The organism is Parvularcula sp. IMCC14364, assembly GCF_030758415.1.
Taxonomy (GTDB): Bacteria; Pseudomonadota; Alphaproteobacteria; order Caulobacterales; family Parvularculaceae; genus Aquisalinus.
Genome location: NZ_CP132334.1, coordinates 457,507 through 1,380,252, shown reverse-complemented (window position 1 = coordinate 1,380,252; position 922,746 = coordinate 457,507). Strand labels below are relative to the sequence as shown.

The 922,746-nt window shown below is 53.6% G+C and carries 845 protein-coding genes, 12 tRNA genes, 2 other RNA genes, 23 pseudogenes and 1 riboswitch (2 of these 883 cut by a window edge); of the genes and pseudogenes, 318 read left to right on the top strand and 564 right to left on the bottom strand.

Translation table 11 applies throughout. The annotated features are described in order from the left end of the window. Window positions 1-272: the beginning of a tyrosine-type recombinase/integrase gene (locus RAL90_RS16295; protein WP_372340439.1), read on the bottom strand. Its footprint begins 415 nt before the window's first position; 272 of the gene's 687 nt are visible here — the first part of the coding sequence; the start codon lies at window positions 270-272; its stop codon lies off the left edge, out of view. Between the two features lie 19 nt (window positions 273-291). On the opposite strand from RAL90_RS16295, the gene RAL90_RS06625 reads away from it, so the two are divergent. The 3 genes from RAL90_RS06625 (at window position 292) to RAL90_RS06615 (ending at window position 2,310) form a co-directional block, all read left to right on the top strand. Continuing rightward, a complete protein-coding gene (locus RAL90_RS06625; RefSeq protein ID WP_306253727.1) occupies window positions 292-486 on the top strand; it encodes a type II toxin-antitoxin system VapB family antitoxin in 195 nt (64 codons plus the stop codon). Beyond that, window positions 483-872, top strand: a complete 390-nt coding sequence (locus RAL90_RS06620) for a PIN domain nuclease (protein ID WP_306253726.1) — start codon at window positions 483-485, stop codon at window positions 870-872. Before RAL90_RS06625 ends, RAL90_RS06620 begins: the two co-directional genes overlap by 4 nt. 262 nt (window positions 873-1,134) lie before the next feature. Next, on the top strand, window positions 1,135-2,310 hold the full coding sequence (locus tag RAL90_RS06615; RefSeq protein WP_306253725.1) for a glycosyltransferase family 4 protein: 1,176 nt from the start codon (window positions 1,135-1,137) through the stop codon (window positions 2,308-2,310). A 189-nt stretch (window positions 2,311-2,499) separates the two neighbouring features. Here the strand turns inward: RAL90_RS06615 and uppS (RAL90_RS06610) are convergent. From uppS (RAL90_RS06610) to RAL90_RS06590, 5 genes and pseudogenes are all read right to left on the bottom strand, one after another. Beyond that, a pseudogene (uppS, locus tag RAL90_RS06610) lies at window positions 2,500-2,940 on the bottom strand (polyprenyl diphosphate synthase). A 177-nt stretch (window positions 2,941-3,117) separates the two neighbouring features. Then, window positions 3,118-3,273, bottom strand: a complete 156-nt coding sequence (locus RAL90_RS06605; protein ID WP_372340438.1) for a hypothetical protein — start codon at window positions 3,271-3,273, stop codon at window positions 3,118-3,120. Between the two features lie 14 nt (window positions 3,274-3,287). Continuing rightward, a protein-coding gene (locus tag RAL90_RS06600; RefSeq protein WP_372340411.1) for an IS3 family transposase occupies window positions 3,288-4,408 on the bottom strand; the annotation gives its coding sequence in 2 pieces (ribosomal slippage) (window positions 3,288-4,126 and window positions 4,126-4,408; 1,122 coding nt in all). Between the two features lie 115 nt (window positions 4,409-4,523). Further along, entirely contained in the window at window positions 4,524-4,835 is a 312-nt protein-coding gene (locus RAL90_RS06595) for a HigA family addiction module antitoxin (protein ID WP_306253724.1), read from the bottom strand. Beyond that, the gene (locus tag RAL90_RS06590; protein WP_306253723.1) at window positions 4,835-5,119 is read right to left on the bottom strand and encodes a type II toxin-antitoxin system RelE/ParE family toxin; all 285 of its coding nucleotides are present in this window, start codon (window positions 5,117-5,119) and stop codon (window positions 4,835-4,837) included. The genes RAL90_RS06595 and RAL90_RS06590 overlap by 1 nt, the downstream gene beginning before the upstream one ends. 1,024 nt (window positions 5,120-6,143) lie before the next feature. On the opposite strand from RAL90_RS06590, the gene RAL90_RS06585 reads away from it, so the two are divergent. From RAL90_RS06585 to RAL90_RS06570, 4 genes are all read left to right on the top strand, one after another. Then, on the top strand, window positions 6,144-7,415 hold the full coding sequence (locus RAL90_RS06585) for a site-specific integrase (protein WP_306253722.1): 1,272 nt from the start codon (window positions 6,144-6,146) through the stop codon (window positions 7,413-7,415). Window positions 7,416-7,452: 37 nt separating this feature from the next. Further along, window positions 7,453-8,502, top strand: a complete 1,050-nt coding sequence (locus RAL90_RS06580; RefSeq protein ID WP_306253721.1) for a GSU2403 family nucleotidyltransferase fold protein — start codon at window positions 7,453-7,455, stop codon at window positions 8,500-8,502. A gap of 98 nt (window positions 8,503-8,600) precedes the next feature. Further along, entirely contained in the window at window positions 8,601-9,044 is a 444-nt protein-coding gene (locus tag RAL90_RS06575; RefSeq protein ID WP_306253720.1) for a hypothetical protein, read from the top strand. 434 nt (window positions 9,045-9,478) lie between these two features. Continuing rightward, entirely contained in the window at window positions 9,479-10,750 is a 1,272-nt protein-coding gene (locus RAL90_RS06570) for a type II toxin-antitoxin system HipA family toxin (protein ID WP_306253719.1), read from the top strand. A gap of 616 nt (window positions 10,751-11,366) precedes the next feature. On the opposite strand, the gene RAL90_RS06565 is transcribed toward RAL90_RS06570, so the two are convergent. From RAL90_RS06565 to RAL90_RS06520, 10 genes and pseudogenes are all read right to left on the bottom strand, one after another. Next, entirely contained in the window at window positions 11,367-11,507 is a 141-nt protein-coding gene (locus RAL90_RS06565) for a hypothetical protein (protein WP_306253718.1), read from the bottom strand. A gap of 209 nt (window positions 11,508-11,716) precedes the next feature. Then, entirely contained in the window at window positions 11,717-12,556 is an 840-nt protein-coding gene (gene uppS, locus RAL90_RS06560; RefSeq protein ID WP_306253717.1) for a polyprenyl diphosphate synthase, read from the bottom strand. 377 nt (window positions 12,557-12,933) lie between these two features. Beyond that, complete coding sequence (locus tag RAL90_RS06555; protein WP_306253716.1) at window positions 12,934-13,542, bottom strand: OB-fold nucleic acid binding domain-containing protein; 609 nt, start codon at window positions 13,540-13,542, stop codon at window positions 12,934-12,936. 200 nt (window positions 13,543-13,742) lie between these two features. Next, the gene (locus RAL90_RS06550) at window positions 13,743-15,050 is read right to left on the bottom strand and encodes a type II toxin-antitoxin system HipA family toxin (RefSeq protein WP_306253715.1); all 1,308 of its coding nucleotides are present in this window, start codon (window positions 15,048-15,050) and stop codon (window positions 13,743-13,745) included. After that, the gene (locus RAL90_RS06545; RefSeq protein WP_306253714.1) at window positions 15,040-15,378 is read right to left on the bottom strand and encodes a helix-turn-helix transcriptional regulator; all 339 of its coding nucleotides are present in this window, start codon (window positions 15,376-15,378) and stop codon (window positions 15,040-15,042) included. Before RAL90_RS06545 ends, RAL90_RS06550 begins: the two co-directional genes overlap by 11 nt. Before the next feature lie 534 nt (window positions 15,379-15,912). Next, window positions 15,913-16,617: an IS6 family transposase gene (locus RAL90_RS06540; protein WP_306253713.1), complete on the bottom strand. Its 705-nt coding sequence runs from the start codon at window positions 16,615-16,617 to the stop codon at window positions 15,913-15,915. Between the two features lie 262 nt (window positions 16,618-16,879). Further along, window positions 16,880-17,209 carry a type II toxin-antitoxin system RelE/ParE family toxin gene (locus tag RAL90_RS06535; RefSeq protein ID WP_306253712.1) on the bottom strand — a complete coding sequence of 110 codons (330 nt, stop codon included), beginning with the start codon at window positions 17,207-17,209 and terminating at the stop codon, window positions 16,880-16,882. Window positions 17,210-17,428: 219 nt separating this feature from the next. Continuing rightward, window positions 17,429-17,746: a hypothetical protein gene (locus tag RAL90_RS06530; protein ID WP_306253711.1), complete on the bottom strand. Its 318-nt coding sequence runs from the start codon at window positions 17,744-17,746 to the stop codon at window positions 17,429-17,431. A 475-nt stretch (window positions 17,747-18,221) separates the two neighbouring features. Then, window positions 18,222-18,689 (bottom strand): annotated as a pseudogene (locus RAL90_RS06525) (IS6 family transposase); the annotation flags it as partial. 12 nt (window positions 18,690-18,701) lie between these two features. Then, window positions 18,702-18,926: a hypothetical protein gene (locus tag RAL90_RS06520; RefSeq protein ID WP_306253710.1), complete on the bottom strand. Its 225-nt coding sequence runs from the start codon at window positions 18,924-18,926 to the stop codon at window positions 18,702-18,704. A gap of 657 nt (window positions 18,927-19,583) precedes the next feature. Between RAL90_RS06520 and RAL90_RS06515 the strand changes: the two genes are divergently transcribed. The 5 genes from RAL90_RS06515 (at window position 19,584) to RAL90_RS06495 (ending at window position 22,228) form a co-directional block, all read left to right on the top strand. Next, complete coding sequence (locus RAL90_RS06515; protein ID WP_306253709.1) at window positions 19,584-19,874, top strand: type II toxin-antitoxin system RelE/ParE family toxin; 291 nt, start codon at window positions 19,584-19,586, stop codon at window positions 19,872-19,874. A 20-nt stretch (window positions 19,875-19,894) separates the two neighbouring features. Then, on the top strand, window positions 19,895-20,194 hold the full coding sequence (locus RAL90_RS06510; RefSeq protein WP_306253708.1) for a HigA family addiction module antitoxin: 300 nt from the start codon (window positions 19,895-19,897) through the stop codon (window positions 20,192-20,194). Between the two features lie 24 nt (window positions 20,195-20,218). Beyond that, window positions 20,219-20,572 (top strand): hypothetical protein, encoded by a 354-nt coding sequence (locus RAL90_RS06505; RefSeq protein ID WP_306253707.1) that lies wholly within the window; start codon window positions 20,219-20,221, stop codon window positions 20,570-20,572. 167 nt (window positions 20,573-20,739) lie between these two features. Further along, window positions 20,740-21,381 carry an AbiEi antitoxin N-terminal domain-containing protein gene (locus tag RAL90_RS06500; RefSeq protein WP_306253706.1) on the top strand — a complete coding sequence of 214 codons (642 nt, stop codon included), beginning with the start codon at window positions 20,740-20,742 and terminating at the stop codon, window positions 21,379-21,381. A gap of 79 nt (window positions 21,382-21,460) precedes the next feature. Then, on the top strand, window positions 21,461-22,228 hold the full coding sequence (locus tag RAL90_RS06495; protein WP_306254047.1) for a nucleotidyl transferase AbiEii/AbiGii toxin family protein: 768 nt from the start codon (window positions 21,461-21,463) through the stop codon (window positions 22,226-22,228). A gap of 276 nt (window positions 22,229-22,504) precedes the next feature. On the opposite strand, the gene RAL90_RS06490 is transcribed toward RAL90_RS06495, so the two are convergent. The 5 genes from RAL90_RS06490 to RAL90_RS06470 all read right to left on the bottom strand — a co-directional run bounded on the left by RAL90_RS06490 (window position 22,505) and on the right by RAL90_RS06470 (window position 29,850). Then, window positions 22,505-23,212: an RES family NAD+ phosphorylase gene (locus RAL90_RS06490; RefSeq protein ID WP_306253705.1), complete on the bottom strand. Its 708-nt coding sequence runs from the start codon at window positions 23,210-23,212 to the stop codon at window positions 22,505-22,507. After that, entirely contained in the window at window positions 23,209-23,658 is a 450-nt protein-coding gene (locus RAL90_RS06485; protein ID WP_306253704.1) for an antitoxin Xre-like helix-turn-helix domain-containing protein, read from the bottom strand. Before RAL90_RS06485 ends, RAL90_RS06490 begins: the two co-directional genes overlap by 4 nt. A gap of 930 nt (window positions 23,659-24,588) precedes the next feature. Continuing rightward, on the bottom strand, window positions 24,589-27,846 hold the full coding sequence (locus RAL90_RS06480) for an error-prone DNA polymerase (protein ID WP_306253703.1): 3,258 nt from the start codon (window positions 27,844-27,846) through the stop codon (window positions 24,589-24,591). Then, window positions 27,843-29,345: a DNA polymerase Y family protein gene (locus tag RAL90_RS06475; RefSeq protein WP_306253702.1), complete on the bottom strand. Its 1,503-nt coding sequence runs from the start codon at window positions 29,343-29,345 to the stop codon at window positions 27,843-27,845. Before RAL90_RS06475 ends, RAL90_RS06480 begins: the two co-directional genes overlap by 4 nt. Continuing rightward, a complete protein-coding gene (locus tag RAL90_RS06470; protein WP_306253701.1) occupies window positions 29,251-29,850 on the bottom strand; it encodes an ImuA family protein in 600 nt (199 codons plus the stop codon). Before RAL90_RS06470 ends, RAL90_RS06475 begins: the two co-directional genes overlap by 95 nt. Window positions 29,851-29,945: 95 nt before the next feature. Here RAL90_RS06470 and RAL90_RS06465 point away from each other — a divergent pair, with 95 nt between their 5' ends. Both RAL90_RS06465 and RAL90_RS06460 read left to right on the top strand, forming a co-directional pair. Beyond that, complete coding sequence (locus RAL90_RS06465; RefSeq protein WP_306253700.1) at window positions 29,946-30,656, top strand: SOS response-associated peptidase; 711 nt, start codon at window positions 29,946-29,948, stop codon at window positions 30,654-30,656. Between the two features lie 265 nt (window positions 30,657-30,921). Further along, the gene (locus tag RAL90_RS06460) at window positions 30,922-31,695 is read left to right on the top strand and encodes a sulfotransferase family protein (protein ID WP_306253699.1); all 774 of its coding nucleotides are present in this window, start codon (window positions 30,922-30,924) and stop codon (window positions 31,693-31,695) included. A gap of 368 nt (window positions 31,696-32,063) precedes the next feature. Here RAL90_RS06460 and RAL90_RS06455 read toward each other — a convergent pair whose 3' ends face one another. The 4 genes and pseudogenes from RAL90_RS06455 to RAL90_RS06440 form a co-directional block, all read right to left on the bottom strand. Continuing rightward, window positions 32,064-32,516: a transposase gene (locus RAL90_RS06455; protein ID WP_306253698.1), complete on the bottom strand. Its 453-nt coding sequence runs from the start codon at window positions 32,514-32,516 to the stop codon at window positions 32,064-32,066. Between the two features lie 47 nt (window positions 32,517-32,563). Continuing rightward, window positions 32,564-32,872 (bottom strand): annotated as a pseudogene (locus RAL90_RS06450) (helix-turn-helix domain-containing protein); the annotation flags it as partial. Between the two features lie 90 nt (window positions 32,873-32,962). After that, a complete protein-coding gene (locus RAL90_RS06445; protein WP_306253697.1) occupies window positions 32,963-33,094 on the bottom strand; it encodes a hypothetical protein in 132 nt (43 codons plus the stop codon). A gap of 89 nt (window positions 33,095-33,183) precedes the next feature. Continuing rightward, window positions 33,184-33,948, bottom strand: a complete 765-nt coding sequence (locus RAL90_RS06440; RefSeq protein ID WP_306253696.1) for an IS5 family transposase — start codon at window positions 33,946-33,948, stop codon at window positions 33,184-33,186. Between the two features lie 143 nt (window positions 33,949-34,091). On the opposite strand from RAL90_RS06440, the gene RAL90_RS06435 reads away from it, so the two are divergent. Both RAL90_RS06435 and RAL90_RS06430 read left to right on the top strand, forming a co-directional pair. Beyond that, window positions 34,092-35,258 (top strand): NAD-dependent epimerase/dehydratase family protein, encoded by a 1,167-nt coding sequence (locus tag RAL90_RS06435; protein ID WP_306250226.1) that lies wholly within the window; start codon window positions 34,092-34,094, stop codon window positions 35,256-35,258. 18 nt (window positions 35,259-35,276) lie between these two features. Beyond that, window positions 35,277-36,011 carry a phosphoadenylyl-sulfate reductase gene (locus RAL90_RS06430; RefSeq protein ID WP_306253695.1) on the top strand — a complete coding sequence of 245 codons (735 nt, stop codon included), beginning with the start codon at window positions 35,277-35,279 and terminating at the stop codon, window positions 36,009-36,011. Between the two features lie 274 nt (window positions 36,012-36,285). Here the strand turns inward: RAL90_RS06430 and RAL90_RS06420 are convergent, their stop codons facing one another. Continuing rightward, a complete protein-coding gene (locus RAL90_RS06420) occupies window positions 36,286-39,063 on the bottom strand; it encodes a glycosyltransferase (RefSeq protein ID WP_306253694.1) in 2,778 nt (925 codons plus the stop codon). Between the two features lie 279 nt (window positions 39,064-39,342). Here RAL90_RS06420 and RAL90_RS16290 point away from each other — a divergent pair. The 6 genes and pseudogenes from RAL90_RS16290 to RAL90_RS06385 all read left to right on the top strand — a co-directional run. Next, a pseudogene (locus RAL90_RS16290) lies at window positions 39,343-40,064 on the top strand (IS5 family transposase); the annotation flags it as partial. Between the two features lie 24 nt (window positions 40,065-40,088). Further along, window positions 40,089-42,065 (top strand): glycosyltransferase family 2 protein, encoded by a 1,977-nt coding sequence (locus RAL90_RS06405; RefSeq protein ID WP_306254046.1) that lies wholly within the window; start codon window positions 40,089-40,091, stop codon window positions 42,063-42,065. A gap of 36 nt (window positions 42,066-42,101) precedes the next feature. Continuing rightward, complete coding sequence (locus RAL90_RS06400) at window positions 42,102-43,046, top strand: NAD-dependent epimerase/dehydratase family protein (protein ID WP_306253693.1); 945 nt, start codon at window positions 42,102-42,104, stop codon at window positions 43,044-43,046. Between the two features lie 328 nt (window positions 43,047-43,374). Continuing rightward, window positions 43,375-43,770 (top strand): transposase, encoded by a 396-nt coding sequence (locus tag RAL90_RS06395; protein WP_306253692.1) that lies wholly within the window; start codon window positions 43,375-43,377, stop codon window positions 43,768-43,770. Next, window positions 43,767-44,114, top strand: coding sequence for an IS66 family insertion sequence element accessory protein TnpB (gene tnpB, locus RAL90_RS06390; RefSeq protein WP_306253691.1), 348 nt, complete (start codon window positions 43,767-43,769; stop codon window positions 44,112-44,114). Before RAL90_RS06395 ends, tnpB begins: the two co-directional genes overlap by 4 nt. 61 nt (window positions 44,115-44,175) lie before the next feature. Further along, window positions 44,176-45,690, top strand: a complete 1,515-nt coding sequence (locus RAL90_RS06385; RefSeq protein WP_306253690.1) for an IS66 family transposase — start codon at window positions 44,176-44,178, stop codon at window positions 45,688-45,690. Window positions 45,691-45,970: 280 nt separating this feature from the next. Here the strand turns inward: RAL90_RS06385 and RAL90_RS06380 are convergent, their stop codons facing one another. Next, complete coding sequence (locus tag RAL90_RS06380; protein ID WP_306253689.1) at window positions 45,971-48,178, bottom strand: cyanophycinase; 2,208 nt, start codon at window positions 48,176-48,178, stop codon at window positions 45,971-45,973. Between the two features lie 14 nt (window positions 48,179-48,192). Then, complete coding sequence (gene cphA, locus RAL90_RS06375; protein ID WP_306253688.1) at window positions 48,193-50,931, bottom strand: cyanophycin synthetase; 2,739 nt, start codon at window positions 50,929-50,931, stop codon at window positions 48,193-48,195. Window positions 50,932-51,147: 216 nt separating this feature from the next. Here cphA and RAL90_RS06370 point away from each other — a divergent pair, with 216 nt between their 5' ends. Next, window positions 51,148-52,281: a succinylglutamate desuccinylase/aspartoacylase family protein gene (locus RAL90_RS06370; protein ID WP_306253687.1), complete on the top strand. Its 1,134-nt coding sequence runs from the start codon at window positions 51,148-51,150 to the stop codon at window positions 52,279-52,281. Window positions 52,282-52,302: 21 nt separating this feature from the next. On the opposite strand, the gene RAL90_RS06365 is transcribed toward RAL90_RS06370, so the two are convergent. Both RAL90_RS06365 and RAL90_RS06360 read right to left on the bottom strand, forming a co-directional pair. Then, window positions 52,303-52,512, bottom strand: a complete 210-nt coding sequence (locus RAL90_RS06365; protein ID WP_306253686.1) for a helix-turn-helix transcriptional regulator — start codon at window positions 52,510-52,512, stop codon at window positions 52,303-52,305. After that, window positions 52,513-52,944, bottom strand: coding sequence for a hypothetical protein (locus tag RAL90_RS06360; RefSeq protein ID WP_306253685.1), 432 nt, complete (start codon window positions 52,942-52,944; stop codon window positions 52,513-52,515). A gap of 112 nt (window positions 52,945-53,056) precedes the next feature. Between RAL90_RS06360 and pgsA the strand changes: the two genes are divergently transcribed. The 4 genes from pgsA (at window position 53,057) to RAL90_RS06340 (ending at window position 57,690) form a co-directional block, all read left to right on the top strand. Continuing rightward, complete coding sequence (gene pgsA, locus RAL90_RS06355; RefSeq protein ID WP_306253684.1) at window positions 53,057-53,596, top strand: CDP-diacylglycerol--glycerol-3-phosphate 3-phosphatidyltransferase; 540 nt, start codon at window positions 53,057-53,059, stop codon at window positions 53,594-53,596. A gap of 76 nt (window positions 53,597-53,672) precedes the next feature. Continuing rightward, window positions 53,673-54,353 (top strand): response regulator, encoded by a 681-nt coding sequence (locus RAL90_RS06350; RefSeq protein ID WP_306253683.1) that lies wholly within the window; start codon window positions 53,673-53,675, stop codon window positions 54,351-54,353. Window positions 54,354-54,356: 3 nt separating this feature from the next. After that, window positions 54,357-55,664, top strand: coding sequence for an ATP-binding protein (locus RAL90_RS06345; protein ID WP_306253682.1), 1,308 nt, complete (start codon window positions 54,357-54,359; stop codon window positions 55,662-55,664). 37 nt (window positions 55,665-55,701) lie between these two features. Then, a complete protein-coding gene (locus RAL90_RS06340; RefSeq protein WP_306253681.1) occupies window positions 55,702-57,690 on the top strand; it encodes an alkyl/aryl-sulfatase in 1,989 nt (662 codons plus the stop codon). Between the two features lie 3 nt (window positions 57,691-57,693). On the opposite strand, the gene RAL90_RS06335 is transcribed toward RAL90_RS06340, so the two are convergent. The 5 genes from RAL90_RS06335 to cpdR all read right to left on the bottom strand — a co-directional run bounded on the left by RAL90_RS06335 (window position 57,694) and on the right by cpdR (window position 60,259). Further along, window positions 57,694-58,257 (bottom strand): cytochrome b, encoded by a 564-nt coding sequence (locus tag RAL90_RS06335; protein ID WP_306253680.1) that lies wholly within the window; start codon window positions 58,255-58,257, stop codon window positions 57,694-57,696. 27 nt (window positions 58,258-58,284) lie between these two features. Beyond that, window positions 58,285-58,902: a hypothetical protein gene (locus tag RAL90_RS06330; RefSeq protein ID WP_306253679.1), complete on the bottom strand. Its 618-nt coding sequence runs from the start codon at window positions 58,900-58,902 to the stop codon at window positions 58,285-58,287. A 9-nt stretch (window positions 58,903-58,911) separates the two neighbouring features. Beyond that, a complete protein-coding gene (locus tag RAL90_RS06325; RefSeq protein WP_306253678.1) occupies window positions 58,912-59,619 on the bottom strand; it encodes a HupE/UreJ family protein in 708 nt (235 codons plus the stop codon). Window positions 59,620-59,752: 133 nt separating this feature from the next. Continuing rightward, window positions 59,753-59,827: transfer RNA gene (locus RAL90_RS06320), tRNA-Val, on the bottom strand. Between the two features lie 72 nt (window positions 59,828-59,899). Beyond that, window positions 59,900-60,259, bottom strand: coding sequence for a cell cycle two-component system response regulator CpdR (cpdR, locus tag RAL90_RS06315; protein ID WP_306253677.1), 360 nt, complete (start codon window positions 60,257-60,259; stop codon window positions 59,900-59,902). 215 nt (window positions 60,260-60,474) lie between these two features. Between cpdR and RAL90_RS06310 the strand changes: the two genes are divergently transcribed. Continuing rightward, a complete protein-coding gene (locus RAL90_RS06310) occupies window positions 60,475-61,377 on the top strand; it encodes an N-formylglutamate amidohydrolase (RefSeq protein WP_306253676.1) in 903 nt (300 codons plus the stop codon). A gap of 37 nt (window positions 61,378-61,414) precedes the next feature. On the opposite strand, the gene hisS is transcribed toward RAL90_RS06310, so the two are convergent. Further along, complete coding sequence (hisS, locus tag RAL90_RS06305) at window positions 61,415-62,911, bottom strand: histidine--tRNA ligase (protein WP_306253675.1); 1,497 nt, start codon at window positions 62,909-62,911, stop codon at window positions 61,415-61,417. Between the two features lie 226 nt (window positions 62,912-63,137). Here hisS and RAL90_RS06300 point away from each other — a divergent pair, with 226 nt between their 5' ends. Continuing rightward, window positions 63,138-63,770: a YceI family protein gene (locus tag RAL90_RS06300; protein WP_306253674.1), complete on the top strand. Its 633-nt coding sequence runs from the start codon at window positions 63,138-63,140 to the stop codon at window positions 63,768-63,770. A gap of 26 nt (window positions 63,771-63,796) precedes the next feature. On the opposite strand, the gene RAL90_RS06295 is transcribed toward RAL90_RS06300, so the two are convergent. Together RAL90_RS06295 and RAL90_RS06290 are read right to left on the bottom strand one after the other, a co-directional pair. Then, on the bottom strand, window positions 63,797-64,996 hold the full coding sequence (locus RAL90_RS06295) for an aromatic amino acid transaminase (protein ID WP_306253673.1): 1,200 nt from the start codon (window positions 64,994-64,996) through the stop codon (window positions 63,797-63,799). Between the two features lie 16 nt (window positions 64,997-65,012). Continuing rightward, window positions 65,013-65,759: a sterol desaturase family protein gene (locus RAL90_RS06290; RefSeq protein ID WP_306253672.1), complete on the bottom strand. Its 747-nt coding sequence runs from the start codon at window positions 65,757-65,759 to the stop codon at window positions 65,013-65,015. A gap of 68 nt (window positions 65,760-65,827) precedes the next feature. On the opposite strand from RAL90_RS06290, the gene crtY reads away from it, so the two are divergent. From crtY to RAL90_RS06275, 3 genes are read left to right on the top strand one after another with little or no spacing between them, the layout of a single operon-like run. Then, window positions 65,828-67,057, top strand: coding sequence for a lycopene beta-cyclase CrtY (crtY, locus tag RAL90_RS06285; RefSeq protein WP_306254045.1), 1,230 nt, complete (start codon window positions 65,828-65,830; stop codon window positions 67,055-67,057). Window positions 67,058-67,059: 2 nt separating this feature from the next. Next, window positions 67,060-68,601, top strand: coding sequence for a phytoene desaturase (locus RAL90_RS06280; RefSeq protein ID WP_306253671.1), 1,542 nt, complete (start codon window positions 67,060-67,062; stop codon window positions 68,599-68,601). Further along, complete coding sequence (locus RAL90_RS06275) at window positions 68,601-69,536, top strand: phytoene/squalene synthase family protein (protein ID WP_306253670.1); 936 nt, start codon at window positions 68,601-68,603, stop codon at window positions 69,534-69,536. The genes RAL90_RS06280 and RAL90_RS06275 overlap by 1 nt, the downstream gene beginning before the upstream one ends. Window positions 69,537-69,538: 2 nt before the next feature. Here the strand turns inward: RAL90_RS06275 and RAL90_RS06270 are convergent, their stop codons facing one another. Beyond that, on the bottom strand, window positions 69,539-69,832 hold the full coding sequence (locus tag RAL90_RS06270) for a hypothetical protein (protein WP_306253669.1): 294 nt from the start codon (window positions 69,830-69,832) through the stop codon (window positions 69,539-69,541). A 210-nt stretch (window positions 69,833-70,042) separates the two neighbouring features. On the opposite strand from RAL90_RS06270, the gene RAL90_RS06265 reads away from it, so the two are divergent. Next, complete coding sequence (locus tag RAL90_RS06265; RefSeq protein ID WP_306253668.1) at window positions 70,043-70,207, top strand: hypothetical protein; 165 nt, start codon at window positions 70,043-70,045, stop codon at window positions 70,205-70,207. A gap of 14 nt (window positions 70,208-70,221) precedes the next feature. Here the strand turns inward: RAL90_RS06265 and RAL90_RS06260 are convergent, their stop codons facing one another. From RAL90_RS06260 to RAL90_RS06210, 11 genes are all read right to left on the bottom strand, one after another. After that, the gene (locus tag RAL90_RS06260; RefSeq protein WP_306253667.1) at window positions 70,222-70,692 is read right to left on the bottom strand and encodes a sterol desaturase family protein; all 471 of its coding nucleotides are present in this window, start codon (window positions 70,690-70,692) and stop codon (window positions 70,222-70,224) included. Beyond that, the gene (locus tag RAL90_RS06255) at window positions 70,689-71,387 is read right to left on the bottom strand and encodes a fatty acid desaturase (protein ID WP_372340410.1); all 699 of its coding nucleotides are present in this window, start codon (window positions 71,385-71,387) and stop codon (window positions 70,689-70,691) included. Before RAL90_RS06255 ends, RAL90_RS06260 begins: the two co-directional genes overlap by 4 nt. Window positions 71,388-71,444: 57 nt before the next feature. Continuing rightward, window positions 71,445-72,653, bottom strand: coding sequence for an ABC transporter permease (locus RAL90_RS06250; RefSeq protein WP_306253666.1), 1,209 nt, complete (start codon window positions 72,651-72,653; stop codon window positions 71,445-71,447). Beyond that, window positions 72,650-73,636: an ABC transporter ATP-binding protein gene (locus tag RAL90_RS06245; RefSeq protein ID WP_306253665.1), complete on the bottom strand. Its 987-nt coding sequence runs from the start codon at window positions 73,634-73,636 to the stop codon at window positions 72,650-72,652. Before RAL90_RS06245 ends, RAL90_RS06250 begins: the two co-directional genes overlap by 4 nt. Before the next feature lie 12 nt (window positions 73,637-73,648). Continuing rightward, window positions 73,649-74,599, bottom strand: coding sequence for a polyprenyl synthetase family protein (locus RAL90_RS06240; RefSeq protein WP_306253664.1), 951 nt, complete (start codon window positions 74,597-74,599; stop codon window positions 73,649-73,651). A gap of 407 nt (window positions 74,600-75,006) precedes the next feature. Further along, window positions 75,007-75,786, bottom strand: coding sequence for an SDR family NAD(P)-dependent oxidoreductase (locus RAL90_RS06235; protein ID WP_306253663.1), 780 nt, complete (start codon window positions 75,784-75,786; stop codon window positions 75,007-75,009). A gap of 48 nt (window positions 75,787-75,834) precedes the next feature. Next, on the bottom strand, window positions 75,835-77,022 hold the full coding sequence (locus tag RAL90_RS06230; protein ID WP_306253662.1) for an acyl-CoA dehydrogenase: 1,188 nt from the start codon (window positions 77,020-77,022) through the stop codon (window positions 75,835-75,837). 18 nt (window positions 77,023-77,040) lie between these two features. After that, entirely contained in the window at window positions 77,041-78,090 is a 1,050-nt protein-coding gene (locus RAL90_RS06225) for a hypothetical protein (protein WP_306253661.1), read from the bottom strand. Continuing rightward, window positions 78,087-80,300: a thiamine pyrophosphate-dependent enzyme gene (locus RAL90_RS06220; protein WP_306253660.1), complete on the bottom strand. Its 2,214-nt coding sequence runs from the start codon at window positions 80,298-80,300 to the stop codon at window positions 78,087-78,089. Before RAL90_RS06220 ends, RAL90_RS06225 begins: the two co-directional genes overlap by 4 nt. A 168-nt stretch (window positions 80,301-80,468) precedes the next feature. Next, complete coding sequence (feoB, locus tag RAL90_RS06215) at window positions 80,469-82,340, bottom strand: ferrous iron transport protein B (RefSeq protein WP_306253659.1); 1,872 nt, start codon at window positions 82,338-82,340, stop codon at window positions 80,469-80,471. After that, window positions 82,337-82,579, bottom strand: coding sequence for a FeoA family protein (locus tag RAL90_RS06210; RefSeq protein WP_306253658.1), 243 nt, complete (start codon window positions 82,577-82,579; stop codon window positions 82,337-82,339). Before RAL90_RS06210 ends, feoB begins: the two co-directional genes overlap by 4 nt. Window positions 82,580-82,709: 130 nt before the next feature. Between RAL90_RS06210 and RAL90_RS06205 the strand changes: the two genes are divergently transcribed. Then, window positions 82,710-84,431 (top strand): alkaline phosphatase, encoded by a 1,722-nt coding sequence (locus RAL90_RS06205; protein ID WP_306253657.1) that lies wholly within the window; start codon window positions 82,710-82,712, stop codon window positions 84,429-84,431. A 14-nt stretch (window positions 84,432-84,445) separates the two neighbouring features. On the opposite strand, the gene RAL90_RS06200 is transcribed toward RAL90_RS06205, so the two are convergent. Together RAL90_RS06200 and panD are read right to left on the bottom strand one after the other, a co-directional pair. Next, entirely contained in the window at window positions 84,446-86,125 is a 1,680-nt protein-coding gene (locus RAL90_RS06200; RefSeq protein WP_306253656.1) for a M28 family metallopeptidase, read from the bottom strand. Between the two features lie 79 nt (window positions 86,126-86,204). Further along, window positions 86,205-86,561, bottom strand: coding sequence for an aspartate 1-decarboxylase (panD, locus tag RAL90_RS06195; protein WP_306253655.1), 357 nt, complete (start codon window positions 86,559-86,561; stop codon window positions 86,205-86,207). A gap of 272 nt (window positions 86,562-86,833) precedes the next feature. Between panD and RAL90_RS06190 the strand changes: the two genes are divergently transcribed. Further along, a complete protein-coding gene (locus tag RAL90_RS06190; protein WP_306253653.1) occupies window positions 86,834-87,880 on the top strand; it encodes a methyltransferase domain-containing protein in 1,047 nt (348 codons plus the stop codon). An 84-nt stretch (window positions 87,881-87,964) separates the two neighbouring features. On the opposite strand, the gene rpoD is transcribed toward RAL90_RS06190, so the two are convergent. From rpoD to RAL90_RS06175, 3 genes are all read right to left on the bottom strand, one after another. After that, the gene (rpoD, locus tag RAL90_RS06185; RefSeq protein WP_306253652.1) at window positions 87,965-89,932 is read right to left on the bottom strand and encodes an RNA polymerase sigma factor RpoD; all 1,968 of its coding nucleotides are present in this window, start codon (window positions 89,930-89,932) and stop codon (window positions 87,965-87,967) included. A gap of 74 nt (window positions 89,933-90,006) precedes the next feature. Then, window positions 90,007-91,914 (bottom strand): DNA primase, encoded by a 1,908-nt coding sequence (gene dnaG, locus RAL90_RS06180; RefSeq protein WP_306253651.1) that lies wholly within the window; start codon window positions 91,912-91,914, stop codon window positions 90,007-90,009. A 125-nt stretch (window positions 91,915-92,039) separates the two neighbouring features. Next, window positions 92,040-92,789, bottom strand: coding sequence for a CPBP family intramembrane glutamic endopeptidase (locus tag RAL90_RS06175; protein ID WP_306253650.1), 750 nt, complete (start codon window positions 92,787-92,789; stop codon window positions 92,040-92,042). Window positions 92,790-92,878: 89 nt separating this feature from the next. Between RAL90_RS06175 and RAL90_RS06170 the strand changes: the two genes are divergently transcribed. Next, window positions 92,879-93,523, top strand: coding sequence for a TetR/AcrR family transcriptional regulator (locus RAL90_RS06170; RefSeq protein WP_306253649.1), 645 nt, complete (start codon window positions 92,879-92,881; stop codon window positions 93,521-93,523). A gap of 184 nt (window positions 93,524-93,707) precedes the next feature. Here the strand turns inward: RAL90_RS06170 and RAL90_RS06165 are convergent, their stop codons facing one another. Then, window positions 93,708-94,169: a GatB/YqeY domain-containing protein gene (locus RAL90_RS06165; RefSeq protein WP_306253648.1), complete on the bottom strand. Its 462-nt coding sequence runs from the start codon at window positions 94,167-94,169 to the stop codon at window positions 93,708-93,710. Window positions 94,170-94,409: 240 nt separating this feature from the next. On the opposite strand from RAL90_RS06165, the gene carA reads away from it, so the two are divergent. Beyond that, window positions 94,410-95,594: a glutamine-hydrolyzing carbamoyl-phosphate synthase small subunit gene (gene carA, locus RAL90_RS06160; RefSeq protein ID WP_306253647.1), complete on the top strand. Its 1,185-nt coding sequence runs from the start codon at window positions 94,410-94,412 to the stop codon at window positions 95,592-95,594. A gap of 47 nt (window positions 95,595-95,641) precedes the next feature. Here the strand turns inward: carA and RAL90_RS06155 are convergent, their stop codons facing one another. Then, window positions 95,642-97,528 carry a hypothetical protein gene (locus tag RAL90_RS06155; protein WP_306253646.1) on the bottom strand — a complete coding sequence of 629 codons (1,887 nt, stop codon included), beginning with the start codon at window positions 97,526-97,528 and terminating at the stop codon, window positions 95,642-95,644. Between the two features lie 100 nt (window positions 97,529-97,628). On the opposite strand from RAL90_RS06155, the gene RAL90_RS06150 reads away from it, so the two are divergent. The 4 genes from RAL90_RS06150 (at window position 97,629) to RAL90_RS06135 (ending at window position 100,453) form a co-directional block, all read left to right on the top strand. Further along, window positions 97,629-98,786 carry a GNAT family N-acetyltransferase gene (locus RAL90_RS06150; RefSeq protein WP_306253645.1) on the top strand — a complete coding sequence of 386 codons (1,158 nt, stop codon included), beginning with the start codon at window positions 97,629-97,631 and terminating at the stop codon, window positions 98,784-98,786. Between the two features lie 11 nt (window positions 98,787-98,797). Next, window positions 98,798-99,193 (top strand): putative signal transducing protein, encoded by a 396-nt coding sequence (locus tag RAL90_RS06145; RefSeq protein WP_306253644.1) that lies wholly within the window; start codon window positions 98,798-98,800, stop codon window positions 99,191-99,193. Window positions 99,194-99,198: 5 nt separating this feature from the next. Continuing rightward, window positions 99,199-99,642, top strand: a complete 444-nt coding sequence (locus tag RAL90_RS06140; protein WP_306253643.1) for an HIT family protein — start codon at window positions 99,199-99,201, stop codon at window positions 99,640-99,642. Window positions 99,643-99,712: 70 nt separating this feature from the next. Beyond that, window positions 99,713-100,453, top strand: a complete 741-nt coding sequence (locus RAL90_RS06135; RefSeq protein WP_306253642.1) for an SDR family NAD(P)-dependent oxidoreductase — start codon at window positions 99,713-99,715, stop codon at window positions 100,451-100,453. Here RAL90_RS06135 and RAL90_RS06130 read toward each other — a convergent pair. The 41 genes and pseudogenes from RAL90_RS06130 to rpoB form a co-directional block, all read right to left on the bottom strand. Further along, window positions 100,438-101,157 carry an ATP12 family chaperone protein gene (locus RAL90_RS06130; RefSeq protein ID WP_306253641.1) on the bottom strand — a complete coding sequence of 240 codons (720 nt, stop codon included), beginning with the start codon at window positions 101,155-101,157 and terminating at the stop codon, window positions 100,438-100,440. The genes RAL90_RS06135 and RAL90_RS06130 overlap by 16 nt on opposite strands. Next, window positions 101,157-102,146, bottom strand: coding sequence for an RluA family pseudouridine synthase (locus RAL90_RS06125; protein ID WP_306253640.1), 990 nt, complete (start codon window positions 102,144-102,146; stop codon window positions 101,157-101,159). Before RAL90_RS06125 ends, RAL90_RS06130 begins: the two co-directional genes overlap by 1 nt. Further along, on the bottom strand, window positions 102,143-102,529 hold the full coding sequence (gene crcB, locus RAL90_RS06120; RefSeq protein ID WP_306253639.1) for a fluoride efflux transporter CrcB: 387 nt from the start codon (window positions 102,527-102,529) through the stop codon (window positions 102,143-102,145). The genes RAL90_RS06125 and crcB overlap by 4 nt, the downstream gene beginning before the upstream one ends. Next, complete coding sequence (locus RAL90_RS06115) at window positions 102,530-103,291, bottom strand: sterol desaturase family protein (protein ID WP_306253638.1); 762 nt, start codon at window positions 103,289-103,291, stop codon at window positions 102,530-102,532. Then, on the bottom strand, window positions 103,288-104,571 hold the full coding sequence (locus RAL90_RS06110; RefSeq protein WP_372340437.1) for a replication-associated recombination protein A: 1,284 nt from the start codon (window positions 104,569-104,571) through the stop codon (window positions 103,288-103,290). Before RAL90_RS06110 ends, RAL90_RS06115 begins: the two co-directional genes overlap by 4 nt. A gap of 29 nt (window positions 104,572-104,600) precedes the next feature. Next, on the bottom strand, window positions 104,601-106,001 hold the full coding sequence (locus tag RAL90_RS06105; RefSeq protein ID WP_306253636.1) for a Do family serine endopeptidase: 1,401 nt from the start codon (window positions 105,999-106,001) through the stop codon (window positions 104,601-104,603). A gap of 115 nt (window positions 106,002-106,116) precedes the next feature. Continuing rightward, on the bottom strand, window positions 106,117-106,539 hold the full coding sequence (gene rplQ / locus RAL90_RS06100; protein WP_306253635.1) for a 50S ribosomal protein L17: 423 nt from the start codon (window positions 106,537-106,539) through the stop codon (window positions 106,117-106,119). 22 nt (window positions 106,540-106,561) lie between these two features. Then, window positions 106,562-107,587 (bottom strand): DNA-directed RNA polymerase subunit alpha, encoded by a 1,026-nt coding sequence (locus tag RAL90_RS06095; protein ID WP_372340436.1) that lies wholly within the window; start codon window positions 107,585-107,587, stop codon window positions 106,562-106,564. A 94-nt stretch (window positions 107,588-107,681) separates the two neighbouring features. Next, the gene (gene rpsK / locus RAL90_RS06090; protein ID WP_306253633.1) at window positions 107,682-108,074 is read right to left on the bottom strand and encodes a 30S ribosomal protein S11; all 393 of its coding nucleotides are present in this window, start codon (window positions 108,072-108,074) and stop codon (window positions 107,682-107,684) included. A gap of 9 nt (window positions 108,075-108,083) precedes the next feature. After that, complete coding sequence (gene rpsM, locus RAL90_RS06085; RefSeq protein ID WP_306253632.1) at window positions 108,084-108,452, bottom strand: 30S ribosomal protein S13; 369 nt, start codon at window positions 108,450-108,452, stop codon at window positions 108,084-108,086. Window positions 108,453-108,604: 152 nt separating this feature from the next. Further along, complete coding sequence (locus RAL90_RS06080; RefSeq protein ID WP_306253631.1) at window positions 108,605-109,198, bottom strand: adenylate kinase; 594 nt, start codon at window positions 109,196-109,198, stop codon at window positions 108,605-108,607. Next, the gene (gene secY / locus RAL90_RS06075) at window positions 109,195-110,541 is read right to left on the bottom strand and encodes a preprotein translocase subunit SecY (RefSeq protein WP_372340409.1); all 1,347 of its coding nucleotides are present in this window, start codon (window positions 110,539-110,541) and stop codon (window positions 109,195-109,197) included. Before secY ends, RAL90_RS06080 begins: the two co-directional genes overlap by 4 nt. 98 nt (window positions 110,542-110,639) lie before the next feature. Then, the gene (rplO, locus tag RAL90_RS06070) at window positions 110,640-111,116 is read right to left on the bottom strand and encodes a 50S ribosomal protein L15 (protein ID WP_306253630.1); all 477 of its coding nucleotides are present in this window, start codon (window positions 111,114-111,116) and stop codon (window positions 110,640-110,642) included. 72 nt (window positions 111,117-111,188) lie between these two features. After that, entirely contained in the window at window positions 111,189-111,377 is a 189-nt protein-coding gene (rpmD, locus tag RAL90_RS06065; RefSeq protein ID WP_306253629.1) for a 50S ribosomal protein L30, read from the bottom strand. Window positions 111,378-111,394: 17 nt separating this feature from the next. Further along, window positions 111,395-111,976 (bottom strand): 30S ribosomal protein S5, encoded by a 582-nt coding sequence (gene rpsE / locus RAL90_RS06060; RefSeq protein WP_306253628.1) that lies wholly within the window; start codon window positions 111,974-111,976, stop codon window positions 111,395-111,397. Between the two features lie 9 nt (window positions 111,977-111,985). Next, window positions 111,986-112,351, bottom strand: a complete 366-nt coding sequence (rplR, locus tag RAL90_RS06055; RefSeq protein ID WP_306253627.1) for a 50S ribosomal protein L18 — start codon at window positions 112,349-112,351, stop codon at window positions 111,986-111,988. A 34-nt stretch (window positions 112,352-112,385) separates the two neighbouring features. Then, complete coding sequence (gene rplF, locus RAL90_RS06050) at window positions 112,386-112,919, bottom strand: 50S ribosomal protein L6 (protein WP_306253626.1); 534 nt, start codon at window positions 112,917-112,919, stop codon at window positions 112,386-112,388. 36 nt (window positions 112,920-112,955) lie between these two features. Next, on the bottom strand, window positions 112,956-113,354 hold the full coding sequence (gene rpsH / locus RAL90_RS06045; protein ID WP_306253625.1) for a 30S ribosomal protein S8: 399 nt from the start codon (window positions 113,352-113,354) through the stop codon (window positions 112,956-112,958). A 16-nt stretch (window positions 113,355-113,370) separates the two neighbouring features. Next, entirely contained in the window at window positions 113,371-113,676 is a 306-nt protein-coding gene (gene rpsN / locus RAL90_RS06040; protein WP_306253624.1) for a 30S ribosomal protein S14, read from the bottom strand. A gap of 41 nt (window positions 113,677-113,717) precedes the next feature. Continuing rightward, window positions 113,718-114,278 (bottom strand): 50S ribosomal protein L5, encoded by a 561-nt coding sequence (rplE, locus tag RAL90_RS06035; protein WP_306253623.1) that lies wholly within the window; start codon window positions 114,276-114,278, stop codon window positions 113,718-113,720. Next, window positions 114,271-114,588 (bottom strand): 50S ribosomal protein L24, encoded by a 318-nt coding sequence (gene rplX, locus RAL90_RS06030; protein ID WP_306253622.1) that lies wholly within the window; start codon window positions 114,586-114,588, stop codon window positions 114,271-114,273. Before rplX ends, rplE begins: the two co-directional genes overlap by 8 nt. A 9-nt stretch (window positions 114,589-114,597) precedes the next feature. Continuing rightward, a complete protein-coding gene (gene rplN, locus RAL90_RS06025) occupies window positions 114,598-114,966 on the bottom strand; it encodes a 50S ribosomal protein L14 (protein ID WP_306253621.1) in 369 nt (122 codons plus the stop codon). Between the two features lie 61 nt (window positions 114,967-115,027). After that, window positions 115,028-115,270 (bottom strand): 30S ribosomal protein S17, encoded by a 243-nt coding sequence (gene rpsQ, locus RAL90_RS06020; RefSeq protein ID WP_306253620.1) that lies wholly within the window; start codon window positions 115,268-115,270, stop codon window positions 115,028-115,030. Between the two features lie 4 nt (window positions 115,271-115,274). Then, complete coding sequence (gene rpmC / locus RAL90_RS06015; RefSeq protein ID WP_306253619.1) at window positions 115,275-115,502, bottom strand: 50S ribosomal protein L29; 228 nt, start codon at window positions 115,500-115,502, stop codon at window positions 115,275-115,277. A 9-nt stretch (window positions 115,503-115,511) separates the two neighbouring features. Beyond that, on the bottom strand, window positions 115,512-115,925 hold the full coding sequence (rplP, locus tag RAL90_RS06010) for a 50S ribosomal protein L16 (protein WP_306253618.1): 414 nt from the start codon (window positions 115,923-115,925) through the stop codon (window positions 115,512-115,514). A gap of 20 nt (window positions 115,926-115,945) precedes the next feature. Beyond that, window positions 115,946-116,686 carry a 30S ribosomal protein S3 gene (rpsC, locus tag RAL90_RS06005; protein ID WP_306253617.1) on the bottom strand — a complete coding sequence of 247 codons (741 nt, stop codon included), beginning with the start codon at window positions 116,684-116,686 and terminating at the stop codon, window positions 115,946-115,948. Then, window positions 116,686-117,066, bottom strand: coding sequence for a 50S ribosomal protein L22 (gene rplV / locus RAL90_RS06000; protein ID WP_306253616.1), 381 nt, complete (start codon window positions 117,064-117,066; stop codon window positions 116,686-116,688). Before rplV ends, rpsC begins: the two co-directional genes overlap by 1 nt. Before the next feature lie 9 nt (window positions 117,067-117,075). Continuing rightward, complete coding sequence (gene rpsS, locus RAL90_RS05995) at window positions 117,076-117,354, bottom strand: 30S ribosomal protein S19 (protein WP_306253615.1); 279 nt, start codon at window positions 117,352-117,354, stop codon at window positions 117,076-117,078. Window positions 117,355-117,363: 9 nt separating this feature from the next. Further along, complete coding sequence (rplB, locus tag RAL90_RS05990) at window positions 117,364-118,203, bottom strand: 50S ribosomal protein L2 (protein ID WP_306253614.1); 840 nt, start codon at window positions 118,201-118,203, stop codon at window positions 117,364-117,366. A gap of 18 nt (window positions 118,204-118,221) precedes the next feature. Further along, entirely contained in the window at window positions 118,222-118,521 is a 300-nt protein-coding gene (locus tag RAL90_RS05985) for a 50S ribosomal protein L23 (protein ID WP_306253613.1), read from the bottom strand. Next, the gene (rplD, locus tag RAL90_RS05980) at window positions 118,518-119,138 is read right to left on the bottom strand and encodes a 50S ribosomal protein L4 (protein WP_306253612.1); all 621 of its coding nucleotides are present in this window, start codon (window positions 119,136-119,138) and stop codon (window positions 118,518-118,520) included. Before rplD ends, RAL90_RS05985 begins: the two co-directional genes overlap by 4 nt. 299 nt (window positions 119,139-119,437) lie before the next feature. Next, window positions 119,438-120,124 (bottom strand): annotated as a pseudogene (gene rplC / locus RAL90_RS05975) (50S ribosomal protein L3); the annotation flags it as partial. Window positions 120,125-120,137: 13 nt separating this feature from the next. Further along, the gene (gene rpsJ, locus RAL90_RS05970) at window positions 120,138-120,449 is read right to left on the bottom strand and encodes a 30S ribosomal protein S10 (RefSeq protein WP_306253611.1); all 312 of its coding nucleotides are present in this window, start codon (window positions 120,447-120,449) and stop codon (window positions 120,138-120,140) included. A gap of 77 nt (window positions 120,450-120,526) precedes the next feature. Continuing rightward, complete coding sequence (gene tuf, locus RAL90_RS05965) at window positions 120,527-121,702, bottom strand: elongation factor Tu (RefSeq protein ID WP_306253610.1); 1,176 nt, start codon at window positions 121,700-121,702, stop codon at window positions 120,527-120,529. Between the two features lie 50 nt (window positions 121,703-121,752). Next, window positions 121,753-123,846: an elongation factor G gene (gene fusA / locus RAL90_RS05960; RefSeq protein ID WP_306253609.1), complete on the bottom strand. Its 2,094-nt coding sequence runs from the start codon at window positions 123,844-123,846 to the stop codon at window positions 121,753-121,755. A 23-nt stretch (window positions 123,847-123,869) separates the two neighbouring features. Further along, entirely contained in the window at window positions 123,870-124,340 is a 471-nt protein-coding gene (rpsG, locus tag RAL90_RS05955) for a 30S ribosomal protein S7 (RefSeq protein ID WP_306253608.1), read from the bottom strand. A gap of 12 nt (window positions 124,341-124,352) precedes the next feature. Beyond that, complete coding sequence (gene rpsL / locus RAL90_RS05950) at window positions 124,353-124,724, bottom strand: 30S ribosomal protein S12 (protein ID WP_306253607.1); 372 nt, start codon at window positions 124,722-124,724, stop codon at window positions 124,353-124,355. Between the two features lie 286 nt (window positions 124,725-125,010). Then, window positions 125,011-125,256, bottom strand: a complete 246-nt coding sequence (locus tag RAL90_RS05945; RefSeq protein WP_372340408.1) for a response regulator — start codon at window positions 125,254-125,256, stop codon at window positions 125,011-125,013. Further along, window positions 125,247-126,167 carry a hypothetical protein gene (locus RAL90_RS05940; protein WP_306253606.1) on the bottom strand — a complete coding sequence of 307 codons (921 nt, stop codon included), beginning with the start codon at window positions 126,165-126,167 and terminating at the stop codon, window positions 125,247-125,249. The genes RAL90_RS05945 and RAL90_RS05940 overlap by 10 nt, the downstream gene beginning before the upstream one ends. A gap of 125 nt (window positions 126,168-126,292) precedes the next feature. Continuing rightward, entirely contained in the window at window positions 126,293-130,531 is a 4,239-nt protein-coding gene (rpoC, locus tag RAL90_RS05935) for a DNA-directed RNA polymerase subunit beta' (protein ID WP_306253605.1), read from the bottom strand. Between the two features lie 83 nt (window positions 130,532-130,614). After that, entirely contained in the window at window positions 130,615-134,694 is a 4,080-nt protein-coding gene (gene rpoB, locus RAL90_RS05930) for a DNA-directed RNA polymerase subunit beta (protein ID WP_306253604.1), read from the bottom strand. Window positions 134,695-135,130: 436 nt separating this feature from the next. Between rpoB and RAL90_RS05925 the strand changes: the two genes are divergently transcribed. Further along, window positions 135,131-136,909, top strand: coding sequence for a YadA-like family protein (locus RAL90_RS05925; protein ID WP_306253603.1), 1,779 nt, complete (start codon window positions 135,131-135,133; stop codon window positions 136,907-136,909). Between the two features lie 94 nt (window positions 136,910-137,003). Here the strand turns inward: RAL90_RS05925 and rplL are convergent, their stop codons facing one another. The 8 genes from rplL to RAL90_RS05885 all read right to left on the bottom strand — a co-directional run bounded on the left by rplL (window position 137,004) and on the right by RAL90_RS05885 (window position 141,890). Beyond that, window positions 137,004-137,384, bottom strand: a complete 381-nt coding sequence (rplL, locus tag RAL90_RS05920; protein ID WP_306253602.1) for a 50S ribosomal protein L7/L12 — start codon at window positions 137,382-137,384, stop codon at window positions 137,004-137,006. A gap of 35 nt (window positions 137,385-137,419) precedes the next feature. Then, window positions 137,420-137,935 carry a 50S ribosomal protein L10 gene (gene rplJ, locus RAL90_RS05915; protein WP_372340435.1) on the bottom strand — a complete coding sequence of 172 codons (516 nt, stop codon included), beginning with the start codon at window positions 137,933-137,935 and terminating at the stop codon, window positions 137,420-137,422. A 330-nt stretch (window positions 137,936-138,265) separates the two neighbouring features. Further along, on the bottom strand, window positions 138,266-138,958 hold the full coding sequence (rplA, locus tag RAL90_RS05910) for a 50S ribosomal protein L1 (protein ID WP_306253600.1): 693 nt from the start codon (window positions 138,956-138,958) through the stop codon (window positions 138,266-138,268). A gap of 2 nt (window positions 138,959-138,960) precedes the next feature. After that, window positions 138,961-139,389, bottom strand: a complete 429-nt coding sequence (gene rplK, locus RAL90_RS05905) for a 50S ribosomal protein L11 (protein ID WP_306253599.1) — start codon at window positions 139,387-139,389, stop codon at window positions 138,961-138,963. A 192-nt stretch (window positions 139,390-139,581) separates the two neighbouring features. Further along, window positions 139,582-140,115, bottom strand: a complete 534-nt coding sequence (gene nusG / locus RAL90_RS05900) for a transcription termination/antitermination protein NusG (protein ID WP_306253598.1) — start codon at window positions 140,113-140,115, stop codon at window positions 139,582-139,584. 14 nt (window positions 140,116-140,129) lie between these two features. Beyond that, window positions 140,130-140,414: a preprotein translocase subunit SecE gene (gene secE / locus RAL90_RS05895; RefSeq protein WP_306253597.1), complete on the bottom strand. Its 285-nt coding sequence runs from the start codon at window positions 140,412-140,414 to the stop codon at window positions 140,130-140,132. 131 nt (window positions 140,415-140,545) lie between these two features. Next, window positions 140,546-140,621: transfer RNA gene (locus tag RAL90_RS05890), tRNA-Trp, on the bottom strand. Window positions 140,622-140,759: 138 nt separating this feature from the next. Then, window positions 140,760-141,890 (bottom strand): peptidoglycan-binding protein, encoded by a 1,131-nt coding sequence (locus RAL90_RS05885; protein WP_306253596.1) that lies wholly within the window; start codon window positions 141,888-141,890, stop codon window positions 140,760-140,762. Between the two features lie 357 nt (window positions 141,891-142,247). On the opposite strand from RAL90_RS05885, the gene RAL90_RS05880 reads away from it, so the two are divergent. Together RAL90_RS05880 and tdh are read left to right on the top strand one after the other, a co-directional pair. Continuing rightward, window positions 142,248-143,450 carry a glycine C-acetyltransferase gene (locus tag RAL90_RS05880; protein WP_306253595.1) on the top strand — a complete coding sequence of 401 codons (1,203 nt, stop codon included), beginning with the start codon at window positions 142,248-142,250 and terminating at the stop codon, window positions 143,448-143,450. Between the two features lie 9 nt (window positions 143,451-143,459). Next, the gene (gene tdh / locus RAL90_RS05875) at window positions 143,460-144,500 is read left to right on the top strand and encodes an L-threonine 3-dehydrogenase (RefSeq protein WP_306253594.1); all 1,041 of its coding nucleotides are present in this window, start codon (window positions 143,460-143,462) and stop codon (window positions 144,498-144,500) included. Window positions 144,501-144,508: 8 nt separating this feature from the next. Here tdh and RAL90_RS05870 read toward each other — a convergent pair whose 3' ends face one another. Further along, window positions 144,509-145,000 carry a DnaJ domain-containing protein gene (locus tag RAL90_RS05870; protein WP_306253593.1) on the bottom strand — a complete coding sequence of 164 codons (492 nt, stop codon included), beginning with the start codon at window positions 144,998-145,000 and terminating at the stop codon, window positions 144,509-144,511. A 68-nt stretch (window positions 145,001-145,068) separates the two neighbouring features. Beyond that, window positions 145,069-145,929, bottom strand: a complete 861-nt coding sequence (locus RAL90_RS05865; RefSeq protein WP_306253592.1) for a division plane positioning ATPase MipZ — start codon at window positions 145,927-145,929, stop codon at window positions 145,069-145,071. Window positions 145,930-146,086: 157 nt separating this feature from the next. Between RAL90_RS05865 and RAL90_RS05860 the strand changes: the two genes are divergently transcribed. Further along, window positions 146,087-146,854 carry a hypothetical protein gene (locus RAL90_RS05860; protein WP_306253591.1) on the top strand — a complete coding sequence of 256 codons (768 nt, stop codon included), beginning with the start codon at window positions 146,087-146,089 and terminating at the stop codon, window positions 146,852-146,854. 18 nt (window positions 146,855-146,872) lie between these two features. Here RAL90_RS05860 and RAL90_RS05855 read toward each other — a convergent pair whose 3' ends face one another. Beyond that, entirely contained in the window at window positions 146,873-147,781 is a 909-nt protein-coding gene (locus tag RAL90_RS05855; protein WP_306253590.1) for an SPOR domain-containing protein, read from the bottom strand. A 67-nt stretch (window positions 147,782-147,848) separates the two neighbouring features. Between RAL90_RS05855 and panC the strand changes: the two genes are divergently transcribed. Beyond that, complete coding sequence (gene panC, locus RAL90_RS05850) at window positions 147,849-148,733, top strand: pantoate--beta-alanine ligase (protein WP_306253589.1); 885 nt, start codon at window positions 147,849-147,851, stop codon at window positions 148,731-148,733. Here panC and RAL90_RS05845 read toward each other — a convergent pair. Together RAL90_RS05845 and RAL90_RS05840 are read right to left on the bottom strand one after the other, a co-directional pair. After that, window positions 148,728-149,162, bottom strand: coding sequence for a DUF1489 family protein (locus RAL90_RS05845; protein WP_306253588.1), 435 nt, complete (start codon window positions 149,160-149,162; stop codon window positions 148,728-148,730). The two genes, panC and RAL90_RS05845, sit on opposite strands and share 6 nt — an antisense overlap. Window positions 149,163-149,214: 52 nt before the next feature. Next, the gene (locus RAL90_RS05840; RefSeq protein ID WP_306253587.1) at window positions 149,215-150,192 is read right to left on the bottom strand and encodes a lysozyme; all 978 of its coding nucleotides are present in this window, start codon (window positions 150,190-150,192) and stop codon (window positions 149,215-149,217) included. Window positions 150,193-150,589: 397 nt separating this feature from the next. On the opposite strand from RAL90_RS05840, the gene RAL90_RS05835 reads away from it, so the two are divergent. Beyond that, window positions 150,590-151,810: a hypothetical protein gene (locus tag RAL90_RS05835; RefSeq protein ID WP_306253586.1), complete on the top strand. Its 1,221-nt coding sequence runs from the start codon at window positions 150,590-150,592 to the stop codon at window positions 151,808-151,810. Between the two features lie 17 nt (window positions 151,811-151,827). On the opposite strand, the gene mgtE is transcribed toward RAL90_RS05835, so the two are convergent. The 14 genes from mgtE to RAL90_RS05765 all read right to left on the bottom strand — a co-directional run bounded on the left by mgtE (window position 151,828) and on the right by RAL90_RS05765 (window position 167,612). Beyond that, window positions 151,828-153,321 (bottom strand): magnesium transporter, encoded by a 1,494-nt coding sequence (gene mgtE / locus RAL90_RS05830; RefSeq protein WP_306253585.1) that lies wholly within the window; start codon window positions 153,319-153,321, stop codon window positions 151,828-151,830. A 92-nt stretch (window positions 153,322-153,413) separates the two neighbouring features. Then, entirely contained in the window at window positions 153,414-153,659 is a 246-nt protein-coding gene (locus tag RAL90_RS05825) for a DUF1467 family protein (RefSeq protein ID WP_306253584.1), read from the bottom strand. Window positions 153,660-153,663: 4 nt separating this feature from the next. After that, on the bottom strand, window positions 153,664-155,340 hold the full coding sequence (locus RAL90_RS05820) for a ribonuclease J (RefSeq protein WP_306253583.1): 1,677 nt from the start codon (window positions 155,338-155,340) through the stop codon (window positions 153,664-153,666). A gap of 32 nt (window positions 155,341-155,372) precedes the next feature. Beyond that, complete coding sequence (locus RAL90_RS05815; protein WP_306253582.1) at window positions 155,373-156,143, bottom strand: type III pantothenate kinase; 771 nt, start codon at window positions 156,141-156,143, stop codon at window positions 155,373-155,375. A 64-nt stretch (window positions 156,144-156,207) separates the two neighbouring features. Further along, window positions 156,208-156,966: a biotin--[acetyl-CoA-carboxylase] ligase gene (locus RAL90_RS05810; RefSeq protein ID WP_306253581.1), complete on the bottom strand. Its 759-nt coding sequence runs from the start codon at window positions 156,964-156,966 to the stop codon at window positions 156,208-156,210. Beyond that, window positions 156,967-158,409, bottom strand: coding sequence for an NADH-quinone oxidoreductase subunit NuoN (gene nuoN, locus RAL90_RS05805; protein ID WP_306253580.1), 1,443 nt, complete (start codon window positions 158,407-158,409; stop codon window positions 156,967-156,969). A 10-nt stretch (window positions 158,410-158,419) separates the two neighbouring features. Further along, window positions 158,420-160,000, bottom strand: coding sequence for an NADH-quinone oxidoreductase subunit M (locus RAL90_RS05800; protein WP_306253579.1), 1,581 nt, complete (start codon window positions 159,998-160,000; stop codon window positions 158,420-158,422). Further along, a complete protein-coding gene (nuoL, locus tag RAL90_RS05795) occupies window positions 160,000-162,156 on the bottom strand; it encodes an NADH-quinone oxidoreductase subunit L (RefSeq protein ID WP_306253578.1) in 2,157 nt (718 codons plus the stop codon). The genes RAL90_RS05800 and nuoL overlap by 1 nt, the downstream gene beginning before the upstream one ends. 8 nt (window positions 162,157-162,164) lie before the next feature. After that, entirely contained in the window at window positions 162,165-162,473 is a 309-nt protein-coding gene (nuoK, locus tag RAL90_RS05790; RefSeq protein WP_306253577.1) for an NADH-quinone oxidoreductase subunit NuoK, read from the bottom strand. A 5-nt stretch (window positions 162,474-162,478) separates the two neighbouring features. Continuing rightward, window positions 162,479-163,117: an NADH-quinone oxidoreductase subunit J gene (locus tag RAL90_RS05785; RefSeq protein ID WP_306253576.1), complete on the bottom strand. Its 639-nt coding sequence runs from the start codon at window positions 163,115-163,117 to the stop codon at window positions 162,479-162,481. 103 nt (window positions 163,118-163,220) lie between these two features. Then, window positions 163,221-163,709, bottom strand: a complete 489-nt coding sequence (gene nuoI, locus RAL90_RS05780; protein ID WP_306253575.1) for an NADH-quinone oxidoreductase subunit NuoI — start codon at window positions 163,707-163,709, stop codon at window positions 163,221-163,223. Further along, entirely contained in the window at window positions 163,709-164,770 is a 1,062-nt protein-coding gene (gene nuoH / locus RAL90_RS05775) for an NADH-quinone oxidoreductase subunit NuoH (protein ID WP_306253574.1), read from the bottom strand. Before nuoH ends, nuoI begins: the two co-directional genes overlap by 1 nt. Before the next feature lie 85 nt (window positions 164,771-164,855). Continuing rightward, entirely contained in the window at window positions 164,856-166,976 is a 2,121-nt protein-coding gene (nuoG, locus tag RAL90_RS05770) for an NADH-quinone oxidoreductase subunit NuoG (RefSeq protein ID WP_306253573.1), read from the bottom strand. 90 nt (window positions 166,977-167,066) lie between these two features. Beyond that, window positions 167,067-167,612: a GNAT family N-acetyltransferase gene (locus tag RAL90_RS05765; protein WP_306253572.1), complete on the bottom strand. Its 546-nt coding sequence runs from the start codon at window positions 167,610-167,612 to the stop codon at window positions 167,067-167,069. Window positions 167,613-167,650: 38 nt separating this feature from the next. Here RAL90_RS05765 and RAL90_RS05760 point away from each other — a divergent pair, with 38 nt between their 5' ends. Continuing rightward, entirely contained in the window at window positions 167,651-167,854 is a 204-nt protein-coding gene (locus RAL90_RS05760) for a hypothetical protein (protein ID WP_306253571.1), read from the top strand. A 115-nt stretch (window positions 167,855-167,969) separates the two neighbouring features. Then, window positions 167,970-168,803 carry a hypothetical protein gene (locus RAL90_RS05755; protein ID WP_306253570.1) on the top strand — a complete coding sequence of 278 codons (834 nt, stop codon included), beginning with the start codon at window positions 167,970-167,972 and terminating at the stop codon, window positions 168,801-168,803. A gap of 168 nt (window positions 168,804-168,971) precedes the next feature. On the opposite strand, the gene RAL90_RS05750 is transcribed toward RAL90_RS05755, so the two are convergent. The 4 genes from RAL90_RS05750 to RAL90_RS05735 form a co-directional block, all read right to left on the bottom strand. After that, window positions 168,972-169,403, bottom strand: coding sequence for an EVE domain-containing protein (locus RAL90_RS05750; protein ID WP_306253569.1), 432 nt, complete (start codon window positions 169,401-169,403; stop codon window positions 168,972-168,974). Window positions 169,404-169,470: 67 nt separating this feature from the next. Continuing rightward, the gene (locus tag RAL90_RS05745) at window positions 169,471-170,283 is read right to left on the bottom strand and encodes a DUF4760 domain-containing protein (RefSeq protein ID WP_306253568.1); all 813 of its coding nucleotides are present in this window, start codon (window positions 170,281-170,283) and stop codon (window positions 169,471-169,473) included. A 441-nt stretch (window positions 170,284-170,724) separates the two neighbouring features. Next, on the bottom strand, window positions 170,725-172,023 hold the full coding sequence (nuoF, locus tag RAL90_RS05740) for an NADH-quinone oxidoreductase subunit NuoF (RefSeq protein WP_306253567.1): 1,299 nt from the start codon (window positions 172,021-172,023) through the stop codon (window positions 170,725-170,727). A gap of 100 nt (window positions 172,024-172,123) precedes the next feature. Further along, on the bottom strand, window positions 172,124-172,366 hold the full coding sequence (locus RAL90_RS05735) for a hypothetical protein (RefSeq protein ID WP_306253566.1): 243 nt from the start codon (window positions 172,364-172,366) through the stop codon (window positions 172,124-172,126). 103 nt (window positions 172,367-172,469) lie between these two features. Between RAL90_RS05735 and RAL90_RS05730 the strand changes: the two genes are divergently transcribed. Next, on the top strand, window positions 172,470-174,053 hold the full coding sequence (locus RAL90_RS05730) for a M23 family metallopeptidase (protein WP_306253565.1): 1,584 nt from the start codon (window positions 172,470-172,472) through the stop codon (window positions 174,051-174,053). Window positions 174,054-174,062: 9 nt separating this feature from the next. Here RAL90_RS05730 and RAL90_RS05725 read toward each other — a convergent pair whose 3' ends face one another. The 12 genes from RAL90_RS05725 to panB all read right to left on the bottom strand — a co-directional run bounded on the left by RAL90_RS05725 (window position 174,063) and on the right by panB (window position 181,857). After that, the gene (locus RAL90_RS05725; RefSeq protein ID WP_306253564.1) at window positions 174,063-174,290 is read right to left on the bottom strand and encodes a hypothetical protein; all 228 of its coding nucleotides are present in this window, start codon (window positions 174,288-174,290) and stop codon (window positions 174,063-174,065) included. Window positions 174,291-174,361: 71 nt separating this feature from the next. Next, complete coding sequence (locus RAL90_RS05720) at window positions 174,362-175,303, bottom strand: polysaccharide deacetylase family protein (RefSeq protein ID WP_306253563.1); 942 nt, start codon at window positions 175,301-175,303, stop codon at window positions 174,362-174,364. Then, window positions 175,300-175,965 (bottom strand): NADH-quinone oxidoreductase subunit NuoE, encoded by a 666-nt coding sequence (gene nuoE, locus RAL90_RS05715; RefSeq protein WP_306253562.1) that lies wholly within the window; start codon window positions 175,963-175,965, stop codon window positions 175,300-175,302. Before nuoE ends, RAL90_RS05720 begins: the two co-directional genes overlap by 4 nt. 4 nt (window positions 175,966-175,969) lie before the next feature. Continuing rightward, the gene (locus RAL90_RS05710; protein ID WP_306253561.1) at window positions 175,970-176,395 is read right to left on the bottom strand and encodes a hypothetical protein; all 426 of its coding nucleotides are present in this window, start codon (window positions 176,393-176,395) and stop codon (window positions 175,970-175,972) included. A gap of 12 nt (window positions 176,396-176,407) precedes the next feature. Next, on the bottom strand, window positions 176,408-177,628 hold the full coding sequence (locus tag RAL90_RS05705; protein WP_306253560.1) for an NADH-quinone oxidoreductase subunit D: 1,221 nt from the start codon (window positions 177,626-177,628) through the stop codon (window positions 176,408-176,410). Continuing rightward, window positions 177,628-178,050 (bottom strand): GFA family protein, encoded by a 423-nt coding sequence (locus RAL90_RS05700; protein ID WP_306253559.1) that lies wholly within the window; start codon window positions 178,048-178,050, stop codon window positions 177,628-177,630. Before RAL90_RS05700 ends, RAL90_RS05705 begins: the two co-directional genes overlap by 1 nt. A 3-nt stretch (window positions 178,051-178,053) precedes the next feature. Beyond that, window positions 178,054-178,656 carry an NADH-quinone oxidoreductase subunit C gene (locus RAL90_RS05695; RefSeq protein ID WP_306253558.1) on the bottom strand — a complete coding sequence of 201 codons (603 nt, stop codon included), beginning with the start codon at window positions 178,654-178,656 and terminating at the stop codon, window positions 178,054-178,056. A 106-nt stretch (window positions 178,657-178,762) separates the two neighbouring features. After that, window positions 178,763-179,203, bottom strand: a complete 441-nt coding sequence (locus RAL90_RS16285) for an energy transducer TonB (RefSeq protein WP_372340407.1) — start codon at window positions 179,201-179,203, stop codon at window positions 178,763-178,765. Continuing rightward, on the bottom strand, window positions 179,200-179,820 hold the full coding sequence (locus tag RAL90_RS05690; RefSeq protein WP_306253557.1) for a M48 family metallopeptidase: 621 nt from the start codon (window positions 179,818-179,820) through the stop codon (window positions 179,200-179,202). Before RAL90_RS05690 ends, RAL90_RS16285 begins: the two co-directional genes overlap by 4 nt. Before the next feature lie 92 nt (window positions 179,821-179,912). Beyond that, complete coding sequence (locus tag RAL90_RS05685) at window positions 179,913-180,491, bottom strand: NADH-quinone oxidoreductase subunit B family protein (protein WP_306253556.1); 579 nt, start codon at window positions 180,489-180,491, stop codon at window positions 179,913-179,915. Continuing rightward, window positions 180,482-180,877, bottom strand: a complete 396-nt coding sequence (gene ndhC, locus RAL90_RS05680; protein ID WP_306253555.1) for an NADH-quinone oxidoreductase subunit A — start codon at window positions 180,875-180,877, stop codon at window positions 180,482-180,484. Before ndhC ends, RAL90_RS05685 begins: the two co-directional genes overlap by 10 nt. Window positions 180,878-181,029: 152 nt before the next feature. Continuing rightward, window positions 181,030-181,857, bottom strand: a complete 828-nt coding sequence (gene panB / locus RAL90_RS05675) for a 3-methyl-2-oxobutanoate hydroxymethyltransferase (RefSeq protein ID WP_306253554.1) — start codon at window positions 181,855-181,857, stop codon at window positions 181,030-181,032. A gap of 128 nt (window positions 181,858-181,985) precedes the next feature. Between panB and RAL90_RS05670 the strand changes: the two genes are divergently transcribed. Together RAL90_RS05670 and RAL90_RS05665 are read left to right on the top strand one after the other, a co-directional pair. Next, window positions 181,986-184,118, top strand: coding sequence for an ATP-binding protein (locus tag RAL90_RS05670; RefSeq protein WP_306253553.1), 2,133 nt, complete (start codon window positions 181,986-181,988; stop codon window positions 184,116-184,118). A 70-nt stretch (window positions 184,119-184,188) separates the two neighbouring features. Continuing rightward, a complete protein-coding gene (locus RAL90_RS05665; protein WP_306253552.1) occupies window positions 184,189-185,046 on the top strand; it encodes a glycerophosphodiester phosphodiesterase in 858 nt (285 codons plus the stop codon). Between the two features lie 52 nt (window positions 185,047-185,098). Here RAL90_RS05665 and RAL90_RS05660 read toward each other — a convergent pair whose 3' ends face one another. The 6 genes from RAL90_RS05660 to RAL90_RS05635 form a co-directional block, all read right to left on the bottom strand. Continuing rightward, entirely contained in the window at window positions 185,099-185,596 is a 498-nt protein-coding gene (locus RAL90_RS05660) for a MerR family transcriptional regulator (protein ID WP_306253551.1), read from the bottom strand. After that, a complete protein-coding gene (locus RAL90_RS05655; RefSeq protein ID WP_306253550.1) occupies window positions 185,593-185,922 on the bottom strand; it encodes an integration host factor subunit alpha in 330 nt (109 codons plus the stop codon). The genes RAL90_RS05660 and RAL90_RS05655 overlap by 4 nt, the downstream gene beginning before the upstream one ends. A gap of 114 nt (window positions 185,923-186,036) precedes the next feature. Further along, window positions 186,037-187,008 carry a beta-ketoacyl-ACP synthase III gene (locus tag RAL90_RS05650; protein ID WP_306253549.1) on the bottom strand — a complete coding sequence of 324 codons (972 nt, stop codon included), beginning with the start codon at window positions 187,006-187,008 and terminating at the stop codon, window positions 186,037-186,039. Further along, window positions 187,008-188,099, bottom strand: a complete 1,092-nt coding sequence (plsX, locus tag RAL90_RS05645) for a phosphate acyltransferase PlsX (protein WP_306253548.1) — start codon at window positions 188,097-188,099, stop codon at window positions 187,008-187,010. Before plsX ends, RAL90_RS05650 begins: the two co-directional genes overlap by 1 nt. A 103-nt stretch (window positions 188,100-188,202) precedes the next feature. Continuing rightward, window positions 188,203-188,712 carry a YceD family protein gene (locus tag RAL90_RS05640; RefSeq protein WP_306253547.1) on the bottom strand — a complete coding sequence of 170 codons (510 nt, stop codon included), beginning with the start codon at window positions 188,710-188,712 and terminating at the stop codon, window positions 188,203-188,205. 9 nt (window positions 188,713-188,721) lie between these two features. Further along, on the bottom strand, window positions 188,722-189,267 hold the full coding sequence (locus tag RAL90_RS05635; RefSeq protein ID WP_306253546.1) for a ubiquinol-cytochrome C chaperone family protein: 546 nt from the start codon (window positions 189,265-189,267) through the stop codon (window positions 188,722-188,724). Between the two features lie 113 nt (window positions 189,268-189,380). On the opposite strand from RAL90_RS05635, the gene RAL90_RS05630 reads away from it, so the two are divergent. Next, window positions 189,381-189,836 carry an outer membrane protein assembly factor BamE gene (locus RAL90_RS05630; RefSeq protein WP_306253545.1) on the top strand — a complete coding sequence of 152 codons (456 nt, stop codon included), beginning with the start codon at window positions 189,381-189,383 and terminating at the stop codon, window positions 189,834-189,836. Here the strand turns inward: RAL90_RS05630 and thiL are convergent. Genes thiL through glyA form a run of 4 tightly spaced genes read right to left on the bottom strand, consistent with a single transcriptional unit; the run spans window position 189,833 to window position 193,133 of the window. Continuing rightward, window positions 189,833-190,834, bottom strand: coding sequence for a thiamine-phosphate kinase (thiL, locus tag RAL90_RS05625; protein WP_306253544.1), 1,002 nt, complete (start codon window positions 190,832-190,834; stop codon window positions 189,833-189,835). The two genes, RAL90_RS05630 and thiL, sit on opposite strands and share 4 nt — an antisense overlap. Window positions 190,835-190,848: 14 nt before the next feature. Then, window positions 190,849-191,286 (bottom strand): transcription antitermination factor NusB, encoded by a 438-nt coding sequence (gene nusB / locus RAL90_RS05620; protein ID WP_372340434.1) that lies wholly within the window; start codon window positions 191,284-191,286, stop codon window positions 190,849-190,851. 56 nt (window positions 191,287-191,342) lie between these two features. Then, entirely contained in the window at window positions 191,343-191,801 is a 459-nt protein-coding gene (nrdR, locus tag RAL90_RS05615) for a transcriptional regulator NrdR (RefSeq protein ID WP_306253542.1), read from the bottom strand. Between the two features lie 45 nt (window positions 191,802-191,846). Beyond that, window positions 191,847-193,133, bottom strand: a complete 1,287-nt coding sequence (gene glyA, locus RAL90_RS05610) for a serine hydroxymethyltransferase (protein ID WP_306253541.1) — start codon at window positions 193,131-193,133, stop codon at window positions 191,847-191,849. A gap of 316 nt (window positions 193,134-193,449) precedes the next feature. Here glyA and RAL90_RS05605 point away from each other — a divergent pair, with 316 nt between their 5' ends. Continuing rightward, window positions 193,450-193,914, top strand: coding sequence for a MucR family transcriptional regulator (locus RAL90_RS05605; protein WP_306253540.1), 465 nt, complete (start codon window positions 193,450-193,452; stop codon window positions 193,912-193,914). A gap of 36 nt (window positions 193,915-193,950) precedes the next feature. Here RAL90_RS05605 and hemA read toward each other — a convergent pair whose 3' ends face one another. Further along, entirely contained in the window at window positions 193,951-195,168 is a 1,218-nt protein-coding gene (gene hemA / locus RAL90_RS05600; protein WP_306253539.1) for a 5-aminolevulinate synthase, read from the bottom strand. A gap of 121 nt (window positions 195,169-195,289) precedes the next feature. Next, the gene (ldtR, locus tag RAL90_RS05595; RefSeq protein ID WP_306253538.1) at window positions 195,290-195,811 is read right to left on the bottom strand and encodes a transcriptional regulator LdtR; all 522 of its coding nucleotides are present in this window, start codon (window positions 195,809-195,811) and stop codon (window positions 195,290-195,292) included. 142 nt (window positions 195,812-195,953) lie between these two features. Here ldtR and hemB point away from each other — a divergent pair, with 142 nt between their 5' ends. Then, window positions 195,954-196,967 carry a porphobilinogen synthase gene (hemB, locus tag RAL90_RS05590; protein ID WP_306253537.1) on the top strand — a complete coding sequence of 338 codons (1,014 nt, stop codon included), beginning with the start codon at window positions 195,954-195,956 and terminating at the stop codon, window positions 196,965-196,967. Between the two features lie 7 nt (window positions 196,968-196,974). On the opposite strand, the gene RAL90_RS05585 is transcribed toward hemB, so the two are convergent. Both RAL90_RS05585 and RAL90_RS05580 read right to left on the bottom strand, forming a co-directional pair. Next, window positions 196,975-197,832, bottom strand: coding sequence for an NAD(P)-dependent oxidoreductase (locus tag RAL90_RS05585; protein WP_306253536.1), 858 nt, complete (start codon window positions 197,830-197,832; stop codon window positions 196,975-196,977). Next, window positions 197,833-198,330, bottom strand: a complete 498-nt coding sequence (locus RAL90_RS05580) for a flavin reductase family protein (protein WP_306253535.1) — start codon at window positions 198,328-198,330, stop codon at window positions 197,833-197,835. Window positions 198,331-198,503: 173 nt separating this feature from the next. Here RAL90_RS05580 and RAL90_RS05575 point away from each other — a divergent pair, with 173 nt between their 5' ends. The 5 genes from RAL90_RS05575 (at window position 198,504) to RAL90_RS05555 (ending at window position 204,776) form a co-directional block, all read left to right on the top strand. Continuing rightward, on the top strand, window positions 198,504-200,360 hold the full coding sequence (locus tag RAL90_RS05575; protein WP_306253534.1) for an SLC13 family permease: 1,857 nt from the start codon (window positions 198,504-198,506) through the stop codon (window positions 200,358-200,360). A gap of 124 nt (window positions 200,361-200,484) precedes the next feature. Continuing rightward, window positions 200,485-201,231, top strand: coding sequence for an arginyltransferase (locus RAL90_RS05570; protein WP_306253533.1), 747 nt, complete (start codon window positions 200,485-200,487; stop codon window positions 201,229-201,231). A gap of 111 nt (window positions 201,232-201,342) precedes the next feature. After that, window positions 201,343-202,524 carry a TRAP transporter substrate-binding protein gene (locus RAL90_RS05565; protein WP_306253532.1) on the top strand — a complete coding sequence of 394 codons (1,182 nt, stop codon included), beginning with the start codon at window positions 201,343-201,345 and terminating at the stop codon, window positions 202,522-202,524. Between the two features lie 2 nt (window positions 202,525-202,526). Beyond that, a complete protein-coding gene (locus tag RAL90_RS05560; protein ID WP_306253531.1) occupies window positions 202,527-203,150 on the top strand; it encodes a TRAP transporter small permease subunit in 624 nt (207 codons plus the stop codon). Then, window positions 203,151-204,776, top strand: coding sequence for a TRAP transporter large permease subunit (locus RAL90_RS05555; RefSeq protein WP_306253530.1), 1,626 nt, complete (start codon window positions 203,151-203,153; stop codon window positions 204,774-204,776). It begins immediately after the preceding gene. Window positions 204,777-204,781: 5 nt separating this feature from the next. Here RAL90_RS05555 and RAL90_RS05550 read toward each other — a convergent pair whose 3' ends face one another. Together RAL90_RS05550 and cysK are read right to left on the bottom strand one after the other, a co-directional pair. Next, a complete protein-coding gene (locus RAL90_RS05550; protein WP_306253529.1) occupies window positions 204,782-205,369 on the bottom strand; it encodes a glutathione S-transferase family protein in 588 nt (195 codons plus the stop codon). 5 nt (window positions 205,370-205,374) lie between these two features. Then, on the bottom strand, window positions 205,375-206,415 hold the full coding sequence (gene cysK, locus RAL90_RS05545; RefSeq protein WP_306253528.1) for a cysteine synthase A: 1,041 nt from the start codon (window positions 206,413-206,415) through the stop codon (window positions 205,375-205,377). A gap of 166 nt (window positions 206,416-206,581) precedes the next feature. Between cysK and RAL90_RS05540 the strand changes: the two genes are divergently transcribed. Beyond that, window positions 206,582-207,505 (top strand): haloalkane dehalogenase, encoded by a 924-nt coding sequence (locus RAL90_RS05540; protein WP_306253527.1) that lies wholly within the window; start codon window positions 206,582-206,584, stop codon window positions 207,503-207,505. Between the two features lie 47 nt (window positions 207,506-207,552). Here RAL90_RS05540 and RAL90_RS05535 read toward each other — a convergent pair whose 3' ends face one another. The 7 genes from RAL90_RS05535 to RAL90_RS05505 all read right to left on the bottom strand — a co-directional run bounded on the left by RAL90_RS05535 (window position 207,553) and on the right by RAL90_RS05505 (window position 214,992). Then, on the bottom strand, window positions 207,553-208,902 hold the full coding sequence (locus tag RAL90_RS05535; RefSeq protein WP_306253526.1) for a pyruvate dehydrogenase complex dihydrolipoamide acetyltransferase: 1,350 nt from the start codon (window positions 208,900-208,902) through the stop codon (window positions 207,553-207,555). An 18-nt stretch (window positions 208,903-208,920) separates the two neighbouring features. Further along, window positions 208,921-210,138, bottom strand: coding sequence for a serine protease (locus RAL90_RS05530; protein ID WP_306253525.1), 1,218 nt, complete (start codon window positions 210,136-210,138; stop codon window positions 208,921-208,923). Between the two features lie 67 nt (window positions 210,139-210,205). Then, the gene (locus RAL90_RS05525) at window positions 210,206-211,591 is read right to left on the bottom strand and encodes a pyruvate dehydrogenase complex E1 component subunit beta (protein ID WP_306253524.1); all 1,386 of its coding nucleotides are present in this window, start codon (window positions 211,589-211,591) and stop codon (window positions 210,206-210,208) included. Between the two features lie 119 nt (window positions 211,592-211,710). Continuing rightward, on the bottom strand, window positions 211,711-212,514 hold the full coding sequence (locus tag RAL90_RS05520; RefSeq protein ID WP_306253522.1) for an SDR family oxidoreductase: 804 nt from the start codon (window positions 212,512-212,514) through the stop codon (window positions 211,711-211,713). 81 nt (window positions 212,515-212,595) lie between these two features. After that, window positions 212,596-213,594 carry a pyruvate dehydrogenase (acetyl-transferring) E1 component subunit alpha gene (pdhA, locus tag RAL90_RS05515; RefSeq protein WP_306253521.1) on the bottom strand — a complete coding sequence of 333 codons (999 nt, stop codon included), beginning with the start codon at window positions 213,592-213,594 and terminating at the stop codon, window positions 212,596-212,598. Between the two features lie 73 nt (window positions 213,595-213,667). After that, a complete protein-coding gene (locus RAL90_RS05510) occupies window positions 213,668-214,015 on the bottom strand; it encodes a septum formation initiator family protein (RefSeq protein WP_306253520.1) in 348 nt (115 codons plus the stop codon). Between the two features lie 797 nt (window positions 214,016-214,812). Beyond that, entirely contained in the window at window positions 214,813-214,992 is a 180-nt protein-coding gene (locus tag RAL90_RS05505) for a hypothetical protein (RefSeq protein ID WP_306253519.1), read from the bottom strand. A 161-nt stretch (window positions 214,993-215,153) separates the two neighbouring features. Between RAL90_RS05505 and RAL90_RS05500 the strand changes: the two genes are divergently transcribed. From RAL90_RS05500 to RAL90_RS05490, 3 genes are all read left to right on the top strand, one after another. Beyond that, complete coding sequence (locus tag RAL90_RS05500; RefSeq protein WP_306253518.1) at window positions 215,154-218,693, top strand: DEAD/DEAH box helicase; 3,540 nt, start codon at window positions 215,154-215,156, stop codon at window positions 218,691-218,693. Between the two features lie 5 nt (window positions 218,694-218,698). Beyond that, window positions 218,699-221,812, top strand: coding sequence for a sacsin N-terminal ATP-binding-like domain-containing protein (locus tag RAL90_RS05495; RefSeq protein WP_306253517.1), 3,114 nt, complete (start codon window positions 218,699-218,701; stop codon window positions 221,810-221,812). Window positions 221,813-221,967: 155 nt separating this feature from the next. Beyond that, a complete protein-coding gene (locus RAL90_RS05490; protein WP_306253516.1) occupies window positions 221,968-222,180 on the top strand; it encodes a hypothetical protein in 213 nt (70 codons plus the stop codon). Window positions 222,181-222,276: 96 nt separating this feature from the next. Here RAL90_RS05490 and RAL90_RS05485 read toward each other — a convergent pair whose 3' ends face one another. Continuing rightward, window positions 222,277-222,648 (bottom strand): hypothetical protein, encoded by a 372-nt coding sequence (locus tag RAL90_RS05485; protein ID WP_306253515.1) that lies wholly within the window; start codon window positions 222,646-222,648, stop codon window positions 222,277-222,279. Between the two features lie 308 nt (window positions 222,649-222,956). Between RAL90_RS05485 and RAL90_RS05480 the strand changes: the two genes are divergently transcribed. The 6 genes from RAL90_RS05480 to RAL90_RS05455 are packed head-to-tail and all read left to right on the top strand — an operon-like array spanning window position 222,957 to window position 231,382. Next, a complete protein-coding gene (locus RAL90_RS05480; protein WP_306253514.1) occupies window positions 222,957-223,349 on the top strand; it encodes a BlaI/MecI/CopY family transcriptional regulator in 393 nt (130 codons plus the stop codon). Further along, window positions 223,346-224,323, top strand: a complete 978-nt coding sequence (locus RAL90_RS05475) for a M56 family metallopeptidase (RefSeq protein ID WP_306253513.1) — start codon at window positions 223,346-223,348, stop codon at window positions 224,321-224,323. The genes RAL90_RS05480 and RAL90_RS05475 overlap by 4 nt, the downstream gene beginning before the upstream one ends. A 6-nt stretch (window positions 224,324-224,329) precedes the next feature. Beyond that, entirely contained in the window at window positions 224,330-225,568 is a 1,239-nt protein-coding gene (locus tag RAL90_RS05470; protein ID WP_306253512.1) for a TolC family protein, read from the top strand. Further along, window positions 225,565-227,160, top strand: coding sequence for an efflux RND transporter periplasmic adaptor subunit (locus RAL90_RS05465; protein ID WP_306253511.1), 1,596 nt, complete (start codon window positions 225,565-225,567; stop codon window positions 227,158-227,160). The genes RAL90_RS05470 and RAL90_RS05465 overlap by 4 nt, the downstream gene beginning before the upstream one ends. A gap of 12 nt (window positions 227,161-227,172) precedes the next feature. Further along, window positions 227,173-230,301 carry an efflux RND transporter permease subunit gene (locus tag RAL90_RS05460; protein WP_306253510.1) on the top strand — a complete coding sequence of 1,043 codons (3,129 nt, stop codon included), beginning with the start codon at window positions 227,173-227,175 and terminating at the stop codon, window positions 230,299-230,301. Window positions 230,302-230,338: 37 nt separating this feature from the next. Next, entirely contained in the window at window positions 230,339-231,382 is a 1,044-nt protein-coding gene (locus tag RAL90_RS05455) for a hypothetical protein (protein WP_306253509.1), read from the top strand. A gap of 154 nt (window positions 231,383-231,536) precedes the next feature. On the opposite strand, the gene RAL90_RS05450 is transcribed toward RAL90_RS05455, so the two are convergent. From RAL90_RS05450 to RAL90_RS05415, 8 genes are all read right to left on the bottom strand, one after another. Further along, window positions 231,537-231,902, bottom strand: coding sequence for a hypothetical protein (locus RAL90_RS05450; protein ID WP_306253508.1), 366 nt, complete (start codon window positions 231,900-231,902; stop codon window positions 231,537-231,539). 4 nt (window positions 231,903-231,906) lie between these two features. Continuing rightward, the gene (locus RAL90_RS05445; protein ID WP_306253507.1) at window positions 231,907-233,868 is read right to left on the bottom strand and encodes a conjugal transfer protein TraG; all 1,962 of its coding nucleotides are present in this window, start codon (window positions 233,866-233,868) and stop codon (window positions 231,907-231,909) included. 117 nt (window positions 233,869-233,985) lie between these two features. Beyond that, window positions 233,986-235,914: a DUF3363 domain-containing protein gene (locus tag RAL90_RS05440; RefSeq protein ID WP_306253506.1), complete on the bottom strand. Its 1,929-nt coding sequence runs from the start codon at window positions 235,912-235,914 to the stop codon at window positions 233,986-233,988. Window positions 235,915-236,131: 217 nt separating this feature from the next. Next, the gene (locus RAL90_RS05435; RefSeq protein WP_306253505.1) at window positions 236,132-236,632 is read right to left on the bottom strand and encodes a S26 family signal peptidase; all 501 of its coding nucleotides are present in this window, start codon (window positions 236,630-236,632) and stop codon (window positions 236,132-236,134) included. Next, window positions 236,629-236,871 carry a helix-turn-helix domain-containing protein gene (locus tag RAL90_RS05430; protein WP_291073264.1) on the bottom strand — a complete coding sequence of 81 codons (243 nt, stop codon included), beginning with the start codon at window positions 236,869-236,871 and terminating at the stop codon, window positions 236,629-236,631. Before RAL90_RS05430 ends, RAL90_RS05435 begins: the two co-directional genes overlap by 4 nt. Window positions 236,872-237,049: 178 nt before the next feature. Beyond that, window positions 237,050-237,373 (bottom strand): DUF736 domain-containing protein, encoded by a 324-nt coding sequence (locus tag RAL90_RS05425; protein WP_306253504.1) that lies wholly within the window; start codon window positions 237,371-237,373, stop codon window positions 237,050-237,052. Window positions 237,374-237,830: 457 nt separating this feature from the next. After that, window positions 237,831-237,989, bottom strand: coding sequence for a hypothetical protein (locus RAL90_RS05420; RefSeq protein WP_306253503.1), 159 nt, complete (start codon window positions 237,987-237,989; stop codon window positions 237,831-237,833). 15 nt (window positions 237,990-238,004) lie between these two features. Continuing rightward, a complete protein-coding gene (locus RAL90_RS05415) occupies window positions 238,005-238,571 on the bottom strand; it encodes an antirestriction protein ArdA (protein WP_306253502.1) in 567 nt (188 codons plus the stop codon). Window positions 238,572-238,919: 348 nt separating this feature from the next. Between RAL90_RS05415 and RAL90_RS05410 the strand changes: the two genes are divergently transcribed. From RAL90_RS05410 to RAL90_RS05390, 5 genes are read left to right on the top strand one after another with little or no spacing between them, the layout of a single operon-like run. Beyond that, entirely contained in the window at window positions 238,920-239,114 is a 195-nt protein-coding gene (locus tag RAL90_RS05410) for a helix-turn-helix domain-containing protein (protein ID WP_306253501.1), read from the top strand. Window positions 239,115-239,130: 16 nt separating this feature from the next. Further along, window positions 239,131-241,992 (top strand): SNF2-related protein, encoded by a 2,862-nt coding sequence (locus RAL90_RS05405; RefSeq protein WP_306253500.1) that lies wholly within the window; start codon window positions 239,131-239,133, stop codon window positions 241,990-241,992. 20 nt (window positions 241,993-242,012) lie between these two features. Next, complete coding sequence (locus tag RAL90_RS05400) at window positions 242,013-245,495, top strand: site-specific DNA-methyltransferase (RefSeq protein WP_306253499.1); 3,483 nt, start codon at window positions 242,013-242,015, stop codon at window positions 245,493-245,495. A 3-nt stretch (window positions 245,496-245,498) separates the two neighbouring features. Continuing rightward, window positions 245,499-246,131 (top strand): hypothetical protein, encoded by a 633-nt coding sequence (locus RAL90_RS05395; protein WP_306253498.1) that lies wholly within the window; start codon window positions 245,499-245,501, stop codon window positions 246,129-246,131. Further along, complete coding sequence (locus RAL90_RS05390) at window positions 246,124-249,393, top strand: DEAD/DEAH box helicase (RefSeq protein ID WP_306253497.1); 3,270 nt, start codon at window positions 246,124-246,126, stop codon at window positions 249,391-249,393. The genes RAL90_RS05395 and RAL90_RS05390 overlap by 8 nt, the downstream gene beginning before the upstream one ends. A gap of 45 nt (window positions 249,394-249,438) precedes the next feature. Here RAL90_RS05390 and RAL90_RS05385 read toward each other — a convergent pair whose 3' ends face one another. Then, window positions 249,439-250,824 (bottom strand): exonuclease domain-containing protein, encoded by a 1,386-nt coding sequence (locus RAL90_RS05385; protein ID WP_306254041.1) that lies wholly within the window; start codon window positions 250,822-250,824, stop codon window positions 249,439-249,441. A 112-nt stretch (window positions 250,825-250,936) separates the two neighbouring features. Beyond that, window positions 250,937-251,788, bottom strand: coding sequence for a DNA -binding domain-containing protein (locus tag RAL90_RS05380; RefSeq protein WP_306253496.1), 852 nt, complete (start codon window positions 251,786-251,788; stop codon window positions 250,937-250,939). A 318-nt stretch (window positions 251,789-252,106) separates the two neighbouring features. Between RAL90_RS05380 and trbB (RAL90_RS05375) the strand changes: the two genes are divergently transcribed. From trbB (RAL90_RS05375) to RAL90_RS05310, 14 genes are read left to right on the top strand one after another with little or no spacing between them, the layout of a single operon-like run. Then, window positions 252,107-253,102 (top strand): P-type conjugative transfer ATPase TrbB, encoded by a 996-nt coding sequence (trbB, locus tag RAL90_RS05375; protein ID WP_306253495.1) that lies wholly within the window; start codon window positions 252,107-252,109, stop codon window positions 253,100-253,102. Next, window positions 253,099-253,434, top strand: a complete 336-nt coding sequence (locus tag RAL90_RS05370; protein ID WP_306253494.1) for a TrbC/VirB2 family protein — start codon at window positions 253,099-253,101, stop codon at window positions 253,432-253,434. Before trbB (RAL90_RS05375) ends, RAL90_RS05370 begins: the two co-directional genes overlap by 4 nt. Next, window positions 253,434-253,688, top strand: coding sequence for a VirB3 family type IV secretion system protein (locus tag RAL90_RS05365; protein WP_306253493.1), 255 nt, complete (start codon window positions 253,434-253,436; stop codon window positions 253,686-253,688). Before RAL90_RS05370 ends, RAL90_RS05365 begins: the two co-directional genes overlap by 1 nt. Beyond that, window positions 253,682-256,147 carry a conjugal transfer protein TrbE gene (gene trbE / locus RAL90_RS05360; RefSeq protein WP_306253492.1) on the top strand — a complete coding sequence of 822 codons (2,466 nt, stop codon included), beginning with the start codon at window positions 253,682-253,684 and terminating at the stop codon, window positions 256,145-256,147. Before RAL90_RS05365 ends, trbE (RAL90_RS05360) begins: the two co-directional genes overlap by 7 nt. Window positions 256,148-256,158: 11 nt before the next feature. Then, window positions 256,159-256,875 carry a P-type conjugative transfer protein TrbJ gene (gene trbJ / locus RAL90_RS05355; protein WP_306253491.1) on the top strand — a complete coding sequence of 239 codons (717 nt, stop codon included), beginning with the start codon at window positions 256,159-256,161 and terminating at the stop codon, window positions 256,873-256,875. Continuing rightward, a complete protein-coding gene (trbL, locus tag RAL90_RS05350; protein WP_306253490.1) occupies window positions 256,875-258,182 on the top strand; it encodes a P-type conjugative transfer protein TrbL in 1,308 nt (435 codons plus the stop codon). The genes trbJ (RAL90_RS05355) and trbL (RAL90_RS05350) overlap by 1 nt, the downstream gene beginning before the upstream one ends. A 3-nt stretch (window positions 258,183-258,185) precedes the next feature. Continuing rightward, window positions 258,186-258,878, top strand: a complete 693-nt coding sequence (gene trbF, locus RAL90_RS05345) for a conjugal transfer protein TrbF (RefSeq protein ID WP_306253489.1) — start codon at window positions 258,186-258,188, stop codon at window positions 258,876-258,878. 5 nt (window positions 258,879-258,883) lie between these two features. Beyond that, window positions 258,884-259,873, top strand: coding sequence for a P-type conjugative transfer protein TrbG (trbG, locus tag RAL90_RS05340; RefSeq protein WP_306253488.1), 990 nt, complete (start codon window positions 258,884-258,886; stop codon window positions 259,871-259,873). A gap of 4 nt (window positions 259,874-259,877) precedes the next feature. Next, window positions 259,878-261,155, top strand: a complete 1,278-nt coding sequence (locus RAL90_RS05335) for a TrbI/VirB10 family protein (protein ID WP_306253487.1) — start codon at window positions 259,878-259,880, stop codon at window positions 261,153-261,155. After that, on the top strand, window positions 261,152-261,382 hold the full coding sequence (locus RAL90_RS05330) for a DUF2274 domain-containing protein (RefSeq protein WP_306253486.1): 231 nt from the start codon (window positions 261,152-261,154) through the stop codon (window positions 261,380-261,382). Before RAL90_RS05335 ends, RAL90_RS05330 begins: the two co-directional genes overlap by 4 nt. Window positions 261,383-261,386: 4 nt before the next feature. After that, window positions 261,387-261,701, top strand: coding sequence for a DUF736 domain-containing protein (locus RAL90_RS05325; RefSeq protein WP_306253485.1), 315 nt, complete (start codon window positions 261,387-261,389; stop codon window positions 261,699-261,701). Window positions 261,702-261,720: 19 nt separating this feature from the next. Further along, window positions 261,721-261,918, top strand: coding sequence for a hypothetical protein (locus RAL90_RS05320; RefSeq protein WP_306253484.1), 198 nt, complete (start codon window positions 261,721-261,723; stop codon window positions 261,916-261,918). 50 nt (window positions 261,919-261,968) lie between these two features. After that, entirely contained in the window at window positions 261,969-262,346 is a 378-nt protein-coding gene (locus RAL90_RS05315; protein WP_306253483.1) for an antitoxin Xre/MbcA/ParS toxin-binding domain-containing protein, read from the top strand. Next, window positions 262,306-263,067, top strand: a complete 762-nt coding sequence (locus tag RAL90_RS05310; RefSeq protein WP_306253482.1) for an RES family NAD+ phosphorylase — start codon at window positions 262,306-262,308, stop codon at window positions 263,065-263,067. Before RAL90_RS05315 ends, RAL90_RS05310 begins: the two co-directional genes overlap by 41 nt. 768 nt (window positions 263,068-263,835) lie before the next feature. Here RAL90_RS05310 and RAL90_RS05305 read toward each other — a convergent pair. The 7 genes from RAL90_RS05305 to RAL90_RS05275 all read right to left on the bottom strand — a co-directional run bounded on the left by RAL90_RS05305 (window position 263,836) and on the right by RAL90_RS05275 (window position 270,031). Next, window positions 263,836-264,933: a DUF262 domain-containing protein gene (locus RAL90_RS05305; RefSeq protein WP_306253481.1), complete on the bottom strand. Its 1,098-nt coding sequence runs from the start codon at window positions 264,931-264,933 to the stop codon at window positions 263,836-263,838. Window positions 264,934-265,186: 253 nt separating this feature from the next. After that, on the bottom strand, window positions 265,187-265,669 hold the full coding sequence (locus tag RAL90_RS05300) for a GNAT family N-acetyltransferase (RefSeq protein WP_306253480.1): 483 nt from the start codon (window positions 265,667-265,669) through the stop codon (window positions 265,187-265,189). Between the two features lie 194 nt (window positions 265,670-265,863). After that, complete coding sequence (locus tag RAL90_RS05295; RefSeq protein WP_306253479.1) at window positions 265,864-267,300, bottom strand: DUF6538 domain-containing protein; 1,437 nt, start codon at window positions 267,298-267,300, stop codon at window positions 265,864-265,866. 134 nt (window positions 267,301-267,434) lie between these two features. Continuing rightward, window positions 267,435-267,511, bottom strand: a tRNA-Asp gene (locus RAL90_RS05290). 133 nt (window positions 267,512-267,644) lie between these two features. Beyond that, window positions 267,645-268,685 (bottom strand): NADP-dependent oxidoreductase, encoded by a 1,041-nt coding sequence (locus RAL90_RS05285; RefSeq protein ID WP_306253478.1) that lies wholly within the window; start codon window positions 268,683-268,685, stop codon window positions 267,645-267,647. A 92-nt stretch (window positions 268,686-268,777) separates the two neighbouring features. Then, a complete protein-coding gene (locus RAL90_RS05280) occupies window positions 268,778-269,074 on the bottom strand; it encodes a hypothetical protein (protein WP_306253477.1) in 297 nt (98 codons plus the stop codon). Between the two features lie 3 nt (window positions 269,075-269,077). Further along, window positions 269,078-270,031, bottom strand: a complete 954-nt coding sequence (locus RAL90_RS05275; protein ID WP_306253476.1) for an alpha/beta fold hydrolase — start codon at window positions 270,029-270,031, stop codon at window positions 269,078-269,080. Window positions 270,032-270,376: 345 nt separating this feature from the next. On the opposite strand from RAL90_RS05275, the gene RAL90_RS05270 reads away from it, so the two are divergent. The 3 genes from RAL90_RS05270 to RAL90_RS05260 all read left to right on the top strand — a co-directional run bounded on the left by RAL90_RS05270 (window position 270,377) and on the right by RAL90_RS05260 (window position 274,427). Further along, a complete protein-coding gene (locus tag RAL90_RS05270) occupies window positions 270,377-271,699 on the top strand; it encodes a DEAD/DEAH box helicase (RefSeq protein WP_306253475.1) in 1,323 nt (440 codons plus the stop codon). Window positions 271,700-271,803: 104 nt separating this feature from the next. After that, on the top strand, window positions 271,804-272,685 hold the full coding sequence (gene phhA / locus RAL90_RS05265) for a phenylalanine 4-monooxygenase (protein ID WP_306253474.1): 882 nt from the start codon (window positions 271,804-271,806) through the stop codon (window positions 272,683-272,685). Between the two features lie 122 nt (window positions 272,686-272,807). Next, window positions 272,808-274,427, top strand: coding sequence for a VWA domain-containing protein (locus RAL90_RS05260; RefSeq protein ID WP_306253473.1), 1,620 nt, complete (start codon window positions 272,808-272,810; stop codon window positions 274,425-274,427). Window positions 274,428-274,449: 22 nt separating this feature from the next. Here the strand turns inward: RAL90_RS05260 and leuB are convergent, their stop codons facing one another. The 20 genes from leuB to RAL90_RS05160 form a co-directional block, all read right to left on the bottom strand. Continuing rightward, window positions 274,450-275,490: a 3-isopropylmalate dehydrogenase gene (leuB, locus tag RAL90_RS05255; protein ID WP_306253472.1), complete on the bottom strand. Its 1,041-nt coding sequence runs from the start codon at window positions 275,488-275,490 to the stop codon at window positions 274,450-274,452. Further along, the gene (leuD, locus tag RAL90_RS05250; RefSeq protein ID WP_306253471.1) at window positions 275,487-276,068 is read right to left on the bottom strand and encodes a 3-isopropylmalate dehydratase small subunit; all 582 of its coding nucleotides are present in this window, start codon (window positions 276,066-276,068) and stop codon (window positions 275,487-275,489) included. Before leuD ends, leuB begins: the two co-directional genes overlap by 4 nt. 4 nt (window positions 276,069-276,072) lie before the next feature. Then, complete coding sequence (gene leuC, locus RAL90_RS05245) at window positions 276,073-277,482, bottom strand: 3-isopropylmalate dehydratase large subunit (RefSeq protein WP_306253470.1); 1,410 nt, start codon at window positions 277,480-277,482, stop codon at window positions 276,073-276,075. Window positions 277,483-277,491: 9 nt separating this feature from the next. Continuing rightward, window positions 277,492-279,039, bottom strand: a complete 1,548-nt coding sequence (locus RAL90_RS05240; protein WP_306253469.1) for a 2-isopropylmalate synthase — start codon at window positions 279,037-279,039, stop codon at window positions 277,492-277,494. Window positions 279,040-279,159: 120 nt separating this feature from the next. After that, a complete protein-coding gene (ilvN, locus tag RAL90_RS05235) occupies window positions 279,160-279,711 on the bottom strand; it encodes an acetolactate synthase small subunit (RefSeq protein WP_306253468.1) in 552 nt (183 codons plus the stop codon). After that, on the bottom strand, window positions 279,711-281,507 hold the full coding sequence (locus RAL90_RS05230) for an acetolactate synthase 3 large subunit (protein ID WP_306253467.1): 1,797 nt from the start codon (window positions 281,505-281,507) through the stop codon (window positions 279,711-279,713). The genes ilvN and RAL90_RS05230 overlap by 1 nt, the downstream gene beginning before the upstream one ends. Further along, window positions 281,504-283,195, bottom strand: a complete 1,692-nt coding sequence (gene ilvD / locus RAL90_RS05225; protein WP_306253466.1) for a dihydroxy-acid dehydratase — start codon at window positions 283,193-283,195, stop codon at window positions 281,504-281,506. Before ilvD ends, RAL90_RS05230 begins: the two co-directional genes overlap by 4 nt. Window positions 283,196-283,585: 390 nt before the next feature. After that, the gene (locus RAL90_RS05220; protein WP_306253465.1) at window positions 283,586-284,869 is read right to left on the bottom strand and encodes a glutamate-5-semialdehyde dehydrogenase; all 1,284 of its coding nucleotides are present in this window, start codon (window positions 284,867-284,869) and stop codon (window positions 283,586-283,588) included. Further along, complete coding sequence (gene proB, locus RAL90_RS05215; protein ID WP_306253464.1) at window positions 284,859-286,001, bottom strand: glutamate 5-kinase; 1,143 nt, start codon at window positions 285,999-286,001, stop codon at window positions 284,859-284,861. Before proB ends, RAL90_RS05220 begins: the two co-directional genes overlap by 11 nt. Continuing rightward, window positions 285,998-287,170 carry an LL-diaminopimelate aminotransferase gene (locus tag RAL90_RS05210; protein WP_306253463.1) on the bottom strand — a complete coding sequence of 391 codons (1,173 nt, stop codon included), beginning with the start codon at window positions 287,168-287,170 and terminating at the stop codon, window positions 285,998-286,000. Before RAL90_RS05210 ends, proB begins: the two co-directional genes overlap by 4 nt. A 20-nt stretch (window positions 287,171-287,190) precedes the next feature. After that, window positions 287,191-291,702 carry a glutamate synthase large subunit gene (gene gltB / locus RAL90_RS05205; protein WP_372340433.1) on the bottom strand — a complete coding sequence of 1,504 codons (4,512 nt, stop codon included), beginning with the start codon at window positions 291,700-291,702 and terminating at the stop codon, window positions 287,191-287,193. Window positions 291,703-291,722: 20 nt separating this feature from the next. Continuing rightward, window positions 291,723-293,165, bottom strand: a complete 1,443-nt coding sequence (locus tag RAL90_RS05200) for an NAD(P)-dependent oxidoreductase (RefSeq protein ID WP_372340432.1) — start codon at window positions 293,163-293,165, stop codon at window positions 291,723-291,725. Between the two features lie 166 nt (window positions 293,166-293,331). Continuing rightward, the gene (guaA, locus tag RAL90_RS05195; protein ID WP_306253460.1) at window positions 293,332-294,906 is read right to left on the bottom strand and encodes a glutamine-hydrolyzing GMP synthase; all 1,575 of its coding nucleotides are present in this window, start codon (window positions 294,904-294,906) and stop codon (window positions 293,332-293,334) included. A 9-nt stretch (window positions 294,907-294,915) separates the two neighbouring features. Further along, window positions 294,916-296,226 carry an RsmB/NOP family class I SAM-dependent RNA methyltransferase gene (locus tag RAL90_RS05190; protein ID WP_306253459.1) on the bottom strand — a complete coding sequence of 437 codons (1,311 nt, stop codon included), beginning with the start codon at window positions 296,224-296,226 and terminating at the stop codon, window positions 294,916-294,918. After that, window positions 296,223-296,594 (bottom strand): MmcQ/YjbR family DNA-binding protein, encoded by a 372-nt coding sequence (locus RAL90_RS05185; RefSeq protein WP_306253458.1) that lies wholly within the window; start codon window positions 296,592-296,594, stop codon window positions 296,223-296,225. The genes RAL90_RS05190 and RAL90_RS05185 overlap by 4 nt, the downstream gene beginning before the upstream one ends. Beyond that, window positions 296,595-298,070 (bottom strand): IMP dehydrogenase, encoded by a 1,476-nt coding sequence (gene guaB, locus RAL90_RS05180; protein WP_306253457.1) that lies wholly within the window; start codon window positions 298,068-298,070, stop codon window positions 296,595-296,597. A gap of 12 nt (window positions 298,071-298,082) precedes the next feature. Continuing rightward, window positions 298,083-298,616 (bottom strand): tyrosine phosphatase family protein, encoded by a 534-nt coding sequence (locus tag RAL90_RS05175; protein ID WP_306253456.1) that lies wholly within the window; start codon window positions 298,614-298,616, stop codon window positions 298,083-298,085. Further along, entirely contained in the window at window positions 298,613-299,452 is an 840-nt protein-coding gene (locus tag RAL90_RS05170; protein ID WP_306253455.1) for an RlmE family RNA methyltransferase, read from the bottom strand. The genes RAL90_RS05175 and RAL90_RS05170 overlap by 4 nt, the downstream gene beginning before the upstream one ends. A 54-nt stretch (window positions 299,453-299,506) precedes the next feature. Then, window positions 299,507-300,724 (bottom strand): Ppx/GppA phosphatase family protein, encoded by a 1,218-nt coding sequence (locus tag RAL90_RS05165; protein WP_306253454.1) that lies wholly within the window; start codon window positions 300,722-300,724, stop codon window positions 299,507-299,509. Between the two features lie 328 nt (window positions 300,725-301,052). Next, entirely contained in the window at window positions 301,053-302,093 is a 1,041-nt protein-coding gene (locus RAL90_RS05160) for a Glu/Leu/Phe/Val dehydrogenase dimerization domain-containing protein (RefSeq protein WP_306253453.1), read from the bottom strand. A 196-nt stretch (window positions 302,094-302,289) separates the two neighbouring features. On the opposite strand from RAL90_RS05160, the gene RAL90_RS05155 reads away from it, so the two are divergent. After that, window positions 302,290-302,751: an Lrp/AsnC family transcriptional regulator gene (locus RAL90_RS05155; RefSeq protein WP_306253452.1), complete on the top strand. Its 462-nt coding sequence runs from the start codon at window positions 302,290-302,292 to the stop codon at window positions 302,749-302,751. 37 nt (window positions 302,752-302,788) lie between these two features. On the opposite strand, the gene RAL90_RS05150 is transcribed toward RAL90_RS05155, so the two are convergent. Then, window positions 302,789-303,688 (bottom strand): polyprenyl synthetase family protein, encoded by a 900-nt coding sequence (locus RAL90_RS05150; RefSeq protein WP_306253451.1) that lies wholly within the window; start codon window positions 303,686-303,688, stop codon window positions 302,789-302,791. Between the two features lie 133 nt (window positions 303,689-303,821). Here RAL90_RS05150 and asnB point away from each other — a divergent pair, with 133 nt between their 5' ends. Beyond that, the gene (gene asnB / locus RAL90_RS05145) at window positions 303,822-305,702 is read left to right on the top strand and encodes an asparagine synthase (glutamine-hydrolyzing) (RefSeq protein ID WP_372340406.1); all 1,881 of its coding nucleotides are present in this window, start codon (window positions 303,822-303,824) and stop codon (window positions 305,700-305,702) included. Here the strand turns inward: asnB and RAL90_RS05140 are convergent. Further along, window positions 305,683-306,792, bottom strand: a complete 1,110-nt coding sequence (locus RAL90_RS05140; protein ID WP_306253449.1) for a glycosyltransferase — start codon at window positions 306,790-306,792, stop codon at window positions 305,683-305,685. The two genes, asnB and RAL90_RS05140, sit on opposite strands and share 20 nt — an antisense overlap. After that, entirely contained in the window at window positions 306,779-308,881 is a 2,103-nt protein-coding gene (locus RAL90_RS05135; protein WP_306253448.1) for a Gfo/Idh/MocA family oxidoreductase, read from the bottom strand. The genes RAL90_RS05140 and RAL90_RS05135 overlap by 14 nt, the downstream gene beginning before the upstream one ends. Window positions 308,882-309,041: 160 nt before the next feature. Between RAL90_RS05135 and RAL90_RS05130 the strand changes: the two genes are divergently transcribed. Next, window positions 309,042-309,117, top strand: a tRNA-Lys gene (locus tag RAL90_RS05130). 155 nt (window positions 309,118-309,272) lie between these two features. On the opposite strand, the gene RAL90_RS05125 is transcribed toward RAL90_RS05130, so the two are convergent. From RAL90_RS05125 to RAL90_RS05115, 3 genes and pseudogenes are all read right to left on the bottom strand, one after another. Further along, complete coding sequence (locus tag RAL90_RS05125; protein WP_306253447.1) at window positions 309,273-309,671, bottom strand: hypothetical protein; 399 nt, start codon at window positions 309,669-309,671, stop codon at window positions 309,273-309,275. Between the two features lie 111 nt (window positions 309,672-309,782). After that, window positions 309,783-310,546 (bottom strand): IS5 family transposase gene (locus RAL90_RS05120; protein WP_306253446.1). Its coding sequence is split into 2 segments (ribosomal slippage): window positions 309,783-310,213 and window positions 310,213-310,546, totalling 765 coding nucleotides; the frame shifts between segments, so codons are not numbered across the junction. Window positions 310,547-310,795: 249 nt separating this feature from the next. After that, window positions 310,796-310,951, bottom strand: a pseudogene (locus RAL90_RS05115) (transposase); the annotation flags it as partial. A 196-nt stretch (window positions 310,952-311,147) separates the two neighbouring features. On the opposite strand from RAL90_RS05115, the gene RAL90_RS05110 reads away from it, so the two are divergent. Further along, entirely contained in the window at window positions 311,148-311,915 is a 768-nt protein-coding gene (locus RAL90_RS05110; RefSeq protein WP_306253445.1) for a DUF2189 domain-containing protein, read from the top strand. Window positions 311,916-311,936: 21 nt separating this feature from the next. Here RAL90_RS05110 and ccoS read toward each other — a convergent pair whose 3' ends face one another. The 8 genes from ccoS to ccoN are packed head-to-tail and all read right to left on the bottom strand — an operon-like array spanning window position 311,937 to window position 319,760. Continuing rightward, window positions 311,937-312,086, bottom strand: a complete 150-nt coding sequence (ccoS, locus tag RAL90_RS05105) for a cbb3-type cytochrome oxidase assembly protein CcoS (protein WP_306253444.1) — start codon at window positions 312,084-312,086, stop codon at window positions 311,937-311,939. 4 nt (window positions 312,087-312,090) lie between these two features. Beyond that, window positions 312,091-314,328, bottom strand: a complete 2,238-nt coding sequence (locus tag RAL90_RS05100) for a heavy metal translocating P-type ATPase (RefSeq protein ID WP_306253443.1) — start codon at window positions 314,326-314,328, stop codon at window positions 312,091-312,093. After that, window positions 314,316-314,819, bottom strand: a complete 504-nt coding sequence (locus RAL90_RS05095; protein ID WP_306253442.1) for a FixH family protein — start codon at window positions 314,817-314,819, stop codon at window positions 314,316-314,318. The genes RAL90_RS05100 and RAL90_RS05095 overlap by 13 nt, the downstream gene beginning before the upstream one ends. Window positions 314,820-314,821: 2 nt before the next feature. After that, a complete protein-coding gene (ccoG, locus tag RAL90_RS05090; protein ID WP_306253441.1) occupies window positions 314,822-316,273 on the bottom strand; it encodes a cytochrome c oxidase accessory protein CcoG in 1,452 nt (483 codons plus the stop codon). Window positions 316,274-316,300: 27 nt separating this feature from the next. Beyond that, the gene (ccoP, locus tag RAL90_RS05085) at window positions 316,301-317,179 is read right to left on the bottom strand and encodes a cytochrome-c oxidase, cbb3-type subunit III (RefSeq protein ID WP_306253440.1); all 879 of its coding nucleotides are present in this window, start codon (window positions 317,177-317,179) and stop codon (window positions 316,301-316,303) included. Continuing rightward, complete coding sequence (locus RAL90_RS05080; protein ID WP_306253439.1) at window positions 317,169-317,330, bottom strand: cbb3-type cytochrome c oxidase subunit 3; 162 nt, start codon at window positions 317,328-317,330, stop codon at window positions 317,169-317,171. The genes ccoP and RAL90_RS05080 overlap by 11 nt, the downstream gene beginning before the upstream one ends. Before the next feature lie 12 nt (window positions 317,331-317,342). Then, window positions 317,343-318,077: a cytochrome-c oxidase, cbb3-type subunit II gene (gene ccoO, locus RAL90_RS05075; protein WP_306253438.1), complete on the bottom strand. Its 735-nt coding sequence runs from the start codon at window positions 318,075-318,077 to the stop codon at window positions 317,343-317,345. A 12-nt stretch (window positions 318,078-318,089) separates the two neighbouring features. Beyond that, the gene (gene ccoN / locus RAL90_RS05070) at window positions 318,090-319,760 is read right to left on the bottom strand and encodes a cytochrome-c oxidase, cbb3-type subunit I (RefSeq protein WP_372340405.1); all 1,671 of its coding nucleotides are present in this window, start codon (window positions 319,758-319,760) and stop codon (window positions 318,090-318,092) included. A gap of 124 nt (window positions 319,761-319,884) precedes the next feature. Between ccoN and RAL90_RS05065 the strand changes: the two genes are divergently transcribed. Beyond that, entirely contained in the window at window positions 319,885-320,142 is a 258-nt protein-coding gene (locus tag RAL90_RS05065) for a hypothetical protein (protein WP_306253436.1), read from the top strand. Here the strand turns inward: RAL90_RS05065 and RAL90_RS05060 are convergent. The 6 genes from RAL90_RS05060 to RAL90_RS05035 all read right to left on the bottom strand — a co-directional run bounded on the left by RAL90_RS05060 (window position 320,129) and on the right by RAL90_RS05035 (window position 326,329). After that, complete coding sequence (locus RAL90_RS05060) at window positions 320,129-320,824, bottom strand: Crp/Fnr family transcriptional regulator (RefSeq protein WP_306253435.1); 696 nt, start codon at window positions 320,822-320,824, stop codon at window positions 320,129-320,131. The two genes, RAL90_RS05065 and RAL90_RS05060, sit on opposite strands and share 14 nt — an antisense overlap. A gap of 76 nt (window positions 320,825-320,900) precedes the next feature. Beyond that, on the bottom strand, window positions 320,901-322,247 hold the full coding sequence (gene hemN / locus RAL90_RS05055; RefSeq protein WP_306253434.1) for an oxygen-independent coproporphyrinogen III oxidase: 1,347 nt from the start codon (window positions 322,245-322,247) through the stop codon (window positions 320,901-320,903). A 306-nt stretch (window positions 322,248-322,553) separates the two neighbouring features. Next, window positions 322,554-324,887, bottom strand: a complete 2,334-nt coding sequence (gene clpA / locus RAL90_RS05050; RefSeq protein WP_306253433.1) for an ATP-dependent Clp protease ATP-binding subunit ClpA — start codon at window positions 324,885-324,887, stop codon at window positions 322,554-322,556. 43 nt (window positions 324,888-324,930) lie between these two features. Further along, window positions 324,931-325,293 carry an ATP-dependent Clp protease adapter ClpS gene (gene clpS / locus RAL90_RS05045; protein ID WP_306253432.1) on the bottom strand — a complete coding sequence of 121 codons (363 nt, stop codon included), beginning with the start codon at window positions 325,291-325,293 and terminating at the stop codon, window positions 324,931-324,933. 90 nt (window positions 325,294-325,383) lie between these two features. Next, complete coding sequence (locus RAL90_RS05040) at window positions 325,384-325,779, bottom strand: DUF1499 domain-containing protein (RefSeq protein ID WP_306253431.1); 396 nt, start codon at window positions 325,777-325,779, stop codon at window positions 325,384-325,386. Between the two features lie 97 nt (window positions 325,780-325,876). Beyond that, window positions 325,877-326,329, bottom strand: coding sequence for a phasin family protein (locus tag RAL90_RS05035; protein WP_306253430.1), 453 nt, complete (start codon window positions 326,327-326,329; stop codon window positions 325,877-325,879). 280 nt (window positions 326,330-326,609) lie between these two features. On the opposite strand from RAL90_RS05035, the gene RAL90_RS05030 reads away from it, so the two are divergent. Then, window positions 326,610-328,028, top strand: a complete 1,419-nt coding sequence (locus RAL90_RS05030) for a D-alanyl-D-alanine carboxypeptidase (protein WP_306253429.1) — start codon at window positions 326,610-326,612, stop codon at window positions 328,026-328,028. A 152-nt stretch (window positions 328,029-328,180) separates the two neighbouring features. Here the strand turns inward: RAL90_RS05030 and gdhA are convergent, their stop codons facing one another. From gdhA to RAL90_RS05015, 3 genes are all read right to left on the bottom strand, one after another. Next, window positions 328,181-329,539: an NADP-specific glutamate dehydrogenase gene (gene gdhA / locus RAL90_RS05025; RefSeq protein WP_306253428.1), complete on the bottom strand. Its 1,359-nt coding sequence runs from the start codon at window positions 329,537-329,539 to the stop codon at window positions 328,181-328,183. 135 nt (window positions 329,540-329,674) lie between these two features. Beyond that, complete coding sequence (locus RAL90_RS05020) at window positions 329,675-330,322, bottom strand: hypothetical protein (protein ID WP_306253427.1); 648 nt, start codon at window positions 330,320-330,322, stop codon at window positions 329,675-329,677. Window positions 330,323-330,330: 8 nt separating this feature from the next. Then, complete coding sequence (locus RAL90_RS05015; protein WP_306253426.1) at window positions 330,331-330,978, bottom strand: glycosyltransferase family 2 protein; 648 nt, start codon at window positions 330,976-330,978, stop codon at window positions 330,331-330,333. A 129-nt stretch (window positions 330,979-331,107) separates the two neighbouring features. Here RAL90_RS05015 and ccmI point away from each other — a divergent pair, with 129 nt between their 5' ends. Next, window positions 331,108-332,286, top strand: a complete 1,179-nt coding sequence (ccmI, locus tag RAL90_RS05010; protein ID WP_306253425.1) for a c-type cytochrome biogenesis protein CcmI — start codon at window positions 331,108-331,110, stop codon at window positions 332,284-332,286. Window positions 332,287-332,300: 14 nt separating this feature from the next. On the opposite strand, the gene RAL90_RS05005 is transcribed toward ccmI, so the two are convergent. The 5 genes from RAL90_RS05005 to RAL90_RS04985 all read right to left on the bottom strand — a co-directional run bounded on the left by RAL90_RS05005 (window position 332,301) and on the right by RAL90_RS04985 (window position 340,127). Next, a complete protein-coding gene (locus RAL90_RS05005; RefSeq protein ID WP_306253424.1) occupies window positions 332,301-332,762 on the bottom strand; it encodes a cytochrome c-type biogenesis protein in 462 nt (153 codons plus the stop codon). 10 nt (window positions 332,763-332,772) lie between these two features. Beyond that, on the bottom strand, window positions 332,773-334,788 hold the full coding sequence (locus RAL90_RS05000; RefSeq protein WP_306253423.1) for a heme lyase CcmF/NrfE family subunit: 2,016 nt from the start codon (window positions 334,786-334,788) through the stop codon (window positions 332,773-332,775). Between the two features lie 67 nt (window positions 334,789-334,855). Continuing rightward, on the bottom strand, window positions 334,856-336,781 hold the full coding sequence (locus RAL90_RS04995; RefSeq protein ID WP_306253422.1) for a cytochrome c3 family protein: 1,926 nt from the start codon (window positions 336,779-336,781) through the stop codon (window positions 334,856-334,858). Between the two features lie 7 nt (window positions 336,782-336,788). Beyond that, a complete protein-coding gene (locus RAL90_RS04990; protein WP_306253421.1) occupies window positions 336,789-337,676 on the bottom strand; it encodes a hypothetical protein in 888 nt (295 codons plus the stop codon). Window positions 337,677-337,682: 6 nt separating this feature from the next. Next, window positions 337,683-340,127: an NAD(P)-binding domain-containing protein gene (locus tag RAL90_RS04985; protein WP_306253420.1), complete on the bottom strand. Its 2,445-nt coding sequence runs from the start codon at window positions 340,125-340,127 to the stop codon at window positions 337,683-337,685. A 165-nt stretch (window positions 340,128-340,292) separates the two neighbouring features. On the opposite strand from RAL90_RS04985, the gene RAL90_RS04980 reads away from it, so the two are divergent. From RAL90_RS04980 to RAL90_RS04965, 4 genes are all read left to right on the top strand, one after another. Next, window positions 340,293-341,648, top strand: a complete 1,356-nt coding sequence (locus RAL90_RS04980; RefSeq protein WP_306253419.1) for a multiheme c-type cytochrome — start codon at window positions 340,293-340,295, stop codon at window positions 341,646-341,648. 102 nt (window positions 341,649-341,750) lie between these two features. Further along, window positions 341,751-343,904 (top strand): heme-binding protein, encoded by a 2,154-nt coding sequence (locus RAL90_RS04975; protein ID WP_306253418.1) that lies wholly within the window; start codon window positions 341,751-341,753, stop codon window positions 343,902-343,904. Window positions 343,905-343,911: 7 nt separating this feature from the next. Next, window positions 343,912-346,197 carry a hypothetical protein gene (locus RAL90_RS04970; protein WP_306253417.1) on the top strand — a complete coding sequence of 762 codons (2,286 nt, stop codon included), beginning with the start codon at window positions 343,912-343,914 and terminating at the stop codon, window positions 346,195-346,197. Window positions 346,198-346,210: 13 nt separating this feature from the next. Next, window positions 346,211-350,338, top strand: coding sequence for a hypothetical protein (locus tag RAL90_RS04965; RefSeq protein ID WP_306253416.1), 4,128 nt, complete (start codon window positions 346,211-346,213; stop codon window positions 350,336-350,338). A 143-nt stretch (window positions 350,339-350,481) separates the two neighbouring features. On the opposite strand, the gene RAL90_RS04960 is transcribed toward RAL90_RS04965, so the two are convergent. From RAL90_RS04960 to folK, 13 genes are all read right to left on the bottom strand, one after another. After that, window positions 350,482-351,447, bottom strand: coding sequence for a M48 family metallopeptidase (locus RAL90_RS04960; RefSeq protein ID WP_306253415.1), 966 nt, complete (start codon window positions 351,445-351,447; stop codon window positions 350,482-350,484). A gap of 12 nt (window positions 351,448-351,459) precedes the next feature. Beyond that, window positions 351,460-352,023: a LemA family protein gene (locus RAL90_RS04955; RefSeq protein WP_306253414.1), complete on the bottom strand. Its 564-nt coding sequence runs from the start codon at window positions 352,021-352,023 to the stop codon at window positions 351,460-351,462. A gap of 90 nt (window positions 352,024-352,113) precedes the next feature. Beyond that, window positions 352,114-354,357, bottom strand: a complete 2,244-nt coding sequence (gene parC / locus RAL90_RS04950; protein WP_306253413.1) for a DNA topoisomerase IV subunit A — start codon at window positions 354,355-354,357, stop codon at window positions 352,114-352,116. Between the two features lie 49 nt (window positions 354,358-354,406). After that, on the bottom strand, window positions 354,407-355,138 hold the full coding sequence (gene recO / locus RAL90_RS04945) for a DNA repair protein RecO (protein WP_306253412.1): 732 nt from the start codon (window positions 355,136-355,138) through the stop codon (window positions 354,407-354,409). A 38-nt stretch (window positions 355,139-355,176) separates the two neighbouring features. Then, a complete protein-coding gene (gene era / locus RAL90_RS04940; RefSeq protein ID WP_306253411.1) occupies window positions 355,177-356,133 on the bottom strand; it encodes a GTPase Era in 957 nt (318 codons plus the stop codon). Continuing rightward, the gene (gene rnc, locus RAL90_RS04935; RefSeq protein WP_306253410.1) at window positions 356,120-356,833 is read right to left on the bottom strand and encodes a ribonuclease III; all 714 of its coding nucleotides are present in this window, start codon (window positions 356,831-356,833) and stop codon (window positions 356,120-356,122) included. The genes era and rnc overlap by 14 nt, the downstream gene beginning before the upstream one ends. Further along, on the bottom strand, window positions 356,830-357,654 hold the full coding sequence (gene lepB, locus RAL90_RS04930; protein WP_306253409.1) for a signal peptidase I: 825 nt from the start codon (window positions 357,652-357,654) through the stop codon (window positions 356,830-356,832). Before lepB ends, rnc begins: the two co-directional genes overlap by 4 nt. Window positions 357,655-357,681: 27 nt before the next feature. Then, a complete protein-coding gene (acpS, locus tag RAL90_RS04925) occupies window positions 357,682-358,086 on the bottom strand; it encodes a holo-ACP synthase (RefSeq protein ID WP_306253408.1) in 405 nt (134 codons plus the stop codon). Then, window positions 358,083-358,844, bottom strand: coding sequence for a pyridoxine 5'-phosphate synthase (locus tag RAL90_RS04920; RefSeq protein WP_306253407.1), 762 nt, complete (start codon window positions 358,842-358,844; stop codon window positions 358,083-358,085). Before RAL90_RS04920 ends, acpS begins: the two co-directional genes overlap by 4 nt. Then, window positions 358,844-359,428 (bottom strand): orotate phosphoribosyltransferase, encoded by a 585-nt coding sequence (pyrE, locus tag RAL90_RS04915; RefSeq protein WP_372340431.1) that lies wholly within the window; start codon window positions 359,426-359,428, stop codon window positions 358,844-358,846. The genes RAL90_RS04920 and pyrE overlap by 1 nt, the downstream gene beginning before the upstream one ends. Before the next feature lie 8 nt (window positions 359,429-359,436). Further along, on the bottom strand, window positions 359,437-361,965 hold the full coding sequence (locus RAL90_RS04910; RefSeq protein ID WP_306253405.1) for a bifunctional (p)ppGpp synthetase/guanosine-3',5'-bis(diphosphate) 3'-pyrophosphohydrolase: 2,529 nt from the start codon (window positions 361,963-361,965) through the stop codon (window positions 359,437-359,439). 55 nt (window positions 361,966-362,020) lie between these two features. Beyond that, the gene (gene rpoZ / locus RAL90_RS04905; protein ID WP_306253404.1) at window positions 362,021-362,389 is read right to left on the bottom strand and encodes a DNA-directed RNA polymerase subunit omega; all 369 of its coding nucleotides are present in this window, start codon (window positions 362,387-362,389) and stop codon (window positions 362,021-362,023) included. Window positions 362,390-362,464: 75 nt separating this feature from the next. Further along, window positions 362,465-362,974 carry a 2-amino-4-hydroxy-6-hydroxymethyldihydropteridine diphosphokinase gene (gene folK / locus RAL90_RS04900; RefSeq protein ID WP_306253403.1) on the bottom strand — a complete coding sequence of 170 codons (510 nt, stop codon included), beginning with the start codon at window positions 362,972-362,974 and terminating at the stop codon, window positions 362,465-362,467. 105 nt (window positions 362,975-363,079) lie between these two features. On the opposite strand from folK, the gene RAL90_RS04895 reads away from it, so the two are divergent. Both RAL90_RS04895 and RAL90_RS04890 read left to right on the top strand, forming a co-directional pair. Beyond that, the gene (locus RAL90_RS04895) at window positions 363,080-363,682 is read left to right on the top strand and encodes an NYN domain-containing protein (RefSeq protein ID WP_306253402.1); all 603 of its coding nucleotides are present in this window, start codon (window positions 363,080-363,082) and stop codon (window positions 363,680-363,682) included. After that, a complete protein-coding gene (locus RAL90_RS04890) occupies window positions 363,682-364,353 on the top strand; it encodes a uracil-DNA glycosylase (RefSeq protein WP_306253401.1) in 672 nt (223 codons plus the stop codon). The genes RAL90_RS04895 and RAL90_RS04890 overlap by 1 nt, the downstream gene beginning before the upstream one ends. A gap of 29 nt (window positions 364,354-364,382) precedes the next feature. On the opposite strand, the gene smpB is transcribed toward RAL90_RS04890, so the two are convergent. Next, a complete protein-coding gene (gene smpB / locus RAL90_RS04885) occupies window positions 364,383-364,868 on the bottom strand; it encodes an SsrA-binding protein SmpB (protein WP_306253400.1) in 486 nt (161 codons plus the stop codon). Window positions 364,869-364,875: 7 nt separating this feature from the next. Next, entirely contained in the window at window positions 364,876-365,769 is an 894-nt protein-coding gene (gene dapA, locus RAL90_RS04880; RefSeq protein ID WP_306253399.1) for a 4-hydroxy-tetrahydrodipicolinate synthase, read from the bottom strand. 201 nt (window positions 365,770-365,970) lie between these two features. Here dapA and RAL90_RS04875 point away from each other — a divergent pair, with 201 nt between their 5' ends. Together RAL90_RS04875 and RAL90_RS04870 are read left to right on the top strand one after the other, a co-directional pair. Continuing rightward, the gene (locus RAL90_RS04875; RefSeq protein ID WP_306253398.1) at window positions 365,971-368,379 is read left to right on the top strand and encodes a lytic transglycosylase domain-containing protein; all 2,409 of its coding nucleotides are present in this window, start codon (window positions 365,971-365,973) and stop codon (window positions 368,377-368,379) included. 83 nt (window positions 368,380-368,462) lie between these two features. After that, window positions 368,463-368,554: transfer RNA gene (locus tag RAL90_RS04870), tRNA-Ser, on the top strand. Between the two features lie 348 nt (window positions 368,555-368,902). Here the strand turns inward: RAL90_RS04870 and RAL90_RS04865 are convergent. After that, window positions 368,903-371,716: a phosphoenolpyruvate carboxylase gene (locus tag RAL90_RS04865; RefSeq protein ID WP_306253397.1), complete on the bottom strand. Its 2,814-nt coding sequence runs from the start codon at window positions 371,714-371,716 to the stop codon at window positions 368,903-368,905. Window positions 371,717-371,841: 125 nt separating this feature from the next. Beyond that, window positions 371,842-372,213: pseudogene (locus tag RAL90_RS04860) on the bottom strand (polysaccharide lyase family 7 protein); the annotation flags it as partial. A gap of 171 nt (window positions 372,214-372,384) precedes the next feature. Between RAL90_RS04860 and RAL90_RS04855 the strand changes: the two are divergent. Beyond that, a complete protein-coding gene (locus RAL90_RS04855) occupies window positions 372,385-374,238 on the top strand; it encodes an ABC transporter ATP-binding protein (protein ID WP_372340430.1) in 1,854 nt (617 codons plus the stop codon). Between the two features lie 41 nt (window positions 374,239-374,279). Continuing rightward, window positions 374,280-374,951 (top strand): leucyl/phenylalanyl-tRNA--protein transferase, encoded by a 672-nt coding sequence (gene aat, locus RAL90_RS04850; protein ID WP_306253395.1) that lies wholly within the window; start codon window positions 374,280-374,282, stop codon window positions 374,949-374,951. Here aat and RAL90_RS04845 read toward each other — a convergent pair. Both RAL90_RS04845 and RAL90_RS04840 read right to left on the bottom strand, forming a co-directional pair. Further along, window positions 374,900-375,694, bottom strand: coding sequence for a DUF2155 domain-containing protein (locus RAL90_RS04845; protein WP_306253394.1), 795 nt, complete (start codon window positions 375,692-375,694; stop codon window positions 374,900-374,902). The genes aat and RAL90_RS04845 overlap by 52 nt on opposite strands. 13 nt (window positions 375,695-375,707) lie before the next feature. Beyond that, window positions 375,708-376,118, bottom strand: a complete 411-nt coding sequence (locus tag RAL90_RS04840) for an NADH:ubiquinone oxidoreductase subunit NDUFA12 (RefSeq protein WP_306253393.1) — start codon at window positions 376,116-376,118, stop codon at window positions 375,708-375,710. A gap of 256 nt (window positions 376,119-376,374) precedes the next feature. Between RAL90_RS04840 and RAL90_RS04835 the strand changes: the two genes are divergently transcribed. From RAL90_RS04835 to RAL90_RS04815, 5 genes are all read left to right on the top strand, one after another. After that, entirely contained in the window at window positions 376,375-380,019 is a 3,645-nt protein-coding gene (locus RAL90_RS04835) for a vitamin B12-dependent ribonucleotide reductase (RefSeq protein WP_306253392.1), read from the top strand. A 123-nt stretch (window positions 380,020-380,142) separates the two neighbouring features. Then, window positions 380,143-381,018, top strand: coding sequence for a pentapeptide repeat-containing protein (locus RAL90_RS04830; protein ID WP_306253391.1), 876 nt, complete (start codon window positions 380,143-380,145; stop codon window positions 381,016-381,018). A gap of 311 nt (window positions 381,019-381,329) precedes the next feature. Further along, on the top strand, window positions 381,330-382,691 hold the full coding sequence (locus RAL90_RS04825; protein ID WP_306253390.1) for a CsgG/HfaB family protein: 1,362 nt from the start codon (window positions 381,330-381,332) through the stop codon (window positions 382,689-382,691). Window positions 382,692-382,740: 49 nt separating this feature from the next. Continuing rightward, complete coding sequence (locus RAL90_RS04820; protein WP_306253389.1) at window positions 382,741-384,051, top strand: hypothetical protein; 1,311 nt, start codon at window positions 382,741-382,743, stop codon at window positions 384,049-384,051. Between the two features lie 68 nt (window positions 384,052-384,119). Further along, on the top strand, window positions 384,120-384,530 hold the full coding sequence (locus RAL90_RS04815; protein ID WP_306253388.1) for a hypothetical protein: 411 nt from the start codon (window positions 384,120-384,122) through the stop codon (window positions 384,528-384,530). A gap of 3 nt (window positions 384,531-384,533) precedes the next feature. On the opposite strand, the gene RAL90_RS04810 is transcribed toward RAL90_RS04815, so the two are convergent. After that, on the bottom strand, window positions 384,534-385,205 hold the full coding sequence (locus RAL90_RS04810) for a glutathione S-transferase family protein (RefSeq protein ID WP_306253387.1): 672 nt from the start codon (window positions 385,203-385,205) through the stop codon (window positions 384,534-384,536). 130 nt (window positions 385,206-385,335) lie between these two features. Beyond that, window positions 385,336-385,995: a glutathione S-transferase N-terminal domain-containing protein gene (locus tag RAL90_RS04805; protein WP_306253386.1), complete on the bottom strand. Its 660-nt coding sequence runs from the start codon at window positions 385,993-385,995 to the stop codon at window positions 385,336-385,338. A 173-nt stretch (window positions 385,996-386,168) separates the two neighbouring features. On the opposite strand from RAL90_RS04805, the gene RAL90_RS04800 reads away from it, so the two are divergent. The 3 genes from RAL90_RS04800 (at window position 386,169) to RAL90_RS04790 (ending at window position 388,197) form a co-directional block, all read left to right on the top strand. Continuing rightward, a complete protein-coding gene (locus RAL90_RS04800; RefSeq protein ID WP_306253385.1) occupies window positions 386,169-387,080 on the top strand; it encodes an ABC transporter ATP-binding protein in 912 nt (303 codons plus the stop codon). Then, the gene (locus tag RAL90_RS04795) at window positions 387,077-387,808 is read left to right on the top strand and encodes an ABC transporter permease (protein WP_306253384.1); all 732 of its coding nucleotides are present in this window, start codon (window positions 387,077-387,079) and stop codon (window positions 387,806-387,808) included. Before RAL90_RS04800 ends, RAL90_RS04795 begins: the two co-directional genes overlap by 4 nt. Window positions 387,809-388,008: 200 nt before the next feature. Beyond that, window positions 388,009-388,197 (top strand): DUF6324 family protein, encoded by a 189-nt coding sequence (locus RAL90_RS04790; protein ID WP_306253383.1) that lies wholly within the window; start codon window positions 388,009-388,011, stop codon window positions 388,195-388,197. Window positions 388,198-388,199: 2 nt separating this feature from the next. On the opposite strand, the gene RAL90_RS04785 is transcribed toward RAL90_RS04790, so the two are convergent. Both RAL90_RS04785 and RAL90_RS04780 read right to left on the bottom strand, forming a co-directional pair. Beyond that, a complete protein-coding gene (locus tag RAL90_RS04785; protein ID WP_306253382.1) occupies window positions 388,200-389,927 on the bottom strand; it encodes a DUF2207 domain-containing protein in 1,728 nt (575 codons plus the stop codon). Continuing rightward, a complete protein-coding gene (locus RAL90_RS04780; protein WP_372340429.1) occupies window positions 389,927-390,478 on the bottom strand; it encodes a LemA family protein in 552 nt (183 codons plus the stop codon). The genes RAL90_RS04785 and RAL90_RS04780 overlap by 1 nt, the downstream gene beginning before the upstream one ends. A 183-nt stretch (window positions 390,479-390,661) precedes the next feature. Here RAL90_RS04780 and RAL90_RS04775 point away from each other — a divergent pair, with 183 nt between their 5' ends. Together RAL90_RS04775 and RAL90_RS04770 are read left to right on the top strand one after the other, a co-directional pair. Beyond that, complete coding sequence (locus RAL90_RS04775; RefSeq protein WP_306253380.1) at window positions 390,662-392,803, top strand: AsmA family protein; 2,142 nt, start codon at window positions 390,662-390,664, stop codon at window positions 392,801-392,803. 36 nt (window positions 392,804-392,839) lie between these two features. Beyond that, complete coding sequence (locus RAL90_RS04770) at window positions 392,840-393,388, top strand: histidine phosphatase family protein (RefSeq protein WP_306253379.1); 549 nt, start codon at window positions 392,840-392,842, stop codon at window positions 393,386-393,388. Window positions 393,389-393,409: 21 nt separating this feature from the next. Here the strand turns inward: RAL90_RS04770 and RAL90_RS04765 are convergent, their stop codons facing one another. After that, window positions 393,410-395,131 (bottom strand): long-chain fatty acid--CoA ligase, encoded by a 1,722-nt coding sequence (locus RAL90_RS04765; protein ID WP_306253378.1) that lies wholly within the window; start codon window positions 395,129-395,131, stop codon window positions 393,410-393,412. 1,040 nt (window positions 395,132-396,171) lie between these two features. Then, window positions 396,172-396,645, bottom strand: coding sequence for a YcgN family cysteine cluster protein (locus RAL90_RS04760; protein ID WP_306253377.1), 474 nt, complete (start codon window positions 396,643-396,645; stop codon window positions 396,172-396,174). A gap of 122 nt (window positions 396,646-396,767) precedes the next feature. On the opposite strand from RAL90_RS04760, the gene RAL90_RS04755 reads away from it, so the two are divergent. Next, window positions 396,768-399,002, top strand: a complete 2,235-nt coding sequence (locus RAL90_RS04755; protein WP_306253376.1) for a transglycosylase domain-containing protein — start codon at window positions 396,768-396,770, stop codon at window positions 399,000-399,002. A 90-nt stretch (window positions 399,003-399,092) separates the two neighbouring features. Continuing rightward, on the top strand, window positions 399,093-400,148 hold the full coding sequence (locus tag RAL90_RS04750) for a DUF2336 domain-containing protein (protein ID WP_306253375.1): 1,056 nt from the start codon (window positions 399,093-399,095) through the stop codon (window positions 400,146-400,148). Window positions 400,149-400,187: 39 nt separating this feature from the next. Here the strand turns inward: RAL90_RS04750 and RAL90_RS04745 are convergent, their stop codons facing one another. Together RAL90_RS04745 and RAL90_RS04740 are read right to left on the bottom strand one after the other, a co-directional pair. Then, a complete protein-coding gene (locus tag RAL90_RS04745; protein ID WP_306253374.1) occupies window positions 400,188-400,511 on the bottom strand; it encodes a DUF1491 family protein in 324 nt (107 codons plus the stop codon). After that, complete coding sequence (locus tag RAL90_RS04740) at window positions 400,499-401,077, bottom strand: TetR/AcrR family transcriptional regulator (RefSeq protein WP_306253373.1); 579 nt, start codon at window positions 401,075-401,077, stop codon at window positions 400,499-400,501. The genes RAL90_RS04745 and RAL90_RS04740 overlap by 13 nt, the downstream gene beginning before the upstream one ends. 74 nt (window positions 401,078-401,151) lie before the next feature. On the opposite strand from RAL90_RS04740, the gene RAL90_RS04735 reads away from it, so the two are divergent. Then, window positions 401,152-401,514 carry a hypothetical protein gene (locus RAL90_RS04735; RefSeq protein ID WP_306253372.1) on the top strand — a complete coding sequence of 121 codons (363 nt, stop codon included), beginning with the start codon at window positions 401,152-401,154 and terminating at the stop codon, window positions 401,512-401,514. Between the two features lie 97 nt (window positions 401,515-401,611). On the opposite strand, the gene RAL90_RS04730 is transcribed toward RAL90_RS04735, so the two are convergent. Next, a complete protein-coding gene (locus RAL90_RS04730; RefSeq protein ID WP_306253371.1) occupies window positions 401,612-402,259 on the bottom strand; it encodes a hypothetical protein in 648 nt (215 codons plus the stop codon). Between the two features lie 403 nt (window positions 402,260-402,662). On the opposite strand from RAL90_RS04730, the gene RAL90_RS04725 reads away from it, so the two are divergent. The 6 genes and pseudogenes from RAL90_RS04725 to RAL90_RS04695 all read left to right on the top strand — a co-directional run bounded on the left by RAL90_RS04725 (window position 402,663) and on the right by RAL90_RS04695 (window position 409,490). Beyond that, complete coding sequence (locus RAL90_RS04725; protein ID WP_306253370.1) at window positions 402,663-403,346, top strand: hypothetical protein; 684 nt, start codon at window positions 402,663-402,665, stop codon at window positions 403,344-403,346. Between the two features lie 75 nt (window positions 403,347-403,421). Continuing rightward, window positions 403,422-404,143 (top strand): annotated as a pseudogene (locus RAL90_RS16280) (IS5 family transposase); the annotation flags it as partial. Window positions 404,144-404,209: 66 nt separating this feature from the next. Continuing rightward, window positions 404,210-405,877 (top strand): hypothetical protein, encoded by a 1,668-nt coding sequence (locus RAL90_RS04710; RefSeq protein WP_306253369.1) that lies wholly within the window; start codon window positions 404,210-404,212, stop codon window positions 405,875-405,877. A gap of 238 nt (window positions 405,878-406,115) precedes the next feature. Then, complete coding sequence (locus RAL90_RS04705) at window positions 406,116-406,634, top strand: (2Fe-2S)-binding protein (protein ID WP_306253368.1); 519 nt, start codon at window positions 406,116-406,118, stop codon at window positions 406,632-406,634. Next, window positions 406,627-408,879 carry a molybdopterin cofactor-binding domain-containing protein gene (locus RAL90_RS04700; protein ID WP_306253367.1) on the top strand — a complete coding sequence of 751 codons (2,253 nt, stop codon included), beginning with the start codon at window positions 406,627-406,629 and terminating at the stop codon, window positions 408,877-408,879. Before RAL90_RS04705 ends, RAL90_RS04700 begins: the two co-directional genes overlap by 8 nt. Continuing rightward, the gene (locus RAL90_RS04695; protein WP_306253366.1) at window positions 408,876-409,490 is read left to right on the top strand and encodes a hypothetical protein; all 615 of its coding nucleotides are present in this window, start codon (window positions 408,876-408,878) and stop codon (window positions 409,488-409,490) included. The genes RAL90_RS04700 and RAL90_RS04695 overlap by 4 nt, the downstream gene beginning before the upstream one ends. 41 nt (window positions 409,491-409,531) lie before the next feature. Here the strand turns inward: RAL90_RS04695 and kynA are convergent, their stop codons facing one another. From kynA to RAL90_RS04665, 6 genes are all read right to left on the bottom strand, one after another. After that, window positions 409,532-410,371: a tryptophan 2,3-dioxygenase gene (gene kynA / locus RAL90_RS04690; RefSeq protein ID WP_306253365.1), complete on the bottom strand. Its 840-nt coding sequence runs from the start codon at window positions 410,369-410,371 to the stop codon at window positions 409,532-409,534. Next, entirely contained in the window at window positions 410,368-411,594 is a 1,227-nt protein-coding gene (kynU, locus tag RAL90_RS04685; protein ID WP_306253364.1) for a kynureninase, read from the bottom strand. The genes kynA and kynU overlap by 4 nt, the downstream gene beginning before the upstream one ends. A 12-nt stretch (window positions 411,595-411,606) precedes the next feature. Then, window positions 411,607-411,873 carry an Lrp/AsnC ligand binding domain-containing protein gene (locus RAL90_RS04680; protein ID WP_306253363.1) on the bottom strand — a complete coding sequence of 89 codons (267 nt, stop codon included), beginning with the start codon at window positions 411,871-411,873 and terminating at the stop codon, window positions 411,607-411,609. Window positions 411,874-411,886: 13 nt separating this feature from the next. After that, window positions 411,887-413,056, bottom strand: coding sequence for a PLP-dependent aspartate aminotransferase family protein (locus RAL90_RS04675; RefSeq protein WP_306253362.1), 1,170 nt, complete (start codon window positions 413,054-413,056; stop codon window positions 411,887-411,889). An 11-nt stretch (window positions 413,057-413,067) separates the two neighbouring features. Next, the gene (locus RAL90_RS04670) at window positions 413,068-414,456 is read right to left on the bottom strand and encodes a cystathionine beta-synthase (protein ID WP_306253361.1); all 1,389 of its coding nucleotides are present in this window, start codon (window positions 414,454-414,456) and stop codon (window positions 413,068-413,070) included. Between the two features lie 72 nt (window positions 414,457-414,528). Further along, on the bottom strand, window positions 414,529-415,440 hold the full coding sequence (locus RAL90_RS04665; protein ID WP_306253360.1) for an arginase family protein: 912 nt from the start codon (window positions 415,438-415,440) through the stop codon (window positions 414,529-414,531). A gap of 94 nt (window positions 415,441-415,534) precedes the next feature. Between RAL90_RS04665 and hutI the strand changes: the two genes are divergently transcribed. From hutI to RAL90_RS04640, 5 genes are all read left to right on the top strand, one after another. Further along, entirely contained in the window at window positions 415,535-416,800 is a 1,266-nt protein-coding gene (hutI, locus tag RAL90_RS04660; RefSeq protein ID WP_306253359.1) for an imidazolonepropionase, read from the top strand. After that, window positions 416,793-418,340, top strand: a complete 1,548-nt coding sequence (gene hutH, locus RAL90_RS04655; protein ID WP_306253358.1) for a histidine ammonia-lyase — start codon at window positions 416,793-416,795, stop codon at window positions 418,338-418,340. The genes hutI and hutH overlap by 8 nt, the downstream gene beginning before the upstream one ends. Next, window positions 418,337-420,007, top strand: a complete 1,671-nt coding sequence (gene hutU / locus RAL90_RS04650) for a urocanate hydratase (RefSeq protein WP_306253357.1) — start codon at window positions 418,337-418,339, stop codon at window positions 420,005-420,007. Before hutH ends, hutU begins: the two co-directional genes overlap by 4 nt. Window positions 420,008-420,246: 239 nt before the next feature. Continuing rightward, the gene (locus tag RAL90_RS04645; protein ID WP_306253356.1) at window positions 420,247-422,079 is read left to right on the top strand and encodes a DUF1800 family protein; all 1,833 of its coding nucleotides are present in this window, start codon (window positions 420,247-420,249) and stop codon (window positions 422,077-422,079) included. A gap of 3 nt (window positions 422,080-422,082) precedes the next feature. Next, entirely contained in the window at window positions 422,083-423,261 is a 1,179-nt protein-coding gene (locus RAL90_RS04640) for a DUF1501 domain-containing protein (protein ID WP_306253355.1), read from the top strand. Window positions 423,262-423,269: 8 nt separating this feature from the next. Here the strand turns inward: RAL90_RS04640 and xseA are convergent, their stop codons facing one another. From xseA to RAL90_RS04625, 3 genes are read right to left on the bottom strand one after another with little or no spacing between them, the layout of a single operon-like run. After that, entirely contained in the window at window positions 423,270-424,688 is a 1,419-nt protein-coding gene (xseA, locus tag RAL90_RS04635) for an exodeoxyribonuclease VII large subunit (protein ID WP_306253354.1), read from the bottom strand. Beyond that, window positions 424,685-425,041 carry a cupin domain-containing protein gene (locus tag RAL90_RS04630; RefSeq protein WP_306253353.1) on the bottom strand — a complete coding sequence of 119 codons (357 nt, stop codon included), beginning with the start codon at window positions 425,039-425,041 and terminating at the stop codon, window positions 424,685-424,687. The genes xseA and RAL90_RS04630 overlap by 4 nt, the downstream gene beginning before the upstream one ends. A 28-nt stretch (window positions 425,042-425,069) precedes the next feature. Further along, window positions 425,070-426,209, bottom strand: a complete 1,140-nt coding sequence (locus RAL90_RS04625) for a hypothetical protein (protein WP_306253352.1) — start codon at window positions 426,207-426,209, stop codon at window positions 425,070-425,072. Between the two features lie 70 nt (window positions 426,210-426,279). Between RAL90_RS04625 and purD the strand changes: the two genes are divergently transcribed. Genes purD through RAL90_RS04610 form a run of 3 tightly spaced genes read left to right on the top strand, consistent with a single transcriptional unit; the run spans window position 426,280 to window position 429,142 of the window. Beyond that, window positions 426,280-427,557 (top strand): phosphoribosylamine--glycine ligase, encoded by a 1,278-nt coding sequence (gene purD / locus RAL90_RS04620; protein WP_306253351.1) that lies wholly within the window; start codon window positions 426,280-426,282, stop codon window positions 427,555-427,557. Continuing rightward, window positions 427,554-428,489, top strand: a complete 936-nt coding sequence (locus tag RAL90_RS04615) for a rhodanese-related sulfurtransferase (RefSeq protein ID WP_306253350.1) — start codon at window positions 427,554-427,556, stop codon at window positions 428,487-428,489. Before purD ends, RAL90_RS04615 begins: the two co-directional genes overlap by 4 nt. Then, complete coding sequence (locus RAL90_RS04610; protein ID WP_306253349.1) at window positions 428,486-429,142, top strand: glutathione S-transferase; 657 nt, start codon at window positions 428,486-428,488, stop codon at window positions 429,140-429,142. Before RAL90_RS04615 ends, RAL90_RS04610 begins: the two co-directional genes overlap by 4 nt. A gap of 2 nt (window positions 429,143-429,144) precedes the next feature. Here RAL90_RS04610 and msrA read toward each other — a convergent pair whose 3' ends face one another. Next, window positions 429,145-429,657, bottom strand: a complete 513-nt coding sequence (msrA, locus tag RAL90_RS04605; protein WP_306253348.1) for a peptide-methionine (S)-S-oxide reductase MsrA — start codon at window positions 429,655-429,657, stop codon at window positions 429,145-429,147. A 177-nt stretch (window positions 429,658-429,834) separates the two neighbouring features. Between msrA and RAL90_RS04600 the strand changes: the two genes are divergently transcribed. Next, window positions 429,835-432,942 (top strand): helicase-related protein, encoded by a 3,108-nt coding sequence (locus RAL90_RS04600; protein ID WP_306253347.1) that lies wholly within the window; start codon window positions 429,835-429,837, stop codon window positions 432,940-432,942. Beyond that, a complete protein-coding gene (locus tag RAL90_RS04595) occupies window positions 432,935-433,345 on the top strand; it encodes an RNA-binding S4 domain-containing protein (protein ID WP_306253346.1) in 411 nt (136 codons plus the stop codon). Before RAL90_RS04600 ends, RAL90_RS04595 begins: the two co-directional genes overlap by 8 nt. 34 nt (window positions 433,346-433,379) lie before the next feature. Here RAL90_RS04595 and RAL90_RS04590 read toward each other — a convergent pair whose 3' ends face one another. The 5 genes from RAL90_RS04590 to RAL90_RS04570 all read right to left on the bottom strand — a co-directional run bounded on the left by RAL90_RS04590 (window position 433,380) and on the right by RAL90_RS04570 (window position 437,860). Beyond that, a complete protein-coding gene (locus tag RAL90_RS04590) occupies window positions 433,380-434,120 on the bottom strand; it encodes a proteasome-type protease (protein ID WP_306253345.1) in 741 nt (246 codons plus the stop codon). 36 nt (window positions 434,121-434,156) lie between these two features. After that, the gene (locus RAL90_RS04585) at window positions 434,157-434,960 is read right to left on the bottom strand and encodes a transglutaminase family protein (protein ID WP_306253344.1); all 804 of its coding nucleotides are present in this window, start codon (window positions 434,958-434,960) and stop codon (window positions 434,157-434,159) included. A gap of 4 nt (window positions 434,961-434,964) precedes the next feature. Then, window positions 434,965-435,900 (bottom strand): alpha-E domain-containing protein, encoded by a 936-nt coding sequence (locus RAL90_RS04580; RefSeq protein WP_306253343.1) that lies wholly within the window; start codon window positions 435,898-435,900, stop codon window positions 434,965-434,967. Window position 435,901: 1 nt separating this feature from the next. Then, a complete protein-coding gene (locus RAL90_RS04575; RefSeq protein ID WP_372340404.1) occupies window positions 435,902-437,308 on the bottom strand; it encodes a circularly permuted type 2 ATP-grasp protein in 1,407 nt (468 codons plus the stop codon). Window positions 437,309-437,398: 90 nt separating this feature from the next. Then, entirely contained in the window at window positions 437,399-437,860 is a 462-nt protein-coding gene (locus tag RAL90_RS04570) for a hypothetical protein (protein WP_306253341.1), read from the bottom strand. 136 nt (window positions 437,861-437,996) lie between these two features. Between RAL90_RS04570 and RAL90_RS04565 the strand changes: the two genes are divergently transcribed. From RAL90_RS04565 to RAL90_RS04555, 3 genes are all read left to right on the top strand, one after another. Beyond that, window positions 437,997-438,458, top strand: a complete 462-nt coding sequence (locus RAL90_RS04565) for a TerB family tellurite resistance protein (RefSeq protein ID WP_306253340.1) — start codon at window positions 437,997-437,999, stop codon at window positions 438,456-438,458. Between the two features lie 63 nt (window positions 438,459-438,521). Further along, the gene (gene fdxA / locus RAL90_RS04560; protein WP_306253339.1) at window positions 438,522-438,860 is read left to right on the top strand and encodes a ferredoxin FdxA; all 339 of its coding nucleotides are present in this window, start codon (window positions 438,522-438,524) and stop codon (window positions 438,858-438,860) included. 287 nt (window positions 438,861-439,147) lie between these two features. Continuing rightward, window positions 439,148-440,176, top strand: a complete 1,029-nt coding sequence (locus tag RAL90_RS04555) for a CarD family transcriptional regulator (RefSeq protein ID WP_306253338.1) — start codon at window positions 439,148-439,150, stop codon at window positions 440,174-440,176. Between the two features lie 49 nt (window positions 440,177-440,225). On the opposite strand, the gene pbpC is transcribed toward RAL90_RS04555, so the two are convergent. Both pbpC and RAL90_RS04545 read right to left on the bottom strand, forming a co-directional pair. Then, complete coding sequence (gene pbpC / locus RAL90_RS04550; protein WP_306253337.1) at window positions 440,226-442,307, bottom strand: penicillin-binding protein 1C; 2,082 nt, start codon at window positions 442,305-442,307, stop codon at window positions 440,226-440,228. 28 nt (window positions 442,308-442,335) lie between these two features. Continuing rightward, window positions 442,336-447,315 carry an alpha-2-macroglobulin gene (locus RAL90_RS04545; RefSeq protein WP_306253336.1) on the bottom strand — a complete coding sequence of 1,660 codons (4,980 nt, stop codon included), beginning with the start codon at window positions 447,313-447,315 and terminating at the stop codon, window positions 442,336-442,338. Between the two features lie 313 nt (window positions 447,316-447,628). On the opposite strand from RAL90_RS04545, the gene RAL90_RS04540 reads away from it, so the two are divergent. From RAL90_RS04540 to RAL90_RS04530, 3 genes are all read left to right on the top strand, one after another. Next, window positions 447,629-447,705 (top strand) — tRNA-Arg (locus tag RAL90_RS04540). A gap of 113 nt (window positions 447,706-447,818) precedes the next feature. Next, complete coding sequence (locus RAL90_RS04535; RefSeq protein ID WP_372340403.1) at window positions 447,819-449,027, top strand: tyrosine-type recombinase/integrase; 1,209 nt, start codon at window positions 447,819-447,821, stop codon at window positions 449,025-449,027. A 233-nt stretch (window positions 449,028-449,260) separates the two neighbouring features. Next, the gene (locus RAL90_RS04530; RefSeq protein WP_306253334.1) at window positions 449,261-449,503 is read left to right on the top strand and encodes a DUF6868 family protein; all 243 of its coding nucleotides are present in this window, start codon (window positions 449,261-449,263) and stop codon (window positions 449,501-449,503) included. A gap of 18 nt (window positions 449,504-449,521) precedes the next feature. On the opposite strand, the gene RAL90_RS04525 is transcribed toward RAL90_RS04530, so the two are convergent. Genes RAL90_RS04525 through RAL90_RS04510 form a run of 4 tightly spaced genes read right to left on the bottom strand, consistent with a single transcriptional unit; the run spans window position 449,522 to window position 451,823 of the window. Then, on the bottom strand, window positions 449,522-450,139 hold the full coding sequence (locus RAL90_RS04525; protein WP_306253333.1) for a LysE family translocator: 618 nt from the start codon (window positions 450,137-450,139) through the stop codon (window positions 449,522-449,524). Window positions 450,140-450,167: 28 nt separating this feature from the next. Beyond that, complete coding sequence (locus tag RAL90_RS04520) at window positions 450,168-450,962, bottom strand: sulfite exporter TauE/SafE family protein (RefSeq protein WP_306253332.1); 795 nt, start codon at window positions 450,960-450,962, stop codon at window positions 450,168-450,170. 7 nt (window positions 450,963-450,969) lie between these two features. Further along, window positions 450,970-451,500, bottom strand: a complete 531-nt coding sequence (locus RAL90_RS04515; RefSeq protein ID WP_306253331.1) for a rhodanese family protein — start codon at window positions 451,498-451,500, stop codon at window positions 450,970-450,972. Continuing rightward, window positions 451,497-451,823, bottom strand: a complete 327-nt coding sequence (locus tag RAL90_RS04510) for a helix-turn-helix transcriptional regulator (RefSeq protein ID WP_306253330.1) — start codon at window positions 451,821-451,823, stop codon at window positions 451,497-451,499. The genes RAL90_RS04515 and RAL90_RS04510 overlap by 4 nt, the downstream gene beginning before the upstream one ends. Window positions 451,824-451,890: 67 nt before the next feature. Here RAL90_RS04510 and RAL90_RS04505 point away from each other — a divergent pair, with 67 nt between their 5' ends. Then, a complete protein-coding gene (locus RAL90_RS04505) occupies window positions 451,891-452,745 on the top strand; it encodes an MBL fold metallo-hydrolase (protein WP_306253329.1) in 855 nt (284 codons plus the stop codon). Between the two features lie 129 nt (window positions 452,746-452,874). Here the strand turns inward: RAL90_RS04505 and RAL90_RS04500 are convergent, their stop codons facing one another. The 19 genes from RAL90_RS04500 to RAL90_RS04410 form a co-directional block, all read right to left on the bottom strand. Continuing rightward, window positions 452,875-454,185 carry a type II toxin-antitoxin system HipA family toxin gene (locus RAL90_RS04500; protein ID WP_306253328.1) on the bottom strand — a complete coding sequence of 437 codons (1,311 nt, stop codon included), beginning with the start codon at window positions 454,183-454,185 and terminating at the stop codon, window positions 452,875-452,877. After that, a complete protein-coding gene (locus RAL90_RS04495) occupies window positions 454,182-454,556 on the bottom strand; it encodes a helix-turn-helix transcriptional regulator (protein WP_306253327.1) in 375 nt (124 codons plus the stop codon). Before RAL90_RS04495 ends, RAL90_RS04500 begins: the two co-directional genes overlap by 4 nt. Window positions 454,557-454,756: 200 nt before the next feature. Next, window positions 454,757-455,014 (bottom strand): AlpA family transcriptional regulator, encoded by a 258-nt coding sequence (locus tag RAL90_RS04490; RefSeq protein ID WP_306253326.1) that lies wholly within the window; start codon window positions 455,012-455,014, stop codon window positions 454,757-454,759. An 18-nt stretch (window positions 455,015-455,032) separates the two neighbouring features. Further along, window positions 455,033-455,368 (bottom strand): DUF736 domain-containing protein, encoded by a 336-nt coding sequence (locus RAL90_RS04485; RefSeq protein ID WP_306253325.1) that lies wholly within the window; start codon window positions 455,366-455,368, stop codon window positions 455,033-455,035. Between the two features lie 22 nt (window positions 455,369-455,390). After that, complete coding sequence (locus RAL90_RS04480; protein WP_306253324.1) at window positions 455,391-455,618, bottom strand: DUF2274 domain-containing protein; 228 nt, start codon at window positions 455,616-455,618, stop codon at window positions 455,391-455,393. Then, window positions 455,615-456,688, bottom strand: coding sequence for a TrbI/VirB10 family protein (locus tag RAL90_RS04475; RefSeq protein ID WP_306253323.1), 1,074 nt, complete (start codon window positions 456,686-456,688; stop codon window positions 455,615-455,617). Before RAL90_RS04475 ends, RAL90_RS04480 begins: the two co-directional genes overlap by 4 nt. Then, a complete protein-coding gene (gene trbG, locus RAL90_RS04470) occupies window positions 456,681-457,604 on the bottom strand; it encodes a P-type conjugative transfer protein TrbG (RefSeq protein ID WP_306253322.1) in 924 nt (307 codons plus the stop codon). Before trbG (RAL90_RS04470) ends, RAL90_RS04475 begins: the two co-directional genes overlap by 8 nt. Further along, window positions 457,601-458,299, bottom strand: coding sequence for a conjugal transfer protein TrbF (trbF, locus tag RAL90_RS04465; RefSeq protein WP_306253321.1), 699 nt, complete (start codon window positions 458,297-458,299; stop codon window positions 457,601-457,603). Before trbF (RAL90_RS04465) ends, trbG (RAL90_RS04470) begins: the two co-directional genes overlap by 4 nt. Next, window positions 458,296-459,621 carry a P-type conjugative transfer protein TrbL gene (gene trbL, locus RAL90_RS04460; protein ID WP_372340428.1) on the bottom strand — a complete coding sequence of 442 codons (1,326 nt, stop codon included), beginning with the start codon at window positions 459,619-459,621 and terminating at the stop codon, window positions 458,296-458,298. Before trbL (RAL90_RS04460) ends, trbF (RAL90_RS04465) begins: the two co-directional genes overlap by 4 nt. After that, entirely contained in the window at window positions 459,621-460,331 is a 711-nt protein-coding gene (trbJ, locus tag RAL90_RS04455) for a P-type conjugative transfer protein TrbJ (protein ID WP_306253319.1), read from the bottom strand. The genes trbL (RAL90_RS04460) and trbJ (RAL90_RS04455) overlap by 1 nt, the downstream gene beginning before the upstream one ends. After that, a complete protein-coding gene (gene trbE, locus RAL90_RS04450; RefSeq protein ID WP_306253318.1) occupies window positions 460,324-462,753 on the bottom strand; it encodes a conjugal transfer protein TrbE in 2,430 nt (809 codons plus the stop codon). Before trbE (RAL90_RS04450) ends, trbJ (RAL90_RS04455) begins: the two co-directional genes overlap by 8 nt. After that, window positions 462,747-463,007 carry a VirB3 family type IV secretion system protein gene (locus tag RAL90_RS04445; protein WP_306253317.1) on the bottom strand — a complete coding sequence of 87 codons (261 nt, stop codon included), beginning with the start codon at window positions 463,005-463,007 and terminating at the stop codon, window positions 462,747-462,749. The genes trbE (RAL90_RS04450) and RAL90_RS04445 overlap by 7 nt, the downstream gene beginning before the upstream one ends. Beyond that, window positions 463,007-463,309, bottom strand: coding sequence for a TrbC/VirB2 family protein (locus tag RAL90_RS04440; protein WP_306253316.1), 303 nt, complete (start codon window positions 463,307-463,309; stop codon window positions 463,007-463,009). Before RAL90_RS04440 ends, RAL90_RS04445 begins: the two co-directional genes overlap by 1 nt. Beyond that, window positions 463,306-464,283, bottom strand: a complete 978-nt coding sequence (gene trbB, locus RAL90_RS04435) for a P-type conjugative transfer ATPase TrbB (RefSeq protein WP_306253315.1) — start codon at window positions 464,281-464,283, stop codon at window positions 463,306-463,308. The genes RAL90_RS04440 and trbB (RAL90_RS04435) overlap by 4 nt, the downstream gene beginning before the upstream one ends. Further along, window positions 464,280-464,762 (bottom strand): hypothetical protein, encoded by a 483-nt coding sequence (locus RAL90_RS04430; protein WP_306253314.1) that lies wholly within the window; start codon window positions 464,760-464,762, stop codon window positions 464,280-464,282. Before RAL90_RS04430 ends, trbB (RAL90_RS04435) begins: the two co-directional genes overlap by 4 nt. Next, entirely contained in the window at window positions 464,755-466,677 is a 1,923-nt protein-coding gene (gene traG, locus RAL90_RS04425) for an IncP-type conjugal transfer protein TraG (protein WP_306253313.1), read from the bottom strand. Before traG ends, RAL90_RS04430 begins: the two co-directional genes overlap by 8 nt. A 246-nt stretch (window positions 466,678-466,923) precedes the next feature. Next, window positions 466,924-468,825 (bottom strand): DUF3363 domain-containing protein, encoded by a 1,902-nt coding sequence (locus RAL90_RS04420; protein ID WP_306253312.1) that lies wholly within the window; start codon window positions 468,823-468,825, stop codon window positions 466,924-466,926. A gap of 271 nt (window positions 468,826-469,096) precedes the next feature. Then, window positions 469,097-469,603 carry a S26 family signal peptidase gene (locus RAL90_RS04415; protein ID WP_306253311.1) on the bottom strand — a complete coding sequence of 169 codons (507 nt, stop codon included), beginning with the start codon at window positions 469,601-469,603 and terminating at the stop codon, window positions 469,097-469,099. Then, window positions 469,600-469,830 (bottom strand): helix-turn-helix domain-containing protein, encoded by a 231-nt coding sequence (locus RAL90_RS04410; RefSeq protein ID WP_306253310.1) that lies wholly within the window; start codon window positions 469,828-469,830, stop codon window positions 469,600-469,602. The genes RAL90_RS04415 and RAL90_RS04410 overlap by 4 nt, the downstream gene beginning before the upstream one ends. 395 nt (window positions 469,831-470,225) lie before the next feature. Between RAL90_RS04410 and RAL90_RS04405 the strand changes: the two genes are divergently transcribed. Then, window positions 470,226-470,699, top strand: a complete 474-nt coding sequence (locus RAL90_RS04405) for a helix-turn-helix transcriptional regulator (RefSeq protein WP_306253309.1) — start codon at window positions 470,226-470,228, stop codon at window positions 470,697-470,699. 46 nt (window positions 470,700-470,745) lie between these two features. Here the strand turns inward: RAL90_RS04405 and RAL90_RS04400 are convergent, their stop codons facing one another. Continuing rightward, a complete protein-coding gene (locus RAL90_RS04400) occupies window positions 470,746-471,078 on the bottom strand; it encodes a DUF736 family protein (RefSeq protein WP_306253308.1) in 333 nt (110 codons plus the stop codon). 415 nt (window positions 471,079-471,493) lie between these two features. Continuing rightward, window positions 471,494-471,730, bottom strand: a complete 237-nt coding sequence (locus tag RAL90_RS04395) for a hypothetical protein (RefSeq protein ID WP_306253307.1) — start codon at window positions 471,728-471,730, stop codon at window positions 471,494-471,496. 239 nt (window positions 471,731-471,969) lie between these two features. Between RAL90_RS04395 and RAL90_RS04390 the strand changes: the two are divergent. From RAL90_RS04390 to RAL90_RS04375, 4 genes and pseudogenes are all read left to right on the top strand, one after another. Continuing rightward, window positions 471,970-472,320, top strand: a pseudogene (locus RAL90_RS04390) (integrase core domain-containing protein); the annotation flags it as partial. A 29-nt stretch (window positions 472,321-472,349) separates the two neighbouring features. Next, a complete protein-coding gene (locus RAL90_RS04385; protein WP_306253306.1) occupies window positions 472,350-473,471 on the top strand; it encodes a GNAT family N-acetyltransferase in 1,122 nt (373 codons plus the stop codon). A 55-nt stretch (window positions 473,472-473,526) separates the two neighbouring features. Beyond that, the gene (locus RAL90_RS04380) at window positions 473,527-474,666 is read left to right on the top strand and encodes a GNAT family N-acetyltransferase (RefSeq protein ID WP_306253305.1); all 1,140 of its coding nucleotides are present in this window, start codon (window positions 473,527-473,529) and stop codon (window positions 474,664-474,666) included. Then, window positions 474,653-475,495 carry a cupin-like domain-containing protein gene (locus RAL90_RS04375; RefSeq protein ID WP_306253304.1) on the top strand — a complete coding sequence of 281 codons (843 nt, stop codon included), beginning with the start codon at window positions 474,653-474,655 and terminating at the stop codon, window positions 475,493-475,495. The genes RAL90_RS04380 and RAL90_RS04375 overlap by 14 nt, the downstream gene beginning before the upstream one ends. Before the next feature lie 62 nt (window positions 475,496-475,557). Here RAL90_RS04375 and RAL90_RS04370 read toward each other — a convergent pair whose 3' ends face one another. The 3 genes from RAL90_RS04370 to RAL90_RS04365 form a co-directional block, all read right to left on the bottom strand. Further along, complete coding sequence (locus tag RAL90_RS04370; RefSeq protein ID WP_306253303.1) at window positions 475,558-477,075, bottom strand: oligosaccharide flippase family protein; 1,518 nt, start codon at window positions 477,073-477,075, stop codon at window positions 475,558-475,560. A gap of 244 nt (window positions 477,076-477,319) precedes the next feature. Further along, entirely contained in the window at window positions 477,320-477,427 is a 108-nt protein-coding gene (locus RAL90_RS16275) for a hypothetical protein (RefSeq protein ID WP_372340427.1), read from the bottom strand. A gap of 23 nt (window positions 477,428-477,450) precedes the next feature. After that, window positions 477,451-477,750: a transposase gene (locus tag RAL90_RS04365; RefSeq protein WP_306253302.1), complete on the bottom strand. Its 300-nt coding sequence runs from the start codon at window positions 477,748-477,750 to the stop codon at window positions 477,451-477,453. Between RAL90_RS04365 and RAL90_RS04360 the strand changes: the two genes are divergently transcribed. Beyond that, entirely contained in the window at window positions 477,749-477,883 is a 135-nt protein-coding gene (locus RAL90_RS04360; RefSeq protein WP_306253301.1) for a hypothetical protein, read from the top strand. The two genes, RAL90_RS04365 and RAL90_RS04360, sit on opposite strands and share 2 nt — an antisense overlap. Window positions 477,884-478,096: 213 nt before the next feature. Beyond that, window positions 478,097-478,717, top strand: coding sequence for an IS3 family transposase (locus tag RAL90_RS04355; protein ID WP_306253300.1), 621 nt, complete (start codon window positions 478,097-478,099; stop codon window positions 478,715-478,717). On the opposite strand, the gene RAL90_RS04350 is transcribed toward RAL90_RS04355, so the two are convergent. The 5 genes from RAL90_RS04350 to RAL90_RS04330 all read right to left on the bottom strand — a co-directional run bounded on the left by RAL90_RS04350 (window position 478,697) and on the right by RAL90_RS04330 (window position 481,847). Continuing rightward, on the bottom strand, window positions 478,697-479,497 hold the full coding sequence (locus RAL90_RS04350; RefSeq protein ID WP_306253299.1) for a DUF5666 domain-containing protein: 801 nt from the start codon (window positions 479,495-479,497) through the stop codon (window positions 478,697-478,699). The two genes, RAL90_RS04355 and RAL90_RS04350, sit on opposite strands and share 21 nt — an antisense overlap. A 268-nt stretch (window positions 479,498-479,765) precedes the next feature. Further along, window positions 479,766-480,179 (bottom strand): hypothetical protein, encoded by a 414-nt coding sequence (locus tag RAL90_RS04345; RefSeq protein WP_306253298.1) that lies wholly within the window; start codon window positions 480,177-480,179, stop codon window positions 479,766-479,768. Then, complete coding sequence (locus tag RAL90_RS04340) at window positions 480,176-480,685, bottom strand: isoprenylcysteine carboxylmethyltransferase family protein (RefSeq protein WP_306253297.1); 510 nt, start codon at window positions 480,683-480,685, stop codon at window positions 480,176-480,178. The genes RAL90_RS04345 and RAL90_RS04340 overlap by 4 nt, the downstream gene beginning before the upstream one ends. Window positions 480,686-480,750: 65 nt before the next feature. Next, entirely contained in the window at window positions 480,751-481,203 is a 453-nt protein-coding gene (locus tag RAL90_RS04335) for an isoprenylcysteine carboxylmethyltransferase family protein (protein ID WP_306253296.1), read from the bottom strand. Further along, window positions 481,200-481,847: a cation transporter gene (locus RAL90_RS04330; protein WP_306253295.1), complete on the bottom strand. Its 648-nt coding sequence runs from the start codon at window positions 481,845-481,847 to the stop codon at window positions 481,200-481,202. Before RAL90_RS04330 ends, RAL90_RS04335 begins: the two co-directional genes overlap by 4 nt. Window positions 481,848-481,941: 94 nt before the next feature. Between RAL90_RS04330 and RAL90_RS04325 the strand changes: the two genes are divergently transcribed. The 5 genes from RAL90_RS04325 to RAL90_RS04305 all read left to right on the top strand — a co-directional run bounded on the left by RAL90_RS04325 (window position 481,942) and on the right by RAL90_RS04305 (window position 488,589). Beyond that, the gene (locus tag RAL90_RS04325; RefSeq protein ID WP_306253294.1) at window positions 481,942-482,397 is read left to right on the top strand and encodes a helix-turn-helix domain-containing protein; all 456 of its coding nucleotides are present in this window, start codon (window positions 481,942-481,944) and stop codon (window positions 482,395-482,397) included. A 135-nt stretch (window positions 482,398-482,532) separates the two neighbouring features. Further along, on the top strand, window positions 482,533-482,871 hold the full coding sequence (locus RAL90_RS04320) for a hypothetical protein (protein ID WP_306253293.1): 339 nt from the start codon (window positions 482,533-482,535) through the stop codon (window positions 482,869-482,871). A 59-nt stretch (window positions 482,872-482,930) separates the two neighbouring features. Further along, window positions 482,931-484,232: a TolC family protein gene (locus RAL90_RS04315; protein ID WP_306253292.1), complete on the top strand. Its 1,302-nt coding sequence runs from the start codon at window positions 482,931-482,933 to the stop codon at window positions 484,230-484,232. Further along, entirely contained in the window at window positions 484,222-485,469 is a 1,248-nt protein-coding gene (locus RAL90_RS04310) for an efflux RND transporter periplasmic adaptor subunit (protein ID WP_306253291.1), read from the top strand. Before RAL90_RS04315 ends, RAL90_RS04310 begins: the two co-directional genes overlap by 11 nt. Before the next feature lie 12 nt (window positions 485,470-485,481). After that, window positions 485,482-488,589 (top strand): efflux RND transporter permease subunit, encoded by a 3,108-nt coding sequence (locus RAL90_RS04305; protein ID WP_306253290.1) that lies wholly within the window; start codon window positions 485,482-485,484, stop codon window positions 488,587-488,589. Between the two features lie 121 nt (window positions 488,590-488,710). Here the strand turns inward: RAL90_RS04305 and RAL90_RS04300 are convergent, their stop codons facing one another. From RAL90_RS04300 to RAL90_RS04290, 3 genes are all read right to left on the bottom strand, one after another. After that, window positions 488,711-488,923 (bottom strand): GDCCVxC domain-containing (seleno)protein, encoded by a 213-nt coding sequence (locus RAL90_RS04300; RefSeq protein WP_306254040.1) that lies wholly within the window; start codon window positions 488,921-488,923, stop codon window positions 488,711-488,713. A gap of 24 nt (window positions 488,924-488,947) precedes the next feature. Then, window positions 488,948-489,337 (bottom strand): hypothetical protein, encoded by a 390-nt coding sequence (locus RAL90_RS04295; RefSeq protein ID WP_306253289.1) that lies wholly within the window; start codon window positions 489,335-489,337, stop codon window positions 488,948-488,950. Window positions 489,338-489,464: 127 nt separating this feature from the next. After that, entirely contained in the window at window positions 489,465-489,833 is a 369-nt protein-coding gene (locus tag RAL90_RS04290) for a hypothetical protein (RefSeq protein WP_306253288.1), read from the bottom strand. Between the two features lie 81 nt (window positions 489,834-489,914). On the opposite strand from RAL90_RS04290, the gene RAL90_RS04285 reads away from it, so the two are divergent. The 3 genes from RAL90_RS04285 to RAL90_RS04275 all read left to right on the top strand — a co-directional run bounded on the left by RAL90_RS04285 (window position 489,915) and on the right by RAL90_RS04275 (window position 490,947). Further along, window positions 489,915-490,298 (top strand): helix-turn-helix domain-containing protein, encoded by a 384-nt coding sequence (locus tag RAL90_RS04285; RefSeq protein WP_306253287.1) that lies wholly within the window; start codon window positions 489,915-489,917, stop codon window positions 490,296-490,298. A gap of 191 nt (window positions 490,299-490,489) precedes the next feature. After that, complete coding sequence (locus RAL90_RS04280) at window positions 490,490-490,669, top strand: hypothetical protein (RefSeq protein WP_306253286.1); 180 nt, start codon at window positions 490,490-490,492, stop codon at window positions 490,667-490,669. Beyond that, window positions 490,666-490,947: a pentapeptide repeat-containing protein gene (locus RAL90_RS04275; RefSeq protein WP_306253285.1), complete on the top strand. Its 282-nt coding sequence runs from the start codon at window positions 490,666-490,668 to the stop codon at window positions 490,945-490,947. Before RAL90_RS04280 ends, RAL90_RS04275 begins: the two co-directional genes overlap by 4 nt. A gap of 119 nt (window positions 490,948-491,066) precedes the next feature. Here RAL90_RS04275 and RAL90_RS04270 read toward each other — a convergent pair whose 3' ends face one another. The 12 genes from RAL90_RS04270 to RAL90_RS04215 all read right to left on the bottom strand — a co-directional run bounded on the left by RAL90_RS04270 (window position 491,067) and on the right by RAL90_RS04215 (window position 502,950). Further along, the gene (locus tag RAL90_RS04270; protein WP_306253284.1) at window positions 491,067-491,798 is read right to left on the bottom strand and encodes a glutaredoxin; all 732 of its coding nucleotides are present in this window, start codon (window positions 491,796-491,798) and stop codon (window positions 491,067-491,069) included. Window positions 491,799-491,910: 112 nt separating this feature from the next. Further along, complete coding sequence (locus RAL90_RS04265; RefSeq protein ID WP_306253283.1) at window positions 491,911-492,969, bottom strand: acyltransferase; 1,059 nt, start codon at window positions 492,967-492,969, stop codon at window positions 491,911-491,913. Between the two features lie 32 nt (window positions 492,970-493,001). Then, window positions 493,002-493,730 carry a PepSY domain-containing protein gene (locus RAL90_RS04260; protein WP_306253282.1) on the bottom strand — a complete coding sequence of 243 codons (729 nt, stop codon included), beginning with the start codon at window positions 493,728-493,730 and terminating at the stop codon, window positions 493,002-493,004. Window positions 493,731-493,736: 6 nt separating this feature from the next. Beyond that, the gene (locus RAL90_RS04255; RefSeq protein WP_306253281.1) at window positions 493,737-494,006 is read right to left on the bottom strand and encodes a metal-sensitive transcriptional regulator; all 270 of its coding nucleotides are present in this window, start codon (window positions 494,004-494,006) and stop codon (window positions 493,737-493,739) included. Between the two features lie 13 nt (window positions 494,007-494,019). Further along, a complete protein-coding gene (locus tag RAL90_RS04250; protein ID WP_306253280.1) occupies window positions 494,020-494,436 on the bottom strand; it encodes a nuclear transport factor 2 family protein in 417 nt (138 codons plus the stop codon). A 112-nt stretch (window positions 494,437-494,548) separates the two neighbouring features. Beyond that, window positions 494,549-495,391 carry a copper resistance D family protein gene (locus RAL90_RS04245; protein ID WP_306253279.1) on the bottom strand — a complete coding sequence of 281 codons (843 nt, stop codon included), beginning with the start codon at window positions 495,389-495,391 and terminating at the stop codon, window positions 494,549-494,551. Window positions 495,392-495,401: 10 nt separating this feature from the next. Then, complete coding sequence (locus tag RAL90_RS04240; RefSeq protein WP_306253278.1) at window positions 495,402-495,749, bottom strand: copper resistance CopC family protein; 348 nt, start codon at window positions 495,747-495,749, stop codon at window positions 495,402-495,404. A gap of 80 nt (window positions 495,750-495,829) precedes the next feature. Beyond that, entirely contained in the window at window positions 495,830-496,261 is a 432-nt protein-coding gene (locus RAL90_RS04235) for a copper-binding protein (protein WP_306253277.1), read from the bottom strand. Between the two features lie 31 nt (window positions 496,262-496,292). Beyond that, window positions 496,293-499,481, bottom strand: a complete 3,189-nt coding sequence (locus RAL90_RS04230; RefSeq protein WP_372340426.1) for an efflux RND transporter permease subunit — start codon at window positions 499,479-499,481, stop codon at window positions 496,293-496,295. 13 nt (window positions 499,482-499,494) lie between these two features. Beyond that, window positions 499,495-501,168, bottom strand: coding sequence for an efflux RND transporter periplasmic adaptor subunit (locus RAL90_RS04225; RefSeq protein ID WP_306253275.1), 1,674 nt, complete (start codon window positions 501,166-501,168; stop codon window positions 499,495-499,497). Further along, window positions 501,165-502,430 carry a TolC family protein gene (locus RAL90_RS04220; protein WP_306253274.1) on the bottom strand — a complete coding sequence of 422 codons (1,266 nt, stop codon included), beginning with the start codon at window positions 502,428-502,430 and terminating at the stop codon, window positions 501,165-501,167. The genes RAL90_RS04225 and RAL90_RS04220 overlap by 4 nt, the downstream gene beginning before the upstream one ends. An 82-nt stretch (window positions 502,431-502,512) precedes the next feature. Then, entirely contained in the window at window positions 502,513-502,950 is a 438-nt protein-coding gene (locus RAL90_RS04215; protein WP_306253273.1) for a hypothetical protein, read from the bottom strand. A 1,384-nt stretch (window positions 502,951-504,334) separates the two neighbouring features. Between RAL90_RS04215 and RAL90_RS04210 the strand changes: the two genes are divergently transcribed. From RAL90_RS04210 to RAL90_RS04195, 4 genes and pseudogenes are all read left to right on the top strand, one after another. Then, window positions 504,335-505,455 (top strand): IS3 family transposase gene (locus RAL90_RS04210; protein WP_372340402.1). Its coding sequence is split into 2 segments (ribosomal slippage): window positions 504,335-504,617 and window positions 504,617-505,455, totalling 1,122 coding nucleotides; the frame shifts between segments, so codons are not numbered across the junction. Between the two features lie 229 nt (window positions 505,456-505,684). Beyond that, window positions 505,685-505,993, top strand: a pseudogene (locus RAL90_RS04205) (integrase core domain-containing protein); the annotation flags it as partial. Window positions 505,994-506,122: 129 nt separating this feature from the next. Next, window positions 506,123-506,725, top strand: a complete 603-nt coding sequence (locus RAL90_RS04200; RefSeq protein ID WP_306253272.1) for a hypothetical protein — start codon at window positions 506,123-506,125, stop codon at window positions 506,723-506,725. Between the two features lie 48 nt (window positions 506,726-506,773). Then, window positions 506,774-507,133, top strand: a complete 360-nt coding sequence (locus RAL90_RS04195) for a hypothetical protein (protein ID WP_306253271.1) — start codon at window positions 506,774-506,776, stop codon at window positions 507,131-507,133. 12 nt (window positions 507,134-507,145) lie between these two features. On the opposite strand, the gene RAL90_RS04190 is transcribed toward RAL90_RS04195, so the two are convergent. From RAL90_RS04190 to RAL90_RS04180, 3 genes are all read right to left on the bottom strand, one after another. Then, window positions 507,146-507,979 carry an IS5 family transposase gene (locus tag RAL90_RS04190; protein WP_306249540.1) on the bottom strand — a complete coding sequence of 278 codons (834 nt, stop codon included), beginning with the start codon at window positions 507,977-507,979 and terminating at the stop codon, window positions 507,146-507,148. A 627-nt stretch (window positions 507,980-508,606) separates the two neighbouring features. Continuing rightward, a complete protein-coding gene (locus tag RAL90_RS04185) occupies window positions 508,607-509,569 on the bottom strand; it encodes a hypothetical protein (RefSeq protein WP_306253270.1) in 963 nt (320 codons plus the stop codon). Continuing rightward, entirely contained in the window at window positions 509,556-510,017 is a 462-nt protein-coding gene (locus RAL90_RS04180; protein ID WP_306253269.1) for a toll/interleukin-1 receptor domain-containing protein, read from the bottom strand. The genes RAL90_RS04185 and RAL90_RS04180 overlap by 14 nt, the downstream gene beginning before the upstream one ends. Before the next feature lie 128 nt (window positions 510,018-510,145). Between RAL90_RS04180 and RAL90_RS04175 the strand changes: the two genes are divergently transcribed. After that, window positions 510,146-512,641, top strand: coding sequence for a peptidoglycan-binding protein (locus RAL90_RS04175; RefSeq protein ID WP_306253268.1), 2,496 nt, complete (start codon window positions 510,146-510,148; stop codon window positions 512,639-512,641). Between the two features lie 43 nt (window positions 512,642-512,684). After that, window positions 512,685-513,707, top strand: a complete 1,023-nt coding sequence (locus tag RAL90_RS04170) for a lytic transglycosylase domain-containing protein (protein ID WP_306253267.1) — start codon at window positions 512,685-512,687, stop codon at window positions 513,705-513,707. Between the two features lie 51 nt (window positions 513,708-513,758). Here the strand turns inward: RAL90_RS04170 and RAL90_RS04165 are convergent, their stop codons facing one another. Beyond that, a complete protein-coding gene (locus RAL90_RS04165) occupies window positions 513,759-514,982 on the bottom strand; it encodes a patatin-like phospholipase family protein (protein ID WP_306253266.1) in 1,224 nt (407 codons plus the stop codon). A 97-nt stretch (window positions 514,983-515,079) separates the two neighbouring features. On the opposite strand from RAL90_RS04165, the gene RAL90_RS04160 reads away from it, so the two are divergent. Continuing rightward, entirely contained in the window at window positions 515,080-515,502 is a 423-nt protein-coding gene (locus RAL90_RS04160) for a RyR domain-containing protein (RefSeq protein ID WP_306253265.1), read from the top strand. Between the two features lie 371 nt (window positions 515,503-515,873). Here the strand turns inward: RAL90_RS04160 and RAL90_RS04155 are convergent. Then, a pseudogene (locus tag RAL90_RS04155) lies at window positions 515,874-516,452 on the bottom strand (transposase); the annotation flags it as partial. 128 nt (window positions 516,453-516,580) lie between these two features. Here RAL90_RS04155 and RAL90_RS04150 point away from each other — a divergent pair. Further along, entirely contained in the window at window positions 516,581-518,017 is a 1,437-nt protein-coding gene (locus RAL90_RS04150) for an MFS transporter (RefSeq protein ID WP_372340425.1), read from the top strand. Here the strand turns inward: RAL90_RS04150 and eda are convergent. The 10 genes from eda to RAL90_RS04100 all read right to left on the bottom strand — a co-directional run bounded on the left by eda (window position 518,014) and on the right by RAL90_RS04100 (window position 532,330). Continuing rightward, a complete protein-coding gene (gene eda / locus RAL90_RS04145; RefSeq protein ID WP_306253263.1) occupies window positions 518,014-518,643 on the bottom strand; it encodes a bifunctional 4-hydroxy-2-oxoglutarate aldolase/2-dehydro-3-deoxy-phosphogluconate aldolase in 630 nt (209 codons plus the stop codon). The two genes, RAL90_RS04150 and eda, sit on opposite strands and share 4 nt — an antisense overlap. Then, the gene (gene glk / locus RAL90_RS04140; RefSeq protein ID WP_306253262.1) at window positions 518,640-519,602 is read right to left on the bottom strand and encodes a glucokinase; all 963 of its coding nucleotides are present in this window, start codon (window positions 519,600-519,602) and stop codon (window positions 518,640-518,642) included. The genes eda and glk overlap by 4 nt, the downstream gene beginning before the upstream one ends. Further along, entirely contained in the window at window positions 519,599-521,452 is a 1,854-nt protein-coding gene (gene edd / locus RAL90_RS04135) for a phosphogluconate dehydratase (RefSeq protein ID WP_306253261.1), read from the bottom strand. Before edd ends, glk begins: the two co-directional genes overlap by 4 nt. A 10-nt stretch (window positions 521,453-521,462) precedes the next feature. Beyond that, window positions 521,463-522,164: a 6-phosphogluconolactonase gene (gene pgl / locus RAL90_RS04130; protein ID WP_306253260.1), complete on the bottom strand. Its 702-nt coding sequence runs from the start codon at window positions 522,162-522,164 to the stop codon at window positions 521,463-521,465. After that, window positions 522,148-523,650, bottom strand: a complete 1,503-nt coding sequence (zwf, locus tag RAL90_RS04125) for a glucose-6-phosphate dehydrogenase (RefSeq protein ID WP_306253259.1) — start codon at window positions 523,648-523,650, stop codon at window positions 522,148-522,150. Before zwf ends, pgl begins: the two co-directional genes overlap by 17 nt. 133 nt (window positions 523,651-523,783) lie before the next feature. Continuing rightward, on the bottom strand, window positions 523,784-526,561 hold the full coding sequence (locus tag RAL90_RS04120; RefSeq protein WP_306253258.1) for a TonB-dependent receptor: 2,778 nt from the start codon (window positions 526,559-526,561) through the stop codon (window positions 523,784-523,786). A 100-nt stretch (window positions 526,562-526,661) separates the two neighbouring features. Beyond that, complete coding sequence (locus RAL90_RS04115) at window positions 526,662-527,720, bottom strand: LacI family DNA-binding transcriptional regulator (protein WP_306253257.1); 1,059 nt, start codon at window positions 527,718-527,720, stop codon at window positions 526,662-526,664. Continuing rightward, complete coding sequence (locus RAL90_RS04110; protein WP_306253256.1) at window positions 527,713-529,923, bottom strand: glycoside hydrolase family 3 N-terminal domain-containing protein; 2,211 nt, start codon at window positions 529,921-529,923, stop codon at window positions 527,713-527,715. Before RAL90_RS04110 ends, RAL90_RS04115 begins: the two co-directional genes overlap by 8 nt. A 17-nt stretch (window positions 529,924-529,940) precedes the next feature. Further along, window positions 529,941-531,383, bottom strand: coding sequence for an MFS transporter (locus RAL90_RS04105; RefSeq protein ID WP_306253255.1), 1,443 nt, complete (start codon window positions 531,381-531,383; stop codon window positions 529,941-529,943). Beyond that, complete coding sequence (locus RAL90_RS04100; RefSeq protein WP_306253254.1) at window positions 531,383-532,330, bottom strand: glycoside hydrolase family 16 protein; 948 nt, start codon at window positions 532,328-532,330, stop codon at window positions 531,383-531,385. The genes RAL90_RS04105 and RAL90_RS04100 overlap by 1 nt, the downstream gene beginning before the upstream one ends. 216 nt (window positions 532,331-532,546) lie before the next feature. Between RAL90_RS04100 and RAL90_RS04095 the strand changes: the two genes are divergently transcribed. Beyond that, window positions 532,547-533,368, top strand: coding sequence for a glycosyl hydrolase family 17 protein (locus RAL90_RS04095; RefSeq protein WP_372340424.1), 822 nt, complete (start codon window positions 532,547-532,549; stop codon window positions 533,366-533,368). 76 nt (window positions 533,369-533,444) lie between these two features. After that, the gene (locus RAL90_RS04090) at window positions 533,445-534,485 is read left to right on the top strand and encodes a hypothetical protein (protein WP_306253252.1); all 1,041 of its coding nucleotides are present in this window, start codon (window positions 533,445-533,447) and stop codon (window positions 534,483-534,485) included. Window positions 534,486-534,629: 144 nt separating this feature from the next. Here RAL90_RS04090 and RAL90_RS04085 read toward each other — a convergent pair whose 3' ends face one another. Continuing rightward, a complete protein-coding gene (locus RAL90_RS04085) occupies window positions 534,630-534,863 on the bottom strand; it encodes a hypothetical protein (protein WP_306253251.1) in 234 nt (77 codons plus the stop codon). A 320-nt stretch (window positions 534,864-535,183) separates the two neighbouring features. Here RAL90_RS04085 and RAL90_RS04080 point away from each other — a divergent pair, with 320 nt between their 5' ends. Further along, window positions 535,184-535,483, top strand: coding sequence for a hypothetical protein (locus RAL90_RS04080; RefSeq protein WP_306253250.1), 300 nt, complete (start codon window positions 535,184-535,186; stop codon window positions 535,481-535,483). Between the two features lie 213 nt (window positions 535,484-535,696). Here the strand turns inward: RAL90_RS04080 and RAL90_RS04075 are convergent, their stop codons facing one another. Together RAL90_RS04075 and RAL90_RS04070 are read right to left on the bottom strand one after the other, a co-directional pair. Then, window positions 535,697-536,848: a site-specific integrase gene (locus RAL90_RS04075; RefSeq protein WP_306253249.1), complete on the bottom strand. Its 1,152-nt coding sequence runs from the start codon at window positions 536,846-536,848 to the stop codon at window positions 535,697-535,699. A 496-nt stretch (window positions 536,849-537,344) separates the two neighbouring features. Then, complete coding sequence (locus RAL90_RS04070; protein WP_306253248.1) at window positions 537,345-544,127, bottom strand: Ig-like domain-containing protein; 6,783 nt, start codon at window positions 544,125-544,127, stop codon at window positions 537,345-537,347. A gap of 488 nt (window positions 544,128-544,615) precedes the next feature. On the opposite strand from RAL90_RS04070, the gene RAL90_RS04065 reads away from it, so the two are divergent. Next, window positions 544,616-546,160 (top strand): toll/interleukin-1 receptor domain-containing protein, encoded by a 1,545-nt coding sequence (locus RAL90_RS04065; protein ID WP_306253247.1) that lies wholly within the window; start codon window positions 544,616-544,618, stop codon window positions 546,158-546,160. 347 nt (window positions 546,161-546,507) lie between these two features. Here the strand turns inward: RAL90_RS04065 and RAL90_RS04060 are convergent, their stop codons facing one another. After that, window positions 546,508-548,880 (bottom strand): TonB-dependent receptor, encoded by a 2,373-nt coding sequence (locus tag RAL90_RS04060; protein ID WP_306253246.1) that lies wholly within the window; start codon window positions 548,878-548,880, stop codon window positions 546,508-546,510. A gap of 389 nt (window positions 548,881-549,269) precedes the next feature. On the opposite strand from RAL90_RS04060, the gene uvrB reads away from it, so the two are divergent. From uvrB to RAL90_RS04045, 3 genes are read left to right on the top strand one after another with little or no spacing between them, the layout of a single operon-like run. Beyond that, complete coding sequence (gene uvrB, locus RAL90_RS04055; protein ID WP_306253245.1) at window positions 549,270-551,621, top strand: excinuclease ABC subunit UvrB; 2,352 nt, start codon at window positions 549,270-549,272, stop codon at window positions 551,619-551,621. 2 nt (window positions 551,622-551,623) lie between these two features. After that, a complete protein-coding gene (locus RAL90_RS04050; RefSeq protein WP_306253244.1) occupies window positions 551,624-552,076 on the top strand; it encodes a hypothetical protein in 453 nt (150 codons plus the stop codon). Window positions 552,077-552,128: 52 nt separating this feature from the next. Beyond that, on the top strand, window positions 552,129-552,551 hold the full coding sequence (locus RAL90_RS04045) for a DUF6334 family protein (protein WP_306253243.1): 423 nt from the start codon (window positions 552,129-552,131) through the stop codon (window positions 552,549-552,551). 458 nt (window positions 552,552-553,009) lie between these two features. On the opposite strand, the gene RAL90_RS04040 is transcribed toward RAL90_RS04045, so the two are convergent. The 3 genes from RAL90_RS04040 to RAL90_RS04030 form a co-directional block, all read right to left on the bottom strand. Further along, window positions 553,010-553,693 carry an O-methyltransferase gene (locus tag RAL90_RS04040; protein WP_306253242.1) on the bottom strand — a complete coding sequence of 228 codons (684 nt, stop codon included), beginning with the start codon at window positions 553,691-553,693 and terminating at the stop codon, window positions 553,010-553,012. 1 nt (window position 553,694) lies between these two features. Next, window positions 553,695-554,939 carry a threonine synthase gene (locus RAL90_RS04035; RefSeq protein WP_306253241.1) on the bottom strand — a complete coding sequence of 415 codons (1,245 nt, stop codon included), beginning with the start codon at window positions 554,937-554,939 and terminating at the stop codon, window positions 553,695-553,697. 126 nt (window positions 554,940-555,065) lie between these two features. Beyond that, on the bottom strand, window positions 555,066-555,638 hold the full coding sequence (locus tag RAL90_RS04030) for a hypothetical protein (protein WP_306253240.1): 573 nt from the start codon (window positions 555,636-555,638) through the stop codon (window positions 555,066-555,068). 253 nt (window positions 555,639-555,891) lie between these two features. Here RAL90_RS04030 and RAL90_RS04025 point away from each other — a divergent pair, with 253 nt between their 5' ends. The 4 genes from RAL90_RS04025 (at window position 555,892) to RAL90_RS04010 (ending at window position 560,834) form a co-directional block, all read left to right on the top strand. After that, window positions 555,892-556,728 (top strand): SDR family oxidoreductase, encoded by an 837-nt coding sequence (locus RAL90_RS04025; RefSeq protein ID WP_306253239.1) that lies wholly within the window; start codon window positions 555,892-555,894, stop codon window positions 556,726-556,728. 99 nt (window positions 556,729-556,827) lie between these two features. Continuing rightward, window positions 556,828-558,255: a UDP-N-acetylmuramate--L-alanine ligase gene (murC, locus tag RAL90_RS04020; RefSeq protein ID WP_306253238.1), complete on the top strand. Its 1,428-nt coding sequence runs from the start codon at window positions 556,828-556,830 to the stop codon at window positions 558,253-558,255. A 55-nt stretch (window positions 558,256-558,310) separates the two neighbouring features. Further along, a complete protein-coding gene (locus tag RAL90_RS04015; RefSeq protein WP_306253237.1) occupies window positions 558,311-559,963 on the top strand; it encodes an amidase in 1,653 nt (550 codons plus the stop codon). A 1-nt stretch (window position 559,964) separates the two neighbouring features. Beyond that, window positions 559,965-560,834: an MBL fold metallo-hydrolase gene (locus RAL90_RS04010; RefSeq protein ID WP_306253236.1), complete on the top strand. Its 870-nt coding sequence runs from the start codon at window positions 559,965-559,967 to the stop codon at window positions 560,832-560,834. On the opposite strand, the gene RAL90_RS04005 is transcribed toward RAL90_RS04010, so the two are convergent. The 12 genes from RAL90_RS04005 to RAL90_RS03950 form a co-directional block, all read right to left on the bottom strand. After that, window positions 560,831-561,916, bottom strand: coding sequence for a phytase (locus RAL90_RS04005; RefSeq protein ID WP_306253235.1), 1,086 nt, complete (start codon window positions 561,914-561,916; stop codon window positions 560,831-560,833). The two genes, RAL90_RS04010 and RAL90_RS04005, sit on opposite strands and share 4 nt — an antisense overlap. A gap of 60 nt (window positions 561,917-561,976) precedes the next feature. After that, window positions 561,977-564,784, bottom strand: a complete 2,808-nt coding sequence (locus tag RAL90_RS04000) for a TonB-dependent receptor (protein WP_306253234.1) — start codon at window positions 564,782-564,784, stop codon at window positions 561,977-561,979. 95 nt (window positions 564,785-564,879) lie between these two features. After that, window positions 564,880-565,257: an iron-sulfur cluster assembly accessory protein gene (locus tag RAL90_RS03995; protein ID WP_306253233.1), complete on the bottom strand. Its 378-nt coding sequence runs from the start codon at window positions 565,255-565,257 to the stop codon at window positions 564,880-564,882. Then, window positions 565,257-565,667 carry an SUF system Fe-S cluster assembly protein gene (locus RAL90_RS03990; RefSeq protein ID WP_306253232.1) on the bottom strand — a complete coding sequence of 137 codons (411 nt, stop codon included), beginning with the start codon at window positions 565,665-565,667 and terminating at the stop codon, window positions 565,257-565,259. Before RAL90_RS03990 ends, RAL90_RS03995 begins: the two co-directional genes overlap by 1 nt. Window positions 565,668-565,672: 5 nt before the next feature. Then, window positions 565,673-566,893: a SufS family cysteine desulfurase gene (locus RAL90_RS03985; protein ID WP_306253231.1), complete on the bottom strand. Its 1,221-nt coding sequence runs from the start codon at window positions 566,891-566,893 to the stop codon at window positions 565,673-565,675. Then, on the bottom strand, window positions 566,890-568,083 hold the full coding sequence (sufD, locus tag RAL90_RS03980) for a Fe-S cluster assembly protein SufD (RefSeq protein WP_306253230.1): 1,194 nt from the start codon (window positions 568,081-568,083) through the stop codon (window positions 566,890-566,892). Before sufD ends, RAL90_RS03985 begins: the two co-directional genes overlap by 4 nt. Next, the gene (sufC, locus tag RAL90_RS03975; protein ID WP_306253229.1) at window positions 568,083-568,832 is read right to left on the bottom strand and encodes a Fe-S cluster assembly ATPase SufC; all 750 of its coding nucleotides are present in this window, start codon (window positions 568,830-568,832) and stop codon (window positions 568,083-568,085) included. Before sufC ends, sufD begins: the two co-directional genes overlap by 1 nt. Next, window positions 568,825-569,529, bottom strand: coding sequence for an SDR family NAD(P)-dependent oxidoreductase (locus RAL90_RS03970; protein WP_306253228.1), 705 nt, complete (start codon window positions 569,527-569,529; stop codon window positions 568,825-568,827). The genes sufC and RAL90_RS03970 overlap by 8 nt, the downstream gene beginning before the upstream one ends. Next, entirely contained in the window at window positions 569,529-571,058 is a 1,530-nt protein-coding gene (sufB, locus tag RAL90_RS03965) for a Fe-S cluster assembly protein SufB (protein WP_306253227.1), read from the bottom strand. Before sufB ends, RAL90_RS03970 begins: the two co-directional genes overlap by 1 nt. Beyond that, window positions 571,055-571,357 (bottom strand): DUF1330 domain-containing protein, encoded by a 303-nt coding sequence (locus tag RAL90_RS03960; RefSeq protein ID WP_306253226.1) that lies wholly within the window; start codon window positions 571,355-571,357, stop codon window positions 571,055-571,057. The genes sufB and RAL90_RS03960 overlap by 4 nt, the downstream gene beginning before the upstream one ends. Then, the gene (locus RAL90_RS03955; protein WP_306253225.1) at window positions 571,354-572,514 is read right to left on the bottom strand and encodes a cysteine desulfurase family protein; all 1,161 of its coding nucleotides are present in this window, start codon (window positions 572,512-572,514) and stop codon (window positions 571,354-571,356) included. The genes RAL90_RS03960 and RAL90_RS03955 overlap by 4 nt, the downstream gene beginning before the upstream one ends. Next, window positions 572,514-572,984, bottom strand: coding sequence for an Rrf2 family transcriptional regulator (locus tag RAL90_RS03950; RefSeq protein ID WP_306253224.1), 471 nt, complete (start codon window positions 572,982-572,984; stop codon window positions 572,514-572,516). Before RAL90_RS03950 ends, RAL90_RS03955 begins: the two co-directional genes overlap by 1 nt. Before the next feature lie 211 nt (window positions 572,985-573,195). Between RAL90_RS03950 and RAL90_RS03945 the strand changes: the two genes are divergently transcribed. Next, window positions 573,196-573,861: an alpha/beta hydrolase gene (locus RAL90_RS03945; RefSeq protein WP_306253223.1), complete on the top strand. Its 666-nt coding sequence runs from the start codon at window positions 573,196-573,198 to the stop codon at window positions 573,859-573,861. On the opposite strand, the gene RAL90_RS03940 is transcribed toward RAL90_RS03945, so the two are convergent. Then, the gene (locus tag RAL90_RS03940) at window positions 573,862-574,743 is read right to left on the bottom strand and encodes a LytTR family DNA-binding domain-containing protein (RefSeq protein WP_306253222.1); all 882 of its coding nucleotides are present in this window, start codon (window positions 574,741-574,743) and stop codon (window positions 573,862-573,864) included. It abuts the gene before it with no gap. A gap of 216 nt (window positions 574,744-574,959) precedes the next feature. On the opposite strand from RAL90_RS03940, the gene RAL90_RS03935 reads away from it, so the two are divergent. After that, window positions 574,960-576,177: an acyltransferase family protein gene (locus RAL90_RS03935; RefSeq protein ID WP_306253221.1), complete on the top strand. Its 1,218-nt coding sequence runs from the start codon at window positions 574,960-574,962 to the stop codon at window positions 576,175-576,177. On the opposite strand, the gene ilvC is transcribed toward RAL90_RS03935, so the two are convergent. Further along, window positions 576,131-577,153, bottom strand: a complete 1,023-nt coding sequence (ilvC, locus tag RAL90_RS03930; protein ID WP_306253220.1) for a ketol-acid reductoisomerase — start codon at window positions 577,151-577,153, stop codon at window positions 576,131-576,133. The genes RAL90_RS03935 and ilvC overlap by 47 nt on opposite strands. Window positions 577,154-577,205: 52 nt before the next feature. Next, window positions 577,206-578,135 carry a tRNA (adenosine(37)-N6)-dimethylallyltransferase MiaA gene (gene miaA, locus RAL90_RS03925; protein ID WP_306253219.1) on the bottom strand — a complete coding sequence of 310 codons (930 nt, stop codon included), beginning with the start codon at window positions 578,133-578,135 and terminating at the stop codon, window positions 577,206-577,208. Window positions 578,136-578,154: 19 nt separating this feature from the next. On the opposite strand from miaA, the gene serB reads away from it, so the two are divergent. After that, window positions 578,155-579,039 (top strand): phosphoserine phosphatase SerB, encoded by an 885-nt coding sequence (gene serB / locus RAL90_RS03920; RefSeq protein WP_306253218.1) that lies wholly within the window; start codon window positions 578,155-578,157, stop codon window positions 579,037-579,039. On the opposite strand, the gene RAL90_RS03915 is transcribed toward serB, so the two are convergent. The 3 genes from RAL90_RS03915 to hflK form a co-directional block, all read right to left on the bottom strand. Next, entirely contained in the window at window positions 579,029-580,432 is a 1,404-nt protein-coding gene (locus RAL90_RS03915) for a Do family serine endopeptidase (RefSeq protein ID WP_306253217.1), read from the bottom strand. The two genes, serB and RAL90_RS03915, sit on opposite strands and share 11 nt — an antisense overlap. 136 nt (window positions 580,433-580,568) lie before the next feature. Further along, window positions 580,569-581,465, bottom strand: a complete 897-nt coding sequence (gene hflC / locus RAL90_RS03910) for a protease modulator HflC (RefSeq protein WP_306253216.1) — start codon at window positions 581,463-581,465, stop codon at window positions 580,569-580,571. Between the two features lie 9 nt (window positions 581,466-581,474). Continuing rightward, entirely contained in the window at window positions 581,475-582,644 is a 1,170-nt protein-coding gene (hflK, locus tag RAL90_RS03905) for an FtsH protease activity modulator HflK (RefSeq protein WP_306253215.1), read from the bottom strand. A gap of 154 nt (window positions 582,645-582,798) precedes the next feature. Here hflK and RAL90_RS03900 point away from each other — a divergent pair, with 154 nt between their 5' ends. The 3 genes from RAL90_RS03900 to RAL90_RS03890 all read left to right on the top strand — a co-directional run bounded on the left by RAL90_RS03900 (window position 582,799) and on the right by RAL90_RS03890 (window position 585,160). Then, window positions 582,799-583,941 carry an Mrp/NBP35 family ATP-binding protein gene (locus RAL90_RS03900; RefSeq protein ID WP_306253214.1) on the top strand — a complete coding sequence of 381 codons (1,143 nt, stop codon included), beginning with the start codon at window positions 582,799-582,801 and terminating at the stop codon, window positions 583,939-583,941. 35 nt (window positions 583,942-583,976) lie between these two features. Then, entirely contained in the window at window positions 583,977-584,495 is a 519-nt protein-coding gene (locus RAL90_RS03895; RefSeq protein ID WP_306253213.1) for an SspB family protein, read from the top strand. An 86-nt stretch (window positions 584,496-584,581) separates the two neighbouring features. After that, window positions 584,582-585,160 (top strand): hypothetical protein, encoded by a 579-nt coding sequence (locus RAL90_RS03890; protein ID WP_306253212.1) that lies wholly within the window; start codon window positions 584,582-584,584, stop codon window positions 585,158-585,160. 24 nt (window positions 585,161-585,184) lie between these two features. On the opposite strand, the gene RAL90_RS03885 is transcribed toward RAL90_RS03890, so the two are convergent. Next, window positions 585,185-585,592 (bottom strand): RusA family crossover junction endodeoxyribonuclease, encoded by a 408-nt coding sequence (locus RAL90_RS03885; RefSeq protein WP_306253211.1) that lies wholly within the window; start codon window positions 585,590-585,592, stop codon window positions 585,185-585,187. 115 nt (window positions 585,593-585,707) lie between these two features. Between RAL90_RS03885 and RAL90_RS03880 the strand changes: the two genes are divergently transcribed. Next, the gene (locus RAL90_RS03880; RefSeq protein ID WP_306253210.1) at window positions 585,708-586,664 is read left to right on the top strand and encodes an aspartyl protease family protein; all 957 of its coding nucleotides are present in this window, start codon (window positions 585,708-585,710) and stop codon (window positions 586,662-586,664) included. Between the two features lie 25 nt (window positions 586,665-586,689). Here RAL90_RS03880 and RAL90_RS03875 read toward each other — a convergent pair whose 3' ends face one another. Further along, window positions 586,690-586,923 (bottom strand): hypothetical protein, encoded by a 234-nt coding sequence (locus RAL90_RS03875; RefSeq protein WP_306253209.1) that lies wholly within the window; start codon window positions 586,921-586,923, stop codon window positions 586,690-586,692. A 50-nt stretch (window positions 586,924-586,973) separates the two neighbouring features. On the opposite strand from RAL90_RS03875, the gene RAL90_RS03870 reads away from it, so the two are divergent. Together RAL90_RS03870 and fumC are read left to right on the top strand one after the other, a co-directional pair. Then, the gene (locus RAL90_RS03870; RefSeq protein ID WP_306253208.1) at window positions 586,974-587,552 is read left to right on the top strand and encodes a DUF6151 family protein; all 579 of its coding nucleotides are present in this window, start codon (window positions 586,974-586,976) and stop codon (window positions 587,550-587,552) included. A 131-nt stretch (window positions 587,553-587,683) separates the two neighbouring features. Then, on the top strand, window positions 587,684-589,075 hold the full coding sequence (gene fumC / locus RAL90_RS03865; protein ID WP_306253207.1) for a class II fumarate hydratase: 1,392 nt from the start codon (window positions 587,684-587,686) through the stop codon (window positions 589,073-589,075). On the opposite strand, the gene RAL90_RS03860 is transcribed toward fumC, so the two are convergent. The 3 genes from RAL90_RS03860 to RAL90_RS03850 all read right to left on the bottom strand — a co-directional run bounded on the left by RAL90_RS03860 (window position 589,072) and on the right by RAL90_RS03850 (window position 592,800). Beyond that, on the bottom strand, window positions 589,072-590,712 hold the full coding sequence (locus RAL90_RS03860; RefSeq protein WP_306253206.1) for a DUF4139 domain-containing protein: 1,641 nt from the start codon (window positions 590,710-590,712) through the stop codon (window positions 589,072-589,074). The genes fumC and RAL90_RS03860 overlap by 4 nt on opposite strands. Window positions 590,713-590,717: 5 nt before the next feature. After that, window positions 590,718-592,097 carry a DUF4139 domain-containing protein gene (locus RAL90_RS03855; protein ID WP_306253205.1) on the bottom strand — a complete coding sequence of 460 codons (1,380 nt, stop codon included), beginning with the start codon at window positions 592,095-592,097 and terminating at the stop codon, window positions 590,718-590,720. 157 nt (window positions 592,098-592,254) lie between these two features. Further along, the gene (locus RAL90_RS03850) at window positions 592,255-592,800 is read right to left on the bottom strand and encodes a GNAT family N-acetyltransferase (protein ID WP_306253204.1); all 546 of its coding nucleotides are present in this window, start codon (window positions 592,798-592,800) and stop codon (window positions 592,255-592,257) included. Window positions 592,801-592,958: 158 nt separating this feature from the next. Between RAL90_RS03850 and RAL90_RS03845 the strand changes: the two genes are divergently transcribed. The 6 genes from RAL90_RS03845 to alr all read left to right on the top strand — a co-directional run bounded on the left by RAL90_RS03845 (window position 592,959) and on the right by alr (window position 597,681). Continuing rightward, window positions 592,959-593,471 (top strand): hypothetical protein, encoded by a 513-nt coding sequence (locus RAL90_RS03845; protein ID WP_306253203.1) that lies wholly within the window; start codon window positions 592,959-592,961, stop codon window positions 593,469-593,471. A 227-nt stretch (window positions 593,472-593,698) separates the two neighbouring features. Further along, window positions 593,699-594,055 (top strand): 30S ribosomal protein S6, encoded by a 357-nt coding sequence (rpsF, locus tag RAL90_RS03840; RefSeq protein ID WP_306253202.1) that lies wholly within the window; start codon window positions 593,699-593,701, stop codon window positions 594,053-594,055. 21 nt (window positions 594,056-594,076) lie between these two features. After that, the gene (rpsR, locus tag RAL90_RS03835; protein ID WP_306253201.1) at window positions 594,077-594,298 is read left to right on the top strand and encodes a 30S ribosomal protein S18; all 222 of its coding nucleotides are present in this window, start codon (window positions 594,077-594,079) and stop codon (window positions 594,296-594,298) included. Between the two features lie 5 nt (window positions 594,299-594,303). Further along, entirely contained in the window at window positions 594,304-594,927 is a 624-nt protein-coding gene (gene rplI / locus RAL90_RS03830; protein WP_306253200.1) for a 50S ribosomal protein L9, read from the top strand. 82 nt (window positions 594,928-595,009) lie between these two features. Beyond that, a complete protein-coding gene (locus RAL90_RS03825; RefSeq protein ID WP_306253199.1) occupies window positions 595,010-596,506 on the top strand; it encodes a replicative DNA helicase in 1,497 nt (498 codons plus the stop codon). 98 nt (window positions 596,507-596,604) lie between these two features. After that, entirely contained in the window at window positions 596,605-597,681 is a 1,077-nt protein-coding gene (gene alr, locus RAL90_RS03820; RefSeq protein WP_306253198.1) for an alanine racemase, read from the top strand. Between the two features lie 34 nt (window positions 597,682-597,715). On the opposite strand, the gene RAL90_RS03815 is transcribed toward alr, so the two are convergent. Next, window positions 597,716-598,816 (bottom strand): M48 family metalloprotease, encoded by a 1,101-nt coding sequence (locus RAL90_RS03815; protein ID WP_306253197.1) that lies wholly within the window; start codon window positions 598,814-598,816, stop codon window positions 597,716-597,718. Between the two features lie 117 nt (window positions 598,817-598,933). Between RAL90_RS03815 and radA the strand changes: the two genes are divergently transcribed. The 4 genes from radA to RAL90_RS03795 all read left to right on the top strand — a co-directional run bounded on the left by radA (window position 598,934) and on the right by RAL90_RS03795 (window position 602,897). Next, complete coding sequence (gene radA / locus RAL90_RS03810; protein ID WP_306253196.1) at window positions 598,934-600,289, top strand: DNA repair protein RadA; 1,356 nt, start codon at window positions 598,934-598,936, stop codon at window positions 600,287-600,289. A 105-nt stretch (window positions 600,290-600,394) separates the two neighbouring features. Then, complete coding sequence (locus RAL90_RS03805) at window positions 600,395-600,934, top strand: CvpA family protein (protein WP_306253195.1); 540 nt, start codon at window positions 600,395-600,397, stop codon at window positions 600,932-600,934. Window positions 600,935-600,996: 62 nt separating this feature from the next. After that, window positions 600,997-602,475, top strand: a complete 1,479-nt coding sequence (purF, locus tag RAL90_RS03800; RefSeq protein ID WP_372340423.1) for an amidophosphoribosyltransferase — start codon at window positions 600,997-600,999, stop codon at window positions 602,473-602,475. 26 nt (window positions 602,476-602,501) lie between these two features. Further along, window positions 602,502-602,897: a VOC family protein gene (locus RAL90_RS03795; protein WP_306253193.1), complete on the top strand. Its 396-nt coding sequence runs from the start codon at window positions 602,502-602,504 to the stop codon at window positions 602,895-602,897. 69 nt (window positions 602,898-602,966) lie between these two features. On the opposite strand, the gene RAL90_RS03790 is transcribed toward RAL90_RS03795, so the two are convergent. Then, window positions 602,967-603,914, bottom strand: coding sequence for a hypothetical protein (locus tag RAL90_RS03790; RefSeq protein WP_306253192.1), 948 nt, complete (start codon window positions 603,912-603,914; stop codon window positions 602,967-602,969). Between the two features lie 148 nt (window positions 603,915-604,062). On the opposite strand from RAL90_RS03790, the gene RAL90_RS03785 reads away from it, so the two are divergent. The 3 genes from RAL90_RS03785 (at window position 604,063) to acs (ending at window position 609,895) form a co-directional block, all read left to right on the top strand. Next, a complete protein-coding gene (locus tag RAL90_RS03785) occupies window positions 604,063-605,472 on the top strand; it encodes a cytochrome P450 (RefSeq protein ID WP_306253191.1) in 1,410 nt (469 codons plus the stop codon). Window positions 605,473-605,512: 40 nt separating this feature from the next. Beyond that, a complete protein-coding gene (locus tag RAL90_RS03780) occupies window positions 605,513-607,825 on the top strand; it encodes an ATP-dependent helicase (protein WP_306253190.1) in 2,313 nt (770 codons plus the stop codon). Window positions 607,826-607,942: 117 nt separating this feature from the next. Beyond that, window positions 607,943-609,895, top strand: a complete 1,953-nt coding sequence (gene acs, locus RAL90_RS03775; protein WP_306253189.1) for an acetate--CoA ligase — start codon at window positions 607,943-607,945, stop codon at window positions 609,893-609,895. An 11-nt stretch (window positions 609,896-609,906) separates the two neighbouring features. Here acs and RAL90_RS03770 read toward each other — a convergent pair whose 3' ends face one another. The 8 genes from RAL90_RS03770 to RAL90_RS03735 form a co-directional block, all read right to left on the bottom strand. After that, window positions 609,907-610,962, bottom strand: a complete 1,056-nt coding sequence (locus RAL90_RS03770; protein ID WP_306253188.1) for an alpha/beta hydrolase — start codon at window positions 610,960-610,962, stop codon at window positions 609,907-609,909. A gap of 6 nt (window positions 610,963-610,968) precedes the next feature. Beyond that, window positions 610,969-612,468, bottom strand: a complete 1,500-nt coding sequence (locus RAL90_RS03765) for an NAD(P)/FAD-dependent oxidoreductase (protein WP_306253187.1) — start codon at window positions 612,466-612,468, stop codon at window positions 610,969-610,971. A gap of 372 nt (window positions 612,469-612,840) precedes the next feature. Beyond that, a tRNA-Val gene (locus tag RAL90_RS03760) sits at window positions 612,841-612,916 on the bottom strand. A gap of 93 nt (window positions 612,917-613,009) precedes the next feature. Then, window positions 613,010-613,345: an HU family DNA-binding protein gene (locus RAL90_RS03755; protein ID WP_306254039.1), complete on the bottom strand. Its 336-nt coding sequence runs from the start codon at window positions 613,343-613,345 to the stop codon at window positions 613,010-613,012. A gap of 76 nt (window positions 613,346-613,421) precedes the next feature. Beyond that, window positions 613,422-613,766, bottom strand: a complete 345-nt coding sequence (locus RAL90_RS03750; RefSeq protein ID WP_306253186.1) for a chorismate mutase — start codon at window positions 613,764-613,766, stop codon at window positions 613,422-613,424. Between the two features lie 67 nt (window positions 613,767-613,833). After that, a complete protein-coding gene (gene lon / locus RAL90_RS03745) occupies window positions 613,834-616,236 on the bottom strand; it encodes an endopeptidase La (protein WP_306253185.1) in 2,403 nt (800 codons plus the stop codon). 257 nt (window positions 616,237-616,493) lie between these two features. Continuing rightward, window positions 616,494-617,801 (bottom strand): ATP-dependent Clp protease ATP-binding subunit ClpX, encoded by a 1,308-nt coding sequence (gene clpX / locus RAL90_RS03740; RefSeq protein WP_306253184.1) that lies wholly within the window; start codon window positions 617,799-617,801, stop codon window positions 616,494-616,496. Window positions 617,802-617,974: 173 nt separating this feature from the next. After that, the gene (locus tag RAL90_RS03735; protein ID WP_372340401.1) at window positions 617,975-618,610 is read right to left on the bottom strand and encodes an ATP-dependent Clp protease proteolytic subunit; all 636 of its coding nucleotides are present in this window, start codon (window positions 618,608-618,610) and stop codon (window positions 617,975-617,977) included. Window positions 618,611-618,860: 250 nt separating this feature from the next. Between RAL90_RS03735 and RAL90_RS03730 the strand changes: the two genes are divergently transcribed. Further along, complete coding sequence (locus RAL90_RS03730) at window positions 618,861-619,619, top strand: HupE/UreJ family protein (RefSeq protein WP_306253183.1); 759 nt, start codon at window positions 618,861-618,863, stop codon at window positions 619,617-619,619. A 186-nt stretch (window positions 619,620-619,805) separates the two neighbouring features. Here RAL90_RS03730 and RAL90_RS03725 read toward each other — a convergent pair whose 3' ends face one another. Further along, entirely contained in the window at window positions 619,806-621,173 is a 1,368-nt protein-coding gene (locus tag RAL90_RS03725; RefSeq protein WP_306253182.1) for a mechanosensitive ion channel family protein, read from the bottom strand. 177 nt (window positions 621,174-621,350) lie between these two features. Then, on the bottom strand, window positions 621,351-623,573 hold the full coding sequence (locus RAL90_RS03720; RefSeq protein WP_306253181.1) for a M3 family metallopeptidase: 2,223 nt from the start codon (window positions 623,571-623,573) through the stop codon (window positions 621,351-621,353). Window positions 623,574-623,907: 334 nt separating this feature from the next. Here RAL90_RS03720 and RAL90_RS03715 point away from each other — a divergent pair, with 334 nt between their 5' ends. Further along, entirely contained in the window at window positions 623,908-624,291 is a 384-nt protein-coding gene (locus tag RAL90_RS03715) for a thiol-disulfide oxidoreductase DCC family protein (RefSeq protein ID WP_306253180.1), read from the top strand. 60 nt (window positions 624,292-624,351) lie between these two features. Here the strand turns inward: RAL90_RS03715 and RAL90_RS03710 are convergent, their stop codons facing one another. From RAL90_RS03710 to RAL90_RS03685, 6 genes are all read right to left on the bottom strand, one after another. Continuing rightward, window positions 624,352-626,433: a redoxin domain-containing protein gene (locus RAL90_RS03710; protein ID WP_306253179.1), complete on the bottom strand. Its 2,082-nt coding sequence runs from the start codon at window positions 626,431-626,433 to the stop codon at window positions 624,352-624,354. A 128-nt stretch (window positions 626,434-626,561) separates the two neighbouring features. Next, complete coding sequence (locus RAL90_RS03705) at window positions 626,562-627,236, bottom strand: DUF6644 family protein (protein ID WP_306253178.1); 675 nt, start codon at window positions 627,234-627,236, stop codon at window positions 626,562-626,564. Further along, window positions 627,236-627,838: a DUF6644 family protein gene (locus RAL90_RS03700; RefSeq protein WP_306253177.1), complete on the bottom strand. Its 603-nt coding sequence runs from the start codon at window positions 627,836-627,838 to the stop codon at window positions 627,236-627,238. Before RAL90_RS03700 ends, RAL90_RS03705 begins: the two co-directional genes overlap by 1 nt. Continuing rightward, complete coding sequence (locus RAL90_RS03695) at window positions 627,838-628,323, bottom strand: hypothetical protein (RefSeq protein WP_306253176.1); 486 nt, start codon at window positions 628,321-628,323, stop codon at window positions 627,838-627,840. The genes RAL90_RS03700 and RAL90_RS03695 overlap by 1 nt, the downstream gene beginning before the upstream one ends. A 47-nt stretch (window positions 628,324-628,370) precedes the next feature. Continuing rightward, window positions 628,371-630,392, bottom strand: coding sequence for a PQQ-binding-like beta-propeller repeat protein (locus RAL90_RS03690; protein ID WP_306253175.1), 2,022 nt, complete (start codon window positions 630,390-630,392; stop codon window positions 628,371-628,373). Further along, entirely contained in the window at window positions 630,389-631,540 is a 1,152-nt protein-coding gene (locus tag RAL90_RS03685) for a DUF3089 domain-containing protein (protein ID WP_306253174.1), read from the bottom strand. The genes RAL90_RS03690 and RAL90_RS03685 overlap by 4 nt, the downstream gene beginning before the upstream one ends. Before the next feature lie 175 nt (window positions 631,541-631,715). Between RAL90_RS03685 and RAL90_RS03680 the strand changes: the two genes are divergently transcribed. Genes RAL90_RS03680 through RAL90_RS03660 form a run of 5 tightly spaced genes read left to right on the top strand, consistent with a single transcriptional unit; the run spans window position 631,716 to window position 635,240 of the window. Beyond that, a complete protein-coding gene (locus RAL90_RS03680) occupies window positions 631,716-632,567 on the top strand; it encodes a hypothetical protein (protein WP_306253173.1) in 852 nt (283 codons plus the stop codon). After that, on the top strand, window positions 632,564-633,589 hold the full coding sequence (locus RAL90_RS03675) for a hypothetical protein (RefSeq protein ID WP_306253172.1): 1,026 nt from the start codon (window positions 632,564-632,566) through the stop codon (window positions 633,587-633,589). The genes RAL90_RS03680 and RAL90_RS03675 overlap by 4 nt, the downstream gene beginning before the upstream one ends. A 26-nt stretch (window positions 633,590-633,615) precedes the next feature. Further along, window positions 633,616-634,077 carry a DUF6152 family protein gene (locus RAL90_RS03670; protein ID WP_306253171.1) on the top strand — a complete coding sequence of 154 codons (462 nt, stop codon included), beginning with the start codon at window positions 633,616-633,618 and terminating at the stop codon, window positions 634,075-634,077. A gap of 33 nt (window positions 634,078-634,110) precedes the next feature. Next, complete coding sequence (locus tag RAL90_RS03665; RefSeq protein ID WP_306253170.1) at window positions 634,111-634,809, top strand: tRNA (guanosine(46)-N(7))-methyltransferase TrmB; 699 nt, start codon at window positions 634,111-634,113, stop codon at window positions 634,807-634,809. Between the two features lie 44 nt (window positions 634,810-634,853). Then, window positions 634,854-635,240, top strand: a complete 387-nt coding sequence (locus RAL90_RS03660) for an MAPEG family protein (RefSeq protein ID WP_306253169.1) — start codon at window positions 634,854-634,856, stop codon at window positions 635,238-635,240. A 14-nt stretch (window positions 635,241-635,254) separates the two neighbouring features. On the opposite strand, the gene RAL90_RS03655 is transcribed toward RAL90_RS03660, so the two are convergent. Both RAL90_RS03655 and RAL90_RS03650 read right to left on the bottom strand, forming a co-directional pair. Further along, a complete protein-coding gene (locus RAL90_RS03655; RefSeq protein ID WP_306253168.1) occupies window positions 635,255-635,407 on the bottom strand; it encodes a hypothetical protein in 153 nt (50 codons plus the stop codon). A 64-nt stretch (window positions 635,408-635,471) separates the two neighbouring features. Then, window positions 635,472-636,275 carry a MipA/OmpV family protein gene (locus RAL90_RS03650; RefSeq protein ID WP_306253167.1) on the bottom strand — a complete coding sequence of 268 codons (804 nt, stop codon included), beginning with the start codon at window positions 636,273-636,275 and terminating at the stop codon, window positions 635,472-635,474. 123 nt (window positions 636,276-636,398) lie between these two features. Here RAL90_RS03650 and RAL90_RS03645 point away from each other — a divergent pair, with 123 nt between their 5' ends. The 4 genes from RAL90_RS03645 to RAL90_RS03630 are packed head-to-tail and all read left to right on the top strand — an operon-like array spanning window position 636,399 to window position 639,539. Further along, window positions 636,399-637,757: a TldD/PmbA family protein gene (locus tag RAL90_RS03645; RefSeq protein WP_306253166.1), complete on the top strand. Its 1,359-nt coding sequence runs from the start codon at window positions 636,399-636,401 to the stop codon at window positions 637,755-637,757. After that, on the top strand, window positions 637,744-638,580 hold the full coding sequence (locus tag RAL90_RS03640) for a 3'(2'),5'-bisphosphate nucleotidase CysQ (protein ID WP_306253165.1): 837 nt from the start codon (window positions 637,744-637,746) through the stop codon (window positions 638,578-638,580). Before RAL90_RS03645 ends, RAL90_RS03640 begins: the two co-directional genes overlap by 14 nt. Further along, on the top strand, window positions 638,577-638,822 hold the full coding sequence (locus tag RAL90_RS03635; RefSeq protein ID WP_306253164.1) for a DUF4170 domain-containing protein: 246 nt from the start codon (window positions 638,577-638,579) through the stop codon (window positions 638,820-638,822). The genes RAL90_RS03640 and RAL90_RS03635 overlap by 4 nt, the downstream gene beginning before the upstream one ends. Before the next feature lie 27 nt (window positions 638,823-638,849). After that, on the top strand, window positions 638,850-639,539 hold the full coding sequence (locus RAL90_RS03630) for a tyrosine-protein phosphatase (protein ID WP_306253163.1): 690 nt from the start codon (window positions 638,850-638,852) through the stop codon (window positions 639,537-639,539). 44 nt (window positions 639,540-639,583) lie between these two features. Here the strand turns inward: RAL90_RS03630 and RAL90_RS03625 are convergent, their stop codons facing one another. Beyond that, window positions 639,584-640,009, bottom strand: a complete 426-nt coding sequence (locus RAL90_RS03625) for a PaaI family thioesterase (protein ID WP_306253162.1) — start codon at window positions 640,007-640,009, stop codon at window positions 639,584-639,586. Window positions 640,010-640,303: 294 nt separating this feature from the next. Here RAL90_RS03625 and RAL90_RS03620 point away from each other — a divergent pair, with 294 nt between their 5' ends. Beyond that, a complete protein-coding gene (locus RAL90_RS03620) occupies window positions 640,304-641,533 on the top strand; it encodes a site-specific integrase (RefSeq protein WP_306253161.1) in 1,230 nt (409 codons plus the stop codon). A 273-nt stretch (window positions 641,534-641,806) separates the two neighbouring features. On the opposite strand, the gene RAL90_RS03615 is transcribed toward RAL90_RS03620, so the two are convergent. Continuing rightward, window positions 641,807-642,640, bottom strand: coding sequence for an IS5 family transposase (locus tag RAL90_RS03615; RefSeq protein WP_306253078.1), 834 nt, complete (start codon window positions 642,638-642,640; stop codon window positions 641,807-641,809). A 128-nt stretch (window positions 642,641-642,768) separates the two neighbouring features. Beyond that, window positions 642,769-643,005: a hypothetical protein gene (locus RAL90_RS03610; RefSeq protein WP_306253160.1), complete on the bottom strand. Its 237-nt coding sequence runs from the start codon at window positions 643,003-643,005 to the stop codon at window positions 642,769-642,771. 187 nt (window positions 643,006-643,192) lie between these two features. On the opposite strand from RAL90_RS03610, the gene RAL90_RS03605 reads away from it, so the two are divergent. From RAL90_RS03605 to RAL90_RS16265, 8 genes and pseudogenes are all read left to right on the top strand, one after another. Then, a complete protein-coding gene (locus RAL90_RS03605) occupies window positions 643,193-643,444 on the top strand; it encodes an AlpA family transcriptional regulator (RefSeq protein WP_306253159.1) in 252 nt (83 codons plus the stop codon). A gap of 328 nt (window positions 643,445-643,772) precedes the next feature. Further along, on the top strand, window positions 643,773-644,255 hold the full coding sequence (locus RAL90_RS03600) for a helix-turn-helix domain-containing protein (RefSeq protein WP_306253158.1): 483 nt from the start codon (window positions 643,773-643,775) through the stop codon (window positions 644,253-644,255). A 353-nt stretch (window positions 644,256-644,608) separates the two neighbouring features. After that, window positions 644,609-645,667 carry a metallophosphoesterase gene (locus RAL90_RS03595; protein WP_306253157.1) on the top strand — a complete coding sequence of 353 codons (1,059 nt, stop codon included), beginning with the start codon at window positions 644,609-644,611 and terminating at the stop codon, window positions 645,665-645,667. Between the two features lie 6 nt (window positions 645,668-645,673). Then, window positions 645,674-645,982 carry a hypothetical protein gene (locus RAL90_RS03590; protein ID WP_306253156.1) on the top strand — a complete coding sequence of 103 codons (309 nt, stop codon included), beginning with the start codon at window positions 645,674-645,676 and terminating at the stop codon, window positions 645,980-645,982. Between the two features lie 175 nt (window positions 645,983-646,157). Further along, window positions 646,158-646,253: pseudogene (locus tag RAL90_RS16270) on the top strand (integrase core domain-containing protein); the annotation flags it as partial. A gap of 143 nt (window positions 646,254-646,396) precedes the next feature. Further along, window positions 646,397-646,831, top strand: a complete 435-nt coding sequence (locus tag RAL90_RS03585; RefSeq protein WP_306253155.1) for a hypothetical protein — start codon at window positions 646,397-646,399, stop codon at window positions 646,829-646,831. Next, window positions 646,828-647,253, top strand: coding sequence for a hypothetical protein (locus RAL90_RS03580; protein WP_306253154.1), 426 nt, complete (start codon window positions 646,828-646,830; stop codon window positions 647,251-647,253). The genes RAL90_RS03585 and RAL90_RS03580 overlap by 4 nt, the downstream gene beginning before the upstream one ends. A gap of 75 nt (window positions 647,254-647,328) precedes the next feature. Continuing rightward, window positions 647,329-648,050, top strand: a pseudogene (locus RAL90_RS16265) (IS5 family transposase); the annotation flags it as partial. Between the two features lie 164 nt (window positions 648,051-648,214). Here the strand turns inward: RAL90_RS16265 and RAL90_RS03565 are convergent. The 6 genes and pseudogenes from RAL90_RS03565 to RAL90_RS03540 form a co-directional block, all read right to left on the bottom strand. Then, the gene (locus tag RAL90_RS03565) at window positions 648,215-649,048 is read right to left on the bottom strand and encodes an IS5 family transposase (protein WP_306249540.1); all 834 of its coding nucleotides are present in this window, start codon (window positions 649,046-649,048) and stop codon (window positions 648,215-648,217) included. 109 nt (window positions 649,049-649,157) lie between these two features. Continuing rightward, window positions 649,158-649,876 (bottom strand): annotated as a pseudogene (locus tag RAL90_RS03560) (IS5 family transposase); the annotation flags it as partial. Window positions 649,877-650,325: 449 nt separating this feature from the next. Next, window positions 650,326-650,829, bottom strand: coding sequence for a DUF1772 domain-containing protein (locus tag RAL90_RS03555; RefSeq protein ID WP_306253153.1), 504 nt, complete (start codon window positions 650,827-650,829; stop codon window positions 650,326-650,328). Between the two features lie 109 nt (window positions 650,830-650,938). Continuing rightward, on the bottom strand, window positions 650,939-651,370 hold the full coding sequence (locus RAL90_RS03550; RefSeq protein ID WP_306253152.1) for a DUF4345 domain-containing protein: 432 nt from the start codon (window positions 651,368-651,370) through the stop codon (window positions 650,939-650,941). Continuing rightward, entirely contained in the window at window positions 651,367-652,212 is an 846-nt protein-coding gene (locus tag RAL90_RS03545; RefSeq protein ID WP_306253151.1) for an NAD(P)H-binding protein, read from the bottom strand. Before RAL90_RS03545 ends, RAL90_RS03550 begins: the two co-directional genes overlap by 4 nt. A gap of 108 nt (window positions 652,213-652,320) precedes the next feature. Next, on the bottom strand, window positions 652,321-653,328 hold the full coding sequence (locus RAL90_RS03540) for an AraC family transcriptional regulator (protein ID WP_306253150.1): 1,008 nt from the start codon (window positions 653,326-653,328) through the stop codon (window positions 652,321-652,323). A gap of 312 nt (window positions 653,329-653,640) precedes the next feature. Between RAL90_RS03540 and RAL90_RS03535 the strand changes: the two genes are divergently transcribed. Continuing rightward, the gene (locus RAL90_RS03535) at window positions 653,641-654,432 is read left to right on the top strand and encodes an inositol monophosphatase family protein (protein WP_306253149.1); all 792 of its coding nucleotides are present in this window, start codon (window positions 653,641-653,643) and stop codon (window positions 654,430-654,432) included. A gap of 114 nt (window positions 654,433-654,546) precedes the next feature. On the opposite strand, the gene RAL90_RS03530 is transcribed toward RAL90_RS03535, so the two are convergent. Next, window positions 654,547-654,939 (bottom strand): hypothetical protein, encoded by a 393-nt coding sequence (locus RAL90_RS03530; RefSeq protein ID WP_306253148.1) that lies wholly within the window; start codon window positions 654,937-654,939, stop codon window positions 654,547-654,549. 412 nt (window positions 654,940-655,351) lie between these two features. Between RAL90_RS03530 and RAL90_RS03525 the strand changes: the two genes are divergently transcribed. Beyond that, window positions 655,352-656,317, top strand: a complete 966-nt coding sequence (locus RAL90_RS03525) for a hypothetical protein (protein ID WP_306253147.1) — start codon at window positions 655,352-655,354, stop codon at window positions 656,315-656,317. Between the two features lie 3 nt (window positions 656,318-656,320). Beyond that, window positions 656,321-657,328, top strand: coding sequence for a peptidoglycan -binding protein (locus RAL90_RS03520; RefSeq protein WP_306253146.1), 1,008 nt, complete (start codon window positions 656,321-656,323; stop codon window positions 657,326-657,328). A 178-nt stretch (window positions 657,329-657,506) separates the two neighbouring features. On the opposite strand, the gene RAL90_RS03515 is transcribed toward RAL90_RS03520, so the two are convergent. Further along, window positions 657,507-658,670, bottom strand: a complete 1,164-nt coding sequence (locus tag RAL90_RS03515; RefSeq protein WP_306252534.1) for an IS30 family transposase — start codon at window positions 658,668-658,670, stop codon at window positions 657,507-657,509. A gap of 157 nt (window positions 658,671-658,827) precedes the next feature. On the opposite strand from RAL90_RS03515, the gene RAL90_RS03510 reads away from it, so the two are divergent. Further along, on the top strand, window positions 658,828-659,061 hold the full coding sequence (locus RAL90_RS03510; protein WP_306253145.1) for a hypothetical protein: 234 nt from the start codon (window positions 658,828-658,830) through the stop codon (window positions 659,059-659,061). Between the two features lie 132 nt (window positions 659,062-659,193). Here RAL90_RS03510 and RAL90_RS03505 read toward each other — a convergent pair whose 3' ends face one another. Both RAL90_RS03505 and RAL90_RS03500 read right to left on the bottom strand, forming a co-directional pair. Next, on the bottom strand, window positions 659,194-659,625 hold the full coding sequence (locus RAL90_RS03505) for a hypothetical protein (protein ID WP_306253144.1): 432 nt from the start codon (window positions 659,623-659,625) through the stop codon (window positions 659,194-659,196). Next, a complete protein-coding gene (locus tag RAL90_RS03500; protein ID WP_306253143.1) occupies window positions 659,622-660,125 on the bottom strand; it encodes a MarR family winged helix-turn-helix transcriptional regulator in 504 nt (167 codons plus the stop codon). Before RAL90_RS03500 ends, RAL90_RS03505 begins: the two co-directional genes overlap by 4 nt. A gap of 289 nt (window positions 660,126-660,414) precedes the next feature. Here RAL90_RS03500 and RAL90_RS03495 point away from each other — a divergent pair, with 289 nt between their 5' ends. Beyond that, a complete protein-coding gene (locus RAL90_RS03495) occupies window positions 660,415-661,050 on the top strand; it encodes a hypothetical protein (RefSeq protein WP_306253142.1) in 636 nt (211 codons plus the stop codon). Between the two features lie 134 nt (window positions 661,051-661,184). Here RAL90_RS03495 and RAL90_RS03490 read toward each other — a convergent pair whose 3' ends face one another. Both RAL90_RS03490 and RAL90_RS03485 read right to left on the bottom strand, forming a co-directional pair. After that, window positions 661,185-661,637: a hypothetical protein gene (locus RAL90_RS03490; RefSeq protein ID WP_306253141.1), complete on the bottom strand. Its 453-nt coding sequence runs from the start codon at window positions 661,635-661,637 to the stop codon at window positions 661,185-661,187. Between the two features lie 236 nt (window positions 661,638-661,873). Continuing rightward, window positions 661,874-663,361 (bottom strand): BCCT family transporter, encoded by a 1,488-nt coding sequence (locus tag RAL90_RS03485; protein WP_306253140.1) that lies wholly within the window; start codon window positions 663,359-663,361, stop codon window positions 661,874-661,876. Between the two features lie 135 nt (window positions 663,362-663,496). Between RAL90_RS03485 and RAL90_RS03480 the strand changes: the two genes are divergently transcribed. Then, window positions 663,497-664,735 carry an FAD-binding oxidoreductase gene (locus RAL90_RS03480; RefSeq protein WP_306253139.1) on the top strand — a complete coding sequence of 413 codons (1,239 nt, stop codon included), beginning with the start codon at window positions 663,497-663,499 and terminating at the stop codon, window positions 664,733-664,735. Window positions 664,736-664,915: 180 nt separating this feature from the next. Here RAL90_RS03480 and RAL90_RS03475 read toward each other — a convergent pair whose 3' ends face one another. Continuing rightward, a complete protein-coding gene (locus RAL90_RS03475) occupies window positions 664,916-666,046 on the bottom strand; it encodes a peptidoglycan-binding protein (RefSeq protein ID WP_306253138.1) in 1,131 nt (376 codons plus the stop codon). 327 nt (window positions 666,047-666,373) lie between these two features. Between RAL90_RS03475 and RAL90_RS03470 the strand changes: the two genes are divergently transcribed. Continuing rightward, window positions 666,374-666,802, top strand: coding sequence for a TerB family tellurite resistance protein (locus tag RAL90_RS03470; RefSeq protein ID WP_306253137.1), 429 nt, complete (start codon window positions 666,374-666,376; stop codon window positions 666,800-666,802). A 20-nt stretch (window positions 666,803-666,822) separates the two neighbouring features. Here RAL90_RS03470 and RAL90_RS03465 read toward each other — a convergent pair whose 3' ends face one another. The 13 genes from RAL90_RS03465 to cysD form a co-directional block, all read right to left on the bottom strand. After that, window positions 666,823-667,893, bottom strand: a complete 1,071-nt coding sequence (locus RAL90_RS03465; RefSeq protein ID WP_306253136.1) for an enoyl-CoA hydratase/isomerase family protein — start codon at window positions 667,891-667,893, stop codon at window positions 666,823-666,825. Window positions 667,894-667,970: 77 nt separating this feature from the next. Then, window positions 667,971-668,615: a DUF3299 domain-containing protein gene (locus RAL90_RS03460; protein ID WP_306253135.1), complete on the bottom strand. Its 645-nt coding sequence runs from the start codon at window positions 668,613-668,615 to the stop codon at window positions 667,971-667,973. Between the two features lie 12 nt (window positions 668,616-668,627). Next, on the bottom strand, window positions 668,628-669,209 hold the full coding sequence (locus RAL90_RS03455) for a DUF2796 domain-containing protein (protein ID WP_306253134.1): 582 nt from the start codon (window positions 669,207-669,209) through the stop codon (window positions 668,628-668,630). A gap of 32 nt (window positions 669,210-669,241) precedes the next feature. Beyond that, on the bottom strand, window positions 669,242-669,721 hold the full coding sequence (locus RAL90_RS03450) for a hypothetical protein (RefSeq protein ID WP_306253133.1): 480 nt from the start codon (window positions 669,719-669,721) through the stop codon (window positions 669,242-669,244). Between the two features lie 45 nt (window positions 669,722-669,766). Continuing rightward, complete coding sequence (locus tag RAL90_RS03445) at window positions 669,767-670,144, bottom strand: DUF2946 family protein (RefSeq protein ID WP_306253132.1); 378 nt, start codon at window positions 670,142-670,144, stop codon at window positions 669,767-669,769. Between the two features lie 95 nt (window positions 670,145-670,239). Further along, window positions 670,240-670,316 (bottom strand) — tRNA-His (locus RAL90_RS03440). 75 nt (window positions 670,317-670,391) lie between these two features. Then, the gene (locus RAL90_RS03435; RefSeq protein WP_306253131.1) at window positions 670,392-671,198 is read right to left on the bottom strand and encodes a M48 family metalloprotease; all 807 of its coding nucleotides are present in this window, start codon (window positions 671,196-671,198) and stop codon (window positions 670,392-670,394) included. A gap of 110 nt (window positions 671,199-671,308) precedes the next feature. Next, entirely contained in the window at window positions 671,309-674,155 is a 2,847-nt protein-coding gene (locus tag RAL90_RS03430; protein WP_306253130.1) for an ATP-binding protein, read from the bottom strand. 150 nt (window positions 674,156-674,305) lie between these two features. Further along, window positions 674,306-674,629: a YbjQ family protein gene (locus RAL90_RS03425; protein WP_306253129.1), complete on the bottom strand. Its 324-nt coding sequence runs from the start codon at window positions 674,627-674,629 to the stop codon at window positions 674,306-674,308. A gap of 11 nt (window positions 674,630-674,640) precedes the next feature. After that, complete coding sequence (locus RAL90_RS03420; protein ID WP_306253128.1) at window positions 674,641-675,066, bottom strand: hypothetical protein; 426 nt, start codon at window positions 675,064-675,066, stop codon at window positions 674,641-674,643. Window positions 675,067-675,070: 4 nt separating this feature from the next. Next, window positions 675,071-676,333 (bottom strand): hypothetical protein, encoded by a 1,263-nt coding sequence (locus RAL90_RS03415; RefSeq protein WP_306253127.1) that lies wholly within the window; start codon window positions 676,331-676,333, stop codon window positions 675,071-675,073. Window positions 676,334-676,626: 293 nt separating this feature from the next. Further along, on the bottom strand, window positions 676,627-678,534 hold the full coding sequence (gene cysN, locus RAL90_RS03410; RefSeq protein WP_306253126.1) for a sulfate adenylyltransferase subunit CysN: 1,908 nt from the start codon (window positions 678,532-678,534) through the stop codon (window positions 676,627-676,629). Beyond that, window positions 678,534-679,436 carry a sulfate adenylyltransferase subunit CysD gene (cysD, locus tag RAL90_RS03405; RefSeq protein ID WP_306253125.1) on the bottom strand — a complete coding sequence of 301 codons (903 nt, stop codon included), beginning with the start codon at window positions 679,434-679,436 and terminating at the stop codon, window positions 678,534-678,536. The genes cysN and cysD overlap by 1 nt, the downstream gene beginning before the upstream one ends. Before the next feature lie 271 nt (window positions 679,437-679,707). Here cysD and RAL90_RS03400 point away from each other — a divergent pair, with 271 nt between their 5' ends. The 5 genes from RAL90_RS03400 to RAL90_RS03380 all read left to right on the top strand — a co-directional run bounded on the left by RAL90_RS03400 (window position 679,708) and on the right by RAL90_RS03380 (window position 683,029). Then, a complete protein-coding gene (locus RAL90_RS03400) occupies window positions 679,708-681,102 on the top strand; it encodes a TolC family outer membrane protein (RefSeq protein WP_306253124.1) in 1,395 nt (464 codons plus the stop codon). Between the two features lie 140 nt (window positions 681,103-681,242). Next, on the top strand, window positions 681,243-681,695 hold the full coding sequence (locus RAL90_RS03395; protein ID WP_306253123.1) for a hemerythrin domain-containing protein: 453 nt from the start codon (window positions 681,243-681,245) through the stop codon (window positions 681,693-681,695). 6 nt (window positions 681,696-681,701) lie between these two features. After that, window positions 681,702-682,103, top strand: coding sequence for a DUF4112 domain-containing protein (locus RAL90_RS03390; protein ID WP_306253122.1), 402 nt, complete (start codon window positions 681,702-681,704; stop codon window positions 682,101-682,103). Between the two features lie 74 nt (window positions 682,104-682,177). Continuing rightward, window positions 682,178-682,262, top strand: a tRNA-Leu gene (locus RAL90_RS03385). 152 nt (window positions 682,263-682,414) lie between these two features. Then, window positions 682,415-683,029 (top strand): phospholipid-binding protein MlaC, encoded by a 615-nt coding sequence (locus RAL90_RS03380; RefSeq protein ID WP_306253121.1) that lies wholly within the window; start codon window positions 682,415-682,417, stop codon window positions 683,027-683,029. Window positions 683,030-683,055: 26 nt separating this feature from the next. Here RAL90_RS03380 and RAL90_RS03375 read toward each other — a convergent pair whose 3' ends face one another. The 4 genes from RAL90_RS03375 to RAL90_RS03360 form a co-directional block, all read right to left on the bottom strand. After that, window positions 683,056-685,500, bottom strand: coding sequence for an RND family transporter (locus tag RAL90_RS03375; protein ID WP_306253120.1), 2,445 nt, complete (start codon window positions 685,498-685,500; stop codon window positions 683,056-683,058). Then, window positions 685,500-686,183 carry a VacJ family lipoprotein gene (locus tag RAL90_RS03370; RefSeq protein WP_306253119.1) on the bottom strand — a complete coding sequence of 228 codons (684 nt, stop codon included), beginning with the start codon at window positions 686,181-686,183 and terminating at the stop codon, window positions 685,500-685,502. The genes RAL90_RS03375 and RAL90_RS03370 overlap by 1 nt, the downstream gene beginning before the upstream one ends. A gap of 389 nt (window positions 686,184-686,572) precedes the next feature. Further along, entirely contained in the window at window positions 686,573-687,286 is a 714-nt protein-coding gene (locus tag RAL90_RS03365) for a tellurite resistance TerB family protein (RefSeq protein WP_306253118.1), read from the bottom strand. 139 nt (window positions 687,287-687,425) lie between these two features. Further along, window positions 687,426-688,361 (bottom strand): hydrogen peroxide-inducible genes activator, encoded by a 936-nt coding sequence (locus RAL90_RS03360; RefSeq protein ID WP_306253117.1) that lies wholly within the window; start codon window positions 688,359-688,361, stop codon window positions 687,426-687,428. Between the two features lie 461 nt (window positions 688,362-688,822). Here RAL90_RS03360 and nhaA point away from each other — a divergent pair, with 461 nt between their 5' ends. After that, window positions 688,823-690,016, top strand: a complete 1,194-nt coding sequence (gene nhaA / locus RAL90_RS03355) for a Na+/H+ antiporter NhaA (RefSeq protein ID WP_372340422.1) — start codon at window positions 688,823-688,825, stop codon at window positions 690,014-690,016. A gap of 69 nt (window positions 690,017-690,085) precedes the next feature. Here nhaA and RAL90_RS03350 read toward each other — a convergent pair whose 3' ends face one another. The 3 genes from RAL90_RS03350 to RAL90_RS03340 all read right to left on the bottom strand — a co-directional run bounded on the left by RAL90_RS03350 (window position 690,086) and on the right by RAL90_RS03340 (window position 693,203). Beyond that, entirely contained in the window at window positions 690,086-690,919 is an 834-nt protein-coding gene (locus tag RAL90_RS03350) for a hypothetical protein (protein WP_306253115.1), read from the bottom strand. 152 nt (window positions 690,920-691,071) lie between these two features. Further along, window positions 691,072-692,256: a DegT/DnrJ/EryC1/StrS aminotransferase family protein gene (locus tag RAL90_RS03345; protein WP_306253114.1), complete on the bottom strand. Its 1,185-nt coding sequence runs from the start codon at window positions 692,254-692,256 to the stop codon at window positions 691,072-691,074. A 29-nt stretch (window positions 692,257-692,285) separates the two neighbouring features. Beyond that, a complete protein-coding gene (locus RAL90_RS03340; RefSeq protein ID WP_306253113.1) occupies window positions 692,286-693,203 on the bottom strand; it encodes a Gfo/Idh/MocA family protein in 918 nt (305 codons plus the stop codon). Window positions 693,204-693,452: 249 nt separating this feature from the next. Between RAL90_RS03340 and RAL90_RS03335 the strand changes: the two genes are divergently transcribed. Continuing rightward, window positions 693,453-693,854 (top strand): DUF6491 family protein, encoded by a 402-nt coding sequence (locus tag RAL90_RS03335; RefSeq protein WP_306253112.1) that lies wholly within the window; start codon window positions 693,453-693,455, stop codon window positions 693,852-693,854. A 42-nt stretch (window positions 693,855-693,896) separates the two neighbouring features. Here RAL90_RS03335 and RAL90_RS03330 read toward each other — a convergent pair whose 3' ends face one another. Further along, window positions 693,897-695,273 (bottom strand): class II 3-deoxy-7-phosphoheptulonate synthase, encoded by a 1,377-nt coding sequence (locus RAL90_RS03330; protein ID WP_306253111.1) that lies wholly within the window; start codon window positions 695,271-695,273, stop codon window positions 693,897-693,899. Between the two features lie 199 nt (window positions 695,274-695,472). On the opposite strand from RAL90_RS03330, the gene RAL90_RS03325 reads away from it, so the two are divergent. Then, the gene (locus RAL90_RS03325) at window positions 695,473-696,378 is read left to right on the top strand and encodes an MBL fold metallo-hydrolase (RefSeq protein WP_306253110.1); all 906 of its coding nucleotides are present in this window, start codon (window positions 695,473-695,475) and stop codon (window positions 696,376-696,378) included. Between the two features lie 63 nt (window positions 696,379-696,441). On the opposite strand, the gene RAL90_RS03320 is transcribed toward RAL90_RS03325, so the two are convergent. The 3 genes from RAL90_RS03320 to RAL90_RS03310 form a co-directional block, all read right to left on the bottom strand. Next, complete coding sequence (locus RAL90_RS03320) at window positions 696,442-697,527, bottom strand: calcium-binding protein (RefSeq protein ID WP_306253109.1); 1,086 nt, start codon at window positions 697,525-697,527, stop codon at window positions 696,442-696,444. Between the two features lie 216 nt (window positions 697,528-697,743). Then, the gene (locus tag RAL90_RS03315; RefSeq protein WP_306253108.1) at window positions 697,744-700,656 is read right to left on the bottom strand and encodes a hypothetical protein; all 2,913 of its coding nucleotides are present in this window, start codon (window positions 700,654-700,656) and stop codon (window positions 697,744-697,746) included. Between the two features lie 244 nt (window positions 700,657-700,900). Continuing rightward, a complete protein-coding gene (locus RAL90_RS03310; RefSeq protein ID WP_306253107.1) occupies window positions 700,901-702,685 on the bottom strand; it encodes an acyl-CoA dehydrogenase C-terminal domain-containing protein in 1,785 nt (594 codons plus the stop codon). 272 nt (window positions 702,686-702,957) lie between these two features. On the opposite strand from RAL90_RS03310, the gene RAL90_RS03305 reads away from it, so the two are divergent. Both RAL90_RS03305 and RAL90_RS03300 read left to right on the top strand, forming a co-directional pair. Further along, window positions 702,958-705,171, top strand: a complete 2,214-nt coding sequence (locus tag RAL90_RS03305; RefSeq protein ID WP_306253106.1) for a tetratricopeptide repeat protein — start codon at window positions 702,958-702,960, stop codon at window positions 705,169-705,171. A gap of 68 nt (window positions 705,172-705,239) precedes the next feature. Beyond that, complete coding sequence (locus RAL90_RS03300) at window positions 705,240-705,776, top strand: DUF3429 domain-containing protein (RefSeq protein ID WP_306253105.1); 537 nt, start codon at window positions 705,240-705,242, stop codon at window positions 705,774-705,776. Between the two features lie 7 nt (window positions 705,777-705,783). On the opposite strand, the gene pdeM is transcribed toward RAL90_RS03300, so the two are convergent. The 7 genes from pdeM to RAL90_RS03265 all read right to left on the bottom strand — a co-directional run bounded on the left by pdeM (window position 705,784) and on the right by RAL90_RS03265 (window position 711,164). Then, window positions 705,784-706,488 (bottom strand): ligase-associated DNA damage response endonuclease PdeM, encoded by a 705-nt coding sequence (gene pdeM, locus RAL90_RS03295; RefSeq protein WP_306253104.1) that lies wholly within the window; start codon window positions 706,486-706,488, stop codon window positions 705,784-705,786. A gap of 88 nt (window positions 706,489-706,576) precedes the next feature. Further along, the gene (locus tag RAL90_RS03290) at window positions 706,577-707,197 is read right to left on the bottom strand and encodes a hypothetical protein (protein WP_306253103.1); all 621 of its coding nucleotides are present in this window, start codon (window positions 707,195-707,197) and stop codon (window positions 706,577-706,579) included. 41 nt (window positions 707,198-707,238) lie between these two features. Then, the gene (locus RAL90_RS03285) at window positions 707,239-708,666 is read right to left on the bottom strand and encodes a serine hydrolase (RefSeq protein WP_306253102.1); all 1,428 of its coding nucleotides are present in this window, start codon (window positions 708,664-708,666) and stop codon (window positions 707,239-707,241) included. A gap of 73 nt (window positions 708,667-708,739) precedes the next feature. Beyond that, window positions 708,740-709,090, bottom strand: coding sequence for a transcriptional regulator (locus RAL90_RS03280; protein ID WP_306253101.1), 351 nt, complete (start codon window positions 709,088-709,090; stop codon window positions 708,740-708,742). Next, window positions 709,090-709,791, bottom strand: a complete 702-nt coding sequence (locus tag RAL90_RS03275) for a hypothetical protein (RefSeq protein ID WP_306253100.1) — start codon at window positions 709,789-709,791, stop codon at window positions 709,090-709,092. Before RAL90_RS03275 ends, RAL90_RS03280 begins: the two co-directional genes overlap by 1 nt. Before the next feature lie 10 nt (window positions 709,792-709,801). Further along, a complete protein-coding gene (locus RAL90_RS03270; protein WP_306253099.1) occupies window positions 709,802-710,428 on the bottom strand; it encodes a hypothetical protein in 627 nt (208 codons plus the stop codon). Window positions 710,429-710,774: 346 nt separating this feature from the next. Then, entirely contained in the window at window positions 710,775-711,164 is a 390-nt protein-coding gene (locus tag RAL90_RS03265; RefSeq protein WP_306253098.1) for a hypothetical protein, read from the bottom strand. Between the two features lie 48 nt (window positions 711,165-711,212). On the opposite strand from RAL90_RS03265, the gene RAL90_RS03260 reads away from it, so the two are divergent. Together RAL90_RS03260 and rpoH are read left to right on the top strand one after the other, a co-directional pair. Then, complete coding sequence (locus RAL90_RS03260) at window positions 711,213-712,256, top strand: RluA family pseudouridine synthase (RefSeq protein ID WP_306253097.1); 1,044 nt, start codon at window positions 711,213-711,215, stop codon at window positions 712,254-712,256. A gap of 149 nt (window positions 712,257-712,405) precedes the next feature. Then, window positions 712,406-713,308, top strand: coding sequence for an RNA polymerase sigma factor RpoH (rpoH, locus tag RAL90_RS03255; RefSeq protein ID WP_306253096.1), 903 nt, complete (start codon window positions 712,406-712,408; stop codon window positions 713,306-713,308). Window positions 713,309-713,348: 40 nt separating this feature from the next. Here rpoH and alaS read toward each other — a convergent pair whose 3' ends face one another. Together alaS and recA are read right to left on the bottom strand one after the other, a co-directional pair. Next, window positions 713,349-716,006, bottom strand: coding sequence for an alanine--tRNA ligase (alaS, locus tag RAL90_RS03250; protein WP_306253095.1), 2,658 nt, complete (start codon window positions 716,004-716,006; stop codon window positions 713,349-713,351). 210 nt (window positions 716,007-716,216) lie between these two features. After that, window positions 716,217-717,299, bottom strand: a complete 1,083-nt coding sequence (gene recA, locus RAL90_RS03245) for a recombinase RecA (protein ID WP_306253094.1) — start codon at window positions 717,297-717,299, stop codon at window positions 716,217-716,219. 356 nt (window positions 717,300-717,655) lie between these two features. Between recA and RAL90_RS03240 the strand changes: the two genes are divergently transcribed. Then, window positions 717,656-717,732 (top strand) — tRNA-Met (locus RAL90_RS03240). 153 nt (window positions 717,733-717,885) lie between these two features. Here the strand turns inward: RAL90_RS03240 and RAL90_RS03235 are convergent. Further along, the gene (locus RAL90_RS03235; RefSeq protein ID WP_306253093.1) at window positions 717,886-718,491 is read right to left on the bottom strand and encodes a nitroreductase family protein; all 606 of its coding nucleotides are present in this window, start codon (window positions 718,489-718,491) and stop codon (window positions 717,886-717,888) included. 388 nt (window positions 718,492-718,879) lie between these two features. Here RAL90_RS03235 and RAL90_RS03230 point away from each other — a divergent pair, with 388 nt between their 5' ends. Further along, window positions 718,880-719,179 (top strand): hypothetical protein, encoded by a 300-nt coding sequence (locus RAL90_RS03230; protein WP_306253092.1) that lies wholly within the window; start codon window positions 718,880-718,882, stop codon window positions 719,177-719,179. Between the two features lie 20 nt (window positions 719,180-719,199). Here RAL90_RS03230 and RAL90_RS03225 read toward each other — a convergent pair whose 3' ends face one another. The 3 genes from RAL90_RS03225 to RAL90_RS03215 all read right to left on the bottom strand — a co-directional run bounded on the left by RAL90_RS03225 (window position 719,200) and on the right by RAL90_RS03215 (window position 721,350). Beyond that, window positions 719,200-719,574, bottom strand: a complete 375-nt coding sequence (locus RAL90_RS03225; protein ID WP_306253091.1) for a DUF4345 domain-containing protein — start codon at window positions 719,572-719,574, stop codon at window positions 719,200-719,202. Window positions 719,575-719,686: 112 nt separating this feature from the next. After that, window positions 719,687-721,108 (bottom strand): trigger factor, encoded by a 1,422-nt coding sequence (gene tig / locus RAL90_RS03220; protein ID WP_306253090.1) that lies wholly within the window; start codon window positions 721,106-721,108, stop codon window positions 719,687-719,689. Between the two features lie 157 nt (window positions 721,109-721,265). Further along, window positions 721,266-721,350: transfer RNA gene (locus RAL90_RS03215), tRNA-Leu, on the bottom strand. Window positions 721,351-721,558: 208 nt separating this feature from the next. Here RAL90_RS03215 and RAL90_RS03210 point away from each other — a divergent pair. The 3 genes from RAL90_RS03210 to RAL90_RS03200 all read left to right on the top strand — a co-directional run bounded on the left by RAL90_RS03210 (window position 721,559) and on the right by RAL90_RS03200 (window position 725,087). Continuing rightward, window positions 721,559-724,423 (top strand): YdbH domain-containing protein, encoded by a 2,865-nt coding sequence (locus tag RAL90_RS03210; protein ID WP_306253089.1) that lies wholly within the window; start codon window positions 721,559-721,561, stop codon window positions 724,421-724,423. 88 nt (window positions 724,424-724,511) lie between these two features. Then, complete coding sequence (locus tag RAL90_RS03205) at window positions 724,512-724,724, top strand: YnbE family lipoprotein (protein ID WP_306253088.1); 213 nt, start codon at window positions 724,512-724,514, stop codon at window positions 724,722-724,724. Window positions 724,725-724,736: 12 nt separating this feature from the next. After that, window positions 724,737-725,087 (top strand): YdbL family protein, encoded by a 351-nt coding sequence (locus tag RAL90_RS03200; protein ID WP_306253087.1) that lies wholly within the window; start codon window positions 724,737-724,739, stop codon window positions 725,085-725,087. A 77-nt stretch (window positions 725,088-725,164) separates the two neighbouring features. Here RAL90_RS03200 and RAL90_RS03195 read toward each other — a convergent pair whose 3' ends face one another. Further along, window positions 725,165-726,625 carry an NAD(P)H-hydrate dehydratase gene (locus RAL90_RS03195; protein WP_306253086.1) on the bottom strand — a complete coding sequence of 487 codons (1,461 nt, stop codon included), beginning with the start codon at window positions 726,623-726,625 and terminating at the stop codon, window positions 725,165-725,167. 124 nt (window positions 726,626-726,749) lie between these two features. On the opposite strand from RAL90_RS03195, the gene RAL90_RS03190 reads away from it, so the two are divergent. From RAL90_RS03190 to parE, 4 genes are all read left to right on the top strand, one after another. Continuing rightward, on the top strand, window positions 726,750-727,088 hold the full coding sequence (locus RAL90_RS03190; protein WP_306253085.1) for a P-II family nitrogen regulator: 339 nt from the start codon (window positions 726,750-726,752) through the stop codon (window positions 727,086-727,088). 241 nt (window positions 727,089-727,329) lie between these two features. Beyond that, window positions 727,330-728,736, top strand: a complete 1,407-nt coding sequence (glnA, locus tag RAL90_RS03185) for a type I glutamate--ammonia ligase (protein WP_306253084.1) — start codon at window positions 727,330-727,332, stop codon at window positions 728,734-728,736. A 113-nt stretch (window positions 728,737-728,849) separates the two neighbouring features. Further along, the gene (locus tag RAL90_RS03180; RefSeq protein ID WP_372340400.1) at window positions 728,850-729,476 is read left to right on the top strand and encodes a hypothetical protein; all 627 of its coding nucleotides are present in this window, start codon (window positions 728,850-728,852) and stop codon (window positions 729,474-729,476) included. Between the two features lie 166 nt (window positions 729,477-729,642). Beyond that, window positions 729,643-731,616, top strand: coding sequence for a DNA topoisomerase IV subunit B (gene parE / locus RAL90_RS03175; RefSeq protein WP_372340421.1), 1,974 nt, complete (start codon window positions 729,643-729,645; stop codon window positions 731,614-731,616). Between the two features lie 130 nt (window positions 731,617-731,746). On the opposite strand, the pseudogene RAL90_RS03170 reads toward parE, so the two are convergent. Continuing rightward, window positions 731,747-732,465 (bottom strand): annotated as a pseudogene (locus RAL90_RS03170) (IS5 family transposase); the annotation flags it as partial. Between the two features lie 62 nt (window positions 732,466-732,527). Between RAL90_RS03170 and RAL90_RS03165 the strand changes: the two are divergent. From RAL90_RS03165 to RAL90_RS03145, 5 genes are all read left to right on the top strand, one after another. Then, complete coding sequence (locus tag RAL90_RS03165) at window positions 732,528-733,025, top strand: hypothetical protein (protein ID WP_306253081.1); 498 nt, start codon at window positions 732,528-732,530, stop codon at window positions 733,023-733,025. 67 nt (window positions 733,026-733,092) lie between these two features. Then, window positions 733,093-733,856 (top strand): IS5 family transposase gene (locus tag RAL90_RS03160; RefSeq protein ID WP_306253080.1). Its coding sequence is split into 2 segments (ribosomal slippage): window positions 733,093-733,426 and window positions 733,426-733,856, totalling 765 coding nucleotides; the frame shifts between segments, so codons are not numbered across the junction. Between the two features lie 163 nt (window positions 733,857-734,019). Continuing rightward, window positions 734,020-734,706, top strand: coding sequence for a DUF3883 domain-containing protein (locus tag RAL90_RS03155; protein WP_306253079.1), 687 nt, complete (start codon window positions 734,020-734,022; stop codon window positions 734,704-734,706). A gap of 68 nt (window positions 734,707-734,774) precedes the next feature. Further along, window positions 734,775-735,608, top strand: coding sequence for an IS5 family transposase (locus tag RAL90_RS03150; protein ID WP_306253078.1), 834 nt, complete (start codon window positions 734,775-734,777; stop codon window positions 735,606-735,608). 513 nt (window positions 735,609-736,121) lie between these two features. Then, window positions 736,122-737,543 (top strand): coniferyl aldehyde dehydrogenase, encoded by a 1,422-nt coding sequence (locus RAL90_RS03145; protein ID WP_306253077.1) that lies wholly within the window; start codon window positions 736,122-736,124, stop codon window positions 737,541-737,543. 28 nt (window positions 737,544-737,571) lie between these two features. Here RAL90_RS03145 and RAL90_RS03140 read toward each other — a convergent pair whose 3' ends face one another. Further along, window positions 737,572-738,864 (bottom strand): MFS transporter, encoded by a 1,293-nt coding sequence (locus RAL90_RS03140; protein WP_306253076.1) that lies wholly within the window; start codon window positions 738,862-738,864, stop codon window positions 737,572-737,574. Between the two features lie 147 nt (window positions 738,865-739,011). Here RAL90_RS03140 and RAL90_RS03135 point away from each other — a divergent pair, with 147 nt between their 5' ends. Next, window positions 739,012-739,416 carry a hypothetical protein gene (locus RAL90_RS03135; RefSeq protein ID WP_306253075.1) on the top strand — a complete coding sequence of 135 codons (405 nt, stop codon included), beginning with the start codon at window positions 739,012-739,014 and terminating at the stop codon, window positions 739,414-739,416. 70 nt (window positions 739,417-739,486) lie between these two features. On the opposite strand, the gene RAL90_RS03130 is transcribed toward RAL90_RS03135, so the two are convergent. Then, window positions 739,487-739,945, bottom strand: a complete 459-nt coding sequence (locus RAL90_RS03130) for an Lrp/AsnC family transcriptional regulator (RefSeq protein ID WP_306253074.1) — start codon at window positions 739,943-739,945, stop codon at window positions 739,487-739,489. A 128-nt stretch (window positions 739,946-740,073) separates the two neighbouring features. On the opposite strand from RAL90_RS03130, the gene RAL90_RS03125 reads away from it, so the two are divergent. Then, window positions 740,074-740,319 (top strand): DUF6356 family protein, encoded by a 246-nt coding sequence (locus RAL90_RS03125; protein WP_306253073.1) that lies wholly within the window; start codon window positions 740,074-740,076, stop codon window positions 740,317-740,319. A 190-nt stretch (window positions 740,320-740,509) separates the two neighbouring features. After that, on the top strand, window positions 740,510-742,771 hold the full coding sequence (locus tag RAL90_RS03120; protein WP_306253072.1) for a TonB-dependent receptor: 2,262 nt from the start codon (window positions 740,510-740,512) through the stop codon (window positions 742,769-742,771). 53 nt (window positions 742,772-742,824) lie between these two features. Here RAL90_RS03120 and thiD read toward each other — a convergent pair whose 3' ends face one another. The 18 genes from thiD to RAL90_RS03030 form a co-directional block, all read right to left on the bottom strand. Then, a complete protein-coding gene (thiD, locus tag RAL90_RS03115; protein ID WP_306253071.1) occupies window positions 742,825-743,613 on the bottom strand; it encodes a bifunctional hydroxymethylpyrimidine kinase/phosphomethylpyrimidine kinase in 789 nt (262 codons plus the stop codon). Next, complete coding sequence (locus RAL90_RS03110) at window positions 743,613-744,113, bottom strand: hypothetical protein (RefSeq protein ID WP_306253070.1); 501 nt, start codon at window positions 744,111-744,113, stop codon at window positions 743,613-743,615. Before RAL90_RS03110 ends, thiD begins: the two co-directional genes overlap by 1 nt. Window positions 744,114-744,131: 18 nt before the next feature. Further along, window positions 744,132-745,499 carry a phosphoglucosamine mutase gene (glmM, locus tag RAL90_RS03105; RefSeq protein WP_306253069.1) on the bottom strand — a complete coding sequence of 456 codons (1,368 nt, stop codon included), beginning with the start codon at window positions 745,497-745,499 and terminating at the stop codon, window positions 744,132-744,134. 72 nt (window positions 745,500-745,571) lie between these two features. Then, on the bottom strand, window positions 745,572-746,375 hold the full coding sequence (gene folP / locus RAL90_RS03100; protein ID WP_306253068.1) for a dihydropteroate synthase: 804 nt from the start codon (window positions 746,373-746,375) through the stop codon (window positions 745,572-745,574). Between the two features lie 15 nt (window positions 746,376-746,390). Beyond that, on the bottom strand, window positions 746,391-746,774 hold the full coding sequence (locus RAL90_RS03095) for a VOC family protein (RefSeq protein WP_306253067.1): 384 nt from the start codon (window positions 746,772-746,774) through the stop codon (window positions 746,391-746,393). A gap of 6 nt (window positions 746,775-746,780) precedes the next feature. Continuing rightward, on the bottom strand, window positions 746,781-748,682 hold the full coding sequence (gene ftsH, locus RAL90_RS03090) for an ATP-dependent zinc metalloprotease FtsH (protein ID WP_306253066.1): 1,902 nt from the start codon (window positions 748,680-748,682) through the stop codon (window positions 746,781-746,783). Between the two features lie 71 nt (window positions 748,683-748,753). Continuing rightward, window positions 748,754-750,094 (bottom strand): tRNA lysidine(34) synthetase TilS, encoded by a 1,341-nt coding sequence (gene tilS / locus RAL90_RS03085; protein ID WP_306253065.1) that lies wholly within the window; start codon window positions 750,092-750,094, stop codon window positions 748,754-748,756. Then, window positions 750,088-751,059 (bottom strand): tol-pal system protein YbgF, encoded by a 972-nt coding sequence (gene ybgF, locus RAL90_RS03080; RefSeq protein ID WP_306253064.1) that lies wholly within the window; start codon window positions 751,057-751,059, stop codon window positions 750,088-750,090. Before ybgF ends, tilS begins: the two co-directional genes overlap by 7 nt. A gap of 176 nt (window positions 751,060-751,235) precedes the next feature. Beyond that, the gene (gene pal / locus RAL90_RS03075; RefSeq protein WP_306253063.1) at window positions 751,236-751,826 is read right to left on the bottom strand and encodes a peptidoglycan-associated lipoprotein Pal; all 591 of its coding nucleotides are present in this window, start codon (window positions 751,824-751,826) and stop codon (window positions 751,236-751,238) included. 130 nt (window positions 751,827-751,956) lie between these two features. Continuing rightward, window positions 751,957-753,285 carry a Tol-Pal system beta propeller repeat protein TolB gene (gene tolB / locus RAL90_RS03070; protein ID WP_372340399.1) on the bottom strand — a complete coding sequence of 443 codons (1,329 nt, stop codon included), beginning with the start codon at window positions 753,283-753,285 and terminating at the stop codon, window positions 751,957-751,959. Window positions 753,286-753,397: 112 nt separating this feature from the next. Further along, window positions 753,398-754,273 (bottom strand): cell envelope integrity protein TolA, encoded by an 876-nt coding sequence (locus RAL90_RS03065; protein ID WP_306253061.1) that lies wholly within the window; start codon window positions 754,271-754,273, stop codon window positions 753,398-753,400. A gap of 20 nt (window positions 754,274-754,293) precedes the next feature. Continuing rightward, window positions 754,294-754,713, bottom strand: coding sequence for an ExbD/TolR family protein (locus tag RAL90_RS03060; protein ID WP_372340398.1), 420 nt, complete (start codon window positions 754,711-754,713; stop codon window positions 754,294-754,296). Then, a complete protein-coding gene (gene tolQ, locus RAL90_RS03055; RefSeq protein ID WP_306253060.1) occupies window positions 754,713-755,432 on the bottom strand; it encodes a protein TolQ in 720 nt (239 codons plus the stop codon). The genes RAL90_RS03060 and tolQ overlap by 1 nt, the downstream gene beginning before the upstream one ends. A 190-nt stretch (window positions 755,433-755,622) precedes the next feature. Beyond that, complete coding sequence (gene ybgC / locus RAL90_RS03050) at window positions 755,623-756,042, bottom strand: tol-pal system-associated acyl-CoA thioesterase (RefSeq protein WP_306253059.1); 420 nt, start codon at window positions 756,040-756,042, stop codon at window positions 755,623-755,625. A gap of 68 nt (window positions 756,043-756,110) precedes the next feature. Continuing rightward, on the bottom strand, window positions 756,111-757,139 hold the full coding sequence (gene ruvB / locus RAL90_RS03045; protein ID WP_372340420.1) for a Holliday junction branch migration DNA helicase RuvB: 1,029 nt from the start codon (window positions 757,137-757,139) through the stop codon (window positions 756,111-756,113). After that, a complete protein-coding gene (gene ruvA, locus RAL90_RS03040) occupies window positions 757,139-757,786 on the bottom strand; it encodes a Holliday junction branch migration protein RuvA (protein ID WP_306253057.1) in 648 nt (215 codons plus the stop codon). Before ruvA ends, ruvB begins: the two co-directional genes overlap by 1 nt. After that, entirely contained in the window at window positions 757,783-758,283 is a 501-nt protein-coding gene (ruvC, locus tag RAL90_RS03035) for a crossover junction endodeoxyribonuclease RuvC (protein WP_306253056.1), read from the bottom strand. The genes ruvA and ruvC overlap by 4 nt, the downstream gene beginning before the upstream one ends. Window positions 758,284-758,356: 73 nt before the next feature. After that, window positions 758,357-759,610, bottom strand: a complete 1,254-nt coding sequence (locus tag RAL90_RS03030; protein WP_306253055.1) for a tetratricopeptide repeat protein — start codon at window positions 759,608-759,610, stop codon at window positions 758,357-758,359. Window positions 759,611-759,865: 255 nt separating this feature from the next. Between RAL90_RS03030 and RAL90_RS03025 the strand changes: the two genes are divergently transcribed. Continuing rightward, window positions 759,866-761,305 (top strand): alpha/beta hydrolase, encoded by a 1,440-nt coding sequence (locus RAL90_RS03025; RefSeq protein ID WP_306253054.1) that lies wholly within the window; start codon window positions 759,866-759,868, stop codon window positions 761,303-761,305. Between the two features lie 139 nt (window positions 761,306-761,444). Here RAL90_RS03025 and RAL90_RS03020 read toward each other — a convergent pair whose 3' ends face one another. From RAL90_RS03020 to tkt, 7 genes are all read right to left on the bottom strand, one after another. Then, complete coding sequence (locus tag RAL90_RS03020; RefSeq protein ID WP_306253053.1) at window positions 761,445-761,855, bottom strand: VOC family protein; 411 nt, start codon at window positions 761,853-761,855, stop codon at window positions 761,445-761,447. Between the two features lie 195 nt (window positions 761,856-762,050). Next, window positions 762,051-762,695: a thiamine phosphate synthase gene (thiE, locus tag RAL90_RS03015; protein WP_306253052.1), complete on the bottom strand. Its 645-nt coding sequence runs from the start codon at window positions 762,693-762,695 to the stop codon at window positions 762,051-762,053. Window positions 762,696-762,699: 4 nt separating this feature from the next. After that, window positions 762,700-763,095 (bottom strand): MAPEG family protein, encoded by a 396-nt coding sequence (locus RAL90_RS03010; protein ID WP_306253051.1) that lies wholly within the window; start codon window positions 763,093-763,095, stop codon window positions 762,700-762,702. A 12-nt stretch (window positions 763,096-763,107) separates the two neighbouring features. Next, complete coding sequence (locus RAL90_RS03005) at window positions 763,108-764,148, bottom strand: class I fructose-bisphosphate aldolase (RefSeq protein WP_306253050.1); 1,041 nt, start codon at window positions 764,146-764,148, stop codon at window positions 763,108-763,110. Between the two features lie 42 nt (window positions 764,149-764,190). After that, entirely contained in the window at window positions 764,191-765,384 is a 1,194-nt protein-coding gene (gene pgk, locus RAL90_RS03000) for a phosphoglycerate kinase (RefSeq protein WP_306253049.1), read from the bottom strand. Window positions 765,385-765,433: 49 nt separating this feature from the next. Continuing rightward, window positions 765,434-766,441 carry a type I glyceraldehyde-3-phosphate dehydrogenase gene (gap, locus tag RAL90_RS02995; RefSeq protein WP_306253048.1) on the bottom strand — a complete coding sequence of 336 codons (1,008 nt, stop codon included), beginning with the start codon at window positions 766,439-766,441 and terminating at the stop codon, window positions 765,434-765,436. Between the two features lie 12 nt (window positions 766,442-766,453). Then, window positions 766,454-768,412, bottom strand: a complete 1,959-nt coding sequence (gene tkt, locus RAL90_RS02990; RefSeq protein WP_306253047.1) for a transketolase — start codon at window positions 768,410-768,412, stop codon at window positions 766,454-766,456. A gap of 193 nt (window positions 768,413-768,605) precedes the next feature. Between tkt and RAL90_RS02985 the strand changes: the two genes are divergently transcribed. The 5 genes from RAL90_RS02985 to RAL90_RS02965 all read left to right on the top strand — a co-directional run bounded on the left by RAL90_RS02985 (window position 768,606) and on the right by RAL90_RS02965 (window position 770,296). Beyond that, entirely contained in the window at window positions 768,606-768,851 is a 246-nt protein-coding gene (locus RAL90_RS02985) for a hypothetical protein (protein WP_306253046.1), read from the top strand. A gap of 4 nt (window positions 768,852-768,855) precedes the next feature. Beyond that, complete coding sequence (locus RAL90_RS02980) at window positions 768,856-769,188, top strand: cell division protein ZapA (RefSeq protein WP_306253045.1); 333 nt, start codon at window positions 768,856-768,858, stop codon at window positions 769,186-769,188. Between the two features lie 4 nt (window positions 769,189-769,192). Then, a non-coding RNA gene (gene ssrS, locus RAL90_RS02975) (6S RNA) lies at window positions 769,193-769,351 on the top strand. Between the two features lie 18 nt (window positions 769,352-769,369). Then, window positions 769,370-769,984, top strand: a complete 615-nt coding sequence (locus tag RAL90_RS02970) for a 5-formyltetrahydrofolate cyclo-ligase (RefSeq protein WP_306253044.1) — start codon at window positions 769,370-769,372, stop codon at window positions 769,982-769,984. Window positions 769,985-770,029: 45 nt separating this feature from the next. Further along, complete coding sequence (locus tag RAL90_RS02965; protein WP_306253043.1) at window positions 770,030-770,296, top strand: hypothetical protein; 267 nt, start codon at window positions 770,030-770,032, stop codon at window positions 770,294-770,296. A gap of 142 nt (window positions 770,297-770,438) precedes the next feature. Here RAL90_RS02965 and RAL90_RS02960 read toward each other — a convergent pair whose 3' ends face one another. Continuing rightward, window positions 770,439-771,272, bottom strand: a complete 834-nt coding sequence (locus tag RAL90_RS02960; RefSeq protein WP_306249540.1) for an IS5 family transposase — start codon at window positions 771,270-771,272, stop codon at window positions 770,439-770,441. A gap of 124 nt (window positions 771,273-771,396) precedes the next feature. Between RAL90_RS02960 and RAL90_RS02955 the strand changes: the two genes are divergently transcribed. After that, window positions 771,397-771,690 carry a hypothetical protein gene (locus tag RAL90_RS02955; protein WP_306253042.1) on the top strand — a complete coding sequence of 98 codons (294 nt, stop codon included), beginning with the start codon at window positions 771,397-771,399 and terminating at the stop codon, window positions 771,688-771,690. 35 nt (window positions 771,691-771,725) lie between these two features. Here RAL90_RS02955 and RAL90_RS02950 read toward each other — a convergent pair. Further along, window positions 771,726-771,842 (bottom strand): annotated as a pseudogene (locus RAL90_RS02950) (IS5/IS1182 family transposase); the annotation flags it as partial. A 26-nt stretch (window positions 771,843-771,868) separates the two neighbouring features. Beyond that, a pseudogene (locus tag RAL90_RS02945) lies at window positions 771,869-772,022 on the bottom strand (transposase); the annotation flags it as partial. Here RAL90_RS02945 and RAL90_RS02940 point away from each other — a divergent pair. Further along, window positions 771,952-772,185 carry a 5-formyltetrahydrofolate cyclo-ligase gene (locus RAL90_RS02940; protein WP_306253041.1) on the top strand — a complete coding sequence of 78 codons (234 nt, stop codon included), beginning with the start codon at window positions 771,952-771,954 and terminating at the stop codon, window positions 772,183-772,185. The pseudogene RAL90_RS02945 and the gene RAL90_RS02940 overlap by 71 nt on opposite strands. Window positions 772,186-772,222: 37 nt before the next feature. Here the strand turns inward: RAL90_RS02940 and RAL90_RS02935 are convergent, their stop codons facing one another. The 5 genes from RAL90_RS02935 to RAL90_RS02915 all read right to left on the bottom strand — a co-directional run bounded on the left by RAL90_RS02935 (window position 772,223) and on the right by RAL90_RS02915 (window position 776,589). Continuing rightward, a complete protein-coding gene (locus RAL90_RS02935) occupies window positions 772,223-773,497 on the bottom strand; it encodes a hypothetical protein (RefSeq protein ID WP_306253040.1) in 1,275 nt (424 codons plus the stop codon). A 53-nt stretch (window positions 773,498-773,550) separates the two neighbouring features. Beyond that, complete coding sequence (locus RAL90_RS02930; protein ID WP_306253039.1) at window positions 773,551-775,362, bottom strand: DUF885 family protein; 1,812 nt, start codon at window positions 775,360-775,362, stop codon at window positions 773,551-773,553. Window positions 775,363-775,442: 80 nt separating this feature from the next. After that, the gene (locus tag RAL90_RS02925; RefSeq protein ID WP_306253038.1) at window positions 775,443-775,664 is read right to left on the bottom strand and encodes a hypothetical protein; all 222 of its coding nucleotides are present in this window, start codon (window positions 775,662-775,664) and stop codon (window positions 775,443-775,445) included. A gap of 26 nt (window positions 775,665-775,690) precedes the next feature. Beyond that, on the bottom strand, window positions 775,691-776,266 hold the full coding sequence (locus tag RAL90_RS02920) for a hypothetical protein (protein ID WP_306253037.1): 576 nt from the start codon (window positions 776,264-776,266) through the stop codon (window positions 775,691-775,693). Continuing rightward, window positions 776,263-776,589 (bottom strand): autorepressor SdpR family transcription factor, encoded by a 327-nt coding sequence (locus tag RAL90_RS02915; protein ID WP_306253036.1) that lies wholly within the window; start codon window positions 776,587-776,589, stop codon window positions 776,263-776,265. Before RAL90_RS02915 ends, RAL90_RS02920 begins: the two co-directional genes overlap by 4 nt. 134 nt (window positions 776,590-776,723) lie before the next feature. On the opposite strand from RAL90_RS02915, the gene RAL90_RS02910 reads away from it, so the two are divergent. Further along, window positions 776,724-777,551 (top strand): TIGR00282 family metallophosphoesterase, encoded by an 828-nt coding sequence (locus tag RAL90_RS02910; RefSeq protein ID WP_306253035.1) that lies wholly within the window; start codon window positions 776,724-776,726, stop codon window positions 777,549-777,551. A gap of 24 nt (window positions 777,552-777,575) precedes the next feature. On the opposite strand, the gene RAL90_RS02905 is transcribed toward RAL90_RS02910, so the two are convergent. Continuing rightward, window positions 777,576-778,160: an FMN-dependent NADH-azoreductase gene (locus RAL90_RS02905; RefSeq protein ID WP_306253034.1), complete on the bottom strand. Its 585-nt coding sequence runs from the start codon at window positions 778,158-778,160 to the stop codon at window positions 777,576-777,578. Window positions 778,161-778,275: 115 nt separating this feature from the next. Between RAL90_RS02905 and RAL90_RS02900 the strand changes: the two genes are divergently transcribed. Further along, on the top strand, window positions 778,276-779,178 hold the full coding sequence (locus RAL90_RS02900) for a LysR family transcriptional regulator (RefSeq protein ID WP_306253033.1): 903 nt from the start codon (window positions 778,276-778,278) through the stop codon (window positions 779,176-779,178). Window positions 779,179-779,181: 3 nt separating this feature from the next. On the opposite strand, the gene RAL90_RS02895 is transcribed toward RAL90_RS02900, so the two are convergent. Next, window positions 779,182-780,549 (bottom strand): L-serine ammonia-lyase, encoded by a 1,368-nt coding sequence (locus RAL90_RS02895; RefSeq protein WP_306253032.1) that lies wholly within the window; start codon window positions 780,547-780,549, stop codon window positions 779,182-779,184. A gap of 3 nt (window positions 780,550-780,552) precedes the next feature. After that, on the bottom strand, window positions 780,553-781,491 hold the full coding sequence (locus RAL90_RS02890; RefSeq protein ID WP_306253031.1) for a molybdopterin-binding protein: 939 nt from the start codon (window positions 781,489-781,491) through the stop codon (window positions 780,553-780,555). On the opposite strand from RAL90_RS02890, the gene RAL90_RS02885 reads away from it, so the two are divergent. The 5 genes from RAL90_RS02885 (at window position 781,490) to rnd (ending at window position 789,059) form a co-directional block, all read left to right on the top strand. Next, entirely contained in the window at window positions 781,490-781,903 is a 414-nt protein-coding gene (locus RAL90_RS02885; protein ID WP_306253030.1) for a DM13 domain-containing protein, read from the top strand. The two genes, RAL90_RS02890 and RAL90_RS02885, sit on opposite strands and share 2 nt — an antisense overlap. Before the next feature lie 101 nt (window positions 781,904-782,004). Then, window positions 782,005-782,721: a DNA/RNA nuclease SfsA gene (gene sfsA, locus RAL90_RS02880; protein WP_306253029.1), complete on the top strand. Its 717-nt coding sequence runs from the start codon at window positions 782,005-782,007 to the stop codon at window positions 782,719-782,721. Window positions 782,722-782,924: 203 nt separating this feature from the next. After that, complete coding sequence (locus RAL90_RS02875) at window positions 782,925-784,820, top strand: DUF885 family protein (protein ID WP_306253028.1); 1,896 nt, start codon at window positions 782,925-782,927, stop codon at window positions 784,818-784,820. Window positions 784,821-784,871: 51 nt separating this feature from the next. Continuing rightward, entirely contained in the window at window positions 784,872-787,736 is a 2,865-nt protein-coding gene (locus tag RAL90_RS02870) for a pitrilysin family protein (protein WP_306253027.1), read from the top strand. Window positions 787,737-787,904: 168 nt separating this feature from the next. Continuing rightward, the gene (rnd, locus tag RAL90_RS02865; protein ID WP_306253026.1) at window positions 787,905-789,059 is read left to right on the top strand and encodes a ribonuclease D; all 1,155 of its coding nucleotides are present in this window, start codon (window positions 787,905-787,907) and stop codon (window positions 789,057-789,059) included. 83 nt (window positions 789,060-789,142) lie between these two features. Here the strand turns inward: rnd and RAL90_RS02860 are convergent, their stop codons facing one another. The 4 genes from RAL90_RS02860 to RAL90_RS02845 form a co-directional block, all read right to left on the bottom strand. Continuing rightward, a complete protein-coding gene (locus RAL90_RS02860; RefSeq protein WP_306253025.1) occupies window positions 789,143-790,729 on the bottom strand; it encodes a Ppx/GppA family phosphatase in 1,587 nt (528 codons plus the stop codon). 59 nt (window positions 790,730-790,788) lie between these two features. Beyond that, window positions 790,789-792,975: an RNA degradosome polyphosphate kinase gene (locus RAL90_RS02855; RefSeq protein WP_372340419.1), complete on the bottom strand. Its 2,187-nt coding sequence runs from the start codon at window positions 792,973-792,975 to the stop codon at window positions 790,789-790,791. 149 nt (window positions 792,976-793,124) lie between these two features. Beyond that, window positions 793,125-793,862: a hypothetical protein gene (locus tag RAL90_RS02850; protein WP_306253023.1), complete on the bottom strand. Its 738-nt coding sequence runs from the start codon at window positions 793,860-793,862 to the stop codon at window positions 793,125-793,127. Continuing rightward, window positions 793,846-795,384: a DUF2066 domain-containing protein gene (locus tag RAL90_RS02845; protein WP_306253022.1), complete on the bottom strand. Its 1,539-nt coding sequence runs from the start codon at window positions 795,382-795,384 to the stop codon at window positions 793,846-793,848. The genes RAL90_RS02850 and RAL90_RS02845 overlap by 17 nt, the downstream gene beginning before the upstream one ends. A gap of 171 nt (window positions 795,385-795,555) precedes the next feature. Here RAL90_RS02845 and purM point away from each other — a divergent pair. Then, a pseudogene (purM, locus tag RAL90_RS02840) lies at window positions 795,556-796,574 on the top strand (phosphoribosylformylglycinamidine cyclo-ligase). Then, window positions 796,571-797,170, top strand: a complete 600-nt coding sequence (gene purN, locus RAL90_RS02830) for a phosphoribosylglycinamide formyltransferase (RefSeq protein ID WP_306253019.1) — start codon at window positions 796,571-796,573, stop codon at window positions 797,168-797,170. The pseudogene purM and the gene purN overlap by 4 nt, the downstream one beginning before the upstream one ends. Before the next feature lie 20 nt (window positions 797,171-797,190). Here purN and RAL90_RS02825 read toward each other — a convergent pair whose 3' ends face one another. The 6 genes from RAL90_RS02825 to RAL90_RS02800 all read right to left on the bottom strand — a co-directional run bounded on the left by RAL90_RS02825 (window position 797,191) and on the right by RAL90_RS02800 (window position 802,939). Then, entirely contained in the window at window positions 797,191-797,922 is a 732-nt protein-coding gene (locus RAL90_RS02825) for a DUF1499 domain-containing protein (protein ID WP_306253018.1), read from the bottom strand. 155 nt (window positions 797,923-798,077) lie between these two features. Beyond that, window positions 798,078-799,397: an amidohydrolase gene (locus RAL90_RS02820; RefSeq protein ID WP_306253017.1), complete on the bottom strand. Its 1,320-nt coding sequence runs from the start codon at window positions 799,395-799,397 to the stop codon at window positions 798,078-798,080. 97 nt (window positions 799,398-799,494) lie between these two features. Continuing rightward, on the bottom strand, window positions 799,495-800,910 hold the full coding sequence (locus RAL90_RS02815) for an NAD(P)(+) transhydrogenase (Re/Si-specific) subunit beta (protein WP_306253016.1): 1,416 nt from the start codon (window positions 800,908-800,910) through the stop codon (window positions 799,495-799,497). A 14-nt stretch (window positions 800,911-800,924) separates the two neighbouring features. Continuing rightward, window positions 800,925-801,422, bottom strand: a complete 498-nt coding sequence (locus tag RAL90_RS02810; RefSeq protein ID WP_306253015.1) for a proton-translocating transhydrogenase family protein — start codon at window positions 801,420-801,422, stop codon at window positions 800,925-800,927. Between the two features lie 12 nt (window positions 801,423-801,434). Continuing rightward, the gene (locus RAL90_RS02805; RefSeq protein ID WP_306253014.1) at window positions 801,435-802,625 is read right to left on the bottom strand and encodes a Re/Si-specific NAD(P)(+) transhydrogenase subunit alpha; all 1,191 of its coding nucleotides are present in this window, start codon (window positions 802,623-802,625) and stop codon (window positions 801,435-801,437) included. A gap of 86 nt (window positions 802,626-802,711) precedes the next feature. After that, on the bottom strand, window positions 802,712-802,939 hold the full coding sequence (locus RAL90_RS02800; RefSeq protein ID WP_306253013.1) for a hypothetical protein: 228 nt from the start codon (window positions 802,937-802,939) through the stop codon (window positions 802,712-802,714). Between the two features lie 209 nt (window positions 802,940-803,148). Here RAL90_RS02800 and RAL90_RS02795 point away from each other — a divergent pair, with 209 nt between their 5' ends. The 3 genes and pseudogenes from RAL90_RS02795 to RAL90_RS16260 all read left to right on the top strand — a co-directional run. Next, window positions 803,149-804,648: a sigma-54 dependent transcriptional regulator gene (locus RAL90_RS02795; RefSeq protein WP_306253012.1), complete on the top strand. Its 1,500-nt coding sequence runs from the start codon at window positions 803,149-803,151 to the stop codon at window positions 804,646-804,648. Window positions 804,649-804,703: 55 nt separating this feature from the next. Next, window positions 804,704-805,375 (top strand): phosphoribosylanthranilate isomerase, encoded by a 672-nt coding sequence (locus tag RAL90_RS02790; protein WP_306253011.1) that lies wholly within the window; start codon window positions 804,704-804,706, stop codon window positions 805,373-805,375. A 59-nt stretch (window positions 805,376-805,434) separates the two neighbouring features. Continuing rightward, window positions 805,435-805,560, top strand: a pseudogene (locus RAL90_RS16260) (RHS repeat-associated core domain-containing protein); the annotation flags it as partial. Between the two features lie 1,112 nt (window positions 805,561-806,672). Here the strand turns inward: RAL90_RS16260 and RAL90_RS02785 are convergent. After that, complete coding sequence (locus tag RAL90_RS02785; RefSeq protein WP_306253010.1) at window positions 806,673-806,945, bottom strand: DUF2312 domain-containing protein; 273 nt, start codon at window positions 806,943-806,945, stop codon at window positions 806,673-806,675. 262 nt (window positions 806,946-807,207) lie between these two features. Here RAL90_RS02785 and RAL90_RS02780 point away from each other — a divergent pair, with 262 nt between their 5' ends. The 3 genes from RAL90_RS02780 to maiA all read left to right on the top strand — a co-directional run bounded on the left by RAL90_RS02780 (window position 807,208) and on the right by maiA (window position 809,432). Then, window positions 807,208-808,224 carry a shikimate dehydrogenase gene (locus RAL90_RS02780; RefSeq protein ID WP_306253009.1) on the top strand — a complete coding sequence of 339 codons (1,017 nt, stop codon included), beginning with the start codon at window positions 807,208-807,210 and terminating at the stop codon, window positions 808,222-808,224. 81 nt (window positions 808,225-808,305) lie between these two features. Continuing rightward, entirely contained in the window at window positions 808,306-808,701 is a 396-nt protein-coding gene (locus RAL90_RS02775; protein WP_306253008.1) for a hypothetical protein, read from the top strand. An 89-nt stretch (window positions 808,702-808,790) separates the two neighbouring features. Further along, window positions 808,791-809,432: a maleylacetoacetate isomerase gene (maiA, locus tag RAL90_RS02770; RefSeq protein ID WP_306253007.1), complete on the top strand. Its 642-nt coding sequence runs from the start codon at window positions 808,791-808,793 to the stop codon at window positions 809,430-809,432. On the opposite strand, the gene RAL90_RS02765 is transcribed toward maiA, so the two are convergent. From RAL90_RS02765 to RAL90_RS02725, 9 genes are all read right to left on the bottom strand, one after another. Further along, on the bottom strand, window positions 809,414-810,007 hold the full coding sequence (locus tag RAL90_RS02765) for a hypothetical protein (RefSeq protein WP_306253006.1): 594 nt from the start codon (window positions 810,005-810,007) through the stop codon (window positions 809,414-809,416). The genes maiA and RAL90_RS02765 overlap by 19 nt on opposite strands. Then, window positions 810,004-811,197, bottom strand: coding sequence for a M48 family metallopeptidase (locus tag RAL90_RS02760; RefSeq protein WP_306253005.1), 1,194 nt, complete (start codon window positions 811,195-811,197; stop codon window positions 810,004-810,006). Before RAL90_RS02760 ends, RAL90_RS02765 begins: the two co-directional genes overlap by 4 nt. Next, the gene (locus RAL90_RS02755) at window positions 811,194-811,925 is read right to left on the bottom strand and encodes a hypothetical protein (RefSeq protein ID WP_306253004.1); all 732 of its coding nucleotides are present in this window, start codon (window positions 811,923-811,925) and stop codon (window positions 811,194-811,196) included. The genes RAL90_RS02760 and RAL90_RS02755 overlap by 4 nt, the downstream gene beginning before the upstream one ends. Before the next feature lie 184 nt (window positions 811,926-812,109). Next, window positions 812,110-815,106, bottom strand: a complete 2,997-nt coding sequence (locus RAL90_RS02750) for a TonB-dependent receptor domain-containing protein (RefSeq protein ID WP_306253003.1) — start codon at window positions 815,104-815,106, stop codon at window positions 812,110-812,112. A 208-nt stretch (window positions 815,107-815,314) separates the two neighbouring features. Then, a complete protein-coding gene (locus tag RAL90_RS02745) occupies window positions 815,315-817,156 on the bottom strand; it encodes a tetratricopeptide repeat protein (protein WP_306253002.1) in 1,842 nt (613 codons plus the stop codon). Between the two features lie 73 nt (window positions 817,157-817,229). Continuing rightward, window positions 817,230-817,511, bottom strand: coding sequence for a hypothetical protein (locus RAL90_RS02740; protein ID WP_306253001.1), 282 nt, complete (start codon window positions 817,509-817,511; stop codon window positions 817,230-817,232). Window positions 817,512-817,676: 165 nt separating this feature from the next. Continuing rightward, the gene (locus RAL90_RS02735) at window positions 817,677-819,209 is read right to left on the bottom strand and encodes a glycosyltransferase family 39 protein (protein WP_306253000.1); all 1,533 of its coding nucleotides are present in this window, start codon (window positions 819,207-819,209) and stop codon (window positions 817,677-817,679) included. Between the two features lie 31 nt (window positions 819,210-819,240). Next, a complete protein-coding gene (gatB, locus tag RAL90_RS02730) occupies window positions 819,241-820,716 on the bottom strand; it encodes an Asp-tRNA(Asn)/Glu-tRNA(Gln) amidotransferase subunit GatB (protein ID WP_306252999.1) in 1,476 nt (491 codons plus the stop codon). A 126-nt stretch (window positions 820,717-820,842) separates the two neighbouring features. After that, window positions 820,843-821,826, bottom strand: coding sequence for a lipid A deacylase LpxR family protein (locus RAL90_RS02725; RefSeq protein ID WP_306252998.1), 984 nt, complete (start codon window positions 821,824-821,826; stop codon window positions 820,843-820,845). A 159-nt stretch (window positions 821,827-821,985) separates the two neighbouring features. Between RAL90_RS02725 and RAL90_RS02720 the strand changes: the two genes are divergently transcribed. From RAL90_RS02720 to RAL90_RS02710, 3 genes are all read left to right on the top strand, one after another. Further along, on the top strand, window positions 821,986-823,257 hold the full coding sequence (locus RAL90_RS02720; protein ID WP_306252997.1) for an amidohydrolase family protein: 1,272 nt from the start codon (window positions 821,986-821,988) through the stop codon (window positions 823,255-823,257). Window positions 823,258-823,361: 104 nt separating this feature from the next. Beyond that, entirely contained in the window at window positions 823,362-824,327 is a 966-nt protein-coding gene (locus RAL90_RS02715; RefSeq protein ID WP_306252996.1) for a hypothetical protein, read from the top strand. After that, entirely contained in the window at window positions 824,230-825,297 is a 1,068-nt protein-coding gene (locus tag RAL90_RS02710; protein ID WP_306252995.1) for a lipopolysaccharide assembly protein LapB, read from the top strand. Before RAL90_RS02715 ends, RAL90_RS02710 begins: the two co-directional genes overlap by 98 nt. 49 nt (window positions 825,298-825,346) lie before the next feature. On the opposite strand, the gene RAL90_RS02705 is transcribed toward RAL90_RS02710, so the two are convergent. The 9 genes and pseudogenes from RAL90_RS02705 to RAL90_RS02665 form a co-directional block, all read right to left on the bottom strand. After that, the gene (locus RAL90_RS02705) at window positions 825,347-826,486 is read right to left on the bottom strand and encodes an acyl-CoA dehydrogenase family protein (RefSeq protein WP_306252994.1); all 1,140 of its coding nucleotides are present in this window, start codon (window positions 826,484-826,486) and stop codon (window positions 825,347-825,349) included. Window positions 826,487-826,512: 26 nt separating this feature from the next. After that, window positions 826,513-827,685 (bottom strand): acyl-CoA dehydrogenase family protein, encoded by a 1,173-nt coding sequence (locus RAL90_RS02700; protein WP_306252993.1) that lies wholly within the window; start codon window positions 827,683-827,685, stop codon window positions 826,513-826,515. 11 nt (window positions 827,686-827,696) lie between these two features. Then, the gene (locus tag RAL90_RS02695) at window positions 827,697-828,872 is read right to left on the bottom strand and encodes an acetyl-CoA C-acyltransferase (RefSeq protein WP_306252992.1); all 1,176 of its coding nucleotides are present in this window, start codon (window positions 828,870-828,872) and stop codon (window positions 827,697-827,699) included. Between the two features lie 72 nt (window positions 828,873-828,944). After that, entirely contained in the window at window positions 828,945-829,403 is a 459-nt protein-coding gene (locus RAL90_RS02690) for a MaoC family dehydratase (protein WP_306252991.1), read from the bottom strand. Window positions 829,404-829,512: 109 nt separating this feature from the next. Continuing rightward, window positions 829,513-830,400 (bottom strand): hypothetical protein, encoded by an 888-nt coding sequence (locus RAL90_RS02685; RefSeq protein WP_306252990.1) that lies wholly within the window; start codon window positions 830,398-830,400, stop codon window positions 829,513-829,515. A 201-nt stretch (window positions 830,401-830,601) separates the two neighbouring features. Further along, window positions 830,602-831,555, bottom strand: coding sequence for a TauD/TfdA family dioxygenase (locus tag RAL90_RS02680; RefSeq protein WP_306252989.1), 954 nt, complete (start codon window positions 831,553-831,555; stop codon window positions 830,602-830,604). A gap of 13 nt (window positions 831,556-831,568) precedes the next feature. Beyond that, window positions 831,569-832,522, bottom strand: coding sequence for an aldo/keto reductase (locus RAL90_RS02675; RefSeq protein WP_306252988.1), 954 nt, complete (start codon window positions 832,520-832,522; stop codon window positions 831,569-831,571). A gap of 12 nt (window positions 832,523-832,534) precedes the next feature. Continuing rightward, complete coding sequence (locus RAL90_RS02670; RefSeq protein ID WP_306252987.1) at window positions 832,535-833,617, bottom strand: Gfo/Idh/MocA family protein; 1,083 nt, start codon at window positions 833,615-833,617, stop codon at window positions 832,535-832,537. A 734-nt stretch (window positions 833,618-834,351) separates the two neighbouring features. Then, window positions 834,352-835,070, bottom strand: a pseudogene (locus RAL90_RS02665) (IS5 family transposase); the annotation flags it as partial. Window positions 835,071-835,323: 253 nt separating this feature from the next. On the opposite strand from RAL90_RS02665, the gene RAL90_RS02660 reads away from it, so the two are divergent. From RAL90_RS02660 to RAL90_RS02650, 3 genes are all read left to right on the top strand, one after another. Beyond that, a complete protein-coding gene (locus tag RAL90_RS02660; protein ID WP_306249540.1) occupies window positions 835,324-836,157 on the top strand; it encodes an IS5 family transposase in 834 nt (277 codons plus the stop codon). A gap of 499 nt (window positions 836,158-836,656) precedes the next feature. Continuing rightward, a complete protein-coding gene (locus RAL90_RS02655) occupies window positions 836,657-836,980 on the top strand; it encodes a hypothetical protein (protein WP_306252986.1) in 324 nt (107 codons plus the stop codon). Between the two features lie 318 nt (window positions 836,981-837,298). Further along, window positions 837,299-838,062, top strand: a protein-coding gene (locus tag RAL90_RS02650; protein ID WP_306250504.1) for an IS5 family transposase whose coding sequence is annotated in 2 segments (ribosomal slippage) — window positions 837,299-837,632 and window positions 837,632-838,062 — 765 coding nt in all. Because the reading frame shifts where the segments join, the coding sequence is not laid out codon by codon here. On the opposite strand, the gene RAL90_RS02645 is transcribed toward RAL90_RS02650, so the two are convergent. Continuing rightward, window positions 838,056-838,385 (bottom strand): hypothetical protein, encoded by a 330-nt coding sequence (locus RAL90_RS02645; protein WP_306252985.1) that lies wholly within the window; start codon window positions 838,383-838,385, stop codon window positions 838,056-838,058. The genes RAL90_RS02650 and RAL90_RS02645 overlap by 7 nt on opposite strands. Before the next feature lie 244 nt (window positions 838,386-838,629). On the opposite strand from RAL90_RS02645, the gene RAL90_RS02640 reads away from it, so the two are divergent. Beyond that, window positions 838,630-839,016 (top strand): recombinase zinc beta ribbon domain-containing protein, encoded by a 387-nt coding sequence (locus RAL90_RS02640; RefSeq protein ID WP_372340418.1) that lies wholly within the window; start codon window positions 838,630-838,632, stop codon window positions 839,014-839,016. A 471-nt stretch (window positions 839,017-839,487) separates the two neighbouring features. Here the strand turns inward: RAL90_RS02640 and RAL90_RS02635 are convergent. From RAL90_RS02635 to RAL90_RS02625, 3 genes are all read right to left on the bottom strand, one after another. Next, window positions 839,488-839,574 (bottom strand) — tRNA-Leu (locus RAL90_RS02635). Window positions 839,575-839,620: 46 nt separating this feature from the next. Further along, window positions 839,621-840,970: a hypothetical protein gene (locus tag RAL90_RS02630; RefSeq protein WP_306252983.1), complete on the bottom strand. Its 1,350-nt coding sequence runs from the start codon at window positions 840,968-840,970 to the stop codon at window positions 839,621-839,623. Beyond that, entirely contained in the window at window positions 840,963-841,283 is a 321-nt protein-coding gene (locus tag RAL90_RS02625; RefSeq protein ID WP_306252982.1) for a helix-turn-helix transcriptional regulator, read from the bottom strand. Before RAL90_RS02625 ends, RAL90_RS02630 begins: the two co-directional genes overlap by 8 nt. Before the next feature lie 132 nt (window positions 841,284-841,415). Here RAL90_RS02625 and RAL90_RS02620 point away from each other — a divergent pair, with 132 nt between their 5' ends. Continuing rightward, window positions 841,416-843,011 carry an alkaline phosphatase gene (locus tag RAL90_RS02620; protein WP_306252981.1) on the top strand — a complete coding sequence of 532 codons (1,596 nt, stop codon included), beginning with the start codon at window positions 841,416-841,418 and terminating at the stop codon, window positions 843,009-843,011. A 25-nt stretch (window positions 843,012-843,036) separates the two neighbouring features. Here the strand turns inward: RAL90_RS02620 and RAL90_RS02615 are convergent, their stop codons facing one another. Next, on the bottom strand, window positions 843,037-843,966 hold the full coding sequence (locus tag RAL90_RS02615) for a branched-chain amino acid transaminase (protein WP_306252980.1): 930 nt from the start codon (window positions 843,964-843,966) through the stop codon (window positions 843,037-843,039). 145 nt (window positions 843,967-844,111) lie between these two features. Between RAL90_RS02615 and mazG the strand changes: the two genes are divergently transcribed. Then, window positions 844,112-844,918: a nucleoside triphosphate pyrophosphohydrolase gene (gene mazG / locus RAL90_RS02610; RefSeq protein WP_306252979.1), complete on the top strand. Its 807-nt coding sequence runs from the start codon at window positions 844,112-844,114 to the stop codon at window positions 844,916-844,918. Window positions 844,919-844,935: 17 nt separating this feature from the next. Here mazG and hflX read toward each other — a convergent pair whose 3' ends face one another. The 7 genes from hflX to dusB all read right to left on the bottom strand — a co-directional run bounded on the left by hflX (window position 844,936) and on the right by dusB (window position 854,400). After that, the gene (hflX, locus tag RAL90_RS02605; protein WP_306252978.1) at window positions 844,936-846,291 is read right to left on the bottom strand and encodes a GTPase HflX; all 1,356 of its coding nucleotides are present in this window, start codon (window positions 846,289-846,291) and stop codon (window positions 844,936-844,938) included. Window positions 846,292-846,293: 2 nt separating this feature from the next. Further along, window positions 846,294-846,539 carry an RNA chaperone Hfq gene (gene hfq, locus RAL90_RS02600; RefSeq protein WP_306252977.1) on the bottom strand — a complete coding sequence of 82 codons (246 nt, stop codon included), beginning with the start codon at window positions 846,537-846,539 and terminating at the stop codon, window positions 846,294-846,296. Between the two features lie 145 nt (window positions 846,540-846,684). Next, entirely contained in the window at window positions 846,685-848,097 is a 1,413-nt protein-coding gene (locus RAL90_RS02595) for a potassium transporter TrkG (protein WP_306252976.1), read from the bottom strand. A gap of 4 nt (window positions 848,098-848,101) precedes the next feature. Continuing rightward, entirely contained in the window at window positions 848,102-849,475 is a 1,374-nt protein-coding gene (gene trkA, locus RAL90_RS02590) for a Trk system potassium transporter TrkA (protein ID WP_306252975.1), read from the bottom strand. A 47-nt stretch (window positions 849,476-849,522) separates the two neighbouring features. After that, window positions 849,523-850,920, bottom strand: a complete 1,398-nt coding sequence (locus tag RAL90_RS02585; protein ID WP_306252974.1) for a sigma-54 dependent transcriptional regulator — start codon at window positions 850,918-850,920, stop codon at window positions 849,523-849,525. Beyond that, complete coding sequence (locus tag RAL90_RS02580) at window positions 850,920-853,160, bottom strand: PAS domain-containing sensor histidine kinase (RefSeq protein WP_306252973.1); 2,241 nt, start codon at window positions 853,158-853,160, stop codon at window positions 850,920-850,922. The genes RAL90_RS02585 and RAL90_RS02580 overlap by 1 nt, the downstream gene beginning before the upstream one ends. 202 nt (window positions 853,161-853,362) lie before the next feature. Further along, on the bottom strand, window positions 853,363-854,400 hold the full coding sequence (gene dusB, locus RAL90_RS02575) for a tRNA dihydrouridine synthase DusB (protein WP_306252972.1): 1,038 nt from the start codon (window positions 854,398-854,400) through the stop codon (window positions 853,363-853,365). Between the two features lie 41 nt (window positions 854,401-854,441). Between dusB and RAL90_RS02570 the strand changes: the two genes are divergently transcribed. Beyond that, window positions 854,442-855,671 (top strand): bifunctional 2-C-methyl-D-erythritol 4-phosphate cytidylyltransferase/2-C-methyl-D-erythritol 2,4-cyclodiphosphate synthase, encoded by a 1,230-nt coding sequence (locus tag RAL90_RS02570; protein WP_306252971.1) that lies wholly within the window; start codon window positions 854,442-854,444, stop codon window positions 855,669-855,671. Beyond that, window positions 855,668-856,207, top strand: coding sequence for a CinA family protein (locus RAL90_RS02565; RefSeq protein ID WP_306252970.1), 540 nt, complete (start codon window positions 855,668-855,670; stop codon window positions 856,205-856,207). The genes RAL90_RS02570 and RAL90_RS02565 overlap by 4 nt, the downstream gene beginning before the upstream one ends. On the opposite strand, the gene RAL90_RS02560 is transcribed toward RAL90_RS02565, so the two are convergent. The 5 genes from RAL90_RS02560 to lpdA all read right to left on the bottom strand — a co-directional run bounded on the left by RAL90_RS02560 (window position 856,167) and on the right by lpdA (window position 860,341). Beyond that, window positions 856,167-856,625, bottom strand: a complete 459-nt coding sequence (locus tag RAL90_RS02560) for a type II toxin-antitoxin system RatA family toxin (RefSeq protein WP_372340397.1) — start codon at window positions 856,623-856,625, stop codon at window positions 856,167-856,169. The two genes, RAL90_RS02565 and RAL90_RS02560, sit on opposite strands and share 41 nt — an antisense overlap. A 7-nt stretch (window positions 856,626-856,632) precedes the next feature. Next, window positions 856,633-857,574 carry a lipoyl synthase gene (lipA, locus tag RAL90_RS02555; protein ID WP_306252968.1) on the bottom strand — a complete coding sequence of 314 codons (942 nt, stop codon included), beginning with the start codon at window positions 857,572-857,574 and terminating at the stop codon, window positions 856,633-856,635. A gap of 45 nt (window positions 857,575-857,619) precedes the next feature. Continuing rightward, window positions 857,620-858,342, bottom strand: coding sequence for a hypothetical protein (locus RAL90_RS02550; RefSeq protein ID WP_306252967.1), 723 nt, complete (start codon window positions 858,340-858,342; stop codon window positions 857,620-857,622). A 160-nt stretch (window positions 858,343-858,502) separates the two neighbouring features. Beyond that, complete coding sequence (locus tag RAL90_RS02545; protein WP_306252966.1) at window positions 858,503-858,802, bottom strand: hypothetical protein; 300 nt, start codon at window positions 858,800-858,802, stop codon at window positions 858,503-858,505. Between the two features lie 117 nt (window positions 858,803-858,919). After that, window positions 858,920-860,341, bottom strand: a complete 1,422-nt coding sequence (gene lpdA, locus RAL90_RS02540) for a dihydrolipoyl dehydrogenase (protein ID WP_306252965.1) — start codon at window positions 860,339-860,341, stop codon at window positions 858,920-858,922. Between the two features lie 549 nt (window positions 860,342-860,890). Between lpdA and RAL90_RS02535 the strand changes: the two genes are divergently transcribed. Both RAL90_RS02535 and RAL90_RS02530 read left to right on the top strand, forming a co-directional pair. Continuing rightward, window positions 860,891-861,646: an acyltransferase family protein gene (locus RAL90_RS02535; RefSeq protein ID WP_306252964.1), complete on the top strand. Its 756-nt coding sequence runs from the start codon at window positions 860,891-860,893 to the stop codon at window positions 861,644-861,646. Continuing rightward, window positions 861,643-862,062: a hypothetical protein gene (locus RAL90_RS02530; protein ID WP_306252963.1), complete on the top strand. Its 420-nt coding sequence runs from the start codon at window positions 861,643-861,645 to the stop codon at window positions 862,060-862,062. Before RAL90_RS02535 ends, RAL90_RS02530 begins: the two co-directional genes overlap by 4 nt. Before the next feature lie 127 nt (window positions 862,063-862,189). On the opposite strand, the gene RAL90_RS02525 is transcribed toward RAL90_RS02530, so the two are convergent. The 11 genes and pseudogenes from RAL90_RS02525 to ettA form a co-directional block, all read right to left on the bottom strand. Further along, the gene (locus RAL90_RS02525; RefSeq protein WP_306252962.1) at window positions 862,190-862,702 is read right to left on the bottom strand and encodes a hypothetical protein; all 513 of its coding nucleotides are present in this window, start codon (window positions 862,700-862,702) and stop codon (window positions 862,190-862,192) included. 96 nt (window positions 862,703-862,798) lie between these two features. After that, the gene (locus tag RAL90_RS02520) at window positions 862,799-863,506 is read right to left on the bottom strand and encodes an N-acetylmuramoyl-L-alanine amidase (RefSeq protein WP_306252961.1); all 708 of its coding nucleotides are present in this window, start codon (window positions 863,504-863,506) and stop codon (window positions 862,799-862,801) included. Beyond that, window positions 863,503-864,417 carry a DMT family transporter gene (locus RAL90_RS02515; protein WP_306252960.1) on the bottom strand — a complete coding sequence of 305 codons (915 nt, stop codon included), beginning with the start codon at window positions 864,415-864,417 and terminating at the stop codon, window positions 863,503-863,505. The genes RAL90_RS02520 and RAL90_RS02515 overlap by 4 nt, the downstream gene beginning before the upstream one ends. Window positions 864,418-864,510: 93 nt before the next feature. Then, on the bottom strand, window positions 864,511-864,735 hold the full coding sequence (locus tag RAL90_RS02510; protein WP_306252959.1) for a hypothetical protein: 225 nt from the start codon (window positions 864,733-864,735) through the stop codon (window positions 864,511-864,513). Window positions 864,736-864,852: 117 nt separating this feature from the next. Continuing rightward, window positions 864,853-865,542: a molecular chaperone DjiA gene (locus tag RAL90_RS02505; protein WP_306252958.1), complete on the bottom strand. Its 690-nt coding sequence runs from the start codon at window positions 865,540-865,542 to the stop codon at window positions 864,853-864,855. 400 nt (window positions 865,543-865,942) lie between these two features. Continuing rightward, window positions 865,943-868,567, bottom strand: a pseudogene (gene metH / locus RAL90_RS02500) (methionine synthase); the annotation flags it as partial. An 11-nt stretch (window positions 868,568-868,578) separates the two neighbouring features. Beyond that, window positions 868,579-869,289 (bottom strand): HD domain-containing protein, encoded by a 711-nt coding sequence (locus tag RAL90_RS02495; RefSeq protein WP_306252956.1) that lies wholly within the window; start codon window positions 869,287-869,289, stop codon window positions 868,579-868,581. Further along, window positions 869,289-870,173 carry a methylenetetrahydrofolate reductase [NAD(P)H] gene (metF, locus tag RAL90_RS02490; RefSeq protein WP_306252955.1) on the bottom strand — a complete coding sequence of 295 codons (885 nt, stop codon included), beginning with the start codon at window positions 870,171-870,173 and terminating at the stop codon, window positions 869,289-869,291. Before metF ends, RAL90_RS02495 begins: the two co-directional genes overlap by 1 nt. Then, window positions 870,166-871,170: a metalloregulator ArsR/SmtB family transcription factor gene (locus RAL90_RS02485; protein ID WP_306252954.1), complete on the bottom strand. Its 1,005-nt coding sequence runs from the start codon at window positions 871,168-871,170 to the stop codon at window positions 870,166-870,168. Before RAL90_RS02485 ends, metF begins: the two co-directional genes overlap by 8 nt. An 85-nt stretch (window positions 871,171-871,255) precedes the next feature. Then, on the bottom strand, window positions 871,256-872,524 hold the full coding sequence (locus RAL90_RS02480) for a hypothetical protein (RefSeq protein ID WP_306252953.1): 1,269 nt from the start codon (window positions 872,522-872,524) through the stop codon (window positions 871,256-871,258). Between the two features lie 93 nt (window positions 872,525-872,617). Next, window positions 872,618-874,303: an energy-dependent translational throttle protein EttA gene (ettA, locus tag RAL90_RS02475; protein ID WP_306252952.1), complete on the bottom strand. Its 1,686-nt coding sequence runs from the start codon at window positions 874,301-874,303 to the stop codon at window positions 872,618-872,620. Between the two features lie 212 nt (window positions 874,304-874,515). On the opposite strand from ettA, the gene RAL90_RS02470 reads away from it, so the two are divergent. After that, entirely contained in the window at window positions 874,516-875,238 is a 723-nt protein-coding gene (locus RAL90_RS02470; protein ID WP_306252951.1) for a PH domain-containing protein, read from the top strand. A 242-nt stretch (window positions 875,239-875,480) separates the two neighbouring features. After that, window positions 875,481-876,059, top strand: coding sequence for a hypothetical protein (locus RAL90_RS02465; RefSeq protein WP_306252950.1), 579 nt, complete (start codon window positions 875,481-875,483; stop codon window positions 876,057-876,059). Window positions 876,060-876,079: 20 nt separating this feature from the next. On the opposite strand, the gene RAL90_RS02460 is transcribed toward RAL90_RS02465, so the two are convergent. The 4 genes from RAL90_RS02460 to RAL90_RS02445 all read right to left on the bottom strand — a co-directional run bounded on the left by RAL90_RS02460 (window position 876,080) and on the right by RAL90_RS02445 (window position 879,365). Next, the gene (locus RAL90_RS02460) at window positions 876,080-876,586 is read right to left on the bottom strand and encodes a GAF domain-containing protein (protein ID WP_306252949.1); all 507 of its coding nucleotides are present in this window, start codon (window positions 876,584-876,586) and stop codon (window positions 876,080-876,082) included. A gap of 66 nt (window positions 876,587-876,652) precedes the next feature. Further along, complete coding sequence (locus tag RAL90_RS02455; protein ID WP_306252948.1) at window positions 876,653-877,342, bottom strand: fumarylacetoacetate hydrolase family protein; 690 nt, start codon at window positions 877,340-877,342, stop codon at window positions 876,653-876,655. After that, complete coding sequence (locus RAL90_RS02450; RefSeq protein WP_306252947.1) at window positions 877,339-878,052, bottom strand: fumarylacetoacetate hydrolase family protein; 714 nt, start codon at window positions 878,050-878,052, stop codon at window positions 877,339-877,341. Before RAL90_RS02450 ends, RAL90_RS02455 begins: the two co-directional genes overlap by 4 nt. Beyond that, on the bottom strand, window positions 878,052-879,365 hold the full coding sequence (locus RAL90_RS02445) for an aspartate aminotransferase family protein (protein ID WP_306252946.1): 1,314 nt from the start codon (window positions 879,363-879,365) through the stop codon (window positions 878,052-878,054). Before RAL90_RS02445 ends, RAL90_RS02450 begins: the two co-directional genes overlap by 1 nt. A 205-nt stretch (window positions 879,366-879,570) precedes the next feature. On the opposite strand from RAL90_RS02445, the gene RAL90_RS02440 reads away from it, so the two are divergent. Continuing rightward, the gene (locus tag RAL90_RS02440) at window positions 879,571-880,512 is read left to right on the top strand and encodes an isopenicillin N synthase family oxygenase (protein ID WP_306252945.1); all 942 of its coding nucleotides are present in this window, start codon (window positions 879,571-879,573) and stop codon (window positions 880,510-880,512) included. A gap of 24 nt (window positions 880,513-880,536) precedes the next feature. On the opposite strand, the gene RAL90_RS02435 is transcribed toward RAL90_RS02440, so the two are convergent. From RAL90_RS02435 to RAL90_RS02420, 4 genes are all read right to left on the bottom strand, one after another. Further along, window positions 880,537-880,986 carry a hypothetical protein gene (locus RAL90_RS02435; RefSeq protein ID WP_306252944.1) on the bottom strand — a complete coding sequence of 150 codons (450 nt, stop codon included), beginning with the start codon at window positions 880,984-880,986 and terminating at the stop codon, window positions 880,537-880,539. Window positions 880,987-881,044: 58 nt separating this feature from the next. Further along, complete coding sequence (locus RAL90_RS02430) at window positions 881,045-881,455, bottom strand: hypothetical protein (RefSeq protein ID WP_306252943.1); 411 nt, start codon at window positions 881,453-881,455, stop codon at window positions 881,045-881,047. 169 nt (window positions 881,456-881,624) lie between these two features. Next, window positions 881,625-882,458 carry an IS5 family transposase gene (locus tag RAL90_RS02425; protein WP_306249540.1) on the bottom strand — a complete coding sequence of 278 codons (834 nt, stop codon included), beginning with the start codon at window positions 882,456-882,458 and terminating at the stop codon, window positions 881,625-881,627. A gap of 350 nt (window positions 882,459-882,808) precedes the next feature. After that, entirely contained in the window at window positions 882,809-883,297 is a 489-nt protein-coding gene (locus tag RAL90_RS02420; RefSeq protein ID WP_306252942.1) for a helix-turn-helix domain-containing protein, read from the bottom strand. 145 nt (window positions 883,298-883,442) lie between these two features. Here RAL90_RS02420 and RAL90_RS02415 point away from each other — a divergent pair, with 145 nt between their 5' ends. After that, the gene (locus tag RAL90_RS02415; RefSeq protein WP_306252941.1) at window positions 883,443-884,288 is read left to right on the top strand and encodes a MoxR family ATPase; all 846 of its coding nucleotides are present in this window, start codon (window positions 883,443-883,445) and stop codon (window positions 884,286-884,288) included. A 121-nt stretch (window positions 884,289-884,409) separates the two neighbouring features. On the opposite strand, the gene gor is transcribed toward RAL90_RS02415, so the two are convergent. The 6 genes from gor to glmU form a co-directional block, all read right to left on the bottom strand. Continuing rightward, entirely contained in the window at window positions 884,410-885,795 is a 1,386-nt protein-coding gene (gor, locus tag RAL90_RS02410) for a glutathione-disulfide reductase (RefSeq protein WP_306252940.1), read from the bottom strand. Between the two features lie 84 nt (window positions 885,796-885,879). After that, window positions 885,880-886,410, bottom strand: coding sequence for a hypothetical protein (locus tag RAL90_RS02405; protein ID WP_306252939.1), 531 nt, complete (start codon window positions 886,408-886,410; stop codon window positions 885,880-885,882). Window positions 886,411-886,424: 14 nt separating this feature from the next. Continuing rightward, window positions 886,425-887,129, bottom strand: a complete 705-nt coding sequence (gene rpiA, locus RAL90_RS02400; RefSeq protein WP_306252938.1) for a ribose-5-phosphate isomerase RpiA — start codon at window positions 887,127-887,129, stop codon at window positions 886,425-886,427. A gap of 91 nt (window positions 887,130-887,220) precedes the next feature. After that, the gene (locus RAL90_RS02395) at window positions 887,221-887,619 is read right to left on the bottom strand and encodes a DUF805 domain-containing protein (protein WP_306252937.1); all 399 of its coding nucleotides are present in this window, start codon (window positions 887,617-887,619) and stop codon (window positions 887,221-887,223) included. 51 nt (window positions 887,620-887,670) lie between these two features. Next, window positions 887,671-889,497, bottom strand: coding sequence for a glutamine--fructose-6-phosphate transaminase (isomerizing) (gene glmS / locus RAL90_RS02390; protein WP_306252936.1), 1,827 nt, complete (start codon window positions 889,495-889,497; stop codon window positions 887,671-887,673). A 21-nt stretch (window positions 889,498-889,518) separates the two neighbouring features. Continuing rightward, complete coding sequence (gene glmU, locus RAL90_RS02385) at window positions 889,519-890,871, bottom strand: bifunctional UDP-N-acetylglucosamine diphosphorylase/glucosamine-1-phosphate N-acetyltransferase GlmU (RefSeq protein WP_306252935.1); 1,353 nt, start codon at window positions 890,869-890,871, stop codon at window positions 889,519-889,521. Between the two features lie 116 nt (window positions 890,872-890,987). On the opposite strand from glmU, the gene RAL90_RS02380 reads away from it, so the two are divergent. Beyond that, window positions 890,988-891,671, top strand: coding sequence for an HAD-IA family hydrolase (locus RAL90_RS02380; RefSeq protein ID WP_306252934.1), 684 nt, complete (start codon window positions 890,988-890,990; stop codon window positions 891,669-891,671). A gap of 15 nt (window positions 891,672-891,686) precedes the next feature. On the opposite strand, the gene RAL90_RS02375 is transcribed toward RAL90_RS02380, so the two are convergent. Continuing rightward, window positions 891,687-891,884, bottom strand: a complete 198-nt coding sequence (locus RAL90_RS02375) for a hypothetical protein (protein ID WP_306252933.1) — start codon at window positions 891,882-891,884, stop codon at window positions 891,687-891,689. A 222-nt stretch (window positions 891,885-892,106) separates the two neighbouring features. Between RAL90_RS02375 and RAL90_RS02370 the strand changes: the two genes are divergently transcribed. The 10 genes and pseudogenes from RAL90_RS02370 to RAL90_RS02330 all read left to right on the top strand — a co-directional run bounded on the left by RAL90_RS02370 (window position 892,107) and on the right by RAL90_RS02330 (window position 902,750). Further along, a complete protein-coding gene (locus RAL90_RS02370; protein WP_306252932.1) occupies window positions 892,107-892,796 on the top strand; it encodes a helix-turn-helix domain-containing protein in 690 nt (229 codons plus the stop codon). Between the two features lie 123 nt (window positions 892,797-892,919). Continuing rightward, entirely contained in the window at window positions 892,920-893,696 is a 777-nt protein-coding gene (locus RAL90_RS02365; RefSeq protein ID WP_306252931.1) for an HAD family hydrolase, read from the top strand. Window positions 893,697-893,759: 63 nt separating this feature from the next. Next, window positions 893,760-895,262 (top strand): glucosylglycerol-phosphate synthase, encoded by a 1,503-nt coding sequence (ggpS, locus tag RAL90_RS02360; RefSeq protein ID WP_372340417.1) that lies wholly within the window; start codon window positions 893,760-893,762, stop codon window positions 895,260-895,262. 181 nt (window positions 895,263-895,443) lie between these two features. Beyond that, a complete protein-coding gene (locus RAL90_RS02355; RefSeq protein WP_306252929.1) occupies window positions 895,444-895,713 on the top strand; it encodes an FG-GAP repeat protein in 270 nt (89 codons plus the stop codon). A 38-nt stretch (window positions 895,714-895,751) separates the two neighbouring features. Next, window positions 895,752-896,515, top strand: a protein-coding gene (locus RAL90_RS02350) for an IS5 family transposase (protein WP_306252903.1) whose coding sequence is annotated in 2 segments (ribosomal slippage) — window positions 895,752-896,085 and window positions 896,085-896,515 — 765 coding nt in all. Because the reading frame shifts where the segments join, the coding sequence is not laid out codon by codon here. 3 nt (window positions 896,516-896,518) lie between these two features. Continuing rightward, window positions 896,519-896,692 (top strand): annotated as a pseudogene (locus RAL90_RS16255) (integrin alpha); the annotation flags it as partial. Between the two features lie 90 nt (window positions 896,693-896,782). Next, window positions 896,783-898,936 carry a hypothetical protein gene (locus tag RAL90_RS02345; RefSeq protein WP_306252928.1) on the top strand — a complete coding sequence of 718 codons (2,154 nt, stop codon included), beginning with the start codon at window positions 896,783-896,785 and terminating at the stop codon, window positions 898,934-898,936. A gap of 503 nt (window positions 898,937-899,439) precedes the next feature. Then, a complete protein-coding gene (locus RAL90_RS02340; protein WP_306252927.1) occupies window positions 899,440-900,801 on the top strand; it encodes a hypothetical protein in 1,362 nt (453 codons plus the stop codon). After that, window positions 900,791-902,137 carry a UDP-N-acetylmuramoyl-L-alanine--D-glutamate ligase gene (gene murD, locus RAL90_RS02335; RefSeq protein ID WP_306252926.1) on the top strand — a complete coding sequence of 449 codons (1,347 nt, stop codon included), beginning with the start codon at window positions 900,791-900,793 and terminating at the stop codon, window positions 902,135-902,137. The genes RAL90_RS02340 and murD overlap by 11 nt, the downstream gene beginning before the upstream one ends. Before the next feature lie 34 nt (window positions 902,138-902,171). After that, entirely contained in the window at window positions 902,172-902,750 is a 579-nt protein-coding gene (locus RAL90_RS02330) for a GtrA family protein (RefSeq protein ID WP_306252925.1), read from the top strand. 1 nt (window position 902,751) lies between these two features. Here RAL90_RS02330 and RAL90_RS02325 read toward each other — a convergent pair whose 3' ends face one another. Further along, entirely contained in the window at window positions 902,752-903,459 is a 708-nt protein-coding gene (locus RAL90_RS02325) for a CAP domain-containing protein (protein WP_306252924.1), read from the bottom strand. 191 nt (window positions 903,460-903,650) lie between these two features. On the opposite strand from RAL90_RS02325, the gene RAL90_RS02320 reads away from it, so the two are divergent. After that, the gene (locus RAL90_RS02320) at window positions 903,651-904,229 is read left to right on the top strand and encodes a bifunctional 2-polyprenyl-6-hydroxyphenol methylase/3-demethylubiquinol 3-O-methyltransferase UbiG (RefSeq protein WP_306252923.1); all 579 of its coding nucleotides are present in this window, start codon (window positions 903,651-903,653) and stop codon (window positions 904,227-904,229) included. 50 nt (window positions 904,230-904,279) lie between these two features. On the opposite strand, the gene aceB is transcribed toward RAL90_RS02320, so the two are convergent. Further along, entirely contained in the window at window positions 904,280-905,869 is a 1,590-nt protein-coding gene (gene aceB / locus RAL90_RS02315; protein WP_306252921.1) for a malate synthase A, read from the bottom strand. A 215-nt stretch (window positions 905,870-906,084) separates the two neighbouring features. Between aceB and ald the strand changes: the two genes are divergently transcribed. Both ald and RAL90_RS02305 read left to right on the top strand, forming a co-directional pair. Further along, the gene (gene ald / locus RAL90_RS02310) at window positions 906,085-907,197 is read left to right on the top strand and encodes an alanine dehydrogenase (protein ID WP_306252920.1); all 1,113 of its coding nucleotides are present in this window, start codon (window positions 906,085-906,087) and stop codon (window positions 907,195-907,197) included. Between the two features lie 142 nt (window positions 907,198-907,339). Continuing rightward, on the top strand, window positions 907,340-908,152 hold the full coding sequence (locus tag RAL90_RS02305; RefSeq protein WP_306252919.1) for a ferredoxin--NADP reductase: 813 nt from the start codon (window positions 907,340-907,342) through the stop codon (window positions 908,150-908,152). Between the two features lie 20 nt (window positions 908,153-908,172). Here RAL90_RS02305 and ssrA read toward each other — a convergent pair. After that, window positions 908,173-908,539, bottom strand: a transfer-messenger RNA (tmRNA) gene (gene ssrA, locus RAL90_RS02300). 160 nt (window positions 908,540-908,699) lie between these two features. Between ssrA and RAL90_RS02295 the strand changes: the two genes are divergently transcribed. Further along, entirely contained in the window at window positions 908,700-908,960 is a 261-nt protein-coding gene (locus RAL90_RS02295; protein WP_306252918.1) for a helix-turn-helix transcriptional regulator, read from the top strand. A 22-nt stretch (window positions 908,961-908,982) separates the two neighbouring features. Here RAL90_RS02295 and RAL90_RS02290 read toward each other — a convergent pair whose 3' ends face one another. Both RAL90_RS02290 and RAL90_RS02285 read right to left on the bottom strand, forming a co-directional pair. Continuing rightward, complete coding sequence (locus RAL90_RS02290) at window positions 908,983-910,077, bottom strand: hypothetical protein (RefSeq protein WP_306252917.1); 1,095 nt, start codon at window positions 910,075-910,077, stop codon at window positions 908,983-908,985. Between the two features lie 45 nt (window positions 910,078-910,122). Continuing rightward, the gene (locus RAL90_RS02285; RefSeq protein ID WP_306252916.1) at window positions 910,123-910,851 is read right to left on the bottom strand and encodes an outer membrane protein; all 729 of its coding nucleotides are present in this window, start codon (window positions 910,849-910,851) and stop codon (window positions 910,123-910,125) included. A gap of 665 nt (window positions 910,852-911,516) precedes the next feature. Here RAL90_RS02285 and RAL90_RS02280 point away from each other — a divergent pair. The 3 genes from RAL90_RS02280 (at window position 911,517) to RAL90_RS02270 (ending at window position 913,711) form a co-directional block, all read left to right on the top strand. After that, window positions 911,517-912,050 carry a nuclear transport factor 2 family protein gene (locus RAL90_RS02280; RefSeq protein ID WP_306252915.1) on the top strand — a complete coding sequence of 178 codons (534 nt, stop codon included), beginning with the start codon at window positions 911,517-911,519 and terminating at the stop codon, window positions 912,048-912,050. A gap of 80 nt (window positions 912,051-912,130) precedes the next feature. Then, a complete protein-coding gene (locus RAL90_RS02275; RefSeq protein WP_306252914.1) occupies window positions 912,131-912,985 on the top strand; it encodes a DMT family transporter in 855 nt (284 codons plus the stop codon). 72 nt (window positions 912,986-913,057) lie between these two features. Beyond that, a complete protein-coding gene (locus RAL90_RS02270) occupies window positions 913,058-913,711 on the top strand; it encodes a hypothetical protein (RefSeq protein ID WP_306252913.1) in 654 nt (217 codons plus the stop codon). A 41-nt stretch (window positions 913,712-913,752) separates the two neighbouring features. Here the strand turns inward: RAL90_RS02270 and RAL90_RS02265 are convergent, their stop codons facing one another. The 3 genes from RAL90_RS02265 to thiC form a co-directional block, all read right to left on the bottom strand. Next, window positions 913,753-914,214 (bottom strand): hypothetical protein, encoded by a 462-nt coding sequence (locus RAL90_RS02265; protein ID WP_306252912.1) that lies wholly within the window; start codon window positions 914,212-914,214, stop codon window positions 913,753-913,755. Between the two features lie 136 nt (window positions 914,215-914,350). Continuing rightward, complete coding sequence (locus RAL90_RS02260) at window positions 914,351-914,668, bottom strand: hypothetical protein (RefSeq protein WP_306252911.1); 318 nt, start codon at window positions 914,666-914,668, stop codon at window positions 914,351-914,353. A gap of 16 nt (window positions 914,669-914,684) precedes the next feature. Beyond that, entirely contained in the window at window positions 914,685-916,589 is a 1,905-nt protein-coding gene (gene thiC / locus RAL90_RS02255) for a phosphomethylpyrimidine synthase ThiC (RefSeq protein WP_306252910.1), read from the bottom strand. A gap of 161 nt (window positions 916,590-916,750) precedes the next feature. Next, window positions 916,751-916,858: riboswitch (TPP riboswitch) on the bottom strand. A 154-nt stretch (window positions 916,859-917,012) separates the two neighbouring features. On the opposite strand from thiC, the gene RAL90_RS02250 reads away from it, so the two are divergent. From RAL90_RS02250 to RAL90_RS02240, 3 genes are all read left to right on the top strand, one after another. Continuing rightward, on the top strand, window positions 917,013-918,146 hold the full coding sequence (locus RAL90_RS02250; RefSeq protein WP_306252909.1) for a patatin-like phospholipase family protein: 1,134 nt from the start codon (window positions 917,013-917,015) through the stop codon (window positions 918,144-918,146). 154 nt (window positions 918,147-918,300) lie between these two features. Continuing rightward, on the top strand, window positions 918,301-919,515 hold the full coding sequence (locus RAL90_RS02245; RefSeq protein WP_306252908.1) for a DUF418 domain-containing protein: 1,215 nt from the start codon (window positions 918,301-918,303) through the stop codon (window positions 919,513-919,515). A 3-nt stretch (window positions 919,516-919,518) separates the two neighbouring features. Further along, window positions 919,519-920,169 carry a hypothetical protein gene (locus RAL90_RS02240; RefSeq protein WP_306252907.1) on the top strand — a complete coding sequence of 217 codons (651 nt, stop codon included), beginning with the start codon at window positions 919,519-919,521 and terminating at the stop codon, window positions 920,167-920,169. Here the strand turns inward: RAL90_RS02240 and RAL90_RS02235 are convergent. The 3 genes and pseudogenes from RAL90_RS02235 to RAL90_RS02225 all read right to left on the bottom strand — a co-directional run. Continuing rightward, window positions 920,165-920,883: pseudogene (locus tag RAL90_RS02235) on the bottom strand (IS5 family transposase); the annotation flags it as partial. The gene RAL90_RS02240 and the pseudogene RAL90_RS02235 overlap by 5 nt on opposite strands. 254 nt (window positions 920,884-921,137) lie before the next feature. Next, window positions 921,138-921,479, bottom strand: coding sequence for a Spx/MgsR family RNA polymerase-binding regulatory protein (locus RAL90_RS02230; RefSeq protein ID WP_306252906.1), 342 nt, complete (start codon window positions 921,477-921,479; stop codon window positions 921,138-921,140). A 4-nt stretch (window positions 921,480-921,483) separates the two neighbouring features. Beyond that, window positions 921,484-922,746, bottom strand: partial view of an adenylosuccinate synthase gene (locus RAL90_RS02225; protein ID WP_306252905.1) — the 3' portion only. The gene runs 30 nt beyond the window's last position; only the last 1,263 of its 1,293 coding nucleotides appear in the window; the start codon falls outside the window, past its right edge; the stop codon is at window positions 921,484-921,486.

The window sequence follows — 922,746 nt, the reverse complement described above, 5'->3', positions numbered from 1 at the left end:
TTGGAGCGCGGGATGTAGATCCTAGCTTCTTTTAAGCATACATCGTCCACGCGTATCCACGACAATTCAGAGCTCCTGCATAGCGTGTCGTAACCCACGCTAAGCAAGGCGGCGTCGCGTTTGCCTGATAGTGTTGATGGTTTTGAGCCCCTCGCCCGATAATGCCTTGAATAAGGCAACACGAAGTGGCGATGGATTGCTTTGGTGATTTCATTGCTGGAAAGTCTTGCAGAATCCAGCAAAATGTGTATATAATTGCAAAATATACACATCAAAATTTGAGGCCAAGCCATGCGCACGAATATTGAAATTGACGACGATCTTATGAGAGAGGCTATCGCCATTTCTGGCGCGAAGACAAAGAAAGAAGTTGTCTCCGAAGCCTTGCACCTATTGGTCAAAACGCGTGGGCAGGCCCACGTCAAAAAGCTCCGCGGGAAACTGAAATGGCAGGGCTCGCTGGATGACATGCGCAGTGACACATGATCCTAGTGGACAGTTCAGTTTGGATCGATTTCTTCAACGGTGCAGAGACCCCGCAAGTCAATCTGCTGGACGCGAATCTTGGAGAGCACCCCATCCTGATCGGGGACCTCATTTTGACCGAGGTGCTCCAAGGGTTTAGATCCGACAAAGACTTTGAGACCGCGAAACAGGCGCTGGACCAATTTGAATGCAGAGCAATGGTCGGACACGGCATCGCTCTTAAGAGTGCGGAAAATTATCGACATTTGCGCAAGGCGGATATCACCGTTCGCAAAACGATTGATGTTCTCATTGCAACTTTCTGTATTGAAAATTCTTTGTCGCTCCTACACTCAGATCGAGACTTTGAACCGATGGAAAACGTACTCGGGTTGGCGGTCGTCTGAACGCTCAGCCGCGATCAAAGCACCACTCCACCCTTCGCCCGATAATGCTGCGTGTCGTGCAATACACCTCTCGCTATATTTCCAACTGTCCTGCATCTCTAAAATGCGCACAGGTTGTCAGCAAAACTTGCACACATTCAAACTTGTCGGCTAGCTAGCCGGTAGGTCCTATTTTTAACAGCGGACAATAATATTGCCCTCCCCTAGCAACATCATTTTTGTCAATCGGTATTTCTATCCTGACAAAAGCGCAACATCACAGATGTTAAGCGATTTGGTCTTTGAGCTTGCTGCGATTGGGATAAGCGTCACGGTCATTACCGGCCGTTATTCATACGAGGATCCTTCGGTTACCTTTTCAGCTAAGAAATCCATAGATGGTGTTGCTATTATTCGTGTCAACACAACTAATTTTGGCCGAGCTAACCTTTTTGGCCGTAGCCTTGACTATCTCACATTCTATATATCCGCGTTTTTCTGTGCCGTGAAACACACATCTTCTCGTACTTTACTCGTAGCAAAAACTGACCCTCCCCTACTCTCGGTTCCTATGTATGTAGCATCCAGAATAAAAGGGGGGAGGTTCGTAACATGGCTTCAGGATTTATTTCCAGAAGTCGCCGCTGAACTTGGCGTACCAATCGGGAGTGGATTGGTCGGAAGAACTATCAAACTCATCAGAAATTGGTCACTACGCAATGCTGATAAAAATATTGCCATTGGTAGACGCATGAAAAGCCTGTTGATTGAAAATGCTGTTGAGGCCAATCGTATAGTTGAGATCCATAATTGGGCAGACGAAACTCAGATCGTACCCATAAACAAGAACCAGAATGAATTGTCACAACAATGGGGCTTTATTACCGATACTTTCGTTGTCGGGTACTCCGGAAATTTAGGCCGCGCGCACGATATCGAAACACTCCTTGGGGCGGCAAAGATTTTGAATGATCATGACAGGGTAAAGTTTCTCTTTATCGGCGGTGGTAAGCTTCGTTCGGAGCTTGATGAAAAAGCATCGGCCTTTAACCTTAACAATATCGTTTGTAAACCTTATCAACCACGCAATCTGCTCCCCAAATCTCTCGCAGTCCCTGATATTCACTGGATTTCACTACAACCTGATCTGGAGGGCACAATTGTCCCAAGCAAATTCTACGGTGCCGCTGCTGCCGGTCGACCAATTTTTTTTATTGGCGATGTTAAGGGAGAAATTGCGAGATTAATTTCTGAATTCGACTGCGGAGAAACTTTTGCTCTTGGTGAGAGTCAACGCCTGGCTGACACAATTATTGAATATGCGGGCAACGAGCAGCGTCTGAAACAATCCAGCAAAAATGCACGCAATATGATCGAGGACAAATTCTCAAGGCAAGCTGCTTTTACCAAATGGCAGCAAGCAATTGATGACGTCATGCATCGCATAGAAGAAAGCTAATGGCGATAATATCGAGTAACACAGAGATAAAGATTGTTATCATTCAGCTGACATGAGACCCATGTTGCCTACGCTTATTGTTGAGTCCTGTTGCTATTGAACCTGCCGCCAACTTTCCCTCACCAGCTGGTAGAGTTTTCCGGCTTTTCACGGAGGTCGGCTATTTTCACCTGTTGACAGACTCACCTTTCAAATGAGGGACCAAACGGGGCTCAGATCATCATGCATGAGTTCTTTGATGGCACGTACTAATTCATCACGCCCTCCATAATTGAAAGCGATTTGCAGTGTAAATCCTGTATTATCCTTTGTTTCTTCTTCTACTCTTTAAAAGAAAATTTTGAGCGAACGTGGCAATGAGTTTCGATCACCAATTATTTTCACCAGGATATTTTCCGATACCAATGTCGGTAAGTCATGTTCAATATAATCCTGGATAAGCACAAACAAGTTATCAACGTCCTCTAGAGACCGCCTTAAATATTCTGCTGAGAAGCTATAGAGGGTTAGATGACTAGGGCCCATTTTTCTTACCATTTGAACGGTGCGCCGGGCGGCTTCAAGTCCCGCAAGATGGCCTTCAATGCGAGCTAGACCTCGCGCTTGCCCCCAAAGCTCTATCCCACCCATAATTATCGCTACATGCCTTAGTGCTGGCTTTATCGGTTTTGTAAGTGCGGCCTCCACACCGACCTCATTCTCCGTCTCATTCGGTTCTCTTGGTTGACTGGTCAGAGTATGGGTTTCTTGTTTTTCCGAACAGCAGACCTCAGTAATGACTTACGCTAAGTGTCCTGCCCTTCGTCACTACGTTCCATTATTTTTTCGCGCCTTCAGAAATTCCGAAACTTTCTTCACATCCTGGCTTCTGTCCAACTTCATAATCAAAACGCTATCGCTTGTCGCCACCACAGCCATATCCTCAACGCCAATTGTTGCAACAAATGGACCATCAGAGCGAATGTCCAGCCCATAAATTAAGTACCATTTTGATGTAGAGTTTCAGGTATTGGTGTGCGCATGTTGAGAGCTTGATGTGGCCGGATGGTATTGTACTGTTTGAGCCATTTATTGATGACGGTTCTAGCTTGCTCTATCGTAGTGAACCATTCAGCATTGAGGACTTCTCTTCGTAAGGTGCCATTGAAGCGTTCGTTATAGCCGTTTTCCCAAGGTGAGCCTGGATAGATACGGATCGGTTTGATACCAACCTTGGTCAACCATTTCTGGAAGTTCTCCGCTGCGAACTCTGGGCCGTTATCTGACCTTATAAACTCTAGCTTTCCATGACATAAGAACAATGGGTACAGAGCCTCTAATACTTCCGCATTCCCCATCTTTGGTTTTACAGCGACACAGAGAGCTTCTCTGGTGTATTCATCAAGGACGGTCAACATTTTGTAGCTACTCCCATTGCTGAGGCGATCATGAACAAAGTCGATGCTCCAGATATGGTTCTCATACTTTGGCCGTAACCGGATGACAGAGCTGTCTTTGTGATACAGGCGTTTCTTTTTCTTATGGCGTTTGGGTTGCTGTAAGCCTTCTTCCCGCCAAAGCTTTTCTATTTTCTTGTAATTGACCTTCCAGCCTTCAATCTGCAGTAACTTGGTTATCTTGCGATAACCGTACCGACCATATTGTTTGGCTAATCGAATAAGAGCCAGGCGAAGCCTGTCCTCATTATCTTTGGGTCGGTTAAGATAACGCTGAGAGGAACGGGGCATACCAACCGTTTTGCAGGTCCGCCGCTCAGACGTATTCAGTCTTTGACGTGCCTTCACAATGGCCTGACGTAGGTCGGTGACCGTCAGACCTTGGGCTTTAAAACATCAAGTGTTTCTTTGAGAATAAGCTTGTCTAGTTCAAGCTCGGCAACAATTTTCTTCAGACGCTGGTTCTCTTTCTCGAGACCTTTAAGTTCAGATAACTGGGACTTGCCCATGCCGCCATACCTTTTACGCCACTTATAGTATGTTGCATCACTCACGCCTGCTGATCGACAGGCTGTCGCGACATCATTCCCGCCCGCCAAACTCAGCTCAATCTGACGCAGCAGGTTCAATATATCCTCATCGCTAAAGCGTTTCCTCGCCATGTAAATAACCTCCACCATTTATAGAATAATACCAAAAATGTGGACCAGTTATAATGGGGCAGGACACCCTGCTTTTCGGCAAAGGCCAGGCGGCTAAAGCCGCTATTTTAGTATCTTAGGCTTGCTGAACGTAAGGATGAACATTGAGCTGATCCGCTTTCTCACGGATCGTGCGACTGTCGTAGATCGCTTGCATCCGTAACAACGTGTCAGCGCTGAGATTAAAAGCCAGTTCCAAACGCAGGGCCATTTCGGGCGACAGGCTGGCTTTCTGGTTGACCAGGTCGGAGAGTGTTGCTGTACGAACATCAAGATGCTTCGCTGCGGCCGTAATAGTCAGCCCAAACTCGTCAATGATTTCCGTTTGAACAAACTCGCCTGGATGCACAGGCGGCATGCCTATTTTCAAAGGTGTGTGTTTTGCCATCAGTGATAATCCTCCAATTCTAAAAAGTGGATTTGTCGTTCAATCATCTGGAATGTAAGGCGCCAGTTTCCACTGACAGAAATAGACCAGTCCCCTGCTCTATCGCCCTTGAGTTGGTGGATTCTCCACCCAGGCGGACCTAAGACGCCGTCCATATCTTCCGCAGCTTCCAATGCTGCTATAATTGTCCTTATGCGCGGTATGAGTTCTTGTCTCAAACCTTTCTCTTTACCTTCCAGAATGTAGTCTTTCAGCCCTTTATGGCCGATTGAAACAATTTCCATTCTAAACTATACGGTACGACCGTATGAATTGCAAGCATTATCAAACCCCCTGTGTCTACCCCCAACTTTGGGGTAGCGATTATTCCGTCATGTGGTGACAGGGGCGGTTTGAAGATACCTGCCAGAGGCAGATTTTCCACATGTTCACTCTTGTTGCTTTCTTTACTTAGTCAAAAAGCACCGCCGGATTCGATGAAAGAGCCAAAAAAATCACCAAAAGGGCATTTTTTTCATCGCCGGGCCAGTTTCCGGACGCCCAGAAATTTTCTTCTGTCTGTTTTGAGGGAACCCCCGGCTTTTTTGGGCATAAGAGCAGCGAAGCTGCTCGCTGCCCTAATTTCTTCGCCGGCTGTTTTCAGTGTAACCCCAGAGCCATGAACAGGCGGCATCGCGCGCAGGGGTTTTCAAATTGGGTGCTTGCACTCCCTGCCGTGGCAGGTTGATTTGAAAAGCATGAGCACGGTGCAATCATCGTGAATGCTTTGTGGGTGAAGCTGAATACAGCAAGAAATAAAAAATATCCGGCCAACGGCCGGATTCCATTCCTTTGCAGCTAAGGTTTTTAGTTTCCGTAAGATATGTTATCACACTACACAGACTTTATACTTTGATTTCCACATCAGACTTCCTCCATCGAGTTCGTTCATACACCGCTTAATTTTGAGACCGTCATTTCACCATTGCGATCCCAATCGTATTGATAGTGATCCCCTTGCATGACGAAACCCCACTGGCGCGGCCACGTTTTATGTGGCCATGATACTGCTTTCAATGGAAGGCCGATCTGGTTGGCGCTTCCATATTGCGGAGCCCAAATCGCTCATTGCAAAGCCTCCTTTGCCATCGTGAATCAAAGTTCGCCTCTCATTACAAACGGCAAAAAAGGGCTTTTTCATCAGTTTGCGGACGTTTGATAAAGTATGATTTTAGAAATAAAAACAACAAATTAGGGATTTTCAAGTTTTCAGCAATTTGCTACGATTTGAATTCCGGTGCAGCAAATACGGGGTTTGAAACCATAAAATTGACCAAGAGAATTATTGAAAACACCACCCCAGATAAATCGAAATACATTGTACTGAGAGATGATCAGGTAAGCGGATTCGGCATCAGGATCAGCTCAACAGGAAGGCGAGTTTTTTTCTTTCGGTACCGTTTAGGTGGTCGAAACGGGATCGACAAGCGGATAAATATCGGAAAGTTCGGAGATCTGACCGTTGACGAAGCCAGAAAGATTGCCCGCCAATATGCCGGTGAAGTCGCAGGTGGTCGCGATCCGCTGGGTGACAGGAACGAAGCGCAGAAAAAAGCCAAGGAAGAACGGGACCGCGCACGGGCGCTCAAAATTTCCAAGGTCGCGGAAGTCTACATCGAAAAGCATCTGAAGCCGAATAATCGCACCTGGAAAAACACTGTCCGGATTCTCAACAAGGAAATCCTGCCGCATATAGGAAGCCAGACGCTGGACAAATTCAATCGCCAGGACATGACCAAGCTGGTTGATCATTATCAGGACCGCAAAGCGACGGCGCTTCTGGTATTCCGTACCATGTCGGCCATGATCAACTGGTCGATTACGAGAGGCTTGATTGAATATTCCCCGATCATAGGCATGAAAGCGCCGAAACCGGTGCCGCCAAGAGATAGAGTGCTTAGTGACCATGAAGTGTCCGTTCTGTGGGAAGCCCTAAGTACAGTCGGTATGGGATTTGAGGCGATGTTCAAAACCCTGCTTTCAACAGCACAGCGCCGAAGCGAGGTTGCTGGCATGACATGGGATGAACTCGATCTTGATCAGGCCGTCTGGACGATCCCTGCCGAGCGGTCAAAGAACAAGAAGCCGCATGATGTCGATCTTTGTCCGTATATTGTCGAACTGTTGCAATCACAGCCAAGGACCGGACCGCTTGTGTTTGGTGGCGACAAGCCAAACCCGCCTTCCGGTATCAGCAAGGCAAAACGGCGCGTCGATGAAGAAATGCTGCTCATCTCACAGATGCGCAAACGCGACCCGAACGCGACCATTGCGGAATGGCGACTGCATGATTTGAGGCGAACAGCGGCAACCGGCATGGCCCGCCTTGGACACCCTGTGGAAGTTGTCGAAAAGGTCTTGAATCACGTTTCCAATGCGCGTGGCAGTCTTGTGGCGGTCTACCAGCGCTACAGCTACCGGGATGAGCGACGGCTGGCTCTGTCTTCATGGGCGGATTATGTGCTGCATCTGGTACAGGATGCGCCGAACTATCTGCCGGAGGTGGAACAGCCGATCCAAAAAGCCGTCGGCTATCGTTAATTGCATTTTTACTGGCAAATTGCTATTTTGCCGGTAAATGACCATATCTGAACTGCCACTTGTGACCCAGACGTCTTATGCGGAGCTGATTGACCAGCTGCGTACAGCCCGAATCTCGGAGTTTCCAGCCGGGTCCACATTCCGCAAACGCAAAATTTCCGGGAAAGACTACTGGTATGTGCAGGAGCCCACAGGCCCCAATGGTCGTCCTCCAGAACGTTATCTGGGGGCAGCGACAGCAGAGCTGGACGCCAAGGTCGAGGCCGGGAAGCAGCAAAAAGACCTTGCCAATGTTCGGCGCGATATTGTGCGCTCCCTGACAGGCGTTGGCCTACCTAAACCTGATCCATTGACGGGCGCTATTCTTGAAGCACTGGCAAGTTCCGGGGTGTTCCGACTACGCGCCGTTCTTGTTGGGACCGTTGCGTTCCAGACTTATGCGGGCCTGTTAGGTATCAAACTGCCTGCCACGATCATCCGAACTGGTGACCTGGACCTAGCACAGGATTACGGCGTTTCTGTAGCGCTGGACGATGCCCTCGAAGTTCCATTGCTGGAAGTGCTGCAGTCAGTTGATAAAAGCTTTCAGCCCGTCCCCTCGCTGACCGACCCTTTTGAAACTGCAGCCTATGTTGGACCCGGCGGTTACCGCGTAGATGTACTCACCACGAACCGGGGTGCCGACCGGGACAAAGCCAGCGAACTTCCAACGCTGAAGTCAGATGCAACGCCGTTGCGACATCTTGATTACGTCTTGCGTGATCCGGTTGATGCTGCAGCGCTTACGCGCCATGGAACGCTGATTTCCGTCCCACAACCCGCCAGATATGCCGTGCATAAACTAATAGTAGCGACCATGCGGCACGAAAGTGGAGACAGTGCTGCGAAGGCTCGGAAAGATATTCAGCAGGCGGGAATTCTAATAGATGCCTTGGTCAAAACTCGCCGGTCAGATGAATTGCGGGACGCATACGAAGAGGCGCAATCGCGAGGTCCCCACTGGCAAGAAAAATTGCAAACCGGTGCTCAGCGACTCGAAGAGCGCCAGAATGAAATTCTTGAAAAATGCAGTCACTCACAAAAATAAGCAACGCAGACTTCCATTTTACATAACAACAAAATGCTTGATTTGATCTCACTTCAGTCAGAAGAATTAGTGATAGAGATAGAATTTGGGGAAAATTAATGAGTAATATCCGGTTGGAAAAGTTCCAAGGGTTCACAATTGTTACTTGTGATCGCCCTGTTGTGCCTGAATTTCAAACAGCGAGTAAGTTTACCCCAATAGGTAGCTTCATTGTTCTCGCCATACTCATCTTTTTGCTTTCTGCATTTTTCAATATTCAATACGCTCTGATTTTTGATGAAATTATTATATTCGATCAAAGAATGATTACGATTTTCAAGTCCACATTATCCCATCCAATCTTTGAGGCAATTTCATTGGAGTTATCAGCAGATATTGTTGCTGCAATATTAGTAGGATTATTTGGAAGTCTTTTTTTCGGGAAAAGCAGAAATGCTCAAACTTTCACCATATCAATGAGCGGAAACGAAATCACGCTTACTCCCCAAAAAGGGAAAGATGTCTACAGATTTTCTGCTGATAAAAATCTGATTACATTTTAGCTGATCATTCTAATGGAGTTAACTCGATGGGTTGCGATCTTATCGCTGATCGTGGCGGCAAAATTTGCATGAGTTTCTAATTTGACAGCAAGTCAGTGATCGACGACTTTTTTATAGTGTCAGCGAGCGGTGACATAATGGAGGTATTCTCCATAGGAAATACAAAAGCCTTTGGGCGAGCAATCCGGGATCGCCACCGAAATTTGGGTTTGAATCAGGCTATGCTGACTGACAAAGTCAGGACAAGCTGTCGATGGGTCGTCGCGATTGAAAGTGGTGCACCTAGCACTGCCAATCGCTCGAGTTCGGAAAACTCTTGCAGTTTTCGGCATTCGTTTCGCAACAGATGATAATCCTGAAATGAATTACGGCGAAACAACATATGTTGCAGACATCGACGAACCTTTGCGGAAGGCAACCAAGGATCATCTTTCATGAGTGAGGACCTTCTTGTCATTTCAAACGGTCAGGTCATTGGGCAAGTCAATCTTGGCCCAAAGAAAAAGCTCTCATTTACTTACGCAGATGAATGGCGCGACAATCCCAATGCGTTTCCGCTGTCCTTGTCCATGCCCCTTGCGACTGCCCAGCATGACCACAATGTGGTTGAACCATTCTTATGGGGATTATTGCCCGATAACGACGCGGTTTTGAGAAAGTGGGCTGCAATATTTCAGGTATCGGCTCGCAATGCGTTCGCTCTTTTATCTCATGTTGGAGAAGATTGTGCCGGAGCAATTCAGTTTATAGGCACAGACTGGCCAGAGAAAGAATTCCAAGACAACTCTATCGATTGGCTGAACGAGAACGACATTGGAGACCGACTAAGGGACCTCAAAGCAGATCACAGTGCGGGACGACGCACGGATGATAAAGGCCAGTTTACATTGGCCGGAGCACAACCGAAGACGGCACTCATTTATCAGGAAGGAAAGTGGGGCATTCCTTCAGCCAATACGCCAACGACACATTTTTTGAAACCCCCAACAGGCGACTTCGACGGGTTCGCTGAAAACGAACTTTTCTGCATGAAATTGGCGCGGCGTTTGGACCTGCCAACTGCGAGTGCAGACATAGTGCATTTTGGCAATGAAATCGCACATGTAACTGAGCGTTATGACCGGACGTATCAAGGAGGTTATTTGATCCGGGTCCATCAGGAGGACACTTGTCAGGCCCTCGCTATTTCGCCTTTCGTCAAATACCAGAATGAAGGCGGCCCAGCAGTTGCCGACATTGTCTCTCTCTTGCAGGACCATTCCAGTGAACCGGATCAGGACACAGATACATTCCTGAAAACATTCGCACTCAACTGGTTGATTGCAGGAACGGATGCCCATGCGAAAAACTATTCCCTGCCTTTGGGCGCTGCAGGCCGGGTAAGACTGGCGCCGCTTTATGACCTTTCCAGCACGCTTCCCTATGACGCCTTGCCCATGCAGAAATTGAAACTCGCCATGAAACTTGGAGGAGAATACCGATTGCGGGCGATCACCCGGCGACACTGGCATAAACTCGAAATTGAACTGGATCTGGAGGACGGATATCTGGTCGACCTGGCGCGCGGTGTTGCAGCGTCAATGCCCGATCATGCATCCGATGTGCAGCAGAGACTTGAACGGGAAAAAGTGAGGCATGCAATCACGGATCTTCTCCTAGAAAGATTGATCGAAAGAAGCAGAAAGTGCGAAGAAGCACTCACCTGACCGCTCGCTCATATAATTACTGAGATAACTAGATTTAAGGTTCACACCCTATGCACCTTTGGTGCTGACAGGCAGCGCCTGTCCGGATCTCAACAATACGACAATGGTAGGAAATATACCATTTTGAGGCGTATACGCCTCAGTAATATCGTGCATACGCGAATGCGGTCAGAGAGCTTCATGCGCTCGAATTGCAAGCAATTTTTGCTGAATGCATGCGTATACCGAACATGCATGTTTGTGCATGTATGTTGACGTTCTATCGATCACTCTCGAATTCTTTTCGTTTTGCACGTTGTCGCAATCGCGGAGCTATCCCCGACATGGCGGAATGCCGGTTCATTTGATTTGCCAGTCTTCGGACAAGCGCGCCGAGGGCAATCAATTTTGCAGGGAATAGCGGCGGTTTTGATCGCGTAATTTGCTGGTGATGAAGCGAATTATTTGAGCGTATTACGCTTCCGTGAGATGGGTTTTTCAGGCTTACTTGCGGCATTTTTTGTGCCTTTAATGATGCCTTCAGGTCAAATCCAAGGGCCTTTTCTTCTGCTTTCCATTGCTGGAACAGGCCTTTTGTCTCAGTGATTTCCTTGCGTGAGCGGGTCCGAAGAGCGACCTAATCCATGCCTTTGGGGGGGGAATAACCATGGGTTTCAGCAGCCTTTTCAATAGCGATCCGGCGTTTGGAGAAGTCCCGCTCGATATGTTTGGGGACTGCTTTTACCCGGAAATTTGTGCCATCGCGTTCAGTGGCCATGCCCTGTTTTTCCAGCTCTGCGGGCAAGAGCGTTGCGATAATGCAAGCCTGCCTGCTTCTATGCCTTGTACAAATCCCGGCTTATGATCGCGCCCCAGGTGCCGTCCTTTCGTGGTGCGAGGTTGAAAACAAATTAATAGGTCCTGAGCCTAGGAATAAATCATCTGAGACCGGCCTATATGCGATCTATTTTTAATTGCTAGCAACGGTCATTCGCCAAAGCGGCGCCGCCGGGCCGCAAATTCATCAATCGCCTTGGAAAAGAGGTGTTGATCAAAGTCAGGCCAATACTCATCCAAAAAAACATACTCCGCATAAGCAGATTGCCAGAGTAAAAAGTTGCTGGTGCGCATTTCACCGCTGGTACGGATGATTAAGTCAGGTGCAGGACCGTCGCCCGTATCTAGTGCTAAACCAAAAGTTTCCTCAGTAATGTTTTCGGGATCGATTTTCCCTTCTTTTACGCCGTAAGCAAACTTTTTTACAGCACGCAGAATTTCGTCGCGACCACCATAATTGAATGCAATCTGAAGTATGTAGCCATTATTGTCTCGCGTTTCAGTTTCTGCAAGATGGACTAGACGTTTTACTTTGGGTGGTAAATGAACTGTGTCACCCAGAATCCGTATGCGGATGTTTTTTTGCTTTAATTCGCCCAAGTCACTTTCGATAAATTCCGCCATAAGTGACATTAAACTGCGGACTTCATAAGGCGGTCGCTTCCAGTTCTCAGTAGAGAAACTATACAATGTCAAATGAGTCAGGCCTATTTTTTTAGAGAATTCGATGGCACGCCTCGCAGAGGCAATCCCGGCACGATGTCCTGCTTCTCTCTTTAAGCCACGTTTTTCTGCCCAACGCCCATTGCCATCCATAATAATAGCAACATGTCGTAAGCATCGTTTATCAGGATTGTCGGCAACGAGATCGCGCGCTTGGGAGTCAAATTCATCAAAAGACCGCTGATACTTTAAAGCGCTATCTCGCTGCTTAAGTAATGTGGCTTTCGCCTCAGATTCGCGTTTTGGTATCACTTTAGTTTTACACATGACGTTGCAACGCTTAATCTAAAAAGTTTAATAATGTCTCAGTTGAGATGTTTTTCTGATGAGATATGCGCTTCTCAGATGAGCGATTCAGCACGCTAATTTTTACAATAATCCAATGGTTATCGCAGTCCATTTAAGTTAGGCCAGCAGCTCTCGTGCGTGTCAAGGGTCTTGAAATCGGGTTAATTGACAAGTGGCGTGGAACTGGACACATTGACACAGAACCTTGGTTGCACGATTTGAGAAGAGGTTACCAAATCAAACGGCGCCATCGAAGACTCCCTTTCGGGAAGCTCTGAATCACACTTTGCGCAAACAGATCAATCGGCTAAATTGGCTGCAGCCCCTGATAGAATTTGCTTGTTGAGGCTTTCCCTTCATCGAAAATCCCGTGTTTTAAACAACCGTCCAGCCTGCTGCCTCGGATGTATCGCAGCTGCCTGTTGAGACCGTGGCCCGATGCCGTTGCCGGGCCGCCTCCCCGCCAAATGCCGGTGGTCCTCGCCCGCCTTCTCCCGGCTATCAATCTGGGGCCGTTTCGCCTCATCCTGGGAGCCCCAGGTCATATCGATCATCTCATTTTGAGCGATGCCGAGGTCATCAAAGAGGTGTGACCAGTCTTCAATATCAAAAGCGATCACGTGGATGACAAGCCCTTCTTTCTGGACTTTGCCCTTGATCTTCAACAGCCGCCCTTGCATCACGGTTGACCTAAATTTCTCAAACATTTTGGGCCAGACAATCACATTGGCAGCGCCTGTTTCATCTTTCAGGGTCAGGAAGATCACGCCGCTGGCAGTCCCTGGCCTCTGACGCGTGATGACCGCTCCCAGCAGGGTGACAAACCCGTCCTGCGGCGCATCCCGTAATTGCTGGTTCAACGTCACCTGCCCTGGCACAGATTGACGCACAAGCCGCACCGGATGATCCTTCAAAGAGAGCCGGCTACTGACGAAATCTTCAAACACATCTTCACGATGCGACAAGACCGGCAGCCCTGTTTCTTCGTCAGTCTCTTCACCCGCATCACCACAATCTAATAATGGCAGTGGCCCTGCCGGTGAAATCTGGACCTGTCGTGATTTGATTCCGGCCTTGATAGGCGCATATCTACATTTGAGGAGCAGTCCACGGCGATATTACTTTTTGTGTTTTGCTTATTATGTCTTTTGTATGCCGATATTACCTACCTGCGAGCCTCATCTGCAAGCGTTTTGATCGAAGCCAGCTTGCCTTCGAGGTGATCGAAGGCAAATGGATTTAAGAACTGACGCCTCCAGAACAGATTTCGGTCCACTTCCGAGAATGCGGCTTCATCGCAGATTTCATTCCAGTGCTCGGCGATGGTTTCGATTTGATTTTCGACGATCTCCACCGCCTGAGTTTCAGACAACAGGAAATTATGGGCCGAACTCAGACAAACGCTAATCCGGCTCAAGTTTACATCGTCATGAATGAGCATGGCCTGACCGGCTTCCTGGCCGGCGCGTCCCTGCGGACAGATATCGTAGGCGGGTGTTAGGCTTAAGCTTTCGCCATCCCAAAACGCCGCGTGATTGCGCGCATGATCATCGGTGTTGCCGCAAAGGATGTTGAACACGAGTCGCCCGAACAACTCGCGCAGCATTGCCTGCGGATCGGCGAAGCGGTGGCGGATGATTTCCGTCAAGTCCTGATAGCTGGCGTAGCGCGCCATCATTTCATCGAGTTCGAGCATGGTAAGCGCTGAAACCATGGCTCGTCGCTGCCAGTCGTTATCGCTTGGTATGCGGTCAAAGCGCTCTACGAGGAGCACATCCTTTCCGGCAGCAGACTTGAGCGCAACGGGAGCAACATCGAGACCAGCTTTTGAGGCCAGCCGCATGGCGATGAATTCGCCTTTGACAACGTTATAGGTGTCGTTTGAGGCGGAGAATTTCGCGATAAATTTCTTATCGTATTCTTCGATGAGCGCTTTGGGGCGCGCACCACCGATGGAGCTGCCATGCTGAATGGCCTGCGCGAGCTCAGGGGTGAGCGGCACGCCTTTTTCAATGAGCTCTGCTGCGCTCAATAATTCTTCGAGGCTGGCGTTCTTTGGATCGCGCGGAATGTACTTTGTGGGCGAACGCTGAAAATCGAGTGCGCCAATCCGGTCTGATCCAGACTCCAGAAGGAAGGCGATTTCTGACATCCAATGATTGTCGAGGGCAGCGCCCTTAACACCGAATTTGCGGTTGAGAATAACGCGCCGCCCCCAGGCATCGGGCGCCGCATCGCGAAGGGTACTCGGCATGGTAAGGCCGTCTGGCAGAGGCAATGCACCAGACTGCAATGGCAGTTCTGGCAAGTAGAGGGGAATTGCCTCCTCGCGCGACAGATAAGACTTTCCGTAGTTAAAAACCAGTGCATGCGGGCTCGCTCCCTCCGCATACAGACGACCCGCAACAACGGGGTGGGTTTTGCCCGGCAGCCATATCCATATATAGGCTTCCTCAAAGGTATCAGAAGTCATCTTTGACCGCTTTTTTTCGTTTGTGTGTGTGTTTTGGCAAAAGCGCGAGCTTGTCCTGTATTTGCGCAAGCCGCTCGCTCAGCCGTCCGGGCTCAGAGTCAAAGAGGGATACGCCGACAATGGCGGCACACTCGAACACCGTGCCAATTTCGACTTTCGGATGGCCTTTCTCGATGCGCTGGAGTGTACTGCGGGAAATACCGGCCCGCTCCGCCAATTCCTGTGCAGTGAGATTGCGTTCTTTTCGGGAGGCGCGGATCAGTTTGCCAAGCAACGTGAGCGCTTCGCGGGTCTGGCGGGAATAGGTGCGTTGGTCGATGCGGGCCATGATCACATTTTGGTTTATTGGCGAGCCATACCCCAATAATATGGTTCGTCTATAACTCTTTATGTGTTAGCAGAGTCAATTTGTCAAGAAATGATTTATCAATGATCCATATTGCATATATATGGCTTACATATAATTCAGAATAGTAGTCCAAAAGGCTGGTCTGATCATCCTCCGGGTCTGCGATGCCATAGACAAGCCGGGACATTTCGAGGGTACTGGCGCCCTTAAAGATCGGTTCGGTCTGCACATGCTACTCAGTTTGGTCGTTTCTCCAGATCGATACTGAGACTTAACGTCCCAATTTCTGCCCCCGCAGGAGAGCCGTCGACCTCAATGCTTGCTGATCTCATCCACGGGGAAGCTGACACCTCATATGTCTGTTTTGCGCAAAAGCAGACCTTAAGAGGCGACTTTCAGAATGATCGTTTCTGGCGAATTCTGTTGAAAAAGCCTTCGGTTTGAAGGGGTCTGTTGCGTTGCTGGACGATCAGCGTAAGCTTTATTTTCTATCTCGCATAAAGATCCAGTTTCTTATGCCGTTTCTGGAAAAAGCTCTTTGATAAAACGGATTTCGCCTATGGGTCCTGGCGACTTCCTCACGACATGGCCTTTCTTGATCATTCGCAGGGCTTCAATCCCAGCCAATACTGCCTTTGCTGAGGAGAGTGATTTAAAACCCCGCATAGGATTCAGCCTCTGCTTCAGGGCTGCATGATCACTTTCGATGCGGTTATTCTGCCATTTTCGATCAATATGCGTGATGGCCTCATCGGGGAGCATCCGCGCATTCATTTCTTTCATCACCCGAGCATAAGTGGGTGCCTTATCCGTCACAATACTGAGGGGCTGATAGAGCCGTGACTTGTCTCGGGCTTGCCGCATAAACACCTTTGCTGCAGCTGTATTTCGTCTGGCGGTGACCCTAAAATCAATAAGTTGGCCTCGTTGATCGACAGCGCGCCAGACATAACACCATCGCCCACCGACCCGCAGATAAGTCTCGTCAACATGCCAGCCTAAACCGCGCCAGCTGCGATGTTTCTGGCTGCGTTTGGCAATCTCAGGGCCGAACTTGCGGACCCAGCGATACACTGTCGATGCATCAACGATGATCCTCCGTTCAGCCAGTAGGTCTCGGACATCACGATAGGAAAGACCGTATCGGCAATACCAGCGAACGGCACAGAGGATCACATCCTGTGAAAATCGATGCCCGCGAAAAGGGTTTCTGGCCATGCCAAGCTCCCTTGAAAAATCCCTCCATCCTCACGCCGGATGATAAGCAACGCAACAGACCCACCTAAAGCGTATTCATCCGGCCCTCGCCCTGGTCGCGGCCGCAGAAGAAAAACCAGGTATTCAAGACCAAAACGCTAAGGGGCGCTGCCCCTCGCGCGCATCAAGTAAAATGCGGGTGCTTGCAGCCGTCCTATTTTACTTGACCCTTGCTACCCCTGTCCTTCGCCAGGAAGTCAGAAGGGCTAACGCCCTTATTTTTTTATTCATCAGAAAATCGATCTTCACGAGCATGGTGAACTCTGTAGACGACAATCTCCATTTTCTTGTCATCAACGCGATAACGCACAAGAAATCCTTCCTTTCCAAAAGGGGCATAAGCTTCCCTTAAATCAAAGTCATGGGATCCTCTAAACTGCGGATATCGATATGGGCCGGGATAATTACCGAGTTGATCAATCGTGCTTTCGATTGAATCAATCGCCTTTTCGGCTAGCTCAGCGCCGATTATGCGGTAAAATTCGTTTATACGCGAAAGGTCTTCATAGACCTCTAAAAGAACTGTTATGGAATAATTTGAGGTTTCGGGCATGGAGCCTGTGGATCAGTTTTTCGTTGTTCAACCCAACCTTTGAATTGATCCAAGGTTGTACCAAGACGGGTATCGTCAAAACGCCCAAGGCGTTCTTGCGCAATCTGAAGTTCGCGGACTTCCTCTTCCGTCAGGTCTATTGTGTGTGTTTCACTCATAATTTCAATTGTATCATATGTGAGGTTAATAAATCCAGCCCTGCCCTATTGTCCTGAAAACCTACCGCCTTTGTCGATCAATCAACGCCAGGACTTGGCTGGTTGCTCCATATCGAATGGTTTGGTCTGGCTCCAATAGAGCCGCCTGGAAGCGTTCGCAATGAAGTTTAGTCTTATCGCTACGCGTCGATAGAAACTTAATTGCTGGGGCAATCTCAGCGGCTTTTATTTCACGTTCTAAGCATTCAGCCTGGGCACGTCTTAAAATCTCGACGCTTGCGGCAAGCGCCTCTTTCAAATTAAATTCATCGAATAGCGGGTTTCTGAAGGCCATAGACGCTGAATTTTGCTGTAGCTGGCGAAATATGTCCTCTGTCATTTTTTCTTTCCAGGGATGACGCGGCGTTTGTTCATTCTATGTTCCATAGCAACACACCTTCTTGCTCGTGGCAATAGTCACCTGTCCATATGGACAAAAGTCGTTTTTTTTGTCTGTCTGTTTTGAGGGAACCCCATACGGCTCTTTGGGCATAAGATCAGCGCAGCTGATCGTTGCCCTAATTTCTTCGCCGTCTGTTTTCAGTGTGACCCCAAAGCCATTTTTAGGGGACAGCCGCGCGCAAGGGGTTTTCAAATTGGGCGCTTGCGCCCCCTGCCCTGGCAGGTTGATTTGAAAAGCGCGAGCACGGCTGTAACCGTTAAAAAAATGGTTTGTGGGTGAAGCTGACAAACTGCAAGAAAACTAAAGTATCGGCCTTACGGCCGATTCCTTCTGATTCATCCGCAGGGGTCTGTTGCGTTGCTGGACGATCAGCGTAAGCTTTATTTTCTATCTCGCATAAAGATCCAGTTTCTTATGCCGTTTCTGGAAAAAGCTCTTTGATAAAACGGATTTCGCCTATGGGTCCTGGCGACTTCCTCACGACATGGCCTTTCTTGATCATTCGCAGGGCTTCAATCCCAGCCAATACTGCCTTTGCTGAGGAGAGTGATTTAAAACCCCGCATAGGATTCAGCCTCTGCTTCAGGGCTGCATGATCACTTTCGATGCGGTTATTCTGCCATTTTCGATCAATATGCGTGATGGCCTCATCGGGGAGCATCCGCGCATTCATTTCTTTCATCACCCGAGCATAAGTGGGTGCCTTATCCGTCACAATACTGAGGGGCTGATAGAGCCGTGACTTGTCTCGGGCTTGCCGCATAAACGCCTTTGCTGCAGCCGTATTTCGTCTGGCGGTGACCCTAAAATCAATAAGTTGGCCTCGTTGATCGACAGCGCGCCAGACATAACACCATCGCCCACCGACCCGCAGATAAGTCTCGTCAACATGTCAGCCTAAACCGCGCCAGCTGCGATGTTTCTGGCTGCGTTTGGCAATCTCAGGGCCGAACTTGCGGACCCAGCGATACACTGTCGATGCATCAACGATGATCCTCCGTTCAGCCAGTAGGTCTCGGACATCACGATAGGAAAGACCGTATCGGCAATACCAGCGAACGGCACAGAGGATCACATCCTGTGAAAATCGATGCCCGCGAAAAGGGTTTCTGGCCATGCCAAGCTCCTTTGAAAAATCCCTCCATCCTCACGCCGGATGATAAGCAACGCAACAGACCCGTATTTTTTGCGTCCGTTAGCCTCGCTCTTAATGAGGATAGCCGTGCTATTGCGTGCTTAGAATCTTGCGACAAATCCGCTCAGAGTGCTTTGTAGCGTTCCTCATCGTCAACAGACATGGTACACAAGATTTTCAATGTTTCTTTGTTTGATTTTGCTGATCCATTATCGCCATACATGATCATTGAACCACTCTGCGAAAAGCTCCAGCGCCTGATCGGCTGCAAGTGCGTTAATGCCCACAGGACTTGCCACCCCAAGAAGTGAAATCGGTTCACCCGGAAGAGTGCCAGGGGTAATATCGCTCTGACTTAGCGGAACAAATGACGGCTCACCTCCAATGCAAATGGAGAACACTGATTTAAATCGTCATCCGCGAAGTTACCGTTCACCACGAGCCGCCTTAAGGTATCCCGTTGCCAAGATGGACGACCTTGTGACCACGCCAATATTTCCTTAAATGCTCCCGATTCAGAAACCGGTGCATTTTCCATTGCTTGAGCGTTTTCACAACTTTGATTTTCCATATTTAACGACCTAATTTTTAGAAATGTATCCCGTTGCGTTACACAATACAATATGTTATATTTGTATTATGGAGATCAGAAATATTCGCCATAAGGGCCTGCGCAACTATGTGGAGAAGAACAATCCTAAGGGGTTGCCGCAAGATTACCTCGCGAAGATTACCGACATCATGGCCTTCCTAATTGATATGGAAGACGTGGATGAAGTGATGGATCTGCAAAAATACAAACCGCATCTACTGAGCGGTGATCGCGCTGGCACATATAGCTTACACGTTACGGCCAACTGGCGGATCACGTTTCAATACGATGCTGATGAGAATGAATTGTATGACGTGGATTACGAAGACTACCACTGAGCGCGAAAGGAGTAAGAGTTATGGCGATTAAAATAGGCATGAAGCCTCCACACCCAGGTGGATTTATCAAGCGTTCGGTGCTTCCCGATGGCTTGTCAGTAACGGATGCTGCCGAGGTGCTTGGCGTAGGTCGTCCAGCCTTGTCTAATTTATTGAATGAGAAGGCTTCGCTTTCACCGGAAATGGCTTTGCGGGTGGAAAAAGCGTTTGGTGTAAAGATGGATACATTACTACGTTTGCAGGTGCGATACGATGCGTATCATATGCGTCAGCGAGAAGATGATATTAGTGTGATGAAATTTCAGCCTGCGAAAGCATAATGAATGAATTTTCAGCAATTCGTCATGAAACAAAGGTTTGAAGCCCGCGAATTTGTTGAGCGTGGCGTGGGAAGTGAAGTATACGATCTATTATCTCAAGTGGTCAGCCAAGAACACATTGTGCTGACAATAGCCAGCCTTCAGGATTTTAGAAAATTTACAATCGCGATAATGCTTGCCTCGCATGTGTCAGATCATGACATGGATCAATCCGGAGATTATGCGGATTTTTTATCTGAACTCGGTGAGGAAGAATGGATTTTTGCGCTAAGCTTATGTCCATATCGAAAGATTGATGCCAATCTTAAAAATATTGATTTATCCGTAAAATCTCTCGGACAAACTTATATCGGAATTGTTGCCACTCAGGGGCTCTGACGTGAGCCCCTATTGGTCCCTCATTTGAATGGAGAGTCCGTCAACAGGAGAGTAGCCGAGTTACGGTGACGGCTCCAGCTTGCGATTGCACCAGGGTCGGGCTGCTCCGATCACCCACTCGACGAATACCAATCAGCGTGTTACATAACCTCGGACAGAAACGCGTCTTGTCCGAGATTATGAAACACGCTTCATCACCCTCTGCAACGCAGCAGGAAAGGCTCCTTGCCTATCTGCGCAAGCACGACATCGCCCGCGCGGTCGAGCTGCGGGAGATTGGCGTCAGCGCAACCGCGATCTCAAGGGCGGTGGAAGCTGGCGACGTCGCCCGGATTGGTCGCGGCCTCTATCAGGCAGCCGATGCGGAAGCAGATCTCAACACCAATCTTGCGGAAGTCACCAAGCGGGCGCCGCGGTCGGTCATCTGCCTTCTCTCCGCACTGGCCTTTCATGGTCTGACAGACCAACTGCCCCGCAAGGTCTGGTTTGCGATTGGCGCCAAGGACTGGGAGCCGTCGATCGCCTATCCGCCGGTGCGCGTCGTCAGGTTCCGCGAGCCCTACTTTTCCGATGGCGCGGAAGCACATCAGATCGGCGGAACACAGGTGCGCATCTATTCCGTGCCAAAGTCGATTGCGGATGCTTTCCGAAATCCGAAACTGGTTGATCGGTCGGTGGCGATCGAGGCGCTCAAGGCGGCCCTCCATCAACGCAAGGCCACGCCAGCTGTCCTCATGCAGGCCGCTGCGGACTATGGCGCTGCCAAGATCATGCGCCCCTATCTGGAGGTACTGACCTCGAATGGCTAAGTCACCAACGAACATCGCGGCTTCGGTGCGCCAGCGCCTCCTGAACCTTGCCCGGTCAGAGGGCCGCGACTTCTAGACACTGCTTGTCGCGTTCGGTCTGGAGTGGCTCATCTGCCGCCTGTCCAAATCTCCGTACCGTGACACTTTTGTCCTGAAGGGCGGAATGCTGGTCACCCTCTGGACCACCGATCCCGGCCGCTTCACACGCGACATTGATTTCCTCGCGTTCGGCCAAACCGGCGATGCAGCGCTGACCGCAATCTTCTCCGAAATCCTGGCACTCGACGCCGGAGACGGTCTTGAGTTCAGCATTGACACCATCACCACGACCGACATCCGCGAAAATCAGGTCTATGGCGGCAAACGCCTGCGAACTGTGGCCTATCTCGGCAAGACAGAAATTCCGATCACCATTGATCTTGGCTTCGGTGACGCCCTGCCCGACCCAAACTATGAGATCGAGTACGGATCGATCCTCGATTTCGAGCCCGCGCGCATCCGCGCCTATTCACCGGCAACGGTGATCGCCGAGAAATTCCAGGCGGTCGTCGCGCTCGGCCTCATCAACGGCCGCATGAAAGATTTCTATGACCTCTGGGCAATTCCAAGCGCGACCAAGATCGAGCCGGGCGACCTGTGCGTAGCCATCGCGGCGACGTTCGAACGCCGAAATACACCTATCCCGACTGAGGCGCCACAAGGTCTCTCCATGGCGTTCGCAGAGGATCCGGCAAAGGCCAGGCAATGGCTGACCTACGCCGACGGCACCGAACTCAAAGGCGTCCCGCTGAGCACGGTCGTGGCCGATATCTGGACCTATCTGAGAGCAGCCCTCGACATAAATTGAGGTCGACGGCTCAGTGTCGGCGTAAAAAGTTTCCTCAATGTCATCTTCGTGGCCCGCTAAAGCACCTTGTCCGTCACCAGCCTGCTGCCTTGGATGTATCGCAGGCCTGTTGAGACCGTGGCCCGATGCCGTTACCAGGCCGCCTCCCCGCCATGATCATCAAACCGGAAAATACTCCGGCCAGGTGGTCCAACATTGGGGAGCGCTTCAATTGAGCCATTTTACTAATATTAGATGGCTGCATTCAAAGGGGTCGGGTCACTCCATCGAGTTCCCTCAAACACCACTCAGTTTTGAAACTGTCATTTCACCATTGCGATCCCAATCGTATTGATAGTGATCCCCTTGCATGACGGGCAATGGAATGGCTTGCGGCCGAAATATCACAATGTTCTCTCCGCCATCATGACGTACACTATCATAGACCAGACCATCCTTGCCATCTTCATGGTGGGGCCATCTGATATCATTAGCAAAGGCTTGTGAGCCAGTGTAATCAGTCGAATGATAGAGTTCGGATGCCTCATCCCTCAATCCTCTGATATCAACCAATCTCAGATCTATCGTTGCAACCAACTCCCGCAGTTGTATCCGGTTCGGAAACCCGCCCACAGAGGCGCGCAACCGCCGTTCATTGTGATAACTGGTCTCGGCAATGGCGGTCTTGATATTGCGCGCTGCATACCAGGCCCCAAGGCCTTCACCATTGTACCTGCCCCCCTCTTGTGAGGTGTAGAGGAATGACGCTACCACATAGGCGGCACCATCGCCGCGCCCTTCGACGGGCAACGAGCCTTGCGGAAGGGCACTTAGTCTTCCCAGGATCTCATTTGCCCGTGGGTTGGTGGCAAGCTCAAGCTCGAGCGCGATGCGCTTTTCTTCCTCAGTATCATACAGTCCATCAAAGATATCGATGGGCGGATAGCGCGAATTGATCAGGCGCAGTGTGCGCCCTCGAATACGCTTCAGCGCAAAGTCGATCACCGAATGCCTCTCCACGCATCAAGATATTGGCGCGTCGCATGCATACCAATGATGCCGCCTTCTGACATTTTGTCAGCCGGTGAGAGACCATGGAAAGGTTGATCGGTATTAGCTCCCAGGAGCCAGCGTAATCCCGCTGCCTCATCTGCAAAGATCGTTTTCAGCCCCTTCTCAACACCAAGGCACAGCGAAATGCGCTCTAATTGATCGCGGTCCAGTTCGACGGGCTGTCCATCGGCTAATCTCTTTTTCCAACGCTGGAAGGTTGGTCTTGGTACATCACCCAGCAATCGCATTTGCTGTGTTCCATTGAGGCCCCAGCTCTCAGTAAGACGTAAAAAGAGTTTCAGGGCGACAGAAGATACAGTTCTCCGGCGCTTCGGATCACTTAAGATATCCGGTAACTGGGCGACAGGCTCAAATGCGTTTTGTATTATTTGGCTCATGACGATCTACCTCTTACGCAACAATATATCATATGATACATAATAATTCAAGTGATATACAATTGATGCTGAGGTCATGCGAATATTCTACAAGAAATTCGCCCTCCGTTGCAGAATTCTTGCGTCAACGGTTCTAACCCGCTTTACCTCTCCCAGATCATTGTGACAGCGCCTCCAGATAACCCAAGTCGGGTTTTCCCGGATCCTGGCGAGGGCCCCGTTTTACGTGCCGCTTAAGCACGCGCCAGATTCTCTCACCTCCAGGTTGCTCGGCCATGATCCGCTGGCGCTCCGGTAGTTTGCGTTTGCATGTCGGCCTCCATAGCTCCCAGTCAACCAATTTCCCCGGCAGGCGGGGTGGGCGGCGGAAAAGACCGGTAAGCGCCGAGCCCCTGAGGGGGCGGGTCAATCCGACCTGGTAGGACCACTCAACTAATTCAAACGGATCAAAAGCCAGGGCGGTTGTACACGGCACCGGCTCGGGGCTATCCGGTCCGTCCGCCCACCCCGACTGCCTCAGGGAAATCATCAAACATGCCGGCACGCCCCCGTGCCGTCGCGCTCTATGGCCGCGTCAGCGGGCAGCGGCGACCCCTCTGCCTTTTCCTTGAATAATGGGAGGCAGTGGGAAGCGCCGCTGCGGCCCCGCCCTGCGAGCCCCCGCATGCCCTGACCATTTCACGCGCGTGAAATGGTCAGGGACCGGCGCACGAGCCGGCAGGTTTGGCAGCGCCAAACCGAACAGTGCGTCAGCGCGGGGCCAGATCAGTGCCACCGTCCGGTGGCTCTATTTTCCCGGCATCAGGGATCGACGCCGAATGGCCAAGACCGGCATGGCCGGGCTTGGTTCACGAGAGCCCGGCCCGGCTTCAGCCGAGAGATTGCAAGTAGGAAATTTTTCATCTTTATAGTGAATAAGTATTTTTCCCTTCATCGAAAATCCCGTGTTTTAAACAACCGTCCAGCCTGCTGCCTCGGATGTATCGCAGCTGCCTGTTGAGACCGTGGCCCGATGCCTTTGCCGGGCCGCCTCCCGGCCAAATGCCGGTGGTCCTCGCCCGCCTTCTCCCGGCTATCAATCTGGGGCCGTTTCGCCTCATCCTGGGAGCCCCAGGTCATATCGATCATCTCATTTTCAGCGATGCCGAGGTCATCAAAGAGGTGTGACCAGTCTTCAATATCAAAAGCGATCACGTGGATGACAAGCCCTTCTTTCTGGACTTTGCCTTTGATCTTCAACAACCGCCCTTGCATCACGGTTGACCTAAATTTCTCAAACATTTTGGGCCAGACAATCACATTGGCAGCGCCTGTTTCATCTTTCAGGGTCAGGAAGATCACGCCGCTGGCAGTCCCTGGCCTCTGACGCGTGATGACCGCTCCCAGCAGGGTGACAAACCCGTCCTGCGGCGCATCCCGTAATTGCTGGTTCAACGTCACCTGCCCTGGCACAGATTGACGCACAAGCCGCACCGGATGATCCTTCAAAGAGAGCCGGCTACTGACGAAATCTTCAAACACATCTTCACGATGCGACAGGACCGGCAGCCCTGTTTCTTCGTCAATCTCTTCACCCGCGTCACCACACTCTAATAATGGCAGTGGCCCTGCCGGTGAAATCGCCTTGGTATGCCAGAGCGCTTCTCTGCGATTGATCCCCAAAGACGCAAAGGCATCGGCCATGGCAAGTTTCTTCAAGGCGCGCTGCCCCAGGCCTGCCCGTCGCCATAGCCCTTTAATATCGGCATAACCACCACCTCGCTGCGAGACCAGCCGATTCGCGTCTTCTTTCTGCAATCCCTTGATGATCTGGAAGCCGAGGCGCACGGCAAAACCGCCCTTGCCATCTGGCTCTGGCACGCTCTCCCAACGAGAGTGATTGACATCCACAGGCCGTACTTCCACGCCATGCTCGCGCGCATCCTCCACCAGTTGCGCCGGCGCATAAAACCCCATGGGCTGGGAGTTCAGGATCGCGCAAAGATAGAGTTCAGGGTGGTGATGGCGCAGCCAGGCTGACGCATAGACCAGCAGTGCAAAACTTGCCGCATGGCTTTCGGGAAAGCCATATCCTGAAAACCCTTCCAGCTGTTTGAAACAGCGCTCGGCGAAGTCCTTTTCATAGCCGCGCGCAAGACAGCCTGTCATAAACCGCTCCTGAAAGTCCGAGACGGATCCGACCCGCCGGAACGCGCCAAGTGCCCGGCGCAATCCATCCGCCTCATGACCATCAAAGCCTGCCGCAACCATGGCGATCTGCATCGCCTGTTCCTGAAACAGCGGCACCCCAAGGGTACGCTTCAGGACTTCTTCCAGCTCTGCTGACGGATAGACCACCGGCTCTTCCCCGCGCCGGCGTTTCAGATAGGGATGCACCATATCACCTTGTATCGGGCCTGGCCGGATAATCGCCACTTCGATGACAAGATCATAGAAACATCTGGGGCGCATGCGCGGCAGGAACGCCATTTGCGCCCGGCTTTCCACCTGAAAGAGCCCCACCGTGTCCCCCTGACAAAGCTGATCATAAACCGACACGTCCTCCTGTGGCAGGGTTGCCAGTGAATAGCGTGTCCCTTTCCAACCTTCGATCAGGTCAAAGGCCCGTCTGATCACGCAGAGCATTCCCAACCCCAGCACATCAATCTTCAGCATGCCAAGCACATCAATATCGTCCTTGTCCCATTCAATGACTGTCCGGTCTTCCATGGCGGCATTTTCCACCGGCACCAGTTCATCGAGGCGGCCCTTGGTGATGATGAAGCCACCCACATGCTGCGACAGATGCCGGGGAAAGCCGATGATCTGGCGGATCAGCCCAATCGTTTGCCGCACCCGGAGATCATCAAGGCTCAATCCGGCGGCAGAGATTTTGGCAGTGTCAGGTCCCGAAGATGACCAGCCCCAAATCTGTCCCGACAGGGCCGTGATCGCATCTTCAGAGAGCCCCATGGCCTTGCCCACCTCGCGGATCGCCGAGCGCGTCCTGAAATGCGCGACCGTCGCACAAATGCCTGCCCGGTGACGGCCATATTTCTCATAGATATGCTGGATCACCTCCTCGCGGCGCTGATGGTCGAAATCCACATCAATGTCCGGCGGTTCATCGCGTGCTTCGGAAACAAAGCGTTCAAACACCATGGTAATGATCTCTGGACTGATCGAGGTAATCCCGAGGGCATAGCAGATCACAGAGTTTGCCGCTGATCCCCGTCCCTGGCACAGGATCTTCCGCGACCGGGCAAAAGCCACCACATCATTCACGGTCAGAAAATAACGGGCATAATCAAGCTTCTCGATCAGGGCCATTTCCCGGTCGACCATATGGCGGACCCGCAAGGGCACGCCATCCGGATAACGCTGTTCAAGCCCTTCTTCGGTCAGCTCCCGCAAGCGTTCCAGGGGTGGTTTGCCGTCGGTGATTTCGTCCGGGTACTCATATTTCAGCTCATTGAGCGAGAAGGTACATGCATTCGCGATTTCAACAGAATTCAGCACTGCCTGAGGGTAGTGCTTGAACAGCCGATGCATCTCGAAGGGTGATTTCAATCGCCGCTCGCCATTCAAGAGCGCGCGCGTCCCCAACTCATCGACGGTACAGTGCTCCCGGATACAGGTCAGAATGTCTGCTAGCGCCCGGCGGCTCCCATGATGCATCAACACATTCCCGGTCGCGACCAGGGGCAATGCCAGTTCCTCAGCCAGGGCCGTGCGCGCTTCAAACCTGCCTGCATCCTGCCCATCATAGGCTGGTGACAAGGCAAGATAGAGAGTATCACAACAGCGCCGAACCACCTCCAGCGCGTGTCTGTCAGCCGTCAGTGCCAGAACAATCGAGCCGCCGAGCCAGTCTTCCAGGTCCTTCAAATATAGCTCGCACGACCCTTTGACCGTGCGGCGCTTGCCGATGGTCAGGAGACGGCATAAGCGCCCATAGGCAGCACGATCTGTTGGCAGCGCAATAAAGATCGTGCCATCAGCAAGTACTAGCCGCACCCCGACAATGAGCTGCACACCGACTTCATCAGCCGCCGCATGGGCGCGGACAATCCCGGCGAAAGTATTGACATCGGCAATCGCGATTGCGCCAAGCCCCTGCTCTGCGGCCCGTGAGACCAGCTCTTCTGGATGCGAGGCGCCGGTCAGAAAGGTAAAATTGGAGGTGACATCAAGCTCGGCATAACTCATGGGAACACCCCGGCAACCGTCCAGCTGGCAGGCTTCTCGCCGGGCCGTGTGGCAAGCCAGAGCTTTGCCCCGTCCCCTGTTTCCACCTGCCAGTAATCGCGCAACACCTCGCCGTCAGGCCCTTGCCACCAGGCCGACCCGATGCGTTCAGGACCTGCCGCCGAAACCGTCTCATACGGCTTCTTGCGCCAGGTGAACTTCCTTGGCGGTCGGCCCGGCTCTTCGATAGCGACAGGTTCATGGTCTATACTGAGCAAGGGGCGTTCAGCAGAACCTGACGGCCATGCATCAAGTGCTTTCCACTGGACAGCTTCGACAAACCGAAAACTCTTGCGGGGCAAATGCGATGATACGGGTGCCCAGCGTAAAACCCGGTCAAAACCAAGCTGGTTGCCTAATGTCGCTACCAGAGCTTCCAGACCATCCGGGCTTTCTGCCTCAGCAAAGCATTTCTGTACTGGCTTGAACGGTTCCGTTACCGTGGCAACAAGGCGTAACAGATCTATACCAGAGCCTGCATCAAGCTTTGGCAGTTTCAAATCAAACTGCCGCATAATCAGCCCTGCCTCGCGTGTGGGCCTGGCAAGACCTATTTCAAGTACTTCAGTGGCGTGATCAGCCCGTTCTGCGGTGAGCTGCAAGGCCCGTACCCCAAATTCATGCTCATGCAAACGCCTGCAAATCTGTTCTGTCAGACGACGGACTGCTTCACTCACATCCTCAAGCAACCCGGTGGGATCAGGTAGCGTGATGCGGGCAGAGAACACTGGCTGGGTTGCGGCAGGCAGGACGGGATCAGCGCTGATTCCGAGCAATTGCTCAAACTGCGCCAGAAACGCAAAGCCAAAGCGTTTGGCAAGGTCGGCAGATTTTAGAGGGTAGAGATCGCCAATCCGGTGAAGTCCGAGTCGCTTCAGTTCAAACATCACGCTCCCGCCTGCCCCTAGCGCTTCAACCGGCATCGCAGCGAGCCCGTCACGCCCTCTCCCCGGTTCAATGATCCGTGTCTCTCCACCAAACCGGGCAAGTGCTTTGGCGGCCCCCTTGGTCTCGGCAAGTCCGCCATAAGCCTCAACGCCCAAATCCCCCAGCATCAGGCAAATCTCTTCAATCATGGCAGCTTCCCCGCCAAACAGATGCGCACAGCCAGAGGCATTGATTAAAAGACCATCAGTACCATCAGTGGCAATCCAGGGAGAAAACCGCTCACTCCATCGCTGAAGTGCCCGCAGAAACAACTGGTCCCGTTCACAGTCACAGGGCTCTGTGACAAGATCAGGCACGCTCGCCCGCGCCGCTGCCAGGGTCATGCCGACCTCAAGCCCCAGTGCTTCTGCCTGCCGGTTTACACTCAGGAGACGGACCGTATTGCCATCTTCTTGCGTGACCGCAAAGGCGCAAGCTTCAACGGGCCAGCCGGCCCGGCCATACCGGTTCACCGGCAGGCGTGGCAGCCAGACGGCCAGCACCCGTGTTATGTTCTGTTGCCCCATACCCATAGAGATACCAGCTTCCTTCAACGCCCGACTTGTTCTTGTAGAGCGAGACATGCAGCCCCCGTGCGTCCCCCTGACGACAGGGCTGGCAATGCCAGCGCGTTTCTGCGGGGCTCGTAAAGGCCACCTCCCGCACCAGAATGATCCCCAAGGCGCCGCCTGTTTCCGCTGCCAATTGCAACCGTCTGAGGGACTTGCCGTCCGGCGTTGCAAAGAGCGAGAGAAGCACCACACGCACAGCCCCTGCCCGCAAAGCGGTCTCGGCTGCCCATAAGACATCTGTCTTCAAGGGACAGGCCACATGCACAAGCGACTGAGGATCAACAAAGCGCTCCAGCCCGTGAGGCTGCAGAGCGGCCAGCCAGTCCGGCGACCCGATACAAAGCGCTTCTCGGCCTTTCATGGCCCCAAAGGCCATCAGCAAGGCAAAAGCCAGCGCCCCGTCCCCACTGACTTCATGGACACGCCCCCCCTTGAGCTTGGGAATATATGTTCTGCTTTTGTTCACATCCCGAACTCTGCATTTTCGGGGTTCTGAGTCAAGGGGGCTTCCAGTAGCATAAAGAATAACAAGAATAGCGGGGACACATCATGTGCGGCTGTATGGCACGACGCAAAGAGATCAGATGGGAGGAATATCACGACCACCTCACCATCACGCCAACCCAGCACACGCTCGATTTTGGCCCCTATTACAATATCAAGCCGCAACAGAAAAAGCCCATCGTCGTCATCGAGAAGGATGGCCAATACATCGCCAGCCATATGTATTGGGGCATCATGTCCAAGTTCGGCAAGCTGATGATCAATGCGAGAGACGACCGTCTCTGGACCAGCGCCAAAGGCAACTACCCCTCCATGTGGCGCAAGATGGCCACCTCCACCCGCTGTCTCATCTTCGCCGACGGCTTCTATGAACCCGAGGGATCAAAAGAGGACAATACCAAACGTCCCTGGCATTTTTTTCAATTGCCGGACGAAGCCACCTTCGCTTTTGGGGGTCTTTGGACAGAAAATACAGATCCAGAAACTGGCGAAGTCACCGAAGGGTTCGTCATCATCACCACGGATGCCACTGACGCCATGCGGCCGATCCATAATCGCCACCCGCTGATGCTGAAACCCGAACAATGGGGACAATGGCTCAATCACAAAAATAACAATTCCGAAGCATTTCTGGATGAATTCATGAGACCCTGGGATGGACACCCGCTTGATCATTGGCGCGTATCTGATCGGGCAAAAAATTGGCGAAATGACGACCAGCAATGTATCGCGAAATACAAAACACAAAAAACTGGCTCGCTGTTTTAAAAGTTGAACACAACCTTGATGTGAGCCCAATCCCAGTGACGTGCACCCAAATCAGCACAATCTATAAATTAAACTCCACCACTGGAAAATCTCCTAGCCATCACTGACAGCAAACTCCAAAAAAGTTACAGTAACGCATGGATGTGAAGTGTGAAAAAAACTTTTCACACCGGACTAGGTGAGCTAACCCTCGAGCCTGCCGCATATTGCTTTTGTTGACGAACTGAAAACGATCACCGATCTAGAATAAAACCTGAATTGTAAATTGCGTAAATTGGGAAAAACGTTGCCTCCATCATCAAATCAAATGTTCCGTGCAAAAACAGAAAATCTACGGGGAATTTTAGACCCTGACCAACTCATTTTACGTGTCTTCATCTCGCTACAGTACAAATATATCTATGTTTCCGTACCTAAGGCGGCTTGCTCTACGACTAAAAATTACTTAGCTAGTTGTGAGTTGGGCTCGCAGGTAACCTACTTGAATTTTGAAGATGTTCACGATAGAATCCTTTCTCCACTGTTATCACCAACTCAAATCATGCACTTATTCCCAGAAATACTAAGCGATAAATCATTCTACAAATTCACCTTTGTAAGAAACCCTTACCACAGAATACTTAGTGCTTACAAAGATAAAATTATAAATCACAAAAGTTACAGATACCAAGTCATTAAACACATTCAAAATGACCCATTAACAGACAGACCAATCAGCTTCGAAGAATTCGTAAGAACAATTTATAACTGTGCCGATCACGAAATGAATACACATTGGATGCCGCAGCATCATCTGATTATGGATCATGCTATTCAGTACGATCATATCGGCAAAGTTGAGACTTATCAAAATGATATTTTGGAAATATCAAAATCAATTGGCTTGAAATTCAAATTTCTTCACCAAGAAACAAGAAATGAATCAAATTCGGAAAGGTACTTAAAAGAGTGTTACACAGATGACTTATGTCGCATGGTAAAAATTAAGTATCGGGAAGATTTTTTGAGGCTTTCCTACAGCAAAGTACCTACCTGGTGAGTCGGTCCTGACCTTCTTATTTTTATTACCATTATGATTAGATCAGATGAATACACAGATACCTGCTACATTTTCCGGAAAACTAGGCTCAGGATCTGTAATTTGCATTGATCTGGCGGTTATCCGTGGAGGGTCTCACTGATCTGTCCGCACTCATTCACGGTAACGGTATGCTGTGACGGTGCTCTATCGGGTCTCACAAGTTCGAACGTTGTAGTGACTCAAATCGAACTCTATCGATCGTTCACCAGACAGCCTTCGCATATCATCCGGCCCTGAGTTCCTTCTCGGGATGGCCGCCAGCTGGTCTGCTTCACTGAAGATCGGCGATCAAGCGTCACCACTGGCAACATTTTTATACCTCTCTTTTAAGCTTCGAACAATGTCCCATCGCGCAGCATGGCGTGCATGATCACCGCGAGACGCCTGGCAAGCGCCACACGAGCTTTTTTCAAGCCTCGCCGCCTTGCGATTTTGATGACCCATGTCTTGAGGGGAAAGGACTGTCGGACCCGGGGCAGGATCGAGTTGGCGGCTTCTTGCAAGAGCTTGCGCACCTGACTATCGCCCTGTTTGGTAATACGCCCCACCCAATCCACGTCGCCCGATTGATGTCGCCTTGGCACGAGACCAAAGTAAGCCCCGGCGGCGCGCGATCGTTTGTACCGGTCGGCGTTATCAATGGCAGCAGCGACCGCTGCAGCGGTTTGCACCCCGACCCCGGGTATGCCCATGAGGATCTGGCAGGCCGTTGAACTGGCCGCAATCTCCTTCACCAAACGGTCCAGCCAGGCGACCTGATCGACGAGGATTTCCCGCACCCCCCCCCCTTAACTGCCTCGCCGAGCCCGGGGATATCGCCGCTTGTCCTGGCATTGGCAGCCACGCGTTCGTAAGACCCGTCATACCCCAGCTTAACCAGATCAGCGTGCATTTGCTTGACCGTGCGCCGCTCTTTGCGCGACTTGCGGGTCTGAGCCAATAGCCAGGCAGACAATCGATCCGCATAGGGATCCAGTTTACTTGGGCGTTTTGGCGTCTTGAACTTCGGTTCCACCGCGCCTTCGCGCAAATACTTCTTGATGGTGTTCCGAGACAGACCCGTCCGCCGGGCAATCTCTCGAATTGGCATTTTATCACGCAATGCCCAGCGTCGAATAACACTCAAAAATCCCACGTCGATCACTCCAAATCTCCATAACCAAAAACGTCGGGGCCATGTGTTCACATGGATCAATTCTCAGTGACAATTTATGGGCATACCGGGTCAGTTCTCAGTGACAATCAACACCTCAGGCACACTATCGATGGTTTCGGTGTGAACTTGCTTGCCGCTCTCATCGACCACGCACACTTCGGTGCTTGCCATCGACAGGTCCAGTCCCGCATAAAGTTTCATGGCTGCTTCCTTTCTTCTGAGTTTTCACACACCAGAAGTTTCGCCCTGTTCGCAGGTCTTGAGGAAGCAGCCGCAAATTACACGATGACTCATTGAAGCCACCATATGACGATGGCAGCAAGAGTGATTGCAGCCATGAAGACATTGGCGCGTCGGTCGTAGCGTGTCGCGATGCGTCGCCAGAATTTCAGCTTACCGAACATGTTTTCGACCTTATGGCGCTGTTTGTACCGGGCTTTGCAGTAAGGGGCCGGGGATGTCAGTCGTTTCCGTGGCGGGATGCATGCCGTCAGCCCCTTGGCCTTCAGGGCCGCGCGATATTCATCGGAATCATAGCCCTTGTCGGCGATCATGATCGCCCCGGTTCCGTCCGGCAGTACGGGATAGAGGATCTTCGCGCCGATATGGCCTGAGGGCTGGCTAGCCGTCAGGCACATCGCCAGCGGGCGGCCTGCGCCGTCGCAAACCGCATGCAGTTTGGTGTTCAGGCCGCCTTTCGTACGCCCGATATGGCGGGAAAGTGCCCCCCCTTTTAGGAGGCTACACGCGGTTCGGTGAGCCTTCAGGTGTGTCGCGTCGATCATCAACATGTCCGGCGGGCCGTCCTCCGCTTCCAGGTGACTGAAAATCCGGTCGAAAACGCCCATTTCTGTCCAGCGGCGGAAGCGGTTATACAGCGTCTTGTGTGGGCCGTATTCGCGCGGAGCGTCCTTCCATTGAAGGCCATGCTTGATCACATAAACAATGCCGGAAATAACCCGCCGATGATCAACACGCGGCACGCCGTGCGAGCGGGGAAAGAACGGTTCGATCTTCGACATCTGGGCAGGCGAAAGCAGAAACACGTCCGACATGGCAAATCTCCTTTGCCATCGTCAATCAAAGTTCGCCTCTCATTGCAAATTAATAGGTCCTGAGCCTAGATCGTAATTTGTTTGACACAAACAAGTCCCGCTGCAAAGACGGTTCATATTAATAGCATGAGTGTTAAACGACTATGTCTAAAGTAATGGTTCTTGGTGGTGACGGTTTTTGTGGCTGGCCAACCAGTCTCTATCTATCGCGCCGTGGTCATGATGTGTGCATCGTCGACAATCTGTCACGCCGCAAGATCGACATTGAACTGGAAGTTGATTCCCTCACCCCGATCCGCCCGATCCACCAGCGCCTGGACGTCTGGAAAGAACTGACAGGTAACGAGATCAGTTTTTACAACTTCACAGTGGGCGAAAATTATCACCGTTTGTTGACCCTCATCAAGGAATTCCAGCCAGACGCGATCATCCACTTCGCCGAGCAGCGCGCTGCGCCCTACTCCATGAAATCAGCGCAGCACAAGCGCTACACGGTCATGAACAATCTGGGTGCAACCAATGATGTGCTGGCGGCGATCGTTGAAGCGGGCATCGACACTCATGTCATCCACCTCGGCACCATGGGCGTCTATGGCTATGGCACAGCCGGCATGAAAATTCCGGAAGGCTATCTGAAGGTCAAAGTCGAGACCGATCAGGGCCTGGTCGATAACGAGATCCTTTACCCTGCCAATCCGGGGTCAATTTATCACATGACCAAGACCCAGGACCAGTTGCTGTTCCATTTCTACAACAAGAATGACGACATCCGCATCACTGATCTCCATCAGGGGATTGTCTGGGGCACCCAGACGGAAGAAACCGCGATGCATGATGATCTGATCAACCGCTTCGATTATGACGGCGATTACGGCACCGTGCTGAACCGCTTCCTGATGCAGGCGGCTGTGGAATATCCGCTCACGGTACACGGCACCGGCGGCCAGACACGCGCCTTCATTCATATTCAGGACACCTGTCGCTGTATTGAACTGGCCCTGGAGAACCCGCCCCAGAAAGGCGAGCGGGTGAACATCCTCAATCAGATGACGGAAACACACCGGGTGCGTGATCTCGCCAAGATGATTGCAGAAATGACGGGTGCAGAAATTTCCTATATCGACAATCCGCGTAAAGAGGCTGACGAAAATGATCTGCATGTGGCAAATGATCGCTTTCTGGGTCTCGGTCTTTCACCGATCACACTTGATGAAGGCCTGATGGAAGAGATCAAGACCATTGCCGGTGAATATGCCGGGCGCTGCGATAAGACCAAAATTCCGTGTGTCTCTCTCTGGAACCAGAAGTAACCTCCCGCGAGGACACGCATGGTCGTCCGCACATTATCGGAGATTGAACGCGAGGAAGCTGTCGTTCGCCTGAACCGCGACTACAGCCGCGCGTCAGCCTTTGATGTGCTGTCGCACAGTATCAAGACGGAATTTCCCGGCAAAGTATGTGTCGTTTCTTCCTTCGGCACTGAGTCGGCGCTTCTGCTGCATATTGTCGCACAGGTTGATCCGAACGTGCCGGTGTTTTTCCTTGATACACGCAAACACTTTCCGGAAACGGATGAATATGTTGGAACGCTGACAGGGGCACTCGGCCTCAAGGATGTGCGGCGCATCTCACCAAACGAAGCGCACCTGATCGCGGATGACCCGGATGGCACCTTGCATGAGCGTGATACCGATCGCTGCTGCTATATTCGCAAAACCCTGCCCATGGTCCGGGTGCTGCAACCCTATACGGCCTGGATTTCCGGACGGAAGAGATTTCAGGGCGGCGAGCGTGCTGAACTGCAACTATTCGAAGCAGAAGACAAATGGATCAAGATAAACCCGCTGCACCGCACCAGTCAGGACGACATCAGGAAACATTTCGATGCCCTCAAACTGCCGCATCATCCATTGCGCTTTAACGGCTACCCCTCTATCGGCTGCGCGCCCTGCACTTCTCCCGTCGATGAAACAGATACAGACCCGCGTGCCGGACGCTGGGCAGGACAGGACAAAAGCGAGTGCGGCATCCACATCATAGATGGCAAAGTGATCAAAAGATAAATGAGCTCCGCCCATATAATAGAAAAAATGAATATACCATTTTGACATGCTGTCGCTGGGCCCGTGTCACTATGATTACAACAACATCAGGCCTCAATCCCCTCACGGCGGAAAACCACCGGCAACCGCCCGGCGTGCGCTTGAGCTACCTGACGGCTCCACGCACACCGCGCTCGCTAAACCGATAGAATTGAAGTATTCAGCAGTAGGACTCTCTAAATAAACGTGGGAGCCAAGGGGCCGAGGTCATTCATCATAAATCCTGCCTGCAATTTTATCCATTAAGCTGCTCAGTATCGATTCTTTGAAATTGCCCCAACGTTGCTAGCGCGGCTTCATATCCCGGCTTTAATCGCAGCGCCTCCTCTGCAAATGTTATACCTTCCCGATGCATTGATAACTTCTTCAATACGTTGGCGGTAAAAAGATAGTACTCTGGATTATTTGGCTGTAGGTTTGTCAATGATTTTGAAATTCTATAAGCCTCTTCTGCATTATCCTCCCTATATAAAACTTCTGCATAGGTTCTGATTACTGAATGATTGTTAGGATCGATCTCATAAGCTGCCAGCGCAAGCGATTTCGCCTCTGCATGGATCTTCCTTGCCAAAGCATATTTTGACATAATTACATACTTTTCTTCAATTAATTCTATTTCTTTGCAAACATTCATAAATTGACCGATCTTAAACGTCTTTTTTGAATAATTATTCTTAAAATAATCAACAATGGCATTACTATGGAAATTTCGTTCAGGATAATTTTGTTTTATTAGAAGCATAACATCCCGAAAAGCTACTAAATCCCCTACCACGATAGCTTCTTGAATTCGCTTCTGCAACTCAAGAACGGAAGAAGAATCTGTGCCACTTACAGCGCTCTCCAAGAAAATATCCAAGCTCGCCTCAGATATCCCAAAAGAGTTTGGCGTAGGAAGTTCCAACAGATCAGTACTTTTCGAACTATTATACAAATCAGTATAATAACATATTCTCCTAATATATCTTTTGTATTTTGTGGGTATACCTTCCTCGAGTGATTCAATTTCAAGATCTAGAGATTGACCCTTTCCTGTAGCGAAATGGGCAAATGGTGACATCATCCTATGAAAGTAGTTTTTATACCTTCCAATTACCCCAGAACTATAATATCTGCTTCCATTAAAACTGGACACAACATACTCAATAAACCTCATATTGTGGATAGCTGATTTAGCTCGGAATCTGATTTGTGACGGGTTCTGAACACGATCTCCGGAGTTTTCTCTTATTAAGTATCTATAAAAAGCAACCGGAACATGAACAAGCTTCGTAGATATTGCCATGAGAAGGGTGTTTTGCACAACATCTTCCGCTTTATAAGTTATGTCTGGCATGTACGGCAAGGTAGCAAGCCAGAGCTCCCTTCGATATAACTTGTTCCACATGGAGTTTGAAACTCCATCCAGTTCTAAAAACTTCCTGAAAGTATCCCCGCCCATGGAAGTGAACCTTTTCTTCACTAGTAGGCCGCGAATTCTCCGATCATATACCTCGGAATAACCACATTGCACAATATCCGCATCGGATCTCCTTGCAGCTTGCAACATTTCTTCCAGCATGTTTGGCAAAATTTCATCATCACTATCACAGTGTGCGATATACCTACCCTTTGCCGCGCGAACGCCAGTAAGCCTAGCCTGCAATAAGCCCTTATTTTTATCGTGGCAAATAATCTGTACTCGAGGATCCAGTTGGGCATAATCCTTGACTATCTGAATTGAATTGTCAGGCGAAGCGTCAATCACAACAATTATCTCAATATTCTTTAAGGACTGACTGCAAATGGAAGACAAGCATTGCGCAATGTATTCCTCTGTACCGTACACGGGCACCACAATACTCACATCTACACTTGAGCACTCAATTCTCTTGGAAGCGTAAGCTGTGTTCAATAAGTCATACATTTCCCCTGGGTATTCACAAAAATAACTTCGGAGCGGCAGAAAGCCGTTTATTCTACAAATTCTGACAATTGATTTCCATAAATACAACTTATCTCGCCCCGATGCATTACGCCAGGTAGAAATCAACCGGCGGACATAGTCATAATAGACAGACTTTTCGAAAGCCCCAACTTCAGGCCAAAAACGAACTAATAAATCCTTGGAGCGCAGGTATTTTTTGAGTCGTGCAATATGCCTAGCGGCTGAAAATGCACGCGCTGAGATTGATTCGATAGTCGGAGACCTGCTATCTGAACCAGCCGTTATGCGATATTTGTAAAACTGATCATCAATCGCGATATAACTCTTAGCCAACTGTAATAGGTGCTGATTCTGAGAAAGGTCTTCCACACGATAACTGACCTTAGGGAAATACTTCGACGCCCTCTCCCATAATGACCTCTTGTACAATTTATTGCATACTGAAAAATTGATTTTCCTATCCAGGAAACTCAAGAATATCGCACTCGCAGAAAGCTCAGGTGCGGGAGGAGTTGAGGGATCGTGTAATTCTTCATTACCATCTAGAATGCGCGACATTCCGAACTGCAAGATATCAGGTTTTTTTTTCGTACAAATTTCCTTACATGCATCCAAGGCGTTATTTGACAACCAGTCATCAGCATCTAAGTGACCAATGTACTGCCCTTTAACAAAAGCAGCACCGCTTTGGCGAGCTCTTAGCAAGCCAAGATTAAACCTATTTTTTACATAAACTACCCTATCATCTGAGATCAAGTGCATCAGTATCTTGTCAGCCGTGTCGTCTTGCCCACAATCATCAACCACGATAATTTCAATGTTTTCGAATGTTTGGTTTCGTAATGAGTAAATACAATCATCTATATATTCGGAAACATTATATGCAGGTATAATTATTGAAAAATATACACCACTACTTGTATTTTTTTTCACATCATTATCTATGTGTATTCTCTCGTCAATTTTATTAAAATCAAGCCGAGCATCCAACTCAATATTGTTCTCACGGCATAATTTTCTAAACAGCCTCTCATTTGTTGCCATCCGTTGGCCGCGGCTTGATATATATTGATGCAGAATATTCATAACCTGAGCCCTTCAGAGGAAAAAGTTGATGACAAGATAACTGGGAGTGATATTAGATGCACGCAATATATCATCCTTGCAAAAAATCTGGACGAGCCTGCCATGGATTCCGTTGCAGTCATTATTACCGCCCATAACATGGGAAATTTGCTCAGAGACACTATCATTAGTGCACTAGGGTCTGTACCCAATTTAACTGATTGATTTGTTTGTGCAAAGCGTGATTCAGGGATTTCCGAAAGGGAGTCTTAAATGGCGCGGTTTGATTTGTCGGATGAAGAATGGGCGGTGATTGAACCGTTGTTGCCAAAGGTTAGCCGCGGCCCGAAGCGCAAAGATGATCGTACGATCCTGAACGGCATCTTTTACATTTTGCGCACAGGCGCGCCATGGCGGGACTTGCCGGAACGATATGGACCGTACACGACTGCTTACAATCGGTATAACAGGTGGGGCGAGCGCGGCGTCTGGAAGGGCATATTCGATGCGCTCGCTGAAGAATGTGAGGACAGTCTGATCTTCATAGACGCCTCGATTGTCAAAGCTCACCGCGCAGCGAGTGGCTCAAAAAGGGGGAACTGGCGGAAGATATTGGACGCTCACGGGGCGGTCGCACAAGCAAAGTTCACGTGGCCGTAGATGAAAATGGCAGGCCATTGCGCATTGAGGTCACTGGCGGCCATGTTCATGACAGCCAGGTGATGAATGTCTTCCTCGACTGGGAGATGCCGCCTCTGGCGATGGTCCTGGACAAAGCCTATGGCAGTGCGAAGATCAGGCGCGATATCGCCGATGAAGGTGCGTTGGCGGTTATTCCCGCCAAGTCCAATGCGCGCAATCCGGTCCCGCATGACACCAGCCTTTACGCCATGCGTAATATTGTCGAGCGGTTCTTCTGCAAAATGAAAGACATGAGACGGCTGGCTACACGGTTCGAGAAATCTCGAAGGAACTTCATCAACATGATATATCTCTTCGCAGCAAAATGCTGGATCAATTGAGTCCACACCCTAGATCAAAGCGCAATCGAAACAGACCCTATTGTTGTTGTTGTCGACGGCTGCCCACTAAGGCAAACGACCACGCAGATATGTCAGCGCTATTCTCGGGCTTACCCAGGAAGATTTCATTACATTTATCAAAAACAAGCCGGCGTATCTGAGGCCCGAAATTCTGGCATAAGTTGGTTATTGGAGACTAGGCCGGAGGTTCGCTATGCTTATATGCTAGATGGCGATGATATATTACCTTCCAATCATATAAGTAGCTCACTTGAAGAACTACTCTCTGCGCAAGAAAATGATGGTTGCGTATCGCACACCTACTCAGATCATCAGTTATTGGGAGCGACCGGAAAAGGAATAGTAACCCCCGCCACAGATATCAAAATTCGCTGGGCATTACAGAACCTTTCACCGCCAAACGCATTATACGATTTGCGTAAAATCAAGGACAGAGGCCTTCAATGGGATCCCAAAATGAGATCCGGCATGGAAGACTGGGACTTCTGGTGCTCTCTAAAAGATGCTGGTCTCCGCGGAGTAAAAAACGAACAAAGCTATGTCCTCTATAGAAAGATGGCCGGTAACAGAAGTTCTTTAAATCGTAAGAATGATGATCTGAACAAAGAGATTATCAGGAAAAAATACAAGAATGTTTCGGGCCTTAATGCCTACTTAACCGAGGAGAGTATCCGGTTTCCAACATGGGCCCTTTACACTGGTTCAAAATCCTTGTGGCATTTCACCTCTGACTTAGTGCAGCGAACGGGAACTTCGGCAGAGAAGTTAAATGAGGCAATTCAATATCAGATATCTCAAGAAAATTTTCCGGCAATATTGGACACTCCTTATGCGCCTAACCTGATTGGCTTCATTGAAGAGGCAACGATCAGATGGCTGCAAGAAATGAAATTACATCACTCGGTAATGTATGACCTCGAAAGAATTATCGAGGATCACGGTTTTTGCACATTAGATATAGCCGAAAGTGCTGGGAGTGAACAATGTACCTTCGTGGCAAGAAAGTCTATTTTAGATAAGGAGGGCATTCCATCGAGGTTAAAGACGAATGGAATTTTCCTTTCTCGAGATTGGTTGGATATTTCGAACAAGGATGAGTTCGGCGCCAGCATAGCAGAAAAAATTCTTCGCAAGTTAGGCGATGTCTCGCCATTCAAATCCCTGACTTTGACGGGAACCTTCACACCCCCAGGTTCTAGTTTGCAAAATTCAGTTAATCTGACCCGAGAGGTACCTTTAAATCTTTACGCAGACGTTTCAACACCTGCACCCTCTAGATTGATGACAGGTGGCTCCGTCCAAGGCGGACATAGATTTGCCAGTCATCAGAATATTTGCAAAGAATTGTTTGGCGCATGGCCAATCTTAAGGGCTCGAAACCAAGAAGAGAAAAAGTCGGCAGCGCTAGTTGTTCCAGGAAAACTGTCCCAATCTGATTGGGTGAAAATAAAAACCATTTGCACTGATAAAATCATGAACCAATATAAGGTGCATATGATTTGCTTGGGCGATATTAATTTCTCTCAACCTTCTCAGCCCTCGGGATTAGAGACCATAAATTTTCTACATCTCGGAACTTCTGATCGGATTCCGCCTGATGCATCTGGATACATTGGCACACCGAGATATGAATGGGCTAGCGAAAGAGACTTGAATAACCTTTGGGGCCATATATTACCATTTGATATGGTAATTAATTTTGTCGGCCCGATTATTTCAGGTGTTTGTGAGAAAGCAGCCTCATTTGGTACGGAATTTTGGTTGTATTATTCAGCTGAGAGCAAGTTAAGCGGCGTCGATGAGCTTTACCTTTCTGAGCAAAGAGAATGCCTGGCAGATCCGATGACAGTGCTGGCTTATGATGGTTTTTACAGCAGAATCCTTACACCAAGCAACGAAGACCAAATTTTATTATCTGCATTCGGAATTTCCGAATCTAAGGTAACAACAATGTCGCAAATAGGCTCTAACAGGGCGTAGAATTAGACATATTTCAATACGAAAGGAATACTCAAGGTGAATAAAATATTAATAACCGGCGGATGTGGTTTTATTGGAGCGAATTTAATAGCACGAATGAATGAAGTTGGTGGTTATTCCATCGTTGTGATTGATGATGAGTCCTTGGGAAAATATGAATGGATTAAAGACTTAGACGTTAAATTCATGAAGGGTTCGCTGCTTGAAAAAGATATACTCCGGTCGGCATTAGAGGGGGTAGATTCTGTGGTTCATCTGGCGGCCGATACGCGTGTTATCCCATCAATTGAAAATCCTGTTCATAATTTCGATACAAATGTTATTGGTACATTTAATCTCTTAACTGCCATGAAAGAATGCGGTGTAGAACAAATTGTCTCAGCCTCAACAGGAGGAGCAATTTTGGGTGACGTCGAACCTCCAGTTCATGAAGAAATGGTTCCAAAACCAATTTCGCCTTATGGTGCATCTAAATTAGCGTGCGAAGCGTATTGCTCTGCTTTTGCGGGCTCTTATGGATTTCTAGCTTCTTCTTTAAGATTTTCGAATGTGTACGGAATTAGATCATTTCACAAGGGTTCTGTTGTTGCTCAATTTTTCAGAAACATTCTCAACAAAATTCCTTTGACAGTTTATGGAAATGGAACCCAAACCCGTGATTATGTTTTCGCCTCTGATTTAGCTGACGGTATTATTGGTTCTTTAAACTCAAATGTAGCTGGGGTTTACCAATTAGGAACTGGCATTCCCACTTCCTTGAACGAACTAATATCAGCCATCTCTACAGTCGTTGGAGAGGAACAAATGGTGCCTGTGGAATATGTCGACTTTCGCGACGGCGAAATAAGAAATACGTATTGCGACATCTCCCGAGCTCGTGAGAGGCTAGATTACAATCCACTAACAACTCTTGATGCAGGTTTGAGGGTGACATGGAATTGGTTCGTAGAAAATCGGAGTCTATTTGAGAAAACAGGCTGAAGTCTTCTTTTTATGCTATATACCAATTTTTAACTCAAGAATACACGTTGAGTTTCTCTGTCCAGCCTCACACATAATGCACCTTCCCCATTAAACGCAGCCACGGTTCTCAGAAAATGGTTGGTTTGAAGTGGGAGTGTCACGGCGAAAGGGTAATTTTCCACGTCAAGGCAATGACGTGCTTACTAATTTCTTCGCAAATTAGCTGAAGTTGTTTTATTCCAGCCACTTACTTCAGCGTGAGCGCCCGGTGAACCCGACCTTACGCGATGTGATCTTGGGTCGCTAAGTGTCCACTTATTTTAATGGACACTTATGAAGGCACCTTATGGGCACACGCCGGAACCGTCGTTCCTGGTCTGATGACGAGAAGCGGGAGATTTGCCGACAGACGATGGTGCCGGGCGTTTCGATTGCCCAAGTGGCTCGCCGCTATGCGATGAATGCCAATCAGGTCCATACTTGGCTCAAGGATGAGCGGTTTGCCCCTGAAGGCCTTGAGGATGGTTTTCACGAGGAAGAAGACGGCGATTTCCTGGAAGTTGATCTGTCTGCCTACGCCTCGCCAGCCCCGGCCGGGTCGCCACAGCAGGTCCCGAGTATCCGCGGCCCCATATCTGCGACACGCGTTGATCTGACTTTGTCGGATGGTCGGCGTATCCTGATCGAGGGGCCAATGGCGCTTTCCGCCATCGTCGGCCTGGTCGAAGGTCTTGGCACTTGATCCCGGTTCCTTCAAACACACGCGTGTGGCTGGCGGCTGGCGTGACGGATATGCGGCGAGGCTTCAACACGCTCGCTGCGCAGGCCGAGAAGGTCCTGGCGGAAGACCCTTACTCCGGGCATTTGTTCGTGTTCCGGGGGCGTCGCGGCGACCTGATCAAAATCATCTGGTGGGATGTGCAGGGAGCCTGTTTGTTCTCAAAGCGCCTTGAGAAAGGCAGGTTTGTCTGGCCCGCCGCGAAGGACGGTAAGATCAGCATTACGCCCGCCCAGCTTTCCATGCTTCTTGAAGGGATTGATTGGCGGATGCCGCAAAAGACCTGGCGTCCTTTGAAGGTCGGATAAATTACGCCTGCTGTTTGTTTCTAGGATTCCTTGGGCATGCGAAACACCGTACAAGAACAATATGCAGAAGGACTTTGACCCAACGCTAGATGATCCCGCTGAACTGAAAGCGGCGAACAAGCTCCTCGCCGATGAGGTCAAGGCTCTGACGCTCAAGGTGGAGCAACTTCAGCATCAGCTTCACGGCCACAATCGGCATCGCTTTGGATCAAAATCAGAAAGCGCCGATCAGCTCAACCTGACGTTCGAGGAAGACGAGCAGATCGCGAAAGCGGCTGAGAGGCCAATCTCCGAAGCAACCGATACAGCCGATAAAGCGGCTCGCCAGCACAGCCGTAAACCTTTGCCTGATCATCTGGACCGGCATGAACAAGTAATCTCGCCTGGCGCTGAATGTGGCGCTTGTGGCGGCACTCTGAAGACCGTTAGCGAGGATGTGACCGAAGAGCTGGAATACGTTCCAGGCCGTTTCATCGTGAACAAGATTGTCCGGCCCCGCATGGCCTGCTCTGTCTGTGAGACCTTTGCCCAATCCCCGCTGCCATCACGGCCTATTGAACGAGGGCGACCAGGACCAGGCTTGCTGGCCTATGTGCTGGTGTCGAAGTATGCGGATCACTTGCCATTGTATCGGCAATCTCAAATCTACGCTCGTGAAGGCATCGACCTGGATCGCTCCACCATGTCCGATTGGGTGGGACGATCAACAGCGCTCCTCGAACCCTTGGCGGATCGCATTGGCCATATCGTTCGTGGCGGCAAAACGCTGTTTGCGGATGATACGCCGGTGAAGATGCAGGCACCGGGGCTCAAACGCACCAAAACGGCCAGGGTGTGGACCTATGTGCGCGACGAACGGCCGTGGGCCGGGCCTGCACCGCCATGCGCGTGGTACCAGTTCACGATTGACCGCAAGGGTGCGCATCCCGTTGATCATCTCGCCGGATACAAGGGCGTCGTGCATGCGGATGGATTCGCCGGCTTCAATGGCCTGTTCGGCAATGACAAAGCCGAAGAGCAAGCCTGTCTTGCCCATGTCCGGCGCAAATTCGCCGATGTGTTCACGGCGCAGGGCTCGTCCATTGCCGAAGAAGCCATTCGCCGGATCGCTGAGCTTTACGCCGTTGAGAAAGAAGCGCGCGGAAAGTGTCCCGCTGAACGCGAGGCCCTGCGGCAGGATAAGGCCAAGCCTATCTTCGATGACCTGGAGGAATGGCTCGGGGCGCAACTCCCAAAAATCTCCGGCAAATCACCCCTCGCCAAGGCGATCCGCTATGCCCTGGGCCGATTACCGAAAGCCCGGCCTTATCTCGGCAACGGTCATCTGGAAGCGGACAATAATGCTGCTGAACGGGCCGTGAAGCCTGTAGCCTTAGGGCGGAAAAATTGGATTTTTGCGGGCTCAGAAGGCGGCGGCAAAGCGATGGCGATCGCCTTCACTCTCATTGAAACCGCCAAGCTGAATAAGGTCGATCCGCAAGGCTGGCTCACTTGGGTTCTTGGCCAAATCGCGGACCATAAGATCACCCGCCTCGACGAACTTCTCCCATGGCGTTACGCTGCACAAGCAGCGTAACTGATCCCGCTTAAGGGCGTTAGGCCGCGTTCAACGCACGGATACACTTAAGCAGAACACTGACTATTTCTGACTGCACACATAGTGCACACAAATGCCCTTAACTAATTGTTGTTATTGCATTTTCAGTCCAGTCGATCATAGGCGCCACGCAGAAGCGATGCGACAACGCTTTATCTGTTTCCTGCAATGGTACCTTCATGGATGGCCTGACCATATCTTCCGGCCTGCGGGAATAGCAGAATATGCCCCTATTGCCAAAGCTGTTTCGGAGACATGCTCAATCGTCCTTTTCCTCGCGGGCACATTCAAGATCAACAGTCGCTGAAAGGTCCCCTGTCCGGTTAAGGCTGATTTTCACCGAATGCCTTGCAGCCGGATCGCGCCCTGATCTTTCGCGGGTATCAAGATCGACACTTTCGCGCATCAAGCCGTCTATCATCTGATCAAAAGTACTTTTCAGCTCTGTGGAGTCATCATGACGCTCCTCGTAGCCGGAGGAGAGATTCACACGATCCCCCGGCCCATACATGTTGAGTTTAACATTGCGGGCCATGAAACGTGTATCGCCTGTGTCCTTGCTTGTCGGGTCCGTTTCAATCGTCACAAAACCATGACGGCCGATAGCTGTAAGTTCCTGTCCGGATTTAACCGCAACTACGGCGCTTTCTTCACAAACACCGATACCATAGCGCTCGTTTTCCTCCGCACACGCAACAACCAGACGCCCCAACCTTTTAGCCGTGAGAATGTTCTGATCGGCGATACCGGAATCAAACAGTCCAACTCCCTCCTGGATCACCAGTCCCTGATGACCCAGGTCAGAGGCAACTCCATACCGCAAGGCTTCATAGGTGCTGCCGCCCGCAATCATGACACCTGACAGGGCAGAGACAGCACCGCTTGACGCGATCAGCGTTGCACCATGGGCATAGGCACTGGCAATCGCGCGCAGCACTTGACTTTCTTCACCTCGATGCAAGAGGGTTTCAACCAGGCGGATCTGATTCCCGCCACACATGAAAATACATTTCATGGAGGCAATCCTGTCGAGCAATTCCGGATTGCGCGCGGCATATTCCACATTGTCGATGGTTATGCCAAGATCAACGGCCTCGACCCCATGCTGCCGGAAAAAATCAACATGCTCCCTAGCCGTCCGGCGGGCCTCTGACGAGGCGGCAGCAAAAATACCCACTGGGCCTTCGCCGATGAGGTCAATTATTTCGCGCTGCTCCTTATGATCGAGATAGACCGGAGACGACCCTAACAGGACCAGTTGGGAGCGCTCATTCAGGTCCATACCGAAGCTGCGTGCACTGCGTAATTCACGGTCTGACTGGGTTGCAGGATCAAAACTCTGCTTCATGATAGAAGCCCGGAAATTGACCGCCGTCATGCGCAAGCCATCATCCGGTGTGGAAATAAGGCAGCGCGAGCTTCTCTTGACCCGGTCCAGAACCACGCGCGCACCAGTACCTGATTTCATATCAACCGCGGTGAGACTGTCCGTTGCGTAATTGGCCTGATCCCCAAGGACGAGGCGCGCCAGTAAATCGTAGACAGCATAGGCCCCAAAGGCGTTGCGTTTGGATCTGACCGGTGCGCGGTAAGCAATTTCCCGGTTACGCACCTTGCGCTTACTCTCCGCCGGGGTCATGGTATAACTTTTCAAGTCAATCAGGTCGCCGTCATCGAGATAGCTGATGCGGATATTCTCATATTGGTTAGTTTGCTGATTGATATTCGCGCGCCGCGTTTCAACATAAATGATGCCATACTCGCCGCAAACTCGAGCCTTATTGCCCTCGACCAGCAGGGCAGTATTTTCATCAATGCCGAAGCCACGCTTCTGGTTGGCGTGGGCCATCGCCACCACCAGGCGCGCCAAACGACCACGTTTGATGAAGTGCTGGTCGACCAGGCCGTGGGGAAAGAACCCCATCCCTTTGCCAACAAGCAAGCCTGGTTCATCCGGATCTTCCGTAATGCCGTGCACGACTGATTCAAAAGAAGTGCCGCCAAGAATCATGACTTTCGACATCATGGCCGCACCGGCGCTTGAGCCGGCCAGCAAGCCGCCAGCCTTGAACACTTGCCTGATGGTTTTTAGAAGAGGCGTATCCTTCCCGTTCTGGATCAGGGCACCCACAATCTTGGCCTGATCGCCACCAGTAAAGTAGATGCTACCGGCTGCCTTGACACGTTCAAGTATCTCCGGATCAAAAGCTGAACCGGAAGCATTATCGGCATGGACGGGTATGACATCCGCCGTAAAGCCATGGGCCAGAAATGCTGCTTTCGTCTCCTCCCCGACCTCAATCGGCTCGGAAGACGCTGTTGGAAAAATAGCTATCTTCCCACCGGCAAGGCGTCTCATTTCTCTGTACACGGCGCGGTTGTTATCTTCCAGCCTGCCTCCGATAATAGCCATACGCCGTGCAGGCGAGCCCTGCGCCAGTGATGTTAGCGCTGCGCTGCTAGTCATGGATGTGTGTTTCCCTAATCCTTGAGCGCCAACCAGACGCCCCGGTCGTCTTTGACGATGCGATATCCCTCAGGCACGTTAATGTCTATATCCGGCTCTGATTCTGGCTCGATTCGTTCATCAGGTTTATCTATCGGGGAGTAATAGATGATCTGCTTCCAGGTCCTGGTAATAGCAGCACAAAAGAGCAGCAGAAGATCGTTGCGCCGCGCCTGTTCAAGAGCGCGATCAACAGCCTCAACTTCATCCGGGATAACTTCAATCGCGGCCGGGTCTACCCCTGCGGCAATCAGAGCATCGCGCATCATCTCGGGAATTTCCCGCGGCGCTCTGCCACGCAGGTCATCGTCCGTGTGGCAAATATACTTGTCGAACTTTCCGGCAACTGCGTTCGCATTGGCGGTGACATCTTCGTCACGACGATCACCCGGGCACGTGACGCAGACAATACGTTTGCCACGCGGCTCCAGCCGTTCGACGAGATCAGCCATCGCAGCAATAGCCGCTTCATTGTGTCCGTAGTCCAGAATAACGCGGAAGCCATGTTCGTCAAAAACGTTCATCCGACCTGGAGACTGGTAGAACGTGTTATTGAACGTGCGCAATCCAGCGCGGATCTGATCAAGGGTTAGACCGAGCGAGTAAGACATTGCTGCCGCAAACATGGCATTTTCAACATTGTGGATGGCTTTGCCTTCAACCGTCGCGGGGATGAGATGCGTCCAGATCAACGGGATCTGGTTGTCCCGGTCATAGAGCACAATCTGCTCACCATTGGTACCGCGCTCCAGAACCACTGCGCGGTGGCCCTGCTTGATATGCTCTCGAACCAGTCCGTTATTCGGGTTCCGGGAGACATAGCAGATATGTCTGGCCTTGGTGTACTGAGCCATTTGCAATGTATGAATATTATCGGCATTCAGAACAGCCGTATCGCGCGCCACTTCAACGACGAGGCGTTTAACCCTGGCAAGGTCATCAAGCGTTTCAACGCCGCCCATGCCAAGGTGGTCAGAACTTACATTCAACACCGCACCCACATCGCAATATTGATAGCCCAGGCCAGCACGGACAATACCGCCACGCGCTGTTTCCATGACAGCAATATCAACATCAGGATCCCTCAGCACCATGCTGGCCGCCATCGGCCCAGTCATGTCGCCTTTTACAGTGACGTTGCCGTCAATCGAAACAGCATCGGTACTGGTCTGTCCGACGACATGGCCTGACATTTTCAGGATATGTCCCAGCATCCGGGACGTTGTTGTCTTGCCATTCGTGCCTGTCAGCGCCGCGATGGGGATACGGCTGGGAGTACCGGGCGGAAAGAGCATATCCATGACGGCACCGCCAACATCTCTGGGCGTCCCTTCAGATGGAGAAATATGCATCCGAATGCCTGGCCCCGCATTGATCTCACATATTGCACCGCCGGTTTCTCGGTAACTCTTGGTAATGTCTGTGGTCAGAAAGTCGACACCGCCAATATCAAGCCCGACCGCCTTGATAGCGCGCTCCGCCATGAACTTGTTGTCCGGGTGAATCGTATCGGTGACATCGACCGCAGTGCCCCCGGTAGAAAGGTTGGCTGTTCTGCGCAGATATGCAACCTGCCCTTCTTCCAGCACCGCTTTCGTATCCAGCTGCTGTTCACGGAGCATTTTCTGAGCACCCTGATCAAGCTCCAGACGTGTCAGCATATTTTCGTGCCCAACGCCACGGCGGGGATCCTGATTTTCCCGTTCAACGAGTTCATCAATGGTTGAACGGCCATCGCCTTTCACATGAGCGGGCACTCTTTTGGCTGCTGCCACCAGCACACCGTTCACAACAAGGAGGCGATGATCTGCGCCCTCGATCATTTTCTCGACGATCACGCCAGAGCCATGCTCAACTGCCTTGTCAAAGGCATCCAACACGTCTGCTTCACGGTCCAGATTGATGGAAACACCGCGCCCGTGATTACCATCCACCGGCTTTACGACAACCGGATACCCGATGCGTTCAGCCGCCGCGACAGCTTCGATACTGTTACGCACATATTTCTGCTCTGGTACCGGCAGGCCAAGGTCATATAATAACTGTGTACAGAATTCCTTGTCCTTGGCGATATCCACAGCGATAGAGGCCGTCTGGCTGCTCAGGGCCGCTTCAATACGCTTCTGATAGCGCCCTTGCCCCAACTGGATAAGGCTGTCCTGGTTGAGGCGTATCCATGGAATGTCCCGTTCCTCAGCTGCCTGCACAATCGCCATGGCAGAAGGTCCAAGGCTGCGACGTGACGCAAAATGGAAGAAGTCATCGATTTCGTCTGCCAGGTTGAATTTCCCGCTGGGTGACGGATCAATAAGTTCGAGAACAATCAGCCGCGCCAGATCCCCTGCTTCAAGGCCAATACGCCGCGAGACATATCCGAACAGGACTTCCCTGACGCCCTCCTCACCAGACGGTTCCGAGCGGGCGATATTGACGGGTGCAGCAGCCAGCTTCTGGAGCGTTACAGCAACCCGCGCAACCAGCTCGCCCAGATCACAGTCCGGCGCATCGCGCAATCGATCCAGAAACAACTCACCCGTATCAGTTTCTTCCTGAGCTAGTCCAGGCAGTGCCTTCACCAGCGGATCGAGCAAACTGTCACCGAAATCTGCTGCCCGGCGCCCGGCATACTTGCCGAAATCAATCGTGAACCGCATCAGCGGTTTCTGGGAAAATATATTCGGCCCTACATAAACGGACGAGGAAAGCAGTTTCATGATGAGCTCCTGGCAATCAGACGGGTCATGCGGACAACAGTCTGATCTGCGCAATATGTTGTCATTTTATTTGCGGCCTTTGTGATATGATTTCAACATTTATGACCCCCGTCAATTGCTGCAATGCGAAAGAAGTAGTTATAAGCCCGGAAACAGACGAGACTGAAGCCTGTGCCGGCAAAAGCAGCGCTGCAGCATTACGTGGATAGAGACAGCATGACTGAAAGCATCATTGAAGAAAGCCCCGTTGAAAAAACCGCATCGGCCTATCGACGTGAAACGATCGAACTGGGCGAAGACCGTGCGGGCAAAAGACAGCGACTTGATGTGCTTCGCTTCGGCTCACCGGGTGCCCGCCCCAAGGCTTATTTACAGACAGCCCTGCATGCCGATGAACTGCCGGGCATGTTGATCATGCGCAAACTGATCGAGCGTCTCTCCGAATTCGCGACGCAAGGAAAGATCAAAGGTGAAATTGTGCTGGTGCCGGTGGCAAATCCGATCGGTCACGCGCAGATCGTCGGACAATATATGCAGGGGCGTGTTGAAGATGGCACAGACAGGAACTTCAACCGGGGTTTTCCGAACCTTGCTGAACTCGTGCGCGATCGGGTGAACGGCAAGCTGGGCGAAGATGCTGATGAAAATGTTGCTGTCATTCGCCGGGAAATGCGCGAAGCACTCACAGACACTACTTGCACCGATGCGTTCGAAAAACTCCAACTTACACTTATGGAAAATGCAAGTGATGCTGATATTGCGCTCGATCTTCATGCAGATAATCATGCGCTATTGTACCTTTATACGAATAAAAGGTCATGGCCGGATGCAACGGACCTCGCTGCCGAATTAGATGCGCGCGCCGTATTACTTTCCGGTTATTCTGGCGATGGATCATTCGATGAGTCCTGCGGCGGACCCTGGCTTCTGCTATCAGAAATGTTCCCGGATCACCCTGTTCCCCAAGCCTGCCTTTCCTCCACTCTTGAATTAAGATCCAACAACGACGTATCAGGAACATTCGCCAGACGGGACAGTGAGGCATTGATACGCTTCCTTCAGCATCGTGGTTGCCTCGCGGGAGAGCCGGGTGCCCTGCCAAGACTGCTTGGAAACGCGATCCCCGTAGAAAATATGCACCGGCTTACGGCCTCTATTGAAGGTGTCGTTGATTACAAACTGAAACCCGGGGACAGCGTGAGAACGGGCGACCTGATCGCAGAGATCATTCCTGTGACTGGCGAAATAGAACTGATATTATCGCCGCTCGACGGTCTTATCATCGCACTGCATGACCAGACCTGGGCCTGGCCGGACAAGATGATCGGCAAACTCGTCGGGGCCACCTGAATGGAACTGCTATAGGCAATTTCATTCAGGCAACTGGAACAGATCTTCAACGCGCGTTCCAAGGACACTGGCTAACGTCAAGGCAAGGATGGTGGATGGGATAAACACGCCATTTTCAACTGTGTTAATTGTCTTGCGGCTGACACCAGCCTTCTCCGCCAGATCAGCCTGTGTCAGGCCCTGCTGTGTGCGAAACTCTTTCAATCTGTTATGAAGTCTGTCTGAAGACATTCAGGCACGCTCCAGAGCCGCAAAGCAGAACATTGGCGCGACCACGCCGACCACTAGGACGAGATGCGCCGCTTCAACACCTTTCACAGGCTCAAAAAGAGCCAGCGCAAAGACTGTCGCTGCGGTCAGCATCATGGCGATATAACCAACCGTATAAGCCCTGCCACGGTTGGCCCGGACAAGTTCGTCATTCAAGGCGGCGTTAACATCACGCTTGAGGGAAAACCTGCTCCATGGGCCAACCAGATAAACCAGAATAAGAATCCAGACGGCAAAGCCTGTCACTGAAACCAGCCCGGCCCAGCCGGCCGCTGCTTCAGCCAGTCGCTCGCTCTTGTCCATCATCGGCACCTGCCAGGCCAGAAAGCTGGCCGCTGACATCATCAGTAAGATTCGACGTATCCTGGATAATCTCTCAACCTTGTTTTCCATCAGTCATTCTCCTGTGTAACCTATGGGTAACATTTATACATCGACGAATGTAACGTCAAGGTGACATCGAAAAATCTTTTCCTGATGCCGGGATCACCGTAAGGCTGTGGATATGGCGAATACCCTGACCCTGATACGCATCGCACTGATCCTGCCGCTGGTAATATGCCTCATGCAGGACGCTCTTGTTTGGCGCTGGCTTGCTGTAGGATTATTTGTGCTGGCCGGTATCAGCGACTTCCTTGACGGCTTCATTGCCCGACGGACACAGACAACATCCGCGCTTGGGGCGGCGCTTGACCCGATAGCTGACAAGCTGCTGACCGCTGCGGTACTCCTGATGCTGATCGCAGATGGGACGCTCACAGGTTTTGACATGATCCTTGGCCTGATAATGATCCTCCGTGAAATCTGGATTTCCGGGTTGCGTGAGGCACTTGCTGGTCGGACACCGCTGGTCGTAACAGCGCTGGCGAAATGGAAAACGGCGGCGCAATTCCTCGCCCTTGGATTTTTGTTAATGCCGGTAACCAGTCTCAGCCGCGAAGCAGGAATATTCTTCCTCTGGGCGGCAGCAGCTTTGACGATCTGGACGGGTGCCCAATATACACACCTGGCCATTGGTCAACTATCAGGGAAATCAGGCCGGTGAACACTCCTCACCCGCCCCGTCTCATATATGCCTTGAGCCTATTCTCACATCTATCGGTCACTGCTAGTGTCTGACCATGGATGAAGCGGCACCCCATATTCTTGTTGTTGACGACGATGATCGTATTCGCAGCCTGCTGAAGCGGTTTCTGAAAGAACAAGGCTACCCCACCACAGCAGCAGCGAGTGCCGAAGAGGCGCGTGGCATGCTGGAGGGGTTAAGTTTCGATCTTATGATCGTTGATGTCATGATGCCGGGCGAGAATGGTTTTGAGCTGACGCAATCCCTGCGGGCCAGTTCCAATGTGCCGATCATCCTGCTGACAGCGCGCGGCGAACCGGAGGACCGTATCGAAGGCCTTGAGCGCGGCGCTGACGATTATCTCGCCAAACCATTCGAGCCACGTGAATTGCTGTTGCGTGTCCGTAACCTCCTGAAGCGCGGCGAGCGCGATGCCGGTCGCCGCACGGAGTTTACTTTTGGCCGATGCCGGTTCAACCCGGAGAAAGGCGAGCTGCGCCGCGATGATGAAGTGGTGAAACTAACATCCGGGGAACTTTCCTTGCTGCGCGTGCTGGTGCAGAAACCTGGTGCGCCGATTTCACGCGCTGCCCTGGCTGAAAAAACATCAGCGGCACTGGACCGCTCGATTGATGTGCAGGTCACACGCTTGCGCAAGAAAATCGAACAGGACCCGCGCACACCACTTCTTTTACAGACGGTGCGCGGCGTCGGCTACGCCCTGATGGTGGACTGAGCGATGCTGCGCCAGATCATGCCCAAAGGGCTTTTTGCCCGTACCTTCCTGATCGTTGTGTTTCCGATTTTCCTCACGCAGGTCATCATCACGGTCATCTTTTTCAGTCGGCACTGGGAAGAGGTGAGCGGCAATCTCTCGGCAAACTCTGCCGGGAATATCGCGCTGGTCACACAGTTATGGCGGCAGGCAGGCAATGATGCGGCACGTGACCAGATTGGCTCCCTCGCACGAGAAGAGCTGGATATGGCAATCCGCTTTGAGCCGAATGCGCAAATTCCCCCGAATGACAAACGCGGTTTTTTTGCCGTCAACAGTTCGACCCTTGATGCGCGCCTGTCCGAAGCACTGGACAGACCCTACTGGTTCAACGTGGCCGGGTTCAGGCATTATGTTGAAGTGCGGGTACAGCTCGATGACGGGTATCTGGTTTTTCTGGTATTGCGTGAACGCATGTACACAGACAATGCCTGGGTATTCATTCTCTGGCTTTTTGTCACAACGCTGCTGCTCGGATATATTTCCATCGTATTCATGCGCAATCAGGTCCGCTCCATTACACGGCTGGCTGATGCAGCTGAAGCGTTTGGGCGGGGCCGGGACATGCCCGAATACAAGCCTTCCGGCGCACGGGAAGTCCGCGCCGCCGGAGCCGCATTTCTCGCCATGCGCCAACGGATCAAGCGCTATATCAACCAGCGAACGAGTATGCTGGCTGGTGTAAGCCATGATTTGCGCACCCCCCTCACCCGGATGAAACTTGCCCTCGCCATGATGCCGGAAAGCGAAGACACCGCGGAGATGAAAGCAGACGTGACCGAGATGGAGCAGATGCTCGAAGAATACCTTGCCTTTTCGCGGGACCAGTCTCGCGAAGAACCGGTATTATTCGATCTGCGCACGCTTGCAGAAGAAATCGTCAGCGATACCGAGCGGACTGGCCACGCGCTGGAACTGGATATGCCCCCAATACTTGAAATAGATGCGCGCCGACAGGCCCTGAAGCGGGCCATTGCCAATCTGGTTTCAAATGGTTTCAAACATGCAGGCAAAGTCGTATTATCGGCGATAAAGCGAGACGATATCATCCATATCATTGTCGATGATGACGGGCCGGGCATCACGCCTGATCAATATGATGAGGCGTTCAAACCGTTTTCCCGACTGGATGAAGCCCGCAGCCAGAATATTGCCGGTGTTGGGCTGGGACTGACTGTCGTGCGTGATGTAGTGCGGGCACATGGCGGCGAAGTCGTGCTGGACAGGTCGCCTCTGGGCGGCTTGCGTGCAAGCATGCGCCTGCCAGTATAAAAATACCAGAATGAGCCAGAGAATAGAGGGGGTAAAAATGCTCAATAAACTGAATTCCATGATGTTTGTCTTCTGCCTGAGCCTTGCCGCATGTGCTGAGGGTGAAAACGCGCCCGCTATACCTCAAGAGAGCTTTGAACAGCCGCCAGCAGGCGTGGCGACGGCCGCCACACGCGCCGCAAATGCGTCTTTTGCCGCTAGCCTGCCACTCGAGGATCAAGCCGACTTTGAGGACGCAAGTCGCGGCTTTCTGGCAAAAATAGAAGATGACGCCATCCTGTCAGACAATGGCGCCGTCGTCTGGAATATCAGACAGTTCGACTTTCTGACAGGCGCCGCGCCAGCAACCGTCAATCCTTCACTCTGGCGGCAGGCAAAACTGGCGTCCCAGCATGGGCTTTTTCAGGTCACAGAGGGTATCTGGCAGGTGCGTGGCTATGATCTTGCCGTCATGACGATTATTGAAGGCAGGACCGGCTGGATTATTGTTGACCCTCTGACGACCGTGGAAACCGCCGCCGCCGCTTTAGGCCTTGCCAACAGCACATTGGGCACGCGCCCCGTCAGTGCGGTCATCTATACGCATTCCCACGTGGATCATTTCGGCGGTGCACGCGGCGTCATCAATGAAGAAGATATTGCCGCGCGTGGTGTACCGGTGATTGCCCCTGCCGGTTTTGCCGATCATGCCATTACGGAGAATGTGCTCGCCGGGAACCACATGTCGCGCCGGGCTATCCTCATGTTTGGCTCCAGCATTGCCCGCGGTGAAACCGCGCATGTCAGTTCCGGGTTGGGACCGGGCTTGCCGCGTGGCAGCATAAGCCTTGTGCTGCCAACAGAAGAAGTGCGATCTGGCACACGGATCATTGATGGCGTAACTTTTGAGTTCATAGATGCCGCTGGTACCGAAGCTCCTGCGGAATTCATGTTCTACCTGCCAGAGAAACGCGCACTTTGCACCGCAGAAGTTGCGAGCGGAACTTTCCATAACGTACTCACCCCACGCGGCGCGAAAGTGCGTGATGCTCTTGCCTGGTCTCGCGTGATTGACAGTGTACTGGCAGAATATGGCGACCGGTCAGATGTTGTTTTTGCCTCCCACCACTGGCCAACCTGGGGCGCGGAAAATGTCCGAGCCCATCTGACAGGCCAGCGTGATATTTATCGCTATGTTCACGACCAGACGCTGCGTCAGGCGAATACTGGCGCCACCATGACCGAAGCTGCTGAAACGCTCAAAGATCCCTCTTTTGCATATAATGACTTCAGTACACGTGGGTATTATGGTACGCTCAATCATAACGCGAAAGCCGTTTATCAGCATTATTTCGGTTGGTGGAGCGGCAACCCTTCAGATTATCACGCACTGCCCTCAGAAGTGACGGCATCGCGTTATGTCGAAGCAATGGGCGGCAGCAGCTCCGTTCTTGAGCTTGGTAAAAGTGCGTTTGAGCAAGGCGATTACCGCTGGGCCGCTGAGCTTCTCAATCATCTGGTCTTTGCAGACCCTGCCGATGCAGCGGCACGCGATTGGCTTGCAGCTACCTTCGAACAGCTCGGCTTTCAGACAGAAAGCGGCGCGTGGCGCAGTTATTATCTGGTTGCAGCAAGTGAACTACGTAATGGTCTGCCCGAGGGGCTTAATCCGCAGCTCTCCAATCCCGAATTCGTCCGTGCCGTGCCGACTATGGACCTGTTCAACGCCATGGCAGCGCGGTTCAACCCGGCGAAAATGAACCGACAGCCTTATGTCATAAATTTCGTCTTTAGTGATACTGACGAGCAGATTGCCGTTCATGTCAGTCCGGATGTGATCGTCCCACGCAGCGGCGCTGCCGCCGAGCCAAAAGCAAGCGTGCAAATGAGCCGCGAGACTTTTGACAGTATTCTGCTGGGCACCGGGAATGTTCCGGCTCTTACACTCTCCGGCAAGATTTACATTTCGGGTGATGCGCTATCTGTGCGCGCCTTCCTCAACTCTCTGGATCAACCGGCCTTCTGGTTTCCGATTGTCACACCGTAGTCTCTAGCTTCGCTTTTTCAATGACGGGATCATCCGTGTCAGGACTGCATCACGATTGACAAAATGATGTTTCAGCGCTGCTGCGACATGTAGCACAATAAGGACGACGGCTGCGATTGCCATATAGTTGTGAACATCCTTGAAAAACGCTTCCAATGCCTCAGTTTGAGGTATGCCCGGAAAATGTGGCCACGGAATAATCTTGAAGATCATGGTATCAATGTTCATAGGTGATGCCGAGACCATGAGCCAACCAGCCATCGGAATACCAATCATCAAGACATAAAAGAGAATATGCGTCGTTTTTGACACCAAGCGCTCCCATGGCTCCATGCCGGATGGCAATGGCGGCGGTGTGTGTGTCAGGCGCCAGCCAAGGCGCGCGAGAGACAACAGGAGCACGATAATACCGAAAGACTTGTGCAACTGATAAATCTCAAAGCGGAAGGAAATCGGCTGAAGCTGCCCCATTATCTCCCCACCGATCAACTGGGCGATAATCAGAACAGCGATAACCCAATGCAGCGTGATGGCAACATTAGTATATTGCGTTGACTGTGTTGACATGACCCCTGCTCCACTTTCTCGTCATTCTCAGAACTCTGCAGAGTGCACGATTGCGCCCTCTACTGCACGATACATCTCCTGATGATTGTCGTAAAACCCGCTGATTTTCAACGTCAGCGTGACAGGCCGCTCCTCTAGATTCAGGAAGAACCACCCATGATAGCCCGGGAAGCCTGCGTTAAAGACACCACTTTGTGCCGCCAGTTCTCCCTCGCCATATGAGCGCTCAAAACCCTCAGGATACTCATCTGCATCAGCCGATGCGGGATGTCCGTGAAAGTCGAAATAGACACCACCGTTTGGTGTCTCACCTTCGACTTCCCATGAATAGACAAAACCACCGCCCGCCGACAGAAAAGCCTTATGCTCAACTTCACCGAACTCTTCAATCTCTATGCGAATGGTCTCTGTTTTGAATTGCCCGGTATAAACACCGATGCCGGCCCCCTCGCCAGGCCCGCCGTGATCATCATGGTGACCTGCAAGCTTTGTCAGCCCGGTCACGCGCCCGAAGCCTGTTGGATCAACTCCGTACTCTGCCGGCAGAACAGCGAGGATCAGCAACACAAAAGCACCAAGTGACGCAAGGCCAAGATATTTCGGCAGGTTTTTTGTCTGGTTTTCAGGGTCTTGTTTTTTCGTCATTATCAGCTCCTAAAATAACAAGCCAGCCAGCTGCATCATGGTCAGCAGCACGCCTGCTGCAAAGAGCAAGATATTGGCCCAGCGGGAAATGCCGTCATAATTCTCTCGCCCACGCAGATAGATGAAAAGCAAGAACAGAAAGGTCAGTGCCAGGACCTGCCCAATTTCCACGCCGATATTAAAGCTTAGCATATTTGGCACAAGACCATTGGGCGACAACTCAAGATCCTGCAGCTTTGTAGACAGTCCGAAACCGTGCACCAGGCCAAAACCAAAGACAGCAATTTTCGGGTCCAGGGCAATGCCTGTATATTTCTTCAGAACACCAAGGTTCTCCAAAGCCTTGTAGCAGACCGAGAGGCCGATAATCGCATCCACAATATACGCATTGATATGAATGCCTGCCAGAACACCAAACAGCAACGTGATGGAGTGGCCAATCGCGAAGAGACTGACAAATTTAATAACGTCCTGCGGACGCTGAAGAAAGAATATCACGCCCGCAAGGTAAAGCAGATGATCGTACCCCGTGACCATATGCTTGGCGCCGAGATACATGAACGGAAAAGGGTGAAAGCCGTCTGCACTTGTGATGAATGCCTGGTCGTGCCCTTCGACACCATGCGCAAAAGCAACGCCCTGCAAAACCAAGATAAGCAGAAGGCTGACACCTGCAAAAATCAGAGACCTGGATTCAGGAGAAACTGTATAGCTCACACGTCTGCTTTCTGTGGATGCTGCGACCTAGTCGAAAGAATTGGAATATCATGCACTGCCTGATATTGGCGATACTGCCACAGGCCGCTTACCTGCGCCACGTTCAAATATCGTTCTGGATGAAGGGTTTTGATGGTGGGCGTACGTAGGATCGAACTACGGACCTCTTCCATGTCAAGGAAGCGCTCTACCACTGAGCTATACGCCCGCTTGCCGAAGATGGCAGACAGACGGGCTAGATAGCGAGACAGAAAAGGCTTTGCAAGTGCCAATGCACTGATCAGGCAGCAATCATGCGATCAACTTCACTGACCAGGTCTTTCAGGTGAAATGGCTTGGACAGAACCTTTGCGTCCTGCGGTGCCTGATTCGCCGGATTCAAAGCCACTGCAGCAAAACCGGTAATGAACATGATTTTCATCTCTGGGTCGATTTCAGATGCCCGGCGGGCAAGTTCGATTCCATCCATGACCGGCATAACAATATCCGTCAGGAGCAGATCAAATTCGCGTAATTGAAGTTCAGTCAGGGCTTCGTCTCCCTGAGAAGCATCCACAACTACATGCCCTGCTTTTTCAAGCGCCTTCCGGAGAAAGCCACGCATGCTGTCATCATCTTCCGCCAACAGAATTGCCGCCATGTCCCAAACCTCTCTTCATTCCTTACCGGAGCATACCAATACTATTTTCTATAACTACCCCAACCAGCCTTAACGTCGCCTTAACTGAAAACACTTCCTTAGTGATGACGCTAAAAAATCACGCCACAAGGCACTTGCAGTAGCCGTGACGCGGTTTTCAGCTATAATTTGAGCAAGTGAAAGCGCAAAGCATAGTGCAGGAATTGAGCAGCAGCATGAGCGATACTGGTGAAGAAGAACGCCTGTCAGTCCGACCGGTCGAACTGATCGCGCCGACTGTCCAGACTTCGCCTTTTATTTTTGCCTCGCCACATTCCGGGCGGCGCTATCCTGCTTCTTTCGTCAATCGCAGCAGCCTTGATCTGATGAGCTTGCGCCGGTCCGAAGACAGCTATGTGGACCTTCTTGTAGACATGGTGCCGAGCCTGGGGGCACCCCTTATCAAGGCGTTGTTCCCGAGAGCCTATGTGGATGTGAACCGGAGCGAAAAAGAGCTTGATCCGCTGGTTCTGTCGGGCCGTCTGCCCGAAGACAGCGACACGCGCTCCAGCCGGGTTCTTGCAGGTTTTGGCGTTATTCCACGACTGGCAGCCAACGGGCAGGAAATATATCCAACCCGCCTGCCTGTGCGTGACGCCCTGCAGCGACTGGAGCTGTTCTATAAGCCTTATCATCAGATGCTACAGGAGACGATTGATCGAACGGTGCAGCAATTTGGCTGCGCTATCATCATTGACTGTCACTCGATGCCTTCACAGGAATCCTGGCGCCGTCCCGGCAAAAGACTGCCGGAAATGGATTTTGTTTTGGGGGATCGCTACGGGGCCTCCTGTGCACCCGGGCTACTCAGTTTGACCCAGAACCTGATGATGGAGGCCGGGTACCGGGTGAGCCGGAACGCACCCTATGCTGGCGGTTATGTGACACAGAATTATGGCCAGCCCCAGACCGGGGTTCATGCCTTGCAGATCGAGATCAATCGCAGATTGTACCTTGATGAAACCCGCATCACCCGCACAGCCGGTTTTGAACCACTACGCTCCATGCTGCGGCAGATCCTGACCGAATTGATGCAGATTGATCCTGCTGCCTTGCAGATTTCCCAGGCTGCAGAATAGTTTTCTACTTACAGACTGATAGCCGCTAAAAGAGACATCATCGCTCTGTCGACTGCCCTCTCGATAATACATCCTTCACAGCATCCACCATCTTCTCACGGGGTACGCTGAATTGTGCCGGTTGGTCTTCGCGCCATTGTCTATTGTCAGTAATTTCTGCAGCCAGTTTTTCGCCCAGCACCAGGTCCTTGAGCGTCACCTCTCCTTTGGCGCGCTCATCCTCACCTTGAATGATGGCCATAGGACTGCTGCGCCTGTCAGCATATTTCATCTGCTTGCCGAAATTGCCACTACCGACAAAAACTTCTGCGCGCAGACCAGCAGCGCGTAACTCTGCCGCCATCTTCTGATATGCTGGCATTTGGTCCTTATCCATGGCCATCACGACAATCGGGCCGTTGCCGGTGTCCGTTACGTGGCCACGCGCCTGCAACGCTGACAAAAGCCGCGATACGCCCACGGAACACCCCACAGCCGGTACTTCCTGACCGCGGAAGCGCTTGACCAGATCATCATAGCGTCCCCCACCGCCAACAGACCCAAAGCGCACCGGACGACCTTTCTCGTCTTCCACCTCGAATGTCAGATCAGCTTCAAATACCGGCCCCGTGTAATATTCCAAACCACGCACAATCGATAAATCAATCTGTACCCTGCTTTCATCGCAGGACAGTGCTGTCAGCACCTCAGCTATCTTTTCCAGATTTTCGACGCCCTGCATTCCGTCAGAGCTTTCGCCAATCAAATCGCGCAAGGCAGCACAAGTTGCCGCGTTACTGTCCTTCGTGGCAGCCATGAAGGCCATAACCACATCTGCCTGTGCAGCCGACAGACCGGCGCCTTGTGTGTAATCGCCGCTTTCATCTTCACGCCCATCGCCCAGAAGAAGGCGCACACCTTCCTCACCCAGACGATCCAGTTTATCCATTGCCCGCAAGACCCCAAGACGTTTGGCAGCCATGTCCTCCCCTGCAAGCCCCGCAACTTCCAGAAGGCCATTCATAGCCTTGCGATCAGAAACGCGGATCACGTAGTCACCACGCGGCACCCCGGCAGCCTCCACAGCATCCGCAAACATCATGCATATTTCAGCATCCGCAAACGGAGCCGGCGCGCCGACAATATCAGCATCACATTGCGTGAATTCGCGATACCGACCCGGTCCCGGCTTTTCATTACGCCAGACCCGCCCGACCTGATAGCGGCGGAAGGGCTTTGGCAGAGCGTCATAATGCTCCGCGACAAACCTTGCCAATGGCGCCGTCAAGTCATAGCGCAGGCTCATCCATTGCTCATCGTCATCCTGCAGGGAAAAAACCCCCTGACCCGGACGATCCACATCAGGCAGGAACTTGCCCAGCGCATCAGTGAATTCGAACGCCGGTGTTTCCAGCGGATCGAACCCATATGCCGCATAGACTGCCTGGATGCGCGTCAGCATGGCCTGCTCTGCCAGAATTTCCTGACCAAGCCTGTCTGCGAAGCCACGCGGCTTACGCGCTTTCGGTTTGAACGTTTTCTGTTTCTTGCTCATGAAGCCCAGCTAATGTTGTGACAAGCGGCGTTGGTAGCCAATGCTGCAACGCGGATCAATGCCGGACTGCGCCACTGCCCATGACGATGGCAGAGCCACCCCACGGTAATGTGACCATCCATGCACAAATGTGAAAAGACTTTTGCCGGGATGGTTATGTTCAATCTGCCCCCGATGTTGTAGCTAAGAGACACCAAGAGTTTCATGTTTTCGGAAAGGAACAACCATGCGCAAACACCTTCTTGCCCTGGGCAGCGCCGCCCTAATGCTGACTGCGGCAGCTCAGGCACAAAGCGAAATGACACCACCTGCAGATATGCCTGCAGGTGAGTACGTTCTCGACAAATCACATGCGAGCCTGACCTGGAAAGTCTCCCATTTCGGATTGTCAAACTATACGGCACGTTTCACCCGGTTTGATGCCACACTGGACTTTGATCCCGCAAACCCTGCCAACAGTGCGCTGAAAGTGACCGTTGACCCCACATCAGTGGAAACAGACTATCCTAACGCGGACGCAAAAGATTTTGACAAAGAACTTGCCGAAAGCGAACGCTGGTTCAATGCAGGAGAGTTTCCGGAAATTTCCTTTGCTTCTACTGGTATCGAGATGAAAGGCGAGACAACTGGCATCGTTACTGGCGACCTGACATTTATGGGCGTTACCAAGCCGGTATCACTGGACATTTCGTTCAACGGTGCATTTGAAGAGCGGCCCTTCTCTGGTCTCGCAACTCTCGGATTTTCCGCAACTGGCAGCGTAACCCGCTCTGAGTGGGGTATGTCCGGCCTTGTCCCGAATATTGGAGATGACGTAGACCTGCTGATCGAAGTCGAGTTCTATCAACCTGAGGGTTGATCTGTCGGGAAGGGCCTGGCCCTTCCCTATTTCAGAACGGAACTCATATTCTCCGTAAATCGGGCTATTTTTGCCGGGGTAAAACCGCACATATTCACGCGGCCATCTCCTGCCATATAGATAGACGACTCAGTTTTGAAACGATTTATCTGCTCAGGCGTCAGGGGCAGACGCGAAAACATGCCATTTTGGGCGGTGATATACTGAAAACGATTATCACCAAACTCTGATGACAAGGCATCCGTTACTTGCGCCCGAAGACTGACAACGCGCTTGCGCAACTGCTCGAGTTCCTTGCGCCAGCTTGCATTGAGGTCCGGGTCGCTCAGCAAATACCAGGCAAGCGCAGCCCCATAGGAAGGGGGCATTGAATATGTACGCCGGGCAATCTCATTAAGATTGCTCTGTACACGCTCCGCCATATCAGCATTCTCTGTCATCACGAGGGCTGCACCAACACGCTCGCGATAAAGTCCCATATTCTTTGAAAAGGAATAGCAGAGGATCGCCTCCGGCACCGATTCTAGCAAGCTGCGCACATGGGCCATATCTTCATGAAAGCCCTGCCCCAACCCCTGGTAGGCGATGTCGATAAACGGAACGATACCTTTTTCCAGAGCCAGATCGGTCAGGAACTTCCAGTCTTCTGCTGAAAGGTCTTCTCCTGTCGGGTTATGGCAGTTGCCGTGGACAACAATGATGTCACCGCTCTGCGCCGCTGCAAGATCTGCATACATCTTTTCACGATCAAGGCTCGTTGCCTCATTATCGTAATAGGCATAGGTCACAGTCTCGAGGTCACAAGAGAGAAAAATCGGCTTGTGATTGGCCCAGGTCGGATCAGGCAATCTGATTTTGGCAGACGGATTAAGGCGCTGCACGAGTGTGCCGGCAGATTTAAGCGCCCCACTGCCCCCTGGTGTTGGCAGTACAGCAAAGCGCCCTGCCAGCTTTTCCTCAAGAACTTCCCCGAGTACGAGCTTGCGAACCTCATCGGCAAAACCTGGCCATCCTAATGGACCAAGGTAGGTCTTGCTGTCCTCATCTGTTTGCAAACGCCGCTGCGCAAGCTCCACCGCTTCGAAGATTGGTGTCTTGCCGTGCTCATCCTGATAGACGCCGACACCAAGATCAATCTTGTCCGGAGAGGGATCATTCCGAAACTCGGTTATGAGTTGCAACAGGCTATCTGGTGGCAGTTGTTTCGTCTCTGAGAAAAAGGTCATTCTTTGATTCCTGTTACTATTTTTTGACCGGCTTCATGATGTCGGTTCCCATCAACTTGTCCCAAAGACGGAAATGCAGGCCGTAATTACCGTTGAATTTTGTATGATGCATGTTGTGGTGGGTTGCAGAAATGATGTTGTCACCTATCCAACCCTTGACCCAGCTGCGGGGTAAAATTTCCCAGCCGGCATGGTTTGTCACACTGGTCACTGTCATCGCCATCAGCACGAACAGCGCCGCGCCCACATGGATGGGAATAAAAATTGCCATAACGGGCAAAAGCCATGACTCCAGCAATGCCTCTGTCGGATGGAACGAAAACGCCGCCCAGGGCGTTGGCTGCTTGGATTTGTGGTGCGTCCGGTGCATCAGGTTGTAGAGCTTTGGGTGGTGCATGGCCCGATGCGTCCAATAAAAGAAAGCGTCATTCGCAAACAGGAAAATCAGGATGCTGACCGGAATATAAAGCCAGCCAAGAAGGCCATTCACTTCCGTGTAGAGGGCCGTGCCACCATTTTCCCACATGACCATCACCCAGGCAGCCGGAGCCGCATAGATAAAGGCTGAGATGGTAGACATGATAATCTCATGCCGGATGGTTGCGCGTGTCGGATTATGCCGCGTGAGGCGGACTGCCTTCACTTTGTCGGCTGGCCGCATCCAGAGATAGTAATGAAAAAAACCGGCAATCATGAAATAACGCGCAACAATAATTACCACGAGAAACGCATACGTCGTCCAGAAGTTACCGTCACCGAACATGAAGCTGAGCCGTCCTTTTCATATTGCGCCAGATAGACTAAGGGCGCCACACAGCTTAAAGGAAGCAGCTGGCACATTCCATCCCGTATCAAGGAGCCATAGCCCTGCCCGGTGCAAATTCCAATATCTCTGATCTGCTGATTGCAGGTGGTGGATTGGCCAGCCTGCTGGTGGCATGGCGATGTCTGACAACTGGCAACGCAACCAGAGTCACCATTGTGGATGCAGCCGTGAAGGTCGGCGGGGATCACACGTGGTCATTTAATGAAACAGACCTCACCCCGGCTGCGCTTGAATGGTTCGGGCCAGCTATAGCCCATCACTGGCCAGGCTATGATGTGCACTTTCCGGCTTATTCCCGCCGTCTTGATATCGGATATTGCTCATCCAATTCTGACGCGCTCATGAAAGCCGTGCAGCCACTGATTGATAGCGGCAAACTGGTCGTCTTGACCGGCAGAAAAGTCGAGGCAGTAACACCGCGCACCCTCAAATTTGAAGATGGTGACACGCTGGAAGGCAACGCCATCATTGACGCCACAGGCTTCAGGCCCGATCCGACTGTGTTGCTCGGGTATCAGAAATTCGTTGGCCAGGTTGTGCGTACCAGCCAGCCTCATGGTCTGGATGTGCCGATCATCATGGATGCCACAGTGGAACAGGGGGATGCTTACCGTTTCGTCTATTGCCTGCCATATGCCCCCGATAAACTGTTGATAGAAGACACATATTACGAGGATGGGCCAGCCCTGGACGATGCGACCATCCATAACCGCATCAGGGAATATGCCGAAGGGAAAGGCTGGCAGATTGAGAACGTGCTGCACAGCGAAAGGGGCATTCTGCCCATTACCATGGCCAGTGACCTTGAAGCGCGGCTTGAAACGGAAGCAGGCAGCGCACCAAAAATCGGGCTGGCTGGTGGCCTTTATAACGCCGTGACGGGATATAGCCTGCCAGATGCGATAAGTATTGCCATGCGACTGGGTGCATTGCCATCCCTCACGCAGGAAGCCGTAACGAAAAGCGTTATTGCCTACAGGCTTGAGCACTGGCGGCGGGAAAAGTTTTTCCGGTTACTCAACAGAATGATGTTCAAGGCCGGAGAGCCGTCAAAGCGATATCAGGTTTTGCAACGCTTTTACCGACTGGACGAGCAGCTTGTGGCAGCATTCTATCGCGGCGATCTGACTCTTTTACAAAAAGCACGTATCCTTTCTGGCAAGCCGCCTGTACCTGTGGTCCCGGCGATCTATAATCTCTCTGAACAACAATTCATGAACCGACACAGGAGCTGATCTTGAGCCCTCTCGACGCAACACCCTCCCTCAACGGAAAAAGACCGGAAGCTGCGGTCATTGGCGCTGGCTTTGGCGGCATCGCCCTTGCTATTCGCCTTCAAACAGCCGGTTTTCAGGTAACGCTTTACGATAACAGAGATAAACCGGGGGGCCGTGCTTATGTCTATGAACAGGAAGGCTTCACCTTTGATGCTGGGCCTACCGTAATTACTGATCCAGATTGCCTGCATCAGCTTTTTGAAGCGGCGGGACGCAAGACCTCAGATTATGTTGAACTTGTCCCCGTAACGCCTGGATACAGACTTTGCTGGGAAGACGGCACACGCTTTGACTATGTCAGCGATCAGGCCGAATTGATGCGGCAGATAGAACTGATCAATCCCGATGATCTCGAAGGGTATCGTAAATTTCATGAGTACACGAAGGAAGTTTACCAGGAAGGGTATGTAAAGCTGGGTACTGTTCCCTTCCTGAACTTCAAGGATATGATGGCCGCAGCTCCACAACTGGTAAAGCTGCAAAGCTATCGCAGCGTTTATGATCGTCTTGGCGACTTTATAAAAGATGAAAAGCTGCGCCGCGCCTTCTCGTTTCATACGCTTCTGGTTGGCGGTAATCCTTTTGAGTCATCTTCAATTTATCACCTGGTCCATGCTCTGCAGCTTGAAGGTGGCATCTGGTTCGCCATGGGCGGTACGGGTGCGCTTATAAAGGCGCTGGTGAAACTGTTTGAAGATATTGGCGGCACCCTGAAACTTTCTACAGAAATTACCGAGATCAAAAGTGAAGGTGACAGGGTTACGGGCGTCATTGCTAACGGCATCAAGCATGATGTGGATCTGGTCGCGAGTAATGCAGATGTTGTGCATACATACGGAAAATTGCTCGGCAAGCATCCGCGCGGGCAATCATACGGGCAATCTCTGTCGAAAAAGCGCCATTCAATGTCATTATTCGTGACATACTTTGGGCTGAAGTCTCCCCCACCGAATATAGCGCACCATTCCGTACTATTCGGTCAACGCTACAGGGAATTGATCTCGGATATCTTCCACGGCAATGATCTGCCGGATGATTTTTCACTCTATCTTCATGCGCCTTCTGTGACTGACGAGAGTCTGGCACCGGACGGCGGCAGTTCATATTACGTCCTCTCGCCTGTGCCGCATTTGGGACGGGCCGATATCGACTGGGACGTGGAAGGACCGAAATATCGTGACAAAATTCTCGCTTACCTTGAGAAACACTATATCCCAAATCTGAGCCGTGACCTTGTGACAACACATCATATCACACCCTATACATTCCGTGATGTGATGAACTCACACAATGGGTCTGCTTTCTCCATAGAACCGATCCTCACGCAAAGCGCATGGTTCCGGCCGCATAATCGCGACGACAAGATCAGCAACATGTACATAGTCGGAGCTGGGACACATCCCGGTGCAGGCATTCCGGGTGTTGTGGGATCTGCGAAGGCGACCGCCGGTTTATGCGTTCAGGATTTTGCATCAATGCTGGCAGCACAGGCTGCAGAGTAATGACTGACGCTGTCGTCAGCCACGGACATGCTTCCATAAAGCAAGGGTCAAAAAGTTTTGCCCTTGCCTCACGTATCTTTGACGACACCATGCGAGCCGACGCCTCCATGCTTTACGCATGGTGCCGCTATTGCGATGATGTTGTGGATGGCCAGATTATGGGGCACGGCCAGATTTTTGATTATCGTGATGGTCAGAAGGAGCGGCTGCAGAGTCTGATTGACCAGACCAGCGCGGCGTTGGGCGGCAAGCCTACAGAGGACCCTGTTTTTACCGGACTTGCCCGTGTCTTCAGAACACACGAGATTCCGCACCGCCATGCTTTTGAACTACTCGATGGATTTCGTATGGATGCGGAGGAACGTGTTTATGAAACCCGGGAAGAAATTCTTGATTATTGTTATCATGTAGCTGGCGTGGTCGGCGTGATGATGGCTCACATCATGGGCGTCCGGGATGACGCGACCCTTGATCGCGCAAGTGATCTTGGCCTTGCCTTTCAGCTGACGAACATAGCGCGAGATGTCGTAGATGATGCCAGGGCTGACCGGATTTATGTTCCAGCCAGTTTACTGCATGATGCTGATGCGCCCACTGATGCGGCCAGGCTCGCGCGCCAGGAAAACTGGCCAGCTGCTCATGAAGCCGCATGTTCTTTGTTGGACATGGCGGAAACGTACTATGCATCGGCATATGTCGGAATTCGTGAACTGCCTTTCAGATGCGCATGGGCGATATGCGCAGCCCTAAAAGTTTACCGTGAAATTGGGCAAACGCTGAGATCAAGAGGACCGACAGCTTGGGATGAGCGCGTCAGCGCACCCGGCTACCGTAAGACATGGCTTGCGCTGAGCGCTGTAGGTCCCGCTATCAGTCGGCAGTCAGTCGATGAGACAAACAGGTCTGGCCTCTATCAGCGACCGGTAACCGACTAACTCTACACTGTTGCTGCTGCGTATATGACAATCAGTCCAATGACAGCGCCGATTGTGGAGAGATAGAGGATGTGGCGAACATGGTCGCCGGTATGGCCTTGCCTTAATTCTTCCGTTGTAAGAACTTTTTCTTTGCCGTCAGCCGTTTCTGATGAGGGTATGTGCAGATTGGTCTTTGTGTTGTCGCGCTCTGATTCAGATGAAAATTCTTCTGAACCATCATTATAAGCAGGTGTTGCCTGTTTCTTGCGTGCACTGATATTCGAACTCTGGCTGCTTTGAACGTCGGTTGGCATGAGTATACCTCGTCATGATTAGCTTGAACGTACCGTATTAATTCATGAGCGATCGCGTGGTTCCATAGCTTCAACATAACCATGATAAATTTATTACCAATAGTTAATGTGATTAAGCGCTCACAACGCTTGCAACTCCAATTTCGACAGGCTAAACATTGGTAAGCAATCGCTCACACACAAGGGCGCTGATACGAAACGGAGAATAAAATGACTAAAACAATGAAAAGAATTTTTGACCTCACACTGATTGCAACAGCCGTCATCATTTTGGGGTATATTGCAATGAACAGTCTTGATGCGAATGCGGCAGATGCTGAAAGCACCTCAGCAGGTATTGTTTTCAGCTTTCAGGCAGCAAAAAACGCAAACTGAAATACTGCAGGACTTTACCGGGAGCGGGACGCCCTCAATCGCGACTTCAGCTTTTTCGGATCTGGCGCATAAAGGAACCCGAAAGAGACGCAGTCCTCCCGGGACTGCAAAGCATGGTGCAGCTTGTGCGCAACAACCAGGCGGCGCAAATACCCCCCTTTCGGGAAGTAGCGAAATGGCCAGCGCTGATGAACCAGGCCATCATGCACAAATCCATACAGAATGCCGTAAATTGTGATCCCCAAGGCGATATACCAGAGCGGTTGCCAGTAGAGCGAACCGATCATGAACAGTCCCATGGCGAAGACGCCGAACACCACTGCGTAGAGATCATTCACCTCAAAAATACCGTCCGTTGGTTCATGATGGCTTTTGTGCCAGCCCCACCCCCAACCATGCATAATGTAGCGATGTGCAAGCCAGGCGAACCCTTCCATTGCCACAATGCTGACGAGAACAATCAGCGTATTAACGAGCAAAGTCATGTGTTTTCCCCCTGCCCTGAAAGACGCGCTGACCGTCTAGCCGGCAGGCGCCACCATGGCTCATGGGGATAGAGATGATGCTCATGATGATAGCCGAAATGATAACATGTCATCAAAGATAACCAGGCTGGATAGTCATTTGTGCGCGCCTTATGCTGATCAGCGAAATCCTTTTCTTCATGCCGGTGCGGCAGATAGGTGCCGAAATAAAAAAGCTGGAGTGAAGAAGCGATGGACGGCAGGCCATAAAACAACACTACATTGAAATAATCTGCCTCCAGCGCAAGCACATAAACAAGCACAACCGCAAAAACGAACAGGAAGGAAACCAGGCCAAAATAGCGCTTGAAGAATAGGAAATACCACGGCCAGAAACGTCTCGGGTCATTATTGTTGAAATCCGGGTCTTCTTCTGTGCCAGGAGCTGCATGATGCGCCATATGGGCTGTTTTCAGTTTCCGCCAGCCAAAACCGGCATAGGTGAACAAAAGAAAAGTACCAATCGCACTATTCAGACTCGGCTTTCCGGGGGCAAGTGATCCATGCATCGCATCATGTGCTGTGATGAAAAAACCGACAAACAGCCAGCATTGGAGCAGGATCATTAGCAGCGCCATTGGCGCACTCTGCCATGTCAGTGTGAAAAAAAACACGGACCAGACATGCAAAACGGCCAGCCCGGAAAGAATGCCCACGAAGAGCAAGAGGCCAATAACAGTTTGTCTGGTATCTGATATATGCCCGGCTATGACCTAACTCCTCATCATTTGGTACGACACGGCAGCGCTGGCTATGAAAGACAGCAGCCCTGTCACGATAAGTATCGCGCAGGCCGTCGAAATTCCAGTTATTGTATCACCACGGGCAAGAACACCATAAACCGCCTCAATGGCCCAGGCGTTGGGCGTGAAAAACCCAAGAGACTGCAGCCATTCTGGCATCATGAAGCGCGGCACCATTGACCCACCGACAGAAGAAAAAATGAGTACCAGAAATGTCTGCACCGTGTGGGCTTGTGTCGCTGTCGAGCACAGGCTCGTAACGAACAGTGCCAAACCAGCAGCGCAGGACGCCATGGCAACACTGACCAGAAACAAAGGCAACGCATTGGCTATGACAGGCACCTCAAACAGCAAGGCAGCAACCACAAAGATAAATAGCGCCTGTGCGGTTCCCTGAAGAGTGAGATACAGAAATTTGCCAAAAGTCAGCTTCAGGGTACCGGATGGTCCCAGCAATAACCGTTCTGTAATTGCATTGCGGCGCTCATCGAGGGAAATAGTTGCGCCCTGCATCAATGAGAACAGCAGAAACAGGATCGCCGTGGCCCCGGCATAATAGGCAATAGACGGATCTGCAGTCTTTCGGTTTGTTTCATCGAGGGCGGATATCTGGCGATAGAACCCGTCAGTGCTTTCCCGCTCCGTTGCCTGCATCAGAGCCGCAAGCGCTGTATCGAGACGAGTGTCCTGCTCTGGAGTGAAACCGCCTGCCAGTGTGGAAACTGTCAGCGCATTGCGACGTATGGCGAGGTCGGGTGCTTCTTCGGCGATGAATTGTTGAAGCTGACCGGCCAGCACCGTTGCGGCAATATCCCGCGACGGCTCGACCACTATCTCGATCGTTGCTTCTGCGACATCCGCAAGGTCAGATGAAAAGATAACACCCGTATCGGCAAACCCCTCCCGAACCTGCTGGCGCACATTTTCCCGGGTCCAGTCCTCTTCGGTAAATACATTGAACTTTCCAGAGATAGCGAACGCGCTTGCCACCTCTTTTGTACGCGCAGAGTCGTTTGTCACGGCCATCGCGACATCAAGATCAAGGTCGCCATTGGTTGCATTGGAGAAAATTGCGGCGAATATGGCAAAGATCATTGGCGGTAAAAGAAACGCCAACACCAGCGCGCCCCTGTCCCGTAGGAGCCTCAACGCCATAACCCGCATGATACCTGTAATCATGCGGCTAAACCGTCTGAAGACGCCTCTTTCTCCGTCGCTATATCATGCAGAAGACTTTCCAAACCGGGACGACGCACACTGACTTCCTGAAGAAGATTATTATTGCTTTCTACAAGGGCGCGTGTCTCACCTATCAAATCCGTCTGTTCTTCATGGCCAAGTCCGGACCAGACAAGATTACCATCGGCAGAGGTGAACCCCTGAGCGGCAAGCAGCGGCCGCAATGTCTCATCTGGATGATGCCGGAGTTTCAGGGTAATCTGCTGACGCCCTGCATAGACTTCAGACAATAACTCATCAGGGCTGGAAAAGTGACGTCTCCTGCCAGATGCCAATATAAGCACACGATCACATATCAATTCCGCCTGTTCCAGTTCATGCGTGACAAGAAGGACTGTCAGTCCCTGCCCTGCAAGTTTTCGAGCAAGGCCATGAATGGCATCGCGGGCAGAAACATCAACGCCGGCTGTCGGTTCATCGAGGATGAGCAGTTTCGGTCGATCAAGAATTGCAGCCGCCACGTTGATACGACGCTTCATGCCGCCGGAAAGACTGCTGACAAGTTTATGGGCATGCGTCGTCATATCAACATCAGCAAGCGCGCGCGCCACCGTCTCTCGTCTCGTCTTACGGTCAAGGCGATAAAGACGGGCAAAGACATCCAGATTTTCCTCTGCCGTCATGAATGGGTAAAGCCCGATTTCCTGTGGCACGAGTCCCACCACCCCCGTTTTGGCTGATCGCATCCTGATCGCGGCACCTGCCACCTTGATGGTGCCGGCAGTTGGGTTAATTTGCCCACAAATTGTTCTAACCAGCGTCGTCTTGCCTGCGCCATTCGGCCCGATCAAGCCAACAACCTCTCCGGCATTCGCCTTGAAAGACAGATTATCCAGTGCCAGAAAATCCCCATAGCGCACAGTGAGGCCGTCAACAACGAGGCTTTCGCCTCCGGCTTGCGGGGTCTTGCTCGCGGCGGTCATGCAAGCCTCCGATCAGGCGTCAAGAAAAGCGAATTGGAGATCGAGCAATGCGCCGATTCGTCCATCAATCCCCAAACCAGCCTGCGAGAGACCATCTTTTGACTGACTAATATAATCGCGAACCATTGCCTTGGCCTTGTCGTCATTCGTGATCGACAGGATAGTCGCCTTGTTGATATCCTGATTGATGTCCTTGTCTGAATCTTCCGCTGTCATCAAACGGTCCTTGATGTCGTCCATCAACTGGAAAGCAAGACCGATATTGTGCGAAAAGCGCTTCAGGTGCCCGGTCTTTTCTTCAGAAAAGTCACATACAATAGCCGCGGCAATTACGGCATAGTCAATCAAGGCACCTGTTTTGAGCGCATTCAAGCGCTCGACATTTTCAATGGATGTTCCCTTGTTGGTATTCGCAAGATCCATCAGTTGTCCGGCAATAAGGCCATTGGAGCCAACGCACCCGGACAACAAGCCACTGATTTTAATCCGATGTTCTGCTGTGAAGGTCTCCAGTCCCGCAACAACACCAAACGACCTGTTCAGCAGAGCGGTGGCTGTCAGAATAGCAGTACTTTCATCATAGAAAATATGCGCGCAAGGGGCATTGCGGCGTGTCTGTGCGTCATCCATGCATGGCAAATCATCCAGGATCAGCGATGCTGCGTGAACCAGCTCGGACGTGCAGCCGAGATCATAGACAGCAATGTCTTCCACGCCTGCCGCTTCTGCGATCAGGACGGTCAGCAGAGGCCGAAACCGCTTGCCGGGTGCAAGTGTTGTGCGACGCATGGCCTGATGCAGTCTCGCAGGAGACGCTTTTTCAGGCGGGATCATCAGACCGATCCGACGGTCAACAATCGCCTGAGTATAAGAAATAGAGGCTGCCAGATCCTCTTTCGGGTCCGGTGTTCCTGCAATCAGGGCATCCATTGTTTCCGGCTGTTCGGCTTCATTGCTGCGCACTGTCGTCCTGTCTCCCTTGAACAATGCCCGGCACGCCGAGCCGGATTGATCTTGTACAAATTTGTCTTACAAAGACAGGGCTGACAACCCAAAAGTGATACGCGCGTCTTATGCATGATGAGTTGCCAAGGCACGCCGGACATTCTTGTGCGCAAGGAAGAGCATCTTCAACTCGCCCTTGCCAATAAAAAGCGGCCCAGAGGCACGTTATCCCATTTCACCTCTTTCGCGGTTGCACATTGCGCGATTCCGGAAATGCGTCTGGAAGACAAAGAACTTACGACAGCATTTCTCGGCAAGGCCCTGAAAACGTGCTTTCTGAATGGCTCCGTGACCGGCGGACCAACACAGGCAGAGCGAATCACCCACTACCTTTGCCAAGCCGCACAAGAACCCGACTGCAGCCCCTAGCGCGGCGCCATCCGGATCGCACCATCGAGACGAATGTCTTCACCATTGAAATAGCTGTTACGGCAAAGCTCCAATGCGAGACTGGCATATTCATCAGGCTCGCCGAGCCGTTTGGGGAAATTCACTGAAGCAGCGAGGGCACCCTTGATATGCTCAGGCAATCCTTCAAGCAGCGGCGTGCGGAAGAGGCCCGGCAGGATCGTGTTGACCCGAATACCTTCCGTGTTGAGATCGCGCGCGATTGGCAAGGTCATACCAACAACACCTGCTTTGGACGCTGAATAGGCCACCTGCCCGATCTGGCCGTCCTCTGCCGCAACAGAAGCCGTGTTTACGATAGCGCCGCGCTCACCATGCTCCAGCGGATCAAGTGTCATCATGCCAGCAGCTGTTTTGGCAATGCACCGGAACGTACCAATCAGGTTTACCTGCAATACAAAATCAAAATCCTTTGCGGCATATTCGTAGATGTCGCCTGTCTTTTTATCCCGACCAGCTGTTTTGCGAGCACTGCCGATACCAGCGCAATTAATCAGGATGCGTTCCTGCCCATGGGCTTCTCGCGCCCTGGCAAAGCCGGCATCGACTGACTCATCAGAGGTGACGTTCACATTACAGAAGACGCCACCAATATCCCTGGCAACAGCTTCGCCTTTCTCCTCATTCAGATCAAAAACCGCTACTTTTACGCCCTCACTGGCAAGGCGGCGCACAGTCGCCTCACCCAACCCAGAAGCGCCGCCTGTGACGACTGCTGAAAGTCCTTTTAATTCCATGATATTTCCTCTCTATCTTTATATCATGCCGATGCCATCATCAGTTAATCAGGAAAAAGCCTGAATACCTGTCTGGGCACGACCGAGAATAAGAGCGTGCACGTCATGCGTACCCTCATAAGTATTGACTGTTTCCAGATTCATGACGTGGCGAATAACGTGATATTCATCCGCAATCCCGTTACCCCCATGAATATCTCTGGCGGCACGTGCAACGTCCAGCGCCTTGCCACAATTATTCCGTTTCATGAGTGATATTGCTTCCGGTGCAAAAACACCCCTGTCCAGAATACGACCAAGTTGCAAAGAGCCCTGCAATCCAAGAGCAATTTCCGTCTGCATATCAGCCAGTTTCTTCTGAACAAGCTGCGTAGCTGCAATAGGCTTACCAAAAACAATGCGCTCCATGGCATAATCACGCGCAGCATGCCAGCAGAATTCCGCCGCCCCTATAGCGCCCCAACTGATACCGTAGCGCGCCTTGTTCAAGCAGCTGAATGGGCCGCGCAAACCAGTTACATTCGGCAACAGATTTTCCTCCGGCACAAAAACATCATCCAGGGCAATTTCTCCGGTGATTGAGGCGCGCAGAGAGAATTTTCCTTCGATTTTTGGCGTCGTGAATCCTTTCATATCGCGCTCAACAATGAAGCCCCGGATGTGACCATCCAGCTTCGCCCACACAACCGCAATGTCGGCTATGGGTGAGTTTGTGATCCACATTTTCGAGCCTTTGAGAATATAGCCGCCCTCAACTGGCTCGGCGCGTGTGCGCATCGCACCAGGGTCGGAGCCGCCGTCAGCTTCGGTAAGCCCGAAACAGCCTATCATGTCTCCTGTAGCCAACTTTGGCAGAAACTTCTTTTTCTGCTCTTCCGAGCCGAAACTCTCAATCGGATACATCACCAACGATGACTGCACGGACATTGCCGAGCGATAGCCGGAATCAACGCGTTCAACTTCTCGGGCAATCAGGCCATAAGCAACATGACTTGCACCACCACCGCCATATTCCTCCGCAACTGTCGCGCCCAGCAAACCCTGTGCACCCAACTCCGTCATGATTTCCTGATCAAAATGCTCATTCCGGTTTGCCATAAGCACGCGAGGCATCAACTTGTTCTGCGCATAGCCTCTGGCAGCATCCCGGATCATCCGCTCTTCATCTGTGAGCTGGCTCTCGAGCATCAGCGGGTCTTCCCACTGAAAAATTTCTTCTGACATGTCTTTTGCCATGATGGTACCTGCTTTCATTTAGGTATGCGGGGTTCGCAACGCTATTTCACGCTGTGTCGGCATTCCCATGCTTATAATATAGGGTGACTTTTCCTGTAAGGCCTTGAACGACACTTTACTGTCGATCCCGCGCCAGCGATGCCGGATCATTTCTTGTGCGACGGGCGCGCCCATTGTCGTGCCGGGACCAGTTAGCACAAGCCTGTCAGGAGCAAACTCCTTGACGGCAACTTCGACCGCTTTCGAGAAGTCATACGTCGTGTTAATCTGTGTACCTAGCGTATAGTCATACAGTTTTTCGGTATCTGTTGCATACGGGCTCCAGATATTCCCGCACCCATCTACAAGGGGCACAGCAGGTTTATGAAACATTTCCTGCGGTAATCGGCTTTGCGCTTGCGGCACGATATAATCCAGCAAGGATGAGTGAAAGGCAGCATGATTTTTCAACTGCATCGGATAACGATCTGTCTCCGGTAGCCGCGATTTGAGAAACTTCAATCCGGCCTCATCTGCTGCGAAAACGACCATGCCCCCAAGTCTGATTGAGACGGCGACAGTCAAACCTTGCGCGGCCTCGGCCTCGGCCAGCACTGTGCGGACCAGTTCGGTCCGATCTTCATCCGGCTGCCAGTTATCATCAACAACCGGATAGACAATCTGCCCACCGGCACCCTCTTCATGCATGAGAGTGCCCATTTCATTGACGAGAAAAGCAGCGTCTTTCATGGAAAGTGCACCGGCGCAGGCGAGTGCGAGATACCAGCCCATGGAATTACCGGTGATGGCGACAACATCATACCGCTCCTGCACATCCAAATAATCTGCGACAGCGCAGGCAAAGATCAACAGGGAAGCGTTTTCGCCTGTTGTATGAGTGCCCATGCGGAATTTGTCTGCGGCGTCAAGCTCAGTCACTTTTACCTGCCCGCGCGTCATCCGGATAGTGTCGACAAGGTTCAGAAACTCTACCTTGGCAGCGTGATGCGTATGCAGATAGCCAAGTTCAGCGGCATTATACGTGCCGCGCCCAGGACAAATAACGACTACGGTTTCCTTCACACTCATTTGCCTGCCCCCTTGCATAGGGTCATGGCTGCTTTGGCGATGCTTTGCACATCGGGCAGCGTCACCGTCGCCGCTGTCCCAAGTGGAATGAAGCTGTCCTCTGCCGTGACTCTGGCAATCGGCCGGGCAACCTTTTTCTCGGAAAGAAGCGTCATGATCTGCTCACTGACAGAACCAGTCTTTCGGCATTCATCAACCACAAGAATATGCTTGCAAGCCCGGACCTGCTTCAAGATAGCGGACTCATTCAGAGGCTGTACCCAACGCAAATCAACAACGCGCACTTTCAGCCCATTCTCATCTGCCAGTTGCCGGGCTGCTTTGCGTGAGAGATAATAGCCATTACCATAGCTTAAAATACACAAGTCCGTTCCCCGCCCATAGACCGCAGGTTCCCCAAACGGTAGAGCCTCGTCCGCTTCCGGCGGCGCATAGGGCGCAAGCCATGCCTTGTCGCCTTCCTCATGCAGATCTGCCGTCATATACAGAGCGATAGGCTCTACAAAGACAACTACGCGCTGTTCCTGATGTGCAAGCCTGACGCTTTCACGTAACATACGCGCAGCATCTGAACCATTTGATGGACAGGCCACAATCACGCCCGGTATATCGCGAAAAACTGTCAGGGAATTATCATTGTGGAAATGACCACCAAACCCTTTCTGATAGCCAAGGCCGGCAATACGAATAACCATTGGATTGGTATACTGTCCATTGGAAAAGAACGGCAGCGTCGCCGCCTCTCCCCTGATCTGATCCTCCGCATTATGCACATAGGCTAGAAACTGGATCTCAGGAATTGGCAGAAACCCGTTATGCGCCATGCCGATAGCAAGTCCCAGAATCGTCTGCTCATCAAGTAGAGTGTCCATGACACGTGCCGGGCCGAATTTTTTTTGCAACCCTGTCGTCACAGAATATACACCACCTTTACGACCAACATCCTCACCAAAAACCGTCGCCTGCGGATAATCCAGCATGATGTCAGCGAGTGCATTATTGATATGACGCGCCATAGGCTGCGCTTTCGCATGTGCGGCCAACTCCTTGCCCCACATAGCCGCGCGCTGCAATTGATCGGCTGGCTTGTGCTCTGGTGCTATGCCTGACGTTGGCACAATAGAGGACATAACCTCTCTGGCACTTTCGAGTTTTGGCCGCGCGAATGCCTCACCGGCCACACGCGCGACACGCTGCGCCGTGGTATCATAAATCTGCAATACCGCCTCAGCATCAAGACAGCCGCTGCGGATCAACTCAGCAGCTGTATGTAATAGAGGGTCCTGAGCTTCTATCGTCTCAATGTGCGAAATGTCGGTATAGGAGGCTTCAATATCTGCTCCTGCATGGCCCATAAGCCGCACTGTTTTTAGATGCAGAAATACAGGTTTGCGTAGGGAGCGCGCATAAGTGACAGCCTTTCGGGCAGTACCATATGTCTCAGACACGTTCAGCCCATTGCATGACATATATTTCAGGCCTGGCCTGTTTTCATAAGATGCCCTGATCCAGCCATGCGGTGTACGAACCGAAATCCCGATATCGTTGTCCTCACAGATGAATACAATCGGCATGGGTGCATTCTGGAAAGCCGCCCAAGCTGCGCTGTTGATCGCGCCTTGTGCTGTGGAATGGTTGGCGGAGGCATCACCGAATGAACAGAGGATGACAGCATCATGCGGCAGCACGGCATCCTGCCTGTTCAGCTTGCGGGCAAGTCCGACCGAGTGTGCTGCGCCTACTGCCTTGGGCAGATGTGACGCAATCGTACTTGTTTGTGGTGGCACAAAAACGTCCTTGCCACCCAGCACCTTGTGTCGCCCGCCCGAAACCGGATCATCGCTGGAAGCTGCGAAAGACAACATCATTTCATACAGAACAGCAGCACCGCCATGTTGCCGGGAACGCTGGATAAGGAAGGCTGCATCGCGATAATGCAGAAAGGCCATGTCAGTGTTTCGGGAGGCTTTGGCGATCGCCGCTGTGCCTTCATGCCCGGAGGAGCCGATCGAATAAAATGTCCGCCCTTTTGAGCGCCGGGCAATCAGGTCAAGCTGTCGGCTCATTACCTGGGTTTCAAAAAGGTCAACAAGGTCAGAAGTACTCAGACCAGATTCCGTATGACTCACCGCATTTGTGATGTCTGGCAGGTTGTCAGATGTGACGCGTTCCCTGAACGCTTTGTCAATGGCCTCGGCACGGTCAAACATGGCAGTAAGGTCTCCGGATTATCCGGTCATACCCCTTTCGTTTGAAACGTAAAGCAATGCGCAAGGTCATGGAAACAAACGCTAAAATCTGATGGCAGGTGATTTTTACATGGCCACTTTTGCCACGCATCACCATACGCTTACAGGTTTATGCTACCAATACAGGCCTCAGAGTAAGGCCGTGGCGATCCAATATGTGCCACCCGCAGCGATGTATGCCAGCGCAAAGAGATAGGCGACCATTAGCCATGTCCAGGCCCAGCTGTTCATCTCCCGACGCGCCACGGCGATCGTGGAAATACACTGGGGTGCAAAAACATACCAGGCGAGAAACGACAAGGCTGTTGGCAGGGACCAGGCATTGCGCAACACGGACGCGAGGCCGTCTATGTTCTCTTCCGCCCCTTGCACGGCATATACTGTGCCAAGCGCTCCCACCGCCACCTCACGGGCAGCAAGGCCTGGAACCAGCGCAATCACAATCTCAAGATTGAAACCGATAGGTTCAAAAATCGGCAATAAGACAGAGCCGATCATGCCGGCAAAACTGGTCTCGAGGCTATCGCCGGGATAAGTAGTCAGCACCCACAGCGCCACCGAAACTACAAAAATGATCGTGCCTGCACGGCGCAAAAATATTTTGGCGCGCTGCCACAAGCCCAGCAGCAGTTCACTCAAGTCAGGGAATTTATAAGTCGGCAACTCCATCAGCAAAGGCTGCGCCTGCCCTTTCGTCAGGGTCTTGCGCAACACAAATGCCACAATAATGGCACTGATAATGCCAGCCACATAAAGGCCAAACATCACCAGCCCTTGCAGGTTGAGAAATCCGGCAACTGTTTCTGATGGAAAAAAAGCGGCGATAATGACGGTATAGACGGGCAGCCTTGCCGAGCAGGTCATCAGTGGCGCAACCATGATGGTTGTCAGCCTGTCCTTCTCACTTTCCAGCGTACGTGCTGCCATCATCCCCGGTATCGCGCAGGCGAAGCTGGACAATAACGGAATGAAGGCGCGCCCGTTAAGACCAACACGCAACATCAATTCATCCATCATGAACGCTGCACGCGCCATATAGCCCGTCATCTCCAGAAACAGAATGAACAGGAACAGTACGATAATCTGTGGCAGGAAAATAATGACGCTGCCGACACCGGCGATTACGCCATCAACCAGCAGGCTGCGCAGCCAGTTGTCGAGTGTGGCCGCTGTTACGCCTTCACTCAACAGCGAAATCAATCCTTCAATCCAACCCATCGGTGTCTCTGACCAACTGAACACGGCCTGAAACATTACGAACATGATGCCAATGAATATCAGCCCCCCTGTCAGCGGGTGCAGAAAGATACCATCCAGGCGGCGCGTCATTTTGTTGAGAGCAGGTTCCTGTACAATAACATCCTTGAACAGCTGCCGCGCTTCCTGCTGCACCTGTTGTAAAGACACTTCAGCTTCAGGCTGAGGTGTTTCCGGTGCAGCCGCGAGTATATCTATTGCTTTGAGTAACGCTTCCCGGCCTGCCTTGCGCGTGGCCGTACAGGGAATCACAGGTACGCCAATCCGCTCCTGCAGTTTCGCAACATCCAGTTCCACGCCATCCCGCTGTGCCAGGTCATACATGTTCAGCACGACAATCATCGGCAGCCCGATCTGGCGCATCTGCAAAGCTGTCTGGAGATGCGTGCGCAACTGCGCAGCATCAATCACCACCAGCATTGCATCGGGCTGCGCCATCTCCTCCGCCTGTCCTTTGATAACATCAAGCGCGACCTTGGCATCCGTCGTCCTGCCAGAAAGCCCGTATATGCCGGGCAAATCGAGAAGCGACATCCCTCGCCCCTGCGGCGTACTGAAAGTGCCCTGCTTGGTTTCGACAGTTACGCCTGTGTAGTTTGCAACCTTTGCGCGGCCACCGGTGAGACCATTGAAAAGCGTTGACTTGCCACAATTTGGGGCGCCGACCAGCGCGATGGTAAAGTTATCACTTTTTTTTAGCGGCGCTGCCTGATCGGTACTGATTTTTTCGATAACCGTCGTCATATGCGTGACACCTCAATCGATCTTGCCTCGTTAGCCCGCACAGCGATGATTGTTCGATTGAGGCGCACGGAAATAGGCGTACCGCCAAAGGTCCCGAACTCCAGTACCTGTACTTCATCGCCTTCAGCAAAGCCGATCTCGCGCAGTTCTTCTTCCCGGATCGCATCATTCTCGACAAAACCAGTGATAATGCCGGTTTCACCGCGTTTCAGGAGTTGTAATGTCAGTGTCTCAGTCATTTCGGCACACAATCACAACTGAAAATGATTTGCAATCTCCATATGAACACGCCTGGCCGACGAAAGCGTGAGAGTTCTTTTTACATTATGGCAGGCAGCTTTTATGGTGTGCTAAAAACGCGAGGGGAAAATGGTCAAAGTATCACGCCGTCAGGCATTGCTGGGCACAGTCGCTATTGGAGCCGCAGGATGTGCCAATGAATACAGGCACGAGAGTTACACGTCTCCCTCAACAAAAGCTGACGGGCTTTTCAGGCATGGGGTGGCCAGCGGTGACCCCGCCTCCACCAGCATTGTTTTATGGACCCGTATAACGATAACGGAAGGTACAGAAATACCCGTAGCGCCCGTGACGTTGGAACTTTCAACAGACTCCAACTTCAGCACGGACCGTAAGGTCTTTGACCTGTCTACGACCGCAGCAAAAGACTGGACCGTCAAGCACAACGCAACTGGTCTTGAGCCAGGCAGAAACTATTATTATCGCTTCACTTCCAATGGCACGACCTCTCCATTAGGGAGCACCCGAACACTCCCCTCGGCCAGCATTGAAAAGGTTCGATTTGCTGTGGTCTCCTGCTCCAACTGGCAGCATGGTTTTTTCAACGCATATGACCATATCGCGCGGGACGAAACTTTCGATGCTGTCATCCATCTCGGAGATTATTTCTACGAGTATGGCACAGATGGATATGGCAGCGAAACTGGCCGGGAGATTGGTCGCCTGCACGAACCCGATCATGAAGTCCTGACACTGGATGACTATCGCCAGCGCCATGCACAGTACAAAACCGATGCAGCCCTGCAAGCAATGCACGCTGCTCATCCGACAATCCACATCTGGGATGATCACGAGGTTGCCAATAATTCCTGGGAAGGTGGCGCAGAGAATCACCAGCTTGATGAAGGCGACTGGGCAGCGCGTCGGCGTGCCGCCATGCAGGCCTATTATGAATGGATGCCCTTGCGGGATCCGGAACCTGGCAGAAGCCGCGAAGCACTTTACAAGTCCTATAGCTGGGGCGACCTGCTGACCTTGGTCAGTATCGAAACCAGACTGACCGCGCGAGCCGAGCAGATAGATATCGACGCCTACTCGCCTGATTTCAGCTCCCAACAGGATGTTGATGACTTCATGGAGAACGTGGTCGGCACTGATGATCGCTACCTTTTGGGCGATGCACAACTGGATTTTGTCATCGACGCCCTGAAAGCATCAAAAACCCAAGGGCAGCCTTGGCGTTTTGTAGCAAACCAGATCCTGATGGCAGATGTGCGCAGTCCTGATCTGACGCCTTATGCATCCGAAGAAATGATGCAGACTATCGAACCTGCCTGGGCTGGTATTCGTGATTTTGTACGCAACTCAGCCTTCGGCTTGCCCCTTTATATTGACACATGGGGCGGCTACCCCTTCGCGAGGGAGCGATTTTATGATCGCCTCGCCCAGAACGGTATCAATGACCTTGTCGTGCTGACAGGTGACGCACATGAATTTTGGGTCAATGATCTTTACACCGATGGCAAACAGAAAATGGGTGTCGAACTTGGCACGACCTCGATCACATCAGAGACAGTTGAAGCTTTTCTTGGCGAAGGCACCAAGGATTTTGCCCTGCTGATCACCAAGGATAATGACTGCGTTCGGTATTATGATCCGCAGCATCATGGATATATCGACCTAACCGTTACGAAAGAGCGCGTCCACGCTGATCTGATCGGTCTCGATACTGTGACTGCACGCGAGTACACAGCCTTTGTGACCGCTTCCTTCGATATCAAAAAGAAGCGGAACACTGTGGAGTTCAAAAGCCCTAAAGGTCTGGGCGTCACAGAACGCTTTCTCTACTGAAGCGGACTTGCTGTTCAGTCTTTACTGAACAGCTCGCCAAAGAAGTTACCTTCATTCCAAGTCGGGCGCTCATCTGCGTTAGCGATAGATTTTGCCACGAGATAATTCAGCTTTGAGAAACGGGCACCCTGCTCGAAGTCCAAAGCCTGCTCAAGATCGTCGCCAGGGCGGTGGTAGCGATTGTTCATGAAATCATTGAACTGCTGTTCCCCACCATTGCCGAAACCAAGGAACAGGAAAACAGCCGGAATACCCTGCTGTACAAACCGGTAATGGTCCGAGCGCGTGAAGATGGAAAGCTGTGGAATGGGGTCAGGGATCAATTCCAGATCCATCTTCGCGGCCGCTTCACGCACCGTTTCGCCGAGTGAAGAATGGTCAGCACCAAAAGCAATCACATCAACAAAGGGATAGGTGATGATCGGCATATCAAGATTGACATTGGCCACGATGGAGTCCAGCGGCACTGTCGGGTAGTTTGCATAGTATTCAGAACCAAGAAGGCCTTTTTCTTCTGCGGTAACCGCCGTCACCACAACTGAGCGTCGCAACTTGCCGGCTTCCGCGAGGGATGCGAGCATCCGGGTCGCTTCCAGCGTTGTTGCAATACCCGAAGCATTGTCGAGTGCGCCATTGTTGATGGTATCAGCGTCCGGATCGTCACTCTCACGCTGGCCTGTATGATCAAGGTGGGCTGACAGCAGTACATATTCATCTTTCAGGTCCGGATCACTGCCCGGCAAGATGGCAACAACATTCGGGCTGGACACATCTTCACTAACCGCAGCTGATTTCAGCTTGGCCTTGCCATCAAGCACAAAAGCGGGAGGCCGTGTGTCCCCTTCATCCGTCATGGCAAGAATATCTGCATAGGACATTTCTGCCCCCTCAAAGAGCATGGCTCCTTGTTCCGGAGACATGGTTGCAGTCACGCGAATACCGGGCGCAGGCGTGAACGTCGTGCCGTCCTTCTTGACCCAGCTCATGCTTGCCCGATCAGCACTCAGCTTGACACGGTCCCATGGAAATCTTTGTGCAGATGACTTGTCATAAACCGAAATCATACCAACGGCGCCATTAGCTTCCGCCGTCAGGCGGCGTGTGCGCGTTGAATTATAGTGTGCAGCCTCTTCGCTCGGCATATCTGCCGAAACACCCAGCAGGACAACCACGATCTTGCCCTCCACATTGACACCTGCATAGTCATCTATGCCAAATTCCGGGGCCTGCAGGCCGTACCCGACAAATACCAGATCGGCGGCAATCTCATCGGTTTTCCCATTGGCAGGAAAGCCGATGATATAGTCATCCAGATGGGCGAGCTCCTGTGTGGCGCCATCGCGTGACAATGACATGAAAGCGCCATCCATATCGCGTTTGGTTGACCGGAGCGGGACTTGCTGGAACCAGCTACCATCATCACCAGCAGGCTCGAGGCCCAGCTTTTTCAGCTCATCGGCAACATAATCTGCAGCTTGCTGATAACCTTCAGTGCCAGCTTCACGGCCCTGTAACGCATCATCCGCGAGATATGTAATATGACGCTCGATATTCTCGGCAGATGGCGAGGGTGCCACCATCGTCACTGATTTCGCGGCGCTCGCTGATGTGCCAGTCGTGCCTGTTGTCTCACAGGCGACAAGTGCCAGTGCAGCAACACTGCTTATCAGGCCGGATTTGAGTAGATTTTTCATTTTTTTGGTGCCCTCACGATAAAAACTTATGTGAATAGGCCCCAATTAGGCGGATTTAGCAACGGTGCAGACAATCAATTCAGATAATTTTCTGAATGGAGTTGTCATCTTCCATCAACACCACGGTCGGGTGATAGTTCGCCGCTTCTTCAGCTTCTATCTGTGCGAAAGCGGCAATGATCACCTTGTCGCCGGGTTCGGCAAGCCGTGCCGCAGCGCCGTTGAGCATGAAACAGCCTGAACCGCGCTCCCCTTCAATCGCATATGTCGCCAGTCTCTGGCCATTGGTGACATTCCAAATATCCACGTGCTCATAGGGGTAGATGCCGGCGGCATCGAGGATATCCTTGTCGATCGCAATCGAGCCCTCATAGTGCAGGTCGGTCATCGTTATCGTGGCCCGGTGTATCTTGGCCTTGAGCATATTGAGGAGCATGGAGAAGCCCTTTCGCAGTGCAGCATTATCGTCGAGAGGTACATAATCAATCTCGTCGGGAAATGCCAGTCACATTCAGAAAAGTTCAATAGATAGAGACATTTGGACGCTAATTTGACCGCAAATAGCCTGAAATTGCTGGCACCCGTGGCGTTTTGGATGGTCCGGCCCTGCCTCGCGAACATGTTATAATGCAACGTGCCCTTTTTTCCTTGCTACGGGGTGAAACAGCTTTAATTGTACACGCTAGAATTTGGAGAGAAGGATATCTCATGAACGAGCAAATTGTGCGCGAGTATTATGGCAAGGTGCTGTCCACATCAGAAGATCTGAAGACTGACGCCTGTTGTACCGTTGAGGATATCCCGGGGTTTCACAAGAACCTGCTGTCTAATATCAGCGATGAAGTCATGGCAAAGTACTATGGCTGCGGCCTGATCGCACCACTCTCGCTGAAAGGTGCCCGCGTCTTGGACCTTGGCTCTGGCTCTGGCCGTGATGTTTATGCCCTTGCCCAGCTGGTTGGCCCGGAAGGCCATGTTGTCGGCGTTGATATGACTGACGAACAACTGGAAGTGGCGATCAACAATCAGGACTGGCACGCAGAGAAATTTGGCTACCAGAACACGACCTTCCTGAAAGGGTATATTGAAAAACTGGATGAGCTTGACCTCGAGCCGGGCAGTTTTGATGTTGTGGTGTCGAATTGCGTGATCAATCTCTCAACAGACAAGCCAGCGGTGTTGGAAGGTGTTCGTCGCCTGCTCAAGCCGGGTGGTGAATTCTTCTTCTCGGACGTTTATGCTGACCGTCGGCTGACAGACGAGATCAAGAATGATCCTGTCCTGTATGGCGAGTGCCTTGGCGGCGCGCTGTACTGGAATGACTTCGTCAATCTGTCCAAGAATGCCGGTTTTGCTGACCCTCGCCTTGTCACCGATCGACCACTGGCGATTGAACACCCCAAACTGATCGAAAAACTGGGACAGGCCAGATTCTTCTCCGCCACCTACCGCCTGTTCAACATTGATTCACTTGAACCTGCCTGCGAAGATTACGGCCAGGCGGTTATTTATAACGGCAAGTTGGAACACTCAGAGAATCTTTTTGAGCTGGATGCCCATCACCTGATTGAGCCTGGCAAGGTTTTCCCGGTTTGTGGCAACACTTACCGTATGTTGAAAGAATCCCGCTTTGCAGATTATTTCGACTTTATCGGCACCTGGGATACGCATTACGGAATCTTTGAAGGTTGCGGTACAGATATGCCGTATGCCACAGACGCTGCGGACACTGCTGGTGCGGCAAGCTGCTGCTGACGCTCAGGCGTCCCTACAAGAAAGAATCAAAAAACGCGGGAAAATTTTCCCGCGTTTTTTAATGCCCGTCATGCTGCGTTGATACTAGTTATCCAGGAAACTCCGCAATTTGCGTGACCTGCTTGGATGTTTCAGCTTGCGCAGAGCTTTGGCTTCGATCTGGCGAATGCGCTCTCTGGTAACAGAGAACTGCTGGCCAACTTCCTCAAGCGTATGATCCGTATTCATGCCAATTCCAAAACGCATCCGTAGAACGCGTTCCTCACGCGGCGTAAGAGACGCCAGAACGCGCGTCGTTGTCTCGCGCAGATTGGACTGGATCGCTGCATCAATCGGCAGTATTGCATTTTTGTCTTCAATAAAGTCACCAAGGTGCGAATCTTCTTCGTCGCCAATCGGCGTTTCCAGAGAGATCGGCTCTTTGGCGATTTTCATCACCTTGCGGACCTTCTCAAGCGGCATGGATAATTTTTCTGCCAACTCTTCAGGTGTGGGTTCACGTCCAATTTCATGCAGTATCTGGCGGGATGTACGGACAATCTTGTTGATCGTCTCAATCATGTGTACTGGAATACGGATCGTGCGCGCCTGATCCGCAATCGACCTCGTAATAGCCTGCCTGATCCACCAGGTTGCGTATGTCGAGAACTTGTACCCCCGGCGATATTCAAATTTGTCCACCGCTTTCATGAGCCCGATATTGCCCTCCTGGATAAGGTCCAGGAATTGCAGCCCACGGTTGGTATATTTTTTGGCAATGGAGATCACGAGACGCAGGTTTGCTTCGACCATTTCCTTCTTGGCGATGCGCGCCTCGCGCTCACCTTTTTGAACAGTTTGCACAATCCGGCGGAAATCATTGACTGTCAGGCCAGTCTCCTGTGAGAGCAGACCAATCTGCTCACGCAGATAATCAATCTGGTCACGGCCCTTGGTGGTAAAGCTGGTCCAGCCGCGTCCTTCTTTGGCACTCACACGCTCCAGCCATTCGGGGTCAAGTTCATTGCCCAGATATTCGTTCAGGAATTCCTGCCGGTTGACGCCATGGGTATCAGCAAGTCGCACCAATTTGCCCTCAAAAGCCATCAGGTTGCGATTGATTTCATATAGCTGCTCAACCAGTGCTTCAATCCGGTGATTGTGCAGGCGAACGGCGCGCACACGTTCAACAATATCTTTTTGAAGTTTTTTGTGACGGCGCGTTTGCGAAGGTGACAGGTCATCACCTTTCAGCTGCTCCTCAATCATGATGTCCTGAAGACGGCGCAGTTTCTTGAAGTCACCGGCAATATCGTCAAAGCTAACCATCACGCCGTCGCGCAGTTCCGCCTCCATGGCGGAGAGAGAAAGTGCGCCCTCGTCGATGTCTTCCTCATCATCCTCGACATATTCACCATTGGCCCGGCGATCGGCGATTTCCTGCTCGCGCTCTTCCTGCTCCTTGTGAATTTTTTCGGCGACTTCCGGCTTGGTCATATCCGGCTTGGTTTCGGGGCCACCGCCATAAGTGGCATCAAGGTCGATGATGTCGCGCAGTAATACCCGGCCTTGCATCAATTCATCGCGCCATACTGTGATCGCTTCAAAGGTCAGCGAACTTTCACATAGCGCGCGGATCATGGTTTCGCGGCCTGCCTCAATGCGCTTGGCAATGGCGATCTCACCTTCACGCGAAAGCAGTTCCACGCTGCCCATCTCACGCAGATACATGCGGACGGGATCGTCGGTGCGATCGGAACCTTCCTTTGTATTTGTCGTGACAGTCTGGGTGCCGGCTTTCTTGGCGAGCGCCCCACCCTGGGGCTTGTCATCTTCCTCGTCTTCAACTTCTTCCGCATCGACAATGTTGATGCCCATGCCTGAGAGTTTTGCCATCACGTCTTCAATCTGCTCGGACGTGAATTCTTCTGACGGAAGAACAGAATTTATTTCGTCGTAGGTGATGTAGCCACGCTTTTTAGCCGCTGCGACCATCTTTTTGACAGACGCATCGGACATGTCGATGATCGGCGCATCCGTCTGCTGTTCTGTCTTTTTTTTCGTTGTGCTCATGCAAAGTTATCCGTTTGTCCTGATGCCGACACCGGCCGCGTGCCGCAGCCTGGTACCTTCAAATAGCAATTTTCTTACAAATTCCCGACTTTGGTTTTGCTCTCAGCCGCATTTGCCTCATTATTGGCTTCTGGCGCGAGAATGGCCTGCCGATGGTAATGCAGCGCACGCCACCTGTGCTCGGCAGTCTCGTCGCGATAAGCCTCAGAAGCTGCTTCAGACTCTTCTGCAAAGAGCCTGCCGTGATGCAACTGTAGAGCCAGCGTGTCCAGCCACCCTTTTTCTGCTTCATCCAAAGTCGCGCTTGTGCCGGCAAATCTTGTAAGTTTGAGCTGCTGATTGTTCAGCAATAGCTCCATAACGCCCTGGCACGTCGCAACTTTTGAGATGTGGAGTGCAAGGGCCTCTCTGTCAAGTTCCTGATGGCTGCTGATTGTCATGATAATCTGCTGCAACAGGCTGGAAAGCTGTGCTTCTCCGAGTTGAAGATCAAGTATTTTTTCTTCCAGACGTTCAAAAAGCTCGGGATGGTTCAGCAATGTCAGCACCAGCAGCGCTTCCCGGTTCCAGACTGTATTCCTCGGCCCTGTACGCTGGGACTTCAGTGCCGGGCTGGCTGTGGCCGGTGGCTGGAACGGAAATTTTTTTCCCGGCATCCCTTTGCGATACGGCATCGCTGATTGTCGGGACGCGGCTGCACCACCCGGCGGTGTCAGGCGCTCCAGAAAATAATTGCCATAGGCGTTGCGGACATCCTTATCCGTGATGCCCTTGACGAGGGTGCGCAAGTGACTGCGAAAGGCCGCAACACGTTCGGGCGTATTAAGGGCGCGCGCATCTTTTTCTCGATCCCATAGAACATCCGCGAGGGGCTGGGCGGCATCCAGAATCTCCTGAAACGCCGCCGCCCCTTTCTCCTTGAGAAAATCATCCGGATCCTGCCCCTCCGGCATGAACGCAAAACGCAGAGATTTGCCGGGCTTCAATTCCGGCAATACACGATCAATAGAGCGATGTGCTGCCTGCCGGCCTGCCCTGTCACCATCGAAACACAAAACTGGCTCGTCACAGGCGCGCCAGAGAAGTTTGATATGGCTCTCCGTCAGGGCGGTACCGAGCGGCGCGACCGCATTACCAAATCCCGCACCAGCCAGCGCGATGACATCCATATAGCCCTCGCAGACAATCAGCGGGTGACCGGTCTCCTTGGGCAAATCTGCCGCAAAACGTCTCGCTTGCATGTAATTGTAAAGAACATGACCTTTATGGAAGACCGGCGTTTCCGGTGAGTTCAGATATTTGGCCTGAACATTTTTTTCCAGTGCACGTCCCCCGAACGCGATAACGCGCCCACGCCCGTCCACGATTGGAAACATCAGGCGGTCGCGAAAACGGTCATAAGGGCTGCCACCGTCTTCGGGCTGAATCAAAAGGCCCGCCTCCACCAGCAAGGCCGGGGAGAAATTCTTGTTGATAAGATAGTCTTTCAGGGCCGAGCGACTGGCTGGCGCGTAACCAATATGGAATGTCCCCTGCAATTCAACCGGCACCTGACGCAACTCCAGATAATCGCGCGCCTTGCGCCCCTCAAGCCGCTTCAGGCTGCTGGCAAAAAAACCGGCGGCGGCTTCACATGCCTCAATCACGCCCTTGCTTTTCTGCTCGCGCTCCCGCTCCTGCGGGGAATCCTGCGGCAGTTCCATACCCGCTTCTTCAGCAAGCCGCGTCACAGCCTCAACGAATGTCAGCTTCTGGCCATCCATGAGGAAGCCAACAATGTCGCCGCTCTTGCCGGAGGAGAAGTCGAAATACCGAGCCTTCTCGTCATTCACGTAAAAGCTGGGTGTCTTCTCATTGGTGAAGGGCGACAGGCCGCACCATTCCCGGCCCTTTTTCTGCAATTTCACATAGCGCCCGATCACATCGGAGGCACGCAGGCGCGCGCGCAATTCGTCCAGAAAGTCAGGTGAAAATCGGGGCATGTTGATAAACTACGCACAGATGTGATTCGCTTCAATGAGCGATTCTCCCCAACAGCCAGCCAGTCTGTGTAATTGCGACGCCTGATGAGGCGTGACTGGCGAAACCTGTTTCACCAGCCGGCAACCTATACTTCGGCACCATCTGCTACCGAATCCTTTTCGTCAAAAGCATTAATGATCTGAAACTGGGCACCTGCGGCAAGGTCCATTAGTATGTGGAGGATGATCGCAGGCCAGAGAGAGCCGCCGGTCAGATACACCACCGTCAGGAAGCCCCCGATCAGTGCTGTGCGGATAACCCCTGCAACACCCTGATAGAAATGCCCGCAGCCGAACAATACAATTGCTGTCAGAGCTGCAGCAACAAGAGGCATATACAGCGCCAGAACTGAGATCAGGAAACCGCGGAAAATTATTTCTTCTGTGATGCCAGCCGTGACAGACAGCAGTTTGAAGCGTCGATGCTCAGCAGTGGTTCGGGGGCGCATGAAATCAATGTCGAGCGCATTTAACTGCGTGCGTATCTGCTGCCGCAACCGTGTCGAAACTGCGGGAGCAATTATTGAATACGCCATATAGGCACTCCCCAACCCGACGGCGCCCCATGCGGCCCAACTGCGCCAGCCTGGTTCGGTTGCGGTCAGCCCCAATTCCACCAGTGTGCGCCCACTGATGAGCCACCCGAACATGCAGGCTGCTGCCAGGCCCCAAAGCCACAGCATTGTATCGTTGTAAATCGGCAATCGGCTTTCCCTGTCCGCCTCTGCTGTGCGAGTCGCGTTTTCCCACCAGGCATAGATCAGATACCCAACAATCATGATCGCCGGGATAATAAGCGGCCATTCTAGGTCCAATGAGAGAAGCATTTCCTTCATTCTTGTGTGCCTTCCTTGTTGTGCTTTAACTGATAACGGAAAATATATAATGTGAATGCGAATTCACGTTCACATATAGGGGCAAAAAGGTGGCAGGACAAGGTGAAAAAACTGCATTGCAGTCGCGCTCAATCCAGACACGCAATAAAATCGTGGCTGCTTTTGAGGCATTGCTGAAAGAAAAAGCGTTTGAAAACATCAGTGTCGCCGAGATTGCCGACAAGGCAGGTGTCTCAGTGGGCGCGATCTATCGCCGCTTCGAGAACAAGGACGCCTTCATCCCACTCATCCTCGAGGCTTATAAAAAACGGATTGAAGCCTTCGCCGCCGATCCGGCGAATCACCTTGAGCCGGATATACAGGCAGGTCTTTTCCCTGCCCTTCAGGAAATGACCCGGCTGGCTTGGCGCTTCCTTGAGAAGGACGCAAACCTGCTGAGAGCGGCTTTCATTCACGCCCGAACCAGACCTGATCTCGTCGGTGAAGAATGGGATGATCTACTCGCTGTCAGTGCCGCCGGCTATGCGCAGTTGCTCCGCCTTTTTGCCGAAGAAATTCAAAGACCTGATATCAACGAGGCTGCCGCGATGACCCTTTACTTGCTGAATGTTGGTATCAGCGAATACGGACTTTATCCAAAGGAAGGTCCCGCCGCTGTTCTGGCTCTGCCGCCCGAGATGTTTACCAAGTCCCTCGCCCGGGCGATCTATGGGTATCTGACGACGGCGGATTAAAAAGCTAGCCTCAGGTCGCTTTGCCTCCCACCGTGCTATCCCGACACGTTTGTCAAAAAAACCGCATCTTACAGACCCTTGTCTTGGGGGCGTGACCTTTTCCCCAAGGCCCAGCAGAATATGCTATATATCTGTCAGATAACAGCAGGCGCTCTGTAGACAAGAAATACCATTTCGCGACTAATCAGCCCGCGAGCGCCTTCTTCAACTTCGCCCCTGCTGTGCCGAAATCCATTGCGCCGGCATATTTGCCCTTCAGGGCCCCCATGCACTTGCCCATGTCTTTCAGGCCATCGGCTTCCAGTTCACTGATGACATCCTGAACAGCCTTATCGATTTCGGCTTCGTCGAGCTGACGCGGCAGGAAGGCGCGAATCACTTCGATCTCGGCACGCTCCTGCTCGGCCAGTTCGATGCGCCCTGCGTCCTCATAGGTCTTGGCTGAATCTTCACGCTGTTTGACCATCTTGGTCAGAACCGCGAGCACTTCTTCATCGGTCAGACCTGAGCAACGATCTTCTGAACGGGCTGCAATATCCTTGTCCTTGATCGCGGCGTTCATCAAACGCAGCGTGCCAATCTTTATCTTCCCTTCGCGGGCTTTCATGGCTGTCTTCAGTTCTTCATTTATCCGGTCGCACAACATGCGATGCTCCTTCCAGACCGGTGGATTGTCTCAACACCGGTATCAGCCCGGTTTTTGCCGGGGTAAAATTTTATCCGTAAAGTTTGAGTCCGTGCTTTTCTTGACCCTGTTTGTGCTTTCAACTAGTTTCCGCGCAATTTGCGTGCCACCAACTTAAACCTGCACATGCCTTGCGCCTCCCGGATTGTTGCAACCTGCAATGCCCCGGAACGCCAAGCGAAAGACGGAAACTAGACCTCTATGCGCCTGTGTCAAGAGAATGATAAATCAACTGTAACGACGGGATTGCTGGTACTTTCAGATGGTACTGTGTTTGAAGGACGGGGATTCGGGGCAACCGGCGCTGTTGTCGGCGAAGTCTGCTTCAACACCGCCATGACCGGCTATCAGGAAATACTGACAGATCCGTCCTATGCCGGACAGATCATCACCTTCACTTTCCCGCATATCGGCAATGTTGGCGTGAACCCCGAAGATATAGAAAATATCTCCGATGCAGCATCAACGGCCGCCCGCGGCGCCATCGTGCGCGCGCCAGTTACAACGCCATCAAACTACCGTGCACAGATTGACCTGCCCGGATGGATGAAGCGCCGAGGTATCGTCGGCCTCGCCGGTATCGATACCAGAGCGCTAACGGCCCGAATCCGGGAACAGGGAATGCCGCATGGCGTGATTGCCCATGACCCTGCGGGCAATTTCGACATCAGCACACTGCAGGCCCAGGCAGCGGAGTGGCGCGGCCTTGAGGGCTCTGACCTTGCCCGTGATGTGACGACTGTGAAAAGCTACAGTGTTGAACAGACCGCCTGGAAATGGGGTGAAGGCTATGGCAAGCAGGATGACCCGGAAGCACCGCATGTAGTGGTCATGGACTTTGGCGTAAAACGCAACATCCTCCGTCTTCTCTCGACGGAGAATTGCCGTGTGAGTGTCGTGCCGGCACAGGCAAGTTTTGATGACATCATGGAGCTTGCGCCTGATGGTGTTGTCCTCTCAAATGGACCAGGTGACCCGGCAGCGACGGGACAGTACGCCGTACCCGTAATCCGTCAGCTGATTGAACATAAAATGCCCCTTCTTGGCATTTGCCTTGGCCATCAGATGCTGGCACTTGCCGTCGGGGCTTCCACCAGGAAAATGCTGCAAGGCCATCATGGCGCCAACCACCCTGTCAAGGATCACACAACCGGCAAAGTCGAAATTGTCTCCATGAACCACGGCTTCACGGTCGACGAGACAACCCTGCCCGATAATGTGGAGCAGACGCATACATCTCTTTTTGATGGCAGCAACTCCGGCATCGCATTGAAAGATGCGCCTGCCTTCTCCGTTCAACACCATCCGGAAGCCAGCCCTGGCCCGCAAGACAGCTATTACCTGTTCCAGCGCTTCGTTGATATGCTCCCTAAAAACAAAAAATAATCCCTATCCTGAATTTATCTAAAGCTAAGGATTATCTTTAAGCGCAACTATTGAGCAGGAAATCCGGTCAAATAGGCATCCCGCCAGAACGAGAAGATATTGAACTCCCCATGCTTTGTCGGGTGGCAGCGGATGGGCATCCCGGCCGGGTTGCCAAATCCTGGCTCGGGGGAACATTCGCGGTCATAGGCGGCCCGCTCAAGGTCAGAGCGCGCCTCAAGCATATTGGCCTGTTTCGGAAACACCCGGAAATGCATATGTGCTTTCAGCTCCTCATCCAGTGCAGGTAACATCTTCTCGATATTGGTCCACTTGCCCAGTGTTCGCTGGTCTGCCGAGCGCGGATCTTCAAACAGCTCGTCAATCCATTCCAAAAGGCTACCCTGTGGCGGCACGCCACCAAGATACAATTCGCGTGACTCAGCAATAGGATGCAGACTGAGATTATGAAACTCGATCTCTTTTTCGCGAATTGTGGGGGCCGCCAACGTGCGGAAATCACGGATCGTTGACGCCCCGCCCATATAAACGACTTTCTTCCAGGGTAATTCAGCATAACGCCACAGGAGTTCGTTGCCCACCAGCGCCCCCATGGAGTGGCCATAATAGTGAACCTCCACCGGAATGCGTTCTCCATCGATCAGGAACCCGCCATTGCCAAGCTGAAGCTCGCAATTAAGACGATCAAAGAACAGCGCAAAACCTCCGGTCACACGGTCCTTGTCCCGCAAACGGCCACCTGATTCAGACTTCTGCCGATCCAGACGCATGGAAGCCTGCCGGGTCAATTCACCGCACCCCGCCCCGCTGACAGGTGAGAATGCCTGTACAAATCCTGCATAAGACTGTTCTTCTATATAGGCATCATAAGCCGGGTCGCGCACATCCACCTCAAAAGCAAGGCGTGTACGGCGGACCATATTATCCCACGCCCTTGTGCCTACATCAGGCCCGATCATGGAGGTCAGGAACCGTACGGGAAACAGTGCAGAATACTGAAGTTCTTTCTGGCCGACCCTATAAACCTGATCGTTGATGATCAGGTCGAACTGACGTTCTTCCTCAGGTGTATCGAACACAAGGTCCGTTTCAGGCGTCATGAACGGAAGGGAGATGCGCTGTTTCATGCAACGATTCAGATCTGGGCGGCTATTCCCATTGTAAGCGAGTTCGTCACAGGCACGTTGCAGGCGATCTGCGGTCAGGTAATACTCCGTCCCTTTGCGCTGAATAACACTCTGGTTCCAGCGTATCTGCTGATCGCCGAACACTTCCGGACTGCGGAAAATCCCTCCCCCGATATCACGGATAAGCCGTGAGGTGATGAAATAGCTGTCACCAATCGTGTCGCGGCTACCCTTGCGCACACAGCAAAGACTATCTGCATAAGTCAGTTTGAAGTCTGAATTCCAGATCAGGAAAAGTGGCTGGTAGCCGTCACGCAACATCATCGGGGCGAGTGCTTCGGCATTGCGTAACGCGCCCTCATGGCTGACCATGCCGCCATGTCCGAATACCAGCAATTTGAACGGCTCTTGCGGGGCACCATCACGCGGCGCGTTTTCTGCAGCCCACTTTTCGGCCTGTGCCCGCAAGTGAAAGATGACAGGGTCGATGGCCAGTGACGGATCAATGGTGCTGCGATCAGGCACGGTACTGCCCTCTTCGCCATAGATCTGGCGAAAAGCCCCCTGATAGCGCACGGCGATGGTCATGGGTTTGACCGAGCAGCGCCGGGGGTCCGCGCCGCTTCTGATAATCGGAATTTGCTGGACTTTGCCATCTGCCCATGGCGCGTCAGGCACGTTTGTTTCCGGCTTGCAGATTTGCGTGTCCTCCCAGTCAGGTGTTGCATTCATTGGCTTGCGATTAACCGTGATGCAGCCTGCGGCCAGCATAACGATCAACGTAGCAAAAAATAAACGGATGGCCATTCTATCTCCCCTGTTCACAACCTGAAGATGTGCCGAAAATAACTCAAAAATCAATCCCACGATACTGTCAGCATCGGCGTGACGCCCTATACTCGGCAATATGGCCGATGGCAGTAATTCAGAATATCGCATAGAAACCGTCGCAGCGATGGCAGATGTGCCGCGTGAGAGCTGGAATGTTCTTGCCAGCAAGGCGACAGATGCATTTCATCCGTTTCTATCCTTCGACTTTCTCGAGGCCCTGGAGCTTTCGGGCTCGGTCGACCCTGAGAAAGGATGGGCTCCGTGCCACATTCTTGTGGAGAAGAACGACAGGCTGGTGGCGGCAATGCCGCTGTACTTCAAAGGGCACAGCCAAGGAGAGTATATCTTCGACCACGCCTGGGCCGATGCCTATGAACGCGCGGGCGGGAATTACTACCCGAAACTGTTATCCGCTGTGCCATTCACCCCCGTGCCCGGGCCACGCCTTCTGGCTGAAAACGGAGAAGATGCAACTGTCCTTGCCAATGCGGCCACCCAGATCGCGGAGCGCTATCAGGTTTCTTCCCTGCACCTGAATTTCACAACCCCTGAACAAACAGACCTGCTGGAGGCCAGCGGCTATCTGAAACGGATGGGTCAGCAGTTTCATTTCCAGAACAGGCATTATCAGTCATTTGATGCGTTTCTCGATACGCTTGCCTCGCGCAAGCGCAAGAACCTGCGCAAGGAACGCAGCTCCGTCATGGATGCCGGGGTTGAGATAGAATGGCTGACCGGCGCTGAAATTCAGGAACACCATATGGATCAGTTCTGGGTTTTCTATCAGGACACGGGCGCGCGCAAATGGGGGACGCCTTACCTGACACGCACCTTCTTCCAGTTGCTTGTCGAGAGAATGGCCGAGAACGTGCTGATGATCATGGCCAGGAAAGACGGCCAGTATATTGCCGGTGCCCTCAACATGATCGGTGGTGACACATTATATGGCCGTTATTGGGGGTGTACGGCGCACATTCCTAATCTTCATTTTGAAGTCTGTTATTATCAGGCCATTGATTATGCCATCAAGCATGGGTTGCAGCGTGTTGAAGCCGGCGCGCAAGGAGAGCATAAGCTGGCGCGCGGTTATGAGCCGGTGCCGACCTATTCAGCGCACTGGATCAGGGATCAGGGATTTCGCGATGCTGTTGCCCGCTACCTCGCCAGCGAGCGTGCGCATGTGGAAGGCGATATTGATCTGTTGAAAAACTATACCCCTTTCCGAAAAGGCTGATACAAGCAAGCATGAAAACAGTCGCAACATTCCTGAACCCGGAAGAGGCAAAAGTTGCCCGCAGCTTTCTGGTTGCCAACGAAATAGAAGCTATCATCGCAGGTGAAGAAAGCCTGTCTGTGATGCCGCATATCGGCATGGGGACCAAGAGCTACCAGTTAATGGTTGATGATGAAGATGAAAATCAGGCCCTGAGACTGCTGGCAGTTGTTGAAGAAACACATGCGGCTTTGCGTGCAGAAAGAAAAGAGTCTGGCGGTTTTGATACGAAGCGTCTGTTTCTGGGACTTGCCATTCTGGCATCTATTTTTCTGATTTTTATTGGTAACAGCTATTCAAGTGAACTTGCACCTGAAGGGGCCAGTGCGGCAGATTACATTAGTTGTTGGTTGCGAAATGTATTTTAGAGGTAATGATGGACATTCCCGCTTACGAAACAGACAATATCTTTGCCAGGATCATTCGGGGAGAGATACCCAATACAACGGTCTATGAAGATGAAGATGTGCTTTCTTTCATGGATCTATTTCCGCAATCCGAAGGGCATACCCTGGTCATTCCGAAAAAAGCCGAGGCCGTAAACTTTCTGGATATCGATCCGAACATTCTTGGCGTTCTGATCCAGCGCACACAGATCATTGCAACTGCCATCAACACTGCGCTACGCCCTGATGGTATCAGGCTGATCCAGTTCAACGGTGAGGCGGCCGGGCAAACCGTTTTCCACCTCCATTTTCATATCATTCCAGTCTGGCAGAACGCCAATATGAAGCCCCACGCCGATAGTAGCGGTAATGGTCAAGCTGATCCGGTTACCCTGCAGAAGCTGGCTGAGCGCATCAAGGCCTGTCTTTAAGCCGGGCAAACCCTGCTCAAACTGTAACGAGGGGGTGCCAGCCTGACGGGACTTCTGCTAGGCAACAAACATGATAAAGACACATGATTTGAGCGGGCGTCATGCCCTTGTGACAGGTGCATCACGCGGCATCGGACGCAGTGCTGCACTTTCTCTTGCCAAGGCTGGTGCACATGTAATCGCCATGGCCCGGACCACCGGCGCATTGGAAGAACTGGATGACGATATCAAGTCACTTGGCGGCACGGCGACACTGATTCCCGTTGACCTCACCAATGGCGAGGCTATCGAACAGTTGGCTCCGGCCCTCGATCAGCGGTTTGGCAAACTGGACATTTTCGTTGCCAATGCGGGAGCTCTGAATGATCTGACGCCGATCACGGATGTTGATGCAAAAATCTGGAACGGCCTGCTCGCGATCAATCTGACCGCGAACTGGCATCTGACCAAAGTGCTGGATCCGTTACTCCGGCAATCTGACGCCGGGCGTGTTGTCTATGTTTCCACAGGCACGACCGAGAGTTTCAAACCATTCTGGGGGGCTTATACTGTGTCCAAGGCTGGCCTTGAGGCACTGGCGAAAACCTATGCCAACGAGATTGAAAACTCGACGATCAACGCGAACATTCTCAATCCTGGGGCCACCCGCACTTCCATGCGGGCAAAAGCCATGCCGGGGGAAGACCCGGAGACGCTGCCCCATCCGGATGAAGTGGCAGACCTGATTGTTGAAATGTGTACACCAGAATATGCCAAAAATGGCGCACGGATAAACTACCGCGAATGGCGTGACGCTCAAGTGTCTGACTGAGTCAGTCTCAGATAGGTTGCGATACTGAGGAAATCTGCACGCAAGCGATTTTCATTTTCCTGCGCTTCAGTATCTATACCCCATTTTTCTGCCTGATAGATTTCATCCAGCCGACTGGCTTCAAATATAACCTGTGGCTGCTCTGCTCTTTTCCATAATGACAGAGCAAGGACGGCAGAGCCGGTTATCTGTGTCGCTGCCGCCAGACAGGACAGAACATCAGCATCAAGCCCAATTATCATCTTCCGAACACTCTCAACCGTTTCTGCTGGCTGGGCGATAGATATGATACCACTGGTCACTGACAGTTTGCGGCCTGTCTGTTCCGAGAACCAGTGTAGAAATGGCCCCCAATGCTGTTCCTGTCTGTCGATCAAATCAGACGGGTGCGTTGCCCTGTAGCAGAGAAGATCCGAACAAAGATAATCAATGATGATCTCATGCCATTTTTGCGCATCAGTTTGTGCTTGATCAAGAACCACCATTCGGCAACGCGATAACGGCATCAGGTAAGGGTTTATTTCATCAGTCAGCTCATTCCATTCTTCCGCCATGGCTTGTGCAAGTTGTTGTGACTCTGTTGCCAGCAGGTTTCTGCCAGGCGTCCGGGCCGGGCGACCATCCAGCAAGACTTGCCACCCAGATTCCGTGTGCGCAGCAGATGCTTCCTTGAAGAACTTCCTTGGATATGTCGGCGCCTCCATCAGCGCAGCTCCGGCCAGATGATTTCCGGCTCGTTACTGAAATTGAAGAACTGCCAAGATTTTGCCATATGGCCTGTCAATCCTGCCCTGAGATTAAGCGGACGGCCACCGGCAGGATTCGGGAAAACCATGGCACGGCAAGCCAAATGCATTTTAGGAGAAACCCCCTCAAGGCGCGCACGCACACCGCCATATTTTCCGTCCCCGACAATCGGATGCCCCATGGCGGCGCAATGCACTCGCAACTGATGCGTTCGCCCTGTAAGCGGACGTAACGCCAGAAAGCAGGCCTTGCCGCCAGCTTCCTCAACCACCTGATAATCCGTAAAGGCCTTGCGGGCTTCCTCACCGTCGGCAGCAACCATTCGCTCCTGCTCATCCACCCCGATACGAACCATTTTCTTCGCGATGGGTAGGTCAATTGTTCCTTCCATCGGGTGCGGCATCCCGGCGCATAGAGCCCAGTATTCTTTCTGTACCTGATGGCGCTGAAACGCTTCAGAGAGAAATGCCGCTGCTTTGCGCGTCCGGCCCAATATCAACAGCCCCCCTGTGTCACGGTCAAGGCGATGCACAAGACGCGGGCGCTCCCCGTTTTCGGCAAGCGCGTCAAGCAGACCATCTATATGGCGGCTTGTGCGTGCGCCCCCCTGAACGGCAATGCCAAATGGTTTGTTCAACGCAAGTACGTGCCGGTCGCGGTAGATCACAAGTGATTCCATGAACGCGCGATCGTCAGACGAGATGTGCTGTTCTGACTTTTGTATTGGTGCGGCATCCCTTTCAGGTACTGGCGGTACCCTGACGGTCTCACCGGTAGCGAGGCGGTGATTGGCTTTTACCTTTGCACCATCAACACGGATATTGCCCTTGCGCAGCATCTTCTCCAGGTCGCCGTGGCGCACTTGCGGGAAGTGTTGCCTAAACCACCGGTCAAGCCGCATTTCACTGTCTGCAGCCTTGACCTCTATCATCCTGACACCAGTCATAGCACAGCCCTTCCTATAATCAGTCCACAAACGAGCGCTGTAATGGACATCATTACAGAGGCCATAAGATATCCGCCTGCTGCTGCATATGCTTTACGCTCAACCATGTTCACGATATCCAGAGAAAAAGCCGAAAAGGTTGTAAAGGCCCCCAAGACACCGATTGCCCAGAATGCTTTCAGGTTCTCACTCTCCGGGTTCTTCGACAGCAGCCAGGCTGTCAACACACCCATCGCGAAAGACCCTGTAATATTGACAAATAATGTATTCCACGGAAATGCAACACCGATAGCCCGTGCCGAGATCAATGAGACCGCATATCGCATTGTCGCACCGATACTGCCACCGGCGGCAACAGCAAGCCATAAGGTAAGGTCACGCATTCAGTGTTCCCGTTTTCTGAAGGGTTGGAGCCACAAGTTCACCAATGACAGGTCTTTGGTATAATCAAGTCCGATTGGCATATCGGATGTTCTGACGGTTGTACTGCGTGTGCGGAAGAGAAGATCCCACCAGCTGAAGATATTGCAGTAATTGGAGTTGGTATCTTCCTTTGTCACATGATGATGTATCCAGTGAATGGATGGCGTGACAATAACCCAGCTAAGCGCACGTTCAAGAAAACGCGGCAAGCGCACATTCGAGTGCTGAAAAATGGCGGCGAGCGCTGCAACAGTCTCGAACAGTATGACACTTGAAAATGGTACCGCCAGTGCGATGATGACGAACAGGCGCACTGACGCTGAGATCATAACTTCACCGAAATGGAAGCGAACCGCAGAACTTGCATCCAATGTCTCATCACGATGATGGATTTCATGAAAGCGCCACAAGACTGGAACTTCATGGAACCCACGGTGCATCCAGTAAATCCACAAATCCAGAATAAGCAGATCAATAAGCAATCCAGACCAGCCACTCCACCAGTCAGGGCGCTGCCATAAGGGGTTGCCAGACGCCCAAAGACTAAGCGGTACAACGAACAGGGCAGATACCGGCAAAACCGATGCCCAAAGACCTGCGTTGACAAACAACCGTTGCCGACCTTTGCCTGCCCGCGCGACCGGCATCAATCGTTCCGCAACCAGAAAAAACACGAGGAACAGACCAAGCGCGAGAAACTTGTATTGAGAAAGATCAGTCATGTTGAGCTATCTTTCACATCTCGACGGCTCGTCCAGAAATCCAGCCGTTTGCGAATTTCTTTTTCAAACCCTCTTGGCACCGGCCCATAAAATTCTTCCCGTGCCATCTCCGGGGGGAAATAATCGAGCCCCGCAAAAGCATCAGGCGCATCATGATCATAGATATATCCGTCCGAATACCCCAATTCTCTCATAAGTTTCGTTGGCGCGTTTACCGCATGAACCGGTGGCATTAAGGACCCGGTCTGCTTCGCAGCGGAAATGGCGCTCTTATATGCTGTATAAACAGCGTTCGATTTAGGTGCCGTAGCAAGATAAAGAGTTGCCTGTGCCAAAGCGAGTTCCCCTTCCGGACTTCCGAGAAAATCATACGCCTCCCTGGCAGAAAGACATATCTGAAGAGCCTGCGGGTCAGCCAGCCCAATGTCCTCACTGGCCATTCGCACAAGACGCCTTGCCAGATACAGCGGATCTTCGCCAGCAACCAGCATCCGGGCAAGCCAGTATAGTGCCGCATCAGGGTCCGAGCCGCGAATTGATTTATGAAGGGCACTGATGAGATTATAATGCCCCTCTTGCGCCTTGTCATAAACGGGCGCACGACGTTGGACAAACTGGGCAAGTTCCGCAGGGCTAAGATTTGAATCGGCTTTATGGGTTAGAACCTCTTCAACCAGATTTAACACAAACCGTCCATCACCGTCGGCCATGGCTTTCAAGGCCGATCTTGCCTCAGGCGTTAACGACAGATTTCTGCCTTCGACCTCCTCGGCACGGTGCAGCAATTCCTCCAGGGCAGCATCATCAAGCCGGTTCAAGGTCAGCACTTGCGTGCGCGACAGCAAAGCTGCGTTCAACTCAAAAGAGGGGTTTTCGGTGGTCGCGCCGATCAGGGTTACAAGACCGCTTTCCACATGGGGCAGGAAACTGTCCTGTTGCGACCGGTTAAACCGATGAATCTCATCTACAAAAAGCAGTGTCCCGCGGCCAGTGGCGCGGCGGGCCTCGGCCAGGTCAAAGACCTTCCGCAAATCTGCCACGCCGGAAAAAATTGCCGAAATCTGATGGAACTCAAGCTCCGCCTTATCCGCCATGAGCCGGGCAATGGTCGTCTTGCCAACGCCCGGCGGGCCCCACAATATTATTGATGACAGTCTTCCCGCTGCCAGCATTCGGCTGAGAGGTTTGCCCTCCCCCAGAATGTGGTTTTGGCCCACAACTTCTTCCAGCGTTCGCGGCCTGAGCCTGTCCGCCAACGGATGCGGCGCAGATGCCTCCATGCCAGCAGACTGAAACAGGTCAGCCAATGTCAGCCCCGGTATTGCAGTGTCGAGACCTGCCCGCGCGTGTTCTGGGTGCGGATTGTCCAGCTACGCCCACCCTGCCCGGCGACGCTGACAAGATCATCAACAGATTTTATATCAACACCATTGACTGACAGTATCTTGTAGCTGTTCCGGAACCCGAAACGACTGGCAAAACGTGACTGGGACGTATCAACAATGATAACACCTTCATCCGTATAGGTACGCCCGAGTTCGAAGTTCAGGGCTGGTGAGAGATTGGCAATCTTCAATCCGGCGAAAGGATTCTGCCCGCCGATGACCGTCTCGTTGCGCGCCGGAATTTCAGGTGGCAGGCTCAAGGGCACGGCGTAATTACGCTCGCGTCCGTTGCGCACTGCGCGAACCGTGACGGTTTCATTTTCTGGCCGTGTTGCCACACGGTACCGAAGGGACTCGGAATCAAAGATATCTTTGTCCTCAATCATGGTGATGACGTCCCCCTCACGCAGACCGGCACGGTCTGCCGGCCCGCCGGGATAAACTTCGTTGACCAGCGCGCCACCCGGGCGGCTCAACTCCAGCGCAAGAGCGAGATTGGCAGTGACGGTTTCCGTAGATGCCCCGATCCAGGGACGACGGATCATTTGCCCGCCATTCACAGCAGAGTTTACGACCTGCCTCACAAGATTGCCGGGAATGGCGAAGCCGATACCATTCGACCCACCGGAGCGGGAATAGATGGCCGTATTAACGCCCATCAAATTGCCGTCCACATCAACAAGCGCCCCGCCGGAGTTACCCGGATTGATGGCGGCATCCGTCTGGATAAAAAACTGGAAATCGGAGACATTCACCTGCGTTCTTGCCAGAGCAGATACGATGCCGCTGGTCACTGTCTGGCCGACACCAAAGGGATTGCCGATAGCCAGAACGATATCCCCAACTTCGGCAGCATCTGAATCCGTAAAAGTCAGGAACGGTAATTCGTCCTCTGCCTCAATCTTCAGAATGGCGAGGTCCGTTTGCGGGTCTGCCAGCAAAAGCTCGGCTTCAAATTCCCGCCTGTCTGTCAGGACGACCTTGATTTCGCTCATGCCTTCGATGACGTGATTATTGGTGACGATGACACCGTCAGGCTGGACGATCACACCGGAGCCCAGAGAACTCTGAACGCGTTCGCGCGTCATGCCGCCAAATCCACGATTGAAGAACTGATCAAAAAACGGGTCGCGAAAAGCGCTGCGGGCTTGCGTGCGCACCACGCCTTTGGTGTAGATGTTGACGACAGCAGGTGAGGCTTTGCGCACAGAGGATGCATAACTGGCGCGCAATTCCAGATCATTGCGCGGGGCCAGTTGCGCACTGGCAGGCGAAAACACCAATGTGGTAGCTACCAGAATCACGGAAATGACAAGTTTTTTCATGACCTTACTCACTTTTCTTAAAGTCGATACGAATTGAGCGATGACTCATATATAGAAAAAAAGCGGCCCTCCTTGAATAAGAGCCGCCCTGAATTTTTTGTGACCTGAAGAAAGTCTATTCTTCCATATCGTCGTCATCATCCAGCATGGTCGGACCAGAATCGAGGCCTTTGGCGCTCTCGTCACGGTCGACAAACTCGATCACAGCCACAGGCGCATTATCGCCATATCGGAAACCGGCCTTCATGATACGGATGTAGCCACCAGGGCGCTCTTCGTAACGCGGACCAATAGTCTCAAACAGTTTCTTGACCATATCCTTGTCGCGAATCTGAGAAATGGCCTGACGACGCGCATGGAGATCTCCGCGCTTTGCCAGGGTCACCAGTTTCTCAACATAAGGACGCAGTTCTTTGGCCTTGGGCAGAGTTGTCTTGATCTGCTCATGCTTGATCAGGGATGCGGCCATATTGGCAAACATCGCGCGACGATGGCTGGCAGTTCTGTTCAGTTGGCGGTGCGCAAAACCGTGGCGCATGACTCAATCTCCTTGGGATGCATCAGCTTTGATGATGCTGGTCCTCATATTTTTTTGCTAGTTCTTCAATATTTTCCGGTGGCCAGTCAGGCACATCCATGCCGAGATGCAGACCAAGCTGAGCCAGAACTTCCTTGATTTCATTCAGGGACTTCCGGCCAAAGTTTGGCGTGCGTAGCATTTCAGCTTCCGTCTTCTGGATAAGATCACCAATGTAAACGATATTGTCGTTCTTCAGGCAGTTGGCAGAACGCACGGAAAGCTCAAGCTCATCAACCTTGCGCAGAAGCGCAGCGTTGAAGAGTAGCTCTTCCTCAGCGCTTTCCTTGGAGTCCTTCTCAGGCTCGTCAAAATTGACGAATATCTGAAGCTGGTCCTGCAGAATACGTGAAGCATAAGCCGCAGCATCTTCCGGCGTGACTGACCCGTCTGTTTCGATTTCAAGTGCGAGACGGTCATAGTCGAGAACCTGACCTTCGCGTGTATTCTCGACCTTGTACGCAACACGGCGAACCGGGCTGTACAGGCTGTCCACAGGGATAAGACCAATAGGCGCATCATCTGGACGGTTACGATCAGCCGGCACATATCCTTTGCCAGTCTGAACAGTCAGTTCCATACGCAGCTCCGCGCCTTCATCCAGTGTACAGATAACATGATCCTTGTTGAGGATTTCAATGTCAGCTGTTTCCTGAATGTCACCAGCCGTCACAACACCAGGGCCAACCTTGTGCAATGTGATACGCTTCGGGCCTTCAACATGCATCCGCAAGGCGACCTGCTTGATGTTCAGGACGAGAATAGTCACGTCTTCCCGGACACCTGGAATAGAGGAAAACTCGTGCACAACGCCATCAATATGGATTGAGGTAACAGCACTACCCTGCAGCGATGACATCAAAACGCGGCGCAGCGCGTTACCAAGTGTCAGACCAAATCCACGCTCCAGCGGCTGTGCAATAATAGTTGCCTTACGGGACGGGTCGTAGCTTGCCTCGACATCAAGTTTGTTTGGGCGGATAAGTTCCTGCCAGTTTTTTTCCAGCACATTCAACTCCGATATACCCTGACGGGCGTTTTCAGGTTTCAAAAAATGGGAAGCAGTCACTCCCCTTGCCTGCATCAGGCAGGCATTCAATCAATCAGACGCGACGACGCTTGCGCGGACGACAGCCATTATGCGGGATCGGCGTAACATCACGAATTGTCGTGACGGTCAGACCGGCTGCCTGCAAGGCGCGCAACGCACTTTCGCGACCGGAACCCGGACCGCGTACAAGGACGTCAACATTCTTCAGCCCGTGTTCCATTGCCTTCTTGGCAGCATCTTCAGCAGCCATCTGGGCAGCAAATGGGGTGGACTTACGTGAGCCGCGAAAGCCCATGTGACCTGATGTAGACCAGGCAACTGCATTGCCCTGCTCATCAGTAATAGTAACAACTGTGTTGTTGAAGGAGGCGTTCACGTGAACGACGCCGTTAACAATATTTTTTTTCTCTCTGCGGCGAACGCGCGCCTGAGGTGCCTTGGCCATAATACCCTCTTACTTCTTCTTGCCGGCAATCGGGCGCGCCGGGCCCTTGCGTGTGCGGGCGTTTGTGTGTGTACGCTGGCCGCGCACTGGCAGATGGCGACGATGACGCAGGCCGCGATAACAGCCAAGGTCCATCAATCGCTTGATGTTGACGGCAACTTCCCGACGAAGATCACCTTCAACAACATATTTTTCGTCAATCGTTTCGCGAATTCTCAGCACTTCCGAATCAGACAATTCGTGGACGCGGCGGGAAGAATCAATCCCCACAACATCACAGATTTCATTAGCCTTGGTTGCCCCAATCCCGTGAATATATGTCAACGCGATTGGCACACGTTTGGCCGTTGGAATGTTCACACCAGCGATACGGGCCACGTCTATACCTCTTCTCGATAGATCTCCCTGTCAGGAGATTTTCCCAATTTTCCGCAGCCACAAGGCCACGCATGTTACGTTTGGGCGAAATGCGGTTTCTATAGCTATCGCACCGCGCCCGTCAACTCAATTCAAGCTGGAATCAGCGAATTTTATGCCTTTTCCAGTTCCTTGAAAATACCATCAATCTCAGCTGAAACAGCGTCGATCGAAGCCATGCCATTTACTTCCTTCAACAACCCTTTGTCCTGATAATACGGGATCAACGGGGCGGTCTGTTCGTGATACACGCCAAGCCGGTGACGGAAGGTTTCTTCATTGTCGTCAGCGCGCACTTCCAAGCCCGCAGCTTTTGTTTCTTCAATGCGGGTATTCAGGCGCTCAACCAGCGCCTCCTCATCAACCTTGAGTTCCAAGACCACGTCGAGCTGACGCCCTTTACCTGCGAGAATCTTATCAAGCATTTCTGCCTGCACCACCGTGCGTGGAAAGCCATCAAGCAGAAAACCCGGCTTACAGTCATCTTCCTCAATCCGGTCAGAAACGATACCGGCAACAATTTCGTCAGATACGAGGTTGCCTGCATCCATGACAGCTTTGGCTTTTTTTCCGATCTCTGTCTGGGCTGCAACAGCACTGCGCAGCATGTCACCAGTCGAGAGTTGCGGAATGTCAAATTTCTCGGAGATCAGTTTTGCCTGCGTGCCTTTGCCGGCACCTGGAGGCCCCAGAAAAATCAGGATCATCGGCGCCCTCCTCTGAGCTTGGACTTCTTGATGAGGCTCTCATATTGCTGGGCGAGGAGATGCCCCTGTATCTGCTGCACTGTATCGAGGGTCACGGTCACCACAATCAGAAGTGACGTCCCGCCAAGATAAACCGGAATGCCCGACACCTGGCTGCGCAAGAGTTCCGGCAAGAGACAGACAAAAGTCAGGTAAGCTGCCCCAATCACCGTCAGACGTGTCAACACGAAATCGATATAATCTGCCGTCCGCGCGCCCGGGCGATAGCCCTGAATATAGCCGCCATACTTTTTCAGATTATCAGCGGTGTCTGACGGATTGAAGACGATGGATGTGTAAAGAAAGCAGAAGAAAATGATCCCGACGGCATAAGTCAGCATGTAAGCGAGTTGGCCCGGATAGAACGTGCTGGCCAGATCGGAAAGCCAGGTTGGCGCGTCTTCGCCAACAGCACCGACTGCAGTCGCCGGCAGGAAAAGCAGCGATGAAGCAAAAATTGGCGGGATAACACCGGCTGTGTTGAGCTTGAGCGGCAAGTGGGATTTCTCCCCCTGCACCATGCGGTTACCCTGCTGGCGACGTGGATATTGCACAAGAAGCCGCCGCTGTGATCGCTCGATGAAGACGACAAAAGCAATCAATGCGATGGCCATGACCCCAACCACGAGCAAAACGCCAACTGGCAGCACGCCTGTGCGCGCCTGAGAGAACATCCCTGCCAGTGCGCGCGGCAGTTCAGCCACGATACCGGAAAAAATGATCAGCGAAACGCCATTCCCGATGCCGCGTGACGTAATCTGCTCGCCGAGCCACAACAGGAACATGACCCCGCCGACAAGCGTGACTGTTGTTGTAAACAGGAAGAAAATGCCCGGATTGATGGCGGCTGTCTGTCCATCGGCGCCCGGCGCCATCAGAGTTTGCGCGATGAAAAGGCCCTGCAGGGCAGCCAGCACTACCGTGAGATAACGTGTGTATTTGTTGATCTGTTGACGCCCCTGCTCACCTTCCTTCTTGATCGCTTCAAGCGACGGAATGATGGCGGCCATCATCTGCATGATAATGGAAGCAGAGATATACGGCATGATATTGAGTGCGAAAATCGCCATCCGCTCAACAGCACCACCCGCAAAGAGATTGAAGGTGCCGAGCAGACCGCCGCTCTGGTCACCAAAAGCCTGCGCGAACACTTCTGCGTTCACACCAGGAATAGGGATATAAGTGCCGAGGCGATAAACCACCAAGGCACCGAGGGCAAACAGCAGTCTTTTTTTGAGCTCATCTGCCTTCGCAAATGAGCTGAGGGACATGTTGGAAGCAAACTGTTCGGCGGCTGATGTCATGGCGGAAATATGTCCTGGAAAATTAGGCTAAGACTGAGATGGTCATGTGGCGTTGCTGGCAGCGAACTGCAACCCTGCAATACCACAGAGCAAAACTCTTACCCCTCTGACTTTTCAGGACGGGTCATGCTGACGGAACCGCCAGCCTTTTCAACCGCTTCACGGGCAGATGATGTTGCATAAGCGACTTCCAGCTCAACCTTGGCTGTCAAATCACCACGTCCAAGAAGACGCACGCCATCATAGGCCTTGTTGAGAACACCGGCTGTCACCAGCGCGGCAGCATCAATTTTTGATCCTGCATCGATTTTTTTTGCGTCGATCGCCTGTTGCAGACGCCCAAGATTCAGCTCCGCATATTTTGCACGATTAGGCTTGTTGAAGCCGCGCTTTGGCAAGCGCATGTGGATCGGCATCTGGCCGCCCTCAAACCCCTTGATCGCAACACCTGAACGGGACTTCTGCCCCTTCACACCGCGACCGGCTGTCTTGCCTGTGCCGGAACCAACACCGCGTCCAACCCGCTTGCGTGGCTTACGGGCACCTGAATTGTCTGATAATTCGTTGAGTTTCATGATCTTCCTCTCGACTTGCGACGGTTTACCTGTCTGGCTCCGCCTCGCCTGTTAAACCGACACCGTGCCGGCTTACTTCTCTACAATCTCCACCATGTGACGAACCTTGTGAATCATGCCACGGATCGATGGTGTATCTTCCAGCTCACGCTCGCGGCCAATCTTGTTGAGACCAAGCCCGACGAGTGTTGCACGCTGATCCTGCGGCCGACGAATCGGACTGCCGGTCTGGCGTACTGTGATGGTTTTCTTCTCAGCCATGATAAACTCCCTCAGCCTCAGGCAACGTCAACCGTTGAGGCATCCTGCTGGGCCTCAGCACGGCGACCAATAATGTCAGAAACTTTCAGACCGCGACGTGCAGCAACGGCACGCGGGTTGCTCTGGTTTTTCAGGGCATCAACTGTTGCCCGAACCATATTATATGGATTGGATGTGCCGATAGACTTGGCAACAATATCCTGAATCCCGAGAGATTCAAAAACCGCCCGCATCGGACCACCAGCAATAACGCCTGTCCCTGGAGGGGCTGTGCGGAGCACAACTTTCCCGGCACCGTGACGGCCTTCTGCATCATGGTGAAGAGTACGTCCTTCACGCAACGGCACCCGCACGAGATTACGCTTGGCTTCCTGAGATGCCTTGCGGATTGCCTCTGGGACTTCGCGGGCCTTGCCCTTGCCAAAACCAACGCGGCCTTTTTGATCACCGACCACGACGAGCGCGGCAAAACCGAAATTCTTACCGCCCTTGACCACTTTGGCCACGCGGTTGATCGCAACGAGACGATCTACAAATTCATCACGATCTTCCTCGCGATCCCGGTTGCGGCCTCTGCCCTTATTGCCTTCGCGTGCCATATTCGTCTCCTAAAACTTCAGGCCGCCGTCACGGGCCGCTTCAGCCAGCGCTTTCACGCGGCCATGATAAATGTAACCACCACGGTCAAAGATAACCTGTTCAACACCTGCTTTCAACGCGCGTTCGGCAATCAGTTTGCCAATCGCGGATGCTGCATCGGTGTCAGAACCCTTTGGTGTATCTGACCGAAAGTCTTTCTCCAGTGTGGAGGCGGACGCAATGGTCTTGCTGTTGCGATCATCAATGATCTGAACAGAAATATTCTTTGACGATCTGTGCACAGAAAGACGCGGACGCCCTTTGCCGACCCTTGCAAGTCGCGAACGTGTGCGACCAGCGCGCTCTTTCGTTCTTTGTAATATAGATTTAGACATTGACCTATCCTCGAAGTCAGCGCTGAAAGCAGCCCTACTTCTTCTTGCCTTCCTTGCGGAAAATATATTCGCCCTGGTATTTCACGCCTTTACCCTTGTATGGCTCAGGCGGTCTGAATGACCGAATGACAGCCGCTGTCTGGCCGACCTTCTGCTTGTCGATACCACTGATCTCAATTTCAGTTGGCTTCGGCGTCTTGATCTCTATCCCTTCTGGAATATCGAACTCAACATCATGACTGTATCCAAGCGCCAGAACAAGCTGTTTGCCCTTCATCTGTGCCCGGTAGCCAACCCCTTCCAGCTGAAGGTTCTTGGTAAAGCCAGATGTCACCCCTTCACAGATATTGGATACCATTGTGCGGGACATGCCCCACAATGAGCGCGCCACCTTGGTCTTGTTGACCGGCGTCACTTCAATACCGTCATCTGTCATGGCGACAGCACAAAGATCAGTGACGACGAACTCCAGTTCGCCCTTCGGACCCTTGGCCTTGACCGTCTGGCCATTCACAGAAACCTCTGCGCCACTTGGCACTGCGACCGGTTTTTTTCCTATGCGAGACATTTCAAAAGCCTCCCGTTCCTTGTCTTTATTACCCGGTTAGTAAACCTGGCAAATAATTTCACCGCCAACATTCTGCTCACGCGCGAGCGCATCTGACATGATGCCTTTCGACGTGGAGAGAATGGAGATGCCGAGACCATTCTGGACCGGCGGGATATCACTCACGGCTGAGTACACACGACGGCCCGGCTTGGACACGCGCTTGATGCGCTGAATAACCGGTGCGCCATCAAAATACTTCAGCTCGATTTCAAATCGGGCCTTGTTATTGAGCTCTTCAACACGTGAATATCCACGAATGTAGCCTTCGCGCTCAAGCACATCCAGGACCCATCCACGGGCTTTGGAGGCTGGCGAGATTGCCACTTTGTGACCGCGCATTTGCGCATTACGGATGCGGGTCAGCATATCACCTATCGGATCATTGACAGACATATAATCAGTGCCTCCCTTACCAGCTTGACTTCACGAGGCCTGGAATCAGGCCTTGTGAACCAAGTTCACGCAATGCAATGCGGGACATTTTCAGTTTACGGTAATAACCGCGCGGACGACCTGTAACCTGACAACGGTTACGAATACGCACCGGTGCAGAATTACGTGGCAATTCAGCCAGTTTCAGGGACGCCTTGAACTTATCCTCAGGAGATGAACTTTCATCCCTGATGATGGCCCGAAGACGTGCCCTTTTGCTTTCGTATTTTTTAGCCAAACGCTGTCTCTTGAGATCGCGTTCAACCATTCCTTTTTTAGCCATTTAAAATCTCCGTTAAGCCGGTTTCCATGATCAGACCTGACCTAGTTGCGGAAGGGAAAGTTGAATTCTTTGAGAAGGGCACGGGCCTCCTCATCAGTCGGTGCAGTCGTGCAGACAATGATGTCCATGCCGCGAACCTGATCGACCTTGTCGTAGTCGATTTCAGGAAACACGATGTGTTCTTTCAGGCCCATGGCGTAATTGCCACGTCCGTCGAAACTTTTTGCCTTGAGGCCGCGGAAGTCACGCACCCGTGGCAGGGCAATCGTGACAAGACGGTCAAGAAATTCGTACATGCGATGCTTGCGCAGGGTAACCTTGACGCCCAGCGCCATTTCTTCACGCACCTTGAAACCGGCAATGGATTTCTTGGCTTTCGTGATGACAGGTTTCTGGCCCGCAATAACAGTCAGCTCTTCATAAGCCTTGTCGACGCTTTTGCGATCATTCACCGCATCGCCAACACCCATATTGATGACAACCTTGTCCAGCTTGGGGACCATCATCGGGTTTGAATAGGAGAACTGCTCCTGCATCTTCTGACGGATTTCATCCGTATAGCGCTGCTTCAAGCGCGGAATATATGTCTCAGCTTCAGCCATCGAGAACCTCGCCTGATCCTTTCGCGAAACGGACTTTTTTGCCGTCTTCCTGAATTTTGAACCCAATCCGGGCCGGCTTGCCGGTTGTCGGATCTTTCACAGCCACATTGGAAATGTGGAGTGGTGCTTCCTTGCGGATAATACCCCCTGATTGCGCCTGAGAAGGTTTCGTGTGGCGCGCGATCATGTTGATCCCCTGCACGAGCACACGGTCTTCCTTTGGCCTGACAGAAAGTACTTCACCTTCACGTCCCTTGTCCTTGCCGGAGAGGATAACGACGGTGTCACCTTTTTTAATCTTGGCAGCCATATCGTCCTCCTACAGCACTTCTGGTGCCAGCGAGACAATCTTCATATGCTTTGCAGCACGAAGCTCACGCGTGACCGGGCCAAAGATACGTGTACCTATTGGCTCCTTGTTATTGTTAATCAGAACCGCAGCATTGTTATCGAACCGGATAACCGATCCGTCACGACGCTTGATGTCCTTGGCTGTACGCACAACGACCGCCTTCATGACCTGGCCTTTTTTAACGCGACCACGCGGCATGGCTTCCTTGACGGACACGACAATGATGTCGCCAACGGAAGCATATTTCCGCTTCGAGCCGCCCAGCACCTTGATGCACTGAACACGCTTGGCGCCTGAATTATCCGCCACGTCCAAATTTGTCTGCATCTGGATCATATGATGACCCTCCTTAAATCTGCCCCCGACAGGGACAGTTCGTTATCAATCGGCGCAAAGGTTAGCCCTTGTTGCCATCTCCAATTACTTCCCACCTTTTGGTCTTGGACCTTGGTGGACATTCCTGGATGATGACCAGGTCACCTTCCTTGTATTTGTTGGCCTCATCATGCGCCTGATAGCGCTTTGAGCGACGGACGGTTTTCTTGAGCATCGGGTGCGTATATTTACGCTCGATATTGACAACGACGGTCTTGTCCGTCTTGTCGCTCACCACTGTCCCCTGCATGATCCGCTTTGGCATATTCTTATTCCTGGTTCTGCGAAGACTCATTCCGCTTTTCCTGCAGAATAGTCTTGATACGTGCAATATTGCGCCGGTTTTTAGCGATCTTGGCTGTTGCTTCCAGTTGGCCGGATGCCTTCTGGAAACGGAAATTGAACTGCTCTTTCTTCAGAAGGAGCAATTTGTCCTGCAATTCATCCGCAGTCATGGAGCGGACTTGATCAGGATATATGACGTCAGAATCTTTCATCTCTCGCTCCTATTCACCAATCCGTTTCACGATGCGTGTCTTGACCGGCAGTTTGGCCGCGCCAAGCTCCAGGGCACGACGCGCCACGTCTTCCGGCACACCATCAATTTCAAACATGATCCGGCCTGGCTTCACTCTGGCAGCCCAGTATTCAACGGACCCCTTACCTTTACCCATACGGACTTCGGTAGGTTTCTTTGAAACAGGAACATCCGGGAAAATGCGTATCCACACACGCCCTGACCGCTTCATGTAGCGTGTGATTGCCCGACGTGTCGCTTCGATCTGCCGTGCCGTAACACGCTCAGGCTCGGTCGCCTTGAGGCCGAAGGAGCCGAATGTCAAGGTTGTGCCGCCTTTGGCATTACCCTTGATACGACCCTTGTGCATCTTGCGATACTTGGTTTTCTTTGGCTGTAACATCTGTCAGATCTCCAAACTTGCTACGCCGTTGCCGATGCGGGGCGCTTGTTGTCGCGTTCGCGACGCCCACCGGAAGATGACCCGCCACCCGTCTGGGTGTCTGTCATGCGTTTTTCCTGTCCCATTGGATCGTGCTCCATGATCTCGCCTTTAAAGATCCAGACCTTGATACCAATGGCCCCGTATGTTGTGCGTGCCGTCGCAACACCATAATCAATATCAGCACGGAGCGTATGCAGCGGCACACGGCCCTCACGATACCATTCCATCCGCGCAATCTCTGCGCCGCCAAGACGACCGGACACATTGATCCGGATGCCAAGCGCACCCATGCGCAGGGCTGTCTGCATCGCGCGTTTCATGGCGCGACGGAAAGCAACACGGCGTTCAAGCTGCTGGGCAATATTCTCGGCAACCAGTGTCGCATCAATTTCCGGCTTGCGGATTTCAACGATGTTCAGAACAGTTTCTGACGATGTAAATTTCATCAGATCCTGACGCAGCTTCTCGATATCTGCACCCTTCTTGCCGATCACAACACCAGGACGCGCTGTGTAAATAGTAACACGGCACTTCTTGTGCGGACGCTCAATCACGATGCGCGCAATACCGGCAGCGTTCAGGCGCTTGTGCAAAAACTTACGGATGCGCAGGTCTTCATGCAGCAGATCGCCATAGGCTTCCTTGCCAGCATACCAGCGAGAGTCCCAGGTGCGGTTGATGCCAAGACGCAGACCGATCGGGTTTACTTTCTGACCCATTAGACGGTCTCCTCTACTTCCTTGACGATGATCGTTACTTCCGCGAACGGCTTAAATATCTTGCCGGCACGGCCACGCGCACGCGGGCGCCAGCGTTTCATCACAAGGTTCTTTCCAACAAATGCCTGATCCACGACAAGGGAATCGATATCCAAATCGTGATTGTTTTCTGCATTGGCGATCGCGCTCTCGAGCACTTTCTTCACATCATTGGCGATGCGCTTGCGGGAGAACTCCAGCTCAGCGAGCGCCTTCTCAACTTTCATGCCACGAATAGACTGCGTTACCAGATTCAGCTTTTGCGGGCTGGTACGCAGCATACGGCATTTTGCCATAGCCTGATTGTCTTCAACGCGGCGTGGATTAGCTTTCTGTCCCATGATAGCCCCCTACTTCCGCTTTGCTTTTTTGTCTGCACCGTGACCGTAATAGGTCCGGGTTGGTGAAAATTCACCGAGCTTGTGACCAACCATATCTTCCGTCACATGCACAGGCACAAACTTCTGTCCATTATAGACATTGAATGTCAGGCCAATGAATTGTGGCAAAATGGTCGAGCGACGGGACCAGGTCTTGATACCGCCCTTGTGCGAACCGCCCTGTGATTCCTCTGCTTTCTTGAGGACATAGCGGTCAACAAATGGACCTTTCCAAACTGAACGTGGCATAGTTAACCTCTACCGCTTCTTCTTGCGGGCGTGCCGAGACCGGATAATCAGACGGTCAGTCGCCTTGTTGCTTCGTGTACGTTTACCTTTGGTCGGCTTGCCCCAAGGTGTAACAGGATGACGGCCACCTGAGGTACGCCCCTCACCACCACCATGCGGGTGATCAATCGGGTTCATGGCAACACCACGAACCGATGGGCGCTTGCCTAGATGGCGGGTACGGCCAGCTTTGCCGATTTTGACATTGCCGTGATCCGGATTGGATACTGCACCGATGGTTGCAAGACATTCGCCTTGCGCCATGCGCACTTCACCAGACTGCAACCGCAACTGTGCGTAACCTGCGTCACGCCCAACCAGTTGAGCATAGGTGCCGGCTGAACGCGCAATCTGCCCACCCTTGCCAGGCTTCATCTCGATATTGTGGATGATTGTGCCGACAGGAATGTTTTTAAGCGGCATGGTATTGCCAGGCTTCACGTCAACGCGCTCACCGGAAATAACCTTGTCACCCTCGCGCAGGCGCTGCGGTGCCAGAATGTAGGACTTCTGACCATCAGCATACTCAACCAGCGCGATGAAAGCTGTACGGTTAGGATCATATTCCAGACGCAGGACTGTTGCTTCAACATCCATTTTCGCCCGGCGGAAATCCACTTTGCGGTACAGCTTCTTCGCACCGCCCCCGCGACGACGGGCAGTGATGCGGCCAGTATTGTTACGGCCACCCTTGGAAGTAAGACCTTCCGTCAGTGACTTCTCTGGTCGACCACTCCACAGCTCGCTGCGGTCCACAAGCACGAGCGTGCGGCGGCCAGGAGATGTCGGGTTGAATTTTTTCAGCGCCATGATCTTTATTCCTGATCCCTAGAGACCTGTTGTGATGTCGATTGAATTGCCTTCTTCGAGAGTGACAACTGCTTTCTTGACGTTTGACCGCGTGTAAGGACGGCCGCGAAACTTCTTGTTCTTGCCTTTATTGACAAGGGTGTTGACTGCCTTGACCTTGACGCTGAACAGCTTCTCAACGGCCTCGGCAATCTGTGGTTTGGTCGCGTCTATCGCAACCTTGAAGACAACCTGATTGTGCTCAGAGGCAATCGTGGATTTCTCCGTGATAACCGGCGAGACAATAGTGTCGTAATATTGTTCTTTCAGCTCGCTCATTTCAGGCGGGCCTCCAACCCTTCAATCGCAGATTTTGTCAGCACAAGCTTGTCGCGGCGCAGAATGTCGTAAACATTGGCACCCGCAACCGGCAGCACATCCACATTCGGAATGTTCTGTGCGGATTTCTTGAAATTCTCATCAACCTGACTGTCCACAACGAGCGCGTTGGAAAGGCCAAGATTTGAGAAATAGCCCAGCAAAAGCTTGGTTTTCACTTCACTCATGCCAGCATCATCAATAACAATAATTTCTGAAGCTGACGCCTTGGCAGAAAGTGCGTGCTTCATGGCCAGACGACGGACTTTTTTCGGCAGAGAAATCGCATGACTGCGAACGCGTGGACCATGCGCCTTGCCGCCACCAACAAATTGTGGGGCCTTGCGGTTACCGTGACGTGCACCGCCAGAGCCTTTCTGGCGAACAAACTTCTTGGTGGAACCAGCAACTTCACCGCGTTCCTTGGTTTTGTGGGTACCCTGCTGACGCTTGGCCAGCTGGTATGTGACCATGCGATGGAGGATATCCTTTCGTGGCTCAAGACCGAAAATGGTCTCGTCCAGATCAACTGTGCCCTGCTTCGAGCCGGCAGAAAGTGTGACAACATCTACTTGCATTACTCGCCACCCTCTTCTTTAGCGTCGGCTTTCACTTTTGCCGCCAACTCCTGATCAACTTTGGCGCGCGGCGCCTGACCAGAAATCATCTCATTCGCCTGAACGATCCATTCCTCACGCTCGGCCTGGCCTGTAACGCCCAGCTTATCTTCAAGAGCCGTCAGTTCATCGGCAGAAAGGGCAACCAGGGCCGTCAGTGTTGCGATCCCTTCTGCGCGCAGACCTTCAGCGGTTTTCTCACCGATGCCGTCGATCAAAACGATATCATCAACAAAATCACCGGCTGGTGCGTCGGCAGGCTCATCAGCAGCGGCGGCACGAATGCCGGCAGGCTTTGGCGCGTCTTCATGGAGAGGCCGTTTCACAGCATCCTTGATAAGCACCCATCCACCTTTGGAGCCAGGAACAGCCCCCTTGACCATAACCAGATTACGCTTTGCATCTGTCCGGACAATTTCGAGATTTTGCGTTGTTACACGCACATCACCCATGTGGCCGGCCATTTTCTTGCCTTTGAACACCTTGCCAGGGTCCTGACACTGACCAGTAGAACCATGCGAACGGTGTGAGATTGACACACCGTGAGAGGCGCGCAGACCGCCAAAATTGTGGCGCTTCATCGCACCGGCAAAACCCTTTCCGATCGAAGTCCCGATCACGTCGACCTTTTGTCCAGGCACGTAATGCTCGGCAGAAATCTCGGCACCAACCTCAACCAGATTGTCGTCCGTGACGCGGAATTCAACAACTTTGCGCTTTGGCTCTACATTTGCCTTGGCAAAGTGACCACGCATGGCTTTAGAGACACGCTTTACTTTTGCCTGACCGGCACCAAGCTGGACGGCAGTATATCCGTCAGCTTCAGCTGTACGCTGAGCAACAACCTGACAGCCATCCACGTGCATGACAGTGACAGGAACGTGTGTTCCGTCTTCATGATAGATCCGGGTCATCCCCAGCTTCTTTGCAATGACACCTGTACGCATTTTCGTATGCTCCCTAAGCGCCGAGCTTGATTTCGACATCAACACCGGCAGAAAGATCAAGCTTCATCAGCGCATCAATCGTCTGTGGTGTCGGCTCCACGATATCGAGCATGCGCTTGTGTGTGCGCATCTCGAATTGCTCGCGGCTTTTCTTGTTTACGTGTGGCGACCGCAAAACAGTGTACTTGTCGATATGCGTTGGCAGCGGGATAGGCCCGCGCACCTGCGCGCCGGTACGTTTGGCGGTGTTCACGATTTCGATTGCCGAAGCATCGAGAACACGATGATCAAAGGCTTTCAATCGTATGCGGATATTCTGTTGCATGTCGTTTTCTGATGCTTCTGTTAGAGTCAAAAAGACGGGCCATTACCAAAGCATGACCCGTCTCAGGGTTAGTAAAGTTACTCGATGATCTTGCCGACGATACCGGCACCAACTGTACGGCCACCTTCACGGATCGCGAAGCGAAGACGCTCTTCCATGGCGATTGGCACAATCAGCTCAACATTCAGGTTCACATTGTCACCTGGCATGACCATTTCTGTACCGTCTGGCAGCGTGCAGATACCTGTCACGTCTGTCGTCCGGAAATAGAACTGAGGACGATAGTTGTCGAAGAATGGTGTGTGACGTCCGCCTTCTTCCTTGGTCAGGATATAGGCTTCAGCAACAAACTTCTTATGCGGGTTAACGGAACCCGGCTTGCAGAGAACCTGACCACGCTCAACGCCTTCACGGTCGATACCGCGCAGCAGAACACCAACATTGTCACCGGCTTCACCGCGATCAAGCAGCTTGCGGAACATTTCAACGCCCGTACAGGTCGTCTTCTTGGTATCTTTAATGCCAACGATTTCAAGCTCGTCACCAACATTCACAACACCGCGCTCAACACGGCCCGTTACAACTGTACCACGACCGGAGATTGAGAAAACGTCCTCGATAGGCATCAGGAAGGCCTGATCAACCGGACGCTCTGGCGTTGGGATGTAGGAGTCTACAGCCGCCATCAGCTCTTTGATTTTATCTTCGCCGATATTGTTGTCACGACCCTCAAGAGCAGCAAGTGCTGACCCGGCAATGATCGGAATATCGTCACCTGGGAAGTCGTAGGAGTCCAGAAGCTCGCGCACTTCCATTTCGACAAGCTCGAGAAGCTCTTCATCGTCAACCTGATCGACCTTGTTCAGGAATACAACAACAGCAGGCACACCAACCTGACGGGCAAGCAGGATGTGCTCACGGGTCTGTGGCATAGGGCCATCAGCAGCATTCACAACGAGGATCGCCCCGTCCATCTGGGCAGCACCCGTGATCATGTTTTTCACATAGTCGGCGTGACCAGGGCAATCAACGTGGGCGTAGTGACGGCCTTCTGTTTCATACTCGACGTGCGCCGTTGAGATCGTGATCCCGCGCTCGCGCTCTTCTGGCGCACCATCAATTTCATCATACGCCTTGAAGTCACCAAAATACTTGGTGATTGCCGCAGTCAGCGTTGTCTTGCCATGGTCAACGTGACCAATGGTGCCGATGTTCGCATGCGGTTTTGTACGTTCAAACTTTTCCTTAGCCATTTTAATCTCCGTCCTCTGACGACTCTTACGTTAAACTTAATGAACCAGACTTACCCAGCAAGCTTGGCTCGGACCTCATCCGCAACAGCCTGCGGCACTTTTTCATAGTGATCGAACTGCATGGTATAGTTTGCGCGCCCTTGAGTGGCTGACCGCAAGTTATTCACATAGCCGAACATGTTTGCCAGCGGCACCATCGCGTTGACGACGTTGGCGTTGCCACGAACTTCCTGATTCTGGATCTGTCCGCGACGGGAGTTGAGGTCACCAATGACAGTGCCTGTATATTCTTCAGGCGTCACAACTTCGACCTTCATCACAGGCTCAAGCAATGCAAGGCCCAATTCTGATTTGTGCTCGCGCAAGGCCGCCCGAGCAGCGATCTCGAACGCCAGGACCGACGAGTCAACATCGTGGTAGGCACCATCATAGAGCGTGACTTTGAAATCAAGCATCGGGAAGCCAGCCAGAAGACCCGCATCCATAATGGACTTGATGCCCTTTTCAACACCCGGAATATATTCCTTCGGAATGGACCCACCAACAATCTTGTTCTCAAACTCGTAGCCTTCACCAGGCTGACGCGGAGACACAATCATTTTCACGCGCGCAAACTGACCGGAACCACCAGACTGTTTCTTGTGTGTGTAATCAATGTCGGCTTCTTTCGAGATCGTCTCACGATAGGCAACCTGCGGCGCACCCACATTGGCCTCAACCTTGAACTCTCGCTTCATGCGATCAACAAGAATGTCGAGGTGAAGCTCGCCCATGCCAGCAATAATTGTCTGACCGGACTCTTCATCGGATGACACGCGGAATGAAGGATCTTCAGCAGCCAGTCGGGACAGGGCAATACCCATTTTCTCCTGGTCAGCTTTTGTCTTCGGCTCCACAGCAAGAGAGATAACCGGCTCTGGGAATTCCATACGCTCAAGCACGGCAGGCTTCAGCGGATCACAAAGAGTATCACCCGTCGTTGTATCCTTAAGACCAGCGATCGCAACGATGTCGCCCGCATACGCATTCTTGATTTCTTCCTGCTGGTTTGAATGCATCAACAGCATCCGGCCAACGCGCTCTTTCTTGCCCTTCACGGTATTCAGAACAGACGTCCCCTGCTCCAGATGACCGGAATAGATACGGCAGAATGTCAGTGTTCCTACGAAAGGATCATTCATGATCTTGAACGCAAGCATACCCAGAGGCTCTGAATCATCAGCCTTGCGCACCAGCTCTTCTTCTGTGTCAGGGTGGATACCCTTGATAGAAGGTACATCAAGCGGAGATGGCAAGAAGTCAACAACAGCATCAAGAAGAGGCTGAACACCCTTGTTCTTGAAGGCCGTGCCACAAAGGATCGGGTGGAAAGCGACAGCAATCGTACCCTGACGGATCAAGGCGCGGATCTTGTCGTTGTCTGGCATCTCACCCTCGAGATAGGCTTCCATAGCCTCCTCATCGAGCTCAACAACCGTTTCAATCATCTTCTCGCGATATTCTTCCGCTTTCTCTTTCAGGTCAGCCGGAATCTCCACGCGCTCAAACTCGGCACCGAGGCTCTCGTCTTTCCAGAGGATTGCATCCATCTCGATCAGATCAACAACACCGGCAAAATCACTCTCCTCACCGATCGGCAACTGCAAAACCACTGTTTTACAGGCCAGGCGATCGTGAATGGAATCTACAGATGTGTAAAAGTTCGCACCCAGCTTATCCATCTTGTTAATGAAGAACATCCGGGGCACTTTGTATTTGTCACCCTGACGCCAGACTGTTTCAGTCTGAGGCTCAACACCAGCATTGCCGTCAAGCAGCGCAACGGCGCCGTCAAGCACCCGCAGGGAACGCTCAACTTCAATCGTGAAGTCAACGTGGCCAGGCGTGTCGATGATATTCAGGCGGCGCTTCTTGCCATCACGGCCCGACCAGAATGTCGTCGTTGCAGCAGAGGTAATCGTGATTCCACGCTCCTGCTCCTGCTCCATCCAGTCCATGGTAGCCGCACCGTCGTGCACTTCACCAATCTTGTAGCTTTTACCGGTGTAGTAGAGAATCCGCTCAGTCGTCGTCGTCTTGCCAGCATCAATGTGTGCCATGATGCCGAAGTTACGATAATCCTCGATTGTGTACTCGCGAGCCATTGCTTGCTACCCTTGTAAATCCGTTACCAACGATAATGAGCAAAGGCGCGGTTCGCCTCAGCCATCTTGTGTGTATCTTCCCGCTTTTTGACAGCGGAACCGCGGTTTTGAGACGCATCCATCAACTCACCGGACAGGCGCTCAACCATGGTTGTTTCATTTCTCGAACGTGCCGCAGTAATCAGCCAACGCATCGCCAACGCAACCTTGCGGTCAGGGCGAACCTCCATAGGCACCTGATATGTCGCACCACCAACGCGGCGAGAACGAACCTCAAGAGCAGGAGAAACGTTGTCCAACGCCTCATGGAACAGCTCCACAGGCGGACGTTTCAGTTTTTCTTCGATACGGTCGAACGCACCGTAAACAATTTTCTCGGCGGCTGACTTTTTACCGTCTAGCATGACATAATTCATAAACTTGGAGACAGCCTTATCGCCAAATTTTGGATCCGGGTGAACAACCCTTTTAACTGCGCGGTGACGTCTGGACATCTTGCTCTACCCTTACTTCGGCCGCTTGGCGCCGTATTTGGAACGACGTTGCCTGCGGTCTTTAACGCCCTGCGTATCCAGAACGCCGCGAATGATATGATAACGAACACCTGGAAGGTCTTTCACGCGGCCGCCGCGGATCATGACAACAGAGTGCTCCTGAAGATTGTGCCCCTCACCTGGAATATAGCCGATCACCTCAAAGCCATTCGTCAGGCGGATCTTGGCCACTTTCCGAAGCGCAGAGTTCGGCTTCTTTGGTGTGGTTGTGTACACGCGTGTACAGACACCCCGCTTTTGCGGGTTGCCCTGCATCGCAGGCACCTTGTTAATCTTCCGCTTTGGCTTGCGCGGCTTACGTATCAGTTGCTGGATCGTCGGCATTCTTTCTCAGGATCCTCTAAAACTCGTTATGCTGGACGCAGGAAGGAAAACCGGTTTTTGCCACTACCATGAAGCGCAACACCGATAAGGCGTGCGCTTGTAAAACAAGGCAAAGCAATACTCAATTTTCACGGCATGCGCAGGAGCGTTTCAAATAATTGACAGCCACCTATCAGCGTGACGGCGTATCTATGTGAGTGGCCCTGTCAGGTCAAGCCTTCATTGTAACTTTTTTGACGGCGAACGGCTTTTAACCAAAACCACCAAATAGCTTGCTTTCTCGGGCTTAATCTCGCGCTGACCTTGCAAGCGCTTTTGTGATGGCGGTCAGCAATTCTTCCTTCTTCACAGGCTTGACCAGATGATCGTCCATGCCTGATTCGCGACTGCGCTCGATATCTGCCTCATGCCCGAGTGCTGTAACGGCAATGATTGGTAAAGGGGGCAACCCCTTGTCTTTTTCCATCGCACGAATGCTCTCCGCTGCCTCATGACCATTGAGCAAGGGCATTTCAATATCCATCAGCGCCACATCAGGCCGTCGGCCTTCATCGACAAGGCGCCCAAACAGATCAATAACCTCCTGCCCGTCCTCGCTATAGTCAGCTCAAAATCCGGTGCAGCCAGCATTTTCTCCAGCACCATCATATTGACCTGACTGTCTTCGGCAATGAGAACGCGGGTGGGCTGCGCCGCCATCATGGTAGTGACAGGTCGCGTTTCAGCTTCTTGTGGCGACACAGAGCCGTCAGTCGAATTACCCTGCTCGCCTCTATCCAGCGAACTGTCGTCTGCATTTGTGACTGGCAGCTCTTCTTGAGGCGCCTGCGCTTCACCCACTGGCCCTGATAACATCTCTTTTATGGGGCGGCGTTTCAAGACAGCTGCCATGACCACGCTGAAAAGCAACAGCGAGAGCAGGATTTCCCCCTCCCCCGAATACATCAACGAAGCAGAGGACTGATACCAGGTATAGCTGATGGTTGTTGCGGCTCCCGACTGCACAACAGCAAGGAACAGGACGAGACGTGCCCCGATCGCCACGCCGCCAAGAAACAGAAGCAGTCGCGGATCAGCCCGTAAAGCCTGCAAGGCCAGCAGAACAAAAATGAAATTATAGGTCGGAGCCTTGAGTGCTGCAGCACTCATGCCACCATACAGGCTGGCAAAGGACATGATGACGCAGGTAAACAGCAGAATATCCAGCGCAGCAACTGCCCAGACCGTACGCCGCTGCCTTGGCCGATAAGAGCGCTGCGCAAGCGCGCTGAGCGTAAACAGAAGTGTGAAAACGAAGCCTTTGCTGACCAGCGGCAATGTCGAGCCCGTCAGATAGATTCCCAGATAAACAGTCAGCGCCATTACGCCAAACCCCAGATGAACCGTCGCGATGGTTCTGCTGATCGCGGCCCGAAAAGGCTGATTAGTTTTTGCTGTGGTCATGCGTGCGCCCCTGACGCCGCTGTATCGTCTCGGCATTTAAGAAGCTCTTAATGAAACCTGTAACGATATGCAAAAAGGGCTGCCCGGAAGGCAGCCCTTTGAATTTTCTCGTGATTTACCGAAGATTACTCGGCAGCAGATTGTTCGGCTTCAGAAGATACCTGCTGATCCTCCGGGGCGGCGAACACAGCCGCATCCGCAGGTGGCAGCGCCACAGCTTCACGTGCCGCACGTTCTTCGATCAGTTTCTGATCGCGCTGATCTGCAACAGCCTGGTGCTTGGACATCATGCCGCCTGTACCAGCCGGAATGAGGCGACCAACAATCACATTCTCCTTGAGGCCTTCCAGTGTGTCGACCTTGCCGTTCACAGAGGCGTCTGTGAGCACCCGCGTTGTTTCCTGGAAGGAGGCTGCGGAGATGAACGAGCGTGTCTGTAGCGACGCCTTGGTGATCCCAAGCAGGATTGGCTGGCCATTGGCCGGCTCCTTCCCTTCGTTCTCGAGACGCTCATTGATCTCTTCGAGCTCGAAGCGGTCAACCTGCTCATCCTTGAGGAAGCCTGAGTCGCCTGGCACAGAGATTTCGACCTTCTGCAGCATCTGACGCACAATCACTTCGATATGCTTGTCGTTGATCGGCACGCCCTGCAATCTGTACACATCCTGAATTTCGTCGATCAGGTAGTTTGCCAGTGCTTCGACACCCAGAATGGCAAGAATGTCATGTGGTGCAGGATTACCGTCCAGCAGATACTCACCCTTGGCGATGAAATCCCCGTCCTGAACGGTAATGTGCTTACCCTTGGGAACGAGATATTCAACCGTCTCAAGAGACTCATCTGTCGGAATGATGGAGATGCGACGCTTGTTTTTGTAGTCACGGCCAAACTCAACACGGCCATCAACCTCCGCAATAACGGCATGGTCTTTCGGACGGCGCGCTTCGAACAGTTCCGCAACACGGGGCAGACCACCGGTGATGTCCTTGGTCTTGGTACCTTCTGTCGGGATACGCGCAAGCGTGTCACCCGGACGCACCTGAGCGCCGTCATCAACAGAGAGAATAGCATCCACCGGCAACTGATAGCGGGCTTCATTCCCGTTTTCGAGCTTGAGCGGATTGCCCTCTTCATCGACAACTACCATCGCCGGTTTCAGATCCGAGCCACGCGGGCTGGAGCGCCAGTCCATGACGACCCGTGAGGTCAGACCGGTTTCTTCATCCGCAACCAGATTGACAGAAACTGCTTCGACCAGATCTTCGTACACAACCTTACCCGCGAACTCGTTCAGGATCGGCATAGTGAACGGGTCCCAGTCTGCAAGGCGCTGGCCACGCTCGACGGCACTGCCATCATCAACACGCAGCTTGGTACCGTAGGTGACTTTGAAAGACGCCTGGTCCTTACCGTCCTTGTCGAGGATCTTGATCAGTGTGTTCCGGCCCATGACGATGAGATCACCATCTGAATCCGTCACCACGTTCCTGTTTTCCAGAGCGACTGTCCCCTCGTGGCTGGCTTCAATGAAGGAATTATCGCCGATCTGGGCTGTACCGCCAACGTGGAATGTCCGCATCGTGAGCTGTGTACCCGGCTCACCGATGGACTGGGCTGCAATAACACCAACAGCCTCACCGATATTCACATGCTCGCCACGTGCAAGGTCGCGGCCATAGCAACTGGCGCAAATGCCATAATGAGTTTCGCAGGTCAGAGCTGAGCGTACACGAAGTTTCTGGACGCCGAGCGCTTCAATCTCTTCCGAAAGGCTCTCATCCACTTCCGTATTGGCTGCGGCAAAGACTTCGCCTGTTTCCGGATGAATAACATCGTCAAGCAATGTCCGGCCCAACATGCGCTGGGAAAGCGGCACAACAATATCACCGCCATCAACGACAGCTTCAATGGTGATACCTGCCTTGGTGCCACAATCTTCTTCGCGGACAATACAGTCCTGTGCCACATCAACCAGACGGCGGGTCAGATAACCCGAGTTGGCTGTTTTCAGCGCCGTATCAGCAAGACCTTTACGCGCGCCGTGTGTGGAGTTGAAGTACTCAAGAACGGTCAGGCCTTCCTTGAAGTTCGAGATGATCGGTGTCTCAATGATTTCGCCGGACGGCTTGGCCATCAGGCCGCGCATGGCACCCAACTGACGCATCTGCGTCGGTGAACCACGCGCACCGGAGTGCGACATCATATAGACCGAATTAGGCTCCAACTGGCGGTTCGTTTCAGGATCAAAGCGCGTGCGGGAAATTTCGCCCATCATCGCGTCTGCGACCTCATCCGTACATTTCGCCCAGGCATCAACAACCTTGTTGTACTTTTCACCCCGTGTGATGAGGCCATCCGCATACTGCTGTTCATACTCGGAGACGAGTGACTTGGTTTTTTCAATGGACGCTTTCTTGCTGTCAGGGATGAGCATGTCATCCTTGCCGAAAGAAATGCCAGCCTTACAGGCTTCCTTGAACCCGAGATCCATCACCTGGTCCGCGAAAATAACCGTCTTTTTCTGACCGCAATGGCGATAAACCACATCGATAAGCGCCTGAATAGCTTTCTTAGTAAGGTGCTTGTTGATTTCCTCAAACGGAATGGCGCTTGTCCGCGGCAGCAGATCAGCAACCTTCATGCGGCCAGGTGTTGTTTCAACAACTTCCGCTACCGGATTACCATCTGCATCAACGGTATGCCACAGAGACTTGATCTTGGTGTGCAGTGTCACAACACCGGCATCCAGCGCGTGATCAATTTCAGCCAGATCAGAGAAGATCATGCCTTCATTCGGCTCATTCTCTTTCAGGAGCGTGATATAATATAGACCAAGAACAATATCCTGTGACGGCACGATGATGGGCTTGCCATTGGCCGGGGAGAGAATGTTGTTTGTAGACATCATCAGCACACGTGCTTCAAGCTGGGCTTCAAGCGAAAGCGGGACGTGCACCGCCATCTGGTCACCATCGAAGTCAGCATTAAAGGCTGTACAAACGAGAGGATGCAGGTTGATGGCCTTGCCTTCAATCAGCTTCGGCTCAAAAGCCTGAATGCCAAGACGGTGCAAGGTAGGCGCCCGGTTCAGCATGACCGGATGCTCCCGGATTACCTCATCCAGAATATCCCAGACCTCTGGCCGTTCTTTTTCCACCAGTTTCTTCGCCTGCTTCACCGTTGCCGAGAGGCCTTTGGCGTCAAGCCGCGAATAGATGAACGGCTTGAACAGTTCGAGTGCCATCTTTTTCGGCAACCCGCATTCATGCAGTTTCAGGTCAGGCCCGACAACGATCACAGAACGGCCGGAATAATCCACGCGCTTCCCGAGCAGGTTCTGACGGAAACGGCCCTGCTTGCCTTTCAGCATGTCGGACAAGGATTTCAGTGGGCGCTTGTTGGTGCCGGTAATGACGCGGCCACGGCGGCCATTATCAAAGAGCGCATCTACAGATTCCTGCAGCATCCGCTTTTCGTTCCGCACAATGATGTCAGGCGCGCGCAGTTCAATAAGGCGCTTGAGGCGATTGTTACGGTTGATGACGCGGCGATAAAGATCGTTCAGGTCAGACGTTGCGAAGCGACCACCATCCAGCGGCACGAGTGGGCGCAGCTCAGGCGGGATGACCGGCACAACCGTCATGATCATCCATTCCGGACGGTTGCCGGATGTCATGAAGGCCTCAATCAGCTTGAGGCGTTTCGCCAGTTTCTTCGGCTTCAACTCGGACGTTGTCTCAGCAATATCCGCGCGGATTTTCTCGCACTCGAGCTCCAGATCCATGCTTTGCAGGATTTCACGCACGGCTTCCGCACCGATACCGGCGGTGAAGCTGTCTTCGCCATACTGCTCCTGCGCTTCCATGAACTCTTCTTCAGTCAGAATCTGATGCGGCGACAATGGTGTGAGGCCAGGCTCGATTACGATATATTGTTCAAAATACAGAACGCGCTCGACATCTTTCAGTGTCATGTCGAGGAACAGCGCAATCCGGGATGGCAGGGATTTCAAGAACCAGATATGCGCGACCGGTGCCGCAAGCTCGATGTGCCCCATGCGCTCACGGCGCACCTTGGACAGCGTTACTTCAACGCCGCACTTCTCACAGACAACACCCTTGTATTTCATGCGTTTGTACTTGCCGCACAGACATTCATAGTCCTTCACAGGACCAAAAATCCGGGCACAGAACAGACCATCACGCTCAGGCTTGAAAGTCCGGTAATTGATCGTTTCCGGCTTCTTGATTTCGCCGAATGACCACGACATGATTTTCTCGGGACTGGCGAGAGAAATCTTGATCTGGTTAAACGTCTGCGGCGTTGCCAGCGGATTGAATACGTTTGCGAGTTCCTGGCTCATAGATCGTCTCCTTAAGACGGACGCGGCATGACCGCGCTAACCTCAAATTTCAGCGCCGCAGGGCAGCCCTGCAGCGCTTTCAATTACCTGTTTTGCAGTTCCACGTTCAGCCCAAGAGAACGCATCTCTTTGACCAACACGTTGAAGCTTTCCGGAATACCAGCCTCAAAGCTGTCGTCACCACGTACGATTGCCTCATAGACTTTCGTCCGGCCTGCGACGTCATCAGACTTCACGGTCAGCATTTCCTGGAGCGTATAAGCCGCCCCGTAAGCCTCCAGCGCCCAGACTTCCATTTCACCGAAGCGCTGGCCACCGAACTGGGCCTTACCACCGAGCGGCTGCTGGGTAACAAGGGAATATGGACCGATGGACCTGGCGTGAATCTTGTCGTCAACCAGATGGTGCAATTTGAGCAGATATTTGTAGCCCACAGTTACAGGCCGGGCGAATTTTTCACCTGTCCGCCCGTCATGCAGCGTGACCTGCCCTGATTCATCAAGACCTGCTTTTTTCAGCATCTCAACGATATTCAACTCGTTGGCACCGTCAAACACCGGTGTTGCGATCGGCACGCCGCGGATCAGATTGCGGCCAAGCTCCACGAGTTCTGCATTGGTGCGCGGCAACTCCTGATCTTCCCCGTATATATCTTTCAGCTTCTCGATATATTCGGTTTTCTTGCCCTCACGCTCAAACTCACCGAGCACATCACCGATCTGGCGGCCAAGTCCGCGACACGCCCAACCAAGGTGCGTTTCAAGGATCTGGCCAACATTCATCCGCGATGGCACGCCAAGCGGGTTGAGCACGATGTCGACGGGTGTACCGTCTTCGAGGAACGGCATGTCTTCCATTGGGGCAATCTTGGAGATCACACCCTTGTTGCCGTGACGACCGGCCATCTTGTCACCCGGCTGCAGCTTGCGCTTCACGGCAACGAATACCTTGACCATCTTCATGACGCCTGGCGGCAACTCATCGCCGCGACGCAACTTGTCTACCTTGTCTTCGAAGCGTGCTTCGAGACGTGAACGGCTTTCGTCATACTGCTTCTTGATGGCCTCGATTTCTTCCATCGCCTTTTCATCAGAAAGGACAATTTTCCACCACTGACCACGGGAGAGATCGTTGAGGACGCCATCAGTGACCTCACCCTTTTCAAAGCCTTTCGGCCCGGAAACAGCATCTTTGCCGATCAGGATTTCTTTCAGACGGCCAAAAATATTGCGCTCAAGAATGGCAAGCTCGTCATCGCGGTCTTTGGCAAGACGTTCGATTTCATCACGCTCAATGGCAACAGCCCGCTCATCCTTGTCAACACCGTGCCGGTTGAACACACGCACCTCAACCACTGTACCGGCAACACCCGGTGGCAGCTTGAGCGACGTATCCCGCACGTCTGATGCCTTTTCACCGAAAATGGCCCGGAGAAGTTTTTCTTCCGGAGTCATCGGGCTCTCGCCTTTTGGTGTAATCTTGCCGACCAGGATATCACCCGGATGCACTTCTGCCCCGATGGCAACAATGCCGGCCTCATCAAGGTTGCGCAAAGCCTCTTCAGAGACGTTTGGAATATCGCGCGTAATTTCCTCTGGCCCAAGCTTGGTATCGCGGGCCATGACTTCAAACTCTTCCAGGTGGATCGATGTGAAGACATCGTCTTTCACGATCCGCTCTGAAATCAGGATGGAGTCCTCGAAATTGTAGCCATTCCAGGGCATGAACGCGACGAGCACATTCTTACCCAGCGCCAGTTCCCCAAGGTCAGTTGATGGTCCATCGACGATGATGTCACCAGCCTTGACCTTATCACCAACCTTAACCAGCGGACGCTGATTGATACAGGTGTTCTGGTTGGAACGCTGGAACTTACGCAGATTGTAAATATCAACGCCCGGCTTGGTCGGGTCTTTTTCTTCGGTAGCGCGGATCACAACACGCGTTGCATCAACCTGCTCAACCTCGCCAGTACGACGCGCAGCCACGGCCGCACCTGAATCCTTGGCAACAATAGCCTCCATGCCGGTTCCGACAAAAGGCGCCTCAGACTGCACAACAGGCACAGCCTGTCTTTGCATGTTTGATCCCATGAGGGCGCGGTTGGCGTCATCATTTTCCAGGAAAGGCACGAGCGACGCAGCAACAGACACAAGCTGCTTTGGCGACACATCGATATAGTTCACTTCCTCCCGCGGCATCAGGGTCGCATCACGGAAGGCCCCTGCCCGGCAATTCACAAACTCATTCAGCAGAACATCGTTTCCGTCCACCTCGGCATTGGCCTGCGCAATATTGTAGCGCGCCTCTTCCATCGCGGAGAGATAAACAACTTCATTGGTCAGCTTGCCATTTTCAACACGGCGATACGGGCTTTCGATGAAGCCATATTTATTGACCCGCGCGTGTGTTGCCAGAGAGTTGATAAGACCAATATTCGGCCCTTCCGGCGTTTCAATCGGACAGATACGGCCATAATGGGTCGGGTGTACGTCGCGCACCTCGAACCCGGCACGCTCACGCGTCAGACCACCCGGCCCAAGCGCCGAAAGACGTCGCTTGTGCGTAATCTCGGATAGTGGGTTTGTCTGGTCCATAAACTGGGACAACTGGGATGACCCGAAGAACTCGCGCACGGCAGCGGCAACCGGCTTGGCGTTGATCAAGTCATGCGGCATGATCGTGTCGATCTCGACCGATGACATGCGCTCCTTGATGGCACGCTCCATGCGCAACAACCCAATGCGATACTGGTTTTCCATCAACTCACCGACGGAACGCACCCGGCGGTTACCAAGATTGTCGATATCGTCAATCTCACCGCGACCATCCCGTAGGTCAGCAAGGGTACTCAGCACGGCCAGAATGTCTTCCCGGCGCAGAATACGCGGCTCATCCGTATTCTCGAACCCGAGGCGGATGCTCATCTTGACCCGGCCAACGGCGGACAGATCGTAGCGCTCTTCGTCAAAGAACAGGCCACTGAACAGGGCTTCTGCTGTTTCCAGGGTCGGCGGCTCACCCGGACGCATGACACGGTAAATATCGATCAGCGCCATGTCACGGTTGGAGTTTTTATCCGCGGCCAATGTATTGCGCCCATAAGCACCAATATTGATGTGATCGATATCAAGCGTTTCAAAACTGTCGATGCCAAGCTCGACAAGCTCCTCGAGCTTCTCTTCCGTGACTTCACCACCGGCTTCAGCATAAAGCTCACCAGTCTCACGATTAACCAGATCGCGAGCAAAATAGCGCCCGACCATCTGTTCATCTGTCAGGAGCAACGCCTTGACGCCTGCTTCTTCAGCTTTCTTCAGCGCCCGCGCTGTGATTTTTGTACCAGCCTCGACAACAACCTCACCGGTTGCCGCATCAAGGAGGTCAATATCGGTCTTGGTCCCCTTCAGACGATCAGTGCTGAATGGCAGAGACCAGCCGGTTTCAAGCTTCTCGTGAGGCACAGCGTTGTAGAAAGAAGACAGGATATCTTCCTGATCCATGCCCAGCGCGTAGAGCAATGTTGTCGCTGGCAGCTTGCGGCGACGGTCAATACGGACATTGACGATGTCTTTGGGATCAAACTCAAAGTCGAGCCAGGAACCACGGTAAGGGATGATTCTGGCGGCGAAAAGCAACTTGCCGGACGAATGCGTCTTGCCCTTGTCGTGATCAAAAAAGACACCCGGACTACGGTGCATCTGCGAAACAATGACCCGCTCTGTGCCATTGATGATAAATGTGCCGTTGTCCGTCATGAGCGGAATATCGCCCATATAGACATCCTGCTCCTTGATATCCTTGACGGACTTGGAGCCGGTTTCCTCATCCACATCAAAGACGATCAGCCGCAGGGTCACCTTGAGCGGCGCAGCATACGTCATGTCGCGCTGCTGGCACTCCTCAGTGTCATATTTCGGCTCTTCGAATTCGTAGGAAACGTATTCGAGATAAGCGGTCTCGGTGAAATCCTTGATCGGAAACACGGACTTGAAAACAGCCTCAAGGCCGTCCCTGATTCGCTCTTCGGGCTCTACAAAACGTTGCAGAAACTGCTCGTAAGAGTCCTTCTGTACCTGAATAAGGTTTGGCATGGCGGTGGCATCACCGATTTTGCCAAAACTTTTACGAATCCGTTTCTTCTCAACGAATGACTGAGCCATACTTCCTCGCGTATTTGACGCGGCAGCCATGGGTCTCGTGAGTTGTGCCCAAACACTAACTCACGGACAGCACCAGGCTGACCGCGTTGGTCATTTACCAATTGTATTACTTGTCGAATTTATCTCGCACGTGCCGCAAAGCCTTTCCCCCACACGCCGATGCGGAGGTAAGCGCGATATGTAATCGGCTCGACTTTATTAAGCAAGTTGTTTTTCAGGTTTTTTTCCACTGCCGGAGCGGATTGGAAATAGCCCTTTGACTCAGAATCTGTGTTCAAGGGAACAGAGCGTGATAATGGCGTATCTGCGCTGGCGGCAGTCCCACTTTGGAGGGGGCAAAGCCGCATCAGGAAGGCTATTGAAACCTGGCCGATAGAAGTTAATAAATCCCAGACAGGCGGCCGAAGCCACCATTGGGTCATAGAGGAGAGACTGAATGTCCAAACAGAAAAAAAACCTGGCAATCACTTCAAGTGTGGTCGCACTGGGCAGTACCTTCCTGCTGATGGCCGGATCAACTGCCTGGGCGGATGCAACACCGGATTGTAATGACGGAACCGGCACCAATTCAACGGAGTGCGGCGTTGGGGCGGATGCCTCTGGTGATGATTCGACCGCTGCGGGCAGCAATTCAGATGCGTCCGGTGACGAGTCCGTCGCGACTGGCGAAAGCGCAGAAGCCTCTGGAACCGGGTCCACAGCAATCGGCAGCGAAGCCAGTTCAACGGGCACAGAATCAACAGCCGTCGGCTTCCAGGCCAGCGCATCAAGTGATTCTTCCACTGCCGTGGGCGGGCAAGCCATCGCAAATGGTGCAGGCGCGACCGCTTATGGCTGGCAATCCAACGCCACCGGTGAGCGCGCTCACGCTTTCGGGCATATGGCGACCGCCACTGGTGACTTTACTCTTGCAATCGGTGAAGCGGCGCAGGCAACAGCAAATAATGCGACGGCCATCGGCAATGGCGCGATCGCAAGCCAGCAGGATGCCCTTGCTATTGGGGACATCGCCATGGCGACCGGTATCAACTCTACGGCGGTTGGCTCTGAAAGCGTTGCCGACGGCCTGGCCGCGCAAGCCTTTGGTTGGCAATCAATGGCAACGGCTGAACGCGCCCATGCATTTGGCCATCTGGCGCGCGCAACTGGCGTGCGGTCCCTGGCCATTGGTGAGGCTGCAGGCGCAACAGCGGACACGGCTACGGCGATCGGTAACCTTGCTGTCGCCTCTAATGTAGATGCGGTTGCGCTTGGTGAACAGGCCACGGCTTCCGGGTTGAACTCCACAGCCATTGGTAGTGAATCCCAGGCAACGGAAGCCGGGACGACAGCTGTCGGCTGGCAGTCTGCGGCAACGGGCGTTCGCTCCCAAGCCTTTGGCCACCTGGCGCAGGCAACAGGTGAGCGCTCCCTGGCCGTTGGCGAAGCAGCCATGGCCAGTGGCATGACATCTACCGCCATGGGTAATCTCGCTGTCGCGTCCAATACTGATGCGGTTGCGATTGGTGACATTGCCACGGCAAGTGGCCTGAATTCCACGGCGATTGGCAGCGAATCACAGGCAACGGAAGCCGGAACAACCGCTGTTGGCTGGCAGTCAGCTGCAACAGGTGTTCGATCGCAAGCCTTCGGCCACCTGGCCAATGCCAGCGGTGAACGCGCCCTTGCGATCGGTGAAGCAGCAGCAGCAGCTGGCATGTTTGCGACAGCGATCGGCAATGAAGCTGTGGCAGATTTTGATAACTCGATTGCGATTGGTAACGGCGTTGCAACGACACGCGCCAATCAGGTCATGCTCGGGAATGCCAGCAACACCTATACCCTGCCCGGCATCAACTCTGCCGACAGCGTGAATGCCCAAAGCGGCACGCTGAATGTCGTGACCGCAGATGCCAATGGTAATCTGGCAACAATCAGCACTGGTCTGAGTGCTGCGGACTTCCTGGCGTCAACCAACGCACTCACTGAGAATGCGGAGCGTATTGATCAGAACTCTGAAGGTGTCGCTGTGGCGCTGGCGCTCGAAAGCCCGTATGTCCCGGAAAACAAGACCTTCGCCATCAGCGGCGGCTATGGCTATTTCGCGGATGAAAGCGCCTACGCGTTTGCCGGCTCCTACCGGACGCAAAGCGACATGATTCTGTCTGTCGGTCTCGGCGCTGGCATCAGCACAGGTGAAGTCGGCGCAAGAGCCGGTTTTTCATACGCCTGGTAAAAAACCTGACGACCGGGCGGCAAAGCCCGGAGCAGATTACAAAAAAGGGCCCCTAACGGGCCCCTTTCCTTTTTCAGTCTGTTGAACGAAGAAATTACTTGAGCTCGACAGAAGCACCAGCTTCTTCGAGTTTCTTCTTGAGCTCTTCGGCTTCATCCTTGGAAGCAGCTTCCTTGACAGGCTTCGGCGCGCCTTCGACAAGTTCTTTTGCTTCCTTGAGACCAAGACCTGTGATCGCACGGACTTCCTTGATGACGTTGATTTTCTTGTCACCAGCAGATGTCAGGATCACGTCAAATTCGTCTTTTTCTTCAGCAGCACCGCCACCGTCGCCACCAGCAGGGCCAGCAGCAACTGCAACTGCGCCAGCAGCAGGCTCAATGCCATACTCGTCTTTGAGAAGCTCTTTGAGTTCGTTTGCTTCAAGCAGTGTCAGATTGACAATTTCTTCAGCCAGTTTTTTGATATCAGCCATTTTACAATTCCATTTCTTTCAAGGTTTCAGAGGGATCAGGCAGCTTCACGTTCCGCCAGGGTTTTCAGGATGCCAGCGATATTTCCTGCAGGTGCCGTTGCCACACTGACGATATTACCGCCAGGCACAGTGAGCATACCAGCAATAGACGAAAGCACTTCCTCGCGAGACGGCATCTTCGAAAGGGCTTCAACACCTGCACCGTCCAGTGCTGTGTCCCCCATGATGCCACCAAGGATGGTGATCTTGTCATTATCTTTGGCATATTTTGTCAGGATCTTGGGTGCTGTCACCGGATCTTCAGAATAAGCAAGAACTGTCGGTCCCTTGAACAGGTCCGAAATCTTCTCTCCTGATTTTCCCTCTACAGCAATTTTGGCAAGGCGATTCTTCACCACCTTAACGCCGCCGCCCGCTTCACGCATTTGCGCCCGCAGGTCGGAGACTTCAGAAACAGTTAGTCCGGCATTTTCGAATACAACGATCACCTCGTTGGCTTCAAAAACACCAGAGATCCAGTCAACCATTTCTGTCTTTTGTTGTCTGTCCATTGGCATGGCAAAAGACTTCCCTTTGGTTTGCTGACCTTCCCTGACGGCAAGGCCTGCGTTGACGATGTGCTTATACACATCAGCTTCGAACCACAAGAAAATGAGACTTCATGCGAAGGCTCACCACTTGCGGAGAGCCTGCCCTGGAACCTTCGGGGCGGTTATAGCCCGTCATATTCCCTCATCTGCACAGGATTTATGCCAGTAGATGAACATCTGGCACCTGTGGTCTTGGACAGGGTGAAGGGAAACAGCTGTTTCCCTTCGGGTTGGCACATGGCCGATAATTTTTACGTTGTCCAGTCCCAAAAATGAAACCGGACCAGACGATTACAATGCAGCTGCGTGATCCAGACGCAAACCAGGCCCCATAGTGGAACTGACAGAGACTTTTTTGATATATGTCCCCTTGGCGCCAGATGGCTTTGCTTTGTTCACCGCATCAATGAAAGCCTTGATGTTTTCTTCAAGCGCCGCTTCACCGAAACTCGCCTTGCCAACACCGGCATGGATAATCCCTGCCTTTTCGACCCGGAATTGAACCGCGCCGCCTTTGGCGTCTTTCACGGCTTTTTCCACGTCTGGTGTGACAGTCCCGACTTTCGGGTTGGGCATAAGGCCTTTCGGGCCAAGCACTTTACCCAAGCGCCCTACAAGCGGCATCATGTCTGGTGTGGCGATAACACGGTCAAAATCAATCTCACCGCCTTGAACGCGCTCCATCAGGTCTTCTGCACCGACAACATCTGCGCCAGCCGCTTTCGCCGCTTCTGCCTTGTCATCTTTAGCGAAAACAGCAACGCGCAAGGAACGGCCAGTACCATTTGGCAGGCTGACAACGCCGCGCACCATCTGATCGGCATGGCGCGGATCAACGCCAAGATTCATTGAGATCTCGACAGTCTCATCAAATTTGGCTGTCGCATTGGACTTGATCAGCTTGACGGCTTCATCAACAGAATACACTTTCTTGCTGTCGACAGTCTCGCGGTAAGCCCGAACTCTTTTTCCTGGTTTAGCCATGTTCAGCCCTCCACTCTCAGGCCCATGGCCCGTGCAGAGCCCTTGATGATCTTGGCAGCTGCATCAATATCATTGGCATTGAGATCTGCCATTTTTGCCTCAGCAATTTCCCGACACTGGGCTTCGGTCACTGTACCAGCAACATCCTGCCCGGGGGTGGAACCACCCTTAGCCAGTTTCGCAGCCTTTTTCAGAAAATAGGACGCAGGCGGAGATTTTGTCTCAAACGTGAATGATTTATCCGAAAAGATCGTAATGATCGTCGGGATCGGCATGTTCTTTTCCATCTCCTGCGTCTTGGCATTAAAAGCCTTGCAGAATTCCATGATGTTAAGACCACGCTGACCGAGCGCCGGACCGATTGGTGGAGACGGGTTAGCCGCCCCTGCTGGCACCTGCAATTTCAGGTAGCCACTAATTTTTTTTGCCATGTTAGCCTTCCTTTCCCTCGCGGGATAATGGTTGAAAGGATGTGGTGCGACTGCCGACAGGACTTTGCCTCAGCCTTCCACAAGGTGAAGGGGCTTAGCAGTAATTCTGGTAGATGCAAGCCATAAAAAACAGAACATCCCCTCTGAGAGGAGGCCTGTTGCGGTGGTTTTAGTCCAGAAAGCTGCTGTGGACTATTCGCCCTTGGCGACCTGTGTATATTCCAGTTCAACCGGCGTTGCCCTGCCAAAGATGGAAACTGCCACTTTAAGGCGCGCGTTGTCTTCATCGACTTCTTCAACAACACCCGAGAATGATGCAAACGGGCCATCGGTAACGCGGACATTTTCTCCAACCTCGAAAAGGATGGTCGGCTTGGGACGTTCGACACCCTCTTCCATAACACCCAGAATACGATCGACTTCTTTCTGACTGACAGGCAGAGGCTTGTTTTTGGAACCAAGGAATCCGGTTACTTTCGGTGTATCCTTGACGAGGTGATACGCGTCGTCATTCATTTCCATTTTGACCAGTACGTAGCCAGGAAAGTAGCGACGCTCGGTATTGATCTTGCGGCCACGCCGGACCTCCACCACCTCTTCGGTCGGGACCAGAACTTCTTCAAAAAAATGATCGAGGCCTTTTTCCTTGGCCGACAGTTTTATTGTGTCGGCAACCTTCTTTTCGAAGTTGGAATAGGCGTGAACGATATACCACTGATGAGCCACAGATATTGCCTTTATTAACCGAGACTGAGAATGAACGGGATGATGGTGCGCCAGACCTGATCGACGAGCAGGAAGAAAAGAGACATAATCACGACCATCACCAGGACCATCACGGTACTGATCATGGTCTCGTTACGTGATGTCCAGGAAACCTTGCTGCCCTCGCGCTGCACTTCCTTGAGGAATTCAACCGGGTTGGATGATTTCTTCTTTTCTGATTCAGAAGATACTTTCACTTCTGGTTCAGCCGCGGGATTCTTTGGCTTGGACCTGGATTTTGACTTCTTGTTTTTCGCCATGTCAGTTTCTTTCGATAGTCCGGGCAAACATCGGAATGTAGCACCTGTGTGCTGTACTAACCGATGATGTCAGGGGATAGCGGACATGTAACTATTCCGCACAGCGTGTCAAGGAAAACTGCGACTGCTAATGGCAGAGGCGGAGGGACTCGAACCCCCGGCCCTCGGTTTTGGAGACCGATGCTCTACCAACTGAGCTACACCTCTAAACCATTACAGCAAACCGCTCGTAGCCGATGGCTGAGAAAACAGCAACGGGAAACTGGATGCAAGCTCCTGAAAATGAAAACAGCCGGGCGATTGCCCGGCTGCTCCAGCTTCACCACAGATGGTGAAAATTATGGCTTACATGACGCCGAGTTTTTTGACGGTGGCCATTGTCAGGCCGCCAGTGCCAAGGTTTTCACGGCGCTGGAATGCTTCGACTGCACGCAGTGTGCTTGGGCCGAGCTGACCATCAACAGAAACGTTGAAGCCTTCACCACGAAGCGCTGTCTGTACACGGCGGATGATGTCAGGTGTGGTGTTTGTTTCACACAGAACTTCACGCCAGACCAGACGCTCGTCAGAGACTTTCGCCTGCTTCGTCACCGTGCGGTATGTCGCAGGGATCGGGATGCGCTTCTCGGCTGCCGGTGTAACCTGCTTGCGCACTGTCACAGCCTCGTATTTCGCCGGGATCGTCACAGGACGTGTAGAGGCCGGACGATCAACAATCTGCTTGGTCACGGTGCGTGTTTTCGCAGGAATTGTGACGCGATCTGTTTTCGCAGGAGTGACCAGAACCTGGCGCTGTACCGTGCGGTACTCGGCAGGTACTTCAACCAGACACATGATCTCGCCTGTTGGCAGCTCACGACGGTCTGTGATGGTGCCACCGCTCAGGGAGCCACCGATTGGGCCTTCGCCTTTTTTCCAGGTTGTGTAGCCTTCACGAACCAGAACACGCTCTGAACGGGTCTCGTAGCGGGCTGGGATTGTGCGCAGCTCTTCACGGGCTGGCTCAACAATAACCTGCTCGGTCACGGTTTTGTATGTGGCCGGGATCACTTCCAGACGCTCGGAAGCTTCTGATACCAGAACACGTTCCTGAAAGGTCTCATAACGGGCCGGGACGATTTCAACGCGCTCGGAAGCCTCAGTGTCAACAACACGCTCTGTTGTTGTGTTGAACTCAGCCGGGATCAGGATACGTACATAGCACTCGCCTGGCTTGGCTGGTGGCAGGTCAGCATCGCCCTGGATGCCCTGACGTGTTGTTGTTGAACTGGCAGATGTGCGCAGACGGGTGTTCTCCGTGCGCAGGGAAGCAAGCTCACGCTCCATCTGTGCCATGCGCTGTGTGCTGGCAGAAGACGTTGTCGCCGTTGTTGTGGTTGTCGCAGCTGTTGAGCTGCTGCCGATACCTGTGCTCTCACAGCCGGTAACAACCAGCGCAGCCAAAGCAATCGGTGCAATTCCATATTTCAGTTTCAAAGGTTTCTCCATTCCCCGTTTAGGAAGAGGCCTTAGCGCCCCTCAGAATACATCAGCTAAGCACACATCATTGCATGCAGAATTAACCATTCAAGTTCCGGATTTACGCGAATTATTACTTTTGAGTCAAATGATTACGGCACGTTCGCAACGATTTACTGTCAACGTGTGGCATTTCGATATTTATCTTATATATCAGATAGCCACATAAATACTCACATAATTATTCACCTGTGATAGCGCATAATTATCACAAAACTTTTTTATATTCCCGTATAAAGCGTACACAGCTAAGTGAATTGACAAAATTAACGATTTCCGCTGCGCCTGAGCGGCAAAATAATCCAGGACACAACGATGAGTGAAAGTTTTTTCAGCCGTATTGACGAGACACTGAGCGACCTTGAAGAAAAGGGACTTCTGAAAGTGGAGCGGGAAATTACGTCATCGCAATCCGCTGAAATCACCGTGCAGCATGGCGGGCAAAGCAGATGCGTCCTCAACTTTTGCGCGAACAACTATCTTGGGCTTGCAGACCACCCTGCCCTTGTCGACGCTGCCCATGCGACCGCAAAAACCCATGGCTATGGCATGGCTTCCGTCCGGTTCATCTGCGGCACACAGGATATTCACCGAAAACTGGAGCGGGAACTGGCCGCGTTTCTGGGATATGACGACTCAATCCTGTTTGCAGCCTGTTTTGATGCCAATGGCGGCGTCTTCGAACCCCTGCTGGGGCCTGAAGACGCAATTATCTCTGACGAACTGAACCACGCCTCCATTATCGATGGTGTGAGGCTGTGCAAGGCGAAGCGTTATCGTTTCAGGAATAATGATGCGGCTGATCTGACAGAAAAACTGAAGCAGGCCAGAGCGGATGGCGCGCGTACTATTCTCGTTGTCACCGATGGCGTCTTCTCCATGGACGGATATATTGCCGATCTGAAAGCACTTTGTACGGCTGCCAAGGAATATGACGCGCTGGTGATGGTCGATGACTGCCACGCGACCGGTTTCATGGGCGCAGGCGGGCGCGGGACGCCGGAACATTGCGGGGTGATGGATCAGGTCGATATCCTGACCGGCACTCTTGGCAAGGCAATGGGTGGCGCCATGGGGGGGTATATTTGTGCGCGGCAAAATGTTGTCGACCTTTTGCGCCAGCGTGCTCGGCCCTATCTGTTTTCAAATGCCCTCACCCCAGCCCTGGTCGGCGCAAGTCGCAAGGCGCTTGAGCTGGTACGTGACGGAGACGATCTGCGCACGCAGCTTTTTGCTAATGCACAGCGCTTTCGACATGGCATGACGGCGGCGGGCTTCGATCTGTTGCCGGGTGAACACCCGATCATTCCCGTCATGCTCTATGATGCAAAGCTGTCACAGCAAATGGCTGCACGCCTGCTGGAACTGGGTGTTTACGTGACAGGCTTTTTCTATCCCGTCGTTCCCCATGACAAGGCGCGGATCCGGACACAGATGTCCGCCGGGCATACACAAGAGCATATTGATATGGCCGTTGACGCCTTCACAAAGGCTGGCCGTGAACTGAATATTATCTGAGGCAGAAAAATGAAATCACTTGTTAAAGCTCAAGCGACTGAGGGTATCTGGCTGGAGGACGTGGAGCAGCCTTCAATCGGCCCCAATGATGTCCTTATCAAAGTGCGCAAGACAGCTATCTGCGGCACTGATATACATATTTACAACTGGGATGACTGGGCACAGAAAACCATTCCTGTACCGATGACCGTCGGGCATGAATTCATGGGGGAAATTGTCGAGATTGGCTCCGAGGTTGACCCTGCGCATCTGAATATGAAAGCGGGCGACCGGGTTTCAGCAGAAGGTCACGTCACCTGTGGATATTGCCGGAATTGCCGCGCAGGCAAGCGACATCTGTGCAGAAATACGGTTGGGATTGGCGTAAACCGTACCGGCGCTTTTGCCGAATACATATCGGTTCCAGCTTTCAACGTATACAAACTGCCTGAAGCTGTCAGCGATGAAATGGGCGCTATCTTCGACCCTTTTGGTAATGCGGTTCATACCGCCCTCGCCCATGACCTTGTGGGCGAAGATGTGCTGATTACCGGAGCTGGTCCAATCGGCGCCATGGCCGTTGCCATCGCGCGTTTTTCCGGTGCGCGCAATGTGGTGATTACGGATGTTAACGACTATCGCCTTCAACTCGCAGCTGACCTTGGCGCCACACGCGCGGTCAATGTTGCCGATACCGATCTGCGGGACGTTATGAGTGATCTCGGCATGACCGAAGGGTTTGACATAGGGCTGGAAATGTCCGGTGTCCCGTCCGCTTTTGCCAGTATGCTTGATACGATGAATCATGGTGGCAAGATCGCCATGCTCGGCATCATGCCCAACGGCGCCGGAATTGACTGGCACAAAGTCATCTTCAAGGGCTTGGAACTGCAGGGTATTTACGGGCGGCGCATGTTTGAAACCTGGTACAAGATGGGCGCCCTGCTGCAGAGCGGCTTGAATCTAGAACCGATCATTACCCACCGCATGCCTGTAGATGATTTTCAGGCCGGTTTCGATGTGATGCGGTCTGGACAGTCCGGCAAAGTCATTCTCGACTGGGCGGCCTGAGCACCGCATCACGCCTCCGGGGGCAGCTCTTTTTTCAGAAGATCACGTGCCTCGTTGATCTTGGCTGCAAGGTAATCTGTCCCTCCCTTGTCCGGATGTATCTGACCCATCAGCCGCCTATAGGCGGCATCTATGTCGACTGTTTGCGCATCCGGGCTCAAGCCAAGAACCTCCCACGCCTCCTCGACAGTCATTTTTGAAGATAACCTTGGGGATGGCTGGCGGGGAATATCCTGCTCATCAAGGTCCTCCGCACTCTTCATATGATCCTGCCAGAGGCTATTGCCAATCACCCCAAGCCCGACCAGAAAAATTATCAGCGCAAAAGGTGCAAGACGCAAAGACAGCATCATCATTATCAGAGAGATGAACAGAATAATTTGCCAGAGCCGTTTTCGTGCGGACTGGTCCGGCAGGTTGATACCTGCTTTTTTCAGCTTTTTGCCTGGCAACAGAAAAAGTGCCGCCAGCAGCGCAACGAAAAGGAATAGCACAAACACATTATGATCCTTGAATTATCCGGGTATATTCAAGGCAAGCCTGCGTCATGTAAAGCAAATGTCGCCGATCAGGCGACTTCCTTCTCTGGCCGTGCTCTTTTAGACTTCTTCTCTGGCAGGCGCAGCAGGGACAGAACATTCCTGATCTCCTGCTTGGCGGTGAGGTGGCTCATGGACGACAGTCGTGTCGGGATGCCTGGTGCCCCAAGGTCCAGCAGTGTCAGGCCCATGGTGAAAAGTTCACGATAGACAACGCGCTCGCCAAACCCTTTCGTCAGCTTGAAACCGATACGTCGAGAGAGGTTTTCCAGCTTCTCACCCACTCTTTTCTTGTTATGGGCATTGGCTCCGCCCATGCGATTGCGCATGACGATCCAGTTGATGCCTCCCATAACGCCTGCCTTGGCGCGCATCTGCCGGGCCTCCCAGACCATTTCACTGTAAAGGCTTGGGCCTGAGATTTCTCCCGTCTCAGGGTCAATCTTTGCCAGCAGGTCAAAATCGATAAAACTGTCATTCATGGGTGTCACAATACTGTCCGCATGAGCATGTGCCAGTTTGGACAGATGCGTGTATGCACCGGGACAATCAATCACCAGAAAGTCGCATGTCGCATATTTCTGCAGGGCTTGCTGAAAGCCGGCCGTCTCCTGCGCGTAGGCCCGCTCGCGGCTGTCTTCATTGCTGGAAGGTGCCGGAAAAAGCTGTGGAATCGGCAGCGCATCCAGTTCCAGGTCGTTCTTGATGGCCCATTTGGCCCTGTTCTCAAGATAACGGGACAAACTTTTTTGCCGGATATCCAGGTCCATGGCACCGGTTTTGAAACCAGCACGCATAAGCGCAACGATCAGGTGCATGGCAACGGTTGTTTTCCCGGAACCACCTTTCTCATTACCGACAACGATCACATGCGTTGATGTCTCAGTCACAGCAGGCTCCGACACTCCAGTTACGTAGGAAAAGGGGTTGAAAATAGATATGTTCATACGGTCCCGGCCTCACTTGCCCCGGCATAGACACCGCAAATGTGCCTCAGGTCAGAACAATAGGTTGATTCATCTTGTTGTACTCTTGGCGATTGCATTTATGCCGTCAGCGACTGCACAAAGCATTTCTCCCCTCAGGATCGTTGTAACGCCAGTGAACGGCAAAGCGCATCTGACCATCAGTAATCCGAATGAAGAAAACAGAACCATTCATCTTGGCTGGGCTGATTTGACGGCCCTGACAAATGGTACTTATCGGCAAAGCACTGTCACAGAACGGCAGAACAGATCTGCTGCGGCTTTCATGACGGTTGGTCCGGCATATTTTCAACTTTCCCCAGGTGAGAGCCGGCGCGTGAGCATTGCTGTGCGCACGGAACAAGCACCTCAACATGTCGGGGAAAAACGCTCTCATCTTGTGGTGAAAATGACTCACAGCAACAGCCCGGCGAGGAAGGCTGCCGCGAACCTGCATCTGGATATCCAGCGCGCTGTTTCTGTGCCTGTTATTCTCCGATCCGGCGATATCAAAGCGGCTGGAAACAGCGCCCGTATTGAAGATGTAAAACTGCGCCGCCTGCCAGATGGTGGCCTTGCCCTTGACGTGTTGCTTGCGCGAAACGGCTCCCACAGCCTTTATGGAAAACTAACCGTTGAGGGCATCTTACATAAAAACGGACGATCACAGATCATTGCCGAGCAAAACAATATTGCGCTATATGCAGAGAATACAAACCGCCTTGTCTCATTTAACCTGGGCCTGAGTAGGTTACCTGAAAGTGCCGTCTCGGTTACTTTTGAGGGCATTGGCGAATATGCCGGCAACACTTTTGCGAGACGGCTGTTTTCAGTTCGTGCCCCTGAGTAACAACATCAAGTAAAACGCTTACAGGCTGACGCCTGTGAATGGCATGACGCTGCAATAAGCGCCAAGTGCTTTCAGGTTTGCGCAGGTGGATGCAGCTTCATTTCTGGAATAATACGGACCCGCAAGCAAGCGGTAGAACGTGCCCTTTGCGGACAAGTCTACAAGACGCAGCCTTGGCTCAAGACCTGACAGATACATGTCGTACTGGCGTGCCAGAACTTGCCACCCTTTTGCTGCATTAGATTCCCCCCGGTAACTCGCCAGATGCAGGGCGTAGGCATTGCCAGCCGGGTCGGATTGCACAGATGCTGACGATTGCTCGACAGGTGACGCCTGACGTGTGGGTTGCGGCACCGCGCGTGCAGGTATAGCGGCGGGCTGAGTTGGCCTGACCTGACTTGAAACAACCTGACTGGACCTGCCCTGCCCGGTCGCAGATGTTTTAGCTGTGGGGAACGAAGCCTCATAGGATGACGGCGCCGTTGTGTAACTATCAACCGGCTGCGACTGCGCACTGACCGGCACAGGCTCTCTGTATACTGACGGCGATGGCGACTGTGACGCAGACGGCTCCGGGTCATAGTCACTCTGGGTCTGCTGCCAGTAATTATCATAGTTACTGTCAAACGAACTGGTTAGCTTTGGCGGCGCTTCGGGAATTGTCGTCGAGCTGTCCGTTACATAAAACTGCGCTTCGGGCTCTTGCTGCCGGGTTGGCGTGGACGACCTTGCAGATTGCTTTGCTGGCGCTTGCACTGTAGCGCCCCCCCCTACCGGACCTGTCGCCTGCGCGGGAGATGACCGCTCCGGCGCCGCAGGCAATCTTCCACTGCCAATAGATTCACAGGCCGGCAGGACAAGCATGGCACCCAAAGCGCCGAAGGCAGGCGCTTTCAGCCACTTGTCTCGTCTCAACGCATGGTGCATTGCACTATCCACTTCGTTTATCGGATCAATGGAGCTCTAATATATGTCCACTCATAGCAGCGATTCTATGCCAGCTGTTAGTCGCAGCCTCGAAGACCTGCGTATGCAGGTAGGAACATGGCGGCAGCAAGGCTTGAGCATCGCCTTTGTGCCAACGATGGGCGCGCTTCATGCCGGACACCTCTCACTGGTAACGCTTGCTGCACAGAAAGCTGACCGGATTGTGGCCAGCATCTTTGTTAATCCCAAACAGTTCGCCGCCCATGAAGACCTGGATACCTATCCGCGTCATGAGGCGCAAGACCTTGCCAAGCTCGCAGCTGCTGGTTGTGACCTTGCCTTCCTGCCTCAGGCAACGCAGATGTATCCGGCGGGATACACAACAGCAGTCACTGTAGAGAACCTGTCCACGGATTTGTGCGGTGTTTCACGGCCTCATTTCTTTGGTGGTGTCGCGACAGTGGTCTGCAAACTGCTTAACCAGTGTCAACCCGATGTAGCCATCTTTGGTGAGAAGGACTTCCAGCAGCTACAGGTCATCAAGCGCATGGTGCGTGACCTGGACATGCCAGTCCAAATTGAAGGTGGTCCTATAATACGGGAAGCTGACGGGCTCGCCATGTCATCTCGCAACGCCTATCTTACTGCAAATGAAAGAAAAAGTGCAGGTATGCTGAATGTCATCATGAAGAATGTGATTACAAAGGCTCGCGCAGGTGACAGCGTTGAGATGGCCCTGCGACAGGCCCGAGAGAGCCTCCTGCAAGAAGGTTTCGACACGGTCGATTATCTGGAGATGCGCCGGGAGGATGACCTTTCTCTGATCTCAATAGATCGCCTGAAAGCAGCTGAGATGGATCAGGCAAGACTGTTTGCTGCGGCAATCATCGGCAAAACAAGGCTCATCGACAATATGCCGCTGGCGCCGCACCCAGATCACTCTGACTTATAGCAAGCCGAGTTCAGCAAGCTCTGTCGCAAGTTCAGGGGCAAGTCCGCTGCCTGCACGTATATCTGGTGGGGCATCCCCTTTTTTCAGATACCGCCAGCCTTGAAATGGTCGCTTGGGCCAAGGTTCGGTCATGATGAATTCAGGCTCAAGCAGTATGTTGCAGCGCTTTATATCATCACTACCTATTGTTTCCTCAAAACCGTGAATTGGCTGTCGCACACTGACCAGTCCTTTTATGACCCAGTACAAAGACCCGCCATCAAGCAGCTCGGCTTCACGGCGCGGCCACATGCGGGTTGTGTGAAAAGTATGAGCGGAAAGGCCCGCTTTCTTGCGCAGAGCCAAACTGCGCTGACGCCAGTCGATCAGATCATCGACATTTTCCGCGCCTACGCACAGCTTAATCAGGTTGAGTTTGCTCTCGGTCAAATTATGGGGCTTCGAAATATGTTAATTATATCAGGAGAAGGCTTGAGGATACTCAGGAAGCGCTCTTTACACGCGCAATTTCAAGCGCACGTTGCCTTTTCAGATCATGCCGCGCTGCCCGTTTTACCAGAACATACAGAATGAAGTAACACATGGCCGCGCCGATCGCTGCCAGCCAGATCGGAAGGTTTTCAAGAATAACCAGAAGAACATCTTCAGAAATACCTACTGTTTCAGCAATGCTCGGCCATTGCAGACCAAACATCAAACCACCGCCCATCAATGTCAGGGTCAGCGCCAATAGGCCGGCAAGCGCCGCGCCGATGGTTACGCCAAGGTCTTCACGTTCTTCTGCCTTGGAGATAATCATTTTGGTCGGGTCGCCGGAAATAGACTGCGTTGCAGCATAAAGGGCGCGCAACCGCAGATTACTCTCTTCTTCGGAAAGCTGCTGGTTCTTGCGATCACGGAACTCATCAAAGTCTATCAGGGGTGTGGATTTCAGGTCCTCATCACTCACAAGTGCGCCGTCACATTCCGGCGCTGGTTCTACTTCTGAAGACGGCACCACCAATGAGGCATCCGTCGGCATCAGGAACAGTGACTTCTCTGCGGCGCGGCGTCGCACCAGACCATCCAGTGTCACGAGTTCGCCATTCACTTTGGCTTTGGTCCATTTCTCAAAAGCTTCCGCGGCGCCCAGTTTGTCACCGGCATTCAGCTTTCGCAGAACAGTGGACCGTTTGAAGTTATCTTCGCCGATATTGAACAGGAGGGAGACAAGCGCATCATGCTCGTTCTGGTTCAACGGCGCGCGCACATTTTCTTCGAGAATGGTTTCATGGGATTTCACGTCTTCCTGCAGAAGACGGATAGCATCACCTTCTGTCACGCTCATGCCATGACGGGCGGAGGACCTGTGGCCATATCCTACCGTCCATTCCTGGCTCGGTGTATAATGCGCTGTCATGCGCAGGCCTTCATAAGCCTTTATGAGATTGAGACCTGTCTCTCCCGTTTGCATCGCCATCAGAACCCGCTTCTTGCACCCCAAACATACACAATATACGACATTAACGATTCTTACCATGGTGTTGCACGCAAATACAGTCACCAGAAAGGCACAGTTGCTTTTTTGACGATGGTTTGCCGTTTGGGGACAAAATCCGGCACAGAGACAGCAACTCAGGCATTTTATAGGCGAAATCTCTACTGGAATTCGCGTCTGACGTGTTATTTTTAGTTAAAAACCCTTCTAAATCAGGGCCTTACCGTCATAAATGCGGACGTTAACTATCTTTCCGGGATGACTTGGCACAGCTTTTGTTTATAATTTGGTAACCAATGGCTCTCCGCTGGTTGCTGCATGCGAGAGATGTCATTTTGAAACAGTATATGAGTTTAGCAGCAAGAAATGTGGGATCGCCATGAATGGCCTGTTTAATGTAATTGCTTGTGCCTTGCTCGGAGCCGGTATCGTAGGCGGCGCATGGATATGGACAAACCGCGATTCCGCAGAAGTGATGACACCGCAAGACCTGGCGGCCTTCAAGGAGCAGGTGCGCGAAGAAGTACAGGCAGAGGCTACCCTGAACTGTGACGAGATGGCAAAAGCCTGTGAGACAGACCTCACGAAGTTCAGCGATCTGGAACAGCCTTATGCGTCTGGCGTCGCTGTTTCCAATGGTGCATCAACAGAAACTGAAATGGCTGCTGCTCAACCTACAGCTACTTCATCAGACAGTTTCGTTTCAGAACCACGCACAGCCGTTCTTGCAGCATCATTTGGTGGTAATGACGAGGAAGCTGACGCACAGAATACGACCGCCCCTAGCCAGTCATCTGGTACCACACTGGTCGACAAACCGGACACGAACGACTATTTCACGGAAAACCGCACATTACGCAATGGCGAGACGACGTCTTCACCAACTGCCGGCCTGATCGATAAACAGGATACACAACAGTATTTCACGGAAAATCGTCGTACAGATGGTACGCGTGTAGATAAGCCTGATGACAGTCAGTATTTCACGGAATTCAAAGCCTTTGACGACCCGTGCATTCGCGATGACGGCTCAGCCTATACCGGCCCGGGTACAGCCAGCGATCCATTCGCTGAAGGCGACCCTTGCCTGACACAGCAGCGTTTTGCGGAACAACCTCTCGTCGACAAGTATGATGATGGTGACTACTATACTGAATTCACACCGTTTCAGGACCCTTGCATCCGTCAGGACGGTTCAATCTACACGGGCCCTGGTACAGCAACTGATCCGCTGGCAGCTGGCGACCCGTGCCTGACACAACAGCAATTCGCTCAGGAAATTCCTCCTTACACGTTTGAGGAATTTGAAGACCCATGTAAAGAAGGCCGGATGATGCCTGGAAACAATGATTTCCTTGGTGAAGCTGACCCTTGCGTGACAGATGTACGCACACCACCTGAGCAGTTTGCTGAAGTACCGCCTGCACCACAGCCAATCCAGACTGTCCCACAGCAGCCGACACAACCTTTTCAGCCTTCAGAACCAGGTACATATACATCCGGCTATACCTCACCTTATGGCCAGTATGGTCCGAACTTCCCGCGGACAACGCTTGGTCCACGTGGCTCTGACTATCCGCGTCAGTCAGCCTCTTGCTGATTTTCCCTGACAGCTGATCATACCAGAAAGACAGCTGCCAGCCCGAGGAAGGCAAAAAAGCCGATCACATCTGTAACGGTTGTGACAAATACAGCAGATGAAACAGCCGGATCGGCCCCTGCTCTTTGCAAACCCAGCGGGATCAAAATGCCGGATAGGCCGGCACAAAGCATGTTGATAATCATCGCGACAGCAAGCACCAGCCCCAGCGTAATCCCGGCCTGAGCACTGTCGCCTCCCCCTATTGATCCGTACCAAAAGCCCGCCAGCCCGCCCATCAGGATGGCAAATGCGACACCATTGATGAACGCAATCGCTGTTTCCCGGCCAACAATCCGAAACGCATTTGAGGCGGTCAGGTCTTTGGTGGCCAGATTGCGCACAGCAACAGTCAGGGTCTGCGTCCCGGCATTGCCACCCATGCTGGCCACAATCGGCATCAGGATCGCGACCGCAACAATCTGCTCAATCGTCGCATCAAAGAGTGAAATCACGACCGAGGCCAGAATTGCCGTAAACAGATTGATGAACAACCAGGTGAAACGGGAGCGCACTGTCCCAACCAGAGAACCCGATAAACCACCCTGGCCTGCCTCAAGACCGGCAAGCGCCAGCATGTCTTCTGTGGATTCTTCGTGAACAATCTCCATCACGTCATCCACCGTGATCATGCCGACAAGACGCCCGCCTTCATCTGTGACCGGTGCCGAGATGAGATTGTACTTCTCGAACATGTAGGCGACTTCTTCCTGATCAAGATTGACCGGAATTCGACGGATTTCCTCGTGATTTAACAAATCAGATACAACCGTATCGCGCGGCGCCTTGAGAAAACGGGACAGTGAAACTGATCCAAGAGGTTTGAAGGCCGGATCAATTACATACACCTCGTAGAAAAGGTCAGGCAGATTTTCAGCCGAGCGCAGACGGTCGATGATCTGTCCTACAGTCCAATAGGAGGGGGCAGCGAAAACATCGCGCTGCATGAGACGACCGGCAGTCTCATCCTCAAAATCGAGCGCGGCTTGCAAGGCAAGACGCTCTGTAACCGGGACTTCTGCGAGAACTTCGGCCCGCGCATCTTCGGACATGTCTTCCAGCACGAAGGCAGCGTCGTCAGTATCAAGCTCCGCAACTGCTTCCGCCAGTTGCTCCGTCGGCATCGACCCGACGATGTCATCCCGCACATCCTCATCAAGTTCGGGCAATGCATTCGCATCGAAAGCGTCACCCAGCATGGCGACCAGGACTGACCGGTCTTCTGCTTCCAGTTGCTCGATTAGGTCGGCAAGGTCAGCCGGGTGCAGGCCTTCACACAGGCGACAAACTTCCGCTTCGTTGCCTGCGTCAATCGCCTCATCAACAGCACGAATGAATTCTGTATTCAGGGAATTCGTTTCAGAGATAGCTTCGTCTTTCCGCTCCGCATCCTGATCTTCAGGCTGACCTGAATCAGGTTGAGGCGGCGGCGCGGCAGGGCGTGTATCTTCAATGCCGGGCTCTGTAGCCATTCCGGTTACTCCTGATGGGGATAAGGGCAAATCCACTTATGCAGATAAATTGACTTGAGCCCAAACACAAGGCTCTGGCGCGTATGCCCGTCTTATTCGCGAAAATCTATAACGCCGCTGAGCATAATTAAGACAACCACCAGCCAGATGATGCCCGCAATCCAGGTCGTCTTTTTGACTTTTTGCCAGATCAGCGCTTCCTGCGGCGCGCCCGGATTGGTGCCCTTGACCACCTTGTCAGGATCTTCCCAACTGCCCTTTACGCCCCATTGCAGTACCGGCAGGAAAACAACCCACCAAAGCATGAGATAAATGATGATAGCGCCAATGATACTCATCTAACTAACTCCGTATAATGAGAACATCTATAGAAGACCTTTTGCCCCATCGCTTCATCAGGACATCCCGGATGGCCCGGCGCACGACACGGGTAATTTCATCGTCATCTTCCCGGCGACGCCGAGGCAGATTGTCTACAGCTTCCTCAGTTATATCTTCAATCAACGTCTGAAAATCGTCGCCATCATTATCTTCCTCCGGCAAGCCGGCAAGAGATACTTCCGGCGGCGCGAGAAGTTCCGGCTTTTGGTCAAGGACGACAGCGACAGTGATCTGCCCTCCATAACTCAATTTGCGTCGCTCACGAATGGACGTACCGCCTTCTGCAACGAATACTTTCCCGTCAAGCAGCAACCGACCTGAAGGCACTTCATCGATGACCTGCGCCCGGCCCGGTGCAAGCCGGATCAAATGACCATTGCGCGGCGCAATACTGTGTTGCGCCCCAAGCTCTCTGGCAAAGATCGCGTGTTCTTCAAGATGGCGCGCCTCCCCATGGACGGGAATGGCCGTTTCCGGCTTGACCCATTCATACATTTTCGCAAGTTCATCCCGGCAAGGATGGCCAGAGACGTGAATATGCTCGTCTTTCTCTGTTATCACCCTGATGCCCTGATCGACCAGCGCATTTTGCAGGTCAAAAATCTCACGTTCATTGCCCGGAATGATCTTCGAGGAAAAGATGACGGTATCCCCCTCTCCCAGCGTAATATCCGGGTGGTCGTCACGGGCAATGCGCGCAAGAGCGGCGCGCGGCTCGCCCTGACTGCCCGTACACAGATAAAGAACCTTGTTGTTGGGCAGATAGCCTGCCTCATTGGGCTCAACGAAGGTCAGGCCAGAGGGCAGGATGCCTGTCTGCCGGGCAACGTCCACCATGCGCAACATGGAGCGCCCGAGAAGACAGATCGCACGATCATTTTTCACAGCCGCATCACAAATACTGACAAGCCGCCCAACATTGGAGGCAAAAGTGGTCACAGCAACACGCCCCGTCTGTTCACCGATCAATTTGCCCAGGTTTTCTTTCACCCCCATCTCTGAACCGGACTCACCTTGAGACAGTACATTGGTGGAGTCACATACCATGGCCATGACCCCATCACGCCCAAGAGCCTCCAGCTTGCTGCTGTCTGTCACAGGACCAAGTGTCGGGGATATATCCAGTTTCCAGTCACCAGTGTGCAGCACTGTGCCCAGAGGGGTGCGCAGAATAATTCCGTTAGGCTCAGGGATGGAATGAGTCAGCGTGACAAATTCAAGATCAAATGGTCCCAGGCTGAAGGAAGCGCTCATGTCTATTATATGAAAAGGAACATCAATCAGGTTTTCTTCCGCCAGTTTGCGGCGCACAAGCTCTGCGGTAAAAGCCGTCGCGTAAAGCGGGCATTTCAACATTGGCCAGAGACGCGCCACAGCGCCGATATGGTCTTCATGACCATGGGTGAGCACAAGCCCCAGAAACTCTCCCCCGCCGCGCGAGACATCCTCAAGAATATAGGACGGGTCCGGACAGATAAGATCTATACCGGGGGTACGGGGGTCACCGAACATGACGCCACAGTCAATCATCAACCATTTGCGGGCATCAGCCGGACCAATGCCATACATGTTCATGTTCATGCCGATCTCGCCAGACCCACCAAGAGGCAGGAAGACCAGTTCATTTTCTGTTTTCATTAAAAACTCTACTTCCCGAGATCACCCTGCGTTCAGCTCAGGCGGTTACAAATTTCAATCAGGCCCTTGATCGTCAATTCAGGGTCAAAATGGTCTATGCTTGAGGTGACACCCTCAAAAAGCGATGAAACGCCGCCCGTCGCCACCACTTTCAGGGAAGCGCCATGTTCCTCCTGAATGCGCGCGATCAGCCCTTCAATGAGACCGACATAACCCCAGAAAATGCCTGACTGCATCGCCCCAACAGTGCTGGTACCAATTATTTTCACTGGCTTTTCTATCGCTATGCGGGGCAACCTTGCAGCGGCATCATGCAGCGCCTGCATCGACAGGTTGATACCCGGAGAGATGACTCCCCCCTCGAAGCCACCATCTTCTGCAATGATGTCAAAGGTGGTGGCAGTGCCGCTGTCAACGACAATCAGTGGCCCCCCATAATGTGCAAAAGCCCCGGCTGCCGTGACAAGACGGTCCGCCCCGACTTCCGACGGATTGGGAATGCGCACAGGCACACCGGGAATTGAGGATGCTTCGACAATGAACGGATCAACAGAAAGGTGTCGCCGGGCAAGGTTGCGCACATGAAAAAGCGATTGCGGTACAACCGTTGAAATGATGCATCTGCTGATGTCACTTAGTTCGTGACCTTCCATCTGCATCAACTGATGCAACCAGACGGCATATTCATCGGCAGTGCGCTGACTGCTGGTGGAAGCACGCCACTGGGCAATGGCCTCTCCGCCCTGAACAAGCGCAAAAACCGTATTGGTATTGCCGACATCTATCGCAAGGAGTTTGGACAAAGCAGGCCTTTCAACTTTTATATTCTGTTTCGTATCTCGCAGCATCCTAGCAGAAAGGACGCGCTCACGCCGAGGCAAAAAACACATCCCCTGAGGTAATGCGATATTGCCGGAAGTCATCCCGCAGGAGCAATGCGCCTGTCTCATCAATGCCTTCAAAAATGCCCGTGATGGTCTCCCTTGGCAGTCTGGCCGTAACACTCTTGCCAATATTTGCAGCCCGCTCCAGCCAGGCCTTTCGCAGTACCTGAAAACCATCTGTAAACAAGGTCTGCAAATGCTGGTCGAGATGCGCGTCAAGCCTGGCCAGAAACTGTTCCGGGTTTGGCAAAGTGGGCGCTGAGAGTACATCGCTCAGACACGCTGTGGCATAGTCAGGGACTACTGGCGCGTAACTCAGATTCACGCCGATACCGATGACCAGTGCACGACGGTTCTCGCTCTCCTGCAACTCCAGCAGAAGGCCAGAAAGTTTCGCGCCGTTCAGCAAAACGTCATTTGGCCATTTCAATGACAGCTGATCTGAGGGCACACCCTCCGCTTCAGCGGCATCGGCCACGGCAAGGGCGCTTGCAAAACTTGCAAGCGCCAGCGTGTCAGCACTGATCCCGTCAGTAACGGGCAAGAGCAGTGAGGCAGCAAAGTTGCCGGGTTGTTGCTGCCACTTGCGTCCCTGACGACCATAGCCACCTGTCTGGTGACGCGCCAGAAACCATGTCTGCCCGGCCACCCCATCCACGAACTGGCGCTTGGCCTCAAGGCTTGTGGAGTCGAGCTCGTCAAATATCCTGACGCAGGAGCCGGATGGGAGTTTAATCGTCACTTACCGGAACAATGTCTCTGCGGCAGCTGATGCATAAGTATTCAGCACAGGAACTATTGTGAAAATCCCAATCAGCATCAGGAGAGTTGCGACCGCAGCAATGCCCTTCACGGATTGTCCCACACGGCGCACAAACTCTGGTGCAGGTTCACTGACCCAGATCTTGATAATCACCGAGAGATAGTAATAAGCAGCAACAGCACTGGCGAGCGCCCCGGCAATAGCCAATGGGTAAAGGCCGGCATCAATCGCTGCAATGAAAACATAAAACTTGGCAAAGAAACCAGCCAGCGGCGGAATACCCATCAGTGAAAAGAAGAAGACCGTAAACATGATGGCCAATGCGGGCTGCGTGCGGGAAAGACCGGCAAGGTCAGAGATATTTTCAGCCATCCCTTCCGGCCGCCGCATGGCAAGAATACAGCCGAACGTCCCGAGCGTCATGATCATGTAGATCGACATGTAGATCAGCAGAGAACTGACCCCCTGCTGCGTACCTGCTGCAACGCCCATCAGCGCATATCCCATATGGCCGATGGAGGAATAGGCCATCAGCCGTTTAATGTTGGTCTGCGAGATGGCCGAGAAAGCACCAATAGCCATGGACAGAATTGAGATGAGGATAACAACCGGCTGCCACTGATCAATAATGCCTGGAAAAGCTTCGACCATGATCCGGGCGAAAAGGGCCATGCCCGCAAATTTTGGCGCTGCCGCGAAGAAGGCGGTGACGGGTGTCGGCGAGCCTTCATACACATCAGGCGTCCACATATGGAACGGGGCGGCTGATACCTTGAAGGCAAGACCGGAAATCAGGAACACGAGGCCGAGAATGAGACCGGCGGTATTGGCTGTCAGGCCCGCTTCTGCAATGGCCGAGAATGTCGTCGCGCCGGTAAAACCATAGACCAGTGATGCTCCATATAGCAGGAGACAGGAGGAAAGAGCGCCGAGCACGAAGTATTTCAATCCGGCTTCAGTCGAGCGGCGGCTGTCACGGTTGAAAGAGGCGAGAATATATAAAGAGAGAGACTGTAACTCGATACCGAGATAGAGCGAGATCAGGTCCGTCGAGGAGACCATCAGCGACATCCCGAGTACGGAGGTCAGGATCAGGATCGGGTACTCGAAGCGGTTGATCTTTTCCCGCTCCATGAAATGACCGGACAGAAGAATCGAGAAGATCGCGCCGATGTAAATCACGGCCTTGGAGAACTTCGCAAACCCGTCTGTCGAAAAAGCGCCGTTAAAAATGCTCGCAGACTGTGCGGCTGTGCCAAAGAACAACGGGTACAGCGCCAACAGCAGCACGGCAATCGCGCCCCAGTTCAACTCGCGGGCATATTTGCCATTGGTGAAAACACCGACCATGAGAAGGCCCATCGTCGAGAGCGCGATGAAGATTTCAGGTACAGCAAAGGAGACGTTATCCCATAATGTCATATCATGTCCCCTAGTTTGCGACTGCCGTCAGCGCGGCATCATATCGGTTGAGTACTGTGTCTACGGCCGGACTGAACACATCGAGTGCAGGTGTTGGGTTTAGCCCTAGATATAGAGCGGCAATCATCAGCACCAGAAGCATTGCAGCTTCATTGCGATTTACATCGGTGATGGCCTGCAACGGCTCTCGGGTGATCGTTCCGAATATGACCTCACGATAGAGACGCAGGCCATATGCTGCCGACAGGATAAGACCGATGGCCGCGAGCGCTGCCGTCCAGGTACTGACCTTGTAGACACCAACCATGGTGAGCATTTCACCAACAAAGCCACTGATGCCCGGCAAGCCGACATTCCCCATGGTGAAGAACATGAAGAAGAAGGCATAAAACGGCATTCGCTGAACGAGGCCACCATAAGCGGCGATTTCGCGCGTATGCATCCGGTCATAGACGACGCCGACGCACAGGAAGAGCGCCCCTGAAATAAACCCATGGGAGAGCATCTGGAACAATGCGCCTTCAACTCCCTCTTCAGTACCGCTGAAAATCCCCATTGTCACAAAGCCCATATGCGCAACCGAGGAATAGGCAATGAGCTTCTTCATATCCTCCTGCGCGAACGCAACGAGAGAGGTGTAGATGATCGCAATAACAGAGAGCGTGAAGACGAAAGGCGCAAAAAAGTCACTGGCAACCGGGAACATGGGCAGTGAAAAACGGATAAATCCGTAGCCGCCCATTTTCAGAAGAATTGCCGCCAGCACCACAGAGCCAGCTGTTGGCGCCTGCACATGCGCATCCGGCAACCAGGTATGCACCGGCCACATCGGCATCTTCACAGCGAATGAGGCGAAGAAAGCAAGCCACAACCAGGTCTGCGCACTGGCCGGGAACTCAACCGCCGAGAGCAATGTCGGAATATCCGTCGTTGGCCCGTCTGGCAGCACAGTGCCGGTGAAAAGATACATCCACATCAGGGCTACGAGCATCAGCAAAGAGCCGAGCAGCGTATAGAGGAAGAACTTGAACGAGGCATAGACACGGTTTTTGATGATCCGGCCCATGAAGGTACGCTCCCCTTCACTGCCCCAGACACCGATGATGATGCACATCGGGATCAGGCTGCCCTCGAAGAAGACATAAAAGAGCACCAGATCAAGGGCACAGAAGACGCCAATCATCATGGTCTCGAGGATCAGGAAAGCGATCATGTAATCGGAGACACGCTTGTTGATCGAGTTCCATGACGCAATGATACAAATTGGCATGATGAAGGTCGTGAGCAAGACAAAGAGGATCGAGGCGCCATCCACCCCCATCTTGTAGCCTATGCCGGACCCGATCCAGGCAGCGCTTTCAACAAGCTGGAAGCCTTCCAGCGAAGTATTATACTCCGTGAAGTAGATGATGAGCGATACAATAAAAGCAAAACTTGTCGTGAACAGAGCGACGCGCTTGGCGGCAAAGTCCACTGCTTCCTGCTCATCCGGACGCGACATCGCCCGGCGCAAAATAATCAGCAGCACGCCGATCAGCGGCGAGAAAGTCAGAAGTGACAACCAGGGTAAGACTGAGGCAGTTTCGGTCATTATGCCCCTCCCGTCAGTACGAAGAACAAAATGAGCGCGATACCAACCAGCATGGCAAAGGCATAATGATAGATGTAGCCCGATTGCAGTTTAACGATCAGGCGTGAACCAATGCCGGCCAGACTGGAAACACCGTCAGGACCAAAGCCGTCAATGATGCGACCATCCCCGCTCTTCCACAGGATGCGCCCCAGGCGCTGTGCCGGGCGCAGGAACAGGAAGCGGTAGAGTTCATCCACATACCACTTGTTCTTGAGGAAATCATGGATAACACCGCCAGGCTTGAGCAGACCAGGGCGTAACGGGTTGGTACCCGTCATGTAATGTGACCACGCGCCAATAAGGCCAATAAACATTGCCAGCAATGGCGAATAGAGCACCCAGGTGGGCAGCTTGTGCCCGCCATACGCATCGCCATGGGCCTTGTCCGCATCGGCATAGGCTCCCTCGCCCTGCGCCTCATCAGCGTAAGCAGCGGCTCCAGCTTCGGCGGCATTCCCGGCACCATGAGCTTCATCAGCATAAGCCCCGTCTTTCGCGCTGTCGCTTTCATAACCGAAAGATTGATAGATGGCGCCATCCCAGAATGCGTCTGCTTTTTTGCCCGTGAAATGTGGGTAGAACATCATGCCGGCGATCAGCGCTCCCACAGCCAGAACTGCCAGTGGTGCAAGCATCCAGTCAGGTACAGAATGCGGGTGCTTCATCACCGCTTCAGGCGCACGCGGCTTGCCATGGAAGGTCAGGAACATTAGACGCCATGAATAAAAGGATGTCATCACGGCTGCGATCAATCCCATGACAAAGGCATAATATCCAAATGCCCGACCGGATTCACCAGCTGCATAAGCACTCTCAATGATCGCATCCTTGGATGCAAAGCCAGCGGTGCCAACCGGGAAGCCGACAATATCATAGAGGAACGGGAAACCGACGCCGGTAATGGCAATCGTGCCAATAAACATCATCACATAGGTGTAAGGCTGGATACCACGCAGGCCGCCATAATTTTTCATGTCCTGCTCATGGTGCATGGCATGAATAACACTGCCAGCACAGAGGAACAGAAGAGCCTTGAAAAAGGCATGTGTGAACAGGTGGAACATTGCCGCGCCATAGGCACCGAGACCCGCCGCGAAGAACATATAGCCCAACTGGGAGCAGGTTGAATATGCGATGACTTTCTTGATGTCGTCCTGCAACAAGCCAACTGTCGCGGCAAAGAAAGCCGTGGTCGCACCGACAAATGTCACCATCGCGGCGGCGTTCGGCGCGTGCTCATAGATCACGGAACAGCGGCAGACCAGAAAGACGCCGGCGGTCACCATGGTCGCAGCATGGATCAGGGCAGAAACAGGCGTTGGCCCTTCCATCGCATCCGGCAGCCAGGTGTGCAGGATGAACTGGGCCGACTTGCCCATCGCGCCGATGAACAGCAACACGCCAATCAGCGCCAGCGCATGAACTTCGCTGCCAAGAAAATTAATGGTCAGATCATGAATTGCTCCACCTTCAGAGAAGGCAAATGGCGTCACGACAGCATTTGTACCGATGGCATCAAAAACGCTGTCAAACTCGACACTGCCGAACACGAAATAAATCGCCATGATACCAAGGGCAAAGCCAAAATCCCCGACGCGGTTGACGACGAATGCCTTGATGGCAGCATCATTGGCTGACTTCTTGTGATGATAGAAGCCAATCAGCAGATAGGAGGCGAGGCCCACAGCCTCCCAGCCGAAAAAGAGCTGAATGAAGTTGTCCGCCGTCACCAGCGAAAGCATGGCGAACGTAAACAAAGACAGATAGGCAAAAAACCGTGGTCGTGATTTGTCGTCATGCATGTAGCCGATTGAATAGAAATGCACGAGGAACGACACGGTGTTGACCACAACGAGCATGACCGCTGTCATTGTATCGAGGCGGACTGCCCATTCCGCCACAAAATTACCTGACGAAATCCACGTAAACAGCACGGCTGCATCACGGGCATTATGGCCGAGGCCGATGTCAATAAACAGGAACCATGAATAGATGGCGGCGAGGCCGACCAGTGCAGTGGTCAGCAATTCTGCAAACCGGGCGCTGACCAGCTTGCCCGCAGGCATCGCCAGCAGAGCGCCAAAAAGCGGCAGGAGGACGACAAAAGGTTCCATTGTGCCCCCTAATTTTTCATCAGATTGGCGTCATCAACAGCGATGTCACCACGGTTGCGGAAGAAACTTACCAGAATGGCAAGACCGATTGCGGCTTCTGCGGCGGCCACCGTCAGCACCATGAACGCAAAGACCTGCCCGACTAGATCACCCAGAAACTGTGAAAATGCGACGAGGTTGATGTTCACAGACAGCAGCATCAACTCAATCGACATCAGAATAATGATGATGTTCTTGCGGTTGATGAAAATGCCGCAGGCCCCGATCGCAAACAGGATGGCCGCTACAGTGAGGTAATTTCCAAGTCCGATTTCCATGTGCTCTAGCCCTCGATGCCCTTGCCGGTTGGAACGCTGACAATCTCAACGCCTTCCACGCGCTTGCGTCCGACCTGACGCGTTACATCCTGCCTGCGCACGCCCTCACGTTCCCGGAATGTCAGAATGATCGCGCCGATCATGGAGACCAGCAGGATCATGCCGGCAATCTGGAAGAAATGGACATAATCCGTGTACAGGATCATCCCCAGTGACTCCACGTTGGTCGGTCCATCAGGGTCGGCGATAACCTGCCCTGCCCTGGGTGACGGGTGTTCGCGGGCAAGTTCGGCATTATCCGGAAACTGCCAGGCAGCAACGATGAAACCAATCTGAACGGCAAGCACAACACCGATCGCGATGCCAAACGGAATATATTTCGCATAGCCAGCGTTCAGCTCGGCAAAATCCACATCGAGCATCATCACAACAAACAGGAACAGCACGGCAACCGCGCCGACATAGACGACGACCAATAACATGGCGAGATATTCAGCGCCCATCATGACGAACAGGCCTGCAGTGGCAATGAACGCCGTGATGAGGAACAGTACGGAATGTACAGGGTTACGAGCCAGTATGACCCCTAGCCCGGCTGCGAGTGTTGTCCCTGCAAAGACATAAAAAGCGAGTTGTGCAAACATATATTCAGGTCAGGCGCCTTCGCGCTGTTTATGTGGCCTGACAAGGCCCCTCGTTCCGTAGACGTGCCCCGAATGGCGCACATGAATTATTTCGCGGCGCGCCTTAGCGGTAAGGCGCATCCATTTCCAGATTTTTTGCGATTTCCCGCTCCCAGCGGTCACCATTTTCAAGAAGCCGATCCTTGTCATAGAACAGCTCTTCTCTGGTTTCAGTCGCAAATTCAAAATTCGGCCCCTCAACGATGGCATCCACCGGACATGCCTCCTGGCAAAAACCGCAATAGATGCATTTCGTCATGTCGATGTCGTAGCGCGTGGTGCGGCGCGAGCCATCATCACGCGGCTCGGCTTCAATCGTGATCGCCTGTGCCGGACAGATCGCCTCGCACAATTTACAGGCAATGCACCGCTCTTCGCCATTGGGATAACGACGCAAGGCATGTTCTCCGCGGAAGCGGGGCGATAGCGGCCCTTTTTCAAAAGGATAATTCACCGTCGCCTTGGGCCGGAAAAAGTACTTTAGTGCCAGCCAGAAAGCGCCAGCAAAATCTTTCATGAACATGCCGTTCAGGGCTTGTGCGACACGGGACATCAGTTGGCCCTCCAGCTTTGGAACCAGTCAGCAAGATCAGGGAACATCAACATCATGCCTGCCACGAAGATGAGGTAGGCAATCGAAAATGGCAGGAACAGCTTCCAGCCGATACGCATCAACTGGTCATAGCGATAACGTGGCACAATCGCCTTTACCATGGCGAACATGAAAAACATGAAGACGACCTTGGCCCCAAACCAGAACAGCGGGATTGCATTCAGGACCGGCACGTCAATCGGGGCATGCCAGCCACCAAGGAACAGAATAACTGTCATGGCGCACATCAGCACAATGTTGAGATATTCACCAATCATAAACAGCAGATACGGCGTGGAAGAATACTCAACCTGATACCCGGCAACGAGTTCTGACTCTGCTTCCGGCAGGTCGAAGGGTGGGCGGTTGGTCTCTGCCAGCGCCGAAATGAAGAACATCACAAATAACGGGAAGAGCGGAATGAAGTGCCAGTTGAGAATACCAAGGCCACGGTCCTGACTGTTGACAATATCAGTCAGGTTCATTGAGCCGACCAACAACAGCACGGAAATAATGATAAAGCCCAGAGAGACCTCATAAGAGACCATCTGTGCCGCGGAGCGCAGCGAGCCGAGAAACGGGTATTTCGAATTGGAGGCCCAGCCGCCCATGATGATGCCATACACACCAAGCGACGAGACAGCGAAAAGATAGAGAATGCCGACATTGATGTCCGACACAACAAGGCCGGGCCCGACCGGCACAACTGCCCAGCCGATAAAGGCGAGCACGAAGGAAATGAACGGGGCGAGCAGGAATACTGTCTTGTCCGCGCCCGCTGGCACAACAATTTCTTTCAAAACGAATTTGAAAAAATCGGCAAAGGACTGAAGCAGGCCAAAGGCCCCAACGACATTCGGTCCCTTACGCATTTGCACGGCGGCCCAGACCTTGCGGTCAAACAGCAGCAGAAATGCCAGCGAGACCAGCAGTACGACCATCAGGGCAAGCGTCTGCAGGGTGGTTGAAAGCGCCCCGCTCCACCATACGTCCCAGTCTCTGCCTGTCAGGAATTCAATCATGCCGCGCCTTCTAACGTGCCATTTTCTGTTCGTGAAGTAGGTGTAGCTGCCAGTTCCATGCTTTTGTCAGGTTTTTCCCGTTCATTTACTCGGCTGCCATGATTCGCTTCTCGACGAGGGCTGCTGAACATTCAGCCATCGTCTTGCTGGCCCGCGCAATCGGGTTCGTCAGATAATAATTGCTGACGGGCGAGCGGAACGGCTCCGAGCCCGTGTCGCCTTTTTGTCCCAACGCGTTGACATCAAGCGCGGCTGGTGACGGTGCCTGATCGATTGCCCCCAATACGGGCGCGTCCTCTATCATGGCCTGTCGCAGGGCAAAAAGATCATCATAAGGCAATGTTTTGCCCAGCTTTTCTGAAAACGCTCTCAAAATCGCCCAGTCTTCACGCGCTTCGCCAAACGGGAAATAGGCGCGCTGGGCCATCTGCACCCGCCCTTCCGTATTCACATAAATACCGTGCTGCTCGGTATAGGCCGCACCAGGGAAAATAACATCCGCTGTGCGCGCACCTGCGTCGCCGTGGTGGCCCTGATAAATGACGAAAGCCTTTTCCAGCTTTGTCGCATCCAGTTCGTCACAGCCAAGATTATAGACGACTTCTATATCGCCTGATGCCGCACCATCGAGAATGCCGCCCATGGCAAGACCGCCCACGCCGGGCAGAAAGCCAAGGTCAAGTGCCCCAACGCGTGCCGCAGCTGTATGCAGAATATTGTAGCCATTCCAGCCTTCCGCTATTGCACCAACAGTCCCGGCCAGTTGACCAAGTTCCGCCAGCAACGCGCCAGTATCTGCGCGTGTCAGTACAGCGCTGCCGATAATGATGGCCGGTCTCTCTGCTTTTTTGAGGATTTCAAGAAAGCCACTCTCCCCACTGACAAGCGTTGCCAGGCTGTCAGGTCCGGCACCAAGATGCGTGTACTCGTAGGTCAGATCAGCTGCTTCGCCGATCAGAACGATCTCGAGCTTCATATCACTCAGCCACATCTTGCGCAGACGGGCATTGATGAGCGGTGCTTCGATACGTGGGTTGGTGCCCACAAGCAGCACTGCATCTGCCTGTTCAAGGCCGGCAATGCCGCTGTTGAACAGATAGCTTTCACGTGGCGCGCGGCTTCCATCAGCCAACAAGCCCAGCCCCTCACCAATCTGACGGCAGTCAGTATGCGGCGAACCGATAGAGGCCATCAGGTCTTTAAGAGCTTTCACAGCCTCAGCGGGAACAAGATCCCCCACTAGCGCAGCCGCTTTTTCGGGTGCTACCGCGCCAAGCCTCGCCGCGGCGACGTCAAACGCTTCTTCCCAGCTGGCCGGTCGCAACTTGCCGTCCTTGCGGATATATGGCTGGTCAAGACGCTGACGATTCAGACCGTCCCAGATAAAGCGCGACTTGTCTGCCAGCCATTCCTCATTCACATCGTCATGCAGGCGCGGCAGGATGCGCATGACTTCCCGGCCCCGTGCATCCACGCGGATGTTGGACCCCACAGCATCCATCACGTCGATGGTTTCGGTCTTGCGCAGCTCCCAAGGCCTTGCACTGAACGCATAGGGCTTGGAGGTGAGAGCGCCAACAGGGCAGACATCAATCAGGTTGCCGGTCAATTCGCTTTCAACGGCTTTTTCAAGATAGGTTGTAATCTCGGCATTCTCGCCGCGATTGACCAAGCCCAGATCATCCACACCAGCAACTTCCGTTGCGAACCGAACGCAGCGGGTGCACTGGATGCAGCGGGTCATGATCGTCTTGATCAAAGGCCCCATATGCTTTTCTTCGACGGCGCGTTTGTTTTCTTCAAACCGCGTGCCATCGCGGCCATAGGCCATTGCCTGGTCCTGCAGGTCACATTCACCGCCCTGATCGCAGATAGGGCAATCCAGCGGGTGATTGATGAGCAGAAATTCCATCACCCCTTCGCGGGCCTTTTTGACCATTGGCGTGTTTGTAAACAGCTCAGGGGGTTGCCCTTCCGGCCCAGGACGCAAGTCGCGCACATTTTGCGCACAGGAAGCAACAGGTTTCGGCGGGCCGCCCTTTACCTCGATCAGGCACATGCGGCAGTTGCCAGCAACAGAAAGCCGCTCGTGATAGCAGAAACGGGGAATTTCTTCTCCGGCAGCCTCGCAGGCCTGGAGTAATGTCAGGTCCGCGCGGACCTCGACTTCATTACCATTGACTTTGATTGCACGTGTATCGGTCATGAAAGATACTTTTATTCAGAAAATTTTCGTTTCCTTAGCGGGGTTCCGCGAGCGATGCCAGTAGCAAAACCGGGAAAATCAGCAGCAGCTTCACATCCTGCCTTTTGAAACGTCGCGACACTTCATGATGAGTTCAGGGTCGCGGTGATTACCGACCATGAATTCATAACGCTGAATAACCTCGAAACCATATCGCGCATAAAAGCGTTGTGCCCCATGATTCTCGGCATAAACACTAAGATAAAGCGGATGGAAGCCTGCGCACGCGAGCCAGTTCATCATCTGGTCCATCATGACGCCGCCAAGGCCCGATGACTGGAAAGCCGACAGTATATACAGGCGCTTTATCTCCCCCGCCCCCGAAGGCAAATCATCCACAGGCAGGGTGCACGGCCCCGCAACAGCATAGCCGACAGGCTCGCCAGGAACCCGGGCAAGCCAGACCTGCCAGGCATCAGCTTCGATCAGATGCTGATAATGCTGCGCCGTGTGGTTTTCCTCGAGAAAGCCCTGCAGGTCTTCTGGCTTATAGAGATGGCCGAAAGTCTCCACAAAGGTTGCCTTGCCCAGAGCCGTAAGGGCTGTAGCGTCTCCCGGAGAAGCGAGATCAAGCGTTATGTCAGTGAGTGACGTCATCGGGCGGGGATAAGCCGAGGATCCCGGACGATCAAGTCATGCAAAACATGCAGGAGGCCGAAACGCTGACCATCGGCGGCATGAGCCTATTTTGCCGCTATCCTGGCAAATTACAGCGCCTTCACCCGGCAAATGTCTCAAGCACACAAGCCAATGATTTTTGCACACCGCCAGCAAAGCCGGACAGTGGCATCGTCCAGAATATCAAAGAGCCGCAGGACGGCGCAAAGGCCCCTTCCTGATCTACGGATCACCCGAAGATAATCACATTTAGTACATAATATAAACATTGTCAATTATATTTGTTTATGATATGTTCTCAAAAAAAGGTATCTCAACTCATAAAGGAGATCAATCGTGAAGAAACTGGCTGTCGCTGTGATTCATGGCATGGGCGCACAGGGCGTAAAGCAAACGGGGGACAGAGCCAGTCCAACATTTTCTAAGGCGCTGTATAAACGCATCCGCCGCGCAGTCGGGCCCTTGGCCTTTGACGGTGCGATCAGTTGGCGTGAGATTTTCTGGGCGGATATTTTACAGGATCGGCAGGACACATATCTTGCCCGGATCAGGCGACGCACCCGGTATGATGATCTCCGGCGTTTCGTGGTGCAAAACCTGGGGGACGCGGCCGCCTACCGGAAGACCGCCGACCTGGCAGACAATACCTACGGCACCATTCATAAACGTGTGGACAAAGTCATCCGCCAACTTGATCAAGATACAGATGAAAGCGCACCGCTTGTGATACTTGCCCACTCTCTGGGTGGGCACATCATGTCAAACTACATCTATGATCTGGGCAAGGCACCTGACGCGCACGCAACCGCTTTCCGTAAACTGAAGACTCTTGCGGCATTTGTAACTTTCGGCTGCAACATTCCGCTTTTTACCTTCTCCTACGCCCCCAAGCGTATCATTCCGATTACCTTCCCGGGAACAGACCTGCCCCAAGAAAAGCGCCTTTCACCCTGGTGGCTGAATTATTATGACAAGGATGATGTGCTCGGCTATCCACTGGCATCAGTCGCGCCGCACTACACTGCCATGGCGGAACGCGGCGATTTGAAAGATATTGCCATTGATACGGGCACCGCTCTGACAAGCTGGAACCCCATGTCACACAACGCCTATTGGCGGGACGATGACTTCTACCGACCGGTCGCAAAACTGATGAAACGCCTGCTGTAGCGACTCTGAATGGAACAGAACATGCGCTGATGCGTAATTTTGCCATACCCACAAAAGGCGGAGCGACATGGCATCATATGTAGAAAAAAGCCTCGGTGATGGCGAAACTATTATCCGCAGCGCCAATATCGCCTGGCCTTATCACCTGCAGAGCCCGCCTGACAGGCCCTACTTTACGCCGGCCATCTTGCAGACTTCTTTCCATTGCGCAGGTGTCACAGGCTGAACTGACAGACGGCTGTTATTGACCAGCACCATGTCTTCAAGTTTCGGATTGGCTTTGATGTCAGCCAGCGTCACAGGATTGGGAACAGACTCGATTGCCTTTATGTCGACGCATTCCCAGCGCTCATCATCCGTGGTCGAATCGGGGTGCGCTTCAGCGATGACCTCGACAATACCAACAATCTCTTTTTCTTTCTGGGAATGATAAAAGAAGCCGCGATCCCCGACTTTCATCTCCTGCATGAAATTGCGTGCCTGATAATTACGCACGCCATCCCACTCTTCGCCATCATCTCCTTTGGCGAGTTGCTGATCCCAACTCCATGTTGCAACTTCTGATTTGAACAGCCAATAGGCCTTAATTGGTTTATTCATTTCGCGCCCACAATAACCCGAGAGATTTATTGAGCAACTAACTCAAATACAATGCTTTCATCAATAGCTATTTGGAAAAGTCCGCATTCCTAGATCCCCAGCATTCGTCCAAAAGCCAATCATAATGTTCATAAACTTTGCTCTTGCGCGCATCAGGGAATCTTTCTCTGTCAACTTGCTTCTGCCTCTCATATATTGGTCGAACTTTCTCACGGAATCTAATCATGATGTCTCCAACCGTTTGCTCCATTAGAGTCGAATCTAGATCACCCTTACGGATCCCGTAGGATATAAATTCATAATAGTTCAATAAATATCGTACAGATTCATATAATGAGCTAGAGAAATTATCATTTCTTTCGCTCAGCAAGCCCTCTATATCCGTCAACTTTATTCTTTGACCTTGAGGATAGCGTTGTAGTAAATTGTCTCTGTGCTGAAGGAAAACCGTATTCTCTCGCATTCTCAACAAAATATCGAAGGTATGTTGTATTCTCAAATTTTGGACGGTTACACTATTTGTCAGAGCCCATGTAAGCGTTCCAGTCGCCCCGACCAAACAAACCGCGAAAGCCTGCCAATGCGCAGCAAAAATAAGTAAGTAAAGCGCCACTACAAATAATGCGACCGCGAATGAAACACCGATGGCTTGAACAGTCCTTGGGAGACCAATAGAGCGATCCACTAGCAAGACGGTGACTGATAAAATTGCCAAAATCAGAATTGTAGCCGAAGAAATAGAAACGCCCGGTGAGAGGGTGGTGTCAAATTCTCCGAATTGTATTGGAATTTCGCCAATATCTGCGTATAAATAGACACCAACCGCAGCCACAATAACGAAAAAGATTGAGACATACAAATATTTATAAGCCGAAGACATACCCCCCCCCAATAAAAAGGCCCCTATCGGGGCCTAACTTATTAAATAAAAAATACGGGTCAATAATAAATGCCCCATACTCTTGCGTATTAGCAGTCCCCTTCTGCCCCAAACTCGATACAGTCCCCTTCTGCCCCACCGATAAGAATAAACATTTTTTGTTTCCTTTCTATAAACCGGGTGGCTACGAAAGTCCCCCCTGTGCGTACACACGGTGTATGAGGGCTGCCGCGACACCTTGTCAACATCTTTACAACCTAAATAAGGTCGGTTTGAAAAGATTCAATGGCATGATTCAGGCATTTTTTGCATCGCAGCATGAAATCGGCTCTAAAATACATGTTCACTTTACAAATTTTTTGTAAAATTGTAAACTTCTTACAACTCCAATCAAATATCGACCTTCATTCTTATCTTCAGCATTACATATGCAGGGGAAAGTCACTCCGCCGCCTGGACCTGCACGTGGCCTCGGTCAGCGCGATACTTGTTGATGCGCTCTTCAATCTCCGGGCGGAAATGCTGGATCAGGCCCTGCACCGGCCAGGCCGCAGCGTCCCCGAGGGCACAAATGGTGTGACCTTCGATCTGGCCTGCCACATCCAGCAGTTTGTCAATTTCCTCCGTAGAGGAATTGCCTTCTGCCATGCGCTCCAGCACGCGCCACATCCAGCCGGTACCTTCCCGGCACGGCGTACACTGGCCGCAGCTTTCGTGTTTGTAGAAATAGCTGATCCGGGCAATCGCTTTCACGATATCTGTTGACTTGTCCATTACGATGACAGCCGCGGTGCCAAGGCCGGATTTATGCTCCATGAGGGCATCAAAATCCATCAGTACGTCATCGCAAATATCCTTGGGCAGACAACGCACAGAGGAGCCACCCGGGATAACTGCCTTGAGATTGTCCCAGCCACCGCGCACGCCGCCGCAATGAGTCTCCAGCAGCGTTTTCAGCGGGATGGACATTTCCTCTTCCACATTACACGGACGGTTCACATGCCCGGAAATGCAGAACAGCTTGGTACCCGAATTACGCTCACGGCCAAACTTGCGGAACCATTCAGCGCCGCGCCGGATAATGGTCGGGACCACCGCGATGGATTCAACATTATTGACAGTGGAAGGGCAGCCATAAAGACCGGCACCAGCCGGGAATGGCGGCTTCAGCCGTGGCTGGCCTTTCTTGCCCTCGAGGCTTTCCAGAAGCGCCGTTTCTTCGCCGCAGATATAGGCCCCAGCTCCATGGTGGACATAGAGGTCGAAATCCCAACCATGGATATTATCCTTGCCAATCAGTTTGGCGGCGTAGGCTTCGTCGATGGCGCGCTGAAGTTGCTCGCGTTCAAAAATATATTCCCCCCGGATATAGATGTAACAGGCGTGCGCCTTCATCGCGAAGGACGCTACGAGACAGCCCTCAATAAACAGATGCGGATCATGTCGCATAATCTCACGATCCTTGCAGGTGCCAGGCTCTGACTCGTCCGCGTTGACGACCAGATAATGCGGGCGGTCCTTCACTTCTTTTGGCATGAATGACCATTTGAGCCCCGTCGGGAAGCCCGCGCCACCGCGCCCGCGAAGACCTGAATCTTTTACCTGGTCGATAATCCAGTCATGGCCCATTTCCAGAATGTCTTTGGTCTGGTTCCAGGCACCACGCTGCTTTGCCGCTTCAAGGCGGTAATCCTGTAGGCCGTAAAGGTTTGTAAAAATGCGGTCTTTATCTTGAAGCATGATTGGCTTTCGTCGCTGGTCTAACGCTTGTGAGTATAGGTATTGCAGCGCCCTATTTGGCCAAATTCCCAAGCTGGATCAACGATTTTGTGCGCTCTTGCTAACAACCGCCAGAATCGACACCTAAACTAGCGAACAGCGCCAAATTCCAGAATGCAAAGACTACCAGCGCAGCTATCGGTCCAACTGCGATCAATGCCCAGATTGAACCAATGACACCAGGCGTTTCGACGAGCGCCCAGCCCCATAAGGGAATAGCGTTACCGTTGAACCAGCCTTTGGGACTGGCTGAATTTGCCGGGTCAAGTTCCGGGTTATAGTGGCGGTTCTCATCGTCGGGCATAAGTACGCTCTTGGCTCACTCTTCAATCATGTCGACAGATGGTGGATAGTTGCAATCACCCATTCACCGTGAGAACTTGAAACGATTCCGGCAGGAGAGCGGTATGACATTTTGGAACCTGTTTTGTGCGACTTTTGCGTGTTGCCTGGTACTGCTCGCACCCGCTTCTGCGTCAGCGCAAAGCGATGAACAAGCGCGCGCGTCCCCCGTCGAAGCCTTGCAAGACCGTTTGCAGCAAGTGCGGGACAATGCACCGAGCCTGCCTCGGTTGCCTTTTGGTGAACCGCCACAACCATCACGTCCGGAAATAAACTGGGCTGAAGTGGAGGCAAAATTTGAAGCAGATCGCCAGAACGCGCGCGACGATCTTCGCTCTTTGCAGGGTGATCTTGCCGATAGGCTGCCTAAGCTCTCACGCCCGGAACTGAATGCCGTGTTAATGCCTGTGCTCATACCTGCAGCAGCGGAAGTCGAGCGCGACAGTCTCTCCATCATTGGTCAGCCCGACGCCTATTCTGCCACCGGTTCACTGGCAGATGGCACTGCGCTGCGCGTGTCAGGCAGTCGCAAGAAACTTATTCTCCAAAAACCTCCGCGCATTCTCGAACGACTGAAACAGTTGCGCGCTGAAAAGCCGGAACTGCCCTCACTTGAAGCTAAATACATCATTACCCGGAGCGAAAGCTCGACGGACTTGTCCTTTTCCAGATTCGGCTGTGGCTATGTGCTATCGCTTATCTGCGATGATCCCAATAATGACGGGCGCTGTGCCGAGGATAACTTTATAACAGCACTCGCTGACTCCATGCAGTTGCTTATGGAAAAGGATCAGGTCAGCTTTGATGAAAAAGACGATGCACCTGATGACACAGGCCCGGAGGCGGAGCCGATTGACACACAAGATGTGAACATCTCGGAAAAACTGACGGAGACCACGCTATCTACAGACGAGATTGCATTAGACAAAAGCGCGTCTATAGATCTCCGTATCGAGAGCACTGTGACACCGGACCACCTCCTTGACGATGCCGGCAACAGCTTTGATTTTCTCCCGGTCGGTGACCTGCTCCCGCAAAGTGGTCCGGGTTTTGAGGACGCTACTGTCTATCGAGCGGACCTTACCTTTCCCACGGAGGAGCGCGCCTTTTTGAACTCTCAAGTTTACCGATATGGCGGTTATTACGGCTCCCTGAACGACATGCAGGGCGGACAATGCCAGATCGAAAACTTCAGCTATCCGTGGCAGGACACATTCTGTGAAAAACGCTCCCGAGAACAACAGCTCTGCCCGGGTGGCGGGCATGAAGGTCTGGATATTCGCCCGGCAACCTGCACGAAAGACATACATTGGGCAGTTGCTGTCGAAGACTCCCGGGTCGTCGATATTCGCCGCCACTGGGTCACGCTGCAAAGTGCTGAAGGCACGATTTACAACTATCTGCATCTCAACATGTCAGACCTGTCAGTAGGTGTTGGGGATGACCTCGACAAGGGCCAACGTATCGGGCGCATTTCGAATGACTTCTACAAGTCAGATGGGTCGTCTGTGCCAACCACAATACATCTACACTTTGAGATGTACGAAAATTATGTCGCGGATAAAGATGGCGAGCCGTTTTTTACCAAGGTTAATCCTTATGCGACATTAATCACTTCTTACGAACGCAAACACTTGTCGGCAAACTGATGCGGCAGCTTACATGATGGAGATGCTGGCCAGGCATAGTGAGATCAGCAACACAAAAGCTCCAACTCCAGCGATCCAGCCAAACTGCATTGTGACGAAAGCGGTAATAGCAGCGGTAAACAGTAGTTCCAGACCAAACACACCAAGCCAGAAGGCGACATCTTTCCGGCCTGACGGGCTCGCTGCGTGGAGCGGATCAAGTTCAGGGTTGTAGTGGCGATTTTCGTCGTTGCTCATAAAACCTCCCGGATCGTACCCATTATATGTAGGTATTAGGCCCCGAGATTTTAAGACTGTGCACAGTCATCTCAATCTGTGCGGTCTCCAATGACGCCATACTCTTCACGAAAAGCAGTCTCGATCTGATCTTCGTTTATCGCAAAATGATCGAATGTCTTTGGGGAGCGGCCGTTGAGACTGGCGATGGCCGCTACGCGCCCCTGCCCCAGAAAGCGGGTGTCAGGCTCAATATCGGCTATCGGATCCTGGTATGCTTCATCTACGGTAATGATTTCCCAGCCGTCAGCTTCAAGAGCAGCGACCAGATCAAGAACAAACAACGCCGCAATGTCATTTTCGTGCAGCAGCAAGGTGTGGGCGGGTGAATGACCCATGGTTTCAACTGCAACATCATTAAAGAAGTTCGCGGCATCAACCAACATATCTGTATAGAGATCAGACAATGCGGACATACAGACTGCTTCACCCGCCTTAACGGCCCGCTGATAGAGGGACTCAAGATACCAGTCGTAATTATCAACCGTGACATAGGCATTGCGCAGATCACGTGCCACCAGGCCGGCGCGCACTGCGTCGCGTTTTTCAACTGTCGGCGCTTCATTGAGATAGGGAAAACGAAACCAAGGCCTTGTGTTCTCGAAAAGTGCCATGGTTTCCGACGCCCGGTCTATATCAGCGAGATATTCTTCGGCAGTGACTTCACGAAGCCAAGGGTGGGTATGACTGTGATTGGCGAGCACATGACCGGCTGCAGCATATGATTGAATGCGCTGCAGGCGCTCCGGCGAATTGATGCGGCTGGTTGTGATAAAAAAGCCCGCCTGCTCTACGCCGGCTGCTTCAAGCCCGGCAATCAACATGGCAGCGCGGTCATCCCCTGATATGACCGCATCACTGCGCGGTGCGTCATCATATGTCAGGGCGATGCGCTTTTCTGCTGCATAGACAGGTGACACAAGCGCGCATGACAGCAGTATATAAAAAAGAGCCGAGACGCGCACTGACTTCATTCCGCCGGTGTTGGCTCACTGTTCGGAAGTTTACCGACAGGTTTCCCGGCAGAACCGTCATAAAGTGCCGGGTCATTCAGACTAGTATTATCGCCTTCAGGGTCTGACGTGTGGCGTCCGGGATTGAAGGTGCCCGGCTCAACATATTCGTCCCGGTCGAGCTTCAGCAGTATTTCTTCAAACTTCTCCGGGGTCAGGTCTTCATAATAATAGTCATTAATCTGCACCATCGGGGCATTACAGCAGGCACCGAGGCATTCTACCTCCAGCCAGGAAAGGTTTCCAGAGTCCGTAATTCTATTTTCCGCACCAATGACTTTGCGACAGACATCTTTCAGGTCTTCCGCGCCGCGCAACATACATGGTGTGGTGCCGCACAGCTGAACGAAATATTTGCCCACAGGGACAAGATTGAACATCGTGTAGAATGTCGCAACCTCATAGACGCGGATATATGGCATGTCGAGCTGCTGCGCGATTGCCTCCATCGCCGGGATGGAAATCCAGCCCTCCTGCTTCTGGGCCTGCCAGAGAAAGGGAATGACGGCTGATGCCTGTCGCCCTTCAGGATATTTGGCAATCTGCCCTTCGCACCATTGCAGGTTTTCTTCAGTCCACTGAAAGGTTTCCGGTTGTTGTCTGGCTGGTTTGCGTGCGGCCATGATTTCAAGCTCCTGTTGCGGCGCGTCCGTCCAGCGCCTGCATTTTTTCAAGTCGTTTATGCGCCCCTTCAATGGTCCGACGCAACATAGCGCTGCGGTAAGCGCGAATAAAGGTGCCAACGACGGGCAACCGCCCTGTCACGTCACTGCGAATGACAAGCATGAAGAACACAAGTCCCGGCAAGCGGCTGGTGATCAGCTCTGCGTCGCTCATTTCTGCCATGCCGCCATTCATCAGGTCCATTTGTAATGGCACCATGATGCCGCCCACAAAGCCGGCAAAGATAATAGCATAGACCAGAGCCCCGCCACGGGTGGCCCATGGCCGCCCATCCATGTGACGTTTGCGCAGGATCGAGATTGCCAGCACAAAAAAGAACACTGCGATGACGCCAGCCGCCATCAACTGAAGTTGCTGCATTTCAGTCATGTGTGGCCTTTTCTAGCGGTCAATTTCGCCAAAGACGATATCAAGTGTGCCGATAATGGCAGAGACGTCTGCCAGCATATGCCCCTTGTTCATCCAGTCCATCGCCTGCAGGTGCGCGTATCCAGGTGCCCGAATCTTGCAACGATATGGCTTGTTGGTGCCGTCTGACACAAGATACACACCGAACTCCCCCTTGGGGGCTTCAACAGCTGTATAAACCTCACCTGCTGGCACTTTCGGGCCTTCCGTATACAGCTTGAAATGGTGAATCAGGGCCTCCATGGAGTCCTTCATCTCGGCGCGTTTTGGCGGCGCGACCTTGCCATCAGCTGACATCACCGGGCCGGGTTCAATCTTGGCAAGGCATTGCTTGATGATCGAGAGCGATTGTTTCATTTCCTCAACCCGGCACAAATAGCGATCATAACAGTCACCATTTTTGCCCAGAGGGATATCGAATTCCAACTCGTCATAGATTTCATAAGGCTGGCTCTTGCGCAGATCCCAGGCGACACCTGACCCGCGCAACATGACCCCTGTGAAGCCCCAGTCAAAGGCCTCCTCTTTCGAGACAACACCGATATCCGCATTGCGCTGCTTGAAAATCCGGTTATCCGTGATCAGGGTCTCGATATCGTCCAAGACCTGCGGAAATTCTTCACACCACTGGCCAATGTCATCGAGCAACTCTTGCGGCAGATCCTGATGAACGCCGCCAACGCGAAAATACGCGGCATGCATTCGGCTGCCGCAGGCACGCTCATAGAAAACCATCAGTTTCTCACGCTCTTCAAATCCCCAGAGCGGCGGCGTCAGGGCACCAACATCCATCGCCTGCGTCGTGATATTGAGAATATGTGAGAGAAGTCGGCCGATTTCAGAGTAAATCACCCGAATGATCTGGCCCCTGCGTGGCACGTCAATGCCGAGCAACTTTTCCGCCGCAAGGCAGAAGGCGTGCTCCTGATTCATCGGCGCCACATAATCCAGGCGGTCAAAATACGGGATCGCCTGCAGGTAGGTTTTATGCTCGATGAGCTTCTCCGTGCCCCGGTGCAAAAGACCGATATGAGGATCGACACGCTCGACCACTTCCCCATCCAGCTCCAGCACAAGGCGCAACACGCCGTGGGCGGCAGGGTGCTGCGGGCCAAAATTTATCGTGAAATTACGTTCTGAAGATGCGTCTGACGCAGAATCTTCAACGGTGATGATTTTCGTCCCATCTGCCATCAGTTGGCCTGCCCTTCTGTAAATAATGCAATCACTTCGGCACCGGTCATTTGCTTTGTGTTCTGCTCAAAAGAATGCCATTCCGGTTTCTCATCAATAAAGATTTCCTTGTTGAGCGTGAAATCCTTGATGCCGTCGAGAGCCGTCACGGAAACATTGGCATGACTGCCATCCTGCATCCGCCAGAAAAGGCTCGCACCGCAATTTCGGCAAAAGCCGCGCTCCCCCCATTCTGATGCGCGGTATAGCCCGAGCTCAGGACTTTCATCCACTTTCAGGTTCTGACACTCGGTCAGGATAGTGATACCGCCAGCCCATTTCTGACACATGGTGCAATGGCACACTCCCGCATGGCGCGCCTCAATCTGCGCCTGAAAGCTCACTTTTCCACAAAGACATTTTCCCGTGACGGTTTCAGGCATGGCTCAACTGCTTGCCTTCTCGTCACCGGGCAACTCATATTCTGCCCCTTCCCAGGGAGAGAGGTAGTCAAAATTCCGATATTCCTGAGTGAGTTTGACTGGCTCATAGACAACGCGCGCCTGCTCATCATCATAACGCACTTCCACATGCCCGGTTAAGGGGAAGTCCTTGCGCAAGGGGTACCCCTCAAAGCCATAATCCGTGAGAATACGACGCAAATCCGGGTGGCCCTCAAACTGGATGCCATACATGTCGAACGCCTCACGCTCGAACCAGTCGGCACATGGGAAGACATCGATCGCTGTGGGAATGTTCTCTTCTTCACCAACTGGCGCCTTGACCCGAATTCTTTGATTATTGTGCATACTCAGCAGATGATAGACCACATCAAAGCGCTTGTTGCGCTGGGGATAGTCCACACCGCACAGGTCAATCAGCTGGATAAACCGGCATAGCCTGTCATCACGCAGGAACTTCAGGACCGCCACCACAGTGTTGGCACTCACTGTGAGGGTCAACTCGTCATATTCAAGCCTGGCCACCGAGAGATCCTCGCCCAGCTTCGCCTCAATATGCTCTTTCAATTCTATAAGGTCTTCAGTCATGTATCATCCTGAAAGCGGACACACGGCTTATACCGTAATCCTGTATCTTATCAGGCTTCTTATATAGACCCGGCTAAACCTGCAACATAACTATCTCAGTAGATACCTAGTTTTGCAGCACAAACACGAATGTAGTACGCACATCAAACCTCGGCACAGTAGATCCATTCAATAATTTCGGTTCATATTGCCACTTGCTGACAGCTCGCATCGATACAAGTTCCAGACACTCAAAATCGGAACTGATTACCCTAGGGTCCCTGACATATCCATTTTCCGTGATATCAAATTCGACAGTAACGCGGTGCCGAACATTGACCGGTACTTTTATTGTACAGCCAGATGGATACTGTGGTGGAACACGCTTCAAAATGTAAGCATCACGATTAATCTTCTCAATGCCAAGAAAGTCAAAAGACGAAGGGTCAACCCTTCCGACAACCGGCCCCTCCCCATTCGAGAACTGGAGAACGCCAGATGTATACTTTTCTATATCAGGTAAGGCTTCAGCATATGATGAATAGAGTGCGGCCCTCTCAGAGATCATTCCCAGTTCGAAATATATGCTATCCAGTATATCAAAGAATGCATTCTCAGGCTCAAAACTGGTTCGTAAACAGCCTTCCTGGCAGGCTCCAGTGCCTCTGAAAACTTTCCTTGAGCATACATAGCCGCAGCGAGCCGGAAGTAATTATGCCTTTCGCTGGTAGCATTTAGCGCAAAAACCTTAGACATTAAACGCTCAGCGTCTTCGAAAAATCCGTATGCGTAATAGATATAAGAGCCTGTTGTTCCAGCCTTTGTTTCACGATCTATAAATAGAGCATCAAGATCCAGAACTGCCTCAAGGTCAGCAACAGCTGATTCGTAATCGGGAGGCGTCAACTTCAGAGAATAACCAGCACGTATTTCATAAAGGGAGGCGAGATCGAACGGACAGATATCTGCAGTCGAGTCAATGTAAGTTGTAAGCGTGTCTATTGCAGCCTGGTAGTCTGCTGTATCAGGAACTCGTTTTCTATCAATTAGTCTGATAGCTCTTTGGATAGTATTTTCAGTTCCATCAGTTAAATAACCGGGGCAAGCCTTTTCTGTTTCTTCACTTGCAAGAGCTGAAGAAAACAAAATTAAAGTAAAAAAACAACCCAGAAAAAACTTTACCATAACCCTTCACCAAAATTTCTTGGCCACCATCCTAACTGAAAAGTAATATTAGGCCAAGCTAGGAATTTCAGTTCATTAAGAGGGTAAGGTACCTATCTGACAATGTTGCCTTCGCGGCGGATTTTTTTCTGTAGTTGAAGGAGGCCATAGACCAGCGCTTCAGCTGTTGGCGGGCAACCCGGTACGTAAATATCAACCGGGACGATCCGGTCACAACCGCGCACGACAGAATAGGAATAGTGATAATAGCCACCGCCATTGGCGCAGGAGCCCATGGACACAACATAGCGCGGCTCTGGCATCTGGTCATAGACCTTGCGCAGAGCCGGTGCCATCTTGTTGGTCAGCGTGCCCGCGACGATCATCAGATCAGACTGGCGCGGGCTGGCGCGTGGGGCCATGCCAAAACGTTCCAGATCGTAGCGCGGCATGGACGCCTGCATCATTTCAACAGCACAGCAGGCAAGACCGAATGTCATCCACATCAGGGAGCCGGTGCGCGCCCAGTTGATAACAGCGTCAGCGGGTGCCGTAAAAAAACCCCTGTCAGCCAGTTCATCGTTCAACTGGTTGAAGAACGGGTCCTTCGCCGTGGGGCTATACCCTTCCGCGGTTGCACGGGCTGCAACACCATAACCAGGTAAAGTCGGAGACTTGTCCTCTAGCGCCATTCCAGCGCTCCTTTCTTCCACTCATAGGCAAAGCCGATGAAGAATACGGCCAGAAACACGAACATCGACCAGAAAGCGAAAATCTGGAAATCCCTGTCCATGCCCAGTTCAGGATTGAACAGTGTTACGGCCCAGGGAAACAGGAAGGCGACATCAAGATCGACAATAATAAACAGGATAGCGACGATGTAGAATTGCACGTCAAACTTCATGCGCGCGTCATCAAAGGCCTCAAAGCCGCACTCATAGGTTGAGACCTTCTCAGGGTCAGGAGCTGTCGGGGCGAGTACCATCGGCAGGACAAGAAACAGCAAACCGAAAACGCTGGCGAGCCCGAGAAAGATCAGGATCGGCAGATAATTAAGCAGAAATTCAGAACTGGCCATCGTCTAGTATTACCTTCTGACAGGGTTTGCCGATCACGACAGAACGGCGATGTTTTGCCGGAACCTAGAAAGGTCCGCCGTCAAGATCAATGGCAATCGCCGTAAAACCAGTGCAATTCGTCAGCAATAACCGCCACAGGAAACAGGTGGCTCTAATTGTCGTCTTTTCGAAGACGGTAGGTCTCGGCTTTCCCGGGGAAACTGCGCGCCCGCACGTCAGCGGCATACTCCTCAACTGCCGAAACTATCTCGTCTTTCAGCCGACCATAGCGCCGCACGAATTTGGGCGTCCAGTCAACCATACCCAGCATGTCGTCTGTCACCAGGATCTGCCCGTCACAGGCAGAAGACGCGCCAATACCGATCGTCGGGCAGGACACCAGTCCGGTGATTTCGGAAGCAAGTTCCTCGGCCACGCCTTCAATGACAATCGCAAAAGCACCAGCCTCATCCGCGGCGCGCGCTTCGGCAATGACGCGCTCAAGCTCTGAGTCATTGCGGCCCTTCGCCCGGAAACCGCCATCCACATTCACCGCCTGCGGCCGCAATCCAACATGCCCCATGACCGGAATGCCACGCTCGACCATATGCCTTATCTGGTCTGCCGCGTAAGTGCCGCTTTCAATCTTCACCGCCTGACAGCCGGTTTCTTTCATAATCCGGGAAGCATTCATGAAAGCCTGATCGGGACTGGTTTCGTAAGAGCCAAATGGCATGTCCACGACAACAAATGCTAACCGCGAGCCACGCATGACCGCCTGCCCGTGCAGGATCATCATTTCCATGGTAACGCCAACCGTTGACGGCAGACCATGGACAACCATGCCCACACTGTCCCCCACAAGGATCAGGTCACAATGGGAATCCAGCAAAGAAGCCATGGGGGCGTCATAAGCTGTAAGGCAGACCAAGGGCGTGCCATTTTTGGCGCCAGCAATATCCTTGACCGTTTTGCGGGAAATTTTTTCCTGTTTTGACATTTGCCGCCCTTAGCAGTCGCAGCATTGAACAGCAAGCGCACCGCCTTGCGACACCCGCTGCACTCGAGATCAGATAATTTTAACCATTCGCGTTAATATTCCGCCTTGCGCAGGGACAGGGCAAAAAAATGAGTTCATCCGCTTCCTTACCCCATACGGATGCAGAAAAATCACTGGCCACAGTGATCATCAAACTGGTCACAATAATAGCCGTAAGCACTGTGGTGGTCTGCGCCGTTGTATGTGTCATAGCTCTGTTTCAAAGCCTGCGCGGCCAGAAAATCGCTGAGATCACCCGTCATGTAAAAGACCGGGCCCAGAGCCAGCAGGAGATTTTCAATCAGGTGACAGCGCTTGAGCGCAAGGCGATCGACTTGCTGACCTATCGGCTGGAGAATATTCCAACGCAAAGGTCAGTTACTGAATTTGACAGACTTTTCCCGCTGCAGAAGGATGGCACGCGCCGCTCTCATCCAGCAATGTTCGACGGCTTTGTGTCAGGAAACGGTGAGTATGTGCATGGAATTGGCGGGTTTGTTTCAAACGGCACCACAATAAGTGACGAAGAAAAACACCTGCTTGTCAGTGCCTACCACGTCATCAAACAGATCGGTCCTGTGATAGAGCCGTATTATGATAATTTCTGGTTCTTTACGCCCTCTAACCAGCTCATCATTTTTGCCCCGCACCGACCCGACAGGCTAAGCTTTTATCGCCAGACAGCCCCAGCGGATATGGACTTCACTGGCCAGCCCTTCGAGGTGAATTCACGACTTGAGAACAATCCCACCAGAAAAATGACGTGCACTGACCTCACAGCCATCATGTATGATGATTCAGGCCACACCCTCACCTCCGGCTGCCATACCCCCTATGATATAAACGGGGCGTTTATGGGTGCATTCGGCATCAGTTTGCCGCTTGATGGATGGCTCGCAGAGGCTGTGACCCCTGCAGTGGAATATGCAACACCGATGCTCATCAACAGCGCAGGTGACCTGATTGCACACCCGGCGCTGCTGACTTCTTCCGAAAATAATCTCGCCCTGGCCGAAGAACTGGCAACAGACCTGAGATTGCAGGAAATAGCTGCACTTGTTACCCAAAACCCTGGTGCAGAAATGCAGACCGTTGGAAATTATTATCTGACTTTTCAGAAGATTGCAGGGCCTGAGTGGACGCTGGTGATGGCCGTAGACCGGGGATATATATTTAGTAAGGCGATTAACGTTATCCTGCCGATCCTGATATTTGTTATCTGTGCAACGACTGTCGGTATTTACCTTCATTACAAACTGCTGCGGCAAACTGTCGTGCGCCCCCTGGTGCGCTTGAGTGTAGCGGCACAGCACAAATCACAACGCGGGGAACAAACTATACAATCAATCAGCACGCGCCCTGACGAACTTGGCCATCTTGCCACGGCTATTTACGAACGCGATGACCGCTTCAAGGGGCTTGTTGCCTCACTGGAAAACGTCGTCAACGAGCGCACGCAAACTCTCCGCCAGAGAGAGGAAAGCCTTAAAAGGCTCAACAAGAGTTTGAAGGACTTTGCATTTGTTGCATCCCACGACCTGAAAACGCCCCTGCGCCAAAGTGAGGCATTCATACATGTCCTGCGCGAAGAACTGGAGAGTGCACAAACGCCCGTTTCAGAGGATGCACAGGAGGCCCTTGATATTATCATGGCCTGCAGCCAGCGAATGCGACGCCTCGTGAAAAGTCTCTATGACCTCAGTAGTACCGACACGGCCGAAATCAAACCGACTTCCGTAGACCTGGATCGTGTTGTTGCAGAGGCGACAGATCAGATACGGATAATTCTGCAGGAAAAAGATGCCCGTCTGAGCGTGTCCCCACTGCCCCATGTTGCTGGCTCAGATGGCATGTTGACACAACTATTTCAGAACCTGATTGCCAATGCCTGCAACTATGCCGGTGATAGCCACCCTGTTATTCGCATTTACGCCGGTCGTTCTGATAAAGATATCTGCCGCGTCATCATTGAAGATGAAGGCACAGGCATTGCTGAAGAGTTTCAGGATAAAGTCTTCGAACCTTTCAAGCGACTGGTGCGAAAAGAAGAAGTTGAGGGAGCAGGTATCGGCCTTGCCCTGTGCCGCAAGATTGCACAGCGCCATAATGGCGACATACGTCTTGATCCTGATTATACAAAAGGTGCCCGGTTCATTGTCGAGCTACCAGTAGCGATAAACTTCCTTCAAGAAGGGCCCGAAGGTGAGACCAGTCTACACTAGGGGAACAGCAGGGCTGCCTGATTTCACTCCGTCCTGATCTGTGCTAAAGCAGGTCTCAGGTGGAGGAACCATGAATAAATACGTCATATTGGCCGTCATGGCAGTTGCCATATTTACGCTTTGTCTGTGGCCGGTATCGCCGCAAGCAGAACATCGCTATTTCAAAAATGCACCAGAAGCGCGTGCAGAAATCATCGCGCATGGTGGCGGGCAAGGCGTTCAGCCGCCCAACACACTACCGGCGCTGATGATGGCCGATGCTATGGGCGCTGATATTCTCGAAACAGATGTTCAACGGACCAGGGATGGTGTTTTGATCCTGTTGCATGACGATACACTCGACAGGACCACAAATCTGAACGGCGCTGTTGCCGACATGACGTGGCAGGATGTTTCACAGGCAAGGGCGGATACCGTATCAACTGATGCGCTGGAAAGAGAGATTGGTGTACCGAGGCTGGATATCGCGCTGGCACAGCATCCTGATGCGCGCTGGCTGATTGAAATCAAACCTGGTCCTGAACGCCTTTTAGCCGCAGGAGAGCTGTGCGCAGAGATAAGACGCCAGAATATGTCCTATCAGGTTATGGTCGCTTCATTCGATCATGATACGCTCACTACCTTTCGCAAAGCCTGCCCCGACGTGGCAACAAGCATGTCCGCAGACGAGGTCACCTATTTCGTCATTGCAGCCAAGCTGGGGCTTTCGCGCTTTGTCCCCACCCCTGCCCTAGCCATGCAAATTCCTCAAGAGCAGAGCGGCCTCAACCTCGTACACCCGCGCATTCTGAGCGCAGCGCAGGCACGTAATATCCGTGTTCACGTCTGGACGATTAACGACCCCGCAGAAATGGAGAAACTTCTTGATCTTGGCGTTGATGGTATCATTACGGATTATGTGGAAGTGTTGGGCAGGCTGGTCAGATAAGTTATCAGGCGAATGATGCGTTTATCCGTCCGCAGGATCCGCCTCTTCTTTATTATCTGTCGTCCATGGCCGTAATTGTATCGACGGCAAGTAACGCTTCGTCCAGGCTGTCCTGTACGGACTCAAGCCTTTTCAACATGTCACCAAGCTGCTCGACCAGTTCCTGCGATGGCAAATCTGTCTTCGGCTCCACGGTTTCTGTCTCGGAGGCCATTTCTTCCGTCTGCGTCTCTGCCTGAGATGTCTCAGTGATTGCATCGTGAGGCTCGCCTGCAAATGCCTTGCGCCCGATCTCGGCAACATATTGCGCGCCATTATCCTTGAAGATCTGCTGCACACCTTTGGTTGTGTATTTCTCATTATACAGCAAGGTGCGCACGCCGTTCAGAAGTTCCAGGTCATAGGTACGGTAAAACCGTCTCCCGCCAGCACGTCGCATGGGCCTGATATAACCAAAAGTGTCTTCCCAATGCCTCAAGACATGCTGAGGCAGGTCGAGCTGCTCTGCCGCCTCACTTATTGTACGAAAAGCATCCGGAGATTTTGTCACTCAGCTGCCCTGTTCCTGCTTTCCCCGCTTTGCATGGTCTTGTTGATATGGTCTTTCAGGACATGGGAGGGCCGGAAACTCAGTACCCTGCGCGGCTTGATTGGCACTTCCTCGCCTGTTTTCGGATTGCGGCCAATGCGTTCATTCTTCTCCCGCACAGAAAACGTACCGAAAGAAGAGAGCTTGACCGTTTCCCCGTCTTCAAGCCGGTCAGCAATCGTCTCCAGTATATTTTCAACCAGCTCCGATGACTCATTACGCGAGAGGCCGACATTGCGATAGACGGCTTCGGTGAGGTCTGCTCGCGTTAGAGTTTTGTTGCTCATGGCATTTCCCCAATGTGTAATAATTGTAAAATAGCCAAAACTATCCCCGAAGGTCAATAAACTAAGTCTATTAAGCCCTTGAAATATGGCAGTTTTATGTGCGCCAGCTCGGGATCAGTAACGCAGCAAGGCTGCTCCCCAGGTCAACCCGCCCCCCATGCCTTCCAGCATGACCAGATCGCCGGATTTGATCCGGCCATCCTGCAAAGCACTATCAAACGCGAGTGGAATGGAAGCAGCTGATGTATTGCCATGTTTGGCGATGGTCGAAATCACCCGTTCTTTTCCGATCCCCAACTTCCGGACGACCCCGTCAATGATGCGCTGGTTGGCCTGATGCGGAACGAAGATGTCAATTTCTGACGGCTCGATGCCAGCCTCTTTTGCCGCCTCCATCATGGCTGATGATATGCGATTGACGGCTTCCCGGAATACCTTGTTGCCCTGCATCCGCAAGTGTCCTGCTGTCTGCGTTGAGGAGACACCGCCATCCACATATAGAAGGTCAACCATGCTGCCATCGCATCTCAGACAACTTGAAATGATGCCCTTCCCGTCTGTTTCTTCTTCCGGCACGGCTGAAAGCACCATTGCGCCGGCGCCATCACCGAAAAGGACGCAGGTGGTGCGGTCTTCCCAATCGAGAATACGGGAAAATGTCTCTGCACCAATGACAAGCGCCTGCCGGTGCTGTCCGGAGGCGAGAAATTTCTCTGCCGTGGACAGGGCATAGACGAACCCTGTGCAAACTGCGTGAATGTCAAACGCGGCCCCCTGCCGGATACCCAGTTTGGCCTGAACGATTGCGGCCGTTGCCGGAAATGTCATATCTGGCGTTGCCGTTGCAACAATCACCAGATCAATATCCTCTGGCCCCAGTTTCGCGTGGTCCATCGCGCGTTTTGCCGCCCCGACTGCCAGATCTGACGTAAGCTCACCCTCCGCAGCGATGCATCGCTGCCGGATACCTGTGCGCTCAGTGATCCATTCATCTGACGTATCTACTCTGCGTGCCAGATCTTCATTGGTCACTACCTGTGCTGGGAGATAACTGCCAACACCTTTCACGACGGCTTTGAAACTCATTATACTGCGGCCTTTTGCTGGCTCTTTATATCATCTTCTGCTTGACCGAGCGCGCGCTCGGTGCGGCGGGCAACACGCGCAATTGTGGTCTTGATCTCGTCGCGGAAAGGATTGCGCACCAGATTTTCTGCCGTCAACAACGCTGCTGCAATGCCTTCTGCCTCACTGCCCCCATGACTCTTCAGCACCAGACCATTCAACCCGAGCAAAGGCGCACCGTTGACGCGCGAAGGATCCATCCTGGATTTCAGTTTCTGAAGTGACCCCATCATCAGGGCAGCGCCAAGTTTTGACAGCAAGGTTGCCGTGAGAGAGTCGCGCACCCAGCCGCCGATCATTCTGGCTGTTCCCTCTGCTGACTTGAGAGCGATATTGCCGGTAAAGCCATCAGTGACAATTACATCGACTGTCCCCTTCGCGAGATCATCTCCTTCAACAAAACCATAGAAGTCCATCTCAGGGTCTGCTTCGCGCAGCGTTGTGGCAGCCGTGCGGATCAATTCATGACCTTTCAGTTCTTCTGCCCCAACATTCAGAAGGCCAACTTTTGGTTTCTGTTTGCCTGTCAGGGCGCGGTAATATGCCTCCCCCATGATCGCAAACTGCACCAGTTGCGTTTCGTTGGCTTCAACATTTGCCCCGACGTCCAGAACAACACCATTGCCCCCGCGTGTATTAGGCCAGAGAGCCGTGATCGCGGGCCGATCGACGCCTTCGATCATACGCAATTGGAGAATAGACATGGCCATCAAGGCGCCCGTATTTCCGCACGATACGGCCGCAGCCACATCGCCATTCTTGACCGCTTCGATGGCTGCCCACATTGACGTCTTACGCCCCCGGCGCATGATCTGCGTCGGTTTATCGTTCATGGTGACAACTTCTTCTGCATGACGGATCTGGACACGACCGTCTTCAGCGTTCAGTCCAACAGCCGCCAGATGCGGCGCAATCTGCGCTTCATCACCTGTCAGCAGAACAGAAGCCTGCAAACCTTTATCGAAAGCCTGGCGGCAACCGGTAAGAAGGGTCTCAATGCCCTTGTCAGCCCCCATGACATCAAGTGCTATCGACAGTTTCTGATTTGACATGACCTGTTCGAACTTTTCGTTTGCTGCGCTCAAAATACAGAGTCCGCGCAGCGATGCAACGTCGCTCTTGAGGGGCTGATTGAGATCAATCTGTGCTGAGGTTCTAGTTTGACTTCAATACAGAGAATGGAGACAGGTTCCTGTCGTCCCGACCTTCAGAGGGCAGTTCTGCCCCGTCTTTTCTGGGATACTGGGTCATCTCCAGCGCTAATTGTTGCACCGCAATATCGAGAAGATCGAGACTTTCACTCTCTAATGGTTCTGGCTCATCTTCCTCGAGCGAAATTTCCTCATCGCCAATAGAGTCGGGCAAGGCTTCGGTAGTGTAATCAATCGAGAAATCCACGTTCAGCTTCTCTTCCATTGTGTCGAGCGTAACGACGCAGATTCTTTTCAGGACGGATTTCATCGTTCCCCGCAAACCGATGAGGGGGCCGGTTTTGCTGATGTGGAAGTCGATTTCCAATGTCTCAATGTCCGGAATATCCAGCCTGTTTGCCGCCTCATGTAGCTGGGTCGGTGACAGCTCGATCCGGTACGACTTTTCCAAATCATCAAGATCAGACAGCGGCACGACAGTTCTGGAGCCCTTTGCATTGGTAGTCTGTGTCATCAAGATTCCTTACGCATCAGCGCTTTGAAGTTCGGGGAACCGGACAATGCCAAGCATTAGACGGTCAACCGACTGACTGGAGAGATCAGATTCTGTGTGGGAGATATATTCAGCAAGCCGGCGCAGGACCACCCTGTCATAGGCCTCATCATCATAAATATTGCGCCCGAGCGCCTTGAGCAAAGCCTCTTGATCGTCTGAGTCCAGCGCGGCGCCATAGACGCTGACCCTGCCGTAAAAAGCTTCGGCCAGAACACGCACTTTCTTGCCGACAGTCAGATCTCCCGCGCCCATCTCTCTGAGCGAATGGTCCATGTTGCGAAACATGACATTAAACAGTTTCTGGGCAAAGCGGCCGCTGGTGTCGGGTTCTGTTTTGAGGCGCCTCAGCACAAGAAACATATGCAGCGTGATGAGATCGAACCTTCCCTCCTTTGTATCAGGCACTTCCAGAGCCAGATAAAACACTGGTTTGCGTGCCTGTTCGACAATGTCGTTATAGAGGTCAGATGCAGCCTCATGCACTTCATCGGGCTTGAAAAGAGAGAATATCATCAAAAATGCGTCCGTTCATGGCGTATCTGTAACAGTCAGACTATGTAAGCGGCTTGGCAAAGCGCCGCTACATACTATACATAGAAATTCCTTTGGTCTGAGACAGGTGTGATATGTTTCGTTTGATTGTCCTTATCGGCGTAGTTGCCACTCTCGCAGCATGTGTGTCCACCCGTGCGCGGCATGGCTATATTATTGAGCGCGGTGAGAATGAGCTGACCGCTGAAGCGGGTATTGATACCAAAACCAGTGTGCTGGCCCGTTATGGTGAACCATCCATCGTGCCCTCCCTGAATGACAACACATGGTATTATATTTCATCAACCAGTAATGCCCGCGCTTATTATCAGACCCAGACCACGACACGTACCGTCGTTGCCTTCAATTTTGACGGCGATGGCAAGGTAACTGAAGTCAACGAATATGCCCTGAAAGACGGGATGCAAATCGAACTGGTTGATCGTGAGACCCCGACACGCGGTAAGGAACTCTCTATCATTGAACAGCTTGTCGGCAATGTCGGCCAGCTGCCAACCACCGGAGAAGGCGAAGGCCCTGGTGGCCCTTAACCGGACCTGAAGTGATTGTAGCCTGCCTGCTGCGCTTCGATCTCACGCCCCTCAGACGACACAAACTGAACCGCCCCCTCTCCGCTTGCGGCGCATCTGCCTATTTGGGTAATTGCGATACCCGCATCGTCAGCTGAAGCCACGAACATGTCCGTATTTTGTGGATTAACCGCACAAAGTACTTCATAATCATCACCACAAGTTGCAAGCCTTGTCAGAGCCTGGCTTGTGTCGGTCTGTTCATCTACCCAGAGCCGTGCGGCTTCAGACAGGGGCAGATCAGTTGAAACAATCATCAGGTCTGTCCCTGATGCGCGGGCCAGATGCCCTGCATCCGCCAGGAGCCCGTCCGAGATATCAAGAGAGGCAGAGGCATATTTTGCTATAGGTTCTGCCAGAGCCAACCGCGGGCGCGGCAGCAGATAACGCTCTTCAAGAAATGCCGCGTGCTTTCCTCTGTCAGTCATCTGACCAGCCCGGATCGCCAGACCGAGCCCGGCATCACCAATGCTTCCGCTCACGAATATATTGTCTCCAGCACAGGCCCCATATCTGTGCACAATGTTGCTCCGACGAAACGGTTTGCCAAAGACTGTTACCGAAACAACCATGGGACTGTTGCCTGGCGCTTTCGTGGTGTCACCGCCCAGTAGCGAGAGCTGAAATTCGGCCTGATCCTGACGTAACCCGTCAGCAAATGAGGCAACCCACTTCTCATCCGTTGTATTCGGAAAAACACATCCTAGCATATAGTGGATTGGCACCGCGCCCTTCGCCACCACGTCAGAGATATTCACCCGAAGTGCCTTGCGGGCAATCAGGTCCGGCGGATCATCTGCGAAAAAGTGTACCCCGGAAACCAGTATGTCCTTGCTGACAATAAGTTCTGAACCCAGGCGAGCGACATCGTCCTTAAGATCAAGACTGCCCTCACCTGAAAGTGGCGCAAAGAATTTTCTGATGAGGCCGAATTCATCAAGGCCTTTAGCGACAACCATAGGGCTTGCCCGCTCTAGAGATCATCTTCCGTACGCACCTCGGATGAGGCTTTGTCAAGAAGAGCATTGACCAGACCGGCCTCGTCAGAGCCTTCTTCAAAGAAGGATACAGCGATATCCGTATATTGATCGATAATAGATCTGTAAGGCACATCCGCCCGCCGGATAAGTTCGTAAACACCGCAGCGCAATATAGAGCGCACCGTCGCATCAAGACGCTTCAATGACCATCCTTCGCGGAGCAGTCGATTGATAAAATTATCAATCTTGTGTTGCAATTCTACGGTACCCCGCAGCATGTCCTCAAAAAATTCGGCATCTGCATCACGCAACATGGCGCCATCCAGCTCTCCGCCAAGGCGGTGATCCCGATATTCGCGAATAACGCCTTCGAGGCCACTGCCCGCGTGTTCCATTTGATATAATGCCTGCACGGCAGCAAGTCGTGCCATGTTACGCGCATCAACATCTGCACTGATTTCTGTAACCGCTTTTACCAAAACCTGCCCTACTCTGACTGTCCGGCCATGCGGCTCAGAAACTTCTCGAAATCTTCAACCCGGGAGAAGTTGTTGTACACGGATGCATACCGAACAAAAGCCACTTCATCCAGTTCCTGCAGTCCCTGCATCACCATTTCCCCGAGAACGCTTGAGCCGATCTCCGTATCCCCTAATGCTTCCAGTTTGCGTACAATGGTTGAAACCATGGTTTCAACCTTGTCCTGATCAATCTCTCTCTTGCGCACAGCAATACTGATGGAACGGACCAGTTTTTCCCGATCAAAGGGCACTTTCTTGCCGGAACTTTTCAGGATGACCAACTCCCGCAGCTGCACCCGCTCGAATGTCGTGAAGCGCGCATCACAGGAGCCGCACAAACGACGACGCCGTATAGCCGCACCATCTTCCGTGGGACGCGAATCTTTAACCTGCGTATCTTCACTGGCACAAAACGGGCAGCGCATGGGGTGCCTCCTGTCTACCGGCTCTCTGCTCTAGCGGTCACAATGTCAGCTGTAAATCGGGAACCTGTCAGTCAGCTCCCGGACCTGGGCGAAGACGGCTTTCTCTGCGGTTTCATTATTATCACCATTTACGGCCAACCCATCGAGCACTTCCGCAATCAGGCTGCCGACAAGACGGAACTCATCCACACCGAAGCCCCGGGTTGTCCCCGCTGGCGACCCAATCCTGATCCCCGAGGTAATAGCCGGTTTTTCGGGGTCAAACGGCACACCGTTCTTGTTGCAAGTAATGCCTGCGCGCTCGAGGCTTTCTTCAGCCATATTACCCTTCACACCTTTTGGGCGCAGGTCAATCAAGGCCAGATGCGTATCTGTTCCGCCAGAGACGACCGCATATCCGGCCTCAACCAGAACATCCGCCATGGCTTTGGCATTATCGACGACCGCTTGCGCATAAGACCTGAATTCAGGCTGCAGCGCCTCACCAAAGGCAACCGCCTTGGCAGCAATCACGTGCATGAGCGGGCCGCCCTGCAGCCCCGGGAACAGGGCAGAACGGCATTTTTTGGCAAGGTCGTCTTCATTGGTCAGGATCAATCCGCCACGCGGGCCACGCAAGGTTTTGTGGGTCGTGGTCGTGACAACATGCGCATGTTCCAGCGGGCTTGGATAAATACCTCCGGCAACAAGACCGGCAAAATGCGCCATGTCGACCATCAGCATGGCGCCAACGCTGTCTGCGACCTCCCGGAATTTCGCAAAATCTATAATCCGGGAATAGGCCGAGCCACCGGCAATAATTAGCTTCGGTTGGTGCCTGTCAGCCAGCTCTGCCAACTGGCCATAATCAATCAGATGGTCATCTTCATTCACAGAATAATGAACAGCATTGAACCATTTACCAGACTGGTTGACCTTACTGCCATGGGTGAGATGTCCGCCAGCGGCGAGGTCCATACCCATAAATGTATCGCCCGGTCTCAGCAGGCTCATGAACACGGCCTGATTCGCCTGACTGCCAGAATGGGGCTGCACGACAGCATGTTTACAGGAAAAGAGCTGCGTCGCCCGCGCGATTGCCAGTTGCTCGGCCTTGTCCACTTCGTCGCAGCCACCGTAGTAACGCCTGCCCGGATAGCCTTCAGCATATTTATTAGTGAGAACAGAGCCCTGCGCCTCAAGAACAGCGCGTGACACAATATTTTCCGAGGCAATCAGCTCAATCTGCTCCTGCTGTCGTTTCAGCTCAAGGCTGACAAATTCAGCCAGATCAGGGTCCGCATCAGCCAAACCTGTACCAAAGAAAGCTGCTGGAGAAGAAATTGTGTTCATTTGTTTGCCGCCAGTATTGAAGAATTATCTGTCAGGTATCCGTAAATTGCTCACCTTCAAAGTCAACTATCAGCGCTGCCAGCCCCCTAACCATCGGTTGAGTTTCTTGTTTTCAGCCAACTCTGGATACGCTTGTTTGACAATTTCTCGCCTGCAGCAGCAGCAAATGTGCTCTAAGGCCTTGATAATGATATAACATCTCGTTAAGCGGAAGTTCATACAAAGTTATGGTATATCATATCATTGTGTAAACTTCAGAAGCCCGCGCATTTAATCCAGATGCCAGAGACGGGCTATAACCAGAAAGGGATAGCTGATGGCAGGCAAAAATGATGCCCACGACGTTAATGATCTGCTTAATCTGACGACAGATATTGTCGCAGCTTACGTCAGTAATAACAAAGCTTCTGCCGAGGAACTCTCCTCGCTGCTGCACAGCACGTACTCAACGCTGAATGCGCTGAACGCCGGTGAAGGCGGCGGGCTCACAAATAAAGAGCCGGCTATACCAGTCAGCAAGTCAATCACGCCGGATTACATCATCTGTCTTGAAGATGGCAAAGAGCTTAAAATGCTCAAGCGTTATATTCGCACACAATATGGCCTGACACCTGAAGAGTATCGTCGTCGCTGGGGCCTCCCCGCAGATTATCCGATGGTCGCCCCCAATTATGCCAAGAAGAGATCAGCTTTCGCCAAGAAGATTGGTCTTGGAAAAGCAGCTGGCGCTGCCAAGCGGACGACCACGAAGAAGGTCACGCGCAAGAAAAGAAAAGCCTGATTGAACAAACAAAAGCCCCGGTAAACGGGGCTTTTTTTATGCTGCGACCCGTTTCAGGTCCAGCTCAACCCAGACCTTGTCGAGCGCCTGTACCAGTTGCTCCATGTGCTGATCTGTGTGGAGCGGCGTTGGGGTAAAGCGCAGGCGCTCCGTCCCTTTGGGCACTGTTGGATAATTGATAGGCTGCACATAAATATTGTGCTCATCCAGCAGACGGTCAGAAACCTCCTTGCAGGCCACAGGGTCGCCGACAAAGACCGGCACAATATGGCTCACGGACGGCATGACCGGCAGACCTGCCTCGCGCAAAATTGCTTTCATGCGCGCAGCACGCTCCTGATGCTGATCGCGAAGATCGCCAGCTTTTTTCAGGAACCTGACACTCTCCAGTGCGCCGGCCACAAGAACCGGCGAGAGGGCTGTCGTGAAAATGAACCCGGACGCGTAAGAACGTACGGCATCAATCAGATTTGAAGAGCCGGCGATATAGCCGCCCATCACACCAAACGCTTTGCCAAGTGTACCTTCGATCAGGTCAATCCGGTGTTCTACGCCGTCACGCTGCGCTACGCCGCCACCTTTATAGCCGTAAAGCCCAACGCCGTGGACTTCATCCAGATAGGTAAAGGCATTATATTTTTCAGCCAGATCACAGATTGCACCGATTGGGGCAACGTCACCGTCCATGGAATAGACAGATTCAAAAGCAATGATTTTGGGCTTGTCGATGGGCAGGTCTTTGAGAAGGCTCTCGAGATGTTCGACATCATTATGGCGCCAGATCAGCTTTGGCCCCTTGCCGCCGCGAATACCCTGAATCATCGAGGCATGGTTCAATTCATCGGACAGGATGATGCAATCCGGCAGGATACGGCTAAGCGTTGAAAGCGTTGCTTCATTCCCGACATAACCTGACGTAAACAGCAGCGCCGCTTCCTTTTCATGCAGGTCGGCGAGTTCCTCTTCGAGCATGACGTGGAAATGGGTCGTACCGGCAATATTTCTGGTGCCGCCAGCCCCGACACCCACTTTATCGATAGCCGTTTTCATGCCGTTCACGACATGCTCGTTCTGCCCCATACCGAGGTAATCATTGGAACACCAGACGGTTACTTCTTTCTCGCCGTCTGATCCGTAATAGGTTGCTTGTGGGAACCTGCCCTTGCAGCGTTCAAGGTCGGCGAAGACACGATACCTGCCTTCCGCTTTTACAGCTTTCACAGCTGCATCAAACGCGCGTTCATAATCTACCATTTAAGGTATCCCCGAATTTGTCCTGTCAGAACTATATGCATTTATGCGTAAAAAAGGCCAGACCTGCAACGGTCTGGCAGACGCTTTCACCAAATATTTCAGGGATTTATAAGAATGAATCTCAGAGACGGAAGCGAATCTGATCAGACCAGAAACGCTCAAGCCGCTCAAGCGCAACATTGGTGCCGCCAATCATGCCGGCATTGACATCGCCGACCTGAACAACAGAGCCCAGTTGACGGTCAAACAGGCGCACAAGTGTATGACGCACTTCTGTTCCCTTTTCTGTCAGCGAAACACGGACAGAGCGTTTGTCAGTCTGGCTGCGCTCATGGCGAATATAGCCTGCTTCAACCAGTTTTTTGAGATTGTAGGACACATTGCTGCCCAGATAATGGCCGCGCGAGCGCAATTCGCCAGCAGTCAGTTCCGCATCACCAATGTTATACAGGAGCAAAGCCTGCACGGCATTTATGTCAGCCTGGCCCAGTCGTTCCAATTCATCCTTGATGACATCAAGGAGCTGCCTATGCAGACGCTCAATCAGGTGCAACAATTTCAGGTAGACCGATTTCAGGTCTCCCTCATTGTCTTCCCCTACAGTTCCTGCCAACTGGGTGCTTAGTGTTGCTTCTGCTACCATTTGTTATTGCCTCTGACACAAGGTACGCTACTCAGCGAAAAACAATAGTGGCGAACGACTAAAGTGTGGTTAAGCGGATTGTTTCTTTATGAGACCCCGGCTTTCAAAACTGACCTGCATTGAGACAGAAAGTATCGATTAAATGGCTGATTATACTGGTGGCGGACAATCTTATCCGTACACAAGACTGAGGCGGCTGCGCGCCAGTAACTGGTCACGAAACCTGCATGCTGAAGCAAGCCTGTCAGCGTACGACCTGATCTGGGCTGTCATTCTCAAGGATGGCCATGATGTCAAAGAGCCAGTTGAGCACATGCCGGGTGTATATCGCCTCTCTCCGGACAAAGCTGTCGAAGCCGCCGCAATGGCACAAGGGCTTGGCATTCCAGCGCTGGCGCTGTTTCCCTACACCGGCACTGAAGAACGCTCCCCTGGTGGAGGCGAAGCCCTGAATGCTGACAATCTGATGTGCCGCACAGCAAGTGCCATCAAGGCCAGTGTCCCGGATATTGGTCTGATCTGCGATGTTGCGCTCGATCCCTACACAGACCATGGTCATGACGGGCTTCTTGAGGACGGCATCATTCTGAATGATGAGACGGTTGATATTCTCTGCCAGCAGGCCGTACTGCAAGCAAAAGCCGGGTTTGATATTGTTGCACCATCCGACATGATGGACGGGCGCGTCGGCGCAATCCGTCGGGCCCTTGAGACTGAAGGCCTGACCGATACGCAGATCATGTCCTATGCGGTCAAATACGCTTCCAGCTTTTATGGGCCATATCGCGGCGCCATCGGGTCACAGAATGTTTTGCAGGGTGACAAAAAAACGTACCAGATGAACCCGTTGAATGCGGATGAAGGACTGCGTGAAGTTGCCCTTGATTTACAGGAAGGCGCGGACAGCGTCATGGTAAAGCCGGGCCTGCCCTATCTCGACATGGTTACAAGGGTAAAAGATACCTTCCGGGTGCCAACCTTTGCTTTCCAGGTTTCAGGAGAATACGCAATGATCTGTGCGGCCGCTGAGAACGGCGCTTTGGATCGCGAAAAAACAGTGTTGGAATCCCTGCACTGCTTCAAGCGCGCCGGAGCAGACGGCATTATTACGTATTTCGCACTCGAAGTCGCAGAATTGCTGGCGCAGCCGGCATAAAACCCCCTCAGGATTTGTCGATACGACTGACGAGGCTGGATGTATCCCAGCGCTTGCCGCCCTGTTTTTCAACGTCTTCATAATATGAATCAATCAGCCTTGTGACAGCGAGGTCCGCCGCAAACCTGTCGCCTTCGCTGAACACAATATCGAGGTCTTTGCGCATCCACTCTACTGCGAAGCCAAAATCGAATTTGCCCTGCACCATAGTGTGCCAGCGATTTTCCATCTGCCAACTCTGTGCAGCCCCCCCCGATATGGCCTCCAGCGTCTTGTCTGTGTTGACACCTGAAGCCTTGGCGAACGCAACAGCTTCAGAAAGACCCTGCAAAAGGCCGGCGATGGCAATCTGATTGACTGATTTGCAAAGCTGGCCATGACCAACCGGCCCGATATGAACTACTCGCTTGGCGTAACTCGCCATAAGCGGACTGACGACTTTCAAATGCTCCGCAGCGCCACCGCACATCACGGACAGGGCGCCGTTTACTGCCCCTGCTTCCCCGCCCGACACCGGTGCATCAACGAAACCGACCTGTCGTTCGCGAGCAATCGCCGCAAGCTTTTCAGCACAGGAAGCAGAAGTGGTTGTGTGATCAACATAGACACTGCCTGCCGGCATGACTGCTATCGCAGACCCTCCAACTGCAAGGCTGTCCTCATCATTCCCAACACAGGCAAAAACAACATCTGCCTCTGCAGAGGCCAATTCAGGCGTCTTGCCGACCGTGCCTTTGTAATCCTGTGACCATTGAGACGTTTTTGCCTCTGTACGATTGTAAACTGTCATTTCATGACCGGCATTTGCCAGATGCCCAGCCATAGGATACCCCATCACCCCCAAGCCAAGAAATGCACACTTCATTTAGCTTTCCTCTGTAATAACAGGGCCTTCCATGTAACTCCTGCCAACATACATGAGCGGGGCCTGATCGCTGTAATCGATTTCTACGACGCGCCCGATGAGAATCATATGATCCCCTGCCTCGTGCCTTGCCTCCACGCGGCAATCCAATGCTGCCAGCCTCTCTGTCAAAACAGGCGCACCCGTTACCATCGTCTCCGTCTCAAGGCCTTCAAAGCCATGCTGACCAGGAGTGGCAAATCGGCCCGACAGTGCCGCCTGATCACTTTTCAATACTGTCACGGCATAGTTGTCTGACGTTGCAAAAGCATCAAAGACGCTGGAGGACTTATCAATGCACCACAATACCAGTGGCGGATTCAGCGAAACTGATGTGAATGAATTGACCGTCAGCCCTATCGGCTCTACATCCTGCCCCTCAGGTTGGCAGGATACAATCGTTATACCAGTCACAAATCTGGCAAACGTATTTTTCAGATCAGCAGGATCAGATTTCATTCAGCCTCACCGTTTCTTTCAGAAAAACCAGCAAATCCAAGGTCAAGCACGCTCCTGTATGTGGATGCAAGGGATATTCTGCTGAAAGGCCGCCTCCGGGTACCAGGACCCCACCTGCAGACACGACATGTTATTGAAGCAAGCTTACAGCCACAGAATCTGATTAGTTATTGATGATGCAGGAATTACTTACCAGCGACTGGCAAATGTGGGTGACGATGCTGATCATCGGCAGCATGGTGATCCTCTACAGCCTTGACCGTTTTTCCATGGAAATGGTTTCGGCGAGCGCCGTCATCATGCTGCTTGTTTTCTTTCATTTCTTCCCGGTGGAAGATGATGCGGGCAGAAATGTGCTGGATTCAGGCATATTGCTGAGTGGATTTGCAAGCCCCGCCCTCTTCGCAATCATGGGTCTGCTGATCATCGGCCAGGGCATGTTTCAGTCCGGTGCGCTGGAGTTTCCCACCAGAATGCTGGTGAATGCCTATGAGAAGCACAGCTTCCTGGCGCTTGCAGCCGTTTTTGTTTTTGTCGTTCTGATCAGCGCATTTCTCAATAACACGCCTGTTGTGGTGATGTTCATCCCGATCATGGCCGCCATCGCCGCCCAAAGCAAAATGGGTACGTCCCGGCTGATGATCCCTCTGTCGTTTATGTCCATTTTTGGCGGTATGTTGACGATCATCGGCTCATCCACAAACCTTCTGGCTGTGGAAGCCTTTGCCAATGTGACGGGCCAGAGGATCGATTTCTTCGCCCTGTTCCCGATCGGTATCGTGCTCACAATCGTTGGGGGCATATATCTGATGACGGCCGGCAGATGGTTGCTGCCGGATCGTACCGCCCAGAATGTTCATGGGGGCGAGAGTGACGGGAAACAGTTCATCGCCCAGATCGAAATCAGCCGGGGGCATCCGCTGATCGGGCGCGGTGCTGTGGCAGGTCTTTTTCCGGACCTGCCTGATGTGACGGTGCGTATGGTCCAGCGCCGCGAGGAAGCGATGCTGCCACCTTACGATGATTTCGTCTTCAGATTGCATGACACGGTCATTATTGCAGCGACACGAAAGGCCCTGACCAACCTGTTGCGCTCCAAGCCGGATATTCTTGCCGGGGTTATGAGCGAGATTGACATTCAGGAAGACAACAATGCCGGGGGTGAACTGACCATGGTGGAAGCCATTGTCGCGCCTGGTTCGCGCATGATCGGACGCACCATCGCCCAGATAGGCTTCCGGTATCAGACCAACTGTGTGATTCTGGGTATCCAGCGTCGTAGCAGGATGATCCGGTCCCAGATGCATTCAATTCGGCTCGAAGCCGGTGACGTGCTGCTGTTGCTGGGAGACATAAAAGATGTGCGCGCCCTGAGGACAGACAAGGATATTGTGCTGCTTGAGTGGTCGATGACCGGCCTGCCGGAACCTGGCAGAGCACGCAGGGCTGCGATGATTTTTTCGATGGTCGTTGGCACTGCGGCGCTCGGCCTTTTCCCGATTGCCATTTCAGCCTTTCTGGGCGCGACACTGATGGTGGCAGCTGGTTGCCTCAATGTGCGCCAGGCATCACGCGCTATAGACAGACGCATCTTTCTGTTGATCGGGTCGGCATTGGCTATGGGGATTTCTCTCGAGATGACCGGCGGTGCTGCGATGATCGGCGGCTGGCTTGTGTCTATGGCGCAGGTGGGCGGTCCGATACTGCTGATCTCACTGTTTTTTATTCTTTCTGCCGCCCTCACCAACGTACTTTCCAATAACGCCACAGCGGTTCTGTTCACGCCGATTGCTGTCAACGCAGCCGTTGCGGCAGAAATTGATCCGCTTATTTTGCTGCTGACGGTGATCTTCGGGGCCAACTGCTCTTTTGCGACGCCCGTTGCATACCAGACCAATCTGCTGGTCATGGCACCCGGACACTATAAGTTCAGGGATTTCCTGACGATCGGGATCCCGCTGATCCTAATTCTCTGGGTGGTTTATACGATCGTGGCCCCAATTTATTTCCGCATGACCGGGCTTCTTTAGATTTTTTCAAGGTTCATCGTGAAAGCAGCATGTCTTTTGCAACAGCCCCTTAAACAGATAATACACCTTGCCGTCCAAAGCGGCATTTCATAGCGTATTAGCGCATGAGCAGAGTATCTACAGCGTGACCAAACCTTTCGAACACTCCCGGACGGAATTTTACCTGACCTCTCCTTCCCCCTGCCCTTATTTGCACGGGCGCAAGGAGCGAAAGGTCTTTTCCTTTCTGTCTGGGCCTGCAGCCCCCCAGTTGAATGCCCTGCTTACACAACGCGGCTTTCGCCGTTCCCAGAATATCGTTTACCTGCCAGCATGTGACACATGTTCGGCCTGCAAGCCTGTTCGGGTCGTGGCAGAAGATTTCAGTCTCGGGAAATCCTGGCAGCGCATCCGCAATAAAAACCGTGATGTCATCCGGGTGAACGCGGCTCCGGAAGCGACAAGCGAGCAGTTTTCGATCCTACGCGCCTATCTGGATGCCCGGCACGCAGATGGCGGTATGTCCGACATGACAGTGCTGGATTACACAAGCATGATTGAGCAGACTTCTGTCGATACGCTTGTTCTGGAATATCGCCAGGTATCAGAAGATGGTGAGGACCGGCTGCTGGGCTGTTGCCTGACGGACAGGCTGCCGGATGGCCTTTCCATGGTTTACAGTTTTTTTGACCCTGATGAAGACCTGCGCAGTCTCGGGACGCATATGATACTCGACCATATCAGCTATGCAAAAGAGTTGGGTCTCCAGCATGTCTATCTGGGCTACTGGGTCGATGGCAGCGCCAAGATGGATTACAAAGCCAGGTTCAAGCCACTGGAAGAATGGACCAGTAATGGCTGGCAACCGTTACAGAACAATTCTCGTCGCTGATTTGATCCACATGCCTTTTCGACTTCCGTCAATCGTGCATCCGGTTGAACAGCGGCGCTGGACCTGACCGCCGAAAAAAGCCAGACTGCTCCTAAAATAAGGGGAAAAGGGATGGCTAACACCCCCGACGAAAACAGTCTGCCGCAAAACACCACACCTTCAAAACGGTTGAACCGGCGCAAGTTCATGACAGTCGGCGCACTTGGCGCGGCCACTCTGGCCGCGGGCTGCGAATGCAAGGAGCGTTGCGGCGGCCCCGCTGTCGCAGAGGCTGGCATAAATGGCATCGCTGACAGGGAACTGAAGATGGTCACCACGTGGCCACGTGACTTTCCCGGCCTTGGTGACGGTGCTGAAAATGTCGCCCGCTACATTACTGAAATGAGCGGCGGCAAGATGCGCGTAACTCTTTACGCCGCCGGGGAACTGGTCGGCGCATTTGATTCCTTCGATGCTGTCTCTGGTGGTTCCGCAGACCTTTATCATGGGGCCGAATATTACTGGACATCCCGCTCGCGCGCCTATGCCTTCTTCACCTCCGTGCCCTTTGGCATGACGATCTCGGAGATTATGGGCTGGATTGAATATGGCGGCGGACAACAGCTCTGGGATGAGCTTGCTGGTGCGTACAATATCAAACCGTTTGGCGCTGGCAATACCGGCCACCAGATGGGCGGCTGGTTCAAAAACGAGATCAACTCCCTTGAAGACCTGCGCGGGCTGAAAATCCGTATGCCCGGTATTGGCGGCGAAGTGATGCGTCGGACAGGTGCGACAGCTGTTTCCCTACCGGGTAACGAGTTGTATCAGGCGCTTCAGTCCGGTGCGATTGATGCGACCGAATGGGTTGGCCCTTGGAACGATATTGCATTCGGGTTCTATCGCGAGGCCAACTTCTATTACTGGCCAGGATTTCATGAACCTGGCGCCATGCTCTCAACCGGGATGAACCTCGAGCTTTGGAATGACCTCTCCCTACAGGAAAAGGCCATCGTGGAAAATGCCTGCCGCGCCGCAAACCATCAGATGATTGCTCAATATGCGCATAATAATTCGATCGGGCTGAAAACCCTGATTGAAGAGCATGATGTGCAACTGCGCCAGATGCCGGAAGATGTTATGGAAGCATTGGCGAGGAACACAAAAATCGTCTTCGAGGAGATCGCCGCCGAAGACGATCTGTCAGCGCGCATCTATGACAGTTATCGTGAGGCTCTACTTGCTGGCGCAGAATGGAACCGCATTTCTGATGAGGCTTATATGGCTGTCAGACGGGAATTGCTGGACCTCTGAAAATGCTCGAGATAATCGGAAATATCTTTATGCTGAGTGCAGCGCTGTCATGCCTGCTGATGCTGCTGCCGCCTGCCCTGTTGTTCACTGGCGCACCTGCCCTTCGCGACGTATGCCAACATCTTGCTGCTCTTTTTGACACGATAAACACATCTGTCGCCCGCACCGTCATGTGGCTCGCGCTCATCATGGCACTCGTCCAGGTCGGCGTTGTCGTGATGCGATATGTTTTTGGCATTAACTTCATCTGGCTACAGGAAAGCATCATTTACATGTTCGGTTTTCTGTTCCTGCTGACAGCAGGGTATGCCTTGCTGCAGAATGAGCATGTGCGGGTGGATATTTTTTATCGGGACGCATCGGCGCGACGCAAAGCCATTGTGGATTTTGTCGGAACGTATCTGTTCCTCTTCCCGGTCTGCATTCTGATCATCTGGGCAGCCGGGCCTTATGTTGCCAGAGCATGGGATGTGATGGAAGGATCGCGTGAGGCATCAGGTATTCAGGCGGTTTTCATCATGAAAAGCCTGATACCGATCTTCGCCGCACTGCTGGCCATGGCTGGCTTCTCGATCGCCACAAAAGCCGTGCTGGTACTGCGCCCTACAAGACAGGTCACAAACTAGATGGCGGAGTTTATCGACAGCCTCATCATTTGCTGGTGTGCCTGCGCCGGATGGCTGGACATCGCCATGATTGTGACCCTCTGCGTATTGTTGCTCGCAGGATATCCAGCTGCCTTCAGCCTTGCCGGCACGGCCCTGCTCTATGGTTTGTTGGGCCTGTCCATGGGAGCATTTGACGTCACCTTTTTTTCTGAACCGTATCCCATACGGATTTTCGGGATCATCAATAATCAGGTCCTTATTGCCGTGCCTCTTTTTGTCTTGATGGGCGTGGTCCTCGAAAAATCCAGAATTGCCGAGGAACTGCTCGACAATATGGCCAAGCTGTTCGGCAGCATGAACGGCGGGCTGGGTATTTCTGTTACAATCGTTGGCGCATTGCTGGCGGCTTCCACCGGCATCGTTGGTGCAACGGTTGTCACCATGGGATTATTGTCGCTGCCGACCATGTTGCGACGGGGTTACTCGCCGGCATTTGCTTCGGGCTCGATTGCCGCAGCTGGCACACTCGGTCAGATTATTCCACCTTCGATCGTACTGATCCTGCTGGGCGACCAGATATCAAACGCCTGGCAGAAAGCACAATTACAACAGGGCGTTTATGCACCGGAAACAGTTTCCGTCGGGGACCTTTTTGCCGGCGCCCTCCTGCCCGGGCTGATGCTGGTTGGCTTTTATCTCACCTATCAGATTATGGTCGCCCTGCTTAATCCCAAAGCCGCACCAGCAATTCCGCAGGAAACGGGTGCAACATATTCTCACATCCTCATCGCCGCACTGAAAACACTGCCCGCGCCATTATTGCTGATCGTTGCCGTTCTGGGATCAATCCTGGGTGGTATCGCGACCCCGACAGAAGCTGCAGCCGTTGGCGCGGCAGGCGCGATCCTGATCGCAGGTTTTAGGGTTTGCCCGAAAACTGACTGGAAGGGACGGCCACTGTTGATCGCCGGAACACTCGCAACTGCGGTCCTGCTTCTGCTCAGTATAACGCTGGACCTGCGCGTCGGTCGTCAACAGGTCAATGGTCTGGAAACCTTGGGCATCTTCCTTGCCACACTCTGCTGCATCCTGATTGCCTTAAGCCTTGCGTCCAGCCTTTTTGCCCTTCTGAGAGAAAAAATGCTTGCCCCCGTGGTGGAAAAAACCACGACGGTTACCACAATGGTTTTCACCATTCTGATCGGCGCAGCCTTGTTTTCGCTTGTTTTCCGCGGGCTTGGGGGGGACGAGACAGTCGCTCATGCTCTTTCAAACATTCCAGGCGGTGTAACGGGCGCAGTGATTGCCGTGATGCTGGTAATGTTTGTGCTCGGCTTTTTCCTGGACTTTATCGAGATCACGCTTGTGGTGGTGCCGCTTGTCGCCCCTGCTCTATTGCTCATGGGGGTCGATCCCGTCTGGCTCGGGGTGATGATGGCTGTCAACCTGCAAACATCCTTCCTGACACCACCTTTCGGCTTTGCGCTATTTTACTTGCGCGGGGTCGCACCGGACAGCGTGCGCACAGCGCAAATCTACAAAGGTGCCTTACCTTTTGTGCTGATACAGATTATTGCACTCGCAGCACTGGCGCTCTTTCCACAACTGGCAACCTGGCTGCCAGATCTGCTGTACGGCAGTTAGCCTCACTACTTGGCCGGAGCAGAATGACTTACCAGTTTCTGAATGGAAACCCTGCTTACCACGCCCGCCAGGGAGGGATATTCCATAGCGACGACATTATAGAAATCCAGATGATCCCACATGCTGACAAGATGAAAATCAGCATAGGTATTGTTTTCTAGACCGAAAAGCCCGCTGTGTGATTCAAGCCACGCCAGACTGAGCACAATGGACGATTTTGCTTTCTTGAAATAATCATAATCAGCGGGATGCAAACCTGTGCGCGCCGAGAGCAGCAGCTTTACATCATTTGCCATAATACCGTTCATCACGGCGCGTGCATTCAGATAGACAGTTTCCTGTGTTAATACGTGATACTGGTCTGATGGGTCATATGTGCGCACAATATACTGAGCAATATGGTCAGAATCGATAATGCTGCGCCCCTGATCGTTCAGAACAGGCACTGACATCAGTGGATTACCTGCGAAACCGGCCGCATCCTCTTCGGCGACATTTCCCACATCTTCAAGATCGTACTCAATTCCAAGGTGGTCCATCAACAGACGGACTTTACGCGAGAAGTGAGAATTTGGTGTCGCAGTGAGTTTCATATTTTCTAGAGTTGATAATTCGGTGTTGAAGCTGAAATCGATTTTTCTTCGTTATTCATCTCCGCCTCAATATCAGTGAATAATGGTGTAGACAAATAACGCTCCCCTGTATCCGGCAGCATACAGAGAATTGATGAACCTTTCTCTGCCTGCAGCGCGACATCCATCGCAGTTGCAAAGGTTGAGCCACCGGAGATGCCTGTAAAAATACCCTCTTTCTGAGCCAGCTCACGTGACCAGTGCATACCGTCAGAGCCTTTGACTTTGAGCACCTTATGAATAGTGCCGGCATCAATCGCTTCCTGTGCAACGAAAGGAATGAAGTCAGGAGTCCAGCCCTGAATGGGATGAGGTGACCATGCCGGATGACTTGCGGCCGGAGAATGGTCCGCGTTGCGTGCCTGCGGCGTTCCATCGGTGAACAGGGCCGCGCCATCTGGTTCGCTGACAATGATTTTGGTCTTTGGCAGCTCTTTCGCAAATACCCGCGACACACCGGACAATGTGCCACCCGTGCCATACCCCGTTACCCAATAATCCAGCGCACGACCCTGAAAATCATCGACAATTTCGCGTGCTGTCGTTCGCGCATGCATGTCCGGATTTGCTTCATTCTCGAATTGTCGGGTCATGAACCAACCATTTTGCTCGGCCAGTTCTCTTGCCTTGTTGACCATGCCCGTGCCTTTTTCCTTTGCAGGGGTGAGCACAACTCTCGCCCCCAGAAAGCGCATCAACCGGCGGCGTTCGATACTGAAGCTCTCAGGCATGGTAATCACAAGCGGATAGCCCTTTTGGGCACAGACCATAGCCAGACCAATGCCGGTATTGCCGCTTGTTGCCTCCACAACTGTCTGACCCGGCTTCAGATCACCTGACTTCTCTGCCGCTTCGATCACACCAAGCGCAAGCCTGTCCTTGACGGAGCCCAGGGGATTGAAGGCCTCAACTTTGACAAACATCTCTATGCCTTCGGGGGCCAGTCGGTTGATCTTGACAACGGGCGTGTTCCCGACAGTTTCGAGAATGTTCTGATATATGGTCATAGGGCTCTTTCCGGTGATAAATGGTCTTACTGCCGGTTTAAGCGGGTGGACTTCGCTGCGTCAATTCACAGAAGATTGACCGAAGAAGCTGTTTTCACCGTGGTATCCTGCTTGCCTGTCTGTGCTGACTGCGAGATGGTATCTGAAACAGGAGGAGACTAGAGAGATGGCCATTGCTGCTTTGCGTACGCCGGAGGATCGGTTTGAAAATCTGCCCGGCTGGGATTTCAACCCAAATTACATTGACGACCTGCCCGGCTATGAGGGACTTCGGATGCATTATGTGGACGAGGGCCCCGCGGATGGGGTGACCTTTCTCTGCATTCACGGCGAGCCTAGCTGGAGCTATCTGTTTCGCAAGATGATGCCGGTCTTCACGGCAGCAGGACATCGGGCCGTGGCGGTTGACATGTTTGGCTTTGGCCGCTCTGACAAACCCTCGGATGATGAGGTGTATACGTATCATTTTCACCGCAACGCCCTTCTGGCTTTTGTGGAAAAAATGGACCTCAAAAATGTCTGTCTCGTTGTGCAGGACTGGGGCGGCCTTCTGGGCCTGACGCTTCCCATGGCAGCACCTGACCGGTATTCCAGACTGATTGTAATGAATACTGGTCTGCCCGGCGGCGAAGAAGCCGGTGAAGGGTTTTCTGCATGGCGCGCCTTCAACCGGGCGAACCCTGATCTTGACGTCGCGGGGCTGATGCAACGGGCAACCCCGATTCTGTCTGATGATGAGGCAGCAGCCTATGCAGCACCATATCCCGATCAATCCTATAAAGGCGGTGTACGGCGCTTTCCTGAACTCGTGATGATGAAGGAACAGGGCAAGGACCTGACGCCGCTTTCAGCTGAAGGCGTAGAAACCTCTCTGGCAGCACGCAAATTCTGGTCTGAGGACTGGGCGGGCGAAAGTTTCATGGCGATCGGGATGCAGGACCCGGTGCTGGGGCCTCCTGCCATGCATTTCCTGCGGTCGATTATCAAAGACTGTCCGGAACCGCTGGAAGTAGCAGAAGCGGGTCACTTTGTGCAGGAATGGGGTGGTCCCATCGCAGAGGCAGCACTTGAGCAGTTCGGCTTAAAATAGAACTGTGAAGGCAGAGAACCTGTCGGCTCCGACCAAGCCTGCGCAGCCTAGAGTAGCATTGTTTTTGGCTGCTTAATAAAGCGTTTGAATGCTGCCAGGAACTCTGCCCCGACAGCACCATCGACGACGCGATGGTCACAGGTCAACGTGATGGTCATGACTGTCGCGATATCCAGTGCGCCATCCCTGACAACCGGGCGTTGTTCCCCTGCCCCAACCGACATGATGGCGCCCTGCGGCTGGTTCACAATGGAGGCAAAACTCTTGATGCCGAACATGCCCAAGTTGGACACTGAGAATGTGCCGCCCTGATACTCTTCCGGCTTGAGTTTCTTGGATTTTGCCCGGCCCGCCATATCCTTGATCTCTTCTGAAATCTGGACGAGTCCCTTGGTTTCTGCTTTCCAGACGATCGGTGTTATCAGGCCACCGTCGATCGCAACAGCGACGCCAATATCTGCATGCTTATGACGGATGATTGCTTCATCTGTGTAGGATGCATTAGCCGCAGGAACACGCTTTAGCGCAAGGGCGGATGCCTTGATAATCAGATCATTGACTGAAATCTTGTAATAGCCGTCTTCACCTTTTTCAGGTGACATGGCGTTGATGTCCTTGCGGAACGCCAGCAACTCATCCAGTTCGCAATCAATGTTGAGCGGGAAATGCGGTACTTCCTGATTAAAACTTTGCCCAAGACGTTTGGCGATGGTCTTGCGCATACCATCATTCTTGATGGCTTCGTAACTGTCTACGGGATAGAGGCGTTCATCCAGTGCACCGGCGACAGGCACAGAGGCGATCGCTTTTTGCTGCGGTTTGGCTTTGGACGCAGCGGATGCTTTCCCTGTACCTTCCTTTAGCGCTTTCTCAATATCGCGTTTGACGATGCGTCCATGGGGACCGGAACCAGTGAGTTGCCCAAGATCGAGCCCCTCATTTTCCGCCATACGCTTTGCCAACGGAGATGCCTTGACACGATCACCATCTGCACCCGACGTGTCGGGTCTCCGCTGACTGTTGCCAGAGGGCGCAGCGGCGTTTTCATCGTGACCATTTGCAGCCGGTGTCTCGGCTTTGCTGGATGTCTCAGCTGACGCGGTTGAATTTTCCGGTTTTTCAGACGCAGACAGATCAATATCTGCTTCTGTTTCACCCTCCTCCAGTAGCACAGCAATGGTCTCGTTGACCTTTACGCCTTCCGCGCCCTCATCAATCAGAATCTTACCGATCTTGCCTTCATCAACGGCTTCCACTTCCATGGTCGCCTTATCTGTTTCGATTTCAGCAATCACGTCCCCGGACGACACCTCATCCCCCTCCTTGACCAGCCAGCGCGCAAGCGTTCCTTCTTCCATGGTCGGGGACAAGGCAGGCATCAGGATGGGCGTTGGCATCGTCTTCTTTTCTCCGGATTATTGCTGTCCAGCCAGAGCAGGCTGAACCGGTTGTTCTGTTACAAGGATATCCTGTGCCAGAGTTTCCCCCTGCAGGACAGCGACTTCAGTCTCGTGACATTTCTCAGGCTCCGCAGAGCAGAATTTGACGAGGCTGTCGATGTCATCAATATACCCCTCAAGACTGACCAGGCCTGCGACGAAACCCGGCGTCGAGCAGTTTTCTGCCCCAAACACAGCCTCAGTGAAAGAGACCATGCCGATAATCACAGTACGACCATCTATTTCAGCCGTCACCGGTGTGCCGCTGTCCCCCTGACAGAGCCCTCTTACTTCGCCATCGGCATCCGCCACGCGAATGACCCGTAATGTCGACTCGGCGACATCAAGATCAACCTTACGCAGCGAATTGGAGGCAAACCCGGTCTCGGTTGTGCCAAACCCTCGTCCCGTAACGGTCTCGACAGTCGGGATCATCAGAGCTTCTTCGCGGGTTGGCCATGGTGCCGGGGGAATGAAGTCCGGCAGCGGCTCTGCGAGTTCAATCAGGGCAATATCTTCACGAAGTATGTTTCGTTCGTACCCGGCATGAATATAGGCACGTTGGGAAACCCGGCGAATTGCCAGTGGGCTGTCAAGGTCGGTAGCACCGGCGATGATCTCTATCTCGTTGAAGGCCCCCTCGACGCAGTGTGCAGCCGTCACAATCCAGCGGCTGTTGTAAACACCGCCACCGCATAATTCTGTGGCAATCAGCAGGCGTCCGTCAAAAACACGTTCGGTATGAACACGCAGACCAACAAGCCACGGCACTTCAAATATATCGTCCTCAACACCGCCGACGATCGTTTGCACCCGCGTTGTCGTGAAACTGGCAACTGTCTCTTCCGGTGTGATTGAGGCAATCTCTGGCAAATCCGGTTTGCCGGGATGATTGGCAATGAAACTCGTCTCACGCAAATTCGTTGCGAGTAATTCTGGTGTAGCAGTTACAGGTGCCTCAATGACCGGGCCGGCAAGTATCTGGCCGGACGGCTGCCCGTCACCAGTATCCTGCTCTGCAACCACCGGCTCAGAACCATCATTGCCGCGGAACCGATTGATATTTTTTTCGACCCAGGCTCGCGATCTGTCCGCAACCGGGTCCACTTTCTCGATGAGCGTGTCCGGTGCCAGCCAGATCATGGCAGCAACCCCGACGACAAGCAGTATCAATATCCAGCTTATGAAACGCATTTTCCCCACTCCTTATGCTGCGACCAGTCTACCACATCAGCAGCACAGTGCGAGCCTCATCTCGTGCCTACAAATAGAGGACAGATTTGGCGGCTGCGACCACCTTGTCCGCATTTGGCAGGCTCAGGGCTTCAAGATTGGCTGCATATGGTAGCGGTGTGTCTTCCTGGGTCACCCGCGCTGGTGGAGCATCCAGGTAATCAAACGCGTTTTGCGTAACTTGCCACGCGACCTCCGCCCCGACACCAAACGGTGCCCAGCTTTCTTCGACAGTGACAAGGCGGTTGGTTTTCCTCACGGAATTGATCACAGTTTCCGTATCCAGCGGGCGTATGGTGCGCAAATCCACCACTTCAGCTGAAATACCGTCCTCAGCTAACAACTCAGCCGCTGCAAGCGCAAACATCACACCGCGCGAATGCGCCGAAATTGTCAAATCTGCGCCTTCCCGCACAACCTTTGCCTTGCCAATCGGCAGAACAAAGTCTTCCATATCGGGCACGTCACCCTTGTCGCCGTAAAGCAGTTCATGCTCCAGAAAGACGACCGGATTCGGGTTGCGGATAGCCGCCTTGAGAAGACCTTTGCAGTCAGCTGCTGAGTATGGCGCGATGACAATCAGCCCTGGCACGCTGCCATACCAGGCCGAATAATCCTGGCTGTGTTGGGCGGCCACACGAGAGGCGGCGGCATTTGGCCCGCGAAACACAATCGGGCAGCCCATCTGACCACCAGACATATAGCGCGTTTTTGCCGCCGAGTTGATCACATGGTCGATCGCCTGCATGGCAAAATTCCAGGTCATGAATTCTACTATCGGCTTCAACCCCGCGAACGCCGCGCCCACACCAATACCGGCGAAGCCATATTCGGTGATCGGCGTATCAACGACGCGTCGCTCTCCGAATTCCTGCAACAACTCGCGCGTAACCTTGTAGGCGCCTTGATATTCCGCCACTTCTTCGCCCATCACGAAGATGTCTTCATCCAGACGCATTTCTTCGGCCATGGCATCGCGCAGGGCGTCACGCACAACCGTTTCAACCATTTTGGTGCCCTCGGGGATGTCAATTTCAGGCTTTGCTTCGAATGCAGGCCTTGAGGCTTGAGGAGAAGCGGCGGGTTCTTTTTGCTCAGGTGCAGACTGCACAGACTCGTTATCAGCACTCGATTTTGTGGCTGCCGCGCTATCAATGTCGGCAGCGCTTTCTCCCTCTTCGAGAATAATCGCAATCGTATCGTTGACTTTGACGTTTTCTGAGCCCTCGGTAACAACGATCTTGCCGATAACACCCTCGTCGACGGCCTCAACTTCCATCGTGGCCTTGTCGGTTTCTATCTCGGCAATAATATCGCCCGACGAGATAGTGTCCCCTTCCTTGACGAGCCATTTTGATAATGTCCCCTCTTCCATGGTGGGGGACAAGGCTGGCATCAGGAACGGCGTTGGCATCAACAACCTCTTTATGTTGCAGGTTCAGATCTCTCGGAAGGCAGGATTCCCTCTACAAGTTGATTAGCAGTTTGAAAAATGGATGCAAGTCTCAGTTCAATACGTTGCGTGGCCAAGCCCTAGAGCTTTAGCGCGCCCGACGCATCCCCAAGGGATGTACCGCCTTCAACCTCTATGATGGTGCCGGTGACATATCTTGCCGCAGGGCTGCACAGCCACAAGGCTGCATCTGCAATATCATCCTTCGTGCCAAGTTCCCGCAGGGCCAGACTATTGGTGGTCTGCTCCAGCATTTCCGCGGTTCCGGCGAGGCGTTTCATCCCTTCGGTATCCGCAATCGGCCCCGGGGAAATTGCGTTCACCCGAATGCCTGACGGCCCCCATTCCAGCGCCAGACATTTGATCAGCATGTTAACACCGGCTTTCGCGGCACAAACATGCGACTGGTACAGCCATGGTCTGGTCGCCTGAGGGGCCGTGATGGCGATGATATTGCCATCTGTCCTGTTCAGGTGCTCGACCGCGGCACGACAGACATTGAATGTGCCGAGAAGATCAATATCAATCACGGATTTGAACGCATTGGCAGACATCTGAGCGGCACCCGCCGGGAAGTTTCCAGCCTGACCAGCGAGAACCATATCGATCTGCCCGAATTTTTCGAGACAGTCATTTATGGCCTCTTCAACATCCGGGTAGGATCGCACATCGACATTCTTGCCCGCTGCCTTGATGCCCAAAGCCTCCAGTTCAGCAACCGTATCATTCACCTTGTCGAGACTGCGGCTGACCACATAGATCGTGGCACCCTGTTTCGCAAAGCGCACAGCGATCTGGCGATTGATCCCGCTGGTCGCCCCTGACAGGAAACACACCTTGCCAGCCATCAGGTTATCTTTGAACGGTGTATCTGTATTGGACATCTCGCCACTCCTTCTTGTTGAGAATGAGTTTAGGGCAAGATGTTGCAAAAGACAGCGTGAATGACAGTAGCGTCAGGAATATCAGGCAAAAATATCCGTATAAAGCTCTTCAGGTGCCGGTTCCGGGCTTTCGAGTGCGAAATCTGCCGATTCCTTCACGACTTTCTTGATTTCCTTGTCAATCGCCTTGAGCTCTTCTTCGGTCGCGTGCTTGCCATCATAGATATATGACTCGCATCGTTTCAACGGGTCCGAGTGCTCCCGGATGTTATCAACTTCATCGCGTGTTCGGTATTTTGCCGGATCTGACATTGAGTGACCGCGATAGCGGTAGGTTTTCATCTCCAAGACAAAAGGCCCCTTTCCGGTACGTGCATGTTCCATCGCGCCTCGGCCTGCCTCACGAACGGCCAGCACATCCATACCATCAACCTCTTCACCGGGGATGCCAAAGCTGGCGCCTCTTTTATAGAGATGTGTTTCAGAGTGTGACCGCTTGACGCTAGTGCCCATGGCATACTGGTTGTTCTCGATAATGAAGACCACAGGCAGCTTCCAGAGCTGCGCCATATTCATGGCTTCAAACACCTGCCCCTGATTGGAAGCACCGTCGCCAAAATATGTCAGGCTGACACTGTCATTACCGCGATACTTGTTGGCAAAAGCCAGGCCAGCTCCCAACGGGATTTGCGCCCCGACAATACCGTGGCCGCCATAAAATTTCTTTTCGCTGGAGAACATGTGCATGGAGCCCCCCTTGCCCTTGGAGTATCCGCCCTCGCGGCCGGTCAGCTCTGCCATCACGCCATTGGCGCTCATTCCGCAGGCCAGCATATGACCATGATCCCGATAACCGGTGATAACCTGGTCACCTTCTTTCTTGACGGCCTCCATGCCCACGACGACAGCTTCCTGACCAATATAGAGATGGCAGAAACCGCCGATATGCCCCATGCCGTAGAGCTGGCCAGCCTTTTCTTCAAAGCGCCGGATCAGCAACATATCCTTGTAATAGGACAGAAGCTCTTCGCCGGTGGCGGTCAGATTGCTCTTTTTGGGCGTCGCGGTAGCTTTGGCCATAATTGTCTCTCTCTTGCCTGAGGTATATTCCTATAACCCTTTCACTGGCTGATAGGAAACAGGCAGAGATCAATTATTTCGATCTGGCAGCTGAGCCCTCGCGCAAAATACGCTCAAACTCCTGTCTTGATAAGGCATATTCCCCCGGTGCTGCATATCCGAGCATCTGCCGGGCTGCTTCGTCCAGCGCATCAGGGTCGAGCTTTTGCCGTGACAACAGATCAGCACGGTTTTCCAACTGGGCGCGCACAAGGCGCAATTCTTCCAGTTCTGCCTGCTTCTCCTGAAGGCGCTCATTGACAAGCGCGCGCGCGCGTATGCCTTCCTCACCGTTGATCGCAATGAGGCAGTTATACGCAATGCCCAGTACACAGACAGCAGGCAAAAATGTATTCAACAGCAAGTTGCGCAATTTAAGCATCAAGGGACCACCATCAAGGTAACCCAATTTCAAGCACCATGGTTGCCAAAAGGTAAAGCCCGGCTCTTTACTGCCCTTTTGACTGGGTGGTTATCAGATAATCAGTGCCGAAAGGCCTCAAACCGATCAGGGCCAGTATGTACTGACGATTTGGTAGAGGGCAGGAAAGTTGAAAATTTTAAGGAAGGAAATGGCGCGAGTGACGTGCCACGTTCCATATTTTTTATCCAATATTTTCAATCACTTACGTGACTCAAAATCGATTTTTGGTCCTCAGTTCGGTCAGTTTTTGGTCCACAGTTTTGTGGACCGCTTGAGTTCGACGCTGGTTCCCGCGTCGAACTCGTTCGTAGCATGTTTTCGCGCACTGAGGAATCCTCGATTGTACAAACGCGTACGTTTTGAAAACTCAATAATTTCTTCTGATCATAAACTTCGCGTGGCTAGGTGTGCACACATGCATCTCATTTTCTAATGCGTTTGCTTGGGTCAACCGCGGAAAACCCATTTCAAAGTCGGCATTATCGCGTAGGTCATCAGAGCAACAATTAATCCTACAGCCAGACCAGTGACGATTAGTGTTTGATCTGGGAATAGCCGCGAGAGCAACTGCGGTATAAAATAAACAGGAGCCAAGAGACCGATGAAAGTCAGCGCTGCCATCTTGTGTCGCGGCAATGGTGTGCACGGGTCGATTGGATTGTCCGGTGTCGCAGTCATTTTTCGTTGCCACGTTTATTGCTGGTGTTGAAATGTGAGGGACCGGATGACTCCTGTCCCCCACGAACACAGAAAGATCAGCGAGAGTTTGCCTGCTCAATGGCGCTGGATCGGACCTGACCAACCAGTATCGACCAATCCTTAGCAAGTGCGGAGTAGACCTCCATGGCTTTTGGTGTGGCATTGTCTGCAAGAATTTCAATCATGAGACTGGCCCCGTCTGCGATCACAACGCCGCTTTGTACGAGACGTGCCATTCCGGTTTCCCGTTTGGCCTCAATGGCGAACTCGTCGTTTGAGCAACCCAAGTGCAGGGTATGTCTTCTAGCTCGGAGAAGCCTGTGCGATAAGAAGCATATTTCTTATCACTGCGTTGCTCCATTTGGCTTTTTGTCGGTGAGGTTTGAAGGGGAAAGTTATGCACAACGAATTAAGAATGGCGACATCCGAGCTTGCGGCATTTCTAGAGCACATGCTTCCGGATTTCGCGGATGATTGGTGGCAGAAATACGTCATTGATAGGCTGAGCTTTCAGCAACAGAGAATTATTGAAGAAAAGCGTCTATCGGCAGTTCGCGATCTCGATCTGGCGGCGCTGCTCAGAGTCCTAGACCAAAATTGGTTTGAAATCTCAAATAAACTGAAATGGCCGCGCGAAGGAAGAAACTGGGTGAAGGAGCTACAAACGGTCCGCAACAAGTGGGCCCATGCCTCCGCAGAGGAGGCACATCCAAGCGAGGTTTACAGAGATGCTGACACGCTTGAGCGTTTGCTCTCAATGATAGATGCCTCCAAGGCATCGCTTGAAGCAGCTACTGCCGTAAAGAACTCTGCCATTGCTTCCATGACAAATAACTCAAAGATCGATGACGTCGAAGAAGCACCTAAACCGGCAACGGCGGAGCCTGAAGCTCCCCTTAATCTTTTTAGAGTGGGTGATTTAGTTACACTACGCTCTGACAACAGCGTCATGGTGCCAGTAATAGAAGTTGTCCTTGGTGGCCCCGAGATACGCTACCGGGTTTTTCAAGATGGTGCGAAAGCCACTTACTATGAGAGCCAGCTCCAGGCAGTCAAAGACACAGATGACAACCCGCCTGAAATCTCTATTGAGGAGTTCAAGGCACGTCTGACGGCTCTGCATCTCTTGTCACCATCGACAGCGAACCTCTTCTCGCTGCGGTCTGGTCGCGTGAATTTCGTTCCCTATCAGTACCGGCCAGTACTTAAGCTGATAAAGTCTGACCGGCCACGGCTCTTGATCGCTGACGAGGTGGGCGTTGGTAAAACCATCGAAGCGGGCCTTGTTATCAAAGAGCTCCGTGCACGAATGGACATCTCTTCTATTCTTGTGATTTGCCCGAAGGCACTTGTTGCTGAGCGCAAGTGGCAAACCGAGATGAAGCGTTTTGACGAGGACTTCACACATCTTGAAGGAAAGCTCCTTCGGCATTGCCTGCAAGAGACTGATCTAGAAGGCGAATGGCCAGATAAGTATGGGAAATCCATCTTGCCCTTCTCGCTCTTTGATTCTGAGTTAATCTTCGGCAATGGCGACCGACGGAAGAAGGATAGGGGCCTGCTTGCCCTTGATACGGCACCCGAATTCGATTTGGTCATAGTTGACGAGGCACACCACATAAGGAACTCAGACACTTTCTTACACCAAGGTGTTCGGTATTTCTGTGACAATGCCAAAGCTGTGCTGCTTATGACGGCGACACCCGTTCAACTCGGCAGCTCTGATCTCTTTACGCTCTTGAATGTCGTCCGCCCGGACTTGGTCATTGATGAGGCCAGCTTTGAGCAGATGGCGGCTCCTAACGGATACATCAATGAAGCAATCCGGCTATGCCGGGAGAAGTCTGTCGGATGGCAGCAGGAGGCAACAGACCAGTTGCGCGAGGCTGCACAAACAGAATGGGGACGCCTGTTCCTTAGAGAAGAGACAAGCTTTCAAGAGGCATTCGACAAGCTGCACGAGGCAGAAATTGCCGACAAAGATCGTGTCATGCTTACGCGTACTCTTGAAGAGCTCTACACATTCAGCTCGATCATCAATCGGACGCGCCGCCGCGATATCGGAGAATTCACAACACGTAAGCCGCAGACACTCACGGTAGAATTCACGGACGAACAACGAGACCTGCACGATGCTCTCCTGGATATCATTGCCAAGATTCTGGCGCGCTGCCACGGGCAGCAGAACGTCAAATTCATGATGACGACGATCCGCAGACAGGCTGCCAGTTGCCTTTATGGCTTGGCGCCACTCCTGTCTGACATCCTAGAGCGAAAGCTCGATCAACTCGAAGTTATCGAAAGCAACGACATTGACGATGAGATCGACCTGTCTTTCCTCGACCAGGTTAGATCTGAAATTGAGGAGCTTCTCGACAAGGCGAAGAGCCTTAACCCAGAGGACGGTAAGGTTGAAGCCTTCATTGGTGCCCTCAAAGACAAGGCTGCACTGGAAAACAACAAGGCGCTAGTCTTCAGCACATTTCGGCACACACTGGCATATCTTGCCAAACACGCGGAATTAGCAGGGCTTCGCTACGGATTGGTGCACGGCGACGTTCGTGATGAAGAACGCGCTGACCTTAGACGGCGCTTTGCGCTCCCCAAAGAAGAAGATGGTGCCCTAGATGTACTCCTGTCGTCAGAGGTAGGCTGTGAGGGTCTAGATTTCCAGTTCTGTGACCTGCTCGTAAATTACGACCTTCCCTGGAACCCAATGCGGGTCGAGCAGCGGATTGGCCGTATAGACCGCTACGGGCAAAGGAGCGAAGCCGTCAGTATCATCAACCTGGTGACCCCAGGAACGGTTGATGCTGACATCTATCAGCGCTGCCTTTGGAGGATCGGCGTATTCCATCACGCTGTGGGCGGCAGTGAAGAAATACTCGGCGAGATCACTCAGGAAATCCACGATATCGCTGAGAGCTTCATACTATCCGACGAAGAGCGCGAAAAGAAGCTTCAGCAACTCGCCGACAATAGCATTCGGCGCGTGCGCGAAGAACAAGACCTTGAGGAAAAGGAGTCCGAGCTGTTTGGATTGAACGTGCCAAAGCAGTCTTGGCGAGAGGATATCGAGAACGCCGAAAGTGAATGGCTTTCACCGACATCAATAAAACGTTGCGTGTCCAAATACCTACAATCCAAAACCGGCTCGGACACTGACCCACTGTCAGGTGACAAGCCGCTAAGGACGCTACGGATTAGTCAGGAGGTGCGAAATGCGCTGCTTTCAGATTTCAGAAAATTCAAACGAAGCAATGATACCCTTTCTAGAAGCTGGGAGAAGTGGCTGAAAGGTGGCTTTCCTAGCATCACAATAACCTTTGATCAGGAGGTGGCATCGGATAATCCCTCCGCAGTTCACCTCACGGTATTGCACCCGCTTGTCCGTCAAGCAGCACATTTCCTTGAGATGGATGAGGCGATGTATTGCTCGCTGGAAGTCAGCGAAGGGCTTCCTCCCGGTGAGTACAAGTTCGCGCTCTACCGATGGAGCAAGCACGGCATCAAACCCGATGAGCAGCTTGTAGCTGTTGCCGGTGACCCAGAGGTTGAAGCAGCCTTGCTGAACGTACTTCACAAGGCCGTCGAGCCGATCATCTCGGTTTCACAGTCGGCACAAGACTTCGATGAACTCGACAGCCTTCACCACTCAAAGTGGTCGGCAGCGCAAGCTGATCATATTGCCGAGAACCAAAAGCTGGCCGAGCACCGCGTTCAGAGCCTTTCAGTCAGCCATCGCGCAAGGGTCCGAACCCTTGAAGAGCAACTCGCGAAGGCAACAAATGAACGCATACGGAGGATGAAAGAAGCCGAGCTAGCGCGCGCCAATGCAGACTTCGATCGCCGAGTGACTGAATTGCGGAACGCAGGCAACACCGGGGACGTTAGGGCCGCTCCAATCATGCTGGGCACTATCTCCGTCAGGAGTTAACACTTATGAGCGATTTTCTGACAAAGCTCTCTGACAAGAGGCGCAAATTTCTTGAAGGGCTCGATGCTAACGAAGGTGCCATAAACCTTGATATTTTCGAGGATTTCTACCCAGACGAGGCGCACTTTGTCTATGAGCTCTTGCAGAACGCAGAAGATGCTCAGGCAACCGAGGTCACCTTTAGGCTCAGGCGTGAAGGATGTTATTTTGAGCACAATGGCACACGGCTGTTTAACGAAGAGGATGTGGACTCAATTACTGGCATCCACAACAGCAGCAAGAAAAGTTCCGGCGAAAAGATCGGCAAATTCGGGGTCGGGTTTAAGTCTGTTTTTGTCTACACCCTAGAACCGGAAATCCGCTCAGGTGATTTTGATTTCCGGATTTCTCGCCTCGTAATGCCAGAGAAACTTGATGATGACGGCGGAGATCGGACAGTCACGCGGTTCTGGTTCCCATTTAACAACCCCAAAAAACCGAAGGATGTCGCAAATCGAGAGGTAGGCTCGGGTCTGCGTGAGCTTGCTGAAACAACTCTACTTTTCCTTTCAAACATCGACGTAATCAATTGGAAAATCCATGATGGGCAAGAGGGCTCGGTGCTCCGTGTCGAACACACTCAGGAGCACATCGAAGTCCTCAAGGAAAGCGGTGGCTCTACAACGGCGACTTCGCACTTTCTAAGGTTTTCGGAGACTGTCGAGGGGCTTGAAAAACAGAAGGTTGCGCTTGCGTTCAACCTAGAACCCATCAAGGACGACGGCGCATTCCAGGCCGGAAAGCCACTGGCAGAGCAGTTTAAGATCGTGCCGGTCAACGGTCAGGTCGCTGTCTTCTTTCCGGCTGAGAAAGAGACTTCAGGCCTCCGATTCCATGTACATGCCCCGTTCGTTCCCGAGCTTAGTCGAGCTAGCATCAAGGACACCCCTGCCAACACGCCCCTATTTGATCAACTTGCATCGCTTAGCGTGACTGCGCTTCACGGCGTCAAAGACCTGGGCTTTCTGACACCGGAATTTTTGGGCGTATTGCCAAATCCGAACGACCAACTCGGAGAGCGCTATGAGGCCATCCGAAAGAATATCATTGAGGCATTCAACAAGCAGCCCTTGATGCCGACGTTCGCTAAACAGCACGCACCAGCAAAACACCTTCTACAAGCCAAAGCCTCTCTGAAAGAACTGCTCACGGAGGATGATATTGAGTTTCTGGTCGACTATAACGATGTTGCTCCGAAGTGGGCTGCAAGTCGTGCTTTACAGGGTACCAACGTCGAAAGGTTTATGAGCGGACTTGGGATTAGGGGTTGGGATGTCGAGACGTTTCTGGAAGACCTCGCATACGAGTTGAATGAGGATTACTCAGAAGACATCGACCGATACCTCGAATGGTTTTCAGCCAAGCCTGTTGAGTGGTTTCAACAATTATACGCTTTGCTTGCAAACGATCCCGACACTAAGGAAGAGCTTTACCAATTAGAAGAGTGCAAAATCATTCGGCTAACTGACGGCGCCTTCGAGCAACCAGACAGATGCCATTTCCCAGATGAAAACGGCAGATATGAGAAGATCGTTCCCTGTGTCGACCGAAAGGTTCTTGAGACTGGTTCCAACAAGAACCGAAAAAAGCTTGCGAAGCATTTCCTTTCGGAAGTTGGTGTCTCAGAGATCGGAGAACGTCAGCTGGCAGTAGCTATGCTTGAAAAGCACTACTCCAATGAACAGCACGCTATCCCCAAGGACCACGACAAACATATTCGCCGTTGCCTCAAGCTCATTAAAGAAGAACCATCGGCAAAGTCGTCGCTCGCCGAGTTTCGAGTTTTCTTTGGCAGCGATGAAAAGTGGCACAAGCCTGAGGATGTTTTCCTTGATAGCCCCTATATAGAAACTGGTCTGTCTGAGTACTACGAGATAAGTGGGACCCGAAAAGGTCGAGCATCGTTACATTCTTTCTATACAAGTCTTCCAATTGAGAATGAAAAGCTAGCTCACTTTGCGCAGGAGCTTGGCGCCCAGACAATTCTTGAGATTGAACCGACATCCTGTCGTCACAACCCGCGATGGGATTACCTCATACGAGTTCGTGGTACGCGTTGGAGTGACTATTCCAAGGACAGAGACTACCAGATTCCAAAGCTCAAGAAGTTTGGGGAACTGCAGTCAGTAAAAGCATCGAGTCTGATTTGGCGTACACTCGTTGAAAAAATGACGTCACAGTACGCAGGTCCTCTTCAGGCCGAGTATCGGATCAACCTTTCCGGCGGCTCCAGATTCGTGGAATCGCAACTAATTCACACGCTTAAGAAGCTTGAGTGGGTCCCGCAATCTGGCAAGTTTGTTCGCCCTGCAGCGGCGCGTGTTGAGCTCTTGCCTGATGGGTTCACGTTCGATCCTGGATGGGGTTGGGTGAAGGCTTTAGAATTCGCCAAAGATGCGGAGCTGGAACAAGAAAGGGAGCGTGCAGAAGCGGAATCTGCGAAGGAGAAGAAGAACAAGAGGCAGGAAGCCGCTGCCGAACTAGGCTTCGAAAATCCCGACGACCTCGAACTCTTGCGTGAACTTTCGGAGCTCTCCGAAGAGGATCGTCACAAAATGCGAGAGGAAATCCGCAGACGGAAAGTCGTGGCTGATCTCCCAGAACATGAACCCAGCAATCCAGAACGGCGCGACCAGCGTGTTCAAGCGCAAGCCAAAGAGGCACAAGGACGTGAGACGGAGAAGCGATCCAGAAGCGTCTCAATCGGACACGGAGCGGTCAAGCAGGAAGCCAAACAGTACCTACAGCATCAATACACAGACCGCGATGGATTGATGATCTGCCAAGTCTGCGAGAAGCCAATGCCTTTTTCGCTGGATGATGGCACACCGTACTTTGAGGCAGTCGAGTTTCTCTCAAGTGATGATCTCAGTAAGCGGCACAAGCAAAACTACCTTGCGCTTTGTCCCAACCACGCGGCTATGTTCAGGCACGCGAACGCGTCAGAAGATATCATTTCGGAAATGTTCATGGAACTCGACGAAGATCGTCTAGAGGTGGTTCTAGCCCAAGAGGACATGACTGTTTACTTCACGAAAACCCACGTTGCCGATTTGAAGAGCATCTTTCGGGCTGAGTAAGAAGAACTCAAGGTTCGGAACAACTACTCAAATTAGCTATTGTATTCCCGACCTCCTAAGGCCCCGATGGGCGGCGTGTCCTTTGACGAGATCGACGCCGCTCTTCTTCGCGGCTTCGCTCAGGATCAGGGGAGAGAGGCGGAAATCATCATCGGATGCCGCGCGACCATTTCGGTTTTGCGGAAGTCCAGCATGGCAAGGCGCTGCCTTGTGCTGGTGACGAAAGCCCGATGATCGACGAGTATCATGGTACGCGATCCATTCCGTCTAACTATCTGCGCACGAGTTTGATGATGCGCAAATGGTTTAATGAGTTTGACCCAGGCAATGGCGATACGGATACGAGTGAATCCGGCATTGAACCTTAAATCACCGATCGTTGAAATATAATGAGGGACGAGTCCGGAGCTCAGCGACCTAAACTCGCCCCACCTAAGCCGCCCGCCCATTTCAGGCAACATCTTTCAGCTACCGTCAGATACCTTCCTACTTACCTGCTCATTAAAATACTCCAATCGCCTCTGCCCTAGTGCGTGAGCAATGTCCCGTTCACCCTCGGGAATAGGCTCTGTCCGCGTCAGCCAATAATACACAAAATGCGACAACGTGGCGTACGTATAGGCAAGATCTTTTTCCATGTCCGCCTGACGCTGATCGTAGGCGTCCATGCGCGCGAGCAGCCGCTCCTCCAACAACGAACGCACTTCGGGGTCAAACCAAGCTCGAAGCGCATCTTCGACGATTGCCGTCTTGGTCGCGCCCGGCTTGTCTGCCGCCTCACACAGTTGCGCATAAAGCTTTGTCGAAATCCTGATATTGACGCGCGGCTTTCCCATTGGCTCAGAACCCCGGAAGCACATCAGGGTCGCCGCGATCAGCCGCAACGGCGCGTCTAACGTGCCACATTCCATATTTTTTATCCAATATTTTCAATCACTTACGTGATTAAAAATCGATTCTTGGTCCTCAGTTTGGTCTGATTTTGGTCCACAATTTTGTAGACCAGCTCCAGCTGACCTTTCACAGGTCGAAATTCATCGATAGCACAACCTGCTCAATTGGTGAAACGCCAGACAAATAAAAACCGATTGTTAATCGGTCTTTAGCTCTTTAAGAATAAAATGAACCATCTGGAGGCGACTTGGTGAAATCCGCATTGAAACTTGGCGATCTGGAAATTGCGACCCTGGAGGCGATCTGGGCGCGCGGGGACGCCGATGCGCGGGTCCTGCATGAACACTTTGGCAAGTCTCGCGGCATTTCCTTGTCAACGGTCCAATCGACGCTTGAACGGCTTCAACGCAAGGGTTTGCTGACGCGCGAGAAGGTTTCGCATGCCTACGTCTATGCCCCTGCGCAGACACGCGAAACCGTGATGGCAAGACTGGTTGACGAGGCCGTCGGCCGCTTCACCCATCGGAAGGGCGAGGGATTGCTCGCCGCTTTTGCGGGACTGACCGCTTCTGCGACACCGGAAACGCTGGCGGCCCTTGAACAACTTGTCGCTGAGGCCAGGAAGGCGCAGTCCACGGAATGATTGGCTGGGCGGACATATGGATCGCTGTTCTTAGCGGGTGCGGGATCGCCATAGCGGCGGGCCTCGTTCTGGGCCTTGTCGGTCCGTTTTCTATGCGCCCTCTGCGCAAGGTCTCTCCCTGGGTCCGGTCGGTAATCCTCGTGCTCTCCGCCCCTGCGCCCCTGATTGCAGGCATTCTTGGTGCGAAGCTGGTTGCCTGGTCGCCGCATGCTCTGCCGTTTGATCTCGTCAGCCATCATTGTCACGCTGACCTCGCGATCTGTTCGTCCCATGCACGTGCGGAGAATTCCGTGCTGCTCATAGCGCTCGGCGCCGGGACGCTAGGCGCGCTAATCGTCTGGATAGCGCTTTCTCTGTTCGATCTGGTGAGCCAATCAACACAAAGCCAACGTCTGCTGGGCGCCGCATGTTCTTCGCGCAATGGCAGAGCCTCGCGCCTCGTGACGGATCGCATTGTTGCAGTCTCGGCAGGATTACTACGCCCCCGCATCTTTATAAGCGAAGGGCTCGTTAAGCGGCTTGATCGATCCGATGTTGAGGTCGTGATCGCCCATGAGGCCGCCCATGGCCAGCGCCGGGACTCGCTCATTCGCCTGCTGGTCTCGGTCTTCAGCCTGGGTCACCTGCCGCACATGAAAACGCGACTTCTGGCGGAGCTTGAACTGGCGCAGGAACAAATCTGCGACCGGGCGGCGGCGAAGGCGTTCGGCGCAGTGCCCACAGCAGAGACGCTGCTCAAAGTCGAGCGCCTGAAACACTCCCTCGGCGGCGAAAGCCTGCCGCTTTGCACCGCCTTTGACCATTCCGATATCGAAGCGCGCACCCGCGCACTGGTTGCACCGGAGTTCGGCATGACACGGCCTGCTGTCATCATGTTTTCCTGCCTTCTTCTGATCGGCGCACTGGCCCTGCTAGTGGCAGCCGAACCGGTCCATCACGAAATCGAATCCCTTTTCATCTCCCTGCAGAACTGACCCTCCATGAAACCTTTCTCCCGACTTGCCGTGCCAAAAAAACCGATCCTTCATCGGCTTTTTGTCCTGCCCGTTCTGGCGCTATTCGCATCCCCTGCCTTTGCGCAAACCCTAACTGCAGACGAAGCCGCAAGGCTGGCGCTGGAGCGCCCCGAGGCGAGCCAGCTGATTGACGCCCCCATCGGCGTCGCGGAGGGAAACCTGACCTCGGCGCGGACCTGGTCAAACCCAACGCTCAGCCTCGAGCGCGAAGGTGTCGAGGGGTTTGCGGGAGACGGCTCTGAGACTTTCGTCCAGCTTGAGCAGACCTTCGATGTCTCCGGTCGGCGCGCGCTCAATACCCGTGGAGCGCAAGCTGATCTTCAGGCCGCAACGCTGAGCGCGGTCAGCGAACGGGCACGGATTGATGCCGAGGCGCGTCGTCGGTTCTATGCCGCGCTGGCTGCGGACGAAGCTCTGACGATTGAAACGCGCTACCGGGACGAACTCGAAGGTCTGCTTGCTGCGACAGAGCGCAGGCAGGCTGGCGGAGATGCCTCCCGCTATGATGTGGAGCGCGTGCGCCAGGAATATCTGGCCGCTGGTGTCGCCGTCGCGCAAGCTGGGGCGCGGGTATTCGAGGCACGCCAATCTCTCTTTGCACTGATCGGTTCAGGCGACGCGCAAGAAGCGGCGTTGGTCGGCGCTCTCCTGCCTGATCATGCACCGTTGGACCTGCCGGGTGTTTCGCCTGCCATCGCCGCCCTTGAAGCCGAAGCCGAAGCCGCCGACTGGCGCAAACGATCGGCTGGCCGCTACACACCCGATGTGACCGTTGGCGCGGGCTTCAGGCAGATTGAAGGGCCGTTCGATGAAACCGGTCTCCTTCTCAGTTTTAGCGTCCCGCTGCCACTTTTTGATCGCAACCAGGGCGAATATCGTGCCCGCGCCGCAGAGGCGAGCGCTGCAGAGGCCCGCCTCAGGCTTGCGGAAGACCAGGTCGCCGCCGATCTTGCGACGTTGCAATATCGCCTAGACGCGCTGCACGAGGCCGCGACACGCTATGATGCGGGAGCGCTCGCTTCAGCCTCGGAGCTGCGCCGCATTGCTCTGTCGGCCTTCAATGGCGGTGAAATCGCTGTGTTCGAAGTGATCGATGCGCTCGGCTCGGCCCGCGACGCGCAGCGCCAGAGCCTTTCCCTCAAGCTGGACGCGCGCACTGCCGCGCTCGCCATTGCTGAACGCCTTCCGGAGACTGACCGATGAACCGCTTCACCCTTTATTCTGCATGCCTCCTTTTTCTTGGCCTCGCCGCTTGCGGTGGTGCGGGCGACCATGGCCACGATCACGGCCCGGGCGGTCATGAGCATGGCGGCGATGAGCACGCCCATGGCGAAGACGACGGCGATCACGGGCATGGTCATGGCGGCGGCGTGGTTGTCACCGACTTTACCGATGTCAGCGAACTTTTCGTCGAATTTCCGCCCTTCGCTGTGGGACGTGAATCCCCGTTTGCCGCGCATTTCACCCGGCTCGATGATTTCACGCCGGTCAGCGAGGGCGAAGCGATTGTCCGCCTCTCAGGCGGGGGTGTCGGCGAGGAAGTCTTCCGGGCAGGACCGTCGCCCACGGCCGGGATCTTCCGTCCCGTTGCCGTGCCGCGCAGCGCTGCGCGGCGGCGCGTGACGGTTGAGATCATCTCCGGCGATCTGCGCGCCGTGCACGATCTCGGTGAGTACCAGGTCTATCGCACGACTGAAGAGGCTGACGCCTCACTGCCCGAAGAGGCCGACGATGAGACCCTGATCCCATTCCTGAAAGAGCAGCAGTGGAAAGTCGATTTCGCCACCGCGCCTGTTCTCGATGCCACACTCTCGCGTGTCGTCTCGGCGCCGGGCACATTGTCGGTCTCGCCGAACGCTGAAGCGCGGGTCGCCGCGCCGACCGATGGGGTGATCAGCGCTCCTCAGGACGGCTTTCCGGAACTCGGCGCTGCAGTAAAGCGCGGTGATGTTCTGGCGAGGATCACGCCGCGCCTCGGCGGCGATCTCGACCGCGCCTCGCTCGATGCCGAGCGCGCCAGCGCAGAAGCCGCCCTTGAGGCTGCGCGCACCGAGCGCACACGTGTTGAAGACCTGTTTGCCGATGGCGCCGTGCCGCAAAGACGCGTTGATGAGGCCCGGTCAGCCGAACGCCAGGCCGAAGCCCGCTTTGAAGCCGCGCGCAGCCGCGCCAGCGCCGCAGGCGGCTCGGGCGGGGTCGTCATCCGCGCCCCGATTGATGGCCGGGTGATGGAGGTGAATGTGACGCCGGGCGGGTTCGCCAGTTCCGGCAATCCTCTGTTCCACATCGTCAATGACGACAGGCTTCGTCTTGTCGCCCGCGTGGCCGAAGCCGACATGGGGCGGCTTGGCGTCCCCATAGGCGCCTTCTTCTCGATACCCGGCAGCAATGCCGTCCACGATCTGAATGACATGGAGGGACGTCTCGTCTCTGCGCGCGCTGCGATCGATCCGGTCTCGCGCACTGCGCCTATCGTGTTCGAGTTCGACAATGCCGCCGGCTTACTCCGCTCGGGCGCTTCGGTCTCGGCGGGCGTTCGCACCTCTGACAGCTTCACCGGTCCTGCCATTCCGGCCTCGGCCCTGATCGATGAGGCGGGCCAGGACGTGGTCTTCGTCATGGCCGATGGCGAAAACTGGGAACGCCGAGTTGTGACCATCGCCTTGCGCGATGGCGACAAGGTCGGGATCGCTTCGGGACTTGAGCCCGGCGAGCGCGTCGTCTCGCGCGGGGCCTATCTTGTCCACCTTGCCGCATCGGGTCCTGCCGAAGCTGGCCATGGCCATGCGCATTAGGGACCACAAGACATGATCACCCAAATCGTCAAAGCCTCGCTGACCCATCGCCTGTTCGTTCTGATCGCTGCAGTCGGGTTTCTGGTCTGGGGCGCGATCGAAGCCATGCGGATGCCGGTCGATGTGTTTCCGGACCTCACCGCGCCGACCGTCTCGGTTGTTGCCGAAGCCCATGGCATGGCCCCGGAAGAAGTTGAAACGCTGATCACTTTCCCGATCGAGACCGCGCTCAATGGCGCGTCCGGCGTGCGCAGGGTGCGGTCTTCCACATCGGTGGGCAGCGCCATTGTCTGGGTCGATTTCGAGTGGGGTACGGACATTTACCGCGCCCGGCAGATCGTCTCGGAAAAGCTCCAGCTCGTACAGGAGACGCTGCCGCCAGACGTGCCGCCGCCGGTGTTAGCGCCTGTCTCCTCCATTATGGGCGAGATCATGTTCATCGCGCTCAAATCGGACGCCCATGATGCCATGGAGATCAAGACCGCTGCTGACTGGACCCTGCGCCGACGCTTGCTCGCCGTGCCGGGCGTCGCACAGGTCATCCCGATTGGTGGGGACACGAAACAATACCAGGTCATGGTCGATCCGGCCCGGCTTGCCGCTTATGGCCTGACCCTTGAGGCGGTCACCGACGCGGTCGCCAGATCGAACGAGAACTCTTCCGCAGGCTTTGTCGCCCAGGGCGGTCAGGAATACCTGATCACGGGAATCGGCCGGGCACAAACCATTGACGATATCGCGACAACCTCGGTTGGCGTGCGCGACAGCGTGTCGATCCTTGTCCGTGATGTGGCGACGGTCGATATCGGACCTGCTCTCAAGCGCGGGACCGGCGCCCATAGCGGTGATGACGCCGTCATTCTCGGCATCCAGAAACAGCCCGATACGAACACGCTCGCTCTCACTGAAGAGATTGACCGGGTGATCGCCGAGACGCAGGCGAGCCTGCCAGACGGCATGACCATCGAGACCCGTATCTTCCGTCAGGCTGATTTTATTTCGGTCGCGGTGACCAATGTCAGTCACGCCCTGCGCGACGGGGCGATCCTTGTCCTGATAATTGTCTTCGCCTTCCTGATGAGCTGGCGGGCGACCTCGATCTCGCTGCTGGCGATCCCGCTCTCGCTTGTGGTCACAATCCTTGGCCTGAAAGCCATGGGCGCGAGCATCAACACAATGACGCTGGGCGGCATGGCGATTGCGCTTGGCGCGCTGGTCGATGACGCCATCATCGTGGTGGAGAATGTTGCGCGGCGATTGCGCGAGAACCGCTCGCTTGAGGCGCCGCGCCCGGTTTTGACGGTTGTCGGAGAGGCGACCCGGGAAATCCAGGGCTCCATCGTTTTTGCGACCCTGATCATCATGCTGGTCTTCCTGCCGCTCTTCTTCCTGACAGGCGTCGAAGGTCGCCTCCTGCAACCGCTGGGGCTCGCCTATGTGATCGCGCTTGCCGCCTCGCTGCTCGTTGCGGTCACGGTGACGCCCGCGCTCTCGGCCATCCTGATGCCGAAGGACGGCGCGGTGAAGGCCGGGCATGATCCATGGCTTTCGCGCATGTCGAAGGCGGCCTACGCGCCGGTGCTCGACGCGACGCTGAAGCGCTGGAAAGTGCTCACCGCGCTCTCCATAGGCGGCCTGATCATCGCGTCCGCCTTCCTGCTCATGGCCGGGCGTTCCTTCCTGCCGGATTTCAACGAGGGCAGTCTGACCATCAGTGCCGTGACGCTTCCCGGCACTTCGCTTGAACAGTCCGATGAACTCGGCCGTCTGGTCGAGGAGATCATTCTGCAGCAGCCAGAAGTTGTCGCTACAGCGCGGCGCACCGGCCGGGCAGAACTGGACGAACATGCCCAGGCGGTCAGCGCTTCGGAAATCGACGTCGCCCTCCGCATGGGGGACCGCTCGAAAGAAGACTTCCTCGAAGACCTGAGGTCTTCGTTTTCGGCTGCACCCGGCATGAACATCACGATCGGCCAGCCGATCTCCCACCGCATTGACCATATGCTGTCAGGCACGCGCGCAAACATCGCCGTCAAACTGTTCGGACCGGACCTTTACGAGCTGCGCCGCCAGGCGGAATCGATTCGGGCCGTGATGGAATCCGTGCCGGGCGTGGTCGATCTATCCATAGAGCAGCAGGCCGACATTCCCGTCCTCATCGTGGATTTTCGCCGCGAGGTGATCGGGCAATACGGGCTGGCGACAGGTGATGTCGCCGAAATGATCGAGGCCGCCTTTGCAGGGGCTGAAGTCAGCCGCGTGCTGGAAGGCAGCGCCGCTTTCGACCTTGTCGTGCGCTACGGCACCGACGCTGTGGAAAGCCTTGATGCGGTCCGCGAGGCGCGGTTCATTACGCCGACCGGCGCGGAGGTGCCGCTGAAGGCGCTGGCGGATATTCGCCGCGACCGTGGCCCCAATACGATCAGCCGGGAGAATGCGTCTCGCAAGATCGTGGTCATGGCCAATGTGTCGGGCCGCGATCTTCTCAGCACGGTGAATGATATTCGCAGCAATATCGAGGCGGGGGTCGAGCTGCCATCTGGCTATTATGTCGAATATGGTGGGCAGTTCGAGAGCGCGAATGCGGCCACCAGCCGCCTGACCATCCTGTCCATCGCGGTGATCATCGGCGTATTCCTGCTGCTCTATATGGCGTTCAACTCCGCGCGGGATGCGACACTGGTTATGATCAATTTGCCACTCGCCTTGATCGGCGGCGTGGCGGGGGTCTATCTCTCCGGCGGCATACTCTCGGTTGCCTCGATCATCGGTTTTATCACCCTGTTCGGCATCGCCACGCGGAACGGCGTGATGATGGTCGCGCATATCCGTCATCTCGTGGACACAGGCGAGGCAGAGGATTTCCTTGCCGCTGTCAGGCAGGGCGCCATGGAGCGGCTCGTCCCGATCCTGATGACGGCGCTCGCCACCGCGCTCGCCCTGGTGCCGCTGGCGCTTGCCGCCGGTGAACCGGGCAGCGAGATCCAGTCGCCCATGGCTATGGTGATCCTGTGCGGACTCACCACCTCGACCGTGCTCAACATGATTGTCCTTCCCGCGCTTTATGCCCGGTTTGGCGCAAGGGAGGCGCGAACCACCGAAGCGACGCCGCCCATTCCGGTCGCGCAAGCCGCCGAATAAGCCCATAAACAGAAACACGATATCCAGGAGCCCTCCCATGAAAGCCATTCAGCCCTCTCACAGAAGTCTATTGCTCGCGCTCGGCCTCCTCGCGCTGGCCGGGTGTTCGCAAGGCGGTGATAATCATGGGCATGACCATGGCCCCGATGCCGATCACGCCCATGACGCAGGCGATCTGCACGAACACGGCGCAGAGGACGATCACGGCCACGAGCATGGCGATGATGGCGATCACCACGACCACGCGGCCCATGGTGAGCCCGTGCTCGGCTTTGCCTTGACGGACACACCTGTCGCCGGTCAGCCTTTCACCTTTTCACTCATCCTCTCCGACGCCGAAGGCCTTCCTGTCGGCGCTGAAGATCTCGCGACGGTCCATGACCACAAGCTGCATGTGCTGATCGTGGATGAAGCCCTCGAAGACTACACCCACACCCACCCGGCGCTTGGACCTGACGGACTCTATCAGGTGACGTTCACCCCGGAGTATGGCCGCACCTATCGGGTCTGGGCGGACTATACGCTCGCCGAAACAGGTGAACACGATCACGGAGATGATGATCATCATGGCCATGGCGAAGACGACCACAGCCATGCGGAAGACGATCATCACGATCACGGCGATGACCATGACAACCACCATGCGATGGGCGGCAACGCCATTACGGTTTCGGAGGCCCTGATCGTGGGCGAGGCTGCAGGCCCTGAGCTGCCGCAGACAGAAACGCTGACCGCAAGTGCGGGCGGGCTGACCTATACGCTCCAGCCCGATGGACCGGTCACGGTCGGCGCGCCGGTCCGCATGACGGTGACAGTCACAGGCGCAGACGGCGCACCCTTCCAGGCACTGGAGCCGATCATGGGCGCCTATGCGCATCTTGTCGGCTTCAATGCAGGCGCCACGGAAATGGTGCATGCCCATCCGGAAGGCGATCATCCCCATGGAGCGAACTCACGGGGCGGACCAGATCTTCAGTTCGAAGTGACCTTCAAGGAGCCAGGCCCGCACCGGCTGTTCCTGCAGACAGTGGCGAATGGCGAAGAGCGGTCCGTGTCATTCACGATGATGGCCGCTGAGTAGCGCCTGTACTTGTTTCGCGATCAAGCGCTACAGTCCGCACGCGTCTTTCTGGTGATCTCGGGCGTTGGCAGGTGCAGCGCTATTTTGTTGCGCGGCCAATCTGACGTGCTTGATACCCGGATGATAATTCCGTCCCGGTTGCAATCCTGTCGTTTCAATTTCCGATCTTGCGTGCCACCTGGCCGATGAAATGATTGAATCGCTTCTGTCCGAGGACGTGTGCGATGTCGCGCTCACCTTCGGGTATGGGTTCGGTACGCGTGAGCCAGTAATAGATATAGTGGGCTAGCGTCTCATAAGTGTAGGCGACGTCGCGCTCGATCTCGGCTTGACGTTGATCGAAGGCATCCACTCTTGCAAGCAACCGCTCTTCCAGAACCGACCTCGCTTCCGGTTCAAACCATGCCTTGAGCGCGTCCTCAACTATCGCCGTCTTGGTCACGCCCGGCTTGTCTGCCGCCTCACAGAGCTGCGCGTAGAGCTTTGTTGAAATCCGTATATTGACGCGCGGCTTTCCCATTGGATCAGAATCCAGGAAGGACGTCAGGGTCGCCGCGATCAGCCGCAACCGCGCGTCTTACCGTTTCGAGGTTTTGATCGCTCGCTGGATCAGCCTCATCTTCGATATCAGGGTCAACGACAGGCTCCGGCGCGCGTTTCTCAAGCTCATCATCCCTCACGAGCTCGGGCTCTTTAGTGCGTTTCAGCGCAACGCCGTCTGTCTCCGCATCAACTTTGGTCTTCGGCTCCTTGCAGGGCGGTGCAGCAACAATCGATGTCCATTCCGCGTCACAAGTTGCGTCGTCCCATGCCACCGGCGCGGGCGGCAAGACACGCCGCGTGAAATTTCCATCTTTGAAGTAGCGCAGCTTCCTGGCGCGTACGGGCGGCGCGCCGGACACCATGACAATTTCATCGCTGGCGGAGAGCTGCATGACCTCACCGGGCGTAATCAGAGCGCGCTGGGTTTCCTGACGCGAAACCATCATGTGGGAGAGCCAGGGCGCAAGCCGGTGACCGGTATAATTCTTCTGGGAGCGTAGCTCTGTTGTTGTACCGAGGGCGTCAGAGACGCGCTTGGCGGTACGCTCATCATTGGTCGCAAAGGCGATGCGCACATGACAGTTGTCGAGGATCGAATTGTTCGGCCCGTAAGCCTTTTCGATCTGGTTCAGCGACTGGGCGATCAGATAAGCCCGAATGCCGTAGCCTGCCATGAAGGCGAGCGCGCTTTCAAAGAAGTCGAGCCGTCCAAGCGCGGGAAACTCATCGAGCATGAAAAGAAGCTTTCGCCGGTCTTTCTCCGGCGAATCTTCTGTCAGCCTGCGTCCGATCTGGTTCATAATCAGGCGGATCAGCGGTTTGGTGCGTGACAGGTCTGATGGCGGCACGACCAGGTACAGCGATAGCGGGCTCTCCCCTTCAACCAGGTCTTCAATGCGCCAGTCGGACCGGCTTGTAACTTCGGCGATCACCGGGTCACGATAGAGCGACAGAAAACTCATGGCGGTCGACAAGACACCGGAGCGCTCATTCTCAGACTTGTTGAGGAGTTCGCGGGCAGCCTGCGCCACGATCGGATGAACGCCCTTCTCCCCCAGATGTGGCGTCGTCATCATGGTGCGGAGCGTCACCGCGAAGGAGCGCTTTGGATCAGACAGAAACCGGACGCAGCCGCTGAGTGTCTTGTCCTCCTCTGCATAGAGGACATGCAGGATAACCCCGACCAGTAAAGCGTGACCGGTCTTTTCCCAATGGTTTCGGCGTTCGAGCGAGCCTTCCGGATCGACCAGAATGTCAGCAATGTTCTGCACATCGCGCACTTCGTGCTCGCCCTGGCGCACGGCCATCAGCGGATTGTATTTCGGGGAGCGCCGATCGGTCGGATCAAACCGCACACAGCGCGAGAAGCTGGAGCGCCAACCAGAAGTCAGCTCCCAGTTCTCACCCTTGATGTCGTGGATGACGGCGCTGCCGGTCCAGGACAGCAAGGTCGGCACGACAAGGCCAACGCCCTTACCTGAGCGCGTCGGCGCAAACGCCATAACATGTTCGGGTCCGTCATGGCGAAGATAGCGCTTTTGCCAGCGTCCTAGGAACACGCCGCTATCCGCAAACAGGCCCGCGCGTTTCAGATCGGATGCACATGCCCACCGCGCTGAACCGTATGTCGTCACGTGTCGCTCGTGGCGACTGCGCAAGACAGAGCCAATGATTGCCGCCAGAAACCCCAGCGCCGAGCCGGAGACCGCGATCAAGCCGCCGCGTGCAAACACTTCCGGCGCATAGGCTTCATAGGCGTACCACCACTGGAAGAGCCGCCAGGGTTTGTAGATCGGTGTCTCGCCCGCCATGAACCATGGCGCGCCGAGGGCTGCCTGATAGCCAAGGTCTTCAGCGGTGATTTGTGTGGCAAGCCAGACCGCCCCGATGATGAGCGCGAACACCACCATGATCTGGCCAATAAGTATCTTTGTGCCGGTCATGGCGGTCTCCTTGAAAGGGCAATTTGTCTTTCTCCAAGGATGATCGCTTGCGCCCCGCACCGACCAGCGGGAATTCGCGCCAATGCACGCAAGTCTCTGCAAAGCCGTCCAACACGCCTAGCGCGATAGCCCTCTGGAGCGTCCCATATCGAGGCTCCAGCCAATGCCCGACGCAGTACGTTTGATCGTCAGCTCCCGTCCCATTTGCCGTCCAAGCGCGCTGCGCCATGGGACCAGCGCAAATTCCTTTGCATTGCCGATGATCGCCATGCGTCCAGTTGCCAGGTCCACATGGCCTTCGAATTTACCGTCAAAGCGCTCGCCGCGAGACAGCTGGACAGCCGCTCTCCCCGAGCGCGCTGCAATGGCCTCGCTTTCGCGTTTGAGCTCCAGGGTACGCAGCCTGGTCCTTTGCGCTTCGCCAAGTTCTGACTGATCAGGACCAAGATAGACTTGTTCCCGAAGCCAGACCTGACGGCGGGACTTCAAGTCCTGCGTGGCTTTTGAATGCCCTGCATCATTCTCTGAAAGCGAGTCGATCCAGGTGTCTCCGAGGCGGTCGATCTGCGCCTCCGGAGAGAGCCACGACAGGACGGTCAATCTGACGCCGCCGGAACGCCGCCCCTCATAGTCCGCTGCGCGCTCCAGAAACTGTTCATCGACATGCCATTCGCCGGTGGCAAGCCGTTCTCCAATACCTACCCGGCGTAAGGCTTCAAGCCGCCGCTTCAGGGACAGGCGGTAAGCCGGTTTCGATCCCGGGTCATGGCGGGCGTGCAAGTCTTCCGACCAGATGCCGCCCGTCTGCTCTGCCACCAGAGCAATCGCCTTGTCCGAAGCCCGCGCCATAGCGTTCACTTGGGACAACTCAACCACGGCACCGCGTGGTGGCCTCGCATGAACATCCACCGCCGCTGACGGCACATGCCAGATGCCGCCGTCAAAATCTTCAACCAGTAAATAGCGCGTATCGCGCAACTCGTCCTCCGGGCCATAGGCTTTCACGATGCCTGTAATGGATGGAGCGTCATCGTCTCTGTCCTGAGCAAAGCGAATAGCCATGTTTTGCTCCCCAAACTCTGACGCCAGGGTCCGGATGATATCGCCGCGTCGCCCCTGCCGTTTAAGCTGGGCTTGCCAGCCCTCTTTCAATTGCCAGGAGAACGCGCCATCCGCTTTTGCAAGGCCAAGAGATTCTAGGTGGCGCACACGTGCAATCCGCAGCGACCGGTCAAATCGCTCTCCGCTCGTGTTCGCATGGCCCGGCACAAACCTTCCTTGCTCGAGCCGGGTTTCGATCTCGCGATCAAGCCCGATCCAGCGGTCCTGTTCGACCTCATTCTGGCGAGCATTTGCGATTTCCAGCGTGCGTCTTGGTCCGTGTCTCTGGGTGGCGAGCTCTTCGGCGGCTTCGCGCAGGCCTTTGGTGAGATAGTCGCGGGCGATGACCACATCCTTCATCCGTGCGTCACGGCCACGCACCACAATATGCGTGTGGGGGTGACCGGTATTGTGGTGATCGACGGCGACCCAATCGAGCCGCCGCCCGACATCGCGTTCCATTCTTGCCATCAGCTCACGCGTGGCCTGTTTGAGGTCACCCATGCGCGCCCCATCTTCGGGTGAAACGATGATGCGAAACTGGTGGCGATCATGCTCGCTGCGCTCGAGAAAGTCGCGGGGGCTGATGCCTTCCTGTTCGCGGTCATAGAGGATGCCGCCTTCCCCTTCGCGGTCGACGCCGTCGCGTTGCAGATAGCTGACATGGGCGCGGAATAATCCGGGGCCTGCGCCGCGCGCTCGGGCGATGTGCACTTTGACGATGACGCGGCGCATCTGAGCCCGCGATAAATGCCGGTGCCTGGAGCCGCCTGTCCGCGCCGCGCCGCCCGTACCGTAGCGCGCGCCGGTGAAGGACGATTTTCGAGGACCTTTTGAAAGCCTTTTGCCCGCCTTGTTTAACTGGCGTGATAGGCGCTTTCCTGCGGGTCCGCCCTGGTCACGGATACGTCCGAGTCGCGGCGTGAACGGTCTCTCCTTACTCATTGCGGCGCTCTTTCTCCGTGCACCATGCAAGTCTCAATAAAAACAAGACTTTCCCGAAACCCCGTGCACCACAATGCTGTGCAAAGGGCGCCAAAAAACAGATGTGCAGACAAGGGGTTAGGCGCCATGTGGTGCCATAGCTTCAATCTTGCCCTACCGGGTTCGCTTCTCATCCCGTTGCATGCGCTTGTATCGCTTTGCATCCGCTTGCAGTCTTTCAGTCCTGAGCGATCATGAGGGGGATGGCGACGCCATCCAGGTCTTGCTGTTTGATAGGGCCGAAATATCGGCCATCCAGCGACGCCGGGTGCGGCGTCAGCAGGAAGAGTTCACCAGCCTCGAGCACGCTACAACCGCTCCACACAGGCAGGTTCCGCCCGGTTGAGTCGACGGTTTTCGCCACAGCAACAGTCTGATTATTGATCCGGATTTCGCGGTCATTCCGGCAGATTTCATCGCCGGGCAGGCCTGCAATCTGCTTCAATAGAGGCCAGTCTTTCCCGACATATCCGCGTGTTTCTGCCCACACAGCAACATCGCTCTGGCTGGAGACGACGACCCAACTGCCTTGGGTGAATGGGTCGTCGCTCAGCCAGTAAAGCCCTGTTGGCGCGCTTGCTGTCCGGTTCCAGATCAGGCGATCCAGCGGATCAAAAATCAATCCGAATATCAGAAGAGAGACGCCCGATAGGGTCAGCCAGAGACTGAGCCTTTTCATTTCGGATCACGCAGGCGCTCGGACGTGGACGCATAGGAATTGCGCTCTGACCAGCGAATGAGATCGGGCTTTGGATAGAAGACGCGTGCGCCATGTTTGCGATAGATGGGCCCGCGTCCCTCGCAGCGATAATGATCGAGCGTGGAACGTTTGAGCCGCAGAAACTTTGCCGCTTCGACCACGCTGAGGAGCTCCGGCCAATTGTCTCCATGCGAATTTTTCTTATCCGTTCTTGTCATTGTACACCTTTCCTTTTTGCTTGTTAGTGCTGGGAAAGGATTGGCCAGACATGCGGGCGTTTGCAGGGTTAAAATTCGTATGATGCATTTTCTCCCCGGCGCTTAACCAAAGAAAACACGCGGAAAAACCGCTCCGGAGATGCGCTCCGGAGCGGTTCATTTGTGCTGGCTTCTGGGTCTAGTCGCGCGGGTTCCAGAGGATCACGTGACGACCTTTCTTGCCTTTCACCGGCGCGAGGTTTGCGTAGATCTTGCGCGGGCCGATCTGCGGGTCAGCGAGGGTGATCGAGACATATTCTCTGCCGCTCGCCTTGGCTTTGCGAAGCCATCCGCCGCCGATTTCGGTGGAGGTTTCACCGGCATAGATGCGATAGTCCGGCTGACCTTCGGCGGCTTTGTCTGCGTTCTTCTCGATACGGATCGCGCTTGTAAGGTTCATCATTGCAAGAGCGCCTTCGAAGCCTGATTTGGTCTCTGAGACATATCCGAGTGCGTTGGCCATGGTGTTCTTCCTTTCGTTTCCATGTTGTCTTAAGGACCCCTTGTCCTCGTCGACGCCGGACCGCTCGGACGGCGCAAGGCGGGTCTGAACCCTGTCTTTTGCGCGCTCGCTTATCCGAAAAGTGGTTTCCACTTTTCGGGCGAGCCGCGACGAGGGGCGCAGCGCAGCGAAGCACCGGCCCGGTGAAGAATTTTGCCGCGCGAGGAGCCGCAAAGCGGCGGGGAAAATTCTTCGCAAGGGCCGGTTTCAAGGCCCGGCAGGCGTCGTCCAGGTCACACGGCATGAGACGGGACCAAGGGGTGCAGAGCGCATCTTCCGGAAACGGATAGAACCCGTCTGGCCAACCTGCTGGAGTATTCAACGCGCCCGAATACGCTGCGATGTTTTGCGTCTCGTGTTGCCGAAACTCTGTCTGGCGCGACGTCCAGTCTCAAAGAGTGCGCTGGACGCCGTCTAATCAGATCAGTGACACTTCGAGCGGCATTGCCAGTGGATTGATGAAAACCTGCCAGGCGTCGCCAGCCAGGGCAGCCTGCCATTTGAGCGCATTGACGGCATTTGCCGCCAGATGGCTCGTGACTGTTCCATCACCATAAAGGGCGGTGACAAGAAACATGTGTCTGCCCTCCACCTATCGTGACCAGAAGATATGAACTTCATCAAAGCCGGTTTGGAAGACCATGATCTCGCCATTGAGGGCCATGTCGCGGGCGAGCGCTTCCCAGTCGATATAGTAGCGAAGGCTCTGCGGAATCTGTGTGCCGGTATCTTCGTGCATCTGCTCGGCAAATTCGGCGGCGCTCAGATATTCGCCTGCATAGTCTTCGAAGGCGGCGCGCGCTTCGGCGAGATCATCGCCGAAATGGTTCAGCAGTTTGCCGCCAAGCTCGCCGTGTTCCGCAATAAAATCTGCCAGCTCGCACACGGTCTCGAATGAGGCGTATTCGGAAAGGTTTGCGCCTTCGAAGCCCTCATAATCATGGATGGCCCATTCTTCCGCGTCCGGGATCGGCGACGCCGCCAGCATGGCGCGCACCGCGTCCATGATCTCGTCCGGGGTGGTCGCATCGATCCAGCGCCCGTGCAGGCAGCCATTATTGTAGGCCGCAAGGCAGGCCACATAGATGCGGGGTGTCTCGGGCAGCGCGGGTGCTGTGGTTTCTGCAAGGGCTGCAGTGTTGGCGAGTTGGTCAGTCATGTCAGTCTCCTTTGCGCCGCCTTGCGTTCTTTCCCGCATCAGGCGGGGTGGGCGGCGAAAAGGGGCTCGGGCGGAGCGCATAAGGGCGCGGCGCAAGGGGTGCTGAAGGTAGGACACCTCAAGACGAAACATCATGACAAAGCCCCGCCCCCTTGCGCGGTGACCGCGCTCTGGCAGATGCACCGTCCGCCCAGTTCCGACTGTTCGGGAGAGTTATTGAGGCCGAAGGAATACAAGACTGCCTGCGCCAATGATACTGGATTGACCCCGTCCAGAAATAACAGTTGAGCGTTTTCCCGATTCTGCCTAATTTTCTCAAATAGGCTGATTTCGGCTCAAAGGGCGGCCATGGAAACTGACATTCTGACCATCAAGGAAGTGGCGGAATATCTGCGAATTACGGAGAAAACCGCCTATCGGCTGGCCTCCGAGCGCAAGATTCCGGGCTTCAAAGTGGGCGGCTCATGGCGGTTCCGCAAGGGCGAGATCGATGAGTGGATAGAGGACCAGAGGACAGGGTCAAACAAGGCTGAGAAGCCATAATTAAGAGGGGGCGAGCATGATCACCGACTATCATTCGAAGCTGTTCGCTCACGAGCTGTTGCGACGTCATTCGGTCGCCGATGCTGAGAAAATGGCAGGCACGCTGTTTGATGCGCAGGTCGACTTAAACCCGCATCAGGTTGAAGCCGCCCTATTCGCATTCAAATCTCCGCTTTCAAAAGGCGCGATCCTCGCTGATGAAGTTGGACTCGGCAAAACCATTGAAGCGGGCTTGGTGCTTTCGCAGAAATGGACCGAAGGCAAACGGCGTATTCTGATCGTTGGCCCTGCAAGCTTGCGCAAACAATGGGCGCAGGAGATTGAAGAAAAGTTCTTCCTGCCAAGCTTCATAATCGAGTCGCGAAACTACAAGAAGATCATCAAGGACGGCGGGCATCGCCCCTTCGAGCAACCGGCTATTGTCATCTGTTCGTTCCAATTTGCCGCGCGCCATGCGGACGAATTGATGATGACACCCTGGGATCTTGTGGTCATCGACGAAGCCCATCGCCTCAGAAATGTCTACCGGCCTGACAATAAAGTGGGGCGCGCGCTGAAGACTGCTTTTGGCAATGTTCCGAAGGTCTTGCTTACCGCCACGCCGCTGCAGAACTCTCTCATGGAGCTTTATGGGCTGGTCAGCATTATTGACGATTACGCCTTTGGCGACGCCAAAAGCTTCCGGGCACAATATGCGCGCCTCAGTGGTGATGGACAGTTCGATGAGCTGAAAGCGCGTCTCGAACCGATTTGTCACCGCACGCTCCGGCGTCAGGTCCTCGAATATATTCGTTATACGAACAGAATTCCGATCACACAGGAATTCGTGCCGGGACCTGAAGAGCAAAAGCTCTACGATTTTGTATCGGACTATCTCCAGCGTCCAACGTTGGCTGCGCTTCCATCAAGCCAGCGCACGCTGATGACGCTTATTCTTCGCAAGCTTCTGGCATCATCGACTTTTGCAATTGCTGGTGCACTGAATTCACTGGCGAACAAGCTTGAGCGGCAACTGAAAGATGACGCCACGCTCAAGAACAATCTTGAAGACCCGATCCCTGACGACATCGAAGAAGACTATGATGGGTTCGAGGAAACCGCGGAAGAATGGGTTGATGACGAAACGCCGCCTGATCTGCTTTCAGACGATGACATTGCCGTCATTGAAGAAGAGATCGAAGAACTCCGGCGGTTCAAGGATTTAGCAGTCTCGATCACTGAAAACGCTAAGGGGAAATCACTTCTGACCGCTTTGGCGGCTGGATTTAGCAAAGCCGATGAGCTTGGCGCCGCGCAAAAGACGATCATTTTCACGGAGTCCCGCCGCACGCAGGACTATCTCGTCCAACTTTTATCCGACAATGGTTATGATGGCGACCTGGTCCTGTTTAATGGCTCGAACGCCGACCTACAATCCAAAGCGATCTATGAGCAATGGAAGACGACTCATGCCGGCACCGACAAGGTGACCGGCTCGCGCACAGCGGATATGCGCGCGGCGCTCGTTGACCACTTCCGCAACAGCGCAAAAATCATGATCGCGACCGAGGCGGCGGCGGAAGGCATCAATTTGCAATTCTGTTCTATGGTCGTGAACTATGACCTGCCCTGGAACCCGCAACGGATCGAGCAGCGCATTGGTCGTTGTCATCGCTATGGCCAGAAGCATGACGTGGTCGTCGTCAACTTCCTTAACCGGAACAATGCCGCTGACCAGCGCGTGTTTGAGCTGCTTTCAGAGAAATTCCAACTCTTCAATGGCGTTTTTGGCGCCAGCGATGAGGTGCTCGGATCAATTGAGTCTGGCGTCGATTTTGAGCGCCGGATTTCAAAAATCTATCAGAGCTGCCGCACCCCGGATGAGATTGAAACGGCTTTTGAAACGCTGCGCACGGAAATGGATGAGCAGATCGCGGAAACCATGGACAATACGCGCCAAAAACTGCTCGAACATTTCGATGCTGAGGTGCATGACCGTCTTAAGATGAATATGGAGAAGGCCAGCGCCTATCTCGATCGCTATACAAAAATTCTCTGGGCACTGACCAAACATGAACTCGGAAAGCGCGCGCAATTCGATGACGGCCATCACACGTTCACACTGAAACAAGCGATCGACGGCGTCGATGCGCCGGTCGGCGGCTACTTCCTGCGCAAGGAAGGCCTCGAAGGCCACCGCTACCGCCTTGGCCATCCACTCGCTCGTCATGTTTTGGAGAGCGCGGCAGAACGCAGCCTCAACAGCGCATCCCTCACCCTCGACTATACCGGCTGGCCTGCAAAGGCAGCGGCGTTGGAGCCCTTTGTCGGCGCAAGCGGGACGGCGCTGGTCCACAAGCTATCCGTGCGCGGTTCTGATGATCAGGACCATATCATTATCGTCGCGCGCGCTGATGATGGTCAGGTGTTGCCTGAGACGGCGGCGCGGCGGCTGTTCGACCTACCCGTTAAAGCTGTAACAGATCAGGCTGTCTCGACGCCGAGCGACATGCAGGCCGCGATCTCCAACGCCGAGGAGGCCATCCTCGCCGATGTGCAGAAGCGCAAATCGGAATGGATGATCGAGGAGTCGAAAAAGCTCGATGGCTGGGCCGATGATCTTGTCGCGCAAGCCGAGAAGGAGCTGGTGGACGCCAAGAACCGCGAGCGCGACCTGAAACGCGAGATGCGCGCCTCAAGCGATCCGCAGCGCCAGCATGAAATCCAAACCGAAATCCACGAGATTGAAAAATCCAAACGCCGACTTCGCCAGAATATCTTCGAAGTCGAGGACAAGATTTACGAAAAACGCGATGCGATGATCGCAGAAATCGAAGCCCGCCTTCAGCAAAGCATTGAGCGTAGCGCCCTATTCGCCGTCCGCTGGACGGTGGTTTGAGGACGTATAGAGAGATCCGAATGAACCAGAACGAGAAACAACGCACACGCCTTATTGGTCTCTTGAAAGAGCTGTTCCAGCTTGATCAGCCCGATCTCGACTTCGGGCTCTACCGGATCATGCACGCCAAGGCCGATCAGGTGTCGCGCTTTCTGGAAGAGGACCTCCTGAAAATCATTAAGGACGCCTTTGGCGAGGCAGATGAGGCGAAACTCGCCGAAGCGCAGGCCGCCTATGAAGCCGCAAAGCAAAAGGCCGTCGAATATGGGGCCGCAGACCCGGAGGCGACCGAACCTGTCAAAAAGGCCAAAGCGGTGCTCGACGCTGTCCGCAATGCGGAGACGCATGAGGGCGATGTCTATGACCATCTCTACCGCTTCTTCGAGCGGTATTACGATGGCGGCGATTTCATGTCGCGGCGCTATTTTGCGCGCGAGACCGACGGCAAGGCCGCGCCCTACGCCGTGCCCTATGATGGGCGCGAGGTTTATCTTCACTGGGCGAACCGCGACCAGTATTACATCAAGACTTCAGAATATCTGACCAACTTTACATTCGATCCGACCAAAGCGCCGGAGCATCCAAAGCTCGACACCGCCAAACCGATGAAAGTGCATTGCCGCATCGTGTCGGCGAGCGAGGGTGAGCACAACAATGTCAAGGCCAGCGAACAAACCGAACGCTTCTTCCTGATCCACGAGGCCGAGCCCTTGAAGCTCGAAACCGGCGAGACGGGCGAGCCAGAGCTTGTGCTGCAGTTCGAATATCGCGCCGATCCAAAAAAGACCGGCCAGTCGGGCACCTGGGCGAAGAAGCGGCTGGAGGAAGCCGCCGAGGCCATCAAGGCCGCCCTGCCGAAACTCGAGGGGGCGGAGGCATTCACCGCCGCGCTGATGACGCCCGCGCCGACAGAAAAGCAGAAAGACCGCACCCTGCTGGAGAAATATCTCGCGCAGTACACGGCGCGCAACACGATGGATTATTTCATCCATAAGGACCTTGGCGGGTTCCTGCGCCGCGAGCTCGATTTCTATATCAAGAACGAGATCATGCGCCTCGATGATATCGAGACAGCGGACGCCTCCCAGGTCGAGGCCTATCTCGCGCGCGTGAAAGTGCTGCGCCGCATTGCGCGCCACCTGATCGACTTCCTCGCCCAGCTGGAGGACTTCCAGAAAAAGCTCTGGCTGAAGAAGAAATTCGTCACCGACACGCAATATTGCATCACGCTCGACCGCATACCGGAAGACTTCTACGCGGAGATCGCCGCCAAGGAAGGCCAGCGCGAGGAGTGGGTGCGCCTCTTCGCGATTGACGCGCTGGAGGGCTATTCAACGCCGCTGACGGTGGAATTCCTCAAGGCAAATGACAAGCTGCTGATCGACACAGCGCTGTTCGGCGAGGATTTCCGGGATCGTGTGGCGGCGGAGATGCAGGGATTGGATGCTGGCTTGGGGGGCTTGCTCTTTCATTCCGACAACTTTCAGGCGCTCCAAGCACTTAAAGCGAAGCATGATCGTGGTGTGAAATGCGTTTACATCGACCCTCCTTATAATTCCGGTAGTGGCGACTTTATTTACAAAGATGCATACCGAAATTCGTCTTGGCTAACAATGCTGAGAGATCGACTAATCGCGACACAATCTATCTTAACCGATGACGCAGTCTACTTCGTTCACATCGATGATAAGGACGATGAAAACCGGGTTAGTCACAGGCTCATGAATTTGATCGAGGATCATTTTGGAAAGCGAAACTATTTAGACAATCTGATTTGGGCTAAAAATACAACTCACAATGATGCCAGCACGTTCTCGCATAATCACGAATATATTCTAGCCTTCGCGAAAGATCGCGATAAAGCGGCAGAGCAACATGCGATGTTCCGGCAAGCTAAGCCAGGTTTCGCTGAAGTAATGGAGCTTATACAGCACCTCAATCCGAGCTATCCGAGCCTTAGCGAGGCAAAAAGCGCTTTGATTGAGCTGTATAAATCTAAGACGCAAGATTATAAATATGAATCACTCGCTGCCGGACTAGAATGGAATGAAGAAACAAAGCGCAACGATCCTTGGAAAGGCATAAAACAATACAAGTTTGTTGAGTATCGAGATGCCGACGGCAACTGGGTTGAGCCAACCGAGGCAAAAAAGTTAGATGCGAAACTAGCTGTATATCGTGAAAATGACCCTTCTTGGCCGAATGCAAGCAGCCTCAACGCAGCGCATAAAAATCGCCACAATGAGGAATATCGCTTCTACGAACCGCTTCATCCGATCACAAAGAGTCCTTGCCCGGCGCCAGCGCGTGGGTGGCTGTGGCGCAGGAGTCCTAACCCCGACCGTCCAGACACCTTATCATTTGAGGCACTAGCGAACGCACATCTGATTCACTTTGGCGATGATGAAAAGAAAATTCCTCAGTATAAGAGATTTCTACAAAATGTTGGTTCTGATGTCGTGAAATCTGTCATCACCGATTTCACTGATGGTGAAAAGCAGCTCGCCAATGTAGTTGGTGAACGAGGAACATTTCCTAACCCCAAACCCATATCGATTGGCCAAAAGCTAGTTGAAATAACGACTGGTAGCGGCGACACTGTTATTGATTATTTTGCTGGCTCAGGCTCGTCTGGTGAAGCAATAATGCATCAAAATAGACTTGATTCAGCAAACCGCTTTTATATCCTCGTGGAAATGGGAAGCCATTTTGACGTAACCCTACTTCCCAGGATGAAAGCCAGCACCTACTCCTCCGAATGGAAAGACGGCAAACCCGTGTCGCGCGACGGCCTCTCCCATGCCTTCAAATATCTCCGCCTCGAATCCTATGAAGACGCGCTGAACAATCTCGCGCTCCGCACCGCGCCGGACCTTGCCGCGGCAGGCGACACATTCCGCCGCGACTATATGTTGAAATACTGGCTCGACTTCGAGACCAAGGGCAGCCCGTCCCTGCTCAATATCGAGACCTTTGACGATCCGACCGACTATCGCCTGAACATCAAGACGCCGGGCACGGATGAATATACCGAACGCGCGGTCGATCTGGTTGAAACCTTCAACTGGCTGATGGGCCTGCACGTGGAACATCTCGATCGCTGGCGCGGCTTTGACGCCAAATTCAAGCGCGAGCCCGATCCGGAACTGCCCAAGGATGAGACCACGCGCCTCATCCTCAATGGCAAGTTGACCGAAAGCAATGACGGCAAATGGCGCTTTCGCAAGGTGGAGGGCTATACGCTGACCACGCCCGGCGATGATACCTCACGCGAGAAGACGCTGGTCATCTGGCGTGTGCTGACCGGCAATCTCGAAGAAGATAATCTGATGCTCGACGAGTGGTTCCGCAAATACCGCCTCTCAACCCAGGACACCGAGTTTGACGTCATCTATGTGAACGGCTCGAACAATCTGCCTAACCTGCGCCAGGAAGGTGAAAGCTGGAAAGTCCGCCTGCTCGAAGAAGCCTTCCACCAGGCCATGTGGGACGTGGAGGGTTAAGGGATGGAAACGGAGAGCCCCAGCGTAGAACAGGTTGTTGGCCAGCAATCCAATTGGGTATTGGACTTGATAGGCTCGATCCCAACTGAAATCTGGGTGGTAGTGGCAACCGCAATTGTCGGAGTCATCGGTTGGTTCGGCAGAACCGCGTTCGACGCCTGGAACAAGTCTCGTCTGCCATTCAAGCAGGATCGCAGTCGGTATGAAGCTATGATTGCATGTGTTGACCCACTGCACTTCCACTATTTGAAACAAACGCCGATGGACGCGATTGGCAATCTTTCACTCGACGGCATCGACAATGCTTGTGAGCAACTTTCACAACTCGCTGTTGGGAAACCCTCCTACTTGCATAAAAAGCTGGCGACTAAAGAAAAGGACCTCCTTTCAAGCGTTGCAGATTTGGCAGAATTTCTCCCAACTCAGCTCTACCCCCATAGAGCAAATGCGAAGCTCTTTACGATGTACTGGGATAATTTCGATGAGTGGGATGATGACCAGCAACGTCGCGCAGCTGCTAAACAGCAAGAGATCATGAGTAAGGTGGATGCAGCTATTTCTGCGTTTGAAACCTATCGTGATTATGGCAACAAGCTGTTTGCGGACAGGCTCGTGAAGGAGAAGTCCGATGGCTAAACCGAAAAAGCCGAAACAGCTCCCCTTCGGCCACAAGCTCGTTCTCAATCAGTGGATCATAAGCCTGTTCGGCTTTGATCCCCTCTATCGCGTCAAGGCAGGCGAGAATACGCTCAAACCCATTAAGCCCTTTGCCGACATGCTCGCAACGAAAGCGGATGGGCTCGATGCGGACAATCTCCATCGTTTCTACAAGCATCTCGACCTGGAGCTTCAGGAAGATGCGGCGATTACTAAGGCCGACCTCCTGCGTTATGAGCAGAACATTGTCAGCAACACGCTGGCGATCAATGAGAAGCGCCAACGTCCGATTGTCTGGAAATACTATCAGTGGCTCTCGCTTCTGTTCGCGGAGATCTATCTCGACCGCTATTTCACCGACATCCACGCGCTGCGTCGAGACCTTAATGCCTATGTGAAGACGTTCAACGAATATTGGGAGGGCGAAGGCTATGAGACCGGCATAACGCCCTTCATCCTCGATGAGCTGAACAAGGTGTGCCTGCAGAACGCCACGGGCTCGGGCAAGACACTGCTGATGCACGTAAATTTCCTGCAGTTCCGGCACTATGCTGGCAAGTCGGCGCTGAAGGATGACCTGACAAGGACAATTCTGATCACGCCGAATGAAGGCCTTTCGCGGCAACATGCAGGCGAGCTGAAAGCTAGCGGTATAATCACTGAGCGACTTATCACAGACAGCGGTGATCTTCTTTCAACGGGTCGCAATGGGTTACGCCAAGTCGACTTTACCGAAGTGACGAAACTTGCCGAACAAGATGGTCCCAACATCATTGCTGTGCGAAACTTAGGTGACCAGAACCTGTTGCTTGTAGACGAAGCACATCGCGGTATGGGGAGTACAGAGGAACGTGGCTGGTTCGCCAATCGCGCCAAGCTCGCCGAGCGCGGCTTTGTGTTCGAGTATTCAGCGACATTCAAAGAAGCGACGACGGCTGCAAAGAAGGACGATATCACCGAGGCATATGCCAAGTCGGTCCTGTTTGATTATTCGTATCGGTATTTTTATGAGGATGGCTACGGCAAGGACTACCGAATCTTCAACCTGCCGCGCACTTTTGACGAGTTACAGTTCTCGTATCTGACCGCGTGCCTGCTGGCCTATTACCAACAGCTGCGGCTGTACGAAGACAAGAACGTTGAGTTCGACGGCTACAATATAGAGAAGCCGCTCTGGGTCTTTGTCGGCGCCAGCGTCACCGGCGGAAAGCGGACTAATATCGAAGAAGGCACGATTTCGGACGTCGGCAAGATAATCGCCTTCCTTGCTCGCTTCCTGAAAGATAACGCCGCTGCGGCAGACGAGATCGACAACATTCTCTCCAGCAATGGCGAGAAGACCGGCCTGCTCGACAGAAGCGGCAATGACATTTTCGTCGGCGGGTTTGCATATCTCAGCACGCTGAAATCTTCGCAAGGCTTCACCGCTCAGGATTTCTTGAAAGACATCCACCAGCGCGTTTTTCAGTCATCGGCAGGCGGACAACTGGCAATCGCTCGAATCAAAGGCGACGACAATGAAGTCATGCTTAGGGTCGGGCAATCAGAAACCCCTTTCGGCCTCATCAATGTTGGCGATGCTTCAGGTCTTTCAAACCATATCGCGGAACGAGAATTTGAGAACGTGAATGTGCTCGACAGCGAGTTCTCAGACACGCTGTTCGGACAAATCAATGAGTCTTCATCACCACTCAATCTACTGATCGGATCAAAGAGATTTGTAGAAGGCTGGGATTGCTGGCGGGTAAGCACCCTCGGCCTGATGCATGTTGGTAAGTCTGAAGGGTCGCAAATCATTCAGCTCTTTGGCCGTGGTGTACGCTTAAAGGGACACGATTGGTCACTGCAGCGGAGCGGGTTTTCTACGCCCTCACACCAGCCAGATTTCATTCAATATGCTGAAACGCTCAATGTGTTTGGCGTCGAAGCAGATTTCATGGAACGCTTTCGGGCATTTCTGAAAGAGGAAGAGCTGCCTTCAAACGACAAAAAGGAAGTCTTCCCGATCCGTCTCAATGTTACCTATGATTTCGGCCAGAACCTGATGGTCCTCCGACCTCGGCGAAAGAAGTCAAACGGTAAAGAATACGACTTCAAACGCGATGCTGCTGTGCCAATGTTCGGCGAGGTTCCAGATAAGTTGCGGGAAAAGATAATCGCAATTGATTGGTATCCCAGAATTCAATCATTGGAGTCACGCCGTGGCGCTGCGATCGGATTGAAGAACGAGCAAACATTCTTAACTTTGCATGCTGCATTCCTTGACGAGCACGATCTTTTCTTCCGCCTAGAGCGTTTCAAACGCGAGAGAACCTGGCACAACTTCAACATACAAAAAGATCAACTGAAGCCACTTCTCGCCGATGGCTCTTGGTACAAGATCATCGTTCCTTCGGGACGGATGACTTTTGACGATCCATCGAACATCGCGCTGTGGCAGGAAATGGCGGCAGAGCTCCTACAGAAGTATGCTGAGGAATATTACAATTATCGCAAAGCGGCGTTTATCGAACCGCGGCTGGAATTGCGCCCGATTGCCGATGATGACCCAAATATACCGACTGCTGATTTCTACCAGCTCCGCGTCGACTCGAGTGAGTCAAAACTGATTGCAGACATAAAGGCGCTGTCAAAGGAGCTGGAAGTTAAGAAGAAAGGTGTGCTGACTGCAGGCGATCTAAAAGGGTGCCTTCTTTCGAACCATCTTTACAAACCTGTTTTGCATGTGCGCAAAGGCGGAAAAGTCCAGGTCACACCCGTCTCATTGAATGAGAGCGAAATTCAGTTTGTTGAAGATCTGGTGTCCTATCTCGATCAGTCGCAGGCCGCCCTCAATCAAGATGGCATAGAGGCGTTTTTACTGCGCAATGAAAGCCGCGGTCGCGGCATGGGCTTCTTTGAAGCCGGTAATTTCTATCCAGATTTCCTGCTATGGCTTGTTAAAGGCAACACTCAAAGTTTGGCGTTCATTGAGCCCCACGGCCTTCAGCATGAAGGACCAGGACATAAGAAAATCGCCTTTCATCAGACTATTAAGGACATCGAGCTGCGGTTAGGAAATCCCAATGTTTCACTCAATAGTTTCATTATAACGCCTTCGCGGCATTCGAAACTAAATTGGGGGCTCTCCATCGATGAGCTGAATGATCTCAATGTCTATTTCATGGAGGATCAAGCTGAGCTTTACGTGTCATCTATTTTTGACGCGCTATTGTCGAGCGGTGTTTTAGCTGCCGCTTGATCGCAGGGGGTTAACACGCTCGGTTCAGCCACCCGCCAATTCAGACTAAGTAAGTTGGTATGCCGCACCAATAGCGCTCATCCACCCCTCAATATCCGCCGCAATCGCATCTCCACCCTCAGAACTGCGCACCTCCGACAATTCTTCATACGCCTGCGGAATGGTGCGCCAGAGGTCTGGATCGGCATGGTCATCGTGAAGCCGCTTTGAGATAGCTTCATCCATGCGTTTCCGGTCTGCTTCACTCAGGGTTTCGGGTGCGGCGGCATAGACGATACGCTGGGCCAGCTGCTGCAGACGCTCGTCTTCAAAGGACCGGATCAAGGCGGCTTTTCCCGGCCAATATGCGCGATGAAAAGCGTCCATGCGTGAGGAATCCTCTCGAGACGGGAAGCCTTCAAAGATCCGCTGCTCAAGATGTTCTGCTTCCGGCCATGGCTCCTTTAGGGCTGCGGCGGTCTGCAGAAGCTTCGCGCACGCTTCCTCACTTGAAGCCAGCAATTCGCCCTGAGCGAGCATGTCAGCGTCGGGCTCATATCCAAGCGCCCTGGCGGTGGCCTGATCCAGAACGACCGGGGCCTTATTGAGGGCAATCTCCCGAACCGGCTTTGGTGATGCGGTCAGCCTCTTCTTCAACGCCTCGTCATCGAGGGAGAATATTTCATTCCAGTGTGCATCAAGGCGCAGGCAGCTCGCGGCACTTGTCGAGGCACCTTGCTGATCCACGCGCTGCCCCCACCAGACACTTGGTCCACTGATGAAGTACTCGACAAATAGCAAAGGCGCTCCTGGAACGAGCCTTGAGGCCATGTCAGATTTTCGGGCTGCAGCGACATTGGATGCCCAAAGCTCGGAACACTTCTCTGCCAGAATGCGGGCAATGAAAATGGTGGCTTCCACGTCGGCGAGCGCGTCGTGGGCGTTTTCGTGGGCAAAGCCATTCATCGGCGCGAGCTGATCCAGCTTGAACCCGGTCCGACCTCGCGGCGTTTTCGGATAGCTGAACACACCTTTGTAGAGATGTGATGCGGCCTGGACGAGCGGCAGGATATCCATGCGTGCATTGTTGTTTGTTACGGTGAGATATGGCGGATGCAGGGTCTGCCAGAAGGCACGCTGCATAAGGGGCTCATCGAAGCGCATGGAATTGTAGCCTGCATAGATGGCTGGTCCCCAGCTTTCCAGCTTTACCCTGATCGCGCACATCATCTCGTAGAAGCTTGGAAGGCTCTCATCATCCAGCATGTCCGGGGTAACGCCCGTGACCTTGAGAGCCATCGGGGCCGGGACAATCCAGGGCAGTCGCCGACACCGCATTTCGAAGCGCTCAACTTCTTCAAGCTGATCATTGGTCAGAATGGCTGCAAACTGCAGCACCTGATCGAACACCGTATTGGTCCCGGTCGTCTCGGTGTCGTAAAATACAAACAGGCGCTTGCCCCTCCGGATATTTAATACGCCAGTCTGGCGTGATTCAGGCTCAACGCTGTTATATCAGCGATTTACGGGGGTTTGCCAATTTGATGGATGCACCAGCTGACGATTAGACTGCTTGCGTATCCGGTCCGAGCCGCGCACCGAGAAGCTCGACAAGGTAACCGCCATCGCGGAGCCCTTCGGCTTTTCGGATAACGTATCGCAGCTGGTTTCTGAGCGCGCTGCAATCATCGCCCCAGTCTGCGGCGACAGCCTCTTCACCATAGATGACGGCAGCGATTTCACGCTGTTTCATGCCAAGGTCCTGGCAGTCCAGGGCGATCAGACCATTACGTAGAATTTGCGTTGTCTTCGTCCAGAGTGCTTCAGACGTGTCCGGACCCTCTCCATAAAGCTTCATGGCTTCTTTCTGCACTTTGAGCTTCCGCTCATAAGCCTCCATGTCGGAGATCTGGAGTTTCATGCGCACAGGTTCGATGCTGAGAAGCGACATGCCGGTGCATCTTATCTGCACAACGCAGCCCTTGCCGCGTACCAGAAGATATTCGCGAGCGGCACGGTCGGTAATGTGGGTGATATGACAATGTGCAACTGTGCGATCCCAGATATTGCAATTGAGGCCAGGTTTTCTCGGTGTACAGTTGACCTCGACCTGATCAGGAAAGACGTAGTGGCTCCAGACTGCGTTCGCGTCAAACCCGTTTAATTCCGGATCGGGCATGAATAACAGACCCCAACGTTCAGCAAGGGTCTGCGTGACGCGGGGGCGAATAATTCGAATGGTCTGAGGACATGACGTAGGTATCTCAGACACATCATCGGGTGATCGTGCTTCGGCGTCGCGTCTGAATTCCCGGTTGCGTCTCAGAAACTCCCAGGCCCATCGGTCTGGCGACAGCCGAGAGAGATAGTCATAGCGCACAAGTGCACCGTCGGAATTCAAGGTGAATGTCTTCATCAGCACCTCCCCGCATTCGGTATCGAGCAAGAAAAGTGCCAGACTATATTTTAGTGCTGATCACAAGAGTTTGAAAATACTGAATTCATTACAGTCCTCTTATTGAATAATCCAAGCGAAACATCGCTTGCTGAACACGCCTGAAACATGAAATCATGAGCTCTGTTCTGCAGTGATCGCTGCAGAACTGCTTTTGTATTGAGATGCATCTCTACGCAGACTGTTGTCTGCTTTAGCCTCTAACCCAACTCCCGAAAGAGAGGCCCGCCTGCAAAGCTTCAAACACTCGGAACTACCAAGTGACAGGAGCAAGATTCGATGGGCCAGAGCCCGCACCACTCGGAAACAGACGCCCGCCGTAGCACAATGCTGCGCACGGCGTTCTGCCCGGTGGTACGGGAAGCTCTTGAAGCGCCGGACACGATTGAGATCATGGCTAATCCGGATGGTTCAGTCTGGATCGAGACGGCGGGCATTGGTTTAGTTGTTTCCGAGCACACGCTCCCAGCCTCCGACCGCGAGCGGGTCATCCGCCTTGTGGCCTCCGGCGTGAACGAGCCTGCAAACCGCAATTCCCCCATCATCTCTGCCGAACTCCCCGGCAGTGGCGAGCGGTTTGAAGGGCTTCTCCCACCCGTCTCGACGGCCCCATGCTTCTCGATCCGTAAACCCGCGACCACGCCCTTTGAAATTGGCGATTATGTCGATCAGGGCGCACTGGCGCCTGCACTCGCCGAAGCGCTGAAGGACTCTATAAATACCCATGCCAACATTCTGATCGCGGGCGGGACCTCTTCGGGCAAGACGACGTTCATCAACGCACTGCTGGCAGAGCCCGGTCTTGGCGATGATCGCATGGTGATTCTCGAAGACACGCGCGAGCTCAAATGCGCAGCGCTGAATGTGGTGCAACTCAGAACCCATCGCGGCAGCACGAGCCTGCAGGACCTCGTCCGCTCTACCCTGCGGCTACGGCCTGACCGGATAGTGGTTGGTGAAGTCAGAGGGCCTGAAGCGCTCGATCTGCTCAAGGCCTGGAACACGGGCCATCCCGGCGGGATCACGACGCTCCATGCAAATTCTGCATACGGCGCGCTTCAGCGGCTTGAACAGCTCACGCTCGAAGCAACGCCGCGCGCGCCCTTCGATCTCATCGCAGAGGCGATTGATGTCGTCGTGTTCATGAGCCGCGCCGGTGGTCAGCGCCGCGTCGAAGAGGCGCTACGCGTCATCGGCTTCAATGGCGAAGGCTATGACACTGCGCCGCTGGTCTCCCGATCCCTTTCACTCGTCACAGAAGGAACCTCTTTATGATTCTCTATAATCAACTTCGTACCGTGAACCGGACGGTTCAGGTCGCCGCTGCGATCGGCATTGGGCTGCTCCTCGCGGGCCCCGCCCATGCGGCTGGTTCGGGCATGCCCTGGGAAGGCCCGCTGGATCAGATCCTCCAGTCGATTGAAGGACCAGTCGCCCGGATTGTTGCCGTGATCATCATCACCCTGACCGGTCTGACGCTGGCTTTCGGTGAAACCAGCGGCGGCATGCGCAAGCTGATCCAGATCGTCTTCGGCCTGTCGATTGCCTTCGCAGCGACGAGCTTCTTCCTGACCTTCTTCAGCTTTGGCGGCGGAGCGCTGATCTGATGGCTGAGGGCTATGAAATCCCGCTCCATCGCTCGCTGACCGAGCCAATCCTGATGGCGGGTGCGCCGCGCAGCGCCGCTATCGCCATCGGGACACTGGCAGCAGCCCTCGCGCTCGGTCTGAGGCTCTGGATACCGGGGCTCCTCTTGTGGGTGCTTGGCCATTCCGCCGCCGTGTTCATGGCGCGCAGCGATCCGGATTTCATGGCTGTGGCCAGTCGCTCGGTGCATAACAAGGAGCATCTGTCATGCTGAACCTGAAAGAATATGCAGACACGCCTACACTGCTTGCCGATTATCTGCCCTGGGCCTGTATGGTCGCGCCGGGCGTGGTCCTCAACAAGGACGGCTCGTTCCAAACGACGTTCAGATACAGAGGTCCCGACCTCGAAAGCTCGACGGAAGAAGAACTCGTTTCCGTCATGGCGCGGGTGAATAATGTCCTGCGCCGGTTTGGCTCGGGCTGGGCGCTCTTCTTCGAGGCACAGCGCCATGAAGTGCATGACTATCCGGAGGCGGAGTTTCTCGATGCGCTGTCCTGGCTCGTCGATCAGGAACGCGCGCTGCAGGCCGAAGAATCCGGCACAAGGTTTGAGAGTTCCTACTACCTGACACTGCTCTGGCTGCCGCCGGCCGATGCAACAGGCCGCGCCGAGAAGGCGCTGATCCAGCGCGCTGAAACGGAAGACGCCGCGACGTGGCGCCACCGGCTGGAAACCTTCCAGCAGCATGCAGACCGCGTCTTCGATCTGCTTTCCACCTGCCTTGCCGAAATCGCAAAGCTCTCTGATGATGAGACCCTGACCTACCTGCACTCGACCATCTCGACGAAGCGTCACCCGGTCGTCACACCCGAGCTTCCGGTCTTCCTCGACGCCGTTCTTGCCGATGAACCCTTCGCAGGCGGGCTCGAACCCATGATCGGCGAAGCCCACCTACGCACACTGACCATTCTAGGCTTCCCCGCCTCGACACTGCCCGGCATTCTCGACGAGTTGAACCGGCAGGGCTTTGCCTATCGCTGGGCCACGCGGTTCATCTCTATGGACAAGGCCGAGGCCGAAAAAGTTCTCGGCAAGAAGCGTCGCCACTGGTTTGCCAAGCGCAAGTCGATCGGTGCGGTGCTGCGCGAGACCATGTTCAATGAACAGGCGGCGCTCGTTGACAATGACGCCGACAACAAGGCCGGTGATGCCGATGCTGCGCTTCAGGAACTCGGTTCAGACCTTGTCTCCTATGGGTACGTCACCACCACGATCACCGTCGCTGATCCTGACCGGCGCACGGTCGACGAACACATCCGGATCGCTGAGCGTATCGTGAATGGCCGCGGCTTCACCGCGATCAAGGAAACCCTGAACGCGGTCGATGCCTGGCTCGGCTCATTGCCCGGTCACCCTTACGCCAATGTGCGCCAACCCATCCTCCACACGCTGAACCTTGCCCATATGGTCCCGCTCTCAGCGGTCTGGGCGGGCGAAGACACAAATCGCCATTTGCAAGCCCCGGCACTGATCCAGGCACAGACCGATGGCACCACACCGTTCCGGCTGAACCTGCATATTGGCGATGTTGGCCATACGCTCGTGGTCGGCCCGACCGGCGCGGGCAAGTCGGTCCTACTCTCTCTGCTCGCCTTGCAATGGAAGCGCTACGAGAGGGCCCAAGTCTTCATCTTCGACAAGGGACGGTCTGCCCGCGCCGCCACACTCGCCATGGGCGGCGCACATATTGATCTTGGCAGCAGCAATGCCCCAAGCCTGCAGCCGCTCAATGACATAGACAGAGAGACAGGCGCGAGCTTCGCCGCTGACTGGATCGCCGGGCTCTGCACGAATGAAGGCTTGCGCCTAACGCCAGACCTCAAAGCCAGACTATGGGATGCCATCCAGTCTCTCAGCTCAGCGCCTGAATCCGAACGGACGCTGACAGGCCTCAGCCTGATGCTGCAGGACGAGACGCTCAAATCCGCACTGCATCCCTTCACGCTTGAAGGCCCGCATGGCCGCCTGATCGACGCCGACCATGAAAGCCTCACGCTGGCCGATACGGTCTGCTTCGAGATGGAAGAGCTGATGCATGCAAAGGGCGCGGTGGCGCCGGTCATCACCTATCTCTTCCACCGGCTTGAGGCCCGCTTCGATGGCAAGCCAACACTGCTCATACTGGATGAAGCCTGGCTGTTCCTCGATGATCCGATGTTTGCCGCGCGCATCCGCGAATGGTTGAAGACCCTGCGCAAGAAAAACGTCTCTGTCGTCTTTGCCACGCAAAGCCTTGCAGACATTGCCAACTCAAGCATTGCCCCGGCGCTTGTGGAATCCTGCCCGACACGCATCTTCCTCCCGAATGAACGCGCACAGGAGCCGCAATCCAAAGAAACCTATCAGCGCTTCGGCCTCAATGCACGCCAGATCGAGCTGATCAGCCGCGCCACGCCCAAACGCGACTACTACTATCAGTCGCCGCTGGGCGCGCGCGTGTTCGACCTGGGCCTCGGGCCCATTGCACTCTCGATATGCGGCGCATCAGCGCCGGAAGATCAGGCGCTGCTCGACCGCGTGTTCGCAGAAACGACAAGCGATGACTTCGCCGAATGCTGGTTGCACGAAAAGGGCTTGCCCTGGGCAGCCGAGTTTCTGGCCCGCTGGCCCGGCCATGCGCCCGAAGTGTCCGAACCCTTCCCACCCTCTCACGCCATCGCTGCCGAATAGGAACCAAACACATGAAACGTCTTCTTCTATCCGCCGCCCTATGCGCACTTCCAATGAACGTGTTCACAGCGCCACCCGCAGCCGCGCAATTGTTTGGCGGCGGGATCGTCTACGATCCGGCGAACCATACTCAGAACATTCTGACGGCGGTTCGGTCCCTCCAGCAGATCAATCAGCAAATCCAGCAACTCACCCATGAGATCGAGATGCTGGAGAACATGGCGCGCGATCTGGAAACACTCCCCGACAGCATCGCTGATGACATTCTCCGCCGTATGCGTCGTATCGACGAGTTGATGCGCGAGGCTGAAGGCATCGGTTATGGCGTCGAAGAGATCGAACGCGACTATGAAGTGATCTACCCGGAGGATTACGGAACTGAACCGCCAGAGCACCGCGTACTCGTCGAAGAGGCCCGAACAAGATGGCGTCAGTCCCGCACCGCGTATCGCGAAAGCCTCCTGGTCACCGCAGAAGTCGTCTCCTCTGCGCGCGCCGATAGCGAAAGTCTCGACCGCCTAATCGCGGGCAGCCAGTCGGCTGTCGGCAATCTCCAGGTTCTGCAGGCGGGCAACCAGATCGAGGCGCTGCAGACCGAGCAGCTCATGCAGATGGAAGCCATGATGGCCTCGCACTACCGCGCCGAAGCGCTTGAGCGTGCCCGCCAGCTTGCTGAAGCCGAACGTGGCCGCGCCCGCACGCGCGCCTTTCTTGGGTCTCCCGACTAATGGATGTGATCGACACCTTCCTCGCGACCTTCATCGCTTACATCGACAGCGGGTTCGGCCTGCTGGCGGGGGATGTCGCCTATCTGACGACCACGCTGATTGCGATCGACATTACGCTCGCCGGGCTCTTCTGGGCGCTGAGCCAGAACACCGACGTGATCGCCGGTCTCCTGAAGAAGGTGCTCTATGTGGGCTTCTTCGCTTTCATCATCGGCAACTTCTCGCTTCTCGCCAATATCGTGTTCGACAGTTTTGCGCAGCTCGGCGTGACCGCAGGTGGCGGAACGATGACGGCGGCGGATTTGCTCCGTCCAGGGTTTATCGCCGGTGTTGGCTTTGACGCAGCGCAGCCGCTGCTCGCCGAGATCAGCGACATGCTTGGACCCATCAGCTTCTTCCACAACTTCATCATGATCGCAGTGATGTTCATCGCCTGGGCGATCATCATGGTGGCCTTCTTCGTGCTCGCCGTGCAGCTCTTCATCACCATTCTGGAATTCAAACTGACGACGCTTGCCGGTTTTGTGCTTGTGCCCTTCGCGCTCTGGAACAAGTCTGCGTTCCTCGCCGAGCGCGTCCTTGGAAATGTCATCACGTCGGGCATCAAGCTGATGGTCCTCGCCGTCATCATCGGTATCGGCTCGACGCTCTTTTCCTCCGTGACCGATGCGTTCCGCACCGGCGATGATGTGACCCTTGCGCAGGTCATGGGCACGGTGCTGGCCGCCATAGTGTTTTTCTGGATGGGAATCTTTGCGCCTGGCGTGGCGTCAGGCCTCATCACCGGCGCACCGCAGCTCGGCGCGGGTTCAGCCGCAGGCGCGGCTGCCGGTGTTGCGGCAGGCACCTATGTCGCCGGTGCAGGCGGGCGCGCGGCAATTGGCGCAGCAGCGGGCGGCGCTTCAAGCGCCGTCAAAGCTGGCGCCAGTATGGCTGGTGCGGCACGCACCTCATATACGCTCGGCTCTGTTGCGTCTGGTGCGTCCGGCGTCGGCGCTGTGGCAGCAGGTGTCGCGGGCATGGCCCGCGCGGGCGGAGACGCTGTGCGCCGGGCTGCAAGCAGACCCGCTCAATCCATGCGCGAGGCTTACCGGCGTGGCAGTCAGGGCGCATGGCGCGCGACCGGCGGTTCCGGTGGGAGCGATGCCTCCACGTCTTCTTCTTCAAGTTCAAGCCCGGGATGGGAGCGCCGGATGCAGGCCCGCCAGAATGCGAGCCAGGCTGGTCAGATGGCCGCCCACAGCCTGCGCGAGGGTGATCGCGGCTCATCAGGCGCCGCCCCGCAACTCAATGACAAGGACGACTAAGCCATGGTCTTCAAACGATCCTCCACAAGCTATGGGCGGAGCCCATTTCCTGAAACGCCTTATCAGAAGGCTGGCCAGGTCTGGGACGAACGGATGGGCGCTGCCCGCGTGCAGGCCAGGAACTGGCGGCTGATGGCGCTTGGCTGCTTGGGGCTCTGCTTCGTAACCTCTAGCGCGCTCGTCTGGCGTTCAATGCAATCGGCGGTCACGCCTTATGTGGTCGAAGTCGATGAGACAGGCGCGGCCCGCGCTGTGGCGCCAGCGACGGAACGCTACACCCCGACCGACGCTCAGATCGCTCATCACCTGGCAGGATTTATCAAAAATGTGCGCGGGCTTTCCGTTGATCCGGTCGTCGTGCGCGAGAACTGGCTGCGAGCCTATGACTTTGTCACGGACCGGGCGTCCACCACGCTTAATCAGTATGCGCAGGAGAATGACCCTTTTGCCGATGTGGGGCGCAAGTCCCGCACCGTGGATGTGATCAGCGTAGTGCGCGTCTCCGATGACAGCTTCCAGGCCCGCTGGATCGAGAAGACCTATGAAAACGGCGCGCTCATGCAGGTGCAGCGCTTCACCGGCAATTTCAACATCATCACGCAACCGCCGACTGACGCAAAGACCCTCCGCGCCAATCCGCTCGGCCTCTATGTCCATGCCCTCAACTGGGGACAGGACCTCATTACAGGAGAATGATCCCCATGCTACGTAATATCCTCGCCACATCCGCCCTCGCGCTCACCACGGCCTGCGCCACAACTGAACTCGAACCGATAGATGCCGGTGCCTTCGTCGCGGCGATGCCGATCGAAGACGACACCGGCTATCCCGTCGAAATCGTAGAGACTGCCGTGCCTCTTCCCTTGCCCGGACAAATGAGAGCGATCGAAGCTGCGCCGCCGAAGCCTCGGCTGTCGCCCGCGCAGGCAATTCGGGAGGGGCGCACCAGCGCCCTGATCGAACCTTCGGTCGATGGTTATGTGAACGCGATCCAGGTCTATCCCTATACAGAAGGCGCGCTCTACCGGCTCTATGCCAGCCCAGGCCATATCAGCGATGTTGCGCTTCAGCCTGGCGAAGAGCTGGTCTCTGTCTCGGCAGGCGATACAGTCCGCTGGGTGGTGGGCGACACGATCTCCGGATCAGGGAATACCGCCCGCGCTCATATTCTCGTGAAACCGATTTCCTCCGGCATCCGTACCAATCTCATGATCGCCACGGACCGGCGCACCTATCACCTCGAATCAGAAAGTGTGGATGGTGGTTACATGGCCGCGCTGTCCTGGCGCTACCCTGCTGACGAGATGGCAGAACTGACGGCACGGAATGAGCGTGCCGTGGCCCGTCATGCTGGCAGTATTGGAAGAGGCCTCACTTTGGAGGAGCTAAACTTTGACTACCGCCTATCCGGCGACAGCCCAACCTGGAAACCGGTACGGGTCTTCGATGACGGTCGCCAAGTCTTCATCCAGATGCCCGAAAACATCATATCCACAGATATGCCGCCTCTCTTCGTGCTCAGCGAAGACGGCGACGCCGAACTCGTAAACTACCGTGTGCGCAGCAATTATTATGTCGTAGACCGGCTGTTCCGCGCTGCAGAGCTTCGGCTTGGTGAGCGGAACCAAACCGTGGTGCGCATTGCGCGAAATGAGCGCCGTTCACCTCTGGCTGCGATCTTCGGGGGCTGAGGCGATGACCGAGCCTATCCCTTTTGATGAGCATGCCGAACGGCTGAAGATCCGATCCAGCCCGAAACCCGTCACACGGATCAATCGCAAGGTGTTGATGCTCGGCGCAGGTCTCGGCGTGCTCGCCCTGTTTGCTGCGATGAGCATTGCGCTGAAGCCTCCGACCGCTGTCGACCCGGACGCAAGGCGCGAGCTCTACAACACAAAGAACACAAGAACGCCTGAAGGGCTTGGGGCGCTGCCTGCCAGCTATAGCGACATCGCTCCAATTGAGGATCGCATCACCCGTCTCGGTCCGCCGCTTTCAGGCGATCTCGGCGCGACCATGCTCCGCGCCGAACGCGAACTCGGCATTGAGCCGGAATATGTCACGAGAGTGGAAGACGACTTCCGCCCAAACCCGGTCGATGAAGCCGAACGCGCCCGGCGCATGCGCGAAGCGGCGCTTGCCGATGAGGCCGCCCGCGCGCCGGTCTTTTTCCAGCTGCAATCGGAAACAGCCGGACAATCCGTCGCCGACAGCCGTCCTGCCTATCGCGACCCCGCACTTGATCTTGGCTCGGAACTTCTGGCACTCGCGGCCCTGCCTCAAGGCGCACCATCTGCATTCGGCGCGCCAGCAGATACCAATCTTCAAAGCCGCAAGCTCGCCTTTGCGAGCGAAGGCGCGGGCAGCGACATCTACAATCCGAACCAGGTCGAAGACCCAGCCTCGCCTTATCAGGTCATGGCGGGCACGCTGATCCCGGCCTCGCTTGTCACCGGCATCAACTCTGATCTGCCCGGCACGATCGTCGCGCAGGTGACCCAGCCGGTCTATGACACGGTGACCGGCCAATACGTCCTGATCCCGCAAGGCTCACGCCTCATCGGGCGTTACCAGTCCGAAGTCTCGTTCGGTCAGAACCGGGCGCTGGTCACCTGGGACCGGATCATCTTCCCTGACGGGTCGTCGATTGTGATTTCAGCGCCAGGTGCCGACGCGCAGGGCTTTGCTGGCCTGTCTGACCGCACCGATCACCATTGGGACCGTGTGTTTATCGCGGCAGGCCTGGCGACCATTCTCGGGGTTGGCGCTGAACTCGGCGCGGATGGAGACGGCAACATCGAACGCGCCATAAGGCGCGGCACGACCGATACCATCAATCAGGCCGGTCAACGCGTCGTCGACCGCAATCTTGGCATCCAGCCGACCATAAAAGTGCGCCCCGGCTGGCCGGTGCGCGTGGTTGTTACGCGCGACCTCATTCTCAGACCTCACTCACAAGGAGCAAACCCATGACCCTAAGACTTGGTCAGTTACCCGATCGCACACCGGTCCGCATGAACCTTTCGGTTGATCCAGACCTTGCGAGCGCGCTCAGCGATTACGCGGAAATCTACCGACAGACTTATGGCGCAGAGGAAAAACCCGAAGCGCTGATACCGGCCATGCTGGAGAGTTTTCTCAGGCAGGACGCCGGGTTCAAACGGGCGCGTCGCGCTCTTCATGCCAATACAGGAGATTAGACCCATGGCACAGATTGGAACCTTCACTGTCAAGGATGGCGCCTATACCGGCACCATCCGTACCATGACCATCAACGTGAAAGCGCAGCTTGTTCCCAATGCGGACAAGACAAGCGATGGCGCGCCAGACTTCCGTCTCTATGCTGGCGGCGCCGAACTCGGCGCGGCCTGGCGCCAGGAAAGCAAGGATGGCGAAACGCCATACCTGGCGGTGAAACTGGATGACCCAAGCTTTGCGAATCCGATGCGCGCGGCCTTCTTCGAAAATGAAGCAGAAGGCACCGGCGTTATGGTCTGGAACCGCGCAAAAGCCAGTTGAACCGGAAACGAGCGATCCGATGAGTATTTCTCTCAAACAGCTTGAAGAAGGTCGCAGGATTGCTGCCCTCGTGGTGCGCTACTGCGGTGAGAAATACTTTCCGCTCTTCGACCGCTTTGACCGTGAGGTTCAAAGGCGCCGATCGGCGGCTGACCGGATCGAGGCGGCGCTTGGTCACCATGCCCCTGAAATTCAACGGGAAAGGCCTGCACCTTGATTTCTACAGAAATAACTGATATATATTCTTTCGAAAGAAAGGATGCTTCGATGTCACAGACACTTGCCGTAGACGGTCAGGAACGGACACGCGTGATGACCATGGCGGTTGTGCGCGCCGCCGAAAAGCTGGGTCTTTCCGGAAAAGATCTCGCCACGATTCTGGGTGTTTCGGAACCGACCGTGTCTCGGATGAGAAAGGATGAGTTCCGTCTGGAAGAAGGCTCCAAGGCCTTTGAACTTGGCGCGCTGTTCGTTCGCCTGTTTCGCTCGCTTGATGCGATAACAGGCGGCGATGGAACAGTGGCCCATGCCTGGCTACGCAATGATAACGGGGCGCTTGGCGGTCGTCCTCTCGATCAGATCAAGACGATTACAGGACTGACCCATGGCCTTGCCTATCTGGATTCCAGACGCGCTCCGCTCTGAGCAGTCGCCCGCCCGGAAAACCTACTGGCGCTGCGTGGAGGCGCAACATGTCGTCTCCACGCTTCAGCTTGTCGATACGCTGGATGAGCAACGCCTGCTTGAAGACATTCTGGAAGAAACCAAGCCGCCGGTTCCGCCGGAATGCGAAGGCCTGCATTATCTTTACATGACACCGTTTCGCTACGGGCTTTACCCGAACGGTTCGCGCTTTCGACGAGCCGGACCAACGCCCGGCGTCTACTATGTCTCTGAAGAACCAAGGACCGCGATCATCGAAACCGCGTTTCACCTTCTGCTCTTCTATACGGACTCTCCGGGCACGCCCTTTCCAACCCAGCCAAGCGAACACACGGCGTTCGATGTACCCGTCAAAACAAAAACCGCCATCGACCTGACAGCAAAGCCGTTCTCAGACGCCAGCGAACTCTGGATGCACTCGTCAGACTACGAGCCTTGCCAGCAACTCGAAGAGGCTGCGCGCGCAGAAGACATACAGCTCATCCGCTATGCGTCCGTCCGAGACCCAGATCACAAACCGAATGCAGCCATCCTGACCTGTGAAGCCTTCGCAGCACCGGCACCGACACAAAACCAGACCTGGCGCCTATGGTTCAACAGGACCGGGGTTCATGCGATCTGTGAGTTTCGAGGGGAGAAATTCAGTGTTTCGCCAGAGCAATGGGCGAGCGACGGGCGGCTGCAAGATCTTACCTGGACTTAGGCTGGAGCATCCCAATCTCTGAAAAATCCCATAAGCAGCCGAAACGGGCGTGGCTCGAAGTTCCCAAAAGGAGACATAGCGAGATCGCTGTTTAATCCCAAAACCGGCCGTTATCCGTATCGGACCCACGTGCCCAAAACGCGGCGAACCGTCTAGATAGAGTTGAAGCGAATCTTGTACAATGATCGCAAATCGGCCGCTAAAGACCTAAAATCTGAATTCCTTACTTGTTGGCTATTGTAACAATCTGAAACTGTCATGTTCCCCCTTATGATATGACTAGACCGCAAATGCGCTTTAACACTGGTTCCGTCTGGTTCAAATTTGCGATGATCACTGATGGCGATTGAAAACTTTGCGTTCGACCACTTGTATGAGTATGCGCAGCTTCTTTCCTCATTGCGTTGAGGTTTCCAAGATTCGTCTTTAAACGATCCAAGTCGGGGGACCTAGAAAGCTTCAGTTCCAAAGCCCGCAATTTGATTGTCCCAAGAGCAACTGAGAGCAAGGGACGAACGCTAGCAGCGTATGTAAAGCCGTGCGTCCGACCGATTCTATCTTCCAGTATTTCTCTGGAGGCGCTTGTTTTTAGTTTGCCGCGGACGCAAGTTCGCGCAACCTCGTCAAAGGCTTCTTCAATCCATCCGCAGTATTCCAGAACGGCCATCTTTGCGAACAGAACCGGAATCTGTGGATCGCTATTTGCTATGTTCTTGTTATACTCTGCATCAAGATATTTGAGAGTCTTTCGAATTCGACCAGAGCGTATCATTGAACCGAAAATATTTGGACTGCTTTATCAAGGCGAGCTTTAACACGCTCCGTTGCGGCCAATCCCTCTTTCAATGCCTGCACACTAAATAACGGATCTCCTCGCAGCAAGACGTAAGCGGCTCGTACTGTTTCGTCGGAAACATTTTGAATGCGCTCAAAATTGCGTTCAATGCCGACTAGAATAGCCTCTATTGTTGCCTTGCTGATGCGCGGCAAAGGCTCCTCGATCAATACACGTCGATATAGGACATCGAGAACTTCTTGAAACCTGTTGATCAACTGGGCACTACGATCTGAGCTAATATTTCGGTTGTCGGACATGTGGTCGTTCAAGTATTTTGAGAGCGGTCCTTTGTAATTAGTATGGCTATCAAAAAATGAAACAATTCGCAGCACTAACTCCTCATATGCGAAGCGATACTTCTTGTCCTCTTGAATGCCAAATGCTGTTTTGAACAAATCGCTCGCTACAATCGCTTTCAGAGTCTCATTGAAGGTACCACTATAAATACAGTTTCGAATTTCCTGGTTCGTTAGCTTAGAGCCGCCCTTATTTAGGCGATGAAAGATGGTGAACATGTATTCTTGGTGAGATTTCTTTGACATGTCGCACCGAAGTACTGTCACCGGTATAGTTGTATTCTCGACTCTGGAGAAAACGTCGCCGTGCTCACGTTTTACATACTCGACAGTTTTGTTTGAAATCCTATCGTCCACATCTGGCAGCTTTGACATTCTCCAGCCGGGCTCCGACAGGAAGCGAAAAATTGAAGACATCCTTTGAAGCCCATCAACGACCTGACGTTTGTCCGTCTTGTAATCCAAGCTGATGCACATGCTCGGGATTGGAAGCTGCTTCGCCAGAGAATCGACAAATCTGGTTTGCTCAGCGGGTTGCCAAACCACCTCTCTCTGAAAATCCGGCTGTATTTCCAACTGTTTGGCCACGTACATTCGATGAAGATCTGCGCACGACCTTAGTTCGTTGAAGGCTACTATATCTCCCGGAGGAGTCTCATCATTGTCATCCGATGAAGCTAATTCGTCTTCGGCATTTTTAAGTTCTTCGTCAAAGTCCAGTTCCTCGTTCATTGCGACCCCTTTAACTGCGCAGGTGTTCTCACGCTATTGTTATAGGGGATATCTGCGGTTACGGCATGCCAATTTTCTGGGAAAAGTAACTTCTCATCGGAATTTCTCGCGAGCCGAGTATCCTTATGTCCGCAATTGCGCCCAACTGAGCCGCCCATAGCCCTACTATCGTAGGGGCGTTTCTCGCCAATCTCGGACATTGGCGTCAGGTTTGCGAGCGACCGTTATGGGGCGAATTTAGGACGCCCATCACTCATAGCTCTTTGAAGTACCTCGCAACTGGGTAACGCTCGAAGCCCACCGCTTCATAGCTAAGGCGAGCCGGTTCGTGACCACGATCCCCACCCGTTTCAACGAAAGCCATTTTCAGTTTCTTTTCTCGCATCCAATCGAAAGCGAAAGCCATCAAAGCTTTTCCGACACCTTTTTGCTGCGCTGCTGGATCGACGGCGATGATGTAAATCTCACCCATCGAGTCTTCAGGGTGGACGCGCAATCCCAGATATCCGACGATGCGGAATTCGATTTCGGCAACCCAAACATCTGTTTCGGCGTCCGCACAGACCGCCTCGACCTCGCTAATTTGCCGTTTTCTCCAACCCTCAGGATAGAATGAATCATAGACATATTTTGGGATATCTTCCCGCATAAGCGGGAAAACTGGCGCCCAGGCATGTTCTGTGACTTCGAGCACCGATCCCAAGTCTGATTCGATGTATTTTCTGATCTTAGTCATGCACTGCTTATAGACAGCGTCAGCATTCCAGTCATCATCTCGTATTTGTCGTGAGCGTCCAGTTTAGGGCGACTTAAGTCATTGGTTTAAATCGATCAAACGGCAAAGATGGGCCAATTCGCGACTTAGAGATTCCAGTGGCTGGCGTCTTGCTCTACCGAAATTTGCCATTCATTCAAAGGTAGTTTGGCATTTCATATACTGGTTTCTTGTTTAGAACTGCACTCCGGATTCTCCTGCTCAAACAAATCCATCACCTGTGGATCAAACGGATGGGCAATCTTCAACAGCTCATCCCGGCGGTACTCCAAAGACCCGCCATCACCATAAACTGGTCTGGTCGTCTTGTGCCCCATGAGGAGGCATCGCAAGCCGTAATCAATGTTGGCTTCCTGCATGCGTTTTTCAAAAGCATGGCGGAGCGAATAGACCTTGTGATTAGGTGTCTCCAGCAACCCTCGGTTTCGTAGGTTCTTCATCATGTTTGCGGAAACGAGTTCATTGCGGTCATAGTAGTGTGAGAATGCCCTTGGTGCAGCACGTTTGGCCGCTTCGAGCGAAATGCCGACCAATGGAATGTCACGCTCTGACGTGTCGGTTTTGACTTCGCGATCGGTACGCGCACGAATGGCGATGTAAGGAACAGGGCCATCCATATGGAAGTCTTCGATCCGCAAATTTATGATCTCGCTCGGACGGCATCCCGTTTCGATCAGCATAAGAAGGATCAGTTGCAGTTCAGGGTTCCACCGGCGTGTCGCTCCTGGCACAAGGATTTTCTTGCAAACCCAGTCGGACGAGAATGGCGGCACTTCGGTGCGCGCCTTGGCCTTGAAATGCATGTTCCGGAACGGGTTGGGCCGCTCCTCTTCTCCGATATGCTTGAAATAATCGGTGTAGAGAGAACGGATATTGCCGATGTGCCGGTTGGCCGTATTAGGAGCCATTGGCTTGGTCTTGCTATCCTTCGGTTTGACCTGCTTCGCCCAATGCTTCTGATACTTAAGTGCCAGCTCTCGGGTAATGTCTTCGAGTGCAATATCTCCTGCAAAATCGATGAAGTACTGGATGGAGGTGCGTTTGGTCTTCTCCCATGACGCACGCTGGTTCGGTGATTTGTAGAGCTGGGCGTTGTAAGCGATCTCAGACAGATAGATTTCGAAGGCTTCGGTAACTGTTATCGTGGGTTTTGTCGCCCCGCCGAGCAGGGCTTCGGCATCTCGCTCTTTCGGTATTTCAGCAGGCCCAGCTTGTGTCTGCACAGCCAGCAATCTCGCGAGGGTCTCTTCGATTGGTGCTTCAGTCGCCAGGTGGTCGATCGGCTGATAAATGAACCCGCTTGCCAGCGCCTTCACCGTCGCCATCTTGTATCGGCGACGCACAGCTTCGGACACTTCGCGATTGGTTGAAGGCCTGGCCTCATCGGCGATCTGGAGCGACGCCCAGTAGTGATCGTCGGCTTCGGCCAGGAGATCACGTTTGTGACGCGCCTGTTCGATGGATGTTGTGCCAAGCGATTCCTTGATGCGCTTGCGCGTATCGAGGTGTGCGAACTTTCTCGGGACCCGGCGATTGTACCACCAGACCCGGCCTCTTTGCTCGAGGTAGGAATTGTCTTCGACGCGCTTCATCACGCCGACCATTGGTCCACAATTTGGTCCCAATTTGGTCCACAATTTCCGGCCAATTTAGACAAAGAAATCCAAACGGAACCGATAATTCCGTTTGATTTCAATGACTTGCGCGATTGCCATTTCGGGCGAAATGGCGCGAGTGACGGGGCTCGAACCCGCGACCTCCGGCGTGACAGGCCGGCACTCTAACCAGCTGAGCTACACCCGCGCATTTGCCGTTTCCAGCGAGAAGCGTTTCCTAGGGCCGTGCCGAGGATAAATCAAGCACAAAGACAGGCGGCCCTGTGGATTTTTTACAGGTATCTGAAACGCTTCTGCTCCAGATACCTATACTGATCCGATCAGGCGTTATCGGGGCCAATACGGATGACGACCTTGCCTGTATTGTCACCAGTGAACAGGCCCGCAAAAGCCTCTGGCGCGGCATCAAGTCCCTCATAAACAGTCTCGCGGAACTTGACCTTGCCGCCGGCGACCCACGGGCCCATCTCGGCAAAGAATTGCGGCATCATGTTCATGTAATTCGAGACAATGAAGCCCTTCACCAGAACACCGCGACCGATCAGGTTGGTGAGATTGGAAGGGCCCGGTTCAGGTGTCGTGTTATTATATTGCGAGATCATGCCGCACAGGGCGATTCGTCCGGCAAATCCGATATTGTTGATCAACGCTTCGAGCTGGAACCCGCCCACATTTTCGAAATAGGTATCAATACCTTTGGGGGCGTGTTCGGCCAGAAACTTGCTCAACTTTGCTGAAGACCCGTCAAAGTCCTTGTAATTATAGGCAACATCGACACCCAGTTCTGACGTGATCCAGTCACATTTTTCCTTGCTGCCTGCCGAGCCGATCACCTTGCAGCCTTTCAGCTTGCCGATCTGACAGACGATCGAGCCAACGGCGCCTGCCGCCCCTGTAACCATCATCGTCTCTCCCTCGTTCGGCTCCATGATTTGTGTCACACCAGCCCAGGCTGTCATGCCAGGCATCCCCAGAACACCTAGATAGGCTGAGAGCGGGGCCAAATTCGGATCAACTTTTGTATAGGCTTCCGCTGGCCCGGTGTAATATTCACGCCAGCCGCCATTAAAGCCGACAACATAATCCCCCTCTGCAAACCCGTCCGCTTTGGACTTTACGACCTGACCGACAGCACCACCATCCAGTGGCTCTCCCAGTTGAAATGGCGGGATATAGCTTTTCACATCCGGTCGCATTCTGCCCCGCATGTAGGGATCAACTGTCATCCAGACGATCCGTATCAGGACCTCTCCCTCCCCCGGTTCACGAACATCAACCTCCTTGATTTCGTAAAGGTCGGCAGTAGGTGCCCCTTTGGGATATTCTTTCAGGTGGATTTCACGGGATTTAAGACCAGTCATCGGCGTCTCCTCTTAAAATCATTTATAGGGCAGAATAACAGTCGTCGGCGGCACAGCAAGCAGCAGACGCAGCGCTGAAGGCCGTTGATCAGTTATTTCTGTTCCAGCGTTTTTCTGTCGGTGTCAGCGGGTGAACCACCCTTGTCTTTGCTGCCATCGCGCAACTCGCTGAGCGCAATCAGGGTCAGAGTCGGCACAAAGCCGTCTACCTGATCTGACAGATCGGCAACCTCCCACAAGGAGAACAATCCCTTCCAGCCGAACATGGCAAAGGCGATCAGTACCATAACCATATCCATGGCCGTACCAAAGCCCAGAATACGCCCAACGGTGAAGTCGGCAATATCAAGAATGATGGCAGCAACCAGCTTGGCATGAACAGGCTTCATGGCTCAATCTTCCTTTTGCGTCAGGAACTGTCTCACATCCTTTATGAAAGCGTCAAACTGGTCGTGATGGTGCCAGTGCCCGGCATCGGGGTAATTGACCAATCTGGCGTTGGAAAAAGACGTCATCCGCCCGTCAGCCTCCGGGTCAGAGGCCCAGCTGTCTTCGCCCCGCATCAACAGAACAGGACAGGTGATGCTCTCGTAAAGGCGCCCGTATTCTTCCGGGGACGTCAACTTGGGCGGCGGGAAGAAACCAAATCTTGGGTCATGCTTCCAGCCCCAGCCATCAGGATACAATCTTGCAGCATGAAGGGCGAGGTGCCGTGACTGATCAGGGCGCAGGTTTTTGTGCACGGTAGCCATGCGGGCAACCATTTCCTCCGGCTCCTTGAACCGCCATCGCTGTTTTCTTTCACCAGCAACCCGGCGCTCTATCCAGTCGCGCAGCCGTTTCGCAGGCGCCTTTTCCATAAAATCATCATACATTTTCTGAGATGATCCAAGGCCTTCCATGGCAATAAGCCGGCTGACCCGTTCCGGAAAGGCAGCCGCGTAATGCAGCACAATGTTCCCGCCCATGGAGTGTCCGATCAATGGCAAGGGCTGCGTGAAGCCCTCGGCGGCCAGATGATCCATGAAGAAGGCAAAATCAGATACGAAGAGTTCTGTTGAATAGCCGCCGCCAGCTGAGCGTCCACTGTCTCCGTGGCCACGCATGTCCGGCGTAACAAGACAAAAGTCATCGATCAGGTGAGCGACGGTCCAGTCCCAGTTTCGACAGTGGTCCTTGCCGCCATGCACCAGCACAATGGGTGGCTTGGCCCTGTCCCCCCAGACAAGATAATGCAGTTCTATATCACCGATTACACAGGTGCGGCGATCCGGCTCTGCCTCAACGACACGCGGAATGTCCATTTCTTCTGCAGCGTAAATTCTGCTTGGTCGAACAATGCTCATGCGCGGTGGAATGCCAGATAACGCCAGCGCTGTCTTGCTTCTGGTGCAGTTTTTTGTGTGTAAAACTTCCTTTTTGGCTATGGCCAGGCCCAGATCGATGTCACGGAAATATCACGAACGCCAAAAACTGCTTGCCAAACGCAGCACTGGTTTGACTCTGGACCAGAACTTGCCTATTGCGCTGCACAACGAGGTGAAGCTTCCTGACCAAGGTACAGTTTCCGGCCCGGATCCATTCTGGTGCCTTTAGGTAATCACTCCATATAATGATCTGGCGTAGCACTTGCATTCGCCAGAACAGGTACACTCTATGAATAATCAGCAGACGCAACAGGCACGTATTTCATGAAGTTTGAAGATCTTGGTCTTGATGAAAAAATCCTCAAAGCCTTGACTGAGGCGGGATACGACACGCCGACACCCATTCAGGCAGAAGCGATTCCCGAAGCGTTAAAAGGCCGGGACGTTCTTGGCATTGCGCAGACCGGGACAGGCAAAACCGCCAGTTTCACCATTCCTCTGATCCATCGCCTGGCACAAGGGCGTGCGAAAGCCCGTATGCCCAGATCTGTTGTGCTGGCGCCAACGCGCGAACTCGCAGCACAGGTCTCAGAGAGCTTTGAGGCCTATGGCAAATATCACAAGCTGACCATGGCCCTGCTGATCGGCGGCGTGTCTTTCGCTGATCAGGATGCTAAGCTTGCGCGTGGTGTTGATGTCCTGATCGCAACACCGGGCCGCCTGATTGATCATTTTGAACGCGGCAAACTCCTTTTGTCCGGTGTTCAGGTCATGGTTGTAGATGAAGCAGACAGAATGCTCGACATGGGGTTCATCCCGGACATTGAAAAAATATTCAATCTGACGCCTTTCACGAGACAGACACTGTTTTTCTCGGCGACAATGCCGCCGGAAATCCAGCGCATCACGGATCAGTTCCTGTCAGCCCCTGCCCGTGTTGAAGTGGCGAAGCAATCCACCACAGCTGAAAACATCACTCAGCGCGTTGTTCATCTGCCGTCCGGTAATGACAGCCTGAAACGAGCTACCTTGCGCAAGCTGATCAATGATACAGATGTGAAGAACGGCATCATCTTCTGTAACCGTAAGAAGAATGTCGATATTGTCGCCACCTCCTTGCAGAAGCACAAACTGGATGCACGACCTATCCACGGTGACCTGCCGCAGGCATATCGGACGGAAACCCTGCAGAAATTCCGTGACGGGGAAATCAGACTGCTGATCGCTTCTGACGTGGCAGCACGCGGTCTCGATATCCCTGACGTTTCCCATGTTTTCAATTTTGACGTGCCAGTGAACGCGGAAGATTATGTGCACCGCATTGGGCGCACTGGACGGGCCGGGCGCTCAGGACATGCCTATATGCTTGTCTGCCCTTCCGACGACAAGGCCTTTGCTGCTGTGCTCAAAACCACAGGCCTCGAAAAGATTGAGGCCGTGGAAATGGGCGACTTCTTTGAAGGCGAGCAGGCAGGCGGCGGCAAAAGCCGCAATACACGCCCCTCACGCAAAGACAGCGCCGAGAAAAAGCGTGATGACCAGCCCCCCGCGAAGGAAAGCCGTAGCCGACCTCGCCGGGAAAAAGATGAGCCTGTTGTGGGTCTCGGCGATCACGTGCCAGCCTTTCTTCTGCGAGACGCTTCCTGAGCGCAGAAGGATGTTTGTCTTCACGGCCTTTGCGTAACAGACCCTGCTACAGACAGCCCCCGTTTTGATTGAAACTGTGCAGCAGTTTTTGATATGCTACGCAGATGACCAAAGCAGAAGAAGTTGCCAGCCAGCACCCGCCAGACATGGCGCCTGATTTCACGGTTCCCCAGAAATGGGAAAACTACACCGATGAGGAACACGGAACCTGGGACATTCTGTACGAGCGGCAAGTCAAGCTGCTGCCGGGTTATGCTGAACAATCCTTTATTGACGGACTGAAGCTTCTTGACCTTGGTCGGGGAGGCATCCCGAAATTTGACCAGATCAGTGACGAGCTGGAGAAACTCACAGGCTGGCGCATCGTTGCGGTGCCTTGTCTCGTGCCGGATGATATATTTTTTGATCATCTTGCCAACCGACGCTTCCCCGCCGGAAATTTCATCCGTCAGCGGGATCAACTGGATTACATTCAGGAGCCGGATGTTTTTCATGACATTTTCGGACATGTGCCCCTACTCGCGAATCCTGTTTTTGCAGACTATATGGAAGCCTATGGCAAGGGGGGATTGCGCTCCCTGAATTACGACTGCCTGAAAAACCTCGCTGCACTCTACTGGTACACGGTAGAATTTGGATTGATCAAAACGCCCGATGGACTGCGCATCTATGGAGCAGGCATCGTCTCGTCCGCCTCTGAGACCCGGTTCTCGCTGAAGGATGCCTCTCCCAACCGGCTGGACTATGACCTGGAACGGGTCATGCGGACGGACTATCGCATTGACGATTTTCAGCAGACATATTTTGTGATCGATTCTTATGAGAGTCTGTTCCAGTCAACAGTCGATACCGATTTCGGTCCCCTTTATGAGCGACTGCCTGAATTACCGCGCTATGCGGTGGATCAGATTGTCAGCAGCGAGGAAATCATCCACCAGGGCACGCAAGCCTACGCCAATGCAGGCGGACGCTTTGCCGCCGAGTAGGCCGGGACAGTCTTCGCGCCTTACCAACTCTTCATCTGATTGCGGTTATTTGGCCCCGATGCTGCCACGTTGTTGCCTGTATTCCACGGCGAAATAATGATGCAGACGAGAAGGGATAAGCCATGCGCCATTTCACCACTACAGCCATTGCCACACTTACGGTCTTAAGCCTGGTTGCGTGCGAAAACAGTTACCGCACAACCGAGCAAGGGCCGTCACTTCCCTCGCCAACAGTAATGGCGGAAGCAGCTTATGCCAGCCCCCTGAAAATGCAGCGTGATCGTTTGATGATGCCACCAGCATTTGAGCAAGATACAGAGCAATATGAAGAAACCGACCCTAACCCGGTAAGGCTCACAGCGCTGGAACCCGTATCAACATTTTCATCAGACGTAGACACAACATCCTATGCCGTTATGCGCCGCTATATTCGTCAGAACAATATTCTGCCCCCATCTGATGCTGTGCGGGTGGAAGAGTTTGTGAATTATTTTGATTATGACTACGCAGAGCCCGCCAGCGCTGACCAGCCATTTACCCCGACAGTCTGGGTTACCTCGGCCCCCTGGCGAGATGGTGCAAAGCTGATGCATATCGGCGTCAAAGGTTACGACCTGGCGCCAGATGAAGAGCAGGCCGCCAATATTGTTCTACTGCTTGATGTATCTAGCTCTATGGGGGCCGCCAACAAGCTGCCTCTGGTCAAAAAATCAGTAAACCTCATGCTGGACCAGATGAATGAGAACGACACAATCTCCATTGTTGTCTATGCAGGTGCAGCCGGTGTTGTGCTTGAGCCAACACCAGCTTCGAGAAAAACCAAAATCAGGCGCGCACTTGAGAACCTCTCTGCCGGTGGCTCTACTGCCGGAGGTGAAGGCCTTGCCCTTGCCTATGACCTTGCAGAAGAGAATTTCAGTGAAGACAAAATCAACAGAATTGTTCTGGCAACTGATGGTGATTTTAATGTCGGTACAGTCGATGCGGATAGCCTGGAAGATTACGTTGCCCGCAAACGCGACAAGGGCATTTACCTGACAGTTCTTGGTTTTGGTGAAGGCAACTATAACGACGTTATTGCGCAACGGCTTGCCCAGAACGGCAATGGGAGCGCAGCTTATATCGACACACTGGAAGAAGCGCGCAAAGTGCTAGTCCGCGAATTTCGCTCAACAGTTTTCCCTATCGCGCGAGACCTTAAATTCCAGGTCGAGTTCAACCCCGCAACTGTCGCAGAATACCGGCTGATTGGTTATGAGACACGCCTGCTGAATACGGAGGACTTCAACAACGATGCTGTTGATGCGGGCGACATTGGCGCGGGTCATACTGTAACGGCTCTTTACGAAATTGTGACAGTAGAATCTGACGCACGGCTGATTGACCCTCTGCGCTATCAAACACAAAATGATACGCAAGGCAGCGTGGATGAATTTGCTTTCGTCAAGTTGCGGTATAAACTTCCCGAGTCTGAGAAAAGTGACCTTCTAACTGTACCTGTGCTGGTGAAGGACCAGTATGACACCCTGCAGTCAGCGCCACGTGATGCGCGTTACGCTGCTGCCGTAGCGGCCTATGGTCAGAAATTACAACGCGCAGGGCACACAGATTACTTTGACTGGGACGAAATCATTTCTCTTGCGCAAGACAGTCGTGGCAATGATCCGTATGGTCAACGTGCTGAATTTGTTCAGCTTGTTCGCGCTGCCAAAACCGCAAGTGGCGACGCGAAACAAAAGTAACGACGAAATCGCTGAGCGGCAGTTACAATAGGGCAATAAGCTTTTCAGTAAAATTCTGCGTACTGTCCTGCCCGCCTATATCGCCCGTACCATAGCCAGCCTTGATGGCCTGCTGCACGCCCACTTCAATGATGTCAGCAGCCTCTGGCACCTCAAGGGAGTGACGTAGCAACATCGCCACTGACAGGATAGCACCGACTGGATTTGCTTTGCCCGTGCCGGCAATATCCGGTGCAGAGCCATGAATTGGTTCGTAAAGCCCCCGTGTGCCGTCTCCCAGTGACGCTGACGGCGCCATTCCTATGGACCCTGACAAGACAGATGCTTCATCACTCAGGATGTCGCCGAAAAGATTTTCCGTCAACAGCACATCATACTCGGCAGGGCACTGAATAAGCTTCATCGCCATTGCATCAACAAGCATGTGCTCCAGCTCAACATCTGCAAACTCACTTTGATGGAGATCAATTACGGAAGATCGCCACAGGCGACTTGTTGCAAGCACATTGGCTTTATCGACAGATACGACCTTGCCACGCCGTTCTCTGGCTGCACGAAATGCAATTCTCGCTACACGTTGCACTTCTGCACGCGTATATGTGCATATGTCAGAAGCGCTCATATCGCCCTCGGTCCGGTCCCCGAAATAAAGGCCACCAGTTAACTCCCGAACGATCAGTATATCAATATTCCTGGCCAGATCCGGCTTTAGGGGCGAGAGGTTTTCCATACCACTGAGAACCTGAACCGGCCTGAGATTGGCATATACATCAAGTGTCTTTCGCAATGCGAGCAGACCGGATTCTGGTCGCTTTTCCGCTCCATCCCATTTGGGGCCTCCAACCGCTCCGAGAAAAATAGCATCTGCCGAAAGACAGGCCTGCTGCGTTTCTACCGGAAACGGATCACCATAAGAATCAATAGCGGCACCGCCGAAAGCACAGGTTTGCATGGAAAGATCGAGATTGAACTTTGCAACTGTCGCCTCAAGAATACTGCGGGCAGAATCTGACACCTCCGGTCCGACACCATCACCCGGTAAGAACACAACATTAAGTGTCATGCCTGCGCCCTCTCAAAAGCTTCAATTTCGCTCATCTGCCCAAGCAAATGCCCAAGCGGATCAACCCCGTTCAGAAGACACTGCCGGGCAAAGGGTTCAATAGAAAAATCTGCCCGTTGATTATCATCATAAATAACAACACATTTTTCCAGGTCAATGGTCACATCGGCACCGGGAGTAGCGAGCAACCATGCGTGTGCGGTTGCATCAACCTCGACGGGCAACAAGCCGTTCTTAAGGGCGTTACTTTTGAAAATGTCGGCAATGTCCGAACTGATGACTGCCCGGAAGCCAAAATCGCTTAGTGCCCATGGCGCATGCTCACGAGACGACCCACAGCCGAAATTAGCCCCTGCCACCAATATCTGATGCGCGCCCTGTTGCGCCAGATCAAGGGTACTATCATTACGCAGATTGCCCTGTACATCAAACCGCCAATCGTAAAAAACAGATTCGCCAAGACCATCCCGGGAAGTTGTTGTCAGGAATCTGGCTGGAATAATCTGATCTGTGTCAATATTGTCCTGAGACAGAACGATTGTGCGGGAAGTCACTTTCGTAAATGGCTTAAAAGACATTAGCTTATCCCTCCAACTCAAGATAGTGACGCGGATCCGCGATATATCCTGCGACAGCGCTGGCTGCGGCGGTTGCAGGGCTGGCCAGCACAGTGCGAACACCTTTGCCCTGGCGGCCAATGAAATTCCGGTTGGACGTGGAAACCACAAGTTCGCCAGGCTGGCCCTGATCCCCGTTCATGCCTATACACATGGAGCATCCCGGCAGACGCCATTGAGCCCCAGCAGCCAGAAACACTTCATGAAGTTTCTCAGCCTCGGCTTCCTTTCTGATTGCTTCGGACCCTGGCACAACAAGTGCGGTCACGCCCTCCCGAACCTTCCGCCCTCGCATGATATTTGCAGCCTCACGCAGATCGGAAAGTCGGGAATTCGTGCAACTGCCTATGAAAACCCTGTCCACGGAAGTGTCCGCCAACCTGCTCTCTTCAGCGAATTGCATGTAAGCTGCCGCATGACGTTCTGCTTCAGTGCCCGGTTTGGGCACTGTACCATCAACACGCATGGCGGCATCTGGTGAAACACCATAAGTAACCATGGGGCTCAGACTGGAAACGTCAATCTTAATCTGCTTGTGGAAAGTAGCGTTTTCATCCGTGCACAATGTCCGCCAGTCAGCAATAGCTGCTTCCCAGGCCTCACCGGCTGACGGCGCATAATCCCGTCCCTGCACCCATGAAAATGTCTTTTCGTCCGGGGCGACTATGCCAGAGCGCGCGCCCGCTTCAATCGACATGTTGCATAGTGTCATGCGCCCTTCCATAGACAGATTGCGCACGGCTTCACCGGCAAATTCTATTGCATATCCCTGCCCACCGTCTGCGCCAATTTTTGCGATGAAGGCGAGCGCCATATCTTTCGCACTCACGCCTGCGGCAAGTTGTCCGTCAAAATTTATCCGCATGGTCTTGGGCTTTCGCTGTAACACGCATTGCGTTGCCAGCACGTGCCCTACCTCGGTTGTGCCGATCCCGAATGCCAGCGCACCAAAAGCCCCGTGGGTCGACGTATGGCTGTCACCACAGACAATGGTCTTGCCAGGCTGGGTCAGCCCCAGTTCTGGTCCAATGACATGGACAATACCACGACGCGGGTCATCCAGGTCAAACAGCTGAACACTATGTGCAGCACAATTTTTTATCAGTGTATCAACCTGTTGTTCTGCCTCTGCAGTTACATAGGGTAACTTACCGCTATCATCCGCTGGCAAGGTTGGTGTCGAATGATCCAGTGTGCCCATAGTCAGGTCGGGACGGCGCACTTTCAGGCCGCGCTCCTGCAAAACAGTAAAAGCCTGCGGGGATGTGACCTCATGAATCAGATGCAAATCAATATAGAGCACTGCTGGTGCTTCATCAGTCTCGGGCACAACAACATGACGTTCCCAGAGTTTATCGAACAGTGTTTTTGACATGATTCTCCCTTACGCAACTGCCCGGCGTTGGGCATGAACCCCTGCCGCCAGATTGATCGCTGCCACGAAAGCGGCCACAGCAGCATCAGCAACATCAACTTCATGGGCGGTGCCCGTATATCGCTCCTCGCCCACAGCCACGATAGCCTCAGCCCGGACGATGCCCTCATCTGCGATATGATGAAGATCAAGCACAGCGATGCGGCCAGCCACACCCGTTATGGCGCATACAGCTGAAAAAGCTGCATCAATGGGCCCCTCACCCTCAGAAATTACGGTCTGGCGTTCATCCTGCTCATCATGCTTGAGTGTGATGCGTGCAAAGGGCCGCGTGTCGTCATCCACATCCGCGCGCAATTCCACCCGGCGCACACGCCAAGGGCCCTGCCTGCCATCATGATCCGTATTACCACTGACCAGTGCAACCAGATCAGCGTCGGTTACTTCCCGCGCTGTATCTGCCAGTTTCTTGAAGTCCGGGAACAGCTCTTCTATGCGCTGCCCTGTAACCTCGAAACCGAGTGACTTTATCCGTGCCGCCAGAGCGTGCTTGCCAGAATGTTTGCCCAGCACGATAGAATTCGATGGCATACCGACTGCTTCAGCATCCATGATTTCATAAGTGCGTCTGTCCGCCAGCACACCATGCTGATGAATACCAGCTTCATGGGCAAAGGCATTCCTGCCAACTATCGCCTTGTTGCGCGGTATCGGGTTGTGTGTAACGCGGCTGAGCGCGACGCTGGCCGGATAGATTTTCGTTGTCTCAATTTGCGTTTCCACGCCGAAAAAATCTTTCCGCGTCGCCAGCGCCATCACGGCTTCTTCCATTGAACAATTCCCGGCTCGCTCTCCAATTCCGTTGATGGCGCATTCAATTTGCCTGGCACCACCACGCACAGCGGCGAGAGAGTTGGCGACCGCCATACCCAGGTCATCGTGGCAATGTGCAGAGAACGTCACATTGTCGGCTCCCTTGACTTCAGAAATCAGGAACCGAAACAGATCTGTAATCTCTTCTGGTGTTGTATAGCCAACCGTATCAGGAATGTTGATGGTGGACGCGCCTGCTTCGATCGCTGCCGTGACCGCGTCAACGAGATAGTCACGTTCTGTACGGATGGCATCTTCTGGAGAAAACTCTACATCCTCAACAGCGCTGCGTGCATGTGCAACGAGTGTTGAAATCTTGCCGAGAATTTCAGCGCGGCTCATTTTCAGCTTCGCGTCACGATGCGTTGGACTTGTACCGATGAATGTGTGAACACGCTTTCGCCTTGCTGGCCCGATTGCCTCTGCAGCGGCATCAATATCTTTCTCATTCAACCGCGCCAGTGAACAGATGATTGGCCCTTCAATTTCTTCAGCCACAGCCCGCACTGCCCGTGCATCCCCAGGTGACGCGGCCGCAAAGCCGGCCTCAATAATATCAACATTCAACGCCTGCAATGCCCGCGCGATGACAAGTTTGCCGTCGGTAGACATTGAAAAGCCAGGTGCCTGTTCGCCATCTCTCAATGTCGTGTCAAAAATCTTTACGTGACTATCTATTGTCATTTCCCAGTCCCTCTAAAGTGTCTCAATTACGCTCAGCGTGAGGATTAGCCTCACGCGGGACTAAGTCGTCTGAGGCAAAGCATGATACTGGGTTGAACAAAATTCTTCTTCATGCTGTCTTCAATCTCTCTCAGTACCGCGCCGAATAGACAGCACACCTGTCCGGGAAACTTCCGCCAAGCCGAGGGGGCGCATCAAATCTATAAATGCATTGATCTTCTCGCGGGTGCCCGTCACTTCAAATACGAAAGACCCGCGTGTCACATCCAGCGCGCGTGCTCGGAAAATCTCTGCTGTTCGCATTGCTTCCACACGGGCTTCGCCTTCACTTGTAATTTTGACAAGCGCAAGCTCACGCTCCAGCGAGTCCTTTTCCTCGGAAATGTCAACGACACGCCGCACTGGCACGAGCCGCCCAAGCTGAGCCTTGATCTGATCAATCTTGGACGGTGTGCCGCCTGTGACAACTGTGATGCGTGACGTATGCTTTTCTTCGTCTGTCTCCGCGACGGTGAGGCTTTCAATATTGTAGCCACGCGCAGACACCAGACCAACCACGCGCGACAGCACACCCGGCTCGTTATCAACAATGATCGCCAGAATGGCTTCGTGAGGCTCCTCCTGTTTCTTGGTAACAGGATAAACTGATTGCGACGCATACAAAGTAGACATCAGACCAGCACCTTTCCAGCATCGCTGATTTCATCACCTGTAACCGTGCCGCCCATGAGCATGTCGTTATGGGCCGCTCCGGAGGGTATCATCGGGAAGACGTTTTCTTCTTTGGTCACGCAGCAGTCGAAAATAACTGGTTTATCGATATTGATCATTGCCATGATCTTTTCATCAAGCTCCTGCTTGGTCTTGGCACGAAAACCAACACCACCATAAGCCTCTGCCAGTTTCACAAAATCAGGCAGGCTTGCCGAGTAAGAGTGCGAATACCGCCCCCCGTGTAACAGCTCCTGCCATTGCCGAACCATGCCGAGATACTCATTATTCAGAATGAATATCTTTACCGGCAGATTATGCTGCACGGCAGCGGATATCTCCTGCATGGTCATCTGAACAGAGGCGTCGCCAGCTATATCAATCACCAATGCATCCGGATGTGCCGCCTGAACACCAAGCGTCGCTGGCAGGCCATATCCCATGGTGCCCAATCCGCCGGAGGTCATCCAGCGATTGGGCTCTGTGAAGTGAAAATGCTGCGCGGCCCACATCTGATGCTGACCAACTTCCGTCGTAATATAGACGTCACGGTCCCGGGTCAGCTCGTACAGCCGTTCAATCGCGTATTGCGGTTGTATGTCATCACCTGACTTGTCGTAGGCGAATGAATTCCGAGCCCGCCAGGTTTTGATGTCTTCCCACCAGTTGGCCAAGCGCCCGTGATCGACAGGCGATGCCTGTTCCCGGCGCTGCCATTCAGCCAGAAGAGCTTTGATGATCTGGCCCGCATCCCCAATGATTGGCAGGTCAACTGGCACATTTTTGTTGATGGATGACGGGTCGATATCAATATGAATCTTGCGTGACCCGGGTGAGAAGGCGTCAAGCCGACCAGTTACGCGGTCATCAAAGCGCGCGCCCACCGCGATCATGAGATCGCATTCATGCATGGCATTATTTGCTTCAAAACTCCCATGCATACCCAACATGCCGAGCCAATGTGGATCACCAGCCGGATAAGCACCAAGCCCCATCAGCGTTGACGTGACAGGAGCGCCTGTTGCCTGCACAAGGGTGCGCAAATCCACAGATGCCTCCGGCCCCGCATTGACCACACCGCCGCCTGTATAAAAGACTGGCCTTTGGGCATGGCGCAACATTTCAACCGCCTGCTGAATATCACTGCTAGCGGGTTCTGGCACAACAATGCAGTTACGTGTTCTGGCATCGTTGCGGCTGACATAGTCAGCTTTTTCAAACTGGACATCTTTGGGAATGTCCATCAGCACCGGCCCGGGACGGCCGTTGCGTGCCACATGAAAAGCTTCATGCGCGAGACGTGGCAGGCTTTCAGCGCTGGTAATGAGGTAATTGTGCTTCGTACATGCGCGGGTAATACCAATCGTGTCGCATTCCTGAAAGGCATCCGTACCAATCAGTGGGCGGGCCACCTGACCAGTAATGCAGACCAGCGGAATTGAGTCCAGCAAGGCGTCCGCAAGGCCCGTTACGGCGTTTGTAGCCCCCGGCCCGGAGGTGACGAGCACAACACCAACCTTGCCGGTTGACCGTGCATAACCCTCAGCGGCGTGAACCGCCCCTTGCTCATGGCGCATCAGAATGTGCTGGATCGTGTCGCGGGAATAGAGCGCATCATAAATTGGCAGAACTGCCCCGCCAGGATAGCCAAAAATAACTTCAACCCCCTGCTCTTCCAGCGCATCCAGTAAAAGCTCAGCACCCGGCTTGGTGATCAAAGTTGCATCATCTGTTTGGGCTTTGGTTTCGATACTCATAACGCCTGGTCTTTCTCAAACTGCGCGATGGAAATGGTGACAGCTCCTTTTGAAGCTGAGGAAACAAGGGCAGCGTATTTGTCAAACGCCCCACCCATGCTGTTGACGGGCCTTGGTACATGGGCCTTGCGGCGTGCCTGCCAGTCTATGTCTGCATCAATGCGACGATTTTCTGCGTCTATACGGATCGTGTCCCCGTCTTCAATGAGCGCGATTGGACCGCCTGCGGCGGCCTCTGGTGATACATGCCCAATCACGAATCCATGGGAAGCGCCTGAGAAGCGGCCATCAGTAATGAGAGCAACCTTGCCAGCCAGTCCCTGCCCGGCAACAGCAGCCGTTACTGCCAGCATTTCACGCATACCCGGCCCCCCTTTTGGCCCTTCATGGCGAATAATGACCACATCGCCTTCGACAACTTCCCTGTTGGAAACCGCCTTGAATGCAGCCTCCTCTCCTTCGAACACGCGCGCCCGGCCTGTGAATGACCCGTCACTGTAACCTGCGGTTTTCAGCACGGAACCCTCCGGCGCCAGATCGCCATACAGGATGCGCAAGCCGCCTGTCTGCTTGACTGGTGCGTTAACCGGATGAACAACTTTCTGGCCTTCAGCTTCCTCAGCAGTTGCAAATTCTTCAAACATGGTGCGGCCACTGACGGTTGGCGTATCTTCTATCTTGCTGCCTTCCATCAGGCTTTTGCCGAACAAACGAACACCACCAGCTGCATGAAGGTCCCGTGCCAGAAACTGACCACCTGGCTTCAGGTCGGTGATCACTGGCGTGGTACGCGACAGTGAATCGAACTCATCGATTGAAAAGCTTATGCCTGCTTCTGCCGCAATCGCAGGCAGGTGAAGCACTGCATTGGTTGACCCACCGCTGGCCACGACAGCTGTAGCTGCATTGCGCAGGGAAGTCCTTGTGATGAATTGACGCGCTGTTGTGCCCTCATGGGCAAGCTTCGCGACCAGTTCTCCACAGCGCCTTGCTTCTGCCGGTTTTGCATCATGGGTGGCTGGGGGATCGCCTGCTCCCATGGGGGCAAGACCCAGAAATGCCATGGCCATGGCCATGGTATTGGCCGTAAACTGACCACCGCAGGCGCCAGCGCCGGGACAGGCTGTGCGTTCTATCTGATCCAGCTCCTCGTCAGACATATCCCCCTTGGCGTGGCTGCCAACAGCCTCGAACACATCCTGTATCGACAGATCGCGGCCATTACAGTGACCGGGCATGATAGTGCCGCCGTAAAATATCACCCCTGGAATATCCATCCGGGCGAGCGCCATAGCTGCTGCCGGGATCGTCTTGTCGCAACCCACCAGAATGATCGCAGCATCAAGGGAATGTCCGCGCACGGCTAATTCGATAGAATCAGTAATCACTTCACGGGAAATGAGAGAAGCACGCATCCCCTCACCGCCCATGGTGATACCGTCGGAGACAACGATGGTGTTGAAATCAACAGGCGTTGCCCCACCAGCCCGAATACCATCGCGAATGGGCGCTGCCAGGTCGGCCAGATGCATGTTGCATGGGGTGACCGTTGACCAGGTATTGACCACTGCGATCATCGGCTGGGCAAAGTCCTGGTCAGTAAATCCGGCACCGCGCAGCATGGCGCGCGCTGGCGCTTTGGCGGGGCCTTTGGTGATGGCGTCTGATCTTTTGGGTTTCTGTTCCATATTCATTTCCTGCTTGAGTGAGCCTCACAAACAAAAAACCCGCTTCCTTTCGGTCGCGGGGGCTTCAGGTTCGTGCTGCATACTGCTTAATTAGCACACTCCCTGGCCGCCCCCGACACAGGGCTGATCACGAGAACCACAAGTAGGAGTAGCGCAGCAAACAGGGTGAAACCTGTGCTTGCTGTTGTGCCTGCCACTTCTGTCTGGAGCAATGATGCGATCATCTGTCTCATGTCCTCTAAAGAGTTCTATTAACCCTTGTTCCTTTCTATAGGTGAATGAAGGCTTAACGAAAAGCAAAAAATGCTAAATTTCTGCACTGAATGCGCATGATTGAGCAATATCACTGGCATTGAGCATGATCTGTCACTCTTATGCCGCCAGCAGTGGTCAGGGCCTGATATGCCCGCTCCCGCGCACCACTGTCTTGTAGGTCGTCAATTCTTCAAGACCAACGGGCCCGCGCGCATGTAACCGTCCTGTGGCGATGCCGATTTCCGCACCCATCCCGAACTCGCCACCATCCGCAAACTGGGTGGAAGCGTTGTGCAGGACGATTGCACTGTCCACGCCAGTGAGAAACTGGTGGGCTGTCTCTTCATTCTCCGTCACGATCGCCTCGGTGTGACCAGATGAATAGTGCCTGATATGCGAGATGGCCCCGACGACACCGTCAACTGCCGCGACAGAAAGTATGGGGGACAGATATTCCGTATGCCAGTCCATCTCGATCGCAGGCGTGAGGGTATTATCTGCTTCCAGTACCAGATGGTCGCCGCGCAGTTCGCAGCCAGCCTCTTTCAGGGCAGCAATAACTGGTGGCAGCAGATCGTGCAGCCGCGCCCGATCAATCAACAGGGTTTCAGCCGCCCCGCAGACGCCGGTACGGCGCATCTTTGAATTGAGCGTGATGCTGACGGCCTTCTCAAGGTCAGCATCTTTATCGAGATAAACATGGCAGATGCCATCAAGATGGCTGAGCACCGGCACACGCGCCTCGGTCTGGATGCGCGAGACCAGCGATTTACCGCCCCGGGGGATGACAAGATCAATGCGGTTCTCAAGGCCACCCAGCAACAGGCCGACCGCGTCGCGGTCTGGTGTCTCGACGATCTGGGCAGCATAAGCAGGCAAGCCTGCCGCGATCAGTCCCTCGCGAAAGGCTGCGTGCAGTATCTTTGCTGTCTCGATACATTCCGAGCCACCGCGCAGGATGACGGCGTTACCGGATTTGACCGCCAGAGCCGCAGCATCAACCGTCACATTGGGGCGGCTCTCATAGATGACGGCAATGACGCCAATGGGCGTGCGCAGCCGCTCAAACTTGAGCCCACTCGGCACGGACCATTCCCGAATGACCTGACCGACGGGGTCTGGCAGGGCAGATATTTTTTTGAGGCTCTCACAGATATCGTCAATGCGCGCCGGGGATAGCTGCATCCTGTCCACGAAAGACGCCTGCTGACCACGCTCACTGGCGGCAGCGACTTCGTGACTGTTGACCTGCAACAGCTCATCGGCCCTGGCCTGGATCGCAGTGGCCGCGGCCAGAAGCGCGGCAGATTTTTTTTCGCTGGTGGCTGTGGCCAGTGCCTGCGCTGCAGATTGCGCATGTGTGGCAAGGGCATCCATATACACAGGCAGATCATTTGGCTGTGCGTCATCAAGAATCATTTTTTTCCTGCTCCATCAGCACCAGATCATTTTTTTCAACGATCGCCGGGCGACGGCGATAACCGATTTTTTTTTCAATCATATCCGACTTGAGGCCAGCAATTTTTTTTATCTCTCCAGCGGACCAGGCGGCAAGCCCCTGCGCAACGGGGCGCCCTGCCGGATCGCACAGACTGACAGCATCCCCCCTGGCGAAGTCGCCACTGGCTGAAATGACCCCTGCGGGAAGAAGACTGTTACCATGGCGCACGGCCTCAACCGCACCGGCATCAAGGTTGATGATACCGGATGGCTGCAAGCGACCGGCGATCCATTGCCGTCTTGCATTTTCGGGGGATCGTGATGGCTCAATCAATGTGGCAGGCGCCCCTTCCTGCAGGGCGCGCAGCGGATGGTCCCGCCGGCCCTGGGCGATGAGGGTGGCACACCCGTTGCGTCCGGCAATTTTTGCCGCCGCAATTTTTGAGGCCATGCCCCCGGACCCCATGCCGGCCTGCACATTGGGGCCGGTCGCGAGCGCCTCTATTTGCGGTGTTATTTTTTTCACCAGCGGCATGAGCTGTGCTGACGGGTCAACACGCGGATCACTGGTATATAACCCGTCAACATCTGACAGGATGACAAGCAAATCCGCTTCGCAGAGCTGAGCGGCATGGGCGGCAAGACGGTCATTGTCACCATAGCGGATTTCACTGGTGGCGATGGTGTCGTTTTCATTGACCAGCGGCAGGGCTTGTACATCCAGCAGGGTGCGGAATGTGTTGCGGGCGTTCAGATAGCGCCGCCTGTTCTCCGTATCATCCAGTGTCAGCAATATCTGTGCGACCTGAATCCCGAACGGATCAAACGCGCCCTGCCAGACCTGTGACAACAGGACCTGTCCGGCAGCAGACGCTGCCTGCTTTTCATCAAGGCGCAATACGCCGGTGAGACCCAGGCGCGGCTTGCCAAGCGCGATCGCGCCGGAGGTAACGACAATGACTTCAATATTTTTTTTGCGCAGCTGATCAATATCAGCGGCAAGACCTGCCAGCCAGTCCCGGCGTGGCTGGCCGTGCGCATCACACAGGAGCGCGGAGCCGACCTTTATTACCAGCCGGTTTGCCGAGGATATTCCTGTTGCCGCGCTCATGCACTGAAAAGGCGCTTGAGATTGCGGGCAGCCTGACGAATGCGTTGCTGATTCTCGACAAGCCCGATGCGCACATGCCCGTCGCCGCGCTCCCCGAAGCCAAGACCGGGGGCGACAGCAACGTCAGCCTCCTCCATCAACAGCTTGGCAAAAGCGACAGAGCCAAGAGCCGCATATTTTTCCGGGATTGGCGCCCAGGCGAACATGGAGGCAGCCGGCACAGGTATTTCCCATCCGGCTTTGTTGAAATGGTCGATCAATGTATCGCGGCGCGCACGATAGGTCGCGCGAATCTCGTCGATCGCTGAAACCGGCCCATCCAGCGCCGCCACGGCAGCCACCTGAATTGGGGTGAACGCGCCATAATCGAGATACGACTTCACCCGCGCCAGTGCACTGATCAAGCGTTCATTGCCAACAGCCATGCCCACACGCCAGCCGGCCATGGAAAAGGTTTTGGAGAGGGAATTGACTTCCACCGCCACATCCTTCGCACCCTCCACCTGAAAGATCGAGGGCGGCGGCGTCTCGTAATAAATTTCGCTATAGGCCAGATCAGAAAAAATAATTATGTCATGCTTCCTGGCGAGCGCAACGGCATCCCGGTAGAAATCAAGCTCGACCGTTTGGGCTGTCGGGTTTGAAGGATAGTTCAGCACCATGACTTTTGCGCGTGTGCTTTTTGCCGCCTCGTGCAGGCCCGCCAGATACTGCTCTGGCGACAGGGCCGGTATCGCCCCGACAACACCGCCAGCGATGATGAAGCCATAGGCGTGGATCGGATAGGCCGGGTCCGGGGAGAGCACAATATCCTGCGGGGCCGTGATGGCCTGGGCAAGATTGGCAAAGCCTTCCTTGGAGCCGAGGGTCGCGACAACCTCCGTATCCGGGTTCAGGGGCACATCGAAGCGGCGCTGATAATATCGCGCGATTGCCTTGCGCAGGCCCCCTATGCCTTTGGAGGCGGAATAGCGGTGCGCACGCGGATTACGTGCCGTTTCAACCAGCTTTTCAATCACATGATCGGGCGGCGGCATGTCCGGGTTGCCCATGCCGAGGTCGATAATGTCCCTGCCCTGACCGCGCAGAGAGGATTTGAGATTGTTGACTTCCTCAAACACATAAGGCGGGAGGCGCTGGATCCGGTAAAAGTCTTCTGTCTGTGTCATTGCTCTGGTGTCCCCGCAGATTATGCGGATTTTGCGACCGTCTGTTGTTTTTGACGTGCCAGAAGTTCCAGTGGTTCGACAACAAAGAATTTCGTCCGGGCATTTGTCCAGTCATCGAGCAACCCCCGGGCGCGTGGTGATTTCGTCTCTCGCCAGTGGCGCTCTACCAGGTCATGACATTCCCGGTCGTCATCGCCTGCCGCAAACCGGCGCACGGCGACACTGTCCGGATTGACCATCCCTTCGAATGTGCCGTCATCATCCAACACATAGGCCTTGCCGCCTGTCATGCCCGCCGCGAAATTCGCACCGACGGTGCCAAGGATGACGGCGATGCCGCCTGTCATATATTCGCAGCCATTGGCAGAGCAGCCTTCAATCACGCTGATGACACCAGAATTGCGCACCGCAAAGCGCCCGCCCGCACGGCCCGCAGCGAAAAGCGCGCCGGATGTTGCGCCATAAAGGCTGGTGTTACCGATGATCGCATCATTGCTGACACCCGTCTGATCCTCCGGGCGCACCACAATCGTCGCGCCTGAAAGACCCTTGCCGACATAGTCATTGGCATCCCCATCAACCACAATACGCAGGCCACGTGCCGCAAAAGCCCCGAGGGACTGACCGGCAGAGCCGTTCAGGCGTAGAGTCAGGTGATCTTCCGAGAGGTCCGAGGGATTGAAATTTCTCACAATATGCGAGGAAATCCGTGTGCCGATGGCCCGGTCCGTGTTGCGCACCGGATAAGAGAGTTGCAGTTTCTCGCGACGCTCAAAAAACGGCACAAGTTCCGGGGCAATACGCTGGTCGAGCGTGTCGGAGACTTCGATCCGCCCCTGCCGACTGGATCGCTTCGGCCCGTCTCCTGCATCAGCGCGGATCAGGATCGGGTTGAGATCGAGGTCATCCAGATGCGGCTCCCCGCGCGATACCTGATTCAGAAGGTCTGAGCGACCGATAATCTCTTCCAGAGAATTGACACCCAGTGCACTGAGTATCTGGCGCACTTCTTCTGCGATGAATGTCATCAGATTGACCACATGCTCCGGCGTTCCGGGGAAACGATCCCGCAAATCCTGATCCTGTGTGCAGACACCCACCGGGCACGTATTTGAATGGCACTGCCGCACCATCAGGCAGCCCATGGCAACCAGCGAAATGGTGCCGATGCCAAATTCTTCTGCGCCCAGCATTGCGGCGATTACGACATCACGGCCCGTCCGGATGCCGCCATCAGTACGCAGCGTTACCTGTTCACGCAGGTTATTGAGGGTCAGAACCTGATGTGCTTCTGCCAGGCCAAGCTCCCACGGGGCACCGGCAAACTTGATGGATGTTTGCGGACTTGCCCCGGTGCCACCGACATTACCCGAAATGAGGATAGTATCCGCCTTCGCCTTGGCAACACCTGCCGCAATCGCCCCAATGCCGGATGCCGAAACGAGTTTGACGCACACCCGCGCTTCCGGGTTGATCTGCTTCAGATCATAGATCAACTGGGCAAGGTCTTCGATCGAATAGATGTCGTGATGCGGTGGCGGCGAGATTAACGTGACGCCCGGTGTTGCATGGCGCATCCTGGCGATAAATTCAGTTACCTTGAAGCCCGGCAGCTGGCCGCCCTCGCCAGGCTTTGCCCCTTGGGCAACCTTGATTTCAATTTCCCGGCACTGATTAAGATATTCTGCGGTTACCCCGAAACGCCCAGAGGCGATCTGTTTGATGGCAGAGTTTTCGTTATCACCATTGGGATGCGGCGTATAACGCGCGGCATCCTCCCCGCCCTCACCGGAAACAGATCGCGCACCGATGCGGTTCATGGCGATATTCAGGGTCCCATGGGCTTCGGGAGAAAGTGCGCCCAGCGACATGCCCGGCGTTATGAAGCGACGCCGGATCGCGCTGGATGTTTCCACCTGCTCCAGATTTGTCTCTGGCCCTGTAGCTCGCCAGCGCAAAAGATCGCGCAGTTGCGCCGGCGGCTGACTTTCAAGCGCCTGTGTGTAGCGCTGATAAGCCTGACGGTCATCCTCGCGCACAGCCTTTTGCAAATCAGCAATAAGGGTTGCTTCGAGAACATGATGCTCCCCCCGACGACGGTGACGATAGAACCCGCCAACCGGCAATGGCGGCGCATCACTGCACCAGGCAGATGCGTGCAACTCGGCAGTCTTCTCTTCAAGACCCGCCAGACCAATGCCGGAGATGCGGCTGGTCATGCCGGGGAAAAATTCGGCGACCAGCATCCGCGAGAGACCCAGCGCTTCGAAATTGCAGCCCCCGCGATAGGCAGAGATGACCGAGATCCCCATTTTGGAAATGATTTTAAGAAGGCCAGCTTCCAGCGCACATTTGTAATTATACGCACAGTCACCGATGTCCGTGTCACGATAATCACCGCGCTGGTGGGCCCGCCGGATACTGTCCAGGGCCAGATACGGGTTCACTGCCGTCGCGCCCGTGCCGATCAATACGGCGGCATAATGAGCATCAAGACATTCTGCCGAGCGCACAATAATCGAGCAGAATGAACGCTTGCCTGCATTGGTGAGGTGGGTGTGGACGCCGGCGGCGGCCAGAATCATCGGCACCGCTATTTTCCCCGCGCTTTGATGCGCATCTGTCAGGACGATATGGCCAGCACCCTTGTTGACTGCATATTCCGCCTCCTGACGGATGCGGTCCAGCGCCCGGCGCAGGGATGTGCCATCCTTCTTGATACCGGCAGCATCATACGTGCAGTCGATCTCGACTATTTTTTCGTCCAGCAATCCTTTCAGGCGACTGAACATGCCATTGGTCAGGATCGGACTTTCCAGGGCGAACACATCTGTCTGGGTTTCGCTGGTGGCCAGAATGTTGCCCAGGTTCTTGAACCGCGTCTTGAGACTCATGACGCCGCTTTCGCGCAAGGGGTCTATGGGCGGGTTGGTAACCTGACTGAAATTCTGCCGGAAGAAGTGCGATAGCGGACGATAATTGCGGGAGAGCACGGCAATCGGGGTATCGTCGCCCATGGAACCGATAGCTTCCTTGCCTGTCTCCGCCATGGGGCGCAGGATCAGATCGAGCGTCTCAAGATCAAGACCAGCGGCCGCCTGCCGTCGCATCAACTCTTCCGGCTCGAACATCTTCTCTTCCGCGCCAGGGCCGATGCGCCCTTCAAGCTCAACGATGTTCTGAACCCACTTAGTATAGGGCTGTTTGGACGCGAGCCGATCGAGCAATTTGTCAGAATCGTAAAACTCTGCCTTCTCCAGATCAACAGCAATAGTGCGCCCCGGCTCTATCGAGCCACGCCGGATAACCTTGCGGTTGCCAAGCGGACACATACCTGTTTCAGAACCGACAGCCAGAATGCCGTCATCGGTGATCGCATAACGCAACGGGCGCAGACCATTACGGTCCAGCCCCGCAATCGCCCATCGACCGTCATAGGCGGCGATTGCGGCCGGGCCATCCCATGGTTCCATTACGGAATTACAGTACTCGTACAAAGCACGCCATTCTGTCGGCATGGTTGACACACGTTTTGACCATGCTTCAGGGATCAACAGCGTTTTGGCAACTGTTGCCGGTCGCCCGGCCCGCACCAGCAATTCAAAGACCTGGTCGAGCGCAGCTGAATCCGATGAGCCAGGTTGAATGACAGGCTTGGTGTATTCACCATCCTCGCCGAACACTTCTGATGTCATCTGGATTTCGTGGCTTTTCATCCAGTTGGTATTGCCCTTGATGGTATTGATCTCACCATTATGGGCCAGCATCCGGAAGGGCTGGGCCAGACGCCATTCCGGGAACGTATTGGTTGAATAGCGTTGATGGAAGATCGCCACGCGGGAGACAAAGCGCTCGTCCTGAAGGTCCGTGTAGAACCGGTCAATATCCTCCGCGAGGAACATGCCCTTATAGATGACATCCTGCGACGAGAGAGAGCAGACATAGAATTCGTTCATGGCCAATTCGCGCGCACGCTGCTCAATGCGTCGGCGCACAACATAAAGGATGCGGTCAAGCTCCTCCTGTGGCCGGTTGCGCGGATCGTGAAACAGGATCTGTTCTATTTCCGGGCGCGTGGCATTCGCCTTTTCCCCAAGGCACCCCGCCTGCACCGGCACCTGCCGCCAGCCATAGATATAAAAGCCCCGGCGCAGAATCTCCGACTCGACAATAGCGCGTGCTGAATCCTGTGCGCTGAAATTTGTGCGTGGCAGGAAGACCATGCCAACGCAAATATCAGCACTCCCCGCACGGTGACCTGTTGTTTCAACAAAATCACGAAACAGTTCCTGCGGGACATTGAGGCGAATGCCGGCACCATCGCCTGTCTTGCCATCCGCATCTATCGCACCACGATGCCATACGGCCTTCAGTGCGGAGATCGCCATATCAACAATTTCACGCCGCGGCGTGGCATCCAGCGCCACGACCAGACCAACGCCACAGGCATCATGTTCTGATGCCGGGTCGTAGGCCCCCGCCTCAATCAGGCGCTGGCGTCGTTGCTGATATGTCGCGATGACATCGGTCATACTCATTGCGTACTTTCCTGTTATTCCGCGGCGAAACTGGCGGTCGCTCTGGCGTCCATTTCAGCCGTAATGGCAGCAGCGGCATCACGGCCATCCTTGATTGCCCAGACCACGAGCGAGGCACCACGGACGATATCACCCGCCGCGTAGACACCGGGCAGATTTGTCTCGAGCGATGACGGACGCACACGGAGCGTGCCCCAGCTGGTTGTTTTCAGCTCTGGCTGATCAAACATCAACGGCAGGTCCTCCGGCTCAAAGCCCAGAGCCTTGATCACCATGTCCGCCTGATAGTCCGTCTGAGCATCCGGAATCTCTATCGGTGCCCGGCGCCCAGACTCATCCGGCTCGCCCAGCTCAATGCGGGCAGCGCGGACGCCAGCGGCGTTGTTACTGTCCCCCAAAATGGCCTTTGGCGCAGCAAGCCATTCGAAAACCACGCCTTCTTCTTCGGCGTTAGCCACTTCACGCGCCGATCCAGGCATATTCTTCCGGTCACGCCGATAAAGACACGTGACTGATGCAGCCCCCTGTCGAACAGCCGTGCGCACGCAGTCCATCGCTGTATCCCCGCCGCCAATGACCACAACCTTGCGGCCAGCCGCATTCAAGCTGCCGTCATCAAAAGCCGGGACTTTATCATCCAGCCCCGTGCAGTTCGACGCTGTCAGATAATCAAGCGCTGCAATCACGCCGTTATTGCCAATGCCGGGACAGACAAGCTCGCGGGATTTGTAAACGCCCGTCGCGATCAGAACAGCATCATGCTTTTCACGCAGCGCCGCAAAGGTTTCATCCTTGCCAATTTCAAAGTTGAGCCGAAAAACCACTCCACTTTCTTCCAGATATCTGGTGCGCCGCTCGACAATCTGCTTTTCCAGCTTGAAATTGGGAATACCGTAAATCAGCAGACCGCCTACACGGTCATAACGGTCATAAACCGTGACCTGCAGACCGGCGCGGCGCAATTCTTCAGCGGCAGCGAGCCCGGCGGGACCGGCCCCAATAATGCCGATCGTTTCAGGGCGCTCCCTGATTGGCTTGACCGGCTTGATCCAGCCCTCCTGCCAGGCCGTTTCCGTGATGTATTGTTCGACAGAGCCGATCGTGACGGTCCCGTGACCAGACTGCTCAATGACACAGGCACCTTCGCACAACCTGTCCTGCGGGCAAATGCGGCCACACACTTCCGGCATATTGTTCGTTGCGGACGAAACCGCATAGGCGTCCTGCAACCGGCCTTCCGCAACCAGCTTCAGCCAATCGGGAATGTCATTACCCAGCGGGCAGTGGTTTTGACAAAACGGCACCCCGCACTGACTGCATCGTGCCGCCTGCTCCGCCGCACGGGTGGCGGCGAATTGCGCGTAGATTTCATCAAAGTCCTCTCGCCGCGCTGCAGCTTCCCGCTTTTCAGGGGTCTGCCGCGCGCGCGAGACGAATTTCAGCATTGGCTCTTTAATCTGTGACATGCGTGTATATTAAAGCCTGCCCACAGGGGGCCCATAAGTTTTTCTGGTTTGCGTGAACGGTGCACTGTCTCAGCGCGGAAGCGAACATTATTATGCTCCATACCGCAATGCAACATTATTTTTCAACATCACAGCAGCCCTCATGTGGCAGATTATGCTATTCCCACTCGATTGTGCCGGGGGGTTTGGAGGTTATGTCATAGACGACGCGGTTGACGCCGCGCACTTCGTTGATGATGCGGGTGGCCGTGCGGCCGAAGAAGTCGTGGTCGAACGGGTAGTAATCAGCCGTCATACCGTCTGTTGAGGTCACCGCGCGCAAAGCCAGCACATGGTCATATGTGCGCTCGTCGCCCATGACTCCAACCGTGCGAACGGGCAGCAGCACCGAGAAAGCCTGCCAGATGGCATCATACAGACCGGCCTTGCGGATTTCATCAAGATAGATCGTATCTGCCTTGCGCAGAAGATCTGCTTTTTCCTTGGTGACAGCGCCGGGAATGCGAATGGCCAGCCCCGGCCCCGGGAAAGGATGACGGCCAACGAAATGATCCGGCAGGCCAAGCTCTCGCCCAAGCGCGCGCACTTCATCCTTGAACAGCTCCCGCAAGGGTTCAACAAGGGCCATATTCATCCGCTCCGGCAGACCTCCGACATTATGGTGGGACTTGATGGTGACCGACGGCCCGCCATCGAAGGAGACACTTTCAATCACATCCGGATAGAGGGTGCCCTGCGCCAGGAATTTGGCGTCACCAACTTTGGCAGCCTCCTTTTCAAATACCTCAATAAACAGCCTGCCGATAATCTTGCGCTTCTGCTCCGGGTCATCAACACCTGCAAGCTCCCCCAGAAACAGATCCTCCGCCTGTACATGAATAAGCGGAATGTTATAAGCATCACGGAACAGCTGAACGACCTCATCAGCCTCCCCTGCCCGCATCAGCCCGGTATCAACGAAAACACATGTCAGTTGCTCACCAATGGCTTCGTGGATCAACACGGCGGTCACTGATGAATCAACGCCGCCGGACAGACCACAAATGACTTTCCCGTCGCCAACCTGCGCCCGGATTTTACCAATCATCTCCTCCCGGAAGGCAGCCATGGTCCAGTCCCCCCCAAGACCGCAGATATTTCGGGTGAAATTGCTGAGCAATTTTGCCCCATCCGTCGTGTGCACAACTTCCGGATGGAACTGAACGGCATAGTACTGACGTGCCTCATCGGCGATGGCAGCGAAGGGTGCTGACGGCGTCACCGCAATCGCCTCAAAACCGTCAGGCAGATTGATGACCCTGTCCCCATGGCTCATCCAGACCTGATAATGCTGTCCCTTCTGCCAGACCCCTTCAAATAACGGGCTGTCGCTGATGACTTCAATTTGTGCCCGGCCAAATTCCCGGTGGTCAGCATTTTCAACTGCGCCGCCCAACTGCGCCACCATGGTCTGTTCACCATAACAGATGCCAAGAACAGGGATGCCGAGATTGAAAACGGCATCATCTGCGCGCGGGCTTGTTTCAAGGGAGACACTGGCAGGCCCGCCCGAGAGAATGATTGCCTTGGGCGCGTATTCTTCAAGAAAAGCAGACCCCACCTTGTTGAAAGGATGGATTTCACAATAGATGCCGTCTTCACGCAGACGGCGGGCGATGAGCTGGGTCACCTGGCTGCCGAAATCCACAATCAGGGCGCGTTCGTGGTGCTTGGTGATCTCAGGGTCTAACATGGTCAGGGGTCACCCTTTCTTGAAAAGTGTGGAAATGAAAAAGCCGTCTGTGTTGGTACGGTATGGCGTGAGCTGAAGGCTTCCGGTTAATGACAGACAAAGCCGCAGGTTCTCAGCTGCGTCATCTTTGAGCAGGCCTGACTGCTGCATCTGTGCAAGCGCGTCAGATTCCTGAAAATCCGTATGGGTCTGCAGAAAATGATCAACACGGGTGCGATTTTCAGAACTGATGATCGAGCAGGTCACATATACAAGCAATCCGCCCGGCTTTACGAATTGACTGGCTGTGGCCAGCGCATCATCCTGCTGCGCGTGTCGTTTGGCGAGTTGCGCTGACGTCAGCCGCCATTTGGCGTCCGGTTTGCGCCGCCATGTACCAGAGCCTGAGCAAGGCGCATCGACGAAAACAACATCCATTTTCTGCGTCAAGTCGTCCAGCGTGGCACCGTCTGCAGGGCTGCGCACCTGCACATTGCGCGTGCCAGCGCGGCGTATGCGCTCATACAGAGGCGCCAGACGCCGCGGCTCCACATCCCACGCGAAGACCTGTCCGGAATTGCCAGAAAGTGCCGCCAGCGCCAGCGTCTTGCCGCCAGCCCCCGCGCAATAGTCCAGAATCTGCTTACCGGCTACATCACCAACAGCCAGAGCAGCCAGTTGGGAGCCAAGGTCCTGCACTTCCACCCATCCTTTGGCAAAAGCAGGCATGGCGTCGAGCGCCGGGCTTTTCTGCTGAGCTTCGGGCGGCGCAATGCGCAGGGCAGTTTGTATAAACGCCGCAGGCTGCGCATTGATTTTGCTCAGGCTTTTGAGAACTTTCTCAGTATCCGCCTTAAGCGTATTGGCCCGCAGATCTATGGGCGCGCGCGCTGCTATGGCCTGCCCTTCTGGCACCAGCGCTGCTTCCTCTACAGCAAAATCCGACAGAAGCCATGCCGGCAGATCTGCCCGATATGCGGTATCTGCGGCATCAATGTGACCATCCGTCTCAAGAGCATACTGCTCTTCTGCTGTCAGTGCACCAGGCCCATGAGGCTCTTCGGCGGCAACACCGGCAAGGTGTTCGGCGTCCCAGCCCCATCCCCAACGCAGCGCTGCAAGGCAAGCCGCGCGCGGTGTATCATCTTGCATCTGAGAGGCCAGAGACTGGCGGCGACGCACAACATCATGACACAGGGATGAAATCCACGAGCGATCCCCGGACCCGGCAAAACGGTGCGCCCTGCCCCAATCTGTCAGGCAGATCTTCAGAGGCACATGCTGCGCCTCGAAATTCTCCAACACTTCTATTGCACCGCTCAAGCGGCCTGACTCTTTCATGGCTGGTCCTGATTCAATCCAAGCTCTTTCTGCTTCTTTTTGGTCAGGCCGAGCGACACCAGCTTGTGAGAGTCTGTGAGGTAATCTTTCAATTCGGCATCGCTAAGACCGGGGCTGTCATAGCTCTGTATCCATTTCATCCCGCGCGAGGCCAGATATGGCGCAGGCCGACACCCGGGCGCTTCTTTGAGAAACTCCCAGGCAATATCCGATACCTTGAAAGTGATATGCGGATGCGCCCCGTCATCCCAGCCACCAACTGCAAACATCTTGCCGCCAACTTTCCAGACATGGGAGCCGCCCCACTGCACCACATGGGTCGTCGCCGGCAATGAGCCACAAAAAGCGTTGTATTCTTCGTAAGTCATCTAGCTCGACGTTGGGTAATTTGGCGCTTCACGGGTGATAGACACATCGTGTACGTGGCTTTCGCGCAAGCCCGCATTGGTAATTTTTACAAACCGCGCCTTTTCCTGCAGTTCCGACAGGGTTGCCGCTCCGACATAGCCCATACTGGCACGTACCCCGCCAATCAACTGATGCAGAATTGGCGCCGCCGGGCCTTTATAGCCGACGCGCCCCTCAATACCCTCTGGCACCAGTTTCATCTGCTCTTTCACATCAGCCTGAAAATACCGGTCAGCTGAACCACGCGCCATGGCGCTGATAGAGCCCATGCCGCGATATGACTTGTAGGACCGGCCCTGATAGAGGAACACTTCACCGGGTGCTTCATCCGTACCCGCCAGAAGGGAGCCGATCATGCAGCAGTCCGCCCCGGCAGCCAGAGCCTTTGCCATATCGCCGGAATATTTGATCCCACCATCGGCGATGACGGGAATGCCTTCCTCTTTCGCGGCGCGGGCAGCATCAGAAACGGCTGTGAGCTGAGGCACGCCGACGCCCGCCACAATGCGGGTTGTACAGATCGACCCCGGGCCGATACCAACCTTGATAGCATCAGCACCCGCCAGTGCCAGCGCCTTGGCGGCTTCATAGGTGGCGACATTGCCCGCAATAACCTGTGTATAATTGGACAGTTTCTTGACCCGCTCCACTTGCCTGACCACCTGCGAGGAATGTCCGTGAGCGGTATCAATAACGATCACATCTACCCCCGCATCCATGATCGCTTCTACCCGGGCAAAACCCTGATCGCCCACGGTGGACGCAGCGGCAACCCGCAACCGGCCTGCAGTGTCCTTGCAGGCAAGCGGAAACTTCTCTGACTTTTCAATGTCATTGACCGTCATCAGGCCAATGCAGCGATAATCATCATCGACAACAACCACGCGCTCAATGCGGCGCTTGTGGCAGAGCTCTTTCACTTCTTCGCGCGTGGCGCCCGGCTTTACGGTTACGAGATCAACAGAAGTCATCAGGTCGCGCACGGGCTGGTCAAAATTCGTCGCAAAGCGCATATCGCGATTGGTCAGCACCCCAACCAGCTTGCCAACACCATTGGCATCGCGGTTCTCGACAACCGGAAAACCCGAAATCTTGCGCTCGATCATGATATCCTGTGCAGTGCGCAATGTATCTTCCGGTGTCAGGGTTACCGGGTTGACGACCATGCCGCTTTCATAACGCTTAACCCGGCGCACATGTTCGGCCTGTTCCTCAATCGAGAGATTGCGGTGCAGCACACCGAGGCCACCATTCTGCGCCATGGCAATGGCCATCTGTGCTTCAGTCACCGTGTCCATGGCAGAGGCAATGATTGGTATATTGAGGGTAATATCCCGGGTCAGGCGCGCAGTAACATCCACCTGCGAGGGGATGACTTCAGATGCGCCCGGCTCCAGCAGGACATCATCAAAGGTCAGGGCTTCACGTATTTGCATTTTGTACTCCAGTCAAAATCTCGCACGGATGGAAAAAGGCACCGCTTCGCCGATCTGATAAGCGCGGCTGGTCCGGTCCGGGTCGCTGCACATCCGGGTGGCGGCATTGGCCATGCGCCCACTCCGCCCCATCAGATCATCCGCGATCGCAACAATACGGGTGTTGGGGAAAGCTGTGGGAGACGCCTCCCTGATATCATCCAGAATGAGGCTTTCATCAATATCCGGATTATGCAGAAACGCAGCGATGAAAGCGGTCGCGGAGGAACGACTGATGCCAGCCCAGCAATGCACGAGCATCGCATCATCCGGGTTCCAGTCTTTCAGGAAATCAATCGCACCGGAAACATGCGCCTCGTTTGGTGTCAGACGACCCTCAATCGGTTTGCGGTCATCATCCAGGCAGACGCGGTGATGAATATCAGGCCCATATCCCTCAACATCAGGAAATGGCGTATCCGGGCCGAGCAGGCTGACAATTCGGGCGGGACTATTATCGCGTGCGACCTGGTGCACCATGGCAAGGCTGGAAACCCAGATTTTCATGCTTTTCTCCCCCTGAACCCGGTGGCAACCACATACATCTCAGCTGAATCCTGTCGGCTGGCTTTCGGCTTGGCGTGCAGCACTTTGCGGAAATTCTTCTTGAGGCGTATCAAAAGGTCATGATCGGCGCCGCCCTGAAATACCTTGGCGACAAAATGGCCACCTTCGGCCAGCACTTCCTCGGCGAAATCAAGCGCGGTTTCCGCCAGAGCAATGATGCGCAGATGATCTGTGGCGGGATGGCCGGTTGTCGGGGCGGCCATATCTGACAAGACGATATCTGCATCGCCATCCAGCAATGCTTTCAGCCTGTCTGGCGCTTCTTCATCGAGAAAATCCATCTCCAGCACCTGTGTGCCGGGCACCGGGGGCATCGGCAGGTAATCGATGCCGACAACCTTGCCGCTGGGGCCGACAACTTTTGCCGCGATCTGGCACCAGCCACCGGGGGCAGCGCCAAGATCAACAACGCGCGCGCCCTTGCGCAATATCCGGTATTTCTCGTCAATTTCCTGAAGCTTGTAGGCCGCGCGGGAGCGGTAACCTTCTGCTTTTGCCTTGGCGACGAATGGATCGTTCAACTGCCGTTGCAGCCAGAGCGTGGAAGAGATTTTGCGACCCTTGGCCGTTTTCACCTTCGTGGCAAGCTCACGCTTGGCGCGCTGGTCCGCATCGCCTGTGGGGCGGGACTTGAGACTGCGCTTTTCCGGTTCCTCGCCCAGGGCGGTTCTGGAAATATCAGTATGGCTTTTGGACTTTTTGGGCGCAGAAGACGACTTTTCGGCAGCGCGGTATTTTGCCTTTTTGCCTGATTTATGCCGTTTCGAGTGCTCCATGTGCCCACATAACGGAAGAGTCGTTTTGATGCCAGTCTCTTTTATGGCTGTTTCCTACCGACGGCGCCGGCGGCGTTTGCGCCGTGTCTTGCGGTCCCTAGCGATCAACTCGGAAAGAATGCCTTCGCGCAGGCCACGATCGGCCACCCTGATTCTCGTGGAGGGCCATGCGGTCAGGATCCCTTCCAGAATGGCGCAACCTGGCACCACGAGATCAGCGCGATCCGGCCCGATACACGGCTCGCGCTGACGTTGCTCGTAGGTCATGCCGCGCAGTTTTTCCGACAACGCCACCGCCCGCTCGGACGCGAGCCAGATGCCGTCCACATCGCGGCGATTATATTTTTTCAACCCCAGATGCACGCCCGCAATGCTGGTGACAGTGCCCGATGTGCCCAGCAGGTGCGCCCGGCCCGCCTCGAAGAGCGGGCGCATCTCGTCTGCGCCCTCAAACGCGCGGACCTTTTCAGCGACCAGTTCAACGATTTCATCATAAGTCTCGCGGGTGAGATCACGCCCGTCAAAGCGCTCGGACACGGAAACCACGCCCAGCGGGATGGAGGTCCAGCTGACAATCCGATGCCGTGCCGGCCGTGTGTCACTGGCTTCGCGGACACGGCGCACCCAGGAAATTTCCGTCGAGCCACCGCCAATGTCAAAAACCAGCACCGCTTCCGAGGTCGGGTCCGTCAGATCAAGGCAGCCCCGCACGGAAAGTCCCGCCTCTTCTTCCGGCGAGATCAGGTCAAAAGTCAGCCCCGTTTCCTGCCGCACACGGGCGAGAAATTCCTCGCCATTGTCAGCCATGCGGCAGGCCTGTGTGGCGATGCTGCGCAGCGCCGTCACGCGGCGCTGCCGGACCTTGTCGGCGCAAATCTTGAGCGCCTCTATCGTGCGATCCATTGCCTCATCGGACAAGCGACCCGACTGGCTCACGCCTTCGCCAAGGCGCACAATGCGTGAAAAGGCATCGACGACGCGAAAACCCTGTTTATGGGGGCTGGCGATCAGCAGGCGGCAATTATTGGTACCAAGGTCAATGGCGGCATATTTGGCCGAAAATATCGGGGCGGGTCGCCAGTCTTTTTCCAAGCGCTTTTCCACCTGCACCTCGCCCTCTGGCGGGGTCTGCAGGCCGGCATGAGCGGCTTTCAGCTTCTTCAGGCGCCGGGCACTGATATTCTGGCGCCTTTTTTTATTTTTTTTCCGGGGGGATGAGTCACCTCCCCCGCCCGCCTCTGCCTTTCGGGAGGGGGTGCTGTCACTGGTCACTGTTGCGTCCTCGCTGACCTGGGGCCACTTGTGCGGCCTTCATGTTTTTTCAAACCGTAGCGCGTGGCCGCCGCCAGTCGCAACCTGATTTTGTAGTCACCTGCCACAGGGGTGCCATCGCATTGCCCTGTGGCGCTGCGAAGGCAGGATGGTGTGTTCGCGCAAATCACCAGGCAGGTGGCTTGATCATAAGCCATGGCAGAAGGCAGCACATAAGTATCTTGATGTTCTTCAGCTTGCCAAAAGCCGGAGACCCGTCATCCTGAGCAATCGACCGGAGGTTGTACGGCTTGCCATGTCAGGCCTGCCCCACTCATGGCTACCCCACTCAGGCCTGCATGAATATCTCTTCGGCCAATGTATCGGCGATGATGCCGGTGGGCTTGTCTTCTGCTTTTGCCCGCTCGAAGATCTGGGTCAGGACTGTGGCGATATTGTCGAGGGCGCCATAGAGTTTGTCCCTGTTCCAGTCGCCAAGAAACTCATGGCCGATGCTGATGACACCGCCTGCATTGATGACATAATCTGGCGCATAGAGGATGCCTTTTTCTTTCAGCACACCATCAAATTCAGGTTGCTGGAGCTGGTTGTTGGCGGCCCCGGCGATGATCCCTGCCTTCAGGCGGTTGATTGTGCCATCATTGATCGAGCCCCCCAATGCGCAGGGGGCGAAGATGTCCACGTCCTGCGCGCAGGCTTCTTCCGGGCTGACCACCTCAGCAGCAAATTTCTCGCGCGCGGCGGCCAGCGCCCTGTCATTGATATCTGCCACGACAAGCCGTGCACCTTCCTGATGCAGATAATCCGCCAGGGCCATCCCGACAGCCCCAAGGCCCAGAATGGAGACCCGCACACCCTTCAGGCTATCGCTGCCCAGCTTGTGGGCCGCGGCTGCCTTCATGCCCTGCCAGACGCCATAGGCAGTGAACGGGGACGGGTTGCCCCCACGGCCCTGCTCATCTTCAACGCCGGCGGCATTGCGGGTGGCCTTGCGCATTTCGCGGATATCATCTGTTGTGACGCCGGAATCCTGCGCGCTGACATACAGCCCCTGAAGCGAGTCAATCGCGCGGCCCATGGCCTGCATCATCTCGGGCGTTTTCTCTGAATACGGATCAGCAAAGACAACCGCCTTGCCGCCGCCAAACGGAATATGCCCCAGCGCATTTTTGTAGGTCATGCCGCGAGACAGGCGCTTCACATCGGTCAGGCCATCCTCGAAACTGTCATATTTGCGCACGCGGCAGCCACCAAGGCCAGAGCCGAGATTTGAGTTGTGCACGGAGATAATCGCTTCCAGCTGCGTCTCCTTGTCCGTGAAATGTACAACCTTCTCCCAGCCTTCCACGTCCAGTATGCGGCTCTCCATGCGACACTCCCTTGATTGCAGTGATACAGGCAGTGAAATATCGCGTTGCCGGCGCCAATGCCAGTATCAGCTTTGCCTGTGGTGGAATTTACCACAGCGCCATCAGATTCGGTCACAAATCATCGCGGTTGTTGCTGATGAGTGTTGCTGTTTAGCATTATATGTCATAAGTCTGTCGAAAAAACAGGAACGCCCGATGAAACTCGACCAAATCGACCGCAAAATCCTGCATTATCTGCAGGAAAATGCCAGAATCACGAATGCCGACCTGGCCGAAAAAGTCGGCTTGTCCCCTACGCCGTGCCTGCGGCGGCTGCGGCGGCTGGAATCCGAAGATATTATCAAGGGTTACCACACCGAGGTGAACCGCGAGGCACTGGGCATCGGTGTGACTGTTGTCATCATGATCAAGCTGGAGCGTGAAGATGAAGCCTCCCTGCGCTCTTTTGAGGCGGAGATCAGCGAGCGTCCGGAAGTGGTGGAATGCTATCTCGTGACCGGCAAGTTCGATTATTTCCTGCGGGTGATCATTCCCAATCTGGTGGATTATGAATCATTTCTGTCAGAGACGCTGCTGCGCATGAACAATGTAGCGTCTGTTGAATCCAGCTTCACCCTGCGTCAGGTCACCAAGAAAAACATCCTGCCGCTGCCCTAGTGGCCCCAGGCACTTGTGCGATCTCAAACCGCCGGTTTCAGGACTGGCGCGACAGGATAAAATCCGCGATGCGCGCCAGTGGCTCCTGACGGGGCGAAAAGACGGCCAGCGCCTGCTTGGCATCTTCTATCAGGGTTGCAGCTTTTTCGCGCGCGCCTGTCTCTCCCAGAAGGTCAACGAATGTCGGTTTGCTGTTCATGGCATCCTGCCCGGTCGGCTTGCCGGTCTGGGCGGCAGAACCGGAAACATCCAGCAAATCATCGGTGATCTGGAAGGCCAGACCGATATCAGCGGCGAAGCGCTGGAGAGCATCTGTTTCGGGCTGGCCAGCCTGCGCCAGATAGGCCCCGAAGCGGCAGGAAACAGCGATAAGCGCGCCTGTTTTTAGCGACTGGATGAGGGCAATATCCTCGGCGGCGGCCATGCCGGTCTCGGCCATGATGTCCATCATCTGCCCACCGACCATGCCCATTGGCCCGGCAGCCATGGCCAGCTGGCTGACAAGTATGGTGCGCACTTCCGGCACCGGGTGAGTCGCCGCATCCGCCAGCACGGCGAAAGCCTCTGTCAGCAACGCGTCCCCGGCCAGAACAGCCGTAGCGTCATCAAACTCGATATGAGACGTGGCGCGGCCCCGGCGCAGATCACTGTCGTCCATCGCAGGCAGATCATCGTGGATGAGGCTGTAACAATGGATCAGCTCGATCGCGCTGCCCGCCCGGATCGACTGGCTGCGAGGCACGTCGAAAAGATCGGCGGCCAAAACCGTCAGATAGGGCCGCAGGCGTTTGCCGCCCGCCAGAGCGCTGTAGCGCATCGCGGCATAGATACGCTCAAGACCTGCCGCCGCGGGTTGTGCCGGGCGGGTCAGCAGATGGTCCAGTTGCTGCTCAATGGCGGTCAGAATTTCTGTATCAAAAACATTACTCTGGGTCATGGAGCGCGCCTGCCAGTAAATTAGCGAGAATCAAAGCGCTTTCTTAAGAAAACAGCCCGACTATGTCACGGACCAAGTTCGGGATCGCCAGATTTTTGGAGCCGTCATGTGTGGCATCGCAGGTATAATGGACATGAAAGCGCAGCGGCAGATTGACCGCGACGCGCTGACGCGCATGACAGATGCGCTGGCCCATCGCGGCCCCGATGGTGAAGGGTTCTTCATTGAGGATGGTATCGGCCTCGGCCATCGCAGGCTGGCGATTATTGATCTTGCAGGCGGGCAGCAGCCCTTTGTTTCGCATAGTGGCGACACGGTGCTCTGCTTCAATGGCGAAATCTATAATTATGCAGCACTGCGAAAGACACTGGCGCAACGCAGCATGGCTTTGCGTACACAAAGCGATACAGAAGCGCTGACGGAAATGTGGGAAGCAGATCAGGCAGCGGCCTTGCCCGACCTGCTAGGCATGTTTGCCTTTGCCGTCTGGCAGAAAAACGCCCGCACATTGACTCTGGCACGTGACCGGCTGGGGGAAAAGCCTCTTTACTATGCGACAAGCGCCGACGGCTTCCTCCTGTTTGCCTCAGAGTTGCCTGCCCTGATGGCAAGCGGGCTTTTGCCAGCCGACCTCTCCCGCGAAGCTATTGCGGATTATTTTGCCTATGGCTATGTACCTGATCCGCACACGATCTATAACGGCATCCACAAGCTGCCGCCTGCCTCAACGCTGGTTTTGACCGCCGCCACGCAGGACCTGCCTGCACCGCAACGATACTGGCAGGTGAGACTGGATCAGGCACATCACATCAGTCTGGCTTCTGCCAGCGAGGAATTGACTGAATTGCTCGACAGATCCGTGCACAGTCAGATGGTTTCTGATGTGCCACTGGGGGCATTTCTTTCAGGCGGCGTGGACTCCAGCGGCATTGTTGCCGCCATGGCCCTGCAATCTGATCAACCGGTAAAGACAACGACCATCGGCTTTGCCGAAGAGACACATGATGAGCGTGTCTATGCACAGCAGATTTCGTCGATCTACAATACACATCATACGGAGAAAGTAGCCGATCTGGATGTTGCCGCACTCGTGCCGCGTATCGCATCGGTTTATGGTGAACCATTTGCCGATACATCCGCCCTGCCCATGTATCTGGTCTGCCAGAAAACGCGGGAACAGGTGACGGTTGCGTTGTCCGGTGATGGCGGTGATGAACTTTTTGCCGGATACCGGCGCTATCCTTTTTTCCTGAAGGAAGAACGTGTGCGCCGCCTCATGCCACATGCCCTGCGGCAGCCCCTGTTCTCAACACTGGCCCGCATCTATCCGGCACTCGATGACGCGCCCCGCCCCTTGCGCCTGAAGTCAGGTTTCAGATCGCTCAGCGAAACGACGGCTGAAAGCTATTTCCGGGCGGTAACCATAAACCGTCCCGAAGATGTGCATTCCATGTTGAACCCCGACTTCATGCATACAATCAGTACCCATCATCCGGCACAGCGCGTTGCCCGGTTGATGGATGAGGCTGATACGGATGATCCCCTGCTGGCCGCACAATATGTTGACCTGCATACATGGCTGCCCGGCAGAATGCTGACAAAGGTGGACCGCGCCTCCATGGCACATTCGCTCGAAGTACGCCCGCCCATACTCGACCACAGGCTGGTGGAATGGGCAGGTCGCTTGCCGGCGGCCCACAAGTTACAAGGACATGAAGGCAAGGTTGTACTCAAGCGGGCACTGGAAAAACGCATCCCGCAGGATATTCTCTATCGCCCCAAACAGGGCTTCGGCCTGCCGGTGGCGGCATGGCTGCGCGCGGAGAAGAACAATCCCCTGCACCTGCTCAGCACCAGTGAGCACTGGCGCACATCCGGCTTTTTTGACAACGCCCGGGTTGAGGCCATGATTCAGCAACATAAATCCGGCCAGCGAAATCTTAGTCAGGAACTATGGAGCCTGATCATGTTTGAGGCATTTTTATCCGTACAGGCTAACGTAAAATCTGACTGAAGATAGTCTGATACTGGCTGACCATCGCTTCATGGCTATAGGCCTGTTCAACACGGCGGCGATTCAGATAGCCGAGCGTTTTTCTGCCCTGTGGATCATTGACCAGTTCTGACAGGGCTTGCGCAAGCCGGTCCTCATCCATCAGCGGCAGAATGAAGCGGCGGTTTTCTTCAGCCACCATCTGGGCCACGTCGCCCACATCTGTTGATATCACAGGAAGGCTGCAAGCCATCGCCTCAAGCAGGGCAATGGGCATCTGCTCTGTATCTGATGACAGCGCGAAAATATCAAACGTGGCGTGAACTTCTTCCGGGTTTTCCGTGTGCCCCGAAAAAGCGACATCATCCTGCAAACCCATCTCCAGAGTGAGGGCTTGCAGTGCAGCCCTTTCAGGCCCGTCCCCGGCAATGACCAGCCGGGCTTTTTCTGCAATGCTGGCCTGCGCGTAGACCCGCAGGAGGCGGGCAAAATTCTTTTCCTTACGCAAGGCGCCCAATGTGCCAATGACCAACCGTTCATCTGACAGACGCTGCCCGCCCTGAAAGCGCTCAAGGTTGACCCCGTTCGGGATGTAAATCACATTTTTAGGGTTCAGCCCCCATTTGCTGCAGGCAAGGTTTTTCAGTACATTGGAGGGCACGATAATTCTGGTATTGCGCAGCAGGAGGCACCGGGCAAAGGAGCGCTTCCAGTTTTGCCGCGTCGGGCTTTCATCCGGCCCGAAGCCATCTTCAAAATGCAGATGCGGCGTCAAAGATTTACCGGGCAGCACAGTGCCATTGGCCATGACCGCTTCAATACTGCCCCAATTATACGTGCACAGAAGGCCTGCTGACACTGTTTTGATATGCTCGCGTAAGTGCCGGATATTGGCCGGGCTGAAGCCGCTGCCTTTTTCGATCTCCACGGGGCGGATTTCGTATGAGCACTGCCCTCGCAACAATTCCTGCGCATCATAGGTATTGTCCATGGCAGAAATCACATGATGGAAGGCGGGCATTTCTCGCGCCAGCGCTGCAAAACGCCGCTGCGGCCCGCCAACAGCGAAAGTCGAAAAGACGTGATATATCGTATGTTCAGGCACTGCCATGGATACGGATTGCCTGATCGATAAAGACGGTCCGGTCACTGACGGGTTGCCAGTTCAGGGTCGTTTTTTCAATGGAAATATCGAATGGGGACACAAGTCCGCGCGAGCGCAGATCGCGCATTGACGGGAAAGCAACCTTGCGCCCGCCCACCTGCTTGATTGCCCATTTGCTCACCTCCGCAGCCTGTTGCTGCCACAGGGACTGAGGCCGATAGACGAGCGGGCGCCCTGTGGCGCCGGCCAGTTCTGACGTATAATCACGGGCACTGAGGCGCACATCACCGACAAGATTGAAGCACTGCCCGGCAAGTGCTGCCGCTGGCACTTCCATGACACCGAGGCGGAGCGCTTCAGCAACATCTTCCACCAGGATCAGCGGCAGCGGGTTCGTGCCATCGTTCCAACCGAGGCAAACCCTATCGCGGTTATAGAAACCAATCCCGCTGTGAAACGGCGACGTACCCTGTCCCAGCACAACGCCGGGACGGAAAATACTCACGGGCACACCCTGTTCTTTATATAACTCCAACAACATCAGGTCGGCTTCTGCCTTGGCGCGTGAATAATCCGCCCGCTCTTCGCGCAACGGATCGACAGGCGTGTCATGCCGAATGGTGGTTTGTGCGTCCCCAAGATAGAGAGCCGCAATAGAGCCCACATGCAGAAGCCTTTCAACGCCTGCGCCCTGCGCGGCCTCTGCTACCGTGCGCGCGCCCCCGACGAGCGCGGCTCGAATGGCTTCCCAGCTATCGCCGCCACCGCCATGGGCCAGATTGACCACACTGGGTACACCTGCCATCGCCGAGGCAAGCGTCGCCGCATCCGAGATTGATCCTTTGACAATTTCAACATTATCGCCATTGAAATGGCTGGGCAGGTTTGCCGTATTGCGCGCAATAACACGCACCACCTCACCCTGCTCTGTCAGCTTACGGACAAGGGCAGATCCGATGAAGCCGGTACCACCCAGGACCAGCACGGAAGGGTTCTTTGCACCGGCCATGGGGGGCGCAGCCGATATGGCCTTTTCCGGCAGTGCTGTTTTGACTGCGATTTTCTCGCAAACCTCAACAACGCGCATTCCCTGAGCACCATCCAGATTGTCAGCTGCTTCTCCAAGGTCAGTGTAGAATTGCTCGATGCTGTTCCGTATGGAGACATAAAAACTGTCACTGCGACCGAGAAGGCCTGCCTGCGCCGCCAGATACTTGCCGGAGGCCATCAGGCCTTGCCCGGTCAGGCTGGCACTGTCTGCAAGGTTGCTGCGCAAGTTTTCGGCAAACTCAATATAGGCGCCGGCCTGTTGCACACGGGTTGTATCACGCATGTAATCAGCCTCGATCCAGCCATCATCCCCCATGAGCGAAAGCCGCCAATCCGGGTGATCTGCGCCCAGCTTCAAATGTAATTGCACCGGCACAGAGCCAGCGCGCAGTACCACGATCCACTCCGTCACCAAAAAGATACCGGGCGCATATTCCTGTGCGGGCCCATGCCACACGGTTTCAACATCCAGCGTGCCCAACACATCATCGACCAGGCTGACAGGGTGGACAGCCTGTTCCAGAAGCAGGTTCAGGGGCGAATCGAACATCCAGTGACCAAACTGGCGCGCCGCAAGCTGGCGCAATGGCACCACATAATCACACTGCACACTGCGCACAGGGCCGATACGGTTCTCCTCCAGTGCCTTGCGCAATTTCTGGTGGGCGGGCGTGAACACATAATTCTGGTTGATGCGCAAAGATACGTCATTTTCCGCCGCCAGCGCCTGAAGCTGCTGGCACTCAGCCACAGTCTCGGCCATCGGCTTTTCCAGAAAAACGCTTTTACCGGCGTTCAGCACTTCCTGCGCCACTGCAAAATGGGTCGCTGGCGGGGTCAGTACGTGAACCACATCAACCGTGCTGGCCAGCAGGCTGGCCATATCGGCATGGGTTTGACGGATGCCAAATTTATCGGCGAAGGTTTCGGCAGCAGCGCCGTTGACATCCATTACGGCGGCAAGCTGCACATTATCCAGTGACTGCAAGGCCTGCGCATGTGTCTGGGCGATATTGCCGGTCCCGATCAGGGCTACCTGTTTCATCTTGTTCCTGCTGGTATCTGCTCAGAACTGTTATGGCCCAAATTCATCCTTAATTTGTTAACTTGTGAGCAAACAGGGCCCGGCAAGAGCGTTCGAAAATCAGCCGCATTTTCGTGTTGACGCCCTGACAGGAAATCCTTATCTCATGCGTTCCTTAAGTGGGCCCGTAGCTCAGTCGGTAGAGCAACTGACTTTTAATCAGTGGGTCACAGGTTCGATTCCTGTCGGGCTCACCATCCCTTTTCATAAAAGTAATGCACTCCATCAAACATGGCAAACACCGGTGACTGGTGTCTGCGCTAATTACATGGCATGGAGGTTGGCGTTCAGATGATCTAACGTGGGGCCCTTGGCTCCCTCGTTCAATTAGAGAGTCCTGCTGCTGAATACTTCATTTGCTAACCGCCACCCGCTCTACCAGTTCGAATAGCTTTCGTTCCGCTTCGTCTTGTTGAGCAAGTGTGAATTCGTGTTTTTCGCGTATATCAGATTTGTTGGTGCCAGTTTGATATAAGTTCACTTCTAAAAATGGCTCTTCTTTGGGCGACAACTGGATGTACCCGATGCCGACATTCCACATGTCTGGGTTTTTGTAGGAAATATAAATGTCAATAAATGCCTCACCTCTGATTATTCGACCACCTGTCTTGACACCTTCACCTGGTAAAATATCGTCACTTAAATCGTACGTAGTTCTGAGTCTGTCGTAAATTTCCTGAAGGAGTTTTTTCGGTTCAGAGTCCTTAGGGCCAAAGAGTTTTGTGGCTTCCTTCGGAAAATCAATTCGCATTCTTTTTTCGATTGCACTTATTAGCAATTCAGATTCCTCTTCTGTTAAATCTCCATATCTCAGACAATTATGATACATATTAACGAGTTGAGTCTTATTTAGGCTCAGGACTCATTGATTGATCCAGAAGATCATCGTAGCTGCGATGCAGATGCTTGAGAAGTATGTGTGAGCACAGCGGTCATAGCGGGTGGCGACGCGCCGCCAGTCTTTTAGCCTTCCGAACATGATCTCGACTTTGTGGCGTTGTTTATAGAGAGTTTCGCAAAACTCCGCTGGATGACGCCGTCCTTTTCGCGGTGGGATGCAGGGCTGAATGTTTTTAGCGGTGAGAGCGCTGCGAAACTCATCGCTATCGTAACCCTTGTCGCCGATCAGGGTTTTCGCGCCCTCCGGCAGTGCCGGATAGATCAGCTTTGCGCCGATATGATCGCTTGTCTGTCCAGCCGTCAGACACATGATCAGCGGGCGTCCCATGTTATCGACAACGGCGTGAAGTTTTGAGTTCAAGCCGCCTTTTGTGCGTCCAATGTGCCTGGGAAAAGCCCCTTTTTTAAAAGGCTGGACGCGGTGCGATGGGCTTTCAAATGCGTGGCGTCAATCATCAGCGTTTCGGAAACGTCCCCTTGCGCAGACAGGTTCGAAAAGATGCGATCAAAAACGCCCAAGCGGCTCCAGCGGATAAAGCGATTGTATAAAGTCTTGTGCGGACCATATTCCTTCGGCGCATCACGCCAGCGCAAACCGTTGCGGATCACGAAGATGATCCCGGACAATACACGCCTGTCGTCAACGCGCGGAACACCACGGGATAAAGGAAAATACGGCTCAATCCGTGACAACTGCTCTTTCGATAACCAAATCAAATCGCTCATTGCAAAGCCTCCTTTGCAATCTTGAATCACCGTTCGTATCAGATCACAAGATTAATAGGTCCTGAGCCTAGCCTCCCACTCTCAATTAGAGTTAGAGCCTCTTGAACACGCGAGCTGATTTTAGCTTTGTCCATAATTCACCTCTGTAAAGCCCCATTGTTATGGCCCATTTCTTGGTGGAGTCTCAAGTGCTGTTGAAGCGCTCCCCAATGTTGGACCACCTGGCCGGAGTATTTTCCGGTTTGATGATCATGGCGGAGATTGGCCCACCATTCGATTTACCAGTTCGACAGGTGGGATATTGCCAATCGCACTGTGGGGTCGAAACTCATTATAGTCTCTACGCCAGTTCTCCAGTTTTTCCCGAGCATCGTCAAAGTTTATGAACCAGTGGGTGTTCAGACATTACGATGGTGAACGGCGTATTCCTCAGGCCCAGAAGTTGGCGATGAACAGGGCCGTCCACATGTATCGCAAGATACGCAGATACTTTTTTCACCCATTCAAGGGCGCGGGAAATATCAGAGATGTTTCAAAAATTGACCAATATCAAATGTCTTCCGCCTTGAGGGAGTATGCATGATGCAAAAAGGGGCGATCCATGCCGGGCGAACAACCAGCGTATCAGCGCGTAACCAGAAGCATTACATCGGAATCGCCATGGCAATGGCTGAACAAAGGTTGGGCAGATATCTGGAAAGACCCTGTGCTCAGCCTGGGGTACGGCTTTACTTTCGTCATGGTCGGTTTTGGCATCAACTATCTGCTTTGGGAAACCGGACTCTCGGCGTGGATACCGGTTGCCGTCGGCGCCTTTGCAATGGTCGGGCCGATGATGGCCATCGGGTTGTATGAATTGAGCCGGTGCCACGAAACACGGGAGCCTTATTCCGCCGCCAGTATTATCTTCGTTCGGGCAAAATCACCTCTTCACATTGCCTATATCGGTTTTATCATCATGTTCGCCCTTTTGGTATGGATACGAATTGCTATCGTTCTGTATGCCCTTTTTGTGTCCAGCACCTATATGCCGCTGACAAATTTCACGGAATTCATTCTGGAGACCCCCCAGGGGTTGATGATGCTGGTCGTCGGGTCGGTTGTTGGCGGGCTCATCGCTATTGTGATATTCGCGATGACGGCATTTTCCGTTCCACTGCTTCTCGACAGGAATTCAAATGTACTGGACGCAGTGATTGCCAGCATGAAAGTGGTGCGTGACAATCCGGGTCCATGCTTTCTCTGGGCCTGGATGATTGCCCTGCTCGTCGCCTTTGGGGCAGCAACCATTCTGGTGGGATTGATGCTCGTCTTTCCCCTGCTGGGACACGCAACCTGGCACGCTTATCGCGATATATTCAGTCAGTAGAAGCGTTAGCGCAGAGCCCGCTCAGTCTTCCAGATCATCATCAAGCAGAATACGGTTTGCTGCACCATCGAGATCTTCATACTGATTGGCATTTAGCGACCACATGAATGCACCGACGCCCAGCCCCCCCAGCAACAAGGCTGCCGGTATCAGAATCATGAGATTTTCCATTGGCTTAGTCTCCTTTTCCGATTTTCAGGCGCAGGGCATTCAGTGTGACAATGAGTGACGACCCGGACATGGCCAAGGCTGCAATAAGCGGCGTGACATGCCCTGCCATCGCAAGTGGTGCCGCAACACAGTTATAGAGGGCCGCGAAAGCAAAGTTCTGCAATATGTGACGTTGGGCACGCCGTGCCATTTTCCACGCTTTCGTAATAGCGCCAAGTCCCGGACCCTGAAAAACATAATCCGCGGCCGATTGCGCCGCCTCCACAGCTGATCCAGGTGACAGGGAAACATGTGCACTGGCAAGCGCCGGGGCATCATTGAGCCCGTCCCCTACCATCGCGACACGCTCACCACGGACAGCAAAATCTGACAGTTTTTCAAGTTTTTCTGACGGGGTGAGTGCCGCATACGCATCTTCTATGCCCACTTTCCTTGACAGGTTCTGCACTGGCACTTGCCTATCGCCGGACAGAAGGGACACTTTGATGCCGGCCTTCTTCAACTGCGCAATGGTTCTGGTCGCATCTTCCCTGACAGTATCTTCGAACCGCAGCACGGTTGGTGCTTCTCCTTCCAAAGAGATAAAGGTCAGGGTACTGTCATCACCTTCATGGTGATCATCTGCTCCGACGAACTCCGACCGCCCAAGCCTTGCCCGCTTCCCGTTTACAAGGCCGCTCACGCCCTGACCCGGCCGCTCCTCAACATCAGTTGCAACAATACCTGTACCGGCCACATCCACTATCGCGCGTGAGAGGGGGTGACGGCTCGCCCGCGCAAGGGCAGCAGCAGCATGTAACTGCGACGGGGCAAGTTCGGCGGCGTTGATCCACTGAGGTTTGCCAAGCGTGAGTGTGCCTGTCTTGTCAAAAACAATATGTGTGACCTGCGCCAGCCGCTCCAGTGCATCCCCCGCTTTTACGAGGACCCCACGCAGGAACAGTTCACCTGTCGCAACAATCTGGACCGCCGGCGTGGCCAACCCAAGCGCACATGGACAGGTAATGATCAGTACAGCTATGGCATTCATAAGGCTGACACGCAGTCCAGCATCAAAGATGAAAAGCCAGCCCAGAAAAGTAACTGCTGCCAGCGTATGAACGATGGGCACGTAAGCACGCGCTGCCCTGTCAGCCAGACGTACATAACGACTTTTACCCTGTTGACCCGCCTCAACCAGTCGCGCCAGTTCCGCAACAAGCGAATTGTCCACAGTGGCCGTTGCTTCCATCGTCACGACTGCGGAGACGTTCAGGATGCCCGCCTCAATATTGTCCCCCGGACCTCGCAACACCGGATCAGTTTCTCCGGTCACCAGTGAAACATCCATTTCGGAAAGCCCGGAGAGAATGCGACCATTAACGGGCACACGGTCGCCTGCTGCCAGTAAAATCTGATCACCTGGCTGGATATTTCTGGCCGGCACCGCATGTAATGCCCCGTCAGCATCCAAGCGGTTTGCTGAAACAGCCTGTAACGCCAGCAAATCCCGTGCGGCGGCGCGCGCGCGATTGCGCAAGGCGTGATCCAGCCAGCGGCCAATCAACAGAAAGAAAAGAAGCATGACAGCCGCATCGAAGTAAACTTCTTCACCCGACTGGAAAGTTTCAAAAAGTGAATAGGAAACGGCAAGCAGCACCGCGAGAGAAATTGGTACATCCATGTTGGCACCGCCCGAACGCAGCGCGCGCCAGGCTGACATGAAAAACGGGCGACCAGCATAGGCAGCCGCCGGGATAGCGATCAGGGCAGAGACGAAATGCATCAATGCGCGCGTTCCCTCTCCCATCTCACCGCCTGTGCCCGACCAGACTCCGATCGACAGAAGCATGATATTCGCCATTGCAAAACCGGCGACTGCCAGGCATCGGATCAGGAACCGCCCTTGCTCATCTGTCTCTTTCTCAGAAGCTTCCGGATCATATGGCGTCACACGATAACCCAGAGATCTGACAGTAGTGGTCACCTGTTCCGCCTGCAGATCACCCTGCCAGATGACACGCAACCTGCCCGTTGAGAGATTCAGACGCGCTTCCTGCATTCCAGGCAAGACCTTTAGCGCACCTTCTATCCTGGCAATGCAACCGGCGCATTTCGCACCGAAGACAGCAAGCTCGAGCCGCGACTGCTCGCCATCCTGGCGCACAAATGCATCCGGACAGACAACATTTTCTGCCAGATCGCTTGGCGGTGCCAGATTGCTTGGGCATCCACCGGGAGGTGTTTTGTCTATCTGAGCCACAGGCGCTTCTCGAAAGTTAGTTGCGTGCCGTCTGGTGCTGTGGCGACAGCTTTCAGATCCCAGACACCTGCCTCAAGCCCGTCAATTTGCGCTTCGTACAGATTACCCTGCGTCAACCTGAAGACAGGCGTAATATCCCGTTCATCTGTAGCAGGTCGGCCAAGTGTCGCCTCAAGGGTCATCTCCTGCAGGGGGGTATTTTCAGCATCGACCAGCCTTACCCTGATAGAAGTGTTACCAGCGGTGAGAGTATCTCCATCGTACAGAATGGCCTGCCATCCGAGAGATTCCTGCAGATCGCGTTCCGCCAGTACTTCATTATACTGAAGGCCCTGCATATAGGATTTCTTCTGCTCTTCCCCTGGAAACGATTTAAGGGCAAGTGTGATCATGACGGCATTGACTGAAGCGATAATGGTGAAGAAAATAATGACGGCTATGAGCACATGCCATCCGGTCAACTCGAATTGTTTTTTTGCCTGCGCGGTCATGGTCACCCCTTCCCTATCAATGACAGTAATTTCTCTGTTGTCTCGCCTGTGCGGTTATTAACAAGCGTGGCCTTGATCTGATTACCTTCCACCTCAGAATTCGGCAGCGTTAAAAAGACGCGCGTGTTCTGTAACTGATCCCCGGGAATGCGCAGCGCCAACGCTCCATCTTCTGGCGTATATCCGACAGCGTCCACAACGAGGGCGTCCGGGCCTGTAAAGGCAAGTGAAAATGATACTTCCTCGCTTACCTTGTTCAAGATACGAACGGTCAGGGCATTACGAATACTGCCGTCAGAAAGAACCGTAAAAGCAGGAGCACGGTTGCGTTCTATTGTAAATTCCATCGTTGCCCGATTAGTGAGACCAAAAAGCATGACAGCTGAGATAATCAGAATAACCGTTGAGTAAAACACTGTGCGGGAACGAAAAAGCTTCGGGAAGATACGTTTTTTCTCAGAATGAACGGTCGACCGATAGGTTGATCCGTAACCAATCAGTCCTGTTGGCCTGTTGACCTTACGCATGATGTCATCACACGCATCAATACATAATCCACAGTTAATGCATTCAAGTTGGTCCCCTTCGCGGATATCTATCCCCATAGGGCACGCAACGACACAGGCTTTGCAGTCAATGCAATCGCCGCGCGCCTCCCAGGACTGGCCTTTCTTGTGCTTGCCGCGCGGCTCACCACGCGCATGATAGTATCCCACGGAAAATGTCTCTGAGTCCGTCATGGCCGCCTGAATACGCGGCCATGGGCACATATATGTGCAGACCTGCTCACGCATTATACCGGCCAGCGTATATGTGGTGAACGTCAGTATTCCCAGAAAAAGATAGGCACTCATCGGTGCCTGTCCGGTGAAAAGATTGCCAATCACAGTAGGCGCATCATGAAAATAAAGCACCCAGGCCCCACCAGTGGCTGCGGCAATAAGTAACCACAGCGTATGTTTGCTAGTCTTCTTGAAAATTTTAGATACGCCCCACTTCTGCTTATCCAGCGCAATGCGTTTGTTCCTGTCCCCTTCTATCAATCGCTCAACAGCGATGAAAAGGTCCGTCCAAACTGTTTGCGGACAGGCATATCCACACCACAAGCGGCCAAAAACCGCCGTTACCAGAAAAAGTAATAATGCCGAGAGCACCAGAAGTCCTGTGACGAAATACAGCTCGTCTGGCCAGATCTCTATAAAGAAGAAATAAAATCGCTGGCCGGTAAAATCTACCAGCACAGCCTGGTCTGGCTCACTCGGTCCACGCGGCCAGCGCACCCATGGCAGGCCGTAATAAATACCCAGCGTAACAAACAAGAGAACCCATTTGATAAACCGGTATTTGCCATGCACCAGCTTGGGGTAGACAGCTTCGCGCTTCTTGTAGAGTTCACGTCTCTGCGTGCTGTTGACCGCAGAGACGTCATATTGCTGGATGCCTGACTGGCTCATTACTGACACTTTTTTCTGATGGCCGGATTATTCGCCGCCACCAAGCGTGTGAACGTATACAGCCAGGGCTGTGATGGTTGGCTCATCAAGACGCTCATTCCAGTGCGGCATGACTGCGTTGCGAGCATTGTAAATCGTGTCCCGAATTGCTGCGCGGTCATCGCCGAACAGCCATTCAGAATCTGTCAGATTGGGAGCCCCCTGTGCTCGATCACCCTGACCGTTTATACCGTGACAGGCAGAACACTGCGCCTGATAGACAGGCTCAATGCGTGCCACTGCTTCCATATCAGCATCACGCCCAGCCAGATTTTCGACATAATCAACCATATCCGTAATCTGTGCTGCGCTCAGTATGCCCTGAGCGCCAAAAGCCGGCATAATCGACATCCGCGCCTGCGGATGCTCTGAACGGATACCATAAGCTATGGTCTGCTTGATATCACTCAGTGTACCGCCCCACAGCCAGACATCGTCATTTAGGTTTGGATAGCCGCGGAAACCGCCGCCACCAACGCCATGACACGTGGCGCAATTATCACCAAAGGCAGATGCTCCTGACGCCATGGCAAATTGCAAGAGTTGTGGATCCTGCTCAATTTCTGGCAGTGAGCTTGCAGACAGAAGGCGCTCAGCATTCTCCGCCCTGACAGATTGTAACTGATCCAGCGCCAACTCCACATTTTCACGCTCTGAATGGTTACGCGTTCCTTGCAGATAGCCGGTAATGCCCGGCCAGGAGGGCATGAATACCCAGTACACCACCGACCATATGACGGTCACATAGAAAAGGATCAACCACCAGCGCGGCAGCGGATTGTTTAGCTCCTTGATGCCGTCCCATTCATGCCCGGTCGTATCGACACCAGACACCTCATCAATTTCTTTTTCGTCGTTATTTGTCATAGTCGTCGCTTTCGTCGAGCGGCATGCGTGCCGCATGGTCAAACTTTTGCCGATTGGAAGGCGCAAGCGCATAGAGAAGGATCATCAGGAAGGCGAGAACGAAGAGTAACAGCCCCAGTGTTTGTGCAAGTTGAGAAAGAAATTCGTACATTTATTATTCTCCTTACCGCCTGTTATCCGGGTCTTCAGCTTCATAGGTTGAGAAATCAACCATCGTCCCCAAAACCTGAAGATAGGCGATCAGCGCGTCCATCTCAGTGATGTCAGTATCAGTTGGAATATCCGGCACGCTCACCTCCGGCCACCTTTCTTCGAAGCCATCATAGTCCTCTGCGATCGGGTTTCCGGCCTGCATACGCAAATCATGCTTCGCACTTTCAATCTGCTCATCTGTATAGGGAACGCCAACGGTACGGTTTGCGCGCATCTTTGAAGCTGTCCGGTCCGCTTTGATCGAATTGTCTTCCAGGAACGCATAAGGTGGCATCACTGACCCGGGTACGAGGCTGCGTGGATCGATCAGGTGCTGCCTCTGCCATTCATCAGAATACTTGCCGCCCACGCGGGCAAGGTCCGGGCCTGTGCGTTTTGACCCCCACTGAAACGGGTGATCGTACATGCTTTCAGCCGCCAGAGAATAATGACCATAGCGCTCAACTTCATCCCGAAGGGGACGGATCATCTGACTGTGGCACACGTAACAGCCCTCACGGATATAGATATCGCGTCCCTCAAGTTCGAGTGGTGTATAGGGGCGCACCCCTTCCACCTCCTCTATCGTGGACTCGAGGTAGAATAGTGGCGCAATTTCTATCAAACCACCGATTGCAACGACCACGAGAATACCTGCCAGCAATGGCCCGGAGTTTCTTTCAAGGAATTTATGTCGATTTAACATTTTTGAACCTCGTTATGCCGTTGCCGGGACTGGTTGGGCTGATGTGACAGCATCTTCACGGATTTCCTTTTCGAGCTCATCGCCGCGTGCAGTGCGCCACAAATTATAGCACATGATCAGGGAGCCAATGAGGAACAATGTTCCGCCCACAGCGCGTATAATGTAGTATATATGCTTGGCTTCGACGGTCTGGATGAATGAATATTGCAGGAACCCGAAATCATCATAGGCGCGCCACCACAGACCTTCCAGAATGCCAGCCACCCACATGGACGTGATGTAAAGAAGGATGCCGACAGTTGAGATCCAGAAATGCCACTCAACAAGATTGTTTGAATAAATCCGCTTGCGCCCCCAGGCCCACTGGGCAAGACAATAAAGAGCACCAAAGCTGATATAACCAACCCAGCCAACGGCACCAGAGTGCACATGCCCGATAGTCCATTCAGTATAATGAGATAGAGAGTTGACCGCACGGATAGACATCAGTGGCCCCTCAAAGGTACTCATGCCGTAGAATGCGACAGCAACAATCATCAAGCGGATCACCGGATCAGTCCGGATTTTGTCCCATGCACCTGACAATGTCATCAAACCATTGATCATGCCGCCCCAGGATGGCATCCAGAGCATGATGGAAAAAGTCATTCCAAGCGTTTGGGCCCATTCCGGCAATGCCGTGTAATGCAGATGGTGCGGACCAGCCCAAATGTAGATGAAAATCAGAGACCAGAAATGCACGATTGACAGCCGGTATGAGTAAACAGGCCGCTCAGCCCTTTTCGGGATAAAATAATACATGATGCCGAGGAATCCGGCAGTCAGAAAGAAACCCACCGCATTATGTCCGTACCACCATTGTGTCAGCGCATCCTGAACACCGGCAAAGACAGAATAGCTGCGCGTTTCAACCAGTGATACCGGCACAGACAGGTTATTCACCACATGGAGCAGCGCCACTGTGACGATAAAGGCAAGGAAAAACCAGTTAGCCACGTAGATATGAGGCTCCTTGCGCTTCCAGATCGTCCCGATAAATACAAAAAGATAGGCGACCCAGACAATGGTGAGCCAGAGGTCTGCATACCACTCCGGTTCAGCATACTCCTTGGACTGCGTAACCCCCATCAGGTACCCCGTGGCAGCAATCACAATGAAAAGCTGGTAGCCCCAGAAGACAAACCAGGGGGCGACACCGCCCGCGAGTCTGGCGCGGCAAGTCCGCTGAACAGCATAGAAGGAGGTTGTGATCAGCACGGTACCTCCAAACGCGAATATCACCGCTGAGGTATGCAGGGGCCGCAGTCTGCCAAAATTGGTCCAGCCCAATTCCTCAAAGTAGAGGAACTCAGGGAAGGCAAGCTGGAAAGCGATCACAACACCAACAAGAAAGCCGACCACACCCCAGAAGGCAGACAGGCCAACACCGACCTTCACGATGCCCATCATGTACGTACTCTCATCACGCGCCTTCGCATTCCCCGACCAGTGTATCAGGGCGAAAATGCCGAGATAAAAAGCGCCAAGAAAGATAAGGGCGTGTACGCGCATCAGCTCATCCGGCGAGCGCATTGTCACGAACAGGAAAAACAGGCTCGCCAGGAGTAGAAAGATACCAAGAATGGTAACGTCACTGCCCCGCACAGGCATATTACCATGTTTATTAGCCACGTCAGATGTCATGTCACAAACTTCCAGTGTTGTTTGAGACATCGGTAGCAAAACCGACAGCAAGCTATTTGACCTAAATCAATCCTCTGCCGCAGAAAGACAATAAATTCAGTAACAGGAAACAGGGAAGAAGTTTGTGGCGATACGGACTCTGCGCCTTGCCGGTTTACTTGCCTTCGCGTTGAGCTTCAATCCCGCGAATACCCAGCATTATGCGCCGGGGGATAACGGTGCCATGATAAAAATCTGCACCAGTACAGGCTTCTATTATATTTCAGAGAATGAGTTGCTCGGAGACGACGACAAAAAACCTGATCCGGCCCCCACAGCCTGCCATGCGGTTTGCGCCTCCGAGCGTCAGAAGTGCATCCCGAAATCAGCTAGGCAGAAATAGTGTCAGCGAAAACCACACGGCGACCTGAAACTTCTTTAAGCGCACCGGATTTTTTCAGGCTGGCAAGTGTGCGGCTGAGTGTTTCCAGGCGCAACCCCAGATAATCGGCCATATCCTGCCGGGACATCGAGAGGAAGACCATATCTTCCGTGCTGCTGCCATGGGCACGCACCATCTCCAGAAAACTCAGCACACGCTCTTCTGCCGTCTTTTTACCAAGAAGCACGATATGGTTTTCAGCCTTCTGCATTTCAGACTGGCCGCGCGCCAAAAGGCGGTTCTTTATGCCCGGATATTTCTGACTGGTGTCATCAAGGTATTCATGGGGGAAACGGCAGACCATGCTCGGCTCCAGCGCCTCAGCGGTGTGGAAGCTGGATTCCGTTGGTTGAAGCCCCAGATAATCGCCCTGGAAAAGAAAACCCACGATCTGACGTCGCCCGTCTTCCAGATGACGCACTAGACGAAAACTGCCGTCGACGACTACAAAGAGGTTGCCGTTCGGCTCCCCTTCTGAAATCAAGGCCTTCCCCTCGGACACTGCGCCATGGGCCATGGTTCTGGAAATTTCACTGATTTCCTGCGCGTTTAATTCCGCGCAAATTGACTTATCCCTCACCTGACATAGTGAACAGAAACCTTCGTCCGGGCCTTTATAAGGGCAGTCCTTTGTCTGGTTCATTCTTTTCGCAACATTCCAGCTAACCCCTGCATATAAAAGGCATTTTAAGCCAGATGGTGTTGATTTGGCAACCAGACTAGACAGCCTGCGTGAGAGATTTCTGTGTTGTTTCGATGTATGGATCAAACGCAGCAGCCACGACACGCGAAAACGCCCGCGCCTGTTCGGGAATGATTATTTTACCGTCTTCCCAGACAGCTATACCATCCTCAATATAGGGGGATAGCCTGGCACGAATCCCGGCCAATTTTGACGGGCTCGTTGCCTCAGCCACCGGGTAATAGTCATTCAGATTTGTGCTCCTGAAACAGAGCAGATCAGAAATAATGCGCCCGCAGGTTTCATCTTCGGCACTTCGAACCCAACCTTTTTCTACGGCCAGTTCTCCCGCTTCAATCAATCGGGTGTATTGATCTGTGCGCTTCGCGTTTTGCGCATAAACCCCCTTCACCAGACTTATGGCAGAAACGCCAAGGCCAATTACATTCTCGGCAATATCATCGGTAAAGCCTTGGAAATTGCGGCGGAGGTTTCCGGTCATGGCCGCATAGGCTAGCGGGTTATCAGGCTTGGCAAAGTGATCAAAACCGACACGGCAGTAGCCATGTTCAACCAGATATGAATCCGCCTGTTGCGAAAGCGCATAACGCGCATCTCTGTCAGGCAGGTCCTCATCGCGGATCAGACGTTGATGTTTGAGCCGGGCGGGCAGATGAGCATAGCCAAAAAGGGAAATTCTGTCCGGCGACAGGCTCTCTGCTTTTTCCAGTGTCGATGCAAAAACTTTTGTTGATTGGTGCGGCAACCCATACAGAAGATCAAAACTGATATCATCGATGCCACTGGCCCGCATCTCAGCGACACATTCCTCAATCAGTTCGTAAGGCTGGATGCGGTTGATTGCAGCCTGAACCCGAATATCGAAATCCTGTACGCCAATACTGAACCTGTTCACACCAAACGCGGCAAGGGAGCGGATCAAGCCGGGCGGACAATAGCGCGGATCTACTTCCATCGCGATATGGGTCTTGTCCGTCAGGCCAAGATTAAGCTCGACTGCGTCAAAGATTTTCCCCAGGTCTTCGCGCGACAGAAAGTTGGGTGTGCCGCCCCCAAAGTGTATGCTGACAACCTCGCCGCGTCCTTCCAGATGCCGCGCAGCCAACTCGATTTCCCGAATTAATGTCTGTGTATAGTGCGCCGCACGATCATAGTTATTCTCAACCGACATATTGCAGCCGCAATACCAGCAAAGCTGTTGGCAAAAGGGCACATGCAGATAGAGAGAAACCGGCTCATACGGCGCGATCTGGGCCAAGGCCCCGGACAGGACATCCCCGTTCACACGATCATCAAAGAACAGCGCCGACGGAAAACTCGTGTATCGGGGCGCGTTAGACAGAAGGTATTTTTGCCAGACCATTTTCATGGTCTATTCGTGACAGATAATTCAGCCACAATAACTGACTTAATCAAATCAGCTGCACGTAACGCAAATTATTCTGCATTGAAACTCACGACGCCCATCTCAAAATCGCCATTACCTGAAGCTCCACATTAAACTGGTTTATAGTCTGGGCCTGTGAGGCTCGCCATTCCCCGGTAAGTGACGAGAGCATAACGCCAAAGGCTATAGACCTGCGTGTTCTCTGGAGTGATGGTCCGAAATGATCCGAGGAGCATTGCGCCCCTAAATTCAGCAACGGAATTTCCTCAAATCTGCATCAACCTAACGCACGCGCTCTTCTTCGTCGGCTTTATCCCCCTCGCCTTCGTCAGGTTCGGCTGTTTTCGGGTCCTCTGGAATATATTCGAAAGCCAGCTGTGAGCTGTCATCCTTATCACGCAGCACACGGACGATGCCACCATGCTTCAGGGAACCGAACAGGAGCTCATCGGCAATCGGCTTCTTGATATATTCCTGAATGGTGCGGGCCAGAGGCCTAGCGCCCATTTCCTCATCGAAGCCCTTTGCGGCAAGCCAGCTCGTTGCCTCTTCGGTCAATTCGAACGTAACATTGCGGTCGGCCAGTTGCGCTTCAAGCTGAAGGACGAATTTGGCAACGATGCGTTCGATAATCGGCGCAGAAAGACCGGCAAACTGGATCGTAGCGTCGAGGCGGTTACGGAATTCCGGCGTGAAGAGGCGCTTGATCGCAGCATCACTTTCATCAACCTTCTTGCCCGCGCCGAAGCCAATCGCCATCTTCGCCGCGTCAGAGGCACCAGCATTGGTGGTCATGATCAGGATGATATTGCGGAAGTCTATTTTCTTGCCATGGGTATCTGTCAGGCTGCCATTATCCATGACCTGCAGCAGGATATTGTAAATATCCGGGTGCGCCTTTTCGATCTCGTCCAGCAACACAACCGCATGCGGATTCTGGTCAACTGCATCGGTTAACATGCCACCGCCCTGGTCGAAGCCGACATATCCTGGCGGCGCGCCAATGAGGCGCGAGACTGTGTGCCGCTCCATATATTCGGACATGTCGAAGCGCAGGAGTTCCACGCCCATCATGTTGGAAAGCTGTTTGGCAACTTCCGTCTTGCCAACACCCGTGGGTCCCGCAAACAGATAGGAACCAATGGGCTTGTCCGGCTCACGCAGGCCTGCCCGCGCCAGTTTGATCGCGGCGGAAAGCTGTTCAATTGCATTATCCTGTCCGTAAACAACACGTTTCAGGTCATCCGGCAGGGATTTCAGTTTTTCTTCATCTGACTTGGAAACAGACTTTGGCGGAATGCGCGCCATCGTGGCCAGTGTCTCTTCAATATGGGGCACGTCAATGACCTCAGCCCGGTCCTCTTTCTTGAACAGCATCTGGCGGGCTCCGGCTTCGTCGATCACGTCGATTGCCTTGTCCGGCAGTTTTCTGTCCGTCATGTAGCGGGCGGACAATTCCACAGCCGTCTTGATCGCTTCATCCGTATATTTGAGATTATGATGATCTTCAAAATATGGCCGGATGCCGCGCAGGATTTCAATTGTATCGGGTACAGATGGCTCGACAATATCAATTTTCTGGAAGCGACGTGCGAGCGCTCTATCCTTCTCGAAATGCTGTTTGAACTCCTTGTATGTGGTGGAGCCCATGCAGCGGAATTTCGTGTCCTGCAAGGCAGGCTTCAACAGGTTTGAGGCATCCATGGCACCGCCGGACGTGGCCCCTGCCCCGATCACGGTATGGATCTCGTCGATGAACAGCACAGCCCCTTCGATTGAGGTGATCTGCTTGAGGACGGCTTTCAGACGCTCTTCAAAATCGCCGCGATAGCGCGTTCCGGCGAGCAGTGCGCCCATATCGAGAGAATAGATCGTGGCATTCTCAAGCACATCGGGCACTTCTTCATCGACAATCTTGCGTGCGAGCCCTTCCGCTATCGCGGTTTTGCCAACACCGGGATCACCAACCAGAATCGGGTTGTTCTTGCGCCGCCGACAGAGAATCTGGATCGCGCGCTCAACCTCTTTTTCCCGGCCAATCAGCGGGTCAATCTCATCCTTGCGGGCCTTCTCGTTCAAGTTGACGGTATAGGACGAAAGCGCATCCTGCCCAGCCTTGTTCTGTGCATCTTCTTCCTGGTCGGCGCCGGCAGGTGTGCGGTTTTCGCCCGGCTGTCCGTTCTTAGTGAGACCATGGGAGATATAGTTTACCGCGTCATAACGGGTCATCTCCTGTGCCTGGAGGAAGTATGCCGCGTGGCTCTCGCGCTCTGCAAACAGGGCGACGATAATGTTGGCACCCGTCACCTCGGAGCGGCCAGAAGTTTCCACATGGATCAGCGCCCGCTGCACCACTCGGTGGAAGCCTGTGGTGGGTTTGGCATCATCTTCGTCTTCCGAGACGAGCTTTTCGAGGTCTTCATCCAGGTAGTCTTTCAGGTTCTGCCTCAACTCGTCGAGATCGACGGAACAGGCCGTCATCACGCCGATAGCATCAGGGTCTTCTATAAGCGACAGAAGCAGATGCTCCAGCGTGGCAAGCTCGTGCTTGTACTCATTGGCGATGGAAATCGCGCGATGAATGGACTTTTCTAGGTTCTCTGAAAAACTGGCCAAAATATGCTCCGGGTTCGTGGGTGACCGTTATGTGGTGGTTCCCTCATTCCTTTTCCATGATGCACTGCAAAGGATGATCATTGCGGCGGGCAAGTTCCATGACCTGCGCGACCTTAGTCTCCGCGACTTCAAAGGTATAGATGCCGCAAATGCCAACACCGGTCTGATGGACGTGAAGCATGATGCGCACGGCCTCCTCTGCGGATTTATTGAAGACTGACTCAAGCAGCCAGACAACAAATTCCTGCGGCGTGTAGTCATCGTTCAGAAGGATAACCTTGTAGAGCGAGGGTTTTTTTGTCTTGGGTTTTTCTCGCGTGATTGTGCCCGTTTCCCGATCCTCGTTGGGGTCACGGTCTGGGCCACAATGTGCTGGCGTGAGAATATACGTGTTGATTGCTGTCATGTTGAAGGCATTATTTGGGGCTTTGGCGACACTCTGCAAGCATCGACTTAACACATGGCGGTAAATAATTCGCGCAACCCGTCAGTCGGGTCAGGCGAGCAGCTCTGCTTCAAGGGCGCTGAGCCAGTCAGATACACGGCGGCGATTGACGCCCATGTCAGAATAGCCAACTTTGGAAGCCGAATAGATCAGGAGTTTCGTGCGCCCCTGGCCTGCGTCAAGAAAGCGGATCGTGATGGTGTCCGGAAAGCGAAACAGGGCGGAACGCTGGACATACTCATAGGTCATGGTGTCACTGTCGCCATCGGTTCTTATGGTACGCGCCTGACGCGCCGTGACAGCCTCCCAGGCGGCATGAACCGTGGCGGGCGGATGCGCAAGAACTGGTGGTTCGCGGTCCGCCCGGGCATTCGGGCAGTTTTCCCGGTCTGCAACCAGATAATTATTGGGCTTGTGTGTGCGCTTCAGCGTTTCGAAATTGATCATGGCGCCCTCCAGAATTGTGGTCCTGTAAACAAACAGGGCCCGGCGCATATGGCCAGGCCCTGATACTCAAACTGTCAATGCTGCGTAACGCAACAGCCTAGAAGCGGTAACCCTGGGCTTTTTCTACAACTTCTGTGTAGCGCTTGCTCAGCGGCTCAGAAGCCGTCTTGGCAGTGGCTGTCCATGCATCAGCAAATTTTTGCATTTGCGCCAGATTGGTTTCAAATGCTGTGCGCACGAAATCTGTCTGGGCCTGCATGAATTCCTGTGGTGTTTTCAGAGAAGAAACAGCCTTCATCTGCTCAACAGATTTTTCAACGGCCTCTTTGGCGAAAGCTGCATTGTCAGCAGCGATTTCTTCAACACCCTTGGCGTAATGTGTGGCGGATTCCATGACAGCGTCGAAATTTTCTTTTGAAAATTCGCTTACGTCAGTCATGCCCTTTGACATTTTTTCAAAGCCGTCTTTCATTGATGTTGTTGCCTGCTCGGCAAAATCTTCAAACTGCTCGGCTGATGCGGCAGCAGGTTTTTTCTTAGTTGCACTCATCGCGGTATCTCCTGAATTATTTTTCATCGGCCCAATCGAACCGACACTTTGTTGCGCTGCAACATATGTGGAGAATCAGGCGTGTTGTCAAGGTGGAATTTGTGCAGCGCACAAAACTTTATTGGTGTGAAAACTGGCCCGCTTCTTGAGACATCAGCTTGGTAAATGATTTATTAACCCGCTGTTTACCGAATTGAAGCAATTTCAAGTTGCCTAGAAGCAGTGTTACAAAGTATCATTCTGGCACGAAGCGGGAATGAGTTGAAACAGGAGTTATAACGTGCTGGCCCCTCGCTTTTTCAACTTTTTGCCTGCCTTACTCGCCTCACTAGCCCTCACCCTGATCGGCGCTGCGCAACCAGCCCTGGCCAACAGTAAATATGCCGCGCTGGTGATCCATGCGGATACTGGCGATATTCTCTTCGACAAATATTCCACGCAGCGGCGCTATCCGGCCTCCCTGACCAAGATCATGACGCTTTATCTCCTGTTTGAAGAACTGGAAAAAGGCAACCTGACACTGGAGTCAAAACTTACCGCCAGTCACTACGCCGCATCGATGCCTGCATCGGACCTTGGCCTCAAGCGCGGCCAGACCATCAAGGTTGAAGATGCCATCAACGCGCTGGTCATCAAATCCGCCAATGATGTGGCTGTTGTCGTGGCGGAGAAAATTGCCGGAAGCGAGAAAGCCTTCGCCACCAAAATGACCAACAAGGCATGGTCCATGGGTATGCGCTCAACACAGTTCCGGAATGCCTCCGGCCTGCCAAACTCAAAGCAATACACAACCGCTCGCGATATGGCTGTGCTGGCGCGGCGAATGATGCAGGACTTTCCGCAATACTGGCACTATTTCCAGAAGGAAAATTTAAGCTGGAAGGGCAACACCTACAACACACATAACAAGCTGGTTGGCAGCTTTGACGGCGCCAATGGGTTGAAGACCGGCTATACCCGCATGTCCGGTTATAATCTTGCGACAACCATCACGCGCGGTGACAACCGGTTGATTGGTATCGTCCTTGGCGGTCGATCTGGTACGACCCGCAACCGCCATATGCGCGAAATTCTCGACAAGGCGTATAAGGATATTGCAGCAAAACCGTATCTGGTCAGTGCTGTTTATCGCGCGAAACCAAGACCTAACATGAAACCGACAACCCTTGCCACGCTTGGCGGTGTCTGGCCACCAGCTGACTATCAGCTGGTTTCTGCCAACGATATTGGCAATGCCCCTACCGTCAATGGCTCAACAGCCATGCAGTACGAACTGGCCAACAGGGCGGCGGAATTGGGCCTCACAGATGATATGGGGATTTTGATCACCGAGAATATGACTGAAACCGAACGTCTCAACGCCATGTCGCTGGCGCAAGCCTATGAGGAAGGTCCCTACGCACAAGGTGATGCAGATGCAAACCTGCCAACAGCGGACCTGATCTGGAGTATTCAGACTGGCGCGTACAGCACGCAGGACAGAGCGAATACGGAACTGGCAGAAATTCAGCAGGCATTCACAACACTGTTGATCGGCGCCTCCCCCGTCATTTCCGAAATCATTTCGGATGGCAAATCGATCTATCGTGTCAGGTTCAATTACATGACAGAGAACCAGTCATCTCTGGTCTGTTCTGCCATCATCGCTGACGGTGGTGGATGTTTCGTGATGCGCGAAACCGACGCATCCGGAAACTAGAGACAGTCTCAACCAGATCATTTTTTTGCCTGTAATACTGGATCCAGCCTCACAGGCAGGCATTAGCAGTACCAAATAAAATACCCCGTCTGGCAAGACAGGGTATTCTCAGTCCTAGTATCACTTAAAGTGCGAGAACACGCTGACTTTAATCAGACAACACCATATGCGACCATCGCCGCTGCGACCTTTTCAAAGCCCGCGATATTGGCGCCGGCAACATAATTGACCTTGCCATCGCCCTCGCCATATTTCACGCATTTTGCATGAATGTCTTTCATGATGTTCTGCAACCGTCCATCAACTTCCTCCGCATCCCAAGAAATACGCAGTGAGTTCTGGCTCTGCTCAAGGCCGGAAACTGCCACACCACCAGCATTTGCCGCTTTAGCAGGGCCGAAGAGGACACCAGCATCAAGGAAGTGATGCACGGCTTCCAGCGTCGAAGGCATGTTAGCGCCTTCAGCAACAACTCTGACGCCATTATCAATGAGCTCTTTGGCATCATCAGCATTCAGCTCGTTCTGGGTCGCGCATGGCAGGGCAATGTCACATTTAACACCCCAAGGGCGTTTGCCTTCAAGATATTTGGCAGATGAGTATTTCTCAGCATACTCACTGATCCGGCCACGACGGACTTCCTTCAACTGCTTTATGAATTCCAGTTTCTCTTCATCAATGCCATCAGGGTCATAGATACTGCCACCGGAGTCTGACGCCGTGAGAGGCTTGCCGCCATAATGGAGCACTTTCTCAATCGCGTAAGTTGCCACATTACCGGAACCTGAAACGACAACATCCTTGCCTTCGACGCTGTCATCAATGTGGTTCAGCATGTTCTGGGCAAAATATACGGTGCCATATCCGGTTGCTTCTTTACGAATAAGACTGCCGCCATACTCAAGCCCTTTACCCGTCAGCACACCAACAAAATTGTTCTCAAGACGCTTATATTGACCGAACATGTAGCCGATCTCGCGCGCACCAACGCCAATATCCCCCGCCGGCACATCCTTGCTCTCGCCAATATGTCGGAAAAGTTCCGTCATCAGAGAGTGACAGAAACGCATGATCTCAAGATCCGAGCGCCCCTTTGGATTGAAGTTGGACCCCCCCTTCGCACCGCCCATGGGCAGACCGGTCAGGGCATTTTTGAAACATTGCTCAAAACCCAGAAACTTCAGGACGCTCAGCGTCACACTCGGGTGGAAACGCATACCGCCTTTATAAGGGCCGATGGCGTTGTTGAACTGCACCCGCCAGGCCTTGTTTGCCCTGATCGTGCCCGTATCATCTGACCAGGTGACGCGGAACATCACCACTCTGTCAGGCTCGGTCATCCGTTCAAGAATACGCCATTTACGAAACTGATCGTGATCAAGGTAATATGGCATGACTGTCTCGACCAGCTCCTGCACGGCCTGATGAAACTCACCTTCATGCGGATTACGCCGCTTGAGGCCTGTCATGAATTCCTTGACTTCTTTCTGGACTGCTTTTGAACCGGCCATTCTTCACTCCCCTGTTTTCTCTCTGTGAAATGCCGCCAGACTTCTCTCTTTTGCCTGAGTTGGCAAGCAGTTTTTGGTTAACCGCCGCGTGGTGAAAGCGTGCAGGTTTTGCTGCGCCGCACAATGATTAATTGCCTAAGTCAGGTAATCAACAAGTCGACTTGTCAACGGCACGGTGGCGTAGTGGCGCAACTCAATATCCGGGTCAATCCAGACATCAATCCCGGCTTGTGTACATTTGGTACTGAAATAGAAATCAGACGCGATAAACCCGTCAGGCTCCCCTTCGCGCGGCGGCGCAATGTCGTGGAAGAACCATGATTTACAGGTGCCCTCCGGGTGATGATATGTTCTGGCATAGTCAAGTTCGGCAAAAACGCTCGTCTGTATGCGAAGAAACGCTGTTGCCGCCAGCCCTGACACCAGATTGCCCTCACGTTTCATTTGCTGCCGGTCAGGAATGGAACAGAAGGATACATTTTTCGGGTCTCGCCGCTGTGGTGCCCCGGCAACAATACGGCAGTGCTGCGGCGCGGCGAAGAGCTTCATAAATTCTTCCGGCTCCCAGCCAATGTCAGAATCGATAAACACGACATCGGTTGCCCCGCGCTTTAATGCCTCCGCCACGAGGATGTTGCGCGCATGGGCAATGTTGGCCTGACCAACAACATTCAACCAGGCGAGCTGCTCCTTCACTGTGCGAAATGTTTTCAGCAAAGAGGATGTGAAATCTGCATCCGTGTTGCGATGGATTGGTGTACAGATGGCTATTTTGCGGGCCATGACATTCCTTAAAGGTGATCAACCATGCACGCCGTCAGGGCCACATTGTTGTAATGGCGCAACCGGATCGTCGGGTCGATCCAGTTTTCGACCCCCTCCTCCTTGCACTTCATGCTGAAATAATAATCCTCGTTGATGAAACCGCTGACACCATGTTCCTTGTTATAATAACGCACATAATCAAACCATGCGCGGGTTTCACCGTCAGGGTGCTGATAGGCTTCTGCATATTTCAGGGAAGCAAAAACTCCCGACTTTATACGCATGAATGCTGTCGCCGCTATACCGGAGACAAGTCGCCCATTGGTTGCCTTTTTATCATCAACGACGCTGCAAAACTTGATATCCTGCTGATCCCGCCGCTGGGGGGCGCCAGCGACAATCAGACAGTCATCAGGCGCCTCAAAAAGCGCCGCAAAGGCATCCGGCTCCCAGCCGATGTCGGAGTCGATGAAGACAACATCATCCACGCCGCGCCTGATCGCTTCGGAAACCAGAATATTGCGGGCCTGCGCGAGATTGGCGTTACCGACCATGTTCAGCCAGGCCAGATTTTCCGGCTTCTTCACGGCGCGATAGGTCTTGATGAGCGAGGCTGTAAAATCCGCATGAGTGTAACGGTGTATCGGCGTACAGATAGCAACTTTTCGATCCATAGGGCGGACCTTAGGGGCACCCCCTTGCCCGATCAAGATAGAGCGGCGAGAGACTTGAGTTGATCAAGAAGTCTGTTCAAGACGGCTTTGCTGCCCTATGTCTTGCGTAGATTTTATCGAGGTTTGAAGATGCTGCTGTTCCTGGTCTGTGCCCTGCTGACATTCTGCGCTGTTGCGATGCTTGTCATTCCGTATTTGCGTCGCGGACAGACAGAACAGGCGGGGACCAGCGAATATAATCTGACGGTTTACCGCGATCAGCTTTCAGAACTGGACCGGGATGTAAGCCGCGGGGTGATCGCGCCGGAGGAACGCGAAGCAGCCAAACTTGAAATCGAGCGACGCATGCTGCTGGAAGCGAGAGCTGTGCAGGAGGAAAAAGCGCAGACAAAGAACGGGCCGCCAATTCTGCTGTTCAGTTTTGCCGGGCTTATGCCCATTCTTGCTGGCATCGTCTATTTCACCAATGGCAGCCCGGACCAGCCTGCTTCTCCCTTTGCTGAGCGCATTGATCTCGCCAGCGCCCCATCCGCTGCAGACGGTATGCATTCAGGGATGAATGACATGATCGGCTCCCTGCGCCAGCGCCTGGCGGCTAATCCTGAAGACGCGGAGGGCTGGGCCCTGCTGGCGCGCTCACTCATCAACCTCAATCGCTATGATGAAGCGATTGAGGCCTACCGGGAAGCCAATCGCGTTGTGGGCGGGCGCGACCGACAACTGGCCGCCGAGTATGCCGAGACCCTGGTTGTGGGCAATGGTGGCATGGTCAGTCAGGAAGCCAGGTCAATCTTTGAAGCCTTTCTGTCAGAGAACGAGAATGACCCGCAGGCAGTTTACTATCTGGCGCTTGCCAAGGCACAGCAAGGAAACGTCCCTGCCGCGGTTGCAGACTGGGAGCGGTTGATCAGCATATCACCGCCTGACGCGCCATGGCTGCCAGTCGTGCGCCAACAACTTGCTGCTGTTTCTGATGGTGATTTCGGGTCCGTTATCAGCCGGGCTCAGCAGACCGGCTCTGCGACTGTTCCACCTGTACAGCAACCCCAGCCTCAGCGCGGGCCAACTGCCGCAGATATTCAGGCCGCGCAGCAGATGACAAGTGACCAACAAAGCCAGATGATTGAGGGCATGGTGGCTGGCCTCGCCGCGCGGCTCGCTGAAGACCCGGAAGACCTTTCTGGCTGGAAAATGCTGGCAAGATCTTACGGCACACTTGGCCGGACGGAAGAAGCGCGGGCGGCCTATGAACAAGTGCTGCGGTTGTCACCTGATGATGCGGATGCAAAAGCGGCGCTGGGACGCTAAGATTCTGGAGTTGATTATGCGTCTTTATTGAGACGGTTCAGCTCTTTTTGTTCTTCGGCGCTTAACGGGGCGACTTTGATATCCGGCTGTTTTTGTAACCGCAGGAAGTATACAGCAAGTCCACCACCAATCATCAGCATAATGATTGGGGAAATCCACAGAACAAGATTTTTTGGTGAAAAGCGTGGCCGCAGCAGAACAAACTCACCGTATCGGTCCACAACATAGTCCGTTACCTCTTCATTGCTGTCCCCGGCGGCGACCCGCTCGCGCACAAGGATGCGCAAATCTTTTGCCAGCATGGCGTCAGACTCGTCGATTGACTGGTTCTTGCAGACGACACAGCGCAAGCCCTTTGAGATTTCCCGCGCACGCTCTTCCAAGGCGGGGTCCTCAAGCACTTCATCCGGGTCAATCGCGAGCGCAGGACTGAGCCAGAAGGCCCCCAGCAAGATGATAAGAAGAAACCGCTTCATCCCTCTGCCTTCATTCTGCAGGCACAGCAACAGGTGATGTGTTCCCCTGCGGCGCCGTTGATTTTGCCTGTTTCGGCTTTGGTGCACCAACGCGATAGCGACGATCAGTCAACGAAACAATACCGCCAAACGCCATCAGCACAGAGCCGCCCCAGAGATACATCACAAGCGGATGATAATAGGCGCGCACGATACGTGCCTCGTTATTTTCGCCGCGAGGCTCCCCGATGGCCACATATATATCAGATGACCAGCGCGGCAGAATGGCAGCTTCGACTGTCTGCTGCTGAGCAACAGGATACCAGCGGCGCTCCGGCTGGACCATGCTGATGACTGTCCCATCCTTGATGAGGCTGAATGTCGCCATTTCAGTTTCGTAGTTGGCGATATTCAGGATCTCGATGCGCTCCATTCTGAGCTGGTAATCGGCCACATCAATGACGTCGCCCGGCTTCATGATGGTCTGTTCTTCTGTAACCCACAGAGAAGTTCCAACCATGCCGATTATACAGACGCCGACACCAAAATGGGCCAGTGAGCCGCCCCAGAAAGCGCGCGGAAAGCCCGCAGCACGATTGAGGCTGGTCTTGACCGGTGTCTGGAACAGCTTCATGCGCAGCGCGACATCCGTCAGTGTACTCAGCATGATCCAGAAACCAATCAGACAGCCAACGATGGCCAGAATGTTGGTGAACCCGGACAGGTAAAAGGCGGTGAGTGTGAATATGACCGTCAGGCCCCCAGCCCATTTGAGACGGCCTGAAACGGTTTTCATGTCTCCCCTCTTCCAGGGCAGCAGAATGCCGAAAGCCATAACCGCCGCGAGAAGCATCATCAGCGGAATAGTCAGGATGTTGTAATATGGCGGGCCAACAGTGATCCGCTCACCAGTCATCAATTCGGCAATAGTCGGCCAGAAGGTGCCAATGAGCACGATGAACAGAATGACGGAAAGCAACAGATTGTTCAGTATAAGGGCTGACTCACGACTGACCGTCTGAAAAGTCCCGCCCGCTTTCATGGCGTGTCCCTTCAGGGCGTATAGAACAAACGCCCCGCCTGTGAGGAGAATACAAATTCCCAACAGCAGAACGCCCCGGTCCGGGTCATTGGCGAATGAGTGCACACTTGTCAGAACGCCTGAGCGCACCACGAATGTGCCAAGCAATGACGTCGAGAACGCGGTAATGGCCATCAAAATGGTCCAGAGCTTCAGCGTGTTGCGCTTCTCGACCACAATAGCGCTGTGGAGCAGTGCTGTGCCGGCAAGCCAGGGCATGAGAGAAGCGTTTTCAACCGGATCCCAGAACCAGTAGCCGCCCCAGCCGAGTTCATAATAGGCCCACCATGATCCCATGGCGATGCCAAGGGTGAGACTTGACCATGCGAGTAAGGTCCACGGGCGAACCCAGCGGGCCCATGCAGGGTCCACGCGACCTTCAAGAAGGGCTGCCACACTGAAAGAAAACGCGACGGACATGCCCACATAACCCAGATACAAAAATGGTGGGTGAAAAGCGAGACCAGGGTCCTGCAATAGCGGATTCAGGTCTGTCCCATTGACCGGCACAGGGTCCATCCGGAGAAAGGGGTTGGATGTGAACAGGGAAAAAGCCAGAAAACAAGCACCGATCAGGGCCTGAACACCAAGGACGCGCGCCTGCAGGGAGGGTGGCAGATTACCGCCAAAGAGACCAACCAGGGCACCCAGAAAAGACAGCATCAATATCCAGAGAACCATCGAGCCTTCATGGTTTCCCCAGACACCGGCGATCTTGTAGATCATCGGCTTTTCCGAGTGGCTGTTCTGATAGACATTCTCGACGCTGAAGTCCGAAGTTACATAGGCATGCATAAGAGCCAGAAACGCGACCAGCACCAGAATGAACTGCGCCATGCTCGCGTTTTTGGCAAACGCCATACCCTTGTTATCGCCAATATGGGCGGCCCGAAGGGGGATGATTGTCTGACCGATTGCCACAATGAGGGCAAGCACCAGCGCATAGTGACCAATCTCAGTTATCATAATCTCAATTATCTAGCTGGCTGCGGCACCCAGTCAATCTGTATGAAGCCTGACCGGGTGAATACTATCAATCCTGCATAACATCCATTGTGTCAGCCGCAACAACAACACTTTGTGGCAGGCTGTCATCGGCTGAGGCGACGGCATCTTCGCGTCGTGGCCACAAGGAAGCGTGGCGTGACCGCGAGGAGTTGTGTGGTGTCATGAATGGCTGATGGGTATCATCATGATATTCATGGCACATCAGGCAACTGGACGGGATGAAGTTCACCGTCGTCTCGCCGCGGTGACAGTCGAGACAGTTATCAATGCCGGGTAGCAGCACATCCGTTGCACTGTCTGATGTCTCAGCCTCGTGGCAGTCGAGGCAGTTCATGAAGTCGTGGCTTTCGTGGTGGAAAGTCGTTTTCGTCATGAATTGCTCTTCGACGGATACGTGTGAAATATCATATTTCAACGGATCACCATCTTCCGGCTCAACAACAACGTGGCAGTCATAACAGGCACCGCCTTCGTTGAAGATTTCTGCAACGCGCTGTTTCGCACGGTCACTTGCAAAGACAAGAGAGTCGACAAGCCTGTTATCTTCCCGCAACTGCGCAACATCGCCAGGGCGGCGGCGCGTGGACCCACCTGTGTTTGCTTCATCAAAGAGGCGTGCAGCAGAGGAGTTGTAGAAATCCTGCATACTGGCGATCACATCCTGCGGCTCGCCATGGCGCAATGTCCGGACATAACCCGTTTCAGGGTCCTGATCGAACGCGAGAGAGTGGCACATGCCACAATTCTCTTCCATGTTTACAGGCAGGAAGAGGGCACCGGCTGCGTTTGTCTGGTGACAGTCCTCGCACCCCAGAACCTCTTCAAATCCCCATTCATCAGCAAGGTCGATTGCCTGTTTGGCAACGGCCCCGCCTGCCTCGAGGTGAATATCATGGGGGAATTTCAGACCGGAATATGACTTCGGATTGTCGTCAAGACTGATCCGCGCGGTCACCGGATTATCAAAATGAGGCTCCGTGATCACTGTGGGTCGGAAATTTGGATGGTCAACATCAAAGTGACTGACGTTGATCAGCTCTGTGCTGGCTAGCCTGGTGTCCATCTCGGCATGGCAATCATTACATGTATTTTCAGAAGTGAGGATGATCCCCTCACGCCCGTTATGCTCCATGTGACACGAACCACAGGCCATCTCGTTCTTGCCGGTGGCCTGTGCCACGGTGCGGAGGATTTCCTCACCGGCAGACAAAGGCGGCTTGGAGGCCCAGAGATCATCCTGCTCGGCGTGGTTTCTGATACCATCATGACAGCCGGATGACAGGCAGGTCACATCCTGTACGGATTCAAAGGCATTAAGGTGACACGCATTACAGTTATCAGCCAGACTGGTATGTGCCAGTGACATTGGCCCGGAAAGCCAGAGCTGATCTACACGTGTGCCGATCAATTCCTGGTCTGCCCGAATCTCAATCGGGTTAGAGACATCAGCCTTACGGTCGCTATAGAAATAATAAAGCGGCGCTACGACGGCCACAAACAGGGTCACCAATGCCCAGAACCAGGCATGGGAGCGTTTGCCAATGACAGCTTTCTTGAGGCTGAAGATCTTCTCTTCATCCTCTGGCTGAAGCATCTGGCTTTTTTCTTCTGTCCGCTCGGTCGCGACAATGATCGCATCATTGCCGTCTTCCTTGTAAATTTTGATCTGGTAAGGACCAATCTTGATGGTGGTTTCATCCTTTGAGGGGAAGACGAACCTGGTCCCGAATTTACCTTTTGCCTTGATCGGCCTGTCGCTGGTGGCCTGTACGCGAATGCTGGTCCCGGCAGCTTCAATCGTCGCGTGATTGAGACTGACTGTCAGGTCCGGCAGGTATATGTCGCATTCTGTCGCCCTGCCGACCGTCAACTCTGTTTTGTTGACAGGTTGATCACGAACCACTTCCTGACCATTGGGACGACGTCGAATTTTTCTGATGATAAAAGTCATGACCGCCCTACCAGTAGAAGAATACGCTAAGAATATGAGCTGTCAGTGCAGCCAGGAGAAATATTGTCGCAGGCACGTGAATATAGAGCCACAATTCGAGCAATGACTTGTACCGGATGTGTCGCCGCACACGGTTCAGCATCACAGACTTTCTGTCGAGAATGCTGATGGCAGAGCTCAGGTCTTCACCATACTGATCAACCATTGTCCCGCCGGAGCCGTCTGCGGCATCACGCAGCCTTGCCAGCGCCCGTGCTGTCGCACATTTATTGACTCGCCCGGATAAGCGGGTGAACAGACCACCAGTAATTTTGGTGTCATTGATGGCACTCTGAACGTCAGAAACATATTGTGCAGAAAGTGGTCGGGCCGCATCTTCAAGCTGATCATCCAGAGAATTCAAAAGCTGGATCATTTCCGCCTGCGTGGTCTCAGCCCTGTTTTCACTCATGGCACGCGGGATATTGGCATAGAAATAGATGCCGAACGCGCCGGAGATAATCACCAGCATCATCAATGCATAGGCTAGTGTGTGGATATTCCAGCCAAACTGAAAGCCGGTATGCAAGGTTGCAATAACGGTCAGGGAAAGGCCGAGATATACGTGGGCGGATGTCCAGCCTTTCAGACTCCACTTGCCGGCCGTAATCGCGCGCTTGCGCACACCGAGCATGGTCAACCAGACAATCAGCAGCGCACCGATCGTACCCATAGTGTAGCCGTACCATGTCCCACCATTATGGCGCGGTGTCGGATCAATCAGGAAATAGGCCACAACTGCAATCAGGCAGATGAACAGCGCCCATTTAAGATACATGAAGTTCTGGTGCCGCAGGAAACTCTCATGCTGGGCATCATCACGATGAGAGCGCTTGTTCCCGTTTTTCTGAGCCATTTCAGATTACCCCTTGCGCTGCGCGACGTTGAGATATTGCTCCGGTGAAACCCGGATCGCAGCACCCGTCGGACAGGCCCTGACGCAGGCAGGACCGCCTTTGATCCCTTTGCACATGTCACATTTCACCGCGACCTTCATGCCTGTTTTCTCTTCTTCTGAAGAAACCTTGTTGACCCATGCCTTGCTGGGCTGCCCCGGTCCTGGCCCTGCCCCGAACAGGAGCCACTGTAACAGCCCCGGCTTTTTGGGTGGCACACGCTCCATCTGGATAACGCCGTAAGGACAGTTACGCTGACAGTTGCCGCACCCGATGCAGGTTTCGTTGATGAAGACCTCCCCATCTGGCGCACGACGAATGGCATCTGGCGGGCAATCCCCCATACAATGCGGATGCTCGCAGTGGCGACAGGATGTTGGCACGTGAATGTTGGCGTAGGTCTTGCCAGCTTCCCTGTCGAGGCGCGAAATACCCTGATGGGTTTCGGCGCAGGCAACCTCGCAGTTGTCACAGCCGACACACAGGCTCTCATCAATCAGCAAGGCGTCTGTCGCCTCCCCGAGGCCTTCTTCAAGGAGGAAGTTGGCGACTGAGGAATACATATCCACAACAGAACCAAAACCGCTCTTTTGTGATTCGATGAATGAGTTAACTTCACGCCGCGCTGCGATCGTTTCCTCGATCCGCTTGCGGATCATCGGACGCTCTTCCATCATGGCGCTGAAAATATCGCCCTGCAATTTGATGATTTCAGATTTGATCGTTGTGCGAACCGTCGCTGTGCGCTTGCCTTCTTCAAACAAAGCCATCTCACCGATAAGCGCGCCAGCAGCCACGTAGGAGATGAAGATCTCCTTGCCGCCAATATTTTTCTCAACAATCACACTGCCCGAGCGGATGATGAAGACGTCTGTACTGACCTCACCTTCCTGGATAATGGTTTCGCCGGACTTCAATTCCAGCATCTCGGACGTTTCTTTCAGGCGATCGACCCATTCCGGGGAGATGTCGTTGCCGAAAATCTGTTTGATCTGACGCTCTGTCGCGATTTCATCCACAGCACGTTTCACCGAAGGGATTGTCGCAATCAGTTTTTTAGCGGCGCGCGCCGGCATTTCCACAAGAATTGACGGGGCATCTGACCGGATGGTCGCGCCACGACGACGACCGGAAATCAGGCCGATTTCGCCAAATATTTCCCCGTCCCCCAGCGGCACCACAATACTCGGGTCGTTGGGATTGATCTCTACATTGACGGTACCGCCGACAACGGCAAACAGGGAGTCACCCAGTTCATTCCGCTTGAAGACTACTTCACCCTTCTTTTTGTAGTGCATGGTGGATTCAAGCATGAATTCACGCAGCTGAAGGATGGAAACATCGCGGAAAATATCGACTTTGTTACGGAGGATTTCCAGCCATTCGGATACTTCGTAGCCGCCGGGCAGGTCCTTGAATATATCGCGCAGGATTGGTTCATCAGCAGGTTTCAGGTCAGTGTTGCCATTGACAAATTCGACAACGTCATAGCCCTGGTTCGCGCAGTGCTTGATCAACGGATAACCGGCCAGCGCCCCAACAACAAAAATGCCGGGTGTGCTTGATTCAAACACTTCCGAGAGGACCGGCAGCGCATCCCGGTCAGGGCCGGTAAATTCAATCCCGATATCTTCAACAAAGCGACGTGGCGGGGCACTGCCGAGACGGGCAATCACGCGGTCTACAGGCAATTCTGCCTGCCCATCAGGTGTCTCGACGGTCATCACGCCGGGCTCCAGCTTGAGCGGCGTCGTGCCTATCAGGAAGTCCAGCTTGCCTTGCGCCTTGGCGTCTTCAAGCAGCGATACATTGGCCGGCTTAGATCGCGGGAAACCGTTGCTCCTTTGCAGCAGGACAACATTATTTCCCTGACCGGCATCTTCAGACAGGCCCAGCGCGTTCTCGATACCGGCATCACCACCACCGACAATGATGATGTTTTCGTCAAAATATTCTTTCGGGTCATCAAGCTGGTACTGCACAAATGGCAGGTCGCCACCGGGGCATCTCAACTTGTTCGGGTTACCCTGGGTGCCAATCGCGAGCACAACATGCTCCGCCATGATTGTATCACCTGCTGCAGTTTCAATTTTGAAATTGCCGCGCTCACCCGTGATCTTGTTGACATCCGCATTATACTGAACATTGGTCTGATGAAATTCAGATTCACTGTCCCATGTGCCAAGGATTTCCTCTCTTTTACCAGCCTGAAAGGATATATCCGAACGCAGAACAAGTACTTCCGGCGTCGCCATGACGTACTTGCCTTTTTGATACTTATATATGGTATCGGAAAGGTGGTCGGTTTTCTCAAGCAGCACATGAGAAATGCCAAGCTTCGCAGCATGGACAGCAGCACTCAGGCCGGCTGGACCAGAGCCAACGATTGCAATCTTGTAGAGTTGCCCCACTCGATGTCTCCCCTTAGTTCGAAAACACTATAGCTAAAAGAAATCCGGTTTGAAATAGCTTCGCCACGAAAACTTTGAGATATTATCACTCAAAACGTGAAATGCGGTGTTAACAAACCCCCAACTCTGGGATATGTTAGCAAGAGGTTCGAAGGGGGGCTCTGCATGAAACTGCGCATTATTATGTTGGGTTTCCTTGCTGTCATGCTTGGCGGCGAGGCAATCGCACAGGAAACCAAGACACCGCTTGTGGATGGCCTTGTCCATGAAGGTGTTTTCTCATGTAGTGGCTCTACCTGCCACAGCCGCCCCTCCCCCACCGGAACGACCGTCAGACAGGACGAATTCGTAATCTGGCAGGACCAATCAAGCATTACAGGGGCTCATTCTCGCGCCTACAAGGTATTGCTGAGTGACAAATCCCGTGTGATTGCCCGCAATCTGGGCATTGGGCCTGCGCACAAAGCAGAGGAATGTCTTGCCTGCCACGCTGATTTTGTCCCGGAAGACCAGCGCGGGGAGCGCTTTGATATTACCGAAGGCGTCGGCTGTGAGGCCTGTCACGGCGGCGCAGAAAACTGGCTGACCAGTCACTATGCGGCCGGACGTACTCACGCACAGAACATTGCTGATGGTCTGTATCCAACCGAAGACCCGGCGGCACGCGCTGAACTTTGCCTCGGCTGTCACCTGGGCTCGGACAAACCTAACCAGTTCATCACACACCGCATCATGGGGGCTGGACACCCGCGGATTTCATTTGAGCTTGATCTGTTTACCAGCCTGCAAGAGCACCATGATGAAGATGATGACTACAAAGAACGGAAAGATTACTCGAATGGCGCAAAAATCTGGGCCGTTGGTCAGGCTATCGCGCTGCAGAACCAGCTGGAACTGTTTGCCAATCCAAAGCTGGGCCGGAACGGTGCTTTCCCAGAACTGATCTTCTTCGATTGCCATGCCTGTCACGTTACTTTTTCCAATGAGCCTGATTATCGGCCCACATGGCGACCAAACCCGAATCGCCAGCTGGGGCCAGGTGTTCCAGTGTTCAATGACGCCAATATGATCATGCTGCGGGCCGCTGTGAAAGTCGTCGCGCCGGAGATGGACCGGGAACTGCGCCAGGCCGGTGTCCGTTTCCACAAAACTGTCTCTGAAACCGGTGGTAACTACGCTGCTGCGACACAGAACCTGTCTGCGATTGCCGGCAAACTGTCTGCAACCATGGCTGAAGCAGAGTTTGGTCGGGGCGAAATGCTTGAGATCATGGACAATATTGTCAATGACAGCCTTTCCTCCACCTATACCGAATACGCCGCTGCCGAACAGGCTGTAATCGCGATTGGCACGTTCCTTGATGCTTTGGAAACCGAGAGTATGCTCGGGGCCGAAACCGTCGATGAAATCATGCCTGCGCTGGATGACGCCTATGCTGCAGTGGATGATCCGAACCGATATGATTTTGCTCGGATGCGCAATGCTATCCGGCGCGTGCAAAGCCAGTTACGGCAGCTTTGATTGCCAGAAGTCGTTATTTTTCGCAGCCTGTGTCCGAGGCTGTCTGATGTGAACTGAATTTGGAGATCCTGAGCCGATGGCGTTGGGGGAGGTATATTTGAGATGACAGTAAGGTCGAGCCTGAAATCCTTACTTTTGGGATCAGCAGCATTGCTGGTTGTTTCGTGTAGTGGCGGCGGCGGCAGCGATCCTGCGCCGGCCCCGAATGAAGGAACGCCCCCAAGCCCGAAGGCGACGTTTGATATTCCTGCTCAGGAAAACCTTACCGTCGCGGACGTTGAAACCGTTCTGGCACAGGCCGTGGCAGAAGCCTCTGCCCGCAACATTCCGGCCTCAATCGCTGTTGTCGACCGCGTTGGCAACGTGCTGGCCGTTTTTTCCATGAACGGGACTATCGACAGTGACCCGAGTGACGACACTGTTACAGACCTCAGCACTTTTGAAAACTCAGTCGAACCACTCCGCTCCGGTCCCAATGTGGATTTCGCTGTTAATCCTGAAGATAATCGCGGTGTACAGGGCATTACCATTGTGCCGCGCCCTGTCACAGCCATCGCAAAAGCAGTCACAGGAGCCTACCTTTCCTCCCAGGGCAATGCCTTTACAACCCGCACAGCGAGCCAGATTGTGCAGGAACACTTCCCCCCTGCTCCAACGACCATCGGGCTTGAAAGCGGCCCTCTTTTTGGGGTGCAGTTCAGTCAGCTGCCCTGCTCTGACCTGAACACACGGCGGCTCGATACACAGTCGCAGTTTGGCGCAACCGGCTTTGGCGGCGCCCTGATCGGCCCCAAGCGCTCTCCACTCGGGCTGGCGGCTGACCCAGGCGGCATCCCTCTTTACAAGAACGGTGTTGTCGTGGGCGCTATCGGCGTTTCTGCCGACAATGATTACGGCTTCGATACCAACACACTCGACCTGGACACAGATATTGAAGAGCTGATCGCGATAGCTGGCGCTGTCGGCTTCGCAGCGCCGACCAATATCCGCGCCGGGCGCATTTCCGTTGACGGAACATTCCTGCGCTTTTCGGACGCAACCGAAAATGATCTGATGACTGATGCTTCTACGGTACCGTCATTTGCCAGCATCAATGGGGTTGAGGGGCAACTCACACCCGTTAAGAGCTATTATGAGAATGCAGGGGGCGTAACCGTACGCGCAGGCACGGCTTATGGCTCCGAAGAATCCGGTTTCCGGGCTGTTACCCCTGCCGAATTCTCCAATCCGGACGCCTATGTGCTCAGTGACGGTTTCGGCAACAATCGCTATCCGCCGATAGCCGGGACAGACGCCGGCACTGTTTCCGCCCCACTGACGGCAAATGAGGTCAGTGTCCTGCTGGAAGAATCTTTCGGTATCATGGCTCAGGCCCGGGGACAGATCCGCCAGCCTCTCAATAGCCTGGCGCAGGTCACCATCTCCATCGTTGACACCAATGGCGAAATTCTCGGCGTCATTCGCGGGCCGGATGCGCCGATTTTCGGCACCGACGTTTCCTTGCAAAAGGCACGCACAGCCGCTTTCTTTTCTGGTCCCAATGCAGCTGATGACTTGCAGAATACAGGCACCAGTCCTGTCGGCGATTTTGCGCGGGCCAACCCTGATGCCGTATCAGGGCAGTTCATTCCGGACCCTCTGGAGCGTGACTACACTCAGATTGTACGTGATTTCCTGAATGACCAGACGGCTTTGACAGGTACGGTTGCTTTTGCTGACCGCTCTGGCGGGAACCTCTCACGGCCCTATTTTCCGGATGGGGAAGTCAATACCGTTAACGGGCCGCTCTCTCTGCCAATCGATACTTGGAGCCCGTTTGCAACCGGTCTGCAGATTGATCTGGTACTGGACAATGTGATCGAACATGCCGCCTTCCTGCGTGATATCACACCTACTGACACAGCCCCGGTCTGCACTTTCCTGCCGGAAGCAGACAATCCGTCTGCTGTAGGAGAAAACCGGCTGCAGAATGGCATCCAGATTTTCCCGGGTAGTGTGCCAATCTATCGTGATGGCGAGCTCGTCGGCGGCATTGGCGTGTCCGGTGACGGGATTGACCAGGACGACATGATTTCATTCCTCGGCCTGCACAATGCGGGCTTGCGTCTGGGCACCATCAACAACGCACCGCCGGAGATTCGTGCCGACAATATTGTCGTGCCGGTTAACGGAGAAGAAATTCGTCTGCGCTATATCAACTGTCCGTTTACCCCGTTTGTTGATTCTGACGCTCAAAATGTTTGCCAAGGGAAGTGAGGGCCACATGCTGCGCGATAAAATGAATTCCCCTCGCCTGCTTCTTTCCACCAGTCTTGCAGCACTGGTTTGCGGCTGCAGCTATATACCCGGCAGTGAAGCAAGTCTGCAGAATGATATTGCTGGCACCGCAACTGACCTCAGTGCGGACTCCATTCTGGCGGATATCAACTATACACTCGCCGATGAGTCCTTCCAGATGGACCTGACACCGGTTGCGACATACGCGTCGGTGGAATTCGACATACAGGACACCTGGGCGGCAAGACAGTCACACGGCACGGCTACACAAGCCTCAAGCGATGAACCGGATGAAGCAATCATCGCTCTGGCCCTGATGCAGCCACCCCGGCGCCAGAACCAGTCGCAGAGCACAGATGCTCAACCTGATGACGGACTGTTATCTGATCTCGAAGCAGCGCTTGAAGGAAGCGTCGAGGACGGAACGGCCCTCTATGTCGAAACCGAAGACTGGAGCGCAGACAGCATCGTTGCGGACATCAATCGCTCTCTGGCCAGTTCGCCGTTGCAGCTTAATCTGGCAACGCAGGTCTATTATGATCCAGATGAATATGATCCTGCGACACGCGACACCATCAATGGTGGCATTCGCCGTCGCCCTGGTCGTCCTGCCCGTATCGGTGAGCAAAACCGGGTCGCTCCCCCAAATCTTGACGGTATCCAGCCGCCGACAGCATACGATCTTGTCGGTGATCCTGTTCCGATACCGGATCGCTGGCGACTTGCGTCCAATCTTGGCCTGGTAAATCACAACCTGCTCAACCCGTATGGGCAAAACACCCTCAAAGGCGACCGGCCCATCAAGGGTACAGATGACTGGTTCATTGCTCTCAGCGGTATCTCTGACACGATTATTGAACCTCGGACATTCCCTGTGCCAGTCGGTGTGCAGACCACCGAATTACCGGGCCGCCTTGACGTGTTTGGCGATGCCTACAGCTTTGTGGCGGCGCAGACCTTTATTGCCCAGGCAGCCCTCATCAAAGGTTCGACTGCTTTCAAGCCGCAGGATTACGAATACCGGATCACGGCTGCCTTCAACTACAATTATGTGGATATCAACGAAAAGCGTGTCCTGTTTGTGGAGCCCAGCAAGGGTTCAACACGCCGCGACGGCTGGATTGGTATTCAGGAAGCTTTTGTGGACTATCACATCCGCAACGTCTCGGACCGGTATGACTTTGATTCCCTGCGATTCGGCATTCAGCCTTTCAACACGGATTTCCGTGGCTTTCTGTTTCAGGACAACCAGTTCGGCATCCGTTTCTTTGGCAACCGGGACAACAACCGCTGGCAATACAATCTTGCAGCATTCGCCCGGCTTGAGAAAGACACCAACTCCGGTCTCAATGACATAACATCTGCGCTGCGTGATGATTACGTCTTCGCCGCCAATGCCTTTCGTCAGGACTTCCCGTTCCCTGGCATGACGAGCCAGGGCACCATTGTCTACAATATGAACCGGGAAAAAGACGATGTGCAGATTGATGACAACGGCTTCCCGGTCCGCCCTGCCCTGCTCGGCAGCATTCGCGGGCGAGATTATGACGCTGTGTATCTTGGCTATAACATGGATGGTCGCTGGAAACGGATGAACTGGACTTCATCAGTGTATTACGCACTGGGAGAGAACCGGAACAGCATCTTTACGGACCAGCCAGCGGACATTAATGCCTATTTCGTCGCCGTTGAGCCTTCCGTTGATTACAACTGGATCCGCCTCAGATTGTCAGGCATGTATGCAAGTGGCGATGATGATCCGTATGATGATGAAGAAAAGGGCTTTGATGCCATTTTCGAAAACCCCCAGTTTGCAGGTGCCGATACCAGCTACTGGATACGCCAGACCATACCGTTTGCCGGTGGTGGCCGCGTTATCAGCGTCAACGGGCGCAATGGTGTCCTGAATTCGCTGCGCTCATCCAAGGAACAGGGCCAGTCTAATTTCACCAATCCGGGTACAATCCTGCTTGGGGCTGGCGCAGACTTCGACGTGACACCGCCATTGCGCATTTCGCTCAACGCGAACCACTTATGGTTTGAAGATACAAGCTCCCTCGAAGCCTTGCGCATACAGGGGAACATTGCCGAGGATATTGGCTGGGATGTTTCTGTCTCAACCATCTATCGGCCGAGATTTATTCAGAATTTTGTTTTCCGCCTTTCTGGCGCAGCGCTTGTGCCCGGAGATGGATTTGATGATTTGTTCGAGAACAAGGAACGGGATGATTATTATTATTCCATCCTGTTCAACGGCACTGTGACTTATTAGGGGGCTTGTCCGTATGCTTACTGGAAGCACGATCAATTTAACCAGACTGCTTGTGCTGGCAGCAGGTGTGATAAGCCTTGTTGGCTTGTCGCCCGCATATGCAGCTGGCGACAAGGAAAAGCCGCAAAAAGTGACATATGTCACGGCGCCCAACGCCCCCAAATCTCAAACACTTGAGATGGTGCGCGCCAAGAGTGATGGCTGCATGAGCTGTCACCTTGAAACAGACGAACCCTCCATGCACGCAACACCCGGTATCAACCTTGGGTGTACGGACTGTCACGGCGGCGATGCAACCGTGTTCCTACCGGAAGATGTGGAATGGCCTGCACATCTGACAAAAGCCAATATCAGCCATGGTGGTGAGCACGCAGGCGGCCATGACAAGGATGAGTATGGCGATGGTGCCGGACATCATGATGATGGCCATGCCGGGTCAGGCCATGACGGTAAAGAGCATGGCGGCAGCAAAAAAGACGGTGACTATTTTGCCCCCAAAAACGATTTCGAGAAATACCGCAATGCGGCGCATGTTCTGCCCACATATCCTGAAAGCTGGCACTGGCCCTCTGCCGCTAATCCCGAACGCTCCTACACACTCCTTAACAAGGAAGCGCCAGAATATATCCGCTTCGTTAATCCATCTGATTACAGGGTAGCCCGCGAAGCTTGCGGTGCTTGCCATATCGAAATCATTCAGGCAGCTGAACGTTCTCTGATGGCCACGGGTGCCATGCTCTGGGGCGGTGCGGCGTATAATAACGGCATCCTGCCATTCAAGAATTACGTGATTGGTGAAGCCTATACGCGGGATGGAACCGCTGCCGGCCTGTGCTCTCCGGGCGTAGAACGCACAGAACCCAATGCCATTCTCGACCTGATGGGCTGTGACAAGATACCGCCCGAGAACGCGCTGGCGCGCGGGGCGCTGCCTGCTCTTGGCACGTTGCCGACATGGCAGGTTGTACCACCCGCCGATGTTTTCCGCGTCTTTGAACGTGGCGGCCGGAATGTCATCACACAGTTTGCCGAAGTTGGTCTGCCGAACTCCCTTGGCCTTATTCAGCGCCTTGAGGAGCCAGGTCGGCCTGATTTGCGGCAGTCAAACCGTGGTCCCGGCACCGGTTTGCGTGTGGCGATTCCTGTCCTCAACATCCACAAGACACGTCTGAATGATCCCTTCACATGGTTCTTTGGGACAAATGAACAGCAGGGTGACTATCGCAGTTCCGGTTGTGCATCCTGTCACGTAGTCTACGCCAACGATCGTGAAATCCGTCACTCCATGGTCTACGCGCAATATGGCCGAGACGGGACATCCGTAACCAAGGACCCGACAATTCCGCATGATGTCAGCGGCCATCCGCTGCGCCACGAATTTACACGGGCAATCCCGACATCATTGTGCATGAACTGCCACATGCACCAGCCCAACATGTTCCTGAATACATATTACGGCTACACAATGTGGGATTACGAATCCGATGCCCCATTCATGTGGCCGGAAGAACAACGCTACCCAACCATCGCCGAACAACGCGAGATTCTGGATCGTAACCCGGAAGGTGCCGCTGTCCGGGGCAAATGGTCTGACCCGGAATTCCTGCGCAATGTGTATGACCTGAATCCGCAGCTTAAAGACACACAGTTCGCTGACTATCACGGGCATGGCTGGAATTTCCGCGCCATCTTCAAGCGTGACCGGTATGGCAATCTCCTCGATGCCGAAGGCAATATCGTTGAGAATGACGATCCTGAAAAATGGCGCAAAGGCGATGAGCCAAAATTTGTGCCGCCTGGTACCAATCCGGGCAAGGCCGTTCACATGATGTCCATTCACGCTGAAGTCGGTATGCAATGCGCAGACTGCCACTTTGCACAGGACAGTCATGGCAATGGCTATATTCACGGTGAAGTCGCCAATGCGGTCGAAATACGCTGCCGTGACTGTCACGGCACAGCAGATGCCTACCCTACCTTGCGCACATCCAACGTTGCAGCGCGTCCGGGCGGCACAGACCTTTCTGCCTTGCGTAACCCTGATGGCCGCCGCCGGTTTGAATGGGTGACACGCGATGGCCAACGTGCCTTGATCCAGCGCTCGATTATTGATCCTTCTGTTGAATGGGAAATGTCCCTGGTCAAGGATTCTGTGAACAGAGACCACCCTGATTTCAATGACAAATCTGCGCGCGCCAAGCTCGTAACCGATACGCGAAACGCTAATGGCGATTTCCTCTGGGGCCCAGGGGCCACAAAAGCAGAGCGGGCACATGATGATGACGATATGGCCTGTTATACATGTCACCTCTCCTGGACGACTTCCTGCGGGGGCTGTCATTTGCCGATTGAGGCCAACTGGAAGGTTGAAGAAAACAAGTTCGAGGGGACTACCACGCGAAACTATGCGACCTATAACCCTCAGGTTGCCCGTGATCAGATGTTCCAGTTGGGTAAGCACCAAACAACAAAAGACAACATCGTCGCCCCTGTCCGATCTACATCAGCACTTGTTCTGTCTTCCACAAACGTAAACCGTGAACGGATTTATGTGCAGCAACCACCTATTGCAGCCTCAGGATATTCCTCACAGGCCTTTGCACCACACTTCCCGCACACGGTCCGTCTGACAGAAACAAAGACCTGTACGGATTGTCACGTCTCTGAAGAGAATGACAATAACGCGATTATGGCGCAGCTCCTGTTGCTTGGTACAAACTTCGTGAATTTTGTCGGCCTGCATACCTGGGTTGGTACTGCGGACGCCTATGAAGCCATCCGGGTGACTGAATGGGATGAGCCACAGGCTGTGTTCGGCTCCTACCTTCATCGTTATGCCTATCCGGATTATTTCGAGAAGCATGTCGAGCAGAATGATCGGGAACTCGTAAACTGGATCCGTGGCCGGATTTTCGATCTGGACAACAAGGGGTCTGGCGAAACCGGTGCCCTGGAAGAGATCGCCAATGTCCGGCAGGATACTCAAGGTGCCGTCAACTGCCTGCAGCATCGTGGTGAATACCTGTTTGTTGCTGAAGGCAAAGGAGGCTTCCGTGTCTATGACATTGCCAGCATCGGCAACAAAGGCTTCTCGGAACGCTCCATCACCGCGCCATTCTCTCCACTTGGTCACGACACACATGTGAAGACCAATAATGCAACCTGCATGGCCCTGCCGACCACCCAGCCGATTGCGCCAGAGCGCAATGTTGGTGACCTGATGCGCGTCGATAATCAGGAGCAACCGTTCCACCCTATCTACAACTACGCTGTGGTCGTGGACTCGGAAGAAGGCCTGATCCTGGTTGATGTAAATACAATGGCTGATGGTGATCCACTGAACAACTTCCTTGAACGTCAACTGACCTGGAATGAAGGGGCAATTCTCAGCGGTGCACGTCACATCACTCTTGCTGGCTATATTGCCTACATCACAACAGATGCAGGCCTCGCCATCATTGATCTTGATGATCCGCTTCAGCCTGTTCACAAGGGCACCATTCCGCTGGATGATGCCCGCGCAACCGCTGTCCAATTCCGCTATCTGTGGGTGACGACGGCAAATGGCCTGGAGTTGATGGATATCACGACACTTGATGCGCCTGTGCACATCCCGTCTGCAACTGTTCCGTTTGCGGATGCGCATAAGGTCTATCTTGCCAGAACATATGCCTATGTTGCCGCAGGCAGCGAAGGCCTGGTCATTGTCGATATTGAAAAGGCGGAGGAGCCTGAAATCTTCCAGCAGGTTACGCTGGACGGAAAGCTTTCTGATGCCAGAGACGTGATGGTGGCCACCACCAATGCTTCCCTGTTTGCCTATGTTGCGGACGGTGTGAACGGCTTCAAACTGCTGCAGCTGACAAGCCCGACATTGCAGCCAAATTTCTATGGCTTCTCCCCCGCACCCAACCCGGAACTGATTGCCTGGAAGCGCACCAAATCAGCCGCGCTTGCGCTTTCCAAGGGGCTGGATCGTGACCGTGCTGTGGATGAAACAGGTCATCAGATGGCTGTCTTTGGGCGACTGGGATCAAGACCTTTCACCCGGACAGAGATGGAAGACCTGTTCCTTGATGATGATGGCGAAATCTTCACCGTAAACGACACACCAGACATGGGCAGTTACCTGCCCGAGTGATCTGATAGATCATGTCACCAAAATGAAAAGCTGCGCTCCTGGAAAGCGCAGCTCCTTTTGTCACTGTTCAGAGCTGAAGAGCGCATGAAAGTCGTCTTGCTTAAATCAAGTATCCCACAACCAGCGGGCCAGAGTCTTGGAAATTAATTCTGCCCGCCCGCATATGCGACAAGGGCAGCGATCCGCTTCTCGATTTTGGGGTGCGTCAGAAAAACACCTGCAAAGGGCTGATCATTATCAATACACATCTGCTGCACATCATTGGGAACTTCCAGCGCTGAGCGACCGCTGATCTTCTTCAGGGCCGAGATCATGGCATCCGGATCACGGGTCAAATCGACCGCCCCGGCATCGGCCAAATATTCCCGTCGCCGGGAAATTGCGAAGCGGATCACCAGAGCCAAAAGGTAGGAAACGGCTATAATGGCGATGGCAATAAGAATGACAGCGCCGCCTCCCCGGCTGTCACCATTGCGCCCTCGTGAATAGCCGCCGGCATGACGCCCGACACGGAAGAAGCCACGAAAAATCAGCTCGCCGATAAAAGAAAATATACCGACAAATATGACTGAGATAATCAGCAACCGGACATCTCTATTGCGAATATGGGTCAGCTCATGGGCAATAACAGCCCGCAACTCTGCCTGATCCAGTGTCTTGATGAGACCACTTGTCAGCGTGACGGTATAATTACTGTCATCAATGCCACTGGCATAGGCATTCAGGGCAGCAGAATTGATGATACACAAGCGCGGCATCGTCATGCCACGCTCAATACACAGATTTTCAAGCATGTTGTAGAGATCAGGTGCCTCTTTGCGACTGACAGGCTTGGCCCCGGTTGCTGCGTTAATCATCTTCTGGTGGAACATCCATGCGATCAAAAACCAGACTGCCGCCCCAATGAGCGCCAATGGCCAGTTTTGCAAGAACATGCCCCAAGAGGCCAACATGGCCTCTGGCAGATTGACAAACCTGCCAGAAACGCCGGCGGTCATCAGGATAAATCCATATAGCAGCACACAGAGCAAAAACGGAAAACCTGCCATCAGTAAAATGGACTTCAGGTTGTTATTCCAAATATGGCTTTGCAGGCCGTATGCGCCCATGGGACTTCAGCCTTAAAACTTGACTTCCGGTGCCTGCTCAACAGCCGCACGACTTGCTTCGGGAATTTCGAAAAACTCTCGTGTTTCAAAATTACCCATTGGAGCAATGAAGTTGCCCGGTATTTGCTGGATCTGTGTATTATATTCCTGAACGGAATTATTGAAGAAACGACGCGCAGCGGCGATCTTGTTCTCAATATCGGCAAGTTCACGCTGTAATTCCAGGAAGTTCGTGTTGGCCTTCAAATCGGGATATGCCTCGGCCAGCGCAAAAAGCTTCCCGAGGGCAGCGCCGAGCATACCTTCCGCCGCGCCTTGTGCCGTAGGCCCATTCGCAGAAACAGCTGAATTTCGGGCAGATATGACGGCCTCAAGGGTGTCTTTTTCATGCGCTGCGTATCCCTTGACCGTCTCGACAAGGTTAGGCACCAAATCGTGCCGCTGCTTAAGCTGCACATCAACATCTGCAAAAGACTGATCGCAACGCTGATTGAGCATCACAATCCGGTTGTAAATACCGATGAAAATGAAGGCAAGAACGGCGAGAACGCCGAGAAAAATCAGTGCTGTACCCATGACGGCCCTCTTGTGTTTTGTCCTGCACCTTTATCGCAAGACTGTTGGCAACCTCTTAAAGGCGAAATTTCACGCGGCTGCAAGATTTACTCAGGATTTGCCGAAACTGATGGCCCTCGGAAAGCCTTTGGGCACGATCTTTCCAGCCTGGGCCCGTTTACCCAGCCAGTCCTTCCACTTTGCCTCAGACTGCACCCGCCCTGCCCGGTCCTGCCACGTCAAGCCTTCCTTGCGGGAGAAAGTGATGGCATCTGCCAGATCACCATTCGAAACCTTCTGCAGGACAACCCCCTTGCCGCGGGACATGACCGGCAACTCCTCTGCCGGAAAGATCAGAAGCTTACGGTTGCTCCCAACGGACGCGAGCATCATGTCTTTGCCGGGCAGACTTTTCATCAAGCGACAAACCTTTGCTTCAGCGTCTCCAGAGACATTGAGGATTTGCTTTCCCTTGCGCGTGGTGGCCAGACAATCTTCTTCAGAAACAAAGAAACCGTGCCCTGCGGTTGAGGCAACGAGCAAAGCGCGATCACCCTTATAGATAAACAAGTTGGTGATGGTGTGATCATTACCCAAATCAACCATCAGCCTGACTGGCTCACCATGCCCCCGCCCGCCGGGCAAATCTCGCACGTCCATGGTATAGAATTTTCCATTCGTGCCAAAAAGCATAAGCTTTTCATTGGTCATGGCATGCAGGATATGTCCTTCCCGGTCACCCTCTTTGTACTTGATATCTGCTGTCTTCTCGACATGGCCACGCATCGTGCGTACCCAACCTTTTTCAGACAGAATAATCGTAACAGGCTCTTTTTCAATCAACTCATCAAGGTCCACAACGATCTCGTCCGGGGCGCCTTCAATGACTGTCCGGCGCTTGCCAAGGTCACTCTTTGGATCAAACGCCTTCTTGACCTCACGCAACTGATCGGTGATTTTTTTCCACTGCGCATCGTCAGATTTTAACAGCGCACGCAAGTCTTTCTGCTCCTTGCGGAGCTCCTTGTGCTCGCGCTTGAGTTCCAGTTCTTCCAGTTTGCGCAGAGAGCGCAGGCGCATATTGAGAATGGCTTCAGCCTGCACATCCGACAGGTCGAACGTCTTCATCAATTCTGCTTTTGGCTCGTCCTCATAGCGGATGATCCGTATCACCTCATCAAGGTTCAGATAGGCTATCAGATAGCCTTCGAGGACTTCAAGGCGGTGCGCGATCTTCTCTAGGCGGTATTTTGTTCTGCGCACCAGCACATCCTTGCGGTGCGTCAGAAACGCCTGCAACGTCTCGCGCAAAGACATCACGCGCGGCGTTCCCCGGGCATCCAGAACATTCAGATTCAAGGAGACGCGCGATTCCAGATCTGTCTGCTTGAACAGCGTTTCCATCAATACAGCCGGGTCCACATTCTGGGACTTTGGCTCAAGAATAAGCCTGATGTCCTCGGCGGATTCATCACGTATATCAGCCAGCAGCGGTAATTTACGATTTTGTATAAGCTCAGCGATTTTCTCAATCAGCTTGGACTTTTGCACCTGATACGGAATTTCCGTGACAACGACCTGATAGCGCCCGCGCGCCAGGTCTTCTGACGTCCATTTCGCTCTTACGCGAAATCCACCCTTGCCCGTAGCATAAGCCTCAATAATGCTTTCCTGCTCTTCGACACAGACACCACCGGTCGGGAAATCAGGCCCTTTGACATATTTTTCAACAAGCGTTTTCGCAGACGCATTCGGATATTTAATGATGTGAACGGATGCATCAATCAGTTCAGCAACATTGTGCGGCGGAATGGATGTTGCCATGCCGACAGCAATGCCGGTTGCCCCATTTGCGAGAAGATTCGGAAAAGCCGCAGGCAACACCGCAGGCTCGGTGTCATTACCGTCATAGTTTTCCCTGAAATCAACAGTGTCATCGTCAATCCCTTCCAGCAAAAGGGTTGCCGCTTCTGTCATACGGCTTTCCGTATATCGCATGGCGGCCGCATTATCACCATCGATATTGCCAAAGTTCCCCTGACCATCCACCAATGGATACCGAACGGCAAAGTCCTGTGCCAGTCGAACCAGCGCATCGTAAATAGACTGATCACCATGCGGATGGTATTTACCAATCACATCACCGACAACACGCGCTGACTTTTTGTGTGCACCTCCAGGATTGAGCTTCATCTGCAACATCGCATAGATGATGCGGCGCTGCACTGGCTTCAAGCCATCACGCACATCTGGCAGGGCGCGCGCTGTAATCGTGGACAAGGCATAGGCCAGATACCGCCGGGACAACGCATCCGACAGTGGCTCCAGGAATATTTCTTCGGTAATATCACTCATGCGCTTGATTTACGGCTCTTCGGGTCACTCTTGCAAGCGTATGTTCGCCTTATGCGCGCTCTAAACGCGATTGCAAACGCTGGCGCGCATCGGGCAGCTGCAGGTCTGCGGGAAACAGTATCCGCTCCTCGATGAAGTGAGATGTCAGCCTCAAAGCTGCTGCGATATCCTGTCTGACAGGCTCGCCCTGATCGATCAGAAAAGGCGGCAACGGAAACATTTTATCCTTATAGGGAAGGCCAGCCTTGTAAGACACGGCATTGCCTGACTTGGGAGAAACAAAGACAAGCTCAGCACCGTCTTCAAGGCGTAGCCCGGTCGCGGCACATTCATCCAGAACGAGGCCAAATCCCAGCGTGCTTAACAGACCAAGCTCCCACTTTGCCAGAACCACCGGCCAGATATCCTTCTCTTCGAGCAAGTCTAGCATGACGCTGGTTGCCTCATAGAGTTGAGGCAATGACTGGCGCTCAGGCAGGGACAGGCGGAGCAAGGCTGTGACAGCACTCAGCGCGGTGACAGCCAACTGATTATACATCAAAGAAGCTGCGCGCGGCGATGTGAGCTCAATGGCAAAGTGTCCGAGGCTATCTTCAGACCTGCCCTTCCACGTAACTGTTACCCCATTGCCCACTTGCAGAAGCGGCTGCTTTTGCCGCCCCTGCCCGCCATGAACGAGTGCCGCCACACGCCCGGCAGACGGTGTGAAAACATTGACCACTGCATGATTTTCACCATGCGGCTTTGCTTCAAGGATAATTGCTTCATCAGACCATTCCATCACAGGCAATCTTTATACGGTGGAAATTATCGGCTGGATCAGGTGGTGAGTGTCAGACCCATTTCGTGCAGCCGCGCCTTGCTGTCGGTCCAGTTTTCCCGAACCTTGACGAACAGAAAGAGATGTACCTTCTCGCCAAAAAGCGTCTCCATCTCTTCGCGTGCTGTCTGCCCGATATACTTTATCGATTTGCCACCCTGCCCCAGCACGAGCGCTTTCTGACCGTCACGCTCGACATAGATAACCTGTTCTATCCGCAGTTCCTTCTTCTTGGTTCTGGTCCAGCTTTCGGTTTCAACCGTCAGGGAATATGGTAGCTCCTGGTGCATTCTGAGGAACAGTTTTTCCCTTGTAATTTCAGCGGCCATGAGGCGGTCTGATATGTCAGACAACTGATCTTCAGGATATAACCAAACACCCTGTGGTGCATTTTCAGTAAGAAAAGTCATGACTGCATCCGTGCCACGCGCTTTCTCAGCAGAAATCATAAAGGTTTCCTCGAACAGTCCTGTATCAGAAAAATGCTGAACCAGTGGCAACAGGTTTTCTGCTGGCAATAGGTCAATTTTGTTCAGCACAAGAATTACTTTCTGGTTGCCCTGCTTCAGATTCTCGATAATAAGGTCTGTATCTTCAGCCGCCTTCACATCGGCTCTGGACGGTTCCGCATTTCGCAACACTGCGTCATAGGCTCTGGCATCAACAAGCAGCAACCGGAAGTCCACATCATCCGCCCCTTCCCAGGCAGCGCTCACCATTGCCTCATCAAGGCGTCGCCGAGGTTTGAAGATACCAGGCGTATCGACAAAGATCAGCTGCGCCTTACCGCTCAGCGCAACACCGCGAATGCTGGTTCTGGTTGTCTGCACCTTGTGGGTGACGATGGAGACTTTCGCCCCCACCATGTGATTTACAAAGGTGGACTTGCCGGCATTCGGCGCGCCAATTACGGCGACAAACGCACATTTGCGATTGTCAAAATCAGTTGATGTCATCTTGTGTCCAGATTTTCTCGCGCAACAGGAATTGCTGCGCGGCCAGTGTTTGCGCTGCCCGCTTTGAACTGCCGGAGGCAACGGCCGGGGCCAGCCCCTCTATACACACTTCGACGGTGAAAACAGGCTCATGTGCAGGGCCTGAATTCTCAACGACCCGATATTTCGGCGTCACTTTATACACAGCCTGTGCCCATTCCTGCAAAGTTGTCTTACTGTCCTTGTAACGCTCAGCGAGATTGTCGAAGTCCTCCAGCCAATACATTGCATAGGCCTTGTTTGCGGCATCAAGACCGCCATCAATGTAGAGCGCGCCAAGTAATGCCTCGCACGCATCTCCCAGAATAGCCGGTTTCTGGCGACCGCCATTTTCTTCCTCTGCCGGGGAAAGGCGGATAATCCTGTCGATGCCTATTGCAGCAGCCGCTCTGGCACAAGTGTCCTTTCGAACCAGCGCGTTGAGCCTTGGGGCCATGTCACCTTCAGCATAGTGAGGATAGCGACGCCAAAGGTTCTCTGCTGTGAGTAATCCAAGCACACGATCACCGAGAAATTCCAGCCGTTCAAGGCTACGAATATTCTCCGTATCGCCAGAGAGGCTCGCATGGGTGACGGCGCGCTCAAGCAGGGAAATATCCTTGAAGCTGTAGTTCAGTCTCTGCTGGAGCCAATCCAGCTCTTCAGCAGGTGTTCGTGTCATTCTACCGGGTCAAATAATCTTGAATAGCGAATAGCGGATGGCCAGTTCCAGAACTGCCAGATCTCTGATTGAGATCCGTCCACAGAGAAAACAAGCCGTTGTGCCTTACCAACGATCTGGTCAGCCGGCACAACTTCCACCATTGATGTACGACTGTCCTGTGAATTATCACGATTGTCACCCATCATGAAAAAATGCCCTGCCGGCACGATACGCGGGCCATAATTGTCCAGCCTGTAATTGTTCCCGGCGCATTCCTGAATAAGATAGGTTACACCATTGGGCAGCGTTTCGCGAAATGTAGCTGCTTGCGACTTTATACCAGAGCACCTGATCGTATCAGTGGAAACAAGTTCCCGCTTGATCGGTTCACCGTTGATATAGAGTGTGCCCTGGACGGTTCTGACTTCATCACCCGGCATGCCAACAACACGCTTGATGTAATCCTTATTGCCATCACGGCTGTTCTTGAAAACCACAACATCCCCCCGCTCCGGGTCACTGCCGAAAAGGCGGCCTTCAAGCGGCAAGCGCGTCAGCGGATATACCAGCGAGGCCTTCGAGTATCCATATTCAAATTTTGACACGACCAGGAAATCACCGACCAGCAGGTTGGGCCGCATGGAACCGGAGGGAATGTTGAATGGTTGCCAGGCGACCATGCGGAAAACCAGCGTAATTGCGACGGCAAGCAAAATGGTCTTGAGAATGTCCCAGGCTTCTTCTGCAGGTGTCATATCTGCTGCTGGTTTTTTTGCAGATTTCCGGGGTGTCGCTTCCCCATCGCTTTTCGTTGCGAATAACCGCTTGAACCTGTCCATACTCAACATACTCCTGCCCCGCCCGTTTTAAGTCGACTTCGCCGCAGCGTAGATGATGACAATGGCCTGCGCCAACGGAAAATCATCTGTTATGGTCAAATGGATTTCCGTCGTCATCCTGTCTGGCGTGATCTCGTTCAGGCGGGCCAATGCGCCCCCCTGCAACTGGATGGTTGGCTTGCCACCTGGAAGATTGACGACTCCCATATCGCGCCAGTAGACGCCACGGGACAGACCTGTACCCAGCGCCTTGGCACAGGCTTCCTTGGCAGCAAAACGCTTGGCATAGGACGCAGCACGGTTCAAACGGCGGTCTGATTTTTGTTGTTCTAGCTCTGTGAAAACCCTGTTGACGAAACGCTCGCCAAACCGCTCAAGGCTCTTCTCGATCCGGCGAATATCTATCAGATCATTTCCAATACCGAGGATCATACAAGCATCCCCGTTCTTGCGTCCTCTATCAGACGCTTCATTTCTCGCACAGACCTGTCCAATCCCATGAAGACGGCTTCGCCGACAAGAAAATGCCCTATGTTCAATTCCCTGATCTGCTGGATGCCTGCTATTGGCTGCACATTGTCGAAAGTCAGGCCGTGCCCTGCGTGTATCTCGAGCCCCAGACTGGCCCCTGCTTCAGCACTATCGGAAATCTTGGCATGTTCCTGCTTTATCAATTCAGGGCGCGTTGCCAGCACGACTTCATGATACGTACCTGTATGCAGCTCAACCACAGCGGCATTGATATCCCTCGCGGCCTCGACCTGCGCAAACTCCGGGTCAATAAAGAGAGACACGCGAATACCGGCAGACGACAATCTGTCCACGAATGATGCCAGTTGCTGCTTGTGAGAGACAACATCAAGTCCGCCCTCAGTCGTGCGCTCTGTGCGGTTTTCCGGTACCAGACAAACCGCGTGCGGCTGCACATCCAGCGCAATCTTCAGCATTTCTTCCGTTGCGGCCATCTCGAAATTCAGCGGCAGGTTCACCTCTTCTTTCAGCCTGTACATGTCTGCATCGACAATATGGCGCCTGTCTTCCCGAAGGTGAGCCGTTATACCATCGGCCCCGGCCGCGGCTGCAAGAAGGGCAGCACGCACAGGATCGGGCATGACCCCACCTCTGGCGTTTCTCAATGTGGCCACATGATCAATATTGACGCCAAGACGGCATGGTTCGTCAGTTGACATCAGGCGAGCCCTCGACTGCCGGGTTTGACAGCAGGCACATCCGCAAGATGTGATGGCAGTTCATCTGCGGCCCAGGACTGCACGTCCAGCGCAGCCAGTGAGAGAATGGGCACACCTATATCTGCAGCACCATTTGAGCGGTCAATGAGGCATGCCACCGCCAGTGGATCACCCCCATTGGCTCTGACAGCATCAACGCATTCCCGCGCGGACAATCCTGTGGAGATAATATCTTCCACAATCAGCACTGGTGCTTTATCTGGCACAGAAAAACCGCGCCTGAGCTGAAACTCTCCATCGACACGCTCGGTATACATGAATGGCACCTTCATGGCGCGGGCGGTTTCGTATCCATAGATAATTCCCCCCATAGCGGGAGAAATAATGAATTGCGGCGCACCAGACAGTTCTGCCGTGGCTTTTTCCGCCAGTGCCTTACACAAACGTTCAGTCCTGTCAGGATACATGGAAACAATAGACTTGTTGAGATAGGTATCACTGTGCCGGCCAGAGGACAGGATAAAATGTCCTTTCAACAAGGCCCCGCAGGCACGAAATTCTTCAAGCACATCGTCGGTCGTCATCGCCATCGTCAAATCTCCCAGGTCCCGGTTTTACGGTCTTGTGATTCATATCGCCTGTCTGCGCCAATGACATGCTCGGACGCACGCAGTCCTGTCAGGACGTTACCTAAATGGCGCACGTCCCGGATCAAGATATCCATCTGGATTTCATTGAATTCGACTTCCCGATTCACAAGCTTGATATCTACAATGTCAACTTCGTAGTGAGCCATAATAGAGGAAACGTGAGCAAGTGCCCCGATGCGATTATTAACATTTATGCTGATCGGTGCGACAAAACCGCCTTCGAGATTGTCACGCCAGCGCATGTCGAGCCACTCATCTTCGGTTATGCTTGTTGTAGCGACACTATCGCAATCAATACGGTGTATGGCAACCATATCATCTTCAGTCGGCAAGCCAATAATTCGCTCCCCCGGCAATGGGGAGCAACAGGGGGCAAGTCTTACAGAGACCCCCCGAGTGAGGCCCTCGACAGATATCGCTTCACGCAACTTCTGCCGGGTCGTGACTTTACGCAAAGTGTCATCACCATCCGAACCAGCATTGGTGCCCGGATACACAACTTCGCGCACTTCTGCCGGGCTGACCTTCAGGGAACCAACTGCCTGATAGACATCTTTGACTTTCTGAAAACCGAGGCGTGCCAGAACAGGCTCAATGGAACTATCCGTCATGACAAAGCCGTGTGCTGAGAACTCAGACTCCAAGATCCTTCTGCCCAGCTTGACCTGTTCCTTACGTTTAAGCTCTTTTATCCGCCGCCGAATTGAAGATCGCGCCCGCCCGGTAACAACCAGTGATTCCCAGTTCTGCGGGATTGGTGCATTTTCTGACCGCAGAATGCGCACCACATCCCCATTCTTCAATGGTGTACGCAAGGGCCGCGTTGCGCCATTGATGCGCGCGCCAACGCACGATTCACCAACCTCTGTATGGAGAGCATAGGCAAAGTCTATAGGTGTCGCACCGGCGGGCAAAGCGATCACTCGTCCCTTCGGGGTGAAACAGAACACCTGATCCTGAAAAAGCTCCAGTTTGGCATGGGCGAGAAATTCATCAGCAGAATCACCCTGCTGCAACATTTCCACAGCATTGCGCGCCCAGTCATAAGGGTCATAACTGCCAGCATTGGTAATTTCGATCATACCGGCATTATCGGTTTCAGGCTGGGCGGAAATATCCTTATAGCGCCAATGCGCGGCAATACCGCGTTCTGCAGATTCATGCATTTCCTTTGTTCTGATCTGCACTTCTACACGCTGTTTGATCTGCGTGTTATCGACAGGCGCCAGAACAGCCGTATGGATTGAGCGATAGTTATTTGGTTTTGGTACAGATATATAGTCGTCAAATTCACCAGGGATCATGGTAAAGTTTCTGTGGATAACACCAAGCGCCCGATAGCAGTCCTCTTCTGTTTCAACCAGAATACGAAAGGCATAAATATCAGCCAGTTCATCAAAACCCTGATTTTTGCGCTGCATCTTGCGCCAGATGGAAAACGGCCTCTTCTCCCTGCTGTAAACCTCCGACTTGATACTCTCGGCCTGCAGACTATTGCGCAATGTCTGGCCAAGATGAACCACCGCACGCACATTATAGTTCCCGAGGCGCTCAAGATTGGACTGTATGGTCTGGTAGCCCTCCGGGTTCATATATTTGAAAGATAGGTCTTCAAGTTCTTCCCGAAATTTCTGCACACCGATACGGCCAGCCAATGGCACATAGATCTGCATTGTCTCCAAGGCAATTCTGTGCCGCTTTGCCTCTTTTGGAATATAATGCAGGGTACGCATGTTGTGGAGCCGGTCAGCAAGTTTCACCAGCAATACCCGGACATCTCGCGACATGGCCAAAACAAACTTGCGGAAATTCTCCGCTTCTTTTGTCGCCTCGGATGACATCTCGAACTGGGAGAGTTTTGTGACCCCGTCAACAAGATGAGCGACCGATGGCCCAAACAGGTCACGAATTTCCTCAACCGTCGCATCCGTGTCCTCGACCGTATCATGCAATAGTGCCGTGATGATGGTTTCAGGATCTGCTTTCAGTTCCGTCAGAATAGCGGCAACCGAAATCGGGTGGGTAAAATAAGGGTCACCATTTTTGCGTGTCTGGCCACCATGCGCCTTCATCGAATAGACATAGGCCCGATTGATCAGATCCTCGTTGCACTTCGGATCATAGATTTTAATCCGCTCGATGAGTTCGTATTGACGAATGAAGCCGACCGGATGCGCGTTGGTAGGTTCTACTTTTTCAGCCGTTTGATCCGCAGCTTGCGCTTGAGCATCGCCTGCGGGGCCGTTCGCCGAACCCGTTTCAGGATGCGGTGTTTTTTCTGAAGTGCCGATAAGATCAGCCCCTGTCTCTTGCGACGCCGCCGCGTGTCGATCATTATCGTTTTGTTGCGGGACAGCCTTCTCTGCGCCAGCCGACGCTTCTGCTGCCGACGCACGTTTCGTCTGTGCGCTATTCGAAACAGGTGCTTGCGCGCCATCCGTGCCTTTCGTACCGATATTGTCTGCACCCATCAATTTGCTCTGAAGAGTCTGGACCAGCCTGTCAAAAGCCGGCAATCATGATACCTCAGCTGCGGTTACCCGGCTGTACCGGGGTCATCCCGGAATTTTGCAATGCACGTAAAAGGTCGTCTTCACTGACTGTGTCATGCTCTGGCAAATCAGCTTTCTCTGCTGCTGCACCTTCTGCGTCTTCAGGCTCATCAATCTCGAGCTGTTTCTGCATTGAAGTGACAAGATCATCTTCAATGATTGGTACCTCAACGGTCTCGTCGGCTATTTCACGCAAGGCAACGACCGGGTTTTTGTCATTATCCCGATCCACGGTGACGGGCGCACCGGCAGAAATTGTCCGCGCGCGATGTGCGGCCAGCAGGACCAGATTAAAGCGGTTCTCTACCTTGTCTACGCAATCTTCAACCGTAACTCGTGCCATGAAAATCTCCTTGATAATGAAGCAGACAGCCTTCTATCGAGCCTGCATGGAATATGCAACAAATGTTACTAAAGTTTAATCCCCACGCCCAAGTATTCTGGTGCCCTGAGCATCAATGCGTCGAAGCATCTGCTCGGTGGTCAACCCGGAAACCGGATGCACCCAAACAGGCAAGATCTCCACCAGTGGCATGAGCACAAAACTACGCACCTGAAGGCCCGGATGCGGTATCGTCAACTCTTCCGTCGCCCCCGAACCAATGATTTCGTCATGGAATGCGAGCAGATCAAGATCCATTGATCTCGAGGCATATCTGTTCTTGCTGTCACGCTGACGCCCAAACGTGATCTCGAGTGTCTGCAGTGACACCAAAAAATCCTCCGGTGTCAGGCCTGTGTCCGTGAGGGCAATAACAGCATTGACGTAAACCGGATCATCCGGGTCAGGCCAGGCTTCACTCTCATAAAGGCTTGAGCTTTTGAAGGGTACACCAAGCCGTGCAACAGCCCTTATCGCCAGGCTGATATTCTCTGCTGGCTGGCGTCCAGACCATTGCAGATTTGCGCCGAGTCCAATGATAATCATGTTGCGCTCCAACCCGGTTTGATTTGACGCAGGAACATCTGTAATTTGTCATGCTTGCCGCAAGGGCAGTCATATTTGGAATTTATATTTAAGAGGTAGACATTCATGAACTGGCTTGGACTGGATGAAGACGATAAATGCGCAATTTTCATTGACGGCGCCAATCTTTACAAGACCGCACGGACACTTGGCTTCGATATCGACTACAAGACACTGCTGAGCAAGACCCGCAGCGAAAGCCGCCTGATAAGAGCCTACTATTATACAGCGATGCAGGAAGATCGCGATCAGGACTATTCTCCCCTGCGCCCTCTCGTCGATTGGCTTGACTATAACGGCTACACCATGGTCACGAAACTCGCGCGCGAGTTCACCGACAGTCAGGGCAAGAAGCGCTTCAAGGGATCTACTGACATTGAGCTTGCTGTCGATCTGATGACGCTGTCAGATACCCTTGATGCTGCAGTGATCTTCACTGGCAATGGCGACTTCAGATATGCAATCGAAGCCGTTCAGGCCAGAGGGGTTAAAGTAATCCTCGTCTCAACGGTTAAAACATCGCCGCCAATGGCTGGTGACGATATTCGGCGGCAGGCGGATCACTTTATCGACCTTGTAGATATTCAAAACGTGATCGGCAGAAAAGGTGCGCCGCCTCGAAAGGAAGCCAGCTATGATGATGATTTCGAAGACGAATTCGCAGACTGATGGGTGATCCTGAATACACCGCCGAGCCGCGTCCCGATTGTGACCTTTGCCCCAGACTGGTGGCATTTCGGGATGACAATCAGCAGAAATATCCAGACTGGTTTAACGGCGCTGTGCCATCTTTTGCGCCTGCAGGCGGGAGCGCACAAACAGAGTTGCTTATTGTTGGCCTGGCTCCAGGCCTGCAAGGGGCTAACAAAACCGGCCGTCCATTCACAGGCGACTGGGCTGGCGACCTTCTCTATGCGACACTTCTGAAATTCGGGCTTGCACAGGGCACCTATGCCGCAATGCCGGATGACGGGCTGGAGTTGAACGGGGCGATGATCACAAACGCTGTTCGATGTGTTCCGCCACAGAACAAGCCAATCGGGGCCGAAATGAAAAACTGCCGCCCTTTCCTGAAAGCGCGGATTGATTCACTCCCCAACTTGAAAGTGATTGTCTGCCTCGGACGAATTGCACATGAAAACACGCTCAGCGCGCTGGGGCTAAGGCGTGCAGAATATAAATTTGTCCATTGTGCGGAACATTTACTCTCTCTGGACGCCAGAAAGCTGACGCTCATCGACAGCTATCATTGCTCGCGATACAACACCAACACAGGTCGTCTTACCGAAGAAATGTTTGAAGACGTTTTCCGGCTGGCAACGTCAAGAATAGGTGCGTAGAGCTTACCCTGACGGAGCCCCACCCCTTGCTATCCCCTGTCACGCAGCAGCCGCTGCTTCTGACGGTTCCAATCCCGGCTCTTTTCAGTTGCGCGCTTGTCATGCAGTGCCTTGCCCCGACCCAGACCGATTTTCAGTTTCGCCATGCCTCGATCATTGAAATAGAGACGTAAAGGAACAATAGTATAGCCTTTACGCTCGACGGCACCGATAAGCCGATTGGCTTCTCTCTTGTGCAATAACAGCTTGCGCTTGCGCTTGGGCTCATGGTTTTCCCGATTACCCTGACGATATTCAGGAATATTTGCATTGATGAGCCATATCTCCACGCCCGCAGGGCCAGCCTCGGGTGAAGCATAACTCTCTGCGATATTGGCCTTTCCGGTGCGCAGGGACTTGACTTCCGTTCCTGTCAGAACCAGCCCGGCTTCAAATTCATCCTCAATTTCATACTCATGCCGGGCCTTGCGGTTTTCGGCCACAGATTTGCCACCGGCACTGACTGTTTTTACCATCAGATCATCACAACAGGTTCAGACTTTCGAGGGCGCTGTCGACCTTGCAGCGGGCTGCTTCTGCAACTGGTGCAATCGGCAGCCGCGCTTCTGGCGAGCAGAAACCCATTCTCGAAAGTGCATATTTTACTGGACCCGGGCTGGTATCTGAAAACAGCGCATCATGCAATGGTGCAAGTTGGTCCTGAATATCCAGTGCTTCCGGCCACTGCCCGCCCCTGCATGCAGCTTGCATCTTAGCACATAAATCCGGTGCCACATTAGCTGTCACGGAAATGCACCCCTTCCCGCCCATGGCATTATAGCCAACGGCCGTCATATCTTCGCCGGACAGCTGCAAAAAATCCGTGCCGCAGCCAAGCCGTTGCAAGGCAACACGTGCCAGATCCCCGGTGGCATCTTTAACGCCAATAATCCGTTCCAGTTCGGACAGGCGCTTCATCGTTGCCAGCTGAATATCAACATTCGTCCGCCCGGGGATGTTGTAGAGAATGACCGGAAGAGACGTCGCATCGTGGACTGCCCTGAAATGCAGCCAGAGGCCCTCCTGGGACGGTTTGTTGTAATATCCGGTCACGCAAAGGACAGCATCTGCCCCCGCGTTCTCGGCGGCTTTCGCGTAATATTCTGCCTCTGCAGTATTGTTAGAACCCGCTCCTGCAATCACCGGGACTCTGCCGGCAGCAGCTTCGACACACAAAGAGACAACACGACAATGCTCCTCGCTGCTCAATGTTGGCGATTCCCCTGTCGTCCCCACAGGGACAAGAGCGTGTGTTCCTGCTTCTATCTGGCGGTGCACGAGCTTGACAAACGCATCCTCGTCAACATGCCCCTGATGGAACGGGGTTACGAGTGCCGTAATTGATCCAGTGAACTGCTCATGCATACTGTCAGCCATTTCTTATCCTTGTTTTTCAACCGGCCAACCTTGTTACCGGAAGAAGTGGTCGCCATAGGGCAAAATCACGATGCAATCGGGAGATAATTGCCCTTTTTGCATTTTGCGATGTGTGTTTATCATGCCTTGCGGGATTCCATGCAAATTTTTGCCACAGGACGATCACATAACAACCGCCGGATAGCAGGTAACTTGAAGTACATGTCGTTAATCAGGAAATGCATTACAGCAGCGGCCACGCTGATAATTCTGGGCTTCTGCACAAGCGCATTGGCTGCGCCAGTCCCCCGTATCAAACCGGCTGCGCCAGAGCCCGTTTATCTCTCCCCGGCAGATTATGCTATGCTGGCCTCCTATTTCGAGGCGCTGGACGCACGGCAATGGTCCCGTGCACGCGGTCAGCAGTCACAACTCTCTGACACCGTGGCACAGAGCATCGCGCAGTGGGCCTGGTTTCGCAAAGACCCGCCTGATCTTGATTTTATGTCAGCCGGCAGGTTCATTGATGCCCACAAGGACTGGCCAAGCATCAGCTATATCCAGCAGCTGGCCGAGAAAAGTATTCCGGAAGATGCACGGCCTGATTCCGTCATAGCGTTTTTCAGCAACCGTACACCTCGTACCGGCACAGGCCATTTAAGGCTGGCGCAAGCGCTGTTGGCCAAGGGCGAAACAGAGCGTGCCACAAGCCATTTTCGCAATGCCTGGATTGACCATGACTGGGGCTCAACCAATGAGCGTGAAATCGCCAGATATTATGGCGACTACCTGAGACCGGAAGACCATGCCAGGAAAGCAGACCGGCAACTTTTTGAAATTGTGGCAACCAACACACGGCGCCTCCTGCCCTATCTTTCGCCCAGTGAAAAACGCAAGGCAGAAGCCAGAATCGCCTTGTTGCGGGCTGACGGCAATGCCGTATCCCTGTTTAATCGTCTCACGCCCGAGGAAAAAACAGACTCTGGCGTGCTGCACGCCGTAACGCGATATTATCGCCGCAAGGGCGAGGAACTGACCGCGATCAGTTACGCCCGTCAGGCACCTTTTGCCGAAAAGGAAATCCGCAACCGCGCGCGCTGGTGGACAGAAAAGCGGCTGTTGGCGCGCTGGGCACTGAAAAACGGATTTTATGAAGATGCCTATGCCATGACGGCTTACACCGGCCTGATTGAAGGTGCCAACTTTGCCGCCGCCGAATTTGAAGCAGGCTGGATCGCTTTGCGGTTCCTCAATGATCCTGAACGCGCCCGCCCACATTTCGCCTATCTCAACGCCGGTGTAACAGCCCCGATCAGCCTGGCCCGCGCACAATACTGGTTGGGCCGCACCTTCGAGGCTGCCGGTGATACAACACGGGCAAACCTGCATTATCAGGTCGCTGCAAAATATCCCCTGACATATTACGGCCAGCTTGCCTGGGAAAAAGTTCAGGGCTCGATAGCACCGCCAGGGTTTCCCCCCGTCACGACACTGACAGAGGATGCAAAAGTTGTTTTCGATGCCCGGCCTGTCGTCTATGCCATGCGCGTTCTGGCAGAGCTGGATCGCGACCGGGAGTTTATTATTTTTGCCCGGCAACTTGATGACCAGTTACAGACACCTGAAGAATACGCCGCCTACGAAGAGTTCATGACTGAACAGGGAATGGTCTTCCTCTCCGTACGCGCCGGCAAAGTTGCCGTGCGGCGCAACGCCGATGCGCCAAGTGTCTCTTACCCCCTCATCGCCGTTCCAGACGAAGCAAAAGCCTTCGCAGAACATGCTCTTATCCTCGGCCTGTCACGACAGGAAAGCGAGTTCAATCCGCAGGCATTCTCCTCGGCCAAAGCGCGTGGCATTATGCAATTACTGGCCTCCACGGCGCAGATTACCGCGCGCAAGGAAGGACTGCCTTATTATCGCTCGCGTCTGCTTGATGATCCATCCTACAACATGATTATTGGTTCAGCACATTTGAAGCACCTGCAGGCGCGTTTTGACGGTTCCTATATCATGACACTGGCAGGGTATAATGCAGGCCCCCACCGCGTTGACCAGTGGGTTGAGACATATGGCGATCCGAGACAGCCAGATGTTGATCCAGTGGACTGGGTCGAGCTGATCCCTTTTGGCGAAACCCGGAATTACGTGCAGCGGGTGATGGAAAATGTTCAGATTTACCGTGCCCGGATTAACAGTCAGCCCATCACCGGACAATTATCACGCGATCTGGTGCGCGGTGGCGGTACCACCACAGCCATTGGCATCACGCCGCCGACCTCCGCCATCACGCCAGCAGCCAACACGATGTCCGCATCGCAAGCCAGCCGCGGATCAATGCCGCAGCCGGTTGCTTTCCTGATCGCCGCCGACATGACGGCTGACGACATGCTGCGCCAACCTGCGGCCGACACTTCCTCGCCTGACACAAGATTGCTCACAGACCGGCTGATGATCGACCAGCTGATGAGTGGCCCATCCGCCACAAGCTCTCAGCTGTATGATGGCGCTGCAGAGGACGGTGATAGCGCAAGCCAAAACAGCTTGGATGATTGCGACCTTGGCGAGCAAAGCGTCTATCTCGAAGCCGATGATCTCAACAACCGGGAACTTTCAGACACGCCCTGTTAGGGTCTTGCCATAAATTCGGCAGTTTTTTCGCAAAACGCATGTTCGCTCTTGCATCTTTGTCGAAATCTGGCAGTTTCGCCGGTGGAGACGTGGCCGAGTGGTCGAAGGCGCTCCCCTGCTAAGGGAGTATGCGGCTTAAACCGTATCGAGGGTTCGAATCCCTTCGTCTCCGCCAGAACCCAACCAAATCAACGCTTTAGCGAAAACATCCCAAATTATGATTGCCCCGATGGGGCCAGAAAAAACCACCAAATAAAGCGGAACCCAACGAGAACGCGCACAAATTGCTTTACGAAATCTGTACGTTTTGATCCCCTTGTGTTCACACCATTAGCCAAAACTGCGGGCATCTATAAGTATCTGTCGAAGGTTTGTCGGCATTTTATCGCCAGTTGCCGGACATCTTTAGGAACATCCCCTCGGTCTGCCCCGGGGAAGCCAAATCAAATAGCTCATTGCAAAGTCTCCAGTGAAATCTGGAATCACCCTTCGCATTAGTCCACAAGATTAATAGGTCCTGAACCTAACCAATGGCAGAATAGAAGTTGCTGATGCCGCTCGTAATTTGCTGAACCATTTTTGTGTAGCGTCGCAGTGGCTCGATGAATTCAGCACGAATTGAATCGTTGAGTTTCGGCATATCAGCAGGATAATTTGCTACTTCCGCCATATCAAAGTCTTCCATTGCAAGACTGTCACGCGGAAATGTTTCCTCCAGGAGTGCTGTTGCTTCATCAGTCTGAAGGCGGAAAACCATCTGCAGAACATCTTCTTTCTTTGTGCCAGCATATGGCGCAAGGTCTGGCAATCTGGCCGCCAGCAGGAAAATATGTTGCAGAATGGCAATCCTGATGGCGTGCAGAATATCCAACTCATCCGGCATGAAAACTTCCGATTGTCGCAGTTGCATTGCTTCAAGTTGATCTGACAGCGCAATACTGTCTGACCGTAGCTGCGCAGCCAGTTTCAGGGCTGCAAAATACCGTTTGTCCTCTGAAAGTTCTCTTGCCAGAACCGCGCAAGACTGCCCCAGTTGAGGCTCTCTGCGGGACAAGGGGCGCGTCGCCCAGAACGACCCGTCAAACAGTTTCATATAAGCGATAAAGATTTTTATCTCGCTCAGACTGCGCGCTCGGGTGACAAGCCTCATCAAGCGTCCGAACCTGTCCGAATTTTGCTCAAGCCAGACAAAATAATCCTGCTCTGCAGATATCGCCTGACCAATACCGCCTGTCAGATTTGCCAACAGGCCCATCTGTTGAAGAATGGCGTTATGTGGAATGGCCCGTATGCGTCTCAATGACATATCTTCCTGGTCTTGAAGAGATTGTCGCTTTGACTGCCGTGATCCTGTTACGGGCAGGAAAGCAAGCCCGATAGCAGACACTGTTGTCTGGTATGCCTGATCTGCATACAGCTTTTCCTGCATTGACTTGACAGTGCGGTAAAAATCAAGACTTGTGCTGATATCCTCATAAAAGGGATCAGGCTTTCTCTGCACACACTCAGCAGAATGACGCGCCTCCAGAATAGAGCTGACGACGGACAGCGCCAACTGGCGATTGCCAAAAAGAAGGTATCCGTCTCCCCCCTGAAAACTGTTTTCATGCACAAGCGGAATACCCCTTTTGGCGAATTGCGCGCGTGCCCATGGCGACAAGGCGTATAACGCCCTGTCTTCGAAACTGCCCTGATGATTGCCACGCCCCATTGACTCACCGTGGGTATTGAAAATGATCGCCCTGTGATGGCCAAGATCATTCTTGTCCATAAGGTCGGCCATATGCCCTTGCAGACGCTCAATAGCCAGGCCAGCCGGGATTTGCCCCATGAAACGACCTGCATCCGAAAACCCTGCCTGAATACTGATACAGCCACGCTTCTCAACATACTCACGGTACGCCTCTTGCCTGAAAAGGACATCCAGAATACGACGAGAACGATCGAGCGCGCGCGGCGTTTCAAACAGCGGACAGATATCTATTCTGTCCTCAACGCCAAACAGTTTCGTCAGATAGAGCGCCGCGAGCACTGTGACCGGATTTTCCAACTCGGCAATCAGCAATCGAATTGGCTGCTCGGCATCAATATGTTTCAGTATCTGTGCCATCGCAATGACCAGTCTTGAGGCTGCAGATTTTTCGATGGCCAGTGAGGCAAAATTGACCTCAACTGATTGCGCATCCCGGATCAGTTTCTGAACCTTTTCTAGAGCAGAACGCCCGAAGAGGTCTTCATCCGTGTCCAGTTTCAAAACTTGGCGGGCCGCGTTCCTGATCTGGGCGGCATTCAGACGAAAATGGATATGCCCCATACCCAGATTAAACACGTTCATATCAGAAAGCAGCGCAATCGCTTCGCGTGCTGCTTGGTCTGTCCCATTTCTTGCCACATATTCAAGGCCTGTACGGACTTTATCGAGAGTGGCGTATTTTCCCCCAGCTGCCGTCAGGCTATTGGCGGCATCAGATATGGCACTGATAGTTTCTGGTCTTTTGTCGAAATATGCCAACACCTCACGGGTATGAGATTGCATCTCCTCAAGTTCGCACAGTGCTTCTTTGAGTTGAGACGAAGAATCAAGCTGGCCAATTTGGCCCAATCTCTCCTGATATATCTGCAGCCTCTGGTTTTTCTCTTCCAACCGGTGTCTGATAACATCCTGCCAACCGATATCTGTGCGCCCATCCATGTCATAGCCAACCCAGGTAGAAAGATGCACTGGGGCCGGGCGCAAACTGCGCCAGTCATCTGGAAACTCTTTGCGGGCAATATCTATAATGTCCGTATGCAACAAACTTATAGCTTGAGATGCCTGTCCCATGGCCTCCAGAACGGCAGCATGTTCAGCTGCTAGCGTGATCGGGCTGTCAGGGTAATGCTCTACATCATCAAGGGTTGCTCCCTGCCCTGTGGCACCATTGATCAGCCATTCCCGTTGTCGCTTTGACAAAATAAATGTTGGGTGACCTGTGAAGACCACAACATCTTTCGTCTCTTCCCAATAGCGGGAAAATGCCGCAAAACTGTTCGAAACAGCAGGTTTCAAAATCGCTCTCTTCAGTCGAGCTTGCGGATCTTCGCCTTCTTTCAATTCGACATACCGCTGCAGCGTCTTTGCCCTGTCCCTGAAAGCATTGTCACTGAACAATTTGATAAGTGTCGACAAATCCGTTTCATTTAGCTCCTGGTTTTCCAGCTGACAGGAAAGCTCATGCGCGAGCTGACGTACCGGATTTGATAGCGGGTCTACCGAAATAAAATCCCGCAGCTCTGCCAGTCTCTTGCGCAGTGATACAGCCAAGTCGCTTGACAATGCTTCTTGAGTCTCTGTCATCCCATTCTCCTGATATCATCGCCGGGCGGCTATCTGACGCATACAAAGGCACGCACAGTATTTTTCAGTCATACTGCGAACCTACGCCCCGGCGCAAACTTCAGCACCTGGCGGTATAGTTTCAGCTAATTACTGTCAGGTGCCGTTGATGGCCCCTGCACAAGGCGGGAGAATGTAGCCTGAGCATAATTACCGTCAGCCTTGTCAGTCGCGCAGTCTCCGGTGCCCGGACAGGCTGCATACCAGAAGCCTTCTATATCCGATGTGCTGCACTGATTATAAATACCGGCTTTGAAATACAGAGAGTCACCGCCATAGCTGTATTCATTATCATCAGGATCAACCTGGCCGAATGCATCGACATTGCTCACAAGACTCTTGGTATAGGTGACCGTGCCCAGACGCTCATTTCCAAATGTCAGATACATCGTGTTACGATGAACATTGATCATATAACTGAATTCTTCTCCGAGAGATATGCCTGATGACTGGAGATCAGCCGAGTCATCACGTAAACTGCTATAGTAGTGTCAACCTGCCTAACATCAGATTTGCCACTGACATGAAAAGTTCATTTTTTTCGACCGTGACAATATCGGCCTATTCTGATATTCGGTTCGGCTGGCAAATTAAGAACAAGCCAGCGTATGCCGAGAGATTTTTCGATGCTGTTTCGCTGGTTTGAAAATATTGTCCCCCCTTTTCCGGAAGACGCCCCTGAGCGGCCGCCTGAAAAACTGGGCAGTTTTATCTGGTACTACACTAAGCCGTTCAGATGGCTGCTGCTGAGCGGCTTGCTGATTTCCGGCTTCATGGCTGTGATCGAGTTGATGATCTTCGATTTTATCGGGGCGCTTGTTGACTGGCTAGCCACGGCGGATCGCAGCACATTTTTTGAGACCCACGGCACGCCCCTGATCATCATGGCTGTTCTTGTGATGCTCATCTGGCCAGTTGCTGCACTTATTGATGACACCATCACCCATCAGGGCCTACTGGGTAATTTCGCCATGCAAATCCGCTGGCGCGGACACAGATATCTGCTGCGGCAGTCAACCAGTTTCTTTGCAGATGATTTTGCCGGGCGGCTTTCAACCAAGGTGATGCAGACAGCACTCGGTGTGCGCGATGCTGTCATCCAAGTGACAAATCTGTTTGTTTATGTGGGCGTGTATTTTGCCGGTGCCATCTTCCTGTTTGCCGGAAGTGACTGGCGTCTGACCATCCCGATCCTTCTCTGGGTGCTCGGTTATGGCACAGTGATGGTGATCTTTCTGCCGAAATTGAAAGACCTTTCACAGGAACAGTCAGATGCGCGTTCTGTTGTGACGGGGCGTATTGTTGATGCCTATACCAACATTCAGACTGTCAAGATGTTCTCTTGCGGCAGTGCGGAAGACCAATATGCCCGCAAGGGAATGGAGGGTATGCTCGACACGGTTTATCGCCAGATGCGTCAGGTTACCTGGCTGTCGTTCTGGCTGCATGTATTGAACAGTGCGCTGATTACAGCAACGCTCGGGCTTGGTTTCTGGCTCTGGGCCGCGGGACAGATTGAAGCTGGCGCGCTCGCCGTTGCCGGTGCGCTGCTGATGCGCCTGCAGGGCATGAGCCACTGGTTTTTGTGGGAAGTGGCAGGCCTGTTTGAATCAATTGGCTCTGTTCAGGATGGTATCGAGACCATTTCACAGCCCATCAGCGTAACAGATGTCGCATCGCCGCAGGACTTTTCGGTGACGCGTGGTGAGATCAGGTTCGACAATGTCTCGTTTCATTATGGCAAAAGCAAAGGCGTTCTCAGTGACTTTGATCTGTCGATCGACGCTGGCGAGAAAGTCGGCCTGATCGGCCGCTCTGGCGCTGGCAAGTCCACCCTGATCAATCTACTACTTCGCCTGTATGACACCGAAAAGGGAAGCATACTGATAGATGGGCAGCAGATAAATTGCGCGAAGCAGGAAGACCTGCGGCGCAATATAGCCGTTGTCACGCAGGATACATCCCTTCTGCACCGCTCCATCCGGGAGAATATCGCCTATGGGCAAGCTGACGCGAGCATGGAGTCCATCATCAACGCCGCAAGGCTGGCTGAAGCACATGACTTCATTCCCGACCTGACAGATGGCAAAGGGCGCTCAGGCTATGATGCACATGTGGGGGAGCGCGGCGTGAAACTTTCGGGCGGGCAGCGCCAGCGCATTGCGATTGCGCGGGTGATCCTGAAGGATGCGCCCATTCTGGTTTTGGACGAAGCAACCTCGGCACTCGATTCGGAAGCCGAAGCCGCTATTCAGGGGCAACTGAATAACCTGATGCAGGGCAAAACAGTTATCGCCATTGCTCACAGGCTATCAACTATCGCCGCCATGGACCGGCTGATCGTGCTGGATCAGGGAAAGATCGTCGAAGAAGGCACGCATCAAACCCTGATTGAAAAAGATGGCATTTATGCCGGATTATGGTCGCGCCAGTCCGGCGGCTTCCTGATGCTGGACGGTTCAGCGCAGACTGCAGCAGAATAATTCAGTCTCGCTGAATCGTAAAAACCTGCTACTCTTCGATCATGCACAGTGATTCTGCGAAGGGTTCAGCCCTTTCTACCGATGACCTTCTGAAAGCCTACACACTCGGCTACTTTCCCATGTCAGAGGGCCGCAACGACCCGGATGTGTTCTGGGTGTTGCCCGAACACCGGGGCGCGATGCCCATAAGGGACTTCCGGGCCTCCCGCTCCATTCGAAAACTGGTCCGGCAGGATGTATTTGAGGTGCGGATCAATTCAGATTTCCGCGGCACCATGTGCGCCTGTGCTGAAATGCGCAACGGTCGGGAAGATACCTGGATCAATCAACGTATTCTGGAAACATATTGCGAATTATTCGAGATGGGCTTCGCACATTCAGTCGAGGCCTGGCAGGATGACAGGATGGTCGGGGGCCTTTACGGTGTCAGCCTTGGTGGCGCGTTCTTCGGCGAAAGCATGTTCTCCCGCGTGAACAATGCCAGCAAGGTGGCGCTGGTTCATCTGGCCGGGCGTCTGATTGCCGGCGGCTACAGGTTGCTTGATACGCAGTTCTATACAGAGCATCTCAGCCAGTTCGGTGTTGAGGAAATCCCAAAGATTACCTACCAGAAATGGCTGGATGAGGCGCTCAGCTATCGGGGGGATTTTTACGCCCTGCCTCAGAGTGTCGGCGGCTCAACCATCTTGCAGTCTATCACCCAGACATCATAGACAGGATGCTCCAACGCATTGAGCGACGGGCTGGACGCGAACATCCAGCCGGAGAACAGATGATCTGTAACCTCTGCTGTATTCAGATCAGGCTCAACCGTGACAGATTCGGTCAGGGCGGCATCTATGAGTACGGCTTCAGCCGGGTCATCCTCACGCCCCAGTTGCCCTTCATAATCAGCGTCGAGCACTTGCGTCCGGGTATCGTCCAGATCATCAATTTCAAGAAAAGCTGTTGTCTCAGGAAACTCTTCCGGGGGGCGCTTGTCGCAGGTGCGTGGCGTAATCGCGAGTTCGCCAAATCGTGAGGTTTCGTCAATTTCTATTGTTAAATCAGTGTATTTCGCCGTGATCTTGTCGAGCGCCCTCAAGGTAACCGAAACCGGGATAAGCGGATTATCGGACTTGGCATCATACAAGCCACTGCCATATTTCAGACCGGAAGCAGAAATCGATAACCGCTCAAGTTCAGTGAGCTCTGCATCCGTGTCACCCTGTGGCGCGTTGACAGAGAATTGCCAGCCAAAAGCCTGATTTCCCCGCATGACAGGGCCGGACGCGACAGGCGGTGTTGCCGGCGCTGTTTCTTCACGGCGCTGTTCTGCCTGTGGATCTTCAGCAGTCTCCCAGCCGGCAGTATTCCGTTGCGTTGAGAAGCCGTCACCAGACTGGGCAAGCGCCGCAGAAATGGCCCCGGCACCAAGCGGCGCGATCAGTAAGGAAAGTGCGTGGACAAACTTCATTCTTCACTCCGGCTTACTGGTCTTCAGGCGACCATGCTTCATAGTCACGGCCAACACCTGTCTTGCCACCCTGCCCTGTGTGATAAAGGCTGCCCTTGGGGTGGTAGGCCAGCGGCGTACCGGTCATGTTTGGCAGATGCTCTTTTTCAAACTTCTGGCGCAGCAAGGGGGCTGTGGTCGGCGGTTCGTCAAATGTATGGTGGAGCCAGCCATGCCAGTCAGCAGGCACCCGGCTTGGCTCCGCAACACCATGATACGTCACCCAGCGGCGACGGCGCCCATCAGGAAAGCTCGGCTTGCCGCCTTCTTCAAAATAGCGGTTGCCCTGCGCGTCCTGTCCGATCTCTTTGGCGCCTTTGCGGAATAGTGTCCAGGAGGTGCCAAGGGTAGCAGTATCCCACCAGGCGAAAAGTTTCTTTATCATATTGCCTTGCCTTTACGGCTTTCTAGTTCGGAGTTTGGGCCAGAATATGGCCCGCTATGGGCAAGGCGTCCAGTTTTAATCAGGATTTCGCGCATCTGACTGTTGAAATTCAGTTGTTTACTTCTGACAGAATCATTGTCCCAAAAATGCTTTTCTATTGTGCCGAACACCTGAATAAAACGCACAGCATCACCATATATGGTAGAATATCAAAGGCCGGGTAAGAGAATTCGGCTGAAAAACAACGGGCCAAGAGATGAAGATAGACCGCTTTTTTACGACATCCGAGACCGGCGCTTACGGCGACATGGTGTTTCGCGAGGCAACCAGCGAACTCTATTCAATGGCTCGCAGCGCCTCGGCGCGCATCGAAGGTCTGACTGTGCCCGAAGAATGGTCGCAGACGGCTATTGATATTCTCGCGCAGAAATATCTACGCAAGGCGGGTATTCCGGCAAAGACGAAGCCTGTTGATGAAAAAGGCATTCCCGGATTTCTCGCCCGTCATGTCGCAAACGAAGACGCCCTGGCAAAACTGCCAGAGTCTGAACGCCTTACCGGCGAGCGCGATGCCACGGCAGTGTTTGACCGTATGGCGGGCGCATGGACATGGTGGGGCTGGAAAGGCGGCTATTTCGCCAGCGAAGAAGATGCCCGCGCGTATTACGACGAGATGCGGTTCATGCTTGCCAGCCAGATCGCAGCTCCCAACAGCCCGCAATGGTTCAATACCGGTCTGCACTGGGCTTATGGCATAGATGGCCCTGCCCAAGGTCATTTCTACGCAGATCACAAAACGGGTAATGTTGAACTCGCCACAACAGCTTACGAACGCCCGCAACCCCAAGCCTGCTTTATCCAGTCTGTCGAGGATGACCTCGTGACAGAAGGGGGCATCATGGACCTGTGGCGTCGCGAAGCCAGACTGTTCAAGTTTGGCTCCGGTTCAGGGACAAATTTTTCGAACATTCGCGGGGCCGGCGAGCCTCTCTCAGGTGGCGGTGTTTCATCCGGCTTGCTGAGCTTTCTGAAGGTGGGCGATGCCGCCGCAGGTGCCATAAAATCAGGCGGTGTAACCCGCCGGGCAGCAAAAATGGTCATTGTCGATATCGATCATCCGGATGTGGAAGACTTTATCGACTGGAAAGCAAGAGAAGAGCAGAAGGTCGCAGCTCTGGTGGTCGGCTCAAGGCAGGTTCAAAAGCATCTTGATGCTGTTCTTGCCGCCACGAAAATACCCGATGGAGAGGACCCATTTGACCCCGCACAAAACCCGGAGCTGAAACGCGCCATAAAAGCTGCACGGCGTGACGGCGTACCTGAGACACTTCTCAAGCGCACCATCCAATGGTCTTCGCAAGGGTATGGCGACATTGTTGTCGATACATTCAGCACAGACTGGGACGGCGAAGGCTATCGCTCTGTTTCCGGGCAGAATGCCAACAACTCAATCCGCATCAGCAACGACTTTCTCAAGGCCGTTGACAATGATGATGAATGGAATCTGACACGCCGCACCGATGGTGGCGTACATAAATCCCTGCCCGCCCGCACTTTATGGAGCAAGATCAGCGAAGCTGCCTGGCTCAGCGCCGATCCGGGTTTGCAATTTCATGATACAATCAATGAGTGGCATACCTGCCCCGCAGATGGTGAGATCAGAGGATCAAATCCGTGTTCTGAATATATGTTTCTTGACAACACGGCCTGCAACCTTGCCTCGATCAACCTGGTCAAGTTCCTTGGTGAGGACGGGACGTTTGACGCACAGGGTTTTGAACATGCCTGCAAGCTGTGGACACTGACACTTGAAATATCTGTCATGATGGCAGCCTATCCAAGCCATGAGATCGCAAAGCGCTCTCACAGTTACCGCACATTGGGCCTTGGCTACGCCAATCTTGGCGGATTGCTGATGCGTTGCGGCCTTGGCTATAATTCAGATGAAGGACGTACCGTTGCCGGGGCGATCAGTGCCCTGATGAGTGCAACCGCTTACCGGACCTCAGCCGAAATGGCCGCTGGTGTCGGTCCCTTCCCGGCCTGGCAGAAGAACGCGGCAGACATGATGCGGGTCATTCGCAACCATGCTGCAGCGGCAGGTGCTGTCTATAGCTTTGAAGGATTGACGGTCCGGCCGCAGGTGCTGGGCAAAAGCGAAACATTCAAAGGGCTTTCACTCACCGCCGCTGATATCTGGCATCAGGCAATCCAGCTTGGCGAACAGCACGGATATCGCAATGCGCAGGTTTCGGTCGTCGCCCCCACAGGCACGATTGGCCTGATCATGGATTGTGACACGACCGGCATTGAGCCGGACTTCGCATTGGTCAAGTTCAAGAAACTGGCTGGCGGGGGCCACCTGAAGATTATCAACCATGCAGTGCCCCGTGCCCTGAAAAAACTGGGCTATACTGACAGCCAGATTACTGACATCAGACATTACGCGACAGGGCGCGGTAGCTTGCGGGACGCGCCGGGCGTCAACCATGATACTTTGCGCGGCGAGGGTTTCGGTGATGCACAGATCGACGCACTGGAAAAAGCCCTGCCTGCAGCTTTTGACCTGACATATATTTTCAATGTGCACACGCTAGGGGAGTCTTTCCTGCGTGGCACGCTGGGCTTCACAGATGAGCAACTGAGCCAGTCAGGCTACAGAATGTTACGCGATCTTGGTTTTGATGACGAGGATATTCACAAAGCCAACCTTTATTGCTGCGGCACAATGACCGTTGAAGGGGCACCGCATCTGAAAGAGGAGCATCTGGCGATCTTTGACTGCGCGACACCATGCGGGCGCATCGGCACACGCGCCCTGCCCGTCAGCGCCCATATTGACATGATGGCGGCAGCGCAGCCATTCATCTCCGGCGCGATCTCGAAAACGGTCAACCTGCCAACTCAGGCAACCGTTGATGACTGCGCACGGGTTTATCGCAATGCATGGGCCAAGGGCCTGAAATCGATTGCGCTCTATCGTGACGGGTCGAAACTGTCACAACCGCTCACCAGCACCTTACTGGCCGAAAGTGATCTTGAAGACGAACTGGAAGACACGCCATTAGCAGAGAAAGCACGCATATTCACCGAGCGTGTGGTTGAACGTATTGTAGAGCGGGCGCCTGGGCGCAAACGCCTGCCCGACCGGCGCAAAGGATATATCCAGAAAGCCATTGTCGGTGGCCACAAGGTCTATCTGCACACGGGTGAATTTGATAATGGTGAACTGGGTGAGATATTCCTGGACATGCACAAGGAAGGTGCCGCTTTCCGCTCCCTGATGAATAATTTTGCCATCGCAATTTCACTCGGCCTCCAATATGGGGTGCCGCTCGAAGAATATGTGGACGCCTATCTGTTCACGCGATTTGAGCCTGCCGGCCCGGTTCAAGGCAATGACAAGATCAAGAATGCGAATTCCATTCTGGATTACATCTTCCGGGAGCTGGCTATTTCCTATTTGGGCCGTGAAGATCTTGCCCATTCAGCTGGTCAGGAAAGTTTCGACGAACTCGGTCGTGGCGTGAATGAGGAGAAAATCCAGGAAGAGGCATCGCGTCTCATTTCCAAGGGGTTCTCCCGCTCATCTACTATGGACAATCTGGTCGTCCTGCGTGGCGGAGAGTTTGACCGCCTGCGCGAGAAATTCGCACCGGCAAATGAAAGTACCGCCAGGGAGGCAGGTGTGAGTGGTGCCGGTCAGGCCAATTCCCGCCTTGCATCCGCACCAACTTCTGTTCCGGCCGGCAAGTTTGCCTCGCCCAAAGGAGAGCGGGAAGAAGCCATCATCAAAGGGTATGAAGGCGATGCCTGCCCGGATTGTGGCCAGTTCACGCTCGTGCGCTCTGGCACCTGCCTGAAATGCGAAAGCTGCGGTGCCAGCACAGGTTGTTCGTAAACAAACTGTAAATCTACTCTCCAGAACCTTAATGGTCCTGAAAGCCTGCCCTTAAAACTTTTAAGGCAGGCTATTCTGGCTGTGCGGGGGTGAATGCCATAATCTGGCATCAGGAGAATTGTGATGTTTCGCATTGTAGCGCTGGTCGTGACCGTTTTTCTGGTCCTCTTCACATATCTCTACTCTAACGCTTCCTATGAGCAGCAGCGCAGTCTGCCTGCCCCTGTGCGTGCTGCCGCGAATGACACTCTGTATGCGGTTGCCAGTCTCGTTAAAATGACCAATGATACATTTGGCACGAAACTGCGCTATGGCCTTCGACGCGCAGGAGAAGGATTTTCCCGTACAAAACCCCAAGCCTCGAAGCACGATACAGAAACCTATATCGCTGTCGGCAAGGATTTCACAGGCGCAGATTTCTCCTCTCGCATGTTATCACATGCCACTTTTACGCGCTCGTCGCTGGATCAGGCAGATTTTACCAAGACCTATCTGGATAAAGCGGCCATGGACAGTGTTGCCGCAACTGGTGCCATTTTTGACCGAACGATTATGACAGCGGCCTCGGCGCGTGGTGCAGATTTCTCTGCGGCAACCTTTGACAATGCCGATCTGACCGGATTGATGGCACAAGGGGCCATGTTGAGGGGCACGACGATTGAGTTGACTTTATTCTCTGCCGGACAGTTCACCGGGGCAATTTTTTCAAATGCGAAAATCACCAGCAGTTACGGCGACAGAAGTGTCTTCTATGGGGCTGACTTCTCCAATGCGCGCATTTCACACACTGACTTCGCCAAAGCGAATTTTGAAAAAGCGGTTTTCCATGACGCCATATTGTCAAATGTTGATCTTGCCCATGCGAACCTTGAAGGTGCGGACCTCACGCGCGCAGACCTGTCTACAACAACTGGCCTGCTTCAGAAACAGATTGATCTGGCCTGTGGAAGCAGTAAAACAAAGTTACCACAAGGACTTTCTATTAAAAACTGCGCTTGAACCTATCAGCACGCACCTGTTCACAGATCCGGTATGGTAAAAAATTTCTTAATCCGCTAACGGATGGTAACGAACGCGTTAGCATTTTGATAATGCTAGCGCAGAAAAAATACACCCTCCATTAAAGCATCCCTGAATGTGACACAGCAATGTGTCTAAACGGATCATCCTGTCTCTGAAATTTCAAAAAGAGACATCCAAATGGTTCAAAATCATCAAATTTACGAGGTTTTAACCGCAAAACCCGCTCAAAAGTTAATGGCACGGTAATTGTACTCCTCATTGGGCAAACACGTAATGAGGGAATTGATATGTTCAGTCCGGTTGCCCGCCCAACGGCAAATCAATCTAGAAAAACGGAGCGTTCCAGCTTCAAAAAGGTTGCCGCCGCCGCCGCATCACTGATTGTCTTACAGGGATGCAGCACGACTGGTTTCGAGGAACATGTGCAGCCCGTCAAAGGGCCTGACTCAACGATCAGCAAGACTGACTATACATCAGCCCTGCGCTGCGTTGCCTATCATGCGGCACGTCAGTCATTTTCTGCACCACGCATTGCTGTCGGCCATATTTCAGACATGACAGGCGCCAATGATGCCTTTAGCGGGCGCAGGATAACACAGGGCGCAACCCTGATGGCCATGACCGCTGTCAGCGACGCCGGAATGCGTCTGGTAGAGCGCTTCGACCTTGGCGTTCTTCAGGTTGAACTGGATTACGCCAATGCGGGTCTTATCCGGGACTCTGAACAATCCCTTCGCACCGTTCAGCAAGGCCAGCTTCAGGGCGCCGACCTCTATATTGTAGGCGGTATCACGGAATTTAATCCGAATATTCAGTCGGGCGCTACAGACTTCTTCATCGGCGGCTCCTCTTCATCCTCCGGTGCGCTGGCTGTCGGGCAAAACTATCAGGTGTTTGATGTCGGTATTGACCTGCGCCTTGTGGATGCTCGCTCCAGTGAAGTCCTGGCGGTACGCTCTTTCAAGAAACAGATCGTCGGCTATGAGCGCGAAGCTGGTGTGTTTGACTTCATCGGCAGTGTACTGGTTGATGTGGGCACAGGTCGCAGAGCCCTGGAGCCAGTGCAATCTGCGGTTCGGGCCACGATTGACCGGGCTGTCTTCGAATTCACCGCCGGCCTTTATAACCTGCCCCCAAGCCAGTGTTTCAGCAGTGTTGAACGCGCGCTTGACCATGCATCACCCAAACGGGGGACGGACAGGTTTGAAAACTATCATCAGCGTGCTGCATTGCAAAACAGCCAGCCTCTCGCACAAGCATCTGTTGCCGCAGAGCCGGAAGCGGTGCGCGCAACCCTGGCAAAAAATTTCTCCATCTACAGCACAGGCCCTAACAGCTATTTTGCCAAAATCGGCTTTTACGAGACTGAACAGGCCGCTCAAAGTATCTGGGAAAGTTATGCCCGGAGGTTTCCGCAGCAACTTGGCGCTGCACCATTTGAAGTCATCAGAACATCAATCGAGGGCACGAAACAGGATCTGTTCATTCTGCGCCTTGGCCCTCTGACACAGAATTCCGCCAACACGATTTGTTCACTGGTTGAGGGCAACTGCAGCTCAATCTCAGCGGGCACGTCGGTTTTATCCCAACCCTATCAGCGTCAGCCTGGCGGATCCCTGGCGCTGCGTCGATCTCTCAGATCGCGATAACAACCAACCACCACACTACCCAGGTTTCAACCACCGAAAGGAGACCACCATGAAGAAAGCAACTCTAACATCAATCGCCCTCATCAGCGCATCCTGTCTGAGCATGGGAACAGCCCTCGCCGGGTCTGACACAGTCAATGATCTCGACAATGATCAAAACAACTGGGCCAAAGTCCGTGCGACTCTGAATGCCAGTCTGGATGCTGTTTCTGAAGAAGTAGAACTGACTTCAGCTGCAATCGGCAACAGCTTCGCTGCTGAACTTGGCGGGCGCACAAATATTGTGAACGATCAGGCTCAAGGTCTGCGCCCGAACGATCAGCAGTTCTTCGACAACAACGTAACGGCTAATGTGAATCTACATGCGTCCGATACTGTAGGCTCTATCAATGCAACGGCAGCAGCCATCGGAAACTCAGCGTCCATCACTGTTGATGATCCAGAAGGCGGCGCATCACAACTGACACGCGTTACAAATAATCAGGTTGACTATACCGCAGGCGCGCGCGCTAGAATTGATGCTTCAATCGCTGGCTCTGACGAGACTGTCGAGTTGACATCAGCTGCCATCAACAACAGCTTTTCAGCTGACGTAACTGGCAACGCCCGCATCACGAACACCCAGTTCGGTCTGCGAAATAATGATGCATTTGCCACAACCAATCTGACAGCAACTGACACTGTTGGCACGATCGCAGGCACAACGGCTGCTATCGGCAACTCTGCAGCCATTGCATTCGATAATGATTTGAACCCTGGTACTTCAGGCACAAGCGTTATCAACAACAATCAGTTCGTCAGAGGGCAGAGCGAAATCGCTGCACACCTCAATGTGAACGGTCGCAATCTGAGTGGACCGAACGGTACAGCTATCGAAACGACAGCTGCCGCCATCGCAAACTCTTTCTCTGTCGAAGGTCAGGGCAGCCTGGTTTCCAACAACCTGCAACGCTTCAACGGCGATGCGCGCGCTGTGGCAAATCTGGAGCTTGATGACATCACCGGTGATGTGACACATACTTCTGCCGCAATCGGCAACTCTGCATCATATGACATCGAAAATGCAGACCATGTGTCCATCAACAACCGTCAGTGGGCGTCTTATGACCCAACTGCGATCACAAATGCCAATTTCGGTGAAATCGAAGGCGACGTTAGCCTGACAAGTGCTGCAATTACAAACACCTTGTCAATTACGACATTGCCATCCACTGCTGTACTTGATGTGAACACGCAACAGTACAACGGCGCCCTGACACAGGCTGTCGTCAATGCAGACCTTGGTGATGTAACAGGTAACGTATCAATCACAGCAGCTGCCATCGGCAACTCTGTGAATATCGCCAACCTGCCTAACTAATCGACAAGGCAGTCCACAACAAGGTCAGGCGCAACCGCGCCTGACCAACTGTCGAAAAGGGTAAGAAAATGCGTATACTTCCACTTCTCCTATCAGGCACAGCAACCTTTCTGACTCTGTCAGCAGGAACGGCCAGTGCTCAAAATCAGGGTGGCGAAAGCCTACTGACCCCATACGGTCAGACCCGCAGCGCCTATGCAGAGCCCTACCAGACCAATAAGCGCGATCCTCAAGGTACGCGCATCATCGTCAATGGACGTATCATTGATGCCGGTGATGCTTCCGGTCCTGCACCGGGTGGCCTTGCAACAAGCTATCGTGCTGGTGTTTCATCAGGAAACGGGTCAACCCTCAGATCAACAACACTCAATGCAGTCAGCATCGGGAACAGTGTAGAACTGAACGGGATCAACAACTCTGTCATCAATATCAATCAGCGTAACTTTGGCAACCAGATGTCCGTTGTGAATGCACGCTGAAGCTTATTGGACGAAATCGTACTTACCGCCCTTGGCCAAGGCTTTCTGATAATTTGGTAAGGCGTGAATACGATCAAGAAACTCGCTGATGTTCGGGAAGGACCTGCCCAATCCGGCCCGGGCAGACGCTGCTTCCAGCGGAAAACTCATCATGATGTCAGCCCCGCTCATTTCTTCGCCGGCAAACCAGCCGGTTTCAGACAAGGCACTTTCCCAGTGCACCATGCTCCGCTGAACATTCGGGTCAACATAACTCTCAAGAACCTTGTCAGCAATCTTGTGAGCGATCTGTTTCACCACGATTGGCAGTTTCTGTTCCTTGACACGGGTAAAGATCAACTTCAGAACCAACTGTGCAGCCGCAGTGCCCTCAGCATGATGCAGCCAGTAACGATAGTTGAGACGGTCCTGCGCTCCGCCGACAGGCTGTAGTCTGCCATCACCATATTTCTCAATCAGATACTCAACGATCGCACCACTTTCAGCCACCACTAGGTCACCGTCAGTAATAATCGGGGACTTGCCAAGTGGATGCACATCCAGCAGCTCTTTCGGTGCCAGCGATGTTTCCTTGTCACGCTCATAATGACGGATCTCGTACGCCGTCCCGAGTTCTTCCAGCAGCCAGATGATGCGCTGTGAGCGCGAATTTTCCAGGTGGTGTACAACAATCATCAGGCTGCCCTCGTTTTCGTGCGACTACAGGTTCAATATATTGAACCTATTGAATGTTTTATCTAGTGCGACAACCATCAATGACCATCCTGAAAACCGTCTCGCCGCTTTTGAGAGGATCGACGCTCGCCTAAGCGCCGTATGTAGCTTTCAGATAGCGACGGATCTTCAGCGCGCCTGTATATGTTTCGTTGGTATTCGGGTCTATCAGTTGCGGTATGCCGCCACCTGCCAGTGGTGCTGGCTGCCACAGATATTCAATTTCCATCTCGCAGAGTTTTTCTTTGACAATACGCGTCGCGGGTGAGCGCTCCGACCCATAAAGCTCAAGGGCTTTGGCCGGCGCAATCGACTTGCTCCTGAAGGTCCCGCCCATCAACCGCATCAGAACAGCAAACTGGGACAGTATCTGACCAACTGGTCCCAGCCAGTGCACCAATGGGCGTTTCCTGTCGCCATATGTATCACGCAGATAACGGGCAATATCAGCACTTTCATACATGCGCACATCTGTATTCGGATCAATCAGATACGGAAACTGTGCCTTGCCGCCAATTTCTTTCAGCTTCGGGCGAAATCTCTCTCCCCCTTTCGGGCATGGCCGCATCAGCACGGTTACACCCGTCTCGGAAACAGCTTCGCGGGCGATACGGCAATAGGGACAGCCCTCAAACTCATAAAGCACGAGAGGCTCGTCGGTCAGCACCCGGTCAGGCGCACTGCCCGCACCCAGGCGCAAAACAGACGCTGCAAAAGACAAACTGATATTTACTGGATGAAGCAGTGTCATTGGCTCAATCCCCCGGATTTTTTTTCTTCATATCAGCTTTTGAGCAATTTGGCAGCCTCGGAAATCGCAAGCCGCTAAAGGCTGGTAGGTTGACAGCAGCGTGATTAGTTATTATGTGAACTTTATAAAATAAAGTATATGACTTTGATTTTAACGATCAGGGGGAACAACCGGTGACTGCACGAGACGACTTACCGATACAGCTGGCAGGCACAGCAAAAAAATATGGCAAGGTGCGTGCACTTGAGGGTGTAAACCTGACGATTGAGGCCGGCGGCATAACTGCCATTCTGGGGCCCAATGGCGCAGGCAAAACGACTCTGATCAATATCCTTCTCGGGCTTGTCGCACCAAGTGCTGGCAAGGCGACGGTCTTTGGCGGCAAGCCCGGCCGGATGGCCGCGCGGCGGCGTATTGGCGCCATGCTGCAGGATACGGAACTGCCAGAAAACCTGACGGTTTCCGAACATCTGGCCCTCTTCTCCGCCTATTATCCCGATCCGCGGCCAGTAGAAGACTCACTGGCTCTGGGGGGGCTGGGTGACCTTGCCGGGCGCAAGTACAATAACCTTTCAGGCGGGCAGAAACGTCGGGTCCAGTTTGCCGCGGCAGTCGCGGGCAAGCCGGAACTGGTCTTCCTTGATGAACCGACAACCGGCCTGGACCTGGAAGCACGCCAGAAACTCTGGCAGGTCGTTCAAGGCCTGGCCGAAGAAGGCGTGACGATCATCCTCACGACCCATTATCTCGAGGAAGCAGATAATCTGGCCGACAGGATAGTAGTTATAGATCAGGGCCAACTGGTTGCTGACGGGGCAACAGCGGAAATTCGTGCCCGGGTCGGGGGGAAGAAAGTGCGCTGCCTGACAACCCTTGAGGCAGCACAGGTTGAGGCGCAGGCGGAAGTACGCTCTGCTCTCCGGGCCGGTCGCTATCTGGACATTCTGACATCAGATGAAATTGCTACACTGCGGATGCTTCTCTCACATGATGAGACCATCAGTGATATAAGCGTCTCCGGCACCGGGCTGGAAGACGCCTTCCGCGCGCTCACAGGCCATCAAACACAAGGAGACCTGTCATGAATATTCTGACCGCCCTCTCCCGCGAATGCGCTGCAGAAACACTTAAGTTCCTGCGTGCGCCAGAATTCCTGCTACCGACAATCGCCTTCCCCGTTATTTTTTACTCCATCTTTGGTGTCATGATGGGGCGTGGCGGACCACAAGCTGCCTATTTGCTGGCAACATTCGGTGTCTTTGCTGTCATGGGGCCAGCCATGTTCGGCTTTGGTGTTGGCGTTGCCATGGAAAAGGATCGCGGCTGGCTGGATCTCAAGCGTGTCGCGCCTATGCCAGTCTGGATTTACCTTGTTTCAAAGCTGTTTGGTGCACTGATTTTTTCAGCTTTTACTCTGGCCATACTTTACGCGGTCGGCGGCTGGCTTGGCGGTGTTGAACTGGCCCGTCCGATCTGGGGACAACTTGTCCTTGTACATCTGTCAGTGACATTACCGTTCGCGTTACTGGGTCTTACCATCGGGTTTCTGGTCAAAGGCAACGGCGCCGTTGCGATTACCAACCTGATCTTTCTCGGCCTCGCCCTGCTTGGCGGTTTATGGATGCCCGCGAGCATGTTTCCTGACTGGTTCCAGGCGGTTGGCAGCCTGACACCGTCCTATCACGCCGGGCAGACCGCCCTTTCCGTGATCGGTATGGGTGATGATACCGGACAACATTTATCCGTACTTGGACTCTACACTGCAGGTTTCGCCGCCCTGGCGATGATTGCCTGGGGTCTGCAACGGCGCTGAAACGATATTCCCTGGAAGGACATCAGACATGCTGAACAAGACAACGCCCATATTCCTGATTGCCGCCGTCGTCCTGCTGCTGACGCTGGTGATGATACTTCCCACACCCTGAAGCTAATGAAACAAGTTGTCAGCAGGGCACTTTTCCTCTTGTACAATCGGCGCTAAGTCAGGCCGCATAAAAGAGGACAAAAGCTGATATGAGCATCAATACACCATCAGAAGACGGCGCTGACCTGCAGATCGGTGCGACCGATGCAGGCATGGTAAGGCTTTATGTTTTCTCGGACACGCTCGACCTGCCCTTGGATTTTGACCCGGAAGACGCCGAAGCGATTGCCGAGGAATTGATCGCTGCTGCCAAGGCTGCCCGGCAGGTGAAAGGCTGACCTTACCAGCCCCCACCGCCGCCGCCGCCGCCGCCGCCGCCAGAAAATCCGCCACCGCCACCGCCTGATGACGATGAACTCTGTGGCAGGGCAGCTGTGACGCCGGAAGACAATCCGGTGACCAAAGCGCTGTTCATGGCAGCCAGGGATTGCCGACCACTGCCATGGTGAAAACTGCCCCAATGGGGGGTGTAGTCCTCTGCTTCACGCGGGATCAGTTTCTCAAAATGTTCTGTCCACGGCTTTTCAAGATCAAGCGCAATCGCATAAGGCAAGAACCGTTCATAACGCTCTTTGGTCATGGCAGGCGGCACAGCTGCCCCCACTTCTGCCGTATTGAGCTGCAACTGTTCGGCCGTTTCGAGATATAATCTGAAACCTTCTATCTCGGTGCGTATATCCTGCCCTTTCCGGGTCGGTGCCGGAATGACATACATGAACCAGAAATTGAGACCTGCCAGCGCCAGAACCGCCAGCGTATGCCAGACAGTCCATGTGGTGACAAAAGCCAGCGAGATCAGGACAGCGATGATACTTAACCCCAACGCCATCAGAACATATAGAATGTTCCAGCGGAAATAGTCCTTCCCGTAGCGTGCTGATAGCTGCTTGCTGAATTCGGTATAGGCCGACGTAAAGGTCTCATCATATTTGCTGCCAAGCATGAAAACAGACCGTGAGGCGAAAAGTGCCTTGAGAAATTTCTGGCTTTCGTCAGGCAAGTCCCATTCTTCACTGGCTGATTTCACCAGCGTCACGCTCGTCTTTTTATCAGAATGTGAATCAAGTCGCAGAACCGCTTTGATACCCGCATTCATCAACGTCGCGATGAGAGCATTATGCCCGCTCACGGCCCTGTACCAGAGATGGTGCACGGCAGCCGGAGAATATCCTTCCGGCGGGGCATAGCGCGGAAATACCGGTCCCTTGACCGGGTCACGCCCAACCCGGTTGAATTGACTGTTAAAAAGCACAAACAGGCCAAACCCCGAAACGATCAGGATGGCGAGCGCTCCGTTGCGTTGCCACCATCGGGAGATTTGCTCCTCTCGTGTAGGCGGGTCGATCACTCCCTTTTCGAGCGACAGGGAAACTGTCAGGCCTTCGCGAATAGCCAGTTCACCCAGAGCAGTGAATATGTGTCTGTTGCCCTGATTACTGTAGCTGTAATCCTGCGCCGAGGAGCCCAACGGACCTGTGTAAGCGTCCTGGGCCACCACTTGCGAATCTGATGGCAGGACGATGGTGGCACGGGCCGACAGGATGGGGAAATTCCAGTAAGAGCCAGTGGCATTCCAGTAAAGTTCATCCACCTGCTGTTGATAACGTATCTGGTTCGCGACCCTGTACTCGATAAGATAAGTATGCTGACCAACGGGCAGAAAGTAATCTGCCCGGCCGATACGAATGCGATACGCCTGCCCGTCGGTACTGAACTGAAATCTTTCAGATTGGCCATTGCGCCTTACGTTCAGCACATCATAGTCGAACGGCAGGCGCATCATGTCATCTTCAAAATAGCGCGGCAGATCACGGAAAATGCCGCGTTTGATCTGGTTGCCTTCCACGGTGACTGTAATCTCTTCAGTAACGATAATATCGCCACTCGTTTCAACCTCAATGGTCACATTGAAACTGTTGATGACCTCAGCTGCCTGCGCCGAAAAGGTCAGGAATACAGACAGGAAAATGCTCAGCAAAGCTGCTGACGGAACTGATTTACCAGACATCATGCAGCATCCAGTCTAACTGGCGGCACCATCTTGTCAGCCGTGGTGATTTCAAAATATGCGGCGATGACAAAGCCAAAGGCACCTGCAATGATCGAGTTGGGGAAACTCTGAACGCTTGTGTTCAACTTCCGCACGGCACCATTATAGAAGCGTCGCGCCATTTCGATTTTTTCCTCCGTTTCAACCAGCTCCTGCTGCAGCTTCAGGAAGTTTTCACTTGCCTTGAGATCGGGGTATTCTTCAGCCACGGCCACCAGTCGCGCAACCGGGCGGGACAAGGCTGTTTCTGCCGCCCCGCGCTGTTGCTTGTCATCCCCGGCTGCCAGCGCATTGGCTCGTTTTTCTGCAATACGTTCAAATAGTTGCTGCTCATGGAGGGCATACCCCTGAACACTGGCCACCAGTTGCGGCACCAGGTTGGCCCGCCGCTTCAACTGAACGTCTATATCTGCCCAGCCATTTTCCACCAACTGGCGCCGCTGGACCAGACGGTTATAAATAAAGGCAGCAGCACCGCCGACAGCAATGAAAAGAGCAATGATAAGCATAGGTAGATCCATGAAGCCCCCGCTTTGTTTCTACGCACTATCCTCCAATCCGTTTGCTTTGTTAAGAACACAAGACGCTGCAGCTGTCAGGAACCAAATTCCGCGCCATGAATTGGACTTAAAGTCGCTTTAGCCCCGGCTCTATGTTAAGTGTCGGGTCAAATGTTGAGGAGAATTCTACCCATGCGCATTATCACATGGATTGTCGGCGGTATCGTAGCGCTCGGTGTTATTGGCGTGATCGCCCTGAATGTCATTATATCGGGCGGTGACCACAAGACCCTGATTGAAGAGCAGGCGACAAAAGCGCTGGGCCGCACGGTGACTGTGGAAGAAGTCACAGACAGCCGCATTTTCCCCAACCCGAGCTTCGGCCTGAAAGGACTGGTGATTGCCAACGCAGACGGCATGAGCGACCCCTATTTTGCGTCGGTCGGTGAAGCCCGCATCCAGGTCAAACTGATGCCGCTTATTACGTCACGCGGCAATGACATTCAGATAGACGGATTTGTGCTGACCGCCCCCCAGGTAAATCTTGAAAAACGCGCAAACGGCGACGTCAACTGGCTGCTTGGCACAAGCACAGACGCACCAGAATCAGAAGCAGACAGTGAAACGGACAGTGCGGGTACGAGCGATCGCGACTTCAATCTTGGCACCGTCCAGCTGACAGAGGGAAAAGTCACGTACCGTGATGGTGCATCCGATCAGGTGTTTATTGCAGATGATGCGGATATTACGCTGACGCTGACAAGTCTCGCAGATCCGTTGAAAGTAGACGGCACCATGCTTTTTCAGGGCGAGCCAGCTTCCCTGAAAGCAACCGTCACAACGCCCCGGGCGCTCATGGATAATACAGCTGCATCCATCAATCTGAATTTTGGGGTAAGCGACAATACGGTGGACACACAGATCAATCTTGCTGGGGGTGATCTGGCCTATGATGGCTTTCTCGACATCGACGCCCCATCCCTGAAAAGCCTGCTGGCAACGCTCGGCATGGATTTACCAGTAGAGAACGGCTTCAACAGACTGAATATTTCGGGTGATGTTTCAGGCACCGGTACACGCATGAGTTTCAGTGATGCCAATATCACCTTTGATGAAATCAGTAACGACGCCAACGGCACAACAGATATTGTATTTGACTGGGGCGGCACCCGCCCGAAAGTCAGTGGCCAGATTGACCTGACGGCGCTTGATCTGCGTCCCTATCTGCCGGAACCCAGTGAGCAGGTAACCGCCGCAAAGGCCGACAAGAATGCTGCTTTTCCGCCATGGCCGGAAGACAGGATTGACTTCTCCCCGTTGCGCGCTGTTGACGTTGATCTTAAAGCAACGACAGAGAGTATCTTTCTGCACGGGATGACGTTTGGCTCCAGTGGCCTTGATTTCAATATCAACAATGGAGTGCTGACTGCTGCGCTTACAGAATTGAACCTGTATGATGGCGGTGGACGCGGGACCCTATATGTAAATTCCCGTCAGAATTCGCCAACAGTTGAATTGCGCAATGTCAGCCTGACCGGGATGAATGCCCAGACTTTCGCAACAGAAGTGCTGGGACTTTCCCGATTGAGCGGCGTTGGCGGCCTGGACGCAAACCTTTCCGCTCGCGGCTCAACCGTCGCTGATTTCATGCGTACATTGAGTGGCTCAGGCAGTTTTGCGATCGACAAGGGAGCAGTTGAGGGTGTTGATATTGGCAAGATCGTCAAATCTGCCAGCGCCCTGCTTGACGGCGTTCAGGGCGGCAATTTTGATGTATCCGCACTGGCAACGGCTGTAGCAGCAGCACAAGGACCGGCATCAGAAACACAATTCACCAATCTCAATTCCAGCTTTCAGGTCAATAACGGTCTCCTGCAGGCGCAGAATATTCTCATGCAGGGGCCGTTCTTCATGATCGAGGGGAATGGCCGGGTGAACCTGCCGGATCAGAGCATGACAATGCAGTTTGTACCGACAGTGTATCAGACACTGGAAGCTGTTTCTGGCCGTAAGCTGAATATTCCGCTGCAGGTCAGTGGCACATTCAATCAGCCCAAAGTCGGCTTTGACACACAGGGCCTTGTCCGCGGCGTTGTGGAAGATCGCCTGCGGGGATTGCTTGGCGATGCGACGGGCACGCAGTTAAACGGTGAGCAAAGCATCGAGGACAACCTGCGCGGCCTGGCGGGAGATGCCCTGAGCCGGAGGCTTGGCGGTGGCGATCAGGACGACACTGCCGGAGAAGAGAACGAAGAAGAAGCTTCAACAGAAGAAGAAATTGCCGGCGCCCTGATCAACGGCCTATTTGGCAATCGCCAAAAGGATGAGGACTGATCTTCATTCTCCCCTCTCCTGTCGAGGATAAATGACATGCCAAAACTCTACATGATCCGTCATGGCAGGGCCGCAGCAGGCTGGGACAGTGACCCTGACCCCGGCCTTCACGAAGAAGGTCACCAGCAGGCACAGCGGGTGATCGACCATCTTGCCGGACTGGCCCCAATGCCCATCATCACCAGCCCGATGCGGCGCTGCCGCGAGACGGCGACACCACTTGCGCAGCACTGGAATATCATCCCGCAAACAGAGCCACGAGTCTCTGAAATCGAAAGCCCGATCCCGGACCTTGCCCAACGAACCGTCTGGTTGCGCCAGTTGATGACAGGCACATGGTCTGACAGCAGCACTGCCTGTCAGCAATGGCGAAACACCGTTATCGACACACTCAGGCAGTACACAGAAGATACTGTTATCTTCTCACATTTTGTAGCCATTAACGCGGCGCTGGGTGCCGCGACAGATGACGACCAGGTGCTCATAAGTCATCCGGATTATTGCGCCATCACAATTTTTTCAACCGATAGTGGACGCCTTGCTCTGGTTGAACAAGGCAAAGAGGCCGAGACAGTCGTCAGATAGTCCCGGCCCTTTCAGGCGCGCCTATTTTCCTTTACGGCGCAGGAACGGAAAGCCGGATTTTTTCTTTTCGGCATCAATGTCCGTCGCGGAAGCGCTGGCTGACATAGAGGTGCCACCGCCCTCACGCAATTCCGGCAGCACATAATCCTTGAACATTTCGCGCAGCTTGGTTTTCAAAACCTTGCCTGTTGCGCCCAACGGAATTTCGTCAACGATCTGAATATCATCCGGCCACGACAGTTTTGGCAACTGGTCCCTGACGGATTGCAATATCTGTTGCGGATCAGCATCTGCGCCTGGCACCAGTTCCACAATAAGCAAAGGACGCTCGTCCCATTTCGGGTGCGGCATCCCGATCACAGCGGCCTGTGCCACGGCGGCATGGGAAAGGGCTGCATTCTCAATGTCGATGGTGGAAATCCATTCGCCACCGGACTTGATCACATCCTTGGCGCGGTCAGTAATCAGCAACATGCCGGTCTCGTCAATCGTCGCCACGTCACCAGTGTCAAACCAGCCATCGGGCGTCAGGGTCGGTTTGTCGTGGTCATAATAGCCCTTGAGAACGGATGGCCCGCGCACCTGCAAGTGGCCGGACTGCTCCCCGTCATGAGGCAGAATTTTGCCATCATCGGAAACGATCCGCATGTCCACAAATGGCAACGCCTTGCCCTGTTTCAACTGATAGGGAATGCGCTCATCAATCGGCAAGTCGTAAAAGCCGACTGGCTCGAAATTGGTCGTGCCGGTCGGTGACATTTCTGTCATGCCCCAGCCCTGACGACAGCGCACACCATGCTTGTCATAGCCACGAATGATTTTTTCCGGCAGCGCTGACCCACCGATCAGGGAGTATTTCAGCGAACTGAATGTCTTGCCTTCACCCTCAATATAATTCAGTAGATTCAGCCAGACCGTCGGCACACCAAGCGCATAGGTGACCTTCTCGGCCTCCATCAGTTCATAAAGGCTGGCGCCATCAAGACCCGGCCCGGGGAACACGAGTTTCATCCCGCCCATCAGGGCAGAATACGGCACGTTCCAGGCATTGACGTGGAACATGGGCACAACCGGCAACACAACATCGGAAAGTTCAGCCCCGAATGAGGTCGGCAGGGAGGTAACCATCGCCTGAAGAACAGTTGAGCGGTGAGAATAGAGAACACCTTTCGGCTTGCCAGTCGTGCCGGAGGTATAGCACATGGCGCTGGCCGTGTTCTCATCGAAATCCGGCCAGTCAAACGCTTCAGGCTTGCCCGCAATCAGTTCCTCATAGGTATCGGCCTTCAGCTTGGAGTCCGGCTTGTTCGCCGCGTCGGTCAGGACGACAAACTTTTTGACGCATTTGATGCCGGGCGCCAGCGCTTCCACCAGCGGCTGGAAGGTTGTGTCATAGAACAACACGCTGTCGCCCGCATGGTTTATCACGTAATTCGCATTTTCCGGCCCGAGGCGCGGATTGATGGTGTGGCAGATCGCGCCAATGCAGCTGATCGCGTAATACAGCTCCAGCTGACGGTGGGTATTCCAGCCCATGACGGCAACGCGGTCGCCTTTCTTGACTCCCATCTCCTGCAGGGCATGGGCCGCCTGACACATGCGCTTGTAGCTGTCGCCATAGGTATAGCGATGGATGCCGCCTTCCACGAGGCGCGTGACGACTTCCTGCTCGGAAAACGTCCTCAGCGCGTGGTTCATGATGCCCTTGATCAAGAGCGGATAGTCCATCATCAGTCCCTGCATGCGAATACTCCCTTTTGATACTTCTTGTATGCCCTGCCACCAGCGACAGGTTTTTCCAGATATTGTCCCGGAAAACTGCCCGCTTCAAGCAGAAAAGGCCAATGAATTCTGCGGCAGATAAACCGGCCCAGTGACGTTCACGCCGCTTGCCTCCATTTCCCGGTGATCCACCGAAAGAGAATAGGCCATGCCACAGGGGGGCACATAAGTTTGCTCAGATGATTGAAAAGACTGCGCCTTGTGACCACGGGCGTCAATGGGAGCACGTCACATTAATATGCCAATAAACCATTTACCCAGTTTTATTGTTTGCCCTGGAAAAAACCAACCAAAAATGAAACAAAAATACAGGCATAGACGATATAATCATCGGACTGTGAATCATATTTTGAATAGAATATACACTGAAACCATTATAAAAAATCACTGCTGACAATAATAAATGCAAGAATAAAAACAAAAACTCTATTAATGCACCCGTTTTAAGGATCACGGAAAACAGGAAAGAAAGCGGATAATAAAGCAAAAAAATACCGTATATAATTACTATCGCCATTAAAAATCTTATTGTATTAAAAAAATATTCCCCCCAGACATTTACACCGCTTAAAGTCTCCAGTGTAAGAAAAGTTACAATAAAGATAATTAACTCTAGACCTCGCCTAACAATCCAGCCGATCAAATTTTGCTCAAAAATTAACAAAATGGACTTCTCCTAATTAGAGATCCGGCACACGCGAAACGGTTGTCAGCTCTGATTGCATCAGTAAGCGCGTCCCCTATTGCAATTCTATCACCCATATTTGCAAAATCTAGATTTCTTCACAATTTATTTCTGAGCCTGCGCAGTACAGTAAAATAGTTTCTATCTAACCTAACTTTCGCACCATTTAAGTTATTATTTGTAGCTCTAAAGAGAGACCTATATTGATTAGGGTTTCTAAGTGCTAGAGATTCTAAATGAGCCTGCATCAATTTTTGTTCATTTAATCGCATTTTTCATATTCATTACCTTTGACCTGCTCCTCATACGTCTTTTATCAGCCACACGGCTCCCCTCTTGGCCAGCGACGGGCGTGGATGTGGTTTTCCTGTTCTTCTTCCGGGATGAGACTTTCCGAGACTAGGTCGGCGCGGACGGCAATGCCGGCTTCGGCGACACTCTCACGCCGACCACTGACCAGCGGGTGCCAGTCTGCCAGGCCCTGCCCTTGGGCCAGACGCCGATAGGCGCAGGTCTCGGGCATCCATTTCAGGTCCTTGATATTCAGCGGCGTGAGGTGAACGCAGCCCGGCACTTTTGCCCGGCGGTTGGCATAATCCCGGCACCGGCGTGTCTTGCAGTCAAACAGCTTGCAGGTCAGGTCGGTTTCCCAGACCTCTTCCGTTTCGTCATCCTGAAACAGGACGAGGCAGCACCTGCCACAGCCATCGCACAGGGACTCCCATTCATCGCGGCTCATCTGCTCAAGTGATTTCGCCTCCCAAAAAGGCCGTTCGCGCTTTTCTGACATGCCAGCCTGCCTTTCCGGTGAAGGGGGATTGTCAGTGCCTTCAAATTTACCAGCTTTTGTACTGAAAGCTGCCTGTTTCATGCTACAGGAAAAGGGATAGTTCAGGAAAGCTGGCAGAAGCAGTGCGTAACAAGCCACACAACAGGAATAATTCAGCGCAGAATGGTCTGTCCGATATCTGGACCAGAACCCGGCCTGCGCTGCTGGATGTCTGGGCCGGCGTGAAGACGCTTGGCTGGGTTCTGTGGCAACTGCTCCGGCCGCTCGGGCAGATCAGCTGGCGCGGCATGTCGCACTGGCCTTTCTGGAAAAAGACCCTTCTCCACGGCTCCTCAGTCGGCTTTGCAATGATGATCGCACTGTTTCTGGGCCTGTTCATGATTACCCGGGCGCACACGCCTGACCCGCAAACCGATCTTTGGTCGATTAACCGCCCGCCTTCCGTCACCCTGCTGGACCGGCAGGGCGAGCTGATCGGGATTCGCGGCAGCCATTATGGGGACCCGGTGCCGGTCACTGAACTGCCGGATTATGTGGTTGCCTCATTTGTCTCGACCGAGGACCGGCGCTTTTACAGTCACCACGGATTTGACCCGCGCGGCTTCACTAGAGCCATACTGACGAATATCCGTTACCGGGCGCTGCGTGAAGGGGGCTCAACCATCACACAGCAGCTTGCGCGCAGTCTGTTCCTCTCCAACGAGCGGACACTGAACCGCAAACTGGTGGAGCTGCATCTCGCCCTGTGGCTGGAGGCACGCTACGAGAAGGACGAGCTTCTCTCGCTTTATCTCAACCGGACCTATCTTGGCTCTGGCGCTTATGGTGTTGAGGCCGCGGCGCAGGTCTATTTCGGCAAGTCGGCCAGAGAGTTGACCCTGCCGGAAGCCGCGTTGCTCGCCGGGCTGCCCAAAGCGCCCTCCACCCTGTCTCCGACCGTTAATTTTGAAGGCGCCGCCCGGCGCTCCGTGGAAGTGATCGACAACCTGGTGGAAACGGACATCATCAGCCCGGCCACCGCCGAACTTGCCAAAATGGCGCCGCCCATTCTGCAACTGAAAAATCTGAATACTGATTTTGGCTATGTGACGGACCATGCTCTCGTGCGCACGGCGGACCTGCTGGGGGGCATCGAAACTGATATTGTCATCACCACAACGATTGATCGCACAATACAGGAATATGCTGCCAGTGCCGTACGCGCGGTGATGACAGAGGAAGCGTTTGATCTGGGGGCGGAACAGGCAGCCCTGATCGCCTATGATAATGAAGGTGAGCTTCTCGCGATGGTTGGCGGGCGGGCTTATGATGACAGCCAGTTCAACCGTGCCACACAGGCCGTGCGGCAGCCGGGGTCGGTTTTCAAGCCGTTTGTCTATCTGGCTGCGCTTGAAAACGGCATCAGCACCCGCACATTGTTCATCGACCAGCCAACGGAAGTCGAGGGCTGGCAACCGCGCAATTATACGGGCACAAATCGTGGTCCCATCCGGATGACAGAAGCCATCGCGCAGTCCATCAACTCTGTCGCCGTTCAGGCGTCGGAGGCCGTGGGGCGGGCGGAAGTTGTCGAGGCGGCACAGCGCCTGGGCATAACGCGGGATCTGCAACCACATCCTTCCGTCGCCCTTGGGGCAATGGCAGTGACCCTGGAGGAGATCACCTCAGCCTATCTGCCCTTTGCCCGCAGCGGCCTTTCGGCAAGCCCGTATGTGATCTCCCGTATCGAAAACCGCCAGGGTGAAGTTGTCTATGAGCGCGCGTTGCAGCCGCAGCAGCAGCTTTTCGACGAATCCGTTTCCCGCGACATGACGCATCTGATGCATCAGGTCATGGTCAGCGGCACAGGGCGGCGGGCACGCCCCGGATCACGCGCGGCGGCTGGCAAGACAGGCACGACCAATGACTGGAAGGACGCGTGGTTTGTGGGGTACACGGCGCAGATGACTGCCGGGGTCTGGGTTGGCAATGATGAAAATGCTTCCATGCAGGAAGTAACCGGCGGCACCCTTCCCGCCAGTATCTGGCGCAGCTTCATGCTCGCCGCCCATGAGGGCATGGAAAACAAATCCCTGCCCGGTGCTTTTGCCGCTGATGCGGGCTCAGAGAATGTGCGCCAGCGTGAGTTTTACGCCGGACTGGAAAGCGATTTCGACATGGCCACAACGGTCACGGCGGGGGCCAGCTATGCGCAGGCCAGAGGCGATTTTGGCAATAGTGTTACCGGTACCGAGTTGCCTGTGGCGCAAACCTATCCCATGGACAGCGATATCCCCATCGCGCGCGACACGGAAAGTGACCCTGAACCGGCACCACAGCGCCCACGTTGGTGGCCATTCCGGCGACGTGGTGAATAGCCGGTTAACGCTCCTGCAAGTTCCAACATTTTTGTTAACAGCTTTTTTCCACTTCGCCCGTAAGGTTGATCCATCGGGACCGAGTTTGATATGGCTGCACGTAAATCACCACTTGAAGCATTGATCGATTTTCCTCGTGACGGGGACAATGAAACGCGGCGTGAGCTGCTGCGTATCAATACCGACAACTTCATGACCGCCGCGGACCGTTATGGCTCCCGCCGGCATGAATTTTTCGACCTGATGTTTTCCCGCACGTCATTGAAGATAGATCATTTCCTGCGGCGCGTGCTGGCTGTAACCTTGGCGAGGGCCAGCGCAGACCAGCGACTGGCCAGGAAAATGCTTGGCGGCAATGACCGGGCGGTAAGCCTGATCCTGCGTAAATCTGCGACACAGACCGTTCCGGATCTCCTCAATATGATCCGGGAGCGTAGTTCAATCGCCTTTGATGCGCCGCGCCGGCCTGACCTGATGGCCGCAGACATGCCGGACTGTAACCGGTTCTCCATGCCCCCGATGATGGTCGAGGAGATCTATCGCTTCATTTATTTCAGCTTGCGCCACCCTTTTAGCAAGGCTGGCAGTCCGAAATTGCTGGCTCTTCTGGACCAGACGGCGAAGAAATATCGCCAGAAAATTCTTGATGAGGCCCAGGCAGAAACACGGGCCGAACTGGTTGCTGCCTCAAAAGCGATCGACCACAAAGTGCGCCTCAACAAGCTCACTGAGGTCTATGTATCCGAATTGTTGCTGACAGACAGCAAGACAGAATTTACACTCGCCATGTGCGCGCTGCTGAACGTGGACAGCGCTACCATGCAACGTATCCTGAACGATTCGAGCTGGGAAGCACTGGCCATTACCTGCCGTGCTGCTGGTCTCAGCCGCCCGTTTTTCACCAACCTGGTCAACAGCATGAACAAACGCGAGTCAGACCAGCATGGCAACTCGCGGATTGTAACGCTCTACAACAAGATCACGGAAGATTCAGCAACACGCGTCATGCGGTTCTGGCAGGTGCGCGCATCAACACTGAAGTCTGAAGCGCCCGCCCAGGACGCCAGCCCTCAAGACAGGATAATGCCGGACTCAGACTTTGATGATTTTCAGGATGAGCCGCAGCGCATGTTCGGCCGCGGATAGTATCCAGTTTGAATTTCTGCCTGACAGGAAATCTTCCGGTCAGTCAGTATCCAGAAAATTTCGCCCCGCCCGGTCTTCTGCTTCCACCAGCCACGCATCGGAATCAAACTTCAATTCCCGGTTGACCTTCTCGTCAATCTCACCTTCCGGCATGAACGCATCAGTCAGCGCGCGCCACCTGTCTGCTTCACGCTCGGCATAGGTTTCAATCCACGCACATGCCTGACGCTCGGCATTGACCACCTTGACGATCACAAGACCGCCATCCGGGTCCCCCTTGCGCACCACGGCCGCAAAAGCACCTGCGGCCTGTGCCCGGCGCAGCCAGGCCTTGATGAAAATTGCTGTCTTCAGTCTGAGCATGATTTGAGTATCGCGCCTATGGCATCTCGCAACACAGGCCCTGACTCCCTGCCGCTGCGCAAAGTGTACAGCGTTGCTTCGGCCACAAGGGCATTTATCAACGCAGCCGTCAATCGGACATCTGCAACATTTATTTCCTGCGCGACATTCGCCAGTTCCAGCAAATGCTCAATCTGCTTCAGGCTGTAACTGTCCTCGATCTCCCTTGCCTGCTGTGGCCCAAGAGCCGCAGGGCCGATCTCAAACAATATTCTCGAAACACTCGGCACCCTGACTTCCTCTGTCCAGGCAAGGCAGGCGCCAATCAGTTTTTCCAGCGGTGACGAAATATCCTCAACACGCGCGGCGGCCCGTGCAATCGCGCCGCGCGATTCTGCTTCATAGATGGCCTTTATGATGTCCGTCTTGCTGTTGAAGTGGTGATACATCGCCCCTTTGCTGAGACCTGTGCGCGCAAGCACATGCTGCGTTGTCGTTGCCGCGAGCCCACGCTCAAGCAGTGACGTGCGGAAAGCCTGCACGAGTTGCGCTCTGGTAGATTCGGTGCGTTGTGTCTGTGTTGCCATGCCACCCCTTTACAACGATCAACAATTCCTACAAATACAAACCAATGGTCTGTTTTTAGCCTAAAGGAGCCATCATGTCTGCCAATACCGAAAATCTGGATAAAATGCTGGCCTTGTGGAACACGACCGATGAAACACTGAAAGCCACGATGGTTGAGGAAGCGCTGGAACATAACGTCCATTTCGCCGATCCCAACCATAACATTATCGGGCGCGCTGCCTTTCTCGACATGGTGAAACTGGTGCAGCGCCAGATACCTGGTGCTGTTTATAGCCGGGCCAGTAAGATCGGGTTTCAGAATAATTTTTGCCGCTATCACTGGGCGATCCACCTGAATGGTGAGTTGTTGATGCCCGGGTTTGAGGTGGCCGAAATCAACGATGCGGGGAAAGTCGTCAAGGTTCTGGGTTTTTTCGGCGAACTGGCCCGCACGTAGACCTGAGGGACAGGCTCAATACTTAATCAGCACGGCCCCGGAAATCGGCGGAGGTGGCCCTGCTGATTGCGTATGCCCGCCTGGGGGCAGCCTCGGGTCAGGCCATGGCGGTGATCTCGTTTAACAGGTCGGCTGTCGCGGCTGGCATTTTGCGCGCGGCCTTTGCCTGACGGCGGCGCTCCGCCCGGCTGAGATTTTTTTTCAGGCTGAGGCCGGGCAAAACGTCCTCTTGTGCGGCGGGGGCTGGCTGTTGTGAGGCGGATTGCGGCGGTTTTGCCCCTTTGGTGGTGATGGCTGCTTCTATTATCTCATTGCCGGGCGTGGTGGTCCGGTCAGATTTTTTTGTAGCTGGCGTGGGACGGGCGTGTACTTTGTCGCTGGTGTCTTTGTCTTTTGCCTCTGCCCTGTCCGTTACGTCTGTTGCAAATGGGGCATCTGTTGGGGCGGGTGTACAGGTTCGCTGGTTGTACACGGCCATCGCCTCGGCAATGGTAACTTTCAATCCCATGTCTTTTTTCAGGGCTTCGAGTTTCTCGTAAGAGCGGATCTGGCTGGCCACAAGGCGGACCTGATCCTGCAACAGGCGCACGCGCTTTTCCTGCGGATTGAACAGGCTGCGTTGATCGGCGATCTGCAGGGTCAGGCTGTCGAGGGCTGTCTGCAGGTTGGTGATGCGGGACTGGGGCGTGAGCAGAAGGTCCCGGCCGTGGCTGAGTGGGGCTGATGCGGTTGTTGATGCAGTCATTCGGGGTCTCCTTTTTTTTGAGGCGCGAAATGCGCCGGGAGACCCAGACTAAAGGCTGACAAAGGGGGGCCCATAGATTGTAATGTTTACGCTGACAACATGAGGGCAAGAGGCTGAAGGGGCGCCATCGCGCACAAGCGACCAGCGCTTGCCTGCCAGTCGAGTGGCCTGCCTTTACCAGCCCCTGAGTTTCACAACCGGTAGCTGTTCGCCGAAAGGTGACATTCAGTATCTTTCATAAAATTGCCACATTGGCGCAAATCTCGACGCCACGGGAAGGCTGTTACTCAGACAGATATCCGCCCGTATATGAGCTTACAGAAGAAAATAGGAAATAGTCTTGGCTTTTACAGTCCAAAATTCCATGCTATCAGCCTACCAAGTGTGTGTATGGGGAGAATTCATGTCAGATTCCAAACCGATCATTTCGGTGCATGGAACATTTGCAGGCGACGCCTCGGATGTTGGAGACAAGTGGTGGCAACAAGGCTCTTTTTTCTTCGAGGGTGTTGGGAAATATGTTTCTGAGAAACTTGATGTCCAGCCATTCCATTGGAGTGGCGCAAATTCCGAAATCGAGCGTCGTAAGGCTGCTGTCGACCTCAGTGATGCCTTGGGTATACAACCAGAAAAACCCTTGATCATAGCGCATAGTCACGGCGGATCGATTACCGCAATGGCGCTTGACAAGCTCTCCCGTGATAATACTGATGATGTCTCGCCACGGATCAGTGGGGCGATAAGTGTCGGAACACCGTTGTTGAAATTCCGACAACGCCTCAACCCGTTTGTGACTACAAGTGCCTTTACAAGATTGCTGCTGTTGTTGGCCGTGCTCTTCGTTTGGAGCTCAGATTACGAACGGCTGGGAGATGTAATAGGCGAATTTGAAGGATTGTCTTCGCTCTCAGAGGTGCCTGTCGCACTATATTATGCAATTGAAATTTTTTTCGAATATTACCTAAGTGATATTTTCTTGTTGCCATCCGATTTGGTTGACGAGTTCTCATACAGTCAAACGTGGTTAGAAAAGATCCTAGGGTCCATGGACTTGGTACTAGGGTCTGTACCCAATTTAACTGATTGATTTGTTTGTGCAAAGCGTGATTCAGGGATTTCCGAAAGGGAGTCTTAAATGGCGCGGTTTGATTTGTCGGATGAAGAATGGGCGGTGATTGAACCGTTGTTGCCAAAGGTTAGCCGCGGCCCGAAGCGCAAAGATGATCGTACGATCCTGAACGGCATCTTTTACATTTTGCGCACAGGCGCGCCATGGCGGGACTTGCCGGAACGATATGGACCGTACACGACTGCTTACAATCGGTATAACAGGTGGGGCGAGCGCGGCGTCTGGAAGGGCATATTCGATGCGCTCGCTGAAGAATGTGAGGACAGTCTGATCTTCATAGACGCCTCGATTGTCAAAGCTCACCGCGCAGCGAGTGGCTCAAAAAGGGGGAACTGGCGGAAGATATTGGACGCTCACGGGGCGGTCGCACAAGCAAAGTTCACGTGGCCGTAGATGAAAATGGCAGGCCATTGCGCATTGAGGTCACTGGCGGCCATGTTCATGACAGCCAGGTGATGAATGTCTTCCTCGACTGGGAGATGCCGCCTCTGGCGATGGTCCTGGACAAAGCCTATGGCAGTGCGAAGATCAGGCGCGATATCGCCGATGAAGGTGCGTTGGCGGTTATTCCCGCCAAGTCCAATGCGCGCAATCCGGTCCCGCATGACACCAGCCTTTACGCCATGCGTAATATTGTCGAGCGGTTCTTCTGCAAAATGAAAGACATGAGACGGCTGGCTACACGGTTCGAGAAATCTCGAAGGAACTTCATCAACATGATATATCTCTTCGCAGCAAAATGCTGGATCAATTGAGTCCACACCCTAGCATCATTCGCTCCGCTTTTCACGCTCTTTCTAATCGTTTATTTAATCAGATACTTGATTGCGAATATCAAAAACCGCGCGGCTATAAACGCGCTCGGAAAAGCATCTTTCACTTCGCGATTTCCCGGTAAATTGGTGAGCCTTGTACATTCTCGCGACGAGGCTGTTTCAGCATTGCGCCGAGTCGTTGATCTGAAATTGAATTTGGCGCGTCCAGCTCAAATATTTCTGGGCACCGTGACAAGTACAGCCTTTATACTTATCCTAATTGATATCTTGTCGACCGCAACGCCGTCCGTAGGTCCGTTACTTCAATCCAACTACGGGATTTCAGAAATTGTGGGGGTTAATTCGGCGCAATCTGAAAGTATCATAGATTGGCCCGAAACGTGGCCGGACGGGGACGGCGTAATAACCGTCACTGGTAATAGAACCGTTCCAAATCCATTTGGACAAAGTTCAGATACCCGCTCTACGAGCCGTGTTTTACTCGAGCGTAGCGTAAAGCCAGGATCCGCCGTCAACGTACTAGCGCCTCGTTTTCGTCTGACAACTGACCTTGGGGCCATTTCAATTGAGAACATTATCGGATTTGAGGCGACATGGGCCTCCATTATGGAGGTTGAAAACCCACTGGCCCAGGCGGTTTTGTACGGCGCATTATCTGAGACATATTTGCTGGTCCCGATCGAGGAAAATTTTGTGACGGGTCCTTCCCAGCAACATGGCCTAAGGGCACAACAGCAATTCTATCAACAGGCTCTATTAGATTTTGTAAATATTGCTAATAATAAGAAATCTGTTGAAGATAGTTTAATGAGTAATATAAACTCTTCAACAGCTGCGATTTATTTCCTTGATTATACGTGGGATTACCGTCGGATTGGTGATTTGCCTGCGTTTGTAGTACCTCCACCATCATTCTTGCTGGATAATAGAGGTGTAGAGTATTTTGTGCAGTATAATGGCGCAACACAATCCTCAAAAGTCGAGAACGTAGCTTTTGTAGTTCCGCGTGAGGAGCTTATTTTTGCGACTGAAGGGTTCTACACATACTATAGAGCAGCCTGCGGTGTACCGTCCTCTTACCTAGACCTTGGGGTTTGTAATGTGATTACGCCGATCTGGTACAGTGTGGTTCCCTCGCTGTTGAAAACAGAGCTTTCCAGCCTTGAGCAACGCGCATTCAAAGCAGTTACTGGACTAAAGAGCTTAGAGGAAAACGGTTTCACAGGTGCACTTGCAACTGCCATTATCTCTATTTTGATTGCCGGCTTCTTCACACTCATCATTACACCTAGCCTGGCGCTCAGTGTACCCAGACTGTTAAAGGCGAAGGCATTTGGAAATGATGTGAATGGGGAAACTGTGAGTGGTGTTCTTGATTCCAAAAGGCTCGGAAACATCAGCGAGATTGCGCTGCCAGAGTACATTGAGCAAGAAATGGAGATGATGTCGCGAGAAGACGCAGTCGATGCGATTGAACGATTGAGAGCACTCTTGGCATCTGGAGATTTGCAGTCTACCGCAGGCTCAAACCCCATCGAACTTGCGACACGTTTCGAGCGGGCGGAACTACTTCATAATGCCTATTTTCATTCAGTGTCTTTCCAGAAGTATGTCGCAGCTTTGCTGATTGCCAGGTTCGGTTATGAAGCCAGTGCTCTCGGTCGTGATGATGCGGAATTGATGGGGACAGTGGAGCAGCTAAAGCGCGCCTAAATAAGCGGCCCCTTGAGAAATGGGCAAACAGCCAAAATTTGGCGTTCGTTATATCTCCGCTTTTGGATGGAGGTGGACTGTTGCTGTGCATTTTCGAATGGCAAAGCGGTCACTCCCGGCGCTGATTGCATAAGGCGCTGAAAGCACGGTAGTTGACCTCTGACGTCCGTTTCTGGGTGTCGTTGCCAAAAGGCTCTGCACGCAGTAGCCTGCCCGCATAGACAGGCGCGGGGCAGAAATGGCGAAAACACTTTTGGTGAATGGCGTTGAAAAGACCATAGATGTGGATCCGTCGACGCCGCTGCTCTGGGTTTTGCGTGAGCAACTTGACTTGACCGGTACAAAATTCGGATGCGGTATCGCGCAATGCGGTGCCTGCACTGTTATGGTTGACGGCGTGGCTGTGCGGTCCTGCATCATGCCGGTTGCCAATCTGGCAGGGCGCGAGATCACCACGATCGAAGGGCTCGCCACTGACGATGCAACGCCCCATCCCCTGCAACAGGCATGGATTGACCATCAGGTGCCGCAATGCGGCTATTGCCAGTCCGGTCAACTGATGTCAGCCGCGGCCCTGTTGCAACGGAACCCTCAGCCCACGGAGAGCGAAATCAACAGCGCCATGGAAGGCAACATCTGCCGCTGCGGCATGTATGGCCGGATCAAAAGTGCGATAAAAACGGCCGCTGATGGAATGCCGAAGAACAGGCCGGCTGCACCAGCCCTCCCGGCCGGGGAGGACGCAGACAATGGGTAAATGGACAAGAAGAGCCTTTCTGAGTGCAGGTGTCATCGCCGGTGGCGGCATTCTTGTGGGCGTAGCGCTGCGACCGGGCAACCGCGCCGATGATGTGGCCGGCCTGGTCGAGGGTGACGGCGAGAAACTGGTTCATGCCTATATCAAGATTGATCAGGACAATGTCGTGACCGCGATTGTTCCACATTCCGAGATGGGCCAGGGCGCGCAAACGGCGCTGGCGCAAATGCTGGCGGATGAACTGGATGCAGACTGGGACCTGGTCAAGGTTGAAGAAGCACCGGCGATCGGAGAATATGCGTTCTATTCCATCGGGCGCGGCTATCTTTTCAAGGACATCAATTTGCCCGGCATTGTCGTGCCCACGATAGAGGGCGCAATGATGATGCTCTCGGATTCACTCGACCTGCAGGTGACCGGTGGCAGCATGAGCGTGCGGGTTACCGGCACCTATGGTATGCGTGTTGCCGGCGCTGCAACACGCGACATGCTCAAACGTGCTGCGGCAAAAGAATGGGGCGTGCCTGCGGCTGAGATCACCACCGAGAAAAGTATGCTGATCCATGACAGCAGCTCACGGCGGGAGCCCTATGCGGCCTTTGCCGCGGCGGCAGCTGAAATGACGCCCTCCTACACGCCGAAACTGAAAGAACTTTCAGACTACAAAATCATGGGCAAACCCGTGCAGCGCCTGGATATTCCGTCCAAGGTTGATGGCAGCGCCATGTTTGCGCTCGATATTCGACTGCCGGGCATGGTCTACGCAACCGTCACCCGCTCGCCTGTATTTGGTGGCAAAGTTGTTTCTGTTGATGATGCAGCAGCGCGCGCTGTCAATGGTGTGCTGGATGTCATCCCCCTGCCCGCCAGCAGCGCAGACATGATGATTGGCGGCTTTTCCGCCGGAGAAGCGGTGGCAGTGGTTGCCAACGGATACTGGGCAGCACAGCGCGGGTTGCGCGCGCTTGATATTCAGTGGGACAGCAATGGCAACGATGCTGTTTCCAGTGCGCAAATCGCCACGCAGCACCAGCAGGACATTAGTCTGTCAGCAGACCGGAAAAATGATCGCACACAAGGCGATATGCAGGCGGCCTTTGACACAGCCGAAAAAGTGATCAGTGCAGAATATAACGTACCCTATCTGGCCCATACCTGCATGGAACCACTGAACGCCACCGCACACGTACAGGACGGGAAATGCGAGGTCTGGGTCGGCTGCCAGAATCCGCTCGGCTTCAGGCGCGCCGTGGCCGAGGCACTGGGGTACAAGGAAGACCAGGTTACGCTCAATAACCTTCTGATGGGCGGCGGCTTTGGGCGCAAATCCCGGCCGGACTGGGCCATTCAGGCGGCGCTTCTGTCTAAAGCTGTTGGCAAGCCTGTCCAACTTATCTGGTCACGGGAAGAAGACGTGAGACAGGATTTTTACCGGCCAGCATCCAGAAGCAACTTCCGTGCAGCGATGGCGGCGGATGGCACATTGACCGCCTGGGAAAACACCTATGTCAACAAGCAGGAACCGGCAGAAGCACCACTCATTCCGTATGCGGTAGATGCGCAGGATATCGGATACCTGCAAAGCCCCAGCCACGTTCCCTGGGGTGCCTGGCGAAGTGTGGATGAATCACAGCACGGGTTCTATACGGAAAGCTTTATTGACGAATGCGCCGCTGCTGCCGGACAGGACCCGCTCTCCTATCGCGCGGAGCTGCTCAAAGACCATCCGCGCCACCTGGCTGTGCTCGACCGCGTGGCCAGAGAGGCCAACTGGTCGCACCCCCTCAAACAGGGGCAAGGGCGCGGTGTGGCCATAAAGGAATCGTTCGGCTCAATCGTCGCACAGGTTGCAGAAATCAGCCTCGTGAATAACGAAGTCGTAATCGACCGCATGGTGGCGGTAATAGACCCCGGCTTCGCGGTTTCCCCTGACGGGGTCGTGGCGCAAATCGAGTCCGGCATCATTTATGGCCTGACAGCTGCGATCTATGGTGAAATCACGATTGAAGACGGCGCTGTTAAACAGAGCAACTTCCATGACTATCAGGCACTGCGCATGACGGCCTCACCCCTGATTGAAACCCACATCATCAACAGTGGATTTAGCCCCGGCGGGGCAGGCGAGCCGGGCACGCCGCCCGCGGCCCCTGCCCTTGCCAATGCGATCTTCGCGGCCACGGGCAGGCGCATCCGGGAGTTACCTTTAAGCAAGCATATTCAGTTTACAGAAGGGTACAGGGCATGAAGAAGCTCTCGCTATATGCCGTCTCTTTATTCCTTGCCGTCGCCCCGGCAAATCTCGCGGCAGCGCCGGAAAGCGACCGGGAAGAACCGCAACTCGTCACAACCGCGCAGGCACTTGCGCATTGGGACAAGGTTTTTGATGTATTCTCGCACCCGCGCTGTGCGAACTGTCATGTGCCCGCAGATAATCGTCCGCGCTGGTCTGGCAAAAGTTTCGGCCTTGATGACGGGAAATGGCAATATCACGGCATGAACATTGATGGCGGTGAAACCCGTGACGGATCAGACAGCATTCCGTGTGCAGCATGTCATGCTGATTCGAATTCAGAATTGCCACATGGTCCACCGGGCGCGCCCCACTGGGCACTTGCCCCTGTTGAGATGGTCTGGTGGGATCAGACGTCACTGCAGATTTGTGAACAGATCAAAGACACGCAAAGAAATGGCGGGCGCACCCTTCAGGCTGTAGCAGACCATATTGCGCATGACGCGCTGGTTCATTGGGGATGGGAACCGGGCCCGGGCCGGGAACCAGCGCCCTATTCTATCACCGAGACGGTTACAGCCTTTGAGAGCTGGGCAGCGTCCGGCGCGCCCTGCCCCGCAGAATAACCGGTTCGGCTCAAGCCGGAGCATCCTGAAAACAGGACCGTCTACAGATCAGTTCGCACTTGCCAGAGTTCCGGAAACAGGACTGTCGAGAGCATTTTTTGCAGATAGCCAACTCCTGATGTGCCCCCGGTGCCCTGCTTGAATCCAATCACACGTTCAACGGTTGTCACGTGATTAAACCGCCAGCGACGAAAATAATCCTCAAAGTCCACCAGCTTTTCAGCAAGCTCGTATAATTCCCAATGTTCGAGAGGTTTTTCGTATACCTGTCGCCATGCCTTCTGCACATGCTCATTATGCTGATACTTCCGTGACCAGTCCCGCTTCAGCACGTCAGACGGTAGTTCAAAACCACGCTTGCTCATGAGAATCAGGACTTCATCATAAAGGCTTGGCGCTTCTAGCAGGGATTTCAGTTCAAGCTGCTTCTCTGGCAGATGCGCATGTGGCTTCAGCATCGCTGCATTTTTGTTGCCCGCCAGAAACTCGATGGCCCGATATTGCCAGGACTGAAACCCCGACGACAGGCCAAGCTTGTCCCGAAATTCCGTATATTCGCTCGGGGTCATGGTGCGCAGCACATCCCAGGCCTTGTTGATCTGTTCAAAAATACGGGCAATGCGTGAGAGAACCTTGAAACATTCCCTCAGGCGTTCATCACGCAACATCTGCCGCGCGGCCTTCAACTCATAGATGGCAAGGCGCATCCATAATTCAGATGTCTGATGCTGGATGATGAAAAGCATCTCATCATGCGCTGTGGAAAGCGGTGTTTGCGCTGTGAGTATCTTTTCAAGCTGAAGGTAGTCCCCGTAAGACATTTTATCAGAGAAATCGAGCTCCGCGCCGTGATGTTCAACCGGCTTTTTCGTATCAGTCATGTTACTTTTGCCCGCTCAAGAAATTGCGGCCTGTCCCAAAGTTGCTCCTGCAGCACACGCGCCAGCGTTTCAGCGGCTGTGATAACATCCGCATACCGCAAATAGAGCGGCGTAAATCCAAAGCGTATAATATCAGGCGACCGGAAATCGCCAATAACACCTTCTGCTATAAGGGCTTGCATCACGGCATAGCCATTCGGGCAACTGAAGGAAACCTGACTGCCACGCAATTCATGTTCGCGCGGTGTGAGCAATTCAAGACCCTGATCGGTGCAGCGCTTGGCTACTTCTGCAATGAACATATCCGTCATGGCCAGAGATTTTTGTCGGACATCCTCCATGGAAATGTCGCGCCACAAGTCCAGCGCGCTATCAAGCGCGGACATGCTGAGGATTGTTGGTGTGCCAACAAGCATACGGTCAATGCCCTTTGCCGGCTTGTAGGTAAGATCAAAATCGAACGGCGCAGCATGGCCCATCCAGCCGGAGAGAGAGGGCGCAAAGCTGTTCAGGTGATCCGGGCGCACATAAACAAATGCCGGGGCGCCGGGGCCGCCATTAAGGTATTTATAGCCACACCCGATGGCAAAGTCGGCCTGCGCCGACGTCAAGTCAACGGGCACTGCGCCTGCTGAATGGGCAAGGTCCCAGATGGTCAGAACACCGGCCTGATGGGCACGCCGGGTCAATGCCGCCATATCATGCTTGCGCCCAGTCCGGTAATCGACCTCGGTTAGCATCAACACAGCCACAGTGTCATCTATGGCATCGACAGCCATCTCCGGCGCCACAAGTTTCAGCTCATGATCTGCACCAAGAGTACTGGAAATTCCCTGCGCCATATACAAGTCTGTGGGAAAATTACCTGTGTCAGACAGGATAATTTTTCGCTCTGGTCGCAAGCTGAGGGCGGCAGAGAGCACCTTGAGCAGATTAAGGGAGGTGGAATCTGCCGCGATCACTGTGCCACCCGGCGCTCCGATCAGGCGGGCAATTTTGTTGCCAACACGCTGCGGCAGGCCAATCCAGTCATGATCATTCCAGCCCTTGATCAGGCTCTGCCCCCATTCCTCAGCAACAACCCTCTGTGTACGCGCCGAAACATCACGCGGCAAAGGCCCCAGAGAGTTTCCATCCAAGTAGATTATGCCTTCAGGCAGGTGGAACGCGCCCCGTAAATGGCGCAATGGATCGCGCTGATCCAGCTGCTCTACATGCTGCATATGGCACCTGCCTCAGGCATCACTGATCCCTGAATCGGAGGTAAACGCATTGAAGCAGATGATCGTTTTTGTATTGGCGATCCCGGACACTTTATGCACTTGCTCATTGACGAAGCGTCCAATATCCATATCCGCAGGCAGATGAAACTGCGCCATCAGATCAAAGTCACCGGAAATTGAGTAGACGGAAGGCACCTGCTCAATGGAGTCAACAAGCTCACCGGCAACGTCATAAGCCTTGCCCAGTTCACATTTAATCATGACAAAGATTGTTCTCACAGGTCTCTCCTTCTCATAATCCTGATAGCGCCTGTTCGAGGTCCGCCTTCAGGTCAGCAAGATCTTCAATACCAACAGATATGCGCACAAGTGAGTCATCGACGCCCAACTCCGCGCGACGCTCTGGTGGTAGTGACGCATGTGTCATAATGCCAGGGTGTTCAATCAGGCTTTCGACACCGCCAAGGCTTTCGGCAAGTGTGAACACCTGGACGCGCTCAAGCATCGTGCGCGCCGCCTCAAGCCCGCCTTTGAGCAAGATGGTAATCATGCCACCAAAACTGTCCATCTGGCGTTTTGCCACATCGTGGTTGGGGTGAGATTGAAGACCGGGGTAATAGACGCGGTCTACCGCCTCATGCGCTTCCAGCCAGGTCGCCAGTGCCGCACCTGACTCAGCGTGGCGCGTCATGCGCAAGGCAAGAGTCTTGATGCCGCGCAGGGCAAGAAAAGAGTCAAATGGTCCGAGCTGGGCGCCAACCGAATTCTGCAAAAAAGCCAGCCTGTCGGCAAGGTCATCATCCCGAACGACAAGCACACCGGCGATAACATCGGAATGGCCGTTCAGGAATTTAGTGGCTGAATGCATGACAATGTCAGCACCAAGATCGAGAGGACGCTGGGCGAAGGGTGAAGCAAAGGTGTTATCGACACCAACCATCACGCCTTTGTCACGCGCAATGCGCGACACTGCTTCAATATCAATGACCTTCAGCATCGGATTGGTTGGCGTCTCCACCCAGATGAGCTTAGTGTCAGACGTTATTGCATCCGCAAGATTGTCCGGGTTGGTCATATCAATGTACGTAAAGGATAGATTCGCGGAGTCTCTACGTACACGCTCGAAAAGTCGAAAACTGCCACCATATACATCGTCGCTGGCAATGATATGCGACCCTGCGGGTAACAGTTCCAGCATGGTGGAAATCGCTCCCATGCCGGACGAAAACGCAAACCCTCTTGTGCCGTTCTCAAGATCGGCAATCGCCCGCTCATAAGCGAAGCGGGTCGGGTTATGCCCACGGGCATAAACAAACCCCTTATGCTTGCCGGGGCTTTCCTGTGCATATGTGGATGTCTGATAGATCGGCTGCATCACCGCCCCGGTCAATGGATCATGTTCCTGACCGGCATGAATGACACGTGTTGCAAATGCCTGACGGTTCTTTTTATCAGTAGTCATCCTGCTTCTCCTCAAGCCAGTTGCAGACGCAGATGGTTCAACAAATCAGAGCGCGTAATCAACCCCTGAAAAATATCATCCTTCATGACAACAGCCACATGACCCTTGGCAAAAATAGGCAACAGGTCTTCAATCGCCGAACCAGCCTGTACCGTCTGCACACGATAGGTCATGGCAGATTTCACAGGGTCCTGAAATTTGTCGTGATTGCGCACAACGGCAAACAGGATATCTTCTTCATCCAGAATACCTGCGACTTCTCCCTTTTCGTCCAGCACCGGCAACTGGGAAATATCATAGAGTTTCATGCGGCCATGGGCCTGCATCAGCGTGTCATCAGGCGTGCAGACAACTGTGGCTCGTTCCAGATGTCGCCGTGTGATAATGTCCGTCAGGTCACCAACAGACTGGCGTGTCAGCAACCCCTGGTCGTACATCCAGAAATCGTTGAACATCTTGGACAGGTATTTGTCGCCGCGATCACACACAAATGTTACGACACGTTTTTTCTCGGTCTGCTCCCGGCAGTATTTCAGGGCCGTCGCCAACAATGTGCCGGAAGATGAGCCGCCGAGGACGCCCTCTTTCAGAACCAGCATCCGGGCTGCTTCAAAACTTTCCTTGTCAGATATGGCATAGGCCTTTTTGACATGCTCCAGTTCACACGTATCCGGAATAAAATCTTCCCCGATGCCTTCGACAAACCACGATCCAACATCATTCGGGATGTTCCCTGTATTTACGAGATCTGCAAGAATAGAGCCAACAGGGTCAGCCAGGATCACCTCCACATGAGGTGCGACCTTCTGGAAGTAGCGTGCAAGGCCGGAAATCGTACCACCTGATCCCACGCCCGTGACAATCGCATCCATGTCTTGGCCCATCTGCCCCCAGATTTCCGGTGCAGTCTGGGTCTCATGCGCGTGGGGGTTGGCTTCGTTCTCGAACTGATTGACGAAAAAGGCGCCCGTTTCCTCTGAAATGCGTTTGGCCACATCCTGATAATATTCAGGGTGCCCTTTCCCCACATCAGACCGGGTCAGATAAACTTCCGCGCCGAGGGCCTTAAGGTGGAAAATTTTCTCCTGCGACATCTTGTCGGGCACAACAATCGTCAGTGTATATCCCTTTTGCGCCGCAACAAGCGCCAGTGCAAGACCGGTATTCCCGGCTGTCGCCTCGACGATGGCACCGCCGGGTTTAAGCCGGCCATCTTTTTCGGCCTGCTCGATCATGGCGACGCCCATGCGGTCCTTGATCGACCCGCCGGGATTTTGCCCTTCCAGCTTGAGGAAAAGGTCACACGGGCCTGTGTCGATATTATGCACTTTCAGCATCGGTGTACGCCCGATGCCCTCCAGCACGTTATCATAAACCGGGCCAAATGGCGTTTCCTGCATGGGTGACTCCTGTTTTTATCTGCCTTCCGTAAACCAGTTATTGCGTGCCTGCGCAAGGCCGGAAACGGTCTCTCACCCCTTGTGCCGCATGGCAAAACCGGCAAGGATTTCAGCGAACCAGCGCCCGGCCACCAGCGCAGAAATATCGCTCACATCAAGGGAGGGATCAAACTCCGTCAGGTCTACGGCCCTCACCTTCTCATGTTGCCCGACCACACGGGCGGCAGCCAGAAAGTCGCAGACGCTGAGGCCACCTGGCCTGCCACCGGGAGCGCCGGGCAACTGGCTGCGCTCAATAACATCGATATCGAAGTCCACATAGATAGCGTCACAACGCTGGCTCAGCTGTTTCAGCCCTTCAGACACCAGTTCGACAACGCCCTGTTGCCGACAATCTGCCAGGGTTCTGACAGTGATGCCTGCGTCCAGCGCCCTGTCATGCATGGCTTTCGTATTGGCAAATGGCGCAAGCCCGATCTGCACGATATGTTGCCCCGGCAAACCGTCTTCAAGCAAGGCGCTGACCGGATTGCCGTTTATCAGCCCCCCATCTGTCGGGCGCAAATCGAAATGGGCATCGAGTGTCAGCAAACCAACTTTTTTCAGCCCAGCATCAATTCCGTGTACCCCTGGCCTAGTCACAGCATTATTGCCGCCAATCAGGCAAACCAGAGCATGTTTTGCCCCAAGATTTTGCACCGCACCAGAAACCGGTTCAAAACAGGCCGCCGGAGACAGGCCAGCCAGCGCCAGATCACCCGCATCATGGACCGCAAGACCAGACAGATCGAGGCCCGCCTCAAGGTCATACGTGCTGATGCGGCGCAGTGCCTGGCGAAATACCGGAGGCGCAAGGTCACAGCGCCCCGGTGTCACGCAGCCTTCTGCCAGACCCGCCCCCAACAACGCCACGGCCGCCTCGGGATGGTCTGCGAGCAGTCCCGCGATGGACGGCCAGTCATTTGCAGAGGGTCCATTTACCACCAGTAATATCTCCAGATTATTTCAGCGACTCACAGGCCTATTCACAGGCAGTTACAATCTGGTCTATAGCCACTGACAGGAGGGTGCAATCGCGATGTGGGATACGCTGCTGGTCAATGTCAATCTGGCAACCATGGACACAAACCGTGCTGCACCATATGGCGCGGTACAAAACGCTGCCCTTGCCATCAAGGATGGCCTGATTGACTGGCTCGGCCCGGAAGCTGAGTTGTCCGATGCGCCCGGAGAGCTTGCACGCAATGTGCTGGACCTTGATGGCAAATGGGCAACGCCTGGTCTGATTGATTGCCATACCCATCTTGTTTTTGGCGGAGCGCGCGCCAGCGAATATGAGATGCGACTCAACGGTGCCAGCTATGAGGAGATTGCCCGCGCCGGTGGGGGCATTCTCTCCACTGTGAAGGCCACCCGCAGCGCTCCGAAAGAAACTCTTTATGCAGCCGCCTTGTCGCGTCTGAACGCATTGCAGTCAGAAGGTGTTACAACCGTTGAAATAAAATCAGGCTACGGACTTGATCTCGAATCAGAAATGAAAATGTTGGAAGTGGCACGCGACCTTGGCAAGAAGGATAGCGTGGAGGTGGTGACAACTTTTCTGGGCGCACATGCCCTACCCCCGGAATATGCGCAGGACCGTGAAGGGTATATCAATCTTGTCTGCGAAGAGATGATTCCGGCTGTGGCCCGCGCCGGACTGGCTGATGCCGTAGACGCGTTTTGCGAAACAATCGGCTTCAGCACTGCCGAAACCGAGCGTGTGTTCAAAGCGGCCAGAACTTGCGGCCTGCCGGTCAAACTGCACGCAGAGCAACTTTCCGATAGTAGCGGCAGCCAGCTTGCGGCACGCTACAACGCGCTGTCTGTCGATCATCTTGAATATCTCTCACCCGAAGGGGTCACAGCCATTGCCACCACCAATACGGTGGCCGTGTTATTGCCCGGCGCGTTTTACTTCCTGAAAGAAACGCAGACACCGCCCGTTCAAGCCCTGCGACAGGCGAGCGTGCCGCTGGCTGTGGCCACGGACTGCAACCCTGGCTCTTCGCCCGTCACTTCGCCCTTGCTGGCAATGAACATGGCCTGCACTCTTTTTGGTCTGACCCCGGAAGAAGCCCTGACCGGCATGACACGCAACGCCTCACAGGCGCTTGCGCTAAGCGATAAAGTGGGCACCCTGAGCAAGGGAAAATCAGCAGATATCGCTCTATGGAATATCGCAACGCCCGCCGAACTGAGTTACTGGCTTGGCTACAATCCCCTTGCAGGCCTGTTCAAGGCTGGTCGTGAAATTTTCACCTGGCAGCATACACAAACAGAGGCTGAGCACATCCATGGCTGAAGTCCTATTATCAGAAAACAGCGTGCCGCTCGCCGGATTGTCACAGCTCTATCGGGATCCATACAAACTTGTCCTCGATAAAAAACTGCAACAGTCAGTAAAAAAAGCACATTCCATTGTGGCTGATGCAGCAAAAGGCAACGCCGCTGTTTACGGCGTCAATACAGGCTTTGGCAAACTCGCACAGACGCGCATCTCGGCCACAGACCTTGCGACCTTGCAGCGCAACCTGATCCTCTCTCATGCCAGCGGCGTGGGGGACCTGATGCCGGTGACGCTCACGCGGTTGATGATGGCCCTAAAACTTATCTCACTGACAAGAGGCGCTTCCGGCGTGAGTTGGGACCTGATCCTGCTTTTGACGAACATGCTGGAGAAGCAGGTGACGCCTTGCGTGCCGGCACAAGGGTCCGTCGGCGCGTCCGGCGATCTGGCACCACTGGCGCATATGGCTGCAACCATGATCGGTGAAGGTGACGCGTGGTACAGGGAAGAAAAGCTGCCCGCAGCGCAGGCGTTACAGAAAGCCGGACTGGCGCCCATCACCCTTGGGCCCAAAGAAGGGCTTGCACTTATCAATGGCACTCAGTTCTCCACCGCCTATGCGCTGGCAGCCTGGTTTGACACCTGGGATATCGCCTGCGCGGCGATTGTCACCGGCGCCCTCTCCACTGATGCGGCGATGGGATCACCCGCCCCATTCAGGGCTGAAATCCAGAGCCTGCGCGGCCACAGCGGACAGATAGATGTCGCCCGGACGCTCCGTACCCTGCTGGAAGGGTCCATCATTCGCGAAACACACCGTGAAGATGACGAGCGTGTGCAGGACCCATATTGCCTGCGCTGCCAGCCACAGGTCATGGGGGCCTGTTTCGGCCTTCTGCGCCATGTGGCTTGCGTGCTTGAAACCGAGGCGAATGCGGTAACAGACAACCCGCTCGTCCTGACACAAACCGGCGAGATACTCTCAGGCGGGAATTTCCATGCCGAACCAGTGGCGTTCGCTGCGGACCAGCTAGCGCTCGCCATCGCCGAGATCGGCTCCATTGCCCAGCGCCGTATCGCCATGCTGGTGGACCCGGCAATGAGTTTTGGCCTGCCGGCCTTTCTCAGCCCTTCTCCGGGTGTCAATTCCGGCTTCATGATCGCAGAAGTAACCAGCGCCGCGCTGATGTCGGAAAACAAACAAAAGGCCGCGCCTTGCAGCGTCGATTCAACTCCCACCAGCGCCAATCAGGAAGACCATGTTTCCATGGCCGCACACGCCGCGCGTCGTCTGACAGGCATGAATGACAATCTCGCCCATATCATCGGCATTGAATGGCTGATCGCGGCGCAGGGCGTGGAGCTGCGCGCGCCGCTCACCACAAGCCCGGCCTTGCAGAACACGATCAACGCCCTGCGGTTGCGTGTTCCGGGCCTGAAAGAAGATCGCCTCATGGCCCCTGATATTGCCACTGCAACCACCGCTTTACGACAGGGTACACTGATAAAAAGTGTGCCTGCTGAGATATTTCCTTCACCGGAGACACCAACATGAGTGACCGACGCAAAAACAGCCGCGAGGTAAAAGCACCGCATGGGTCTGCCCTTACCTGCAAGTCATGGCAGACAGAAGCGCCCTATCGCATGATCATGAACAATCTCGACCGCGATGTCGCTGAAAACCCGGATGAACTCGTGGTCTATGGTGGTATCGGCCGTGCTGCACGCACATGGGGTGATTTTGACCGCATCACCAAGGCACTTGAAAAACTGGAATTGGATGAAACCCTGCTGGTACAATCCGGCAAACCGGTCGGCGTCTTTCGCACCCACGAAGACGCACCGCGCGTGCTCATCGCCAATTCAAACCTGGTGCCGGAATGGGCCACCTGGGATCACTTCAATGAGCTCGATAAAAAAGGCCTGATGATGTATGGCCAGATGACCGCAGGCTCGTGGATTTACATCGGCACACAAGGCATCGTTCAGGGTACTTATGAAACCTTCGTAGAGGCTGGCCGCCAGCATTATAATGGCGACCTCGGCGGCAAATGGATCCTGACAGCCGGACTTGGCGGCATGGGCGGGGCGCAGCCACTGGCCGCGACCATGGCCGGTGCGTCCTGTCTCGCGGTCGAGTGCAACCCGGAGAGTATAGATTTCCGTTTACGCACGAAATATCTCGACGAGAAAGCCGCGTCACTGGATGAAGCACTGGCGATCATCGAGAAGTCTCATGCCGCCGACAAGCCCGTTTCCGTTGGCCTGCTTGGCAATGCGGCAGACATTTTCCCGGAAATTGCAGCGCGCGGCATCCGGCCTGACATGGTCACTGACCAGACATCCGCCCATGATCCGGTGAACGGCTATCTGCCGCAGGGTTGGACACTGGCGCAATGGCGCGACATGCGCGAGCGTGACCCCAAAACTGTAGAAAAAGCTGCCCGTGCCGCCATGAAAATCCATGTGGCCGCGATGCTGCAGTTCTGGCATCAGGGCATTCCAACCCTCGATTACGGTAATAATATCCGCCAGGTCGCACGAGATGAGGGCCTGGAGAACGCTTTTGATTTTCCCGGATTTGTTCCGGCCTATATCCGCCCGCTTTTCTGTCGCGGCGTTGGTCCCTTCCGGTGGGCGGCCTTGTCCGGTGATCCGGAGGATATCTACAAAACCGATGCGAAAGTGAAGGAATTACTGCCGGACAATCAGCACCTGCATAACTGGCTGGATATGGCACGTGAGCGGATCAGTTTTCAGGGACTGCCTGCCCGTATCTGCTGGGTGGGACTGGGCGACCGGCACCGGCTGGGCCTGGCCTTCAACGACATGGTGGCTTCGGGTGAATTATCAGCACCAGTTGTAATCGGACGGGACCATCTGGATTCCGGCTCTGTCGCCTCACCCAATCGCGAAACAGAAGCCATGAAGGATGGCTCGGATGCGGTCTCCGACTGGCCACTCCTCAACGCCCTGCTGAACACGGCAAGCGGTGCGACCTGGGTTTCCCTGCATCATGGCGGCGGCGTCGGCATGGGCTATTCCCAACATGCCGGCATGGTGATTTGCGCAGACGGCACGCAAGATGCCGCCCGTCGCCTAGAGCGCGTGCTCTGGAACGATCCCGCCACTGGCGTCATGCGCCACGCCGACGCAGGCTACGACGAAGCACTTGACTGCGCCCGGGAAAAAGACCTGAACTTGCCGGGGATACATACTTAATTCACAAGTGGGGCAAGCAGACAAAACTGGATGACAGGTGAAAAAATCAGAAAACTGATGCCGGATTGGCGACAGGTCACGCTCGTTGCTGCGTTAAAGTTCCCAGAGAGTTCGGAAATTGTCCGATTTGACGGTTTACGCCGATTGTTGCAAGTTGAATAAAATCAGTCGCGTCGCCTCAATATCGTTGCAACTACCATAAAATATGCTGCTGTGGCTGCATATGAGCGAGGGAAATAATGACACGCAAAGCTTCGGCGCTGGCTGCTTTTGAAGACCCGTATTGCAATCCGTTCACGCAGGACGCGCAAGGCCCTGATGCAATCTGCCTTGAGACTGGCCTGCGCCTTCAAGACATTCCGGAAAGTTATGCCCGTCAGGTCTGGTTGGCAGCTGGCCGCTCAACGCAGGCGCCACAGGCCCCGGACAGCAGACTGGACTTCATTGACGTACCGGAACCGGTCGGATTTTCGATGGCAGACTATCAGGCACGCAAGATACAGCCTGTTATATCTGACAATACAGCGAGGCAGCGCGCTGGCGGCCCGGTCGCGGCAGACCGGCGGCCCGGTGGCACTGGCAAACCGCACCCGCCTGCCGGCCTGCCGCCCGTACCAACCGGCCTGCCCGGCAACGGCACAGTCACCACAGAGGGCATTGTCGCGACCAACCGCTTTGGTCTTGGCGCGCTGCCGGGGGAGCTGGAAGAAGCTTCAGGAAACCCGCAACAATGGCTGAAAGATCAGCTCACGTATGATGCGGTCCGCATGCCCTTTGCCATGCCGGAAAGTCATGAATGTGTACTCTTGAGAATGGGCGTTTTCGATGATCCCAACCTGCAGGAAGTCGTTGTACCCGCCATCGACAAGCTGGAATCATTGCGCCAGAAAAACCGGACACCGGGCATTCCCGAAATCGACGATGTGCTCGATGCGCAGAATTATCAGGGCAAACTGTTCTTTCAGGAAATCAGATTGCGCGATTTCATGGCCTGCACCACAAGGGCACCCTTCGCAGAAAGGCTGGTGCGTTTCTGGACCAATCATTTTGCGATCACCGCCAATGCCAACACTCAGACGATGGTCGGGGATTTTGAACGCACGGTGTCGCGCCGGTTTTATCTTGGCAAGTTTTCAAACCTGATAGTCCGGGCGACTCTGCATCAGGGCATGCTGAACTTTTTGAACAATGTCGAATCTGTGGGGCCAAACTCTCCCTATGGCGTCACCATTGGTAATCCGCCTGCGAATGAGAACCTTGCCCGTGAAGTGCTGGAACTCCACTCCCTTGGCTCTGAGGGCGGTTACACACAGGCGGATGTTGAAGAGCTCGCCAATGCCCTGACGGGCTGCATTCATGGCTTTGCCTTCCACGGGGCAGAGCGTGTTGGACGGTTCCTGTTTGAGCCGTTGCTGCATGAACCAGGCGAGCGTACTTTCCTCGGCAAACAGTATGCTGAGGATAATGAAAGCGCTGGCCAGGCAATTGCCATTCTCAATGATATTGCCCGCCATCCCGCCACGATTGCGCGCCTGTGCCGGAAGATTGCGGCTCACTTTACAGCCGACACACCGCCACAGGGCCTTGTAGACAATCTAATTACCGTCTGGGAACAAACAGATGGTGAATTGGGCGCCATCTATAAGGCGCTGGTAGACAATCCCCTCAGCTGGGATAATTCCCTTGAAAAGTTCAAGACACCGAATGACCTCCTGAATTCAGCCGCGCGGGCCGTTGGCAAGGAACATGTCTTTGGCGATAATGAGCAGTCCCGTGAATATCTGCTTTATCTTCTTTACCTTGATCTCGGTCAGTTCCCGTTTACGCCGCCCACCCCCGAAGGATGGTCCGATGACGGACCGGACTGGGCCCAGCCCTCCCCCATGATGGCCCGAATGCAATGGGCCAATCAGGTGGCCAGCAGGCTTGGCACCATCAAACCGGGCGACCTGCTGAACGATACCGTAGGGCCGGATATATCAGAAGACACCGCATTCTGGACGGGCGGGGCTGCAACGCCGCAACAGGGGCTGACGCTTGCTTTCATGAGCCCGGAATTTCAAAGGAGATAACCCATGAGCCATTTCATCATGAACCGCCGTGCCGTTCTCCTTGGACTTTCAAGTTCACTGGCCGCCGTCAGCTTTGGGGGACCAGCCGTGGCCCAGACGGGTATTGCCGGCAAGAAATTCGTATTCGTAATCCTGCGCGGTGGCATGGATGGCCTCGGGGCCATGATTCCCACTACGGATCAGTTCTATGAAGGGTTGCGCAAGCAATATGCCCTTGAGTCAGGTCAGCTCCTGCCACTGGATGCCAATTTCGGGTTGAACCCGTTTATGCCAAATTTTCACGCCCTCGCCCAGAATGGCGAAGCACTGTTGATGCACGCGGTTGGCGCGCCAATGAATACCCGTTCCCACTTTGACGATCAGGAGGGGTTGGAGCGCGGCGTTTCTGACCTCGGGGATGCGCTGGATGGCTGGCTCAACCGGGCGCTGGTCGCCATGGGCGCCGAGGCCGAGGGCATTGCCGTGGGCATTTCCCTGCCGCAGGTGTTACGCGGCGAGGCAAGCATAGTACAATTCTCACCAGCGAATTTCCCCGATGTGGACTCTGATACCTTGAACCGTATCGTCCGTATGACAGCAAATGACAGCCTGATTGGTCCGCCTTCAGCAGAAATTGTCGAGGATACGCTGGATGGCCGCTTTGATCTGGACGTCGGGGCGGATGCCTCTGATTTCGAGAAAGCAGCGGCAATCCTCGTGGATCAGGATCCGCAGCTTGCCAGCATCGTCGTCATCCAGGTGAACGGCTGGGACACCCATACGGGGGCTGACCCACTGGGCAATTTCGGTGTCGGTGGATTGCTGGGCAGTCTGGACGACGGCCTACAGGTGTTGAAAGACGGTCTCGGGGCGGAATGGTCCAACACCGCTGTTGTTGCTCTGTCAGAATTTGGTCGCCGGGTTGAACTGAATTCCTCCCTCGGCTTCGACCATGGTACAGGCGGGCTTGCCCTCATGACAGGCGGCGCGATCAATACTTCAGGCGGCCCTGTGATCGGCGATTTCCCCGGCCTCAGTCCCAGCCAGCTTCACGAGGGCCGCGACCTTGCTGTTGCCACGGATTGCCGGGCAATTTTCAAAGGCATCATGCGTGACCATCTCGCACTTGATCTGAATGTGCTGAATACGGATATTTTCCCGGACAGTGCAGACATTGCTCCTTTGAGCGGATTGATTGGCTGAAGACACCTTCAGTCAAACAGACTGCTTTGAGAGAGAGGTTTCCCGGGTGCTTTCTTTTTTGCTTTGGGTTTGGATGTGCCGGCCTCCGCTCCCTTGTCCCTGAAGACGGCATCGCGCACGCCATCAGCGAACTGAATGCCAGCCGCCATGCCATCCTGCACATCCGCCGCCCGCCGGACAACATTACCTTCCGTGTCCAGCGCCAGGGCGAAACCTCTTGCCAGTACATTGCGATATGACAGCGTATCCAGCAGGCGTGAGGCGCTTTCAAGCCGAGCCTCCCGGGCATCGAACAGGCGCGGTGCGGTACTTTTAAGGCGCGCGCTCGCAGCGCCCAGTCCCTCCATTCGCGCCTGAAGGTTACGGGAAAGCGCAACCGGTCGCAGGCCGGAGGCCTTGCGGCCAAGCTCTGTCTCCCCGCGCTCAATGCGTATCCTGAGGGCCTGACCGAGCCTGTCAGCAGCCCGGTCAAGGCGCTGTGTCGGTATTTCCAGCAGTGTGTCCGCACGCCCCAGGCCGCGCATGGCCGAGGTCAGCGCCATTTGCCGTGCCTCCAGGGTCCGGCTCTGGGTTGCGCCCATGCGCCGCACCTTGTTCTGCACCTCCTGCCACAGGTCCCGCCGCACGGGCACGGCGATTTCTGCCGCTGCTGTGGGCGTTGGCGCGCGCTGGTCCGCAGCAAAATCTATCAGTGTCGTATCTGTTTCATGACCAACGGCCGAAATCAGCGGTATCTTACTGCCGGCTGCAGCGCGCACGACGGCTTCCTCGTTGAAGCACCAAAGGTCTTCAATCGAACCACCACCGCGGGCAACAATCAGCACATCAGGCCGGGGCACAACACCGTTAGCAGACATTGCATTGAAGCCTTCAATACCCGCGACAATTCTGGCCGCCGCCCCCTCGCCCTGCACCAGTGTTGGCCAAACAAGAACATGGCTTGGAAATCTGTCACGCAGCCGGTGCAGGATGTCCCTGATCACGGCGCCCGACGGGGAAGTCACGACACCGATGACACCCGGCAGGAACGGCAGAGGTTTCTTGCGCGCGTCATCAAACAGCCCCTCCGCCGCCAGTTTCTTCCGGCGCTCCTCCAGCAGGGCCATGAGCGCCCCGGCGCCCGCAGGCTCAAGCGTGTCGATGACGAGCTGATATTTCGACTGCCCGGGATAGGTGGTCAACCGGCCCGTGGCGATCATTTCCATCCCCTGCTCGGGCTGAATTTTCAGCTTTGACGCGTTGCCCTTCCAGACCACGCCGGAGATAACAGCCCGGTCATCTTTAAGGTCAAGATAGACATGACCAGAGCCAGCGCGGGTGACCCGCCCCATTTCACCACGTACACGGACATATGAAAATGAGTCTTCGACCACCCGTTTCACATCTCCGGAAAGTTCAGAGACCGTATATTCGCGTATATTGCTCATAGGGTTTCAACCGTTGCTGTGCGTTCGCCACCGGCTGTGCCTGTATTGACCACATCAGTAGGCTCAATCAGCAGGATCTGGCATTCCCTGTCTGCAACAGGCTTATGCTCCACACCCCGCGGGACGACATAGACCTCACCCTCATTCAGGCTGACTTCACCGTCGCGCAGCAGAATCTTCATGCTGCCTTTTACGACAAGAAACATTTCATCCGTATCTTCATGAGAATGCCAGACAAACTCACCTTCAATTTTCGCAATCCGCACATCATAGTCATTGACTGTGGCGATACGCTTGGGCTGCCACTGCTCTGTAAACTGAGAAAATTTGTTGGCGATATTTACAGCCTGCATGGTAGCCTCCCGTTCTTTCTGGACCGGATTATTCGCCCGAGTCGCCCTCACGCATAATGCGCTCTACCGTATCTGTATCAATATTCGGGTCCTGCGTGATGGTCCAGCTGGGCTCCCAGTTGCAGTCGTCCACATAACAGGGCACCGCGGCACCCAGATTGTCGAGTGACTGGGCAGTGGCATCCGTTGTTGCCTCGGTACCCACTGACGCCTGCTTCAACTGCTCATACCCGCGTTGCTGCTCAAGTCTGCGGGCGGCATCCCGGCCGATAATCAGGCCAAGATCACGGCGCTCGTAATATTCCTCATTCTCCGCCAGCGCGCCGCGCCAGCCGGGCCCGTATTGCCCCGTCTCATCCGGCACACTCACGCCTCCCCGGCGAAGGGCGGATGTTATGCCGGACCAGTCTTCGGTAGTCCGGGTCCAGCCAGACAGGATCTCGCGCCCGGCGCATTCTTCGGCCTTGTCCCGATTGTCGAATTGCTCCGGGCAGAAGATCGCGACAACACCCGAAGAACCATCCCCGCCAACATCAGGCAGGCTGACATCCGGCAGTGCTGACTGCTGGGCATAAAGCGCATCAATTTCTGGTCCTGTCAGATTGGAATAGTCGACCTCCGGTTCCGGTTCTGCTGCTGGCGGCGGTACATAGGGCTGATATGTTTCGACAATTTCAAGCTCCGGCTCAGGCTCTGCAACCACTTCTCTCAACGGGGGCGGTGCAGCTTCCGGCTCCACATAAGCGTCAGCCAAAACGGGTTCCGGCGGCGCTGGTGGTATCTCTTCTGCCAGGCCCTGTTCAGGGTCTGCGACGGGTTCAGGTTCGGGCTCGGCATCCAATACCGGCTCAGGCGCCGGTTCAGTGATTTCCGGCTCTTCGGGCAACTGAACCTCTTCGGGAATGATCTCCGCCTCCACTGCTTCCATTGGCAATGTTTCCGGCTCCACGACCCGGGGGTCGAGTTCAGCTTCGCTCAGAACGACTACCGGCACCGCGCCACTCGGCTCTGGCAGGCCATAGACGATACGCACTTCAGCGGTCGCCAGAAACATCCAGAGAATCACGAAATTTATGGCAGCCGCATAGCCCCACGGCACGTACCACTTGTGGTTCGTCACTGGCCCGCTCAACGGCACGAGACGGGAGAATTTGCCGGGTGCCACCATTGATTTAAGCTATGGCGAGGGCATATAGCCTTGTCATGTGAAAAATGCGTGAGACAGTGAGGAAAAGCACTTGAAAATACTGCTGATTGGTGGTGGCGGCCGGGAACATGCCCTTGCCTGGAAGATCGCTCAAAGTCCCCTCCTGACCGGACTGTATTGTGCCCCCGGCAATCCGGGCACGGTACCGCTTGGCACAAATGTGCCGCTCAAGGACACAGATGTTGAGGGCATTGTGTCTTTCGCGATGCAGGAAAACATGGACCTGGTGGTCGTTGGCCCGGAAGCGCCGCTCGCGCTGGGGCTCGCTGACAGGCTGGAAAAAGCCGGGATCGCCTGTTTTGGGCCATCACAGGAAGCCGCGCAAATTGAGGCGTCCAAAGGCTACCTGAAGGACCTCTGCCAGGAGCACGATATTCCCACCGCCGCATATGGCCGCTTTGATGCAGCAGCCCCGGCCAAAGCGTTTCTCTCCACCATGTCAGCGCCATATGTCATCAAGGCAGATGGCCTTGCCGCTGGTAAAGGCGTTGTCATTGCAGAGGACCTGGCCGAAGCAGAAAGCGCCATAGATGACATGCTCGGCGGTCGCTTTGGCGCGGCCAGCGCAGAACTTGTCATAGAAGAATTCCTTGAAGGGGAAGAAGCCAGCTTTTTTGCCATCACGGACGGCACCCATATTGTCCCGATGGTTGGATCACAGGATCACAAACGCGCCCTTGATGGCGACAAGGGGCCAAATACGGGCGGTATGGGCGCCTATTCCCCGGCGCCGGTTTTTACGCCTGAAATTCAGCAGGAGGTCATCGCCCGGATCATCGCGCCGACGGTCAAAGCACTTTCTGATCGGGGCAGTCCTTATTGCGGCGTCCTCTATGCGGGCCTGATGATTGGTGCAGACGGCCCGAAGCTGATTGAATATAATGCACGCTTTGGCGACCCTGAATGTCAGGTCATGATGCGCCGTATGCAAAGCGATATCCTGCCAGTGCTCATGGCTGCTGCAACAGGCAAACTGGCCGGGCAGGAATTTGTCTGGACCCCGGAAACCGTCGCCCTGGTCGTCATGGCAACGCAGGGCTATCCCGGTTCCTATGCCAAAGGGTCTGTCATTAAAGACATTGAAAAAGCGCAAGCGCGCGACGGCGTCGAAGTCTTTCACGCTGGCACAAGCCAGACAGATGGCCAGTTGACGGCCAGCGGTGGCCGCGTTCTCAATGTCACCGCCGGTGGCGCAACCGGGCGCATTGCTGTCGATCGCGCATACGACGCTGTGGCACAGATCGACTGGCCGGAAGGCTTCTATCGCCGCGATATCGGCTGGCGGATGCTGCAGCGGGAGACAACATGACCTTTACTGTAGCAGCTCTATACAAATTCGTGCCCCTGCCAGCCTTTGAGAGCATACAGAGTACGCTGCAGGAGGTCTGTGACAGGGCCAGTGTCATGGGCACGATCCTGCTCGCTGACGAGGGAATCAATGGCACCATCGCCGGACCTGATGAGAGCATCAGGGACGTTCTGGCGCAGATCAGTCAGCACCCGGATATCGGACCTGTGGAGGCAAAGTTTTCCTATACGGATGAACAGCCTTTCCTGCGCATGAAAGTGCGCCTCAAGAAGGAAATTGTCGCGCTGGGCGCTGGCCGGGTTGATCCCAATGAACAGGTCGGCACCTATATCGAACCGGAAGACTGGAACGACCTGATTGCCCGAGATGACATTATCCTGATTGATACGCGCAATGATTATGAAGTGGCGATTGGCACATTCGAGAACGCCATTGACCCGAAGACCACGAGCTTTCGTGAATTTCCCGCTTATGTCGAAAAGCTGAAGCAGAACCTGCCTGACGAAGAGAAGCCGAAGATCGCCATGTTCTGCACCGGCGGCATCCGCTGTGAAAAAGCATCGTCCTACATGCTGCGCGAGGGCTTTGATGAAGTCTATCATCTGAAGGGCGGCATTCTGAAATATCTCGAAAAAGTACCGGAAGCTGAAACCAGATGGAACGGTGACTGCTTCGTTTTCGACAACAGGGTTTCAGTACGCCATGGCCTGGAAGTCGGGGACTATGACATGTGTCACGCCTGTCGTATGCCGATCAGCGAAAGTGAAAAGCAGTCCCCTGATTATCGGCCGGGCATTTCCTGCCCGCATTGTATCGGCACACGCAGTGACGCGGATATTGCCCGCTTTGAAGAGCGCCAGAAACAGATGGAACTGGCCCGCCAGCGCGGGGAAGCACATATTGGTGCTGCCGCCAGAAAGGAAAAAGCATGAGCCGCAAGCCCGTTCTCTATTCTTTCCGGCGCTGCCCATATGCCATGCGCGCGCGCCTGGCACTTGCGACCAGTGGCATACAGACAGAATTGCGGGAAGTCGTTCTGCGCGACAAACCGCAAAGCATGATTGATGTTTCACCAAAGGCGACCGTGCCCGTGCTGTTACTGCCTGACGGCAAGGTGCTGGAAGAAAGTACAGACATCATGCTCTGGGCATTGCAACAGAATGATCCACATGACTGGCTGCTGCCCTGGCGTGAATCACGCGATGAGCTGATGGCGCTGATTACGGAAAACGATCTGCCCTTCAAGCAGTTTCTGGATCGCTACAAATATCCCGGTCGCTATCCTGACGAAAACATCATCCCGGAAATGCAGCGGGCGTCCGGCCTCGAAATATTGTCCAAATGGAACGACCTCTTGGCGGACACGGGGTGGCTTTATGGCAGCAGGCGCACTCTGGCAGATGTTGCATTGCTGCCATTCGTGCGCCAGTTCGCACATGTTGACCGGACATGGTTCTTCGCGCAACCCATTCCCCATGTGCAATCATGGCTGGAAGATTTCCTGGCCTGGGAAGGTTTTTCCGGGATCATGACAAAATATGATCAGTGGCAGGAAGGTGATGAAGGCATCTCCTTCCCGGCCTGAAGTCAGGCCGCGTCGCCGTCAAGTTTCCAGTCGGGCCGGACAAAGTGACAGGTGTAGCCATTGGGATATTTCTCAAGATAATCCTGATGAAACTCCTCAGCTTCCCAGAACGGCCCGGCCTCAACCACTTCGGTCACGACTTTATCCGGCCATTTGCCAGACTGGTTGACCGCCTCAATAACAGAATATGCCGTATCGCGCTGCTCTTCGCTCGTGTGAAAAATGGCTGAACGATATTGTGATCCACGGTCATTACCCTGACGGTTTTCCGTTGTCGGGTCGTGTATCTGGAAAAACCATTCCAAAATCTTGCGATAGGAAACGATATTGGCGTCAAAGCTGATCTCAATGGCTTCAGCATGACCTGTCTTGCCGGTTTTCACCTGGTCATAGACGGCATTATCCACATGCCCGCCCGTATAGCCGACGCGGGTCGCGGTGACGCCGGGCACGTTGCGCAGCAGGTCCTGCATTCCCCAAAAACATCCACCAGCCAACACTGCACATTCCGTCATGAAAATTTCCTCCTGTTGTTTCAGATAGATAGGCGTTGATCGGAGCGCATCAAGATGTCAGCCCACACAACCGTGTGAGACAACCAAACTGGCCGGCGATAAAACGTATCAGACAGTGCCTTGTCCGTTTGTGCCTGCGCCTTTACATAGGGGTCGAGTCTTGTTGGAGTAAGGTCCATGCCGCGACATGGCCAGAGCCACGATGATACACCGATCCATCAGGTCATTACGCAATCTGTAACGGCAGTTCTCGGCCCCACCAACACGGGCAAAACCCACTACGCACTGGAGCGCATGGCCGCCTATGAAAGCGGCATGATCGGCCTGCCGTTACGCCTGCTGGCCCGCGAAGTTTTCGACAAGATGGTTGCCCGCAAATCAGCCAGGGAAGTCGCGCTGGTGACCGGTGAGGAAAAAATTATCCCGCCCAATGCCAAATATTTCATCTGTACAGTCGAGGCAATGCCGCTTGAACGCGAGGTCGCCTTCATGGCGATTGATGAAATTCAGCTCGCCGCAGATGCTGAACGCGGGCGCATTTTCACAGAACGTCTGCTGCTTGCACGCGGTACGCAGGAGACGCTCCTGTTGGGTGCAGACACCATGCGCTCGATCCTGAAAAGACTGATCCCGGAGATCGGCTTTGTCAGCCGCGAGAGATTTTCGCAACTGACCCATGCCGGGCACAAGAAAGTCACACGCCTGCCCCGCCGCTCGGCCATTGTCGCTTTCTCCTCTGAAGCGGTCTATTCGATCGCCGAACTGATCCGGCGACAACGCGGCGGCGCTGCCGTGGTCATGGGCGCACTCTCCCCACGCACGCGCAATGCGCAGGCTGCGTTCTATCAATCCGGTGAAGTGGATTATCTGGTTGCCACAGACGCGATCGGCATGGGGCTGAATATGGATATTGACCATGTGGCTCTTGCCGGCACACGCAAATATGATGGCCGCCGTATGCGCCAGCTTTTCCCGGCTGAACTGGCACAGGTTTCCGGGCGGGCCGGGCGCCATGTGCGCGACGGCACATTCGGCACCACAGCGGACTGCCCGGGCCTCGATGATGAAGTGGCAGAGGCAATTGAGGACCATCAGTTTGAACCTGTCACCGCGCTGCAATGGCGCTCCGTTTCGATGGACTTCAATTCCGTGCCAGCCCTTCTTAATGCACTGGAGCGCAAACCGCCGCGCCAGGAACTTGTGCGCTCACGCATGGATGATGATGAAGATGCCTTGCGCCGGCTGCTCAAGATGCCTGACATCAAGGATATCGCGAGGGGCGGCGCAGCGCTCAAGCTGCTCTGGGAAGTTTGCCAGACACCGGATTTCCGCAAAGTGTCGCCCGACCAACATGCCCTGATGTTGGCCGATCTCTATCGTCAGTTGATGGAAAGAGGCCGCCTCAAGGAAGGCTGGCTGAAGGCGCAGGTCGAACGTCTGGACAGACTTGAAGGCAATGTGGATACGTTGACAAATCGCATCGCCCATATCCGCACCTGGACGTATCTTACGCATCGCTCTGGCTGGCTTGACAACACCGCCTATTGGCAGGAGCGCACCCGGGCGATAGAAGACGCCTTGTCCGACGCGCTGCATGAAAAACTGACCCAGCAATTCATTGACCGGCGCACGTCAATGCTGTTGAAGCGACTTAAGGATGATGCGCCATTACTGGCCGGTGTTACCGCTGAAGGAGAAGTCATTGTGGAAGGCGAATTTGTTGGCCGCCTGATTGGGTTTCAGTTCATTCTGGACCCCCGCGCCAAAGGACCACATGCCAAAGCCGTGCGCCATGCCGCACTGACCGCCCTGAAGCCGGAGCTTGCGGCGCGCGCTGCAGCTCTGGCCAATGCCAAAGACGCGGACCTGACCATGACGGATGGCGGCGTGATCTGGTGGCGGCACTCTGCGGTCGCCAGACTGGAGAAAGGGCCAACGCCCCTGCGGCCAAATCTCAAGATGGTTGCGATAGAGCATTTGCCCGTGAACATGCTGCCACGGATAGAAGAGCGCCTCACCGCCTGGTTTACAGGACAGCTTGAAGGCCTGCTGCTACCGCTGGTTTCCCTGCAGAAAGCCGTGAACCTGAGCAGCGGTGATGACACAGAAATGCTGGCAGCAGGAACCCGCGGTCTTGCCTATCGTATCGTTGAAAATTTTGGGGCGATCTCCCGCAGCATGGTCATCAACGAGGTCAAGGAACTGCCGCAGGACGAGCGTGGCAAACTCCGCAAACTTGGTGTGCGTTTCGGGGAATTCACCATACATATGCCCGCCCTGCTGAAACCTGCCTCTGCACGGTTGCTGACACTTCTCTGGGCACTCTGGTCCGAAAAGGACCCGGAGCAGTTTGAGCCGCCCAAAGCAGGCCTGACCTCTGTCCCGCTCGGGGCGGACCTGCCGCACGCCTATTATTACGCCACCGGATACCGTCCCTCTGGCCTGCGTGCTGTACGGATTGATATGCTGGAGCGACTGGCGCAGGAGATTCGCGGCGCCCGCGAAAAAGCCGACATGCGTGACGGCTTCGAGGCAAATTCCCGCATGATGTCTCTTGTCGGCTGTTCCGGTGACGATTTCGAGGGCATTCTGAAATCCCTCGGGTTGCGCAAGAACACCGTGCGCAAGATGGTTCCCAAAACCTCGACGGCTGATACGGGGCACACATCTGCGTCAGATACGCCGGCTCACCCCCGGAAGATGGAACCCCGGACAGAAGAAACTGCAACCGCGCCAGTGGAAGCTGAGGCGAACAATACCGTTGAAGAAAACGCCGCTGATCTTCAAATCCCTGCGCCGGAAGCTCGGCCAGCTGCTGATCAAAGTGCCGCTTCGGCGGAAAAAATGCTTGCTGATGAACCTGCAGGAAACGCCGAGCCCGCATCAGTTTCAACGGCCGAACCGGCTGAAGCAGCAGCAGCAGACAGCAACGACACGCAGACAGAACCAGCTGCCGCAGCATCCGATACTCAAACTCCGTCATCACCCATGGGTGAAGAATTGGTGGATGAAAAATTGGTCGAAGTCGAACTGACCTTATGGCGTCTGGCGCCCCGCCAGCAGAACCAGCGGCGCGGCAAACCAGCGGATAAGGAAGGCCAGAAAGGCAAATTCGCCAAGGGCAAATCACGCGGCAAAGATGGCAAGCCACAACGCAAAGGCGGCCCCAGCAAAGGCAAGCCACAGGGACCGCGCATTTTCACCGCAGGGCCAGATCGCAAAAAACAGGCCGACCCGGACTCACCTTTTGCCGCCCTGGCTGCTCTTAAAGGTGACAATGACTGAGGCGACAGCCCAGACCAGTCAGCGCATTGACAAATGGCTCTGGTGCGCGCGCTTTTTCAAGACAAGATCGCTGGCTGGCAAAACCGTCACCGCTGGCGGCATGCGCCTCACCCGCAATGACCAGACGCACCGGATCACAAAGGCAAGTTTCTGCGTTCAGCCTGAGGATACCTTAGCCTTTACAAAACATGACCAGCTTTTCATTGTGCGGATCAATGCTTGTGCCCTCCGGCGCGGCCCCGCGCCCGAAGCGCAGGCGCTATACGAAGACTTATCTCCACCACCACCAAAAAAAACGGACCCGAAAGTCTCTGGCAGCCAGGACTTTGAACGCGAAAAGGGCGCAGGCCGCCCAACCAAAAAAGACCGGCGGGAGATGGAAAAAATCCGTCAGGATCTGTGAAACTTGTTTTGGAGATTCTGAACTAGCCGACCCATCAGCTTTCGAAATTTCCTGGCAGGCTTTGAAAGGCACCGCGTAAAGCATGTGACCACGCCTCGCTCATTTCACTGAATGCCTGATCGTCCGGCTCAATGCGGCGCTGGTGAGAGAATTCACAAGTATCTGTACGGATAATTGCCAGGTCAAGCGGCATACCGACAGAGAGGTTGCTGCGCAAAGTCGAGTCCATGGAGACAAGTGCAGCTTTGACCGCTTCCTGAATGGGCGTCGTCTTATCCAGCACCCTGTCGAGGATAGGCTTGCCATATTTATGGTCACCGATCTGGAAGTACCCCGTGTCATCTGTTGCTTCGATGAAATTGCCTGCCGCATAGAGGAGGAAAAGCCTGTGCTGGCCCCCTTTTCGCTGGCCACCAATCATGATGGTCGCATCGGCGGCCGCACCGCGTTGTTCCAGCGCCTCGCTGTGACGCCCCTGCACTTCGCGCATCACATCACCGACAATCTGTGCTACTCGAAACATGGTGTCCGCGTTGAGAATCGTTTCAACACTGTCATCCGCCTTTGCCTGTTGAATGGACCTGTTGAGGCGCGTCATCACGCCTTGCGTGATGGAGAGATTGCCCGAGGACATCATGGCAATGGCCCGTTCCCCCGGGACTTCCCAGGTAAACAGCTTGCGATATGTGGAGATATTATCGACGCCGGCATTGGTGCGGGTATCCGCGAGCATTACCAGCCCTTCATTCAGTTTCAGGCCAACACAATAGGTCATTATACTTACCAAACCCGTGATTGCGATTCGTATTGCCTATTGTGCTTGTTCAATGACCACAGATGCAACCAGATTCTCTGCCCCCATGCCTGAAATAGCCCCTCTGACAGGTGTGGCATCTCGGGAATCAAGGCCGCAGCCAAGCCTTATATATCTTTCTGTGGGGCAAATGTTGTTCGACGGGTCAAAGCCGACCCAGCCAATGCCTTCCACATGGGCCTCCGCCCAGGCATGAGTCTGATGCAACTCCCCGCCGTCCCCGTCTGGCAGGAGATAGCCCGCCACATAGCGGGCGGGGTGACCACGCGAACGTGCAGCGGCACAGAAAACATGTGCATGATCCTGACAAACCCCGCGCCCCAGATTAAGTGCTTGTGCGGCTGTCGTGTCAGCATCTGTGCTGCCGGAGACATAGTCCACATCCCGCCGCACAATTCGGGAAAGCTCATGCAACTCGTCCAGAGGGTCTGTCTTTGCCGCTTCCGTACCAAGATCGATAATCGCCTGCCCCGCTTGTGTCAGCGGTGTGTCCCGGAGGAAAACACCAAGAGGTGCCGTGCCCGGCAATCCGCTGACCACACCTGATGTATCTTTCGTGTTGACGACACCGCGCGCCACAATGTTCAACGCTGACAGCGGTTCATGACTCATGAAAAGGGCTTCATCGTCCCCAAATCCGGACCGTAAAAGAGGCACTGTCAACTCATCATTGACCAGAACTTCCCATTCTTCCACGGCCTGCCCGTCACTCACAGACGGGAAAAGCCGCAGCCGCAAACCAATCCGGTCCACAGCCGGCTCATAGGAATACGTCGTTACATGACTTACAGTCAGTCGCATCTTGTTATCCTGTAAAGTTGTAGGATGCCGCAATCTCGCGAGACAGACGCGCATTTGCAGACATCAACCCGGTCAGAAATTCATGCAGCCCGGACTGGAAAATCTCGCCAGTCTCCTGCTCACACAGTTTGGCAAGCACCCTCTCAGCCGTGTCCTGACAGTCTCTTTTATGGCCGTAACGCTCACCCAGTAAATTCAGATGATGCGAAATTTGTCGCATACAGAATTTTATGGAGCGTGGAAATGACTCATTCAAAATCAGAAAATCAGCAATGCGCCACGGCGCATAATCATTTTCATAAGCGTGATAAAACGCCCGCATGGCAGAAACAGCACTCAGAAGTGATGTCCACTGATGATAGTCTCGCCCGCCACCAACAACGTCACTTTCCGGCAAGAGGATGTAATATTTGACATCCAGCAAACGAAGTGTGTTGTCGATACGCTCAATGAACCAGCCAATTCTGAGAAAGTCATAGCGGTCATTGCGCAGCATGGAGCTTTCTGCCGCGCCGCGAAAAGTGGCTGTGCGCATCATCACAGATTCAATGATATTCTCGAGATTGTCAGAGGCCTTTGCAGGCGTCACGCCATCAAGGTCACGCCAGCCGGTATTCAGCGTCTCCCACATTTGTTGCGTCATGGCGGTTCGCACGGCCTTGGCATTATTGCGCGCCAGCACCAGGGAGGAGCGGATGGAAGAATGGTTTTGCTGGTCAAGCAGCAATGTATTGACCGCATTTTCTTCCGATACAATTTCATCAGCAGCCAGATAATTCATGGTGCCGCTGGCCCGCAGAACAGACCGCCACTCGTTGCGGCCGGAAGACCCCGGCAGCATGGTCATGCGCCTGCCCATTTCCAGCAGTCGGGCATTGGCTTCAGCACGCTCAATATTGCGGGCCAGCCAGAAGATGTTTTCTGCAGCTCGGCTCAACATATTATTTCTCCGCCAATACCCAGGTGTCTTTAACGCCGCCACCCTGGCTGGAGTTCACCACAAGAGACCCCTCTTTCAGGGCAACGCGCGTCAGGCCGCCCTGCGACAGTCGTACTTCCTTGCCCACAAGACAGAAGGGACGGAAATCCACATGGCGCGCGCCAAGATTTCCCCCTGCAACGGTTGGGGCAGTAGACAGATCAAGTGTTGGCTGTGCGATAAAATCCTCCGGGTCCGCCACAATACGCTTGGCATATTCCTGCTGTTCCGCCTTGGTGGATTTCGGGCCAATCAACATGCCGTAACCGCCAGACCCATGCACTTCCTTGACAACAAGCTCGTCCAGATGATCGAGCACATAAGCGAGATCATCCGGCAGGGCGCAGCGCCATGTGGGCACATTCTTCAAGATTGGGCGTTCACCAAGATAAAACTGGATCATATCCGGCACAAAGCAGTAAATGGCCTTGTCATCAGCAATACCGGCGCCGGGGGCAGAACAGATTGTCACACCGCCAGAGCGATACACGTCGAATATACCGGGAATACCAAGCATACTGTCAGGCCGGAAAGAAAGTGGATCAAGATAATCGTCATCAATACGACGATATATGACATCAATCCGCTGCGGCCCAAGCGTTGTCCGCATCCAGACGAAGCCATCATCGACAAACAGATCTCCCGGCTCAACCAGTTCAATGCCCATCAGGTCCGCCAGGAAAGAATGTTCGTAATAGGCGCTGTTAAGTGGTCCCGGTGTCAACAGCACAATGCAGGGATCATCTTCGCATTTGTGCGGCGCAACTTCGCGCAGCGTATTCTTGAGATCATTCGGATAAGAATTAACGGGCTCAACTTCCTGTTGATGAAATAAGCCAGGAAACATCCGCATCATGATTTCGCGATTCTCCAGCATATAGCTGACGCCGGACGGCGTTCTGCAGTTATCCTCCAGTACGCTGAAGCCATCTTCATCTGTACGCACAATGTCGATGCCGACGATGTGGCTGTAAACCTTGCCCGGAGGATTGACGCCAATCATGCTGGGCAGGTAGGCACTGTTCTGATATACCAGATGATCCGGAACAATGCCTGCACGTATTATTTCGCCACGGTGGTAAATATCATAAAGAAATGCGTTCAGCGCCCGTGCGCGCTGCTTTACGCCCCTGTCGATAACGCGCCACTCATCCGAAGAAAACACCCGCGGTATCATATCAAACGGGATCAGCCTCTCTGGGTCTGAATCCTCGCCATATACAGCAAAAGTAATGCCGATTTTCCGAAAAAGCGCCTCGGCCTCAGCACTGCGCTGCTGCAGTAAATCAATGCCGGTCTGTTCGATCCAGTCCGCAATTCCAGCATAGGGTGTGCGGACGTTTTTATCTGTGCCCATTTCATTGAACATAGGGTTCGGGGCTATCTCCTGTTTTTTTTCAGTGCAGCACGAACACACACACGATTGCAAGGTTTTTCTTTGAAAGTGCCTTTTTGCACACTATACGGAGTAATTTTTTCGCCTTACAGCGAACCACCACGCCCAGAATATCATCAGCAATTGATAATTCATCCGCACAACGATAAACTCCACCAGATTATCGTGCCCCGGCACAGGCACATCCGCCAGCCATGTGTAAATATTGGCCGGAAAGAAGGCCAACAGGCTGGCAATACAAAACCATCCTGCAATCACCCGGCATTTCGGTACAAGCAAGGCTATACCGAGGGCTATTTCAATAACGCCGGTGAGATAAACAAGTTCCACACGATAAGGCACCCATGTCGGCAACATCTGCACCACGATATCTGTGGCGGTGAAGTGCAGGATGCCAAAAGCAACGAAACACAGGCTCAAACCGAGAATGCCGCCAAAATGCGCACAGCCTGGTTTTCGCATCACAACAGCAATCAACAGCGCGATACCAAAAGGCACAACCAGTATCAAATAAGCGAACAGCATAATCCCCTCCCCGGCTGACTATAAATCAGCTGGCGCGCGCTGCAAGCTGCGCCCGGCCCTCATGCTGCCGCCTTAGATTGCGACAACAGGCCAGCACTGATATGCCCGGCGCAACAGGACTGCAAAGGATACAGACATGCTTGACCGAATTTTGAAAAAACTGGCCGGCACAGACAGCACCGAAGAGGCGCAGGAAAAAACTGACCCCGGCCAGCTCGCCTATACCGCCCTTCTGGTCGAGGCCGCCCGGATTGATGAAAGCTATACGGAAACAGAAGCCGGGCTGATTGATCAACTGATCATGCGCGAGTTCAGCCTTGACGCCGAGGCTGCAGGCGCCTTGCGGCGCGAAGCGGAGAAGGCTCAGGCAGAGGCAACAGACATATATCGTTTCTCCTCGGTCGTAAAAAACGGGTTCTCGCCTGAAGAAAAAATAGAGCTGCTGGAGGGCATGTGGGAGATCATCCTCTCTGACAATCAGACAGATAAATACGAAGAGATGATCATGCGCCGCCTGATCGGCCTCATCTATGTGTCCGATCAGGACAGTGCACGGGCAAGACAACGGGTCGAAGCACGCATTAGTGAGCAGTCCTGACCTTGCCATGGCAGCGCACACGCGGCATAACCCCGCGTCCAACGGCTAGGGAGACTTTCGGCGATGACATATGTTGTCACTGACGCCTGCATCATGTGCAAATATACAGACTGCGTTGAAGTCTGTCCGGTAGACTGTTTTTACGAAGGTGAGAATTTTCTCGCCATCAAACCTGATGAATGCATTGATTGTGGTGTCTGCGAGCCGGAATGCCCGGTTGAAGCAATTAAACCCGATACCGAAGACCCGGACGGCAAATGGACGCAGTTCAATGCCGACTATGCGGAGAAATGGCCGAACATCACCCGGCAGAAAGAACCGCTGCCCGAGGCAGACAAATATGCCGAAGTGAAGGACAAGCTGGATACATTGTTCAGCCCCAACCCCGGTGAGGGTGACTAACACCCTGTAGTTGTTGCGAAATTCGACTGGAAAAGTCCGCAATTTTATGCTATGATACGCTCATCAACAGGGCACAGCGATTGTGTTGCGCCTTTTTATGTGAGTGAAGAACCGTGATTTTTGGCGCAGCAGCAATGACAAAGGTCTGCAAAAACAACATTTGAAACCCGGTTCCCCGACAACTTCATAACACTCACCTTTATATGGCCCCTGACCGGGTCACACTTGAGTATTGGCAACCGGCTGCCTCACACGCAGCCGCCACATCCGATGAAGGAAGAATGACCATGGCAACTGCCGCAAAGAAAAAAACGACCAAGGCAGCCAGCACAGCGAAGGCTGCGACAAGCAAGACGGCCTCCAGAAAAACGGCAACCAAGAAAGCTGCCCCCAAAGCTGCGGCGAAAAAAACCACGACAACCAAAAAAGCGGCTGCTGCCAAAAAACCAGCCGCCAAGGCAGCCAGCAGCAAACCTGCTGCAAAGAAAACGGCAAGCAAACCAGCCGCGAAGAAAACCGCTGCCAAAGCTGCTTCAGCAAAAGCAAGCCCTAAAAAGGCTGCACCGAAAAAAAATACTGCGAAGAAGGCTTCCGAAGCCAAGCCAAAATCTGTTAAGAGCGATGCTCAGCCTAAAAACAAACAGGCAAAGACCAAAACAGCATCGAAATCACAGAACAAGGATACCGGTAAAACCGTGAGTACAGCAAACGCGCTACAAACTAAAAAACAAGACTCCAAAAAAACAGACTCCCCGAAAATTGCGTCAGCGCGTCGCCCCGTGCGGCGCCAGCCATTCAGGAAAAAGGGTCTGGAGAACGTCACTTTTGATGTCAAAGAACAGGTTGTTTATCCAGCCCACGGCGTCGGCACCGTAATAGCGAAGGAAAAGCAGTCTATTGCGGATATGGAAATCGACCTGTACGTTATAGACTTCGAACATGAGAAAATGAAGCTCCGCGTGCCAACTAATCGTGCATACGAACAAGGCATGCGCCCTCTCTCCTCCAATGATGAAGTTGACCATGCCATCAGCTTGTTACAGGGCAAGGCACGCGTTAAACGCACCATGTGGAGCCGCCGGGCACAGGAATATGAAGCGAAGATAAATTCAGGCGATCTGCGCTCCGTCGCTGAAGTGGTGCGTGACCTCTATCGCTCCAGCGAGCAACCTGAGCAGAGTTATTCAGAGCGTCAGCTTTATGAACAGGCTGTGGACCGCATGGCCCGCGAAGTCGCTGCTGTGCGCAAGTCAGACCAGATGGCCGCTGTGGCTGAAATGGAAGCCTCACTGCACAAGAAAAAAATTGCTGCCTGAACAGCAGTTTCAGGTTGATATATCAGGGGAAGCTGCGGCTTCCCCTTTTTTATCCTGCGACCTGTACACGGACCGATGAAGTGGCCCGTCGCCCTGCCCTGTCCACCACTGTCACGTCATAAAAGCCAGCCTGCGCAGGTCGCCAGATGGTGCGCCCGCCAAGCGGATCATGAGCAACCGGCTTGCCATCCACATACCAGGCATACGCCCCGGCACCGCCACGCGCCGCCAGCACAAAGCCGCGCGCGGCCTGATTGTCGGAATAGAAAACCGTCACACCATCTTCCGGGAACACGATCTCTGGTGGCAACTCGCGCTTGCGCGGCGATAGTCTCGTCAGTCCGCCGCCAATGTCAAAAGCCCCGTCTTCAAAAGCACCCTCTTCAACAGCACCGGCATATATGTCTGGTCGCACTAACGCAGGCAGATGATCAAAAATCTCGAACATCAGCGGCAAGGACGCCTGCCGGCCTGTCACGCCCGGGCGCGGCGTCCCATTGGGATGCCCTGCCCAGACGATCACTGTATAGTCATCCGTATATCCCGCAGCCCAGGCATCACGATAGCCATACGAAGTACCTGTCTTGAAGGCGATTTCAGGCGCTTGTCGCGCCAGGGCCGCAGGGGCGCGGCCTGCAGGTGCGGGTGCCTCGCGCATAATGCGGGTCAGGCGCTGTGCGCTGGCCTCCGTTATCAATGGATAGGTCAACGCTTCAGATGAAGCATCTTCATCAGCATACCAGATCAGCGGGCTGATCTGCCCCCCATTGGCGAGCCCGGCATAGAGCATCCCCAGATCGCGCATCGAAAGGCCGATCCCCCCCAGGGCAATCGCGAGACTGCGCCTTTGGTCGCCACCGCCCGGCAGGCGTGCATCAACGCCTGCCGCTTCCAGCGAGGCAGCAAATCGCTGCGGGCCGATCCGGTCGAGGGCCAGCACAGCAGGCACATTCAGCGAATGCTGCAAGGCTTCAGCCAGTGTTACATCACCATGAAACATCCGCGTGAAATTTTCAGGTCGATAGCCATCAAACGAATAGGGTGCATCATCAATCAGTGTTTCACCGGCGGCAAAACCATCTTCAAAAGCAAGCCCATAGATGAAAGGCTTCAGCGTTGAACCTGGCGAGCGCTCTGCTGTCGTGATGTCAATCCAGCCGCCATCGCGGGAAATATCAGCCGAGCCCAGCATCGCGCGTACTTTGCGGGTGCGGCTCTCAATCACCAGCACGGCCATATTAGCCTCATCATCCTGACGCTGAAGGTGAGCCACGATCAACCGTTCGATTGTGCGCTGCAGATCAGCATCCAGCGTCAACTGGACCTCGCCGCCTTCAGGCGCACGCTTCTGGCTGGCATAGCTGCCATGCCAGGCAAGCCGGCTGAATGACTGCCGCTTTGCCGGGATAGTCGCCTCAAGAGCTTCTCTATACTGAGTGTCGGACAGATGTGCCGTTTCCCTCAGTTTTGCCAGAATGGTACTTCTGGATGCCGCAGCATTCGCAGGCTTGCGGTCAGGGCGGCGCGCTTCCGGCGCCTGTGGCAAGGCGATCAGTAATGCCTGCTGCGCATCTGTCAGCTGTGTCGGTTCCTTGCCAAAATAGGCGAGGCTGGCGGCTCTGATCCCTTGCAGGTTCCCGCCATAAGGAGCCAGCGTCAGATAGAGTTCCAGGATTTCCTCTTTCGAGAGGCGCAATTCAATCTGCAGCGCCCGCACCATTTCGATCAGCTTCGAGGGTATGGTGCGTGGTCTCGGCTCCATGAGACGCGCTGTCTGCATCGTAATTGTGGAAGCACCAGAGACAATTTGCCCCTGCCGTGCAAAGCTGTTCATGGCACGGACCACCGCCAGAAGATCAACACCTGGATGCGACCAGAAGCGCTGATCCTCTATCTGCACAAGGCGCTCAATGAACCTGGGGTCGATCGCGTCAATGTCGGCATCAAATCGCCAGCGACGCTCGCCATCCTGATCGATCACCGTGAAGCCATGAAGCCAGCGCTGGTCCTTGTCCGTCACCACAACACTGGTGCGCACAGCCTTCAGTGGCGGCGGAAACAGCCTGTCCAACGCAACCAGCGACACCACAAGGATCGCCAGCACGGCCCCCACCTTTTGCCAGCGTGACATGGCGCCCCACACCTGCGTGCCTCTTATATCAGTCAGCCGCAGCAATGTTGACCTGCTGAACGCTTGTGCGCCCGAAAACGCCAGGGCGATACATGTCTTCAATCACCGATCCGGGCAGTACATAGGTACCCGGTGTCACGGCACGGACGATATAGGCCAGTTTGAAACGGCCGGAAGAAGCTGAGCCCTCGTAACGGCGCAGGTCTATCGCCGCCACAAAACGATCATCCCGCGCTTCTGCAACCTTGGCCCGGCTGACACCGTCAAGCCAGCCATAGATGCCATTGCGCGCGCCATCCGTTTCGGAAATGACCGATTCAATCTCGAAACCGGGCGGCAGCATGTCCACGACAATTGCCGGGTGCAATCTGAAATCCTGCGGTCGCCCGGAGACGCTGATGACAAGGCGGTCGTTCTGGGAAATGGCTGCAAGATCAACTGGCTGACCATCAAGCGTGCGTATCTGCTTCGTCAGTGTAAACCCGCTTGCTTGCGCAGCTGGCGCAGCAGCAGGCGTGCCGTGAACAGCAACAGACCGGAACAATGGTCCATCACTCTCATTCGTAATGCGCACGCCGTCCTGCAGCATTGCCCGGCTCAGGGCAACGCGCGGCGTCTTGCCGCCGTCAGCAATCTCTGCCCCGTCAACCGCAATCGTAACATCGCCAGACTGATCCAGCAATGACGCAGCCGCCAGCAACAGAAACGCCTGTTCCTGAGTGTTGTAATACTCACTGCCAAGATATTCATCGAGCGTTTCTGTCAGACGGCTGACCAGCGGTTGATTGTCGATCTCCGCAGCCAGCGGAATCATTGCTGCAGCATCTCTCAAAGGAGACTGGTAATAGTTCTCGGCATTGTTATAGCCGATCACCTCTTCCGCCAGCTTGAAGGCGTTGGCCGCACGCGCCCTGTCCCCCAACAGTGCCAGCGCCGTGCCCGCATGTGCGCGCGCCAGCGGGTTCGGCACTTCCGTGATAAAGGAGTCATGGAAGTATCTGAGGTCAGACAGGTCTGCCCGGCCTGCGCGCGCCAGTACATAAAACGCATAAGCTGCCGAGCGCCGGCGCAGGAATTCCTGGTTATCCGCATAGATCGTACCACGCTCAATGCGGGTGATATAGCTGACCGACATCCAGCGATCCGTCTTGGTCAGTTGCTGGAGTGCAGAATAGGCACTTTCCAGCGCTGTATCCGGCACGAAATACCCTTCCTGCTGCGCGCGGTAGAGGAAGTCCGTCACATAAACGCCGATCCAGCCTGTAGAATAGCCATCCCCTGCACGCCATAATCCAAATGCACCGTCTGGACTTTGCCGCGCCAGAATCTTGTTGATTGCTTCCTGCACGCGTGGACGCAAGGCCCGATCCGGCCCATCGCCTGTCATTGCCCCTAACCTGTCAGCATAGAGCAGCGGGAAGGCAGATGAAGTCAACTGCTCCGTACACCCGTAAGGATATCGTCGCAACTGGCCAAGCAGGCTTTGCGGGTCAATACCGCGCAAGGGCGAGTAAGAAACGGTGACATCAATATCCCCGGCGAGATACCCATCCAGCAGGCTCTCGTCGGCAAGATAGGCCGCGCCGGGCTGTTGTACTTCTGTTTCAACCTGGGTCACGGGGAAATATGGTGCCCGCACCTGAATAGGATAAGAGCGCGCCACAGCAAAATCATCCGGTCCGCTCACCGAAAGGTCCACAGCACCAATACCGATTTCCCCGGCTTGCAGCGGGAATATTGCATCCTGCCGTTGCCCGGTCGCGAGATTGAAATTCTCCGCTTCAGCAATGGAGACCGGCCCATCACCATCAATATTGACCATGTACACGCCGGATCGGCCCTCGACATTGTCGATAAGCAGGGTCGTGCTGGCGGCATCATTTGGTCCAAGGAAGCGTGGCAAGGCCAGTTCAGCAGGCACCGGATCACGCACCGTCAGGGCACGATCAGCAGAGCCGATCTTGTCTTCACTCCAGGCCACCGCCATCAGGCGCAATTCGCCATTGAAGTCCGGCACCTCAATCGGCACCTGTGCAACGCCGTCGCCATTCACACTGACTGGCCCCCGGAACAGGGCAACCGTCTTGGTGGGAACAACAGTCAGCCCCTCACCGCCCAGCTGGTCGCCCCCAAAGCGCGTTGCAGCGCCAAGATTGGCATCGAGCAACCGGCCATAATCATCATATACCTGAACGCCCAGTGCCTTCTTGCCGAAATACCAGCCAGCAGGGTCAGGGCTGTCAAACTTGGTCAGACGCAGAATGCCTTCATCCACGGCGGCCACTGTCATCATGATGGTCTCGTCAATGTCGGCGCCATCTATTCTCACGGGCAGGTCAAGAGACTGGCGTGGACGGATCATCTCCTCTGTCTCGAACGCCAGTTCAAGTTTGCTGCCCGCCATATCGAACGGCACATAACCGACCCCCATGGCCCGGCGCGGCACGGGCTGGTCCACCACATCGCGCGGGGTGATAATCGTCGCCATGACATAAAAACCTGTGCCCCAGTTAGGGTCCGTTTCAATCATGATTTCCTGCGGCCGTTCACTGACCTCCATCCGCATGACCTGATGAACCCGGTCAGTCGCAATCGCGATCACAGCTTCGCCAGCATAAGGCGCGGCGAGAGTCACTCTGGTGCGTGCGCCGGGTCTGACAGGGTCATCGGGTATGGTCAGGCTGGCCTGATCCGGCGTCTGCGCGCCGGAAGCATAGGTGTTCCAGCCGGCATAGAAACGCACACTGCTATAGGCATCGCTTACGGGATCCCGCACTTCCAGCCTGTAAGAACCATAATCCAGTTGACGGGAAATGTTGGCAAGGCGTCCGGCACGCACATCAATCGTCTCTGTGCTGATCAGAATATCCCGGTAGTCACGGCGCCAGCGCCATTCACCATTTTGCCGGTACCACTCGAAACGGTAATCTTCCTCTATAATCCGCCACTCAAGCCCTTCCTGATCGACGGGCGCGCCGTCCTGGCCGAGCAGAACCAGGTCAAATTCAACCGGCTCATTCCTGCCGGGGCGGCTGTTGCCTGAGCGCCGGATACCAATATATCTTTCATCCACACGCACGGGCAGACGTGTGCTTTCGCGCACAAACCGGCCGCCGGGTTCCGCAACGCCGACCACAAGTTCAGCGCGCAACGGCTTGCCCCCTGACGCAATACCCGGGTCAACCGCCAGCGTCAGGGCTGCCTGCCCGTCACCATCCGTCATGGTTTCACCCAGATTGAGGCGTTGGTCTGAAAAAGTGTCCCGCGTGTCCCCGAAACTGAATCCCTCATAGTCAGGGAACGGATTAGGATCGACGCGCAGGCGCGCCTCTCCCTCGACATTCAGGCCGGAACCGGGCGCGCCATAAAGGAAGCGGACATCCACATCAATCGCGCGGCGCTCGCCTTCCAGCACCGGTGTGTCATCTTCAAGGCCCAGCTCCACAGCGATCCGCTGGGGCACAAAATCTTCCACCGAAAACGTCGCGGCGTGGGTTTCCTCGCTGCCATCAACTTTCAATATGGCCGTCCACATGCCGCGCGGCGAGGCTGAGGGCACATTGAAGCTTTGGCTGAAACCACCGATCTCCAGGCTGTCAATACGAATTTCCTCTGCAATCGTATAATTCGGACGACGCAGTTCCAGGGTTACCGGACGGTCCGCCACTGCGTCGCCAGCATGGTCCCGCAGCAACCCGCTGATATGCGCCACCTCGCCGGGCCGATAGATGCCCCGATCAAAATAGAGATAGGCGTCCACCGGGCCACCAGCATAGCGCCCGCCAATATCACGATCTGTCAGGTCCAGGGGGGAGCGCGAGAGGTCAAGCACGGAGAAATCATTCTCGGGTCCATATGCCACAATCATTTTCGGGCTCAGCGGGCCTGTGCCACGGGTGACCGGGCCAGGGAAATGCACATAGCCGTTTCCATCCGTCTCAAGCTCCGCCAGAACGTCATTGTTCTGCGCAATCAGCCGCACATTTGCCGCACCGACCGGTGCAGCACTCTTCAGGGACCTGAGCACAACATCAATGCCATCAGCGCCGCGATAGGTGGTCAGGGCCATGTCTGTGAACAGGATCCAGCGCCAGGCACGGGCCGGGCGCCGACTGTCCGTGCGCCCAGTCGAGTCATCTTCAACCGAGACGAAATAGGCCCCCGGCTGCAACGCGCCGTCGGCCTGTCGCCGTGCTTCGCCCAGAGCCGCCCCAAGCGGAAATACCGTCGTGACCTCCTGATTGGGCAGGTCTGCTACCTCAAGCTGGCCTTCCCAGAGCTTGACCCCAACATCCTGACCATCTTCCTGATCCCAGGGATACCCATACCGGTCCTCTGCGATGGTATCGCCTTCCATGATGCTCTTATAGGCAAGGGCGCGCTCCCCGACCCGGTGGATACTGACCTTCAGCCTGTCCACATTCACGGTTTCCAGGCCCAGACCATCAGCCTCAAGCCGCGGCAGGATCACGCCATTGCCGGAAAACCCCACATAGGCCGGCTTGTCACCAAAAGAGACGGTGACTGTTTCACTGCGCCCGATCTCCTCGCCTGCTGCATCAGGCAATCCCGCGCGCAATGTCACGTCATAGTCGCGGTTAAAATCCAGTCCGGCGAGGCAGACCGTTTCACCGGCAACGCTCGCCACCACCTGTGCTGAAGGGGCCAGTTCCACAAAATCAGCGTAATTCACGTCATCCGCCAGCGCCTGCGTGAAAGTGAAGCAGGCCTTTGGCGTTTCATCCGTGGTGTCCAGGGTCAGTCTGGCAAAGGCAAATTCATCCGGCAGAGGCGGCGCGCCACGTGCAGCATCCGCTTCGCGCACCGTTTCATATTCTCGCAAGGGAATGTTGGCACGCTGTTGCGCCGTCAGTTCTTCAACGTCCCCGACGGGCGGCTGGAAAGTATTGGCTTCAATATCACGAAAGCCAACCCGGCCAATGAACAGCCCCGCCGCAAAGGCGACAGCAATCGCGATAACACTGGTAACCAGACTTTTTCCGAACATGGGACCCTATCCTTCCACAGATGCCAGCACAAAACCGGCCCGATACGCGTGAGTGCTCTCACACGTCCCTCCTCCCCGGTAACCTGAAACAGGCACGCGGTGCATGGCACATTTATGGCGCGCTTCAGGCCATTTTGATATGGTTAATTGCCCGAAAAAAGGCAGCTATCCTTTCGTGGCCAACGATGGAGACGCTCAAACGACGCAGATACGCCTGCGACACCCGCGAAGCCTGGCGGTCCGCCTGGCCGCTCTGCTGAGCGTCACGGCTTGCACCAGCCACCGGGCTCAGGCTAAATCACCGCGCAGCAGCGGCCCCGTAGCTCAGCAGGATAGAGCACCAGATTCCTAATCTGGGGGCCACAGGTTCGAATCCTGTCGGGGTCGCCATAACTCTCTGAAATCATTGATCAATCTGTGACGCCTGTTAACCACGTTTTGGAAATAGGTTCATTCTAGGTTCACGATTTGCTCTATTGGGCAGGAAATTTTGGTAGGAGGCTATGACAAGACACAATTTCACTGATCGCTGGCTCATGCATGTGAGGCCAAAAAACAAGCAAGACGAGTTTATAGATACTTCGTGTCCGAACTTACGGCTGCGTGTCGGGAAGAGATCAAAGACCTTCTCCGTGATGATCGGCGAGAGCCATGAGCGCCGGCGAATTACCCTTGGTAAATATCCTTCGTTATCACTTTCGAGGGCGCGACAGATGGCTCTGGACACCGCCGAAGCCCCTCGCCTCCACGGCGTATGTCCAAAGCAGATAAAATTTGGCACGGTCAAAGATCTATTTGAGTTTGTGATCCGGTGCATGGATGAAGAAGGAAAATCCTCGGAAAATAACCGGCTGTATCTGCTGGACGCGCCTCATGCTGCTGTTCATTTTTTGGGACCTGACACTCTGGCGCGAAACGTCCGGCCTGCTGATGCCACCGCATGGCTGCGGGAGATTCATAAACGGGGAGTCAAAACAACTCATCCACGCGCTTACCTGTCTGCGGCATTCGGTCGCGGCATCGCTGCAGACAATGACCCGACGAAAGAAATAGAAGGCACGCTCTTCGGTATCGAAGGCAATCCGGTGACGGCAGTCGGCGGCCGTGTCAGTTCAAACGCCAGGGACCGAAAACTGTCTCTGGAAGAAGTCAAAATATTCTGGGATGAGTTTCCAGGTTATGCCTCTCCCGCCATTGTCGCGGCGGCGAGAATGATAATCGCGATGGGCGGTATCCGTGTCACGGAAGTCATCAACAGCAAGAAAGATTGGTGGCATGAAAAGCGGACAACACCCTTGTTGCGCATTCCTAAAACAAAAAACGATACTACTCACGATCTACCGCTGACCGCTCACGCAATTTCGATACTGAAAGAAGCCAAAGCCTCGTCACATCCAGATTCTGAATATTTGTTTCAGCATACTACTGAGCCGCTCGAACCGGTCACGCCCAACGCCGTGGCGAAGGCAGTTCGCAAGTTCTGCGATGAAACAGAATTTGAAAGATTTCAACCGCGCGACTTGCGCAGAACAATGAAATCGCATCTGCTGGATCACGAAGATGACCTGCGGGAGGAATGGATAGATATCTGGCACAACCACGGGCAGAACGCTTCGGTTGCTCGGAAGCATTACGATCGAGCCGAATACAGGCGGGTAAAGAGTAAAGTTGCCGCAGCGGTCGATGACATTTTGATAAACGCCCATTCGTAACTAGTCGGTGTTTGTTTTTTCACATAAGCAGACATCGGAATCTAGGTACTTGAGAGCCCGATTGGCTCCAAAGAGACATCGATCGTCCTGGGTCAAACGGCAGGTTCATCCCGGAAGTGGACATTGGCCGCCCGTCAGGAAGTTCCTAAAACCGGACATAAGGGGACCTGCCTATTTTGTGTCCGAGATGAATAGCGCAGTTTGTTGGCAAACTCGTTTCAAAGGAGCGCGTCATGACCCTGGAATTGCTGACTAAATTTTTTGCCTGGTTCACCCTCATCAATTACGCGCTGCTTCTCGTGTCATGGCTCGCCATGCTGGTGATGCGCGACTTCGTTGTGAGTATCCACAACGCGACGATGCGCGTCCCGGAAATCGAATTGCCTCGTCTCTACTTCCAGTTCTTTGCCTTTTACAAGGTCCTGATTCTGACATTCGGGCTCGTCCCTTATCTCGTATTGAGATTTGTTTTGTAGCGCCTCAGGCCCGGGTGCTTAGCTGGTTGAGATAGCGATCCAGATCGCAACGGCGAAGAGGCTGACCGAGAAGAACACCCGCGCCGTAAATGATGTTCGCCAGGTCTCGATGCCGTCCCCAATGCGGGTTCCCATAAAGACGAGGGCCAAGTGAACCAAAGTGGCAATGCCAATGTGAAGGGCACCCAGGGTCAGGATTTGCCACCAGATTGAACCAAGGGTCGGGTCTGTGAATTGTCCGATCACAACGGCATAGAAGACCAGCGCTTTGGGATTCAAGAGGTTCGCTATGAACCCGCGGCGGAACCCTTTTTCCTGCAGCCCGGTCGCTGGCGTGGCCGAGCCATTTTCCGCGAAGGCTTGCCAGGCGAGCCAGATCATAAAGAGCACACCGCCCCAACGCAGGGTCTCGTACAAGATCGGGTAACCCGCCATCACAGCTGAAAGGCCGGTTGCGGCGACAAGTACCTGCACCGCCAGTCCTAACGCGATCCCGAGAACAGCGGTCAAACCGACCCGCGCGCCGTGCCGCGCCGAGAGCAAAGTAAGCCACCCCATATTTGGACCGGGCGTGAGCTCAATCAACAGCATTGCCAATAAGAATGTCGGCCAATCGACATTTAAAAACAGTTCCAATTGATCTCCTGCGCCAAGATTGCTGCGCTCAAGCCGATAAAACAGATTGCCCAGCTTGCATGGCGACAAAAACCGCGACGACCAATATCATCAATGCAAAAGCCGTTCTGGCGATCTTCAGCCGACTTGCGAGCCACTTGGATAGGAAGATACCCAACATGCCGCCAAAGGCGCCTCCGCCCAACAAAAACAAAACGAGCCGACCGTCTACCATGCCCGATATGGCATAATTGGCTGAAGTGGCGGCGCCAAACAGCGCCACCGAGACGAGCGATGAGGCGGTGGCGTTCGTCATCGTCATGCCGACCGCCAACATCAAACCCGGAACGATCAAGAACCCGCCACCGATCCCGAAAAATCCTGCTGCCGTTCCGACAACGAGCCCAATAGGCGCGAGTTGCAAAACCATTGCGGGGGTCAGGGTCACATCCGGGTCGCCTGCAGTTTTCGGCCTGCGAAACATTGACAGAGCAATCATCGCCATTGCCATCGCGAAACCCAACAGCAACCAATCCCCTTGCGTGACCTTTGCCAGGCTCGATCCCAGGATTGACCCAATCAGGCCTGACATCGCAAAGACAATGGCGCAGGGCCATTTCACGCGGCCGCCGCGCCAATGCCCAAACAGGCTCACCAGCGCGATCGCAGCGACTGCGGCGGCGGATGTTCCGATCGCGATGTGGGGGTCGTCAACGCCAACAACATAAAGCAGCAAGGGTGCTGCCAGCACAGAGCCGCCACCGCCAAACGTCCCGAGGAACAGGCCGACAATTGCTCCGCTTAACAAAGCCAGGAGGATGATATGCGGGGTTAGCTCAATCATCGGTGGATCAGACAGACGGGCGCCGGTTCCAGGGCATCGCTTGTAAGAGCGTCGCCATCCCGCACCAACCGCTCAGTCCGGCGAACATGAGGCCGGCACCGACAAAAGCAGACACACCAAACCAGGCGGGCGCCACGAACCATCCCATCAGAACGCCGAAAAAGACCAGACTGCCGGCTGTGATTTGCACTTGGCGATTGATCTCTAACGGCGCTTTGGCATCCTTCGCGGTTGGCAAGCCGTGCGAACGCCAGGCGTCGAGGCCGCCTTCCAGCATGAAGGCTTCTCCTTCAACACGGTGGGCCAGCACGGCGCAATTGGTGTCTGTCCGCATGCCGGACTTACAGTGGAATATCGCGTGTTGATCGGCGTCGAGTTTAAGGTCGGCCTCGTTCAGTGCCGATACGGGCAGCGAGATCGCGCCCGGAATATGTTCCCGCGCATATTCATCGGGCTCGCGAATATCGATCAGCACGGCTTCGCCTGATTTGACGCGGTCGGCCGTGTCTTGCGGTGTCAGTTTCGTAAGTGTGCTCATTCCAGCATCTCCGGGCAGTATATTTTCATCAAAGTTTCGATCACGTCGCGAACCGCAAGATCTGCCAATCGGTAATAGATCGTTTGACCCTCTCGGCGGGTTTCAACGAGCTTGCGCTCGCGCAGCACCGCAAGATGTTGCGAGAGGGCGGATTGCGACAGGCCAGCATCGGCCTGCAACTCTCCAACCGAGGCTTCCGAGGCCCCCAAGCGACACAGCACCATCAGGCGGTGCGGATTTGACATCGCCTTTAACAGACTTGCCGCCACTTCGGCTTTCGCCTCGAAAATGCTGGGATCGAGCAGTTCAGTCGTGTTCTTCATGCATCTTATGTATAAGGTGTTGCTAATTTAGCAAGTACTAATATATAAGAAAAAGAGGAGACCCAACATGATCCAAGTCGAAGCTTACTTTGATGACCCAACAAATACGGTGACCTATCTGGTTGAAGACGTCGCGACCAAGCACGCCGTTTTGATCGATCCTGTCCTGGATTATGAGCCACATCGTGCGGCTCTCACGACAGCGTCGGTTGACCGTATTCTGTCTGACATTCGTGCGCGCAAGTTGGAATTGACCTGGGTATTGGACACCCACGCCCATGCCGATCATTTATCGGCGGCTGATTATGTTAGAACTGAAACCGGCGCAAAAATGGGAATCGGCGCCAGGATTACCGATGTTCAGAAGCTGTTTGGGCCCGTGTTCAATGCGCGTGACGTTTGCGCGAACGGGAGCGTGTTTGATGCCCTTTTCGAAGATGGCGATGAAATTCCACTCGGATCCACTTCGATCAAGGTCTTGCATACTCCCGGTCACACGCCAGCTTGCGTGACGTTCATCATCGGAGATGCAGCCTTTGTCGGGGATACGCTCTTCATGCCAGATTACGGAACGGCGCGCGCAGACTTTCCTGGCGGCGACGCGCGCACCCTGCATCAATCCATTCAAAAAATTCTGTCACTTCCGCCGGAAACGCGAATTTTTGTCGGACACGATTACTCGCCAGAGTCGCGAAACCATGTGGCCTGGGAAAGCACAGTCGCTGAGCAATTGGCGTCCAATGTGCATCTCGACGGTTCGGACGAAAATGCCTTTGTTGCCATGCGCGAGGCCCGCGACGCGACCCTCAAAGCGCCACGCCTGATCTTACCCTCTTTGCAAGTAAACATTCGCGGCGGAGCGCTGCCGCCAGCTGAATCCGATGGCCACACCTACCTGAAGCTACCGATCAATCGGATTTAGGTCACTTTGACTAGAGTCGCCGATGAGGATCTTAACGTCTCCTTTTGCTCGCATAGCTGCCGTAGGACGCACAAAGCCAACGGCCGTCCACGTCGCTCATAGGTCAAGCATCAATTTGGGTCCGGATCCCTAGTTACAGTCGTATAGATCCAGCCGTATTGCTCTTTTTACTTTAGTAGCGTGCTCTTCAAAAACACCCGCATCGCTGGCAAATTCCTCCCATCGCGACACTGCTTCACGTACCTGCTCGACAATCTGCTTCGCACGCCCTGCCTTCACACCCCCAATGACCGCCAGCGCAATCAAATCACTCAGTTCAAAATCATCCCGTTTCCCGTTGACACTCATCTGATGCTTGCCCGTCCAGGCACCGCCGGGATTGTAGGAATACGCGACGTCATAAGCGGGTGAAAGAGACCACTTCCCTGCCCGGTCCATCAAAAAGGCAATGTTCTTTACATGGTCGTCCTGATTGCGGGCGATCACGTTAAAGACGGTGCGCCGAAACTGTTCCTCGATCTCGCCCATGGATAGATCGAGCCGGATCGTGGCCTGCAATGCCTGCTCGTATGAATAAGAGGCAGGCTGATTATAATCATAGTGCATGAGTGCTCCAAGAGTTTGCACATGCAGCTTGTCACCATCAACGGTTCGGTCAAATCGCTGCGTCATAAAATGCGAGCGCCCACCTTCCTTGTGCAGCCTGCATGGCATCATCTGGATACCTGCCTCTACCGCCATCAGGTGGTAAGCATACTCGATCAAGCCATAGCCTTTAGGATCAACGAGCTCCTTGTCCTTGTTGTCATCAATACCATCAAATTTCATGAGCCAGGCGGTGTAGCCTTCTTCCAGATCTACCTGACCTGATCGAAACTCATTAGTCTCTTCGTTCCAGGCGAGAATGGCTTTAGCACGGGCTCCGCCTGCGGATGTTCCGACACGGAGAATATCTTCGATCGTTTCATGATCATCTTCGCCGGTAAATACACCACGCAAATTCTGCCGGTCGTTCAGGACCTGATTGGTAAGATCGACCAACGCATCGATCTTGAGAACGCGTTCTTTGCGCCTCCCGCGCTCGAAGCCGGGACGAAATTCCAACGCACCCATGCCGCGCGTACCAATATAGCGCAGCCGTTCCACGGGATTCATGCTGCCGGGCTCTCGCCCCTGTGTCGCAAGCCAGGCATCGATCATGGCATTGCCGAATTTATCCGGCAGGGAGTCCGACAGAAGCCCCGGCAGGCCCTTAAAGGTGTCATAGGCCAGTTCTGGAAATTCATAAGGTTGCGGGCGCAGGGGCATTTCCAGGGGAGACACTTCGATTCCGCTCTGCGCAAACTCACCCGTATACTGAAAAATCCCGATGTTTCTGTCAGCGATCCACGAGACGGCACCGATCTCTGTCCCCCATAGCAGGACGCGGGCATCGGTCATTCTATGGCATCCTTCTCATCGCCCCATTGCCAGGTTCGTGTGTCTGCAGTTTCTTCTTTTCTTGGACTACTGGCATGCTTGCGTTCCTGGCCGGCAAATTTGACGCGATCAATCGGCCTGATTTTGGGATCTGGCAGCATGGATTTGAGGTGGCTGGTGAGACCAAGGGCCCGCATCACCCGAATGATGGTTTCAAAAGAAACCCCTTCGCCATTTTCCAATCGGGAAATCGTTCGTCGGGCAACGCCGGCTTCTTTAGCGAGCGTCGTCTGATTGATATTCTGGCTCAATCTGATCTCTGCCAAACGCGCGCACAGGTCCGATTCCACCAATTCAGCGGGAGCTAGGTTATAATCTGGATTTTGCGCCATATTTGTCTCAAAATATACTGAAAATTGCTTCTTTGATCAATATATGGCTCAATATCATAAATTTCAATGAATTATTTATTTTGAGACATATATTGAACTAAATTCGCAGAAATACGGTAGTTTGATCAATTTATTGATCAAACTATGTATATACTATAGACGCACTAACCACCAAGATATTTTGCCTTGAGTCGGCCCCTCTAAGAGGCCAATCCGCTGGCTTCAACAATCCTGGCTTTCCAGGCGATGACTTCACGCTCGATCCAGAGCGAGGCGCGTCCAACCTTCACCGGCTTGGGAAAGGGCATCACCTCATCATGCATCAGCTTGTAGACCATCGCCTGACTGACACCGATCGACGCCATCACTTCCTGCAATTTTAGAAAACGACCGAACGGATCAAGGGCTGCTTCTGATACAGATGAATCACGCTCAAGTGTTTGTTCGGTGAAAGACATGGTTCAACACCCAATGAACTATGAGGCACGCGCGCCAGCTTCAGGCCTTGATCTAGTCCAGACCAACACACCTTTATTATCCTCGTGCTTCTCAAAGAACGCCGCTCGGATCGGTTTGGCAAAACTTGGATCGTCGAGTTCGACACTCAGGAATTCGCTCGCCTTATCGCCTTTGCCTTTGGCGCGCCAGGCCGCTCCGAGTTCCGCCCCACCCGCGTAAATCCGGAAATCAGGCGCCTTGTCGTTGCCGTTCTTGTCATTGGGAACAAATGTCGATTTGACATTGATGGTCATGGTACGGATCGTGCCTGTATAGCCTTTCTCCGTTTTGCTGAATGTGCCAATGGTTGCCATGATATTACTCCTTTACTGGTGGCTATGAACTTGATTGCTGACGCTCCTTTTGCGCCCGCTTAAAACCGCTATCGCTTGCGAGAAAGGCTTCGACCATGGACGGGACCAGCGCTGAGGGCTGTTCTTCCTTGCCGTAAATATCCGCATAGATTTCTGCATATGCCTGCAGGTCGTTGAACACGTGGGGCGAAACAGAAATCGTCAGTCGTTTCATTTCCCGGTCGGGAAGCTGTTTCAGTTTGATCGTCATTTAGAAGGTCCTCTGTAAGGGGCCAGGTTTAAATCCTGGGTCACTATGATCTGGAAGGCCCAGCCGGGCCGCACCGTCAGGGTCGGTTTTATGTTGAGCTGGCGGCGGATGAGTTGCTGTCCCGCATCATTGGTGGTGCCCTGCAAACCTTCGCGCAAAGCACGGGCAATATCATCTTCGTCGTCACCAATAGCGAGTTCGGCACCCACACCAAGAACCGTGGAGAGAATGCCGGCGCGCACCAGTTCGCCCGTGTGATTGTCGATGCGGTCGGTGAGACCCGCGTAACCTGAAAGGTCAGCTGCTGCGAGATTGGCGAGATCGATCGATGTCCCGTCTGGATTTATAATCCGTGACCAGGTGATGAAGACCCGGCGCTGACCGAAATCGATACCGCTGTCATAAGCACCAATAATCCGGGCCCCTTGCGGGATCAGAACATGATCCCCGGTGGCACTGTCATAGACGTTCTGGGTCACTTGGGCGATGGCGGGGCCCGGCAAATCAGAATTGATCCCGGTCAACAGGCTTGCCGGGATCAGCGTGCCAGCTTTTATCGAGGAGGCACTTGTCCCGTGGGAGGTGCCCTTCTCACCAAGCGCTTCTGCAATCAGACGTTCAGCATCAATCGTCTTCCCTTGAGAGTTGCTGCTCGAAAAAAACAGCGCCGATTGATTGGCGTCGCCGCGACGAGATGTCACACCATATCGCCGTCTGGTCAGGCCATGATTTGGTTGTGTTTTAGCTGATGGTTGTTCCGTCGTTTCAACAGGCTCCCCGGTATCCTGTGTCACAGCCGCCGAAACTTGCACCTGCCGCGCCATCATGTTTGCATGCTCGCCATAATTTGACGGCAAGTCAGCCAAGCGATCGGAAACCGGTTTGTTGCTGACATTGTAGAGTTCGGTTGATGTGGACTCCCCCCGCGCAGATGGCGGATTGATGGTGACCATGAACGCCATCACAACGATCATTACGAAAATTGTTGTTGTGATGATAATCGCCCGTTTGCTCAAGCGCGTCACCGGCTGCGGTTTTGCCCGCAAGGCAAAGTCTTCAACCTCACTCATGGGCGCCCTCCACCCGTTTAATCGCCACTATCACCTGGTCTTCTGTACCCAGCCGTAATTCCGCATGGTCGAACAGCCGGTCGACCACATAGTAGCGCCCAAGCACCCGGTAATTGACGAGTTCAGGTTCCTTGCTGCTGCCAATAATGAACAAAGGCGGCGTTTCAGACGTGTCCACAGTTGACGGAAATTCGATATAGGTTTTCATCGCATCGTCGAAGACACGGGCTGGCCGCCAGCGCGGCCTCGGCCCCGAAATCTCATAGTGGAAATTGAGGTCAGCAGGATCGAGAGTCCTGACGTTACGCATCGACCCTTCTTCGACCACCATATGCGGGTCAGCAGGATAGGCCCAGGAGAGCGCCGCCATATAGGTCTCCCGGAAACTCCGCATCTCAACAAGATAAGTCCGTTTTGAGGTAGTGATCACCAGATTGGTGGAAAGGCCGGGGCTGACGGGCTTTACCAGAATCTGCACTTGAGTACTGGCACCTGCACCACTCACCGTATCACCGACAATCCAGCGGGCCGTATCACCGGCAGAAACCGAAACGAGGCTTTCGCCGCGCTCCAGCGAAATCACCGACACCTGCCCGGGGGCGGTATAAAGCTGATAGAGGGCTCCCGGCGTATAGGGATAAATCTGGACGGCATTCACATAGTTTTCGAGGCCGGGCTCAACTTTCGCCGCTTTATTTGCCCGCTCAATCCGTTGCCAGGGCTGCGCTTTTACATCGGCCTCATGGCGTACTTCATGGGGATCATGGGGCCTGATCACTCGTGCTGACGAAGTTTCGGTCACTGGCAATTCAATGACAATTGGCTCGGTAGTTTGCTGTGCCTCACTAGAGGTGACACTTGTGGTCGTACAGGCAGTAAGAACCAACAAAGAAACCAGCGAAACAAACGCTCTCATGATCCGTCTCCCGGTTGAAAGTCTCGGGCCCAGTCGAGACCATGGACATAAATACCAAGCGGATTGCGCCGCAACGTGTCGGCATCGCGCGGCGGTTTCACCACAACCGTCAGACTTGCCGTATAGCGCTCGGCTCGTTCGACACGGCCAAAACGGAATTCTGTTTCCTGCCAGCGCACATCGAAACTGTTATCGCTGGAGCGCACCACACTGATGATTTCCACAGAGACGCTGCGTTCACCGATTTCAGCGAACGGGTCGTGTTCGCGGGCATAGTCGTTGAGGGTCGCTGCGGCACGGTCCGTCGTATAGTCGTAAGCTGCAAGCCAGTTCTCGCGGACAACCACAGGATCAATCGAAACAGCGCGGGTCTTTCTGATAAACTCTGCCAGATGCCAGGCAATCTGGGCATCTCTCGGCTCATAGGTCTCCGTTGCCGGCGCAACAGCACGGGTGCGCCCTGCATCACTCACTTCAACAACGTAAGGCGTCACGATTGACCGGCTGCCCTGCCAGACAACTGCCAACGCTAACCCAAAGGCAAATAGTATCATGGCGAACGCCGTAAGGCGCCAGTTACGGGCCTGCACCCGTGCCGAGCCAAGCCGCTCGTCCCAGACCTGCCCCGCTTTCTGATACGGGGTTTCAGGGACCGGGCTTTCGCCATAGTGATTTTGTGGCCGCTTGAATTTCATGGGGCTCCTCCATCGTTGAGACGCGGTCCTTCACCGCCACCAGGGCGATCGCCCATGGCAACAGTTTGCGTAGTCGCAAGACCGGCATCGCGCATTGTCTGTTCACGGCGTAAATTACTCGCCCAGTTGGGAGGTGACGATGTTACCCCCGTGACCGGCATCGGCTTGCCGTTGAGCTTGCCGCCCGTATCGGCAAAGGCGGCCTTCGCCCCCGACTGAAAGGCTTCTTCCGGCTTGCCGAGCGCCGCACTCGCCATCGATTTGAGGCGGGAACTGGCGCTCGCCGCTCCGGCAGCAACCGTGGACTTTGCACCCGAAAGCGTTGCTGCAGCTCCCGTATTGCCGGCGCTGCCAAGGGTGTAGGCGGTATGCGCCCCGCCGGCGAGCGACGCCCCGGCGCGCACTGCGCCATGACCACCCGCCATGGCAGCACGCATGCCCATCACGCCAAGGGCACCGCCTGCCGCAATACCGGCGCCAGCACCAAGGGCTGTACCAACAGCTGCCCCTGCCCCGAGCTGAGGTGCACCAGAAACGAGGCCAGTTGCGATACCAGGTCCAAAGATCCCAAGTGCCAACAACGACAACGATGCGAGGATCGTTGCTGCCGCCTGCTGCAGGGTCACATCACCCGGCGTGAAGGCGGACGTTACAGATGAAAAGATCGTCGAGCCGATCCCGACAATCAGGGCAAGGACCATCAATTTGATACCGGAGGAAATCACATTGCCGAGGACTTTTTCAGCGAGGAAGGCTGTTTTGTTCCATAACGCAAAGGGGACCAGCACAAAGCCTGCGAGGGTCGTCAGCTTGAACTCAATGATGGTGACAAAGAGCTGTATTGCGAGAATGAAGAAGGCGAGGAGCACGATCAGCCAGGCGAGCATGATGATGAAGATCGCGATCGCATTGGCAAAGATGTCAGGGAATCCGGCCAGTGCATTTGCTTCATCAAGCAGCGGTATTGCCGCTTCAAAGCCGGTATTGGCGACAAATCCCGGCTTCAGGAGATCAGCTGCGGTGATACTGGTGCCTGTTGCCTTCAGGCCCAATGCCGCAAAACTGTCGAAAATCACCGTAGCCAGGAATTGAAAATTATTGAGGATGAAGGCGAAGGCGCCAACATAAAGGACCTTTTTCACAAATTGACCGATGACATTGGCTTCGCCGTTCATCGACCAGAAAAGACCCGCAAGCACAATATCGATGGTAATCAGCGCCGTGGTCAGAAAGGCGACATCGGCCGAGAGCAAGCCGAAGCCTGAATCGATATAGGTCGAGAAAACGGCTGTAAACTGATCAATGACGCCGAGATCGTCCATCATTCGGCCTCCTTATAGGCCGTACCGTCACCGACAAACTTTGAGAAGCGTGCGCGGGCGATCTCTTCTGCGTCAACAGCGCGTGCCCGTTCCAATGCTTCTGCCCGGTATTGACTTGCGATCAGAACCTGCTGCTGCATCAACTGTTTGGTCTGCAGCGCCACAAGCTGGTTTCCGGCCTGCGTCACCTGCAGATTGCCGCTGGCGGTCTGGCTTTCGGTGATCAGGCGATCAAGGGTTGAGCGGTCGGCATTGACGGCATCGGCTATCTGCGCCTGCACAAGCAATGTGTCCCCATAAGCACGGCGTGCCGCTTGCCATTGTGCCCGCGCGGCAACCATCGCCTTGTCCCGACCGATCACGACATAGTCGTCAGGATAAAGCTCGGCATAGGCGGATTCCATCTCTGCAACTGACATGGCAATCGAATTGGCGTTCCTGATCAGCTGTTCGATCTCGGCGAGTTTCTGGTCAACGATTGCGCCGGCTGAAAAGTCTAACCTAGTCAGGTCTTCGGCCTGATTGGCGAGCATGCGGATATCGTTTTCCAACTGCCGGATCTGATTATTGACCTGCTCCACATTGCGGATCGCGGTGATCAGGTTCTGCCGGTAATTGGTCGGGTCAAAAACGATCCCATTGCCAAACTGGGCAATCGCTGGCTGGATCGATAACACAGCAAATAGGCCAATAATGATCAGTTTACGCATGGGTACTCTCCTCTTTACATCGTCCAGCAAACAATTGAGCGGCCCAGCTGAGCCCATGATGTTCCAGCCATTTCTCCGGAAATCCGGCCCCTCCGTGCTGCGCCAGAACAGCATCGATTTCCTGCTGCGCTGTCGCCGACGACGCGCCGCAAAAGGCGAGTGCGACCTCACCCAATGTGAGGTCGAACAGGCGATTGCCATCGGATGACTGATAGTAGTAGTCCCGTTTCGGCGCTGCACTGGCGATGATCTCGATCTGACGTTGGTTGAGACCGAATCGCTCATAGGTTTCCTTTGCCGTCTGTTCCACGGCTGCTGAGTTTGGCAGGAAGATTCGGGTTGGACAGGCGTCAATCAATGCCGGAGCAATCGTGCTCATTGCCACATCGGCAAGCGACTGGGTCGCAAAAATCACCGAGACATTCTTTTTGCGGAGGGTTTTGAGCCATTCGCGGATTTTGCCGGCAAAGACGGGATGGTCGAGGAAGAGCCAGGCTTCATCTAGTATGAGCAAGGAAGGTGACCCACGAAAGCGTTCCTCCAGCCGGTGAAACAAGAGGTCGAGGACCGGCAGGACAAGACGCTTTGTCTGCATCAGCCGGTCCATTTCAAAACCGGTGACGCGGGCAAAGCCGATCTCTTCGCAGTCACTGTCGAGCACGGCCCCGAATGCGCCTTCCAGCGTGAAGGGCTGCAACGCCGTCCTGATGGCCTGATCCTGCACCAGCAATGACAGGCCGGTCAGGGTACGTTCATGTTCCGGCACATCGGCAAGAGCGTTAAGTGCGGTCCAGAGAAGGTCCTTCTGTTCAGGCGTTACCTCTAGCCCCTCGCCGGTCAGCAGTAAAAGCAGCCAGTCGAGGGCCCAGCCGCGATGGCTATCATGATCAACGGATTTCAGCGGCTGCAGGGCAATATCATCGGGTTCGGCCACATCAAGCCAGGTACCGCGCAGTCCCAGAACCATGGCTCTTGCCGAGGCGCCCTTGTCGAAGAAGAACACCTGCGCACCCTCATAGCGCAGGAATTGCGCCATAAGCAGATTAAGCAAAACGGACTTTCCAGCACCGGTCGGGCCGACCACCATCATATGACCCACATCGCCCTGATGCGTGACGAGACGGAACGGGGTCGCCCCTTCTGTCGCCACCTGCATCACCGGTGGTCCTGCAAGATGGGCGTTTTCTTGCGGTCCGGCCCAGACGGCGGAGAGCGGGCAGAAATGGGCAAGGTTCAGCGTATGGATCAGGGGCTGGCGCACATTGGCGTAAGGCTGACCCGGCAGGGAGCCGAGCCAGGCATCAACCGCATTGACGGTCTCGTTGATGGTGACGAAACCCCTGGCATTGAAGAGTTCAGCGACCTTGGCGATGCGGGCTTCCGCAACATCAGCGTCGTTCTCCGCCACAACAACGCTCGTCGTGACAAAGCCGAAGGAGACCGCATCGCTCCCCAAGTCCTGCAGGGCAAGATCGGCATCTGCCGCCTTGTTTTCAGCATCGCTGTCGAGCAGCTGGGCTGGTTCCTGAAACACCGCTTCACGCAACAGGGACAAAACAGATTTGCGTTTGGCGAACCAGTGCCGCCGGGCTTTTTCGAGCGCCACTTGCGCGTCCCGTTTATCGAGGGCAATAAATCGTGTCATCCAGCGATAAGGAAAGCCAAGATGATTGAGGGCGTCGAGCAGGCCGGGCTCGCCTGTCCCCGGTAGTCCCAATATTGTCAGCACACGCAAATGCCGGTCGCCCAGTTTCGGCTCTAGCCCGCAGGTGAGTGCCTCGTCGGCGACGAGACAATCGAGATAGGCCGGGACGTCCGGCACATTTACATTATGTTTTTTGGATGAGATGCCGTCATGCAGATAGGTCAGTGTTTCCCGGTCATCGAGTTCCGCGACCAGCGGCATGGCACCGTTCAGAAGATCAATCGCCTGTCGCACCTGATCGGTAAATTCTGTGAGATGATCTTGCCAACCAGTGGCGGTACTCTCATCGCTGCGATCAAGCAGCAGAGAGTCAAGACGGCTGGTCCGGTCTTCCGGCGGCAGATACTGAAACGTCAGATAGAATGAGCTTTCAAAATACCGTCCGTCCCGTTCAAATCCTGCCCGGCGTTCTTCATCAATCAGCCAGGCAAGCGGCTGATCAAAATGCGATGCCGGATAGTCCGGAGCCGCGACCCGCGCCGCCTCAAAATAAAGTGACCAGCCTGTGCCAAACCGGCGCAGCACATTATTGATCCGTGCTGTGACAGAGACCATCTCTTCCGCTGTGGCGCTTGCCAGATCAGGCCCACGATAGCGCAGCGTCTTCTGGAAACTGCCATCCTTGTTGAGAACCACGCCGGGCGCGACCAGAAATCCCCAGGGCAGATAGTCTGCAAGGCTTTTGGGGCGCGATTGGAACTCTGCAAGGTTCAGCATGAGAGATACCCCTTGTGTCTTATGTGCCTTGTCGCGGTTTCAAAGAATTGCGGATCGCGTTTTGTCATCCAGACGGCAATCCCTTGAACCACAAACCAGTAGACGATCCCGAGTATCCATAATTGCAGACCGAGACCGAGGCTTGCCGCGAGCGTGCCATTGAGAATGGTGACCGCACGAGGCGCGCCGGCAATCAACACCGGCTCGGAAAGGGAGCGGTAGACAGGCACCACATATCCGTCAGGTAATTCCATCAGACTAAAGCTCCGCCGCCGAATGAAAAGAAAGTCAAAAAGAAGCTGGTTGCGGCAAAGGCAATTGACAGACCAAAAACGATCTGGATCATCCGCCGTGCGCCGCCTGACATATCGCCGAACGCCATGGTGAGGCCGGTGATCACAATGATGATGACCGCGATCACACGAGCAACTGGCCCCTCAATTGAATCAAGGATCGACTGCAACGGCCCTTCCCAGGGCATGCCGGACCCAGACGCATAAGCAGGTTCCAACAAGACAAAGAACAGCAGAAGCAAAATACATAAAGAGCGGATCATGAACGGGTCTCCTTTTGATCGATCAGGGTGAGTGCCGATGGCATGGCGTCCTCGGTGACAAATTCTTCGAGAGCGGTGAGACCGGTGACGCGTTTCAATTCAGTAAGCCGCCTGCCGCTGCCGGTTTTTTTGAGGAAGGCAATCATATCGACGGCTTCAGCAATGAGGCTGCGTGGTGGCGACGTGGTGGCTTCTCCGCAAAGCTGTTCGAGCCGTACAAGCGCGCCATCAGCGGAGTTTGCATGCAGGGTTGCGACGCCACCCGGATGACCGGTGTTCCAGGCTTTTAAGAGATCGAGCGCTTCTGCCCCCCTCACCTCACCAATGATGATCCGGTCGGGCCGGAGCCTTAGCGAAGACCGCACAAGATCGCACATACTGACAATATTGGTAACGGTTCTGAGCTGCACATGGTCCTGTGCCGTGCATTGCAGTTCCCGCGTGTCCTCAATCAGCACCAACCGTTCCCCAGTCAAAGTAAACTCATGCAACAGCGCATTCGCAAGCGTGGTTTTCCCGGACCCTGTGCCCCCTGCAATCACGATATTCTGTTGGGTTGCCACAGCCTTCCGCAAGATCGTTGCCTGCATTGGTGTCATCACTTCTCGCTCAACAAATTCCTCGACCGAGAATACGCGGGCTGCCGGTTTGCGGATCGCAAAACAGGGCGCCGGGGCAGCCGGTGGTAACAGGCCTTCGAAGCGTTCGCCGCTTCCGGGCAACTCGGCACTGACAACGGGCGCTGAGGGCGTGCAGTCCGTTCCCACATGACTTGCCACCAGACGGATGATCCGTTCTGCCTGGGTCGAAGGCAGTTTCGCCACCTTTTCGCGTCCGCCTCTTCTTGTTTCAACCCAGAGGCTGCCGTCAGGATTGGCCATAACTTCCTGTGTGTCCGGATCATTAAGCGCGTTTGCAATCTCCGGCCCGAACGCCGTTGTGAGCATGGCAATGTGTCGATCATGACTACTCATGCCGGCACCGCCATTTTTTCTGGTGTTGCAATGTCACCGTCGAGACCGGCAAGCAGATCATCAAGACCGTCGCCACTGTCAAACACCATGTCGGTCAGGGAGACGTTGCTGCGCAATCGCTTGGCAAGCTCGCTCAAAAAATGATCATAGCGTTTGAGGCCAAGCGCCTTGGCGGCATCCTGATTGTCCCTTGGCATGGACGGCGTGATGGTCATGAAAAACTGGATAAACAATCCGAGGGTTTCGGTCGCGACCAGTTGGTCGTCGGCAAGCCGCCGGTTCACCTTGGTCATGGCATTGAGGCGGCGCTCCATCAGCGAGATGCGGTCGTCGCCGGACGGATCGAGATAGGCGCGGATCGCTTTGTCAGCGATATCGGAGCGCACGCCATATCGTCCGCCTGCGGCATGATTCAGCAATCGTTCCGCATCAGAGGTGAGCCGCAGCGTGTGGCGGGATTTACGGGGCCGCTCAGTCAAGGCTGCCTCCCAGGTCCGGCAGGTCGTCCCCATCAAAACGGCTCAGAAACTTTGACGTCATAGCGTCATACGCCACAATCTCGCGCGTGCGCTCTCGGCCCTGTTGCTGTTGCGCGGGCTCTTGCGCAACGATGGTATCTTGTCCAATCTCTCGAGCCCGTTCCTGATCAACGATACCGGCATTTGTTCCCTGCCAGCGATTGCCCGAACCGGCACCAGCACACACCGCGCTGGAAGAGGCAGCTGAGACAGGCGGCTTGCAGCGGCGCGACACAAAATTCCGGTCCTTAAAATAGCGTACTTTCTTTGCCCGGATGGGTTTCTTGCCGCCGACCATGATGATCGCTTCATCTGAAGGCAGCTGCATTAGTTCGCCAGGCGTCAGGAGCTGCCGCTGAGTCTCCTGAGTCGAGACCATCATGTGACCGAGCCAGGGGGCGAGCCGGTGCCCAGCATAATTGCGCTGATGGCGCTGCTCGGTCGTCGCCCCAAGCGCGTCTGAGATGCGCTTCGCGGTCCGCTCATCATTGGTCGCAAAGGCGATCCGCAAATGACAATTGTCGAGGATTGCGTTGTTCGGCCCATAGGCCTTTTCGATCTGGTTGAGAGATTGGGCGATCAGATAGGCCTTGATGCCATAACCGCCAATGAAGCTGAGGGCCGATTCAAAAAAGTCGAGCCGCCCTAGGGACGGAAACTCGTCCAGCATCAACAATAAATCATGCGGCTTTTCAGCATCGTGCTTTTCGGTGAGCCGCCGCAGGACTTGATTTAGGACCATACGGATCAGGGGCCGGATGCGGCCATCGTCCGACGGCGGCGCCACCAGATAGAGCGAGATATTGTCTGCGTTTATTGCAATATCATCAATTGAAAAATCAGACGAAGACGTGACAGTACTCAGGATCGGGTCCCGGAAATGGCTGAGGGTGGTCATCGCGGTTGAAAGAACTCCGGAGAACTCATTGGGCGACATGTTCTGGGCCTGACGCGCACCCATGGCGACAATGTCATGGGGCCGGTCACCGAGATGGTTGGTCGTGCGCATCGCTTCCAGCATCTCTTCCGCCGAACACTCCGGATTGGAGAGAAACCGCGCCACACCGTGCAGAGTCTTGTCCTCTTCTGCATAAAGAACATGCAGGACCGCCGCTGTCAGTAGATCGTAGCTGGTCTTGTCCCAGTGGTTGCGCTCAGGTTTCGATCCGTTCGGGTCAATCAGGATATCGACAATGTTCTGGGTATCCTGCAGCTCATGGATGCCTTTGCGGATTTCCATCAGCGGATTGAACTTCGCAGAAGCAAGGTCCGTCGGATCAAAACGGTAGCAGCGCGAGAACTTTGCGCGCCAGCCTGCCGTCAGTTGCCAGTTCTCGCCTTTCAGATCATGAATAATGGCGCTGCCGGTCCAGGAGAGAAGCGTGGGCACCACAAGGCCAACGCCCTTGCCCGACCGTGTTGGCGCAAAAGCCATAACATGCTCTTCGCCATCATGGCGCAGATAATGTTTTCCCCACTGACCGAGGATCACACCCTCGTTGCTGAGCAGGCCGGAATTGCGGATGTCTTTTTTTGAGGCCCAATTGGCGGAGCCATAGGTTGTGACCTCTTTCGGCTGCCGGGCGCGTAACACCGAACCCACAATAGCGGCCGCAACCCCCGCAAGGCCTCCCGAGGCGGCAATCGCCGCGCCTTTCAGGAAAACGAGCGGCGCAGCCGCCTCAAAGTGCACCCACCAGATGAAGAATTCCCAGGGGTAATAGACAGGCAACCGGAAAATCTCGAACCAGGGCAGCCCGAGCCGGTCGGCATAACCGAACTGGCCTGCCGTCCACTGGGTTGCCCACCAGATCATCAGGAGGGCAAGGCTCAAAGAGATCAGTATCTGGCCAAAAAGTATTTTTGTTGGTGTCATGATCATCTGCCTCCCGCTTTATTGCGAATTGATCCTGCAGCGGATGATCATCAAAAAATTCAGTTTTGCCTAGGGTCTTTTCTGACCCTTTCTGGTCCCGGCTGACCCTCTCACGCCCCTCCCTGACCCCGTCTGACCCTCAAAACACCCTTTCTGACCCTTGCTGACCTTCACAGGTACCGTTCTGGCCCTCAAAAGACCTTTGCTGACCCCCAGAAGACCCTTCCTGATCCCACGAGTGCCTTTTTATCGGGGCGGCAACGGTATCGAACGCCCGAAATGCCAGCTTACCGACTTGCCGCTGAGCCGTGCTTCGACCTGTCGTCCACGGTAGTTCTCGATGACACGCGACCAGTGCACCAGCGTGATATGCCTGCCGCTGTCGATCACGGCATAGCGCCCGGATGGGAGATCCACTGGTCTGAGATAGGTTCCGGATACCTGCCGCACGAAGGCGCGGTATTGTTTGCCCAGTGTTTTCGCCAGTTTGCCGCCGGCTTCGTCCAGTGACTGCCGCGCCAAAGCATCAAGTTGCACCTTGTCGATCACGAACTGCCCTTGAGAACTTCGGGCGAGTCCTTGCGCCAGCAGGAACTGCCGGCGTTTCGCGAGCGCCTCTGTTAGTGAATTACCGAATCCGGTGGCGCCGACGCCAGCATCATCGATTCGCTGATCAAGCCAGACATGGGATCGCGCTCTGATCTGGTCTTTGACAGGCATCGACGAGTGCACATCAACAGACACGCCACCGCCGTCTGCAGCCGCAACGCGTGTCAGATAATCGTCCGGAATGTGCCAGCTGCCATCTGCCTGACGCTCCACAAGGCCTTTGCGCCGCAAGCCTTCAAGCCGCCGCTTGTGCGCGGTCAGGAATGTATCAGACTGCGGACCATCACTCGCGATGTGCAAGTCGCGGGAATAGACGCCGCGATGTTTTTTCGCGATCCGGTCGATCGTCCTGTCGCTTGGTTTGGTTTTGCCACGGGACGGTGTGAGGGAGACGATGCCGCCTTTCCCCGGTAAGGCCTCATCTAGGTCAAGCTCCGCATACCAGTGCCGTCCGTCAGTGCCGGAGACGATCAGATATTTGTGGCTCTCACGGTCATCGCGCAGGCCGGTGGCGACAATTTCTCCCAACACGGGTCGCTGTGCCGAATTTGCCGGATCGAACACCTGTCGTTCCACCTCAGCCTTGTGCGCCCGCTGCATGGTCCGGATGATGTCGCCCCGCTCGCCCATACGGACCAGGGTTTCCTTGAGGTCCGGGCGGAGTCGCCAAGAGATGTTGTCAGCGTTCCGGGCCAGTCCCATGCCTTCGAGTGTTTTGAGACGGCCGAGCCGCAAATGGGTGCGGAACCGGTCATAGAGTGTTGCCGGTTTCAGGAGATGCACCTCGCCATCGACCGCCAGTGAGAGAAGATCACGGTCAAGACTGGTGAAGCGTTCCCTGTCAATTTCCTGATTCAGACTGGCCGCAATATCTCGCGCTTGGCGGGGCCCGAGTTCGCGCGTGAGATTTAACTCCGCCCGCTTGCGAAAGCCGTGTCGAATATAGTCGCGGGCAATCACCAGGTCTTTTTCCCGATCATCCTTGCCGCGCAGCACGATGTGTGTGTGCGGATGGCCGGTATTGAAATGATCGACCGCAATCCAGTCGAGCCTGGTATCGAGGTCCTGTTCAACACCGCGCATCAGATCACGCGTATAATCTTTCAGTGATGCTAGCTCCGTTCCATCTTCGGGCGAGACGATGATCCGGAACTGATGGCGGTCGTCCTTCGATTGATCGAGAAATGACAATCCATCGAGGTGATCATGCTCGGCACTGTAGAAATGGCCGTCAGGATCATCCGCACCGAAGTCCCGTTCCAACTTTCCTGCTTCCGCGTGATCATGCTCCTGCAGTACGGCAGCTTCGCGCTGAATATAGGAAAGATGGGCGCGCGCTCCAGCAAAGCTGGTAAAGCGCGCGGCTCCCTTGCCGAACACTGCGAGGCGCACTTTCACAATCACCCGGCGCCGATCCAGCCCGCGAAACCCGTGCATGGGCCGCGCGCCGAGCCCCCGGCCAGTCCGTCCACCGGTGAAGGTGCTCGATTTGTTTTTCAGCCGCCGCGACCCTCCTGCACGCTCAACCCGTGCCATCATCTGTTTGGTAAACCTGCGCGCTGGTTTGGTTCGGGTTTGCCTTATGTGCCCAGGCTTTGGGACGAACTCATCTTCAGCCATTGTCAGCACAACACCCTTTGAAGCCTCAAATACAAAAGGCTTCGACTAAACACGGTGTCATTCCGCAGGTAATGACGCCGAAAAAAGGACGTGCAGACACAAGTTTCGGCGTCGATGACGTCGTTGCTTCTATCTTGCCCTTCGGTCTGCTTCAAATTTGGGAGTGATGTTTTCGATTTTGAAAAGTCGATCATGACCTGGCTCTCCACATCAATCGATAAGTTCCGATCACAGAATCGATATGCACAGAGCCAAAATACCGACTGTCGAATGAGTGTGGATGCGCTCCTAATAGAAATATTTCGTCACTATCAAGAAGCTGGCACCCCTGCCAAACAGGTAACGAACGCCCCATTGAATCCATTGTCAGCGCAATAGCGGCAGGGTCTGTTCGGATAAAGATTTCCTCTTTAAGTCTGCAAGTTTGATCCCCCGAAACGGCTGCAACATATTTCATCAAGGGGACATTTTCCGGCAAAAATCCCCCTTCACTGAGTTGTTTACGATGTTCCGGGGGGACGGAAACGGCAACGATCACACCTCTTTGCACCCGGTATCCGGCATAGATATAAAGCCCGCGCTCTATACTTTTTGTATGATTCCAGATGAACATCGGTGGGATATGCGAGACCTGAACGGCACACAAAGCCACGATAACAAGGCAAGATGAGGATAGTATCGCGCATCTTTTCTTCATATACCGGCTCCGCCAGTTGATGTGTACATATGACCTTCAGACCATTTCTCCAGGTCATTAATGTGATACACAACGTGCCCCATATGCTTTCGATAGATTGGCCCTGTACCATCTATGCGCATACGTTTCATTGTGGTCACGGATAATCGCAGATAGTCTGCCGCTTCCTGAACGAGCAGATACGGACTGGCAGGAAATCTGCTATGATGATCACTTTTCTCCGGCATATTTTACTCAGACAATGAGCTCCTTAACTATGGGGAGCACCCGCATGTTGCGGCATTTGACCGTAAAAAATCAATGTTACATGTCTGAGATTATCTATGCTGTATGTTGAATACTTGCAAAATATGCAACCGGCTGAATCGCCTGATTTGAGCCATTCGATGATGTGGCTGCGGAATGAGAGTGATTATCCTAAGCCTTGCCTGAAATCGAAATGGCCCAGTATTTGCATATAATACAAATATTTTTAATCAAAAAACCGATTATATCGAGGTAGTTGAGTATAGATTTTGATCCTGTTTGGCAGGTTTTTCGGCAAAATCAAGGGAATTATCTCGTGATGGTTAAATGAGAAGCAATGACATGTCAGTTCATATCCTTAGGACAACCGGCACCAATGAAAGCTCCATCGACCAAAATCACCAGAGATAATTCTCATTCTGGAGAGATCATCAGGCTGATGCGTCAGACCCGGGGCATCGCGCAATCTGACGTATCAACTTTGCTACAATTACAAAACGTCCGTCATTTCGGTGTATCTCAAATATCACGATATGAGACGGGCCAGTCCAGAATGACAGTTGAACTGGCGACGCTGTTTTGCAGATTATATGGTTTTCATCCTGTGACGCTCGCCTTGTGCGAACTGAAAAATGACCCCGTATGGTGGCGTTGTATCCTGGCACTCGACCCCGGACGTTTCTTTGAAACGATTTTGACCAGTAGTTATCATATCTATGGCGAGACGATATCTGATTTGGAAGATGAGGATTTTCATGTGGCCTCCAGCCTCATACTCGCTTTGTTTGACGCAAGATTGTCCCCCCGTCGTCGAAAAAATAATAAGTATGATGAAATAATAAACTCATAAATACCCCGCCTCAAAATGAGGCGGGGTACTAAAAAGGGGATGACGCTCAATCCTGCGGATTCCACAGGATTGCCAGTACCTCTTCCTCATCCTGACCGGAAGCCGGGGCGAGATTTGCATAGAGTTTTGACGGACCAAGGGCCGGATGGGCAAAGGTCAGGGATATATATTCCCGGCCCGAATTTTTGCCCGTGCGCTTCCAGCCACCGCCGATTTCGCCAGCCCCGGTCCCTGCGTAAATTCGGAAGTCGGGTTGCCGCTCGGTGGCTTTGGTCTGGTTCGGCACGATACTGATCCGTGTTTTGAGGGTCAGCATGGCAAGCGTGCCTTCAAAACCGCCGGTTTCCTGTGATTTTACATATCCGAGTGCTTGTGCCATCTTTTTATCTCCTTTTGATGGAGCCGGAAGACCATCTCCCGGCCTGACACCGGACCGCCGCCACGGGCTGGCAGCATGGCAAACGTCACATCCGCAAAAAACTCAGAGGCCGGAACGCCAGTGAAGGACCGGCAGTCTCACAAATTTTGGTGCGCGAGGAAGTCCTGCCGACAGGCGGACGGGGAAAATTTTTGAGATTGCCGGTTTTGCCTGATGCCAGCCCGTGGCAGGTCCTATGGGTATTTCTGGCCGGGATGGTCTGATCCGTTTCCATCAAACCGAGAGGGAAAGCGCAAGCGCCGGACGTGTCAAAAGAGATCAGGACCTGACTGTTCGGTGCACCTTCCATAATCGCCCATCGCGCACACCAACTGCCGGAACTCCCAGTTCGAAGGCCCAACAGCCAACAATGTGCTTATTCCGCTATGTCGGATATCCTGCTGCGGCGTTCTGCCAGCGCGGCTGCGCGTTCGGACAAATACTGGCTGGCCGGAAAGGTAAACCAACGCGGCACCCATCCTGGCGGCAACGCCCTGCCGTTTTGTTCGCTAACCGCGTCGGCGAGGATTGATTTCTGGACCTTTGCTGTTTCCGTCAGATTGGCATTGGCCGTATCATCGCCCACGGTCTCAGCGACGAGGGCGTTGATCACCTGCTTGTCCCGCAGCACCTAAACAGGGCCGTCCACATATTTGGCGAATGTCTGCATCCGGCGGCAATGTAGACATTGAGTAGTATTTTCTACAGTGCTTTTATTGCAGTAGAAGTGCTTAATTTTTTTTCAAAATAATAATTATGAATTGTATGTAACTGTTAGAAGCAGCCTTTCCATTTAAAGAAGACGTCCTGTCTCTCCCAGTAGCCGACATTGAAGCCGCTGTTGCTTGGTACAGCTCTATGGGGAGCGAGTTCCGAGCAAAGGCCGTCAGACAATGGCTTGGTCGTATAGGGGTAAAAACCCTTTATATAGAACCAGGCAGCCCATGGGAGAACGGCTATAATGAATCGTTCAATGGTAAGTTGCGCGATGAATGCTTGAAATTAGAGCTCTTCAATCATCTGCGGGAAGCTAAAGTGATCATTGAGCAATGGCGACGCCAGTACAATACAATCCGTCCTCACACGTCTTTAGGTTATAGACCGCCAGTTCCCGAAACAATCCGCCCGGCCGATATGGCCTCCACTGTGTGGAGGTTCCGGCCAGATCGGCCTTCCATCGGAGGCAAAATCATGGTTACTTAAAAAATTACTGCGCCATCGGAGTTTCGTCAATGCAATGTGAAACAAACTTACTTGAGAACGGTGAAACAGTAGATCATCTGGTTGCAGACTGGACAAAACTGGCCGCGTCGACTTCTCATACAGTGTTCCAGGCCCCTGGCTGGATAAAGGCCTGGCTGCCGCTGGCAATTACCAGGGCAAAACTGACGGCCTTTCGAGTTTTTGATGATGACCTGGTTGCTTGTGCCATTGTTGGGCAAAACAAAGTAAGAAAACTCCCGGGCATCCATATACATGAGGTTAGGTTGAGCGAATCTGCGGACGATTTGCTGGACAGCATCTATGTTGAGTACAACCGACCACTTTGTAAACCGCGGTATCAGAGTATTTGCGACAGGTTAATCTTTAAGCAGCTGTTCGATAGCTTTCCAAATGTCGGTAGTTTTGTGTTTAGAAACATCGATAACAATACACGAGAGTCACTGCTCGAATGTACATACGATGTTGGATGGCCGTGCTACCTCGTTGAGGAAGGGTTCAGCTGGGCGACAGACTTGTCTACAGACGGTGAGGTAGAAAGCCCTCAGACTGCTCAGTTCAGCAAGAACACCAGAGCCCAATTGCAGCGTTCGATAAGGCTTTACACTGAAACAGAGCCGCTCACGGTCACTGAAGCGAAGGACACGGCTCAGCGACAGGAAATCTGGAAAAAACTAGCGGAGCTACATCAGGCAAGTTGGCAAAAACGCGGCAAGACGGGTGTTTTTGGCAATAGTGACTTCGTCGAATTTCATGAGCGCCTCATCACGGATAGTCCGGAACTGGTCAGCTTACTGGAAATCCGCGCTGGAGCAAAAACCATAGGATGCCTTTATAACCACATTCACGACGGTACCTCCAGCAGCTATCAGAGTGGCTTTCTGTATGAGGATGATAATCGCTTCAAGCCTGGATTGGTCTCCCATTATTTGGCGATGCGCCATTATGCGGATTTGGGATACACAGCTTATGACATGATGTACGGTGAGGCGCGGTACAAGCGCTCTTTAGGGAAGCAATATCAAAAATTAAGCACCATTGAGGTTACACCTCCTGGTTTGAGGCGGAACGCGATAAATTTTCTCAAGACCTTAAAAGGGGGAACATTTCCGCGGATACAATATGGCAGCTAACCTGCGTCAATGGGTTGAGCCGATGTTTGAAATGCGGGCTTGAGTGAAGAAATGTATGTCAGAGCAATGTTTTAAATGCATACCACTGACCAGCGCCTCAGTCAGGGCGTTGGAGGAAGGCTGGGGTGATCTCGCAAATGTCGCTGAAACCCCCAACCTTTTCCTTGAACCAAAATGTGTTGCCGCTGCCCTGTCATTATATGACGGCAGAGACGTTGAAATTATTTATGCCTCCCACGAACAGAAAATGATTTTTCTTTCATTGATGGAGGGGGCCAAGGGATACGCGAAGCTACCGGTGTCTTTTTGCCAAGCGGCAGCGCATACACATGCCTATCTAGCACACCCTCTCGTCAGAAAAGGCTACGAAGAAGAGGCCGCGATGCTTTTTTGTCAGTGGATCGATTCAACGAGAAAGCGATTTTGTTTCCTCAAAAATGTCGTCCTTGAAAGCAATTTTCTCACAGCATTATCTGAAGTTTGCACCGCTCAGCGCAGAGTATACTCAGTGCCAGTAGCTTTTAGTCGAGCCGCGATCAGGTATCACGGTGACTACGACACTTACCTCAATTCAACCTTAAGCAAAAAGAGACGAAAAAATATCGGGCGATTGTATCGTCGGCTTGAAGAGAGGGGACCTGTGTCATTTCAGCAATGGGACGCTTCGGCAGACATCGATACATGGCTGACAGACTTTTTGGAGATGGAAAATACAGGCTGGAAGAAAGAAAACGGAACGGCAATTTTATGTCGTGAGGCGGACATAAACTTTTTTGAAATACTCGTTAAAGATGCAGCTACTCAAGGCAATCTCCGGTTTTCGCGTCTTCTTTGTGGCAAAGAGGCAATTGCCTATGCCCTTGATATTGTCTCAACCAACGAAGCTTTTGCACTCAAGGTCGCCTATGATCCCGCCTTTGCGGACTATTCGCCCGGCGCTCTATTGGAAGTAGAGGTTCTAAAAAGACACATTGCCGATCCGCAAATCTCTTGCGTGGATTCTTGTACTACAGCTGACAACTCTTTGGTCAATAGCCTATGGGGTGAGCGCAAAGAGATTGGCTCCCTCCTTATCGGGAGTGACGCAGGTTTGTCTGGTATGATAACCCGAATGTTGGTAGCTCTTGAAAGTCTTGCATCTATAGTTCGGGTGAAAATAGAAAAACTGTTCAGGCGAGTAAATGGCATACTTTAGCTCAAATCAGTTGGATCACTTTGCGGCTGGTTATCCCAACACACCGACCAGTTTCCGACATAATCTTGAAGACCACCCGCTTTTAAAGGTTGAGCGCCTGGCACAGTTGGCAAATTCCCTGCCGGAAGATCAACTGGAATATAACTTGGGCGCGATCGATATTGATCAGTCGGATTGGAAAAACACGCCGGGAACCGGCTTGAGTGTTGAGGATACGTTACAGAACATCAATGTAAGTGGTTCGTGGGTCGCTTTGCGCAATATCGAATCAGATACTCAATATAAAGAATTAATGATGGCCTGTTTGGAACCCGTGTTCCCGGCAGTGGAGGCTTTGAGAGGAAAAGCATACAGGCCAGAAGGATTTATTTTCGTGTCGTCCCCGGATGCAATTACACCCTTTCACTTTGATCCAGAGCATAACATTCTGATGCAGATCCGGGGAGAGAAGGCAATGACAGTTTTCCCATCGGCTCATGAACGTATTGTCTCACCGGAACAGCACGAAACCTATCATCTTGGAGGCCATTGCAATCTTGAGTATGCAGACGAAATGGCGGCGCATGGAAAAACTTTTTCTTTGACGCCTGGCGATGCGCTTTATGTTCCGGTCAAGGCGCCGCATTGGGTTCGGAACGGCAAGGAAGTATCAATTTCCTTGTCCGTTACCTGGCGGTCGGAAGCAAGCGAACGGGTAAGGCGTATATATCTGATAAACGCAAAACTGCGCCGACTTGGTATGAAGCCTGGACTTGCCGACAAAAACAAAAAAAAGGATTTGGTCAAGAACCTGACCGGCAAGGTGCTCAGTCGCGTTGGAGTTCTTTAGCTCTTGATCGAGGCGCGTGCTCACGAAGTTAGGTTCAAGTATTCATTATCACAAATATGAAATCATGATTTTGTTTTTGGTTTGGTAAGCGAACGACCAAGTTGCAGTGCATCAGCTTCGATCCCGGGCGGCCTTCCTTCTATTGACCATAATACATAATGGACAAGAGCAAAAATACTGACGCCGATCGTTGCCTGGGCCAATGGCTTGACGAGAATCAGGCTCATCGGAATGTTACTGAAAACGGGTGACAGAATAAGAAGGGAGAGTGCCATCAGCACGCACGCAGCAAAGCTTCTGCGAATGCGCCATATCGGCAACCAAAAGGGTTGCCTGCTTATCTTCCCAAACAACAAAAGACTAAGCGCAAAGTGGATGAGCGCATTGCCAAACACGGCGTAGGCCGCGCCCATCATGCCGTAGTTCAACGTTGCCCAAAGAAACAACGGCACCTTGATCATGAAGAAAATGATTTCGCGAATGCACAGTGCCCGCGTCATGCCTTTGGCGACTGCAAACGCATACATCGACGAAAAGCAGCAAGTCAGGCCAAAGACCGGTGCAAGAATCTGAATAATGGGAATGGTTTCAGCCCACCGCTGGCCCAGAAGGATCACTATCAGAGTGTCCGCAACAAATGCGAAGCCAATTCCTGCGGGAAGAGCTGTGGCACCCAAAACTTCGGTACTGCGCAAAAATAACCGCAACATTGCCTCGCTGTCAGCCTGAATTTGCGATAGGCCCGGATACAGAGCGCGGGCAATGGGCGATGCGATTTCAGTGGATGCCATCCCGGCCAGTTGATCGGCGATATAGAAAATCCCGGTCGGGGTCGGGCCGAGAATACGGCCCATCATGATGACATCCAATTTGTTGTTCAAGGAAGTGACGAAGCTCACGCCACCAAGCCAACCTGTGAATCCCCATATTTCACTGAATGAGGCCAAGGTGAGGCGAGGGCGAAAGGGCAAAAGAAAGTAAGACAGGATCAGCTTCACGAGCGTGCCTGCGATCAAGCCAAAAACAATGGCCAGATAAGTTTGCCATATCAGAGCTATCGTCACCGATACCACGACACCAAGCATTTTTTCCGTAACGCCGGTAAAAAATTCCTTCGTGAAATCGAGCTGTCCTTCAAACTGAAAATATTTTGGATTTATTCCAGCGTGAAGCAACGGAATGATGCTTAGTCCCAGGATTAGCACTTGCACCCGCGGATCCTGAAACAGAAAAGTGGCATTCAGTGCAATGAGTATTAGAACAATAGCAATTGCAATGCCACGCAGTAGCGACAGCGTGAAGATTGTGTTTAATTTGGTGTCTGTTGGGTTTTGATACCGTATGACGGTTTGGGATACACCGATGTCCGTCAAATTCTGGATGAGCTGCAGTACAGAAATGCCTATGGCGACGAGACCAAAGTCGTCCGGTAACAATATTCGGGCGAGGATGAAGGTATTTAGAAGACCGATCAGCCTCAAAGTTACCTGAAGCATAAACACAGTGGCCGATGCTGAGGCTATCCGGCCGGAAAGGTCAGTATGACGAGACGGGTCCGGTATGTTCTGGTGTGCGTTCATGTTTGACTTAAATCTCAGCGCCTCAGACAGCGTAGCCAACTAAGTTAATCAAACGGTAAAACGTTATGACGCGCTGACCAATATCGCGCGGAATCTGCCTGGCGACGCCAGAGGATCGCTTCTGGGATATTGACGATATACCTACGGGGGGTAAAGTTCAGTTTAATTGAATGCGCCGAGAACGCAGCCGGATAGTACAAACGTTCCTGCAATGCCGCCTGCATCGTGACCGTCCGTTCTTGGACTATTGGTTTTCAAGTTTCCAGTTCCACGGCAATAGATCATCAATCTGTTTGTTTGGATAGTCATTGATGACGCTGATCACATGGGCGAGCCATTCCTGGGTGTTGATCTTGTTGAGTTTGGCTGTTTCGATCAGGGATAGATCGTAGCAGCACGTTCTCCACCTCTGTCAGAGCCTGCGAACAACCAGTTTTTCTTGCCGACGGCGAGGTTCTTCATCGATCTCTCGGCGGCCTTATTGTCAATCTCGAGGCGGCCGTCGCTGAGGTACACGACCAACTTCTTGAGCTGAGTAATGGCATAGCGAATCGCCATTGCAAGATCAGACCTGCCAGGGATGTTAGGCAATGATGTTTCCAGGAACACCTGCAAGTCAGACAAGAGCGGCTTTGCATGTTCCTGCCTGACCTGTCGTCGGTGATCTGGCGGCATGGGCAAGTCCCAGTTATCTGAACTTAAAGGTCTCGAGAAAGAGAACCAGCGTCTGAAGAAAATTGTTGCCGAGCTTGAACTAGACAAGCTTATTCTCAAAGAAACACTTGATGTTTTAAAGCCCAAGGTCTGACGGTCACCGATCTACGTCAGGCCATTGTGAAGGCACGTCAAAGACTGAATACGTCTGAGCGGCGGACCTGCAAAACGGTTGGTATGCCCCGTTCCTCTCAGCGTTATCTTAACCGACCCAAAGATAATGAGGACAGGCTTCGCCTGGCTCTTATTCGATTAGCCAAACAATATGGTCGGTACGGTTATCGCAAGATAACCAAGTTACTGCAGATTGAAGGCTGGAAGGTCTAATTACAAGAAAATAGAAAAGCTTTGGCGGGAAGAAGGCTTACAGCAACCCAAACGCCATAAGAAAAAGAAACGCCTGTATCACAAAGACAGCTCTGTCATCCGGTTACGGCCAAAGTATGAGAACCATATCTGGAGCATCGACTTTGTTCATGATCGCCTCAGCAATGGGAGTAGCTACAAAATGTTGACCGTCCTTGATGAATACACCAGAGAAGCTCTCTGTGTCGCTGTAAAACCAAAGATAGGGAATGCGGAAGTATTAGAGGCTCTGTACCCATTGTGCTTATGTCATGGAAAGCCAGAGTTTATAAGGTCAGATAACGGCCCAGAGTTCGCAGCGGAGAACTTCCAGAAATGGTTGACCAAGGTTGGTATCAAACCGATCCGTATCTATCCAGGCTCACCTTGGGAAAACGGCTATAACGAACGCTTCAATGGCACCTTACGAAGAGAAGTCCTCAATGCTGAATGGTTCACTACGATAGAGCAAGTTAAAACCGTCATCAATAAATGGCTCAAACAGTACAATACCATCCGTCCACATCAAGCTCTCAACATGCGCACACCAATACCTGAAACTCTACATCAAAATGGTACTTAATTTATGGGCTGGACACTGGCCATTGTTGCCCTCAAAATCGAGCTCGCTGGCGAATAATGCACCGCTCGCATTCAAAGATGAACCTTTGACTTCAACAAAATCACCGTTCTGGGGGCCATTGGCGCCGAAATCATTGTCGATGAGAGCCGTCATGTAATCGACAGACAATGAATTCAAATTGAAGGTAAAATTGGTTGCATTGAGATTTTCAATAAATCCATGCACTTCAAATTCCGAATTTGCCGGCTTTGGTTCAATACGGAAGGCAATGATGTCTCGATTGGCATCGAACTGACCGCTGACCTCGACAACGTCGTTGACGGACAATCCAGCAATAGAAGCAGGAGAAATACTGTCGTCGAATGAAGTTGTACCGGTGATGATCACTGTCTGACCAAGAATGGTCAGTCGATTATTTGCAAGATCAATCGCACTGATCGGCCCTTGCACGGCGTCGTCAAATACCACGCTCTGAGCCGTTGCGTTGCCTGATGAATCCGTTCTCGCGGCGATCGTCACAACTTGCCCGACTTTCAAGTCAGATTCTGATCCAGAATTGTCATCGACATCGAAGGTCGCCGAACTTGTATCGTATCGCACACCATTCACGATAATACTGCCAAACCCGGAAATCGGTCCAATGACAACGCTGTTGCGCCCTTGGGGCGGTGGCGGTGGTGGCGGGACAGCCTGTGGTCCAGCTGAGGCCCCTCCTCCTCCGCCGCCTCCACAAGCCGACAGGAGAACAAGAATAGATAGTAGTGACAGGATCAATCGCATGGGTCAGGTCCTTTCCCGTAAAACCGGTATCGCGGGTGACTACCCGCCGACATGATAACGATCAGAAACCCGAATTATTCCTGCCATTACCCGATTTTTCTGGGTCCTATTGCGACTGTAAGCAGTCGATCACCTCAACCACGTCATCGGCTACATTTGGCGATCATTAGACCTTGTTAGACTTGGCGGGATTTGGTCCGAAGCAGTCATTGGCAATCAACCAAACGATCGGCAGTTTGCTCTCTAAAACTTGAACCCAGCATCCGATTTAACCCCTGCGCTTTCGACACAAAGCCAATATCGTCAATAGTGCGGCTGCAATGATGATCTCCACAGCGAGTTCCCGATAAACAATGGGAGCTAATTGTTCATCATCTTCCAGAACAATCGCTATCAACCGGACGCTGACCAATGAACAAAATAACACAGTGGCAATTATCAGCCGTTGACGCATGCTGAAACCAACAGTGCCCCCTGCGAGCATCAAGATACCAAGTCCGATTTCACCACCACCTATAATCGCTCGTGTTGATATTCTTGCTTCTGCAGTCGCGATACCTAATCCGTAACGCTCCATAATTTCCGGGTAGTAGAGTGTGACAGCACCCAAACCCAGCAACATTATGCCAACGACTAAAACTGTGATGGATTGCGTTTTGATCAAGGTATTTTCGGAGATCATATAAACCTCGGTGTCCTCTCCTTATAGTCACGATAGGCTTGACCATACTCACGCTCCAGCCATGGCTCCTCCAGAAAAGGTGCCAACACGTAAAGGGCACCCCAAATGGCCAACAGCACAGACACCATCCAGGAATTTGCAATCAGGCCCCAGCCGATCAACCCAATCCAAGTCACCACATAAATCGGATTTCGGCTCCGTGAGAACCAGCCCGTTGTCCGCAGTCCAAGTTTTTCACCGAACGCATTGCGCCAGCCGAGATTGAAGGTGATGGCAAAGGCAAGGCCGAAACCGACCAGCACGAGCAAGGCCCCTGCCCCATACTGGATGAGGGCCAAGTTGCCTCGTAAGAGGTTGAATTCAAGAACTGTAAGCGCAATCAATGGGTAGAGAAAACCCCTGAACAGTACAAGAAAGAGCCGATGCTGCCAGCTATCTTTGGCTGGCGGCGGCCAGAACTGAAATCCTTTCACCAGGGTCGAAACGAAGGACAGGATAAGGATCATTCCTGCTGCACCCAGCGATAATGAAAATGCAAGACTGGACCACATAATATTCACTTACTTTCTTCCTAAATCCAGCGCCGGACCCGACGCCGATAGGTCTCATACGCTTCCCCAAATTTTGCCTGCATGACTTTTTCTTCGGGCTTAATCTGGAAGAGTGTCATTGTCAGGATGAAGAGAACGATACTGGCGATGCCAGCAATATTTTCAAACCAGATTACAAAACCAGTAATGATCAGTACCAAGCCGAGATACATGGGATTGCGCGAGATGCGATAGAGCCCGCCGGTTACCAGATTACTCGCCTGTTCCGGTTGTACCGGATTGATGGTGGTTTTGTTACTTGCAAAAATGCCCACTGCGACTGAGGTGATGGCTACACCTGTCACGCAAAAACTCGCGGCAATCCAGTTCCCAAATGGTATGGGAACAGAAAATTGCGGCAGATAGCTCTGTATCGCCCAGGCAATGGCGACCGAGACAAAAACCTGCAGGATGGGTGGATATTTCAGTATCATGACTGCTCCTCTGAAACCTCGAAATTAAATACATTTTGCCAACCGCCAAGCTCACCAAGAGCCTGACGAATAATGGACCAGGATGAGCGCAAAAACAGGCTTGCCAGCAGGATCGCCACGGCGAGATCGGGCCAGGCAGAACCGGTCAGAGCCACAAGCCCGCCAGCGCCGATAACCCCGACATTGCCAATCGCATCATTGCGCGAGCACAACCAGACAGACCGTACATTGCTATCGCCATCACGCCACCGCAGCAAGATGCAAACGCTCGCCACGTTCGCCAGTAATGCCAGAAATCCGATCAGCCCCATGGTCTGGGCTTCAGGCGCATCACCACCAAAAAAACGTACCAGAGTGGAGCCCAAAATTACGGCCGCAAGCACGGCCAGTGACACGCCCTTGAACAAGGACGCACGCGCACGAATGCCGATAGCCGAACCAATGACTGCCAGACTGATCGCGTACGTCGCGGTATCCGCGCCAAAGTCGAGGGCATCAGCTTTCAGCGCCTGTGACCCGGACGCAAACCCTGCCAGCATTTCCACCACAAACATCACTGCATTTATGCCAATGACGACAAGCAAGGCCCGCTTGTAAAGCGGCGAAGCACCATCAAACGATTTTGGTTCACAGCAATCTGCCATATCAATCCCTTCCAGAGTCGATCCGTTCAGACTCAATTACTTTGACGATTCATACTCTAACCTCTATAGTGACTGTAGAGGCAAGAAATAATTTATGGCACAAAAACCCGATACAATTGGAGCTCTGTCAAAGCGTTCAGGCGTCAAGGTCACAACGATCCGCTATTATGAATCGATTGGCCTGATGAGAGAGCCCGACCGCTCTTCAAGTGGACAACGAATTTATGGCGAGGATGCCGTGGAGCGTCTGAATTTCATTCGCCACACCCGAGAATTGGGATTCCCGGTTGAAGCCATTCGCGAGCTTATCCAATTGCAAACCAAGCCAGGGGAAGACTGCGCTATTGTCGATGCCATCGCCCGGCGTCACCTTGCAGCCGTACGCCACCGGTTGTCGCAACTCGAAGCCCTCGAAGGCGAACTGAAAAGGATGATTGTCAGTTGTGCTGGCGGAGAAATAGGTAGTTGTAACGTGCTAGCCTGCCTGTCAAATCATGATGACTGCCTGACCGACACACACGAAAAAATTGATATTCCCCTGAAAAACTGAGCGTTAGCGACAAGTTTGAAGGCGACAGATCTAGAACATAAGTGACTCGAATAAGTTTTCTCTTGCCTCTACAGCCACTGTAGATGACATAATTTGTTAATGAACTAGGTACTTTTGTCTGATAGGCTCTTTACGATGATTGAAGGACTCTTAAGAAATGACTTTAGATCTTGGCTAATCGCCATGGCTTCTATCGCCGTGGTGCTCGCGCCAATGGCTGTCGAGGCAAATCATGTCGAAGAACAGTCCCAATCACATTGCGAATTCTGTGTCGATCACACAGAGCATGAAGATGAAAATCATCACAAGGGTCACCATGCCCACGGCTGCGGATCGTGTCACAGTCATTACCTTGCGGCCAAAACTTTTTATGCGTCTTCTAACTGCAACCAAAGTGCGACGCACTATGGCAATGTGATTGAAGCAATTTCCAGCACTGATTTTTCCGGTCCCTTCAAGCCCCCTCGACTCTAACCCGACGTCAATGATGCACAACGCGTCATTTCGAAAACGGTTAGAACGAGGAGAATATCGTGACCAAAAATTTATGGGGTGCTGTTTGCGCCCTCAGCTTCGGCCTGTGGGCTAACACAGCCGCTGCATCTCCGTGTTCGGGAAATGGCACGGCACCAATCCCTGCCGCAGTCGCCGGTGCACCACTGACATTACAAGCTGTTTTGGCAGAAATCCGCCAAGCATCGCCTGCGGTCAGGTCCGCGGGACTGGAAATTCGCGCTCGAAAAGCTGAAACACGACAGGCCGGTAGAACAACCAATCCGTCGCTGTCTGCTGAGATGGAAAATTTTGCCGGAAGCGGCGCATTTTCCGGCTATGACCAAACAGAAACCACCTACTCCCTCGAACAAACATTCAGGCTGGGAGGTAAACGTCGGTATGCAGAACGCGCGGCAAATGCACGGGCGGCACTGGCGTCCGCTGAATGCGCGGTCATCTTGCATCAAAGCCAACTCGAAGGCGCCGTCCTGTTCTTTGAATTAGTAAGTGCCACAGAGTTGGCAAGTATCGCCGTTCAGGCGTCGGATCTCGCCAGCGAGTTTTCCGAAATCGTCGAGGCCCGCGTTGCCGCGGGGGCAGCTGCACCACCTGAATTTGCCCGCGCCCGGGCCGAAGCCGTAATGGCCATGGCCCTCGTAACAAAAGCTGATGCCGAGGTGACACGCAGGCAATATGACCTTGTCAGCCTTTGGGGAGAATCGGAGTGGCCATTCGGACCGCCTCTCATCACCGACGATATATCGAGTGCGATGCCCGCTGATACAGGTTCCGTAACCAAGCATCCTGATCTGCAGCAGGCTGAAGCAGCAACCAATGCTGTCCGGGCACAAAGCCGGTTTGAGAGATCAAACATTGTCCCCGATGTCACACTGTCTGCCGGATACAGACGATTTGAAGAAACGGATGATAGCGCCCTCATCGCCGGTCTTAACATCACCCTGCCGCTTTTTGACAGAAACCGGGACGCGTTCAGAGCCTCACAAATAAGAACAGAGGCCCGCGCGATTGACAAAACTGCAATCGAAGCGAGGTTGCTGGCTGAGCTACGCGCCACCATTACCGAATTCAACGCCGCAACGGAACGGCGGCAAATGCTTGCTGATATTGCGGTTCCTGCGGCCATGACCGCCTATGACGCATCGGTGCGCGGGTACCGGGTCGGAAAATTTGATCTGACCTCAACAATCGATGCGCGCCGCGCGTTGATCGAAACGCGAAAGGCCTCAATCGAGGCCAACCTCGACCAGAATATCGCCGAAATGAAATTGCGCAGCCTCACCGGGACCGCGCCATTTAATGGAGAGTTCGATGCACAGTAACCCGACAAAATCGATACGGCTCGTTGTGCTACTCACAATGCTGGCCGCCTGCGGCAATAACAATACTGTTTCCGAAACCGATGATGCAGTTCAGGTTGAGGCACAACACAACGATCATGACGACGACGATCTTCATAGTGATCGTGATCACGACGCTGACGAAGTCGACATCGTTCTTCTTGATGCGCGCGCCGCTCGTGAAGCGGGAATCCTGACAGAACAGGCCTCTTTAGCGAATGTTGAGAGGAAACTCAGCCTGCCGGCAGAAATCCGGTTTGATGCCGACCGGATCGCCAATGTCTCTCCTCAGGTGAGCGGGGTCATCCGCCGCCTTTATGCCAGCGAAGGAGACAATGTCGAACTCGGTGACCGGCTTGCCCTCGTCTCCAGCCGTGAACTGGCGAGCATGAAAGCAGATTATCTCTCTGCCCTTAGTGCCGAATCCCTGGCCCGTGCCGAGCTTTCCAGAGAGGAACAACTCTGGTCAGAACGGATAACGTCCGAGGCTGACCTTTTAAGCGCACGCGCTGCGGTAACAGCCGCAGCGGCAACACGCGAAAGTACTGAAAACAAGCTCCATGCGGTAGGGCTTGACCATGGCGTCATAGACAGTCTCGACGGAGCAGCAGACGGCGCCTTGTCGCAATTTATCGTCACAGCACCGCTTGCGGGCACGATTATCCGTCGTCCGGTCACCTTGGGAGAAACGGTCGTTTCAGGTGAAAGTGGCGGCGTACCGCTTTTCACAATCGCAGATGACAGTGTGGTCTGGGCCGACATTGCCGTGTTTAAAAAAGACCTGTCCCAGGTAGAAAAAGGGTCCAGCGTCACGCTCAAAGAGGACACTGATGAGGCGCTTGGCGCCGGCGCAATTTCTTTTATTTCACCAATCGTTGATGAAACCTCCCGCACCGCCACCGCCCGGGTCGTGGTTGATAACGCAGATGGAAACCTGCGTCCCGGTCAGTTCGTAACGGCGGAGATCACTGTAGGCGACAGCTCATCACAACTCCGCATACGCACCGCTTCGGTCCAGTCAGTTGAAGGACGTCAATCGGTGTTTGTACCCGTTGAAGGCGGATTCGCACCACGTCCGGTCGTCACCGGCCTTGAGGCAGGCGGGTTTGTTGAAATCAAATCCGGACTTAACGTTGGCGACCTCTATGTCGCCACCGGTGCGTTCACGCTCAAGGCGCAGCTTGAAAAAGATGCCTTCGGCGATGATCACGACCATTAGGAGGCGTTTCCCATGCTGAATCTTATGCACCGACTGGCTGGGGGCAGACTGCTTGCTGGTATCGCCTCGCTGGTTTTGACAATCGGCGGATTTTTCGCGTTTCAGGCGCTACCGGTTGACGCGTTTCCCGACCCGTCTCCATCGCTCGTACAGATATTCACCGAAACCGAAGGCCTCTCTCCTGAGGAAGTCGAACGCTATGTGACGTTTCCGGTCGAGACAGCCATGTCGGGATTGCCCAGCGTGAAAGAAATACGCTCGGTTTCCAATTTCGGGCTTTCCATCGTGAACATATATTTTGAGGACGGGACAGACGTCTACTTTGCGCGCCAGGTGGTTGGCGAGCGCCTGCCGGAAGCAAGCGAAGCGATACCGGACGGGTTCGGCACACCGAAGATGGGGCCAATTTCCACCGGTCTTGGCATCATCATGTATTTCCGTCTCGTTGACGAAACCGGCGACTACGATCTGACAGAGCTCAGGGAAATGGCCGACTGGATGATCAAATACCCGCTGCAGTCAGTCGAGGGGGTCACCGAAGTGCTCGCGCTCGGCGGTTACGAGAAACAGTATCAGGTTCGTCTCGACCCTGATCTTTTGATTGCCTATGATCTGCAAGTCGCGGACATCATCCGGGCCCTGAAAAGCGCTAATCGCACCACTGGTGCCCAATTTATTGAAGTTGGTGCAGAGCAATATACGGTCAGGGGCGTTGGTCTTGCAGGGTCAGTTGATGACCTTGCCGAAACGCCGGTGAAAACGATTGATGGACGGGCGATCCGGGTCTCTGACCTTGGCGCAGTGGTTATCGGCGGCGGCGTGCGTCAGGGACTGGCGACTGCCAATGGTCAAGGGGAAACCGTCGCGGGCCTCGTACTTAAACTCTACGGCACCAATACGTCCGACGTGATCGAACGGGCGAAGGCCAGGTTTGACGACATCAACGCATCACTGCCTGACGGGGTGCGCGCCGTTCCCTACTACGATCAGGGGACGCTGGTTCAGCGCGCCGCTGCAACTGTGACGAACGCACTCTGGCAGGGCGCCCTGCTGGTGGCACTGATCGTATTCCTGTTTCTCGGAGGCTGGCGGCCGAGCCTGGTGGTCGTTCTGTCAATTCCGTTTTCAGTCGGTTTCGCGTTTATCGCCATGAACATGCTTGGCATCAGCGCCAATCTCATGTCGCTCGGGGGCGTCGCCATTGCTATCGGCATGATGGTCGATGGCGCGATTGTCATTACCGAGAATGTCGATCGCGGCTTTCGCAACCGCAAGGACGGGGAAAAAGATCGAGACATCGTAGCCCGCTCGGCAGCCGAAGTAATCGCTCCTTTGATTGCTGCAGTGGCAGTGGTCATCATCGTTTTTCTGCCACTTTTTTCCCTGGAAGGCGTTGAAGGCAAAACCTTCCGGCCGCTTGCCGCCTCAGCCGCGCTCGCGATGACCGGCTCCCTTATTTATGCAGCGCTTATCGCTCCAGCGATGGCCTTCGGCCTGATCAGACCAACTGCCCAAACCCGGTCCGGTAATAACAGGATAGCTGCAATCGTCAGGTCGGTTTCGGGGTATTTCGTCCGTGTACGCGCTGCGTCATTGGCCCTCGCGGCAATCCTTTTGATCGTGGGAGGTCTGGCCGGATCACGTCTTGGCTCCGAATTCACGCCCGCACTGGAAGAAGGTGATATTCTGCTGCGTGTTTCCATGGCGCCTTCCATCTCCCTCTCAGAAGCAAGTCAGACATCGACGCGCCTGGAGCAACGCCTGTTAGACTCGTTTCCAGAAATCTCCTCGATCGTCAGCCGGATCGGGCGCGGTGAAGTTGGTGCCCATGCCGATCCCGTCAACAGCATTGAAGCCTTTGTCGCTTTGAAACCGCGTTCAGCCTGGGAGACCGGCCGAACGCCGGATGAGCTGCGCACCGCAATTTCTGAAAATTTAGCATCCTATCCGGGCATTCGGGCCAATATCGGCCAGCCGATCGCCATGTCGGTCGATGAACTCCTGACCGGGACGAAGGCCCAGCTAGCGGTAAAGATTTTCGGACCTGACGCCAATGTCCTTCTTGAACAATCTCAAATTCTGCAGGCTGTTCTTGAAGAAGTTTCCGGTGCCAGCGATGTACAGGCTGATCAGATCACTGGCGCACCGCAGCTCATCGTGTCGGTCGATCGCAAGGCTCTTGGCCGTTACGGGCTGACCGTCGAAGAGGCGCTGGATACACTCAGCGCCGCCGTAGGCGGCGCAAAAGCTGGTGTCCTCTTTGAAGGGGTTCGACAGTTTCCGGTGGTGGTTCGCTTTGCGGAGGATCGCCGCAATAGTGCAGAGACGATCGGCCGGCTCGTGCTGGAAAGCGAAAGTGGCGCACAGGTACCTCTGGAATCCGTTGCTTCGATCCGGGAAGTCGTTGGTCCGCGCCAAATCACCCGTGAAAATGGCGCGCGGTTTATAACTGTTCAACTAAATGTCCGTGGCCGTGATATTGGGTCCTTCGTCGCTGATGCCAAAACAGCTGTAGACGGCCGTCTGGACTTACCGTCAGGCTACCGCCTCGAATGGGGCGGTCAGTTCGAGCTCCAGCAACAAGCCAACGCCCGGTTTGCTGTTGTCATCCCAATTACCCTTGGCATAGTACTGATGATCCTGCTGCTAGCGTTCGGACGTCTGAAATCTGCAATTCTTATTCTGTTGAACATCCCCCTTGCTCTGACCGGCGGGGCGCTGGCGCTCTGGCTTTCGGGGCTTCCGATATCAGTACCTGCGACCGTAGGATTTATTGCCCTGTTCGGGATTGCGCTCGGCAACGGGATGGTCCTGGTCAGTTTTATGGATGATTTCGCCCGGCAAGGAAAACACCTGGATCAACTCGCCATCGAAGCAGCCGTGTTGCGGGCCCGGCCCGTTTTGATGACAGCCCTGACAACCGCTCTGGGACTGGCGCCATTACTGTTCGCCACCGGCGTTGGGGCAGAAGTGCAGCGTCCTTTGGCAACGGTGGTGATGGGTGGGCTGATCACTTCAACCATCCTTACGCTGCTCGTCCTACCGGCCTTGCATCGCTGGTTTGCCCCTGCACGCGCAGAGCACCACAGCCTGATCGAAACCGCACATGTTCGCAATTGACGCTTGCAGCCCAAATAGTCAGGCCGTTATTCTGCGCTCTATGAACGAGGCGCAAACAGGCCCTTGCCAGGATGACAACATTCGGTGACAGCTTCAAAAGTGATGTTTCGCTCACCCAAGGTTATCCCCCGCAGCAATCATCCCCAAGCTGGATCGGAGGGCATTTGACATCGCCGTATGAGCAGTAAACACAGCAATCGCCTTTCCTGGCACGCAGAACCACGCCGCAGCCCTTGCAATCGTAGAAGAACTGGCAGGCATCGGTCGGCATCTGGTCCGTCGATTGATGGCCGCAATCAGGACAGGTCAGTGTCGAATGCGTCTCAAAGTCCAAAGCAGTAGTACTCACAGAAACTCCTTAGCTGTTTGCCCGCTTAGTATAGGCCCCGAGCAGCCACTCCAGAACAAATGTCAGGGCGACCAAAGCGATTGTTGTATAACTCAAATGCATAACCCGTATGGGCCCGAAGCTAATCAGATCAAACCCAACGGCAAAGATCAAACTGCCACCAAGCACCATGACAGGTCCTGCGAGATAACAATGGAGCCTCCCGCACTGCATTGCATTTATAATGCATCCGACGCCCATCCAGATATAAGCCCCGGCCATAATCAGAATAATCGGCGCAGCGGAAAAAAACTCCTCAAGGAAATTCGCTGAACACAGCAAGATAATTGGTATGCCCCATAATAATGCGAATGGGAGCAACCGACGAGACAGATCCTTCTCACGTTGCGCTTCTGACATGTTTCACCTCCTTAGTCTTCACGGTAACGACCCATATCCATCTAGGATAACGGTCAAGCCAACCAGAAAACCCGCACTCCACACAACATAACTCAGTCTGCAACACCGAAAATTCACAAATTCATGTTTATCTTACCCATCGTAATATATCTGCTTCATAGTAAGGCATGATGAACGCAGCTGCGGCAATAAGGACTGCGACCACAAAGAGTATGACCAGACCCATTCCAGGCCGCCGCCCCTTTCGGAACATCTGAACAAGGCCGGCAATAAGCAAAAGCATCGTCAGCCCCAGCAGCCAGGGTTGCCACCTGGCCAAAACTCCAAGGTGGCTAACAAGCGCCGCACTAACCCCAAGATTAATCAAGAGAAGTGGCAATACACAACAGGATGCCCCGATTAGTGCAAGTAACCCCGACAAAGCGCCAAAAGACGTCAGCGACGTTGAGCCTCCTTCAAGCTGGCCTGTGTTTTGTTCCTGATTTGATTCTGTCATGCTTGGATGCTACAACCTGTAGTTACTACAGAAGCAAGTGAATATACCTGCTATACGACCTCACAAAACCGAGAGGAATTCATGCAGATCGGGGCATTATCAGAGCAATCCGGCGTCAATATTGAGACCATCCGCTACTATGAAAAGACTGGCCTTGTACCACAGCCGCCGCGCAGCGGTGGCGGGCGGCGCGAGTTTGACGAAATTCATCTGAAGCGACTGGTGTTTGTCCGCCGGGCGCGAGAACTTGGTTTCAGTATTGACGAAGTCAAACAGCTAATCGCCCTGCAAGAAACACCTCCTGCCTGCAAGGACGTCTACACTCTCACCGAACATCACCTGGCTGATATTCGCAAGAAAATCCGCGACCTGAAACAGATGGAACGCACTCTCACCGGGTTGGCAAATAAGTGCGAACGCGGCGCAACGCCGGACTGCCCGATCATTGAGGCCCTTAATAGATGACAACCCCTGACCTTAATACACTCAACCTCAAAACCTTCATCGGAACGATTGATTTTGATCAGTCTCGGGATTTTTATTTGGCTCTCGGCTGGAAGGTAAACTTCGAAGAGGGAGAATTGGCCGAACTCTAACTTGACGGCAGATGCTTTTATCTGCAGCGCTATTACCAGAAAGATTGGTGCGACAATTCCATGATGTATATGGATGTGGAAGATGCCGCCGCCTGGCACCGTCATATCGAGCAGGTGCTCAAGGATTATTCCTTTGGCGCTGCTAGGACAAAACCACCTGAACCTGCGGCCTATGCAAAACTGGTCACCCATTTCTGGGATCCGGCAGGCGTACTCTGGCATCTGGCGCAACTTAAGTGAATGACCATATCAGCACTGATTTGTCAGGATCGGCATTAGGATTTTCAATTAGCCAGAAAGTCATGATGAGTATTGCGAATCTGAACGATGTCGGATTCACATTAATAGAATTAAAAGGTGCAGACGTGGGTGGTGCAAATATGGCACGCGCCAGCTTTACTGAATTAAATTTTGAAGATGCATATTTAGGCGGAATAGAAAATTCGAGACAAAGTTCAGGCATTAGCGGTTCTAACATTCATGGTGTAAGAAATGCTCCTGATAGATTTGTTGAATGAGCCCTCGAAAATGGCGCTATTGAGGAAGCAGGGGCATTGAGTGATGTTTATGAGAAAGGCGCTGCCTACAGGCTTACAGAAGAAGAAGCACAATAGTGCAACATTATGTTTCCCTGCAATCATTTAACGATCATCCAGATCGACATCCCAATCATCATCAGGTTTTCAGTTAAAGAAATCGCTCCCAGTGGCACCCGGCTGTTGCCACCTACACAGGCGCAATTGATATCCCGTTTATCGATGTAAACCGCTTTGTAAACGGACCATGCGCCAATACTTCCCACCACCAACGCAAAAGGCGCAGCAGCTTTTGCGGCAAAGCCACCGGCAATCATCAAAATGCCCGCGCCAGCTTCAACAAAAGGATAGATATAGGCGTAAGGGATATAACGCTTGGCCAGTAAGTCATAGCCTATAAATCCATTGGTGAAGCCGTCGAGGTCCCGCAGTTTCTGGATACCAAGGATGCACATGCTGATCGCGACGAATAACTCCATAACGCGCAATGACGTGAACGCCCCATAGGCCATCCAGGCAACTGCCAGTGACATCAACCCTGCAACACTAAAAATTGCGATGATCGGTGCGTAGGTCTTTTCGTCTTTACCCTTTGCTTTGATGCCCAAGAACTGACGTAGATCATCGTAACCCCCTACCCGATCACCAGAGATAAAGATCTGCGGTGTCGTCTGAACATCATGCTCTTGTTTAAACGCGTCCTGTGCCGCACGGTCACTCAGGAGATGATCTTCAACGTCATAGCCGCGACGTTGCAGTAAGGACTTTGCCTTCAACCCAAACGGACATGTGTGGTCATCCGTGACTATCCGATACAATGTGGCCGTTGCCATTTGCGACTCCTTATCGATAGTTCAACCTAAGTGAACAGGATATTGATATATACCCCCCTAGGGTATATATCAATGGCTTACCTACCCAGCAGGCGGCACGTCGAAAATGCACTCAAAGTCTTTTCGGAACATTCAGAAACTTTTTGTTTTTCAAACCAAGGGCAGGCTTTTCCGCAAAATGCCAGGACAAACCTGAGCAAATCAATACAAGTGGTGTCGCCACCACCAACAGCTGCCAGGATTGAAGTGACGGAACAGAATATTCCAGCGCCTGCAGGATCGGATAATGCCAGATATAAATGCCATAGGAATAATCCGGCAATTTGGCGAGCGAGGGAATATGGCGACCATAAAAACCAGCATATAGAATACCCAAGGCAAGGAAGACATTGGCGAAAATTTCACTGAACCATAACCGCCCAAACAACAGAAATAATACCGCACATATCAATACGATCATCAATCGTGGCCGCCTCAACTCAGGCACGTAAAAGAGTAAAACGCCGAGCAAAAAGGCCGAAGTCAGGCGAAAGAAATCATAGCCCGCCAGAGATAAAAAAGAATGCTCAGGCATAAAGCGCGTCATACTGATCAGGGAGAAAACGAGAAACATCCCGAGCACTACCAGCCGGTTTTTCAGGAGACCCATCGCAAACGCTGCACCAACCAGAATGTAGCAAAATACCTCAAACCGGATGGTCCATAAGGGGGCGTTTAAATGTGGTTCAGAGTTACCTGAAAAAGCACCTGCCACCTCTCCTCTGGGGTCCATCAACCCGAAGATACGGGTCACATAAGCCCAGGCTTGGGAGTCTTTCAGAAAAGCTCCCTCGCTTGCTGGTGAAAAAACCGGCCCAAAAAACAACAGGCTCGCAATCACCACAAGAGCCAGAGCCGGGAACAGTCTCAGGAAGCGAGATTTGAAATAGTCTCCCAGATGCCGCCGGGTCGCCAGGCTCTTCGCGATCAGCATACCCGACAGGATAAAAAATCCGTTTACGGCAAGATCACTTGCTTGCCAGTTATAGACCCCCAGGGGGTCAATCCCGTCATTGACCTCCCAGGCATGGGCAATCATGACTGCCCCGGCAAGGCCCCAGCGCACACTGGTCAGGTAATTGGCTTCAAACAGGGGGTCTTTCGGTGATACTCTAAAAAAAAGACTGTCCATTAACTGGCTTCTTTCATTAGATTACTATACCTCTATGGCGCTGGTGTGCGTCGGCTCTTCTGTCCGATCCAGCTCATCACCCGAAGAATGGAAAGACATAGCCCAGCAAAGAAAAATACAATCGCCAGCGAGGCCGTCATTTTGATCCACCAGGAATTGAAGTTCTCACGGGTAGACCAGTCCATAATGTGCAGCCCCCACATGAAGTCAAAGACCCGCCATAAGGTGGTCCGTACGGCACGTACTTCGCCCATTGACGCATCTACATAGAAGCTTGCTGCGTGATCTGGCCCGAAGTTAACTTTCCAGACGGGCCCCGGCCTGCCATATTCTCGTGGTGGTTCAGTGAGGAATGTGCTTGAGACAATCGCCCCTTCGCCACTGTACGAGGATTGTGCGAGGCCGATCGCCATCTCCTCAGACAAAGGCGAGATGATGTCGCCTGTTGTTGCGTCAACCAGCTTGCGTTTGCCGTCCCCGCTGACGCGCCAGACCGGCTTCTCCAATAGAAAGTGCAAAGAAAGACTGTCTGCGGCTACTTCACTTTTCTCAAGGATCGCATCAGGGGTCAGTAAGTCACTTATATTTGTAAACGCGGCAGGCTCCATCTCAGTGCGCAAATGTTCCCCCCGCACCTCTTCAATCGGAAACCAGGTCATGAAGAGGCCGGAAATCAGCCACAGACCAACTTGCGCCCCGATGGCAAGCCCGAGCCAGAGATGAAGTTGTCTTGCCCGCCTGTTAAAGAGTGCCCTGTTCATGCGATCCTACCTTTTAAGTTTATCAAACAGATCGATCAGCTCAGAGACTTTCTCACGCTGATGTTTTTTACTGCCGGAATTGATCGCCCCTTCTACGCAAGTTGCGGCATGATCTTTCAGGATTTCACTTTCCGCCCGTGCCACCGCTGACTTGACTGCCTGCATTTGATGCAAGACATCAATACAATAGCGGTCCTCTTCCAGCATCTTGATGACACCGCGCACCTGTCCTTCGATACGCCGCAGTCGTTTGATGGTCGCCTCCGATTTTGACATGCAGTTGCTCCGTTTACTTTTTAGGATTGTAGTCGCGTGAAGAAGAATGGGTATGGACGACTTTCCAGGCCCCTTCTACCCGGCGAAACAGGAATGTCTGCCGACCCGCTTTATCGAGCACGCGCCCGGATTTCACGATGGTGCCTTTAATCCTGGTGTCCACAACGGCCCAGGCAAAGTCTTCACCTTCATAGTGAATTTCTAAATCGGAGAAATCGAGCTGAAGGTCCGGGATCGCCCCTTTTTCAGGTTCTACATGGTTCAAGACCAGATCATCGAGCCCCTCATTTTGCCCGCCAGACTCGATATAACGGGCGCCCTCAAAGTCGAGAAAATGTTCTCTAAAGGGGGTCCCGTCCCCGTTTTCCCAGCCATACTCGATTTCAGAAATAATCGATGTGATCGCTGCATCACCTGAGTCTGACGCCATGACGCCTGATAAGGACAAAATCAGTACAGATATTGTTATACAAACCCTCGTCATCAATTTTTTCATCATTTATCTCCTGTTATATCTGTCATGCCCGTTTCCAGGACTGACACTATCCGGTGTGCCCCGGCCCAGTAATGGTGGTGGCTAGGGTCAGAATGAGCAGGACACTTGCAAATAAAATGGCCTCTCCCACCAATGTTCGCTTCAGCGTGATGAGGCCTGATGTCGGTTTCTGTGCCAGCTGTTCAGAAACCCAAAATTTGTTGATGGCGCCAAGCCCCAGTAAGACAACCGCCGCGACGAGCTTAAAGGTCAACAGACGCCCATAGGGCGTGGACACCATCTGGCCCAGCCCCTCCAGCAATTGCCACAACACCAGAACGCCGGTCACAAACAATAGTGGAACTGCCTTGATCGCGAGGGAACTGAAGCGTGCTGTTCGCTGCTGTAGCTCGCTGATGGGCACGGCCGCAGCTGGATAAAGGGTTAGGGGCGCAACAAGCCAGAACCCCGCAATCAACACATGGATCGCCACAAACGGCACCCAAATGGCTGGCGCCTCGATACCCTGAATATGTCCTGCCATCCCAAAACCAAGAGCAATGCCTGCAGGAGCAATAACAAGGCCAGCACGCCAATTAAAAACCCTGTAGGCTGCAACTGCACCGAGCGCACCCACAAACAAATAGGTCTGGATAGCATGAGGTCGCCAGACCCATTTGAAAGTATCTCCTGAAAATGCCCCTGACAGAGATCCTGCCAACTGCGCATTGGCAATCAGCAGTTTCAGGACAACAGCCCCGAGAAAAATCCCGCCGACTGGCGCCAATAAGCCCGTTTTCTTTTTCGATACATTCTCAATCAGAAACACCCGATGCAGGCTGAGCCCGATCAGGAACAGCGCACTGGCATACAGAGTATATTTGATGAGAATCGCTAGAACTGTCAGCACGCCAGCTGCATCATTCGACAGAAAAATCGATCGTATCTGACATGATATGCCCATCGCGCGCGACGGCTTTCCATGTTAACAGATAGTCACCGTTTTCCAGGGTCGGCAGATCGACACTGAAGCTTGCCGACATATCGTCGTCGCTTTCAAAACCGGTTTCAATCGCCATACCTGACGACGTTTCAAGTTCAATATCGGCGAGCGACGCCTTATGACTGAAGGTGATGTCGAATGTTTCAGGAGACACCGCAAAGCTGTCCCCGGAAGAGATATTAATCTCTTTAATCATGGAATGTGCAAGGGCTGTTGTGCCTGCCAGCACCATGATTGACGCCAGAATGGCTGCTAAAATGCGCATAGAATACCCTCCGGGAATGAACGATCCCATCCCCAACCTTATACCCCTATAGGGTATAAGGTCAATTTATTATCATGCCGTCAGTGATTCATGTTGCTCATGCATTCATCATCACTGCCGTCGGTCTTACACATCTGCATAATGCGGAAAGAGCCATCGCGCCCTTGTTTCAGCATGAAGTGGACCGCATCCTCTTCGCTGAACCGCACAAGGTCCACATCTCCGCCTGCCTCGAAAGACATGGTCATTGCCGCCATATTGATTGCCGGGATTTCCTCGTGATCGATCTTGATCCGTCCTGCATCTGCGAATACCTGCACCACTTTCCCATTTACCGGGATCATCGCGTCTGGTGCGGTTTTCATGTCATGATCTTTCATATCATGCCCGCTATGGTCAGCCATCTCGGGGTTGTCCTTGTCATGGTTTCCATGTCCGTCATGGGATTGTCCGCATGCGGCAAGGGACGCCAGCCCCAAGACGGCAACAAGGCCCAGTTTCCTTCGTGTCATTTGATCGATCTCCTCTCAAAGGTTTGTTGTTCTAGTTGAATTGTGTCCTGATTGCAGCATCAGGGGTTAATGCCTGCCGCTGAAGTGATCGCCCCACCCAGATATAATAGAAGACAGGTATAACGACCAGCGTCAAAATGAGGGTTGAAACCATGCCGCCCAGCATAGGCAGGGCAATCCGGCGCATGACGTCCGCCCCAAGGCCCGACGTAATAAAAATCGGCGCAAGCCCCACCAGGATCGTTGCCACAGTCATCAGTTTGGGGCGTACCCGCAATACGGCGCCTTCCATCACTGCCGTCGACAGTTCTTGTAGCGTTTTCGGTGGTTGCTCGCGAATACGCGCATCCAGATAAAGCAGCATGACCACCGCCGTTTCAACGGCAATACCTCCCAGGGCAATGAACCCGACAGCCACTGCGACGGACAAATTATACCCTGCAAGATATACAGCCCAGAGCCCGCCGATCAGTCCGAACGGCAGCGACGCCATGATCATGATGGTGCGGTCAAGCCGCCCGAAATGCAGCATCAAAAGCAGGAATATCAACACAATGGCGGCAGGGATCGCCAGGGCAAGCTGGGCATTGGCCTCTTCCAGCTGTTCATACTGACCAGACCAGTCGACAGCATACCCCGGCGGCAGCGACACATCGCGTGCCACGACCTCGCGTGCATCAGCCACATATCCGCCGAGGTCGCGTTCGGCGATGTCCACGAACACCCAGCCGGTCAATCGGGCGTTTTCTGACCTTATCATCGGTGGCCCTTCGGTATACTGAATGGTCGCGACTTCACCGATCGGAATATGCGCCCCACTCTGTGTCGGGATCAAAATATCCGCAATCGCATCACCGCTCTCTCTAAATGGCCGGTCATAGCGGAGCATAATATTGTACCGTTCGCGACCTTCGACACTTTCGGCAAGCTTCATTCCGCCAAGCGCCGTCTGTATCACCGCCTGGAATGTCTGCATGTCGATACCACGTCGCGCCAGCTCTTTGCGGTCGGGCAAGATTTCGAGATATTTACCTCCAATAACACGATCTGCAAAAGCGGATCGCGTACCTGAGACAGTTTTCACCACCTGCTCAATCTCCAATGCAAGATCGGCAATTTTTTCCAGGTCATCGCCGGTGATTTTGATCCCTATGGGCGTTCGAACGCCGGTTGAAACCATATCCATACGGATTTTAATCGGATATCCCCAGGAATTGACAAGCCCTGGCATGGTAACCCGGGTATTCAATTCCTCAATCAACTTTTCGGGAGTCATCCCGGGGCGCCAGTCGCTGCGCGGCTTAAGCCGTATCCAGGTTTCAATCATCGTAAGCGGTGCAGGATCAGTTGCGGTGTCAGCACGACCTGCCTTGCCAAAGACGTTGTCGACTTCCGGCACGGTTTCAATAAGGCGGTTGGTTTGCCCCAACAGCTCACGCATTTTTGTCGCCGAAACACCTGGCAATGTCGTTGGCATATAAAGCAGTTCACCTTCATAGAGCGCAGGCATAAATTCAGAACCAAGTCGTGATACTGGCCAGGCAACCGTCGCCATCATGAAAATGGCCGCCCCCACTGTCAGCCATTTGAACTTCAGGGCAAGCTGCAGGACTGGCCGATAGGCCGCAATAAAAAACCTGTTGAGAGGATTTTTCTCTTCTGGCGCAATTCGCCCTTTCAAAAGCCACAGCATAAGAACCGGCACCAGAGTGACCGATAACAAGGCGGCAAACGCCATGGCATAGGTCTTGGTAAAGGCCAATGGCGAGAACAGCCTGTAACTTTCCCCGGTGAGAGCGAAGACCGGCAGAAAGGATACCGTAATAATCAAGAGGGAGAAGAATAATCCAGGCCCCACCTCCCGTGCCGCCTTTAAGATCACCCGGCGGCGTTCGGCCTCCCCTGCATCATGAGGCAGTGCGGATAATCGTCGGGACGCATTTTCTACCATGACAATGGAAGCATCGACCATGGCGCCAATGGCAATCGCGATACCACCAAGGGACATGATATTTGCAGTGACGCCTTGTGCCGACATTATTAAAAAGGCACCAAGTACGCCAAGCGGTAGCGTGATGATGGAAACAAAAGCAGCCCGGACATGTAAGAGAAACAGCAATGTCACCAGGGCAACAGCAATTCCCTCCTCAATCAGCTTATGTTCTAAATAGGACACAGCGCCTTCGATCAGAGGCCCCCGATCATAGACCGTTTGGATTTCGACACCCTCCGGCAAGCCCCGCTGAAGCACTTTGAGTTTTTCTTTAACGCGTTCCGCAACGTCTAAAGCATTCTCGCCATCGCGCATAATGACAATGCCAGCAACCGTCTCGCCTTCGCCATTCAGTTCGACAATTCCCCGCCGCAGCGCCGGACCCTCAATGATCAGAGCCACATCGCCCAGTGTTACTGGCGTCCCATTATCGGCATAAAGAACAATCTGCTTCAAATCGTCCGTGTTTTTGACATATCCAGAGGACCGGATCACATATTCCGTCTCCCCCTGCTCCATCACCCGGCCACCGACTTCACCGCTGGCGGCTTTGACAGCAGCGGCAATTTTTGTGAGCGGCACATCAAATGCCCGCAGGCGGTTAGGGTCGATCAGCACCTGATATTCACGCTCAAATCCGCCAACTGAGGCAACTTCCGACACTCCTTCGACGCCCGCAAGCTCCAGTTTTAAAAACCAGTCCTGTAAGGTGCGTAATTCGGCCAGATCGCGCTGCCCGGTCTTGTCGACCAGCGCATACTGATAGACCCAGCCAACCCCTGTAGCATCGGGTCCGATGCGCGGTGTGGCGCTTTGAGGCAACTGGCTCCCGAGGCGCGAGAGCGCTTCCACAACGCGTGATCTCGCCCAGTAGAGATCCACATCATCCTCAAAAATGACATAGACAAAGCTGGTACCAAACATGGACGCGCCCCGCACATCCTTTGTGCGTGGCAGGCCCAGCAGGCTGTTAGACAGCGGATATGTTACCAGGTCTTCGACAATCTGCGGTGACTGTCCTGGAAAATCCGTCCGAATAATGATCTGCGTGTCTGTTAAATCAGGAATGGCATCAAGGGGCGTATTGCGCACTGCAATCCAGCCGGTAACAGCGAGCGTTGCCGCCAGCACCAGGACAATCAATTGATTATTCACCGACCATTCAATCGACCGTGCAATCGTGGACTGCGACGGGTCCCGGCCTGAGAGAGGATCATGCGTATCCATCATCTTCACCCCCTCAATGTACATGCCCGGCATGGGACGGATCAGGGTTATCCTGTGCCATCCCGGCCATAGGATCAGGCCATTCGATCAGCACCGACGGGCCATTACCAAACGGATTGCTTGCCGCATCCCCTTCTTGCACCCACAGATTGCCAGATGCTTCATCCCGGAACAGCGCCAAGCCAAGATCACGATAATGAATTGGGGCGCCGTCAAGGAACCACGGCTCAAGAGCAATCACTAAACTTGCGAGCGCCTCACGAAGTGCCGTTTTATGATCATCTGCCTCAGGAGAGCGTTGTGCTGCTTCAATGGTCTGCATCGCCTCGTTGATGACAGGCGCAAGCCGGGTGTCGCCGAAGGTGCCGAGAAGGCCCTCCCCGGCTTTCAATGACGCCTCCAGAAAAAATGGATCAACGCGGTAATTGTCGTTTAAAGCTTCGTGAAAATAAAGCCCGGCATCGACAAAATGGTCAATCAGCGCCAGGGTTTCAGCGTTCACGGGGAGTTTTGACAGAGGTGTCTCACGATCCATTTCTATCAGGCTCGTGGCCGGTGTCATCTTGCGGAAACCTTCCCGCAGGCTCGCTTCTGAATCGAGCAAAAACTGACCGCTGACCACAACCATGTCTCCTTCAGCGAGGCCTGCTTCGACAGCTGTATAGCCGTTTGCACTGATACCGGTCCGTATTATGACTGGTTTGAAAGCCTGGTCGCTGGTCATGGTCACAACATGGGCACCATCACTACCGTGCAAAATGGCTTCTGTCGGGACAGCAAGTACCATCTGCTCTCCGACAGCAAAGGTGACATCGGCATAGCCACCGGGCTTCAACAGTCCCTCTTCATTCGCTGCAACAATTCTGACCTTCCCGGTCCGGGTCGCCTCGTCAATCGTCGGATAGACATAATCCACTTTGCCCTGGCGTTCCTCGCTAATGTCTGGCAATGAAAGAACAGCGCTTGTATCCTTTTTGATCCGCCTCATGTCTTTTTCTGCTACAGAGGCCACGATCCAGACCCGTTCATAATTTTGCAATCGCATGATCGGTGCCCCAGGTTTGATATAATCGCCATCGCGAACCGCCAGATATGAAACAACACCGGCCTCTTCGGCATAAACCGGTAACCGCTCAATAACGGTCCTTGATTTCCTGACAGACGCAATCACGCCAGATTGCATCCCGAGTGATTTCAGGCGTCGCTCTGTTGCACTGCTGCGCGCGACTGAACCGGATTTAAGCGCATTAATGAAGTCTCTCTGCGCCGCGATCAGATCAGGACTGTAGACACTGTAGAGGAGGTCTCCTGCTGCTGCGGCGTCGCCTTCAGCCGAAACAGCGAGGTCTTCAATCCAGCCTTCAACACGTGAGGCAACAACCGTTTCAAGTCGCGTACTTGGCATTACATTGCCGAAGCTGCGGATCGTATCACCAACACTCTGCATACGCACTGGTGCAGCGCGTATGCCCATTGTCTGGATCATTTCAGAAGAAACAATCACACCACTGCCCGGGGATTGGTTCGTGTCTGCTTTAGCGGGCACCAGGTCCATGCCACAAATCGGGCAGGTACCCATCTGGTCTGCGATATAGTGCGGATGCATAGGACAGGTATATTGTTCTGCCTCCTGCGCCATCACAGGAGAATATACCAAAACGAAAAGGACAAATATTAAAGATCTCATGGTGTCACCAGTAAGCTATTGGCCCGGGCTGTCAGGCTAACTTGTCTGGCGCGTTCAGTTGCCAGATCGCTCTGAAATTTCAGTTGGGTGATCTCAGTGTCGAGAATGGTTGAATAATCTCCCAGCCCCGCTTCATAATTACTGGTCAGAGCTTCGATCCGGCTGTCGAGTGCTGAGATTTTTTCTCGCAGAATTTTCTGAAAGTCGTTGCTGGCTTCGATTTTTGCGGACAAGACCCGCCACTCGGCGAGAGCGGCCCTCGCCGCAACTTCGCTTTGCTGCCGACGAGCATTTGCATTTGCTTTTGCAGCACGCAGTTTCGGCTGCTGGTTCTGACGTGACCATATGGGAACGGTGACAGATACGCTGGCAGAGAACCAGTCATCACCGGCAAAAGTCGATCCGGGAGCACCGCTACCCTCTTCACGTTGCTGGTACGTTAGCGATACGCCCCAATCAGGTCGAAAAGCAGCCTTTGCCGCTGATACGCCTGCCTCTGAGATATCGATGTTCTGATCGGCCAACCTCACCGCATAAAACCGGGTAGCCTGCCCGTCCCACAGAGCAAGGGCGGTTTCTGGTGCAGGTGTCTTTGCTGCCATTAGGACCAGTTCTTCAATACCGGCGCTTACCTCAATCTGTGACGCCAAAATGGCAGCTTTTTCCCGAGCACTATCGGCACGTTCAATATCAATATCCGCTATCCTGAATACGGCAGGGCGTCCGGCATCAATTTCAGAACGAATAACCTCTTCCAGTTCATTATATTTAATGTCACGCGCCGCCAGAATAGAGAGCTGTTCACTCAATGCAGTTTGGGTTGCCAGAAGACTGATCAATTTCGCTCTTAGAGTAACGAATTGCCACTCGGCCTGAAGTTTTTGCAATGAGGCTCTGCGCTCATTGGCAGAAGACAGCGCGCGGCGTTCGGCAAAATTTGGCAAAGACTGACGGACCCCAATCGCCTTGTGGGTCGGCAAAAACCTGTCAAATGCGGGGTCCTGCAACGGTACATTGTTCACCCCGACAGAAATGACTGGGTCCGGCAAGCCAATATTAGCAGCAGCACTTTCGCGGCTTGCTGTTTCACTGAAACGCAGCGCCACAATGGACGGATGGTCGAGCAGCTGCTGTTCCAATTCCTTAAATGTCTGTGCATGAGCAATCGGGAAAGTGTTCCATGAGAGCATTAACGCGAGCGAGGCAGGTACCCATTTACAGAATGGGCTGAATAGCAGGCACTGATAGCAAGATTTCTTCATAATAACTAATCCGGTAACAAACTGTTTCTATTGCACAGACGACAAAACGCCTGGCGCAATCACGAATGATTGTTCCCGAGGATCAGAGGATCAGAATATTATTCAGTTGGACAGGAGATAGCTGAACTGGCGGCGCCAGACTGGGTGGTCGCAACCGGGTAGAAGTCCAGAGAGCAACATCAACTTGCAGTGATGCTTCAGCGGTGAGAGTTTTCTCACCACTCGGCAATTCCGCCACAAGGGCCTTTAGAGCGATTTCATTGTATTTTTGATAATACGCGTCGCACTGCACACATCCGGCACAATCCATGGGTTCCATCGGATTATGCTTTTGGGGCTGCTCATCTGACGGTGAAGGCTCAGCATCGTGACACCCTTTGTGCGAAGAGCCATTTACGCTCTCCATGGTGCTCATGGATTCTTCAACAGGATATGCGCCAGAATGGCAGCATGCGAATACAGGATTGATGAGAAATGTCATCAAAACTGTCCAAATCGCAATTTGCTTTACTAGAACCATATGCCCTTCTTACCCAGTATATTCACTGATGTCGATACCCCTATAGGGTATATACAAGGCAGCGATTCAAATCCTTTACAATAGCCTAACAAATGCACCTAAAGGATCAGTTAACCGTCTAATTGATCGTGTCAGGTGCTTATTCCAACTGTTAATGGAACAGTCCGAACTTCAGATTCTCAGGAAATGGCTGCTGAACTTATGGCTGGTTAACCTTATGAGCCATACAACGAGATACAAAAACTTGCCGAACAGCCTCCCACTAAAAAAACTGTGACCGAATTGGACTTATTCAATAATTCAAAGAAGAAAAGCAAAGCGAACTGACGCAATTTTCCAGCCGTTCATACCCCTATATTTCTCTTAAAACAGGTGCTCCATTTTTTGATTTGTGTACCCTGTTTGGTACTTGCAAATCTTTTCTCACTGCACGCATAGTGCACGCGAAACCGTGTAACTCATTGATATTATTTATTATTATGTCAAGTCGATCATCGGAAAACTCTACCAGGTTTGTACCTTTGGAGGCAATTCTCACTCCACCTGCATTTAGGGATCGTCTGTGGGACACATTTCTGGAAAACATCAACACACATAGGTAAAAAAATATGTTTCCCACCTTTTTGTAAGCCATGGATTGAGATGTGCTCCCATCCCCGCTTTGGTCACCCTTCACATATGTGAGCAACCTGACCACAAGAGCTGCCGGATTCACATCACCAGCTCTGCCCGAATTATTTTTGGGTAACAGCAACTTCCACCAAAACATGCCATTTGGGTAACAAAGGCCAGCGTTTCGTGTAGACCGCTATAGACTACTGTAGACACCAATGCTATATTTTGTGTGTGTTTGAGACGTACAGAGACTTCTATAGACACCTCGAAACCGGCTCATAACCGCTAGGTCGGGGGTTCGAGTCCCTCCGGGAGTATCAGCTATTTTGCCAATGTTCCGCAACAGGAATAAATAGCCACAACCGTCCGTCAGAACTAAAAATGAACCTAAAACGAATTCGGTGCCGGTTTTCGCGAAGAAAGCCTGGGTCCCAGATGCTTTATCTTGGGGCCGTTAGTTTGGTTTAGGTTCATTTTAGGTTCATTTCTCATGGATTTCGGTGCATTTCGGTGGAATTCCGTGGAATCTCAAAATCGATTTACCTGTTGATTTTACTGCATAAATCCGCATGATCACTGACGTTGAAAAATGGTCAGAAGTGATTCCTAATCTGGGGGCCACAGGTTCGAATCCTGTCGGGGTCGCCAGTAAGGCATTGATATTAAACATTTTATTTTGAAACCAGCAATTCGATTTGCGATCTGTCCTGCCCCATTATAACTGGTCCACATTTTTGGTATTATTCTATGAATGGTGGAGGTTATTTGCATGGCGAGGAAACGCTTTAGCGATGAGGATATATTGAACCTGCTGCGTCAGATTGAGCTGAGTTTGGCGGGCGGGAATGATGTCGCGACAGCCTGTCGATCAGCAGGCGTGAGTGATGCAACATACTATAAGTGGCGTAAAAGGTATGGCGGCATGGGCAAGTCCCAGTTATCTGAACTTAAAGGTCTCGAGAAAGAGAACCAGCGTCTGAAGAAAATTGTTGCCGAGCTTGAACTAGACAAGCTTATTCTCAAAGAAACACTTGATGTTTTAAAGCCCAAGGTCTGACGGTCACCGACCTACGTCAGGCCATTGTGAAGGCACGTCAAAGACTGAATACGTCTGAGCGGCGGACCTGCAAAACGGTTGGTATGCCCCGTTCCTCTCAGCGTTATCTTAACCGACCCAAAGATAATGAGGACAGGCTTCGCCTGGCTCTTATTCGATTAGCCAAACAATATGGTCGGTACGGTTATCGCAAGATAACCAAGTTACTGCAGATTGAAGGCTGGAAGGTCAATTACAAGAAAATAGAAAAGCTTTGGCGGGAAGAAGGCTTACAGCAACCCAAACGCCATAAGAAAAAGAAACGCCTGTATCACAAAGACAGCTCTGTCATCCGGTTACGGCCAAAGTATGAGAACCATATCTGGAGCATCGACTTTGTTCATGATCGCCTCAGCAATGGGAGTAGCTACAAAATGTTGACCGTCCTTGATGAATACACCAGAGAAGCTCTCTGTGTCGCTGTAAAACCAAAGATGGGGAATGCGGAAGTATTAGAGGCTCTGTACCCATTGTTCTTATGTCATGGAAAGCCAGAGTTTATAAGGTCAGATAACGGCCCAGAGTTCGCAGCGGAGAACTTCCAGAAATGGTTGACCAAGGTTGGTATCAAACCGATCCGTATCTATCCAGGCTCACCTTGGGAAAACGGCTATAACGAACGCTTCAATGGCACCTTACGAAGAGAAGTCCTCAATGCTGAATGGTTCACTACGATAGAGCAAGCTAAAACCGTCATCAATAAATGGCTCAAACAGTACAATACCATCCGGCCACATCAAGCTCTCAACATGCGCACACCAATACCTGAAACTCTACATCAAAATGGTACTTAATTTATGGGCTGGACAATATCATGGCGATGTTTTGAGATATCAATCGCTAACCGAACAACGGGATCGGGTGTAACATCGGTATTGGTCATAGTCAGCCTCCGTTTCTTGTGGTTCTTCAGCAAACCAAAATTAGAGACTGTCGCCCGGCTTTGACCACCTATTCCGCTCGTTTGAGCGGCTCCACAGGCGGCCAAAGCCTAATGCAGTGAGTTACTTCCAAAGGTGCTACGGCCCTGAGTTCATTGCTCTCGCACTGCGCGAATGGCTGGGACGATTGAACGTGAAGACGCTCTACATTGAGCCCGGCTCGCCGTGGGAGAATGGCTATTGTGAAAGCTTCAACTCAAAACTTAGAGATGAGTTCTTGAACAGGGAGATACTCTATACACCGAAAGAAGCCCAAACTCTGATCGAATGGTGGCGACGACACTACAACACATTGCGTCCTCACTCTTCGCTGGGCTACCGCTCACCGGCACCAAAATCAATCTTGCCAAAGCCTCTCATGCCGCCTTACGTTGAAGGCGTGGCGGCATGAGGCCGCTACATCATATAGCCAGGCCTAACTCGGCAACTGGAGCACCTAAACAGGGCCGTCCAGTTTCGTCACCTTCGGGCGCGTTAGGCCGCGTTCAATGGCGTGATAATTAATTGGAGGGGCATAGAGATGGGACTGTTTTCTTTATCCCTAATTCTGCTTTTGATAGGATTTTCACTAGGAACAATTTATTACATCTGGCTTTTAGTCAGTATATGGATAGATTCATCTCTTCCATCGAAATGGAAGTCCAAAAAAGGTATGTCCGAGTGGTGGCAAGATATTGCGGATGAAAATAAATACTCGATAAATTGGGGGGTATACAATCGGAGTAAATACAACCTGCTCTACTTTGAAGTGCCGTTCTATCTGTTCTTTACAATTGTGTTTCTCTCAATGTTGGCCCTTCTCGCACGGTGGATGATGATGAATGAGATACCACCCATTATCGCCATAGTTATGATGGTAACCGTTGCACCAATGTTTGTACATGAGAGTTTTGTCCGTATTGGACGCAAAAGCTTTGCGGCGAAACAAGCTTGGAGCTACCTTCGCCCTTTCCAAGATGTTCGCGCACCTGTACTTCTACTTCGCGACTTCAGGCACGATTATCCAAATGTTTCAAAAAATCTTTGGCTGCTCGAGGCGTTGCAAAGAAACAGGGAGGCAGAGGAAGAATTAGGAATTGGTATGAAGTCTACCCCAATTGAATCATGGTTCGTGGATTCCTAGAAGAGCTTTGCGCCTATCATCGCCGTTGGAAGGCCCGGAGACGATGAAGTGTTGCCTGGGGTTGGCCGGGTCTACATTGACGATGACTCATGGCAAGCAGTGGTGACCGCTTTGCTGAAACGTTCACGAGCGATTTTAGTGCAACTATCAGACTCAGAGGGTTTGTTGTGGGAGTTGAACGAAATCATCGATACGAAGGCCTTAGACAAAACAATTCTTCTGAACATTCATCCTGACACAACATCTCTTACTAAATTTGAGAAAAAAAGAATTCAGAAAAATTTGCCACGAGAATTTAGAGACATTTTGTCAGAAGATGTTGAGGATTATTTGTATGCGTTTTGCAAATCGCCCGAAAACCCAAAGATTCATCATAAGTGGCCGCATAAGCAAGACCTAAGAGTCTGAATCAAAAGTCTTTCATATGAAACATGCTCTTGCCAGTCGTCTTGTTGCGATACGGATGTGAGCCATGAATAGCCATGCGATAGCTGAGGTCCAGCATCGTTCCCAATCCTTGGCGAGACGGCGTGATCGCCCTAACCATGCGAATGTGCGTTCTACGACCCATCGCCGGGGCAGGACTTTAAAGCCTTTCATTTTATCGGATCGCTTGATGATTTCCATCCGGAATGGACCGACTTTTTTAAGTTTGCGCTTTAGCTTATCTCCCGCATAGCCACCATCGGCAAAGATATGGCGAAGCCATGGAAATTTGTCTCGCGCTTCCATCAACACCGCTGGTGCGCCGTCGCGATCCTGTACATCCGCGGCATGCACAAGTGCTGTCACCAGAAAGCCTTCCGTATCCGTCAGAATATGCCGCTTGCGGCCTTTTATATTTTTGCCCGCGTCAAAGCCAGTAATACCGCCACTTTCTGTGGTTTTAACCGACTGGCTATCGATCACACCTGCGCTGGGGTGTGGGCTTCTGCCGTGTGCTTCGCGGCATTCAAACAGCAGGCGGTGATTGATCTTTTCCAGCAATCTGTCATCACGCCACCAATAAAAATATTTCTGAACCGTCGAAAAAGGCGGGAAATCCCTTGGTAACATGCGCCATTGGCAGCCAGTAGACGCGATATACAACAAGGCGTTCATGATCTCCCGCATCGGCCACTTGCGAGGACGCCCCATCCGATTTGGAAGAGGTATTTCAGGTTCAATCAAAGCCCATTCGTCGTCCGTCAGATCACTTGCATAGCGCAGGAAACTGCGGTCATAATATGTGCGGGTGGTTTCATTCCAACTCATCTGATCCTCCGTGTCTTAAGCAAACAAAGAGAATCATAAGTCGTTGAAATCACCCAGATACTTTTGGATCAGGCTCTAACAAAAGGGTTCATACGCCGCGCAACCAAGAAAACTATCAAATCCATGAAGCGATTGGGCTTGTAGTCTACTGTTAGCTTTATCATGCGTTCGAATTTCATCAAAGATAGCGAATCTGTAAAGAGGGAATCGTTATTCGGGGATGTCTTGAAAGCCAAATTTTATGATCATTATAGGAATGACCATGCATCCTAGGCAGGAGACAAAATCCCGTACCCTCGATCCGCTCACCACATGTGGAGATGTCGGGTAGAACAAGCTCGTACAGTAGATTTCAATCGGCATCAGGACAGTTTTTAACTGACGCCAATCCAATACCGCTTTCCGCATCAAGCTGGTTCTTTATTAACGAGTGGCGTTGCACTCATTGTTATAGCACGGTCTGCAAGATCAGCGGCGACAACCCGGTAGAACTCATGAATAAGATCAACGCCGCGTTCAACGGTCGCATACTCTTCATTGCACACATCAGGATAGCAACAAGAAGATTTGCAAACATTGAAAAGTATGGACAGCTTACGAGTCAGGTTCTCAGAGATGACGGACAGTTCAAACTAAAAAGAGGCTTCCAAGCCAAGTCAAAATGCCGAAGCCGAGAATCGTCAGACTTATAGCGAAACCAAATGCGATCATAGGATATTCACTGACACGAAAGGCAATACCCAAGGGAGTTTCCCCAGATTTGCGCCAAAACAGTCCTCTCAAGATGGGCCCCAGCCCCAAGACGAGCCATAACCAAACCGAGGTTACATAAGTTGTCAGATAGTTTGCGCGGGTAATTGTACCCACCTCCGGTCCTTGGCGGTCATTTAAGGCGCTTAACTCCGTATAATATGTAATTTCCAATGCGGCAGGCGAGAGCGCCGTAATAACGTTCTCTTCATTGATCATGGCAGTAAAAAATGCGATCGCCAGGAAAAAGATAACGAGTGTTATCAATACATCAAGAATGATAAGAGGGATCGTCCAGATTGGGTAGTCCTTAATCAAGCGCAAGAAATATCGGGTCTGCCAAAGAGCAAAGAAATCGGCCACAATGTTAGGCAGCAAATACTCAACCAAGATTGTCGATGGCTCATCTCGGAGTAAAGCGATAATACTGGCTGAGTTCTCGGGGGTTGCGACAAGCACGCCAGAGCCGACAAAGATGGCGAAGAAAATTGTTGAAGACAGAATTGATGCGATCAAACAGCGTAAGCTGAAGTGGTTACGCCCATACACTCCCACAAAGATCGTATAGAACACCTCTCCTGAGTTTATTCGGACCAGATTTTCCTTAGGCAAGAACCATTGCCTTACAAGACCCTTGAATCGTCTTGGAATATCACGATCAGCTAGAATAAACAGGCCATTGACAGCGACTGCTGCGATCAGAAAGACATTCAAAATATCGAGTTTAAGAGTACCAACGTTCGGGCTCTCACCAAGCCAACTGAACAGGATGATCAATGTTGTGCTCACAAGGAATCCGAATACCGGAACAGCCGGTATACTTCGTTCAGTACGGAACATGGTCGAGCGCCCGATCAGTTTGCAGGGATGAAGATTCTAGCCACTCAAGGTTCGTTCCCTCCGGAATGAGAGAGGTTACCTGGAGCATCAGTCTTTGCCAGCAGCGATGCGACCTAGAGCCGTTCCAATCCGTGAAGTCTTCTGACTGGATTGTACGAAATCCCAACGGAAGCTCGACATTGTCTATGTGAATCGGCAGCAGTGTCCCGCGCTTTTCGGCCGTATATGCTTCTTCCTTAACCCACCGACTTTGTACGGAGTTTTCGCTCCAAACAACAATCACGCAAGTGGCAGACTTAAGCTCAAGGTCGATTCTGTCGATCCAGTGATTTCCAGCGCGCAGATCATTGTCCCACCAAACTGAGAACTGTTCGGCTTCTAGTTGTTCCGAGAGTGAACGAACCTGTTGCTTGTTATCGCTAGAGTAAGATAGAAATATGTCTGCCACGCCCTGCCCCCTCATATAGGCGTCACACTTAAATGCAAAAAACGACCCTCGCAACTGCAATCACTGGTGACTTGACAGTTCCAGTCCGCTTTGTCCAACTTACTTATGAATGAGGGTTGGGGATCTGGATGCAAAAACTTACGAATAGATTGGTCGGTGTAATTCCGCTATTAAAAATGCTTTCTGTTATACTCGTTGTTCTTCACACACTTGGGGGTGCCGTTTTCGCCCAAGAACGACGAATCGCGCTGTTGATTGGAATTGAAAACTATCCTCAAGGGACTGAAGCTTTGCCTGAATATAGATCTGACAAGGGCATTTTCAGTGACTTGGATAATGTCGAATCTTTTTTGATAGCGACGGATTTTGAACTCATACAAAGACATGAAGATCTGACAGCATTACAAATTGAAACTGCGCTTGACGAATTTTCAGCCCAATTGGCCGTAGATCCGGAGAACACAGTTGCCGTAATGTACTTCGCTGGCCATGGCGGCTCCAAGCCGTTCGGAATTGCAAGTGCATTTGGCCTACAGCGGCAGAATTACATTTTACCCGTCGATATTGAACCATGTCGTGACCCGGCCGATGGAAAAGTCTTGAATGGCAAATGCACGCTGACGTCGATCAGAGAGAAAGCAATCCCAGTACAGAGATTTTTAGATGTTCTTGATGATCAAAGCGCCTCGGTGAAAAGTGCATATTTGTTCGTTGATGCTCCAAGATGGGAATTTGTTTTAACGCCGCCAGGTAGAGGGCGGGTAATTTCTCAAAATAGTACGTTTGTTGAACAGCACCATGATAATGTGACCATTATGTTTGGAGCTGATGTTGGAGAAGTGACTGATAGTGATGGTCGCTTCTCACGGTTCGTTTCAGCTTCTTTGACAGATCCGGAAATGTCGGCTCGAACTGCTTTAACCGAAGCGGCATTGTCTATCGAAGTTGAGAGAGTGAATGCGGCGCTAGCCGATGCCACTGATGAAGTACCCTATGCAAGCAATCCATCGCGCCCCTTCATCTCGGCTGCTGAGAATGACGCATTTTGTTTTATCAGTTGTAAGGATGAGTTTGCGGCGCGTAATTTCTTTATAAAGAGCGATACTGCACCTCTGTTTCTGGGACCGGACACTGATACCCTGAAACTCCACCCGTTTTTGCCGCTTGGCACTGCCGTCGGTGTGACTCGCCGACAACTTTCCATACCTGAGGGTTGGGCACGCGTGAGTCTTCGTCTAAACAATAATAAGGTGCAAGGGTTTGTTGAAGAAAACCATTTAACCAAGGATTTTTCAGAAACATCCAGAAATTCAAGCGATGCGATGGATGTAGTGGGCCCCAGTTTTTTTGGTCTCCCAATAAATCAAGTTGACATGACCAAATTTATTACCATTTTTCCTGGGCAGCAAATTAGCACTCCATTTAGTACTCGATATCGCTACCTCAACACTATTCTGCGATCGGAACCGATATTGAAGAAGTATGAGATCAATACGCCATTACGGGTAGCCCACTTCTTGGGGCAAGGTATCATCGAGACAGGATTTTTGCGCTTTAATGAAGCAAACCTGAATTACAGTGCCGCCGGTTTGCGCAGGACTTTCCCGACCCGGGTCACCGAAGAGGAAGCCAAACGTCTCGCCCGTAATCCGGAAGCCATTGCCAATCATGTTTATGGGCGAGAGTCCCTGGGCAACACCCAGCCTGGTGACGGCTGGAAATACCGTGGACGCGGCTTCTATCGGCTGACCGGTAGAGATAACTATCGCCGTTACGGTGAAATCATCGGGATCGATCTGGAGTCTAATCCAGAATTACTTGATGATCTAAATGTGTCCATTGAAGTTGCGGCGGCATACTTCAAGTATGTCAACCTCGGTGAATATGCAGACCGCAATGATGCACGGGCTGTTTCGCGCGGGGTTAATCTCGGCAACCCGAACTCCAGCCGTCATGCCCATAGTGAAGAAGACCGTATTGCTTGGACAAACCGTATGTTAAGCGTGCTATTTGATGATCCCAGTCAAATACTCTCAACTGACGTAGTTTCGGGCACAACGCAGCGGACCTTAGAACAAGACATGTATACCTATCTAGTAGGGCTATGTGCTGTACCAGAAACAGCATCTGGAGCGCGGCGAATTGACTTAACAGTGGGTTCCTCTGGTCCTGAAGTACTAGAGTTGCAAGAAAGACTTGCAGATTTAGGGTATCCGGTTGGGACCCCAGATGGAGTATTTGGTCGCGGGACCGGCCAAGCGGTCGTATTGTTTCAATTGGACTATGGACTTGAGGAAACAGGTGATGTTGACGAAACAACATGGAGTAAATTGAACGAGGCAGTCGGTAGTCAAAACCAATCAGGTAATGAAGATACTTCAGTTGAAAGTCAGCCCTTACAAACAAACTCGGCTGAGAGACCGGCAGCTACGTCACTAACTGAGGCCGTGCAATTGTTTGAGGAAAAATACGGAATCGAAAACTCTGATGGCGGGTACTCTTTGTCAACGTGTTTGATGATGCGCCAGGCGGCGATTGATGCAATCAACTCTGGTGCTAATACCTGCTTCGGCTCTTTATCCCCTCCAAAGGAAACTGATCAGTCATACTGTGGCATAGAATGATCTGCCTAACCAGCACGCATCGCAATTCAACAGGGTAGTTTGAATGACCGTATTCATGAAGCGACGTTCATTTCTGTTTGGCTCTGCGTCACTCTTGAGCCAAGTTGTACCCTCTGCTTGGGCTAATGATATATCCTCATCGTTCGATCAGTGGCGAGACAATTTTTTGGGTGACACCCTAGGCGCTGGCGTTTCGGAGTCAGCTGCAAAGCATGTCCTAAAAGGCGTCAGCTTCAAACCCGAAGTTTTACAGAAAGACAGATCACAACCAGAGTTTAATCTGAGTCTGAATGAATATCTCGCTGATTTACGGCTTGGGCCATATATGGAATACGCATACGAACGGTTTCGCGCTTTGCAACCATTCTTGTCGAAGTTGCGCTCCTTCTACGGGGTGCCATCATCTGTATTGTTTGGGATTTGGGCTCAAGAAAGTCGCTTCGGTAAGTTGGTCAGACCTTATAACGTGGCATCAGCCTTAGCAACGCTGGCATTTGATCATCGCCGCTCGGACTATTTTGCATACGAGCTTCGGTGCTTGATCCAAATGTACGAACGAGGTGTTCTTGACATAGAAAAAATGACGGGATCTTGGGCCGGCGCTATGGGACAGCCTCAGTTTATGCCATCAGCCTATCTCGATTATGCAGTTGACAGTGATGACGACGGTATGTCCGATATTTGGGATTCGGAAAAAGATACATTAGCATCAATCGCGAACTATCTACAGCGTCACGGGTGGCGTGCCGGGATACCTTGGGGCGTTGAAGTGCCATCCGATCTAGCTGTGCTGCGAAATCAGTTTGAGTTTAAGCAGTCCAAAGGCTGCAAACCGATAACATACCTAACAACGACCAAGCAGGCGCAAGAATGGCAGAGCCTGGGAGTGCCTGATGTGCTGGAAGTATTTACCGATAATACGCCATTGTCCGTTTTGCGGTATCGTTTAGGGAGCGATCGAACGTTCTTGGTATCTAAAAATTTCGAAACTATATTGAGATATAATTGCTCCGCTCACTATGCCGTCACTGCTGGCATTATCGGTGACCGGATAACGAGCAGATGAATTTCTGGTTACTCTGATCGACAAATTTTCGTGACAGATCCCTCAAGAATTCTACAAATCGAACCCAGTCGGAAAGTGTGTTTCTTTGATCAGCTTGTCTGCCATGATCTGCCCTACGCCATGGGCAATGCCGGTAGCTGCCGGGTCTGTCATATCTCTCAGTACTGATAATTCCTTGGCACTGATCGAAATACCTAAATCAGACTTGAGAGCGGACTGGTTTAACGTGGCCTGATAGCGTTGATAAGAAAACAAGGGCTTTTGGGCGAGAAACTCCTGCGCCAGTGTACCAATCTCGGAATCGATTTCCGTCGGATCAGAAGATTCTCCAAGCCATTGCATGAGTAGCTCGACAAAGTCTTCCGAACTGGTGATCATTGAAGTCAATGCCTGCATGGTTTTCTGGATTTGCAGTTGCCGGTTTACCTTGTCGGCCTCGACCCTTTCTGACATTGAACCAGTCCCAATACTGGTCACCAAAAGCTGGTCAGCACCAAACGCCCAATTATAGCCATGTCCGTTCATGCCAACGAGCATCACAAGCTGGAAGGCTGGATTGTTGTGTGGGGTCATACCCCCATCAACAAATAGCCCATATTCCTGATCTTTGATGATTTCAATGCGTTCTGGCTTGAAGTAATGGGGCGCTGCTGTCGAGGCGCGAATAATGTTCTTCAATAGATAATGTTTGTTACCGATATAACTGCCATCGGCAGGGTCACCAAAAAACGGGGCTGACGGATTATTATGCATTACCCATGTGCTGGATGTGTCAATCCTTTTTGCAACAATCGCGATACCGGATTCCAGGCTGCTGTCGCCAAGTGTCGTGTCACCAAATACATCATCCAGTGCATTCAGCAATCTGGAGCCATCAAACTTCGCACGGCTAAAGCCTTGGCGTAAGAGAGAGGGTCTGAAGATCTTCGGGGAAAGTTCAAAATAAAAGTCCTTGATTTCGCTGGCGCTGAAACGCTTGGCGACTAACGCTGCCGCGATGATGGACCCAGTGGAGGTGCCGCCGATCAGGTCATAGTAATCACACAGACGAAAATCCGGGTCGTTGCCATGACGCTTGCGCAACAGATCCTCAATGCCCTCGAGCACACCAATAGCCATGGCCCCGCGAATACCACCGCCATCCAGGGATAAAATCCTCTTCTTCGGTCCTGGGGTTAGCTTAGCATCCAGTCCGCGTGAGTATTGAGAGAGACGACATACTAATTCGTTTTCCACTTGCCCGAACCAACTGCGCACGATGTCTGGTAAATTCACTGAAGCCCCCATTCCCATCCGATTGCATCAGACATGCCCGTTTAACGCTTTCATCTAACCATAGAAGGCTCGCAATTGGAAGAATGGATCAGAGAACATGCGGCTAGTCCAGCGCTGGAAATGTGACCTTAAAAAGCCTATGTCATGCCATATGGAAATAAACGAAGACCAGCTTGTGGTAATTTCCCGCGTCGTTCATGAGGCCATCCGCGCGTTCTGCATGGCACATGGTGATAATTCTCAACCGCCATATGATAAGATTGAAGATTGGATGCGTGAAGCAACACTCCAGGGCATTCGATTCCGCCTAGAAAACCCTTCAGCCCCGAACTCCGCACAGCACGATCAGTGGATGCAGCAAAAAATGGAGGATGGCTGGGTCCATGGTGCTGTGAAAGACGGAGAAAAGAAAACTCATCCAATGCTCATCGCTTACGAAGAATTGCCATACGTCGAAAAACAAAAGGACGCGCTTTTTGCAGCCATCGTAGAGGCTTTGTACTTCAGGCAAATCGGATGAACTGCCAAGATGGAACAGCGCCATATTTGCTTATTGATCGCCAGGCCCCCCAGCCAAAATTGGACTGGTAGGGCTATCCCGATACTAAGGAAACTCAAGTGCCTTGGGCTAGGCTAGTTTATTTTGAACCTGAGAACGTGAAACAACGAGATGAAACCATAGTTTGCGCTGGCACTCACCCATTCAATTCGAGCGGTGCACCAAACGCAGGAGACCTGATTTGCGTTGTGTCAGTATTCAACTTTGTAACCCGTCAGGGATTATGAGACACGTGACGGCCTTTTGCTAAGGGTGGGTTTTTGGATCATCGTAGCCTTTATGGAGCGAAGATGAGCAAAAGGTCCGGGCCGCGTAAGACGGCAGAAAAACATGTGCAGCGATGGGAACGCCTCAAGGAAGGCAAGGAACCAATCGCTGCGTGGTGACCGATGGAATCGTTCTGCTTCCGGAAAATAGAGCGGTAGATAGTGGGTTAGGATTCGATGCCACAGTTCTGTCTTCGCCCGTGAGACAATATCGTGGGTTTTGGACAGCTCTTGAATATCAGTGATGCAATGGACGAGCGGGTCGTGATAGAACTGACACGCACCGATCTGCAGCATATGTAGAATAACCTGTGCGTCCTTTGGATCGTTTTTATCCCAGCTATTGTGAAGCGCTTCTCGTGTGCGTGCGAGAGATACGGACGAAATCAGCTTCAGTTCGCACCCCGCCTGATGAAGGGCATAGGCTATGTTGCGATGATAGTTGCCGGTGGCCTCAAACCCAATACGGAAGGACCTGCCATACCCCATCAACAGAGCGATCAACCTGTCAAAATCTTCCCGTTTGTTCTGGATCGTCAAGCGGCGGCAACGCTTCTTTCCCGGTTCAGCGATAAGAACTTCATGGCGGTATTTTGAGATATCGATCGCCACGAGGACGCCTGTCGTCAACCAGCAGAATTCTATGGGATTAAGGAAAGTCAGGCTGTATCCGTTCGATCTGCCCCGGGGATAACCAGATCAAACCGCTCTTTGCAAAACCTCCTGTGAAATCTTGAATCACCGCTCGCATTAGTCCACAAGATTTATTGGTCCTGAACCTAGACTTCACTACGAAAAGGGATGAGACGCTGCAAACAGTAACGGAAACTAAGCCAAGTCTGAGCGAAAAGCTTGGGTATGGCATGGGGGATACCGCCTCGAACATCGTGTTCCAGGGCGTCAATATTCTACTGCTCTACTTTTATACTGACGTTATGGGCTTATCCCCGGCGACAGTTGCTCTAATTTTCATCGGTGTCCGTATCTGGGATACCATCAATGATCCACTCATGGGGATTATTGCAGATCGCACACAAACCAAATACGGAAAGTACAGGCCATATCTACTCTGGATGGCAGTACCATTTGGTGTCATGACTTTTTTGGCCTTCGCTGCTCCAAGCCTCAGTGAACCGATCAAAATCGCATATGCAGCGGTCACTTATCTTCTTCTGATGATGGTCTACACCGCGATTAACGTCCCTTACTCTGCTCTGATGGGTGTGATAACATCAGACTCTGAACAGCGGACGATCCTTTCAAGTTACCGTTTTATAGGGGCGTTTACAGCTGGTCTGATTATCGGCATGGCAGCACGGCCTATGGTTTCTTTTTTCGGTGGCGGTCTAGGTACACCTGGGTTCAATGAAGCTCTTGGTTTTCGATGGACTTTTCTGATCCTGGCTACACTCGCCACAATTCTGTTTCTATTCACGTTTTTTACCACCAGAGAGAGAGTCGCACCGCCAAAAATCAAAGAACAAAATATCCGCCAAGACTTTGCTATATTGCTGCAAAACAGGGCATGGCTAGTAATGGCATTTGCTGGTGTATTGACGCTATCCAATGTAGCAGTCCGAAATGCGGTCACGTTCCATTTTTTTAAATACTATGTTGGCGACGATGGCTCATCAGTTTTTCTTTTTCTGGATAAGACATCATTATTCCTGACACTTGGCTCGATTGCATTCATCGCAGGACTACTATTTACAAAGGCATTGGCACAAAAGCTCGGTAAGCGGAACGCACTGATGGGACTTACCATGCTAAATGCATTTGCGATGATGGTCTTTTTCGTCATTCCCCCTGATGCATACGCACTTATGCTGATCGTTAATATTATCGGAAGCTTTTTTGCAGGGCCTACACCGGCATTGGTGTGGTCAATGTATGCCGATGTGGCAGACTACGGCGAGTGGCGGTCCGGGCGGAGGAGTACTGGCCTTGTATTTTCTGCCGCTATGTTTGCCCAGAAAATGGGCTTGACCATCGGCGGTGCCGGTGCCGGTGCCATGCTCGGTATAATCGGTTTCATTGCCAATCAGGAGCAAACTCCCGAAGCATTGTTTGGCTTGCGGGTTATTTTTTGCTTGGTTCCGGGGGCGCTCGCCCTGATGAACGGATTGGTTCTTTTGCTTTATCCGATACGGGAGGAAATGCTTGAACAGATCAGTGAGGACTTGGCTGCCAGCCGGTCAGCACCTATTTAGGCTTCCTGCTTCATCTCAGCAGCCAGTCGGGCATTAGCTTCAATGAGGTCCCATTTTTCATCTGCGATCATGTCTTTCGAAGCGATCCATGAGCCGCCAACGCAGGCTACATTTTGCAAGGCCAGATAATCCGGTGCGATGTCTGCACTAATACTGCCGGTCGGGCAAAAAGTGATTTTGGGTAAAGGCCCCTTTAAGGCTTTCAGATAGGCAATTCCGCCAGCAGGTTCAGCCGGGAAAAACTTTTGAGCCGTGAAACCGGCATCTGCGGCGATCATCGCTTCACTTGCACTCGCGACGCCAGGCAGGCTCGGAATACCATATTCATTCAGTGCTCGAAACAGTGATCGCGTTGCGCCCGGCGTCACCAGAAAATCAGGCTGGCAAGGCCCAGATTTTTCAATATCTTCCGCAGACAATATCGTTCCCATACCTATTACAAGATCTGGCTCTGCATCCTTCATGGCTTTCACTGCATCGACCGCAACAGCTGTCCGCAATGTCGCCTCAATGACCCGAAGCCCGCCTGCCGCAAGTACCCTCGCCAATGGCGCTGCGTGCTCAAGCGCGCCAATCTCCAGCACGGGAATCACACTTGCCGCCTTCAGGATTTCATCAATCTTCATGATAATCTTTCTTCCAGAACTGCAGCTGCACCATAAAGTGCCGCCCCTTCCCTCATGATCAGCCGGATGGGCACATCGTCCAGATAGCTCCGCATTCGGCCCTTATCGAGAAACCGATCTACAAACGCACTTGTCACAAAAAAATCTCGGACCTTCGGCAGAATGCCCCCACCGAGCACCACTCCTTGTCGGGCACCGCTCGCGAGCACCGCATCGCCAACAGCGCTACCAAGTATCTCACAGAACATTGATACGGCTTCAATCGCAATCGGATACTCACCGGTAAGAGCCGCCTTGGTAATCTCATTGGCCTGCAGGGATGCACGAGGTGTATTGGACATCATACACAAGGCGCGGTGGATATTGACTAGGCCACGGCCCGACAACACCCGCTCTACGGAGACCCGCGGGTGCTCGCGGGCAATAAACTTCATGACTTCGATCTCTGCCTCAGTACGCGGTGCAAAAGCCACATGCCCACCTTCCGTGGGCACAACAATCTGTCTGCTATCTGATGGAATAACCAAGGCCTGACCGAGGCCTGTGCCTGGGCCGATCACCAGCAATGGGGAAAATGACTCTCCTGTTCCATGGCGAATAACCTCAAAACTGTCGTCCGGTAGATGCGTCACGCCTGCGGCCAGAGCATGGAAGTCATTGATGACTTGTAGAGTGTCGAGCGTCATGCCTGATCTTGTTTCATCAACCTTGAGCCGCCAGTGGGAATTGGTGAAGGTGACTTCATCGCTCGACACGGGACCTGCAACGGCAAAGCAAGCATGAATTGGACGCACTCCGACCGATTCAAGATAGGCATCTGCTGCATCACGGACCGTCTCAAAGTCTACAGCACGAAAGTTCTGAATGTCCGTGACTTGGCGTCCCCCACCTGACGGCACGGACAGACCGAAACGGGCGTTGGTACCTCCAATGTCAGCAACAAGAGTGGGCGCAGTCATTCCGCAGGCTCCATGTGCCTTGTGTATTCACTAAGTGAGAACGACATGGCCCCCTGCTCTGCGCCTGTCACCAATGAGCGCATCCCGGCAAATAACTCCCGCCCTGTTCCCCAATGTTCTTCGAATATAGACGGTTCCGGCCGCGCTCTGCTGTCCAACTCAGCCTGCTCAACCATAGCTTCCAATGTGCCAGTAACAGCATCAAGACGGATTACATCCCCAGTCCGTATTAACCCGATCGCGCCACCATCAAGTGCCTCAGGTGTCATGTGGATTGCAGCTGGTACTGTTCCACTAGCCCCGGACATCCTACCATCTGTCACCAGCGCAACTTTGTAACCTTTGTTCTGCAGAACACTGAGCGGTGGTGTAAGCTTATGCAACTCCGGCATTCCGATCGCTTTGGGGCCCTGGAAAGGCACCACAGCGATAAAGTCTCGCTCAAGCTCACCGGCCTCGAAGGCACCTATGAGTGCCTGTTGCGAAGAAAAAACAATTGCCGGTGCTTCAATTACCTGCCGTTCCGGCTTCACTGCCGAGACCTTAATCACAGACCTGCCAAGATTGCCATTGAGAAGCACAAGACCGCCTGTTGGTGAAGCAGGTTCTGAGATAGTCCCTAAAATCTCCGCGTTACCGGAGATCTCAGGTGGCAACTGCCAGTTCAGTTCCCCACCCTGCATCACCGGCTCTTGTGCGTAGTGGCCTAGCCCCTCGCCAAAAACGGTTTTGACATCTTCGTGCAACAAGCCCGCCCCCAGAAGCTCCCGAATGAGAAACGCCAGCCCCCCTGCCGCGTGGAAGTGATTTACATCCGCATACCCATTCGGATAGATTCGGCATAGCAAAGGTGTTACTTTGGAAAGATCACAAAAATCTGTCCAGTTGGTTTCGATTCCGACAGACTTGGCCATTGCTACGAGATGGATTGTATGATTGGTGGAGCCGCCGGTTGCATGCAGGCCCACAATCGCATTTACGATGGCTCGCTCATCTATGACTTCGTAGAAGGGCGTATACGCCTCGCCAAGAGCAGTGATCCCGGCGATCTGGCGGGCAGTTTCCTGGACGATCTTCTCACGCAACGGCGTACCAGGGTTTACAAACGCCGACCCCGGCAGGTGCAGACCCATGATCTCCATCAGCATCTGGTTGGAGTTGGCCGTCCCGTAAAAGGTACAAGTTCCCGGCGAGTGATAACTCCGGCTTTCAGCTTCCAGCAAGTCGTCCCGGCCCACTTTGCCTTCCGCGTATAACTGACGAACACGGGCCTTTTCATCGTTGGACAATCCGGACTGCATAGGCCCAGCCGGCATGAAGATCACAGGCAAATGGCCGAAGCGCGCTGCCCCGATAAACAGACCAGGCACGATCTTATCGCAGACGCCGAGCATCAACGCGCCGTCAAACACGTTATGAGACAGCGACACTGCCGTTGCCATTGCAATCACGTCCCGGGAAAACAGGGAAAGATCCATACCCGGCTGCCCTTGCGTCACACCATCACACATAGCCGGCACACCACCGGCGATTTGCGCTGTCGCCCCAAGGTCGGAGAGTGTTTCCTTAATAATATCAGGATAAGTCCCAAGTGGCTGATGGGCGGATAGCATGTCGTTATACGCCGTAACGATACCAATGTTCGGCGCCACGCCTTTGGCCAGAATCGATTTTTCAGATGCCGGACACGCCGCAGCTGCATGGGCGAGATTTCCGCATGAGACCGACGTGCGATGCGGACCACTGGCGGCAGCGGCCTGAATCTGTTCTACATAAGCGGCGCGCGTCTCTTTGCTGCGCCCTTTAATGCGGTCGGTAACGGCGGCTATAGTGTCATTCAGTTTTGTCACATCATCTCTCCTATGGTGACCAGCATACCCAAAGGTCAGGTCGTGCACGTAATATCGCGCGGACAGGCATAGCTTCAACTGGTTCCTCTAGCAGTGCGGACTTAAAAGTATTCATTTTTTCTTCTCCGGAAATCAGGAGAAAAATACGCCGCGCCTCCCTTACTTTCCGTAAGCTGAGCGTCAGGCGATCCAGATAGTTACCCGTCACGGCGCTGGCCTGCGCTTTAATTGCAACAACATCCGGCGCATTATCAGACAAAGCTTCATCAAGGCCGTTCGCATACGGGAACCATGACGCCGTATGGCCATCATTTCCCATACCCAAGATGACAACATCTAATGGCAAGGCCAGTCCTGGTATTTCGTGATTAAGCATTTGCGCGAGGCGTTCTGCGCTCGCACCTGGCTGCCACATCCCGTATAAAGACATCTTTACTGCCTCTTGCTGCCGTAGAGTTCGGTTGATGAAAGCCTCATTCGAACCATTGTCTGTTGGCGGCACTAATCTTTCATCGACCAGCAAACCAGTCACGCTCGACCAGCGGCAAGGCCGCTGCGATAATACCTCATAGAGCAGCGCGGGCGTTGAGCCGCCAGAGAGGGCGATCGAAGACCGGTCGTGCCGGGACAACTCAGCCTCAATCACATCAGCCAGACGCGCCGCCATCACTTCTTTAGAAGCAAATTGAATAATCTCAGGTAGGAAGTCCATCAAACCATTCCCGGTTGTCACGATCAAGCATCATCGCAGCTTGAGCTGGTCCGTCAGTACCGGCAGCATATTTGTGAATTGGTGTGGAATCTCCGCTCCACGCATCGAGGATGCTATCGACCCATTTCCATGCAGCCTCTACTTCATCGCGGCGCATGAATAAGCCAAGATTGCCGCGAACGACGGCCATAAGCAGTCGCTCATAGGCATCCGGGTACCGCGCGGAGAATGCATCAGCATAACTGAGGTTCAGTGGCACATAACGAAGACGCATGCCACCAGGACCAGGGTCTTTAGTAACAAGCATTAACCTCATACCTTCATCCGGTTGCAACCGGATCACAAGCCGGGTTGGCTGTAGTTGATCACCTTCCGGCGCCGCGAGTGTATGCGCTACATTCTTAAATTGGATTATAATCTCTGAGCGCCGCTCGCGCATACGCTTGCCAGTACGCAGATAAAAAGGTGTTCCCTTCCAGCGCCAGTTGTCGATATTGGCCTTAAGGGCGACGAAAGTTTCAATACTGCTTGAATTACCCAGTTCGCTTGCATAGCTGGGTACTGCCTCTCCCTGTAGTGCTCCTTCTTCATACTGGCCGCGCACTGTCGCATGCCTTATATTCTCGGCAGTGATTGGCCTCAGGGCACGCAATACCTTGATCTTCTCATCACGAATCGTATCAGCTTCAAGATCAAGTGGAGGTTCCATCGCTACCAGGCACAGCAACTGCATGAGATGGTTTTGAACCATATCGCGCAGCGCTCCGGCAGTATCGTAGTAACTTGCACGACCACCGGCACCTATGCTTTCTGCTACTGTGATCTGTACATGATCTATGACATTAGCATTCCAGACTGGTTCCAATAGAGAATTCATGAAACGGAGAACTATCAGGTTCTGCACAGTTTCCTTTCCTAGATAGTGATCAATACGGAATATTGAATGCTCCTCAAAAACCGCACCGACAGCCTCGTTGACTTCATGGGCTGTCTCAAGGTTTTTCCCGATAGGTTTTTCCAGGACGATTCGTGCACCATCAGATTTAAGACCAGCTTTATCCAGGTTTTGACAAACGGAACCGTAGATACCAGGCGGAAGCGCAAGATAAAAAACTCGCTGTTTACTGGTGTCATCATCCAGCCGTTCTCGTAATGGCGCCCAATTCGCATCTGCAGATGTTGCATCAAGGCCCGCATAGAATATGTGCCCGCTAAATGAAGCCCATTCGTTGTCGTCTACCTTCTCTGCGGGATGAAACTTTCGGAAACTGTTCAGAGCAAGTTGCCGAAACTCATCATCCGACATCTGCGCCCGTGATGTACCAACTATTTTGGAATTCTCTGGAATCTGTCCATCTCGCCAGCGATGGAACAATGCTGGAATCAGCTTGCGCAAGGCAAGATCACCGGCAGCACCAAACACAACGATATCAAAGGCATTTACGGGTAATAGTTGAGGAGAAGAATCCGCTTCGAGACCGTTCATGTAAACACCAGCCCTGTGGTTTTAATCTGTATACTAGTATTATAGACCTACTCGCCGAATAAATCACCAAGTGATAAAAAAAAACCCGCAACCAACTATATGGTCGCGGGTTGATTTGGAAATACGATGGTGACTAGAAACGAACCCGTGCTCTAACACCGTATGTACGTGGACGGTTGAAAAAGCGCGTATTATCAAACTGCGTGATAATAATAGCTTGCTCACGTTGCTCGTCTGTCAGGTTGTTGACGTACGCCTCAAACCGAAGCTTGTCGTCATCACCATGCGAGTATCCAACACCAGCGTCGAATGTCCAATATCCTTCAACTTTATCATTAAGACGAAGCCTTGGATTATCTGGATTTTGATAGTCAATACCATTGAAAAAAGTCATGAACTGTGACGAACGGTAACCAGCAGACCCAATAAAGTCCCAACGACCCGTGTCTGTTTCAATCGCCTTAGATACAGAACCATTGAACTGGACGTTTGGTGTCCTCGGTAACTCGTTACCTTCAATGGACTGGTTCACGGCTTCAGTTGGAGAGACATCTGCCTGAAAGCGGCTGTCCTGGATCTCCTGAGAGCCAACGATCTCCGTTTCAAGGAAAAGCAGATTTGCTTTCAAGTTCCAATTACCAGGGAACTGTAAACTACCATCGAATTGTGCACCATAAATTTCAGCATCCGAAGCATTAAACGTAAAACTGTTTACCTGGCCTCCCAATCTAGTTATTTGGTCGTCGGTCAGATCAATACCTTCAAATTGCAGAATCTGAGCGGTGGACTGTAAACTAGTAAGCTGCAGATCTACGTAATCATAGAAAAATGCTGTGGCATTAAACGTAGCATCGACGTCACCAATAGTGAACTCGTTTTTAGACCCCACCTCGTAAAGAGTTACGCTCTCCTCTTTGTATGTCGGTGCCAAAGTGTCAGTGTCAAAATCTTGTGGAGCATTATCAGCAGGGCTAGCCACTGCAATACCATCAGTATCTGCAACGTTATCGTTAAAACCACCAGATTTGTTGCCAGTCGCAACAAGCGCATAAAGGAGATTGTCGTCAGACAAATCGTATTCTGCCCGCAAACGCCAGTCCAAAAAGTCAGCCTGAGTACTACCGTTTTGAATAGCGAAGCTAGAATTAAACGGCGCCAGAGAGAAATCAATTACGCCATCAAAATCGGGCACGAAGTTGGCACAACTACCCACAAAAGCGAAAGACCCTTCACACTCAGGCCTTGTGGTCGGGTCCGGAAAGACATCCTGAATTTGCTGACCATTCGGGAAAACATCATCGAAACCATCTCGGTTGCCAAACGTGCGAATACCATCAAAGAAGAACGCGATGGATTCATTTGCATCAATTTGACCATCACCATTAGTATCAGGATTAAAAATAGTCCGATCCAGCCCAGTAAACTGGAACCCTTCAGTACCATGCGCCACACCGTTTATGAAGCAGCAGCTAAAGTCTGGACCGCCGATACCAAAAGCATAACGTGCATTTATTCCGAATCGGTTCTTTTCTTCTTCTGTGTAGCGCAGGCCGCCAGTCAACCTGAAACGGTCGCTCACATCATAGGTAGCATCTCCATAGAAGGAGAGACTCTCAGTATCCGTGCGCTGATTAAACTCCACCCCCTGAAAGAATGGATTTCTATCCCCGGTAGTGCCGAGGAAAGTCGCCTGATTTTCAAGGAAGTAGAACGCGCCCGCTGTCCACAAGAATTTTTCCTCCTCACCAAAAAGCCGTATTTCGTGAACGACAGATTCAGAATCCGTGATAAACTTTACTCGACTAAAATTATCGAACACAGAATCAAACGGCACGAACGTATCCAAAGCGCCCGCATAATTTGGACCAGCAGGCGTAATAAACTCGAAATCAAAAAGCAAATCTCGGTAAGAACCGATATATTCTACGTTAAAGTTATCAAACTCGTATTCCAGGTGCGCCTTAAAACCCCAATGCTCTGTATCTTCCCTAGGCGTAAACCCGCGCCCAAACACTTCTCTTGGGTCAGAAATGTCCTCTGGATTCACACCATTTCCTAACGGATTAGCATAGTTCGTACCGGTATAACCTGTACCCTTTTGCTCAATATAGTCATAGGTAAGAGTTAGCTTAGCTCTGTCGGTAAGCTCGTTGAGATATGTGGCGCGAAAACCCATGTCGTCAGCTGCTTCCGCAACACCAACGCCTTCTGCCTCCGAAGTAGGAATGCTTAGCCCCAAGTCGGCACTGTCTGGCGTCACGCTTTTATAGTAACTGTCATGCTCTTTAGAGAAACCGGCAATTCTGAATGCAGACGTATCTGTTAGGGGAATGTTTGCCATCCCTTCAACAGTTGTTTCATCAAAGTTACCGTATGATGCCTCGAGCATGAAGTCGCGCACACCAAGACCGGGCTTCCATGGAATGATGTTAACAGAGCCAGCCGTAGCATTTCGGCCACGCAACGTGCCCTGTGGCCCAAGATTCACTTCCACACGCTGGATATCAAAGAAAGCCGCCCCAAAACCAGATGGGCGAGGCACATAAACGTCATTAAGGTGCGTCGCACCGGCAGGGTCGCCAAGCTCTGTGTTATTACTGGAGCCAATACCACGGATGTAGATTTCTATATTGCCGGTATTATTTGAAATCGATAACCCAGGGACCTCACCATCCAAGTCTTGTATGTTTTGAACACCAACGGCCTTAAGATCATCACCATCAAAAACGGCAGCTGTACCTGCATAATCTTGCAGACTTTGCTCGCGGCGCTCAACTGTAACGATGATTACGTCTTCTTCCTCGAGAAGAGTCAGGTCATCTTCCTCATCCTGCGCAAACGCAGCTGGCGCTACCAGACAGCTCGAAAGTAGCAGCGACGTTAATATAGATTGTTTGCTTAAGCCCTTCATAATTTGCCTCCCACGGCTATAGTTATAGTTATGACAACGTTGTCTTTTTTTGGAATATAGCGCCGATAGCAAATCTTCGTCAATTGCATTTAGGCAACAGTCAGGACTTACCTGCTCTTGGAGCATGCTCTAACCGCGATGTTGATGCTCCAAACTTCATTTCATACGGTAAAAAAACAGGCTCGCGCTCAATATCCGGGTCCTCGCTGATATTTACGAGCAATCTGATCGCATCTACCCCAAGGCCGCGAACTGATTGATTAATTGTTGTCAGCCTCGGCCAGACAACCTCCGAAATCGTGCCTCCATCGAAGCCGACGAGAGAATACTCATCGGGAATTTGTATCTTTAGTTCATGAGCGCGCGCCAGCACGCCGGCTGCCATCTGATCATTAGATGCAAAAATAGCAGTTGGCGGCTCATCTAAAGCGAAAAATGTACCTGCGGCTTTCTTGCCAGAATCGAAATTAAAGTTTCCCGGCAAAACCAAGCAATCATCATATACTATCCCCGCTTCCTCTAAGGCTGTTTGATATCCGCGGTGACGCTCCCTTGCGGAATGATGGTTTGCTGGGCCTGCAATATGTCCAATTCGCATATGACCAAGAGAAAGGAGATAGTTTGTGATTTCTCGCGCCGCCTCAAAATCATTAATAGCCACGTAAGGCTCACCAGCCGCAGGATTAAGAGGCGATATCCGAACAAACGGAGTCGCGGTTCGCTCCAAAACACTCAAAACCCCGGGGTCATCGCAAACAGGCGGAGTAAGAAAAACGCCATCCACTTTTGTCGTAGCCAGAAACCTTTCAACCTGACTTGAAAGGTCATTATCTGACACAATTTCCACAACCAGGTGGTAACCTCTTTCTTGGCAGGCGCTAAGCGCGCCATGCAAAATGTCCGCAGAGTAGTCGCCTTGCGGGTTTTCATAAAGCAATCCGAAAGCGAAGGACTTATCCGCCCGCAGACTTCTTGCAAACAGGTTTCTCTTATAACCGAGATGCTCTATCGCCTCGACGACTTTTGCACGTGTACTTTGCCGTACAGAAACCTCGTTATTGATTACCCTTGACACAGTTTTTATTGAAACACCCGCCGATCGCGCGACATCAACAATGGTCGCAGCTCCAGCGCGCTTTGCATTAGATAACTCAGGCATCAATTTCGAAGGTCACATGCAAGTCAGCCTGCGAAGACCCCCCCACCCATAAGTCAAACTCTCCAGCCTCTACTCCATATTCCCTACACCTACGATAAAAAGACAAATCTTCCCGGGATAATGAGAAACGCATTGTTTGGGCCTCTCCAGAGCGGACAAGAACTCTATTGAAGGCCTTCAACTCTTTAACCGGCCTCGTAACACTTCCGACACGGTCACGCGTATAAAGTTGCACCACTTCAAAAGCATCTTGCAATCCTGTATTCCTAACACAAACGGACACATGCAGCTCCCCACCTCGGGACAGTTCATTCGAGAGAATATGAAGATCGCTATAAGTAAACTCTGTATACGACAAACCAAAACCAAAAGGGAATAGTGGCTCAAACCCATCATCAAGGTGAAAAGCCGTCATGCCAAAAGATGTTTGCTCGGCGCCTGCCGGAATATCATCAATAGACATGATGCTGTCATGCGTCGCAGGACGGCCCCCATTCTTCTTGCTATAGTAAATTGGCACCTGCCCAACGGACTTGGGCAATGTAAAAGGCAACTTTCCAGAAGGTGCCTTATGGCCAAATAATAAATCACAAATGGCTGGTCCCGTCATAGTTCCAGGATGCAAAGCAAACAAAACCGCATCAGCATGTGGCAACAGGTCGCCGATCGTCAAAGGGCGCCCCGATAGAATTACAACGATGATAGTTTTACCTGTAGCCTTCAGACGTCTGATCAATTCCACCTGTTCACCAGGTAGATCGATGTTAGCACGGCAATGAGCTTCGCCGGACAATATAGCCTCTTCGCCAATGATAGCCACAACCGCGTCCGCGTGTTGCGCCTTCTCAACAGCGAAGTCCGCCAATTCAGCACAGCTTGATCGCGTTGTCGCCAGACCTTTTTCAAACAACACCTCGCAATCTGGCTGCAATAGATCTTGAAATGCCTTTAATGGCGTCTCACTCCGCGCCGGATCACCGTCAAATACCCAAGTACCTAACTGTTCTCGATCTTGGTCAGCCATAGGACCGACAAGACAAATAGAAGAAAGCTTCTTTTGATTAAGCGGAAGGACAGAATCACTATTTTTTAATAGAATAAAGCTCTCTGATGCCTGACGGCGGGCACAGTCTTTAATTTCCGCCTCAGAAATTCCTGATTTGTAGTTCTTAGGTGTATACGGTCTATCGAAAAGACCAAGATTCTTTTTGAACTTGAGAACACTCATGGCCATAGAATCAACCGCCTCAATGCCAATCTGGCCGGAGCTGACCAAGTCAGCAAGGTGATTCTCATATGTATCGCTAGTCATCTCCACATCGATTCTAGCCTCTGCCGCCTGATAGGCAGACTCTTTATCATCAGAAGTTATACCATGAACGGACAATTGCTTAACGGAATCCCAGTCACTTACTACAAGACCAGCAAAACCCCATTCGTCACGCAACACACCGCGTATAAGGTCCCTATGCGCAGTTGCAGGTATACCATCCACATCACTTAAAGATGACATCACGGATGCCACACCTGCTGCGACGGCTGCTCTGAATGGCTCCAGATGAACATTGCGCAGTTCGAATTCCGACACATTAGTTGAGCCGTAATCTATACCCGCTTCGGAATCACCATACCCAACAAAATGCTTAGCACAGGCAGCGATAGACCCTTCGGCACTCAAATCATTTCCCTGAAACCCATCTATCATAGCCCGCCCGAATAGCGCATTCAGAAGAGGGTCCTCCCCAAAACTCTCAGCGATGCGCCCCCATCTCGGGTCACGCGAAACATCAATCATGGGAGCAAATGTCCAACGTATTCCGACAGCATAAGCTTCTAATGCTGCAAGATGGGCCGCTTCTCTCGCAAGATCAGTATCCCAAGTCGCGGCTTGACCGAGTGGTATCGGGAAAATTGTTTTGAAGCCGTGAATCACATCCCGGGCAAATACAAGCGGGACTCCAGCAGGGCTTTCATGAAGTGCAATTTCTTGTAACTCATTTACCAGATCTGGATCGACAACGTTAATGACTGAACCAACCCTACCATGGCGAATGGCTTCAAGGAGTGATGCATCAGATCGCCCCCCCGAACCATCAACCTGTCGCAATTGTCCGATCTTGTCACGCAGGCTCATCTTTTGAAGAGTAGCCCAGAGGTCTTTCCCTCTATTCTTTTCCAAAGCCACACTCATTGATTTTATCATACACCTTGACTCCGATTCTACTCGGACACGCTAGGCACGACACCACGACGGCCCTCAAGCTCTCGTCTAATTTCGCGGGCCTTTTCCTTCGTAATACCAAAAGTTGCAACCGCCCAGATTGCAATGCCAGAAGCGACGACAGGAACAAATGCGTCAAACAGCCGCAAAAGTACAATTGTTCGCTCACTTTGATCGCCACCTAACGCGACATCGAAACCGGTGGCATTGAGCAAAAATCCACCACCAGCAAGTGCAGCTGCCATACCCAGCTTGACAACCCACCAGTAAATCGAACCAAACATTCCCTCGCGGCGTTGATTTGTTTTCAACTCATCCATATCCACAACATCGGCCATCATCGATGGCATCAGCGTAAAAAGTCCCCCGAGCCCAAATGCAATCAGAGGCGCGGGAAGGAGGACGAGAATTGGATATTCCGGACTATAACAGAACCATTTCAATGCATAACCAATCATTGAAATTGCTGTCGAAAGCGCAAACGCTTTCCTCTTTCCGATTTTTGTCCCAACCCAGGTTATAAATGCGATGACGCCAAAGGTTGAAAATGTAGCGACCGTCCCAGCATACCCCGCATAGGTTGCGCCAGCCACCTGATCTCCGTCAAAAACATAGTAAATTATGACATACGTTTGGAATGCAGCGATCAGAATGAAACCATTAAATACAAGAAATGTTGCAATGCAGAGCTTCAAAAATGGCAAAAACTTCAATGCCCTGTAGAAACCAAGCGCGAAATCAGCAACGCGCGCTGAAATACCTATAGTCTTGGCTGCCTGGGCTTTGTCACCTGGATTTCCGGAGGGCACGCGCTCACGGAGGAAAATCGCCGGCAAAACGCCTGCTGCAATGACGAAGACACCGATAACTATCGCAACACCAGCGGCCCCTTCGACCATATCGTCGAATAATACGTCCCATTGCATAATAAGGAGAAGCCACGGCGGGATAAAGTATGCCAACTGACCAATAAAATTCTGGGTACCCATTAATCGGGTGCGCTCGTTATAATCCGGCGTCATTTCATATCCCAGAGCAACCCATGGCGTCGCAAAAATTGTGTAAGCAAGGTAGAATGCCAAGGAGCCTATTAGGAAATACCAAAAATAAAACGTCTCACTTTGCCCTTCCGGCAATTGCCATAAGGCGATGAAAATGATCCCAACAAGAATAGCGCCAACAAATATGTAGGGCCTTCTCCTTCCCCACCGCGTTCTGGTATTGTCCGAAATATAGCCCATCAGCGGGTCGGTTAGCGCATCAAAAAAGCGTGGGAGCGCCCCCAACAAACCGACGAGCGCCGGGTTCATTCCCAAGCCCAAATTGAGGACAATCATCATCCCGCCAATCGAACCAGCAAGGAGATTATTTACAAAAGCCCCGGATCCATAAACAAGTTTCTGAAACAATGGCACCCGGTCTTCAGGCTTGGTAGTCTCCATCAGAGATCACCTGAATCGTGGGCGCTTTTTTTGTACACTCGAACCCAGTCAACCTGCATAGCCTTTGGGAAGCCTAACAAAGAGACGCCACCTTCGTTCTCAGCTTCAGGTAAATGACCACCTATTGCGACGTTTAGTATCATATGAAAAGGTTGGTCGAATGGAGAATTTGGGGGTAGCTTTGTAAACATTGCCTGCGGCCCCCAGTCTTTGGATGTCAGGGTAGAATAATGCATTCCGTCCACGAACCAAGAAATCGATCCTTCCCGCCATTCAACGGAGTAAACATGAAAACCTTCATCTGACGGTGGCAGTTCAGTTTCGTCGCCCTTGTATTTATTACGAGGCCATTCACCGCCGTAGTGAACTGTGCCAACAACACTGTTTTCCAAGCCCCCCTCACACTTCTCACACTTCGCACCTAGGTTTACCACCTCAGCAATGTCAATTTCGCCAGACGCCGCCCATGCGCCATACTTCTCTTCAGTTGGCAACATCCAGATCGCTGGCCACATGCCTTGTCCCCTCGGCATTTTAGCCCGCACCTCAAATCGTCCGTAAGTCCAATCCGCTTTACCCTTTGTATTTAGTCGAGCCGACGTAAAAGGTTGCTCTTTTTTTGCGCGTCTCTCTTCAACGGATAGACCTTCTCGCATTTTTCGAGGCAGGGCCGGACCAGATGCTGTTTCATAACGGGCCACAATATTAAGGTAACCATCTGCTACGAATGAGTTTTCAGGTCTCTTAGTGTAACATTGGCGCTCTTCGTTTCCGCCGCCCCAGCAATCGACTTCATGAGACCATTTGGTGAAATCAATTTCATCACCATTAAATTCGTCGGACCAAACAAGCTCCCAATTCCCATCGTCCGCCTCAAGCGCTACCGCCCCATAGCCCAATACGCAGCTGGCAATCGCAGCTACCATCAGCCAATACTTTTTTGACATTTTTTCCACCCTATTTTTTTTAATTCACAATCTACTATTGTGTTTGACGCATCACCATAGTCGAAAAAAACGGAGAAGACAACGTTGTCATTTTTGATCGCTTCGAGTATGTGCAATCCGTGCCCTTAGAAAGCTCAGGACAGGAAAGTGTCTAAAAAGTACTACGATGGGAAACTCCATTACCACAGTCCAGCTCAACCGAAGGACCGACAAAACCTGCTAGTCGCGTTCAATCAGATTCGTAACGACAAGTTCCATGGCATTTCTTTCAGTCCATATGTTGATAATCAAGGCCCAGGGTCTGTTATCTCTAAGGCACAAATCTCCGAAAGAATAAGAATCATCGTGCCATTTGTGAACTGGGTGCGTACTTTCTCGTGTACAGATGGAAATGAGTATATCCCGGAGATCGCTAAGTCCTGTGGCCTAAAAACGATGGTTGGCGCCTGGATTGATGACGACAGAGAGCGGAATGAACTTGAACTCGAAAATGCAATAGACATCGCCAAAGCGGGACATGCTGATATTTTGGCTATTGGTAACGAAGTGCTACTGCGCGATGAAATATCTGAAGAAGAATTGATAGATTACATCGAACGCGCCAAAGCGGCGGTTGGGGCTATTCCAGTTGGCTACGTTGATGCTTATTTCAAGTTCGAAGACCACCCACGTGTAGCGGCAGCCTGCGAGACTATTCTAGTCAATTGCTACCCTTTCTGGGAGGGATATCCAGCTGAGCATGCACATATTTACATGAGAGAGATGTATCGCCGCGCCCAACGTGTCTCCGACGGCAAAAAAGTGGTGATAGCCGAAACCGGTTGGCCAAATGTAGGCACGCCGGAAGAAAGCGCTGTTCCATCCCCTGAGAATGCTATGAGTTATTTCATTGATGCTTACCAGTGGGCTGAGGAGGAAGGAATCGAAATTTTCTATTTTTCTTCGTTCGACGAGTCTTGGAAAATTGAAAAAGAGGGAGATGTTGGTGCCTTTTGGGGGCTTTGGGATAAGGACGGCGCGCCTAAATATTCATTATAAATATCTTTTCATGCAAAAATTTCAATCAGTTGCCTAAGCATGAGCGACGCGAGAATAACTTAGAGGTTAAAGAGATATGCGCGATAAAATATTATATGCGATTTCATTGATCCTGTTTTGTTGCATTTCTGCGTGTGAGCCAAAGGCGAGTGAGGAAATACCAGTTAGCGGGGTAAATTACATGCAATCAAAAAGTGACTTAATTGCCGGCGAGACTATGGCAATTGCATACTCTGGTTTTCGAGAAGGTCAGTATCCAGATCGAGGGGCCGGTGCCAATAACCCGAGTCGAGCGGAAATCCTCGAGGACTTGAAAATACTTATAGACAATGAATTTACCTTGATCCGGCTTTATGATTCAGGTGAAAATGCCAAGACTACTCTTGAAATCATTCGCGAAGAACGCCTTCCTATCAAGGTACTTTTAGGCATCTGGCTTGACGCTGAACTTAGCAATCACGAAGGGTGCCCATGGCTCACTGAGCCTATCTCTGTCGAGAGGCTTGCAGGTAACAAGATTCGAAATTCCGAAGAAATCGAACGAGGGATCGACTTAGCCACCACGTTCAGCGACATCATCATCGCTATAAATATCGGCAATGAAGCACTCGTCTCTTGGACAGATCATATGGTTCCTGTGGATCAAGTGATTGCCTATGTAAGAGATGTGAAGTCTCGAACATCACAACCCGTTACAGTCGCAGAAAATTATGCCTGGTGGATTGAGAGCGGCTTACCCCTAGCTAACGAACTGGATTTCATTGGCGTACATACATATCCCATTTGGGAAGAGCGCGATACAGAAGACGGCCTTGAGTACACTGCAGAGAACATCCTTGGCGTGCAGCAAGCTCTGCCGGGTAAGACGATTGCTATTCTCGAAGCTGGATGGGCCACAATTGCAAGTGAGTTCGGCCCGAGGGCCAGTGAAGAAAAGCAACTCCGATATTTTACAGACATTTCCTCTTGGGCGCGGGACACAAATACGACAGTTTTCTTCTTTGAAGCGTTCGACGAACCATGGAAAGGAGACCCGAATGATCCGCTAGGGGCCGAGAAGCACTGGGGTTTATTTTACGTAGATCGCTCACCAAAGTTAGCCATGCAGCCGCGCTAACACCCTATACGTAAAAACATAAATCAACCGATTTAAAGTAGGATTGGCGGGGTCTAACCAAACAGACCACAAGCGGAGCAGGTCTGCTTCCCCATTGAACGCAGCCACGAGTGCTAAGAATATGGTTGGTTTGAAGTGGGAGGGTCACGGCGAAGGGGTAGTTTTCCGTGTCACGGCAATGACGTGCTTCCTAGTTTCTTCGAAATTTAGCTGAAGTTTTTTATTCCAGCCACTCACTTCAGCAGAGTACTGACTATTTCTGACCGCACACATAGCGCACACGAACACCATTAACTCATTGATATTATTGTATTTTTCACCCAATCGATCATCGAACAAGCGAAGCAAGTCATCCTTTTCAATATCGAAGATCGCCATACTTCAACCTCCGAACAATAATTTATTATCTTTCGATGATGCTGCACCGATAGCGATGATAATCGCTCAAGCCCAGCCGGAAAATGGGCTCTGCTGTGGCACAAGGCTTGAGCGGGTTTAGTTAGTATTCTTCTGCATAGCAGCACCTGATTTGAGAACTTGCTGGCTCGGGGCGTCGGCACTGACAAAGCGGCACCGCGCATATACGCACCGACAGAGAGGCCATAGACGCGCAACAAGTTTACCATAAGAGGATGCGTCCAATACATATTTGGGATAAATAATTTCTGAACCCCACATAACGCTAACGCAGAACCGCCATGGATAAAACAAGCCTCGAATTCATTAGAAGGCATTCAAGAGAAAATCATAAAAAGGACCGAGAAGCCTTTCTTGAACTCGCACAGACATATGACGAATGGATCAGGGGCGAACTAGAGTTGGATGATAAGGAAGTAAAACTACAAGCCGTAGTATTTGCTGGTCGCTTTCCCGGCTTGGCGGATTATATCCATGACTACTACAGAACCAGTGGCGATGTATCAAAGCAGCACCTGAATGCCGTCGTAGAAGCTGCTCAACTGATCAGGGCATCACAAGTCGGATTCTTCGTCTCTTAATGAGTGGAATAAATTCTATACCTTGGACAATATATTGTCCCATCACTGAATTTATTTTCACCGGTAACAATTATTTTTGCATAAGAATTTCAACGTGAAAAAGGTACTGAATTTCAGCATCAATAAAACCATGAATTCCGCGTGTTCAAGCGTATCATTTTCTATGTGACTGACGCAGTTGCCAGCAGTAATTCGCCTTCTTAAAATCACTCATCATTTTCCTGCCATACTTGCCGCAATATTCTCAGCAACAGCTGCTGCCGCAGCATGGCGTGGATCATCAGCTAAATGAGCATACCGTGCCGTTGTTTGCGGTTGGCTATGACCAAGTAGTGAGCCAATCAATGGAAGTGACATGCCGCCCGCGACAGCAAACGACGCAAAACTGTGGCGTAAGTCGTGCAGTCGAACATCTTTAAGACCTGCCCTTGCTCTAATCCGCCTCCATGGTCTTTGCAAATTGACAAGGTGAGTTCCATCTTTCATCCCACATATGACGTACGGATTATTCTTCATTTTTGGCAATGCGGAAAGCAAATCAAGGGCGGGAGCTGGAACAACGATTGTTTTCTTGCCAGTTTTAGAGTCTGACAAACGAATTAAACGTGCCTCAATGTCAACATCGGTCCATTTCAGGGTCAGAATTTCACTAAGGCGGGCTCCGGTGAGTAAAAGCAGCCTGACTGCAACAATGACGTACGGGCTTTCTCCTTCGCTTTCCGCTTCTATTAACGCCTCTCCAAGCCGGATCAATTCATCTTGATTCAAAAACCGTTCACGCTTCGATTCTTTGAATTTCTTGATGTGACGGCATGGGTTTGAATAGTCGGGCCTGACGCCCCACGCCTCAGCTTTTGTAAACATATGAGACAAGAGCGCTAGCACCCGATTTGCTCCGTAAGGCCTGTCGCTCATTTTATTGATAATCTTGGCTATGTGTTCACGCTTTACTTCACCAATTTTCATTTTGCCAATGAAAGGAAATATATGTAGACGCAGATTACGGTGGTCTTCCTCTACTGAGCGTGGCTTTTTAGTTGGGATTGCATGTTCGCGCATGTACCGCTCAGCAAACTGACCCACAGTTTCGGACTTTGCAGCCTGCTGCCGTGTTGCAACTGGATCATTCCCTAGCGAAATTTCAGCCAACAGGCGCTGCGCCTCCTTTCGGGCAGTTTCAGGCGTAAATGGTCCGTGCCTGCCAATTGTCAACCATCTCTGAACCGCGCCACTTCTAAACTTTAAGCAATAGGATTTTGTTCCACCCTTAGAGACCCGAAGGCCGTAACCGCTCAATTTGCGATCCCAAATCGTCTCGCCCGGCTTGGCGGCATCAACGCGCCTTTTTGTAATAGTATCTGTCAATGTAACGGCTCCTGATTCATCAACGCCAAGTAACGTGCTACCACCATGCTACCACATGGGAAGAATTATCAGGTATTTCAATATCTCTATGTATAAGCATTTTGCTGATAATTGTTTCTCTGTGTAATGCCAGGAAAGCGAATATACCGTCAGTCTTCACATTCCTAATCTGGGGGCCACAGGTTCGAATCCTGTCGGGGTCGCCAGTAATTTCAATGAATAGCGAAAAACGAATTTTTGATGTCGCGAGCTGTGCTCACATTGCTCATCAACTCTGAGGACGTTCCGTTTCAGGCAGCCATGAACAAAGTCAACACCCCGGATGTGGCTTGGATATTTAAGATGTAGACTGATGATTAATCTGCCTTTATGGCGCAGCCGCTTCCGTTTTTATGGCGTTGCAGCAGTATAGAAAATTGTTTCTGACGTCGACCAAGGCAAGACGGTCGGATTAAAAACCGGCCAGTCTAAGTTGATAGAGCTCCCAGGAAACAGATCAGAAAATGAAATCGGTGGCATCAAGGTCATTCACATTAACATTCAGGAGACGAATGGTATTGGCGCCGTCAGTTATCAGTGCGTCTAACCCGTCCTGGGTCAAGTGATCATTTTCCAAGTCTGCAAAGTCCGTGATGGCCGTTACCGCAGAGAGGTCAATATCTTCCTCACCGTCTGCGGCATTAAAATCCGCGATAACATCATTGCCAAAATCATCCTCGAACAGAAAAGTATCGAATCCTGCCTTCCCGAACAGGACATCATTCCCCGCACCGCCTGAAAGAATGTCATCATCTCGGCGGCCATCCAGAATGTCGCCCCCATCACCACCAAAAAGCGTGTCATTGCCGGCGCCACCGACAAGAGTGTCATCGCCAGCATCGCCATTCAACATATCGTCACCGCCATTGCCACGCAGATCATCATTGCCGTCGCCTCCGGAAATAATGTCCGTTAGTCCGCGGCCAGCGATAAAGTCATTCCCGCTCCCGCCATCAATTAGATCAGACCCACGGCGCCCGGAAATAATATCATCGCCCTCACCGCCAAATATGGTATCGCCGCCATTACCGCCGATCAGTTCATCGTTCCCCAGGCCGCCATCAATAATATCACGACCATTACCGCCGTCGATCAGGTCATTTCCGCCATTGCCGATGAGGGTGTCATTACCGCCAAACCCGGTAATGTTTTCGCCTTCGTCGCCCCCCGTCAGCGTCTCGGGACGAAACGTACCCAGAATGTTGATATCATTTGCGCCATTGATGGTGATCGTCACCGTGGCGGTGTTGCTCCGCACAGGTGTGAACTCTGCACGGCCAAAGATAACGTATGTTTCCCCGCTTCGGTCTTCGTTGGGATCTGCTCCACTGGCGCCAACGATCAAATCGTCGAAACCATCTCCGTTGACGTCTCCAGCTGAAGAAACAGAAACGCCGACATAATCCTGAGTATTCAGGCCGGTTATTCTGAATCCAGTCGTTCCATCCAGATCGGAAAGAGACAGATTTGACCCGAATCCATCAGTCGACCCGAACACAACATAGGCCTGCCCGGAGTTTGTTTGATTATTTTTGTCGGCAAAATGTGCACCGATTAAAATATCGTCTAAACCGTCCCCATTTATGTCACCTGCTGACGATAACGACGTGCCGGCTTCATCAAACCTGTCAATGCCGTTAATGATAAATCCGTTAGCACCATTCAGTGTCGAGAGCACAATATCCGGTGCAACTCCGGTGTCCGTACCAAATACAACGTACACTTTGCCTATACGGTCGCCAGCAACAAAACTGTCCGGTGCTCCAATACCAAAGTCATCAAAACCGTCGCCATTGACATCCCCTATATCGGCTACAGCATACCCACTTCTTTCATTTTCAACTGATCCACTTAATGTGAAACCATTTGTGCCATCCAGATCCGATAAAAACAGCGATGCTGGCCTATCCCCGGTTGAACCAAAAACTATGTACGAAGCACCGCTACCAAGCAGCGAACCGCCAAAAATTGCACCAATCAGCAGATCATCGATGCCATCGCCGTTCACATCCCCCACGCCGGAGATGGAGTCTTTTGTATTACCAATATTATCAAAATTATCAATCCCATTGATCGTGAAGCCGTTACTGCCATCAAGTTCAGAAAAGCTGAACCGGGCTGCGAAAGGGTCAAGTTTTCCGTATACAATATATACCTGTCCGGTTGACTGCCCGCCTTCTCCGGCGAATGGGGCCGAAACTGCTACATCCTGCAACCCATCACCATTAAGATCACCGACATTTGAAACTGCAACGCCGCTAAAACCGTTAAAGACGCTTCCATCCAGCACAAACCCGTTTGTGCCATCGAGATCGGTCAGGTCAAAGATCGGCGACAACGAAGCAGACGTACCAAAAATCACATAGGATTCGCCTGAATTGCTATATCCACCATCTGCACCAGATGCGCCTACGATAATGTCATCGATGCCATCCCCATTCAGGTCTCCTGCGGCGGCAATTGCCCCACCAAATTTATCAAACTGCTCAAGGCCGTTGACCCTAAATCCATTTGCCCCGTCCAGGGATGAAAGTTCAACGTCAGACAAAAAGCCATTGCTTTGGCCAAAAACAACATTAACCTGATTATCTGCGCTTATGAGCAGGTCATCTATTCCATCTGCATTAAAATCGCCTGCGGAAGAAACTACACGCCCGCTGCCAGCCCTAAATCCATTCCCGTTAATGACAAAGCCATCGCTTCCATCAAGGCGAGATGGAAGAATATCTGGATCAAAGGTCGCGGCAACCTGATCGAACTGGCCGTCTGTGACTGTATAGGTAAATGTCTCTAATGCACTCTCGCCTGTATCCAGCGACGCAAACTGACCATTGGTGTTGTAGATGAAGGTGCCATCTGTGTTCAGAGTCAACAATGCCCCTGAGGCCAGCGTGATCTGCTGACCGACGTTGGCTTCATTTCCCTCAATGCTCAATACAGAGAGAGTATCGTTTAAATCAATATCGAAGTCGGCCCCACTACCCGTGTCGCTGAAAACATCTCCATCGAGAATTTTCCCGTCTTCTGTGATTACATACCCATCATTGATGGCAACCGGCTCATCGTTGACGCCACTAATGGCTATGGTGACTGTTGCTGTGGCAGAAGCACCGTTGCCATCAGTTATTGTATAATCGAATGTGTCAGATGCCGTTTCACCCGCCCCCAGCGTTTCATATTGGCCGTTGGGGGCGTAGGAGAATGTACCATCTGCATTCAGGAGTAACAAAGCTCCGGAAGGCAGAACTGTCTCCTGGCCAACATCCGACGTTATATCATTCAAGGCCGTGAGTGTGAAAGAATCACCTGCATCAGTATCTTGATCAAATCCGGTGCCATTGAAGATAAAAAGGTTTCCAGTAACGGATATACTTTCGTCTGTTGCAAACTCGTCATCTGACGCCACGGGCGCATCATTCTGGCCAAGAATTGTGACCGTGACTGTCGCGCCGTCGCTTCCACCAATCCCATCATTCATAAAGTAATCAAATTCGTCCGTAGCAAATTGCCCCACTCCAAGGTCTTCAAATTGTCCGTTTGGATTGTACACCCATGATCCGTCTGTATTGACTGTTACCAGTGCGCCGGAATCCAGAGCGAATTCATTGTCAACATTAGGTCCCGAACCATCGACAAAGAAAATCGAGAATATGTCCGTGAGATCTGGGTCCTGATCGTTATCCAGCAGATTTGATCCAAAAATCGGGCCGTCATCTTCGCTTACCGTCAACGCGTCGTCATTGGCTGTAGGCGCATCATTCACACCATTGATCGTGACCGTCACGGTAGCTGTATCGGTGCCGGTGTCGTCATCGCTGATCGTGTAGCTGAATGTGTCTGTTGTGCTTTCTCCGGCAGCCAGGAACTCGAACTGGCCGTTAGGGTCGTAGGTGATCGTTCCGTCGCCATTGTCTGTAACGAGCCCGAGTGTCCCTGAACTATCGATAGAATCAATCGTCAGTGTATCTGCCGCTGCATCCGTATCATTACTCAACACGGCAATAGCACTCAGCACGGTGTCTTCATCCGTCGTCGCTGTATCAACAGTAGCTACGGGCGCAACATTATTGACCGTCACATCACGGGTCGCACTATCACCGCCAGCGTTATTGTCGACTATGCTAAAGCTGATCGTGTAATCATCAGACGCCGTGCCCGATGGATCATCATCCAGATACTGATGCTCAGCCTGAAATGACCGTTCACCCGCCGTCAGTTCGATCACAGTCGAAGAAAAGCCATCCCCCCAATCAATGGTGATTGCATGCGTATCTGACAGATCAGGGTCAAGGAATGTCCCATTAACAGTGATCGAGCCTTCTTCATTCACACTCGCAGGCACAACCGTCAGTTCATCAAACTCAGGCGCATCATTCACACCATTGATCGTGACCGTGACAGTAGCTGAATCGGTGCCGGTATCGTCATCGCTGATCGTGTAGCTGAATGTGTCTGTTGTGCTTTCTCCGGCAGCCAGGAACTCGAACTGGCCGTTAGGGTCGTAGGTGATCGTTCCGTCGCCATTGTCTGCAACGAGCCCAACTGTGCCTGAACTGTCGATAGAATCAATCGTCAGTGTATCTGCCGCTGCATCCGTATCATTACTCAACACGGCAATAGCACTCAGCACGGTGTCTTCATCCGTCGTCGCTGTATCAACAGTAGCTACGGGCGCAACATTGCTGACCGTCACATCACGGGTCGTACTATCACCGCCAGCGTTATTGTCGGCAATACTAAAGCTGATCGTGTAATCATCAGACGCCGTGCCCGATGGATCATCATCCAGATACTGATGCTCAGCCTGAAATGACCGTTCGCCACCCGTCAGTTCGACCACAGTCGAAGAAGAGCCATCCCCCCAATCAATGGTGATCGTATGCGTGTCTGACAGATCAGGGTCAAGGAATGTCCCATCAACAGTGATCGAGCCTTCTTCATCCACACTCGCAGGCACAAGCGTCAGTTCGTCAAACTCAGGCGCATCATTCACACCATCGATAGTGACCGTCACCGTGGCTGGGCTGCTAACACCAGTATCATCATCCATCACCGTGTAGGTGAAACTATCGGTATCGGTTTCATTGACCGCGAGGCTCTCAAATTGTCCGTTCGGGTCGTAAGAGAAAGTACCGTCGGCATTGACTGTCAGGAGAGCGCCAGAAGCCAACGTCACCTGCTGCCCAACATCTGCCGTCTCGCCATTCACCGTGGTAATCGTGAGAGTATCCCCATCGGCGTCACTGTCCGCGCCATTGCCATTATCTATGAGCACTTCCCCGGTCAGAACTGTGTCTTCATCGGTTGTGACGTCATCATCCTGGGCCACAGGGGCCGTATTGCCAGCGCTTGCCAGTTCCTGCAGGCGAATAATAGCGTCATCAACCTGAATGAGACCGGCACCGGACCCTTCGTCCGTACCGACCGCAAGGGGGACGCCATCGGAATTCTGCCGAATGTCAATTGCCGTCTCGGTAAGAGCCGGGATGATCTGCTCATTTGTGGCCGTGGGGACCGCTTCTTTCAGGAGTGCAGCAGCGGCGGCGGCATTGGGCGCTGCGGCAGATGTGCCGAAGAAGTTCGGGAATGCATCAGCGTCAGCGCCGGAGTCCGACCCGAAGAAGGTAGTGTTACCGCCATCAGGGGCAGTGAAGACCGGGCCGGTGCGGATTTCTTCTGTGGCCAGGCGGGTGCCGTCATCTTCAAAGAAGATGGGTGTGACGCCGAAAGAAGAGAAATTGTTCAATACCGGCGGGCTCTGACCGAATTCCGGAGTGAAAAAGAAAGCTGAGGCCCCGATCGCGTTCGCGCCTTCGGCATTGGAGTGTCCGACGACGGTCGAACTGAAAGTGAAATACTCATTATACGTAGCACCATCAAAGTCGATGAACTTCATCAGGCCGGGTGCAGCCCCCGCAAACAGACTGATGACAATATCATAATTCTGGATGGAGCCTGTGGTGTTGGTAAATGAAAAGATTTCAACAGGATCACCATTGGCGATATTATCGGCTGCTGAGCCTGCAACGATCGTATCTGTTCCAGCATTGAGAAGGAAGATGTCGACGTCACTGGCGGAGCCCGTGCCACCGGCAGCGGCAAAGGGCTCATCCCACTGGAACGAAAGTCGGATACTTTGATTATTCGCCAATGTTATGTTCATCCGGGCATCGTCGCCTGCCCCTGAATCAAAATCATGTAAGGTGCCATCTATGCCGGAAATAGTATCCGCTGACGCGCGGAAGCCATCCTCCCAGGAATCCCTGCCAGAGTTACCCGCGGAAGAAAAATAAAGGGCACCGTTTCCAACGACCTGATCAACCGCTTGCGCTATGATGCCGTCCTGGAAAAATGGTTCCGCAAAATAGAAGACATCATCAACTATTATATCAGCTCCGGCATTTTGCAGGTCAATGATACCCTGGGCAAAGTTTGCCTGCCCCAGAAATGCCGTATGGAATAATTGATCAGCACCCGGTGCAGTATCAAAAATAAGCTCCATCATGCCACGACCTTCATCGGAACCACCCGAGCCGAGATCCTCCAACACAATGACATCATCTGGCAGATCGCCCGAGGCGATCCCTGCCGCTTCTCCAGCCAGGTTGTCATAACTGTCCGACAGCGTTCCGATGGTCAGGCCGGTACCATCGACACTGAAAGTGGCGCGGGCATCATCTGCCAGCATTGCCGCATCACCCTGATTGGTGACCGAACCGGTGTTGGTTTTCATCAAGCTGGCCGAGGCATACCTGACATGTTGCGCGGCTTCGAGCGCGCCCAGCGCAGCGACCGGCAAAAGCCCAGAGACAAGGCCACCAAAAGCGGCACCATACTGCAGGCCCAGCTCTTCCAGTTCTTCCAGCAAGGCGGCAGCATTGCCGTCCCGGGCAGTGACATCCACGACGACATGTTCACCGAACATGGTCACTTCTGGTACTTCCCTGAACGCCGCAGCAGCAACCTTGCCACTATCTTCCGTCGAGCGCGCCATGGCGGCCTGGAACCCGCCCCAGAGCGTACTCAGGGAACTGTCCATGCTGCCGGATTTCAATTGAAAATTGGTGACCTCGGCTTGTATTACAGGCTTCGGCAGAGTCAGGAATGAAATATCAAGTACTTCAGCGACGAAGCTGAAACCGCCGCTCCAGGGCACCGTAAATGAGCTGTCGCTGGCACTCAAACTCTCTGCCAACAGCAAGTCGCTCGTTAAAATATCACCTTTGGATCTGTTGGCCATGGGTGGGCTCCTCTAGCTGCTTCAGCATGCCAATTACGCGAAACATTAAATCTGTACTTCTTGATGCCCGTGGTAAAACGATGAGCCTTTACCCTTATAATTGATATCTTAAAATTATGCGAGCGCGTAGGTTGTGTGCACCGCCTTTTCTCAATTACCTTGCAGACGTTTGGATATATTATCCCTGTATTGCTTAATGGCACCTCACATCATCACCCCGGAACATCCTCCGGTCAGATGGTCTAACATTTGGGAGCGCTTCAAGAGTACATGTCCCTCTATCAAGAAATGGCCCATAATAATGGGGCTTTACGGAAGACCCAGCCAATTGAAAACTCGCAAGATATTCGCAGCGCCGTAACCGGGTTTCTGTAACCCGTAAACAAAGTGACAAACATGTGACGGCTGTGCTGGAGACAGTTTTGCCAGTTTACAGCCTTTGTTGATCTGCTATCGTCAGCATAAGTTTTGTTGAGGGGGTTCAGATCATGGCCGATATATTCGTCGCATATGCGCGCGCTGACCGCAGTCGGGTGCAAAGAGTTGAATCGGAATTGCGCGATGCTGGCTTCACTGTCTTCATCGATATGGACATCGCGCCGGGCGAAAACTGGTCACGCAAGCTTGAGCGCCAACTGGACAGCGCACATTGCGTGCTGGTGGTATGGTCTTCCGTTTCTATTACTCGAAACTTTGTTAAAGATGAGGCTGGCAGAGGCCTAGAACGGGAAGTGTTAGTCCCGGTGATGATTGACGAGATTACGCCGCCCCTGGGATTTGGCCAGATCCACACGTCGGATCTCACCAACTGGAAAGGCGATCCCGATGATGAAAGATGGCAGCAAGTGATCCGCCGGGTCGATGAGATCGTCTCGGAGCAAACCGGCCAAGCACCGCGGCTGCCATCCCAGGAAAGTCAGCCGGTCCAGGCCCCGGTCATGGCCCGTGAGGCAAAAAAGCTTGAGGAAATCAAGACCCAGACCCAGTCAAGCTATCGCCGGCCCGGCTTTTTGTTCAAACGTCTGGAAACTGAACAGATCGATCTGGGCGAACCGGGCGCGGATTATTTCTTCGGGAACCGAGAGTATGTGAATGATCACGTCTATTACACGCGGAATCTTACATCGGAAAACCACAAGCTGCCGTTTTTTGATTCCTACAGATCCGCTGCCAAAAAGGAACATCGTGAAAAATTTCCCCTCAATGAAGGGATTTACAAATTTCTAGACCGTGCAGAAGACATTCGCAACACCAATCTCTGGGCCGCGGCGGTCCTGATATCGATCCCGGTGCTTGGCTACCTTCTACTTTTTCTGAATTATGGGTATATCGATTACTTACTGTCGGATTACATCCGTTTGCGGATCGATCAGAACATCTATATGCCGGTTATCACTCTGGGGGCGTATTTGATCCCCACATGGCTATATTATTCAATTTTGACACGATTTTATAACACATCGAGTGATTATAACTCCAGCATATTGAATGCGACCTGGTTTCGCATCATCTCCGAATTCACAACAAATTTAAAATACGCTATTTACAAGACGGATGATGCGTCAGAAGCTGATATGGGCACGCAAATCAAACCAGACGAAGCCAGTGAGGACAGTGCAGACAATGCCGCCTGGTGGACACGCATCGCCCTTTGGTATGGCTATAGAACGGATGCTCTAACCGATTATTTCAGCGTCACAACCTTTTCATTTGGCAGCATGGTAAACACTCTGAAGCTATTGTTTCTGCTGGCAATGATCACACTCCTCGCCATGGGGGGGATGTGGTTTGTGACAGCTGAGGCCATGGACACAATACGCGGCGTGCTAACATATTGTACCGGGGCAGTACTGATGATATTCATGGCTTGGAACGCCATCAAGGCGATAGAAGTCCACGGTCTCGCACGTTACTCGGATATTTTGAGCGACACAGAATCGATCCAGGTTAATACCTATGAGGAAATAAGCGGAATTGTGTATCGCGACAAGCGCCGCATCAACGAGGCCAAGTTAATCAGTCGGCGGTACTAATAACCCTCCTAACCACGAGCACCAGGTTGTCCAGATATTGGCCCCAACGGATCGCACTCTCTCGTAGATTCGACAGATGACGTAGCGGCCTTATGTCGCTACGCAGGGTATTCCAGCACCGCCACCTTCTCCTAGAGTTATACGAATTAAGTGGCACAGTCATAAGGGGCTAAGACAGGCGTAGCCACCCTGGATGGCGGTCACAAACTTGTCCCCACTCTTGCTAAAGGAGATGTGATTGACGTCTTCAAGTTTGCCCGGAACCGGGTCGCCAGTAATTTCAGACAAAAAAACCGGCCACTCGAGGGGAGTGGCCGGTTATGATTTAAGTTGCTGTTGCTTGCTGACTAGTTCAGCGAGGCGCGGAAGCTGACGCCGAAATAGCGGTCTGCTTCACGCGGGATCTGATAGCGGAAGCCGTCACCGGAGAAGGTGGTCACGAAGCTGTCATCTGTCAGGTTCTTGCCGATCAGTGTCACACGATATTTGTCATCATACATGGACAGGCCGACATTCACGTCGAGCTGGTCATAGCTCGGCAGCGGGCTGTTTGGACTGATGGAGCCATCATTCCCCGGCAGCAGAGACTGCTGGTCATCCACATGCGAGAAATTACCGTTCAAGAACAGGTCTGTCGTGTCTGACACCGGTGTTTCATAATCGAAACCAAGTGAGTAATTCACGTCCGGTGAGAAGAACAGGTCAAGACCTGAACGGGACGTACAGTTCGCAGGCGGTTGGCCTGTGGTCTGGTCGATCGGACAGTTGAACTCCTTGATCGTTGCATCATTGACGGCCAGAGCTGCTGTCAAGGTCAGGTTCTCTGTAGCCTGCCAGATCGCATCAACCTCGACACCCTGCGTTTCAACCGTACCCGCGTTGGTCAGGCGGGTAATAGTGACACCGGTAGAGTTGTCAAAGTTGTTGGCCTGGAAGTCATCAATCTCGGCAGAGTATGCCGCGATGTTCAGCAGCAACGGCCCCGCATTGAATTTATAACCGATCTCAAAAGACTGACTTTCTTCTGCAGCAATCGGCAAGGCATCGTTCGTTCCCATATTATAGAACGTGTTGAAGCCTGGCCCTTTATAGCCTTGGGCAAAAGTGAAGTATACGTCGCCTATGTTACGGTCAGACTGGAACAGTTCCGAAAGATCAGCCCGCAACCCCGCCTTGACAGAGAAGTTATCCTCTTCCGTGCTGTTGGAGAATGTGTTGTCAAAGCCGCCGCTGGCTGCAGAGAACTGACTGTTAGGCGCAGCCGGACGTACACCGACACCCTGACGGCCAAACTCATCATTGTTTCGCCGTGTATAGACAAAACTCACTTCATCATGGGTCTGACGGAAACCGAAGAAACCACTAACCGCTTCTGTAAAATCGAAATCTGCCTGCCCAAAGAAGGCATAGTTTTCGAAGTTATTGTTAAAGAAGCCGGTCGCAGAAACCAGATCGTTGGCATTACAGGTCAAGCCCGGATTGGCATCGAGAATTGGCTGGTTCTGCCCGCCATTGTTTTGACAACTTGCAAGGCGCGTAAAGTCCGCCTCCACATCAAGGTCCAGATAATAGAAGCCGACCTGATAGCGGAAACGCGCATCCTGTGGTGAAGCAATGCGCAATTCCTGCGAGAACTGTTTCCAGTCGCGCGTACCATCATCATGCAGCAGGAACGGCACACCGAACACTGGCTGGTCAGAACTGCCCCCAATAGAGGTGAAATCCCCTTCACGGATTTCAGTGTTTTCCCAGGTCCTGTAAGCCGTGATCGAGGTCAGCACATGGCCATTATCGAATTCCTTGTTGACCTCAGCCGAGATCGCATCAGTCTCATCAATAGTCTGTGTAATCAGATCATGGTCAACGAGACGCTGGTCCAGATCGAGGTCAGCCACGCCATTGACGATGCCTGCGCTGTCAGGCGCCGCCGGTGAATTGGGATTACGACCACTAGGCAATACTTCAAGATCCGCACAGCAATCATCGTCTGACTCTGTGTGCTCATAGATCAGGAGAATGTCGAGATCATCACTCGGCAGGAATTCCAGCATGCCGCGCAGACCAGAGCGCTCATAGCCATTGACCTGCTGATTATTGAAAGTGTTGAAGATATGCCCGTCAAATTCTGACTTTGTCATGACCAGGCTGCCATTCACCGTATCAGAAATCGGCCCGGAAATCTTGCCCCGTACCTTGTACTCGTTATCCTCGAAGAAAGACGCTTCAACGAATCCTTCCAGCGTGTCGGACGGGCGCTTGGTGACAATATTGATCACACCAGCCTGTGCGTTCTTGCCGTAAAGTGTGCCCTGTGGGCCCCGCAGCACTTCAATACGCTCGATGTCAAAAAGGTCCGTAAACGCCTGCCCGGAGCGCCCGAGCACCACGCCGTCCACAACGGTGGAGACTGCTGGCTCAGCGGCGAGCGAGAAAGAAACCGTCCCGATGCCGCGAATGGAGATCGCAGAGTTGGCGTTGGTCGAGCCCTTGCGGAAGCTGATGGATGGCACCAGCGTCTGCAAATTCTCGATGTTATTTGCATATTTGTTTTCGATAACCTCGGACGGCAGCACACTGACGGCAATCGGCACGTCCTGCAGGTTCTGCTCGGTCTTCTGTGCCGTGACGATGATCTCGTCGAGCTGCGCCTGCGCTGTGCCGACTCCCATCAGCAGCAGCGACGCTGCACTGGCAGAAAGCAGATGAATTGATTTTTTCATGTTATTGTTTCCTCTCTATGACTTGGCGCGCCAACCGCGCAGAATGGAACAGCGCAACCATGTGCCGTCCCTGCCCCGTAAAACCGAGTCGGTTTCAAATTAACACTTTTTTGACAAAATAATCCATGCGCCTTGCACACATGATTACAAGCCATTGTTTTTATTGAAAAATATGAAAACCGGAAAACTTATGTGCCCCCCTCTGAGTGGCCTTATGGTAGGCACCAGACATCAGAGGAGACTCATCATCATGGCAGAAAACGCCAGCCACCACCCAAATCGGCGTGACCGCAGCGCCCTGCCACAGCATCGGGCACAGCACCCGGCCCAGCATCCGGCACCGGCGCGCCGGCTCTTGACCAGCCTTTCGAATGTTCTACGTAAGTTCCATGTCTGACACCGATCTCACCTATCCCGAAACGCCCGAAACCCTGCCCGATGGCACCGGCTTTTCCGAGGCCATCGAGACCTATCACGAGCGCATGGCAGAGGCGCAGAGCTGGTCGCCCCATCGCCCGGCTCGGCCGGAGAAAACGCGCGGCGGGATCAAATTGGAGGTCGTCTCGGAATATGAACCTGCGGGGGACCAGCCGGCGGCCATCGCAGAGCTCTCCCAGGGCATCAAGGATCACGAGATGGACCAGGTGCTGCTCGGCGTCACCGGCTCCGGCAAAACCTACACCATGGCCAAGGTGATCGAGTCATGCCAGCGCCCGGCCCTGATTCTCGCCCATAACAAGACTCTCGCGGCCCAGCTCTACTCGGAATTCAAGAGCTTCTTCCCCAACAACGCGGTCGAGTATTTTGTCTCGTATTACGACTACTACCAGCCGGAAGCCTATGTGCCGCGCACCGACACCTATATTGAGAAAGAAAGCTCCATCAACGAGCAGATCGACCGGATGCGCCACTCCGCCACCCGCTCCCTGCTGGAGCGGGATGATGTGATCATCGTGGCCTCAGTCTCCTGTATCTACGGTATTGGCTCGGTCGAAACGTACACCGCCATGACATTCGACCTCGCGGTCGGCCAGGTAATCGAACGCAAAAAGCTGCTCGCGGACCTTGTCGCCCTGCAATACAAGCGCAATGACATGGCCTTTGTGCGCGGCGCGTTTCGGGCGCGCGGCGATCTTATCGAAATTTTCCCGGCCCACTATGAAGACCGCGCCTGGCGCGTCTCCCTGTTTGGCGATGAAATTGAGACGATCACGGAGTTTGATCCCCTTACAGGCCAGAAAACGCAGGACCTGGAACAGGTGCGCATGTTCGCGAACTCGCACTATGTCACGCCGCGCCCGACCCTTACCCAGGCCATTAACAGCATCAAGGAGGAACTCGCCCGCACCCTGCCGATCCTCCATGCCGAGGGCAAGCTGATTGAAGCCCAGCGCATCGAGCAGCGCGTGCAGTTTGATCTGGAAATGCTTGCCGCCACGGGTTCCTGCAACGGCATCGAGAATTACTCGCGCTATCTCACCGGGCGCAAACCCGGCGAGCCGCCACCAACCCTGTTTGAATATCTGCCCGACAATGCCCTGATCTTCGTCGATGAAAGCCACGTCACCGTGCCGCAGATTGGCGCCATGTTCCGGGGTGACTTTGCCCGCAAAAGGACGTTGGCGGAATATGGCTTCCGCCTGCCCTCCTGCATGGATAACCGCCCGCTCAAATTTGAGGAATGGGAAGCGATGCGCCCCCAGACGGTCCACGTCTCGGCCACGCCCGGCGGCTGGGAGATGGAGCAGACCGCCGGTGTCTTCACCGAACAGGTCATTCGCCCGACGGGTCTCATTGACCCGCCCGTGGAAATTCGCCCGGTCTCAAAAGACGGGGCCAGCCAGGTCGATGACGTGATTGACGAGTGCAAAAAAGTGGCGGCGGCAGGCGGGCGCATTCTCGTCACGACCCTGACGAAACGCATGGCCGAGGATCTGACCGAATATATGCACGATCAGGGCGTGCGCGTGCGCTATATGCATTCGGATATCGACACATTGGAGCGCATTGAGATCATCCGCGATTTGCGCCTTGGGGCATTCGACGTGCTGGTCGGCATCAATCTGCTGCGCGAAGGTCTCGACATTCCCGAATGTCAGCTGGTCGCCATTCTCGATGCCGACAAGGAAGGCTTCCTGCGCTCAGAGACGTCGCTGGTCCAGACGATCGGCCGCGCCGCGCGAAACGTCGATGGCCGTGTCATTCTCTATGCGGATGGCATGACCGGTTCCATGGAACGCGCCATGGCCGAGACCAAACGCCGCCGTGAAAAGCAGATCGCCCATAATGAAGCCCATGGCATCACGCCCACCACCGTCAAGGCGAAAATTGCCGAAGCCATGAACGCCGATGATGAAAGCGTGAAAGCCGCCGCCGGTGCCAGCTTTGTTGGTCAGCACATGACCAAAGGCGCGCAAGGGTTTGGCGAGGACGGGGCTGAGTTTGAGCCCGGCGACAATCTCAGGAAACATCTGGATGCAATGGAAACCCAGATGCGCGAAGCTGCCTCCAACCTGGAATTTGAAGAAGCCGCGCGCCTGCGCGATGAGATCAAGCGCCTGCAGGAAGTGGAACTCACCATCGCCGCAGACCCCCTCGCCCGCCAGTCCGCCGTCGAACAATCCATCACAGACAAATCCGATGGCCGCATCACGAGATCAGAAGGTACTGTCAGCACCCTGACCTCAAAACCGAAGGGGGCGAGCGGGCCACGAAGAAAGCGCTCTAGGAAGGGGCCTTGAATATGTGCAAGAATTTCACCGCCTTAATTGGATTAGCCCTTCTGCTTTCCGCTTGCACTACGTCTGCCGAAAAATATCGGGACTCAGACTTGAATTATTGCGTTATGAACGCAGAGTTAATCGTGTCAGCCGAGCCAGGTGCAACAGTTCATGAGGAACTAAAGATACAACATTGCAATTACATCCCAAGCGGGGGTGACAAAAAAATCATCACTGTGGATGTTAAAGGCGAAAGCAACACCTACGAGGACGAGGTCCGTTTGGGCGGAAAAGTGTATATGGAGTATAGATTTCAGAAAACATATGACCTCCTCCTGATTTCTTACGGGTACGATGTTTTCACCGAGAATGGTGCCGAATTTGACTATCTCTTATATGAAGTTGGCGGTCGAGGTTTGATAAAGGAGGGTACTTGGGTAGGTAGACCGTTACTGTCTGATGTCTTTAGCGAATAAGAGGTTTCTATCTCCCGCATTGCCACGGCTTGAGATAAGTAAGGAGTTATCAGTGTTACAATTCGATTGGGAAGAAGTGAACGGATTGACTATAACCGAGATTCTGGCAGATCACCCGTGCAAATTATCAGATGGAACATTCTCCGCAGAAGCATTGTACTTTGTAAACTTAATAGGCATAATTGAGATAGTTGTAAATTGGGATACAGATGAGCTTATCATCCGATTGTTGAAGACCCTTGGCAATAAGCGCTTTCTGACTGACATTAACTCTCACTTCAATGTTGTTGGCAAAAGGCTAGCTTGGTCTTGGGAAGCAAAAAACTACCTCGGTTACTCGGACATGTTTTTACTAGCCTTCGGTGAAGTTGTTCCTAAAGCGCTGCAACCCCAACTTGCTTTTATTGGAGCAGCATCATCTATTTCAGTTCTAAGTATGTCACCATTACATATGACTGAGCCAGCCCCGAAATGAAGTCATAATCCACCACGGCCAAATCCGATGGTCGCATTACCAAGTCCGAAGGGACCGTCAGCACCCTGACCTCAAAACCAAAGGGTGCAAGCAAGCCGAAAAAGAAGCGGGCCAGAAAGGTGCCTTAACCCCCTTCGACCCGAACCTACGGTTCGGCCCACTTCCCCCGCAAGCGGGGGGAAGAATGGCGCCGCGCCTCGCAAATACTCCTCCCCCGTTTACGGGGGAGGTGCCGAACGAAGTGAGGCGGAGGGGGCCTCACAAAACACAAAGCATTTGCATACCAGCAATCTACAGGCTCAAGATAAGAAATCACCCCAACCCTCCATAATCAATCGGCTTTGTTCGATACAGAAACTGAAAAAAATAACTATACTCCAACAGGACTCACCAAAACAGTGCCTACTCTCAGAGGCGCTCGTAGAAATCTTGTGTGCTGATCTATATCGACAAAACCATTAATCTACCACTACCATTGCAAATCCATCATACCCTTTAGCGCCGACGGTCTGCAAAGCTGAGACTGATACACCACCCAATTCAGCAAAATGATCAAGAAATTTCTGTACACCCATGACGCCAGGGTCATCGCACCCAACCTCAAGAACACGCCCGCCGCGTACCACATTGTCAAAAACCATCAGTGTACCGGGCCGCGACAGCTTCAGGCAAAGTTCCAGATATTGCAGGCTCGACATCTTATCCGCATCAACAAAAATAAAATCGAACGGCGGAGTGTCATCATCAATCAAACTGGTTAGTACATCAGCCGCCAGGCCCTCAATAACGCGCACGCGATCTGACAATCCTGCCGACGTGATGTTTTGGACAGCTATACCTACAGTTGACGGATCAACTTCAATCGTGACCAACTCACCATCGACTGACAACGCCCGCGCCATCCAGATTGTTGAATATCCCCCGAGAGTCCCAATTTCCAATATCCGTTTGGCCTGTGTAGATTTCACAAGAATTTGCAGAAAAGCCCCCAGTAAGGGCGAAACAGCAATCGGCTCCAACCCTGCTGCATCACTCTTCAGCAGAGCCCCCTCAAGTACAGGATCAACAGACAACAACTTTTCTTCCAAGAAAGTGTCCACTCTGGCAGCCAGGTCCAGATCACCTTCAGATCGCTTCAACATCTTAATTCAACGCTCCATAATCAATCGGCTTTGTTCGATCCAGAAACTGCTCCGCAGGCGGCATCGGATATTTCAGGCCCGAGCCGCAGTTGAACAGGACCACCCGGTCAGACTTCGATACGCGCCCCTCTGCCAGAGACTGCTGATAGGCCGCAAATGTTGCCGCCCCTTCCGGGCACAGAAGAAACCCATCCTTGCGCGCAACATCCCTGTGCGCCTGATCAATCGCGTCATCGCTCACCGCAATGGCAAAGCCACCACTTTCGCGCACCGCCCGCAGGATCAGAAAATCCCCCACAGCCACAGGCACACGAATGCCGCTGGCGATGGTGTGCGCCTCTTCCCACAGCGGCGCATGCTCCACGCCTTCCTCGAAGGCTTTGACAATCGGCGCACAGCCCGTTGCCTGTACCGCCACCATGCGCGGGCGCTTTGCCCCGATCCAGCCCAGCGCTTCCAGTTCGGCAAAGGCTTTCCACATGCCGATCAACCCGGTGCCGCCACCTGTGGGGTAGAAAATAACGTCCGGCACATCCCAGCCAAGCTGCTCGGCCAGTTCCAGACCCATCGTCTTTTTGCCTTCAATCCGATACGGCTCTTTCAGGGTACTGACATCATACCAGCCCATCTGCTCCTTGCCCTCCCCGACAATCTTGCCACAATCATTGATCAGCCCGTTCACCCGCCAGACCTTCGCGCCCTGCAACGCGATTTCGCGCACATTCACTTCCGGTGTATCCTCCGGGCAGAACACATAGGACTCAATCCCGGCCCGCGAACAATAAGCCGCCAGCGCTGCGCCAGCATTGCCATTGGTGGGCATCGCCGCCTTCGTGATTCCAAGCTCCTTTGCCATGGATACGGCCATGGCCAGCCCACGCGCCTTAAACGAGCCAGTTGGTAATCGTCCTTCATCCTTGACGATGATTTCCCCCGCGCCCATCTCGCGCTCAAGATTGCTGAGCCGCACCAGCGGTGTTATTGCCTCCCCCAGCGAGACGATATTCTCCGTATGCCGCACCGGCAGCAATTCGCGATACCGCCAAAAGTCATGGGTGCGGCCCGCAAGATCATCCCGCGACACAGCCGCTTTCACCCCTGCCAGATCATAGCGCACCAGCAAGGGCCGCCCTTCCCGCGACAGCCCATGCACTTCGTCAGCCGCATAATCATCAGCCCCGGAAATCGAGCATTCCAGATTGGTGACAAAGGTCGGGCGATAGGTGGTGAGATTATTCTGCAGCATCTGTCTCTCCTGTTGGAGAGCAGTGTAAGACTTTCTGCTGCTCTGTCACGCGAGAAGCGGCAACGCCGGAACGGCAGGCAGGATCAGCTTGCGCGCTGCCATCCGTACAGGGCGCTGAACACAGCGTCAGACTTGAATGCGTGCCGCAACGCTGGGTGATGCCTGCTGTTGGGCACCCGTGCTGGAATACCCCTGCGCTTCAGCGCGGAAAGTCGTGTTTGTTTGTTGCTGGCTGGATGGGGCTGGCTCTGCCTGTATTTGACGGACCAGCTCGTAGACTTTCGCTGCTTCCAGCGATGTCTCATTTGGCAACCTGCCCGCTTGCTGCTGTTGCGATTCGCTGAACAGGGTGCCCCCTGCCTCCACCACAGTGCCCGTGAAAAGAGACTCGGCAAAGCTGGGCTGTGACTTGACACTGGCTGCCGGGCTTGACGTCCGCTGTCTGATTGCCGCGTCATTGATCGGCATATCAGACGCCTTTTCAGCAACCGGTGGTGCTTGCGTGCCACTGCTCGAACGTATGCTAACTTCTGCGCTGCCGGTGTTACCGGTTCCACCGCCGGAAATATCTGCAGCGTTGCCATTCCCGACGGTATTGTCACCTGACCTGCCACCGTCATCGCCGCGATCGGGCGGCCTAGAGGCCGCAAGTGACGAGACAAGGGGCGTGGCAACAGGTGGAATTGATCCGGGCGACATAGTCAGTATCCTTTCAGTTGCATCCTGCAACAGCTGTCTTCAGCTTGCCGGTGGTGTACCAGAGAGAAATTGACAAAAACCCCTGCAAGCAGGGTTAATCAGTATATGAATTGCGAACAAACACAGTAAACAGAGTGTTATGGAGAACGCCCTCAGGGATAATATCCGAGGGCTTCCCGGACCAGCGTAGCTGTCATTTTCACTGGCACATGATATGCCACATGATTTATCTTCACGCGAAAAGTGAGGAATAATGTCTTATTCAGATGCCACCTTTGCGGGCCAGACCTGCGTAATCACCGGTGCAGCCTCGGGCATAGGCCGCGCCCTTGCGGTCCGCCTTGGCAAGGCTGGTGCGATGCTGGCCCTGTCCGATGTCAATGAAGAAGGCCTCGCCGAAACGGCGGCGCTTGCTGGCGGCAAGGCGTCCAATAAAATCCTCACTGACAGGCTGGACATGGCCGACGCAGCGGCGATCAAAGCCTATGCGCCGAAAGTGAAAGAAGCCTTCGGGTCGGCGCAGCATGTCATGAATGTGGCCGGCCTTGCCCGGGTCGGCAGTTTTGAAGAGACTGATATTGAAGCGATGGAGAAGGTCGTTGATGTCAATTTCTGGGGCGTGGTGCGCATGTCCAAAGCGTTCCTGCCGCAGCTCATAGAGAGCAAAGGGCACCTCACCAATATCTCCAGTGTGTTCGGCTTTATCGGTTATCCGGGCAACGCCCATTACTGCGCCTCAAAATTCGCTGTACGCGGCTTTTCCGAAACCATCGGCATGGAACTGAAAGAGAAGGGCGTGCAAGTCCATTCCGTACACCCCGGCGGCATTGACACCAATATCGTTCGTAATGCCGAGATTGATGCCCTGCCCGATGGCATGGAAAGCCGCGCAGATCTGGAAAAACGCTTTGAAAGCAATGTGCGCACCAGCGCCGATGAAGCCGCCGCCGTCATCCTCAAAGGTCTGGAGCGCAACAACCCGCGCATCCTGATCGGTCCCGACGCCCATGTCATCTCCGCCACCCAGCGCCTCTTGCCCCGCCGCTACGCCCCTGTGCTCGGGTGGATCATGGACAAGTGGCAGAATTAGAAACGCCACATAAAAAGCTATTGGGATCAGATGTTCCCTTTTACCTGAAAACCCGCAAATCTAAGTGCCCCTCATACGAACCACCTTATACTGGGTCCCATGACACAGCCCAAAGCACATCTTATCGGCATTTGCGGCGCCGGCATGTCTGCGGTCGCCTGGCTGCTTCAGCAGGACGGATATGACGTTTCCGGCTCAGATGCGGGGTTCTATCCCCCCGTCAGCGACTATATCGCCCGCCTCGGCATTCCCTGCCAGGAAGGCTATCGCACGACAAATATTCCCGAAAATGTTGATCTCATTGTCATCGGCAAGAATGCCAAGCTGGTGCCAGAAACAAATGACGAGGTGCGCTTTGCCCTCGAAAAAAAATCTGACCGGGTCAAATCCTTCCCTGAGGTGCTCGCGTCTCTCTCAGAAAAAAAATCCCGCGTGGTTGTCGCCGGCAGCTATGGCAAGTCTACCCTCACCAGCATCATCACCTGGTGCCTGGTCCATGTCGGGCAGGATCCCGGCTATTTCATTGGCGCAATCCCGAAAAATCTCGAAAACTCCTCGCATCTCGGGGCGGGCAAGCATTTCATCTTTGAAGGCGACGAATACCCCGCTGCCAACTGGGATGACCGTGCCAAATTCCTCCACTATGATCCGGAAACCGTGATCCTCACCTCCGCCTGCCATGATCATGTGAACATCTACCCAACCCTTGAAAGCTATCACGCCCCCTTCCTGGCATTACTGGATGGCCTGCAAAAAAAATCCGGCCAGTTGATCGCCTGCATCGACGAAAAAAATTCTGCTGATCTCTTTGCCGGCTTCTCAGGCAACAAGGTCTCGTATGGCCTTGAAGACGGTGCTGACTGGTCAGCAAAAAAAATCCAGCCGGGCAGTATCACCACATTCGAGCTGATGCAGGGCGACAAATCCTTAGGCACGGTGCAGACCACGCTGCTGGGGCGTCATAATGTACAAAACATCGTCGGCGCGGCCGCCTGGCTGATTGGCAAAAAAATTCTCACCTTTTCCGAGTTCAGCTCAGCCATCTCTGCCTTTACGGGGCTGGATCGACGGCTTGACCTCAAGTCAGAAAAAACCCGTCTGCCAATCTATGAAGGCTTTGGCTCCTCCTATGAAAAAGCCCGCGCTGCAATAACTGCCGTTGCTGAACATTACGCTGGCCGCGACCTTGTCGTACTGTTTGAGCCGCATACGTTCAGCTGGCGCAACAGGGCCAGACTTGACCAGTATCGCGATGTATTCAACGGCGCGCAGCGCGTTTATCTCTACCAGCCCCCAACACAAGGGGCAGATACCCATGACCAGCTGACCCTTTCAGAAATTCTCGTCGAAACGGCGGCGCATCACCCGGATGTGCGTACGTTTGACAGCAGCAACTGGCGGGAAATGATCGCAAATGCCGATCCGGCACGGCAGGTTTTTCTCATTCTTTCTTCAGGTGCCTTCGACGGGTTACTGCAGAAAATCGTTTTACAGGCAGAGCACGACATTCCTGCGGCACTTCTGTGACCTGTTCAGTCTTGTTCGCATCTGCTAGCGTTTGGAAAAATTTGGAGAGATCTCAATGTTCAGTAAAGCCCTGCGTGCCGCATTTTTGTCTGCCACCCTTTTAACTGCCGCCTGCACAACGATGGACACCCAAGCGGAAAATACCACACCAACCAAAGCAGAGATGCTGGCGATCGGTTCCCTCTCGGATATTGCAGCTGCCATCCGCAATGGTGATGTGACATCAGAGGAAATCGTCGCGGCTTATCTCTACCGTATCGAGAATATTGACCGTAATGGCCCGACCCTGAACAGCATTATCGCCCTCAACCCGGATGCACTGACACTCACGCGTCAAATGGATGCCGAACGTGCCGCAGGCAATATCCGCGGCCCGCTGCATGGCGTGCCCGTCCTGTTGAAGGACAATATTGAGACAAAAGACAATATGCCAACCACGGCCGGGGCGCTGGTTCTGAAAGAGAATTACACCGGGCGTGATGCCCCCGGGATTGCGGGTCTGCGCGAAGCAGGTGCCATCATCCTTGGCAAAACGAACCTGTCACAATGGGCCAATTTCCGCTCAACCAACTCGATCAGCGGCTGGAGTGCGATTGGGGGCCAGGTCCGCAATCCGCATGTGCTGGACAGGTCACCGTGTGGCTCCAGTTCAGGCAGTGGCGCAGCGACGGCGGCAGCACTTGCCGCTGGGTCTGTGGGTACAGAAACAAATGGGTCGATTATCTGCCCGTCTGTCATGAACGGTATTGTCGGCTTCAAGCCAACGGTCGGACTGGTATCGCGCACGCATATTGTGCCGATCTCCCCTACACAGGATACGGCAGGGCCAATGACCCGCTCCGTCCGCGACGCCGCCATGATGCTGACCGCGATGGCAGGCACTGACCCGGCAGATGCCGCCACTGCAAAATCAGACAGTATGAAGACAGACTTTACAGCAGCGCTGGATAACGCATCGCTTGCTGGTAAACGCATCGGTGTATTGCGCTTTGCGCAGGGTAATGTTCCCGAGATTAATGCCCTGTTTGACGACGCCCTTGAAACACTGGAAGCGCAAGGTGCGGTATTCATTGATATCGATGAATATGACGCACCGGACGGATTGGGGGGGAATGAGTTCCTCGTGCTGAAGGCAGAGTTCAAGGCTTCACTGAATGAGTACCTCGCCACGACACCTGATAATATCACCCAACGCACCCTGAGTGATGTCATCGCTTTTAATAAGGAAAATGCTGATATTGAGCTGGCGCTGTTCCATCAGGACATTCTGGTGGACTCAGATGCGCTGCCCGGTCTGGACGATGAAACCTACCAGGCTGCTCTGGCCAGCATACTCAAAGGTACGCGTGAGGATGGTATCGACAAGATGCTAGCAGATCACGATGTGGATTTGCTGATTGTGCCAACCGCACGGCCGAGCTTCCTGATTGATCCGGTACATGGCGATAACTACCCCGGCGGCGTTGGGGCGGGCTATATCGCTGCTATTGCGGGTTATCCACATATCACGGTGCCAATGGGCACCATCCGTGGACTGCCGGTTGGTTTGTCCATAATGGGTACCGCCTGGGACGATGCAGAAGTCCTGAAAGCCGGATATATCTATGAACAGGCGTCAAACAAGATCACCAAACCGGCCTACAGACAGACCGTGGAAGATGTTGAGCGGATTGGAGAGGCCATGTCTCCCCTTGCCTCGGAGAAATAGGATGCATCGCTCATCCCTTTGCCTCTCAGTATGCTTCCTTGTTGGCATGACAGGTGCCTGTAGTGGTGAAGCACAAGTCACCAGGGCGGAAACTGCCACCGCACACTATCTCGCGAATGAAGGGGTAATGGTCGTTCGCGGTGAAACCAAGGTGGTTTTCGACCCTCTGTTTGAAAACTCATACGGTCAATATCACTTGCCACCTGCTGACATGCGCGAGGCCCTGTTTGCAGGGACACCGCCTTATGACGGTGTTGATATGATTTTTGTCAGCCATTTTCATGGGGATCACTTTTCTCCCGCTGACATCCTTGCGTTGATGAAAGCACATACCAACCTGAAACTTGCGGCCCCCTTGCAGGCGGTGAGCGCCATGCGTGATGTGGCAACAACTCAAGATGAACCTGTTTTTGACCGCATCACCTCTGTCAATCTTCAGTATGGGGAAAAGCCGGTTTCCCATGAAATATCAGGCATCAAGATTGATGCGGTGCGCATACCTCATGCAGGGTGGCCCACAGGGCGGCTTGATGTTGAAAACATTGCCTGGCGGGTCACGCTCGCAGATGACATTACAGTCTTGCATATGGGAGACGCGGACCCGCGTGATCTGCACTTTGCGCAGGACGCAGACTACTGGGCGGCACGAGAAATCAATATGGCCTTCCCGCCTTACTGGTACTTCCTCGCAGAAGGCGGCCGCGAAGTGCTCGAAGATCGCTTGAAGCCTTATCACTCAGTAGGCACACATGTGCCAGAGGCCATGCCGGATGATCCTGCAAGCCGCCCCGCTGAATATCAGGGGTATGATCTGTTTACAGAGCCGGGCGAGACTCGTGATATATCAACACATCGTTCAACTGAGCGCTAATCAAGTTCCAACGCCGCATTGATTGCACGCCAATCAACTATCTTGAAATTCTGCTTGTCACCAGACGGATCGTTATACCCATCCTGAACGACCAGTACACCCATCGGGAAATTCGGGCCAAGCGGAACAGACGTCGCATCTATACCATCAGTTTCCTGTGCCCCATCAATGCCCCCATTCGGTGTATCTGTAATCCGAAACCTTCCCAAGAAATTATTCTGACCACTGCGTTCATAAATGGCAAAGCTGTTATTGCCCTGAGAAGATGCAATCAGATAACCACCTTTTTCGCCAATCGGATACAATGTGAGCCCCTCCACATCAATCGCGAGCCCTGTAGGCCCCTCTACCTCATCAACCAATAGAGGCTTGGCATGATCCAATTTGTCATCACTCAACGCAAGAGATACGCGCCAAATGCCACGCTCTTCCTCGCCAACGAATAACTGGTTCAGGCTGTCATCATGCACACAGCCCTCTAGTTGACTATCAAAAACAATCTCTGCGACGAGATCAGCCGACACCTTCCCGTCATTTACTTGCTTAACCGCAAACAAGCGGGCTTGGCCGGTCTTATGAGTAACGGTGACAATCATACGATTACTGATTGTACCCATACAAACGCCATAAGGCTCTGTCAGTGTGGCATCGAAACGGCCAAGCTCAGAAACAGTACCTGATGCGATTTCGAATAAAACCACCGTGTCATCTGTTCGGTTGGTTGCGACTGCCAGGTCACCTTTCCAGTCGCCAACACTTACATTCTGGCGCAAATCAACATTGTTCAAGCGGCCAACGGGAAGAAACTGTATCAAATCACCATCAAGGTCGTAGACAGCCAAACCAGATTTTTTATCCGTACCAAGAATTAAACTCTCTTCCGGCAGTTCAGCATTGATCCAGATTGCCGGATCATCGGCAGCATCCCCTTGCGACTCTACTGGCGTCGTTTCAACCGCCGCCACCACTTCGATAACATCGTCAGATTCGGGAGATGTTGTACTACATCCAGCCATCGTCAAAAAAGCAGCACAAAGAGCTAATCTTCTCATCGTCAATCTCCAAAAAGGAGCGCGCGCCATCTAATTCGACAACGCGCGCCCATATAAATCAGCTATACAAACCTGAAAGGTTTGTACTGATTAATATTTGTACACAAGTCCAGCGTTAATGGTGTAGCCATACTCCTCAAATTGCCCAAGGAAGTCACCTTGTGAGTAACGTTGAGCAGCCTGGAATGGCTCGTCGGTTGTGTTTTTGTAATCAATAAAGAGTTTGAAATTATCATTGATTTTATATTTTGCAGACAGATCAATCTGTGTGTGATCCAGGACGACGCGGTTGAAATCACCCTGGCTGAAGCTGACGACGCCACCCTGAGCATCAAGTTCAATTTCAGCGCCGAGTTCATCCACATACTCATCGCGATATGAAACTGCTGCACGCAGATCCCAAGGACCTTTGTCATACCCGACGATCAGGTTTGCAACATATTCAGACTGGTTTGGCAGTGCTACTGTACCACCAGCATCCAGTTCTACATCTGCATCCACATATGTGAAGTTCACACCTGCGAGAAGGCCGTCCCAAGGAGCTGGCAGAGCATCGAATGTGCGCTGGTAACCAAACTCAATCCCCCAAACCTCGGCATCACCAATGTTCGCTGATGTTGCAAGTTCTTCATAAGTGATGCCATTGAACGTACCGGCGGTTTCAGAGAAAACAGTCGAAATAAAATTCTCGATGTTTTTATAGAAAATGCCACCTTGAATAACAGAGCTGTTATCCGGGTAGTATTCAAGAGACAGGTCGAAGCTATCAGCTTCAGCACGATCCAGATCCGGATTGCCTGCTTCAACTTCATTATCTTCATTGGTCAGTGCACGTGGCGCAACCTCGTTGAAGTTCGGACGTATGATTGATGCAAAATACGCAGCACGACCGATCAGGTTTTCGCTAAACTCGTAACGAGCATTCACGCTCGGCAAAACATCTGTATAGCTGTCTCCGGTTGTGATTTGCGTAATCGTTGCGGCATCTTCATCAACAAGGAAGCCACTCGCTGAATAGTCAGTGTCTTCGATCCGCAGACCACCTGTTAAGCGTAGATTATTGATGTCGGCTTGGGCCATCAGGTAACCAGCCCAAATGTCCTCCTCAGCATCATAGTCTGCAACTCTGGACTCAACCAATGAATCGTCGGCTTCAAGCTCCAATACGGCCGTATTGTTTATGTTCGCGAAAAAGAAGTCACGGACAGCCCCGGCGCTTGGTGTCGTCCCGATCCGATCCAGCGGATAATCAACGATATTCGCAAAATCTGTCAGCAGAACATCATTGACTGGTTCATAAATATCCAGGTCCTGATCATATGACTTTTCGCGTGTCCGATACTTCAAGCCTGTTTTGATGAAACCAGGGTTTTCACCAAACATGACGTCTTTGCGTACATTAAACGTGAATGCTGTCTCTTCATCCTCGGAGATACCATTTGTGAGTTCAATCGCGTTGAGCTCATAATTGTCTGTATCAAAGTAGGCTGCTTCAGCCGCCGAGTCAGGAAAAGCCAGAACCGGATTAAGAGGGTCTGATACATTCAGACCGAATTCACCAGAATCGAATTCGCCCCGGAAATCTGTATCCAATCTGTTTGGCTCAGCTTCTTCAGCGTAGGCAAAGGAGACTTGATAATCGATCTGCCAGATGTCTTTTGTCCACTCACCACCCGCAGCGATTGAGTAGATTTCCTGAGTTTCAAGACGATCTTTGATATCGCGATCAACTTCAAACGGGTCACCTGTTGAAGCGTCGAACACAGCTACATTGCCATCGGCACGGGCAAAATCCGGATCTTCAAACTTGTTCTCAACGCGAGAGCGGAACTCCTGATCTTCAAAATCAGAATACTGCGAATTCAGATACACGCGGTAATTATCGCTGAGCATATAATCGAGGTTCAATGCCAGGTTTGTACGCTCACGTGTGATGAGGTAATCGCGCAGCTCATACTCTTCAGCGAATGAAACGGCGTTGTCGAAGTCCCAACCGCCATCAACTTCCTTGTTTTCGGAACCAAACTCACGGCTCTGATAATTACCTGAGATTGCGACCCCGAAGCGGCCATCATAGTAATTATTAGCGTATGTGCCGGAGATTTTTTCGCCCCATTCTTCTGTCAACTCGCTGTAAATGCCACCGATTTTGAGTTTGGCTAGCGGGTCTTTGCGGCCAAGGCCGGAAAGGGTACGAATTTCGATGTTACCACCGATTGAGTCCCCATCCAGATCAGGTGTCAGGGACTTGGTAATAACAATGCTGTCCAGAACGTCTGAGTCGATAACATCCAGCGGGACCTGACGGTCTTCAGCTTCTGGTGACGGCAAGCGCACACCGTTAACCGAAACAGAGTTCAGATTCGGGTCAATACCACGGATTGAGACGAAACGGCCTTCGCCCTGGTCATTCAGAACATTGACCCCCAATGCACGTCGTGTTGCTTCAGCCACGTTTTCATCTGGCAGCTGACCAATCGCATCTGAAGAAAGAACCGTAACGATGTTATCAGCAGCGCGCTGTTCGTTCAGAGCCCGCAGCAAGGCACCGCGCTGACCAATAACAACGATGCTGTCTTCCAGTTCAACCTCTTCTCCCAATGAAACTTCCACGCTGGAAATATCATCAGCATCTTCAAGGTTGACGGAGACACTCGCCTCAGGCGCACCGATGTAAGTGATGCGCAGATCGTAGCTGCCAGCTTCCAGGCCAGTGATGCGGAATGTCCCGTCACGCTCAGTAGTGACGCGCTGGCCAGTTTGTTGAACGCGAATTTCCGCGCCGCTCAATGGAACAGATTTCGAACCATCTGTGACGCGGCCAGTGATTTCTGCGGCTTGTGCAGCAGACATGGCAAGAATGGAAGCGGCGCCAAGTAGCGCGATAGTTTTTTTCATCGGAGAACCCCTGTAAAAATAGACCCAATGGACGCTATCTGCGCCAGATTTGTTACAGAGATTTTTCAGTTACATGACCATTCAGTGACAGCGCATTATGCCTCGACTGACTGTTGCCGGGCGGGCACAATGGTCACGCTTTCGCCGCAGCCGCAGGCGTCTGTCTGGTTTGGATTGTTGAAGACAAACCGGGAGGACAGTTTCTCGACCACGTAATCGATTTCCGTGCCGAGCAGGAACAGGATCGCTTTCGGGTCGATGAAAATGGTGACGCCGTTGTCTTCAACCACTTCTTCCAGTGGCTGTGCTGCTTCTGCATAGTCCATCGTGTATTCCATACCGGCGCAGCCGCCATTTTTGACACCGATGCGCACACCAATGAAGTTATCTTCTGCAGCTGCCATGATTTCCTGCATCCGCGTCGCGGCTTCATCCGTCAGGGTTACAGCCTTGGGTCTTGGTCTTCTTGCCATCACATCCATCCGAGTTCGAGTTTGGCTTCTTCCGACATCCGCTCTGGTGTCCAGGGAGGTTCAAACACCATTTCGACAACAACTTTTTTGACGCCCTCGACTTCCGTAACCGCATTCTGAACCCAGATCGGCATTTCGCCGGCAACAGGACACCCCGGGGCCGTCAGGGTCATGTCGATAACCACCAGACCCTGATTTTCGCCTTCGGGCTCATAATCGACACGATAGATCAGCCCCAGTTCATAAATATCTACCGGAATTTCAGGATCATAAACACTTTTCAACGCTTTCACGATGTCGGCCGTAATCCGGTCGAGCTCTGGCTGAGCGGCAACAGCAGCGGCATCGCCAGCTGAGGCTGTGGATTGGTTACCACCGGAAAGGTCAATAATATCATGCACTTCAGACATATTCTTTATCCCAGCATATTATGCGCTTTGTGCAGCGCCTCAACAAATACATCAATCTCTTCGTGACTGTTATACGCGGCAAATGATGCCCGTGCCGTGGCCGTAACGCCCAGTTTGTGCATCAGCGGCTGACAGCAATGGTGCCCTGCCCGCACGGCAACGCCTGAGCGGTCAAGGATCGTGCTTACATCATGTGGGTGCGCGCCCTCCAGATTGAAAGCAACAACCGGGCCTTTTTCAGGGTCGCGGCCATAAAGGGTAATGAAGTTCAAGGCCCCCAACGCCTCCATGGCATGATCAGTCAACGCCCGTTCATGCGCCTGCACTCCCTGAATATCCTGCTGCATGACCCACTCAACCGCTGCGCCCAGCGCGATAGCTTCGGTTATCGGCGGTGTTCCTGCCTCAAAGCGGTGTGGCGGATCATTATAGGTGACCTCATCCTGTGTCACCTTGTCGATCATCTCGCCGCCGCCGCGGAACGGGGGCATCTGATCCAGAATTTTTTTGCGTCCGTACAGAACACCAATCCCATTGGGACCATAGACCTTGTGTCCCGTCAAAATATAGAAATCGACGCCCAGCGCCTGCACATCAACAGGCCCGTGCACGGATTTCTGGCACCCGTCCACAAGCATGAGCGCGTTATGCGCATGGGCGATTTCTGCCATTTCCTGCACCGGCGGCTCACAGCCCAGAACATTGGACAGCCCTGTCACGCCGACCAGTTTTGTGCGGTCAGAAAACAGCGCCTCAAAAGCCGCAAGGTCAATATCGCCATCTTCTGATACATCAAGCCACTTCAGAACGATGCCTTTGCGCTCACGCAGTAGATGCCAGGGTACAATATTGGAATGGTGCTCCATGACGGAGAGGATGATTTCATCTCCTTCCTGCAACTGCGCGACACCAAGCGAATGTGCCACAAGGTTGATGGCATCCGTGCCCCCCATGGTGAAAATTATTTCATCCTTACTGGCGGCATTCAGATATTTCCGGACACTCTCACGCGCTGTTTCATAATCAGCCGTTGCCTTGTTGGACATGAAATGAAGGCCGCGATGCACATTGGCATAGCCCCCGGTCAACACATCCGTCATGCGCTCTATAACAGCTCTGGGCTTCTGCACTGATGCTGCGTTATCAAGATAGACAAGGGGCTTGCCGTAAACTTCCTGCTCAAGGATTGGAAACTGGGCGCGCATGGCAGTCAGGTCAAAGGTCATGATTGCTGCTCCATGAACGCGCCCACACGTTCCGTGAGCTGTGCGCGCAAGGCATCATCTTCCACGTCATCCAGCACCTCACCCAGAAAGGCGTCAACCAGAATAGCCCGCGCCTGATGCTCGGAAAGCCCGCGCTGACGCATGTAAAACAGAGCCTGATCATCCAGTGCGCCGGCTGTGTTGCCATGCGCGCATTCCACATCATCAGCATAGATTTCCAGTTCAGGCTTTGCATTGACTTCCGCTTTTTCCGACAGAAGCAAGGCGTTATGTGCCATGCGGGCATCAATTTTCTGTGCCCCGCGCGCCACGAGGAATTTCCCCTGAAAGACGCCGCAACTGGCATCCGCCAGTACACCCTTGACCAGTTCGCCCGTGACCCCGCGCTCGGCAAGGTGATGCACTAGGGTTGTCATATCAAGATGGTTCTGCTGGTTCAGAAGATAGGCCGCATTCAGCGTCGCCTGGCTGTCAGGTGCGCCTTGCACAAGCTGCGTCTCAAGACGCGTCAGGCGCCCGCCAAAAGCCACCGTTGTTTGGTGAAAACGGCTGCGCGCCTGCAAATCAAGCAGAGCTGTGTTAACGGTAATCGCTGCGGGGGCAGCTTCCTGCAAAACGATCCGTGTCAGAACCGCCTTCTCTGAAAGTGAAAATTCCGACAGGCTGTTGGCCAGCCAGGCCTGCTCACCGCCAGTGAATTCCTCAACAATAGTGGCCCGTGCGCCTTCAGACAGCCTGATGCGAACTCTTGTCTGGTGCATCCCGGTACCATCAGAGAGGTAGCGCAGGTGCACAGGCTGTGCGCACTCTCCTGTGATTTCGAGTGTATGCGTCTGATCGACCAGCGACGCGGCCAGTTGTGGCATTGCAGCGGAAACGGTTTCTTCGCGCTGTGCACCGACCAGATAGCGGATCTGCTCCGGCACGTTCTCCGGAGACGACATCAACTGTCCATTGGCAAAAGTGAATGTCAGGGCATCCGGCACGGGAAGGCCCGCCGACATGCTGCCGGCAAATTTATCCGAAAGGGCAATCGGCCCTTTCAGTACACCGCGCAAATCTGACCAGCGCCAGTCTTCCGTGCGCCGCCCCGGCAAGCCCTGCGAGCGCAATAGCGCCGCATCGTTACCGGCAGGCAACAGCGCCAGAAGCGAGTTTTCAGAATCTGTGTGTTTCAGCTGCTGTGCCATTAGGCCGCCTCACCGACAAATTTGTCGTAGCCTTCTGACTCCAGCTCCAGCGCCAGTTCCGGCCCACCCGTTTTCACGATGCGGCCATCAGCCAGAACGTGAATGCGGTCTGGTTTGATATGATCCAGCAGACGCTGATAATGGGTGATGACCAGAAAGCCACGATCGGGGCTGCGCAGTTCGTTCACGACAGTGCCAACCATTTTCAACGCATCGATATCGAGGCCTGAATCTGTTTCATCCATGATCGCAAAGCGCGGCTCGAAGATTGCCATTTGCAGCATCTCCATACGCTTCTTTTCGCCGCCGGAGAAACCAACATTGAACGGACGCTTCAGCTTTTCATCGGACAGGCCAACAACCTTGGCCTTTTCACGCACGAGCCGCAGGAAATCGGCAGCGCTTACCTCTTCTTCGCCGCGCACTTTACGCTGGGCATTGAGGCTGGTGCGGATGAAATTCATGGTGGCAACACCGGGAATTTCCATCGGGTGCTGGAAGGAGAGAAACAGCCCGGCTCCGGCGCGTTCTTCCGGCTCCATATCAAGAAGGCTGTCGCCTTCCAGCAGAATATCCCCTTGCGTGATCTCATAGTCATCACGGCCCGTAACCGCATAGGACAAGGTAGACTTGCCAGAGCCGTTTGGGCCCATGATCGCGTGTACTTCGCCGGCCGGCACTTCCAGGGAAAGACCTTTGAGGATGTCTGCCCCACTTACGGAGGTGTATAGGTTGTCGATTTTAAGCATTTCTGTTCAGAAACTCCTGTTTGTCCTGTTCACTTGCATACAGAACTTCCGTGTAGCGTTCATTTTCACTGCCATGAGCGACTTCATAAATCGCATCGGCGATATTCGCAGGATCATAGAATGTGCCGGCCTGCACTGTGCCCATGATGGTGACTGTGGCGAGATAGATGTCGTCTTTGGCATATTGCGGTGCAAGGGCGAGCACGGCGTTGCGCATGGCCCCTTTCGTGACGGCAAGGCCGGGGGCTTCTGTAACCAGTGTGGGGTCGAGCGCCGACCCCCCGCCTGTGGCGATGATTGTGCCACCGCCATTATCCGCCATTGTTTCTCCCGCTGCACGCATGGCGGCGACGGCAGAGCCCGCGCCAACGGTGACTTCACCCATCAAGTCAGGCCCTGTCAGTTCGCGCCAGCCTTTGGCAACATAAAGCGAAGCGTTGTACAGTAGCACATCGACACCGCCCAGTTCTGCGATGGCCTGACGCACACCTTTATCCGTACTCTCCATATCAGAGAAATCAGCGGCGACGGTTTTGACCGCAACATCTTTCAGGCCGTCATCTTCTGCATAGCCCTCAAGTTTCTGTTTGTTCCGCGCCAGCAGCGCCAGATCGTAGCCGCCTTTGGCAAAAGCGCGCGCAATGGCCATGCCATTACCCGGCCCGACACCACAAATAATTGCTTTTTTATTGGTCATTATCCAACACTCCCCTCAAGTGATACCTGCACCAGTTTCTGCGCCTCAACGGCAAACTCCATCGGCAGTTCCTGCAATACTTCGCGGCAGAAGCCGTTGACCAACAGCGCCACTGCTTCTTCTTCGTCGAGGCCGCGCTGACGGCAGTAAAACAACTGGTCCTCCGACAGGCGCGACGTTGTTGCCTCATGTTCCAGGATCGCTCCTGCATTCTTGCACTCCACATACGGGACAGTGTGTGCGCCGCACTGATCGCCAATCAAGAGGGAGTCACACTGGGTGAAGTTACGTACACCATCTGCCTTGCGGTGCACGGAGACGAGGCCGCGATACGTCTGGTCAGACTTGCCTGCAGAGATACCCTTTGAAATGATCCGGCTTTTCGTGTTCTTGCCCAGATGAATCATCTTGGTGCCCGTGTCTGCCTGTTGATGGTTATTGGTGATCGCGATTGAGTAAAATTCGCCAACCGAATTATCACCGCGCAGCACACAGGAGGGGTATTTCCAGGTAACCGCAGAGCCTGTTTCGACCTGAGTCCAGGATACTTTGGAATTGTCTCCCCGGCAGTCGGCACGCTTGGTTACAAAATTATAGATTCCACCCTTGCCGTTTTTGTCGCCGGGATACCAGTTCTGCACAGTGGAATATTTTATCTCGGCATCTTCCAGCGCGACCAGCTCAACCACCGCCGCATGGAGCTGGTTTTCATCGCGCATCGGCGCTGTACACCCTTCCAGATAGGAAACATAGGCGCCTTTTTCCGCAATAATCAGCGTCCGCTCAAACTGGCCTGTATTGGCTTCGTTGATCCGGAAGTAAGTGGACAACTCCATCGGGCACCGCACCCCCTCGGGCACATAAACGAATGTACCGTCCGAAAAAACTGCCGAGTTCAAGGTGGCAAAGAAATTATCCGTGACCGGCACAACGGAACCAAGATATTTCCGGACCAGTTCAGGATGCTCCCGGATTGCTTCCGAGATCGACATGAAGATCACGCCGGCTTTCTGCAATTCAGCCTGAAAGGTTGTTGCCACAGAAACAGAGTCGAAAACGGCATCCACCGCGACCTTCGGGCTCGCCCCGGGATTGGCACCTGTGCGCGCCTCTGCGGCACTTGCCGCGGCTCCTTCCACGCCAAGCAGAACCTCTGCCTCACGCAGCGGGATGCCGAGTTTCTCAAAATCGGCGAGAATTTCTGGCGGCACATCATCAATGGACTCATATTTCGCGCCAGCTTTTGGCTCCGCGTAATAATAGTGGTCCTGATAATCAATGATCGGATAATCAACATGCGCCCATGTCGGCTCGTCCATCTGCTGCCAGCGCCGGAACGCTTCAAGTCGCCAGTCGAGCATCCATTGAGGCTCCTCTTTCTTGGCAGAAATATAGCGAACTGTATCCTCGTTCAGGCCTTTTGGCGCCTTCTCGGATTCGATATCCGTCACAAATCCGTGCTTGTACGTCTCAAGCGACCGGGCCGTGTCGATGGTTTCCTGATCAATACGTTCATTTACTGCTGTCATGATTGCGGTAACTCCAAAGCTGGTACGAGCAGGGCAAGCATTTCTGCCCCCTCGTCACGATCCTTGCCAATCTCCTTGTATTCTTCAGAGGTCAGCCATTCCATGAGGGCGGCTTCATCCGGGAAGGACATCAGTATCAACCGATCCCTGTCCCAGTTGCCTGCCAGCACTGTCGGGTTGAAATCTGCGGCGAGCATGGTGCCCTTGAATTTCGAGAAAACTTCCATGAACCGGGACGCATACCGATCATAGGCCTCTCGATTCTTGATTTTCACCTGCGCCGTAAAATAGACGGTCATGCCGCTTTGCCCCTTCTGGCACGGGCATAAGCCTCGCCCCATTTTTCGATAAACAGATCGATCATTTCTTCTGTGGTGTCCCAGCCGAGTGAAACGCGCAGCGCACTAGCAGCGTCTTCTTCGCTAGCGCCCATGGCAGTCAGCACATGGCTGGCCTTGACCTTGCCGGAGGAACATGCCGACCCGGAAGAAACAGCGATCCCTGCCAGGTCCATCGCCATGACTTGCGTTTCTGACGAAAAGCCGGGTGCTGAAAAACAGGTTGTGTTGGGCAGTCGCTCCGTGGCCGCGCCCCAGATTTTCAAACCTTCAACACCTATGGCGTTCAGACCAGTCTCCAGTTTATCCCGCAACAGTTTCAAGTCAGCCATCTGCTGCATGTCAGCGGCCCTTGCGGCAGCGCCAAGCCCGGCAATCGCGATCATATTTTCAGTGCCAGCGCGGCGGCGCAATTCCTGACCGCCCCCCTGCATCAATGGCTCCAGCGGGATGCCCGGCTTGGTTGCCAGCGCCCCGACACCTTTTGGGCCACCAAATTTATGTCCCGCAATGCTCATCAAATCAGCCTGCAAATCATTAAATGACACATCAATCTTCCCGACTGCCTGAGCAGCATCCACAAACAGGAAACCACCCCGGGCAAAAATTTCGCGCCTGACCGGCGCAAGGTCCTGAATGACACCGGTCTCGTTATTCGCCAGCATCAGACAAACCATGAAGGCACCATCTTTCTGTGCCTCCCGGTTTTGCAGTTCAGCCAGCAACTGATCCGCATCATAGGCCCCCGACAGGAGGGGGCTCATAAGTTTTTTTGTCGCCAGGCCAGATTTCTCGATGGCTTCTGCGCAGTTGATGACTGCATCATGTTCCGTGGCAGAGATATAGAGATGGCGCACGGGGTTTTCCGCCCGGCGCACCATGCCCCAAAGTGCCATGTTGATGGCTTCCGTGCCACCACCCGTAAACACAAGACCATTGGTCGGGGCATCGACAAGCTGCGCCAGTTCCTGCCGGGACTGTTCCAGCAACCCCTTCGCCTTGCGCCCCTCGGTATGTACCGATGACGGGTTGCCCGCATCCATGGCGGCAATCATCGCCTCGCGCACAGCAGGCTTGAGGGGGGTCGTTGCATTATGATCGAGAAAAATACGCGCCATCAGGATACTTCCCGTGCCGGGTCAGCATCATCCAGCGGGTTGATCATTGCACGACCAAGAACGCGCTTGGCGGTTACGTCTGCCAGCGTGATCGAGCCCAGAAAGACATCGATATGCCGCCCCAATTCATCCCATAGGTCATGAGTCAGACAGCGCACGGATGTGCCACGGCACCCGATAGCCTCCCCCGGCAGACAGGCCGTTGTGCGAATAGGCTCATCAACCGCCCTGACAATATCAGAAATGCGGATGTTGTCCGGTGTCTGTGCCAGCATATATCCGCCGGATGCACCGCGCTGGCTTGCCACCAGATCGGCGGCTTTTAGTTTTCTGAACAACTGCTCCAGAAAGGCGACAGAAATTTTCTGGCGCTCGGATACTTCGGACAGTGACACGGGATCATTCCCGGCTACTGCAGCCAGGTCAGCCATGGCGGTGACAGCATATCGTGCTCTGGCGGTCAGCTTCATTGATTCTATTGCTCTTTTCTGGCTTTTGGCCAAAAACGTGCTATAGCCACACGTTCAACGGCTTCTTTCGTGACAAGACGTAAGAAACCCGACCAAATTAGTCAACATTTCAGGGCGGCTGAAAATCAATGAATCTCAGTATTCTTTATATAAAATCCGAGTTGGTCACTCGGGATAACATTCCCGCCCCGACGAACCCATAAGGTCATTCATGCCTGAAGTCATTTTTGCCGGCCCGGAAGGCCGTCTCGAAGGTCGTTACCAAAAATCCCGCAGCGAGGCCGCGCCGATCGCGCTGATCCTGCACCCACACCCGCAGTTTGGCGGGACCATGAACAACAAGATCTGCTACGAGATGTATCACATGTTCGCGCGGCGGGATTTTGCCGTGCTGCGCTTTAATTTTCGTGGCGTAAACAAGAGCCAGGGTGAATATGACCAGGGCCAGGGAGAACTTTCCGACGCGGCAACCGCGCTGGACTATCTGCAGTCGCTCAACCCTAATGCCCCGTTTGTCTGGGTTGCCGGGTTCTCTTTTGGCGCCTGGATCGGAATGCAACTTCTGATGCGCAGGCCGGAGATTGTCGGTTTTCTCTCCGCATCAGCCTCGGCAAATCTGTATGATTTCACCTTCCTTGCGCCCTGCCCGTCATCGGGCATCGTCATTCACGGTGAAAATGACAAGATTTGTCCATGGGAAGAAACCAAGGACATGGTTGAAAAAACCCGCACCCAGAAAGGCCGGAAGGTCGATTTCGCCATGGTGCCGGGCGCAGACCATTTCTTTGAAAGCCATGCGGACGAATATATGAAAACCGCCGAAAGCTATCTCGACTATCGTCTGGCACAGCCGCCGGAAGGCGAATATCACGACTGATCAGTCCAGAGACAACCGATCACGATAACGGCGACTGACCGGCACCTGCATTTCTGACGTGAGAAGCAGTTGCTGGTCACCTGCTGCTGCGGGCCTGATCTGTTCTATGGCCTTGCGGTTGACCAGCCATGAGCGGTGCACCCTTACTGTATCCGCGCCAGCAGCCACAAGCTGGTCTTCAAGCGCTGTCAGTGTCATGCGGGCAAGATGTGTTTTGCCCTGCGAAAAGAGCTCTACATAATTCCCGGCAGCTTTGGCCCATTCAATCTGATGGGCATCCAGAAAAATGCTGCGCCCGCCACATTTGAGCGTCAACCGGCTGAACTGCCGGGCCTCCTGCCGGGCACCGGCGAGTTCCTGCTGCAAAGTGGCATTGTGCTGGAATAATCCGATAACTGCGAACGCTGTCCAGAAACTGACCACATCCTTTCTGAACTCATAAACAAACTCACCGAGCAGGCTGCTGCCGGATGGGACGAAATCATAGGCTGCGCCAATAAAAACCGGCCAGCAGATTTTGCGTAACAGGACCATCAGCACCACATGGAGCACGGAGAATGCAATCATGGCGAGGAGATAAACGGGCAGGCGCCGACGCCAGTTATCCAGATTGAGTGGCGTCCGGATCATCAATATCAACAGCCCGAATAACAGCAGCAGAATGACCACCCTGCTGGTCACTTCACCGGTCAGAACCTGCCCCCAGATGGGCATTTTCCCGACACGCTCCGCTTCTGAGATATGGGAAAGAACCTCCACGATGGTTGTAACGGTCAGGAATATGCCGAGCGTCAGGATCGCTGCCAGACCGGCGGAAAGTTCCCGTCGCTGGGCGTGTTCAAGCGCACTTATGGCTGGATTATTTTCTTCAGATTGCTGCATGAGCACCATTAAGCGGGAGTTGATCGCCTGTGACAATCCAGCAAGGCCAGATTTCGTCCCTGCCTGGATACCGCCTGTCCCACAGCCGCTTTCTCTGGTCCCTGATGAAAGCGGATGCGCGCCTCTCGTCCTGCCCGGGGGTCCCCTGCCCCAAAATCATGGCCCGCTGAACGAAGTGTCGGCAAAAAAAGCAGACCAGCAGCAAGGACCATTTTCATGACACAACAAGCAGATTCCTGTCAGCGACGTTACGATCTCGACTGGCTCCGCGTCATCGCCTTCGGCTTGCTGATCTTTTACCATATCGGCATGTTCTATGTGACATGGGACTGGCATGTGAAAAGCCCGTATGCGGGTGCCACACTGGAACTGCCAATGATGCTGCTGAACCCGTGGCGGCTGTCACTGCTGTTTTTTATTTCGGGCGTTGCTATCCGGTTTGCCTCTGACAAGTCACCGCTGCTGCAATACGCTGGCTCCCGCAGTTTCAGGATCGGCATCCCCATTGTGTTCGGAATGTGTGTGCTCGTTATGCCGCAAACCTGGTTCGAGTTACGGCAGGCAGGTCTGGTTGATGACACTTTCGCCGGTTTTTATCAGAACTATCTGAGCCTGGACCAAGTTTATCCGGTGACCACCCCGACCTGGAACCACCTCTGGTACATTGTCTATCTGCTGGTTTACACTCTGATACTGGTGTTGCTGGTGCCATTTTTCAGACTGGCAAAAACGCCGTTGGCGCAATTCATCCGGCTCATATCAGGGGGCGAAAAAGCTGCTTGGCGGCTGCTGCTTATCCCTGCCATCCCTTTTCTGATCTATCGGTTTTCACTGACACCACATTTCCCCACGACACACGCCCTGACAGATGACTGGGCAAACCATGCCATCAGCTTTTCATTTTTTCTGCTTGGGTATCTGATTGCGAAAAACGATGACTTCTGGTTGGCAGTGCGCAAATCATTACGCCCAACGGTTATTATTGTCGTGCTGTCCGTTCCTGTCCTTGGCTATTTCTGGGTCAACTGGGATTCGCTTGTGCCAGACACGGCGTTCATAAACGTATTGCGCGCCTGGCGTGTGCTTTATGCCTGGTGGGTAATTGTCCTGCTGCTGGGGCTGGCTCAGCGCTTTCTGAACAGGCCTTCACCTGTCCTGACCTATATGACCGGCTCGGTGTTTTCCTGGTATATCCTGCACCAGACGATCATTGTTGCTGCCGGATACTATCTTGCCCAACGGCAGCTTGGAGGCATTACAGAGTTTGCGCTGGTACTGATTATCACAGTCAGTGGCTGCCTGATTATCACCGAACTGGTGCGGCATATTCCTGTCCTGCGACTGGTCCTTGGCCTGAAAGGCAGGCGCAATAGCGCGCTGACGCCGGTCAGTTCCGTTCCTTGTCCACCAGCTTCTTCCCCTGGAGGAGCATAGGCATCATCCCTCTGAGGTTTTCTCCCACTTCCTCGATTGGATGTTCCGCATCAAGCTGACGCTTGGCCTTGAAATTCGGCTGACCGGCCTGACATTCCAGCATCCAGTCGCGCACGAATTTGCCTTCCTGAATATCTTTCAGCACCCGTTTCATTTCTGCCTTGGTATCTTCGGTAATCAGGCGGGGGCCAGTCTTGTACTCTCCGTATTCAGCTGTATTGGAGATAGAATAATTCATGTTCGAGATACCGCCTTCATAAATCAGATCGACGATAAGTTTCACTTCATGCAGGCACTCGAAATAGGCCATCTCCTTGGAGTAACCGGCTTCAACGAGCGTTTCAAAACCTGTGCGGATCAATTCGACAAGCCCACCACACAGGACCGCCTGTTCACCGAACAGGTCTGTTTCACATTCCTCGCGGAAATTCGTTTCAAGAATACCGGCCCGGCCACCGCCAATCGCCGCCGCATAGGAAAGTGCCAGGTCGCGTGCCTTGCCGGATGCATCCTGATGGACCGCAATCAGACAGGGCAAACCATTGCCGGCCTCATATTGCGCACGCAGGGTGTGACCTGGTCCTTTTGGGGCAATCATGATGATGTCAACATCCGTACCCGGCTCGATCAGCTTGAAATGAATGTTGAGACCATGGGCAAAAGCCAAGGCCTTGCCGCCGGTCAGGTGCGGCTCGATATGATCCTTATAGATATCCTTTTGCAGTTCATCCGGTGCCAGGATCATGATGAGGTCCGCCCATTTGGCCGCCTCGGGCACGGACATGACCTTGATACCGTCTGTCTCGCATTTTTGCGCGGTAGCCGAGCCCTCCTTCAGGGCAACGACGATATCACTGACGCCACTGTCACGCAGGTTGAGCACGTGCCCACGCCCCTGCGAGCCGTAGCCCACAACAGCGACTTTTTTGCCTGCAATCAGGCTGACATCAGCATCATCATCGTAAAAAACTTGCATCTTAAATCCTTACAGGCACCCGTGAGGCCACATCTTGGAGGTTTCTTTTTCGTCAGCCGGTGATTGAGCAATTTTCAACCAGAAATGCAACAGCTTCTTTCGCATCTGCGAAACGCGGCCAGTCGGCAGTCTGGCCGTTGAACCAGGTCATCTGGCGCTTGGCAAAACGGCGTGTATGGCGCTTTGCCAGCTCGGTTGCTCCCTCAAGATCAGCATCACCGGCAAGATATGACGCCAGCTCCGGCACACCGAGGGACTTCATGACTGGCAGGGATGCTGGCAGCTGTCTTGCCAGCAGCGCCTCCACTTCGCGCACCGCCCCGGCGGCAATCATGTGATCGAAGCGAGTATCGCAATGCGCATACAGCGTTTCACGGGGGGGATTGATAATGGCTTTCAAAATCGGCCCCTCTATCAGGGGGCGTTTGGGCAGGGCCTGAAACTCTGACAGGGGAAGTGCGGTATGGGCGAACACTTCCCAGGCACGCACCAGCCGCTGACGATCCGCTGCTGGCAAGCGCGCCATCAGCGGATCAACGGCGATGACTTTCTGCCGGAAAGCGTCCGGGCCAATGTCATCATAAAGCTCCTGCGCCGCCTCACGCACAGACGCCGGCACGTCCGGGATCGGCGATAGCCCTTCATCTAGCGCTTTGAAGTATAGCCCCGTGCCCCCAACGATGACCGGATGCCGCCCCCGGGCACGTACTTCTTCAATGATCGCTGCTGCCTGCCGCGCCCAGACACCGGCGGAACATTTCTCCGCGCCATCCATCTTGCCGTAAAGATGATGCGGCACACGGCGCATCTCGTCTTGAGCGGGGCGCGCGGTCAGTACACGTAAGTCCTGATAGACCTGCATGGCGTCCGCATTGATGATCTCGCCGTCAACAGCTTCTGCGACCTGCAGCGCGGCAGCAGACTTGCCGCTGGCAGTGGGCCCTGCAATAAGGATAGCTGGTGTTCGATGATTTTCTTCCATTCTCAGGCGAGTAGCACAAATGTCCTATATTCTCACCCTTGTCTGTCATCCCGCGACACCGGCCTTGATGCCCCGGCTTCTTGATGATGTCCGCACACTCACGCATGGCGCATTGCGTGTATTGGCAGAAGGGATTGCGGCTGAGGTTGAAACGGCAAAGCCCTTGAGCGCTGAAACGCTTCAAGCCATCCGTGAGCTGACCGAAAATTTGCCCATAGATATTGCTGCGCAAGCCGCAGCAGGCCGGGAGAAGAAACTTCTGATTGCCGACATGGATTCGACGATTATTCAGCAGGAATGCCTTGATGAGCTGGCTGCATTTGCCGGTAAACAGGCAGAAATATCTGCCATCACCGAGCGCGCCATGCACGGGGAACTGGACTTCGAAGCCGCTTTGCGTGAACGGGTCTCAATGCTCGCCGGACTGCCAGCAAGTAAGCTGGACGAGACGCTGGAACAGCGCATCACGCTGACCAGTGGTGCCACAGAACTGGTCAGGACCATGAATGCACGCGGGGCAATGACAGCATTGGTTTCAGGTGGCTTTACGTATTTTACCCACCGGATCGCCCAGGCTGTCGGCTTTCTGGAAAATCAGGGCAACGTCCTGACCATCAGGGATGGTTTGCTCACTGGCGATCTGGAAGAGCCGATTTTCGGCCGGGCTGCCAAAAAAGAAGCGCTGGAAAATATCTGCACGCTTGAAGGTCTGACGCCTGCGGAAGCCCTTGCCGTTGGAGACGGTGCCAATGACCTTGATATGCTGCAGGCAGCAGGCACGGGCGTTGCCTTCCATGCCAAGCCGATAGTTGCAGAAGCTGCGCGCATCCGTATTGATCACGCAGACCTGACAGCCCTGCTATATCTGCAGGGCATTCCAAAGGCAGAGTTTATTACGGCCTGATCAGTTCATAGAACATCATGTCGCCGCGCTGTACGAATATCTGCAACGGGCCTGAATTCAGGTTACGCAGCTTCTCCATGCGCTCGACAAGATCATCAGGATTCTCCACCGGCTGATAGCCAAGTTCGAGGATCACATCGCCCGGACGCAGTACGCTGGCCGCCGGACTATCCGGATCAACAGCAGTCACGACCACACCTTCAACATTACTGTCGAGGCCGAAAGCATCGCGGATTGCCATTGTCGGCTGTTGCAGGATCATGCCTGACGTTGCAGCCGCACCACTTGGCAGATCACTCTGCATCAATTCAAATGAGCCAAGTGCGGCAAAGTTTGTCTCACGGCGGTCAATCGTCACCCGCAGATTGACAGGGCGTCCTTCACGCAAAACACGGATCGTTACCGTTTTACCGACAGGCGTGTCAGCGACTGCGCGTGTCAGATCACGCACTTCCGCGATCTCCTTGCCGTCATAGCGAATGACAAAGTCCTGTGACTGCATTCCGCCCCGCAATGCCGGGCTGTTGCTGCGCACTGTCATGACCATGGCGCCTTTATTGTCTTCCAGGCCGTAATCACTGGCTTCTTCCGGCGACAGGTCAGCCAGGTTGACGCCGAGCCAGCCACGCATGGTTTCACCAAATTCTCTCAGTTGGCGAACAATACCCTCTGCCAGTTCTGACGGCACGGCAAAGCCGACGCCAACAGAGCCACCGGTCTGGGAGAAGATCGCTGTGTTGATACCGACAACCTCGCCGTCTGTATTGAACAGCGGCCCCCCGGAATTGCCGCGATTGATGGCAGCATCAGTCTGGATGTAATCATCATAAAGGCCACTGCGGATATCGCGGTTCTGGGCAGAGACGATGCCAGCAGAAACAGATCCGCCAAGGCCGAACGGCCCCCCAATCGCCAGCACCCAGTCCCCAACTCTCAGTTTTCTGGAGTCGCCGAATTCGACGGCAGGCAGCCTCGGAGCATTGCGGATTTGCAAAACAGCAAGATCAGTTTCCTGATCAATACCGATGGCATCGGCATCATATTCCGTGCCGTCTTCCATGGTGACTTTGATTTCGTCTGCGCCTTCAATCACGTGATTGTTGGTGACGACAATACCGCTCGAATCGATAATGAAGCCTGAGCCAAGAGAGACCGCCGGGTTGTTCAATTTGTCCTCAAAGCGACGCAGCTGTTCATTTTCACCAAAACTGGACCCCAGATTTTGTGACGAGGAAATGCTGACGACAGCAGGGGCAAGATCTTCAACCAGATCAGCAAAACCGTTTGGTGTGCCCCGTGCCGTCGCAGGGGCCAGGCAAAGCGCCAATACCGCCAGAACTGACAGGGTAAGTTTGTAAGGTGACAGCTGAGCCTGCATACCGATACCTCTCATAATTTATGATCGCCCGGATCAGGCGCTCTCATTAACTATAAATAGCGTAGCCCAACCGTAAGGGCGGGCAAGCGAAAACCTGCCGGTTTTCGCTGTTGTAACATGCCTTTGATGAAAACCGGGACGAAAATACGTCTCAATTTCCGTTCAAGTTATTGAAATACCTGAAGAAGTCAGAATCCGGCGAAAGGATGATGGTTGTTTCATCGTCCTTCAGCGCGGTCTCGTAAGAGAGCAATGACCGATAGAAGGCGAAGAATTCCGGGTCCCGGTTATACGCATCTGCAAAGATCGCATTCCGCTCGGCGTCCGCGCGGCCACGTATTTTCTGTGCTTCTTCCTCAGCGGTCGCAAGAATGGTAATAACCTGCTTGTCAGCTTCTGACGTGATGATCTTGGCTTCCTCATCACCTTCCGCGCGGAGACGATCGGCTTCCTGGACATATTCTGACTTCATCCGGTCATAGACCCGGGCCGCGTTTTCGTCGGGGAAGTCTGCACGTCTGATGCGCAGATCAATGATCTCAACACCAAAACGACTTGCCTGCAGTGCCGTGCGGCTCTGAATTTCCCGCATCAGCTCCGTACGCCGCGTGGTAATGATTTCATTTATGCGCACGCCGCCCAGCACGTTTCTCATATTCGTAGTCAAAAGCTGGGAGAGACGCTGATTACTGATACGGCGGATATTGTCAAAGTTTGCCGACCCCTGCCGGAAGCTTTGATAATACAGCAACGGATCAGTGATCTCGTAGCGGATGAAAGCGTCAACATTCAGCCGCTCTTCGTTGGACGCAATAATCGGCACTGCCTGCGGCATGTCGAATTCAAGGTTCCGCTTATCGACAAAAACAACATCGTTGATGAAGGGGAACTTCATCTTCAACCCTGGCTCGGTCACGGTGAAAACCGGATCACCGAGTTGCAGGACGATTGCCTGCTGCTTTTCATTGACTGTGAAGAATGTCTGACTGCCGACAACAACGACGACTGCCAGAATGATGATAGCTGCACCACGCATAATATTTGGCATGTTAATTTCCTAGTTCGACGCTGTTGATCTGCTGCGGGTCAATTCATTCAGGGAGAGATACGGAACCGTGCCCCCTGCCTGATCGTCAATGACAATCTTGTTCATGTCACTCAACACACTCTCGACTGTTTCGAGATACATGCGCTGGCGCGTGACCTCCGGCGCTTTTGCATACTCGGTGTAAATATCATTAAACCGTGACGCTGCACCGCGTGATTCTGCCACAACGCGTGCTTCATAGGCCTGAGCCTGGAAGATTTTCTCTTGCGCTTCACCGCGGGCACGCGGCACTTCGCGGTTCGCATAGGCCTGCGCGACGTTGATTTTCTGCGCTTTTTCAGAGCGGGCGTTGATCACATCAAGCTGGGTTTCGATCACCTCAGTGGGCGGCTCGGCCTTGTCGAAGTTGACGGAGAGAATTTCGATACCCGACTCATAATTATCGAGCGCTTCCTGCATGATCACCTGCATCTGCTCTGGCACGATGGCACGGCCATTGGTCACCAGCGGATCAAACTCGCTGCTGCCGACAACTTCTCGAACAGCGGCTTCGGCAATCGCCTTGACTAGTTGCTCCTGGTTTTCGACATTGAAAACATATTTGGCCGCACCCGGCATTTCACCCGGCTCGGTGACGCCTTCCTGGATTTTCCAGTTCACGGACAACGTAACATTGGCGATATTGAGGTCACTGGTCAGCATCGCACTCTCGTCAACGGATCTGCTGTTGATGCCAACATCAATCGACCTGTCCTGGGCAACCAGCACGATCTCTTTTGACTGCACAGGCGGGAAATGGACGCGCATACCGCTGGCCTCAACGCCGGAATATTTGCCAAATGTGGTGACGACTGAAACTTCACCGGGCTCAACACGATAGAAAGCGTTGAGGCCGTACAGAATGACAAATGCCCCGACGATCAGAAGCATTGCCGGTCCCTTGGGCAGTCCCTCGAGTCCCGTGCCGCCGCCAGAGCCGCCGCCCTGACCACCGCCCATGCTGCGCTTGAAGCGCTCACGACCGGACTTCAAAAGGTCTTCGAGGTCAGGCTGCTGACCGCCACCGCCGTTATTGCCACCGCCATTACCGCGTGGAGGCTGGCCCCAGGGCCCACGATTTCCATTGCCCGAACCGTTACTATTTGATCCGTTCCCGCCAGGCTTGTCTGTCCAAGGCATATGAGTTCCTGTATCTTTCAAGTTGAATAGGGACTAGCCGTTAGCCCGTTTCGGTTATATATGACACTGAAATTCGGAATCGCAATGCTGCGACCTGATTTTAGTTGGTTTTCAACGACTTGAGCAGGCTTTCCCCCAAAAATTCGAGATTTCTATGAACTGGTTCAGCAAAAACCCGAACGGCCTGGAAGTGGAAGCAGCGCTTCGCGCCGCCCTCTCCAGCGTGATTGATCCGCGTACGGGCAAGGACGTTCTGACAACAAACTTTGTCACCAGCGCCTCCTTCGCCGATGGCGAAAATGGCGCCAAGGTGACGATTACGGTTGAACTGCCCGGCGGTCCCAGCCCGCTGAATGACAAACTGCAGGCTGAAATCAAAGACAGGACCGAGGCTGTTGACGGTATTTCCAAAGCGATTGTTGTCGCCACCGCCCACAAGGCGAAAGTGACGCCGGATAGCCCGCGCGGCGGCCATGCCAATCCATTTGGCGTGGAAGGCAGCAAAGTATCCGAAAATATCGTCATGCCTTTTGTTCGCCGGATTGTCGCCGTGGCCAGCGGCAAGGGCGGCGTTGGCAAGTCAACGATTGCCGCCAACCTGGCAGTTGCCTTTGCGCAGGCGGGCTATCGTGTCGGCTTGATGGATGCGGATATTTACGGCCCTTCCCTTCCCGTTCTGTTTGGTCTCAAGCAGAAAGCCTCTTTCGCAGATGGCCAGATTCAGCCAATGGTCGCTTATGGCGTAAAGCTGATGTCGATCGGGTTGTTGATCCCTGAGGAAAAAGCGATTGCCTGGCGTGGCCCGATGGTCATGGGGGCAGTGCAGCAACTCTTCACTGAAGTGAACTGGGGGGAGCTGGATATCCTGTTGATTGATACGCCGCCCGGTACCGGTGATGCGCACCTCACCCTGTTACAGAAAACGCAACTCTCCGGCGCTGTGATTGTCTCAACGCCGCAGGAAATGGCGCTGGCCGATGTGCGACGCGGGGCTGCGCTGTTCCGGCAGATGGACACACCTGTCCTCGGATTGATCGAGAATATGGCCTATCTTGAACAGGAAGACGGCGAGCGGCTGCCCCTGTTTGGCGAAGGCGGTGCCCGCAAGGCAGCAGAAGAACTTGACGTGCCGTTTTTAGGCGAAGTACCGCTCATTCCATTGATCCGGGCAGCCTCGGATTCCGGCACACCGCTTGGCGCCTATGATCCGGACAACCCCAATGCTGCCCTCTTCCGGGACCTGTCGCAGCAAATTGCCGATAAACTCAGTCTTGTGCCGGGCGAGCAGGCTTCGTAAGGATATTGTAACATGCCCGCAGGATACTTGTGCACATGACCACGAACGACATTGAACTTGATTATGCCTACCTGACACAGCAGGCGCTGCGCCGCGTGGTTCGGGATGTCCTGTCCATTACAAAGGAATTGGGCGATGTACCGGGCGATCATCACTTTTATATTGAGTTTCTGACCCGTGCCCCCGGTGTGAATGTCTCCGACGGGCTGCTTGGGGCTTACCCTGAACGCATGACGATTGTTCTGCAGCACAAGTTTGAAGACCTGCAGGTCCATGAAGACCATTTTGAAGTCACCCTGCATTTCAAGGGTGAACCAGACCGGCTGATCGTCCCCTACGACGCCCTCACCAATTTCGTAGACCCATCCTGCGATTATGCCCTGCGCTTTGAACCGGCCGACGCGGCAGAGGATGCACCCGCCGGAGACGAAGAAGCGCCAGCGCCTGAAAATACTTCATCAAGCGCGAAAAAAGATGAGAGCGCCAGTGACGACGCCAGCACGCCTGATACATCCGCTGAAGTTGTCAGCCTCGACGCATTCCGCAAAAAATAACACTGCCCCGAAAGCGCCTGCTTTTCCCCTTAACAGCTCTGCTTTCAGCGCATATCCTGTGCGAGAGAATCATATGGCGGTATAACATGAAAAAGCACGTTATCGTTGGTCTGGCCTTCCTTGCTGCGGTCTTCCCGGCGGCATCCCTGGCACAAATCGAGAGCGAAACACTGGAACATCCGGACGAGATCGTTACCGAAGAAATTCACGCACAGACTTACATCAACTATCTCTCACCACCGGAATCCACGAATTATACCTCCGAAATAGATATCTCACGGATGCGGCTATTGTCTGAGATAGATCTTGCTGCGGTACTGGCTGAGCTTGACCGGCAGGTGCAGGGTTGCACAGATTTACGCGTGTCCATGGAAAACGAGATTGGCGGGGGACCGGGGTCCTGGTTTGTCAATCCACTCTGGGTCAAGAAATACCAGAACTGTGTGCTGCAGAAGCGCACGGATCTGCGCAAGTTTGGCAATGTCCTGAAACTTGTGCTCGACAGCAGGGTGATCGAAGGCGGAGAGCAAGGCGCAACATTGCGCACGGAATTGATTGACCGCCTGCGCGCGAGACACTCGCAAAGTACGCAGCGCATTGATCAGGAACTGAAAACGCAGCGCCAGTTTGTTACTTATTACAACACTGGTGAAAAAACCTACTGACCCTCAGAGGACGCACAGCCGCCCCTAAAGATCGAAAAGATTCTCGTCCAGTTCATGGCTTTCAGGTGCACCATCAAGGGGGCGCACCAGAATGGCGATCTGGTTCACATCGCCGATAAACTTCTCTGAGGTCAGCCGCACAACCTGGCGGTCATCGCGCCAGAAAACGCCGTTCAGCGCATCAAGGCAGGCTTTCGCAATGTTATCCACGTCATGCGCGCCCCGCTTGTCATCCCGAACGCTGGTCCAGATATGCACTTCAAATGGACCAAACCAGGGTCGGCGGCTTGCCACTTCGCGGCGGCAGAAATCCGCCACCAGTTTCTTTAACCGACGGGTTTGCGTGGTGGCTGCATCAATACGCAGGAGCGCTGTATCACCGCGAAAGGCGATCTGCACTTTACCCTTACCCCGGAACCCTGTTGATCTCATGGGACTATTGTAAACAACCTGCCCCCGGCGCACAGCCCTTCCCTGTTGAGCAGGTCATGCCACGGAAAACTGACAGGACCGGCAGGGAATGCTATGAGGAGCGCTGGAGCCCTTCATGCTGAAATTATTTTTTCCTGTGTTTTGTGTCTGCGCCCTGCTTGTCGGCTGCGCGGCAATCGAGACGCAAACCCGGCCAACATTACCGGAGCCTGTCAGCAGCCTGCCTTACAGGATTGGCGAAAGCGGCGTTTTTGAGGTGGATGTTCTGCTGGATGAGAGTGGACCCTACACGATGTTGATTGATACTGGGGCAACGATCTCAAGCCTGTATGACGACACGATCCGCCTCCTTGGACTGCCGGAAGTAACCGGCGAAAATATTATTGTACACGGACTGTCACAGAGTTCATTACAGCCAGTGGTGCGACCATCGCAATTACAGCTTGGCGACATTATCCGCACAAATCTGCGCATGGCTGTTCTGCCTGAGCCAAGGGAGGCATTTGGCCCCGCTGGCGTGCTCGGCATGGATTTTCTCAAGGATTATGTTGCCCTGTTTGACCATGAAACCAGCACCCTGTCTTTCTACCAGCCAGAGGCAATCAAAGACTATCCGTTCGAAGGCTGGCAACGGATTACCTTAAGCAAGAACCCTTACTCGGAACGCGACTTTAACCTGTTTTTTTTGACCATCCGCATTGGGAACAACACCGTACCGGCGGTTTTTGATCTTGGTGCCTCTTTCTCCCTGATGAACTGGGCGGCCGCCAATTCACCCGAAGTGCGGCTGTTGCGGCGCCAGCTTCGCAACCAGTGGGAGGTCAATGGCGCTGTGGGGTCATTTACTCCGAGTGTTCGGGTCACCTTCGATTTCCTGCGCAGCAACAGATATGTCTGGGAAAACTGGACCGTCTTCGTGACAGACCTGGAACCGCTGGAAGTTATGGGGGGTAATGGCCAGCCCCTGATGGTGGCCGGCGCTGACCTGTTCCGAGATACGAGTTTCGCAATGGATTTCACTCGTGGCCTGATATTCATCAGGCCCTCTCCAAGGCACAAGGCAACACCATGAGTGTCGGCACCTGGATGCAGGTCGTTCAGTCCTGCTCATCCCACGGCTGAAGCATGACAAACATGGATATCTGTATTGCGCCAAAGATAGTAGCGAGAATGACGGCAAGAGTGCTGAAAGCAATCAGTTTACCCGCAGATGACATTACCAGAGAACGTATATCCCCCAGATTGTATACGAACAATATCGCAATCACGGCGGCGGCTATTCCTGCACCAATAGCGCCATGCACAATAAAATATCGCACCAGTTGCGGCATATAAGGTCTCCCGAAATCAAGGTAGCATAGCACACTATGAGGCATTCGACATGGCGGATGATATATCCCTGAAATGTACCTGCGGAGAAGTGACGGGTAAGGCGGCGGGCCTTTCAGCAGAAAATACCAACCATATCATTTGCCATTGTGCAGATTGCCGGACTTTTGTCGAGCATCTGGGTGGCAGGACAGAGCCTGAAGGCGGTGTACAGATTACACAGATGTCCCCTGCGCGGATCAGGATAATACAGGGCACCGAAAACATCAGATGTCTGCGGCTTTCTGAAAAAGGACTGTTCAGATGGTATACCGACTGCTGCAATACTCCGATCGGGGCAACACCACCCTCAGCCGGGATTCCATCTGTGGGTATGCTCCACAACTTTATTGACCTGCCGCCAGAAGCGCGGACATCTGTATTTGGTCCTGTTCGCGGGCATGTTTTCCTGAATGAAGCAACCGGCACAGCCGAACAGGCTGCCGCCATCCCGAAAGCCGGTTTGGCACTGTGGGTGCGCATGTATGGTATCGTTATCGGCTGGAAACTGCGCGGCGACGCCAGGCGCAATTTCTTTTTCAAGGACGGACAACCGATTGCGCGGCCCGAAATCCTGTCTGTGACACCCTGACTGTGACATGCATAGTGTCGCTGCGCCAAAAGGGGCCTGCCTCTCGACTTGTTATCTGGCTCGGGCTATCAGAGCGATCTGGATTCGAAACCCGAAATCATATGCTTGCCCTTTAGAGAGAGGACCGCCCCATGAGCGAGATGCGCACAGAGACCGATAGTTTTGGCCCCCTGGAAGTTCCGTCAGACAAGTATTTCGGGGCGCAGTCTGCGCGCTCCCTCATCAATTTCCCGATCGGCGTTGAGACAATGCCTGCCGCAATGGTACGCGCGCTGGGCGTTATCAAGCGCTCTGCCGCCTTGACTAACATGTCTCTGGGCACGCTGGACGACAAGGTCGGCAAAGCGATTGTCAGCGCTGCATCCGAAGTGGCAGAGGGCAAGCTGAACGATCATTTCCCGCTGTCCGTGTGGCAAACCGGCTCCGGCACACAATCCAACATGAACTCCAATGAAGTGATCGCCAACCGGGCCATTGAAATTATGGGCGGTGAGATCGGCTCCAAGGAACCGGTACATCCGAATGATCATGTGAATATGTCGCAATCATCCAACGACACCTTCCCGACCGCCATGCATATCGCGGCAGCAGAGGAAATCGTGCACCGTCTGGTGCCTGCCCTGCAGGCCCTGCGCAACGCCCTGAACGACAAGGCAGAAGCCTTCAAGGACATTATCAAGATAGGCCGCACACACCTGCAGGATGCAACGCCGCTGACCCTTGGTCAGGAATTTTCAGGCTATGTACAAATGGTCAAGAACGGCATCGAGCGTGTGGAAGGCGTTCTGCCACGCCTTTATGCGCTGGCGCAGGGTGGTACAGCCGTTGGTACCGGGATCAATTCAAAGCCAGGCTTTGCGGAAAAATTTGCTGAACAGGTTGCAAGCTACACGAAACTGCCTTTCGTGACAGCACCAAACAAATTCGAGGCACTGGCAACCCATGACGCGATGGTAGAAGCCCATGGCGCCCTGAACGAAGTGGCTGTTTCCCTGTTCAAGATTGCCAATGATGTTCGCCTGCTCGGCTCCGGCCCCCGCTCCGGCCTGGCCGAGATTGCCCTGCCGGAAAATGAGCCTGGTTCTTCCATCATGCCCGGCAAGGTGAACCCGACCCAGTGCGAGGCTCTCACCATGGTCTGCGCGCAGGTGATGGGGAACAATGCGGGTGTCTCTTTTGCGGGCTCGCAAGGTCATTTCGAGCTGAATGTGTTCAAGCCGATGATTGCCTATAATACATTACAGTCAATCCGGCTGCTGGCGGACTCTGCCAGTTCGTTTACAGACAAATGTGTTGTCGGCATCAAGGCGAATGAAGAGCAGATCACCGCCCTGATGGAGCGCTCCCTCATGCTCGTGACGGCCCTTGCCCCCACAATCGGCTATGACAATGCCACGAAAATCGCCAAGGAAGCGCACAAGAACGGCACGACCCTGCGGGAAGAAGCGGTCAAACTTGGCTTTGTCTCGGAAGAAGATTATGATGATATTGTCCGTCCCGAGAACATGATCAAGCCACGCTAGTCCGTCCAGGTGGCCGTATAGCTGACAAGGCGGCTTGATTCAGGGGCGAGAGTGAAGCGCCATTTGGGCGTGTCGGCGTCAAGATCACGCATCAGGTTCTCATCACTGATCGTGATCGGTGTATAAAACGCCTCGCCAATTTTCAGCTTAATCGTCACTTCTTCAGGCGAAGCATTGAAGAAGGAATGCTCAACGCTCACCTCACGCTGTACATTACGCCCCGGCAATTCTGTAATTCCGCGATCGAGCAAACGGGTCTCCATCTGCACGTCAGCAGCGGAGGCAATTTCAAACTCTGCGGGTAAATCCACCGCCAGATTGCGCACACTGTCTTCCCCGAGATAAAAAAGGCGTCCTTCGCTGCTGGTCGTCATGACACGGATGGTGCCTTCCGGCAGCGGCAGGCCCAATTTACCATCGCGACTGTTATCAAGATGATACTCGACCGTAGCTGGCAATATCTGGCCAATGGCATTTTCCGGCCCATAGATATTTTCCGGCCCATAGATATTGAATGTATGGATTTTTTCCAGATCAATCTCGGGCTTGTCGAGAAACAATACCTGCTTTTCCTGATAGGCTGCCACCGTGGTGGGCTCCGGTACGCGATAAAGTTTGTAGTCGCCGAATTCTTCCAGTTCTGCCTCTTTGCTTGCCGTGACCATGACGGAATCTGCCATCATCATTTCCATCTCGGGCGCGGCCATCGCCGGTTGCGGCACATTGCTGCGATAAGCTCTTGGCGGCGGCGCTGCCAGTGTACGTGACACGGGCACACCCGTCTTGCTGGAGCCGCGCGGCCAGCAGCGCGCTGCAAACGGCTTGGCACTGCCTTTTTCAGCACGTGTTTCCCATAAGCGCTGTAATTCGCCAGCGATAATAGCCGTACTGGCTTCCTTGATGGACACTTCCGTCTCGTTATAAACCGTCAGCCAGCCGACAAGCTGGCCAGTTTCTCCATCCGGATTGACGTCAAGCCGGTAATCCGCCTGCCAACCAAAATTAGTGGCAAGATAAGACAGGACAATCTCCTGTTCGTCAGCTTCCGCCGCCGTCACTTCTATACTGAGCACCGGCTGCGGATTGAGGCTGTCGGGCACATGATCGAATGCGGTTTTCTCCGGCAGGCCTGCGCATTGCAGCGCTTCGATTTCACCATCTATTTCAAGCACCACTCCATTACTACCGGAAACGACGACCGCCTGCTTCTGCTCCACACGCCCCGTAGACGGATTAGTGCGGGAAACTGTGACAGTCTCACCCTCTGCCCCGGCAAACAGCGCACCCGGTGAAATCAGATCAAAATCGAAATTGCGCTCCAGCGTGAAGCCGCTAAAAGCGCGCAGGATTGCTGACTGCGGCACCATCATTTCGCTCACGCCTTCAAAGCGGATCACGCTGCGCCCCGCTGGCAAATTGACGGTGCGGCGCTCGGTAATCAGGGCGAGATCATCTGTATAGATCGTCAGGGCAATATCGGCAGGTGCTTCAGAGACGACGGTGCGCTCCGTTGCAAAGGAACGCGCCTGCTCGGAAGAGGCTGCCGGATAATCCGACGCCCCCTCAGACGCGGACTGGCCGCAGCCTGGCAGGCTCGCCAGAAGCACACATAGCGCAAGACATGAAGCGACGCGCACCGGAATTACCGTGTGACCTGACGCATCGTGAATGTCAGCTCTGTCTCGCCTTCCGCCGGAACATCAATATCCCAGACAAAACTGTTCGCATCAGGCTTGCGATGCGACAGGCTTTCCTCCGTCACCTCGGTTTCCATGCGCCAGCCCGTCACGCCAGATTGCCGCAATGTCAGGGTAACAGGCTCAGGTCTGGCATTTCGCACAACATATTTCATGGACGTTTCAACCACCTTGCGACTGAGAACACGGCGATTGGTCTGTGTGGACTGCACTGTCACGTCGAAGGCAGAACCGATTTTCAGGGAGATGTCAGAGCCACCTGCCACATGACTGATATTGTCTTCACCGATGAACTGGGCACGCCCCTGTGCATCCTTCGCATACACACGAATGATGCCTTGCGGCAATGGCGCGCCAAGGCCTGCATCGCGACTGTTGGAAAAGGCGATGCGCACATCAGCATTCACCGGGTTCGCCATGGTCTGGAAACCGCCGGTCAGATATTCATATTTCTTGGCAGCATCAACACCGGTGGCGTCCACGAAACCAACCTGCTTGGTCTGCTTGCTGGCAATGGTGGTGCGGCCCGGCAGGGTGTAGAGATAATTGTCACCGATGCGCTCGACATTACCGGCTTCCATCCCGCCGCTGCGCACCGGCCCGTCCTGATACCGCCGATCATTATAGCCCTGGCCGGCGCCAACACCGCCCGCAACCAACTGGGTGCGGACATTCTCGAAGGTTGTATCAGTCGTGTTGCCGAGCGTCGCCCAGCCCTGCAGGTCCATCTCTTCTTCTGCTTCGTTGAACAGAAGAACATAATCAGCGCGCCACGACAGGCCGCCCGTTAAATACGTGAGGGTTGCATCGCGATCTCCCGCAGCGTCGGAATCGACCATGACCGACAGGGTTGGCCGGGCACGAAGGTTTTCCGGCACGCCGTCAAAAATAACACGTGTGGGGAGATTATCGTCGCGCAGGATTTCAATACGGTCATCGATCTCGACCACGACACCATTATTGACCGATAGCACCTTCGCTGTCTCACGCGTTTCGTTGCCCGTGCCAGGGTTGATCCGGACAATCTCGATTTCCTCACCAACAGCTTTTTCCATCAGTTTCGCAGGCGTCAGCAGATCAAAGTCGAAATTCTGCTCGACGATGGACATGCTGTCTGCCTGAAACGTCACTGTCGGGGCGTTGATCTGGGAGGAGACGCCGGGCAGTTCAATGGTGGTGCGGCCATTGGGAAAGGTCACGGTGCGTTCGTCTTCCACAAGAGCAAGGCCATTATTATAAATGGTGATCGCCAGATCATCGGCCAGTGCTGCTGTGCCAGTTGCTGTGAGTACCATCAGGCTGGCAGTTGCGAGTAACTTTTTCATACACCCCTCCTCCGGGCCGGTCTTTGCGTCTCTCTTTGACCTATTTTTCAAAAAAGGCCAAATCATGGGTGGTTTGTGTTGGAACGGGACAATCCCAAACGCGGTGGCTGGCGGTCAACAATAAATCACTATTGCGCAAGCCTTGTTGTGCACGCCGTTACCAGTATGAAGCATCGTTCAGAGCTGCTGCACAGATAGATTTCCCGGAAACTGGCGAGATCGCCAGGCCCGTCAGGGACCGGGCCAACCAGCCTTCAGGTTGCTGAAGCTCAAATGGTGCGGGCAACACTGCATGGGCAACCGGCATAAAACCGACTTGTCCGTAATATGCGGGATCGCCGTATGTGACCGCCAGATCGACATGACTTCGCTTCAACGCATCCAGAGCATGGTTCAACAAAGCCTTGCCCAGCCCCTTGCCCTGTTCTTTTGTGGACACCGCCATCGGGGAAAGAAGAAATGCACAACGCGCATCCTGCGTGAAGGATAATCTGGTGAATATAGAACACGCGAGAAGACGCGTTTCAGCAACAATCGTGAAAACCCTGATATCATCTTCTGGCGTCGTTGCGAGCAGGTTCCTTGCAAGAGTGCCAATAAGCTGGCCTTCTTCGAGGCCTTCGGAAGCTGCGAAGGTTGCCTCCAACAGCATCTGAATTTCTTCTTCATGGGCTTTCCACTCATCAAGAATAATCACGGCCATTTCCCGTTTCAGTCGAAGTATCTAATTTCCGGCAGATTTAACCGCAAGCTGGCTTCACGAGAAAGACATTACTCTCCTGGACATTGTCTCAGTTTGAACCCGATGGCAATTTGTCGCCAATTGCGGTCATTCGCCTTCCAGCATAATCTTTTAAAATTATGGCTATTTGGCAATTTCATTTCGACCTTTTGCCGCGCGATTGGGTTGCAGCCAATCGCGATAAAATTGTCGCCACCAAATCCGATGATGAATGGGACAATGAAAATGGATGGGACCCTTCGCCCGCTTGGGCCGGGCACTCTATTGATGATAATTTACTTAAGGAGTTAGACGAGATATTGCCACGTAGTAAGCATTGGTCGCCGGAATGCTATTACTGGAAATCACATCAACACGACAGCGATATCACGCTTTCGCCCAATGGCAGTGATATCGATTCGCTCAGTGTGCGGCTCGATTTAAGGGGTGATGTTCGAGAACTCATAAGTGACATTTCTGCTTTCGCGGTGCAGCGCCAATATGAATTGTTCGCTACCGAAGTGGGTAAATTTTGCAAAGCGGACGCTCCATCACTGGCTGAATACGCTACTCAATCACGCGCCGCGTCGTTCGCCAAAAACCCCAGCGGTTATATCGCCGATCTTGCAAAAGAATTAGACGACCGCGAATGACTACTATGGGCCAACAACCGTCCTCCAATTTCAAACTGAGACACTACCCTCTCCTGTTTCTCCTTGCATCCTGCCATTGCCTCGCCTAATAGCCTGCATTCGCGAGTGACGGTCGCTGGCGCTCCTGTTTATTCAGGCGTCGTTCGGGATTGGCCCGGCAGCCGGCGAACCAACGGTAATTCTGCCCCTCCGGCAGTATTGTCGCCGTCACCTTATAGGAGAAGCCGATGGCTTATTACGAGCACGTGTATATTGCACGTCAGGATATTGCCCCTGCCCAGGTAGAGGCACTGACACAATCCCTCGAACAGATCGTCCAGGAAAATGGCGGCAAGGTGACCAAGCAGGAATATTGGGGCCTGCGCACCATGCAATACAAGATCAAGAAGAACCGCAAGGGTCACTACACCCTTTTGAACATCGATGCGCCGTCAGATGCGGTTGTCGAAATGGAACGCCAGATGCGGATCAATGAAGACATTCTGCGCTTCATGACCTTGCGCGTTGAGGAACTGAGCGATGAGCCTTCACCTGTACTTTCCCGCAAGGATTCTTCTGGTCCTCGCGGCAAGGACCGTGACTGAGCGCAATAGGAGATTAGACCGATGAAACCATTTTTCCGCCGTCGCAAGACATGTCCTTTTTCTGGCGAAAAAGCCCCGAAAATTGACTATAAAGACCCGCGCCTCCTGCAGCGCTACATTTCCGAGAAGGGCAAAATCGTTCCTTCACGGATTTCAGCTGTGTCCATGAAAAAGCAGCGTGAGCTGGCCCGTGCAATCAAACGCGCCCGTTTTCTCGCTCTGCTGCCATATGTCGGGGAGTAAGCACCATGGATGTTATTCTACTAGAACGCGTTGAAAAGCTGGGCCAGATTGGCGACGTTGTGAACGTCAAGGACGGCTTTGCGCGCAATTTCCTGCTGCCACAGAAAAAAGCCCTGCGGGCAACTGAAGGCAACAAGAAGGTTTTCGAAAACCAGCGCGCTGACATTGAGGCTCGGAACCTTGAGGCCAAAAAAGAGGCTGAAGCTGTTGCCGAGAAACTGGAAGGCCAGACCTACACACTGATCCGTCAGGCATCAGACATGGGTCAGCTTTACGGCTCTGTGTCCTCCCGTGATATCGCAGAAGCCGCTGAAGCAGACGGTTTCCATGTCAGCCGTAGTCAGATTGTTCTCGATAAGCCTCTGAAAAATCTGGGTGTCAGTGATGTACGTGTGGTCCTTCACCCAGAGGTATCCATCAATATCGCTGTGAACATTGCCCGGTCTCAGGAAGAGGCCGAAGCGCAGGCACGCGGTGAAAACGTCCTTGGCCAGAAGGAAGAGCTGGACGAGGATCTGATCCGCGGTACGGGCGGCGACGATTTCTTCGAAGAAGGCGCAGACGCACCTGAAGCAACAGCTGAAGGCGAACCTGCCCCTGAAAGCGATGCCGACAGGACTGACAGCTAGGATTGTGGAAAAAATCTTCTCCTGAAAAATCAGGGGGTTGGGATTTGAAGCCGTGAGAGCGTTTGCCTCTCACGGCTTTTTCATGTCTATTTCCCTTATGCCCGATGGAAATTTACAAAATACACCCGATACGGAACAAAAAGAACCTTTCAATATTGGTGCGGAACAGGCCATTCTTGGCGCTATTCTGTTCGATAACGAGATCTATTACCGTGTCTCCGGCTTTCTGAAGCCTGAGCATTTCTATGATCCTGTGCACCAGATGATTTATGAGGCCTGTGACAAGCTGATCTCATCAGGACGCCTCGCATCGCCCGTGACTCTCAATACCTATCTCGCAGACAATCCGGCTGTGGGTGAAATCGGCGGCAGCAAGTACCTGACAGAACTGGCCCAGAGTGTTCCGTCCACGGTCGGTGCCAGTGACTATGCGCGTGTTGTATTCGACCTTTCGGTCTGTCGCGGTCTGTTGCATCTGGGTTCGGAGATGGTCGAGCGCGCCAGAATATCCGACATTGATGATGATCCCCAGAAACAGGTCGAAGAGGCTGAGGCCAAGCTCTATAAGCTGGCTGAAACAGGCAAATATGGCGGCGGCTTCAAGACTTTTGAGAGCGCCTTGGCGCAGGCGATCAATGTTGCCAATGCCGCCTTCGAGCGTGGGGGTGGACTGGCTGGCGTCGCAACGGGCCTGACGGAGTTGGACAAGAAACTCGGTGGTCTGCACAAGTCCGACCTCATCGTTCTCGCCGGGCGCCCATCCATGGGCAAAACGGCCCTTGCAACAAATATCGCGGTCAATGCGGCCAAGGCCTACAGACCTGAGCGCAAGGCAGACGGCTCGATCTCTGCCGCCGAGGGCGCGGTTGTCGGCTTTTTCTCTCTCGAAATGTCAGCAGACCAGTTGGCCGGTCGTATCCTGTCTGAATTTTCCGAGATACCGTCTGACAAGATCAGGCGCGGGGATATTCAGAAACATGATTTTGAGCGCATTTATGAAGCTGCCCAGACCCTGAATGACATTCCGCTCTATATCGATGACACAGGTGGTCTCTCCATTGCCCAGCTGGCTGCCCGCGCCCGGCGCCTCAAGCGGCAGCACACTCTCGGTCTGCTGGTCGTTGACTATCTCCAGCTTCTGTCCGGGTCATCTCGCTCAAGCGATAACCGGGTGCAGGAAATTACCGAGATCACTGTTGGCCTGAAAGCCCTGGCAAAAGAGCTGGAAGTCCCCATCATTGCCCTGTCACAGCTCTCTCGCCAGGTGGAGCAGCGCGACGACAAACGCCCGCAACTGGCAGACTTGCGTGAATCCGGCTCTATCGAACAGGATGCCGACGTGGTGATGTTTGTGTACCGCGAAGAATACTACCTCAGCCGCACAGAGCCGGACATGAACAAGGTTGAGCAATATCGCGAATGGCAGGAGAAAATGGAACGCGTCCATGGTCTTGCCGAGGTGGTGATCGGCAAACAGCGACATGGTCCAATCGGCAATATCAAGGTCGCGTTCGATGCGAATATCGTGAAATTCGGCAATCTTGCCAATCCGGATTATTATGCCGACAGCGAATACTAGTCTCTGGTGTCCACAGGCTGACCTGACAGAACAGAGCGCCAGAATTTTAACTGATTTTGCCCCTGTTCTGGCCAAACAACACCGCTAGACTGTCTCCCATGAGTAACGACCGACCGCGCCTGACCGTTGATCTGGCCGCCCTGAAGCATAATTACGCAACCCTGAAGTCACGGCGACCGGACGCTGACCTTGCCGCTGTGGTCAAGGCAAATGCGTATGGCCTTGGCATGGCACTCGTCGCGCGAGCCCTGGCAGAGGCTGGATGCCAGACGTTTTTTGTTGCCTACGCCTTTGAAGGGATGGCACTGCGGGATATTCTGGGCAAACAACCGGATATCTGTGTCCTTAATGGTCCCGGTACGGATAACCTGAATGAGTTCATGGCCGCCAACCTGACCCCTGTGCTGAATACGCCGGAACAGGTCCGTCTGTGGTCTCAGAATTCGGACAGACTTGCCATGCTGCATGTGGATACAGGTATGAACAGGCTTGGCCTCTCCATCCCGGAAGCGCTGGCAACAGCAGCATCCGCCGCTGACCTGACGGTATCACATATCCTCAGTCACTTCGCCTGTAGCGACGATCCGCTATCAGAGGAAAATCAATCCCAGATCACGAAATTTACTGATGTGACGAACCAGCTCGGTGACGTTTTCCCGGGGGCCCGGCACAGCATCTCCGCCTCTGGCGGGTTGTTTCTGCCGGACATGATAGAAGAAGACCTGACACGGCCCGGCCTTGCACTTTATGGTATCTGCCCGCAGGCAAGCCTCGCCCATAATCTCAAGACCGTCGCCCGGCTTGAAGCCCCTGTCCTTCAGACACGAAAGCTGGAAGCCGGGGATGCTGTTGGCTATGGCAGTACATACCGGACCAACAATGACATGCAGATTGCTACCATCGCCATCGGTTATGGCGACGGTTACCCGCGCGCCCTCTCCGGCAAAGGCCATGTCATGATCGGCGGCCATGCCTGCCCCATCCTCGGTATCATTTCCATGGACCTTGTCAGCGTGGATATAAGCACTTGCACAACAGAAGTATCCCCAGGCAGGATGGCAGAATGTTTCGGCGATCAGTTGCCTGTTCAGGAAATCGCAAAGGTGGCTGGAACTATTCCGTATGAGTTATTTGTGACACTCGGCGAGCGCGTCATGCGTTGCTATACTGACTAGTCGGTCAAGGCTGCAGCACGATCCTGCGCACCCCCTAGCGCACTTTCTCCGGCAAAAGCGCCTCCCCTGCGGCCTGTTTCACCTTGATTTCCTGCAAAGCGAGTTCAACGGCGGCAACACGCTCCGGCGTCAGGGGATGCGTATATCTGATCCAGGTACTCGCAGGCGCCTCTCTGGCAAATAACCGGAATATGTCACTCGCGCGATTTATATCGCCGCCCGCACGGACAAGCATGTAGAGCCCGACATAGTCCGCTTCGGATTCAAAGACCTGGCTGAACGGCACAGCCGCCGCTAGGCCCTGACGGGCAAGCGAGCGCTTCGGTTTCTGGCCAAACAGTTTTCTGGTACGGTCCACCACAGCTCCGCCAGCATAGAGTAAGGGTGCATAAACAACGGCTCCGGAGGCGATTGTATTCCAGGTGCCCTTGCGCGCATGACGCAAGGCCAGATGCGCCAGCTCATGCGCCATAATATATTGAACCATGGCATCATCTGCACTGCGCATAAGGCCAGCATTCACGATCATGGTCTTGTCCTGTGCCAACGCGTTTATCGCTGATGACGTGCTCAGCTTTACAGCAACGTCACAGACTTCCACCGCCGTCACACCCACCTCCCGCTCGCCCTGAGCGTTCTCGACCAGCAACCGGACCGGCTCCTTGTCGGCGGCAGCCTTGCGAATCATACTGGCGAGTTTGCCCGGTCTGTTCTGCTCAACGGGTGCGCCGTTCACAGCACGGATGAAATCCCCTCGCTGGATCCCGGCCTGCGCGGCGGGGCTTTGACTGATCACATGAAGCAGATGAATATCATCAGACAGACCTTGCGCGCTGAGTTGATCGGCGGTCAGCCCACCGATGATTGTGGCGTAAGTATCAAGATCCGCCAACACAACGCCAATGGAGAGGCGGGTCGCAGGGCATAGCGCCGCATTTGCCTCAAGCAATGGCCATGACAGATCATAAAGACGCGCCCGGCGCTTCAGCTGGAACGCGACGGCTTCGCGCTGCATCTCCTGCCGGGTTGCCTCCACAGTTTCGCTCTCCGGCAGCGGCAGCTCATGCTCCGCAGAGATGCAGGCTGACAGACAGAGCCAGAGACAGGCGCAGAAAATTCTCTTACGAACACTCATGTGGCAAAGTCTTGCAGTGCCGCTGTAAATTCTCAACGCCAAAAACATGTCATTTTCTCAAACTGATGACAGAAAAAACTTATGTGCCCCCTCGAGTCAGGGCGTAGTATCCCGAATATGCCAAAAAACAACGATACATATGTCTGTCAGTCCTGCGGCATGGTTTATTCCAAATGGGCCGGTCGCTGCGACAGTTGCGGTGAATGGAATTCCATCGAACTGGAGCAAAGTGAAGCGTCCCCGCCGGGCAGCCATGGCGCAAAATCAGCCGGGCGCGGCAAAAGCATCGAACTTGTCTCCCTGAAGGGCGAAGTCGCCCGCGAGCCCCGCCTGCCGACGGGGAACAAGGAATTTGACCGCGCCGCGGGTGGCGGGCTGGTGCCGGGCAGCGCCCTGTTGATCGGCGGCGATCCGGGAGTCGGTAAATCGACCCTGCTTTTGCAGGTCGCAGCGGGCCTTGCCACAGCGGGCACGAAAGTCGCCTATATCTCCGGTGAGGAAGCCGTCGCGCAAATTCGCCTGCGCGCAGCACGCCTTGGACTGGCTGATGCGCCTGTACATCTGGCGTCAGCAACGTCCCTCAAGGATATTCTGGCCACGCTGAAAGCCGAAAAGCCCGATGTGGTCATCATTGATTCGATCCAGACGACCTGGTCAGACGCACTACCCGCCGCGCCGGGCACGGTGACGCAGGTGCGCGCCTGTGCGCAGGAGCTGGTGCGCTTTGCCAAAGGCAGCGATACGGTGATGCTGCTCGTGGGGCACGTGACGAAAGACGGGCAGATCGCCGGGCCACGTGTTGTCGAGCATATGGTCGATGCGGTGATGTATTTTGAAAGCGAAACCGGGCGGGCCTTCAGAATCTTGCGCGCGGTGAAGAACCGCTTTGGCGCCGCCCATGAAATTGGCGTTTTTGAAATGACCGGCAAGGGCCTGGAAGAAGTATCCAACCCGTCCCGTCTGTTCCTGTCAGAACATGAAAAACCTGTCTCCGGATCTGCCGTGTTTGCCGGGGTCGAAGGCACGCGCCCGGTACTCGTTGAAATTCAGGCGCTGGTCAGCCAGTCCAGCCTGGGTGCCCCGCGCCGTGCTGTGGTTGGCTGGGACAGTGCCCGTCTGTCCATGCTGCTCGCGGTGCTGGACACACGTTGCGGGCTTGATTTCGGGCGTCACGATGTTTTCCTCAATGTGGCAGGCGGTATGCGGATTACCGAACCTGCAGCAGACCTTGCGGCAGCGGCAGCGCTGGCCTCATCGCTGTTCGATACGCCTTTGCCGTCTGAAACAGCTATTTTTGGCGAAGTCAGCCTCTCGGCCGCGATCCGCCCGGTCCCGCAAACTGATGCGCGCTTGAACGAGGCAAAAAAACTGGGCTTTCACAGAGCCATCGCGCCGGCAAATATCCCGGACCGGCCTTCCCTGAAAAAATTCGGGGCACTGGATGATTTTGTGCGCTGGCTGAAACAGATATGAGAGGAAATCGTCCGGCGAATATGACGCTTTTGTTATTCAGTTGTGGCATTACGCCTGTAAACACGCTAGGAACCTCGCAGGGGACAGCGGAAGTGGGCATAGCCGATGACCTGGTTTGATCTCATCGTCATACTCATTATGGGATTATCTATCCTGTTCGCAGCTTTTCGCGGCATTTCACGCGAGATGACGACGATCACCGCCCTCGGCCTTGCGGCATTTCTTGCATTCTGGCTGGCCGGGCCAATCGCGTCGGTTACCGGTCTTGGTAATTCCCTGATGACCAACATGCTGCTCATCACCATGTTATTTGCCAGCTTCTTCCTCGCCATCAGCATCGGGATCAGCCTGCTGCTCAGCCGCCTGCTCGGTAAGACTCCTGGCAGAATAGACCGCTCGATTGGCGGCGTCTTCGGCTTCCTCCGGGGCTGGATGATTGTAGGGCTTGGGTTTCTCGCCCTTGATTATTATTTCGAAGCGGACCGGCGTCCTGATGCCCTTGACGGCTCCCTCACCTCGGGGTTTGCCAGAAGCGCAGCAGAAATACTTGAGAATTTAGGTCTGGAGACCGGCACAGAAACTGCTTCCCGACCTGCAACAGACAAACACCACGCCGTGGTGTCATTTCACGGATCGGAGTACTGAACGTGCGTACGAACTCACAGGTTGCCCGCTTTCTCAGACGCGAATATCCGCGTGTCAGGGATATATCTTCCGGCCTGGATGACCTTTATGGCGGCGGCCCCAAGATGAAGGAAGAATGCGGTATCTTCGGCATTATCGGCCATGAAGATGCCAGCGCGAAAGTGGCTCTTGGCCTCCATGCACTGCAACATCGCGGGCAGGAAGCCGTAGGCATTGCCACATGGGACGGTCACCAGTTTCACGCTGAACGGCGTATGGGACTGGTCAGCGCAAAAATGTCTGATGAAAAAATTCTCGACAGTCTGCCGGGGGCAGCCGGGATCGGGCATACGCGCTATTCCACAACGGGTGACACGGTGCTGCGCAATATTCAGCCGCTTTATGCAGACCTGGACCGCGGTGGCCTGGCGATTGCCCATAATGGCAACCTGACCAACAGCCGGACGAAGCGGGCAGAACTGATCCGCAAAGGCTGTATTTTCCAGACCACGATGGATTCTGAACTGTTTCTGCAACTGGCTGCTCTCTCCCGTGGCATGACCATGGTGGACAAGGTGATCGACAGCCTGGCCGAAATTGAAGGCGCGTATGCGCTGACGATCCTCACACAACACAATCTGATCGGCATTCGCGACCCGCTGGGTATCCGCCCGCTTGTTCTGGGCAAACTTGGCAATGCCCCTGTTCTAGCCTCGGAAACCTGCGCCTTTGACCTGATCGGTGCTGAATATGTGCGCGATGTGCGTCCCGGCGAGACCGTGATCTGCCATGCTGATGGAACCGTCGAAAGTCGTCAGATCACGCCGGAGCCAACCCATGCCCGACCCTGCATTTTTGAACTGATTTATTTTGCCAAACCCAATTCCTTTATTGATGGCGACAGTGTTTACGAGTTGCGCAAGCGACTGGGACGACGCCTTGCCAAGGAAGCGCCGGTTGAAGCAGATTTAATTTCCCCTATTCCTGACTCAGGCGTACCCGCCGCTGTCGGCTTCAGCCAGAAGGCAGATCTGCCATTCGAGATGGCGCTCATCAGAAGTCATTATGCGGAGCGCACATTCATCCAGCCGTCCCAGAAGATCCGGGAAATCGGTGTCGCGCGCAAGCATTCCGCCAATGCCGGCGCTATAGCCGGCAAACGTGTCGTACTGGTGGATGACAGTCTGGTACGCGGCACAACATCACGCAAGATTACCCGGATGCTCAGAGATGCCGGTGCCAAGGAAGTGCATTTCCGCATTGCCTGTCCGCCAATAAAATTCCCGGACTTTTATGGCATCAACACACCTTCGCGCGACGAGCTGCTGGCGTCCAACCACTCCATTCAGGAGATGCGAAATATCATCGGCGCCGACAGTCTGGAGTTTCTGAGTCTCGATGGCTTGTACAAGGCCTTTGGCAAAGGGCCGCGCGATGATGATGATCCGGCGTTCACGGATCATTGCTTCACCGGCGATTATCCAACCCCTTTGACCGATCAGATGCAGGCCAAAACCACTGCAGCGATTGAACAGTTGAGCCTGCTGGCAGAGAGCAGCTAGAGCGCTCAACAAAAAAGGAAGCGTTTATGCCACGCCCTGTTCATTTTGAAATCCACGCAGAGGACCCCGAGCGCGCGATCCGTTTCTACACGCAGGTCTTTGACTGGTCATTCACGCATTACGAGGGCATGGAGCCAGCCTATTGGGGTATTGTGACCGGGCCGGATAGTGAACCCGGCCTCAATGGCGGATTGATGCGACGCAACGGCCCTGCCCCCGTGGATGGCGCGGCAGTGAACTGTTATGTCTGCACAATCCAGGTTGAGAATATTGATCTGTATAGCGCACGCATAAAAGCGGCCAATGGCCAACAAACTGTCGAGAAAATGCCCATCCCGCAAACTGGCTGGCTGGCATATTTCAAGGACACGGAAGGCAATATTTTCGGCTGCATGGAATTCGACCAAACCGCCGGTGAGTAACGCCCCACCTGCCCAAAAAAGAGGCGTCCCGACAGGACGCCTCTGTTCAAAATCAGATCAGAAGATCACTCATCCATTCTGCTTCAGATGATGGTAGATTCTTGCCGGAAAAGCGACGCTGGAGGCGATAATGAACATCAGATACAGCAGCAAGAGGAACGCGCCGATCAGGCCGCCAGCGCCAATTACCAGCATACCGAGCAGTTCCATCTCAGCCCCGGCCGCCTGAAACAGGAAGGCAAATATCAGAAACACAGCGACGAACCCGATCGATACGCCGATCTCGATGGCATAGCGCAGCAGAAAGAACAGGATCCATGCACCAACAAGATGCCACACATTTTTACCTGTCATTTTCAGCGCCTTGAATAACGGAAATCCGCCTTCAGCCGCGACAGCTGGCAAAAATGTCGTCATGCGCAGCGCAAACCACAAGATTAGCACGATGCCCACTATCAGCAGCACAATGACTGCGGCACCGCCAAGACCAAGGGCACTGTTGTCCAGTGCCGCTTCAAAATCCGCCCCATCTGAAAAGCTGAGCACAGCTCCCCAGCCGAAGGCGGCAAATGCCGGAATGAGCGCCAGAAACACAACCAGAGAATGCAGAATGGAAGAGACTATCCCGCCCAGAATGTAGAGAATTTCTGTCCCCCCTAACCGGAAGTAGCCAATACCCGTCGGTGCATCTTCGACCTCAGCCGCCATCCGCGTCAGGATCACAGTCAAAGGGACAAAGGCGATGCTACCAATCAGGATGGCGAGAATAATGCCACCATAGATACTGAAGACAGCGTGGAGCGCCGCCATATTTTCTTCACTCGAATTATAATCCCAATCATCAAGGTCATCGAAGACAGAAAAATCCATGCCCCCGAAAACCAGCACCCCAACGATGCCGATAACGATGATCGAGAGCAGAAATCCGACCCAGCCGAGCCGGATCGTCGTAAACATATTCTGGAAACCAAACTTGACCGCCCCAATGACGGTCTCACCAACTGGCAATTTGTGCATTGCAATACCCCTTTTCCATTAACGCCCTTATTTAATATAGGCATATCGGGACCTTATTGCCAGAGGGCAGATTTTCCCTGACCTGGCCTTATCATCGGGGCCGGTCGCTCATATATAAACTTCAAGGCCCTAATGATGGAGAGCAGTGATGTCTGCGACCACACCACAAGCTGCTTTTGAACCCCCAACAGTCAACCGCCGCCAGGATGCGGCTGGTTTCCTGACTGTTTATCGGGACACGTTGAGAAACCCGATTGAGATGTGGTCAGAATATTTTTTTCACAACCGGACATATACGCTCAAGGCTGGCGGTCGGACGTTCATGCAGGTCATGGACCCGGTTTATGCAAAACAAATTCTGCTGAGCGATGCCGACTGCTTCAAGAAATCCTATATCCAGGATCGCCTGCTGAAACCAGCCGTTGGCGAAGGATTGCTGACCACGGAAGGCGCTGTGTGGAGACAACAAAGAAAAGCCGTTACCCCGGCCTTTCGCCACGAGGCACTCATCAAGATGGTGCCCACCATGCAGAAAGCGGCAAGCGATACAGCGCAAAGGATCAGTTCATCTATCGATCAGGCGCATGAAGAATGCCACCTCGATATCCACGAACAGATGGTGCAGGCCACATACGACATTATCGAGGCGACGCTTCTTTCAGGTGAGAGCACAAACCCTGACTACAGCCAGCGGCAGGTTGCAGACGATATTGCGAAATATCTGCAGACTGTCGGCAAGTTCAATCTGCTCGATTTGTTTGATGCGCCTGACTGGGTGCCCCGTGCCCTTGCCAATCCTGGTATCGCAGAGGGCAAAAAAGCTGTCGCGAGAATGAGGGCTTTTGCCGCCGAACAAATCCGCAATCGTCAGCAGCAGGACCACCCTGGCGAAGACCTGCTCGGCCTGATGATAAGCGCGCGTGATCCTGAAACAGGCAACGGTCTGAAGGATGCAGAGCTGCTTGATAACCTGATGACCTTTATCGGTGCCGGGCATGAAACAACGGCGGTCGCACTGACCTGGACGATTTCCATCCTGAGCCAGATGCCCGAATGGCAGGACCGCCTCTATGATGAAGTCAAGGAAGTTGCCGGGGATACACCAATCGCCGCCAACCATCTGCCTGACCTTGACCTGCATGAGCGGGTCATCATGGAAACGATGCGGCTATATCCACCGGTCTGCCTCATCCCGCGCTCTGTTTGTGCACCCGTCACAGTCGGCGGCAATAATCTCAAACCCGGCGATCACGTATCGATTGCCGTCTATCCCATGCAACGACACGCTTTTTTGTGGGACAACCCGAATGCGTTTGACCCGGCGCGCTTCACCGAAGATCAGGTGAAGGCCCGTGACCGCTTCGTATATCTGCCGTTCGGCGCGGGACCGCGAATTTGCATCGGCTTGAAATTCGCCATGATGGAAGCCGTCACCATTCTTGCGACGCTCACGCGGCAATTCCATTTCCGCCATGATGACCGCCACGAGATTGTACCCCAAATGAACGTTACCCTCAGACCGAAGGATGGCATGCCCGTTTTCGTGAAACAGCGCTAGCCTCTGTTCCAGAATCGTTCTTTCGGGCTATATACATATAATGACAGGAAATACCTCGCTTTCAGCGCGCGCCATGGCCGCAGCGCCGCCCTCCAATGCTGACACTTCTGCCTATCTTGAGGGCCTGAACGAGATGCAGCGCGAAGCCGTTATCTCAGCGGATGGTCCTGTGCTGGTTCTTGCTGGTGCGGGCACTGGCAAGACGCGCGCCCTCACAACACGGCTTGCGCATCTGCTGACCACGCGCCGTGCTGCGCCATGGCAAATACTCGCCGTGACCTTCACCAACAAGGCGGCGCGCGAAATGAAGGAACGCGTCGGGCACCTGATCGGCGATACCGTTGAAGGTATGCAGTGGCTTGGCACCTTTCACTCTGTGGCGGCGAAAATTCTCCGTATTCATGCCGAGTTGGTTGGCCTCAAACCCTCTTTCACCATCATTGATACCGATGACCAGATCCGGCTGTGCAAACAGGTTATAGAACTGGAAGGCCTTGACGAGAAACGCTGGACCGGGCGGGGCCTCGCTGCTTTTGTTGACGATTGGAAAAACCGCGGCCTGACACCTGACAAGGTGCCCGACAATGAGGGACATTTTTTCGCTGCCGGCAAAGGCATTGATCTTTACAGAAATTACCAACAGCGGCTTGTGTCACTGAATGCTGCTGATTTCGGTGATTTGCTTGTTCACAACCTGACCATATTTCAGACGCACCGAGATATTCTTGAGAAATACCAAACCAACTTCCGCTATATGCTTGTGGACGAATATCAGGACACCAATGTGGCCCAGTATCTGTGGCTGCGCCTGCTGGCTCAACAGCATCGCAATATCTGCTGTGTGGGCGATGACGATCAGTCGATTTATGGCTGGCGAGGCGCAGAAGTCGCTAATATCCTGAAATTCGAGAAAGACTTTCCAGGTGCCAAGGTGATCCGCCTGGAACAGAATTACCGCTCCACAGCGCCCATCCTCGCGGCTGCATCCGGCCTGATCGAGAGCAACAAGACACGCCTTGGCAAGACATTGTGGACAGAGCAGGACGGCGGCCAGAAAGTGCAATTGCGCGGCATTTGGGATGGCGAGGAAGAAGCGCGCACCGTCACGGATGATATCGAGGCTGAACAATCAAAGGGCCGCTCGCTGTCTGACATGGCCGTTCTGGTGCGTGCTTCTTTCCAGATGCGCAGTTTTGAAGAACGCTTCAACATGGCGGGTCTGCCTTATCAGGTTGTTGGCGGGCCGCGATTTTATGAGCGAGAGGAAACGCGGGACACACTCGCCTATCTGAGACTGGTGCGGAACATTGATGATGACCTGTCATTCTCGCGTATTGTCAACAAACCCCGACGTGGCTTTGGCGTCAAGGCCGTGCAATCACTGGAGCTTATCTCACGCAAGGCGCGCGTTTCCATGGCAGCTGCGGGCCGCATCGCGCTGGAAACAGATAAGCTTAAAGGCAAGGCCCGATCCGGTCTGGCAGGCTTTCTTGACGCTCTGGAGCGCTGGTCTCATATGACAAAAGAGACCGACCCGGCAACGCTGACAGAAACAGTTCTCGAAGAAAGTGGCTACACTGACTTCTGGAAGAACTCGAAAAGCCCGACGGCACCTTCCAAACTCGACAACCTCAAGGAAATGGTCAACGCTGCCGGTGAGTTTGAAACACTGGAAGGGTATCTTGATCATGTTTCACTGGTGTCAGATATCAATCAGACAACAGACGGCGGGCAAATCTGGCTGATGACACTACATGCGGCCAAAGGGCTGGAATGGCCGGTCGTCTTTCTTCCTGGTTGGGAGGAAGACATTTTCCCCTCGGCCCGTTCTCTCGATGAAAACGGTAATGACGGTCTGGAGGAAGAGCGCCGCCTCGCCTATGTCGGAATCACCCGTGCAATGGAGAGTTGCCGCATTTCCTTCGCTGCCAACAGGCAAATATATGGCCGCTGGCAAAGCGCGATGCCATCCCGCTTTATCGATGAATTGCCGGAGGAATTTGTCGAGGTAATGTCTGAACCCGGATTATATGGCGCAGCGGCCTCTGATCTGGCTGCGTATTCCAGTTTTTCAGGTGTAAAGATGGAAGAGGAAACATATTACGATAATCCGGGCTGGAAACGCGCACGACAAGCCAAACGGCACAACACGCGCCCGCCCGCACTGGAAGGCAAGGCTGAACTGATCGCCACCTCAACACCCGGCAGCACCAGCTTCAAAACAGGTGAGCGTGTTTTCCACCAGAAATTCGGCTACGGAGAAGTGAAGACGATTGAAGGGAATAAACTGGAAGTTGCCTTTGAGAAAGCCGGCACAAAAAAAGTCATTGATACCTTTCTCGAACGCCCCTGACAACTTGAGCCCTTCCCCCTTACCCACCTGTACCCACCTCTTGTAGAGTATCAAAAAAATGCGTTAGGCTCTGCCCAGAGAGAACTTGCAGAAAACCAAAATGTCCAGGAGATGACAATGTCCGACACCCAGAACGCTGACATCATCAGCATCAATCCGGATATTCGCGCGGATGCCCATATAACACCTGAAAAATACGACGCGATGTATGAGCGCTCCATCAAGGAGCCGGAATCCTTCTGGTCGGAAATTGCCCAAAGACTGGATTGGATATCGCCATTTACCAAAGTGCGCGATACATCATATAATGAGAATGATCTGCATATTAAGTGGTTTGAAGATGGTACATTGAATGTTGCCGTCAACTGCATTGACCGTCACCTGAAAGACAAGGCAGACCAAACAGCCATTATCTGGGAGGGTGATGACCCTTCTGTATCAAAGAATATCACCTATGCGGATCTTTATGAGCAAACTTGTCGCCTTGCGAATGTCTTGAAAGCACGCGGCGTTGCAAAGGGTGATCGGGTTATCCTCTATATGCCAATGATTCCCGAAGCTGCCTATGCCATGCTGGCTTGTGCGCGCATCGGTGCTGTTCATTCGGTTGTCTTTGGTGGCTTTTCACCAGAGGCACTTGCGTCGCGCATAGATGATTGTAGCGCGAATTGCGTCATCACCGCCGATGAAGCCGTGCGGGGCGGAAAAGCCATCCCCCTCAAGGCAAACGTAGATGCCGCGCTGGCAGGCAAGGACCACCCGGTGCGTACCGTGCTGGTCTGGAGACATACCGACGGGCCGGTAGCCTTTGAGGCCGGTCGTGACCTCTGGCTTAATGAAGCAATGAGTGATGTTCACCCTGACTGCGAACCGGAAGTCATGAATGCAGAAGACCCGCTTTTCATTCTGTACACGTCCGGGTCAACTGGGAAACCCAAAGGGGTCATGCACACGACAGGTGGCTATCTGACCTATGCGTCATTTACGCACGAAATGGTATTCGACTACAAACCAGGCGACATATACTGGTGCACAGCAGATGTAGGTTGGGTCACCGGCCACAGTTACATTATTTACGGCCCCCTGGCCAATGGTGCCACAACGCTTATTTTTGAAGGGGTACCAACCTGGCCTGATGCTGGTCGGTGCTGGCAAGTTGTGGCCAAGCATAAGGTGAATATATTTTACACAGCCCCGACAGCCATTCGCGCCCTGATGCGTGAAGGCGATGCGCATGTAACCCGGCATGATCGTTCGTCATTGCGTATTCTGGGAACAGTTGGTGAGCCGATTAACCCGGAGGCATGGTTGTGGTATCACCGTGTGGTCGGTGAAGGAAACTGCCCTATTGTCGATACATGGTGGCAGACAGAAACAGGTGGTATCCTGATTACACCCTTGCCCGGCGCAACAGACCTGAAACCCGGATCTGCAACGCGGCCTTTCTTTGGCGTACAGCCTGGACTGGTCGATGCAGACGGCAAGTTCCTTGAAGGCGCGGCAGAAGGCAACCTTGTCCTCAAAGCCTCCTGGCCGGGCCAGATGCGTACTGTTTATGGCGATCATGAGCGCTTCATTGAGACGTATTTCAAGACTTATCCGGGACTCTATTTTACGGGAGATGGTGCTCGGCGTGACGAGGACGGATATTACTGGATAACAGGCCGGGTCGATGATGTACTAAATGTCTCCGGGCACAGAATGGGCACAGCAGAGATTGAAAGTGCTCTTGTCGCGCACAGGGATGTGGCAGAAGCCGCCGTTGTCGGTGTGCCGCACGATATCAAGGGGCAGGGAATTTACGCATATGTCATTCTGAATGCTGGCACAGAAAGCTCTGATGACCTGGTGAAAGATCTGATTCAGCAGGTCAGAACAGAAATTGGCCCGATCGCCAAGCCGGACTTTATCCAAATTACCCCGGGCTTGCCAAAAACGCGCTCTGGCAAAATCATGCGTCGCATTCTTCGCAAGATAGCTGAAAATGAGTTCAGTAATCTGGGCGATACATCGACACTAGCAGAACCAGATATTGTTGAGACACTGATTGAAGGCAGACTGAATCGATAACCATTCCTGATTCAGGCAGAGAACGCTGCCTTGATCCAGTCGAGATCTTCATCCAGGGCAGCTTTTGCCGCCGGTATAAGTTCAAACAGATTAGTATATCCGTGCAACAGTCCTTCTGCGACGCGATATGTTACATCAACGCCCATCGGCTGAATCACGTTCATAAACGCCATAGACTGATCAAATAAAGGGTCATATTCAGCAGCACGCAACAGCGTTGCGGGAAGATTGTTCAGGTGCGGCAAGTTGATTGGCAGCGGATATTGCACCAGCTCGCTGTCACCATTGGCAAAATACTGAGTCGCAAACCACTCAATCATATCGCGCGACAGGCCAAAGCCGGAAGCATAATCAGTCATCGACGCATATTTATCGCTCGTCAGCTCATCATAGGCGCCGAACAGAAGCCATAGGGCCTTCACATCGATACCCGCCTGCCCAGCTTCGTTACCGCATATCGCAGATAGCATCGCGCCGGCGCTCTCTCCCCCAATAATGATATTACTGGCACTGACGCCAAAACGCTCAGCCAATCCGGGCAAGGCCCGCGTCATTGCAAGGCAATCCCTCACACCTTCAGGAAACGGATTTTCAGGTCCAAGACCATATTCCGGGAACAGAACGGCTGCCCCAAGGTAATCGGCCATATAACGATTGAAATAATCATACGCCTCCACATCCCCAATCACACCGCCGCCGCCATGAATATAGATCAGCAAGCCATCAGAACTGACAGATTCAGGGTGGTACAGGCGGGCCTTCATCTCATCACGACCGCCCGGGAGAACAACATCCTCAGACCTGACGGGAAGCTTACGGGATTGCCATGCTCCCATTTTGTAATAATGCCGGTAAGCAGCACGAGCAGCATCTACTCCACTAGCCTTCCCGATTTCGTCAATTGTTTGACGCTTCTGAATTTCGATAAGTCGCAACAGGGTACGTGTTTGCGCATCAATATCTGAATTCCGTATATTGACCGGTTTTTCAGAAAAAAGCGTTTTACGAACACCGTCAGGCAGCGCAAGAATAGCCTTCAGGGCATAAAATTCTGTACCAGGTTTCATAAACTTCTATTCCGGTGCTTGTGTTTCAATCGATTTTTTGGTCACAGTTGCCGACAGGCTGAATGCCTCCAGCGGTAAATTTGTCGCCTGTTTTCTAAAGTCGAACGTGTGAGCGGGCCAAAGTGTCGTGTTGCGGCCACCTTCGGTTTTATACCAGCTGTCACAGCCGCCTGTCTGCCAGACAGATTTTGACAGTCGTTCCTGCAGAGTGTGATTAAACTCTGCCTGCGCCTTTTCTGTCACCTCAATCGTTGCGGCCTGTTTTTCATCTGCTTTTGCAATAAGGCGCAAGATACCCTCGATCTGGGCCTCGGCCATATAGACTACCGAATTATGACCAAGCCCTGTATTAGGACCGAGCAACATGAAGAGGTTGGGATAGCCTGAAACGCTGGAGCCCAGAAAAGCCTCAGCCCCCTTCCCCGACCACTCTTCGTGGAGATTTTTGCCGCTGCGTCCTGTCACATTGATGCCGGGCATTGGCTCGGTGGCATGGAAGCCTGTCCCCATGATAATCACATCTGCCTTCAGCATTCGCCCGGCTTCAAGCTCAATGCCATCTGACACTATGCGCTTGATCGGTGCAGTAACAACTTCTGACTTCTCATGCGCCAAGGCCGGATACCACTGGTTCGACATCAAAAGCCGTTTGCAGCCAAACCGAAAATTCGGTGTCAGGACCTTCCGTAACTCTTCATCCGCGATCTGAGATTTCAAATGACGTTTACCCATCCATTCAAAAACTCTCAACAGACCGGGATAACGGAAAAAACCAATAGCCCGCATCTCCGAGCGCCAGTATAGCCAACGCCTGACCAGACGCGCCAGGGCGGGTCGGTTTCGGAAAGAGTCAAGCTCACCGTCAGTAAACTCCCGCTCCATTCGTGGCAGGACCCAGGGCGCGGTACGCTGAAAAACGGTCAGCGTATCTACCTGATCCACGATTTCGGGCACAAACTGAATCGCACTGGCGCCCGTCCCGATCACGGCGACCGCCTTACCGGTCAGGTCAACATCATGTCGCCAGTTGGCGGAATGGAACATTTCTCCCCGGAAACTATCCAACCCATCTATCTGCGGCATGGCGGGTGTTGCCAGCGGCCCGGCTGCAGCAATGACAAAGCGTGTTGTGCATGTTTCGCCATCATCCGTTTGCACGGACCAGTGGTATTCCTTTTCATTGAAAGCCATGTCTGTAACGGCTTTGCCGTACACGACATACCTCTCCAGATCATGCTTAGCCGCAACACCCTTGATATACGCCAGCAACTCCGGCTGGTTCGCAAAAAGTTTTGACCAGTCAGGTTTTTGCTCAAACGAAAAAGAGTAAACATGCGCCGGGACATCGCAGGCGCATCCCGGATATGTATTTGCAGCCCATGTCCCACCTAATTCTTCAGCACGCTCATAGATTCGGAAATTTTTCTTGCCAGCCTCAATCAGCCGGAATGCCATCGCCAGTCCGGAAAAGCCGGCACCGATAATCAGATACTCTGTGTCAGGCATAACTCAATCCGAAAACCTAATTATTCCGTCGCGCGCGGTATCATGCCCTCATAACAAGCCCGGCTCCATCACGCAGCTTAATGGCTTTATTTTTCTTCGCCAGCAGTGTTTGCACAACATCCTGCAAGGCAACACAGCCATGGAGAACAAAATGGGAACACGCGATATGCTTTTCAAGAGCTGATTAGTGAAAACTTCCGTTACCCTCATATTGAACATGGTTGTGAGACTCTCGTTTCAATATCTCGGCCTCGCTTCCACTTGGTCTCAACAGGAACTCGGTCATTTGCCGCAGCCCCTGCCGGGGCATCAATTTTCCTAAAATCAGTCCACTGGACTGATTTTTTTCAGCGAAGCTGAACCGGAAATTGATGGTGGGCGATGAGAGACTCGAACTCCCGGCATCTTCGGTGTAAACGAAGCGCTCTACCAACTGAGCTAATCGCCCTTATTTCGTGGATCCGAAATGAGCCCGCACTATTAGCGCAGCAAATTCACTTGAGCAAGAATTTGCTGCGCCAATGAGAGAAAAATTTTTCCCTTAATTCAGGGCGTCCTTGAGGCCTTTACCAGCCGAGAATTTTGGCTGAATGGAAGCCGGGATCTTGATGGTTTCGCCTGTGCGTGGGTTACGGCCATCGCGGGCTTTACGCTTGGCGGCGGAGAATGTGCCGAAACCGACGAGGCGTACTTCATCACCACTTTTAAGTGCTTCTGTGATGGCATCGAAGACTGCATCTACGGCGCTGCCAGCGTCCGTTTTGCTGATGTCGGCCAGATCGGCTACGCGATCAATAAATTCACTCTTGTTCATTGGCTTCCCCTTTCTCGTGGAAGATTTCTTATTAGCAGTCCCAGTATGTCCGGACGCTGTGATACGTCAAATCGCTGTTAACAATATGTTGGAAAACTACCAGCACCGATTCGTAAGCTACTGTAATTTCTTATTTTTTTCAATCATGCGCGCGAAGAGTGCGCCACTTTTCACCCTCATGCTCAATGCATTTTTCAATCAAAACGCGCCAAACAGGCTCAGCGATTCGTTTTGAAAGCCCTTTTTGCTCAGCTTCCTGCAGCACATTTTCGACAACCTGCTCGATCCGCCACGGCACGCGCACATCAGATTCAGCGGGCTTGATCCGGGCAGCGGCTTCCATATAGCCCTGCCGTGTTACGAGCAGTGTGACCAGTTGCCGGTCGAGTTCATCCACGCCGGCGCGCACATCTGCCATTGTCTCACAGGCTTCAGGAGCCAGGATTTTTTTATTTTCTTCGATGTCCATGGCGGCCTGATACATGATCTTTGCCTGCTCCTCAAACAAACAAAACCGGCCTGAGGAAACTTCTTCAGGCCGGTTTCAATATCTAGTGGGTCAGAACTGAGCCAGGGTCATCCTTGCCTGCGGCTGCGGCGGCAGCCTTGAGCAATTCCTCTTCCTCATCCCATTCTATCGGTGTCAGTTCGCCGGTCAGTGCATGTTGCAGCACTTCATCAACTGTTGTCACCGGGATCACCTCAAGGGCGTCCAGAACATTTTGCGGAATATCAGCAAGGTCTTTCTCATTTTCTTCCGGGATCAGCACCGTTTTTGTGCCAGCCCGCAAGGCCGCAAGCAGTTTCTCTTTCAAACCGCCAATGGCAAGCACCCTGCCCCGAAGCGAGATTTCTCCGGTCATGGCAATATCCCGTCGGATCGGAATACCCGTCAGCACAGAGACGATGGCCGTTGCCATGGCCACACCAGCTGACGGCCCATCCTTCGGGGTGGCCCCTTCCGGCACGTGAATGTGAATGTCCGTCTTGTCGAAGACAGGAGGTTTCAGACCATATTCGGTGGCGCGTGAACGCACATAAGAAGCGGCAGCAGAAACTGACTCCTTCATCACATCTTTCAGATTGCCCGTAGGGGTCATCTTGCCCTTACCGGGCATTTTGACAGCTTCAATCTTGAGAATGTCACCACCAACGGATGTCCAGGCAAGCCCGGTGACAACACCAATCAGATCGTCGCCGTCGAGTTCACCAAAGCGGTATTTCAGTACACCGGCATACTCGCTGAGGTTCTCCTGATTGACAGTGATTTTCTCGGCGCTATGCTGCTCGATTTCCCGTACCGCCTTGCGGATCAGGTTTGCGAGTTCACGCTCAAGATTTCTCACACCGGCTTCACGTGTGTAATTCCGGATAAGATCAATGAGACCCTCATCCGTGATCTCCCATTCCTTGTCAGTCATGCCATGATTTTCAAGCTGTTTAGGGATCAGGTGACGGCGGGAAATTTCTTTCTTTTCGTCTTCCGTGTAGCCCGGAATCCGAATGATCTCCATCCGGTCCAGCAAGGGTTGTGGCATATCGAGCGAGTTTGCTGTCGTCACAAACATCACATCTGACAGATCATAATCGACTTCCAGATAGTGATCTGCAAATGTCGCGTTCTGTTCCGGATCGAGTACTTCGAGCAGAGCCGAGGCCGGGTCCCCCCGGAAATCGCGGCCCATCTTGTCGATCTCATCCATCAGGAAAAGCGGATTGCTTTTCTTGGTTTTTTTCATGGACTGGATAATCTTGCCCGGCATGGAGCCGATATAGGTTCGGCGGTGACCACGAATTTCTGCCTCATCCCGAACGCCGCCGAGAGAAATGCGCACAAATTCACGACCTGTCGACTTTGCAATGGATTTTCCAAGAGAAGTTTTGCCCACTCCTGGCGGCCCGACAAGACAGAGGATCGGACCTTTCAGCTTGTTTGTTCTTTTCTGTACCGCGAGATATTCGATAATTCTTTCCTTGACCTTTTCGAGGCCATAATGGTCTGTGTCGAGAATTTCTTCTGCTTTCTCGAGATTGTTTTTGAGCTTGCTCTTGCTGCCCCACGGGATCGAAAGGATCCAGTCCAGATAGTTCCGAACCACTGTTGATTCAGCGGACATGGGCGACATCTGGCGGAGTTTTTTCAACTCGCCTTCGGCCTTGGTCTTGGCTTCCTTGGAGAGCTTTGTCTTGCCGATCTTCTCTTCCAGTTCGGTCAGCTCATCTCGCGCTTCGTCATTTTCGCCCAGTTCTTTCTGGATCGCCTTCATCTGCTCATTGAGATAATATTCGCGCTGGGTCTTCTCCATCTGGCGCTTGACCCGGTTGCGGATTTTTTTCTCAACCTGAAGGACGCTCATCTCACCTTCCATCAGGGAATAGACAGCCTCAAGCCGATCTGTGACCTTGATGATCTCGAGAAGTTCCTGCTTTTCGGAAATCTTTATGTTCAGATGCGAGGCAACCGTATCCGCCAGTTTTGACGGCTCATCAATCTGGCCAACCGCAACGATGACTTCCGGGGAGACACGCTTGTTGAGCTTCACATAAGCCTCGAATTGCGTGTTCACAGATCGGGCAAGTCCCTCAACTTCGGCGGGCTCTGCCTCTTCTTCATCCAGCAGCATCGCTTCTGCTTCAAAGAAAGTGTCATTCTCGATATATTTGACGATTGTGGCGCGCTGCGCGCCTTCGACGAGCACTTTCACCGTACCATCCGGCAGCTTCAGCAGTTGCAGCACTTTGGCGACGACACCAACATTGTAAATATCTTCGGGATTCGGGTCATCATTACTGGCGTCTTTCTGGGCGACCAGCAAAATCTCCTTGTCATCCGTCATCACGTTTTCGAGGGCTTTGACGGATTTTTCCCGACCGACAAACAACGGCACAATCATGTGCGGGAACACGACAATGTCGCGCAGGGGAAGGACGGGATAGGCTCTCAAGTCAGACATAAAAACTCCTAGCGGCAGTTATTGAGGTGCCGGGCCTTCTTCAGAAGCACCACGGCAGTGTGGTCAGTGTTGCCAGAGGGCGCAAACAGCTTTTCCAGTCTGTGGAAAAGGCCTGCCGGTACAACGCGCCCGGGCTCGTTAAGATGTGGGGGCCAGCTTCATGATTTCAAGTTATGGATTTCAGGCACATTGGAACAATAAAAAAGGCACGCCAACAAGTAACGTGCCTTTGGCATTATTTTTTTTCAGCTGACCTGTCAGGCGCTGGCATCAGCCTCGGCTGAGGGGGCAGCTTTACCATCCTGGGAATAGATGCTGAGCGGTTGCGCATTGCCTTCAACAACTTCCTTGTTGATGACAATTTCCTCAACGCCTTCCAGCGTTGGCAAATCGAACATCGTATCCAGAAGGAAGCCTTCCATGATTGAGCGCAGGCCACGGGCGCCTGTTTTGCGCTTGATGGCTTTCTGGGCGACAGTGGTAAGCGCCTCTTCGCTGAATGTCAGCTTCACATCTTCCATCTCGAACAGACGCTGATACTGCTTCACCAGAGCATTCTTCGGCGAGGTGAGAATCTGCACCAGTGCGTCTTCATCAAGGTCTTCAAGTGTAGCCAGAACCGGCAAGCGGCCGACGAATTCCGGGATAAGGCCGAATTTCAACAGATCTTCGGGCTCTACTCCACGCAGAATGTCGCCCACACGGCGGTCATCAAGTTCTTTGACCTCGGCTTCAAAACCGATGGAAGCCCCCTCGCCGCGATTGGCGATAACCCTGTCGAGACCGGCAAAAGCGCCGCCAACGATGAAGAGGATATTCGTTGTATCGACCTGCAGGAATTCCTGCTGCGGATGCTTGCGCCCGCCCTGAGGAGGCACGGAGGCAACTGTGCCTTCCATGATTTTCAGCAATGCCTGTTGCACACCCTCGCCTGATACATCGCGGGTGATGGACGGATTGTCTGACTTGCGGGAAATCTTGTCGATCTCGTCAATGTAAACGATGCCGCGCTGGGCCCGTTCCACATTATAGTCCGCAGATTGCAGCAGCTTGAGGACAATATTTTCAACGTCCTCACCGACATAGCCAGCTTCTGTCAGCGTTGTCGCATCTGCCATGGTGAACGGGACATCAAGGATACGCGCCAAAGTCTGCGCAAGCAGGGTTTTACCCGTACCTGTCGGGCCAATCAGCATGATGTTGGACTTGGCCAGTTCAACGTCATTATTTTTTGTCGCGTGGTTGAGGCGCTTGAAGTGATTGTGCACCGCAACAGACAAAACGCGCTTGGCGTGGGCCTGACCGATCACATAATCATTCAACACATTCATGATGTGCTGCGGCGACGGGACACCCTCACCTGACTTCACCAGCGAGGATTTGCTCTCTTCGCGAATGATGTCCATGCAGAGCTCGACGCACTCATCACAGATGAACACGGTTGGCCCCGCGATCAGCTTGCGGACCTCGTGCTGGCTTTTCCCGCAGAACGAGCAATAGAGCGTATTCTTGTTATCGCCGCCGCTATTGTTACCGCCTGAATTCTTGCCGCCTACTTTGCTCACTGGCCGCTCCTGTCTTTACGCTGCTCCCCCATGACACAAAATCTGCATGATTAGTGCCAGAGAGGCAATTCCCATTGGACCATAATTGATCCCAAGTCTTCAATATAAGGTTTAAGAACGAGAACTATCGATTCAAACCTTAACAATTATCTTAACCATTACCAGCCTTGCGATCAGCTTTCGCTGTCATCGCTCGCTGACATACGTTTCTCGATCACCTTATCAATCAGGCCAAAATCCACTGATTCATCAGGCGTCATGAAAGTATCCCGGTCCAGAGTCTGCTCAATGACATCATAATCCTGGCCGGTATGTTCCACATAAATCTCGTTCAGGCGACGCTTTGTCTCGATGATGTCTTTCGCGTGGCGCTCGATATCTGATGCCTGACCCTGAAACCCGGCAGATGGCTGATGCACCATGATGCGGCTGTTCGGGAGGGAAAAGCGCATGTCTTTTTCTCCAGCTGTCAGCAACAGGGAGCCCATGGAGGCAGCCATGCCAATGCACATGGTCGAAACGGCCGGGCGGATATACTTCATCGTATCATACATAGCCAGGCCAGCGGTCACCGACCCACCGGGAGAGTTGATGTAGAAAGAAATTTCTTTTTTTGGATTTTCTGCCTCCAGAAACAGAAGCTGCGCCACAATCAGGGTGGAAACCTGATCATGCACCTGACCGGAAAGGAATATGATCCGCTCTTTCAAAAGGCGCGAATAGATGTCGAAGGAGCGCTCCCCACGGCTGGTCTGCTCGACAACCATTGGCACGAGCGTGTTCATGTAAATATCGTGAGGGTCTTTCATCAGTATCTCCGAACAAAATGAGGTGCCGCAGGATGCGCGCGACCTGAAACAGAACAGGAAGTTCAATATGGGCTGCGAGGGTTAAGTTTTTCCCAAAATCCAACGCTGAAGCCATTCCTGAGAAACATGAGTTAAGCAGGTTTGATCTTGCTCTCAAGTCCCTGATATAGGCAGAGACTGATAAAGTTTCAGGTTGAAAAGGGATATGTCCCGAATTTTTTTTCTTTTCTGTTTATGTTGTCTCTGTGTCATGGCGCTCAGCACGGGGCCTGGATACGCGCATCCGGAAGATGAATTCTGTACAGCAGACTCAGGACTTGACCCTGAATTGTGCCGGGCACTGGCTGAACTGGACAGCGCCGGTGCTGCGGACCCGCAATCTGCGTTTTACGGCACGACGGAAGTGCAGGCGATTGAGCTGGATCGTCCTGTTCTGGAAACCATTGGTCTTTATATAAAGCTGGGCTTTATCCATATTCTGCCCCGCGGTTACGATCATATTCTGTTCGTGCTGGCATTGTTTCTGGCATCAACCAAATGGCGCCCGCTCCTGTTACAGGTTTCAGCCTTTACGCTTGCTCACACGTTGACCCTTGGGCTGGCGGCAGCCGGCTTTATTTCTGTGCCGGCGGGCATTGTTGAGCCGTTGATTGCGCTATCCATTGCCGTTGTGGCTATCGAAAACATTTTTTTTCGCGAGCTGACCAGATGGCGACCGGCAGTGGTCTTTGGCTTTGGTCTGTTTCACGGCCTCGGGTTTGCCGGTGTTTTGAGTGATCTCGGGCTGGTGCGTGACCAGTTCCTTGTGTCGCTCATCAGTTTCAATGTCGGGGTGGAATTTGGGCAGCTGGCGGTGATCGGGATGGCGCTGGCGGCAACATTGCTGGCGCGGCGTTTTGTGCCCATGCTGAGCACCGAAGCTGGCTACCGGCAATATGTTGTGTGGCCTGCCTCCGGCCTGATTGCGGTCATGGGTCTGTTCTGGTTCCTGAGCCGTGTATTTGGCTAGAGCCACTGGCGTTCTGCGTGGTTCAAACCTCATATCCTTCACGAGCACTGCCTACTCCGGAGATAGGTCCCGTATCTGCGCAGCAGCATTTCATGCAGCAGCCCATTACAGGAAGACGACTGGAGATAGGGGTTAGTCGGTGCATTATGCCTGTGCCTTCATGCACCCTAACTCGACTAATGCCGGTTATACGGAAAAGAAATTTTTTATCTTGTTCAAGAAGTTCAACTCCGACTCATCATTAGCGGCGGCAATGATTTCCTGATTTCTGGCCACAACCCGTTGCCGCCTTGAGCGTTCAGCCAAAAGGCGGCTGAGCTCGCTGGCAATCTCTGGTCTGTCACGTAACATAGGCGCCATATGGGTCTTGCTGATTTCAAGCACTTCCATGCGGGTTTCTGCTATGACGCTGGCGCTTCGTGGCATCCCTGTGAGTAAAGACATTTCTCCCACCACATCGCCAATGGATAACATCGCGAGCCGCGTTGGAGATGCTTGTCCGTTCTGATAAAGAACAGCGGCGGCACCTGCCAGAAATATAAACAGAGAATCCCCCTCCTCATCCTGTTTAATCAGCACATCTCCTTTGTTGAGAGTATGTCGCACGGCATTATTGGCTATATATTCCAGTTCATGCTGTTTCATGGTCTCGGCAAACAGAGGAATCTGCTGAAGGGCCGTCAGGGCATCCACGCGACCCAGGCGCGCTTCAGCATGTGATTGCCGACGATCCTGTAATTCTACTTTCTCGCCCGGAAAGGACATCCGGTTGAGAAGGACAGCCGTATGCACTGCGCCGGTAACATAGGATATGGCAGTCGTCGGGCTCCTCTTGTGAATATCGCAGAAAAAGCGGACCAGATAGAGCACGCCGTCGCGATCAATCTTCTTGATGAGAATGACGGGAGATGGATCTGTGTAATATCCGTCTTTTTCCATCGCTTTGAGTACGGCACCGGAAAGCAGCAAGAAGGCACGGTCAGACGGCGTTTCATGCGGCAACAGGAAAGTAAATTCCTGCCGCGTTGGTCCGCGTGGCTGCGAGTGGTTATTGATGGAAAATGCCCCGCCAAGACTGTTCGGCATGATAAACATTGTCCGGTCTTCAAGGCGAAGGCGCGTCGTACGCCAGCCAATATCTTCTACCTGGCCATAAATAGGTTCGAAAAAGTCGCGCGATGTGACCGTAATCCAGTCACCAACCACGAATGATTTATCCGCACTGATCGCTATGCCTGAGAAGAGGTCAAGTATGACGCTGCGCAAGGCGAAGCCCAATATGATTGCCACAAAGCCAGAGGCTGCGAGAGCGCCGGTGAGCGAAACGCCGTAATCAAAGTGCAGCAAATTCACAAATGCAGTGATATACAGGATGATTGTTACTGTGTGCGGAATAAGCTGTGGAATGTTGGCTTTCAGCGTTTTACGCAGATAGCCGTTCCAGAAAAACATGCGCAGAGCGCTATCGAACAAGAGAACGAAACTCAGCACTGTGATAGCCGTGACAAAGTGTGTCACGCCGTTCAGCCAGACCGACGGTGTATTCGCGATCATTCCCCCGAGCCAGAACCACAGCCCCAAGCAAATCGCGAAGATAATAAACCTTCGCAGAACCGTTATCATGCAGCCCTCATGATGTATGACAGTTTTATAACGAATGCTGCCGGATGAATGCAAATGCAAAAAACCCCGCAAAAATACGGGGTTTTCATAAAGCGTGTTGTATGAAGTTTAACTGCCGTCGGTGAAGCCGCGGTTGCGCAACAGTGGTTCAATGCTTGGATCCTTGCCGCGGAATTTGCGATAAAGCTCGTCTGCTTCTTCGACAGCCCCTGCTTCATAAACATGCTTGCGCAGGCGACCGGCAACTTCCTGATCGAAAATGTCGCCCGTTTCCTTGAACGCGTCAAAACCATCCGAGTCCAGAATTTCTGACCAGAGATAAGCATAATACCCGGCAGAATAACCACCCGCGAAGATGTGCGAGAAATAAGGCGAGCGATACCGGGGCTCAATCTCGTCAATCAGGCCATATTCCGCGAGCACTTCTTTCTCGAATTCACGCGGATCAGTGATTGCGTTTGCTTCTTCCTCGCTAAGCATATGCCAGCGCAGATCCAGCAGGGACGCCGCAATGAATTCGGTTGTACGGAAACCTTCATTGTGGTTGGCCGCTTCTTTCAACTTGTCCACAAGCTCGGTGGGGATCACCTCGCCTGTCTCGTAATGCTTCGCATAGACCGCGAGCATTTCAGGCTCGCTGGCCCAATGCTCAAGGATCTGGGCAGGAAACTCCGTATAGTCACGCGGGCCGCCGACGCCGGAAATCCGGTCATAATTCTGCGTTGTTATCAATCCGTGCAGACCATGGCCAAACTCATGGAACAATGTTTCAACTTCGTTGAAGGCCATCAATGTGGGCGCATCATCCGAAGCTGGTCTGGTCAGATTCAGATTGTTTGTCACGATCGGGCGGATATTATCGCCGTCCACATTACTAGCCCCGCGATATGTACTCATCCAGGCACCACCGCGCTTGGAGTCACGGGCATACATATCAACCATGAAGACACCAAGATGCGTACCGTCCGCATCCTGAAGGTCATAGACAGACACACTTGGGTGCCAGACCGGCGTATCTTCCAGCTTGGTGAAGGTGATGCCGAAGAGATTTTCGGCCATGTAGAAAGCACCATCCCAGACGGCTTCCATCTCGAAATATGGCTTCAACTGACTGTCATCAAAGGCATATTTTTCCTGACGGACTTTTTCCGAAAGGTGCCACCAGTCCCAGGCTTCAACCTTGTAAGGGTTGTCAGTTGCATCAACCATGGCCTGCATTTCTGCCAGCTCGGTCTTTGCTGTCGCCAGGCCCGGACGCCATACCTGCAGCAAAAACTCTTCCGTGTTTTGCGCTGTTTTGGCCATGCGTGTTTCCAGCTGGAAATGGGCATGGTTTTCATAGCCACGCAACCGGGCAGCTTCGGCCCGCAGGCGGGCGATCTTCAGGATGATCTCACCACTGTCAGTATCGCCGCCATTATCAGCACGCTGCGTATATCCTTCGAACAACTGACGGCGCAAATCACGGTTTTCTGACTGCGTCATGAAGCCTTCATAGACCGAGCGGTTGAGACCAAAGATCCATGCATCATCGCGGCCCTTGCCTTCTGCCGTCTTTTTCGCAGAATCGATGAACCCCTGTTGCAGACCAGCAAGGTCTGCTTCATCCGTAACAACCAGTTCAAAATCCTTGGTTTCCGCCAGCAGGTTCTGACCAAATTTTGTGGTCAACTCTGACAGCTCGGCATTGATTTCCTTCATCCGCTCTTTCGTTTCCGGATCAAGAGCGGCCCCCCGGCGTACAAAATCGCGATGGTAGAGTTCGAGAACCCGCAATTCCTGTTTGCCGAGACCCAGCGTGTCGCGCGTTTCATAGAGTGTCTTGATACGGGCCCATAAATCATCATTCAGCGCGATGCCGTCATATACTTTGGACAACCGCGGATAGATTTCAGACTCCAGCGCCTGCAGCGTGTCGTTTGTATCCGTGTTGGTAATGTTTCCGAATACACTTGAGACGCGGGTCAATGTCGCGCCAGAAACCTCCAACGCCTTTATGGTATTGTCGAATGTCGGCGCATCAGGATTGTTGATGATCGCCTCAACTTCCGCTTCCAGTTCAGTGATAGCCTGATCGAAAGCTGGCAGATAATCTTCATCACTGACCAAAGAAAATGGCGGAATGCCGAATGGTGTATCCCATTCCTGAAGCAGCGGATTGGCATCCATTACCGTCGCCACTGTATCGTCAGATGCGTTATCAGCTGCTTCCGTGTGCAGCTCGTCGCCATGATCATCTTGACCAGCACGATCGCCTTGTTCGCCACAGGCCGTCAGAAGCGCCAGAGCAGCGCCGCCAAGCAGAAGATTCTTCAGGAATTTGGTAGTCATTTCACAACCTCACAGAATTAACCAAAGCGACCATAAACAGGTGCCAGCTCAAAAGCCAGCGCTGAGATACTAGGTAATTAGCAGTGAGATAACCTCTCAGACATGTGCGTGATTTCACAAAAAATTCAACATCGACCTAGTGACTTCTGAGCAGAAAACTCCATATCAGTGGAGCAATATGCTATGGAGATTTCGCATGGAACGTGCCGCTGGTACACTGATCCTACTGACGATTGTTGCTTCTTTCGTACTCTCGTTCGGTCAATTTTACGTCTAGAATGTGAAGCCCGAGGCGGTATTGCCTCGGGCTTTGTATTTCGAAAGCCTCCACCCGATGACCGTGAACGACCACACGCTGACAGTATTCTATGATGGCAGCTGCCCGCTCTGCATCAGGGAAATCACGCTGCTGCGACGCGCCCTGCCTGAAAAATCCGCCATCAACTTCGAAGATGTTTCGGCACCAGACGCTGTGCCATCCTGCGATATTGCGAAATCGAAACTCATGGCACGGTTCCATTGCCAGTTGCCAGACGGCAAGATGGTGAACGGCGCACAGGCCTTCACGGAAGTCTGGGGCCGCGTGCGCTTTATGGAATGGCTGAAACCTGTCGGACGGTTTGGCCCGAGCCGCGCTGTCCTCAATGCACTGTATGCGCTGTTTTTGAAGGTTCGCCCGGGACTTCAGAGGATTACGCCTCCCCTGAAGTCGAAATAAGATATCTGTGAAAGACACGTAGCCCACGCTTAGAAAGCGTGAGCTACAGCTTTCAGGAGATCAGGGCTGGCCGCCGGTTGAGCGCGCGCGCTGAATCTGGAACTGCAGGAATTCCTGCGAACTGACCGTGCCACTGCCGTCAGCATCCATCATCGGGAAGCCCTGCTTGAACTGCTGCCCCAATGCGCCGCGCAGCTCAGCCTCTTCAAGCTGACCATCAATGTTGTCATCCATCGCGCCAAAATGGCGGTTGATTTCCAACACCTGATGCTGCTGGTCCTTGCGATTGGCCGTTGTTTCCCCATCCCACCGATAGGTGAAGGCGGTGAACAGCATTTCCTCGTGGCTTTGCTCCCCCCAGAGGACAAGAGCCTCAGGGTCAGGATTGGCCGGATTATTACCTGAATTGTCATAGGTGTAATCGGCAATCAGTTTTGAGCCAGCCGGCACCTTGATTGGCTCTTCGAACTCATACTGGCGCTGCCAGTTGAAATCATATTTCGGCAGGGAGATGAGCATTTTCTCTGTGCCGTCAGGATAGCGCAGACGCAAATTGGAGGAGTGGCCGCGATAATGCGCGTGCGGAAACGCCGTCAGCAAGGTCGCGTCATACGGAAATTCAACATACGCCGTTTCCTGATGTCGGCTGGCGCCCGGCGGGATGACGATCGACGCATCAATCACTACGGACTGGCGATTGAGCAGCTCTGGCATTTCTTCGTGGAAATAAAACCCGATCTGCGTCACGTCAGTGACTTCCTTGCCATATGGCGTGTAGTGCATCTGGAACCCGATGGCACCGCCCGCAGGAATGTGCACACCAGAATTAGGAGGCTGGACATTGGATTCTGCCCCCACAGCATAACCGCCAGTTTCATTGATCCAGCGGTCATTATAGCCTTTACCGTCAGCGGGTATTTCAGGCATGTATCCGGACAGGACATGGTGCACTGTTTCGCGCGACCCGACCTTGACGGTGGTTGCCTTCAACCATTTGTCTTCCGTCATCGGATTTTCAACAATCGGATATGTGTAATCCACGATGCCAGTGGCCGGTACGGTCTGCGCCGGCAGGCTGAGGATCAGGTCGGGCTCGCCCAGCGGCCATTCCGCTGCTTTCATTTCAAGACCGGCCAGAGGATCCTCCCCCTCGCCGCGTGGCGCGTCAGCTTCGATCCAGTGCACAAGCGTCTTGATTTGTTCGCCTGTCAGGCTGCGGTCGCCCTTGAAAGTCCCGACTTCCGAATCTGCATGCCATGGCGGCATACGGTCTGTACGGATCACTTCCCGTATCATTGGGGCCCATCCCTGAATTGTATCGTAATCCGTCATGGCCCAGGAACCGATGCCCCCTTCCTGGTGACATTCGACACAACGGTCTTTCAGGATCGGCACAACATCATTTGCATACGAAATACTGGTATGCTGCGCCTGTTTTTTGCGCTCCGGGAAATTGATGAGACAGCCCGGGCTCAGCGCAGGGGCCTCGACGGTTACCGGTTCGCCTGCCAGCACGGAGTCCAGCGCGTCCCGGACATAATTGTTGTCGGCTTCGGCTTTCTGGCGTTCGTAATCCAGACGGTCATTCAACGGACCATGATAGGCGACCTTGAAGCCTTTTTTCGGATCAAGAACGTAAACTTGCGCGGTTCTGTCATAACCGAGCGATTCACCGATGATCTGATGATCATCCATGAGAATGGGAAAATCGATGCCGAATTCTTCAGCTTCCGCGAGCACCTCACTGCGTGAATCCTGAAGACTGGAGTTGATCAACATGAATTTGACGCCCTGATCCTTATACTGATCGCGTAAAGCGGCCAGGTCAGGGATGGCACCGCGCACAATCGGACAGCCGTTGCCATGGGTCATCAGCACGACCGCCTTGGCATCAGAATGATAGAACAACTCATGGCCCGTGCCGGTGTGATCGACCAGACGGAAATTGTCAGCGTAGACTGGCACATCAAGGCGCGTTTCAGGCTCAACCACAATGTTGTGGTTCATGCCCGCGTGCTCTGAATGGGCAGCTTTTTCTGCATTGCTGCTATCCTGACTGGATTGGCTTTCACCGGAACAGGCCGCCAGTGCCAGAAGGCTGGCGGCACTTATCAATCCTGCACGGGTAAAATTCTGTCTCATTCTTTCCTCCAGATCAGCGGTTTATCCACTTTATTCAATCGTTACTGTACAATGATTGGCAGCACTTGTCGCCAGTCATTGTACACCCCCGCCAAGACGCATAATTTTTATGCATCGGGCGCATGACGCTAGTAAAAAGCAATCCAGCGGCCTGCGGCGGCGGTTGTCAGCCACATGACGATGGACATGGCTGCGACGCCCTTCATCAGGGTCGGCACATTCGACGTCTGTCGCCAGCGCCAGGCAATGGCAACAAGCGCAACAAGCAGCAGAAGCAACGCGACGCGCGCCAGCGTGTTCGAGAAGATGGCAAAGGCTGTTATCCAGACCAGAATGGCCACACCGCCCGTTCCCCAGATGAGCGGCGTTACGGTACCGCCCGACCGGATCAGCCGGTTACGCACCCCGAAGGTGAAGAGGACAGCCGCAAACAGGGAGAACATCTTCAGCCAGTATGGCGGGCTGTAATAGAGCTTCATCAATTCTCCCATGGCCAGAATGATTCCCGAGAGGACGATGGCGGCAAGCGCGAGTTTGGCCAGCGGGCTGAGCGTGCGTTGAAGCTCCTGCGGGCTCTGGCGGTGCAGTCCGGCCCCGAGCAAGCGCAGATCAACCAGAAAGACAGCGCCGCCAAGGAGTGCCAATGCCAGAAGATGAAGCGTTCCTGCCCAGGGAACGATGGTCATGGACTCCTTGATAAAGTCAGCAAGTGGCGACTGGTCCAAGGTATCATAGATCGGCAGGACGTATTTTTCCTGCCATGAACAGTCATAAAATTCACCGTCATATTCGCAGGTCGCCATCACTCCCCCTCCGCAGCAAGGGTTGGCCCGGCCATATCCATGCGCGCGAGACTATCGCGTTGCGGGCAGTCAATCATCCAGCTGAGGGTGCCTGCCGGGTCAAGTTTTTCGCAATTATACCAGTCATACGCAATCAGCCGTCCGGAAATGACGATCATGACCCAGGCACTCAATGAGAGCACGGCAGCAATTCTGGCATTGCGCGGTATCGCCTGTGACAAATCCCAGGCCGCCAGGTTACCCTGCACACGTTTGTGAAAATACAGAATGTTGGCCATCGCCAACAACAGCACAACGATTTTTACCCGGAAGAAAATATTGTGATAATAGACCAGCGGTTTTGCATAAAAAAGCAACAGGCCAGTGACAATCATCACGACAAATCCGCCAATCGTCCATGGCAGAATGCGGGTTGTCATCTCTGATACCGGCACCTGACGGAAGGCAACGCCAAGCAGGCGCAGATCCACCATAATGATGGTACCGACAAAGAGCATAATGGTCAGGACATGGGTCGCCTCCAGCAGGGGCCAGACTACGAAGGATTCGCGCAGGGCGATGCTCCAGGGTGTTTCGTTCATCCAGGTGAAAAAATCACGCATCACTGGTCTCCGGCCTCACCCGCATCCTCGGCACCAGCCATATCGGCTTCGCGCGCATAGCGCAGATGGCACATGAGACAGGCACGATATATATCACCGCCCGCATCAAAGAGGCCCTGCTTGTCCCGGGTCTCCGCCGCCAGTCGCGCTGCTTCGGCGGCTTGTGTCAGCCTGACAAGGCTGAGCGACCATGGCTTGCCAATCGCCGCATAGGCAGGCGCGTCCAGTTCCGCTGAAAGCTGTATCAGGTTGTCAGCGCTTGCCGCGACCGCCTGCCAGCCTTCTTCTGTCGTCGGCCACAACTCCTCCTCGCCCTCGTCGGTAATAATCCAGCCTGCCGACTGCCAGATGCCATCTGCTGCCGGGTCCATCTCATCAACCATGATACTCAAGACATCTGCTGAAGACTGCGTTGTTTCTGAAAGCTGCGTTGTAGAATCTGATGACTCCTCTGCGCCCTGCCCACATGCCGTCAGCGAGAGCATCAGCAAACAAATCCCTGTAACGCTTCTTGCGTTGATCAGGCCATTCATCATTCTGCCTCCGGCAGATTGAAAGCAATCAGGGCATTACCCGGCATCTGACTGAACATGGCGTAGCCGGATTGAATAAACAGCATGTCGCCGGCCAGTTGTGGTCCCGGATTATCAATCGCACCGCCATGTGCCGGAATATTGTTGACCGTCTCGAATTCACGCTTTGTGTCGAACATCCACAAGACTTCGCCATTGTCAGCATCGAAGGCACGAACCTTGCCATCCAGCGCCCCGATGAAAACCAGTTCATCCGTAGACGCAGGCGCCGCCGAATAGCCATAGAAGAAACTGCATTCTGGCCATGGCTCCGGGTTCATCATCTGGCCAACAAAATTTCCGGTACAGCCACGTTCAGCCGGGCTGTCCCAGAGCATATCGCCTGTATCAAGATCGAGCACGTAAAGGCCAGGTCGGGCCTCATAATCGGGCAGCGGATATGGCGGGTCGGACGATGGCGCGAAGACTTTGCCGTTTGAGACGGAAACGCCCCAATGGGTGCCCCCCAGAGGCGAGCCTGAACTGACCTTGGTTGTCCAGATACGCTCTCCGGTCGCCGCATCAACAGCATGTACATCGCCGGACTTCTGCCCGCCGATGACAACCTCGCGGCCATCACTCATTGTCGCGAAGGCAAGACCGCCGCCAAAGTCATAATCCGGCCCCGGCTCTTCAGGGCAGTTCGGGCCGTTACCCGTCAACGGGCTACAGGCCATGTTGAATTTATCTTCTGTGGTGGCCTGAAAAACCCAGAGCCTTTCACCTGTTTCCATGTCCAGCGCGATCATGGCATCACTGGTATCAGTCGCCGGCGCTGAGGTGTTCTCACCCGTGCCAATATAAAGCCTGCCGTTTTTTGCATCGACCGCTGGCGTGGTCCAGACAGGCGCACCGGATGGCCCCCATAATTGTGTGCCAACGGAAGATTTTGTTGTTGGCGTGGCATCCTCCATCATGCGCGCCAGCCACAGGCGTTCTCCCGTAGCAGCCTCCAAAGCAACGACGGCACCGTGGCTTTTACAGCATTCATGTGCGGGATTCATTGCCGCAGCGACATCAAAAGAAGAGAGCGGGACGAACAGTTTATCTTCATGCTGTACAAGTCCGCCCGTGGTCATCGACTCAGGGAAGATGCCCGTACGCTCCTGCCAGACGGTCTCACCACTGACAGCCTCAAGGGCATAAACATTTGTGCCTGCATCAGCGAAAAACAGGACTGGTTCGCCATCAATCTGCCCCAGTGTCATGGCGGTCCGGATCGGATTCATCAGTTCCCGGTGCCATTTGACGCAAGCTGTCTGCCTGTCGAGCGCAAAAACATGACCTGAGGTTGTGGTGATAAAGAGCGTATCTTCTGTGATCACCGGCTGGGACCGCAACTCAGACGTGCCCGGCAGACCAAATACCCAGGCAAGTTCAAGACCGGAAACATTCTTCCGTCCAAGGCTGGTGCGGGTGGGCCCGTAATAACGCCTGTTATCAGGCTCTACGCCCCAGGCGGTGACATATGGCTGATCGAAAGAGATATCAGGCGCAGTACATTTCTGATCCGCGGCCACTTCATAACCGCCACCAGCACTGCCAGGTGTCAGATAATCGAGAAGAAGGGTCAGATCGAGCCTGTCCAGCGCCTCCCCTTGCGCTTTCATTTTCCCGGATTTCAGGGAAAACTGGATTTTTGCCGGGCTCATGGTTTTGAGGCTGGCAAGATCAGGTACCCGTAACTGATCGGGCTGATCGTGACAGAGCCCACAACTCGTCGCATAGACCTTTTCGCCAGGATGACTGTAGCCTTCAGCCAGGGCAGCTTCAAAACGGGCGCCCGCATCAAGATCAATCGCGGGCTCCTCCTCACGTGGCGTTTGTGCGGCAATTTCAGTGCCTTGCGCCTGTTCAGACGCACTGACTGCCTGTTCTTGCACGGATTGATCCGCCTCGGAATGCGTCTTTTGTTCTGCGCAGGCAGCCATCAGCAAGAGAAAAATAACAGAACAGGATTGCAGGGTTTTGCGAACAATCATTCTTCACTCCACGCTTCAGCCTGCTGCCGAACAATGTCGATGAGGTTACCCATACCAAGATGCATGTCGATCAGATGCAAGCCCCACTGTTTTTGCACTGCGCCCTGGAAAAGCAGATCCCCTTGAATGTCATCAGTGCGTGGATCATCCGGGTCAGCATTGATGCTGATTGCAAGATAGGTGTGACTTTCTGTTTGCTCGCAGGCGGCAGACAGCAACCCTGGCACAGCCGCGAAGGGCGTGGCAACGTCAACGCCGTCGGCAAAAACCGGCTGGTTTGAAGGATCACTGACATTCTGGGCGGAAAGATATGAGTTTAGCTGTCCCTCAGCACCGGACAGAGCAGCCGGGTTGACGCAAAGGGCTGCATCTCCTTCCGAGTTGGTCTCCCCGAAAAAACTGTCCGCTGGTGGCGGGCTCGTCTCGCGGAATGAAACATAGGAAATGATGCATCCTGTCTGTCCGGCTTCTGCACAAGGAAGAAGACCGGCAGCCTTGCCGCTTTCCCTGTCGATGTGAGAGCTGATACCGATCGGCAGTGCCGAAACAATCAGCTTCTCCGCCGGTGTGCCAATGATATTATTTTCCAGCAGATCGTTAATCATGCTGGCCCCCTGGGAATGACCAATCAAGACCACGCCGCGGCCATTATTATGGTCGCGCAGATAAGTTTCCCACGCATCCGTAATATCTGCGTAGCGCATTTTAGTGTCTGTGGGCAGAGTTCCCAGCGTCATCCAGGCCTGCAGGGCCAGCAGGGTCATCTGACGGTAAATCGGTGCAAAAGGGCGACACACTTCTGAGAAGCGCGCAAACTGCTGATGCACTGTAATGAGTTCACGTCCCGGCACCATGTCGCTGTTGGGCGTTGGATCGCGTGATACCGTTGGATAGATGTAGAAACAGTCTATGCCCGGATCTTCCGCCGCTTCAAAACTTTCAATGCTGGTTGTTCCATCGCTCGCAATGATTGTTGTGGTCAGATCAACGGCACAGGCATCATCAGTCTTGTCCGGATGACAGAGCCGGGTTGCCACATCGCTGTAGTCATTGCGCTCAAAGTCCATTTCTTCTGCGGCCTGTGCAGGCAGCAGAAAAGTCGCCCCAAAGAGCATCGTCGCAGTCAGCACCATTAACATACGGGCCATGGTTTCTCCTCCCTCAAGAAGATGTTTTTTTGAAACTCTAGCCAACGTGCGCCCCTGTTGTCCAATGATGATGCCAGTCTGCGCGCGCGCCTCATGTCACTGCGCATTGACTATATGGTCGGTCGGGATAACAATCCTCCCCGAAACCTCGCGAAATGATGGGGACTGGGAGATAATGATGAAACGTCGATGGAAGAGCGCTTTGCTCTGGCTGGCAGCGCCATTGCTCGCGGGTTGCGGCGGCAGCGCTAACGGGCCTGCTGAGAGCAGCGAACAGGTGGCAGAGTTTGACCAGAACCTGTCGGGTGTCTGGCAGGCAATGAATACGGCCAATTATGACCTCGAAGCACACCATGCGCGCCATGCCCTGCAGACTATTGAAGGGCCATGGGGGCCACAGCCTGATCCGCGGGTGGTGCATCTGGGTGCTGTCGGTGCTGTCCCCGCCGGTGACAGCGTTGTACAAAGCGGTACCATTCCCTACACAGATGAAGCACTGGCGCGCCGGAATGAAAACCGGGCGAACTGGATTGATCGCGACCCGGAGATAAAATGCTATCTGCCGGGACTGCCCCGCGCGACATATATGCCCTTTCCGTTTCAGATTATCCAGAATGACAAAGCCATGCTGTTTGCTTACGAATATGCAAATGCCGTGCGCAACATCAATCTGGAAGATCCCGGCGAAGCACCTCTCGATTCCTGGATGGGTCAGTCATATGGCTATTGGGACGGCAATACTTTCGTGATCGAAGTCACCGCCCAAAATGGCCAGACATGGTTTGACCGGTCCGGTAACTTTGGCTCACCGCAGATGAAAGTCACGGAGCGCTATACAAAGATCAGCCCGGATCATATTCAGTATGAGGCTACCATTGACGACCCTGAGACCTACACCGAGCCGTGGACCATTGACATGATCCTGTATCGGAAGGTTGGCAAGGAAGCTCAGTTGCAGGAATTCAACTGTGTCGAGTTTGTCGAAGAATTGATGTATGGTCATCTACGCAAGGAGCCTTTGAGATGAAAAAACTGTTCGTTTCCGCTCTTGCCCTTCTGGCCTGCAATACACAGGCCTTCGCTTCTGAACCCTGGGATCCGGCCTATGAGCCACCGCGCATGGCTGACGGTACACCGGACATGCAAGGGATCTGGACCAGCGCTTCCATTACCGTGCTTGAACGGCCTGACGGGATCGACGATCTGATTCTCTCAGAAATTGAGGCACTGGCGCTGGAACAAGGCACGTTTGAAGCCTATGGCGTGCAAGAGGATATGGAGCCGACTGATCCTGACGCGCCTGCACTGGCCAAAGGCGATTCCTCTATTCGCGGTGCTGGTGGCTATAACAGTTTCTGGGTCGATTTCGGCAACAAGGTTGGCCGCATCAATGGCGAGCCGCGCAGCTCCTGGGTTGTCGAGCCGGAGACCGGGAAACTGCCCTGGGCACCAGAGGGCGCCATGACCTTCATGCAGGTTGGCGCGCAGATGACGCGGAATTTCGATGATCCGGAAGTGCGCCCGGCAGCAGAGCGCTGCACCATCGGCTTCGGCTCCACGGGCGGGCCGCCGATGATCAACGTCCTGTATAACAATCACTATCAGATCGTACAGTCCCCGGAAACCGTGGCCATTCTTGTGGAGATGAACCACAATACCCGTCTCGTGCGCATGAACAGTGAGCACCGTCCGGGCGCTCTGCGTGGCTGGCTTGGTGACTCGATTGGCCGCTGGGAAGGTGACACACTGGTTGTGAATACGACGAATTTTCATCCCGATGCCGGGGTACGGGGCGCTATCCGGCACCGCTTCTATCTGTCCGCCGAGGCAAAGGTTGAAGAACGTTTCACCCTGAAATCTGATGATGAAATCTTTTATGAATTCTATGTGGATGACCCGAGCATTTACACACAGGTCTGGAAAGGCGAAATGCCCTTGCGCAGAGCTGAAGGGCCGATCTATGAATATGCCTGTCACGAGGCTAACTATTCCCTGCCTAACATTCTTGCCGGTGCTCGCCGACAGGAAGCTGAAGCTGCCGGCAACTGATCCGGTCTGAGTGAAAGGATTTTTCCATGAGTTTGCGCACCACCCTTCTTGCCTGTTCAGCCGCAGCCGCTGCAGCCTTTGCTGCGCTGGGCGCCGCTTACGCCCATCACGCGTTTTCAGCTGAGTTTGACGCCAATGCACCCGTTCTGCTGCGGGGTGAAATCACCCGGGTTGAGTGGGTCAACCCGCATGCCTGGGTGCATCTTGCGGCTGAAGAAGAAGATGGCACAACCACGGCCTGGATGGTTGAAGGTGGCACGCCAAACACGTTGCTGCGCAATGGCCTCAACCGGAATACCCTCAAGATTGGTACAGAAATCATCGTGCGCGGCTATCAAAGCAAAGACCGCATCTGTGAACCTGCCTGTAAGGCCAACGGGCGCGATATCACGTTCACTGATGGCAACAAGATTTTCATGGGATCCAGCGGCACCGGTGCGCCAAGAGATGGCTCGGACCCCACTGAGCGCCCGCGTCGCGACAATTAAAGCCTCGCCAGCCGGATATACTCTGGCTCTGACATGACTGATGTGCAGCAATACTATTCCCGGGACGTCATCAGTAATCAGGACGGGCTGCATGACAGACTGTCAGAAGTCGTCCAGCGGCATCTGAGCAGCCCTTATCTGGCGCCAATATCTGACCACAATTATCGCGCCTTCGAAGAGGCAACAACTGTCAGTCAACGGCACCAAAAGCCCCTGATCCTTGATTCTGGTTGCGGTACCGGAGACAGTAGCCGCAAACTGGCCAGCAGTTTTCCGGATCACTTGATACTGGGCATTGATAAATCTGCCGACCGGCTTGGGCGGCGGCGTGATGGTCTTGAGCCGGAAAACCTGTTGCTCCTGCGTGCGGACCTTGTTGATTTTTACCGGCTCGCTGCAGACGCTGGCTGGCAACTGGCCCGGCACTATATTTCCTATCCCAACCCCTGGCCCAAGGCCGCTCACTTTCAGCGCCGCTGGCATGGGTCTCCCGTTTTTCCCTCCACCCTCAAGCTCACAGGCAAGCTGGAACTGCGCACCAACTGGCGTATTTATGCGCAAGAATTCTCGGCGGCCCTCACCCTTGCGGGGCAAGCCAGTTCTATTGTGAAGTATGATCCGCAAGGGGATTATTTAAGTCTGTTTGAAAAAAAATATGCTGAAAGTGGTCAGTCACTATGGCAGGTGACGGCCCTGCTCAGTTCGGTTGATCCTGTTCCCGGTAAGGTTTAGCTTATCGGCTGAATTGTCCGCATCTTCTGCAAGGAGCCTCTGCCATGCTTACCACCACTGCGTTATATGCAATTTTCCTGTCGATCATTTTTCTCTGGCTCTCATTGCGCGTGATCGGCTTTCGCCGACGCAACAAGATAGCGCTGAGTGATAACGGGGACCGGATTATGCTGCGGCGCAGTCGCGTGCAGGCAAATTTTACGGAGTATACGCCCTTAGCGCTTATATTGCTGGCGGTAGCGGAGATCAATGGCGGTGCTGGCTGGGCACTGCATATTGCCGGTGCCTCGCTCCTTCTGGGTCGTGTTCTTCACGCGATCGGCTTTAGCAGCGAGCCTGACATAATGCCCTTACGTGTCTCCGGTATGCTATTGACGCTGATCAGCTTTATCATCTCCATAATCATCAATATATCTGTGCTGACTGTCTAAGCGGCTTTGAGTGTCTAGGCTCTGTCGCTATGTCTGCGATTAGCCAGCCGCTGCGCGTCTTCAGCCTGCAAGGTCCAGGCAGTTGTATCAAGATCAAGGTCTGCATAATCAGCGACATCAAACACAGGCTGTTCACGGCGTTTTAGCTGCCCGTCAAAATCCCGCATCAGGCGCAAGCCGTCACTCTGTCACGCGTATTAATCAGTACACTGATCAGAAAAAACTGACCATTCAGTCGAATTTACGGATCAATCCCAGCGAGAAGAAATACTGGTCTTCTGACTGAACAATGGGGCTGTCCGCTGCGTCACCTTGCAGCACATCCCAGCTGGCCTGACTGGCAAGACGCAACCGATCATTCAGGTCATAGAGGGCCTGCAGCGGCACCCCGTAAGACCTGACACCGCCATCCGGCGTGTATTCAGAAAATGCTGACGCGGCTGCCTGTTCCGGCGTAACGCCAAAGAATGCCTGCTGGCGCTCGTCATCGGCCCATGCGACGCGCAGGGTCGGGAATATGCGCAAATTCTCGGACGGCTTTATTCTTGTGGCCGCATATAATGTCGCCTCTGTTCCGGTCTCGTCTCCCGTCAGCTGGTGCGTGACAAAACCACCAAGCACAAAATAGGTCATGTCAAACTGTGCTGCAGCACGCGCCGCAACGCCGCCATCGAGATCACCAAGCCCGTTCAGAAAACCAGCTTCGTCCTCCTGGCGCCCCGGCAGGTAAGTTAGTGACGTTGAAATGAACTCATTCCCGTCATTCTTGAAGTAATAGCCAACGCCGCTGGTCGGGTGGGCAAACCAGCGATCTTTGTATTCGAGATAGAAATAAGGCAGCACCATACCCTGAAGCGATTCCGCTCCGGGAAAGTCCTGAATGGCAGCGGCCAGCAATCCTGCTTCAATCTCCCAGTCGTCGCCGTCACCGGCTGCTGCCGGTTCTTCTCGGATGACGGTTTCGAGATCCTGTGCGGCCAAAGGCAGGAAGCTGCCCATCAGCATGAACAGCAGGCAACCTGAAAAAAACCGCATGACCTCTTCTCCTTACACACGCCTCGTGACGCCTTATAGCTGCTTTGTGGACACTCCGCGACTGTTTCCTCAACTTTCAGACATGGGTGACATTGCCACTCCTGATGTTCCAGCTTATCTGTCATGCCCATGACAAAAGACACGAAGACCGCCCCTCAAGCCATTCTTGAAACCCTTATCCGCGATGCGAAAGCTGCTGGAGCAGAAGCCGTAGATGCGCTGATGTATGAAAGCATTTCCAATTCGGTTTCCGTTCGCCTCGGCGCCGTTGAAGAAGTTGAGCGGTCGGAAAACCGCGATCTTGGCCTGCGGGTTATTATCGGCCAGCAACAGGCTTCTGTCTCCACGACAGATTTTTCGCCTGCTTCCCTGAAGGAAGCGGCTGAGCGCTGCGTCGCCATGGCGCGTGCCGCACCAGAGGATAAATGGTGCGGTCTCGCCCCTGCTGAACGGCTCGCAAAGGGGCCCTATCCTGATCTTGATCTCTTTGACCAACAGGAGCCGTCGACAGAAAAGCTGAAAGAAACAGCCATTGCCTGCGAAGATGCTGCACGTGCCGTTGAGGGCGTGACCAATTCTTCCGGTGCCGGCGCGAGCTATGGATCCGGGGCATCCTGGTTTGCCACAAGCCATGGCTTCTATGGCGAAAGCACCGGCGGCAGTCATTCGTTCTCGGTGTCAGTTCTGGCTGGCGAGGGTACGGGGATGGAGCGCGATTACGACTATGACGCCTCCACGCACCTGTGCGACCTTAAATCCCCGGAACATGTCGGCCGCTCCGCCGGAGAGCGCGCCGTGCGACGGCTGAACCCGCAAAAGCTGGAGAGCCAGTCAGCGCCCGTGATTTTCGAGCAGCGCCTCGCCCGTTCCCTGATCGGCAAGTTGGCCGGCGCAATTCACGGCGGTGCCATTGCCCGGGGTGTCAGCTTTCTCAAGGACAAGATGGGCGAGCAGATATTCCCGGCCAGTCTCAACGTGATTGATGACCCACTGCGGAAACGAGGCTTTGGCTCAAGCCATTTTGACGGCGAAGGCGTCACAAACGAGAAGCTCCACGTGATAGAGAATGGCCGCCTGACATGCTGGTTGCTGAACTCCGCACATGCCCGGCAGCTGGGGCTGGAAAGTAATGGCCGCGCCACACGCGGCACGGGCGGACCACCAGGCGCAGGCACGACAAACTTCTATCTGGAACCAGGCGACCTTTCCGTGGACGCTCTTCTGCGGGAAACAGGCAGCGGCCTTTATTTGACCGATATGTTCGGCCCTCAGGTGAACCAGAACACCGGCGACTATTCCGTCGGGTGTTCCGGTTTCTGGATTGCGGGGGGCGAAATAACGCACCCCGTCAGTGAAATTACAATTGCCGGCAATCTGCATGAGATGTTCGCCAGCCTGACCCCTGCCAATGACCTGTTGTTCAAGGGCAGCACGTCGTCGCCCACCTTGCGCGTGGAGAACATGACCATTGCCGGTAGCTGACCTTGCCAGAGACAGGCATATTCTGAACAAGGCTGTGCGTGATGCTGGCGCTGAAGTGCTGGCGCGCTTTGGCCTTGCCAGCCACCATTGGCACAAGGATGACGAAAGCCCGGTCAGTGAAGCTGACCATGCCGCCAATGACATTCTGTTCGAACAGCTTATCGTCGAACATGGCGGTGAATATGGCTTTCTGTCGGAAGAGAGCACTGATAACCGTCAACGACTGAAAGCGCGGCGCACCTGGATTGTAGACCCCATAGATGGCACACGCGCCTTTTTGAATGGCACGCCCCATTTTACAGTGTGTGTTGCGCTGGTGGAAGACGGCAAGGCCATAATGTCTGCAGTTTACAATCCTGCTACGGATGAATTTTTTGCCGCCCAGCGTGGTCAGGGCGCAACCCTGAATGACCTGCCAATTCGCGCCAGCCTGCGCTCTGATCTTGAGGGCTGCACAGTACTTGCCCATGCGCAACTTTTTGCCCTGCCCGGCTGGCCTGCACCATGGCCGCAAATGAAGATCGATCAGGTGAATTCCACCAGTTACCGTCTGGCGCTGGTGGCGGCTGGCCGGTTTGATGCGATGATTACACTGCTGCCCAAATGTGACTGGGACGCAGCGCCCGGCGCCCTGATTGCCGAGGAAGCCGGCGCTATTGTCAGCGATCATATCGGCAAAAAATTTGCCTATAACAAGCTCGATCCACGCCAGAGAAGCCTTGTCTGTGCCGGGCCAAACCTTTACAGCCACCTTCTTGGAAGGGTCTCTCATTTGCCGGGAGATTTTTCCGTGCTGGCAGAATATCTGAAAGGAAAAACATGAGCGAGACCCTGAACAAGCAGTTGCTGCATCTGGTTTTCGGCGGTGAGCTGGAAAACCTTGAAGATGCAAAGTTCAAGAATGTTGACGAGCTGGATATCGTCGGCATTTTTGCAAATTATTCAGCCGCTGAGAAAGCCTGGCGCACGAAAGCTCAGTCTACGGTGGACAATGCACATATGCGTTACTTCATCGTCCACTTGCACCGCTTCCTTGATCCGGATGGCGACGGCAAACTCGGCTGAGGGCGAATTAGCGACATGCCGGAGCGGATGACCCGTGAACAGTTTCAGACACCGCAAGGTCGCAGTCGCGCCTGGCGCTCCCTGATGCTGGATGATCATGGCGTGTTGCGTAAAATCTATGACAATACGCACCAGATTTCCGACAAGATGTGGCGCACCTTTCAACCCTCTCCGGCTGATCTTGAAAAATGGGCCGGCCAGGGCATAAAAACGGTGATCAACCTGCGGGGCCTGCGCCGCGAAGATGAGCAGGAAGGCTTCTACTTTCTCGAAGAAGATACCTGCCAGCGCCTGGGGCTGGAACTAGTCAACTTCAGAGCATATTCCCGTGAAGCGCCGACCAGGGACTTCATCTTCGGTATCAAGGAACTCTTTGAACGGATCGACTATCCGGCCATTTTGCATTGCAAGTCCGGGGCAGACCGGGCGGGCATCGCCTCCGTGCTTTATCTCTTCCTGTACGAGGGCAGGCCACTGGATGAGGCGCTTGAGCAGCTCTCCTTCAAATATGGTCATATCAGGCAGGGCAAGACCGGGATCCTCGATTACTTCTTTGATCTCTATAAGGAAGCCGTAGACCGGGACGGCGCCGAGCCGGCAGAGGCACATTTCCTCAACTGGGTCGACACCGACTATGACCAGGAAAGCGTGCGGCCAAATTTCAAACCAACCGCGCTGGGCAGCTTCATTACCGAAACCCTGCTGCGACGCGAGTAGCATCAGACAAGCTACTGGCAGTGTCGGCCCTCCGGCACAGTGTTCTAGAAGGCAAATTCCAACACGCCATGGGCCACCAGCTTGCCACTGGTCAGATATTTCACATCGCATTCCGCATAAGCGCTGCTTTTCCCGAACCTTTTTACAGTCGCCTCGACAAGAAAATCATCATTAACGGCCGGGCGCAGAAAGTGCGTATGCTGATAGGCAGTTCCTTTGATCATACGATCACTCGTCCACATGGATATGGCAGTTACCGTGTCGATTGCGGCCATAATAGCCTGGCCACAGACGGCACCACTTGAAAACTTCAGTTTGTCCGCAATAGGAAGCTGCGCAGAGGCAAAACCGGGTTTGACCAGAAAGTCACGTAACCCCAAATCCTTGACCCATGGGGCAAAGACAAAATCATATGCCTCTTCCACCGTCTCCTGTGTGATGGGCAAATTTTCAAATAGAGAGTAACTCATGTAACCAGTACGGCATAAGCCGCCACAGGCGTCCAGTGCGATCTGTCATCGGCCTTCAAATTGCTGATAACGACGCCGCGCTGGTCGTCTATTTTAGAAGGTTGGAGCGGGTAGCGGGAATCGAACCCGCATATTCAGCTTGGAAGCCTGTGTATCTACGGTTTCTGGGAGTTCCCTGAAATACCTCATTGTTGATAACTACTTGATTTTCCTCTCTCTTGCTATCTTGCAGATTCACTGAACATCCCCCATCTATATGAAATGTGATTACTGAGGTGATTACTGAGGAGAGAGATGCCGACGCTCAAATTGACCAAGCATGCCATCGACAACCATCCTGTCAGCACCAGAGATTCTTACCTTTGGGATGATCAGGTCAGTGGTTTCGGTGTGAAGGTCACGCCAAAAGGTACTAAAGTCTATTTGCTCCAGTATCGCATCGGTGGTCGCAAGGGACGTACCAGACGCGTCACCATAGGAACCCATGGCAAGGACGGATTGACACTCGCCAAGGCCCGCAAGGAAGCAAGTTTGCTTCGAGACAAAATCAGAACTGGAGTCGACCCGCGGGCTGATGCTGATCGTCGAAAGGAAACCCCCTCCTTTGCCGATGCTTACCAGGCCTACGCCGACTACCAAATTGAGCGCGGTAAACGACGACCAAAAGGTAGCCGGAGCCGAATTGGTTGGAAGCCCAGAACTGCAAAAGAAAATCAAAGGCTTGCTGAGAAATTTCTGCTGCCTAGATTTGGCAAAAGGCTGGTTTCAGAAATCGAGAAATCTGACATCGCCAAGCTACACGCTGGCCTTGTTGAAACTCCCCGGCAGGCAAACTTGTGCTTGCAACTCCTGGGAGGCATGCACAATTGGCTCGTCAAGCAGGGCTATCCATATCCGGCGCAGAACCCAGTTATTGGCATTGATCGGTACGACGAAGTGGCCAGGACACGCTTCCTGAATGAGGAAGAACTGGCACGTCTCGGTGCCGCACTTCATGCCTATGAAGAACGCGCCCGACAGAGAAAAAGCAGTGTTCAACTGGCTGAGGTCGGCGCCCTGCGTTTGCTCCTGTTCAGTGGGATGAGGAAAAGCGAAGTCTTGTCGCTTGAGTGGGCCATGGTCGATCTACCAAATCGCAAGATCAACCTCCCAGACAGTAAGACCGGCGCGAAGGAAATTGTTCTGAATGCTCCGGCCGCATCAGCCATCAGCTCACAGCCGCAGAATGGAGGAAATCCGTTCATCTTCATAGGCGGCAATCCCGGCACACACCTGGCCACGACCACACGCATCTGGAATTTTGTGAGAAATCAAGCGGGTCTCCAAGATGCCCACCTGCATGATCTAAGGCACACTGTTGCTTCAGTTGGTGTCAGTACGGGGGCGCATATGCGACTGATCGCTGGACTATTGGGACATCAGACAACACGAACAACAGAGCGCTATGCCCATGCCGATCGTGATCCACTCCTGGCTGCTTCTGACGCAATCGGACAAAAGATAGAAAGCTCATTAATTAGATGACCAATTCACAACACCGAGCGAATACTAGGATACCTTATCGCTTAATTCGGTCGTGGCGCCCGGGTAATGTTACTTCGTCGGGGCTTGCGAAATTATTTATGGCTATCGACGTCTATGACCGACAACTACTAAAAGCTCAAACAACGTCAGAAAAGCGCCTGGCGATTATTCGAACCATAGATGCGGTCAACTCATTCATTGAAAGTTTGAATGAAGTAGGAAACGATAGTCTGGCACTCAACACAATCTCTAAGAGTCTGAATCAAAAGTCTTTCATATGAAACATGCTCTTGCCAGTCGTCTTGTTGCGATACGGATGTGAGCCATGAATAGCCATGCGATAGCTGAGGTCCAGCATCGTTCCCAATCCTTGGCGAGACGGCGTGATCGCCCTAACCATGCGAATGTGCGTTCTACGACCCATCGCCGGGGCAGGACTTTAAAGCCTTTCATTTTATCGGATCGCTTGATGATTTCCATCCGGAATGGACCGACTTTTTTAAGTTTGCGCTTTAGCTTATCTCCCGTATAGCCACCATCGGCAAAGATATGGCGAAGCCATGGAAATTTGTCTCGCGCTTCCATCAACACCGCTGGTGCGCCGTCGCGATCCTGTACATCCGCGGCATGCACAAGTGCTGTCACCAGAAAGCCTTCCGTATCCGTCAGAATATGCCGCTTGCGGCCTTTTATATTTTTGCCCGCGTCAAAGCCAGTAATACCGCCACTTTCTGTGGTTTTAACCGACTGGCTATCGATCACACCTGCGCTGGGGTGTGGGCTTCTGCCGTGTGCTTCGCGGCATTCAAACAGCAGGCGGTGATTGATCTTTTCCAGCAATCTGTCATCACGCCACCAATAAAAATATTTCTGAACCGTCGAAAAAGGCGGGAAATCCCTTGGTAACATGCGCCATTGGCAGCCAGTAGACGCGATATACAACAAGGCGTTCATGATCTCCCGCATCGGCCACTTGCGAGGACGCCCCATCCGATTTGGAAGAGGTATTTCAGGTTCAATCAAAGCCCATTCGTCGTCCGTCAGATCACTTGCATAGCGCAGGAAACTGCGGTCATAATATGTGCGGGTGGTTTCATTCCAACTCATCTGATCCTCCGTGTCTTAAGCAAACAAAGAGAATCATAAGTCGTTGAAATCACCCAGATACTTTTGGATCAGGCTCTAATTTGCTATACGATGTTGAAGTCGGCACGAATGAGAGTGAACTGTTCCAATCAGAACGGCAGGGTGGGAGACCAAAATCTAGTTACAATCAGTTTTGCATTAGATCCGCCGCCATCGAGTATAGATTTATTTTGCATGATGCAGGTTTTAAAAAGGGAGAAGCCAGCAAGATAGTGGCCAGCGAGATGAATAAATTTAGACTTTTTGAGCATATGCCCGGAAGAAGAGATTTCAAACCCAAACGTATATCTGAGTGGTGCAGTATGGCCGATGAAATAGGCTGTCATGATCTTCATCAATCGGTTGAATTATCAAAGAGCAACGCAATTTCCTATGTTAGAGAGCAGATAATCAGAGATCTCATTCCACATCTAATCTAACCTCTGGATAACCCCCTCTTTTATGTAGAATTAGGTTCGTTCAAATTCCCTGTACTGCCGCTGAAGGCAGCAACTTGGTACAGGAGCCACATAGATGGATACTACTGACGACAACGAACTATTTGTAACTGAGCAAGCTGCGGATTTCCTCGGCCTTTCAGTTTCATGGATGATGAAGGCACGGGTGACTGGTGACGGGCCACCTTTCGCAAAACTTTCCCGCAGGGTGATGTATCGCAAGAGTGATCTGATCGCTTGGGTCTCTGAGCGAATCTGCAACTCAACATCGGAATACGAGATTGAGGCATTGCGAAGGCATGCGGAAAGAAAAGGCCCCGCCGAATAGACGAGGCCTGAAAAGACGCCCTGGCGGGCTGATCTCAAGTTTGCACCGAGAGAATACGCCCGCCTGCAGAACATAATCAACACTTAATTTCTATGGAGGCCGGTGTGACCCAACCTACACCCAGTCAATGCACTCCCCTGCGCGCCATTCGCCGACGGTGCATTCAATGCTGCTGTGGCAGCTACTCAATGATCCGCGACTGCCCCGATTCACAATGCGCCTTGTTTCCCTTCAGGATGGGCAAGGACCCTTTCAGAGGTCAAAGGTCAGAAAAAACCGAAACGCCAATCCTGGAGGCTAACTCCCCTGATTTAGAGGGGAGTTAAGCGTGAATGAAGAGCCCTGGCGACAAGCAGGTGCTGTGTACGAAGAGTTTGAGCAGACTGCTCCCACTATTGAAAAAAAACCTGCCGTTCAGCCATTTGAAAAAGGCTTTTATCAGCGACGTTTCTATAATCTGCTTGCTGTCAAATGGGCCGCAGAACAACGGGATGTAAACTCTCTGTCTGCCAAAGAAAGTGTCGTGCTGTGCGTTTTGGCAGAAAGCGCTCATCACAAATACTTCTCATGCACACTGAGTCAAAAGACCATATCCGATAGATCCGGGTTGGACCTCTCTACCGTCAAACGTGCATTGAAAATGCTCAAGCAAAAGAGATTGGTGACGATCAAGGGCCGGTGCTCCTCACCCGGAAAACGAACTTCCAATCAGTACATTCTGGCAATAGTCAGGAAGGGGCATGCACATTGGCGGGAACATCTGAAACCGGAAAAAGACCCTGAAACTCCTGACTCAGATGTGCCATTTTAATAGGGTCAGATTGACCCTCTGAGGGGGTCACATAGACCTAGGAAATAATATATTAAGGGGCTTCGCCTTTTATCCGTGCGGGGAAAGGTCAGGGGTTTGAAATCGCACGCCCCCTCAACCGGAATTCACTGGGTGGACTCCACCCTCAAGGCACCATGCGCCCGTATGGAGCGAGGGAACAAATCCATTGCGCCTTTTTTCGAAATCAATTGGAAAATTATTCTCGCCTATAATCAAAAACAGACACCTGAACACATATCCCGACCACGATTTGATCATATAATGTTAGAGGCGCAAATCGTCACACGATTGTAAAAATCAATCGTTAGCATCTCCCCCAAAAGGAGAGGGTGATGAGGTTGTTATTTCTCGGTGCATTAGTGTTTATTTTGGCCGGTTGCGCATCAGCACAAACTACTCATGGCCATAATCACCACAACCACAGCCACAAGATTGAGCCCTCCCCGCCAATCGAGAGTGAGGCAACGCCATGGACCTCGCTGGAGGCATTGGACAGCGATGCCAGATTTCATTTCGTGGTTGTCACGGACCGCACAGGCGGCGAGCGCGAAGGAATCTTTGGACCAGCGATGGAGACGGTGAACCTGATGCAGCCAGCTTTCGTGGTCAGTGTCGGTGACCTGATCCAGGGTTACACCGAAGATCGTTCCCAGCTCGAGAAAGAGTGGGATGAACTAGATGGCTTTGTGAGCGTTCTCGATGCACCATTTTTCTTTACGCCGGGCAATCATGATTACTCAAATCAAGTCATGGCAAACGTCTGGGAAGAGCGCTATGGCCCCAGCTATTACAGCTTCACCTATAAGGACGTTCTATTCATTATTTTGAACTCTGCTCTATTCGATCGGGAAGGCATCTCCGGTCACAGCCAGCGTCGTGGAAACTGGGCTGAAGAGCAGGAAGAGCAACTGGCCTGGCTGGAAGAAACCCTCGACGAGCATGATGATGTCCGCTGGACTTTCTTGATGATGCACCGCCCTTACTGGCGCCAGGGCTGGAAGCGGACCGATGGGGAACCCTCAGTGGAAGGCCCATGGGAGCGCTTTGATGACGAGGTGCCAGAGTGGCTAGAGATCGAGGGGATGCTCTCTGATCGCGACTACACCGCCTTTGCGGGTCACATGCACACCTACGAATATGATGCCAATGAAGAAGGACCGCACACGCATGAACGCATCGCTCTTGCCACGACAGGCGGCGTCTCTAATGTGCGTGGGCCCAACTATGGTGAGTTTGACCACTTCGTTTGGATGACCGTGACGGAGGATGGCCCGGTGATGGCCAACATATTGCTGGACGGCGTTCTGGAGAAAGACTTCGAACAGAAATATCGTCGACCGTGGTGGGTGCCGCGAGACCCGAATGATACAGAGGCAGTCGCAGAGGAGTAAAGCCTGATGGCCGATACAGCCCGACAATTAATATTCTTCCCATCTGCTAAACATCAAAGCAGATGGCAGTCCGAGCCAGTAGAGTGTCCAGCCAAAAAAAGTGGCGTCTACTATTTCATGCAGGGCAACAGCGATAAGATGTTTACTACTGACAACGGCATCTTGTTCGTATCCGCCATTTCAAGTGGAAATATAGAAGGTGGTTATGTTCTCCGTTCAGCTGCGGGCAGCGATAAGCAATGGGTTCTGGAGAACAATACAGAGGCATCAATTTATGTGACGGCACTGCACTTTGGAACTCCCCCAGGGTGTTAGCTACCACTCACATAGCTGTCCCGACATCAAGCCGCTGATTACTTAACCGCTGTCCATCATCAAACGACGGGCCGGAATGCTCTTGAGTCAGCTTTCAGGAATGTCTCACCAAAGTTGCTTTGATCCAATCCGAAACTATTCGGGCTCTCCTTGGGAGAATTGATACAACGAGCATTTCAATGGCACGCTACGCCACGAATTTCTGAATGCGGAATGGTTCACGACTAAAGAGCAGGCAAAAACGGTCATCACAAGATGGCTAAAATACTAAAGTATAATCGGGCTACATCAGGATCTCAATGCGCGCCTACCAGCTGACGTGTTTCCCCGAATCCCATCAGAAATTTGCTACATGAATATGGGCTGGAGCGTATAGGTATGCTAAACAACAAAAGGAGATAGAGGGGAAGGGTCATGCTGATATTCACGGTGCACGGGACCAATGCTGCCGATCTATCTGATGATGGAGAACAATGGTGGCAAAAGGGCTCAGAGTTTCAAAAAAAACTGCAATCTCGGATATCTGAGCCTTTGCATTTTTTCCCATTTCATTGGTCCGGAAATAATAGCGAGTTTGAACGTCGCGGCGCAGCACTGGAACTTCTCAAGCATTTTGAAACTGTTGAGAATGAGGGAATTCCATATGGTGCCATAGCGCACAGTCATGGGGGTAACGTAATTGCCGATGCGCTGCGGTTTTCGCAGATTGAATTCCCGGCTGGAGGAGTTTCATTTGATAGTGAAGTCAAAACCAAAGAACCAAACCTCCAAAATCTTCATTTTTGGTTCACAGTGGGTACTCCTTTTATAAATCCCATTAGGAGTTTTTTTCTACTTCGAATGTCATGAAATTAGATGACTATAGGGTTATTACCTTAGTTTTGGGGATGTTTATATTTTCCATACCGTATGCCTTCGCCATTTATGAATACAACTCTTTTCGTTCCTTTTGGGACAGCCAATGGCCACTTCCGTACTCACTTTTTTATTTTTCTACGTTGGTTCTGTCAGTTCTGTTCTTTTTAGGGCACCGCAAACGCCGACTTGGCGATCGACTTACGCGTGCCGCAACGAATGTTCGAAAGAAAAAGCAACTCAGTCAGTATCAGCAATTCTACGGGGATATTTGGTCAGGGTTCTTCGATAGCGGAGATGAAGCGATTGTTGGCTTGGATGCATCCACATCGATTGATTTGATGCTTGTTGATCCCAAAAGACCACCTGCCATCCTACATGAGATACTAGGGTCTGTACCCAATTTAACTGATTGATTTGTTTGTGCAAAGCGTGATTCAGGGATTTCCGAAAGGGAGTCTTAAATGGCGCGGTTTGATTTGTCGGATGAAGAATGGGCGGTGATTGAACCGTTGTTGCCAAAGGTTAGCCGCGGCCCGAAGCGCAAAGATGATCGTACGATCCTGAACGGCATCTTTTACATTTTGCGCACAGGCGCGCCATGGCGGGACTTGCCGGAACGATATGGACCGTACACGACTGCTTACAATCGGTATAACAGGTGGGGCGAGCGCGGCGTCTGGAAGGGCATATTCGATGCGCTCGCTGAAGAATGTGAGGACAGTCTGATCTTCATAGACGCCTCGATTGTCAAAGCTCACCGCGCAGCGAGTGGCTCAAAAAGGGGGAACTGGCGGAAGATATTGGACGCTCACGGGGCGGTCGCACAAGCAAAGTTCACGTGGCCGTAGATGAAAATGGCAGGCCATTGCGCATTGAGGTCACTGGCGGCCATGTTCATGACAGCCAGGTGATGAATGTCTTCCTCGACTGGGAGATGCCGCCTCTGGCGATGGTCCTGGACAAAGCCTATGGCAGTGCGAAGATCAGGCGCGATATCGCCGATGAAGGTGCGTTGGCGGTTATTCCCGCCAAGTCCAATGCGCGCAATCCGGTCCCGCATGACACCAGCCTTTACGCCATGCGTAATATTGTCGAGCGGTTCTTCTGCAAAATGAAAGACATGAGACGGCTGGCTACACGGTTCGAGAAATCTCGAAGGAACTTCATCAACATGATATATCTCTTCGCAGCAAAATGCTGGATCAATTGAGTCCACACCCTAGCTGAAGCAAGGGATTTGTTAAACCAAATGCGTCCAAATCAATAATTGTGGGCCTATTTGATGTGTGCAAGTAAAACAGTATCAGCACTAACTAGCTTTATCGCATATGACCTGGGCTGGCGTGGGGCCTTAGAGTCTGAATCAAAAGTCTTTCATATGAAACATGCTCTTGCCAGTCGTCTTGTTGCGATACGGATGTGAGCCATGAATAGCCATGCGATAGCTGAGGTCCAGCATCGTTCCCAATCCTTGGCGAGACGGCGTGATCGCCCTAACCATGCGAATGTGCGTTCTACGACCCATCGCCGGGGCAGGACTTTAAAGCCTTTCATTTTATCGGATCGCTTGATGATTTCCATCCGGAATGGACCGACTTTTTTAAGTTTGCGCTTTAGCTTATCTCCCGCATAGCCACCATCGGCAAAGATATGGCGAAGCCATGGAAATTTGTCTCGCGCTTCCATCAACACCGCTGGTGCGCCGTCGCGATCCTGTACATCCGCGGCATGCACAAGTGCTGTCACCAGAAAGCCTTCCGTATCCGTCAGAATATGCCGCTTGCGGCCTTTTATATTTTTGCCCGCGTCAAAGCCAGTAATACCGCCACTTTCTGTGGTTTTAACCGACTGGCTATCGATCACACCTGCGCTGGGGTGTGGGCTTCTGCCGTGTGCTTCGCGGCATTCAAACAGCAGGCGGTGATTGATCTTTTCCAGCAATCTGTCATCACGCCACCAATAAAAATATTTCTGAACCGTCGAAAAAGGCGGGAAATCCCTTGGTAACATGCGCCATTGGCAGCCAGTAGACGCGATATACAACAAGGCGTTCATGATCTCCCGCATCGGCCACTTGCGAGGACGCCCCATCCGATTTGGAAGAGGTATTTCAGGTTCAATCAAAGCCCATTCGTCGTCCGTCAGATCACTTGCATAGCGCAGGAAACTGCGGTCATAATATGTGCGGGTGGTTTCATTCCAACTCATCTGATCCTCCGTGTCTTAAGCAAACAAAGAGAATCATAAGTCGTTGAAATCACCCAGATACTTTTGGATCAGGCTCTTAGTGGCTTTGACAGGTTAGGGTGTGGACTCAATTGATCCAGCATTTTGCTGCGAAGAGATATATCATGTTGATGAAGTTCCTTCGAGATTTCTCGAACCGTGTAGCCAGCCGTCTCATGTCTTTCATTTTGCAGAAGAACCGCTCGACAATATTACGCATGGCGTAAAGGCTGGTGTCATGCGGGACCGGATTGCGCGCATTGGACTTGGCGGGAATAACCGCCAACGCACCTTCATCGGCGATATCGCGCCTGATCTTCGCACTGCCATAGGCTTTGTCCAGGACCATCGCCAGAGGCGGCATCTCCCAGTCGAGGAAGACATTCATCACCTGGCTGTCATGAACATGGCCGCCAGTGACCTCAATGCGCAATGGCCTGCCATTTTCATCTACGGCCACGTGAACTTTGCTTGTGCGACCGCCCCGTGAGCGTCCAATATCTTCCGCCAGTTCCCCCTTTTTGAGCCACTCGCTGCGCGGTGAGCTTTGACAATCGAGGCGTCTATGAAGATCAGACTGTCCTCACATTCTTCAGCGAGCGCATCGAATATGCCCTTCCAGACGCCGCGCTCGCCCCACCTGTTATACCGATTGTAAGCAGTCGTGTACGGTCCATATCGTTCCGGCAAGTCCCGCCATGGCGCGCCTGTGCGCAAAATGTAAAAGATGCCGTTCAGGATCGTACGATCATCTTTGCGCTTCGGGCCGCGGCTAACCTTTGGCAACAACGGTTCAATCACCGCCCATTCTTCATCCGACAAATCAAACCGCGCCATTTAAGACTCCCTTTCGGAAATCCCTGAATCACGCTTTGCACAAACAAATCAATCAGTTAAATTGGGTACAGACCCTAGAAGGATGCCTCCTCCTGCCCACAGGAGCTCTTTTAGAGCGAATATAGCAATATAAAACCAAGACATAAAAACTCTGGAACCCTTAAATAAACCTTGAGTACTTTACTATCTGTCATCGGCACTATCTGCAATTTATTCATCCATCCTATCGGCATTCGCCACAACTGCACCGCCTTGGTAAACCTTGCATACATAAGAGCACGCCCTACCCCCGCTCGCCCCCTGAAGCAATAAACAGTGATCACCAGGGGGCGGGTATCGCGTCAGGAGCAGCATAAAATTATGCCCCATGAATGACGTAAATGCGCGGCAACAAGCCGCACAGAAACATGTGTTTTTTGAACTCAGACCTGCGCGCTGGTGATGAGCGCAATGGCGGCGATGACATAGAGCCCGGCCGTCAGGATACTGCCGAGCGAGCGTACATGATTAAGTCGGGTCCAGTCCCGGCCATACTTGATCCAATAGGCTTCCGCTGATGCAGAAGTGTGATCGAGACGGTCGAGCTTGTTGTTCATCGGTACATTGCCAAATATGGTCATGAAAAAGACGGTCGGCAGATAGACAACCGGCGCAAAAATCAGCGTTCCACGCGCTGCTCCCTCAAAAACGGTCAGGCTGTAAAGCGCGAACAGAACTGAAAAGAGCGCAATGGAGAGAATGCCGGCGACGAACTGGGTTTTGATTACAGTCCGGTTGATATGTTGCATCGCCTCGATGCCGCCGGAAGGTGCAGCCCTCAGCAACCCGGACATGATAAATTCGGAAAAGGCGGAGAAAACGCCTCCAATAACAGCGCTCCAGAGCGCCAGAAAAAGGCAGAAATAGAGGGGCCATTCATAGGTCATGGGTGTGATCCTTAGTTGTGTTTTTCCAGAAAGGTCGCTCTCGCTTTCAGCAACCCTGAGATTTAGGTCCGGGTCTGGCGCGACGCGCGGTAGGCCGTGTGCAGACCGGTTAAACAATAGCGCCGCCGATATAGGCTTCTGCGAGGTTTCGCTTGGGCGATGTTCCGGTGAGTCTCAAGGCGACCAGAAAGACTGCAATCCCAAGTTCAATCGCTGTCGCGGTGACCAGCGACTGGGCGGGCAACCCGTGAAGCCCCATGCTGACCAGACGCCCGATCCCGTAGCTACCATAGACAATAGCGCCGACGGAAAGTGCGAGATAGGCAAAACGTGACTTGATGGCCCCAAGGATCATGAACGCTCCCGTAATGATCAGTATACCACTTGGTGCGGTCAATTCAGACATCAGACCAGGGTCATGCTCCACCACCACATGGCTCATTTCAAGGAAGGCCCGTGGCGCAATCATCAGCCCACCACCGACAAGGCCCAAAAGTGCGCCAGAACTGACAAGCGCAGTACGTGTGATCAACCGTTTCATGCCGGTGCCCTCCAAGTGCCGGTGGCGGCGACATCTCGCGCATAATCCGCGAAATCCTTAGGCGGACGACCGAGCGCACGCTGTACTCCATCACACAAATGGGCATTGCGCCCGTCAAGAACCGTAGAAAAGAGATAATCCAGCATCCAGACGACATCCTTGGGCGCACCAGAACTGGCCACCTCCGCGACAAAGGCAGCATGGGGCACATCTACGAAGACAATATCACGCCCTGTTACGCGGGACAGGTCTGCCGCGACATCAGAAATGGTCATTAGTCGAGGCCCTGTGACTTCATAGACCTGTCCATTGTGGTGATCTTCACTCAACGCGGCGACAGCCACATCAGCGATGTCGTCCACATCGACGAATGGCTCGACCTGATCGCCCGCCGGCAGCGTAATCACGCCGCTCAGCACCATGTCGATAAAAGCGCCTTCAGAAAAGTTCTGATGGAACCAGCTTGCCCGAACGATTGTCCACTCAAGACCGGCGGCCTGAACAATACGCTCGCAGGCCTGCGCCTCCTCTTCGCCGCGACCGGACAACAGGACCAGGCGTTTCACGCCGCGCCGTCTCGCGAGATCCACAAAAGCCTGGATCGCGTCGGGGGCGCCCGGCATGGCAAGGTCAGGGGCATAGGTAATGTAGGCTGCCGTAACCCCTTTGAGGCAGGCGTCCCACCCTTTCTCATTGTGCCAATCGAAAGACGGGACGGCTGAACGCGATCCGATACGGACCTCATGGCCTTTGGCCTTCAGGCGTTCGGCCACCCGGCGGCCCGTTTTACCCGTGCCGCCCAGCACGAGAGTAAGATCATTCTTTTTGCGCAGGATGTTCATTGACTGGCTCCTTTTCAGTTTCTGCAAGTCAATGGATATGGGAGGCAGCGTCAGAGTTCTTGTCGAACCATGCCAGGCGTTTGGCAGATCGCGACAATCGAAACACGCTCAGGTCTTTGCGGTGCCGATGCGGTAGGAGCGAGGGGTCTGTCCCAGCCAGCGCCTGAACGCCCGGGTAAAACCACTCTGCTCAGCGAAGCCCGTTAAAAAGGCGACTTCGGCAAGGCTGTAGTCGGTTTCCCGCAGCAACCGCAGCGCGAGATCTTTTCGCGTCATATCGACGACAGTTTGAAATGACTGCCCACCCTCGGAGAGACGTCTTTGCAGGGTGCGGCTCCCGATCCCCAGTTCCGAAGCAATCAATGATAAAGTTGGCACACCCTCGCTCAATACATTTGCCACAGCGCGTCGGACACGTTGTTCAAGACCGTCATGATTTGTCAGTGTCGCAAGCTCCTGTTCCAGATGACGGTCAAAGAAGCTGGCAATGGTCTCGTCGCCCAGTTTGTTGGGCGCGCTCATGATGTCTTCACTGACAAGAAGCGCGTCACGACCTGATTCAAAATGCACCGGGCAGCCAAAATGCGTCTCATAAACAGAGCTGTCCCCGCGTGCGGCGTGTTTGAAATAAACAGCGAGCGGCATAAACCGGGCTGTACTGACTTCCCTGCTGATGACCTCTACTGCTGACATGCTGGCCTCATTCGAAAGCAGCATACCAAGACGCCCATCCCCGGCTTTCTCGAGGTTGAAGAACCAGCCATCATCGCTTTCCTGCAGTGTATAGGTTTCAGCGCTGCCCAGAACATGACCATAGCGCGCCGATCGCACATAAGAGCCCCGCAGGTCGGGCGCGGATTTCCAGGCCAGACCGAATGCGCCATAATCGTCACTTTTCATGCTCGCACCAATGCGCAGCGGCAAGGTCAGGCCGTCAGGATCGCGCCCCGCGAGTGTGGCGAAGAAGTCATAAAACCGGTTTGCAGATACCATCAGCTTGGGATCAATCGTCCCGTCAGAAGCAAGACCCAGACCCTCCAGCAGGTCGCGCGTCTCAACGCCGGCGCTGGCATGACTGAGAACCTTATGGACATAGAGAGAGGTGATCTGGCTCATAAGGTGTTTTTGTAAAGGACGTTTGGAAAAATCGCGAGTGGAAGGTCACCAACGCCCCGATGCCATGCAGGACGGTAGAAACCAGTAACTGGCCCGAATGTCCTGCACCGCCCTGGGGAACCTTGCATACATGAGAACACGTGAAGTGCTCCCCAATGTTGGACCACCTGGCCGGAGCATTTTTCGCAAGGCACTCTCACCCACGTGGCCAAAGACGAGCGGCTTTATTCAGGCTTGCACCACCTCGAAGCATCGCTATGGTGCGCTGCTTGATTTCCCTTCCCGCTATCTGCTGTCCGAGAGTTCATCGCCATGTCGAATACCACTGCCACCCTCAATGTCATGATCGCTGCGGCGCGCGAGGCTGCCCGCTCCCTGCGCCGTGATTTCTACGACACGGAAAGCCTGAAAATCACCCGCAAGGGCGCAGCAGATTTCGTCAGCGCTGCCGACCTGAAGGCCGAGGAAATCATCTTCGAGAGCCTGAGCAAGGCCCGGCCGAAATATGGCTTCCTGATGGAAGAGCGTGGCGAGGTGGATGGCAGCGACAATTCCAACCGCTGGATCGTTGATCCGCTGGACGGCACCACCAACTTCCTTCACGGCCTGCCGCATTTTTGCATCTCCATCGCGCTGGAGCGGGATCGCGAGCCGTTTGCCGGTGTGGTTTACAATCCGATTACAGATGATCTTTTCTTCGCCGAAAAGGGCGAAGGTGCCTATCACAATGACCGGCGGATGCGTGTCTCCGGCCGCACCGACCTGACCGAGTGTCTGTTCACTCATGGCCTGCCTTATAAAGGCAAGGCGGGCGCTGACATCGCGCTGAAAGAAAGCCACAATGTGCTGGCGGAAACAGCCGGCATCCGCCGCTTCGGCTCAGCCGCGCTGGACCTCGCCTTTGTTGCGGCGGGCCGGTTTGATGCGTATTGGGAGCGTATTCTCGGCCCGTGGGATATTGCCGCAGGCGCGATCCTGATCCGCGAGGCCGGTGGCGAGGTCAGTGAGATCGACAAGCATGGCGGCAAGCCGCACCTGACCGGCTCGGTACTGGCAACCAATGGCCACATCCACGAGACGGCCCGGGCATTGCTGCTGAGATAAAGAAGCCACCTTCCGGCGGAGTCAAAAACCTCTTTATACAAATGAAAACGCCCTGCCCTGCGCTGCCGAAAACGGCCAGTTCAGGAACAGGGCGAAACCGGTGGCGTTGACGCCTCAGTTGGCGGCGAAGCGCTGCTCGCTTTGTACTTTCACAATCCGGGTGCGCAGGTCACGCTTCAGCGCCACAGCGCGCCCGTTATGGAAAATCACCGTGTAGCGATCTGCCCCGCGCCCGGCAGCCCCAAGGTCGGAGCGCACGCGCACATCCAGCGCCCAGCAATCATAGCTCTGGCCCCGGCGCAGTTCCGCCTTCACCTGATAGGGTTTGCTGCTGACGCGATAGCGTGCACCGCGATCATCGGCGAGGCGCGTTGAAATATACTGCTCTGCCTTGTTGCTGATATTGCCTGGCGCGCGTGCCCCTTCGAGGGCGCTTGCAGCGGTCGAAGTCATCATCAGGCCGGCAGAAAATAGAGCGGCAGCGAAGAGTTTTTGTTTCTTATTCATTATCGTCTCCTTAAATTTGGATGACGGCACAATCCGTCATAAATATGAAATATATTTGTCATATTCCTGTCATATAACTATCACGTGCGCACAGGTTGCGCAACCTGAAATGCGCATTTTTTGCGCATTTTGCAAAACCAGCCGGCTTGAAGCGTGAGCAGATTGATCGTAAACTATTGTTTTTACAGCGCTATCTAGAGGGCGCATTGCGCCCAAAATAAATTGCGCAACAGGTGCGCTCACCCTGTTTTGACCCTCTGTTCAGGTAGAATCACCCCAACTTCTCCCAGCTGAGATGCCGTGGCAGGCGCCCAAAACAGCTATGTGAAACTTCCATCACACGGGCTTCACGAAATCGTTTTATGCGTTATGGTGGTCTTCCAAGGGGATTAAGGTTTTACGGGGTCTTGTAATGGCGCGTTCACTCGACAAATCCGTCCGGTTCACCGGACCAGGCGGCTACATACTGAATATGCTGGTGTTCACAGGCATTGTGGGCGCCATCGCCTTCTACCTGTCGCCCCTCAGCCCCCAGCCCAATCCGCTGCTGGTAGAAGCCTTCAACGCCAACCCGATGCTGAACGGCCTGATCCTGTTCATCCTGCTGGTGGGTATCGTCTATAATCTGCGACAGGCCGCTGTGGTCAGCCCGGCGGTCAACTGGGTGCGCTCGTTCCGGAATTCCGTTGACCCGTCACGCACCCGCCTGCCCCGCCCCCCCGGCCTCATTGGTGCCATGGCGCGCATCCTGCTTGATGCCGATGAGCGTGGCGGCCGCCTGTCACAGGAAACCTCCCGCGCCATCCTCGATTCCATCGGCCAGCGCATTGATGAAGGCCGCGAGTTTGGCCGTTATATCACCAACCTGCTCGTCTTTCTCGGCCTGCTCGGCACCTTTTGGGGCCTGTTGCAGACGGTGGATGCGGTTGCAGCCGTCATCAGCGGGCTTGCCAGCAACGGCTCTGGCGAGACGACTGATGCCCTTGCACAGTTGATCAACAATCTCGAAGCGCCGCTCTCGGGCATGGGCACCGCGTTCTCCTCCTCCCTGTTTGGTCTTGCCGGTTCACTGGTCATCGGCTTTCTCGATATTCAGGCCGGTCAGGCCCAGAACCGTTTCTATTCCGACCTGGAAGACTGGCTCTCCGGCATCACCGAGATTGGCACGTCACGCCCGGCTGGCAGCGCCGCCTCGCTCGCGGCCAACCCGGACCATGTGCTGGGGGCCCTGCAGAATATCGAGATGGCCCTTGCCCGTCTCAACGAAAATCAGGCCGAGTCCCAGAAACAGGCCGCTGACAATGTCCGGCGGGAGATCCGTGATCTTGGCCGTACCCTGATAGAAGGCATCCCTGCCGACGAGCAGAAGGACCGTTAATCCATGGCCCGCCGCCGCTCCCGCAACGACGCCAATATCTGGCCGGGCTTTGTGGACGGATTGTCCACCCTCCTGCTCGTGGTCATGTTCGTCCTCTCCATCTTTGTGGTGGCCCAGTTCTATCTGGGTGAAGAGCTGGCCTCGAAGGACTCCGAACTGGCGCGCCTCACAGCCCGTATCAATTCGCTGGCGGAGCAGTTGGGCCTTGCCGAGTCAGAACGTGATGCCCTGCTCTCCCAGGTACTGTCCCTGGAAGACACGATTGACGCCAAGGAGGCTGAGCTCGCCGCCGCCATCGTCGCGCTGGGCACCGCCGAAAGTGCCGTTGCAGCGTCTGCGGAGGAACTGGAAGCCGAAAAAGCCCTGTCCGACGAACAGAAGTCAGAAATCGCCACGCTGAACGCCCAGCTGGCCGCCCTGCGCCGTCAACTTGCCTCCCTGCAGGAGGCGCTGGAAGCAGCCGAAGCCAAGGACGAGGCGCAGCAGGCACAGATCGAAAACCTCTCCCAGCGTCTCAATGCCGCCCTCGCCCAGAAGGTGCAGGAACTGGCCGAAGTGCGCTCCCGCTTTTTCGAAGCCCTGCGCAATGCGCTGGGCGACCGGGATGACATCCGCGTTGTGGGCGATCGTTTCGTTTTTGAAAGCGACATCCTGTTTGGCTCCTGCTCTGCCACCATCAGTGACGCAGGCCAGAACGAGCTGGAGAAACTCGCTCGTGTCCTTCTTGATATTCGCGGCCAGATTCCAACGGAAATAAACTGGGTCCTGCGCGTGGACGGCCATGCCGATCAGGAGCCGCTCGGCCCGGCCTGTCAGGCCCGCTTCCGTGACAATCTCCAGCTGTCCTCAGAACGCTCCATGTCCGTGGTGCGCTATCTGGCCGGTGCCGGCGTGCCGGAGCGTCGCCTTGTCGCCGCCGCCTTCGGGGACGACCAGCCTCTGGTCAGCGGCTTCGACGCCGCCTCCCTCGCCCAGAACCGCCGCATTGAGTTCAAACTGACCGAGCGCTGATCCGCGCCGTCAGTCTGAACCAGCGTAGAAGCCGGGGCGGCCAATCAGCCTTGTTCAGGCCGTAAATGTTGCCAATCGGATCAATACTTCTCGTCGAGAGACCAATGTGCAGTGTCCTGTTGAAGGATGTTATGCCGCTGGCGACAGGCGGTGCGAGCGTCTTAAATCACCTGCCGATTCAACCGGTCATCGCAACACAGGTATTTAATCGCTCAGCTGGGGTCTCATAGTCCAGTGTTTTTCTTGGGCGCTCATTTAGTTCTCTGGCGATCGCGTCCAACTGCTCCTGGGAGTGCACTGACAGATCCGTTCCCTTGGGGAGATATTGGCGCAATAGCCGATTGGTGTTTTCGTTCGTGCCGCGCTGCCATGGACTTTGCGGATCGCAGAAATAGACTTCGATATCCGTTTCAACAGTGAAGCGCTTATGCTCTGCCAGTTCATGGCCTCGATCCCAGGTAAGGGATTTATAGAGTTCGTCTGGGATTCTGTTGGCATGTTCGATCAACGCATCGACGACGGTTTCAGTGCGCCGGTTGGCTACCTTTGCAAGCATCACATAGCGCGAGTGACGCTCAACCAGGGTCACGATGAAGCTATGCTTGGGACCACAAATCAGGTCACCTTCCCAGTGACCGGGGACGGCGCGATCCTCCACCGAAGCAGGTCGTTCGCTGATCGAGACCGCATCCTTGATCTGTCCGCGTGGGTCTTTGCCTTTAAGCGCATGTCTTGAACCGCGTAACTGGCGACACGTTCGTAAATACTGCACGAGCTCTTTCTTCAGCACACCGCGCGCCTGTACGTATAGGCTTCGATAGATCGTTTCATGAGACACGTTCATCGCCTCTTGCCTTGGGTGCGCCCGCGCTAACCAGCCGGCGATCTGCTGTGGTGACCAATGGCGCTGAAGCTTGCAAACTACAACTTGCCGCAACTCATCATGCATGGCCAGCTTGCAAGGCTTCGGACGTAGGGCCTGCTTCCAGGCGCGCTTATCTGCTTTGACCGCGCGGTAACGCCTGGCGCCACCATTGCGCTTGATCTCCCGGCTGATGGTTGAAGCAGCACGCCCCAAAGCGCGTGCAATCGATCGGATGGATCGGTCCACCATAAGTCCTCGAGAAATCTCTTCACGCTCAGCCAAACTCAAACAGCCGGGCGCGCGGCGACGTTCAACCGGAGTATACCCACCCGTCGAACGAATATGTTTGAAAATGCTCGAAGATGGTTTTCCGAACTCTCGCCCGATCGACTTCATTTGTTCGCCGCGTCGCCATCGCTCCCACAGCTCTGCCTTTTGAGCCGGTGTAAAGCCAACCCGTACGTATTTCTTCCTCATCACTGTCGCTCCACATATCGAATTTATCGTATGTGTTGCGACGACCCATTGAACGCACAACCCAAATTGGTCGCTCGGACTTTGGCAGAAGTTCGAAAATAGTGGATGCTCCCGCTTTGGTGCAGAACTGGGTATATGTTTTGGAGCGGATCCACGAATGAGAGAGCTAGCTTATCTGGAGGATCGCCTCAATCCACCGACAATGCCGATGATAGCAGCAATTGTCAGCGCCCAGGGAAAAATGGATGACGCTTCAATAGGTGAAGCCGTCAAGGCGAATCCAAAGGCTGTAAAAATAAAGCCAAGCGGCATACCAATGCAGGCAAAAACTAGCGCCCGGGTCAATGAGAAATTCATGATGCAGTTACTCCTCTATCGGCGTCACATATGACAATTTAAATGTTCCGGTATGCGTCTTTTGCAAGCGACCCTTCCTGTAGCATCAGCGAAACGACAATCGTGGGCCACGAGACAGCGTCTTTTAATATTCAGGGCACGACTGTTCGGGCGCACAAGTTTTGGTTCATATACGCCTGCGTTGATTTGCAAAAACCAGAATGATCAGCATGATAATACCAGCTATCAGTATATTGATCTTGGGATTTATGGTTTGAAAATTTACGAACAGGCTCGCATGCGTAAGCAGGTAAATTGACAACAATCCGTACCCCCAACTTTTTCGCTGCCAGGACAAAACGGCTCCAAAGACCAGACAAAGCCCCATAAACGCAATAATCGCCAGGTAGGAAACAGGGGTCAGTGGAAGCAGTGCCTGATCATTCTGTTCATTCAGAAATTGCTGAATCTCCGTGACGGGCCCAGAAAACGCCGCGACATCAACAATTCCTATCGCCTGTGTGGCTAGAACCGCGCCGACACCAATACGAATGATGCCGAAAAGAAATGCAACTGCACAAATGCAAGCCGCGATGAGCATGGGTAAAGACCGGATCACATTACACCTCCTGTGCGACGGTTTAGTTTTGAGGGGGACGCCATACGTTCCTTGAGAGGAGTCGCTTCGAGCGCGCCGTCAGCTTTTTGAATGGCGGCATCGAGATCAATGCCGATCTCCTCAAACAACGCGTCATAAGCGCTAATGAGCTCTGGAAGAAAGGATTGCAGTTTGCTGCCTTCCGCCATTCCAGCTGCGGTCAATTCCACCAACCGTCGTCGTGCATCTGACGGGTCGCGCTGCGAAACGACAAATTCGTTGTCGATAAGCCAGGCAAGCCGCTGTGCGGTCAGCTGAGGAGAATATTTGAGACGGTCTGCTATTTGCGCCTGAGACTTTGCGCCCTCTGAGTACAGCAACTGCACGATCCCCATCGTTTTGCTGATGATTTTCAGCCCCCGTTCGATGAGCGCATCGGCCATTTGATCGTACAGCCGATCCACGAGCTGTTTCGCGCGCAACGCAAACGCCGCTTCGGTATCAAGAAATTGTGCGTTCATATTCCTCGTTCCTAAACATATTGATCAATATATTTATCAATATGTTTAAGAAAGTCAACCGATCGACCTGATCGCTGTGACTCCTTGGTATTCTGCAGCTGACGAACGCAGGCCACCCACCTGGCAAGCAAGCGCTGGTCGCTTGTGCGCGATAGCGACCCTTCAGCCTCTTGCCACCCTCCGCCCTCATGTTGTCAGCGTAAACATTACAATCTATGGGCCCCCCTTTGTCAGCCTTTAGTCTGGGTCTCCCGGCGCATTTCGCGCCTCAAAAAAAAGGAGACCCCGAATGACTGCATCAACAACCGCATCAGCCCCACTCAGCCACGGCCGGGACCTTCTGCTCACGCCCCAGTCCCGCATCACCAACCTGCAGACAGCCCTCGACAGCCTGACCCTGCAGATCGCCGATCAACGCAGCCTGTTCAATCCGCAGGAAAAGCGCGTGCGCCTGTTGCAGGATCAGGTCCGCCTTGTGGCCAGCCAGATCCGCTCTTACGAGAAACTCGAAGCCCTGAAAAAAGACATGGGATTGAAAGTTACCATTGCCGAGGCGATGGCCGTGTACAACCAGCGAACCTGTACACCCGCCCCAACAGATGCCCCATTTGCAACAGACGTAACGGACAGGGCAGAGGCAAAAGACAAAGACACCAGCGACAAAGTACACGCCCGTCCCACGCCAGCTACAAAAAAATCTGACCGGACCACCACGCCCGGCAATGAGATAATAGAAGCAGCCATCACCACCAAAGGGGCAAAACCGCCGCAATCCGCCTCACAACAGCCAGCCCCCGCCGCACAAGAGGACGTTTTGCCCGGCCTCAGCCTGAAAAAAAAATCTCAGCCGGGCGGAGCGCCGCCGTCAGGCAAAAGCCGCGCGCAAAATGCCAGCCGCAACAACCGACCTGTTAAACGAGATTAACGCCATGGCCTGACCCGAGGCTACCCCCAGGCGGGCATACGCAATCAGCAGAGCCGGGTTTGGTCCTTTTCTGCCTTTCATGAGTGTGACGGGAACGACCGAATTGTGTCATTACTCGGACGTCTAAACTCGTTCTATTCAAGCTCGATGACTAAGTGGCGTGGAGCTATTTGACGAAGGAAAGATTTAAGTTTTCGCATTTTTTTGAACCCAATCTCTGCTGGATCAAGGCGTACCACCCAATCATAGTTTGTATGGTCTTTGACAAATAACACCCCAGTCCAAGTATATACTTTTGTGATGTCGTCCCAGCTAATACGCTCACCTGCTTCTGTTGTTATGCCTTCGGCATCGAATATGGCTATTGGTGGCCGCGCTTTCATACGGCGCATATAATAAAACAATGCATATATGGAGATCACGGCGGTTGAGATAAATAGAACAAACAAGGCCCAGTCTTTTGGCTCTGACGCGCTGCCAAAAGTAAAATACGCTGCATTGGTTACCCGCCAGAGAAAATACGATATCAATGCAAGGCTGAAATAAAAAAAGGTCTTGGATTGTCTTACAATAAATTGGGAGGGCACTTTAATTCTCCGTCATTCTGTAAATGACTTCACCTAATTCGTAGCCATTTGCAGCTAATCAACCAACCCCAAAGTGGAACCGAACAATTATCTGCAATAGATCACACATTTACCATTTAAAATAGGGATGGCTACTTCCGCTTCTGGCGATCTCCGGTCGTGCTATTCGAGTAAGGTGCCTAAAAAATCTGGCCCTCAAAAAAAAAAGCCTGACCATCGCAGAAAGCCCGGCGGGCTTACCGGCTGGCGCGCCAGTCCTGCACAATGCGCAGGCCCGCAAAAAAAATCTGCGCGATAATCAGAAAAGCCAGCGGAATGGCCCCCACCACGGCCAGCGCCCGTGTGGCGTTCTGCCCCTCGGCGGAGGCAATCGCGCCAATGGTCAGTGCCGCGAGGATCACGCCCCAGAAAATCCGCTCCCCCCGCGGCGGCCTCGCGCTGCGCTGTGACGAAAAAACCGCCATCACATAAGAGCCGGAATCAGCGCTCGTCACCAGAAACGTAAACATCAGCAGAAAGGTTGCGATCTGCATCAGGACAGTCAGTGGAAACTGCTCCATCAGCACATAGGTGGCAGATGGCGCGGTGCTGAAATCAGAGATGCCAAGATCAACATTGTCGGTTAGCTGAACATCAATCGCCGCGCCGCCAAAAATCGCAAACCAGAACAGGGTCAGGACAGATGGAATGAAAACCACACCGATCAGAAATGCACGAATGGTCCGCCCCCGGCTGATGCGCGCGATGAACACGCCCACAAAAGGCGTCCACGCAATCCACCACAAAAAATATGTCAGGGACCAGGCACGGGTCCAGTCACGCGCCTCCCCCTCTGGCCGCAATTCGGCAGAAAGCTGCATGAACTGGCCCAGATATGCCGTGCCCATTGCCGCCATATCGCCAAACAGCTGCAAGGTCGGGCCGGCAACCAGCACAAAAACCATCAGGCACAGGGCCAGTACCATATTGAAATTGGACAGCGGCTCGATCCCGCCTTTCAGGCCATTCCAGGCAGAGACCATGTAAACCGCCAGGAGACACAGCAATAGCAGAACCTGCGTACCAATCCCGTCGCTGCCTGGCCCAAAGATGCGATCAATCCCCGCACCCATATTGATGGCCCCCTGCCCGAGCGACGCAACAATGCCGAACGTCACGGCAAAAAGCGAAGCCCAGTCGATCAGCCGCCTGAGCGGTAATGGCAATGCCTGAAACGGGACGCTCGGCAATGGAGCGGTATTATTGGCATACGCCATATAGCCAATCGACAAAGCGGAGATGCCGTAAATTGCCCAGGCGTGAAAGGCCCAGTGAAACATGGTCAGGGCATAGGCATCGGCAATCGCCGCAGCGGTTTCAGGGCTCGCCTGTCCGGGGGGTGGTACCACGGTAAAGATCAGCGGCTCTGCTGCCCCCCAGACAACAAGCCCGGCCCCCATGCCGGCAGCAAACAGCATCGCCAGCCAGGAGATCGTCGAGAATTCCGGCTTTGCGTCAGCCCCGCCAAGGCGCAACCGCCCCCATGGGCCTGCTGCAGCTATCACACAGATCAGCACACTCCCGGTCGCAATGCCAAGGGTCAGGCCGTCAAAATTCCGCAGGAACCATTGTGAGAACCCCTGTATGATCTCAGTTGTTCTGCCCGGTAACAAAATGCTCACTGCCGCCAGCGCCGCAATCAACAGATGCGGAAAATATGTCTTTACACGATTTGAGATAAACAACTGTTACAGCATTCAACGACGCCTGGCTAGGCCAGCAGCCGGATTGCAGCTAGGCACTTGGGTGCCACACCTGAAAGCGTTGCCAACAGCCGCCCGCAACGATAAGCACGCTCTTTTGGAGTTATGGAAAATCGCATGAGCATCCTCATTCTGGGCGCTGGCATTGTCGGGGTTTCCACTGCGGTGCACTTGCAGCAGCGCGGGCAGGACGTGGTGCTGGTCGACTGTCAGGCTCCCGGCATGGGCGCCTCTTTCGGCAATGCCGGGATGATCCATGGGGAAGCCGTGTTCCCGCTGCCCTTTCCGCGCAAGCTCCACGAGTTGCTGGAATTTGGCCTCAACCGCACCCCCGCCCTGCATTACCATCTGCGCGCGCTGCCATCACTGGCGCCATTCCTGGCACGTTACTGGTGGCACTCCGCCCCGGCGCGCCATCGCATCATTGCCGATGCCTATGCTGCCCTGACCATGCGCGCCCGGCAGGCGCATCTTGACCTTGCCAGTGCGGCAGCAGCAGGTGACCTGATCCTTGAAGGCGGCTGCTACACCATCTACCGCACCCAACGGGGCGCACATGCCGCCCATGCGGAGGCCGAACAGGCAGCAGCGCATTTCGATATCCCCTATGAAGCCCTGGACAGGGACGCCTATCAGCGGCGCGAGCCCCATATCCGCGATGTCCAGGGGGCCATTCACTGGCAGGACTCCCTCACCGTCTCGGACCCTTACAAGGTGGTTCAGGCCTATTATGAGCTCTTCCGGCACCGCGGCGGCACCTATATTCAGGGCCGGGCTGAAGAAATCCGCGCCGTAAAAAACGGCTGGCAAATCGCGTCAGCGGATGGTCCTGTCAATGCCGAAAAACTGGTCATTGCGCTTGGCGCGCAGTCAGGCCAGTTCAGCCGAATGCTGGGCTATCGCTTTCCGCTGCAGCCCAAGCGTGGCTACCATCTGCATTATACGCCTGATACGGATGTTCAGCTCAATCACACCATTATTGATCGCGAAAACGGCTTCTCCCTCGCGCCCATGCGCCAAGGCATTCGCCTGACCACCGGCATCGAATTTGCGCGCCATGATGCCGGGCCCTCACCTGTCCAGATTATCAGGGCCGAAAAGTCAGCCCGGGAGATATTTGCCCTCGGCACAGCTGAACAAGCTGCGCCCTGGATGGGTGCCCGGCCATGCCTGCCGGATATGCTGCCCGTGATCGGCCCGGCACCGGACAGGGATAACCTCTGGTTCGCCTTCGGCCATGGCCATCAGGGTTTCACCATGGGGCCCGTCACGGGACAGTTGATTGCTGAAATGATCACAGGTGAGAAACCGGTTGTTGATCCATCCCCCTACAGACCAGAACGCTTCCCGGTATAGCGCAATAGAAAACCGGCGACCCGGGTACTCAATACGCACAAGCATTTGGGGGGAGAGAACGCGCGTATCAGTTGGGTCGCCGGCCACATGACCGCCTCCTGCGAGGCAGTCATGAAGTCAGTAATTTGCGGGATCAGTGTCTGATGGAGAGAGAGATGACGCTGATCCCGCCAGTCATGCTTACATGACGCCGAGTTTTTTGACGGTGGCCATTGTCAGGCCGCCAGTGCCAAGGTTTTCACGGCGCTGGAATGCTTCGACTGCACGCAGTGTGCTTGGGCCGAGCTGACCATCAACAGAAACGTTGAAGCCTTCGCCGCGAAGCGCTGTCTGTACACGGCGGATGATGTCAGGTGTGGTGTTTGTTTCACACAGAACTTCACGCCAGACCAGACGCTCGTCAGAGACTTTCGCCTGCTTCGTCACCGTGCGGTATGTCGCAGGGATCGGGATGCGCTTCTCAGCTGCCGGTGTAACCTGCTTGCGCACTGTCACAGTCTCGTATTTCGCCGGGATCGTCACAGGACGTGTAGAGGCCGGACGATCAACAATCTGCTTGGTCACGGTGCGTGTTTTCGCAGGAATTGTGACGCGATCTGTTTTCGCAGGGGTGACCAGAACCTGGCGCTGTACCGTGCGGTACTCGGCAGGTACTTCAACCAGACACATGATCTCGCCTGTTGGCAGCTCACGACGGTCTGTGATGGTGCCACCGCTCAGGGAGCCACCGATTGGGCCTTCGCCTTTTTTCCAGGTTGTGTAGCCTTCACGAACCAGAACACGCTCTGAACGGGTCTCGTAGCGGGCTGGGATTGTGCGCAACTCTTCACGGGCTGGCTCAACAATAACCTGCTCGGTCACGGTTTTGTATGTGGCCGGGATCACTTCCAGACGCTCGGAAGCTTCTGATACCAGAACACGTTCCTGAACGGTCTCATAACGGGCCGGGACGATTTCAACGCGCTCGGAAGCCTCAGTGTCAACAACACGCTCTGTTGTTGTGTTGAACTCAGCCGGGATCAGGATACGTGCATAGCACTCGCCTGGCTTGGCTGGTGGCAGGTCTGCATCGCCCTGGATGCCCTGATGTGTTGTTGTTGAACTGGCAGATGTGCGCAGACGGGTGTTCTCCGTGCGCAGGGAAGCAAGCTCACGCTCCATCTGTGCCATGCGCTGTGTGCTGGCAGAAGACGTTGTCGTCGTCGTTGTGGTTGTCGCAGCTGTTGAGCTGCTGCCGATACCTGTGCTCTCACAGCCGGTAACAACCAGCGCAGCCAAAGCAATCGGTGCAATTCCATATTTCAGTTTCATATCTCGTTCCCTTGATTTACTCCCCAGACCCATTCCGGGACGTTAGTGCTACTAGCACGTATTTTTCAACTAAGGCAAAAATGGGGCGAAAACAATAGCTCAACGGCCCTGAATATGACCATTTTGCGGCAAGGGGCCTGAATTGTGGCGAAAACCGGGCATATTCCCGTCAGAAGTGTATTCATGCAGACCAGTTAGCCTTGCTGTCAGCACCACAAGAGCGGTCCAGCTCACGGCACGACGAGATATCGAATCACTTGCGAGTGCCATTTACCGCATCAAGGAAGCCATGTAATGCTGCTCTGATCAGAGATGAGGGAGGAAACCATGTTTGGCATATTCAAGAAGTTCAAATCCAGACAGCACGCAGAACCGTCCGTAGAAGGTCGCCGTCTGACCATTCACACAATGGTCGCCATGGCTGCCGCAGACGGTGATGTGGGCGTCGAGGAAATGGCAAAGATCGACGAGATTTATGCCGGCTTAACCGGCACCCAGATCGGGGCTGATACCATTGGCCAGATCGCCTATCCCTTCCTCGATCAAAGAGTTGATATTGAAGAGAAGCTGAGAGATGAGAAAGATACTCTGACAGCTGATGAAAAAGTTCTGATTTTCAAATCAGCCTATATGATACTTCTCGCAGACGGCCTTGTTGAAGCTGGCGAAAGCCTCACTCTTGAGGCCATTGAGCGCGGTCTCGAAATGTCGCGCGATGACGCACAGAGCATCATGAATGAAGTTGAAGCGGCCTGAGCACGGGAATTAGGTAAAACTTACCTCTGAAGGCCGTGATCTATCAACAGTCTGCTATCACCCAGATCTGCAAAATATGGGGCAACAAGATCACCTGTTACAGCAGCAAGACTGTCCGGTGACCATTTGGGGTTACGATCCTTGTCAATGATTTGTGCCCGGACACCTTCGTGAAAGTCCGGCCCTTCCATGATCTTGCGGACGATGGCAAACTCCATAACCAGACACTCATCGAATGTCATCTCCGCGCCGCGTCGAAGTTCTTCAAAGGTCAACTCCAGAGCGATAGGTGACATTCGCTTGAGGGATTGCAGCGCCTTTTCTGCAAAACCGCCCCCTTCTTTCTCGAGGCTGTCCACAATCCCCCTCACACCATCCGCTGCGCCAAACTGCTGATCGATCTGCGGGCGGCTCTCTTTGAGAGCTATGTCTTCCGGCGCGTCAAAAGCCGCGATACAGTCATCTATGGTGCTTTGAGCCAGAGCCTCTGCCCCAAGTCCCACAAGCGCCGTTTCCAATTCTTCAAAGCGGGTATATGGCACATGGTGCGTCGCTATTCCGGTATAGACACTGTCAGGTCCATTTAATCTGTGTCCTGTCAGAGCCAGATAAAGTCCCAGACCGCCGCCAAGGCGTGGCAGGAAGTAGCTGCCCCCAACATCAGGCACCATACCGATTCCGGTTTCAGGCATGGCCCAGGTTACGTTGTCAGAAACGATACGCGCACTGGCAGAAATAGATACACCAACTCCGCCCCCCATAATGACACCATGCAGCAAAGCGATATAAGGCTTGGGATAATGGTGAATGAGAGAATTCAGGTTATATTCTGTACGGAAGAAATCCGCCGCGCCCTGTGGGTCCGTCTTGGACTCCTCATACAGCCAGCGAATATCGCCACCGGCGCAGAAGGCTTTCTCCCCTGCTCCCTTGATAAGGATTGCCCTGACGCTGTCATCTGTCGCCCATTCTTTCAACCGGGCAAGCATCAGGCGACACATATTCCATGTAAGTGCATTAAACGCTTTAGGCCGGTTCAGGGTGATTATCCCCCAGCCTTGTTTAACCTCGAACAGGACCTCATCTTCCATATCAAATTCTCCACGCTGATGCATGGCGCTTGTCTACCCAGACTGCCCGTTAAATAGCAAGGTCCCGCTTCAAGGGCTTATTCCATGTAGAACATGATATTTTGGGCCTTAAGCGTGTATGCGGTATCGCCCAATTCTGTCTGCTTGGCTTCAGCCCGCAAAAGCCCCTCCAGAAAATATGCCTGACCTGTATCCTGCACACGTACAGGTACATCGGACACGACATATATGATCTGATTGGGTGGCGGAGGCGGCAGGTGTATACACGCCCCAAAGTAAGGCACAAGAAGAAACTCTGTATATAAATTGACACCTTCAGATTGCAGGGGCACGATAAAACCTGGTATGCGTACCTGCATTTCGTGCAGCTCACTGACAACATTAAACGTGCCAAGTTGCGGCATAAAGTCGAGAGCAGACCCTTCTTCCACTTCAGAAAAACCATTTGTGCGGCCTGCCTCGGCAAGTGTCTGAGGTTGTAGTTTTGTCAGTTGCAGGGCAAGGTCCTCCAGATATTCATCCTGCAGTTGGGCGATCAGCTTCTCCTCCCCTTCAGGCAGAAGATCGTCCCAGGTCAGAGTCAGAATATCCTGTCCGCCCCTCAAGGCGGCGGGGTCAAACTGCTCAACTTCAAGGCTGTCTGGTTGCTGCTGCGTACATCCTGACACAGCTATGCCAAACGACAATATGCCGACAAGGAACGCTGCGCGCGCTAAAGCCATTGGTCGCATCTTCTATTTGAGGTCCATTTTAGACGCGTTTTTCCGGAACTGGTGCCAAAGTTGACCTGACGATGTGAACGCAACTGCTTCTATCTTTTCAAGATTTCCAAACTGATCAAGCAAGCTGGTTGAGAGGCTATTCAAACGATCCAGGCGGCCACACTGGAAAGTATACGTCACTTTCGTCTTTACGTGACCATCATCGTGATCCCCGCTCAAACCATGGTCTTGATGACTGTCATGATCCTCATGGTCTTTATGGTTGTGCTCTTCAAAAAGCGCAGCAAAATTGCTCTCTGCACTTTGAAGAACACATTCTGCCTGACGGTTGAATGCAAGTATATTTTCGCCGTTCTCCAGCGTCGCCCTGGTCTCTGAAAGCAGGTTCTTCTGAGCCTCTGTTTCTGGCACCGTTTCAAAGCCAACCAGGTTCCACAGATCACTACTGAATTCTATTGTCACAGGGTTGGCCTCTGTCACGATGACCAGATTACCCTCCCCATGCACGTGATCGTGTGAATGCTGTGCCAGAGCAGCAGAGGGAATGAGCAGTAAAGAACACCACGCCACGACGCCCCAGAAAAGTTTATGCATTTTCACTTCCTCTTGATACGTGTACATAATGGCTAATTCGGTTCAACGCCTGTGCCCCGATCAGCGCAGTCTGTACTCAGGCACTTGCCGTTGGCTTCAATAAAAACCTCCTGCAGGGAGATGCTGTCTTTTCCAAACATGCCCTCCACCAGGGTTTTGCTGATTTCAATTTTGCGCGTTTGTTTGCAGGTGCTGCAGGTCATGAACGCGCTCACCTTTGCCACATCTTCAGGCTTCAGCGCGATGAAGGCATTCTGTGAGATAACTTTCTTGGCAAAGCCCTTCTTGATCAGTGAATCAAGTGCCCTGTAAATCGTCATTGGGGATCGCAATCCATATCCCATCAACGAATCGAGTAATTGATATGCCTTTACAGGGGTCTCGTTCAAAGACAGCTGCCTGAAAACCAGTTCTTCATTTCGACTGAGTTTGCGCGGATGTTGTAAGGAAGACCTCTCCCCGACTTTTTCCAAACCACGGTCTAATGCCGCAACGCCATAATCGTATGCCATAATATTTTTCTCCAGATCTTTCGAATGAACCAAGTCAGTGAAAAATCAGGAGTATGGCGGCGCCCTCGCGTGCTGAACGAGTATCGTCTGGGTCGATCTCCAGCCTTCAGGGACCGGGCCAATCCAGTCACGGATAAATGGTTTCGTGACGCCGGCAGCCTCTTCGGTGACTAAAGCGCCACCTGGATGGCTGGATAGCAAGCAGCAAACCAGGCACTCATTTTGGTCATTGTCACGCTTATCATCATGATTACGCTGATCTTCATGAAGGGGATCATGGTGATGCACACTGGCATGATCTGGCTCCAGAATGTAATCTGCGTGCGCGTGAGACGGACCTGCCAGCATCAGGAAAACAGCAATAAGGGCGAGAGCCTTACCCAATGTAAGGCGACACCTCTTGATGTAGCTGTTCAGCGGCATCCGCGTTCCCGTTGTGACTGCGCCAGAATATAATGTCAGGGCAGACTTGATACAAGTTAAAGACACCTGCAAAACGCAGAACAGGTTCGCCGGAATGGTACCGCCTGGTGGTCTCGAACCACCGACCTCTAGATCCACAATCTAGCGCTCTAACCTGCTGAGCTAAGGCGGCCTGTCTGAATGCGAGCGCGCAACCTAGGCGCGCTTCCTGCGATTTTCAAGACGAAAATCGATACAGAAGTGCTCCCTAGACGCGGTATCCCATCACTTCAAGTTCCTGACGGATGAAGTTGATGCGCGTGGCATCAGCCGGGTGCGTTGACAGGAACTCTGGCGGGCTGCCAGCCGCTTGCGCTTTGGCGTTTGCCATGCGGGTCCAGAATGTGAGCGCTTCACGCGGATCGTAATTGGCGTTCGGCATATAGCGAAGGCCCAATCGGTCTGCTTCAAGTTCATGATCACGCGAATATGGCAGAAGGAACCCGACCTGCGCGCCGAGACCCAGCGCCTGCATGATGGATTGGGAGTTCTGGACATTGCGGGAGTCCAGAACAGCGCCTGCCACACCAAGGCCCAGCTGTGTTGCCGCCGCCTGACCATAGCGCTGGCCGGAATGATTGAGCTTCACGTGACCAACTTCATGGCCAAGGACAACTGCGATCTGATCATCATTTTCCATGATGTCGAGAATGCCAGTGTGAATGCCGATCTTGTTATTCGGCAAGGCAAAAGCATTGAGGGACGGATCATCGAATGTCTGCACTTCCCAATCTGACGGGTTTTCCCCTGCCGCCCGCAACACGCGGGGCGCAACACGGTTTACGCGGCTCGTATATCTGGAATTGGTTGAGACACGTTGCTGCTGTTTCAGCTGATCCCAGGCGGGTGCGGCGGCCTGTGCCATTTGGGCTGGTGAGGGTGTGAAGGCGGTTGCAACCGAGGCACAGCCCGGCGCAAGTGCTATCGCGGTGCCGCCTGCCAGTGTTTTCAGCAAGTGCCGGCGCGAAACCGTTTCCTGTTCATGATGATGACCGGACTGATGACAGCTGCACATAAAACCCACCTCTTGTTGTAATGTCGTTCGCAAGTGGCGTCATACTGCCACTCCCTGTCATGGTTAACAACCAATGAATGAAACCGTTCCCGACTCTGGCTGCGTCCGTGTCAGGTTTGCAGCGCCTCTTTAACTTTCGCAGCTACGACCTTGATACTGAACGGTTTTTGCAAATATCCTGCACCTTCAATCGCGCCAAGTTTGTCGCGCATGGCTGTTTCCGCATAACCTGACATGAAGATGATCTTCGCCTTGCCCAACTTGTCGCCGGCCTCCTGAATAAGGGTTGGTCCATCCATCTCCGGCATCATAATGTCGGTCAGCACGAGATCGAACGCGCCGTCATCATCCTCGATAATCTCCAGCGCTTCGTCACCGTCAGACGCTTCGACAATCTCGTAGCCACACATCTGCAACGTGCGGACAATAACAGCCCGCACACCATCTTCATCTTCGACAATCAGAATACGACCCTTGCCAGTGAGATCTGCCGGCTCACTGCTTTTGCGCCGGGCATCCGCCGCAGCTGCGGCTTCCTGCGCCTCTTCTTCTTCATCCACTTCATAGGCTGGCAGGAATATCCTGAATGTCGCGCCCTCACCAATCCGGTTATCGAGGAAGATCCGCCCGCCCATCTGGCCAATGATTCCGTAAACGGTCGACAGACCAAGACCGGTCCCCTTGCCCTCGGCTTTGGTTGTGAAAAACGGCTCAAAAATCTTGTCGGCAATTTCTGGCGGCACACCGCTGCCTGTATCTGACACTTCAATCAGAACCTGATCCACTTCTTCCAGCACGGCATAGCCGTAATCGGCCACAGCCGAGCCTGGTATCAGTTTGGTTTCAATCGTCAGCGCGCCCCCTTCCGGCATGGCATCGCGCGCATTGACAGCAAGGTTCATGACGGCAAGCTCAAGTTGTCCCTTGTCGGCTTTCACCTTCGGCAACGCGCGACCATTGACAACATTCAGGTCCACACGCTCCGTGAGCGAACGGTTTAGGAATGGCGAGAAGTCCCGCAACAGATCAGTGATGGACAGAACTTCAGAGCGTAAGGTCTGCTTCCGGGAGAAAGCCAGAAGATTGCTGGTGAGATTCTTGGCCCGCTGCGCATTCTGCTGAATCAGAACAAGGTCCGGATAGGATGGATCGCCAGCGGCGTGCCGGCGCATCAGAAACTCGCAAGAACCCATGATGACCAGCAACAGATTGTTGAAGTCATGCGCGATACTGCCGGCCAGATGACCGATGGTCTTCAGCTTCTGATCCTGTGAATAGTCTTCTTCCATCCGCCGCTGGAAGGAAACGTCAACAGAATAAAGGATGGTCTGACGCTTGCCATAGCTGCCCCGGCGACGCTTAACAGGACGCGCATGAAGGTGCATGATCTTTGCTGAAGACCCCTCCCCCAGCCGCACTTCAACCGGACGCGCCAACGCCGCATTGGCACTGCGGTTTTTGATAGCACTGGTCAGGTCACGGATAATGCGCTCGTCAAAGCAGCCTGACAGCAATGGCGTGTTGCCAGTGATGCCAAAAATCTCCGTAAAGACCTTGTTGGCGTCTGCGATCTTGGCATCGGACCCAATGTCTCCTTCAATCATGGCAACACCAAAAGGCGCCTCACTGCTGTCACCAAGACTGGAATTCACCTGTTCTGCCACCGCCGCCGCAGTATCGGGCTGCAACTCGACACAGACGAAGCCTTCCCCAATGCCACCGCGCAGGAAAGGGGTCAGCGACACGTCCATGCCCCCCCCGCTGCGTCGGCGCATCCTTGCCATGCAAGGCTCCATTTCCTCTTCCCAGAGACCGCTGATAAGATCATTGGTCTCCCCGAGGATGAAGTCGCCAATTTCAAGTGAACTGGTCAATGTGCCGACCCACTCAGCCAGCGCCTCATTATACCAGGCAATACGCCCGGATGGCTCCAGACCAAAAACAGGACGCGGATATTTTGCGTAGGCGCTGGACAGCTGGTCCACAACGTCCTCGACTTCCTGCTCGCGCAGGCGCCAGGCAACATGCTCTTCAGCATCTTTCATGGGTCGCAGGGAGACTTCGAAGCGACGTAACCGCGCCACGCCTTCTGCCGCCCCCATCATCTGGGTAATGATTTCCTCTGCTGCTGTACCGCTTTTGGCGGCGCGGCATAAGTGAAAGACCTTGCGTGACTCCGGTCCGGACTGACCGAACAGGCGGTCAATCCGCGGCGGCAGGCCGGAGGCACCGGAAATGCCTGCCTCGCGGGCAATGCGCTGGTAGGCTTCATTCGCATACGCCACAACGCCGTCCCTGGTTGTCACAAGGCGCGCATCGATATCTACATTCAGTATATCTTCGGCGATGCCCAGCGGGTGCAGGATGTCCCGTCCGGCTAGCGCCACTGCATCTGCCTGATTGCGCCCGACAGCCCGTCGCATGAGAAAGCCCGTCAGCATGAGAGGGGAGAATGACCGCGTCAGGCTGCCCAGCAAAAGGACCGCGGCCAACATGCCAATGCCCCCAATCAGGATGTACCACGGCACACCGGAAGCAACGCCATAGACAATCGCGTAAACGACACTGGCCACCACACAGGCCATCGAACTCCAGATGACCCACGGGGCCACTGCCTCGACAAACTTCATCAGTGCAGAACGCTTCTGTGTTGGCACTCTTGCGGGTGGCACGATTTCCACCTCTGGCTGGGCAGGTTTGGGCTTGCGTGGCAGAATATCATCTGCCGCTGCACGGGCTGCTGCGAGCTGCGCCAGTATGTCCGCTTCAAGCCGTGACGGATCCTCATCGTCATGACCATTCTTCTCACCGGCCCCTTCACTGTTATGATCTGCGCCGTCGGCAGCTGTGAGCTCTTCTTCAAAGTCATCATCGAAGGTTTCCGGCGCGACGCGCAGGCTTTCGGTGATACTTTCAAGGGTGCCCTTGCCACCAGAGGAATTCATAGGTTTCTGCATATGACTGCCCGGATCTGAACCGATGTTATGGATACAAAATTACAACAACATCCCAGTCTCGCCGTGTTCGCAGCGCCTGACCAGAGCAGTGCGCCCGGTTTTTATCCAGAGTTCAGACTAAGTTGTTACAGGCAGCAGAGGCTCGTTCTGTTAACGCAAACTGACGGCCGTGCCGGAGCAGGAGACCATCAACATCGCCCCCTTGTTGGTGTCGATGCTTTCATAATCAATATCCACCGCCACGACGGCATCGGCGCCCATGCTGCGCGCTTCCTCGATCATGTCGTTCATGGCGTGATCCCGCGCCTCACGCAGGGCTTTTTGATAGCTGCCGGAACGGCCGCCGATAATGTCTCGGATGCCCGCGAACAGGTCGCGAAAGACATTAACGCCAAGGATGGCTTCACCGGTTGTCACCCCTTTGACACCGCCAATTTCACGGCCCGGCACATCTGGTGTGGTGGTCACGATCATGCGGATTTCCCCTAGAATATCCCCAGGAATTTTTTGCGTTTGGGGCGCCCGTTCTCAGCTTCCATGCGGTGAACCGAGCTGAGATAATCAGGCTCCTTGCGGGCCGTCAGTTTCTCGGTTTCCTTCAGGTCGCGGGTCAACTGATCATCATTGATCTGGGGGACAGAAAAGTCCTGGCTGGCCTGTTGTGATGGCCGCCCTTTCTTGTCGAAACTGGTCAACCGATCGCGCAAGGCAGAAAAGGCTGCGTCTGCAGGCGCTGGAACGCCCTCCGGCATGGGAACGGCGACAGCTTCATGAGCATCCTGCAACCTGCTGCGGTGACGCTCCATCTCCTCAATGACCGGGCGCGGGATGTTGTCTACGCCCGCTCCCGTCAGATTGCGTGTCGTCTTCTCTTCAAAGCGGTTCCAGATGTCTTTCAGATGATCTGTCATACTCCTACATCTCCGGTTTTTCTTTGCGCCATTCCAGGCCGCCATTGCGCGTAATCACGGCAACATCAATCGGCCCGCCGACGGTTTCGATGGAATTCATCACCTTCTGCTGGAAGGAGTTGAGCTTGATTAGGCTTGCCGCCGTCTCTCCCAGTTCCTTTTTCGGCAAGGTCTGGATCGCGCGATAAATCGGCAGCGTGTGGACCATATGCTGATAATGGTCGATCGAGCCAAAAAATTCACGCAGGGCATAGCCAAGATTATTTTCAGAATAATCCTGCCACAAGGTCTGGCGCTGCTCATCAGACAGACCCGGCGCACGGCCAATCAAGTCTGTTGCCATATTGACCGACAGTTTGAGGGTTTCCCCGAACATGAACTGGCGCAGATAGGCATCCATGCCGGTTAGGAAGGTCCGGATCATGCGGTCCTGCGCAAAGGGCTGCACCACGGGGCCTGTATCCGCTTTCATGTCCGCCGCCCTGTCCTGACGGCATTTCAAAAGGCCCAGCACCACCGATGACGTGAGATAAGAGCGCATGGACGGGAATTTGTCCTGCTTGCCAAAACCGGCAAAGACCACGCCGGTATAATGCTCGAAAAAGGCATCCCGTGTAACAGAGAATACGGCAATATCATGCAGGCGGCTGCGCGTCGTGTCTGACACCACCAGTGTGGGGTGTTCCTGCTTCAAGGAGCCCAGGAGCGAATCAATCAGGTCATTGATTTCGGTCTTGTAGCGGCGGCGAACCTGCTCTGCCATGCCTTGCGGAAAGCAGTCGAGCTCCCCGCGCGGGCTGTCGTCAATGTTCTTGTCATAATCACCAAGCAACTGGTCGACAACGAATTCGAAAATCGAGTTAACGTGATCGCGCACCCGGCCCGCTTTGGCGTCCCGGAACTTCTCGACCTGATAGTCAAAGTCCTGCGCCAGAATCGTGAAAACCACTGCGATATGCTTGAAAAACTCGGTGTCCTGGTGGTCTGCCGGGAACAGCTCCGGATTGCCGGAGAGGAAGCCCATAAAGTCCTGCGCATAGCCTTCCAGTGTGTCAAAAGACTTGCCCTCAGCCTGCTCGCGATAGAGCGAAATCACCGTTTCCCATGGAATCGACATGATTTCCGCATTGTTATAGATCATCACAGCAACCGGCTGCCCTTCGATCAGGGGAAACAGCTTGTCGACGGACTGATACGTCTTCAGGTAATTCGCCCCGCTGATGGTGACAGCGCTGTCAGCGGCCATGGCCACGGCAGATCGGTTCATCAACACTACTTCTGATGTCATACGCGCCTTGAGGTTCCGATGCCCCAACTCCCGGTTTTTCGGCACTTTTCCGGTGCCAGCCCCACATTTTCCATCATGTTAGCCGGAATCCGGCCAAGAGCAAGCACAGCCTAAAGGCCAGCCCAGGAATCAGGCGCCCTGTGACAAATGTGCCTGTGGTCGCCGCTTGCAGCGCGGCAGCACATTTGCGCTCGGGAGATTGTTTTAACCGGTTGGCACCCCCGAATTTTGACTGAAACGGGAGCGGTAAGAAGCCTGTTGCCTCACTGCTTTCAGGCGGTTTCCAGGAAGCCCTTTTCCTCAAGATAGGCGACAATCTGCTCGGCGGCTTCGGCTGCTGACATTGCCACAGTATCCACCTCAAGTTCGGGATTCTGCGGCTGTTGATACTCCGAATCAATACCGGTGAAATTCTTGATCTCACCTGCCCGCGCCTTCTTGTAGAGGCCTTTCACATCACGCTCCTCGGCCACTTCCAGCGGTGTATTGACAAAAATTTCGATAAACTCACCCTCTTCCAGCATGGCACGCGCCATCTGCCGCTCTGCACGGAAAGGCGAGATGAACGAGACAAGCGTGATCAACCCGGCATCAGCCATCAACTTGGCGGTTTCAGAGACGCGGCGAATATTCTCTACGCGGTCAGCGTCCTTGAATCCGAGATCCTTGTTCAGGCCATGGCGCACATTGTCACCATCCAGCGTGTAGGTATGGCGGCCCATGTCAAACAGCTTTTTCTCGACCAGATTGGCAATAGTGGATTTGCCGGACCCGGACAGACCGGTGAACCAGAGGACCGCCGGTTTCTGCAGTTTCAGGGTGGCACGCGCCGTCTTCCCCACTTCCAGATCCTGCCAGACGACATTGGCTGCACGGCGTAGCGAGAAGTCCAGCATCCCCACGCCAATGGTCCCGTTGGTCTGTTTGTCGATCAGGATGAAGCTGCCTGTATGGCGGTTGTTTCTGTAAGGATCAAAGGCCACCGGCTTGGCCAGCGAGAGGTTGCAGACACCAACCTCGTTCAGCTCCATGGTCTTGCCCGGTTCCTGGGCGAAGTTATTCACATTGATCTTGTGCTTGAGCGCCGTGACCGTTGCCGGGATGATCTGATTGTTGATCTTCATTAGATACTGGCGGCCCGGGAACAGTTTTTTGTCGCTCATCCACATGACATGCGCGGCAAACTGATCTGACTGCTCCGCAGGGTGATTTTTGTCGCAGATAACATCCCCGCGCGAAATGTCGATCTCATCCTCAAGGCAGAGCGTGATGGCTTGTCCTTCTGCGGCTGCATCAAGCGCGCCGCTATAAGTGACCAGTGTTTTTACTTTGGAGCGCTTGCCAGACGGGCTGACAATCACTTCATCGCCCGGCCTGACCGTGCCGGAGGCGATGGTGCCCGAATATCCCCTGAAATTGAGGTCCGGTCTGTTCACCCACTGCACTGGCAGGCGGAAGCCGGAAGCGCTCTCCCCCTTGCTGATTTCAACTGTTTCCAGATGCTCCATCAGCGTCTTGCCCTCATACCAGGTCGAGCGATCGCTGCGGGTGGTGATATTATCCCCGTCTAGGGCTGACATTGGTATACAGACGATATCTTCAAAGCCCAGCTTTTCAGCAAAGCTGCGATAGTCGTTTTCAATGGAACTGAACACGCCCTGATCAAAATCAAGCAGGTCCATCTTGTTGATTGCCACAACCACATGGCGGATCCCCAGCAGGGACGCGATATAACTGTGACGTCTGGTCTGCACCTGTACACCGTAGCGCGCGTCAATCAGAATGATTGCCAGGTCCGCCGTGGAAGCACCCGTGGCCATATTGCGCGTGTACTGTTCATGGCCGGGTGTGTCCGCGACGATGAACTTGCGCCTGTCAGTTGAGAAGAAACGATAGGCAACATCAATCGTAATCCCCTGCTCGCGCTCAGCGGCAAGGCCATCAACCAGCAACGCCAGATCAGGCTTCTCACCTGTTGTACCTGACTTTTTCGAGTCATTTTCAACCGCAGCCATCTGGTCTTCATAAATCAGCTTGCTGTCATACAGGAGGCGACCGATCAGCGTGGATTTGCCGTCATCAACGCTGCCACAGGTGATGAAGCGCAAAAAGCTCTTGTTTTCCTGGGCCTGCAGGTAAGCGACAATATCTGTCGCGATCAATTCGTCATGGTGCGACATCAGAAATAGCCCTCCTGCTTTTTCTTCTCCATGGAAGCAGACTGGTCATGATCGATGACACGCCCCTGCCGCTCCGATGTGGTGGTCAGCAATGTTTCCTGAATGATTTCTTCCAGCGTCGTTGCTTCGCTTTCAACTGCACCTGTGAGCGGATAACAGCCCAGCGTCCGGAAGCGGACCATTTTTTCTTCCGGGACTTCGCCCTCTTTCAGCGGCATCCGGTCATCGTCCACCATAATCAGGGTGCCGTCGCGTTCTACGACGGGGTGCTTTGCTGCAAAATAGAGACACGGAATTTCTATCTGCTCTTTATGGATATATTGCCAGATATCCAGCTCCGTCCAGTTGGACATTGGGAAGACACGGATGCTCTCTCCCTTTGCAATCTGGGTATTGTAGATATTCCATAACTCAGGACGCTGATTTTTCGGGTCCCAACGGTGCTGGGCGGAACGGAAAGAGAAGATGCGCTCTTTCGCGCGGGACTTTTCTTCATCACGGCGCGCGCCACCAAACGCAGCATCAAAGCCATATTTGTCGAGTGCCTGCTTCAGTGCCTGCGTTTTCATAATATCGGTATGGGCAGCAGAGCCGACACTGAATGGATTGACGCCCTGCGCTACCCCTTCCTGATTGGTATGAACCAGCAATTCGAGACCGAGTTTTTCAGCTGTCTCATCCCGAAACCGGATCATCTCCCGGAATTTCCAGGTCGTATCCACATGCAGGAATGGAAATGGCGGCCTGGAAGGATAAAATGCCTTCAGCGCCAGATGCAGCATGACCGATGAGTCCTTGCCAACTGAATAGAGCATCACCGGTTTTTCACATTCAGCCGCCACTTCGCGCATAATGTGAATACTCTCGGCTTCCAGCCGTTCCAGATGCGTGAGGTCTTTCATGGGAGGTCCTGTGGGCCTTGCGCCCGGGCTGCTGAACAAATCTGAGATACGGGTAACATTTTCAATGTCACCGCGTGAAGCAGATAAGCCCTGGGTCATCATGCTGCAACCGCGAAATGCCGCTCCTGATAACGATTATGCAAAAATATCAGTATGAAATGCACGGCCAATCACCCTGTTTAGGCTTTCTATACCGAATTTGGCACCTAAATAAGTTAGGTAAAGATACCTCTGCTGGCTGAATGCGCCCGAGGGGTTTAGTGAGAGTGTCATGCTGCAAGGTAAGTTTTCGTTTCAAGTCGCCCGCTCGACCGCCTTCGTGAGCGCGGTTGTGAGTGCCAGCGTGTTACTGCAACCGGGCCCTGCGAGGGCACAAAGCCTGCGCGAGACACTGGAATTGACCCACACCACCAATCCAGTGCTCCGGGCGCAACGTGCGGGACTGGAAGCGACCAGTGAACTGCTGCCACAGGCGCGGGCTGGATTGCTGCCGAAAGTGAATGCCCAGGCTGGCGTCACGCAAGTTCTTTCCAGCACGTTTGAAACGCCGCCGCAGGATGCCGGGCAAGGGTCTTCAGATACCGCAGATCCCGCTGCACAGATTTTCGGCGCCTTCGCCGGCAATGGCAGTGACCAGACCACTTCGGCCGCCGTAGAAGCACAGCAACCCCTGTTTCAGGGCTTTCGCAATATCAACAACATTCGCGAAGCCAGATCGCGCATCAGCGAGGCGCAAGCCGACCTGATCGCAACGGAACAGCAAATTCTGGCAGAAGCTGCTGCCGCGTATTTCTCGGTGGTAACCAACGAACAAAGTGTGCGGGCATCGGAAGGCACGTTGCGTGCACTGGACGGTCAGCTAAAGGCGGCGCAGGCACGCTTTGAGGCAGGTCAGGGCACCAGAACCGACACAGCCCAGGCCCAGGCCCGATATGCCGGGGCAGAAGCTGACCTCATCCGTGCCCGCTCAGACCTTGCCGCAGCCAGAAAGCAATATGAACGCATTGTCGGCCAGATGCCCATGACTCTGGAAGCAGAACCGACACTGCCTGCCCTGCCCGACAGCATGGACATGGCACTTCAGACTGCGCTGTCAAACAATCCGCAATTACTGGCGGCTTTCGCACGTCTTGAAGCTGCCGGGTATAACCTGAAATCAGCGCGCGGGTTGCTTGCGCCTACCGTTACAGCAAATGCGCGGTATCAGTATGCGGAAGGGCAGTTTATCGAAGGTGACACATCCGAGAATTCATCCATCGGTGCGCAAATCAATATTCCGATCTTTCAGGGTGGTCAGACATACTCCGCCATCAGACAAGCACGGGCAGGAGAAAAGGCTGAGCGCTTTTCCCTTGATGCCACACGCCGCTCTGTTACGGAGCAGACACAGGTTGCCTGGGAACGCGTTGTTTCAGCCCGCGCCGCCTTTGAAGCCAGCCAGCAGACTGTCGTTGCCAATGAGGTTGCCTTGCGGGGACTTGAACTGGAAAACAGGGTTGGTCAGCGCACGACACTGGATGTGCTGAACGGACAGCAGGAATTGCTGGCTGCGCGCCTTGGCAGCTATCAGGCACGCGAGCGCTATCAGCTTGCTGTGTTCGCCCTGATGCAGGCTATGGGCACGCTGGATGTACAGGCCCTCAACATTTCCTCCTCTGGGGAATAGACCCGCGCCCGGCAGGCTTGAGGTCTTGACTCTATTTATCTGCATAAAGATTTAATCTACAGGACTGCGATCTTCATATTCTTTTGGAACCAGATACACGCTGCCACGTTGGTGGGGTGTGCAATCAAAAGGATAGTACTATGAAGATTTATGAACGCTTGAAAGACGACCACAATTATCAACGCGAGCTTGGCGAGAAAATCGTCGATACGCAAGGTGATACGTCCGAGCGCCACGCCCTGTGGACTGAATATAAAACAGAGCTCGAGTCACACGCTATGGCAGAAGAGCAGGTTTTTTACTCCGACATGATGAGCGAAGATGACCTTACCAAAAAGGCCCGTCACAGCGTGGCAGAGCACAAGGAGCTGTCGGACATGATCCGTGAAATCGATGATATGGATATGTCCTCGCCGGGCTGGCTCATGAAATTCAAACAGTTGAAAGACTGCGTTGAACACCATGTTGCCGAGGAAGAAAAAGAAGTGTTTCCGGAAACCCGGAAAGAGTTCTCCGAAGCGCAGGAAAAGCAAATGTGCCGCGAGTTCGAGACCAAAAAGCGCGCCGCGCTGGACGATCTTGCCGCAGCATAACCCGCAATGATGTCGCTGGACAATGTATCCACCACAAGCCGCACATCCATGAAGTCGGATGTGCGGTTTGGTGACTCACGCGCGGCATCGGTGCGCCGGGTAAAAATACTGGCGCGCTGGATGGATGACCTGTTCACACTACCAGGTACAAAAATAGGTGTTGGACTGGATGGCATCCTGGGGCTTGTACCGGGCGTGGGCGATGCCCTGACGACCGTGGTGTCGTTACATCTCGTCGGTGAAGCCGTTCAGGCTGGCGCGCGCAAAAAGACCATCATGCGGATGCTGGGCGTTATCGGCAGGGAATTTCTGATTGGCCTTATTCCGGTGGTTGGCGATTTTTTTGACCTGACCCACAAATCCAATCGCCGGATACTGGCGCTTTTACTGGATGACCTCAGCCACTGAGTGGCACATTAGTACCGGGGGCTTATCTGCTTGACGTCAGCTTTTTTACATATCAGAAGGGCTGTCTGTTGCAGGCCCCTGTGGCGGAATTGGTAGACGCGCGTGATTCAAAATCACGTTCCTTAGGGAGTGCCCGTTCGATTCGGGCCAGGGGCACCAGAACACTGTCATTCACTTTATTCGCTGTGCAACCATGCGTGAACAACGCATATGTGATGCGTGACACACAAGGCGGGATTGCGTCCTGCCTTTTTGATACATAAATTACTGAGAAACTTGTGACCAGTGTCGCAGACCAATGGAGTTGAGCCATGGCTCGTAAATCGATTTTGAATTTTTTTGCTGTGCTGCTGGTATTGCTGCCAGCCAGCACCGCCTTTGCCCAGAATGACCCGGAGCAGCTCGTGGTGGATGTGTCCCGCGATGCCTTGGAGATCCTGAGAGAATATCGCCCGACATATGATGACAATCCTGAGCTTCTGCAAAATGAACTTCTTGCCCTGCTCGACCCGGTGATTGACTTTGAGGCCTTCTCCAGAGGTGTTATGGGCAACTATCGCGATCAGGCGACCGACAGCCAGCGCGAGCAATTTCGGGAACTGTTCAAGGCAACCCTGGTTGATCTCTACACCTCCGCTCTTGTAGCAACAGAAATTCGGGATATTCAGGTCCGCGAGACCAATATGCGCTCTGACACCAGTGCAAGCGTGCTTGTTGATGTCACCGCAGCTGACGGCACGTCCTACGAAGTTTCATATTCCATGCGACGTGATGATGCAGGCACATGGAAAGCCCGCAATATCATCATTGATGGCGTCAATGTGGGGCTGACATATCGCAACCAGTTCCGCAGTGTCATGGAAACTGAAAATGGTGACATGGAACGGGTCATCCAGATATGGCCGGAAGTGATCGACGGCGCATAACATGGGCGATGCGCCTGCCGCGTGACCTAGTCCCGGCCAAAAACCATTAACAGGCTCGGCAGAACGATCAGGTTCACCATCAGGGACAAGCCCATTGCCATGGCTGTCAGTACACCAAAATAAATGGTTGGTACAAAATTTGACAGTGCCAGTACGGAGAACCCTGCAATAATCGTGATTGATGTGAAGTACACAGCAGAGCCGATATTGCTGTGACTGATTTCAATCGCTTCACGTCTGGTGCGCCCTGCCCTGCGCTCCTGTTTGTAACGGTGCAGATAATGGATCGCGTTGTCCACACCGATGCCGATGATGATCGCTGCGATGGTCATGGTCATCATGTCCAGTGTGATACCGACCACCCCCATGAAGCCAAGCACGATTGCCGCTGACAGCAGGTTCGGTACAACGCCTGCAACAGCCAGCATGGGTGAGTGTAGCAGGATAAGGAACATGATAAAGGTTGCGAGGACCACAAGCCCGATGGTCGCGCGCTGCGAGGCAAACAGTGTTTTCAGCATATTGTTGAACAGCACAGTCACCCCTGTGACACGCACATTTTCAGGCGCCATCCCCATTTCCGAGACAGCATATTCTTCTATTGCCCGGATCAGGTCATCACGGGCGCGGCGCGGCTCAACAGGGCGCATACGCAACGACATGCGCATCAGGCCATCGCTCGGGGAACTGTAGGGCGTCAGAAACTCGCGGCGCAGATCTTCAGGCACTGCCCCGACAATCGCCGCAAGCTGGATCGTGTTGAGCGCATTACCTTCGTTGAACTCACGCGCCACTTCCTCCAGCGTTGCCAGGGAAATTATCTTGCCCACTTCCGGCTGCTCCTCCAGAAACTCCTGCATCTGGCGCAAGAGCGCTATCTTGTCGGGCGTGTACCAGTAACGCTCCGGATAGGCATCTGGCTCCTCCGTGAAGAAATCATCATCGTCGGCGACCGGTTCCTCCTCAAACGGCTTGAATGTGAGGATCACCTCCATGGGGGTCGTGCCCCCGAGATTTTCATTGATATATTCAAGCCCCTGACTGATGTCCGAGGACGCGCGGAAATAGTCCACAAACCTGCTTTCCGTACTCAGCCGGTTTATCCCGTACCAGCTCGCTGCCGCCGCACCGAGCGCCAGCAGGATGACCAGAAGCGGCACCCGGGTTGAGATGAGCGACATCACCCGCGGCAGAAACGGCGCTGTCTCGCCAGACCCCAGCACCTGCTGCTCGGGCAAAAGCCGCAGCACAGCCGGAAAGAACGTGTAATTCATAAAAAATGCTGTCGCCATGGCGACGCACATGATCCATCCCAGATCAATAACAGGCACAATGTTGCTTGCCATCAGTGAGGCAAAAGCCGCCATGGTTGTCAGCGCGGTGTAAAGACACGGCGCAAATTTATCGAGCATCGCACGGGTCAGCATCTCGTTGTTGGTCAGCCCCTCCTCGCTGCGACCGATCTCCCGGTAGCGGACGATCAGATGGACAGTAAAAGCGATAGAGAAAATAATCAGCAGCGACACAAAATTCGAGGATATCACCGTGACGGGCTGCCGCAGGAAGCCAAGGATACCCGTTGTCAATAACACAGCCAGAAGCGCCGTCGCCACGGGCAGGAAAACCCAGCGCAAGCGCCTGAAAAACAGGAACAGCGCGACCATGACAACGCACAGCGATATCCCCCCGAATGTGAGAATGTCATTCTTGACGAAACGGATCATATCCGAGGCGATCATCGGCACCCCTGCAAAATAAGATACCGCCTCACCGGAAATGCCTTCCCGAACCTGCCTGATGTCACTCATCAGGCGCTCCTGATCCGCTGTGAAGGCACGGCGTGCCGCCTGATATTGGGGCTCAATGACGCGCAGACGCTGCGCGATTTCTTCGGTGCGCGGCGTGACCTGTCGCAGTTGCTGTCGCTCTCGCCACAGTTCATCAAGTTCAGTATCCGGCTCGATACCGATCCGCATCGCTGTCGCCCGGCCATCGGCAGAGATCAGCAATTCGCGATATAACGGGCTGTTGCGCAGCTCGTCTCTGGCAAGGTCAATATCCACATCTGGCGACTTGAGTGTGCGAAAATCTGTCGCGAGCTGCGTAAGTTCAACTGGTGGGCTGCGAAACAGCGGCACATCGAGAATTGAAGTAACTGCAGAGACGCCCTTGATTGCTTCAAGCTGTGCCTGCAGATCAGCAAGCTGGGCCAGGCTGTCAGGGGACAGTAGATCACCTTCAAGCGGCTCATAGGTCAGAAATACGACGGCCCCATCCCCAAAATCCTGACTTATTTCCAGAAAATAGGCCAGCTCTGCATCGTTTTCAGCCACCAGCGTATCGGCAGACGCATCATAGGATAGATTGCGCGCATTCAGGCCTGCAAATAGCGTCGCCGCCGTAACCAGAGCCAGCAGCATATATGGCGCTGCAAACCAGAAACGCCCGATCTGTGCGAAAATACTGTTCATTATTCAGCCAGAAACGGGTCTTCTTCCTGCGTACTGCCATCGTTCACGAGAAACTCGCGCCGTTGAACATAAGTGTCACGCACGAAAAGATAACCGTCGCCCTTGATGAGATCGCGCGCTTCGAGAAGCTGCGCGCTGGTATCAATGGCTGCACCTGCGCCCAGCCCGAATCTCGCCTCAGCATCCTCCAGATAGAATGCCGGATTAACCGGCATGGAAGCGGCCCGGCCAACGCCATCACGCAAGGTCATGCCGCCCATTACCGGCAAGACCACATATGGCCCTGTGCCAACGCCCCATTTGGCAAAGGTCTGACCGAAATCTTCTTCCTCTTCGGGCAGGCCCAAAGTGGTGGCAACGTCAAAAATGCCAACAACACCAAGCGTTGAATTGAGCGTGAAACGGGTCATGTCCCGAAAACCCTCTTCAACCTTGCCTTGCAGAAACTGGTTCAGCGCGACTGTCGGGTAGAGCAGATTGTCATAGAAATTGCTGACACCCTTTTCCACCGGATCAGGCGTGACCGCCACATAGACTTGCGTCACAGGTTTGACGACTGCCTTGTCCAGATCATCATTAAGGTTGTAGACCTTGCGGTTCCACCCCTCATAAGGGTCGACATACTGGTCTTCCGGCAACGTGCTGCAAGCCGTGGTTGTGAGAACAAGCACCAGAGCTGCCATGAAAAATTTTGGCCTGAAACGGAACATCGTCTTTTGGAACCCCCGAAGTAAGTACAGGTTCCTACTTAGACCAGTTATATAAGCAACTGAACCTGATTTTACGCACTTTTTCGAGAGGGTTGCATGCAGAACACACAACCCGCCTGACGCCGCCACCGGACGGGAAATCTGTGCCAGCTACGCGCACCGGTTCAAAGACAGGGAATACCCGCCCATGGCGTAAACCTAGCGCCTGCGGCGCTGCCTGAGATCCTGCCGGACCGGCACAGGCTCCGGATTAAGGCCAAGTTCCCGGCCAAAAAACCGCCTGGCAACCCACGAAACGGCCCACAAAATGACTGCGATGGAAAGTAAGACACCCAAAACCATGTTCAACTCCATCCTAATCTTTATGCCGCTGCAAGCTGCTGGTCGGCAGCCGCATGAATCTGGGTCACAAGGTCGTCATCAAGCCGAAGGCGCGTTTTCAGAAGATGCAGCCAAGCTCTCTCGGTATCGCCTTCCGCGTCCACAGCAAGAAGCGCTGCCATGTAGATTTCTGTCGCAATCTCCGGTGACCTGGCCTCTGCAACAAGGTCATCCATGGAAGCCGGCCTTGCCAGCTCGCGCGCGATGAAACCCTGATCGTACGTATCAAGGCCAACAGCCTCTGCCTGACCCAGAATGCGCTCGCGCTCCGCTTCATCAATATGCCCGTCCGCCTGCGCAGCACTAATCATTGCCCGGATGATTGTTCGTGATAAAGTCTCCTGCTCACCTTGCCCAGTTGGCAGGAATGTCTCGCGGGCGACAGGCTCTGCTGGCGTCACTGCGGTTTGCGCTTTCTGTTGCTGCCAGTCGCGAAATGCCTTGTAGGCAAGACCACCAACAAGCGCGACACCGCCCAGCTTAACGGCAGAGCCTGCCATTTTGCGGCCCTTCTTGCCACCAAGCAGCAAACCGACCAACCCACCTGCGGCCGCACCTGTCGCCAAACCACCCTTGCCGGTCAGGAATGAATCCAGCGACAATCCTGCCCCCTGTGCAGATTGTCCGGGGGCACCTTGTTGAGGAGCTGCACCGTTAGTCATAGCCTGATTGATCATTGTTCTGAACTGTTCCATTGTGTTTCCCTTGTACCGGCCAGCACATTGCCGGCTTTACAGAGATATTGGTACTTTAACCGTAAGAGACAATGCTGCGCGACGCAGTATCAGGATTGAAAAAAACTATCAGAGCTGATTATCACGGTGCTGAAATAAATCAGCCTTCGACAATAATGTCGTCAAACTTCTTGCCGATCACATCACGGATAACCTGCGCAATCATACGATAGGTTTCCGCCTTGCCGGCACTTTTGCGCCATACCAGCCCCACAGACCGGTTTATGACCTTGCCTTTGATCCGCTTCACCACAACCTCACCACGGTTTGGAATCTCCGAACGCGCATAAAGCGCTGGCAGGAAAGCAGCGCCCATACCCATACCAACCATCAACCGCAATGCATCAAGGCTGGTCCCTTCATAATCACGCACAGGCACGGCCCCGAAATCCTTGCACAGATCGATGATCTGTTGGTGAAGGTGGAATTGCGGATTGAGGGAGAGAACCTCCAACCCCTTCAAATCCCCGGGGTTGAGCACATCATGCTCTGCAAGAGGGTGATCTGCTGCCAGGGCAAGATAAAGCGGCTCACGGAATAATCGTTCAGTGACAAGCTCAGCGCCGGTCACAGGTAGCTGTGCCAGGATCAGATCATGAATACCACGCGTCAGTTCATATTCCAGTTCGCGCGGTGTGCTTTCGCGGACATACAGGTTAAGATCAGGATACTGCTTGTGAAGGCGCGCGACCACATGTGGCAGCAGGTAAGGACCAAGCGTCGCTTTCGACCCCAGACGTATGGTGCCAACAAGGCCGCGCTGCGCCCCGGCTGTGAAATCCACCAGGTTCTGTACTTCATCCATAATGCGACGTGCCCTGACAGCCACTTCACGCCCGGTTGGCGTGAAACTCACCCCGGAGCGACTGCGCTCTACCAGATGTACACCGAGGACCTCTTCGATCGCCTGTATTTGCGTGGTCAGGGAAGGTTGACTGATCCCGCATATCTCGGCTGCCCGGCGAAAGTGATTCACTTCGTCCAGCGCCAGAAGGTAGCGTAACTGTTTCAAGGTAAGAGATTCTGCTTCTGCCATTGTTCTTTTCCTAAACCCGATAAGTTATCCGGGTGCCCGTTAATTATCAGCAGCATACAGTGCTTCGGCGCAGATGCGCCAATATGAAACCGGGCAGAATGCTTTATTGCATCCGCCCATTTCATCAGACTTCTCAGAAGTACATGGCAATAGCTGACACATAACCTATGCCAATAAGCACAACTGTTGACAGGGTAAATGCGGTGGTCATTTCATTTTTTCCTTTTGTTTCGTGTTACGATGATTGTCAGATGGAGAGAATTTGCGATAAGTAAATAGAATTAACCAATTTATTTCGATATATAAATCCTATCAATCAGCACCCGCCACCCCTCCGCCACGTCGATAGCTTAAAGCTATCAAAATAAATACCCGTGATCGCTGCAATTCCTGTTCCTGCCGCTTATATCCCGTCCATGAATATCTGCGTGTACCAACGTAACGAGGGATAAATGACGAGAATTTTTAACCGTGTAGGAGACTTCCTGAAACTGGAGGCATCAGCTGGCCTGATCCTCATGTTTGCTGCTGCCCTGGCCCTGCTGGCCAATAACTCATTTCTGAGCGATCTATACGACCAGCTTCTGACCACGCCTGTGGCTGTACAGATTGGCGCGCTTGTTATCGATAAACCGCTGCTGCTCTGGATCAATGACGGCTTGATGGCCATTTTCTTCTTTCTGGTCGGTCTTGAGATCAAACGGGAGGTCATACAAGGTGAACTGTCGAGCTTCGACAAGGCTTCCCTGCCGATCTTTGCTGCCATCGGCGGCATGGCCATTCCCGCACTGATCTATGCCTGGTTCAACTGGGGCAGCCCGGACACAATTTCTGGCTGGGCTATCCCCGCTGCCACGGACATCGCTTTTGCTCTCGGCATTCTTGCGCTGCTCGGCAGCCGCGTGCCCGTTGTCCTGAAAGTCTTCCTGCTGGCGGTTGCCATCATCGACGACCTTGGTGCCATCGCGATCATTGCGCTGTTTTATACAAGTGACCTGTCGATCATTGCGCTGATAATTGCCGCAACCGGACTGGTTGCCCTGTTTATTCTGAACAGGATGGGCGTGAAGCGGATAACACCATATGCGCTGATCGGACTTATCATCTGGGTATCCGTGCTGAAATCTGGCGTACACGCGACACTGGCCGGTGTGCTTGTCGCATTCATGATCCCATTGCACGGAAAGGATGGGGCGCAGTCGCCGCTTCACAAGCTGGAGCATGACTTGCACCCCTGGGTCGCCTTCCTGGTATTGCCAATCTTTGCCTTCGCAAATGCCGGTGTTTCTTTTGCCGGGCTGAGCCTGGACGCCTTCCTGGCACCTGTGACCATCGGCGTGGCACTGGGCCTGTTCTTTGGCAAGCAGATCGGTGTCATGGCTTTCGCCGCGCTGGCTGTCAGTCTGCGCCTTGCCAAACTGCCGCAAGGCGTTGGCTGGAAAGAACTCTATGGCGTCGCCTGTCTGACAGGTGTTGGCTTCACCATGAGCCTTTTCATCGGTACACTGGCTTTCAGTGATGCAGACACACTTAACCAGGTGCGCATGGGTGTACTGGCCGGGTCCATTGCCTCTGGTATAGTTGGCTTTATGGTGCTGTCACTCAGCCTGAAGGAGAAGAAAGTGGAAGCAGCCGCTGCGCAGCCTGCGCTCTAAGCTCCAATATCATATCAAATACTTCGGGCCGCCTGTGCATCGTCACTGGCGGCCTTTTTTTATCCCGGGTTAACTCAGGAGCTTTCGAGCTGCTGAGATAATCCCGCGCACACGGCGCAATGCCATGTCATAGCCAAGATCATATTCTTCCCCGCCTTCTAGGGCGGGCTGTTGCTCGATTGTTGTCAAGGTCTGCAACAGAACTTGCGTATTGCTGCCATAGATTGCCCCGGCATGTGTTCTGTCACGACTCAGTAAAGCCTCGTATCTGTCTCGCAACACAAGCTCAAGGTCCGGATATTTACGCAGCAATTCCTCAGCGTCAGGCTCAATACTGAGTTCTTCCGCATTCAATTCCGCCCAAAAGTGAGCGGACTGAATAAACGCCAGCAGTGACATCAACCGGCTATAAAATGTTTCCCCGAGTATTCTGCGAAATTTCAGCTTGAAATCCGAATACGGCCCATCCTTGAGAAAAGCCGAAACGGCCCCCCAAAAAACCGCTTCTTCGAACAAAGAATCATCTTCCGGCCATGCATTTATGGTCGGCATCTTTTCCAGATATTCAAGATAGCTGGCATAGACACTGAAATCAGGCAATGGCTGTAGCAGGAAATCCCGGACCTCTGACTGCGCCATCGTCCCGCAATCCCTGTCGCCCGATGGATAGCCATGGCCTGTCAGAAAAGCGGCATGGCGCAGAACACAATATTTATTCTCCGTAAAGAGAGAAAGATATGTGAAGAGTTTTTCCTTCCAGAGCGACGGAAACGGCGCGTCCAGATACGCGTAGTGAGCCTCGTCAAACACCGACTTCAGGGCAGCCTCGTCCTTTTCCAGCACCCTGAAAAAATCCGGGTACAGTCCGAAACGCACAGTGACTGCCTGCCTTATCAATATCATTTTCTTTTCCCCGGGCCTGACAAAGAATCAACATCATAGCGTATCATCCGTTGCCGCCCTGCTTTACGCAAAGATGGACATATACGCTCAAAATTCAGGCTTATGTGTGATCTGGCGCACCGTTAACCAGGAACAAGTACCAGGTACAGGCTCTAGCCAGCATTTCTGGCGGCTTCTTTGACCGCTGCTTGCAGGACTTCGCAGATAAAATGAGCCTGATCTTCTGTCAGATAAGGGTGCATTGGCAGTGACATCACCCTGTCGGCCAGTTTTTCACAATTTGGCAGACCAGATTCCGGCGCATACGCCTCGAATGCCTTCATCAAATGCAGGGGTTGTTGATAGTAAATTGCAGTTGGCACACCTGCTGTGCCCATGGCCTCGCGCACCGCATCGCGGTGATCCAACTGCACGGTGAAGTAACCAAAACTGTTATCGGTCTGGTCATATGTGCCTTGGACATGCGCCTGGTCGCCAAGGTGTTTCGTGTAAATGGCCGCAATATTTTTTCTGGCTTCCAGCTCATCATAAAAAATTTCCAGCTTTTCCAACAACACGGCAGCCTGAAATGTATCCAGCCGTCCATTCATGCCCACCCGAACAGATTCTCGGCGCTGCACATCTGTGCCGTGCCAGCGAATGGACTCACATATTTCAACCATCTCCTCAGACTGAACGAATGTCGCCCCGGCATCCCCGTAAGCGCCTAGAGCCTTGCCCGGAAAGAATGACGTACCCGACACAGGCGCAAGGTCACCAACCCAGCGATTAGCCTGTTTGCCGCCGAAACTCTGCGCCGCATCAGCAAAAACTGTTATGCTTTCTGCATCCGCAATTTTCTTTATCGCAGGATAATCAGCAGGCAAACCGAACAGATCAACCGCACAGATGACTGCGGGCTTCAGCTTACCCTCTGCCTTGACGGCATTGATTTTTGCCTGCAGGTCTTCAGGGCAGATGTTGAAGGTAACCGGATCAACATCCACAAAGACAGGCGTTGCCCCCGCGATCAGAACCGCATTTGCTGTCGCGTTGTAGGTAAAGGCCGGGATGAAGACAGCGTCCTGCGGTGTGAGATTGAGGCCCATCATCGGAATGATAAGCGCGTCGGTGCCTGAGGCGCAGGCAATGACCTTGTGTGCGCCGGTCTTCTCCTGCAGCTTTTCCTCGAGATCAGTTATTTCCGGACCGGCAATGTAGCGCCCGTGATCCAGCACATCAATCAGCCGTTTCTCGACTTTGGCGCGAATGCGTTTTTGCTGCGCCTTGAGGTCGATAAAAGCAATAGTGCCTACACGGCTTTCACGTTCAAGAGCGAGGTTTGCGACTGCATTCATCTGAGATATCCTTCTTTTATTTCTGCCGCTCAAGCGTTGGCAGACGCCGCTTCGACTCGCAGCGCGAGGTCCAATGCTGCGCGTCCTGCAACTCCGTCTACGGTAGGTCTAGCATTTTCTTCAACAGCCTTGAGAAAACTTTGTGTGCCAAAGGCCAGCGGATCCCTGAATGCCAATGGAGGATTGTCGGCTTCAAAATCGGTGGTCAAGGCTGTGCCGGTCGTATTCGAGACTTCCCGTTTCAGGAAATTGATGTGAATTTCACCATCGTCATAAACAAGACGCATATCCCTGACGGGTTCTTCCTCCAGGCGGCTCGCAGCGAGCGTCGCCTTTGTGCCGCTGGAGAAGGTGATGTGTGTTTCGGTGTGGTCTGACTTTTCACCATGCCTGCATGTAGCCGTTGCCGTAAGCGCTGTGACATCACCATGGGCGACCTGATTAAGCAGGTCGAGATCGTGAATCATCAAGTCAAAAACGACGGAGACATCCATTGCGCGACCTGAAAATTTGTTCAGCCGACGGGAATGGACTTCTTTGGGGGCCGGACGATCCAAGAGGCCGAAAGCCTCAAATACGTATCTTTCCTGATGCCCGACCTGGAGAATCAGGTCCTTCTCGCTGGCTATGGAAAGCAATTTGTCTGCGTCCGACAGATGCAAGGCGATGGGTTTTTCGACCAATACATGTTTGCCGGCCAGCAAGGCTTTTTCTGCAAGCTCGAAATGATAAGTCGCTGGCGCCGTGATCGTCAGCACATCAATCTTGTTGAGAAAAGCGTCATAGTCTGTCGTGCCATCGCAGCCATGCTTGCTGGCAAGGGCTGCTGCAGGGTGTTCGATCGCATCGTAAATGGCTGTCAGTTCTGCTGCTTCTGCCTCGACATATTTGTTGGCATGGTACCCGCCAAAAACGCCAGCTCCTGCTACACCCGCTCTCAAAACCATAATTTACGCAACCCTGTTTCTATTGCAGCGCAACATAAAAGCCCCGTCGCGCTATGCAATGCTAGTGACCCGCAATATCCTGTCAAATCTTGTTTCGCCGTATTTCACAACCACGCGATATGGCCAGATACATCTGTCTTCATGCAGCAATGCGTTATGCGACCGCGGATTACTGGGGTATGCTGGATCATACTGTAAGATGTTGCGTTCATTGCCCAGTCCCCAGCCCATTTACCCAAGGAGATAAAAATGAAAAATTTACTCATCGTTTCCGCAGCCTGCGCTTTAGCGCTGAGTGCCTGCGCCAGCTCTGACACAGGCCGAGACGAAGACAAGGCCGCTGAGGCTCTTGCTGCTTTTGACAAGACTGGTGAGACTGAAAGCTGTTTGTCGTTGCGACGGATAGACCAGATCAAGGCACTGGATGATAAAAACTTTCTGGTACGTGTCGGCCGCGATGATTACTACCTTAACGAAGTCAACGGGCGCTGTAGCAATGCAGATGGCCTCAACACACGCCTGCAATACCGTACAACACTTTCACAGCTATGCCGTAACGAACTGATTTCCGTAGTTGATAACGGCACAGGCATGAATATCGGCTCCTGCGGGCTTGGTACATTCCAGAAGCTGGAAAAGAAAAGCGGCTAAACTGCCCGATCGTATGCGTCATTGTGAAAGCGGCCTGTCTGATCAGGCCGCTTTTTTAGATCGCACGCCCCGCAAGTTCTCCGCTAGGCGAAAGGCCAACTCAAGCGACTGCGTTGCATTGAGCCGTGGGTCACAATGGGTGTGATACCGCGATGACAGATCCTTGACCGAAATAGCCTGCGCACCGCCCAGACATTCTGTCACGTCCTGACCAGTCATCTCAAAATGTACTCCCCCGGGGTGTACGTTTTCAGCGCGACACACATCGAAGAAGGTTTCTACCTCTTTCAGCACACTGTCAAATGGCCGCGTCTTGTATCCATTTTCTGCCTTGATGGTATTGCCATGCATGGGATCTGAAGACCAGACCACCTTACGCCCTTCTGCTTCAACCTGACGGATCAACCTAGGCAAGCCACCGGCCACCTTGTCTGCTCCGAACCTTGCGACAAGGACGATGCGGCCCGGCACATTTTCAGGATTGAGAATATCCAGAAGCTGCATCAACTCTGATGGCTCCAGCGATGGACCGCATTTAATCCCTACAGGGTTATTTATACCTCTGGCGAATTCCACATGCGCCCCATCGGGTTGACGGGTTCTGTCCCCGATCCAGACCAAATGCGCAGACGTATCATAATATTGTCCTGTGGTGGAGTCGACGCGGGTCATCGCCTGTTCATAGCCAAGCAGCAATGCTTCATGACTGGTGTAGAATTCGACCTCATTCAGGGGGCGACTATCCTGGGAAATGATGCCGGTCGCCTCCAGAAAGGCGATCACGTCCGAAATCTTGTCGGCCAGCGCACCATATTGCTCTGATTGCGGATTATCCTTCACAAATTCCAGGTTCCAACGATGCACGTTACGCAAGTCAGCGTAGCCACCTTTTGCAAATGCACGGATGAGATTCAGCGTGGCCGCTGACTGACCATAGGCTTTCAACAATCTTTGCGGGTCAGGTATTCTGTCCTCAGGCGTGAAGGCCATCGCGTTGATGTTGTCACCGCGATAGCTTGGCAAGGTCACGCCATCAATCGTCTCGGTCGGGGATGAACGCGGCTTGCCGAACTGGCCCGCCATCCGGCCCACCTTGATCACCGGCATCGCGGCTCCATAGGTCAGCGCGACAGCCATTTGCAGCAGAACACGGAAAGTGTCCCGAATATTGTCAGGGTGAAATTCCTTGAAGCTCTCGGCGCAGTCTCCTCCCTGCAAAAGGAAAGCACGACCCCCTGTCACTTCAGCAAGGTGCGCGCGCAAGGTGCGAATCTCACCGGCAAACACCAGCGGAGGATAAGATGTCAGCTCTTCTTCCACAGCATCAAGGGCCGCAGGATCAGGATAATCCTCCGGAATGTGTTTTTTGGGCTTGCTGCGCCATGTATCGGGAGACCAATTTTGTGAATTTCCGACCATTTTCTGTCTCATTTCAGTTATCATAAAGCGTTTTATGCCAAATCCGGCGAATAGCAACACACTGTAGCGTCAGGCCGTTAATGTAATATGGCCTCACCGCAAGATAGTAAGAGCAAACACCGACAGTCACGCGCCAGTGACTGGCCATACTAACAGACAGTCATTATGGTCCTGCACTTACAGGATAAAGAGGTATTTCATGAACAAGTCTGTTTTTGCCGCTGTTTCAGCCGCCGCTCTCACCATTTTTTCCCCCATGATGTCGGCCAGCGCCCATGTCACCGTTGTGCAGGGCGATGATGTCATTATCACGACCACTGACTTGGGCGATGGTCTTTACATGCTTGAAGGGCGTGGCGGCAATATCGGTATTTCTGTTGGTGAAGATGGCGTCTTCATGATTGACGACCAGTTCGGCAATATCGCTGACAAGATCCTGGCAGCTGTCGCTGAGGTCACCGACGAGCCTGTCAGCTATGTTCTCAACACCCACTGGCATGGCGACCATACCGGCGGGAATGCCGCCATGGCCGCCGAGGGCGCGACCATTCTCTCTCATGACAATGTACGCAAACGCCTTAAACAAAGCCTCGACGTGAAGGGCGAGTTGGAAGAAGGCGCAAGTTCCCTGCCCGTTTTAACATTCTCGGACACGACAACTTTTCACTGGAATGGCCACGAAATTCACGTCTTCCATTTCCCCAACGCGCATACGGATGGAGACGCACGTGTGCATTTCAGGACAGCTAATGTCATGCACATGGGAGACACACTGTTTGCAGGGCGCTATCCGTTTATCGACCTGGATTCTGGCGGCACAGTGGACGGCTATATTGCCAATCTTGAAGCTGTTGCCGCTCTTGCGGATGACAACACACAAATCATTCCCGGCCATGGCCCATTGTCAGACAAGGCAACAATCCTCACGACAGTAGAAGCGCTGAAAGCCATGCGCACGGCAGTTAAAACGCTGGTGGATCAGGGACTTGGCGAAGACGAGATCGTTGCTGCTGACCCACTTGCGAACTGGAACGATGATTATGGCTGGCAGTTCATTAATGGCGAACGGATGACCAGAACATTTGTCAGAGACTTGAAAAGCTAGGATAAAACTGGAAATGGCGGGTGTAATTTAGCACCCGCCGAGATTCAGCCCGGCAACGCCGTTCTAAAGCAGGAAGTCGTCAATGACTTCGTCAATCGTCGTATTCTGAATCGTCAGCGTGTCGCCAACAAGCGAGAATACGACGTCATTCCCTGTTTCGGTCAGAAAAACGCCGACAACGCCGACAGAAGTAAAACCGTAATCCGTGAGGTCGATTTTATCCTCACCATCGGCAAAGTCTGTAACCGTCACATTATCATCGCCCTGCGCAAACACAAAAATGTCCGCACCAGAATTGCCGGTCATCTGATCCGTACCGCGACCACCTGACAGAATGTCATCATCTGCACCACCTGAAAGCATGTCATCACCGCGCCCACCAAACAGTTGGTCATTACCGCTACCACCGAACAGCTCATCAGCGCCCCTCTCCCCGAACAGGATATCTTCCCCGGCATTACCGGACAGAGAGTCACCACCATCACCGCCAAAAAGTGTGTCATTGCCGTTGCCACCAAACAGCGTATCCAGGCCATTGTCCCCGAGCAGGCGATCATCATCCGCATTGCCGAAAAGCGTGTCATTATTGGCCCCGCCGCTAATCAGATCACTACCTGTACCGCCAAAGATAGTGTCAAAACCATCGTCTCCGTTCAGTTTGTCCGCATCATTGCCACCACTGATAATATCATCGCTATTGCCGCCAAAAATAGTATCGCGACCTTTGCCACCCTCAATGTAGTCAGTGCCGTTACCGCCAAAAATGATATCGCGACCATCGTTGCCAAACAGCATGTCGCCCTGATCACCCCCGTCGATCACGTCATCGCCAGACCCACCGCGGATATTATCCAGGCGGGCACCACCAAAAAGCTGGTCGTTTCCGGCATTGCCCTGAATAGTGTCGAGACCATCACCCCCATGAATGACATCATCGCCAAAGCCGCCAAACAGGCGGTCATCACCGGCATTACCGAAAATGACGTCATTTCCACCAAAGCCGAGAATGTCATCATTCATCTCTGTACCCTGCAGGGTATCATCGGCAGCTGTGCCGATGATCTGCGATGTAGACAATGCCAAGGGTCCACTCAGATCGGCGAAAAAGAGCGCGTCGTCATCATTCAAGTCGAAATCAAAATCAGTCATTGATAAACCTGTTACTTTCAAAGCCTCTGCAAAGTCACATTTTGCCAAGGCAATGACGCTATCAGCTATTGCACTGGCGTACAATCTTGCAGTCGCAATGCCTGATTACTGTTTGAAAATCTTCAGGGTAATTCCACCCGATTTGGGGTGATCAGACGTGCAAAAGCGAGCTCACGCTCCCTGTCACATGTGTAATCATACAATGGAGCGGTAAAGCTAGAACGCTATGTCATCCTGGAGGGCAGCTATGGTGATGTTGTCGATCACCAATGTGTCACCATTCAAGGCAAAGGTGACATTGCCATCTGCCTCTGTCATCAGCGCAGTTACTTCGCTGATGTCGGTAAAACCAAATGCCGTCAGATCAAGCGTATCCTGGCCATCCTGGAAATCGGCAACCTGCACCTGCTCATGGCCAGCTTCGAATATGAAAGTGTCGAGGCCGCCCTTTCCGAACAGGACATCGTTGCCTGCACCGCCAGAAAGAATGTCATCATCGCGACGGCCATCCAGGAAATCATCCCCGTCACCACCAGAAAGCGTGTCATTACCCGCACCACCGACGATAATGTCGTTACCGGCCTCGCCATTGATCGTATCTGTACCGCCATTACCGCGCAGCTCATCATTGCCTGCGCCACCGAAGATTACATCCGTCAGACCACGACCAGCAACGAAATCATCGCCATCGCCGGCAAAAATATCGTCGCTGCCTCGGCGACCTGAAATATTATCATTACCATCGCCACCAAATATGTCGTCACCACCATCACCACCGATTAATTCATCATTACCAAGACCACCTTCAATAAAGTCCCGGCCACCACCGCCATCGATAAAGTCATCTCCGTCGTCACCAAAGAGATCGTCATCACTGCCGTTTCCGAAAATAGTGTCATTATCTGCACCACCAGAAATCGTATCAACGCCCGACCCCCCGGTGAGATTATCCTCACCGACCCCGCCAGAAAGGACATCCCGGCCAATGTTGCCAACGAGAGTGTCATTACCCTCACCGCCATTAAATATGTCATCATCCGACGCGCCGGTCAGCGCGTCATCCAAGGCCGAGCCCTGAATAATTTCAATGCCTGCGAACGTATCGCCTGCTGCGTCGCCGCCAGTTGCCGTTCCTAAAAGTAAATTGATATTTACCGCCTCAAGGCTCTCGCTGTAATCTGCCGTATCGATACCGAACCCACCATCCAGCACATCCGCGTCCGCGCCGCCAGTCAGAATATCATTACCGTTACCACCCGTCAGCGTGTCGATGCCTGCGCCGCCAACGAGCACATTATCATCATCACCACCGGTGAGGCTATCGTTGAAAACACTACCGGTAGCATTCTGAATATCAGCGTAGGTCTCTTCAATACCACCGGCAATGCCGGTACCGTTTAAGAGATCCACAACAACACCTGATGTAAAAGTATCATAAAGCAGCGTGTTTGTCCCTGTACCGCCGAAATAACGATCGCCGCCGCCGTTGCCACGCATCAGGTCATTGCCACCAGTGCCATAAATATCATCTGCGGTTGTATTACCTTCCAGAAGGTCATCACCTTCGGAGCCATAGATAACCGCATCAATATCGATCGTCGTATTCAGTGAGTTTGAGCCATTGGAGAGATTGCCCTGAGCAGGATTAAACAGCTCCACCAGGAAGCTGCCGCCTGAGAAATTGATGACACTCGTGCCACTATCAGCCGTCAGAACTTGACGCAAATCAACGAGCTCCAGGCCTGAAACATCATTCGGTCCTATGGTTGCACGACCACTGAAAGTTCCTGTTCCGGCTTCGTTTGTGATGCGATAACCGACACCGCTATCTGTATTCTGGAATGGACTATCTTCCGGTACAGTAAAGTTCAACAAAACCCCACCGTCGACTATGCTGGTCTGCCGATCCAGCGATATCGTCGGAAAAACAGTATCGCGGAAGGGGTTTGTAATCGACAAATCAGTTGGAACGGTCAGGTTATCATAGCCAATATCTGCCAAGACAGCCAGTTCAGCCAACCCAATTGTCGTCAGATCGCCGCTGACAACCGTTGGATTCATCAGGGCCACAGCAAGGTCATTGGGAACGTCAGGTGTTTTATTTCTCGTGAAATGGGAAATATCTGATCCGGGCCCGGACTGGTTTTCCAGCGCTACTTTCTCACCATAGACATCGATAATATTCTGTCCGGTGAAAAATGGCGTATTGTTTTCATCAAATTCTATAAAATCATCATATGTGGTAGCGATTTCACGAACACCAGTCGCACCGCCGAAGTCAAATGTAGGTTGGTTGCCATCAGCCTCAAAGAAGCCAGCGAACCCAAGCCCGTGGCCGATTTCATGGGTCAGTACGGAAACGAAATCGATAGCGCCCACTGGTACATCGCGATCATCATCTGTCTCGAAAAAGGCATTTGCACTTTCCAGAAAGCCCGTATTGACGTTTACATTCAGATCAGACTCGATACCATTTGTGTCTTCACCAGTTGTCAACTCAATCTGTGTGCCCGGCGCAAAGATGAATATACCGTTTTCATCCTCACCCTGAAAATCAAGATCTCCAGCACCAGCACTGGCGACAGTACCTTCACCCAACTCATCAATCGACACAGAGACTTCAATGGATGCGCCCGTCGCGCCGGTAATGAACTCGCCCCAGATAGCGAGAGATTTTTCTGTCACCGCAAGCACATCAGCAATGAAGGAGTCAAAACTTACATCTCCTGAATCATTTGAAACTGTAACAGAGAAATCGAAATTCCCTGAGAACATGGATTCAACCGGTGGTGCTGGTTCGCTGGCTACAGGTGCGAAAACCGGTTGCGGCGCTGCTTCGCCGTTAACGAAGGCATTGACCTCGGCAATGTCCCCTTCATCAAGAACGAGTTGCGCGCCGCAACATCCACAACAGCCGTCTTGCAACTGGAACTCGCCGTCATGGTTGAAGGATAGCCCATCCTGATTATCCAGCAGCGGTTCATAATACTGAAAGGCTGTTACTGAATCTTCATCAAGCTGAAAGGCGGTGCCCGTTTCATAAAGAGTGGTTACAGTTGAACTGACGTAAGTGGAGATCAATCCGTCGTTTTTTATGATCCCGTTTTCCTGACCAAGCACCAGTAGCATTATCGCCGCCTTTCAAATCCCAACCCATATTGGTGATAAATTATTAACCTATTGGGCCGGGTCTAACCACCCTTCGAGGCCCTTCATCCATCCCGAATAAATAGCCGCCTCGCCGAAAAGTTCCCCGAATTATGGGCGTTGCCCGCCCCTCGCACGAAAGCTAAAAGTTCCATAAGCCCCGCTCAATACTGAACGGGGCTTCCTGTTTCGGGTCGCGCAACCAAGCGCTGCAATCCGCCAGCCCTTAAAAAGCGGCAGCTTCCAGCGCCATCATGCTGTCAGCACCTGTTTTCAGCTTGGCGAGGTGCGCGTCAGCTTCCGGCAGGATGCGCTCGACAAAATAGCGCCCTGTGATCAGCTTGTTGGCGAAGAACGGATCACTTTCATCCTTTTGTTCAGCTGCCGACTTTGCCATCAGGAGCCACATATGGGCGAGCGATGTCAGGCCGAACAGGCACAGATAATCAAAGGAGCCGGCCCCGGCGTTATCGAAATTGGCCATGGCATTCGCCCCCATCCACTGGGTTGCGTCAGCCAGCTTGGTCTTGGTATCGCGCAAGCCATCGACAAACACCTGCAGATCTTCCTTGCCATCAAGGTCTTCCACAAGCTGATCAATTTCAGCAAAATAGGTCTGCCAGGCGCGGCCACCATCAGCCATCAGCTTGCGTCCGACAAGGTCCAGCGCCTGAATGCCGTTCGTGCCTTCATAGATGGTCGAGATACGACAATCACGGACGAATTGTGACATGCCCCATTCTTCCACAAACCCGGAGCCACCAAAAAGCTGCAGGCTGTCATTTGTCGCCTGATAACCGCGATGGGTCAGATAGCCTTTGATAACAGGCGTCAGCAAGGCCATGTAATCGCCCGCTTTCTGGCGGGTCGCCTCATCCTCTGCCTTGTGCTCAAGATCAGCCTGAAGAGAGGCCCAGAAGACCAACGCACGGCCAGCCTCGGTAAAGGCCTTCGTATCCATCAGCATACGACGCACATCGGGATGAACGATAATCGGGTCTGCCGGGCCATCAGGGTTTTTAGCCCCCGTAATGGAACGGCTTTGCAACCGGTCACGGGCAAAAGCTGCTGCATTTTGATACGCAACCTCGGAAGAAGCGTACCCCTGCAGGCCAACTCCAAGACGCGCTTCGTTCATCATGATGAACATGGCCCGCATGCCTTTGTGTTCTTCGCCAACAATATACCCCGTGGCACCATCATAGTTCATGACACAGGTGGCATTGCCATGAATGCCCATTTTCTCTTCCAGGCCGCCACAGGAAACAGGGTTTCGCTCGCCCGGCTCACCATTTTCATCAAGGATGAATTTCGGCACGATAAACAGGGAAATTCCCTTGATACCCTCAGGTGCGCCTTCGATGCGTGCCAGCACCAGGTGGATAATGTTGTAGGCCATGTCATGCTCGCCAGCGGAAATCCAGATTTTCTGCCCACTGATTTTATATGTCCCATCTTCCTGCGGCACAGCCTTGGAGCGGATAAGGCCCAGATCCGTTCCGCATTGCGGCTCGGTCAGGTTCATTGTGCCAGTCCACTCGCCGGACGTCATCTTGGGCAGATATGTCTGTTTCTGCTCGTCGCTGGCAGCGGCGTGAATGGCACGCCAGGCCCCACCGGAAAGCCCTGGATACATGCCAAAGGAATGATTGGCAGACGTGGTCATTTCCATTGTTGCGTAGGCCAGGAAAATCGGCAGTCCCTGCCCGCCATATTCAGGGTCCATGGCGATCGAGCCAAGGCCTTGTTCGCAGAACTGCTTGTAGGCTTCCCTGAAGCCCGTCGGGGTCGTCACGGACCCGTCATCATGGCGCGTGCAGCCTTCCTTGTCCCCCACCACATTCAGGGGTTGCACAACCTGTTCGTTGAACTTTGCAGCTTCGCCCAGCACGGCATCGATAAAATCGGGTGTCGCATCAGCAAAACCGGGCAGGTTTGAATAATTCTGTGTTTGCAGCACATCGTGAATCAGAAACTGCATCTCGCGCACTGGTACTTCATAAATTGGCATCTTGATCTCCAGATGATGTCATGAGCGGGCCACCTGCCCGGCTTCGTTGCCCGGAACATACTTGCGGCGCATGGCCTGCGACAAGAAAATCGTGCAGAAAGCGGCCATTCTTTCTGCAATTTCTGCACACTTGGCACTCATCGGGGCACAGATGCAGTTTTTTGGCACCAGACACTTCACCGAGGGCGCGAAGCACCTTACCGGATATATTGTTGAATCATATATAAGCAATAATCCGGGTTACCGGACGGCAAACGGCAAGGCTGACACGCATGAAATCGAATGTGCCGTGGAGTATCAAAGGAATCGACCCGGAGACCCGGGAGGTTGCGAAGAAAGCTGCCCGTGAAGCTGGCATGACGCTGGGTGAATGGCTCAACAAGAACATCACTGTCATGGGCACAGAGGAAGCCGATCAGGACCGGCGTGACCCGCCTGCTGATGTGGTTTCGATTGACCAACTCCAGCAGGTGGTCAATTCCCTGAACCGCCTCAATCAACGCCTGAAGAATAACGAACAGACCAGTCGGGAAGCCTTTACCAATCTCAATAACGGCTTGAGTTCAGTCCTCGACAGGGTGCGCCGCGTTGAAACTGAAAAGCCTGCCGGCAGTGATCCATTCCTTGCTGCACGGGTCGAGGAGCTGGAGAATGGCGGCGGCGTCAAGCAGTATATCGACAGTTTTGCGGCACTGGAAAAAGCACTCCAGCATATGGTCGCAGATTTTGAGGCCACACGGGACGAAACACTGGCCCGCGTTGATGCCCATGATGAAGTTATTCGCTCGCTCAGTGACCGTGTCGCCGAAGCAGACCAGAAAAATGCCGCCGCCATTGAGGAAGTTCGCGGTTTTCTCGACACCGTTACCGATCAGCTGCGCAAAACCGAAACAACGTCGAAAGCGTTGATGCTGGAAGCAAAAGCTGCCGCACAATCCGATGACGCGGAATTTATAGAGCGCACAAGCAACAAGCTGCGCATTCTGGGCACTGAAATCAAACGCTCCGGCGATCAGATTCAGGCGCTGGAAAGCAACATCCAGAAGATGACTGACAAGCTTGAGGGGGCAGAGCAGCGCTCGGCTGAGGGTATCACGCGCCTGTCGCAAAAAATCGAGGATTTGCGCACAGACCTGTCGCGCTTTGACGAAGAAAACGGACAGGCGGCGCGAGACGCCAGAGCTGCAATCTCTGCCACGACGGATGCGGCCAATCAGCGTATTCAGGACCTGCACGGCTCTTTCCAGAAGATGATCCAGCGCTTTGACGGTGTGGCCGAGGGTGCTGAGGCGTATCGCGACATGACAGCAGCCGGAAAACCGGCCGCAACGCCCCCCGAACAACCACGCAGCGCACTTCAGACCGCCATGTCTGGCGCCGAACGTCAGATGCCGGCGGAAGAAGATTTTGACGATGTGTTCGGCGATGAGGCTGAAGACCCCAGTGAAGTGCTCATCGAGCTGGACGTGGATCAGGATGAGGACGAACAGGCACCGCCACCGGTTTCTGAAAGCAAACAGCAACTGACGGCAAAACAGAAAGTCATCCTGGCTGCCCGCGCCCGGCGCAAGCGCCTTGAGAAAGACGCCGAGCTGGATGCAGAACAGGATGCTTCTGCCGACGCTGACACGCCGGAAGAAGCAGGCGAAGAAGTTACGCTTATCAACAAGCCAGCGCGCAAGAACGAAAAAATTTCAGCCTTGCGCCAGAAATACGGTACCCGTGACCGAAACAGACTGCCTCTTATAATTATCGGGGGTCTCGTTCTACTTGCTATAATGGCATTGATTTTCCTGTTGCTGCGCGGCAACCAGTCCGGCACGATTTCTGCAGTAGACGGATCACAGGTTCTGGGGCCTGACGCCAGCCCCATCGCACCAGGCAGATCGACTGGCTCCAGCGCCACGGAGCTGACGGCAGAAGGGCAGTTCATCCGCTGGCAGACGCTTTCATCTATTGCGACAAACGAAGAGGAAGAACGCCGCGCCCTGATTATTCTCAAACAGGCTGCAAGCCGCAATTACCCGCCTGCGCAATACGCCCTTGCCGAAGATTACCGCACAGGACGCTTTGGTGAGCAGAACGAGATCATGGCCCGCAACTGGTATCAGGCGGCAGCTGAAGGCGGAAACATCACGGCCATGCACAAGCTGGGATCAATGTACGCCCTCGGCGCTGGCGGCGCGCGCAATGAATCGACCGCCATCTCTTGGTTCGAACAGGCCGCTGCATACGGATATGTAGACTCTATCTACAATCTTGCCCTGATCTATGATCCGACCATTGATCTGGAGAGCAACTCAACAACGCCCAAGAGCACGCAGGAAGCCTATTACTGGTACGCCCTTGCTGGAAAACTGGGTGACGGCGATGCCAACAGCGAAGCAACACGCCTCGGCTTGCTCCTGCCAGCCGACCAGCGACGTGAGATCGACGCACGGCTGGAAAGCTGGGTCCCAAGACAGGCAATCGCGTCCGCCAACTGACCGGTTGACCTGCCCCCTGTTCGTGCTGTGATTATGTGTTACAGTAAGGGCCTTGGGAATTGGGGCATATGACTGAGTTGAGTAACACTGCAAAACCACAGGCACCTATGGGGCCACTGGAAGAACGAGCCACATGGCTGGCTTATGCCGGCTTGCTGCCTTTTCTGGGTACCGCTTTTTATATCTGGTTCAGCCCACTGGTCTTTCCGGCAAATTATGCTTACGCGCTGTTACGCTGGGAATTGCTATATGGTGCCATCATCCTGTCATTCATGGGCGGCATTCGCTGGGGCCTTGCCATGCTCAACAACAAGACCATTAGTGAGTATGTCACCCTCAATCAGTTGACCAACTCGGTCATACCGCCGCTGGTTGGCTGGCTCGCCGTTATCCCGGCCAATCTCATACCCGGCATCGCCCCGACCTATGTGGTGCGCCACCTTGTTCTGCTGATCGCCTTTGTGCTGTTGATGCAGGCTGACCGCAACGCCTCACGTGATGGCTTTGCCCCGGCCTGGTACGGCCCGTTACGCCTCAAGATCACGATGTTCCTGAGCCTGATTTTCATTTTGTCGATGATGCGGATGATGAGCCTCGGCTGGTAGTAATCCGCTAATTATCCGGCTTCAATTCTGCAGATGCAACCTGCCAGACCTGTTCTGATCCCAGCATCAGGGCAGCGAATCCCTCCGGGAAATATGGCTGGTAAGCGCTATCGCGGACATTCAGGCCGCCTGTATAGGCACCAAAAGCCGGCATGATCAGGCGCGCACCATCTGTCATGAAACAGCGCCTGCGCACGGCGCGCCCGCCACGGCGCACTTTTGCGGCTGGATGGAAATGCCCGGCCACCTGCCAGTTGCCACGCTCACATGGCTCATGGGAAAATGAGAGCCCCCCGACCGTGATCTCCGCACAGGCTTTGCCGGCAAGATATCGGGGCGGCGTCGGATCGTGATTCCCGAGGATCCATATCCAGTCATATTTCTCCGTCAGCTGACAAAGAAGGTCGCGGTCATCTTCGCTCATACGCGCTTCAGCGCCGCCATCGTGAAATGCATCGCCAAGGGAAATGATTGAATGCGGTTGCCAGCGCTCAATGACCTCCAGCATGGTCATCAGTGTGCGGCGCGTGTCATAAGGCGGCAGGAAAAGTCCCTTGCGCCCGTATGAACTGCCCTTTTCAAAATGAAGATCAGAAAAAACCAGCGTCTGCGCATCAGGCAGATACAGGGCCCCCGCGCAATCATAGGCAACGGTTATGCCAGCCAGAGAAGACGCAATGGTCGTGTTATGTTGTTGCGCTGTCAGGGCCATGTGAACAGATTACGCAGAGTCATTGAAAAAGGCGAGAGCCAGATGGCGCGCGCCAGTTTCGATTAACAGCGCTTGATAAAGACAGGCCCTAACCCTGAAAACGCACGATCAGGAAATTATTGTCGATACGCACCGGCTTGTCATTGCGCGCGCCGGGCAGGTAACGCCGGGTAGACAGCGCAGTGCGCGCACGGTCTGCATAATCATCAACCACCCCTTCGCGGCCCTGAGCATCCAGAACCTGCACATTGACCGGGCGACCTCTGTCGGAGATGTCGTATGTCAAGGCCACACATGCCTCACCATCTCCATCAGTAATCAGTGGGAGTGATGCGCCATCATAGCCACTGAGATATTGTGGCGGGTCAAACTCGACATATTGCTGGGCTGGCCTGAAACCGTGCGGTGCCTGAATAAAGCCATCACCCGGAAAAGCACAGGCAACCGGCACAACTTCCGGCTCTTCCGGTAGTGGATCAGGCTCTGTCGGGGGGAGAATTTCAGGCTCTGGCTCAACCCAGGGCTCTGGTGCCGGGTCTTCTACGGGATCTGGCTCAGCCGCAGGAACATCCAGCACTGCGATGTCGCTTTCTTCCTCGCCATCATTGCCGCCAAGGAACCACATGATACCGGCCCCGCCAGCCACTAGCAGCAATATCGCTACTATGGCAATCAGCCGACTGCGATTGTCATCATTATTACTGGCCATTGTTCCCCAACTCCCAATGCTCAAAGAAGATAATAGCAAATTCAGTCCTGGCTGTCAGCACTACTCTCACCGTCAGTTTGCGGTTCTGCGCGCATGGCCTGAATCACTTGCAAGGGCAACAGTTCCGGATCATCGATCCAGTAGTCATTGGTCGCGCCAAGGCGCACAACAACCAGTCCCTCTGAGGGGATGATATGGGTGTACTGCCCCTGAAAGCCACGCGCCGAGAATGTATCTTCAGGCAGGGCCGCCAGGGTCTCATCCTTTTCGCGCTGGGCATCCGTGATAATCCAGAACGACGCCCCATAGCCATTGGCACCAGACTGCTCTGTATGCGTGGTCACATAATCAATCCAGTTCCCAGGTATGATCTGCGCACCGCCAGCACGCCCGCCATCAATATAGAGCTGCCCGAACCGCGCCCAGTCCCGCGCCGACGCCAGCATGAAGGAACTGCCGATAAAAGTGCCAGACTGGTCTGGCTCCATCACGGCATGGGTCATGCCAAGCGGAGCAAAAAGGTTTTCCTGAATGAATGCCAGTGCCGTGGCAAGGTCGCCCCCAATCGCTTCCTGCAGGGCACGCATGGCCAGCACGGTGCTGCCACTCATATATTCGTAATACGAACCAACAGGCTGATGCAGCTCCCGCGTTGCTGAATAATGCGCGCCGTCCGGCTCGATAAACAGCATCTGTGAATTGGGGTCCCGCCCGTTGTTACGTTCAGTCATCAACAGGCCACTGGTCATGCGCAGAAGGTGATCGACGGTGATATCCTCCTGCGGTGCACCGGTGCCACGCCACTCCTTCAACGCCCCGGCCCGGGACACATCCAGCCTGCCCTGCTGTACCAGAATACCGGCAATGGTAGCTGTCACGCTTTTGGTCATGGACCAACCCGGCAACCGGGTTGTCGGTGTAATACCATCCGCATACCGCTCAGCTACCAGCTTGCCATCATGCAATACCGCCACAACCAGCGTATTGCGTGGCAGGCTGCGGGTGGGCGACTGCGCGAAGGCTTCATCCAGTGCAGCTTCTAGTTTATTGCTGTCAAAGACAGCATCACGATGGACCACATCCAGCGGCATCTCAGGTGATAACGGCTTTGCACCGGGGGCGCTTTGCAGTCCGGCTTTTGGGTCATGCACCAGCGTACAGCCATAGCCGGCCCGGTGTTGCGCTTTTTGGCGCACAAAGCCCGGCACATTGGCCGTGACACTGCCTTCCGAATAATCCGTCTCGACATTCACAGGGATCGGGAACTGTTCCAGCAATGGATCAAGATACATCGCCTTGGCCCGCGCCTCTTCAATCTCCGCGACAAAAACCAGTGAACAGAGTTGCTTGGCTGTTATGCCCGCCCCTGTCGGCAACATACGCTGGCCAACCACAGAATATTTCAGTCCGGCATAGGCAACCAGCACCACACCAAGCAGAATGACAGCAATAATACGCAGGAACCCCATGAATACCCCCATAACTCAAAGTCTTGACAGTCTAGCCTGCGCTGACAGGCTTGTCATCAGATGAGCAGTGGACTTATTCGGCGGCTTTGGGGCTGAGCAGGGATTCCATCTGGGCAATATAGTCTATCCATGCCGCCCGCCCCTTTTCCGTCAGGTGGCATAATGTCTGGGGGCGCCGCTCCTTGAAGCGTTTTTCAACATCAATATATCCGGCATCTTCCAGCTTGCGGATATGGATCGAGAGATTGCCGTCAGTCACCCCAATGCGTTTGCGCAGGTCAGTGAACTCCGCCGTACCAGCTCCCGAGAGAAAAGCCATCAGCGCCAGTCGCACACGCCCATGGATCAGGTCATCAATTTCCCGATAGTCGTATGTCTCAGCCGTATCTGTTGGCCCGTCATCACCGGGCGACTTATTCGACATCAGGTCATTCCCTGTGCAATCTGCCCCTGTGCTTTCCTGTTTTTGTCCAGCATGATCAGACCGGGCACAACCGTCGTTGCGAGGACGCCGATTATGGCCGCGACAAACTGCCAGTAGCTCATGATCAGCAGCATTGTCAGAGCAGAAAACAGGAATGCCAGAATGACGAAAGGGCGCAGCCACGGTGCCCTGCCGGCAACAGAAGTGGCCGCGAGGCAGATCGCATAAAGCCCGAACACGATTGGCGACATCATGCCAAACAGGACACCATACTCGAGTCCCATGGCCTCAAGCCGAGGTCCCGCATAAATCGGCATACTAAACAACATAATTGCAATAATGGAGAGAAAAACGCCCGCTATTGTCCAGACCATGGCCTCGACCTTACTCCCGATACTTTCGCTCAGCGTTGTCCCCTGTCCCTGTTTTGACCATCTTCCAGACATTACCCCCCCGAAGGTCGAAACTGCGCCCCAGAAAATCATCACTGAATAGCCAGGCAGGTCCAGAAGGCCGGAAACAAGCAGTCCCGTAAAGGCAAGGCCGATAGATGAAATGATACCCCACATCACAAGATACTTGCCGCCCTGCAAGGGCTGCATCCGCCCCTCTTCCGCCAACTCGCGGATCATTGCCAGATCATCAGCCGGTGACGACAGGCGCTGTTCTGCCTGTGCCGGGCTTATCGTGTTTTCGGACATAGCTGACCTTTCATACAATATCAGAGGGCTGATCTTTCAACATGATGAGCCCTGGCGCGAGAACCACCGCATAGGTTCCCAATGCCGAAAGCAGCAACATCATGTCTGTCATCAGTGTTAAAATCAGAATGACTGAAATAGTCCATGAACCAACAGACACCCATTTGTACCAGCTTTGATTGGCCGCAATGGCTGTTACGTAGAAAGCGACGCCATAAATGCCGAAGGCAACCGGAAACATCGTCGCAAACAGGAAGCCCACCGGCGCAAGGTCGCCGCGATACAGAAAATAGGCAGCCACCAATGACAGCCAGTACAAAGAAATGAAAATGCCGCAAGCGCTCCAGACGGCTCCCACGATCCGGTTGCCAACACTACTGGCGCCCGGCGCTTGGTTGCTCCGGTTACTGACAACAGTGCCAACCGTCCAGCCCAGGACGAAAGCAGTTGACCACAGTGCAATCATATTTACGCTTGGTAGAACCCCCAAGGACATGAAAAACTGGATCAGGGCCGTTGTGCCGATAATACCCCCCCAGACTATAAATGAACTGCCGCTTACCAGCGGTACGTTACGCCCCTCTTCCGCAATGGCGCGCACATATGCCAGATCGTCTTCGGCATTTGACTTCTTCATCTCACCTGTCTCCATGGAACATGTAAATAACTTTATATTTCAAAGCGCAAAAGTCAACAAAATCAGGACTGTCGATTAACATGGCCTGATTTGCCAACATGATCCATGCGTAAGCACTGATGAGAGGTGTTACGACTCAAACTCAGTGTTCGCGCTGAATGATTGCTGACAAAACCTTTATGAGGAAATAAAATGCGGGGTGCCATCGAGGGGGAACGAGGGGATATTTGGCACCCCGCTGATCGAGGTTTGAGCCTCAACCAAGCAAACAAGGTAACCTTTAATTACGCCAAGAAAAGGGCCGGGCATGATTTTTCTGATTACATTCCTGTTATCAGTCCCTGCCTCAGTCTTTGACAGCCTCGGGTTTGTTGAGTGGCACTGGATCAGGTGTCAGGTTTATCACGGCCTTGTGATCAGCCGTGTAAGGATTAACGATTATAATGCGCCTGCCGGACGGACCTTCGATCTGTAAAGCAAGGTCGTTCCCGTCCAGCGTCATATTGGTAATCTCCTCATCAAGCGCCAGCTCCACAGCCATTTGCGGCAACTGGGCTGATTGAGGCGCCTCATCCGTATCCATCAGCAACAAAATGGAGAAAAAAGCCACGGCACATCCGACCAGTATCACCCCTAGAAAAATGACCAGCACTTTCATGGCAATCAGATTGTCCACTGGCGGTGCGTCGCCCTCCGGTATGACCGTTTCAGTGTTCGATGGGGTCTTGTCTGTCATCGCGACCTCCTGATTGACTTCGCGGCACGCCCGCGTCAGGCAATGCTTATGACAATACCCGAACAAGACAACAAGCAAAACGAACTGTTGGCCTTCAGCGTTGCTGAAGAAGACGCAGGCGCCCGCCTCGACAAATGGCTGGCAGACTGCGTGGAGGACTTGAGTCGTTCCCGCCTCAAGGCCCTCATCGCGGATGGCCTTGTCAGGCGCGACGAAAGCATCGTGCACGATGCCTCGGCCAAAATTCGCGTTGGCGAGACTTATCAACTGCAACTGCCTGCCATTGAAGAAGCAGAACCTGAACCTGAGGATATACCCCTCGATATCCTGTTCGAAGATGCCGACCTCATTATCATCAACAAGCCAGCAGGCATGGTTGTGCACCCCGGTGCCGGCAACCAGACCGGAACACTGGTCAATGCCCTGCTCCATCACTGCCGGGAAAGCCTTTCCGGTATTGGCGGCGTCGCCAGACCCGGCATCGTGCACCGGCTGGACAAGGACACATCGGGCGTCATGGTGGTGGCCAAGAATGATGCAGCCCATCACGGCCTGTCAGAACTGTTCGCAACACACACAATCAGCCGCACTTATCTGGCGATCGTGCATGGCTCCCCCAGACCCGGGCTCGGCACCATCGCAACGGGTATCGCCAGAGCAAGCCAGGACCGCAAGAAAATGGCCGTCGCGGATATCCATGAGCATCAGTCCGCCCGCGAGGCCATTACGCACTACAAGGTGCGTGAAACATACGGCCAGGGCCGAGCCAAACTACCGGGGGATTCGCTGGCCGCACTCGTCGCCTGCCAGCTTGAAACCGGTCGCACACACCAGATCAGGGTGCATATGGCCCATATCGGTCATCCCCTGCTTGGCGACCAGACTTACGGGCGGGGGCCTGGCCTCTCCGGTTTGCGCCCTGTGGATGAAGAAGCGATAACGGCCATAGACCTGTTACGCAGCTTCCGGCGACAGGCCCTGCACGCGACCGAACTTGGTTTTGATCACCCCGTAACAGGCGAGCCTCTCTCCTTTACCACAGAGCCACCTGTAGACTTTGGGGAACTTCAGGCCGCCCTGCGCACTTTATAGTTATTGAAACTACTCAAGCTGTCGTGATCCGGCGAGAGGCATATTTTTTGCCTGCTCCCTTCTCATGACGCATAGGAGCCCCCATATATCGTATGTGGCGGGGCGCAGAAGGGCTTGTGTCGTCGCCAGTCGAGAGGGACATCTACATAATGGCAAATGCACTTACCACAATCGGTACAGCGCTGACCCCCGAGGGCGGTCTTTCGCGCTATCTGTCAGAAATACGCAAATTTCCCATGCTGGAGCAGGGTCAGGAATATATGCTGGCCAAACGCTTCAAGGAGCATGGCGATGCCGGTGCGGCACAGGAACTCATCACCTCACACCTGAGACTGGTGGCGAAAATCGCCATGGGCTATCGCGGTTACGGCCTGCCCGTTGGCGAAGTGATTTCAGAAGGGAATGTCGGTCTGATGCAGGCCGTGAAAAAATTCGACCCCGAAAAAGGCTTCCGGCTGTCCACCTATGCCATGTGGTGGATCAGGGCGGCTATTCAGGAATATATCCTGCGCTCATGGTCGCTGGTAAAAATTGGGACGACGGCGGCACAGAAGAAACTCTTTTTCAATCTGCGCAAGATCAAGGGACAAATTGACGCCGTAGATGATGGCGACCTGAAACCCGAAGAAGTTGAGCATATCGCCACCAAGCTGGGCGTGAATGAAGACGAGGTTGTCTCCATGAACCGCCGCATGTCCGGCGGCGACAACTCACTGAACGCCCCTATGCGTAACGACGCCGAAGGGTCCAGCGAATGGCAGGACTGGCTGGTTGATGAAAACGCGGTCAATCCGGAAGCACAGCTGGTCAAGGATGACGAGTTTGATACCCGCATGGAACTGCTTCAGACAGCGCTGGGCGAATTGAACGAGCGCGAGCAGCATATCATCACGGAACGTCGCCTGTCAGATCAGCCAAAAACGCTCGAGGAACTCTCCACGGAATATGGCGTATCGAGAGAACGCATCCGGCAGATTGAGGTGCGTGCTTTTGAAAAGCTGCAACGGGCGATGAAAAAACTCGACAAGGAAATGCGCCAAGTCGCCAGTTAGGTCAGAACCTGAGCGCTGAATTTGCCTGAGTGCCGGGCTATCAGCTGCCCAGCTTTCCGGAAATCGCCTTTAACGCCTTATCGGCATCCTGCCCGTCAGGGCCGCCGGCCTGCGCCATATCCGGTCGCCCGCCGCCGCCCTTCCCGCCAATGGCCTCAGCGCCTGCGCGCACAAGATCAACAGCACTTACATCCGTAGAGAGATCATCTGTCACACCGACTGTGAGGGAGGCCTTGCCCTCATTCACTGCGACAAAAGCAACGACCCCTTTCTCAAGTTTGGCTTTGGCTTCATCTACCATGCCCCGCAATTCTTTTGCCGGCACGCCCTGCAGCACTTTGCCAATAAATGAAATACCATTGATCTGCTCTGGTGCATTGGCATCGGTGGCGCCTGCACTGCCGCCCAGAGCCAGCTGCTTGCGCAAATTTGTCAGCTCACGGTCAAGCTTCTTGCGCTCTTCCAATAAAGCGCCAACGCGTGACGGCAGTTCTGCCGGCGGTACTTTCAGAGTTTCCGCCGCTGTGCGGGTTCGCTCCGCCTCGGCAATGAGGTGTTGGCGGGCCGCTTCACCGGTCATGACTTCGATACGGCGAATGCCTGAAGCAACGGCGCTTTCCGAGACGATGGTAAAAAGGCCAATATCCCCTGTGCGCTGCACATGGGTGCCACCACACAATTCAACTGAATAGAACCGCTCACCATCATCAGGTTCATATCCCATACTCAGGACACGAACATCTTCTTCGTATTTCTCGCCGAACAGGGCCATGGCACCGGCATCAACCGCTGCATCATAAGACATGATTTGTGTCTGGACAGCTCCGTTCTGGCGGATAATCCCATTAACCTCCCGCTCAATGCGCGCAATCTCTTCACGCGACATGGATTCATCGTGAGAGAAATCAAAACGCATTCTGTCATCGGCGACCTGCGAGCCCTTCTGGGTAACGTGATCGCCCAGAACATCACGCAGCGCCTTGTGCGCAAGATGGGTCACAGAGTGGTTGGCACGGATACGACTGCGCCGGTCTGTATCAATTTCGAGTGTGACAAGCTCATTGATGTTGAGAGTGCCGGACTTGATTGTGCCGAGGTGGCCGTGCAAGGCACCCACACGCTTGCGCGTATCTTCCACCTCGATCACAGCGCCACTATCCGTCCGGATAACGCCAGTATCGCCAATCTGCCCCCCTGACTCCGCGTAGAAGGGAGTCTGGTTGACAATAATCTCCACACGGTCACCTGCGCTCGCCTGCTCAACCGTCTGGTTATCACGAATGAGCGCACGCACAACGCCCTCCGCACTATCGTGGAGATAGCCAATGAATTCAGTGGCACCATCCCGTTCACGTATGTCGAAGTAAACCGCTTCAGAGGCAGCATCGCCTGTGCCTGCCCAGTTGGCCCGCGCCGCCGCTTTTTGCGCTGCCATGGCGGCATCAAAACCATCCGTATCCACCTCAAGCCCTTCGCGCCGCAAGGCATCCTGCGTCAGGTCAAGCGGAAAGCCATAGGTGTCATAAAGGCGGAACGCTGCCTCACCGGGTAATTTTTCTCCTTCCCCCAGGTTTTCAAGCTCGTCACCCAGAATACGCAGGCCGCGCTCCAGGAGGCCGCGAAACTTTTTTTCTTCAGAATTGAGTGTCTGGGTTATCAGACTTTTTGCGCGCTCCAGCTCAGGAAAAGCCTGCCCCATTTCCGATGTCAGCACAGGGATCAACTGTGCCATGAGCGGATCTTTTGCCCCAAGATTATAGGCATATCTCATGCCACGGCGCATGATACGGCGCAGCACATAGCCACGTCCCTCATTCGAAGGCGTGACACCATCAGCAATGAGAAACGCGCAGGAGCGCAAGTGATCGGCAACAACGCGATGCGCGACAGCCATATCGCCATCAGGTGCCTGACCTGTCAGATCGGCAGAGGCAGAAATGATCTTCTGGAACAGGTCAATATCGTAATTATCGTGTTTACCCTGCAGCACAGTCGCAATCCGCTCAAGGCCCATCCCGGTATCAATCGACGGGCTTGGCAAATCGGTTTCACGCCCGTCGGCATGGCGTTCGAACTGCATGAACACGAGGTTCCAGATTTCAATGAAGCGGTCACCATCTTCATCGGGAGACCCCGGAGGGCCGCCCGGAATATCTGGCCCGTGATCGTAGAATATCTCGGAGCATGGACCACACGGACCAACATCGCCCATCGACCAGAAATTGTCCGATGTGGAAATGCGGATTATTTTCTCCTCCGGCAGGCCTGCAATTTTTTTCCAGAGCGCAAATGCTTCATCATCAGTGTGATAAACCGTGACGGTCAACCTGTCCGCAGGCAGGCCATATTCACCGGTGATCAGCTTCCAGGCTGATTCAATCGCCTCTTCCTTGAAATAGTCGCCAAAGGAAAAATTGCCGAGCATCTCGAAAAAAGTGTGATGACGCGCCGTGTAACCGACATTGTCGAGATCGTTATGCTTGCCCCCTGCCCTGACGCATTTCTGCGAGGAGGTGGCACGGACATAATTTTTTTTCTCCGCACCGGTAAAAACATTTTTGAACGGCACCATCCCCGCATTGACGAACAGCAAGGTCGGGTCATTCTGCGGAACCAGTGGGGCGGATGTCACAACTTCATGGCCGCGACCGGCATAGAAGTCGAGAAAAGTGGATCGGATATCGTTTACGCTCTGCATGGGAATGAGGATTTAGGTTGCTGTGCCGTCCCGTGCAATGGGCAAGTGCGGAGGCACTGCCCTGAAACGCAAAAAAGACCGGCGTGGAGGACTTTGACGCCCCGAACACTGCCGGTCAGTTTTGAGGCAGGCTAACACCTCGTGCAAAACCATGACTGAGAATGCGACGCCCCAGGGAAAGACACCCTTGGGAAAGACCTCTTTGGACAATCAGGCTTCCAGCGCGCTGTCGTCATCTTCATCCTGTGCTCCCGGGCTGACCAGCAGGTCATCCGCGATCAGGCCGGCATTTCGACGGATGGCATTTTCAATCTCGCCCGCCATCTCCGGATGGTCACGCAGGAACTGTTTGGCGTTCTCACGCCCCTGCCCGATCCGTTCGGAATTATAGGAATACCAGGAGCCGGATTTTTCCACGACATTGCCCAGCACACCAAGATCAATCAGTTCGCCCATCTTGCTGACCCCCTCGCCATACATGATGTCGAACTCGACCTGCTTGAACGGTGGGGCGACCTTGTTCTTGACCACCTTCACACGGGTCTGGTTGCCAACCACTTCATCGCGCTGCTTGATCGCGCCAATGCGGCGGATGTCGAGCCGGACAGAAGAATAGAATTTCAGGGCATTGCCGCCTGTTGTCGTTTCGGGTGACCCGAACATGACCCCGATTTTCATCCGAATCTGGTTGATGAACACAACAAGGCAGTTCGACTTTGAAATGGAGCCGGTCAGCTTGCGCAGCGCCTGACTCATGAGCCGCGCCTGCAATCCCGGCAGACTGTCGCCCATTTCCCCTTCAAGTTCAGCACGCGGCGTCAGCGCGGCCACAGAGTCAATAATCAGAATATCCACCGCGCCGGAGCGCACCAGCGTGTCTGCAATTTCCAGCGCCTGCTCCCCGGTATCTGGCTGGGAAATAAGCAGTTCCTCAAGATCAACCCCCAGTTTTCGGGCATAAATCGGATCAAGCGCGTGCTCAGCATCAATGAAGGCCGCGACGCCGCCGGATTTTTGCGATTCCGCCGCACAATGCAGGGCAAGTGTCGTTTTGCCGGAACTCTCTGGCCCGTAAATCTCAACAATGCGTCCCTTGGGCAGCCCCCCAATACCAAGCGCAATATCAAGCCCGATGGACCCTGTGGAAACTGACTCAATTTGAACGACTTCCTTGTCGCCCAGCTTCATCACCGAGCCTTTGCCGAAGGCCTTGTCTATCTGAGACAACGCTGCATCGAGTGCTTTTTTCCTGTCCATGTTGCCGCCTTCAACTACTCTAAGATTATTTGCCATGTCTGCCTCTTATCTCTGTCACACTCAACCGAGTCGTGAAACTGAAATCATATGTACGCATTTTGTTCTCAATTGTCAATATGTCCAAGATATTGATTTTACTTACATTTTGAAATTTGTTCTCCCCGTGTTCGCGCCGCGACAGAACACTTATATTCTCTGACACATCACAGGTGAGGTGATTCTGTGCCAGAAAATATTCAGATGATACTTCGGGGTGTTGTGACGCCGGAATTATTGTGGTGCCGTCGTCACAGGTAGGCCAGCGGCGCGCGAGTTTCAGATTGACAAGCCGCGCGCGTTCGCTTTTATACCCTTCCTCACGACTGCTGGCATTTGCGGCAATCGTGCTTTGTGGCGGAGTAGCTCAGGTGGTTAGAGCAGCGGAATCATAATCCGCGTGTCGGGAGTTCAAGTCTCTCCTCCGCTACCAATTTTTTTTCAGAGCAATGGAGCAGGTATCATGCGTTTTATCATGACACCTGAACTGTATCAGCCTGATTTTGCGCCTATGAAAACTGTGCAGGCCCCAGGTTGGTATCTGAATAAGCAGGGAGAGGGACATGCCCTCCCCCAATTCTGACGCTTAAAAGGTGTTTTCCACCACAATTTCAGACAGAGGCACCTGCCCGGGACGCGGCCACGGTTCTTTTGTCCCCTTGCCGATGGCAATCATCGGGCCCATCACGTGATCTTCCGGCAAGTTGATCAGCTTGGCGACCTCTTCAATATCAAAACCGATCATCGGGCATGAATGATACCCCATGGCTGTTGCCGCAAGCATGATGGTCTGCATGGCCATACCGATCGAGCGCTGCGCCTCATCACGCTGCAACCATTCGCGTCCTTCATGGAATGGGCCCATCCAGTTGACCAGCAAATCTGCGACCTCGGTCGGGGCGTTTGTCCAGTAGCGCTCAGGGGATTTTTTCCATGCGGACGCATCCGCTGTCATCAGAATAAGCAGCGACGCATCCGTCATCTGTGCCTGATTGTTGCCGAAATCTTTGCGGATTTTGGCACGCAGTTCCGGGTCACGCAGGATGACAAACCGCCAGTGCTGAATGTTGAAACTGGTCGGCGCCTTGATGGCAGCCTGCAACAGTTTCTCTTCTTCTTCCGTCGTCAGCTGATGGCTTGCATCATACTCTTTGATGGAGCGCCTTGCCTCAATCGCCTCGAATGTATCCATTATCATCTCCTCTGACCTGAATCACCCGGACACAGGTGCCGCATTTTCATGGAAACAACAACCGGACCGGACCAGAGGATGGCATGACAGCGATCACATATTGTTGAGAAACCTGCCCGAGCGACCAGTAGCTGCCCCTTAAAGACCGGCGCAGAAAATGCCGGATTGGTTAATCCAAACCCGTGCCCAGTGGTTGCCGACCCTGACTGAGGCACGGCCTCAAACATGGTTAATATACGGATTTATAATTCCCAGTATATACCTCGACAAGAGACTGTTTTATACAACTTGTTAAACAATTTTTGATACAAGTTACTACATGGAACGATTATGTAGGAATTTTTTTAATGGTTGGTTCATCGGCATAGCTCTTTGGACCTGCTCACTCATGTATCTGGTCGGACACGACCTCTATCTCTCCCTGGGAGCCTTTATACTGAATGGGCATACAGAATATTTTGCCCAGACGGCTATAGCAGCTGTATCTATTGTGGTTCTCATCTTCATCTCCGTGCCGTTTATATCGGACAGCGTATCCAATTCCATCCTTGCCCGTATTATCGGTTATTCCGAGCGCAACAGAAACATCAGGTTATTTTCCTTCAGAAAACTGAGTTTGCTCGGACTGTGCACGGGCCTTGCGTTTGGTATCGTCACGACACCGCTCTTTGCAACGCTGTATGGCTGACACCAGACAGCGCTCACCGGTCACACTTTATGACGCAACAGCAGCAGCGCGCACAGGCCGGTGACGGCTTCGAAGAAAATGAACAGCCAGAAGTCTGGTGATGGTGCCCCTTCCAGCAGAATGGCAGCAACACGGGCGAACAGATAGCCGCCCATATAGGTGATCAGAAAAATAAGGGCCGGGCGTGCATAATGCTGCACCCGCATTGCCCCGGCCAGACAGAGCACCGCTATCGCCATGCTGACGCCGCCATAGATGCCACGCATCTCGAAGCTGCCATTGCGGCCGCCGATCTCCATGCCCATGCGCGCCGCCAGTTCAATCGGCTGCAACAGCATGGTGATACCAAACGCGAGAAAGATCAGCGCCTGAAAGCACAGGAATAGTCGCAACATTTTTCATCTCCTGAATTACGGTTCACTTGATATAGCAGGCAGACATGAAAAAGCCCCGCAGGTTCTGGCGGGGCTTTTCTCTTTTTGATCTCTCGACCCGAACAGGCGGCGCCTATTCTTCTTCGCCAGCATCCGTTTTCTTGGCTGCTTTCTTCTTGGCGACCTTTTTCTTGGCCGGCTTTGCTTCGGCAGCAGGTGCTGCCTCGTCTTCGTCCGGGTCCTTCATCAGATCTTCCTTGCTGACGGTCTTCTCCGTCACCTCGGCGCGCTCGATGATATAATCGACAACACGGTCCTCGAAAAGCGGCGCGCGCAGTTGCGCCAGTGCCTGCGGGTTGCCCTGATAGAATTCGGCAAGCTGCTGGATAGGCATACCGAACTGTTGCGCCTGCATTTGCAGGGCCCGGTTCATGTCTTCCTGTGGGACTTCCACTTCGGCGCGTTTGCCGATTTCTGCGAGCACCAGACCAAGGCGCACACGGCGCTCGGCAATCTTGCGATATTCTTCCTTGAGTTCTTCCTCAGGCTTTTCCTTATCTTCGTCATCAAGCTCGGCCTGCTGAACCTGCTGCCAGATCTGGTCAAACTCGGCATTGACCATGCCCGGTGGCAGATCGAAGTCATGCAGACCATCCAGCTTGTCGAGAATATGGCGCTTCATATGCAGACGGCTCTGGCCGGAAAAGGACTGCTGAAGGCGCTCCTTGACGCTTTCGGTCAGTGCGGCAAGATCGTCGAAGCCAACATTCTTGGCCATATCATCGTCGATCTCGACGGTTTCAGGGGCCTGAACCTCTGTCACGTCCACTTCAAACACGGCTTCCTTCCCGGCAAGATGCTCTGCAGCATACTCGTCGGGGAACGTCACGGTCACATCTTTCTTGTCACCAGCCTTGGTGCCAACAAGCTGCTCTTCAAAGCCGGGAATAAACTGGGCTGAGCCGAGCACAAGTTCTGTGCCTTCGGCTTTTCCGCCTTCAAACTCTTCGCCATCCAGACGGCCAACAAAGTCGATAATCAGCTTGTCGCCGTCTTTCGACTTGGCTGTCTTGCCACGGGCCTTGTAGCTTTTGTTCTGGTCAGCAATGTTCTTGAGGGTTTCGTCAATATCTTCCTGCGGCACATCGGCAACCATTTTGGTCAGCTTCAGTGAGGCAACATCTGCCGGTTCAATTTCCGGCAACACCTCGACATGCATGTCATATTCAAGGTCAGCCTTACCGGCGACAACATCATCAATCAGTCCATCGCGAAAATGCGGATGCGGCGGCATGGCCGGTTGCAGATTGTTGTCATCAAGCGCTTTCTGGCTGGCCTCATTCACTGTCTCCTGAATGAGTTCCCCCATCATGCCCTTGCCATACATCTTCTTCAGGAAGGAAACCGGCGCCTTGCCCGGACGGAACCCCTTGAGGTGGACCTGGCCTTTCATTTCTTCCAGCTTGGCGGAAAGTTTTCCATCCAGCTCTGTGAATGGCACCTTGATGGTGAATTCGCGTGACAGGCCTTCGCTGCTCTTTTCTATGACTTCCATTTTCGTCGCTTCCTGACTTCAACCGGTTCGTCCCTGCCGGGACCGTTAATCTGCGGGCATCAACACCCAAAACTCTCTTTCACCCTGTTCTGCGCATTCAACCTGTCAAACCGATCCACCGGATCAATTTTTTGGCCAGAGACCAATCAGGCTTGAATGGTGCGGCTGGGGAGACTCGAACTCCCACACCTCTCGGCGCCAGAACCTAAATCTGGTGCGTCTACCAATTCCGCCACAGCCGCAAAAATAAACGGCCTCAGGTCGGGAACACCCGTCCAAAGGCCACCCTTCAAGGCGAGCGCGACTGTTTAGCAGAATTGCATCGGTTGTCGAGAGAGGATTGACAACGAATAGCAACGGGTTTCGTGCGCCGCTTTTTTGCCGGAATAGTTCAGGACAGTTAGCACGAATGTCTGGTAAACTATCGCTGCGTAGAAAGTATCCGAGTTTGTGAAACGCCTTTTACTCATTCCTGTCGGTATTGTGCTCCTGGTTATGCTGATCGTGGCCGGGCTCTATCTCTGGCGCCTTGATATCGCAGAGCATTATGCCCGCCAGGCTCTGGAGGCACGTGGCCTGACCCCGGCAGAACTGACGGTTTCCGGCCTTGGACGGGATGGCATCATTATAGAGAACCTGTCTGCCGGTACGGACCAGGCCGGCAAGCCCCTCCTCACGCTGACACGCGCCCGCGCTGACTGGACCATCGCTGACCTGAGAGCGCGCAGGATTGAGCGCGTCACGCTGAACGGCCTGAGCCTGCGGGTCACGCAGACAGAAGATGATGTGACCATCGCCGGTCTGCCCCTTGCCGAATTGCGCAGCGGCGCCGATGGCGGTGACAGCACCAGCTTCACGCTCGATCAGGTCACGCTGTCGGATATCAACATTCTTCTGCAATCAGACTTCGGTGAGGCCAGTCTGCACCTGCAGGCCGAATATGACCGGCGTGTTGGCGGACAGGCAACACTATCCGCCACCTCAGGGGTTTTCCGGTATGGTGACACAGCGCTGAAAGAGACAGCGCTTGAAACCAGCATCACCATGCGCCCGGATCGCAGCTTCAACGGTGCCGCCGCCGCTGCGCTTTCGGTTGAAAATGGTGGCCGGGTCTATCCTGACCTGCAGGCGACCCTCTCCTTTTCCGGGACAGATTTCCTCTCTCTCGCGCAGGATCGCGATAACACCGAGGCACGGGCAACCTTCAACCTCACAGCACCTGCCATGCCACTCGATGTTTTTTCTCCCTATAAAGATTATGTGATCTTTGCCGCAGGAGAAATGCCCGTCACCAGTGCCGTTTCTGCCCGCGGCCTCATCACGCTGGCGGGCGGGATCATCAGCCTTGAAAACATCAATGAGAACTATGTCTCCGCCCAGACAGATACCGGCCTCGACATCGTGATGAGCGCACCAGCCGGCACCATTATCGGGCGCTGGTCTGACACCCGTTCATGGGTGAATCTGGACTATGGTATCAACGGCCTCAAAGCATCCCCCGCCGGGGGCCATATTGATATAGCGCGCGAAGGAGATGGTCCGATCCGGGTAAGGACGGATTTCACGACGGCTGAATGGAAGGCAGACACATTCACCCTGATACCAGGCTCAGCAAGTTTTTCAGGCGAGATTGACGGACCGCTGGTCAGCGGGGATGTGAGGATCAGCGGCGGGCCCTCACGCCTTGAAACCAACAACATGGTTCTGCGCAATCTGCCCCTTTCGGGCGATTTTTCCGTAGAGGCCAATCTAGAAACCCGCACAGCAGAAGTAACGGTGCCGCGCGGCTGCATCGAACTGGCGCGCCCGGCGGCCACACTGCGCAATGGCGCATTCCGCTTTACCAATGCCGCCTTCTGTCCCCCTGCTGCCGGACCGATTGTCCTGACGGCAGCGCTGGATGAGACAGGCGCGCTGGTGGCAAGAGCAGACGGTATCATCACCGCCAGCACGCTGAACACAAAGATCGGCGAAACTACAATTACAGGGCGACCGCCGCGCGCTGTCGTCAGTCTGGATATCAAAGACCGCACGGCCACCGCACGCGCAGGCCTTTATGGCGGCAGCATTGATCTCAATCAGCTTATCAACCTTTCTGCCATGAACGGGCGCGGACGGGCGGTCTATCAGGACGGCAGCATCAGCATGAGCGGCGACGTAAACACCGTCACGCTGAAAGACCTGCGCATACCGACCGCCTTCTCACCGCTTTCCTTCAGCGGAAACTTTACCGTCAGGGATGCACAGGCCAGTTTCAGCGGTGATCTGGCCATTCCGGGGGCAGACAGTTTTTCGACATTGCAAGGTGACTATGACCTGACCGCGCGTGACGGCGAAGCCCGGCTCAATTTCGGCCCGCTCACGCTGAACCCTGAGGGTTTTCAACTGACCGATGTCTTGCCAGTCCTAAAAGGTTACGTGGAAAATGCGGGCGGCAACATTTCCGGTAATGTCCAGCTGCGGCTGGCGCGTGAAGGCCTGCAGACTGGCGCAAGCGTCACCCTGGACGGCCTGACTTTCAACGGCCCTACCCGCGCCGTCACCCGCACTGGCAATCTCTCCCTCGACGCAGAGTTTGACGGGCTTTTGCCCTTGCGCACACGCGGCGTCCAGACTGCAAAAATCGGCCTGGTGGACCTTGATGCGCTGAAACTGGAAAACGGCGACATCCGGTTTTCTGCCCCAGGTGATGGCACCATGCAGGTGCTTTCCGCCGTCTGGCCCTGGTTTGGCGGCACACTGAGCATCACGGAAGCCGTGGTGCCCCTGGATGGCAGCACCATCAGCGTGCCCTTGACGGTCAGTAATATAGACATTGCCCAGTTGCTGGAATTTTTTGGCGTGAACGGCCTCTCCGGTGCCGGACGCCTTGATGGCACCCTGCCTGTGGTCATTGAAGGTGGCAGTGCGAAAATCAGCAACGGCACCTTGCGCGCCATTACGCCCGGCAAGATTGCCTATGAAAGCGTTGCCCTGCAGCGTGCCGCAGAAAACGCCGGTGCCGGCGGCAAGCTGGCCTTTGAGGCTCTGCGCTCCTTCGATTTCGACCAGCTTGTCCTGACCATCAATGGCGACCTTGCCGGGGATGTCAGCCTTGGCCTGCGCCTTGAGGGCATCACAGACCTTGAAGGCATTACCAGCCAGTCGATCGACGACACCGGCATTCATTTCAACATCAATATCAACGCCCCTCTTTCCGGCCTGATCCGGCAGCTCAATCAGCAACGCCAAAGCAAGGAAGCTATTTTCGATGACTTGGTGGGGGAAAAGGGGTTAGAATTGGAATTTGGAGATGCGGAGCGCGTGAAGCCCTGACATATTAGGCACGTTCTCGCGATTTTGTGACCAGCCTGCCATGATCTCGACACGAGCCCGCGGCATTCTGGCAGAAGGAGAATAATTGATGGCCCTGTCCAGACTGACTGACACAAAGTTTCGTGCGCCCGTTGCCCTGTTAGCGGCCAGCGCCCTGATGGCTGGCTGTGCAACCGTGAAGCTGGAAGCACCAGACAAGCCGATTGAGATCAACCTCAATGTCAACATTACCCAGGAACTGCTGATCAAGGTCGACAAGGATGTCGAAGACCTGATCTCCAGCAATCCTGACATTTTCTAAGGGAGAAGACCCATGCGTATTTCTGTAAAATCAACCCTCGTCGCCGCAGCTGCGGCGCTCGCCCTCACCGGCGGTCTCGCCATGGCGCAGAACAACGTCATTGAAAGCGCCAAGGACCAGTGCCTGATTGGCGAACAGTCAGATGGCTATCTGGGTGTAGTGGATGGCAAGACAATCTCTACCGAGACAGAGCGCGAAATGCGCTCGGTCAACAATCAGCGCAAGACGGCCTATGCCAATATCGCCGAACAGCGCGGCATCACCGTGCAACAGGTCGGCCAGATTGCAGCTGCGAACCTGATCGAAAAAGCCAATACCGGCGAATGTGTCGAGGCAACCGACGGCTGGGTGCGCAAGCCATAAGGCCTAATTGAAGAAGTGTGGTCCCGTTTTCTTCCTGACTTGCCAGGATCAGTTTCTTCAATATACGCATTTTATATTCAAAGCTGACCCAACACGTTCGGCAACCCCTCTACCAAATCTCCCGCGATCGTGCCGGGGCCGCTGAGGTGACCTGCTTCCGCGTGGAGCCAGACAGATGCACAGGTTGCTTCAAAAGACGGCATGCCTTGCGCTACCAGCCCGGCGATGATGCCTGCCAATACATCGCCTGATCCGGCCGTTGCCAACCATGGTGAGCCATTGGCGTTGATGGCGGTCTGCCCTGACGGTGTGGCAATAACCGTGTCATCGCCTTTCAGCAAGACAACGCAGCCTGCGCGCCTTGCGGCCAGCCGGACCGCGGACAGACGGTCGCCGGTTTCTACCAGCAAATCGCCGAACAACCGGGTAAATTCTCCCGGATGCGGGGTTAACACATCCTCCGCCCGCAGAGCAGAAAACAGCATCTCCGGATCATCCTGAAAACTGCTGAGGGCATCTGCATCCAAGACGACGCGCTCCTTGTGCCGGAGGGCTGCCAACACTTTCTCGCGCGTTATCTGCCCGACCCCCAGACCTGGTCCCGCAAGCAGTGACGTGATGCGCCCGTCAGACAAGATCTCGCTGATATCTGCCGCACTGTCCGCACGCTGCAGCATCACTTCTGTCAGGTGGCAGGCATTCACCTGCATGGCTGCCCCCGGGCAGAGCATCTTCACGATCCCCGCCCCGCTGCGCAAAGCTGCCATGGCTCCAAGACGGGCCGCGCCGCTTTCAAACGGACCACCGCAGAGCACATAAGCCGCGCCCCTGGCATATTTATGTGCTTTTTCGTCCGGCTTCGGAAAGACTTTGCACCACAGGTCCGGCTCATTCAGGAAAGTGTTCGGGACAATCTCGGTCAGGGTGCGTGCCGGAATTCCAATATTCCGGATATGAACTTCACCACAAAGCCGCTTGCCCGGATGCAGATAATGCCCGGGCTTGGCGCGAAAAAATGTTACCGTGTGCAGAGCATCTATTGATGCACCCCTTACACGGCCTGTATTGCCGTCGAGACCGCTTGGCACATCCACGGCGATCACCGGCAGGCCGAGCTGATTGACCTGCGCGACAATCTCTGCGCCAGCGCCCTCCAGCGGGCGGCTCAAACCGGCACCGAACAGGGCATCCACGATCAACTGCGGCACAGACCAGTCGATTGCCGCCGGGGTCAGCACCTGGCCCTGCCAGTCAGCTTCGGCAAGCGCTGCGTCGCCCTTCAGTAAAGAGGTGTCTGTTAGTGAGGCGAGATGCACTGGCCACCCTGCCGCGCGCAACCTCTGTGCGATGACGTAACCATCACCACCATTATTGCCGGGACCACAAAGCACAAGCACCGGACGAAGGCTCCAGCGCTGTCGCAGGAAGTCCGCCACCGCCTGCCCGGCCGCCTGCATCAGGGCGTAGCCGGAGGTTCCATCAGCAATGGTCAGTTGATCGGCACGGGCCATCTGTTCGGTTGTGAGCAGTTCAAACATTTCCCTCAAAACCACTTGATTTTTGGAATAAAATCGCGCCTGTTATGGCACTTGAGAAGTCAGGTTGCCCCTGTCGTATAACCTTATCTCGTGCCCCAACAGGCACAATACCGGGAAAACATCGATGAAAAGAATTGAAGCCATCATCAAACCGTTCAAGCTGGATGAAGTCAAGGAAGCCCTCCAGGAAGCAGGTTTGCAGGGCCTGACCGTCTATGAAGCACGCGGCTTCGGACGCCAGAAAGGTCACACCGAACTCTATCGCGGTGCGGAATATGTGGTTGATTTCCTGCCCAAAGTGAAAGTGGAATTGATCGTAGATGACAGTGCCGTTCAGGCAGCGGTCGAGACGATCGCAACAGCCGCCAAATCCGGCCGCATCGGTGATGGCAAGATCTTCATCTCCCCGGTAGAAGAAGCGATTCGCATCCGCACTGGCGAGACCGGCCGCGAAGCCCTGTAAAATACACACCACGCAATAATATGCCAATAACGTGTGGCCCGGCCCGGTTTTGGCATTTTCGTGCTATATTTTATGCTAAAACTATCCGTTGCTGGCGCATATTTGCCTGATAGCTGCAAATAATTGCTGCAGTGCAAAAATTTTCCTTGATCGAGAGGCTGTTTTTGGCAGACTGCGCACAAGCGTTAACCAAATCTGACGCTCATGACCGATAACACCAAGCAAAGAGGGGTTCATCCCGATGTCAGCCGAACAGGTTCAAAAACTAATCAAGGAAAAAGATGTCAAATATGTTGATCTGCGCTTCACCGACCCGCGCGGTAAATGGCAGCATGTCACATTTGACCTCTCAATGGTGGATGATGATTTCTTCACAGACGGCCAGATGTTTGACGGCTCCTCTATCGCCGGCTGGAAGGCCATCAACGAATCCGACATGATTTTGATGCCGGATACGGAAACGGCCGTTATGGATCCGTTTTTCGCGCAGCCGACCCTGTCCCTGTTCTGCGACATTCTGGAGCCTGCCACTGGCCAGCCCTATAACCGTGACCCCCGCACCACAGCCAAGGCTGCTGAAGCATATCTGAAAGCATCCGGCATTGGCGATACGGCCTTTTTTGGTCCGGAAGCAGAGTTTTTCGTATTTGACGATGTGCGCTGGACGACAGACCAGAATGGCACTGGCTTCGCAATTGATTCAGGCGAAGGCCCGTATAACTCCGGTACAGATTACGAAGGTGGCAACCTCGCTCACCGCCCTGGCCCGAAAGGGGGTTACTTCCCTGTACCGCCAGTAGATTCAGCACAGGATCTGCGCTCCGAAATGCTGACTGTCATGACGGAAATGGGGCTGGAGCCGGAGAAGCACCACCACGAGGTGGCTCCCTCGCAGCACGAGCTGGGCATGAAATTCTCTACCCTGACAACCATGGCCGACCGGATGCAGATGTATAAGTATATCGTGCACCAGGTCGCAGCCGCCTATGGCAAGACAGCAACGTTCATGCCCAAGCCAGTCTATAATGACAACGGCTCTGGTATGCACGTGCACCAGTCCATCTGGAATGATGGCAAGCCCGCTTTTGCCGGTGATCGGTATGCGGACCTCTCAGAGACCTGCCTGCATTACATTGGCGGGATCATCAAACACGCCCGTGCTGTCAACGCGTTCTCCAACGCGACCACAAACTCCTACAAGCGTCTTGTGCCAGGCTTTGAGGCGCCGATCATGCTGGCCTATTCCGCCCGCAACCGCTCCGCGTCCGTGCGTATTCCATGGGTTTCCTCACCAAAAGCCAAGCGCCTTGAGACACGCTTCCCGGATGCTTCCGGCAACCCGTATCTCATCTTCTCTGCCCTGCTCATGGCGGGCCTTGACGGCATTGAAAACCGGATTGATCCGGGCGAGGCCATGGACAAGGACCTCTATGACCTGCCGCCGGAAGAAGTTCAGGGTATCCCGACAGTCTGCGGCTCCCTGCGTGAAGCGCTGTCAGCTCTCGATGAGGACCGTGACTTCCTGAAAAAAGGCAACGTTTTCAATGATGACCAGATCGACGCCTATATCGACCTGAAAATGGAAGAAGTCATCCGGTACGAGACGACACCGCACCCGGTCGAATTCGCGATGTATTACAGCGTGTAAAGATCGCATATCAGATCATGAACAGGGCGGCGCCATCAGGTGCCGCCTTTTCTTTTGCGCAGGTTTATAGCAGGCTGATGTCAGTAAATCTTTTTTCAGGATAATCTGCCAGAATGCGCCCCATGAGCCTGACAAAATATGCTGCCATCCTGCTTGTCCTGGTATCGGGCCTGACAGCCTGTGCCTCCGCACCGCCTTCCGACCAGACCAACGCCTGCGCCATCTTTGATGAAAATCGCGGCTGGTATCGCTCGGCCAGCCGGGCTGAACGCAAATGGGGCGTGCCCATTGAAGTGCAGCTTGCATTCATTCGGAAAGAGTCTTCATTTGACCGCAAGGCCCGCCCGGCACGCGGCACGTTTCTGTGGGTGCTGCCGGGCCGTCGCCCCTCCTCAGCACTTGGTTATGCGCAGGCGCTGGATGGCACCTGGGATGAATATCGCCAGAAAACCGGCAACCGCAGCGCCAGCCGCAAGAATTTCGCCGACGCCACGGACTTCATCGGCTGGTATGTCGACAGCTCTGCCCGCCGCGCCGGTATTTCCCGGGATGATGCCTACAGCCAGTATCTTGCCTATCATGAAGGCGCTGGCGGCTATATACGCGGCAGCTACAAGCGCAAGCCGGAGGTCCGCCGCCGGGCCAGTGTCTTAGCGACCATGGCATCGAAATATGAGGCGCAGCTGAAACGCTGCGAGGGCCGTTTCCGGCGCGACATCCCGTTTGTGCCATTTATCTGACCCGCCACTTACTCAGGCGCAGATTTATTTACGCCCGTCGCTCGCTCGCAGACTTGCTGCCCTCCCACGAAACCCTCTAAGAGACTGCTTTCTGTGACAGTTGAGGGTCGAGTCTATGGCGCGCGCAGCCGCTAATAAATCCAGCAAGAAAACAACAACCGGTGATATGTTCGGCGGCGATGAATATACCGCCAAGGACATTGAAGTTCTTGAAGGTCTGGAGCCAGTGCGCAAACGCCCGGGCATGTATATTGGCGGCACAGACGAAAAAGCACTGCATCACCTCTTTGCAGAAGTGCTCGACAATTCCATGGACGAAGCCGTGGCAGGCCATGCCAGCCGCATTGAAGTCGAATTGCACGAGAACGGTCATCTGACCGTCACCGATAATGGACGCGGCATCCCGATTGATCCGCACCCGAAGTTCAAGAAAAAATCAGCGCTGGAAGTCATCCTCACCACGCTGCACGCAGGCGGCAAGTTCTCGAACAACGCCTATGCCACATCCGGTGGCCTGCATGGTGTCGGCATTTCGGTCGTCAATGCCCTGTCAGATGACCTGACCGTGGAAGTCGCGCGCAACCGCACCCTGTACCGCCAGACATATGCCAAGGGTCTGCCCACCTCCCCCCTGAAAAAAGTCGGTGACGCCCACAACCGGCGCGGCACTTCCGTCACGTTCCATCCGGACCCGGAGATATTTGGCAATAAACTGGCATTCAAACCAGCGCGCCTGTTGCGCATGGCCCGCTCCAAGGCCTATCTTTTTGGCGGTGTCGAAATCCGCTGGAAATGCGCGCCCGCCCTGATTGCAAAAGATGATCCGACCCCACCGGAAGAAACCTTCAAATTCGTCAATGGGCTGAAGGATTACCTTGCTTCCATTGTCGGCACAAAACCCACAGTGACAGACGAAATCTTCGCCGGCAAGGTCGAACGCGAAGGTGGACATGGCACGGTGGAATGGGCCGTTGTCTGGGGCGGCGCCGGTTTTGCCATGCCGGGCGGGCAAGTGGCAGACGGCTTCACCAATTCCTATTGTAACACGATCCCCACGCCGGAAGGTGGCACCCACGAACAGGGCCTGCGCTCGGCCCTCACCCGTGGCCTCAAGGCCTATGCGGATATGGTGGGCAACAAGAAAGCCTCGAACATCACCGCAGAAGATGTCATGGGCACATCCGGTGCCATGCTTTCCGTGTTCATCTCAAACCCGGAATTTCAGGGACAGACCAAAGACAAGCTTGCCACCAATGAAGCCCAGAAACTGACGGACACAGCCATACGGGCAGAATTTGACCACTGGCTCGCGGGGCATCGTCAGCAGGCAGACAGCCTGCTTAACTGGACACTCGAACAGGCAGATCTGCGTATCCGTCGCCGCAAGGAAAAGGAAGTCGCCAGAGCCTCCGCCACACGCAAATTGCGCCTGCCCGGCAAACTTGCTGACTGCTCACAACAGGCTGCCGAGAATACGGAGATCTTTCTCGTCGAGGGTGATTCCGCTGGCGGCTCCGCCAAGCAGGCGCGTGACCGGAAAACGCAGGCCATCCTGCCCCTGCGCGGCAAAATTCTCAATGTCGCCTCCGCCACGCGGGACAAGATCAACGCCAATCAGGAAATTCAGGACATCACGCAGGCGCTTGGCGCTGGCATGGGGGCCAATTTCGACCTTGAAAATCTGCGCTATGAAAAAGTTATCATCATGACCGATGCGGATGTTGACGGGGCGCATATCGCCGCCCTGCTCATCACTTTTTTCCAGCGCAGCATGCCGGAACTGATCCGTGAAGGCCGTCTTTATCTGGCGCAGCCTCCCCTGTTCAAGCTGTCTTCCGGCGGAAAGGCCGTTTACGCCACCGACGAAGACCACCGCGAGAAACTGATTGCTTCAGAGTTCAAGAAGGGTGCGAAGATTGATGTTTCCCGCTTCAAGGGTCTGGGGGAGATGATGCCCGCGCAGTTGAAAGAAACCACCATGAATCCGGCCACCCGCATCCTTGCCCGCGTGGTTATTCCCGAAGACAAGACCGACGACGTGCTCGATCTTGTGGAACGCCTGATGGGCAAAAAAGCCGAGCCCCGCTTCATCTTCATTCAGGAAAATGCAGAATTTGTGAGCGAGGAACTGGATATTTAATTATCAGTACCCTGGATAATAATTGACAACTTGAATCGTCGATGTAAACATTTCTTGCGAGGGATGTTTATGAAAAGCTTGATATGCACGAATTGCAAATCCGACCAAGTTTATTTAGGGTGTGGACTCAATTGATCCAGCATTTTGCTGCGAAGAGATATATCATGTTGATGAAGTTCCTTCGAGATTTCTCGAACCGTGTAGCCAGCCGTCTCATGTCTTTCATTTTGCAGAAGAACCGCTCGACAATATTACGCATGGCGTAAAGGCTGGTGTCATGCGGGACCGGATTGCGCGCATTGGACTTGGCGGGAATAACCGCCAACGCACCTTCATCGGCGATATCGCGCCTGATCTTCGCACTGCCATAGGCTTTGTCCAGGACCATCGCCAGAGGCGGCATCTCCCAGTCGAGGAAGACATTCATCACCTGGCTGTCATGAACATGGCCGCCAGTGACCTCAATGCGCAATGGCCTGCCATTTTCATCTACGGCCACGTGAACTTTGCTTGTGCGACCGCCCCGTGAGCGTCCAATATCTTCCGCCAGTTCCCCCTTTTTGAGCCACTCGCTGCGCGGTGAGCTTTGACAATCGAGGCGTCTATGAAGATCAGACTGTCCTCACATTCTTCAGCGAGCGCATCGAATATGCCCTTCCAGACGCCGCGCTCGCCCCACCTGTTATACCGATTGTAAGCAGTCGTGTACGGTCCATATCGTTCCGGCAAGTCCCGCCATGGCGCGCCTGTGCGCAAAATGTAAAAGATGCCGTTCAGGATCGTACGATCATCTTTGCGCTTCGGGCCGCGGCTAACCTTTGGCAACAACGGTTCAATCACCGCCCATTCTTCATCCGACAAATCAAACCGCGCCATTTAAGACTCCCTTTCGGAAATCCCTGAATCACGCTTTGCACAAACAAATCAATCAGTTAAATTGGGTACAGACCCTAGACGCTTGGGTTCGGTGGAATAAGTACAGTAATGAATTTGAACTGGATGAAATCTTTGACAGTAGCTTCTGTCACAAATGCCAAGAAATAGAAATAACTGAATGGCATAGTGAAAATCTCGTCACTGAGGAAATTGCCCTCACATCGATGTCTATTATGGACCTCACCAATGCAAAATTTTATGATAATAGAAAGAGACTTTACATATGGCTTAGTGCTGAGGCAGGTATTTGTGCTGCGAGAGAGAACGCCTTACTCACGGCTCCAGTCGCCAATAAGGCATGGGATATTGCAAAAAATTATGGCTTTAATGATTCATTCGATTTCGAATTTTTACCTATCTTCCTTACACTCCTAATGGACTTCTGTGAAGCTGGACCACCAAAAAACATGCATGATGAAGTATTACTTCTCATATCACGCTTATCTTTCAAGAGGTGGGAAAGTAACACCTAGGCTCAGGACCTATTAATCTTGTGATCTGATACGAACGGTGATTCAAGATTGCAAAGGAGGCTTTGCAATGAGCGATTTGATTTGGTTATCGAAAGAGCAGTTGTCACGGATTGAGCCGTATTTTCCTTTATCCCATGGTGTTCCGCGCGTTGACGACAGGCGTGTATTGTCCGGGATCATCTTCGTGATCCGCAACGGTTTGCGCTGGCGTGATGCGCCGAAGGAATATGGTCCGCACAAGACTTTATACAATCGCTTTATCCGCTGGAGCCGCTTGGGCGTTTTTGATCGCATCTTTTCGAACCTGTCTGCGCAAGGGGACGTTTCCGAAACGCTGATGATTGACGCCACGCATTTGAAAGCCCATCGCACCGCGTCCAGCCTTTTAAAAAAGGGGCTTTTCCCAGGCACATTGGACGCACAAAAGGCGGCTTGAACTCAAAACTTCACGCCGTTGTCGATAACATGGGACGCCCGCTGATCATGTGTCTGACGGCTGGACAGACAAGCGATCATATCGGCGCAAAGCTGATCTATCCGGCGCTGCCGGAGGGCGCGAAAACCCTGATCGGCGACAAGGGTTACGATAGCGATGAGTTTCGCAGTGCTCTCACCGCTAAAAACATTCAGCCCTACATCCCACCGCGAAAAGGACGGCGTCATCCAGCGGAGTTTTGCGAAACTCTCTATAAACAACGCCACAAAGTCGAGATCATGTTCGGAAGGCTAAAAGACTGGCGGCGCGTCGCCACCCGCTATGACCGCTGTGCTCACATATACTTCTCAAGCATCTGCATCGCAGCTACGATGATCTTCTGGATCAATCAATGAGTCCTAAGCCTAGCTTTGTCCAACTTACTCATCACGCACGGGCGACATTTCGACCCTAACGCTCGTGTTTATGAGCAATAAGATATGTCAGAAGAAATCTTTTCTCCCAACATGTACCATTGAGGTATTCAAAAGCTGATACAAATCTGACACTATATTAAAGATGGCTGAGGATAATGTAGGGCGCGTCTGGACTGATCAGCAAAACGATCTAATCGTTGCTGATTATTTTAACATGCGAGAGTTAGAATTAACGGGAGTGAGTTTTAATAAATCTGCATACAGACGAAATTTGAAATTACTAATTCAAAAATCTGATGGCGCTATCGAGTTCAAACATCAGAACATTAGCGCAGTTCTTTTTAAACTAGGCATGCAGTGGATCAAGGGGTATCGCCCTCGCCACAACTTTCAAACGTCTTTAATTGACGCAATCGAAAGATACCTCACCGCGCACAAGAATATATTTGAAATCACGCGTGAACCAGATTCTGGATTATCTGAAGTGCCTCAAATTTATATTGAGAGCCCCCCTCAATTCGTTCCTCGAGAGCGCAACGATGACGAAAGCATTATACGACTCGTCAGGAAATTTGACCCTGCAAAGAGAGATGCTCGAAATCGTAAACTGGGGCTATTAGGTGAGCAATATGCTTTGCTTATGGAGCGCCGGTCACTGAATGATAATGGCCGTTCCGATTTAGCTAACCGTGTAAGGTGGGTTTCCCAAGAGGATGGTGATGGTGCAGGTTACGATATTCGTTCATTCACACCCCAAGGCGACGATAGACTGATTGAAGTGAAGACAACAAATGGCCACAAACTAACACCGTTTTATCTGAGAGCCTGATCCAAAAGTATCTGGGTGATTTCAACGACTTATGATTCTCTTTGTTTGCTTAAGACACGGAGGATCAGATGAGTTGGAATGAAACCACCCGCACATATTATGACCGCAGTTTCCTGCGCTATGCAAGTGATCTGACGGACGACGAATGGGCTTTGATTGAACCTGAAATACCTCTTCCAAATCGGATGGGGCGTCCTCGCAAGTGGCCGATGCGGGAGATCATGAACGCCTTGTTGTATATCGCGTCTACTGGCTGCCAATGGCGCATGTTACCAAGGGATTTCCCGCCTTTTTCGACGGTTCAGAAATATTTTTATTGGTGGCGTGATGACAGATTGCTGGAAAAGATCAATCACCGCCTGCTGTTTGAATGCCGCGAAGCACACGGCAGAAGCCCACACCCCAGCGCAGGTGTGATCGATAGCCAGTCGGTTAAAACCACAGAAAGTGGCGGTATTACTGGCTTTGACGCGGGCAAAAATATAAAAGGCCGCAAGCGGCATATTCTGACGGATACGGAAGGCTTTCTGGTGACAGCACTTGTGCATGCCGCGGATGTACAGGATCGCGACGGCGCACCAGCGGTGTTGATGGAAGCGCGAGACAAATTTCCATGGCTTCGCCATATCTTTGCCGATGGTGGCTATACGGGAGATAAGCTAAAGCGCAAACTTAAAAAAGTCGGTCCATTCCGGATGGAAATCATCAAGCGATCCGATAAAATGAAAGGCTTTAAAGTCCTGCCCCGGCGATGGGTCGTAGAACGCACATTCGCATGGTTAGGGCGATCACGCCGTCTCGCCAAGGATTGGGAACGATGCTGGACCTCAGCTATCGCATGGCTATTCATGGCTCACATCCGTATCGCAACAAGACGACTGGCAAGAGCATGTTTCATATGAAAGACTTTTGATTCAGACTCTGAGCGAAAACGAAAGATGTTTCTCAGAAGAAGAAACCACACGATTCAAACTATTACGATTATATGATTTTTCATCCGGTCCGAAAGCATTCGAACTCACACCTCCGTTAGCAGAAGCGGTTGCTTTGAACCCGGTGAACTATCGCGCCGATTTCCAATAAACCTGTTCCGATCGACACTCACTTCATTACCGAAAAAACTTATGTGCCCCCTTGTGGCATGACCTATTATCCGATGCAGACCTGCTCATAAGAGGGTGAAGCAGATCGGCTACCAATCCGGTAGGTTGATGGCCGCCTGCCGGACGATGGTGACAAAACGAAGGTGACAAAACGAAAGTGACCGGGGCTGCCAGGGTCTTGTCTTGCCCATCATCCGGGTCTTTTGGGTCGCGGGAACACGGTTCTCTGCCCGTGGCGGTGATTTGCGCCTGTGCCCCGGGATGGTGTAGGACTTGTCTATAAAAAATACATCATGCAGGAGGATTGCAGGTATGGACGGATCAATCGCAACGTCACTCGACCATCTCCAGACGGTTTTTGACCGGCAGAAACAGGCTTTCTCCTTTGCCACCGTGCCGTCACTGAAAGAGCGCAAGGCCATGCTCAAGCGCCTTGAGACGCTGTTTGCCGGCCACAAGGATGAGCTGGTTGCAGCCATAGCGAAAGACTTTGGCAGCCGCTCGCCTATGGAAACGCTGAGCGCCGAAGTCGCCATGTCGGTCATCAACGCCCGCAGCATCCGCAAGAACCTTGACGACTGGGGCCGCAAGCGGCGTGTCTGGAACCATTCCTCGATCCCCGGCAAAACCTATGTGCGCTATGAACCAAAGGGCGTTGTCGGCGTTATCGCGCCGTGGAACTATCCGTTCCAGCTCGCAGCGATCCCCCTAACAACAGCGCTGGCTGCTGGCAACTCAGTCATGCTGAAGCCTTCAGAAATTACCCCCTACACGGCAGATTTCATGAAAGAAATGTTCGCCAAGGAGTTTGAGGAGACGCAGGTTGCCGTGCTGACCGGCGGGACGGAAGTGGGCGAAGCATTTTCCAGCCTGCCATTCGACCATCTGTTCTATACTGGCTCCACGCAGGTTGGCAGACTGGTCGCCATGGCCGCTGCCAAGAACCTGACGCCGGTGACGCTGGAGCTGGGCGGCAAATCTCCCACCATTCTGCTGGATGATGCGGATATCGAGAAATCCGCGCAGACCATCGCCATGGGCAAGTTCTATAATGCCGGGCAAACCTGCGTCGCGCCGGACTATCTGCTGGTCCCACAGGGTAAAGGCGACGCCTATGCCAGTGCAATCCTTGAAGCGGTGGGCAATTTCTATCCGGATATTGCCGGGAATGAGGATTATTCCGCCATCGTCTCTGACCGGCATTATGTGCGTATGACAGACATGATCGACGAAGCAGCGAAAAGCGGTGCGCAGGTGCGGCAAGCAGAAGCCGACGGGCAAAAAATGTCCGCAGGCAGAAAAGTGCCGCCGACTGTCATCCTCAATCCGTCAGCGGACTCAAAGGTCATGCAGGAAGAAATTTTCGGCCCGGTCCTGCCGATCATCGAGGTCGGCTCAACGGATGAAGCTATCGCCCATGTGACCGCGCGCGATCATCCGCTGGCACTTTATGCCTATTCAAGAGACGAGAAGGCAGCAGAAGCCGTGCTGGACAGGACGACATCCGGCGGTGCCTGCATCAACGGTACGCTGATGCATGTTTCTGTCGATGACATCCCTTTTGGCGGGGTCGGCAAGTCCGGCTATGGTGCCTATCATGGCGAGCGCGGCTTCCGTGAATTTTCCCATGAGCGCAGTGTGCTGGTGATGCCCAAATGGCTGCCCCCAAAACTGCTGACACCACCTTATACGAACTTCTTCAAGAATATGGTGAACAAGCAGATCGGCAAGTAATTTCATTGCTGGATTGCGCTTAGTCAGGTCAGGCTTTTTTGTCGCCGCTATCCTGAGGGGGGCCAGCCTGACTGGACGCTCCCTCATCATCCGTTTCTTCAGTCGCACGCGGGTCCATCTCGAATACGCCGGGGGACGTGCGTGGCACAGCCACATAGTCTTCTTTCTGTTCGGCGCTCGCCCCTGCCCGCTGCGTCATCCGGTAGATGCCAAAGACAATAACAATAAGGTACACGGAGAAACTAAAATAAAATAGCGCTGCAGGACCGAGGAATGTCATCACCTGCGAGCCGATATTCGGCCCAATGACCGCCCCGACGCCATACAGCATCAGCAACCCGCCATTGACGCTCACAAATTCCTCCGCTTCGGCAAAATCATTCGCGTGGGCAATACCAAGACCAAATAGCGGCATGTGAAAAAACCCGAAACAGCCACCCGCCAGCACCAGAAGACCAAGGGTCATGCTGCTGCTGATCGACACAAACAGGGCAGAAAGAGCCGCAAGCATTGCCACCACAATGATAACAATTCGTCGGTCAAACTTGTCAGAGATCCAGCCTATCGGCCATTGCGCGATCGCTCCCCCGAAAATCATGGCGCTCATAACCGGCGCGACGGCTGAAATATCATAGCCGATATCCTGCACAAATACCGGTGCCAAAGACCAGAATGAACTTCCGGAAAGGCCCACACAGAAAATTCCCACCGCTGCCAGTGGCGAAACCCGAAACAGCTTCGGCAGATCAAGCCGCGCAGATTTTATCGGCATTGGCTGGCTGGCCGCCGTGAGCGCAACCGGCACCAGCGAGAGCGAGATGAGAATCGATACCACCGCGAAGAGAACAAATCCGGCTGGGTCCGCAATGTTCAACATGAACTGCCCGGCCGTGACCGCGCTGAAATCAGCAATACGGTACACGGAAAGAACCTGCCCGCGATTTTCATTAGTCGCCTTCTCGTTCAGCCAACTCTCAATAATCATGTGAAGGGCCGCGAAACAGAACCCCGCAATGAACCGCATGACGAGCCAGAATATCGGCTCGACAAACAGGACATGCATGAGTGTCGCAGCAGACGCGACAGACGCAAAAGCCGTAAAAGCCCGTACGTGACCTGATCGACGGATGAACTGCGGGGCATATCTGCAGCCCAATGCGAAGCCACCGAAATAAGCCGACATCATCAAGCCAATTGCCCAGAGGGGGAAGCCCTCGACATAGGCCCGCACGGACAGAAGCGTTGACTGCAAGCCATTTGCGCCAAGCAGAATAGCCGCCGCCACCAGAAGGGCGAACACAGAGATAATGGCTTGCCGCATATCTAAAAGCTCTCTTGCCGGAAAAAAAATGCAGACCGCGCGACAGGTCTGCACACACTGACACGTTTTAAGAACAGATCGACGGGAAATGCAATTGCCTGTTCGGTTCAGAGCTGGGGGTCAGCTTTTGATAGAAAGGATTGAACAATGAAGTTTACATTTCTCAGTATAGCCATGATTACCGCAACACTGGCTGCCTGCACAACACCAGCAAGCGCAGCAAGTCGCGCGCAGGGCCAATGGGTCCTTGACGCGGCGCGATGCCCCGACCTTGTCGAAGACAGGCGGGACAGGCGAGAATCACGCCGGGATGAAGCGTTTGACAGGAATCGCCGTGACGTTATCAAGGACAGGCTGGATCGCCGGGAAAGCCGCCGCGATGAAATGGTGACCAGATGCCCGGCCTCCGCCTGGGTCTGGCAAGGGCCTGCCTGGCGCAACTGCGTTCACCCTGCCCGCCCGGCCAGCGTCCGGGTGTATTATAAATCAAAATCACGCAGTTATTATCGGTATGGAAATCAAAACAGGCGCGTTGTCGTGATCAAACTCTGACAACGCCCAACATTGCCCCTGCCAGTTGCCACCCTTTTGGACCTCCCCTGGCAGGGGCAAGCACACGTGCTCAAACCGGCAGGGCCGTGGTGTATTTTATTTCTTCCATGGAAAAACTGGAACTGACATCGCCCAGCGGCGCTATACGGATCAGTTTTTTATAGACGCGGTCATAATCTTCAATATCCCGGACATGCATCTTCAAAACATAATCAAGTTCACCGCTTAGCCGATGAAATTCCACGACTTCGGGTATCTCGCTGATCCCGGTCGAGAAGGTTTCCAGCCATTTATCGTCATGCTGGCTGGTCCGCACGAAAACAAAGGCTGTGACTGGCAAGCCGACAGCCTTTCTGTCAACCAGAGAGACCTGAGACACGATGATGCCAGCTTGCTGCAACCGCCTGATTCGGCGCCAGCAGGCATTATGGGAAAGGCCAACCCTGTCCCCCAGCTCCACAACCCCAACAGCAGAATCAACCTGCAACGATTGAAGGATTTTTCGATCCAATTCATCAAATTTTTCCATACTATATGATTAGCACGATAATTTTTCACAGGAAATACTATTTCCAGACCCATTATCGTGAAACATTCACGCATTAGATTATCTAATATGTAAGGGAGATTTCATTATCGAACATGGAGACACAGGGCATGATCAAGAAGGTCTTTCTGGAGCACCCCAAGACGGTTAACGAAAGCTACACAGAGCATCTTGGTAATGCATCCCGCTTCGGTTTTTCCATGATATTTGCCGGTTTTGCCTGCGTCATTCACGGGCTGATTCCCTGCCTGTTCAAAAACACAGGCAGTAAGATGATCTCTGAACTGCATCATGACATGGTGACACACAGAACTGCCGCGAAAAAAACTGCTGAGAAGAGTTTTCAACACTCTTAAGCATTGAATTTATTCCCCTTTTTTAAGCCTGCGACACAAACATGCGACGCAGCCCGAAGTGTTGCAGTGATGTGACAGTAATTTGACACGCGCTGTCATATAAGCGCGGGCAAATTCAATAATAAACGGGACGGAAATCGTCGGGCGTCAACGCACAGGCAATTTTATCAACACTGGGGTACCTTAACTCATGAAAAAATCCAATCTGAACCAAATCACACGTGCCAGTTTGCTGACCACAGCGAGCGTAGCTGCACTGGGTCTGACTGCGGCCCATGCGCAAGTGGGCGATCGTGATACAATTATCGTGACAGCGCAAAAGCGGGCTGAAAACATCAAGGATGTGCCGGTTTCTGTCGGCACCGTTGGCGGAGAGGAACTGGACGTTCTGCAATCTGCCGGCGTAGATGTGCGCTTCCTGTCTGCGCGCGTGCCTAGCCTGCAAATCGAATCGTCTTTCGGCCGCACGTTCCCACGCTTTTATATCCGTGGCCTGGGCAATACAGACTTTGACCTGAATGCCTCTCAACCGGTTTCATTCGTTTATGACGACATCGTTCTGGAAAACCCTGTCCTGAAAGGCTTGCCGCTGTTTGATATTGAACAGGTTGAGGTCCTTCGCGGGCCACAAGGCACCCTCTTCGGCCGCAATACACCAGCTGGTGTTGTGAAGGTCGCTTCTGCGAAGCCTACAGACGAATTTGAGGCCTATGCCAGCGCTTCCTGGGCACGCTTCAATACCGTTGGTACAGAGGCAATGATCAACGGCCCACTCAATGACCAATGGTCTCTGCGTTTGTCCGGTACTTATCTCCATCGTGACGACTGGGTCGACAATCTGGCCGATGGTCCTGAAGATGAACTTGGCGGTTATGATGATTTTGGCTGGCGCGCTCAGTTGCTCTACGATAATGAAGGACCACTGACAGCCCTGTTTAATGTACATGGCTGGGGCTCTGATGGCACGGCTCGCCTGTTCCGGGCCAATATTATTCAACCTGGTACAGACAATATCCAGCCTGCTTTCAATCGTGATGAAGTCTTCTATGACGGTGTAAACAAGCAAAAAGTGCGCGGTTACGGCGCGACCATGACGCTTGACTATGACCTTGGTAATCACACTCTCACCTCAATCACAGGCTGGAAAGACGTCGAAGTCTTCTCCCGCGGCGATATTGATGGTGGTTTCGGCGCTTCCTTCATCGGCAATGATGTGCCTTCTCCAATCCCGTTCACGGCTGAAAGTGCTGATGGGCTTCCTGAGCATGAGCAAATCACCCAGGAGATCCGTCTGACATCCAATGATCTGGGTGCTGTTGATTACATGGTGGGCTTCTTCTATTTCGATGAGAGCTTTGAAATTGACAGCTTCAACTTTGACTCACTGGCTCCGGGCAATCCGCAAAACGGTTACGCCTTCCAAAGCCAGGATACGCAAGCCTGGGCGCTCTTTGGCAACGTGAATTACGAAGCAACTGAAAAGCTGACCCTGCAGGCTGGTCTGCGGTATTCTAATGACGAGAAAGACTTCTCGGCAGAGCGTGTACAGTCACCACTGGCATTTCTTGGCGTACCAAATGTTGCTCAACCGGCTGACCGGTCCAGCGACGATGACTTTGTAAGCTGGGATGTCAGCGCAACATATGCCGTCAATGATGACACAAGCGTGTTTGGCCGTGTTGCAACTGGCCACCGTGCACCTGCGTTCCAGGGTCGCCTGTTGTTTGGCGATGTGATCACTGAAGCTGAAACAGAAGAGATCATCTCCTATGAAGCTGGCGTGAAAGGTGATTTCGCCGAAGGTCGCGGTTCATACAGCCTGACGGGTTTCGCGTATGAAATTTCTGACCAGCAACTGACTGCTGTTGGTGGTGGTGCAAACTTCAACCAGTTGGTCAATGCTGACACGACGAACGGTTACGGCTTCGAACTTGAAACCCGCTACGCGGCTTCTGAGAACGCAGCCTTTACAGCCGGTCTCAGCTACAACAACACAGAGATTGACGATCCAGACCTGTTCATCCAGCCATGCGATGGCGGCTGTACCGTACTTGATCCTGCACAGGTGGACTCAACAGGCGCGCCAACCGGCCTTGTTTCTATTGATGGAAATGATCTGCCACATGCGCCAGAGATCATTGCCAACGCTACAGCGCGTTTCTCACAGCCTCTGCCAAATGGTGGGCAAACATTTGTCTTTACCGATGTAGTCTACGAGAGCGACAAGAACTTCTTCCTCTATGAGAGTGCAGAATTCCAGAGCGATGATCTGCTGGAAGTTGGCGTGCGTATTGGCTATGTCAGCCCGGATGGAGATATGGAAGTTGCGGCCTTCGGTCGCAACATATTCAACGATGAGTCACTACGCGGCGGCATCGACTTCAATAACCTGACCGGCTTTGTGAACGAGCCTCCGGTCTTCGGTTTTGAAATCAAGAAAAGCTATAATTAATCCATAGCGATCAGGTATAATCTGGAAAGCCCGGACATTGTGTCCGGGCTTTTTTATTGTACCGTATGCGCATGGTTGAGCGGGCCGTTGCCTGCCCCGTAACCAGGTGCGCGCCTGATCGCTTCCTGCGTATAGTCGATCGCAAGACGGCTCGCATCGCAAAGCCTCTTACCTTGCGCCAGACCTGTTGCAAGCGCTGAAGCAAGTGTGCAGCCAGTGCCATGGGTATGCCGCGTTTCCCTGCGGGGGTTGGCGAAAATCTCGACTTTGTCAGCAGTATACAGTGCATCCCTGATTTCTGCGCTATCGCCGTGACCATCCTTCAGCAGGACAGCTCCGGCCCCTTTTTCCATAAGGAATTGTGCGGCAGCATTCCTAGATGTATCGTCAGTTATCTCAATACCTGACAGCAAAGCCGCCTCCGGCAGGTTTGGTGTGACGACGGCGGACAATGGCAAGAGCTGCGAGGTGATATATTCTGCTACATCATTACCAGACAGCGTGTCACCGCTGGTTGCCACCAGCACCGGGTCAAGAACAACCGGGATATCCGGCACAGTCAGCAGCACCTCATGAATAACTCTGGCAACGTCTACAGAACCGATCATGCCGAGTTTGATAACATCAGCACCAATATCCTGCAGACAGGCTTCCGCCTGAGCCTTGATGACAGAAGCCGGGATCGGGTGAACATCTGTAACGCCTGTTGTGTTCTGTACCGTGACAGCTGTGATTGCCGTCATCGCATACCCGCCAAGGGCAGTGACCGTCTTGATATCAGCCTGAATGCCCGCGCCGCCTGAAGGATCAGAGCCCGCGATAATGAGTATGCGCCCTTTCATTACTCGGCAGGCAGCTTTTTGGAGGCACGATAATACCAGCCCATCATTAGCATCCCAATCATTAGTTCTGCTACTCTTGGCAAAAGAGTGAAATTCCAACCTGTGGCTTGATAGGAGTCTGAAAATGTCGCTGAATGGTCACCCATCATATCACTCAGCGCCACGATAACTCCTGGCAATAAAACCGTGAGAGCCACAACACCCTTGATTGTAAGGTAAAGGCCTATGAGGAAAGAACCGCTGAGTATGATCGTGCGCGCCGTGAGATCACCAGTCCTTATGTCAATATCTTGCACGCCCGACGTCAATAAACTCGCCAATGATGGAGCAATAGCCCACAGCAAGATCGTCAGAAGAAAATTTAAGGCTGCATACACATAGTAGGATGATGAGAGATCCTCTGAAGGCCAATAGGCAATGCCCATAAATGCTTGTATGCCTATCACCAGCACATTCAAAGCGACTAAACGTATGCCGATGACTGCCAGCCCTTTGAGCATACCTCTGCCTCTTTCCTGTTACGTTACCGCTTCAAGTTCACGAACAATGTCACCAACAACCCGCTTGACCAGAGCTTCATCTTCGCCTTCCGCCATGACGCGGATCACCGGCTCAGTACCGGATTTGCGGATCACGACGCGGCCCTTTCCATTAAAGGCGGCCTCGCCTTCCTTGATCGCTGTCTGCACAGTCTCTTCCGCCAGCGGATCACCTGCTCCATAACGCACATTCTGCAACAGACTTGGATATGGTTTGAAACGATGGCAGACATCACTGGTTGGCTTGTTGCCTTCTGCCAGCACTGCCAGAATTTGCAATGCTGTTCCAAGCCCATCGCCGGTCTGGGCATAATCACTCAATATAACGTGCCCGGAAGGCTCGCCGCCGATATTCATGCCTTTCGCGCGCATGGCCTCAACCACATATCGATCACCCACCTTTGTACGGATCAATTCCAGCTTTCGCTCCGTCAGGAATTGTTCAAATCCCATATTGGCCATGATCGTTGAGACGACCCCTGCCCCGCGCAAACGCCCTTCGACTTGCCAGGTCTCTGCGATTGTCGCCATGATCTGGTCGCCATCAATCAGGCGACCTTTTTCGTCGGAAATCGCTACGCGATCTGCGTCACCGTCCAACGCGATGCCGATATCCGCCCGATATTCCAGCACAGCTTCAGTCATGTTTTTGGGTGCCGTAGAACCAACAGCCCGGTTGATATTGAAGCCGCTTGGTTCGACGCCAATCGTTTTCACGTCTGCACCCAGTTCCCACAATACTGTCGGGGCCACTTTGTAGGCAGCGCCGTTGGCACAATCGAGAACAATCCGCATACCCTCAAGAGACAAGCCCCGCGGGAATGTGGATTTTGCAAACTCTATGTAGCGCGCGCCTGCATCTTCAATGCGTTTGGCACGGCCAAGGTCACCAGCTGGGGCGAGACCTACATCCGGTCCGTCAGCCATCAGGCGTTCGATCTCAAGCTCCACCATATCAGACAGTTTGTACCCGTCTGGCCCGAAAAACTTTATGCCATTATCATGGAACGGATTATGCGACGCGGAAATCATGACCCCGAGATCAGCCCGCAATGACCTGGTCAGCATGGCCATGGCAGGCGTCGGCAACGGCCCTAGCAGGAAAACATCCATGCCCGCGGAGGTGAAGCCGGCGGTCAGGGCTGGCTCAATCATATAACCTGAAAGCCGTGTATCCTTGCCGATCACTACCCGATGGCGATGGTCGCCCCGGCGGAAAACCCGGCCTGCTGCCATGCCAAGGCGCAATATATTCGCTGGTGTCATGGCACCTGTGTTAGCCATGCCGCGCACGCCATCCGTGCCAAATATTTCCCGCTCGGTCTTGCTGTTGTCATCACCGCGCATCGTCATTCTCCTGAGCTATCATCTTCTGCTCTCGTTCTGGTATTATCCCTTAGCCTAGCACAACAGGGACAGCTAACAGTTAACACTTTTCATTGCCGAATATGTGGCAAGCGCCTGCCGGGTTTCTGCTACATCGTGAACACGAAAAATTTCAGCCCCCTGTGAGACACCAGTCAACGCGGCAGCTATGGATCCGCCGAGGCGTCGGCCAGCAGGCGCATTCTTGTCTATCATACCGATAAAGCTTTTACGTGACGCCCCCAGCAGAACCGGGCAGCCCAAATCTTTCATCTCCGACAGTCCGCCCAGAATGGCAAGATTGTGCTCAAGTGTTTTCCCGAAACCAATACCCGGGTCAATGATGATGCGCTCTCTGGGCAGGCCGTTCTCCTCGCAAAAGTGGATACGCCGGGCAAGCCAGAGCTTTATATCCTGCACAACATCCGTATAGCGTGGATTATCCTGCATGGTTTCGGGTGTACCCTGGGCGTGCATCAGGACAACGGGTACTTTCAGTTTTCTGGCCACGCCAAGGCTGCGCTCACTGAAGCCAAGGGCAGAAACGTCGTTCCACATCCCGGCACCTGCCTCCATGGCAGCCTGTGCGATTTCAGGTCGTCTTGTGTCGATAGAGATTATTTTTGTGGTTTGCGCCGCAAGTTTTTCGATCACGGGAATGACTCTGGCATATTCTTCGGCCAGCGGAACTGTTTCAGCGCCGGGCCGCGTGGACTCTCCGCCAATATCAAGGATATCCGCCCCATCATCAGCAAGGCGTAATGCGTGGGCTATGGCTGAATCGACCGTCGCATGTTGTCCGCCATCGGAGAAACTGTCCGGCGTGACATTGACGATCCCCATGATCCTGTAGGTCATTGCTTACCTGTTCTGTCAGCTACGTTGCGAGACAGACAGCACATTATCATCCGGATCCCGAAACCACGCGATGCGTGCCTTGCCATCAGGTGTCGTCCAGATGCCATCCGCATCATGGTCTATGCCGTCAAACCGGGTAAATTCAACGCCCTTGGCGGCCAGCGCTTTCATGGTGGCTGCGATATCCTGAACGTGCCAGTCCAGCACCGTCCACGGGAATGGCGTGAAGCCGGCTACCTTGGATAACCGAAGTTCTGCGCCTTCCAGGTCGAAGACAAGTCCATACGGGTTATCCTCTGTCATGGTCAGGCCCAGTGTATCCCGGTAGAAAACCCTTGCCTCATCCGCTTTGGCGGTGGCCAGAAAAACAGATACGCGCGATGAGGCAAGAAGGGTCATCCTGGATCATGCTCCTTGCGGTTCAGCGTCAGGTGCATCACCTGTCGGAGCGCCAGCCGTAGGCACTGAGGACGGCGGATCGGAAGGTGTTTCATCCAGGTCTTCGCGGATAATTTTTTCGCCGTTGAGGAGTTTCTGGATTTCTTCACCTGTCAGCGTTTCATACTCCAGAAGGCCTTCTGCCAACCGTTCCCATTCCTCGCGACGCTCGGTCATGATTTTTTTGGCGGTGTTGAAGCCCTCATCCACAAGTCGTTTGATCTCGAGATCAATCTTGCGGGCGGTTTCCTCAGAAACATTCTGGGTGCGGGACACAGAATGGCCCAAGAACACTTCATCCTGGTTATCACCATAGGCGACAAAGCCAAGCTCGTCGGAATAGCCCCACTGGGTAATCATCCGGCGCGCCAGTTTTGTCGCCTGCTCAATGTCCGAGGATGCCCCCGAGGTTACCTGATCCTTGCCGAATTTCAGTTCTTCTGCGACCCGGCCCCCCATCATGATGGCAAGACGTGACGTCATCTGCACATAATTCATGGAGTATTTGTCCTGCTCAGGCAGCTGCATGACCAGCCCCAACGCCCGCCCCCGGGGAATGATCGTCGCTTTGTGAACGGGATCAGCTTCCGGCACGGTCAACGCGACAATCGCATGGCCAGCTTCGTGGAAGGCTGTGTTGCGTTTTTCTTTTTCATCCATCACCATGGAGCGGCGCTCTGCGCCCATGAGGATTTTATCTTTCGCGTCCTCAAATTCCTGATTGGTGACGAGGCGTTTATTGCGCCGGGCAGCCAGAAGGGCTGCTTCATTGACCAGATTGGCAAGATCAGCACCGGAAAAACCGGGCGTGCCCCGTGCAATGGTGCGGATATTCACGTCCGGGCCTAGCGGCACTTTCTTGATGTGAACGGCAAGAATTTTTTCGCGCCCGACCAGATCCGGGTTGGGGACAACGACCTGACGATCAAAACGGCCTGGACGCAGCAAGGCGGGATCAAGAACATCCGGACGGTTGGTGGCCGCAATCAGGATAATCCCTTCATTGGCTTCAAATCCGTCCATTTCGACCAGAAGCTGGTTCAACGTCTGCTCTCGCTCATCATTGCCGCCTCCAAGACCGGCGCCACGTGAGCGACCAACCGCATCAATCTCGTCGATGAAGATGATACATGGGGCATTTTTTTTCGCCTGCTCGAACATGTCCCGGACACGCGAGGCACCAACGCCGACGAACATTTCAACAAAATCCGAACCGGAAATGGTAAAAAACGGCACGTTTGCTTCGCCTGCAATCGCACGCGCCAGAAGGGTTTTACCCGTACCTGGCGGGCCAACCAGCAGCGCCCCTTTGGGAATTTTACCGCCAAGACGCTGAAAGCGCATCGGGTCTTTCAGGTAATCAACGATTTCCTCAAGTTCTTCCTTGGCCTCATCAATACCGGCCACATCATCAAACGTGATCCGGCCATGACGCTCGGTCAGCAGTTTCGCGCGGGACTTGCCAAAACCCATGGCCTTGCCGCTGCCCCCCTGCATTTGACGCATGGCAAAGAAAATGATCCCGAGGAGAATGATGAATGGCAGAAGCTGGAAGATGACTGCCAGCATCAACGGCAGCTCTTCTTCCGGCTTGATCGTGGTCTCAACGCCATTTTCGGCAAGACGATCAGCGACGTTGCTTTCCAGCGGCACATTAACGACAAAGGTCGAGCCATTCTGCAATGTGCCTGTTACACGGTCACCATCAATAACGGCTTCACTTACTTCTTGATTGTCGATCATCCCGACAAATTCAGAATAGTTCAGCTGCCGGGTGTTCGTGTTCGTGCCGGATGAGCTGATATACTGCACCATCAGCAACAACATGATGAGCATGACACCCCAGAGAAGCCAGTTACGTCCGTTCATGAAAAAATCCTGTTCTGCGCGCCGCCGGTTATCCTGACAGGGAAAGATTACAGTAGTCTTGCCCGCCTTCCTTAAAAACGTACGACCTGACGCTTAAGCCGTTCTTTTATAAGCAAGTTCATATCTAGGGTAGTTGTCTGCCCGTTCCAAGGTGCGTGCGCAGGGTGCAGCATGTTTTTTACGTAAGCGGGCACAGCAATAATCTCACCGTCCAAACTCAGTGCCGGCATGGTGCTGGCCAGAAGGCGCAGCTGCTCTGGCCCCTGCGCACTGTCACCAAGCGGCACAAGCCTGGCGCTGCCGGTCAGGTCAGTATTTTCCGGCATGGTCACAATCAGGCGATTGTCCCAGAGGATTTTTTTTTCGCGCACACTCCTCTGATAAATTGCAACACCCGGCTGATCCCGGCGGCCGAGCAAGGCGGCTGGTTCGCGCATGACATACAGGTTTTCACCAACCTGTCGGATCAGGGCACCGCCGCAGGTGGTGGCAGCAACCCTTTGGACAGCATCAACAGCTTGCGCAACGCTGCTTTGTGAGGGCTCATAATCGCCTGCGCCGGCAGCATATACGAGCCGGGCCAGCAGGATTTTTTTTTCGGCATTTTCCAGAGCCTTGAAAGCAGAAGCTGTAAGACACAGAGCGCCGCTGCCATGCACATAACATCCTGTCTTGCGCATCACTGCGGACAGGTGATGCGCCTGCTGCTCAGCCGTGACGCGCATTTTTTCAGCCAGATGCACCAGCATTTTTTTTTCAAGAAGATGCTGCGCATCGATGGCGGCCAGAAAAGCCCGGCGGCGCACACGCTCAAAGGCGCCGTCTTCATTCGACGGGTCGTCAGAAAATGGCAGGCTTTGTGCCTTCGCCGTGGCGCGCAGGCGGGACCGGGGCAGGTCAAGCAGCGGCCTGACCAGCAACATGCTCGCCCCTGCTCCGGCAGCAACAGGTGTTGCCTTGTCCATGCCGCGCAGACCCGCTGGGCCGCTTGCGCGGGCAAGGCGTGCGAAAACCGTCTCTGCCTGATCATCAAGGTTATGCGCCGTGCATAATGTTTTGACCTGCTCTGTTTCGCAGGCGCGGATGAGCAACTTGTAGCGGTTGCGCCGGGCAGCATCCTGAAGACCGCTGACCGGTTTTTTGCCTTCCCAGATAAGTGTTTGATGGCGAATATTTTTTTCTCGGCACCAGGTCGCAACGATACCTGCTTCGCGTGCAGACCCCTCGCGCAAGCCATGATCAACCGTGAGTGCGAGAATGTTCGATGCCGGCATCAAACAGGTCAACAACCAAAGCAACGCCATGGAATCAGCGCCGCCAGAAACCGCAACTGCAACCCTGTCTGTTGATGAAATGACCGGACGCAGGTGCTCTTCAGCCTCCTGCGCCGAAACCGGCTGATGCTCTAGCAACCGGCAGAGCCACGCTCAACCGCCAGACGCTGGCGTATTGCCGGGGCCGCATTCGGATATTTCGATGATGTCACATCAAATATCCGGCAGGCTTCCTCTGTTTTGCCAAGACGAGAATAAGCCGTGCCCAGCTTGAGATAGCTTTCCGGTGCACGCGCATCACCCGGCCAGGTGCGCACATGATTGAGGAAAGCTCTCGCCGCATCGAGATTTGCCCCTGTTGCGAGAAAAATTTCGCCGAGACGGAATTGCGCATCCGGCGCGCGCGGGTCTTCAGGGTACGTATCGAGAAATGCCTGAAACTTGCATTCTGCCTGACCATAGTCACCATTGAGCAGTGAATCGAAGGCCTGATCATAAGTGCTGTTTGCATCGCCAACAGGGAAACCAGCACAAGCTGATGCGCGCGCAGAAGACTCTGCGGATGGCGCGCCTGAGACGGCACCTGTGGTGGAGAGGTCAGTTGGGCCGCCAGAGATACCTGAGTCAGCGCGGCCGGTAGATTGATCTCTATATTGATCGTTCAGGCTATAGGTATTGTCGTCATATACCTCACCATAGACCTCACCGCCCAGGGGATTGGAGACAGGTGCCGAGGCACCCGGAGACGACAGTGCCGCTGTCAGTGTATCCAGACGGCGGGAGTTCTGCTCTATCTGATAGGCAACCTGCTCAATGCGCCCGGTCAGGTTCTGCAGCTCACGTTCAAGCTGGCCGACGCGCGTGGACATATTGCCTGTGTACGAATTATCCGCTGTATAATCCTGATAGATCGAGTCAGGTGACGCATAGGCAGTCTGCTCGACCGAGTAGACAACGCCCTGCAGGTCCTGGATGGCACTTTCCAGCCGACTGATCCGGTCAGCCGTGTCACGATCATTACCATATTGGGCAAATGCCGGACCAGCCATGGTCAACGCGACTGTCATAGCCAGGGCAGTCTTGAACTTCTTGGATAAAGACATCTGATACTTCCTCTATTCGCCTTTATTGTCCGGGATTTACCATAATCTCGCAAGGCTTTGCGTTAAATTCAGGGCAGAATTGAACATGCTTTTGGGCTCGGCCTGCCGCACGGCAAAAAAAATGCGCTGGTTTGTGTCCCAGCGCATTCTGATTATTCGACATTCAGACCCTGAAATCAGGAACCGGAATTTGTTGTCACGAGCAATGTCGTTGCGTTCCGGTTCTTGGACCAGGCTGCCTCGTTAGAGCGCGGATCAATCGGACGCTCCTTGCCGTAGGAAATTGTTGAGACGCGGGCCGGATCAACACCCTGAGACGCAAGGAATGCCTTGGCTGCATTGGCGCGACGGGCACCAAGCGCAAGGTTGTATTCACGGGTGCCGCGCTCATCGCAATTCCCGGCCAGACGGATGCGCGCATCCGGATATTCTTTCAGCCATGCTGCCTGACGGCGCAGAACAGCTTCTGCCTGAGTTGTCAGCGTGTACTGGTCGTAATCGAAATAGACCATGTTACCGGCATTCTCCTTGAGATCCTCAAGAGAGCCAGGCACAGGGCCTTGTGGTTTCGGCGCTGCCGCCTGACGAGGGGCGATCGGTTTGTCTGCCGCCACCGGTGTCGTTGTGTTAGACGCACACGCTGCGAGTGCAGATAACGCTGCGACCATGCCTGCCTTGATCAAGATTTTCTTCGCTTGCATATTACTTAAGCTCCATTTGCCATTTACCCAGGCGGAAAGGTGCTCCCCTTCATGCCCCAAACTCATGATCCGCTCCCCGTTATGCCGACCACTATTTGGTAGGCTACTCCCAGAAAACGCATCTTTCAACATTCCAGTGAAATTTGTTGCCAAATCTTTGCCGGAAATTCACAAAATCCTATCGTATCCGCCGTCTTTACGGCAACATTGGTGACCAGGCGGGGTCCGATGCGTCCCCCGGCGTTGGTACTTTTCGTAAATTCTGTCCTGTCAGGTCGATAGACCAGAGCGACACAGGCCCACCGGGACGCGTTTCACGGAAAAACATGATGACACGCCCATTGGGAGACCAGGTTGGCCCCTCGTCCAGATAGGACTCTGTCAACAGACGCTCGCCTGTGCCATCAGGCCGGATCACGCCAATATAGAACTTGCCGCGATACTGGCGCGTGAACGCAATCAGATCGCCACGCGGGCTCCAGACCGGCGTGCCGTAACGGCCATCACCAAACGTGATCCGCCTCTGATTGGTGCCGTCCGTGTTCATCACGTAAATCTGCTCCGAGCCACCCCGATCTGAGGCGAATGTAATCTGCCGGCCCTCCGGTGACATGGAGGGCGATGTATCAATCGCCGGGTTGGTGGTCAGCAGGCGTTGCTGGCGGGTGCGCAGATCCATCATGGCAATATCGGAATTGCCATTGATCTCCACACTCATCAGGACATTCTGCCCATCCGGCGTAAAGCGCGGTGCAAAGGTCATACCACGGAAGCTGCCGATCTCTTCCTGTTCGCCAGTGGCAATGTTGAACAGGTAAACCTGCGCCGGGCGATCATCAAACAGGGCCAGATAGGTGATCTGCTGCTGGGTTGGCGAGAAGCGCGGCGTCAATACATCATAATCAAGACCATCGGTAAGGGGCACTGGATTGGCCCCGTCCTGATCCATGATCATCAGGCGCTTGGTGCGATCCACCTTGGGTCCGGACTCGGCGATATAGACCACGCGCGTATCGAAATATCCGTCTTCGCCCGTGACCGTCTTGTAGACAAAATCGGAAACCTTGTGCGCGGCACGACGCCAGTTGTCTGCCGGTGTCTTGAACGCGATTGAGGCAAGTTGTTCGCTGCCATAAATATCCCAGAGGCGCGTGTTGACCTGAATGCGGCCATCATCAAGCGGGATCACCTCCCCGGCAACCAGCACCTGCGCATTGATGAGGCGCCAGTCAGCGAAACGCGGGCGCTCGTGAATGGAACCAAGATTCTGAACATAGGCACGCTGATCAATCGGTGCGAAAAGGCCAGAGCGCTCAAGATTGCTGATGACCACCTGTGTCAGGTTGCGGCTCAGGGCCTCTGATGTTGATCCGGCGGACAGATAGTCAGGAATGGCAACTGGCATCGGCTCCGAGACACCCCGGGTGATGTCTATTTCGACACGTGCCATTGCCGCACTGAACACACTTGCGCCAAAAGCAAGCCCAACAGCCAGTATCTTCAACACGCGCATCGTCATCCTCATTTCACAGCCTTTATTTTCGTATTTTGCCACATTCTCGTATCTGTGCGTGGGGTACGCCCACAGCAAGGCAAAATCATGACACTCTCTAGTCGTTTTTGCAAAGCAGGACCACTTACAATCCTGCCATTTCTGACGGGTTGAAATTCAGGATAATTTCTCGCCATGCTTCATATTTGTTCTCGGGCAGGAAGTCATAAGGGGCGCATTCGCGTACGGCTGTAATCGCCGCCCGCTCTGCCACCCGCCAGAACGGATTTCCCGAAATAGCAATCTGGGTCTGGTTCAGGACCTGCGGATTGCCCACCAGCGTCCCGTCCCGGTTCAACACAAATTCGACCCGCACCACCAGCTTTTCCGGCTCTGGCGCGCCGATGAATGACTGGGTGTTCCAGCAGCGCGATTCAATGTGGGCCTTGATGCGATCATACTCTGTTGCCGTTAATTGCTGACCGAGGCCAATCCTGTCCTGATTGCGTTCTCCGGGAACGGCATTGGGTACCTCGCGCGGATCCGCGCCGGGCTGATCTGGTGTCAGGTCTTTCAGCGCTTCTTCCAGAAAATCGAGGTCAAGATTATCCGGTTCCGGCTCTTGTTGCGGTTCCGGTTGGACAGGTTCCGGTTCAGGTGCTGGCTCTGGCTCAACAGGCTCAGGCTCCGGTTCAGGGGCTTCCTCAACTGGCTGCTCTTCCGGCTCAGGCAAAGGCGGCACCGGGTCTTCAGGTTCACTGACAGGCTCAGGCTCTGGTTCTGGCTCGACAGGTACTGGCACCGGGGCCTCTTCAGGTTCAGGCTCGGGGTCCTGTTCAGGCGCCGGTTGCGCAACTGTTTCGGGCACGGAGGTTTCTTCAGCTATCTCCGCCTCGTTCAGTATCTGGACAGGAATAATGACTTCCACCAACGGATTGTCACGAAAATCCGGCAGCGAAAGATAGGCGAGCATGAACGCGCCTACATGCAGCAATACGGAAGAGACAATCGCGAAACGCATGGGCCCCTCAAACGGCTCCTTTAATCGGTGACAAGCGCCAGTTTGTTGAAGCCGGCAGCATTGATACGCCCAAAGACTTTTGCCACATCATCATAAGTGGCCCCCTTGTCCCCCCGGATGTAAATCCGCTGCTCGTATCCGGCCTCCGCCACAGCCTGCAAATGAGGCACGAGATTGTCATAGGCAATTTCGGTTTCCTGAACGAAAATAGTTCCGTCAGATGTGATGGAGACAGACAATGGCTCAACAATTTCACTGATTTCACGGGCGTCCGTATCCGGAAGGTCCACCTCAACGCCTGCTGTCAACAAGGGGGCGGCAACCATGAAGATGATCAGGAGCACCAGCATCACGTCCACCATGGGCGTGACATTGATCTCTGCCAGAGGCCGGTTTCGCCCGCGCACACCGCGCCCGCCACCATTGAGCTGCATGGCCATTACTTCGCCCTCTCATCAAGCTGCCGTGACAGGATGGCGGAAAACTCGTCCGCAAACCCCTGCAGGCGCACGGCATAGGAATTGATCGCCCCGGAATAGCGATTGTATCCGATCACGGCCGGGATCGCGGCCACCAGACCAAGGGCTGTCGCAAAAAGCGCTTCGGCAATGCCGGGCGCGACCGCCACCAGGCTGGTATCCCCCTGAATGGCGATGGCCTGAAAGGAATTCATGATCCCCCATACCGTCCCGAACAGGCCAATGAACACGGCAGAAGAAGCGATTGTGGCCAGCACGCCCATCTGGCTCTCGGTCTTTTCAAGTTCCCGGTTGATGGTGACATTCATCACTTTATCAATCCGGTCACGGGCACTGACCACCAGGCCGGTATTGCTCATGCCTTTTGTGCGGTCCCATTCTGCCATGGCGACGGAGAAGACCTTGGCCATCGGATGATCGGACCGGTCCTTCATCTTCATATATAACTCATCGAGTGGCTTGCCTGACCAGAACAGGTCTTCGAACTTGCCGGCCTTCTTTTTGAGCCGGGAAAGCGTGAATGACTTGTCGATCATGATCGCCCAGGACCAGACCGAGGCGATGGCGAGGATGATCATCACCCCCTTCACGATGATATCTGCCTGCATGAACATGCCAAGCACACTGAAATCAGCGCCCAGATGGCCATTGATTGTTGTTTCTACATTCTCGATCTGCATGGAGCGAAACCCCTCACCTGCTGTTTTTTCCCAAAATTAACCATAACCGCCCGGCGCAGGAATGACCATTGCCGGAAAGCCGCAATTCTCCAGTTTTTTTCAGCCAGCACGAAAATGACCGGCGTTCCGTTTTTCCACACTAGCCGGATTTGTGGCAGGAAACAGGCGAAATGGCCCGCATAACCGGGATTTAATCGCCGTTCCTGCTGATCTGCGCATGATGATAGTCCACAACCTGTTGCGGCAGGCGGGCGGGCCGCCCCTCCAGCGTGATACAGGCGATTAACACCTCGGCTGTTGCCAGCAGCGCGTCGCCATTATGTATTTCCTGACTGAACACCATGCGCGCGCCTCTCGCTTCCGTCACAACGGAGGTGACGGTCAGGAGATCATCTATCCGGGCGGGCCTCAGATATTCAACCGTCAGGCGGCGTGCAGCGAATGCCAATGGCGGCGTCATCTCCAGAAGGTCTGCATGTCCAAGACCGGTCTGGCGAAAGGCTTCCGTGCGTCCCCGCTCAAAGAATTTCAGATAGTTGGCATGGTAGACGATGCCTGACATGTCCGTATCTTCGTAATAGATGCGGATCTCGATCTGGTGCTGATTCATTTTCTGTCCTTCGCCGGTGTGACAAGTTTGAGGCAGGGATCTGCCTGAATATCCTGCCTCCGGCATGATTACTTTCCGAACATGTCTGCTTCTGTTTTCGGCATGGCGAGACCAAGATGCGCCCAAGCCCGGGAGGCAAGCAGACGCCCTCTTGGCGTGCGCTGTATCAACCCCTGCTGCAACAGGAATGGCTCAATCACATCTTCCACCGCATCACGCGCCTCGGCCAGTGAGGCCGCAATGGTTTCCACGCCAACAGGCCCGCCACCGAAATGCTCGGCAATCAGCCGCAAATAACGACGGTCCAGCATATCAAGCCCGAGATTGTCGACCTCAAGGCGCGTCAGCGCCCTGTCGGCGACGGCCCTGTTGATGACCGGCGCATCTTCCACCAGCGCCACATCACGCACGCGGCGCAAAAGACGCCCGGCGACGCGCGGTGTCCCGCGCGCCCGGCGTGCGATTTCCAGTGCGCCATCGGCCAGCATTTGCACGCCCAGCTTTACCGCCCCACGGGCGACAATGCCGGATAATTCTTCCTCAGTATAAAAATCAAGTCGGACCGGAATACCGAACCGGTCAAGCAGCGGCTTGGTCAACAGTCCCGACCGGGTCGTCGCCCCGATCAGGGTAAAGCGGGGCAGGTCTATCTTGACTGAGCGCGCTGATGGCCCCTCTCCGATCAGCAGATCAAGCTCGTAATCCTCCATCGCCGGATAAAGAACTTCCTCGACGCCCGGTGTCAGGCGGTGAATTTCGTCAATAAACAGAACATCTCTTGGCTCAAGGTTTGTCAGCAGGGCAGCGAGGTCACCAGCCTTGGTAATCACAGGCCCTGACGTTGCCCGAAAATTCACCCCGAGTTCATTGGCAACGATATGCGCAAGCGTTGTTTTGCCCAGACCCGGCGGGCCATGAAACAGAACATGGTCCATGGCCTCTGCGCGCCGGGCCGCTGCCTCGACAAAAATGCGCAAATTGTCCTTGGCCTGCGCCTGCCCGACAAAATCATCAAGACGCTTGGGCCGCAGCGCCGCATCAGCGTCTTCCGGCCGCCGTGCACCATCTATGACGCGGTCATTTTCTCCAGCCGTCATCATGCTGTGGACAGTCCTTTCAGGCTGGTCGTGATCAGTTCCTGCACGGAAGCTGCGCTGTTCTCCCGCACCGCCTGGGCCACAGCCTGGCGGGCTGCCACGCTGTCATACCCCAGATTGACAAGGGCGGAGACTGCGTCTGCCTTCACGCCCGTATCGCTCGGGACTTCATCTTCTTTCACACCCATACCTGCCTGTGTCCCCAATGCGCCGGCCAGCGCCTGATGCCCCGAGACCAGTGCCATCAGATCGGGTGTCTTGCCTGCCAGTTCTGACGTGATGCGTGTGGCAATTTTCTTGCCGACACCTTGCGCCCTGGCGATGGCAGCATGATCATCAACAGAGATGGCGTCCAGCAGGGCTGCTGGTGTCAGCACCTGAAGAATTGCCAGAGCGGCTTTTGCGCCAACGCCCTGCACTGTTTGCAGGAGACGAAAACTCTGCCGCTCAGATTCGTCTGTAAACGCATAAAGGCGGATAAAATCTTCCCGGACCATCGTCTCGATCGCGAGAGACGTGGCCTCCCCCGGCGTCAACCGGTCAAGGGTGCGGGCCATGGCATTCACCTCATAGCCGACACCCGACACGCTGATGACGGCTGTTTCCGTCCCGACACTGAAGACCGTACCCTGCAAATGACCAATCATGCAGACCTCCTGTGGGCAAATGCTGCATGATGGGCATGGCAGATGGCAACGGCCAGCGCGTCAGCGGCATCAGCCCCCTGCTTGCCGGACATCGGCAAGAGCACGCGCACCATGGCCTGCACCTGCTCCTTGCCGGCATGGCCTGCGCCGACAACCGATTTCTTGATCGTGTTTGCCGGGTATTCTGCCACCGGCACGCCTGCCATGGCAGGCGCCGCCAGGCATACGCCCCGCGCCTGACCAAGTGTCAGGGCGGCGCGCGGATTTGAATTGACGAAGGTTTCTTCCACAGCGGCCATATCGGGCGCTTCACGCTTCACGATATCCTGCAAGGCATCGCACAGGCTTGCCAGACGCTGCGCAAGGGTTTGCTTCACATCCGGCTTGATTGTTCCGCTTGCCACAAATCCGAGGCGCCCTGAGTGCACTTCAATCAGGCCCCAGCCCGCACAGCGCAGGCCCGGATCAATTCCCAGAATACGAATCGTTTTTGACATGGGCCGACCATACCGGGGTTCGAACGCAACGCGAACATTTTTAGCGAAAAAGTCCGGTTTTCAGGCCGCAAGCCTAATCGCGCAATGTGCGTCTTGGCCGGGACGATGGCTCTTCCTGCTCTTTTTCGGCTTCCTCTTCCGGCTCGGCCGCCGCTGCTGCACCAGCAGATGAAGGTGCAGATTGTGCCAGCTGCTGGGCTGGCCGCGTCGCCACCGCCTGTGGCGGGGGATCATTGCGCGCCAGAATCTGCGTCGGCGCGCCCGTGTTCTGTCGCGTATAAATCATTTCCTGCAACTGATCGCGCAGGCCAATACGCTCCGCCTGAATTTCTTCCGGCTCCCCCGCAGAAGACGCAACCGCACGCTGCGCCCAGGCATAAGCCTGATCCAGATCACGCGCAGTGCCCGTACCTTCGGCCAGCGCTACCGAATAGAGAAACTGCCCTTCCGGGTCACCCGCTTCTGCCGCCTGACGGAACCAGTCCGCCGCGGCCTGATCTGACTGCGGCACCCCGCGCCCATTATACGCCAGCAGCCCCATAGAGGTGAACGCTGGCAGGACGCCGTTTTTAGCCGCTTCCTGCATCCAGTAGGCCGCCTGCTCCGGCTGCGCTGCGCCCGCCAGTCCGCCCTCAAGAATGAGCGCCAGATTATATTGACTGTCTGCATCGCCCTGGCGCGCGGCCTTTTCAAACCAGCTTGCCGCATTCTCGTAACTGAGCGGCTTGCCCGTGCCAGTCAGATAAAGCAGGCCGAGGTGATATTGCCCGGCTTTTTCGCCCCTGTTGGCGGCCTTTTCACACAGTTCTGCGGCACGGTCAGGATCTCTCGGCAGGCCCTGCCCCTCGGCATACATGTAACACATGCGCACCATGGCAAGCGTGTGATTGGATTGTGCGGCCTTGTTATACCAGCCGGCGGCGCGGTGAAAATCCTGCTCTACGCCGCGCCCATGATAGGCAAGCTCGCCCAGAGTGTACTGAGCATAGGCATGACCGGCCATGGCCGCTTTGACATAAAGGACACGCGCGCCAGCCTGATCCGCCTGCCCGCCAAGCCCATCATGATACATCATGCCAAGAAGATATTGGGCATCCGGGTCTCCCGCCTCTGCCAGTGGTTCAGCGATGATACGGGCACGGCGATAATCGCCTGACTGCCAGGCATCAATGGCAGGCTGCAGACTGCCGCCGCGAATGAGACCGGCGCTGCCAGTGCCTTGCGCCTGTGCTGCAGAAACCGGCGGAACACTGGTCAGGCCAGCAGCTATCAAAGCCGCGGCAATCAATCTGCCGGGTGACGTCCGGCGTGAAGTAAAAAAGCCCATGGTGTCCTGACGATATCGTATCTCAGTTCTTGTCCGGCAGGATACGGGGCTTCCCCCTCAAGCGTCAACTTACGGAATGGTTTGGCCATGTCCCATTTTGACTACTGACCCGTCCCTTATAAACGCGGCCACGAGTCATGAAACAGATGGCTGCCGCCAAGGACGCTTTACACGCCGATCAAAGGTTCTGATTATGGATCAACAAAAATCTAAAAAAGCTGTAGTAAGAAAACATCATTCGAAAAGAGGCTAGTGATGCACCCAAAAGTTGTCCTCTCAAGTGTGCTTTTTATAATTTTGGCGGCGTGTCAAACACCCATCTCAGAGTTTGTAGAGAGACCCAGATTCGAAGCCATAGCGACAGGACAGGATTTTCCTGTGGCTGTTCCAGCTTCTTTCAATGCAACATTGGGTTGGCTCATCGTTCCAGAAGATCGAATCGACCCTCAATCGACGGATGTTCGATTACCAGTCGCAATCATACACTCCAAATCAGAGTCTAATAAAAGTCCGGTCGTGTACCTCGCAGGTGGCCCTGGCACCGCTGCAATGCGAACAGCTGCTTTTCCAGGTGCCTATCCTTGGCTGAAAGATCGAGACTTTATCGTCATTGGGCAACGCGGCACTCACTATGCGACACCAGCACTGATGTGTCCCGAATATCGTGATGCGGTCGCCACGAGTTCTGATCAAGTCACCTCAGTCCGCGCATGTAAGACGCGATTAGAAGCATCAGGCGTTCGCCTCGGGACTTATAATAGCATTACCAGTGCGGCTGACCTCGAGGCCCTTCGTCAAGCTTTGGAGATTGAATCTTGGAGCTTGTATGGAGGGTCCTATGGCACGCGATTGGCGCTCATTTATGCCAAGATCTACGGCAGCAGTGTAGAATCTATGGTGCTCGACTCGCCGCTCCCGCCAAATGCAAAATATGACGACGAAAGCGCCCAAAATTTTGAGAATGCATTACGTGCGATCGCCAGAGACTGTGCAGCTCAACCTGATTGCGCTGAAGCTTTTCCAGCTTTGGAAGAACGCTTTTTCCAGACTATAGCAGAGGTTTCAGCCTCGCCGCTCAAGATTGATACGTTTGATGAGACTGTGACCGCCCCAAGTCTTGTATCGCTCATCCAGATTACTTCGGAGAGCGGCGTTCGTCGCGCTCCAATGATGATGGATCAGGTGGCTAAGCTGGAACCGGAACTCTTCAGTGCATTAGCTGACCCACCGCAAGCCTCCGACTTTGCATGGGGTATGCGGTTTTCGGTCTGGTGTAGCGAAGCTTTACCCTTCAGCGAAAGAAGCAATTCTGAAAATCCAGGCAAGGTTCTCGGTGGCTATGAAAGCGCAGCTATTGATCCAGAGTTATGTGACGCCTGGGCTGTGCCAGCAATCGACCCGAGGATCACGGAACCCGTTGTTTCAAATGTTCCAACCTTAATTATTGCAGGAGAGTTTGATCCCCTCACCCCTCCAAAATGGGGTGAGTTGGCAGCTAAGACGCTTCCGAACAGTATGGTCGTAACAATACGAGGTGGCAGCCATAGCTCCACGCAGCAATGGGGAGGTGATGGCTGCGCGATGTCTATCAGTGCCGACTTTTTGGATGCGCCTGAAGCTTTTCTGATGACCAGCGCTTCCGAAAACTGTGCATCTAGTCGCGCCGCTCCGGCATACCAAGTAACGCGCGAATAATTTAATGAGCGTCCGTTTCAGGGCGACTTAAGATGACCAAGAAGAATTTTGTCACTTTAGGATGGTGCACATATTTCGTGGAGCGTCGTTTAATGCATTAACCTAAGGTATCGTTATACTGATCGAATTAATACAGCATTTACTCATCAGAAGCACTGTTGTTTTGGATCAAGTCCCATAAGTTTCCGTATAAATCCTCAAACACAACAACGCGCCCGTAGCTCTCATTTCTCGGTTCTTCCCGAAAATTCACACCCGCATGTTTGAACCTTGAATAGTCTCGCTCAAAATCATCGGTATGAAGAAAAAGGAAAACACGACCACCAGTTTGGTTGCCAATAGCTTTATTCTGATTTTCACTCGCTGCTTTTGCAAGCAGAAGCGAGCTGCCTTGTGCGCAAGCGTTAGGTGGCGCTACTCTCACCCACCTTTTATCAGCACTTAGTGGCATATCCTCCAAAAGATCGAAGCCGAGCTTAGTGACGTAGAACTCTATAGCTTCATCATAGTCGGCTACAATAAGCGATATGGCTGATAAAATCTGTTTCATCTTGATGAATTTAGCGGCCCATTGTTTCCAAATCCAGAGACGTCAGCCTATCCACTCAGTAATCGCTTTACGGCGACTTTAGCCCCTCGCCCTGATGGTTGAATAAGGCAGAAACGGCCAAACGTGGCCATAAATATTCCCCCTGAAGCGCTGCCAGTTTTTTTCAGTCAGCACAAGACGCGTTCACAGACCGCGTTAATCCAGCACTGCTGCGAACGCTTCCATGGCCACGGCAGGCCCGCCCGGATGATGCCAGATAGTGCCGGACACAGCGAGAAAATCAGCCCCGGCGGCAACCAGCGGGCGCGCGTTTTCAGGCGTTATGCCGCCGATGGCTACGCAGGGGACCGTAGTCATCTGGCTCCAGGCCGTGAGGATTTCAGGCTCCGCCTGATGGCTCACCTCTTTGGTGGTGGTGGGGTAAAAGGCGCCAAACGCAACATAGTCGGCGCCCGCTTCCCCGGCCTGCATTGCGAGATGGCGCGAGGCGTGGCAGGTCACCCCGATGGACGCCTCAGGGCCCAGCATGTCACGCGCCCGGGCATATGCCATATCCGACTGGCCGATATGGGCGCCATCGGCCCCGGCTGATTTCGCCAGATCAGGCCGGTCATTGATCAGAAACGCGCAGTCATATTTGTGGGCAACGGGCAGAATTGCCCGTGCCATCGCCAGAACGGTTTCATCCGGCACGTTTTTCAGGCGCAACTGAAGACAGGCAATTTCAGCGGCTGTGCCCTGCCCTGCCACAAGCAGGTTTTCCAGTTCAGCACAAAAGCTGCCAGCATCATCAATCTGTGCGGGTGTAATGAGGTAAAGTCGGCACGCCTGGTCACGCATTCTGTCAGCCTCCGAATAATCGATCCTTGAGGAACAATCCCCACAAGCCGAAAACAGCCACGAAATTTATCATGAAGACCATGCCGCGCAGGATCACCCCGGACGTGAGGGTGTGAATGGCCGTATGCAGCAACCGCCCGGCAATGAAAAGCCAGGCCAGCACAAGCTGCGTCAGGCTGATCAGGTTTTCCGTCCAGAGAAGAATGATGATCGCATAAAAAAGCAGGGGCGCTTCAAACTGGTTGGACAGGTTGGCGGAAATGCGCGCTTCAAGCCCTGCCACGGCTTTGCCTGCCCGCTGCTCAAAACGCACGAGGGACAACCACGCATAGAGAAAGACCAGCAGAAAAAAGTGAGCCGCAACTGGCCAGAAGATCAGATCACGGCTCATTTCCGACATGGAGGACAAGGATCAGGCTGCCTGTTCGAGACCCTGCGACCAGTCACCCAGTTGGGCAAGGCCGTTCATTTTGGCCCTGTGGGCAAAAGCGGCCTGCGCAGCGGCAACATTTTCCTTTTTTCCACCCCACGCCTGTAGCGGCGCCGCCTGTAGGGCACGGCCATAAGAGAAGGACAACTGCCAGGGCATTTGGTCTTTGTATTGTGCATTCATGGCATTAAGATGCGCTGTGGCCTCCCTATCAGACTGACCGCCTGAGAGGAACACAATGCCGGGCACCGCTGCCGGAACAGCATCGCGGAAACATTTTACCGTTTTCTCGGCGACCTCTTCAATGCCGGCCTGTGTGGGGCATTTCTTGCCGGAAACGATCATGTTTGGCTTCAGAATCGTGCCTTCAAGAGCAACATTGGCATCAAACAGTTCTGCATACAGCGTTTTCAACGCCCAGTGCGTCACATCATAGCAGCGGTCTGCCGTGTGGTCCCCGTCCATCAGGACTTCCGGTTCGACGATTGGCACAATGCCTGCTTCCTGACACAGCGCGGCATAACGCGCGAGCGCGTGCGCATTCGCCTTGATACAGCCCCAGCCCGGCATGGTTATGTCGCCGCCACGGGAGATGTCAATCACAGCGCGCCATTTTGCAAAGCGCGCACCAAGGTCATGATACTCAGCGAGGCGTTCGCGCAAGCCGTCGAGACCTTCTGTGACTGTTTCACCCGGAAAACCCGGCAGGGCCTTCGCGCCCTTGTCGACCTTGATGCCTGGAATGGAGCCGGCATCCTGAATGAGTTTCACCAGCGGCATGCCATCTGCAGCTTTCTGGCGGAGCGTTTCATCAAAGAGGATGACACCTGAAACATGGTTCTCCATGGCTTGCGTCGTGCGGAACAGCATCTCGCGATAATCGCGGCGATTTTCCTCTGTGGATTCCACATTGATTGAATCAAAGCGTTTCTTGATGGTGCCCGTTGACTCATCAGCTGCCAGAATGCCCTTGCCAGGCGCGATCATCGCAACAGCGATGCGGTTCAATTCCTCAAGACTCATTTGTCGTCTCCTTAATACTCGAATAACTGTTCTGTTTACGGTTTATTTTCTCAGCGCTTCAACACCCGGCAAGGACTTGCCTTCCATCCATTCCAGGAAGGCTCCACCAGCCGTTGAAATATAGGTAAAATCGTCTGCGACACCGGCCTGATTGAGAGCTGCTACCGTATCCCCCCCGCCTGCGACCGCGACCAGCTTGCCCGCACGGGCCAGTTTGCCGGCGAACCTGGCAGCCTCAACAGTTGCGACATGAAACGGCTCTGTCTCGAAAGCGCCCAGCGGGCCATTCCAGACCAGCGTTTTGCAGCGTTCCATTTTTTCAGCAATCTGATCGACACTGGCCGGGCCAAGATCCAGAATCATTTCTGTGGCAGCGACATCATCGGCCGATTTCGCGTTGGATTTAGCCCCGGCGACAAACTCCGTTGCCACAACCACATCTTGCGGCAACAGAATTTCACAGGCATTGGCCTTGGCTTTTTCGATGATCTCCTGTGCCTTGGCGACCAGATCCGGCTCAGCCAGGGACTTGCCAATGGTCCGGCCAAGAGCCAGCAGGAAAGTGTTGGCCATGCCGCCGCCCACGACAAGATAGTCGGCCTTGTCGATAAGGTTCGTCAGCACATCAAGTTTTGTGGACACCTTGGCGCCACCGACAACAGCCATCATCGGGCGCTCTGGCGCACTGAGCGCAGCGGCGAGATAGTCCAGCTCCCTTTCCATGGCCCGGCCTGCAGCGGCCGGCAACAGATGTGCCACGCCCTCCGTAGAAGCGTGGGCACGGTGCGCGGCGGAAAAAGCGTCATTGATGTAAAGATCGCCATTTTCAGCGAGCTCTTGGGCAAAAGCCGGGTCATTGGCTTCCTCGCCGGCATGGAAGCGGGTATTTTCCAAAAGCAGCACTTCGCCGCCCCGCATTGTGGACACGGCAATCTTGGCCGCATCGCCAATACAGTCCTCAGCAAAATGGACTTCGCAATCCAGCAGGGAGCGCAGTGCTTCTGCCACCGGCGCGAGCGACATCTCCGGCACGCGCGCGCCCTTTGGTCGCCCGAAATGCGACAAAAGAATCACCTTGGCGGAACGTGAGACCAGATCACGGATGGTCGGCAATGCCCGCTCAAGCCGGGTGGCATCGCTTACCTTGCCGTCAGCCATCGGCACATTGAAATCTACCCTGACCAGCGCTCTTTTACCTGCGATGTCGGATATGTCGTCAATCTTCCTGAAGCTCATTGTCTCTCATCCGTTTTCAGTATCGCACATGCCGCACGCAGGTCTCGGCCTACAGGAACGATGCCATGACCCTGGCCGTGTCGGCCATGCGTGTTGAGAAACCCCACTCGTTGTCATACCAGCTCAGGACACGCACCAGTTTTCCTTCAAGGATCTGGGTCTGTGGTGCGGCGAACAATGAGGAATGTGGATCATGGTTGAAGTCCGCAGACACCAGCGGCGCTTCGATATAGCCGAGCACACCCTTCAATGGGCCTTCTGATGCTTCCTTCATGGCATTGTTGACTTCCTCTACTGTTGTGTCGCGCGAGGGCGTACAGACGAGGTCCACAACAGAAACATTCGGTGTTGGCACACGAATTGAGGAGCCATCCAGCTTGCCGTTCAGGGCCGGCAACACAAGGCCAACCGCTTTGGCGGCGCCGGTTGAAGTCGGGATCATGGAGCTGGCCGCAGCGCGTGCACGATAAAGGTCCTTGTGCAGTGTATCGAGTGTCGGCTGGTCACCGGTATAAGAGTGAATGGTGGTCATGTAGCCACGCTCAATGCCGACTGTATCATGCAGTACCTTGGCGATTGGCGCGAGACAGTTCGTGGTACAGGAGGCGTTGGAAACAACCACATCTTCCGCGCTCAACTGGTCGTGGTTCACGCCATAGACGATTGTCTTGTCCGCGCCGGATGCCGGCGCAGAAACCAGAACGCGCTTGGCCCCACCTTCCAGATGGGCAGACGCTTTCTCCTTGCTGGCGAAAATACCTGTGCATTCAAAAACAATGTCCACACCATTCTCACCCCAGGGCAGTTTGGCCGGGTCACGTTCTGAAAAAACCTTGATCGGACCTGTGCCCGGATCAATCGTATTGCCGGAGACCTTGACTTCATTCCTGAAACGCCCGTGGATTGAGTCATATTGCAGGAGATGTGCATTGGTTTCCACAGGCCCGAGGTCGTTGATTGCGACAACCTCGATATCGCTGACATTATGCTCAACCAGAGAGCGCAGCGCCAGACGACCGATCCGGCCAAAACCATTGATACCTACACGAATTGCCATGAGAGATACTCCTTAAGTTAGTAACGCCTTTGCCTTTTCGACAACGGCCTCCGGCGTGATGCCGAAATGCTGAAACAAATCTTTTGCTGGCGCACTGGCGCCGAAACTGTCCATGCCGACGAAATCGCCCTTGCCACAACCGTCCGTATAAATGAACCGGTCCCAGCCCTGGCGGATACCTGCTTCAATGATGATGCGTGGCCTGTCACCGAGCACACTGGACATATAGTCACGCCCCTGCGCAACGAAAAGCTCCTGACAGGGCATGGAGACAATGCGGGATCTTATACCGGCATCCGCGAGCTGCTCTCTGGCAGCCATGGCGATGTCAATTTCCGAGCCTGTCGCAATGAGCGTCACTTGCGCATCTACGTTCTCAGACAGAACATAGCCGCCTTTGGCACAGAGATTTTCTGATGTTGCATCGAGCCTTACCTGCTCCAGTCCCTGACGCGAGAGCGCAAGAATGCTGGGCGCATTTTTCAGGGAAAGCGCCGCCTGCCAGCATTCTGCTGTTTCGATAACATCGGCGGGCCGAAAAACATGCAGATTAGGGATCGCCCGCAAAGCAGCCAGATGCTCCACCGGCTGATGGGTTGGCCCGTCTTCCCCAAGGCCAATCGAGTCATGCGTCATGACATAAATGACCTGCTGCTCCATCAGCGCAGACAGGCGAATGGCCGGGCGGCAATAATCTGTAAACACCAGAAATGTGCCCGCATAAGGTGTGACGCCGCCATGCAACGCCATACCGTTCATGGCAGCTGCCATGCCATGCTCGCGGATACCATAGTAAAGGTATCGCCCTGCCGGATTGTCGGCACTCAGAATATCGAGACTGCCCGTCTTGGTATTGTTGGATCCCGTCAGGTCCGCAGAGCCACCGATGGTTGTGGGCACAGCCTGATTGATCACGTCCAGCGCGAGTTGAGAGGCTTTGCGCGTTGCCACTTTTTGCGGCTCGGCCAACAGTGCCTTGATATGTGCGTCGATGGCCGCAGAAAGGTCAGCGTCGAAATCATTTTCCCAGGCGGCATTGAACAGCGCTGCATTATCCGATGTCTCGAGCCGGGCGGACCATGCCTCATGCTTCGCGGCACCACGCATGCCTGCCTCTCTCCAGCTTTCAAGAATATCCGCTGGTACCTCAAATGGCTCATGCGGCCAGTCGAGACTATCGCGCGCAAAAGCAATTTCCTCTGCCCCCAATGGCGCACCATGCGCTGCTGAACTGCCTGCTTTTTTATTGGCGCCGCGCCCGATAATCGTCTTGCAGGCGATCAGCGACGGCCTTTGTGTCGTCTGGGCCTTCAGGATCGCAGCTTCAACGGCTGCCATGTCGTGCCCGTCAACACGGTCAACCTGCCAGCCAGAGGCTTCAAACCTCGCCAACTGATCCGTTGAGTCAGAAAGCGAGACAGCCCCATCAATAGTGATGCCATTGTCATCCCAAAGAACAATCAGCTTGCTGAGCTTGAGATGCCCGGCCAAAGCAATGGACTCCTGACTGATGCCTTCCATCAGGCAGCCATCACCAGCAATGGCGTATGTGTAATGGTCTACGATGCCATCACCGTAGCGCGCGCTCATATGGGCTTCGGCAATCGCCATGCCAACCGCATTGCCAATGCCCTGACCCAGCGGGCCTGTGGTTGTCTCGACGCCCGGCGCGTGCCCGACTTCCGGATGGCCGGCTGTTTTTGACCCGAGTTGCCGGAAATTCTTCAACTGGGCCAGATCCATGCCCGCATAGCCGAGCAAATAGGCCAATGAATAGACAAGCATGGACCCATGACCGGCAGACAGGACGAAACGGTCCCGATCCGGCCAGTTCGGTGCGCTTGCGTCAAATTTCATAATTCGGGAAAACAGAACGGTTGCCACATCCGCCATGCCCATGGGCATACCTGGATGGCCGGAATTGGCCTGCTCCACCGCGTCCATGGACAAGGCAGCTATTGCGGCAGACATTTTTTGATCTATGGCACTCGGGAAGGGCTGTGAGGTCACGGCAGGGCCTTGAAGATATTACATGAATTTTGCCCGCTACATGCACCCAGCCTTTCACAGGGTCAACCCTGCGCACCGGTATCGTAAAGCCTGTCGCCGGTCTGTCTGGACGGGAGGTGCGATGCCCGCTATTTTACTGTTGAGGTTAGTATTTATGTCAAAACTGGAAAAATCGGTGCAGGAACTTGCTATTGCTCTGGAAGAGCTGAGTGTGCGCGTGGAAAAGAATGTCCTGGCCGCCGCAGATCATGGCGAATCGCTTGCAACTTCCAGAGGTCAGGCGCAGGCAGCACAGAAACATGCCGGCAAGGCAGCGCGGGAACTGGCCAGTGTCATCACTGACCTGAAAGCGATGATCGAAAGTCAGAAATCGGGCCAGCATTCAGGCCGGAAGGAATAAGTCGATGGCGCAAGTCACTGTGTCGATAAACAACCAGAGCTACACCATCACCTGCGATGACGGACAGGAAGACCGGCTGCTGGAACTGGCCAGTTACTTCGATACACAGGTGCAGCGCATCGCCACCAATGTTGGCGCCATTGCTGACTCCCGGCTGATGCTGCTGGCCGGGTTGACGATCTGCGATGAGTTGCGTGAGGCGCAGATGCGTATTGAGGAACTTGAAACAGCCAGCGGCATGACCAGCGAAGACGGCGCCGCACGGGTTCTGAACGCTGCCACGCAAAAAGTGCGTGAAGTGACACAACGCCTTGAAGAAAGCTCTTCAAACACCTAACTACATCTGGCTGCCCGGCACGTCAGGACTCATTTCCCCGGGGCCGTAACTTCTCTATCGGGAGCTGCCTCTGCGCTCGACCGTGGTCTTGCATAAGCGGCGCCCACCTGAACCTTCGGGTCCAGGGCGAAAATACATGTCCAACGGCCAGGGTGGCATTTTATGGTTTTGGTGATCTCAGATGATTTTTCCGGAGCTTGATTTACGAAAATTCGCCGACCCCAAAGGCGTCTTGCGTCAACATGCGCGCAAATTGCGTGAAGAGTTGGCGACGCAACGACCTGATGCGCCACGTCATGCAGCAGCGCAGTTCATCAGAGCCCTGGCTCCTCACCCTGGCCAGACAGTCAGCGTCTATTTTCCAGTGAACAACGAGTTGGATACCTGGCCGCTGGTGGAAGCCCTCTGGGCTGATGACATCACCGTTTGCCTGCCGGTCACGGAAAAAAGAGACGCAGCGCTGGTCTTTCGCGAATATGGTCCGGATACAGAACTGTGCGAAGGGCGTTATGGCATTCTGGTGCCATCGCCTACTGCGCCTCTCTGCTCGCCGGATATCATCCTCTGCCCCCTGCTCGCATACAAGACCGACGGCACCCGCTTGGGCATGGGCGGTGGATATTATGACCGCACCCTGAACACCCGCCGCAAGACTGGCCCGGTCACGGCCGTGGGCTACGCCTATGCTGACCAAAAGGCACAGCTTTTACCACGCGATGCGCATGATGCGTTCCTCGACTGGATCGTGACAGAGCGATCAGCTTTTTCAGTTGCACATGCTAAACGCATACTATAATTATCCATTTTCGTTTATTATTATACATTTACATTGAAGGTTTAGATGCTCAGATTCATCACAAAAAAAGAGTATTGGAAAATCATTCAAGATGGAATTGAAGAGCAACTTCACCCAAGTGGCAAACCTTGGCATCTGAAAGATATTCAGGACGCTGTTGCTGCGCATTATCTCTTACCCACAAGAGGTCTTAAAATTGCAGAAATTGGCGGCGGGAAAAGCCGCGTGCTCCAAAGTTTATCTGAAAGGAATGACGTATACAATATTGATAAATTTGATGGCAGCAATAACGGCCCCAAAAAGAAATTTTAATAGAGAAAGTGAACAATATTAACTGTTTTGTAGGGGAATCAAAAGAAAAAATTGATGATAATTATTTTGATATCGTATTTTCCATATCCGTCATGGAACACATTGGATCTAATGATCTCTTAGAGTCTGAATCAAAAGTCTTTCATATGAAACATGCTCTTGCCAGTCGTCTTGTTGCGATACGGATGTGAGCCATGAATAGCCATGCGATAGCTGAGGTCCAGCATCGTTCCCAATCCTTGGCGAGACGGCGTGATCGCCCTAACCATGCGAATGTGCGTTCTACGACCCATCGCCGGGGCAGGACTTTAAAGCCTTTCATTTTATCGGATCGCTTGATGATTTCCATCCGGAATGGACCGACTTTTTTAAGTTTGCGCTTTAGCTTATCTCCCGCATAGCCACCATCGGCAAAGATATGGCGAAGCCATGGAAATTTGTCTCGCGCTTCCATCAACACCGCTGGTGCGCCGTCGCGATCCTGTACATCCGCGGCATGCACAAGTGCTGTCACCAGAAAGCCTTCCGTATCCGTCAGAATATGCCGCTTGCGGCCTTTTATATTTTTGCCCGCGTCAAAGCCAGTAATACCGCCACTTTCTGTGGTTTTAACCGACTGGCTATCGATCACACCTGCGCTGGGGTGTGGGCTTCTGCCGTGTGCTTCGCGGCATTCAAACAGCAGGCGGTGATTGATCTTTTCCAGCAATCTGTCATCACGCCACCAATAAAAATATTTCTGAACCGTCGAAAAAGGCGGGAAATCCCTTGGTAACATGCGCCATTGGCAGCCAGTAGACGCGATATACAACAAGGCGTTCATGATCTCCCGCATCGGCCACTTGCGAGGACGCCCCATCCGATTTGGAAGAGGTATTTCAGGTTCAATCAAAGCCCATTCGTCGTCCGTCAGATCACTTGCATAGCGCAGGAAACTGCGGTCATAATATGTGCGGGTGGTTTCATTCCAACTCATCTGATCCTCCGTGTCTTAAGCAAACAAAGAGAATCATAAGTCGTTGAAATCACCCAGATACTTTTGGATCAGGCTCTTAAACTTTCTAAACGACTGTTGGCGAATATTACGCCCGGGTGGGTTAATGTATCATGTATTTGATATGTATCTATCACAAGAGGATTATATATATAAAGATATTCCTTGGACAAATAGAAATAAAAAAACCTTGGAAATTTGCCGATCTCTATATGCTGAAAAATTTGCCCCCCTAGAAGATGTTCAAATCTTAAAAACTAACAATCTGCAATTTCATCCTAAATATGCATCGAACCCTGACAACATGATTCACAACTGGAATACTCTTGCTCCGAAGTTTTCTGATGTTAGGGAGAATGCCCAATCCGTCGGTATATTATACGGTGGGCAAAAGTTATGAACTACAAAATATTACTTTTGTAATTGGCTCAGGACTCATTGATTGATCCAGAAGATCATCGTAGCGGTGATCCAGATGCTTGAGAAGTATATGCGCGCGCATCGATCATAGAGGGTTGCGACACGCCGCCAGTCTTTGAGTCTTCCGAACATGTGACCTTCTCCAGAAATCTATAGTCTCGCCACCAGTAGAAGTATTTCTGTACCGTCGATAAGGCGGGAAGTCCTTCGGCAACATGCGCCACCGGCACCTATTGACACAATGTCCAGCAACGAATTCATGATTTCACGCATCGGCCATTTTCGAGGCCTACCCATTCGATTGGACGGCGGGTACTATGACCGGACGCTGGACGCGCGTCGCAAGATTGGCCCGGTCACGGCCGTGGGCTACGCCTATGCTGACCAAAAGGCACAGCTTTTACCACGCGATGCGCATGATGCGTTACTCGACTGGATCGTGACAGAGCGCGGCTCCTTGCAGGTGTCACGGTAACTTATTGCGCGCCTGCAATATCGTAGGCTTTTCCGCGCTATGGCGTCAGCGCGGGTGACCCCTGAAACAGGGCGATGTATTCCACCGCGTCAGCAGTATTCCCCTGCACCTCGAACTGCTGAAGATGAGTCAGGAAGCCACGCGACTTCATCAACCGGTCAGAAGACCTATAGGGTGACCCCTCGGCTGCCAGGTCAAAGATGGTGACGGGGGAGGTTCCGGCCACTTTTTTCAGGTCCCGAATACCCCGCATATAATAGAGATAAACATCATCATTATTGGCAGGCAAAAGGGTGTATGCTTCATTGTTCGGTGGCACCACAACAGGGGCCAGCATTTCGCTGGGCATCATGGACAAAGAGCCGTCTGCGTAGAGTCCGGCCACCGTCACGACTTCATCTTGCTCATTCATTGCTTCCAGACGCATGGCAAGTGGTTGTGCCTCATTCACCGGCACCTGAATACCATGGAATATGCCCCACAACCCGTAGAACTTTTCCTCCGGTCCAGCGGCCTTCATTGTGGCCTGAATGTTCGATAGAATATTACTATAGCGACTGCCCAGCTCATCTTTCTGCAGCATCGACAAGGCAAGCTGTGCGTTGAATAATTGCACCGGTATCCAGTCAGAAGGATATTGCTCGAGTGACTTCTCATTATAAGGGGGGAGATCCGGCTCAACCCCAAGAGCTGTTTGAAGGTAGGATTCTATCTCGCTCAGGTTTGCCTCGTCCTGTTGTGCCGTCATGAGTATCAACAAACGCTTGGCAAAACTGGTATCATAAAGTCTGTCCACGCCAATGAAATATATGCGGTTTGCAGCTGGCAACGTTTCATTCAGATCACGAATTCTCTCGATCTTCGCAAAGAACTCCCTGTTGCCCCACTGGAAAGAGTTATCTGCATAATACTCAAAAACGTCTCTGAGATATGTATCATCACCGAGCTCCAGGAATATGTTGACTGCCATAGCCTGGGCAGGGTCCATCTCGGCAAGATAATACCTCACCCCGACCTGCTCGTTGAGATGTTTGAGCAGTTGGAAATCAAGTTCCTGCGGCGCAGCGTAGCCGTGAATTTCCGATAAAAGAAAAATTCTATGCTGATAAAAATCTGACGAAAAGCCGAATTCGGGGTTTTCCCCCGAAACGGCAAAATGGTTATCTTCAAGATACTCAACATACGTACCGGAAGACATCTCATCCTGCATCACCGCAAACCACGGTGGAATAAAAATTAATCCCAGCAGAAGCAGGATGATCGCCAGCAGGCCAATACCAAGCCATTTCAGGATACTCACGACAACACTCATACAAACCCCTAACGTATGATTACTCTTCAGTTTACAATTTGCCCAGCACCCACTCAGCCGGCTTTCTGATCTGCCACCCAATCTTGCACGACCTGTTCCAGCACAGAAAGCGGTATCGCACCACTGCCCAGTACCGTGTCATGGAAGGCCCGGATGTCAAAGTCATTCCCCAACTCTGCTTCCGCATAGGCACGCAGTTCCCTGATCTTCAGCTCACCAATTTTGTATGCCAGCGCCTGCCCCGGCCAGGTGATGTATCTGTCGACCTCTGTGGTGACGTTATTCATGGAAAGCCCGCTGTTTTCAGCCATGTAGTCAATCGCCTGCTGCCGGGTCCAACCTTTGGAATGCAGACCGGTATCAACCACGAGGCGACAGGCGCGCCACATCTCGTATGAGAGGCGTCCAAAGTTTGTGTAAGGCGTATCATAGAAGCCGACTTCAAGGCCGAGCCGTTCCGAGTACAAACCCCAGCCTTCCACAAACGCCGTAAAGCCGCTGAAACGCCGGAATGGCGGCATTTCCAGTTCCTGCGCGATGGCAATCTGCAGATGGTGCCCCGGCACGGCTTCATGCAAAGACAGCGCCTCAAGCTGGTAGTTTGGGCGTGTCTCCAGCAGCGTCGTATTGACAAAGTAGAACCCCGCCCGGGTGCCGTCACCGGCTGGCTGGCTGTAATAGGCGGTTGTTGTCTTCTCTGCGATATCCAGCGGTATTTCTTTCAGGCCATAGGGCATACGCGGCAGATGCCCGAAGAGCTTGGGCAATTCACCATCCATCCGTTTGGAAATGGTCGCCGCCAGCTGCATCCGCTCCTCGCCTGTTTTCGGGTAGAAGTCCGGGGTCGTGGCCAGAAATTCGAGCCACTCCGCGAAATTGCCGTCAAAACCGGCCTCTTCGATGACCTCTTCCATCTCGGCGCGTATGCGCGCCACTTCCTGCAAGCCGATCTCGTGAATTTCATCCGGCGTCATGTCAGTGGTGGTGAACAGACGTGCACGATGCGCATAATAGGCATCACCACCCGGCATTGTATTCGTGCCTACTTCGGCCCGGCACGCTGGTTGGTATTCGTCGAGGTAAAAAGTCTCGAGTGATCTGAAAGCTGGAATGACCTGCGCCGCGACAATGCCGGCTGCCTGCTCGCGCAGGGCATCAAAATCCTGATCGGAAACCTGTGCCGGTTTGTTATCAAAAGGCTGAAGGAATACGCTTTCGCTGACATTATCAACGATATGCGTACTGATTGACTGCTCATAACCGGTCATCGGCTCACATGGCTGCACCCAACCGGCTTCGAGTCCGGCTCTGACACGGCCCGTCGCGCGCTCCAGATATTCCGGTATTTTTGCCAGACGGGAGACATAGCTCTGATAATCCGCCTTGCTGAAAAACGGCAGCTGGGATGGCAGCCGGGTCAGGTTCATATGCGGCCCGCCACGGTTGGTAATGATCATGTATTTGCCGCCAAAATCAGCTGCCTCGATAGCGTTTTCCAGCTGCAGTTTGAGTAGCGTGTAGTTCAGCGCATTGGCTTCATTGAGACCGTTCGTTGCAATGGCTTCCAGCCGCGCCAGAAACCCTTTTGCCGTCTCTATCCCGGCGTCATAAGCGGCCAGAGACGGATCACTCAGGCGATCATCATACTCCCGCACCCCAAGGCTGGTTGCGAACGTGGGGCTTTGCTCAAGATTACTGGCCCAATGGTCACTCATGACCTGCTCGAAAAGAGCATTCGCCCCTTGTGACTGATCTGTTGCGACAGATGCCTCTGATGCTGGCGCTGTCGATGTTTCAACAGTATCTGTTTCGGCAGCACAGGCCATCAAGGCGAGCGCAGATGAAAAAGCAAGTAAGCGGCGCATAAACTTCCCCTGTTATATTCTTCCGGAAGCTTTAGCGTAAATTCACCTGCCTTGCCAGCGGCACTGTGGCGCTACTCAGTTCAGGAAATTTCTGGAGTGTCGGCTGAGCCTTCTGTTTTCTTCAGAATCCGCAAAATAACAAATGTCGCGACAAGTCCGTTTGCAATACTGAAGACAACAGCCATCCATTGCGCCACAGCATCTCCCCAGATGCTGTCCACCAGGATCATTGCAAATACCCAGAATAATGCATGCAGTATCAGATACATCGCAATACGCGGACTAAGTGATTTTTCATCCATGATAATCTCCTTTGACTATTTTAGTTTTATACTGACTTTTCCCTCAGCCGTAACCAGGCCGCCAGTACGACAAAAAATGCGGCCAGGCCAATTAGTGAGGAGCCAAGCGGCGCCTGCTCTATTGGCGCAAACAGCCAGATGCCAGCATAAACCAGGCCAGCAAGGACAAATACCCAACCGGCAAAACGCTCTGTCGCCATTGCTCTTGCCGGATCACAGTTTTCAGCCGTCAGAGGGCGAACGGTCTTGGGCAGGAAATTACCAGTCATGACCAGCATCAGCCCAAGAAAGACGCCAACCGCTCTTTTTTCGAAGCCCGGCCCAACGAGGCCAACTTCCTCAACCAGTACAACGCCCAATGATCCGCCTACCATCAGGCATGCTCCAAATACGGCTCTTTGCAGATTCAGTGCAGTTTCTTCCTTTTGCGTTTGTGAGAACCGGATCAACAAACCAGTGCCGATCATGACAGCCAGCAATATGGTCAGCACCCCTGCCCACATGAAGGACTTGTCTGGCGCAAGATACCAGTTGGTGATCGCCAGCGCTGCAACGCCAAAAGCCGCCGTTTTGACGGGATAGTATGAAAGATTGCTCGTCATTTTCTTGTGACCTCCTGTGGGTGATCTGTATCTGAATCAGTGTTGGGCTCAGGTGCCTGCTGCAATTCCCAGCCAAACATTTGCGCGAACCCCAGCAACGCATCTTCCAGAACAGACATGCGGATCTGATAGACAACCTGCTTGCCATCCTTATGCGAGGCGACAAGATTTGCTTCGCGCAGAACGGCGAAGTGGGCTGACATGGTTGGCTTGGAAACGTCAAACTCCGCCGCCAGTTCGCCTGCGCTCATAGGACGCTGGCGCAACAACTCCAGCACGCGGCGCCGGGTTGGATCTGACAGTGCTTTGAAAACGGTACTCATAAATTGATAATTAGCTAATTATCTAATTGTTGTCAATGCTCTTGTATAGCGGGAGCCATGAAGCTCTCTTTTGCCCTTTCATTTGCCGGGCATATGTGGTTATCCCGCCCTGCAAAAGCAACGAAGTGAGAACCATGCGCCTTGCGTTTTTTGGAGATGTGATGGGTCGGTCCGGCAGGACTGTCTTGCTGGAGCACTTGCCCCGATTGCGCCGACGCCTGAAACTCGATTTCGTTGCGGTAAATGCTGAAAATGCCGCTGGCGGTTTTGGTATTACAGAGAATATTTGCGACGCCCTTTTCGAGGCCGGCGCCGATGTCATCACCACTGGCAACCATGCTTTTGATCAGCGGGATGAGATTTCCCTTTTCGACGAGGAGCAACGCCTGCTCCGGCCCGCCAATTTTCCAAGTGACAATCCGGGCCGCGGGGCCAGCATGATTTCAGTTGGTGGTGACAGGCACGTATTGGTGGTGCATCTGCACGGTCAGCTATTTATGGCCCCGATGGATGATCCCGTGCCTGCCCTGGAACGGGAACTGGGCGGAGTCAGCCTTGGCCGTGACGTGCACGCCATTATTGTCGATATGCATGCCGAGGCAAGTTCTGAAAAATATGCCCTCGCACATTATCTCGATGGTCGTGCCAGTCTTGTGGTGGGCACGCATACCCATGTGCCCACAGCGGATGCGCAAATCCTGCCCGGTGGCACCGCCTTTCAGAGCGACCTTGGCATGTGCGGAGATTATGACAGCGTTATCGGCATGGAAAAATCAGGTCCGATTTCACGCTTTGTCTCCAAAATGCCGGGAAACAGATTGCAGCCAGCTGCCGGGCCGGGCACGGCCTGCGGCGTGTTTGTGATTACCGATGATACAACAGGGCTTGCGACGCATATCGAACCGATACGCGTTGGCGGCAGGCTGATCACAAGCCAGCCTGCTCCGATAGATTACGCCTGATACGGATTTTCTTCCGTATATTCGTCAGGCGACTTTGTCTATGACGGATGCCGCCGCCTCTACCGATGTCTGCGCATCCACCATCAACAGCCCGGCCTCAACAAATTCAATATCGGTAATGCCGATAAAGCTCAGGATCTTGCGCAGATAGCCAGTGAGGTGATCTGCATCACTGTTGAGCGGCGTCCCGCCAGATGTGCTGATGACATAGGCTTTCTTGCCCTCAAGCAGGCCAACAGGACCATTGTCGGTATATTTGAACGTAACCCGGGCCCGCGCAATCATATCAACCCATGCCTTGAAGGCAGCAGGCGCGGAGAAATTATACATGGGCACGCTCAGGACCAGCACGTCGGCCTCTTTCAACTCCGCGACGAGACGGTCCGAAAAAGCAAGCTTGGCGCGCTGGGCATCGGACCGGTCTTCTTCAGGGGTGAAATTGGCCCCTATCCAGTCTTCATCTACAAAAGGGATTTGCTCTGCCGCCAGGTCACGAACAGTAACCGCACCGCCCAAACGGGCGATGAGCCTATCGCCCAGCTGGCGTGACACTGACCCCTCATAGCGCATTGAACTGTCCACCCGCAGGATTTTCTGATTTTCTGACATAGTATTCTCTCCAGATTTCATCGGCCATGATCGGCCACACCATGAAGCTAGGGGCTTTTGCGGCAGGCAGAACCCGGATAAGTCGGAAAGCATTATTGCGAAAACGAGAATAATCATGGGCCAACTTGAAGAAATGTCTGTCTTTGTGGAAATCGCCCGCGCTGAAGGCATCACCGGCGCAGCGGAGCGGCTCAATCTCGCGCCGTCAGCTGTGTCACGGCGCCTCAAGGACCTAGAGGCCAGACTTGGCACACAGCTTGTCAGCCGGACAACGCGGCATGTCAGTTTAACCGATGCAGGCCGCACTTATCTTGCACATGCTGAGCGTATCCTGAGTGATGTTGATGAAGCCAACAGCGACATCGCGCAACTGCGCTCTACCCTGGCGGGCAAGATTTATCTCGCCGCTCCTCTTTCCTTTGGTCTGCGACATCTGCCAGATGCTCTATCCACTTTCATGAAAGCCAATCCGGAAATTTCCGTTGAGGTTGATATGTCTGACCGTATGATTGATCTCGCCGCAGAAGGCTTCAACCTTGCCTTGCGTATTGGCAATCTCGAAGACTCAAGTCTGATGGCCAGGAAAATTGCCGAACTACCGGCATGGCTCGCCGCAAGCCCGGATTTTATCGAGAAGCACGGCCCGTTTAAGACGCTGGAAGACCTGCACGGCCTGCCAGCCTTGATTTACACCGGCGGCACGGGAAAAGCCGAAACCATCAATGTACGTACAGAGAAGAAAAAAGAAGACCGGATTCCGGTAGAGCCGGTTTGTCTTTCTAATAATGGTGATCTGCTCGCCTCTCTCGCAGAGCACGGTCATGGCATTATCCGCTCACCCTGTTTTATCCTGCAAAATGCTGTGGATGGCGGCAAGCTGGTGCGGCTGTTTGAGAGCTGCGACTGGGGCACTGTCACCCTGCAGGCTGTCTGGCCACCGACACGACACCTGACGGCACGTACCCGTGCACTGATTGACTTCTTTGCGATGCAGTATGCCAATCTGCCACCGGAATAGTTGTCAGCACTCCACTACATTTACAGCAAGACCACCTTCGCTGGTCTCCTTGTATTTGGAATTCATGTCGAGACCTGTCTGGCGCATGGTCTCGATGACCTGATCAAGAGATACCTTGTGCTGGCCGTCTGATTGCGTTGCCAGTCTTGCCGCATTGACGGCCTTTACGGCCCCAATAGCATTTCTTTCAATACACGGAATTTGTACAAGTCCGCCAACAGGGTCACAGGTTAAACCAAGGTTGTGCTCCATCCCGATTTCGGCGGCATGTTCCACCTGGTCCGGCGTACCGCCCCAGACAGCGGCAAGCCCGCCAGCAGCCATTGAACAGGCAACGCCGACTTCTCCCTGGCAGCCCATTTCAGCGCCGGAAATAGAGGCTTTCTGTTTGTACAACATACCAATGCCCGCGGCTGTCGTCAGAAAGATCCGGATTTTTTCCATTTCGGCCAGGCCATCATTGGCACAATAAAACTTGATAACCGACGGAATAATCCCGGCAGCCCCATTTGTGGGTGCAGTAACCACCTGCCCGCCTGCTGCATTTTCTTCATTAACCGCCATGGCATAGACATTGAGCCAGTCAAAAAGCGCCTCACGCTCGTTCAGCGGCCCGTGCCGCCGCAGTTTCTCATACATGGCTGGTGCCCGGCGCTTCACATCCAGTCCACCCGGCAATGTGCCTTGTGTAATCAGCCCACGATCAATGCAACGGGACATGACCATCCATATTTCATCAAGTTGCCGGAAGGTTTCTTCGCGCGGTCGAAAACTGTCTTCGTTGCGTGCAATCAACTGATGCACCATCAATCCTTCGACATTGCATTTTTCGACCAGTTCGTCTGCGGAAGAAAAAGGATACCGGAAGTCAAGAGCTTCCTCGCTGTCTTCCCTGCCCATTTCGTCTTCACGACGCACAAAGCCGCCGCCTATGGAATACCATGTCTCTGACAGCAAGATCTTGCCGGCTTCATCAAGCGCCGAAAGGCGCATACCATTGGGATGCGCTTCAGGAACAATATCCCCCCGGAAGTCGACATCTTTGGCCGGATCAAAGGCAATTTCATGTGCACCCAGAAGACTGATCCGGCAGTCCGCCTTCATGGCCGAGAGGCGCTTTTCGATTGTCCCTGTTTCAATCGTGCGGGGCTCTTCGCCCATCAGGCCAAGATAGAGCGCGCGGTCCGTGCCGTGACCGATGCCAGTCAGCGCGAGCGAGCCCTTTAATTCAGCAGTAATCCTTGTGACCTCAGCGAGAACTCCTGCGGCCCTGACATTTTCCATGAACCGCCGGGCAATAATCATAGGCCCAACCGTGTGGGAACTGGACGGCCCGACACCTATTTTGAATATGTCAAAAACACTCAGCATAGATTATTCCGTACCGCCATCGCCTTCTTCCAGTGTCGCCTGATAGCCTTTCTCATTCATGAGAGCGACAATTTCCAGAGCAACACCGCGCACCTTCAACTCATCCAGCCCGCGCGAGACGACCGACAATGTGCCGCGCCGACCCGACTTGCCAGGATAGCTGCCGATTGAGACATCAGGATTACGCGACTGCAGAATACCAAGACCTTCGGACAGGGCACTTTCAATGGCAGGCCCCTTAACGGTATATGCCTTGCTCACCGGCCCGTGCGAAAGACGCGCATCTATGTCCGTCAGCATACTTCTGAATATCGCTGGCACACCAGCCAGAACAAAGACATTACCAATCTGAAAGCCCGGCGGGCCGTTGACTTCATTATGCACCAGCGTCGCCCCTTTGGGCATACGCGCCATGCGGTGGCGACCGGGGTTTAATGCCTCCCCGCGTCCAGTGTAATATTCCTGCATGACGGTGATCGCTTCAGTGTTTTCTTCTATCGGAAGGTCAAATGCTGCTGCGATCGCATCTGCTGTAATGTCATCATGGGTTGGTCCGATGCCGCCGGATGTAAATAGATAGTCCGTCCGGGCCCGTAACTCATTCACGGTACGCATAATGGTTTCATGCTCATCCGGAATAACCCGGGCTTCACGAAGGTTGATGCCTCTGGCTGTCAGCCACCCCGCCAGATAATGCAGGTTGGCATCGCGCGTCCGGCCAGAAAGCAATTCATCCCCAATAGCAATGACAGCTGCCGATTTCTGATCTGATGACATGGGCTTTGACGTAGCCGCTTTCCGATAGCTGTTGCAACTGCAATCGGCCTTCGCCCGAGTGACGCATTCGTGAACATGCTCACGGACCGGCTCACACGCTGGTGTATGGCGCGTGATCAGACTGTCGGCTAAGCCAGCCTCACCGAACACAGGAGAACGACCCATGCGACTGACCACCTTTATACTCACCGCCTTTCTGGCTCTTGCCTTATTCAGTATTACGGCCTCTGCATCAGCAGAAGACATTCTCGCCTCCGGCTCCAGCTGGGACAAAGTTGGACAGCGCACATCCGGCGACTGGGCGATTGTCGCACGTGACGGTGCCTTCTATATTGAGCTGGGCGAAAATTTCGCGACACGCAGCGCGCCTGATCTGAAAATCTTTCTGTCAACGGAAGATGCTGCAACACGCAATAACCGTAACGGGCTGGAAAATACGACTTTCGTTGCAGAGCTCACCAGCTCTAGCGGGGCTCAAAGCTATCGCCTGCCAGACAATCTGGACCCGGCAGACTTCACGTCGCTGATTATCTATTGCCAGGCCTTCTCTAAATTCTGGGCCGCGTCAGCCATCTGAATAGTCTGCCTGTTACGAAGATGACCTGCCCTTCCCCCGGCCCGCCCCAAGGCCGGGGGTTTTTTGTTGCAAGACCTGCAACGGCGGATAGAAACAGGCCCATGAAGTTACCTGCCCCTCTTTTTCCCGGCCATCTGGTGAAACGCTACAAGCGCTTTCTGGCAGATATTGTTCTCGATACCGGCGAGGAAATCACAGCGCATTGTGCTAATCCCGGTTCCATGACGGGCATTGCTCCGGAAGGCGCGCGGGTCTGGGTCAGCAACAGCGCCTCCAAAACCCGCAAACTCCCCTATAGCTGGGAACTGGTTGAAATTACCGAGTTTGGCCGTCCCGTAATGGTCGCGATCAACACCAACAATCCCAACCGGATTGCCTTTGAGGCAATCGACCAAGGCGTGATCCCGGAACTTGCGGGTTATGACACCCACCGCCGGGAAGTAAAATATGGCGAAAAGTCCCGCATCGATATTCTCCTGCATAAAGAAGGCAAGCCGGACTGCTATGTGGAAGTGAAGAACGTCCATCTACTGCGACGCGCCGACGGCCTTGCTGAGTTCACGGACTCCGTGACCGCGCGCGGCCTGAAGCACCTGCGAGAACTGACCGGGATGGTGGCAGACGGACACCGTGCCGTGATGTTGTTTATCATCCAGCGAGGTGACTGCCTGGCGCTGGCACCGGCAGAGGACCTCGACCCGGCCTATGCAGCCGGGCTGCGCGATGCCGTCGCGGCGGGGGTCGAAACACTGGTCTGGGATTGTGAGATTACAACGCAGGAGATTGTTCTGCGCCGCAACCTGCCTTTGAAACTGTAGGGCACGTCCACAGTAATGCTCTGCCAGATGATAGGAGGAAAAGTTCACTCCTGAAAGCGGCTCGACTTAACCTATGAGCAGTCACCGCTAAGTGATTGTTTTATTTTCGCAACAGCGTCGCACAAAGCGGCCTGATTAACGGAAATTAAGGTTAAGTTTACCGGCTCACCCCTCATTCTGCGGGCGCGCTACCCGGAGTAAACATGCCCTTTTCATCACGTTTGATCGTCTCATCCCTGCTGCTTGGCACAGCCGCCCTCGCCCTGTACGGCTGCGGCAATGCGACTGACGAGACCGCCCCTGTACAGAGCAACGTCGAGAGCGCTGGAGCAGAAACATCTTCTGCTACCCTCGAAGGCGAAACAGACGAAAACGCCCGCCTCGCCATCTTTTTTGAAGAAACCTTCGAAAGAGACGTGGAGAACAGCCCGATGTTCCAGGCGCAACTCGGCCGCAAGACCGAAGATTACGGCAAATGGGACGATTTTTCTGAAGCCGAGGAGCGCCGACAAGTCGAACAGGCCAAAGCGGACCTGACCCGCTTGCGCACTGAATTTGTTTTTGAAGCGCTCGATGAGCAGTCCCGCATCGGCTATCGCATATTCGAATATAATCAGGAAAACGCCATCAAGAATTATGACTGGCGCTACAACCAGTATCCCGTGACGCAGATGTCCAGTGTGGTGACCTATCTGCCGACATTCATGCAGAACATTCACCGTATAGATACCGTCGGCGATGCCGAAGACTATATCTCGCGGCTGAATGGCATTGAGGAAGTTATCGGCGAAGTCATCAAAGACCTGAAAGTGCGTGAAGCGCGCGGCGTGATTGCCCCTAAACTCGTCTATCCCGGCGTGATCGGGTCAGCGCAGGCCGTGATCAGCGGTGCACCGTTTGATGACAGCGACGACGACAGCGCGATCATGTCAGATTTTCGGGCCAAGATTAACGCTCTTGATGTGTCCGACGCAGAAAAAGAGCAACTGCTTGAGCGTGGTAAGGCCGCACTGACTGGACCTTTCCTGACCAGCTATACAGCTTTTATCAACGAGATGACACGGCTGAGCGACCTTGCCGACGGTGACAAAGGCGCCTGGAGCCTGCCAGACGGTGTCGCTTACTATGCCCGGCGGATTGAACACTGGACGACAGTTTCCATGGACCCGGAGGAAATTCATCAACTGGGCCTTGAAGAGGTCGCGCGCATCCGGGCTGAGATGGAATCCATCAAGAACGAGGTTGGCTTTGATGGCTCGCTTGCAGAATTTTTTGAATTTGTCCGTACCGACCCGAATAATTATTATCCTGACACACAGGAAGGCCGGGACCAGTATCTGGCAGATGCCACCGAACTGATCGAAGAGGTTTACGAAAAAACTGACGAATATTTCAATATCCTGCCAAAAGCACCACTTGAAGTGCGGCCCGTCGAGAAATGGCGCGAAAACGCGGCAGGCACCGCCTTCTACAATCGCCCCGCGCCAGATGGCAGCCGCCCAGGTATCTATTATATCAACATGAAAGACATGAATGATGTGCAAAAACACATCATGAATTCCCTCGCCTATCACGAAGGCGCACCGGGACATCATTTCCAGCTGGCGATCATGCAGGAATTACAAGGCATTCCCGAATTCCGCAAATATGGCGGATACAGTGCCTATACGGAAGGCTGGGCGCTATACACAGAACGCCTCGCGTGGGAAATGGGCCTGTATGAAGGCCGCCCGATGCGGGATTTCGGGCGTCTTGCCGAAGAGATGAAGCGCGCGGTGCGACTGGTCGTGGACACAGGTATGCATGCCAAGGAATGGACGCTGCAGGAAGCTATTGATTACATGACCGAAAACACCCCCATGGCGCCCGGCGATATAGAACGCCAGAACAAGCGCTACATGGTCTGGCCGGGCCAAGCCCTGTCCTACAAGATCGGCATGATCAAGCTGCTGGAACTGCGCGAAAAGGCGCGTACGGAGCTTGGTGAAGAATTCGACATTCGTGACTACCACGATGTGGTGCTCAAAAACGGCGCGATGCCACTCGCCGTTCTGGAAGATGTGGTCAACGCCTATATAGATGAGCGCAAGGCTCAATAATAAAATCTGATCAAAGGGCTCAATAATTTCGAGAGGTAAGAGGAAAACTCAATGAAAAAACTAGCACTTCTAACAACCAGCCTGACCATGTTGATGGCAGGTTGTGCAACAACGGATATGGGTTCCATCCCAGACAGCTTTACCAAGGTAGACGAAGTTGCCAAACAGTCAGCTGATGAAATCGTTATCCCGTACGAAAAATTCGTCCTCGACAATGGACTGACCGTTGTTCTTCATGAAGACAAATCTGATCCACTAGTGCATGTAGATGTAACCTACCATGTGGGTTCCGGTCGTGAAGAAGTTGGCAAGTCCGGCTTTGCACACTTTTTCGAGCACATGATGTTCCAGGGCTCTGAGCATGTTGCTGATGAAGAGCACTTCAAGATCATCACGGAAGCTGGTGGCACGCTGAACGGGACAACAAACAGTGACCGTACAAACTACTTCCAGACCGTTCCTTCAAACCAGCTTGAGAAAATGATCTGGCTGGAAGCAGATCGCATGGGCTTCCTGCTTGATGCCGTGACCCAGGACAAATTCGAAGTGCAGCGCGAAACCGTTAAGAACGAGCGCGGCCAGCGCGTGGATAACGCCCCTTACGGCCTGCTGTTCGAGCGCGTCGGTGAAGCAATGTATCCGGAAGGCCATCCTTATTCCTGGAGCACGATCGGTTATATCGAAGACCTGAACCGGGTAAACGTGAATGACCTGAAAGCGTTCTTCCTGCGCTGGTATGGGCCAAACAACGCGACACTGACAATCGGTGGCGATATCGACAAGGAACAGACCCTTGCCTGGATCGAGAAATATTTTGGCTCCATTCCACGGGGACCAGAAGTTGACAATCCGGAAAAGCTGCCGGTTTCGCTTGATACGGATCGCTATATTTCACTGGAAGACAATGTCTCCCTGCCACTGATCTATATGGCGTGGCCAACTGTCTATGCCAGCCACCCGGACGAAGCACCGCTTGATGTCTTGATGTCAATTATGGGGACTGGCGACACATCCCTGCTCTACAAGAACCTGGTCAAGAACGGTCGTGCCGTACAGGCACAGGCGAGCCATAGCTGCCGTGAACTGCATTGTCAGTTTGCTCTGCTTGCCCTGCCAAACCCTGGCGTTGACCCCAATCTTTCCGGCATGGAAGAAACCATCCGCGCGTCTCTCGCAGAATTCGAAGAGCGCGGCGTGACGGATGATGACCTTCAGCGCACAAAATCAAGCATCATCTCCGGCATGATCTACGGCCTTGAAAGCGTCAGCGGGAAAGTGTCCCAGCTTGCATTCTACGAAACATTCCGTGAGGACCCTGACTATATCAAGCAGGATATTGAACGGTATGAAAGCGTCACCAAGGAAGACGTGATGCGGGTGTATGAGAAATACATCAAGGACCAACATGCTGTGATCATGAGCATCGTTCCAAAGGGACAGACTGCCTGGATTGCCAAAGAGGACACGTGGGATCGCTACGAGCGCACCCTACCTGATTACGGCACAACAACCGCTGATGACCTTGATCTGCGCATTGCCGTGGATGATTTTGATCGCTCCGTACGGCCGTCCGCTTCCGGTGATAACCCAAGCCTGACACTGCCACCTGTATGGCGCTCAGAGCTTGATAATGGGGTTAAAGTGCTCGGTGCCATCAATGATGAAGTGCCAACTTCAGCCATTCAGCTCCGGATGAAGGCAGGTCAGCGCAACGAATCTGTCGGCAAACTCGGCCTTGCAGCCCTCACGGCTGCAATGATGGATGAAACAACCCAGAAAAGCAGCAAGGAAGACATCAGTAATGCCCTGCAGAAACTGGGCTCTTCCATTTCGTTCTCATCTGGTGACACTTATACCAGTATGAATATTCGTTCCCTGACGGATAATCTGGATGAAACACTTGCGATTGCCCGTGAGAAGCTGCTGATGCCAGCCTTCAATGAGGATGATTTCAACCGTGTGAAAGATCAGGTTATTCAGGGTATTGAGTTTTCCAAGAAACAGCCGAGCACTGTTGCGACAAACATCTTCAATGGTTTGATCTATGGCGACGAAAACTCTTTCGCCTATCCTGACAGTGGGACAGTGGAAAGCGTTGCATCCCTGACGCTTGATGATGTGAAAGCATTCTATGCGGCACATTATTCCCCAACGGTTGGCAGCATTGTTGCAGTCAGCAATATCGGCGAAACTGCAATGGAAGCGAAACTGAACGACGCATTCGGCGAATGGGACGGCGGCGATGTCGCTCCGACGACACTCAAGCCATTCCCGGCGCGGGCTGAAAATACGCTTTACCTGATTGACAAGCCGGGTGCAGCCCAGTCTGAAATCCGGATTGGTAACCGTGCCCTGCCGTATGATGCGACCGGTGAATATTACCGTGTCGGGCTGATGAACTATGCCCTTGGTGGTGCATTCAACAGCCGCATCAACATCAATCTGCGCGAAGACAAGGGCTACACCTATGGTGCCCGTTCCTTCTTCTTCGGGGATGAAAAGAATGGCTTCTACCGCGCACAGGCCGGGGTCAGAACTGATGTCACCGATGCGTCGATCATCGAATTCATCAAGGAGATCAAAGCCTACCATGCAGACGGTATCACGCAGGACGAACTGATGTTCACCAAGAACGCGATCGGCCAGCGCGACGCCCGCAGCTATGAAACCCCACAGCAAAAGCTGGGTTTCCTGCGCAACATTCTGGTCTACGACCTTGATGACAACTTCGTGGAAGAGCAGAACGATATTCTGGCCAATATCACCGAGGAAGAGCTCGATGCGCTGGCGGCCAAATATCTTGATGTCAACGACATGATCGTCGTCGTCGTCGGCGATAAGTCAGAAATCCTGCCTGGCCTTGAAGAGCTTGGCTATGACATCGTGATGATGGACGAGGATGGCAACGAGCTGTAATCCAGCGGCCAACACCTGAAAGTCGCGCCGCCACTGGGGTTCAGTGGCGGCGTTTTTATTTGGTCAGACAATACTCTTCAAACCGGAGTTACACGATCTGGCAGGACAGCAACTCAATCGCCTGATAATTGATGACGTCACGGGTGAGACTTGCTAAGCCCGCTATCTATGCAAGTTCTCACCTCGACTTCCGATCTGGAAGAATTCTGTTCCGCCTTGAAAGGCGCCCCATTTATCACGGTAGATACCGAGTTCATGCGTGAACGGACATACTGGTCACGCCTGTGCCTGGTACAGGTTGCCTCACCAACCACAGAGGCAATCATCGATCCGCTGTCAGAGGGCATGGACCTCGCGCCATTGCTCGAAATTCTTTCAGACCAGAGCATTGTGAAGGTCTTTCATGCGGCCCGGCAGGACATCGAAATCTTTTACACGCTGATGAAAGAAGTGCCGGCACCTCTCTTCGACACGCAGATCGCTGCCATGGCCTGCGGATATGGCGATCAGATTGGCTATGAGCCGCTGGTCAAGGCGGTTACCGGCGCTGCGGTAGACAAAGGCTCGCGGTTTACAGACTGGTCAAAACGCCCCCTCAGTGACAAACAACTCACTTATGCGCTGGGTGATGTCACACACCTGCGGGACATATATCTGAAGCTGAAAGCGCAACTTGAGGAAACAGGTCGTTTACCCTGGGTTGAAGAAGAAATGAACGCGCTCCTCTCCGAAGAGCTTTATTTTATCAAACCAGCGCAAGCCTGGAAGAGGCTGAAACTGCGTAATGTGAAGCGCCGTGAGATCGGCCCTCTGATGAAACTTGCTGAATGGCGTGAGGCCGAAGCGCAAAAGCGCGACCTGCCCCGCGGGCGGATTATCAAGGACGATACGATTTACGAACTGGCACGCCAGCGTCCAACATCTACCAAGGCTTTGGCTGCCTGTCGCAGCATCTCCAAAGGTTTCGAATCCTCGAGCCAGGGCAAAGCGCTGCTCGAGGCGGTGCAAGCTGGTATCGACCTGCCTGAAGACGACCTGCCCCAGCTTGAGCGACAGGGCAACCTGCCCCAAGTGCCCGCGGATGTGCTGGATATGCTACGGGTATTACTGAAACGTCAGTGTGAGCATCATCAGGTTGCGCCCAAACTGGTCGCAAGTGCCAGCGACCTTGAGACAATCGCCCGCTATGATGAACCGGATATTCCGGCGATGAAAGGGTGGCGTCGTGAGGTTTTCGGCGATGCTGCACTGGACCTGAAAGCAGGCCGCCTGGCGTTGAAACTGCAGAATGGCAATATCGAGTTTATCAAGCTGGACACCTGAAACGTATCAAAGAGCAGCGGAGCCTACAAAGACGCCAACACATCTGACGAGACCAAACACTGTCACCTGCAAAGCCGTTATTTCTAGCCCGCAAAATTGAAAAGACCTCGAGCTGTTATTTCTCCGTTATCAGTATCAGAATCACTTACGTCTTGATGCAGCTGTGCCGCCAAGGCATTCAGCCTTTTTGAAGGTGTGTATCCCTCAAGTGAGGATAATTCCGAAGGTGCCAGAAATACGAGATCATCACCCTCCGAATGAAAACTGCACGCGCTTATAATCTGTGTTGAGCCGGCGGAGAAATCAGAAGCGAACCGCAAGGCCATTCCCAGGCGGACGGCAAGGTTTTTCAACCGTGGTGCCCCGGACAACAGCGTTTCAGGAATATGCCCGGGCCACACGTTAGCCTTGCTGCGATGGCGAAAATACAATGTTGCAGAAATAGCGACACGGCTTTGATGGTCCAAGCCCGTCAGGGGGGAATGCAGAATGATATCGCTTGCATGACGCGCGCGCATATCCGGGTGATGCAAGGCTGCAAGATCACACATGATGCACGCCGCCTGCCGGATCTTTCTCTCTGCTGCCGTCTCATCCTTGAACAGGCCATGTGTAAGCTCGAAGGCAGCTTCGCCGAAAGCAGGGTCTGGCGCATATCGCCGTGCATATTCCCGGGCGAGCGTGAGCAGCGGGTCCTGCCGACGTGTGTCCATCGACAGACTGTTGAAGAGGATGCCTTCTCTGACCCCGCAGGATGAAATCACCAGTTTCTCGACCTGGGTTCGTTCAAGAACCTTGCGCATAACCATTGCAGCATGAGGTAATGTGTTAATGCGCTTCTTCTGTACACCTGGCATTTTTTCGAGAGACAAAGGACCCTGTCGTTCAATCAGTCCGCATAAATCCAGTATCTCGCTCCTAACAATCTGGTACTGATGCAAAATCGGCAAAGGATATTCGGTTTTCGCCATATGAATTTTGGCAATTGCCCGCCATGCGCCGCCCACCGCATAGAGCGCGCCTGCGTTGACTGCAGAAAGCCAGTCCAGAGAGGAAAGTACATCCGTGACATGACTTTCCGCATCAGCAGGATTTTGGCCAAATTTTGAAATCAGCCTTAGCGGCCCGAGTGACAGGCTGACACGGTCTCGCAACGGCTTCTCGGCATCATCAGAAAAACGTGTCAGTTCGAGCGAGCCGCCCCCCATATCCCCGCAGAGATTCAAAGTGCCTGATTCAGCGCGCGTGGCTGCTGCCGGAGTGCCGCTGATAACGCCGAGCGCAGCGTATTTTGCCTCTTCTTCGCCACTCAATATGATCGGTGACAGGCCCAGTGCGCAAATTTCCTGAATGAAGTCTACGCCATTGGTCGCTTCGCGTATGGCCGCAGTGGCAAAAGTGCTGACAGGAAGATCACCGTATTCTCTCAGTAGTCTGCTGAAACGCTCTAGCACATAAAGAGCATCGTCCATTGCCGCCCGGCGCAGCGCCCCGTCTTCTCCGAGTGTTCCAAGCCCGCATAGGTCTTTTTCATTGAAGAAGGAAAGCGGCGTGCGCTGGGGGCCGCCATAAATCACGAGACGGACAGAGTTGGAGCCGATATCAATGACGGCCCGCCTGTTCTGTAACAGGTCCTGTGCAATGCCCGGATAAATAATTTCTGTATTCACAATATGCAGGCGCCGTTACTGGTACTCAATGAGCAATATCGGTTGTTTAGACAACAACGCTAACTAGTGCGATTCTTTTTTGCGGGGCTGAGCGACATCGGGGCGTTATACTGGATGGCACCGCCCCTGCCCGACAGGCTGGGATTGGTCATACAGTAATCATGCACGTTGAAAGGGGTAATATTGTCCGGCACTCTGACCCGGTCATATGATCCATCCGGGTTCATCTGCCAGCTTTGTGCCTCGTCATTCAGGTTTGCAACCATGATCTGGTCCAACACCTGACGATGCACCGTGGGGTTGTCGATAGGGCAGAAGACTTCCACGCGGCGATAAAGGTTGCGGGGCATCCAGTCTGCTGAAGAAATATAGACAATCGCATCGGGATTGGGCATGGGCTGACCATTACCAAAACAGACTATCCGTGAATGTTCAAGGTACCTGCCGACGATACTTTTTACACGAATATTTTCTGAAAGCCCTGGCACTCCCGGCCGCAGTGAGCATATCCCCCTGATGACAAGGTCAATCTGCACACCAGCGCAACTGGCCTCATATAATTTGTCAATCATGGCTCCATCTACGAGTGAATTGAGTTTCACCCAGATAGACGCAGGGCGCCCTGCCTTTGCATGTGCGATCTCTGCATCAATATGATCGATCATTTTTTGCTGAGCCATATGCGGCGAGATGGTGAATTTATCCAGCCTCTCCGGTCTGGCGTAGCCGGTGATATAATTGAAGACACGCGCAGCATCACGTCCGATTTCTTCATTGCAGGTGAACAACGAAAGGTCAGTATAGATTTTAGCTGTAAACGGATGATAATTCCCGGTGCCAACATGCACATAGGTGCGCGTCGTACCGCCTTCCGTCCTGACCACGACAGAAAGCTTGGCGTGGGTCTTATAGTCCACAAAACCGTAGACCACGTTGATCCCTGCCCGCTCCATCTGCCGCGCAAGCCTGATATTCGCCTCTTCGTCAAACCGTGCTTTCAGCTCAACCAGCGCAGTGACGTTCTTGCCATCCTCTGCGGCCTGAATCAGCGCTTTAACGATGGATGACTGGTGCGATGTCCGGTAAATTGTCTGCTTGATCGCCACTACATCCGGGTCTCTTGCGGCCTGTTTCAGAAACTGCACAACCACGTCGAAACTTTCATACGGGTGGTGAACGATGATATCCTTGTCCCTGATCGCAGAGAAACAGTCACTGGCGTGTTCGCGAATACGCTCCGGGAAGCGGGCTTCAAACGGTACGAATTTCAGGTCAGGCCGGTCATCTGCGATCAACGAACTGGTCTGGTTCAGGCCCAGAAGGCCATCAACCAGCGCAACATCGCTCGACGACACGTTCAACTGGTCCATGAAAAGATCAATCATGTATTTCGGTGTACGCGAATCGATCTTGAGGCGAATGACATCTCCCCGGCGACGGCGGCGTAACAGGCTTTCGAACTGGCGCACCAGATCCTCTGCCTCTTCCTGAAACTCGATGTCGCTGTCGCGAACAATACGGAAGGCACCCTCGGCGATAATCTTGTGACCCGGCAAAACATAATCGAGATATTTGGAGATCACCTTTTCAAGCGGAATGAAACGGACACGCGGCTTGCCGTTCTCCATAACCTCATCACACGGCAAGCGTACAAAACGCTTAACCTTCATCGGGATTGGCAACAGGACATTCAGATGTTCCCGGCTGTTTTCAAGCTCATAGGCCAGCACAAAGCCGAGATTGGGAATAAACGGAAAGGGGTGCGCCGGGTCCAGTGCCAGGGGTGTCAGAGTCGGGAAGATATTGGTTTCAAATTCCTCGCGCAGCCAGTTCTCTTCTGTGGCCGTGAGGTCCTGAGGATCAAGCACCTCAACCCCCACATCAGCCAGAAGGGGTAGTAATTCGCGCCAGCATTGCTGCTGATTTTGTACCAGATCAGATGTCTTCCGGTTGATGAGATCAATCTGTTCCTGCGGAGTGAGCCCTTCCTGCGTTGTGGAAAGGATACCCTCACGCGCCTGCCCCACAAGACCGGCAAGGCGCACCATCAGAAATTCATCCAGATTGCTGGCAGAGATGGAAAGAAAGCGCAACCTCTCAAGTAGCGGATGCTGCTTGTTCCAGGCTTCTTCCAGAACCCGTGTATTGAACTCGAGCCATGACAGTTCACGATTGATAAAGCGGTCTGGTGAATCTGCAGGAATGGGCGGGAAAGTCGCAGCCGGTTCCTCAACAGCATCAACCATATCGGGCCGGCTCTGATACACCGGTGCGTCAGAAGTATCTTCTGAAGGTTTCACATCGCTTTGTATGTCGTCGAATGTACTACTCATCGCGGCATTTCCCTGCGCACTGTGGCTGCTGTTCAAGTCAGACACAGCCTAGCACATGTACCCTAAGATAAAGTATGCTCTTTGAGGGCGCTCAGCACCGTCTGTATCAGCGGTCTGTCTATGGACTTGTTGCGTTCGAGGGCCTCGGCGTCAAGCCGCTCCGTGAATATCGTCAGCGCTGAAAAAGACCGTTTAAGCCGGTTCGAAATGTGATCAGCGAGATCGTCGCTCAACTTCAGTTGTCGGGCCGCCATCCAGTTGAGGAGCACGCGCTTCATCAGTTCCTGATCCGGGCTGTCCAGCATGGCAACCGGCAAAGCTGTCAGCCGTGTCACAAGGTCCTTGATGGTGCCGGTAGGCGTCTGCGCCCACTGCTCAGGCTTGCCCGACCCTGCAATGACAAAACTGACAGAACGCTCCCGACAGACATCAATCAGCCGTGTCAGCAGGAGCGGGTCGCCTGCATATTCGGCATTATCGACAATCAGGAGCGTATGGGTAATGTTTCGCGCCAGCGTTTTTTCCAGCTGGTCAGCACTGATCCATAAGGCCGGTTGATCACGAAACACTTGTGTTAAGAGGAAGCTCTTGCCGGACGCTGGCGGCCCGGCAAGCAGTATCCCCTGACTGCCATCACTGGCCAGATCTTCCCGCCACCGCGTTAAAAGCCGTTTTGCGCTGACATTGACCGGCGCCTCAATAAAAACCTGATCCGTCAGTGGCGGATTGCAGGCCACATCAAGTGTCAGTTGCTGTCCGGATGTACTAACCACTGCTTGCGGATCAGTTAGAGCCATCATCTTGCGCATCATCATCCGTCGCCGGATAGAGCTGCCTTGGCTGGGACAGCTCTCGCTCAAGCGGGGCGCTGAATTCATCCGTTGCCGGTGCGTAATACGTTTGGCCGGACTCAGCTTGTGGCCCGGAGCGCCATTCCCCGGTCTGCGGTGCACCATCAGAGATGAACCCCTGCTGGCGGCGTTCAAAAGAGACCGGACGCACACGCTCCCGCACATCCTCATAAGTGGAGGAAGTTGCAATGTTCCAGACATAATCATCAACCGTCCAGAAAATGATGTTTCTCTCACGCAAGGACAGGACAAGTTGCTGCACATCCCCGGCGACGCGCATGTTCACGCTCGCACCGTCTGCTGCCAGCGCCGTGGCATCATAACTTGCCACCAGTGGTGATTCCTGAAGAACGCCTTGAATGTCAGCCCACTCATCAATCGAGGAGAACCACGCATTCACGCGGTAAGTCTGGCTGACGGAATGATCGATAAGCGTTTGGGCTTTCCAACCAGCTGCATATTTGGCAACGGTCGATTCAACTGCCCGTGCCGCAAGCAGGGGAAAATCTCCGACGCCATCGCGATACCACGCTTCAAGAAGAACACTCCCCGGTGTGCCGGATGCTTGTGTGTTGCTCCGACTGTTGGTGCCATAACCATCCTGCGCATCATAAAGAGCCGCAGAATTACTGCGGTCAATCGCCCCAACCGTACGCGCCACATTGTTGAGATAGCCATCAAGCAATCTCACCCGCAGGCGATACTGCCCATCTGTTTCCATCAGATAGCCCTGCGCGACGATCACCTGTGTGACGCCATATTTCTGCGCCAGTTGCTGCAGGGGTCCCTGTCGCATCGCGAGGGCTTGATCTGCACTGATGATATTGATGTCAGCTGCGTCACCACGCGGCAGGAGGATCGGTGTCAATTCATTGGCCAGAGAGCGTGAAAGCCAGGCGCGGGCCCACGGATTATTGCTTTCCCAAAGATAGGCATCATTCTCGGTTTGCAGAACCGGGAGCACAAGAGCTCTGCGCGTTTGTGACTCGCTATAAGGAATGCGTGCTCGTTTCAGCAGGCTGCGTATTTCGTCAGCCTTGAAGCGGTAGGTAATGCGCGCCGAGTAGGACCGGCTTGAGCTCTTTTCATCCTGCACCGCAAACCCTTCCTCAAGGGCCGGGAGTTGTGAACTCTCCAGATATACCGCGGACTTTGCGGTATAGTCATAAAAACCTGACTCATATCGCGCACCCATATCAGGTTGCGCAGGCTGCCCGACAGCGGCCTGTCTGCCAATGGCAAGTTGCGGCAGATACCCCCAGTCGCTTTCTGCAGTGACACGGCGCAGAAGGATATCCATTGCCTGGCGTCGCCCCTGATCAATCGCGATGCGCCGCGCTTCGGTAGCACTACCGGCCTCGGCTTCTACCGGAACTTCGGCAACAATGAACACATTATCATTGCTTTGCTGCGCAACAGCAGCGCTCACGGACAGCAGGACAGCAACAAGAAATTTCAAAAGCAGACGCATGATCTCATCCCGTAACAATGGAGTGCTTATACTATTGTTGCGCACCCGTCGCACCCTTTATAGGCGCTATTGCGGCAAAAATCAGTCCCCGCGCAGGGCTCAATCACCTTCACAAAGGGTGCAGTCTCGGCTAGCACCGCATTTCCTGATAATTCCTGCGGGGAAAGCCTGATGAGCGACGCCTATAAAAGAGCCGGTGTGGATATTGATGCCGGTGACCGGCTGGTCAACCGGATAAAGCCTCTCGTCAAGGCAACGATGCGACCAGGCGCAGATGGCACAATCGGCGGCTTTGGCGGCCTGTTTGACCTGAAAGCTGCCGGTTTCACTGATCCCATTCTCGTCTCAGGCACTGATGGTGTCGGGACCAAACTCAAGATCGCCTTTGAAACTGACCAGCATAAAACAGTTGGCATTGATCTGGTGGCCATGTGCGCCAATGACGTCTTGGCGCAAGGTGCCCTGCCCTTGTTCTTTATGGATTATTTTGCCTGTGGCACCTTGAGTGAGGATACCGCGGCTGACGTGATCGAGGGGATCGCAGAAGGGTGCAAGCAGGCCGGTGCGGCACTGATTGGCGGCGAAACCGCAGAGATGCCGGGAATGTACCCGGCAGGCGAATATGATCTGGCGGGGTTTTGTGTTGGTGCTGCCGAACGAGACACACTGTTGCCACTGCATGACGGCGTTGCCGCAATGGGCCCAGGCGATCAACTGGTGGCCCTGTCCTCTTCCGGCGCCCATTCCAATGGATATTCGCTGATCCGGAAAATTGTTGCTGACAGCGAACTGGGCTGGGCGGATGAAGCGCCTTTTGCAGCCGGAAAGACGCTAAGTGAGATTTTTCTCGCGCCTACGCGCATTTATGTTCCCCTGTTGAAACCTCTGCTCGCCAACCAGTTGGTGAAAGGCTTCGCGCATATCACCGGGGGGGGCTGACCGATAACATCCCCCGGGTTCTGCCGCGTGGCCTCAACATCAAGATGGATGATACTGCCCTGCGAGTGCCAGACATGTTCGCCTGGCTGCAGGAGCGCGGACAACTTAGTGAGGCTGATCTGCGCCGGACTTTCAACTGCGGTATTGGCGGCGTGTTGGTCGTGGCCGCAAAAGAAACAGATACCGTGTTACGGTCTCTGGCGGATATGGGTGAAGCAGCCACAGTTATTGGTGAGCTGGGCGCAGCATGAAGAAGCGTGTTGCGGTGCTGATTTCCGGTTCCGGGTCCAACCTTCAGGCCCTGATTGATGCAGCACAGGCCCCCGACTACCCGGCAGAAATTGTCTGCGTGATTTCAAATCGACCCGCAGCTTACGGCCTGAAGCGTGCTGCACATCACAATATCGACACTCATATTATTGACCACAAGCTGTTTGAAAACCGCGATGCTTTCGAGCAGGCCCTGCATGAGAAACTGGCAGCGGCTAAGGTTGAGATCATCTGTCTAGCTGGCTTCATGCGCATTCTGACGGCAGGATTCGTGAACCAGTGGGCCGGACGCATTCTCAATATCCACCCCTCACTTCTTCCAGCTTTCAAGGGATTGAATGTGCAGCAGCAGGCGCTGGATGCCGGTGTAAAAGAGAGCGGCTGCACGGTCCATGTGGTAACGCCCGATCTCGATGACGGGCCCATTATCGGCCAGCGTGCTGTGCCCGTTAAGGCGGGGGATACAGCCGAAACACTATCTGAAAGAATCCTGCGCGAGGAGCATATGCTCTATCCGCAATGCCTCGCACGGTTTGCCCTGAACGGGCTTGAGGCAGCCCTGAAGACTGCCTCATAACCTATTGAATTTACTGTTTTTTAGCTGAGCTTCTCTTCCAGCTTGGCAAGGAAGGTTTCAATGCGCTTGGCATTGACGCCAAGATCCGACACTCCCACACGGGAGCTGGACCGCACGTCCACTTCGACAGGCTCGCGGAAGCGGTTTACGCGCACGACAACATCGTCCTTGAAGCCCCACCAGGCCGTTGTGGCAGTTGCCTCAATGCGTCCGGCGTTTTCGTCTGTCCCGACGATTTCCAGTCCCATGGATTCCAGCACGTCAATAGCTGCCTGATAGACATCTTCGTAAGGCTGGTCGAAACGCACTGTCCCAAGGTCAGGATAGGCTTCCTGTTGCTGTGCCGCAATCTCCGGATTATAATCCGGTGAATTTACTCCTTCATCTTCCATACGGATATCGCGCACTTCGACGAAAGACGGCGGATATTTAACATCTGTGGTGATGTCGTGGATGGGCGGCACCTTGTCGGCCTGTGATTTCATGGTCATTGGACCGAAAGCTGATGCGAGAGCGGCAACGCCGGCGATCAGCGCGAACCCACCTGTACCCGGGCGGGCACGTACCAGACCCAGAAGCCCTGCCCCCAACGCGAGAACGCCAAGTCCCAGCAAAGCGAAGGTCAAGGGCTGAAGCGCCTGAAAAACTGTTGCGAAATCAATCGCACCAAAGCGAAAGGCCCCTGTCAGCCCCACATATGTCAGTGCTGCCAGCAGTGCCAGCGTCCCAAATGCGCCTACTATCTTACCCATTTCACATACCCCGTTAAAATCTGAGGCCACGCCTCAATAACCGTTTCGGTTCACCATTCAGCTTTCGTGCCAAAGTGGAGCGCAATAGGCAAGACTTTGCGTAAACTCAGCTGAAGAAGCGAGCGGTGCCGGCCTGATCTAATCCGGCCCTGTTTTCAGTCCTGCTGTTGTTCCAGCAATTCCAGGGCAGCGCGTGTCATCGCTTCGACGCCAGTTTTTAATGTCGGCTCAGGCTCTGGTGCAAAAAATGGCGAATGCAACGATGGCAGAGGAGGCCCGCCAGCCTGTGCGGCGGCCACTTTCTCCGGCGCAACTGCACCAACCCAGAAAATAAAGCTGGGAATAGTTGGCTCGACCCGGCTGTATTGGGAGAAATCTTCCCCGCCCATGACCGGATCCACCTCGATCACCTTATCAGCGCCAAAGGCTGCTTTAATTGTGTCAGAGACACGATAGGCAAGTTGGGGGTCATTATAGGTCGAGGGCGTATAGTCCTTCTCCATTTCGATGACCGGATAAAGGTCTTCCGGCAGGCCGGCTGAAATAGCCTGTGCGCGGGCTATACGCTGAATTCCCGTAATGAGTTTTTCACGCACTTCGTCCGTGTAGGACCTGACCGTCAGTTGCAGGTGTGCTTCATCTGATATGATATTATGCTTGGAGCCTGCATTGAAAGCTCCAACCGTTACAACGGCGGGCTCGAGCGGAGAAACTTCCCGGCTGACAAGGGTCTGTAACGCAAGCACGATCTGCGATGCGATAACAATCGGATCCTTGGTTGTTTGCGGATACGCCCCGTGGCCGCCGACGCCTTTGACGTAAATGTCGATCGAGTCCACATTGGCGAGCGCATATCCTGGGGTGTAGGCCACGGTACCGGCAGGCAGACTGGCAGAGTCATGCAGGGCGATGTTGTAGTCAGGTCGTGGAAAACGCGTGTAGAGGCCATCATCTATCATCGCCTTGGCACCAAGGCCGATTTCCTCAGCTGGCTGGCCAACCAGCACCAGTGTGCCAGACCATTGATCTTTCATCGCCACGAGTCGCCGTGCCGCGCCCACAAGCGAGGTCATATGCACATCATGGCCACAGGCGTGCATTGTGGGGCGCACATCCCCGAAGCGATTTGGCCCTGTCATCTGGGAAGCATACGGAAGGCCGGTTTCCTCCCGGACGGGCAGCCCATCCATATCGGCGCGTAACATCACAACAGGGCCTTCTCCGTTTTGCATCACGGCAACGACGCCCGTTCCGCCAACTCCTTCTGTTATATCAAACCCGAGTTTCTCAAACTCTGCGACCAGCCGCCTTGCTGTCGCGACCTCCATAAAGGAGAGCTCCGGGCTCGCATGGAAAGTCTTGTAAAGGTCTTCAAGATACGGATAGTCAGCAGCAATATCATTGCGCAGTTCCGCACTGGCTGAGGTAGCAGTAAATATCAGCGCAGCGCCCAGTGATGTTAACAGTTTTCTCATTCTGGCCCCGGACAGTTACTTAACAAAAACAAAATGCCTGAAGCCGGGCATGAGCGCAAGTCATGCCCGGGAGCAGTAAAATCCCCAAGCTGACTGGTCAGCCAATCGCCTTGACGATTTCTTCGCACATCTTCTTGGCATCCCCGAACAACATCATCGTATTGTCGCGGAAAAACAGCTCGTTCTGCACGCCAGCATAACCGGACGCCATGCCGCGCTTGACGAAGAGTACCGTCCCGGCATTTTCAACATCCAGAATCGGCATCCCGTAGATGGCTGAGGTCGTGTCCGTCTTTGCAGCCGGGTTCGTCACATCATTGGCACCAATCACGAAAGCGACATCCGCCGTCGAGAACTCGGAGTTGATGTCTTCAAGCTCAAAAACTTCATCATACGGCACATTGGCTTCCGCCAGCAGTACGTTCATGTGCCCTGGCATCCGGCCCGCGACGGGATGGATGGCATATTTTACTTCCACACCTTCTTTCTTGAGAAGGTCTGCCATTTCCCGCAAAGCATGTTGTGCCTGTGCCACCGCCATGCCGTAACCCGGCACGATAATCACTTTGCCGGCGTTCTTCATGATGAAAGCAGCATCATCAGCGGAGCCCTGCTTGACGGGCCGTGTTTCCTCACCCGCACCAGCAGCGACCGCCCCATCTTCAGCACCAAAACCGCCAAGGATGACGCTGATAAAGGACCGGTTCATCCCCTTACACATGATATATGAGAGGATCGCGCCGGAAGAGCCAACCAGCGCGCCAGTGATGATGAGCGCCATGTTCTCCAGCGTGAACCCAATCCCGGCAGCGGCCCAGCCTGAATAGGAATTCAGCATGGATACGACGACGGGCATATCTGCACCGCCAATAGGGATAATAATCAGGAAACCCAGCACAAAGGCAGCCATGGTCAGGAAGAAGAACAGCCAAGCGCTCTGCGCTCCGGTGGACAGCAAGACGACCAGAACAACAATGATGACAGCCAGCGCGATGTTGATCACATGGCGCATCGGCAAGAGTTTCGGTGCGCCGGACATGCGACCTGCCAGTTTGGCATAAGCGATCAGCGACCCGGAGAACGTAATCGCCCCAATCGCAACGCCAATCGACATCTCTACAATCGACAGGGCTTTGATATTGCCAGGTGTACCGATGTCATAGGCCGCTGGCGCGAGGAACGCTGACCAGGCAATCATGACAGCGGCCATACCGACCATGGCATGGAAAGCAGCAACAAGCTGCGGCATATCCGTCATGGCGACCCGGCGGGCGATCAGGGCACCGGGTACGGCACCAAGCGCCACGGCGACGACTATCCAGAACCAGGCTCCAACACCCGCCCCGTCAAGGAAGCGTGCCGATAGCAGTGTTGCCGCTACAGCGACAGCCATGCCGATCATGCCGAAGCGATTGCCCTGGCGTGCTGTTTCCGGCGAGGACAGGCCGCGCAGCGCGAGAATGAAAAGGATCGCAGCGACCACATATAAAAGAGCTGTAAGCGTATTATTCATGTCAGTGGCTCCGTTCAGTTACTGGAGCCGGCAGCAGGCCGCTCTTTTTTCTTGTACATGGCGAGCATGCGCTGGGTGACCAGAAAGCCACCGAATATATTGACGCTGGCAAGCGCCACCCCGATCACGCCGAGCGCTCTTGACCAGCCGCCAGCCGGACTTTGCGAAATATCAGCCCCGACTGCAATCAGGGCCCCGACTATAACGACAGAGGATACAGCGTTTGTGACAGACATCAGGGGGGTATGCAGCGCCGGTGTCACCGACCAGACCACATAATACCCGACGAAGATGGCCAGAATAAAGATGGTGCCGAGGAAGACATATTCATTGATATGCCCCGTATCTAGCATGGCTTCAAACGCGCTCATCTGGGAGTTGAGTTGCTGGGAAGAGGCTTCCAGCGTGTCCGTTGTTTCTTTCAACTGTTCGACAGTCTGCTGAAGCTCTTCAGCCGTCTTCTTGGCTTCTTCAGCGGATTTTTCCGGATCTGATTTCTGTAACAGGAACATCTGCGCTCTCCTCTATTCCTTTACGTCGTCGTCGGTATCAACAACTTCTGCGATCACGGCCGTTGGCTCAGCTTCCCGGGCAAATGCCGGATGAACAATCTGGCCATCGCGGGTCAACAGGACGCCCTTGATGATTTCATCTTCCATGTCGATATTGAAATCACCGGTTTCAGCATCTGTGAAAACGGTCAGGAAGTTCAGGATATTTTTGGCATAGAGGCTGGAGGCATCTGCCGCCAGGCGTCCGGGCACATTATTGTGGCCCACAACCTTCACACCATCCACCTCAACGATCTCGCCAGGTCTCGATGGTGCCACATTGCCCCCCTGCTCGACAGCGAGATCAACAATGACTGAGCCCGGTTTCATCGCACGGACCATCCCGTCACTGACAAGTTCTGGTGCCGGGCGGCCAGGGATCAATGCTGTGGTGATGACAATGTCCTGCTTGGCAATATGCGCTGCCACAAATTCGGCCTGTCGCTTCTTGAAGTCATCAGACATTTCCTTGGCGTAACCACCTTCGGTTTCGGCATCCTTCATGGCGTCCTCATCGACCACCACAAATGTACCACCAAGGGATTCAACCTGTTCTTTTGCGGCGAAGCGCACATCTGTTGCGGAGACGACAGCGCCCAGTCGTTTGGCCGTGGCGATTGCCTGCAAACCAGCCACGCCGGCCCCCATCACGAACACTTTCGCAGGCGCAATCGTGCCAGCTGCTGTCATCATCATTGGCATGGCGCGGCCATATTCAGCCGCTGCATCAATCACAGCCTTGTAGCCCGCAAGATTGGACTGGGAGGACAGTATGTCCATGGACTGCGCCCGTGTGATGCGTGGCATGAATTCCATGGAGAAAGTGTCGACACCGGCCCGCGCATATTCAGCCAGGCTTTCTTCATCGGCATAGGGTGAAAGAATGCCGACCAGCTTCGCGCCATTGGCAAACAACTTCAACTCAGTGGCGTCCGGTCGCTGTACTTTCAGGATAATGTCAGCATTTTTAGCAGCCTCCTCAGCGGAGGCAGCGATTTTTGCGCCAGCGTCTTCGTAATCCTCATTGGAGAATATGGAGGCCTTGCCGGCATCCGTTTCCACAGTCACATCGTAACGCAGGCCCACCAGCTTCTTGACCGTATCCGGCACGGCAGCCACGCGGGATTCTCCTGTGCGGGTTTCCTTCAGGACAGCAAGTTTCATTTATTCCCCTTCACATCTCTCAAGACAGGTAAGACAGGCAGAACAGGCACGGCCACAAGGCCAGTTTCAATGTCAGGTCCCCTCGCCTAGTGGGAGAAGAACATCTTGACGAAAATATGCGTGAAAATGAACACCACAATAAACAGGAAAAACCCGCCCAAAAGACCATTGTCAGCCAACAGGGCCGTAAAGAATGTGCCCAAGGCCATAGAGAATGGCAGCCCCCAGTATCCGGAGAACTTCATGACACGTTCATAAGTGCTTTTCTGGTCGGAAATATCCATCGAACCGGGCACGAAATCATCTTCTGCCATCTCTCAGTCTCCTTCGTCTGGCACGGCTTCAACCGTGAGTTATTACCAAATCCTTGCTCTCCTAACCTGACTTAACTCTGAGAGCAAACGGCTTTGTGCAACTTTTTGCCAATGACTGACCCGAATTGAGACGCCCTTAAACCGATATTTACCTCAACGACCTAAAAAGGGGTCATATCGGAATACCAAACCCAGATTGAGAGAACCCCATGTCCAAAACTGTACTGATTGTGGATGATGACCCGACCCAGCGCCGATTGATGCAAGCCGTCTGCGAAAAGGCAGGCTATTTTGTGATGCAGGCCGATGATGGTCAGAAAGCTGTGGATATTCTCAGAAGTCCTGAGGGTCAGGCAATCTCTCTCGTGATGCTTGATCTTATCATGCCAAATCTGGGTGGCATGGAAGCACTGGAACAGATTCGCCAGTTCCGCAAAGAACTGCCCGTGGTCATGCTGACGGCACAAGGGGGCATCGATACGGTTGTCGAGGCGATGCAAAAGGGAGCGGCAGACTTTTTTGTCAAACCTGCCTCACCCGAGCGGGTCATGGTCTCCATCAACAACGCCCTGAATATGTCGCAGCTGAAGGGCGAGGTCTCTCGCCTGAAGCGCAAGCGCGAAAATGCTGTCTGCTTCAAGGATCTTGTTGGGGAAAGTAACGCGCTATCGCGAGTGATCTCGCTGGGTGAACGCGCCGCCAAGTCCAACATTCCTATCCTGATCACTGGTGAGTCCGGTGTCGGCAAGGAAGTCATTGCCAGAGCCATTCAGGGCGAATCAGACCGCGAAGGCAAACCGTTCATCACCGTAAACTGCGGCGCGATTCCGGCAAATCTGGTCGAAAGCATTCTGTTCGGACATGAAAAAGGCTCTTTCACTGGCGCCACCGGCAAACATGTCGGGAAATTCCAGGAAGCCAATGGCGGCACGCTCTTCCTTGATGAAGTCGGCGAGTTGCCCCTGGACACACAAGTCAAGCTGCTGCGCGTATTGCAGGAAGGCGAAGTAGACGCGGTTGGCTCCAAAGCACCGGTCAAGGTTGATGTACGCCTCATCTCTGCGACCAATCGCGAACTCGCTGCAGAGGTAGAGCGCGGAACATTTCGCGAGGACCTCTATTACCGTCTGAACGTCTTCCCCATTGAGGTGCCGCCATTGCGCGAGCGCCCGGAAGATATTCCGGCCCTGATTACCCATTTCATCGGTCGCTATAACGCAGAAGAGCGCCGGGATGTACAAGGTGTACGCCATGAAGTGCTGGATGTCCTTGTGAACCAGCCGTGGCCTGGTAATGTGCGCCAGCTCGAAAACGCAATCTTCCGCGCTGTTGTTTTGTGTGAGGGCGCTTACCTGTCCTCGGAAGACTTTCCGTTGCTGGCTGCCGAATTTGAGGCTGCCGGTGTTCACGCCGGGCCGCCCGTTATTGAAGAATCCTACCCGGAAGATGACGCAACTGGCATGTTGCATACTGGCGGATATGGCGCGCGGCGCACGGTGCCATCTGTGTACGGGGATGATAATGCGCTGTCCGTTTTTGACCGTGAAGGTCACCTGCGCAATCTCTATGACATTGAGCGCGATCTGATCTCACTGGCACTGGAAACCTATAACGGGCAAATGTCTGAGGTTGCGCGAAGGCTCGGCATTGGCCGCTCAACATTGTATCGCAAAGTTCGCGAACAGGGCCTGGACAAGGAAGCCAGCTAAGGCCCGCGCCTTTTTGGCAAATTGAATGTGAAGGCGACAGCATCTAGGATGCTGCATGACCAGACCTCGCATCAAAATCTGCTGTATTTCTTCAGAAGATGAAGTGCGTCTCGCCGTTGCCCACGGCGCAAACATTCTCGGCTTTGTCGCCGACCAGCCTTCCGGCCCGGCCATTCTGGAAGATGATACAATCAGGCAGCTTGTGGACTGCGTGCCGCCCGGCGTTTCTACATTTCTCCTGACCAGCCGAACGCGCGCCGCAGATATTGCTGATCATGTATCCTTTTGCGGCACCGACAGTGTGCAGATTGTCCGGCACATAGATCCGGTTGAACATGAGGCGCTGAGCACACTTCTGCCTGCAGCAATCAGGCGCATTCAGGTTATCCATGTTGAGAGCCGGGATGTTCTTGACCTTATTGATCCCTACACACCACACATAGACGCTTTCCTGCTGGACAGCGGCAGGCCGAATGCGCAAGTCGCGGAATATGGGGGCACCCATGACTGGGCAATCAGCGCCGATTTTGTGCAGCACGCCAGCAAACCGGTCCTGCTCGCTGGCGGTCTCAATAGCGGCAATGTGGCTGATGCAATTTCCCGCATTCAACCCTATGGTCTGGACTTATGTTCTGGCGTGCGCACGGAAGATTGCCTTGATGAAGAAAAACTCCGCGCATTCATGACGGCGGCGGCACAACGCCCGGCAGGCTCGCCAAACCGCTAGAGATGAAGTATTCAGCAGCAGAACTCTCTAATTCAACGTGGGAGCCAAGGGGCCCACGTCATGGCCTCTATTACTACAAAGCCCGGTTCTATAATCCCAAGCTTGGCCGCTTTATGCAGAGCGATCCGATTAGCTATGGGGACAGTCTGAACATGTATGCCTATGCCGGAGGCGACCCAGTTAATAGTGTTATCCGTTGAGGCTATCTTCTGGTCTAGGTTGCCGTCCGTCAGATGGTGATTGCATTGTAGTTATCGGGCGGAGAGTTGCGCCACCTGCATCAGGCGTAGTAAATTATGGCGTATTATATGATACATTTGCAACTTCGGACTATCCAGTGGCATTTTCAAATAAAGCAGGTATTTTAATTATAGTAGGTTTTTCTGCGGAGGAATATTGTGTATTTACCCCGCAGTGAAGCTGGAGAATTCTATGAATTTTAAGATCTCACTTAAAACTTTTGCAACACTGAGCCTCTTATTAGCAAGTTGTCAAAATGCCGTCAGCAGTGAACCACCATCATCTTGCTTGAGTCCGTCCAAAGTAATTTCATCAGCAAAATCAAAATAGCTAAACTGGTGGTCGCTATATAGTCACCCCTACTTGCAAACTGACGAAGCCGATAAAAAACTGCAGATGGTAAAAACATGGGAGAAATCGGAAATTGCGTTAGATGTTGAGGGTAACGCATTATTCGCATATTGTTATTATAAAGATGATTTGGGAGACGAAATTGTTCTATCCGCGACCATCTTACCTACTAGACAGGTTGATCTAAGCAATAGGCAAATTTCAGCACAAACCGCAACTTGCTCAAACGCTTTAGACGTTTGCAAGTGGGATTGATATAAAAGCACCCCAAATACAAAATCCATTATATAAGCATTCAGATCGGAATTGAAATCTGTGCTGCAGATAAATGAGCCTCAAAAAACTTACGCGAGATGTGTGCTTTGCACTGATTGCAAGATGTGGGTTAGTAGTACCAACCCCATCTTGTTCAAGGGAGGCGCTGCCGCCCTCCCGTTGAAAATCCTTCCAGGGCTGCCCCAAAGTCCCGCATGGTCAATCTGGGCTTAACGCAGTAGAATTATGCCTCGCAGGGCCAAATACTAACGAAGATCCAAACCAACACTGCAAGCGGACTTGGCAGCAGGATGCTGATCTGTAAAAGGGTTCGGGGGACTGGTAGAGGGATCAGGACAGATGGCCTCAAAGGTAGCAGGTTTGATTTAACACAGCGCCGCCCACCCTTGTTATGGAAATACTCTATCAACGGCCAAAAAAGCAGTGCCTGTTATTCACCCAGAGCGGAAAGATATAACTCAAGCATGGCTTCCATCTCCTGCCGGTCAGCCCGATCCATCTTCCGCAAGCGGATCACCTGACGCAGTGTTTTCACGTCATATCCTTCACCTTTTGCCTCGGCGAAGACTTCCTTGATATCATTCATGACCGCAGCCTTGTCTTCTTCCAGACGCTCTACGCGCTCGATAAAGGATCGCAACCTGTCTGCTGCGACACTTGATGCTCCTGCGAGCTGATCGATTGAAGGGGCGCCGTCGGCCATGAATATCTCCTGATTTAATCGGGTGAGCAACCACCTGACGCGAATGGCAGCGCGCTTTCAAGCGACAGTTTTCCCCACTGGATGAAACACGTCCGACGAGCGTGGCATTGCACGGCACAGTAAATAATCGCTTTCAGTGCGGCGATGTGGTGTGTTAAGCCTTCCCGCATGAGCGGTTTCGCGGTTGCAACATAATTGCGGTCGCGGTATCAGTTGGTGAGAGATAGGCTGCGACTATCGCAGCACTGACCTGGAGGGGGTTATGGTATTCAAGAAATTATTTGGCGGTGGCAAACAGGATCGCAGCTGGCAAGGCCCGAAAACAGTCAAGGCACTGTTTGAAAAAGGCCTGTTATTCGTTGCTGATCAACCTCAGGATAACAAGCTCGATCCGAAAACCATTGGTGACAAGAAGCTGTATTTCTTCCCGATTGATCACGATTATCCCGGTGGCTCGGCAGCGATGCATAATGCCGTGTTCAGAAACTTCGGACTGAACAAGCAGGCGGCTTTCGTTGTCGGGGACCCTGCGAATGCGGCCACAATCTTTGACGTTTTGAAAGCTGATCCTCTTTATGATGGCGGCGGCGCCGGCTCCGGCTTCAAAGACAAGGTTGCTCCTTATCTTGACCGTCTGGACCAGTCTGCTGAAGCCATTGGCAGCGTGAATGTGATTTCGCGCGAAAATGGTGAGCTTGTCGGATATAACACAGATGGCATTGGTTTTGTGCTTGGCCTGCTGCATGAATATCCGAACTGCATCGAAGGCAAGAAAATTCTGATTCTCGGCGCCGGCGGCACCGCCCTGCCTATTGCCTATGAAATGTCGCAACGCAACCCGAGCGAGATTGTGATCAGCAACCGGACTGTTGCCAAAGCCGAAAAAATTGCTGAACTGATCTCCCCCTTCACCAAGGCCAGAGCTGTTGGCGAGGATGCCATTGGCGATGAAATGGAAGGGGTTGGCGTGATCGTGAATACCTCTAACAAGGGCGCACAGCCGAACGAGAAGTTCTCTGCGTTCGCACCGATGACCGGTGACGTTGAAGGCGACATGGCCATCAGCATGGCGAATGTTGCGCGCCTGCCAAAGGACGCCATTGTCGCGGATATCCTGCTGGAACCCCTGACGACAACGATGAAACTGGCTCAGGATAACGGCAACAGAACCCATAGCGGGCGCTTCATGAACCTGTTCCAGGCCGTCCCTGCCTTCAAGATCATGAACAAGATGAAGGATGAAGACCTTCAAGGCATCATGAGCAGCGTCAACACCTGACGCTGCTGCCTGCCCTGAGTTTGTACCAGTTCAGTAATTTGCGTAAATTTCCTGTCGTAACACTAATGCGAGGATGTCCTGATGGAACTGCCCCGTAACGAGATCGCTTTTCGCAAAGAATACGAAGAACTGGTCTTACTGAATGCGCTGACGACTGTTTTTCGACCCGGTAATCGCGTTTTTCCAAACTGGCGCGGCTATAAACCCGGCGAGGTCATCACGGCACGCATTATCGAAAAATGTGGCTGTGACAAACAGGAAATTGCGCCTGTGTTCAATCAGCACAAGATCAAGGTTCAGATCGCCTCTATTCGCACACATCACATAGATGAATTGACGACAGCACACTTTGTCGGCAGCTCTCCCGATGTGTCTGACATAGACAGCCTGAAAGAGCATCTGGCTCATATATATGGCAAGCCGATTTCTGCGTATGAAGATCAGATAACGCGTATTGAGCTTGCATATATCAGTTGAGATTACGCGATCATGCCCTTCCCGTGCTTCCCGACAGCAGGCCGGGACCATGCTGATTATAAGCTGTTATGGCTGGAACTTGGTGTCTTATGAAACTGTATAATTACTGGCGCAGCGGTACTTCGTATCGGGTACGGATTGCTCTGCAACTGAAGGGCATTAGTTACGAATACGAAGCAGTTGACTTGCGTACCGCTGCTCACAAGAGCCAGGAATTCCTTTCCCTGAACCCTCAGGGCCTTGTCCCCTCTCTGGTGCTGGACGATGGCACCACCCTGTCACAATCTCCCGCGATTATTGAGTATCTTGAAGAACGATACACAGACAGGCCGTTATTGCCGGCTGATCCTGCGGCGCGTGCGCAGGTAAGGGCCATGGCAGCGGTGATCGGCTGCGACATACACCCCCTGAATAACCTGCGCATACTGAAATACCTGCGAGGTGATCTTAGACTGGATCAAAACCAGACTGACATATGGGCACAGCGCTGGATCAGTGATGGTTTTTCAGCTTTGGAAGCCATGCTCGCCGCAGATAGTAGCCGGGGTGATTTCTGCCACGCGAACCAGCCCGGGCTGGTTGAATGCTACCTTTTACCCCAGATATACAGTGCCCGAAGGTTCAATCAGGATATGTCGGCCTTTCCGGCTCTCTGCGACATCGAAAAGGCCTGCATGGAGCTGGCAGCTTTTGAGAAAGCCTTCCCGGAAAATCAGCCCGACGCGGACTGAGGGAAACGAGCGCTGTCAAAGATGCTCTGCACTTCATCGGCATGCAAATCATAATAATGCTCAGCCGGTGCAACAAATAGTAGGAAAAACAGTTTGTTGTCCACGACAACGGCTTTGCCATCGCCGTTCATGCTCAACCCTATCTGCGTATCGGTCACAAAATTAAATCGCACCCCCGTGTAAGGAGGGAAGTCGTCCGGTCTCAGATTGCTGATCTGCACATCCACAAGACCGTTATACTCAAGACTGTCTCCGAGAAATTCGACAATCTCACGATCCGACATACCGGCACGAAATCGTGGCACAAGCTTTTTAGGATCAGCTGAATATATCAGTGCTTCCCCATCCTTGATGTCCACGCCAAAAACAAGAACATTTAGAAGAACGCCGTCTATGGTCATTTCCTGAAGATTTGTACGCGCATCAAATGGAAGCGCAGTCCACGCCTTGCCAAGCTCAACCTGATAAGTTTTCTGCACCTGAAATGAACCCGGGCCAGCTATTTCAATGCCCGTACAGGCAGCAAGAACAGAAAGGCAGACCAACGCTATGGCAGAGCGTATCCGGGTAATCATGATGGTGATCCTTCCAGTGCAGCAATATATGAGTCAATCAACGCCCTGTCGGCAGCTTCGGGCGCTTTCTCGAGATAAGTCCTGTATGCCTCCAAAGATTTTTCTTCATCACCATTGCGACGGTGCAATTCACCGATCTCCCGCCAGGTCGCAGGCGGTGCATCTTCGAATGTGGTCGCCTTTACATAATCAGCCAAGGCCAGCACCTCATCGTCATCATCTCGGCGCAAGCGATATGCTTCACCGCGACGAAAATAAAGAACCCCCTGGTTGGCGCCGCGCTTGATAAGGTGATTGATCAGAAAAAGGTGTTTGCCGAAGTCACTCTGCACGAGATCGTCATCAAGCCATGCAGACAGAAATGGTGCCGTCGCCTGGATATAGGCTGGCGCTGCGGTGTCACCGGCCTCTGCCTGTCCTTCGGCTAACGCTTCAAGGTTTTCTATCCGTTCAGATGTGACAGGGTGGGTACTGAAAATGCTTGCCCGCGCAATATTGCGCCGATTGCGTTCAAGGTCGGAATTTTCAACCTCAGAGACAAGATATTTCCAGATCGCCGCAGCTTCCTTCCCAGCATATCCTGCTTCCGCAGCAAATGCGAAACCAAGTTCATCCGCTTCGCGTTCCTTGTCGCGGCCAAATCCGTAAAGCCTCGCTGCGATTGAGAAGTCACCCAGCACAGCCGCTTCGGGCACACCAGCCACAGCCGTTCCGAAGCTGAATATCAATGATGCATTTGCCAGATTCTTGATCTCACGCCATTGCTGTAGCGAATGTCGCTGGCGATAATGCGCGAATTCGTGCCCGATGACAAAAGCCAGCTGCGCTTCATTTTCAGCACGAAGAAGCAGACCGGTCCAAATCTGCATCTGACCGTTTGGTGCCATATTGGCGTTGAAAAACGGCTGTTTCACCACATACACGCGCAAGTCAGGACAATAATCAGGACCGATAACCCGGCAGGCCACTGACTGAACATATTCATTCAGCTGTTTATCGGTTTCGACCAGAGCTGACGATTTTAGCAGCTTTTCGGACTCATCCATCTGCAACCAAAGCCCGGCTTCATCAGTCGTTTCTTCCGGTCGCTCGCTGGCAGCAATGGGCGCAACATTGGTCGTTTCACATGCTGTGAGCAGGAACGTTATCAAGGACATAATCAGTATATGAACTGGTGTTTTCATTTTCATGACGCGTCCTCCGATTGCTGGATCAGAGGCATGTCCTTGAAAATGGTTTCAATCAGGGATGCTGCCCCTTCAGGCTTGCGCATGTCTGTGCCAGGACCAGTTTGTGCAACATTGAACCAGACTATGTCGCCCGTACGTGTATCCACAAGCGACGCATAGGCCGCCTGCCCGCCCGTGCCGATACCGCCGACGCCGGCAACCGCCAAGCCAATCGCCATCGCCTGACGACCTGAACTCGCATATGCCCCTCTGGCAAAAAGGAACAGCAGATAGTCTGCATCCTGCGTGCCCTTGAAAACCTGCACCCCGGACCCGAGGGACCAGTCAAAGGTGTTCTCCTTGGTCGGTAGCGGTACACCCAGAAATCTGTGCAGGAGGATGGTTTCCCCAACAGACTCATGCAGCCGCACAAGCTGTATTTCGCGCTCTTTAGCGTCATTCAAAGAATAGGAAATGATCTCATGGTCACTTGCAGCGAGCGCGTCTTGCATACTGGCAAGCAGGTTTTCACTGCCCTGCCGGGTCCAGTCAGCCCGCACTTCTGCAATACCTGATGCTTTAAGAAAAGAAAGCCGGACATCCGGCTCGACCAACAGCACCGTCAACGCCCCATCCTCAATGGTGACATCATTGGTGGTCTGCATACTGCGCGTGGTCGTGCAGGCACAAATAAACGCAAGCAAGGCGAGGCAATACGCCAATTTGTTTGAGGGGCTTAATGGTAGCATTCTAAATAAACGCCTTATTCTCCAAACTCACATTCCCACTAAAGGAATATGATAATACTAGGAGCCCAGTTTCTCCAAACGAGGAGTGCTCACTAGACAAGAAAAAAACTCCGTCGTTTTACCGACGGAGTTTCTAGGTGGTAAGACAGAGGTCACCACATTGTATTTTCTGATTGGTACCAGATCAGAATTTCAACTTACCACCAATGAACAGGAACCGGCCATTCGAGTCATAAGTTGACGGGAAGGTGTTACCATTCGCAGTGAAGCGGAAGTCTGAAATTGGAGGATCTTCGTCCAAAGCGTTATTAATACCGGCATGTAGTGTCATATCATCTTTGACATCCCATGATGCGAAGAGGTCAAGATAGTTCTCAGCATCGAACACGTTACCAATACCACCAACTGGCACTTCGTTATCCTGGCTAGAAACCTCGCCGATGTGACGCCATGTAGCAGTTACGTCGATATCGAAATTAGAGTCCCAAGTCAAAGACGCTGTGTGTCCGTATTCAGGCGTGATGTCACCGGTGAAGCAAGAGCCGCCCCATACTGCGAGGCAATCCGTGACCGGCGCGCCTGGGAAGCTGGTTTGCTCAAGTTCAGTGTTATAGGTAGCAACATAATCAATGGTCAGACCACCATTTTCACCCATGCCGATATCGGCCAGATCAAACTGGTATCGCGCATTGACGTCAAAGCCTTTTGCAGACCGCTCAGCAATGTTCTGATCCGTTGATACGATGAACCCATCAACCTGAAGTGTGCCAAGCGCATCACGGTTGATGAAGTTACAGAAATCCGGAACACTTGAATCGATACATCCGTCGAGTATAGATGCAGCAGGGATCCCTGTAATGAAATCTTCAACAGTAATGTCGAAGTAATCAATGGAGACCGTCAGCCCTTCTATAGCACTCGGCGTGATAACAGCACCAAGTGTATAAGTGTCAGACTTTTCAGGTTCAAGATCGGTGTTACCACCAGTCAGTTGTTGTAACTGCCCAGCATCTTCGGCCACCAACCCATAAAGAGCCGGATCAAGACCTGTAAGCTGACATTGCTCAACGGTCGCGGTGAGGTTTGTACTACCAACCGTACCAGAACAAGGGTCACTATCGCTGAACAAGGCGAGTGATTGAGGATCAAACAAGTCGAATACGTTTGGTGCACGAACGGCACGCTGATACTGTGCACGGAAACGAACATCGCTTGTAGGCGCCCATGCAAGACCAGCCGCATAAGCTGTACTCTCTGTACCGTCAGACTGGCTACCGCCTGGAACGTTGTTGTTGTAGGTGTACTCTGAGTAACGATACTGAGCTGTAAATGAGAGCTCCTCAAAGAACTCACGGCCATTTATCAGCGGAACAGCAACCTCACCAAAGACTTCCTCTACCTTGGCGTTGGCGTCAACTGGCAGTGATGGTCCACCAAGACCTGTTGACCCACCTACAGTAAGGATGGAGTCAGGCTGGCTCTTCAATTCATCTTCACGAATTTCAAAACCGATAAGAGCAGCTACAGGAGAGCCCGCAGAAGGAAACTTGAGTTCAGGAAGTTCGCCTTGAATAGACCCACCAAAGACTTTCTGCTTAATCTCACCAGTCAAGATTGTTGGCGTCAAAACAGCGGCAAGTGCAGTTGTGTCAACTGGCGATGTCCCAAACAGGTTGAGCGGCAAACAGCCCGCGCGACCTGATGTACAAACAGGATTATCACTTGTGCCCGTAACAAGCAATGCCTCCTGCAGCAGGTTGATGTTGCCATCATTTGTATTCGTGTCAGACTGCGATGTTACAGAATACTGAGCAAACAAATCATAGTCCCAACCTGTATTAGCAAGCGGACCACGAATACCAGCTACAGTACGTATACTATCCAACTCAATAAACGAGTTACGGCCGCCACCTTCAACAAAACGACGATTGATCTGGACCTGAGCCAAATCACTACCACTAAAGCCACGCTGGGTACAGATGATATCCACCAATTCCGCAGACAGGAAAGGGTTGTCACAATTTACGGACTGAATTTCACCAAACGTCGCAGATGGCGCAATTTGAGCGTCTGTGGTGTTTCGGAAGAAAGTAGCATCCAGATATGCTTCAACCTTATCGTTGATCTGGTAGTTCGCAAGGAAGCCACCTTGGATTCGCTCAGTCGGACGCTGGAAGAAGTTCGTCGGGTTGAAGTTAAATGCATTGCTTGACCCAAGAATTGGATCACCATTAGCATCCCGAGGAACATTACCGTTGGCATCCAAAGACACCACGCCTACGATACCGCCTGTGATTGGATTACCCTGCGCGTCGAATGCCCCAAGAGTTATTGTCGTAGGATTCGGGCCGAAATTAGAACCAACACAGAAAACATCATTTCCTGCTTCAGGGCCAAAATCCACTATAGCACAACGGGAAATATCCCGCGTTCCCTGCAGCACCGCTTTTTGGTCAACGTAGCGCAGAAAACCTGTCACGTTACCTCTATCGTTGTCAAAATTGGTCCCGAATACGGCAGAAATATCGTATGTTTCACCGTCAGTCTGAGTGTCTGATGGTGTAATGCCGTCGGTAGAACTAAGGTTAGTTACAGCTTGAGCGAACTTGTTGTCGTTGTCGTCTCTAAACTGGCTAAAGTTTGCACTAAGCTCCAAACCTTCAAAGTCACGCTTGAGAATGAAGTTAGCAACGCCAGCAATAGCATCAGAACCATAAACAGCTGAAGCGCCGCCAGTAACAATTTCAACACGATCAAGCAGTGGCGTTGGAATCTGGTTCAGGTCAGCGGAAGAAATATCCGGACGACCAGGGCCAAGGCGTTTGCCATCAATAAGCACAAGGTTACGGTTTGAACCAAGACCGCGCAGGTTCAGGGAAGCTGTGCCTGTAGCGCCATTTGATACGTTAGAATCTTGCGCCGCTGTAACGCTTGGTAAATTGTTGAGAACATCAACAGCATCTACTACGCCAGCTCGATCAAATGCCTCTTCGCCGATAGTTGTTACTGGCGAAGTAGAAGTGATGTTAGCATTTTGCAGGCGTGAGCCTGTAATGACAATAACATCACCTGAAGTATCATCCTCTTCCTGAGCGACAACCGCTCCGGTAAATGCCGTTGACACAACCCCGGCAAGGATTGTGGTTTGGAGCAACCGCCCCGTAATTGATATTTTTGACATATAGCCCTCCAGCTTTACTATCAGTTTATAGACCCGATTGAGGATCATATCGCTTAATTAGTCGACCGCCCCAAAATGAGTTTAGTCTAATCATAACTCGATTAGCCAAGGCTAACTATGATTAGTTGTGATGAAGCGTCAAGGACGAGCAACCGGCATTTAGAATTTCCTTTAAGTCATTGTGATAAAATTGACACAAATTAGACATTCACCTCTTTGACCCTAGCGAGACATCAAATGGCGTCGTTATTCTTGGCTCCATGGTCTGGATAGGCTCTACTCCATGCCAGATATATGAGGGAAACATGATTATATGCCCTGGTTCAGGCTTAATATATCTCTCAGGACCGAGTTGAAGCCCTTTTACCCCGGAGGCTCCTAGCCTTAACCATCCTGCCTTGCTCCCTTCATCAGGGCTCATCTGTTCGGGCACAGTCACATAATGAGAGGCGCTCATCCACCCATCTGGATGGATATGGTCGATATGCCCTCCCTGATTTGTAAGCTTTACGGCCCATGCCCCGGTGTACCGCAAGTGTCTACTGAAATCAGATTTACCGAGCATCCTCCGCAAAAATGGATGTTCTTCATCACCCGCAAGCTCCATCCCCTCAAGAAAAGTTGCCACACAATCGAGCAAACAGACTTTCAACTCCTGCAGTACCGGGTTTCTGATATCCCATAGATTTCCCGGAGTCTGTAGGCCGTGAAACAAGGTCTGATCAAGCGGTGCTTGCTGCGTGCTAAAGGCAGGCTCCAGAGCCACCTGAACTGCCTCTAGGAAGTTTGCCAAAGATCCGTATTTAGGTGGTGGAGTAATCATACGACTTGCCGTCAGGCGATCATAATCATACCAGTATCGGTAACGCTCGTCTCCTGTGGCCCTACACGCAAGTGCCTTGAAAGCAAGGTGGCGCTGTAAATGATAGTCTGCCACGTCCTTATCGAGCAATATCAAAGCTTCCTGAAATGCCTGCTGTTCCATCAAGAACCCCGCGTATGAATGCAGGAATTTTGTCGCATCAGGTTGAGCTTCAAGAGCTTCCCTGTAGAACGCATCGGCAGTCTCAACATCATTGCGACGTTGTGCAACACCAGCCAGCCCCGCCAATATTGTCGCTCGATCCTCCGTGCTGGCTATGGGCAGCGCCTGCCTGAATGCCTCTTCAGCTACATCGTCATCTTCCCGAAGCCTTGCCAACTCGCCTTTTAACCCCAACAATGATCCGTGGCGAGTCTCATCGGTTTTGCCCAAGGCATAATCCAGCGAAACCAAAAACTGTTCTTTATGTCCACTTTCCCAAAGCAACCGATTAAAGTCGGAATGCAGGAGCAGATCTGAAGGCATCAAGCGTATTGCTTCCTGATAAGCAGCGAGAGCCCGTTCAGTTTGGCCAAGGCGCTGACAACTTCTCGCATAACCGGCTAGCACTGCGGGATCATTCGGCAATGATCGCAATGCCTCAGTCTGGTCTGCCAGAGCCTCTTCAAGCATACCCATGTCATGTAGAACATTTGCGCGTTTTGCCAGTGTCTGAGGGTGTCGGGGGCGCAAAACAAGGGACTGGTCCAGCGCTATTTTCGCCTCTTCAAGCTCACCTATTTTTCGCAATACTTGCCCGAGATTGCTCCATGCGACGGCGTGATTATGCTGAAGTTCAACGACCTTCATGTAGTCGGATATTGCTTTTTCAGCATTGCCATCAATGTCCCAAGTGAGTGCGCGCGAAAACCAGACTTCCGGATCGTTTGGAAATCTCCGAATAGCAGAATCTGCAATTACCAGTGCTTCATCAAGAGACCCGAAAGTACGCTTCATATCAGTATATTGAACCAATATTTCGGGGGAATTCGGTTTAGCCTCAATGGCTTTTCGATAATACTTGTCAGCTTCATCAAGTTGTTGCAGCTGAGCGTGACACATGGCCCTGATGTGTAGGACCTGCCCCTCTTGGCTTATATTTCGGGGCAAGTCTTTTATTAATCGCAACGCATCTTGAAAATGTTGTTGCTGGAAGTGCAGAACAATTTGCTCCAGAGCGCCTGACATTCAAATACCTTTTCAGCGTAGTCGAAAAGGTACGCATAGAGCGTTTCAAACCGCAACGCAAAAACGAAAACAATCAGCCAATCAGAACGGCGCGGTTGGCGGATAGCCATTCGCGGGCGAGCTTCTGAGCCTGCGCAACCTGGTCTGTGGTCATCTCCAACAGCAGCTCCTTGCAATAGACGCGTGCCTGCGGATTGCCTTTCATGGCTGACAGGTTGAACCACTTGTGCGCTCTGACAACATCATAGTCCTCAGCGCCGGGTGTGGAAGCCTCCAGCCCCTTGCGATACATATCCTCGCTGGACAGGATTGGCTGTGCCCCTTCAAGGTCGGTTGGTAAAACGGTAACGGACATTTTCGTCCCCTCATTCTGCTTGTTATGATGGCAACAGCTCTCTCTCGAACTGTTAACCAAGCAGATTTTGACCAACTTATCCTGAAGATCACGTTAAAGTGAAATTTATACTTGGTTTACTGATTATTAAACTCTCGTTAATGGTTACTATTTGCTAACCATAATTTACGAAGTGCAAAGATTTTCATACGCCGGGTCTGTTACCGGAATCGGGGAAATCCCCCATTGGGTCTGGCGCCAATCCGCTGGCCTCATTGGGTGCCGCCATTGCGCGTTGACAAATAGCGTATCTTTTTGATCTGTAATGTGACGTAATTTCTGCTCTACCGGCTGCCCGAGCAGTTCTTCCGACCAGACAAAATAACAGGGCTTGTCAGCGTGGCGGTCCTCAATGGGGTTATAGAACAGGAGATTATAGGAGCGCACCGCTGCGCCCGGCATCAATCGGCGCAGATTGCCAGCAGTATTTTCCTCATAGCCGATATACACCGCCTGCTCATCAAGCTCCGCCTTGCGTATTTCACCCAGTATCTGCGCGTATGGTCGCCACCGCTGACAATCTTCACAGACGGGCGCACCGGGGTAGAATACACCAATAAAACGTACAAAGAGCAAAAAAAGCGCCGCGCCAACAAGCACCCTGCTCCACCGTCGCACCCGTTCTGGCGTCCCAGCATTTTTCAGAAGAAACATGATCCAGAAAAAACCGGGCAAGAAGAATGGAATGACATAGCGCTCCGTCACATTGGAAATACCGAACAGGAAGACACCTGCCATAATAAGCAGAAAGGCGAGCGTGCTGGATCGCTCCAGCAGCCGCATCATGTGATCCTCCGGCAGGCGCGCCAAATGCGATGGTGTGAGCGCACCACGAAAGAAGCCAGGGGCCAGAAGCAGGAAGGGCAGATAGAACGAAATCACCGCGACCAGCGTATTGCCGATCCCTTCACCAACACGTGGGAAATAGCCCCCGTCTGTCTGACCCAGCTTGTTTGCGACATATGAAACAAACAGTGCCTGATTGTCCTGCACCCAGAGGAAATGCGGCATGGCAATCAGCGCGGCAAGACCCATCGCGCCCAGCATCGGCCAGTTCAGAAGTCTCTTTCTGATGTCCCGGTCCAAAAGGCCGGACAGCAGCATCACCGCCAGAAAACCGGTGAAATTATATTTGGATAACAATCCCAGGCCGACTGAAAACCCGAAGAGCATATAGGCGGGGAATGTTGGCTGCTGCACAAGGCGCACAAGAGTCCACAGTGAAAAGGCCACCGCCGCGATCACGACAAGCGAGTGCGTGAATGCCTGATGGTAGTTATAGCCAAGCTGATACAGCAACAGGCAAGAAAAAACCGTCAGGGCTGCCCATTTCTCACTGCGAAATAATCGCCGTCCCGCCAGGAACAGGAACAGGGCTGTAATCGTCATCAAGATATATTTCACAATCAGGAAACTGAACAGGGTCGGGCCAGTCGCCTGCTGGACAAGTGTCAGGATCCACTCATAGAGCGGCGGATTGTCCGGCAGATATCCCCAGGAGAATTTCTGGGTAAAGATATTTTCCTTGGTATCATCAAGCGCCAGATTGACACCCGCCGTCAGTCGCACCAGCGCATTGGCCAGGCCGAAAAGCGAGGTCAGAACCAATACGCCGGCAAGGGAAAAAGGCTCAAAATCGCGTCTTGCTCTGGAAAACATCCCGATGGTCTCGCGATTTCCTGTCAGGTGACTATTCCACACCCAGTTTGGCTTTAAGGATTTGATTGACGGCTTGCGGGTTTGCCTTGCCGCCCATTTCCTTCATCACCTGACCGACGAACCAACCCATGGTTTTCGGCTTTTCTTTGACCTGTTCAACCTGCTTTGGATTATCGGCAATGATTTTGTCGATCACAGCTTCGATCGCGCCTGTATCGGTCACCTGCTTAAGACCACGTTTTTCGACAATTTCTGCCGGTGTGCCGATTTCCTCGCCCGAGAACATCAGGGCAAAGACTTCCTTGGCAATCTTGCCGGAAATGGTGTTGTCCTTGATAAGACCAATCAAGCCCCCCAACTGGGTCGCACTGACCGGGCTGTCGCTGATCTCCAACCCTTCCTTGTTGAGCGCGCCGAACAGGTCACCCATAACCCAGTTAGCGGCCATCTTGCCATCTTGCCCCTCTGCCACGGCCTCGAAATAGGCCGCCGCCGTCTTGTCCGCTGCCAGCACAGACGCATCATAGGGCGGCAAACCATACTGCTCGACGAAGCGGTGCTTCTTGGCATCCGGAAGCTCCGGCAGGGACGCACGGATTTCTTCTACCCAGGCCTGTTCAAATTCCAGCGGCAACAGGTCCGGGTCCGGGAAATAACGATAATCATGGGCGTCTTCCTTGGAGCGCATCGTGCGCGTCTCACCGGTTTTCACGTTGAAAAGGCGCGTTTCCTGATCAATCGTGCCACCAGCTTCCAGTACTTCGATCTGACGCCGCGCTTCATATTCGACAACCTGACGGACGAATTTCAGGGAATTGACGTTCTTTGTTTCTGTCCGGGTACCAAGTTCTTCGCCGGGCCGGCGTACTGAAACATTCACGTCGGCTCGCATGGAGCCCTGATCCATATTACCGTCACAGGTGCCAAGGTAGCGCACGATGGTGCGCAGCTTGCCGAAATAGGCCGATGCTTCTTCCCCTGACCGCATCTCAGGCTTCGAGACAATCTCCATCAGGGCAACGCCGGACCTGTTGAGGTCCACATAAGAGTCTGTCGGGGACAGATCATGGATCGACTTGCCCGCATCCTGCTCCAGGTGCAGGCGCTCAATGCCAACCGTGATGGTTTCTTCCGGCCCAAGTTCCACCTCGATCTCGCCCTCGCCAACAATCGGGTCAAGATACTGGGAAATTTGGTAGCCCTGCGGCAGGTCCGGGTAGAAATAATTCTTGCGGTCAAAGCGGGACCAGGTGTTGATCTGTGCATTAAGACCAAGCCCCGTGCGGATGGCCTGTTCCACGCAATATCTGTTGATGACCGGCAACATGCCCGGCATAGCGGCATCCACCAGTGACACATTCTCATTGGGGCCAGCACCATAGGTAGCGGGCGCACCGGAAAAGAGTTTCGACTTTGAGGAGACTTGAGCGTGGACTTCCAGCCCGATCACAACTTCCCAGTCGCCTGTTTCGCCTTTCAGCAGTTTGCGCGGTGCAATTTCGCTCATGTCTTTAATCCGTAAATCTGTTAGCGCTATCCCGAAAGCTGCGGAATAGCATAGGCTTGGAAGCTACAACGGATATGCGCAAATGCAGTGCGCTTCAAGGCCAAAGCTGCTTTTCATCTCTGAGGATTAAAGACCGAGTGACAAATTCACTGAGGCCGTCTTGTGCGGTGTGTCCTGTGTTTCGTAGCTCTGGCCGCGCTCCTGATAGGTGAAGCTGACCTGCGCGACGCCAAGCTCTACCACGGCGCCGGCATTCCAGTCTGGCACGAAAAACTCCTTGTCCACACTTTCGCTGTCGGAGAATGTGTTCCCGTCAAGGAACAGATCGCGCGCGACCGCCCGAACCGTGCCGCCAATATAGACATAACCGCTGAGGCGACTTTGATTATCCCACTGACCGGCACTGACATAAGGGTAGAGTTTGACCGGGCCGAAATCGTCAGAGAGGTCAAAGCCCAGTCGCCAGTTGGCGGCCACATGTGCCTGTGTCAACAAGGTGCCCGCTGTGACGCCGGCATTGGCAATGACTTCGCTCTCCAGACCGCCCCACTGAAAAACGGGGTATTTGCGTGCCTGATCATAAGTGGCGGCGAAGGCAAGCTCTGTATCAAGTTGCGTTTCCCAGCCCTGGGCTTCATCATCACCAAAGGCATTATGGAAGACGTCCTGCACATCTTCCCCGAGCGATGGGTCTCCCGTCAGGCCGACCTGTACATGAAAACTGTCGAGACGGTCCTGCCCTTTCTGGGCCAGAACACCATAGGTACCATACAGAAACCCTGCATAAGGGTGCTGCCCTTCGGGGGTACCGGGGCCGGTTGTGTCTTCGGGGATGAAAATATACTGACCGACGGCGATGCGCTTGCGTACCGGATCACTGCCTGTTGCCTGCAAGACATCACGCGCGATGCGCCCGGTCAATCCATCCCTGCCCTGTTTGGCCGGAGAAACATAATCGAGCTGGAACCCGCTGGAATAGTCACGATCCTGGTTGAATACGTAATCATTCTCGATGACGACGGTGTAAGTCGCGTCTTCCGCCTGTGCCGCGCCGGCTGTGACGGCCAAACCACCTGCCAACGCAAGCGCTATCACTCTGTTTTTACGCATGAAATCCTCTGTCTCTGGCACGCAGCCATGCCTCATGTCAGCTTTTGTTAATCATACCTGATGCGCCAGGGAGTCGGAAGCATAATTTCTGCCCTGCAGCATTGCCGAGCCGGAGAGAACGTGGTTGCATATCTGCTTCTAGATAAAGGACTTTTTGCCATGAGACTGATTGCTGCCCTCAGCGCCTTTTGCCTGTTCGCCACATCTGTTGCTGCCGAGCCGGTCTATCTGACCGCCGCGTCACTGGCAGACCCGGCCAGTGGCAGGATTATCAGCAACCCTGTGGTCGTGATCGATAATGGCAAAGTAACCAGCGTTGGCAACGCCGCCGCCATGACAATTCCGGCGGATGCGGAGAAAATTGACCTGGGCGCGCGCACCATTCTGCCGGGTCTCATTGACATGCATGTGCATCTGACAAGTTCCGCCACCAAGGGGCGCGGCTATGACCGGCTTGGTTACCAGAAAGAGCGGCGCACGATCTGGGGCGTGATGAATGCGCAAAAAACACTGATGGCCGGTTTCACAACGGTGCGCGATGTTGGCAGTCGCGACTACGCGACTGTGGCCTTGCGGGAATCCATCAATGAAGGGGAGATTCCCGGCCCGCGCCTGTTCGTGTCCGGCCCGCCTGTCGGCATTGTTGGCGGCCACTGTTCTGATGTCAGCTTGCTGCCGCCGGAGTTCAACGCCAAGGGCCTCGCGGTTGCAACCGGCCCATGGGAGATGCGCGAACAGGTGCGCGAGAACATCAAATATGGTGTCGACCTGATCAAGACCTGCTCGACAGGTGGCGTCTTTTCCAAAGGCACCACACTGGGCGCAGCGCAGGGCACCGTGGAAGAACTGACCGCGATTGTTGAAGAAGCCCATGCCAGAGGCCTCAAGGTTGCTTCTCACGCCCACGGCGCTGTGGGGATCAAGAACGCGATCACCGCCGGGGTTGATACGATTGAACATGCGAGCTTCATGGATGACGAAGCCATCCGCATGGCAAAACGTGCGGGCACATATCTTTCCATGGATATCTACAATACGGAATATACGCTGGCAGAGGGCGAAAAGCTGGGCGTGCGCGAAGAATCTCTCGCCAAAGAGCGTCAGGTTGGGGAGATTCAGCGCAACAGCTTTACCAAGGCTGTGCAGGCCGGGGTCAAGGTCGTGTTCGGCTCTGATGCCGCCATCTATCCGCATGGAGATAATGCCAACCAGCTCTCACGCATGGTACGTTTCGGCATGACGCCGGTTCAGGCTGTTCAGGCCGCCACAGTTGTGGCCGCAGAAGCTCTTGGGCAGGAAGATAGTGTCGGCAGCATCAAGGCAGGCGCTTCGGCTGATATCATCGCTGTGGATGGCAACCCGTTCGAGGATGTATCCGTGCTGGAAAACGTCTCTTTCGTGATGAAAGAAGGCGTTATCTACAAGGACTAGGGTCTGATCGTGTTGATCTGTCTCGTATTATCCGGGCAGACTTGCGCAACGTGATATAGCTGGCCCATAAGGTAACATGTGCTTGAAAGGGCTATAGCGCGCACATGCAGAATATCTGGCAACAATTAAAACAGAACCGCTATTTCACTGCCATTGCAGGTTATCTGATGATTTCCTGGATCATCATGCAAGTGATGGAAGTGATGGGGCCGGCCCTAAAGCTGCCGGACTGGAGCCTGTCGGCCGCTGCCTATCTGGTCATTTCCGGCTTTCCGCTTTTCCTGCTTATCACCTGGCTTCTGGTGCGCAAAACAACGCACAGACACATGGACGAGGCTGACAAGCCTGCTCTTGCTCTGGGGAAATGGGATTATGCCCTTTATGGTCTCGCTGCGCTGGCCGTCACAACATTAGCCATTCGCTGGGCAATGCCTGCAACGCCAGAAAACAATGGCGGTATCAGTACGGCGCAAACAGTTCAGGCCGCTGAGACAGATATGGCACTGCAACAACAGGCTGGCCCGGCTACGACGTCGGAAGCCAGTACCCTGCGGGCATCTAACCCGGCCGCCACAGCCCCGGAGAATATTGCGATTGCGGTCATGCCTCTGGATGACCTGAGTGCGACACAGGATCAGGAATATTTCTCTGACGGTATTTCGGAAGAGATAATCTACACCTTGTCGCGTATCGACGGGCTGGATGTCACGGCACGCACATCGTCTTTTGCCTTCAAGGGCGAGAATGTGTCTTCAGCGGAAATCGGACAGCGCCTCGGGGTGAGCCATATTGTCTCCGGCGCCGTGCGCAAACAGGGTGATCAGGTGCGCATCACCATTCAACTTAATGATACGACAAACAATATTACTTTGTGGTCTGACAGCTTTACACACACGCTGGAGAATGTGTTTCAGGTGCAGGAACAGATCGCCCTTGCCGTTGCGTCGGAACTGGAATTTCTGGTGGGTGAGGATGACCAGGAATATCTGGACAAGAGGGCAGCGCAGAACCCGGCTGCCTACGCAGGCTTATCTGCAGGCGCGCTACCTTCAGAACTCTTTACAGATTGATGCCATAGACGAGTCTATTGACCTGCTTGAGAAAGCCGTGGAACTTGATCCTCAATTTGCCGAAGCGTGGGCAGAACTTGGCATGGCCTACTGGCAGAAACAGACTTTCGCCGGCGAAGTTACCAATGAACTGGACCTTGCAGAGCTTAGTGCTCTCAAATCGCTGACGCTCAGCCAGCAGAATGCGCGCACCTATGTCGTGCTCGGCCTCACGGCAGCCAAGCGGCGCGATTACGTGTCCATGCGGACCAATCTGGATAAGGCACTGGCACTGAACCGCAACAGCCAGTTGGCCTTGCGCTGGTACGCCTATGGCCTGTTAGCCGTCGGCGAGATTGAGGATGCCTTGCAATATTCTGCCCGCACCCTGAAACTTGATCCACTGCAGACTCGCAACCACCTGTCACACGCGACCAACCTTTATGTAAGCGGTGATCTTGAGGCGGCGCGCAACGTGGCAAATCAGGCAATTGCGCTGGGGTTTCAGCCCGCTCAAATGGTGCTGGCTGATATCGCCAAAGCTGAGGGCGATCCGCAAAGAGCTATGGATCACGCCCGCCCGATGGTGACGCAAGTGGCGCAGCTGTTGACTGAACAAGAAATTGAAACAGCGTTGCAGGGTATCTTTGTTGGCGGGGAAGCCCGGTCCAAGGCGGTTCAAATGATCGCAGGCTTGGCCGACCAGCCCGACAGAGCGGCTCGGATGTTCTTCGGTAACTTCCTGGTCATGCTGCAGGAACCTGAGCTTGCTTTCGAAACCTTCCGCACCAATTCAGGCGGCTTTGACGTTGCGTTCTTTGTCGCACTTTGGAGCGAGCGTGGAGAAGCTGTACGTACCAGTGACGCCTTTCAGGATTTCGCCCGGCAGATTGGCCTGGTTGAGTATTGGCAGACCTATGGCTGGCCGGCCTTATGCACGCCGGATAACCCGGCGGCTGAAGGCATTGATGTGGCATTCGGCTGCCAGTGAATCCCGATAAAGCCCAACGGGATTTGCAATCAGCCTTCGTCAGGAAATATCAGAAGCCGCGTAATCTGGCGTAGCGCTCCGTATGGAAATTGGCATCTCCGTAAAGCGCTTCGGCGACGCGCACGCGCTTGATGAAGAAGCCGATATCAAATTCATCCGTCATGCCGATGCCGCCATGCATCTGGATGGATTCCTGCGCAGAAAGCTGTGCCACCTGACCAAGTTTTGCCTTGGCGGCAGACACCATGAGCCCGGCCATTTCCGGTGCCTGATCCATCATCTGCAGGGCTTTCATCACGACAGACTTGCCAACCTCAATTTCTGAATAGAGGTGACTTGCGCGGTGTTGCAGCGCCTGAAACTCTCCAATTGTGCGCCCAAACTGCTTGCGCTCTTTCAGGTAATCGACGGTACGCGTCAGGCATTCCTGGGCAGAACCGGACATTTCAGCGGCAAGACCTGCGCGGCCTGCATTGAGGATGACTTCCAGCGGCTGGTAACCCCCATCAACCTCACCCAGCACCGCATCAGCCGTCAGTTCAACACCATCCAGCCTGATGGTTGCTGCATTGCGGCTGTCAACCATGGACCTGCTTTCAGCGGACAGCCCGGCGCTCTCGCGTGGCACAAGGAACAGGGTGATACCATTTTCATCTCCCTCAGCCCCTTCTGTCCGGGCCGAGACGATCAGGGCATCGGCAACAGAACCGTCAGCCACGAATGCCTTTTCGCCGGACAGTTTGAAGCCATTGCCAGAGCGTTCTGCTTTGGTGGCAACAGTTGACGGGGCATGTTTGCGGCTTTCGTCCACGGCCACAGCCATGAGCGCGCCACCTGCTGCCAGTTTCGGCAGCCAGTCATTTTTCTGATCAGACGAGCCATATTTGTTGAGTGCCGTAGCCCCCATGATTGCTGTAGAGACATAAGGGGATGCCGTCAGTGTACGGCCCATTTCCTCAGCTATCAGACCCGCCGCCTGATAGCCCATGGCAACGCCATCATGCTCTTCGGGCACAACGACACCCGCCCAGCCCATTTCAGCCATGGAATCCCATGTGCCACGATCAAATCCATCCGGGTTGCCGCTATCGCGTAAATCCCGCAACTGGCTGACGGGAGCTTTCTCTGTCAGAAAGCCTTTCGCCATATCCTTGAGCATCTCCTGCTCTTCGTTCAGTACCATTGCCATGTGCCTGTTCCTGTTCTTCTTGTTTTTTACGCGCCCGGCAATTCGAGAATGCGTTTGGAGATGACGTTGAGTTGCACTTCTGACGTGCCACCTTCGATGGAATTAGCCTTGGTGCGCAGCCACTGGGAAGCGACATCCTCCTCAGCACCCCATTCAAGGCCCTCACTGCCTGCGCTGTCCATCATCAGTTCAAGGCGCTTTTTATTCAGCTCCGTGCCATAATATTTGAGCATGGAAGAATTCGCACCCGTGCCCTGCCCGGCTTTCGCCTCATCCTTGAAGCGTTCCATCGTGGCCATAAAGGCAAGACCGTCAATCTCCATCCGGGCAACGTCCGTCCGCAATATCGGGTCGGCGAGACGGCCATGCTCATCCAGGCCAATCTGCTGTGCGGCAATGTCGCCCATGGGACGCATAGAGCCTGAGCCCATGCCACTGATCATCTCACGCTCATGGGTGAGCAGGTATTTGGCGACCGTCCAGCCCTTGTTCAGACCGCCAATGATGGCGTCTTTCTCGGCTTTCGCATCATCAAAAAATGTCTCGCAGAAGGGCGACTTGCCGGAGATCAGCTTGATCGGCTTGGTGGTGACACCAAGCTGATCCATGTCCACCAGAATAAAGCTGATGCCTTCGTGCTTCTTCGCAGCAGGATCAGTCCGTACCAGAACAAATATCCAGTCCGCCTCATCGGCATAGGAGGTCCAGACTTTCTGGCCATTGATGAGATAATGATCCCCCTTGTCTTCACACTTGGTTTGCAGGGAAGCAAGATCAGAGCCGGAATTGGGCTCCGAATAGCCTTGCGCCCAGCGGATCTCACCCCGGACGATTTTCGGGATATGCGTCTGTTTCTGCTCCTCTGTGCCATACTTGAGCAGCGCTGGCCCAAGCATCCAGATGCCGAAAGAGATCAGTGGCGGGCGCGCCTTGATGCGTTTCATCTCGGCGGCCAGAATCTTGGCTTCGGCTTTGGACAATCCGCCTCCACCATATTCCTTTGGCCATTCCGGCACCGTCCAGCCACGCTCTGCCATGCGATCAAGCCAGAGCTTCTGGGCGTCGCTTTCGAAGGTGAACTTCTTGCCGCCCCAGCACGCATTCCTGTCCACACTCATCGGGGTGCGCATTTCCGGCGGGCAATTTTCTTCGAGCCAGCTGCGGGTTTCTTCGCGGAATTTTTCGAGTTCGTCAGACATCAGGTGTCTCCTCAAGCAACTTCAAACAGACCGGCAGCACCCATGCCACCGCCAACACACATGGTGCAGACAACATATTTAGCGCCGCGACGCTTGCCTTCAATAAGCGCGTGGCCAACCATGCGCGCGCCAGACATGCCGTAAGGGTGGCCAACGGAAATGGCGCCGCCATTCACGTTCAGCTTCTCGTTCGGAATGCCCAGCTGGTCGCGGCAATACAGCACCTGCACAGCAAACGCCTCGTTCAATTCCCACAGACCAATATCATCCATGGTCAGGCCATTGGCTTTCAGGAGTTTTGGCACCGCGAAGACAGGGCCAATGCCCATTTCTTCCGGCTCAAGCCCGGCAACCGCCATGCCACGATAAATGCCAAGGGGTTGAAGGCCGCGTTTCTCGGCCTCTTTTGCTTCCATGATGACACTGGCAGACGCACCATCAGAGAGCTGTGAGGCATTGCCCGCCGTGATGCAGTGGCCTTCGCCGCGCACAGGCTGCAAGCCCTGAAGACCTGCCAGCGTAGTCTCCGGGCGGTTGCCTTCGTCTTTTTCCAAGGTCACTTCTGTCTCAGAAACCTCGCCGGTCTCCTTGTTCTTTTTCTGCATCACGGATGTCAGCGGCACGATCTCGTCATCAAATTTGCCGGCCTGTTGGGCTTCATGGGTGCGTTGTTGCGACTGGAACGAATACTCGTCCTGCGCGTCGCGCGAGACATTGTATTTCTTCGCAACGATTTCGGCCGTGTCGATCATCTGGATGTAGGCGTTGGGATGCATTTCCACGAGCTGCGGGTCTGCGGCCACGCGCATTTCCATTGTCTGGACCATGGAGATGCTCTCGACACCGCCGCCCACAACAATCTGCTGACCATCAGCGATCACCTGTTTGGCAGCAATGCCGATCGCCATCATGCCAGAGGCACACTGACGGTCCACACTCATGCCCGCGACCGTTACCGGCAGGCCGGCGCGTAAGGCAGCGTTGCGCCCAATCGTTACCTGAACGCCTTGTTGCAGGGCGGCACCGATGACCACATCATCCACTTCGCCCCCGTCAATGCCAGCACGCTCGACGGCGCTTTTAATGGTATGTCCGGCCAGTGTTGGGGACGGGGTATTGTTGAAGGCGCCGCGATAGGCTTTGCCGATGGGGGTACGGGCGGTTGAGACAATGACTGCTTCGCGCATGGGGGTTCTCCTTGAGAGGCTTTTTAGGGGTCTTGAATTCAGATCAATGATGCCAGTTCAGTTACGGTCAGGTCAGCCAACCATCTGCATGGTCAGCCATTCGGCGACGAGGGCAGGTTTTTCCTCCCCCTCAATCTCAACCGATACGTCATAGGTCAGCATCCACTGGCCTGGTTTTTTCTCGATGGCATCTATCAATGTGAAATGGCCGCGGATTTTCTTGCCGGCACGCACAGGCTGGACGAAGCGGACTTTTTCAAAGCCGTAATTGACGCCCATCTTGATGCCTTCCAGCGCCAGTGCCACGCCCATTGCCAGTTTTGACAGCATGGACAGGGACAGGAAGCCATGCGCAACCGTGCCGCCAAACGGGGTCATTTTTGCGGCTTCTTCATCCACATGGATGAACTGATGGTCTTCCGTGCAGTCAGCGAACTGGTTGATCCGCTCCTGGCTGATTTCGGTCCAGTCGGAGGACCCGATGCTCTGACCGATCTTGGCTTTAAGGTCTTCTGGCTTGATGGCTTGCATATTGTGCTGTCTCCTCCCGCTGCTTCGGCGGCTGTTATGCTCCATGATTATTCGGCGTGAGGGGGTGGATGCAAGGACGGGCAGCAGTTGGCGCTGTGGACGGCAGCCCTTACGGGTGGCGAACTGAAAGACCGCACCGCGCAGCCAGCTTTTCTGCGAATTTATGGACGCGCTCGAGACATTCACTGCCCATGGCCGCGTCTGTCGCAGGCGGCTTGTCTTTGCCATCCTTGCGTACGCGCTCGAATTGAGCCCCGGAAATCAGAAGGAAGCTATTGTGCGGGTCTTTCAGGATGATGCGCAATGGCGGCGTATTGAAATGACCATACCAGTATTTTCCGGGTTGTGCGGCCTTGCGCGCGGGCGGAGAGTCCAGAACCTCAATCGCCTTGACAAAGGAAAAATCAATCCGACTGAGCACGAATGAGCGCTCATTGAGGATATGCAGGCAGTCCTCTTCGTCATTGAACGTGTACATCACCTCCAGTTGGCCGAAATAAAGCTGGTTGACAGCGGGGACAAATCCTTCCGCTTTATTGGCTTTGGCCGGGTCGCCTAGAATGAGGTTGCGCAATCTCCGGGTCAGACCCGTGACGCTGAACAGCAGTAACAGATAAAATACAATAAGCCCGGCCCTCAGGACGATGCCTGGCAAAGCGGCGAAAACCTGCTGCATGTTCTCGCCGGTCAGGAACATCGCCACGACAACCCCAATGGTGCTGATCAGCAGGATCAGCAGTGTGGTGTAAAAAGACGCAATGACTGTCCGGCAAAAACGCTCGAAAGCCTTCCACACTTTCATGAGCGGACTGTCAGGCTTTTGCGGTTTCGGGGGCGGCTTCAGTTTCGGGGTGAACTGTTCACTGGTCTGTTCATAGGGGCCTAATTCGGACGTGAAGGACTGTCCCGTGTAGCCGGACACACCGGAAAGGTCTGACTTCAGCTGCGCAAAAGCGTCTGCTGGCTCACGCTCTCTTGATCCAGACTTAAAGGACACTTGCACTCACCCCTTATCCCCGTATCCGGGACGTAACTCTCCTCATTCAAAATACGCATGATATGAGATGAAAGAAAGAGGCTCAAACGTAAATGTTTTGGGACAGTTGGTGATGTTATCCCATCCAGTTCCAGTTCGCGACCAAATGAACCGGGCGCGCAGCATGTGGTCCCAACCCGTTATTTTTAATGTGCCTGCGGATCAGGCCACCAGAGAGGCAAGCACCCGGCGTTTGCCCTCAAACGGGCGACGGCCATGCATGACGATGAAATTGTCCACCAGCACCACATCACCTTTTTGCCAGTTCATGTCGAAAGATAATTCATCCGATAACTGAATGGCGATAGCCATATCATCCGGGTCAATGCGACTGCTATCCCCGAAGGTGATGGATTTTGACGGGTCATTGCGCTCATCTTTCCAGCCCCGGAAGGCTGCAATCAACTGATTGAAGAAAACCCTGCGGCCGTCTGCGAGTGTTTTCACTGCATCAAGGCGCGGGGTTGTGACAACCAGCACATCGTCCTCCTGCCACTCCCAGCTATAGCCAAGCTGGCGCAAGCGCGCCTGCGCCTGGTCTCTCGTCTCGGCGGTGAGTGTGCTGCGCCAGCTACGACCAAGGCCGGATTGCGCGTCATCATTCGGCGGCATGACGGTTTTATATTTTACGCCCCGCGCCTCCAGCGCCTGAACAAAGTCTGGCGCCTTTTCTGCAAGTTGCTCCAGAAGAATGTCCGACCGGCACAATGGCGTTGCGCCGCCATCTTCTGCAGCAATCTCGCAATAAAAAAACAGCTTGGACGGATAAATCGGCGTCTGCGCCATTTCGTGATGGAGAAAAATCGAAATATGCGGCGGTGCTTCGTTCGCCGTGAAGACGCGCTCGGTCAGGTTCACACGCACTGCGTTGGAGAGAGATTCCTTATACGGAAAGTTTGGCGCTTCAAAAGCCGTCACGGCCTTATCGAAATCCTCGACAGACTGAACATCATAGCCCCGGAACAAGACCGCCCCGACCTGCTCAACCTGCTCGGTGACGGCTGCCTTGTGTGCCGCCATGGTTTCGGCGAGTGATTGGCCGCTCTGCGTATCTCCAAAAATGGCCGGAAACGCCGCGCCGTGCCACTCCTGTATCTCCAATGTCTTGTCTGTCATCAGGTCTCTCCCATCAGTCGTAAATCGGGTGAAAGCGGCCAAAGGCCTGCTCGCAAAAAACACCCGGATCGTTGAATCGTCGGTTTTTGTTCAGGGCAGAAATCTGTTCCATTTCCTGCACTGAAAGTTCAAGTTCCTGCGCGGCCAGATTCTCACGCATATGCGCCACCTGCGTTGCCTTCGGGATAATGGACGTGCCGCGCTGTATGCCCCACCGCAGGACGACCTGCGCCGCGCTTTTGCCATGCCGGTCAGCAATATCCTGTATAACCTTGTTGGCCAGCACCATGTCCTGATCCGCAGCCATGCCAAGCTCAAGATAGGATGACGCGCCCAGCGGCGAGAACGCCGTGACATCCATGCCGTAATTCTGCGCCAGACGGATCAGTTTCTCCTGCGTGAGGTATGGGTGGCTCTCGATCTGCAGAGCAGCCGGCTTGATCCGCGCATAAGCCATAAGGTCATGCAGCAGCGCACTGTTGTAATTGCAAACACCGATCTGTTTTACGAGCCCGGCATCGACCAGCTCCTCCATTGCTGCCCAGGTTTCCACCAGCGACACAGGTGCGAGCTTCATTTCCGTTTTTGCTGCGGTCGGATCATGCAGCCATTCCGGCGGATAGCGCGTATCAAATGGCACATATTCCAGCGCGATAGGGAAATGGACCAGATAGAGATCAAGCTGCTCGACACCGAGATCCGAGAGGCTGCGCTCACAAGCCGGGCGCACATGCTCCGCCTTGTGATAGGTGTTCCAAAGCTTTGACGTGATCCACAGATCGTCACGCGTGACCAGCCCGTCAGCTATCGCTGTGGCGAAACCCTGCCCGGCTTCGGCCTCATTGCCATAATCGCAGGCGGAATCGAAATGGCGGTAGCCGACCTCAATCGCGTCATATACAGTCTGTGCACAGACCGCTCTGTCCACTTTCCACAAACCGTAGCCTATTTCAGGTATTTTTGTCATGATCTTCTCATTTCAGGTTCTGTAGGGTGTATCTTCCAGAGGTAAGCTCACAGCCTGCCCGGTGGCAAGAGAGCGATGCGCCGCAATACCCATTTCGAGAGACCGGATACCATCCTCTACGGTGATCGGGAAAGGCTCCCCGGCAGTGACAGCCTGGTGAAAGGCTTGCAGTTGAAAATAGGTGGCACCGTGATGCTGACCGGCCAGCATCGCCTTTTCCGGGGTATCCACATGCTCGACAAACGGCCCGGATTTGTCTCTGGGTGACCAGGTGACATCCGCGCCGGGGATGCTCACTTCCAGTTTGCCCTGCGCCCCGACAACATGAATCACTTCCTGTTGCTCTGACCCTTCCGCATACATACACAAATCGAGGATGGCGCGCGCGCCGCCGCGAAAATCAACAACGACAAAGGCATTATCGATAATGTCCGGCGTCCTGCCATCATAGGTTTCATCGAGATGATTGACGTCCTGCGCCCCGGAGGCATAAACCCGCACCGGCTCATCACGCAGAATATGCCGCATCAGGTCAAAGAAGTGACAACACTTCTCGACCAGCGTGCCGCCGGTATTCTCATTGAACCGGTTCCAGTTGTCCACCTTGGGCAGGAACGGGAAACGGTGCTCACGGATAGAGAGCATCCGCACAGGCCCAGCTTCCCCTGCATGGGCGCGGTTGATGAACTGCGTCAAAGGCGGCATGTAGCGATATTCCAGGCCGACCGCGAGCCGGCAGGATGCCGTTTCTTCAAGCATCACAAGTGCCTGTGCATCGGCCATGGTGGTGCAGACCGGCTTTTCAATCAGGATCGCCGTCTCAAGGTGGGCCAGATCCCTGACGATCTGAAAATGCGTGTGATTCGGCGTTGCAAGTATGATCGCGTCACAATTCTCCCGGGCCACCATCTCCTGATACTGATCGTAATAAGTGACAGGGTGATGCGCATGGTTCTGCATCATGGCGCGTGCGCCATTCAGGGAGCCCTGATCCGGGTCCGCGATGGCGGCTATCTCCGCGCCGTCAATAAGATTGAGATTTGCCAGATGCTCCTGCCCCATCATGCCGGCACCAATCAGGCCATATTTTATCATTCTGCGTTCACACCCGATAATGATTTTTGCTCTTGGTTAGTTGCGTGAAGCTAGTGCGCCCGGCGGGTTCATGCAATGGATGAGTTGCAGTCGTGAATGGGCGGATAAAGGGAGCGAGTTCCGAGCAAAGGCCGTCAGAGAATGGCTTGGTCGTATCGGGGTTTCGTCATAAGGATATACCGGGTTCATTATAAGGTGGAGATGATTATGCGGATTTCCTTACTACTCACGGTAGTTTTGGCTTCATTACCGGCCTGTGCCCAGAGTATTTATACACACAGGTTTTCTGAAGCAGAGGTATCGGACTTTTTTACTGATGGGAATGTGGCGCAGCTTGCTGACGCAGCTTGCAGTGGCAATCGCTCCCGTGTGCGCGAACGGGTAGGTGCAGGCGCGAACCCAAATGCTGTGGGCCGTGAGAATATGACGCCACTCGGGTGGGCACTCGTGTGTCGAAACCTGTCAGGTGTCAGAGCGCTGCTTGATGCCGGGGCTGATCCAAACCAGATCGTATTTGCTGATAACTATTCATTGAAGGTAGCAATATCATTACGTAATATTTCCTTCCTGGAAACTTTATTGGTACAGGGAGCAGACCCTAATTACAATTACTCAATGGCCTTTGGGGCTGCGCGCGAGGCAATATCTCTGAATAAGGATACGGGCTCATGGACGCATTTTGATTTATTGATGCAATATGGCTTGAATTTGGATCTGCTTAGGGTGTGGACTCAATTGATCCAGCATTTTGCTGCGAAGAGATATATCATGTTGATGAAGTTCCTTCGAGATTTCTCGAACCGTGTAGCCAGCCGTCTCATGTCTTTCATTTTGCAGAAGAACCGCTCGACAATATTACGCATGGCGTAAAGGCTGGTGTCATGCGGGACCGGATTGCGCGCATTGGACTTGGCGGGAATAACCGCCAACGCACCTTCATCGGCGATATCGCGCCTGATCTTCGCACTGCCATAGGCTTTGTCCAGGACCATCGCCAGAGGCGGCATCTCCCAGTCGAGGAAGACATTCATCACCTGGCTGTCATGAACATGGCCGCCAGTGACCTCAATGCGCAATGGCCTGCCATTTTCATCTACGGCCACGTGAACTTTGCTTGTGCGACCGCCCCGTGAGCGTCCAATATCTTCCGCCAGTTCCCCCTTTTTGAGCCACTCGCTGCGCGGTGAGCTTTGACAATCGAGGCGTCTATGAAGATCAGACTGTCCTCACATTCTTCAGCGAGCGCATCGAATATGCCCTTCCAGACGCCGCGCTCGCCCCACCTGTTATACCGATTGTAAGCAGTCGTGTACGGTCCATATCGTTCCGGCAAGTCCCGCCATGGCGCGCCTGTGCGCAAAATGTAAAAGATGCCGTTCAGGATCGTACGATCATCTTTGCGCTTCGGGCCGCGGCTAACCTTTGGCAACAACGGTTCAATCACCGCCCATTCTTCATCCGACAAATCAAACCGCGCCATTTAAGACTCCCTTTCGGAAATCCCTGAATCACGCTTTGCACAAACAAATCAATCAGTTAAATTGGGTACAGACCCTAGTCCAAGCCGTGGAGAAGAGAGATTTAAGTCTCCTATTTTTATTCGCCTAACTGGGAGTAATAAATTTTGTAAGAGCCTGATCCAAAAGTATCTGGGTGATTTCAACGACTTATGATTCTCTTTGTTTGCTTAAGACACGGAGGATCAGATGAGTTGGAATGAAACCACCCGCACATATTATGACCGCAGTTTCCTGCGCTATGCAAGTGATCTGACGGACGACGAATGGGCTTTGATTGAACCTGAAATACCTCTTCCAAATCGGATGGGGCGTCCTCGCAAGTGGCCGATGCGGGAGATCATGAACGCCTTGTTGTATATCGCGTCTACTGGCTGCCAATGGCGCATGTTACCAAGGGATTTCCCGCCTTTTTCGACGGTTCAGAAATATTTTTATTGGTGGCGTGATGACAGATTGCTGGAAAAGATCAATCACCGCCTGCTGTTTGAATGCCGCGAAGCACACGGCAGAAGCCCACACCCCAGCGCAGGTGTGATCGATAGCCAGTCGGTTAAAACCACAGAAAGTGGCGGTATTACTGGCTTTGACGCGGGCAAAAATATAAAAGGCCGCAAGCGGCATATTCTGACGGATACGGAAGGCTTTCTGGTGACAGCACTTGTGCATGCCGCGGATGTACAGGATCGCGACGGCGCACCAGCGGTGTTGATGGAAGCGCGAGACAAATTTCCATGGCTTCGCCATATCTTTGCCGATGGTGGCTATGCGGGAGATAAGCTAAAGCGCAAACTTAAAAAAGTCGGTCCATTCCGGATGGAAATCATCAAGCGATCCGATAAAATGAAAGGCTTTAAAGTCCTGCCCCGGCGATGGGTCGTAGAACGCACATTCGCATGGTTAGGGCGATCACGCCGTCTCGCCAAGGATTGGGAACGATGCTGGACCTCAGCTATCGCATGGCTATTCATGGCTCACATCCGTATCGCAACAAGACGACTGGCAAGAGCATGTTTCATATGAAAGACTTTTGATTCAGACTCTAAGGCGCTGACTTACATACGAAATGAACGTAGAAAAAACGAAGAAATTATATTACGTTCTACCATAATTGCTAGAATTAATCCGGCTTCTCCAGAGTATCAGTGTCAGCAAGAAATGCTTGGTATTTTGATGGAGAGAGTTGGAGAGGAAAATTATAAAGCTTTCGAAGCTGAGCTTTTCGATCGTAACTCGGGCCGTAACTAAGAGTACTCACATGGCCGAAATAATGTGTAGGTCACACGCAGACATCTGAGTTCTCTTATAATGGCTTTGGTTCTTTGCAGCGTGCCCATGTTTATGATGGTCGCGAGCGAACCATCTCCTATGTGACGGATCATTCCGGCCCGATCAGCCTTCCATCGGAGGCAATATCATGGTTACATAAAAAATGGCTGCGCCATCGGGGTTTCGTCAGTTTACCCCCCCAACAGTTGCCGCAATTTAGAAAATTGGTCGTTGATCCTTAAGGAAACTACACGTGATTGAGCACTTGAAAACAATCATCTCAGAGCGCGAAGAGATACTGAAAAGCAATTCAATCGAGATTGACTTCGATGAGGGAGATGGCGCTGATGAATGGTACGAAAAAGCCAATGTGCCCTGGATGAAGTGTGAACTAGCTTTCTTAGACGAGAAAATGGCGAGCATTACCTGGTGGGAAACCGGGTATAGCAGTTTCAATATCGCGACAGTAGAGAATAACGAAGTCAAAACCCCTTATGATGAATTTTCGGATATTACGTCTGTGGAAGAGATGAAAAGTGCCGTGGATGAGTTCATCAAAAAGTTTTTAGAAGCTTGAATTAGTTGACGGCAAGATAAAGCGAAACGGCGATTTGGTGCATTGATGCATCTCCTGCTCTTTTAATTGACCTGCTCCCCATCACGCCCATCTTCAACTATGGCCACCCTATCAGCTACTGAAAATGCTCAGAATATGGCTCAAACTATACGTGCGGAAGTAAATTTCCGATACGATCCCCTAATTATTAAAATCTATTTTTTGGTGACTTTGTTTGAGTAATGTTTCTTTTTCGCATATGAACACCCTAGGCTCAGGACCTATTAATCTTGTGATCTGATACGAACGGTGATTCAAGATTGCAAAGGAGGCTTTGCAATGAGCGATTTGATTTGGTTATCGAAAGAGCAGTTGTCACGGATTGAGCCGTATTTTCCTTTATCCCATGGTGTTCCGCGCGTTGACGACAGGCGTGTATTGTCCGGGATCATCTTCGTGATCCGCAACGGTTTGCGCTGGCGTGATGCGCCGAAGGAATATGGTCCGCACAAGACTTTATACAATCGCTTTATCCGCTGGAGCCGCTTGGGCGTTTTTGATCGCATCTTTTCGAACCTGTCTGCGCAAGGGGACGTTTCCGAAACGCTGATGATTGACGCCACGCATTTGAAAGCCCATCGCACCGCGTCCAGCCTTTTAAAAAAGGGGCTTTTCCCAGGCACATTGGACGCACAAAAGGCGGCTTGAACTCAAAACTTCACGCCGTTGTCGATAACATGGGACGCCCGCTGATCATGTGCCTGACGGCTGGACAGACAAGCGATCATATCGGCGCAAAGCTGATCTATCCGGCACTGCCGGAGGGCGCGAAAACCCTGATCGGCGACAAGGGTTACGATAGCGATGAGTTTCGCAGTGCTCTCACCGCTAAAAACATTCAGCCCTGCATCCCACCGCGAAAAGGACGGCGTCATCCAGCGGAGTTTTGCGAAACTCTCTATAAACAACGCCACAAAGTCGAGATCATGTTCGGAAGACTGAAAGACTGGCGGCGCGTCGCCACCCGCTATGACCGCTGTGCTCACACATACTTCTCAAGCATCTGCATCGCAGCTACGATAATCTTCTGGATCAATCAATGAGTCCTGAGCCTAGGATTATCTTCAATCAGACGCGTTAATTTGTTAAACAATGGGATTTGACTGATATCTTTACAGTATTCACAAAATAAATAATAAAACAAATTATGAGCCTCTAAATCATTATTTGTATTTCGCTCTATTCTACTTGCCCAATTATCAGATGTATCGCCAACCAGCTTGTTCATGACCCAAGCCTCGAAGTCCGCTAGCAATTCAATCTCAGGCACTGTAGATGGAGACACTGCATACGACCAGCCAGAGATAAATATAATCATATCAGATAGAGAAACACCACCAATATACATCCCTGGTCTTTCAGCCATATCCTTCAAAAAATCTATAAATGTAACTTCAGTAAAAGATTCAGTTTTAGCTTACACGTTTAAACCTCAAAAATTAGTTCAAAAATCAGAAATTGACGCCTTTACACCATTGGGGGCATGAAAGTCAGCCAACCATTGATCTAGAGGAACTCCATTCTTGTGAATATTATCAAACACCAAACCATCGACGTAACCCCCCCCCCCCTGCGAAATCCATTTTTTGTAATTAAGAACCAAACCAACCATCTCTGATACATTTTCGCGTCAGCGCGCCTCAGAGCTTTTACGCCGTTCAATCTATGCAGGGTACATCAATTTACCTGATTGGGGCTTTCACATGCATAAGGGTCTCCATGAGCCCATCATCAGCCTCTCACTTTGGCAGAAAGTACAAGATAAGCTGGATGGCAATCGTAATCGCCCGGCCCGGTCCGACCTGCATGAAGATTTTCCACTTCGGAACTTTGTGGCCTGTGACGTCTGTGGAGGTGCTCTAACCGCTGGCTGGTCCAAAGGCCGCTCAAAACATTACGGCTATTATTCCTGTCAGGCGCGGGCCTGTAACCGATATGGCAAGTCCATCCGCAAAGATGATCTGGAAGGAGATTTTGCCGCTTGGTCAAGGACATGACGCCAGCACCTGAGTTACTGGCCGTCACAAAAGCCATGATTGAGAATATCTGGGAAGCCAGACTAAATGACGCAAAACAAGCCAAGGCGGAGATCACCCATAAGCTTAAAGTTTTGGACAAGAAAATAACAAAGGTTGTTGATCGTCTGGTTCAAGCAACAAGTGACACGATCGTTGCTGCCTATGAGCGCGAACTCCAAAAACTTGAGCATGAAAAACGCCTCCTCAAGGAACAACAGGCAGGCGTTCTTGAACCGCAGAAATCTTTCGAAGAAAGCTTCAAATTAGCGATGGCCTTGGCTGCAAACCCTTGGATTCTATGTGAGAAAGGTGGCTTTGGCCATAAGCGCCTGCTCTTACGCCTCGCAATACCTCGTACACTGACTTACCACACAAAAAACGGGTTCTTGAACCCGGAATTATCTTTACCATTCAAGCTGTTAGGAGGAGTCAACATGCAAAAAAAACATATGGTGCGGACGGCCGGACTTGAACCGGCACGAGGTTACCCTCGACAGATTTTAAGTCTGTTGTGTCTACCAATTCCACCACGCCCGCCGTGAAGGAAGAAACCTTCTAAACCGGTCTCTTGCTGTATCGCAAGCTAATTTCCGGGCGCCCTGCCCTCAGCACTGGCATAAACGCAGGCAAAGCCGCCACCGGGCGTGCGCATGTTCGTTGTCTGCCCCTGATAGCGCCGGGCTGCAAGCAACTGGACGTCGCCATCATAGGCATAGGCCCGGATATCCAGCTTCATGGCGACGGGTTGTCCATCCTTTATGATCGTGGTCTGGCCGGGCGGCACAAATTCTTGCGCAATATATTCCGCCGCCAGCATGTCCTGCCAGACACGGCGGGTTATTTTGTCACCGCGATACGCGCCACGACTACCATAGCCTGCCAGGGGTTTGAAGAACCACTGCCTGCGTGTGCGCCAGAGGCGCTCCGCACTTTCCGGGGTCAGCTTCTCACAGAGGGGGATGATGGTGGCCAGTTGATCCTGAGATGCCCGGGGCAATCCCCAGCGCGCAAGAGCGCGCCTGTCTGATAAGCGGGCAAGATTGTCCTTATTCGCCATGAGCCTGTGATGACGCGGCGATGGCGTGACTACAGCGGCATCCCGGATCAGCGCCTGCCGCAGGGCGCTGTTTTCTGGCTCAGCCAGCACGAAATCCGTCAGGCGATTATAGACCATATCCACAATACGGCCCTGATGCCGCAGGTGCCCGTCCTGAAAGTACAGATCCTGCGGCGCGGTAATGGCAGCCTGTATGCCGGCACTCTCGAAGAGTTGCCTGAATAGTACAAATTCAGGGTACAGAAACTGTTTTTCCGGCTGCTCGTCCACAATGACAATATAGCCAAGGGCATCTGCGTTCCCTGTATTCCCTGCGCGCCCGGTTCGGCCAGCATATTGCCACTCGTGCAAGAAGCTCGACAGGATATGCTTCCCTGCATCGCCGTCGCCGCCGAAGCCTGTGATAATGTCTTCCATATAGCGGCAACAGGCCTGCTGCGCGCGCATCATGCTGGACACGAGCAACGCGCCGCCGGCATTGGTGTTCACTTCAATCAACTTCGGTCCCTCCGGCGTCAGATGGAAGTCAAAACCGGTGAGGACGCTGCGCGTGTCAGGCTGACACTGTGCCAGGTCAGGGTGAGCGGCGAAAACTTCCTCCCTGTAGTGATTACTCTTGAAAACCGCATTCAGGGCCGCAACCGACTGCCTGATCTGCTCGATTGTATCTTCTGGCAGAAAGACAGGCTCAGCCGATGCAATCGTGTCATAGATATTTTCCGGGATGGTCGCCTGAGCATACAGCTTTGCCTCTCGCCGGAAAGCCTCAAGGTTGGTATTGACGCAGCCGCATTTCGCATTCTCAAGCTCGAAATCTGTTTCTGCTGACGGCAAGGTAATGCGAGGTGGATGATAATGCGCAGGCAGATCAGTCACAACAACTCTCTTTCAGGCAGGACGTGGGATCGCGCCTGCAACAGTCACTCACGATGAACCGGATGAGATCGTCCATGCCGTTCCAGACAACAGCATAATGAATATGGCGGGTCTCCCGTCGGCTGGTCACAAGCCCGGCCTGTTCAAGGCGGGCCAGATGCCGGGACAGTGTGGAATCATTCACCTGCAGCAACCTGCTTATTTCCCCCGCTTGCAGCCCACTGTTCCCGTGCTCCACAAGAAGGCGGAAAACCGACAGGCGCGTACCCTGCCCCAAGGCGGTAAACATGCTCGCTGCTTCATCCATTTTCATATTTGCACAATAATACAAATATGAGATAAGGCAAGCGTAAAACTGCGGTGTCAGAATCCACCTTTACATCGCAGCCTTTGCGGTTTTGTCACAAATGTTGGATAGCTGGAGGGGACAATGAGGAGAAGCCCCATGAGAATGACTGTCGCAAGTGTTCTTGCTGTTCTGCTGAGCAGTGGCTGTAACGCTGATATGACCATCACGGCAGACGCTGACAAGGAAGCCAGCGCCCGCGCAGAAATACCAGGCGCTGAATCCCGTCTTGCAGGGGATGCATGGTATCAGCTTGGGCAGGACACCCTTGCAGCCAATCTTGCACGAGAGCCGATTGTGACGCCTGCCAGAAATGTCATCCTGTTCATTGCCGATGGCATGGACCCGACAACCGTGACAGCGGCGCGGATTTATGATGGCCAGAGCAAGGGCATGGCGGGCGAGGAAAATATTCTGGCATTTGAAACGCTGCCACATCTGGCACTAGCCAAAACCTACAACACCAATATGCAGACGCCCGACTCTGCCGGGACAGCCACCGCCATGATGACGGGCGTCAAGACAAAAGCCGGGGTCATCAATGTGACCGATGCCGTGCCGCGTGGCGACTGCGCCGCCAGTCTTGCCAACCCGGCCATCGCCGCAGGGGAACTGGCTGAGATGGCCGGCATGGCCCTCGGCGTTATTTCGACGGCACGCCTCACGCATGCCACCCCGGCAACCGTCTATGCCCATGCACCAGATCGTGGCTGGGAAGCGGATTCCGACCTGCCAGAGTCAGCAGCTGCGTGCCCGGATATTGCCCGTCAACTGATTGACTTTCCGTATGGAGACGGCCTTGATGTCGCCATGGGCGGGGGGCGGCGCAATTTCCTGCCTGCCGAGACAACTGACCCCGAATACAGCTTTGCCAAAGGTCGCCGCGATGACGGGCGTGACCTGACCGCAGAATGGAGCGCCAAATCCGGGGACCATGTCTATGTTTGGAACCAGAAGGGTTTTGATGCGCTGGATATTACAGGTGACAGCAAAGTGCTGGGTCTGTTTGAAATGTCGCATATGCAGTATGAAGCGGACCGGGCTGAGGATGTTGCTGGCGAGCCTTCCCTTGCTGAGATGACGGGCGCTGCCATCGATATTCTGTCACAGGATGAAGATGGATTTTTTCTGATGGTGGAAGGCGGGCGCGTTGACCATGCGCACCACGCAGGCAATGCCGCGCGGGCGTTACAAGATGTTCAGGCGTTCGATGCTGCCGTGCAAACGGCCCTGGACAAGGTTGACCTGCAAGAGACACTGATCATCGTGACCGCAGATCATGGCCACACGCTCTCCATTCAGGGTTACCCGCAACGGGGCAACCCGATCCTTGGGCTGGCGACCGCGCCAAATACTGACGGCACCAAAGGGGACAGCCCAAGCCTTGCAAGTGATGGCAAGCCCTATACCACCCTCGTGTATGCCAATGGCCCGGGCTCGCTTTTCTTTGGCGGGGAAGAGGACGAGGAAATCACGCGCCCGGTGGTGACAGAGGAAGACGCGCAAGCGTTGAATTATCGTCAGCAGGCGTTGGTCCCTTCAGGATCAGAAACCCATGGCGGGCAGGACGTATCGATTTATGCACAAGGGCCAAAAGCCTATCTGATCGACGGTGTGGTTGAACAGAATTACGTTTTCCACGTCATTGAACATGCCCTCAACCTGAATGCACGGGCAGAAGCTGGGGCAGAATAATAGCTCTTCACCAGCTGTTGTGTGCTCAGGCCTGATTGACCGGATCGAGCCAACCCCATTTGTCTTCGGTCTGACCCGTGAACAGACCGAAGAAAGTCTTTTGGAGGTGATCCGTAATTGGATAGTTTCCAGAACCAACTTTTATGTCATCGACTGACTGGACTTTAGTTACCTCGGCTGCGGTGCCAGTGAGGAAGACTTCATCGGCGGCATAGAGCATCTCGCGCGGGATCGATTGCTCTACCAACTCATAACCAAGATCTTTTGCCAGCGTGATCACCGCGTCACGGGTGATACCACCCAGAATGGAGGCCGCATGGGGCGGCGTAATGATCCGCCCGCCCTTGACCAGAAAAAGGTTCTCACCGGCCCCTTCCGAAACAGTGCCGTCATGGGCAAGCCCGATCCCTTCCACATATCCGTTCTTCTTGGCCTCAATCGTAATCAGGCGAGAGGAGAGATAATTACCGGCTGCCTTCACCCCTGCCGGGATCGTGCCGGGAGCAGAACGCCGCCAGCTGGAAACGGCAACACGAATGCCTTCTTTCAGGGCATCATCACCAAGATAGGTGCCCCAGGGAAAGGCAACGACGCTCACATCTGTCGGGCCGCTGGTGGCGTATGGTCCCACTTCGCCATAGCCCAGATTGGCATTGATGCGGATATAGGCAGAGCCCAGTTTGTTGGCGGTGATGACTTCGCGGCTCGCCGCCATGACCTCATCCACCGTGAACGGCATCTCAATGTGATAGACCCGTGCGGAATAGAACAGGCGTTCGATATGTTCTTTCAGGCGAAAAATGCTCGGGCCCTTGTGCTCCGTGTCGTAACAGCGGATGCCCTCAAACGCGCATGTACCGTAAAGCAGTGCATGGGTCATCACATGGGTGGTCGCCTCAGCCCACGGAACCAGCTTGCCATTGTGCCAGATGCTTTCGGTTTCCTGAATGGGCATTTCTTTTCTCCGCTGTCAGTTTCATGTTTCTGGCTAGGCAATAAAACTTATTAACCCCATCTTGCAACCGGTTATAGTGTGGGCACGAAGATGTGCCACGCGGCAGGTGCATCACGAGGCTTCAATCTACTTTTGTAAGGTCATCATGGCATTTTCCCCTCCCCGACACCGGCAAGATATATCAGCTCTACTGCAAATCATGGACAATCTGCGCAACCCGGATGGTGGCTGCCCGTGGGATCTGGAGCAGGATTTCAAATCCATTGCCCCCTACACGGTCGAGGAAGCCTACGAAGTTGTCGATGCCATAGAACGGCAGGACATCAGCGATCTACGCGATGAACTGGGGGATCTTCTGTTGCAAGTGGTCTTCCATGCCCAGATGGCAAAAGAGGACGGCAGTTTCGCGTTCGGCGACGTCGTGCAGGCGATATGTGACAAGATGGTGCGGCGCCACCCACATGTTTTTGAGCAATCCGATGAACGGACCAGCGAAGAACAGCTGGTGGCATGGGAAGATATAAAGGCGCAGGAACGCGCTGAAAAGGGCGACCAGAAAGACGGCCTGCTAGATGATGTTCCCCTTGCGCTACCTGCCATGAGCCGGGCAGTGAAGCTGCAGAAACGGGCCGCCAGGGTCGGCTTTGACTGGCAGGATACAAGCGATGTCATCGCCAAAATTGCCGAAGAAGCCAGCGAGCTATCCGAGGCCGTCAGTCAGGGGGATACTGATAGTATTGAAGACGAATTCGGTGATCTTCTTTTCACGATCGCCAATCTTTCCCGGCATCTGAAAGTCGATCCGGAAAAAGCACTGCGCCGGACGAACCAGAAATTCTGCACACGCTTCGGCTATATAGAAGAGCAGATCGCTGAGCAACAAAAGGATTTCGAAGACTATACGCTCGAAGAGCTGGAAGAATTGTGGCAGGCGGCGAAAAAAGCTGGTTGAGACACCTGGTGCTGGGTTCAGGCCGTCTCGCTGAAACTGGCAACGGCGTCCTGTTCCAACTGGATACTGAACAGTTTTTCAAACTGTCCTGCAGACTTCTGCGACAGGCGTACCGTCAATAACTGATGGTTTTTCTCCTGCGCAGTTTCCAGCACTTCTCCGTGGCTGTGCAGCCAGGCAATGGCCGCCCCCTGCTCATGCCCGACAAGTGCTGAAAACACGACGTGATCCATCGTCAGAATACGGTCAATTTCATCATATAACTGATCGATACCCGCCCCTGTCATGGCTGAGACCATGACAACCCAGGGATTCTCTATCGTGCCGTCTGCATCATCATGGCGCGCATGGGCTATCGCCCGTTGCAGGTTCCGTTCTTCGGGGTCGAGCAGGTCCGACTTGTTCCAGACCTCCAGCACTGGCCGGTTATAGTCTTCATCAATGCCAAGTTCCTTCAGGACTGACAGCACATCGACCTTCTGGGCGTCGCTCTCCTTATGGGCAGTATCACGCACATGCAGGATAATGTCCGCTTCCAGTACTTCCTCCAGCGTGGCGCGAAAGGCAGCCACAAGCTGGGTCGGCAGGTTGGAGATAAATCCCACAGTATCGGAGAAGATTACCTCTATGGCGCTGGGCAGGTGCACAACACGCATGGTCGGGTCAAGTGTAGCAAAAAGCTGATCCTGCGCCATAACCGACGCATCCGTTAGCCTGTTGAACAAGGTCGACTTGCCGGCATTGGTGTAGCCAACCAGAGCGGCAACGGGATGCGGCGCGCGCTTTCTCTTGCGCCGTTGCAAGTTGCGCGTACGCCGCACATCTTCAAGTTGCTTGCGCAATTTGACGATCTTGTCAGCGAGGATTCGGCGGTCTGATTCAATTTGTCGCTCACCAGGCCCCCCTAGAAAACCTGAGCCACCGCGCTGTCGCTCAAGGTGTGTCCAGGATCTGACCAGCCGGGAGCGCTGATAGGTGAGATGCGCGAGCTCCACTTGCAATGTGCCCTCTTTGGTTTTGGCTCTGGCCCCAAAGATCTCGAGGATCAGCGCGGTCCTGTCCAGCACCTTGACCTGCCATTCCTTTTCGAGATTGCGATGCTGCACAGGTGTCAGATCGCTGTCGATGATGGCCAACTCAACATCTTCTAACGTGGAGCTGAGCATTTCCCGGATATCATCCACACGCCCCTGCCCCAGAAGCGTTGACGGGCGTGGCGCAGTGATGCGGACAACTTCCTCGTGCACGGCCTTCAACCCGATGGCTTCGGCCAGCCGGGTTGCCTCGGACAGATAATCTTCCGGCTCCCGCAGGGAATAGTCATTTTCCCTGAGTCGTGGATGAAGAATGATGGTTCTGGTTTTTTGCGTCAAAACTACTCTGACTGTTTTTCATCCTCATCATACATCTGGAACGGACCAGCAGGCATGATGGTGGAAATGGCATGTTTATAGACAAGCTGGACGTTGCCGTCACGTTTCAGCAGCACACAGAAATTGTCAAACCACGTGACAATACCCTGTAATTTGACACCATTGACCAGAAAAATTGTGACCGAGGTTTTGTTCTTCCTCAGCTGGTTCAAAAATGTGTCCTGCAAGTTCTGTTTTTTTTCGCTCATCTTCCTCAATCCAGTATCTGGACGCAAAAACCCATGCTGCACCGCATCAATTCACCATTATCCATGCGGTTCCATATGACAAGGGTCTTTCATCACAGAATTTGGGAGAGACGGTCAATCAGCCCTGTGAACCCCGCAGACTGCCTCATCCTTTCCAGAAATATCTGTTCAGCAATACCAGTGCCGCCACGGTTTCAAGTCTGCCGACGATCATCGTACATCCCATGATGATGCGTAATATAGGGTCGAAAATCTGATAGTCAGCACGATCCGACACTAAAGTGAGGAGCGGACCTGCATTTGTCAGCGTCGCCACGGCCGCCGTCATACTGGTTTCAAGCGGGTGGCCAAAAGCCGTTATCAACAGCACCAGAATGGCCAGCAGGATGGCAAAGCACATATAGTGAATCCAGATGGCCAGTTCATTTGCCGCTTTCTGCCTGTCTGGCACGCCGCGTGGATGGATCAGCATCCATACTTCCTGTCCCGTGCGCTCCATGGTGGCCAGCCAGCGCAGGAGCTTCAGCCCACCAGCCGTGGAGATGGACGCCCCCCCTATCACCGCCACAACAAGTACAGCAACAAGCGCCGGCTCACTGCCGATAATAACGCCATTTGTTGAGAGCACGGAAACAGCATTGAAGAATTGCGGCGATAATTGACCAAAATCTTCGCTGCCTGCTGACAGCGCGAAAACACCCATGGCCACCAGCGCACAAAGCAGAAAAGCCTGCGTTTCGCGGTCGCGGGCAAAGCTGAAATTCTTCTGCTGGCGCCCAAAAGTATTGCGAATAGCCAGAAAGTTGATGCCGCTGAGCAGCATCGCAAAAAATATGACGACCTGCGTCGACAGAAAATATGACTGTGCCCCGTCTTCAGTCGGCAGAAAGCCCCCGGAAGCCATTAAAGACATGGCCATCGTGGCCGATTCAACAGGCGGCGCGTAGGACGCAAGCAGAATACCGAAAATGACTGCCGTCAGGGCAAGATAGACCGGCAGAAACCCGCGCAAGGTTGCAAAGAAGCTGTCCACATATGTCTCCCCCTCGCGCCTCGAAAACAGGGCTGTAGCATTTTCAACCCCGACAAAGTCCGGTCTGATGAAAACCGTCGCTATCGCCGCGAGGGAAACGAGCCCGCCAAGCCACTGCAACTGGGCGCGCCAGAGCATCATGGCGCTGGAGCCAGTGGCCTCCTCAACCGAAAGCCAGGCACCGGTTGTTGTCAATGCACTGACGGATTCAAACCAGCTATCGACCAGTTTATAGCCATCCAGCAGGAAAGGTACGCCGGCAAAAAATGGCAACACCAGCCACCAGGTCAGCAGCAGGAGAATGATATTCCGAAAACCACCAAATGTGCCGGGGCCTGTGGCCCCGGTTCTGACCTGAACGGAGATGGCAGCGGCCAGAAATGACATCAGCACCAGCACAAAGCCGAACCGTGCGACCATCTGCGCTTCACCAGTCAGCAGTGCCAACAACACCTGTGACAGGGCAAAAACTGCCAGCGCGGCAAAGGATACGCCGAGAACACGGGAAATACCGGACCATAGCATCTGCTTAAAAATATTCCAGACTGACACGGAACATCTGTTCCACATCCTTGACGTTCTCACGCAACGCAAGCAGCACAACCCGATCACCCGCATTAACGATGGTCTCGGCATTTGGCAGCAATACCTTGCCTGCTCGCACCAGCGCGCCAATCACCACGCCTGATGGCAGGGATACTTTCTTCAACGGCTCCCCGACAAGGGTTGATGTGTCCAGCGCGACAGCATCAATAAGTTCGGCCTGCCCGTCCAGCAGGGAGAAAACGCCCTTAATGCGCCCGCGCCTGACATGCTGCAGGATCGTGGAAATGGTGGTGGCACGCGGATCAACATATCGATCAATACCAACCGCACGTGTGAGCGAAGCATAATCAGGCTCGTTCACCAGCGACATGGCGCGCCTTGCGCCTTCTCTCTTGGCGATCACGGCACTGAGGAGGTTTATCTGGTCATTATTTGTCAGTGTCACAACCGTTTCAGCGTCTGCGACCCCCGCTTCCTTCAGTATCTCACTGTCAAGGCCATCTCCCTGTAGCACGACAGTGCGCTCAAGCTGTTCAGCCGCATAACTGGCCCGCTCCGGATCAGCTTCAATCATACGGATTTTCATCGACCCAAGTGTTTCCAGAGAGCGCGCCACATGCAGACCGATATTGCCACCCCCCACAAGAATGACACGGCGCGCCTTCAACGTGGAGTCCCCCAGAATCTGGAGTGCGCGCTCCACCTTGTGCCGGTCTGCGACAAAATAGATATTGTCCCCTGCCTCCAACTGGTCATCTGCATGGGGACGGAAAAGCGTATCGTTTCTTTGTATCCCGACAATGGTGATTTCCAGCTCCGGGAACAACTCAGCCACATGCTTGAGTGGTGTGTTCAGCACCGGGCAGTCATCTGCCATGCGCACGCCGACGGCCCAGACCAGGCCATCCGCGAATGCCTTGATTTCAAAAGCGCCTGGCGTACTCAGCTTCTGCAGAACCGCTTCGGCCACTTCCTGTTCGGGCGAGATAATTACATCTATAGGAATGTGGGCGCGACTGAAAATATCCGCATATTTTGTGTCGAGATAGCTTTGCGCCCGGATACGGGCGATCTTTGTGGGCACATCGAAGACAGAATGGGCGATCTGGGCGGCAACAATGTTGACTTCATCCGAGTGGGTGACAGCAATCATCATATCCGCTTCGCGCGCACCGGCAGATGCAAGGATATCAGGGTAAGAACCATTGCCGACAATACCGCGCACATCTATGCGCTCGGTCACGCCGCGGACCAGTTCTTTCTTCTGGTCAATCACCGTGACGTCAAATTTCTCCTGGGCCAGTCTCGCCGCGATCCCGTATCCGACGCGGCCAGCACCACAGATAATAACACGCATAAAAGCCTCTGTTCTCTCTTGCTGCTTTCGCCTGACCCGGGACGGGCCTAGTTCGCGAAATCAGTCTCTGGTCTGACATGCGGCGTAATGCCAAGTGCTTTCAATTTACGGTGCAGCGCGGAGCGTTCCATGCAGATGAAATTCGCGGTGCGTGAGATGTTACCACCAAACCGGTTGATTTGGGCAAGCAGGTATTCGCGCTCGAACTTCTCACGCGCTTCCCGCAAAGGCAGCGTGATGATCTGTTCAAGATTGTCGCTGCTCGGCAACGCAGGCCCGGCACTGACAATATCAACCGGTAATTTATCGATTGTTATCTCTGGCTCGGGATCACGGCCCATCAGAATCAATGTGCGCTCGAGCACGTTGCGTAACTGCCGGACATTTCCCGGCCAGTGATAGGCCTGTAACGCAGCCAGCGCCTCTGTGGCGATTGTACGTTTTTGCAAGCCACCCTGTTTCGAAACACTATCAATGAAATAGGCCGCAAGCTCAGGAATATCCTCGCGGTGAGCGGCCAGAGATGGTGCAGCAATCGACACAACATTAAGACGATGATAGAGATCGGAACGGAAGAGTCCCTTTTCCGCCTCCTCCAGCAAGTCTTTTGCAGTTGTTGATACAATCCGCACATCAACTTCCACAGGCTTGCTGCCCCCAACCCGCGTAAAACGCTGATCCACCAGTACACGCAATATCTTGCTCTGGGTTTCAAGCGGCATGTCGCCAATTTCATCGAACAGAAGTGTGCCGCCATGAGCCTCTTCCATCAATCCGATCTTTTGTGGCCGCCCATCTGCGCCCTCTATCCCGAAAAGAGCTTCCTCCATCTTGTCGGGTGCGATGGTCGCCGAACTGGCCACAACAAAAGGCATCTCGGCGCGCTTCGACTGGTTATGAATTGTTCGGGCGATGGTTTCCTTGCCGGACCCGTCCGGCCCGAACACAAGCACCCGCGAGCGCGCATCTGCTACGCGCTGGATCAATGAGCGCAACTGTGTGACCAGAGTGGAGCTGCCCACAAGCCCCAGATCCGTTGAGCGGCTGCGCAGCTCAGTATTCTCCCGCCGCAACTTTGCCGTCTCCAGCGCACGAGACACAGCGAGGAGCAACTTGTCAGCATTAAACGGCTTCTCGATAAAGTCGTAAGCACCTTTCTTTATCGCAGCTACTGCAGTTTCCACATTACCATGACCTGAAATAATCAGCACAGGCAGCATTGGATGCAGCGACTTGAGTTCTGATAATATCTCAAGACCATCCAGCTTGCTGCCCTGTAGCCAGATATCCAGAACAACAAGTGATGGCAGGCGTTCACTGATCGCGGCGAATACATCATCACTGTTTGCAGCGGTACGCGGCGCAAACCCTTCATCCTCAAGTATGCCGGAAATCAGTTCCCGGATATCCATTTCATCATCAACAACTAATACGTCAACTGCCATTAAACTGCCTCTCTGGCGGGGGATTTGGATTGTTTTTCAGAACCGGTTTTCGGCGCGGCGGCTTTCTTGAGTGGAAAGGAAAGGCTGACCGACGCACCCGTATCACCAAGTATGGCGCTGTCTTTCAGCTTTATTGTACCTTCATGTTCCTCAATCACCTTGCGGACGATTGCAAGACCAAGGCCAGTTCCTTTTTCACGCGTCGTCATGTAGGGTTCAGTGAGCTTGTGGCGCACCGTATCTGGCAGGCCGATACCGTTATCGACCACTTCAATAACGGCGTTACCGGACTTTTCAAAAACACTGATCTGAAGTTTGCCGGAAAATTCTTCGGTGCTTCTGGCCTTCTTTTCCTCAATAGATTCCGAGGCGTTCTTGATCAGGTTTGTACAGGCCTGCACCATGAGACGACCGTCACAATATGCGGTGAGGTCTTCATCAGGAAAATGTGTGCTGAATTCAATATCGGGATGGGCGACCTGGAACGGGAAGACGGCGCTTTTCACAACTTCCCGGAGACTTTCACGTGCCATCACCGCCTCAGGCATTCGGGCAAAGGATGAAAATTCATTCACCATACGGCCTATATCGTTCACATGCCTGATAATAGTATCCGTACATCTATCAAAGACTTCCCTGTTGGAAACAATCTCATCGCCATATTTGCGCTTCAACCGCTCCGCAGAAAGCTGGATCGGCGTCAACGGATTCTTGATTTCATGGGCAATCCGCCTTGCAACATCTCCCCATGCGGCATTTCGTTGCGCTGAAACAAGCTCGGAAATATCATCGAAAGTGATGACGTAGTTGATTGTATCATCACTTTTGTCCGCACTCACCCGGACATTCAGAATGCGCTCCTGACCATTTCGGGTCAATTCAAGCTGCGCTCCAGCCTCCTTGCCAGACTCTTCCTTTGCCTGCCTGAACAGGCCATGCAGGTCTTCGGAAATGTCGGAGAGCATCATGCCCGTCATACGCGTAATCTGTACACCAAGGAAATCGGCTGCTGTACGGTTGGCAGCAGTTATCTTGCCCTCCTCGGAGACACCGAGAACACCCGCTGAAACGCCTGATAATACAGCTTCGATGAAACGACGGCGACCATCTGACTGTTTGTTGGAAGAGATCAGGTCATCACGCTGGGTCTGTAATTGCCCGGCCATGTGGTTGAAGGTCCGGCCGAGATCTTGCAGCTCGCCATCACCTTGTGCCACTTCCACGCGCGTTGCCAGATCACCGGCAGAGATCGTCTCAGCGGCAGCCGCCAGCCTGCCTATAGGTGAGACTATGGCCGTGGCAATCAACAAACCCGTCCAGACTGCCAGCAAAAGAATGATCAGTCCCAGCAACCCGTAACCTGTGGTAAAAGCGCTCAGCAGGTTATCGAGCCTGCTTTTGAAAATCTCGTTATTATCGCGGAATTCACGGACAGTCAGCAGGCCGGCACTCATCGCTGGCAGTTCACCTTTATAAGCAATCAGGTAGCCGCCATCATAGTCACGAATTTTCAGCGTGCCGCGAAACACATCCAGACTGCTCCGGTTCTGGGTGTCGTAGTTGAATCTTGAAGCCACATCCGCCGATCCTTCATCAATCGTGTTGAATGTCTCCAGAGCTGGCAGCTGATAAATGACGCCAGGCACGGTCACGACCCGGGCCAGAATTTTTCTGTCGCCATCCAGAAGATAGATAGCGGCCCAGTCACGGATCAATGCCTGCCCGAACAGGTACTGGCGGAAGCCAATCGGATTATCCGCGAGGCCCCGTCCGCTCTGTTCCAGAACATTCAGATCAAAAGCAACACGCACAAGATTGGTGCCCATTTCTTCAGAATTTTTTTCAAAATAGGTATTTGCCAGACCCACAGCTGCCGAGTTGGCTTCTGACAGGCGTTCAACAAAAAATTCGTCAGAAAATGCCTGAAGGATAAAAGCCGAGAAGAAGAACGCGATAACCGTTGGCACAATCGCAATAGCCGAGAGGATGCCCACAAGCCGGAAATGCATGATCGACCCTGCGGTGCCCACACGCCGGTTGCGCCAGACCTGCCACAATCGCCCAAGCACCACAACGCTGAGAATTGCCACAAACAGAACCGCAATCGCGAACAGGATGGCGATATAGGCAGGTGCCCCATCAATGAATGTCAGAAAAAAATAGGATGTCATCCCAAAGACGGCGAGCGCGAGCAGAATGAGCGCTGTCGCGACAACCCAGGGCGCACGCGGGCGGGCCACGGATTTATTCCCGGCAGTAGCGGGGTCTCTGGATAAGGATGCAGTCACTTTTACGCCTGTCACCTGCGCTGTAATCAGGACTTTGAAGATTGCCTCAGTTGTTGCAAATTATCAACAGCTGTGTTGCGTAATAAGCGCAACGAATATGCAGCAAGCCAGTGAGCTGTGACAACCCGGCATAGGGTCCGGATGCGCGTTGGCCTCAAGCAGCCAGAGCTGACAGCTGAGTGCCATCTCCCAAAAAGAGCATATTCAGGCATTCTTCTACCCTGTCTGTATCAACCATCTGACAGATACGCGCCTTCAACTGCTTGCGTATAACCGGGTCCAGCTCCCGATCCAGCCGATCCACATAAGCCGCAAGGTGTTTTCTCGCCATGCGGATGCCAAGCGATCTGCCCATCTCCTGTCCGGCCTGGTGATTATCCTCGTACAAGGCGACGGTCTCCTTGTAGTGGGCAATCGCGATGTCAGCTTTATCTGACAGGGTCAGCCTCTGACGCGGCGCACCGCGCAGATCTGCGGCAATATTGCCCGGCAGCCATGGCTGGCCCTCAGCGGCACGGCCAATCATCACGCCACTTGCACCTGATTGCGCCAATGCTGTGCGTGCATCATCGGAATTGCAAATATCACCATTAACGATGACCGGCACGGCCACCGCCTCAACGGTAGCCCGCACCGCCGCCCAGTCAGCGGTGCCTTTATAAAACTGCTGACGGGTTCGCCCGTGCACGGTAATCATTTTCACCCCGACAGCTTCCGCCCGGCGGGCAATCTCCGGCGCATTGAGCATGGAATGATCCCAGCCAAGGCGCATTTTCAATGTCACAGGGACAGTCACAGCCCTGACTGTCGCTTCAATCAGTTCCAGAGCATGATCGGGATTCCGCATCAAGGCAGAGCCTGACAGAGCACCTGTCACTTTGCGTGCCGGACAGCCCATGTTGATGTCGATGATATCCGCACCGGACGCCTCACAGATGCGCGCACCTTCCGCCATCCATCTGGCTTCTCTGCCTGCCAACTGCACGACAGCCGGTCTGATCTCATTATCCTGGCTTGCGCGCAGCACAACATCGGGCCTGCTGCGGGCAAGTTCCTCACTCGCAACCATCTCAGACACCACCATGCCTGCACCCAACTGCCAGACCGTGCGCCGAAACGGCAGATCCGAGATGCCGGACATGGGGGCCAGCAGGACGTTATTGCGTAAAGTGATGGTATCTATCTGGACCATGATTGAAACTGTGCGTATTTCTCAGCCCCACAGATAACGGGATGGGATGGATTATGGAAGGGGCTGATGATCAGGTCGCCGCAATCATCGTCGCTGGCGGCGTTGGAGCCCGCGCACGCCAGCCGGAATGGGCTGAGCTGCCCAAGCAGTATCAGCTGCTGGCAGGCAAACCTGTCATCCATCATACGCTCAAGGCCTTTCTGGACTGTCCGGAGGTCAATCTGATTATCACCGTTATTGCCGACGGCATGGAAAATGAGTACCGGAAAGCAGTGAACGGGATCACGGACAGTCGCCTGCTGCCCCCTGTAACCGGTGGTGCGACACGTCAGCAATCCGTGCACAATGGACTGGCGGCATTGGCAGCACTGGCGGAATTGAACATCTCGAATGTGCTTGTCCATGACGCCGCGCGGCCCTTTGCCAACGCACAGGTGATCCGCGATGTTCTGGCAAGCCTGCAAGAACATGATGCGGTCATTTCAGCTGTGCCTGAGACCAGCACACTGAAGAAAGTAAATGCTGATAGTGGTCTGATCGAAGACACAGTTAATCGCGAGAGCATCTGGCAGGCCCAAACACCGCAAGGATTCCGCTTTAGCGAAATCCTTGCCCTGCATCAAAAATATGCGGCCCTGGAACTGACTGATGACGCTGCGTTGTTTGAGCAGGACGGACGGCCTGTCGCCGTGAGTAAAGGCCATGTGCAGAATATAAAGATTACACACCCGGAAGATTTTGACCTTGCAGAGAGCTATATGCGTATATCGGACAATTTTGAATTTCGCACGGGCCAGGGATTCGACGTGCACCGGTTTGAAGACGGCGATAGCGTCACTTTATGCGGTGTCTCCATCCCCCATGACCGTAAACTGAAAGGCCATTCTGACGCGGATGTGGCCATGCACGCCCTGACTGACGCCATATTGGGAGCAATCTGCGAAGGGGATATTGGCTTTCACTTCCCCCCTTCCGAGCCGCAATGGAAAGGTGCGCCTTCAAATGTATTCCTTGAGAAGGCCCGCGACCTTGCGTCTGATAAAAACGGCTTGATCACGCATTGTGACATCACCATCATCTGCGAAAAACCGAAGGTCAATCCGCACCGGGAGGCAATGCGTGCAAGGCTTGCGGAGATATTGCGCTGTGATGTGCAGCGTGTCTCCGTCAAGGCAACAACAACCGAGAAGCTGGGCTTTACAGGCCGTGAAGAAGGCATCAGCGCACTGGCAACAGCAACTGTCAGATTACCCGCGGAGACTGACACATGACAAACCTGATCAGTACAGGGCTTGCCACACGGCTGGTCGCGGCAGCTGCTGCACAGGGACTGAAAGTCACCACAGCAGAATCCTGCACTGGCGGCCTGATTGGAGGCACACTGACCTCCGTTGCGGGGGCTTCTTCTGTTTATGATGGCGGCTTTGTCACATATGCCAATGAAGCAAAGCGCGACATGCTTGGCGTTCCGTGGGAGATGCTGATGGACGTCGGCGCTGTCAGCGCACCAGTTGCCGAGGCCATGGCGACAGGTGCACTTAATGCAACTGACGCCCGGTGCCATCTGGCCGTTTCCGTCACCGGCATTGCCGGACCCGGCGGTGGCACAGCCGAAAAACCGGTCGGACTGGTCTATTTTGGTCTTGCAACCAGATTTCCAGACGCCGCCCTCACCGTTAATCATCAGAGGATAGTCTTTCGCGAATCAGGTCGCGAAAATATCCGCCTGCGAACAGTAGAAGAAGCCCTGAAAATGCTGCTGGGTGCTATTGATCAGGTGCAGGGTAAATCGCATGAGCGCGGTTGATAAAGGCATCTGACATTTTCACGAATGCCCGGTCGAATACTTCCTCTGCGATGCGTTGCAGCAACCTGTTACGAAATTCAAAATCGATATAGAAATCTATCGTACTGCCTCCTGCCGGCAGGTCCTGAAACTTCCAGCGATTGTGCAGTTTCTTGATTGGCCCCTGCAGATAGTCCGCAGAGACATGAAGGCTTCTCGGATCAACAAAGACAAGACTGCGAAACTGTTCGAGGAACAGTTTGTAGCGCACAACCATGTCTGCCGTGATTTCACCGACACCCTCAACGCGCTTGTCATCGCGCACACGCAGAGCCTGACACCAGGGAATAAAATCAGGATACCGCTCAATATCAGCAACCAGATCAAACATCTGACGGGCTGTATAAGGCACTTCTCGTGTTTCCTGATGTACCGGCACTGAACTTCTACCCTGCTCTGGCTTCTTTCAGCCGCGCAAAGTCCGCATCCGCATGATAGGAAGACCGGGTGAGCGGGCTGGCCGAAACCATGAGGAAGCCCTTTGCACGTGCGAGCGTTTCATAGGATTTGAACTCATCCGGCGTGACAAACCTGTCTACCGGGGCATGTTTACGCGTGGGCTGGAGGTACTGGCCAATGGTAATGAAATCAATGCCCGCAGAGCGCATGTCGTCCATGACCTGCATCACTTCCTCGCGGCTTTCGCCAAGCCCGACCATGATACCGGATTTGGTAAACTGTGACGGATCACGCTCTTTCACCTTCTCAAGCAGGCGCAGAGAATGATAATACCGCGCACCCGGACGGATATTTAGATAAAGCCGCGGCACGGTTTCAAGATTATGATTGAAGACATCGGGCCGGGCATCGATTACTTTTTCGGCCGCCCCCGGTTTGCGCAGGAAGTCCGGTGTGAGAATTTCAATGGTAGTACCGGGCGCACGGTCCCGGATTTCTTGAATAACCTGAACGAAATGATCAGCCCCACCATCTTCCAGATCATCCCGGTCTACTGATGTAATAACCACATGCCGTAGTCCCATCTCGGCCACGGCACGCCCGACATTTTCAGGCTCCATCTGGTCCAGCGCTGCGGGCAGACCTGTCTTGACATTGCAGAAGGCGCAAGCCCGTGTGCAGGTGTCGCCCATAATCATCATGGTGGCGTGTTTTTTATCCCAGCACTCACCGATATTCGGACAGGCTGCTTCCTCACAGACGGTGACAAGGTTTTTTGACCGGACTATTTCCCGGGTCTGCTGATAGCCTTTTGAGACTGGTGCCTTGACGCGTATCCAGTCCGGCTTGCGCAAGAGCGGCGTGTCGGGATTTTTTTGTTTTTCAGGATGCCGGAGCTTCGGCTTCTGACTGTCCAATAATGTTACCATAGCAGGGATTTAGCAATCACCTGCCTGATTTGGTAGTACCCCGCGTCATAAAAGGCGCGATATTGTCTCTTTTACGCCTTCAAGAGGCCTGTCCACGATGTCACCATCCTGCGGCTCGCTCAAGGCGACGGAAATTGCCTCCCAGGCATCGGGTGCTTCAACGTAAGGTGTGTCGCCAATACGGGCGAGGCGCTGGCCGGAAGCTGCAAATTCTGCCACGGCGCCTGAGCCTTTCAGGCGAATCCATGACCAGTTTACCCGGTGCATGTCGCCGTTGATATAGAGATACCAGCGCGGATCTTCTTCCAGACTGTCCACATCAAAATAGACCGTTTTACCCTCACCTGCATCGGCAAGGCAGATGACGCCGTGCTCGTGCTCGTAAAACACGGGCTGATTCTTCATGCTCAGATTGACCGCTTCACCCGTGCCCGCCTTGAGATCGACTTTCGCATCCTTGCGGGCTCTGGTCTGGCGCACATACATGTCCCGGATACGGCGGCGATTTACATACCAGCCGCCCAGCACAAACATGGTAGCCGAGACGGAGAAAGAGACAGCCACTTCAAGGAGGGTCAGAAACCCGGCAACGTGATAGACAAAAGCAAACAGCACAGGGCCGATAATCGCCGCGGCCAGCGCTAGTGGCCGGCGGAAGCCGATCAGGTTTTCGCGCGTATATTGCGCAAATGTCTCGGCAAAGTTTGCCTCTTCCCGCAGGCGTTTCTGCAGTGAAACCGGCAAATCAACTTCCGCAACAGTCAGCATTTATTTTGAACCCCATGGCTGTATCCGCCATATATGCCACACAAGCGTATGCGCGGCGTTAAGGGACATCGTTAAAAAAGCGTGACTGCGGCGCGTAAAAGGCAAAGAAAAAGAGCCGGCTGAAACCGGCTCTTTCCAGTCATACAGACTGTATAACTGCTTATGCAGGTGTGCCGCTGAAGTCAGCTTCGCCAAAGGCGCCCAGCTTGACCTTGCCGCCGATATTGTCGCCATCCAGATGCGCGGTGAAACCCAGCGTCAGTGGCATTGGCTTGGAAACTTTGACGTCCCAAGAAGCCTGATCGTCGGCAACAGAACCATTTTCAATGTCTGTGCTGTCGCCGCCCTGGGCCATGCTGCCAGACAGGTCGCCGCCGCTCTGGTTCAGAACAAGCACACCTTCCTGCTTGCCCATTGGCGTGTTGATCTCGATGTTCCATGAACCGTTAAATTCTGCCATTTGTGTCTCCTCATCTCGGGTTTTATTGGCTGACCGTCATTTAAGTACTGTATGTGCCCATGTCCATGGAGCAATGCAGTCAAAACCACATCGGTCCGACGAACAAAGTCGCTGACATCAGGTATGTATCACCTTGTCATAGGCATCGAGCACGCTTTCATGCATCATTTCTGACAGGGTCGGATGCGGGAAGACGGTGTGGAACAGGTCTTCCTCGGTCGCTTCAAGCGTTTTGGCGATGCCAAACCCCTGAATCAGCTCCGTGACTTCCGCCCCGACCATGTGCGCGCCCAGAAGTTCGCCGGTCTTTTCGTCAAAGACTGTTTTGACCAGTCCCTCCGGCTCCCCCAAGGCGATTGCCTTGCCATTGCCCTGAAACGGGAACCTGCCGACCTTGACCTTGTAACCTGCTTCCTTTGCCTTTTCTTCCGTCAGGCCAACCGACGCAACCTGCGGCTGGCAATAAGTGCAACCGGGAATAAGCGAGGTCTCCAGCGGATGCACATTATCGAGGCCAGCAATTTTTTCGACACAGATGACGCCCTCATGGGAGGCCTTGTGAGCCAGCCATGGCGGGCCGCAGACATCGCCGATGGCGTAGACGCCGTTAACGCCGGTTTCCATCCACTCATTGATGACGACATGGCCGCGGTCCACTTTCACGCCCACTTCTTCCAGGCCAAGATTTTCCGTATTGCCGACTATACCGATTGCCAGCACGACGCGTTCAGCTTCGACTTCTGTGACCTTGCCGTCCTTGCCTTTAACCTTCGCCTTGACTGTCTTCGCGCCCTTTTCGAAACCTTCTACCGTCGAGCCGGTCAGGATCTTCATGCCCTGTTTTTTGAAGGACTTACCGGCAAAATCAGAAATCTCCCTGTCTTCCACCGGCAGCACCCGGTCGAGCATCTCGACAACAGTGACCTCTGCGCCCAGCGCATTATAGAAGCTGGCAAATTCAATCCCGATCGCGCCGGAGCCAATGACCAGCAGCGATTTGGGCATCTCATCCGGCACCATGGCTTCCTTCGCCGTCCAGATGAACTTGCCATCCGGCTCCAGGCCAATGGCCGGGATTGTGCGTGCCCGTGCGCCGGTGGCCAGAATGATATGACTGGCACTGACAGTTTTTTCACCTTCCTTGCCCTTGATGATGACAGTGGGCGTTGCCCCCTTGCTGCCCGCCTTCAGACGCCCCTCCCCCTCCAGCACTGTAATCTTGTGCTTTTTCATCAGGAAACCGATGCCGCCAGAGAGCTTGCCTGCCACCTGGCGCGAGCGCTTGACCACAGCCTCAATATCGAAACCGATATTCTCGGCCTTCAGGCCGAACGCCTCCGCATGTTTCATGTTGGTGTAGACTTCCGAAGTGCGCAGTAATGCCTTGGTCGGGATGCAGCCCCAGTTGAGGCAGACACCGCCCAGGGCGTCCCTCTCGACAATAGCGGTCTTCATACCCAGCTGGGCCGCGCGGATCGCCGCGACATAGCCGCCGGGACCAGAGCCGATTACCACAAGGTCAAAACTGTTTTCCGCCATTCTCGTCTCTCCTTTTCCGGCACTTATAAGTGCCCCGCAGGATGGGTCAAAGTCTATATGGCTGGCGCTATTGTATGGCAGAACACAGATGCCTTACCCCAGCTTGACGCCCGGATGATGGATGAGAGGGGAGCGGAAAGCGTCCTGTCCGCCTTGTAAGATAATTAAACTGAGAACAACCCGCTTTCTGACGGCAACCAATCCAGTTGATTATCTACTGATCTCTCTTACCCTCTCATGAGCGGGCCTGCAAAGAATAATAGGCCATGACCAAAGGGGGCACATAAGTTTTTTTGAGATTTTTCAACCTTCCCAGGTTTAGAGATCTATCATCCCGAACCTGCGCATTGCATAAAAATGCTTGTTCAGAGGGACGATCATAAGAGCGTATTGTCATGTCACTATTAGCGTGGCAGCGCTACGGCATGACGCTTAAGGGGGTTCTGGGTTCAAACGTATAGTGTTCTTGCTAGCGCCGGACGAAGAATTATCCACCTTGATACCTGCTTGGCGGTTACTTGTGCGACAGGATGGCTTACAGATTATGCCATGACAGCACCACAGACCCGGCTGCATGGCCTTGATTTTCTGCGCTCTTTGATGATGAGCCTCGGTATCGTTCTTCACGCGGCGCAGATGTATCTGACCATGCCGATCATGGATTATTACTGGGATACGGCCCGGTCACCCTCCATGGATGCACTCCTTATATGGATCAATACTTTCAGAATGCCGGTTTTCTACCTGCTGTCCGGTTTTTTTACAGCCTTGCTGCTGGATCGCCGCGGACAGCGCTACATGATCAAGAACCGGTTCCGGCGAATTGCCGTGCCATTCTTTTTATTTCTCCCCGCTCTCGCCGGTATCATGACAATCCTGCGGATCATCGCGCAACATGTGATGGTCACCGGAGAATTCGGGTTTGACCTGAACCTGATCGAAGATACGCGCATATTCTGGGATAATACCCACAATCTGTGGTTTCTCTATTACCTGATGTTTCATGTCGCGACAGCGTGGATATTGCTGGGAGTCTGGGGCGCATTGCCAGATTTTTTACGCCGTGGCCTGAGCGTAATGGCGCAATTACGATGGGCCGGCTTTGGCGCCATTGTCCTTTATGTCTGCCTTGGTCTGGCAGCTATAGGCAGCTTAAGCCCGGCCGGACGCATCAGCGCAGATTTGAGTTTCGTCCCGGACGTGAAAGTTTATTTTTATTTCGGCCTTTGCTTCCTGCTCGGCTGGCTCTCTATAGGCATATCGACAAGTTGCAGTCCCTGGCGGGTCGCTGGAAAGCAGGCATGATCCTTGCGACCGTCTTTTTTGTAACGGCCCTGATTTTTTTCCTGATCAAAGGGGAACCGGGAGGGGCGGCGTATGCTATCCTGCATGGCCTTTTGTCTCTCGCGACAGGCTTTTCCATCGGGCTGTATATGCTGGCTTTTGTTGGTCTTTTCAGCAGGCATTTCCAGACTTACAGCCCGTGGGTCAGGTACTTCTCTGACAGTGCCTACTGGATTTTCATTTTTCATTCCATCCCGACAGTGGTGATTGCCCTGTTACTGCATGACTGGGCCGTGGCCGCCGAGATCAAGTTTCTGCTGGTATGCTCAGGTACTCTTTTTATCTGCCTGGTGACCTATCAGCTTTTTGTCCGGAATGGTCGCATCGGCGAAATTCTCAACGGCAGGAGATATGCCTGCGCACCATGGCGGCAATAAGCTGAGAATCTGAAACACAGAAAAGCCGGACGAAGGCTGGGTGTCCTGCACCTAAAAAAAACCTGCCGGTACCCCTCAGCACCGGCAGGTTCCCCACACGAGCCCCGCTTTTACCCCAGCGGTCCTCTTACCCCTCGAAACCGTAATAGAAGACAGTTGTCAGGCCAGTATATTTGGCTGGTGCCTTGTCAACCATGCCTGGCTCATACTGCCATTCCTTCAGGGTACGCTCTGCCTGACGCGCAAAATTGACGCCGCCTATACCCGGATGTGAATTATACAGTGTAATGATGTCCTTCACACGGCCCCGTTCATCCACCGCGTAGTGAAAAGCTGCGCAATAGAAATTGCGCCCGCCAACCGGCTGCGCTGGAACTTTCTGCGCTTCGCGGCGCACCAGCCTTGGCTGATCTATGATGGAACCACGATGATAGCGAACAGGTTTACCCGTCTGCTGTTCATCAACAAAACAGGTTGCCGGCGGCTCTATGCGCGTGGTCACATGTTCCCATGCCTGCAGGTCAGGCTGGGAAATCGAAGACTGGAAGCCAGCCTGTTTGACACCGGGCATCTTGCTGATACCCGTACACCCTGTCAGGGCAATCGCTGCAACGCCGCAAATAATCTGAGTGAACCGCATTTGACCGATCCTGTGTTTACTTCAACAACAGGCATTAAGGTAAATCAACGAGCTTAATTTCCGGTGCGGACTGGTGTGGTTTTTTGAGTGATCCGTTTAAGTGTTCGTAAACACTTTGTGCACGGTGCTGATGGCTTTTCGCGTCGGGCCATCCAAGCCCCTGCCCAGCGCTGAGGGGAAAAAGCGTCGCTGGAAAGCCAGCACAGGCGCGGCATGTTTGACGCCCTCCAGTTGATAGCCGATCTCACGCAGCATCGTGAGGCAGGTTTCATATGCCGGGGCTGGCGCTGTATCGAGTTGTTCCGGCAGGACAGGCGCAATCGCGAGCCCCTGCTCTGCCAGCAATAACCACGGGAATAATTCTCCGGGGTCTTCCTTTCGCTCCGGCGCCACATCGGAATGGCCAATGACGCGCAACGGGCTGACATCATTCCGCATACAGATTTCCTGTACCAAGTGAAGGACGCTGTCAATCTGGCTTTGTGCAAACGGGCGGTACCCCCATTCGTGACCGGGATGCGCAATCTCAATACCAATCGATGTATCATTGACGCCGTCCTGACCCTGCCAGTGAGAGACACCCGCGTGCCAGGCGCGTTTTTCTTCCGGCACCAGCCGGAATATGCGGCCATCCTCCTCGACAAGATAATGGGCACTGACTTTTGCTGCCGGATCACACAGACGGGCCAGCGCTGCGCTGCCGGTTTCCATACCTGTATAATGCAGGACGATCATGTCGATGCCGGCAGGCCGGTCATCATGATTGGGGGACGGATGGTCCGTGACTGCCAGTAGATCTGTCATTTTGTCTTCCCTGTACCGGGTATGCCTTGCGATGCTGCTTTTGTCTTGTTGCCAGCGCGCAGCAATATGACACCGGTGCCTGTTAACGTCACGATACCACCGACAAAAAGTTGCCAGGAAAGTGGCTCTGACAGGAAGACGACCCCGAAAATCACCGCCAGAAAGGCCACGAGGAGCGTGGAACAGGCGACAAGATTGGCTGGCAGCCTTGATAGCAGCCAGTAATATGTGGCCTGCCCGACCAGTGAGGCGAGGACAACAGAATAGACCAGAGCCAATATGAACGGCCAGATATCCCGCTCTCGAAATACGGCGAGCTGGTCTGTTTCAAAAACCAGCGTGCCGGTCCATAAAACGCAACTGCCGACCAGGGCAAACCAGGCAAGGAGCTGGAACGGCTTGATGCCGCGCACTTTCTTGATCGAGATGGCCCCGAAGGCTTCTATACAGGCTGCGCTGATCAACAACAGACTGCCCAGCAGAGGGGACGGTCCCATGCCATCAGTCTGCCGGGCCGTGATAATGATAATGATCCCGGTGAAGGCGAAGGCGAAGCTGAGCACCCTCAACAGGCCGACGCGCTCTTTCAGAAAGATCACGGACAGGATCATTGTGAACGGTGCCACCAGTTCCATGGTGATAGCGGAGACAGATGCATTGGAATAGTAAATGCCGGAAAACATGAAGGCATAATTCAGGCCGCCAAGGCAGACACCCGCCAGCAGGATATAACGCATCTGGCCTTTATGGATGCGCAGCAGCGGGGCCAGCAACAGCGCAACAATGGTCATGCGTATGGCTGCATAGAACACCGGGTCGACCACGCCGCCTGTGGTCACCTTGATGATTGAGAAATGCCCGCCCCAGATCAGGGCCATAAGGAACAGAAGGCCAAGTTCACGCAAAGACATGACGTTGCCCCCTGACACGCACAGACTTAAGATTATGCTGATTAGACTTCGCTGGAGATTATCCTGCACTGGACAAAGGCGCAAATGCGACGTTCAGGTCGCCTTCGCAGGTTGCCAGCCCGACTTTTCCGCGCGGCGGCTGCCGATGATCGCGGAAATGCCAAGCGCGAGGGGCGCGGCGATTGCGACGGCAATCACGGTTACACCCGTAAAAGCAAGAATGATGATGAACAGGAAAATGTCAGCGATACCACTGGCGGCCTTGCGCACCAGTGACCGGGACGACTCATTTCGCTTCTGGACGTGTGTGTAACTCATGATCCTGCAATTAAAGCAAATTATGCACCAACAATCCAGTATTACCGCAATATCTTCGCATTAACGCTGCGCAAGGGATATTGGCGCCTGAAGCCAGCGCTGAAATCAGCCCTGAAATCAACCCTGGGCCCGCTCGGCGAGTATTTTCTCATAGGCCTCATTGATTGCGGCCATGCGGCGTTCGGAAATCTTGATCAGGTTTTCGGGCACCCCGCGCGCGATGATCTTGTCCGGGTGATGCTCCTTGACCAACGTGCGATAAGCCTTTTTCAGATCCTCTTCGGAGATCTCAACGGGCACATCCAGAACCGCATAGGGGTCTTCTTTCTCAAGGCCGGTATGGGAAGCCTTGACGCGGCGCCAGGCTGTCGGAGTCAGGTCAAAGGCGGCATAGGCTTCGCGCAGAAGTTCCAGCTCTTTGGGGTGCAGAATGCCATCAGCCAGGGCGATGTGAAACAGACAGTCGAGCACGTCTTCCAGCACCAACGCCTCATCCCGGAAAAGATCGCCGACCTGTCGCGCATAAAGATCAAAGCCGGACACATCTTCCTGTGCCAGTTGGTAGATCATGCGGACCTTGCTGGCCTCCTCCGGCGGGTATGTGAAAAAGTCCCCGAAGGCCTCGATCTCGTCATCCGTGACAATGCCATCTGCCTTGGCCATTTTCGCGGAAAGAGCGATCAGGGCAATCGAAAAGGCCGCCGCATCGCGCCTGAACTTGCGCGCGCGCATGGCTTCCATGACCGCGCCGAGCGTCTGCTCCCTTGCTGCTTCCAGCAGTGCCTGTATGCGTTCCCATAAAGTCATGCGTGTCCTTTAGCCATCGCAGTATCACAGGGCCAGTGAAACATTCTCAAGGCTTTTGTTTGTGAAGTGACAACCTCGAGCATAATCGTTCAAGGCTTTTGGCATCAGACATGCGCTTTTCCACAGTTTTGTGACTTTTTTTTCAACAAATTATTACAACAGCTTACCGTAGCTAAGGCGCAACCCATGCGCTTGATGGATATTGTAACGTATTCACACCGCCAGTTTTTACTGATCTAAACTAGGCGCAAGTGTTGCGTCTTATCGGACATTTTGGGCTGAGGGTTCGGGGATGATTTCAGAATTCGGTATTCTGCTGGGTGGTGCCATTTTTGGCGCTTTATTTATGCTTTGCGCAGTACTTCTGACCGGCGGTGTCTGACGCAGCTGTGGGCGAACATCAGTAACCCAGGATCGGCGCGAGCCAGCGTTCAACCGCTTCAAGGTCCATGCCCTTACGCGCAGCATAATCAGCCACCTGATCGCGCGATATCTTACCAACACCAAAATAAACGGACTCTGGGTGACTGAAATACAGGCCTGAAACAGAGGCTCCCGGCTGCATGGCAAAACTCTCCGTGAGAGTCATGCCGGTATTCCGGGTCGCCTCAAGCAACGAAAACAGGGTCTCTTTTTCGGTATGATCGGGCTGGGCAGGATAGCCCGGTGCCGGCCGGATGCCCTGATAGCGCTCCTCGATCAGCGCCCGCGTATCGAGGGTCTCATCCGCTGCATAGCCCCAGAGCTCGCGCCGCACGCGCATGTGCAGATGTTCGGCAAACGCCTCCGCAAAGCGGTCAGCCAATGCCTTGGCCATGATCGCGGAATAATTGTCCCCTTCCCGGTCAAACCTGTCCGCGGCTTCGTTCTCGCCATGCCCGGCGGTGACCGCGAATGCGCCAATATAATCAGTCAGGCCAGAGCCCTGCGGGGCGATGAAGTCTGACAGACAGTAATTGGGCTGTCCGGACCGCTTCATCATTTGCTGGCGCAGACCATGAAAACTGCTGATTTTGCGCTCGCAGTTCTCGTCCTCATAGAGATGAATATCATCGCCGACCGATTGTGCCGGCCAGAAGCCAACAACTCCGTGCGCAGTGAACCATTTTTCTTCGACAATGCGGGAGAGCATTTCCTGTGCATCCCGGAAGAGACTGGTGGCAGCCTCCCCCACGACCTTGTCCTCAAGGATGGCCGGATAACGGCCGTGCAGGTCCCAGGAGGCAAAAAACGGTGTCCAGTCAATATAGTCAACCAGAGTCTCAAGCTCATAATCCCGGAAGTTCCGTGTACCCGTAAATGACGGCTTGGGCGGCTGATAAGCGCTCCAGTCAATCGGCGTGGCATTTGCTCTTGCCGTCGCGAGAGGCGCTCGGTCCTGCTTCTTCTGTTTGGCTTCGTAGTTCTCCCGCACCTTGTCATAGTCAGTTTTTGTATCGGACAGATAGGCGCCCCGACGCTCTTGCGAGATCAGGGTGCTGACCACCCCCACAGCCCGGCTAGCATCCTGCACATAGATGACGCCATGGTCATATTTTGGCGCAATCTTGACGGCCGTGTGGGTGCGGGATGTTGTTGCCCCGCCTATCAGCAGCGGCTTGTCCATGCCCCGCCGGGTCATCTCTGTGGCCACATGCTGCATCTCTTCAAGGCTTGGCGTAATCAGACCGGAAAGGCCGATCACGTCCACGTCATGGGCTTCTGCTTCGGCCAGAATTTTGTCTTTCGAGACCATGACGCCGAGGTCAATCACTTCGTAATTGTTACACTGAAGAACAACGCCAACGATATTCTTGCCAATATCATGAACATCCCCCTTGACCGTGGCCATCAGCACTTTGCCATCAGCTTTTTGCTGCTCAAGCCCCTGTTCTTCTTTTTCCTTTTCCATAAAGGGCGTGAGATAGGCCACTGCCTTTTTCATCACACGGGCAGATTTCACCACCTGTGGCAGGAACATCTTGCCGTCTCCGAACAGGTCACCGACAATGTTCATACCATCCATCAATGGACCTTCAATCACATAAAGCGGCCGCCCGAGTTTCTGTCGTGCCTCCTCAGTATCTTCGTCAATATACTGTGTAATACCTTTGACCAGCGCGTGTTGCAGGCGTTTCTCCACATCGGCCTCACGCCAGGACAGGTCTTCCTGCTGTTTGCGGCCGCCCGCGCCGCGATAGCGCTCCGCGACTTCCAGCAAACGCTCGGTCGCATCGTCGCGGCGGTTGAGGATAACGTCCTCTACCGGATCGCGCAGTTCTGCGGGGATCTCGTCATAGATCGCAAGCTGCCCGGCATTCACAATGCCCATGCCCATGCCCGCCTTGATCGCATGATAGAGAAATACCGAGTGCATCGCCTCGCGCACCCGATCATTGCCGCGAAATGAGAAGGAAATGTTCGAGACGCCGCCAGAAACATGCGCATGTGGCAGTGTCTCACGAATGCGTCGCGTGGCTTCGATGAAATCAACCGCATAATTGTTATGTTCTTCGATGCCGGTGGCGACCGCAAAGATGTTCGGGTCAAAAATAATGTCCTGTGGCGGGAAGCCAACCTGCTCTGTCAGGATACGGTAAGACCGGGTACAGATTTCCACTTTCCGATCTGCTGTATCTGCCTGCCCGTTCTCATCAAACGCCATGACAACCGTCGCCGCCCCATAACGGCGCACCTTCTGGGCCTGCTCGATAAAGGCGGCTTCACCTTCTTTCAGGGAAATGGAATTGACAACCGCCTTGCCCTGAACATTTTTGAGTCCAGCTTCAATGACTTCCCATTTGGATGAGTCAATCATGATCGGCACACGGCAAATATCGGGCTCTGAGGCAATGAGCCGCAAAAACGTGGTCATCGCCTGAACACCATCCAGCATACCTTCATCCATGTTCACATCAATGATCTGCGCGCCATTTTCAACCTGCTGGCGAGCTACAGCCAGAGCTGCTTCATAGTCATCCGCCTGTATCAGTTTGCGAAATTTCGCCGAACCGGTGACGTTTGTCCGCTCACCGATATTGATGAAAGTAGGTGTAATCATGAGATATCTGTTTCTATGTGAAATCGGGGCAGCTCATCTTCGAGCTGTTCAAGATAGGCTTTGAGAAAACGGCCACGCTTTTGCGCCATCTGTTTCGCAGTTTGCGTGTTCATGCGGTCTGCCAGTAACAGCAGCTTGCGATAAAAGTGATCGACCATGAAGCGCGTGTCATCGATGTCGCGATCCCTGCCGGTGAAATCCGCTGCACAGTAAAAAGAGCTACCCATGCGTGCAGCCGTCGCGGCTGTGCGGGCAACGCCGATGGCACCGATGCTGTCAAGACGGTCAGCATCCTGCAGGATGGCAGACTCCAGTGAAGAGGGCTCGTGGCCGGCAGAAAAACTGTGTTCCAGAATAGCCTGCGCGATGTGAATGAGCTGTTCGTTCGCATACCCCGCCGCCATCAGGATTGGCCGCGCAGCTTCTGCTGCCTGGGCACTTGCCTGTGCCCGGTCAGGGTGGTTTTTCGGAACATTGATCACGTCATGCAGAGCCGCCGCAGCCAACAGGATGTCGAGGTCAGCTTTTTCGGCAATACCGATTTCCAAAGCTGCCGAGATGACCCGCTGCAGATGCGCTTCATCATGAGCGGTGTCTACCGGTGGCTGGCGCATATGATGCACAGCAACAGACAGAACCTCTTGAAAGCGCGCACTGTCCAGAATGCGCTGGCCTGGCGCCAGTTGCTCTTCCCCATCTTCGATCATTATGCCGCTGCTTCCTGTGACCCCGGATTGGGACGCACACCAAGCATGTGGCACAGGGCAAAAGACATTTCTGCCCTGTTCAGGGTATAGAAATGAAAATGACTGATCCCCTGATCGGCAAGGTCCAGACACTGCTCAGCAGCGATGGTGGCTGCCACCATCTGCCGTGTGTCAGGATCATCATCAAGGTTTTCAAACATTCGCAGCAATTTGGCGGGGATCGTAGTGCCGCACATGCGTGCCATTTTCTGCAAGGATGTGAAATTCAGGACAGGCATGATGCCGGGCACAACTGGGATGTTGATCCCCGCCGCACGCACTTTCTCCAGAAACCGGAAATAGACATCATTATCATAGAAAAACTGCGTGATCGCGCGGGTCGCACCAGCATCAACCTTCTGTTTGAGAAGCTCGATATCCAGCTGAAAATCCGGGCTTTCAGGATGCTTTTCAGGGTAACAGCCGACGGTGACCTCAAAAGCATGAAGGTCGCGCGCACCCTTTGCCAAGTCTGCTGCGTTTAGATAGCCGTTTTCGGTCTGGACAAAAGTACCGCCGACACCATCTGGCGGATCACCCCGCAATGCCACAATATGACGCACACCAGCTGCCCAGTAGTCTTCCAGCACACTGTTCACCTGGTCCCGCGTTGCCTCGACACAGGTGAGATGGGCCGCCGTGTGCAGTTTTGTATTATTGATGATGCGACGCACTGTGTCATGCGTGCGTTCTCGTGTCGATCCGCCTGCACCATATGTGACGGAAACAAAATCCGGATTCAACGGTGCCAACCGCTCGACGGCATTCCAAAGTTGGGTCTGCATCTTCTCGGATTTCGGGGGGAAAAACTCGAAACTGACTTTGAGGGGTGACTGTTCAGGCATTGACTTCAGACTTTCTACGGGACTTCGTTTTGACATCCTGCGTCAGCGAGAGAAGCCATAATTTCACTGTCAGCTTACCTTTCTCGCTCTTGCCGGGTGCGAGGGTTTGTGTGCGCACCAGATCGAGGCCGCATCCTTGCGCCCAGCCTTGCACTTCAGCATCAGAAAAGCCGAGACGACGATGGGCATGGTTTTCACGCAGGAATTCCAGCTCATGCGAGGCAAAATCCGCCACCAGCATACGACCGCCGGGCTTCAGCAGGGCTTTTGCACTGCTGATCGCGGTCGCGGGGTCCGATAGGAAGTGCAGCACCTGATGAATACAGACAATATCTGCCGTGCCTGCTTCCAGCGGCAGAGAGAACAGATCACTCTGGCGAATGCGGGCATGTGCAACACCGGCCTCTTCAAGGCGTGCGCGGGCAACGGCAAGCATTTCGCGCGACAGATCAAACCCGACGCCCTGTTCATAAATTTCACGGAAGACAATCAGCATACGCCCCGTGCCAGTGCCGAGATCGACAAACTGGCCAACAGGTGCCTGCCCCAGCATGTTGCGCATGGCCTGCTCGACATCTGACTCCGGCAAATGCAGGCGGCGCAGACTGTCCCATTCGGCGGCGCTTTCCTGAAAGTAGCTGGCGGCAAGCTCAGCGCGCGCACGGCGCACCTGTTCCAGCCGCTCGCGGTCCCGCGCAATGATCAGGTCGGACGACGCCTTCAGCAGGGCCAGTGATTTTTCAAGCACGGCCATTTCGGGCTTCATGTCCTGCAGGCGATAGAAAACCCATGCCCCTTCGGGATACCGCTCAACAACGCCAGCCTCTGCCAGGATCTTGATGTGGCGGGAAACACGTGGCTGGCTCTGGCCAAGAATCTGGGTCAGCTCAGTGACGGTCAGTTCACCGCGCGCAAGCAGCACCATAATGCGCAGGCGGGTTTCCTCACCCACCGCACGAAAAATGCGTAGTGTATGATCCAGACTGGTTTCAGACATGCCAATTTGCAGCGCTCAACTTCTATATAAACATATAAAGATTTCTTTATATGGTCAAGGTTGGCCTGCAGTTGTGCGGCGCGTCTCAGTTCAACTCATACCCCTGTTTCAGCCTGTAAGTGATGGTCTCCGGCAACGGCAGCGCCAACCGGGGGTCTTCTGACACGGCAACGAAGCTTGCTTCACAGCCTGGCTGCAGGCAGTCGATTTTGCGCGCCGGGAAAATCACACGGCGGGCAGACCTGATCCAGAAATCCAGCACTTCGTGTGCCTCCAATGCGCCGATATCAACAAGATGCTGCGCCTCGGCGGCGGCAGTCGACATGTAATTGTCGCTTCCAATCGCCAGAAACACACCAGCCTCTTTGAGCGCGGTGATGTTCCTGACCTGCATGGCCTTGACCATCTCCAATTGTTCCGGATTGTCCTGATAGAAGTTTGTGGAGATAATTGTGGTTGTCACAACAGCGATGTTTTTCTCGGCGGCCAGATTCGCCATATCCTCCGGGATCAGATATTTCGCCTCTGCCTCTTCTGTTGTGGCCACATCGCGCACAAAATAGCCCGGCAGATGATTGATCTCATCAACACCGGAAGCAACAGCAGCAGCAAAGTCTGCGGCTGTTTCCACATGGGCGGAAACCCTCAGGCCCCGCGCCTGGGCCGCCTGCGTCAGCGCCAGGTGCAGCGCCGGTGACAAACCCTTGGCACCGTAAAATGCTTCATCATCCCTGCGCCTCTCAAATTCTTCCGAAAACAGCAGATAGGTTTTCACAAATTGTGCCCCCTGCTCCTGCAGCAAGTCCAGCGTGGGAGCGATATCGGCTTCCGTGGCGATGAGATGGAAGGCATCGCTGTTGAGGCTGTCAAAGTCACGCCCCATATAGGCAGGCATCTGGCTGAGGAATTCGACGTAAAGCTTCTCCGGGTGGCCACCGGCAATGGTGACGCCACCCATGGAGAAAATCGCATCAATCGTCTGGGGGCGGGCAATGTCTTCCTCGACATACTGATAGTCTGACGCCACAGAGTTCGGATTTTTCACATAATAAATGCCACGTTTCAGATATTCCGGATTCATTCGTGTAAAGCCGAAATTATTGTCAATGTTATGATTATGCGCTTCGGCCAGTCCGGGAATAACGAAGCCCCCCTCCAGGTCAATGGTGAGGGATGGTTCCGCCGGACAAGCCACCAAAAGGCCGTCTTGCGCGCAGCGCTCACCTGCCGCGAAGTCGCCATCAAGCCACCACTGGGCATTGGTGTATTTTACCGTGCCCTCAACCGGTGGCGGCGCAGGATCCTGACAGGCCACAAGAGACAGTGAACAAAAAAACAAAACAATACCGCGCATCACGCTCTCCAGAATTGAATGCAGGCAGAATAACGGCTTTCACTTTATTTTTCAAAGTGAAATTATCCTTCGCGTCCTCACCACGCAATATCGCTATCGCTCAATTTTGCGATACTGAATGCGCTTGGGAATGTCAGCATCCGGACCAAGGCGGCGCTTCTTATCTTCGATATAGGCGTCAAAATTACCCTCAAACCATTCCACATGGCTGTCACCCTCAAAGGCGAGAATATGCGTGGCAATACGGTCCAGGAACCAGCGATCGTGAGAGATGATAACGGCGCAGCCGGGGAAATCATCCAGGGCATTTTCCAACTCACGCAGTGTATCTACGTCCAGGTCGTTGGTTGGCTCGTCAAGGAGCAGCAGGTTTGCGCCCTCTTTCAGCATCATCGCCAGCTGAACGCGGTTCCGCTCACCGCCGGAAAGGTCACCTACTTTTTTCTGCTGGTCCGCCCCTTTGAAGTTGAACCAGGAGACATATGCGCGCGAGGCAACTTCGCGCGGGTTGGTACCCGGCTCCGCCTTACCCAGCGTGATAATGTCGAGACCATCGGAAATCTGTTCCCAGACGGTTTTGGCCGGGTCCAACGCATCACGGGTCTGGTCCATATACCCCAGTGAAACCGTATCGCCGACCCGCAAGGTGCCCTCATCCGGCGTGTCCTGCCCTGTCAGCATTTTGAACAGCGTCGTTTTACCCGCGCCGTTGGGTCCGATTACACCAACGATGCCGCCCGGCGGCAGTTTGAAAGACAGATCACCGATCAACAGCTTGTCCTCGAACCCTTTTTTCAGGTTTTCAGCTTCGATCACAACGCCGCCGAGACGCGGCCCGGGGGGAATCTGAATCTGGGCTGTCGATATTTCTGCCTTGGCGGCCCTGTTAGCAAGATCATCATAGGCCTGAATACGGGCCTTGGATTTGGCCTGCCGGGCTTTTGGGCTGGACCGGATCCAGTCGAGCTCAGCTGACAGGGTGCGCTGACGGGACTGCTCCTCGCGCTGCTCCTGCCCCAACCTTTTGGCCTTCTGTTCCAACCAGGAAGAATAATTGCCCTCATACGGAATGCCGCGTGCACGATCGAGTTCGAGAATCCAGCCGGTAACATTATCAAGGAAGTAGCGGTCATGGGTGACCAGCACGACAGCACCAGGAAAATTGCGCAAATAGTTTTCAAGCCAGGCGACGCTTTCCGCATCAAGGTGGTTGGTCGGCTCATCCAGCAAAAGCAGGTCCGGCTTGGCCAGCAACAGGCGCGCCAGCGCGACACGGCGCTTCTCCCCGCCGGAGAGTTTTTCCACCGGCCAATCGCCCGGTGGGCAGCGCAGGGCATCCATGGCCATCTCTACTTTGGAATCGATATCCCAAGCATCCAATGCATCAATCTCTTCCTGAAGCGCTGACATTTTTTCCATCAGCTCATCGGAGTAATTCTCGGCCATTTCCATCGACACCTGATTGAACTCATCAATCTTGGCCTTGATCTCACCAACGCCTTCCAGCGCGTTTTCAAAAACGGTTTTCGATGGATCCAGCTCCGGCTCCTGTGGCAGGTAGCCCACTTTTGCCCCATCTGCCGCATAAGCCTCTCCGGAAAACTCCTGATCAACCCCTGCCATGATCTTCAGCAGCGTCGACTTACCGGCACCATTGACCCCGACAATGCCGATCTTGGCATCGGGATAGAATTGCAGATGCACATTATCGAGGATTTTCTTCGCGCCATAAGCCTTGGTCAGGCCGTTCATGAAGTAGATATACTGGTATTTTGCCATGGTCTGATTATCATCCGTGAGGTAGGGGGCACCCTTGCAACAGGGCCGGTAGTCGGCCTGAGACGCGGGGGTTTGACAAGCCTTACGCTTTAGGCGGGGAGCCGCGCTAATTCAACATGACTTTTTGCGCAGCATCCCCTGAAGGGTCTTTTTGCTGTTTACCAAAAGTCCTATATAAGGATGGGCGTCAAGTAAGGCGGGGACCGCAGATCATGAGTTATGTTCAACAGACACTGGCCGGGGACGAAGAAATCATATTGAGGGCCAGGTTCAACTGGACCTACTCCTTCTGGCATGTTTTCTTTTTCATCCTGGGCTTTGCGCCAGTGGCAGTTTTTGCCTGGGGTCAGTTCGCCATGGGGCGCAGCTTTGAAGAGCTGCAGCTCGGCTATTATGTCTCGTTTTTTGCTGTCTTTCTGGGCTGCCTGATCCTGCTTCTGCACATGATCCACCTGTGGACGACCGAGATTGCGATCACCACATACCGCTTTATTTTCAAGACCGGCCTTATTTCCAGAGATACCAAGGAAGTCAGCCTTGGCAACATTGAAGAAATCAATCTGCAACAATCCATCTGGGGCCGGGTGTTCGGCTATGGCAGCATGATCCTGCGGGGAACCGGCGTGGGCGTCATCGAGTTGCCCAATATCGACAACCCGATCAATGTGCGCAAAACCATGGAAGACGCCAGAGCGAACCGCCGTAAAGGCGCCTCCACACAAAGTGCCATGCAGGAAACACCTGCGCAGACTGCCGCTGCTGAACCTGCACAGCGTATTGAGCCTGCTCCCATCGCCCCGCCGGCAGGTGGACAGGCACCCGTTCAGGCACCTGCCGGAGCAACAGCCCCGGCGAAAAATCCCGGCCTGTTCGGTGTGCTGAAAGCCTCTGCGGCCAAGGAAAAGGCACGCAAGGACGCAAAACGGAAGAAATAGTAGAAATATGCTCAAAACGGAGTACTATCTACCTTAGCGCGATTAAGTATTGAGAAAATGGCAAAATCCAGACTGAAATCATCTAGCGGACGCCCAACTACGACAGAAGCAAAACGATTTGCTGAGGCGGCTCGGGAATACACACGCAAAGCGACAAAATCCCAAAAAGCTGCACGGGAAACACTTTTCCGTATTGGTATTATTACCCAAAGCGGGAATCTTACATCGAAGTATAAGTAACCTTGCATCGCCTCAACGCTTCATTTGTACTCGGTTATCACGGTTGTGATGAAAGTGTCGCTGATAGGCTTCTGCGAGGAGAGAATTTCAAAAGCAGCCAAAATACCTATGACTGGCTGGGTCACGGGATTTATTTCTGGGAAGCCAATCCAAAACGCGGCTTCAAATGGGCCGAATCACTGGCCAGAAAGCAAAAATCAAAAATACAAAACCCTTCCGTAGTGGGTGCAATCATCGACCTAAGGCGTTGTCTCGATATGACCACCAAGTCCGGAATCGATCAAATAAAGCAAGCATACTCAACTTTAAGCAAGTCAGTTGAGGAAGCAGATACAAAACTGCCCGACAATGGTACGGACCTGATGGCAAGGCATTTGGATTGTGCTGTTATTATGACTCTCCATGATATTCGTAATGTTGAAGGTCTTGAAGCAATTGATACTGTGAAAGGTGTTTTCGTTGAGGGCGCAGAGGCATACCCAAATTCAGGGTTTATGAAAGAGACACATATTCAAATTTGTGTATGCAATCCGGAATGCATTCGAGGTGTGTTCAGAGTACCAAGATCTGATTTGAGATAATCCAGCCATGCAATTACGGCTCAGCCAAAGATAGCCTCTATCAACTCTTCCAGGGCTGTCCTGTCAGTCTGGTCAAACATTGCTGGCTTGTCTGAATCGATATCCAGCACAGCGATTAGATCACCGTCACAGTTGCATACGGGCACTACAATCTCACTGACCGAGCGGCTGTCGCAGGCGATATGGCCCGGAAAATCGTGCACATCATCCACCACTTGCGTGGCACGTTCAGCGGCGGCTGTACCGCAGACGCCTTTGCCAAAAGGGATGCGCAGACACCCAAGCGTTCCCTGATACGGCCCAACGACCAACTCTTCTGGTTTCATCGGGTCCACAATGTAGAAACCCGTCCAGATGCGATCGGGAAACGCCTCATGCAGCAAACAGGAAACTGTTGCCATGCGGGCAATATTGTTGCTCTCCCCCTCCAGTACAGAGACGATTTCTCGCGTGAGGCGGGCGTAGGTTTCTTCCTTGCCGGTCTGTATTGTGGCCTGCATATCTGCCTGTGCTTGTCTCTCAGACATCATCTTATCCCCAAATTATGCGACACATTCTGAAACACCATGATCGCAAAGCTGCGCCACTGAGCCCTATCGCGCGACCATGTTGAACTCTACCGGCTCAAGGCCATCCACTTCGACGCGGCACATATCCCCTGTGACCAGCGGCCCCACTCCTTCTGGTGTCCCTGTGTAAATCAGGTCACCTGCCTTGAGTGTGAACAGGCCAGACAGGCGGGCAATGATCTCCGGGATGCTCCAGATCATCAGCGACAGGTCAGACTTTTGCCTTGTTTCTCCGTTTACTGAAAGGTTTATAGCACCACTATTCAGCAACGTGTTTTCTTCGTATCGACTGATTGGGCCAATCACAGCACCATCGTCGAGCGCCTTGGCGATATCCCAGGGACCAGACTTTTCTTTTGCAACTGCCTGCAAGTCGCGACGGGTCAGATCACACCCGGCAGCATAACCGAAAATATGACGTGCCGCGTCAGCTTCTGGAATATGTGCACCACCACTTTTCAGGGCAACAACCATCTCGCCCTCATAATGCAGATTATCTGTCGCAAGAGGAAAACGCATCACACCGCCTGTATGAACCGCATCTGCCGGCTTGGTAAAAAAAACCGGCGGCACGTCCTTCGGGTCTCCGCCCATTTCCTTCACGTGATCTGCATAATTTTTACCGACGCAGAAGATGCGGCGCACCGGAAACAAGCCGCCCCCCTTTACCGGCACCGCGATTTGTGCGGGCGGCGCAAAAACAAAGTCACTCATGTTTCACTGATCCAGAATTCTACCGGTGCCAGGTCGTTGATGCCGATACGTACCTTGTCACCCGGCACAAGCTGCCCCACACCGGACGGTGTGCCAGTAAAAATAAGATCCCCTGCCTTGACTTCAAAATAACGGGAAATATCGGAGATGATATTCCACACTGGCTTGATCATGGCCTTCAAGTCTTCTGCCTGGCGCACATCATTGTTTACAGACAACATGAGACGCGCTTCTTCAAGCGCCCAGAATTCTTTCTCCGGCATGACACCGCCAACCACGGCCCCGTTGTCGATTGCCTTTGCCATATCCCAGGGGCCGGATAATTCCTTGGCAACTTCCTGCAGATCACGGCGGGTCAGATCACAGCCGACTGCAAAGCCATAGATCATCTCTTCTGCTGCAGATGGCGAAAGATTGCTGCCGCCATCCTTCATGGCCACAACAAGTTCGCCTTCATAATGGAGGTTGTCTGTGGCCAGCGGCAAGGGAATGTTGCCCCCGAGACAGATAGAGTCAGCCGGTTTCGTAAAAACGACCGGCAAAGAGCTCTTGGTTTCGTCATCAGTTTCCTTGACGTGGTCGCCAATCAACTCTTTCACGTCGGCCAGATAATTCTGCCCGATACAAAATATCCGGCGCACTGGAAACCAGCCCCCCCCAACAACGGGAATCGCCGGTTGGGCGGGCGGCGGAATAACGTAGTCGCGCATCAGCCGATGACCTCTTTTGCAGCAGCTTCGAAAATATCCATCCCCTCATCAATCAGGGCATCAGACGTGATCAGGGGCACATGTGTACGGATGACATTGGCTTTCTTGCCCGCTGTCAGCGTGATAAGGCCTTTGTCGCGAGCTGTTTTCTGGATCGCGCCTGCAACGGCAGTATTCGGTTTGGCTGGGTCGCCATCTTCGACCATTTCCACGGCAGCCATGGCACCGACGCGGCGCACATCACCGAAAATGCCCTTGCCAAATCCGGCCTGCATCTCGCGCCAGCGCGCTTCGACTTTTGCGCCGATTGCTTCTGCCCGCTCTATCAACCCTTCTTCTTCAATCAGATCAAGCACGGCAATGGCGGCAGCACAGGCGACAGGATTGCCGCCATAGGTTGACCCCATGCCGCCATCAGGGATTGAGTCAAACAGGTCAGCTTTGCCGACAATGGCCGAAAGCGGCAACCCGCCAGCGATTGATTTTGCACAGACCAGAAAATCCGGCTCAACGCCTGAATGTTCTGTCGCAAACATTTTGCCCGTACGGGCAAAGCCCGTCTGAACCTCGTCTGCAATAAACATGATACCATGTTCCGTACACTTATCACGCAGGCCTTTCAGGAATTCCGGGGGCGCCGCGACAAAGCCCCCCTCACCCTGTACGGGCTCAATAATGATGCCCGCGACATCCTGCGGGCGAATAGAGGTTTCAAAAATGTGGTCAAGGCAGTTCAGCGCCCCTTGTGCAGACAACCCCTTGTAATCATTCGGATACGGTGCATGAAACACATAGCCCGGCAACGGATCAAACCCTGTCTTGTACGGCACCGCCTTGCCGGTCAATGCTGTGGCAAGCAGGGTACGGCCATGAAATGAGCCTTCAAAAGAGATGAGGCCAGGGCGGCCCGTCACACGCCGGGCAAACTTGCAGACATGTTCAGTTGCTTCAGAACCGGTATTCATGAACATGGTCTTGTAAGCAGCACCGCCACCAAGTTTCCCCACCAGTGCATTCAGACGCTCTGCCAGCTGAATATAAGGTTCATATTGCGCAACACCGAAACAGGTGTGAACCACCTTGTCGAGCTGGTCCTTGATCGCGGCCTGCACTTTTGGATGACGGTGCCCGACATTCAGAACACCAATGCCCGCGATGAAATCGATATAGCGCTTGCCTTCGATGTCCCACAACTCGGCACCCTCTGCCTTTTCGGCATAGACACCCGACTTTGATGGCAGGCCTTTTGGACAAGCCTCCATCCGCCGCGCAACCATCAACTCATTGGTGGGAAATTCGTTCGTCGCCGTCATGCCTTATCAACCTTCTTTTTTGTGTTTCCGGGCAGGTTCAACCCGCCCTTATCCCTTGTCAAACAGGGATGCACCCTGCCGTCAAAAAGAACAAGGGGGGTGCCGTGACAACACGCCGCTGGCAGTCTGGAAAGTTATTCAGAGCAAATTGCCCTTTCTGTCATTTTGCGGCAGACAGAGGCCAAGCTGATCAATGGACCCTGCCATGACCCGATACACAACCGTGCCCGAACTCAGCCTTGCCAGCTACACGCATGGCGATGCAGCCGCGCGGGCAGCCTTCGCCGACGCCTTATATGAGGGCTTTCGGTATTTCGGCTTCATTATCCTGCGGGACCACGGGATCAGTGAAGATCTGTTGAACAGGGCCTATCGGGCGAGCGAAAACTTTTTTGCTCTGCCTGAAGCAGAGAAGATGAAATGTGATTCCGGCGTCGGCGGGCAGCGCGGCTATACAGCTTTTGGCCGGGAACATGCCAAGGGCTCTTCAGCCTCTGACCTCAAGGAATTCTGGCATGTGGGGCGGGAATTTTCCGCAGGCGATGCGCTTGCCGATATCTATCCACCGAATATGTGGCCGACGCAGCCGACGGACTTCCGGCAGGCATTTCTTGCACTTTACGATGCGCTTGAAGAAACAGGGCACGTGATGCTGGAAGCGCTTGCGCCCTCCCTCGGGCTGGATGCGGATTATTTCCGCAAACTGGCCGTGAACGGCAATTCCATTTTGCGACTGCTGCACTATCCACCAGTGCCGGATGGCGCTGAACCTGGCGCAATGCGCGCTGCCGCACATGAAGATATCAACCTTATTACCCTGTTGGTCGCCGCATCCTCTGCTGGTCTGGAATTACTGGACCGAGATGGCAACTGGCTGCCGGTCGAGGGCAGTCGCAATGCGATTATTGTTGATGCTGGCGACATGCTGGCACGGATTACCAACAATCATATCCCCGCCACGACGCACCGCGTGGTCAACCCCGAGGGGCCGAATATCTCGCGCTATTCAATGCCGTTTTTTATGCATCCGCGCGCCGATGCCGTCTTGTCCTGTATCGAGAACTGTCGTGACGGCACCGAAGCGCCCGACATTGTGGCCGATGATTTTCTGCAGCAGCGGCTAAGGGAAATTGGACTGACCGGCTAGATCTGACTGGCTAGGAGTGGCTGGCTAACTACGGGACTTATGGGCCGCCCTAACGAAAAAACGGTCATATATCCTGAGCAGGCAGATGAACCCGATGATGAGGATCTCAAGGCCAAAAAGGATATTGATCGCAATCACGTAATAGGCCCAACCGAAAAACCAGGCTGTTACGTGTGATATGAGAATGAAAAACTCCAGACCGATGATAGCAATAGGCCACATCGGCTCTCTTTCTTCATCTTCCCGTCGATAATGGAGCTGAAGAAAAACATACATCACAACAATATTGACGATGACCCAGACCAGAAGCGTCGGGACAAAAGCAACCAGATTGACGGAAACAATGGAAACGAACCAGCCTGCCAGCAGGGTGAGGACACCAACATGAAGACGGCTGTCCCTGGTCAGTGAAGCGAGGGCAAAAACCGTCAGCAACATGGCCAGAAATGTGTATTCTTCCCAGGAGTCCAGCATAATGCGCCTCTTCAACCTGATTGTTGACTGAAGAGGCGATTTGTCAACTTATATCGACTTAATTCAGACCAAGCGCCCGACCGAGAATCTCAATGGCTCTCAACGGCGGTTCATCTTCAGTTTCTGCGCCGCGAACATTTTCTGGGAGAATTTCCCACAATCTCGCGTGGTTTTCAGCCAGCACCACATAAAATGTCTCGCCTGCCTGATGGATGGCGTCCTTGCTGCCGGTTGCAACCGTGTCGCGCAGATTGTCCAACGCGACAGCCACATTCTCATATGCAGACGCAGTGGCCCCTTGCGTGGCGGTCATCTCGCCAAACGTCTCACCAGCTTCTGACATCTCGGCCCAGGCCGTTTGCCATTTGGTCACAACGGCAACCGCGCCGGCCCCAGCCAGGCCAGTCACACCAAGATACACTTTACGCTCAAAGTCATGCAGACGCTTGATCAGATTTTTTTCGTCCATTGGAATTCTCCTCAAAATTGAACGGCGCAGATCACACATCATCTGCACCGCTATTCAACTATGAGAGAATAAATAAAGTCTTTATAAATCAGTAACTTAGGATTAACACTTAAGTAATACAGGTTACCAAAGCCTTACTGTCAGGCTTAGAGTCTGAATCAAAAGTCTTTCATATGAAACATGCTCTTGCCAGTCGTCTTGTTGCGATACGGATGTGAGCCATGAATAGCCATGCGATAGCTGAGGTCCAGCATCGTTCCCAATCCTTGGCGAGACGGCGTGATCGCCCTAACCATGCGAATGTGCGTTCTACGACCCATCGCCGGGGCAGGACTTTAAAGCCTTTCATTTTATCGGATCGCTTGATGATTTCCATCCGGAATGGACCGACTTTTTTAAGTTTGCGCTTTAGCTTATCTCCCGCATAGCCACCATCGGCAAAGATATGGCGAAGCCATGGAAATTTGTCTCGCGCTTCCATCAACACCGCTGGTGCGCCGTCGCGATCCTGTACATCCGCGGCATGCACAAGTGCTGTCACCAGAAAGCCTTCCGTATCCGTCAGAATATGCCGCTTGCGGCCTTTTATATTTTTGCCCGCGTCAAAGCCAGTAATACCGCCACTTTCTGTGGTTTTAACCGACTGGCTATCGATCACACCTGCGCTGGGGTGTGGGCTTCTGCCGTGTGCTTCGCGGCATTCAAACAGCAGGCGGTGATTGATCTTTTCCAGCAATCTGTCATCACGCCACCAATAAAAATATTTCTGAACCGTCGAAAAAGGCGGGAAATCCCTTGGTAACATGCGCCATTGGCAGCCAGTAGACGCGATATACAACAAGGCGTTCATGATCTCCCGCATCGGCCACTTGCGAGGACGCCCCATCCGATTTGGAAGAGGTATTTCAGGTTCAATCAAAGCCCATTCGTCGTCCGTCAGATCACTTGCATAGCGCAGGAAACTGCGGTCATAATATGTGCGGGTGGTTTCATTCCAACTCATCTGATCCTCCGTGTCTTAAGCAAACAAAGAGAATCATAAGTCGTTGAAATCACCCAGATACTTTTGGATCAGGCTCTTAACCGTCCCCGGAATGCACTATTTGCACGCGCACTTTTCCCTTGCCCTGACCACCTGACAACTTGTATTACTTTAAACTTATTTATGGCATATTATGCCACTTCCGAATTTACAGGTTATCTATTCAGGTAATTTGCGGGCCAGACAGGATTTGGGCGTGAAAAACAAGAATGACAACGTTTCCTATCTGCCTAAGTGGCTGACCTCCGGTCGGGATATCAAACCTGAGCAGAGCATCATTTATCGCGCCCTGAAAGAATATCTGAACAGGGTCAATCAGGATTATGCGGAGGCAGAGAGTCAGTCTCTAGCGACGAAAACAGCGCCCGCAGAGCCGCAGGACGATCCTCTCGACAAGACCTGAGGAAGCCAAGCAGTTCGATCATCTTCTCTCCCTGTACGTGCCAGTAATCCTCCGGCAGGTCATCTGCAAACAATCGTTCAAGCGCTTCCTGATCCTTCAGCCTTGATACTGCATCAGGGATGTAAAGTTGCAGCAGCGTTGCCATCGTATCGGCTGTTACGCCGTCAAAAGAGGGCTTGTTGTCGAACTGCACAGCCGGGTGAATAAAGAGCTTGTACGGCTCAATACCCAGTGCTTTTGACAGGCGCGCAATGTCCTCGGGGCTGTAATCAGACGTACTTTTTTCCAGTGCTGTAACATTCTTGGCGTCCAGACCAGCCCGACGGCCCAGCTCTTCAACTGTCAGGTCTTTATGTGCCCGCCAGGCACCCAGAAAAATGACTGCGTATTCTTTCATAGCACCAAAATCCTCGCCGCGTTTTGCAGCAGCAGTAAAGGCCTTCCGGGCACCAGACCTGTCATGATCAAAACTGCGCTCGCAGCTTGCCCTCCTCCGGCACGCTGCTATCTTCCGCGTTCAGTCTTCAGGGAAAGCACAGTACATGAAATTTGACGGCACAAAAGATTATATTGCAACAGATGACCTTAAAGTTGCGGTGAATGCTGCTGTTACTCTGGAGCGCCCCCTGCTCATCAAGGGAGAGCCAGGCACGGGCAAAACCGTTCTGGCCCACGAGATGGCGCAGGCGCTCGGCGCTAACCTGCTGGAATGGCATATCAAATCCACAACCAAGGCCCAGCAGGGCCTCTATGAATATGACGCCGTCGCGCGCCTGCGGGACAGTCAGCTGGGTGAAGCGCGGGCGACAGACGTGGCCAACTACATCAAACGCGGCAAATTATGGGACGCCTTCACGGCCGAAGAACGCCCTATCCTGTTGATTGACGAGATCGACAAGGCCGATATCGAGTTTCCGAACGACCTGTTGCAGGAACTCGATCGTATGGAATTCTTCGTTTACGAGACGGGGGAAACGATCAAGGCTCGGCAACGCCCGATCGTGGTGATTACTTCAAATAATGAAAAAGAACTGCCGGACGCGTTTCTGCGGCGCTGTTTCTTTCATTACATCAAGTTTCCCGACAACGAGACGATGGAACAGATTGTTGATGTCCATTTCCCCGGCATCAAGAAACGGCTGGTCGCGGAAGCCCTCAAGATTTTCTATCAGTTGCGCGAAACGCCTGGCCTCAAGAAAAAGCCCTCAACATCCGAATTGCTGGACTGGCTGAAACTCCTGATGGCAGAGGATGTGGACGATTCTGTATTGCGTGAGCGTGATCCGCGCAAGGCGATTCCACCGCTACACGGCGCCCTGCTCAAAAACGAGCAGGATGTGCACCTGTTTGAGCGACTGGCATTTCTGGCACGACGCGACGGACAGTAACCGCACCCGGCGACTTCTAGATATCTGAAACTGTTCTCTGCACACTGATCCCTGTTTTATCTCAGTGTGCAGAGGGAAAAAGCTCTGTCCGTTCCCGACTACCGTTTAAGCAACAACGCAGTCAGTCGTGCTTTTTGCCAACCATGGACTCATTGCTCGGGACTTTCAGGGTCACGATTTCTTCTGCAGCGGAAGGGTGAAGGGCGCAGGTCGCATCGAATTCTGCTTTCTTCACCCCATGCTTTATCGCGATCGCCAGACATTGAATCATCTCCGGCGACTCAAAGCCGATAATGTGGCAACCAAGAACAGTATCGGTCGCCTTATCGACAACCAGCTTCATCAGCATACGCTCAGGGTTTCCGGACAGGGAGTTTTTCATGGGCATGAAATCAGAGCGGTAGATGTGGACGTTATGCCCGGCGTCGCGCGCTTCACGCTCTGTCATACCAACGGTGCCGATAGGTGGTTGGCTGAATACGGCCTTGGGAATGAAATCGTAGTCCATGACCGTCGGCTTGGCGTTAAAATGGCTCTCCGCAAAGGCAATCCCTTCGCGGATCGCAACCGGTGTCAGATTGACGCGGTCTGTCACGTCCCCGATAGCATAGATATTCTCAACGCTGGTTTTGTGATGATCATCAGTGATAATCGCGCCATTATGCCCGGTTGCAACGCCAGCTTTTTCAAGACCAAGACCAACCGTTTTGGGACGACGCCCCACGGCCCACATCACCTGGTCCGCGACCAGCTTGTTACCATTTGTCAGAGAGACATGCTTCTTGCCATCAACTTTCTCAATCTTTGTAAAGATGGTTGAAAGCTCCAGCTTGATTCCCTTGTGCTCCAGTTCCTTGTGTAACTGTTCAGAAATATCGTGATCAAAGTTTTTGAGCAGGGTCGGGCCGCGATAGACCAGTGTTGTATCCACCCCAAGACCGGCAAAAATGCAGGCAAACTCGACAGCAATATAGCCACCACCGGCAACCACGATGCTACCCGGCAGTTCTTCCAGATGAAATGCCTCATTCGAAGTTATGCCAAGCTCATGCCCCTCAATGCTTTCATCTGTCCAGGGTGTGCCACCGGCCGAAATGAGAATTTTCTCTGCTGTTACATCACGCCCTTCACCAACAAGGTGAACGGTATGCTGATCTTTCAGAATCGCCCGTGAATGAAACAGCTCGACCCCAGCCTTCTCCAGATTGGTGATATAGATCCCGTTCAGCCTGTCGATATTTTTGTCCTTGTTCTCGACAAGGGTTTTCCAGTCAAAGCTGACATCGCCAACCGACCAGCCATAAGGCCCGGAGTCTTCAAAAGCATGGGAAAATTCACTGGCATAAACGAAGAATTTCTTCGGCACACAGCCACGAATGACACATGTGCCGCCTACCCGACTTTCTTCCGCAATGCCAACTTTTGCACCATATTGTGAGGCCAGACGAGAAGCCCGCACACCGCCAGACCCCGCACCGATTGTAAACAGATCATAATCATAAGACATGCGGGCCTTATGACCGAAAACAGGCGGGGCGCAAACACATGATTTGCCGCTCACGCAAAGCTGATCCGATGTGATACGGGATGGCTATTTTGCGGTCGCTTCTTCCGGCGCAACGAAAAAGCCAATGCCTCGCTCATACCGGCTGTCGTTGAATTCCGCGAGCTGAGTCTTGAACACCTGCATCAGTTCCTTGTGGATGGCCTCATAGACAGGATCGAGCTTGCCTTCATAGTCGAGCGCAATATGTACCACCGGCTGATTGGCCACAAATACATCAAAGGTATCGCCTGTGACCTCTACCCGGATTGCAGTGCGCAACCACAAAGCGCCCGAATCCTCGACATTCTGTACGGCAACACAAATACCAAAAATTATCGGCTCCAGCCGGATTACAGGCTGATTATGATAACTGAACGCGGCTTCGCCATAATCTCGACGCGGATCAAACTGGCCACCGGGCGGCACGGTTGTCACCTGCTCCGGCGGGCATCCCAGCCAAGCGGGAAAACCGGACACCACGGCCTTGCCAAACCCTTTACACCGCACAAGATTTTCCATGGCGGCTTCACCATAATCACTGATTGCTTGCTTCAATTCCTCATATCTTGTCGCCATGGCCGACCGTTCCCTCAATCCATTATATCTACGCCATCATCCGTACCGAATATGACAATATCAGCCATGTCAATGAACAACCCCGTTTCGATTACGCCTGGTATCGCCTGCAGGGCCTCATCCAGTTGCCGCGCATCAGGAATACGTGCACAGCTTATATCAACGATATAATTACCGCCATCGCTGCGGAAAACACCGCCACCCGCTTCCCTCGGGCCGGGACGCAAGGTCAGGCCCACCCCGGCAAGGCCAGCTTCTTCCAGTACAGCCCTAATCTTCTGAATTGTGAGGGGCCAGGAGAAACGATCAATCTCCACCGGCAAAGGGAACCTGCCCAGTTGAGAAACTTTCTTGCTGCCGTCAGCAATGACGATCATTTGTGTCCCGGCCGACGCGATGATCTTTTCGCGCAGCAGCGCACCGCCGCCGCCCTTGATAAGATCTTTACGGGGATCAACTTCATCTGCTCCATCTATCACAAGGTCAATCCGGGTGGTTTCAGCCGGGGCAACAAGCTCTATGCCCTCTTTTGTCGCCAGCTCCCGTGTCTCTTCTGAGGTGGGGATCGCCTGAACCGTCAACCCGGCTCTGACCTTTTCGCCAAGCGCCCGGACAAGATGCGCTGCGGTGGACCCTGTGCCCAACCCCAACAGCATCCCGTCTTTTACATAGTCCACAGCAGCAATGGCCGCCCGCTTCTTCTGGTCATCAAGTGACATAATCCGTTCCATTCGTGTCAATGCAGGCAAAATAAAAGCGCCGGCCTCGCAAGGCCAGCGCTGAATGCAGACGCACTGCGCATCTTAAAAGCTAAAGATCAGGTTTTTCCGGGTCAGCTGACGGATTTGTCAGTGTGGCACCAATAGGTACCGCCCCATATTTGTTTGGCCCCTCACCCGGCTTTGCATAAGACATGATAATCAGGATAATCCAGCCGATCAGTGGAATCAGATTCAACAAAACCCACCAGCCACTGTGGCCGGTATCGTGCAGTCTTCTGACAGCAACCGCGATGGACGGGATCAATGTTCCAAGGGCAAAAATGTTGGTAAGAATGCCAGTCAATCCAAGCATACCTTCCAGCATATAGAGCACCACATAGGCGGCGAAATAGAAAAGAATGAACCACCAGTATTCACCCCTGCCGGAACGATCCTGAAAGTTCACATAATTTGAATAAACTGATTTGACGGCCTGCATGAAATCCATATCGGTCCCCTTCCTCGATATTTGACCAATCAGCCTATCAGTGTTCGGTGATTATTCAACTGTCACTGACTTTGCGAGATTACGCGGCTGATCAACATCTGTGCCTTTTGCCACGGCGGTATAATATGCCAGCAACTGCACCGGCACTGCATAGACGATAGGCGTCAGCAATGGTTCCATGACAGGCGCCTGCACCTGACCCCAAAGTGTGCCGCCACGCACGGCTTCAGCGATCCCATCGCTTGACGAAATCAGCAGACACTTGCCGCCACGGGCCATTACTTCCTGCATGTTGGAGATGGTCTTTTCAAACAGCGCGTCTTTTGGTGCCACGACAATGACCGGCACATTTTCATCAATCAGGGCAATGGGACCGTGTTTCAGCTCCCCTGCGGCATACCCTTCGGCATGGATATAGGAGATTTCCTTCAGCTTCAGGGCACCTTCCATCGCCAGCGGGAAACTGACACCGCGGCCGAGATACAGGACATCGCGTGCCCGCGAGAGGTCATTACACAGTTGCTCCACCTCGCCCGCGCGGGCCAGCGCCTCGGAAATATGGCGCGGCGTTTCCAGCAAGGCGTCCACCAGAGCGCCTTCCCTCGCTGCATCCAGAACACCGCGCTGTCGCCCGGCGCCGATGGCAATCGCCGCCAGCGCCGCCAGCTGACAGGTGAACGCCTTCGTGGAGGCAACGCCGATCTCAGGGCCTGCATGGGTCGGCAGACAAATATCCGCCTCACGCGCGATAGTGGACTCAGGCACGTTTACGAGTGCTGCAATGGTCTGGCCGGCACCTTTCGCATCACGCAAAGCCGCCAGCGTATCTGCTGTTTCACCAGACTGGGAGATATAGAGCGCCATGCCTTTTTCAGGATACGGCACATGCCGGTAGCGCAACTCTGAGGCAATATCTATTTCAACAGAAAGGTTCGCCCACTGTTCAAACCAGTATTTTGCAATCAGGCCAGAGTAATAGGCCGTACCGCAGGCAGATATGGTCAGCCTTGATACGGCAGAAAAGTCCAACCCTTCAGGCATACGAATTTCCCGGCGCACCGGATCGACATAGGCGGACAGGGTATGGCCAACGACTTCCGGCTGCTCATGGATTTCCTTGGCCATGAAATGTCGGTGCCCGCCCTTGTCCACCATGGCGGCAGCAGCATCGGAAATCTGTTCCGTGCGCTGAACCGGTGTGCCTTGTGCGTCCGTCAGTTCAAAACCATCCTGCCACATAACGCCACGATCCCCGTCCTGAAGGTAGGTGACAAGGTTGGTGAAGGGTGCCAGTGCGTAAGCATCAGAGCCCAGAAACATCTCTCCGTCACCGCGCCCAACTGCCAGTGGGCTGCCCATCCGGGCAATATAGACCTTGCCCGGATGATCACGAATCAGCACCGCAATCGCAAAGGCGCCTTCGAGACGGTTGACCGCCTCAACGAAGGCTTCTTCGGGCGGGCGTCCTTTGGCAAGATAATGACTGACAAGATGCGCGATTGTCTCAGTGTCTGTCTCGGTTTCAAAAACCTGTCCCACCTTGGTCAATTCATCACGCAAGTCTGCGAAATTCTCAATGATGCCATTATGGACGACAGCGACCTCTGGCGTCGCGTGGGGATGAGCATTGGTCACCGTGGGTGCACCATGTGTTGCCCAGCGGGTATGACCTATCCCGACGAGCCCGCCCAGAGGTTGGCCCGCCAGCACATCCCGCAGGGCAGAAAGTTTGCCTACGGCACGACGGCGCTCGATGCGACCATCCAGAAATGTGGCGATACCGGCCGAATCATACCCGCGATATTCTAGGCGCGTGAGCCCTTCAAGAATTGAGCCCGCAACTTCCGACTTGCCGATAACACCGATGATCCCACACATAAGGCCTGTTTCCTTAACTCTCTAATTCTCTTTAGACGTCATTTTCTGGCGAAAACTGAGAGCCCAGCCAGCTTTCTGCATCTGCCGCCCGCGCGCGACAGCCAGTGCATCTATCTCAACATCTTTCGTCACGACAGAACCGGAGCCGACATAAGCGCCCGCGCCAATCGTCACGGGCGCAACCAGCGAAGAATTGGAGCCGACAAAAGCTCCTTCTCCAATGACAGTTTGATACTTGCGGAACCCGTCATAATTGCAGGTGATCGTTCCGGCACCGATATTCGCGTGGGCGCCTATTTGCGCATCGCCAATATAACTCAGATGGCTGACTTTTGCGCCTTCATCAAGGATCGCTTTTTTCGTCTCGACAAAATTGCCGATCTTGGCCTTCTCCCCCACCACAGTGCCAGGGCGCAGGCGCGCGAATGGACCAATGGCAGCCTGCGCTTTGACGGTGACACCTTCCAGATGAGAAAATGCCTTTATTTCTGCGCCGCTCTCAACCCTTACGCCCGGACCAAAGACGACATTCTGGCCGACCCGAACGTCCTGCGCCAGCATCGTATCATGTGAGAAATATACTGTCTGCGGATCATATAGTGTCACGCCAGCAAGCATGGCCTCTTCACGGCGGCGGCTCTGGAATACAGCCTCAGCTTCGGACAACCCGAGGCGCGAATCGACGCCCATCACCTCTGCTTCATCACATTCGACGACACGCGCACCCTCACCTGCCCGGCGGGCAAGCTCCACAATGTCCGTCAGATAATATTCCCCTTTGGCATTATCATTGGTGATCTTCGACAAATGACTGGCCAGCACCCCGGCCCGCATGGCCATGACACCGGAATTGCACAAGGTGACGGAAAGCTCCTCCGGGCTCGCATCACGCGCCTCGACAATGCGCTCCAGCGCATTCCCATCAGTGGTGATGAGGCGGCCGTAAAGTTTCGGGTCTTCCGGCCGGAACCCGAGCACGACAACACCGGCCCCGTCTTCAACAAGTCGCGCCATCTCCTGCAAGGTTTCAGGCCGGATCAGGGGCGTATCTGCATACAGAACAAACACAACCCCCTCAAAACCATCAAGCCCCGGCATGGCGCACGTAACGGCATCGCCGGTGCCACGTGGCGGGGCCTGCACAAAAACTTCCGCTTCCGGCGCAAAGCCGCGTGCTGACTCACCCACTTCAGGGGCATGGTCACCGATCACAACACACAGGCGCTCTGCAGACAGGGCGCCTGCCACGCGCACGACATGGCCCAACATGGGCAGTCCGCCCACAAGGTGCAGCACCTTGGGCAGGGTCGACTTCATGCGCGTCCCGTGTCCCGCTGCCAGAATAACAATAGCTGTTTTGACTGTCTTACTCATCACGCGTCCACGCTTCTGCCCTTAAACGGCTTTCGGGCGGCTCTTAAATGAAGATTCGTTTCTTTTTCTTTCCGCCATGGCACCGTAAGTAGCCTGCACAGAAGAAGGACCCCACTATGCCGGACATTGCTGCCCCACGCAACACAGTCATTATTTTCGATCTTGATGGCACACTTGTCGACAGCGCCCCGGATCTGTCAGGTGCCATGAATCACGTGCTGGAAGCTGAAGGGCATGATGCCATTCCGGCTCAGGACGTGCGCCACCTTGTCGGTCACGGGGCAAAAGCCTTGCTGGAAGCAGGCCTCGCACGCCACGGCATCACGGCCTCGGAAGAAGAAATGGCCGCCCTGATCGAGCGTTTTATCGCCCACTACAAGGTGCACCTGACAGACAGCACCGTGCCTTTTCGGCATGTCGGCAAAACGCTTGAACATCTGGCCGAGGGCGGGTTCCCCCTGGCTGTATGCACAAACAAGCGCGAAGAACTGGCGCTGCCGCTGCTGGAAGACCTGAAGCTGACCAGTTTTTTTGACTGTATAATCTGCCGCGACAGTCTGCCGTCTTACAAACCTGACCCGCTGCCCCTTTTAACCTGCGCAGAGCGCACTGGCGCGTCGCGCGGGGTCATGGTCGGCGACACCATGACGGACCTGACTGCCGCGATTGCTGCAGACATGCCCTGCCTGATAGCCAGTTTCGGCTACGGGACATTTACTGAAACGGAGATAAAAAAAGCCCGGCAATTCGACGATTTTGACGAAATACCGGGCATCATATCGGAAATATTCTCAGACTGATTTCAGACTGTTTGTTCAGGCAGCTTCCATGCCGACGCGCTGTGGCATGCCATTTATCATGTCGCTGCGAAGATCTGTCCTGGCGGACCGCATAGTGGAAACGAAGCCTTCATTTACAAGCTCAATATCCACATCAAATCCTTTTTTCTTCCAGAATTCGACAATTGTGTTTCTCAGACGCGTGGCACCATCTTTGTTACAATAATCGGACATCTTATCCTCCTGTTTCTGGTTCAAGCCCCTTATTGTTGTTGGCGATATGCAATCAAATTTGCCCTCACCTGTCCAGTGAAAACTATATTTCCTGACAAAAATATAGGCAAAAATTTGTGATATTATATCAAAATTGTATCAAATGAGAGATTTTATACAGTTTATAGGCTTCTCCGATATTGATTCGACTGCAAATATAAGCAAAACTGATACGATCGAATCATGTCTGAGCAAACTTTAATTTCCCGGCCCGCCCTGTCTGATGGCCCTGAAACCGAGAACGCCATCGGCGCGCGAATCCGCCAGTCTCGTAAGGTAAAGGGCTTGAATCAGGCGGATCTGGCGACCCGCCTAGGTGTCAGTCAGCCGACGGTGGCCAACTGGGAATCAGGCGTGCATGACCCGCGTCAGTTGATGCTGGCCAAGATTGCCGAGGCGCTGGATGTGCAACTGGGGTGGCTTGCCAGCGGCGAGCGCTCCACCGCCGAGCGCGACAAGCACCCGACGGCCGCCTATATCCGCCGCGGCCTGTTTCATGTCCCGGTGATTCGTCTGGAAGATACGGTGCTGATGATCGACCGTAATGGTGCCGACCTGCACGCGCTGGCCACGGACTACATCCCGGTCACATCCGGCAGCAATAGTCTTTTTGGCTTCTTCGTGAATGATGAGGCCATGAATCTGGCCTTCCCCGGCAACACACTGGCCGTCGTGGATTACAATCACCGGGTGCCGGTGAGCGGCGATGTCGTGCTGTTGCAACTGCCGGACGGACAGCCATTGCTGCGGCGCTGGCGCCGTGATCCATCCCGCCTTGAGCCATGGTCCAGCGATCCGGCCCATGAAACACTGTATATTGATGATCTTACTGGCATCATAGGCACAGTCACCGTCTCAATCCGTTTTCACTGAAGTCCGAACACACACAACACCCCAATCACAAACCACCTGCGGGCAGGAGCATTGTGTGCATCTGGACTTGTGGTGCCGATCGCCCCTACAACCACGCACATGCCATCAACAGAAATAAACAACATGCCCGATACTCCCGCGGACCTGTCTGGCCATCATATGGTGCTGGCGACAGACCTCGACGGTACCTTTCTAGGCGGTAGCGAAGACGCCCGCGACCAGCTTTATCAATGGATCCAGCAACATCGTGATACGGTGGGCCTGATCTTCGTGACCGGGCGTGACCCTGCCTTCATCCGGGAGCTGTGCGCATCTGGCCGCGTCCCCTGGCCTGATTATGTGGTGGGGGATGTGGGCACAACCATTGCCCGCCTTTCACCGGGCAAAGAGGTCCTGCCCATCCCGGCACTGGAAGCGCATATCTGCGCCATTTGGGACGACCGCGGACCGACAGTTCGCAAAAAGCTCGACGCTCATCCAGGCCTCACCCTGCAGCCGACAGCATTTCGTTACCGGGTCAGTTATGATCTGGATCCGGAAAAATTTGACAACAGTGCCATCAGTATCGTCGAAGCCCTAGGGGCAGACAGCCTCATCTCGGATAATCGGTTTTTCGACGTCCTGCCGCGCGGTATCAGCAAGGGGCCCTCTCTCATCCGTTTGCTGACAGAACTGAATGTGCCACTGGCAAAGGTGCTTGCTGCAGGTGATACCCTGAATGACCTCTCCCTGCTCACAACTGGCACGCCCGCGGTCGCCGTTGGCGGCGCTGAAACCGGCTTGATTGAAGCCCTGCCCCAACTAAAAAATATCCATCGCGCCAGGGCGGTCGGTGCCGCCGGCATTGCCGAAGCCATTCGTATTTTTGACCTGCATCCGCACGCCCTTCAGGAGGCATGATCCATGCCTGCAAAAACAACACCAACAGACAAGATGTCAACACAAACAAAAGCTGCAGACTCAATGTCGTCAGACCTCGTCATTGTATATCACCGGCAACCCTATGAGGAGGTTGAGGAAAACGGCAAGACAGTCTTCCGTGAAAATGCCAGCCCGAATGGCATTGTGCCAACATTGAAAAGTTTCTTTGGCAAAGCTGAACATGGTGCCTGGGTCGCCTGGAAACTGGCAGAAGATCCCGTCAACCCCGGTTTCGAGCGCGTGGTCGAGATTGACGATGCCCATGGCAAATACAGCGTATCGCGCCTGCCCCTGACGGCTGAGCAGGTCAGCAGTTTCTATCACATTACCTCGAAAGAAGCGTTCTGGCCGATCCTGCACAGCTTCAAGGGCAACTATAATTATGACCCGGTGGACTGGCCAACCTTTCGCGAGGTTAACTGGGCCTTTGCCGAGGCAGCGGCATCTGAGGCTGGCGAAAATGCGCGCGTCTGGGTCCACGACTATAACCTCTGGCTGGTGCCCGGTTATTTGCGTCAGATGCGTCCGGACCTAACCATATCATTCTTTCATCATACGCCCTTTCCCGCAGCGGACATGTTCAACGTGCTGCCATGGCGCCGGGAGATTGTGGAAAGTCTGCTCGCCTGCGATGTGATCGGCTTTCAGATTCCGCGTTATGCGGCCAATTTCCTGTCCGTGGCACGCAGCCTGCTTGATGTCGACGTCCTGGAGCGACAGCCGGTTGATCATGATCTCATCTCGGAAGGGACAGCGCTGAGCGAGCGCAGCGCGCCGACTCTGATCACCTATGAGGGCCAACAGATTGCCATCAGTTCATCCGCCGTGGGAGTCGCGGTCGATTTCATTGAGACACGCGCGAGCGATCCCGTCTTCCGGGAACAGGCGCGTCAGGTGCGCGAGAATATGGATGGCAGCCAGTTGATCTTGTCTGTGGGGCGTACGGATTATACCAAAGGCGGCGTTGAACAGCTGGAGAGCTTCGAGCGCATTTTGCAGGACAATCCGCGGCTGCGTGGCAACGTGCGGCTGATGCATGTCTCTGTCAGCGCCAATCGCAATATGACGGCATATGAGGATATTCAGTCCGGTATTGAAGAAACGGCGGGCCGGATCAATGGGCGCTTTGGCACACTGGACTGGCAGCCCATCGCGCTGATCTCGCGGGCGATCCCGTTTGATGACCTGATAAAGTATTATCTGGCGGCGGATATTGCCTGGATCACGCCCCTGGCTGACGGCATGAATCTTGTTTGCAAGGAATATGTAGCCGCGCGTACGGACAATGATGGTGTCCTCGTCCTGTCGGAATTTGCCGGTGCCGCTGTGGAACTCAACTCGGCCGTTATCACAAACCCGTTCTCCAACCGCTCCATGGACCAGGCCATTCTGCAGGCGCTCGACATGCCGCAGGCAGAACGCCGTACCCGCATGACCGCCCTGCGCCGCATGGTCAAACGCTTCTCCGTCGAAGCCTGGGGCGCTGAACAGGCCGCAGAGTTCGACAAGGCCCGCAAAAGACGCGAGCGTGCCAACCCGACATAGGAAAACAAGTTCAATGTGAGCCGTCAAGCAGATTGAGGACCGACTTGAACTGGGCAAGATTTTCACAAAATGATACTGATGTCGCTCTGCATCTTCACTTTCAATACCGTCCATACCGTCACGTTACTGACACAAATTATACATATAATTTTTAGAAGCACTAATATCTAAAGGAGTTTCCATGTCCATTTTGACTCAATTTGACTTGACAGAAATAAATGGAATTAATGGATTTCAGATCAATGGCCTTGAAGGGTTAGTCAGGTCTGGTCGATCGTTATCAGTAGATGGCGACATAAATAATGATGGATTTGACGATATCCTTATTGGTGCAGGCTCAGGTGGAAATGACAATGGTCGTGCGTTTGTAATTTTTGGCCGTTCGGACGGGTTTAAACCAGTGGTTGAATTGTCGGACCTAGGCTCAGGACCTATTAATCTTGTGATCTGATACGAACGGTGATTCAAGATTGCAAAGGAGGCTTTGCAATGAGCGATTTGATTTGGTTATCGAAAGAGCAGTTGTCACGGATTGAGCCGTATTTTCCTTTATCCCATGGTGTTCCGCGCGTTGACGACAGGCGTGTATTGTCCGGGATCATCTTCGTGATCCGCAACGGTTTGCGCTGGCGTGATGCGCCGAAGGAATATGGTCCGCACAAGACTTTATACAATCGCTTTATCCGCTGGAGCCGCTTGGGCGTTTTTGATCGCATCTTTTCGAACCTGTCTGCGCAAGGGGACGTTTCCGAAACGCTGATGATTGACGCCACGCATTTGAAAGCCCATCGCACCGCGTCCAGCCTTTTAAAAAAGGGGCTTTTCCCAGGCACATTGGACGCACAAAAGGCGGCTTGAACTCAAAACTTCACGCCGTTGTCGATAACATGGGACGCCCGCTGATCATGTGCCTGACGGCTGGACAGACAAGCGATCATATCGGCGCAAAGCTGATCTATCCGGCACTGCCGGAGGGCGCGAAAACCCTGATCGGCGACAAGGGTTACGATAGCGATGAGTTTCGCAGTGCTCTCACCGCTAAAAACATTCAGCCCTGCATCCCACCGCGAAAAGGACGGCGTCATCCAGCGGAGTTTTGCGAAACTCTCTATAAACAACGCCACAAAGTCGAGATCATGTTCGGAAGGCTAAAAGACTGGCGGCGCGTCGCCACCCGCTATGACCGCTGTGCTCACACATACTTCTCAAGCATCTGCATCGCAGCTACGATGATCTTCTGGATCAATCAATGAGTCCTGAGCCTAGATGGCTCGGACGGCTTTTCAATTGAACCCATCCAAGATAGCTCAGATGGTGATAATCTTGGTTTTGATGCTAATATTGTCGGAGACATCAACGGTGATGGTATAGATGATTTTATCATTTCAGCGCCGTACAAAAATACAGGTGGAGCTTTTGACTCCGGTCAAGCATACGTCATTTTTGGCACTACTGAAGGGGCAGAGCCTAGCTTTTCTGTCTCGTCACTTGATGGCACTAACGGTTTTTCTTTAAGCGGCTTGACCACAGGTGACCGGCTGGGCTTCAGCACTGCCGCCGCAGGTGATATTAACGCTGACGGCATCGACGATTTTCTGGTTTCAAGTATACGAGCCACTGTGGACGGTAACTTCTCCGCTGGAGAGACTTATGTTGTTTTCGGTTCCGCGGGGGGCTTCGGTGAAAATATAGAAACATCAGATCTAAACGGTCTCAACGGATTTGTGGTGCAAGGAACAGGCGGTAGAGACTATTCCGGCAGCACACTCTCTGGACTTGGCGATATTAATGGCGACGGAATTGATGATTTCGCAATCGGTGCCGCAAATGCAAATAGTTCAGGGAAAAATTCAGTTGGTGAAGTGTATATTATTTTTGGTGATGACAATATCAAGCCTGCCGCAATGAACGTGAGTAGCTTGAACGGCTCGAATGGCTTCACAATAGAAGGTATAGATGCGGGTGATAGATTGGCAGCATCTGGCAATATTGGTGATGTTAACGGTGACGGCATTAATGATATATTCTTGGGGGCGCCTGGTGGTGATGCGAACGCATATGATTCCGGAGAAGCATATGTAATTTATGGTAGAAATGACTTCACACAAGATCGACTGGAACTATCCGATTTTGACAACAGTCAGGGGTTTGCAATTAACGGTGTGGGTGAACGAGAAAGAACTACAGCGATAGGTTCTGCAGGAGATTTCAATGGAGATGGGGTTGGAGACTTCATCTTAAGTACAGACAGTGAAGTTACATCTAGAAATGGTAATTTCATTTCCTTTGGAAAAACTTATATTGTGTTTGGTCGTGATGGAGGTTTTACGGATACCGTCGAGCTATCCGAGCTTGACGGCTCGAATGGTTTCGCAGTGAGTAATGGTACGCAAGCTTCCTCTGCCGGTGATATTAATGGCGATGGATTTGACGACGTGGCAATCGGACTACCTGGAGGCCCTAGTAATGAGTCATCTGTAAGCGGCCAAACATATATAATTTTCGGTTTCTCCACAGGGCTAAACGGCACTGATGACGAAGATGTTTTAAACGGATCTTTTCTTGGAGATGAAATATTTGGTTTTGCTGGAGATGATGAACTGCTTGGCGGGAGAGGTAATGACTTGCTCATTGGTGGTTCTGGCGCTGACATATTAGATGGTGGCGAGGATATCGATGTTGCAAGTTACCATTCTTCTTCAGCCGGAATATCTATTGACCTCAGTACAGGTGTTTCCTTCGGTGGCGACGCGGAAGGTGACACTATTCAAAACATTGAGGGCATCACTGGGTCAGACTTTAACGATACATTGATAGGTGATATCGCCGATAATAGACTGCAAGGCCTTGCGGGAAATGATATTATAGATGGCATGGCTGGGCAGGATTATATTGAAGCCGGTAGCGGGCGAGACACGGTTTTCGGAGGTGACGGCTCTGATACTATATTCGGCGGCTCCGGTGCTGACAGCCTGTTCGGCGGAACTCAAGATGATAAGATCGAAGGGAACGGAGGCAAAGACAAGCTTTTCGGGAATGAAGGTAATGATACGCTTTCGGCGGGTGGGGGGCGAGATCAATTGGACGGCGGCATAGGAAACGACATTCTTATTGGCGGCGATTCAGGTGATTTTATTCAGGGTGGTGATGGCAACGACCAGATAGAAGGTCGGCGGGGCAGCGACACTATTTTTGGGGGCGCCGGCAATGATCTAATCATTGGTAATGGTTTAACTGATATAATCTCTGGGGATTCAGGCAACGACATTATTCGTGGTGGAGGGGGAAGCGACATCCTCAATGGAAATTCTGGAAACGATCAGATTTTTGGGGGTAGTGGCAATGATGAAGTTTCCGGTGGACTCGGTGACGATACTTTGTCCGGCGGTGGCGGCGATGACATTCTCTCTGGTGGGGGCGGCATTGATATACTTTCTGGTAACGGCGGAAGCGATACATTTGTATTCAACGTTGGCGATGAGGAAGTATCAATAATAGACTTTCGAAATGGTACTGATAAAATTGATCTAACTGATTTTGATTTCATTGACGCCAATGATGCAATCGCTGCGATGGTTGAGGAAAATGGTGATGTGTTTTTGCTTATAGGAAACGATACGCTGACAATAAATAACACATCATTAATTGATATATTAGATGATATTATCGTTTGAATAATTAATGTATACTATACGGATTATCTTATATTAATTTTATCATACCCTGCAATTTATTTTCTTGATTGATCTTTTAAGCTGTGTGTTATTAGAAGATTCCCGAAAGGGAGTATGATATAGCATGTTTTGATTTTTCGGATTAAGAATAGGCGGTGATTGAACCGTCGTTGCCAAAGGATAACAGCAGCCTGAAGCACAAAGATGATCGCACGGTCCTGAACTGCATCTTTTACATTTTGCGCCCTGGCGTGACTTGCCAGAACAATATGGACCGCAAACGACGGGCCCGCCAAAATTCTAAACATCAGCTAGAAAGGACATGACGCACGTTTTGACGATGGGCGTCGAAGGAAATAGGTCACATTCTATTCTGGTGAACTACCTCCCTCATTTAGCGGGTGACTAATAGGCATCAAATAGCCTGCCATTCGCTTAAACTGTCATATTGCCGCCATGCTGCGATATGACCTATCAGGGAAATGGTTTTTCAGGATCAGGTCATGGCGGACCCGCGACAGGCAGACAGTTTCAGGATGGAGGGATGGCAGGTGTCAGCTGACGGGGCGTCTGTGCGTTTTGACTATACCTGCGCGCGCTACGGGGCCTTCTCGGAAATTGTCACTTTTACGGCCACGGATCTGGCCCTGGAAGCGCGCCTGGACCGGGGACTGGCTGGCCTCCTCGACCTGTTGCAGGTTGCGCTGGGGGTCAGTTATTACAAATGCGCTGCCGCCCGCCGCCTGCTGTTACCCCTCACGCGAATCTCATCAGAATTACACCAGTTGGCAACTGCCCTTTATGGCGATGGTCTGGCTGAGTTGTATGTGCGTAACGGTCTCTATCAGAGCCATGAGCTTGAGATTGTCGCCAGCGACAAAGACAGCGCCCCCTATCCCGAACAGGTGGCACAGACGCACAGCCTTGACGGACAGGCACTGGTTGCCTGGGGCGGCGGCAAGGATTCTTATGTTGCTGATGCAATCGCCCGGCGGGCGGGCCTGACGGCGCAGCGCTGTGCGGTTGTCATGTCCGACAAGGTTGAGGCCGCGATCCAGCGCACAAGCGAAATGCCAGTGCTGTTTCTGCGCCGACATCTCGACCCGAAACTGCGCGATGTGAATGCCGCTGATGCCCTGAACGGCCACGTTCCCATCACTGCCATTAACGCGCTGATGCTGGTCATTCTCGGCCGCCTGTCAGGTGCGCAAAGTGTGATTTTCGCAAATGAACGCTCTGCCGATGAGCCAACCATCCGGCAGGACGGGATCGTCGCAAATCATCAGTATTCGAAATCCAGCAACTTCGAGAATATCATGCGCGATGCCATCGGGACAGCCGATCCGTTGGCGCCGGCCTATTTTTCCGTCCTTCGCCCCTATTCGGAGATCTGGATTGCCGAAAAGTTCTCGGCTCTGCAGGAAGCATTCCCGCGCTTCACCAGTTGCAACCAAAACTTCCGTATTACCGGCGCAGAACCACCACGCTGGTGCGGTGCGTGCGCGAAATGCGCTTTCACCTCGCTGATGCTGGCGCCACATCTGAGCCTTGAGCAGGCCCGAACAATCTTTCCCGATAATTTCCTTGAGCGCGAAAACCTGCTGCCGCTTTATCGGGAACTCTGTGGACTGACAGACAGCAAACCGTGGGATTGCGTTGGCACCATCAATGAATGTCGCGCTACAGTATATCGGCTGAGCCTGTCCTCCCCCTGGCGCGCCACGCGAGCCGTGCGTGCACTCATCCCGCAGATCCTGGCGCTGCATGATACGGCAACGCTCGAGACATTCTGGCAGGACGGAATGGGTGTTGCGGACAGACATTTCGTGCCGGACACGATGATGAAAGCAGCCCATGATCTTTGATCCGGCCACATCCAGACTCATCATTCACGGCCTCGGCGTTGAAGGCCGCGCCGCGCTGGACTGGTTTCTCACACAGCAGGCACAGCACATTACCGTTATAGACAGGGCAGATAAATTTTCTGCCCTGCCCGAATCCCTTCAGCAGAATACAGCCGTCACCCATGTGACCGAGCCAGAGTGGGTGTCGGAAAATCATGACACCCCGCGGCCAGAGCTCTATCTACGCTCGCCGGGTATTGCGCCGGATAATCCTGTTTTTGAAAAAATCAGACATCTGCGTATTCCGCACACCACGCCCACCGGCTACTGGCTGGCCAAATATGCGCCGCAAAACACCATCACCATCACCGGGACCAAGGGCAAGAGTTCCACCGCCAGCCTGACGGCACATTTATTGCGCTGGGCCGGGCGCAGGGCCGAGGAGATGGGTAATATTGGGCGTACACCTTTTGAAGCAGTCATCAGTACGGATACAATTTGCGTGCTTGAGCTCTCCTCTTACATGATGCACGATCTCCCGCCCCTCTCCGCTTTTCATGTCGTCACCAATATCTATAAGGAACATACGGACTGGCATGGCAGCCACAGCGCCTACAGGCATGACAAGCTGCGCCCCTTCGCGCAAAACCCGCCTGCGCGGGGTATCGTCGCTACTGATTTACGACAGGAAGTCCCGGCAAACAGCGCGATCACCACCTTCGACGACCATACCCGCATTGACGGCAACCGGATCACATTCGGCACCGTACATGAGTTGACGCCAGTTGATCTGCACCCGGCCTTTGCCGCACCGTCGATGTTGCTTGCTCTGCGGGCCAGCATTGCCACTTGCCTTGCCAGTGGTTTGCTGACCCCGGATCAGGTCTCGGCTGCCTTGCAGAAGAATCTGTCGGGCTGGCCCGGTCTGCCGTCCCGCCAGTTTATCCTGCCAACGACTGATGGACTCATCTGGGTTGATGACGCGCTGGCGACAGTGCCGGAGGCAACACTTTCTGCTCTCACGCGCTGGCAGGGGCAGACCATTCACCTGCTGCTGGGCGGGGCAGACCGGGGCCAGCAGTTTGATGCCCTGATCGCACATTGCCGGGCCCGCGCCAATATCCAGCTTTATGCCTTCAGCGAAACGGCCTCTGCCTTACAGGCAGCAGCTGAGTCTGGCGCAGCGCCAACATTGATTTCGCATCACGACAGCCTTGAGAGCATGATCGAAAGCGCGCGCCATAAGGCCCGCGAGGGAGATATCATCCTGTTTTCACCAGCTGCCCCCTCAGCTCGCCCACATGCAAATTACCTCGAGCGGTCAAGGATTTTTCAATCTTTTGCCCCACAAGGTTAACGCCAAACGCCTGCACTGCTGGAGATACCTCCCCGTGACACCGACAGCTGACATTGCCACACCATTGGAAACCGGCTCAACTGACGGCATGAAACGCCATTTGTCTGATCTGGCCAAATCACTTGGCGCCTTTGCCATGGTCGGTATCGCGGCAACACTGGTGCATTATCTCATCCTGATGGTTCTGATGGAAACGGGGCTTGTCACATCGCTGGCCGCAGCCAACCTGCTGGGCTTCGGCGGCGGCCTGCTGATCTCTTATCTCGGCAATCACTATTTCGTCTTTGATGGCGGGCGCAGCCACGTTCACGGGTTTGCCCTGATGGTCGCCGGCTATATTATCGTCATGTTATTGCATACCGGTTTGATGATCGGGCTGACGCAAGGGCAGATTTTCACTTTTCTCCAGGGCCCGGTGGCCAGTGTTGGCGGTGAGGCCCTGATTGGCCTGTGGCAGTGGTTTATCAGCATCATGCCGGCCTGGCTGTCACCACATCTGGTGGGCGATACATCTCTCACAACCTCCACAACCATTGCCTTCATCGCAAGTTCCGGTACTGCGGCTGTTCTGACCTATTGCTGGAACCGCTTCATCGTATTCAAGGCAGCCTAGGTTAAAACCGTTCGGCAATAATCAGGGTCCAGAATACACGGTACTCTGACGCGGGATCATACACATAGGCAATACCAATATCCTGTGCCTTTGCTGCCAGCAGTTTTTCGCGATGTACCGGACTTTGCTGCCATGCGCGAAATGCTTCTTCAAAGCTGCGCTGACCGCCACTGATATTTTCCGCTGCGGCATGGGCGTCGTACCCGGCACGTTGCAAGCGCGTCTGCAATGTCGACCCATCGCTGCCGGTGTGGGAAACACGGTCAACCTGTGCGAGGTCCTGCGCATGGCTGCGCGCAGCTGTGACCAGACGTCGCTCAAGGAACAGCGGTGCCAGTCCGTTCTCGCCGCGATATACGTTCACCATGCGGATCGCCTGATCAAGATTAAGCCGTGGCATGATGTCGCGGGCAGGCGTGCTGCGAAATACCGGCTGAACACCCTGGCGCTGTGCGCTCAACACAGGCTGCACCCGCATCGCGGAGGGCACAAACATCTCGGCAGGAACTGCGCAGGCACAAGAGTCTGATAGCTCGGCTGTTTGTGTGTCGCCGGCGGGCGGGCGCGTCGTCTGAACCGGTGCTACTATCGCGCGGACCGGCGCCTGCGTGACAGGCGCAGCCTCCAATGATCTCGGCGCAGGCGGTATAGCCTCACACCCGGTCACGACAATCACCGCCAGGACAAGCAGCTTGATTCTGCACAACACCGCGCACATTCCTTCCCGTTCAAACCGGCTATCTTAACCATCTGCGGGACAGATGAAATATCCATACGCAGCAAGGTTAATGCCTGTCAGAGGCAGCCTTGGTAGCAGGTGCGGCGGGAGAAAGCCCTTGTCAGATCATGCTGTTATCAGAAACAACTGGACACATAAACAACACAGGAGGCGTATCGCCCATGTCGTCAGATCACTCAAACGGGTATGACACTATCGCGGCTGAATTTATTGACATACGGTCCACCGTTGGCACTGACATTGTCACGAAATGGGCTGACACTCTTCCGCCAAAAAGCACGGTCGTGGATATCGGTGCCGGATCGGGCATGCCGCTGACCTCTATCCTGATCAAAAAGGGCCTGAGCGTTTTCGCCATTGATGCATCGCCCAGAATGGTGACTGCCTTCCGGCAACAATTCCCGACTATAGAGATCGCCTGCGAGCCCGCAGAACAGAGCCGGTTTTTCGGGCGGCACTTCGACGCTGCGCTGGCAATCGGGCTGATCTTCCTGTTGCCAGAAGACAGGCAAACTGTCTTGCTTCGCCATATCTGCAGTGTACTGAATCCCGGTGGACGGCTCCTGTTTTCCGCGCCGCACCAGACTTGTACCTGGAAGGATATGCTGACCGGACAAATATCCAGCTCACTGGGGCGCGACGCCTATTCAGCTATTTTGAGTGACGCTGACATGATCCTGCTTGGGACGCACGAGGATGAAGGCGGCAACAATTATTATGACGCACAGAAAAAACTCTGACTTCACGCATGTGTGCAGACAGCGCCCGGCAAGCTGCATCAGCCGATGGCTTACAGTTTCTCGTAAGCGCCAAGGGTCAGGAATTCTGCGAACCCGTCCTGCAGGCAGAGATTTTCAAACAGTTCAATCGCTTCCGGAAAGCGGCCATTCTCCCAGCGCTCAGCACCAACTTCGCCCTTGATGACTTCAATCTCTTCCGCCATGGCCTTGCGGAAATAATCAGCAGTCATGGTTTCACCATTGGTCAGTTTTGCGCCATTGCGAATCCACTGCCAGATGGAGGCACGCGAAATTTCAGCCGTGGCTGCATCTTCCATCAGCCCATAGATTGCCACAGCACCGGCACCCTGCAACCATGCTTCGATATATTGCAGAGCAACGCGAATATTGTCGCGCAAGCCTTCATCTGTGTAATTCCCTTCTGACGGAGCCAGCAGATTGTCAGCTACAATAGGTGCATCGCCCTCGCGCAGGATGTGACGCTGATTGGTTTTACCGTCCTCAAACGCCTTGCCATATACTTCGTTCACAATGGCAGCCAGCCCTGGATGCGCGACCCAGGAACCGTCATGGCCATTGTCCGCTTCCTTCTGTTTGTCAGCACGCACCTTTTCAAAGACAACCTTGTTATCTTCTTCCGACTTGCTCGGGATGAAGGCCGACATGCCGCCCATCGCCAGCGCCCCGCGCTGGTGGCAGGTTTTGACCAGCAGCCGTGAATAGGCATCCAGGAAAGGCTGGCTCATATTCACATCCGTCCGATCCGGTAACATCCGGTCCGGGTGACTTTTCAGAGTCTTGATATAGCTGAAAATATAATCCCAACGGCCACAATTCAGGGCAGCGGCGTGTTCCTTCAGCTCAAAGAGGATTTCGTTCATCTCGAAAACGGCTGGCAGTGTCTCGATCAGCATCGTTGCCTTGATCGTACCAACAGGCAGGCCCACGCGCTCCTGCGCGTAAACAAACACATCATTCCACCAACGGGCCTCTTCGGCGTGTTCCAGTTTCGGCACATAGAAGAAAGGCCCATGCCCAAGATCAATCAGCGCCTGCCAGTTGTGATAGAAATAAAGACCGAAATCCACGAGGCCACCGGGCACATTCAACCCATCACGCCTGATATGCTTCTCATCAAGATGCAGCCCGCGCACCCGCGCCAGCAGGATCGCCGGATCATCACTCAACGCATAGTGTTTGCCGCTTCTCGGGTCTGTATAATCAATCGTGCGACGGATCGCATCATGGAGGTTTTGCTGCCCCTCCACCACGTTCCGCCATGTTGGCGACAGGGCATCTTCAAAGTCAGCCATGAAAACTTTCACGTCCGCATTGAGGGCATTGATGACCATCTTGCGATCAACAGGCCCAGTAATCTCGGTGCGACGATCGAGCAATGGCGTTGGTAGCGCGCCAACTTTCCAGTCACCTTCGCGAATGGCTTTGGTGTCAGGACGGAAATCCGGTAACTGGCCCGCATCAATTTTTTTGTACCAGTCGCGCCGTGCCTGCAGCAACTGCGCGCGGCGACCGGCAAACTGGTCCACCAGCTCTTTCAGAAACTCAAGCGCCCCGTCGCTCAGGATATATTCATCGCCCTCACGCCATTCACCGGTAAATTCAAATCCGCCTTTTTGCATCACAAACACTCCTCTGGTGACCCGCCAGGGGTCAGATCATCTCAATTCATTCCCCTGAAACAAGCAGAAACCGTCTGATTTTCAAGACTTAAAAGCAGGTAATCGCCTTATTCCTCTAGCCAACCTCATACGCCACGCTGTTGCTTTTTGCAGATAGTAAAATGCGCAGTTGGCAGATATATAGATGCAACAAAAAAACCGGGAAGGAGAATCACATGCGCGTCGGTTGCCCCAAGGAAATCAAGACACTCGAGTTTCGTGTTGGCCTCACACCGGACAGTGTGCTCGAACTGACACGGGCCGGGCACGAGGTATTGATTGAAACCAACGCCGGTGCTGCCATCGACTTTCTCGACGAGCAATATGAGATAGCAGGCGCAAAAATTGTCAGCACGCCGGAAGAAATTTTCGCCGAAGCCGACATGATTGTGAAGGTCAAGGAACCACAACTGCATGAATGCGCGATGCTGTGCGAAGGGCAGACACTCTTCACTTATCTGCATCTGGCAGCAGACAAACCACAGGCCGAAGCGCTGGCAGAATCAGGCTGCTGGGCCGTTGCCTATGAAACCGTGACCTCGGATGTGGGCACCCTTCCCCTGCTTCAGCCAATGAGCGAAGTGGCGGGCCGGATGTCGATCCAGGTTGGTGCTGCGTGTCTGCAAATGGCCGCAGGCGGGCGCGGCGTTCTGCTTGGCGGTGTGCCGGGTGTGGAAGCCGGCAAGGTCGTTATTATTGGTGGCGGCACCTCCGGCTACAATGCCGCCCAGATGGCTGTTGGCATGCATGCGGATGTCAGCGTCTTTGACCGCTCCATCACCAAGCTGGAAGAACTGGATACAATTTTTGGAAACCGCATACAGACGGTTTATTCAACCGCTGGCGCTCTGGCCGAAGCAATTACCACCGCCGACCTCGTGGTGGGAGCTGTTCTGGTGCCCGGCGCTGCAGCGCCCAAACTCATCACCCGTGAAATGCTTGGCACCATGAAAAAGGGCGCCGTGCTGGTTGATATTTCCATTGATCAGGGGGGCTGTTTTGAGACTTCCAAGCCAACAACCCATCAGGATCCATATTTCGAGGTTGATGGCATTGTGCATTATTGTGTGGCCAATATGCCGGGCGCTGTTGCGCGCACCTCAACCCTGGCACTGAACAACCGGACCCTGCCCCATGCCGTTAACCTGGCCAATCGCGGCGTGCAGGATGCCCTGCGTCGTGACCGCCACCTCAAGCGTGGACTCAATGTCGCGAAAGGCTGGATCACCCATGAAGCAGTTGCCGAAGACCTCGCCATGAAATTCAAGGAAGCTGACGATTTGCTGTAAAGGTGCAGCTTTTCTAATGCAGAGGCGATGATTTATCGTCTTCGGGTCACGGCTTCGTCATACAGACGGTGTTGTCACACCGTCATTGGCTGACTATATGCTGCACTCCAAAAGCATCGTTGAAAAATCAGAGGCTGCCAACATGACTGAGGCCGCAATAATGGACAAACCCAAGCTAAACCCGAACGCTCCCACACTGGAAAAAGTACTCAGTGTAACACACTACACTGACAGGCTCTTTGCCTTCAGAACAACACGCCCGCAAAGCTTTCGGTTTCGTTCAGGCGAATTCGTGATGATTGGCCTGCCCGGTGACAATGGCAAACCAATCCTGCGTGCCTATTCTGTCGCCAGCCCCGCATGGGATGAGGAACTGGAATTCTTCTCTATCAAGGTCGAAAACGGGCCCCTGACATCGCGACTCCAGAAAATTCAGCCAGGTGATGAAATTTTACTGGGGAAAAAGCCTACCGGCACGCTGGTGCTGGATGCGCTGGTGCCCGGCAAACGCCTTTACATGTTCTCCACCGGTACAGGCTTTGCCCCCTTTGCCAGTCTGGTTCGTGACCCGGAAACCTATGAAAAATTTGACGAGGTCATCGTCACGCATACATGCCGTGAAGTTGCCGAACTTGCCTATTCCCGTGACCTGGTCAACAGCCTGCCCGATGATCCACTGATCGGCGAATTTGTCCGGGACAAGATCAAATATTTTGCTTCGACAACACGCGAACAGTCAGACAATATGGGGCGTATCACTGACCTGATTGAAACAGGTGCACTGTTTGAACATCTCGGTCTGCCTCCCCTTGATCCGGAGACAGATCGCGTCATGATTTGTGGCTCCATGGACATGATCAATGATACAAAGGCCCTGACCGTGAAAGCCGGCCTGACCGAAGGCTCAAATGCGAAACCCGATACGTTCGTAGTCGAAAAGGCATTTGTGGGTTGACGGAATATCTCAAGGAAAGAAACCCGGGATTCTGTTGCCAGGCTCCCGGAGGCCCCGCCTAGACCTGGAAAGGGCCTAGGAGTTTAAAGCGAGTAACTCGCACTGCGTTACGCAGCGAGAGCGAACTCTTCCTTGTAGTTGTCATTTGCAACTATAAATGTGATCCAATAACGGAGATCATCCGGGCGAAAGCAGAGCCTGTACACGTTTGTCGATCCTATTTCGGCCCCGCCACAAGACCCGATCATCAGATCAGGCCGGGTATTCTGGTGGAGCCGCCGGGTACCGCCCCCGGGTCCAATCCGCTTATTACGAACGCAATTTATCGCCATAGTCGGTTGCCCGACATCTATTGATATAGGCCACATTGCTTAACAATTAAAGGTGGTGTGTGTGGCTTATTGCCAACAATGCGAAATTATGAAAACCATCGCGTTATCAATGACTTGTCACAGGCCAACACAGCATTAACGATAATCACCGTGAAGATTGTAACAAAAGCGCAATAATTGCACGCTATAGGCAATGTGACTGGAAATGGATCGGGATGGGTATGGAACCGAGTGATTTCAAAAAATGGCGCAAGGGCATGGGCCTTTCCCAGAAGGATGCGGCGCACGCGCTCGGTTTGAAGCGCCGGATGATCCAGTATTACGAAAAAGGTGAACGTGACGGCGAGAAAGTGCAAATCCCGCTGACGGTCCGGCTCGCCTGTTATGCCCTGACCGAGGGGGTCGCAGATTATCGCGGGCCACACCGCAAGGTCGTGATGACCGAACATGCCAAGAAAGACAAAGAACCGGTTTAGCCGTCATCAGTCATGCCGCGTGTCACAGAATGAGTGACCAGAGTGGTGAAAATCCAATCAACGTAACCAGCACTGTATTGAGGACAGGCAGCCATGGCAGCCAGCTGTCCCGCCCTGGCAGAACGCCTGACAGTAACGCCGCCAACAGACAGAAACCGGCTATCGCGACAATCAGCACAGGAACGGCATAGCCGGCCCATAGTTCGGCCCCTGCACCATCCCCTGCAAAGCCGAGTATCGTCGTCAGTTGCATCACCGCCATCAACAAAATCACCACTGCAGCAAACCAGACCGACATCCTGATCCAGAGCGGCGGGCCCTGGCTGGCCCCATCTGCGCAGACAAGGTTGACCGCCACCAGCAGCACACTGGCAAAAACCAGTGACACAGCCAGCAAGGTATCACTGCTGTAAGCAGCATTGCCCGGCGCGCTGACCAGAAACACCAGGCTGACAACGCTGAGCACTGGCAGCAGCCAGCGGCAGGCCAGCATCACCGCGTAGCGTAGCGCGCCAATGACTGCCCTTTGCAACCGCACCAGTGCAACAACACTCGCCAGAATAAGCCCACCACCGCCAAGCGCAAAGAGGCTCCATTCGTCAGTGAGGGACTGAATGAGCGTCTCAGCCCCCCCACCTGCTGCCCCTGATGGCCCAAAGGAAAGACTGACCTGAAACAGGGCTGTCAGCATGAGGACGAACAGCCCGCCAAGAAAAAAAACCATCAACAAAATCAGCGGCAGGCTCGTCAACCGGGCAAAAACAGCCCGCCAGGCCGGTGGCACCGTCAACCCCGCCGCCGGATCATCGATCATCGCGCCTGCCAGCGCCAACAGGCTGATCCATGCCAGTGCGCTCAACCAGCCAGGCCCGGCCAGATGAAAACTCAGCACCATGACGGCCGTCACGAGAACAGTCACCCCAACCGTGCCCAGCGGTTTGCTGGCCCGCCACAGATAAAGGAAATTGGCCGCGGCAATGCTAATCAGGCTTTTGACCATTTCGGGCAGTGGCAGCCCCACAGCGATACCTGCACCAATGCCAACCACCAGCATCGGTAACAGAAAGGTCAAAAATCCACCCAGTGGCTGGCGTTCTTCAGCGGTAACAAACATCATGCCCCCACCGGGCAAGAACCATACCTTTTACCACCGCACCGGCACCTACTTGAATTTGCGGCGATAGGCGATCGTCAGGTCGAAAGACGCATATTGCCCTTCACTCAGGGTGAAGGCACCGCCCACCGTATCAAACCCCACAGGATCATAGGCAAAATCGCCCGTGTTCATGAAAGAAAAGCGTGCGCCTACCCAGGAATTCTCATCCATTTTGACATCAAGGCCGGTAAAGACCTTATAGGCGAAAACGCCCTCGCCCTCATCGGCGCCGAGGCCGGAAATTTCCACGTCAGCATAGCCGATGCCTGCCCCCAGATATGGCAACAGATTATTGGCCATGTTGATATCAAGAACGGCATTGGCAAACAGCGCGTGCACACTGACATCACCAGAGTTGGCCGTCAGCGTGCCGCCAGGATTGGCGGATGTGGGCACATTGAACTGGCCCCGCGTTGTCGTGGCGTCAATATCCGCAGAGGAATAGCGATACTCGCCTTCGATACGCCAGTAATCATTGAACTTGTAACCAACAAGCGCACCGACATTGAAGCCTGGATCAAAACTCGTGTCGAAACCATCCGGCAGGGTAAAATTATTGGCCCCCGAAAAAGGCGCCAGACTGGTATCCTGTTCGGTATCATCCGGCACGCTCAATCCTGCCCCGATGGCAAAATACTTGACCGGCTCGCCGCCACCACCAGCCGCGCTGGCCATTGATGGTGCCAAAGCCAGCGCCGCAGCACCGGCAACAATCAGTGATTTTAATGAAGACATCGTCACCCACTCCCCTCTGGTTGGTTCTCTGTCCTGAATTAAGCACAAGCACGCCGCCGGGCAAAGGCCGACGTGAACCAGGATCGCTGAATTTTGCGCCCTGCCTGTCTCGCGCTGAGTTAAGGACACAGCTGCATGTTTCCGCAGGCCATGGGACTCAAATAATCAGGCCAATGGCTTGTCTGCTAATCAGCCCCACTCTCTCATGAATGAGCCTGCAACGAATAATAGGCCATCACAAAGGGGGGCACATAAGTTTGGTCAAGGCTTTGAAATAGTTGGAATTTTACCAACAAGAAAGCCCGCCGGGAAAGGTCCCGGCGGGCTTTTTCAGGTTGTCATGCCTGCTGACGCCGTTACGCGGCTTTTTTCAGCGCGCGACGCGCTTTTTTCAGCTTAGATTCCTGTGTGGAAATGCGCTTCTTGCGGGATTTGATTTCCTTTTTCAGGGCTTTAACTTTTTTAGTGGCCATCTGGTGGCTCCTTTCTCTGGTTGAGACAGCCGGACCGAATGCCCCGCCATCTGAATGTGCTACTTAAGCGCATTTTGTGCGCGTGCGCAACAGGTGCGCTTACATCTTATTGGCGTAAGCTACCCCCTTAGAACAGGGTGGGCTGACGCAAGGCATTGCGCTATTCTTCGCCTGCCCCTCTGGAAGGACAAGATGATGCACACTCCCACACGCCTGCTCGCATTACTGGCTATCGTATTATTGGCGGCCCCCGCCAGCTTCGCTCAGGCTGAGAAAGAAGCAGCCTATGTGCCGGCGGGGCTTGATGATCCGCTGAACCTGTCCACACCGGAAGAAACGGTCCGCAGCATGTTCCGCGCCATGTATCTGGGCGACGCGACACTGGTGGATAAAGTTTTTCTGCCCGATGCGCAGCTGCGCCGCGTCACCAACACCGGCGAGATCCGGCCTGATGGCTTGCAGGCATGGCGCGACTGGGTGGGCGCACAATCTCCCGGTGATGCCGTGGAGGAAATTTTTGAGATTGAAGTGCAGGCGACCGGACGGCTTGCCTCCGTATGGGCCCCTTTTGTGGTGACCTATAAAGGTGCAGTCGTGGGCTGCGGCGTGAATGAATTTGTGCTGGCCAAAGCCGAGGGTGACTGGCGCATCGTCTTCGCCATGGACAACGCCGCGCCGGAAGGCACGGACTGCACGACGTTCAAGACGGATTACACAAAAGACTGACGGCACTTACCATCACGAAGTGGCGAGCAGTGCGGCTTATCCTTGGCAGGCTTTGAGATTGTCGGCACATGTGGGACCTTATGACGAGCTTGAGTCGCACGCTTCTGTTGACGATTATCGCCATGGTCGCCTTTGCCGCGAACTCCGTTCTGGCGCGCCTCGCGCTGATTGACGGGGCGGCAGGCGCTGGGGGTTACACGGCCATTCGCATTATCTCAGGCGCTGTTTTTATGGGTGTACTGATGGCCTTGCGGCAAGGCACTGCCAGCGCCTTGTGGCAAGGTAGCTGGACAGGACCCCTCGCTCTTTTGTCTTATGCCGTTTTCTTCTCTTACGCTTACCTGGCGCTAGGTGCAGGACTCGGTGCTGTTATCCTGTTCTTCATGGTACAGATGACCATGATTGACTGGGGGTTGTATAAAGGAGAAACGCTGCGGCTCCTGCAATGGATCGGGCTTATCTCTGCCTTTGCCGCCCTGGTCTGGCTGCTCTACCCTGCGGCAACTGCGCCGCCCCTGCTGGCGGTCTTCGCCATGATACTTGCCGGCGCCTCCTGGGGTGTTTACTCGCTGATCGGCAGAGGCACGACAGACCCGGCCGGGGCAACGACTGGCAATTTTATTCGAGCAGCGATCATTTGCCTGCCATTGGTGCCAATCGTGGTGCTGACGGGGGAGACAGCCCCGACTGTGATGGGCGTTCTCTACGCCCTCCTTTCCGGTATTGTTGCTTCGGGCATCGGCTATACGATCTGGTATGCTGCCCTGCCGGGGCTCAGCGCCACGCAAGCCGGGGCAGCGCAACTGAGCGTGCCCGCGATTGCCGCAGCGGGTGGCATTCTGTTTCTCGCGGAACCACTGACCTTGAGGTTTGTCGTGGCGAGCGCAATTATTCTTGGCGGCGTCGCTCTGGCGACGCTGGTGAAAAAGGGGTGAGCTACGGCTTCTCCGCCGCGCTTGCTCACTCCATATCATCGGAATAGAGTTTTATCAGCCAAGGAGGGTTAAGTGGCCGTTATTAGATTATTGAAGAGCATATTTGCTCTTTTAGGAACATTATTAGCTGCTGGCAGTATTGCATCGCTAACAGTGAGATACGGTAACATTGCCCTAGATGACGCAACCGCTTGGATGCTTGAGTTCTATCGGTCTTTAATGGTCGATGTCGTACGACGCTGGATATTTGATATTTGGACAATACCTTTTTTCAATATCCAGTTGAACCAAACAGCCATGGACATTATTTCGATCTGGGTACTGTCTATAACAGCAACATATAACGGTCATCTGACAGATCCACGCATTATTAACAGCTCCAAGACAGGTGAGCGAAGACCACATCAGCCTAACTGGGTACATCCAGTCGATAGGCTGTATAGAAGATGGCAAATTTTAAAACTGATACTGCCATGGTTAATTCTGGGGCCGCTGATGCTTGTTCCATACTATAAGCGGATGATACCGATTTTCTTAAGAACGACATTGCAAAGACAGGAGAAAAGACGACTATTCGAAGAAACTAATGACGGAATGTACATGGAAAATGATTGGACTGACCGTCAATACTGGCTGACTTTTATGACTCTCGCACAACCGGTTTTATCATTGATCTTCGATGCTTTGTATTTCACCGCCAATCATATATTGCTCAATGGTATATAGCTAAATCCCGTAGGCTCACAGGGTGCTTAGCGGACCCGAGTTTATTGGCTGTCGCGCCATTCCCTATAGCGTTGGTCAATGACCGGTTTGATCTTGTCGTAATTTTCCCATGTTGGTTCGACGTGATAGACTGAGGGTAAGTCAGGGAAAGTGGCGACATAATCCTGGAGATAAGACCCCGTTTCAAATTCGAAATAGCCTATTGAGAATTTACAACCCTGTACGGACAGAATTTCTCCAATCAGGGACCCGTCCCCCACTTCATACAGTTTGACTGGAGAAATGTTACGCTTTGAAAGTTGGACAATTCTATCACGATGGTAGGTCGTTGTTTCATCACTGAGAAGGTCGTTTTCGGCGAGCCAGGTCAGGTAGAACCCGGTATGGGTGAAAGCATTTTCAATTGGCAGGTCTTCAGGGTAATCCCCGTCATAATGATACTCAGCCTTGTCGAAAACATAGGACTGCTCTTCGTATGTTAGTTCAACTTCTGATTTGGCCACACAATTCACCAACAAGAGGCTTGTACAGAGTGTTACTAGTAAAGGGAATTTCATAGTGCATTCCTATAAACAAGTAGTCTGGAATAAATTCAGCTCTGTCGGGATGCCGGATTACGCTGCGTTTCATCCGCCCCACTTATTTATACCCTCCAGGTTCACACCAAAAATGGCTCCAGTGTTCTGGTTTTTCTTGATGATATTCTCTCCATTCATTTTGGAAAAATTCTTTTACCTTTAGACATTTGCTCGAATTATACTCTGTATCCATATTTCTAGCATCAAATGTTGCCACATGAACGCGTTGCCACTTTATGTCAAGCCTACCCTTCTCTATCTCCTCCAAGTATGGGCTATCACGATAAAGCGTGTATACGTCAGCGCTAGCTTCACTTCTTGCGCAACTAGACATAGAGAAGATAAACACGACGCCCATGACAACAGGAATATGACGCATTATAGCATCCATTCCCTCACAAAACCTCATTCGACTTCTTCACGGCTTCCTCGGCCAGATACAATTCACTGCCCATTTCGCGGTATTTGTCTGACATGCGGTCCATGCCGGCGCGGGCTTCTTCTGTGGCGGCCTCCAAATCGGCCTTTTCATTGTCTGTCAGGCCGTCGGCATAATCCCGCACATCCTGGGTGATCTTCATACTGCAGAATTTCGGTCCGCACATGGAGCAGAAGTGAGCGACCTTGTGGGCTTCCTTCGGCAGGGTCTGATCGTGGAAGTCTCGCGCGGTTTCCGGGTCTAGCCCTAAATTAAACTGGTCTTCCCAGCGAAATTCATAGCGCGCGCGGGAGAGCGCATCATCGCGCAAATGCGCGGCGGGGTGACCCTTGGCAAGGTCTGCTGCGTGAGCAGCCAGTTTGTAGGTGATGACACCGACTTTCACATCGTCCCGGTTGGGCAGGCCCAGATGCTCCTTGGGCGTCACATAACACAGCATGGCGGTGCCGAACCAGCCGATCATGGCGGCGCCGATGCCGGAGGTGATATGGTCATAACCCGGTGCAATATCCGTGGTGAGGGGGCCAAGCGTATAGAACGGAGCCTCACCGCATTCTTTCAACTGCTTGTCCATATTGACCTTGACCTTGTGCATGGGCACGTGGCCCGGCCCTTCGATCATTACCTGGCAGCCATGGTCCCAGGCGATTTTCGTCAGTTCCCCGAGGGTTTCAAGCTCGGCGAACTGGGCGCGGTCATTCGCGTCTGCCGTAGACCCCGGGCGCAGGCCATCGCCCAGCGAGAAGGTGACGTCATACTGCCGCATGATCTCGCAGATTTCCTCAAACTTGGTGTAGAGGAAACTCTCCCGGTGATGGGCCAGGCACCATTTGGCCATGATCGAGCCACCGCGCGAGACGATGCCCGTGACACGATCCGCTGTCAGATGAATATAGGGCAGGCGAACACCGGCATGGATAGTGAAGTAATCAACGCCCTGCTCGCACTGCTCAATCAGGGTATCGCGATAGACTTCCCATGTGAGGTCTTCAGCGACGCCGCCGACTTTTTCCAGCGCCTGATAGATCGGCACCGTGCCGATGGGGACCGGCGAATTGCGGATGATCCACTCGCGGGTGTTGTGAATGTTCCGGCCCGTGGAAAGGTCCATCACATTGTCTGCGCCCCAACGGGTTGCCCAGACCATCTTGTCCACTTCTTCCTCGACGGATGACGTGACGGCGGAGTTGCCGATATTGGCATTGATCTTGACCAGGAAATTGCGGCCAATGATCTGCGGCTCCAGCTCCGGGTGGTTGATGTTGGACGGGATGACCGCGCGGCCTCTGGCCACTTCATCACGCACAAATTCTGCCGTGATGAAAGGCGGGATTTCCGCGCCGAAACTCTCACCGGCGGCAATGGTGGCTTCGGCATCTTCCAGCATCTTACGGCGGCCAAGGTTTTCGCGGATGGCGATATATTCCATCTCCCTGGTGATGGTGCCGGCCCGCGCGTGTTCAAGCTGGGTGATGGGGGCCTCACCAGTGCCGCGCAAAGGGCGGTTGCGGATGGGGAATTCGCGCGCAAGATATTTACCGCTGGCGCCGCCATTGTCTTCCGGCTTGACCTCTCGGCCGTCATATTCCTCAACGCCGCCGCGCGCCGTGACCCAGTTGGTGCGATGGCGGGCAAGGCCCTTTTCCACGTCGATCGTGACTGCAGGATCTGTGTACGGACCGGTTGTGTCATAAACCGGCAATGGTGGCTCTTCGGCTGAGGGGTGCAGGTCAATCTCGCGGATGGGGGCTTTCACATCCGCAAAGCGCTCTGACTGAACATAGACCTTGCGGCTCGCCGGCAAGGGGCCGGTGGTGACTTCCGGCGTGGTGAATTCAGACTGGGGGACGTGTTTGTTCATTATGGGTCTTTCTCTGTGATCTCAGCCTAGCGCCAGACATGCGTGTGCCTTTGGAAATGCGGGGAATAGAAAGCGTCAGACACAAATAAGGCTCTCCTCGCGGCCAACCCGGTATTCCGGCGTCTTCACTGGCGGCGAGGAAAGCCCGATGGCAGGCCTTCGCCTGTCTGTAATGCCAGTTCCTCCGCCGGTATGGGCCGGATCAGGTTCAAAGGGTTCATCTCAGCCTGCCTCTCTCTATATCCCGGCAGACGCCCCTCGGCTGTGGATGGTCTACACCAAAAAGCTGTGCGCGACAACTCTAACCGGCGCAGCTTTCCGGCGTTTGTTATTGCGATGCAGCACAGGCATAGCAGGCCACGTGCGTGAAAAGAGTGAAACACGTTATTTTCTCAGCCCACGAACACCCTGTATAAGACGGATATGAATAATGGTGACAGCAAGACAGCCCTGATTCTGTCCGGCGGCGGCGCGCGCGGGGCCTATCAGGTGGGCGTGATGTGCGCCATTGGTGACATGCTGGAGCATGGGCAGTTGCCCTTTCAGGTCATTACCGGCGTCTCTGTCGGGGCGATCAATGCCGTATCGCTGACCAGCGGGGCACAGGACCTGAAAAAAGCAATCCGTCGGCTGTCAGCTTTATGGGGAAATCTGCGCACCCAAAACGTGTTTGAAACTGGTGCGGACAAGGTGGCGCTGCGCTTTGGCCACTTGCTGAGCTATGTACTGGGCGGTGCTTTTGGCGTCTCGCCGCCACAATCCCTGTTCGATAATACGCCGCTGAAAGAACTTATCGGGCGGGAAACCGATTTTGCGCAACTGAAGAAAAACCTCGACGGGCCGCTGCTGGACGCCCTGTCGATCACCGCCTCCTCCTATGAGGAAGGGCTGGCTGTTGCTTTTTATCAGGGCAGTGTCGATGCGGCGGAATGGCGGCGCTCGCGCCGGGTGGGGCGCAAATGCGAGATCGGGCCGGATCATGTGCTGGCATCCGCCGCACTGCCTTTCATCTTTCCTGCATGGTCAGTGGACGGCACCTGGTTCGGGGATGGCGCCCTGCGGCAGATCGCGCCGCTCTCCCCCGCCATTCATCTGGGCGCAGACAAGCTGCTGGTGATCGGGGCACGGGACGGCAAGCTCTCCGGCGAACCGGTCAGGCACGAACAGGTGCCTTACCCGTCGATCGGCCAGGTATCGGGCCAGTTGATGGATATTGTGTTCAACGACAATCTGGAAGCAGATGTGGAGCGGTTGCAGCGCATCAACTCGACTCTTGAGCGAATGCTGCCAGAGCGCCGGGCACAGACAGACCTGCGCACGCTGGATGTCCTGATGATCAAGCCATCACAGGATATTCGCGAAATTGCCGGCCAGCACGCCCATGAGATGCCGGCAACCGTGCGCATGTTGTTGCGCTCCATCGGGGCGCTAAAGGCTCCCTGGGTGCTGCCCTCCTATCTTCTGTTTGAACCTGGTTATATTCGTGCCCTGATGGACCTGGGGCGCAAGGACGCAGAAGCGCAGGCCGATGACATCAAGGCATTTCTGGGACTTTAGAGCCCGCCGTGAACCCTCGGTACCCCCTGCCCGTTTGAGCCAACATGCGGCTAAACCGACGCAAAACGCTGGCCGGGAATGCCTTCACAAAATTTCACTTTATTTTTCAAAGTGAGGCACTATGCTGGACAAAATATTTTTGAGAGGGAACCTCATGTCCACTGCCGATGCACCCGTCAGTCTTGAAAACCGTCTGGATTACATGGATGTTTTGCGCGGCTTCGCCGTGATGGCGATCTTCATCGTCAACATCAAGGCAATGTTCCAGCCTTTCGCCTTCTACGCCAATCCCCTGCTCTGGGGATCGGACGTGGATGCTTTCATCGCCAATGTGCAGAACATTTTTGTCGATAATAAATGGCGCACGAACTTTACCGCACTGTTCGGCGCCGGGCTTATGCTGATTGCCATGAAGGCCGAGGAGGCTGGCGGTGACAGAAAAGAAGCTGGCCGCAGGTTGCGGCGGCGTCTCACCTTCCTGCTGCTGTTCGGGCTTGTGCACCTTGTGGGCATCTGGATGGGGGATATACTGACCGTCTATGCGATTACCGGTTTCATCGCGATCCTGTTCCGCAACATGTCCACCGGCAAGCTGATTTTCTGGACGATCTTCTTCATGATCCTCGGCTCTCTCTGGATGGGCGGTTTCATGATGGCGACACCTTATATTCCCGGCATGGCCGAGAAAATGAGCGGCATGATGTGGGGGACGGACCCTGAAATGCTGGCCAAAGAATCCGCGATCTATCTCGGCGGCATTCCCGGCCATATTGCCTATCGGGCAGAAAACGCGCTTGGCATGATTATCGGCTATGGCCTGTTTGGCGGCATGTTTGCGATGACGCTTGGGCTGATGCTGGCCGGTATGGTACTTTTCAAAACCGGCTTCCTGCAGGGACGCTGGAAATCTTCCGTCTACCTGCCGATCGCGATTATCGCGCTTGGCAGTGCATGGGGAATGGAATTCTGGCGCGTGCTGGAACTGAACAAGGCCAACTGGTCCTATGAAGCCTTCTCTGTCTGGACGCCTGTGATCATGATTGCGGGGCCACTTGGCGCCTTCGGCTATGCGGCGCTGATTGCCTTCATTCTCCGGGTTGGCCCGAAACTCTCACCAGTTGCGGCTGTCGGGCGGATGGCGTTCACGAACTATATTGCCTGCTCAGTGCTTGGCACGACCCTTGCTTACGGTCACGGCCTTGGATTGTATGGAGAGGTGAGCCTGCAACAGCTGATGCTGATTGTCGGTGCGACATTCGTGGCGATGCTGGTCTGGTCGCCGCTCTGGCTGTCGGTGTTCCGCTTCGGTCCACTGGAATGGCTGTGGCGTTCGTTGACCTACAAGAAAATCCAGCCTTTTATGAAGTGAGTCATGACAAATGAGTTAGCAAATTTCTGGAGTTCGTATTCAGATGATGGCATAGTGTTAGCGCATCATGCTGACGAACAGATTCTGCTAAGCAACCGATATAAAAATCTTTTAAACCCCTCGGTCAATAACTTTGAAGATTATATTCACAAGTATCAATCTTCTCAAATTTCTGATGACAAAATCCATCTTTCCCTATTGCCAGGTCCCTATCAAGGCGATTTAGACAATGCAGACATCATCTTATTACTTTTAAACCCAGGATTTTGCCATACTGACTACTACGTTGAATTTAATGACAAGAGTTTTTACAAAGCAAAATTAGACACAATTAACCAAAAAAACCGAAAATTCACTGCGCTCGATTCCAAGTATTGTTGGACCGCAGGCTACGCTTGGTGGGAACGAAAGTTAAAGGATGTATTGCTTGCGTTAGCTGAGCAAAAATATGACAATGATTATGCATCAGCGATAGCTGAAATTAGGCAGAAAATTTCTTGTATTGAACTTTTTCCATACCACTCCTCAAGGTTTGGCGCATCAAAACTTATTAAAGAGCTACCGTCCTGTAAAATTGCTATAGATCATGTCCACACTCAGATACTACCGCAAGTACTTGCTAGAAATCGCTTACTAGGGTGTGGACTCAATTGATCCAGCATTTTGCTGCGAAGAGATATATCATGTTGATGAAGTTCCTTCGAGATTTCTCGAACCGTGTAGCCAGCCGTCTCATGTCTTTCATTTTGCAGAAGAACCGCTCGACAATATTACGCATGGCGTAAAGGCTGGTGTCATGCGGGACCGGATTGCGCGCATTGGACTTGGCGGGAATAACCGCCAACGCACCTTCATCGGCGATATCGCGCCTGATCTTCGCACTGCCATAGGCTTTGTCCAGGACCATCGCCAGAGGCGGCATCTCCCAGTCGAGGAAGACATTCATCACCTGGCTGTCATGAACATGGCCGCCAGTGACCTCAATGCGCAATGGCCTGCCATTTTCATCTACGGCCACGTGAACTTTGCTTGTGCGACCGCCCCGTGAGCGTCCAATATCTTCCGCCAGTTCCCCCTTTTTGAGCCACTCGCTGCGCGGTGAGCTTTGACAATCGAGGCGTCTATGAAGATCAGACTGTCCTCACATTCTTCAGCGAGCGCATCGAATATGCCCTTCCAGACGCCGCGCTCGCCCCACCTGTTATACCGATTGTAAGCAGTCGTGTACGGTCCATATCGTTCCGGCAAGTCCCGCCATGGCGCGCCTGTGCGCAAAATGTAAAAGATGCCGTTCAGGATCGTACGATCATCTTTGCGCTTCGGGCCGCGGCTAACCTTTGGCAACAACGGTTCAATCACCGCCCATTCTTCATCCGACAAATCAAACCGCGCCATTTAAGACTCCCTTTCGGAAATCCCTGAATCACGCTTTGCACAAACAAATCAATCAGTTAAATTGGGTACAGACCCTAGTAGCTACGCGCAGCGTGCGTTTTTGGAAACTCTCCGATTATGAGAATAGACAGAATAATGATCTTATTCTTTATACAAACGGCCAAGCTCGGGGTGCGAGTTTATCCAAGAATTCAACCGGTGGCAAAGCACTATTTCGTAGGCTTGGCTTAAAAATTTCTTGATTGTACATACTCCTGCCAACCAACATAAATACCTGCCCCCTGCTCGATCACCGGGCGCTTGATGAGCGTCGGGTTTGCTTGCAACAGGGAGAGCAACTTTGCGTTATCTTCCGCTGATGCCTTCTCGGCTTCTGTCAGATTGCGCCAGGTTGTAGAGCGGCGATTGACCAACTTATCTGCTCCCATCTGGTCGATCCAGCCAGACAGAGTGCCAGCAGGCACACCATCTGCCCGCACATCAATATACGCATAGGCGATACCTGCTGCATCCAGTTCTTTCATAGCTATACGGCAGGTGTCGCAATTTTTCAGACCGTAGAAGTTCATCGGCTTAACTCTCGTAAGGGTCACGCATGAGGATCACGTCCTCTCGCTCTGGCGAGGTGGAGACCAGCGCCACCGGGCACTCGATCAACTCCTCAAGGCGGCGCACATATTTGACTGCCTCCGCGGGCAAGTCAGCCCAGCTGCGCGCACCTTCCGTTGAGTCTCTCCAGCCGGGAATGGTTTCATAAACCGGCTTTACCTGCGACTGGGCATCCATGCCCGCCGGAAAATGATCAAGCTGTTTGCCATCAAGATCATAGCCGACACAGACTTTCAGTTCCGGCAGGCCGTCCAGCACATCCAGCTTGGTCAGGGCAATGCCATCCACACCGGAAATTTTAAGCGACTGGCGCACCAGCACGGCATCAAACCAGCCACAGCGCCGCTTGCGCCCCGTGACCGTGCCAAACTCGCGCCCCCGTTCGCCCAGAATTTGTCCGTGCTCACCATGGTCTTCTGTCGGGAACGGGCCCTCGCCAACGCGAGTTGTATAAGCCTTGACGATACCCAGCACATAGCCGCTGGTTTTTGGCCCGAGCCCTGTGCCTGCTGCCGCCTGCCCGGCCACTACATTGGACGAGGTAACATAAGGATAGGTGCCATGATCCACATCCAGCAAGACCCCTTGCGCGCCTTCATACAGGATTCGTTTGCCTGCCTTGCGTGCATCATGCAGCAGTTTCCACACAGGGCCGGCAAAAGGCAGAACTTTTGGCGTCACTTCTTTTAGCTTCGCAACCAGCTCATCAGGGGTAATTTCCTGCTCCCCTAAACCCCGCCGCAAGGCATTATGGTGTGTCAGGAGTTTCTCTACTTTTTCCTTGAGAGACCCCGGATGGGCGAGGTCAATCAGGCGAATGGCCCGGCGCCCGATCTTGTCTTCATAAGCAGGGCCAATGCCGCGCTTGGTGGTGCCGATCTTTCCGTCACCCGCGGCGGCCTCTCGCAAGGCATCCAGTTCACCATGCAGCGGCAAAATGAGCGCCGCATTTTCTGCAATGACCAGATTGACGGGCGAGATGGAAACGCCCTGCTTCTGTAACCGGGCAATTTCTTCGGCCAGTGCCCATGGGTCCACCACCACACCATTTCCGATAACTGACATCTTACCTTCTCGAACAATGCCGGAGGGCAGCAGGGACAGTTTGTAAACTTCCCCATCCACCACGAGCGTGTGACCGGCATTGTGGCCACCTTGAAAGCGCACCACCACTTCTGCCCGGGCGGAGAGCCAGTCCACGACCTTGCCTTTGCCTTCATCGCCCCA

What these genes read in the sequence shown, in the direction of transcription:
- RAL90_RS06625 (WP_306253727.1), top strand. Translation starts at nt 292, where the DNA reads ATGCGCACGAATATTGAAATTGACGACGATCTTATGAGAGAGGCTATC.
- RAL90_RS06620 (WP_306253726.1), top strand. Translation starts at nt 483, where the DNA reads ATGATCCTAGTGGACAGTTCAGTTTGGATCGATTTCTTCAACGGTGCA.
- RAL90_RS06615 (WP_306253725.1), top strand. Translation starts at nt 1,135, where the DNA reads ATGTTAAGCGATTTGGTCTTTGAGCTTGCTGCGATTGGGATAAGCGTC.
- RAL90_RS06595 (WP_306253724.1), bottom strand. Translation starts at nt 4,835, where the DNA reads ATGGCAAAACACACACCTTTGAAAATAGGCATGCCGCCTGTGCATCCA.
- RAL90_RS06590 (WP_306253723.1), bottom strand. Translation starts at nt 5,119, where the DNA reads ATGGAAATTGTTTCAATCGGCCATAAAGGGCTGAAAGACTACATTCTG.
- RAL90_RS06580 (WP_306253721.1), top strand. Translation starts at nt 7,453, where the DNA reads ATGACCATATCTGAACTGCCACTTGTGACCCAGACGTCTTATGCGGAG.
- RAL90_RS06575 (WP_306253720.1), top strand. Translation starts at nt 8,601, where the DNA reads ATGAGTAATATCCGGTTGGAAAAGTTCCAAGGGTTCACAATTGTTACT.
- RAL90_RS06570 (WP_306253719.1), top strand. Translation starts at nt 9,479, where the DNA reads ATGAGTGAGGACCTTCTTGTCATTTCAAACGGTCAGGTCATTGGGCAA.
- RAL90_RS06565 (WP_306253718.1), bottom strand. Translation starts at nt 11,507, where the DNA reads ATGGCCACTGAACGCGATGGCACAAATTTCCGGGTAAAAGCAGTCCCC.
- uppS (WP_306253717.1), bottom strand. Translation starts at nt 12,556, where the DNA reads ATGTGTAAAACTAAAGTGATACCAAAACGCGAATCTGAGGCGAAAGCC.
- RAL90_RS06550 (WP_306253715.1), bottom strand. Translation starts at nt 15,050, where the DNA reads ATGACTTCTGATACCTTTGAGGAAGCCTATATATGGATATGGCTGCCG.
- RAL90_RS06545 (WP_306253714.1), bottom strand. Translation starts at nt 15,378, where the DNA reads ATGGCCCGCATCGACCAACGCACCTATTCCCGCCAGACCCGCGAAGCG.
- RAL90_RS06540 (WP_306253713.1), bottom strand. Translation starts at nt 16,617, where the DNA reads ATGGCCAGAAACCCTTTTCGCGGGCATCGATTTTCACAGGATGTGATC.
- RAL90_RS06535 (WP_306253712.1), bottom strand. Translation starts at nt 17,209, where the DNA reads ATGCCCGAAACCTCAAATTATTCCATAACAGTTCTTTTAGAGGTCTAT.
- RAL90_RS06530 (WP_306253711.1), bottom strand. Translation starts at nt 17,746, where the DNA reads ATGACAGAGGACATATTTCGCCAGCTACAGCAAAATTCAGCGTCTATG.
- RAL90_RS06520 (WP_306253710.1), bottom strand. Translation starts at nt 18,926, where the DNA reads ATGGCCAGAAACCCTTTTCGCGGGCATCGATTTTCACAGGATGTGATC.
- RAL90_RS06515 (WP_306253709.1), top strand. Translation starts at nt 19,584, where the DNA reads ATGGAGATCAGAAATATTCGCCATAAGGGCCTGCGCAACTATGTGGAG.
- RAL90_RS06510 (WP_306253708.1), top strand. Translation starts at nt 19,895, where the DNA reads ATGGCGATTAAAATAGGCATGAAGCCTCCACACCCAGGTGGATTTATC.
- RAL90_RS06505 (WP_306253707.1), top strand. Translation starts at nt 20,219, where the DNA reads ATGAAACAAAGGTTTGAAGCCCGCGAATTTGTTGAGCGTGGCGTGGGA.
- RAL90_RS06485 (WP_306253704.1), bottom strand. Translation starts at nt 23,658, where the DNA reads ATGAGCCAAATAATACAAAACGCATTTGAGCCTGTCGCCCAGTTACCG.
- RAL90_RS06480 (WP_306253703.1), bottom strand. Translation starts at nt 27,846, where the DNA reads ATGAGTTATGCCGAGCTTGATGTCACCTCCAATTTTACCTTTCTGACC.
- RAL90_RS06475 (WP_306253702.1), bottom strand. Translation starts at nt 29,345, where the DNA reads ATGGGTATGGGGCAACAGAACATAACACGGGTGCTGGCCGTCTGGCTG.
- RAL90_RS06465 (WP_306253700.1), top strand. Translation starts at nt 29,946, where the DNA reads ATGGCACGACGCAAAGAGATCAGATGGGAGGAATATCACGACCACCTC.
- RAL90_RS06445 (WP_306253697.1), bottom strand. Translation starts at nt 33,094, where the DNA reads ATGAAACTTTATGCGGGACTGGACCTGTCGATGGCAAGCACCGAAGTG.
- RAL90_RS06440 (WP_306253696.1), bottom strand. Translation starts at nt 33,948, where the DNA reads ATGTCGGACGTGTTTCTGCTTTCGCCTGCCCAGATGTCGAAGATCGAA.
- RAL90_RS06435 (WP_306250226.1), top strand. Translation starts at nt 34,092, where the DNA reads ATGTCTAAAGTAATGGTTCTTGGTGGTGACGGTTTTTGTGGCTGGCCA.
- RAL90_RS06430 (WP_306253695.1), top strand. Translation starts at nt 35,277, where the DNA reads ATGGTCGTCCGCACATTATCGGAGATTGAACGCGAGGAAGCTGTCGTT.
- RAL90_RS06420 (WP_306253694.1), bottom strand. Translation starts at nt 39,063, where the DNA reads ATGAATATTCTGCATCAATATATATCAAGCCGCGGCCAACGGATGGCA.
- RAL90_RS06395 (WP_306253692.1), top strand. Translation starts at nt 43,375, where the DNA reads ATGGGCACACGCCGGAACCGTCGTTCCTGGTCTGATGACGAGAAGCGG.
- RAL90_RS06385 (WP_306253690.1), top strand. Translation starts at nt 44,176, where the DNA reads ATGCAGAAGGACTTTGACCCAACGCTAGATGATCCCGCTGAACTGAAA.
- RAL90_RS06380 (WP_306253689.1), bottom strand. Translation starts at nt 48,178, where the DNA reads ATGACTAGCAGCGCAGCGCTAACATCACTGGCGCAGGGCTCGCCTGCA.
- cphA (WP_306253688.1), bottom strand. Translation starts at nt 50,931, where the DNA reads ATGAAACTGCTTTCCTCGTCCGTTTATGTAGGGCCGAATATATTTTCC.
- RAL90_RS06370 (WP_306253687.1), top strand. Translation starts at nt 51,148, where the DNA reads ATGACTGAAAGCATCATTGAAGAAAGCCCCGTTGAAAAAACCGCATCG.
- RAL90_RS06365 (WP_306253686.1), bottom strand. Translation starts at nt 52,512, where the DNA reads ATGTCTTCAGACAGACTTCATAACAGATTGAAAGAGTTTCGCACACAG.
- RAL90_RS06360 (WP_306253685.1), bottom strand. Translation starts at nt 52,944, where the DNA reads ATGGAAAACAAGGTTGAGAGATTATCCAGGATACGTCGAATCTTACTG.
- pgsA (WP_306253684.1), top strand. Translation starts at nt 53,057, where the DNA reads ATGGCGAATACCCTGACCCTGATACGCATCGCACTGATCCTGCCGCTG.
- RAL90_RS06350 (WP_306253683.1), top strand. Translation starts at nt 53,673, where the DNA reads ATGGATGAAGCGGCACCCCATATTCTTGTTGTTGACGACGATGATCGT.
- RAL90_RS06345 (WP_306253682.1), top strand. Translation starts at nt 54,357, where the DNA reads ATGCTGCGCCAGATCATGCCCAAAGGGCTTTTTGCCCGTACCTTCCTG.
- RAL90_RS06340 (WP_306253681.1), top strand. Translation starts at nt 55,702, where the DNA reads ATGCTCAATAAACTGAATTCCATGATGTTTGTCTTCTGCCTGAGCCTT.
- RAL90_RS06335 (WP_306253680.1), bottom strand. Translation starts at nt 58,257, where the DNA reads ATGTCAACACAGTCAACGCAATATACTAATGTTGCCATCACGCTGCAT.
- RAL90_RS06330 (WP_306253679.1), bottom strand. Translation starts at nt 58,902, where the DNA reads ATGACGAAAAAACAAGACCCTGAAAACCAGACAAAAAACCTGCCGAAA.
- cpdR (WP_306253677.1), bottom strand. Translation starts at nt 60,259, where the DNA reads ATGGCGGCAATTCTGTTGGCGGAAGATGATGACAGCATGCGTGGCTTT.
- RAL90_RS06310 (WP_306253676.1), top strand. Translation starts at nt 60,475, where the DNA reads ATGAGCGATACTGGTGAAGAAGAACGCCTGTCAGTCCGACCGGTCGAA.
- hisS (WP_306253675.1), bottom strand. Translation starts at nt 62,911, where the DNA reads ATGAGCAAGAAACAGAAAACGTTCAAACCGAAAGCGCGTAAGCCGCGT.
- RAL90_RS06300 (WP_306253674.1), top strand. Translation starts at nt 63,138, where the DNA reads ATGCGCAAACACCTTCTTGCCCTGGGCAGCGCCGCCCTAATGCTGACT.
- RAL90_RS06295 (WP_306253673.1), bottom strand. Translation starts at nt 64,996, where the DNA reads ATGACCTTTTTCTCAGAGACGAAACAACTGCCACCAGATAGCCTGTTG.
- RAL90_RS06290 (WP_306253672.1), bottom strand. Translation starts at nt 65,759, where the DNA reads ATGTTCGGTGACGGTAACTTCTGGACGACGTATGCGTTTCTCGTGGTA.
- RAL90_RS06275 (WP_306253670.1), top strand. Translation starts at nt 68,601, where the DNA reads ATGACTGACGCTGTCGTCAGCCACGGACATGCTTCCATAAAGCAAGGG.
- RAL90_RS06270 (WP_306253669.1), bottom strand. Translation starts at nt 69,832, where the DNA reads ATGCCAACCGACGTTCAAAGCAGCCAGAGTTCGAATATCAGTGCACGC.
- RAL90_RS06265 (WP_306253668.1), top strand. Translation starts at nt 70,043, where the DNA reads ATGACTAAAACAATGAAAAGAATTTTTGACCTCACACTGATTGCAACA.
- RAL90_RS06260 (WP_306253667.1), bottom strand. Translation starts at nt 70,692, where the DNA reads ATGACTTTGCTCGTTAATACGCTGATTGTTCTCGTCAGCATTGTGGCA.
- RAL90_RS06250 (WP_306253666.1), bottom strand. Translation starts at nt 72,653, where the DNA reads ATGATTACAGGTATCATGCGGGTTATGGCGTTGAGGCTCCTACGGGAC.
- RAL90_RS06245 (WP_306253665.1), bottom strand. Translation starts at nt 73,636, where the DNA reads ATGACCGCCGCGAGCAAGACCCCGCAAGCCGGAGGCGAAAGCCTCGTT.
- RAL90_RS06235 (WP_306253663.1), bottom strand. Translation starts at nt 75,786, where the DNA reads ATGGAATTAAAAGGACTTTCAGCAGTCGTCACAGGCGGCGCTTCTGGG.
- RAL90_RS06230 (WP_306253662.1), bottom strand. Translation starts at nt 77,022, where the DNA reads ATGGCAAAAGACATGTCAGAAGAAATTTTTCAGTGGGAAGACCCGCTG.
- RAL90_RS06225 (WP_306253661.1), bottom strand. Translation starts at nt 78,090, where the DNA reads ATGAGTGTGAAGGAAACCGTAGTCGTTATTTGTCCTGGGCGCGGCACG.
- RAL90_RS06220 (WP_306253660.1), bottom strand. Translation starts at nt 80,300, where the DNA reads ATGTTTGACCGTGCCGAGGCCATTGACAAAGCGTTCAGGGAACGCGTC.
- feoB (WP_306253659.1), bottom strand. Translation starts at nt 82,340, where the DNA reads ATGACGACGGTTATCGAAAAAATCAGTACCGATCAGGCAGCGCCGCTA.
- RAL90_RS06210 (WP_306253658.1), bottom strand. Translation starts at nt 82,579, where the DNA reads ATGACTGAGACACTGACATTACAACTCCTGAAACGCGGTGAAACCGGC.
- RAL90_RS06205 (WP_306253657.1), top strand. Translation starts at nt 82,710, where the DNA reads ATGGTCAAAGTATCACGCCGTCAGGCATTGCTGGGCACAGTCGCTATT.
- RAL90_RS06200 (WP_306253656.1), bottom strand. Translation starts at nt 86,125, where the DNA reads ATGAAAAATCTACTCAAATCCGGCCTGATAAGCAGTGTTGCTGCACTG.
- panD (WP_306253655.1), bottom strand. Translation starts at nt 86,561, where the DNA reads ATGCTCCTCAATATGCTCAAGGCCAAGATACACCGGGCCACGATAACG.
- RAL90_RS06190 (WP_306253653.1), top strand. Translation starts at nt 86,834, where the DNA reads ATGAACGAGCAAATTGTGCGCGAGTATTATGGCAAGGTGCTGTCCACA.
- rpoD (WP_306253652.1), bottom strand. Translation starts at nt 89,932, where the DNA reads ATGAGCACAACGAAAAAAAAGACAGAACAGCAGACGGATGCGCCGATC.
- dnaG (WP_306253651.1), bottom strand. Translation starts at nt 91,914, where the DNA reads ATGCCCCGATTTTCACCTGACTTTCTGGACGAATTGCGCGCGCGCCTG.
- RAL90_RS06175 (WP_306253650.1), bottom strand. Translation starts at nt 92,789, where the DNA reads ATGAAGGAAATGCTTCTCTCATTGGACCTAGAATGGCCGCTTATTATC.
- RAL90_RS06165 (WP_306253648.1), bottom strand. Translation starts at nt 94,169, where the DNA reads ATGTTGTGCGACCGGATAAATGAAGAACTGAAGACAGCCATGAAAGCC.
- carA (WP_306253647.1), top strand. Translation starts at nt 94,410, where the DNA reads ATGCGCCTGTGTCAAGAGAATGATAAATCAACTGTAACGACGGGATTG.
- RAL90_RS06155 (WP_306253646.1), bottom strand. Translation starts at nt 97,528, where the DNA reads ATGGCCATCCGTTTATTTTTTGCTACGTTGATCGTTATGCTGGCCGCA.
- RAL90_RS06150 (WP_306253645.1), top strand. Translation starts at nt 97,629, where the DNA reads ATGGCCGATGGCAGTAATTCAGAATATCGCATAGAAACCGTCGCAGCG.
- RAL90_RS06145 (WP_306253644.1), top strand. Translation starts at nt 98,798, where the DNA reads ATGAAAACAGTCGCAACATTCCTGAACCCGGAAGAGGCAAAAGTTGCC.
- RAL90_RS06140 (WP_306253643.1), top strand. Translation starts at nt 99,199, where the DNA reads ATGATGGACATTCCCGCTTACGAAACAGACAATATCTTTGCCAGGATC.
- RAL90_RS06135 (WP_306253642.1), top strand. Translation starts at nt 99,713, where the DNA reads ATGATAAAGACACATGATTTGAGCGGGCGTCATGCCCTTGTGACAGGT.
- RAL90_RS06130 (WP_306253641.1), bottom strand. Translation starts at nt 101,157, where the DNA reads ATGGAGGCGCCGACATATCCAAGGAAGTTCTTCAAGGAAGCATCTGCT.
- RAL90_RS06125 (WP_306253640.1), bottom strand. Translation starts at nt 102,146, where the DNA reads ATGACTGGTGTCAGGATGATAGAGGTCAAGGCTGCAGACAGTGAAATG.
- crcB (WP_306253639.1), bottom strand. Translation starts at nt 102,529, where the DNA reads ATGCGTGACCTTACCTTATGGCTTGCTGTTGCCGCCGGTGGCAGTATC.
- RAL90_RS06115 (WP_306253638.1), bottom strand. Translation starts at nt 103,291, where the DNA reads ATGACTGATCTTTCTCAATACAAGTTTCTCGCGCTTGGTCTGTTCCTC.
- RAL90_RS06110 (WP_372340437.1), bottom strand. Translation starts at nt 104,571, where the DNA reads ATGGAGGCATCTGCGCCGCATCCGTTGGCGGACAGGCTCAGGCCGCGA.
- RAL90_RS06105 (WP_306253636.1), bottom strand. Translation starts at nt 106,001, where the DNA reads ATGAAAAAACTTGTCATTTCCGTGATTCTGGTAGCTACCACATTGGTG.
- rplQ (WP_306253635.1), bottom strand. Translation starts at nt 106,539, where the DNA reads ATGCGCCACGGTTTTGCGCACCGCCAACTGAACAGAACTGCCAGCCAT.
- rpsK (WP_306253633.1), bottom strand. Translation starts at nt 108,074, where the DNA reads ATGGCCAAGGCACCTCAGGCGCGCGTTCGCCGCAGAGAGAAAAAAAAT.
- RAL90_RS06080 (WP_306253631.1), bottom strand. Translation starts at nt 109,198, where the DNA reads ATGATCCTGATTTTTCTGGGGCCTCCAGGTGCCGGCAAAGGCACGCAG.
- secY (WP_372340409.1), bottom strand. Translation starts at nt 110,541, where the DNA reads ATGACATCAGCCGCCGAACAGTTTGCTTCCAACATGTCCCTCAGCTCA.
- rplO (WP_306253630.1), bottom strand. Translation starts at nt 111,116, where the DNA reads ATGAAACTCAACGAATTATCAGACAATTCAGGTGCCCGTAAGCCACGC.
- rpmD (WP_306253629.1), bottom strand. Translation starts at nt 111,377, where the DNA reads ATGGCTGAGAAGAAAACCATCACAGTACGCCAGACCGGCAGTCCGATT.
- rpsE (WP_306253628.1), bottom strand. Translation starts at nt 111,976, where the DNA reads ATGGCACGCGAAGGCAATAAGGGCAGAGGCCGCAACCGGGATCGCGAG.
- rplR (WP_306253627.1), bottom strand. Translation starts at nt 112,351, where the DNA reads ATGTCTAAATCTATATTACAAAGAACGAAAGAGCGCGCTGGTCGCACA.
- rplF (WP_306253626.1), bottom strand. Translation starts at nt 112,919, where the DNA reads ATGTCTCGCATAGGAAAAAAACCGGTCGCAGTGCCAAGTGGCGCAGAG.
- rpsH (WP_306253625.1), bottom strand. Translation starts at nt 113,354, where the DNA reads ATGTCTGTCAATGATCCGATAGGTGATATGCTGACCCGCATCCGTAAT.
- rpsN (WP_306253624.1), bottom strand. Translation starts at nt 113,676, where the DNA reads ATGGCTAAAAAAGGAATGGTTGAACGCGATCTCAAGAGACAGCGTTTG.
- rplE (WP_306253623.1), bottom strand. Translation starts at nt 114,278, where the DNA reads ATGGCTGAAGCTGAGACATATATTCCGCGCTTGAAGCAGCGCTATACG.
- rplX (WP_306253622.1), bottom strand. Translation starts at nt 114,588, where the DNA reads ATGGCTGCCAAGATTAAAAAAGGTGACACCGTCGTTATCCTCTCCGGC.
- rplN (WP_306253621.1), bottom strand. Translation starts at nt 114,966, where the DNA reads ATGATCCAGATGCAGACAAATTTGGACGTGGCGGATAATTCAGGCGCC.
- rpsQ (WP_306253620.1), bottom strand. Translation starts at nt 115,270, where the DNA reads ATGCCAAAGCGGATCATGCAGGGGACAGTGGTGAGCGACAAGACGGAC.
- rpmC (WP_306253619.1), bottom strand. Translation starts at nt 115,502, where the DNA reads ATGAAAGATTCTGACGTCATATATCCTGATCAAGTCCGCTCCATGACT.
- rplP (WP_306253618.1), bottom strand. Translation starts at nt 115,925, where the DNA reads ATGTTACAGCCAAAGAAAACCAAGTATCGCAAGATGCACAAGGGTCGT.
- rpsC (WP_306253617.1), bottom strand. Translation starts at nt 116,686, where the DNA reads ATGGGTCAGAAAGTAAACCCGATCGGTCTGCGTCTTGGCATCAACCGC.
- rplV (WP_306253616.1), bottom strand. Translation starts at nt 117,066, where the DNA reads ATGGGACAGAAAGCTAATCCACGCCGCGTTGAAGACAATCAGGCTATG.
- rpsS (WP_306253615.1), bottom strand. Translation starts at nt 117,354, where the DNA reads ATGCCACGTTCAGTTTGGAAAGGTCCATTTGTTGACCGCTATGTCCTC.
- rplB (WP_306253614.1), bottom strand. Translation starts at nt 118,203, where the DNA reads ATGGCGCTGAAAAAATTCAACCCGACATCTCCTGGCCGCCGCACGCTC.
- RAL90_RS05985 (WP_306253613.1), bottom strand. Translation starts at nt 118,521, where the DNA reads ATGAGCGAGCTGAAAGAACAATATTACGACACTATTGTCTCGCCGGTT.
- rplD (WP_306253612.1), bottom strand. Translation starts at nt 119,138, where the DNA reads ATGCAAGTAGATGTTGTCACACTTTCTGCCGGCTCGAAGCAGGGCACA.
- rpsJ (WP_306253611.1), bottom strand. Translation starts at nt 120,449, where the DNA reads ATGCAACAGAATATCCGCATACGATTGAAAGCCTTTGATCATCGTGTT.
- tuf (WP_306253610.1), bottom strand. Translation starts at nt 121,702, where the DNA reads ATGGCTAAGGAAAAGTTTGAACGTACAAAACCGCATGCGAACATCGGC.
- fusA (WP_306253609.1), bottom strand. Translation starts at nt 123,846, where the DNA reads ATGGCTCGCGAGTACACAATCGAGGATTATCGTAACTTCGGCATCATG.
- rpsG (WP_306253608.1), bottom strand. Translation starts at nt 124,340, where the DNA reads ATGTCCAGACGTCACCGCGCAGTTAAAAGGGTTGTTCACCCGGATCCA.
- rpsL (WP_306253607.1), bottom strand. Translation starts at nt 124,724, where the DNA reads ATGCCGACGATCCAGCAACTGATACGTAAGCCGCGCAAGCCAAAGCGG.
- RAL90_RS05940 (WP_306253606.1), bottom strand. Translation starts at nt 126,167, where the DNA reads ATGACCACAGCAAAAACTAATCAGCCTTTTCGGGCCGCGATCAGCAGA.
- rpoC (WP_306253605.1), bottom strand. Translation starts at nt 130,531, where the DNA reads ATGAGCCAGGAACTCGCAAACGTATTCAATCCGCTGGCAACGCCGCAG.
- rpoB (WP_306253604.1), bottom strand. Translation starts at nt 134,694, where the DNA reads ATGGCTCAGTCATTCGTTGAGAAGAAACGGATTCGTAAAAGTTTTGGC.
- RAL90_RS05925 (WP_306253603.1), top strand. Translation starts at nt 135,131, where the DNA reads ATGTCCAAACAGAAAAAAAACCTGGCAATCACTTCAAGTGTGGTCGCA.
- rplL (WP_306253602.1), bottom strand. Translation starts at nt 137,384, where the DNA reads ATGGCTGATATCAAAAAACTGGCTGAAGAAATTGTCAATCTGACACTG.
- rplJ (WP_372340435.1), bottom strand. Translation starts at nt 137,935, where the DNA reads ATGGACAGACAACAAAAGACAGAAATGGTTGACTGGATCTCTGGTGTT.
- rplA (WP_306253600.1), bottom strand. Translation starts at nt 138,958, where the DNA reads ATGGCTAAACCAGGAAAAAGAGTTCGGGCTTACCGCGAGACTGTCGAC.
- rplK (WP_306253599.1), bottom strand. Translation starts at nt 139,389, where the DNA reads ATGGCAAAAAAAATTAGTGGCTACCTGAAATTGCAGGTGCCAGCAGGG.
- secE (WP_306253597.1), bottom strand. Translation starts at nt 140,414, where the DNA reads ATGGCGAAAAACAAGAAGTCAAAATCCAGGTCCAAGCCAAAGAATCCC.
- RAL90_RS05880 (WP_306253595.1), top strand. Translation starts at nt 142,248, where the DNA reads ATGAGTGAAAGTTTTTTCAGCCGTATTGACGAGACACTGAGCGACCTT.
- tdh (WP_306253594.1), top strand. Translation starts at nt 143,460, where the DNA reads ATGAAATCACTTGTTAAAGCTCAAGCGACTGAGGGTATCTGGCTGGAG.
- RAL90_RS05860 (WP_306253591.1), top strand. Translation starts at nt 146,087, where the DNA reads ATGCCGTCAGCGACTGCACAAAGCATTTCTCCCCTCAGGATCGTTGTA.
- RAL90_RS05855 (WP_306253590.1), bottom strand. Translation starts at nt 147,781, where the DNA reads ATGCACCATGCGTTGAGACGAGACAAGTGGCTGAAAGCGCCTGCCTTC.
- panC (WP_306253589.1), top strand. Translation starts at nt 147,849, where the DNA reads ATGCCAGCTGTTAGTCGCAGCCTCGAAGACCTGCGTATGCAGGTAGGA.
- RAL90_RS05840 (WP_306253587.1), bottom strand. Translation starts at nt 150,192, where the DNA reads ATGGCGATGCAAACGGGAGAGACAGGTCTCAATCTCATAAAGGCTTAT.
- RAL90_RS05835 (WP_306253586.1), top strand. Translation starts at nt 150,590, where the DNA reads ATGAATGGCCTGTTTAATGTAATTGCTTGTGCCTTGCTCGGAGCCGGT.
- mgtE (WP_306253585.1), bottom strand. Translation starts at nt 153,321, where the DNA reads ATGGCTACAGAGCCCGGCATTGAAGATACACGCCCTGCCGCGCCGCCG.
- RAL90_RS05825 (WP_306253584.1), bottom strand. Translation starts at nt 153,659, where the DNA reads ATGAGTATCATTGGCGCTATCATCATTTATCTCATGCTTTGGTGGGTT.
- RAL90_RS05820 (WP_306253583.1), bottom strand. Translation starts at nt 155,340, where the DNA reads ATGAAAACAGAAAATGAACTGGTCTTCCTGCCTCTTGGTGGGTCTGGC.
- nuoN (WP_306253580.1), bottom strand. Translation starts at nt 158,409, where the DNA reads ATGACATTATGGGATAACGTCTCCTTTGCTGTACCTGAAATCTTCATC.
- RAL90_RS05800 (WP_306253579.1), bottom strand. Translation starts at nt 160,000, where the DNA reads ATGACCGAAACTGCCTCAGTCTTACCCTGGTTGTCACTTCTGACTTTC.
- nuoL (WP_306253578.1), bottom strand. Translation starts at nt 162,156, where the DNA reads ATGGAACCTTTTGTCGTCCTCCTGCCGCTTTTTGGCGCTCTGCTGGCG.
- nuoK (WP_306253577.1), bottom strand. Translation starts at nt 162,473, where the DNA reads ATGGAAATCGGACTTGGAAATTACCTCACTGTAGCGGCCATCCTGTTT.
- RAL90_RS05785 (WP_306253576.1), bottom strand. Translation starts at nt 163,117, where the DNA reads ATGTTTGCACAACTCGCTTTTTATGTCTTTGCAGGGACAACACTCGCA.
- nuoI (WP_306253575.1), bottom strand. Translation starts at nt 163,709, where the DNA reads ATGTCCCGTGTCGCACAAGCCCTGAACGGCATGTTCATGAAAGATTTT.
- nuoH (WP_306253574.1), bottom strand. Translation starts at nt 164,770, where the DNA reads ATGATTGAATTCCTGACAGGCAGAGACTGGGACGTATGGTGGAGCGGG.
- nuoG (WP_306253573.1), bottom strand. Translation starts at nt 166,976, where the DNA reads ATGACCGATACACGTGCAATCAAAGTCAATGGTAATGAAGTCGAGGTC.
- RAL90_RS05765 (WP_306253572.1), bottom strand. Translation starts at nt 167,612, where the DNA reads ATGACGTCACTCACTGACATAACGCTTGATCTCGCTTCTCCGGGAGAC.
- RAL90_RS05760 (WP_306253571.1), top strand. Translation starts at nt 167,651, where the DNA reads ATGCAAAACATGCAGGAGGCCGAAACGCTGACCATCGGCGGCATGAGC.
- RAL90_RS05750 (WP_306253569.1), bottom strand. Translation starts at nt 169,403, where the DNA reads ATGAATAAACCAATTAAGGCCTATTGGCTGTTCAAATCAGAAGTTGCA.
- RAL90_RS05745 (WP_306253568.1), bottom strand. Translation starts at nt 170,283, where the DNA reads ATGTCTTCGGCTTATAAATATTTGTATGTCTCAATCTTTTTCGTTATT.
- nuoF (WP_306253567.1), bottom strand. Translation starts at nt 172,023, where the DNA reads ATGCTTCAAGATAAAGACCGCATTTTTACAAACCTTTACGGCCTACAG.
- RAL90_RS05735 (WP_306253566.1), bottom strand. Translation starts at nt 172,366, where the DNA reads ATGCCCGACGATGAGAACCGCCACTATAACCCGGAACTTGACCCGGCA.
- RAL90_RS05730 (WP_306253565.1), top strand. Translation starts at nt 172,470, where the DNA reads ATGACATTTTGGAACCTGTTTTGTGCGACTTTTGCGTGTTGCCTGGTA.
- RAL90_RS05725 (WP_306253564.1), bottom strand. Translation starts at nt 174,290, where the DNA reads ATGAGCAACGACGAAAATCGCCACTACAACCCTGAACTTGATCCGCTC.
- RAL90_RS05720 (WP_306253563.1), bottom strand. Translation starts at nt 175,303, where the DNA reads ATGAAGTCAGTGCGCGTCTCGGCTCTTTTTTATATACTGCTGTCATGC.
- nuoE (WP_306253562.1), bottom strand. Translation starts at nt 175,965, where the DNA reads ATGGCCGCACGCAAACCAGCCAGACAACAACCGGAAACCTTTCAGTGG.
- RAL90_RS05710 (WP_306253561.1), bottom strand. Translation starts at nt 176,395, where the DNA reads ATGACTGAAATGCAGCAACTTCAGTTGATGGCGGCTGGCGTCATCGCA.
- RAL90_RS05705 (WP_306253560.1), bottom strand. Translation starts at nt 177,628, where the DNA reads ATGGCAGATGGGACGAAAATCATCACCGTTGAAGATTCTGCGTCAGAC.
- RAL90_RS05700 (WP_306253559.1), bottom strand. Translation starts at nt 178,050, where the DNA reads ATGCCTGAAACCGTCACGGGAAAATGTCTTTGTGGAAAAGTGAGCTTT.
- RAL90_RS05695 (WP_306253558.1), bottom strand. Translation starts at nt 178,656, where the DNA reads ATGACTGAAGACCTTATAGAATTGAAAGAGCATATTGAGGCGAAGCTG.
- RAL90_RS16285 (WP_372340407.1), bottom strand. Translation starts at nt 179,203, where the DNA reads ATGATCTCTGAGAGGGCCGCACTCTATTCATCATATGCTGAAGCCTTA.
- RAL90_RS05690 (WP_306253557.1), bottom strand. Translation starts at nt 179,820, where the DNA reads ATGGTAAAGTTTTTTCTGGGTTGTTTTTTTACTTTAATTTTGTTTTCT.
- RAL90_RS05685 (WP_306253556.1), bottom strand. Translation starts at nt 180,491, where the DNA reads ATGGCGCTAGAGGACAAGTCTCCGACTTTACCTGGTTATGGTGTTGCA.
- ndhC (WP_306253555.1), bottom strand. Translation starts at nt 180,877, where the DNA reads ATGGCCAGTTCTGAATTTCTGCTTAATTATCTGCCGATCCTGATCTTT.
- panB (WP_306253554.1), bottom strand. Translation starts at nt 181,857, where the DNA reads ATGTCAAAACAGGAAAAAATTTCCCGCAAAACGGTCAAGGATATTGCT.
- RAL90_RS05670 (WP_306253553.1), top strand. Translation starts at nt 181,986, where the DNA reads ATGAGTTCATCCGCTTCCTTACCCCATACGGATGCAGAAAAATCACTG.
- RAL90_RS05665 (WP_306253552.1), top strand. Translation starts at nt 184,189, where the DNA reads ATGAATAAATACGTCATATTGGCCGTCATGGCAGTTGCCATATTTACG.
- RAL90_RS05655 (WP_306253550.1), bottom strand. Translation starts at nt 185,922, where the DNA reads ATGAGCAACAAAACTCTAACGCGAGCAGACCTCACCGAAGCCGTCTAT.
- RAL90_RS05650 (WP_306253549.1), bottom strand. Translation starts at nt 187,008, where the DNA reads ATGAGTTTCAAAGCCGTCGTGAAAGGTGTTGGCAGTTATCTCCCAGCA.
- plsX (WP_306253548.1), bottom strand. Translation starts at nt 188,099, where the DNA reads ATGTCAAATCAGAAACTGTCGATAGCACTTGATGTCATGGGGGCTGAC.
- RAL90_RS05640 (WP_306253547.1), bottom strand. Translation starts at nt 188,712, where the DNA reads ATGACACAGACTACCAATGCAAAGGGCTCCAGAACTGTCGTGCCGCTG.
- RAL90_RS05635 (WP_306253546.1), bottom strand. Translation starts at nt 189,267, where the DNA reads ATGATATTCTCTCTTTTCAAGCCCGATGAAGTGCATGAGGCTGCATCT.
- RAL90_RS05630 (WP_306253545.1), top strand. Translation starts at nt 189,381, where the DNA reads ATGTTTCGTTTGATTGTCCTTATCGGCGTAGTTGCCACTCTCGCAGCA.
- thiL (WP_306253544.1), bottom strand. Translation starts at nt 190,834, where the DNA reads ATGGTTGTCGCTAAAGGCCTTGATGAATTCGGCCTCATCAGAAAATTC.
- nusB (WP_372340434.1), bottom strand. Translation starts at nt 191,286, where the DNA reads ATGGCACGACTTGCTGCCGTGCAGGCATTATATCAAATGGAACACGCG.
- nrdR (WP_306253542.1), bottom strand. Translation starts at nt 191,801, where the DNA reads ATGCGCTGCCCGTTTTGTGCCAGTGAAGATACGCAGGTTAAAGATTCG.
- glyA (WP_306253541.1), bottom strand. Translation starts at nt 193,133, where the DNA reads ATGAACACAATTTCTTCTCCAGCAGCTTTCTTTGGTACAGGTTTGGCT.
- RAL90_RS05605 (WP_306253540.1), top strand. Translation starts at nt 193,450, where the DNA reads ATGGCAGGCAAAAATGATGCCCACGACGTTAATGATCTGCTTAATCTG.
- hemA (WP_306253539.1), bottom strand. Translation starts at nt 195,168, where the DNA reads ATGGTAGATTATGAACGCGCGTTTGATGCAGCTGTGAAAGCTGTAAAA.
- ldtR (WP_306253538.1), bottom strand. Translation starts at nt 195,811, where the DNA reads ATGGTAGCAGAAGCAACACTAAGCACCCAGTTGGCAGGAACTGTAGGG.
- hemB (WP_306253537.1), top strand. Translation starts at nt 195,954, where the DNA reads ATGGCTGATTATACTGGTGGCGGACAATCTTATCCGTACACAAGACTG.
- RAL90_RS05585 (WP_306253536.1), bottom strand. Translation starts at nt 197,832, where the DNA reads ATGAAGTGTGCATTTCTTGGCTTGGGGGTGATGGGGTATCCTATGGCT.
- RAL90_RS05580 (WP_306253535.1), bottom strand. Translation starts at nt 198,330, where the DNA reads ATGAAATCTGATCCTGCTGATCTGAAAAATACGTTTGCCAGATTTGTG.
- RAL90_RS05575 (WP_306253534.1), top strand. Translation starts at nt 198,504, where the DNA reads ATGATGCAGGAATTACTTACCAGCGACTGGCAAATGTGGGTGACGATG.
- RAL90_RS05565 (WP_306253532.1), top strand. Translation starts at nt 201,343, where the DNA reads ATGGCTAACACCCCCGACGAAAACAGTCTGCCGCAAAACACCACACCT.
- RAL90_RS05560 (WP_306253531.1), top strand. Translation starts at nt 202,527, where the DNA reads ATGCTCGAGATAATCGGAAATATCTTTATGCTGAGTGCAGCGCTGTCA.
- RAL90_RS05555 (WP_306253530.1), top strand. Translation starts at nt 203,151, where the DNA reads ATGGCGGAGTTTATCGACAGCCTCATCATTTGCTGGTGTGCCTGCGCC.
- RAL90_RS05550 (WP_306253529.1), bottom strand. Translation starts at nt 205,369, where the DNA reads ATGAAACTCACTGCGACACCAAATTCTCACTTCTCGCGTAAAGTCCGT.
- cysK (WP_306253528.1), bottom strand. Translation starts at nt 206,415, where the DNA reads ATGACCATATATCAGAACATTCTCGAAACTGTCGGGAACACGCCCGTT.
- RAL90_RS05540 (WP_306253527.1), top strand. Translation starts at nt 206,582, where the DNA reads ATGGCCATTGCTGCTTTGCGTACGCCGGAGGATCGGTTTGAAAATCTG.
- RAL90_RS05535 (WP_306253526.1), bottom strand. Translation starts at nt 208,902, where the DNA reads ATGCCAACGCCCATCCTGATGCCTGCCTTGTCCCCGACCATGGAAGAA.
- RAL90_RS05530 (WP_306253525.1), bottom strand. Translation starts at nt 210,138, where the DNA reads ATGCGTTTCATAAGCTGGATATTGATACTGCTTGTCGTCGGGGTTGCT.
- RAL90_RS05525 (WP_306253524.1), bottom strand. Translation starts at nt 211,591, where the DNA reads ATGCCAACGCCGTTCCTGATGCCAGCCTTGTCCCCCACCATGGAAGAG.
- RAL90_RS05520 (WP_306253522.1), bottom strand. Translation starts at nt 212,514, where the DNA reads ATGTCCAATACAGATACACCGTTCAAAGATAACCTGATGGCTGGCAAG.
- pdhA (WP_306253521.1), bottom strand. Translation starts at nt 213,594, where the DNA reads ATGGCCAAAGCTACCGCGACGCCCAAAAAGAGCAATCTGACCGCCACC.
- RAL90_RS05510 (WP_306253520.1), bottom strand. Translation starts at nt 214,015, where the DNA reads ATGCTTAAATTGCGCAACTTGCTGTTGAATACATTTTTGCCTGCTGTC.
- RAL90_RS05505 (WP_306253519.1), bottom strand. Translation starts at nt 214,992, where the DNA reads ATGGCACGTCTCGTACAAAGCGGCGTTGTGATCGCAGACGGGGCCAGT.
- RAL90_RS05500 (WP_306253518.1), top strand. Translation starts at nt 215,154, where the DNA reads ATGCACAACGAATTAAGAATGGCGACATCCGAGCTTGCGGCATTTCTA.
- RAL90_RS05495 (WP_306253517.1), top strand. Translation starts at nt 218,699, where the DNA reads ATGAGCGATTTTCTGACAAAGCTCTCTGACAAGAGGCGCAAATTTCTT.
- RAL90_RS05490 (WP_306253516.1), top strand. Translation starts at nt 221,968, where the DNA reads ATGCCGCGCGACCATTTCGGTTTTGCGGAAGTCCAGCATGGCAAGGCG.
- RAL90_RS05485 (WP_306253515.1), bottom strand. Translation starts at nt 222,648, where the DNA reads ATGGGAAAGCCGCGCGTCAATATCAGGATTTCGACAAAGCTTTATGCG.
- RAL90_RS05475 (WP_306253513.1), top strand. Translation starts at nt 223,346, where the DNA reads ATGATTGGCTGGGCGGACATATGGATCGCTGTTCTTAGCGGGTGCGGG.
- RAL90_RS05470 (WP_306253512.1), top strand. Translation starts at nt 224,330, where the DNA reads ATGAAACCTTTCTCCCGACTTGCCGTGCCAAAAAAACCGATCCTTCAT.
- RAL90_RS05465 (WP_306253511.1), top strand. Translation starts at nt 225,565, where the DNA reads ATGAACCGCTTCACCCTTTATTCTGCATGCCTCCTTTTTCTTGGCCTC.
- RAL90_RS05460 (WP_306253510.1), top strand. Translation starts at nt 227,173, where the DNA reads ATGATCACCCAAATCGTCAAAGCCTCGCTGACCCATCGCCTGTTCGTT.
- RAL90_RS05455 (WP_306253509.1), top strand. Translation starts at nt 230,339, where the DNA reads ATGAAAGCCATTCAGCCCTCTCACAGAAGTCTATTGCTCGCGCTCGGC.
- RAL90_RS05450 (WP_306253508.1), bottom strand. Translation starts at nt 231,902, where the DNA reads ATGGGAAAGCCGCGCGTCAATATACGGATTTCAACAAAGCTCTACGCG.
- RAL90_RS05445 (WP_306253507.1), bottom strand. Translation starts at nt 233,868, where the DNA reads ATGACCGGCACAAAGATACTTATTGGCCAGATCATGGTGGTGTTCGCG.
- RAL90_RS05440 (WP_306253506.1), bottom strand. Translation starts at nt 235,914, where the DNA reads ATGAGTAAGGAGAGACCGTTCACGCCGCGACTCGGACGTATCCGTGAC.
- RAL90_RS05435 (WP_306253505.1), bottom strand. Translation starts at nt 236,632, where the DNA reads ATGAAAAGGCTCAGTCTCTGGCTGACCCTATCGGGCGTCTCTCTTCTG.
- RAL90_RS05430 (WP_291073264.1), bottom strand. Translation starts at nt 236,871, where the DNA reads ATGACAAGAACGGATAAGAAAAATTCGCATGGAGACAATTGGCCGGAG.
- RAL90_RS05425 (WP_306253504.1), bottom strand. Translation starts at nt 237,373, where the DNA reads ATGGCCAACGCACTCGGATATGTCTCAGAGACCAAATCAGGCTTCGAA.
- RAL90_RS05420 (WP_306253503.1), bottom strand. Translation starts at nt 237,989, where the DNA reads ATGTTTCTTGTCACCGCCCTTTATGGTGATGGAACAGTCACGAGCCAT.
- RAL90_RS05415 (WP_306253502.1), bottom strand. Translation starts at nt 238,571, where the DNA reads ATGACTGACCAACTCGCCAACACTGCAGCCCTTGCAGAAACCACAGCA.
- RAL90_RS05410 (WP_306253501.1), top strand. Translation starts at nt 238,920, where the DNA reads ATGGAAACTGACATTCTGACCATCAAGGAAGTGGCGGAATATCTGCGA.
- RAL90_RS05405 (WP_306253500.1), top strand. Translation starts at nt 239,131, where the DNA reads ATGATCACCGACTATCATTCGAAGCTGTTCGCTCACGAGCTGTTGCGA.
- RAL90_RS05400 (WP_306253499.1), top strand. Translation starts at nt 242,013, where the DNA reads ATGAACCAGAACGAGAAACAACGCACACGCCTTATTGGTCTCTTGAAA.
- RAL90_RS05395 (WP_306253498.1), top strand. Translation starts at nt 245,499, where the DNA reads ATGGAAACGGAGAGCCCCAGCGTAGAACAGGTTGTTGGCCAGCAATCC.
- RAL90_RS05390 (WP_306253497.1), top strand. Translation starts at nt 246,124, where the DNA reads ATGGCTAAACCGAAAAAGCCGAAACAGCTCCCCTTCGGCCACAAGCTC.
- RAL90_RS05380 (WP_306253496.1), bottom strand. Translation starts at nt 251,788, where the DNA reads ATGAAGACATTCACCTTGAATTCCGACGGTGCACTTGTGCGCTATGAC.
- trbB (WP_306253495.1), top strand. Translation starts at nt 252,107, where the DNA reads ATGGGCCAGAGCCCGCACCACTCGGAAACAGACGCCCGCCGTAGCACA.
- RAL90_RS05370 (WP_306253494.1), top strand. Translation starts at nt 253,099, where the DNA reads ATGATTCTCTATAATCAACTTCGTACCGTGAACCGGACGGTTCAGGTC.
- RAL90_RS05365 (WP_306253493.1), top strand. Translation starts at nt 253,434, where the DNA reads ATGGCTGAGGGCTATGAAATCCCGCTCCATCGCTCGCTGACCGAGCCA.
- trbE (WP_306253492.1), top strand. Translation starts at nt 253,682, where the DNA reads ATGCTGAACCTGAAAGAATATGCAGACACGCCTACACTGCTTGCCGAT.
- trbJ (WP_306253491.1), top strand. Translation starts at nt 256,159, where the DNA reads ATGAAACGTCTTCTTCTATCCGCCGCCCTATGCGCACTTCCAATGAAC.
- trbL (WP_306253490.1), top strand. Translation starts at nt 256,875, where the DNA reads ATGGATGTGATCGACACCTTCCTCGCGACCTTCATCGCTTACATCGAC.
- trbF (WP_306253489.1), top strand. Translation starts at nt 258,186, where the DNA reads ATGGTCTTCAAACGATCCTCCACAAGCTATGGGCGGAGCCCATTTCCT.
- trbG (WP_306253488.1), top strand. Translation starts at nt 258,884, where the DNA reads ATGCTACGTAATATCCTCGCCACATCCGCCCTCGCGCTCACCACGGCC.
- RAL90_RS05335 (WP_306253487.1), top strand. Translation starts at nt 259,878, where the DNA reads ATGACCGAGCCTATCCCTTTTGATGAGCATGCCGAACGGCTGAAGATC.
- RAL90_RS05330 (WP_306253486.1), top strand. Translation starts at nt 261,152, where the DNA reads ATGACCCTAAGACTTGGTCAGTTACCCGATCGCACACCGGTCCGCATG.
- RAL90_RS05325 (WP_306253485.1), top strand. Translation starts at nt 261,387, where the DNA reads ATGGCACAGATTGGAACCTTCACTGTCAAGGATGGCGCCTATACCGGC.
- RAL90_RS05320 (WP_306253484.1), top strand. Translation starts at nt 261,721, where the DNA reads ATGAGTATTTCTCTCAAACAGCTTGAAGAAGGTCGCAGGATTGCTGCC.
- RAL90_RS05315 (WP_306253483.1), top strand. Translation starts at nt 261,969, where the DNA reads ATGTCACAGACACTTGCCGTAGACGGTCAGGAACGGACACGCGTGATG.
- RAL90_RS05310 (WP_306253482.1), top strand. Translation starts at nt 262,306, where the DNA reads ATGGCCTTGCCTATCTGGATTCCAGACGCGCTCCGCTCTGAGCAGTCG.
- RAL90_RS05305 (WP_306253481.1), bottom strand. Translation starts at nt 264,933, where the DNA reads ATGAACGAGGAACTGGACTTTGACGAAGAACTTAAAAATGCCGAAGAC.
- RAL90_RS05300 (WP_306253480.1), bottom strand. Translation starts at nt 265,669, where the DNA reads ATGACTAAGATCAGAAAATACATCGAATCAGACTTGGGATCGGTGCTC.
- RAL90_RS05295 (WP_306253479.1), bottom strand. Translation starts at nt 267,300, where the DNA reads ATGAAGCGCGTCGAAGACAATTCCTACCTCGAGCAAAGAGGCCGGGTC.
- RAL90_RS05285 (WP_306253478.1), bottom strand. Translation starts at nt 268,685, where the DNA reads ATGACTGGTCTTAAATCCCGTGAAATCCACCTGAAAGAATATCCCAAA.
- RAL90_RS05280 (WP_306253477.1), bottom strand. Translation starts at nt 269,074, where the DNA reads ATGAAGCCTGTTCATGCCAAGCTGGTTGCTGCCATCATTCTTGATATT.
- RAL90_RS05275 (WP_306253476.1), bottom strand. Translation starts at nt 270,031, where the DNA reads ATGAGCATTGTTCGACCAAGCAGAATTTACGCTGCAGAAGAAATGGAC.
- RAL90_RS05270 (WP_306253475.1), top strand. Translation starts at nt 270,377, where the DNA reads ATGAAGTTTGAAGATCTTGGTCTTGATGAAAAAATCCTCAAAGCCTTG.
- phhA (WP_306253474.1), top strand. Translation starts at nt 271,804, where the DNA reads ATGACCAAAGCAGAAGAAGTTGCCAGCCAGCACCCGCCAGACATGGCG.
- RAL90_RS05260 (WP_306253473.1), top strand. Translation starts at nt 272,808, where the DNA reads ATGCGCCATTTCACCACTACAGCCATTGCCACACTTACGGTCTTAAGC.
- leuB (WP_306253472.1), bottom strand. Translation starts at nt 275,490, where the DNA reads ATGACACTTAATGTTGTGTTCTTACCGGGTGATGGTGTCGGACCGGAG.
- leuD (WP_306253471.1), bottom strand. Translation starts at nt 276,068, where the DNA reads ATGTCTTTTAAGCCATTTACGAAAGTGACTTCCCGCACAATCGTTCTG.
- leuC (WP_306253470.1), bottom strand. Translation starts at nt 277,482, where the DNA reads ATGTCAAAAACACTGTTCGATAAACTCTGGGAACGTCATGTTGTTGTG.
- RAL90_RS05240 (WP_306253469.1), bottom strand. Translation starts at nt 279,039, where the DNA reads ATGACAATAGATAGTCACGTAAAGATTTTTGACACGACATTGAGAGAT.
- ilvN (WP_306253468.1), bottom strand. Translation starts at nt 279,711, where the DNA reads ATGTCTACTTTGTATGCGTCGCAATCAGTTTATCCTGTTACCAAGAAA.
- RAL90_RS05230 (WP_306253467.1), bottom strand. Translation starts at nt 281,507, where the DNA reads ATGAGTATCGAAACCAAAGCCCAAACAGATGATGCAACTTTGATCACC.
- ilvD (WP_306253466.1), bottom strand. Translation starts at nt 283,195, where the DNA reads ATGGAACAGAAACCCAAAAGATCAGACGCCATCACCAAAGGCCCCGCC.
- RAL90_RS05220 (WP_306253465.1), bottom strand. Translation starts at nt 284,869, where the DNA reads ATGATTCTTGATGACGCACAGCCAAATGATCTGCCTGTGTATATGGAT.
- proB (WP_306253464.1), bottom strand. Translation starts at nt 286,001, where the DNA reads ATGAGCGCGGCAACAGGAATATCCTCGGCAAACCGGCTGGTAATAAAG.
- RAL90_RS05210 (WP_306253463.1), bottom strand. Translation starts at nt 287,170, where the DNA reads ATGACACAGACAGAAGACTTTTACCGGATCCAGCGCCTCCCGCCTTAT.
- gltB (WP_372340433.1), bottom strand. Translation starts at nt 291,702, where the DNA reads ATGACCGATGTCATCGCGACATATCAGCAACGACGCCAGCGCCTGATT.
- guaA (WP_306253460.1), bottom strand. Translation starts at nt 294,906, where the DNA reads ATGTTAGACCCTGAGATCACCAAGCACCACGAACGCGCCCTGATTGTG.
- RAL90_RS05190 (WP_306253459.1), bottom strand. Translation starts at nt 296,226, where the DNA reads ATGAAAGAGTCAGGCCGCTTGAGCGGTGCAATAGAAGTGTTGGAGAAT.
- RAL90_RS05185 (WP_306253458.1), bottom strand. Translation starts at nt 296,594, where the DNA reads ATGACTTACGAAGAATACAACGCTTTTTGTGGCTCATTGCCGGCGACG.
- guaB (WP_306253457.1), bottom strand. Translation starts at nt 298,070, where the DNA reads ATGCAAATACGTGAAGCCCTGACCTTTGATGATGTCCTGCTGGAGCCG.
- RAL90_RS05175 (WP_306253456.1), bottom strand. Translation starts at nt 298,616, where the DNA reads ATGAAAATCTGGGTTTCCAGCCTTGCCATGGTGCACCAGGTCGCACGC.
- RAL90_RS05170 (WP_306253455.1), bottom strand. Translation starts at nt 299,452, where the DNA reads ATGGAGCACTCGAAACGGCATAAATCAGGCAAAAAGGCAAAATACCGC.
- RAL90_RS05160 (WP_306253453.1), bottom strand. Translation starts at nt 302,093, where the DNA reads ATGGAGAGCCGCATACTGGACGTGGAAGGCTGGGAGAAGGTTGTACAT.
- RAL90_RS05155 (WP_306253452.1), top strand. Translation starts at nt 302,290, where the DNA reads ATGAAACTCGACCAAATCGACCGCAAAATCCTGCATTATCTGCAGGAA.
- RAL90_RS05150 (WP_306253451.1), bottom strand. Translation starts at nt 303,688, where the DNA reads ATGACCCAGAGTAATGTTTTTGATACAGAAATTCTGACCGCCATTGAG.
- asnB (WP_372340406.1), top strand. Translation starts at nt 303,822, where the DNA reads ATGAAAGCGCAGCGGCAGATTGACCGCGACGCGCTGACGCGCATGACA.
- RAL90_RS05140 (WP_306253449.1), bottom strand. Translation starts at nt 306,792, where the DNA reads ATGGCAGTGCCTGAACATACGATATATCACGTCTTTTCGACTTTCGCT.
- RAL90_RS05135 (WP_306253448.1), bottom strand. Translation starts at nt 308,881, where the DNA reads ATGAAACAGGTAGCCCTGATCGGGACCGGCAATATCGCCCAGACACAT.
- RAL90_RS05125 (WP_306253447.1), bottom strand. Translation starts at nt 309,671, where the DNA reads ATGCGAATTGATTTTCCGAAGGAAGCCACAAAACTCTTTGGCCCTAAG.
- RAL90_RS05110 (WP_306253445.1), top strand. Translation starts at nt 311,148, where the DNA reads ATGCCGGGCGAACAACCAGCGTATCAGCGCGTAACCAGAAGCATTACA.
- ccoS (WP_306253444.1), bottom strand. Translation starts at nt 312,086, where the DNA reads ATGGAAAATCTCATGATTCTGATACCGGCAGCCTTGTTGCTGGGGGGG.
- RAL90_RS05095 (WP_306253442.1), bottom strand. Translation starts at nt 314,819, where the DNA reads ATGACCGCGCAGGCAAAAAAACAATTCGAGTTGACCGGATGGCATGTG.
- ccoG (WP_306253441.1), bottom strand. Translation starts at nt 316,273, where the DNA reads ATGAGCCAGTCAGGCATCCAGCAATATGACGTCTCTGCGGTCAACAGC.
- ccoP (WP_306253440.1), bottom strand. Translation starts at nt 317,179, where the DNA reads ATGACAAATAACGACGAAAAAGAAATTGATGAGGTGTCTGGTGTCGAT.
- RAL90_RS05080 (WP_306253439.1), bottom strand. Translation starts at nt 317,330, where the DNA reads ATGTACGAATTTCTTTCTCAACTTGCACAAACACTGGGGCTGTTACTC.
- ccoO (WP_306253438.1), bottom strand. Translation starts at nt 318,077, where the DNA reads ATGTTAAATCGACATAAATTCCTTGAAAGAAACTCCGGGCCATTGCTG.
- ccoN (WP_372340405.1), bottom strand. Translation starts at nt 319,760, where the DNA reads ATGACATCTGACGTGGCTAATAAACATGGTAATATGCCTGTGCGGGGC.
- RAL90_RS05060 (WP_306253435.1), bottom strand. Translation starts at nt 320,824, where the DNA reads ATGAACCAGACAAAGGACTGCCCTTATAAAGGCCCGGACGAAGGTTTC.
- hemN (WP_306253434.1), bottom strand. Translation starts at nt 322,247, where the DNA reads ATGGTCTGGCAAAAATACCTTCTGTCTAACGCGCCCCGATACACGAGT.
- clpS (WP_306253432.1), bottom strand. Translation starts at nt 325,293, where the DNA reads ATGACAGCAATCAACACGTATATTCTCACGCCAGCACATTGTGGCCCA.
- RAL90_RS05040 (WP_306253431.1), bottom strand. Translation starts at nt 325,779, where the DNA reads ATGATCAATTTCGAAACGCTGAAGCGCACACACAAGCCCAATAATTAT.
- RAL90_RS05035 (WP_306253430.1), bottom strand. Translation starts at nt 326,329, where the DNA reads ATGAGTGCAACTAAGAAAAAACCTGCTGCCGCATCAGCCGAGCAGTTT.
- gdhA (WP_306253428.1), bottom strand. Translation starts at nt 329,539, where the DNA reads ATGGCCGGTTCAAAAGCAGTCCAGAAAGAAGTCAAGGAATTCATGACA.
- RAL90_RS05020 (WP_306253427.1), bottom strand. Translation starts at nt 330,322, where the DNA reads ATGGCCCGCAAAATAGCCATCTGTACACCAATCCATCGCAACACGGAT.
- RAL90_RS05015 (WP_306253426.1), bottom strand. Translation starts at nt 330,978, where the DNA reads ATGGATCGAAAAGTTGCTATCTGTACGCCGATACACCGTTACACTCAT.
- ccmI (WP_306253425.1), top strand. Translation starts at nt 331,108, where the DNA reads ATGCTGCTGTTCCTGGTCTGTGCCCTGCTGACATTCTGCGCTGTTGCG.
- RAL90_RS05005 (WP_306253424.1), bottom strand. Translation starts at nt 332,762, where the DNA reads ATGAAGCGGTTTCTTCTTATCATCTTGCTGGGGGCCTTCTGGCTCAGT.
- RAL90_RS05000 (WP_306253423.1), bottom strand. Translation starts at nt 334,788, where the DNA reads ATGATAACTGAGATTGGTCACTATGCGCTGGTGCTTGCCCTCATTGTG.
- RAL90_RS04995 (WP_306253422.1), bottom strand. Translation starts at nt 336,781, where the DNA reads ATGACTTTTATCATCAGAAAAATTCGACGTCGTCCCAATGGTCAGGAA.
- RAL90_RS04990 (WP_306253421.1), bottom strand. Translation starts at nt 337,676, where the DNA reads ATGGCTCAGAAAAACGGGAACAAGCGCTCTCATCGTGATGATGCCCAG.
- RAL90_RS04980 (WP_306253419.1), top strand. Translation starts at nt 340,293, where the DNA reads ATGAAACTGCGCATTATTATGTTGGGTTTCCTTGCTGTCATGCTTGGC.
- RAL90_RS04975 (WP_306253418.1), top strand. Translation starts at nt 341,751, where the DNA reads ATGACAGTAAGGTCGAGCCTGAAATCCTTACTTTTGGGATCAGCAGCA.
- RAL90_RS04970 (WP_306253417.1), top strand. Translation starts at nt 343,912, where the DNA reads ATGCTGCGCGATAAAATGAATTCCCCTCGCCTGCTTCTTTCCACCAGT.
- RAL90_RS04965 (WP_306253416.1), top strand. Translation starts at nt 346,211, where the DNA reads ATGCTTACTGGAAGCACGATCAATTTAACCAGACTGCTTGTGCTGGCA.
- RAL90_RS04960 (WP_306253415.1), bottom strand. Translation starts at nt 351,447, where the DNA reads ATGGGCGCATACGGCCTGCAAAGCCATATTTGGAATAACAACCTGAAG.
- RAL90_RS04955 (WP_306253414.1), bottom strand. Translation starts at nt 352,023, where the DNA reads ATGGGTACAGCACTGATTTTTCTCGGCGTTCTCGCCGTTCTTGCCTTC.
- parC (WP_306253413.1), bottom strand. Translation starts at nt 354,357, where the DNA reads ATGAGTGATATTACCGAAGAAATATTCCTGGAGCCACTGTCGGATGCG.
- recO (WP_306253412.1), bottom strand. Translation starts at nt 355,138, where the DNA reads ATGGAATGGTCTGATGAAGCAATTATCCTTGAAGCAAAGCCGCATGGT.
- era (WP_306253411.1), bottom strand. Translation starts at nt 356,133, where the DNA reads ATGACATCAACTGATTTTGACAATCGCAAATGTGCGTTTGTCGCCGTA.
- rnc (WP_306253410.1), bottom strand. Translation starts at nt 356,833, where the DNA reads ATGACACGAACACCTGCTGAAGAGCTGGATTGGCTCCAGCAGAGACTG.
- lepB (WP_306253409.1), bottom strand. Translation starts at nt 357,654, where the DNA reads ATGGACAGGTTCAAGCGGTTATTCGCAACGAAAAGCGATGGGGAAGCG.
- acpS (WP_306253408.1), bottom strand. Translation starts at nt 358,086, where the DNA reads ATGATCCTCGGTATTGGAAATGATCTGATAGATATTCGCCGGATCGAG.
- RAL90_RS04920 (WP_306253407.1), bottom strand. Translation starts at nt 358,844, where the DNA reads ATGTCAACTGACGAACCATGCCGTCTTGGCGTCAATATTGATCATGTG.
- pyrE (WP_372340431.1), bottom strand. Translation starts at nt 359,428, where the DNA reads ATGACGACCGACGATGTGCTTGAAGAATTTCGTGCCTGCGGGGCCTTG.
- RAL90_RS04910 (WP_306253405.1), bottom strand. Translation starts at nt 361,965, where the DNA reads ATGGGTGCAGACAATATCGGTACGAAAGGCACGGATGGCGCGCAAGCA.
- rpoZ (WP_306253404.1), bottom strand. Translation starts at nt 362,389, where the DNA reads ATGGCACGAGTTACGGTTGAAGATTGCGTAGACAAGGTAGAGAACCGC.
- folK (WP_306253403.1), bottom strand. Translation starts at nt 362,974, where the DNA reads ATGATTATCATTGGACTCGGCGCAAATCTGCAATGGTCTGGACGCCAG.
- RAL90_RS04895 (WP_306253402.1), top strand. Translation starts at nt 363,080, where the DNA reads ATGAACTGGCTTGGACTGGATGAAGACGATAAATGCGCAATTTTCATT.
- RAL90_RS04890 (WP_306253401.1), top strand. Translation starts at nt 363,682, where the DNA reads ATGGGTGATCCTGAATACACCGCCGAGCCGCGTCCCGATTGTGACCTT.
- smpB (WP_306253400.1), bottom strand. Translation starts at nt 364,868, where the DNA reads ATGGTAAAAACAGTCAGTGCCGGTGGCAAATCTGTGGCCGAAAACCGC.
- dapA (WP_306253399.1), bottom strand. Translation starts at nt 365,769, where the DNA reads ATGGCTGACAGTATGCATGAGCAGTTCACTGGATCAATTACGGCACTC.
- RAL90_RS04875 (WP_306253398.1), top strand. Translation starts at nt 365,971, where the DNA reads ATGTCGTTAATCAGGAAATGCATTACAGCAGCGGCCACGCTGATAATT.
- RAL90_RS04865 (WP_306253397.1), bottom strand. Translation starts at nt 371,716, where the DNA reads ATGACAGAGACTCAAGAAGCATTGTCAAGCGACTTGGCTGTATCACTG.
- aat (WP_306253395.1), top strand. Translation starts at nt 374,280, where the DNA reads ATGCACAGTGATTCTGCGAAGGGTTCAGCCCTTTCTACCGATGACCTT.
- RAL90_RS04845 (WP_306253394.1), bottom strand. Translation starts at nt 375,694, where the DNA reads ATGAAGTTTGTCCACGCACTTTCCTTACTGATCGCGCCGCTTGGTGCC.
- RAL90_RS04840 (WP_306253393.1), bottom strand. Translation starts at nt 376,118, where the DNA reads ATGATAAAGAAACTTTTCGCCTGGTGGGATACTGCTACCCTTGGCACC.
- RAL90_RS04835 (WP_306253392.1), top strand. Translation starts at nt 376,375, where the DNA reads ATGAAGATAGACCGCTTTTTTACGACATCCGAGACCGGCGCTTACGGC.
- RAL90_RS04830 (WP_306253391.1), top strand. Translation starts at nt 380,143, where the DNA reads ATGTTTCGCATTGTAGCGCTGGTCGTGACCGTTTTTCTGGTCCTCTTC.
- RAL90_RS04825 (WP_306253390.1), top strand. Translation starts at nt 381,330, where the DNA reads ATGTTCAGTCCGGTTGCCCGCCCAACGGCAAATCAATCTAGAAAAACG.
- RAL90_RS04820 (WP_306253389.1), top strand. Translation starts at nt 382,741, where the DNA reads ATGAAGAAAGCAACTCTAACATCAATCGCCCTCATCAGCGCATCCTGT.
- RAL90_RS04815 (WP_306253388.1), top strand. Translation starts at nt 384,120, where the DNA reads ATGCGTATACTTCCACTTCTCCTATCAGGCACAGCAACCTTTCTGACT.
- RAL90_RS04810 (WP_306253387.1), bottom strand. Translation starts at nt 385,205, where the DNA reads ATGATTGTTGTACACCACCTGGAAAATTCGCGCTCACAGCGCATCATC.
- RAL90_RS04805 (WP_306253386.1), bottom strand. Translation starts at nt 385,995, where the DNA reads ATGACACTGCTTCATCCAGTAAATATCAGTTTGTCTTTTGCAGCGTCT.
- RAL90_RS04795 (WP_306253384.1), top strand. Translation starts at nt 387,077, where the DNA reads ATGAATATTCTGACCGCCCTCTCCCGCGAATGCGCTGCAGAAACACTT.
- RAL90_RS04790 (WP_306253383.1), top strand. Translation starts at nt 388,009, where the DNA reads ATGAGCATCAATACACCATCAGAAGACGGCGCTGACCTGCAGATCGGT.
- RAL90_RS04785 (WP_306253382.1), bottom strand. Translation starts at nt 389,927, where the DNA reads ATGTCTGGTAAATCAGTTCCGTCAGCAGCTTTGCTGAGCATTTTCCTG.
- RAL90_RS04780 (WP_372340429.1), bottom strand. Translation starts at nt 390,478, where the DNA reads ATGCTTATCATTGCTCTTTTCATTGCTGTCGGCGGTGCTGCTGCCTTT.
- RAL90_RS04775 (WP_306253380.1), top strand. Translation starts at nt 390,662, where the DNA reads ATGCGCATTATCACATGGATTGTCGGCGGTATCGTAGCGCTCGGTGTT.
- RAL90_RS04770 (WP_306253379.1), top strand. Translation starts at nt 392,840, where the DNA reads ATGCCAAAACTCTACATGATCCGTCATGGCAGGGCCGCAGCAGGCTGG.
- RAL90_RS04765 (WP_306253378.1), bottom strand. Translation starts at nt 395,131, where the DNA reads ATGCAGGGACTGATGATGGACTATCCGCTCTTGATCAAGGGCATCATG.
- RAL90_RS04760 (WP_306253377.1), bottom strand. Translation starts at nt 396,645, where the DNA reads ATGTCAGAAAAGCGCGAACGGCCTTTTTGGGAGGCGAAATCACTTGAG.
- RAL90_RS04750 (WP_306253375.1), top strand. Translation starts at nt 399,093, where the DNA reads ATGGCTGCACGTAAATCACCACTTGAAGCATTGATCGATTTTCCTCGT.
- RAL90_RS04745 (WP_306253374.1), bottom strand. Translation starts at nt 400,511, where the DNA reads ATGCTCAGACTGAAGACAGCAATTTTCATCAAGGCCTGGCTGCGCCGG.
- RAL90_RS04740 (WP_306253373.1), bottom strand. Translation starts at nt 401,077, where the DNA reads ATGGCAACACAGACACAACGCACCGAATCTACCAGAGCGCAACTCGTG.
- RAL90_RS04735 (WP_306253372.1), top strand. Translation starts at nt 401,152, where the DNA reads ATGTCTGCCAATACCGAAAATCTGGATAAAATGCTGGCCTTGTGGAAC.
- RAL90_RS04730 (WP_306253371.1), bottom strand. Translation starts at nt 402,259, where the DNA reads ATGACTGCATCAACAACCGCATCAGCCCCACTCAGCCACGGCCGGGAC.
- RAL90_RS04725 (WP_306253370.1), top strand. Translation starts at nt 402,663, where the DNA reads ATGTCAGATTCCAAACCGATCATTTCGGTGCATGGAACATTTGCAGGC.
- RAL90_RS04705 (WP_306253368.1), top strand. Translation starts at nt 406,116, where the DNA reads ATGGCGAAAACACTTTTGGTGAATGGCGTTGAAAAGACCATAGATGTG.
- RAL90_RS04700 (WP_306253367.1), top strand. Translation starts at nt 406,627, where the DNA reads ATGGGTAAATGGACAAGAAGAGCCTTTCTGAGTGCAGGTGTCATCGCC.
- RAL90_RS04695 (WP_306253366.1), top strand. Translation starts at nt 408,876, where the DNA reads ATGAAGAAGCTCTCGCTATATGCCGTCTCTTTATTCCTTGCCGTCGCC.
- kynA (WP_306253365.1), bottom strand. Translation starts at nt 410,371, where the DNA reads ATGACTGATACGAAAAAGCCGGTTGAACATCACGGCGCGGAGCTCGAT.
- kynU (WP_306253364.1), bottom strand. Translation starts at nt 411,594, where the DNA reads ATGCAGCATGTAGAGCAGCTGGATCAGCGCGATCCATTGCGCCATTTA.
- RAL90_RS04675 (WP_306253362.1), bottom strand. Translation starts at nt 413,056, where the DNA reads ATGACTACTGATAAAAAGAACCGTCAGGCATTTGCAACACGTGTCATT.
- RAL90_RS04670 (WP_306253361.1), bottom strand. Translation starts at nt 414,456, where the DNA reads ATGCAGGAAACGCCATTTGGCCCGGTTTATGATAACGTGCTGGAGGGC.
- hutI (WP_306253359.1), top strand. Translation starts at nt 415,535, where the DNA reads ATGTGGGATACGCTGCTGGTCAATGTCAATCTGGCAACCATGGACACA.
- hutH (WP_306253358.1), top strand. Translation starts at nt 416,793, where the DNA reads ATGGCTGAAGTCCTATTATCAGAAAACAGCGTGCCGCTCGCCGGATTG.
- hutU (WP_306253357.1), top strand. Translation starts at nt 418,337, where the DNA reads ATGAGTGACCGACGCAAAAACAGCCGCGAGGTAAAAGCACCGCATGGG.
- RAL90_RS04645 (WP_306253356.1), top strand. Translation starts at nt 420,247, where the DNA reads ATGACACGCAAAGCTTCGGCGCTGGCTGCTTTTGAAGACCCGTATTGC.
- RAL90_RS04640 (WP_306253355.1), top strand. Translation starts at nt 422,083, where the DNA reads ATGAGCCATTTCATCATGAACCGCCGTGCCGTTCTCCTTGGACTTTCA.
- xseA (WP_306253354.1), bottom strand. Translation starts at nt 424,688, where the DNA reads ATGAGCAATATACGCGAATATACGGTCTCTGAACTTTCCGGAGATGTG.
- RAL90_RS04630 (WP_306253353.1), bottom strand. Translation starts at nt 425,041, where the DNA reads ATGCAGGCTGTAAATATCGCCAACAAATTTTCTCAGTTTACAGAGCAG.
- RAL90_RS04625 (WP_306253352.1), bottom strand. Translation starts at nt 426,209, where the DNA reads ATGGTGGCACCCGGCAAATTCTCCCGTCTCGTGCCGTTGAGCGGGCCA.
- RAL90_RS04615 (WP_306253350.1), top strand. Translation starts at nt 427,554, where the DNA reads ATGACCTTTACTGTAGCAGCTCTATACAAATTCGTGCCCCTGCCAGCC.
- RAL90_RS04610 (WP_306253349.1), top strand. Translation starts at nt 428,486, where the DNA reads ATGAGCCGCAAGCCCGTTCTCTATTCTTTCCGGCGCTGCCCATATGCC.
- msrA (WP_306253348.1), bottom strand. Translation starts at nt 429,657, where the DNA reads ATGACGGAATGTGCAGTGTTGGCTGGTGGATGTTTTTGGGGAATGCAG.
- RAL90_RS04600 (WP_306253347.1), top strand. Translation starts at nt 429,835, where the DNA reads ATGCCGCGACATGGCCAGAGCCACGATGATACACCGATCCATCAGGTC.
- RAL90_RS04595 (WP_306253346.1), top strand. Translation starts at nt 432,935, where the DNA reads ATGACTGAGGCGACAGCCCAGACCAGTCAGCGCATTGACAAATGGCTC.
- RAL90_RS04590 (WP_306253345.1), bottom strand. Translation starts at nt 434,120, where the DNA reads ATGACCTATTGTGTTGGCCTGAAACTGAATGAAGGGCTGGTAATGCTC.
- RAL90_RS04585 (WP_306253344.1), bottom strand. Translation starts at nt 434,960, where the DNA reads ATGCGACTGACTGTAAGTCATGTAACGACGTATTCCTATGAGCCGGCT.
- RAL90_RS04580 (WP_306253343.1), bottom strand. Translation starts at nt 435,900, where the DNA reads ATGTTGAGCCGAGCTGCAGAAAACATCTTCTGGCTGGCCCGCAATATT.
- RAL90_RS04575 (WP_372340404.1), bottom strand. Translation starts at nt 437,308, where the DNA reads ATGTTCAATGAAATGGGCACAGATAAAAACGTCCGCACACCCTATGCT.
- RAL90_RS04570 (WP_306253341.1), bottom strand. Translation starts at nt 437,860, where the DNA reads ATGCTGTTCGCTTATTTGATACTGGTTGTGCCTTTTGGTATCGCGCTG.
- RAL90_RS04565 (WP_306253340.1), top strand. Translation starts at nt 437,997, where the DNA reads ATGCTTGACCGAATTTTGAAAAAACTGGCCGGCACAGACAGCACCGAA.
- fdxA (WP_306253339.1), top strand. Translation starts at nt 438,522, where the DNA reads ATGACATATGTTGTCACTGACGCCTGCATCATGTGCAAATATACAGAC.
- RAL90_RS04555 (WP_306253338.1), top strand. Translation starts at nt 439,148, where the DNA reads ATGGCAACTGCCGCAAAGAAAAAAACGACCAAGGCAGCCAGCACAGCG.
- pbpC (WP_306253337.1), bottom strand. Translation starts at nt 442,307, where the DNA reads ATGTCACGCTGGCAAAAGGTGGGGGCCGTGCTGGCGATCCTTGTGGTG.
- RAL90_RS04545 (WP_306253336.1), bottom strand. Translation starts at nt 447,315, where the DNA reads ATGTTCGGAAAAAGTCTGGTTACCAGTGTTATCGCGATTGCTGTCGCC.
- RAL90_RS04535 (WP_372340403.1), top strand. Translation starts at nt 447,819, where the DNA reads ATGACAAGACACAATTTCACTGATCGCTGGCTCATGCATGTGAGGCCA.
- RAL90_RS04530 (WP_306253334.1), top strand. Translation starts at nt 449,261, where the DNA reads ATGACCCTGGAATTGCTGACTAAATTTTTTGCCTGGTTCACCCTCATC.
- RAL90_RS04520 (WP_306253332.1), bottom strand. Translation starts at nt 450,962, where the DNA reads ATGATTGAGCTAACCCCGCATATCATCCTCCTGGCTTTGTTAAGCGGA.
- RAL90_RS04515 (WP_306253331.1), bottom strand. Translation starts at nt 451,500, where the DNA reads ATGAGCACACTTACGAAACTGACACCGCAAGACACGGCCGACCGCGTC.
- RAL90_RS04510 (WP_306253330.1), bottom strand. Translation starts at nt 451,823, where the DNA reads ATGAAGAACACGACTGAACTGCTCGATCCCAGCATTTTCGAGGCGAAA.
- RAL90_RS04505 (WP_306253329.1), top strand. Translation starts at nt 451,891, where the DNA reads ATGATCCAAGTCGAAGCTTACTTTGATGACCCAACAAATACGGTGACC.
- RAL90_RS04500 (WP_306253328.1), bottom strand. Translation starts at nt 454,185, where the DNA reads ATGACCGATGCCCGCGTCCTGCTATGGGGGACAGAGATCGGTGCCGTC.
- RAL90_RS04495 (WP_306253327.1), bottom strand. Translation starts at nt 454,556, where the DNA reads ATGGCGCAAAATCCAGATTATAACCTAGCTCCCGCTGAATTGGTGGAA.
- RAL90_RS04490 (WP_306253326.1), bottom strand. Translation starts at nt 455,014, where the DNA reads ATGTCTTTCACCGAACAAACACTTGAGCGTGATTCATCTGTATCAGAA.
- RAL90_RS04485 (WP_306253325.1), bottom strand. Translation starts at nt 455,368, where the DNA reads ATGGCAACCATTGGCACATTCAGCAAAACGGAGAAAGGCTATACAGGC.
- RAL90_RS04480 (WP_306253324.1), bottom strand. Translation starts at nt 455,618, where the DNA reads ATGACGATCAAACTGAAACAGCTTCCCGACCGGGAAATGAAACGACTG.
- RAL90_RS04475 (WP_306253323.1), bottom strand. Translation starts at nt 456,688, where the DNA reads ATGAGTGAGGTTGAAGACTTTGCCTTGCGGGCAAAACCGCAGCCGGTG.
- trbG (WP_306253322.1), bottom strand. Translation starts at nt 457,604, where the DNA reads ATGAGAGCGTTTGTTTCGCTGGTTTCTTTGTTGGTTCTTACTGCCTGT.
- trbF (WP_306253321.1), bottom strand. Translation starts at nt 458,299, where the DNA reads ATGAAATTCAAGCGGCCACAAAATCACTATGGCGAAAGCCCGGTCCCT.
- trbL (WP_372340428.1), bottom strand. Translation starts at nt 459,621, where the DNA reads ATGGACGATCTCGGCGTCATTGATCAGTTTACAGCCGTTTTCTCGACC.
- trbJ (WP_306253319.1), bottom strand. Translation starts at nt 460,331, where the DNA reads ATGCGTAAACTGATCATTATTGGCCTATTTGCTGTGTTATCGATCCAG.
- trbE (WP_306253318.1), bottom strand. Translation starts at nt 462,753, where the DNA reads ATGCTGAACCTTGCAGAGTTCCAATCGCGCCCCAAAAGCCTTGCAGAC.
- RAL90_RS04445 (WP_306253317.1), bottom strand. Translation starts at nt 463,007, where the DNA reads ATGGAATTACCTGACGGATATGTGGTGCCTGTCTACCGCTCCCTTTCC.
- RAL90_RS04440 (WP_306253316.1), bottom strand. Translation starts at nt 463,309, where the DNA reads ATGATCCGCTCTTTATGTATTTTGCTTCTGCTGTTCTTTGTCTTGTTG.
- trbB (WP_306253315.1), bottom strand. Translation starts at nt 464,283, where the DNA reads ATGAGTAGTCATGATCGACACATTGCCATGCTCACAACGGCGTTCGGG.
- traG (WP_306253313.1), bottom strand. Translation starts at nt 466,677, where the DNA reads ATGACACCAACAAAAATACTTTTTGGCCAGATACTGATCTCTTTGAGC.
- RAL90_RS04420 (WP_306253312.1), bottom strand. Translation starts at nt 468,825, where the DNA reads ATGATGGCACGGGTTGAGCGTGCAGGAGGGTCGCGGCGGCTGAAAAAC.
- RAL90_RS04415 (WP_306253311.1), bottom strand. Translation starts at nt 469,603, where the DNA reads ATGAAGAAAAGATGCGCGATACTATCCTCATCTTGCCTTGTTATCGTG.
- RAL90_RS04410 (WP_306253310.1), bottom strand. Translation starts at nt 469,830, where the DNA reads ATGCCGGAGAAAAGTGATCATCATAGCAGATTTCCTGCCAGTCCGTAT.
- RAL90_RS04405 (WP_306253309.1), top strand. Translation starts at nt 470,226, where the DNA reads ATGAAAGCTCCATCGACCAAAATCACCAGAGATAATTCTCATTCTGGA.
- RAL90_RS04400 (WP_306253308.1), bottom strand. Translation starts at nt 471,078, where the DNA reads ATGGCACAAGCACTCGGATATGTAAAATCACAGGAAACCGGCGGTTTT.
- RAL90_RS04385 (WP_306253306.1), top strand. Translation starts at nt 472,350, where the DNA reads ATGCAATGTGAAACAAACTTACTTGAGAACGGTGAAACAGTAGATCAT.
- RAL90_RS04380 (WP_306253305.1), top strand. Translation starts at nt 473,527, where the DNA reads ATGTCAGAGCAATGTTTTAAATGCATACCACTGACCAGCGCCTCAGTC.
- RAL90_RS04375 (WP_306253304.1), top strand. Translation starts at nt 474,653, where the DNA reads ATGGCATACTTTAGCTCAAATCAGTTGGATCACTTTGCGGCTGGTTAT.
- RAL90_RS04370 (WP_306253303.1), bottom strand. Translation starts at nt 477,075, where the DNA reads ATGAACGCACACCAGAACATACCGGACCCGTCTCGTCATACTGACCTT.
- RAL90_RS04360 (WP_306253301.1), top strand. Translation starts at nt 477,749, where the DNA reads ATGGGCAAGTCCCAGTTATCTGAACTTAAAGGTCTCGAGAAAGAGAAC.
- RAL90_RS04365 (WP_306253302.1), bottom strand. Translation starts at nt 477,750, where the DNA reads ATGCCGCCAGATCACCGACGACAGGTCAGGCAGGAACATGCAAAGCCG.
- RAL90_RS04350 (WP_306253299.1), bottom strand. Translation starts at nt 479,497, where the DNA reads ATGCGATTGATCCTGTCACTACTATCTATTCTTGTTCTCCTGTCGGCT.
- RAL90_RS04345 (WP_306253298.1), bottom strand. Translation starts at nt 480,179, where the DNA reads ATGATCTCCGAAAATACCTTGATCAAAACGCAATCCATCACAGTTTTA.
- RAL90_RS04340 (WP_306253297.1), bottom strand. Translation starts at nt 480,685, where the DNA reads ATGATCCTTATCCTGTCCTTCGTTTCGACCCTGGTGAAAGGATTTCAG.
- RAL90_RS04335 (WP_306253296.1), bottom strand. Translation starts at nt 481,203, where the DNA reads ATGATACTGAAATATCCACCCATCCTGCAGGTTTTTGTCTCGGTCGCC.
- RAL90_RS04330 (WP_306253295.1), bottom strand. Translation starts at nt 481,847, where the DNA reads ATGGCAGATTGCTGTGAACCAAAATCGTTTGATGGTGCTTCGCCGCTT.
- RAL90_RS04325 (WP_306253294.1), top strand. Translation starts at nt 481,942, where the DNA reads ATGGCACAAAAACCCGATACAATTGGAGCTCTGTCAAAGCGTTCAGGC.
- RAL90_RS04320 (WP_306253293.1), top strand. Translation starts at nt 482,533, where the DNA reads ATGATTGAAGGACTCTTAAGAAATGACTTTAGATCTTGGCTAATCGCC.
- RAL90_RS04310 (WP_306253291.1), top strand. Translation starts at nt 484,222, where the DNA reads ATGCACAGTAACCCGACAAAATCGATACGGCTCGTTGTGCTACTCACA.
- RAL90_RS04305 (WP_306253290.1), top strand. Translation starts at nt 485,482, where the DNA reads ATGCTGAATCTTATGCACCGACTGGCTGGGGGCAGACTGCTTGCTGGT.
- RAL90_RS04295 (WP_306253289.1), bottom strand. Translation starts at nt 489,337, where the DNA reads ATGTCAGAAGCGCAACGTGAGAAGGATCTGTCTCGTCGGTTGCTCCCA.
- RAL90_RS04290 (WP_306253288.1), bottom strand. Translation starts at nt 489,833, where the DNA reads ATGACAGAATCAAATCAGGAACAAAACACAGGCCAGCTTGAAGGAGGC.
- RAL90_RS04285 (WP_306253287.1), top strand. Translation starts at nt 489,915, where the DNA reads ATGCAGATCGGGGCATTATCAGAGCAATCCGGCGTCAATATTGAGACC.
- RAL90_RS04280 (WP_306253286.1), top strand. Translation starts at nt 490,490, where the DNA reads ATGATGTATATGGATGTGGAAGATGCCGCCGCCTGGCACCGTCATATC.
- RAL90_RS04270 (WP_306253284.1), bottom strand. Translation starts at nt 491,798, where the DNA reads ATGGCAACGGCCACATTGTATCGGATAGTCACGGATGACCACACATGT.
- RAL90_RS04265 (WP_306253283.1), bottom strand. Translation starts at nt 492,969, where the DNA reads ATGGACAGTCTTTTTTTTAGAGTATCACCGAAAGACCCCCTGTTTGAA.
- RAL90_RS04260 (WP_306253282.1), bottom strand. Translation starts at nt 493,730, where the DNA reads ATGAACAGGGCACTCTTTAACAGGCGGGCAAGACAACTTCATCTCTGG.
- RAL90_RS04255 (WP_306253281.1), bottom strand. Translation starts at nt 494,006, where the DNA reads ATGTCAAAATCGGAGGCGACCATCAAACGACTGCGGCGTATCGAAGGA.
- RAL90_RS04250 (WP_306253280.1), bottom strand. Translation starts at nt 494,436, where the DNA reads ATGGCGTCAGACTCAGGTGATGCAGCGATCACATCGATTATTTCTGAA.
- RAL90_RS04240 (WP_306253278.1), bottom strand. Translation starts at nt 495,749, where the DNA reads ATGCGCATTTTAGCAGCCATTCTGGCGTCAATCATGGTGCTGGCAGGC.
- RAL90_RS04235 (WP_306253277.1), bottom strand. Translation starts at nt 496,261, where the DNA reads ATGACACGAAGGAAACTGGGCCTTGTTGCCGTCTTGGGGCTGGCGTCC.
- RAL90_RS04230 (WP_372340426.1), bottom strand. Translation starts at nt 499,481, where the DNA reads ATGGATACGCATGATCCTCTCTCAGGCCGGGACCCGTCGCAGTCCACG.
- RAL90_RS04225 (WP_306253275.1), bottom strand. Translation starts at nt 501,168, where the DNA reads ATGAGATCTTTAATATTTGTCCTTTTCGTTTTGGTATATTCTCCTGTG.
- RAL90_RS04220 (WP_306253274.1), bottom strand. Translation starts at nt 502,430, where the DNA reads ATGAAGAAATCTTGCTATCAGTGCCTGCTATTCAGCCCATTCTGTAAA.
- RAL90_RS04215 (WP_306253273.1), bottom strand. Translation starts at nt 502,950, where the DNA reads ATGGTTCTAGTAAAGCAAATTGCGATTTGGACAGTTTTGATGACATTT.
- RAL90_RS04200 (WP_306253272.1), top strand. Translation starts at nt 506,123, where the DNA reads ATGGGACTGTTTTCTTTATCCCTAATTCTGCTTTTGATAGGATTTTCA.
- RAL90_RS04190 (WP_306249540.1), bottom strand. Translation starts at nt 507,979, where the DNA reads ATGAGTTGGAATGAAACCACCCGCACATATTATGACCGCAGTTTCCTG.
- RAL90_RS04185 (WP_306253270.1), bottom strand. Translation starts at nt 509,569, where the DNA reads ATGTTCCGTACTGAACGAAGTATACCGGCTGTTCCGGTATTCGGATTC.
- RAL90_RS04175 (WP_306253268.1), top strand. Translation starts at nt 510,146, where the DNA reads ATGCAAAAACTTACGAATAGATTGGTCGGTGTAATTCCGCTATTAAAA.
- RAL90_RS04170 (WP_306253267.1), top strand. Translation starts at nt 512,685, where the DNA reads ATGACCGTATTCATGAAGCGACGTTCATTTCTGTTTGGCTCTGCGTCA.
- RAL90_RS04160 (WP_306253265.1), top strand. Translation starts at nt 515,080, where the DNA reads ATGCGGCTAGTCCAGCGCTGGAAATGTGACCTTAAAAAGCCTATGTCA.
- eda (WP_306253263.1), bottom strand. Translation starts at nt 518,643, where the DNA reads ATGAAGATTGATGAAATCCTGAAGGCGGCAAGTGTGATTCCCGTGCTG.
- glk (WP_306253262.1), bottom strand. Translation starts at nt 519,602, where the DNA reads ATGACTGCGCCCACTCTTGTTGCTGACATTGGAGGTACCAACGCCCGT.
- pgl (WP_306253260.1), bottom strand. Translation starts at nt 522,164, where the DNA reads ATGGACTTCCTACCTGAGATTATTCAATTTGCTTCTAAAGAAGTGATG.
- zwf (WP_306253259.1), bottom strand. Translation starts at nt 523,650, where the DNA reads ATGAACGGTCTCGAAGCGGATTCTTCTCCTCAACTATTACCCGTAAAT.
- RAL90_RS04120 (WP_306253258.1), bottom strand. Translation starts at nt 526,561, where the DNA reads ATGAAGGGCTTAAGCAAACAATCTATATTAACGTCGCTGCTACTTTCG.
- RAL90_RS04115 (WP_306253257.1), bottom strand. Translation starts at nt 527,720, where the DNA reads ATGCCTGAGTTATCTAATGCAAAGCGCGCTGGAGCTGCGACCATTGTT.
- RAL90_RS04110 (WP_306253256.1), bottom strand. Translation starts at nt 529,923, where the DNA reads ATGATAAAATCAATGAGTGTGGCTTTGGAAAAGAATAGAGGGAAAGAC.
- RAL90_RS04105 (WP_306253255.1), bottom strand. Translation starts at nt 531,383, where the DNA reads ATGGAGACTACCAAGCCTGAAGACCGGGTGCCATTGTTTCAGAAACTT.
- RAL90_RS04100 (WP_306253254.1), bottom strand. Translation starts at nt 532,330, where the DNA reads ATGTCAAAAAAGTATTGGCTGATGGTAGCTGCGATTGCCAGCTGCGTA.
- RAL90_RS04090 (WP_306253252.1), top strand. Translation starts at nt 533,445, where the DNA reads ATGCGCGATAAAATATTATATGCGATTTCATTGATCCTGTTTTGTTGC.
- RAL90_RS04085 (WP_306253251.1), bottom strand. Translation starts at nt 534,863, where the DNA reads ATGGCGATCTTCGATATTGAAAAGGATGACTTGCTTCGCTTGTTCGAT.
- RAL90_RS04080 (WP_306253250.1), top strand. Translation starts at nt 535,184, where the DNA reads ATGGATAAAACAAGCCTCGAATTCATTAGAAGGCATTCAAGAGAAAAT.
- RAL90_RS04070 (WP_306253248.1), bottom strand. Translation starts at nt 544,127, where the DNA reads ATGGCCAACAGATCCAAAGGTGATATTTTAACGAGCGACTTGCTGTTG.
- RAL90_RS04065 (WP_306253247.1), top strand. Translation starts at nt 544,616, where the DNA reads ATGGCCGATATATTCGTCGCATATGCGCGCGCTGACCGCAGTCGGGTG.
- RAL90_RS04060 (WP_306253246.1), bottom strand. Translation starts at nt 548,880, where the DNA reads ATGAAAAAATCAATTCATCTGCTTTCTGCCAGTGCAGCGTCGCTGCTG.
- uvrB (WP_306253245.1), top strand. Translation starts at nt 549,270, where the DNA reads ATGTCTGACACCGATCTCACCTATCCCGAAACGCCCGAAACCCTGCCC.
- RAL90_RS04050 (WP_306253244.1), top strand. Translation starts at nt 551,624, where the DNA reads ATGTGCAAGAATTTCACCGCCTTAATTGGATTAGCCCTTCTGCTTTCC.
- RAL90_RS04040 (WP_306253242.1), bottom strand. Translation starts at nt 553,693, where the DNA reads ATGTTGAAGCGATCTGAAGGTGATCTGGACCTGGCTGCCAGAGTGGAC.
- RAL90_RS04035 (WP_306253241.1), bottom strand. Translation starts at nt 554,939, where the DNA reads ATGCTGCAGAATAATCTCACCACCTATCGCCCGACCTTTGTCACCAAT.
- RAL90_RS04030 (WP_306253240.1), bottom strand. Translation starts at nt 555,638, where the DNA reads ATGTCGCCCGGATCAATTCCACCTGTTGCCACGCCCCTTGTCTCGTCA.
- RAL90_RS04025 (WP_306253239.1), top strand. Translation starts at nt 555,892, where the DNA reads ATGTCTTATTCAGATGCCACCTTTGCGGGCCAGACCTGCGTAATCACC.
- murC (WP_306253238.1), top strand. Translation starts at nt 556,828, where the DNA reads ATGACACAGCCCAAAGCACATCTTATCGGCATTTGCGGCGCCGGCATG.
- RAL90_RS04015 (WP_306253237.1), top strand. Translation starts at nt 558,311, where the DNA reads ATGTTCAGTAAAGCCCTGCGTGCCGCATTTTTGTCTGCCACCCTTTTA.
- RAL90_RS04010 (WP_306253236.1), top strand. Translation starts at nt 559,965, where the DNA reads ATGCATCGCTCATCCCTTTGCCTCTCAGTATGCTTCCTTGTTGGCATG.
- RAL90_RS04005 (WP_306253235.1), bottom strand. Translation starts at nt 561,916, where the DNA reads ATGGCGCGCGCTCCTTTTTGGAGATTGACGATGAGAAGATTAGCTCTT.
- RAL90_RS04000 (WP_306253234.1), bottom strand. Translation starts at nt 564,784, where the DNA reads ATGAAAAAAACTATCGCGCTACTTGGCGCCGCTTCCATTCTTGCCATG.
- RAL90_RS03995 (WP_306253233.1), bottom strand. Translation starts at nt 565,257, where the DNA reads ATGGCAAGAAGACCAAGACCCAAGGCTGTAACCCTGACGGATGAAGCC.
- RAL90_RS03990 (WP_306253232.1), bottom strand. Translation starts at nt 565,667, where the DNA reads ATGTCTGAAGTGCATGATATTATTGACCTTTCCGGTGGTAACCAATCC.
- RAL90_RS03985 (WP_306253231.1), bottom strand. Translation starts at nt 566,893, where the DNA reads ATGACCTTTGACCTGACTGCCATGCGCGCCCAGTTTCCAATCCTTGAG.
- sufD (WP_306253230.1), bottom strand. Translation starts at nt 568,083, where the DNA reads ATGGCACAGCAGCTGAAACACACAGATTCTGAAAACTCGCTTCTGGCG.
- sufC (WP_306253229.1), bottom strand. Translation starts at nt 568,832, where the DNA reads ATGCTTAAAATCGACAACCTATACACCTCCGTAAGTGGGGCAGACATC.
- RAL90_RS03970 (WP_306253228.1), bottom strand. Translation starts at nt 569,529, where the DNA reads ATGACCAATAAAAAAGCAATTATTTGTGGTGTCGGGCCGGGTAATGGC.
- sufB (WP_306253227.1), bottom strand. Translation starts at nt 571,058, where the DNA reads ATGACAGCAGTAAATGAACGTATTGATCAGGAAACCATCGACACGGCC.
- RAL90_RS03960 (WP_306253226.1), bottom strand. Translation starts at nt 571,357, where the DNA reads ATGACCGTCTATTTTACGGCGCAGGTGAAAATCAAGAATCGAGAGGCC.
- RAL90_RS03955 (WP_306253225.1), bottom strand. Translation starts at nt 572,514, where the DNA reads ATGGCGCGTATTTTTCTCGATCATAATGCAACGACCCCCCTCAAGCCT.
- RAL90_RS03950 (WP_306253224.1), bottom strand. Translation starts at nt 572,984, where the DNA reads ATGAAGCTGACCGCCAGAGCACGATATGCTGTCACCGCCATGGCTGAC.
- RAL90_RS03945 (WP_306253223.1), top strand. Translation starts at nt 573,196, where the DNA reads ATGCCTGAAGTCATTTTTGCCGGCCCGGAAGGCCGTCTCGAAGGTCGT.
- RAL90_RS03940 (WP_306253222.1), bottom strand. Translation starts at nt 574,743, where the DNA reads ATGCAGCAATCTGAAGAAAATAATCCAGCCATAAGTGCGCTTGAACAC.
- RAL90_RS03935 (WP_306253221.1), top strand. Translation starts at nt 574,960, where the DNA reads ATGACACAACAAGCAGATTCCTGTCAGCGACGTTACGATCTCGACTGG.
- ilvC (WP_306253220.1), bottom strand. Translation starts at nt 577,153, where the DNA reads ATGCAAGTTTTTTACGATGATGATGCTGATGTCAGCCTGATTGCAGGC.
- miaA (WP_306253219.1), bottom strand. Translation starts at nt 578,135, where the DNA reads ATGGAAGAAAATCATCGAACACCAGCTATCCTTATTGCAGGGCCCACT.
- serB (WP_306253218.1), top strand. Translation starts at nt 578,155, where the DNA reads ATGTCCTATATTCTCACCCTTGTCTGTCATCCCGCGACACCGGCCTTG.
- RAL90_RS03915 (WP_306253217.1), bottom strand. Translation starts at nt 580,432, where the DNA reads ATGAGAGGTATCGGTATGCAGGCTCAGCTGTCACCTTACAAACTTACC.
- hflC (WP_306253216.1), bottom strand. Translation starts at nt 581,465, where the DNA reads ATGCCAAATATTATGCGTGGTGCAGCTATCATCATTCTGGCAGTCGTC.
- hflK (WP_306253215.1), bottom strand. Translation starts at nt 582,644, where the DNA reads ATGCCTTGGACAGACAAGCCTGGCGGGAACGGATCAAATAGTAACGGT.
- RAL90_RS03900 (WP_306253214.1), top strand. Translation starts at nt 582,799, where the DNA reads ATGAACTGGTTCAGCAAAAACCCGAACGGCCTGGAAGTGGAAGCAGCG.
- RAL90_RS03895 (WP_306253213.1), top strand. Translation starts at nt 583,977, where the DNA reads ATGACCACGAACGACATTGAACTTGATTATGCCTACCTGACACAGCAG.
- RAL90_RS03890 (WP_306253212.1), top strand. Translation starts at nt 584,582, where the DNA reads ATGAAAAAGCACGTTATCGTTGGTCTGGCCTTCCTTGCTGCGGTCTTC.
- RAL90_RS03885 (WP_306253211.1), bottom strand. Translation starts at nt 585,592, where the DNA reads ATGAGATCAACAGGGTTCCGGGGTAAGGGTAAAGTGCAGATCGCCTTT.
- RAL90_RS03880 (WP_306253210.1), top strand. Translation starts at nt 585,708, where the DNA reads ATGCTGAAATTATTTTTTCCTGTGTTTTGTGTCTGCGCCCTGCTTGTC.
- RAL90_RS03875 (WP_306253209.1), bottom strand. Translation starts at nt 586,923, where the DNA reads ATGCCGCAACTGGTGCGATATTTTATTGTGCATGGCGCTATTGGTGCA.
- RAL90_RS03870 (WP_306253208.1), top strand. Translation starts at nt 586,974, where the DNA reads ATGGCGGATGATATATCCCTGAAATGTACCTGCGGAGAAGTGACGGGT.
- fumC (WP_306253207.1), top strand. Translation starts at nt 587,684, where the DNA reads ATGAGCGAGATGCGCACAGAGACCGATAGTTTTGGCCCCCTGGAAGTT.
- RAL90_RS03855 (WP_306253205.1), bottom strand. Translation starts at nt 592,097, where the DNA reads ATGAAAAAGTTACTCGCAACTGCCAGCCTGATGGTACTCACAGCAACT.
- RAL90_RS03850 (WP_306253204.1), bottom strand. Translation starts at nt 592,800, where the DNA reads ATGGCCGTGATTATTCTTGATGAGTGGAAAGCCCATGAAGAAGAAATT.
- RAL90_RS03845 (WP_306253203.1), top strand. Translation starts at nt 592,959, where the DNA reads ATGGCTATTTGGCAATTTCATTTCGACCTTTTGCCGCGCGATTGGGTT.
- rpsF (WP_306253202.1), top strand. Translation starts at nt 593,699, where the DNA reads ATGGCTTATTACGAGCACGTGTATATTGCACGTCAGGATATTGCCCCT.
- rpsR (WP_306253201.1), top strand. Translation starts at nt 594,077, where the DNA reads ATGAAACCATTTTTCCGCCGTCGCAAGACATGTCCTTTTTCTGGCGAA.
- rplI (WP_306253200.1), top strand. Translation starts at nt 594,304, where the DNA reads ATGGATGTTATTCTACTAGAACGCGTTGAAAAGCTGGGCCAGATTGGC.
- RAL90_RS03825 (WP_306253199.1), top strand. Translation starts at nt 595,010, where the DNA reads ATGTCTATTTCCCTTATGCCCGATGGAAATTTACAAAATACACCCGAT.
- alr (WP_306253198.1), top strand. Translation starts at nt 596,605, where the DNA reads ATGAGTAACGACCGACCGCGCCTGACCGTTGATCTGGCCGCCCTGAAG.
- RAL90_RS03815 (WP_306253197.1), bottom strand. Translation starts at nt 598,816, where the DNA reads ATGAGTGTTCGTAAGAGAATTTTCTGCGCCTGTCTCTGGCTCTGTCTG.
- radA (WP_306253196.1), top strand. Translation starts at nt 598,934, where the DNA reads ATGCCAAAAAACAACGATACATATGTCTGTCAGTCCTGCGGCATGGTT.
- RAL90_RS03805 (WP_306253195.1), top strand. Translation starts at nt 600,395, where the DNA reads ATGACCTGGTTTGATCTCATCGTCATACTCATTATGGGATTATCTATC.
- RAL90_RS03795 (WP_306253193.1), top strand. Translation starts at nt 602,502, where the DNA reads ATGCCACGCCCTGTTCATTTTGAAATCCACGCAGAGGACCCCGAGCGC.
- RAL90_RS03790 (WP_306253192.1), bottom strand. Translation starts at nt 603,914, where the DNA reads ATGCACAAATTGCCAGTTGGTGAGACCGTCATTGGGGCGGTCAAGTTT.
- RAL90_RS03785 (WP_306253191.1), top strand. Translation starts at nt 604,063, where the DNA reads ATGTCTGCGACCACACCACAAGCTGCTTTTGAACCCCCAACAGTCAAC.
- RAL90_RS03780 (WP_306253190.1), top strand. Translation starts at nt 605,513, where the DNA reads ATGACAGGAAATACCTCGCTTTCAGCGCGCGCCATGGCCGCAGCGCCG.
- acs (WP_306253189.1), top strand. Translation starts at nt 607,943, where the DNA reads ATGTCCGACACCCAGAACGCTGACATCATCAGCATCAATCCGGATATT.
- RAL90_RS03770 (WP_306253188.1), bottom strand. Translation starts at nt 610,962, where the DNA reads ATGAAACCTGGTACAGAATTTTATGCCCTGAAGGCTATTCTTGCGCTG.
- RAL90_RS03765 (WP_306253187.1), bottom strand. Translation starts at nt 612,468, where the DNA reads ATGCCTGACACAGAGTATCTGATTATCGGTGCCGGCTTTTCCGGACTG.
- RAL90_RS03750 (WP_306253186.1), bottom strand. Translation starts at nt 613,766, where the DNA reads ATGTATCAGGCCGCCATGGACATCGAAGAAAATAAAAAAATCCTGGCT.
- lon (WP_306253185.1), bottom strand. Translation starts at nt 616,236, where the DNA reads ATGTCTGACTTGAGAGCCTATCCCGTCCTTCCCCTGCGCGACATTGTC.
- RAL90_RS03735 (WP_372340401.1), bottom strand. Translation starts at nt 618,610, where the DNA reads ATGAAAGACCCTCACGATATTTACATGAACACGCTCGTGCCAATGGTT.
- RAL90_RS03730 (WP_306253183.1), top strand. Translation starts at nt 618,861, where the DNA reads ATGGCGCTCAGCACGGGGCCTGGATACGCGCATCCGGAAGATGAATTC.
- RAL90_RS03725 (WP_306253182.1), bottom strand. Translation starts at nt 621,173, where the DNA reads ATGATCGCGAATACACCGTCGGTCTGGCTGAACGGCGTGACACACTTT.
- RAL90_RS03720 (WP_306253181.1), bottom strand. Translation starts at nt 623,573, where the DNA reads ATGACTACCAAATTCCTGAAGAATCTTCTGCTTGGCGGCGCTGCTCTG.
- RAL90_RS03715 (WP_306253180.1), top strand. Translation starts at nt 623,908, where the DNA reads ATGACCGTGAACGACCACACGCTGACAGTATTCTATGATGGCAGCTGC.
- RAL90_RS03710 (WP_306253179.1), bottom strand. Translation starts at nt 626,433, where the DNA reads ATGAGACAGAATTTTACCCGTGCAGGATTGATAAGTGCCGCCAGCCTT.
- RAL90_RS03705 (WP_306253178.1), bottom strand. Translation starts at nt 627,236, where the DNA reads ATGGCGACCTGCGAATATGACGGTGAATTTTATGACTGTTCATGGCAG.
- RAL90_RS03700 (WP_306253177.1), bottom strand. Translation starts at nt 627,838, where the DNA reads ATGCGTGATTTTTTCACCTGGATGAACGAAACACCCTGGAGCATCGCC.
- RAL90_RS03695 (WP_306253176.1), bottom strand. Translation starts at nt 628,323, where the DNA reads ATGCTCTCGCTGACGGCATGTGGGCAGGGCGCAGAGGAGTCATCAGAT.
- RAL90_RS03690 (WP_306253175.1), bottom strand. Translation starts at nt 630,392, where the DNA reads ATGATTGTTCGCAAAACCCTGCAATCCTGTTCTGTTATTTTTCTCTTG.
- RAL90_RS03685 (WP_306253174.1), bottom strand. Translation starts at nt 631,540, where the DNA reads ATGGCCCGTATGTTAATGGTGCTGACTGCGACGATGCTCTTTGGGGCG.
- RAL90_RS03680 (WP_306253173.1), top strand. Translation starts at nt 631,716, where the DNA reads ATGATGAAACGTCGATGGAAGAGCGCTTTGCTCTGGCTGGCAGCGCCA.
- RAL90_RS03675 (WP_306253172.1), top strand. Translation starts at nt 632,564, where the DNA reads ATGAAAAAACTGTTCGTTTCCGCTCTTGCCCTTCTGGCCTGCAATACA.
- RAL90_RS03670 (WP_306253171.1), top strand. Translation starts at nt 633,616, where the DNA reads ATGAGTTTGCGCACCACCCTTCTTGCCTGTTCAGCCGCAGCCGCTGCA.
- RAL90_RS03665 (WP_306253170.1), top strand. Translation starts at nt 634,111, where the DNA reads ATGACTGATGTGCAGCAATACTATTCCCGGGACGTCATCAGTAATCAG.
- RAL90_RS03660 (WP_306253169.1), top strand. Translation starts at nt 634,854, where the DNA reads ATGCTTACCACCACTGCGTTATATGCAATTTTCCTGTCGATCATTTTT.
- RAL90_RS03655 (WP_306253168.1), bottom strand. Translation starts at nt 635,407, where the DNA reads ATGCGGGATTTTGACGGGCAGCTAAAACGCCGTGAACAGCCTGTGTTT.
- RAL90_RS03650 (WP_306253167.1), bottom strand. Translation starts at nt 636,275, where the DNA reads ATGCGGTTTTTTTCAGGTTGCCTGCTGTTCATGCTGATGGGCAGCTTC.
- RAL90_RS03645 (WP_306253166.1), top strand. Translation starts at nt 636,399, where the DNA reads ATGCCCATGACAAAAGACACGAAGACCGCCCCTCAAGCCATTCTTGAA.
- RAL90_RS03635 (WP_306253164.1), top strand. Translation starts at nt 638,577, where the DNA reads ATGAGCGAGACCCTGAACAAGCAGTTGCTGCATCTGGTTTTCGGCGGT.
- RAL90_RS03630 (WP_306253163.1), top strand. Translation starts at nt 638,850, where the DNA reads ATGACCCGTGAACAGTTTCAGACACCGCAAGGTCGCAGTCGCGCCTGG.
- RAL90_RS03625 (WP_306253162.1), bottom strand. Translation starts at nt 640,009, where the DNA reads ATGAGTTACTCTCTATTTGAAAATTTGCCCATCACACAGGAGACGGTG.
- RAL90_RS03620 (WP_306253161.1), top strand. Translation starts at nt 640,304, where the DNA reads ATGCCGACGCTCAAATTGACCAAGCATGCCATCGACAACCATCCTGTC.
- RAL90_RS03615 (WP_306253078.1), bottom strand. Translation starts at nt 642,640, where the DNA reads ATGAGTTGGAATGAAACCACCCGCACATATTATGACCGCAGTTTCCTG.
- RAL90_RS03610 (WP_306253160.1), bottom strand. Translation starts at nt 643,005, where the DNA reads ATGACAGCCTATTTCATCGGCCATACTGCACCACTCAGATATACGTTT.
- RAL90_RS03605 (WP_306253159.1), top strand. Translation starts at nt 643,193, where the DNA reads ATGGATACTACTGACGACAACGAACTATTTGTAACTGAGCAAGCTGCG.
- RAL90_RS03595 (WP_306253157.1), top strand. Translation starts at nt 644,609, where the DNA reads ATGAGGTTGTTATTTCTCGGTGCATTAGTGTTTATTTTGGCCGGTTGC.
- RAL90_RS03590 (WP_306253156.1), top strand. Translation starts at nt 645,674, where the DNA reads ATGGCCGATACAGCCCGACAATTAATATTCTTCCCATCTGCTAAACAT.
- RAL90_RS03585 (WP_306253155.1), top strand. Translation starts at nt 646,397, where the DNA reads ATGCTGATATTCACGGTGCACGGGACCAATGCTGCCGATCTATCTGAT.
- RAL90_RS03580 (WP_306253154.1), top strand. Translation starts at nt 646,828, where the DNA reads ATGAAATTAGATGACTATAGGGTTATTACCTTAGTTTTGGGGATGTTT.
- RAL90_RS03565 (WP_306249540.1), bottom strand. Translation starts at nt 649,048, where the DNA reads ATGAGTTGGAATGAAACCACCCGCACATATTATGACCGCAGTTTCCTG.
- RAL90_RS03555 (WP_306253153.1), bottom strand. Translation starts at nt 650,829, where the DNA reads ATGACCTATGAATGGCCCCTCTATTTCTGCCTTTTTCTGGCGCTCTGG.
- RAL90_RS03550 (WP_306253152.1), bottom strand. Translation starts at nt 651,370, where the DNA reads ATGAAACGGTTGATCACACGTACTGCGCTTGTCAGTTCTGGCGCACTT.
- RAL90_RS03545 (WP_306253151.1), bottom strand. Translation starts at nt 652,212, where the DNA reads ATGAACATCCTGCGCAAAAAGAATGATCTTACTCTCGTGCTGGGCGGC.
- RAL90_RS03540 (WP_306253150.1), bottom strand. Translation starts at nt 653,328, where the DNA reads ATGAGCCAGATCACCTCTCTCTATGTCCATAAGGTTCTCAGTCATGCC.
- RAL90_RS03535 (WP_306253149.1), top strand. Translation starts at nt 653,641, where the DNA reads ATGTCGAATACCACTGCCACCCTCAATGTCATGATCGCTGCGGCGCGC.
- RAL90_RS03530 (WP_306253148.1), bottom strand. Translation starts at nt 654,939, where the DNA reads ATGAATAAGAAACAAAAACTCTTCGCTGCCGCTCTATTTTCTGCCGGC.
- RAL90_RS03525 (WP_306253147.1), top strand. Translation starts at nt 655,352, where the DNA reads ATGGCGCGTTCACTCGACAAATCCGTCCGGTTCACCGGACCAGGCGGC.
- RAL90_RS03520 (WP_306253146.1), top strand. Translation starts at nt 656,321, where the DNA reads ATGGCCCGCCGCCGCTCCCGCAACGACGCCAATATCTGGCCGGGCTTT.
- RAL90_RS03515 (WP_306252534.1), bottom strand. Translation starts at nt 658,670, where the DNA reads ATGAGGAAGAAATACGTACGGGTTGGCTTTACACCGGCTCAAAAGGCA.
- RAL90_RS03510 (WP_306253145.1), top strand. Translation starts at nt 658,828, where the DNA reads ATGAGAGAGCTAGCTTATCTGGAGGATCGCCTCAATCCACCGACAATG.
- RAL90_RS03500 (WP_306253143.1), bottom strand. Translation starts at nt 660,125, where the DNA reads ATGAACGCACAATTTCTTGATACCGAAGCGGCGTTTGCGTTGCGCGCG.
- RAL90_RS03495 (WP_306253142.1), top strand. Translation starts at nt 660,415, where the DNA reads ATGACTGCATCAACAACCGCATCAGCCCCACTCAGCCACGGCCGGGAC.
- RAL90_RS03480 (WP_306253139.1), top strand. Translation starts at nt 663,497, where the DNA reads ATGAGCATCCTCATTCTGGGCGCTGGCATTGTCGGGGTTTCCACTGCG.
- RAL90_RS03475 (WP_306253138.1), bottom strand. Translation starts at nt 666,046, where the DNA reads ATGAAACTGAAATATGGAATTGCACCGATTGCTTTGGCTGCGCTGGTT.
- RAL90_RS03470 (WP_306253137.1), top strand. Translation starts at nt 666,374, where the DNA reads ATGTTTGGCATATTCAAGAAGTTCAAATCCAGACAGCACGCAGAACCG.
- RAL90_RS03465 (WP_306253136.1), bottom strand. Translation starts at nt 667,893, where the DNA reads ATGGAAGATGAGGTCCTGTTCGAGGTTAAACAAGGCTGGGGGATAATC.
- RAL90_RS03460 (WP_306253135.1), bottom strand. Translation starts at nt 668,615, where the DNA reads ATGGCTTTAGCGCGCGCAGCGTTCCTTGTCGGCATATTGTCGTTTGGC.
- RAL90_RS03455 (WP_306253134.1), bottom strand. Translation starts at nt 669,209, where the DNA reads ATGCATAAACTTTTCTGGGGCGTCGTGGCGTGGTGTTCTTTACTGCTC.
- RAL90_RS03450 (WP_306253133.1), bottom strand. Translation starts at nt 669,721, where the DNA reads ATGGCATACGATTATGGCGTTGCGGCATTAGACCGTGGTTTGGAAAAA.
- RAL90_RS03445 (WP_306253132.1), bottom strand. Translation starts at nt 670,144, where the DNA reads ATGCCGCTGAACAGCTACATCAAGAGGTGTCGCCTTACATTGGGTAAG.
- RAL90_RS03435 (WP_306253131.1), bottom strand. Translation starts at nt 671,198, where the DNA reads ATGTGCAGCTGTCATCAGTCCGGTCATCATCATGAACAGGAAACGGTT.
- RAL90_RS03430 (WP_306253130.1), bottom strand. Translation starts at nt 674,155, where the DNA reads ATGCAGAAACCTATGAATTCCTCTGGTGGCAAGGGCACCCTTGAAAGT.
- RAL90_RS03425 (WP_306253129.1), bottom strand. Translation starts at nt 674,629, where the DNA reads ATGATCGTGACCACCACACCAGATGTGCCGGGCCGTGAAATTGGCGGT.
- RAL90_RS03420 (WP_306253128.1), bottom strand. Translation starts at nt 675,066, where the DNA reads ATGACAGATCATCTGAAAGACATCTGGAACCGCTTTGAAGAGAAGACG.
- RAL90_RS03415 (WP_306253127.1), bottom strand. Translation starts at nt 676,333, where the DNA reads ATGAACCGATCTGCCGTGGCCATGGCCGCTGACAGCGCTGTCACCATC.
- cysN (WP_306253126.1), bottom strand. Translation starts at nt 678,534, where the DNA reads ATGTCGCACCATGACGAATTGATCGCGACAGATATTGTCGCTTACCTG.
- cysD (WP_306253125.1), bottom strand. Translation starts at nt 679,436, where the DNA reads ATGAAAGACCTCACGCATCTGGAACGGCTGGAAGCCGAGAGTATTCAC.
- RAL90_RS03400 (WP_306253124.1), top strand. Translation starts at nt 679,708, where the DNA reads ATGCTGCAAGGTAAGTTTTCGTTTCAAGTCGCCCGCTCGACCGCCTTC.
- RAL90_RS03395 (WP_306253123.1), top strand. Translation starts at nt 681,243, where the DNA reads ATGAAGATTTATGAACGCTTGAAAGACGACCACAATTATCAACGCGAG.
- RAL90_RS03390 (WP_306253122.1), top strand. Translation starts at nt 681,702, where the DNA reads ATGATGTCGCTGGACAATGTATCCACCACAAGCCGCACATCCATGAAG.
- RAL90_RS03380 (WP_306253121.1), top strand. Translation starts at nt 682,415, where the DNA reads ATGGCTCGTAAATCGATTTTGAATTTTTTTGCTGTGCTGCTGGTATTG.
- RAL90_RS03375 (WP_306253120.1), bottom strand. Translation starts at nt 685,500, where the DNA reads ATGAACAGTATTTTCGCACAGATCGGGCGTTTCTGGTTTGCAGCGCCA.
- RAL90_RS03370 (WP_306253119.1), bottom strand. Translation starts at nt 686,183, where the DNA reads ATGGCAGCTCTGGTGCTTGTTCTCACAACCACGGCTTGCAGCACGTTG.
- RAL90_RS03365 (WP_306253118.1), bottom strand. Translation starts at nt 687,286, where the DNA reads ATGGAACAGTTCAGAACAATGATCAATCAGGCTATGACTAACGGTGCA.
- RAL90_RS03360 (WP_306253117.1), bottom strand. Translation starts at nt 688,361, where the DNA reads ATGGCAGAAGCAGAATCTCTTACCTTGAAACAGTTACGCTACCTTCTG.
- RAL90_RS03350 (WP_306253115.1), bottom strand. Translation starts at nt 690,919, where the DNA reads ATGATATTGATAAGGCAGGCAGTCACTGTGCGTTTCGGACTGTACCCG.
- RAL90_RS03345 (WP_306253114.1), bottom strand. Translation starts at nt 692,256, where the DNA reads ATGAATGCAGTCGCAAACCTCGCTCTTGAACGTGAAAGCCGTGTAGGC.
- RAL90_RS03340 (WP_306253113.1), bottom strand. Translation starts at nt 693,203, where the DNA reads ATGGTTTTGAGAGCGGGTGTAGCAGGAGCTGGCGTTTTTGGCGGGTAC.
- RAL90_RS03335 (WP_306253112.1), top strand. Translation starts at nt 693,453, where the DNA reads ATGAAAAATTTACTCATCGTTTCCGCAGCCTGCGCTTTAGCGCTGAGT.
- RAL90_RS03330 (WP_306253111.1), bottom strand. Translation starts at nt 695,273, where the DNA reads ATGGTCGGAAATTCACAAAATTGGTCTCCCGATACATGGCGCAGCAAG.
- RAL90_RS03325 (WP_306253110.1), top strand. Translation starts at nt 695,473, where the DNA reads ATGAACAAGTCTGTTTTTGCCGCTGTTTCAGCCGCCGCTCTCACCATT.
- RAL90_RS03320 (WP_306253109.1), bottom strand. Translation starts at nt 697,527, where the DNA reads ATGACTGATTTTGATTTCGACTTGAATGATGACGACGCGCTCTTTTTC.
- RAL90_RS03315 (WP_306253108.1), bottom strand. Translation starts at nt 700,656, where the DNA reads ATGCTACTGGTGCTTGGTCAGGAAAACGGGATCATAAAAAACGACGGA.
- RAL90_RS03310 (WP_306253107.1), bottom strand. Translation starts at nt 702,685, where the DNA reads ATGCCAATTTATGAAGTACCAGTGCGCGAGATGCAGTTTCTGATTCAC.
- RAL90_RS03305 (WP_306253106.1), top strand. Translation starts at nt 702,958, where the DNA reads ATGAAATCGAATGTGCCGTGGAGTATCAAAGGAATCGACCCGGAGACC.
- RAL90_RS03300 (WP_306253105.1), top strand. Translation starts at nt 705,240, where the DNA reads ATGACTGAGTTGAGTAACACTGCAAAACCACAGGCACCTATGGGGCCA.
- pdeM (WP_306253104.1), bottom strand. Translation starts at nt 706,488, where the DNA reads ATGGCCCTGACAGCGCAACAACATAACACGACCATTGCGTCTTCTCTG.
- RAL90_RS03290 (WP_306253103.1), bottom strand. Translation starts at nt 707,197, where the DNA reads ATGGCCAGTAATAATGATGACAATCGCAGTCGGCTGATTGCCATAGTA.
- RAL90_RS03285 (WP_306253102.1), bottom strand. Translation starts at nt 708,666, where the DNA reads ATGGGGTTCCTGCGTATTATTGCTGTCATTCTGCTTGGTGTGGTGCTG.
- RAL90_RS03280 (WP_306253101.1), bottom strand. Translation starts at nt 709,090, where the DNA reads ATGTCGAATAAGTCGCCCGGTGATGACGGGCCAACAGATACGGCTGAG.
- RAL90_RS03275 (WP_306253100.1), bottom strand. Translation starts at nt 709,791, where the DNA reads ATGTCCGAAAACACGATAAGCCCGGCACAGGCAGAACAGCGCCTGTCG.
- RAL90_RS03270 (WP_306253099.1), bottom strand. Translation starts at nt 710,428, where the DNA reads ATGAAGAAGTCAAATGCCGAAGACGATCTGGCATATGTGCGCGCCATT.
- RAL90_RS03265 (WP_306253098.1), bottom strand. Translation starts at nt 711,164, where the DNA reads ATGACAGACAAGACCCCATCGAACACTGAAACGGTCATACCGGAGGGC.
- RAL90_RS03260 (WP_306253097.1), top strand. Translation starts at nt 711,213, where the DNA reads ATGACAATACCCGAACAAGACAACAAGCAAAACGAACTGTTGGCCTTC.
- rpoH (WP_306253096.1), top strand. Translation starts at nt 712,406, where the DNA reads ATGGCAAATGCACTTACCACAATCGGTACAGCGCTGACCCCCGAGGGC.
- alaS (WP_306253095.1), bottom strand. Translation starts at nt 716,006, where the DNA reads ATGCAGAGCGTAAACGATATCCGATCCACTTTTCTCGACTTCTATGCC.
- recA (WP_306253094.1), bottom strand. Translation starts at nt 717,299, where the DNA reads ATGGCAAATAATCTTAGAGTAGTTGAAGGCGGCAACATGGACAGGAAA.
- RAL90_RS03235 (WP_306253093.1), bottom strand. Translation starts at nt 718,491, where the DNA reads ATGGATACATTCGAGGCGATTGAGGCAAGGCGCTCCATCAAAGAGTAT.
- RAL90_RS03230 (WP_306253092.1), top strand. Translation starts at nt 718,880, where the DNA reads ATGTATCTGGTCGGACACGACCTCTATCTCTCCCTGGGAGCCTTTATA.
- RAL90_RS03225 (WP_306253091.1), bottom strand. Translation starts at nt 719,574, where the DNA reads ATGTTGCGACTATTCCTGTGCTTTCAGGCGCTGATCTTTCTCGCGTTT.
- tig (WP_306253090.1), bottom strand. Translation starts at nt 721,108, where the DNA reads ATGGAAGTCATAGAAAAGAGCAGCGAAGGCCTGTCACGCGAATTCACC.
- RAL90_RS03205 (WP_306253088.1), top strand. Translation starts at nt 724,512, where the DNA reads ATGGCCCTGTCCAGACTGACTGACACAAAGTTTCGTGCGCCCGTTGCC.
- RAL90_RS03200 (WP_306253087.1), top strand. Translation starts at nt 724,737, where the DNA reads ATGCGTATTTCTGTAAAATCAACCCTCGTCGCCGCAGCTGCGGCGCTC.
- RAL90_RS03195 (WP_306253086.1), bottom strand. Translation starts at nt 726,625, where the DNA reads ATGTTTGAACTGCTCACAACCGAACAGATGGCCCGTGCCGATCAACTG.
- RAL90_RS03190 (WP_306253085.1), top strand. Translation starts at nt 726,750, where the DNA reads ATGAAAAGAATTGAAGCCATCATCAAACCGTTCAAGCTGGATGAAGTC.
- glnA (WP_306253084.1), top strand. Translation starts at nt 727,330, where the DNA reads ATGTCAGCCGAACAGGTTCAAAAACTAATCAAGGAAAAAGATGTCAAA.
- RAL90_RS03180 (WP_372340400.1), top strand. Translation starts at nt 728,850, where the DNA reads ATGCGCCCCATGAGCCTGACAAAATATGCTGCCATCCTGCTTGTCCTG.
- parE (WP_372340421.1), top strand. Translation starts at nt 729,643, where the DNA reads ATGTTCGGCGGCGATGAATATACCGCCAAGGACATTGAAGTTCTTGAA.
- RAL90_RS03155 (WP_306253079.1), top strand. Translation starts at nt 734,020, where the DNA reads ATGGCTGAGGATAATGTAGGGCGCGTCTGGACTGATCAGCAAAACGAT.
- RAL90_RS03150 (WP_306253078.1), top strand. Translation starts at nt 734,775, where the DNA reads ATGAGTTGGAATGAAACCACCCGCACATATTATGACCGCAGTTTCCTG.
- RAL90_RS03145 (WP_306253077.1), top strand. Translation starts at nt 736,122, where the DNA reads ATGGACGGATCAATCGCAACGTCACTCGACCATCTCCAGACGGTTTTT.
- RAL90_RS03140 (WP_306253076.1), bottom strand. Translation starts at nt 738,864, where the DNA reads ATGCGGCAAGCCATTATCTCTGTGTTCGCCCTTCTGGTGGCGGCGGCT.
- RAL90_RS03135 (WP_306253075.1), top strand. Translation starts at nt 739,012, where the DNA reads ATGAAGTTTACATTTCTCAGTATAGCCATGATTACCGCAACACTGGCT.
- RAL90_RS03130 (WP_306253074.1), bottom strand. Translation starts at nt 739,945, where the DNA reads ATGGAAAAATTTGATGAATTGGATCGAAAAATCCTTCAATCGTTGCAG.
- RAL90_RS03125 (WP_306253073.1), top strand. Translation starts at nt 740,074, where the DNA reads ATGATCAAGAAGGTCTTTCTGGAGCACCCCAAGACGGTTAACGAAAGC.
- RAL90_RS03120 (WP_306253072.1), top strand. Translation starts at nt 740,510, where the DNA reads ATGAAAAAATCCAATCTGAACCAAATCACACGTGCCAGTTTGCTGACC.
- thiD (WP_306253071.1), bottom strand. Translation starts at nt 743,613, where the DNA reads ATGAAAGGGCGCATACTCATTATCGCGGGCTCTGATCCTTCAGGCGGC.
- RAL90_RS03110 (WP_306253070.1), bottom strand. Translation starts at nt 744,113, where the DNA reads ATGCTCAAAGGGCTGGCAGTCATCGGCATACGTTTAGTCGCTTTGAAT.
- glmM (WP_306253069.1), bottom strand. Translation starts at nt 745,499, where the DNA reads ATGCGCGGTGATGACAACAGCAAGACCGAGCGGGAAATATTTGGCACG.
- folP (WP_306253068.1), bottom strand. Translation starts at nt 746,375, where the DNA reads ATGACCTACAGGATCATGGGGATCGTCAATGTCACGCCGGACAGTTTC.
- RAL90_RS03095 (WP_306253067.1), bottom strand. Translation starts at nt 746,774, where the DNA reads ATGACCCTTCTTGCCTCATCGCGCGTATCTGTTTTTCTGGCCACCGCC.
- ftsH (WP_306253066.1), bottom strand. Translation starts at nt 748,682, where the DNA reads ATGAACGGACGTAACTGGCTTCTCTGGGGTGTCATGCTCATCATGTTG.
- ybgF (WP_306253064.1), bottom strand. Translation starts at nt 751,059, where the DNA reads ATGTCTTTATCCAAGAAGTTCAAGACTGCCCTGGCTATGACAGTCGCG.
- pal (WP_306253063.1), bottom strand. Translation starts at nt 751,826, where the DNA reads ATGAGTTTGGGGCATGAAGGGGAGCACCTTTCCGCCTGGGTAAATGGC.
- tolB (WP_372340399.1), bottom strand. Translation starts at nt 753,285, where the DNA reads ATGAGGATGACGATGCGCGTGTTGAAGATACTGGCTGTTGGGCTTGCT.
- RAL90_RS03065 (WP_306253061.1), bottom strand. Translation starts at nt 754,273, where the DNA reads ATGCGTTTCGCGATTGTCTCTTCCGTATTGCTGCATGTAGGCGCGTTC.
- RAL90_RS03060 (WP_372340398.1), bottom strand. Translation starts at nt 754,713, where the DNA reads ATGGCCATGCAGCTCAATGGTGGCGGGCGCGGTGTGCGCGGGCGAAAC.
- tolQ (WP_306253060.1), bottom strand. Translation starts at nt 755,432, where the DNA reads ATGCAGATCGAGAATGTAGAAACAACAATCAATGGCCATCTGGGCGCT.
- ybgC (WP_306253059.1), bottom strand. Translation starts at nt 756,042, where the DNA reads ATGAATCAGCACCAGATCGAGATCCGCATCTATTACGAAGATACGGAC.
- ruvB (WP_372340420.1), bottom strand. Translation starts at nt 757,139, where the DNA reads ATGACGGCTGGAGAAAATGACCGCGTCATAGATGGTGCACGGCGGCCG.
- ruvA (WP_306253057.1), bottom strand. Translation starts at nt 757,786, where the DNA reads ATGATTGGTCATTTGCAGGGTACGGTCTTCAGTGTCGGGACGGAAACA.
- ruvC (WP_306253056.1), bottom strand. Translation starts at nt 758,283, where the DNA reads ATGTCAAAAACGATTCGTATTCTGGGAATTGATCCGGGCCTGCGCTGT.
- RAL90_RS03030 (WP_306253055.1), bottom strand. Translation starts at nt 759,610, where the DNA reads ATGGGCTTTTTTACTTCACGCCGGACGTCACCCGGCAGATTGATTGCC.
- RAL90_RS03025 (WP_306253054.1), top strand. Translation starts at nt 759,866, where the DNA reads ATGCACCCAAAAGTTGTCCTCTCAAGTGTGCTTTTTATAATTTTGGCG.
- RAL90_RS03020 (WP_306253053.1), bottom strand. Translation starts at nt 761,855, where the DNA reads ATGAAACAGATTTTATCAGCCATATCGCTTATTGTAGCCGACTATGAT.
- thiE (WP_306253052.1), bottom strand. Translation starts at nt 762,695, where the DNA reads ATGCGTGACCAGGCGTGCCGACTTTACCTCATTACACCCGCACAGATT.
- RAL90_RS03010 (WP_306253051.1), bottom strand. Translation starts at nt 763,095, where the DNA reads ATGTCGGAAATGAGCCGTGATCTGATCTTCTGGCCAGTTGCGGCTCAC.
- RAL90_RS03005 (WP_306253050.1), bottom strand. Translation starts at nt 764,148, where the DNA reads ATGAGTCTTGAGGAATTGAACCGCATCGCTGTTGCGATGATCGCGCCT.
- pgk (WP_306253049.1), bottom strand. Translation starts at nt 765,384, where the DNA reads ATGAGCTTCAGGAAGATTGACGACATATCCGACATCGCAGGTAAAAGA.
- gap (WP_306253048.1), bottom strand. Translation starts at nt 766,441, where the DNA reads ATGGCAATTCGTGTAGGTATCAATGGTTTTGGCCGGATCGGTCGTCTG.
- tkt (WP_306253047.1), bottom strand. Translation starts at nt 768,412, where the DNA reads ATGTCTGCCGCAATAGCTGCCTTGTCCATGGACGCGGTGGAGCAGGCC.
- RAL90_RS02985 (WP_306253046.1), top strand. Translation starts at nt 768,606, where the DNA reads ATGTCAAAACTGGAAAAATCGGTGCAGGAACTTGCTATTGCTCTGGAA.
- RAL90_RS02980 (WP_306253045.1), top strand. Translation starts at nt 768,856, where the DNA reads ATGGCGCAAGTCACTGTGTCGATAAACAACCAGAGCTACACCATCACC.
- RAL90_RS02970 (WP_306253044.1), top strand. Translation starts at nt 769,370, where the DNA reads ATGATTTTTCCGGAGCTTGATTTACGAAAATTCGCCGACCCCAAAGGC.
- RAL90_RS02965 (WP_306253043.1), top strand. Translation starts at nt 770,030, where the DNA reads ATGCTCAGATTCATCACAAAAAAAGAGTATTGGAAAATCATTCAAGAT.
- RAL90_RS02960 (WP_306249540.1), bottom strand. Translation starts at nt 771,272, where the DNA reads ATGAGTTGGAATGAAACCACCCGCACATATTATGACCGCAGTTTCCTG.
- RAL90_RS02955 (WP_306253042.1), top strand. Translation starts at nt 771,397, where the DNA reads ATGTATCATGTATTTGATATGTATCTATCACAAGAGGATTATATATAT.
- RAL90_RS02940 (WP_306253041.1), top strand. Translation starts at nt 771,952, where the DNA reads ATGTCCAGCAACGAATTCATGATTTCACGCATCGGCCATTTTCGAGGC.
- RAL90_RS02935 (WP_306253040.1), bottom strand. Translation starts at nt 773,497, where the DNA reads ATGAGTGTTGTCGTGAGTATCCTGAAATGGCTTGGTATTGGCCTGCTG.
- RAL90_RS02930 (WP_306253039.1), bottom strand. Translation starts at nt 775,362, where the DNA reads ATGCGCCGCTTACTTGCTTTTTCATCTGCGCTCGCCTTGATGGCCTGT.
- RAL90_RS02925 (WP_306253038.1), bottom strand. Translation starts at nt 775,664, where the DNA reads ATGGATGAAAAATCACTTAGTCCGCGTATTGCGATGTATCTGATACTG.
- RAL90_RS02920 (WP_306253037.1), bottom strand. Translation starts at nt 776,266, where the DNA reads ATGACGAGCAATCTTTCATACTATCCCGTCAAAACGGCGGCTTTTGGC.
- RAL90_RS02915 (WP_306253036.1), bottom strand. Translation starts at nt 776,589, where the DNA reads ATGAGTACCGTTTTCAAAGCACTGTCAGATCCAACCCGGCGCCGCGTG.
- RAL90_RS02910 (WP_306253035.1), top strand. Translation starts at nt 776,724, where the DNA reads ATGCGCCTTGCGTTTTTTGGAGATGTGATGGGTCGGTCCGGCAGGACT.
- RAL90_RS02905 (WP_306253034.1), bottom strand. Translation starts at nt 778,160, where the DNA reads ATGTCAGAAAATCAGAAAATCCTGCGGGTGGACAGTTCAATGCGCTAT.
- RAL90_RS02900 (WP_306253033.1), top strand. Translation starts at nt 778,276, where the DNA reads ATGGGCCAACTTGAAGAAATGTCTGTCTTTGTGGAAATCGCCCGCGCT.
- RAL90_RS02895 (WP_306253032.1), bottom strand. Translation starts at nt 780,549, where the DNA reads ATGCTGAGTGTTTTTGACATATTCAAAATAGGTGTCGGGCCGTCCAGT.
- RAL90_RS02885 (WP_306253030.1), top strand. Translation starts at nt 781,490, where the DNA reads ATGCGACTGACCACCTTTATACTCACCGCCTTTCTGGCTCTTGCCTTA.
- RAL90_RS02890 (WP_306253031.1), bottom strand. Translation starts at nt 781,491, where the DNA reads ATGGGTCGTTCTCCTGTGTTCGGTGAGGCTGGCTTAGCCGACAGTCTG.
- sfsA (WP_306253029.1), top strand. Translation starts at nt 782,005, where the DNA reads ATGAAGTTACCTGCCCCTCTTTTTCCCGGCCATCTGGTGAAACGCTAC.
- RAL90_RS02875 (WP_306253028.1), top strand. Translation starts at nt 782,925, where the DNA reads ATGCCCTTTTCATCACGTTTGATCGTCTCATCCCTGCTGCTTGGCACA.
- RAL90_RS02870 (WP_306253027.1), top strand. Translation starts at nt 784,872, where the DNA reads ATGAAAAAACTAGCACTTCTAACAACCAGCCTGACCATGTTGATGGCA.
- rnd (WP_306253026.1), top strand. Translation starts at nt 787,905, where the DNA reads ATGCAAGTTCTCACCTCGACTTCCGATCTGGAAGAATTCTGTTCCGCC.
- RAL90_RS02855 (WP_372340419.1), bottom strand. Translation starts at nt 792,975, where the DNA reads ATGGTTGATGCTGTTGAGGAACCGGCTGCGACTTTCCCGCCCATTCCT.
- RAL90_RS02850 (WP_306253023.1), bottom strand. Translation starts at nt 793,862, where the DNA reads ATGATGGCTCTAACTGATCCGCAAGCAGTGGTTAGTACATCCGGACAG.
- RAL90_RS02845 (WP_306253022.1), bottom strand. Translation starts at nt 795,384, where the DNA reads ATGCGTCTGCTTTTGAAATTTCTTGTTGCTGTCCTGCTGTCCGTGAGC.
- purN (WP_306253019.1), top strand. Translation starts at nt 796,571, where the DNA reads ATGAAGAAGCGTGTTGCGGTGCTGATTTCCGGTTCCGGGTCCAACCTT.
- RAL90_RS02825 (WP_306253018.1), bottom strand. Translation starts at nt 797,922, where the DNA reads ATGGGTAAGATAGTAGGCGCATTTGGGACGCTGGCACTGCTGGCAGCA.
- RAL90_RS02820 (WP_306253017.1), bottom strand. Translation starts at nt 799,397, where the DNA reads ATGAGAAAACTGTTAACATCACTGGGCGCTGCGCTGATATTTACTGCT.
- RAL90_RS02815 (WP_306253016.1), bottom strand. Translation starts at nt 800,910, where the DNA reads ATGAATAATACGCTTACAGCTCTTTTATATGTGGTCGCTGCGATCCTT.
- RAL90_RS02810 (WP_306253015.1), bottom strand. Translation starts at nt 801,422, where the DNA reads ATGTTCCTGTTACAGAAATCAGATCCGGAAAAATCCGCTGAAGAAGCC.
- RAL90_RS02805 (WP_306253014.1), bottom strand. Translation starts at nt 802,625, where the DNA reads ATGAAACTTGCTGTCCTGAAGGAAACCCGCACAGGAGAATCCCGCGTG.
- RAL90_RS02800 (WP_306253013.1), bottom strand. Translation starts at nt 802,939, where the DNA reads ATGGCAGAAGATGATTTCGTGCCCGGTTCGATGGATATTTCCGACCAG.
- RAL90_RS02795 (WP_306253012.1), top strand. Translation starts at nt 803,149, where the DNA reads ATGTCCAAAACTGTACTGATTGTGGATGATGACCCGACCCAGCGCCGA.
- RAL90_RS02790 (WP_306253011.1), top strand. Translation starts at nt 804,704, where the DNA reads ATGACCAGACCTCGCATCAAAATCTGCTGTATTTCTTCAGAAGATGAA.
- RAL90_RS02785 (WP_306253010.1), bottom strand. Translation starts at nt 806,945, where the DNA reads ATGGCCGACGGCGCCCCTTCAATCGATCAGCTCGCAGGAGCATCAAGT.
- RAL90_RS02780 (WP_306253009.1), top strand. Translation starts at nt 807,208, where the DNA reads ATGGTATTCAAGAAATTATTTGGCGGTGGCAAACAGGATCGCAGCTGG.
- RAL90_RS02775 (WP_306253008.1), top strand. Translation starts at nt 808,306, where the DNA reads ATGGAACTGCCCCGTAACGAGATCGCTTTTCGCAAAGAATACGAAGAA.
- maiA (WP_306253007.1), top strand. Translation starts at nt 808,791, where the DNA reads ATGAAACTGTATAATTACTGGCGCAGCGGTACTTCGTATCGGGTACGG.
- RAL90_RS02765 (WP_306253006.1), bottom strand. Translation starts at nt 810,007, where the DNA reads ATGATTACCCGGATACGCTCTGCCATAGCGTTGGTCTGCCTTTCTGTT.
- RAL90_RS02760 (WP_306253005.1), bottom strand. Translation starts at nt 811,197, where the DNA reads ATGAAAATGAAAACACCAGTTCATATACTGATTATGTCCTTGATAACG.
- RAL90_RS02755 (WP_306253004.1), bottom strand. Translation starts at nt 811,925, where the DNA reads ATGCTACCATTAAGCCCCTCAAACAAATTGGCGTATTGCCTCGCCTTG.
- RAL90_RS02750 (WP_306253003.1), bottom strand. Translation starts at nt 815,106, where the DNA reads ATGTCAAAAATATCAATTACGGGGCGGTTGCTCCAAACCACAATCCTT.
- RAL90_RS02745 (WP_306253002.1), bottom strand. Translation starts at nt 817,156, where the DNA reads ATGTCAGGCGCTCTGGAGCAAATTGTTCTGCACTTCCAGCAACAACAT.
- RAL90_RS02740 (WP_306253001.1), bottom strand. Translation starts at nt 817,511, where the DNA reads ATGTCCGTTACCGTTTTACCAACCGACCTTGAAGGGGCACAGCCAATC.
- RAL90_RS02735 (WP_306253000.1), bottom strand. Translation starts at nt 819,209, where the DNA reads ATGTTTTCCAGAGCAAGACGCGATTTTGAGCCTTTTTCCCTTGCCGGC.
- gatB (WP_306252999.1), bottom strand. Translation starts at nt 820,716, where the DNA reads ATGAGCGAAATTGCACCGCGCAAACTGCTGAAAGGCGAAACAGGCGAC.
- RAL90_RS02725 (WP_306252998.1), bottom strand. Translation starts at nt 821,826, where the DNA reads ATGCGTAAAAACAGAGTGATAGCGCTTGCGTTGGCAGGTGGTTTGGCC.
- RAL90_RS02720 (WP_306252997.1), top strand. Translation starts at nt 821,986, where the DNA reads ATGAGACTGATTGCTGCCCTCAGCGCCTTTTGCCTGTTCGCCACATCT.
- RAL90_RS02715 (WP_306252996.1), top strand. Translation starts at nt 823,362, where the DNA reads ATGCAGAATATCTGGCAACAATTAAAACAGAACCGCTATTTCACTGCC.
- RAL90_RS02710 (WP_306252995.1), top strand. Translation starts at nt 824,230, where the DNA reads ATGACCAGGAATATCTGGACAAGAGGGCAGCGCAGAACCCGGCTGCCT.
- RAL90_RS02705 (WP_306252994.1), bottom strand. Translation starts at nt 826,486, where the DNA reads ATGGCAATGGTACTGAACGAAGAGCAGGAGATGCTCAAGGATATGGCG.
- RAL90_RS02700 (WP_306252993.1), bottom strand. Translation starts at nt 827,685, where the DNA reads ATGTCTGACGAACTCGAAAAATTCCGCGAAGAAACCCGCAGCTGGCTC.
- RAL90_RS02695 (WP_306252992.1), bottom strand. Translation starts at nt 828,872, where the DNA reads ATGCGCGAAGCAGTCATTGTCTCAACCGCCCGTACCCCCATCGGCAAA.
- RAL90_RS02690 (WP_306252991.1), bottom strand. Translation starts at nt 829,403, where the DNA reads ATGCAAGCCATCAAGCCAGAAGACCTTAAAGCCAAGATCGGTCAGAGC.
- RAL90_RS02680 (WP_306252989.1), bottom strand. Translation starts at nt 831,555, where the DNA reads ATGACAGACAAGACATTGGAGATACAGGAGTGGCACGGCGCGGCGTTT.
- RAL90_RS02675 (WP_306252988.1), bottom strand. Translation starts at nt 832,522, where the DNA reads ATGACAAAAATACCTGAAATAGGCTACGGTTTGTGGAAAGTGGACAGA.
- RAL90_RS02670 (WP_306252987.1), bottom strand. Translation starts at nt 833,617, where the DNA reads ATGATAAAATATGGCCTGATTGGTGCCGGCATGATGGGGCAGGAGCAT.
- RAL90_RS02660 (WP_306249540.1), top strand. Translation starts at nt 835,324, where the DNA reads ATGAGTTGGAATGAAACCACCCGCACATATTATGACCGCAGTTTCCTG.
- RAL90_RS02645 (WP_306252985.1), bottom strand. Translation starts at nt 838,385, where the DNA reads ATGGCTGAAAGACCAGGGATGTATATTGGTGGTGTTTCTCTATCTGAT.
- RAL90_RS02625 (WP_306252982.1), bottom strand. Translation starts at nt 841,283, where the DNA reads ATGAAAATGGATGAAGCAGCGAGCATGTTTACCGCCTTGGGGCAGGGT.
- RAL90_RS02620 (WP_306252981.1), top strand. Translation starts at nt 841,416, where the DNA reads ATGAGAATGACTGTCGCAAGTGTTCTTGCTGTTCTGCTGAGCAGTGGC.
- RAL90_RS02615 (WP_306252980.1), bottom strand. Translation starts at nt 843,966, where the DNA reads ATGCCCATTCAGGAAACCGAAAGCATCTGGCACAATGGCAAGCTGGTT.
- mazG (WP_306252979.1), top strand. Translation starts at nt 844,112, where the DNA reads ATGGCATTTTCCCCTCCCCGACACCGGCAAGATATATCAGCTCTACTG.
- hfq (WP_306252977.1), bottom strand. Translation starts at nt 846,539, where the DNA reads ATGAGCGAAAAAAAACAGAACTTGCAGGACACATTTTTGAACCAGCTG.
- RAL90_RS02595 (WP_306252976.1), bottom strand. Translation starts at nt 848,097, where the DNA reads ATGCTATGGTCCGGTATTTCCCGTGTTCTCGGCGTATCCTTTGCCGCG.
- trkA (WP_306252975.1), bottom strand. Translation starts at nt 849,475, where the DNA reads ATGCGTGTTATTATCTGTGGTGCTGGCCGCGTCGGATACGGGATCGCG.
- RAL90_RS02585 (WP_306252974.1), bottom strand. Translation starts at nt 850,920, where the DNA reads ATGGCAGTTGACGTATTAGTTGTTGATGATGAAATGGATATCCGGGAA.
- dusB (WP_306252972.1), bottom strand. Translation starts at nt 854,400, where the DNA reads ATGGTCCAGATAGATACCATCACTTTACGCAATAACGTCCTGCTGGCC.
- RAL90_RS02570 (WP_306252971.1), top strand. Translation starts at nt 854,442, where the DNA reads ATGGGATGGATTATGGAAGGGGCTGATGATCAGGTCGCCGCAATCATC.
- RAL90_RS02565 (WP_306252970.1), top strand. Translation starts at nt 855,668, where the DNA reads ATGACAAACCTGATCAGTACAGGGCTTGCCACACGGCTGGTCGCGGCA.
- lipA (WP_306252968.1), bottom strand. Translation starts at nt 857,574, where the DNA reads ATGGTAACATTATTGGACAGTCAGAAGCCGAAGCTCCGGCATCCTGAA.
- RAL90_RS02550 (WP_306252967.1), bottom strand. Translation starts at nt 858,342, where the DNA reads ATGCTGACTGTTGCGGAAGTTGATTTGCCGGTTTCACTGCAGAAACGC.
- RAL90_RS02545 (WP_306252966.1), bottom strand. Translation starts at nt 858,802, where the DNA reads ATGGCAGAATTTAACGGTTCATGGAACATCGAGATCAACACGCCAATG.
- lpdA (WP_306252965.1), bottom strand. Translation starts at nt 860,341, where the DNA reads ATGGCGGAAAACAGTTTTGACCTTGTGGTAATCGGCTCTGGTCCCGGC.
- RAL90_RS02535 (WP_306252964.1), top strand. Translation starts at nt 860,891, where the DNA reads ATGACAGCACCACAGACCCGGCTGCATGGCCTTGATTTTCTGCGCTCT.
- RAL90_RS02530 (WP_306252963.1), top strand. Translation starts at nt 861,643, where the DNA reads ATGATCCTTGCGACCGTCTTTTTTGTAACGGCCCTGATTTTTTTCCTG.
- RAL90_RS02525 (WP_306252962.1), bottom strand. Translation starts at nt 862,702, where the DNA reads ATGCGGTTCACTCAGATTATTTGCGGCGTTGCAGCGATTGCCCTGACA.
- RAL90_RS02520 (WP_306252961.1), bottom strand. Translation starts at nt 863,506, where the DNA reads ATGACAGATCTACTGGCAGTCACGGACCATCCGTCCCCCAATCATGAT.
- RAL90_RS02515 (WP_306252960.1), bottom strand. Translation starts at nt 864,417, where the DNA reads ATGTCTTTGCGTGAACTTGGCCTTCTGTTCCTTATGGCCCTGATCTGG.
- RAL90_RS02510 (WP_306252959.1), bottom strand. Translation starts at nt 864,735, where the DNA reads ATGAGTTACACACACGTCCAGAAGCGAAATGAGTCGTCCCGGTCACTG.
- RAL90_RS02505 (WP_306252958.1), bottom strand. Translation starts at nt 865,542, where the DNA reads ATGACTTTATGGGAACGCATACAGGCACTGCTGGAAGCAGCAAGGGAG.
- RAL90_RS02495 (WP_306252956.1), bottom strand. Translation starts at nt 869,289, where the DNA reads ATGATCGAAGATGGGGAAGAGCAACTGGCGCCAGGCCAGCGCATTCTG.
- metF (WP_306252955.1), bottom strand. Translation starts at nt 870,173, where the DNA reads ATGCCTGAACAGTCACCCCTCAAAGTCAGTTTCGAGTTTTTCCCCCCG.
- RAL90_RS02485 (WP_306252954.1), bottom strand. Translation starts at nt 871,170, where the DNA reads ATGTCTGAAACCAGTCTGGATCATACACTACGCATTTTTCGTGCGGTG.
- RAL90_RS02480 (WP_306252953.1), bottom strand. Translation starts at nt 872,524, where the DNA reads ATGCGCGGTATTGTTTTGTTTTTTTGTTCACTGTCTCTTGTGGCCTGT.
- ettA (WP_306252952.1), bottom strand. Translation starts at nt 874,303, where the DNA reads ATGGCAAAATACCAGTATATCTACTTCATGAACGGCCTGACCAAGGCT.
- RAL90_RS02470 (WP_306252951.1), top strand. Translation starts at nt 874,516, where the DNA reads ATGAGTTATGTTCAACAGACACTGGCCGGGGACGAAGAAATCATATTG.
- RAL90_RS02460 (WP_306252949.1), bottom strand. Translation starts at nt 876,586, where the DNA reads ATGTCTGAGAGACAAGCACAGGCAGATATGCAGGCCACAATACAGACC.
- RAL90_RS02455 (WP_306252948.1), bottom strand. Translation starts at nt 877,342, where the DNA reads ATGAGTGACTTTGTTTTTGCGCCGCCCGCACAAATCGCGGTGCCGGTA.
- RAL90_RS02450 (WP_306252947.1), bottom strand. Translation starts at nt 878,052, where the DNA reads ATGCGCGACTACGTTATTCCGCCGCCCGCCCAACCGGCGATTCCCGTT.
- RAL90_RS02445 (WP_306252946.1), bottom strand. Translation starts at nt 879,365, where the DNA reads ATGACGGCGACGAACGAATTTCCCACCAATGAGTTGATGGTTGCGCGG.
- RAL90_RS02440 (WP_306252945.1), top strand. Translation starts at nt 879,571, where the DNA reads ATGACCCGATACACAACCGTGCCCGAACTCAGCCTTGCCAGCTACACG.
- RAL90_RS02435 (WP_306252944.1), bottom strand. Translation starts at nt 880,986, where the DNA reads ATGCTGGACTCCTGGGAAGAATACACATTTCTGGCCATGTTGCTGACG.
- RAL90_RS02430 (WP_306252943.1), bottom strand. Translation starts at nt 881,455, where the DNA reads ATGGACGAAAAAAATCTGATCAAGCGTCTGCATGACTTTGAGCGTAAA.
- RAL90_RS02425 (WP_306249540.1), bottom strand. Translation starts at nt 882,458, where the DNA reads ATGAGTTGGAATGAAACCACCCGCACATATTATGACCGCAGTTTCCTG.
- RAL90_RS02420 (WP_306252942.1), bottom strand. Translation starts at nt 883,297, where the DNA reads ATGAAAGAATACGCAGTCATTTTTCTGGGTGCCTGGCGGGCACATAAA.
- RAL90_RS02415 (WP_306252941.1), top strand. Translation starts at nt 883,443, where the DNA reads ATGAAATTTGACGGCACAAAAGATTATATTGCAACAGATGACCTTAAA.
- gor (WP_306252940.1), bottom strand. Translation starts at nt 885,795, where the DNA reads ATGTCTTATGATTATGATCTGTTTACAATCGGTGCGGGGTCTGGCGGT.
- RAL90_RS02405 (WP_306252939.1), bottom strand. Translation starts at nt 886,410, where the DNA reads ATGGCGACAAGATATGAGGAATTGAAGCAAGCAATCAGTGATTATGGT.
- rpiA (WP_306252938.1), bottom strand. Translation starts at nt 887,129, where the DNA reads ATGTCACTTGATGACCAGAAGAAGCGGGCGGCCATTGCTGCTGTGGAC.
- RAL90_RS02395 (WP_306252937.1), bottom strand. Translation starts at nt 887,619, where the DNA reads ATGGATTTCATGCAGGCCGTCAAATCAGTTTATTCAAATTATGTGAAC.
- glmS (WP_306252936.1), bottom strand. Translation starts at nt 889,497, where the DNA reads ATGTGTGGGATCATCGGTGTTATCGGCAAGTCGGAAGTTGCGGGCTCA.
- glmU (WP_306252935.1), bottom strand. Translation starts at nt 890,871, where the DNA reads ATGAGTAAGACAGTCAAAACAGCTATTGTTATTCTGGCAGCGGGACAC.
- RAL90_RS02380 (WP_306252934.1), top strand. Translation starts at nt 890,988, where the DNA reads ATGCCGGACATTGCTGCCCCACGCAACACAGTCATTATTTTCGATCTT.
- RAL90_RS02375 (WP_306252933.1), bottom strand. Translation starts at nt 891,884, where the DNA reads ATGTCCGATTATTGTAACAAAGATGGTGCCACGCGTCTGAGAAACACA.
- RAL90_RS02370 (WP_306252932.1), top strand. Translation starts at nt 892,107, where the DNA reads ATGTCTGAGCAAACTTTAATTTCCCGGCCCGCCCTGTCTGATGGCCCT.
- RAL90_RS02365 (WP_306252931.1), top strand. Translation starts at nt 892,920, where the DNA reads ATGCCCGATACTCCCGCGGACCTGTCTGGCCATCATATGGTGCTGGCG.
- ggpS (WP_372340417.1), top strand. Translation starts at nt 893,760, where the DNA reads ATGTCGTCAGACCTCGTCATTGTATATCACCGGCAACCCTATGAGGAG.
- RAL90_RS02355 (WP_306252929.1), top strand. Translation starts at nt 895,444, where the DNA reads ATGTCCATTTTGACTCAATTTGACTTGACAGAAATAAATGGAATTAAT.
- RAL90_RS02340 (WP_306252927.1), top strand. Translation starts at nt 899,440, where the DNA reads ATGGCGGACCCGCGACAGGCAGACAGTTTCAGGATGGAGGGATGGCAG.
- murD (WP_306252926.1), top strand. Translation starts at nt 900,791, where the DNA reads ATGATCTTTGATCCGGCCACATCCAGACTCATCATTCACGGCCTCGGC.
- RAL90_RS02320 (WP_306252923.1), top strand. Translation starts at nt 903,651, where the DNA reads ATGTCGTCAGATCACTCAAACGGGTATGACACTATCGCGGCTGAATTT.
- aceB (WP_306252921.1), bottom strand. Translation starts at nt 905,869, where the DNA reads ATGCAAAAAGGCGGATTTGAATTTACCGGTGAATGGCGTGAGGGCGAT.
- ald (WP_306252920.1), top strand. Translation starts at nt 906,085, where the DNA reads ATGCGCGTCGGTTGCCCCAAGGAAATCAAGACACTCGAGTTTCGTGTT.
- RAL90_RS02305 (WP_306252919.1), top strand. Translation starts at nt 907,340, where the DNA reads ATGACTGAGGCCGCAATAATGGACAAACCCAAGCTAAACCCGAACGCT.
- RAL90_RS02295 (WP_306252918.1), top strand. Translation starts at nt 908,700, where the DNA reads ATGGGTATGGAACCGAGTGATTTCAAAAAATGGCGCAAGGGCATGGGC.
- RAL90_RS02290 (WP_306252917.1), bottom strand. Translation starts at nt 910,077, where the DNA reads ATGATGTTTGTTACCGCTGAAGAACGCCAGCCACTGGGTGGATTTTTG.
- RAL90_RS02285 (WP_306252916.1), bottom strand. Translation starts at nt 910,851, where the DNA reads ATGTCTTCATTAAAATCACTGATTGTTGCCGGTGCTGCGGCGCTGGCT.
- RAL90_RS02280 (WP_306252915.1), top strand. Translation starts at nt 911,517, where the DNA reads ATGATGCACACTCCCACACGCCTGCTCGCATTACTGGCTATCGTATTA.
- RAL90_RS02275 (WP_306252914.1), top strand. Translation starts at nt 912,131, where the DNA reads ATGACGAGCTTGAGTCGCACGCTTCTGTTGACGATTATCGCCATGGTC.
- RAL90_RS02260 (WP_306252911.1), bottom strand. Translation starts at nt 914,668, where the DNA reads ATGCGTCATATTCCTGTTGTCATGGGCGTCGTGTTTATCTTCTCTATG.
- thiC (WP_306252910.1), bottom strand. Translation starts at nt 916,589, where the DNA reads ATGAACAAACACGTCCCCCAGTCTGAATTCACCACGCCGGAAGTCACC.
- RAL90_RS02250 (WP_306252909.1), top strand. Translation starts at nt 917,013, where the DNA reads ATGAATAATGGTGACAGCAAGACAGCCCTGATTCTGTCCGGCGGCGGC.
- RAL90_RS02245 (WP_306252908.1), top strand. Translation starts at nt 918,301, where the DNA reads ATGTCCACTGCCGATGCACCCGTCAGTCTTGAAAACCGTCTGGATTAC.
- RAL90_RS02240 (WP_306252907.1), top strand. Translation starts at nt 919,519, where the DNA reads ATGACAAATGAGTTAGCAAATTTCTGGAGTTCGTATTCAGATGATGGC.
- RAL90_RS02230 (WP_306252906.1), bottom strand. Translation starts at nt 921,479, where the DNA reads ATGAACTTCTACGGTCTGAAAAATTGCGACACCTGCCGTATAGCTATG.